The organism is Altererythrobacter sp. H2 (genome assembly GCF_035319885.1).
Lineage (GTDB): Bacteria > Pseudomonadota > Alphaproteobacteria > Sphingomonadales > Sphingomonadaceae > 34-65-8.
Genome location: NZ_CP141285.1, coordinates 950,712 through 1,852,130 on the forward strand (window position 1 = coordinate 950,712; position 901,419 = coordinate 1,852,130).

The 901,419-nt window shown below is 65.0% G+C and carries 895 protein-coding genes, 12 tRNA genes, 2 other RNA genes, 10 pseudogenes and 1 other annotated feature (2 of these 920 running past the window's edge); of the genes and pseudogenes, 501 read left to right on the forward strand and 418 right to left on the reverse strand.

Annotation, left to right across the window (positions count from 1 at the left end; genetic code table 11):
• A protein-coding gene (locus tag U4960_RS04730; protein ID WP_324262427.1) for an acyl-CoA dehydrogenase family protein crosses the window boundary here: on the forward strand, positions 1-1,108 show its 3' portion. 56 nt of this gene lie to the left of the window's left edge; only the last 1,108 of its 1,164 coding nucleotides appear in the window; its start codon lies off the left edge, out of view; the stop codon is at positions 1,106-1,108.
• 130 nt (positions 1,109-1,238) lie between these two features.
• Here the strand turns inward: U4960_RS04730 and U4960_RS04735 are convergent, their stop codons facing one another.
• Genes U4960_RS04735 through U4960_RS04745 form a run of 3 tightly spaced genes read right to left on the reverse strand, consistent with a single transcriptional unit; the run spans position 1,239 to position 6,341 of the window.
• A complete protein-coding gene (locus U4960_RS04735; RefSeq protein ID WP_324262428.1) occupies positions 1,239-3,302 on the reverse strand; it encodes a glycoside hydrolase family 97 protein in 2,064 nt (687 codons plus the stop codon).
• A 1-nt stretch (position 3,303) separates the two neighbouring features.
• Positions 3,304-4,683 carry an alpha-amylase family glycosyl hydrolase gene (locus U4960_RS04740; RefSeq protein ID WP_324262429.1) on the reverse strand — a complete coding sequence of 460 codons (1,380 nt, stop codon included), beginning with the start codon at positions 4,681-4,683 and terminating at the stop codon, positions 3,304-3,306.
• Positions 4,680-6,341, reverse strand: coding sequence for an MFS transporter (locus U4960_RS04745; protein WP_324262430.1), 1,662 nt, complete (start codon positions 6,339-6,341; stop codon positions 4,680-4,682). Before U4960_RS04745 ends, U4960_RS04740 begins: the two co-directional genes overlap by 4 nt.
• Before the next feature lie 38 nt (positions 6,342-6,379).
• On the opposite strand from U4960_RS04745, the gene U4960_RS04750 reads away from it, so the two are divergent.
• The 5 genes from U4960_RS04750 to U4960_RS04770 are packed head-to-tail and all read left to right on the forward strand — an operon-like array spanning position 6,380 to position 12,695.
• Positions 6,380-6,598 (forward strand): hypothetical protein, encoded by a 219-nt coding sequence (locus U4960_RS04750; RefSeq protein WP_324262431.1) that lies wholly within the window; start codon positions 6,380-6,382, stop codon positions 6,596-6,598.
• A complete protein-coding gene (locus U4960_RS04755) occupies positions 6,595-8,478 on the forward strand; it encodes an alpha-amylase family glycosyl hydrolase (protein ID WP_324262432.1) in 1,884 nt (627 codons plus the stop codon). The genes U4960_RS04750 and U4960_RS04755 overlap by 4 nt, the downstream gene beginning before the upstream one ends.
• Positions 8,475-10,139 carry an alpha-glucosidase family protein gene (locus tag U4960_RS04760; RefSeq protein WP_324262433.1) on the forward strand — a complete coding sequence of 555 codons (1,665 nt, stop codon included), beginning with the start codon at positions 8,475-8,477 and terminating at the stop codon, positions 10,137-10,139. The genes U4960_RS04755 and U4960_RS04760 overlap by 4 nt, the downstream gene beginning before the upstream one ends.
• Positions 10,139-11,167, forward strand: a complete 1,029-nt coding sequence (locus U4960_RS04765; protein ID WP_324262434.1) for a LacI family DNA-binding transcriptional regulator — start codon at positions 10,139-10,141, stop codon at positions 11,165-11,167. The genes U4960_RS04760 and U4960_RS04765 overlap by 1 nt, the downstream gene beginning before the upstream one ends.
• Positions 11,168-11,171: 4 nt before the next feature.
• Positions 11,172-12,695 carry a tryptophan halogenase family protein gene (locus U4960_RS04770; protein WP_324262435.1) on the forward strand — a complete coding sequence of 508 codons (1,524 nt, stop codon included), beginning with the start codon at positions 11,172-11,174 and terminating at the stop codon, positions 12,693-12,695.
• Positions 12,696-12,849: 154 nt separating this feature from the next.
• Here U4960_RS04770 and U4960_RS04775 read toward each other — a convergent pair whose 3' ends face one another.
• A complete protein-coding gene (locus U4960_RS04775) occupies positions 12,850-15,612 on the reverse strand; it encodes a TonB-dependent receptor (protein ID WP_324262436.1) in 2,763 nt (920 codons plus the stop codon).
• A gap of 376 nt (positions 15,613-15,988) precedes the next feature.
• On the opposite strand from U4960_RS04775, the gene U4960_RS04780 reads away from it, so the two are divergent.
• Both U4960_RS04780 and U4960_RS04785 read left to right on the forward strand, forming a co-directional pair.
• A complete protein-coding gene (locus U4960_RS04780) occupies positions 15,989-16,690 on the forward strand; it encodes a DUF6445 family protein (RefSeq protein ID WP_324262437.1) in 702 nt (233 codons plus the stop codon).
• Between the two features lie 9 nt (positions 16,691-16,699).
• Positions 16,700-18,253 (forward strand): tryptophan halogenase family protein, encoded by a 1,554-nt coding sequence (locus tag U4960_RS04785; protein ID WP_324262438.1) that lies wholly within the window; start codon positions 16,700-16,702, stop codon positions 18,251-18,253.
• Between the two features lie 30 nt (positions 18,254-18,283).
• Here the strand turns inward: U4960_RS04785 and ribB are convergent, their stop codons facing one another.
• Together ribB and U4960_RS04795 are read right to left on the reverse strand one after the other, a co-directional pair.
• Positions 18,284-19,579, reverse strand: a complete 1,296-nt coding sequence (gene ribB, locus U4960_RS04790; RefSeq protein WP_324262439.1) for a 3,4-dihydroxy-2-butanone-4-phosphate synthase — start codon at positions 19,577-19,579, stop codon at positions 18,284-18,286.
• Positions 19,580-19,622: 43 nt separating this feature from the next.
• The gene (locus U4960_RS04795) at positions 19,623-20,405 is read right to left on the reverse strand and encodes a Crp/Fnr family transcriptional regulator (RefSeq protein WP_324262440.1); all 783 of its coding nucleotides are present in this window, start codon (positions 20,403-20,405) and stop codon (positions 19,623-19,625) included.
• Between the two features lie 155 nt (positions 20,406-20,560).
• On the opposite strand from U4960_RS04795, the gene U4960_RS04800 reads away from it, so the two are divergent.
• Entirely contained in the window at positions 20,561-21,235 is a 675-nt protein-coding gene (locus U4960_RS04800; protein WP_324262441.1) for a winged helix-turn-helix transcriptional regulator, read from the forward strand.
• A gap of 179 nt (positions 21,236-21,414) precedes the next feature.
• On the opposite strand, the gene U4960_RS04805 is transcribed toward U4960_RS04800, so the two are convergent.
• Together U4960_RS04805 and U4960_RS04810 are read right to left on the reverse strand one after the other, a co-directional pair.
• On the reverse strand, positions 21,415-24,066 hold the full coding sequence (locus U4960_RS04805; protein ID WP_324263059.1) for a TonB-dependent receptor domain-containing protein: 2,652 nt from the start codon (positions 24,064-24,066) through the stop codon (positions 21,415-21,417).
• A gap of 132 nt (positions 24,067-24,198) precedes the next feature.
• Entirely contained in the window at positions 24,199-25,773 is a 1,575-nt protein-coding gene (locus tag U4960_RS04810; protein WP_324262442.1) for a hypothetical protein, read from the reverse strand.
• A gap of 350 nt (positions 25,774-26,123) precedes the next feature.
• On the opposite strand from U4960_RS04810, the gene U4960_RS04815 reads away from it, so the two are divergent.
• The 12 genes and pseudogenes from U4960_RS04815 to U4960_RS04875 all read left to right on the forward strand — a co-directional run bounded on the left by U4960_RS04815 (position 26,124) and on the right by U4960_RS04875 (position 41,564).
• Positions 26,124-26,483 (forward strand): hypothetical protein, encoded by a 360-nt coding sequence (locus tag U4960_RS04815; protein ID WP_324262443.1) that lies wholly within the window; start codon positions 26,124-26,126, stop codon positions 26,481-26,483.
• Between the two features lie 202 nt (positions 26,484-26,685).
• Positions 26,686-27,306 carry a lytic transglycosylase domain-containing protein gene (locus U4960_RS04820; protein ID WP_324262444.1) on the forward strand — a complete coding sequence of 207 codons (621 nt, stop codon included), beginning with the start codon at positions 26,686-26,688 and terminating at the stop codon, positions 27,304-27,306.
• A gap of 15 nt (positions 27,307-27,321) precedes the next feature.
• On the forward strand, positions 27,322-27,615 hold the full coding sequence (locus tag U4960_RS04825) for a TrbC/VirB2 family protein (RefSeq protein WP_324262445.1): 294 nt from the start codon (positions 27,322-27,324) through the stop codon (positions 27,613-27,615).
• Position 27,616: 1 nt separating this feature from the next.
• Positions 27,617-27,901, forward strand: coding sequence for a type IV secretion system protein VirB3 (locus U4960_RS04830; RefSeq protein ID WP_324262446.1), 285 nt, complete (start codon positions 27,617-27,619; stop codon positions 27,899-27,901).
• 15 nt (positions 27,902-27,916) lie between these two features.
• A complete protein-coding gene (locus tag U4960_RS04835) occupies positions 27,917-30,370 on the forward strand; it encodes a VirB4 family type IV secretion/conjugal transfer ATPase (protein WP_324262447.1) in 2,454 nt (817 codons plus the stop codon).
• Positions 30,367-31,557: a type IV secretion system protein gene (locus U4960_RS04840; protein ID WP_324262448.1), complete on the forward strand. Its 1,191-nt coding sequence runs from the start codon at positions 30,367-30,369 to the stop codon at positions 31,555-31,557. The genes U4960_RS04835 and U4960_RS04840 overlap by 4 nt, the downstream gene beginning before the upstream one ends.
• The gene (locus U4960_RS04845) at positions 31,554-32,378 is read left to right on the forward strand and encodes a TrbG/VirB9 family P-type conjugative transfer protein (RefSeq protein WP_324262449.1); all 825 of its coding nucleotides are present in this window, start codon (positions 31,554-31,556) and stop codon (positions 32,376-32,378) included. The genes U4960_RS04840 and U4960_RS04845 overlap by 4 nt, the downstream gene beginning before the upstream one ends.
• Positions 32,379-32,381: 3 nt before the next feature.
• Complete coding sequence (locus U4960_RS04850) at positions 32,382-33,524, forward strand: TrbI/VirB10 family protein (protein WP_324262450.1); 1,143 nt, start codon at positions 32,382-32,384, stop codon at positions 33,522-33,524.
• Between the two features lie 4 nt (positions 33,525-33,528).
• Complete coding sequence (gene virB11, locus U4960_RS04855; protein WP_416379100.1) at positions 33,529-34,554, forward strand: P-type DNA transfer ATPase VirB11; 1,026 nt, start codon at positions 33,529-33,531, stop codon at positions 34,552-34,554.
• Positions 34,555-34,682: 128 nt separating this feature from the next.
• On the forward strand, positions 34,683-36,881 hold the full coding sequence (locus U4960_RS04860) for an RNA degradosome polyphosphate kinase (protein WP_324262451.1): 2,199 nt from the start codon (positions 34,683-34,685) through the stop codon (positions 36,879-36,881).
• Complete coding sequence (locus U4960_RS04865; protein ID WP_324262452.1) at positions 36,878-38,401, forward strand: Ppx/GppA family phosphatase; 1,524 nt, start codon at positions 36,878-36,880, stop codon at positions 38,399-38,401. The genes U4960_RS04860 and U4960_RS04865 overlap by 4 nt, the downstream gene beginning before the upstream one ends.
• 284 nt (positions 38,402-38,685) lie before the next feature.
• Positions 38,686-41,564 (forward strand): annotated as a pseudogene (locus U4960_RS04875) (TonB-dependent receptor).
• A 64-nt stretch (positions 41,565-41,628) separates the two neighbouring features.
• On the opposite strand, the gene U4960_RS04880 reads toward U4960_RS04875, so the two are convergent.
• A complete protein-coding gene (locus U4960_RS04880; RefSeq protein ID WP_324262455.1) occupies positions 41,629-42,393 on the reverse strand; it encodes a queuosine precursor transporter in 765 nt (254 codons plus the stop codon).
• A gap of 60 nt (positions 42,394-42,453) precedes the next feature.
• On the opposite strand from U4960_RS04880, the gene U4960_RS04885 reads away from it, so the two are divergent.
• Positions 42,454-42,530: transfer RNA gene (locus U4960_RS04885), tRNA-Arg, on the forward strand.
• Positions 42,531-42,700: 170 nt separating this feature from the next.
• Here U4960_RS04885 and U4960_RS04890 read toward each other — a convergent pair.
• The 8 genes from U4960_RS04890 to leuC all read right to left on the reverse strand — a co-directional run bounded on the left by U4960_RS04890 (position 42,701) and on the right by leuC (position 48,029).
• A complete protein-coding gene (locus U4960_RS04890) occupies positions 42,701-43,483 on the reverse strand; it encodes an NUDIX hydrolase (protein WP_324262456.1) in 783 nt (260 codons plus the stop codon).
• 294 nt (positions 43,484-43,777) lie between these two features.
• Complete coding sequence (grxD, locus tag U4960_RS04895; RefSeq protein ID WP_324262457.1) at positions 43,778-44,104, reverse strand: Grx4 family monothiol glutaredoxin; 327 nt, start codon at positions 44,102-44,104, stop codon at positions 43,778-43,780.
• Positions 44,105-44,135: 31 nt separating this feature from the next.
• Positions 44,136-44,372, reverse strand: coding sequence for a BolA family protein (locus U4960_RS04900; protein WP_324262458.1), 237 nt, complete (start codon positions 44,370-44,372; stop codon positions 44,136-44,138).
• A gap of 10 nt (positions 44,373-44,382) precedes the next feature.
• Positions 44,383-44,706 carry a DUF1476 domain-containing protein gene (locus tag U4960_RS04905; RefSeq protein WP_324262459.1) on the reverse strand — a complete coding sequence of 108 codons (324 nt, stop codon included), beginning with the start codon at positions 44,704-44,706 and terminating at the stop codon, positions 44,383-44,385.
• A 77-nt stretch (positions 44,707-44,783) separates the two neighbouring features.
• A complete protein-coding gene (locus tag U4960_RS04910; RefSeq protein ID WP_324262460.1) occupies positions 44,784-45,782 on the reverse strand; it encodes an NADPH:quinone oxidoreductase family protein in 999 nt (332 codons plus the stop codon).
• A complete protein-coding gene (leuD, locus tag U4960_RS04915; protein ID WP_324262461.1) occupies positions 45,779-46,381 on the reverse strand; it encodes a 3-isopropylmalate dehydratase small subunit in 603 nt (200 codons plus the stop codon). Before leuD ends, U4960_RS04910 begins: the two co-directional genes overlap by 4 nt.
• Positions 46,381-46,542: an isopropylmalate isomerase gene (locus U4960_RS04920; RefSeq protein ID WP_324262462.1), complete on the reverse strand. Its 162-nt coding sequence runs from the start codon at positions 46,540-46,542 to the stop codon at positions 46,381-46,383. Before U4960_RS04920 ends, leuD begins: the two co-directional genes overlap by 1 nt.
• A 44-nt stretch (positions 46,543-46,586) precedes the next feature.
• Positions 46,587-48,029, reverse strand: a complete 1,443-nt coding sequence (leuC, locus tag U4960_RS04925; RefSeq protein WP_324262463.1) for a 3-isopropylmalate dehydratase large subunit — start codon at positions 48,027-48,029, stop codon at positions 46,587-46,589.
• 197 nt (positions 48,030-48,226) lie between these two features.
• Between leuC and U4960_RS04930 the strand changes: the two genes are divergently transcribed.
• Together U4960_RS04930 and U4960_RS04935 are read left to right on the forward strand one after the other, a co-directional pair.
• The gene (locus U4960_RS04930; protein ID WP_324262464.1) at positions 48,227-48,640 is read left to right on the forward strand and encodes an acyl-CoA thioesterase; all 414 of its coding nucleotides are present in this window, start codon (positions 48,227-48,229) and stop codon (positions 48,638-48,640) included.
• 14 nt (positions 48,641-48,654) lie between these two features.
• Complete coding sequence (locus U4960_RS04935; protein WP_324262465.1) at positions 48,655-49,176, forward strand: sterol desaturase family protein; 522 nt, start codon at positions 48,655-48,657, stop codon at positions 49,174-49,176.
• Here U4960_RS04935 and U4960_RS04940 read toward each other — a convergent pair whose 3' ends face one another.
• Genes U4960_RS04940 through U4960_RS04990 form a run of 11 tightly spaced genes read right to left on the reverse strand, consistent with a single transcriptional unit; the run spans position 49,177 to position 53,138 of the window.
• Complete coding sequence (locus U4960_RS04940; protein WP_324262466.1) at positions 49,177-49,524, reverse strand: YbaN family protein; 348 nt, start codon at positions 49,522-49,524, stop codon at positions 49,177-49,179.
• Position 49,525: 1 nt separating this feature from the next.
• On the reverse strand, positions 49,526-49,933 hold the full coding sequence (locus U4960_RS04945) for a SufE family protein (RefSeq protein ID WP_324262467.1): 408 nt from the start codon (positions 49,931-49,933) through the stop codon (positions 49,526-49,528).
• A 46-nt stretch (positions 49,934-49,979) separates the two neighbouring features.
• The gene (locus tag U4960_RS04950; protein WP_324262468.1) at positions 49,980-50,156 is read right to left on the reverse strand and encodes a hypothetical protein; all 177 of its coding nucleotides are present in this window, start codon (positions 50,154-50,156) and stop codon (positions 49,980-49,982) included.
• Positions 50,153-50,392: a hypothetical protein gene (locus tag U4960_RS04955; RefSeq protein WP_324262469.1), complete on the reverse strand. Its 240-nt coding sequence runs from the start codon at positions 50,390-50,392 to the stop codon at positions 50,153-50,155. Before U4960_RS04955 ends, U4960_RS04950 begins: the two co-directional genes overlap by 4 nt.
• 35 nt (positions 50,393-50,427) lie before the next feature.
• Positions 50,428-50,673: a hypothetical protein gene (locus U4960_RS04960; protein ID WP_324262470.1), complete on the reverse strand. Its 246-nt coding sequence runs from the start codon at positions 50,671-50,673 to the stop codon at positions 50,428-50,430.
• Positions 50,670-51,005, reverse strand: coding sequence for a hypothetical protein (locus U4960_RS04965; RefSeq protein ID WP_324262471.1), 336 nt, complete (start codon positions 51,003-51,005; stop codon positions 50,670-50,672). Before U4960_RS04965 ends, U4960_RS04960 begins: the two co-directional genes overlap by 4 nt.
• Entirely contained in the window at positions 51,005-51,316 is a 312-nt protein-coding gene (locus U4960_RS04970; RefSeq protein ID WP_324262472.1) for a hypothetical protein, read from the reverse strand. The genes U4960_RS04965 and U4960_RS04970 overlap by 1 nt, the downstream gene beginning before the upstream one ends.
• Before the next feature lie 27 nt (positions 51,317-51,343).
• Positions 51,344-51,724: an envelope stress response membrane protein PspC gene (gene pspC / locus U4960_RS04975; protein WP_324262473.1), complete on the reverse strand. Its 381-nt coding sequence runs from the start codon at positions 51,722-51,724 to the stop codon at positions 51,344-51,346.
• Complete coding sequence (pspB, locus tag U4960_RS04980) at positions 51,721-52,017, reverse strand: envelope stress response membrane protein PspB (RefSeq protein WP_324262474.1); 297 nt, start codon at positions 52,015-52,017, stop codon at positions 51,721-51,723. Before pspB ends, pspC begins: the two co-directional genes overlap by 4 nt.
• Positions 52,018-52,020: 3 nt before the next feature.
• Entirely contained in the window at positions 52,021-52,923 is a 903-nt protein-coding gene (gene pspA / locus U4960_RS04985) for a phage shock protein PspA (RefSeq protein WP_324262475.1), read from the reverse strand.
• Positions 52,920-53,138: a hypothetical protein gene (locus U4960_RS04990; RefSeq protein ID WP_324262476.1), complete on the reverse strand. Its 219-nt coding sequence runs from the start codon at positions 53,136-53,138 to the stop codon at positions 52,920-52,922. Before U4960_RS04990 ends, pspA begins: the two co-directional genes overlap by 4 nt.
• Before the next feature lie 121 nt (positions 53,139-53,259).
• Here U4960_RS04990 and pspF point away from each other — a divergent pair, with 121 nt between their 5' ends.
• The 9 genes from pspF (at position 53,260) to rbfA (ending at position 61,503) form a co-directional block, all read left to right on the forward strand.
• Complete coding sequence (gene pspF, locus U4960_RS04995) at positions 53,260-54,288, forward strand: phage shock protein operon transcriptional activator (protein ID WP_324262477.1); 1,029 nt, start codon at positions 53,260-53,262, stop codon at positions 54,286-54,288.
• Positions 54,289-54,350: 62 nt separating this feature from the next.
• Complete coding sequence (locus U4960_RS05000) at positions 54,351-54,659, forward strand: hypothetical protein (RefSeq protein ID WP_324262478.1); 309 nt, start codon at positions 54,351-54,353, stop codon at positions 54,657-54,659.
• Positions 54,660-54,685: 26 nt separating this feature from the next.
• Entirely contained in the window at positions 54,686-54,895 is a 210-nt protein-coding gene (locus U4960_RS05005; protein ID WP_324262479.1) for a hypothetical protein, read from the forward strand.
• Positions 54,896-55,059: 164 nt separating this feature from the next.
• A complete protein-coding gene (rimP, locus tag U4960_RS05010) occupies positions 55,060-55,629 on the forward strand; it encodes a ribosome maturation protein RimP (RefSeq protein WP_324262480.1) in 570 nt (189 codons plus the stop codon).
• On the forward strand, positions 55,629-57,311 hold the full coding sequence (gene nusA, locus U4960_RS05015) for a transcription termination factor NusA (protein ID WP_324262481.1): 1,683 nt from the start codon (positions 55,629-55,631) through the stop codon (positions 57,309-57,311). The genes rimP and nusA overlap by 1 nt, the downstream gene beginning before the upstream one ends.
• Positions 57,292-58,092 (forward strand): DUF448 domain-containing protein, encoded by an 801-nt coding sequence (locus U4960_RS05020; protein ID WP_324262482.1) that lies wholly within the window; start codon positions 57,292-57,294, stop codon positions 58,090-58,092. Before nusA ends, U4960_RS05020 begins: the two co-directional genes overlap by 20 nt.
• Before the next feature lie 8 nt (positions 58,093-58,100).
• On the forward strand, positions 58,101-60,653 hold the full coding sequence (infB, locus tag U4960_RS05025; protein WP_324262483.1) for a translation initiation factor IF-2: 2,553 nt from the start codon (positions 58,101-58,103) through the stop codon (positions 60,651-60,653).
• Positions 60,650-61,105 (forward strand): PaaI family thioesterase, encoded by a 456-nt coding sequence (locus tag U4960_RS05030; protein WP_324262484.1) that lies wholly within the window; start codon positions 60,650-60,652, stop codon positions 61,103-61,105. Before infB ends, U4960_RS05030 begins: the two co-directional genes overlap by 4 nt.
• Complete coding sequence (gene rbfA, locus U4960_RS05035; protein WP_324262485.1) at positions 61,105-61,503, forward strand: 30S ribosome-binding factor RbfA; 399 nt, start codon at positions 61,105-61,107, stop codon at positions 61,501-61,503. Before U4960_RS05030 ends, rbfA begins: the two co-directional genes overlap by 1 nt.
• Here rbfA and U4960_RS05040 read toward each other — a convergent pair.
• Positions 61,500-62,093 (reverse strand): YceI family protein, encoded by a 594-nt coding sequence (locus U4960_RS05040; RefSeq protein ID WP_324262486.1) that lies wholly within the window; start codon positions 62,091-62,093, stop codon positions 61,500-61,502. The genes rbfA and U4960_RS05040 overlap by 4 nt on opposite strands.
• Positions 62,094-62,144: 51 nt before the next feature.
• Positions 62,145-63,758 (reverse strand): AbgT family transporter, encoded by a 1,614-nt coding sequence (locus tag U4960_RS05045; protein ID WP_324262487.1) that lies wholly within the window; start codon positions 63,756-63,758, stop codon positions 62,145-62,147.
• Between the two features lie 141 nt (positions 63,759-63,899).
• Here U4960_RS05045 and U4960_RS05050 point away from each other — a divergent pair, with 141 nt between their 5' ends.
• From U4960_RS05050 to U4960_RS05070, 5 genes are all read left to right on the forward strand, one after another.
• Complete coding sequence (locus U4960_RS05050) at positions 63,900-64,478, forward strand: thymidine kinase (RefSeq protein ID WP_324262488.1); 579 nt, start codon at positions 63,900-63,902, stop codon at positions 64,476-64,478.
• Positions 64,475-65,476, forward strand: coding sequence for a tRNA pseudouridine(55) synthase TruB (gene truB / locus U4960_RS05055; RefSeq protein ID WP_324262489.1), 1,002 nt, complete (start codon positions 64,475-64,477; stop codon positions 65,474-65,476). Before U4960_RS05050 ends, truB begins: the two co-directional genes overlap by 4 nt.
• Positions 65,477-65,481: 5 nt before the next feature.
• Positions 65,482-65,751, forward strand: a complete 270-nt coding sequence (gene rpsO, locus U4960_RS05060; protein WP_324262490.1) for a 30S ribosomal protein S15 — start codon at positions 65,482-65,484, stop codon at positions 65,749-65,751.
• Positions 65,752-65,923: 172 nt separating this feature from the next.
• On the forward strand, positions 65,924-68,203 hold the full coding sequence (gene pnp, locus U4960_RS05065) for a polyribonucleotide nucleotidyltransferase (protein WP_324262491.1): 2,280 nt from the start codon (positions 65,924-65,926) through the stop codon (positions 68,201-68,203).
• A gap of 66 nt (positions 68,204-68,269) precedes the next feature.
• Entirely contained in the window at positions 68,270-68,950 is a 681-nt protein-coding gene (locus U4960_RS05070) for a spermidine synthase (RefSeq protein ID WP_324262492.1), read from the forward strand.
• A gap of 27 nt (positions 68,951-68,977) precedes the next feature.
• On the opposite strand, the gene U4960_RS05075 is transcribed toward U4960_RS05070, so the two are convergent.
• Together U4960_RS05075 and U4960_RS05080 are read right to left on the reverse strand one after the other, a co-directional pair.
• Positions 68,978-69,502: a DUF1993 domain-containing protein gene (locus U4960_RS05075; RefSeq protein WP_324262493.1), complete on the reverse strand. Its 525-nt coding sequence runs from the start codon at positions 69,500-69,502 to the stop codon at positions 68,978-68,980.
• Between the two features lie 74 nt (positions 69,503-69,576).
• Positions 69,577-70,275, reverse strand: a complete 699-nt coding sequence (locus tag U4960_RS05080) for a GcrA family cell cycle regulator (RefSeq protein WP_324262494.1) — start codon at positions 70,273-70,275, stop codon at positions 69,577-69,579.
• A gap of 79 nt (positions 70,276-70,354) precedes the next feature.
• Between U4960_RS05080 and U4960_RS05085 the strand changes: the two genes are divergently transcribed.
• Positions 70,355-71,245: an ABC transporter permease gene (locus U4960_RS05085; RefSeq protein WP_324262495.1), complete on the forward strand. Its 891-nt coding sequence runs from the start codon at positions 70,355-70,357 to the stop codon at positions 71,243-71,245.
• A gap of 2 nt (positions 71,246-71,247) precedes the next feature.
• Positions 71,248-71,886: a Pr6Pr family membrane protein gene (locus U4960_RS05090; protein WP_324262496.1), complete on the forward strand. Its 639-nt coding sequence runs from the start codon at positions 71,248-71,250 to the stop codon at positions 71,884-71,886.
• On the opposite strand, the gene hspQ is transcribed toward U4960_RS05090, so the two are convergent.
• Positions 71,883-72,263, reverse strand: coding sequence for a heat shock protein HspQ (gene hspQ / locus U4960_RS05095; protein ID WP_324262497.1), 381 nt, complete (start codon positions 72,261-72,263; stop codon positions 71,883-71,885). The genes U4960_RS05090 and hspQ overlap by 4 nt on opposite strands.
• 162 nt (positions 72,264-72,425) lie before the next feature.
• Between hspQ and U4960_RS05100 the strand changes: the two genes are divergently transcribed.
• The 6 genes and pseudogenes from U4960_RS05100 (at position 72,426) to U4960_RS05120 (ending at position 76,080) form a co-directional block, all read left to right on the forward strand.
• Positions 72,426-72,515: transfer RNA gene (locus U4960_RS05100), tRNA-Ser, on the forward strand.
• Positions 72,516-72,654: 139 nt separating this feature from the next.
• Positions 72,655-73,833 carry a tyrosine-type recombinase/integrase gene (locus U4960_RS05105; protein ID WP_324262498.1) on the forward strand — a complete coding sequence of 393 codons (1,179 nt, stop codon included), beginning with the start codon at positions 72,655-72,657 and terminating at the stop codon, positions 73,831-73,833.
• A gap of 285 nt (positions 73,834-74,118) precedes the next feature.
• Positions 74,119-74,310 carry a helix-turn-helix transcriptional regulator gene (locus U4960_RS16055; RefSeq protein WP_416379101.1) on the forward strand — a complete coding sequence of 64 codons (192 nt, stop codon included), beginning with the start codon at positions 74,119-74,121 and terminating at the stop codon, positions 74,308-74,310.
• 40 nt (positions 74,311-74,350) lie between these two features.
• Positions 74,351-74,485, forward strand: a pseudogene (locus U4960_RS05110) (SRPBCC family protein); the annotation flags it as partial.
• Positions 74,485-75,654 carry a zinc-dependent alcohol dehydrogenase gene (locus U4960_RS05115; protein ID WP_324263061.1) on the forward strand — a complete coding sequence of 390 codons (1,170 nt, stop codon included), beginning with the start codon at positions 74,485-74,487 and terminating at the stop codon, positions 75,652-75,654. The pseudogene U4960_RS05110 and the gene U4960_RS05115, both read left to right, overlap by 1 nt.
• Positions 75,655-75,789: 135 nt before the next feature.
• Entirely contained in the window at positions 75,790-76,080 is a 291-nt protein-coding gene (locus tag U4960_RS05120) for a hypothetical protein (RefSeq protein ID WP_324262499.1), read from the forward strand.
• 175 nt (positions 76,081-76,255) lie between these two features.
• Here the strand turns inward: U4960_RS05120 and U4960_RS05125 are convergent, their stop codons facing one another.
• Together U4960_RS05125 and U4960_RS05130 are read right to left on the reverse strand one after the other, a co-directional pair.
• Positions 76,256-76,546 (reverse strand): hypothetical protein, encoded by a 291-nt coding sequence (locus tag U4960_RS05125; RefSeq protein ID WP_324262500.1) that lies wholly within the window; start codon positions 76,544-76,546, stop codon positions 76,256-76,258.
• Positions 76,543-77,121: a hemerythrin domain-containing protein gene (locus tag U4960_RS05130; protein WP_324262501.1), complete on the reverse strand. Its 579-nt coding sequence runs from the start codon at positions 77,119-77,121 to the stop codon at positions 76,543-76,545. Before U4960_RS05130 ends, U4960_RS05125 begins: the two co-directional genes overlap by 4 nt.
• Before the next feature lie 201 nt (positions 77,122-77,322).
• Between U4960_RS05130 and U4960_RS05135 the strand changes: the two genes are divergently transcribed.
• The 9 genes from U4960_RS05135 (at position 77,323) to U4960_RS05175 (ending at position 84,841) form a co-directional block, all read left to right on the forward strand.
• On the forward strand, positions 77,323-77,619 hold the full coding sequence (locus U4960_RS05135) for a BufA1 family periplasmic bufferin-type metallophore (RefSeq protein WP_324262502.1): 297 nt from the start codon (positions 77,323-77,325) through the stop codon (positions 77,617-77,619).
• Positions 77,620-77,680: 61 nt separating this feature from the next.
• Positions 77,681-78,559 carry an MNIO family bufferin maturase gene (bufB, locus tag U4960_RS05140; RefSeq protein WP_324262503.1) on the forward strand — a complete coding sequence of 293 codons (879 nt, stop codon included), beginning with the start codon at positions 77,681-77,683 and terminating at the stop codon, positions 78,557-78,559.
• On the forward strand, positions 78,546-79,289 hold the full coding sequence (locus U4960_RS05145) for an HvfC/BufC family peptide modification chaperone (protein ID WP_324262504.1): 744 nt from the start codon (positions 78,546-78,548) through the stop codon (positions 79,287-79,289). The genes bufB and U4960_RS05145 overlap by 14 nt, the downstream gene beginning before the upstream one ends.
• Before the next feature lie 32 nt (positions 79,290-79,321).
• A complete protein-coding gene (locus U4960_RS05150) occupies positions 79,322-79,780 on the forward strand; it encodes a DoxX family protein (RefSeq protein ID WP_324262505.1) in 459 nt (152 codons plus the stop codon).
• Positions 79,777-80,301 carry a sigma-70 family RNA polymerase sigma factor gene (locus U4960_RS05155; protein WP_324262506.1) on the forward strand — a complete coding sequence of 175 codons (525 nt, stop codon included), beginning with the start codon at positions 79,777-79,779 and terminating at the stop codon, positions 80,299-80,301. The genes U4960_RS05150 and U4960_RS05155 overlap by 4 nt, the downstream gene beginning before the upstream one ends.
• Positions 80,302-80,304: 3 nt before the next feature.
• A complete protein-coding gene (locus tag U4960_RS05160; RefSeq protein WP_324262507.1) occupies positions 80,305-80,949 on the forward strand; it encodes a DUF1109 domain-containing protein in 645 nt (214 codons plus the stop codon).
• A 110-nt stretch (positions 80,950-81,059) separates the two neighbouring features.
• Positions 81,060-82,256, forward strand: coding sequence for an acyl-CoA dehydrogenase family protein (locus U4960_RS05165; RefSeq protein ID WP_324262508.1), 1,197 nt, complete (start codon positions 81,060-81,062; stop codon positions 82,254-82,256).
• Positions 82,257-82,280: 24 nt separating this feature from the next.
• Entirely contained in the window at positions 82,281-83,411 is a 1,131-nt protein-coding gene (locus U4960_RS05170) for an acyl-CoA dehydrogenase family protein (protein ID WP_324262509.1), read from the forward strand.
• A 140-nt stretch (positions 83,412-83,551) separates the two neighbouring features.
• On the forward strand, positions 83,552-84,841 hold the full coding sequence (locus tag U4960_RS05175) for an adenylosuccinate synthase (RefSeq protein WP_324262510.1): 1,290 nt from the start codon (positions 83,552-83,554) through the stop codon (positions 84,839-84,841).
• A 12-nt stretch (positions 84,842-84,853) separates the two neighbouring features.
• Here the strand turns inward: U4960_RS05175 and U4960_RS05180 are convergent, their stop codons facing one another.
• Positions 84,854-85,231, reverse strand: coding sequence for a DUF6768 family protein (locus U4960_RS05180; RefSeq protein ID WP_324262511.1), 378 nt, complete (start codon positions 85,229-85,231; stop codon positions 84,854-84,856).
• Positions 85,228-85,794, reverse strand: a complete 567-nt coding sequence (locus tag U4960_RS05185; RefSeq protein WP_324262512.1) for an RNA polymerase sigma factor — start codon at positions 85,792-85,794, stop codon at positions 85,228-85,230. Before U4960_RS05185 ends, U4960_RS05180 begins: the two co-directional genes overlap by 4 nt.
• 200 nt (positions 85,795-85,994) lie before the next feature.
• On the opposite strand from U4960_RS05185, the gene U4960_RS05190 reads away from it, so the two are divergent.
• The gene (locus U4960_RS05190) at positions 85,995-86,912 is read left to right on the forward strand and encodes a winged helix DNA-binding protein (RefSeq protein ID WP_324262513.1); all 918 of its coding nucleotides are present in this window, start codon (positions 85,995-85,997) and stop codon (positions 86,910-86,912) included.
• Here U4960_RS05190 and U4960_RS05195 read toward each other — a convergent pair.
• The 4 genes from U4960_RS05195 to argH are packed head-to-tail and all read right to left on the reverse strand — an operon-like array spanning position 86,870 to position 90,596.
• Positions 86,870-87,703 carry a precorrin-2 dehydrogenase/sirohydrochlorin ferrochelatase family protein gene (locus tag U4960_RS05195; protein ID WP_324262514.1) on the reverse strand — a complete coding sequence of 278 codons (834 nt, stop codon included), beginning with the start codon at positions 87,701-87,703 and terminating at the stop codon, positions 86,870-86,872. The genes U4960_RS05190 and U4960_RS05195 overlap by 43 nt on opposite strands.
• Before the next feature lies 1 nt (position 87,704).
• On the reverse strand, positions 87,705-88,979 hold the full coding sequence (gene lysA, locus U4960_RS05200) for a diaminopimelate decarboxylase (RefSeq protein ID WP_324262515.1): 1,275 nt from the start codon (positions 88,977-88,979) through the stop codon (positions 87,705-87,707).
• Between the two features lie 4 nt (positions 88,980-88,983).
• The gene (locus U4960_RS05205; RefSeq protein WP_324262516.1) at positions 88,984-89,223 is read right to left on the reverse strand and encodes a lipoprotein; all 240 of its coding nucleotides are present in this window, start codon (positions 89,221-89,223) and stop codon (positions 88,984-88,986) included.
• Positions 89,220-90,596 carry an argininosuccinate lyase gene (gene argH, locus U4960_RS05210; RefSeq protein WP_324263062.1) on the reverse strand — a complete coding sequence of 459 codons (1,377 nt, stop codon included), beginning with the start codon at positions 90,594-90,596 and terminating at the stop codon, positions 89,220-89,222. The genes U4960_RS05205 and argH overlap by 4 nt, the downstream gene beginning before the upstream one ends.
• A gap of 19 nt (positions 90,597-90,615) precedes the next feature.
• Between argH and U4960_RS05215 the strand changes: the two genes are divergently transcribed.
• Positions 90,616-91,188, forward strand: a complete 573-nt coding sequence (locus U4960_RS05215) for a TlpA family protein disulfide reductase (protein WP_324262517.1) — start codon at positions 90,616-90,618, stop codon at positions 91,186-91,188.
• Between the two features lie 8 nt (positions 91,189-91,196).
• Here U4960_RS05215 and U4960_RS05220 read toward each other — a convergent pair whose 3' ends face one another.
• Positions 91,197-92,039 carry a DUF3011 domain-containing protein gene (locus U4960_RS05220; protein ID WP_324262518.1) on the reverse strand — a complete coding sequence of 281 codons (843 nt, stop codon included), beginning with the start codon at positions 92,037-92,039 and terminating at the stop codon, positions 91,197-91,199.
• 148 nt (positions 92,040-92,187) lie between these two features.
• Positions 92,188-92,263, reverse strand: a tRNA-Val gene (locus U4960_RS05225).
• A gap of 145 nt (positions 92,264-92,408) precedes the next feature.
• Here U4960_RS05225 and U4960_RS05230 point away from each other — a divergent pair.
• From U4960_RS05230 to U4960_RS05245, 4 genes are all read left to right on the forward strand, one after another.
• Positions 92,409-93,050, forward strand: coding sequence for a hypothetical protein (locus U4960_RS05230; protein WP_324262519.1), 642 nt, complete (start codon positions 92,409-92,411; stop codon positions 93,048-93,050).
• A 1-nt stretch (position 93,051) separates the two neighbouring features.
• A complete protein-coding gene (locus U4960_RS05235; RefSeq protein ID WP_324262520.1) occupies positions 93,052-93,246 on the forward strand; it encodes a hypothetical protein in 195 nt (64 codons plus the stop codon).
• A gap of 132 nt (positions 93,247-93,378) precedes the next feature.
• Entirely contained in the window at positions 93,379-93,639 is a 261-nt protein-coding gene (locus tag U4960_RS05240) for a helix-turn-helix domain-containing protein (RefSeq protein WP_324262521.1), read from the forward strand.
• Positions 93,636-94,685, forward strand: coding sequence for a tyrosine-type recombinase/integrase (locus U4960_RS05245; protein ID WP_324262522.1), 1,050 nt, complete (start codon positions 93,636-93,638; stop codon positions 94,683-94,685). The genes U4960_RS05240 and U4960_RS05245 overlap by 4 nt, the downstream gene beginning before the upstream one ends.
• A gap of 117 nt (positions 94,686-94,802) precedes the next feature.
• On the opposite strand, the gene U4960_RS05250 is transcribed toward U4960_RS05245, so the two are convergent.
• Positions 94,803-96,452, reverse strand: a complete 1,650-nt coding sequence (locus tag U4960_RS05250; protein WP_324262523.1) for a hypothetical protein — start codon at positions 96,450-96,452, stop codon at positions 94,803-94,805.
• Positions 96,453-96,666: 214 nt separating this feature from the next.
• Here U4960_RS05250 and U4960_RS05255 point away from each other — a divergent pair, with 214 nt between their 5' ends.
• Positions 96,667-97,290: a response regulator transcription factor gene (locus tag U4960_RS05255; RefSeq protein ID WP_324262524.1), complete on the forward strand. Its 624-nt coding sequence runs from the start codon at positions 96,667-96,669 to the stop codon at positions 97,288-97,290.
• Positions 97,291-97,383: 93 nt separating this feature from the next.
• The gene (locus U4960_RS05260) at positions 97,384-98,370 is read left to right on the forward strand and encodes an asparaginase (protein ID WP_324262525.1); all 987 of its coding nucleotides are present in this window, start codon (positions 97,384-97,386) and stop codon (positions 98,368-98,370) included.
• Positions 98,371-98,373: 3 nt separating this feature from the next.
• Here U4960_RS05260 and U4960_RS05265 read toward each other — a convergent pair whose 3' ends face one another.
• The 3 genes from U4960_RS05265 to fmt are packed head-to-tail and all read right to left on the reverse strand — an operon-like array spanning position 98,374 to position 101,206.
• On the reverse strand, positions 98,374-99,486 hold the full coding sequence (locus U4960_RS05265; RefSeq protein ID WP_324262526.1) for a zinc-binding dehydrogenase: 1,113 nt from the start codon (positions 99,484-99,486) through the stop codon (positions 98,374-98,376).
• A 53-nt stretch (positions 99,487-99,539) separates the two neighbouring features.
• A complete protein-coding gene (gene truA / locus U4960_RS05270; protein WP_324262527.1) occupies positions 99,540-100,304 on the reverse strand; it encodes a tRNA pseudouridine(38-40) synthase TruA in 765 nt (254 codons plus the stop codon).
• The gene (fmt, locus tag U4960_RS05275; RefSeq protein ID WP_324262528.1) at positions 100,301-101,206 is read right to left on the reverse strand and encodes a methionyl-tRNA formyltransferase; all 906 of its coding nucleotides are present in this window, start codon (positions 101,204-101,206) and stop codon (positions 100,301-100,303) included. The genes truA and fmt overlap by 4 nt, the downstream gene beginning before the upstream one ends.
• Before the next feature lie 52 nt (positions 101,207-101,258).
• Between fmt and recR the strand changes: the two genes are divergently transcribed.
• Together recR and def are read left to right on the forward strand one after the other, a co-directional pair.
• Complete coding sequence (gene recR / locus U4960_RS05280; RefSeq protein ID WP_324262529.1) at positions 101,259-101,852, forward strand: recombination mediator RecR; 594 nt, start codon at positions 101,259-101,261, stop codon at positions 101,850-101,852.
• Between the two features lie 48 nt (positions 101,853-101,900).
• Positions 101,901-102,464, forward strand: coding sequence for a peptide deformylase (gene def / locus U4960_RS05285; RefSeq protein ID WP_324262530.1), 564 nt, complete (start codon positions 101,901-101,903; stop codon positions 102,462-102,464).
• 2 nt (positions 102,465-102,466) lie between these two features.
• On the opposite strand, the gene U4960_RS05290 is transcribed toward def, so the two are convergent.
• Positions 102,467-102,868, reverse strand: coding sequence for a four-helix bundle copper-binding protein (locus U4960_RS05290; protein WP_324262531.1), 402 nt, complete (start codon positions 102,866-102,868; stop codon positions 102,467-102,469).
• Between the two features lie 117 nt (positions 102,869-102,985).
• On the opposite strand from U4960_RS05290, the gene U4960_RS05295 reads away from it, so the two are divergent.
• Both U4960_RS05295 and U4960_RS05300 read left to right on the forward strand, forming a co-directional pair.
• Complete coding sequence (locus tag U4960_RS05295; protein ID WP_324262532.1) at positions 102,986-103,384, forward strand: DUF1622 domain-containing protein; 399 nt, start codon at positions 102,986-102,988, stop codon at positions 103,382-103,384.
• 64 nt (positions 103,385-103,448) lie between these two features.
• Positions 103,449-104,798 (forward strand): DNA recombination protein RmuC, encoded by a 1,350-nt coding sequence (locus U4960_RS05300; protein ID WP_324262533.1) that lies wholly within the window; start codon positions 103,449-103,451, stop codon positions 104,796-104,798.
• 18 nt (positions 104,799-104,816) lie between these two features.
• Here U4960_RS05300 and U4960_RS05305 read toward each other — a convergent pair whose 3' ends face one another.
• From U4960_RS05305 to U4960_RS05340, 8 genes are read right to left on the reverse strand one after another with little or no spacing between them, the layout of a single operon-like run.
• Positions 104,817-105,209, reverse strand: a complete 393-nt coding sequence (locus tag U4960_RS05305) for an META domain-containing protein (RefSeq protein ID WP_324262534.1) — start codon at positions 105,207-105,209, stop codon at positions 104,817-104,819.
• Between the two features lie 45 nt (positions 105,210-105,254).
• Complete coding sequence (locus U4960_RS05310; protein ID WP_324262535.1) at positions 105,255-106,067, reverse strand: TrmH family RNA methyltransferase; 813 nt, start codon at positions 106,065-106,067, stop codon at positions 105,255-105,257.
• Between the two features lie 13 nt (positions 106,068-106,080).
• The gene (locus U4960_RS05315) at positions 106,081-106,359 is read right to left on the reverse strand and encodes an HPr family phosphocarrier protein (protein ID WP_324262536.1); all 279 of its coding nucleotides are present in this window, start codon (positions 106,357-106,359) and stop codon (positions 106,081-106,083) included.
• A gap of 8 nt (positions 106,360-106,367) precedes the next feature.
• Entirely contained in the window at positions 106,368-106,781 is a 414-nt protein-coding gene (locus tag U4960_RS05320) for a PTS sugar transporter subunit IIA (protein WP_324262537.1), read from the reverse strand.
• 57 nt (positions 106,782-106,838) lie between these two features.
• Complete coding sequence (gene rapZ, locus U4960_RS05325; protein WP_324262538.1) at positions 106,839-107,801, reverse strand: RNase adapter RapZ; 963 nt, start codon at positions 107,799-107,801, stop codon at positions 106,839-106,841.
• 45 nt (positions 107,802-107,846) lie between these two features.
• Positions 107,847-108,266, reverse strand: coding sequence for an HPr kinase/phosphorylase (locus tag U4960_RS05330; protein WP_324262539.1), 420 nt, complete (start codon positions 108,264-108,266; stop codon positions 107,847-107,849).
• Complete coding sequence (locus tag U4960_RS05335; protein WP_324262540.1) at positions 108,263-109,846, reverse strand: sensor histidine kinase; 1,584 nt, start codon at positions 109,844-109,846, stop codon at positions 108,263-108,265. Before U4960_RS05335 ends, U4960_RS05330 begins: the two co-directional genes overlap by 4 nt.
• A complete protein-coding gene (locus U4960_RS05340; protein ID WP_324262541.1) occupies positions 109,839-110,585 on the reverse strand; it encodes a response regulator transcription factor in 747 nt (248 codons plus the stop codon). The genes U4960_RS05335 and U4960_RS05340 overlap by 8 nt, the downstream gene beginning before the upstream one ends.
• Before the next feature lie 6 nt (positions 110,586-110,591).
• Here U4960_RS05340 and U4960_RS05345 point away from each other — a divergent pair, with 6 nt between their 5' ends.
• The 4 genes from U4960_RS05345 (at position 110,592) to U4960_RS05360 (ending at position 116,335) form a co-directional block, all read left to right on the forward strand.
• Complete coding sequence (locus tag U4960_RS05345; RefSeq protein ID WP_324262542.1) at positions 110,592-110,792, forward strand: hypothetical protein; 201 nt, start codon at positions 110,592-110,594, stop codon at positions 110,790-110,792.
• The gene (locus U4960_RS05350; protein ID WP_324262543.1) at positions 110,789-112,399 is read left to right on the forward strand and encodes a phosphoenolpyruvate carboxykinase; all 1,611 of its coding nucleotides are present in this window, start codon (positions 110,789-110,791) and stop codon (positions 112,397-112,399) included. The genes U4960_RS05345 and U4960_RS05350 overlap by 4 nt, the downstream gene beginning before the upstream one ends.
• Before the next feature lie 178 nt (positions 112,400-112,577).
• Positions 112,578-115,922 carry an amidohydrolase family protein gene (locus tag U4960_RS05355; protein ID WP_324262544.1) on the forward strand — a complete coding sequence of 1,115 codons (3,345 nt, stop codon included), beginning with the start codon at positions 112,578-112,580 and terminating at the stop codon, positions 115,920-115,922.
• Between the two features lie 50 nt (positions 115,923-115,972).
• Entirely contained in the window at positions 115,973-116,335 is a 363-nt protein-coding gene (locus U4960_RS05360) for a hypothetical protein (protein ID WP_324262545.1), read from the forward strand.
• A 47-nt stretch (positions 116,336-116,382) separates the two neighbouring features.
• Here U4960_RS05360 and U4960_RS05365 read toward each other — a convergent pair whose 3' ends face one another.
• Positions 116,383-118,233 carry a DUF885 domain-containing protein gene (locus U4960_RS05365; RefSeq protein WP_324262546.1) on the reverse strand — a complete coding sequence of 617 codons (1,851 nt, stop codon included), beginning with the start codon at positions 118,231-118,233 and terminating at the stop codon, positions 116,383-116,385.
• A gap of 107 nt (positions 118,234-118,340) precedes the next feature.
• Between U4960_RS05365 and U4960_RS05370 the strand changes: the two genes are divergently transcribed.
• Positions 118,341-118,538: a hypothetical protein gene (locus U4960_RS05370; RefSeq protein WP_324262547.1), complete on the forward strand. Its 198-nt coding sequence runs from the start codon at positions 118,341-118,343 to the stop codon at positions 118,536-118,538.
• Here U4960_RS05370 and U4960_RS05375 read toward each other — a convergent pair.
• Positions 118,535-119,209 (reverse strand): energy transducer TonB, encoded by a 675-nt coding sequence (locus U4960_RS05375; RefSeq protein WP_324262548.1) that lies wholly within the window; start codon positions 119,207-119,209, stop codon positions 118,535-118,537. The genes U4960_RS05370 and U4960_RS05375 overlap by 4 nt on opposite strands.
• Before the next feature lie 161 nt (positions 119,210-119,370).
• Complete coding sequence (locus tag U4960_RS05380; RefSeq protein WP_324262549.1) at positions 119,371-120,027, reverse strand: alpha/beta hydrolase; 657 nt, start codon at positions 120,025-120,027, stop codon at positions 119,371-119,373.
• Between the two features lie 185 nt (positions 120,028-120,212).
• Here U4960_RS05380 and U4960_RS05385 point away from each other — a divergent pair, with 185 nt between their 5' ends.
• From U4960_RS05385 to U4960_RS05400, 4 genes are all read left to right on the forward strand, one after another.
• Positions 120,213-121,136 carry a cysteine desulfurase family protein gene (locus U4960_RS05385; protein ID WP_416379111.1) on the forward strand — a complete coding sequence of 308 codons (924 nt, stop codon included), beginning with the start codon at positions 120,213-120,215 and terminating at the stop codon, positions 121,134-121,136.
• Positions 121,133-122,209, forward strand: a complete 1,077-nt coding sequence (locus U4960_RS05390) for a cysteine desulfurase family protein (protein WP_324263064.1) — start codon at positions 121,133-121,135, stop codon at positions 122,207-122,209. The genes U4960_RS05385 and U4960_RS05390 overlap by 4 nt, the downstream gene beginning before the upstream one ends.
• A complete protein-coding gene (locus U4960_RS05395) occupies positions 122,206-122,541 on the forward strand; it encodes a 2Fe-2S iron-sulfur cluster-binding protein (protein ID WP_416379102.1) in 336 nt (111 codons plus the stop codon). The genes U4960_RS05390 and U4960_RS05395 overlap by 4 nt, the downstream gene beginning before the upstream one ends.
• Positions 122,542-122,667: 126 nt before the next feature.
• Positions 122,668-123,438: an ion transporter gene (locus U4960_RS05400; protein ID WP_324262550.1), complete on the forward strand. Its 771-nt coding sequence runs from the start codon at positions 122,668-122,670 to the stop codon at positions 123,436-123,438.
• 8 nt (positions 123,439-123,446) lie between these two features.
• Here the strand turns inward: U4960_RS05400 and U4960_RS05405 are convergent, their stop codons facing one another.
• Positions 123,447-123,986: a type 1 glutamine amidotransferase domain-containing protein gene (locus U4960_RS05405; RefSeq protein ID WP_324262551.1), complete on the reverse strand. Its 540-nt coding sequence runs from the start codon at positions 123,984-123,986 to the stop codon at positions 123,447-123,449.
• 109 nt (positions 123,987-124,095) lie between these two features.
• Here U4960_RS05405 and parC point away from each other — a divergent pair, with 109 nt between their 5' ends.
• On the forward strand, positions 124,096-126,390 hold the full coding sequence (gene parC / locus U4960_RS05410) for a DNA topoisomerase IV subunit A (protein WP_324262552.1): 2,295 nt from the start codon (positions 124,096-124,098) through the stop codon (positions 126,388-126,390).
• 72 nt (positions 126,391-126,462) lie between these two features.
• Here parC and U4960_RS05415 read toward each other — a convergent pair whose 3' ends face one another.
• From U4960_RS05415 to U4960_RS05440, 6 genes are all read right to left on the reverse strand, one after another.
• Positions 126,463-126,972, reverse strand: a complete 510-nt coding sequence (locus U4960_RS05415; protein ID WP_324262553.1) for a hypothetical protein — start codon at positions 126,970-126,972, stop codon at positions 126,463-126,465.
• Between the two features lie 272 nt (positions 126,973-127,244).
• Positions 127,245-128,423, reverse strand: coding sequence for a CCA tRNA nucleotidyltransferase (locus U4960_RS05420; protein ID WP_324262554.1), 1,179 nt, complete (start codon positions 128,421-128,423; stop codon positions 127,245-127,247).
• The gene (locus U4960_RS05425) at positions 128,416-129,021 is read right to left on the reverse strand and encodes a CoA pyrophosphatase (RefSeq protein WP_324262555.1); all 606 of its coding nucleotides are present in this window, start codon (positions 129,019-129,021) and stop codon (positions 128,416-128,418) included. Before U4960_RS05425 ends, U4960_RS05420 begins: the two co-directional genes overlap by 8 nt.
• Positions 129,018-129,566 carry a DUF1285 domain-containing protein gene (locus U4960_RS05430; protein ID WP_324262556.1) on the reverse strand — a complete coding sequence of 183 codons (549 nt, stop codon included), beginning with the start codon at positions 129,564-129,566 and terminating at the stop codon, positions 129,018-129,020. Before U4960_RS05430 ends, U4960_RS05425 begins: the two co-directional genes overlap by 4 nt.
• Before the next feature lie 25 nt (positions 129,567-129,591).
• The gene (locus tag U4960_RS05435) at positions 129,592-130,110 is read right to left on the reverse strand and encodes a GNAT family N-acetyltransferase (RefSeq protein WP_324262557.1); all 519 of its coding nucleotides are present in this window, start codon (positions 130,108-130,110) and stop codon (positions 129,592-129,594) included.
• 65 nt (positions 130,111-130,175) lie between these two features.
• Positions 130,176-131,345, reverse strand: a complete 1,170-nt coding sequence (locus U4960_RS05440; RefSeq protein ID WP_324262558.1) for a PQQ-dependent sugar dehydrogenase — start codon at positions 131,343-131,345, stop codon at positions 130,176-130,178.
• Here U4960_RS05440 and U4960_RS05445 point away from each other — a divergent pair.
• Complete coding sequence (locus U4960_RS05445) at positions 131,344-131,982, forward strand: ribonuclease HII (protein ID WP_324262559.1); 639 nt, start codon at positions 131,344-131,346, stop codon at positions 131,980-131,982. The genes U4960_RS05440 and U4960_RS05445 overlap by 2 nt on opposite strands.
• Here U4960_RS05445 and U4960_RS05450 read toward each other — a convergent pair.
• Complete coding sequence (locus U4960_RS05450; protein WP_324262560.1) at positions 131,979-132,878, reverse strand: hydrogen peroxide-inducible genes activator; 900 nt, start codon at positions 132,876-132,878, stop codon at positions 131,979-131,981. The two genes, U4960_RS05445 and U4960_RS05450, sit on opposite strands and share 4 nt — an antisense overlap.
• 107 nt (positions 132,879-132,985) lie before the next feature.
• Here U4960_RS05450 and U4960_RS05455 point away from each other — a divergent pair, with 107 nt between their 5' ends.
• From U4960_RS05455 to U4960_RS05470, 4 genes are all read left to right on the forward strand, one after another.
• Positions 132,986-133,159, forward strand: a complete 174-nt coding sequence (locus U4960_RS05455) for a YdcH family protein (protein WP_324262561.1) — start codon at positions 132,986-132,988, stop codon at positions 133,157-133,159.
• Between the two features lie 155 nt (positions 133,160-133,314).
• A complete protein-coding gene (nhaA, locus tag U4960_RS05460; RefSeq protein WP_324262562.1) occupies positions 133,315-134,526 on the forward strand; it encodes a Na+/H+ antiporter NhaA in 1,212 nt (403 codons plus the stop codon).
• Positions 134,527-134,726: 200 nt separating this feature from the next.
• The gene (locus U4960_RS05465) at positions 134,727-135,863 is read left to right on the forward strand and encodes a site-specific DNA-methyltransferase (protein WP_324262563.1); all 1,137 of its coding nucleotides are present in this window, start codon (positions 134,727-134,729) and stop codon (positions 135,861-135,863) included.
• 204 nt (positions 135,864-136,067) lie between these two features.
• Positions 136,068-136,358, forward strand: coding sequence for a hypothetical protein (locus tag U4960_RS05470; protein WP_324262564.1), 291 nt, complete (start codon positions 136,068-136,070; stop codon positions 136,356-136,358).
• 193 nt (positions 136,359-136,551) lie between these two features.
• On the opposite strand, the gene U4960_RS05475 is transcribed toward U4960_RS05470, so the two are convergent.
• Complete coding sequence (locus tag U4960_RS05475; RefSeq protein WP_324262565.1) at positions 136,552-136,851, reverse strand: GIY-YIG nuclease family protein; 300 nt, start codon at positions 136,849-136,851, stop codon at positions 136,552-136,554.
• 251 nt (positions 136,852-137,102) lie between these two features.
• Between U4960_RS05475 and folP the strand changes: the two genes are divergently transcribed.
• Positions 137,103-138,230, forward strand: a complete 1,128-nt coding sequence (gene folP / locus U4960_RS05480; RefSeq protein ID WP_324262566.1) for a dihydropteroate synthase — start codon at positions 137,103-137,105, stop codon at positions 138,228-138,230.
• Here the strand turns inward: folP and U4960_RS05485 are convergent.
• A complete protein-coding gene (locus tag U4960_RS05485) occupies positions 138,227-138,988 on the reverse strand; it encodes an SDR family NAD(P)-dependent oxidoreductase (protein WP_324262567.1) in 762 nt (253 codons plus the stop codon). The genes folP and U4960_RS05485 overlap by 4 nt on opposite strands.
• 43 nt (positions 138,989-139,031) lie before the next feature.
• Positions 139,032-140,450 carry a sigma-54-dependent transcriptional regulator gene (locus U4960_RS05490; RefSeq protein ID WP_324262568.1) on the reverse strand — a complete coding sequence of 473 codons (1,419 nt, stop codon included), beginning with the start codon at positions 140,448-140,450 and terminating at the stop codon, positions 139,032-139,034.
• Positions 140,451-140,610: 160 nt separating this feature from the next.
• On the opposite strand from U4960_RS05490, the gene U4960_RS05495 reads away from it, so the two are divergent.
• The 6 genes from U4960_RS05495 (at position 140,611) to U4960_RS05520 (ending at position 144,492) form a co-directional block, all read left to right on the forward strand.
• Positions 140,611-140,736, forward strand: coding sequence for an aa3-type cytochrome c oxidase subunit IV (locus U4960_RS05495; protein ID WP_324262569.1), 126 nt, complete (start codon positions 140,611-140,613; stop codon positions 140,734-140,736).
• 10 nt (positions 140,737-140,746) lie between these two features.
• Positions 140,747-141,868 carry an NAD(P) transhydrogenase subunit alpha gene (locus tag U4960_RS05500; protein WP_324262570.1) on the forward strand — a complete coding sequence of 374 codons (1,122 nt, stop codon included), beginning with the start codon at positions 140,747-140,749 and terminating at the stop codon, positions 141,866-141,868.
• Between the two features lie 119 nt (positions 141,869-141,987).
• Positions 141,988-142,335, forward strand: a complete 348-nt coding sequence (locus tag U4960_RS05505; protein WP_416379103.1) for an endonuclease domain-containing protein — start codon at positions 141,988-141,990, stop codon at positions 142,333-142,335.
• A complete protein-coding gene (locus U4960_RS05510; RefSeq protein WP_176267975.1) occupies positions 142,335-142,619 on the forward strand; it encodes an NAD(P) transhydrogenase subunit alpha in 285 nt (94 codons plus the stop codon). Before U4960_RS05505 ends, U4960_RS05510 begins: the two co-directional genes overlap by 1 nt.
• Positions 142,620-142,717: 98 nt before the next feature.
• Positions 142,718-144,175 carry an NAD(P)(+) transhydrogenase (Re/Si-specific) subunit beta gene (locus tag U4960_RS05515; protein WP_416379104.1) on the forward strand — a complete coding sequence of 486 codons (1,458 nt, stop codon included), beginning with the start codon at positions 142,718-142,720 and terminating at the stop codon, positions 144,173-144,175.
• Complete coding sequence (locus U4960_RS05520; RefSeq protein WP_324262572.1) at positions 144,175-144,492, forward strand: hypothetical protein; 318 nt, start codon at positions 144,175-144,177, stop codon at positions 144,490-144,492. Before U4960_RS05515 ends, U4960_RS05520 begins: the two co-directional genes overlap by 1 nt.
• Positions 144,493-144,500: 8 nt before the next feature.
• Here U4960_RS05520 and U4960_RS05525 read toward each other — a convergent pair whose 3' ends face one another.
• The gene (locus U4960_RS05525; protein WP_324262573.1) at positions 144,501-144,917 is read right to left on the reverse strand and encodes a DUF2147 domain-containing protein; all 417 of its coding nucleotides are present in this window, start codon (positions 144,915-144,917) and stop codon (positions 144,501-144,503) included.
• An 80-nt stretch (positions 144,918-144,997) separates the two neighbouring features.
• On the opposite strand from U4960_RS05525, the gene U4960_RS05530 reads away from it, so the two are divergent.
• The 8 genes from U4960_RS05530 to U4960_RS05565 all read left to right on the forward strand — a co-directional run bounded on the left by U4960_RS05530 (position 144,998) and on the right by U4960_RS05565 (position 151,908).
• Complete coding sequence (locus tag U4960_RS05530; protein WP_324262574.1) at positions 144,998-146,209, forward strand: parallel beta-helix domain-containing protein; 1,212 nt, start codon at positions 144,998-145,000, stop codon at positions 146,207-146,209.
• On the forward strand, positions 146,206-147,216 hold the full coding sequence (locus U4960_RS05535) for an SO2930 family diheme c-type cytochrome (protein WP_324262575.1): 1,011 nt from the start codon (positions 146,206-146,208) through the stop codon (positions 147,214-147,216). Before U4960_RS05530 ends, U4960_RS05535 begins: the two co-directional genes overlap by 4 nt.
• Positions 147,213-148,199: an alpha/beta fold hydrolase gene (locus tag U4960_RS05540; protein ID WP_324262576.1), complete on the forward strand. Its 987-nt coding sequence runs from the start codon at positions 147,213-147,215 to the stop codon at positions 148,197-148,199. Before U4960_RS05535 ends, U4960_RS05540 begins: the two co-directional genes overlap by 4 nt.
• Before the next feature lie 93 nt (positions 148,200-148,292).
• Complete coding sequence (locus U4960_RS05545) at positions 148,293-148,991, forward strand: aspartate/glutamate racemase family protein (RefSeq protein ID WP_324262577.1); 699 nt, start codon at positions 148,293-148,295, stop codon at positions 148,989-148,991.
• Between the two features lie 8 nt (positions 148,992-148,999).
• The gene (locus U4960_RS05550; RefSeq protein ID WP_324262578.1) at positions 149,000-150,166 is read left to right on the forward strand and encodes a deoxyguanosinetriphosphate triphosphohydrolase; all 1,167 of its coding nucleotides are present in this window, start codon (positions 149,000-149,002) and stop codon (positions 150,164-150,166) included.
• On the forward strand, positions 150,159-150,866 hold the full coding sequence (locus U4960_RS05555) for an NAD(P)H-binding protein (RefSeq protein WP_324262579.1): 708 nt from the start codon (positions 150,159-150,161) through the stop codon (positions 150,864-150,866). The genes U4960_RS05550 and U4960_RS05555 overlap by 8 nt, the downstream gene beginning before the upstream one ends.
• Entirely contained in the window at positions 150,863-151,318 is a 456-nt protein-coding gene (locus U4960_RS05560) for an ABA4-like family protein (protein WP_324262580.1), read from the forward strand. The genes U4960_RS05555 and U4960_RS05560 overlap by 4 nt, the downstream gene beginning before the upstream one ends.
• Entirely contained in the window at positions 151,315-151,908 is a 594-nt protein-coding gene (locus tag U4960_RS05565; RefSeq protein WP_324263067.1) for a DUF938 domain-containing protein, read from the forward strand. Before U4960_RS05560 ends, U4960_RS05565 begins: the two co-directional genes overlap by 4 nt.
• A gap of 14 nt (positions 151,909-151,922) precedes the next feature.
• On the opposite strand, the gene U4960_RS05570 is transcribed toward U4960_RS05565, so the two are convergent.
• From U4960_RS05570 to U4960_RS05580, 3 genes are all read right to left on the reverse strand, one after another.
• Positions 151,923-152,051 carry an entericidin A/B family lipoprotein gene (locus U4960_RS05570; protein WP_324262581.1) on the reverse strand — a complete coding sequence of 43 codons (129 nt, stop codon included), beginning with the start codon at positions 152,049-152,051 and terminating at the stop codon, positions 151,923-151,925.
• Between the two features lie 89 nt (positions 152,052-152,140).
• On the reverse strand, positions 152,141-152,269 hold the full coding sequence (locus U4960_RS05575) for an entericidin A/B family lipoprotein (RefSeq protein ID WP_324262582.1): 129 nt from the start codon (positions 152,267-152,269) through the stop codon (positions 152,141-152,143).
• Between the two features lie 44 nt (positions 152,270-152,313).
• Positions 152,314-153,237, reverse strand: a complete 924-nt coding sequence (locus tag U4960_RS05580) for a DMT family transporter (RefSeq protein ID WP_324262583.1) — start codon at positions 153,235-153,237, stop codon at positions 152,314-152,316.
• Positions 153,238-153,308: 71 nt separating this feature from the next.
• On the opposite strand from U4960_RS05580, the gene U4960_RS05585 reads away from it, so the two are divergent.
• The 4 genes from U4960_RS05585 to U4960_RS05600 all read left to right on the forward strand — a co-directional run bounded on the left by U4960_RS05585 (position 153,309) and on the right by U4960_RS05600 (position 156,378).
• Positions 153,309-153,551 (forward strand): hypothetical protein, encoded by a 243-nt coding sequence (locus U4960_RS05585; protein WP_324262584.1) that lies wholly within the window; start codon positions 153,309-153,311, stop codon positions 153,549-153,551.
• A 121-nt stretch (positions 153,552-153,672) separates the two neighbouring features.
• On the forward strand, positions 153,673-154,347 hold the full coding sequence (locus U4960_RS05590) for a DUF4331 family protein (protein ID WP_324262585.1): 675 nt from the start codon (positions 153,673-153,675) through the stop codon (positions 154,345-154,347).
• Positions 154,340-155,020, forward strand: a complete 681-nt coding sequence (locus tag U4960_RS05595; RefSeq protein WP_324262586.1) for a DUF4331 family protein — start codon at positions 154,340-154,342, stop codon at positions 155,018-155,020. The genes U4960_RS05590 and U4960_RS05595 overlap by 8 nt, the downstream gene beginning before the upstream one ends.
• A gap of 140 nt (positions 155,021-155,160) precedes the next feature.
• A complete protein-coding gene (locus U4960_RS05600; RefSeq protein ID WP_324262587.1) occupies positions 155,161-156,378 on the forward strand; it encodes a tetratricopeptide repeat protein in 1,218 nt (405 codons plus the stop codon).
• A gap of 6 nt (positions 156,379-156,384) precedes the next feature.
• Here U4960_RS05600 and U4960_RS05605 read toward each other — a convergent pair whose 3' ends face one another.
• A complete protein-coding gene (locus U4960_RS05605) occupies positions 156,385-157,902 on the reverse strand; it encodes a CpaF family protein (protein ID WP_324262588.1) in 1,518 nt (505 codons plus the stop codon).
• 212 nt (positions 157,903-158,114) lie between these two features.
• Here U4960_RS05605 and U4960_RS05610 point away from each other — a divergent pair, with 212 nt between their 5' ends.
• Positions 158,115-158,765 (forward strand): class I SAM-dependent methyltransferase, encoded by a 651-nt coding sequence (locus U4960_RS05610; protein ID WP_324262589.1) that lies wholly within the window; start codon positions 158,115-158,117, stop codon positions 158,763-158,765.
• Positions 158,758-159,606, forward strand: a complete 849-nt coding sequence (locus U4960_RS05615) for a hypothetical protein (protein ID WP_324262590.1) — start codon at positions 158,758-158,760, stop codon at positions 159,604-159,606. Before U4960_RS05610 ends, U4960_RS05615 begins: the two co-directional genes overlap by 8 nt.
• Here U4960_RS05615 and U4960_RS05620 read toward each other — a convergent pair whose 3' ends face one another.
• Positions 159,607-161,265: a hypothetical protein gene (locus tag U4960_RS05620; RefSeq protein WP_324262591.1), complete on the reverse strand. Its 1,659-nt coding sequence runs from the start codon at positions 161,263-161,265 to the stop codon at positions 159,607-159,609.
• A complete protein-coding gene (locus U4960_RS05625; RefSeq protein ID WP_324262592.1) occupies positions 161,262-162,269 on the reverse strand; it encodes a glycosyltransferase family 2 protein in 1,008 nt (335 codons plus the stop codon). Before U4960_RS05625 ends, U4960_RS05620 begins: the two co-directional genes overlap by 4 nt.
• 147 nt (positions 162,270-162,416) lie before the next feature.
• Between U4960_RS05625 and U4960_RS05630 the strand changes: the two genes are divergently transcribed.
• The 6 genes from U4960_RS05630 to U4960_RS05655 all read left to right on the forward strand — a co-directional run bounded on the left by U4960_RS05630 (position 162,417) and on the right by U4960_RS05655 (position 168,238).
• The gene (locus U4960_RS05630) at positions 162,417-163,319 is read left to right on the forward strand and encodes a DMT family transporter (protein ID WP_324262593.1); all 903 of its coding nucleotides are present in this window, start codon (positions 162,417-162,419) and stop codon (positions 163,317-163,319) included.
• A gap of 30 nt (positions 163,320-163,349) precedes the next feature.
• Positions 163,350-163,604 carry a ribbon-helix-helix protein, CopG family gene (locus U4960_RS05635; protein WP_324262594.1) on the forward strand — a complete coding sequence of 85 codons (255 nt, stop codon included), beginning with the start codon at positions 163,350-163,352 and terminating at the stop codon, positions 163,602-163,604.
• Between the two features lie 3 nt (positions 163,605-163,607).
• On the forward strand, positions 163,608-163,973 hold the full coding sequence (locus U4960_RS05640; RefSeq protein WP_324262595.1) for a type II toxin-antitoxin system VapC family toxin: 366 nt from the start codon (positions 163,608-163,610) through the stop codon (positions 163,971-163,973).
• A 15-nt stretch (positions 163,974-163,988) separates the two neighbouring features.
• Positions 163,989-165,812 carry a glutamine--fructose-6-phosphate transaminase (isomerizing) gene (glmS, locus tag U4960_RS05645; RefSeq protein WP_324262596.1) on the forward strand — a complete coding sequence of 608 codons (1,824 nt, stop codon included), beginning with the start codon at positions 163,989-163,991 and terminating at the stop codon, positions 165,810-165,812.
• A 73-nt stretch (positions 165,813-165,885) separates the two neighbouring features.
• The gene (locus tag U4960_RS05650; protein ID WP_324262597.1) at positions 165,886-167,412 is read left to right on the forward strand and encodes a GGDEF domain-containing protein; all 1,527 of its coding nucleotides are present in this window, start codon (positions 165,886-165,888) and stop codon (positions 167,410-167,412) included.
• Positions 167,309-168,238: a putative bifunctional diguanylate cyclase/phosphodiesterase gene (locus U4960_RS05655; protein WP_324262598.1), complete on the forward strand. Its 930-nt coding sequence runs from the start codon at positions 167,309-167,311 to the stop codon at positions 168,236-168,238. The genes U4960_RS05650 and U4960_RS05655 overlap by 104 nt, the downstream gene beginning before the upstream one ends.
• Here U4960_RS05655 and purQ read toward each other — a convergent pair.
• Both purQ and purS read right to left on the reverse strand, forming a co-directional pair.
• Positions 168,235-168,921 carry a phosphoribosylformylglycinamidine synthase subunit PurQ gene (purQ, locus tag U4960_RS05660; protein ID WP_324262599.1) on the reverse strand — a complete coding sequence of 229 codons (687 nt, stop codon included), beginning with the start codon at positions 168,919-168,921 and terminating at the stop codon, positions 168,235-168,237. The genes U4960_RS05655 and purQ overlap by 4 nt on opposite strands.
• Positions 168,921-169,160: a phosphoribosylformylglycinamidine synthase subunit PurS gene (gene purS / locus U4960_RS05665; RefSeq protein ID WP_324262600.1), complete on the reverse strand. Its 240-nt coding sequence runs from the start codon at positions 169,158-169,160 to the stop codon at positions 168,921-168,923. The genes purQ and purS overlap by 1 nt, the downstream gene beginning before the upstream one ends.
• Before the next feature lie 171 nt (positions 169,161-169,331).
• Here purS and U4960_RS05670 point away from each other — a divergent pair, with 171 nt between their 5' ends.
• Positions 169,332-172,214: a CHAT domain-containing protein gene (locus U4960_RS05670; RefSeq protein ID WP_324262601.1), complete on the forward strand. Its 2,883-nt coding sequence runs from the start codon at positions 169,332-169,334 to the stop codon at positions 172,212-172,214.
• Here the strand turns inward: U4960_RS05670 and U4960_RS05675 are convergent.
• On the reverse strand, positions 172,201-175,035 hold the full coding sequence (locus U4960_RS05675) for a M16 family metallopeptidase (protein ID WP_324262602.1): 2,835 nt from the start codon (positions 175,033-175,035) through the stop codon (positions 172,201-172,203). The two genes, U4960_RS05670 and U4960_RS05675, sit on opposite strands and share 14 nt — an antisense overlap.
• A 95-nt stretch (positions 175,036-175,130) precedes the next feature.
• Between U4960_RS05675 and U4960_RS05680 the strand changes: the two genes are divergently transcribed.
• Complete coding sequence (locus U4960_RS05680) at positions 175,131-176,009, forward strand: diacylglycerol/lipid kinase family protein (protein ID WP_324262603.1); 879 nt, start codon at positions 175,131-175,133, stop codon at positions 176,007-176,009.
• Between the two features lie 3 nt (positions 176,010-176,012).
• On the opposite strand, the gene purC is transcribed toward U4960_RS05680, so the two are convergent.
• The 6 genes from purC to infA all read right to left on the reverse strand — a co-directional run bounded on the left by purC (position 176,013) and on the right by infA (position 179,208).
• Entirely contained in the window at positions 176,013-176,819 is an 807-nt protein-coding gene (purC, locus tag U4960_RS05685; protein ID WP_324262604.1) for a phosphoribosylaminoimidazolesuccinocarboxamide synthase, read from the reverse strand.
• A 226-nt stretch (positions 176,820-177,045) separates the two neighbouring features.
• A tRNA-Phe gene (locus U4960_RS05690) sits at positions 177,046-177,121 on the reverse strand.
• Positions 177,122-177,229: 108 nt separating this feature from the next.
• Entirely contained in the window at positions 177,230-177,418 is a 189-nt protein-coding gene (locus U4960_RS05695; RefSeq protein WP_324262605.1) for a DNA gyrase inhibitor YacG, read from the reverse strand.
• On the reverse strand, positions 177,408-178,388 hold the full coding sequence (locus U4960_RS05700; protein WP_324262606.1) for a ribonuclease: 981 nt from the start codon (positions 178,386-178,388) through the stop codon (positions 177,408-177,410). Before U4960_RS05700 ends, U4960_RS05695 begins: the two co-directional genes overlap by 11 nt.
• Complete coding sequence (locus U4960_RS05705; RefSeq protein ID WP_324262607.1) at positions 178,381-178,956, reverse strand: Maf family protein; 576 nt, start codon at positions 178,954-178,956, stop codon at positions 178,381-178,383. Before U4960_RS05705 ends, U4960_RS05700 begins: the two co-directional genes overlap by 8 nt.
• Positions 178,957-178,962: 6 nt before the next feature.
• Positions 178,963-179,208 (reverse strand): translation initiation factor IF-1, encoded by a 246-nt coding sequence (gene infA / locus U4960_RS05710; RefSeq protein ID WP_047806247.1) that lies wholly within the window; start codon positions 179,206-179,208, stop codon positions 178,963-178,965.
• 216 nt (positions 179,209-179,424) lie between these two features.
• Between infA and U4960_RS05715 the strand changes: the two genes are divergently transcribed.
• The 3 genes from U4960_RS05715 (at position 179,425) to U4960_RS05725 (ending at position 182,852) form a co-directional block, all read left to right on the forward strand.
• Positions 179,425-182,160, forward strand: a complete 2,736-nt coding sequence (locus tag U4960_RS05715) for a hypothetical protein (RefSeq protein ID WP_324262608.1) — start codon at positions 179,425-179,427, stop codon at positions 182,158-182,160.
• Between the two features lie 66 nt (positions 182,161-182,226).
• A complete protein-coding gene (locus U4960_RS05720) occupies positions 182,227-182,433 on the forward strand; it encodes a hypothetical protein (RefSeq protein ID WP_324262609.1) in 207 nt (68 codons plus the stop codon).
• 11 nt (positions 182,434-182,444) lie between these two features.
• Positions 182,445-182,852, forward strand: a complete 408-nt coding sequence (locus tag U4960_RS05725; protein ID WP_324262610.1) for a host attachment protein — start codon at positions 182,445-182,447, stop codon at positions 182,850-182,852.
• 5 nt (positions 182,853-182,857) lie between these two features.
• On the opposite strand, the gene uvrC is transcribed toward U4960_RS05725, so the two are convergent.
• Complete coding sequence (uvrC, locus tag U4960_RS05730; protein ID WP_324262611.1) at positions 182,858-184,921, reverse strand: excinuclease ABC subunit UvrC; 2,064 nt, start codon at positions 184,919-184,921, stop codon at positions 182,858-182,860.
• Between the two features lie 106 nt (positions 184,922-185,027).
• Between uvrC and U4960_RS05735 the strand changes: the two genes are divergently transcribed.
• The 4 genes from U4960_RS05735 (at position 185,028) to U4960_RS05750 (ending at position 189,550) form a co-directional block, all read left to right on the forward strand.
• On the forward strand, positions 185,028-186,149 hold the full coding sequence (locus U4960_RS05735) for an NAD(P)/FAD-dependent oxidoreductase (protein ID WP_416379112.1): 1,122 nt from the start codon (positions 185,028-185,030) through the stop codon (positions 186,147-186,149).
• A gap of 130 nt (positions 186,150-186,279) precedes the next feature.
• Positions 186,280-187,815, forward strand: coding sequence for a WS/DGAT/MGAT family O-acyltransferase (locus U4960_RS05740; protein WP_324262613.1), 1,536 nt, complete (start codon positions 186,280-186,282; stop codon positions 187,813-187,815).
• Entirely contained in the window at positions 187,812-188,600 is a 789-nt protein-coding gene (locus U4960_RS05745) for an alpha/beta hydrolase (protein ID WP_324262614.1), read from the forward strand. Before U4960_RS05740 ends, U4960_RS05745 begins: the two co-directional genes overlap by 4 nt.
• Positions 188,601-188,611: 11 nt before the next feature.
• Complete coding sequence (locus tag U4960_RS05750) at positions 188,612-189,550, forward strand: alpha/beta hydrolase (protein ID WP_324262615.1); 939 nt, start codon at positions 188,612-188,614, stop codon at positions 189,548-189,550.
• Here U4960_RS05750 and U4960_RS05755 read toward each other — a convergent pair.
• The 4 genes from U4960_RS05755 to U4960_RS05770 all read right to left on the reverse strand — a co-directional run bounded on the left by U4960_RS05755 (position 189,547) and on the right by U4960_RS05770 (position 194,814).
• Positions 189,547-190,455 carry an acyl-CoA thioesterase gene (locus U4960_RS05755; RefSeq protein WP_324262616.1) on the reverse strand — a complete coding sequence of 303 codons (909 nt, stop codon included), beginning with the start codon at positions 190,453-190,455 and terminating at the stop codon, positions 189,547-189,549. The genes U4960_RS05750 and U4960_RS05755 overlap by 4 nt on opposite strands.
• Positions 190,456-190,487: 32 nt before the next feature.
• Positions 190,488-191,372, reverse strand: a complete 885-nt coding sequence (locus U4960_RS05760) for a transcriptional regulator (protein WP_416379105.1) — start codon at positions 191,370-191,372, stop codon at positions 190,488-190,490.
• A 2-nt stretch (positions 191,373-191,374) separates the two neighbouring features.
• A complete protein-coding gene (locus U4960_RS05765; protein ID WP_324262617.1) occupies positions 191,375-192,526 on the reverse strand; it encodes a GNAT family N-acetyltransferase in 1,152 nt (383 codons plus the stop codon).
• Positions 192,527-192,711: 185 nt separating this feature from the next.
• A complete protein-coding gene (locus tag U4960_RS05770; RefSeq protein ID WP_324262618.1) occupies positions 192,712-194,814 on the reverse strand; it encodes a sodium-translocating pyrophosphatase in 2,103 nt (700 codons plus the stop codon).
• 175 nt (positions 194,815-194,989) lie between these two features.
• Here U4960_RS05770 and U4960_RS05775 point away from each other — a divergent pair, with 175 nt between their 5' ends.
• Positions 194,990-195,670: an MBL fold metallo-hydrolase gene (locus U4960_RS05775; protein ID WP_324262619.1), complete on the forward strand. Its 681-nt coding sequence runs from the start codon at positions 194,990-194,992 to the stop codon at positions 195,668-195,670.
• 117 nt (positions 195,671-195,787) lie between these two features.
• Here the strand turns inward: U4960_RS05775 and U4960_RS05780 are convergent, their stop codons facing one another.
• A complete protein-coding gene (locus U4960_RS05780) occupies positions 195,788-196,180 on the reverse strand; it encodes an MAPEG family protein (RefSeq protein ID WP_324262620.1) in 393 nt (130 codons plus the stop codon).
• Positions 196,181-196,373: 193 nt separating this feature from the next.
• Here U4960_RS05780 and rpmF point away from each other — a divergent pair, with 193 nt between their 5' ends.
• The 5 genes from rpmF (at position 196,374) to U4960_RS16060 (ending at position 199,566) form a co-directional block, all read left to right on the forward strand.
• Positions 196,374-196,553, forward strand: coding sequence for a 50S ribosomal protein L32 (rpmF, locus tag U4960_RS05785; protein ID WP_324262621.1), 180 nt, complete (start codon positions 196,374-196,376; stop codon positions 196,551-196,553).
• Positions 196,554-196,575: 22 nt separating this feature from the next.
• Complete coding sequence (plsX, locus tag U4960_RS05790) at positions 196,576-197,625, forward strand: phosphate acyltransferase PlsX (protein ID WP_324262622.1); 1,050 nt, start codon at positions 196,576-196,578, stop codon at positions 197,623-197,625.
• Complete coding sequence (locus tag U4960_RS05795; protein ID WP_324262623.1) at positions 197,622-198,587, forward strand: beta-ketoacyl-ACP synthase III; 966 nt, start codon at positions 197,622-197,624, stop codon at positions 198,585-198,587. The genes plsX and U4960_RS05795 overlap by 4 nt, the downstream gene beginning before the upstream one ends.
• Positions 198,588-198,686: 99 nt before the next feature.
• Positions 198,687-198,986 (forward strand): integration host factor subunit alpha, encoded by a 300-nt coding sequence (locus U4960_RS05800; RefSeq protein ID WP_324262624.1) that lies wholly within the window; start codon positions 198,687-198,689, stop codon positions 198,984-198,986.
• Between the two features lie 4 nt (positions 198,987-198,990).
• A complete protein-coding gene (locus U4960_RS16060; RefSeq protein ID WP_416379106.1) occupies positions 198,991-199,566 on the forward strand; it encodes a MerR family transcriptional regulator in 576 nt (191 codons plus the stop codon).
• 13 nt (positions 199,567-199,579) lie between these two features.
• Here the strand turns inward: U4960_RS16060 and U4960_RS05810 are convergent, their stop codons facing one another.
• From U4960_RS05810 to U4960_RS05825, 4 genes are all read right to left on the reverse strand, one after another.
• Complete coding sequence (locus tag U4960_RS05810) at positions 199,580-203,002, reverse strand: chromosome segregation SMC family protein (RefSeq protein ID WP_324262625.1); 3,423 nt, start codon at positions 203,000-203,002, stop codon at positions 199,580-199,582.
• 31 nt (positions 203,003-203,033) lie between these two features.
• On the reverse strand, positions 203,034-203,783 hold the full coding sequence (locus U4960_RS05815; protein ID WP_324262626.1) for a DsbA family protein: 750 nt from the start codon (positions 203,781-203,783) through the stop codon (positions 203,034-203,036).
• A 116-nt stretch (positions 203,784-203,899) separates the two neighbouring features.
• Positions 203,900-204,589: a DsbA family protein gene (locus tag U4960_RS05820; RefSeq protein WP_324262627.1), complete on the reverse strand. Its 690-nt coding sequence runs from the start codon at positions 204,587-204,589 to the stop codon at positions 203,900-203,902.
• Positions 204,586-205,149 carry a DUF721 domain-containing protein gene (locus U4960_RS05825; protein ID WP_416379107.1) on the reverse strand — a complete coding sequence of 188 codons (564 nt, stop codon included), beginning with the start codon at positions 205,147-205,149 and terminating at the stop codon, positions 204,586-204,588. The genes U4960_RS05820 and U4960_RS05825 overlap by 4 nt, the downstream gene beginning before the upstream one ends.
• Before the next feature lie 14 nt (positions 205,150-205,163).
• On the opposite strand from U4960_RS05825, the gene mutY reads away from it, so the two are divergent.
• Complete coding sequence (mutY, locus tag U4960_RS05830) at positions 205,164-206,189, forward strand: A/G-specific adenine glycosylase (RefSeq protein ID WP_324262628.1); 1,026 nt, start codon at positions 205,164-205,166, stop codon at positions 206,187-206,189.
• Here the strand turns inward: mutY and U4960_RS05835 are convergent.
• A complete protein-coding gene (locus U4960_RS05835; protein WP_324262629.1) occupies positions 206,186-206,407 on the reverse strand; it encodes a hypothetical protein in 222 nt (73 codons plus the stop codon). The genes mutY and U4960_RS05835 overlap by 4 nt on opposite strands.
• Positions 206,408-206,515: 108 nt before the next feature.
• Between U4960_RS05835 and U4960_RS05840 the strand changes: the two genes are divergently transcribed.
• The 3 genes from U4960_RS05840 to U4960_RS05850 are packed head-to-tail and all read left to right on the forward strand — an operon-like array spanning position 206,516 to position 209,386.
• A complete protein-coding gene (locus tag U4960_RS05840) occupies positions 206,516-207,826 on the forward strand; it encodes a serine hydrolase domain-containing protein (RefSeq protein WP_324262630.1) in 1,311 nt (436 codons plus the stop codon).
• 1 nt (position 207,827) lies between these two features.
• Positions 207,828-208,709: an NAD(+) diphosphatase gene (gene nudC, locus U4960_RS05845; protein ID WP_324262631.1), complete on the forward strand. Its 882-nt coding sequence runs from the start codon at positions 207,828-207,830 to the stop codon at positions 208,707-208,709.
• A complete protein-coding gene (locus U4960_RS05850; RefSeq protein ID WP_324262632.1) occupies positions 208,706-209,386 on the forward strand; it encodes a DsbA family oxidoreductase in 681 nt (226 codons plus the stop codon). Before nudC ends, U4960_RS05850 begins: the two co-directional genes overlap by 4 nt.
• Positions 209,387-209,401: 15 nt before the next feature.
• Here the strand turns inward: U4960_RS05850 and U4960_RS05855 are convergent, their stop codons facing one another.
• The 4 genes from U4960_RS05855 to mgtE are packed head-to-tail and all read right to left on the reverse strand — an operon-like array spanning position 209,402 to position 212,707.
• Positions 209,402-210,019, reverse strand: coding sequence for a class I SAM-dependent methyltransferase (locus tag U4960_RS05855; RefSeq protein ID WP_324262633.1), 618 nt, complete (start codon positions 210,017-210,019; stop codon positions 209,402-209,404).
• A 20-nt stretch (positions 210,020-210,039) separates the two neighbouring features.
• Positions 210,040-210,432 (reverse strand): DUF1489 family protein, encoded by a 393-nt coding sequence (locus U4960_RS05860; protein ID WP_324262634.1) that lies wholly within the window; start codon positions 210,430-210,432, stop codon positions 210,040-210,042.
• A gap of 31 nt (positions 210,433-210,463) precedes the next feature.
• The gene (locus U4960_RS05865) at positions 210,464-211,225 is read right to left on the reverse strand and encodes a glucose 1-dehydrogenase (RefSeq protein WP_324262635.1); all 762 of its coding nucleotides are present in this window, start codon (positions 211,223-211,225) and stop codon (positions 210,464-210,466) included.
• Positions 211,226-211,258: 33 nt separating this feature from the next.
• Positions 211,259-212,707, reverse strand: a complete 1,449-nt coding sequence (mgtE, locus tag U4960_RS05870; RefSeq protein ID WP_324262636.1) for a magnesium transporter — start codon at positions 212,705-212,707, stop codon at positions 211,259-211,261.
• Between the two features lie 107 nt (positions 212,708-212,814).
• Between mgtE and U4960_RS05875 the strand changes: the two genes are divergently transcribed.
• Entirely contained in the window at positions 212,815-213,279 is a 465-nt protein-coding gene (locus U4960_RS05875) for a peptidylprolyl isomerase (RefSeq protein ID WP_324262637.1), read from the forward strand.
• A gap of 54 nt (positions 213,280-213,333) precedes the next feature.
• Here U4960_RS05875 and U4960_RS05880 read toward each other — a convergent pair whose 3' ends face one another.
• From U4960_RS05880 to U4960_RS05940, 13 genes are all read right to left on the reverse strand, one after another.
• Entirely contained in the window at positions 213,334-214,218 is an 885-nt protein-coding gene (locus U4960_RS05880) for a LysR substrate-binding domain-containing protein (protein ID WP_324263070.1), read from the reverse strand.
• A 78-nt stretch (positions 214,219-214,296) separates the two neighbouring features.
• Positions 214,297-215,226, reverse strand: coding sequence for a hemolysin family protein (locus U4960_RS05885; RefSeq protein WP_324262638.1), 930 nt, complete (start codon positions 215,224-215,226; stop codon positions 214,297-214,299).
• Between the two features lie 20 nt (positions 215,227-215,246).
• The gene (gene ybeY / locus U4960_RS05890) at positions 215,247-215,747 is read right to left on the reverse strand and encodes an rRNA maturation RNase YbeY (protein WP_324262639.1); all 501 of its coding nucleotides are present in this window, start codon (positions 215,745-215,747) and stop codon (positions 215,247-215,249) included.
• 46 nt (positions 215,748-215,793) lie between these two features.
• The gene (locus U4960_RS05895; protein ID WP_324262640.1) at positions 215,794-216,108 is read right to left on the reverse strand and encodes an antibiotic biosynthesis monooxygenase family protein; all 315 of its coding nucleotides are present in this window, start codon (positions 216,106-216,108) and stop codon (positions 215,794-215,796) included.
• Positions 216,109-216,166: 58 nt separating this feature from the next.
• A complete protein-coding gene (locus U4960_RS05900; RefSeq protein WP_324262641.1) occupies positions 216,167-217,195 on the reverse strand; it encodes a PhoH family protein in 1,029 nt (342 codons plus the stop codon).
• Positions 217,196-217,362: 167 nt separating this feature from the next.
• The gene (miaB, locus tag U4960_RS05905; RefSeq protein WP_324262642.1) at positions 217,363-218,706 is read right to left on the reverse strand and encodes a tRNA (N6-isopentenyl adenosine(37)-C2)-methylthiotransferase MiaB; all 1,344 of its coding nucleotides are present in this window, start codon (positions 218,704-218,706) and stop codon (positions 217,363-217,365) included.
• Positions 218,707-218,752: 46 nt separating this feature from the next.
• A complete protein-coding gene (locus tag U4960_RS05910; RefSeq protein ID WP_324262643.1) occupies positions 218,753-219,505 on the reverse strand; it encodes a lysophospholipid acyltransferase family protein in 753 nt (250 codons plus the stop codon).
• A complete protein-coding gene (locus tag U4960_RS05915; protein ID WP_324262644.1) occupies positions 219,502-219,939 on the reverse strand; it encodes a Fur family transcriptional regulator in 438 nt (145 codons plus the stop codon). The genes U4960_RS05910 and U4960_RS05915 overlap by 4 nt, the downstream gene beginning before the upstream one ends.
• 77 nt (positions 219,940-220,016) lie before the next feature.
• The gene (locus U4960_RS05920; protein ID WP_324262645.1) at positions 220,017-220,457 is read right to left on the reverse strand and encodes a MucR family transcriptional regulator; all 441 of its coding nucleotides are present in this window, start codon (positions 220,455-220,457) and stop codon (positions 220,017-220,019) included.
• 151 nt (positions 220,458-220,608) lie between these two features.
• Complete coding sequence (locus U4960_RS05925) at positions 220,609-221,067, reverse strand: GNAT family N-acetyltransferase (RefSeq protein WP_324262646.1); 459 nt, start codon at positions 221,065-221,067, stop codon at positions 220,609-220,611.
• Complete coding sequence (gene tsaB / locus U4960_RS05930) at positions 221,064-221,687, reverse strand: tRNA (adenosine(37)-N6)-threonylcarbamoyltransferase complex dimerization subunit type 1 TsaB (RefSeq protein ID WP_416379113.1); 624 nt, start codon at positions 221,685-221,687, stop codon at positions 221,064-221,066. Before tsaB ends, U4960_RS05925 begins: the two co-directional genes overlap by 4 nt.
• A 43-nt stretch (positions 221,688-221,730) precedes the next feature.
• Positions 221,731-222,339, reverse strand: coding sequence for a malonic semialdehyde reductase (locus U4960_RS05935; protein WP_324262648.1), 609 nt, complete (start codon positions 222,337-222,339; stop codon positions 221,731-221,733).
• Positions 222,336-222,914, reverse strand: a complete 579-nt coding sequence (locus U4960_RS05940) for a NifU family protein (RefSeq protein ID WP_324262649.1) — start codon at positions 222,912-222,914, stop codon at positions 222,336-222,338. Before U4960_RS05940 ends, U4960_RS05935 begins: the two co-directional genes overlap by 4 nt.
• 110 nt (positions 222,915-223,024) lie before the next feature.
• Here U4960_RS05940 and U4960_RS05945 point away from each other — a divergent pair, with 110 nt between their 5' ends.
• The 5 genes from U4960_RS05945 (at position 223,025) to U4960_RS05965 (ending at position 230,525) form a co-directional block, all read left to right on the forward strand.
• Positions 223,025-225,964 carry a M16 family metallopeptidase gene (locus U4960_RS05945; protein ID WP_324262650.1) on the forward strand — a complete coding sequence of 980 codons (2,940 nt, stop codon included), beginning with the start codon at positions 223,025-223,027 and terminating at the stop codon, positions 225,962-225,964.
• Between the two features lie 140 nt (positions 225,965-226,104).
• Positions 226,105-227,475, forward strand: coding sequence for a class II 3-deoxy-7-phosphoheptulonate synthase (locus U4960_RS05950; protein WP_324262651.1), 1,371 nt, complete (start codon positions 226,105-226,107; stop codon positions 227,473-227,475).
• 87 nt (positions 227,476-227,562) lie between these two features.
• A complete protein-coding gene (gene egtB / locus U4960_RS05955; RefSeq protein WP_416379114.1) occupies positions 227,563-228,792 on the forward strand; it encodes an ergothioneine biosynthesis protein EgtB in 1,230 nt (409 codons plus the stop codon).
• Positions 228,789-229,787 (forward strand): L-histidine N(alpha)-methyltransferase, encoded by a 999-nt coding sequence (egtD, locus tag U4960_RS05960; protein WP_324262653.1) that lies wholly within the window; start codon positions 228,789-228,791, stop codon positions 229,785-229,787. Before egtB ends, egtD begins: the two co-directional genes overlap by 4 nt.
• 60 nt (positions 229,788-229,847) lie before the next feature.
• Positions 229,848-230,525 carry a retropepsin-like aspartic protease family protein gene (locus U4960_RS05965; RefSeq protein WP_324262654.1) on the forward strand — a complete coding sequence of 226 codons (678 nt, stop codon included), beginning with the start codon at positions 229,848-229,850 and terminating at the stop codon, positions 230,523-230,525.
• Here the strand turns inward: U4960_RS05965 and U4960_RS05970 are convergent.
• Positions 230,522-231,214 carry a glutathione S-transferase family protein gene (locus U4960_RS05970; RefSeq protein ID WP_324262655.1) on the reverse strand — a complete coding sequence of 231 codons (693 nt, stop codon included), beginning with the start codon at positions 231,212-231,214 and terminating at the stop codon, positions 230,522-230,524. The genes U4960_RS05965 and U4960_RS05970 overlap by 4 nt on opposite strands.
• Before the next feature lie 101 nt (positions 231,215-231,315).
• On the opposite strand from U4960_RS05970, the gene U4960_RS05975 reads away from it, so the two are divergent.
• Positions 231,316-232,140: a DUF1499 domain-containing protein gene (locus tag U4960_RS05975; RefSeq protein ID WP_324262656.1), complete on the forward strand. Its 825-nt coding sequence runs from the start codon at positions 231,316-231,318 to the stop codon at positions 232,138-232,140.
• Between the two features lie 35 nt (positions 232,141-232,175).
• On the opposite strand, the gene U4960_RS05980 is transcribed toward U4960_RS05975, so the two are convergent.
• The 3 genes from U4960_RS05980 to yghU all read right to left on the reverse strand — a co-directional run bounded on the left by U4960_RS05980 (position 232,176) and on the right by yghU (position 234,564).
• Positions 232,176-232,250 (reverse strand) — tRNA-Gln (locus U4960_RS05980).
• A 65-nt stretch (positions 232,251-232,315) separates the two neighbouring features.
• Positions 232,316-233,707, reverse strand: coding sequence for an MFS transporter (locus tag U4960_RS05985; RefSeq protein WP_324262657.1), 1,392 nt, complete (start codon positions 233,705-233,707; stop codon positions 232,316-232,318).
• 8 nt (positions 233,708-233,715) lie between these two features.
• Positions 233,716-234,564 carry a glutathione-dependent disulfide-bond oxidoreductase gene (gene yghU, locus U4960_RS05990; RefSeq protein WP_324262658.1) on the reverse strand — a complete coding sequence of 283 codons (849 nt, stop codon included), beginning with the start codon at positions 234,562-234,564 and terminating at the stop codon, positions 233,716-233,718.
• A gap of 107 nt (positions 234,565-234,671) precedes the next feature.
• Between yghU and U4960_RS05995 the strand changes: the two genes are divergently transcribed.
• From U4960_RS05995 to U4960_RS06010, 4 genes are all read left to right on the forward strand, one after another.
• Entirely contained in the window at positions 234,672-235,673 is a 1,002-nt protein-coding gene (locus tag U4960_RS05995; protein ID WP_324262659.1) for a DNA topoisomerase IB, read from the forward strand.
• Between the two features lie 274 nt (positions 235,674-235,947).
• Complete coding sequence (locus U4960_RS06000; protein WP_324263071.1) at positions 235,948-237,999, forward strand: NAD(+) synthase; 2,052 nt, start codon at positions 235,948-235,950, stop codon at positions 237,997-237,999.
• Positions 238,000-238,067: 68 nt separating this feature from the next.
• On the forward strand, positions 238,068-238,679 hold the full coding sequence (locus tag U4960_RS06005) for a hypothetical protein (RefSeq protein WP_324262660.1): 612 nt from the start codon (positions 238,068-238,070) through the stop codon (positions 238,677-238,679).
• Complete coding sequence (locus U4960_RS06010; RefSeq protein WP_324262661.1) at positions 238,676-239,398, forward strand: hypothetical protein; 723 nt, start codon at positions 238,676-238,678, stop codon at positions 239,396-239,398. Before U4960_RS06005 ends, U4960_RS06010 begins: the two co-directional genes overlap by 4 nt.
• 21 nt (positions 239,399-239,419) lie before the next feature.
• Here the strand turns inward: U4960_RS06010 and U4960_RS06015 are convergent, their stop codons facing one another.
• Both U4960_RS06015 and U4960_RS06020 read right to left on the reverse strand, forming a co-directional pair.
• Positions 239,420-239,998, reverse strand: a complete 579-nt coding sequence (locus U4960_RS06015; protein WP_324262662.1) for a nitroreductase family protein — start codon at positions 239,996-239,998, stop codon at positions 239,420-239,422.
• A gap of 56 nt (positions 239,999-240,054) precedes the next feature.
• Positions 240,055-240,756, reverse strand: a complete 702-nt coding sequence (locus U4960_RS06020) for a pirin family protein (protein ID WP_324262663.1) — start codon at positions 240,754-240,756, stop codon at positions 240,055-240,057.
• A gap of 102 nt (positions 240,757-240,858) precedes the next feature.
• Between U4960_RS06020 and U4960_RS06025 the strand changes: the two genes are divergently transcribed.
• Positions 240,859-241,761: a LysR family transcriptional regulator gene (locus tag U4960_RS06025; RefSeq protein WP_324262664.1), complete on the forward strand. Its 903-nt coding sequence runs from the start codon at positions 240,859-240,861 to the stop codon at positions 241,759-241,761.
• Between the two features lie 308 nt (positions 241,762-242,069).
• Here the strand turns inward: U4960_RS06025 and U4960_RS06030 are convergent, their stop codons facing one another.
• From U4960_RS06030 to U4960_RS06045, 4 genes are all read right to left on the reverse strand, one after another.
• The gene (locus tag U4960_RS06030; RefSeq protein ID WP_324262665.1) at positions 242,070-242,720 is read right to left on the reverse strand and encodes a glutathione S-transferase; all 651 of its coding nucleotides are present in this window, start codon (positions 242,718-242,720) and stop codon (positions 242,070-242,072) included.
• The gene (locus U4960_RS06035) at positions 242,717-243,676 is read right to left on the reverse strand and encodes a rhodanese-related sulfurtransferase (RefSeq protein WP_324262666.1); all 960 of its coding nucleotides are present in this window, start codon (positions 243,674-243,676) and stop codon (positions 242,717-242,719) included. The genes U4960_RS06030 and U4960_RS06035 overlap by 4 nt, the downstream gene beginning before the upstream one ends.
• Before the next feature lie 5 nt (positions 243,677-243,681).
• Positions 243,682-244,758 carry a branched-chain amino acid aminotransferase gene (locus U4960_RS06040; protein ID WP_324262667.1) on the reverse strand — a complete coding sequence of 359 codons (1,077 nt, stop codon included), beginning with the start codon at positions 244,756-244,758 and terminating at the stop codon, positions 243,682-243,684.
• 606 nt (positions 244,759-245,364) lie between these two features.
• A complete protein-coding gene (locus U4960_RS06045) occupies positions 245,365-245,901 on the reverse strand; it encodes a hypothetical protein (protein ID WP_324262668.1) in 537 nt (178 codons plus the stop codon).
• A 52-nt stretch (positions 245,902-245,953) separates the two neighbouring features.
• On the opposite strand from U4960_RS06045, the gene U4960_RS06050 reads away from it, so the two are divergent.
• From U4960_RS06050 to U4960_RS06075, 6 genes are all read left to right on the forward strand, one after another.
• On the forward strand, positions 245,954-246,691 hold the full coding sequence (locus U4960_RS06050; protein WP_324262669.1) for a TlyA family RNA methyltransferase: 738 nt from the start codon (positions 245,954-245,956) through the stop codon (positions 246,689-246,691).
• Between the two features lie 99 nt (positions 246,692-246,790).
• Entirely contained in the window at positions 246,791-247,345 is a 555-nt protein-coding gene (locus U4960_RS06055) for a TspO/MBR family protein (RefSeq protein WP_324262670.1), read from the forward strand.
• Positions 247,346-247,381: 36 nt separating this feature from the next.
• Positions 247,382-247,627: an accessory factor UbiK family protein gene (locus U4960_RS06060; RefSeq protein WP_324262671.1), complete on the forward strand. Its 246-nt coding sequence runs from the start codon at positions 247,382-247,384 to the stop codon at positions 247,625-247,627.
• A gap of 16 nt (positions 247,628-247,643) precedes the next feature.
• Positions 247,644-248,246, forward strand: a complete 603-nt coding sequence (gene recO, locus U4960_RS06065) for a DNA repair protein RecO (RefSeq protein WP_324262672.1) — start codon at positions 247,644-247,646, stop codon at positions 248,244-248,246.
• Entirely contained in the window at positions 248,243-249,301 is a 1,059-nt protein-coding gene (gene leuB, locus U4960_RS06070; protein WP_324262673.1) for a 3-isopropylmalate dehydrogenase, read from the forward strand. Before recO ends, leuB begins: the two co-directional genes overlap by 4 nt.
• Positions 249,298-250,389 carry a glycosyltransferase family 2 protein gene (locus U4960_RS06075; RefSeq protein ID WP_324262674.1) on the forward strand — a complete coding sequence of 364 codons (1,092 nt, stop codon included), beginning with the start codon at positions 249,298-249,300 and terminating at the stop codon, positions 250,387-250,389. The genes leuB and U4960_RS06075 overlap by 4 nt, the downstream gene beginning before the upstream one ends.
• 45 nt (positions 250,390-250,434) lie before the next feature.
• Here the strand turns inward: U4960_RS06075 and U4960_RS06080 are convergent, their stop codons facing one another.
• Positions 250,435-251,709 (reverse strand): phospholipid carrier-dependent glycosyltransferase, encoded by a 1,275-nt coding sequence (locus U4960_RS06080; protein WP_324262675.1) that lies wholly within the window; start codon positions 251,707-251,709, stop codon positions 250,435-250,437.
• A gap of 190 nt (positions 251,710-251,899) precedes the next feature.
• Between U4960_RS06080 and U4960_RS06085 the strand changes: the two genes are divergently transcribed.
• Entirely contained in the window at positions 251,900-252,055 is a 156-nt protein-coding gene (locus U4960_RS06085; RefSeq protein ID WP_324262676.1) for a DUF1660 family phage protein, read from the forward strand.
• A gap of 7 nt (positions 252,056-252,062) precedes the next feature.
• Here the strand turns inward: U4960_RS06085 and U4960_RS06090 are convergent, their stop codons facing one another.
• Positions 252,063-252,455 (reverse strand): hypothetical protein, encoded by a 393-nt coding sequence (locus U4960_RS06090; RefSeq protein WP_324262677.1) that lies wholly within the window; start codon positions 252,453-252,455, stop codon positions 252,063-252,065.
• 72 nt (positions 252,456-252,527) lie between these two features.
• On the opposite strand from U4960_RS06090, the gene U4960_RS06095 reads away from it, so the two are divergent.
• From U4960_RS06095 to U4960_RS06105, 3 genes are read left to right on the forward strand one after another with little or no spacing between them, the layout of a single operon-like run.
• Positions 252,528-253,082 (forward strand): TetR/AcrR family transcriptional regulator, encoded by a 555-nt coding sequence (locus U4960_RS06095; RefSeq protein WP_324262678.1) that lies wholly within the window; start codon positions 252,528-252,530, stop codon positions 253,080-253,082.
• An 11-nt stretch (positions 253,083-253,093) separates the two neighbouring features.
• Positions 253,094-254,314 (forward strand): trans-sulfuration enzyme family protein, encoded by a 1,221-nt coding sequence (locus tag U4960_RS06100; protein ID WP_324262679.1) that lies wholly within the window; start codon positions 253,094-253,096, stop codon positions 254,312-254,314.
• A 27-nt stretch (positions 254,315-254,341) separates the two neighbouring features.
• A complete protein-coding gene (locus U4960_RS06105) occupies positions 254,342-255,088 on the forward strand; it encodes a sulfite exporter TauE/SafE family protein (RefSeq protein ID WP_324262680.1) in 747 nt (248 codons plus the stop codon).
• Here U4960_RS06105 and U4960_RS06110 read toward each other — a convergent pair.
• Entirely contained in the window at positions 255,085-255,501 is a 417-nt protein-coding gene (locus U4960_RS06110; protein WP_324262681.1) for a DUF6628 family protein, read from the reverse strand. The two genes, U4960_RS06105 and U4960_RS06110, sit on opposite strands and share 4 nt — an antisense overlap.
• A 136-nt stretch (positions 255,502-255,637) precedes the next feature.
• On the opposite strand from U4960_RS06110, the gene U4960_RS06115 reads away from it, so the two are divergent.
• From U4960_RS06115 to U4960_RS06125, 3 genes are read left to right on the forward strand one after another with little or no spacing between them, the layout of a single operon-like run.
• Positions 255,638-256,252, forward strand: coding sequence for a 2-hydroxychromene-2-carboxylate isomerase (locus tag U4960_RS06115; protein ID WP_324262682.1), 615 nt, complete (start codon positions 255,638-255,640; stop codon positions 256,250-256,252).
• A 52-nt stretch (positions 256,253-256,304) separates the two neighbouring features.
• Positions 256,305-256,703, forward strand: coding sequence for a Co2+/Mg2+ efflux protein ApaG (gene apaG, locus U4960_RS06120; protein ID WP_324262683.1), 399 nt, complete (start codon positions 256,305-256,307; stop codon positions 256,701-256,703).
• A 13-nt stretch (positions 256,704-256,716) separates the two neighbouring features.
• Complete coding sequence (locus tag U4960_RS06125) at positions 256,717-257,517, forward strand: LysR substrate-binding domain-containing protein (RefSeq protein ID WP_324262684.1); 801 nt, start codon at positions 256,717-256,719, stop codon at positions 257,515-257,517.
• Positions 257,518-257,541: 24 nt separating this feature from the next.
• Here U4960_RS06125 and U4960_RS06130 read toward each other — a convergent pair whose 3' ends face one another.
• The 3 genes from U4960_RS06130 to U4960_RS06140 form a co-directional block, all read right to left on the reverse strand.
• Positions 257,542-258,156 carry a GNAT family N-acetyltransferase gene (locus U4960_RS06130; protein WP_324262685.1) on the reverse strand — a complete coding sequence of 205 codons (615 nt, stop codon included), beginning with the start codon at positions 258,154-258,156 and terminating at the stop codon, positions 257,542-257,544.
• A 37-nt stretch (positions 258,157-258,193) separates the two neighbouring features.
• Positions 258,194-258,838 carry a hypothetical protein gene (locus tag U4960_RS06135; RefSeq protein ID WP_324262686.1) on the reverse strand — a complete coding sequence of 215 codons (645 nt, stop codon included), beginning with the start codon at positions 258,836-258,838 and terminating at the stop codon, positions 258,194-258,196.
• A 198-nt stretch (positions 258,839-259,036) separates the two neighbouring features.
• Complete coding sequence (locus tag U4960_RS06140; RefSeq protein ID WP_324262687.1) at positions 259,037-259,336, reverse strand: hypothetical protein; 300 nt, start codon at positions 259,334-259,336, stop codon at positions 259,037-259,039.
• A gap of 378 nt (positions 259,337-259,714) precedes the next feature.
• Here U4960_RS06140 and U4960_RS06145 point away from each other — a divergent pair, with 378 nt between their 5' ends.
• From U4960_RS06145 to U4960_RS06300, 32 genes are all read left to right on the forward strand, one after another.
• Positions 259,715-260,338: a hypothetical protein gene (locus U4960_RS06145; RefSeq protein WP_324262688.1), complete on the forward strand. Its 624-nt coding sequence runs from the start codon at positions 259,715-259,717 to the stop codon at positions 260,336-260,338.
• Positions 260,339-260,341: 3 nt separating this feature from the next.
• The gene (locus U4960_RS06150; RefSeq protein ID WP_324262689.1) at positions 260,342-261,448 is read left to right on the forward strand and encodes a hypothetical protein; all 1,107 of its coding nucleotides are present in this window, start codon (positions 260,342-260,344) and stop codon (positions 261,446-261,448) included.
• Positions 261,449-261,936: 488 nt separating this feature from the next.
• A complete protein-coding gene (gene rpsL, locus U4960_RS06155; RefSeq protein WP_054118152.1) occupies positions 261,937-262,308 on the forward strand; it encodes a 30S ribosomal protein S12 in 372 nt (123 codons plus the stop codon).
• A 145-nt stretch (positions 262,309-262,453) separates the two neighbouring features.
• Positions 262,454-262,924, forward strand: a complete 471-nt coding sequence (gene rpsG / locus U4960_RS06160) for a 30S ribosomal protein S7 (RefSeq protein WP_324262690.1) — start codon at positions 262,454-262,456, stop codon at positions 262,922-262,924.
• Between the two features lie 111 nt (positions 262,925-263,035).
• On the forward strand, positions 263,036-265,108 hold the full coding sequence (gene fusA / locus U4960_RS06165) for an elongation factor G (protein WP_324262691.1): 2,073 nt from the start codon (positions 263,036-263,038) through the stop codon (positions 265,106-265,108).
• Between the two features lie 92 nt (positions 265,109-265,200).
• Positions 265,201-266,391, forward strand: a complete 1,191-nt coding sequence (gene tuf, locus U4960_RS06170) for an elongation factor Tu (RefSeq protein ID WP_324262692.1) — start codon at positions 265,201-265,203, stop codon at positions 266,389-266,391.
• A gap of 149 nt (positions 266,392-266,540) precedes the next feature.
• The gene (rpsJ, locus tag U4960_RS06175) at positions 266,541-266,852 is read left to right on the forward strand and encodes a 30S ribosomal protein S10 (protein ID WP_006831877.1); all 312 of its coding nucleotides are present in this window, start codon (positions 266,541-266,543) and stop codon (positions 266,850-266,852) included.
• A gap of 301 nt (positions 266,853-267,153) precedes the next feature.
• Positions 267,154-267,960, forward strand: coding sequence for a 50S ribosomal protein L3 (gene rplC, locus U4960_RS06180; protein ID WP_324262693.1), 807 nt, complete (start codon positions 267,154-267,156; stop codon positions 267,958-267,960).
• A gap of 3 nt (positions 267,961-267,963) precedes the next feature.
• Complete coding sequence (rplD, locus tag U4960_RS06185) at positions 267,964-268,587, forward strand: 50S ribosomal protein L4 (protein WP_324262694.1); 624 nt, start codon at positions 267,964-267,966, stop codon at positions 268,585-268,587.
• Entirely contained in the window at positions 268,580-268,894 is a 315-nt protein-coding gene (locus U4960_RS06190) for a 50S ribosomal protein L23 (RefSeq protein ID WP_324262695.1), read from the forward strand. Before rplD ends, U4960_RS06190 begins: the two co-directional genes overlap by 8 nt.
• 4 nt (positions 268,895-268,898) lie before the next feature.
• Positions 268,899-269,735, forward strand: coding sequence for a 50S ribosomal protein L2 (rplB, locus tag U4960_RS06195; RefSeq protein WP_324262696.1), 837 nt, complete (start codon positions 268,899-268,901; stop codon positions 269,733-269,735).
• Between the two features lie 6 nt (positions 269,736-269,741).
• Positions 269,742-270,017 carry a 30S ribosomal protein S19 gene (rpsS, locus tag U4960_RS06200; protein ID WP_324262697.1) on the forward strand — a complete coding sequence of 92 codons (276 nt, stop codon included), beginning with the start codon at positions 269,742-269,744 and terminating at the stop codon, positions 270,015-270,017.
• Positions 270,017-270,394, forward strand: coding sequence for a 50S ribosomal protein L22 (gene rplV, locus U4960_RS06205; protein ID WP_324262698.1), 378 nt, complete (start codon positions 270,017-270,019; stop codon positions 270,392-270,394). Before rpsS ends, rplV begins: the two co-directional genes overlap by 1 nt.
• A gap of 1 nt (position 270,395) precedes the next feature.
• A complete protein-coding gene (gene rpsC / locus U4960_RS06210) occupies positions 270,396-271,091 on the forward strand; it encodes a 30S ribosomal protein S3 (RefSeq protein WP_324262699.1) in 696 nt (231 codons plus the stop codon).
• 14 nt (positions 271,092-271,105) lie between these two features.
• On the forward strand, positions 271,106-271,537 hold the full coding sequence (gene rplP, locus U4960_RS06215) for a 50S ribosomal protein L16 (RefSeq protein WP_324262700.1): 432 nt from the start codon (positions 271,106-271,108) through the stop codon (positions 271,535-271,537).
• Positions 271,538-271,549: 12 nt separating this feature from the next.
• On the forward strand, positions 271,550-271,759 hold the full coding sequence (gene rpmC, locus U4960_RS06220; RefSeq protein WP_416379115.1) for a 50S ribosomal protein L29: 210 nt from the start codon (positions 271,550-271,552) through the stop codon (positions 271,757-271,759).
• An 11-nt stretch (positions 271,760-271,770) separates the two neighbouring features.
• A complete protein-coding gene (rpsQ, locus tag U4960_RS06225; protein ID WP_324262702.1) occupies positions 271,771-272,061 on the forward strand; it encodes a 30S ribosomal protein S17 in 291 nt (96 codons plus the stop codon).
• Between the two features lie 59 nt (positions 272,062-272,120).
• Complete coding sequence (gene rplN / locus U4960_RS06230) at positions 272,121-272,489, forward strand: 50S ribosomal protein L14 (RefSeq protein WP_324262703.1); 369 nt, start codon at positions 272,121-272,123, stop codon at positions 272,487-272,489.
• Positions 272,489-272,809 (forward strand): 50S ribosomal protein L24, encoded by a 321-nt coding sequence (gene rplX / locus U4960_RS06235; protein ID WP_324262704.1) that lies wholly within the window; start codon positions 272,489-272,491, stop codon positions 272,807-272,809. The genes rplN and rplX overlap by 1 nt, the downstream gene beginning before the upstream one ends.
• Positions 272,802-273,383 carry a 50S ribosomal protein L5 gene (gene rplE / locus U4960_RS06240; RefSeq protein WP_324262705.1) on the forward strand — a complete coding sequence of 194 codons (582 nt, stop codon included), beginning with the start codon at positions 272,802-272,804 and terminating at the stop codon, positions 273,381-273,383. Before rplX ends, rplE begins: the two co-directional genes overlap by 8 nt.
• A 26-nt stretch (positions 273,384-273,409) precedes the next feature.
• Complete coding sequence (gene rpsN / locus U4960_RS06245; protein ID WP_324262706.1) at positions 273,410-273,715, forward strand: 30S ribosomal protein S14; 306 nt, start codon at positions 273,410-273,412, stop codon at positions 273,713-273,715.
• 11 nt (positions 273,716-273,726) lie between these two features.
• On the forward strand, positions 273,727-274,122 hold the full coding sequence (gene rpsH / locus U4960_RS06250; RefSeq protein WP_324262707.1) for a 30S ribosomal protein S8: 396 nt from the start codon (positions 273,727-273,729) through the stop codon (positions 274,120-274,122).
• The gene (rplF, locus tag U4960_RS06255) at positions 274,122-274,655 is read left to right on the forward strand and encodes a 50S ribosomal protein L6 (protein ID WP_324262708.1); all 534 of its coding nucleotides are present in this window, start codon (positions 274,122-274,124) and stop codon (positions 274,653-274,655) included. The genes rpsH and rplF overlap by 1 nt, the downstream gene beginning before the upstream one ends.
• A gap of 1 nt (position 274,656) precedes the next feature.
• Positions 274,657-275,001, forward strand: a complete 345-nt coding sequence (gene rplR / locus U4960_RS06260; RefSeq protein ID WP_324262709.1) for a 50S ribosomal protein L18 — start codon at positions 274,657-274,659, stop codon at positions 274,999-275,001.
• On the forward strand, positions 275,001-275,795 hold the full coding sequence (gene rpsE / locus U4960_RS06265; RefSeq protein ID WP_324262710.1) for a 30S ribosomal protein S5: 795 nt from the start codon (positions 275,001-275,003) through the stop codon (positions 275,793-275,795). Before rplR ends, rpsE begins: the two co-directional genes overlap by 1 nt.
• Positions 275,796-275,800: 5 nt before the next feature.
• Complete coding sequence (gene rpmD / locus U4960_RS06270) at positions 275,801-275,986, forward strand: 50S ribosomal protein L30 (protein WP_324263072.1); 186 nt, start codon at positions 275,801-275,803, stop codon at positions 275,984-275,986.
• A 69-nt stretch (positions 275,987-276,055) separates the two neighbouring features.
• Positions 276,056-276,592, forward strand: coding sequence for a 50S ribosomal protein L15 (rplO, locus tag U4960_RS06275; RefSeq protein ID WP_324262711.1), 537 nt, complete (start codon positions 276,056-276,058; stop codon positions 276,590-276,592).
• A gap of 117 nt (positions 276,593-276,709) precedes the next feature.
• Complete coding sequence (secY, locus tag U4960_RS06280; RefSeq protein ID WP_324262712.1) at positions 276,710-278,074, forward strand: preprotein translocase subunit SecY; 1,365 nt, start codon at positions 276,710-276,712, stop codon at positions 278,072-278,074.
• A gap of 43 nt (positions 278,075-278,117) precedes the next feature.
• A complete protein-coding gene (locus U4960_RS06285) occupies positions 278,118-278,762 on the forward strand; it encodes an adenylate kinase (protein ID WP_324262713.1) in 645 nt (214 codons plus the stop codon).
• 61 nt (positions 278,763-278,823) lie between these two features.
• Positions 278,824-279,570: an SRPBCC family protein gene (locus U4960_RS06290; RefSeq protein WP_324262714.1), complete on the forward strand. Its 747-nt coding sequence runs from the start codon at positions 278,824-278,826 to the stop codon at positions 279,568-279,570.
• A 451-nt stretch (positions 279,571-280,021) separates the two neighbouring features.
• Entirely contained in the window at positions 280,022-281,197 is a 1,176-nt protein-coding gene (locus U4960_RS06295) for a tyrosine-type recombinase/integrase (protein ID WP_324262715.1), read from the forward strand.
• Positions 281,198-281,239: 42 nt separating this feature from the next.
• Positions 281,240-283,000 carry an AAA family ATPase gene (locus tag U4960_RS06300; protein ID WP_324262716.1) on the forward strand — a complete coding sequence of 587 codons (1,761 nt, stop codon included), beginning with the start codon at positions 281,240-281,242 and terminating at the stop codon, positions 282,998-283,000.
• Positions 283,001-283,241: 241 nt separating this feature from the next.
• On the opposite strand, the gene U4960_RS06305 is transcribed toward U4960_RS06300, so the two are convergent.
• Together U4960_RS06305 and folK are read right to left on the reverse strand one after the other, a co-directional pair.
• Positions 283,242-283,317: transfer RNA gene (locus tag U4960_RS06305), tRNA-Lys, on the reverse strand.
• Complete coding sequence (gene folK / locus U4960_RS06310; protein WP_324262717.1) at positions 283,308-283,841, reverse strand: 2-amino-4-hydroxy-6-hydroxymethyldihydropteridine diphosphokinase; 534 nt, start codon at positions 283,839-283,841, stop codon at positions 283,308-283,310. The genes U4960_RS06305 and folK overlap by 10 nt, the downstream gene beginning before the upstream one ends.
• Before the next feature lie 22 nt (positions 283,842-283,863).
• On the opposite strand from folK, the gene U4960_RS06315 reads away from it, so the two are divergent.
• Positions 283,864-284,538 (forward strand): uracil-DNA glycosylase, encoded by a 675-nt coding sequence (locus U4960_RS06315; protein ID WP_324262718.1) that lies wholly within the window; start codon positions 283,864-283,866, stop codon positions 284,536-284,538.
• Here the strand turns inward: U4960_RS06315 and aguB are convergent.
• From aguB to U4960_RS06330, 3 genes are all read right to left on the reverse strand, one after another.
• A complete protein-coding gene (aguB, locus tag U4960_RS06320) occupies positions 284,511-285,374 on the reverse strand; it encodes an N-carbamoylputrescine amidase (protein WP_324262719.1) in 864 nt (287 codons plus the stop codon). The two genes, U4960_RS06315 and aguB, sit on opposite strands and share 28 nt — an antisense overlap.
• Positions 285,375-285,385: 11 nt before the next feature.
• Positions 285,386-286,150: an SIMPL domain-containing protein gene (locus U4960_RS06325; protein ID WP_324262720.1), complete on the reverse strand. Its 765-nt coding sequence runs from the start codon at positions 286,148-286,150 to the stop codon at positions 285,386-285,388.
• A 92-nt stretch (positions 286,151-286,242) separates the two neighbouring features.
• Positions 286,243-287,166, reverse strand: a complete 924-nt coding sequence (locus tag U4960_RS06330; RefSeq protein WP_324262721.1) for a class I SAM-dependent methyltransferase — start codon at positions 287,164-287,166, stop codon at positions 286,243-286,245.
• Between the two features lie 115 nt (positions 287,167-287,281).
• On the opposite strand from U4960_RS06330, the gene msrA reads away from it, so the two are divergent.
• Positions 287,282-287,818 carry a peptide-methionine (S)-S-oxide reductase MsrA gene (msrA, locus tag U4960_RS06335; RefSeq protein WP_324262722.1) on the forward strand — a complete coding sequence of 179 codons (537 nt, stop codon included), beginning with the start codon at positions 287,282-287,284 and terminating at the stop codon, positions 287,816-287,818.
• A 52-nt stretch (positions 287,819-287,870) separates the two neighbouring features.
• On the opposite strand, the gene U4960_RS06340 is transcribed toward msrA, so the two are convergent.
• Together U4960_RS06340 and U4960_RS06345 are read right to left on the reverse strand one after the other, a co-directional pair.
• Positions 287,871-288,758, reverse strand: a complete 888-nt coding sequence (locus U4960_RS06340) for an OmpA family protein (RefSeq protein WP_324262723.1) — start codon at positions 288,756-288,758, stop codon at positions 287,871-287,873.
• A 183-nt stretch (positions 288,759-288,941) separates the two neighbouring features.
• Positions 288,942-290,174 (reverse strand): RsmB/NOP family class I SAM-dependent RNA methyltransferase, encoded by a 1,233-nt coding sequence (locus tag U4960_RS06345; protein ID WP_324262724.1) that lies wholly within the window; start codon positions 290,172-290,174, stop codon positions 288,942-288,944.
• Between the two features lie 55 nt (positions 290,175-290,229).
• On the opposite strand from U4960_RS06345, the gene U4960_RS06350 reads away from it, so the two are divergent.
• Entirely contained in the window at positions 290,230-290,388 is a 159-nt protein-coding gene (locus U4960_RS06350) for a DUF1674 domain-containing protein (protein WP_324262725.1), read from the forward strand.
• A gap of 76 nt (positions 290,389-290,464) precedes the next feature.
• Here the strand turns inward: U4960_RS06350 and U4960_RS06355 are convergent, their stop codons facing one another.
• The 4 genes from U4960_RS06355 to U4960_RS06370 form a co-directional block, all read right to left on the reverse strand.
• The gene (locus U4960_RS06355; RefSeq protein WP_324262726.1) at positions 290,465-291,865 is read right to left on the reverse strand and encodes a cytochrome P450; all 1,401 of its coding nucleotides are present in this window, start codon (positions 291,863-291,865) and stop codon (positions 290,465-290,467) included.
• Between the two features lie 65 nt (positions 291,866-291,930).
• Positions 291,931-292,965, reverse strand: coding sequence for a ferrochelatase (hemH, locus tag U4960_RS06360; RefSeq protein ID WP_324262727.1), 1,035 nt, complete (start codon positions 292,963-292,965; stop codon positions 291,931-291,933).
• Positions 292,962-295,226 carry a xanthine dehydrogenase family protein molybdopterin-binding subunit gene (locus tag U4960_RS06365; protein WP_324262728.1) on the reverse strand — a complete coding sequence of 755 codons (2,265 nt, stop codon included), beginning with the start codon at positions 295,224-295,226 and terminating at the stop codon, positions 292,962-292,964. The genes hemH and U4960_RS06365 overlap by 4 nt, the downstream gene beginning before the upstream one ends.
• The gene (locus U4960_RS06370; RefSeq protein WP_324262729.1) at positions 295,219-296,184 is read right to left on the reverse strand and encodes an Mrp/NBP35 family ATP-binding protein; all 966 of its coding nucleotides are present in this window, start codon (positions 296,182-296,184) and stop codon (positions 295,219-295,221) included. The genes U4960_RS06365 and U4960_RS06370 overlap by 8 nt, the downstream gene beginning before the upstream one ends.
• A gap of 75 nt (positions 296,185-296,259) precedes the next feature.
• On the opposite strand from U4960_RS06370, the gene hflK reads away from it, so the two are divergent.
• The 3 genes from hflK (at position 296,260) to U4960_RS06385 (ending at position 299,951) form a co-directional block, all read left to right on the forward strand.
• A complete protein-coding gene (gene hflK / locus U4960_RS06375) occupies positions 296,260-297,441 on the forward strand; it encodes a protease modulator HflK (protein WP_324262730.1) in 1,182 nt (393 codons plus the stop codon).
• A 3-nt stretch (positions 297,442-297,444) separates the two neighbouring features.
• Positions 297,445-298,296 carry a protease modulator HflC gene (hflC, locus tag U4960_RS06380; RefSeq protein WP_324263073.1) on the forward strand — a complete coding sequence of 284 codons (852 nt, stop codon included), beginning with the start codon at positions 297,445-297,447 and terminating at the stop codon, positions 298,294-298,296.
• 125 nt (positions 298,297-298,421) lie between these two features.
• On the forward strand, positions 298,422-299,951 hold the full coding sequence (locus U4960_RS06385; RefSeq protein ID WP_324262731.1) for a Do family serine endopeptidase: 1,530 nt from the start codon (positions 298,422-298,424) through the stop codon (positions 299,949-299,951).
• A 59-nt stretch (positions 299,952-300,010) separates the two neighbouring features.
• Here the strand turns inward: U4960_RS06385 and U4960_RS06390 are convergent, their stop codons facing one another.
• From U4960_RS06390 to U4960_RS06405, 4 genes are all read right to left on the reverse strand, one after another.
• Positions 300,011-302,200: a transglycosylase domain-containing protein gene (locus tag U4960_RS06390; protein WP_324262732.1), complete on the reverse strand. Its 2,190-nt coding sequence runs from the start codon at positions 302,198-302,200 to the stop codon at positions 300,011-300,013.
• Between the two features lie 86 nt (positions 302,201-302,286).
• The gene (msrB, locus tag U4960_RS06395) at positions 302,287-302,691 is read right to left on the reverse strand and encodes a peptide-methionine (R)-S-oxide reductase MsrB (RefSeq protein ID WP_324262733.1); all 405 of its coding nucleotides are present in this window, start codon (positions 302,689-302,691) and stop codon (positions 302,287-302,289) included.
• A gap of 46 nt (positions 302,692-302,737) precedes the next feature.
• Positions 302,738-303,409 carry a glutathione S-transferase family protein gene (locus U4960_RS06400; protein ID WP_324262734.1) on the reverse strand — a complete coding sequence of 224 codons (672 nt, stop codon included), beginning with the start codon at positions 303,407-303,409 and terminating at the stop codon, positions 302,738-302,740.
• Positions 303,410-303,495: 86 nt separating this feature from the next.
• Entirely contained in the window at positions 303,496-303,858 is a 363-nt protein-coding gene (locus U4960_RS06405; protein ID WP_324262735.1) for a hypothetical protein, read from the reverse strand.
• 83 nt (positions 303,859-303,941) lie between these two features.
• On the opposite strand from U4960_RS06405, the gene U4960_RS06410 reads away from it, so the two are divergent.
• On the forward strand, positions 303,942-305,375 hold the full coding sequence (locus U4960_RS06410; protein ID WP_324262736.1) for an NAD-dependent succinate-semialdehyde dehydrogenase: 1,434 nt from the start codon (positions 303,942-303,944) through the stop codon (positions 305,373-305,375).
• Positions 305,376-305,381: 6 nt separating this feature from the next.
• Here U4960_RS06410 and U4960_RS06415 read toward each other — a convergent pair whose 3' ends face one another.
• Entirely contained in the window at positions 305,382-306,245 is an 864-nt protein-coding gene (locus tag U4960_RS06415) for a YwqG family protein (protein WP_324262737.1), read from the reverse strand.
• 124 nt (positions 306,246-306,369) lie between these two features.
• On the opposite strand from U4960_RS06415, the gene U4960_RS06420 reads away from it, so the two are divergent.
• Genes U4960_RS06420 through U4960_RS06430 form a run of 3 tightly spaced genes read left to right on the forward strand, consistent with a single transcriptional unit; the run spans position 306,370 to position 308,404 of the window.
• Positions 306,370-307,482 carry an S-(hydroxymethyl)glutathione dehydrogenase/class III alcohol dehydrogenase gene (locus tag U4960_RS06420; RefSeq protein WP_324262738.1) on the forward strand — a complete coding sequence of 371 codons (1,113 nt, stop codon included), beginning with the start codon at positions 306,370-306,372 and terminating at the stop codon, positions 307,480-307,482.
• Between the two features lie 21 nt (positions 307,483-307,503).
• Positions 307,504-307,896 (forward strand): VOC family protein, encoded by a 393-nt coding sequence (locus tag U4960_RS06425; protein WP_324262739.1) that lies wholly within the window; start codon positions 307,504-307,506, stop codon positions 307,894-307,896.
• Between the two features lie 7 nt (positions 307,897-307,903).
• Positions 307,904-308,404 (forward strand): prolyl-tRNA synthetase associated domain-containing protein, encoded by a 501-nt coding sequence (locus U4960_RS06430; RefSeq protein WP_324262740.1) that lies wholly within the window; start codon positions 307,904-307,906, stop codon positions 308,402-308,404.
• 63 nt (positions 308,405-308,467) lie between these two features.
• On the opposite strand, the gene U4960_RS06435 is transcribed toward U4960_RS06430, so the two are convergent.
• The gene (locus U4960_RS06435; protein ID WP_324262741.1) at positions 308,468-309,295 is read right to left on the reverse strand and encodes a flagellin; all 828 of its coding nucleotides are present in this window, start codon (positions 309,293-309,295) and stop codon (positions 308,468-308,470) included.
• A 207-nt stretch (positions 309,296-309,502) separates the two neighbouring features.
• On the opposite strand from U4960_RS06435, the gene U4960_RS06440 reads away from it, so the two are divergent.
• The 18 genes from U4960_RS06440 (at position 309,503) to U4960_RS06525 (ending at position 323,952) form a co-directional block, all read left to right on the forward strand.
• Complete coding sequence (locus tag U4960_RS06440) at positions 309,503-310,765, forward strand: sigma-54 interaction domain-containing protein (protein WP_324262742.1); 1,263 nt, start codon at positions 309,503-309,505, stop codon at positions 310,763-310,765.
• Positions 310,762-311,112 (forward strand): flagellar hook-basal body complex protein FliE, encoded by a 351-nt coding sequence (gene fliE, locus U4960_RS06445; protein ID WP_324262743.1) that lies wholly within the window; start codon positions 310,762-310,764, stop codon positions 311,110-311,112. The genes U4960_RS06440 and fliE overlap by 4 nt, the downstream gene beginning before the upstream one ends.
• A 3-nt stretch (positions 311,113-311,115) precedes the next feature.
• On the forward strand, positions 311,116-312,714 hold the full coding sequence (fliF, locus tag U4960_RS06450; RefSeq protein WP_324262744.1) for a flagellar basal-body MS-ring/collar protein FliF: 1,599 nt from the start codon (positions 311,116-311,118) through the stop codon (positions 312,712-312,714).
• Complete coding sequence (locus U4960_RS06455; protein ID WP_324262745.1) at positions 312,711-313,715, forward strand: flagellar motor switch protein FliG; 1,005 nt, start codon at positions 312,711-312,713, stop codon at positions 313,713-313,715. Before fliF ends, U4960_RS06455 begins: the two co-directional genes overlap by 4 nt.
• Positions 313,699-314,307, forward strand: a complete 609-nt coding sequence (locus tag U4960_RS06460) for a FliH/SctL family protein (RefSeq protein ID WP_324262746.1) — start codon at positions 313,699-313,701, stop codon at positions 314,305-314,307. The genes U4960_RS06455 and U4960_RS06460 overlap by 17 nt, the downstream gene beginning before the upstream one ends.
• On the forward strand, positions 314,304-315,635 hold the full coding sequence (locus tag U4960_RS06465; protein WP_324262747.1) for a FliI/YscN family ATPase: 1,332 nt from the start codon (positions 314,304-314,306) through the stop codon (positions 315,633-315,635). Before U4960_RS06460 ends, U4960_RS06465 begins: the two co-directional genes overlap by 4 nt.
• The gene (locus U4960_RS06470) at positions 315,628-316,053 is read left to right on the forward strand and encodes a hypothetical protein (protein WP_324262748.1); all 426 of its coding nucleotides are present in this window, start codon (positions 315,628-315,630) and stop codon (positions 316,051-316,053) included. Before U4960_RS06465 ends, U4960_RS06470 begins: the two co-directional genes overlap by 8 nt.
• Positions 316,054-316,205: 152 nt before the next feature.
• Positions 316,206-317,108 (forward strand): hypothetical protein, encoded by a 903-nt coding sequence (locus U4960_RS06475; protein WP_324262749.1) that lies wholly within the window; start codon positions 316,206-316,208, stop codon positions 317,106-317,108.
• Between the two features lie 31 nt (positions 317,109-317,139).
• Positions 317,140-317,724, forward strand: coding sequence for a flagellar basal body-associated FliL family protein (locus U4960_RS06480; RefSeq protein ID WP_324262750.1), 585 nt, complete (start codon positions 317,140-317,142; stop codon positions 317,722-317,724).
• Positions 317,721-318,611, forward strand: a complete 891-nt coding sequence (locus tag U4960_RS06485; protein ID WP_324262751.1) for a FliM/FliN family flagellar motor switch protein — start codon at positions 317,721-317,723, stop codon at positions 318,609-318,611. Before U4960_RS06480 ends, U4960_RS06485 begins: the two co-directional genes overlap by 4 nt.
• A gap of 15 nt (positions 318,612-318,626) precedes the next feature.
• Positions 318,627-318,911 carry a flagellar motor switch protein FliN gene (gene fliN, locus U4960_RS06490; RefSeq protein ID WP_324262752.1) on the forward strand — a complete coding sequence of 95 codons (285 nt, stop codon included), beginning with the start codon at positions 318,627-318,629 and terminating at the stop codon, positions 318,909-318,911.
• Positions 318,911-319,186 (forward strand): flagellar biosynthetic protein FliO, encoded by a 276-nt coding sequence (locus U4960_RS06495; protein WP_324262753.1) that lies wholly within the window; start codon positions 318,911-318,913, stop codon positions 319,184-319,186. The genes fliN and U4960_RS06495 overlap by 1 nt, the downstream gene beginning before the upstream one ends.
• On the forward strand, positions 319,183-319,941 hold the full coding sequence (fliP, locus tag U4960_RS06500; RefSeq protein ID WP_324262754.1) for a flagellar type III secretion system pore protein FliP: 759 nt from the start codon (positions 319,183-319,185) through the stop codon (positions 319,939-319,941). The genes U4960_RS06495 and fliP overlap by 4 nt, the downstream gene beginning before the upstream one ends.
• 13 nt (positions 319,942-319,954) lie before the next feature.
• Positions 319,955-320,227 carry a flagellar biosynthesis protein FliQ gene (gene fliQ, locus U4960_RS06505; protein WP_324262755.1) on the forward strand — a complete coding sequence of 91 codons (273 nt, stop codon included), beginning with the start codon at positions 319,955-319,957 and terminating at the stop codon, positions 320,225-320,227.
• The gene (locus U4960_RS06510) at positions 320,227-321,009 is read left to right on the forward strand and encodes a flagellar biosynthetic protein FliR (protein WP_324262756.1); all 783 of its coding nucleotides are present in this window, start codon (positions 320,227-320,229) and stop codon (positions 321,007-321,009) included. The genes fliQ and U4960_RS06510 overlap by 1 nt, the downstream gene beginning before the upstream one ends.
• A complete protein-coding gene (locus U4960_RS06515; protein WP_324262757.1) occupies positions 321,006-322,139 on the forward strand; it encodes an EscU/YscU/HrcU family type III secretion system export apparatus switch protein in 1,134 nt (377 codons plus the stop codon). Before U4960_RS06510 ends, U4960_RS06515 begins: the two co-directional genes overlap by 4 nt.
• Positions 322,140-322,169: 30 nt before the next feature.
• Complete coding sequence (gene fliD, locus U4960_RS06520) at positions 322,170-323,588, forward strand: flagellar filament capping protein FliD (RefSeq protein WP_324262758.1); 1,419 nt, start codon at positions 322,170-322,172, stop codon at positions 323,586-323,588.
• A 1-nt stretch (position 323,589) separates the two neighbouring features.
• Complete coding sequence (locus U4960_RS06525; RefSeq protein ID WP_324262759.1) at positions 323,590-323,952, forward strand: flagellin; 363 nt, start codon at positions 323,590-323,592, stop codon at positions 323,950-323,952.
• A 25-nt stretch (positions 323,953-323,977) separates the two neighbouring features.
• On the opposite strand, the gene U4960_RS06530 is transcribed toward U4960_RS06525, so the two are convergent.
• The 5 genes from U4960_RS06530 to flgM form a co-directional block, all read right to left on the reverse strand.
• Positions 323,978-324,712 (reverse strand): sigma-70 family RNA polymerase sigma factor, encoded by a 735-nt coding sequence (locus U4960_RS06530; protein WP_324262760.1) that lies wholly within the window; start codon positions 324,710-324,712, stop codon positions 323,978-323,980.
• On the reverse strand, positions 324,709-326,715 hold the full coding sequence (locus U4960_RS06535; protein ID WP_324263074.1) for a flagellar biosynthesis protein FlhA: 2,007 nt from the start codon (positions 326,713-326,715) through the stop codon (positions 324,709-324,711). Before U4960_RS06535 ends, U4960_RS06530 begins: the two co-directional genes overlap by 4 nt.
• A gap of 68 nt (positions 326,716-326,783) precedes the next feature.
• Complete coding sequence (locus U4960_RS06540; RefSeq protein WP_324262761.1) at positions 326,784-327,656, reverse strand: lytic transglycosylase domain-containing protein; 873 nt, start codon at positions 327,654-327,656, stop codon at positions 326,784-326,786.
• Positions 327,657-327,723: 67 nt separating this feature from the next.
• Complete coding sequence (locus U4960_RS06545; protein ID WP_324262762.1) at positions 327,724-328,023, reverse strand: flagellar protein FlgN; 300 nt, start codon at positions 328,021-328,023, stop codon at positions 327,724-327,726.
• Positions 328,024-328,031: 8 nt separating this feature from the next.
• Positions 328,032-328,325: a flagellar biosynthesis anti-sigma factor FlgM gene (flgM, locus tag U4960_RS06550; protein ID WP_324262763.1), complete on the reverse strand. Its 294-nt coding sequence runs from the start codon at positions 328,323-328,325 to the stop codon at positions 328,032-328,034.
• 181 nt (positions 328,326-328,506) lie between these two features.
• Here flgM and U4960_RS06555 point away from each other — a divergent pair, with 181 nt between their 5' ends.
• Positions 328,507-328,911 carry a hypothetical protein gene (locus U4960_RS06555; protein WP_324262764.1) on the forward strand — a complete coding sequence of 135 codons (405 nt, stop codon included), beginning with the start codon at positions 328,507-328,509 and terminating at the stop codon, positions 328,909-328,911.
• A gap of 65 nt (positions 328,912-328,976) precedes the next feature.
• Here U4960_RS06555 and U4960_RS06560 read toward each other — a convergent pair whose 3' ends face one another.
• The 9 genes from U4960_RS06560 to U4960_RS06600 form a co-directional block, all read right to left on the reverse strand.
• On the reverse strand, positions 328,977-329,768 hold the full coding sequence (locus U4960_RS06560) for a phosphoadenylyl-sulfate reductase (protein ID WP_324262765.1): 792 nt from the start codon (positions 329,766-329,768) through the stop codon (positions 328,977-328,979).
• On the reverse strand, positions 329,761-330,246 hold the full coding sequence (locus U4960_RS06565) for a DUF934 domain-containing protein (protein WP_324262766.1): 486 nt from the start codon (positions 330,244-330,246) through the stop codon (positions 329,761-329,763). The genes U4960_RS06560 and U4960_RS06565 overlap by 8 nt, the downstream gene beginning before the upstream one ends.
• On the reverse strand, positions 330,239-331,873 hold the full coding sequence (locus tag U4960_RS06570; protein WP_324262767.1) for a nitrite/sulfite reductase: 1,635 nt from the start codon (positions 331,871-331,873) through the stop codon (positions 330,239-330,241). The genes U4960_RS06565 and U4960_RS06570 overlap by 8 nt, the downstream gene beginning before the upstream one ends.
• Position 331,874: 1 nt before the next feature.
• A complete protein-coding gene (locus U4960_RS06575) occupies positions 331,875-332,171 on the reverse strand; it encodes a DUF2849 domain-containing protein (protein ID WP_324262768.1) in 297 nt (98 codons plus the stop codon).
• Entirely contained in the window at positions 332,168-332,938 is a 771-nt protein-coding gene (cobA, locus tag U4960_RS06580) for a uroporphyrinogen-III C-methyltransferase (protein ID WP_324262769.1), read from the reverse strand. The genes U4960_RS06575 and cobA overlap by 4 nt, the downstream gene beginning before the upstream one ends.
• Positions 332,939-333,036: 98 nt before the next feature.
• Entirely contained in the window at positions 333,037-334,143 is a 1,107-nt protein-coding gene (locus tag U4960_RS06585; protein ID WP_324262770.1) for a mechanosensitive ion channel family protein, read from the reverse strand.
• A complete protein-coding gene (gene metC / locus U4960_RS06590; protein ID WP_324262771.1) occupies positions 334,140-335,348 on the reverse strand; it encodes a cystathionine beta-lyase in 1,209 nt (402 codons plus the stop codon). Before metC ends, U4960_RS06585 begins: the two co-directional genes overlap by 4 nt.
• A gap of 1 nt (position 335,349) precedes the next feature.
• Entirely contained in the window at positions 335,350-336,198 is an 849-nt protein-coding gene (locus U4960_RS06595; protein WP_324262772.1) for a sulfurtransferase, read from the reverse strand.
• Positions 336,199-336,238: 40 nt separating this feature from the next.
• Positions 336,239-337,009 carry a hypothetical protein gene (locus U4960_RS06600; protein ID WP_324262773.1) on the reverse strand — a complete coding sequence of 257 codons (771 nt, stop codon included), beginning with the start codon at positions 337,007-337,009 and terminating at the stop codon, positions 336,239-336,241.
• A 560-nt stretch (positions 337,010-337,569) separates the two neighbouring features.
• Between U4960_RS06600 and queF the strand changes: the two genes are divergently transcribed.
• A complete protein-coding gene (gene queF, locus U4960_RS06605) occupies positions 337,570-338,043 on the forward strand; it encodes a preQ(1) synthase (protein ID WP_324262774.1) in 474 nt (157 codons plus the stop codon).
• Positions 338,044-338,046: 3 nt separating this feature from the next.
• Here queF and U4960_RS06610 read toward each other — a convergent pair whose 3' ends face one another.
• Entirely contained in the window at positions 338,047-340,341 is a 2,295-nt protein-coding gene (locus tag U4960_RS06610; protein WP_324262775.1) for an ATP-dependent helicase, read from the reverse strand.
• Between the two features lie 226 nt (positions 340,342-340,567).
• On the opposite strand from U4960_RS06610, the gene U4960_RS06615 reads away from it, so the two are divergent.
• Both U4960_RS06615 and U4960_RS06620 read left to right on the forward strand, forming a co-directional pair.
• On the forward strand, positions 340,568-340,966 hold the full coding sequence (locus U4960_RS06615) for a hypothetical protein (RefSeq protein ID WP_324262776.1): 399 nt from the start codon (positions 340,568-340,570) through the stop codon (positions 340,964-340,966).
• A gap of 173 nt (positions 340,967-341,139) precedes the next feature.
• Complete coding sequence (locus tag U4960_RS06620; protein ID WP_324262777.1) at positions 341,140-341,802, forward strand: hypothetical protein; 663 nt, start codon at positions 341,140-341,142, stop codon at positions 341,800-341,802.
• 55 nt (positions 341,803-341,857) lie between these two features.
• On the opposite strand, the gene rsmD is transcribed toward U4960_RS06620, so the two are convergent.
• From rsmD to U4960_RS06635, 3 genes are read right to left on the reverse strand one after another with little or no spacing between them, the layout of a single operon-like run.
• A complete protein-coding gene (gene rsmD, locus U4960_RS06625) occupies positions 341,858-342,409 on the reverse strand; it encodes a 16S rRNA (guanine(966)-N(2))-methyltransferase RsmD (protein WP_324262778.1) in 552 nt (183 codons plus the stop codon).
• A 23-nt stretch (positions 342,410-342,432) separates the two neighbouring features.
• Positions 342,433-343,209 (reverse strand): pseudouridine synthase, encoded by a 777-nt coding sequence (locus U4960_RS06630; RefSeq protein WP_324262779.1) that lies wholly within the window; start codon positions 343,207-343,209, stop codon positions 342,433-342,435.
• Between the two features lie 48 nt (positions 343,210-343,257).
• Positions 343,258-344,415, reverse strand: coding sequence for an aromatic ring-hydroxylating oxygenase subunit alpha (locus tag U4960_RS06635; RefSeq protein ID WP_324262780.1), 1,158 nt, complete (start codon positions 344,413-344,415; stop codon positions 343,258-343,260).
• 72 nt (positions 344,416-344,487) lie between these two features.
• Here U4960_RS06635 and U4960_RS06640 point away from each other — a divergent pair, with 72 nt between their 5' ends.
• Entirely contained in the window at positions 344,488-346,224 is a 1,737-nt protein-coding gene (locus tag U4960_RS06640) for an AmpG family muropeptide MFS transporter (protein ID WP_324262781.1), read from the forward strand.
• Here U4960_RS06640 and U4960_RS06645 read toward each other — a convergent pair.
• From U4960_RS06645 to trpB, 5 genes are all read right to left on the reverse strand, one after another.
• A complete protein-coding gene (locus U4960_RS06645; RefSeq protein ID WP_324262782.1) occupies positions 346,221-347,462 on the reverse strand; it encodes a bifunctional folylpolyglutamate synthase/dihydrofolate synthase in 1,242 nt (413 codons plus the stop codon). The two genes, U4960_RS06640 and U4960_RS06645, sit on opposite strands and share 4 nt — an antisense overlap.
• A gap of 27 nt (positions 347,463-347,489) precedes the next feature.
• A complete protein-coding gene (gene accD, locus U4960_RS06650; RefSeq protein ID WP_324262783.1) occupies positions 347,490-348,341 on the reverse strand; it encodes an acetyl-CoA carboxylase, carboxyltransferase subunit beta in 852 nt (283 codons plus the stop codon).
• 117 nt (positions 348,342-348,458) lie between these two features.
• On the reverse strand, positions 348,459-349,241 hold the full coding sequence (gene trpA, locus U4960_RS06655) for a tryptophan synthase subunit alpha (protein WP_324262784.1): 783 nt from the start codon (positions 349,239-349,241) through the stop codon (positions 348,459-348,461).
• The gene (locus U4960_RS06660; protein ID WP_324262785.1) at positions 349,234-349,434 is read right to left on the reverse strand and encodes a hypothetical protein; all 201 of its coding nucleotides are present in this window, start codon (positions 349,432-349,434) and stop codon (positions 349,234-349,236) included. The genes trpA and U4960_RS06660 overlap by 8 nt, the downstream gene beginning before the upstream one ends.
• A 127-nt stretch (positions 349,435-349,561) precedes the next feature.
• Positions 349,562-350,794: a tryptophan synthase subunit beta gene (gene trpB / locus U4960_RS06665; RefSeq protein ID WP_324262786.1), complete on the reverse strand. Its 1,233-nt coding sequence runs from the start codon at positions 350,792-350,794 to the stop codon at positions 349,562-349,564.
• Positions 350,795-351,016: 222 nt separating this feature from the next.
• Here trpB and U4960_RS06670 point away from each other — a divergent pair, with 222 nt between their 5' ends.
• On the forward strand, positions 351,017-351,466 hold the full coding sequence (locus U4960_RS06670; RefSeq protein WP_324262787.1) for a hypothetical protein: 450 nt from the start codon (positions 351,017-351,019) through the stop codon (positions 351,464-351,466).
• Between the two features lie 57 nt (positions 351,467-351,523).
• Here the strand turns inward: U4960_RS06670 and U4960_RS06675 are convergent, their stop codons facing one another.
• From U4960_RS06675 to radC, 6 genes are all read right to left on the reverse strand, one after another.
• Positions 351,524-352,159 carry a phosphoribosylanthranilate isomerase gene (locus tag U4960_RS06675; RefSeq protein ID WP_324262788.1) on the reverse strand — a complete coding sequence of 212 codons (636 nt, stop codon included), beginning with the start codon at positions 352,157-352,159 and terminating at the stop codon, positions 351,524-351,526.
• 43 nt (positions 352,160-352,202) lie between these two features.
• Positions 352,203-353,783 (reverse strand): leucyl aminopeptidase family protein, encoded by a 1,581-nt coding sequence (locus U4960_RS06680; RefSeq protein ID WP_324262789.1) that lies wholly within the window; start codon positions 353,781-353,783, stop codon positions 352,203-352,205.
• A 105-nt stretch (positions 353,784-353,888) separates the two neighbouring features.
• On the reverse strand, positions 353,889-354,563 hold the full coding sequence (gene pyrF / locus U4960_RS06685) for an orotidine-5'-phosphate decarboxylase (protein ID WP_324262790.1): 675 nt from the start codon (positions 354,561-354,563) through the stop codon (positions 353,889-353,891).
• Positions 354,560-354,913 (reverse strand): LapA family protein, encoded by a 354-nt coding sequence (locus tag U4960_RS06690; RefSeq protein ID WP_324262791.1) that lies wholly within the window; start codon positions 354,911-354,913, stop codon positions 354,560-354,562. The genes pyrF and U4960_RS06690 overlap by 4 nt, the downstream gene beginning before the upstream one ends.
• Positions 354,914-354,986: 73 nt before the next feature.
• On the reverse strand, positions 354,987-356,300 hold the full coding sequence (purB, locus tag U4960_RS06695; RefSeq protein ID WP_324262792.1) for an adenylosuccinate lyase: 1,314 nt from the start codon (positions 356,298-356,300) through the stop codon (positions 354,987-354,989).
• Positions 356,301-356,361: 61 nt separating this feature from the next.
• On the reverse strand, positions 356,362-357,093 hold the full coding sequence (gene radC / locus U4960_RS06700) for a RadC family protein (protein ID WP_324262793.1): 732 nt from the start codon (positions 357,091-357,093) through the stop codon (positions 356,362-356,364).
• Between the two features lie 34 nt (positions 357,094-357,127).
• Here radC and U4960_RS06705 point away from each other — a divergent pair, with 34 nt between their 5' ends.
• The 8 genes from U4960_RS06705 to U4960_RS06740 all read left to right on the forward strand — a co-directional run bounded on the left by U4960_RS06705 (position 357,128) and on the right by U4960_RS06740 (position 363,759).
• Positions 357,128-360,349, forward strand: a complete 3,222-nt coding sequence (locus tag U4960_RS06705; RefSeq protein WP_324262794.1) for a YdbH domain-containing protein — start codon at positions 357,128-357,130, stop codon at positions 360,347-360,349.
• A gap of 47 nt (positions 360,350-360,396) precedes the next feature.
• Positions 360,397-360,606: a YnbE family lipoprotein gene (locus U4960_RS06710; RefSeq protein WP_324262795.1), complete on the forward strand. Its 210-nt coding sequence runs from the start codon at positions 360,397-360,399 to the stop codon at positions 360,604-360,606.
• A 27-nt stretch (positions 360,607-360,633) separates the two neighbouring features.
• Positions 360,634-361,029 (forward strand): YdbL family protein, encoded by a 396-nt coding sequence (locus tag U4960_RS06715; protein WP_324262796.1) that lies wholly within the window; start codon positions 360,634-360,636, stop codon positions 361,027-361,029.
• Positions 361,030-361,182: 153 nt separating this feature from the next.
• Positions 361,183-361,512, forward strand: a complete 330-nt coding sequence (locus U4960_RS06720) for an AtpZ/AtpI family protein (RefSeq protein ID WP_324262797.1) — start codon at positions 361,183-361,185, stop codon at positions 361,510-361,512.
• A 48-nt stretch (positions 361,513-361,560) separates the two neighbouring features.
• Entirely contained in the window at positions 361,561-362,346 is a 786-nt protein-coding gene (locus tag U4960_RS06725; protein WP_324262798.1) for a F0F1 ATP synthase subunit A, read from the forward strand.
• A 46-nt stretch (positions 362,347-362,392) separates the two neighbouring features.
• Positions 362,393-362,620 carry a F0F1 ATP synthase subunit C gene (locus tag U4960_RS06730; RefSeq protein ID WP_324262799.1) on the forward strand — a complete coding sequence of 76 codons (228 nt, stop codon included), beginning with the start codon at positions 362,393-362,395 and terminating at the stop codon, positions 362,618-362,620.
• 85 nt (positions 362,621-362,705) lie between these two features.
• Entirely contained in the window at positions 362,706-363,200 is a 495-nt protein-coding gene (locus U4960_RS06735) for an ATPase (RefSeq protein ID WP_324262800.1), read from the forward strand.
• Positions 363,193-363,759, forward strand: a complete 567-nt coding sequence (locus U4960_RS06740) for a hypothetical protein (protein ID WP_324262801.1) — start codon at positions 363,193-363,195, stop codon at positions 363,757-363,759. The genes U4960_RS06735 and U4960_RS06740 overlap by 8 nt, the downstream gene beginning before the upstream one ends.
• 75 nt (positions 363,760-363,834) lie before the next feature.
• Here U4960_RS06740 and U4960_RS06745 read toward each other — a convergent pair whose 3' ends face one another.
• From U4960_RS06745 to aroA, 6 genes are all read right to left on the reverse strand, one after another.
• Positions 363,835-364,830 (reverse strand): NADPH:quinone oxidoreductase family protein, encoded by a 996-nt coding sequence (locus tag U4960_RS06745; protein ID WP_324262802.1) that lies wholly within the window; start codon positions 364,828-364,830, stop codon positions 363,835-363,837.
• 99 nt (positions 364,831-364,929) lie between these two features.
• Positions 364,930-365,685 carry a hydroxyacylglutathione hydrolase gene (gene gloB / locus U4960_RS06750; RefSeq protein ID WP_324262803.1) on the reverse strand — a complete coding sequence of 252 codons (756 nt, stop codon included), beginning with the start codon at positions 365,683-365,685 and terminating at the stop codon, positions 364,930-364,932.
• A gap of 200 nt (positions 365,686-365,885) precedes the next feature.
• A complete protein-coding gene (gene rpsA, locus U4960_RS06755) occupies positions 365,886-367,592 on the reverse strand; it encodes a 30S ribosomal protein S1 (protein WP_324262804.1) in 1,707 nt (568 codons plus the stop codon).
• Between the two features lie 227 nt (positions 367,593-367,819).
• Positions 367,820-368,455: a (d)CMP kinase gene (locus U4960_RS06760; protein ID WP_324262805.1), complete on the reverse strand. Its 636-nt coding sequence runs from the start codon at positions 368,453-368,455 to the stop codon at positions 367,820-367,822.
• Complete coding sequence (locus U4960_RS06765; RefSeq protein ID WP_324262806.1) at positions 368,452-368,706, reverse strand: CBU_0592 family membrane protein; 255 nt, start codon at positions 368,704-368,706, stop codon at positions 368,452-368,454. The genes U4960_RS06760 and U4960_RS06765 overlap by 4 nt, the downstream gene beginning before the upstream one ends.
• Positions 368,706-370,049, reverse strand: a complete 1,344-nt coding sequence (gene aroA, locus U4960_RS06770) for a 3-phosphoshikimate 1-carboxyvinyltransferase (protein ID WP_324262807.1) — start codon at positions 370,047-370,049, stop codon at positions 368,706-368,708. The genes U4960_RS06765 and aroA overlap by 1 nt, the downstream gene beginning before the upstream one ends.
• Before the next feature lie 170 nt (positions 370,050-370,219).
• Between aroA and U4960_RS06775 the strand changes: the two genes are divergently transcribed.
• The 9 genes from U4960_RS06775 to U4960_RS06815 all read left to right on the forward strand — a co-directional run bounded on the left by U4960_RS06775 (position 370,220) and on the right by U4960_RS06815 (position 377,015).
• Positions 370,220-370,540, forward strand: a complete 321-nt coding sequence (locus U4960_RS06775; RefSeq protein WP_324262808.1) for a TIGR02300 family protein — start codon at positions 370,220-370,222, stop codon at positions 370,538-370,540.
• A gap of 112 nt (positions 370,541-370,652) precedes the next feature.
• Positions 370,653-370,728 (forward strand) — tRNA-Ala (locus U4960_RS06780).
• A gap of 108 nt (positions 370,729-370,836) precedes the next feature.
• On the forward strand, positions 370,837-372,306 hold the full coding sequence (gene ffh, locus U4960_RS06785) for a signal recognition particle protein (protein ID WP_324263075.1): 1,470 nt from the start codon (positions 370,837-370,839) through the stop codon (positions 372,304-372,306).
• A gap of 33 nt (positions 372,307-372,339) precedes the next feature.
• A complete protein-coding gene (rpsP, locus tag U4960_RS06790) occupies positions 372,340-372,831 on the forward strand; it encodes a 30S ribosomal protein S16 (RefSeq protein WP_324262809.1) in 492 nt (163 codons plus the stop codon).
• A gap of 8 nt (positions 372,832-372,839) precedes the next feature.
• Complete coding sequence (rimM, locus tag U4960_RS06795; protein ID WP_324262810.1) at positions 372,840-373,340, forward strand: ribosome maturation factor RimM; 501 nt, start codon at positions 372,840-372,842, stop codon at positions 373,338-373,340.
• Entirely contained in the window at positions 373,337-374,128 is a 792-nt protein-coding gene (trmD, locus tag U4960_RS06800) for a tRNA (guanosine(37)-N1)-methyltransferase TrmD (RefSeq protein WP_324262811.1), read from the forward strand. The genes rimM and trmD overlap by 4 nt, the downstream gene beginning before the upstream one ends.
• A 41-nt stretch (positions 374,129-374,169) precedes the next feature.
• On the forward strand, positions 374,170-374,538 hold the full coding sequence (gene rplS / locus U4960_RS06805) for a 50S ribosomal protein L19 (RefSeq protein ID WP_324262812.1): 369 nt from the start codon (positions 374,170-374,172) through the stop codon (positions 374,536-374,538).
• Between the two features lie 846 nt (positions 374,539-375,384).
• Positions 375,385-376,410 carry an aspartate-semialdehyde dehydrogenase gene (locus U4960_RS06810; protein ID WP_324262813.1) on the forward strand — a complete coding sequence of 342 codons (1,026 nt, stop codon included), beginning with the start codon at positions 375,385-375,387 and terminating at the stop codon, positions 376,408-376,410.
• A complete protein-coding gene (locus tag U4960_RS06815; RefSeq protein WP_324262814.1) occupies positions 376,407-377,015 on the forward strand; it encodes an aspartate-semialdehyde dehydrogenase in 609 nt (202 codons plus the stop codon). The genes U4960_RS06810 and U4960_RS06815 overlap by 4 nt, the downstream gene beginning before the upstream one ends.
• Here U4960_RS06815 and U4960_RS06820 read toward each other — a convergent pair.
• Genes U4960_RS06820 through U4960_RS06830 form a run of 3 tightly spaced genes read right to left on the reverse strand, consistent with a single transcriptional unit; the run spans position 377,012 to position 380,061 of the window.
• Complete coding sequence (locus tag U4960_RS06820; RefSeq protein WP_324262815.1) at positions 377,012-378,553, reverse strand: DHA2 family efflux MFS transporter permease subunit; 1,542 nt, start codon at positions 378,551-378,553, stop codon at positions 377,012-377,014. The genes U4960_RS06815 and U4960_RS06820 overlap by 4 nt on opposite strands.
• A gap of 1 nt (position 378,554) precedes the next feature.
• On the reverse strand, positions 378,555-379,622 hold the full coding sequence (locus U4960_RS06825) for an HlyD family secretion protein (RefSeq protein WP_324262816.1): 1,068 nt from the start codon (positions 379,620-379,622) through the stop codon (positions 378,555-378,557).
• The gene (locus U4960_RS06830) at positions 379,615-380,061 is read right to left on the reverse strand and encodes a MarR family winged helix-turn-helix transcriptional regulator (protein ID WP_324262817.1); all 447 of its coding nucleotides are present in this window, start codon (positions 380,059-380,061) and stop codon (positions 379,615-379,617) included. The genes U4960_RS06825 and U4960_RS06830 overlap by 8 nt, the downstream gene beginning before the upstream one ends.
• An 87-nt stretch (positions 380,062-380,148) precedes the next feature.
• On the opposite strand from U4960_RS06830, the gene U4960_RS06835 reads away from it, so the two are divergent.
• From U4960_RS06835 to rimK, 7 genes are all read left to right on the forward strand, one after another.
• Complete coding sequence (locus U4960_RS06835) at positions 380,149-380,799, forward strand: 2-hydroxychromene-2-carboxylate isomerase (RefSeq protein ID WP_324262818.1); 651 nt, start codon at positions 380,149-380,151, stop codon at positions 380,797-380,799.
• Positions 380,796-381,548: an alpha/beta fold hydrolase gene (locus U4960_RS06840; protein WP_324262819.1), complete on the forward strand. Its 753-nt coding sequence runs from the start codon at positions 380,796-380,798 to the stop codon at positions 381,546-381,548. Before U4960_RS06835 ends, U4960_RS06840 begins: the two co-directional genes overlap by 4 nt.
• Complete coding sequence (locus U4960_RS06845; protein ID WP_324262820.1) at positions 381,545-382,072, forward strand: hypothetical protein; 528 nt, start codon at positions 381,545-381,547, stop codon at positions 382,070-382,072. Before U4960_RS06840 ends, U4960_RS06845 begins: the two co-directional genes overlap by 4 nt.
• A 64-nt stretch (positions 382,073-382,136) precedes the next feature.
• Positions 382,137-383,984: a M2 family metallopeptidase gene (locus U4960_RS06850; protein WP_324262821.1), complete on the forward strand. Its 1,848-nt coding sequence runs from the start codon at positions 382,137-382,139 to the stop codon at positions 383,982-383,984.
• Entirely contained in the window at positions 383,978-385,021 is a 1,044-nt protein-coding gene (locus U4960_RS06855) for a Vgb family protein (RefSeq protein ID WP_324262822.1), read from the forward strand. Before U4960_RS06850 ends, U4960_RS06855 begins: the two co-directional genes overlap by 7 nt.
• Positions 385,008-385,466, forward strand: a complete 459-nt coding sequence (locus U4960_RS06860) for an ATP-dependent zinc protease family protein (protein ID WP_324262823.1) — start codon at positions 385,008-385,010, stop codon at positions 385,464-385,466. Before U4960_RS06855 ends, U4960_RS06860 begins: the two co-directional genes overlap by 14 nt.
• Positions 385,463-386,368, forward strand: a complete 906-nt coding sequence (gene rimK / locus U4960_RS06865) for a 30S ribosomal protein S6--L-glutamate ligase (protein WP_324262824.1) — start codon at positions 385,463-385,465, stop codon at positions 386,366-386,368. The genes U4960_RS06860 and rimK overlap by 4 nt, the downstream gene beginning before the upstream one ends.
• A 6-nt stretch (positions 386,369-386,374) precedes the next feature.
• On the opposite strand, the gene U4960_RS06870 is transcribed toward rimK, so the two are convergent.
• The 5 genes from U4960_RS06870 to rpsF form a co-directional block, all read right to left on the reverse strand.
• Positions 386,375-387,133, reverse strand: a complete 759-nt coding sequence (locus U4960_RS06870) for an SDR family NAD(P)-dependent oxidoreductase (protein WP_324262825.1) — start codon at positions 387,131-387,133, stop codon at positions 386,375-386,377.
• Between the two features lie 27 nt (positions 387,134-387,160).
• Complete coding sequence (locus U4960_RS06875) at positions 387,161-388,600, reverse strand: AMP nucleosidase (protein ID WP_324262826.1); 1,440 nt, start codon at positions 388,598-388,600, stop codon at positions 387,161-387,163.
• 111 nt (positions 388,601-388,711) lie between these two features.
• Complete coding sequence (gene rplI / locus U4960_RS06880; RefSeq protein ID WP_324262827.1) at positions 388,712-389,323, reverse strand: 50S ribosomal protein L9; 612 nt, start codon at positions 389,321-389,323, stop codon at positions 388,712-388,714.
• Between the two features lie 14 nt (positions 389,324-389,337).
• Positions 389,338-389,562, reverse strand: a complete 225-nt coding sequence (gene rpsR, locus U4960_RS06885; protein ID WP_324262828.1) for a 30S ribosomal protein S18 — start codon at positions 389,560-389,562, stop codon at positions 389,338-389,340.
• Positions 389,562-389,924: a 30S ribosomal protein S6 gene (gene rpsF, locus U4960_RS06890; protein WP_324262829.1), complete on the reverse strand. Its 363-nt coding sequence runs from the start codon at positions 389,922-389,924 to the stop codon at positions 389,562-389,564. The genes rpsR and rpsF overlap by 1 nt, the downstream gene beginning before the upstream one ends.
• 231 nt (positions 389,925-390,155) lie before the next feature.
• Between rpsF and U4960_RS06895 the strand changes: the two genes are divergently transcribed.
• Together U4960_RS06895 and U4960_RS06900 are read left to right on the forward strand one after the other, a co-directional pair.
• The gene (locus U4960_RS06895; RefSeq protein ID WP_324262830.1) at positions 390,156-391,118 is read left to right on the forward strand and encodes a DUF808 domain-containing protein; all 963 of its coding nucleotides are present in this window, start codon (positions 390,156-390,158) and stop codon (positions 391,116-391,118) included.
• Positions 391,119-391,123: 5 nt separating this feature from the next.
• The gene (locus U4960_RS06900; protein WP_324262831.1) at positions 391,124-391,780 is read left to right on the forward strand and encodes a glutathione S-transferase family protein; all 657 of its coding nucleotides are present in this window, start codon (positions 391,124-391,126) and stop codon (positions 391,778-391,780) included.
• Positions 391,781-391,838: 58 nt separating this feature from the next.
• Here U4960_RS06900 and U4960_RS06905 read toward each other — a convergent pair whose 3' ends face one another.
• From U4960_RS06905 to U4960_RS06915, 3 genes are all read right to left on the reverse strand, one after another.
• A complete protein-coding gene (locus U4960_RS06905) occupies positions 391,839-393,362 on the reverse strand; it encodes a class I adenylate-forming enzyme family protein (RefSeq protein WP_324262832.1) in 1,524 nt (507 codons plus the stop codon).
• A gap of 71 nt (positions 393,363-393,433) precedes the next feature.
• Positions 393,434-393,712, reverse strand: coding sequence for a hypothetical protein (locus U4960_RS06910; protein WP_324262833.1), 279 nt, complete (start codon positions 393,710-393,712; stop codon positions 393,434-393,436).
• On the reverse strand, positions 393,709-395,136 hold the full coding sequence (locus U4960_RS06915) for a glutamate ligase domain-containing protein (RefSeq protein ID WP_324262834.1): 1,428 nt from the start codon (positions 395,134-395,136) through the stop codon (positions 393,709-393,711). Before U4960_RS06915 ends, U4960_RS06910 begins: the two co-directional genes overlap by 4 nt.
• Positions 395,137-395,189: 53 nt before the next feature.
• Between U4960_RS06915 and U4960_RS06920 the strand changes: the two genes are divergently transcribed.
• The 5 genes from U4960_RS06920 to U4960_RS06940 all read left to right on the forward strand — a co-directional run bounded on the left by U4960_RS06920 (position 395,190) and on the right by U4960_RS06940 (position 400,168).
• Entirely contained in the window at positions 395,190-396,014 is an 825-nt protein-coding gene (locus tag U4960_RS06920) for an LD-carboxypeptidase (RefSeq protein WP_324262835.1), read from the forward strand.
• A 25-nt stretch (positions 396,015-396,039) separates the two neighbouring features.
• Complete coding sequence (gene fabD, locus U4960_RS06925) at positions 396,040-396,978, forward strand: ACP S-malonyltransferase (protein ID WP_324262836.1); 939 nt, start codon at positions 396,040-396,042, stop codon at positions 396,976-396,978.
• Positions 396,978-397,730 (forward strand): 3-oxoacyl-ACP reductase FabG, encoded by a 753-nt coding sequence (gene fabG / locus U4960_RS06930; protein ID WP_324262837.1) that lies wholly within the window; start codon positions 396,978-396,980, stop codon positions 397,728-397,730. The genes fabD and fabG overlap by 1 nt, the downstream gene beginning before the upstream one ends.
• 165 nt (positions 397,731-397,895) lie before the next feature.
• The gene (gene dnaN / locus U4960_RS06935) at positions 397,896-399,023 is read left to right on the forward strand and encodes a DNA polymerase III subunit beta (protein ID WP_324262838.1); all 1,128 of its coding nucleotides are present in this window, start codon (positions 397,896-397,898) and stop codon (positions 399,021-399,023) included.
• A 56-nt stretch (positions 399,024-399,079) separates the two neighbouring features.
• The gene (locus U4960_RS06940; protein ID WP_324262839.1) at positions 399,080-400,168 is read left to right on the forward strand and encodes a DUF2855 family protein; all 1,089 of its coding nucleotides are present in this window, start codon (positions 399,080-399,082) and stop codon (positions 400,166-400,168) included.
• Between the two features lie 21 nt (positions 400,169-400,189).
• Here the strand turns inward: U4960_RS06940 and U4960_RS06945 are convergent, their stop codons facing one another.
• Both U4960_RS06945 and U4960_RS06950 read right to left on the reverse strand, forming a co-directional pair.
• Positions 400,190-401,200, reverse strand: a complete 1,011-nt coding sequence (locus U4960_RS06945) for a zinc-dependent alcohol dehydrogenase family protein (RefSeq protein WP_324262840.1) — start codon at positions 401,198-401,200, stop codon at positions 400,190-400,192.
• Positions 401,197-402,951 (reverse strand): N-acyl-D-amino-acid deacylase family protein, encoded by a 1,755-nt coding sequence (locus tag U4960_RS06950; protein WP_324262841.1) that lies wholly within the window; start codon positions 402,949-402,951, stop codon positions 401,197-401,199. The genes U4960_RS06945 and U4960_RS06950 overlap by 4 nt, the downstream gene beginning before the upstream one ends.
• A gap of 68 nt (positions 402,952-403,019) precedes the next feature.
• On the opposite strand from U4960_RS06950, the gene U4960_RS06955 reads away from it, so the two are divergent.
• Entirely contained in the window at positions 403,020-403,913 is an 894-nt protein-coding gene (locus tag U4960_RS06955; protein WP_324262842.1) for an alpha/beta fold hydrolase, read from the forward strand.
• Here the strand turns inward: U4960_RS06955 and U4960_RS06960 are convergent.
• The 3 genes from U4960_RS06960 to U4960_RS06970 are packed head-to-tail and all read right to left on the reverse strand — an operon-like array spanning position 403,910 to position 407,843.
• On the reverse strand, positions 403,910-405,226 hold the full coding sequence (locus tag U4960_RS06960) for an FAD-dependent oxidoreductase (RefSeq protein WP_324262843.1): 1,317 nt from the start codon (positions 405,224-405,226) through the stop codon (positions 403,910-403,912). The two genes, U4960_RS06955 and U4960_RS06960, sit on opposite strands and share 4 nt — an antisense overlap.
• Positions 405,227-405,260: 34 nt before the next feature.
• Positions 405,261-406,109 carry an alpha/beta fold hydrolase gene (locus tag U4960_RS06965; protein ID WP_324262844.1) on the reverse strand — a complete coding sequence of 283 codons (849 nt, stop codon included), beginning with the start codon at positions 406,107-406,109 and terminating at the stop codon, positions 405,261-405,263.
• 39 nt (positions 406,110-406,148) lie between these two features.
• Complete coding sequence (locus U4960_RS06970) at positions 406,149-407,843, reverse strand: PHA/PHB synthase family protein (protein ID WP_324262845.1); 1,695 nt, start codon at positions 407,841-407,843, stop codon at positions 406,149-406,151.
• Positions 407,844-408,076: 233 nt separating this feature from the next.
• Between U4960_RS06970 and U4960_RS06975 the strand changes: the two genes are divergently transcribed.
• The 4 genes from U4960_RS06975 to relB all read left to right on the forward strand — a co-directional run bounded on the left by U4960_RS06975 (position 408,077) and on the right by relB (position 415,303).
• A complete protein-coding gene (locus U4960_RS06975; protein WP_416379108.1) occupies positions 408,077-410,740 on the forward strand; it encodes an EAL domain-containing protein in 2,664 nt (887 codons plus the stop codon).
• A gap of 113 nt (positions 410,741-410,853) precedes the next feature.
• Positions 410,854-413,082, forward strand: a complete 2,229-nt coding sequence (locus U4960_RS06980; RefSeq protein WP_324262847.1) for an EAL domain-containing protein — start codon at positions 410,854-410,856, stop codon at positions 413,080-413,082.
• A 50-nt stretch (positions 413,083-413,132) separates the two neighbouring features.
• Positions 413,133-414,950: a translation elongation factor 4 gene (lepA, locus tag U4960_RS06985; protein WP_324262848.1), complete on the forward strand. Its 1,818-nt coding sequence runs from the start codon at positions 413,133-413,135 to the stop codon at positions 414,948-414,950.
• A 176-nt stretch (positions 414,951-415,126) separates the two neighbouring features.
• The gene (gene relB / locus U4960_RS06990; protein WP_324262849.1) at positions 415,127-415,303 is read left to right on the forward strand and encodes a type II toxin-antitoxin system RelB family antitoxin; all 177 of its coding nucleotides are present in this window, start codon (positions 415,127-415,129) and stop codon (positions 415,301-415,303) included.
• 65 nt (positions 415,304-415,368) lie between these two features.
• On the opposite strand, the gene U4960_RS06995 is transcribed toward relB, so the two are convergent.
• Positions 415,369-416,535 carry a GmrSD restriction endonuclease domain-containing protein gene (locus U4960_RS06995; RefSeq protein ID WP_324262850.1) on the reverse strand — a complete coding sequence of 389 codons (1,167 nt, stop codon included), beginning with the start codon at positions 416,533-416,535 and terminating at the stop codon, positions 415,369-415,371.
• Positions 416,536-416,653: 118 nt separating this feature from the next.
• Between U4960_RS06995 and U4960_RS07000 the strand changes: the two genes are divergently transcribed.
• Positions 416,654-417,825 (forward strand): IS3 family transposase gene (locus U4960_RS07000; RefSeq protein ID WP_324262325.1). Its coding sequence is split into 2 segments (ribosomal slippage): positions 416,654-416,906 and positions 416,906-417,825, totalling 1,173 coding nucleotides; the frame shifts between segments, so codons are not numbered across the junction.
• Here U4960_RS07000 and U4960_RS07005 read toward each other — a convergent pair.
• From U4960_RS07005 to U4960_RS07020, 4 genes are all read right to left on the reverse strand, one after another.
• Complete coding sequence (locus U4960_RS07005) at positions 417,797-418,396, reverse strand: adenine-specific methyltransferase EcoRI family protein (protein ID WP_416379109.1); 600 nt, start codon at positions 418,394-418,396, stop codon at positions 417,797-417,799. The two genes, U4960_RS07000 and U4960_RS07005, sit on opposite strands and share 29 nt — an antisense overlap.
• 246 nt (positions 418,397-418,642) lie before the next feature.
• Entirely contained in the window at positions 418,643-418,936 is a 294-nt protein-coding gene (locus U4960_RS07010) for a helix-turn-helix domain-containing protein (protein WP_324262851.1), read from the reverse strand.
• Positions 418,933-419,283 (reverse strand): type II toxin-antitoxin system RelE/ParE family toxin, encoded by a 351-nt coding sequence (locus U4960_RS07015; protein WP_324262852.1) that lies wholly within the window; start codon positions 419,281-419,283, stop codon positions 418,933-418,935. Before U4960_RS07015 ends, U4960_RS07010 begins: the two co-directional genes overlap by 4 nt.
• Positions 419,284-419,463: 180 nt before the next feature.
• The gene (locus U4960_RS07020; RefSeq protein ID WP_324262853.1) at positions 419,464-420,201 is read right to left on the reverse strand and encodes a hypothetical protein; all 738 of its coding nucleotides are present in this window, start codon (positions 420,199-420,201) and stop codon (positions 419,464-419,466) included.
• A gap of 301 nt (positions 420,202-420,502) precedes the next feature.
• Here U4960_RS07020 and smpB point away from each other — a divergent pair, with 301 nt between their 5' ends.
• From smpB to alaS, 8 genes and pseudogenes are all read left to right on the forward strand, one after another.
• Positions 420,503-420,985 carry an SsrA-binding protein SmpB gene (gene smpB, locus U4960_RS07025; RefSeq protein WP_324262854.1) on the forward strand — a complete coding sequence of 161 codons (483 nt, stop codon included), beginning with the start codon at positions 420,503-420,505 and terminating at the stop codon, positions 420,983-420,985.
• A 44-nt stretch (positions 420,986-421,029) separates the two neighbouring features.
• Positions 421,030-421,620 (forward strand): DUF2062 domain-containing protein, encoded by a 591-nt coding sequence (locus U4960_RS07030; RefSeq protein WP_324262855.1) that lies wholly within the window; start codon positions 421,030-421,032, stop codon positions 421,618-421,620.
• Complete coding sequence (locus tag U4960_RS07035) at positions 421,617-424,064, forward strand: hybrid sensor histidine kinase/response regulator (RefSeq protein WP_324263076.1); 2,448 nt, start codon at positions 421,617-421,619, stop codon at positions 424,062-424,064. The genes U4960_RS07030 and U4960_RS07035 overlap by 4 nt, the downstream gene beginning before the upstream one ends.
• A gap of 74 nt (positions 424,065-424,138) precedes the next feature.
• A pseudogene (locus tag U4960_RS07040) lies at positions 424,139-425,660 on the forward strand (DUF4139 domain-containing protein).
• 15 nt (positions 425,661-425,675) lie between these two features.
• Positions 425,676-427,313 carry a DUF4139 domain-containing protein gene (locus tag U4960_RS07045; protein ID WP_324262856.1) on the forward strand — a complete coding sequence of 546 codons (1,638 nt, stop codon included), beginning with the start codon at positions 425,676-425,678 and terminating at the stop codon, positions 427,311-427,313.
• A 125-nt stretch (positions 427,314-427,438) separates the two neighbouring features.
• Positions 427,439-428,500, forward strand: a complete 1,062-nt coding sequence (recA, locus tag U4960_RS07050) for a recombinase RecA (RefSeq protein WP_324262857.1) — start codon at positions 427,439-427,441, stop codon at positions 428,498-428,500.
• Between the two features lie 363 nt (positions 428,501-428,863).
• Positions 428,864-429,691: a class I SAM-dependent methyltransferase gene (locus tag U4960_RS07055; RefSeq protein ID WP_324262858.1), complete on the forward strand. Its 828-nt coding sequence runs from the start codon at positions 428,864-428,866 to the stop codon at positions 429,689-429,691.
• Positions 429,692-429,763: 72 nt separating this feature from the next.
• Positions 429,764-432,439, forward strand: coding sequence for an alanine--tRNA ligase (gene alaS, locus U4960_RS07060; RefSeq protein ID WP_324262859.1), 2,676 nt, complete (start codon positions 429,764-429,766; stop codon positions 432,437-432,439).
• Here alaS and U4960_RS07065 read toward each other — a convergent pair.
• A complete protein-coding gene (locus tag U4960_RS07065) occupies positions 432,436-434,211 on the reverse strand; it encodes a cation:proton antiporter (protein ID WP_324262860.1) in 1,776 nt (591 codons plus the stop codon). The genes alaS and U4960_RS07065 overlap by 4 nt on opposite strands.
• A gap of 113 nt (positions 434,212-434,324) precedes the next feature.
• A complete protein-coding gene (locus U4960_RS07070) occupies positions 434,325-435,548 on the reverse strand; it encodes an NADP-dependent isocitrate dehydrogenase (protein ID WP_324262861.1) in 1,224 nt (407 codons plus the stop codon).
• Positions 435,549-435,681: 133 nt separating this feature from the next.
• Here U4960_RS07070 and ffs point away from each other — a divergent pair.
• From ffs to U4960_RS07105, 7 genes are all read left to right on the forward strand, one after another.
• Positions 435,682-435,776, forward strand: an RNA gene (gene ffs / locus U4960_RS07075) — signal recognition particle sRNA small type.
• A gap of 39 nt (positions 435,777-435,815) precedes the next feature.
• Positions 435,816-436,964: a hypothetical protein gene (locus U4960_RS07080; protein ID WP_324262862.1), complete on the forward strand. Its 1,149-nt coding sequence runs from the start codon at positions 435,816-435,818 to the stop codon at positions 436,962-436,964.
• A 59-nt stretch (positions 436,965-437,023) separates the two neighbouring features.
• Complete coding sequence (locus U4960_RS07085; RefSeq protein WP_324262863.1) at positions 437,024-438,889, forward strand: DNA polymerase III subunit gamma/tau; 1,866 nt, start codon at positions 437,024-437,026, stop codon at positions 438,887-438,889.
• A 20-nt stretch (positions 438,890-438,909) separates the two neighbouring features.
• Positions 438,910-439,248 (forward strand): YbaB/EbfC family nucleoid-associated protein, encoded by a 339-nt coding sequence (locus U4960_RS07090; protein WP_324262864.1) that lies wholly within the window; start codon positions 438,910-438,912, stop codon positions 439,246-439,248.
• A 52-nt stretch (positions 439,249-439,300) separates the two neighbouring features.
• On the forward strand, positions 439,301-440,095 hold the full coding sequence (locus U4960_RS07095; RefSeq protein ID WP_324262865.1) for a class II aldolase/adducin family protein: 795 nt from the start codon (positions 439,301-439,303) through the stop codon (positions 440,093-440,095).
• Between the two features lie 83 nt (positions 440,096-440,178).
• A complete protein-coding gene (gene lon, locus U4960_RS07100) occupies positions 440,179-442,572 on the forward strand; it encodes an endopeptidase La (protein ID WP_324262866.1) in 2,394 nt (797 codons plus the stop codon).
• A 250-nt stretch (positions 442,573-442,822) separates the two neighbouring features.
• Positions 442,823-443,095, forward strand: a complete 273-nt coding sequence (locus U4960_RS07105; RefSeq protein ID WP_324262867.1) for an HU family DNA-binding protein — start codon at positions 442,823-442,825, stop codon at positions 443,093-443,095.
• Positions 443,096-443,193: 98 nt separating this feature from the next.
• Here U4960_RS07105 and U4960_RS07110 read toward each other — a convergent pair whose 3' ends face one another.
• Both U4960_RS07110 and rlmB read right to left on the reverse strand, forming a co-directional pair.
• Positions 443,194-444,051: a hypothetical protein gene (locus U4960_RS07110; RefSeq protein ID WP_324262868.1), complete on the reverse strand. Its 858-nt coding sequence runs from the start codon at positions 444,049-444,051 to the stop codon at positions 443,194-443,196.
• A gap of 23 nt (positions 444,052-444,074) precedes the next feature.
• Complete coding sequence (rlmB, locus tag U4960_RS07115) at positions 444,075-444,866, reverse strand: 23S rRNA (guanosine(2251)-2'-O)-methyltransferase RlmB (protein ID WP_324262869.1); 792 nt, start codon at positions 444,864-444,866, stop codon at positions 444,075-444,077.
• Positions 444,867-445,004: 138 nt separating this feature from the next.
• On the opposite strand from rlmB, the gene U4960_RS07120 reads away from it, so the two are divergent.
• Positions 445,005-445,090 (forward strand) — tRNA-Tyr (locus U4960_RS07120).
• Positions 445,091-445,286: 196 nt separating this feature from the next.
• Positions 445,287-445,826: pseudogene (locus U4960_RS16065) on the forward strand (tyrosine-type recombinase/integrase); the annotation flags it as partial.
• An 88-nt stretch (positions 445,827-445,914) separates the two neighbouring features.
• On the opposite strand, the pseudogene traA reads toward U4960_RS16065, so the two are convergent.
• A pseudogene (traA, locus tag U4960_RS07130) lies at positions 445,915-447,918 on the reverse strand (Ti-type conjugative transfer relaxase TraA); the annotation flags it as partial.
• Positions 447,919-448,091: 173 nt separating this feature from the next.
• On the opposite strand from traA, the gene U4960_RS07135 reads away from it, so the two are divergent.
• The 26 genes from U4960_RS07135 to U4960_RS07260 all read left to right on the forward strand — a co-directional run bounded on the left by U4960_RS07135 (position 448,092) and on the right by U4960_RS07260 (position 469,247).
• The gene (locus tag U4960_RS07135) at positions 448,092-448,397 is read left to right on the forward strand and encodes a conjugal transfer protein TraD (RefSeq protein WP_011536519.1); all 306 of its coding nucleotides are present in this window, start codon (positions 448,092-448,094) and stop codon (positions 448,395-448,397) included.
• A 22-nt stretch (positions 448,398-448,419) separates the two neighbouring features.
• Positions 448,420-448,647 (forward strand): conjugal transfer protein TraD, encoded by a 228-nt coding sequence (locus tag U4960_RS07140; protein ID WP_041384259.1) that lies wholly within the window; start codon positions 448,420-448,422, stop codon positions 448,645-448,647.
• A gap of 308 nt (positions 448,648-448,955) precedes the next feature.
• Positions 448,956-450,221 carry a DUF3422 family protein gene (locus U4960_RS07145; protein WP_062342853.1) on the forward strand — a complete coding sequence of 422 codons (1,266 nt, stop codon included), beginning with the start codon at positions 448,956-448,958 and terminating at the stop codon, positions 450,219-450,221.
• 149 nt (positions 450,222-450,370) lie between these two features.
• Complete coding sequence (locus tag U4960_RS07150; RefSeq protein ID WP_011536522.1) at positions 450,371-451,819, forward strand: sigma-54 dependent transcriptional regulator; 1,449 nt, start codon at positions 450,371-450,373, stop codon at positions 451,817-451,819.
• Positions 451,820-452,310: 491 nt separating this feature from the next.
• Positions 452,311-453,273 (forward strand): hydrogenase, encoded by a 963-nt coding sequence (locus tag U4960_RS07155; protein ID WP_011536524.1) that lies wholly within the window; start codon positions 452,311-452,313, stop codon positions 453,271-453,273.
• Between the two features lie 61 nt (positions 453,274-453,334).
• On the forward strand, positions 453,335-454,930 hold the full coding sequence (locus tag U4960_RS07160) for a nickel-dependent hydrogenase large subunit (protein WP_041384245.1): 1,596 nt from the start codon (positions 453,335-453,337) through the stop codon (positions 454,928-454,930).
• Positions 454,931-455,019: 89 nt separating this feature from the next.
• Positions 455,020-455,400: a hypothetical protein gene (locus U4960_RS07165; RefSeq protein ID WP_007015745.1), complete on the forward strand. Its 381-nt coding sequence runs from the start codon at positions 455,020-455,022 to the stop codon at positions 455,398-455,400.
• A gap of 11 nt (positions 455,401-455,411) precedes the next feature.
• Entirely contained in the window at positions 455,412-455,729 is a 318-nt protein-coding gene (locus U4960_RS07170) for a hypothetical protein (RefSeq protein ID WP_041384263.1), read from the forward strand.
• Positions 455,717-456,202 (forward strand): hydrogenase maturation protease, encoded by a 486-nt coding sequence (locus tag U4960_RS07175; protein WP_011536528.1) that lies wholly within the window; start codon positions 455,717-455,719, stop codon positions 456,200-456,202. Before U4960_RS07170 ends, U4960_RS07175 begins: the two co-directional genes overlap by 13 nt.
• A gap of 3 nt (positions 456,203-456,205) precedes the next feature.
• The gene (locus U4960_RS07180; protein ID WP_011536529.1) at positions 456,206-456,517 is read left to right on the forward strand and encodes a hypothetical protein; all 312 of its coding nucleotides are present in this window, start codon (positions 456,206-456,208) and stop codon (positions 456,515-456,517) included.
• A 97-nt stretch (positions 456,518-456,614) separates the two neighbouring features.
• Positions 456,615-457,613, forward strand: coding sequence for a hypothetical protein (locus U4960_RS07185; RefSeq protein ID WP_011536530.1), 999 nt, complete (start codon positions 456,615-456,617; stop codon positions 457,611-457,613).
• Positions 457,614-457,625: 12 nt separating this feature from the next.
• Positions 457,626-457,832, forward strand: a complete 207-nt coding sequence (locus U4960_RS07190; RefSeq protein WP_196490157.1) for a hypothetical protein — start codon at positions 457,626-457,628, stop codon at positions 457,830-457,832.
• 11 nt (positions 457,833-457,843) lie between these two features.
• Positions 457,844-458,065, forward strand: a complete 222-nt coding sequence (locus U4960_RS07195; protein WP_041384247.1) for a hypothetical protein — start codon at positions 457,844-457,846, stop codon at positions 458,063-458,065.
• Positions 458,066-458,069: 4 nt separating this feature from the next.
• Positions 458,070-458,936: a NifU family protein gene (locus U4960_RS07200; protein WP_041384249.1), complete on the forward strand. Its 867-nt coding sequence runs from the start codon at positions 458,070-458,072 to the stop codon at positions 458,934-458,936.
• The gene (locus tag U4960_RS07205; RefSeq protein WP_041384250.1) at positions 458,933-460,111 is read left to right on the forward strand and encodes an NHL repeat containing protein; all 1,179 of its coding nucleotides are present in this window, start codon (positions 458,933-458,935) and stop codon (positions 460,109-460,111) included. Before U4960_RS07200 ends, U4960_RS07205 begins: the two co-directional genes overlap by 4 nt.
• Entirely contained in the window at positions 460,093-462,474 is a 2,382-nt protein-coding gene (gene hypF, locus U4960_RS07210) for a carbamoyltransferase HypF (protein WP_011536534.1), read from the forward strand. Before U4960_RS07205 ends, hypF begins: the two co-directional genes overlap by 19 nt.
• On the forward strand, positions 462,465-462,761 hold the full coding sequence (locus U4960_RS07215) for a HypC/HybG/HupF family hydrogenase formation chaperone (protein ID WP_011536535.1): 297 nt from the start codon (positions 462,465-462,467) through the stop codon (positions 462,759-462,761). Before hypF ends, U4960_RS07215 begins: the two co-directional genes overlap by 10 nt.
• Before the next feature lie 119 nt (positions 462,762-462,880).
• Entirely contained in the window at positions 462,881-463,441 is a 561-nt protein-coding gene (locus U4960_RS07220; protein WP_230962336.1) for a D-sedoheptulose-7-phosphate isomerase, read from the forward strand.
• On the forward strand, positions 463,438-464,571 hold the full coding sequence (gene hypD / locus U4960_RS07225; protein WP_011536537.1) for a hydrogenase formation protein HypD: 1,134 nt from the start codon (positions 463,438-463,440) through the stop codon (positions 464,569-464,571). The genes U4960_RS07220 and hypD overlap by 4 nt, the downstream gene beginning before the upstream one ends.
• Positions 464,568-465,617: a hydrogenase expression/formation protein HypE gene (gene hypE / locus U4960_RS07230; RefSeq protein ID WP_011536538.1), complete on the forward strand. Its 1,050-nt coding sequence runs from the start codon at positions 464,568-464,570 to the stop codon at positions 465,615-465,617. Before hypD ends, hypE begins: the two co-directional genes overlap by 4 nt.
• Positions 465,618-465,632: 15 nt before the next feature.
• Positions 465,633-466,352 (forward strand): high frequency lysogenization protein HflD, encoded by a 720-nt coding sequence (locus U4960_RS07235; RefSeq protein WP_011536539.1) that lies wholly within the window; start codon positions 465,633-465,635, stop codon positions 466,350-466,352.
• Positions 466,352-466,594: a hydrogenase maturation nickel metallochaperone HypA gene (locus U4960_RS07240; RefSeq protein WP_011536540.1), complete on the forward strand. Its 243-nt coding sequence runs from the start codon at positions 466,352-466,354 to the stop codon at positions 466,592-466,594. The genes U4960_RS07235 and U4960_RS07240 overlap by 1 nt, the downstream gene beginning before the upstream one ends.
• The gene (gene hypB, locus U4960_RS07245; RefSeq protein WP_011536541.1) at positions 466,594-467,505 is read left to right on the forward strand and encodes a hydrogenase nickel incorporation protein HypB; all 912 of its coding nucleotides are present in this window, start codon (positions 466,594-466,596) and stop codon (positions 467,503-467,505) included. The genes U4960_RS07240 and hypB overlap by 1 nt, the downstream gene beginning before the upstream one ends.
• A gap of 484 nt (positions 467,506-467,989) precedes the next feature.
• Positions 467,990-468,196 carry a helix-turn-helix transcriptional regulator gene (locus U4960_RS07250; RefSeq protein WP_011536543.1) on the forward strand — a complete coding sequence of 69 codons (207 nt, stop codon included), beginning with the start codon at positions 467,990-467,992 and terminating at the stop codon, positions 468,194-468,196.
• Positions 468,193-468,387, forward strand: a complete 195-nt coding sequence (locus U4960_RS07255; protein WP_041384254.1) for a helix-turn-helix domain-containing protein — start codon at positions 468,193-468,195, stop codon at positions 468,385-468,387. The genes U4960_RS07250 and U4960_RS07255 overlap by 4 nt, the downstream gene beginning before the upstream one ends.
• A 374-nt stretch (positions 468,388-468,761) precedes the next feature.
• Complete coding sequence (locus tag U4960_RS07260) at positions 468,762-469,247, forward strand: hypothetical protein (protein WP_324262870.1); 486 nt, start codon at positions 468,762-468,764, stop codon at positions 469,245-469,247.
• On the opposite strand, the gene U4960_RS07265 is transcribed toward U4960_RS07260, so the two are convergent.
• The 3 genes from U4960_RS07265 to U4960_RS07275 are packed head-to-tail and all read right to left on the reverse strand — an operon-like array spanning position 469,239 to position 473,455.
• A complete protein-coding gene (locus tag U4960_RS07265) occupies positions 469,239-471,455 on the reverse strand; it encodes a CHASE2 domain-containing protein (RefSeq protein WP_324262871.1) in 2,217 nt (738 codons plus the stop codon). The two genes, U4960_RS07260 and U4960_RS07265, sit on opposite strands and share 9 nt — an antisense overlap.
• Positions 471,430-472,746 (reverse strand): FecR domain-containing protein, encoded by a 1,317-nt coding sequence (locus U4960_RS07270; RefSeq protein WP_324262872.1) that lies wholly within the window; start codon positions 472,744-472,746, stop codon positions 471,430-471,432. The genes U4960_RS07265 and U4960_RS07270 overlap by 26 nt, the downstream gene beginning before the upstream one ends.
• Positions 472,736-473,455 (reverse strand): response regulator transcription factor, encoded by a 720-nt coding sequence (locus U4960_RS07275; protein ID WP_324262873.1) that lies wholly within the window; start codon positions 473,453-473,455, stop codon positions 472,736-472,738. The genes U4960_RS07270 and U4960_RS07275 overlap by 11 nt, the downstream gene beginning before the upstream one ends.
• A gap of 288 nt (positions 473,456-473,743) precedes the next feature.
• Between U4960_RS07275 and U4960_RS07280 the strand changes: the two genes are divergently transcribed.
• Complete coding sequence (locus U4960_RS07280) at positions 473,744-474,886, forward strand: beta-ketoacyl-ACP synthase III (RefSeq protein ID WP_324262874.1); 1,143 nt, start codon at positions 473,744-473,746, stop codon at positions 474,884-474,886.
• Here U4960_RS07280 and U4960_RS07285 read toward each other — a convergent pair.
• A complete protein-coding gene (locus U4960_RS07285) occupies positions 474,847-475,914 on the reverse strand; it encodes a phosphatase PAP2 family protein (protein ID WP_324262875.1) in 1,068 nt (355 codons plus the stop codon). The two genes, U4960_RS07280 and U4960_RS07285, sit on opposite strands and share 40 nt — an antisense overlap.
• A 117-nt stretch (positions 475,915-476,031) precedes the next feature.
• Between U4960_RS07285 and U4960_RS07290 the strand changes: the two genes are divergently transcribed.
• The 4 genes from U4960_RS07290 (at position 476,032) to tsf (ending at position 479,945) form a co-directional block, all read left to right on the forward strand.
• Positions 476,032-476,781, forward strand: coding sequence for a phosphatidylserine decarboxylase (locus U4960_RS07290; protein ID WP_324262876.1), 750 nt, complete (start codon positions 476,032-476,034; stop codon positions 476,779-476,781).
• Complete coding sequence (gene pssA, locus U4960_RS07295; RefSeq protein ID WP_324262877.1) at positions 476,778-477,605, forward strand: CDP-diacylglycerol--serine O-phosphatidyltransferase; 828 nt, start codon at positions 476,778-476,780, stop codon at positions 477,603-477,605. Before U4960_RS07290 ends, pssA begins: the two co-directional genes overlap by 4 nt.
• Before the next feature lie 547 nt (positions 477,606-478,152).
• Complete coding sequence (rpsB, locus tag U4960_RS07300; RefSeq protein WP_324262878.1) at positions 478,153-478,911, forward strand: 30S ribosomal protein S2; 759 nt, start codon at positions 478,153-478,155, stop codon at positions 478,909-478,911.
• A gap of 107 nt (positions 478,912-479,018) precedes the next feature.
• A complete protein-coding gene (gene tsf / locus U4960_RS07305; protein WP_324262879.1) occupies positions 479,019-479,945 on the forward strand; it encodes a translation elongation factor Ts in 927 nt (308 codons plus the stop codon).
• Between the two features lie 64 nt (positions 479,946-480,009).
• Here the strand turns inward: tsf and U4960_RS07310 are convergent, their stop codons facing one another.
• Positions 480,010-480,864, reverse strand: a complete 855-nt coding sequence (locus tag U4960_RS07310) for a metallophosphoesterase (RefSeq protein ID WP_324262880.1) — start codon at positions 480,862-480,864, stop codon at positions 480,010-480,012.
• A 54-nt stretch (positions 480,865-480,918) separates the two neighbouring features.
• Here U4960_RS07310 and pyrH point away from each other — a divergent pair, with 54 nt between their 5' ends.
• The 11 genes from pyrH (at position 480,919) to U4960_RS07365 (ending at position 493,353) form a co-directional block, all read left to right on the forward strand.
• Complete coding sequence (gene pyrH / locus U4960_RS07315; protein WP_324262881.1) at positions 480,919-481,641, forward strand: UMP kinase; 723 nt, start codon at positions 480,919-480,921, stop codon at positions 481,639-481,641.
• Between the two features lie 2 nt (positions 481,642-481,643).
• Positions 481,644-482,201 carry a ribosome recycling factor gene (gene frr / locus U4960_RS07320; protein ID WP_324262882.1) on the forward strand — a complete coding sequence of 186 codons (558 nt, stop codon included), beginning with the start codon at positions 481,644-481,646 and terminating at the stop codon, positions 482,199-482,201.
• Positions 482,202-482,331: 130 nt separating this feature from the next.
• Positions 482,332-483,003, forward strand: coding sequence for a polyprenyl diphosphate synthase (gene uppS / locus U4960_RS07325; RefSeq protein ID WP_324262883.1), 672 nt, complete (start codon positions 482,332-482,334; stop codon positions 483,001-483,003).
• The gene (locus U4960_RS07330; RefSeq protein WP_324262884.1) at positions 482,963-483,667 is read left to right on the forward strand and encodes a phosphatidate cytidylyltransferase; all 705 of its coding nucleotides are present in this window, start codon (positions 482,963-482,965) and stop codon (positions 483,665-483,667) included. Before uppS ends, U4960_RS07330 begins: the two co-directional genes overlap by 41 nt.
• Positions 483,664-484,818, forward strand: coding sequence for a 1-deoxy-D-xylulose-5-phosphate reductoisomerase (dxr, locus tag U4960_RS07335; RefSeq protein WP_324262885.1), 1,155 nt, complete (start codon positions 483,664-483,666; stop codon positions 484,816-484,818). Before U4960_RS07330 ends, dxr begins: the two co-directional genes overlap by 4 nt.
• Entirely contained in the window at positions 484,819-485,958 is a 1,140-nt protein-coding gene (rseP, locus tag U4960_RS07340) for an RIP metalloprotease RseP (protein WP_324262886.1), read from the forward strand.
• 154 nt (positions 485,959-486,112) lie between these two features.
• Complete coding sequence (gene bamA, locus U4960_RS07345; protein WP_324262887.1) at positions 486,113-488,851, forward strand: outer membrane protein assembly factor BamA; 2,739 nt, start codon at positions 486,113-486,115, stop codon at positions 488,849-488,851.
• Positions 488,851-489,522 carry an OmpH family outer membrane protein gene (locus U4960_RS07350; protein ID WP_324262888.1) on the forward strand — a complete coding sequence of 224 codons (672 nt, stop codon included), beginning with the start codon at positions 488,851-488,853 and terminating at the stop codon, positions 489,520-489,522. The genes bamA and U4960_RS07350 overlap by 1 nt, the downstream gene beginning before the upstream one ends.
• A 28-nt stretch (positions 489,523-489,550) precedes the next feature.
• Positions 489,551-490,018 (forward strand): 3-hydroxyacyl-ACP dehydratase FabZ, encoded by a 468-nt coding sequence (gene fabZ, locus U4960_RS07355; protein WP_324262889.1) that lies wholly within the window; start codon positions 489,551-489,553, stop codon positions 490,016-490,018.
• Positions 490,019-490,208: 190 nt separating this feature from the next.
• A complete protein-coding gene (locus U4960_RS07360) occupies positions 490,209-491,864 on the forward strand; it encodes an acetolactate synthase large subunit (protein WP_324262890.1) in 1,656 nt (551 codons plus the stop codon).
• Between the two features lie 52 nt (positions 491,865-491,916).
• Entirely contained in the window at positions 491,917-493,353 is a 1,437-nt protein-coding gene (locus U4960_RS07365) for an aldehyde dehydrogenase family protein (RefSeq protein WP_324262891.1), read from the forward strand.
• Between the two features lie 24 nt (positions 493,354-493,377).
• Here the strand turns inward: U4960_RS07365 and U4960_RS07370 are convergent, their stop codons facing one another.
• The 3 genes from U4960_RS07370 to U4960_RS07380 form a co-directional block, all read right to left on the reverse strand.
• Positions 493,378-495,054 (reverse strand): hypothetical protein, encoded by a 1,677-nt coding sequence (locus U4960_RS07370; protein WP_324262892.1) that lies wholly within the window; start codon positions 495,052-495,054, stop codon positions 493,378-493,380.
• Between the two features lie 204 nt (positions 495,055-495,258).
• A complete protein-coding gene (locus U4960_RS07375; protein ID WP_324262893.1) occupies positions 495,259-495,615 on the reverse strand; it encodes a hypothetical protein in 357 nt (118 codons plus the stop codon).
• Entirely contained in the window at positions 495,605-495,814 is a 210-nt protein-coding gene (locus U4960_RS07380; protein WP_324262894.1) for a hypothetical protein, read from the reverse strand. Before U4960_RS07380 ends, U4960_RS07375 begins: the two co-directional genes overlap by 11 nt.
• A 140-nt stretch (positions 495,815-495,954) precedes the next feature.
• Between U4960_RS07380 and U4960_RS07385 the strand changes: the two genes are divergently transcribed.
• The gene (locus U4960_RS07385) at positions 495,955-496,623 is read left to right on the forward strand and encodes a S24 family peptidase (protein WP_324262895.1); all 669 of its coding nucleotides are present in this window, start codon (positions 495,955-495,957) and stop codon (positions 496,621-496,623) included.
• On the opposite strand, the gene thiL is transcribed toward U4960_RS07385, so the two are convergent.
• The 4 genes from thiL to hisG are packed head-to-tail and all read right to left on the reverse strand — an operon-like array spanning position 496,620 to position 499,880.
• Entirely contained in the window at positions 496,620-497,489 is an 870-nt protein-coding gene (gene thiL, locus U4960_RS07390; RefSeq protein WP_324263077.1) for a thiamine-phosphate kinase, read from the reverse strand. The genes U4960_RS07385 and thiL overlap by 4 nt on opposite strands.
• Entirely contained in the window at positions 497,486-497,935 is a 450-nt protein-coding gene (gene nusB / locus U4960_RS07395; RefSeq protein WP_324262896.1) for a transcription antitermination factor NusB, read from the reverse strand. Before nusB ends, thiL begins: the two co-directional genes overlap by 4 nt.
• Positions 497,935-499,221, reverse strand: a complete 1,287-nt coding sequence (gene hisD / locus U4960_RS07400) for a histidinol dehydrogenase (RefSeq protein WP_324262897.1) — start codon at positions 499,219-499,221, stop codon at positions 497,935-497,937. The genes nusB and hisD overlap by 1 nt, the downstream gene beginning before the upstream one ends.
• Entirely contained in the window at positions 499,221-499,880 is a 660-nt protein-coding gene (gene hisG, locus U4960_RS07405; RefSeq protein ID WP_324262898.1) for an ATP phosphoribosyltransferase, read from the reverse strand. Before hisG ends, hisD begins: the two co-directional genes overlap by 1 nt.
• Positions 499,881-499,935: 55 nt before the next feature.
• Here hisG and U4960_RS07410 point away from each other — a divergent pair, with 55 nt between their 5' ends.
• Positions 499,936-501,012 (forward strand): DUF2332 domain-containing protein, encoded by a 1,077-nt coding sequence (locus tag U4960_RS07410; protein WP_324262899.1) that lies wholly within the window; start codon positions 499,936-499,938, stop codon positions 501,010-501,012.
• Here the strand turns inward: U4960_RS07410 and U4960_RS07415 are convergent.
• The 5 genes from U4960_RS07415 to U4960_RS07435 are packed head-to-tail and all read right to left on the reverse strand — an operon-like array spanning position 501,009 to position 504,819.
• The gene (locus tag U4960_RS07415; protein WP_324262900.1) at positions 501,009-501,905 is read right to left on the reverse strand and encodes an alpha/beta fold hydrolase; all 897 of its coding nucleotides are present in this window, start codon (positions 501,903-501,905) and stop codon (positions 501,009-501,011) included. The two genes, U4960_RS07410 and U4960_RS07415, sit on opposite strands and share 4 nt — an antisense overlap.
• 5 nt (positions 501,906-501,910) lie before the next feature.
• A complete protein-coding gene (locus U4960_RS07420) occupies positions 501,911-502,726 on the reverse strand; it encodes an SDR family NAD(P)-dependent oxidoreductase (protein WP_324262901.1) in 816 nt (271 codons plus the stop codon).
• Positions 502,727-502,749: 23 nt separating this feature from the next.
• Positions 502,750-503,637: a pirin family protein gene (locus U4960_RS07425; protein WP_324262902.1), complete on the reverse strand. Its 888-nt coding sequence runs from the start codon at positions 503,635-503,637 to the stop codon at positions 502,750-502,752.
• A 31-nt stretch (positions 503,638-503,668) separates the two neighbouring features.
• Complete coding sequence (locus U4960_RS07430) at positions 503,669-504,508, reverse strand: helix-turn-helix transcriptional regulator (protein ID WP_324262903.1); 840 nt, start codon at positions 504,506-504,508, stop codon at positions 503,669-503,671.
• 8 nt (positions 504,509-504,516) lie between these two features.
• Positions 504,517-504,819: a BolA family protein gene (locus U4960_RS07435; protein ID WP_324262904.1), complete on the reverse strand. Its 303-nt coding sequence runs from the start codon at positions 504,817-504,819 to the stop codon at positions 504,517-504,519.
• Between the two features lie 28 nt (positions 504,820-504,847).
• On the opposite strand from U4960_RS07435, the gene U4960_RS07440 reads away from it, so the two are divergent.
• Entirely contained in the window at positions 504,848-505,441 is a 594-nt protein-coding gene (locus U4960_RS07440) for a J domain-containing protein (protein WP_324262905.1), read from the forward strand.
• Here U4960_RS07440 and U4960_RS07445 read toward each other — a convergent pair whose 3' ends face one another.
• The 4 genes from U4960_RS07445 to U4960_RS07460 form a co-directional block, all read right to left on the reverse strand.
• Positions 505,442-506,071 (reverse strand): glutathione S-transferase family protein, encoded by a 630-nt coding sequence (locus tag U4960_RS07445; protein ID WP_324262906.1) that lies wholly within the window; start codon positions 506,069-506,071, stop codon positions 505,442-505,444.
• Between the two features lie 81 nt (positions 506,072-506,152).
• On the reverse strand, positions 506,153-506,629 hold the full coding sequence (locus U4960_RS07450; protein WP_324262907.1) for a VOC family protein: 477 nt from the start codon (positions 506,627-506,629) through the stop codon (positions 506,153-506,155).
• The gene (locus U4960_RS07455; RefSeq protein ID WP_324262908.1) at positions 506,626-507,426 is read right to left on the reverse strand and encodes a VOC family protein; all 801 of its coding nucleotides are present in this window, start codon (positions 507,424-507,426) and stop codon (positions 506,626-506,628) included. The genes U4960_RS07450 and U4960_RS07455 overlap by 4 nt, the downstream gene beginning before the upstream one ends.
• On the reverse strand, positions 507,423-507,800 hold the full coding sequence (locus U4960_RS07460; protein ID WP_324262909.1) for a DUF1428 domain-containing protein: 378 nt from the start codon (positions 507,798-507,800) through the stop codon (positions 507,423-507,425). The genes U4960_RS07455 and U4960_RS07460 overlap by 4 nt, the downstream gene beginning before the upstream one ends.
• Before the next feature lie 74 nt (positions 507,801-507,874).
• On the opposite strand from U4960_RS07460, the gene U4960_RS07465 reads away from it, so the two are divergent.
• On the forward strand, positions 507,875-508,570 hold the full coding sequence (locus U4960_RS07465; protein ID WP_324262910.1) for a winged helix-turn-helix transcriptional regulator: 696 nt from the start codon (positions 507,875-507,877) through the stop codon (positions 508,568-508,570).
• On the opposite strand, the gene U4960_RS07470 is transcribed toward U4960_RS07465, so the two are convergent.
• On the reverse strand, positions 508,567-509,430 hold the full coding sequence (locus tag U4960_RS07470; protein ID WP_324262911.1) for an oxygenase MpaB family protein: 864 nt from the start codon (positions 509,428-509,430) through the stop codon (positions 508,567-508,569). The two genes, U4960_RS07465 and U4960_RS07470, sit on opposite strands and share 4 nt — an antisense overlap.
• Positions 509,431-509,520: 90 nt before the next feature.
• On the opposite strand from U4960_RS07470, the gene cobS reads away from it, so the two are divergent.
• Together cobS and U4960_RS07480 are read left to right on the forward strand one after the other, a co-directional pair.
• Positions 509,521-510,513 (forward strand): cobaltochelatase subunit CobS, encoded by a 993-nt coding sequence (gene cobS, locus U4960_RS07475; RefSeq protein WP_324262912.1) that lies wholly within the window; start codon positions 509,521-509,523, stop codon positions 510,511-510,513.
• A 50-nt stretch (positions 510,514-510,563) separates the two neighbouring features.
• The gene (locus U4960_RS07480; protein ID WP_324262913.1) at positions 510,564-512,696 is read left to right on the forward strand and encodes a transglycosylase domain-containing protein; all 2,133 of its coding nucleotides are present in this window, start codon (positions 510,564-510,566) and stop codon (positions 512,694-512,696) included.
• On the opposite strand, the gene U4960_RS07485 is transcribed toward U4960_RS07480, so the two are convergent.
• Both U4960_RS07485 and U4960_RS07490 read right to left on the reverse strand, forming a co-directional pair.
• Complete coding sequence (locus U4960_RS07485; protein WP_324262914.1) at positions 512,693-513,115, reverse strand: PaaI family thioesterase; 423 nt, start codon at positions 513,113-513,115, stop codon at positions 512,693-512,695. The two genes, U4960_RS07480 and U4960_RS07485, sit on opposite strands and share 4 nt — an antisense overlap.
• On the reverse strand, positions 513,112-513,555 hold the full coding sequence (locus tag U4960_RS07490; RefSeq protein WP_324262915.1) for a PaaI family thioesterase: 444 nt from the start codon (positions 513,553-513,555) through the stop codon (positions 513,112-513,114). The genes U4960_RS07485 and U4960_RS07490 overlap by 4 nt, the downstream gene beginning before the upstream one ends.
• Before the next feature lie 124 nt (positions 513,556-513,679).
• On the opposite strand from U4960_RS07490, the gene U4960_RS07495 reads away from it, so the two are divergent.
• The 3 genes from U4960_RS07495 to U4960_RS07505 are packed head-to-tail and all read left to right on the forward strand — an operon-like array spanning position 513,680 to position 515,711.
• On the forward strand, positions 513,680-513,841 hold the full coding sequence (locus tag U4960_RS07495; RefSeq protein WP_324262916.1) for a hypothetical protein: 162 nt from the start codon (positions 513,680-513,682) through the stop codon (positions 513,839-513,841).
• Between the two features lie 14 nt (positions 513,842-513,855).
• Positions 513,856-514,827, forward strand: a complete 972-nt coding sequence (locus tag U4960_RS07500) for a hypothetical protein (RefSeq protein WP_324262917.1) — start codon at positions 513,856-513,858, stop codon at positions 514,825-514,827.
• Positions 514,824-515,711, forward strand: a complete 888-nt coding sequence (locus U4960_RS07505; protein ID WP_324262918.1) for a transposase — start codon at positions 514,824-514,826, stop codon at positions 515,709-515,711. Before U4960_RS07500 ends, U4960_RS07505 begins: the two co-directional genes overlap by 4 nt.
• Here U4960_RS07505 and ruvX read toward each other — a convergent pair.
• From ruvX to pyrE, 8 genes are read right to left on the reverse strand one after another with little or no spacing between them, the layout of a single operon-like run.
• Entirely contained in the window at positions 515,708-516,193 is a 486-nt protein-coding gene (ruvX, locus tag U4960_RS07510; RefSeq protein ID WP_324262919.1) for a Holliday junction resolvase RuvX, read from the reverse strand. The two genes, U4960_RS07505 and ruvX, sit on opposite strands and share 4 nt — an antisense overlap.
• Positions 516,172-517,314, reverse strand: a complete 1,143-nt coding sequence (locus U4960_RS07515; protein WP_324262920.1) for a DUF3089 domain-containing protein — start codon at positions 517,312-517,314, stop codon at positions 516,172-516,174. The genes ruvX and U4960_RS07515 overlap by 22 nt, the downstream gene beginning before the upstream one ends.
• Positions 517,314-518,393: an AI-2E family transporter gene (locus U4960_RS07520; RefSeq protein WP_324262921.1), complete on the reverse strand. Its 1,080-nt coding sequence runs from the start codon at positions 518,391-518,393 to the stop codon at positions 517,314-517,316. The genes U4960_RS07515 and U4960_RS07520 overlap by 1 nt, the downstream gene beginning before the upstream one ends.
• Positions 518,390-519,295, reverse strand: a complete 906-nt coding sequence (gene lepB, locus U4960_RS07525; protein WP_324262922.1) for a signal peptidase I — start codon at positions 519,293-519,295, stop codon at positions 518,390-518,392. The genes U4960_RS07520 and lepB overlap by 4 nt, the downstream gene beginning before the upstream one ends.
• 8 nt (positions 519,296-519,303) lie before the next feature.
• Positions 519,304-519,705, reverse strand: a complete 402-nt coding sequence (gene acpS / locus U4960_RS07530; RefSeq protein ID WP_324262923.1) for a holo-ACP synthase — start codon at positions 519,703-519,705, stop codon at positions 519,304-519,306.
• Complete coding sequence (locus U4960_RS07535; RefSeq protein WP_324262924.1) at positions 519,702-520,475, reverse strand: pyridoxine 5'-phosphate synthase; 774 nt, start codon at positions 520,473-520,475, stop codon at positions 519,702-519,704. Before U4960_RS07535 ends, acpS begins: the two co-directional genes overlap by 4 nt.
• The gene (locus U4960_RS07540) at positions 520,451-521,578 is read right to left on the reverse strand and encodes a serine hydrolase domain-containing protein (protein ID WP_324262925.1); all 1,128 of its coding nucleotides are present in this window, start codon (positions 521,576-521,578) and stop codon (positions 520,451-520,453) included. The genes U4960_RS07535 and U4960_RS07540 overlap by 25 nt, the downstream gene beginning before the upstream one ends.
• Positions 521,579-521,582: 4 nt before the next feature.
• Complete coding sequence (gene pyrE, locus U4960_RS07545) at positions 521,583-522,164, reverse strand: orotate phosphoribosyltransferase (protein ID WP_324262926.1); 582 nt, start codon at positions 522,162-522,164, stop codon at positions 521,583-521,585.
• A gap of 184 nt (positions 522,165-522,348) precedes the next feature.
• Between pyrE and coxB the strand changes: the two genes are divergently transcribed.
• The 14 genes from coxB to U4960_RS07615 all read left to right on the forward strand — a co-directional run bounded on the left by coxB (position 522,349) and on the right by U4960_RS07615 (position 533,627).
• On the forward strand, positions 522,349-523,401 hold the full coding sequence (coxB, locus tag U4960_RS07550; RefSeq protein WP_324262927.1) for a cytochrome c oxidase subunit II: 1,053 nt from the start codon (positions 522,349-522,351) through the stop codon (positions 523,399-523,401).
• Between the two features lie 27 nt (positions 523,402-523,428).
• Complete coding sequence (gene ctaD / locus U4960_RS07555; RefSeq protein ID WP_324262928.1) at positions 523,429-525,138, forward strand: cytochrome c oxidase subunit I; 1,710 nt, start codon at positions 523,429-523,431, stop codon at positions 525,136-525,138.
• A 139-nt stretch (positions 525,139-525,277) separates the two neighbouring features.
• Positions 525,278-526,201 (forward strand): heme o synthase, encoded by a 924-nt coding sequence (locus U4960_RS07560; protein ID WP_324262929.1) that lies wholly within the window; start codon positions 525,278-525,280, stop codon positions 526,199-526,201.
• Positions 526,202-526,322: 121 nt separating this feature from the next.
• Positions 526,323-526,907 (forward strand): cytochrome c oxidase assembly protein, encoded by a 585-nt coding sequence (locus U4960_RS07565; protein ID WP_324262930.1) that lies wholly within the window; start codon positions 526,323-526,325, stop codon positions 526,905-526,907.
• Between the two features lie 65 nt (positions 526,908-526,972).
• A complete protein-coding gene (locus tag U4960_RS07570; RefSeq protein WP_324262931.1) occupies positions 526,973-527,794 on the forward strand; it encodes a cytochrome c oxidase subunit 3 in 822 nt (273 codons plus the stop codon).
• A gap of 6 nt (positions 527,795-527,800) precedes the next feature.
• Complete coding sequence (locus U4960_RS07575) at positions 527,801-528,190, forward strand: DUF983 domain-containing protein (RefSeq protein WP_324262932.1); 390 nt, start codon at positions 527,801-527,803, stop codon at positions 528,188-528,190.
• Positions 528,190-528,762 (forward strand): SURF1 family protein, encoded by a 573-nt coding sequence (locus U4960_RS07580; RefSeq protein WP_324262933.1) that lies wholly within the window; start codon positions 528,190-528,192, stop codon positions 528,760-528,762. Before U4960_RS07575 ends, U4960_RS07580 begins: the two co-directional genes overlap by 1 nt.
• A 65-nt stretch (positions 528,763-528,827) precedes the next feature.
• Positions 528,828-530,228 carry a threonine synthase gene (thrC, locus tag U4960_RS07585; RefSeq protein WP_324262934.1) on the forward strand — a complete coding sequence of 467 codons (1,401 nt, stop codon included), beginning with the start codon at positions 528,828-528,830 and terminating at the stop codon, positions 530,226-530,228.
• Positions 530,228-531,124, forward strand: coding sequence for a class I SAM-dependent methyltransferase (locus tag U4960_RS07590; protein WP_324262935.1), 897 nt, complete (start codon positions 530,228-530,230; stop codon positions 531,122-531,124). Before thrC ends, U4960_RS07590 begins: the two co-directional genes overlap by 1 nt.
• Before the next feature lie 11 nt (positions 531,125-531,135).
• Complete coding sequence (locus tag U4960_RS07595) at positions 531,136-531,507, forward strand: dihydroneopterin aldolase (RefSeq protein WP_324262936.1); 372 nt, start codon at positions 531,136-531,138, stop codon at positions 531,505-531,507.
• A gap of 1 nt (position 531,508) precedes the next feature.
• The gene (locus tag U4960_RS07600) at positions 531,509-531,832 is read left to right on the forward strand and encodes a Rossmann fold domain-containing protein (RefSeq protein ID WP_324262937.1); all 324 of its coding nucleotides are present in this window, start codon (positions 531,509-531,511) and stop codon (positions 531,830-531,832) included.
• Positions 531,833-531,881: 49 nt separating this feature from the next.
• The gene (moaA, locus tag U4960_RS07605; RefSeq protein ID WP_324263078.1) at positions 531,882-532,886 is read left to right on the forward strand and encodes a GTP 3',8-cyclase MoaA; all 1,005 of its coding nucleotides are present in this window, start codon (positions 531,882-531,884) and stop codon (positions 532,884-532,886) included.
• A complete protein-coding gene (locus U4960_RS07610; RefSeq protein WP_324262938.1) occupies positions 532,883-533,152 on the forward strand; it encodes a MoaD/ThiS family protein in 270 nt (89 codons plus the stop codon). Before moaA ends, U4960_RS07610 begins: the two co-directional genes overlap by 4 nt.
• Before the next feature lie 16 nt (positions 533,153-533,168).
• Positions 533,169-533,627: a molybdenum cofactor biosynthesis protein MoaE gene (locus U4960_RS07615; RefSeq protein ID WP_324263079.1), complete on the forward strand. Its 459-nt coding sequence runs from the start codon at positions 533,169-533,171 to the stop codon at positions 533,625-533,627.
• A gap of 162 nt (positions 533,628-533,789) precedes the next feature.
• On the opposite strand, the gene U4960_RS07620 is transcribed toward U4960_RS07615, so the two are convergent.
• Positions 533,790-534,488, reverse strand: a complete 699-nt coding sequence (locus tag U4960_RS07620) for a Crp/Fnr family transcriptional regulator (RefSeq protein ID WP_324262939.1) — start codon at positions 534,486-534,488, stop codon at positions 533,790-533,792.
• The gene (locus tag U4960_RS07625) at positions 534,485-534,982 is read right to left on the reverse strand and encodes a hypothetical protein (protein WP_324262940.1); all 498 of its coding nucleotides are present in this window, start codon (positions 534,980-534,982) and stop codon (positions 534,485-534,487) included. The genes U4960_RS07620 and U4960_RS07625 overlap by 4 nt, the downstream gene beginning before the upstream one ends.
• Positions 534,983-535,189: 207 nt before the next feature.
• Between U4960_RS07625 and rplU the strand changes: the two genes are divergently transcribed.
• The 3 genes from rplU to U4960_RS07640 all read left to right on the forward strand — a co-directional run bounded on the left by rplU (position 535,190) and on the right by U4960_RS07640 (position 536,698).
• The gene (gene rplU, locus U4960_RS07630) at positions 535,190-535,663 is read left to right on the forward strand and encodes a 50S ribosomal protein L21 (protein ID WP_324262941.1); all 474 of its coding nucleotides are present in this window, start codon (positions 535,190-535,192) and stop codon (positions 535,661-535,663) included.
• A 12-nt stretch (positions 535,664-535,675) separates the two neighbouring features.
• A complete protein-coding gene (rpmA, locus tag U4960_RS07635) occupies positions 535,676-535,945 on the forward strand; it encodes a 50S ribosomal protein L27 (protein WP_324262942.1) in 270 nt (89 codons plus the stop codon).
• Positions 535,946-536,164: 219 nt separating this feature from the next.
• The gene (locus U4960_RS07640; RefSeq protein WP_324262943.1) at positions 536,165-536,698 is read left to right on the forward strand and encodes a GNAT family N-acetyltransferase; all 534 of its coding nucleotides are present in this window, start codon (positions 536,165-536,167) and stop codon (positions 536,696-536,698) included.
• 44 nt (positions 536,699-536,742) lie between these two features.
• On the opposite strand, the gene U4960_RS07645 is transcribed toward U4960_RS07640, so the two are convergent.
• Together U4960_RS07645 and U4960_RS07650 are read right to left on the reverse strand one after the other, a co-directional pair.
• Complete coding sequence (locus tag U4960_RS07645; protein WP_324262944.1) at positions 536,743-537,621, reverse strand: metal-dependent hydrolase; 879 nt, start codon at positions 537,619-537,621, stop codon at positions 536,743-536,745.
• Between the two features lie 87 nt (positions 537,622-537,708).
• Positions 537,709-538,617 (reverse strand): metal-dependent hydrolase, encoded by a 909-nt coding sequence (locus U4960_RS07650; RefSeq protein ID WP_324262945.1) that lies wholly within the window; start codon positions 538,615-538,617, stop codon positions 537,709-537,711.
• Between the two features lie 30 nt (positions 538,618-538,647).
• On the opposite strand from U4960_RS07650, the gene U4960_RS07655 reads away from it, so the two are divergent.
• Positions 538,648-539,247, forward strand: coding sequence for a TetR/AcrR family transcriptional regulator (locus U4960_RS07655; RefSeq protein ID WP_324262946.1), 600 nt, complete (start codon positions 538,648-538,650; stop codon positions 539,245-539,247).
• Here U4960_RS07655 and U4960_RS07660 read toward each other — a convergent pair.
• Positions 539,231-539,962, reverse strand: coding sequence for a YgfZ/GcvT domain-containing protein (locus U4960_RS07660; RefSeq protein ID WP_324262947.1), 732 nt, complete (start codon positions 539,960-539,962; stop codon positions 539,231-539,233). The two genes, U4960_RS07655 and U4960_RS07660, sit on opposite strands and share 17 nt — an antisense overlap.
• 40 nt (positions 539,963-540,002) lie before the next feature.
• On the opposite strand from U4960_RS07660, the gene pyrC reads away from it, so the two are divergent.
• Entirely contained in the window at positions 540,003-541,037 is a 1,035-nt protein-coding gene (gene pyrC, locus U4960_RS07665) for a dihydroorotase (protein WP_324262948.1), read from the forward strand.
• On the opposite strand, the gene rarD is transcribed toward pyrC, so the two are convergent.
• Positions 541,026-541,928 (reverse strand): EamA family transporter RarD, encoded by a 903-nt coding sequence (rarD, locus tag U4960_RS07670; protein ID WP_324262949.1) that lies wholly within the window; start codon positions 541,926-541,928, stop codon positions 541,026-541,028. The genes pyrC and rarD overlap by 12 nt on opposite strands.
• Positions 541,929-542,115: 187 nt before the next feature.
• On the opposite strand from rarD, the gene U4960_RS07675 reads away from it, so the two are divergent.
• On the forward strand, positions 542,116-542,619 hold the full coding sequence (locus tag U4960_RS07675) for a glycine zipper 2TM domain-containing protein (protein WP_324262950.1): 504 nt from the start codon (positions 542,116-542,118) through the stop codon (positions 542,617-542,619).
• A 147-nt stretch (positions 542,620-542,766) separates the two neighbouring features.
• Positions 542,767-543,507: a hypothetical protein gene (locus tag U4960_RS07680; RefSeq protein ID WP_324262951.1), complete on the forward strand. Its 741-nt coding sequence runs from the start codon at positions 542,767-542,769 to the stop codon at positions 543,505-543,507.
• A 2-nt stretch (positions 543,508-543,509) separates the two neighbouring features.
• Here the strand turns inward: U4960_RS07680 and astD are convergent, their stop codons facing one another.
• Positions 543,510-544,925: a succinylglutamate-semialdehyde dehydrogenase gene (astD, locus tag U4960_RS07685; protein WP_324262952.1), complete on the reverse strand. Its 1,416-nt coding sequence runs from the start codon at positions 544,923-544,925 to the stop codon at positions 543,510-543,512.
• 356 nt (positions 544,926-545,281) lie between these two features.
• Between astD and U4960_RS07690 the strand changes: the two genes are divergently transcribed.
• Together U4960_RS07690 and U4960_RS07695 are read left to right on the forward strand one after the other, a co-directional pair.
• Positions 545,282-547,828: a YadA-like family protein gene (locus tag U4960_RS07690; protein ID WP_324262953.1), complete on the forward strand. Its 2,547-nt coding sequence runs from the start codon at positions 545,282-545,284 to the stop codon at positions 547,826-547,828.
• 18 nt (positions 547,829-547,846) lie between these two features.
• Positions 547,847-548,392: a hypothetical protein gene (locus tag U4960_RS07695; RefSeq protein ID WP_324262954.1), complete on the forward strand. Its 546-nt coding sequence runs from the start codon at positions 547,847-547,849 to the stop codon at positions 548,390-548,392.
• 12 nt (positions 548,393-548,404) lie between these two features.
• Here U4960_RS07695 and U4960_RS07700 read toward each other — a convergent pair whose 3' ends face one another.
• Positions 548,405-549,802 carry a protein adenylyltransferase SelO gene (locus U4960_RS07700; RefSeq protein WP_324262955.1) on the reverse strand — a complete coding sequence of 466 codons (1,398 nt, stop codon included), beginning with the start codon at positions 549,800-549,802 and terminating at the stop codon, positions 548,405-548,407.
• Positions 549,803-549,894: 92 nt separating this feature from the next.
• Between U4960_RS07700 and U4960_RS07705 the strand changes: the two genes are divergently transcribed.
• The 5 genes from U4960_RS07705 (at position 549,895) to U4960_RS07725 (ending at position 555,612) form a co-directional block, all read left to right on the forward strand.
• Positions 549,895-550,755 carry an alpha/beta fold hydrolase gene (locus tag U4960_RS07705; RefSeq protein ID WP_324262956.1) on the forward strand — a complete coding sequence of 287 codons (861 nt, stop codon included), beginning with the start codon at positions 549,895-549,897 and terminating at the stop codon, positions 550,753-550,755.
• The gene (locus U4960_RS07710) at positions 550,752-551,903 is read left to right on the forward strand and encodes a glycosyltransferase (RefSeq protein WP_324262957.1); all 1,152 of its coding nucleotides are present in this window, start codon (positions 550,752-550,754) and stop codon (positions 551,901-551,903) included. The genes U4960_RS07705 and U4960_RS07710 overlap by 4 nt, the downstream gene beginning before the upstream one ends.
• 126 nt (positions 551,904-552,029) lie before the next feature.
• Positions 552,030-552,809, forward strand: a complete 780-nt coding sequence (locus U4960_RS07715; protein WP_324262958.1) for a tetratricopeptide repeat protein — start codon at positions 552,030-552,032, stop codon at positions 552,807-552,809.
• Positions 552,810-552,828: 19 nt separating this feature from the next.
• The gene (locus tag U4960_RS07720; RefSeq protein ID WP_324262959.1) at positions 552,829-554,181 is read left to right on the forward strand and encodes a PQQ-binding-like beta-propeller repeat protein; all 1,353 of its coding nucleotides are present in this window, start codon (positions 552,829-552,831) and stop codon (positions 554,179-554,181) included.
• Positions 554,182-554,235: 54 nt separating this feature from the next.
• Complete coding sequence (locus U4960_RS07725) at positions 554,236-555,612, forward strand: methyltransferase family protein (RefSeq protein WP_324262960.1); 1,377 nt, start codon at positions 554,236-554,238, stop codon at positions 555,610-555,612.
• On the opposite strand, the gene U4960_RS07730 is transcribed toward U4960_RS07725, so the two are convergent.
• Genes U4960_RS07730 through U4960_RS07740 form a run of 3 tightly spaced genes read right to left on the reverse strand, consistent with a single transcriptional unit; the run spans position 555,613 to position 558,113 of the window.
• A complete protein-coding gene (locus U4960_RS07730) occupies positions 555,613-555,915 on the reverse strand; it encodes a putative quinol monooxygenase (protein WP_324262961.1) in 303 nt (100 codons plus the stop codon).
• 14 nt (positions 555,916-555,929) lie between these two features.
• Positions 555,930-557,300: a glutamate--cysteine ligase gene (locus U4960_RS07735; RefSeq protein WP_324262962.1), complete on the reverse strand. Its 1,371-nt coding sequence runs from the start codon at positions 557,298-557,300 to the stop codon at positions 555,930-555,932.
• Positions 557,301-557,342: 42 nt separating this feature from the next.
• A complete protein-coding gene (locus tag U4960_RS07740; RefSeq protein WP_324262963.1) occupies positions 557,343-558,113 on the reverse strand; it encodes a 16S rRNA (uracil(1498)-N(3))-methyltransferase in 771 nt (256 codons plus the stop codon).
• Between the two features lie 258 nt (positions 558,114-558,371).
• Here U4960_RS07740 and ubiA point away from each other — a divergent pair, with 258 nt between their 5' ends.
• Both ubiA and U4960_RS07750 read left to right on the forward strand, forming a co-directional pair.
• Positions 558,372-559,283: a 4-hydroxybenzoate octaprenyltransferase gene (gene ubiA / locus U4960_RS07745; RefSeq protein ID WP_324262964.1), complete on the forward strand. Its 912-nt coding sequence runs from the start codon at positions 558,372-558,374 to the stop codon at positions 559,281-559,283.
• Complete coding sequence (locus tag U4960_RS07750; RefSeq protein ID WP_324262965.1) at positions 559,283-559,909, forward strand: SOS response-associated peptidase; 627 nt, start codon at positions 559,283-559,285, stop codon at positions 559,907-559,909. The genes ubiA and U4960_RS07750 overlap by 1 nt, the downstream gene beginning before the upstream one ends.
• A gap of 25 nt (positions 559,910-559,934) precedes the next feature.
• Here the strand turns inward: U4960_RS07750 and U4960_RS07755 are convergent, their stop codons facing one another.
• Genes U4960_RS07755 through U4960_RS07770 form a run of 4 tightly spaced genes read right to left on the reverse strand, consistent with a single transcriptional unit; the run spans position 559,935 to position 566,365 of the window.
• Positions 559,935-561,203, reverse strand: a complete 1,269-nt coding sequence (locus tag U4960_RS07755; protein WP_324262966.1) for a metal-dependent hydrolase family protein — start codon at positions 561,201-561,203, stop codon at positions 559,935-559,937.
• Between the two features lie 16 nt (positions 561,204-561,219).
• Positions 561,220-561,747, reverse strand: a complete 528-nt coding sequence (locus U4960_RS07760; RefSeq protein ID WP_324262967.1) for a SixA phosphatase family protein — start codon at positions 561,745-561,747, stop codon at positions 561,220-561,222.
• A complete protein-coding gene (locus U4960_RS07765; RefSeq protein WP_324262968.1) occupies positions 561,744-564,509 on the reverse strand; it encodes an ATP-dependent DNA helicase in 2,766 nt (921 codons plus the stop codon). The genes U4960_RS07760 and U4960_RS07765 overlap by 4 nt, the downstream gene beginning before the upstream one ends.
• Positions 564,510-564,556: 47 nt before the next feature.
• Complete coding sequence (locus tag U4960_RS07770; protein WP_324262969.1) at positions 564,557-566,365, reverse strand: SLC13 family permease; 1,809 nt, start codon at positions 566,363-566,365, stop codon at positions 564,557-564,559.
• A 154-nt stretch (positions 566,366-566,519) separates the two neighbouring features.
• Here U4960_RS07770 and U4960_RS07775 point away from each other — a divergent pair, with 154 nt between their 5' ends.
• Both U4960_RS07775 and U4960_RS07780 read left to right on the forward strand, forming a co-directional pair.
• Positions 566,520-568,148, forward strand: coding sequence for a lysine--tRNA ligase (locus U4960_RS07775; protein WP_324262970.1), 1,629 nt, complete (start codon positions 566,520-566,522; stop codon positions 568,146-568,148).
• Entirely contained in the window at positions 568,145-568,672 is a 528-nt protein-coding gene (locus U4960_RS07780) for a DUF1003 domain-containing protein (protein WP_324262971.1), read from the forward strand. The genes U4960_RS07775 and U4960_RS07780 overlap by 4 nt, the downstream gene beginning before the upstream one ends.
• Before the next feature lie 3 nt (positions 568,673-568,675).
• Here U4960_RS07780 and U4960_RS07785 read toward each other — a convergent pair whose 3' ends face one another.
• Positions 568,676-569,344, reverse strand: coding sequence for a prolyl hydroxylase family protein (locus U4960_RS07785; RefSeq protein WP_324262972.1), 669 nt, complete (start codon positions 569,342-569,344; stop codon positions 568,676-568,678).
• Between the two features lie 100 nt (positions 569,345-569,444).
• Between U4960_RS07785 and U4960_RS07790 the strand changes: the two genes are divergently transcribed.
• Together U4960_RS07790 and U4960_RS07795 are read left to right on the forward strand one after the other, a co-directional pair.
• Positions 569,445-570,002 carry a cytochrome b gene (locus U4960_RS07790; RefSeq protein WP_324262973.1) on the forward strand — a complete coding sequence of 186 codons (558 nt, stop codon included), beginning with the start codon at positions 569,445-569,447 and terminating at the stop codon, positions 570,000-570,002.
• Between the two features lie 102 nt (positions 570,003-570,104).
• Positions 570,105-570,905, forward strand: coding sequence for an outer membrane protein assembly factor BamD (locus U4960_RS07795; RefSeq protein ID WP_324262974.1), 801 nt, complete (start codon positions 570,105-570,107; stop codon positions 570,903-570,905).
• A 541-nt stretch (positions 570,906-571,446) separates the two neighbouring features.
• Here U4960_RS07795 and typA read toward each other — a convergent pair.
• Positions 571,447-573,291, reverse strand: coding sequence for a translational GTPase TypA (gene typA / locus U4960_RS07800; RefSeq protein WP_324262975.1), 1,845 nt, complete (start codon positions 573,289-573,291; stop codon positions 571,447-571,449).
• 242 nt (positions 573,292-573,533) lie between these two features.
• Here typA and U4960_RS07805 point away from each other — a divergent pair, with 242 nt between their 5' ends.
• The 3 genes from U4960_RS07805 (at position 573,534) to U4960_RS07815 (ending at position 577,178) form a co-directional block, all read left to right on the forward strand.
• Positions 573,534-576,101 (forward strand): TonB-dependent receptor, encoded by a 2,568-nt coding sequence (locus U4960_RS07805; protein ID WP_324262976.1) that lies wholly within the window; start codon positions 573,534-573,536, stop codon positions 576,099-576,101.
• 134 nt (positions 576,102-576,235) lie between these two features.
• On the forward strand, positions 576,236-576,625 hold the full coding sequence (locus tag U4960_RS07810; RefSeq protein ID WP_324262977.1) for a DUF805 domain-containing protein: 390 nt from the start codon (positions 576,236-576,238) through the stop codon (positions 576,623-576,625).
• Positions 576,626-576,731: 106 nt separating this feature from the next.
• On the forward strand, positions 576,732-577,178 hold the full coding sequence (locus tag U4960_RS07815) for a DUF805 domain-containing protein (protein WP_324262978.1): 447 nt from the start codon (positions 576,732-576,734) through the stop codon (positions 577,176-577,178).
• Between the two features lie 2 nt (positions 577,179-577,180).
• On the opposite strand, the gene U4960_RS07820 is transcribed toward U4960_RS07815, so the two are convergent.
• Both U4960_RS07820 and U4960_RS07825 read right to left on the reverse strand, forming a co-directional pair.
• Positions 577,181-579,706 carry an ABC transporter permease gene (locus U4960_RS07820; RefSeq protein ID WP_324262979.1) on the reverse strand — a complete coding sequence of 842 codons (2,526 nt, stop codon included), beginning with the start codon at positions 579,704-579,706 and terminating at the stop codon, positions 577,181-577,183.
• The gene (locus tag U4960_RS07825) at positions 579,703-580,392 is read right to left on the reverse strand and encodes an ABC transporter ATP-binding protein (protein ID WP_324262980.1); all 690 of its coding nucleotides are present in this window, start codon (positions 580,390-580,392) and stop codon (positions 579,703-579,705) included. Before U4960_RS07825 ends, U4960_RS07820 begins: the two co-directional genes overlap by 4 nt.
• 47 nt (positions 580,393-580,439) lie before the next feature.
• On the opposite strand from U4960_RS07825, the gene U4960_RS07830 reads away from it, so the two are divergent.
• Positions 580,440-581,132: an arylesterase gene (locus tag U4960_RS07830; protein WP_324262981.1), complete on the forward strand. Its 693-nt coding sequence runs from the start codon at positions 580,440-580,442 to the stop codon at positions 581,130-581,132.
• Between the two features lie 8 nt (positions 581,133-581,140).
• Here the strand turns inward: U4960_RS07830 and recF are convergent, their stop codons facing one another.
• On the reverse strand, positions 581,141-582,226 hold the full coding sequence (gene recF / locus U4960_RS07835) for a DNA replication/repair protein RecF (RefSeq protein ID WP_324262982.1): 1,086 nt from the start codon (positions 582,224-582,226) through the stop codon (positions 581,141-581,143).
• Between recF and U4960_RS07840 the strand changes: the two genes are divergently transcribed.
• Both U4960_RS07840 and U4960_RS07845 read left to right on the forward strand, forming a co-directional pair.
• On the forward strand, positions 582,225-582,587 hold the full coding sequence (locus U4960_RS07840) for a hypothetical protein (protein WP_324262983.1): 363 nt from the start codon (positions 582,225-582,227) through the stop codon (positions 582,585-582,587). The genes recF and U4960_RS07840 overlap by 2 nt on opposite strands.
• Positions 582,588-582,610: 23 nt before the next feature.
• On the forward strand, positions 582,611-582,799 hold the full coding sequence (locus tag U4960_RS07845) for a PspC domain-containing protein (protein WP_416379110.1): 189 nt from the start codon (positions 582,611-582,613) through the stop codon (positions 582,797-582,799).
• A 63-nt stretch (positions 582,800-582,862) separates the two neighbouring features.
• Here U4960_RS07845 and U4960_RS07850 read toward each other — a convergent pair whose 3' ends face one another.
• From U4960_RS07850 to U4960_RS07870, 5 genes are read right to left on the reverse strand one after another with little or no spacing between them, the layout of a single operon-like run.
• Positions 582,863-583,657 (reverse strand): SDR family oxidoreductase, encoded by a 795-nt coding sequence (locus tag U4960_RS07850; protein WP_324262985.1) that lies wholly within the window; start codon positions 583,655-583,657, stop codon positions 582,863-582,865.
• 16 nt (positions 583,658-583,673) lie between these two features.
• Positions 583,674-584,213, reverse strand: a complete 540-nt coding sequence (locus tag U4960_RS07855) for an NUDIX hydrolase (protein ID WP_324262986.1) — start codon at positions 584,211-584,213, stop codon at positions 583,674-583,676.
• 9 nt (positions 584,214-584,222) lie between these two features.
• Complete coding sequence (locus U4960_RS07860) at positions 584,223-584,897, reverse strand: TPM domain-containing protein (protein WP_324262987.1); 675 nt, start codon at positions 584,895-584,897, stop codon at positions 584,223-584,225.
• Positions 584,898-584,901: 4 nt separating this feature from the next.
• Complete coding sequence (locus U4960_RS07865; RefSeq protein WP_324262988.1) at positions 584,902-585,744, reverse strand: TPM domain-containing protein; 843 nt, start codon at positions 585,742-585,744, stop codon at positions 584,902-584,904.
• 1 nt (position 585,745) lies between these two features.
• Positions 585,746-586,375 (reverse strand): LemA family protein, encoded by a 630-nt coding sequence (locus tag U4960_RS07870; protein ID WP_324262989.1) that lies wholly within the window; start codon positions 586,373-586,375, stop codon positions 585,746-585,748.
• 170 nt (positions 586,376-586,545) lie between these two features.
• Between U4960_RS07870 and mscL the strand changes: the two genes are divergently transcribed.
• Complete coding sequence (gene mscL / locus U4960_RS07875; protein ID WP_324262990.1) at positions 586,546-586,962, forward strand: large conductance mechanosensitive channel protein MscL; 417 nt, start codon at positions 586,546-586,548, stop codon at positions 586,960-586,962.
• A 15-nt stretch (positions 586,963-586,977) separates the two neighbouring features.
• Positions 586,978-587,323, forward strand: a transfer-messenger RNA (tmRNA) gene (gene ssrA / locus U4960_RS07880).
• A 187-nt stretch (positions 587,324-587,510) separates the two neighbouring features.
• Here the strand turns inward: ssrA and U4960_RS07885 are convergent.
• From U4960_RS07885 to U4960_RS07900, 4 genes are all read right to left on the reverse strand, one after another.
• Positions 587,511-587,762, reverse strand: coding sequence for a hypothetical protein (locus U4960_RS07885; RefSeq protein WP_324262991.1), 252 nt, complete (start codon positions 587,760-587,762; stop codon positions 587,511-587,513).
• A 120-nt stretch (positions 587,763-587,882) separates the two neighbouring features.
• A complete protein-coding gene (locus tag U4960_RS07890; RefSeq protein ID WP_324263080.1) occupies positions 587,883-589,133 on the reverse strand; it encodes an N-succinylarginine dihydrolase in 1,251 nt (416 codons plus the stop codon).
• 88 nt (positions 589,134-589,221) lie between these two features.
• Positions 589,222-590,238, reverse strand: coding sequence for an arginine N-succinyltransferase (locus tag U4960_RS07895; RefSeq protein WP_324262992.1), 1,017 nt, complete (start codon positions 590,236-590,238; stop codon positions 589,222-589,224).
• Positions 590,235-591,443, reverse strand: coding sequence for a hydrolase (locus U4960_RS07900; protein WP_324262993.1), 1,209 nt, complete (start codon positions 591,441-591,443; stop codon positions 590,235-590,237). Before U4960_RS07900 ends, U4960_RS07895 begins: the two co-directional genes overlap by 4 nt.
• A gap of 185 nt (positions 591,444-591,628) precedes the next feature.
• Here U4960_RS07900 and U4960_RS07905 point away from each other — a divergent pair, with 185 nt between their 5' ends.
• Positions 591,629-593,734, forward strand: a complete 2,106-nt coding sequence (locus U4960_RS07905; RefSeq protein ID WP_324262994.1) for a malate synthase G — start codon at positions 591,629-591,631, stop codon at positions 593,732-593,734.
• Between the two features lie 28 nt (positions 593,735-593,762).
• Entirely contained in the window at positions 593,763-594,191 is a 429-nt protein-coding gene (locus U4960_RS07910) for a Rap1a/Tai family immunity protein (RefSeq protein ID WP_324262995.1), read from the forward strand.
• Here U4960_RS07910 and rsmA read toward each other — a convergent pair.
• The 4 genes from rsmA to U4960_RS07930 form a co-directional block, all read right to left on the reverse strand.
• Complete coding sequence (rsmA, locus tag U4960_RS07915; protein ID WP_324262996.1) at positions 594,188-595,000, reverse strand: 16S rRNA (adenine(1518)-N(6)/adenine(1519)-N(6))-dimethyltransferase RsmA; 813 nt, start codon at positions 594,998-595,000, stop codon at positions 594,188-594,190. The genes U4960_RS07910 and rsmA overlap by 4 nt on opposite strands.
• Positions 594,993-596,012, reverse strand: coding sequence for a 4-hydroxythreonine-4-phosphate dehydrogenase PdxA (pdxA, locus tag U4960_RS07920; RefSeq protein ID WP_324263081.1), 1,020 nt, complete (start codon positions 596,010-596,012; stop codon positions 594,993-594,995). The genes rsmA and pdxA overlap by 8 nt, the downstream gene beginning before the upstream one ends.
• Positions 596,003-597,340 carry a peptidylprolyl isomerase gene (locus U4960_RS07925; RefSeq protein WP_324262997.1) on the reverse strand — a complete coding sequence of 446 codons (1,338 nt, stop codon included), beginning with the start codon at positions 597,338-597,340 and terminating at the stop codon, positions 596,003-596,005. Before U4960_RS07925 ends, pdxA begins: the two co-directional genes overlap by 10 nt.
• A gap of 148 nt (positions 597,341-597,488) precedes the next feature.
• Positions 597,489-599,735 (reverse strand): LPS-assembly protein LptD, encoded by a 2,247-nt coding sequence (locus U4960_RS07930; RefSeq protein WP_324262998.1) that lies wholly within the window; start codon positions 599,733-599,735, stop codon positions 597,489-597,491.
• Positions 599,736-599,836: 101 nt separating this feature from the next.
• Here U4960_RS07930 and U4960_RS07935 point away from each other — a divergent pair, with 101 nt between their 5' ends.
• From U4960_RS07935 to U4960_RS07960, 6 genes are all read left to right on the forward strand, one after another.
• Positions 599,837-601,294: a leucyl aminopeptidase gene (locus tag U4960_RS07935; protein ID WP_324262999.1), complete on the forward strand. Its 1,458-nt coding sequence runs from the start codon at positions 599,837-599,839 to the stop codon at positions 601,292-601,294.
• A gap of 46 nt (positions 601,295-601,340) precedes the next feature.
• Positions 601,341-601,493 carry a DUF2256 domain-containing protein gene (locus U4960_RS07940; RefSeq protein WP_324263000.1) on the forward strand — a complete coding sequence of 51 codons (153 nt, stop codon included), beginning with the start codon at positions 601,341-601,343 and terminating at the stop codon, positions 601,491-601,493.
• The gene (locus U4960_RS07945; RefSeq protein ID WP_324263001.1) at positions 601,490-601,924 is read left to right on the forward strand and encodes a DNA polymerase III subunit chi; all 435 of its coding nucleotides are present in this window, start codon (positions 601,490-601,492) and stop codon (positions 601,922-601,924) included. The genes U4960_RS07940 and U4960_RS07945 overlap by 4 nt, the downstream gene beginning before the upstream one ends.
• A 58-nt stretch (positions 601,925-601,982) precedes the next feature.
• On the forward strand, positions 601,983-602,477 hold the full coding sequence (locus tag U4960_RS07950; protein ID WP_324263002.1) for a hypothetical protein: 495 nt from the start codon (positions 601,983-601,985) through the stop codon (positions 602,475-602,477).
• Between the two features lie 109 nt (positions 602,478-602,586).
• Positions 602,587-603,009 (forward strand): nucleoside-diphosphate kinase, encoded by a 423-nt coding sequence (ndk, locus tag U4960_RS07955; RefSeq protein WP_324263003.1) that lies wholly within the window; start codon positions 602,587-602,589, stop codon positions 603,007-603,009.
• A 128-nt stretch (positions 603,010-603,137) separates the two neighbouring features.
• Positions 603,138-603,389, forward strand: coding sequence for a YdcH family protein (locus U4960_RS07960; RefSeq protein ID WP_324263004.1), 252 nt, complete (start codon positions 603,138-603,140; stop codon positions 603,387-603,389).
• 3 nt (positions 603,390-603,392) lie between these two features.
• Here U4960_RS07960 and U4960_RS07965 read toward each other — a convergent pair whose 3' ends face one another.
• The 3 genes from U4960_RS07965 to purM form a co-directional block, all read right to left on the reverse strand.
• Complete coding sequence (locus U4960_RS07965) at positions 603,393-604,211, reverse strand: sulfotransferase family protein (protein ID WP_324263005.1); 819 nt, start codon at positions 604,209-604,211, stop codon at positions 603,393-603,395.
• A 373-nt stretch (positions 604,212-604,584) separates the two neighbouring features.
• Complete coding sequence (gene purN, locus U4960_RS07970; RefSeq protein ID WP_324263006.1) at positions 604,585-605,547, reverse strand: phosphoribosylglycinamide formyltransferase; 963 nt, start codon at positions 605,545-605,547, stop codon at positions 604,585-604,587.
• A 16-nt stretch (positions 605,548-605,563) separates the two neighbouring features.
• On the reverse strand, positions 605,564-606,670 hold the full coding sequence (gene purM / locus U4960_RS07975; RefSeq protein ID WP_324263007.1) for a phosphoribosylformylglycinamidine cyclo-ligase: 1,107 nt from the start codon (positions 606,668-606,670) through the stop codon (positions 605,564-605,566).
• A gap of 71 nt (positions 606,671-606,741) precedes the next feature.
• Between purM and U4960_RS07980 the strand changes: the two genes are divergently transcribed.
• The 4 genes from U4960_RS07980 to U4960_RS07995 are packed head-to-tail and all read left to right on the forward strand — an operon-like array spanning position 606,742 to position 609,750.
• Positions 606,742-608,013, forward strand: coding sequence for a heavy-metal-associated domain-containing protein (locus U4960_RS07980; protein WP_324263008.1), 1,272 nt, complete (start codon positions 606,742-606,744; stop codon positions 608,011-608,013).
• A gap of 4 nt (positions 608,014-608,017) precedes the next feature.
• A complete protein-coding gene (locus U4960_RS07985) occupies positions 608,018-608,629 on the forward strand; it encodes an HdaA/DnaA family protein (protein ID WP_324263009.1) in 612 nt (203 codons plus the stop codon).
• A gap of 27 nt (positions 608,630-608,656) precedes the next feature.
• The gene (gene epsC / locus U4960_RS07990) at positions 608,657-609,373 is read left to right on the forward strand and encodes a serine O-acetyltransferase EpsC (protein WP_324263010.1); all 717 of its coding nucleotides are present in this window, start codon (positions 608,657-608,659) and stop codon (positions 609,371-609,373) included.
• A complete protein-coding gene (locus tag U4960_RS07995; protein ID WP_324263011.1) occupies positions 609,373-609,750 on the forward strand; it encodes a DUF2794 domain-containing protein in 378 nt (125 codons plus the stop codon). Before epsC ends, U4960_RS07995 begins: the two co-directional genes overlap by 1 nt.
• Before the next feature lie 3 nt (positions 609,751-609,753).
• Here the strand turns inward: U4960_RS07995 and U4960_RS08000 are convergent, their stop codons facing one another.
• The 5 genes from U4960_RS08000 to U4960_RS08020 form a co-directional block, all read right to left on the reverse strand.
• On the reverse strand, positions 609,754-610,146 hold the full coding sequence (locus U4960_RS08000; protein ID WP_324263012.1) for a hypothetical protein: 393 nt from the start codon (positions 610,144-610,146) through the stop codon (positions 609,754-609,756).
• A gap of 75 nt (positions 610,147-610,221) precedes the next feature.
• Positions 610,222-611,292 (reverse strand): hypothetical protein, encoded by a 1,071-nt coding sequence (locus U4960_RS08005; protein WP_324263013.1) that lies wholly within the window; start codon positions 611,290-611,292, stop codon positions 610,222-610,224.
• Positions 611,293-611,387: 95 nt separating this feature from the next.
• Positions 611,388-611,939: a hypothetical protein gene (locus U4960_RS08010; protein WP_324263014.1), complete on the reverse strand. Its 552-nt coding sequence runs from the start codon at positions 611,937-611,939 to the stop codon at positions 611,388-611,390.
• Between the two features lie 119 nt (positions 611,940-612,058).
• A complete protein-coding gene (locus U4960_RS08015; protein WP_324263015.1) occupies positions 612,059-612,988 on the reverse strand; it encodes an SDR family NAD(P)-dependent oxidoreductase in 930 nt (309 codons plus the stop codon).
• 128 nt (positions 612,989-613,116) lie between these two features.
• Positions 613,117-613,812: an HAD family hydrolase gene (locus U4960_RS08020; RefSeq protein ID WP_324263016.1), complete on the reverse strand. Its 696-nt coding sequence runs from the start codon at positions 613,810-613,812 to the stop codon at positions 613,117-613,119.
• Between the two features lie 78 nt (positions 613,813-613,890).
• On the opposite strand from U4960_RS08020, the gene glmU reads away from it, so the two are divergent.
• Positions 613,891-615,246 carry a bifunctional UDP-N-acetylglucosamine diphosphorylase/glucosamine-1-phosphate N-acetyltransferase GlmU gene (gene glmU, locus U4960_RS08025; RefSeq protein WP_324263017.1) on the forward strand — a complete coding sequence of 452 codons (1,356 nt, stop codon included), beginning with the start codon at positions 613,891-613,893 and terminating at the stop codon, positions 615,244-615,246.
• Positions 615,247-615,295: 49 nt separating this feature from the next.
• Positions 615,296-615,583 (forward strand): HNH endonuclease, encoded by a 288-nt coding sequence (locus U4960_RS08030; protein WP_324263018.1) that lies wholly within the window; start codon positions 615,296-615,298, stop codon positions 615,581-615,583.
• Positions 615,584-615,628: 45 nt separating this feature from the next.
• On the opposite strand, the gene U4960_RS08035 is transcribed toward U4960_RS08030, so the two are convergent.
• The 8 genes from U4960_RS08035 to U4960_RS08070 all read right to left on the reverse strand — a co-directional run bounded on the left by U4960_RS08035 (position 615,629) and on the right by U4960_RS08070 (position 624,914).
• A complete protein-coding gene (locus U4960_RS08035; protein WP_324263019.1) occupies positions 615,629-617,743 on the reverse strand; it encodes a prolyl oligopeptidase family serine peptidase in 2,115 nt (704 codons plus the stop codon).
• A gap of 167 nt (positions 617,744-617,910) precedes the next feature.
• Entirely contained in the window at positions 617,911-618,282 is a 372-nt protein-coding gene (locus U4960_RS08040; RefSeq protein ID WP_324263020.1) for a GNAT family N-acetyltransferase, read from the reverse strand.
• 122 nt (positions 618,283-618,404) lie between these two features.
• Positions 618,405-618,662 carry an ATP synthase F1 subunit epsilon gene (locus U4960_RS08045; protein ID WP_324263021.1) on the reverse strand — a complete coding sequence of 86 codons (258 nt, stop codon included), beginning with the start codon at positions 618,660-618,662 and terminating at the stop codon, positions 618,405-618,407.
• Positions 618,663-618,666: 4 nt separating this feature from the next.
• On the reverse strand, positions 618,667-620,124 hold the full coding sequence (gene atpD, locus U4960_RS08050) for a F0F1 ATP synthase subunit beta (protein WP_324263022.1): 1,458 nt from the start codon (positions 620,122-620,124) through the stop codon (positions 618,667-618,669).
• A 55-nt stretch (positions 620,125-620,179) separates the two neighbouring features.
• Entirely contained in the window at positions 620,180-621,043 is an 864-nt protein-coding gene (locus U4960_RS08055; RefSeq protein WP_324263023.1) for a F0F1 ATP synthase subunit gamma, read from the reverse strand.
• Positions 621,044-621,069: 26 nt separating this feature from the next.
• On the reverse strand, positions 621,070-622,599 hold the full coding sequence (gene atpA / locus U4960_RS08060; protein WP_324263024.1) for a F0F1 ATP synthase subunit alpha: 1,530 nt from the start codon (positions 622,597-622,599) through the stop codon (positions 621,070-621,072).
• Between the two features lie 11 nt (positions 622,600-622,610).
• Positions 622,611-623,165 (reverse strand): F0F1 ATP synthase subunit delta, encoded by a 555-nt coding sequence (locus U4960_RS08065; protein ID WP_324263025.1) that lies wholly within the window; start codon positions 623,163-623,165, stop codon positions 622,611-622,613.
• A gap of 192 nt (positions 623,166-623,357) precedes the next feature.
• On the reverse strand, positions 623,358-624,914 hold the full coding sequence (locus U4960_RS08070; RefSeq protein ID WP_324263026.1) for a S1C family serine protease: 1,557 nt from the start codon (positions 624,912-624,914) through the stop codon (positions 623,358-623,360).
• A gap of 99 nt (positions 624,915-625,013) precedes the next feature.
• On the opposite strand from U4960_RS08070, the gene U4960_RS08075 reads away from it, so the two are divergent.
• The 3 genes from U4960_RS08075 (at position 625,014) to U4960_RS08085 (ending at position 628,658) form a co-directional block, all read left to right on the forward strand.
• Positions 625,014-626,048 carry a bifunctional transcriptional activator/DNA repair enzyme AdaA gene (locus tag U4960_RS08075; protein WP_324263082.1) on the forward strand — a complete coding sequence of 345 codons (1,035 nt, stop codon included), beginning with the start codon at positions 625,014-625,016 and terminating at the stop codon, positions 626,046-626,048.
• 93 nt (positions 626,049-626,141) lie between these two features.
• Positions 626,142-626,195 (forward strand) — a sequence feature (sul1 is cis-regulatory element that is thought to sense ions involved in sulfur or methionine metabolism; They are found in Alphaproteobacteria).
• A gap of 100 nt (positions 626,196-626,295) precedes the next feature.
• A complete protein-coding gene (locus U4960_RS08080) occupies positions 626,296-627,780 on the forward strand; it encodes a SulP family inorganic anion transporter (protein ID WP_324263027.1) in 1,485 nt (494 codons plus the stop codon).
• On the forward strand, positions 627,780-628,658 hold the full coding sequence (locus tag U4960_RS08085) for a universal stress protein (protein ID WP_324263028.1): 879 nt from the start codon (positions 627,780-627,782) through the stop codon (positions 628,656-628,658). The genes U4960_RS08080 and U4960_RS08085 overlap by 1 nt, the downstream gene beginning before the upstream one ends.
• Before the next feature lie 64 nt (positions 628,659-628,722).
• Here the strand turns inward: U4960_RS08085 and U4960_RS08090 are convergent, their stop codons facing one another.
• Genes U4960_RS08090 through rph form a run of 4 tightly spaced genes read right to left on the reverse strand, consistent with a single transcriptional unit; the run spans position 628,723 to position 632,132 of the window.
• A complete protein-coding gene (locus tag U4960_RS08090; RefSeq protein WP_324263029.1) occupies positions 628,723-629,616 on the reverse strand; it encodes a tyrosine recombinase XerC in 894 nt (297 codons plus the stop codon).
• Positions 629,613-630,764 (reverse strand): radical SAM family heme chaperone HemW, encoded by a 1,152-nt coding sequence (hemW, locus tag U4960_RS08095; protein ID WP_324263030.1) that lies wholly within the window; start codon positions 630,762-630,764, stop codon positions 629,613-629,615. The genes U4960_RS08090 and hemW overlap by 4 nt, the downstream gene beginning before the upstream one ends.
• Before the next feature lie 28 nt (positions 630,765-630,792).
• Positions 630,793-631,419, reverse strand: coding sequence for an RdgB/HAM1 family non-canonical purine NTP pyrophosphatase (gene rdgB / locus U4960_RS08100; protein ID WP_324263031.1), 627 nt, complete (start codon positions 631,417-631,419; stop codon positions 630,793-630,795).
• Entirely contained in the window at positions 631,416-632,132 is a 717-nt protein-coding gene (rph, locus tag U4960_RS08105; RefSeq protein ID WP_324263032.1) for a ribonuclease PH, read from the reverse strand. Before rph ends, rdgB begins: the two co-directional genes overlap by 4 nt.
• Before the next feature lie 85 nt (positions 632,133-632,217).
• On the opposite strand from rph, the gene hrcA reads away from it, so the two are divergent.
• From hrcA to U4960_RS08125, 4 genes are all read left to right on the forward strand, one after another.
• Positions 632,218-633,276, forward strand: coding sequence for a heat-inducible transcriptional repressor HrcA (hrcA, locus tag U4960_RS08110; protein WP_324263033.1), 1,059 nt, complete (start codon positions 632,218-632,220; stop codon positions 633,274-633,276).
• A 13-nt stretch (positions 633,277-633,289) separates the two neighbouring features.
• On the forward strand, positions 633,290-633,874 hold the full coding sequence (locus tag U4960_RS08115; protein WP_324263034.1) for a nucleotide exchange factor GrpE: 585 nt from the start codon (positions 633,290-633,292) through the stop codon (positions 633,872-633,874).
• Positions 633,875-633,903: 29 nt separating this feature from the next.
• Complete coding sequence (locus tag U4960_RS08120) at positions 633,904-635,658, forward strand: DUF885 domain-containing protein (protein ID WP_324263035.1); 1,755 nt, start codon at positions 633,904-633,906, stop codon at positions 635,656-635,658.
• A 64-nt stretch (positions 635,659-635,722) separates the two neighbouring features.
• Entirely contained in the window at positions 635,723-636,016 is a 294-nt protein-coding gene (locus tag U4960_RS08125) for a hypothetical protein (protein WP_324263036.1), read from the forward strand.
• 3 nt (positions 636,017-636,019) lie between these two features.
• Here the strand turns inward: U4960_RS08125 and U4960_RS08130 are convergent, their stop codons facing one another.
• Both U4960_RS08130 and U4960_RS08135 read right to left on the reverse strand, forming a co-directional pair.
• The gene (locus U4960_RS08130) at positions 636,020-636,520 is read right to left on the reverse strand and encodes a vgr related protein (protein ID WP_324263037.1); all 501 of its coding nucleotides are present in this window, start codon (positions 636,518-636,520) and stop codon (positions 636,020-636,022) included.
• A 14-nt stretch (positions 636,521-636,534) separates the two neighbouring features.
• Positions 636,535-637,017, reverse strand: a complete 483-nt coding sequence (locus U4960_RS08135; protein WP_324263038.1) for a copper chaperone PCu(A)C — start codon at positions 637,015-637,017, stop codon at positions 636,535-636,537.
• Positions 637,018-637,184: 167 nt separating this feature from the next.
• Between U4960_RS08135 and dnaK the strand changes: the two genes are divergently transcribed.
• The gene (gene dnaK / locus U4960_RS08140) at positions 637,185-639,107 is read left to right on the forward strand and encodes a molecular chaperone DnaK (protein WP_324263039.1); all 1,923 of its coding nucleotides are present in this window, start codon (positions 637,185-637,187) and stop codon (positions 639,105-639,107) included.
• Positions 639,108-639,240: 133 nt separating this feature from the next.
• Positions 639,241-640,359, forward strand: coding sequence for a molecular chaperone DnaJ (gene dnaJ, locus U4960_RS08145; RefSeq protein WP_324263040.1), 1,119 nt, complete (start codon positions 639,241-639,243; stop codon positions 640,357-640,359).
• On the opposite strand, the gene U4960_RS08150 is transcribed toward dnaJ, so the two are convergent.
• A complete protein-coding gene (locus U4960_RS08150; RefSeq protein ID WP_324263083.1) occupies positions 640,356-642,671 on the reverse strand; it encodes a patatin-like protein in 2,316 nt (771 codons plus the stop codon). The genes dnaJ and U4960_RS08150 overlap by 4 nt on opposite strands.
• 70 nt (positions 642,672-642,741) lie before the next feature.
• On the opposite strand from U4960_RS08150, the gene radA reads away from it, so the two are divergent.
• The 9 genes from radA to rnr all read left to right on the forward strand — a co-directional run bounded on the left by radA (position 642,742) and on the right by rnr (position 653,871).
• Complete coding sequence (gene radA, locus U4960_RS08155; RefSeq protein ID WP_324263041.1) at positions 642,742-644,109, forward strand: DNA repair protein RadA; 1,368 nt, start codon at positions 642,742-642,744, stop codon at positions 644,107-644,109.
• 13 nt (positions 644,110-644,122) lie between these two features.
• Positions 644,123-644,668, forward strand: a complete 546-nt coding sequence (locus tag U4960_RS08160; RefSeq protein WP_324263042.1) for a CvpA family protein — start codon at positions 644,123-644,125, stop codon at positions 644,666-644,668.
• Complete coding sequence (locus U4960_RS08165) at positions 644,668-645,108, forward strand: iron-sulfur cluster assembly scaffold protein (RefSeq protein ID WP_324263043.1); 441 nt, start codon at positions 644,668-644,670, stop codon at positions 645,106-645,108. The genes U4960_RS08160 and U4960_RS08165 overlap by 1 nt, the downstream gene beginning before the upstream one ends.
• Positions 645,109-645,142: 34 nt before the next feature.
• Positions 645,143-646,777 carry an MFS transporter gene (locus U4960_RS08170; protein ID WP_324263044.1) on the forward strand — a complete coding sequence of 545 codons (1,635 nt, stop codon included), beginning with the start codon at positions 645,143-645,145 and terminating at the stop codon, positions 646,775-646,777.
• Positions 646,770-647,810, forward strand: a complete 1,041-nt coding sequence (alr, locus tag U4960_RS08175) for an alanine racemase (RefSeq protein WP_324263045.1) — start codon at positions 646,770-646,772, stop codon at positions 647,808-647,810. Before U4960_RS08170 ends, alr begins: the two co-directional genes overlap by 8 nt.
• An 83-nt stretch (positions 647,811-647,893) precedes the next feature.
• Positions 647,894-648,460 carry a polyhydroxyalkanoate synthesis repressor PhaR gene (gene phaR / locus U4960_RS08180; protein ID WP_324263046.1) on the forward strand — a complete coding sequence of 189 codons (567 nt, stop codon included), beginning with the start codon at positions 647,894-647,896 and terminating at the stop codon, positions 648,458-648,460.
• A 31-nt stretch (positions 648,461-648,491) separates the two neighbouring features.
• The gene (locus tag U4960_RS08185) at positions 648,492-650,036 is read left to right on the forward strand and encodes an aminoacyl--tRNA ligase-related protein (protein ID WP_324263047.1); all 1,545 of its coding nucleotides are present in this window, start codon (positions 648,492-648,494) and stop codon (positions 650,034-650,036) included.
• 31 nt (positions 650,037-650,067) lie between these two features.
• Entirely contained in the window at positions 650,068-651,444 is a 1,377-nt protein-coding gene (locus U4960_RS08190; RefSeq protein WP_324263048.1) for a M20/M25/M40 family metallo-hydrolase, read from the forward strand.
• Between the two features lie 105 nt (positions 651,445-651,549).
• Positions 651,550-653,871 (forward strand): ribonuclease R, encoded by a 2,322-nt coding sequence (rnr, locus tag U4960_RS08195; protein ID WP_324263049.1) that lies wholly within the window; start codon positions 651,550-651,552, stop codon positions 653,869-653,871.
• Here rnr and U4960_RS08200 read toward each other — a convergent pair.
• Positions 653,868-654,320, reverse strand: a complete 453-nt coding sequence (locus U4960_RS08200) for a universal stress protein (RefSeq protein ID WP_324263050.1) — start codon at positions 654,318-654,320, stop codon at positions 653,868-653,870. The genes rnr and U4960_RS08200 overlap by 4 nt on opposite strands.
• A gap of 143 nt (positions 654,321-654,463) precedes the next feature.
• On the opposite strand from U4960_RS08200, the gene U4960_RS08205 reads away from it, so the two are divergent.
• From U4960_RS08205 to U4960_RS08235, 9 genes and pseudogenes are all read left to right on the forward strand, one after another.
• Positions 654,464-655,927, forward strand: coding sequence for a 2-oxo acid dehydrogenase subunit E2 (locus U4960_RS08205; protein ID WP_324263051.1), 1,464 nt, complete (start codon positions 654,464-654,466; stop codon positions 655,925-655,927).
• A 25-nt stretch (positions 655,928-655,952) separates the two neighbouring features.
• Positions 655,953-656,096: pseudogene (locus U4960_RS16070) on the forward strand (helix-turn-helix domain-containing protein); the annotation flags it as partial.
• Positions 656,097-656,171: 75 nt separating this feature from the next.
• The gene (locus tag U4960_RS08210; RefSeq protein WP_324263052.1) at positions 656,172-656,516 is read left to right on the forward strand and encodes an acyl-CoA thioesterase; all 345 of its coding nucleotides are present in this window, start codon (positions 656,172-656,174) and stop codon (positions 656,514-656,516) included.
• A gap of 151 nt (positions 656,517-656,667) precedes the next feature.
• Positions 656,668-656,841, forward strand: a complete 174-nt coding sequence (locus U4960_RS16075; protein WP_416379116.1) for a hypothetical protein — start codon at positions 656,668-656,670, stop codon at positions 656,839-656,841.
• A gap of 47 nt (positions 656,842-656,888) precedes the next feature.
• Positions 656,889-658,301 carry a dihydrolipoyl dehydrogenase gene (gene lpdA, locus U4960_RS08215; protein WP_324263053.1) on the forward strand — a complete coding sequence of 471 codons (1,413 nt, stop codon included), beginning with the start codon at positions 656,889-656,891 and terminating at the stop codon, positions 658,299-658,301.
• 27 nt (positions 658,302-658,328) lie between these two features.
• Positions 658,329-660,194: a cation:proton antiporter gene (locus U4960_RS08220; RefSeq protein WP_324263054.1), complete on the forward strand. Its 1,866-nt coding sequence runs from the start codon at positions 658,329-658,331 to the stop codon at positions 660,192-660,194.
• Between the two features lie 268 nt (positions 660,195-660,462).
• Positions 660,463-662,286 carry a ShlB/FhaC/HecB family hemolysin secretion/activation protein gene (locus U4960_RS08225; protein ID WP_324263055.1) on the forward strand — a complete coding sequence of 608 codons (1,824 nt, stop codon included), beginning with the start codon at positions 660,463-660,465 and terminating at the stop codon, positions 662,284-662,286.
• A 1-nt stretch (position 662,287) separates the two neighbouring features.
• Positions 662,288-668,590: a beta strand repeat-containing protein gene (locus U4960_RS08230; RefSeq protein ID WP_324263056.1), complete on the forward strand. Its 6,303-nt coding sequence runs from the start codon at positions 662,288-662,290 to the stop codon at positions 668,588-668,590.
• 4 nt (positions 668,591-668,594) lie between these two features.
• The gene (locus U4960_RS08235; RefSeq protein WP_324260174.1) at positions 668,595-671,627 is read left to right on the forward strand and encodes a CHAT domain-containing protein; all 3,033 of its coding nucleotides are present in this window, start codon (positions 668,595-668,597) and stop codon (positions 671,625-671,627) included.
• 21 nt (positions 671,628-671,648) lie between these two features.
• Here the strand turns inward: U4960_RS08235 and U4960_RS08240 are convergent, their stop codons facing one another.
• The 6 genes from U4960_RS08240 to U4960_RS08265 form a co-directional block, all read right to left on the reverse strand.
• The gene (locus tag U4960_RS08240) at positions 671,649-673,598 is read right to left on the reverse strand and encodes a proprotein convertase P-domain-containing protein (protein ID WP_324260175.1); all 1,950 of its coding nucleotides are present in this window, start codon (positions 673,596-673,598) and stop codon (positions 671,649-671,651) included.
• Positions 673,598-678,655: a hypothetical protein gene (locus U4960_RS08245; protein WP_324260176.1), complete on the reverse strand. Its 5,058-nt coding sequence runs from the start codon at positions 678,653-678,655 to the stop codon at positions 673,598-673,600. The genes U4960_RS08240 and U4960_RS08245 overlap by 1 nt, the downstream gene beginning before the upstream one ends.
• 50 nt (positions 678,656-678,705) lie before the next feature.
• Positions 678,706-679,743, reverse strand: a complete 1,038-nt coding sequence (locus tag U4960_RS08250) for a hypothetical protein (protein WP_324260177.1) — start codon at positions 679,741-679,743, stop codon at positions 678,706-678,708.
• 114 nt (positions 679,744-679,857) lie between these two features.
• Positions 679,858-680,313 carry a hypothetical protein gene (locus U4960_RS08255; protein WP_324260178.1) on the reverse strand — a complete coding sequence of 152 codons (456 nt, stop codon included), beginning with the start codon at positions 680,311-680,313 and terminating at the stop codon, positions 679,858-679,860.
• Positions 680,314-680,345: 32 nt separating this feature from the next.
• Positions 680,346-681,317, reverse strand: coding sequence for a hypothetical protein (locus U4960_RS08260; protein WP_324260179.1), 972 nt, complete (start codon positions 681,315-681,317; stop codon positions 680,346-680,348).
• Positions 681,318-681,893: 576 nt separating this feature from the next.
• A complete protein-coding gene (locus U4960_RS08265) occupies positions 681,894-682,754 on the reverse strand; it encodes a hypothetical protein (protein WP_324260180.1) in 861 nt (286 codons plus the stop codon).
• 108 nt (positions 682,755-682,862) lie between these two features.
• Between U4960_RS08265 and U4960_RS08270 the strand changes: the two genes are divergently transcribed.
• The gene (locus tag U4960_RS08270) at positions 682,863-683,690 is read left to right on the forward strand and encodes a hypothetical protein (protein WP_324260181.1); all 828 of its coding nucleotides are present in this window, start codon (positions 682,863-682,865) and stop codon (positions 683,688-683,690) included.
• Between the two features lie 101 nt (positions 683,691-683,791).
• On the opposite strand, the gene U4960_RS08275 is transcribed toward U4960_RS08270, so the two are convergent.
• From U4960_RS08275 to U4960_RS08285, 3 genes are all read right to left on the reverse strand, one after another.
• On the reverse strand, positions 683,792-684,706 hold the full coding sequence (locus U4960_RS08275) for an ArdC family protein (RefSeq protein WP_324260182.1): 915 nt from the start codon (positions 684,704-684,706) through the stop codon (positions 683,792-683,794).
• 467 nt (positions 684,707-685,173) lie between these two features.
• Positions 685,174-686,286, reverse strand: a complete 1,113-nt coding sequence (locus U4960_RS08280) for a tyrosine-type recombinase/integrase (protein ID WP_324260183.1) — start codon at positions 686,284-686,286, stop codon at positions 685,174-685,176.
• Between the two features lie 139 nt (positions 686,287-686,425).
• Positions 686,426-686,515, reverse strand: a tRNA-Ser gene (locus U4960_RS08285).
• A 130-nt stretch (positions 686,516-686,645) separates the two neighbouring features.
• Between U4960_RS08285 and U4960_RS08290 the strand changes: the two genes are divergently transcribed.
• From U4960_RS08290 to U4960_RS08330, 9 genes are read left to right on the forward strand one after another with little or no spacing between them, the layout of a single operon-like run.
• Complete coding sequence (locus U4960_RS08290; RefSeq protein ID WP_324260184.1) at positions 686,646-687,674, forward strand: lytic murein transglycosylase; 1,029 nt, start codon at positions 686,646-686,648, stop codon at positions 687,672-687,674.
• Positions 687,658-688,668 (forward strand): SPOR domain-containing protein, encoded by a 1,011-nt coding sequence (locus U4960_RS08295; RefSeq protein WP_324260185.1) that lies wholly within the window; start codon positions 687,658-687,660, stop codon positions 688,666-688,668. The genes U4960_RS08290 and U4960_RS08295 overlap by 17 nt, the downstream gene beginning before the upstream one ends.
• Positions 688,669-688,698: 30 nt before the next feature.
• A complete protein-coding gene (locus U4960_RS08300) occupies positions 688,699-689,892 on the forward strand; it encodes a D-alanyl-D-alanine carboxypeptidase family protein (RefSeq protein ID WP_324260186.1) in 1,194 nt (397 codons plus the stop codon).
• On the forward strand, positions 689,886-690,527 hold the full coding sequence (gene tmk / locus U4960_RS08305) for a dTMP kinase (protein WP_324260187.1): 642 nt from the start codon (positions 689,886-689,888) through the stop codon (positions 690,525-690,527). The genes U4960_RS08300 and tmk overlap by 7 nt, the downstream gene beginning before the upstream one ends.
• On the forward strand, positions 690,524-691,486 hold the full coding sequence (locus U4960_RS08310) for an AAA family ATPase (protein ID WP_324260188.1): 963 nt from the start codon (positions 690,524-690,526) through the stop codon (positions 691,484-691,486). Before tmk ends, U4960_RS08310 begins: the two co-directional genes overlap by 4 nt.
• On the forward strand, positions 691,479-693,041 hold the full coding sequence (gene metG / locus U4960_RS08315; protein WP_324260189.1) for a methionine--tRNA ligase: 1,563 nt from the start codon (positions 691,479-691,481) through the stop codon (positions 693,039-693,041). Before U4960_RS08310 ends, metG begins: the two co-directional genes overlap by 8 nt.
• Positions 693,041-693,832, forward strand: a complete 792-nt coding sequence (locus U4960_RS08320) for a TatD family hydrolase (RefSeq protein WP_324260190.1) — start codon at positions 693,041-693,043, stop codon at positions 693,830-693,832. The genes metG and U4960_RS08320 overlap by 1 nt, the downstream gene beginning before the upstream one ends.
• Positions 693,829-694,596 carry an MBL fold metallo-hydrolase gene (locus U4960_RS08325; RefSeq protein ID WP_324260191.1) on the forward strand — a complete coding sequence of 256 codons (768 nt, stop codon included), beginning with the start codon at positions 693,829-693,831 and terminating at the stop codon, positions 694,594-694,596. Before U4960_RS08320 ends, U4960_RS08325 begins: the two co-directional genes overlap by 4 nt.
• Entirely contained in the window at positions 694,593-694,763 is a 171-nt protein-coding gene (locus tag U4960_RS08330; protein ID WP_324260192.1) for a hypothetical protein, read from the forward strand. The genes U4960_RS08325 and U4960_RS08330 overlap by 4 nt, the downstream gene beginning before the upstream one ends.
• Before the next feature lie 79 nt (positions 694,764-694,842).
• Here the strand turns inward: U4960_RS08330 and U4960_RS08335 are convergent, their stop codons facing one another.
• A complete protein-coding gene (locus U4960_RS08335; RefSeq protein WP_324260193.1) occupies positions 694,843-695,604 on the reverse strand; it encodes an SDR family NAD(P)-dependent oxidoreductase in 762 nt (253 codons plus the stop codon).
• Positions 695,605-695,684: 80 nt separating this feature from the next.
• Between U4960_RS08335 and mazG the strand changes: the two genes are divergently transcribed.
• Complete coding sequence (gene mazG, locus U4960_RS08340) at positions 695,685-696,449, forward strand: nucleoside triphosphate pyrophosphohydrolase (protein ID WP_324260194.1); 765 nt, start codon at positions 695,685-695,687, stop codon at positions 696,447-696,449.
• On the opposite strand, the gene U4960_RS08345 is transcribed toward mazG, so the two are convergent.
• The 6 genes from U4960_RS08345 to U4960_RS08370 are packed head-to-tail and all read right to left on the reverse strand — an operon-like array spanning position 696,446 to position 703,836.
• The gene (locus U4960_RS08345) at positions 696,446-697,069 is read right to left on the reverse strand and encodes an isochorismatase family protein (RefSeq protein ID WP_324260195.1); all 624 of its coding nucleotides are present in this window, start codon (positions 697,067-697,069) and stop codon (positions 696,446-696,448) included. The genes mazG and U4960_RS08345 overlap by 4 nt on opposite strands.
• A complete protein-coding gene (locus U4960_RS08350; protein WP_416379059.1) occupies positions 697,069-698,265 on the reverse strand; it encodes a CaiB/BaiF CoA transferase family protein in 1,197 nt (398 codons plus the stop codon). The genes U4960_RS08345 and U4960_RS08350 overlap by 1 nt, the downstream gene beginning before the upstream one ends.
• Entirely contained in the window at positions 698,262-700,157 is a 1,896-nt protein-coding gene (locus tag U4960_RS08355) for a hydantoinase B/oxoprolinase family protein (RefSeq protein WP_324260196.1), read from the reverse strand. The genes U4960_RS08350 and U4960_RS08355 overlap by 4 nt, the downstream gene beginning before the upstream one ends.
• Before the next feature lie 3 nt (positions 700,158-700,160).
• Complete coding sequence (locus U4960_RS08360) at positions 700,161-702,218, reverse strand: hydantoinase/oxoprolinase family protein (protein ID WP_324260197.1); 2,058 nt, start codon at positions 702,216-702,218, stop codon at positions 700,161-700,163.
• Positions 702,218-703,147: a hydroxymethylglutaryl-CoA lyase gene (locus U4960_RS08365; protein ID WP_324263085.1), complete on the reverse strand. Its 930-nt coding sequence runs from the start codon at positions 703,145-703,147 to the stop codon at positions 702,218-702,220. The genes U4960_RS08360 and U4960_RS08365 overlap by 1 nt, the downstream gene beginning before the upstream one ends.
• Positions 703,147-703,836, reverse strand: coding sequence for a GntR family transcriptional regulator (locus U4960_RS08370; RefSeq protein WP_324260198.1), 690 nt, complete (start codon positions 703,834-703,836; stop codon positions 703,147-703,149). Before U4960_RS08370 ends, U4960_RS08365 begins: the two co-directional genes overlap by 1 nt.
• 104 nt (positions 703,837-703,940) lie before the next feature.
• Between U4960_RS08370 and U4960_RS08375 the strand changes: the two genes are divergently transcribed.
• Positions 703,941-706,463, forward strand: a complete 2,523-nt coding sequence (locus U4960_RS08375; protein ID WP_324260199.1) for a TonB-dependent receptor — start codon at positions 703,941-703,943, stop codon at positions 706,461-706,463.
• A gap of 28 nt (positions 706,464-706,491) precedes the next feature.
• Here U4960_RS08375 and hflX read toward each other — a convergent pair whose 3' ends face one another.
• A complete protein-coding gene (hflX, locus tag U4960_RS08380; RefSeq protein ID WP_324263086.1) occupies positions 706,492-707,691 on the reverse strand; it encodes a GTPase HflX in 1,200 nt (399 codons plus the stop codon).
• On the opposite strand from hflX, the gene U4960_RS08385 reads away from it, so the two are divergent.
• Positions 707,659-707,796: a hypothetical protein gene (locus U4960_RS08385; RefSeq protein WP_324260200.1), complete on the forward strand. Its 138-nt coding sequence runs from the start codon at positions 707,659-707,661 to the stop codon at positions 707,794-707,796. The genes hflX and U4960_RS08385 overlap by 33 nt on opposite strands.
• Before the next feature lie 17 nt (positions 707,797-707,813).
• Here the strand turns inward: U4960_RS08385 and hfq are convergent, their stop codons facing one another.
• From hfq to dusB, 6 genes are all read right to left on the reverse strand, one after another.
• On the reverse strand, positions 707,814-708,356 hold the full coding sequence (gene hfq, locus U4960_RS08390; RefSeq protein ID WP_324260201.1) for an RNA chaperone Hfq: 543 nt from the start codon (positions 708,354-708,356) through the stop codon (positions 707,814-707,816).
• 139 nt (positions 708,357-708,495) lie between these two features.
• Positions 708,496-709,890, reverse strand: a complete 1,395-nt coding sequence (locus U4960_RS08395; protein ID WP_324260202.1) for a sigma-54-dependent transcriptional regulator — start codon at positions 709,888-709,890, stop codon at positions 708,496-708,498.
• Positions 709,891-709,924: 34 nt separating this feature from the next.
• Positions 709,925-712,141, reverse strand: coding sequence for a sensor histidine kinase (locus U4960_RS08400; RefSeq protein WP_324260203.1), 2,217 nt, complete (start codon positions 712,139-712,141; stop codon positions 709,925-709,927).
• Positions 712,142-712,223: 82 nt separating this feature from the next.
• A complete protein-coding gene (locus U4960_RS08405) occupies positions 712,224-713,630 on the reverse strand; it encodes a sigma 54-interacting transcriptional regulator (RefSeq protein ID WP_324260204.1) in 1,407 nt (468 codons plus the stop codon).
• Positions 713,630-714,703, reverse strand: coding sequence for a two-component system sensor histidine kinase NtrB (locus U4960_RS08410; RefSeq protein ID WP_324260205.1), 1,074 nt, complete (start codon positions 714,701-714,703; stop codon positions 713,630-713,632). The genes U4960_RS08405 and U4960_RS08410 overlap by 1 nt, the downstream gene beginning before the upstream one ends.
• Positions 714,700-715,716 (reverse strand): tRNA dihydrouridine synthase DusB, encoded by a 1,017-nt coding sequence (gene dusB, locus U4960_RS08415; protein WP_324260206.1) that lies wholly within the window; start codon positions 715,714-715,716, stop codon positions 714,700-714,702. Before dusB ends, U4960_RS08410 begins: the two co-directional genes overlap by 4 nt.
• 77 nt (positions 715,717-715,793) lie before the next feature.
• Here dusB and U4960_RS08420 point away from each other — a divergent pair, with 77 nt between their 5' ends.
• The 3 genes from U4960_RS08420 to U4960_RS08430 are packed head-to-tail and all read left to right on the forward strand — an operon-like array spanning position 715,794 to position 717,995.
• Positions 715,794-716,945 (forward strand): bifunctional 2-C-methyl-D-erythritol 4-phosphate cytidylyltransferase/2-C-methyl-D-erythritol 2,4-cyclodiphosphate synthase, encoded by a 1,152-nt coding sequence (locus U4960_RS08420; RefSeq protein ID WP_324260207.1) that lies wholly within the window; start codon positions 715,794-715,796, stop codon positions 716,943-716,945.
• Positions 716,946-716,949: 4 nt separating this feature from the next.
• Positions 716,950-717,495, forward strand: a complete 546-nt coding sequence (locus tag U4960_RS08425; RefSeq protein ID WP_324260208.1) for a hypothetical protein — start codon at positions 716,950-716,952, stop codon at positions 717,493-717,495.
• Positions 717,495-717,995 (forward strand): CinA family protein, encoded by a 501-nt coding sequence (locus tag U4960_RS08430; protein WP_324260209.1) that lies wholly within the window; start codon positions 717,495-717,497, stop codon positions 717,993-717,995. The genes U4960_RS08425 and U4960_RS08430 overlap by 1 nt, the downstream gene beginning before the upstream one ends.
• Here the strand turns inward: U4960_RS08430 and U4960_RS08435 are convergent.
• Positions 717,956-718,417, reverse strand: a complete 462-nt coding sequence (locus U4960_RS08435) for a type II toxin-antitoxin system RatA family toxin (protein WP_324260210.1) — start codon at positions 718,415-718,417, stop codon at positions 717,956-717,958. The genes U4960_RS08430 and U4960_RS08435 overlap by 40 nt on opposite strands.
• Positions 718,417-719,358, reverse strand: coding sequence for a lipoyl synthase (gene lipA / locus U4960_RS08440; RefSeq protein WP_324260211.1), 942 nt, complete (start codon positions 719,356-719,358; stop codon positions 718,417-718,419). Before lipA ends, U4960_RS08435 begins: the two co-directional genes overlap by 1 nt.
• 157 nt (positions 719,359-719,515) lie before the next feature.
• Here lipA and U4960_RS08445 point away from each other — a divergent pair, with 157 nt between their 5' ends.
• From U4960_RS08445 to U4960_RS08460, 4 genes are read left to right on the forward strand one after another with little or no spacing between them, the layout of a single operon-like run.
• The gene (locus U4960_RS08445) at positions 719,516-720,499 is read left to right on the forward strand and encodes a sodium-dependent bicarbonate transport family permease (RefSeq protein WP_324260212.1); all 984 of its coding nucleotides are present in this window, start codon (positions 719,516-719,518) and stop codon (positions 720,497-720,499) included.
• Positions 720,500-720,512: 13 nt separating this feature from the next.
• A complete protein-coding gene (locus U4960_RS08450) occupies positions 720,513-720,821 on the forward strand; it encodes a P-II family nitrogen regulator (protein ID WP_324260213.1) in 309 nt (102 codons plus the stop codon).
• Positions 720,821-721,462 (forward strand): carbonic anhydrase, encoded by a 642-nt coding sequence (locus U4960_RS08455; protein WP_324260214.1) that lies wholly within the window; start codon positions 720,821-720,823, stop codon positions 721,460-721,462. The genes U4960_RS08450 and U4960_RS08455 overlap by 1 nt, the downstream gene beginning before the upstream one ends.
• Positions 721,463-721,502: 40 nt before the next feature.
• Positions 721,503-722,231 (forward strand): NYN domain-containing protein, encoded by a 729-nt coding sequence (locus tag U4960_RS08460; RefSeq protein ID WP_324260215.1) that lies wholly within the window; start codon positions 721,503-721,505, stop codon positions 722,229-722,231.
• A gap of 66 nt (positions 722,232-722,297) precedes the next feature.
• On the opposite strand, the gene U4960_RS08465 is transcribed toward U4960_RS08460, so the two are convergent.
• Positions 722,298-723,632: a hypothetical protein gene (locus tag U4960_RS08465; RefSeq protein ID WP_324260216.1), complete on the reverse strand. Its 1,335-nt coding sequence runs from the start codon at positions 723,630-723,632 to the stop codon at positions 722,298-722,300.
• 297 nt (positions 723,633-723,929) lie between these two features.
• Here U4960_RS08465 and gyrA point away from each other — a divergent pair, with 297 nt between their 5' ends.
• Positions 723,930-726,716: a DNA gyrase subunit A gene (gyrA, locus tag U4960_RS08470; protein WP_324260217.1), complete on the forward strand. Its 2,787-nt coding sequence runs from the start codon at positions 723,930-723,932 to the stop codon at positions 726,714-726,716.
• Positions 726,717-726,736: 20 nt separating this feature from the next.
• On the opposite strand, the gene U4960_RS08475 is transcribed toward gyrA, so the two are convergent.
• The gene (locus tag U4960_RS08475) at positions 726,737-727,390 is read right to left on the reverse strand and encodes a lysoplasmalogenase (RefSeq protein WP_324260218.1); all 654 of its coding nucleotides are present in this window, start codon (positions 727,388-727,390) and stop codon (positions 726,737-726,739) included.
• Between the two features lie 62 nt (positions 727,391-727,452).
• On the opposite strand from U4960_RS08475, the gene trmFO reads away from it, so the two are divergent.
• On the forward strand, positions 727,453-728,829 hold the full coding sequence (trmFO, locus tag U4960_RS08480) for a methylenetetrahydrofolate--tRNA-(uracil(54)-C(5))-methyltransferase (FADH(2)-oxidizing) TrmFO (RefSeq protein ID WP_324260219.1): 1,377 nt from the start codon (positions 727,453-727,455) through the stop codon (positions 728,827-728,829).
• On the opposite strand, the gene U4960_RS08485 is transcribed toward trmFO, so the two are convergent.
• Positions 728,826-729,284 (reverse strand): EF-hand domain-containing protein, encoded by a 459-nt coding sequence (locus U4960_RS08485; RefSeq protein WP_324260220.1) that lies wholly within the window; start codon positions 729,282-729,284, stop codon positions 728,826-728,828. The genes trmFO and U4960_RS08485 overlap by 4 nt on opposite strands.
• Before the next feature lie 32 nt (positions 729,285-729,316).
• Positions 729,317-729,985, reverse strand: coding sequence for a hypothetical protein (locus tag U4960_RS08490; RefSeq protein WP_324260221.1), 669 nt, complete (start codon positions 729,983-729,985; stop codon positions 729,317-729,319).
• A gap of 157 nt (positions 729,986-730,142) precedes the next feature.
• Between U4960_RS08490 and U4960_RS08495 the strand changes: the two genes are divergently transcribed.
• The 6 genes from U4960_RS08495 (at position 730,143) to U4960_RS08520 (ending at position 735,727) form a co-directional block, all read left to right on the forward strand.
• Entirely contained in the window at positions 730,143-731,426 is a 1,284-nt protein-coding gene (locus tag U4960_RS08495) for a pilus assembly protein TadG-related protein (RefSeq protein ID WP_324260222.1), read from the forward strand.
• 5 nt (positions 731,427-731,431) lie between these two features.
• Positions 731,432-731,884, forward strand: coding sequence for a TadE/TadG family type IV pilus assembly protein (locus U4960_RS08500; protein WP_324260223.1), 453 nt, complete (start codon positions 731,432-731,434; stop codon positions 731,882-731,884).
• A complete protein-coding gene (locus U4960_RS08505; protein WP_324260224.1) occupies positions 731,881-732,330 on the forward strand; it encodes a TadE/TadG family type IV pilus assembly protein in 450 nt (149 codons plus the stop codon). The genes U4960_RS08500 and U4960_RS08505 overlap by 4 nt, the downstream gene beginning before the upstream one ends.
• Before the next feature lie 96 nt (positions 732,331-732,426).
• Positions 732,427-734,415, forward strand: a complete 1,989-nt coding sequence (locus tag U4960_RS08510) for a Tad domain-containing protein (protein WP_324260225.1) — start codon at positions 732,427-732,429, stop codon at positions 734,413-734,415.
• The gene (locus tag U4960_RS08515; RefSeq protein ID WP_324260226.1) at positions 734,412-735,005 is read left to right on the forward strand and encodes a TadE/TadG family type IV pilus assembly protein; all 594 of its coding nucleotides are present in this window, start codon (positions 734,412-734,414) and stop codon (positions 735,003-735,005) included. The genes U4960_RS08510 and U4960_RS08515 overlap by 4 nt, the downstream gene beginning before the upstream one ends.
• Positions 735,005-735,727 (forward strand): TadE/TadG family type IV pilus assembly protein, encoded by a 723-nt coding sequence (locus U4960_RS08520; protein WP_324260227.1) that lies wholly within the window; start codon positions 735,005-735,007, stop codon positions 735,725-735,727. The genes U4960_RS08515 and U4960_RS08520 overlap by 1 nt, the downstream gene beginning before the upstream one ends.
• A 6-nt stretch (positions 735,728-735,733) precedes the next feature.
• Here the strand turns inward: U4960_RS08520 and U4960_RS08525 are convergent, their stop codons facing one another.
• The 4 genes from U4960_RS08525 to U4960_RS08540 all read right to left on the reverse strand — a co-directional run bounded on the left by U4960_RS08525 (position 735,734) and on the right by U4960_RS08540 (position 739,887).
• Positions 735,734-737,113 (reverse strand): pyruvate dehydrogenase complex E1 component subunit beta, encoded by a 1,380-nt coding sequence (locus U4960_RS08525; RefSeq protein WP_324260228.1) that lies wholly within the window; start codon positions 737,111-737,113, stop codon positions 735,734-735,736.
• 3 nt (positions 737,114-737,116) lie between these two features.
• Positions 737,117-738,199: a pyruvate dehydrogenase (acetyl-transferring) E1 component subunit alpha gene (pdhA, locus tag U4960_RS08530; RefSeq protein WP_324260229.1), complete on the reverse strand. Its 1,083-nt coding sequence runs from the start codon at positions 738,197-738,199 to the stop codon at positions 737,117-737,119.
• A 146-nt stretch (positions 738,200-738,345) separates the two neighbouring features.
• Positions 738,346-738,672: an FtsB family cell division protein gene (locus tag U4960_RS08535; RefSeq protein ID WP_324260230.1), complete on the reverse strand. Its 327-nt coding sequence runs from the start codon at positions 738,670-738,672 to the stop codon at positions 738,346-738,348.
• A gap of 54 nt (positions 738,673-738,726) precedes the next feature.
• Positions 738,727-739,887, reverse strand: a complete 1,161-nt coding sequence (locus tag U4960_RS08540; protein ID WP_324260231.1) for an acyl-CoA dehydrogenase family protein — start codon at positions 739,885-739,887, stop codon at positions 738,727-738,729.
• Positions 739,888-740,047: 160 nt separating this feature from the next.
• Here U4960_RS08540 and hppD point away from each other — a divergent pair, with 160 nt between their 5' ends.
• The 3 genes from hppD (at position 740,048) to U4960_RS08555 (ending at position 742,998) form a co-directional block, all read left to right on the forward strand.
• Entirely contained in the window at positions 740,048-741,145 is a 1,098-nt protein-coding gene (gene hppD / locus U4960_RS08545) for a 4-hydroxyphenylpyruvate dioxygenase (protein WP_324260232.1), read from the forward strand.
• Positions 741,142-741,705 (forward strand): VOC family protein, encoded by a 564-nt coding sequence (locus U4960_RS08550; RefSeq protein ID WP_324260233.1) that lies wholly within the window; start codon positions 741,142-741,144, stop codon positions 741,703-741,705. Before hppD ends, U4960_RS08550 begins: the two co-directional genes overlap by 4 nt.
• Before the next feature lie 87 nt (positions 741,706-741,792).
• The gene (locus tag U4960_RS08555; protein WP_324260234.1) at positions 741,793-742,998 is read left to right on the forward strand and encodes an MFS transporter; all 1,206 of its coding nucleotides are present in this window, start codon (positions 741,793-741,795) and stop codon (positions 742,996-742,998) included.
• A 136-nt stretch (positions 742,999-743,134) separates the two neighbouring features.
• Here the strand turns inward: U4960_RS08555 and U4960_RS08560 are convergent.
• From U4960_RS08560 to grxC, 4 genes are all read right to left on the reverse strand, one after another.
• Positions 743,135-743,211: transfer RNA gene (locus U4960_RS08560), tRNA-Arg, on the reverse strand.
• A gap of 39 nt (positions 743,212-743,250) precedes the next feature.
• Positions 743,251-743,709: a DUF1178 family protein gene (locus U4960_RS08565; protein ID WP_324260235.1), complete on the reverse strand. Its 459-nt coding sequence runs from the start codon at positions 743,707-743,709 to the stop codon at positions 743,251-743,253.
• Positions 743,706-744,533 carry a carbon-nitrogen hydrolase family protein gene (locus U4960_RS08570; RefSeq protein ID WP_324260236.1) on the reverse strand — a complete coding sequence of 276 codons (828 nt, stop codon included), beginning with the start codon at positions 744,531-744,533 and terminating at the stop codon, positions 743,706-743,708. Before U4960_RS08570 ends, U4960_RS08565 begins: the two co-directional genes overlap by 4 nt.
• The gene (grxC, locus tag U4960_RS08575) at positions 744,534-744,797 is read right to left on the reverse strand and encodes a glutaredoxin 3 (protein WP_324260237.1); all 264 of its coding nucleotides are present in this window, start codon (positions 744,795-744,797) and stop codon (positions 744,534-744,536) included. It abuts the gene before it with no gap.
• A gap of 167 nt (positions 744,798-744,964) precedes the next feature.
• Here grxC and U4960_RS08580 point away from each other — a divergent pair, with 167 nt between their 5' ends.
• Positions 744,965-745,429, forward strand: coding sequence for an Hsp20 family protein (locus tag U4960_RS08580; protein ID WP_324260238.1), 465 nt, complete (start codon positions 744,965-744,967; stop codon positions 745,427-745,429).
• A 319-nt stretch (positions 745,430-745,748) separates the two neighbouring features.
• Here U4960_RS08580 and U4960_RS08585 read toward each other — a convergent pair whose 3' ends face one another.
• The 3 genes from U4960_RS08585 to tpiA form a co-directional block, all read right to left on the reverse strand.
• Entirely contained in the window at positions 745,749-747,383 is a 1,635-nt protein-coding gene (locus U4960_RS08585; protein WP_324260239.1) for a CTP synthase, read from the reverse strand.
• Between the two features lie 88 nt (positions 747,384-747,471).
• Positions 747,472-747,858 (reverse strand): preprotein translocase subunit SecG, encoded by a 387-nt coding sequence (gene secG / locus U4960_RS08590; RefSeq protein ID WP_324260240.1) that lies wholly within the window; start codon positions 747,856-747,858, stop codon positions 747,472-747,474.
• 91 nt (positions 747,859-747,949) lie between these two features.
• On the reverse strand, positions 747,950-748,714 hold the full coding sequence (gene tpiA, locus U4960_RS08595) for a triose-phosphate isomerase (protein WP_324260241.1): 765 nt from the start codon (positions 748,712-748,714) through the stop codon (positions 747,950-747,952).
• A gap of 188 nt (positions 748,715-748,902) precedes the next feature.
• Between tpiA and U4960_RS08600 the strand changes: the two genes are divergently transcribed.
• The 10 genes from U4960_RS08600 to lexA all read left to right on the forward strand — a co-directional run bounded on the left by U4960_RS08600 (position 748,903) and on the right by lexA (position 759,104).
• Complete coding sequence (locus tag U4960_RS08600) at positions 748,903-750,837, forward strand: peptidylprolyl isomerase (RefSeq protein WP_324260242.1); 1,935 nt, start codon at positions 748,903-748,905, stop codon at positions 750,835-750,837.
• A gap of 10 nt (positions 750,838-750,847) precedes the next feature.
• Entirely contained in the window at positions 750,848-752,362 is a 1,515-nt protein-coding gene (gene trpE, locus U4960_RS08605; protein WP_324263087.1) for an anthranilate synthase component I, read from the forward strand.
• Positions 752,359-753,177, forward strand: coding sequence for a phosphodiester glycosidase family protein (locus U4960_RS08610; RefSeq protein ID WP_324260243.1), 819 nt, complete (start codon positions 752,359-752,361; stop codon positions 753,175-753,177). The genes trpE and U4960_RS08610 overlap by 4 nt, the downstream gene beginning before the upstream one ends.
• Positions 753,177-754,133, forward strand: coding sequence for a prolyl aminopeptidase (pip, locus tag U4960_RS08615; protein ID WP_324260244.1), 957 nt, complete (start codon positions 753,177-753,179; stop codon positions 754,131-754,133). The genes U4960_RS08610 and pip overlap by 1 nt, the downstream gene beginning before the upstream one ends.
• Positions 754,130-754,714 (forward strand): anthranilate synthase component II, encoded by a 585-nt coding sequence (locus tag U4960_RS08620; RefSeq protein ID WP_324260245.1) that lies wholly within the window; start codon positions 754,130-754,132, stop codon positions 754,712-754,714. The genes pip and U4960_RS08620 overlap by 4 nt, the downstream gene beginning before the upstream one ends.
• A complete protein-coding gene (trpD, locus tag U4960_RS08625; RefSeq protein WP_324260246.1) occupies positions 754,711-755,703 on the forward strand; it encodes an anthranilate phosphoribosyltransferase in 993 nt (330 codons plus the stop codon). The genes U4960_RS08620 and trpD overlap by 4 nt, the downstream gene beginning before the upstream one ends.
• Positions 755,700-756,491 (forward strand): indole-3-glycerol phosphate synthase TrpC, encoded by a 792-nt coding sequence (trpC, locus tag U4960_RS08630; RefSeq protein WP_324260247.1) that lies wholly within the window; start codon positions 755,700-755,702, stop codon positions 756,489-756,491. The genes trpD and trpC overlap by 4 nt, the downstream gene beginning before the upstream one ends.
• Before the next feature lie 180 nt (positions 756,492-756,671).
• Positions 756,672-757,142, forward strand: coding sequence for a cyclic pyranopterin monophosphate synthase MoaC (gene moaC, locus U4960_RS08635; RefSeq protein WP_324260248.1), 471 nt, complete (start codon positions 756,672-756,674; stop codon positions 757,140-757,142).
• A complete protein-coding gene (locus U4960_RS08640; protein ID WP_324260249.1) occupies positions 757,139-758,320 on the forward strand; it encodes a molybdopterin molybdotransferase MoeA in 1,182 nt (393 codons plus the stop codon). Before moaC ends, U4960_RS08640 begins: the two co-directional genes overlap by 4 nt.
• 91 nt (positions 758,321-758,411) lie before the next feature.
• Entirely contained in the window at positions 758,412-759,104 is a 693-nt protein-coding gene (gene lexA, locus U4960_RS08645) for a transcriptional repressor LexA (RefSeq protein ID WP_324260250.1), read from the forward strand.
• Here the strand turns inward: lexA and U4960_RS08650 are convergent.
• Entirely contained in the window at positions 759,087-761,318 is a 2,232-nt protein-coding gene (locus U4960_RS08650; RefSeq protein WP_324260251.1) for a ComEC/Rec2 family competence protein, read from the reverse strand. The two genes, lexA and U4960_RS08650, sit on opposite strands and share 18 nt — an antisense overlap.
• Before the next feature lie 28 nt (positions 761,319-761,346).
• Between U4960_RS08650 and gltX the strand changes: the two genes are divergently transcribed.
• The gene (gene gltX / locus U4960_RS08655) at positions 761,347-762,771 is read left to right on the forward strand and encodes a glutamate--tRNA ligase (RefSeq protein ID WP_324260252.1); all 1,425 of its coding nucleotides are present in this window, start codon (positions 761,347-761,349) and stop codon (positions 762,769-762,771) included.
• 38 nt (positions 762,772-762,809) lie between these two features.
• On the forward strand, positions 762,810-764,096 hold the full coding sequence (locus tag U4960_RS08660) for a citrate synthase (protein WP_324260253.1): 1,287 nt from the start codon (positions 762,810-762,812) through the stop codon (positions 764,094-764,096).
• 11 nt (positions 764,097-764,107) lie between these two features.
• Here U4960_RS08660 and U4960_RS08665 read toward each other — a convergent pair whose 3' ends face one another.
• The 4 genes from U4960_RS08665 to U4960_RS08680 form a co-directional block, all read right to left on the reverse strand.
• On the reverse strand, positions 764,108-765,505 hold the full coding sequence (locus U4960_RS08665; protein ID WP_324260254.1) for a sensor histidine kinase: 1,398 nt from the start codon (positions 765,503-765,505) through the stop codon (positions 764,108-764,110).
• Between the two features lie 3 nt (positions 765,506-765,508).
• On the reverse strand, positions 765,509-766,474 hold the full coding sequence (locus U4960_RS08670; protein ID WP_324260255.1) for a hypothetical protein: 966 nt from the start codon (positions 766,472-766,474) through the stop codon (positions 765,509-765,511).
• A 24-nt stretch (positions 766,475-766,498) separates the two neighbouring features.
• A complete protein-coding gene (locus U4960_RS08675) occupies positions 766,499-767,620 on the reverse strand; it encodes a hypothetical protein (RefSeq protein WP_324260256.1) in 1,122 nt (373 codons plus the stop codon).
• A gap of 139 nt (positions 767,621-767,759) precedes the next feature.
• Positions 767,760-768,035 (reverse strand): Hpt domain-containing protein, encoded by a 276-nt coding sequence (locus tag U4960_RS08680; RefSeq protein ID WP_324260257.1) that lies wholly within the window; start codon positions 768,033-768,035, stop codon positions 767,760-767,762.
• Positions 768,036-768,141: 106 nt separating this feature from the next.
• On the opposite strand from U4960_RS08680, the gene U4960_RS08685 reads away from it, so the two are divergent.
• A complete protein-coding gene (locus tag U4960_RS08685) occupies positions 768,142-770,757 on the forward strand; it encodes an ATPase (RefSeq protein WP_324260258.1) in 2,616 nt (871 codons plus the stop codon).
• Here the strand turns inward: U4960_RS08685 and U4960_RS08690 are convergent.
• The 22 genes from U4960_RS08690 to U4960_RS08795 form a co-directional block, all read right to left on the reverse strand.
• Positions 770,754-771,023: a DUF1467 family protein gene (locus U4960_RS08690; RefSeq protein ID WP_324260259.1), complete on the reverse strand. Its 270-nt coding sequence runs from the start codon at positions 771,021-771,023 to the stop codon at positions 770,754-770,756. The two genes, U4960_RS08685 and U4960_RS08690, sit on opposite strands and share 4 nt — an antisense overlap.
• Before the next feature lie 4 nt (positions 771,024-771,027).
• Positions 771,028-772,677: a ribonuclease J gene (locus tag U4960_RS08695; RefSeq protein WP_324260260.1), complete on the reverse strand. Its 1,650-nt coding sequence runs from the start codon at positions 772,675-772,677 to the stop codon at positions 771,028-771,030.
• The gene (locus U4960_RS08700; protein ID WP_324260261.1) at positions 772,674-773,465 is read right to left on the reverse strand and encodes a type III pantothenate kinase; all 792 of its coding nucleotides are present in this window, start codon (positions 773,463-773,465) and stop codon (positions 772,674-772,676) included. The genes U4960_RS08695 and U4960_RS08700 overlap by 4 nt, the downstream gene beginning before the upstream one ends.
• 3 nt (positions 773,466-773,468) lie before the next feature.
• A complete protein-coding gene (locus tag U4960_RS08705) occupies positions 773,469-774,191 on the reverse strand; it encodes a biotin--[acetyl-CoA-carboxylase] ligase (RefSeq protein WP_324260262.1) in 723 nt (240 codons plus the stop codon).
• Between the two features lie 27 nt (positions 774,192-774,218).
• Complete coding sequence (gene nuoN, locus U4960_RS08710; protein WP_324260263.1) at positions 774,219-775,682, reverse strand: NADH-quinone oxidoreductase subunit NuoN; 1,464 nt, start codon at positions 775,680-775,682, stop codon at positions 774,219-774,221.
• A complete protein-coding gene (locus tag U4960_RS08715; RefSeq protein ID WP_324260264.1) occupies positions 775,682-777,238 on the reverse strand; it encodes an NADH-quinone oxidoreductase subunit M in 1,557 nt (518 codons plus the stop codon). Before U4960_RS08715 ends, nuoN begins: the two co-directional genes overlap by 1 nt.
• Positions 777,238-779,301 carry an NADH-quinone oxidoreductase subunit L gene (gene nuoL, locus U4960_RS08720; RefSeq protein WP_324260265.1) on the reverse strand — a complete coding sequence of 688 codons (2,064 nt, stop codon included), beginning with the start codon at positions 779,299-779,301 and terminating at the stop codon, positions 777,238-777,240. The genes U4960_RS08715 and nuoL overlap by 1 nt, the downstream gene beginning before the upstream one ends.
• A 5-nt stretch (positions 779,302-779,306) precedes the next feature.
• Positions 779,307-779,612 (reverse strand): NADH-quinone oxidoreductase subunit NuoK, encoded by a 306-nt coding sequence (gene nuoK, locus U4960_RS08725; RefSeq protein ID WP_324260266.1) that lies wholly within the window; start codon positions 779,610-779,612, stop codon positions 779,307-779,309.
• Positions 779,609-780,229, reverse strand: coding sequence for an NADH-quinone oxidoreductase subunit J (locus U4960_RS08730; RefSeq protein WP_324260267.1), 621 nt, complete (start codon positions 780,227-780,229; stop codon positions 779,609-779,611). The genes nuoK and U4960_RS08730 overlap by 4 nt, the downstream gene beginning before the upstream one ends.
• 27 nt (positions 780,230-780,256) lie before the next feature.
• Entirely contained in the window at positions 780,257-780,745 is a 489-nt protein-coding gene (nuoI, locus tag U4960_RS08735; RefSeq protein WP_324260268.1) for an NADH-quinone oxidoreductase subunit NuoI, read from the reverse strand.
• The gene (gene nuoH / locus U4960_RS08740) at positions 780,742-781,803 is read right to left on the reverse strand and encodes an NADH-quinone oxidoreductase subunit NuoH (protein ID WP_324260269.1); all 1,062 of its coding nucleotides are present in this window, start codon (positions 781,801-781,803) and stop codon (positions 780,742-780,744) included. Before nuoH ends, nuoI begins: the two co-directional genes overlap by 4 nt.
• Positions 781,800-783,809: an NADH-quinone oxidoreductase subunit NuoG gene (gene nuoG, locus U4960_RS08745; RefSeq protein ID WP_324260270.1), complete on the reverse strand. Its 2,010-nt coding sequence runs from the start codon at positions 783,807-783,809 to the stop codon at positions 781,800-781,802. Before nuoG ends, nuoH begins: the two co-directional genes overlap by 4 nt.
• Positions 783,802-784,476, reverse strand: a complete 675-nt coding sequence (locus U4960_RS08750; protein WP_324260271.1) for a hypothetical protein — start codon at positions 784,474-784,476, stop codon at positions 783,802-783,804. The genes nuoG and U4960_RS08750 overlap by 8 nt, the downstream gene beginning before the upstream one ends.
• Positions 784,473-785,780: an NADH-quinone oxidoreductase subunit NuoF gene (gene nuoF / locus U4960_RS08755; protein ID WP_324260272.1), complete on the reverse strand. Its 1,308-nt coding sequence runs from the start codon at positions 785,778-785,780 to the stop codon at positions 784,473-784,475. The genes U4960_RS08750 and nuoF overlap by 4 nt, the downstream gene beginning before the upstream one ends.
• Positions 785,780-785,947, reverse strand: a complete 168-nt coding sequence (locus tag U4960_RS08760) for a hypothetical protein (RefSeq protein ID WP_324260273.1) — start codon at positions 785,945-785,947, stop codon at positions 785,780-785,782. The genes nuoF and U4960_RS08760 overlap by 1 nt, the downstream gene beginning before the upstream one ends.
• Positions 785,947-786,615 carry an NADH-quinone oxidoreductase subunit NuoE gene (gene nuoE, locus U4960_RS08765; protein ID WP_324260274.1) on the reverse strand — a complete coding sequence of 223 codons (669 nt, stop codon included), beginning with the start codon at positions 786,613-786,615 and terminating at the stop codon, positions 785,947-785,949. Before nuoE ends, U4960_RS08760 begins: the two co-directional genes overlap by 1 nt.
• Entirely contained in the window at positions 786,608-786,781 is a 174-nt protein-coding gene (locus U4960_RS08770) for a hypothetical protein (protein WP_324260275.1), read from the reverse strand. The genes nuoE and U4960_RS08770 overlap by 8 nt, the downstream gene beginning before the upstream one ends.
• Complete coding sequence (locus U4960_RS08775; RefSeq protein WP_324260276.1) at positions 786,778-787,989, reverse strand: NADH-quinone oxidoreductase subunit D; 1,212 nt, start codon at positions 787,987-787,989, stop codon at positions 786,778-786,780. The genes U4960_RS08770 and U4960_RS08775 overlap by 4 nt, the downstream gene beginning before the upstream one ends.
• The gene (locus U4960_RS08780; RefSeq protein ID WP_324260277.1) at positions 787,986-788,861 is read right to left on the reverse strand and encodes an NADH-quinone oxidoreductase subunit C; all 876 of its coding nucleotides are present in this window, start codon (positions 788,859-788,861) and stop codon (positions 787,986-787,988) included. The genes U4960_RS08775 and U4960_RS08780 overlap by 4 nt, the downstream gene beginning before the upstream one ends.
• The gene (locus U4960_RS08785; RefSeq protein ID WP_324260278.1) at positions 788,858-789,409 is read right to left on the reverse strand and encodes a NuoB/complex I 20 kDa subunit family protein; all 552 of its coding nucleotides are present in this window, start codon (positions 789,407-789,409) and stop codon (positions 788,858-788,860) included. The genes U4960_RS08780 and U4960_RS08785 overlap by 4 nt, the downstream gene beginning before the upstream one ends.
• Positions 789,400-789,774: an NADH-quinone oxidoreductase subunit A gene (locus tag U4960_RS08790; RefSeq protein WP_324260279.1), complete on the reverse strand. Its 375-nt coding sequence runs from the start codon at positions 789,772-789,774 to the stop codon at positions 789,400-789,402. The genes U4960_RS08785 and U4960_RS08790 overlap by 10 nt, the downstream gene beginning before the upstream one ends.
• A gap of 143 nt (positions 789,775-789,917) precedes the next feature.
• Positions 789,918-791,348 carry a coniferyl aldehyde dehydrogenase gene (locus U4960_RS08795; protein WP_324260280.1) on the reverse strand — a complete coding sequence of 477 codons (1,431 nt, stop codon included), beginning with the start codon at positions 791,346-791,348 and terminating at the stop codon, positions 789,918-789,920.
• Positions 791,349-791,517: 169 nt separating this feature from the next.
• On the opposite strand from U4960_RS08795, the gene U4960_RS08800 reads away from it, so the two are divergent.
• Positions 791,518-792,714: a thiolase family protein gene (locus U4960_RS08800; RefSeq protein ID WP_324260281.1), complete on the forward strand. Its 1,197-nt coding sequence runs from the start codon at positions 791,518-791,520 to the stop codon at positions 792,712-792,714.
• Here U4960_RS08800 and U4960_RS08805 read toward each other — a convergent pair.
• The 3 genes from U4960_RS08805 to U4960_RS08815 all read right to left on the reverse strand — a co-directional run bounded on the left by U4960_RS08805 (position 792,711) and on the right by U4960_RS08815 (position 795,817).
• Positions 792,711-794,006, reverse strand: coding sequence for a spinster family MFS transporter (locus U4960_RS08805; protein WP_324260282.1), 1,296 nt, complete (start codon positions 794,004-794,006; stop codon positions 792,711-792,713). The two genes, U4960_RS08800 and U4960_RS08805, sit on opposite strands and share 4 nt — an antisense overlap.
• Before the next feature lie 90 nt (positions 794,007-794,096).
• A complete protein-coding gene (locus tag U4960_RS08810; protein WP_324260283.1) occupies positions 794,097-795,299 on the reverse strand; it encodes an exo-beta-N-acetylmuramidase NamZ family protein in 1,203 nt (400 codons plus the stop codon).
• Positions 795,296-795,817: a hypothetical protein gene (locus tag U4960_RS08815; RefSeq protein ID WP_324260284.1), complete on the reverse strand. Its 522-nt coding sequence runs from the start codon at positions 795,815-795,817 to the stop codon at positions 795,296-795,298. Before U4960_RS08815 ends, U4960_RS08810 begins: the two co-directional genes overlap by 4 nt.
• Before the next feature lie 81 nt (positions 795,818-795,898).
• Here U4960_RS08815 and tyrS point away from each other — a divergent pair, with 81 nt between their 5' ends.
• From tyrS to U4960_RS08840, 5 genes are all read left to right on the forward strand, one after another.
• A complete protein-coding gene (tyrS, locus tag U4960_RS08820; protein ID WP_324260285.1) occupies positions 795,899-797,128 on the forward strand; it encodes a tyrosine--tRNA ligase in 1,230 nt (409 codons plus the stop codon).
• Between the two features lie 100 nt (positions 797,129-797,228).
• The gene (locus U4960_RS08825; protein ID WP_324260286.1) at positions 797,229-797,567 is read left to right on the forward strand and encodes a PilZ domain-containing protein; all 339 of its coding nucleotides are present in this window, start codon (positions 797,229-797,231) and stop codon (positions 797,565-797,567) included.
• Between the two features lie 132 nt (positions 797,568-797,699).
• Positions 797,700-798,923, forward strand: a complete 1,224-nt coding sequence (locus U4960_RS08830) for an MFS transporter (RefSeq protein ID WP_416379117.1) — start codon at positions 797,700-797,702, stop codon at positions 798,921-798,923.
• Positions 798,920-799,840 (forward strand): cysteine synthase A, encoded by a 921-nt coding sequence (gene cysK, locus U4960_RS08835; RefSeq protein ID WP_324260288.1) that lies wholly within the window; start codon positions 798,920-798,922, stop codon positions 799,838-799,840. Before U4960_RS08830 ends, cysK begins: the two co-directional genes overlap by 4 nt.
• A gap of 349 nt (positions 799,841-800,189) precedes the next feature.
• Positions 800,190-800,534, forward strand: a complete 345-nt coding sequence (locus tag U4960_RS08840) for a dienelactone hydrolase family protein (RefSeq protein ID WP_324260289.1) — start codon at positions 800,190-800,192, stop codon at positions 800,532-800,534.
• Here the strand turns inward: U4960_RS08840 and U4960_RS08845 are convergent.
• From U4960_RS08845 to U4960_RS08860, 4 genes are all read right to left on the reverse strand, one after another.
• A complete protein-coding gene (locus tag U4960_RS08845) occupies positions 800,531-802,336 on the reverse strand; it encodes an acyl-CoA dehydrogenase C-terminal domain-containing protein (RefSeq protein ID WP_324260290.1) in 1,806 nt (601 codons plus the stop codon). The two genes, U4960_RS08840 and U4960_RS08845, sit on opposite strands and share 4 nt — an antisense overlap.
• Positions 802,337-802,368: 32 nt before the next feature.
• Complete coding sequence (locus tag U4960_RS08850; protein WP_324260291.1) at positions 802,369-802,842, reverse strand: MerR family transcriptional regulator; 474 nt, start codon at positions 802,840-802,842, stop codon at positions 802,369-802,371.
• Between the two features lie 31 nt (positions 802,843-802,873).
• Positions 802,874-803,233 (reverse strand): phosphoribosyl-AMP cyclohydrolase, encoded by a 360-nt coding sequence (hisI, locus tag U4960_RS08855; protein ID WP_324260292.1) that lies wholly within the window; start codon positions 803,231-803,233, stop codon positions 802,874-802,876.
• Positions 803,234-803,623: 390 nt separating this feature from the next.
• Positions 803,624-804,382, reverse strand: coding sequence for a ComF family protein (locus U4960_RS08860; RefSeq protein WP_324260293.1), 759 nt, complete (start codon positions 804,380-804,382; stop codon positions 803,624-803,626).
• 54 nt (positions 804,383-804,436) lie between these two features.
• Here U4960_RS08860 and U4960_RS08865 point away from each other — a divergent pair, with 54 nt between their 5' ends.
• Positions 804,437-805,192, forward strand: coding sequence for a methyltransferase domain-containing protein (locus U4960_RS08865; RefSeq protein ID WP_324260294.1), 756 nt, complete (start codon positions 804,437-804,439; stop codon positions 805,190-805,192).
• Here the strand turns inward: U4960_RS08865 and ppdK are convergent.
• The 4 genes from ppdK to U4960_RS08885 form a co-directional block, all read right to left on the reverse strand.
• Positions 805,189-807,855, reverse strand: coding sequence for a pyruvate, phosphate dikinase (ppdK, locus tag U4960_RS08870; RefSeq protein WP_324260295.1), 2,667 nt, complete (start codon positions 807,853-807,855; stop codon positions 805,189-805,191). The genes U4960_RS08865 and ppdK overlap by 4 nt on opposite strands.
• A gap of 133 nt (positions 807,856-807,988) precedes the next feature.
• A complete protein-coding gene (gene glyS, locus U4960_RS08875; RefSeq protein ID WP_324260296.1) occupies positions 807,989-810,568 on the reverse strand; it encodes a glycine--tRNA ligase subunit beta in 2,580 nt (859 codons plus the stop codon).
• On the reverse strand, positions 810,565-811,488 hold the full coding sequence (locus U4960_RS08880; RefSeq protein ID WP_416379060.1) for a glycine--tRNA ligase subunit alpha: 924 nt from the start codon (positions 811,486-811,488) through the stop codon (positions 810,565-810,567). The genes glyS and U4960_RS08880 overlap by 4 nt, the downstream gene beginning before the upstream one ends.
• A 42-nt stretch (positions 811,489-811,530) precedes the next feature.
• Entirely contained in the window at positions 811,531-813,639 is a 2,109-nt protein-coding gene (locus U4960_RS08885) for a molybdopterin oxidoreductase family protein (protein WP_324260298.1), read from the reverse strand.
• A gap of 185 nt (positions 813,640-813,824) precedes the next feature.
• On the opposite strand from U4960_RS08885, the gene U4960_RS08890 reads away from it, so the two are divergent.
• The 13 genes from U4960_RS08890 to U4960_RS08950 all read left to right on the forward strand — a co-directional run bounded on the left by U4960_RS08890 (position 813,825) and on the right by U4960_RS08950 (position 822,705).
• Positions 813,825-814,268: a hypothetical protein gene (locus U4960_RS08890; RefSeq protein ID WP_324260299.1), complete on the forward strand. Its 444-nt coding sequence runs from the start codon at positions 813,825-813,827 to the stop codon at positions 814,266-814,268.
• Positions 814,265-814,459: a helix-turn-helix transcriptional regulator gene (locus U4960_RS08895; protein WP_324260300.1), complete on the forward strand. Its 195-nt coding sequence runs from the start codon at positions 814,265-814,267 to the stop codon at positions 814,457-814,459. The genes U4960_RS08890 and U4960_RS08895 overlap by 4 nt, the downstream gene beginning before the upstream one ends.
• Entirely contained in the window at positions 814,446-814,877 is a 432-nt protein-coding gene (locus U4960_RS08900) for a hypothetical protein (RefSeq protein WP_324260301.1), read from the forward strand. Before U4960_RS08895 ends, U4960_RS08900 begins: the two co-directional genes overlap by 14 nt.
• Positions 814,878-814,919: 42 nt before the next feature.
• Positions 814,920-815,843, forward strand: coding sequence for a TraB/GumN family protein (locus U4960_RS08905; RefSeq protein WP_324260302.1), 924 nt, complete (start codon positions 814,920-814,922; stop codon positions 815,841-815,843).
• Positions 815,840-816,721 (forward strand): TraB/GumN family protein, encoded by an 882-nt coding sequence (locus U4960_RS08910; protein WP_324260303.1) that lies wholly within the window; start codon positions 815,840-815,842, stop codon positions 816,719-816,721. Before U4960_RS08905 ends, U4960_RS08910 begins: the two co-directional genes overlap by 4 nt.
• Before the next feature lie 117 nt (positions 816,722-816,838).
• Positions 816,839-817,468, forward strand: a complete 630-nt coding sequence (locus U4960_RS08915; protein ID WP_324260304.1) for a 50S ribosomal protein L25/general stress protein Ctc — start codon at positions 816,839-816,841, stop codon at positions 817,466-817,468.
• Between the two features lie 92 nt (positions 817,469-817,560).
• Positions 817,561-818,130, forward strand: a complete 570-nt coding sequence (pth, locus tag U4960_RS08920) for an aminoacyl-tRNA hydrolase (RefSeq protein ID WP_324260305.1) — start codon at positions 817,561-817,563, stop codon at positions 818,128-818,130.
• A gap of 3 nt (positions 818,131-818,133) precedes the next feature.
• Positions 818,134-818,649, forward strand: coding sequence for a hypothetical protein (locus U4960_RS08925; RefSeq protein WP_324260306.1), 516 nt, complete (start codon positions 818,134-818,136; stop codon positions 818,647-818,649).
• A complete protein-coding gene (locus U4960_RS08930) occupies positions 818,646-819,152 on the forward strand; it encodes an AAA family ATPase (protein ID WP_324260307.1) in 507 nt (168 codons plus the stop codon). The genes U4960_RS08925 and U4960_RS08930 overlap by 4 nt, the downstream gene beginning before the upstream one ends.
• A 26-nt stretch (positions 819,153-819,178) precedes the next feature.
• Complete coding sequence (locus U4960_RS08935) at positions 819,179-820,174, forward strand: SDR family oxidoreductase (RefSeq protein ID WP_324260308.1); 996 nt, start codon at positions 819,179-819,181, stop codon at positions 820,172-820,174.
• A gap of 60 nt (positions 820,175-820,234) precedes the next feature.
• Positions 820,235-821,335 (forward strand): redox-regulated ATPase YchF, encoded by a 1,101-nt coding sequence (gene ychF / locus U4960_RS08940; RefSeq protein ID WP_324260309.1) that lies wholly within the window; start codon positions 820,235-820,237, stop codon positions 821,333-821,335.
• A 49-nt stretch (positions 821,336-821,384) separates the two neighbouring features.
• Positions 821,385-822,185, forward strand: coding sequence for a DUF1206 domain-containing protein (locus U4960_RS08945; RefSeq protein ID WP_324260310.1), 801 nt, complete (start codon positions 821,385-821,387; stop codon positions 822,183-822,185).
• A 58-nt stretch (positions 822,186-822,243) separates the two neighbouring features.
• The gene (locus tag U4960_RS08950) at positions 822,244-822,705 is read left to right on the forward strand and encodes a MaoC family dehydratase (protein WP_324260311.1); all 462 of its coding nucleotides are present in this window, start codon (positions 822,244-822,246) and stop codon (positions 822,703-822,705) included.
• On the opposite strand, the gene U4960_RS08955 is transcribed toward U4960_RS08950, so the two are convergent.
• Complete coding sequence (locus U4960_RS08955) at positions 822,706-823,185, reverse strand: hypothetical protein (protein ID WP_324260312.1); 480 nt, start codon at positions 823,183-823,185, stop codon at positions 822,706-822,708.
• On the reverse strand, positions 823,185-824,975 hold the full coding sequence (mutL, locus tag U4960_RS08960) for a DNA mismatch repair endonuclease MutL (RefSeq protein ID WP_324260313.1): 1,791 nt from the start codon (positions 824,973-824,975) through the stop codon (positions 823,185-823,187). The genes U4960_RS08955 and mutL overlap by 1 nt, the downstream gene beginning before the upstream one ends.
• A 189-nt stretch (positions 824,976-825,164) precedes the next feature.
• On the opposite strand from mutL, the gene U4960_RS08965 reads away from it, so the two are divergent.
• From U4960_RS08965 to U4960_RS08990, 6 genes are all read left to right on the forward strand, one after another.
• A complete protein-coding gene (locus U4960_RS08965; RefSeq protein ID WP_324260314.1) occupies positions 825,165-826,211 on the forward strand; it encodes a rod shape-determining protein in 1,047 nt (348 codons plus the stop codon).
• Between the two features lie 14 nt (positions 826,212-826,225).
• Positions 826,226-827,119, forward strand: coding sequence for a rod shape-determining protein MreC (gene mreC / locus U4960_RS08970; protein ID WP_324260315.1), 894 nt, complete (start codon positions 826,226-826,228; stop codon positions 827,117-827,119).
• Entirely contained in the window at positions 827,116-827,673 is a 558-nt protein-coding gene (gene mreD / locus U4960_RS08975; RefSeq protein ID WP_324260316.1) for a rod shape-determining protein MreD, read from the forward strand. The genes mreC and mreD overlap by 4 nt, the downstream gene beginning before the upstream one ends.
• Positions 827,673-829,718, forward strand: a complete 2,046-nt coding sequence (mrdA, locus tag U4960_RS08980; RefSeq protein ID WP_324260317.1) for a penicillin-binding protein 2 — start codon at positions 827,673-827,675, stop codon at positions 829,716-829,718. Before mreD ends, mrdA begins: the two co-directional genes overlap by 1 nt.
• A complete protein-coding gene (rodA, locus tag U4960_RS08985; RefSeq protein ID WP_324260318.1) occupies positions 829,715-830,833 on the forward strand; it encodes a rod shape-determining protein RodA in 1,119 nt (372 codons plus the stop codon). Before mrdA ends, rodA begins: the two co-directional genes overlap by 4 nt.
• Before the next feature lie 94 nt (positions 830,834-830,927).
• Positions 830,928-831,003, forward strand: a tRNA-Lys gene (locus tag U4960_RS08990).
• Positions 831,004-831,233: 230 nt separating this feature from the next.
• On the opposite strand, the gene U4960_RS08995 is transcribed toward U4960_RS08990, so the two are convergent.
• The 5 genes from U4960_RS08995 to U4960_RS09015 form a co-directional block, all read right to left on the reverse strand.
• Positions 831,234-832,370, reverse strand: coding sequence for an MFS transporter (locus U4960_RS08995; protein ID WP_324260319.1), 1,137 nt, complete (start codon positions 832,368-832,370; stop codon positions 831,234-831,236).
• A gap of 83 nt (positions 832,371-832,453) precedes the next feature.
• A complete protein-coding gene (locus tag U4960_RS09000; protein ID WP_324260320.1) occupies positions 832,454-835,522 on the reverse strand; it encodes an efflux RND transporter permease subunit in 3,069 nt (1,022 codons plus the stop codon).
• Complete coding sequence (locus U4960_RS09005) at positions 835,519-836,544, reverse strand: efflux RND transporter periplasmic adaptor subunit (protein WP_324260321.1); 1,026 nt, start codon at positions 836,542-836,544, stop codon at positions 835,519-835,521. The genes U4960_RS09000 and U4960_RS09005 overlap by 4 nt, the downstream gene beginning before the upstream one ends.
• Complete coding sequence (locus tag U4960_RS09010; RefSeq protein ID WP_324260322.1) at positions 836,541-837,878, reverse strand: TolC family protein; 1,338 nt, start codon at positions 837,876-837,878, stop codon at positions 836,541-836,543. The genes U4960_RS09005 and U4960_RS09010 overlap by 4 nt, the downstream gene beginning before the upstream one ends.
• Positions 837,875-838,207, reverse strand: coding sequence for a sensor histidine kinase (locus tag U4960_RS09015; protein WP_324260323.1), 333 nt, complete (start codon positions 838,205-838,207; stop codon positions 837,875-837,877). Before U4960_RS09015 ends, U4960_RS09010 begins: the two co-directional genes overlap by 4 nt.
• Here U4960_RS09015 and U4960_RS09020 point away from each other — a divergent pair.
• Both U4960_RS09020 and U4960_RS09025 read left to right on the forward strand, forming a co-directional pair.
• Positions 838,189-839,540, forward strand: a protein-coding gene (locus tag U4960_RS09020) for an IS3 family transposase (RefSeq protein ID WP_149036422.1) whose coding sequence is annotated in 2 segments (ribosomal slippage) — positions 838,189-838,524 and positions 838,527-839,540 — 1,350 coding nt in all. Because the reading frame shifts where the segments join, the coding sequence is not laid out codon by codon here. The genes U4960_RS09015 and U4960_RS09020 overlap by 19 nt on opposite strands.
• 191 nt (positions 839,541-839,731) lie before the next feature.
• Positions 839,732-839,944: pseudogene (locus U4960_RS09025) on the forward strand (metal-sensing transcriptional repressor); the annotation flags it as partial.
• A 61-nt stretch (positions 839,945-840,005) separates the two neighbouring features.
• On the opposite strand, the gene U4960_RS09030 reads toward U4960_RS09025, so the two are convergent.
• Together U4960_RS09030 and U4960_RS09035 are read right to left on the reverse strand one after the other, a co-directional pair.
• Positions 840,006-840,398, reverse strand: a complete 393-nt coding sequence (locus U4960_RS09030) for a DUF302 domain-containing protein (protein ID WP_324260324.1) — start codon at positions 840,396-840,398, stop codon at positions 840,006-840,008.
• A gap of 191 nt (positions 840,399-840,589) precedes the next feature.
• Positions 840,590-840,865: pseudogene (locus tag U4960_RS09035) on the reverse strand (efflux RND transporter permease subunit); the annotation flags it as partial.
• A 30-nt stretch (positions 840,866-840,895) separates the two neighbouring features.
• Between U4960_RS09035 and U4960_RS09040 the strand changes: the two are divergent.
• Together U4960_RS09040 and U4960_RS16080 are read left to right on the forward strand one after the other, a co-directional pair.
• Positions 840,896-841,390, forward strand: a complete 495-nt coding sequence (locus U4960_RS09040) for a type-F conjugative transfer system secretin TraK (protein WP_416379061.1) — start codon at positions 840,896-840,898, stop codon at positions 841,388-841,390.
• Positions 841,391-841,895: 505 nt separating this feature from the next.
• A pseudogene (locus U4960_RS16080) lies at positions 841,896-842,438 on the forward strand (type IV secretory system conjugative DNA transfer family protein); the annotation flags it as partial.
• Positions 842,439-842,632: 194 nt separating this feature from the next.
• Here U4960_RS16080 and U4960_RS09050 read toward each other — a convergent pair.
• Complete coding sequence (locus tag U4960_RS09050) at positions 842,633-842,959, reverse strand: hypothetical protein (RefSeq protein WP_324260326.1); 327 nt, start codon at positions 842,957-842,959, stop codon at positions 842,633-842,635.
• Here U4960_RS09050 and U4960_RS09055 point away from each other — a divergent pair.
• Positions 842,958-843,515 carry a hypothetical protein gene (locus tag U4960_RS09055; protein ID WP_324260327.1) on the forward strand — a complete coding sequence of 186 codons (558 nt, stop codon included), beginning with the start codon at positions 842,958-842,960 and terminating at the stop codon, positions 843,513-843,515. The two genes, U4960_RS09050 and U4960_RS09055, sit on opposite strands and share 2 nt — an antisense overlap.
• A 4-nt stretch (positions 843,516-843,519) precedes the next feature.
• Here U4960_RS09055 and U4960_RS09060 read toward each other — a convergent pair whose 3' ends face one another.
• Positions 843,520-843,750 carry a hypothetical protein gene (locus tag U4960_RS09060; protein ID WP_324260328.1) on the reverse strand — a complete coding sequence of 77 codons (231 nt, stop codon included), beginning with the start codon at positions 843,748-843,750 and terminating at the stop codon, positions 843,520-843,522.
• Positions 843,751-844,010: 260 nt separating this feature from the next.
• Here U4960_RS09060 and U4960_RS09065 point away from each other — a divergent pair, with 260 nt between their 5' ends.
• The 4 genes from U4960_RS09065 to U4960_RS09080 are packed head-to-tail and all read left to right on the forward strand — an operon-like array spanning position 844,011 to position 850,272.
• On the forward strand, positions 844,011-845,201 hold the full coding sequence (locus U4960_RS09065; protein ID WP_324260329.1) for a cysteine desulfurase family protein: 1,191 nt from the start codon (positions 844,011-844,013) through the stop codon (positions 845,199-845,201).
• A 9-nt stretch (positions 845,202-845,210) separates the two neighbouring features.
• Positions 845,211-846,134, forward strand: coding sequence for a DUF4007 family protein (locus U4960_RS09070; protein WP_324260330.1), 924 nt, complete (start codon positions 845,211-845,213; stop codon positions 846,132-846,134).
• Positions 846,131-849,436: a hypothetical protein gene (locus tag U4960_RS09075; RefSeq protein ID WP_324260331.1), complete on the forward strand. Its 3,306-nt coding sequence runs from the start codon at positions 846,131-846,133 to the stop codon at positions 849,434-849,436. The genes U4960_RS09070 and U4960_RS09075 overlap by 4 nt, the downstream gene beginning before the upstream one ends.
• Positions 849,433-850,272, forward strand: a complete 840-nt coding sequence (locus U4960_RS09080; protein WP_324260332.1) for a phosphoadenosine phosphosulfate reductase family protein — start codon at positions 849,433-849,435, stop codon at positions 850,270-850,272. Before U4960_RS09075 ends, U4960_RS09080 begins: the two co-directional genes overlap by 4 nt.
• Here U4960_RS09080 and U4960_RS09085 read toward each other — a convergent pair whose 3' ends face one another.
• The 7 genes from U4960_RS09085 to U4960_RS09115 form a co-directional block, all read right to left on the reverse strand.
• A complete protein-coding gene (locus U4960_RS09085; protein ID WP_324260333.1) occupies positions 850,273-851,130 on the reverse strand; it encodes a serine/threonine-protein kinase in 858 nt (285 codons plus the stop codon).
• Positions 851,108-852,415, reverse strand: coding sequence for a DUF262 domain-containing protein (locus tag U4960_RS09090; protein WP_324260334.1), 1,308 nt, complete (start codon positions 852,413-852,415; stop codon positions 851,108-851,110). The genes U4960_RS09085 and U4960_RS09090 overlap by 23 nt, the downstream gene beginning before the upstream one ends.
• 40 nt (positions 852,416-852,455) lie before the next feature.
• On the reverse strand, positions 852,456-857,819 hold the full coding sequence (locus tag U4960_RS09095; RefSeq protein ID WP_324260335.1) for an FtsK/SpoIIIE domain-containing protein: 5,364 nt from the start codon (positions 857,817-857,819) through the stop codon (positions 852,456-852,458).
• Positions 857,816-859,357, reverse strand: a complete 1,542-nt coding sequence (locus U4960_RS09100; protein ID WP_324260336.1) for a hypothetical protein — start codon at positions 859,355-859,357, stop codon at positions 857,816-857,818. The genes U4960_RS09095 and U4960_RS09100 overlap by 4 nt, the downstream gene beginning before the upstream one ends.
• Positions 859,358-859,359: 2 nt before the next feature.
• A complete protein-coding gene (locus U4960_RS09105; RefSeq protein WP_324260337.1) occupies positions 859,360-861,123 on the reverse strand; it encodes a hypothetical protein in 1,764 nt (587 codons plus the stop codon).
• Between the two features lie 171 nt (positions 861,124-861,294).
• Positions 861,295-861,597 carry a DUF4258 domain-containing protein gene (locus U4960_RS16085; protein ID WP_416379062.1) on the reverse strand — a complete coding sequence of 101 codons (303 nt, stop codon included), beginning with the start codon at positions 861,595-861,597 and terminating at the stop codon, positions 861,295-861,297.
• Positions 861,594-862,520, reverse strand: coding sequence for a helix-turn-helix domain-containing protein (locus U4960_RS09115; protein WP_324260339.1), 927 nt, complete (start codon positions 862,518-862,520; stop codon positions 861,594-861,596). Before U4960_RS09115 ends, U4960_RS16085 begins: the two co-directional genes overlap by 4 nt.
• A gap of 605 nt (positions 862,521-863,125) precedes the next feature.
• Between U4960_RS09115 and U4960_RS09120 the strand changes: the two genes are divergently transcribed.
• Genes U4960_RS09120 through U4960_RS09135 form a run of 4 tightly spaced genes read left to right on the forward strand, consistent with a single transcriptional unit; the run spans position 863,126 to position 864,723 of the window.
• Positions 863,126-863,770 carry a S24 family peptidase gene (locus U4960_RS09120; protein ID WP_169493606.1) on the forward strand — a complete coding sequence of 215 codons (645 nt, stop codon included), beginning with the start codon at positions 863,126-863,128 and terminating at the stop codon, positions 863,768-863,770.
• A gap of 13 nt (positions 863,771-863,783) precedes the next feature.
• Positions 863,784-864,209 (forward strand): thermonuclease family protein, encoded by a 426-nt coding sequence (locus U4960_RS09125; RefSeq protein ID WP_324260340.1) that lies wholly within the window; start codon positions 863,784-863,786, stop codon positions 864,207-864,209.
• Complete coding sequence (locus U4960_RS09130) at positions 864,200-864,520, forward strand: DUF5818 domain-containing protein (RefSeq protein ID WP_324260341.1); 321 nt, start codon at positions 864,200-864,202, stop codon at positions 864,518-864,520. Before U4960_RS09125 ends, U4960_RS09130 begins: the two co-directional genes overlap by 10 nt.
• The gene (locus tag U4960_RS09135) at positions 864,520-864,723 is read left to right on the forward strand and encodes a DUF6961 family protein (protein ID WP_324260342.1); all 204 of its coding nucleotides are present in this window, start codon (positions 864,520-864,522) and stop codon (positions 864,721-864,723) included. Before U4960_RS09130 ends, U4960_RS09135 begins: the two co-directional genes overlap by 1 nt.
• Positions 864,724-864,733: 10 nt before the next feature.
• Here the strand turns inward: U4960_RS09135 and tnpC are convergent, their stop codons facing one another.
• The 6 genes and pseudogenes from tnpC to U4960_RS09165 all read right to left on the reverse strand — a co-directional run.
• A complete protein-coding gene (tnpC, locus tag U4960_RS09140; protein ID WP_431193972.1) occupies positions 864,734-866,272 on the reverse strand; it encodes an IS66 family transposase in 1,539 nt (512 codons plus the stop codon).
• A gap of 62 nt (positions 866,273-866,334) precedes the next feature.
• Positions 866,335-866,682 (reverse strand): IS66 family insertion sequence element accessory protein TnpB, encoded by a 348-nt coding sequence (tnpB, locus tag U4960_RS09145; protein ID WP_324260343.1) that lies wholly within the window; start codon positions 866,680-866,682, stop codon positions 866,335-866,337.
• Positions 866,679-867,107: an IS66-like element accessory protein TnpA gene (gene tnpA, locus U4960_RS09150; RefSeq protein WP_324260344.1), complete on the reverse strand. Its 429-nt coding sequence runs from the start codon at positions 867,105-867,107 to the stop codon at positions 866,679-866,681. Before tnpA ends, tnpB begins: the two co-directional genes overlap by 4 nt.
• A 378-nt stretch (positions 867,108-867,485) precedes the next feature.
• Positions 867,486-869,006 carry a hypothetical protein gene (locus U4960_RS09155; protein WP_324260345.1) on the reverse strand — a complete coding sequence of 507 codons (1,521 nt, stop codon included), beginning with the start codon at positions 869,004-869,006 and terminating at the stop codon, positions 867,486-867,488.
• Positions 869,003-873,934, reverse strand: coding sequence for an AAA domain-containing protein (locus U4960_RS09160; RefSeq protein WP_324260346.1), 4,932 nt, complete (start codon positions 873,932-873,934; stop codon positions 869,003-869,005). The genes U4960_RS09155 and U4960_RS09160 overlap by 4 nt, the downstream gene beginning before the upstream one ends.
• A 138-nt stretch (positions 873,935-874,072) precedes the next feature.
• A pseudogene (locus U4960_RS09165) lies at positions 874,073-874,441 on the reverse strand (MobF family relaxase); the annotation flags it as partial.
• 583 nt (positions 874,442-875,024) lie between these two features.
• Between U4960_RS09165 and U4960_RS09170 the strand changes: the two are divergent.
• Complete coding sequence (locus tag U4960_RS09170) at positions 875,025-875,219, forward strand: hypothetical protein (RefSeq protein WP_169493612.1); 195 nt, start codon at positions 875,025-875,027, stop codon at positions 875,217-875,219.
• A gap of 81 nt (positions 875,220-875,300) precedes the next feature.
• Here U4960_RS09170 and U4960_RS09175 read toward each other — a convergent pair whose 3' ends face one another.
• Positions 875,301-875,537 carry a hypothetical protein gene (locus U4960_RS09175; protein WP_324260347.1) on the reverse strand — a complete coding sequence of 79 codons (237 nt, stop codon included), beginning with the start codon at positions 875,535-875,537 and terminating at the stop codon, positions 875,301-875,303.
• Between the two features lie 322 nt (positions 875,538-875,859).
• Here U4960_RS09175 and U4960_RS09180 point away from each other — a divergent pair, with 322 nt between their 5' ends.
• The gene (locus tag U4960_RS09180; RefSeq protein ID WP_324260348.1) at positions 875,860-876,090 is read left to right on the forward strand and encodes a DUF6437 family protein; all 231 of its coding nucleotides are present in this window, start codon (positions 875,860-875,862) and stop codon (positions 876,088-876,090) included.
• Between the two features lie 116 nt (positions 876,091-876,206).
• Here the strand turns inward: U4960_RS09180 and U4960_RS09185 are convergent, their stop codons facing one another.
• The 9 genes from U4960_RS09185 to U4960_RS09225 form a co-directional block, all read right to left on the reverse strand.
• Positions 876,207-876,599 carry a single-stranded DNA-binding protein gene (locus U4960_RS09185; protein WP_100865749.1) on the reverse strand — a complete coding sequence of 131 codons (393 nt, stop codon included), beginning with the start codon at positions 876,597-876,599 and terminating at the stop codon, positions 876,207-876,209.
• A 300-nt stretch (positions 876,600-876,899) separates the two neighbouring features.
• Entirely contained in the window at positions 876,900-877,328 is a 429-nt protein-coding gene (locus U4960_RS09190; protein ID WP_324260349.1) for a DUF6915 family protein, read from the reverse strand.
• An 11-nt stretch (positions 877,329-877,339) separates the two neighbouring features.
• Positions 877,340-877,789: a DUF6878 family protein gene (locus tag U4960_RS09195; protein WP_324260350.1), complete on the reverse strand. Its 450-nt coding sequence runs from the start codon at positions 877,787-877,789 to the stop codon at positions 877,340-877,342.
• 124 nt (positions 877,790-877,913) lie between these two features.
• The gene (locus U4960_RS09200) at positions 877,914-878,867 is read right to left on the reverse strand and encodes a DUF2493 domain-containing protein (RefSeq protein WP_324260351.1); all 954 of its coding nucleotides are present in this window, start codon (positions 878,865-878,867) and stop codon (positions 877,914-877,916) included.
• A 295-nt stretch (positions 878,868-879,162) separates the two neighbouring features.
• The gene (locus tag U4960_RS09205) at positions 879,163-879,585 is read right to left on the reverse strand and encodes a hypothetical protein (protein ID WP_324260352.1); all 423 of its coding nucleotides are present in this window, start codon (positions 879,583-879,585) and stop codon (positions 879,163-879,165) included.
• Positions 879,586-879,596: 11 nt separating this feature from the next.
• On the reverse strand, positions 879,597-880,535 hold the full coding sequence (locus tag U4960_RS09210) for an ArdC family protein (protein WP_324260353.1): 939 nt from the start codon (positions 880,533-880,535) through the stop codon (positions 879,597-879,599).
• 154 nt (positions 880,536-880,689) lie between these two features.
• Positions 880,690-882,699 (reverse strand): ParB/RepB/Spo0J family partition protein, encoded by a 2,010-nt coding sequence (locus tag U4960_RS09215; protein WP_324260354.1) that lies wholly within the window; start codon positions 882,697-882,699, stop codon positions 880,690-880,692.
• A gap of 310 nt (positions 882,700-883,009) precedes the next feature.
• A complete protein-coding gene (locus tag U4960_RS09220) occupies positions 883,010-883,750 on the reverse strand; it encodes a helix-turn-helix transcriptional regulator (protein ID WP_324260355.1) in 741 nt (246 codons plus the stop codon).
• A 16-nt stretch (positions 883,751-883,766) separates the two neighbouring features.
• The gene (locus U4960_RS09225; protein WP_324260356.1) at positions 883,767-884,393 is read right to left on the reverse strand and encodes a glutathione S-transferase family protein; all 627 of its coding nucleotides are present in this window, start codon (positions 884,391-884,393) and stop codon (positions 883,767-883,769) included.
• Positions 884,394-884,511: 118 nt separating this feature from the next.
• On the opposite strand from U4960_RS09225, the gene U4960_RS09230 reads away from it, so the two are divergent.
• A complete protein-coding gene (locus tag U4960_RS09230) occupies positions 884,512-884,820 on the forward strand; it encodes a DUF1905 domain-containing protein (protein WP_324260357.1) in 309 nt (102 codons plus the stop codon).
• 13 nt (positions 884,821-884,833) lie between these two features.
• On the opposite strand, the gene U4960_RS09235 is transcribed toward U4960_RS09230, so the two are convergent.
• The 4 genes from U4960_RS09235 to U4960_RS09250 are packed head-to-tail and all read right to left on the reverse strand — an operon-like array spanning position 884,834 to position 890,709.
• Positions 884,834-885,829 carry a hypothetical protein gene (locus tag U4960_RS09235; RefSeq protein WP_324260358.1) on the reverse strand — a complete coding sequence of 332 codons (996 nt, stop codon included), beginning with the start codon at positions 885,827-885,829 and terminating at the stop codon, positions 884,834-884,836.
• Positions 885,830-885,867: 38 nt separating this feature from the next.
• Positions 885,868-886,863: a LysR substrate-binding domain-containing protein gene (locus tag U4960_RS09240; protein ID WP_324260359.1), complete on the reverse strand. Its 996-nt coding sequence runs from the start codon at positions 886,861-886,863 to the stop codon at positions 885,868-885,870.
• A 46-nt stretch (positions 886,864-886,909) separates the two neighbouring features.
• A complete protein-coding gene (locus U4960_RS09245; protein ID WP_324260360.1) occupies positions 886,910-888,421 on the reverse strand; it encodes an alkaline phosphatase D family protein in 1,512 nt (503 codons plus the stop codon).
• Entirely contained in the window at positions 888,421-890,709 is a 2,289-nt protein-coding gene (locus U4960_RS09250) for a TonB-dependent receptor plug domain-containing protein (protein WP_324260361.1), read from the reverse strand. Before U4960_RS09250 ends, U4960_RS09245 begins: the two co-directional genes overlap by 1 nt.
• Positions 890,710-891,231: 522 nt before the next feature.
• Here U4960_RS09250 and U4960_RS09255 point away from each other — a divergent pair.
• A complete protein-coding gene (locus U4960_RS09255) occupies positions 891,232-892,668 on the forward strand; it encodes an IS1182 family transposase (RefSeq protein WP_324260362.1) in 1,437 nt (478 codons plus the stop codon).
• A 118-nt stretch (positions 892,669-892,786) separates the two neighbouring features.
• Here U4960_RS09255 and U4960_RS09260 read toward each other — a convergent pair whose 3' ends face one another.
• The 4 genes from U4960_RS09260 to U4960_RS09275 all read right to left on the reverse strand — a co-directional run bounded on the left by U4960_RS09260 (position 892,787) and on the right by U4960_RS09275 (position 895,521).
• Positions 892,787-893,506, reverse strand: a complete 720-nt coding sequence (locus U4960_RS09260; RefSeq protein WP_324260363.1) for an RES family NAD+ phosphorylase — start codon at positions 893,504-893,506, stop codon at positions 892,787-892,789.
• Positions 893,503-893,916, reverse strand: a complete 414-nt coding sequence (locus tag U4960_RS09265) for an MbcA/ParS/Xre antitoxin family protein (protein WP_324260364.1) — start codon at positions 893,914-893,916, stop codon at positions 893,503-893,505. Before U4960_RS09265 ends, U4960_RS09260 begins: the two co-directional genes overlap by 4 nt.
• A gap of 167 nt (positions 893,917-894,083) precedes the next feature.
• Positions 894,084-894,551: a hypothetical protein gene (locus U4960_RS09270; RefSeq protein WP_324260365.1), complete on the reverse strand. Its 468-nt coding sequence runs from the start codon at positions 894,549-894,551 to the stop codon at positions 894,084-894,086.
• 76 nt (positions 894,552-894,627) lie between these two features.
• Positions 894,628-895,521: a DUF7146 domain-containing protein gene (locus U4960_RS09275; RefSeq protein WP_324260366.1), complete on the reverse strand. Its 894-nt coding sequence runs from the start codon at positions 895,519-895,521 to the stop codon at positions 894,628-894,630.
• Between the two features lie 127 nt (positions 895,522-895,648).
• On the opposite strand from U4960_RS09275, the gene U4960_RS09280 reads away from it, so the two are divergent.
• Positions 895,649-896,050 carry a DUF5818 domain-containing protein gene (locus tag U4960_RS09280; RefSeq protein ID WP_324260367.1) on the forward strand — a complete coding sequence of 134 codons (402 nt, stop codon included), beginning with the start codon at positions 895,649-895,651 and terminating at the stop codon, positions 896,048-896,050.
• Here U4960_RS09280 and U4960_RS09285 read toward each other — a convergent pair.
• Positions 896,038-897,309, reverse strand: a complete 1,272-nt coding sequence (locus U4960_RS09285) for a tyrosine-type recombinase/integrase (protein WP_324260368.1) — start codon at positions 897,307-897,309, stop codon at positions 896,038-896,040. The genes U4960_RS09280 and U4960_RS09285 overlap by 13 nt on opposite strands.
• Positions 897,310-897,403: 94 nt before the next feature.
• On the opposite strand from U4960_RS09285, the gene U4960_RS09290 reads away from it, so the two are divergent.
• The 5 genes from U4960_RS09290 to U4960_RS09310 form a co-directional block, all read left to right on the forward strand.
• Positions 897,404-897,485, forward strand: a tRNA-OTHER gene (locus U4960_RS09290).
• Between the two features lie 215 nt (positions 897,486-897,700).
• Positions 897,701-898,099 carry a type IV secretion system DNA-binding domain-containing protein gene (locus U4960_RS09295; RefSeq protein ID WP_324260369.1) on the forward strand — a complete coding sequence of 133 codons (399 nt, stop codon included), beginning with the start codon at positions 897,701-897,703 and terminating at the stop codon, positions 898,097-898,099.
• Positions 898,099-898,563 carry a relaxase domain-containing protein gene (locus U4960_RS09300; protein ID WP_324260370.1) on the forward strand — a complete coding sequence of 155 codons (465 nt, stop codon included), beginning with the start codon at positions 898,099-898,101 and terminating at the stop codon, positions 898,561-898,563. The genes U4960_RS09295 and U4960_RS09300 overlap by 1 nt, the downstream gene beginning before the upstream one ends.
• Before the next feature lie 219 nt (positions 898,564-898,782).
• The gene (locus tag U4960_RS09305; RefSeq protein ID WP_324260371.1) at positions 898,783-899,661 is read left to right on the forward strand and encodes an ArdC family protein; all 879 of its coding nucleotides are present in this window, start codon (positions 898,783-898,785) and stop codon (positions 899,659-899,661) included.
• Positions 899,662-899,985: 324 nt separating this feature from the next.
• Positions 899,986-901,419: the start of a type I restriction endonuclease subunit R gene (locus U4960_RS09310; RefSeq protein ID WP_324260372.1), read on the forward strand. Its footprint extends 1,563 nt past the window's final position; the window shows 1,434 of its 2,997 coding nt (coding positions 1-1,434); it begins with the start codon at positions 899,986-899,988; its stop codon lies beyond the right edge, outside the window.

A 901,419-nucleotide genomic window follows, 5' to 3' on the forward strand; every position in this document is an offset into this window, starting at 1 on the left:
CTTCGCCGATGCCGTCGGCAAGTTCTACCAGCAGCACGCCCCGGAAAAGCGCGTGCTCAAGTGGCGCGAGGACGGCCAGGTGGAGCGCGATTTCTGGCGCGAGGCAGGCGCGGCCGGCCTGCTCGGCGTGTCGGTGCCGGCCGAATACGGCGGCCACGGCGGCGATTTCCGGCATGACCTGGTGGTGATCGACCAGCAGGGCAAGCACAACGTGGAAGGCTTTGCCGCCTCGCTCCACAACACGGTGATCCTGCCCTACCTGGTGCGCCACGGCACCGAAGAGCAGAAGAAGAAGTACCTGCCCAAGCTGGTCACCGGCGAACTGGTCAGCGCGATCGCGATGACCGAGCCGGGCGTCGGCTCCGACCTGCAGAGCATCACCACCACCGCGCTGAAGGATGGCAACGGCTACCGCATCAACGGGGCCAAGACCTATATCTCCAACGGGCAGACCGCAGACTTCATCGTGATCGTCGCCAAGACCGATCCCAATGAGCGGGCCAAGGGCATCTCGCTGATGCTGCTGGAAACCGAAGGCGCGGAAGGGTTCAAGCGCGGCAAGAAGCTCGACAAGATCGGGCTCGACGCGGCTGACACCAGCGAACTGTTCTTCGACGACGTGTTCGTTCCGGCCGAGAACGTGCTCGGCGGGGTCGAGGGCAAGGGCTTCTACCAGCTGATGGGCGAGCTGCCGCAGGAACGGCTGATCATCGCAGTCGGTGCCATCAACGGGATCGAGAAGGCGCTCGAAACGACGATGGATTTCGTCAAGAACCGCAAGGCCTTCGGGCAGACGATCTGGGATTTCCAGAACACCCAGTTCGTGATGGCCGACCTCAAGGCGCGCAGCACGGCGGCGCGGGTGTTCGTCAACGATTGCATCGCCAAGCACCTGGAAGGCAAGCTCGACGTCGCGACTGCCTGCATGGCCAAGTACTGGGTCACCGAGCTGCAGGGCGAAGTGGTCGACAAGTGCCTGCAGTTCCATGGCGGCGCGGGTTTCATCAACGATTACCCGATCGCCCGGATGTACCGCGACAGCCGCATCACCCGCATCTTCGGCGGCTCCAACGAAGTGATGAAGATGGTGATCGCGCGCGGGATGTGAGCATGCGACCCTGATTCGTCATTGCGAGCGGCGCAGCCGCGCGGCAATCCAGAGCGTCGCGTGCTGGACTCTGGATTGCCACGTCGCCTGCGGCTCCTCGCAATGACGTAATCAGTGCGTCGCCGGCGCCCTAATTCCCCGCCACCAGCCGCACTGCGAAGCCGCCGCCGGGGGCCATCGGCAGGTCCAGCACGTCGCCCTTGCGGACCTTGCGCTGTTCGATCGCGATGTCGAACTTGGTCGGCCCGACATAGTGCGCGTTGGGCCCATCGCGGTAGATCTGCGCAGTGTAGGTCTTGCCCGGATCGAGGAAGTCGAGCTTGACCGACGTGGTCCGGCCGGTCTCGTCGGTGCCGCCGCCCAGATACCAGTCAGCGCTGTTGCGGTCTTTGCGCGCGATCACGACGTATTCGCCGACCGCCGCCTCAAGCACGCGCGAATCCTCCCAGTCGGCTGGCACATCCTTGATGAACTGGAACGCGGCCCTGTGCTGCTCGTAATGCTCCGGCAGGTCAGCGGCCATCTGGATGGGTGAATAGATCAGCACGTATTCCGCCAGGGCGCGCGCCTGCGTCATCTGCAGCGGTTGGCCGCTGCCCTCCAGGCTGAGCACGCCCGGGGTATAATCCATCGGGCCGGACAGCATGCGGGTGAACACCAGTGTCGGCACATGGCTGGGCCCGTTGGGCGGCGCTCCCCAGGCGTTGAATTCCATGCCCCGCGCGCCTTCGCGGCTGACCCAGTTGGGGTAGGTGCGCCGCAGTCCGGTGTCCTTGACCGGTTCGTGCGGGTTGATCGCAATCTTCCGCTTCGCCGCCTCGGTCACGACCCGCAGGTGATGGCGCTGGGTTATCTGGCTTTCCTGGTGCTCGCGGCTTTCGCTGCCGTCGGCATGGCGGAAGCGCAGGTTGTGCGCGTCAGTGACATAGCCGGTCTTGATCGTCTTGACGCCGCGCGCGGCCATCAGGTCGAGCGCGGCCTCCAGCTGCGCCTCGTAGTTGCCGATATCGCCCGAGGTTTCGTGGTGGCCGACGATCGGCACGCCCTTCTTCGCGGCGTAGCGGGCCAGTTCCTCGAAGTCGTAATCGGGATAGGCCTGGGTGAAGCTGAACAGTTCCCCGTTGAAGAACCAGTCGCCATCCCAGCCCACATTCCAGCCTTCGACGAGCACACCCTCGAAGCCGTGCCTGGCGGCGAAATCGATGTATTTCTTGACGTTGGCGGTGGTGGCGCCGTGCTTGGGGCCGCTTTCCCAGCTCTCCTTGCCCAGATGCATACCCCACCACACGCCGACATACTTGTGCGGCTTGAACCAGCTGACATCGCCCAGCTTGTTGGGCTCGTTGAGGTTGAGGTCGATGTCGCTCATGGCAAGGCCCGCGGCATCGGGGCTGATCCGGATCGTGCGCCACGGCGTGACAAACGGCGTGTCGCGCACCGCGCGCGCGGCGCTGCTGCCGCTCGGCGCGAGCGTGGCGCGGAAATGCGTGCCCCGCACGCGCTTGACGAACATGCCCGCAAAATCGACCAGCGCCGCTTCGTGCAGCGCGACGTGCGTGCCGTCCTCGAAGCGGAAGGTCAGCGGGGTCAGCGCGGTGCCGACGCCGGAGACAGCGGTGTTCTCGTACAGGTATTCGTAGCGGTTCCACTCGCCCGCAGGTATCCACCAGGCCTTGCCGTCTGACGCAAAGTTGAACTCGGTCAACTCGTCGGCAATGCGCACGGCCGCATCCGGTTCGGGCGCCATGCTGGCGTCGTCGAACAGATAGCGGAACCCGATCCCATCGTTGAACACGCGGAATACCACGCCGAATTTGCGCTTGCGCGCGCTGTCTTCCTCGAACCGCACGGTCAGTGCGTTGTGATGGTCGCGCACGAAGCGGCGCTCGCCCCACGGCTGCTCCCAGGTGCTGTCATGGCTGGCGCGGGCGGCGGAGACGATCTTCAGCCGCCGCTCCAGCTTGTCCTGATCGGCCATCAGGAAGCCCAAGCGGCTTTCCGTCATCAGCGGCTTGCCCGCCACTTCGATGCGGTAGAACGGGCGGTTCTCACCATTGGTGTCGACCGTGACCACGATCCGCCCATCGGGCGAGGTGACGGTTTCGGCGGCCTGCGCGGACACCAGGGGCGCAAGCAACAGGACGGCGGCAAGGATCAGGCGCCGGAGCAGGGAGGGGAGGGCCATTGTGGTCATGTCAGTTTTCCTCGGCAAAGATGCGGAAACCCCAGGCGGGCAGGGCAAGGGTGGTTTCGGGGGTGAAGGCCATGGGTTCGCCGGTCAGCGCATCGCGGTAGGTGCCGTGATGGCGGGCGCGGGTGAATGCCACAACGCGCGGGGCGGCAGACAGGTTGAACACGGCGAACACCCGCTCACCGGCAGCGCCGCGGGTGAAACTGAGCACCTGTTCATGCGCATCGCTCGGCACTTCGACCATGGCCGCGCCATGTTCGCCGTTCCACAGCGCGCGCTGCCTGGTCTTGAGCGCAACCAGCTTGCGGAAAAGCTCGGCGTGCCGGCCCTCCTGCCACACGATCTCGTCTTTCTCGAAGAATGCCAGCTTGCGATCGAGGTCCGCTTCCTGTCCGTTGTGGATCAGCGGCATCCCGCTGCCCACGAAGGACAGCGCGATCGCCGCCGCGTAGGCCGGGCCGTAGATTTCCTCCGCCACACCGTCCCAGGCGTTCTGGTCATGATTGTCAGTATAGACCATGCGATAGGCGGCGCGCGGCCAGGTGTTGGCCTGCTCGGCATAGTAACCCCGCATCGCTGCGGCTCCGCCCTCGCGCACCGTGCGCTGCATCGCGTTCTTCCAGCTCCAGGCGTAGCTGGCGTCGAAGGCGCGCTGGTGCAGGTCACGCTGTTCCCATTCGGCAAGCATGAAGACAGGCTTTACCTGCTCCATCTCAGCCCGCACGGTTTCCCAGAAATCGAGCGGCACGAAACCTGCCACGTCGGCGCGGTATCCGTCGATGCCGAATTCCCGCACCCAGTACACCAGGCTTTCCGTCATGTACTGGCGCAGGGCCGGCACGGTGTAGTCCAGCGTGACGACATCGCTCCAGTCCGTCCCCAGTGGCGGCATCATCGCACCTTCGGGGGTCCGGGCGTACCATTCGGGATTGCTCTGCGTCAGCGGATTGTCCCAGGCGGTGTGGTTTGCGACCCAGTCAAGGATCACCTTCATCCCCAGCCGGTGGGCCTCGTCGACGAAAGCCCGCAGGTCTGCCTCGGTTCCGAGGTCCGGGTTGACGGCGCGGTAATCCCGCACCGAATAGGGGCTGCCGAGTCCGCCCTTGCGGTTGACCTGGCCGATGGGGTGGACCGGCATCAGCCAGACAATGTCCACCCCCATGTCGGCCAGACGGGGCAGGTGCTTGCGCGCTGCCGAGAAGGTTCCTTCGGCGGTAAACTGGCGGGTGTTGATCTGGTAGATCACCGCATCATGGGTCCACTCTGCGTGCTCGAACCGGACGTAGGGCGCGGGCGCATAGGGCTCACTGCCCTGAGCGAAGGCCGGTCCGGGTGCGAGCAGCAGGGCTGCCAGACCTGTGATCACGAATTTGCCGTTGGTCATGCGACTGCTCCGGGAGGCGGGATCGGCTGCGCTGTCGCGGTCCCGTCCTCCACCAGCAGCGTGGCCGCTGCCGCGATGGCGAACGAGATCGCAGCGATCAGCAGGGCATAGATCGGCGCACCGTCGAAAAAGGCAGTGAGCAGGAAGCCCAGCAGCGTCGCCGCGACCAGCTGCGGCACCACGATGAAGATGTTGAAGATGCCCATGTAGATGCCCATTTTCGCCGCCGGGACAGAGCCGGCCAGGATGGCATAGGGCATCGACACGATCGAGGCCCAGGCCATGCCCACCCCGACCATCGGCAGCCACAGCAGCGCCGGGTCGCGGATCAGCAGCATCCCGGCAAATCCGGCCGCGCCGATGGCCAGGTTCAGGCTGTGCAGGCGGCGCCGGTCGATCCGGGTGGCCAGCCAGATGAAGCCGAGCGCGGCGGCAGCGGCGATACCGTTGCGGACCGAGCCGAGCAGGCTCCACCAGTCGGCCGCGTCCTGGTATCCCCGCGTGGCCGGGTCGGGCGCGGCGAAGTGGTATTCGGCCACGGCGGGCGTGCCGTAGATCCACATCGCGAACATCGCGAACCAGCTGAAGAACTGGACCACAGCCAGCTGGCGCATCGTTTTCGGCATGGCGAACAGGTCGTTGACCACTTCCATGAAGCCGCCCACGTCTTTGGCCGGGTCGCGCGCTTCCTTCCGCAGGTATCCGGCGAGCAGCTGGATCAGGCCGAACATGCCGATCAGGCCGGCCAGCACATAAAGCTCCTGCGCGATCTCGACCGAGCCGAGGAATGCCAGCGCCGCGGGGCGGGGGTCCTGCCGCGCGGTCAGCACGAACAGGGCGACCACGGCCGCCACCGCCAGCCAGACCAGGCCGCCGCGGGCGAACTGCCCTGCGCTGCGCTGCACGGTGCGGGCATCTTCGCCGAGGCCCAGATGCGCGCGCCGGGCGGCATCGAATGCTGCGAGCTGCTGGGGGCTGTATTCCTTCGTCCGGAACACGGTCCAGGCGACGGCGGCGAACAGGGCGGCGCCGCCGATGTAGAACGCCCAGCGGACCGTTTCAGGGATTTCGCCAGCGGGTGCGACATTGCTCAGGCCCAGCCAGTTGGTCATCATCCACGGCAGGGCCCCGGCAATCACCGCGCCGACCCCGATGAAGAAGCTCTGCAGGGCATAGCCGGTGGTGCGCTGCTGGTCCGGCAGGTTGTCGCCCACGAACGCGCGGAACGGCTCCATCGTGATGTTGAGCGAGGCGTCCATGATCCACAGCATCCCTGCCGCCACCCACAGCGTGGGCGAATTGGGCATGACGAACAGCGCCAGGCTGGCCAGGATCGCGCCGATCAGGAAAAACGGCCGCCGCCGCCCGAACCCGCTCCCGAAGCGGACCCAGGTCTTGTCGGACAGGTGGCCAATCAGCGGCTGCACCAGCAGCCCGGTCATCGGGGCGGCGATCCACAGGATCGCGAGTTCGCCCACCTCGGCCCCGAGTGTCTGGAAAATGCGGCTGACATTGCCGTTCTGCAGGTCAAAGCCGATCTGGATGCCGAGGAAGCCGAAGCTCATGTTCCAGATCTGGCTGGCGTTCATCGCCGGTTTCTGCATGACGACACATTCCTCCCCGTATCGCCCCGCCGTCCGCCATGGCGGCAAGGTCATGGAGAGGTCCGGCAGAGCCCGTCGTAACTGCGGGCAGAATGCGCCAGCCTCTCCACGCCGCAATCTGGCGCACCTGCAAAAATTTGCAAGAAATTATCCGTTCTGCTGTGGGCAAAGGCCGGAATTTCGGCGTGAAGTCACGCAACAGCTTGTCATATATGGATAAATTTCCGTGCGTGACGGCGATTGCAGTTGAAACAAAAAATTGTAAAACTGGCGTGCCGCTGGCATATTCCGGTGGGGGAGCGACAGCATGACCAGATACCTTACCCTGATTCTTGCAGTGCCGGGGATTCTCGCGCTTGCCTGCCCGGCGGCCGCAGCGGCATCCGCGCCTGCTGGCGGGGTGGCCGTGCAGGACCGCCTGCCCGAAGACGAAGTGATCTATTTCGTCCTGCCTGACCGGTTCGAAAACGGCGATCCGGCCAACGATCGCGGCGGGATAAAAGGCGGCCGGCTCGACCACGGATTCGATCCCGCGCACAAGGGGTTCTACCATGGCGGCGACCTGAAGGGCCTGATCAACCGCCTCGATTACATCCAGGGCATGGGCGTGACCGCCATCTGGCTCACTCCGATTTTCCGGAACAAGGCGGTGCAGGGGCCGACGGGCCGCGAATCGTCAGGCTACCACGGCTACTGGATCACCGATTTCCTCGACGTGGACCCGCATCTCGGCACGCGGGCGGATTTCAAGGCCCTGGTCGATGCGGCGCACGCCCGCGGGATGAAAGTCTACATGGACATCATCACCAACCACACCGCCGACGTGATCAAGTATGCCGAATGTCATGGGCCACAGGCTGCGGTCGACTGGAACGAGACCGGCAATTGCCCTTATCGTCCGGTGGGGGACTACCCCTGGACCACCCGCGGCGGTCTGGACGGGGCGGCGATCAACTCCGGCTTCCTCGGCACCGAAGCGCGCCACCAGACGGCAGAGAATTTCGCGCGGCTGACCAGCCCGGACTGGGCCTACAACCCCTTCGTTCCGGCGGCAGACAAGGCGGTCAAGAACCCGGTCTGGCTCAACGATCCGATCTATTACAACAATCGCGGCGACAGTGTGTGGGAAGGCGAAAGCCGGATCACGGGTGATTTTGCCGGGCTGGACGATCTCAACACCGCCCATCCGCGCGTGGTCCAGGGCTTCATCGACATCTACAAGCAGTGGATCACCGATTTCCGGGTGGACGGGTTCCGGATTGATACCGCCAAGCACGTCGACATGGAGTTCTGGCAGTCATTCGCCCCTGCAATCCTCGACCATGCCCGCGCCGAGGGAATCGGACACTTCCATATGTTCGGCGAAGTGTACGAGTTCGAACCGGCGCAATTGGCCAAGTTCACCACCCAGGGCAAGCTGCCGACCGTGCTCGATTTCGCCTTCCAGGGCCGGGTCCGCGAGATGGTGGCCGAAGGCAAGCCGGCCACGCGAGTCAGTTACATGTTCGAGGCTGACGCCGTCTATGCAAACGGCTTTGCGACTGCCCGGCAGCTGCCCACGTTCCTCGGCAACCACGACATGGGTCGCTTTGCCATGTTCGTGAAACAGGCCAATCCGGACATATCCGACGCCGAACTGACCAGCCGGATCATCCTGGGCCACGCGATGATGATGTTCGCGCGCGGCGTGCCAACGGTCTATTACGGCGACGAACAGGGGTTCGTCTCGGATAGCGGTGACCAGGGTGCGCGCGAAAGCATGTTCCCCACGCGCACAGCCGAATACCTCGACAATGATCTCGCCGGGACCGACGCCACCCACGCGCAAGGCAACTTCAATCCGGATCATCCGATCTACCGGGCGATTGCCGCAATGGCGGCGATCCGTCACGCAGAGCCGGCCCTGCGGCGCGGGGAGCAGCTTGTCCGCCATGCGCAGATCGACGCTGCAAACGGGGGCAGCGTGCTCGTGATCTCGCGCATGGCCCCTGACAATTCGGGCGAAATCGTGATTGCCTTCAACGCCGGGAACGATGACAGCACAGTCGCCTTTCCGGTCGATGGCCGCGCTGCCGGCTGGGTCTCGCTTGCCGGAGCCTGCCCCTCGGCCGCACCGGCTGCCGGCGCTTACCAGCTGACCATTCCTGCGACGGGGTATCTCGTCTGCAAGTCGGAGATCCCCCGTCCGTGAATGCCCAACCGTCTGAACAGAAATCCGTTGTGCCCGCTGCCGAGCCCGAATGGTGGCGCGGTGCGGTGTTCTACCACATTTACCCGCGCAGCTTCCGCGACACCAATGGCGACGGCATCGGCGACCTCAACGGGATCGTCGAGGGGCTGGACTATATCGCGGCTCTGGGCGTCGACGCGATCTGGATCTCGCCCTTTTTCACCTCGCCGATGGACGATTTCGGCTATGACGTGGCCGACTACTGCGGAATCGATCCCAGTTTCGGCACCTTTGCCGATTTTGACCGGATCATCGAGAAGGCCCACGGCCTTGGCCTGAAGGTGATCATCGACCAGGTCTATTCGCACACCTCGGACCAGCACGCCTGGTTCCGGGAAAGCCGGCAGGACCGGACCAATCCCAAGGCCGACTGGTATGTCTGGGCGGACGCCAAAGCGGACGGTTCGCCGCCGTCCAACTGGCAATCGGTGTTCGGTGGCTCGGCCTGGCAGTGGGATGGCCCGCGCAAGCAGTATTACCTGCACAATTTCCTCACCAGCCAGCCCGATCTCAACGTCCATAACCGGGCCGTGCAGGATGCACTGCTCGATGTGGCCCGGTTCTGGCTGGATCGCGGGGTGGACGGGTTCCGCCTCGACGCGCTGAACTTTGCCATGCACGACCCGCACTTGCGCGATAACCCGCCTTCCGGTCTGCCGATGGAACTGGTCACCCGCCCGTTCGACATGCAGCACAAGGTCTTCAACCAGTCGCATGACGATATCCCGCTGTTCCTGGAGCGGGTCCGCCGGACGCTGGACGAATATCCCGGGCGCTTCACTGTGGCCGAAGTCGGCGGGCCGGAACCGCTGGCCGAGATGAAGGCCTTCACCGCGGGCGGCAAGCGGCTCGATTCCGCCTACAACTTCGATTTCCTTTACGCCGAGCGGCTGACTGCATCGCTGGTGCGGGCATCGCTCCAGCACTGGGACGGCAGCGAAGGCGAAGGCTGGCCTTCCTGGGCCTTCTCCAACCACGATGCGCCGCGCGCGGTGACCCGGTGGAGCCAGGGGGTGGAGCCTGCCCGGATGGGCCGCCTCATGCTGTTGCTGCTGCTGGCGCTGCGCGGCAATGCCTTCCTCTATCAGGGCGAGGAACTGGGCCTGCCGCAAGGCACGGTGGCGTTCGAGGACCTGCAGGACCCCGAAGCGATTGCCAACTGGCCGCACACCCTGGGGCGGGACGGGGCGCGCACCCCGATGCCGTGGGTTGGCAGCGCCCCCCACGCCGGCTTCACCGGCGGCAATGCGGCCTGGCTCAAGCTCGATCCGGCCCATGCCGCGCTGGCGGTGGACCGGCAGTCGGGCGACGCTGCCTCGATGCTGGCCTATACCAGGCAGGTGCTGGCCCAGCGCCGCACTTTGCCTGCGCTGGCTGGCGGCGCAATCCGCCTGCTCGATGCGCCCGATGCCCTGGTCGCCTTTGTCCGGTCAGACCCCGGCGGTGACGTGCTGTGCGTTTTCAACCTTTCCGATCAACCGGTGGTCTGGTCACCGGGCAACAATTTCGGCAAGGCTGTGGTCGTCGCCGATCAGGGGGAAGTGGGATCCATGACTGACATTCCGGGAACGCTGGAACCTTACAGCGGCTTCTGGGCCGTGCTGGCCGACCGTCCGGCCTGATGGCTGAACCCGACCCGTCCCTGCCAAAGTCGGCGCGGCTGGAGGATATTGCCCGGGAAGCGGGCGTGTCGATCTCCACCGTCTCGCGCGCGCTCAATGACAGCCCGGCCGTGCGGCGGCGGACCAAGCAGGCGATCTGGAAGATTGCCCGCGAATACGATTACGAATTCCGCCTTTCCATGCCCAAGGGGCCGATCGGCGCCGAGGCGACCATCGCTGTGGTGGTGCCCGCCCCGCAGGCGCGCGAGACCCGGGTGGCCGACCCGTTCTTCCTCGAGCTGCTGGCCGGAATTGCCGAAGCCGCGCGCGAACGGACCGCCGACCTGCTGATCAGCCATATCGCCCCCACCAGCGCGGACGACCTCGACTATGCCATGACCACCAGCCGGGCCACGGGCGTGATCTTCATCGGCCAGAGCTCGCTCCACGATGCCTTCAATGCGCTGGCGACGCGTGACCACCGCTTCGTGGTCTGGGGTGCCGAGTTTCCCGATGCGCGCTATTGCGCGATCGGGTCCGACAACGTGGCCGGGGGCCGCCGCGCCACCGCTCACCTGGCGCGGCTGCAGCGGCAGAGCATCCTGTTCCTGGGCGATACCGAAGCGCCCGAGGCCGAGCAGCGCTATCGCGGCTACCGCCAGGCGCTGGAAAAGGCCGGGCTGCCGGTGCGGGACGAGCTGGTCATTCCTGCCCACTTCGATGTCCACTCGGCCGAGGCGGCGACCCGTTCGGCGCTCGATCGCGGGATTGTCTTTGACGGCGTGTTTGCCGCCAGTGACCTGATCGCCATCGGCGCGGTCCGCGCGCTGACCCGGGCCGGATTGCAGGTGCCCGGAGACGTCTCGGTAGTCGGATACGACAATATTCCGGCCTCGCGCCTGGTCACGCCGCGCCTGACCACGATTGACCAGGATGCCAACCTTGCCGGGCGGATGCTGGTGTCCAAGCTGATCGATACGCAAGGGGGCATTGCCACCTCGGACCGACTGGAAACCAGCCTGCTGATCCGCGAAAGCTGCGGCGGGTAGGGGCATGGCGGTGAACCAGCGCGTACCGATCGAACAGGTCCTGATTGTCGGTGGCGGCAGCGCGGGCTGGATGACAGCGGCGGCGCTGGCCCAAACGCTTGGGCCGGCATGCCGGATCACCCTGGTCGAGTCCGAGGAAATCGGCACGGTCGGCGTGGGCGAGGCCACCATCCCGCCGATCCGCCATTTCAACCAGCGGCTCGGGATCGACGAGGCCACTTTCGTGCGCGAGACCGGAGGCAGCTACAAGCTGGGGATCGAGTTCGTCGACTGGGGCAGGCTGGGGCACAGCTATTTCCACCCGTTCGGCCAGCACGGGGCCGAATTCGATACGGTTCCGTTCTACCATTACTGGATGCGCGAGCATCTGGCCGGGCGCATCGCCGGCCCGATCGACGATTTCTCCATGGGCTGGGCGATGGCGCGCGCGGGCAAGTTTGCCCATCCTTCGCCTGATAGGCGGATGATCCAGTCAACCTATGATTACGCCTATCACTTCGATGCCGTGCTCTATGCCCGGTTCCTGCGCGGTTATGCCGAGGCGCGGGGGGTCAAGCGGGTCGAGGGCAAGGTGGTGGATGTGGCGCTGGACGGGGCCAGCGGCGATATCCGCAGCGTCACGCTGGACGATGGCCGCGTGCTCGAGGCCGAGCTGTTCATCGACTGCTCCGGCTTTCGCGGGCTGCTGATCGAAGGGGCGCTGGAGGCCGGTTACGAGAACTGGCAGCACTGGCTGCCGTGCGACCGGGCGGTTGCCGCGCCGAGCCTGCGCCAGGCGGGTATTGCGCCCTATACCCGCTCCACCGCGCGCACGGCCGGGTGGCAGTGGCGCATCCCGCTGCAGCACCGCACCGGCAACGGCTATGTCCATTGCAACGCCTTCATTGGCGAGCAGGAGGCGCATGACACGCTGGTCGACTCGCTGGGGGATGAACTCGCGGGTGATCCGCGCCTGCTGCGCTTCGTTACCGGGCGGCGGCGCGCGTTCTGGCACCGTAACTGCGTCGCCATCGGGCTGTCGGCCGGCTTCATGGAGCCGCTGGAATCGACCAGCCTGCACCTGATCCAGTACGGCATCCTGCGCCTGCTGGCGCTGTTCCCGGACAAGGCCATGTCGCCCTTGCTGGCGCGCGAATACAATGCCCAGACGGCGGTGGAGTACGAACGGATCCGCGATTTCCTGATCCTGCACTACAAGGCGACCGAGCGCGACGATGCCGAGCTGTGGCGTTATTGTGCGGCGATGCCGGTGCCTGACAGCCTGCAATACAAGATCGACCACTTCCGCGAATTCGGCGTGCTGGTGGCGGACGAGCGCGAGCTGTTCAACAACCCGAGCTGGATCGCGGTCTATCTGGGGCAGGGGATCGTGCCGGAGCGCGCGCCCGCCATGGCCACCATGCGCAGCCACGTGCCGGTGGCGGAGCGGATGCAGTCCATCGCCGGCGCCATGCAGGACGCGGTGGCTGCGATGCCATCACACAGCCAGTTCATCGAACAGCATTGCAGGAGCGCGGCAGCGGCCTGAAACTCTGCGCGGCACTTCCACCACCCTTCCCTTGAGGGAAGGGTTGGGGCTGGGTGTGCGACGTCTGCAGTAATAGCCACCGCACAAAAAAGAGGCCCGCCGGTTTCCCGGCGAGCCCCCTCTTCTGCGACCCGGTAAAGGTCCGGGTTTCGGGTCAGAATGCCTTCTTGAGCGAGACGTTGTAGGTCCGTCCGTAGACCTCGTGGCGGCTCGGGAAGGTGCCGATGTTCGCGCCGGAGGCGTCGAACAGGTCGTTCTGCGTCACGAACGGCTCGTTGGTCAGGTTGAACACTTCGAACTGGATGCCGAATCCGTTGAGGAAATCGTTGCGATCCTCGAAGGTGTAGCCGATCTGGGCGTCAACGATTGTTTCGTCCAGTGCATCGGCACCGCTCAGGCTGCCGTCGAAGTTCTGCACTTCGGACAGGAAGCCGCTGCGGTGGCGGGCGCTGACCTTGGCCTGGAAGCCGTTCTTTTCGTAGAACGCCTCAGCCGACCAGATATTTTCGGAATAACCGGGAATATCGAGCGAGCCACCGCCCGGATTGTCCACCTCGGCATCAGCATAGGTATAGCTGAAGCTGGTGCCAAATCCGTCAAGGCCTTCGGAAAGATCGCCCATATCAACCCGAAGGGTGCCCTCGACACCGGTGATCTTGCCGCCGGAGAAGTTGACTGGCCCGCTGAACGATCCGACCGCCAGTTCCGGAGCACCGACCAGGATGGCACCCAGCCCGGCGTTGTTGATCTGCTGGGTCACGTCGATGGTGCGGTTGAAATCAACCACCCAGTCAGACAGGTCCTTGTGGAACAGGGCCACGGCCAGCGCCGTCCCGCGCGAGAAGTACTTTTCGAACGAGATGTCGTAGGATGTCGACTTGTAGGGGCGCAGGTTCGGGTTGCCCCCCGACAGGTTGAAGCAGGTCAGCTGCGGCGGGTTGAACGCAATCACCTGATCCGGGATCTGGTCACCGTTGGTGTCGATGCAGCTCAGCGGATTGGAGGAGACGTTCTGGTTTGCCGCCAGCTGGTCAAGCCGCGCGCGGGTGATCGATTTGGCGAAGGCCACCTTGATGAAGGTATCGTCCGCCACTTCGAACGCCAGGTTCGCACTCGGCAGCCAGTTGCTGTAGCTGTCGTTGACCCTGTTCAGATCGCCCGCGATCGTGCCGACCGAGGTCTGCTCGGTGTAGACATAGCGCAGGCCCACGTTGCCGCGCAGGGCGATGCCGCCGAGGTCAGTGTTCAGGTTGGCCATCGCATAGGCGTTATGGACTTTTTCGCCCACCGCCCACTGGGTGTCAAAAGTCGCCTTCTCGAGCAGGTAGGTGCCATCGGTCAGGAAACTTGACGGATCATAAGCCACGATCGGAAAGCCCAGCGATCCGGTCTTTGTCGCACCAATGACCGCACCGGCCGGGATCGCGAGCGAGCCGTTCACGAACCGTGACGAGGCGCGAATGAAGTTCTCGTTGGAATCGAAGTCCTTCTCGCGGTCGGTGTAGAGGTAGCCAACCTGCACGCTGGAGAGGAAGCTGTTGTCGAATTCATAGGCCAGCTCGGCGCGCAGCTGGTTCAGCTCGTCATTGATCTTCGGCTCCTTGATGAAGCCGACCTGGCCCCAGCCACCCGGATCGGTCAGCAGCACCAGGCCCGGATCGGTGTAGTCGAGGTTGGTATCGACCGAATATTCGCCGTTGCGCGGGAAGGTGAAGGTCAGCGTATCCTGCGCGCCGCTGCGGGCACGACCGGTGCCGGCGTAGGATTCGTAGTCGATGTCGTCACGGTCGAGCTTCGAGTAGCCGTAGTCGAGCGTCAGCGTCAGGTTGGTGACGAACTCCCACTGCACATTGGCACCGATGGCGAAAATGTTCGACTTGTTGCCTTCGGTGTCGGTCCGCAGGATCGGAACGACGGCGTTGTAGGTGGCGGTATCGGCAAACGGCCCGCTGCCGGTGGCACCGCCGAAGGTCGCGCCGCTCCACGAGGCAATCGGGGTTTCCGTACCACGGAAGATGCCTGAGTCCGTCTGGTCCGACCAGAACCCGTCCACGGTCATCGAGAAGGTGTCCATCGGCTCGAACTGGAGCGCGCCGGCGATCGAGGTGCGCTTGAATTCGCGGCTGACCACGCCCTGGCGCGGGTTGTCCGACGGGTAGATCAGGCCGCCCGGGGTGCGGGCGATCTGGTTCTGGTTGGTCTTGAGTTCGCGGCTGATGAACTGGGTCGGGTTCGACTGGTGGGTCACACCAAGGTACCAGCCCACGGTGCCGTCCTCGTTCTGGTCGATGTACGACCCGAACAGGCGATAGCCCTTGTCATCGAAATCGGGGTTCAGCTTGCCGCTGTCGTTATAGACGAACCGGGCCGAGGCGTTGACCAGGGTTTCCTTGTAGTCGAGCGGGCGGATGGTGCGCAGATCGACCGAGCCGGCAATGCCGGTGGCGGCGAGCGAGGCGTCGGGTGTCTTGTAGACAATGCCCTGGCCGATCAGTTCGGACGGGAACTGGTCAAACTCGATCCCGCGGTTGTTGCCGGCCGAGACCACTTCGCGGCCATTGAGCAGGGCGAGTGAGAAATCCGGGCCGAGGCCGCGGATCGAGATCTGCTGCGAACGGCCGCGCACGCGCTGGGCGGTGACGCCGGGCAGGCGGGCGAGCGAATCGGCGATCGAGAGATCGGGCAGCTTGCCGATGTCTTCAGCCGAGATGACTTCGATGATCCCGGCGGATTCGCGCTTGGCGTCGAGCGAGTTTTCGATCGCGGCGCGGATGCCGCTGACGATGATTTCGCCCTCTTGCGCTTCGGCTACCGGCGCATCCTGCGCTGCAACCGAGGTGGCCGAAGCCAGAATGACGAAGCTCGTGGCCGCGCCGCACAGCAGACGCGACTGCAGGGTGAATCGACTCGCACTCATAGGTAACCTCCCCAAGAAACACCTTTGAATATGTGTTTGCAGGTTTTTTCATACCCTAATGCAAGGCGCAGGTAAATCAGAAATCAGCATGTCTTCCCGCGCGCGGCAAAAGGAAGATAAATGCCGTAAAAACAGAATAGTAGAGGCATTCGCGGACGGGGCGCCTGCGGCAAACCTATCGATCAGCCCCATCCTGTTGTGCCATTGCCACACCTGGCATCGCGCAGGCTGGCCAGACCGGGTAAAACGCTCCGTCTGTCCGCGATGGGTACCGCTAATCTGTTGAATCAAATATAGACAATTGCCGGCGTTGGCTTGTCCAACGCGGTTTGTTACCGTGCATTTCCGGCCACCGGCTCAACTGGGAACCCTTGCCATGCGCAGCGAACTTTCGATTTCCCTCAGTGGGGCGGTGGTGGAGCCACTTTCCTCGCCAGATCAGCCGATTGTGCGGGTGGATGGGGTTCTGGACGACCCTGCCGGCGCCATCGAACTGGCCAGTTTGCAGGAATTTGCAAAAATCACGCCGCAGTATCCGGGCGTGCGGGCGCCGCTCGACTCCATCACCAGCGAGCGCTGGATTACCGCCTTGTCGCCGTTCCTGTCCGAGCACTTCGGGGAGCCTGCGGGGCGCTGGTCGATGCAGGCATGGTATTCGATCGTGACCTGCGCGCCGGGCGAGCTGCTGCCGATCCAGCGCCTGCCCCATGTCGACGGGACGGACCGGCGCCAGGTGGCGATGATGCTCTATCTCCACCGCACCGGCCACGGCGGTACGGCCTTCTTCCGCCATCGCGCAACGGGATTACAGGCCCTGACCGCAGCTGACTGGCCGCGCTACAAGGCGGCGCTGGAAGGCGAAATCGCACAGCACGGCTTGCCGCCTGCGGCCTATGTTACCGACGGCGCGCCCTACTTCGAGCGGACCCATGCCAGCGAGGGGGCCTTCAACCAGGCGGTGTTCTATCGCGGCAACCTGCTCCATAGCGGGGTGATCGACAACGCCGCGCCGCTCTCGCCCGATCCGCGCACGGGGCGGCTCACCATCAACGCCTTTTTCCGCCCGCCCCATGCATAGGGCGCGCGCATGACAAGCAGGACCGAAGCAATGCAGAATCAGGGGCAGGACGAGCAGGGTATCCGCAGGCTGGTGATCGTGGGCGGGGGCACGGCCGGATGGATTGCCGCCGCCGCCTTCGCCCGCCTGCTGGGGGAGCGGCTCGCCATCACGCTGGTCGAATCCGACGCAATCGGCACGGTTGGCGTGGGCGAGGCGACGATCCCGCAGATCATCCGGCTCAATTCCATCCTCGGCTTCGACGAGCACGATTTCGTCCGGCGTACGCAGGGCACCTTCAAGCTCGGGATCGAGTTCGTCAACTGGTCCGCCCCGGGCTCGCGCTATCTCCACACTTTCGGCGATACCGGGATGAACCTCGGCAATGTCCACTTCCACCACTACTGGCGGCGGCACATGATGGCGGGCGGGGCGGAGAGCCTGTGGCACTACTCGCTGCACCAGCTGGCAGCGGATCAGAACCGCTTCGGCAAGCTGGAGCGGGTCGGCAATACGGCGATGGCGGGCCTTGCCTATGCCTACCACTTCGACGCCAGCCTCTATGCCCGCTACTTGCGCGCCTATTCGGAGAAGCTCGGCGTTACCCGGCAGGAGGGGACGATCGAAAGCGTCCAGCGCGACGGGGAAAGCGGTGATGTCACAGCCGTCACGCTGGCCGGCGGGGTCATGGTGGAGGGCGATTTCTTCATCGATTGCTCAGGCTTCCGTTCGCTTCTGCTGGGGCAGGAACTGGGGGTGGAATATACCGACTGGTCGCACTGGCTGCCATGTGACCGCGCGATGGCAGTGCCGAGCGAGCGCCTGCCCGACCTGCCGCCCTATACCCGCTCCACGGCGCGGCAGGCCGGCTGGCAATGGCGCATTCCGCTGCAGCACCGCACCGGCAACGGCCATGTCTATTGCTCCAGCTTCCTGTCTGATGACGAGGCGGCCGATACGCTGATGGCGAACCTCGATACGCCCGCGCTGGCCGACCCGCGCCCGATCCGCTTCACCACCGGGCACCGCAATCAGTTCTGGGCACACAACGTGGTTGCGCTGGGGCTTTCGAGCGGGTTCCTCGAACCGCTGGAATCGACCAGCATCCACCTGATCCAGTCCAACGTCAGCCGTCTGATCGAGCTGTTCCCGCGCGGGCGGGTGTGCGCGGCAGACCGGGCCGAATACAACCGGCGCACGATCCACGAATTCGCCCAGATCCGCGATTTCCTGATCCTCCACTACCACCAGACCGGGCGGGATGACACGGAGTTCTGGCGCTATTGCCAGCACATGAGCGTGCCGGAATCGCTTACCCACAAGATTGCGCTGTTTGCCTCCTCGGGCCGGCTCGGGCGTGACGTCGATGACCTGTTCCGCGAGGCGAGCTGGGTCCAGGTCATGCTGGGGCAGGGGGTGGTGCCGGCCGACTACAACCCGATGGCTGACCGGCTGGAGGCGGCGCAGCTCGGCCAGTTCATGGGCGACGTGCGGCGGCTGGTGGAAAAGGCCGTCAGCGGCCTGCCGACCCATGCGGACTATGTGGCGGCGCATTGCAGCGCCGCGGACAGCGCCGGACCTTGACCGCGCGCGTCAGCGACTCGCCTGCGCCGCTCAGTCCAGATTGATCGCCCGCTTGCCGATGATCGAGACGCCGTAGCCGTCCAGCGCGACCAGCGAGCGGTCCGAATTGGTCAGCAGTTCCATCTCGTGCACGCCCAGCATGTTGAGGATCTGCGCGCCGACGCCGTAGTCGCGCAGCTGGTCCATCGGCTCGGTCGGCTCGCCCTTCAGGCGTTTGACCTGGTCGGAGAAGAAGTCGTTGCTGGCCCGCGGGATCATCACGATTACCCCTGCCCCTTCGCGGGCGATGATTTCCATCGACTTGGCCAGGATCTGGTCCTCGCCCCGCTGCACGCCGAAGATGTCGTCGAAAATGTCGAGCGCGTGCATCCGCACCAGCGTGGGGCGGGCCGGATCGACATGCCCCTTCTTCAGCACGATCTGCTCGCTGCGGGTGGCGGTGTTGTAGAAGGCAATCGCTGTCCAGTCGCCGCCGTGGCGGCTGGTGAAGCGGGCCTCGGCGCGGATCTCGGCCATGTGGTCATGCCGCAGGCGGTAGGCGATCAGGTCACGGATGGTACCGATCTTGAGCTCGTGCTTGCGGGCGAAGGCGATCAGGTCGTCCATCCGCGCCATGGTGCCATCGTCGTTCATGATCTCGCAGATCACGCCCGAAGGGTTGAGCCCGGCGAGGCGCGAGATGTCGACGGCTGCTTCGGTATGCCCGGCGCGGACCAGCACCCCGCCGTCGCGCGCGACCAGCGGAAAGACGTGGCCGGGGGTGACGATATCGTCCGCACCTTTGGACGAATCGATCGCCACGCTGATGGTGCGCGCGCGGTCGGCGGCGGAAATGCCGGTGGTCACGCCCTCGCGCGCCTCGATGCTGGTGGTGAAGGCGGTGGCGTGGCGGGTGCGGTTGTTGCGGCTCATCGGTTCGAGGCCGAGCGAGTCGCAGCGGGCACGCGTCATGGTCAGGCAGATCAGGCCCCGCCCGTGGGTGGCCATGAAATTCACTGCCTGGGGGGTGGCCATCTGGGCAGGGATGACGAGATCGCCCTCGTTCTCGCGGTCCTCGTCATCGACCAGCACGAACATCCGCCCGTTGCGCGCTTCGTCGATGATTTCCTCGATCGTCGCCAGCACCGGACGGTCGTCATGGGCGAGGAAAAACGTCTCCAGCTTGCCCAGTGTTTCAGCGGTGGGGTTCCAGTCCGGCTCCAGGCAGTCGCGCAGCGAATTGGCATGGAGCCCGGCAGCGCGGGCAATCCCGGCGCGGGACGTGACGCCCGTCTGGATCAGTTGTTCGATGCGTTCGCGGGCGGACTGGGGGCTGAGTGTGCTCATATCCATCCGCTAGACAGGCCGATGTGATTCGGCAATCCGTGAATCACATTTTAGTGTTCTCTGGCAGATAGCGCAGGCTGGGGATCGGGATGTTCGGCAAGGCGCGGGTAAGGTAATCCGCGCGGAACATCCCGAATTGTTCGAGCAGTGCGCGATCTGGCGTCGACACTTCGCCGCGCCGGAAATCGGCTATGCCCTTCCTTCGCAGTTCGCCCAGGGCGCGGTTGAGGTGGATCGCCGTCGTCCCGCACATGCCCGCCAGATCAGCCTGGGTTAGGGGAATGCGGAAGCCATCGGGATCGGCCAGCCCGATCATGTCCATCCGGTGCCAAAGCTCGCTGAACAGGTGAGCGACACGGTTGGGGGCCTTGAGCTGCCCCACTTTCAGGGTCCACTGCCGCTGGATCGCGCTGTCCAGCAGGGTGGCCGACCAGAACGCCCGCATCAGCTGCGGCTTGTCCAGCACATGATCGAGCAGGTCACTGTGATGCACCTCGCCCAACCGGACCGGGCCGAGCGCCACCACGTCGTGATCGAGGGGGCCGTAGCCGAAGGCGTGGAGATCGATGAAATCGCCCGGCATGCAGATGGCGAGGATGCAGCGGTGATGGGCGTCGCCGCCGATCCGCAGCGCGAACCCTTCGATGATGATGGCCGACTTCAGCGACAGTTCGCCGCGCACGCACAGCACGGTGTCAGCCGGATAATCGACCACCCGGGCCATTGCGGCCTCCAGTGCAGCTTTTCCCCCATCATCCAGCACATAGCGGGTGCGCCCCAGCAGGAAGCGCCCGGTGACTGGATAACGCTCCAGTTCTTGTTTCATCACAGGCACATAGCGGTGACATTAGCGTTTGGCAAGGTTCGGTTAACCATGCGTCGACGGGCATTGCAGCCGGGTGCGGGAAAAGGCTGCAACAGTTGTCACCAGCGCGTCACATTGGGGCGGCAATCCACCGCCGAACGGGGAATCTGCTGCTTGTGACCGTGATCTACGTTTTCCTGACCAGCGAGCTGGGCGAAACGCTCGAGGATTTTGTCCACGACGGGCGCCGCATTGCCTTTGCGCGCCTGCGCGCCGAGGGGCCCCGCCCCTTGCTCGACGGCCCGATCTGGGTTTTCGTCGACTGGGTGATGGACGATCTGGCCGGGCTGGAAATGTGCCGGCGATTGCGGGCTGATCAGCAGACCGCCGATGCCCATGTCACCATGGTGCTGGAGGCAGATGACGCCGACGACCGCCGCCGCGCGCTCAGGGCGGGGGCGGATGACTACATGGTCGGCCCGCTCGACCGGACCCGGGTGCTTGACCGGGTGCTTGCGCTCCAGGGTGATCCGCAGCCGCGTCACACCACCCAGCGGTTCGAGCGCGGCCCGCTGGTGATCGACATGGCGGCGCTCCAGGCGCGCTGGACAGGTACGCCGGTGGTGCTGCGCCCGAACGAGTTCCGCCTGCTGCGCTTCTTTGCCGAAAATCCCAACCAGGTGCTTTCGCGCGAGCAGCTGATCAGCGGCCTGGGCAAGCAGGAACCGGCGATTGACGAGCGTACCGTGGATGTCTGGATCGGGCGCCTGCGCCGGGCGCTGAAGCAGGCGGGTGCGGGCAATCCGCTGCGCACGGTCCGCTCGCTGGGCTACGTCTTCGATCTGATCTGAGCCAGCGGCTCCTCGTCGCGCTTCCTCGCTATCTGTCATCCCCGCGAAGGCAGGGGCGGCAGAGGCGTGCGACTGTGCGCGGCCAGCCACGAAAGAGGCCAGTCCGCGAAAAAAAGGCCGCCCCGAAGGACGGCCCGAGGGGGGAGGTGTCCGCCGGGCCAGCCGGCGGACAGCAGGAGCTAGAATTCGGTTGAGACCGAGAACGAGAAGCTCTGGCCCACCTGATAGGTGTTGATCTCGATCCGGTTGGTGCCGTTCGACTGGTATTCGAAATTGTCACGGCCAAACAGGTTGCGCGCTTCCGCCTTGATCTCGAACGGTTGCCCGAACAGGTCGAGCCCCTGGCGGTAGACCAAATCGACCTTCAGGCCCGGATCCTCCACGATGTCGGGCAGGAAGCCGGTGCCGCGGCTGGTCACCCGCTCACTGGCGTAGGACAGCAGCAGGGTGAACTGCTGGAGGCTGTCCTGGTTTTCCAGGCCGAGCTGCAGGTTGACCAGATGGTCCGACTGGCCGGTCAGCGCCGCCCCGTCGCGCAGGAAGTTGCTCGCCGGCTGGTCCGCGAACGGGAAGACGCTGGCGATATCATCCGGGCCGACCGAGATTTCGGACTGGGTGAAGGTGTAGTTGGCAACCGCCACGATCTGCTTGTTCTCGAACCAGCCGCCCCAGTCGATCGTGGGGTAAGTGACCTGCGATTCGAACTCGCCGCCCCACAGCGTGGCGCTGGGCGCGTTGACGAAGCCGCTCACCTGATCGTTGTCGGAGAAGCTGGAGAAGACTTCGATCGGGTTCTCGATGTCCTTCCAGAAGCCCGCCACCGACACCCGGTTGCCGCGCCCGAAGTAGTATTCCAGCCGCGCTTCGGCATTGGTCAGGCGGCTGTCGATCAGGCGCGGGTTGCCGTTGAACTGGCGGTTGTTTTCCGGATCGAAGTAGGTCTGGAAAATCAGCTCGCGGAACTGCGGGCGGGCGATGGTCTTGGACGCGTTGAGGCGGAACTGGAGCTGGTCGGTGACCTCCCAGGTCAGGGTCGCCGCCGGCAGCCAGTAGTCGTTGGCCAGCAGGGTGCTGGTGCCGGAATTGGTCGGCACGGCGAACACTTCGACCGGGTCGACCCGCTGGACTGCATCTTCGTAGCGCACGCCAAGGTCGAGGTTCACGCCCGGAAGCGGCTCGATCCGGCCCTGCAGGTACCCGGCCTGGATTTCCAGCCCTGCGGCAAAGGCCGGGTCGGCCTGGGTGCTTTCGATCAGGCCGATGTTGTAGAAATCGATCACCGCATCGCCCAGCAGCAGGTCTGGCCGCAGCAGGCCGACCGCCCGGTCGAAATCGGAATTGGCGTTGATCAGGAACTCGCGCCGCTCGGAATAGCGGCTGGTATCGGTGTAGGAATAGCCGGCGGTCAGGCGCAGCCAGTCGGTCACCGGATAACTGAGGTCGATCCCGCCGAAGTAGAGATCTTCCTGCAGGGTGGAGAAGGCGACCGAGGCCCCGCCCGTCTGCCGGTCCAGCAGGTTGAGGAACCGCTGGCCCAGATCGTCGGGCGTGTTGCGCCGTTCGTAGGTGAAGGTGTATTCGTAAGGCGCCTCGCGCCGGGTCTGGGCATAGCCGCCGCGCAGATCGACGCTGAGGTCGCCGAACCGGAATTCGCCGACGGCCTGGGTGTTGATCAGCTGGCGTTCGTACCAGGCAGTGTTCTGTTCCTGGACACTGTCATTATCCTGCAGGTCTTCGCCGATCGACAACGAGGCCCGCTTGAGGGTGTCGCGGATGTAGAGGTTGGTCCAGCGCAGCTTGTGCTCGCCCAGTTCCAGCCCGAAGCCGAGCAGGCCGTTCACCAGGATGCGGTTGTCGGTCACGAAATCGCGGAAGTCGCTGTCGAGATCGAGATCTTCGTTGATCGCCGACTGGTTGATGATGTCGCGGCTGCGCCACTTGTTGCTGAGCGAGGCGGTCGCGATCACGCCAAAGCGGCCGTCGTCGCCGAAGTCCATGCTGGTCCCGGCCGTGATCCCGCCGGAGAAGTTGGCGGGAATCGAATTGTTCTTCTGCAGCAGGATCAGGTTGGGATTGCCGAACTGCTTGAGGATTTCCTGCTGGTCGACGTCCGGATCGCTCATCCGCTGGCCGCTGTCGAAGAACGCCTGCAAGGCGGGCGGGGTGTTGCGGGTGCCGTCGTCGAAGCCGAACCAGTCATAGTCCGACCCGTAATAGGCCAGGCCATTGGAGAAGGTGGTGAAGCTGTCGCCGCTGATCCCGGCGCTGAGCTTGAGGAAGCTTTCGTCTGGGATTGCCACGGTGGTGAGGTTGATCACCCCGCCGCCGAATTCGCCGGGGTAGTTGGCCGAGTAGGTCTTCTGGACCAGACTGGAGGCAACGATGTCGGTCGGAAACAGGTCGAGCGGCACCACCCGGCTCAGCGGCTCGGGCGAAGGCAGCGGCAGGCCGTTGAGCAGCGCCAGCGAATAGCGGTCACCCAGGCCGCGGACATAGACAAAGCCGTTACCCTGGACCGAAAGGCCGGTGACGCGGCCCAGCGCGCCGGCAATGTCGCCTTCGCCGGTGCGGGCAATGGCTTCTGCCGAGAGGACGGAGACGACCTGCGAGGCGCTGCGGGTAATGTCCTGGTTGCGCCGTCCGGTGACAACGATCGTGCCGCCGGGCACGGAAATGTCGGTGTTGTCGAACTCTTCCTCGGGCGCTGCTTCCGCAGCGGCGGCAGCAGCGGCGTCAGGGGCCGGGTCGGCGCTCTGCGCCAGCGCAGCGCCGGGAACAGTGAGAGCAGTGGTCAGCAGCAGCAACCCTGCCAACCGCCTGCCGTGAGACATGGTGCCAGTGGACATCGTATGAGACCCCTTTCGATCGCAGGTCTGTGCTTCGGACGGGCCGCCATGGGCCCGGAAACGGAAAAGGGGAGGCACCCGCGATGATGCGAGGTGCCTCCCCAGCAGGTCATCCGATCAGCTGTAGACCGGCAGCGAGGTGCAGGCGCCGCTGTTGGTGCCCAGGTTCAGTGCTGCCGAGTTGCAGGTCCAGCCTTCGTACCAGGTGTCCGAAGCGTTGCGGACCGCGCCGATGTAGGTCACCGCGTCGAAGAAGCTCGACAGCGAGGTCGGGTTGAAGGCCGGAACCGCCGTTTCGTTGGCCCCGTTGACGAAGGTCATCGTCAGGGTCGAGGTGAAGTTGGCGCTGTTGTTTGCCCCGGCGTTGAAGATGGCCTGGGTATTGTCCAGCGTCACCCCGCCGCCGCCGGCGCGGAATGCGGTGCGGCAGGCGAACACGGTCGACTGGAACACCGGCGGGCCCTTGTCATCCAGCCCGGCATTGGCCGCACGGATGGTCTGGGCATCGTCGATCCGCAGGCACGGAGTGCCGGCTTCCGAGGCGTCCACGATCACCGAGTTGACAATGGCTGCATCCATGCCGCCGCGCAGGCGGATTGCCTGGTCGTTGTTGCGGCGCTGGATCATCGTCGCATTGACCAGCTGCAGGTTGGTGCGGGGCGTGTTGTCGATGTTGGCGTTGGTCGAATCGCCTTCGATCAGGCCGTCCGCTGCCGAGGCGCGCTGGGCGACCAGCACGTACTGCAGGTTGGCCTTCACGCCGGTATCGACGTCAAGCGAGTCGTCTTCCGAGCCGACCACGATCAGGTTCTTCATGTTGACGAACCCGCCGAAGAACTCGACCCCGTCATCCGAGCTGTTGTAGCTCATGATGTGGCTGAACTGGGTGCCGGTGCCGGTGCCGCCGGTGGTCAGCGACTGGAGTTCGTTGTCACCCGACAGGACGAAGCCCGAGTAGCGGATCTGGACATAGCGCATGGTGCCGGAATTGTCGTTGGTGGTGGCACCGCCGAACACGGCCGGCTGGGCTGCGCCTTCAACCTGACGTTCGCACTGGATCGTACCCGGGGTGGCACCCGGAGCGCGGCAATCGGTCACCGGCGCACGGCCGCCGAGCACCACACCGCCCCACTGGCCAGACGAGTTTTCGTTGTTGAAGCCGGCCACGTTGTCCTGGCTGGTGAAGATGATCGGACGCGCCGGGGTGCCGACCGCGCTGATCTTGTTGCCGCGGTTGACCATCAGGAACGACGACCCGCGGGCATAGGCGATCACGCCGGGCTCGAACGTCAGGGTCACGTTGGTGTCGGTCGCACCATCCGAAGCGTCGGGAGTCGGGCCACCATCGGTACCCACGTCGACCCGGCCATTGATGAAGTAGAGCAGGCCGGAGATGTAGGGCAGGGTGGTCGACACGTTGAAGCGGGCGGGCAGTTCGCACACACGGTAGGTGCCGGTCGGGCCGGAAATGGTGCCGCGATCGGTCAGGCCCTGCGGGTCGGTGATCGTCGGGCAGGCGCCGGCCGGGGTGACCGTGGTCGGCGGCGGCGGCGGCGGGGGCGGAGGCGGCGCCGCAGGATTGTTGATGGTGATGTTTCCGCCGGTGCCCGGCGAGACGATTTCGTCCGCGCCGCAGCCGGTGAGGATCACCAGGCCACAGCCAAGAACGACGGTACGGCTAAGATTTTTCACGAGCTTGCAATCCCCTCTTGAGGCCGAGAATCGGCTGACAACGCAACCGAGGTCGCGAAGAGGCAGCTAGGGGAGGCGCGTGACAGTTTCTTTGCAGGAATGCGGATGATTTATAGTGACTTATAAAAGTCCAAAAAATGACAGATGTGACTGCCGTGGCCGGGATTGTTACAGCCGTTGTCACCTCTTACACGACTGTAAAGATGAAGGTTTTCGGTCTTAACATTGCAGAAATATGACAGTATGACATTTTTGTTGCGAATTGGGCCGGTCAGGGCGCATTCTCCACCCATCGCATCCGTCGTCGCCGCAACCGTCACCGGGCGAGACGCAACAAGGGAGAGAATACAATGGCTCTTTCAATCCTGGCCGGGCTCCTGCTGGCCCAGACTCCTGCAGCGACCGCAGATGTGGCCTATGACGAACTGATGGCCGGCCGCAACGAAGCGGCAATCCTGCGGATCGAGACCAACCCGGCGCTTGATGCCAATGATCCTGCCCGCCTGATCAACCTCGGCATTGCCCATGCCCGTGAAGGCCGCACTGAAGAGGCGCGGGCGATGTTCCGGGCTGCGGTGCGGGCGCGGGACAGTGTGCGGCTGGAAACCGCGGGCGGAACCTGGGCCGACTCGCGCGATCTGGCCCGAACCGCTCTGGCAATGCTTGAGCAGGGTGCGTTCGAAAATTCGGCGGTGTTCGCCGCCCGCTGACCGGGCTGCCTCCGCAGCGCGCATGATCAACTCCAGGGGCCTGCCTTCCGCAATGGAGGGCGGGCCCCGGTTGTGTCTGGTTCCGTGTCTGGCATCTTTCGCGGCGTTCGTCCCTGCTGTAACCCGTTTGTAGCGTGAGCGATTGGTTTGCTGTCACCGGCTTGTCATGTAGGATGCGCAAGGGGGCCGGATGGAGGGTTCGATGATTCTCGACACACGGGTCTTGCTGGCATTGGCGGCGGGCTTCGTGGCGTTGGCCGCCCCGGCCAGGGCAGATGTGCTGGAAATCGGCGCTGAAGGTCCTGTCTGGGTTGCCGGCGGCCCGGTGGCCGTTCCGGCGCCTGCTCTGGGAGGTGCGGACCCCTCGTTCGAACTCGCTGCCGATTTCGCCGTGCCTGCCAACGCTGTGGCAGACCCGGTCCGCCAGGCAGCGGGCGTTCCGGCGCGCTACAGCGCCAAAGTGCATGAACTTGCCGCCCGGTTCGACCTCAGCCCGGCCCTTATCGAGGCGCTGGTGTGGCAGGAAAGCCGGTGGCGCGAAAATGCGGTCAGCCATGCGGGGGCCCGGGGCCTGGCCCAGCTGATGCCGGGCACCGCGCGCTACCTCGGCGTCAATCCGGACGATCCTTTTGCCAACCTCGAAGGCGGGGCGCGCTATTTGCGTGAACAGCTGGACCGGTTCGATGGCGACCTCGAACGCGCGCTTGCCGCTTACAATGCCGGGCCCGGCCGGGTCGAAAAGGCCGGCGGGATCCCGCGCATTCGCGAAACCCAGCTCTATGTCACGGCCATTCTCGGCCGCCTTGCTTCCCATTCCCGATAAGGAATTGCGTTACTTATGCATCTGATTACCCGCCTTGCCGTTGTTGCCGCCATGCTTTCGCCCAGCGCCGCGCTGGCGCAGGCCGATCCGCAGGGATCCGGCCCGATTGTCGCGGCGCTCGGCTGGCTGCAGGGCACTCTGCTCGGCAATGTGGCCACCGCGGTTGCGGTGATGGCGGTCGCCGCGGTCGGCTTCGGGATGCTGACGGGCCGGATGAACTGGCGCTTCGGCGCAACCGTGATCATCGGCATCTTCATCCTGTTCGGTGCGGCCTCGATCGTGTCCGGCATCCAGAGCGTGGCGGGCTGAGATGACCGCGCTGACCCGCCATCCCGTCCACCGCGCGCTCACCCGGCCGCAGATGTTCGGCGGGGTCACGATGAATTTCTTCATCATCAACATGATGGTGACGACCATCGCCTTTCTGGTGCTGAAGAGCTTCTGGATCATCCCGGTGCCGCTCGTCACCCATGCAATCGGTTATGTCGCCTGCCTGCGCGAGCCGCGCGTGTTCGACCTGTGGATCACCAAGGTAAGCAAGTGCCCGCGCATTCCCAATTTCAAGCGCTGGGGGTGCAACAGCTATGCTGCCTGAGGAAGGCCTGAAACCATGAGCAAGTGGATCGGAGCCGCCGCCTGGAGCGCGAAGGAAGCCCGCGCGGGTGACCGCCTGCCATATGCCCGGCTGGTTGACGAAAGCACCATGCTGCTGCGGGACGGGTCGCTGATGATGGCGCTCCAGGTGCCCGGCCTGCTGTTCGAGACGGAAGACAGCGATGCGCTCAATGCCCATGCGGCGACCCGCGAAGTGGTGCTGCGTTCGACGCTCGACGCGCGGTTCGTGCTCTATCATCACGTCATCCGCCGCCGGGTCGAAGTCGAACTCGAAGCCGAATTCCCCGAGCCATTGAGCCGCCATATCGATGCCCGCTGGAAGGAACGGCTGGCGGGCGGCTCGCTGTTCGTCAATGACCAGTTCGTCACCCTGATCCGGCGCCCGGCCCGGGGCAAGGCCGGTCTGGCCGAGCGCGCGGCGAAGTGGTTCAAGCGCCAGGGGAAAGGGGCGCGCGAGGAAGGGATCGAGGCCGATCCGCGCGACATCCGCACTCTCAAGGCCGCTGCGACCGGCCTGATCGCCGCGCTCCAGCCCTATGGCGCGGCGCTGCTGGGCGATTACACCGGGCCGCAAGGCCATGTGAACAACGAACTGCTGGAGCTGCTCTCCGCGCTTTACAACGGCGAGATGCGCCCGGTGCGCCGCCCTTCGGACGAGGCCGACATCGGCCAGATGCTGCCCTATCGCCGGGCCAGCTTCGGGCTTGACGCGATGGAACTGCGCGGCTCGGGCAACCCCGATTTTGCCGCCGTGATCAGCCTCAAGGAATACCCGGATGCGACCTCGCCCGGCCTGATCGACCCGCTGCTCCGCCTGCCCTACGAAATGGTGGTGAGCGAAAGCTATGCCCCGAACGAGCGCACCACTGCGCGCGAGCGGATGGACCTGGCGCTGCGCCGCTTGCGCTCAGCCGACGAAGAAGCGCAGGCGGAGCGGGCCGACATGCTGGCTGCGCGCGATGCGCTGGGCAATGGCGCGGTCGGCTTCGGCGATCACCACCTGACTGTGCTGGTGCGCGAAAGCCACCTGGGCCGGCTGGACGAAGCGACCGCCGCCTGTGCCGCTGCCCTGGCCGATACCGGCGCGATTGCGGTGCGGGAGGATACCAATCTCGAACCCGGCTTCTGGGCCCAGTTCCCGGGGAACGAGGGCTACATCGTGCGCCGCTCGATGATCTCCTCGGCCAATATGGCGAGCTTCGGTTCGCTGCATGGCATGGCGCTGGGGCAGGCCAGCGGCAACCACTGGGGAGAGGCGGTGACGCTGCTGCAGACCACCAGCAGCACCCCGTTCTTCTTCAACTTCCACCACGGTGACCTGGGCAATTTCTCGGTCATCGGCCCGTCGGGCTCAGGCAAGACGGTGGTGATGAACTTTCTCGCCGCGCAGGCGCAGAAGTTCAAGCCGCGCACGATCCTGTTCGACAAGGACCGCGGGGCGGAACTGTTCGTGCGCGGGATTGGCGGGCGCTATGACCGGATCAGCGCCGGGGTGCCGACCGGGTTCAACCCGATGGCCCTGCCCGACAGCCCTGCCAACCGCGCCTTCCTGCGCGAATGGCTGGGCGTGCTGCTCAAGGCCGAAGGGCCGGAGGAAGACGCGATTGTCGCCCAGGCGGTTGATGCCGCTTACGGCAACGATCCTTCGCTGCGCCGCCTGCGCCATTTCCGCGAGCTGCTGGCCGGGGCCCGCCGCCCGCAACCGGGCGATCTGGCGGATCGCCTGTCGGCATGGATCGGAGACGGCGAGCATGGCTGGCTGTTCGACAACGCAGACGACAAGCTGGACCTGTCCGCCCGCGTGCTCGGCTTCGACATGACCGCGCTGCTGGAAAACCCCAAGCTGCGCACCCCGACCATGATGTACCTGTTCCACCGCATCGAGGAACGGCTGGACGGGCAGCCGACCATGATCCTGATCGATGAAGGCTGGAAGGCGCTCGATGACGCGGTATTTGCCGCGCGGATCCGTGACTGGCTCAAGACCCTGCGCAAGCGCAACGCACTGGTTGGCTTCGCCACCCAGAGTGCGCGCGATGCGCTCGACAGCCGGATCGCGACTGCGCTGGTCGAGCAGACCGCGACCATGGTGTTCATGCCCAACAGCCGCGCCCGGGCGGAGGACTATTGCGACGGGTTCGGCCTGACGTCCCACGAGCTGGCGCTGATCCGCAGCCTGCCCGCGCACAGCCGCTGCTTCCTGATCCGCCAGCCCGATGCGAGCGTGGTGGTCCGGCTCGACCTGTCGGGCGCGCCTGAAGTGCTGACGCTGCTCTCTGGCCGCGAAAGCTCGGTCCGGCGGCTCGACCTGCTGCGCGAGGCGGTGGGCGACGATCCGGCGGACTGGTTCGCACCGCTGACCGGCCATGCCTGGCCGGGCGGGGCCAAGGACGAATTCCCGCCGCTTGCTGCGGGCGAGCCGGTGCCGTTCCGGCAGGCAGCCGAATGAGCGTGACCTGCCAGCAGGCGATGGAAGGCGTTGGCGCGGGCGTCGCCGCATCCTTGCGCGCGGTCGATTGCATTGCCAACGATGTCACCACCCAGACGTTCGGGCGGCTGTTCGCCCCCGGCGGATCGCTGGTGCCGGTGCTCACCATCCTGCTGACACTCTACGTGGCGTTCTTCGCGATCAGCCTGCTGCTGGGCCGTTCCAACCTGGGCGTACGCGCGCTGGTGCCGCGCATGATCACCCTGGGGCTGGTGCTGACCTTTGCAACCAGCTGGCTGGCGTACCAGAGCGTGGTCTGGAACCTGGCCATCGGCGGGCCGGACTGGCTGGCGACCACGGTGACCGGCAGTGATGGGTCGGCCACAACTCTGTTCGCCGACAAGCTCGATGTGGTCTTCGCCGCGATCCAGCAGGCGAGCCAGGGACAGGAGGGCGATGTCTCGGCCTTCTCCCCCGCCGGGATCATGTGGCTCGGCGCGATGCTGCTGCTGCTCGGCACGGTGGGCGTGCTGGTGACGGCGCGGATCGCCCTGGCCGTGCTGGTTGCGCTGGGGCCGATCTTCGTGGTCATGGCGCTGTTCGATGGCACCCGCGGCCTGTTTGCGGGCTGGCTCAAGGGCGTGGTCATGCTCGCGCTGACCCCGGTGTTTGCCGTGATCGGCGGCAGCGTGATGCTGGAAATCGCGGTGCCGGTGCTCGGCTCGCTCAGCTCTGCGCCGGGGCAGATCAACGCTCAGGCCGCCATGGCGTTCTTCCTGATTGGCGCTGTCCATTGTGCGCTGATGGTGATGGTGATCAAGGTGGCGGGCACGATGGTCGGCGGCTGGACCGTGTTCGGCCTTGCCCGTGACAAGGCACTGCATGACGAGCGCCCGCCGGTGCCCGTCCTTCCGCAGGTCCCGCTGGCCCAGCCCGTCGCCGAAGCAGGGCAGGCGCAGGCGGCGGGCGTAGCCCAGAACCGCCGGATCGACGTGTCTGCCATGCCGGTTGCCATGCCGGCCAATGACAGCGGGCCGGGTGCAGCCGGACCTGCGGGCGGGCGCGACACCCGGATCGTTACCCTGGCTACCCCTGCTGGCGAGTCCCCCCGTTCCGCCGGGGCCATGTCCCGCACGCGCGGCATCGGCACCCGTTTCCGCGCGCCGTCGCCCACGTCCCCCGGGCGCCTGAAGGAGAAAACCCCATGACCCGCGCCAAAGCCCGCGCCGGCTTCGCCGCACCTCTTTGCGCGTTGGCGCTCGTTCTTGCCGCGACCCCGGCCCTGGCGGATGCCCGCCTGGTCGAGCGGATGTACGATCCCGCTGCCGTGGTGAAGATCGAAGGGCGGACCAAGGTCCAGGCCACGATCCAGTTCGGCGATGACGAATCGATCGAGAATGTTGCCATCGGCGATTCCGCTTCGTGGCAGGTCACCCCCAACAAGCGGGCCAACCTGCTGTTCGTAAAGCCGCTCGAAGCGACCGCTTCGACCAACATGACCGTGGTGACCAACAAGCGCACGTATCTGTTCGACCTCGTCGCCAACCCGCGCGCCCGGCCGCTTTACGTGCTCAAGTTCACCTATCCCGACGAGCCGGAGGAAGAGACGCTGCTGGCCGGCCCGGTGGAAGTGGCCGATCCGACCGAAATGGCCGCTGCCACCGATCCTTATGCGGTGGTCGATCCGGCCCAGCTCAATTTTGCCTGGGCCGTGAAGGGTGATCGCGGGCTGGTGCCTGAGCGCACGTATGATGACGGTACGGCCACCTTCCTGGCCTGGCCTGCCGGGGCGCCGGTGCCTGCGATCCTGGTCAAGGATGCGGATGGTACCGAGGGCCCGGTCAACTTCACCGTGCGCGGCGACGTGATCGTGGTGGACGGGGTGCCGCGGGAAATCGTGCTGCGATCGGGTGACAATGCGGCGACGCTGACCAACACCGGCCCGGTCCGTCCGGCCCCGACCAGCTCTGCCTTGCCGCGCGCGGCGAGCGGGCCGGCGGCCGCCCAGTCAATGCCAGGAGAAGGATAAGCCATGCGTCTAGCCATGCGTCTGCCGGCCGGAAAGGGCGGCCCCGGTGTCGCCAATGACGTGGACCCGCGCGAGGTGGAAGAGGCCGAGGTCATTGACCTTGCCAGCCGCAACGCCTTCCCGGCTGTCACTCAGCGCAAGGGCCTGTCAGACGGGGCCGGGCTCGCCGCCGGAGTCGCGGCGGTCGGCCTGATCGGCGCGGTGGTGCTGTGGAGCATGAACTCGGCGCGGCTTGACCCGCCGCAAGGCGTGGGCGGGCAGCAGGTGGCGCAGGGCGCGGCCGTGCCGCCGCCCGTGCCCGCGGCTGCGATCACGCCCACCCCGCAGAATGCCCAGGCCGCTGTCATGCCGCAGGCTGACCCTGCGCCCTCGCCGGTGCTGGCGGCCCAGCCCGGTGCCTTTGCGCAAGCTGCGGGCAACCCCTATGCCAGCCCCACGGTGGTCTACGATGCGAGCAGCGTGGCCTCTCCGGCGGGCGGCACCTTTGCCCCGCCTGCGCAACCCGGCGAGGCTGCCGCGCAGAGCGTGGGCGGCGGCGCGGGCGACTTTGCCAGCCGGATCGGCGGGGTCGGCGGCGGCACCGCCACTGCGCGTCCGATGGTCGATCCGACCACTACGGTGACGCAAGGGACGCTGATCCCGGCGATCCTGGAAACTGCGATCAACACCGACGTGCCGGGCTATGTCCGCGCGGTGGTGAGCCAGGATGTGCGCAGCTTTGACGGCAAAAGCGTGCTGGTGCCGCGCTCCAGCCGGCTGATCGGGCAATACCAGTCAGGTGTGCAGGGGGGGCAGAAGCGCGCCTATGTGATCTGGACCCGGCTGATCCGGCCCGATGGCGCCTCGGTCAACCTATCCTCTCCGGCGGTCGGCTTCGACGGGACCACCGGCCTTGCGGGCGATGTGAACAATCACTTCTTCCGCCGGTTCGGCTCGGCCATGCTGCTCTCGGTGATCGGCAGCATCGGCACCTTTGCCTCGGGCGGCGCCTCGGTCGTGCTCGGCGGGGCAGGGCAGTCGGCCGCGTCGGTCGCGGCGCAGCAGGACAGCCAGATCGGCCCGACCATCCGCGTGCGCCAGGGCGAGCCGATCCGCGTGTTCACCGCGCGCGATCTCGACTTCTCGCAGGTTCCGGCCGTCCGCTGAGGTCATGAGCGCCGATATCCATCCTCTCCAGACCTCTCCGGCGAGCGGCAGGGCGATGACCGAAGGCGAGCGCAGCGTCTATCTTGACGCCTATCTCGCCCCGTTCCGGCGCTGGCTGGACCGGGATACGGTGACCGAGATCATGGTCAACCGGCCGGGCGAGGTGTGGATCGAGGATGCGAGCGATCCGGGCATGAAGCGGATCGAGACGCCGGAAATCGACGATCGGCTGGTGCAGCGCCTGGCCGAACAGGTGGCGCGCGTCAGCCACCAGGGGATCAATCGCGAGCATCCGCTGCTGGGCGCAACCTTGCCCGATGGCGCACGCGTGCAGTTCTGCGGGCCGCCGGCGGCGCGCAAGCACTGGGTCATGGCCATCCGGCGCCACCGGCGGCTCGACCTGCCGCTGGATGCCTATGATGCCGGTCCGCTCGCCCCGATAACGCGCGGTGCCATGCCGGATCCGCAGGCCGAGCCGATTGCCTTCCTGCGCGCGGCCATCCGCCAGCGGCGCACGATCCTGATCTCGGGCGGCACCAGCACCGGCAAGACCACCTTCCTCAACGCCATGCTGGGCGAAATCCCGCGCGAGGAGCGTGTGGTGCTGGTGGAAGACACGCCCGAATTGCGCCTGCCGGGCGAAAACGGGGTCGGGCTGGTCGCGGTGAAAGGCGAGCTGGGCGAAGCCAAGGTGACCGCCAACGAACTGCTCCAGGCGGCACTGCGCCTGCGGCCGGACCGGATCGTGCTGGGCGAGCTGCGCGGCGCGGAAAGCGTCAGCTTCCTGCGCGCGATCAACACTGGCCATCCGGGCAGTTTCTCCACCATCCATGCCAACAGCTTGCGCGGTGCGCTCGAACAACTGGCGCTGATGGTGATGCAGACCGGCATCGGCCTGACCCGCGCCGACACCATTGCCTATGCTGCCTCGGTGATTGACGTCGTGGTCCAGCTGGGGCGCGATGCCCGGGGCAAGCGCACCATTACCCAGATTGCCGAAAGCGCGACGCTGCTGGAGAACATCGCCTGAGCGCACCCGCCGGACCTGACAGAATTGTGTCAAAGTGCTTCCCGTGATTTACAGGTGCGATGGAGCCTTCCAAGCCTGCCCCCGCATTTCATCCTGCCAACCGGCCTGAGCCGGAACCGACGAGGTCCATGCTAACCCAGCCTGACAGTGGTGGAGAGCCAACCAGCAGTACAGCCCTGCCTGCTGACGCCAGCGTGCGCTACGTCAACCGTGAGCTGAGCTGGCTGGCGTTCAACGAACGGGTTCTGGCCGAAGCCTCGAACGAGACCTATCCGCTGCTTGAACGGCTGCGCTTCCTGTCGATTTCCGGCAGCAACCTTGATGAATTCATGATGATCCGCGTTGCCGGCCTGGTGGGCCAGATGCAGCGCAAGATCCGCTCCACTTCGATCGACGGACAGACTCCATCGCAGCAGCTCGCCGCCATCCGCGAGCGGGTGATGGCGCTGCACCGCGATCAGCGCCGGGTCTGGTCCGAATTGCGCACTGGTCTGGGCGAACAGGGCATCCACGTGGCGGATGAGGAACGGCTGGGCCAACCGGCTTACGAGTGGCTTCGCAGCCATTTCGTGGAAGAGGTTGCCCCGGTGCTGACCCCGCAGGCGATCGATCCGGCCCACCCGTTTCCGTTCGTTGCCAATGGCGGGCTGGGGGTACTGTTCACCCTCAAGCGCGAGTCCGATGGCGAGGCGATGGAAGCGATGGTGCTGCTGCCGCCGGCTTTGCCGCGATTTGTCCGCGTGCCCGACGACAAGGTGGGTGCCAAAGCAGGCGCCAAAGCAGAGGAAGGCGCGATCTATATCAGCCTTGAAAGCCTGGTGCGGCGCTTTGCCGACCACCTGTTCCCCGGCTTCGCGATTGTCGGCGACTGCGTGTTCCGGGTGATCCGCGACAGCGATATCGAGATCGAGGAAGAAGCCGAAGATCTGGTTCGCACCTTCCGCAGCGCAATCCAGCGTCGCCGCCGGGGGCAGGTGATCCAGCTGGAGCTGGAGGATCTGAGCGATCCGGACGATGCCCAGTTACTCCGCGAACAGTTGGGCCTGCGCGATGCGCTGGTGGTTGAAAGCGAATGGCTGGTCGGGATCGCCGGCCTTGCCGCAGTGGTCGAGGAAGACCGGCCCGACCTCAAGTTCCCGCCTTATGCCCCGCGCTATCCCGAGCGGATCATGGAGCATGATGGCGACTGCTTTTCCGCCATCCGGGCGAAGGATATTGTCATCCACCACCCCTACGAGAGCTTCGAGGTGGTGGTCGATTTCCTGCGCCAGGCGGCGGCCGACCCGGACGTGGTGGCCATCAAGCAGACGCTTTATCGCGCGGGCAACCAGTCCCCGGTGATCGCGGCGCTGATTGCGGCGGCCGAAGCGGGCAAGTCCGTCACCGCCGTGGTCGAGATCAAGGCCCGGTTCGACGAGGAGCAGAACCTGATGTGGGCCAGCCAGCTGGAGCGGGCGGGCGTCCAGGTGATCTACGGCTTCGTCGACTGGAAGACCCACGCCAAGGTATCGCTGGTGGTGCGGCGCGAAGAGGGCCGCTTGCGGACCTACTGCCATTTCGGCACCGGCAACTATCATCCGACCAATGCGCGGATCTACACCGATCTCAGCTTCTTTACCGCCGATCCCGCCTTCGGGCGTGATGCCGCCCGGTTGTTCAATTTCGTCACCGGCTACATCGAGCCGCACAAGACCGAGCGGCTGGTGATCGCCCCGCTGGCGCTGCGGGAAAAGCTGTATGAACTGATCGACACCGAGATTGCCAACGCCCGCGTCGGCAAGCCGGCGGCCATCTGGACCAAGCTCAACTCGCTGACCGACGAGGGCCTGATCGACCGGCTTTATGCCGCAAGCGAAGCCGGGGTCGATATCCAGCTGGTGGTCCGCGGGATCTGTTCCTTGCGCGCAGGCGTGCCCGGACTGTCGGAGAATATCCGGGTCAAGTCGATCATCGGGCGGTTCCTCGAACACAGCCGGATCTGGGCCTTCGGGGCTGGCTACCGCCTGCCTTCGCAGCGGGCCAAGGTGTTCATTTCGTCGGCTGACGGCATGGGCCGCAACCTCGACCGGCGGGTCGAGGTCATGCTGCCGGTCACCAACCGCACCGTGCATGACCAGATCCTGCAGCAGGTGCTGGTTGCCAACCTGCTCGATACCGAACAGAGCTGGGAATGCGATCCCGATGGGATCTATCGCCGGATGGCGCCGGGCGAGCACCCGTTCAACCTGCACCGCTATTTCATGACCAACCCCTCGCTTTCAGGCCGGGGCGGGGCGGCTGAGGCGGCAGGGGTGCCGAAACTCGCGCTGAAAAGAGGAGCGACATGACTGGGCTGGGCACACGCAAGGCTGACCGCGACGGGGCCTTCTCCGGTAACCGGCCGCAGCGGGCGATCATCGACATCGGATCGAACTCGGTCCGCATGGTGCTGTATGGCGGGTCGCTGCGCGCGCCCGATACCCTGTTCAACGAGAAGGTCATGGCTCGGCTGGGTGCCGGGATGAAGAAAGGCAAGCTCGCGCCGCAGTCAGTGGCGCTGGCGATGCGCGGGCTCCGGCGATGGGCGCAGATCCTGTCTGACCTGGGCATTACCGACGTCGACACCGTGGCCACGGCCGCCGTGCGCGATGCGGTGGATGGTGAGGCCTTCCTCGACCAGGTCCGCGCCATCGGGCTGGCCCCGCGCGTGCTGTCGGGCGAGGAAGAGGCGCGCGTTTCGGCCCGGGGCGTGCAGGGCGCCTTCCCCGGGGCGATTGGCGCGGTGGCCGATCTGGGCGGCGGCAGCCTGGAACTGGTCCGGATTGGCGACGGCGAAGTCGCGCGCGGGGTCAGCCTGCCGCTCGGCTCGCTCCGGCTGGCCGCTTATGCCGAAGGGAATTTCGACGATACCGTGCGGCGGCTGGCGAAGGTGATCCGTGATGCAGGCTGGAATGAGGCCTTGCCCGGTCCGCTCTACCTGGTCGGCGGCAGCTGGCGCGCGCTGGCGGTGCAGGCGCTGTACCAGCGGCGCAGCGTGCTGACCGACCCGCATGGACTGGAACTGGCGCGCAAGGATGCCCGGCGCCTCGCCCGCAAGGTGGCCGGGATGACGCCTGAGGTCCTGCGCCGCAACCCGCGCCTGTCGTCGAGCCGGGCGGACAGCCTGCCGCTGACCGGCCCCCTGCTGGAGGCGCTGCTTGACCGGTTGAAGCCTGAGCGGGTGGTCTTTTCTTCCTGGGGCCTGCGCGAAGGGCTGCTGTTCGACCGGCTGCCTTACGAGCAGCAGGCGCAGGACCCGTTGCTGGCCGGCATATCGGTGTTTGCCAACATGCGCGGCTGCCCGCCCACCCTCGCCACCCGAGTGGCCGGATGGACAGTCGATGCCATGCCGCCAGGCTGGCCCGGCTCGGAGCGGGTGCGCCTTGCCGCGACCAGCCTCGCGCTAGCCTCGATGCAGGTCGAGCCCAACCTGCGGATTGGCCTCGGCATTGACTGGGCGCTGCAGAAGCGGTGGATCGGCGTGACGGGAGAGGAGCGCGCGCTGATGGCCGCTGCCATCGCCGCGAACGGCAATCAGTGCGCTTTGCCGGTGCAGGTCACGTCGCTGGCGCGCAAGGAGCGGCTTGAGGCGGCGATCTGCTGGGGCCTGGCCATCCGCCTGTGCCGCCGCCTGGGCGGCCGGTCGCGCGCCTCGCTCCAGGCCACCCGCCTGACGGTGGAAGGGGGCACGCTGGTGCTCCAGATCGACGAAGGCCGTGCCAGCCTGTTCGGCCCGCCGAACGAGAAGGATTTTGCGCTGCTCGCTGGCCGGATGGGCCTCAAACCGGAGTTCCGGCTGGCCCGGAATGATTCAGCGGTAGCTGACTGAACCGGCCAGAACCGCGAAAATTGCGACTCCCGGTCGGTGCATAAACATCACAGATGGCCGGGGCGGAGGGTGGATAACTCCCCGGCGCAGCTGCAGACGCGGCCCAAGGCAGCGATTCCGACGTAGGGGAAACGGGCGATTTGTCGCCACAAAGGTCGTGCTCGCGAAATGTTCGGAACGCCGCGCAATGGCATCGCGCAACCCTATTGCCATTATCGTCCTAATTGATTTAGCCTGCGCTCCCAGAGCAGCCGCAAAAGACGGCGCCAATGAGGAGAGGATTAATGAGGGTTAAAGCTACCCTGATGGTCGGCGTTGCCGCCACATCGATTGCATTCCCGGCCTATGCACAGGACGAACCGCAAGGCACCACCCGGGCCGCGCCGGAAATCGTGGTCACGGCCCAGCGACAGGCGCAAAGCCTGCAGGAAGTGCCGATTGCGGTCAGCGCCTTCTCGGCCGAAGCGCTGGAAGCGCAGCAGATCGAGAACGCCAGCGACCTGCAGCTGACCCTGCCGAACGTCTCCTTCACCAAGAGCAACTTCACATCCTCCAGCTTCACCATTCGCGGGATCGGTGACCTGTGCGTAGGCGTGAGCTGCGACAGCGCGACCGCGATCCACCTCAACGGATCGCCGCTGTTCGGCACCCGCCTGTTCGAAACCGAATATTTCGACCTTGAGCGGGTCGAAGTCCTGCGCGGCCCGCAAGGCACCCTGTTCGGGCGCAACGCCACCTCGGGCGTGGTCAACGTCGTCTCCGCCAAGCCTGACCTGTCCGGCTTCGGCGCAGCGGGCGAATTCGAATACGGCAACTTTGACAGCATCCGTGCCAAGGGCATGATCAACCTGCCGATCGGCGATACGCTGGGCGTGCGCCTGGCGGGCTTTTACCTCAACCGCGATGGCTATACCAAGAATCTGTTCGACGGCACCCGCATCGACGGGCGTGACATGTACGCCATTCGCGGTTCGAGCCGACGGAAGATACGACCATCGACCTGATGGGCTATTACTTCCGCGAAAACGATGATCGCCTGCGCATCCAGAAGCAGCAATGCCAGCGCGACCCGACCGGCGTGCTCGGCTGCCTCAACAACCGGCGCGATTCCGACAAGACCAACACCAATTCGACCTTCACCGGCACGCTCGCATCCGAAGAGTTCCTGCGGATCAATGGTCTCCCGGCCGGGTTCGGCCTGAACAGCCTCTATGGGCCGGATGGCTACACCGGGTTCGACGATCCTGACGATGTCCGCACGGTCAGCACCGCGTTCACGCCGGAATACTTCGCCGACGAGATGATCCTCCAGGCGAACCTCGAGCACAGCTTCGGTGCGATCAACGTCTCGCTGACCGGGGTTTACCAGGAAACCAGCGTCGACTCGCGGCAGGATTACAACCTCGGCGTGCTCAATCGCACCCGGATGCAACCGGCGCTGAACCAGGTGGCGTTCTTCGCGGCCAATGTCTCGCCCGCCTATTTCGGGCCGTTTGCCCAGGGCATCATGCCGAACGGGCCAGCGGGCGACCTGTGCGTCTCCGATACCCGGCTTGATGGACGCGGCGCATTCGAGGGGTTCTCCAACTGCTCCAGCGTTCCGATGACCTATGACCGGTCCAACCAGGAGAACGAAAGCTGGTCGGCAGAAGCGATCATCTCGTCCGACTTTGACGGGCCGTTCAACTTCCTCGTCGGAGGGATCTATGCCGACTCGAAGGTGCTGGAAAACAGCTACTTCGTGAATGCGTTCGCGATCGACTACATTACCGGTCTGCTGGGCTCGTTCACCTCGTTCGGGACGGCCGTTGACGCCAATCCGAACAACAACCTGCCGCCATCTTATTTGGCGACCTCGTTCTTCCGCAACAACACGCAGAACTTCCAGCTCAAGAGCTACGGGCTGTTCGGCGAGGTCTATTTCGACATCAGCGACCGGCTGAAATTCACCGGCGGCCTGCGGTACAACAACGACAAGAAATCCATTACCGCCCGTTCGACGCTGGCGAGCTTCCTCAATCCCTACAGCAACGACGGCGATCCGTTTTCTTCGCCGTTCGTTGGTTCGTTTGACGCCGATCCGGGGACGCCGGGCAACCAGATCGTCCAGAACCGCTCGGTCGGGTTTGACGAGATTACCGGGCGTGCAGTGCTCGATTACGAGATTACCCCGGACAACCTGCTCTACGCTTCGTACTCGCGCGGCTACAAATCGGGCGGGATCAACCCGCCGCTCCAGCCGATCTTCGCCGTTCCCGACAGCTTCGGTTCGGAATCGATCGACGCCTTCGAAATCGGCAGCAAGAACACCTTCGCCAATGGCGCACTGCAGCTGAATGCCACGGCCTTCTACTACAAGTACAAGGACCTGCAGCTCAGCCGCATCATCGCCCGCACGGCGGTGAACGATACGATCGATGCCAACATCTGGGGGGTCGAGCTGGAAGGGATCATCCGTCCGGACGATGCCTGGCTGATCAACATGAACTTCAGCTACCTCAACGCGCAGGTGGCAGGGGACCAGTTCTTCAGCGACTCGCGTGATCCGGGCGGTGGCAACCCGAACGCGGTGATCATCAAGGACATCACCAATGGCGCCAACTGCGCGGTGGTCGGCCCGGCTCCGGGTGTGGCAGCCGGTTTCGTGGGTGCAGTGAACAGCACGCTGGGTCTGCGAGGGGCGACGCCCTTCCCGACCGACGGCGGGATCGCCTCGCTCGGGGCGTTCGGCATCTGCGCAGCGCTGCAAGCCAATGCGCCGGCCGGTATCCAGGTGCTGAGCCCGGGTGTGGAGATCAACCTGAAGGGCAACAAGCTGCCCCAGGCGCCGGAAATGAAGGCCTCGGTCGGTGTCCAGTACACCTACGAGTTCGACAGCGGCTGGAACCTGGTGCCGCGGTTCGACCTTGCCTTCACCGGCGAGCAGTTCGGCAACGTGTTCAATGGCAACGTCAACCGGATCGAACCGTTCGTCCAGGCGAACGCGCAGATCCAGCTCAACGGGCCGGACAACAAGTGGTTCGTGCGCGGGTTCGTGCAGAACATCTTCGACAGCAACTCGACCACGGGCCTTTACGTGACCGATGCCTCGTCGGGCCTGTTCACCAACATCTTCACCCTTGATCCGCGGCGCTACGGCCTCGCGGTGGGTGCCAAGTTCTGACCCACGAGGTCAGTTGGGGGAGGGAAGGGCCGGGAGAAATCCCGGCCCTTCTTATTTGCGTTGTTCAAGTCCTGTCGCTGCGGGCGAATGGCGAGAAATCGGTTGCGGTGTCGTAGAGGTCCACGCCCTCTGACCGCTTGAGACGCCCCACCACCACATAGGTGACCGGCGTCAGCACTGCTTCCCACACGACCTTGAGCACCCAGTTGGTGACCATCACGATGATCACATCGCGGGTTTCCCACACGCCGAGGAAGGCGACCGGGTAGAAGATCGCGCTGTCCACTGCCTGCCCGACAAAGGTCGATCCGATCGTGCGGCTCCACAGTGCCTTGCCCTGCGTCCACACTTTCATCCGCGCGAGCACGAAGGCGTTGACGAATTCGCCCGCCCAGAACGCCAGGATCGAGGCGAGCACGATCCGCGGCACCTGGCCGAACACGCTTTCGTAAGCGGATTGCCCGGTCCAGCTGGCGGCCGGGGGCATGGCGACCACGGCCCAGCTCATGAAGGCCATGAACACCAGTGCGGCAAAGCCGGTCCAGATGCAGCGGCGGGCCCGCTCGTAGCCGTAGACCTCGGTCAGGATGTCGCCGATCACATAGCTGACCGGGAAGAACAGGATCCCTGCGCCGAATACGAACAGGCCATCGGGTGCGGGCCACCAGCCCTCCGGCCAGAACGGCACCGGCATGGCGGCCAGCTTGGCCGCACCGATGACGTTGGACAGCAGCAGGATGGCGACGAAGGCCGCCATCACTAGGTCGAAATGGCGGAACGTGCGCGGGGCACCGGCGCCGGTTTCGACGCGGATCGGGGTCTGGTCCATGGGGGGCGTGCCTAACGCGTTTTGACGGCCGCGAAAAGCGCGCTAATGCGAGCGCGGCGCGCGCCCGTAGCTCATCTGGATAGAGCGCGAGACTTCTAATCTTGAGGTAGCAGGTTCGAGTCCTGCCGGGCGCGCCATTCTTGTGTTCGCAGACCCCTCCGGGCCTGCGATTTCCTCGCTCCGGGTCGGCTTTGCCGCCCTTCGCTGCGGGCGGCCGTACAGGTGTGCTTTGCACGTCTGCACCTTCGGCTTCGACTCCGGCCTTGCGGACCCCGCGGGTCCGAGTGCGCTTCACACTGGTGCGACTCTAGGCCCGCTGCGCGCTTTCGATCGGTTCGCCGGTGACCGGATAGCCGCAGTCGTCCGGAATGCAGATCCACGGTGTGCCGTCGCGGTGCTCGAAGAACGGGACAATCTTGCGGACCGGAATCGCGGCGCATTCCTGCGCGGCGGCGGGGAAGTCAGGGAAACGCGCGAGCCGTTCCAGGTTGCGGCGGGTGGGGAAGATCACGTTCAGTTCGCCGGCATCAGCCCGGGCAAGGGCCTGCTGCGCCGTAACCCAGAAAAGGCGGGTGTTTTCAGTCTCGTCCACGGTCACGTCGACTGCGCCGGTGCCCAGGTCAGCGAGGTAGAACCGGGTATCGAACACGCGCGGGATGCGCTCGTTGATCGGGTGCCAGCGGGCGAATGGCAGCAGGGCGTCCAGGTCGAGCGTCCAGTCCATTGCCGCGAGGACCGGCGCCAGTTCGCCCTGCTCCAGCAGCAGCATGCGGGCATGGGCCGCGCGGACGGCGTCAATCTGACCGGTCAGGCCGATCGCAAGGCCGCTTTCCTCCAGCGTCTCGCGCACGGCAGCAATGCGGTGGGCGGCTTCGTCCTCGTCCTCGTGCCCCAACGTGCGGGCCAAAGTCCGGTCTGCTTCGTCCACCCGTCCGCCCGGGAACACCGCTGCCCCGCCGGCAAAAGCCATGTTGCGTGAACGGACCAGCATCAGCAGTTCGGGGGGGCCGCCGGCCGGGCCATGGCGGAACACGACAACAGTGGCGGCGGGAATACCGTCCGGCTGGACGGCCTGGGGTGGAGTGCTCATCTGCCGACTGTGGCGGCGGCTCGCGCAGGCATCAAGCGGCAAAAATGCGCCGCCTGTCGAATTGTCTTACACCTGCTTGCCGCCTGCCTGAGACGTTAACCATCGAAACCCGCCCAATCTGTGCCTTTGGCATAACTGGCACGCGGTGTGCAAAGCTGTGTTCGTCTCTGATGGTCCAAGTTCAAAGAGCGCGCACCACCCCGGTCCCCGGTGCCGCTCCCCGAAAGGAAAAGGCCCGCAGCCGATCCGGCAGCGGGCCTTTTTCTTGTCTGTCAGGCGAAGGTTTGCCCGCCATCAGGCGCGGGCGACTTCCTTCTCCAGCATCAGCTGCTGCAGTTCGCCGGCTTCGTACATTTCCATCATGATGTCGCTCCCGCCCAGGAACTCGCCCTTGACGTAGAGTTGCGGGATCGTTGGCCAGTCGGAAAAGGCCTTGATGCCCTGACGGATCTCCTGATCCTGCAGCACATCGACGCTCTCATAGGCGACGCCGCAATGGTCGAGGATCGCCACTGCCTTGCTGGAGAAACCGCACTGCGGGAACAGCGGTGTTCCCTTCATGAACAGCACGACATCGCTGCCGTTGACGATGGATGAAATGCGCGCGTTGGCGTCGGACATGGACTGGCTCCCGCTCAGGATGAATGTTGCATCAGGAAGTGGGTGCGGCGGTGGTCAGTTGTAAGGCATGCAGCACTCCGCCCATCCGCCCGCCGAGCGCATCATAGACCATCTTGTGCTGCTGCACCCGGTTCTTGCCCGCGAACTGCGGCGCAACCACGCGTGCGGCCCAGTGGTCGTTATCGCCCGCCAGGTCGGTCATGGTGACTTCCGCGCCCGGCAGGGCATCGGTGATCGCGCTTTCGATCTCGGCGGCGCTCATCGGCATGGCCGGGCCCTCAGCTCTCGCTCATCAGCTGGCGGCGGGCTTCGACGGCCTTTTCCTCCAACTTGGCGCGGATTTCGGCTTCGCTGACGTCGCAGCCTGCGGCGGTCAGATCACCCAGCAGCTTGCGGATCACGTCTTCGTCACCCGCTTCCTCGAAATCGGCCTGGACCACCGCCTTGCGGTAGGAATCGGTTTCTTCTGCCGTGAGGTTCATCTCGCCAGCGGCCCATTCGCCCAGCAGGCGGTTGCGGCGCGCGGCGACGCGGAAAGCAGTATCGGCATCGAGGGCAAACTTGGCTTCTTCGGCCCGTTCGCGGTCTTTGAAATCGGTCATGCGGTTCCCCTTTACGGCGCAGTGGCTCTTGCCGGTGCAGATAGGGCGGAGCAGGCGGGCGGGCAACCTATTCCATGCTAATCCATGGTAACCACGATCTTGCCCACGGCCTGCCTGTTTTCCAGCCGGGCAATCGCTTCGCCACCGCGCGCCAGCGGGAAGGTTTCGGACACCAGCGGATCGATCTTGCCCGCCTTCATCAGGTCGAACAGTTCCTGCACCTGCGCGTGGAACTTGGCCGGTTCGCGCATGGTGAAGGCGCCCCAGAACACCCCGGCGATGTCGCAGCTCTTCAGCAGCGTCAGATTGAGCGGCATCTTGGCGATACCGGCCGGGAAGCCCACCACCAGGAAGCGGCCTTCCCAGGCAATCGCGCGCAGGGCCGGTTCGGAATACTGCCCGCCGACGATGTCATAGACGATGTTGGCGCCATCGGGGCCGCAGGCGGCCTTGAAGGCACTGGCGAGCGCCTTGGACTGGTCACGGTCCATCATGTCTTTCGGATAGACGACCACTTCGTCTGCCCCGGCCTTGCGTGCCACTTCACCCTTTTCCGGGCTGGATACGGCAGCGACCACGCGCGCGCCGAAGGCCTTGGCCAACTCCACCGCCGAAAGGCCGACGCCGCCGGCTGCGCCCAGCACCAGCACGGTATCGCCCGGCTTGATGTGGCCGCGATCCTTCAGGCCGTGGATGGTGGTGCCATAGGTCATCAGCAGGCTCGCGGCCTTCTCGAACGGCACGCCTTCGGGGATGGCGAACATGCGGTTGGCGGGCACGCAGACCTTTTCGGCCAGACCGCCATTGCCGATCCCGGCCAGCACCCGGTCGCCGATCTGATAGCCTTGCACGCCTTCGCCCAGCGCCTCGATCACCCCGGCGATTTCGCCGCCGGGGGCATAGGGCCGCTCAGGCTTGAACTGGTAGAGATCGCGGATCATCAGCGTGTCGGGATAGTTGATCGCGCAGGCCTTGACCGCCACCAGCACCTGGCCGGGACCGGGTTCGGGTGTGTCGATCTCTTCGAGAACCAGGGTTTCCGGTCCGCCGGTGGCGTGGGTGCGCAGGGCCTTCATGCAGCTTGCTCCGTCAAATTGTTCAGCCAGGGCAGGTGCCGGGTCCGGCTCTGCTCGTGGCGGGTAATGGATTCGTCCCGGGCCATGGTCAGGCCGACTTCATCAAGTCCACCCAGCAGGCATTCCTTGCGGAACGGGTCGATGTCAAAAGTGAAGCGGTCCTGGAACGGCGTGGTAACGGTCTGGCTTTCGAGATCGATTTGGATCGGCTGCTCGCGGGCAACCTCCAGCAGCCGGTCAACCTGCTCCTGCGGCAGCACCACGGTGAGGATGCCGTTCTTGAATGCGTTCCCGGAAAAGATGTCCGAAAAGCTGGGTGCAATCACGGCGGTGATGCCGAGGTCGAGCAGCGCCCAGGCTGCGTGTTCGCGGCTCGATCCGCAGCCGAAGTTGTCGCCGGCAATCAGGATCGGCGCGCCGGCATATTCGGGATCGTCGAACACATTGCCCGGCTGGGCCCGCACGGTCTGGAACGCCCCGCGCCCGAGCCCTTCACGGGTGATCGTCTTGAGCCATTCGGCCGGAATGATCACGTCGGTATCGACGTTCTTCGCGCCAAAGGGAATTGCGCGCCCTTCGACGCAGGTCAGTGCCTTCATCAATCGGTCTCCGGCGGCTCGCCCGAGGGGATCGGGCCGGGCTGGGTCGGCGTGTTCTTCTTGTCCCTGCGGCGCGAGGCGTAGAGCAGCGCAGCAGCGATAGCGGCGGAGCCGACGGCAGCCGCACCCATGGCGGCCTTTCCGGTGATTTTCTTGGTCATCGGCTACTCATGGTGTCTGTCGCCTGTTGTGGCAAGAGGGTGCTTCAAGCGCCCCCGTCAACCAGTTCGCGCACGTCGGCGAGGCGACCGGTGACCGCTGCTGCGGCGGCCATCGCGGGGCTGACCAGATGGGTCCGCGCGCCGGGCCCCTGGCGGCCGACGAAGTTGCGATTGCTGGTGGAGGCGCAGCGTTCGCCCGGCGGCACTTTGTCCGGGTTCATGCCGAGGCAGGCGGAACAGCCCGGCTCGCGCCATTCGAACCCGGCGGCGGTGAACACCTTGTCCAGCCCTTCGTCCTCGGCCTGACGCTTGACCAGGCCCGATCCGGGGACAACGATGGCCCAGCGTACGCCCGGAGCCTTGGTCCGGCCGCGCAGCACGGCAGCGGCAGCGCGCAGGTCCTCGATCCGGCTGTTGGTGCAACTGCCGATGAACACGTTCTCGATTGCAATGTCGGTCAGCCGCGTGCCGGGTTCGAGGCCCATGTAGGCGAGGCTCTTGCGGGCCGCTTCCTGCTTGGATGGGTCGGCGAACGTTTCAGGCGCCGGGACCGTGCCGGTAATCGGCAGCACGTCTTCCGGGCTGGTGCCCCAGGTTACGCTGGGGGCAATATCGGCGGCGTTGATCACCACGCTCTTGTCGAACAGGGCGCCATCTTCGGTGGCGAGGCTGCGCCACCAATCAACGGCCGCGTCCCACTCCGCTCCCTTGGGCGCGAAAGGGCGGCCCTTGAGATAGGCGAAGGTCAGGTCGTCAGGCGCAACGAGGCCAGCCCGGGCACCTGCCTCGATGCTCATGTTGCAGACGGTCAGGCGGCCCTCGATGCTCATCGTCTCGAACACGCGGCCACGGTATTCGATGACATAGCCGGTGCCGCCAGCCGCGCCGATAACGCCGATCACGTGGAGGATCAGGTCTTTCGGCGTGACGCCGGGGCCGAGTTCGCCCTCAACCCGCACTTCCATCGATTTCGAGCGGGTCAGCAGCAGGGTCTGGGTAGCGAGCACGTGCTCCACTTCGCTGGTGCCGATCCCGAAAGCGAGTGCGCCCAGGCCGCCGTGGCTGGCGGTGTGGCTGTCGCCGCAGACAATGGTAGCGCCAGGGAGCGAGAAGCCCTGTTCGGGGCCGACCACGTGGACAATTCCCTGCTCGGCATCGGCATCACCGATATAGCGGATGCCGAACGCGGGTGCATTCTCTTCCAGCGCGGCAAGCTGGGCTGCGCTCTGCGGGTCGGCAATCGGGATGCGCTGGCCGGCGGAATCGCGCCGGGCCGTGGTCGGCAGGTTGTGATCGGGCACGGCGAGCGTGAGGTCAGGCCGCCGCACGGTGCGCCCCGTCAGCCGCAGCGCCTCGAAAGCCTGTGGGCTGGTCACCTCGTGAACCAGGTGGCGGTCGATATAGACCAGGCTGGTGCCATCATCGCGGGTTTCCACGACGTGGGCGTCCCAGATTTTCTCGTAAAGGGTGCGGGGGCGACTGGCCATGCTGCGGGGCTAGGGCGGCAGGGCAGCGCGGGCAAGATGGGAAAACTTGGCCGCGCTCAAGACCGGACCGTAGCGGTGGAGGCCGGAACTGACCGCGGGATCGCCCCACCGCGCCCCCGGACCGGCCCGGCGAAAAAATCGCCGCCGGAAGCGCGAATTACAATGATAATGCAACCATGGTCTGCTAACTGACAAGCATGTCAACAAACGCCCCCGCTGCCCCCTTCACATTCCCGATCAAGGTCCTCCCCGAAGACATCGACTTCATGGGCCACGTCAACAATGCCCGTTACCTGGGCTGGGTGCAGGATGCCGTGCTGGCGCACTGGCGCGGCATTGCTCCGGCCGAAGACGTGGCAAGCAAGGCCTGGGTCGCGCTCAAGCACGAAATCACCTATCGTAAGCCTGCATTCCTTGACGATGCGGTGATCGCCCGCACCGTGCTGGAACAGTTCCAGGGCGCTCGTGCTTTCTACCACACCGTGATCCACCGGGGTGAGGAAGTGCTGGCCGAAGTCCGCAGCGCCTGGTGCTGCATCGACGCGGAAACCCTGCGCCCGGCCCGGATCGGGGATCACTTGCGCGCGTTCTTTTTTCCGCCCGAGAAGTAACCTATATCCCGGCCATGTCTGACTGGTTGATTCCTGCGCTGATTGTTGTCGCCACCGTGCTGGCGATGGAAGTGGTCGCGTGGAGCAGCCACAAGTACATCATGCACGGCTGGGGCTGGGGCTGGCACCGCGATCATCACGAGCCGCATGACAACCTGCTGGAAAAGAACGACCTCTACGGCGTAGTCGGCGCAGTAATGAGCATTTCGATGTTCGCCGTGGGCAGCCCGCTGGTGCTGGGCGAGAGCGCATGGCTGCCGGGCACGTGGGTTGGCCTGGGCATTCTGTTCTACGGGATAATCTACACGCTGGTGCACGATGGCCTGGTCCATCAGCGCTATTTCCGCTGGGTGCCCAAGCGCGGCTATGCCAAGCGGCTGGTCCAGGCGCACAAGCTGCACCATGCGACCATCGGCAAGGAAGGCGGGGTCAGCTTCGGCTTCCTGTTCGCGCGCGATCCGGCCCGGCTGAAGCAGGAACTGAAGCTGCAGCGCGAGGCCGGCGTGGCCGTGGTTCGCGAGGCGGCGGTCGACTGACTACTCGTTGCGCGTGGCGATCCAGCCGCCGCACAGCACCAGGATCGTCACCGAAATCCACACCCACGGATGGCCGAGGGTGAACCAGGTGAACACGGCGCCCACGCTCATCGCGCCGATTGCCATGACCTTGGCCCGGCGGTTGATCGCGCGCCGCTCGCGCCAGTCGCGCACCTGCGGCCCCCAGTGCGGGTGGCCGAGGATCTTCTGCTCCCACGCCGGGTTGCTGCGGGCAAAGCAGAACACCGCTACCAGCAGGAACGGCACGGTCGGCATGATCGGCAGGAAAGCCCCGACCGCCGCGAGCCCCAGCGCGGTGAACCCCCCGGCGGTGTAGAGCGGCCGCATCTCAGGCGGCCGCGATGCGGGCTGCGTGTTCGCGCACCAGCGCGATCATATTGGGCACGCCTTGCGTCCGGTTGGAGGAAAGCTGGTTCTTAAGGTCGAACGGGGCGAGGGCGGCGGTTACGTCCATATCGGCGACGGCGTTAGCCGGGCGATCCTGAACCGCTGCTATCACCAGCGCGACGATGCCCTTGGTGATCGCGGCATTGCTGTCAGCCAGGAAGTGGAGCTGCCCAGGCTCGCCGGTGGGATAGACCCAGACACTGGCCGAACAGCCGCGCACCAGCGTGGCATCGGTCTTGAGCGCGTCGGGCATCGGCTCCAGCTCGCGGCCGAGCTCGATCAGCAGGCGATAGCGTTCGTCGCCATCGAGGAACTCGTACTCTTCGAGGATGTCATCCAGTGTGCGCATAGCTGCGCAGGTAGGGATGCCGTGCGCGCGGCGAAAGGGGCAATCGTCAGCCGGACAGCCCGCCGGGCCGCGTGAAGGCATGGTAAATCACGTAGAACCAGCCGAAGAAGCCGTGGATGATGGCCCAGATGATCGACTGGTGCAGGCTCCAGCTGATCGCCACTGCAATCGCGCTGCCGAGGCCGATCCCGGCCTGGGTGGCGGTGTCGCGCGCGGCGCTCACAGGTCCACTCCGCTGGCGATGGCTTCCAGCTTGCGGATGCGTTCCTTGAGGTCAGCCAGCTCGATCCGCGCCGCGCCGACGGCCGAGCCGCCTTCAAGTTCGCGCTGCGGACCGACCGCCCGTTCCAGCTCGCGCTCCTTGTAGCGCAGCCAGCCCTGCCAGCCCTGCAGCATGGCAATAACGACGATGGTGATCCCCAGCAGCGAAGTGGCGGCGAAAATGACCGGTTCGCTCATGTGCACTGCTCCCTTCCTCCTCGAGCCCTGGCGCCTTACCGGTCGCGCAGCCGCTCGATCTCCTCGGCAATGGCCCGGGCCTCGCGGCCCTCGACCGTGATCTGTTCCAGCACCTTGATCCGCTCGCGCAGATCGGTGAGTTCGCGGCGCATCTCGCTGTCGTCCGGCAGGGCGGCTGGCCCTGTCTCGCTGCGGGCTGTGCGGCTGGCATTGCGAGACTTCTGGAGCTCGACGAAGCCGATGATCGCCGCAATGATCACCATGGCGGTCCAGAAGCTCATTGGACTTTCCCCTCTCCGCGGAGCTTCTCGATCTCGTGCGTCAGGTGGAAGCCGCCATCGGTGACGATCCGTTCGACATTGGCGAGCCGGTCCTTCAGGCTGCCCAGTTCAGCACGCAGCTGCGCGTTTTCCTGGGTGAGCAGGGTGACGCGCTGCTGGGCTTCGCTGGTCATGCCGGGCTTCAGCGACTGGCCCCACATGCCTTCCAGCGGATAACCGTTCTTGATCTTCATCCGGGTGGTGTGGACCGTGGCGAAAATGCCGCCCGCACCGAGCAGGAAACCGGCGCTGATGAGCCAGCCGAGGTAAGGCGCGATCTGGGCGAATTCCATCACACGCGCTCCTTGCTGTGAAGGCCGAGCGGCACACCGGCGCCAGCCTCATCGACCCGGCGGGTATCGCGCAGGGCCTCGATCTGGGTGGCAACATCATAGCCGCCGTCGGTGACGATGCGTTCCAGCACCCGCACCCGGTCTTCCAGCGCCTGCATCTTGCTGGCGTACTGGGCGGCCTTTTCAGCGGTGTGCTCGGCGGTCTTGCTGATCTGCATTTCCGCAATTTTCTGCTGGTGCTTGGTCCAGATCGCCACGATCGGGATCGACAGCGCGATGATCGGGATCATCAGGGCAATTATGCCTTCCATTGGTAATTCCCTTTCTCGATTTGCAGATCAGCGCAGCCGCTCGATTTCGGCGTTCAGGCGCGGGTTGCTGCTGACGTAATAGGTTTCGACGTCGGCCAGGCGGCGGTCGATGTCGCGCATCCGGCTGCGGATTTCGCGCGCGGTCCGCTTCGGGCTCTGGCGCACGCCCTGCCAGTACTTCTGCTCTTCCGGGTCGACATAGAGGTGGGCCGGCTTCTTGTTCAGCAGCAGGCCGGCGATGAAATAACCCGGGATGATCAGGGGCGCTGCGCCCATCACGGTCAGGGCAATTGCCCCGAGGCGGACCCAGAGCGCGTTGACCCCGGTATAATCGGCAATCCCGGCGCAGACCCCCATGATCTTGCGGTTGAAGGGATCCTTGTAGAGCGTGGTGCGCGGGCTGGTCATTTCTTGCCTCCCTTGGCTTCGGCGAGCAGGCGGTCGAGTTCGCGCAGCTGCTGGTTGTCGGCTTCCTGGTCGTGGACGAGCCGGGCCGGGCGGAAATCGGAGTTGTCGGCGGCGACCAGCCGCTCGACCGTGTCCATCCGCTCGTCGAGGCGCTTGGCCAGGTTGTAGAGCTCATCCAGCAGCACCTCGTCATCGGTGGTGATGGTGGCGGCGGTCTTCCACTTGGTGATGTAGTGCAGCACGACCCACGGCAGGCCGACGCAGATCACCAGGGCGAGCATGACCTCTTCCATGGCTTATTCCCCTTTCTTGGCGTCGTCGCTGAGGCCCAGCGCGCGCTTCATCTGTTCCAGTTCGTCATCGATCTTGTCGGCGCTTTCGAGCGCGGCAATCTCGTCCGACAAGCTCGGCTTGCCCGAACCGTCAGCAATCGACAGGGCCTCGGCGCGGCCTTCGGCGTAATCGACCCGCCGTTCGAGCTGGTCGAACCGGGTCAGCGCCTCGTCCACCCGCTCGTTGGTCATCAGGCTGCGCAGCTTGACGCGGTTTTCCGCGCTTTCGAGCCGGGCAGCGATGGCGGTCTGGCGGCTGCGGGCCTCGCGCAGGCGGTTCTGCAGCTTGGCGATGTCCTGCTCGTAGGCGCGCAGCGCATCGTCGAGCACGGCGATTTCCGCCTTGAGCTGGTCGGCCATATCGGCCGCCTTCTTCTTTTCCACCAGGGCAGCGCGGGCCAGGTCCTCGCGGTCCTTGCTCAGTGCCAGCTGGGCCTTTTCGGCCCAGTCTGCCTGGAGCCGGTCGAGCTTGACCGTGTGGCGGTGCATTTCCTTCTGGTCGGCAATCGTCCGGGCGGCACTGGCGCGCACTTCGACCAGTGTTTCCTCCATCTCGAGGATGATCATCCGGATCATCTTGGCCGGATCATCGGCCTTGTCGAGCATGTCGGTGAAGTTGGCGGCGATGATGTCACGGGTGCGGCTGAAAATGCCCATCAAGGGTACTCCGTTGAACGAAAAATCGGGGAAGGGATCGCGCTGGCCGCGATCGCGCCGTTCGCCCTGCTGGGTCGGCGTCGGACTGCGGCGCAGCCGTTCGACCTCGTCGTCAAGCCGGGAGGCGCGGGGGGAACGGGCCGAAGCGCCATCCGAAGACGGGGGGCTCCGCTCCGGCCCGAGGGGGTCATGATCGATCGGGCGGGTCATGCCAGCTCGACCGTTTCGCAGTGGATCGTGGCGGCCAGCGCCGGGCTCGCCTGGATCTGGCTGCTGAGGGCCACGAACGCGGCCATCGCGGCTACGCTGGCGATTGCGGCCTGACCCAGCTTGGACTGGAAGAAGCGGCTGTCATACATGGTCAAAACCTCCTGATCGGTGCTGCCCGCTGTGGTGTTCAGCGTGGGGCTCAGCGTCTTGTTCACCTATCAGCAAGCAGCGTGCCAAACCGGAAGAGGCACGCAAATCCGCCGTTTTGGAGGTTTTCGACGAACGACATGCGGGCGCATATTGCCAACTATCGGGAAAATTTCCTATGCCTTGGTTATGGAGCGGGCACAGCACTTTATCGGGCAGTCGGGGGCTTTCCTCGATGCGGTCGAGCGGGCCAGCCGCGCCGCGCCCATGGGGCGCCCGGTGCTGGTGATCGGCGAGCGCGGGACGGGCAAGGAACTGATCGCCGAACGTCTGCATCGCCTCTCTTCCCGCTGGGGTGAACCCCTGGTCACCATGAACTGCGCCGCGCTGCCCGAAACGCTGATCGAAGCCGAACTGTTCGGGCACGAGGCGGGCGCTTTCACCGGAGCTACCAGAACCCGCGCCGGGCGGTTCGAGGAAGCCGACAAAGGCACCCTGTTTCTCGACGAACTGGGCACGCTGAGCATGGCCGCGCAGGAACGGCTCCTGCGCGCGGTCGAATATGGTGAAGTGACGCGGATCGGCTCCAATCGTGCGATGCGGGTCGATGTCCGGATCGTCGCGGCCACCAACGAGGACCTTCCCGCCAAGGCCGAGCGGGGTGAGTTCCGGCCCGATCTGCTCGACCGGCTCAGCTTCGAGGTCATCACCTTGCCGCCGCTGCGGGTGCGCGAGGGGGACGTAGAGGTGCTGGCCGACCATTTCGGACGGCGCATGGCGGCGGAACTGGGCTGGCAGGGTTGGCCCGGATTTGCCCCGCACGTCGCCCGGCAGCTCGACGAATACCCCTGGCCCGGCAATGTGCGCGAGCTGCGCAATGTGATCGAGCGCGCGGTCTACCGCTGGGATGACTGGGACGAGCCGATTGCCCATGTCCAGTTCGATCCGTTCGATTCCCCGTGGAAGCCGCTTACGCCTGTGGCCCGCACGCCCGAGGCCCGGCGCGATGGCGCGGCCCCGGCCGCACCATCCATGCCTGCCCCGACCGAGCTCGACAGCATTGGTGACCTGCGCGCCGCGGTCGACGCACATGAACGCACCATCCTCGAGCATGCTCTGGGCAAGCACCGCTGGAACCAGCGCCAGACCGCCAGGGCGCTCGGCCTCAGTTACGATCAGCTGCGCCACTGCATCAAAAAGCACGGTCTCAGCGAGTAACGCTCAGAAGAATTTAACCATTTTCCCGCTATTCTCGCCCGCGATATGCAGGGGAGCTTGGCATGAATATCATCAAGGGACTGGTAGGGCTTGCCGCCACGGCGTGGATTGCGGCAGCTGTCGCATACAGCGTGTCTGCTCCCCGCAATGTCGAGGACGCCATGAATCAGCCGATGGATTCGCTCGGCGGGCAGAGCATCAACCAGCAGGTTGCGGCCACGCAGGCCGAAGTCAGGCGGGACCAGTGCGAACGCTTCACCCAGATGGCGCAGGAAGCATGGGACCAGGCCATTGACCAGGGCACGGCTGACCGCGATGCTGCCCGGCTGGACGAGATGGACCGCCAGGCCGAGAACTTCTGCAAGCCCTGACCGCATGGGCCTGAGCCACCTGGCACATGGATAGTCTCCCTCCCTGGGCGGCGTTGGTGGCCGTTCCGGTCCTCATGCTGCTGGTCTGGCCGCTGGCACGATCGAGTGGCCGGGCCCAGGCGGATCGGATGCGCCAGCTGATGGGCGATCTGCGCCATGGCCGCGTGCGTGGATATGCTATCATTGCGGCGGTGGTGACGATGATCGTGATCTCCCATCTGGCAACCCCGGGCTAAGTCGGTTCCAGCGCTCCTGCCGACGCAAACTAGCGCTTGCATCGGAAGGGCCACGCGCCTATCTGGCGCTCATCCCGACATTGTCGATGGCAGAAGAGGGGCTGGCGCCATACGGGGCCGGCACCGCTCGCCTTTGCGGCAATGCACCTGAACGGAAAGACCGAGTGGCCGATATCGCGCGCCTTGCCCAATTGATCGAACCGGAAGCGAATGCGCTCGGGTTTGATCTCGTGCGCGTGAAGATGATGCCCTCGGAAGCCGGTGACGGCGGCATGGCGCTGCAGATCATGGCGGAAGATCCGGCCACCGGCCAGTTGGTCATCGACCAGTGCGCGGCCCTGAGCCGCCGCGTCTCCGACGTGATCGACGCGGCCGAGGAAGCGGGCGAAGTGCTGATCGAAGGTGCTTATCACCTCGAGGTGTCCAGCCCCGGCATTGACCGCCCGCTGACCCGTCCGCAGGATTTTGCCCGCTGGGCGGGTCACGAAACCCGGATCGCCATGGACAAGGCATGGGACGGGCAGCGGTCCTTGCGCGGCAATCTCGAGGGCATCGAGGGTGATGCTGTCATGATCACCGACCGCAAGGCTGGTGCCATCACCGTGCCGCTGGCACAGATTCATTCGGCCCAGCTCGTCCTTACCGACGCGCTGATTGCCGCGACCAGACCGATCGACACCACCGGGGTCGAGGACATTGTAGAAACCGACGACGAAGAGAAGGCTGACGACTGATGGCCAGTGCAATTTCCGCCAACAAGGCCGAGCTGCTCGCGATTGCGACCTCGGTTGCCACGGAAAAGATGATCGACAAGGCGATCGTCATCGAAGCGATGGAAGAGGCGATCCAGAAGGCCGCCCGTTCGCGTTACGGTGCCGAGAACGACATTCGCGCCAAGCTCGATCCGCTGACGGGCGATCTCAGCCTGTGGCGCGTGGTCGAAGTGGTCGAGGACGTCGAAGACTACTTCAAGCAGATTTCGGTCGAGCAGGCGCAGAAGCTTCAGCCCGGCGCCACCTTGGGTGACTTCATCGTCGATCCGCTGCCGCCGGTGGACCTGGGCCGGATCGACGCGCAGAGCGCCAAGCAGGTGATCTTCCAGAAGGTCCGCGATGCCGAGCGCGAGCGCCAGTTCGAAGAGTTCAAGGATCGCCAGGGCGAAGTCATCACCGGGGTGATCAAGTCGGTCGAATTCGGCCACGTTATCGTCAACCTCGGCCGTGCGGAAGGCGTGATCCGCCGTGACCAGCAGATCCCGCGCGAAGCGGCCCGGACCGGAGAGCGCGTCCGCGCGCTGATCACCAAGGTGGAACGCAACAACCGCGGCCCGCAGATCTTCCTCAGCCGGGCGCATCCGGAATTCATGAAGAAGCTGTTCGCGCAGGAAGTGCCCGAGATCTATGACGGCATCATCGAAATCAAGGCCGCAGCCCGCGATCCGGGCAGCCGTGCCAAGATCGGCGTGATCAGCCGCGATTCCAGCATCGACCCGGTTGGCGCCTGCGTCGGCATGAAGGGCAGCCGTGTTCAGGCGGTGGTGCAGGAACTGCAGGGCGAAAAGATCGACATCATCCCCTGGAGCGAAGACACCGCAACGTTTGTGGTCAACGCCCTCCAGCCTGCCACTGTCGCCCGCGTCGTGCTCGACGAGGACGAGGGGCGGATCGAAGTGGTGGTGCCGGACGACCAGCTCAGCCTCGCCATCGGTCGCCGCGGCCAGAACGTGCGCCTTGCCAGCCAGCTGACCGGCCACCAGATCGACATCATGACCGAGGAAGAAGCCTCGGAAAAGCGGTCGAAGGAATTCGCCGAGCGGTCGAAGATGTTCGAGGAAGAACTCGACGTTGACGAAACGCTCAGCCAGCTGCTGGTCGCTGAAGGCTTCGCCGAACTGGTCGAAGTGGCCTATATCGACGTGGCCGAACTGGCGGCGATCGAAGGATTTGACGAGGAACTGGCCGAGGAACTTCAAACCCGTGCCGCCGAAGCGCTGGAGCGCCATGAGGCCTCCGCCCGCGAAGAGCGCCAGGCGCTTGGCGTGGAAGACGGCCTCGCCGAATTGCCGCACCTGACCGAGCAGATGCTGGTCACGCTGGGCAAGGCGGGCATCAAGACGCTCGACGACCTGGCCGATCTCGCCACTGACGAACTCATCGCCAAGAAGCGCGAGGCTCCCCGCCGCCGCAACAACCCCGCCGAAGGCCCGCCGATGCGGCGCCCGGCTCCGCGCGAGCAGGACAAGGGCGGCGTGCTGGGCGAATATGGCCTCAGCGAAGAACAGGGCAACGAGATCATCATGGCAGCCCGCGCGCACTGGTTCGAGGATGAAGAGCCGGCAGCGGTTGCCGCGCCAACAGCTGAGCCGGAATCCGGACCAGCAACCGAGGAGGCCGCCGATGCGGATTCCTCACAATGAGCCGCTAGGTTCCGCCAGCACTGACGGGCGCACGCAGCCCGGACAGCGCGGATCAGCCCCGGCTGATCCGGAGAGAAAGTGTGTCCTGACCGGAGAGCATGGCTCTCGCCAGGCGCTGCTGCGGCTGGCCATTTCGCCGGACGGCCTGGTCCTGCCCGACCCGCTGGCAAAGGCGCCCGGGCGGGGGGCCTGGCTCGGCGTCTCCCGGCGCGAGCTCGAGGCCGCGATGAAAGCGGGCAAAGGTGGGGGCAAGCTGCCCGGTGCGCTGGCGCGGGCATTCAAGGGCGCGGCGCTGACCGTGCCCGATGACCTGCCTGAGCGGATCGAAGCGGCATTGACCCGCGCTTTCCTGGACCGGCTCGGCCTGGAATTGCGCGCCGGGCACGTGGTGATGGGGTCAGACCGGATTGCTGAACAGGCCCGGGCTGGCATGATCAGCCTGCTGCTCCATGCCAGCGATGCCAGCGCCGACGGCAGCCGCAAGCTCGACCAGGCATGGCGGGTTGGCCGCGATGCCGAAGGGACCGGGCAACAAGGCGTCACCTTGCCTCTGGACCGGATGGCTCTGTCTGTGGCATTGGGCCGCGACAATGTCGTCCACCTCGCGCTGGCTGACGACAGGGCGGCCGGGCGGGTCAACCAGGTGCTGGAGCGCCTGATGCATTTTCTGGGCGATGATCCCGTTGCCGAAGCCGCTGAAGCCGACGCACCCGTTGCTGTGCGCGAGAATGCCGACCGGGCCGAAAAGCCGGTGGCAGACGACAAGATTTTGAAGGATTGACGAGTTTTATGAGCGACAGTGAAACCCCCCGCACCCGCAAGCCGCTGACCTTGAAGGGCAGCCAGCCGGGCGAGGTCAAGCAGACCTTCAGCCATGGCCGGACCAACAAGGTCGTGGTCGAGGTCAAGCGTCGCAAGCTCGTCGGCAAGCCCGGTTCGGCCGAGGCTGCCCCGCCGCCGCCGCCTCCGGCTCCGCCGCCCGCGCCTGTCGAGGCTGCTCCGCCGCCGCCACCGCCGCCGCCCGCGCGCAAGGCCCCGTCCGGCGAAACGCCGCAGGAACGCGTTGCCCGCCTCCAGCGCGAGGCCGAGGAAGATCGCCTGCGTCAGGCCGAGGAATCGCGCAAGCGCGAGGAAGAAGAAGCCCGCCGTGCCGCTGAGGAAGAGCGTCGCCGCGCCGAGGAAAATCGCAAGGCCAGCGAGGAAACCGCTCAGGCTGTTGATCAGGTGCCCGACGCTGCCGCTCCGGCGGCCGAACCGGCTCCGGAAGCCCCGGCAGGCGCGGCCGAAGCCGGCCAGGCTGGCACGGAGGACGCTGCCTCGGGCGAAGCCGCCCCCGCTCCGCGCCGGTTCACCCCGGTCGCCCGGCCGGAGGTCAAGAAGCCTGAAAAGGTCGAGAAGGACGTCAAGAAAAAGAAGGACGACAAGCGCACCGATCGCGCGGTCGATACCGACAAGCGCCGCAAGCTGACCGTCACCCGCGCCCTCAACGAGGACGAAGGGCGCCGGGCGATGTCGCTCGCCAAGCTCAAGCGTGCGCGCGAGAAGGAGCGCCGGATGCAGGGCGGCGGTTCGTCCGCGCCGCGTGAAAAGCAGGTCCGTGACGTGGTCGTGCCGGAAGCGATCACGGTGCAGGAACTGGCTAACCGCATGGCGGAAAAGGGCGCAGACCTGGTCAAGGCCCTGTTCAACATGGGCATGATGGTCACCGTCAACCAGACGATCGACCAGGACACCGCAGAATTGCTGGTCGAGGAATTCGGCCACAACATCACCCGCGTTTCCGAAAGCGATGTCGACATTGCCAGCGCGGAGGATGCCGATCCGGAGGAAACCCAGCGTCCGCGTCCGCCCGTCGTCACCATCATGGGCCATGTCGATCACGGCAAGACCAGCCTGCTCGATGCGCTGCGCGGTACCAATGTGGTCAAGGGCGAGGCCGGCGGCATCACCCAGCACATCGGCAGCTACCAGGTGAAGACGAAGGACGGCCAGACCATCACCTTCCTCGATACGCCGGGCCACGCTGCCTTTACCCAGATGCGCGCGCGCGGTGCCAATGTGACCGATATCGTGGTGCTGGTGGTGGCTGCCGACGACGGGATCATGCCGCAGACCATCGAGGCGATCAATCACACCCAGGCAGCTGGCGTGCCGATGATCGTGGCGATCAACAAGTGCGACAAGCCCGAGGCGAACCCGCAGAAGATCCGCGAGCGCCTGCTCGAACACAATGTCATGGTCGAAGCGATGAGCGGCGACGTGCAGGACGTCGAGATCTCCGCCAAGACCGGCATGGGCCTGGATCAGCTGCTCGAGAAGATTGCCCTCCAGTCCGAACTGATGGAACTGAAGGCACGGCCTGATCGCGCGGCAGAAGCCACCGTGATCGAGGCGCAGCTCGACAAGGGCCGCGGCCCGGTCGCCACCGTGCTGATCACCCGCGGCACCCTGAAGAAGGGCGACACCTTCGTGGTCGGTTCGGAAAGCGGCCGCGTGCGCGCACTGGTCGATGACCAGGGCAAGCAGATCAAGGAAGCCGGGCCGTCGATGCCGGTCGAGGTGCTTGGCCTCGGCGGCGTGCCGAGCGCAGGCGATGTGCTGACCGTGGTCGAGAACGAGCAGCGGGCGCGCGAAGTGGCGTCGTTCCGGCAGCAGAAGGCAACCGAGAAACGCACCACGCTGGCGCCGACCAACTTCGACACCATGTTCTCCAACCTCACCAGCGACGTGGTGGAATTCCCGGTGCTGGTGAAGGCCGACGTGCAGGGCAGTGTGGAGGCGATCAACACCGCGCTGCACAACCTGTCCAACGACCTTATCAAGGTGCGGATACTCCATGCCGGGGTGGGCGCGATCACCGAAAGTGACGTGCAGCTGGCAGCGGCGAGCAAGGCGCCGATCATCGGCTTCAACGTGCGCCCCAACCCCAAGGCGCGCCTGCTGGTCAACCGCGACAAGGTGCGGATGATGTATTACGACGTCATCTATCACCTGACCGAGGAAATCGCCAAGGAGATGGCCGGCGAGTTGGGCCCCGAGCGGATCGAGCACGTCAAGGGCCGGGCCGAGGTCAAGCAGGTGTTCCCTGCGGGCAAGAAGGACAAGGCTGCCGGCCTGCTGGTGCTGGAAGGCATCATCCGCAAGGGCCTCCACGCGCGCCTTACCCGCCAGGACGTCATCGTGTCGGCTACCACCATCCAGTCGCTGCGGCGCTTCAAGGACGATGTCGACGAAGTCCGCACCGGGCTCGAATGCGGCGTCGTGCTGAGCGACACCAACGACATCAAGGCGGGCGACATGCTCGAAGTGTTCGAGATCGAGGAGCGTGAGCGGACCCTGTGAGTGACGGATCGGTGAGCCCAGGCCTGTTCAGCAGGGAAGACGGGGAATCCCCCCACTCCGCGCTGCTCGGTTCCTCGTTCGTGAGCTACGACGAGGAGACCTGTACTGCGACCATGCGGTTCGAGGTGCGGCGCGAAATGACCACCTGGCGCGGCGGCGTGCAGGGCGGCCTGGTGGCGGGCTATCTCGATGACGTGATGGGCTATGCCTATGTCGCGATGACCGGGGGCGAGCAGGCGCCGCTCAACCTCGACCTCAACATGACGCTGCTGCAGCTGATCCCGACCGGCGCCACCATCATCGGCAAGGGCCGGGTGATCCGCGCCGGGCGGCGGGTGATCTTCCTCGAAGGGGAACTGCTGGCGGAGGACGGTACCGTGCTGGCCCGCGCCACCAGCACCGCGATCCCGACCCCCAAGCCTCAGCCCTCCACCTCGGAGCTGCGCCGCTGATGGTTCGCCAGACCGCCACCCCGGAACAGCAATCGGTCCGCGTGCTCAAGGTGGCGGAACGGGTGCGGCATATCCTCAGCGAGCTGCTCGCCCGGCAGGAAGTGCATGACGAGGTCGTCAGCGCCACGAGCATCGCTGTCACGGAGGTGCGGATGACGCCCGACCTGAGGAATGCCGCGGTCTATGTGAAGCCTTTGCTGGGGGCAGAGGAAGCCGCGGTGCTCAAGGCGCTGCGCCAGAACACCGCCTTCTTCCAGCGCGAGGTAGCCAAGCGGCTTGGCCTCAAGTTTGCCCCCAAACTCCAGTTCAAGCCCGACGAAAGCTTCGACGAGGCGGAACGGATCGAGCGGCTGCTCAACGACCCCAAGGTGGCGCGCGACCTCGACGAGGAAGCCTAGTCAGGGACAATCCGCGCCTTCAGCGTGATGTTGACCTGCCTGCCCACCACCAGCGAATAGGCAGTCATCCCGAACTTGCGCCGGTCGATCGTGGTCGTTCCGGTCAGGGTGATCGCCTCGCCGCGCCCGGCAGTCATCGGCGGCTTGTCGAAGGTGACTGCCAGGCTGACCGGGCGGGTCACCCCACGCGCGGTCAGTTCGCCCTCTATGGTTCCCTTGCGGTCAGTCGTCAGCGCCAGACGGTCCCCGGCAAAGCGCACCTTGGGGTAGCGTTCTACCCAGAAGAACTTCTCCCCGCGCAGGCGGCCGAGCGTGACCTTGTCCGGCGCGGTCAGGGCGCGGGCATCCAGCGTGACGTCGAGATCGATCCGGTCCGGCCGCTCCGGGGTCAGCCGGACAGTGCCGGAAACGTCCGGGAAGCCCGCTGTCTTGCTGCCGAGGCCGAGGAAACCGACCTTGGCCGAGACCGTGCTGGCCGCACTGTCAACGGCGTAGGAGAAAACCGGCGGCGCATTCCCGGCCAGCGCGACCGCTGCGAGCAGCGGGGCGAACAGGAGCAGGCGAGGGCGGGCCAGGCGAGGGCGGGCCAAGCGTGCGCTGATGCGTCCGCCCGCCTGATGCCCCCGCCTGATGCCCATCGCCTAGCCGCCCGCTGCCGGTGCAGTGGCTTCGGCAGGTGCGGTGGTCGGCACCTCCATGAACACGCTGGCGCCCGGCCCCAGGGGCAAGTCGAGCGCAACCCAGCCGATCGTCATCGCGATACCGACCACCAGCAGCCCGATCGAGTAGGGCAGCATGGTTGCAGCCAGGCTGCCCAGCCCGAAGTCCTTCTGCCAGCGCTGGCAGAAAATCAGGATCAGCGGGAAATAGACCATCAGCGGAGTGATGATGTTGGTCGCACCGTCACCCACGCGATAAGCAGCGGTCGACATTTCCGGAGTGATGCCCAGCAGCATCAGCATCGGCACCATGACCGGCGCCAGCAGTGCCCACTTGGCGCTGGCCGAACCAACGAACAGGTTGAGCAGGGCTGTCAGCAGGATGATCCCGGCCAGCAGCGCCCAGGCGGGCAGGCCCGATGCCTTGAGCCCGGCTGCCCCTTCCACCGCCATGATCAGGCCGAGGTTGGACCAGGCGAACATCGCGACGAAATGGGCCGCAGCAAAGGCGAGGACGAGGTAATAGGCCAGATCCTCCATGGCCCCCGCCATCATCTTCACCAGGTCGCGGTGATCGCCGATGGTCCCGGCCGCCTTGCCGTAAGCCCAGCCGGCCAGCAGGAAGAGGATGAAAAACCCGCCCACCAGGCTCTGGTAGAACGGGGTCAGCCGCGCTTCCGCCGTGGCGGTTTCGTCGATCAGCGGGGTGCCGGGCCCGAAGGTAAAGCCCAGCCACAGCGCGACCACCGCCAGCACGGCAAGGCCGGCGCGGCGAAGGCCCTTGCGCTCGCCATCGGTCAGCGGCCGGTCAGCCGGCTCGGCGTCGGCCGGACGGCCTGCAAGCGCCGAGTTCCAGGCGCCGAGGCGCGGCTCGATCACCTTGTCGGTCACATACCAGATGACCGGCAGGAAGATCACGAACATCCCGGCGATGAAATACCAGTTGCCCGCAATGTTGGCGGTAAAGTCACCGAACACGGTTTCAACCGAAGCCTCGGTAATGCCGAACAGCAGGGCATCGAGCTGACCGGGGAGGAGGTTGGCGGAAAACCCGCCGGACACCCCGGCAAAGGCCGCCGCGATGCCTGCAATCGGATGGCGCCCGGCAGCATGGAAGATGATCCCGGCCAGCGGGATCAGCACGACATAGGCAGCGTCAGCCGCAAGATTGCCCATCATGCCCACGGCGACGACGATCGGGGTCAGCAGTGCCTTTGGCGCATCGCGCACGCCCGCGCGCATGGCAGTGCCGAACAGGCCAGCCCGCTCCGCCACACCTGCGCCAAGCATGACCACCAGCACATAGCCGAGCGGGTGGAAGTGGGTGAAGGTCCGGGGCATTTCGACCCATAGCCGCTGGATGTTCTCGGCGCTGAGCAGGCTGGTGGCCGCGATGACCTGGGCTTCGCCGGTTTCGGGATCGACTTCGGTCGGGTGGACAGCCGACCATCCGGTCAGCGACGCCACGATGGAGACGAGCACCAGCCCGACAATCAGGTAAAAGAACAGGAATACAGGATCGGGCAGCTTGTTGCCGGTCCGCTCGATCCAGCCGAGAATGCCGGTCTGTGCCTTTGCCGCTGCTGCCTCTGCCACCTTGATCGCTCCCTGTCCGGTGTCTTGTTGCGAAGGGTTAGCATTGCGGATCGAGCCTGTCGCCTCGCTTAACCGTTTCCTGCCCGGGGAAATCGGTCCGGCCTCTGGCAAGGCTGCGCGCAAGCGGGTAGCGCGAAGCGCATGGCCAAGCTCTATTTCTATTATGCCAGCATGAACGCGGGGAAGAGCTCGACCCTGCTGCAGGCGGCATTCAACTACGGCGAGCGCGACATGCGGGTTTCGCTATGGACTGCCGCGCTTGACGACCGCCCGGGGTTCGGTGCGATCAGCAGCCGGATCGGCTTGGCCAGCGATGCCCACCGCTACGAAGCAGGAACGGACATCGCATCGCGTGTGCTGGAAGACCACGCCGAAGCGCCGATTGCCTGCGTGCTGGTTGACGAGGCACAGTTCCTCACCAGGGCCCAGGTCTGGCAGTGCGCGCGGCTGGCGGACGAGGCCGGCATCCCGGTGTTGTGCTATGGCCTGCGCACCGATTTTCAGGGCGAGCTGTTCGAAGGTTCTGCCGCGCTGCTGGGGATCGCGGACTCGCTGGTTGAGCTCAAGGCGGTCTGCCACTGCGGGCGCAAGGCGACGATGAACCTGCGGGTGGACGAGCGGGGCCGGGCGGTAAGTCAGGGCGCACAGACCGAGATTGGCGGCAACGACCGTTATGTCGCCTTGTGCCGCAAGCATTTTTCCGAGGCACTGGCGGGATGAGCGAGAAGAAGCCTGCGCCTCACGGTTGGCTGATCCTCGACAAGCCGCGCGGGCTGGGCAGCACGCAGGCGGTCAGTGCGGTCAAACGCATTCTGCGGCAGGGCGGGTATGCCAAGGCCAAGGTCGGCCATGGCGGAACACTCGATCCGCTGGCTGAGGGCGTGCTGCCGATTGCGCTGGGGGAGGCCACCAAGCTCGCCGGGCGGATGCTGGAAAGCGACAAGATTTACGATTTCACTGTGCGCTTTGGAGAAGAGACCAGCACGCTTGATACCGAGGGCGAGGTTACGGTGCAGTCCGATCACCGCCCGACCATGGCTGACATAGAAGCCGTTCTGCCGCGCTACACCGGGCCGATAGAGCAGGTGCCGCCGATCTATTCCGCGATCCTGGTTGACGGCCAGCGCGCCTATGACCTTGCGCGTGCCGGGCAGGACGTCGAGATGAAGACGCGCGGGGTGACAATCCACTCACTCGATATCCGTCATGCTGAACTTATTCCAGCATCCATCCAGCCATCAGGTCAAACTGAACGTCAGGAGGGATGGACTTTGAAGCAAGTTCAGGGTGACGATGCTCTGCGGTCGGTCACCCTCACCGCCCACGTCTCCAAGGGCACCTATATCCGCAGCCTTGCGCGCGACATCGCCCGCGCCTTGGGAACCGTCGGTCACGTCACCTATCTGCGCCGCGTCAAGGCCGGTCCGTTCACTCAGGCACAGGCGATTTCGCTGGACAAGCTGGAGGAAGTCGCTAAGGGCGCGAGCCTTCAAGACCTCCTCCTGCCGCTGGAGGCAGGGCTGGACGACATCCCGGCCTTGCACCTCGACCCGGAAAGCGCGCAGGCGGTCCGCCAGGGCCGGGTCCTATCCGGAATGCCCCACGCCGACGGGCTCCACCTTGCCAGGCTGCACGATGTGCCGGTGGCGTTGATGGAAATCGAAGGAGGGACGGCTCGCGTCGTCCGGGGTTTCAACCTTCCCGATGTCGCGGAGTAAACACAATGTCGGTAACCGCCGAAAAGAAGCAGGAAATCATCCAGGGCAACGCCCAGGCCACCGGTGACACCGGTTCGCCGGAAGTGCAGGTCGCCATCCTGACCGAGCGCATCCGCAACCTGACCGGGCATTTCAAGCTCCACCACAAGGACAACCACTCGCGCCGCGGCCTGCTGATGATGGTCAACAAGCGCCGCAGCCTGCTGGCATACCTTAAGAAAAAGGATGTGGAGCGGTACAACGCCCTCATCCAGAAGCTGGGGCTTCGCAAATAAGAGTTTTGCAGGAAGGCGGCTCGAGGGGCCGCCTTTCTCGCATTTGGGGCATGTCGGCATTCGGCTGACCACCCCTGGGGCTAAGAACAGCCCCGCACCGGACCGGGACGGATTGCCCGGCACATGCAGGCCCCGTGACGCAATATGGCGCACGGGTTCAGAAGGAAAATACATGTTCGACACGAAAACCGTATCGCTGGAGTGGGGCGGAAAAACCCTCACCCTGGAAACCGGGCGCATTGCCCGTCAGGCCGATGGCGCCGTTCTGGCGACCTATGGCGACACCGTGGTGCTGTGCGCCGTGACCGCTGCCAAGAGCGTCAAGGAAGGGCAGGATTTCTTCCCGCTCACCGTGCACTATCAGGAAAAGTTCTCTGCCGCCGGGCGCATCCCGGGCGGCTTCTTCAAGCGTGAACGCGGTGCAACCGAAAAGGAAACGCTGGTTTCGCGCCTCACCGACCGCCCGCTGCGGCCGCTGTTCCCCGAAGGTTTCTACAACGAAATCAACGTGATTTGCCAGGTCCTGTCGTTTGACGGCGAGTGCGAGCCCGATATCCTTGCGATGATCGCGGCTTCGGCTGCGCTGACCATCTCGGGCGTCCCTTTCATGGGCCCGATCGGCGCTTGCCGCGTCGGCTACGAAGACGGCGAATACACCCTCAACCCGAAGCAGGACGTGGCAGCCAATGGCCTGCTCGACCTCGTGGTTGCAGCAACCGACACCGCCGTGATGATGGTCGAATCCGAAGCCAAGGAGCTTTCGGAAGAGATCATGCTCGGTGCGGTCATGTTTGCCCATGCCGAATGCCGCAAGGTCATCGGCGCGATCATCGAGTTGGCCGAACAGGCGGCCAAGGATCCGTGGGAAATCGCGGTGACCGACAACTCGGCGATTAAGGAACAGCTCAAGGCCGTGGTTGGTGGCGACATCGCCGCCGCCTACAAGCTGACCGACAAGTCCGCCCGCTCGGACGCGCTCAACGCCGCTCGTGCCAAGGGCAAGGAAGCTTTCGCCGACGCCGACGGGCAAACCCAGATGGCGGCCGGCAAGGTGTTCAAGAAGCTGGAAGCCGAGATCGTTCGCGGTGCCATCCTGAAGGATGGTCAGCGGATTGACGGCCGCAAGGTCGATCAGGTCCGCCCGATCGAGGCGATGGTTGGCCTGCTGCCGCGGACCCACGGTTCGTCGCTGTTCACGCGCGGCGAAACGCAGGCAATCTGCACCACCACGCTGGGCACCAAGGACGCCGAGCAGATGATCGACGGTCTGGAAGGCCTGACCTACCAGAACTTCATGCTGCACTATAACTTCCCGCCCTACTCGGTCGGTGAAGTGGGCCGCTTCGGTGCGCCGAGCCGGCGCGATGTCGGCCATGGCAAACTGGCCTGGCGGGCGCTGCGCGGCGTGCTGCCTTCCAAGGAAGACTTCCCTTACACCATCCGCGTGCTCAGCGACATTACCGAGAGCAACGGTTCGTCCTCGATGGCGACTGTGTGCGGTGGCTGCCTCAGCATGATGGACGCAGGCGTTCCGATCACGCGCCCGGTTTCGGGTATCGCGATGGGCCTGATCCTGGAAGGCGAAGAGTTCACCGTTCTCAGCGACATTCTCGGCGACGAGGATCACCTGGGTGACATGGACTTCAAGGTGGCCGGCACGGAAGTGGGGATCACCTCGCTCCAGATGGACATCAAGGTTGCCGGCATCACGCAGGAAATCATGACCAAGGCCCTTGAGCAGGCGAAGGCCGGCCGTGCGCACATCCTGGGTGAAATGGCCAAGGCGCTGGGTTCTGCCCGCACCGAGCTGTCGGCCCATGCCCCGCGCATCGAATCGCTGCAGATCGACAAGTCGAAGATCCGTGAAGTGATCGGGACGGGCGGCAAGGTGATCCGCGAAATCGTCGCCGAAACCGGTGCCAAGGTCGACATCGACGACGAAGGCCTGATCAAGATCTCGTCGAGCGATATCAGCCAGATCGAAGCCGCCAAGAAGTGGATTCTCGGCATCGTCGAGGAACCGGAAATCGGCAAGATCTATGACGGCAAGGTCGTCAACATCGTCGATTTCGGCGCGTTCGTGAACTTCATGGGTGGCAAGGACGGCCTCGTCCACGTCAGCGAAATGAAGAACGAGCGGGTCGAGAAGCCGGGTGACGTCGTTTCCGAAGGCATGGAAGTGAAGGTCAAGGTGCTCGAGATCGACCAGCGCGGCAAGGTCCGCCTGTCGATGCGCGTGGTTGACCAGGAAACCGGTGCAGAGCTGGAGGACACCCGTCCGCCCCGTGAAGCGCGGGAGCCGCGTGGTGATCGCCCCGATCGCGGCGATCGTCGTGGCCCAAGAGGCAATGACCGTGGTGGCCCCCGTGGCGACAGGGGCGGCCGTGATCGCGGCCCCCGTCGCGAAGGCGGCGGTGGCGAAGGCTCGCTGCCCGACTTCCTGAAGGATTGATCCTTCTTCCACGACAAGGGAAAGGGCCGCTCGACAGGGCGGCCCTTTTCGTTTCAAGGAACAGCCATGCTTCCCCGCGAAACACTTGCCACGGCTGAGATACCCGGTGGCGGAACGTTGACTCTGGTCAGCCATGGCCGCGATTTCATCATCATGCTCGGCCGTGACGAGCTGATGGGCACGCGGATGCAGTATTCCGAGGAACAGCTTGCCGTCCTCACCCTGGCCGAGCTGGAGGTTCCCGCCCCGAGGGTGCTGATCGGCGGCTACGGCATGGGCTTCACCTACCGCGCCGCGCTGGAGCGGGTCGGGGCCGATGGCCGGGTGGTGGTAGCCGAGATCGTGCCCGAGATTCTGGACTGGGCGCAAGGGCCGCTGGCAGGCCTGACCGGCGCGGCCCTCGATGATCCGCGCGGATCGATCGTCCTGTGCGATGTCGCGGCGCTGATCGACGACGCCAACGACGGCACGACCGGCAAGTACCACGCCATCCTTCTCGACGTCGACAACGGGCCGGACGGGATCGTGCGCGATGCCAACGACCGGCTCTATACCCGCACCGGGCTGGCCAAGGCGCGCGAGGCGCTGATGCCGGGCGGGATCCTGGCAATCTGGTCAGCCGCGCCCGATCACAAGTTCACCATGCGGCTGAAGCAGGCCGGGTTCGAGGTGACGGTGCGCGAAGTACGCGCGCGGCCCAACAACAAGGGCCCGCGCCACACGATCTGGTTCGCGCGGAGGAGCTAGCTTGCGGGCATCTGGGGGGGGCGTCCCTTAGCCTGCCTTGATCCGCACCCGGCCCATGAAGTCGCGCTTCCCCACTGGCACCCCTTTCATCCGCAGGATGTCGTAGGCGGTCGCACAGTGAAAATAGAAGTTCGGCTGGCTGAAGCTGAGCAGGAAGTTCTCGGCCGTAAAATCCAGCCCGCTGCCCTTGAATTCGAAGCGCATCGGCTGGCCCATGAAGCCCTCCATGTCTTCTTCGCTCAAGGCTTCCATGGCCGCCACTGCGCCCGCCAGCTTGTCGCGCAGGGCCGCGAAGGTGGCCGGCGGCGGGTTGAGGTCCGGCGAATAGACGCCCTGCCGGACACCCTCGATCGAACCTTGCGTGTGCTCAGCCACGCATTTCACCTGATAGGTGAAGGGCAGCATATCCTCGTGAATGCGCGCGGCGATCACCTCCGCTTCGCTGCAACCTGTCTGCTCACACCACTGCTCGGCCTTGTCGAGGAGGTGGTTTGCAGTCCCCAGCATCTGGAGCGCGCCGGGCACGTAGGCGGCATGGAGCGATAGCGGCATAGTGGTATTCCCTTCCCTGGAAAACGCAAAGACCCGGCAGTCTTGCGACGGCCGGGCCCTGATAACCTGTTGGCTTAGCGGACCCGCGGGCCCCCGAACGGCAGTGGCGGGGGTGGGCGGCGCACGCCGCGCGGCAGCTGCGCCTGGTAGGCCCGGCCGCAATGTTCGACGCAATAGGGAAATCCCGGGTTCACCGCCACGCCGCAGAAGTGGAAATCGGGCTCGCCCGGATGGCCCATCGGCCAGCGGCAGACCTTGTCGCTGAGGTCGAGCAGACTGGTCTTGTCGGCGATTTCGGGGCTCGGTTTGGCCGGCACAAGCCGGCGCGGCGGGGCCGGCGGGATCGGGGCCTGCTGTTCGCCTGGCCCCTGGCGGAGGAAGCCGCCGGGGCCAACCGAGACGATGCGCGGCAAGTCCGATGAAGGGTTGGGCACAGGCTGCGAGGGAATGCCCGAGCTTGCGCTCGGCCGCTCGACCGGTTCTTCACGCGGTTCCTGCACGGGCGGAGCGGGCGGCGGGGAGGCGGGTTTGGCCGCAACGACCGGCTTCTTCGGTGGTGCCTTGGCAACCGGTTTTTCCACCGGGGCGGCAGGCTTTTCCTTCTTGTCGTTCGGCTTGACCGGCGAAGGGCGCGCCTTCAGGCCAAGGCGGTGCGCCTTGCCGATCACCGCATTGCGGCTGACCCCGCCGAGTTCCTCAGCAATCTGGCTGGCGGTCGAGCCGCCTTCCCACATCGTCTTCAGCGTCGCGATCCGTTCGTCGGTCCAGCTCATCGCAATCCAGTTTCCGTTCTCTTGGCGGCCACAAGGCCCCCGCTTGCCAGCAGCATGGCTTGGGCCTAGGCGCAGGGCCATGGCCGATCAAGCACACACTCCGGGAAATACGGGCGTGTCCCGGGCGCAGACGAATACCGGGGCCGGGGTCCGGTTCCCACCCCCTGGCGAGCCTGTGTTCCACGGGCTCAACCGCATCGGGTTGTGGAGCCTCTATATGAAGGAGGTCCGCCGGTTTCTCAAGGTCCAGACGCAGACGATCTGGGCCCCGGCGGTCACAACGCTGCTGTTTCTGGTGATTTTCACCGTCGCGCTCGGGCGCGAAGGGCGTGAAGTGCTCGGCGTGCCGTTTTCGACCTTTGTCGCACCGGGCCTGATCGTGATGGGCATGATGCAAAATGCCTTCGCCAATTCCAGCTTCTCGCTCCTCGCAGGCAAGATCCAGGGCACGATCATCGACCTGCTGATGCCGCCTTTGTCGGAAGGCGAGCTGATGGCCGGGATCGTTGCCGCAGCTGTGACTCGCGCCATCCTGGTGGGTCTCGCCGTGGCCGCCGCCATGCTGCTCTGGCCGGGCGTGTCGCTGGCCATGGCGCACGTCTGGGCGGTGATCTGGTTCGGGCTGATGGGGTCCGTCATGCTGGCCCTGATCGGGCTGCTGACATCGGTCTGGGCGGAGAAGTTCGATCATAACGCCGCGATCACCAACTTCGTGGTAGCACCGCTCAGCCTGCTCTCAGGCACCTTCTACGTGATCGACAACCTTTCGCCGCTGTTCCAGGCGATCAGCCGGGCAAACCCGTTCTTCTACATCATTTCGGGCTTTCGTTACGGGTTTCTGGGGCAGAGCGACATCGGCAACACCGACATGGCGGTGCTGAGCGGAGCCGTCGGCATCGGCTTGTTCAATGTGGTGCTGGCGGTGGTGACTTACCGCGTGCTCCGGTCCGGCTGGAAGCTGAAGAGCTGAAGGTGTCGCGCGCCAGCCATTCCACTACGCGGCTGGCACGCTATGCTGCCGCGGCAATCGCTTTCGCTGCGCTGGCCGCGATGCTGCCGCCGCTCTTCAACGGTCTGGCCAGGGGCGAGACGCTGGCCGGGACAGTGTGGAGCCTGCTGCGCTTCTTCACCATTCTTACCAATCTGCTGGTTGGGCTGGTGTTCGCACGGCTCGCGTGGGGCGGCCGGGATGCGGTGCCGCCGTTGATCCAGGGCGGGGTCATGCTCGCCATCGTGCTGGTCGGGTTGGTCTACAACTTCGTGCTCGCTCCGATGCCGCAGCCGAACCTGTCGTCGGCCCTGGGGGACGACATGCATCACGTCTGGGTACCGCTGGCGGTGCCGCTGTGGTGGCTGGCCTTTGCCCCGCATCGGCGCCTTGGCTGGAGCGCGCCCTTCCTCTGGGCGCTCTACCCGATCGCCTATTCGGCCTATGTCCTGCTGCGCGCGGCGGGTGAGGCAGGGGGGACCCCGCTCCGCTATCCCTATCCGTTCATGGATGCCGAGGCGCTGGGCTGGGTCGGCGCGCTGACGAACATGGCGGCCATTGCCGCTGCTTTCGTGCTGGTCGGCTTGCTAGCCGTGCTGCTGGACCGCAAGCTACCGGGCTAGTGGGTCAGCGCACGGCGCATCCGGTAGCGGCCGTTTTCGAACCGGTCGAACATTTCGGCAATTTGCGGATGATCAACTGGCCCTGCCTCAGAATCGCCAAGCAGGTTCTGCTGGCTGACATAAGCGACGTAGGACGATTCATCGTTTTCGGCCAGCAGGTGGTAGAACGGCTGCTCGCGCTTGGGCCGGATTTCCTCCGGGATCGACTGGTACCATTCCTCGCTGTTGGCGAACACCGGGTCCACATCGAACACCACTCCGCGGAAATCGAACACGCGGTGACGGACCACGTCGCCAATGCCGAAACGCGCGCGCGCGTGGCGCGGCACGTCAATCGTGCGGCCGGCCTGGGCGGAATAGAACTGAGTGCGGTCCATGAGGAGAATATAGCCCCGCGCCGGTGCGAAACAAGCGCCGTTGCGACGAGCGCCCGTCTCACCAGACGGGCTGTGCCGATTCAGGCTTGGCAATCCCCCCGCTGTTCGCTAACCGCCGCGCTCTTTCGACCGGGCATTACCATACGCCCAGGCACGCTTCGCGGAGAGGTGGCAGAGTGGTCGAATGCGCCGCACTCGAAATGCGGTGTACGGGAAACCGTACCGTGGGTTCGAATCCCACCCTCTCCGCCAGAAGCTTGTTTCCCGAAGTGCCCATCCATCTCATGAACCGCTGAAAACCTAGCTTTTCAGGCCTAAAGCCGTCTCAAGCTGTCGCTTGCTAGGTCGCCAAATCTCACTTACTATGTGGGAGAAAACGTGGGAGTGTTGTATGCCTAGGCTGGCAGCGACTTTTGTGAAATCTGTGTCCGCACCGGGCCGATACGGCGACGGGGAGGGTCTCTTCCTGCTCGTAGGGCCATCGAGCGGGAAAAGCTGGATGGTCAGGGTTCAGAAAGATGGTCGTCGTCGAGACATTGGGTTGGGAAGTGCATCGAAGGTTTCTCTGAAGCTGGCGCGCGAGCGGGCAGCGCTGGTGCGATCCCAAATCGAGGCTGGGATTGACCCCGTCAGCGAGCGGCGGAAGGCGGCGGGCGTCCCCACATTCCGGGAGGCCGCTGCAATCGTTCACGCCGAGCACAAGGCGGGATGGAAGAACGGAAAGCATCAGGGTCAATGGTTGTCTTCGTTGGAGGCTCACGCCTTCCCGGCGTTTGGCGATCGATCGATCGCCCTGATCGAAACGGCGGATGTGCGAGATGCTCTGGTGCCGATCTGGTTGAGCAAACCGGAAACCGCGCGCCGAGTTCGCCAGCGCATTCGCACCATAATCGACTGGGCAGTGGCGAAGGGGTATCGTGAGCACGCTTTGGCCATGACCGTGATCGATAAGGCGCTTCCCAAGCAACGCGGCAAGGTCAAACACCACAAGGCCCTTCCCTATTCCGAGGTGCCCGCCTTCATGGCTGAACTGCGATCCAAGGAGACGCTGGGCCGTCTCGCGTTGGAAGCAGCTATTCTCACCGCCGCCCGTTCGGGCGAAGTGCGCAATGCCGCTTGGGGCGAGCTTGACCTCGATGCCGCCACATGGACGATCCCTGCCAGCCGCATGAAAGCGGGCCGGGATCATGTCGTGCCTCTTTCTGCGCAGGCCATTGCGCTCTTCGAGCGGCTGAAACCCTATCGGCGGGGTGACAGCGATCTGGTATTTCCGGGACAGAAGAGGGCAAAGCCCTTGTCCGACATGACATTGACCAAGGCGCTGCGGGACATGGGCCACGACGCGACCGCGCACGGCTTTCGATCCAGCTTCCGCGACTGGGTGGCGGAGCAGACTTCGTTTCCCAGCGATCTCGCCGAAGCAGCCTTGGCTCACGTCGTGAACGACAAGACGGTCGCTGCGTATCAACGGGGCACGATGCTCGAAAAGAGGCGCGAACTCATGTCGGCGTGGGCAAACTTTTGCGACGGACAGAGGGTGAAGAACGTGATCCCGCTCCGGAAGAAGTGAGGAACGGACCTGCTGGACGGTTTATGCCCCAAATCGACCGGCTAAGCTCGCCAGAGTGCGATCATGATAAATGTGCAGTGGCGGCCCGGCAGGTTTCCCAAAGGGTTCTGTGGGCCTCTCAATGAAACGACGTAACTCGATGGACGGGCAAAGCAAAAATATATCCTATTGATTTCTGCATCTTGGTCTCGGATCGCGGGCCATTTCCACGGCGCACCTTGTAGTCACACGACGGCGCTGTGTGTATCTAGACGGCCTTTCTTTTTCGTCAGAAGGGCCATGACAATGCAGCCTCAGTTTCTCCGCGTGAACGAATTCTGTGACCGCTACGCAGTATCGCGGGCGACTTTCTATCGCCTGGTCAGCCGTGGAGAGATTGCGGTTTGCAAGGTTGGCAGCGCGACGCGGGTCCGTGCTTCAGACGCAGAAACTTGGGCACAGTCCCTCACCGACAGCCCGAGCAACGACATCGCCTGACCTTTTCAGACCCACGCGGACGGTCAAACGGTGGCGCGTGAAACTCTTCCGCCGTGAACCTGCGATACAGGCCCGGCATGACCTGAAGCGTTTCAAGATGCTGATGGAGACAGGCGAAATTGCCACCTCCGAACGCAGACGCGCTGGCACTAACCAGAAGCAGGAGAACGGATGATGCGCGCCCTTACCTGGCACGGCACCCACGATATCCGCTGCGAGACCGTGGCGGATCCCGAGATCGTCAACCCTCGCGACGCGGTGCTCCGCGTAACCAGCACCGCCATCTGCGGGTCCGACCTCCATCTTTACGACGGTGTCATTCCGGGCATGTTGTCCGGCGACATTCCGGGCCATGAGTTCATGGGAGAGGTGGTCGATGTCGGTCCCGGGAGCATCCTCAAGAAGGGGCAGCGCGTGGTGGTGCCGTTCACCATCAGTTGCGGCGGCTGCTTCCACTGCAAGGTGCAGCAATATTCGGCCTGCGAGAACTCCAATCCGGCCGAGAAGCAGGATGCTTCGGCGGCGCTTTACGGCCATCCCATGGCCGGGCTGTTCGGTTACTCGCACCTGACCGGCGGATACTCCGGTGGGCAGGCGGAATATGTCCGGGTGCCGTTCTCCGATATCGGCCCGATAGTCGTTCCCGATCACCTAGAAGATGACCAGGTCCTGTTCCTATCGGACATTCTTCCGACCGGCTGGATGGCAGCCGAAAATGCCGGGATAGAGCCCGACGACACGGTGGCTGTCTGGGGCTGCGGGCCGGTCGGTCTGTTTGCCATCCAGTCGGCGCTGGCGATGGGTGCGGCCCGGGTGATCGCGATCGACCATTATCCCCACCGGCTCGAACTGGCGCGAAGCCTGGGCGCCGAGATCGTCAACTTCCGGGAAAGCGATGTTCGCGAGGCCTTGCTGGAAATGTCCGGCGGGATCGGCGTGGACGCAGTTATCGACGCGGTCGGCATGGAAGCCCACGGTTTCGCGATCGACAACATGCTCGATGTGGTGAAGCAGACGGTGGGCATGGGGGCGGACCGGGCGAGTGCGCTCAAGCAGGCGATCCTGGCAGTCCGGCCCGGCGGCCGGGTCTCCATTCCTGGCGTCTACGGCGGCATGACCGACAAGTTCCCGCTCGGCGCGCTGATGGAGAAAGGCCTGCAGGTCCGCACCGGGCAGACTCACGTCCAGCGATACACGCACCAGCTTCTGGCCATGATCGAGGACGGCACGCTGGATACCACGTTCCTGATCAGCCACACCCTGTCTCTGGCAGATGGGCCGGACGGCTATCGCAACTTCCACGATAACCAGAACGAATGGACCAAAGTCGTCCTCAAGCCGTGATGGCGGACCGGGAGATCCGGTTCTGAGGTTGATGCATGTTCGGCCCGCGGTGACGTGTCGTGTGGCTTGTGCGTCGTGTCGCAATCCGGCCCTTGAACTGATTCAGTTTAATACAGCGCACTGGAGGAAAGCGTGATGTCCGACACGCCCGGCATCAATGACGATCAGGGTGGCGGCAGCCCCAGGAGGATCGACATGAGCACGTTCCGGATCACATTCAGCGACGATGGCTTCGGCGTGGGAAAATACCTCGAATACGAGAGCGTCAGCCCTTCTTCCGCTCTCAACTTTGTCCGCCGCGAACGTCTTGGACGCCGCGCCCATATCGCTTGCGATGGCAAGGAGCTGGCTTCGATCACCTGCTGCAACCGGAGCGGGGACCTGTGGATAGTTGGCCCACCGCAAGGCCGGCAGCCCCAACAATGACCCGTTGATCACGCCGCACGCGCGGGGCGGCCAATCCTCTCTCTCCCTTGGCTGATCCGTGTTCTGCCCAGCGGCACGCGGTGCCGCTGGGCAGCTTTTTTGAACCACCCCCTCCGAACAAAAAGCCGGCTGCGCTTATGCACAGCCGGCCCGATCCTGAACCTGCTCCGGCGATCTAGTTGTTGTCGCCGCTCCCGCCATTGGCGTTTCCGGCCCGGGCGGTATTGCGTTTTCCCAGACGACCCGCGCCGTGATAGCCCGGCTGCGATTGCCCGCCGTGATCGAGAAAGCCGCCGCCAACGTTGGCCTGCTCGTCTTTGCTCTTGCCAGTGTGGGGATTGGGATAAGGCGCGGCGGCATCGCTGCCGCCGGTCGCCCCGTCTCTTCCCTGATTGTTCACCCCGTCGGGCGCACCCTTGCGGGCCGAGTTTCGGGGCACCGCCTGAGTGGGCTTACCCGACGTCACACGCGATATCCGCCTGCTGCGGGCTCCATCCGCATGGTGGTTTCGCCATCGCCCATGTAGCGGGAATATTCCTGCTCGTACTGCTGCGTCAGGAAGGCCTTCCGCTCCCGCGGCAGGTTGTCGACCAGATCCGGCAGCCACTCGCTTTCCTCCTGGTAGACGTGCTGCTGCACCGCGCCTTCGATATGTTCGAGCTTCTCGCGCCATTCCTCGCTGCCGGGATCAAGCTGCTTGAGCTTGGCCAGCTGGATCTTGGTCATGGCGTGTTCCTCGTACGCCATGCCGGCGTGCGTCTTGCCGCTGAACTCGGCGACGTCAGGATAGAGGACTGCCTCTTCGGCGGTGGCGTGGCCGGTGAGGAGGGTCGACAGCTGCTCCACGGCGCGCACCGCGCCGGGGCCGGACGCCTGGCGTGCTTCGTTGAACGCGGCCTCGATCTGCTTGTGCTGATCAACCACCGCCCGGAGCCAGGGCTCGCCGGCGGCAAGGCGCTCGACATTCCGGCGTGCCTCGGCCCGCTGTTCGTCGGAGGCCGCAGGCGTCACTGCGGCGGCAATACGGTCGAGAAAAGACATGACATTCACTCCTGATGGTTTCTTGCCTGTTCAGAAGACAGGGCATGCCCTGGCGGATCAATGACCTGGGTTAGGAAGCTCATCCGTCAGGCCCGCAACGTCAGGCACTCAGCGAAAGCCGGATGTAACCATCGGCCGCCAAAGCCCGAATAGGACCGTGTGAGCCGATCAGGCCTACGCTGGACTTGAGAAGGACTGACCATGAAATCGACTCTCGGAATCGCTGCCGCTTCGCTGGCATCGCTCGCCGCAGCCTCGCTGCTCGCTTCCTCGCCTGCCGTTGCGCAGGGTTCGGGTGCCAAGGAAAAGTGCTACGGCGTCTCGCTCAAAGGCAAGAACGATTGCGCGGCCGGGCCGGGCACAAGTTGCGCCGGAACTTCCACTGTCGACTACCAGGGCAATGCCTGGAAGTATGTCGATAAGGGTGCATGCGCCAAGATGGGCGGCTCGCTGACCGCCAAGGCCGGCAATGCCAAGCCGGTTCCCCAGAAGGGCTGAGGTCCTCGGGTCGCACCCCCGGATGCTGGCTGACATGAACGCCTCGCGGCCGTTACCCCCCGTGGCCGGAGTTGGCCTCAAACCTGCGCATTATGTGCAGGCGCTTGAAGCCGTGTCAGCCAGCATCCACCCCCCTGCCGGTCCGCCCGGCTGGTTCGAGGTTCATCCGCAGAACTATTTCGGGGCTGGCGGGCCGCCCCACCGCTGGCTTGCCGCCTTTGCCGATGCCGCGCCCCTCAGCTTCCACTCCGTCGGACTGTCTCTCGGCAGCCGGGACGGGGTGAACACGGCTGAGCTGGACCAACTCGCCACCCTGTGTGATCGCTATGCACCCGTCTTGGTGTCGGACCATCTGAGCTGGAGCGGCAGCGCCAGCAATCGTTATCCGGACCTTTTGCCGGTGCCCTACACCCGCGAGGTGCTTGATCATTTCGTGGTGCAGGTCGGCCGGGTGCAGGAGCGGCTGATGCGTCCCCTGCTGATCGAGAACCCTTCGCGCTATCTTGCCTTTGCCGGGGACGAGATGAGCGAAGCCGAGTTTCTCCATGCACTGTGCGCGCGCAGCGGCTGCGGCATACTGCTCGACCTCAACAATATCGAAGTGTCCGCCAGCAACCTCGGCCTCGACGCCGAGGCGATGGTCGATGCCATCGATCCGGCATGGGTGGGCGAGGTGCATCTGGCCGGCCATGCGCGCGAGGATCATGCTGGCGGTCCGATCCTGATCGACGATCATGGCTCCGCAGTAAGCGACGAAGCATGGCATCTGTTTGCCCGCTTCATCCACCGCGCCGGGCCGCGTCCGGTGCTGATCGAATGGGACACAGACGTGCCCACGTTCGAAGTGCTGCTGGCTGAAGCGGCCAAGGCCGATGGGATTTTGCAGCCCGAACGTCCGGTGCCGGAAACCTTCGGGAAGCAGGCCCGTGAGCTGGCTTGAGCGCGGGCAGGCTGCGATGATGGCGGCGCTGGACCATGGCCCCGCGCACCTTCCGCAAGGCCTGTTCGCCGGTTCGCCAGAACGGGTGCTTGCGGGCATGAAAGTCCATGCCAACACTATCTCCCACGCCCGACTGGTGGCACTGGAAGATACCTTTCCGCGCACCCGCGAGTTGATCGGGCATGAGCGGTTCAACGCGCAATCCCGGTTATTCCTCAAGCAGCCCGGTGTGACTGCTCTCGCCATGTCCGACATTGGACTGGGCTTTGATCGGTTTCTGGCCGCGCAGGGCGAAGGGCCGGGCCCATCGGACCTCGCGCGGTTCGAGTGGCTCTGGCTCGCCGCCTATCATGCTGCCAATGCCATGCCGCTGGACCTGGCCGCGCTGGCGGGCATCGCACCGGAAGTGCTGCTGGAGGTCGTGGTCCAACGCCATCCCGCAGCCAGCGCGTCGCGGTTCGATCCCTCGGTGAATATTATGATTGGCAAGGAAGTGGCGGGGGCTGAGGAAGCGGCCGCGATCCTGATTGCCCGCCCGTTCGCAGACGTGCTGATCTCGCCCGCGACGGACGTGATGGCCGCAATGCTGCACGCTGCAGACAGGCCGAACACCATTGGTAACCTTCTTGCTCTGGCCGGCGAACACCGTGCTGACCATGGCGAAGTGGCTGAAGCCTCAAAGCAGGCGCTGGTCGCCTTGCTCGATGCTGGGGCGCTGACCCGCACCTGACGCCCAGTGTGGCTGCAAACAGGGAAAAGACCGTGAAAGCAATCCTGACGACCTATGACCGCGTGGTGGGCATGATCGACAACAACAAGGTCGAGAGCCTCGTGCTGCTGTTTACCCGGATCGTGTTTGCCGGGATATTCTGGCGCTCGGCCCGCACCAAGGTTGACGAGGGAGCCTGGCTGTCCATCAGTGACACGACCTATTTCCTGTTCCGTGAGGAATACGCCGGGGTGCCACTGCCGAGTGACCTTGCAGCCGTCCTGGCCACAGTGTCGGAACACCTGTTTCCGATCCTGCTGGTGCTGGGCCTGTTGACGCGGCTGTCGGCCCTGGCACTGCTCGCGATGACGATGGTGATCCAGTTGTTCGTCTATCCCGATGCCTGGTGGCAGGTGCATTCGCTGTGGGTGGCAATGGCGCTCGTGCTGCTGGTGCGGGGTGCGGGGGCAATCAGCCTTGACGCGCCGCTGGCAAGAGCGCGTGCGAAATGAAAGCTGACGAGGCCTCGCTGGCCCGCCTGATGGCAATGTCGCAAGGCGGCAACAAGCAAGCCTATGCGACCTTGCTGACCGAATGCCAGCGCTGGCTGCGTGCCTATTACAGCAGGCGGATCGCACCATCGCAGCTGGACGATCTGGTGCAGGACACCTTGATGGCCCTCCATCACAAGCTGGCCACCTGGGATTCCTCGCGCCCGTTCCTGCCCTGGCTGGCGGCCATCGCGCGCTATCGCTGGGTCGATCACCTGCGCCGGATCTACCGCGCTGACGAATGCGAGCTCGATGGCGAATTCGCCGGACAGGATGATGAGCCTGCCATCGCGGCACGCATCAGCCTTGACTGGCTGCTCGGCCTCCTGCCCGATGCCCAGGCTCGGGCGATCGAATTGGTCAAGATCGAAGGACTGAGCGTTGCCGAAGCCTCGCAAGCGAGCGGGCAAAGCGAATCGCTGGTCAAAGTCAACATACACCGGGGCCTGAAGAAGCTGGCCCACCTGATCGAGAAAGCCTGAACAATGCCTCGTGATAGCAACACCCTGATCGCAGAGTTGGTCGGCAGCCTGGAACCGGTCAAGCCGCTCAGCTTCCGCCGGGGCTTTGCCCTTGCGCTGGCAGCGGCCGCGGTATCGGTGCTGGGAGTGGCCGCAATGTTCGATCTGCGCCCGGACCTGCTGTCCGGCCGCTTCGAGCCGGTTTTCCTGCTGGCGAGCGGGCTTTTCCTGGTGCTGGGTATTGCAGCCTCGGTTACGGTTATCGTGATGAGCCGGCCGCGCGTCGGCAGCGATCACGGCGGCTGGGCCTGGGCCGCAGCGATGGTCGCCCTGCTGCCGGTTGCGGCGACGCTGGTCACCTTCGGACGCGGCGGGAGCGTCCTGGGGCATGATGAGCTGCTCTACGGGGCCGAATGTCTCGCGCTCGGCTCCAGCTATAGCGTGCTGGTCTTCGCCGTGCTGGTCTGGTGGCTGCGCAAGGGTGCGCCCACCTCGCCCGAACGGGCCGGCCTGCTCACCGGCATTGCGGCCGGCTGCTTCGGAATTTTCGCCTTTTCGCTGCACTGCCGATATGATGACATCGTCCATATCGGTCTGTGGCACAGCGCCGTTGTGGTGGTTGCCGCTACGGCGGGCAGGGCCCTGGTTCCCCGGCTGGTACGCTGGTAAACGAACGGACCGAAATTGCACCCGGCCCGCACCAGATTCGGTCTTTCAGTCCGGCCTCACTCGTGACATGAGGCGGGCCAGCGAAAGACCGATCCAGGAGAGCCATGGCCATGAACCTCGAATTCACCCCGGAAGAGCAGGCGTTCCGCGACGAAGTGCGCGCGTTCATCGCGGAGAATTATCCGAAACATCTGGCTGATTTCGGAATGCGCGAGGACATGTCGCCCGAAGACATGGTCGCCTGGCACAAGGTCCTGGGCGAAAAGGGCTGGTCGGTTCCGGCCTGGCCGGTCGAATACGGCGGCACCGGCTGGACGCCGACTCAGCGCTACATCTGGTCGGAAGAAAACGCCCGCATCAACGCCTTCATGCCGCTGCCCTTCGGCGTGGCGATGGTCGGCCCCGTCATCTACACCTTCGGTAACGAGGAGCAGAAGGCGAAGCACCTTCCCGGCATCCGCAGCGGCGATGTGTGGTGGTGCCAGGGCTATTCCGAACCCGGTGCCGGTTCCGACCTTGCCAGCCTCAAGACCACTGCCGTTCGCGATGGCGATCACTATGTGATCAATGGCCAGAAGACCTGGACCACGCTCGCCCAGCATGCAGACTGGGGCTTCTTCCTGTGCCGCACCGACCCCACCGCAAAGGCGCAGGAGGGCATCAGCTTCATCCTGGTCGACATGAAGACGCCGGGCGTGGAAGTGAAGCCGATCAAGCTGCTCGATGGCGGTTACGAGGTCAACGAGACCTGGCTGACCGATGTGCGCGTGCCGGTCGAAAACCTGGTGGGTCAGGAGAACAAGGGCTGGACCTATGCCAAGTTCCTGCTTGCCCATGAACGCAGCGGAATTGCCGGCGTCGCCCGGTCGAAGCGCGGGGTTGAAAAGCTGCGTGAAATCGCCGCCAACGAGACGATGGACGGCGCGCCCCTGATCAGGGACTTCGACTTTGCCCGCAAGGTCAGCCAGCTCGAAATCGACCTCGCCGCGCTCGAAATCACCGAACTGCGCACGCTGGCGGGCGAGCAGGCGGGCAAGGGGCCGGGGCCGGAAAGCTCGATCCTCAAGATCAAGGGCACCGAAATCCAGCAGCGCCTCACCGAACTGACGCTGGAGGCGGTCGGAACCTATGGCGCGCCCTATTACGGTTCTATCGCCAACGATACCGGCTCCAACGAATATGCCGTCGGCCCCGCTCACGCGCAGCACGCCGCGGCAACCTATTTCAACATGCGCAAGACCTCGATCTACGGCGGATCGAACGAGATCCAGCGCAACATCATCACCAAGATGATCCTCGGCCTCTGAAGAGCCTGAGACGGGAGAGACTACGTGGACTTCAACTTCACCGAAGAACAGGAAATGGTGCGCGACGGCCTCTCACGGCTGGTGCGCGAGCAGTACGACTGGGAAACGCGGCGCAAGGCGATTGCCAGCTCCGAAGGCTGGCGGCCCGAGGTATGGGCGCAGCTGGCGGAGCTCGGCATCCTCGGCATGCCCTTCAGCGAGGCTGACGGCGGCTTCGGTGGCGGCGCGGTCGATGCGATGGTCATCATGCAGGAATTCGGCAAGGGCCTGGTGGTCGAACCTTTCGTGCCCACCGTGGTCTGCGCGGGCGGCTTCCTCAAGCATGGCGGCAGTGCGGCGCAGAAGGAAGAGCACATCGGCGGGATCGTGGCGGGCAGCCGCGTGTTCGCCTTCGCCTATGCCGAGCCGCGCGGGCGGTTCGACTATGCCGATCTGGAAACCACCGCGAAGAAGGACGGTTCGGGCTGGGTGCTCAATGGCCACAAGGCAGTCGTGATCGGCGCGCCGTGGGCCAGCCACCTGATCGTGACCGCGCGCACCGGCGGCGAGCGGCGGGATCGCAGCGGCGTCTCGGTGTTCGTGGTGGACAAGAGCTCGCCGGGCATCGTGACGCGCGACTATGAAACCGTCGATGGTCGCCGTGCGTCGGAAGTCTATTTCGAGAACGTCTCCGTCCCGGCCGAGGCGCTGATCGGTGCCGAGGGCGAGGGGCTGGCGCTGATCGAACTGGTGACGGACGAAGCGATCGCCGCCCTGTGCGCCGAGGCCTGCGGGGCGATGAAGGTCGCCCACGCCATGACGGTGGAATATTCGCGCCAGCGCAAGCAGTTCGGGGTGCCGATCGGCAGCTTCCAGGTGCTCCAGCACCGCATGGTCGATATGTACACCGCTTACGAGCAGGCGGTGTCACTGACCTATCTTGCCACACTGCGGCTGGGCTCGGACGAAACCGAGCGCAAGCGCACGGTCTCGGCGGCCAAGGTCGGCGTGGGGCAGTCGGCGCGGCTTATCGGACAGGAAGCTGTGCAGATCCACGGCGGCAACGGCGTGACCGACGAGTATGCCATCGGCCACTATTTCAAGCGGTTGACGATTTTCGATGCCGAATTTGGCAATGTCGACCACCACATGAAGCGCCACGTCGCGCTGGCATAGCCGCACGGACGCCTGGCAGACGAGGCGCGCGGGGAGGGTAACAACCCCGCGCGTCCCCCGATACCGGGGGCTGGGTGCTTGCCCTCGGGCACCCCAGCGCCTAGTGCCGCGCGGTTTGTCTCCGGCAGGAAAGAGTTCGCATGGCCAACGTTACCGTAATCGGCGCCCAGTGGGGCGATGAGGGCAAGGGCAAGATTGTCGACTGGCTGGCCAGCCGCGCCGATGCCGTGGTCCGTTTCCAGGGCGGCCACAATGCGGGCCATACGCTGGTGGTGGGCGACACCACCTACAAGCTGAGCCTGCTGCCCAGCGGGATCGTGACGGGCACGCTCAGCATCATCGGCAACGGCGTGGTGCTCGATCCGTGGCATCTCAAGTCCGAGATCGAAAAGCTCGAAGGGCAGGGGGTGTCGATCACCACCGAGAACTTCGCCATTGCCGACAATTGCCCGCTGATCCTGCCGATTCACCGCGACCTTGACGGTCTGCGCGAAACGGCGGCTGGTGCAGGCAAGATCGGCACCACCGGGCGCGGGATCGGCCCGGCTTACGAAGACAAGGTCGGCCGCCGGGCGATCCGGGTGTGCGATCTGGCCCACCTTGACGCGCTCGACAGCCAGCTTGACCGGCTCTGCGCGCACCACGATGCGCTGCGCGCCGGGTTCGGCCAGCCGCCGTTTGACCGCGCCGCTCTCATTGCTGAACTGGCCGAGATCGCGCCGTTCGTGCTGCAATATGCCCAGCCGGTGTGGAAGCGGCTGAAGAAGGTGCGCAAGGCGGGCGCCCGCATCCTGTTCGAGGGCGCCCAAGGGGTGCTGCTCGATGTCGACCACGGCACCTATCCCTTCGTCACCAGCTCCAACACGGTGAGCGGCACGGCGGCGAGCGGATCGGGCCTCGGCCCGGCCAGCACCGGGTTCGTGCTCGGAATCGTCAAGGCATACACCACCCGGGTCGGCAGCGGCCCGTTCCCGACCGAGCTGGAGGATGACACCGGCCAGCGGCTGGGCGAACGGGGCCATGAGTTCGGCACGGTGACCGGGCGCAAGCGCCGCTGCGGCTGGTTCGATGCGGTGCTGGTGCGCCAGTCCTGCGCGATCAGCGGCGTGACCGGGATCGCGCTGACCAAGCTCGACGTGCTCGACGGGTTCGAGACAGTGCGGATCTGCACCGGCTATCGTCTGGGTGGCAAGATCCTCGACTATTTCCCCAGCCATGCCGCCGACCAGGCCAATGTCGAGCCGATCTACGAGGACATGGAAGGGTGGAGCGGCACCACTGCCGGTGCGCGCAGCTGGGCCGACCTGCCCGCCAACGCGATCAAGTACATCCAGCGGGTGCAGGAGCTGATCGAAACACCGGTTGCCCTCGTCTCGACCAGCCCCGAGCGGGACGACACCATCCTGGTGCGCGATCCGTTCGTCGATTAGGTCGCCTGCCGGTCAGGGGCGGCGCGCCTCTTCCAGGAGGGCGAGCTGCAGCTGGATCCGTTTGAGCTCGCGCAAGGTCGCGAGCAGGTTCATCCGGCTGTAGAACCACTCCTTGATGAAGCCCTGCATCATCAGGGCGCCCAGGGTGACGAGGCCCCACCACAGGATTTCCTCGCTCGTCTCGGCGGTGAAGAAGCGCCAACCGCAGAACACCAGCGCGATGCCGAGCACGACGGCACTGGCGAAGATCAGCTTCGACCAGCCACCCAGCGGCCCCGCCAGCACGTCGCTCATCTGAGCAACCATCCCGCGATCATGGTCGAGCGAGGCAAGGAAGGCGCGGTCATCCTCGTCAAGCGCACCGCGGATGCGGTTGTCGATATCGGTCATTGGTTGTCTCCTGACAGAGCCGCTTTCAGCTGGCGGCGGGCGTGGAACAGGCGCGATTTGACGGTGCCTTCCGGCACCTCCTGCACAAGGGCGATCTCGGCAAGGGAGAGCCCCTCGACGAAAAACAGGTGGGCAGCGAGCCGGTGGACCGGGCTCAATGTGGCAAAGGCCTGGATGATGGCGATGCGGTCATCCGGAGCGGCCTCGGCGGATTGTCCGCCGGTTTCGCTGCATCGGCTCCGTTCGCGTGCAAGGGCGGTGACCTGGTCGGCGCAGCGGCGACGCAGGATGCCGAACGCCCAGGGTGCGAAATGACCGGGATCGCGCAGACCGGGCAGCCCGCGCCAGATGGCCAGCCAGCAATCCTGCACTGCGCTCGCCGCCAGTTCGCTGCTGCCGGTATGACGCCGCGCGGTGCGGAGCAGGCGCGGGTGCCAGCGGGCGTAAAGCCTGCTTCCGGCGCGACGGTCGCCAGACAGCAGAAGTGTGACGAGCAGTCCGTCAAAGTGGGCATCTGCACCTGGCAGGGCCGCGGGCGGCAGGCTGACGGTTTGCTGTGTCATTGCATGGATAGTCCGTCCCGGGCCTTGGGAGGTTCATTCTTGCGTTCAGTGTAACCAATTCTTTCGATTTTAGTGCCTTGTTCCTATTTTGTTTTACGCATATACTAAAGGACTACGTAGGAATACCGATTATGGTTCCGTCCGATTTCGCATATGCGCCGACTCAGGATGTCCAGCCCTTGCCCCTTTCCGTCACCATCATGTCCGATAGCGATCAACTGCGCACTGACTGGTGTGAAGATGCCGACATGGCGGGGCTGGCGCTCGCGCATTTCGGCCCCTTGTCCGAAGAACAGACTGCGGCTGACGGCGATCTGGAGCCAACGCTCGGCGATATGGTGGTGGTCGATTGCCCGGGTGACGAGCCTGCGGCCCTCGCCGCGCTGGCCAGCCTTGACATGCGGGCGGCCCGGGCCGGATCCGAAATGGTGGTCGCCACAACGCCGGGTGCGCTTGACGCAGTATTCGCCTGCCTCGACCAGTCGCGGGCCGAAATCCTCGTCGATCCGTCAAGGGGGGAGCGCGTGGTTGCGCTCGGCTGGATGATGGCGCGCAGTTCCGGCGCCCGGCTGCGCGATATTTCGGATGACGACCGCCTGTCGCTCTTGCGCCTGACGGAGCAGGTAGCCGAGATCGCCGAGCGGCTGGAACGGCTGGGGCAGCAGGGATTAGGGGCAGGTGGCGGCGCATTCCGGTTTGAATCGCCCGGTCAGGCTTTCCGCAGCGATGCCGATGCCGAACGCACCTTGCTGAACCGCCCCAGGCCGCCTTTGCCCGATCCCCGGCTGGTCCGGCGGATTATCCAGCAGCGCCAGTTGCGCGCCAAGTATTTCGATGGCGAGCTGTTTGCCGATCCGGCGTGGGACATGCTGCTCGACCTTACAGCTGCCAGGGCAGAGCACACGCGGGTTTCGGTAACATCGCTCTGCATCGCCAGTGCCGTGCCGCCGACGACGGCGCTGCGCTGGATCAGCCAGATGGTCGATGCCGGCCTGCTGGAGCGCCAGCAGGATGAGGTCGATCGTCGCCGCGCCTTTATTGCCCTGACGGACAAGGCCGCCGACGCAATGGCTCGCTATTTTGCCGAACTGGGCAGGGATGCGGCCGGGCTGGTCTGACCGGCAAGGCGCAGTTCGACCACCAGCCCCTCTGCCGCACCACTGAATGGCAGCTTGTAGCGCGCCGCATCGGCCCGCGCGCGGGCCAGGATGGCGGGGCCGATCTGCGGATCGTGCAGGATCGTGTCGGCTTCGCCCAGCAACCTGGCCTGCCGCAGGGTGAGGTCTTCCGGGTCATTGCTGGCCAGGGTGAAGACATGGCGGGCGGGTTCTGCTGGGGACGCTGCTTCGGCCAGCCACGCGTCGAGCTTAGCCACCGAACCCGGGTTGAACGGATCGAGCATGGCGCCTTCCTGCAAGGCTGCATCAATCGCGCGGCGACGCTCGGCCCCGTCCGGCCAGCGCGCGCGCATGGCGTCGCGGGCGTCCGACAGAGCCTGAGCCAGCGGCCCCAGCGACTGGGGGAGCAGGCGTTCCAGCCGCAGCCGCAATTGCTTGGCCAGCCCCGCGCTCGCGCCAGACGTCGAAACCGCGACCAGCACCGGTTCCCGGTCGAGAATGCTAGGCAGGGTGAAATCGCACAGCTCGGGCTGGTCAGCGACATTGACCAGCAGCCCGCGCCGCTTGAGCCGCAGGGCGACCGCTTCTGCCTCGCGCTCGTCGTCCAGCGCCACGAAAACGAGGCGCGCCATATGTGCCTCCGCTTCGCTGCACGGGATGCCGCCAGCCCGCTCGACCAGGCGGCGCTTGGCATCGCCCATCTGGCCTTCGCCCACCACCACCACATGCACCCCGCGCACCCGGTGGAACAGGGGCAGGCTGCCAATGCCGCCGGTCGAAGGCCCGCTCATCTCAGGCAAGCCATTCCGGCACGCGCTCGGCATCCATGATTGCGGCGGCATCGAGCCGGTCGGCGACCACGGCAAACCGGTCACCGTCAACCAGCACCTCGGCCACGAAACCGCGCGAATTGTAGGAACTGGCCATGGTCGCGCCATAGGCCCCGGCGGTGCGGAACACTGCCAGATCGCCCGACACCAGCGCATCGCAATCGCGATCCGTGGCAAAGGTGTCACCGGTTTCGCAGATCGGGCCGACGATATTGGCGGTCATCCGCTCACCCCTTGGCATCACTGCCTCGAAATCGTGCCAGGCGCCATAGAGCGCCGGGCGGGCGAGATCGTTCATTGCCGCATCCACGATCACGAACGGCGGGCCGTTGCCTCCGCGCTTGACCCGGATCACCCGCGTCAGCAGCACCCCGGCATTGCCCGCGATCACCCGGCCTGGTTCAAAGGTCAGCTGCACGTCCCACCCCTTGGTCGCGCGGGCGACCATCGCCCCGTATTCGGCCGGAGAGGGGAGCACTTCGCCGCGCCGGTAAGGCACGCCGAGCCCGCCGCCCAGATCGACATGGGTGATGGTGTGCCCCACTGCCCGCAGGTCTGCCACCAGCGCGCCGACCTTGGCAAAGGCGGTCTCGAGCGGTTCAAGGTCGGCCAGCTGGCTGCCGATGTGGATCGCCACGCCGCGCAGGTTCAGACCGGGAAGGGCAGCGAGCTCGGCGAAGGTTTCGCGCGCGCGCATCAGCGGCACGCCGAACTTGTTCTCCGCCTTGCCGGTGGAGATCTTGGCATGGGTCTTCGCGTCGACATCGGGGTTGACCCGCAGGCAGGCCGGGGCGCTCTGGCCCCGCGCAGCGGCGAGGGCGGCGAGTTCCCGCCCTTCCTCGCGCGATTCGATATTGAACTGGCCAATCCCCTGGTCGAGACCCAGCGCCAGCTCGGCGTCGGTCTTGCCCACGCCGGAAAAGACGATTTTTTCCGGTGCCATCCCGGCTGCCAGCGCCCGCATCAGCTCGCCGCCCGAAACCACATCCGCGCCAAAACCCTGGCGCTGCAGCACCCTGAGCACGGCCAGATTGGGGTTGGACTTGACCGCGAAGGCGATCAGCGGCTCCTGTCCGTTGGTGCCCAAGGGCGCCAGCGCCTCGCGGAACACCTGCCCGTGCCGTTCAAGCGTGGCGCGGGAATAGACATAGACCGGCGTGCCGACCTCTGCCGCAATCCGGGGCAGGGGCACACCTTCGGCGTGCATCACGCCATCGATCAGGCTGAAATGGTCCATGGTTCTACTCGGGCGGGAGATCGAAGGGATCGTCGGCCCGTTCTTCCGAGCGGCGGCGCAGTTCGACGCTGCGCTCAGGCGCGGCCTGGGTCGGGGGTGTCAGCAATTCTTCCGGCGACTTGGGTTCCGATGCGCCGAGCGGCGGCGGGGGCAACTGCTCGCCCGCCAGCGGTTTGAGATCGGCACGCTGGCCGCAGGCAGTCAGGGCAAGGGCAGCAGCAAAGGCGAGCGCGATACGCATCATGTCTCCATTCCCAGTGCAATGCGGGCGGCAGCGACCTGTTCCCTTACCCGCACCGGCGCTGTTCCGCCATGGCTGGCCCGGGCTGCCACCGACGCCTCGACCGAGAGGGCCGCAAACACCCGCTCGTCGATCCGCGAGTCGATGGCCTGCAGGTCAGCCAGCGACAGCGCGTCGAGCGCAATGCCCCGGCTTTCCGCCAGCCTGACCGCCGCGCCCGTGATATGGTGCGCTTCGCGAAAGGGGATGTCGGCCTGCCGCACCAGCCAGTCAGCGAGGTCAGTGGCGGTGGCATAGCCCAGCTCCGCCGCCTGCCGCATCCGCGCGGTGTGGAACGTGCTGTCTGCCACCATCCCCGTCATCGCGGCAATCGACAGAGCGAGCAGGCTGGCCGCTTCGAACACCGGCGGCTTGTCGTCCTGCATGTCCTTCGAATAGGCCAGCGGCAGGCCTTTCATGGTGATCATCAGGCTGGTGAGGCAGCCGATGATCCGCCCGGAATGCCCGCGCACCAGTTCAGCCGCATCGGGGTTCTTCTTCTGCGGCATGATGCTGCTGCCAGTGCTGAGCGCATCGGGCAGGCGGATGAAGCCGAACGGCTGGCTGGCCCAGAGGATCATTTCCTCGGCCAGGCGGCTCAGGTGCAGCGAGCACTGTGCCGCCGCCATCAGGTAATCGAGCGCGAAGTCGCGGTCGCTGACCGAATCCAGGCTGTTGGCGGTCGGCTGGTCAAACCCGAGCGCGGCGGCGGTTGCATCGCGGTCGATCGGGAAGCCGGTCCCGGCGAGGGCCGCGCTGCCGAGGGGGCACTGGTTGAGCCGCGCCCTGGCATCGGCAAAGCGGCTGCGATCCCGCCGCGCCATTTCGTAATAGGCCATCAGGTGGTGGCCCAGCGTGACCGGCTGTGCGGTCTGCAAGTGGGTGTAGCCGGGCATGATGCTCTCGGCGTGCTCGCCCGCGCGGGTGACGAGGGCGCGCTGGAGTTCCGCCAGCCCGGCATCGGCCTGGTCCATGGCGTCGCGCACCCACAGGCGGAAATCGGTTGCCACCTGGTCGTTGCGGCTGCGCGCAGTGTGGAGCCTGCCTGCCGCCGCGCCGACCAGTTCGGCAAGCCGGCTCTCGACTGTCATGTGGATGTCTTCGAGGCTCCAGTCTTCCGGCACCCCGTCGCGCTCGTATTCGGCAGCGATCCGGTCGAGCCCGTCGATGATGATATCGGCATCGTCGATGCTGACGATCTTCTGAGCGGCGAGCATCGCGACATGGGCCTTCGATCCGGCGATATCCTGCCGCCACAGCGCCTTGTCGAACGGGATCGAGGCGTTGATTTCGCGCATGATCGCGCTAGGGCCTTCGGCGAACCTGCCGCCCCACATCCTGTTGGAGCCTGTATCCATGTCCCGCTGGTCGCTCATCGTTGTCCTTGCCCTGGCCCTCGCCGGTGGGGGCTGCGATAGGCAAGCGGCGGACACTGCGCAAGGCGAGCCCGCGTTGGCGGGGGGCAAGACCTTCTTGCCCGGCCAGATCGACCGGGCCAACGCCGGCGCGCTGATGCCGGCCGTCACCCTGCGCGATCCGCAGGGGCGGGAGCTTAACCTCGGCGCATTGCAGGGGCAGCCGGTGCTGGTGAACCTGTGGGCGACCTGGTGCGCGCCCTGCGTGGTCGAAATGCCGATGCTGGACGAACTGGCCGTGGAACTGGACGGCGCGCTGCGAGTGGTCACCGTCAGTCAGGATCTGGGCGGGGCGGACAAGGTGGTGCCGTTCTTCGCCCAGCGCAGCTTCGAGCGGCTGGAGCCGTGGCTCGACCCGAACAGCGAGCTTGGCTTCAGGGTCGAAAGCGACGTGCTGCCGACAACGGTCCTCTATGACGCGAGCGGACTGGAGGTCTGGCGCGTGGTCGGCGAATACGATTGGTCCAGCGCCGCTGCACGGGAGGCGATCGCCGAAGCGAGCGCCCCCCGCTGAGCTGCCGCTCAGTTGATGAAATCGAGTTCCAGCACCCGGCGCGAAGTGGCCCGACAGCGCATGGGGGCCTGGCTTTCTGCCCCGTCGTAACTGATGGTGGTCCGTGCATCGAAGCGCCAGCTGCTGCTGCCTGCCTCGTCCAGCCGGTCGAGACTGTCGAGCCGCAGCACTGTGCCGCCGACCGCGCCGACCTGTTTGGCAGCTTCGTTCAGGCACCGCTGCATGGGCTGGCGCGCGTTGGCGGGGATCAGGTTGAGATCAGCCTGAATTGCTGCTGGCCTGCCGGGCCGGTAATTGTCGTCGTGCGTGTAGTTATCGTCTTTCTTCTTCTTGCTCGCCAGCAGTGCGATCAGGCCGGCCGCGATCACCGCGCCACCGATCACGAGACCGGCGTTGGGGCCCTTGTCCTCGTCATGATGGCCATAGTCGCCGGGCCGGAAATTGCCGTAGCCATAGGCGAAGGTGGCCCGGCAATCGTTGCGGACCCACACGTTGCGGCTGTTGAAGCCCCAGTCGCGGTTCAGCTTGCACTGTCCGCTGTGGCGCTTGATCAGGGTGACGCGGTTTCCGGTGCTCACCCGGCAGCGCCGCTCCTGCCTGCCGGCCGCCGCGCAGTCGATCTGGCCCTTGTAGCCGCCATACTGCCAGCTGCCACCCGATCCGCCGAAATTGCCCCCTTGCGAGCTACCGGAGCCGCCGAACCCGCGATTGCTTTGCTGGGCCAGATTGGCCGATTGCAAGGCTGCGGCGGCCAGCGGTGCAGGCTCCCGCGCCAGTGCCACCGGCGAGACGACCTGGGACACCAGCAGCGCCCCGGCTGCACCCATGTAAATCGCGTTACGTCCACCCATCGCCATACCCCCCTGACCGTGCGCGAGGCGGCATGTCCCCGCCTGCCTGAACAGCGCACGGGAAAGCACCGAGCGGCTGCCAAGCTACGAATATCTACGTAGATTTCGCGTATGTCCAGAGGCGTTCACACGTCTTGCCGTTCGGCACTGGTGGGCGGTAACGGGCTCGAACCGCTGACCCTCTCGGTGTAAACGAGATGCTCTACCAACTGAGCTAACCGCCCCAACGCCGGGAATCCGCCATTACTGCGGGTTTGCGCGTTCCGTCAACCGGCACGAAACCGGAACGAAGCGGCACCATTCGGAATATCGCGGCGCACAGTGTCCCGTAATAGTCCCGAACCCATCTGCCCACGCGGGAGGGGTGTGATGATCGCGGCGCTCTATGTCCAAACCGGCGGCAGCTATTACGGCTTGGCCGATGTAGACCCCTGGGATGAAGCGCGTGACGCTCGCCAGTATGCAGGCCCGTGGCCAGTGGTCGTGCACCCGCCTTGCCAGCGGTGGGGCAAGCTGTGGGCCGGTCAACCGCTGTGGATCAAGCGGACCGGCCAGCGCAAGGTGAAGGGTGACGACGCGGGATGCTTTGCCGCTGCGCTCGCATCTGTGCGGAAGTGGGGCGGTGTCCTGGAGCATCCTTGGGGAAGTCACGCATGGCCGCATTTCGGCTTGAACGTGCCGCCCCGGTCTGGTGGCTGGATAGCGGCAGACTTTGAAGGCGGTTGGACCTGTTGTGTCGAGCAAGGCCGGTATGGTCACTACGCCCGCAAGCCTACGCTGCTGTATGCGGTCGGGTGCGATCTGCCGGAACTGCAATGGGGCAAGAGCGATCCGAAATTCCCGCCCGAGGCGATTGAAAAGCACGGGCTGGCCTATTGCAAGCGCGCCGGAGAACTGGCGTTCAAGGGTGGCGGGACTGACAGCGCCCCCAGGATAGGCACCCCGCCAGCATTTCGCGAGCTGTTGCTGAAAATGGCGCGCTCGGTTCAACCTGAATACGGAAGGAAGTGACATGGATGACTACGACATCGCGGGCGCTGCGACCAAACACGCTGACAAGGTGCTTCGCGCGTCTGGTAGCGGCCTGCATAACTATTCGATGGATGGAACGCGGCGGGCTATCTTGTCCGCCATGCTGGACGCAATCGAGGAAGCCTATCGGGCTGGCGCTGCCTTCGCCACCCGCCGCGCAGGAGAACCGCAATGAGCGTGACCCCCACGCAGGCCGAAGTCGATTTAGGCGACACCTTTTGGCGAGTTCATCCAATAGAAATCATGGAAACCGGCATGACCCGCGCAGCGTGACCCGCCGCCGCACATTGCCGATGCGAGAGGCGAGATGAGCGCGCAAGTCCTCTTGACCGAACCCCAGGCAGCAAAGGCGCTGCAAGTCTGTGTCCGCTCGCTGCGTAAGGCTCGGCAGGACGGACGCCTCACCTATGTCTTGATTGGCAAGTCGGTTCGATACACCATGGAAGACCTGAGGGGCTTCATCGAGGCCTCCCGTCAGGATGCCAAGCCATGCAGGAAACCGACGCCGCGCACCAACGCGGGCAATCGGGCGGGCAATATCGTCCCGTTCACGGAGCGTAGGGCGTGACAGTCTACAAGCCCGCCCACTCGCCCAACTGGCACTATGATTTCCGCTTCAAGGGCAAGCGGTTTTGCGGCTCGACCGGATGCCCCGGCAAGCGCGAAGCTGAATCCTATGAGCGCCGGATGCGCCACGCGGCTGCCAATCCCGCCAACGAGCGCCAGACGATCACGCTGGACGAAGCCTGCGGCCTCTACGCCGAACACGCGGGCGAATTGCCGAGCTGGCCCACTATCGAATACATGACCGCCGCGCTGGTGAAGGGGATCGGGGCCAAGCGCCTGCTGTCGGAGATCAGTCAGCGCGAACTTGAACGCTATTTCGCCAAGCGCAGGGCGGGGCGGTCCAACGCCAGCGTGAACCGCGAAATGGAGAATGCACGGGCGATCTGGCACCGGGCAAAGAAGGCTCGCTACGAAACCGGCGAAATGCCCGATTGGAAGGCCCTGCGCCTGTCAGTCCCGACCGCGCCGCCCCGCGAATTGTCAGCCGAGGAACAGGACCGGCTATTCGACCGGATCGCGCCGGATGCCTATGACGCCGTGATGTTCGCCCTGGTATCAGGCTGGCGTCGGGCCGAAGTGGTCGGGCTGCGATGGTCGGACCTGAACTTGCAGCAAGGCGAGGCGCGCACGAAGATCAAGGGCGGCAATACAGTCGTCCGCCCACTCAATGCTGCGCTGGTGGCCCTGATAGCCAATCAGCCGAAGGTCGGGCCGTTCGTGTTCACCTATGTCTGCCGCAAGAGCCGGGGCAAGCGCCGGGAGGGGATGCGCTACCCGCTGACCGCTACCGCCTTGCGCGCCCGGTTCAATGAGGCGAGGGAAGGCATCGAGGGCTTCCGGTTCCACGATCTGCGCCACACCGCCGCCACCCGTATCTTGCGCGCGACCGGCAATCTGGCAGCGACCGCGAAGGCCCTGCGCCACACCAATTTGAAGACCACGATGCGTTACGCGCACGTCCTGGACGATGATGTTCGGGCGGCGCTGGATGCAGGCAATTCCCGCACTATTCCCGCACCTGCCAAGCGCGGCAGGGCGAAAGGCTAAGCGATGCAAGCAGTTATTGAGGATAGCGGATCGCGGTGTAAACGAGATGCTCTACCAACTGAGCTAACCGCCCCAACAGGTGTGACTACCGGCCCTTTAGCGCGCTGCCGTGACCGGTCAAGAAACTTGCTGCGCGTCAGCCGCCACCGTGCGGATAATGGTGGCCCGGGCAGCATCATTCCAGACAAAGACCTGCACCACCCTGCGTAGCTGCTCGGGATCGTAAGGACCGCCGGACAGCGCCTGGCCCAGCGTCCGGTAGAATGTGTCAAGCGACCGGTCGAGGTTAGTGCCGGTCCGGTGTTCGCGAAGCGTGGCACGCGCGGTTTCGACATCGCCCGCTTCGAGAGAGGCGAGCACCAGATAAGCCCGCAGGATTGGCGCTGCATCGATGTTGTAGCTGACCAGTTTCTGAATCTCCTGCCGGGCTCTTTCCCGCTCTGCCGGATCGGTCATGCAGGGAATGCCGTCGGTGAGCATCATTGCCTGAAGCGACGGGAAAACCTCGATCCGCTTGTTCAGCCGATTCATGCGGTGCAGCCCGCGGTCGCACCGGCCCTCCGCAAAGTCGATCCGGGTGAGAAGCACGCTGGTGTAGAGGCTGGAATCGCCGTGCCTTTGCGCTCGCTGGACTTCGGCCCATGCCTTTCCTTCGGAACGCACTTCTCCACCGGCCCGCAGGTCCTGGACATAAAGGGAAAAGGCGTTGCGGGCGATGATATTGGGCAAGTGGATACGGTCATCGCCGAACCGGGCCACACATTCGTCGACAGCGTCACTGTCCACCGTCACCACCCGGTTCAGGTCGAACGCGATATAGCATTCGTACGCAGATCGCGGCTTTTCCCGGTCGATCCGCCCCAGAACCGCGTCGGTCAGGATGCCGGACGGGCGGAAAATATCGATCAGGAAGGCTCGCGCCTGATCCGGGATGGCGGGGTCGTCAGGATCGATCGGGTATTCTGCAGATGATATGAGGTTGCCGGCACGGTCCTCCAGGACAATGCTCACCGCGGTTTCATTTCCTGTGCCAGCCGTTGCAACGGCGAGCACGTAATCGCCCGGCTCATCCCTCGCCAGCCTTCCCACCAGCGACGATGTGACCATCGTCCGGGCCAGTTCTGCCACGGGTCGGCTTGCCGCCGCTTCCGCGCTGGACGCCTCGTCATCCACCACCACCTCGACCAGGGGACTCATGGTCAGCCCTGCGTCCGCTTGCTGCCGCCATCCTGACAGTGCGGCAGCGATGCCCGCGGCAACGACAATGGCGAGGAGGGCGATAATCGCCATGGCAACCAGCGTGCCCGGTGCCCGGAAGCGCGCGCGGGCAGCCTCACTCTTCTCCGTCTGCGCATCGCCTGCAGGGGCGCTATCCCGGCGGGGCGTGGAGGCCTTTCCTCCGGCCAGTTCGGGGTATGCCTCTTCCGGCGCGGCGAGGGCGATCGAGTAGATGCCCTTGGGAACATGGAGACAAAGTCCGTCAACCGGCGTGTTCGCCGCGTAGTGCTGCGCCAGTGCCTTGCGCAGGCGGGACACCATGACACGGGCGTAGCTTTCGTTGCCGAAGTCGAAGGCATGGGCCTTGCCCATCGCTTCGACCGCAATGTCATACTGCGTTACCTTGCCGGAAGGATCGACAATGGCGCGATCAACCAGGTACCTGAGCAACCGAACAAGCGTCGGCGACTGGCGGAAGGGCATTTCCGCCAGGACTGCGTCACGCTCGGCGAGCAATTGCTCAGCCGACGCGCTGGCGTGACTTGACACGTTACTCAAAGACTAACTCTCTGTTTTTCTTGCGATCGTTACCTGAGTACGGCAGCTTGATTGCGTTTGTTCCGACATTTTCACCTTAACGACGCGGTAATGATCATAGTGGAGCCCGCGAAACGTTACATATACCGAGAAACACTGATGCCGTTCCGGAGTTCCCCATACTTTCGTCCGGCCACATTTTGTGGCCAACGAAAGCGGGTCGCACATGCCGGAATTCAAGGAAAACAAGGCCCGACATGCCTTTGCACTGATCGAGCCAGACCCCCAGGTCCGGATGGTAGTCAGCGCCATGCTGGTGGCCGAAGGTCATTCGGTGGAGCCCTTCGACGAGGTGGGCGAGATGCCCGCATCGTGGCTGGGCCGGCGCCTGATCCTGATGCGCGATGTGCGGGGGGCGTTCAGCAGGCTGGTTGCAATGGCGGATCGCGCGCATATCTGGCCTCGGGTCATTCTCTACGCCGACGAACCGGCACCTGAGGATATTGCCAGCCGGATCAAGCAAGGGGCGGTGGGATACATATTCACCCCGGAGTGCGCGTCGCAGATCCTCTCCATTGTCGAGACAGATGACTTCGGGGGATCCTTCATTTCCCGGATCAAGTGGCGCGTCTATCAGGCAGAGCGGGCCATGGAGGGCCTGACGCCAAGAGAGCACGAGATCCTGGCGCTCGTCGCCAACGGGCACACCAGCCGCCAGATTGCCACCTTGCTCAAGCTCAGCACCCGGACGGTAGAGGTCCACCGGGCGAACCTGCTGAGCAAGCTGGGAGCAAGGACCAGCGCCGAGGCAGTCAGGCTTACGGTCGAAAGGTCGCTGATGACAACCTGAGCACAGAAGCGGGGAGGCTTCCGGCAATCCCTTCCGCTTCTGAAACCCTCATAACAATTGCAGCCCGTTGCCGGTCGCGGCTAGAGCCCGGATATGACCCAGCCGCGCATCATGATCCTCGCCACCGGCGGCACGATTGCCGGCAGCGCCGGTTCTGCGCTCGGGCGCGGGTATCGGGCGGGGCAGCTCGGGATAGACGAGCTGGTCTCCGCTGCCCGCGAACTCGGGCTGGTGGCCGACCTTTCCGGTGAGGAAATCGCCGCAGTCGGCTCGCAGGATATCGGATGGGGCGAATGGCAGGCACTCTACGCCGCCATTACACGTGCCATTGCCGATCCTGCGGTGGCAGGCGTGATCGTGACCCATGGCACCGATACGGCCGAGGAGACCGCCTGGCTGCTCGACCTCACTCTGCCGGCAGGCAAGCCGGTGGTGCTGGTGGGGGCAATGCGCCCGGCCGATGCGGTGGGCAGCGACGGGATGCGCAATTTCGCCAATGCCGTGCGGGTGGCGGGGGACACGGGCGCGCACGGGCGCGGGGTCATGGTGGTGATGGGCGATGCCGTGTTCGCCGCCAGCGACGTACGCAAGGCGGCGACCAGCAATATCGATGCCTTCAAGGGGTTTCCGCGCGGACCGCTGGGACTGGTCAGCCCGGCTTCGCTGGACTGGTTCGCACCAGCGGCCAAAGCGGGCGAACAGGCGCGCTTCACCTGGCCCGAGGCGCTCCCGCGGGTCGAGATCCTCTATGCCCATGCCGACATGGACGCCCAGCCGGTGGCCAGCGCGCTGGCGATCGGAGCAGTAGGGCTGGTGCTCGCCGGGCTCGGGCAGGGCAACGCGTCCGCGCCTGTGCTCGACGCGCTTCAGAGCGCCTCGCGTGATGGCGTGCCGGTAGTCCGCGCCAGCCGGGTCGACGAAGGCTATGTCGACCGCAATGTCGAGGTTGACGACGATGCGCGGGGATTTGTCGCCGCCCGCAGCTTCAACCCGCAGAAGGCCCGCATCCTGCTGCAACTGCTGATCGCGGGCGGGGTGACTGGCCCCGCCGCGATGCAGGCTGCGTTCGACCGGCGTTAGGCCTTATCCCCAGGGGGTGACGAGGTACTTCTCACCGGTGCGCATGGCGCGGTAATCGAGCGCGGCGTCCTTCTCCAGCATCTGCTCCAGGCTTACGTGCGCCTTGTAATGGCTGGCAAAAGTGGTGGTGAGGCCGGCCTGAACCCGTTGGCGCATCCGCACCACGGTTTCCATGCCCGCCTTCTGCAGGAACGGCGTGAGCAGCCAGCCCGACACCGTCCATTGCAGGCCGTAGCTCGGCGTCAGGATGGTCGGCCCGAGGTCGAGCCGGCCATACATGTACATCTTCTTGTCCTGATTGGAGCCGTAGCGGCTGTATTCGCTCATCCGGCTGGAGGCGACCTGCTCCATCGCTTTTAGGCAGGCGTCGGTGTTGGTGCCGCCGCCGATCGGGTCGAAGCCGAGGAAGGCGCCCGTAGCATCCACTGCGCTGCGCAGCTGCTTCATGAAATCGGGGTCGGACGAATTGACCACGTGTTCGGCGCCCTGGGCTTTCAGCAGCTCTACCTGCTCGGCCTTGCGGACGATGTTGACCAGCTTCATGCCGTCTTCAAGGCAGATGCGGTTGAGCATCTGGCCAAGGTTGGAAGCAGCGGCGAGGTGGATGATCGCCTCGTGTCCTTCCATCTTCGCGGTTTCGACGAAGCCCAGTGCGGTCATCGGGTTGACGAAGGCGCTCGCCCCCTCGGCACTGGAAAGTTCGCCGATCGGCAGGCACATCATCGCTTCAGCCACGCAATACTGGCCGAAGGCATTGCCCGGCACGCAGGCGACCCGCTGGCCGACCAGCGCCTGGGCCATGTCGGATTCGCCTGCTGCGATAACCGTGCCCGCGCCCTCGTTGCCAACCGGCAGGCGCTGGCCGTGGCGGCCCTTCTGCCCGGTCAGGAACGGCTCGGGCATCTGCGCCACGATCTTGCCGGGCGAATATTCGGCGTTTTCGAGATCAGCGGCGGAGAACAGCAGGGCAAGGTCGCTCGGGTTGATCGGCGCGGCCTCCATCTTCACGAGAACCTGGCTGGGGCCGGGGGTGGGGACAGGCGCTTCGCCAACCTCGACCGTCAGGGTACCGCCCGCGTCGAGCGTGGTGAAGATCTGCTTGCCGGTCTGCGTCATTGTCGTCTCCCTTGAATCGTCAGCGCATCGCTACGCTGGCAATGCCGGGTTGGCTAGGGTGACGTGGCGTCAGCTTCGTCCGGATAATCGGCCCTGACGAAGTACAGCCCTTGCGGCGGGGCGTTCAGGCCCAGCTGCTGCCGGTCACGGGCGGCGAGCACCTCGGCCACCTGTTCCTCGCGCCAGCGGCCCATGCCGACGAGCGTGAGGCAACCGACCATGCTGCGCACCTGATGGTGGAGGAAGCTGCGGGCGGCGGCCTCGATGATGACATGGCTGCCCTCCCGCCGCACATCCAGCCGGTCGAGCGTCTTGAGCGCGCTGGCCGACTGGCAATGGACCGAGCGGAACGTGGTGAAGTCGTGCTGCCCGACGAGCGCCTGCGCCGCGCGGTGCATCGCGCCAGCGTCAAGCGGTTGCTGCACCTGCCAGGCGCGGTTCGCCTCCAGCGTCAGCGGCGCGCGGCGGTTGATGATGCGGTATTCGTAAGCGCGGCCGGTGCAGGAAAAACGGGCGTGCCAGTCATCGGGCTTCACCGCGCAGGCCAGCACCGCGATCGGGTTTGGACGCAGGTGGTAATTCAGCGCTTCCATCAGCCGGAATGGTTCGATTGGCCTGGCGATATCGACATGCGAAACCATGGCAAGCGCGTGGACCCCGGCGTCGGTCCGCCCGGCGGAATGGAGTGCCGCGGCTTCTCCCGTGACGGCATGCACCGCCTGCTCGACCGCCTGCTGCACGCTTGGACCGTGGGCCTGGCGCTGGAGGCCCATGAACGGCGTGCCGTCAAATTCGAGGGTGAGGGCAAAGCGGGTCAATCGAGCACTGCCCCCGCCGCAATCGGCCATCCGCGCAGCAATTCGTCCGCCTCCATCGCCGGTTTGCCGGCCCGCTGGAGCCTGATCGGCCGGATCGCTCCATTGCCGCAGGCGATGGTGAGCTTGCCGTCAATCACGGTGCCGGGCTTCTCGTTCCCCTGGGCCACGCCGGCCTTCAGCAGCTTCACCCGCTCGCCGCCGATTTCGCACCAGGCACCGGGAAAAGGGGCGAGACCGTGGATATGGCGAACCACGTCGGTGGCGGGGCGCTGCCAGTCGATCCGCGCCTCGGCCTTGTCGATCTTGGCAGCGTAGGTGACGCCCTCCGCAGGCTGGACCTGGGGCGCCAGCTGGTCGAGCCCGGCCAGTACTTCCACCATCAGGTGCGCTCCCAGTTCGGCCAGTTCCGCAGTCAGTTCGCCGGTCGTCTTGTCCTCGATCGGGGTGGCGGCCCTGGCCAGCATCGGCCCGGTGTCGAGCCCCGCTTCCATCTGCATGATGGTGACGCCGGTTTGCTCATCGCCCGCCATCACCGCGCGGTGGATCGGTGCCGCCCCGCGCCAGCGCGGCAGGAGCGAGGCGTGGACGTTGAGGCAGCCGTGCTTCGGCGCGTCGAGCACCGCCTGCGGCAGGATCAGACCGTAGGCGGCGACCACCGCCACGTCGGCGCCAAGCGCGGCGAATTCGGCCTGCTGTTCGGGCTTGCGCAGCGATTTGGGTGTCAGGACCGGGACGCCCAGAGCTTCCGCCGCCCGGTGCACGGGCGAGGGTTGCAGCTTCTTGCCGCGCCCGGCAGGCGCTGGCGGCTGGCTGTAGACTGCCACCAGTTCGTGCCCTGCTTCGTGCAGTGCCCGCAGCGTCGGCACCGCGAAGTCAGGCGTTCCCATGAAAATGATACGCATAAGGGGCGGGGCAGCCTTTCGTTCGGTAGTTGCTGCCCCTATCTGCCGCTTCATGGCATCGCAAGAGATCGAGCGGCTGGCTTCTGCACTGGCGCGGCTTCCCGGCCTTGGCCCGCGCAGTGCGCGGCGGGCGGTGCTGTGGCTGGTCAAGCACCGCGAACGGGCGCTGCCCGAACTGGTCGAGGCGCTGGCCGGGGTGCGCGAGAACCTCTCCGAGTGCCCGCAATGCGGCAATGTCGATACCCACAGCCCCTGCGGCATCTGCGCTGACCCGCGCCGCGATCCGCGCAGCCTGTGCGTGGTGGAGGAAGTGTCTGACCTGTGGGCGCTGGACCGGGCGCGGCTGTTCACCGGGCGCTACCACGTGCTGGGTGGGCGGCTCTCCGCGCTGGAGGGTGTCCGCCCGGAGGATCTCAACATCACCGGCCTGCTGGCGCGCGTGGAAGAAGGCGGCATCGACGAGGTCGTGCTGGCGATGAACGCCACGCTCGAAGGGCAGACCACTGCCCATTACCTCGCCGAGCGGCTGGAGGCCTTTCCGGTGCGGGTGACCCAGCTGGCCCACGGCCTGCCCGTCGGCGGAGAGCTCGATTACCTTGACGAAGGCACGCTGGCGCAGGCGCTGCGCGCACGGCGGCCGGTTTGATCGACGCAGGCAGTTGAAGCCGCGCCATACCCGCACTATGTGGCGGCGATGGCTATCCGTGAAATCCTCGAAGTGCCGGATCCCCGGCTCAAGGTCGTGTCCGAACCCGTCACCGAGTTCGATGACGAACTGCGCACCCTCGTCGAGGACATGTTCGAGACGATGTACGATGCGCCCGGTATCGGCCTCGCGGCGATTCAGGTCGGCGTGCCCAAGCGCCTGCTAGTGATCGACCTGCAGCCGGAAGACCCGGATGCCGAGCCCGAACCGTGCAACCACGATGGTCACCACCACCATCACCAGCCGACGAAGAAGGAACCGCGCGTCTTCGTCAATCCGGTGATTGTCGATCCGGCAGAAGACCTCGCGACCTATCAGGAAGGCTGCCTCTCGGTCCCCGAAATCTACGCCGACGTTGATCGTCCGGCGACCTGCACCGTGCGCTACCAGGATCTCGACGGCAAGCACCACGAGGAGCGGATGGAGGGCCTGATGGCGACCTGCATCCAGCACGAGATGGACCACCTCGAAGGCATCCTGTTCATTGACCACCTGAGCCGCCTGAAGCGGCAGATGGCGCTCAAGAAGCTGCAGAAGCTGCGGGCGGCCTAGGCTCAGCCGACCATTTGGAGCGCCTCGCGGCACCGCGCGGCGCAATCACGGCAGGCTTCGGCACAGATCCGGCAATGGTCGTTGTCATGCTGTTCGCATTCGGCAGCGCAGAGCTCGCAAGCCTGGATGCAGGTGTTCAGCATCGAGCGCAGGACCTCCTCGTTGGCGCCGGTGCGGCGAGCCGCAACGCGTGACGTGGCGGCGCAGATATCGGCGCAGTCACTGCAGGTGCGGATGCATTGCTGCATGTCCATCTCTTCGGCGGCGCAGGCGTCCGCACAGGATGTGCAGACTACCGAGCAATAGCTCGTAATCGCAGCGGCCTGGGCAAGTGCTTCGTTTGGCGGCCCCCCGATCCCTTCGCGCAGGTCAGGATGGGCGGCGATGATGCTGACGATCGACATGAGTTTTTTCTCCTTGGATAACGAATAGACGGGCAGCCTGGAGATATGTTCCGCAGTTGCCCTGCTGCGGTCGTTTCTTGCGGGGAACCGTGAGCCGGAGGCGGCCGTTCGTCTGACATGATCGGGGACGATACCATCGGACTTCTCGCTCGGTCGGCCGCGCAGGTGTTCGAGGTGGCCGGCATCGGGGTGATTGTCGCCGGCTCGCTGGTCGCCGTTGTGTTGTTCGCGATGGGCATGGTCAGGCTTCAGACGTACGGACAACGCGAGAAGGCCGACGATCCGGTCGCGATCTTCCGCCGCGCCTTGGGACGGTCCATCCTGGTGGGCCTTGAGCTGCTGGTCGCAGCCGACATCATCCGCACCCTCGCGGTCGACCCGACCATCGACAGCGTTCTGGTACTTGCAGTGATCGTGCTGATCCGCACTTTCCTCAGCTTCAGCCTGGAGGTGGAGATCGACGGGCGCTGGCCGTGGCAGAAGCAGACCCCGAGCACCAAAGAGGGCGGGCCCTGAGGCGGCAGGTGAATAAACTGGTTCCTGTCTTGGCGACGGCGCCCGTTCCAGCTATGTTCCCGTCATGGAACCTGTCATTGTTGTTGTCGCTGTCCTTTTCCTGGTGGTCGGGCTTGGCGTGGGCTGGCTCGCTGCTTCGCGGCCCATCGCGGACCTGAGGGAACGCCTCGGAGACGCGGAGGGGCAAGTGTCAGACGCGGAAGCGCGCTTCAAGCAGGCGGTGGCGGAATTGGGCGATGCCCGGATCGAAGTGGCCACCTTGCGCGCCAATGCCGCGAACTTTGACAAGCAGATCGAGGCGATGCGGCAGGCGCGGGAGGAGCTGCTGATGCAGTTCCGCGCAACCGGCGGCGAGGTGCTGGCCAAAGCGCAGGAAGAATTCATGAAGCGCGCCGAAGAGCGGCTCGGCCATTCGGAAAAGGCCAGCGAGGAAAAGCTCAAGGCGCTGCTCGCCCCGGTGGGCGACCGGCTGAAAAGCTACGAGGACCAGGTCAAGGCGCTGGAGGAAAAGCGGGTCGATGCCTTCGGCCAGCTGGCCGGGGTGATCGAGCAGATGCGCGCCGGGCAAGAACAGATCCGGCGCGAGGCACAGCGGCTCGGCAATTCGCTCACCAATGCGCCCAAGGCGCGCGGGCGCTGGGGCGAGCGGGCATTGCAGAACGTGCTGGAGCAGTGCGGCCTGTCCGAACACACCGATTTCTTCCTCGAACATTCGCTCGATACCGATGAAGGGCGGCTGCGCCCCGATGCGATCGTGCGGGTGCCGGGGCAGAAGATGCTGGTGATAGACGCCAAGGTTTCGCTCAACGCCTATCAGGCGGCATTCGAGGCGGACGATGAAGGCGAGCGCAAGCGCCTGTTGGAGGTCCATGCCAAGGCGATGAAGGGCCATGTCCAGACGCTCGGCGCCAAGAGCTACCAGAGCCAGTTCGACGAGGCACCGGACTATGTCGTTATGTTCGTGCCGGGGGAGCATTTCGTCGCCGCCGCCCTGGAAGCCGATCCGGAGCTGTGGGACTTCGCCTTTCGCAACAAGGTGCTGCTGGCAACGCCGACCAACCTGGTGGCGATTGCCCGCACCGTGGCGCAGGTGTGGCGGCAAGACACCATTGCCCGAGAGGCGATCGAGATCGGCAAGGCCGGGGCCGAGCTGTATGACCGGCTGGCGGTTGCGGCCGAGCACCTGAAGCGCGTCGGTGGCGGGCTCGAAACGGCGGTCAACAACTACAACAAGTTTGTCGGCTCGTTTGAGCGCAACGTGCTCACCTCCGGCCGGCGGCTGGCGGAAAAGGGCATCGAAATCGGCAAGCGTGAGATCGAGGACGTGCCGCTGATCGAAGGCGCACCGCGCTATGGCGCAGCGGACGTATCCGAGGAGGAGGAAGGCGTGGCCCTGCCGCCGCCTGCCGCCTGAACCCGACGCATCCGGGTGTCAGTCAGCCCGCACCAGTTCGGCCTTGTGGCTGTCTGAGCTCAGCGTCAGTCGGTCACCCGCAACGGTTAACACCGGCTTTTCCGCCAGCAGGGCGCCAATGGCGCGCTCCTGCTCCATCAGCCCGTCGCAGAACATCATGGTCGAGGCGTAGGGGCCGCCCATTAGCCGATCGCCTTCGATTGTCCAGGTGCCGCCCATGCCGTTGCAGCCTGCGGTGGCGCTGATTCGCTCGGCGGTGAACGCCATGCGCGCCCGGTCCGATGCCGGGGCTTGCCCGTCAATGGCAACAAAGCGCCATTCGGTCCCGGCCAGTTGCGGCGTTTCGGCATAGCCGGTGCTGGCACAGGCGGCGAGCAGGGGCAGGGCGGCGAGGGTAGCGAGTCGGATCATGGCGCAAGGCTAGGCCCGCCCGCCTGATCGCGCAATGAACGCGCCTCAGCCTTCGAGCGAGTCCAGCACCTCGTAGGCCAGCACGGCACCGGCCACGGCGGCGTTGAGGCTGTCCGCCCGGCCGCGCATCGGCATGGTCACCCGCAGGTCGCAGGCCGCCTCGTACTGTTCGGGCAGGCCGCGCGATTCGTTGCCGACCAGGATGAAGCACGGCGCAGCATAAGGCGCACCGCGATAGGGGACGGCATCGCGCAAGGACGCGGCCACGAGCTGCCCCTCTCCGCCGCGCAGCCAGGGAAGGAACTCCTCCCATCGTGCCTGCGCGATATGCTGCGTGAACACGGCGCCCATGCTCGCCCGCACGGCTTCGACGCTGAACGGATCGGCGCAGTCGTCGATCAGGATCAGCCCGCCGGCCCCGACTGCGTCCCCGGTCCGCAGCATGGTGCCCAGGTTGCCCGGATCGCGCAGCGCCTGCGCCACGAGCCAGATCGGCGCGGCAGCGCGGTCAAGCGCAGCGAGCGAGGTGTCGAATTCATCATAGACACCCGCCACGGCCTGCGGGTTGTCCTTGCCGGTGATCTTGCCGAGGATGTCCGCGCTGGTTTCGATCACTTCGCCGCCGGCAGCAAACACAGCGTGTTCCAGCCGGTCGATCAGGGGGTGGGGATCGCGGCCGGATGCGAGGACCAGCACTTGCGGAACGTGCCCGCATTCCAGGGCGTCGGTCAGCAGGCGCAGACCTTCGGCGAGGAACGTGCCCGCCGCCTTGCGGTGCTTCTTCTCGCGCAGGGCCCGCAGCGCCTTGACGGTCGGATTGGAGAAGCCGGTGATCAGCCTCCGGCCGGGATCGGGCATTGGTCTGGGCTGCCTATTCTTCGCCGAAGCCGTCGGCCACCAGCGCGCTCAGCCGCTCGATCACAGCGCCGTCGGCATCGCCGGTCACGACCAGCTCGATCGTATCGCCCCTGGCCGCGCCGAGCATCATCAGGCCGAGGATCGAACCCCCTGCAGCACTGTTCGCGCCCTTGGTGACAGTGACGCAGACCCCGTCCGGCAACTGGCTGGCGGCGTTGACGAACTTGGCGCTGGCGCGCGCGTGCAGGCCGCGGCTGTTGACGATGGTCAGTTCCCGCCGATGTTCCGCCACACGTACCCCTACGATGCCTTGGCGCGCTGGCCGAGCAGCTCGGAAGCGACGGTGATGTAGCTTTGCCCGGCTTCGCGCGCGGCGGCGACGGCGGTGACCACGTCATGATCCTTGCGCACGCCGGCCAGCCGGATCAGCATCGGCAGGTTGACCCCGGCGATGACTTCCACCCGGCCCGAATCGAGCAGCGAAATGGCGAGGTTGGACGGGGTGCCGCCAAACAGATCGGTCAGGATGACCACGCCCTTGCCACTGTCGACCTTGCGGATCGCCCCGGCAATTTCCGCCCGGCGCTTCTCGGCGTCGTCGTCCGGTCCGATGCAGACGGTGGCAATCGCCTCCTGCCGGCCGACCACGTGCTCCATCGCGTGAACGAATTCCTCGGCCAGCCGGCCGTGGGTTACCAGAATGAGTCCGATCATGGGCGTTACGGTATCCGGATTCTCTCGGTCAGGGGTGTCTCGCATGTCCGCCACCGGTCAGCCCTTCGGGCCTTCGATCTCGTCAGCGGCACGCGACCCCAGATTGCGGTGCAACACGGTGGGGGAAAATCCGTCTTCGCGCAAGGCCTGAGCCATGCGCTCGGCGGTGAAGACCGACCGGTGGCGCCCGCCAGTACAGCCGAAGGCGATGTTGACATAGGCCTTTCCCTGCGCGCGGTAGCGCGGCAACAGGGTGGCCAGAAGCGTGCGGATCTGGCCGAATACCGTGTCATATGCCGGATCCTGCCGGATGTGTTCGCCCACTGCCGGATCGAGCCCGGTCTGTTCGCGCAGTTCCGGCACCCAGTGCGGGTTGTCGAGAAAGCGCATGTCGAACACCAGGTCTGCCAACGGCGGGGTCCCGCGCGCGAAACCGAAGCTGGAGACGATCACTGCCATGTCCTGCGGAGCAGTCCGGGCGAACTGGGCGCGGACGGCCTGTTGCAGGTCGTTGCTGGTGAAAGCAGAGGTGTCGAGTACTGCGTCAGCCCAGCGCCGCAGGGGTTCGAGCAGCTCCCGCTCTGCCTGAATGCCGGTCCGCACCGGGCGCTCGGCCGCCATCGGGTGGCGCCGCCGCGTCTCGTTGTAGCGCCGTTCGAGCTCGGCGCTGTTGCAGTCCAGGAACAGGGTGGTGATGACCAGGTCTTCGCGCTGGCTCAACCCCTTGACCCGCTCGATCACGTCAACCGGATCGAACCCGCGCGTGCGGCTGTCGAAACCGATGGCGAGCGGGGTGCGCTGACTGTCCTGTGCCAGAGAGGGCGGGGTGGAAGTCTGGGCTGCCGCTGAGGGCGGCCCGATCAGGCGCACCAGCAGGCGGATAGGAAAATTGTCGATCGCCTCCCAGCCCAGATCCTCCAGCACGCGCAAGGCAGTCGTCTTGCCGGCGCCTGACAAGCCGGTGACGAGCAGGATGTGCTGGCGCTGAATCGGGGCAGGGGCGGGCGAATCACTGGGCATGGCACGCCGTATCTGCGCGGGTTCGTGGTGCTTGGAAAGGCGCTATCACAGGCCGTACCGTTCCAGCGCCAGTTCGGCCCGAATGGCCGCGGCGGGGATCGAGGGATCGAACCACAGGCGGGGCACCTTGCGGCCCAGCACCAGCCCCTGCTCTGACTGCTCGACAAAGCGCGGCGCGTCGCGCGCCAGCCGCAGCACCAGGGCAAGTGGTGCTGCCGTGGTCGGCATCGCCACCAGTCCGACGTTGCGCACTTCGATCAGGCCCTTGATCGGGGCTGGAGGGGAGGCGAGGACTTGCTCGCCCTGCAGCGACAGGGCCACCCCGTCATCACCGATCAGGATTGCCCCCCGGTCGATCAGCTTGAGGGCGAGCGTGGTCTTGCCGCTGCCGGGCGGCCCTTCCAGCATCAGCGCGCGTGCACCGACGGCGACGCAGGTCGCCTGATGCAGGACAGGCCCGGTCATACCCGGTCGATGGTGCGCTGCGGCAGGGTGAGCAGCAGGCAGGCCCCCGGCTCGCCGTTGTCCCGCCCCAGCGCCACCAGCGAACCGTCATGCGCTTCGGCAATGGTGCGGGCAATGGCGAGGCCGAGCCCCGAATGGTTGCCGAAATCCTCCGCATCGGGACGTTCGGAATGGAACCGGCGGAATACCTTCTCGCGGGCCTCCTCGGGGATGCCGGGGCCTTCGTCGCACACGCTCAGTTCAACCGTTTTCCCGCTGCGCTGCACGCGCACCGTAATGGTCCCTTCCGGAGGAGAGAACGACACGGCATTGTCGAGCAGGTTCTCGACCACGCGTTCGAGGCGGATCGGCACGCCGGAAACCGGTGCTCCGGTGCGGGGCAGGTCGAGCGCGATGGCGCGTCCGTCGTTCTCGGCCCGGTTCTCGCGCGCGCCGACGATGGCACGGACCAGTTCGGCCAGATCGATCGGCTCGAATGTGGCGCGTGACAGCTCGGCATCAATCCGGCTGGCTTCGGAAATTTCGCTGACCAGGCGGTCGATCCGGCGCACGTCATGTGCGGCGATGGCCGTCAGCTGCGCACGGAGTTCCGGATCGCTCACCTTGGGCAGCGATTCGAGCGCGCTGCGCAGGGACGCGAGCGGGTTCTTGATTTCATGCGCCACGTCGGCGGCGAAATGGTCAACCGCGTCGATCCGCTGGCGCAAGGTATTGGTCATGTCGGAAACGGCGCGGGCCAGCACGCCGATTTCGTCGCGTCGTTCAGGCAGGCGGGGCACTTCGACTCCGCGATCGCGCCCCTGGCGCACGCGGATCGCGGCGCTGGCGAGAGTTCGCAGCGGCTGGACGATGGTGCGCGCCATGTAGAGCGACAGCAGAATCGATCCCACCAGCGCCATCAGCACCGCGATCACCAGAGTGGTCCGTGCCTCGCGCACGGCCAGCGTGATGTCGAGCGCATTGCGGGTGGTCAGCAGGGTCGCTCCGTTGAGGCCGACTGGCGCTGCCGCATTGATGACAGGCGATCCGTCCGGCGCATCGCGCAGCTGGATCTGGGAAAGCCCGGCTTCGCGCGCGCGCTTGAGTTCTGGCCAGGCATCGGCGTTCGCCACTGCCGGTTCGATATAATCCGGAATAGGCGGTGCCCCGACGATCCGGTCAAACACCCGGTCCAGCATTCGCGACATGTCCTGTGACAGCGGATCGTCACTCGGATCGTCGAAGGTAAAAGCCGGTTCGGCCAATGCAAAACTGTCAGCCCAGAGCCGCCCTTCGGCATCGAACATGCGCAGTCTCATGCGCTGTTCCTTGCCGATCTGGACCATCAGGGCTTCCTGCCGCTGGCGGCTCGCCCCGGCCAGGGCCTCGGCCGTGATCTGCACCTCGATCCGAGCCATCTTGTAGCGTTCGGCCAGCAACTGTTTGCGATAGCCGTCAAGATAGAACACCCCGCCACCGAGCAGCGCGAGCGGCAGGATGTTCACTGCCAGGATGCGCGGTGTGATCGACAGGCGGCTCGACCAGCGGAACCGCTTGAGTTGCTGGTCGAAGCTGTCACGCAGCGGAGTGGTGTCAGGCATCGTTGAAGCTGTAGCCTGCACCGTAAAGCGTATCGATCGCCCCGAACTGCGGATCGACGCTGCGGAACTTGCGGCGCATCCGCTTGATGTGGCTGTCGACCGTGCGATCGTCCACGAACACGTCGTCAGGATAGGCCGCATCCATCAGCTGGTTGCGGCTCTTGATCACTCCGGGGCGGGAGGCGAGCGCTTCCAGCAGCAGGAATTCGGTCACCGTCAACGAGACGATCTTGCCGTCCCAGGTAACCAGGTGGCGGGCCGGATCCATCATCAGGCGGCCGCGCTCCACCACCGGGCCGGGCTCCAGCTGTGCTTCGCCAGAGCTGTCGTCCTCGCCGTCGCTGCCGCCGCTGCGGCGCAGGATTGCCCGGATGCGGGCCAGCAGCAGGCGCAGGCTGAACGGCTTGGCGATATAGTCGTCCGCCCCCAGCTCCAGCCCGGCTTCCTCGTCCTGCTCGTCATCCTTGCTGGTCAGGAAGATCACCGGCAGGTCCGACTGGCGGCGCAGCTGGCGCAGCAGCTCCATCCCGTCCATGCGCGGCATCTTGATGTCGAACACGCCCAGGTCCGGCGGCTTGTCGAGCAGGGCCTTCAGGGCGGATTCGCCATCGGTGTAGATGCGCGTGGTGTAGCCTTCGGCCTGCAGCGCGATGGACACGGTGGTGAGGATGTTGCGATCGTCATCGACAAGGGCAATCACGCGCTCGCGCCTGCCGGGCCGGGGTTCGCTCTCTGCCATGGCATCGTGACTAGTCGTTTCGGCGCATTTGGGCAACGCATCGAACGCGCCGCATCGCAACTATCCGGCCAGCGGGAATCGCATGGTTTGACGTCGGCGCAGGCTGTGATTATGGGCGCCGGTGAAATCCAGTGCATTCGTATGCAGGCGACTCGTCCGCTCCCCGGCGGATTTCTGAAAACCCTGCCTGCCCAGGAGATGATATGAGCACCCCCCTGTCCACCTCGCTCGCCGCCCAGGGTTTTGAGACCCGGGCCATTATCCACCCCAATTTCGGCACCGCAGAGCTGGTCGAGCACGCGCTGAAAAAGGGTGAGGGACAACTGACCAAGCACGGCGCGCTGCTGGTCGACACGGGCAAGTTTACCGGCCGCAGCGTAAAGGACAAGTACATCGTCCGCGATGCGACGACGGAGGAAACCATCAACTGGGGCCCGATCAACCAGCCGATGGGGCAGGAGCACTGGAATGCTCTCAAGGCCGATTTCCTCGCGGCGGTGAAGGATCAGGGCGAACTCTACGTGGCCGACTTGTTTGGCGGCAGCCAGCCGGAATACCGGGTCAACGTGCGCGTCATCAATGAAATGGCCTGGCACAACCTGTTCATCCGCACCCTGCTGGTGCGCCCCACGGCGGAAGAACTGGCGGTCTTCACACCCGAATACACCATCATCAACCTGCCCAGCTTCAAGGCCGACCCGGAACGTCACGGCTGCCGCAGCGACACGGTGATTGTCGTCAATTTCACCGAGAAGCTGATTCTGATCGGGAATACCGAATATTCGGGCGAGATGAAGAAGGGCGTGTTCGGCCTGCTCAACTACCTGCTGCCCGCGCAGGGCGTGATGCCGATGCATTGTTCGGCCAACATCGGCGCGGACGGCAAGAGCGCGATCTTCTTCGGCCTGTCGGGCACCGGCAAGACCACCCTTTCGGCTGACGCCAGCCGCACCCTGATCGGCGATGACGAACATGGCTGGTCGGACCAGGCCGTGTTCAACTTCGAAGGCGGTTGCTACGCCAAGATGATCAATCTCTCGGCCGAAGGCGAGCCGGAGATTTACGCCACCACCCGGATGTTCGGCACGATCCTGGAAAACGTGACGATCGATCCGGCCACGCGTGAACTCGATTTCACCGATGGCAGCAAGACCGAGAACACCCGCGGCGCCTATCCGATCGAGTACATTCCCAACACGTCGGAGAAGAACCTCGGCCCGGCGCCGGCCAATGTGATCATGCTGACCGCCGATGCCTTCGGCGTGCTGCCCCCGATCGCGCGGCTTACCCCCGATCAGGCGATGTATTACTTCCTCAGCGGTTACACCGCCAAGGTGGCCGGTACCGAAATCGGTGTGACGGAGCCGGAAGCGACGTTCAGCACCTGCTTTGGTGCCGCGTTCATGCCGCGTCATCCGAGCGTTTACGGCAACCTGCTCAAGGAACGGATCGCCAAGGGCAGTGTGCAGTGCTGGCTGTTCAATACCGGCTGGACCGGCGGCAAGTACGGCGTGGGGCAGCGGATGCCGATCAAGGCGACCCGCGGTCTGCTCAATGCCGTGCTCGACGGCAAGATCGACGATGTCGAGTTCCGCAAGGATCCCAACTTCGGGTTCGAAGTGCCGGTCCACGTGCCCGCGCTGGCCGAGGCCGGAATCGACCAGACCCTGCTCGACCCGCGCGCGACCTGGGCTGACAAGGATGAATACGACCGCATGGCGCAGAAGCTGGTGCAGCTGTTCATCGACAACTTCACGCAGTTCGAAGGCCATGTCGACGAAGGTGTGCGTCAGGCTGCGCCCCAGGCTGCCTGAGCCCGCCTGACCCCGCAGTCACTGGCGCCAGCCACGAGTTGGAGAGGAGAGGCCCCACCCGGCGCAAGACCGGGCGGGGCCTTTTTCGTGGGGAGCGGGAACCAGATTATCGACCAGCGTATTGGACGCAGCGACGGGCGCCGCCTAGAACCCGATCATAACAAAAGGGGAGACATCCATGATCCGCAGCGCCGCCTCGGTCGCATCCGTCCTTGCCATCCTGATTGCCGCGCCTGCCGCGCTGGCCCAGGATGCACCGCCTTCGCCCAATCCGGTCGAGGAAAAGGAAGTCAAAGCCTCGGCCCCGGATCCGGTCGCCCAGCCGGCGGAAGGGTCTGGAGAAGCGGCCTCGGTTGCAGCGGTTCCTGCCGCTCCGGCAAAGGCGGAAGATGCCAAGTGGGATGTCTCTGCGCCCGGCGACGGGGTGGTGCGCCAGGTGCCGATCCGCACCGATGAAGGCACCTGGATGGATGTTGATCTTTCGCCCGATGGCAACACGCTGGCCTTCAGCCTGCTGGGGGATATCTACACCATGCCGGTCACTGGCGGCACGCCGACCCGCGTGGCCGATGGCCTGGCGTGGGAAGTGCACCCGCGTTTCTCCCCCGATGGCCGCCGCATCGCCTTCACCTCTGACCGGGGCGGTGGCGACAACATCTGGGTCATGAATGCCGACGGCAGCGACAAGCGGCAGGTGACGAAGGAAAGCTTCCGCCTGATCAACCAGCCGAGCTGGAACCCCGACGGCCAGACACTGGCCGCCAAGAAGCACTTCACCACCCAGCGTTCGCTTGGCACGGGCGAGGTCTGGCTCTACCACGTCTCCGGCGGGGCAGGCGTCCAGCTGGTCAAGCGGGCGAGCGGGGCGCTGCAGAAAGAACTGGGCGAGCCCACCTTCGCCCCCGATGGCAGCGCGGTCTATTACACCCGCAACGTCAGTTCCGGGCCGATCTTCGAATATGCGCAGGACAGCCAGCAAAGCGTGTTCGAGATCGAACGCTATGACCTGAAGACCGGCGAGGTGACCACCGCCGTGTCCGGCTTCGGCGGCGCGGTGCGGCCCAATCCCTCGCCCGATGGGAAGCTGCTCAGCTTCGTGCGGCGCGACAAGGACCAGTCGCAGCTGTGGGTCAAGGACCTCGCCAGCGGGGCAGAGCGGATGATCTACGGCGCGCTCGACCTCGACATGCAGGAAACCTGGGCCGTCACCGGGGTCTATCCCAACATGGACTGGACGCCCGACAGCCGGACGATCGTGTTCTGGGCCGGGGGCAAGCTGCGCCGGGTCAACGCGGACGGCAGCGGCGCGGCGGTGATCCCGTTCCGGATCGACGACACCCGCGGGGTGATTGACGGGCCGCACCCGGTGATTGCGGTCGCGCCCGATGTGATTGAAACCAGGGTGCCCAAGTTCGCCGCCCTTTCGCCCGATGGCCGCCGGGTGGTGTTCGAAACGCTCGGCAAGTTGTGGGTCAAGGATGCCGCCGGGGGCGCGCCGCGCCGGCTGACCGGTGAAGGTGAGGCGCTGGAACTTTGGCCCGCCTGGTCGCGCGACGGGCGCAGCCTGGCCTGGGTCCGTTGGACCGACGCCGGTCTCGGGCAGATCGTGGTGGCAGATGCGCAGGGTCGCAATCCGCGCGTGGTGACGCCGCAGCCGGGCCATTACGCGGTGCCGCAGTTCTCGCCGGACGGGCGCACACTGGCCTTTGAGAAGCGCTCCGGCGGATATCTGACGTCGCCCGAGCAGTCCGAGAACACCGGTATCTACCGCGTTGCGGTGAACGGCGGCACCCCGATGCTGGTTGCGCGCGGCAACTCCGATCCGCAGTTCGCGGCCGACAATGACCGGCTGTTCATGCTCGGACGGTCGGATGGCAAGCTGCAGCTGCTCTCCAGCGACATGAACGGCGAAGCGCGCCGGGTCCATGCCGAGGGCGAACTGGCCAACGACTTCCGCGTCGCGCCTGACGGGCGGCACCTGGCTTTCCGCCAGAACTATGAAGTGTTTGCCATGCCGCTGCTGCCGGGCGGGCAGGCGGTCGGGGTTGATGAAACGTCCAGCGCCATGCCGGTGGTCCGCGCCAGCAAGGGCGGGGCGGACTACATTGGCTGGGCCGATGGCGGGCGCACCCTGCACTGGTCGATCGGGCCAGAGCTGCGCACAGCATCGGTCAGCCAGCTGTTCCGCGCTGCGCCCAGGGGTGAGGACGAAACGTCCGGTTTCACCCCGCCCGAATCGGGTATCTCGCTCTCTGTCAGGCAGCGGGCTGCGAGGCCGGGCGAAACCGTGGTGCTCACCGGCGCGCGGGTCCTCACCATGGCCGGCGACGGGGCAGGGGTGATCGAGAACGGCCTGATCGTGATCGAGGGCGACCGGATTGCCGGTGTCCACGATGCAACGACTGTCCGACTGAAACTGGACCCCGGAACCAAGGTCATCGACATGAGCGGCAAGACGATCATGCCCGGTCTGGTCGATGCCCATGCCCATGGGCCGCAGGGCGTGGGTGATCTGGTGCCGCAGCAGAACTGGGCGGCGATGCAGAACCTCGCCATGGGCGTGACGACGATCCACGATCCATCCTCGCAGGCCAGCGCGATCTTTGCCGCCGCTGAGCGGCAGCGGGCCGGGACCCTGCTTGCCCCGCGCATCTTCTCGACCGGGGAAATCATCTACGGGGCCAAGTCGCCCGGGGTCTATGCCCGGATCGACAGTTACGAGGATGCTCTGGCCCACGTTCGCCGGATCAAGGCGCAGGGCGGCATTTCGGTCAAGAACTACAACCAGCCGCGGCGCGAGCAGCGCCAGCAGGTGGTGGCGGCTGCGCGAGCGGAAAACATGCTGGTGGTGGCCGAAGGCGGCTCGCTGTTCGGGATGGACATGAACCTCGTCGCCGACGGCAATTCGACGATCGAGCACAACGTGCCGGTCGACGTGATGTACGAGGACGTGCTCCAGTTCTTCGGCCAGTCGAAAACCAACTACACCCCCACCCTGGTGGTGACCTATGGCGGCCTCGCCGGCGATCCCTACTGGCGGCAGGCACAGGACGTGTTCGCCCATCCGCTGCTGGTCCACACCCCGCCGCGCCAGCTGCTGGCGGAAACCGGGCGACGGACCAAGGCGCCGGACTGGGCCTTCGTTGATGACAACGCCGCGCGCGAGGCGAAGAAGCTGGCTGATCGCGGGGTCAAGGTCTCGATCGGGGCGCATGGCCAGCAGGCCGGGATCGCGGCCCACTGGGAACTGTGGAGCTTCGTGCGGGGGGGGATGACCCCGGTCGAGGCACTGCGCGCCGGCACGATCGAGTCCGCCCGCTCGCTCGGCATGGATCGTGACGTAGGCAGTATCGAGCCGGGCAAGCTGGCGGATCTGGTGGTGCTCTCGGCCGATCCGTCGGCCGATATTGCCAACAGCGACGACATCGAGCGGGTGATGATCGGCGGGCGGCTGTACGACGCCAGAACGCTGAACGAGGTCGAAACCGGCACGGCCACACGTCAGCCCTATTGGTGGGAGTGAGCGGACGCGCTACACTGCGTGCCCAACCCGCTGACAGGAGGTCGCATTCCATGAGTCTGTTCGATTCGATATTGAAGAACATCAACGGTTCGCCCGATGATGTCCGCAACCTCGCGCACAAGATCGGCATCGATCCGGCCATGGCGGAAAAGGCGATTGCCGCGCTCGGCCAGTCGCACCAGATGCAGGGCGATACAGTGGAATTGGCGGCGGCCAAGACCGGGCTGGACACGGGCATATTGAGCCAGATTGTCGAACAGATCGGCGGCGAAGGTTCACTGACCCACTTCAGCTCGATGCTGAAGGACAACCCTCAGGCTGCCGGCATTCTCGGAATGCTCGACCGCGATGGCGACGGCAACCCGATCAACGATGTGATGGACATGGCCAAGGGCCTGTTCGGAAAGAAATAAGTGGCGCTGCCTTCCGCCTGATCGTCAGGCGGAAGGCTCGCTGCCGATCATCCCCGCGCGCCCGCAATATATCGCTCCACGTTCTTTGCCAGCACCGTCATCGGCGCGTTGCCGCCGAGAATGACCGCGTCGTTGAACGCCTTGAAGTCATAGGCCGGGCCGAGCGTTGACCGCGCCTGTCCGCGCAGGCGCAGGATCTCGCTGTGGCCCAGCTTGTAACCGGTCGCCTGCCCCGGCCAGCTGCAATAGCGGTCCACCTCGCTCGCCACTTCCTGCGGCTTGTTGCCGTTTTCCTCGACGAAGAAATTGACTGCGCGCTGGCGGCTCCAGCCCTTGGCGTGGAGGCCCGTGTCGACCACCATCCGGCAGGCGCGGAAGGCGAGGCTCTGCAAATAGCCCAGTCGCCCGACTTCGCTGCCCTCGTAAGCGCCAAGCTCGTCCGCCAGCGTCTGCGCGTAGAGCGCCCAGCCTTCGCTGAAGGCGTTGAAGGCGAGGATCGAGCGGATCAGCGGTAGCCGGTTGGAGTATTCTCCTTCCCACACGTGGCCGGGGATCGTCTCGTGGAAGGTCAGGTCCGCCAGGTCATACTTGCGGTGCAGTTCGGTGGTGTGGAGGTTGATCCACATCCGGCCGGGAATGGTTCCGTCCTTGCTGCCCGCCCCGCCATAGGCACCCGGTGCGCCCGGTTCCTCGGCCAGCGGCAGGCGGCGCACTTCCAGCTTCGGATCGACCAGGGTGTTGAAGGCCCGCGGCATCTGCGCGCGCACCCAGTCGATCCGCTCGTTGATGAAGGCCATGATCTCGGCCCGGCCCGGGTCGCCCTCGGCAAACTTGTAGCGCGGGTCCTGCCCCAGCGCCTGCATCCGCTCGCCCACCGTGCCGCTGGTGTAGCCGATCCGGCGCAGGATCGGGTCCATCTCGGCCTGGAGCGATTTCAGCTCCTCCAGCCCCTGCCGGTGGACATCGTCAGCTGACAGGCGGGTGGTGGTGCTGGCGCGCAGGGCCCAGGCGTACCATTCCTCGCCATGCCGCCGTTCACGCATGCCGGGGGCGCTGGTCGCGACCGCGCGCTGGGCCTTCAGCTCTTCGAGCTGCCGTTCGAGCGCGACGGCGATCGTGGCGGTCTCGTACATCTGTGCCATATCGGCCATGCGTTCCGGCTGGCCCGCCTTGGCCAGGGCGGCGCGATAGGGGGCGGCATAAAGTTCGCCCTTGCCGGCCGAGGCCAGCGTCGTTTCCATCTGCTTGATGGCCCGGTCGAGCAGGAAGTCGGGCGGCACCACGCCGAGCGCGCGGGTCGCCTGCATCCGCTCCCGCTCGCCCTCCAGCGCCTGGGGGATGGCGCGGATGCGCTCCAGCCAGGCTTCGGCATCGGCCCCGTCGGCCAGCGGCTGGCTCGATTCGAGGAAGCGTGGATAGTCGAGATAGCTGCCGACGTTCTGGATCACGACATAGGGCGCGTTGCGCCAGCTGCCGACCGCAACATCGCCGTAAGGCAGGGCGAACCCTTCGAGCGCCACTTCGTAGGCGCTTTCGACCACTTCGAAGCTGGTCAGCTGGTCAGCGGTCATGCCTTCGCGCGGGAAGGCGCGGGTGGAGGCGAGATCCTGCCGCAAGGTGCTGGCATAGGCCTGCTGCCCGGCGCCGCTCTGGTCCTCCAGCTTCGCGCGCAGTCCGGCATACTGGCCAGTATCGACGCCCAGTCCAGTGGCGCGTTCGGGCTCGTGCTTGAGGAGGTTGTAGCCGACCTGTTCGAGCCACTGGTCCGGTGCGGAAAGGGCTGATGACGCCGCGCTGCCGGCATATGTCTTGCAGCCGGTCAGGGTGAGGGCGGTGGTGGCACCAAGCGCCGCCAGCGTCTGGCGGCGAGTGAGGACGGGGGGTGTGAAAGCGTTCATCCGCCATGTCTTAAGTGGCTGGTCCGCGCTGTCAAACCGTATGGTGCAGGCAAGGGTGGCGGGAAACCTCTTCCCTTGGCGCCCTGTTCCGGGCTAGCCGGTGGGGCATGGAAATCGTGCTTTCGATCCTCGTTCTTGCCGCCTTCGCCTTGCTGGCGGGCGCGGTTTGGCTGTGGCGCAAGGGCGGCGCGCGGCAGCAGGCTGTGCTGATGGCGATCCTGGCGGTGATTGCGTTGGTCAACGTGGCCATCTGGACGGTGCCGCAACCCGATGGCACCGCCCCGATCAGCCAGATTCCGGACTAATCCGGGATCTGCCACAGCACTGAGCTGGCATAGCTGCCCGGCACCTTGTCTCCCGTTCCGTTGCGCGCCGGTTCGAACCGGGCGCGCCTGGTCACCAGCGAACAGGTGGCCTCGTCGAGCGCAGTGTGGCCGGTCGAACGGGTGATCTGGCAGCCTTCCACCCGGCCACTGGCGCCGATGGCAAGCCTGAACCCGGCAGTCCCGGCATAGCCGCGGTTGATCCAGCTGGTCTTGTAATCCGCCTCGGTGATCCAGCCGTGCGGGTTGTTGCGCGCCTTCGCCGCCACCGCTTCGGCCGCCGGCGTGATCGACGGACCGGGCGAGGGGATGATTGTTGGTCCGGGTATCGGCTTGACCACGATGTCGCCCGGCGGGGGCAGCACGGTGGTTGCGTCGATTGCGCTGTCGTTGGTGTTGATCGTGATGACCGTGTCGGGTGTGTAGACCTTGCTGTCGGTCGGTGTCTTGGTATCGGGTGTCGGCTTGGGCGGCGGCGGGAGCGGAATCGGATCGACCACCGTTTCGCCCTTCAGGCGCGGCTCAGGCGGGGGGATGACCCCGGTAAACTGCAACCCGATCACCAGTGCATATCCAAGCGCCGCGTGGACTGCGATCACCCCGGCGACCGATGCGGCGCGGTCTGCGGGTCTCTTGCTGTCAGTATAGGCCATGCTTCCTCTCCTTGCTTACCCCCAAGCAAGGTTATGTCATTACATATCATCCGCAAGAACTATCGCGTCCCGATTTGCTACTGACGCGCAGGTCTGGCCCGCACTGGCAGGCTGGAGGCGACGGCGTGAAGGGGGTGTGCTGCCCGGGGCGGGCAATCACATCACTTGATCGGGCAGGACGGATCGAGCCGGAAGTTGAGGTAGTTGTCCACCGAACCCATCAGCTCTTCGATTTCGTTCTCGAAGAAGTGGTTGGCGCGGGGGATTTCCTCGTGATGGATGGTGATGTGCTTTTGCGTGCGCAGTTTGTCGACCAGCTTCTGCACCGCGTTGGGCTGCACCACCGTGTCAGCCGCGCCCTGGATGAAGATGCCGCTGGCGGGGCAAGGGGCAAGGAAGCTGAAGTCGTACATGTTGGCGGGCGCCGCAACCGAGATGAAGCCGCGGATTTCCGGGCGGCGCATCAGCAGTTGCATCCCGATCAGCGCGCCGAAGCTGACGCCCGCAACCCAGGTGGTCTGCGCCTCGGGATGGATCGACTGGACCCAGTCGAGCGCGCTGGCAGCGTCGCTCAGTTCGCCCACGCCGTTGTCGAAGCTGCCCTGGCTGCGCCCGACACCGCGGAAATTGAACCGCAGGGTGGCAAAGCCGCGGTCGGAAAAGGTCTTGTACAGCCGCTGCGTGATCCGGTCATTCATGGTGCCGCCGCCCTGCGGGTGCGGGTGCAGGATCATCGCCACCGGCGCACGCGCGCGGCTGGGCGGGTTGTAACGGCCTTCTAGGCGGCCTTCGGGGCCGGGAAAGATAACGGAGGGCATGGGCGGGTTACCTGTCAGCGCTGGAACGACGCGGGTGACGCGCCGGAAGTCGGCGCTATATAGTGCCCGTTCGCAAAATCGCAATCACGCTGACCGCACGACAACCCCGGGGCCCTACCATCACCCGCCGCATCTACCTCGACCATGCCGCCACCAGCCCGCTGCGCCCTGAAGCGCGGGCGGCGATGGAGGAGGGGTTCCGTATCTGGGCCAACCCGAGCAGCCCGCACGCCGAGGGGCGCCGGGCCAAGGCCGCGCTGGAGGATGCGCGTGAGAGGGTGAAGGCGGCGCTGGGTTGGAAAGGCGAGGTGATCTTCACCAGCGGCGCGAGCGAGGCGCTGTGGATCGCGCTCAACCGCGCCAAGGCAAAGCGCCGCATTGTCAGCGCAGTGGAGCATGATGCGGTGTTCCGGGCAGCGCCGGACGCGGAGGTTTTCTCTGACGACATGACGTTCGACGCCGGTTCGATCCTGGCTGTGCAGCACGTCAACTCCGAGACGGGCGTAATCAACCCGGTTGGCGACATGGCCGAGGCCGTCAGGCCGGCCGGTGCGCTGGTTCTGTCCGACTGCGCGCAATCTGCCGGCAAGCTTGCGCTGCCCGAGGCCGACCTGCTGGTCGTCTCGGCCCACAAGTTTGGCGGTCCGGTGGGTATTGGCGCCCTGCTGGTGCGCGATTTCGCCTTGCTCGAGCCGACGGGCGGGCACGAGCGGGGCTATCGCCAGGGAACCGAGAACATGCCCGCCGCGCTGGGCATGGCGGCTGCGCTCGAGGCGGGGCCGTGGGCAACCACCGCCGAGCAGCGCGCCGGGTTTGCCGGGCAGATCGCCGGACACCTCCTCCGGTTCGGCAACCAGACGGACCATATTTTCGCGGTAGTGCATCCTTCCATGAGCGCGCAGGCGCTGCTGATCCGGCTCGATGCGATGGGTTTTGCCGTATCGGCGGGCAGTGCCTGTTCCTCCGGCACGCTGAAGAAAAGCCGGGTGCTCGATGCTTTCGGGGTGCCCGATGATGTGGCATCGCGCACGATCCGGGTGAGCCTGGGGTGGTCCACCACGCCTCAGGATTTGGAGCAGTTTGTGGAGGCGTGGGACAGGTTGACATGATCTACCTCGATTACCAGGCCACCACCCCGCTTGCGCCTGAAGCGCGCGAGGCGATGGTGCGCTGGCTGGGCGGGCCGGACAGCGATCACTTCGGCAATCCGCACTCGCCTCACCGCATGGGGCGGATGGCGGCGGCAGCGGTCGAGGTGGCGCGCGAGCAGGTCGCAGGCCTGTTCCCGCCGGGCGGGCGGGTGATCTTCACCTCAGGTGCGACTGAGGCGATCAACCTCGCCATTGGTGGCGGCCGCTATGGCCCGGTCGCCTGCTCGACCATCGAGCATGCCGCCGTGCGCGACAGCATACGCTGGTTTGGCGATGGGCACGATCTTCCGGTCGGCCCAGATGGACTGATCGACCATGACGTGCCGATCGCCGCTGACACCCGATTGGTTGCGGTCATGCAGGTCAACAACGAGATCGGGACGATCCAGCCAGTCGAGGCAATCGCTAGGCGTACCCGCGCCCACGGGGCCTGGCTGCTGTGCGATGCGGTGCAGGGCGCGGGCAAGTTGCTGCCGCCTGCGAGCGCGGACCTGATCGCGGTCAGTGCGCACAAGCTCCACGGGCCCAAGGGGATCGGCGCGCTGTGGGTGCGGGACGGGATTGAGCTGTCGCCCATTACCCATGGCGGCGGGCAGGAACAGGGCCTGCGTTCCGGCACGCTCAGCCCCGCACTGTGCGCGGGGTTCGGCGCGGCGGCACAGATCGCGTTTGAGCGAAGGGCAGAGGACACCGCCCATGTCGAGGCACTCTGGGCCCGCGCGCGCGAGCTGTTCGCGGGCTGGACGCTCAATGGCAGCGCCGAGCACCGCTGGCACGGCAACCTCAATATCCGCAGAGACGGGCTGGATGTCGCCCGGCTGATGTCTGACTGCCGCAACGTGATGTTCAGCGCCGGGAGTGCCTGCGCCAGCGGGTCCGGGCGGCCGAGCCATGTCCTCAAGGCCATCGGGCTGACGGACCGGCAGGCAAAAAGCTCGATCCGGCTCGGCTTCGGGCGCTATACCACCATCGATCAGATCGAACAGGCCGGCGCGCAGATCAACGCGGCGGCGCGCGAACAGGGAGTATGAACGTGCGGATCGTGTTCACCACCGCCAAGGGCGAAACGGTCGAAGCCGAGGGCGCGGCGGGTATTCCCCTGCTGGAGGTCGCCCAGGCCGCCGGGATGCCGCTGGAGGGCACCTGCGAAGGGCAGATGGCCTGCTCCACCTGCCACGTGATCGTCGATCCCGACTGGTTCGACCGCCTGCCGCCTGCAAGCGAGGAGGAAGAGGACATGCTCGACCTGGCTGCCGGGATTGCCCGCACCAGCCGCCTTTCCTGCCAGATCGTGCTGGCGGACGGGATGGACGGCCTCGCCGTGCGCATCCCGCCGGAAAGCAACGACATGAGCCGGTTCTAGCTGCCCGTCGCGAGCGGCTACCCCCTGCCTGGAACGGACAGGATTCCTGGCACCCTGCCTTGCAAACGGGCACCGCCAGCCTCACTTGATGGGCGGCCGGATCGGTCTTCTGGGAGGAATGGGGCAATGCGCCAGTGGGTGCAGCAAGTGCTTGAATCGCGCAGGTTCGAACTGGCGATCATCGCGGTTATCGTGATCAACGCGATCGTGATCGGGCTGGAGACGGTGCCGTCGATCATGGCCGAATATGGCGGGCTGCTGCGCGCCGCGGACCGGCTGGCGATCGGCGTGTTCATCGCCGAAATCGGGCTCAAGCTCTATGCCTACCGGCTGCGGTTCTTTGCCAATGGCTGGAACCTGTTCGACTTTGTCATTGTGGCCGCCGCGCTGGTTCCGGCAGGTGCAGGCGCATCGGTCCTGCGGGCGCTGCGTATCCTGCGTGCCCTGCGCCTGATTTCCGTGGTGCCGAAGATGCGGCAGGTGGTGGCGGGGCTGCTCAGCGCCATCCCGTCGATGGGAACGGTGATCGTCCTGCTGCTGCTGATATTCTATGTCGGCGCGGTCATGGCCACCAAGCTCTACGGGCCGAGCTTCCCCGAATGGTTCGGCTCGGTTCCGCGCTCATTCTATTCGCTGTTCCAGATCATGACGCTGGAAAGCTGGTCGATGGGGATCGTCCGCCCGGTGATGGAGGTCCATCCTTATGCCTGGGTGTTCTTCGTGCCCTTCATCCTGGTCACCAGCTTCGTGGTGCTCAACCTGTTCATCGCCATCATCGTCACGGCGATGCACGAGGCAAGCGACGAGGAAGCCACCGGCGAGCGTGAAGAAATCCTGCGCGAACTGCGTTTGCTGCGGCAGGACGTTGCCACTTTGAAGGAGCGGCACGGCGCCTGACCGGATAGTCAGGCGGCTTCGCTCTGCTCCAGCCTGAGCCGCGCGATCAGAGCCTCGGAGAAGGCTGGAACGTCGTCGGGCTTACGGCTGGTGATCAGGTTGCCGTCTTCCACCACATCGCGGTCCACCACGTCGGCCCCGGCGTTGATGAGATCGGTGCGGATGGAGGGCCAGCTCGTCACGATCCTCCCTTCCAGCAAACCGGCTTCGGCCAGCAGCCAAGGGGCATGGCAGATTGCGGCGATGATTTTATCAGCCTCGGCGAAGTCATTGACCACCCCGATGGCCCGGTCGTCCATACGCAGGATGTCGGGATTCATCTGGCCGCCTGGCAGCAGCAGGGCGTCATAGTCGCCAACATCGATTTTATCCAGCGACAGGTCGACCGTCACGGCCTCGCCCCAATCCTTGTCCTGCCAGCCGCGAATTTCGCCCCTTTCGGGGCTGGCCACCCGGGTTTCTATTCCGGCCTGTTCGAGCCGCTCACGCGGGCCGGTCAGCTCCGACTGCTCGAACCCGTTGGTGGCCATGATCAGGACGCGCGACATAGGAGGTCTCCTTATGAATGTGACTGTGGTGTTTTCCTGCTCGCAACGCGTGGGAAAAGCCGCCTGTTCCACCTTCTAGGCAGACGGTTGCGGTGATAGGGCGAGCCGCATGACCACCATTGACGACACCGGAACCGAAAAGGACCCTTTCGACGCCATCGTCGATGCGCCGTTCGACAGCGCCCTGTCTGAACGCTACCTGGTCTATGCGCTGTCGACCATTACCGCGCGCTCGCTGCCCGACCTGCGTGACGGCCTGAAGCCGGTCCATCGCCGCCTGCTGTGGACCATGCGCCAGCTCAAGCTCGATCCGGCCAGCGCCTTCAAGAAGTCGGCCCGCGTGGTCGGCGAGGTAATCGGCAAATACCACCCGCACGGCGATGTCGCCGCCTATGATGCGATGGTCCGCCTCGCGCAGGACTTTGCGCTGCGCTACCCGCTGGTCGAAGGGCAGGGGAACTTCGGCAATATCGACGGCGATAATGCCGCTGCCTATCGCTATACCGAAGCGCGCCTGACCAAGACGGCAATGCGCCTGATGGACGGGCTGGACGAAGGCACGGTCGATTTCGTGCCGACCTACAACGGCGAGGAAGAGGAGCCGGCGCTGTTTCCGGGGCTGTTCCCCAACCTGCTCGCCAATGGATCAAGCGGGATCGCGGTCGGCATGGCGACCAACATCCCGAGCCACAACGTGGCGGAAATCATCGATGCGGCGCTCGAACTGATCGACAATCCGCACGTCGAGCATGAGCGGCTGATGGAGCTGTTCCACGGCCCGGACCTGCCGACTGGCGGCCTGATCGTCGACAGTGCCGCCGCCATTTCCGCCGCCTATGCCACCGGGCGCGGATCGTTCCGCATTCGCGGCCGGTTCCATGCCGCCGAAGCGAAGGAAGAGGCGGATCGCCAGGCCGGCATCGAGCGGCTGGGCGGCGGGCAGTGGCAGCTGGTCATCAGCGAAATCCCCTACCAGGTGCCCAAGGGCAAGCTGATCGAGCAGATCGCGCAGGCCATCGGCGACCGCAAGCTGCCGATCCTGGAGGACGTGCGCGACGAGAGCGACGAGGCGATCCGCATCGTGCTGGTGCCCAAGAGCCGCAATGTCGATCCCGAGCTGCTCAAGGAATCGCTCTACAAGCTGACCGACCTCGAGACCCGTTTCGGGCTCAACCTCAACGTGCTGGATGCCACCCGCACGCCGATGGTGATGGGGCTGAAGGAACTGCTGGGCCACTGGGTCGCCAGCCAGATCGACATCCTCCAGCGCCGCGCCCGCCACCGGCTGGACAAGATCGCTGCCCGGCTGGAGCTGGTCGAAGGCTACATCATCGCCTTCCTCAACCTCGACCGGGTGATCGAGATCATCCGGACCGAGGACGAGCCCAAGCCGGTGATGATGGCCGAATTCGGCATCACCGACCGCCAGGCCGAAGCGATCCTCAACATGCGGCTGCGCAGTTTGCGCAAGCTGGAAGAAATGGAGCTGCGGCAGGAGAAGGACAAGCTCCTGGCCGAGCAGGATGAACTGCACAAGCTGCTCGATAGCCCGGCCCGCCAGCGCACCCGGCTGAAGCGTGATCTTGCCAGTTTGCGCAAGGAATATGGCGAAGATACCCCGCTCGGCCGCCGCCGTACTACCATTGCCGAAGCCGCCCCCACGGTCGAATTCAGCATGGACGCCATGATCGAGAAAGCGCCGGTCACGGTGATCCTGTCGCAGAAGGGCTGGATCAGGGGGGCGAGCGGGCATGAACCGCTGGACCGCGAATACAAGTACAAGGAAGGTGACGGGCCCGCCTTTGCGCTCCATGCGCAGACCACCGACAAGCTGTTGATCGCGGCGGATAACGGGCGGTTCTTTACGCTGGGCTGTGACAAGCTGCCCGGCGCGCGCGGCTTCGGCGAGCCGATCCGCACCATGCTCGACATCGATGCCGAGGCGCAGATCATTGCCGTGGTGGTCCACCGGCCCAAGACCCAGCTCCTGCTCGCCGCGACCAGTGGCAAGGGGTTTGCCGCGCTGACCGACGAGATCCTCGCCGAGACGCGCAAGGGCCGCCAGGTGGTCAATCTCAAGGACAAGGTCCGCCTGCGCGTCGTGCGCGAGATTGCCGAGGCGCACGATCACGTCGCGGTGGTGGGCGACAACCGCAAGCTGGTGGTGTTCAACCTCGAGGAGTTGCCGATGATGGCCCGCGGGCAGGGGGTTGCGCTCCAGCGCTACCGCGACGGCGGGCTGGCCGATGCGATCACCTTCAGACTGGAGGATGGCTTGAGCTGGCAGATGGGCGGCAAGGGTGACCGGACCCGGACCGAGACCGAGATCTGGCAGTGGAAGGTGGCGCGCGGTGCCGCAGGGCGGATGCCGCCGCAGGGCTTCCCCCGCGACAACAGGTTCTGAGTGGCACATAGAAAAGGCCGGGCGACACCTTGAAGTGCTGCCCGGCCCTTGCGGTATTCAGTGGTATGGCAATCAGGCGCCCGATGCCGCCTTGGCAATCGCTTCCTGCAGCTGCGCGGTGGTGAAAAGGGCCATCAGCCCGGTTTCAGTCACGGCGAAGTGCTCACGCATCAGCGCCACCTTCTGATCATTCATAGCCAGCACGACGTTGTCGTTCTCTACCGATTCAATCGTGCCGATCGGCTGGCTGTCAGCCGAGACGACTGCCGTGCCCGGCACCAGCGCAGCATCCCGCGCGGCAGCGGCTTCGGCCAGCTGCTGGTCCATCATGGTGTCGAGCTGCGCGCGGGTCACGGTGATGGTCGGGCCAGTCTCGCCCTGGCCGAAGGCATCGACGCCCAGCGGCACCTTGTGCTTGCCGGTGTCGAGGATCACGGTCTGGCCGTCCACCTGTTCGACTTTCCCGACTTCGCCACCCTGCGGACCATAGACGGTCGCGCCGACAGCGGGCGGGGCAGCCAGGGCAGCAGGCGCAAAGGCGAGCAGGGCCGCAGGAATAAGGGCAAGCTTGGCAATGTTCATCGGTATGTCTCCGTTCGCGCCACGCGGTGCAGACCGGCGGCCAGGCGGCCACGGGACGCGACTAATGTTGAACAGGGGGCGAGAGAAACGGGACGAGTGGTCCCTTGGCGATTTCCCCAGCGACCGCGAAAGCAGTCACCCCCAAGCGGCACGCTGCGGTGCCACGTCGCGCCGTCCGGATGGATGGGCGCTTGCCATCAATGTGCGGCCCCAGGGAAACAAGGCAAGGCAAAAGGGGGTGGATCGGGCTTGAGGCGGGACAAGCCGTGGTTTCACCGGTCGGACAGAACCTCCGAGAGCAGTTCCAGCACCCGTTCGCGCGCCGGGAAGCCTTCGCCGATCCAGCGCCGCTCCACCTCGCGCAGGGTTCGCGCTACTTCCGGTCCGGCGCCTACGCCGTTTGCCACGATCTCACCACCCTTGAGCGGCAGGTCGGGCACCTGCCAGCCGAGCACCGCTGTCGGATCGGCGCTCGCCAGCAGCAGCCGGTCGACCGCGCTGTCGATCCCCTCGGCATAGGCGAGGGCGCGGGGGTTCTCGCGGTCACTGTCCAGCCGGCCCGCAGCAGCGATCAGCCGGGCGCGCTGGGACCGGGACAGGCGCAGGCGCGCGGCGACAGTTTCCGCGACCGCAGGCGAGGGTGGCAGCAAAGCGGCGAGGCGGCGTAGCGGGCTGGCTTCGACACCCGCTGCCTGCTCCGCTGCCACCAGCGCGCGCAAGGCCTCCAAACCGCAGCGGCCTGCCTCCGGCAGCACCACGTCGATCACGCCCAGCCCGGCCATCCGCTCCACCGTAGGCGACGGATCGGGCAGGGCGAGCAGCGCCAGCAGCTCCATCGCCACCCGTTCACGGCTCAACCCCTTCAGGGTGTGCGCCAGGTCGCGGCAGGCCTGCTCGGAGGCCGCATCGATCTGCGCACCGAACCGGGCCTGGAAACGGAAATAGCGCAGGATCCGCAAATGGTCCTCGCGGATGCGCTGGTGGGCATCGCCGATGAAGCGCACCCGCCGCGCGGCAAGATCGTCGAGCCCGCCGAACCAGTCGGAAATCTCCAGGGTTGCCGGGTCGGCATAGAGCGCATTGATGGTGAAATCGCGCCGCGCGGCATCGTCGCGCCAGTCGCTGGCGAAGCTGACCGTGGCGCGGCGGCCATCGGTCGAAACGTCATGCCGCAGGGTGGTGACTTCCACCGGGCCGCCCGCCAGCAGCGCGGTGATCGTGCCGTGTTCGATCCCGGTCGGCACAGTGCGGATGCCCGCCGCCGCCAGCCGTTCGATCACCTCTTGCGGGCGCAGCGGCGTGGCCGCGTCGATGTCCTTGACCGGGTGGCCCAGCAGCGTGTCGCGCACCGCCCCGCCAACCCAGCGGACATTGTCTGCACCCAGGGCTGCGACCAGCGCGGCGAGATCCTCGCGCGCGGTCCAGGGGGCGGCGGGCAGGCGCTCAGCCATCGAGCAGTTCCCTGATTTCAAGCCGCCGCGCCAGGTTGGCGATGATCGCCGCGGTCACGCCCCAGATGCGGAAGCCCTGCCAGTCGAGCTGGAGATAGCGGCGGTCGGCGCCCTCCCAGAACACCTCGTGCTCGCTCCAGTGCTCACGCTCCAGCAGCACGCGCAAGGGGGCCTCGAACCAGGCATCGACCTCGTGCGGGTTGGGCACGATCGGCAGGTCGGGCGGAACCAGCGCCAGCACCGGAGTGACGTCGAACCCGGTACCGGTCTGGTAGCGGTCGGTCGTGCCGATCACGCGCACGTGGGCGGGGTCGATTGCCAGCTCCTCGTGTGCCTCGCGCAGGGCTGCGCGCACCGCGTCCTCGCCCGGGTCGAGCTTGCCGCCGGGGAAGGCAACCTGCCCCGGATGATCGCGCATGGTGTGGGGACGGCGGGTGAGGATCACGCCGGGATCGGGCCGTTCGGTCACCGCGATCAGCACGGCGGCATCGGCGGTGCGGCTGGCGCGGGCGAAGCGGTCGTCGCTCAGCAGCCCGTCGACAGGCGCGCGGTGGCCGCGCTCGAACAGGTCGGCGAGGCGCTCGAACAGTTCGCTCACCGCGGCACCAGCGAGAAGCGCGCGCCCAGGCTCTCGACCTGCCAGTCATCACCCTCGGCCAGCGCGATCTCGGCCAGCTGCTGCCAGGTGCTGCGGTTGAGCCGCGCCTCGCACCCGCGCCGCACCGAGAGGTAGAGGGCCGGCGTTTCGACATCGCCCGCCGCGCGCAGCGGGTTGTCCGGTCCGGCAATTACCAGCTCGTCAGTGTTGAGCCGGAATACCAGTGCGCCTTCCTCCTGCTTCACATCGGTCGCGATGAAGGCGGCGTCCTCTACGGCAATAGACAGTTTCTCGAACGGGGAGGCGAGCCAGTGCTGGCCCCTGTCATCGCGGGTGAGCAGGCCGGAAAAGGCGCGCACCATGGCATCGCGGGTGATCCGGCCACCCTGGTGCCACCAGCTCCCGTCCGCCGCGATCCGCATGTCGCTCTCGCCCACCTGCTGCGGTGCCCAGCCTTCCACCGCCGGCAACTTGCGCGCAGCAACCTGCTCGGCGATCTCCGCCAGGGTCAGTTCGGCAAGATAGGGGGGCGGCTCGTATGGCATGGCGGGTCAGCGATGCCAGAAGGCGTCAGCCATTCCAAGGGCCGAGCATACCTTCCGGCGGCAATATGGCCGGATTGTCGCACCGCACCAGCAGGCGGGTGGGCTCCCACGGGCCCGGGCAGCGCCAGCCTGCGGTGGGGGCGGCGGTGAAGCCCCAGCGGCCGTAATAGGGCTCGTCGCCGATCATCACCTGCGGCAGGGCAGCGCCCGGCGCACTTGTATCGGCCACGGCCTGCAAGGCGGCCAGCATCAGCGCCTTGCCATAACCTTCCCCCTGATGCTCCGGCACAACCGCGACCGGGCCGACCATCAGCATGGGATGGGCGCGGCCGTCGGGCGCGGTCAGGGCGAGCGGCCAGATCTGGATCGTGCCGACCAGCCAGTCATCCTCGTCCAGCGCGGCGAAGCTTAGCGCGGGTAGCCAGTCCATGCCCGCCCGCATCCTGTAGGCCGTGCGCGCGTGCCGGTCAGGCCCGAAGGCCACATCGAGCAGCTGCTCGATCAGGTCAGAATCGACCTGGGCAAGGGGAATAAGCGTCGCCATGGGCCGCGCCGCTTAGGAGCGGCGCGGGTGGCTGTCGATGAATTTCACCTTGGCCGGGGGCTGGATCAGCTTGCCGGAACCAGCCTGAGCAGCCTTGCCCCTTCGCCGTCTTCCAGCACCCACAGCGCACCGTCCGGCCCTTCGACCACGGCCCGAAGCCGCTTGTCGAAGGCATAGCGTTCCGCCTCGCGGGCGCCTTCGCCGTCGAAGGTGACACGTACCAGCGCCTTGCTGGAGAGGCCTGAAATCAGCGCCTGGCCCTTCCACGCGCCGAACCTGTCGCCGCCATAGATGATCATGTTGCCCGGCGCGATGACCGGGGTCCAGCCGAGCGCAGGCTTGGCGAGATCGGGGCGGGTGTCATTGTCGGGAATGGCCTTGCCATCGTAATGATCACCGTCGGACACGACCGGCCAGCCATAGTTCAGGCCGGGTTTGACCAGGTTGAGCTCGTCACCACCAGCCGGGCCGTGCTCGACTTCCCACAACCGGCCTTGCGGATCGAACGCCATGCCCAGGATGTTGCGGTGGCCGTAGGACCAGATTTCGGGGTTGGCGGCGATGGGGTTGCCGGCTGCCGGAGTACCGTCGAGGTTGAGGCGGACGATCGTGCCCAGCGTGTTGGCATTGTCCTGCGCGGGGTCCATCTTCTGCCGGTCACCGCTGGCGACAAACATGTGCGTGCCATCGGGGCTGAACACGATCCGGTGCGAATAGTGGCCGCGCCCGGTGACCTTGGGTGCCTGCCGCCAGATAATCTTCAGGCCCTCGATCCGGCAATCGCTGCCCGAGCAGGCGAGCGTGCCGCGCCCGACCACCGCGCCGCGGGTGTCGTTCTCACCGGCTTCGGCCCAGCTGAGATAAATGGCGCGGCTGCGGGCATAATCCGGTGCAAAGGCAATGTCGCCCAGGCCCCCCTGTCCGCCGAAATCGACCTGCGGGGTGCCGCTGACGGTGGTGGCGGTGCCGGTGGCCGGGTCAACCAGTTTCAATGTGCCAGGGCGCTCGGTCACAAACAGCCGCCCGGTGCCGGGCTCGAACGCGGCGGCCCAGGGGCGGGTGAAGGTGCCGTGCTCGGTCACCCGGAACGGGCCCTGCACCACGCCTTGCTGCGGGGCCGGGGTGGAGACAGCATCGCGCCCGCCATCCCCGGTTGTCTCGTAACCGCAGCTTGCGAGCGCGAGCCCGGCCGTGGATAGGATGAGGGCAAGCGCAGGGCGTGATGAGGTCAGCATGGTTGTCGCAACTCCGAAAGACTGGACTGGCATAGAACGGGCCGGGAACCTCGCGCCCGAAATCGGGGTGGATGAAGCAGGGCGCGGACCGCTGGCAGGCCCTGTTGTTGCCGCTGCGGTCGTGCTTTGCAAGAGTCCGCCGCAAGGGCTGGACGATTCCAAGCGCCTTTCGGCCAAGCGGCGCGCCGTGCTCGACGAACAGATCCGCCGCACCTGCGTCTGGGCCGTGGGCGTGGTGGAGGCAGACGAAATCGACCGGCTCAACGTGTTCGGGGCGACCATGCGGGCGATGACGCTGGCGGTCAGCCGCCTGTGCGAAGCCATCGGCTGCGAGCCGGGAAGCATCCTGATCGACGGCAACATGACCCCGGCCGGGCGCGATGCCGGCTGGCGCTGGCCGGCGCGGGCGATTGTCGGCGGCGACGGGCTGGAGCCGTGCATCTCTGCCGCGTCGATCGTGGCCAAGGAATGGCGCGACCGCATCATGTGCGAAGCTGCCGGGCGCTATCCGCACTACGGCTGGGAACGCAACAAGGGCTATCCCACGCCGGACCACCTGACGGCGCTGCGCGATCATGGACCCTGTCCGCTCCACCGCCGCAGCTTTGCCCCGGTGGCGCAGCTCGTGCTGATCTAGGCCAGAATCTCGCGCGCTTCGGTGGCGACGACCCCGGCAATGGCGCGATAGGCATCGGCATAGGCGGCATCGCTGCGCCAGGCGGCAGCGATGGTCCGCTCGGCCCGCCAGCCGGTGATGGCGAACCGTTTGACCATGGCCTCGCCCGGTGCCTCCGACCGCAGGTAGAGCTCGGGCAGGATGGCAAGGCCCAGTCCCGAGCCCGCCATCTGGCGCAGGCTGTCGAGACTGGTGCCCTCGTAATCGCGCAGCAGCTCGGCATCCAGCTCGGCGCAGATCGCTTCCGCCTGGCGGTGGAAGTGGTGCCGCCGGTCGAGGCTGAGGACCGGCGCCCCGGCGAGCTCGGCCTTGTCCTGGCGCGGGCGGGCCAGCAGCGGATTGTCCGGCGCACCCACCAGGTGGACCGGCTCGCTGAACAAGGGGGTGACTTCCAGTTCGCCGGAAGGAAAGGGCAGGGGGGCCAGCAGCATGTCGATCTCGCCGCGGCGCAGTTCGGTCAGCTGGTCGTCGGGGATGCCTTCGCGGATATAGAGCCGCAGGGCGGGGTAATCACGATGCAGGCGGACGATCGCGGTCGGCATCAGATAGGGGCCGAGCGTGGGCGACACGCCGAGCCGGATCGTGCCGGCGAGCCCGGTGCGGCTGCGCTCTGCCGCCTTTCGGATCTGGCCCACCTCGGCCAGCACTCGCCGCGCCCGCTCCACGATCTCGCGGCCCGCAGGGGTCAGGCGGAAAGGCCGGCCGCGTTCCACCAGCGTCACCTTCAGCCGGGCTTCCAGCTCCTTGATCTGCTGGCTCAGGGTCGGCTGTGTCACATGGCAGGCCGCCGCAGCCGAGCCGAAGTTGGCGGTGTCGGCCAGAGCGACGAGGTACTGAAGCTGGCGCAGGCTGGGCATATAGACAACGTCTATCGATTCCGGTGCCAAGTTCCAATTGGAATTATTGCCCGCAGGTGCCCAGATGGAATGGCAACAGGGGATTAATCCTGATGCAGGAGCGCGCAATGACAGGCTATCTCGACCGGCTCGTTCGTCGCCATCGGCGGCTCGACCGCATGATCGACACGAGCAAGGCCGTGGGCAAACAGGAAGAACTGAAAGTGCTCAAGCGTCTGCGCTTGCGCCTGAAAGACCGAATCGAGGAAATCCGTCAACGCAATCATCCCGTCACGCGTTGATGGTGGCGCGGCGTGCAGGGAGCTTCCCCTCCCCCCAACCCATCCCTGCACGCCGCAGAAAATAGACGTAACTTCCTCGACTTGGGCGGGCCGGACCCTTTCCTGGCCCGCCCATTTTTCTTGACCGCCTGCAATCTACAGGGCCAGATAACGCCATGCTGAACTCCCCTCCGGCATTCGCAACTGCCGCAGCGCGCGCCCTGCGCGAGTTCCTCAGGCAGGAAAGCGCGGGCGGGATCGTGCTGATGGTGGCCGCCGCCCTGGCGCTGGTGTTGGCCAATTCGCCGCTCTCCGCCGCCTACTTCGGCGCGCTGTCGACCGAGGTTGCGGTGACCGTGGGCGGCGGCGGCATCGTCAAGCCGGCCCTGTTGTGGATCAACGACGGGCTGATGGCGCTGTTCTTCTTCCTGATCGGGCTGGAGGTGAAGCGCGAGGTGCTGGAAGGCCAGCTGTCGAGCTGGCAGCAGAGCTCGCTGCCGCTGTTCGCAGCGATCGGCGGGATGGCGCTGCCGGCGCTCGTGTTTCTCGCCATCAACATGCACTATCCGGAAAACGTCAACGGCTGGGCGATCCCGGCGGCGACCGACATCGCCTTTGCCCTGGGCGTGCTCGCCCTGCTCGGCAGCCGGGTGCCGGTGGCGCTCAAGGCGCTGCTGCTGGCAGTGGCGGTGATCGACGATATCGGCGCCATCGCGATAATCGCGCTGTTCTATACCCCGGGCGTGCAGACCACGATGCTGCTCGCCGCCGCTGCGGTGCTGGTGCTGCTGGCGCTGATCGGGCGGGCGCGGGTGGCCTCGCCGATCCCCTACATCGTGTTCGGCACGGTGCTATGGTACTTCGTGCTCAAGTCCGGCGTCCACGCCACGCTGGCCGGGGTGGCGCTTGCGATGACCGTGCCGCTCTATGACCGCAAGGGCGAGGCCGTGCTGGAGCACATGGAGCATGCGCTGCACCCGTGGGTGGCGTTCCTCGTCGTGCCGATCTTCGCGCTCGCCAACGCGGGCGTCTCGCTCACCGGGCTGGAGCCGTCCGCCGCGCTGGCCCCGCTCCCGCTGGGCATCGCGCTGGGCCTGATCCTGGGCAAGCAGATCGGCATCTTCGGTTTCGCCTGGCTGGCGGTGAAGAGCGGCATGTCCAGCCTGCCGGCCGGAATCACCTGGCGCCATATCTGGGGCCTGTCGCTGGTTGCCGGGATCGGCTTCACCATGAGCCTGTTCATTGGCAACCTGGCCTTCGCTGACCCGGCCCTGATCGACCAGGTCAAGATCGGGGTGCTGACCGGATCGCTGATCGCGGCCTTTGCCGGGGTCATGATTCTGAAGGGCGCAGGCGGCGATCCGGTCCGCACCGAAAAAATCGGCTGAGGCCGGAAAGCCGAGTCTTTCATGCCACACCGCAGGATGTCGAGTCCCGTAAACCCCTCCGGACTCAACATCTTGTGCCGGACACCTTTCGTTCTCTCGAGGTTAGCGGGCCGTTAACCATAAGCTGCGATCATTCGTGCTTGACGCGGAGTCCGCGAGGACTCACCCTGTGGATAACTCGCAAGGACAGGGAACGAAACATGGGGGTCATCGAGACCACGAGAACACGCGCGCGCGCCTTTGCCCAGGCGTCGGACGTGCATGCGGAGCTGCCGCTGGGGCAGATCCTTGACGGCGACTGCGTGGAAGCGATGCGGCGCCTGCCGACCGCCAGCGTCGACCTGGTGTTCGCCGATCCGCCTTACAACCTCCAGCTCGGCGGCGATCTCAACCGGCCCGACGGCAGCCATGTCGACGCGGTGACCGACCACTGGGACCAGTTTGACAGTTTCGCGGTTTATGACGCTTTCACAAGGGCCTGGCTGACGGAAGCGAAACGGGTTCTCAAGCCCGATGGCGCCCTGTGGGTGATCGGCAGCTACCACAACATCTTCCGCGTCGGCGCGATCCTGCAGGATCTGGGCTTCTGGATCCTCAACGACGTGGTGTGGCGCAAGTCCAACCCGATGCCCAACTTCAAGGGCACCCGCTTCACCAACGCGCACGAAACGCTGATCTGGGCAAGCCAGGGCGAAAAGGCCAAGTACCACTTCAACTACCGCGCGATGAAGACACTCAACGACGAACTGCAGATGCGCAGCGACTGGGTCCTGCCGATCTGCAACGGGGCGGAACGGCTGAAGGAAGACGGGCACAAGGTCCACCCGACCCAGAAACCGGAAAGCCTGCTCTACCGCGTGCTGCTCTCGACCACCGAGAAAGGCGACGTGGTGCTCGATCCATTCTTCGGCACCGGCACCACCGGCGCGGTCGCCAAGCGGCTGGGGCGCGAGTGGATCGGGTGCGAGCGCGAAGGTGTCTACCGCAAGGCCGCACTGGCCCGGATCGACAAGGAGCTGCCGCTGGATGAATCTGCGCTCACCACCATGCAAAGCGCACGCTCTGCCCCCAAGGTGGCGTTCGGTGCGCTGGTCGAAGCCGGCCTGATCGCGCCGGGCACGCAGGTGTTCGACAAGAAACGCCGCTGGGTGGCGACCGTGCGCGCGGACGGCTCGCTGGCCTATGGCACGCAAACCGGCAGCATCCACGGCCTCGGCAAGGACCTCCAGGGCGCGCCGAGCTGCAACGGCTGGAGCTTCTGGCACTACGAGGCGGCGGGAGAGGTGAAACCGATCGACGCGGCGCGGCAGCTGTATTTGCTGAGCGTGGAGGATTGAGGGGGATTTCCCTTTGCTCCCTCACTCCGTCACCCCGGACTTGATCCGGGGTCCCGCTTACTTGGCGGAGTAGCACCTAGCCCTGAAGAACAGCGGGACCCCGGGTCAAGCCCGGGGTGACGATAGGGGCGACCGGTGAGTGCATAGCTGACATTCGGGCAACGACCCCATTGCGGAAAGAAGCCCGCCCAATAAGATAAACCCATGAGAGTGGCGAACATCAGCTCGGCGATCGTCATTTTGCTTTGGCTTGGATTAGCCTTCGCGGGACGTAACCAATTGACGCCCTTCTTGGTGGATGAAGTCGCTGATTGGCCGACCATCACCAGTATTGATTTTGTAATCCTGTTGCCATTGCTGATGGCGATGGCGCTACTTGCTCTCGCCTGCGTGTGTAATGCGTCGAGGCGGTGGCCTGCTGCATTGCTAGTCGCGTCGTTCGCATGGCTGATCGCGATTTTGCCTTATGTAATTGTTTCCGGTGGTGGGGTTTAACGGCAACTTTCCACCCAGTTTCCGACAATCGCCATCCTCCCAAGCCTGCCTGTACCCAGACCATCGCTTCCACCCTTCGTCACCCCGGGCTTGACCCGGGGTCCCGCTTCTAGGCCCAGAAGCGCCGGGCTCCGAAGAACAGCGGGACCCCGGCTCGGGGGCCGGGGTGACGAGTGGTTTGAGGTCGACCCGCTTAGATCAGCGTATCGTAGAGATCGTCCCAATCCGGGTTCGCCTGCTCGATCAGTTCGATCTTCCACGCCCGTCGCCAGCGCTTGAGGCGTTTTTCGTGCGCGATCGCCTCCTCGATGGTGCCGCAGCGGTCGGCCCAGACGAGGCGGGTGAGGTCATGGTGGCGGCAGAATGCCGAGCCCTTGCCGTCGCGGTGCTGGGTGATCCGTGACGCCAGATCGGACGTGACGCCCAGGTAGAGCGTGCCGCGATAGCGGTCGGCCATAAGGTAGACCCAGCCGCCTCTGGTTTCGCGCTCCATCGGGCGAGGGAACAGGAAGCGGGACCCCGGGTCAAGCCCGGGGTGACCAAGTGCCGGTAAGGCAGAGGCCGAATGACCGCTCCAAATCCCCCCTGTCCTACAGCCCCCGGCCCGTGGCATAGCCGTGGAATGACCGCGCTTCGCCCCTTTCTCCGCCTCTCGCAAAGGGGCATGAACCGGGCGAAGTTTTTTGCCTCAGGACTGTGTAACAAGCGGTCCATGTCACCCTGTAACATGAGCCCGGTAACACCATGAACCAAGCCGTCTACATCCGCCCGATCGCCATGGTGCCGGCGCCGCACAGCGAGCATGGCAATGCCCTGAAGCTCGCCGGCGGGCTCACTTATGCCAGCCGCTTTGCGGTGATCCTGCGGGAAGGGGGCAAGGTAACCGACCGCTGGCTGGCGGGCGCGGACACCATTGCCGACGTGCTGGCTGCATTGCCGGACGCCGTCATCGCCGACGCGCAGGAGCAGTGGGCCAACCTGGCGCGCAGCCATGCGCCGCTGCAACTGGGGGCACGCACGGTGCGGCTCGACCAGCCGCAGGTGGTCGGCATCCTCAATGTGACGCCTGACAGCTTCAGCGACGGGGGCGAGTTCCACGAAGACCCGGAGGTCGGCCGTGCCCATGCCGCCGCCATGCTGGAGGCAGGCGCGGCGCTGGTCGACATCGGCGGAGAGAGCACCCGCCCGGGCGCACCGGCGGTGTGGGAAGGGGACGAGCTCAAGCGGGTGATCCCGGCGGTCGAGTACTGCGCCAGCATGGGCGCCGCGATCAGCGTCGACACCCGCCGCCCGGCAGTGATGGAAGCCGCGCTGGCGGCGGGCGCAAGCATGATCAACGACGTCTCCGCGCTGCGCCACGATCCGCGCAGCGCCGAGTTCGTCGCCCGCCATGGCTGCCCGGTGGTGCTGATGCACGCGCCGGGCGAAGGCGACGACCTGCACCACAACCCGGCCTACCAGGGCAGCTATGCCAGTGTGGTGCTCGACGTGTTCGACTGGCTGCGCGCGCGGCGCGATGCGGCGCTGGCGGCGGGGATCGCGCGGGAGGCGATCGTGCTCGATCCGGGCATCGGGTTCGGCAAGACGGTGGCGGACAACCTCGCATTGCTGAACGCGCTACCGCTGTTCCATGCACTGGGCCAGCCGCTGATGCTGGGGGTCAGCCGCAAGCGGATGATCGGGGCCCTGAGCAACGAGGCGCCCGCGCACCAGCGGCTGGGCGGCAGCGTGGCGCTGGCGTTCAAGGGGATGGAGGCGGGCGTGCAGCTGCTGCGCGTCCACGATGTCGCCGAGACGGTCCAGGCGCGCAACGTGTGGCGGGGCTTGCGCGATGCCGCGCTGACCGACTTCAGCGAGCTGCCGGGGGTCTAGAAGGAGTAGCCGCCGTCGCTGACCATGACATGGCCGGTCACGTTGGCGGCCATGTCGCTGAGGAGGAAGCCGATCTCGCCTGCGATCTCGTCGGGCGTGGCGAACTGGCCGCGCGGGGTGGTGGCGGCCATGCCCTTCAGGGTGGCCTCGCGCCCGTGCTTGGCGACGGCCTCGCGGAACTGGTCGCCGCTGTCCCAGATGGCGGTGTCGATGCCGCCGGGGGCGATGGCGTTGACGCGGATGCCGTGCTTCGCGTTCTCGGCTGCGGCGATGCGGGCCATGTGGGCAACGCCCGCCTTGGCCACGCCGTAGGGGCCGATGCCCGGGACCGGCTTGATGCCGGTCACCGAAGCGGTGACGACCGCGCTGCCGCCGCCGGTCTTGCGCATCGCGCGCAGCGCGGCGGCGAGGGTGAGGAAGGCGCCATCGCAGTTGACGCTCATCACCCGGCGCCACTCGTCGAAGGTGAGGTCGGTGATCTCGCCGCTGCCGCCGATCCCGGCGTTGACCACGGCATGGTCGAGCCGGTCCCACCCGGCCTCGAGCCGGGCCCACAGGTCGGGGTCGGCGACGCTGCCGGTGACCCGGTCGGCGGAGCAGGAGAGGTCGAGCGCGGCGAGGCCGGCTGCGTCGACGTCGACCAGGACGAGGTGGGCTGCGCCGTGCCGGTCGAGCCAGCGGGCGCAAGCCGCGCCAATGCCGGAAGCCGCGCCAGTGACGAGCGCGGTGCGGCCGGAGAAGTCGAGAGGGTTGGTCATGGGCCGCGCCTAGCCGGGCCAGCCTGCGCCATCAAGCGCGTCATCAAGCGACGTTGTCGATGCCCAGATCGGCCAGCTTGCGGTAGAGGGTCGAACGGCCGATCCCGAGGCGGCGGGCGACTTCGGTCATCCGGCCGCGGTAGTGCCCGATGGCGAGGCGGATCACGTCGGCCTCGATCTCTTCCAGCGGACGCAGGTTGCCGTCCTCGGCATAGAGCATGACGCCCACGCCCTGCTGCATCGGGCTGGCGCTCTCGTGGTCCTCGCCGACCAGCGTGGCCAGTTGGGGGAAGCAGTCGGAGGTCAGCACTTCGCCTTCGCAGAACACTGCGGCGCGGAACAGCACCGCCTGCAACTGGCGCACGTTGCCGGGCCAGGAATAGGCCCCCAGCATGGCCAGTGCGCTGTCGGATATGGTTACCTCGCGCAGGCCCGGCTGCTCGCCGATGCGGGCGAGGAAGTGGCGGGCAAGGGCGGCGATGTCGCCCTGGCGTTCGCGCAGCGGGGGCAGGGTGATGCGGGTCGGGGCCAGCGCGGCGAGCAGGTCGGGATGGAAGTAGCCGCCGCTCTCGAGTTCGCCGACGGGCAGGTTGGTGGCACTCAGCACGCGCACATCGACCTTGTAGCCATGGCCCGCCCCGATCGGCCGGACCACGCCGTGGAGCAGCACGTCCGCCAGCTTGGCCTGGACGGCTTCGGGGAGGCGGTCGACCTCGTCCAGCACCAGCGTGCCGCCATCGCAATGCTGGAGCGCGCCGATCTGGCGATCGAACGCGCCCGGGAAAGCGCCGGGTTCGTGCCCGAACAGCAGCGATTCGACCGAGTTGGCCGGCACGCCGCGAACGTTGACGAAGCGGACCGGCGCACGCACGCGCGGGCTTGCCGCCTGCATCGCGCGCAGCAGCATGTCCTTGCCGGTGCCGTTCTCGCCCTGGATCAGCACGTGCCCGTGCCCGCGCGCGGCCTTTGCGGCCTTGGCCAGCGCGGTGCGGAAGGCCGGCGCATTGCCGATCATCGCATCGAAATCCGGCGTTGCGTCGAACTTTTCGGTCAGCGGCTGGAGCTCGTCCCGCGGGGCTTCCTGCCGGGTCGCGCTGCGCAGCGCCTGCATCAGCCGGTCAGGCGCGACCGGCTTGACCAGATAATCCGTTGCCCCGGCGCGCATCGCCTCGACCGCCAGCAGGGGGCTGGCGCTGGTGGTCAGCATCAGGATTGGCAGGGCAGGCCGGCGCTGCTTGAGTTCGCGGATCAGTTCGCAGGCGTCATCGCCGGGGACCCACTGGTCAAGGATGATGGCGCAAAGCTGCATCCCCTGCCGTGTGCCAAGAGTGGCGATGGCGGTTTCCGGATCTTTCACCACCAGCGTGCGCCAGCCCTCGCGCGCGGCGAGGACGGTGATGAGCCGGCTCTGTGCCGGTTCATCATCGATCAGCATCAGCAGGCGCGATTCGTCGGTTGCCATCGGTTCCCTTGCCACGATCCGGTGTGTCTGGAGCGGAACATTGCCCCTAAACCGGATGGGTAAAGTTCAGCTTAAGGCTTTCGATAGTCGCCACGGGCTTGAAGGGAGACTAGCCCCGCGATAGAGCGTGGAGGAGAGTTCCATTACACAGGGTATTTCCATGGCATCCGGCAACGATATCAAGTCAGCAGAGAAGACCTACGAAGGGTTCATCGGCCTGCTGAAGTGGTCCGTGCCGCTGGTGGCGGTCATCACTGCCATCGTCGTCACTCTGATCGCGACCTGAGCGCCGCCGCTTGCGCCTCGCCATTCTGAAAGAACGCGCGTCCGGAGAGACCCGCGTTGCCGCCACGCCGGAAACGGTGAAGAAGTTCATCGCGCTGGGCGCATCCGTGGCGGTGGAGGAAGGCGCTGGTGTCAGTGCCTCTATCACCGATGAGGCCTATCGCGAAGCGGGGGCGGAAGTCGGCCCGGCTGCTGTAGCGGTCAAAGGCGCGGACATCGTGCTCGGCGTGCAGGCGCCCGACCCGGCTTTGCTGGCCGGAGCCGCATCTGGTGCATGGGTGGCTGCGACCTTCGATCCGTTCGGGCAGAAGCAGCGGGTTGAGGCCTATGCTGGTGCCGGCCTCGAAGCGTTGAGCATGGAGTTCATGCCGCGCATCACCCGCGCACAGAGCATGGACGTGCTGTCCAGCCAGTCCAACCTCGCCGGGTACAAGGCGGTAATTACGGCGGCAGACGAATATGGCCGCGCCTTCCCGATGATGATGACGGCGGCCGGCACGGTCCAGGCGGCCCGGGTGTTCATCATGGGCGTGGGTGTGGCGGGCCTCCAGGCGATTGCCACGGCCAAGCGGCTCGGTGCGCAGGTTTCGGCCACCGACGTGCGCTCGGCCACAAAAGAGCAGATCCAGTCGCTCGGCGCCAAGCCGATCTTCGTCGAGAATGTCGCCGGGATCGAAGGCGAAGGCGCGGGCGGATACGCCACCGAAATGAGCGAGGAATACCAGAAGGCGCAAGCTGAACTGGTTTCTGGCCATATTGCCAAGCAGGACATCGTGATCACCACCGCGCTGATCCCGGGGCGTGCTGCTCCGAGGCTGATCACCGACGCACAGATTGCGTCGATGAAGCCGGGCAGCGTGATCTTCGATCTTGCCGTGGCCCAGGGCGGCAATGTCGAAGGCTCGGTGGCGGACCAGGTGGTTGAACGTCACGGGGTCAAGCTGATGGGCTATTCCAACACGCCCGCGCATCTTGCCGCCGACGCCAGCGCCCTGTTTGCGCGCAACCTCTACAACTTTCTCTCCGCCTTCTGGGACAAGGAAGCAGGGCGGCCCGTGCTCGACGAGGAGATCGGCACAGCCGTGCGGCTGACGCAGGGCGGCAAGGTTGTGAACGAGAGGCTGCTGGGTTGAATGGGGCAGTCTCTCAGCCTCCCCGGGACGGGGAGGGGGACCGCGCGCAGCGCGGTGGAGGGGACTCCCGGTTTGTAGCAAGGCCGGTGGTCAAACTCGCTCGGGACTTGCGAAAGCATATGACGGCCCCCGAGAAGATGCTTTGGCAACGCCTGCGGCTGCGGCCGGGCGGGTTCAAGTTTCGCCGCCAGCATCCGATTGGCCCTTACGTGGTTGACTTCTGCTGCCTTGCAGAACGGTTGGTGGTCGAGATCGATGGCGCGGCGCATGATCACCCTGACCGGGTAAAGTTCGATGATCGACGTGTTCAATTTATCAAGGAAAACGGGTTTCGGGTCTTGAGGGTTACCGCTGAACGCGTGCTGCGCGATGTGGCCAACGTTGCCGACGCAATCGTTGCGCGTGTGGCGAATCCCCTCCACCAGCCTGCGGCTGGTCCCCCTCCCCGTGCCGGGGAGGCGCATTAATGGACTTCATCTCAATTCTCAGCATCTTCGTGCTGGCCTGCTTTGTGGGCTACTACGTCGTGTGGTCGGTGACCCCGGCGTTGCATACCCCGCTGATGGCGGTGACCAATGCCATTTCCTCGGTGATCATCGTCGGCGCGCTGATTGCGGCGGCGGAGGCGGGGAGCCCGGCGGCCAAGTGGCTGGGGCTGCTCGGCGTGGTGCTGGCGAGCGTCAACATCTTCGGCGGCTTTGCGGTGACGGAGCGGATGCTGGCGATGTACAAGAAGAAGGAGAAGAAGTGATGGTGCGCTTCTTCCCAACGTCCGTCATCCCAGCGAAAGCTGGGATCGTTTTCGGCACGCTCCGCGCCAGATGGACAGCGATCTCGGCTTTCGCTGGGATGACGATGTTCGGGGCTGTTCCCGCCTCCGCCGCCACCGGCGATACCGGAACCCCCGCCTGGGCCATGCTCGCCTATCTCGTTTCGGGCGTGTTCTTCATCCTCGCGCTGCGCGGGCTTTCCAGCCCCTCGACCAGCCGGACCGGCAACCGCTTCGGGATGGCCGGGATGCTGATTGCCATGGTCACCACGCTGGTGACGCATGACATTGCCAACATCGCCGAAATCGGGCTGGCGATCTTCATCGGCGGTGCATTCGGCCTGGTCGTCGCCCGCCGCATCGCCATGACGCAGATGCCCGAACTGGTCGCGGCGTTTCACAGCCTGGTCGGCCTCGCGGCTGTGCTGGTGGGCTGGGCCGCCTATCTCAATCCGGAAGCCTTCGGGCTGATGACGCCGGAGGGCGGGATCGGCGCGGTCAGCAAGATCGAGATGGGGCTGGGCATTGCCATCGGTGCGATCACCTTCTCCGGCTCGGTCATCGCCTTCCTCAAGCTGTCTGGCAAGATGAGCGGATCGCCGATCATGCTGCCCGCACGACACGTGATCAACCTCGGCACGCTGGTCGCGATCATCGTGCTGACCGGCCTGTTCGCCATGGCGGCTCCGGCCGAGACCCTGCCGCTGATCGTGGCGGTGACGGTGCTGGCCTTCGCCATCGGCTTCCTGCTGATCATCCCCATCGGCGGGGCGGACATGCCGGTGGTGGTGTCGATGCTGAACAGCTATTCCGGCTGGGCGGCCGCGGCGATGGGCTTTACGCTGGGCAACAGCGCGATGATCATCACCGGCGCGCTGGTCGGCTCTTCGGGCGCGATCCTCAGCTACATCATGTGCCGGGCGATGAACCGCAGCTTCATCAGTGTGATCGCGGGCGGATTTGGCGCGGATGCCAGCGCCAGCGGCGGAGAAGCGCGCGAGCAACGCCCCTACAAGCAGGGCAGCGCCGACGATGCCGCCTTCATGCTGGAGCAGGCGGAGAAGGTTATCATCATCCCCGGCTACGGCATGGCCGTGGCCCAGGCCCAGCACGCGCTGCGGGAGATGGCCGACCAGCTCAAGGCACGCGGGGTCGAGGTCAAATACGCCATTCACCCGGTCGCCGGGCGGATGCCGGGGCACATGAACGTGCTGCTGGCCGAAGCCAACGTTCCCTATGACGAAGTGTTCGAGCTGGAGGACATCAACAGCGAGTTCGCCCAGGCCGACGTCGCCTTCATCATCGGCGCCAACGACGTGGTCAACCCGGCCGCCAAGACGGACAAGACCAGCCCGATCTACGGCATGCCGGTGTTCGACGTCGACAAGGCCAAGCAGGTGTTCTTCATCAAGCGCAGCATGGGCGGGGTCGGCTATGCCGGGGTCGACAACGACGTGTTCTACATGAACCAGACCGTGATGTTGCTGGCCGACGCCAAGAAGATGGTCGAAGATATCGTGAAGGCGCTGTCTCACTGATGCGGGTTCTGCTGGTCGCCGGTGCGGCGCTGGCCCTGTCCGGCTGCGTCGAGACAATTGCCGAGAGCCGCGTGAAAAGCGCGCTGCTCGAAGCGGGGCTGAACGAGCGCAATTCCGCCTGCATGGCCGAGCGCATGGTTGACCGGCTGACCATCGCCCAGTTGCGCAAGCTCGAAGGCCTCAAAGCCCGCAAGGGAGAGCCGGTGCGCCCCGCCACGCTCAAGGGCTATGTCGAGCGCGTGCAGCGGGTCGGCGATGCTGAAGTGCTGACGGTGACCAGCAGTTCCGCGGCGCTGTGCGCGGTGGGGCTGGGCTAGGCCCGGATTCAGACCCTGGTGAAGCTCGCCGTGCGGCAGATCACCAGCACACATCCCTTGACCTTCAGCACGTTCCCCTCGCGCCAGACCTCGGCGTTGAAGTTGCGGCCATCTTCGGGGCTGTAGCCCTTGCCCTTGAAGCGGGTGCCGCGGGGGGCGAGGTTCCAGAATATCCTGAGGCCGAGCAGCTTGCGGTTCCGCAAGGCCTTCTCGGGGTTCTCGGTGTCGCGCGCGCCGCCAGCGGGTTCCGGCACCAGGAACCGGGCGATCTTCCCGCACATCTGCGCGCCGCAGGGATAGAACTGGATCACCGACTTGCCGTCATCAGCCTTCCAGTTGCCCTCGATCGGGCTCGCCTGCACTGCCGCAGGGCTGGCAAGGTACAGCATGGTCAGGGCAGTCGCGGCCGCAAGTGATGATCGCATGGGTTCTCCCGGTCCTGACGCGCCCCCCTTGGCGGAGCCGCCGATTTGCCGCACTATGGCGGCAAGAGGGAGGGAATGCCATGACGAGGATGAACCTGATCTGTGCAGCCGCGCTCGCGGCGCTGGCCGCTCCGCTGGTGGCAGCCGAGCACCGGGTTGACGCGGGCGAGGGTGCGCAGGAGCGGCTGCAGGAAGCGCTGATCCTGGCCGAGCCGGGCGACGAAATCGTGCTGGGCGCGGGCAGGTTCGCGCTGACCGACGGGCTCAGCCTGGCGGTGGACGGAGTGACTGTGCGCGGGGCCGGGCCGCAGCTGACCGTGCTCGATTTCACCGCCCAGCAAGGCTCGGGCGAGGGGCTGCTGGTCACTTCCGACAATGTCACCCTGCGCGATTTTGCGCTGGAGAACCCTAAGGGGGACGGGATCAAGTCGAAGGGCGCGGACATGATCGTCTATCATCGCATCCGGGTGACCTGGACCGGCGGGCCCAAGGCGGAAAACGGGGCTTACGGTATCTACCCGGTCGAAAGTACCGGGGTGCTGGTCAGCCATTCCGAGGTTTCGGGCGCGTCGGATGCGGGCATCTACGTCGGGCAATCGCGGCTGATTACCGTGCGCAATTCGGTCGCCACCGACAATGTCGCCGGGATCGAGATCGAGAACAGCCGCGATGCCGTGGTGACCCAGAACTACGTCACCCGCAACACCGGCGGGATCCTGGTGTTCGACCTGCCTGACCTGCCGGTGATGGGCGGGGGCAACGTGCTGGTCACGAACAACCTGGTCGCTGGTAACAATACCCCCAATTTCGCGCCTCCCGGCAATATCGTGGCCGGGGTGCCGCGCGGCACCGGCATCATGGTGATGGCGAACGAGAATGTGTGGATCGAAGGCAATGTGGTGCAAGACAACCCGACCGCGCCCTTCATGGTGATCGCCTACACCCAGAAATTCGAAGACGCGCGCTACAACCCCTTCCCGCGCGAAGTGGTGATTGCCGACAACGTCACCGATTTGGGCGCGACCGATCCCGACCTGCCCGGCGGTGCGATGCTGCTGGCCGCTTTCGGGGGCACATTGCCGCCTATCCTGTGGGACGGGTTGCAGCAGGACCCCGATACGCCGGCACTGCGGGCTGCGGGCGATGTGCCGGGCTGGTCGCTCAACCTCACCCGGCAAGGGCAGTCGCTGGGCGAGGCGCAGCCCGGGCCGCTTGCCGTCCCTACTTTCGGCCAGCCGTGGGACATGGCCGGGATCGGCGCTCCGGCAGAACTGGAAGCGCGGATCAGGTGAGGCAGGGCGCCGTCCTGGGTATCGCGCTGGCGGCGCTGCTGGCCTCGATGGCGACGGCGCGCAGCCCGGCGCCGGTCAATGATGCGGCCGTGCAGGAAGGGATGCCGCGCACCCTGTCCGAATATGGGTTCTTCGCCGACTTGCGGGCACAGACGGCGACTTACGGGGTCGAAGAGTACAGCCTCAACACCCCGCTTTGGTCTGACGGCGCGGAGAAGCTGCGGTTCGTCTATGTGCCGAAAGGGACGCAGCTTGCCGCTGGCGGAGACGGCCTGCTGCAATTCCCGGTCGGCAGCGCCATCATCAAGACCTTTGCCTTTGGCGAGGGTCCAGATCGCCGCCTGATCGAGACGCGGGTGCTGCTCCACCGGGCCGATGGCTGGCTGGCCTTGCCCTATCGCTGGAATGCCGGGCAGACCGATGCCGCACTGGCGCTGGCAGGCGGACGGGTGGACCTGACCACCCCGGCCGGTGAGGCGATCAGTTATCGCATCCCCAACAAGAACCAGTGCAAGGACTGTCACAGCAAGGATGGCGTGGTGATCCCGCTCGGGCCCAAGGCGCGCAACCTGTCGCGTGACTGGCTTGAGGGGATGGTCGCTGCCGGGCGCCTTGATGCCGTGCCATCCGGGGCAGACAGCCTGCCGCGCTGGACCGGGCGTAGCAGCGCGGCCGAGATTGCGCCCTACGCCCGTGCCTACCTCGACGTAAACTGCGCCCACTGCCACCAGCCCGGTGGCGGCGCGTCCAATTCGGGGCTCGACCTGCGCTGGGAGCAGCACGAGCCGGTCGCGCTCGGCGTGATGAAGCGCCCGGTTGCGGCGGGGCGCGGGGCGGGCGGGCACCTGTTCGACATCCTGCCGGGCAAGCCCGACCAGTCGATCCTGGTCTACCGTATGGAGAGCAAGGAGCCGGGCGTGGTCATGCCCGAAATCGGCACCTCGACCATAGACCGCGACGGGACAGCGGTGGTGCGGCAATGGATTGCGGAGATGGAAGCACAATGAAATGGGTCTTGCGCGGGTTGCTCGCCCTTATCGCGCTGCTGGTGATCGCCTTTCTGATCTTCCGCACGCCTGATACCGACGCGGAGGCAATGCGCGCCAAGTATGGCGGGGCGCCGTCGCAATTCGTGGCGATTGGCGAGGGCGTGACCGTCCATCTGCGCGACGAGGGGCCCAAAGATGCGCCCGCGATTATGCTGCTCCACGGCTCCAACGCCGACCTGCACACCTGGGAACCCTGGGCTCAGGCGCTCAAGGCCGATTATCGCGTGATCCGCTTCGATCAGGTTGGCCACGGCTTGACTGGGCCTGACCCCCGGCATGATTACAGCCGCAGCAATTACGTGGCCGATATCCTCGAAGTGGCGGATGCGCTGGGCTTGGACCGATTCATCCTTGGTGGCAATTCGATGGGCGGCAAGCACGCGCTGGCGTTTGCAGTGGCGCATCCGGAGCGGGTGGCGGGATTGGTGCTGGTCGACGCCAGCGGCGGCCCGATGCTTCGGGGCGAAGCGAAGAAAGAGGATGACAGCAGCAGCGGCAATATCGGCTTCAAGATCGCCCAGACGCCGGGGATCAACCTGCTGGTCGAACAGATCACGCCGCGCAGCCTGATCGCGCAGAGCCTGGATCAGAGCGTCTCGGTCAAGTCGGTCGTAACCGAAGAGGCCGTGGACCGATATTGGGAACTGCTGCGCTACCCCGGCAACCGGCGGGCAACCCTGAAGCGGTTCGGCTATGCGTACGATCCGCTCTCCGAAGCCGAGATTGCCCGGATCGCCGCGCCGACCCTGATCCTGTGGGGCGAGGAAGACCGGTTGATCCCGGTCGAGGCGGGGCGCTGGCTCGACCGGACCATGCCTGCGAGTACGCTGGTGGTCTATCCCAAGATCGGCCACCTGCCGCAGGAAGAGGCCCCTGCCGCCACGCTCGGTGATCTCGCGCCGTGGCTCGCCGCCCACGCTGCGCCGCCAAAATCCGATTAAGCCCGGTCACCGCCCGATCACCACTGGACGTAGCCGACGATTGCACCCTAAACGGCGGGCACTCGCATACATTTTTCAAAAGGGGCAGCGGCCTTGCGCAAACTGGGCCTGATCGGCGGCATGAGCTGGGTTTCGACCCGCAACTATTACGAGAAGATCAACCTCATGGTGCAGCGCCGTACCGTGCCCATGGCCAGCGCGCCGATGCTGATCGAAAGCCTCGATTTCCGCAGCCTCTACGGCCTGCGCGAGGAGAACGACTGGAGCCACGCAGCCGAAGTGCTGGGCGATAGCGCGCAGCGGCTGGAGCAGGCGGGGGCAGGGGCGCTGCTGATCTGCGCCAATTCGATGCACCGGGTGTTCGACCGGGTGCAGGCACAAGTGGATATCCCGATCATCCATATTGCCGAAGCTGTCGGCCGCAGGATGCAGCGGGACGGTGCCATCCAGGCAGCCCTGATCGGCACTCGCAACGTCATGACGGAAAGTTTCTATCGCCGTCACCTGGTCGGCCACGGGGTTGACCTGATGCCGCCGGAGATGGAGTTCGTCGAGCAGGTGGACCGGATCATCTACGACGAGCTGATGTTGGGCAAGGTGACCCGCGATGCCGAACGCACGATGAAGACGATCATCACCCGAAAGGAACAGGATGGGGCCCAGGCCATCGTCCTCGCCTGCACAGAGCTCGACATGATCGTCGATGTCGATGCGAACGTGCTGCCTATTTACGATTCGACCACGATCCATTGCGAGGAAGCGGTCGACTGGCTGCTTGGCGAAGAGGCCTGAGGAACACAGTGACGCCGGACCGTGCCCCTTTCGCAGCTTGTCCCGCGCTATCCCGCGGGCGCGAGTTCGGCACGGACCGCAGCGGCGCACGCGGCCCCCGCAGCGAATTCCAGCGGGACCGGGACCGGATCATCCATTCGATCGCGTTCCGCCGGCTCAAGAGCAAGACCCAGGTCTTCATCTCGCCCGACGGCGACCATTTCCGGACCCGGCTGACCCACAGCCTGGAGGTGGCCCAGATCGGCCGGGTGATCGCCCGGGCGCTGCACCTCGACGAGGACCTGACCGAGGCGCTGTGTCTCGCGCATGACATTGGCCATCCCCCCTTCGGCCACGCGGGCGAAAAGGCCCTGTCCCACGCGACCGAGCGACACGGCGGATTCGACCACAATGCCCAGACCCTGCGCACCCTGATGCGGCTCGAAAGCCCTTATTGCGATCACGACGGCCTGAACCTGAGCTGGGAGCTGCTGGAAGGACTGGCCAAGCACAATGGCCCGGTCACCAGCCCGAACTGGGCGCTGGCGGAACTTGATGCATTCTACCCGCTCGATCTTGCCAGCCATGCCTCGCTTGAGGCGCAGGTGGCGGCGCTGGCGGACGATATTGCGTACGACAATCACGATATCGACGATGGCTTGCGGGCCGGGTTCCTGCAGCTTGAGGAACTTCTCACACTGGATCTCGTCGCTGACCAGTGGCGCAGCGTCGAGGCACAGTTCCCCGGCGCGCCGCGAGACCGCCGTCTGCGGGAACTGGTGCGGTGCCAGATCGGCCTGATGGTGAACGACGTGATCGAGCAGACCCGCGCCGCCACCGCCGGCCTCGCTTCAGTGGACGAGGTGCGGGCCGCAGGGCGGGCGCTGGCCACGTTTTCCGAAGGAATGGCGCAGGAAGAGCGCCGCCTCAAGCGGTTCCTGTACGAGCGGCTCTATTACCACCCTGAGCAACTGACGACGGCGGAGCGGGCCCGCGACGTGGTGGCCCGGCTCTACGTTGCCTACGAGCAGGAACCGGGCACCTTGCCACCGGCGTGGAGGGCCACCCTACCGCCAGAGGAGCCGCATCGCACCCGCCATATTGCCGATTTCATCGCCGGGATGACTGACCGTTATGCCATCGACCAGTATGCCCGAATATACGGCAGGGAACCGGAGGGCCTGCGCAATGTCTGAGCCTCTGCGGATTGCGCTGGTCGGGGCAACCGGACTGGTCGGGCGATCGCTGATTGAACTGTGCGTTGGCCGGGCAGATGTGCGCCTGACCGCGATTGCCCGGCGCGAGATGGCGTTGCCCCCTGGCGCACGGATGGAAATGTTCGTGGCTGAACCGGCCCGGTGGGGCGAAGTGATCGAGGCGGTCCGGCCGCAGGTCCTGGTCAGCGCGCTCGGCACGACGTGGAAGAAAGCGGGGAAGGACGAGGCGGCCTTTCGCGCGGTCGATCAGCAACTGGTGCTGGACACGGCCCGCGCGGCGCGCATCCACGGCGTCGAGCGGATGATTGCGGTCAGTTCAGTCGGGGCCGACGCGACGGCGAAGAACTTTTACCTGCGGGTCAAGGGCGAGGTTGAGCGCGATCTGGCGAAGGCCGGTTTCAGGCGGCTCGACATCCTCCGCCCCGGATTGCTGAAGGGACCGCGCCAGGACGATGTACGCCCGGGGGAGCGGGCCGCGAGTATCGCCAGTCCGCTGGCCGATCTGCTGCTGCATGGCAGATTGCGGCAATACCGCTCGATCCCGGCGCTCGTGGTAGCGGAGGGCATTCTGGCACTGGCGCTCAAGGCAACCCAGGGCCGGTTCGTGCATGACAACGATGCGATCCGGCGCGCGTCCCGCTCGCTACCGCGCATTGTGGCAGGGGAGAGCATGAGATGAGCTGGGAAGCGGTGTTCGGGGCGGTCAACCTGCTGGCAATGGTCGCCTGGGCGGCGCTGATCCTGGTGCCGCGCAAGCCGGTGCTGCTGGCGGCAGTGCTCTACCTCGGGGTCGGGCTGCTGTGCCTGGTTTATGCTGCCGGGCTGGTGAGCCTGCTGGGCGGGCTGGTCGATCCGGTCGGGCCGGCCAATCCTGCAGTGGATTTCACCACGATCGAAGGCGTGCGCTCAATCTTCGGCTCCAATGGCGGGGTGACGATCGGCTGGACCCACTATCTGGCGTTCGACCTGTTCGTGGGGCTGTGGATCGCGCGCGATGCCGATGCCAAGCAGTTCTCCCGGCTGGTCCAGGCGCCGATCCTGCTCGCCACGTTCCTTGCCGGGCCGCTTGGCCTGCTGGTCTGGCTGGTCGTGCGGGAGCGGCGGGCCCGCGCGCAAGGGCGCTGGTCCTGAAGCGGCACGCCCCTGCCACGGCGCGCAACAGCGCGGCGATTGCCGTCGTTCTGGCCAAAGAGCTGCCCCTGGCCGGTCGGGTGCTGGAGGTGGCGAGCGGAACGGGCGAACACGCTGTCTATTTCGCCCGAGCGTTCCCGCAACTCAAATGGCAACCAAGCGACGCCGATATCACGGCGCTGGCATCGATTGCAGAATGGGCGGCAGAAGCCCGCCTCGAAAACCTGCGCGAACCCCTGCACCTCGATGCAAGCGCGCCCGGCTGGCCGGTTGACCGCGCGGACGCTGTGCTCTGCATCAACATGGTGCACATCAGCCCGTGGCAAGCGACCGAGGGGCTGTTTGCCGGAGCAGCGGCGAGTCTCGGTATAAATGCGCCGATTATCCTGTATGGACCATACCGCGAAGAGGGGTTGCCAACGGCGGCTTCAAACGAAGCATTCGATGCCGATCTTCGCTCCCGTGACCCGCGCTGGGGGCTGCGGCAGGTCAAGGATATGGACCGGGTGGCCGGGCAGCACGGCTTCTTCCGCGCTGCCCGGTACCAAATGCCGGCCAATAACCTCACTCTGGTCTACCGGCGTCGATAGCCGTCAGGCGGGCGTCAGATTGCGTCGTCACCGGCCTCGCCAACCGACTCGATGTCCTGGCCAACACCCTTGACGGTGTTGCAGGCTGAAGCTGCGATCGACAGGGCGGCGACCCCGATAGCAAGTGCAAGTTTGCGAACCATTGCGCTGTTCCTTCATTCCATGTCCGCCCCCGGAGCAGAATGAACGGATGCCAGCAGGTTGTGTTCCTGACTGGCGGCTGGCCGGCAATTCAGATGGCGCGATCGCCTGCTTCACCCACGGATTCGATGTCCCGGCCGAGCCCCTTGACGGTGTTGCAGGCCGCTGCCGTCAGCGAGAGCGCCGCGATGCCGAGAGCGAGTATGAATTTGCGGGCCATGTCAGTCTTCCTTTGGCTTGCTCACCGGTCAATTCAATGCCCGGTCAGGGGTTGGGTTCCTGTGCCGCCACGGCGGGGGACCGGGGCGTTTTGCCCAGCGTGTGTTCCCGCCAGGCGATGATCAAGCCCGCGCTCACGATCAGCGGAGCGCCGATCCACGTGGTCGCGGGTGGCAGGAGGTCAAATGCCATCCAGCCAAGCAGTGTCGCCCAGATGAGTGCGGAATAATCCATCACGATCACGCTGGCGACCGCTCCATAACGCAGGGATGCCGTTAACAGTAGCTGACCGAGCAGGCCGAACCCGGCGAGGCCAGCCAGCAGGCTCCACTGGTAAGGGCTGTGTGCCGTGGCCACAAACGGCATGGCCGCGCCCAGAACCGGGATGCTGAAGGCCGAGAACCAGAACACGATGGAAAGCGGTTCGTCAGTCCGGGCCAGATCGCGCACCTGGATGGAGATGAGGGCGATCATGAACGCTGCCCCCAGGCCTACCAGCGCGCCCAGCAGGGGAATATGGCCGTCTCCGGGCTGGGTGATGATCAGCACCCCGCCGAACCCGAGCAGGACCGCCGTCCAGCGCCATGGCCCGACCCGTTCGTGCAGGATCAGGGCGGACAGGATCACCGCCCAGAACGCGGTGGTGAAGTTGATCGTGGTCGCCTCGGCCAGGGGCAGCAGGGTCACCGCGCCGAAATTCAGCGCCATGCCGACAAGGCCGTAGGCGGCCCTCAGCCCATGCTTGCCCAGTCGCCGCGTCTGCAGGCGTGCCAGCCCGCCGGTGGCAACCAGCCAGGCTGCGATCAGGGCGACGGTGGGAACCTGTCGCCAGAACAGGATTTCGGCAAGATGGATGCCGCTCTCGCTGGCCAGCTTGACGAGCAGCAGCATGACCGAAAGGACCAGCGCGGCGCCCAGCCTGATGACGAGCGCGAGCATGGGCCGGTGATGGTTCTGGTGCGTCGTCACGATGCGGGCATAGGCACCCGGCCGTCCGGTGCAAGGGGCATTGGCTTGCCAGCCTTCAAGCTGCGCCCCATATGCCCGCAGCTGTCATGCTGCACCAGTTCCTCGTCTTTGCCAGTGAAGCCAAGCTGCTTGCAGCAGCAGGATTGGGCTGCTGGCTGCTTGCCGCCATTGCCGTGGTGGCGGAGAAGCGCCGCAATGCACGGCCCAGCCTTGACCAGGTGGGCTGGGTGCCATGGACCGGTATCTTTCTTGCGGCCACCTTGTGCGGCGCGATGTTCATCCTCTTTGGCGTGAAGGCCATACTGCAGGGGTAGGGCAGGGCCCAACTTCATTGACGTGCCGGTGTGGTTGGCTCATCTTCCCACCTGACCGAAGTCGAACAAGGACTCGGTGGGTCGCAGCCGTCCTGTATCTCGCGCAAGGGAGGCGTGCGTAGTGAACAAGCGAATGGTTGTGGCAGGTCTGGCGGGGGCACTCATCGTGGCCCCTGCAGTCTATCTGGCCGGAGAGCAGGCGTTGCCGGCCGCCGACCATCTCGATCCGCCTGCGCGAACAAACCCCAGCAATGACAGCACGCCTGATTTTCCGGCCGACATTGCAGACCTGTACGTTTTCCATGACGCCACCAAGGTAACGATGATCGTGACCTTCGGCGGTCCGGCGGCGCCCGGCCTTCCGGCCCGGTACGATCCTGATGTGCTCTACACCTTGGCAATCTCGAACAAGGCGCCCCGGACAACTGCTGACTTTCCGATCACCTTCCAGTTCGCTCAGGAAGCGGGTGTCGCGGATGGCCCCTGGGGGGTCCGGGTACGCGGTGTGCCCGGCGTGACGGGCGACATTACCGGATCCGTCGAACGCGAGCTCGAGCAAGAGGGAGTGAAGGTGTTTGCCGGCCTGACGGATGATCCTTTTTTCTTCGATTCACAGGGACTGCGCGAATCGCGCGAAACGGGAACGCTGCGGTTCCGCAATGACCGCGACTTTTTCGGGGCCCAGAACATTACCGCCTTCGTCATCGAAATCCCCCGGGACCGGCTTGAAAACGGTGCCGCTGCACTGGATTTCTGGACCACCAGCGATCGGTTGGGAGGGCAGGTCAATGGCTGATCGAGCCCGCCTGGCAGCAAGGCTGGGACTTCCGGCCATGATAGCGCTCGGCATTGCGGGGTGCGGCGGCGAAGACGCCCCGACCCCTGCGCCATCGCCGCCGCCCTCGGCGACCAGTTTCAGCGTCACCCCGTGTCTCAACCAGATCGTGCCGGGAACGGGCTCGACGGTTGCAGGATTGATCGTGCCGGACACGATAACGGTCGACCTGTCCAAACCGGCGGGCTTTCCCAATGGGCGGCGTTTGCAGGACCCGGTGATCGACATCACGCTGGCCGCGATATTTCTCGATCTGGATGTCCATGCGCCGGATACCCTGTTCAGGATCCCGCTCAATCCGCCGGCAAACGACCGGCCGTTCAGGCCCGATTTCCCCTATCTCGCGCTTCCCCAGGGCAACCCGCCGCTGTCGGGCTCGGATACTGCGACCACATTCGCCTTCGCGGACCAGCCTGCCAGCGCCTATGTGCGGGTTGATCGCACCGGGATGCCGGCGGTTTCGCCGGCACTGGTCGGCGGGCCCCTGAAGAACCCGTTCAACGATGCCGATCCCGTCGATGACGCGACGGGGGAATTCGTGCCCGAGCTTTCCGCCCAGCTGAAACTGCTGACCGACGCGCTGATCGATGACCTGAAGGCAGCAGGCCTGACGCCGTGTGCGATACCCGAATGAGCGCACTCCGGGCGGCGGCACCCCGTTTCTCTCTCTTCCGCTGCCTCGTTCTTCTGGTTTTCGCGCTTCTGGTGATCGCGGTCGGACAGCGGCTGGCTGACAGAAGCACATCCCTTGTACGGACTTCAGCGCAGGATACCGTGGCGGGATGGGGCCCGGCCGATTTCCCGTCCGCGCTGGCCACCCTCCAGCGCGACGTAGCGCGGGAGCGTGCACGGGTCGAGGCCAGCCCCGGACAGTGGATGCCGCTGGAAACCCTCGCCATGGTATTGCACGCCCGCGGCCAGCTCAACGGGTCGCACGCGGACCATGCAGCAGCGCTTGACGCGGTCAACGCGGCCCGGGCCGCGGCACCCGCAGCCAGCGGTCCGGTTCTGGCCCGGGCCGTGGTTGCGCTGTCGCTGCACCAGAACACGATTGCCAGGGAAGAAGTCGCCCGGCTGGCGCATTTTGCCATCCCGCCCGCTCCAAGCGATCTGGCCGAAGCGGAGGCGATCCGGGGCGATGTAGCGTTCTACGCCGGACACTATGCCAGGGCGATCCGGCACTATCGCGCGGCGGACCGGATCGAACGCAGCCCGGGCACTATGGTGCGACTGGCCGACTGGCATCGCCACATGGGTGATTTCGATGCGGCACGGACGCTGCTGGGGCGAGGTCTGGCCGACCGGGCGACAACAACGCCCTGGATGCGGGCGAGCTATCTGCTCCAGCTGGGTGCGATAGAGCTGCAATCAGGAAACTGGGCTGCCGCCGAGCGCCTCTTCAGCGCAGCGGACCGGGCCTTTCCCGACTGGTGGCTGGTCAAAGCCCATCTGGGCCAGATGGCCGCCGTGCGCAGCGACTTCGCCACAGCTGAAATGCTTTACCGCGAGGCGATGACCGGTGCCGAGCGCCCTTCCGTGATGGATGCGCTCGCGGCCCTGTATCGGGCGATGGGCCGGACGGCGGATGCCGATGCGCTGGCGGTCCGGGCCGCAGCGTTGTGGAACGCGCGCGTGGACAGCCACCCTGAAGCCTATGCCGACCATGCATTCGAAGCGGCGCTGGCGGCGGGCGACCCGGTCCGCGCGTGGCGACTGGCGGCGCTGAACTACCGGGCAAGGCCTTATGGCGATGGCCGCATCGGCCTTGCCCGAGCGGCGCTGGCGCGGGGGCGTGCGCAAAGTGCGCGGGCAATTCTCGAAGAACTGGAGCGGACCGGGTGGCGCTCTACCGAGCAATACCGTGTGCTGGCAGATGTCTGCACGCAGATCGGCGATCGCACCTGTGCGGCGCGCGCCCGGCGGCAAGCGCTTGCGATCAGCCCGCAGGCCTATCATCCGCGGGCTGACCTGCTCGCATTCGGCCATCACTGAGGCGGGTCAGAGGCAGGCTTCCAGATAGGCCTGGTCGAAGCCGAACTGGCGGGCCTTTTCCAGCGTATAAGGGCGCAAGCCGGACGAGCGGAATTCGCCGATGATCTTGCCGTCGTCGGTCTCGTCGAGATACTCGAACTTGAACAGCGACTGGGTCACGATCACGTCGCCCTCCATCCCGATCACTTCTGTGACCTCGGTGGTGCGGCGCGAACCGTCGCGCAGGCGCTTCACCTGCACGATCAGGTCGACCGATTCGGCGATCTGGCGCGAAATGGCTTCCTTCGGGATCTTGATGTCGCCCATCAGGATCATGTTTTCCATGCGGCCCAGGCATTCGCGCGGGCTGTTGGCGTGGAGCGTACACATCGAACCGTCGTGGCCGGTGTTCATCGCGGCGAGCAGGTCGAAACACTCCGCGCCGCGAATTTCGCCCAGGATGATCCGGTCAGGCCGCATACGCAGCGCGTTCTTCACAAGGTCGCCAATGGTAATCGCGCCCTGACCTTCCAGGTTGGGCGGGCGGGTTTCGAGCGGCAGCCAGTGCGGCTGCTGCAAGCGCAATTCCGCCGCGTCTTCGATCGTCAGCACGCGCTCGCCCGGGTCGATCATCTTCGACAGGGCGTTGAGCATGGTGGTTTTACCCGAGCCGGTACCGCCGGAGATCACCACGTTCATCCGGCAGGCGCCTGCGATCTTGAGTGCGGTACACATCTTCTCGCTCATCGAACCGAAGTCCTTGAGCATGTCGAGGGTGATCGGCTTTTCGGAGAATTTACGGATCGAGATCGCGGTGCCGCGTAGCGAAAGCGGCGGCACGATCACGTTCACACGGCTGCCGTCCTTGAGGCGGGCGTCGGCCAGCGGGGTGGTCTGGTCGACGCGGCGGCCGACCTGGTTGACGATCCGCTGGGCGATCTGGAACAGGTGCTGCTCGTCGCGGAACTGGATCGGGGCAATGACCAGCTTGCCCTTCTTTTCGATGTAGGTCTGGTCCGGCCCGTTGACCATGATATCGGAAATATCGGGATCGTTGAGTAGTTCCTCGAGCGGGCCGAAGCCGAGCAACTCGTCAATCAGCACCTTTTCCAGCGCGAACTGCTCGCGCCGGTTAAGAGTGATCTTGAGCTCGGCCAGCACCTCCATGATGATCGGGCGGAACTCTTCGGAAAGTTCTTCCTTGGACAAGGTGGCGGCAGCTTCGGGATCGACCCGTTCAAGCAGGCGCGGCAGCACCTGCTCCTTGATCTTGTGGACGCTGGCCTCGAACCCGCCCACTTCCTGCTGGGTATGGACCGCGTTGGCGCGGTCCGACAGGCGGGTCATCGCATCTGACTTGTTGGGCTGTCCGGAATCGGCCGGCGGTGCCGCGCCTTCGCCCGGCAAGGGCGGGAACTGGTCGCCGCCGGGCAGCGGAGCAGGCTTGCCTCCGTCACTGCCCTTCATCGGGCGGGCAACGCCGAATTGGGGGCGCGCGCCGGGGGCCATTCCCCCCGGTCCGTTTCTGCGTCCGAATGCGCTCATTGCCTGCCAATCCCTCAATCTCTGGCGCTCTCCCTGCGTGTCGCATGGATACCGCACTCGTTACGGAGAAGGTGAATAACGTGGAAACTTTTCCGATTTCCTAACTTCCGGCAAATTTTGCGAACCGGCGGCAGCGGCAAAATCATGATTAGCGAATTCTTAACGCCGCTTCCCATAACGTTGCGGGACAACCTTCGCGTGAGAGTGGTACTATGGCAATCGGACTGGCAAAGACCTGTTATTCCTCATCTGCTCAGGCACTTGCCGGGCTTGCTCCGATGGAAGACTTCATCGCCCGCGCGGGCAAACAGGATCCCTATGGCTGGTCACGCTGGGCAGGTTCGCTTCTGGCAATCCACCAGCCGGAACGGATGATCGCGCTCGATTGCCCATGGTGGCACGTTGGTGCCACGCGGGAAGTGGCAGAGCACCTTTCTGCGCGCACCGATGCCCGGGTGTTCGAATACGGTTCGGGGGCCAGCACTGCCTGGCTCGCCCGGCGGGCAGCACAGGTCATCAGTGTCGAACACCATCGGGACTGGTCCGACCGGTTGCAGCCTTTGCTGATCCCGTTTCCGAATGCCAGCCTGTGGCATCGGGAACTCGACGGTGGAGCATACGTCAACGCCATCGAGGAAGCTGGCGGTCTGTTCGACCTGATCGTGGTTGACGGGCGGGACCGGATTGCCTGCCTCAATCGCGCGCTGCCCTTCCTGAAGCCGGACGGCATCGTGCTGTTCGACGATTCCGGGCGCCGCCGCTACCGTGCGGGCCTCGCGCGCAGCGGCCTGACCGAGCGCCATTTCTTCGGCCGCAGCTACTGTGTGCCCTATCCGGACCACTCCAGCATTCTTCATGCTTGAACGGGGGGCCATCCGTTCGATCATGCAAGGAGCGCCTGCCCGCATCGCCCTGCGCTGGGGCGGCGGTGCAGTCCTGCTGGTTGCGGTTGGCTTTCTTGGCCACAGGCTTATCGGGCTTGGCGCAGGCGAACTGCTGAGCAAGGCCTCGTGGCCGCTGGTGGCAGCCATGTCCGCTGCCACATTGCTGTTTGCGGCGTCCGATGCCCTGCTTGCCCGGGCGTGGGCAATCCTGGCTGACCCCGCCGGAAGTATCCCGACGCGGCGTGCGCTGGGAATCTATGGCAGCGGCGTGCTGACCAAGTATCTGCCGGGTTCTGTCTTCCAGTATGTCAGCCGCCAGGTGGGAGGCAGTCGCGCAGGCATTGCCCACACAAGGCTGGCACAGGCGAGCGTGGATGAAATCGTGATTCATCTCGCGGCAAGCCTCACGGTGGCCGCTTTGCTGCTGCTTGCCTGGGCCAATCCCGTGCTGGCTTCGGCCGGATCGGCTGGTCTGATCATGGCCCTGCTGTGGGCGCCACGGGCGCCTTTTCGCGCGCTGGCGCTTCAGGTGCTCGCCTTCGGCGGATTTGGAGCGGCGGCCGCGATGACCGGCATGGCCCTTTTCCCGGAAGGGAGTGCGTTTGCCAGCTTTGCCGGTCTCTTCCTGCTGGCGTGGCTGGCTGGTTTTCTGGTGCCGATTGCGCCTGGGGGGCTGGGGGTGCGCGAAGCAACGCTGATCGTGCTCGCTGCCTCGGTCGCAGGTCCGGCAGAGGTGACGGTTGCCGTGCTGGCCTTGCGCATTTCCTCGATCCTGGGCGACCTCGTGTTCGGCCTTACGGCGCTGGCGCGGTCACGCTGATCAGAAGTCCTTGAAGATCGGCTCGCCCGCAAACGGATAGGCGGGACGGCGCAGGTTCCTGCCCCAGCGCAGCCGGATCGTGCCTTGCCCTGACCGCTCTAAGCGGTGCTGACCGCGGCCCAGCCGGATGGTCTGCCCCGCCACAACCGTTTGCCCGTTGATCCGCGCGGAGCCACCTTCAAGCGTATAGAACCCCGGGGCATGGATCCGGAACGTCACGTCCGTGGCTTCCGCGCCGAAGCTCTTTCCAGCAACCCAGATCGGGCCCCAGTGCGGAATGAACCCTTCGCGCAGCGCAATGCGATCTTCCGGGCGCAATTCGGGCGCGCCGCCAGCCTTTGTATGGTTATCGGCCAGGATCTGGTGGTTCACGACCATCATCGGCACTGTCTGCGAGGCCATGGCATCGCTGAAGGAGGGCTCGTATCCCCGCCAGTACTTGTGAAAGCCCCAGGTGGTCATGAAGAAGTTGGCCTTGGGATAGTCCACGATCATGCCGGGAAAATCGAAATAGGCGACCGGTTCGGGGAAGATCTCGTGCACTGCAGCCACGACCTGATGCTGAACAGGCAGGACCGCGCGGGGCGTGGCAAAGCTGAGCAAAGCCGCATTCACCGCCAGAGCCGCCGCGACGAGCCTGAGCGGAAACTGCGTCAACAGTTGCTGGAAACTCCATGCCGTGCCGACCACCACGGGCGGCAGGATGAAGACGTAATAATAGGGGAAGCTGTTGCGATAGAAGGCGATGCTGAGCAGCGGCAGGAGCAGGCCGATCATGGCGATCTTGACCGCCCGGTCGGCACTGGTCTGGATCAGGGCAGCGGGCGCGGCGAGCACGGCCAGGCCCAGCACCGGGGCAAGCGCCATGGCCTTGAAGATATAGGGCCAGCGCGGGAATAGCCCCTCGTTGAACATCATGGTGCCGGACGTGTGGAGGGTCTTGCCTGCCGCCGCTGCACCGGAGGGCAGGGTCAGCATAGTCAGCCCGAGGAAGAGCGCGGCGAAGGCCAGAGCCGCCAGGACAAACGCGGCGAGGCGCAGCATCATGGCCTTGCGGTCCTCCGCCTCCACCAGCCGCAGCCAGAATATCCCCGCGAAGGCCGGGGCGTAGAATATCACCTTGATGGTCGTCAGTACCGCCAGTCCGCACAGTGCGGCCGCCCCCAGCAGAGCCAGCGGACGCAGGCGGCTAGACAGGAGAATCCAGAGCGCGCCCATCAGGAAGGCGGCTGCAATCGGATCGGCGCGATAGGAAAACGCGTGTTCGAAAACATACCCGCCGGTGTAATAGGCCAGGCCAGCCAGCGCGGCGGGTACCGGCGGCACGAACCGGGCTGCCATGGCGCAGATGGCCAACACGGTGAACAGGTTGCACGCCTGCATGAAAACCCGGGCCACCCGGATCTGGTCAATCGCGTCAATCGGCAGCCACGCCAGCCAGCCGAAAGCCCGCGCATAGAGCACCTGAAGCACTTCGGTCAGCCGACCCTGTGCGAAGGCATGGGCTTCCGTCAGGTGAAAGAATTCATCCCAGTTGACCGGCCGGTTGATCACCAGCTCGACCTGCAACGCGAAAGCGAGCGCGAAAACCAGCCCAATCGGGATCAGCGCGGGATCGCGCCGGGCGGCCCACATCGTCCGCCAGCCGCCGCCGTTCATGCGGCCGTTTTGCGGGGCGAAGGCGGCGATTGTTCTGCCTGGCCCTTGTCCGCGCCGGCTCCCAGTCGTTCTTCCAGCAGATGCAGGCGAAGCAGGGTCGCTTCCTGGAGCTTGCGGTTTGCACCAATCAGGTCGGCGAGAATGCCCATCAGACCGGTCATCGTGCCCAGCACCAGCAAGGCCCCGCCCAGCACGAGCGATTGCACATGCCCGTCCGCATCCCCGCTCGCCCAGAACCAGAGGAAGCGGAGGATGGGCAGCAACCCGACAACAGCCAGCACCCCGCCGATCAGAGCGAATGTCCGCAGGGGGTTATAGGTCGCATAGGCCCGGGCCATCGTGACCAGTTGCCGCGAAATGAATTCGGGGATCGACTTGAACAGCCGCGACGGCCGCGATGTCGGGTTGGTGCGGATGGAAACGCTTGTGATCTTGAGCCGCTTGCGCCCGGCCTGGATCAGCATGTCGGTGGTGTAGGAAAATTCGGTGGTGATCGTGATCTGCTGCGCGGCGGCGCGGCTGATCGCACGGAACCCGCTGACTGCGTCAGTGACTTCCGCGCGGGCGAGGCGACGCACGACGGCGCTGCCGAGCCGCTGGAGCGAGCGCTTGAACGGCCCGAAGTGGGCATTGTCGCGCACGCCCCGGTCGCCGATCACGATGTCGGCCTCCTGCGCGACGATCGGCGCCACCAGCAGGGCAATATCTTCGCCGACGTATTGTCCGTCTGCATCGGTGTTGACGATGATGTCTGCGCCGGCGGCCAGCGCCGCACCGATCCCGCTCTGGAAGGCGGCGGCGAGGCCGCGGTTGCGGCGATGCCGCACGATGTGATGGACCCCGAACCGCCGGGCGACCTCGGCCGTGCCGTCATGGCTGCCATCGTCGATCACCAGAATTTCGACCGTATCGACTCCCGCAATCCGCCGGGGCAAGGCCACCAGCGTTTCGGGCAGGCTCTCGGCCTCGTTGTAACAGGGGATCTGGATGATCAGCTTGGTCATTGGGCCTCCGGACCGAAGCTCTGCCTCGGCTAGCCCGGGGATTAAGCGGCAGCCATTAAGGATCGGTAAACTATACTTCTCCGCACTGGCGCGCCCCCGTTTGGAGGTCTAGGTGGCTATCCGCCGGGGAGCAACAGGATAACCCATATGAACACCTCCGCCCGGCGGGGCATGCTCCTCGCCCTTGCCGGTTTTGCCCTGCTTTCGATGGGGGATACGGTCATCAAGACCATGGCAGGCGAATGGTCGCCACTGGCCGTGGGGGCGCTGCGTTTTGCCTTCGGGGCCGTCGGCCTGTCCGCGCTTCTGGCGCTCAACGAAGGCGGGGCCGCGTTCCGCCCGACCCGGCCCCTGCTCCAGATTGCCCGCGGGCTGTGCCTCGCCATAGCTTCTCTGCTGTTCTTCTGCGCCATCTTCGTCATGCCGCTGGCCGAGGCGACGGCGGTGGCGTTCCTGTCTCCGCTGCTCACGGCCTTGCTCAGCGGGCCGCTGCTTGGCGAAAAGGTCCGCCCGCCGGTATGGATTGCCTCGCTGGTGGCTTTTGGCGGGGTCTCGCTGATCCTCCAGCCCAACGTGGCCGAGCTCGGCTGGGTCGGGCTCCTGCCCTTGGCCTCGGCGTTCTTCTTCAGCCTGATGATGATCGCGAACCGGGCCGCGGCGGGGCAGGGCAGCGCGCTGTCGATGCAGGTGTTCGTGGCCGTAACGGCCGCGCCGGTGCTGACCCTTGTTGCCATCGGCGGGCATTTCAGCGGGGCACCACTGCTGCAGGTCGGCTGGCCGGACTGGTCGGTGGTGGCGCGCTGCGCCCTCGTGGCCGTCACGGCCAGCTCGGCGCACTGGCTGATCTATCTCGGTACGACCCGCGCCGGCGCGGCGACCATTGCGCCGATGACTTATGTGCAGTTGCTTGTTGCCAGCGTGATGGGGTGGCTGGTGTTCGGTGACCGGCCCGGCCTGGCGACGCTCGGCGGGGCGATCGTCATCATCGCGGCTGGCCTCTATCTTTGGAGCAGTGGCCGGAACGTCCAGAGCGGTCTTCGCGAGCGTTGACATGATATCATGATATGATATCAGTATATCATGACCCGCATCCTCGCCGACCTGCCGGATGATGACATTACCTGGCTCGACCAGCTCGCCGCCGAGCAGGGTAAGTCGCGCGCCCAGGTGCTGCGGGAGGCGGTGGCAGGTTACCGGGCCCATTCGCCGGGTGATGGCAACAAGAGCTGGATCAGGCGCGGCGCCGGGCTGTGGAAGCACCGCACGGACATTCCGGAGGGCCTGGAGTACCAGCGCGCCATTCGTGAGGACCGCACGCCCCACGAAGACATATAGTTCATGTCCGACCCCTTTTTCGACACCAACATCCTGGTTGACTGGCTGACGGATCGCCCGCAGGCGATTGCCGAGCTGTCGCGCTATAATCGCCATCGCATCAGCCGCATCGTCTGGACTGAAGTCCTTGCCGGCGAAGCGATGGAGCGGCGCGACGTTATCCGGCAGGCAATCGCCCCGTTCGAAGTGGTGGAGGTTGACGCACGAATTGCCCTGGCAGCAGCCGAAATCCGCCACCGCGCGAAAATGAAACTTCTGGATGCCTATATTCTCGCGACCGCGCAGGTGAACGGATCGATCCTGATTACACGAAATACCAAGGATTTTCCGGCAGCGATGCCGGGGGTCCGGGTGCCCTATACACTCTAGTGAAAGCAATTATGCATGTGTGGAATTATCGGCATTGTCGGCAAGGAGCCGGTGGCAGAGCGACTGGTCGATGGCCTCAGGCGGATGGAGTATCGCGGCTATGACAGTGCCGGGGTCTGCACGATCGACGATGGCCACCTCGTGCGCCGCCGCGCTCCGGGCAAGCTGCTTCACCTGGTTGCCGAGCTGGAGCGCAATCCAGCGCCCGGCCTGATCGGGATCGCCCACACCCGCTGGGCCACCCATGGCTCCCCCACCGCTGCCAATGCGCATCCCCATGCAACCGGCGCCGTGGCGCTGGTCCACAACGGCATCATCGAGAACTTCAAGCCCCTGCGTGACGAGCTGCAGCGTGCCGGACGCACCCTCGAAAGCGAGACCGACACCGAAGTGGTTGCACACCTTGTGTCCGCCGAGGTCGAGCGCGGTGCCAGCCCGCAGGAGGCGATCAAGGCGGTCCTGCCGCGCCTGCGCGGGGCCTTCGCGCTGGCCATCGCTTTCCGCGAACATCCCGACATGCTGATCGGCGCGCGGCTCGGATCGCCGCTGGTGGTCGGCTGGGGCGAGGGCGAGACCTATCTCGGCTCCGACGCGCTGGCGCTCGCCCCGCTGACCCAACGGATCACCTACCTCGATGAAGGTGACTGGGTGATCGTGACCCGCGAGGGGGCCGAGATTTTCGACAAGGACAATAACCCGGTGACGCGGGAAGTCACCATTTCGGGGGCATCCGCCGCTGCGGTCGAGAAGGGCAATTACCGCCACTTCATGCAGAAGGAGATCTTCGAGCAGCCGACCGTGGTCGCCCAGACGCTCGCCTCCTACATCCACCGGGCTGACAACGCGGTTGCCCTGCCGCAGATCGATTTCGACATCTCGGCCGTGCGCCGGATCACCATCGTTGCGTGCGGCACTTCTTACTATGCCGGCATGGTGGCCAAGTACTGGTTCGAACAGTTCGCCCGCGTTCCGGTTGATATCGATGTGGCGTCCGAATTCCGTTACCGCGATCCGGTTCTGGAGCCGGGCGGCCTCGCGCTGTTCATTTCCCAGAGCGGGGAAACGGCCGATACCCTGGCGGCGCTGCGCCACTGCAAGGAAAATGGCCAGATCATCGGCGTGGTGGTCAACGTGCCGACCAGTTCGATGGCACGCGAAGCCGACCTGCTGTTGCCGACCCACGCCGGGCCGGAAATCGGCGTGGCCTCGACCAAGGCCTTCACCTGCCAGCTGGCCGTGCTGGCCGCCCTGGCCGCGCACCTTGCGGTCAGGAAAGGCCGGATGAGCCGCGAGGAGGAACAGGAAGTGGTCCGGCACCTGCTGGAAGCTCCTGCGGCACTCAACGCCGCGCTGGCGCATGATGATGACATTGCCGCAATGGCCCACCTGATCGCGCCTGCCCGGGACGTGCTCTACCTTGGCCGTGGCCCGGATTACCCGCTCGCGCTTGAAGGGGCACTCAAGCTGAAGGAAATCAGCTATATCCACGCCGAGGGCTATGCTTCGGGGGAAATGAAGCACGGCCCGATCGCGCTGATCGACGAAGCTGTGCCAGTGATCGTGCTCGCCCCATCGGGGCCACTGTTCGAAAAGACCGTGTCGAATATGCAGGAAGTGCGCGCGCGGGGCGGGAAGATCGTGCTGGTATCGGACGCGGAAGGCCTGGCGGAAGCAGGCGAAGGCTGCCTCGCCACCGTCGAGATGCCGCGGGTCCATCCCCTGATCGCGCCGCTGGTCTATGCCGTTCCGGTTCAGCTGATTGCCTATCACGTCGCCTGCGTGAAGGGCACCGACGTTGACCAGCCGCGCAACCTGGCGAAAAGCGTAACCGTTGAATGAGCGGCAGAAAATCCCTGTTTCACGGTTAACCGGCTTTACGCGCTAGCAAGGTTTTGCCGCTAAGTCGTTCCTTGTGAGCGACAGACAGGGACATACTTCCGCGCTATCGGACAGTCTTGCGACGCGTGCGGTCATCGGTTTCGGTGACCGCGGCGGCGAAGGTTGGGCCCATCTGCGCGGCTTCCAGTACCCGCAGCTCTGGCGCAACCTTCACTGGCGCACCGGCATCTTCGCGGTCTCGACGAGCTTCCTGCTGCTTGCCAATGCGTCAGCCGGCCATCCTTTGCTTTTGGCAGGCTGGCTGGGCCTGCTGGCGCTGGTGCTGGGACACAACGCCCGGCTTGACCGGCAACTGGCCGATACGGACCGGCGGGCAATGGTGCCGGGCGAACTCTCCGGCTATCTGGTTGCGACAGCGGCAGTGGCTCTGGCGTGCTCGCTTCCCCTGGTTCTGGCGGCCCATGCCGGTGACTCCCGGGCCTTCCTGATCAGTTACCTGGTCGTGGCCACCACCGCCACCGCGCTGACTCTGGTCGCCTCCGCCCCGCCGGCCGCGACGATAGTTTTTGTCACGGTCAAGACTTTGGTGGCAGTCGCCTGTGCGCTACTGCTCGGCGAATTTGTAGCGGCCTTTGCAGCCGTGGCGATAGCGGCGGCGATCGGGATCGGCAGCGTCGAAATTTCCCGTTCCTACCTGCAGGCGCGCCTCTCCGAAGCGGCCATTGCCGAGAAGAGCGAAGTCGTCTCGCTCCTGCTGCGCGAATTCGAGGAAAACGAAGCCGACTGGCTGTGGCAGGTCGACACCCACCGCCGCATCCGCAAGGCTTCCCCGCGCTTCGCCTTTGCCCTGGGCCGGACTTCCGAGGATGTGGAGGGCAAGTCGTTCTTCGAACTCGTGGCCGGTGAAGCCTGGGACAGCGGCCAGTTCCCGCCAAGCCTGCATGATCTGGCCGAGCGTCTGAAACGGCGGGAGAGCTTTTCCAACCTGATCGTCAAAGTCACCATCAACCGGGAAAACCGCTGGTGGGAACTCTCCGGCACGCCGATGCTGGACGACCAGGGGGCGCATCTCGGCTTTCGCGGGGTCGGTTCGGATGTGACCGAACAGCGCGAGTCTTCGGAAAAGATTGCCTATCTCGCCCGGTACGACACGCTCACGGGGCTGCCTAACCGGCTGATGCTGAACGAGGCGCTGGGTGAAGCCATGCGCTATGCCAAGCAGTGGCGGACCCGCTGCGCCTTCCTGATGATCGATCTCGACCGGTTCAAGTCGATCAATGATTCGCTCGGCCACATGGTCGGGGACCAGTTGCTGGCCCAGGTCTCCCGCCGCCTGAAGGAGCTGGCCGGAGACAATGCGCTGATCGGGCGTCTCGGCGGTGACGAGTTCGCCATCGTCATCCGCGACGCATCGGAACAGGGCCTGGTCGAAAAGATCGCCCAGAGGGTGATCGACCGCCTCTCAAGGCCCTACGAGATCGACCATCACACCCTGTATGTTGGGCGCCAGTGTCGGCTCGGCCCAGGCCCCCAAGGACGGCAAGACGGTCGAGGAGCTGATGCGCAACGCCGATCTGGCGCTCTACCGGGCCAAGGATGAAGGCGGCGGCAGCCACTGCCAGTATGAGCCCTCGCTCCACGCCTCGGCGGAGGAGCGGCGCAAGCTCGAATTCGCCTTGCGCCGGGCGCTGGAACGGGAGGAACTGTTCCTCAATTATCAGCCGGTCGTCGACGCTAACAGCGAAGAGGTCGTCGGGTTCGAGGCGCTCGTGCGCTGGAACAGCGGCGAGCATGGCTTCGTCAGCCCCGCCAAGTTCATCCCGCTGGCGGAGGATACGCGCCTGATCGTGCCGATCGGCGAATGGGTGCTGGAACAGGCCTGCCGCGAGGCGGCCAACTGGCCCGCCCACGTCAAGATCAACGTCAACGTCTCGGCCGAACAGCTGGTCGAGCCTGACTTTCCCAAGATGGTGGTGCGCGCGCTCGCGGTAACCGGGCTTGATCCTGCCCGGCTCGAGCTGGAAGTGACCGAAAGCATCTTCCTGCGTGACGCGGACGTGGCCCGGCATGCGCTGGAGCAATGCATGGCCCTGGGGTGCAGCATCGCGCTCGACGACTTCGGCACCGGATATTCCTCGCTCGGCTACCTGCGCAAGCTGCAATTCACCACGATCAAGGTCGATCGCAGCTTTGTCCAGGGCGCATCGGAGCAGGATCCGGAAAGCCTCGCCATCATCCGGGCCGTGGTGGCCATGGCGCAAAGCCTTGACCTTACCACGACCGCCGAGGGCGTGGAGACGGAGGAACAGGCCGCGATGATCCGCACGATGGGCTGCGACAAGATCCAGGGCTACTATTTCGGGCGGCCGATGTCGGCCAGCGATGCCCAGGCCGTGTTCCTGCGCGCGCAGCGCCTCGCGAGTTAGGCAGCCGCCCCGGCCAGCTGGCGTACCGCGCTTTCGAACAGGGCCCGCCCGTCGGTGCCGCCATGCTCGGTTTCGATGGCGCGCTCAGGGTGGGGCATCATGCCGAGCACATTGCCGCTGGCGTTGAGAATCCCGGCGATGTTGCGCTGCGAGCCGTTGACCGCCTCGGCATAGCGGAATGCCACGCGCCCTTCGCCTTCCAGCCGGTCAAGCGTATCGCCATCGGTAAAGTAATTGCCATCGTGATGCGCCACCGGGATGGCGATGGTGGCGCCGCTGTCATAGCCGGCGGTAAACAGGCTCTGGTTGTTTTCGACCGTGAGCGAAACGGTGCGGCAGATGAAGGTCTGGCCAGCATTGCGCATCAGCGCGCCCGGCAGGAGCCCGGCCTCCGTCAGCACCTGGAAGCCGTTGCACACGCCCAGCACCGGCACGCCCCGCTCTGCCGCGCGCACAACCGAACGCATGATCGGGCTGGTCGCCGCCATGGCGCCGGAGCGGAGATAATCCCCGTAAGAAAAGCCGCCGGGCAGCGCGATGAAGTCCAGCCGGTCCGGCAGTTCGGCATCGCCGTGCCACACGCGCAAGGGCGCGGAGCCGGAAACCTTTTCCAGCGCGTCTGCCATGTCCCGGTCGCAATTCGAGCCGGGAAAGGTGATCACCGCTGCGCGAAACCCGCCCATCACACCGTCTCCGGTTTTTCGATCCGGTAATTCTCGATCACCATGTTGGCCAGCAGCTTGCGGCACATTTCGTCCAGCGCAGCGTCGCTGGTGTCATCGGCCACTTCCAGTTCGATCAGCCGCCCGATGCGGACGTCCTGCACGCCGTCAAAGCCAAGGCCTTCGAGTGCATGGTGGACCGCGCGCCCCTGCGGGTCGAGCACGCCGGGTTTGAGGCTGACATGGACGCGGACTATCATGGCGGGACTCCGGAATGGCTGGCAAATGGCTGGCTGCGCAAGGCCTATAGCGCGGCGTCGGTGCAAGGCAATCCACTGCGCCGCGCAGACAGGGCGGCGCGGGTCAATCTGTAACTTGTCTGCGCCGATCGATTGCGACACCATGACCGCTAGGTACGGGGGAAAATCGCCATGTCAGTCCGTTCGCTTGCCATGCTGGGCCTTGCCGCAGCCACGCTGCACACTGCACCTCTACGTGCCTGGCCGCCCGAGGAGCAGCAGAACCAGGAACTGCTGGCAATGCGCAAGGCGGCCGACGCGCTCGACGAAGCCAGCGATCCTGCAGCGTACCGCGCTGAATGGATCCGGATCCTCGAATTTGCCCGCACGCTTTACCCGGAAGGCTCGCCCGAACTGGCCCAGATCGAAGGGGAGCAGGTGGTCTCGGACTATTACCAGGGCGACGTGAGGGGCGCACTGGCGCGGACTGCCCGCGCCGCGGCAGTGCTGGAAACAGCGGGCAAGGACTGGGAAAACGAATGGATCGACCAGCTCAACGCGATGGTCGTGTTCAGCATGGCGTTGGGCCAGCATGGCGATGCGCTGGAACCGGCCCGCAAGATCCTCGCATGGCGCCTGGCAAACGACGCGGCCGAACCGAACACGCGGCTCGCCACCGCCTATTCCAACTATGCCCATGCCAACTTCGAATTCGGCAACTATGACCGTGCGATCGAACTTTCGCGGACAGCTATTGCCACCTCGCGCCTGATTGATCCGATGCCGCCCGAACCGGCCAACTTCTTCGCCAATCTCGGGGTCTATCTTGCGGCTGCCGGGCGGCTGGACGAGGCAATCGACGAAGCCCGCGAGATCCAGCTGGTGCTGGAACAGGTGCTCCCGGCGAACCACCCGTTCCTGGCATCGAACCTCAATCTGCTGGCAGTCACACTCGCTGATCTCGGGCGGCTGGACGAGGCCGAGAACACCTCGCGCCGCGCGCTCGACATCGCGGTAGCCCGGTTCGGGGAGGCGCCCGGCGCGATCCACTACATGACGACACTGGCGGATATCCTGTTGCGCCGGGGCAAGGCGGAGGAAGCACGGGCACTGGCCTCTGTGGCCAGCGAGAAGCTGCGGGCTGCCGTCGGCGAAGGGGAAAACCGCGCCCTGCTGGCGCGCGAGGTCCATGCCCGCGCGCTCGTTGCGCTGGGCGAACGGGATGCGGGCCTGGCCGAACTTGCTGCCGTGGCGCAGCTGCGCGCGGACAAGCTGCCGCCGTTTCATCGCGACCGGCTGACCGGGGCCGAGCGGCTGGCCGAGCTGGCGCTTTCGGCTGGCAACGTGGAGCTGGCGCTCGAAAGCCAGGCAGAGGCACAGCGGCTGCGGGCGGAGACTTTCCCTCCCGCAGCAATCGCCACAGCTGCGGGGGATGCCCGGCTCGCCGCGCTCGAAGCAAGATCGGGAAATGCCGCCGACGGCGCGGCGCGGGCGCGGGCGGCCGCCGCCGTGCTCGATCAAAGGCTGGCAGAATTGCAGATCACCGGATCGCAGCGTTCCGGGCGCGACCGCGAGATCCGGGCCGGCTACCGCTGGGCGCTCGATGCGGCGGTGACGGCAGGCGACCAGCAGCTTGCCTTCATCCTCGCCCAGGCCGCCATCGAAGGCGCCGCCGGGCAAGCCATGCGCGATGCGGCCCTGCGGGGCCAGGTGGACGATCCGGTGGTGGCCGAACTGCTCCGGGCGCGGCAGGACGCCGGGGTGGAATTGCAGGCGGCGCTTGACCGGCAACTGCGCCTGGCGGGGCGCGGTGCATCGGTTGAGGACAGGCTGACCGCGCAGGCCTGGCGGGAAAGTCTCGAGCAGAAGCTGGAGCAGACCAATGCAGCGGTACTGGCCGTCTTGCCCGATGCGTTCACCGGTGAACCCGCCACGCGGTTGACGCTGGCACAGGCACAGGCCGCTCTCGCGCCGGACGAGGTGCTGATGTTGGTGGCGAGCGGTGAGGCGCGCACGACCGTGTTCGCGGTCACCCGCGAAGCCGTGGCGGTCGACGCCCTGGAGACCGGATCGCGCGATCTTGCTGCGATGGTCGCGCGCTTGCGCGAAGGCCTCACTCCCGATGCAGTCCGGGGCGGGGCCGGGTTCGATCTGGGGCTGTCGCGCCAGCTTCATGCCATGCTGTTCGGCGGCGAAGCGGGGCTGCTGGCGGCCGGCAAGGCGCGGATGCTGGTCGCCGCCAACGGCGCGCTGTCTGCCTTGCCCTTTGCGGTGCTGGCCGGGGCAGGCGGCACGGACCTTAAGACGGCAGACTGGCTGGTGCGGCGGCACGCCTTGGTCACTCTGCCAAGCGTGTCGTCGCTGGCCGAGAAAGTCCGCAGTCAGGAGCCGCGCCGTCTGGCCAGCTTCGTTGCAGTGGGTGCGCCGCTGCTTGGGACAGAGGCCTCTGGCGGGGTTCAGGCATTCCGCTCGGCCAACCTCGCCCGGCAAGTGCGCGATCTGCCGGCGCTGCCGATGAGCGGGACGGAACTCACCCGGATCGGTGAAGCCCTCGCCGTCGGCAGCCAGACCATTCTCACCGGCCTCGATGCAACCGAGGCGGCCTTGCGAACCGAGCAAGTATCACGGGCCGATGTGCTGGCCTTTGCCACGCACGGTCTGCTGGCAGGCGAGCTTGAGGGGCTCGACGAGCCCGCGCTCGCGGTTACACCCACGGCGGACGACGACGGACTGCTGACAGCCGCCGAAATCATGCGGCTGCGGCTCGACAGCGAATGGATACTCCTGTCCGCCTGCAACACGGCGGCAGGCAGTGGAGTCGATGCCAGCGGACTTGCGGGGCTGGCGCGGGCCTTTCTCTACGCAGGCGGGCGCAACCTGCTCGCCAGCCACTGGGCGGTGCGGGACGATGCGGCCGCCGCGCTGTCGATCGGGACGATGCAGCGCTATGGCCAGGGTGCAGACCCGGCAGAGGCCCTGCGCCAGGCCATGCTGGCGATGATCGATGGCGAAGGCGGGCCGGGCGGCTCGGCACAGCCGCTGCTGTGGGCACCCTTCGTGTTTATTGGTCGCTGACTTCCCTCGGGAGGATCACGATTTCGACTGCCCTATCCGGATCAAGGAACCGCTGCGCCATCGCCTGCACATCGGCCGGGGTGAGCGCCTCGTAACGCGCCTTCGCATCCAGAAACCGGCCAATCTCATCCGGCTGGCTCTGTGCCCGGCGGGCCAGCGCCAGCCACCCGGCGTTGGATTTCAGCGTATTTTCAAGCCGCTCTAGGATTGGCTGCCGGGCACGCTGGAATGTGTCGGCATCGACCGGGGCGGCGCGCAGGGCAGCCAGGCTTTCGCGGATGGCCGCACTGGTTGCCCCAACCTCATCGGGCGTGACGGTCGCCGTCACGCTGAAGGTGCCGTAGCCGGGCCAGACATCGCTCTGCTGGTTGGCGACACCAGGCGAGTAGGTCTTGCCGAGCTTTTCGCGCAGGGTTTCGGTCACTTCGAGGTCGACCACGGCCCGCAGCAGCGCCAGGGTCGACACGGCCACCGCATCGCTGTCGTCGATGGTCGGCCAGACCTGCCGGACCAGCGCCTGGTCAGCGCCGCCGCCGTGGCGCAGCACCCGGCGGGATCGGTCGGCGGTAAAGCTGCGGTCACGGTTGTCGGCATAGGTGCGGAACTGGTCTTCGCGCGGCGGCAAGGCGCCAAGGGTGCGCGCGACCAGATCGATTGCAGCCTGCTCGTCAATATCGCCTACCAGCGCGAGCTCGATCGCCCCGCTGCCTAGCCGGTCACCCAGCGCGGCCTTCAGGACACCGAAATCGAGCGCGGCATAGGCCTCTTTCGGCTGGAGCGAAAAGCGCGGGTCGTTGTCCGACAGGATCTCGCCTTCGCGCACCGACAGGACGCTGCGGGGGGTAGCCTCGATCCGGGCAAAGTAATCGTCCAGCCCGTTGCGGTAGCGCACGACGGCTTCGGGGCGGTAGCCGGGGTCGGTCAGATAGGCAGCCATCAGGTGTAGCTGAAGCTCCAGGTCGCGCACCGTCGTGGCGGCATCGATCCGGAAGGAATCGCTGTCGGCGGCAAGCGATGCCCCGACCGTGCGCCCCGCCAGCACCGACTGGAGTTCGTCAAACGAATGCTGGCCCAGACCGCCCGACGCGAACAGGCCGGTGAGGGCCGTCGCCAGCGGTGCCTCGCGGGTGTCGAGGAGGCTGCCGCCGTCAAGCGTAAGCGCCACGCGGACCCGGTCCTGCTCCAGTTCGGTGCGCTTGAGATTGAGCATGACCCCGTTGGCAAAGCGCAGGGTGCGGATGCCGAGTGCCGGTTCGACGCTGTCGGCCACTACGGTGCCGGGCTGGCCGAATTCGGTATAGGCGAACTTAGTGCTGGCCGCAGCCTCCTGCGGCAGGACCTCCGCTGCCATGGCCGTGTCGAACACTGCCCGCAGGGCCTCTGCCCCGCCGGTCGGTGCGGCACGCCCCTGATAGCGGATCAGTGCCTCGTCGAGCGGGAGGGCGTGGCCTTTCAGGGCGTCCAGCACCAGGGCAGGGGTGGCGCGCGCGGCAACCGCTTCAAACAGGGCCAGCTGGTCTTGCGGTGAGACAGGAATCCGGCCGTCGCGGGCCAGTGCGATTCCGGCGTTGGCGAAGGCGGCGTTGGTCCGCGTGGCGGCCCCGGCGACTGCATTTTCGTAAGCGGTGCGCAGGCGGGCAAGCTGTTCCGCCAGTTCGGCCTCGGAGAAACCGTACGTCATGGCGCGGCGATATTCGGCGATCGCCGCTTCCATCCCGCGCTGCCACTGGCCGTCAATGGCATTGACGGTGAGCGAGGTCTGCCGCGCCGTCTCGAAAACGTCTCCGGTACCGAAGCCGGCGGCACGGAACGGCGGGTTGTCGGCCAGGGCCAGCCGCTGCAGGCGGCGGTTGACGATTGCGGTTGCCAGATTGCGGAGCAGATCGGCTTCGCGCGCGGCGCGGGTGTCGGGCTCTTCGATCCACGGCCCGTTGCGGACAAGCAGCACCTGTTCGTCAAGCGAAGGATCGAGATGGATGTCGGTCGCGCCGCGGTAATCCGGGTCAAACGGGCCGGCATCGGGCTGAGGATCGGCGGGCGCGGGTTGCCAATCGGAAAAACGGACGCGGATCTTCGCTTCCACTTCGGCCGGGTCGAAATCGCCGACCACCACCAGCGTGGTCTTGGCAGGTACATAGTTGCGCTGCCAGAAGCCCTTCAACGTGGCGGCATCGGCAGTCGCCACGTCTTCCCGGTCGCCCACGGGAAAGCGGCTCGAAAAGCGCGAACCGGGAAACATGAAATCGATCTGGTCGGCCGAGTTGAGCAGCGCATAGGTGGTCCGGTCGCGCCGCTCTGACAGCATCACGCCGCGTTCGCGCTCCACCGCGGCGGGATCGAACAGCAGCTCGCTGGCAGTCTCGCGCATCAGCATCAGTGCGGTATCGAGCAGGGCCGGATCGTTGCGCGGCAGGTCAAGCCGGTACTGGGTGTAGTCGAAGGCGGTCGCGGCATTGGTGTCGGCACCGAAGGCAAGGCCGAGCCGCTCCAGCAGCTTGACCATCTCGCCTTCAGGCACGTTGGTGGAGCCGTTGAAGGCCATGTGTTCGACATAATGGGCGAGGCCGCGCTCGCCGTCCCGCTCGTCAAGCCGCCCGGCGGAGACTTCCATCCGCACCAGCGCAGTGCCTTCCGGGCGGTCGTTGCGGCGGATGACGTAGCGCATGCCGTTGTCGAGCTGGCCGAAGATCCAGCCTTGTTCCGCCGCAAGGTCGCTCTGCTCGAATGCCCAGGTTACGGGTTCGGAAGCAGGTTCGCGGGCCGCGAGGGGAGTAACCGCCAGCAAGGCAGCGGCAGAAGCAATCAGCAGGTGTTTCAGCATGATGGTACCTATGCCTGTCCAAGCTGAACCCGGCAAGAACACGCGCGGCGCCATCTTGGCGGTTTTTCAACCCATCGGCGCTAATGCGGGCAACGATGAAGATGGATCTCGTTTACAATCCCACGGCGGGCAGCTTTCGGCCACGGCGGCTCGACCAGCTCGTCGAGGCGTTCCGCGCATTCGGGATCGACGCCCGGCCGATGGCTACCAGCCCGGAAGGCGCGCGCCTGTCGGGCGATGCGGATCTGGTATGCGTCCACGGCGGGGACGGAACCTTGCGCGATACCGTGCAGGCCATGGGCGGTGCCGTGGCCACTGTCCCGCTGGCGATTGCCCCGGCGGGCACGATCAATCTGGTCGCGCGGGAACTTGGGTACCACCGCGATCCGGCCCGGCTGGCAGCGCAGATCGCCGCTGCCTGGGAACTTGGGAGCAAGAGCTGGGTCTACTCGCCGCTGCATCGGCTGGGCGAGATGCCGATTGTCTCGTGCGTCAGCATCGGGCCCGACAGCCATGCCGTGGCGGCTGTCTCAGGCACGCTCAAGCGGCGGATCGGGCGCTATGCCTATGTCGTGGCGATGATGCGGCTGATGCGCCGCTGGCCGCGTGATCCCCTGTCCATCCGGGGCGAACTGGCTGACGGAACGCCGTTCTCCTGCGAGGCGGAGGCGGCAATCGTTTCCCACGGCGCGCTCTATGGTGGGCCGTTCAAGCTGAGTGCGCGGGCGTCATTGCTGTCGGATTCGGTTGAGCTGATCACCATTAACCGTTCGACCCGCCGCAGCGCGCTGGCCCTCACCGGCGCGGCCATGCTGCACCTGTCGGTCGACCGGCTGGGACTGGCGGAAATCCGCACCTGCCGCCGGATCGAGTTCGACCGCTGCGTCAGCCCGGTGCAGGTCGACGGTGACCACATGCCGGGCTGCGCCTATGCCATCGGCCCGAGCAATCTCGCGCTGGCCTACTGCGTCTAGCGGTTATTTCTTCGGCTTGGGGCTGGTGCGCAGGCGCCCGCGATGGGCGTTGAAATCGAACACTTCGCCCGGGCCGTTCTCGTCCGTGCCGAGCAGGCCAAGCCGCCGTGCCACTTCCTGGTAGGCCTCTTCCTCACCACCAAGGTCACGGCGGAAGCGGTCCTTGTCCAGCTTTTCGCCGGTCTTCATGTCCCACAGGCGGCAGCCATCGGGGCTGATTTCGTCAGCCAGGATCACGCGGCTGTAGCTGTCCTGATCCCAGATCCGCCCGAATTCCAGCTTGAAGTCGACCAGGCGGATGTCGATCGCGGCGAACATGCCGCTCATGAAGTCGTTGATGCGGATGGCCATGCTGGCGATGTCCTGCATCTCTTCCGGGCCGGCCCAGTTGAAGCAGGCGATATGTTCCTCGGAGATCAGGGGATCACCCAGGGCATCGTCCTTGTAATAGTATTCGATCAGGGTGTGCGGCAACGGATCGCCTTCGGGAATGCCGAGGCGCTTGGAAATGCTGCCGGCCGCGATGTTGCGCACCACCACCTCGATCGGGATGATCTCGACCTGCCGCACCAGCTGTTCGCGCATGTTGAGGCGGCGGATGAAGTGGGTCGGGATGCCGATGTGGGCGAGCCGGGTGAAGACATATTCGCTGATGCGGTTGTTGATCACGCCCTTGCCGTTGATCGTGCCGCGTTTCTCCGCGTTGAAGGCGGTGGCATCATCCTTGAAGTACTGGATCAGGGTGCCCGGCTCCGGCCCTTCATAGAGGATCTTGGCCTTGCCTTCGTAGATCTGGCGGCGACGGGACATGCGGGCTTCCTTGCGCAAGAAATGCAGCGCCCCGGCACGCGCTTTGGCGGAGCCGGGGCCTCTGTCGGGCCAATACAGCGAAAGCGGCCACGTGGCAATTGCCGCGCAGACGGGTTCGCCCACTCCGCAGCCTGGCGAGGAAACGCAAACAGGAACGGGCCCGGCACGGGCCCGCAAGCGCGACCGCGCGCCCGCAGCGAAGCGAGGAAATTCAACATGAGGAGAATGGTGCCTCGGGGCGGGTTCGAACCACCGACACCACGATTTTCAATCGTGTGCTCTACCAACTGAGCTACCGAGGCTTGCACTCTGCGGGCGGCCAAACTGGCCGGCGAGCGGTTGGAAGCGCGCCTATGGCGAAGCGCGCCAGCTTTGGCAAGGGGGTTTGGCCGGGTGTGGTGGCTGCGAATTCAGTCGTCGTTCTGGCGCACCACTTCGGCGGCGATTTCCTCGGGCAGGGCAGGACGGCCGGGCACGGCGTAACCGTCGCCGAACCACTGCGCCAGGTCACGGTCGCGGCAGCGGCTGGAGCAGAACGGCGCGTGCTCGGCGACTCGCGGCTTGCGGCAGATCGGGCAGGGGCGGGCGCTAGTGCTCATCCGGCACGATCTGGGCACAAGCCGCTTCCAGTGCAAGCCCGGGATCGGTTTCGAGACGCAGGGGGCGGCCGGTGCGCCGGTCAAGTTCGGCGAGCCATTCGGGCTTGAGCTTCGCTTTGAGCGCAGGGTGCACGGTCAGCAAGGTCACGCCCGGACCATCGACCCGCTCGGCCCGGCGCAGGGCGATCCGCGCTGCAGCGCCAACCCGCGAAAGGGAGACCCGCCGCAGGATCGAAGTTCGCGTCAGGCGGGCGATAATCTGAACGAAGCCGAAGCCATTCATGGAGGTGCGTTCGTGCGGCCACCCTGCCAGCGCTTCCGCCAGTGCGTGGTCAACCGCCTGTCGGTCCGCCTTGTCCGTCAGGGTCGGAAAGTCGATGCCGATATTGCCCGCCAGATCGAACCGGCGCAGCGCCCCGGCGAGGGCCGGAATCGCATTCATGGAAACCGCTTCCACCGGATAGCCATCCACGTCTACCAACGTCATCGCGGGGGTGTCGGCGAACAAGAGGGTGCCGCCGTGAAAGGGAACTTCCCCGCTCCACGCCTCGGCAAACAGTTCCTCCCAGTCGGCTTCGTCCGGAAAGCGGTGCACGATGCGGACTGAATGTCCTTCGCTTTGCAGGCTGTCCGCCAAAGTGGGCCAGGGGTTTGCCGGAAGCTCTGTTCTGGTGGCCTGGGCCCGTTTGAGCCGCCCACGCTCGGCCATTGCCTCGCGCTCCACCACCACGCGGACCATGGTGCCTTCGCTGTCTGACTTGGGCAGGCGCCGGGCGTGCGCTTCGGTGCCGTCCGGCAGGCGGACGAGGGCATGATGCGTGCCGGGGAAACGGTGGGTGACGAGGGCCTCGACCACCGCGCCTGCCGGGATCGTGCCGGGCCACTGCATTCGCGCCGCGACGATCCGTCCATCATCGATCCGGACCGCGCGCTGTTCGCCGATCCCCTCTTCCACCAGCCACTCAGCCAAGGCTAAATCCGGCGGCCAGCAGGAGCGTGCGGGTTTCGTAAAGCGGCAATCCGACCACGCCCGAATGGCTGCCGTCGATCCGCCGGATCAGCCCTTCGGCGCTTCCCTGGATGGCGTAGCCGCCCGCCTTGCCGTGCCATTCGCCGCTGGCGAGATAGGCGGTGATTTCGTCTGGCGAGAGACGCTTGAACACCACCACCGTCTCGCTCATGCGCTCGCGCAGAGTTCCGTCGGGGCTGCGCAGAGCGATTGCTGACAGCACCCGGTGGCGGCGACCGGACATCAGTTCGAGGCATTTGCGTGCGGTCGCTTCGTCCTCTGCCTTGGGCAGGATGCGTCGGCCGACCGCAATCACGGTGTCGCCGGCCAGCACGTGTGCACTGTCAGATGCCGCAGCGACCGCCTTCTCACGCGCCATGCGGCGGGCATAGTCGCGCGGCAGTTCAGCCTTGCCGGGGGTTTCGTCGATGTCAGCCGGAGCCACTGCGTCAGGCACGATACCGATCCGCGCCAGCAGTTCGCGGCGGCGGGGGCTGGCAGAGGCGAGAACGAGTGTGGGCTGTCCCACGCGTGGTTACTGCGGGCCGGGGCCGCCGCGTCCGGGCATGAAGCGGTAGGTGATGCGGGCCTTGGTCAGGTCATAAGGCGTCAGTTCGCACAGCACCTCGTCACCCACCAGCACGCGGATGCGGTTCTTGCGCATCTTGCCTGCAGTATGACCAAGAACTTCGTGGCCGTTTTCGAGCTCGACCCGGAACATCGCGTTGGGCAGCAATTCCACTACCTTGCCGCGCATTTCGAGGAGTTCTTCTTTGGCCATGTAATTCCGTTTTCCGTTGGTGTGCTGTCAGTCGGTCGCGCCCCATAGCGGGGGGCGCGGGAAAAGGAAAGCCTCGCGCGCAAAGGTGCCGGTTTCTGCGAACGACCTATATGCACCGACGAGCGACGGACCGTTACAATTCGCGTCTCGTATCTACTGTGTAAATCCCGCATGGGCACCGCTTGTTCCCCGGTGCGTTCCCCCAGAGCACTTCACATGAAAGTCTGCCCCTTGACCCGCTTTGCGTCTCTCCCCCTGCTTGCGCTAGTTCTGGCTGTTCCGGCCGTTGCGCAGGATGCTGTCGACGATGTCGAAGGTGCGATCGTTGTTCGTGCTGACCGCATCCCCGGCCAGGTCAATGTCGATGTCGCTCCGGTCGACACGCTCGATGCCGAAGACATCCAGGCGATCGGGGCCACATCGATTGCCGATCTGCTGACCGCCATCTCTCCCCAGACCGGCTCGGCCCGTGGCCGCGGCGGCGGCGGGCAACCGGTATTCCTGGTGAACGGAATCCGGATCGGATCGCCGCGCGAGTTCCGTTCGTACCCGCCCGAGGCGATTGCCAAGGTGGAGGTATTCCCGGAAGAGGTCGCCCAGCGGTTCGGCTTCCCGGCGGATCGGCGCGTGGTCAACTTCGTGCTCAAGAACAACTTCGCCAGCCGTGAGGTCGAATTCGAATACGAGCAGCCTGACCGCGGCGGTTATTCGCGGACCGAGCAGGAATTCAGCATGTTGCGGATTGCCGACGGTGGCCGGCTCAATCTCAGCCTGGAATTTTCCGATGTGTCGCTGCTGAGCGAAGGCGAGCGCGGCGTGATCCAGCCCGAAGTCCCGGTCGCGCCACTGCCCGGTGACCCTGATCCGGCCGATTACCGCAGCCTTGTTCCGGACACTGCCGAAATCCAGGCCTCCGCCAACTGGGCCAAGAGCTTCATTGACACCGGCTCAAGCGTCAGCCTCAACGCCAATTACCAGCGCAACCGCTCGCGCAGCCTGTCGGGCCTCGACACGGTCATTCTGACCGACCCCGACGGGGCGTCGGTCCTGCGCAGTCTCAACCGCGCAGATCCGCTCGAACGGCGCAGCCAGACCGATACGTTCGCCTCAGCCGGCAGTTACACCCGGCCCGTAGGCGATTTCCAGCTGACCGGCACGTTTGACGCCAGCCTGGGCAAGACCCGGACCGAGATCGAACGCCGGGCCAGCACCTCGCGCCTGGTTGCCGACGCGGCGGCGGGGCGGCTGGCAATCGACACGCGGTTCCTCAACACCGACGATGCCGGTTTCGACATTGCCAACAGCAAGGTCATTAACGCCACCAGCCTGTTCACCGCGCGCGGCACCCCGGTGTTCCTGCCAGCCGGCGATCTTTCGACCACGTTTGACTTCGGCTATGACTGGACGCGGATCGACAGCGACGACACACGGTCCGGCACTGCCGCGCGCCTGACCCGGGGCGATCTGTCCGGCGGGGTCAACGTGGTCGTGCCGGTTACCAGCCGCCGCGAAGGGTTTCTCGACGCAATCGGCGATGTCTCGCTCAGCGGGCAGGCCGGGTTCAACCGCCTTTCCGATTTCGGCACGCTCTATGACTGGAGCGGCGGGGTGAACTGGTCTCCGCTTGAAGGTGTGGACCTGCAGGCGACCTATACCTGGCGCGAGGTGGCTCCGGGGCTGACCCAGCTGGGCAACCCGATCATCACCGATTTCAACGTGCCGGTGTTCGACCTGACACGCGGCGAAACCGTGCTCGCCTCGGTCACCACGGGCGGCAATCCGGCGCTGCTGGCGGAGACCCAGAAGGACTGGAAATTCAGCGCCAACCTGGAGGTTCCCTTCATCGAGGGGGCGCAGCTGCAGGTCGATTACATCCGCAACCGTTCGGACAATGTCACTTCCTCGTTTCCGCTGCTCACCCCGGCCATCGAAGCCGCTTTTGCGGGCCGGGTGACGCGTGGCACCGACGGTACCCTGCTGGCGATTGATCGCCGTCCGGTGACATTCGCGGAAACCCGTGCAGAGCGGCTTGCCTTCGGCCTGACCATGCGCGGCAGCTTTGGCGAGGCGCAGCCGCAGGGTGAAGGCGGCCCGCCCCGAGGTGGTCCGCCGCCGGGAATGGGCGGCGCCCCCAGTGATGAGCAACGCCAGCGCTTCACCGCGTTCCGCGAACGGCTCTGTGCGGCAGACGGCGAAGATTACATGGTTTCGCTGGCCGCCGCGATTGACCGCGGCGAAACGCCGCCCGATGCGCCCGAGGGATTTGATGCTGAACAGGCGAAGCGGATGCTCGACCGCTTCCGGGCTGAGGACGGCAGCATCGACCGCGCCCGCCTGGCGCAGTTCCGCAGCATGATGTGCAGCAGCGACGGTGCGCCCATGGCTGCCGCTGGCGGTCAGCCCGCAGCCGGCGGTCCGCCGCGCGGCCGTGGCGGCAGGGGCGGGATGGGCGGCTTCGGCCCTGGCGGAGATAACCGCGGCCGTTATTTCGTGACCCTGACCCACACGATCGAGCTGAACAACACCGTGCTGATCGCACCCGGAGTGCCGGTGCTGGACCAGCTGGATGGCGAAGGCCTGGCCGCCAACGGTTTCCCGCGCCATTCCTCGCGGCTTGAGGGTGGGGTGTTCCGCAACGGCTGGGGTGTGCGCGCGTCGGGTGTCTACACCGGCAAGGCGCGGGTCAACGGCAGCGGGCTGCCGGGCAGCACCGACCTGTTCTTTGACGATCTGGCCACGCTCGACCTGCGGCTGTTTGCCGATCTCGGCCGCCTGACCAAGACGGAGAAGGGCTTCCTCAAGGGGTTCTCCGTATCGCTGATCGCCAACAACGTGCTCGACGGGCAGCGCAGGGTGACCGACAGCAATGGCGATACCCCGCTCGCGTTCCAGCCGTTCCTGGTCGATCCGGTCGGGCGTTACCTGGGGATCGACCTGCGCAAGATGTTCTGACGGGGAACCTGTCCCCTGGCCTGACGTTGCCTTTCCAGCATCCCAAATTGCCGGAAAGGAGGGCCCGTGGCCCAGGAAACGCAGAAAGACATCGCTGAAAAAGCGCAGGCGCTGAAGGGCAAGGGGCAGGGCGACAGGGCCTATCGCGAGCGCCAGACGCCGACCGCCGGCAAAGGCGCGCAGCCGACCGAAGGCAGCGACGCCCCCCCGTCAGGCGCACTCGAGGCCGAGGGGCAGCGGCCTGTGCTGGAACGCAGCCGCAAGGTCCGCTGAGGAGCAAAACGATGAATGTACCCCCGAAAGCCCACGTAGCCGTGGTCGATGGTTCGCGCTTCCTCCTCCTCCGCAACGGATCGGATGCCCGCTATCCAGCGCTGGAACTGGTGGGCGAACCCGATCTCGATCCGACCAACCGCAGCCAGGGCAAGCTGCGCCACTCGATTACCTCGACCCCGGAAGCGGGCAATGATCTGGACGAGGCGGCCCATGTGGCGGCAGCGGCCGAGTGGCTCAACCATGCTGTGCTCACCCAGAAGATCGACGATCTGATCGTGGTCGCCGACAAGCGTTCGCTCGGTGAGTTGCGGCGTCATTATCACAAGGAACTGGAAGCCCGGCTGCGCGGGGAACTGGGCAAGGCGCTGACCAATGTGCCGATTAACCAGATCGAGCAGGCGATCAGCGACGCCTGAGCCGGTCAGCCGCGGGTGTGATAGAAATCGTAAATCTGCCGCGCCACCCCGGCACTGACCCCGGGCGCGCGTTGCAAATCTTCCAGCGACGCGGCGCGGACCTTGCTCGCCGTGCCGAAGTGCAGCAGCAGCGCGCGCTTGCGGGCCGGGCCAATGCCGGGGATCTCGTCCAGCGGGCTGGCGGTTATCGCCTTGCTCCGCCTGGCCCGGTGCGCCCCGATGGCAAAGCGGTGCACCTCGTCGCGCAGGGTCTGGAGATAGAACAGCACCGGTGAATTGACCGGCAGGGTCTTTTCCCGCCCGTCGGGGAAGTGGAACACCTCGCGCCCCTCGCGCCCGTGGTGCGGCCCCTTGGCGATGGCGATCAGCGGCACGTCCTCGATCCCCATTTCCGCCAGAGTATCGTGCACCGCGCTCATCTGCCCTTTCCCGCCATCGATCAGGACGAGGTCGGGCCATTCCTCCCCGGAACGGGGAGGGGGACCGCGACGCGAAGCGTCGGGGTGGTGGGGCACCTTCGCTATATCGTCCGCTCCATCGGAGGGTGCCCCTCCACCATGCTGCGCATGGTCCCCCTCCCCATTCTGGGGAGGATCCGCCAAAGCCCGAAACCGCCGCTGCATCACTTCGCGCATCATCGCGAAGTCATCGTTGCCCTGCGCTTCGCGGATGTTGAATTTGCGGTACTGCCCTTTGCGCAGCCCCTCCGGCCCGGCGACGACCATCGCGCCGACGGCCTTGGTGCCCTGGATATGGCTGTTGTCGTAGACCTCGATCCGGTCCGGCACGTCGGGCAGTTCGAGGAATTCGCTCAGCTCGCGCAGCACTTTCGCCTTCGAGCCGGTTTCGGCCATCCGCCGCTCCAGCGCCTCAACTGCGTTGCGGCTGGCCTGCTCCATCAACCGCCGCCGGTCGCCGCGTTGGGGAATCGAGACGGTGACCCGGTGCCCTGCCGCTGCGCCCAGCGCTTCGCCCAGCAGTTCCGCTTCGGGCAGTTCACGGTCGACCAGGATCGTGCGTGGTGGCGGGACTTCCTCGTAGAATTGCAGCAGGACATCAGCCAGCACTTCGGCGTCTTCGATGCCCTGTGTGTGGGCGGGGAAGAAGGCGCGGTGACCCCAGTTCTGCCCGCCCCGGATGAAAAAGGCCTGTACCGCGATCTGCCCGCCTTTGCTGGCGAGCGCGAACACGTCGGCATCGCCCACCCCGGCAGCGTTGATCGCCTGGCTGCCCTGAATGAAGGTCGCCGCGCGCAGCCGGTCGCGCAGCATGGCGGCAGTCTCGAAATCGAGCGCCGCGGCGGCGCTGGCCATCTGCCGCTCCAGATCCTGCTGTACGGCAGACGACTTGCCGCCAAGAAAATCCTTCGCCTGGGCGACGAGCTTGTCATAACCTGCCTCGTCGATCCGCCCGACGCAGGGGGCCGAGCAGCGCTTGATCTGGTAGAGCAGGCACGGCCGGTCGCGGTTGTTGAAGAAACTGTCGGTGCAGCTGCGCAGCAGGAACAGCTTCTGCAGCGCATTGATCGTGGTGTTGACCGACCCGGCGCTGGCGAAAGGGCCATAGTAATTGCCCTTGGCCTTGCGCGCCCCGCGATGCTTCTGGATGCGGGGAAAGGCATGGTCGGCGCGCAGCAGGATGAAGGGGAAGCTCTTGTCGTCGCGCAGCAGCACATTGAACGGCGGGCGGAAACGCTTGATCAGCTGCGCTTCCAGCAGCAGCGCCTCCGCCTCGCTGTTGGTGACGACGATGTCCATGCTGCGGGTCTGGCTGACCATGCGCAGCAGCCGGCTGGAGAGGTTGGCGATCTGGGTATAGTTCGCCACCCGCGCCTTCAGGCTGCGCGCCTTGCCGACATAGAGCACGTCGCCGCGCGCATCGACCATGCGGTAGACACCCGGTTGCGGCTTGAGCGTGGCCACCGTTTCGCGGATCGCCTTGACCCCGCCTTCAAGGTCGGGCTGGGCACTGGCGACCGTATAGGCGGCGCGTTCCTCGTTGAAACGCTCCTTACTACCGGGATTGGGGCCTCGGGGGTCGTGCGGGGTTCCGGCGGGGGTACGGGCCATGGCCAAGCGAGATAGGAATCTTGCGCCCGCTTGGCAAACCCGCAATGGGCGGGGGGTGAGCCAGCAATTCGATGTCATAGTTTTGGGGGCCGGAGCGGCCGGCCTGATGTGCGCCGCGCGTGCCGGGCAGCGCGGGCGGCGCGTGTTGGTGCTGGAGAAAGCCGAAGCTGCGGGGAAGAAGATCCTGATCTCGGGCGGCGGGCGGTGCAATTTCACCAACATCGGGGCGGGGCCGGCCAACTATCTCAGCGCCAACCCTCATTTCGCCAAGAGCGCGCTGGCCCGCTACACCCCGCGCGATTTCCTCGATCTGGTGGAAAGCTACGGCATCGCCTGGCACGAGAAGACACTTGGCCAGCTGTTCTGCGATGGCTCGGCGAAGCAGATTGTCGCCATGCTGCTGGACGAGTGCGCCAGGGGGCCGGTGACAGTGCGCTGCGGCGAGGAGATCGCCTCGGTCACGCACGATGGCCAGTTCGCAGTCTCCACCCGCACCGGCGTGTATCGTGCCCCGGCGCTGGTGATCGCCACCGGCGGGCCGTCCATCCCGAAGATGGGCGCGACCGGCTTTGCCTATGACCTCGCGCGCCAGTTCGGGCTGAAAGTGGTCGAGCCGCGCCCGGCGCTGGTGCCGCTGACGCTGGGCGGGGAGGATGTGCTGTTCCGCGAGATTTCCGGTGTGGCCGCCCCGGTCGAGGCGGAGGCGGGCGGGGCGCGCTTTGCCGAAGCGGCGCTGTTCACCCATCGCGGCCTCAGCGGCCCGGCGATCCTGCAGGTCAGTTCCTACTGGAAGCCGGGCGATCCGATCTCGATCGATTTTCTCCCCGGGCGGGAGAGGGACTGGCTGCTCGACACCAAGCGGGCCAGCCCGCGCACCACGATCCGCGGGCTGCTGCGTGATGCCATGCCGCAGCGGTTGGCCGACATTCTCGCCGAGCGGCTGGCCCTGCCGAACGACCTCGGCAACACCCCGGACAAGGCGTTGCGCATTGCCGAGGCGCAACTGGCGCGCTGGACCTTCCACCCCAACGGCAGCGAGGGTTTTGCCAAGGCCGAGGTTACCGTGGGCGGGATTTCCACTGCCGAGCTTTCCTCCACCACAATGGAGGCGAAACGGGTGCCGGGACTTTATGCCATAGGCGAGGCGGTTGACGTGACGGGGTGGCTCGGCGGCTACAACTTCCAGTGGGCCTGGGCCAGCGGGGTAGCGGCCGGAGACGCGCTGTAATCCGGATTCGCGGCACGGCTTCCGCTGGGTAAGTTCTTGACGGAGGCGGCAAGTTGACCGCCGCCTTCGCTCTGTTAGCCTTCCGGGATCCCGAGCGGGCAACAGACCCCGCCGGGTACGGGAGAACCGGATGCGCCAGCTCCAGGGAATGGACGCGAGTTTCGTTGCGCTGGAGACGCGCAACTCGCCGATGCACATCGGTTCGATCCTGATCTACAATCCGGCGACGGCTCCGGGCGGGTTTGTCCGCTTCAAGGACATCCTCGCCTTCTTCGACAGCCGCAAGCAGCTGAGCCGCACCATCCGCCAGCGCATGGTGCGGGTGCCGTTCGATCTCGATTATCCCTACTGGATCGAGGATCCGGACTTCGATCTTGAATACCATGTGCGCCATGTCGCGCTGCCCAAGCCGGGCGACTGGCGGCAGCTGTGCATCCAGGCGGCGCGGATCTTTGCCCGTCCGCTCGACCTCACACGGCCGCCGTGGGAATTTACCGTGGTCGAAGGGCTCGACAACGTGCCCGGTGTCGCCCCCGGCAGCTTCGCCATGGTGACCAAGGTCCACCACGCCGCGATCGACGGGATGAGCGGGATCGACCTGATGGAGGCGATGCACACGCTCACCCCGGATGCCCCGCCGCCGGACAGGCCAGACAAGTGGAAGCCAGGCAAGGTCCCGTCTCCGGTCGAACTGCTGGGCAAGAGCTACGTCAACGCGCTGCTCAACCCGATGAAACAGCTGGAGGTGGCGGCCAGGGCCGCGCCGGGGCTGGCCAAGGTCGTTTCCGGACTGGTGAAGAAGGAATTCAGCCTGTCGGGCGAAATGGTCGCCCCCAAGACCCGGTTCAACAAGGCCATTTCGCCCAATCGGGTGGTCGAAGGGCGCAGTCTGCCGCTGGCTGACGTCAAGGCGATCCGTGCTCTGGCGCCGGGGGCCAAGGTCAACGACGTGTTCCTTGCCGTGATTGGCGGTGCACTGCGCAAATACCTGCTCAAGCATGATGATCTGCCCAAGAAGACTCTGACTGCCATGGCCCCGATCTCAGTCCGCTCGTCGAACGAAAAGGGCGACATGGGCAACCAGGTCGCGGCAATGATCGCCCCGCTCGGCACGCACATCGCTGACCCGGTCGAGCGGCTGCGTTATGTCCACAGAAAAACCAGCAATTCCAAAGCGATGACAGACGCGCTCGGTGCGCGCAACATGACCGAGATGAGCAAGGCCAGCCCGGCGCTGTTCATGGCGCTGGGCGCGCAGCTCTATACGCGGCTGGGCCTCGCCAATCGCGGGGTGGGGCCGGTATTTTCGACCGTGGTGACCAATGTGCCCGGCCCGCCGGTGCCGATCTATTCCAGCGGTGCGCGGCTCGAAAGCATGATGGGGCTGCTGTGCCTGACCGACGGCCTCGGCCTTGGCCACGTGGTGCAGAGCTATTGCAGCGAGGCGACCATCGCCTTCACCGCCTGCCGCAAGGACATGCCCGATCCGGAATTCTACGCCCAATGCATCGAGGACAGCTTTGCCGAGCTGCGCGATGCAGCCAAGGCACCTGCTGAAGCGCCAGCTCCGGCGGCGGCCGGTGCTAAGGCGAAAGCAACGAAAAAGACGCCCGCGCGTTCGAAGCGGGCCAAACCGAAAAGCAGGAAGGAAAACAGCAAGCCATGACCACCGCCACTCTCAAGAGGGGCGATACGGCCCGTCCGCCGCATCGCCTGCTGACTCTGGCCGAGCCGGGCCGGGCCATGGGCGAGCTGGCCAGTTTCTATGCCTTGCGTCCGCTGCTGCGAACCTTGCCCAAGGGCGATGGCCACGGCGTGATGGTGCTGCCTGGCTTCAAGGCCTCCGACCGTTCGACCGCGCCCTTGCGTTCGCTGCTCGACGATCTGGGCTATACTTCGGAAGGCTGGGGCCTGGGCCGCAACGTCAAGGTCGACAACGCGCGCATCGCGGCGATGGCGGACCGGGTCGAGCGGCTGGCCGACCGGACCGGCCGCAAGGTCTCACTGGTCGGCTGGAGCCTGGGCGGCGTATTCGCGCGCGAACTGGCCAAGCAGGCGCCGGACAAGGTGCGGCTGGTGATCTCGCTCGGTAGTCCGATCAGCGATGACCGCAACCATACCAACGCCCGCCGCCTGTTCGAATGGCTCAATGGCCACGAGCCGGAGCCGATGCAGGGCGGCCGTTTCCGCGATCTGGGCGAAGCGCCGCCGGTGCCGACCACCTCGATCCTGACCCGCACCGATGGCGTGGTCCACTGGCGCGGTTCGGTGCAGGAGCAGGGCAAGCAGACCGAGAACATCGAGGTGATCGCCAGCCATTGCGGCCTTGGGGTCAACCCGGCAGCGATTTACGCGATTGCTGACCGGCTGGCGCAGAAGGAAGGCGCGTGGAAGCCATTTGCCCCGTCAGGTCTGGTCCGGCTGGTCTTCCCCCGCCGGTCCTACACCTGAGCGCACTTGCCTTGTCGTCGCATCACCTGATCGATCCAGAGCTCCTGCCGCTGCTGGAGCTTATGCCGACGCGCAGCTTCGGGATGGAGCACATTCCGCAGCTGCGGGAGATGTCGGAAGGGCGTTTTGCCTTCCTCGATGCGCCGCCGCCTGCGCCGCAGAAGGTGACCATAGCCGGGCCGGGCGGGGAGCTCGATCTTTACCTCTACGATCCCCATCCGCGCCGCGCAGGGCGGGGGGCCTTGCTGCATGTCCACGGCGGCGGGTTGATCATGGGTTCGGCCCGCACCATGCAGCACGGCCCTTCCGCAATCGCAGCGGCGACCGGCACACTGGTAGCATCGGTCGAATACCGGCTGGCGCCGGAGCATCCGTTTCCCGCGCCGCAGGAGGATTGCTTGGCAGCGCTGCACTGGCTTGCCGGTGCAGTTGAGGAATGGGCGTTCGATCCGGCAAAAATGGCGGTAATCGGCGAAAGCGCCGGGGGAGGGCTGGCCGCTGCCGTTGCCCTGATGGCGCGTGATCAGGGCGGGCCGGCACTGGCGGCGCAGTTTCTCACTTACCCGATGCTCGACCACCGCACCGGTTCGCCGGACTGCCGCTATGCCAACCCGATGACCGGCGAGTTCATCTGGACGCGGGAAGCCAACCAGGTCGGGTGGGCCGCGCTGCGGGGCGATTACCGGGCGGACGATCACCGCAAAGGCTGGTTTTCGCCCGCGCTGGCCGATGACCTCGCCGGCCTGCCGCTAACCTGGATCGGGACTGGCAGCCTCGACCTGTTCTTCGACGAGAATCTCGATTTCGCCCGCCGCCTGACTGCTGCGGGCGTTCCGGTTGAGGTGCACGGCTACCCCGGCGCGATCCATGCTTTCAACGCGGTCGCGGGAGCACGGCTGACCCAGGCTTATGCCCGCGATCTGATGGGTGCCATCGCGCGCTGGCTCTAGCGGCGCGCGCGGCGCATCATCCCTTCCTGGGCCACGCTGGCGACCAGTTCACCGGCGCGGTTGAAGATCCGGCCCAGATTCATGCCGCGCCCGCCGCCGCTCCACGGGCTTTCGGTGGCATAGAGCAGCCATTCGTCAGCGCGGGCCGGGCGGTGGAACCAGATCGCATGGTCAAGGCTCGCACCCTTGAGCTCGTTCCGCGCCCAGCTCAGGCCGTGCGGCAGGGCGCTGGTGCCGAGCAGGGTATAATCGCTGGCATAGGCAATCACCGCGCGGTGCAGCGCCGGATCGTCCGGCAGCGGCGCCACTGCGCGGAACCAGCTGCGCGCGTGGGGCGGCTTGGGATCGGCATTCATCCAGTGGAGCTTGTCGACCGTGCGCATCTCGATCGGCCGGGGCCGCAGCATGAGCGCGCGCTGGACCTCTGACACCTCACCCATCTCGGCAATAAAGCGGCGGCGCTGCTCCATGTCCGAGGGCAGGTCTTCGGGCGGGCGAACATCGGGCATGGTATAATCGTCGTGCGACAGGCCGTCCTCGGGCAGCTGGAAGCTGGCGGTCAGGTTGAGGATCGGGACCTGCGTGTTATTCTCGCCCGGCTGGCTCGCCACCACCCGGCGGTTGGCGAAGCTGCGCCCGTCGAAATCGGCCTCGACCCGATAGGAAATCGCCGGCCCTTCGCGCCCGCCGCGCAGGAAATAGGCATGGAGCGAATGGGCGACCATGCCCTCCGGCGCGGTGGCCTGGGCCGCCTGCAGCGCCTGCGCAATCACCTGGCCGCCGAACACCCGGCCCACACCGTCCTTCTGCGGGAGCCCGGTGTAGTGGCCCGCGCCATCATTCTGCACGGTCAGCAGGCGGACCAGCCCACTGACCAGCCGCTGGGGATCGATTTCGTCATTCATGCCGCGCGCCTTGGAACGCGCGGACGTGGGCGTCAACCAGCCAGACCGAGTTTGCGCAGGGCGCGCAGGGCATAGGCCTTGGGCTTGTTGGTCGCAGGCCAGCGGCCGGGGGCGGCGGGTGTCAGCCCGGCCTTGCGCAGGACACGGTTGAACCCGCGCGCATCGGCTTCGGCGAACGACCAGTCGCTGCGCCAGGTGATCGACAGCGAGATCGAGCTGTCCGGCCCGACCCGCACGAAATGCGGCGCCATGACGGGCACATAGACCGCTTCCCCGGGGTCGAGCGGAAATTCGCTTGCGCCTTCCATCAGGTCGTCCTGCCAGCGCAGCTCGCGCGGGCCGCCGCTGTGGTAGCTTTCATGGACCGCGTCAGGCGCAAAGCGCGGCTCGCCGGCCGGGAACTGGGTCATCACCTTGCTGCCCACCAGCTGGAGCAGGATGTTGTGTTCCGGGTCGAAATGATAGGGGGTTACGGCATTGGGGCTGGAGATGAACACGAACCCCTGGGGCCGCAGCATGGCCCCGGTGCGGGCCTCGATGGCGGGCCGCAGCTCTTCCAGCAGATTGAGCAGGAGCGTGCGATATTCGGGCACCTGTTCCACGTTCTTGAGCACCGCCCAGCTGTTGCTGGTGGCAATGTGGCGGATCGTCTCCTCGATCGACAGCCCGGTGGGTGCAGGCTTCCCATCGATCCCGACCGGCAGGTCGCCCCGGTTGTATTCGATCGAGCTGTCCGGCAGGCGCCCGGCAAGTGCCGCCAGCGCGTCCAGGTTCATCAGCGCGTTTTCGCCCAGACGATGCCGCAGCAGGTGCGGCGTTTCGGGATAGTTGGTGGCGAAGTGGGCGCGCTGCGGCGGCGGGAACACGGCGGTGGCGGCTGCCTCGGTCGGGATGGCGATATGCTGTTCGATGCCCACGATCAGAACTCCTGCAGGGGCGAGCCGCCTTCGGCCCGGAAAATTCGCGCCGCCAGCGCGCGGCGGGCCGGTCCGCCGATCGCGATGGACAGGCGCGTGATGGTGCGTTTCTCGCGCCAGATGCGCTCGATCATGGGATGGTCGGCGGCGGCACAGCTGTCGGCCCAGGCAACGCCCTCTCGCGCCAGCAGGTCGAGGTTCTCGCGCTGGAGCAGCACTCCGGGGGAAAACCGGGCATAGTCCTCATCATAGGTCGTCTTGAACGAGAAGGCGCCGGGCGGGCTGAGGAAATTGGCCAGCATGGCAATCGGGCGGCCGTCGAGCCGCAGGGTCAGCCGCTCGAGCTTCCCGGCGCTGGCCGCGCCTGAAAGCGCCTCGGTGAACAGGGCCGCATTGGCCGGATGCTGCGCCAGCGCGCTGCCATCATTGCCTTTCCAGCCGCGTGCCTCAAGCGCCAGATAGTCTGCAATCCACGGGCCGATCTCGGCAGGACAGTCCTGCCGTTCGAAGGTGAGCGCGCCCAGTTCGGCCAGCCGGTTGTGCTGGCGGCGCAGTTCCTTGCGCTTCTTGGCCGACATCGCGGCCGCGAAGTATTCCTCCGGCGCAAGGTGTGAGCGGAGCAGGGCGCGGTCTTCCTGCTGCACCACGGCGGCCGGGCGGCCCGTGCTGTCCGTGACCTCGCGCAGGGCGGCCATGACATTGCCGTCAGCCGGGATATGGCACAGGTGGTAGAACAGCGCGCTGGCCGCGTTGGTATCCATCCATCCGAGGACAGCGTGCCAGAAGGGCTGCTCGAAGCCCCGCCGCACCAGCGGCGTACCGCAGAAGGCATTGTCATGAAGCCAGGTGGCGACATGGGGCAGGGGATATCGGTAGTAGGCCAGGCGGCGCCGGATCGGCAGCAGGCCGACCAGTTCCCCGTGCGTCTCGACACAGAGCAGGCCAGCGCCCTGCCGCGCGCCGATATGGCGCAGGCCGGGCGCGAGGAACCAGCGTTCGAAGAAGGGGTTGGGGTCGCTCGCATCAAACGCCACCGAATCCCACGCGGGCGGCGAAGGCCAGGCCGCCGGATCGCTGGCGCGGGCCAGCCTGACCGAGGGAAGCGGTGCCTCCGCACGGGCTGCCAGGCCAGGATCGATCCGCTGCTGTTCCACCCGTTAACCTTCGTCTGCCCGCAGATACGGGGCCTGAGGCTGCGGGATAGGGGCAAGAAACTTAGGAAGGTTTAACGGCTTGCCATGGCCGCAAGGGTCGGGAGGACAAGAAGAAACCCCGCCCGGAGCGAACTCCGGACGGGGCCTTGATCCTTCCGCAACAGCGGAGCGGTTTACACGCCGCCCTAGCCGGCTGCGAGCGCCGCGAGCAGCAGCAGCGCGACGATGTTGGTGATCTTGATCATCGGGTTCACGGCCGGACCCGCAGTATCCTTGTAGGGATCGCCCACGGTGTCACCGGTAACCGCAGCCTTGTGGGCTTCGGAGCCCTTGCCGCCGTGGTTGCCGTCTTCGATGTACTTCTTGGCGTTGTCCCATGCGCCGCCACCGGCGGTCATCGAGATGGCGACGAACAGGCCGCCCACGATCACGCCGAGCAGCAGTGCGCCGAGCGCCGCGAAGCCTTCGTTCTGACCGGCAATCGCGGTGATCACGAAGTAGACCACGATCGGGGCCAGCACCGGCAGCAGCGAAGGAATGATCATTTCCTTGATCGCTGCCTTGGTGACCAGGTCGACGGTGCGGGCATAGTCCGGGCGGCTGGTCCCGGCCATGATGCCGGGGTCAGCGGCGAACTGTTCGCGCACGTCCTTGACCACGTCACCCGCCGCACGGCCGACCGCTGTCATGCCCATCGAGCCGAACAGGAAGGGCAGCAGTGCGCCGAGCAGCAGACCGACGATCACGTAGGGGTTTTCGAGGCTGAAGTTCACCTGCGCACTAGGGAAATACTCCCTGAGGTCGGCGGTGTAGGCGGCAAACAGGACCAGCGCGGCAAGACCGGCCGAACCGATGGCATAGCCCTTGGTCACGGCCTTGGTAGTGTTGCCGACTGCATCGAGCAGGTCGGTCTTCTCGCGCACGCTGTCATCGAGGCCGGCCATTTCGGCAATGCCGCCGGCGTTGTCGGTGACAGGGCCATAGGCGTCGAGCGCGACGACCATCCCGGCAAGCGCCAGCATGGCGGTGGCCGCATAGGCAATGCCCATCAGGCCAGCCAGCTGGAACGCGATCACGATACCGGTCACGATCACCAAAGTCGGCAGCGCGGTCGCCTCGAGGCTGATCGCGAGGCCCTGGATCACGTTGGTGCCGTGGCCGGTTTCCGATGCCTTGGCGATCGAACGGACCGGGCGGTAGGCAGTGCCGGTGTAGTATTCGGTGATCCAGATGATCAGGCCGGTGATGACCAGGCCCAGCAGCGAACACCAGAACAGGTCCATGCCGGTGAAGGCGGTGGTGCCGTCAGTGCCGCCGATGGTCGCGTTCATGTCGCCCAGCGCATACTGGGTGACGAGGTAGATCAGCGGAACCGAGAGAACCGCGGTGACAAGGAAGCCCTTGTACATCGCGCCCATCACGTTCGTGCCGCCACCCAGGCGGACGAAGTAGGTGCCGATGATGCTGGTAACGATGCAGGCACCGCCGATCAGCAGCGGCAGGGCCATCAGCGGCAGCAGCAGGTCGCCGGCCGAGGTGAGCAGCAGCGCGGTCAGCACCATGGTGGCGCCGACAGTCACGACGTAGGTTTCGAACAGGTCGGCGGCCATGCCGGCGCAGTCACCCACGTTGTCGCCCACGTTGTCGGCAATCACGGCCGGGTTGCGCGGATCGTCTTCCGGGATACCGGCCTCGACCTTGCCGACCAGGTCGGCCCCGACGTCGGCAGCCTTGGTGAAGATGCCGCCGCCGAGACGGGCGAAGATCGAAATCAGCGAGGCACCGAAGGCCAGCGCCACCAGCGCATCGATCACGACGCGGCTGTTGGGGGCCTGCCCCATCGGGCCGATCAGGACATAGAAGAACACCGCAATCGCGAGCAGGGCAAGTCCGGCCACCAGCATCCCGGTGATTGCACCGGCGCGGAAGGCGATTGTCAGGCCCGCTTGCAGGCTGGTGCTGGCAGCCTGGGCGGTGCGGACGTTGGCACGGACCGAGATGTTCATCCCGATATAGCCCGCCACGCCCGAGAGCACGGCGCCGATCACGAAGCCGACCGCAGAGGTCCAGCCGAGGAACACGCCGACCAGCACGGCGACAACCACACCGACAATGCCGATCGTGGTGTACTGGCGGTTGAGGTAGGCCTGAGCGCCTTCCTGGATGGCGCCGGCGATTTCCTGCATTTTTGCGTTGCCCGGGCTCGCGCTGAGCACCTGGCGGCTGGTGATGAAGCCGTAGAGCACGGCGAGCATTCCCAGCCCGATTGCGATGATGACGAGATTCACGATCTTCCCCCTGAAGAAATGGTTATTCCGGCCCGCTGCTTGCGGGTCCGGCTATTCGGGTGCGCTGGCTATATAAGAGGCAACGACGGGCGCAAGCCCCGAGTCGCGGCCATTCGCTGTTTCGCTAGCGCGGGCAGGCTTGCATTCGGCGGGAGGGGCGGCCACATCGCCTCCTATGACTGAAACCGCCAAGTCCGACGCCGTCCAGCCGCCGCTCAAGGCCGGGATCATTCCGGTCACCCCCCTGCAGCAGAACTGCACCCTTCTGTGGTGCACGAAAACGATGAAGGGCGCGCTGGTCGATCCGGGCGGCGATCTCGACAAGCTCAAGGCGGCGGTGGCCAAGGTCGGCGTCACGCTGGAGAAGCTGCTCGTCACCCACGGGCACCTCGATCATTGTGGCCAGACCGGGATGCTGGCCGACGAGCTGGGCCTGCCGATCGAAGGCCCGCACGAGGACGACCGGTTCTGGATCGAGCAACTGGACGAGGACGGCCCGCGCTGGGGCATGGTCGCGAAAAGTTTCGAGCCGACCCGCTGGCTGAAAGACGGCGACACGGTGACCGTGGGTGAACTCGTCCTCGACGTGATCCATTGCCCCGGCCACACCCCCGGCCACGTGGTGTTCTTCCACGCTCCGAGCCGCTTCGCCACGGTCGGTGACGTGCTGTTCAAGGGCAGCATCGGCCGCACCGACTTCCCGCGCGGCAACCACCAGGACCTGATCGATTCGATCACGCAGAAGCTGTGGCCGCTGGGCGAGGACGTGACCTTCGTCCCCGGCCACGGCCCGACCAGCACCTTCGGCCTGGAACGCAAGACCAACCAGTTCGTGAGCGACATGATGTTGGGATAAAACGGGGCAAACTCGGTTTGCCCTATTCCCGTCATTGCTTCGCGGCTGCGCCGCTCGCAATGACGGTTTGGAGCGGCGAGACCAGTCGCTGCCTGTTCGCTCGCTCCCTGACCGGTCCTACATCACCCCCAACGTCACCAGCACCGCTACCACCGCCAGGCCGAGCAGGGTCAGCATCGTGATCAGGGTGCCGATCATGCGGGGCTTGGTGGCCGCTTCGCCGTCCATTCCGAAGCCGTGGGCCACCCGGCCGAGCATGTAGATGCCGGCGACCCAGGCCAGCCACGGCTCACCCTTGCCGCTCAGTTCGATCGCCGCGATCAGGGCGAGGACGAATGGCGTGTTCTCGACGAAGTTCAGCTGCGCCCGCATCCGGCGGGTCAGGGGGCCGCCCGCATCGTCACCGTGGATCAGCTTCAGCACGCCCCGCATCTGGCCCACGCGGACCGAAAGCCAGATGTTGATCAGGGCGGCCGCCGCGCAGGTGGTCAGGGTAACGGGTAACAGCATGGAATATTCCCTCCGGTTCGGCGCGGTGCTAGCTGCGCGCCGAGTGGCTTGCAACGCGGGAATTTTCCGCTATAGGCCCCCGCTTCCCCGCCATGGCTGGGCCATCATTGTGCACGCTACTTGTGCGCGCGGTGGCCATGCCCTAGGGCGGCCCGTGAAATCGTTGTCCGAATTTTGAAAAACAGGTGCCGCAATGGCTGTCCCCAAGAGAAAAGTTTCCCCCCATCGCCGCGGCAACCGCCGGTCGCACGATTCGCTCCGCGTCGAGGCATTCCATGAATGCTCCAACTGCGGCGAGCTGAAGCGTCCGCATAACCTGTGCCCGGCCTGCGGACACTACAACGGTCGCGAAGTCATCGCAGTCGGTCTCTGACCGACTGTAGCCGGAGAGCGTGATGAGCCTGCCGCGTATCGCCATTGACGCGATGGGCGGCGATGAAGGCGTGCGCGTGATGATCAGCGGCGCCGCCGAGGCCCGCCGCCGGCATGACAAGTTCAAGTTCCTGCTGGTGGGTGACGAGGAGCGCATCAAGCGCGGCCTCGATTCGCACCCGAACCTGCGCGCCGCCGCAGAGATTCTCCATTGTGACGATGTGGTCGGCGGTGACGAGAAGCCGACCCAGGCCCTGCGCCGGGCCAAGACCACCAGCATGGGCCTTGCCATCAATGCGGTGAAGACCGGAGACGCCGGGGCGGCGCTCAGCGCGGGCAACACCGGCGCGCTGATGGCCATGGCCAAGCTCGCCCTGCGGACCATGCCCGGAATTGACCGGCCTGCGCTGGCCGCGCTCATGCCCACGCTGGGCGACAATGACGTGATCATGCTTGATCTCGGCGCCAACACCGAAGCCGATGCCCGCAACCTGGTGCAGTACGCGATCATGGGGGCCGCCTATTCGCGCATCCTGACCGGGCTGGAACAGCCGCGCGTGCGCCTGCTCAACATCGGCACCGAGGAAAGCAAGGGCACCGACCGGCTGCGTGATGCTGCCGCCCAGCTTCAGGCCGCGACCGGCCTTGCCCTGTCGTTCGACGGGTTCGTCGAAAGCGACAAGATCAACCGCGGCGAGGTGGATGTGGTGGTGACCGACGGGTTCTCCGGCAACATCGCGCTCAAGGCAATCGAAGGCACTGCCCGCTTCGTCACCGACCTGCTGCGCCGCGCTTTTACCAGTTCGATCCGCTCGAAAGTCGGGTTCCTGGTGTCGCGCCCGGCGACCGAGCTGCTGCGGCACCACCTCGATCCGAACAACCATAATGGCGCGGTCTTCCTTGGCCTCAACGGGGTGATCGTGAAGAGCCATGGCAGCGCCAATGAAAAGGGCGTCGCCAATGCGGTGGCCGTGGCAGCGCGCCTGCTGGAGGAAAAGCTGACTGAGCGAATCACCGCCGACCTCGCCGAACTCCACGCCCGCAACGGCAACGGCCACGGGGCAAAAGCATGATTCGCTCAGTGATCCGGGGCAGCGGCTCGGCGCTCCCCGCACAGGTTGTCACCAATGCCGACCTGCAGGAGCGGGTCGAGACCAGCGACGAATGGATCGTCGAGCGTACCGGCATCCGCCAACGCTATATCGCGGGGGAAGGGGAGACGACGTCCACCCTGGCCACAGCTGCCGCCCGGCGGGCGCTGGAAGCTGCCGGAATGGAGGCGAGTGCGATCGACCTGATCGTGCTGGCCACGGCGACGCCTGACCAGACATTCCCGGCTACGGCGACGATCGTGCAGGACAATCTCGGTTGCAACGGCGGGATCGCGTTCGATGTCGCGGCGGTCTGTTCCGGGTTTCTCTATGCCATGGCGACGGCCGATTCGATGTTGCGCACCGGCATGGCGAAGCGCGCGCTGGTGATCGGGGCAGAGACCTTCAGCAAGATCCTCGACTGGGATGACCGCACCACCTGCGTCCTGTTCGGCGACGGGGCCGGGGCCATCGTGCTCGAAGCGCAGGACGTAGCCGAAGACGGGCCGGGCCTGATCGCGACGCGGCTGCACGCCGATGGCGCGCACAACGAACTGCTCTATGTCGATGGCGGGCCGTCCACCACCGGCACGGTCGGCCACTTGCGGATGAAGGGGCGCGAAGTGTTCCGCCACGCGGTCGTCAACCTGGCCGATGTCCTCAAGGAAGTGCTTGAAGGCACAGGCTATTCGGCCAGCGACATTGACTGGGTCGTGCCGCACCAGGCCAATGCCCGGATCCTCGATGCCACCGCCCGCAAGCTCGGCCTGTCGATCGACAAGGTCATCGTCACGGTTGACCAGCACGCCAACACCTCTGCCGCCTCGGTGCCGCTGGCCTATGACACGGCCGTGCGCGACGGTCGGATCAAGCCGGGTGACCTTGTCATGTTCGAGGCAATGGGCGGCGGCTTCACCTGGGGGGCCAGCCTCGCCCGCGTGTAGGCGTGTGCATAGCGCGACGGGCCGGTTTGCGATTTTCCTTGATTGCGGGTAGGTTATCGCCTGTTCCTGAACTTGGGTCGCGCCGAGGGAGGATAACGAATGATGCGTTCGGTGGGTACCTTGACCCGCGCAGACCTGGCGGAAGCGATCAACCGCAAGCTGGGTTTTTCGCGTGCGGAGTCACTCGATCTGGTTGAGTCGGTCATCGCGCAGATGAGCGATGCGATGGCGCGCGGCGAAAACGTCAAGATTTCCGGGTTCGGCAGCTTCGTGCTGCGGGACAAGCGGGAGCGTATCGGCCGCAATCCAAAGACCGGGGTGGAAGTGCCGATTACGCCGCGCCGGGTTCTCACCTTCCGGGCCAGCCAGTTGCTGAAGGAAGAAATCGCGAAGGAATAGGGCAATGGATGCACGATTCGACGATGGCAAGGAAGACGGCGCCCTGCGCACCATCGGCGAAGTGGCTCAGGCCCTCGGCATCAAGCAGCACGTCCTGCGTTACTGGGAGCAGCAATTCCCGATGCTGCAACCCTTGAAGCGCAGTGGCGGGCGGCGCTATTACCGCGCGGCGGATATTGCCCTGGTGGAAACGATTGACCGGCTGGTGAACCGCGAAGGATACACTCTGAAAGGGGCGATGAAGGCCTTGTCGAGCAAGGACACTTTGGCGGACAGCGCCTCGCATCCGGGCGCGGTGGCGGATGGAGCAGGCGCGGGCGAGGCACGGCCCTCTCAGCCGCCAGCCACTTTGCCGTTTACCAGCGAACTGCCGCAGGATGGCGGGCTGGAGGCCTTCTTCGGCAAGCAGCCGGACGCCCCGCAAAACGCTGCCACCGATAGTGCTGAAACGGAGATCGCGGAGCCGGAACCCGCCCCCGCCGACGCGAAGGCCATGCCTGTCCCGCCACCTGTTCCGCCGGAGCTGCTCGATCAGCTCAAGGCCATCCGGACCCGACTGGCCGAGGCACTGGCGGCATAGCCTGCCCCGGCTGCTATTCGGCAGCCGCCAGCAGTTCCTCCGCCGCGCCCAGGTCCACGCTGACCAGGCGGCTGATGCCTTTTTCGATCATGGTCACCCCGAACAAGCGGTGCATCCGGCTCATCGTCACCGCATTGTGGGTGACGATCAGGTATCGCGTTTCGGTCTCCAGGACCATTGCATCGAGCAGGTCGCAGAACCGGTCGATGTTGGCGTCATCGAGCGGCGCGTCGACTTCGTCGAGCACGCAGATCGGGGCCGGGTTGGTCAGGAACAGGGCGAAGATCAGCGCAATGGCGGTCAGCGCCTGCTCCCCGCCAGACAGCAGGGTGAGCGATTGCAGGCGCTTGCCCGGCGGCTGGGCGAAGATCTCCAGCCCGGCTTCCAGCACATCGTCGCTGTCGATCAGGGCCAGGTGTGCCTGCCCTCCTTCGAACAGCCGCGTGAACAGGCGCTGGAAATGCTCGTTCACTTCCTCGAACGCGGCCCGCAGCCGTTCGCGTCCTTCCCGGTTGAGGTTGCCGATCGAGCCGCGCAGCCGGTGCACCGCCTCGACCAGCTCCGCCTGTTCGGCTGCGCTGGTCCCGGCTTCCTGCTCGATCCGGGCCAGTTCGTCTGCGGCGACCAGATTGACCGGCCCGATCCGTTCGCGCGACGCGACCAGCTGGTCCATCGCCTCCGACTCGGCCCCGGCATCGCGCACCGCTTCGGCTGCGAAGGCGAATCGCTGCGGCAGCAAGGGCGGCGGGGCCTGGAAACGTTCGCCGGAAATGCGCGCCATTTCGGCCCGGCGCATTTCCTCGTTTTCGGCCCGCGCGGCCAGACCTGCCCGGCTTTCGCGCGCGCTGGCCAGTGTCTCGGTCGCATCGGCAAGCGTCCGGTCAGCCACCTGCGCGGCCTGCTGCGCTTCGCCAACTGCCGCTTCGGCCGCTGCCAGTTCGCCCGCCAGCCGGGTCCGCACCGTGTCGCCCTGTTCGATCTCGCGCATCAGGGCAGCGGGCTTGGCGGCGAAGATTGCGGTTTCCTGCTCGTTCTCCTCGAACCGCTGGGCCATGCCGGCCAGCCGCCGCGCCGCTTCGGATGAGCGCGCCTGCCAGCTGGCAATGTCGGACCGCTGCGCCGTAGTCCGCTCGCGCGCCACCGCCAGCGCCTGATCGTGGGCGGCAAGCCGGGCCATGGCCCCTTGCTGGGCTGACCGGGCTGCCTCGTTGCGGGCCTGTGCTGCATGGAGTGCTGCGCGCCCCGTGGCCGGGTCGGGCAGGGTCGACCGGCGCTCCTGTGCCGAGGCGAGCTCGGCCTCGGCCATGGCGCGCTGTTCGGCCAGATCACCGGCAGCGCGGTCGAGCTCGGCGAGCCGCCCCGTCAGCCGCTCGCGCTCGGCCTCGGCCTGGTCGAGCGCGCGCAGGGCCTGCCGTTCGCGGTCAGCCGCGCCGGCAAGTTCACGCTCGGTTGCAACCAGGGTGCGATGGAGCTCGGCCAGGTCGGCCTGCACTTGCGCTTGCTGGCTGTCAGCCCGTTGCACCGCTTCGATCAGCGGCGGTAATTGCGCTGCGAGATCGGCAAAACGGTTGTCCGCTTCCAGCCGCGCGGCTTCTGCTGCGCCTTCGCCCCGGGCGACGAACCCGTCCCACCGGCGCAGGTGCCCGGCAAGAGTGACCAGCCATTCGCCGGGTTTCAGCGCGCGCCCGTCATCCTCGGGCGAAACGTGAACTAGCGCCAGCCGTACGGCCAGTTCAGGCGGGCAGTCGGGCACATGGTGCAGCAGGCTTTGCTCCAAGGCCGGGGGGGCATCAGCGCCGGTCCAGAACCGGCCATCGCCCTGCGCCGCACCCAGAGGGGCCTTGGCATCGCGCCCCAGCACGGCGGCAAGGGCGCGCTCGTAACCGCGTTCCGCCCGCACGGTTTCAATCGCAGCAGGGCGGCCGGTGCGCCCCGCAGCCTGCCGCGCGCGGGCTTCACGATCACGAAGCAAGGCGGCGTGTTCGCGTTCGATCCCGGCAAGTTCGGCCCTGGCCGAAGCGAGCGCGTTGGCGGCTTCATCGCGCCGGGCCTGCAGCGTTTCCTTGTCGGTGCGCTGGCGCTCCAGCGTTTCGCGCGAGGAGCGAAGCATTTCGGCGGCCTCTTCTGCGGCCTTGCTGGCGGCAGTGACTTTGGCCGCCATGTCCCCCACCTGGGCGAGGGCCTGCCGCGCATCCGCCAGCCGGCGGGCTTCGCTGTCAAGCCGGGCAAGCCGCGCTTGCGCCTGATCGATCGCGGCCTGGGCTACCCGCCATTCGGCCTCGACTCCGGCCTGGTCGGCAGTGGCCTTGGCCAGAGCCAGTTCGGCTGCCCGTCCGGCGCGCTCGCTGTCCTCGACTCTCGCTGCCAATGCCGGACGGCCCGCTTCGTCATCCGCCAGCGCCGCCTGGCTTGCGGCGAGTTCCCGTTCGAGCCGCGCGAGCGCCTCGGCGGCGTCGCTGGTCAGCCGGTCGGCCTCGCCGCGATCCTGCTCCAGCCGCTCGCGCTGGCGGGTAAGATCGGCCAGACGCTGCTCAGCCGCCTCCAACTGGCTGGTCAGCGAGGCCATCCGGTGGCCGTGGGCGGTGGCATCCTCGCGCCGGTCGGCCAGTTCGTCCCGCGCCGCTGCCAGCTTTTGCGCTGCCAGTGCTTGCGCCTGCTGGGCCTCGCGCGCAGCGGCGGTGGCCGCCTCGACCCGCGCTTCGGCCCCGGCGGCTTCGCTGCGTGCGGCCTCCGCCGCTGCCGCTGCATCGCGCCAGCGGGCAAAGACCAGCCGGGCCTCGGCCATGCGGATCTCGTCGGTCAGCCGGGTATAGCGTTCCGCCTGCTTGGCCTGGCGGCGCAGGCTGGCGATCTGCGTGTCGAGCCCGGCCATCAGGTCTTCCAGCCGGGCGAGGTTGGCCTCGGTCGCGCGCAGCTTCTGCTCGGCATCCCGGCGGCGGACGTGCAGGCCCGCGATCCCGGCCGCTTCCTCCAGCATCTGACGGCGCTCGGTCGGCTTGGCGGCGATCACCTGCGCGATCTTGCCCTGGCTCACCAGTGCGGGGCTGTGCGCCCCTGTGGCAGCATCGGCGAAGGTCAGCGCAATATCCTTGGCCCGCACATCGCGCCCGTTGAGGCGGTAGGCGCTGCCTGCCCCGCGCTCGATCCGGCGGGTCACTTCCAGTTCGTCGCCCCGGTCATCCTCGGCTGAGAGCACCACCTCGGCAAAGTCGCGCGGGGGGCGGGTGGCGGTACCGGCGAAGATCACGTCTTCCATCCCGCCCGACCGCATCGACTTGGGCGAGTTTTCGCCCATGACCCAGCGGATCGCTTCGAGCAGGTTGGACTTGCCGCAGCCGTTGGGGCCGACGACGCCGGTCAGGCCGGGTTCGATACGCAAGGTGGCGGGTTCGACAAAGCTCTTGAAGCCGGAAAGCCTGAGCTGCCTGATCCGCATCGCCGTGCCTTATCCCCCCGGGGCCCGGCTCCTACCGGGCGCCGGCCTGCTGGAGAATGGGCTCCAGCGCGGGCCACTGGTTTTCATCCAGCTTCTTGCCGTTGAGGATGAAGGTCGGTGTCCCGGTGACTTCGAAGATATCCGCCTGCGCGCGTGATTGTTCAGCGAGGGCGGTGATGGCTGCGCTGTCCGACAGGCAGGCCTGCGCCTGATCGCGCGAAAGGCCGCGCTCGGCGAACCAGTCGATCAGCCCGGCGGCCTGCGCCACCATCACGAAGCGCTGGTCTTCCGGCGCGCCCATCGCCTGCTCCATCAACGCCCCGTTGGCGTTGAGCGTCTGGCCGAACTCGCCCAGTGCCGCCCAGGCCTGGCTGGCGCGGGGATGGAATGCCTCGGGCGCGCCGCAGCGGGCGAGCACGGTAATGGTCATGTCCAGCGGGTCACGGATCAGCGAGCGCTTTTCGTAGCTGACCACCCCGGTCGACACGTACTTTTCCTTCAGCACCGGCGCACCGGTGGCGGAGAAGTTGGCACAGGCGCCGCAGGTGTGGCTGGCGAACTCGATCAGCTTGATCGGCGCATCGGGGTTGCCGAGGCGATAACCGCCCTCTGGCGTCTTGGCGACGACATCGCCCCAGCTCTGCCCGGCAGGTGCGGGAATGGCGGCAATCGGCTCCCCGCTCAGCCCTCCGGCCTCTTCCGTGCCGGAACCGCACGCGGCCAGGCCGAGGGCGAGGGGGGCTGCCAGGGTAGCAAGGGCTATGCGGCGGAACGTGGTCATGATCGGCGTTGTCCTCGGAGGCGAAACGGGATGCGAAGCGGCGAGGCTAGACGATGGAGAGGGGACGGTGAAGGAGTGACTTGCCCTTTCCACAGCTTGTCCACGCGGGAAAGCGGTCAGATATCGCCCCGCAAGACCTTTTCGAGCGCGCGCCAGTCATGGACTCCGGGCAGGAGCTTGCCATCAAGCGCGAAGCTGGGGGTGCCAGCGACGTTGAAGCGGATGGCGTCGCGTTCCGAATTGTCGGCCAGCGCCTGGGCCCGGGCGGTGTCGGCCAGGCAGCGGTCAATGGCGACGCGGTCATAGTCGCGCCCTTCCATGATCCGGTAGAACCCGAGGTCTGACGCGACGGCGCGGGTGCGGGAGGGCAGATCGCCGTTGCTCCAGCGCTGGCGTTGGGCGGGCGTGGTCGAACGGGCCGTCGCCAGCCAGCGCGGCTGCGCGCTCATGAAGGCGGCATGGTTGCGGGGAAACTTGGCGGTATCGCCGCACCAGGTCAGCATGGCGACCGTCAGATCGACCGGATCGCGTACGATATGGCGGATTTCGAGGCGGATCTTGCCCGGGCCGACATGGGCCAGCTTGAGCGCCTCGTCCCCGGTGCGGGCGAACTCGGCGCAATGGGGGCAGGTGTAGCTGACGAATTCGGTCAGCACGCGGGTGGCATCCGGCTTGCCGATGACGTGGGCTCCATCAGCCCGCTCGACCCGTGTGTTCCAGTTGCTGGACGAAGCGAGGCCGCCGGTGGCCAGTGCGCCAAGCAGCGCGGCTGCAACCAGACCTGTTGCCCATCGTGCGGTATTCATCGGCTGTCCTTTTCCTCTTCACCCAGCGAGCGCGCCAGCGATTCGAGCACCGTGCGCAGCTCCGGATCGCCAATGTCGCGCAGCGAATCCCCCAGCTCCATCGGTATGGGCCTGAGCGATGGCGGCGCAACCGCCGATCCCTGAGCAGGCAGCGGCTTAACCTCGCCTTGCCGCAGCTTGACCCGGGCTACGGCCTTGTAGCCGAAAAAGCGGTTAACCCGCTCGATGATTTCCGGGATCACGTGCTGGATCAGCGGGGCATGGGCCGGCAACACCACAAGTTGCAGGATGCCGTCCGATTTCTCGCCCGGCGCGAAGCGGATCGCCTCGGGCATGCAGACGCGGGCATGATGCTCGCCCACGATTTCGCGCCAGCGCGTGACCACGCTCGACTGGACGAAACCGAACCGGCGGAACGCCTGCCGCCCGATCTGCGGCATGAGGTCGGAAATGGCGCGGGCCTGCCCGCCGCGCGGGCGCTCGTAGGGCCGCACGGCCTTCTTGCCGCCCTTTTTCCCGGCTCCTGCTGGTGCGTCCCGTTCCATCGTGGTTTGCGCCATGCCATAGCTGCAGCGTGAGCGCCACATCGACAATCCCGGATCGCCTGCTCAGCTGGTATGACCGCCATGCCCGCGAGCTGCCCTGGCGTGCGCCGCCGGGCGCCCCGGCACCCGATCCCTACCGCGTGTGGCTGTCGGAGGTCATGCTGCAGCAGACCACGGTGGCGGCAGTGAAGCCCTACTTCGAGCGTTTCACCAGCCGGTGGCCCACGGTCGAGGCGCTGGCCGCCGCGCCGGACGAGGACGTCATGGCGGCATGGGCAGGGCTGGGATACTATTCCCGTGCGCGCAATCTGGTGAAGGCGGCGCGGGCTGTGGCGGCGTTTGGTGGGTTCCCGGACAGCGAGGCGGCCCTGCGCGCCTTGCCGGGGCTGGGGGCCTATACCGCGGCGGCGGTGGCTGCGATTGCCTTCGGGCAGCGGGCGGTGGTGGTCGATGCCAATGTCGAGCGGGTGGTGGCGCGGCTGTTTGCAATCGATGAGCCGCTGCCGGGCGCGCGCAGGCCGATCCGCGCGGCTGCGGACACGATCACCCCCGCGCAGCGGGCAGGCGACTTCGCGCAGGCCATGATGGACCTGGGCGCCACCATCTGCACGCCCCGCGATCCGCGCTGCCTGCTGTGCCCGCTGGCCGAACCTTGCGCTGCGCGGGCGAGCGGCGATCCGGCCCGCTATCCGGTCAAGGCGGCGAAGGCGGCGAGGCCGGAGCGGCGCGGCACGGCCTTCTGGATCGAGCGCGATGGAAGGGTCTGGCTGGTGCGCAGGGAAGGGCAGGGAATGCTCGGCGGGATGCGCGCCTTGCCCGATGACGGCTGGTCCGCGCGCGCCGATGGTTCCGGTGAACTGCCGCTTGCCGGGGATTGGGAGCCGGCTGGCGCGGTGCGGCACGTGTTCACCCATGCCACGCTCGATCTGGCGATACTTCGCTATTCCGGACCGGAAAGCCCCGCAGGCGCTGGCGAATGGTGGCCGCTTGACCGGTTGGAGGATGCGGGATTGCCGACCTTGTTCGTGAAGGCGGCGCAGCGGGCGCTGGCTTAGAAGAACCCGCCGCCGAGCATCAGCCGGACAATTGCGATGGCCAGCACGATCAGGCAGAAATTGCGCCCGCCATTGGTCCGCGACAGTGCGCCAAGGCCGACCCCTGCCACGGCGAAGGGCAGGGCGATCCAGTTGCCCCAGCCCAGGAAGGGAATGGTGGACGGAATGACGATCACCAGGGCGATGATTCCGAAGACGATAGAGATCAGGTTTGCCATGTGTGTTATATGGATAGGGCAGTCCGTTTTGGCAAGACTGGTGATTGACCGTCCGCCGCACCTGCCGCACAGAACCGTCAACCAAAGATAGCAAAAGAGGACCTGCCGATGGCGTTTCGCGAGTTTGACCAGCCCCAGGTGTCGCGCCGTTCCCTGCTGCGTGGAGGGCTGCTGCTGGGCGCAGGCACGGCACTGGCAGGCGTGCCGCTCGGCCGCCAGCTTATGGCGCATGGCCACGCGGCCAGCTGGCCCGCCATTCGCGCGACGGTGGAAAGCTATGTGGCGGAAGGCAAGGTCGCCAATATGCTGGCGACCATGGGCTGGGGGCAGAACGATCCCGAGGTCATCGCCAGGGGTGTGCTGACGCTGGGCCGCAATGTTCCGGCGGATCAGGACAGCCTGTATCGCATCTATTCGATGACCAAGCCGATCACCGGCATTGCCGCCATGATGCTGGTGGAGGACGGCAAGCTCGCGCTCGACCAGCCGCTGGCCGAGATCCTGCCCGCCTATGCCAACATGATGGTGCAGAAGGAATACGACGGCGGCATCGGCGAGGGCGATCTTGTGCCCGCTGAGCGCCCGATCACCATCCGCCAGTTGCTGACCCACACCGCCGGGCTCGGCTACGGCATCATCCAGAAGGGGCCGATCCGGGCCGCCTATGAAGAACGCGGGCTGGTGCCGGGGCAGGTCAGCCGGGTGCCGATTCCCGGCCTCGGGCGGGCGCAGGCGGTCGGCAGCCTGGAAGCCTTTGCCAACGGTCTGGCCAAAGTCCCGCTGGTGCTCCAGCCGGGTGCGAAGTGGAGCTATTCGGTCAGCCTCGACCTGCTGGGCCGGGTGATCGAGGTCGCCTCCGGCCAGTCCTTCGATGCTTTCCTCAAGGCGCGGCTGTTCGATCCGCTGGGCATGACCAGCACCTTCTTCCGCGTGCCGGAAAGCGAACAGGGCCGCTTCACCACCAACTATGGCATCCTCAACGGAATGCCGCTGCCGATCGATCCGGCCGACAGCTCGATCTATCTCGACGAACCCGCTTTTCCGTTCGGCGGGGCCGGGCTGGTCTCCAGCCCGCGCGACTATGACCGGTTCCAGCGGATGCTGGTCGGCGGCGGGGCGCTCGAGGGCACGCGGGTCATGGCCGAGGCGACAGTCAGGCTCGCCACCTCCAACCTGCTGCCCGAAGGCGCGGAAACAGTCGCGACCTGGGTTGCGGGCGAAGGGTTCGGCGCCGGAGGCCGGGTCACCGGCACCGCCTTCGGCTGGGGCGGCGCGGCTGGCACCGCAGCGTTCGTCGACATGGCGAGCGGGCTGCGCGCGGCGCTGTTCACCCAGTACATGCCATCCGAAGCCTATCCCATCCAGCGCGGTTTCCCTGATCTCGTGATGCAGGATCTGGCGGCCATGAAGGGTGCCTGACATGGCGCCAATGGCATTTGCCGGCTCGCCGATCGAGCGGGCCGACCATATCCGCTGCGACGCGGATGCGCTGGCCGGGCTGATGAACTGGAAGGCGCGGCTGCTGCGGCTCGACGGGTTGAACCCCGTGTTCGGCGACGATGGCGCTCTGGAATGGGGCACTCTGGCCGAAGCGCCGCAGGAGGCCGAGCTGGTGTTCCTCGGGCTGCTGGAGGGCAAGGCCTGCTTCGCCGCCGTGCCTGACGATGGGGCGACCGGACCGGCCTATGCCAACCCGTCGATCTGGAACGCGATGCAGCTGCTCAGCCCGGGCGACCTGGCGCTCTATGGCGGGGCACGCAGCCTGGTTGACTGGCACGCCCGGCACCGCTTCTGCGCCCGCTGCGGCGCGCCGACCGTGGTCGCCAAGGGCGGCTGGCAGCGCCATTGCGATGCCTGCGGGGCGGACCATTTCCCCCGCACTGACCCGGTCACCATCATGCTGGTCGAGCATGCCGACGGTGATCGCCTGCTGCTCGGCCGCCAGCCACGCTTTCCCCCGCGCATCTTCTCCGCCCTGGCCGGGTTCGTCGAGCCGGGGGAGACGATCGAGGAAGCGGTCGCGCGCGAGATCAAGGAAGAAGCCGGGCTGACCGTGCGCGACGTGCGCTATCTGGCCAGCCAGCCGTGGCCGTTCCCCAGCCAGCTGATGATCGGCTGTACCTCGATTGCGGTCGATGATGATATCGTCATTGACGAAACCGAGCTGGAAGAGGCGCGCTGGTTCACCCGGGCCGAACTGGAGGAGGCACGCGCGGCGGGGCCAGCCGGCAATGATACGCTGATTTTCCCGCGCAGCTTTGCCATCGCTCATCACCTGGTGACCTGGTGGCTCGACCGGTGAGCGCGCCCACCCGCCTCACCATCGACATCTGGTCCGATGTGATGTGCCCGTGGTGCGCGATCGGCTATGGCCAGCTCTCCCGGGCGCTCGACCAGCTTGAGGGCGAGATCGAAGCCGACGTGCGCTGGCACCCGTTCGAGCTCAATCCCGACATGCCCGAAACCGGCGAGGAACAGAGCGCGCACCTGACCCGCAAGTACCGCCGCAGCGCCGAAGAGACCGACGCCGTGCGCGGGCAGATGAAGGCCATCGCCGACAGCGCCGGGGTCAATCTTGCATGGGAAGGGGAGGGCGAGGCTCCGCCTGCGATGATGTGGAACACTTTTGCCGCGCATTGCCTGCTCACCTGGGCGCTGGAGCAATATGGCCCGGCAAAGCAGACCGAGCTCAAGCTCGCGCTGTTCCGCGCCCACTTCAACCAGCGCCGCCGGATCGGCGCGCGCGACGTGTTGCTGGACGTGGCGGAAGAGGTGGGGCTTGACCGGGCCGGGGCGCTCGCCGCGCTCAGCGATCCCGCCATTGGCGCACGGGTGCGGGCCGAAGAGCGGCAGGCGTGGGACATGAACGTGACCGGTGTCCCCGCGATGGTGGTGCAGGGCAAGTTCCTGATCCCCGGCGCGCAGGCGCCCGAGACTTACGTTACCGCCCTGCGGAGGGTGGCGGAGCGGGGGCTGTGAGCCAGCCGCTGCCGATCAATCTTTTCTGAACACGCACCACTGGAAAGACTGGCGATCACCCCACGGGGTCGTGTGATCATCCCGCCATTCGTCGATCAGGTGCAGGGACGGGCCCAGTTCCCGGCCCAGCGTCTCCGCGTCGTAGCGCTGCACCGGCAGCCCGCTGCACTTTTCGGGGCCATCCAGCGCGAACGTGGCCATGACCAGCAGGCCGCCCCTGGTCAGCCCGTGTTCCAGCGCGTTCACATAGGCGGCACGCAGCGCTGGCTCAGTCAGGAAATGAAACACCGCCCGGTCATGCCACACATCATAGCTGCGGCTCGGAACCCATAAGGTGATATCCGCCACTTCCCAGTGCACGGCCCCGGCCCGATCGCCCAGCCGTGTTTGCGCCGCCTGCAGCGCTGCCTCCGAAATATCGAGGACCGTTATGTCGCGCCAGCCCCGCTCCAGCAATGCATCCACCAGTCCGGAAATTCCGCCGCCGATATCGATCAGCGATTGCCCGGATTCGGCACCGAAGCGGGCAAGCGCATCGAGCGAGGGCCCAGGCGAATCCTGATGCCAGCTCAATCGTTCCGGCGGCCGTTCGCGGTAGACCTCGTCCCAGTGCTGTTCGCGGTCTTCTGCCATGGCCTGTCCTCTCCGGCTGCCTAGACCAGCCCCAGCTTGGCCAGTTCCTTCATCACCGATGCCGGCAGCACATCGCCTGCCGCTTCGCCTGCCCCAAGATCGCGCGGGGCGTCCTCGCCTGCAAGATAGCGCCAGCCCTGGTGGGCGCGCTTGGGGCGGGGTTCAACGCGGACCAGCTTGGGTTCGAGATCGATATGCCAGCGACCGCCGGGGGCCTCGCTGAAGCCGAGGATCGCACTGCGCGCCACCAGCGTATGGTCGAGGATCCAGTAGAGCGAGCCGCCCACCATCTCCGCGTGCCGCTTGGGCAGGTAGCGGGTGGTGAGGCGCACCTCGCGCCGCCCCTCGTACCACCCGGCCAGATCGTCCCAGGATTTCGCGCCGAACGCGATCTTCGTCATGTGCAGCGGCATCGGCTCTAATTGGGCTGCCCCAAGGGCGCCTTCAAGCCATACTGAGCCCGCCATCCACCACAAAGGCCGCGCCGGTTGCGAACTTGCTCTCGTCCGAGGCGAGATAGACGATCAGGTGGGCGATATCTTCGGGCTCGCCCATGCGGCCAATCGGCTGGGCCAGGCTGAATGCTTCGCGGGTGGCGTCCGGGTCAGGCGTTCCGGCGATCACGCTTTCCACGTTCGGGGTCAGGATCGTGCCCGGCTGGACGCAGTTGACCCGCACCCCGTTTTTCTCGCGCGCGCAGTAGAGCGCGATCGACTTGGTCAGCATCGGCACCGCCGCCTTGGCGCTGTTGTAGGCGGCAAGGTCCGCATTGGCCTTGACCCCGGCGGCAGAGGAGAAGTTGATCATCGAACCGCCGCCAGACTTTGCCATCAGCGGGATGGCCGCCTTGCACCCCATGAAGATCGAATCGACATCGAAGGTGTAGCAGCGGCGGAAATCATCCGGGCTGAGATCGGCTATCGAGCCGTAGACGGTGATCGCGGCATTGTTGACCAGCACGTCCAGCCGCCCGAACTGCGCCTCGATTTCCGCGATCACTTCGCCCCAGCGCGCCCAGTCGGTCACGTCCTGTTCGATGAAGTGGCAGCGGTTGCCCAGCTCCGCCGCCGCCGCGCGTCCGGCCTCGGCGTTGTAGTCGCTGATGATCACTGTCGCGCCTTCGGCCAGCAGCGCCCGCGCGGCGGCCTTGCCCAGGCCCATGGCCCCGCCTGTCAGCAATACGATCTTGTCCTGTACCCGTCCCATGCCTGTGTCCTCTCCCGATGAGAGGCCGGGCTATCAGCCGGCGAGGCCGCTTGCCACTGCCAAACCTAGGAAGGCGAAGAAGCCCATCGAGTCCGTGATCATGGTCACGAACACGCTGCTGGCGACCGCCGGATCCTGTTTCAGCCGGTCGAAGATCACCGGCACCAGCACTCCGGCCAGCCCGGCCACGATAATGTTCACCACCATCGCCAGCGCTATCACCCCGCCCAGCATCGGGGTGAACAGGAACCCGGTGGCGAGCCCGATCAGCACCGCAATGGTTGCCCCGTTGAGCACGGCCACCCGCAGCTCGCGCCACAGGATGCGCCCGGTATTGGCGCGGGTCAGCTGGTTCATCGCAATGGCGCGCACCGCCACCGCCATGGTCTGGGTGCCGGCATTGCCGCCGATGCTGGCGACGATCGGCATCAGCACCGCCAGTGCGACGAGTTGCTCGATCGCCGCACCGAAGAAGGCGATGATCGCGCTGCCGACCACGGCCGTGCCGAGATTCGCCACCAGCCAGCGGACCCGCGCGGCATAGGCTTCGCGGATCGGTTCGTTGATGTCGCCGTCGCCCGCGCCGGACAGCAGCAGCACGTCTTCGCCCGCTTCCTCGGCGATGATGTGGACAATGTCGTCCACCGTCATCTGCCCGACCAGGCGCCCTTCCTCATCGACCACCGCGGCCGAAATCAGCGCGTATTTCTGGAACATCAGCGCGACCTCTTCCTGGTCGAGACTGACCGGGATCAGGGTCTGGTCGCGCTTCATCACGTCGGCCAGCGCAATATGGCGCGGGGTGGTGAGGATCCAGGAAAGCGCGCAGGTGCCGAGCGGGTGGTGCTTGTGGTCGACCACGAACACCTCGAAGAATTCATGGGCGAGGTCGTTGTGATCGCGCAGGTAGTCGATCAGGTCGCCCACCGTCATGTGTTCGGGCACGGCCACCACGTCGCGGCTCATCAGGCGCCCGGCGGTCTCTTCCGGGTAGGCGAGCGCGGTTTCGATGGCGACGCGGTCCTCGTCGTCCATTTCGGCCAGGACGGCGCGCTGGTCTTCCTTGTCAAGGTCTTCGATCAGCTGGACCGCGTCATCGGTTTCCAGCTGCTCGGCAATGGCGGCGACCGCATCGGCGGGCAGCGCCTCCATCATGCTTTCGCGGACCCAGTCGTTGAGCTCGGCAATCACGTCCGAGGTCATCAGATCGGTGATGGCAGCGGCGAGGAAGGCACGTTCCTCCCGCCCGAGCAGTTCGAGCAGGTCGGCAATGTCGGCAGCGTGGAGCGGCTCTACCAGGTCATAGACCAGCCCCTTGTCGCCTGCTTCCAGCGCATCGCGCACGGTGCGGACATAATCCGCTTTCAGCGTGTTCTCGGTATCGAGCCGGGAATCGTTGATCCGGTCGTCCGGGCGCGCGCCTTCTTCGGCCGCCGGGGCGGCTGTCATCAGTTCGTCGTCGGGATGCACCGGACTGGCCATCGCGCCGGTCTAGGCGGGCAGCGCGGAAAAGCAAGCTGGCGGCGCGGGCGGGGTGACAACGGTCACAACATGCCTATATCGGCCCCCGACTTCAAAGGAGATACCTGATGACCGGACAGACGCTTACCCTCACTCTCGATTGCGGCGACGGAAAGGGCGGCGATGTCGTCATCAAGTTGCGGCCCGACCTGGCCCCCGGCCATGTCGAGCGCATCACCGAGCTGGTCGGCGAAGGCTTCTATGACGGGGTCAAGTTCCACCGCGTGATCGACGGGTTCATGGCGCAGGGCGGTTGCCCCAACGGCACCGGCATGGGCGGCAGCAGCAAGCCCGACCTCAAGGCCGAATTCAACGCCGAACCGCACGTGCGCGGCGTGTGCTCGATGGCCCGCACCCAGGTGCCCGACAGCGCCAACAGCCAGTTCTTCATCTGCCTCGATGATGCCCGCTTCCTCGACCGCCAGTACACGGTCTGGGGCGTGGTCGAGAGCGGCATGGAACACGTCGACGGGCTGCCCAAGGGCGAGCCGCCGCGCAATCCCGGCAAGATCGTCAAGGCGACGGTAGAGTAATCATCCGCAGCTAGCCCTCTCCCCTTGCGGGAGAGGGCTTCTGTTTGCCCTGAGCTATAGCCCCGCCTGCACCAGCCAGTCGTGGAACAGCCGCACCGGCCGGTCTTCCAGCGCGGTCGGCTTGCAGACGAACCAGTAGCTGTAAGGGCTTTCGACCTTGGCGCCGTAGAGGTTGGTCAGCCGGTTGTCGTCGGCCCGGCGCAGGTGATCGTCATGCATGATCGCGATGCCCAGCCCTTCGGCCGCCGCCGCGAGCAGCAGCTGTCCGGAATCGTAGTGGTCGATCGCCGCCGGTTCGAGGTCTTCCAGGTCGAGCGCGCGTTTCCAGGCGGTGAAGCTGTCCGGCAGTTCGTTGTGGATCAGGAAGGTCTGGCGCGAGAGCCGCTCCCGGTCCGGCGCATCGCCCAACTGCTCGGCCAGCGCGCGGCTGGTGATGGCGTGGACCTTGTTGTAATCAAGCCGCACCGCATGGAGCGCGGTTTCCGGGCCCTTGCTCAGGATGATCGCCGCATCGAGCGTGTCGCCGACCCGGTCTTCCAGATGCGGCCCCGTATCGATGTCGATGTGGAGCAGCGGGTGCAGCCGCCGCAGCTCGGCCAGGCGCGGGAACAGGCGCTGGCTGCCGAACAGCGGCAGCACCCCAAGGTGAAGCCGCAGCAGCGAAATCTTCTCCGACTGCCCTTCCACCGCCCGGGCCAGCGCATCGAAGTGGGGGCTGACCGCCTCGTAGAAATTCTGCCCGTCGTCGGTCAGCTGCATGGATTGCCGGGCACGGGTGAACAGCTTCTTGCCGACGAATTCCTCGAGATTGGCAATCCGGCGGGACAGTGCCGAGGGGCTGAGGCCCAGCTCGTCTGCCGCACCGCGGGCAGAGCCGGACCGCACGGTTCGCATGAACGCTTCGAGGGCACGCAACGGGGGGAGGCGGCGACTTGGCATCATAAGGGCTCCTTGCGCGCAGAGTTACGCAAGTCGAGCAAAAAGGGATGCAAAAATAGCAACCGACTGGCGAAAAAATCAGGCCGAGGTTGCAGGTTCCGGAAGTTCGGGGGCGTGGAGGCGCAACTTGCGGACGTGGGTTTCGTTGCCTTCGATCACCTCGATCCGCCAGCCGCTGGGGTGGACCACGACTGACCCCACCGGCGGCACCTGCTCCGCCAGCACGAAGGCCAGCCCGCCCAGGGTATCGACCGATTCCTCGACTTCCGCCAGGCGCGGGTCGATTCGCTGCGCCACATCATCCAGCTCGGCCCGGGCGTCACATTCCCACAGGCCCTCGGAAACCGGCACGATCAGCTCCTCGGGCGCATCGTCATGCTCGTCCTCGATATTGCCGACGATTTCCTCCACCAGATCCTCGATCGTGATCACGCCGTCGGTGCCGGAAAATTCGTCGAGCACGATCGCAAGGTGGGTGCGGCGGGCGCGCATGTCGGCCAGCACGTCGATCGCCTTGCGCGTCTGCGGCACGTAGAGCGGTTCGCGCATCAGGGTGGTCCATTCCCCGGTGGGCGCGGTGCCGCGCGCCAGGAACGGAAATACGTCCTTGATGTGGATCATGCCGATCACGTCATCCAGTGTTTCGCGATAGACCGGCATCCGCGAATGGCCCTGCTCGGCGAACACCGCAATCAGTTCGTCCCAGCCGATCCCGGCTTCCACCGCGACGATTTCGCCGCGTGGAATCGCCACGTCGTCGGCATCGTGCTCGCTGAAATGGAGCAGGTTGCGCATCATCTGGCGCTCTATCTGCGACAGGTCGCCATCGTCCGAAGCGGGGCCCGAACCGGAACCGGTCCCGTTCTCTTCCTCGTGTTCGTCGATGGCCTCTTCGAGCTGGGCACGCAGCGAGCGTTCGCCGCTGCCGCCTTCAAAGAGGTTGCGGATGGCGAGCCATAGCCCGCCGCTACTGTCCGCATCTCCTGCGGGAGGGTTAGGATCGGGCATGGCCCTGTGTGTCACTCCGTTCATTCGTTGGGGCCATATGGGTCCGCGATACCGATAATTGCAAGTGCCTTGACCTCCAGTGCTTCCATCGCCTCGGCCTGTGCCGCGGAATCGACGTGGTCGTGGCCGGCCAGATGGAGCAGGCCGTGGACCATCAGGTGCGCGGCGTGATGCTCCAGCGGCACCTCTTTCTCTGCCGCCTCGCGGGCGCAGGTCTCGTAAGCGAGCGCGATATCGCCCAGCAGTTCCGGCGGGCCATCGGCAGCCAGGGCGAGCAGTTCATCGCGCGCAAGCATCGGGAAACTGAGCACATTGGTCGGCTTGTCGCGCCCGCGCCATTCGCGGTTGAGCGCGTGGACTTCGGCGTCGGACGTCAGGAGCAGGCTGACCTCAAGCCGCGCGTTGGCCAGCGCCGGTTCGACCTGCGCCGCGGCATGGGCGGCGCGGCTGGCCAGAGCTTCCCAGTCGCCCCATTCGCCTTGTGGGGTGGGCCAGTGTTCGGTTTCGATTTCGAGGTTCATCACCGTAACCGGTACGTCAGGGGAAAAGGTGGGTTCAACTCCATCGTCATTCTCCAGATTCTTCCCCCGTCCATGACGAGTAGTGGTGGACCCCGCAGGCGATCACATATTTGTCCATGCCGGGTGGAATCACTGCGGTATTCCAGTTCTCTCCGGCGAACGCCGCGAGCGAGGCTTCGTCTTCCCATTGGGAGATCATCGCATATTCGTCGCTCGCCCAGCGCGACGGCCGGAGGATCTGAACATCACCTGCCCCCTCCTTGTCCGCCACTGCAGCTATCGAGACAGACGCGAACTTCCGTTCGAATTCCTCCCGCAGCTCAGGGTGTATTCGAACCCGGAAAATCCTGGTGATCGTCATCTGAATTTCCGTGGTCGCTGGCCTGTCTGAAAGCAATCGATAGCAGCCGGCTGCGGTGCTAACCCGGCCCCTCGTACGCCTCCACGATCCGGCCCACGATCGGGTGGCGGACCACGTCGGCGGCAGTGAAGCGGATCGTGCCGAAGCCTTCGACGCCTTCCAGCTTCTCGACCGCATCGGCCAGGCCGCTCATCCGGTCGCCGCCGGGGATATCGACCTGGCGCGGGTCGCCGCACACCACCATCCGGCTGTTCTGGCCGAACCGGGTGAGGAACATCTTCATCTGTTCGCGGGTGGTGTTCTGCGCCTCGTCCAGGATGATGAAGCTGTCCGCCAGGGTGCGCCCGCGCATGAAGGCGATCGGGGCGATCTCGATCTCGCCGCTGGCCAGCCGCCGCTCGACCTGCTCGGGTGGCATGGTGTCATAGAGCGCGTCGTAGAGCGGGCGGAGATAGGGATCGACCTTGTCCTTCATGTCGCCGGGCAGGAAGCCGAGCTTTTCGCCTGCCTCCACCGCCGGGCGGCTGAGGATCAGGCGCTGGACGCTGCCGTTGATCAGCTGCGCCACCGCCTGCGCCACGGCGAGGTAGGTCTTGCCGGTGCCCGCCGGGCCGAGCGCGAAGATAATGTCGTCACGCGCCAGACTGCGCATGTAGGTCGCCTGAGTGGCGCTGCGCGGCACGATGGTCTTGCGGCGGGTCCGGATCATGATCGGCGGGCCGCCGTTTTCCTCCGACAGGATGCCGTCGAGCGCCGGTTCGTTCGACATCACGATCAGCGCCTCGATTGCGCCTGCGTCCAGTTCCTGCCCCAGAGCCAGCCGGTCATACATCGATTGCAGGGTATCGCGGGCGCGGGCCACGCTGTCTTCCGGGCCTTCGATCAGCACCCGGTCGCCGCGCGCGGAAATGAACACGCCGAGCCGGTTTTCCACCTGCACCAGGTTGGCGTCGAACTGGCCGAACAGGGGCACCAGCAGGCTCTGGTTGTCGAATGCCAGCTCCGCCCGGGCGCGGCGCGCCTCGCGCTGCACGACAGGGGAAGGCGAGATCGCCGGATGTCCGGCGCGGGTTGGTCTACGGCCCATGCAGCTCCTTGGTTTGCGATTCGAAGCTTACGCCGATGGCAGGCAGGCGCAAGCGGGGGGCCGGGGCGAGGCTGGGGAAAGTAACCCCGGTGTCACGCAAATACCGCGCACCGGGCAGTTTGTTCCGGCAGGTGGCACAAAGCGGGGACCGGAAGCCGTTTCGGCGCTCAGGCTGGCACGGACGCCAGCAATCGCCCGGCCAGCGAATTGGGCCCAGCTTCGACCAGTTCGACTTCGACCAGATCGCCCAGCGCCGCGTCACCTTCGAACCAGACCGATTGCAGCCAGGGCGACTTGCCCAGCCATTGCCCGGGAAGCTTCCCGGTCCGCTCCACCAGCACCGCGCAACGCTTGCCAACACTGGCCTGATTGAAGGCGTGCTGATCGCGGTTGAGCGCGGCCTGCAGGCGCTGGAGCCGCTCGTCCATCACTTGCGGCGCGATCTGGCCGTCCATGGTCGCGGCGGGGGTGCCGGGGCGGGGCGAGTACTTGAAGCTGTAGGCCTGGGCATAGCCCACCGCATCGACCAGTTTCAGCGTATCTGCGAACTCGGCATCGGTTTCGCCCGGAAAGCCGACGATGAAATCGCCGCTGAGCGCAATGTCTGGCCGGGCGGCCCGGAACCGGTCCAGCAGCCTGAGGTAGCTCTCGGCGGTGTGGCTGCGGTTCATCGCCTTCAGCACCCGGTCATTGCCGCTCTGCACCGGCAGGTGGAGGTAAGGCATGAGCTTGTCGACCTCGCCGTGCGCGGCGATCAGGTCTTCGTTCATGTCGGCCGGGTGGCTGGTGGTGTAGCGGATCCGGGCAAGCCCATCGATGCCCGCGAGCCGCCGGATCAGGCCGCCGAGCCCGACAGTGCGGCCCTTGTCGTCCTCCCCGCTCCAGGCGTTGACGTTCTGGCCGAGCAGGGTGATCTCGCGCGCCCCGGCCGCTACCAGCTTGTCCGCTTCGGCCACGAGATCCCTGAACGGGCGGGATATTTCCGCCCCGCGGGTATAGGGCACCACGCAGTAAGTGCAGAACTTATCGCACCCTTCCTGCACCGTCAGGAAAGCCGAAGGGGCGCTCTTGCGGCGGGCGGGCAGGGAATCGAACTTGGCGATCGGCGGCATGTCCGTGTCGGTGCTGCGTTCACCTTTGACCGCCCGGTCCAGCATTTCCGGGAGGCGGTGATAGGCTTGCGGGCCGACCACCATGCTGACCGCCGGAGCGCGGGCCATGATTTCCTCGCCCTCGGCCTGGGCGACGCAGCCGGCGACTGCGATCAGAGGTTCCTTGCCCGCCTCGCGCCCCGCCTTCACCAGCCGGCCGATATCGGAATAGACCTTCTCCGCCGCTTTCTCGCGGATGTGGCAGGTGTTGAGCACCACCAGGTCCGCTTCCTCGCCCTCGGGCGCAGGCGTGATGCCGCGCTGGGCGAGCAGCTCGGCCATGCGTTCGCCGTCGTAGACGTTCATCTGGCAGCCGAAGCTTTTGACCCGGTAGGTCTGCGGAGGGGCGGAGGATTTCATGGCGAGCGCCGCCTAGAGGAAATTCCCGCTGTTTAAAAGCCGGAGCCTACATCGCCCGGGCAATCGCCTGCTGGGCTGCGGCCGCCACCGTCTTGCGGTTGGTCAGTTCGTCGCCGGAAAGCGGCGGAAGGAACCGGATCGTCAGCCGGATGGGGCGCAGGCGGGCCAGGATGCGCTTGAAGTTGTCCAGCCCCGGCTCCTCGCCCACCCAGGCAATCCGGGCAGCGTCCTCGTAGGCCAGCAGCACCGGCTGGACTGCCGCGCCCTCGGGCCGGGATTCGAGTGCGCTCAGCAGCGAGCTCTTGAACGGCAGCAGCCCGGTGCCATCGCTGGTGGTGCCTTCCGGGAACAGGGTCAGGCAGCCCGACATGTCCATCGCCGCCCGAACCTGCGCCACCTGGTCCGCCACGCTGCCGCGCCGGTGACGGGCGATGAAGACCGTTTCGTTCATCTCGCACAGCCATTTGAGAAGGGGGAAGGCGCTGAGCCCGTCATGCGCGACGAAAGCGGTGCCGCTGGCGTGCGCGAGCGCCGGTATGTCGAGCCACGAGACGTGGTTGGCCAGCAGCAGCGCGCCGCGCACGGGCTTGCCCTCGATCCGGATGAACAGCCCCGCCACCGCGCCGATGCTGGCGAGGAAGACGCGCGGCCACCAGCGGCCCGCACCGACCGCACGCCAGAGGAAATGGAAGGGGGTGCACAGCACCAGCAGCAGGGCCATGAGCAGCAGGCGGAAAAAAATCAGGCCCCAACCCAGCGGCCGGATGCGCGGCGGGGCGAGGGCCTGCGCGCTGCTCATCCGGGGTTCTTGTCTCCCGGCCGGCCAAGCTTGACGCCGTAGAGTTCCATCCGGTGGTCGACCAGCCGGTAGCCGAGCTTCTCGGCGATCAGCTTCTGCAGCGCTTCCAGCTCCGGATCGACGAATTCGAGCACGTCACCGGTTTCGACATCGATCAGGTGGTCATGATGGGCTTCGGGCGCGGCCTCATAGCGGGCGCGGCCATCACCGAAATCGTGCCGGTCAAGGATGCCCGCCTCCTCGAACAGGCGCACTGTGCGATAGACCGTGGCGATCGAGATCTTGGAGTCGATCGCCGAAGCGCGCTGGTGCAGCAGCTCCACATCGGGGTGGTCGTCGCTTTCGGACAGGACGCGCGCGATCACCCGGCGCTGTTCGGTGATCCGCAGGCCGCGGTCGGCGCACAGCTGTTCGAGATCGATCCGTTGCTGCAAGATACACCCCGACAAAAGAAAAGCGTCCCGGATACCTAATGACCCGGGACGCTTTGCTCAACCCGTGACCGGGTAAATCAGACAGTCTTTTTCCGGCGGCCCCGCTTTTGGCCCGGTGTCCGGCCGAGGCCGATCTTCACTGCCAGCTCGCGGCGCTTTTCGGCATAGTTGGGCGCAACCATCGGGTAGTCGGCGGGCAGGTTCCACCGCGCGCGATACTCTTCCGGGCTCATGTCGAAGTTGGTGCGCAGGTAACGCTTGAGCATTTTCAGCTTCTTGCCGTCTTCCAGGCACACCAGATAGTCCGGCTTGACCGAAGCGCGGATCGAAACCGCCGGCTCGGGGCGTTCCTCGACCTTGACCGGCTCTCCGCCAAGTCCGGCCAGGGCCGTGTAGACATTGGTGATGAGAGTCGGGACTTCGTCAACTGCAACATTGTTGTTGCTGACATGTGCAGCAACGATGTCTGACGTGAGTGTAATCAGCGTTTCCGCGATGTCATGTTCCATCTGGTTCATGGAGAATTCCTTGCGTTTGCGATCGATGGTAGGCTGCTGCAGCTTCTTTGCTGGCCACTTGAGCACGTCGGCCATGCGCGCATTGCAGAAATATTGCAAGTCAGGGTTACCTCTCATAATTACTTGAAAGTAACCCGCCTGATGTAGATCGTCAGGTCAGTCGCAATGCAAAAGTAACGGCATCGAGACGCGTTCCGTCAGCCAGCTTGTAATAGGCCGGTCTACGGCCGACTGGCTCGAAACCGATGGCACGATAGAGTCTCTCGGCCGGATTATTGTGGCGCATTTCAAGAAAGAGTTGTTCAGCACCGCGGTTGCGCGCCTCGGCAAAGACAATGGACAGCAGGGCCCGGGCAATGCCGCGGCCACGCCATGCCGGATCGACCCCGAGCAACAGCAGTTCCGCCTCCCCCGCCAGGTGCCGCGACAGGGCAAACCCTGCGGCAGGCTCTCCCTCGGCCAGCGGAGTGCCATCGGCGGACAGGACCACGTAATGGGTCGAAGGCAGCGCCAGCGAATCCTCGACCTGGCGGCGCGACCATGCTTCCCCCCAGCGCGGATCGAAAGCGGCCTGCATCACCGCCATGATCCGGTCGACGTCGTCCATCATGCAGGCAAGGCTTTCGCAGGGCGCGCATCGGGTGCGCGGCCATAATCGGGGGAGAGATCGTCCGACTGGAGCGCCGGCGGGACTTGCAGCGCAAGGCGGGCGTCCGGCAGCAGGTCCAGCGCTGTGCCCTGGCCGCGCAGGGCCACCAGAGATGCGGCCTGCGTTCCGGCGACGAGCGGGTGGCGCGCCCGGCCAGCGGCCTGCGCCGGAGCCAGCGAGATGACCGGCCCTTCGGGCAGCCCGTCTTCCCCGAAATCGCAGACGAACCATTCGCCGTGTCCGCCGCTCATCGCCACGCTCACAGGCGCATCGGGGTGGTCGGCGCGGGCCAGGGCCGCAACCAGGGCAAGCGTGGGATAGGCCAGAGCCTTGGCCTGCCAGGCCAGGGCCAGGGCGCGGGCGGTTGCCAGCCCGATCCTTACGCCGGTGAAGCTGCCCGGCCCGCGCGAGACAAGAATGCGGGCCGCCCGCCCGCGATCGGGGAGGGCAGCGATCATCGGCACCAGGTGTTCGGCATGGCCCCGGCCGAGCAGGCGATGGTCATGTGCGAGCAGCCGCTCACCCTCGAACAGGGCGACGGAGCAGGCCTCGGTGGCGCAATCGATCGCAAGGGTCCGCATCATGCGGCTGGTTGCCACGTCACCTGCCGGTCTTGCAAGCCTGTCAGGCGATACGGGTGAACCGGCCGAAATCCGGGCGCGGGCTGCGTTCGAAGATCGAGGCCGGGTCGCCATAGCCGATCGAACAGATGAAGTTGATCTTGTGGCGGGGATGGTCGGCAAAGAAGGCTGCCTCGACCGCTGCGCCATCGAAGCCCGACATCGGCCCGGTATCCAGCCCAAGTGCCCGTGCGGCGAGCATCAGGTAGGCGCCCTGAAGCGAGGAATTGCGGAAGGCGCCTTCCTTGCGGCCAGCCTCGTCGCCCGCGAACCAGCTCTTTGCGTCGGTGTGCGGGAACAGCGAGGGAAGTTCCTCGTGAAAGTCGATATCGTAAGCGATCAGTGCGGTGACCGGGGCAGCAGCAACCTTGGCCTTGTTGCCTTCCGAAACACAGTCGACCAGCTTTGCCTTCGCCTCGGGTGACTTGACCCACACGATCCGCGCTGGCTGCATATTGGCCGAAGTCGGCCCCATCTTGACCAGGTCCCAGATGGCGTGAAGCTGTTCGTCTGTCACCGGCTGGTCGAGCCAGCCGTTGTAGCTGCGCGCTTCGGTAAACAGCTGGGCCAGCGCCTCGCTGTCCAGCCTGTGGTCGTGGAACTGGCGGCTCATGCCGCGCGCACTTCGGTCACTTCGGGGACATAGTGCTTGAGCAGGCCCTCGATGCCGTGCTTGAGCGTGGCGGTGGAGGAAGGGCAGCCCGAGCAGGCGCCCTGCATGGTCAGATAGACCACCCCGTCGCTGAAGCCCCGAAACTGGATGTCGCCGCCGTCACCGGCCACGGCCGGGCGGACGCGGCTTTCGAGCAGCTCGTTGATCTGGGCGATGATGTCTGCATCGTCGGCGCTTTGTTCGACCACCAGGTCGTCTTCGGCGGGAACAGAGATGCCTGCTGCGGTGCCACCGGCGAACAGCGGCGCTTCCGAAACGAAATGGTCGAGCAGGATCGCCACCACCTGCGGCTTGAGCGAGGACCAGTCCGCACCCGGCGCGGCGGTAACCGAGATGAAATTGCTGCCGAAGAACACGTTGACCACTTCGCCCGTGTCGAAAATCGCCTGCGCCAGCGGGCTGGCTTCGGCGGCTTCCGGGCTGGCGAATTCGCGGGTGCCGCTGACCATGACCTGCTGGCCGGGCAGGAACTTGAGGCTGGCGGGGTTCGGGGTGGTTTCGGTTTCTATGAACATGCCCTGCGATGTAGGGATTGCAGCCATCCGCCACAAGCGCGGTTTGGTTAGCCGCCCGGAAGGCAAGCTATTCACTATCCCTTCATCCCGCCCGACCCTATAGTTGGCCGATGACAGTGTTTTTCCGTGCCCTGCGGCACCTCGCCTGCCTGGTTCCGCTTGCTCTGGTCACGCCGGTAGCGGTCGCGCAGGAGAACCTGCCCCCGCCGCGCGCACTGCAGACCGGAAGCGAAACCCCGTGGATCTACGAAGGCAGCGATGTGCCGCGCGATCCCGAATGGCTGTTCGGGGAAATGGACAATGGCCTGCGCTATGCCGTGCGCCGCAACGGGGTGCCGCCAGGGCAGGTCTCGATCCGCATCCGCGTCGATGCCGGCTCGCTGCACGAGGAAGAGAGCGAGCGCGGCTATGCCCACCTGCTCGAGCACCTGCTGTTCCGTGAAAGCAAGTATCTCGGCCCGGCCATGGCGATCCCCACCTGGCAGCGCCTCGGCGCGACCTTCGGCAGTGACACCAATGCCGAAACCAGCCCGACCCATACGGTCTACAAGCTCGACCTGCCGGGTGCGACGCCGGGCTCGCTTGCCGAAAGTTTCCGCCTGCTTTCGGGCATGGTGCGCGAGCCGGTGCTGAACGAGGCCAACCTCGCCGCCGAAGTGCCGATCGTGCTGGCGGAAATGCGCGAGCGCGGCGGGGCCGCGCAGCGCGTGGCCGAAGGTTCGCGCGAAGTGCTGTTTGCCGGGCAGAGGCTAGCCAACCGCCTGCCAATCGGAACCGAGGCCACCCTGACCGGGGCCAGCGCCGATGCGGTGGCCGCGTTCCATGCCCACTGGTACCGGCCCGAGAACACCGTGATCGTAGTTGCAGGCGACTTTGACCCGCAGCAGTTCGCCGCCTTGATCGAGCGCTGGTTCGGGGACTGGAAGGGCAAGGGCAAGGGCGCGCCTGCCCCTGATTTCGGCGATCCGGTGCCGCCGCCGGGCGCCACGGGGGCAACCCCGGTGGGGGAAACGGGCGTGCTGGTCGAACCCGACCTGCCCCGCACCTACAGCTATGCGATCCTGCGCCCCTGGCGCCAGGTGCAGGACACGATCGTCTATAACGAAGGGTTGCTGCTCGATGCCGTGGCCCAGGCGGTGATCAACCGGCGGCTTGAATCGCGTGCCCGGGCCGGGGGGTCCTACCTCTATGCCCAGGTCGCGCAGGAGGACGTCAGTCGCTCTGCCGACGCGACCTTCGTGTCCTTCGCTCCGCTGACCGCTGACTGGCAGGCCGCGCTGGCCGACGTGCGCGGGGTGATTGCCGATGCGACGGCCGCACCGCCAACCCAGGAGGAGATCGACCGCGAACTGGCCGAGTTCGACGTCGCCTTCGCCAGCTCGGTGGAACAGCGCGCGGTCATGGCCGGGGGCAAGCTGGCCGACGATATCGTCAACGCGGTCGACATTCGCGAGACGGTGGCGGCGCCGGAAACGGTGCTCACCGTGTTCCGCGGAATGCGCGCGAAATATACGCCGGAAAACGTGCTGAAGCACACCCGCCAGCTGTTCAGCGGCTCAGTCATGCGGGCGGTCTATGTCACCCCCTCGATTGGCGAGGCTGACCGTGACAGCGTGCGCGCGGCGCTGGCTGCACCGGTTGCGGCCGACGCCTCGGCGCGGCTGGCGGCGCAGACCATTTCCTTTGCCGACCTGCCGCCGGTGGGTGAGCCCGGCACGATTACCGGGATCGGGCCGCTTGGCGTGCTCGGGATCGAACAGGTCGAATTCGGCAATGGTGTGAAGGCCATGCTCTGGGCCAACGATGCCGAGCCGGGCCGGGTGGCGGTGCGGGTGCGGTTCGGCGCAGGCTATCGCGGCTTCACCGAGCAGAACGCCGTCTATGCCGCGCTCGGCAAGATGGCGCTGGTCGGCTCGGGCCTGGGCGAGCTGGGGCAGGACGAGCTTGACCGGATCGCCACCGGGCGCAAGCTCGGGTTCGATTTCGCCATCGAGGACGGGGTGTTCACCTTCTCCGCCCAGACCCGCGACGCGGACCTGGCGGACCAGCTCTACCTGTTTGCGGCCAAGCTCGGAATGCCGCGCTGGGATGCCAATCCCGTGCTGCGCGCACGGGCGGGGGCGGAGCTGGCCTATGAAAGCTATGCCGCCAGCCCCGGCGGTGTGCTTGGCCGTGACCTGGAATATCTGGTGCGTGACCGCGATCCGCGCTTCGCCACGCCCGACAAGGCGGCGCTGAGCGGGGCGACGCCGGAAGGCTTCCGCCAGGCATGGGAGCCGCTGCTGGAGCAAGGCCCGGTGGAAGTGGCCATCTTCGGCGAGTTTGACCGTGACCGCGCGGTCGAGGCATTGCGGCGCACGTTCGGCGCGCTGGCACCACGCCAGCCCCTGCCGGCCGCAGTCATCAACCGCTCGACCGATTTCCCGGAAGCCCGCGCAGCCCCCGTCATCCTGACCCATCGCGGCGATGCCAACCAGGCGGCCGCCGTGATCGCCTGGCCGGGCGGGGCGGGGGCGGCGGGGCTGCCTGAATCGCGCCAGCTCGAAATCCTGATGGACCTGTTCAACAACCGCCTGATCGATGCCATGCGCGAACGGGCCGGTGCCAGCTATGCGCCGCAGATTTCGTCAAGCTGGCCGGTCGATCTGGCTTCCGGTGGCAGGCTGACCGCGATCAGCCAGCTCAAACCGGAAGACGTGCCGGTGTTCTTCGAAGTGGCGGAACGGATCGCCCGCGACCTCGCCACCAGCCCGGCCGAGCCCGACGAACTGGCCCGCGTGACCGAGCCGCTGCGCCAGCTGGTCCAGCGCGCTTCGACCGGCAACCAGTTCTGGATGTACCAGCTGGGCGGCGCGACCCATGATCCGCAGCGGGTCCAGCTGCTGCGGTCGCTGTTGTCGGACTATACCCAGACCTCGCCTGAAGCGATGCAGGCGCTGGCGGCCAAATACTTCGGTGACCGGCGCGGCTGGCGGCTGGCCGTGATCCCCGAAGGGCAGGCCCTGGCACAGGACAATGCGGCCCGCGCCGAGGCTGTCAGCGGCCGCTGACAGCGGCAGTCTGGCTGGCGCCGCCAAGGGCAGCCTTGGCCCGGTGCAGATTTATTGCGCTTGCGAATGCGCCGCCCATGCGCTTGAGGGATGGTCGGTGCATTGCCGCGCCTGACGCAATGATGAAGTGAAGACAGACAATGGCTCGCGACTGGACTCCTGACAGCTGGAAGGCACACGAAGCACGGCACCTGCCGGTGTACGAAGATGCCGCTGCCCTGGCCGAAGTCGAAGGCGTGCTGGCGAACTATCCGCCGCTGGTGTTCGCGGGCGAGGCGCGCGCACTCAAGGCCGATCTGGCCGATGTGGCCAGCGGCAAGGCCTTCCTGCTCCAGGGCGGGGACTGCGCCGAAAGCTTCGCCGAATTCCATCCCAACAACATCCGCGACACCTTCCGGGTGATCCTGCAGATGGCGGTGGTGATGACCTTTGCCGGCAAGCTGCCGGTGGTGAAGGTGGGGCGCATGGCCGGCCAGTTCGCCAAGCCGCGCAGCTCCGACACCGAAACGCAAGACGGGGTGACCCTGCCGAGCTACTTCGGCGACAACGTCAACGGGATCGAATTCGATCCGGACATCCGCCGCAACGATCCGCAGCGCATGGTCCGCGCCTACAGCCAGGCGGCGGCGACGCTCAACCTGCTGCGCGCCTTTGCCGGGGGCGGCTATGCCAACCTGCGCCAGGTCCACCAGTGGACGCTCGATTTCATGGGCCGCAGCCCGTGGGCGGACAAGTTCGGCGAGATCAGCAACCGCATTTCCGAAGCGCTCGACTTCATGGAAGCCTGCGGGGTCGATCCGCGCACTGTGCCGCAACTGCAGGGCACCAGCTTCTACACCAGCCACGAGGCCCTGCTGCTGCCTTACGAGCAGGCCATGACCCGGCGCGATTCGCTGACCGGTGACTGGTACGATACCAGCGCGCACATGGTCTGGATTGGCGACCGCACCCGCTTTCCCGGCAGCGCGCATATCGAGTTCTGCCGCGGGATCGGCAACCCGCTGGGCATGAAGTGCGGGCCGAGCCTTGAGCCTGATGCGCTGCTCCGCCTGCTCGACACGCTCAACCCGGGCCGTGAAGCCGGGCGGATCACGCTGATCAGCCGGTTCGGGCACGACAAGGTCGAGGCCGGGCTTCCGGCGCTGGTGCGCGCGGTCAAGCGCGAAGGGCACCCGGTGGTGTGGAGCTGCGACCCGATGCACGGCAACGTGATCAAGGCGGACAGCGGCTACAAGACCCGCCCGTTCGACCGCATCCTGGCCGAAGTGCGCGGGTTCTTCGCGGTCCACCGCGCGGAAGGCACCCATGCGGGCGGCATTCATGTCGAAATGACCGGGCAGGACGTGACCGAATGCGTCGGCGGCGCGGTGGCGATTACCGACGAGGCATTGGGTGACCGCTATCACACCCATTGCGATCCGCGCCTCAACGCGGCGCAATCGCTGGAACTGGCCTTCCTCATCGCCGAGATGCTCAATCTCGAGGCGAAGGAAACCCGCGCCGCTGCCTAGACACGCGCTGCCGCATGAACCTTTGCAGCCGTCTGGCGTTGGGTCATCATTCCAGCTGAGCGGCAATGCAGGGGATTGGCGATGAACATGGCAGCACCTGGCCTCGGTCAGCAGGCCCTGGCCGCGCGCTTTCGCGACACGCGGGCGCGCAGCCTTGCGCTGGTTGCGCCGCTGTCGGAAGCGGATGCCACGATCCAGTCGATGGACGATGCCTCCCCCGCCAAGTGGCACATCGCGCATACAACCTGGTTCTGGGAAACCTTCCTGCTGCGTGACCATGCGCCCGGCTATCGCCTCTATGACGAGCGCTGGCCGTTCCTGTTCAATTCCTATTACGAGGCTGAAGGTGCGCGGCTGGCGCGGCCCCGGCGCGGGATGCTGTCGCGCCCGACGGTGGTGGAGATTGTCCGCTGGCGGCAGCATGTCGACGAGGCCATGGAACCACTCCTGCGCGAGGAGCGGCTCTCCGGCCTGATCGCGCTGGGCATGGCCCACGAAGAACAGCACCAGGAACTGCTGCTGACCGATATCAAGCACGCGCTGTTCCAGAACCCGCTGGGGGCGCCTTACGTTTACTCCTCTCCCCAACCCCCCTCCCTCAAGGGGAGAGGGACTTTAGCGTGGCACACCCACCCCGGCGGGATCGTCGAGATCGGCCACAACGGGCCCGGCTTTGCGTTCGACAACGAAGGGCCGCGCCATCGCGCCTTGCTGGAGCCGTTCGCACTGGCTGACCGGCTGGTGACCAACGGCGAGTGGGACGCATTTATCGCGGCGGGCGGTTATGCCGACGCGCGCCTGTGGCTGGCTGATGGCTGGGGCTGGGTGCAGGCGGAGCGGATTGCGGCGCCGCTTTACTGGCGCGAGGGCGAGCATTTCACTTTGTCTGGCTGGCAGCCGCGTGATCCCCACGCCCCGGTCACCCACGTTTCCTATTACGAGGCCGATGCCTTTGCCACCTGGGCCGGTTTCCGGTTGCCGACCGAGTTCGAGTGGGAGGCCATGGCACAGGCGCACGATCCCGCCTCAGGCAACCAGATGGACGAGGCAGGCCCGGTGGCGCCGGTCGGCAGCGAGAGCCTGTTCGGCGATGGCTGGCAGTTCACCCGCTCAGCCTACCTCCCCTATCCCGGCTTCCGCCCGGCGGCGGGTGCGGTGGGCGAATACAATGGCAAGTTCATGAGCGGGCAGGTGGTGCTGCGCGGGGCGAGCTGCGCCACGGTGCGCGGGCATTCGCGCGCCAGCTACCGCAATTTCTTCTACCCCGACCAGCGCTGGCAATTCACCGGCGTGCGACTGGCAAAGGATATGACATGAGCGCGCGCCGAGCCCCCCAACGCGGTCTGGCCCTGGTCGATCTCGACGAACAGGGCGTTGACCGCGCCTTCCGCGCCGATGTGCTGGAAGGGCTGCGACAGGAGCCGAAGGCGATCCCGGCGCGCTGGTTCTATGACGAGCGCGGCTCGCAACTGTTCGAGGATATCACACGGCTTCCAGAGTATTATCCGACGCGGGCCGAAACCGAGATTCTGCAGGCGCAGGGCGCGGATTTCGCCGCACTGGTCGGGCCGGGCCGGGCAGTGGTCGAATTCGGCAGCGGCAGTTCGGTCAAGACCCCGCTGCTGCTCCAGGCGATTGCCCCTGCGGCCTATGTCCCGCTCGACATCTCGGGCGATTTCCTGCGCGAATCGGCGGCCGAACTGGCGGCCAAGTTTCCCGGTCTGCCGGTCTATCCGGTCGAGGCCGATTTCATGCGCCGCGTTGCCTTGCCGCCTGAGGTCGAGGCCGCGCCCAAGCTGGGGTTCTTCCCCGGCTCGACCATTGGCAACATGGTTCCCTTCACTGCGGTCGATCTGCTGCGCGAAATGCGCGCGACGCTGGGCGAAGGCTCGCAGTTGCTGATCGGGTTCGATCTGGTCAAGGATACTGAAGTCCTGCTCGCCGCCTATGATGATGCCGCCGGAGTCACGGCCGCGTTCAATCTCAACCTGGCGGAGCGGATCAACCGCGAGCTTGATGGCACGATCCCGCTCGATGCCCTGCGCCACGAAGCCCGCTGGGACGAGAAACTGGCCCGGATCGAAATGCATCTGGTGGCAAGCCGCACCATCACGTTCGAGGTTGATGGCGAGCCGTTCGTGCTGGCCGAGGGCGAGAGTATCCATACCGAGAACAGCCACAAGTTCACCCGCCGCAGTCTTGCCACCCTGCTGCTTTCCGGGGGATGGACGCCGCTGGACCGGTGGACCGACGGTGCCGGGCAGTTCGCCGTGGTGCTGGCCGAAGCGACCCGCCCGCGCCGCGCACCCTAGGTTCGGTGCCGCGGCAGATAGGGCATGGAAGGCGGGCGTTCCCCTTCCTATATTGGCGGCATGGATCTGGCGACAATCTGGCAATCACTCCTAGGCGTGATCGGGCAGGTGCCCAATTCGGGCCTGCTGCTGGCCACGGTGGCGGCGATCATGCTGAGCTGGGTCGGCTCCGCCATGGTCACCCGTGAAGTGCCGCTTGGCCGGCTGGTGCGGGGCGGTGGCTCGCTCGCGCTGGTGGCGATCTTCGTGATGGTGATGGTGCAGGTATCGCGGTTCGATCCGCGTTACGGTATGGCCGTGCCCGAACTCGGCCTGCCGGAACAGGTGGTCGAGGGCGGCGAAACCCGCGTGCCGATGGGCCGTGACGGGCATTTCTGGATCACTGCGCAGGTGGGCAATGAGCCGGTCACCTTCATGGTCGACACCGGGGCGACCCTGACTGCGGTCTCGACCGGAACTGCCGAGCGGATCGGGCTGGAGCCTCGCACTGGCGGCATCCCGATCACCCTCAAGACCGCCAATGGCACGATCTCGGCCGATATCGGGACAGTCGAGGAGCTGCGCTTCGGCAATGTCGTGGCGCGCGGGCTGGATACGGTGATCGTGCCCAACCTGGGCGAAACCAACGTGATCGGGATGAACCTCCTCTCCCGCCTCGCCAGCTGGCGGGTGGAAGGGCAGACGCTGATCCTGGTGCCCAACAACCCGCAGCCGGAGCAGGACTGGACAGGCGGCTAGAGCGCCACCCGTTCCGGCAGCGCCCGCCGCACGAACTTTTCCGCTTTCGCATAGACGGCATCGAAGGTGCCGCGCGCCAGGCACCGTTCCAGATGGGCCGCAAGGCCCGGCCAGCGCGCTGCGAAGTCGACCTCGGCTACCAGGGTGATCTGCATCAGCTGCACGGCCACCGCAATGTCTGCGATGGAAAAGCTTGCCCCTGCCAGCCAGTCCCGCCCGGCCAGCTCGGCCTCCAGGTAATCATAGTGGCGCGGCAGGTCTTCGGCCCAGGTCTTGTGCGCCTTGTCCACCTCGGGCGGTTTGCCCTGCATCGCCGGGAAGGCCAGCGGACGGAAGATGCCCAGGCCGCCCGCAGCGGCCAGCGTGGTATCGGCAAATTCCTCGATCCACAGCGCGCGGCCATGGGCAAAGGGGCTGTCACCGAAGCAGGCGGGCTCCGGATGCTTGCGCTCGATATAGGCGCACAGGGCCGAGGAATCGGGGATCGTGCCGTCCACACCCTCGGCCGCGATGGAGCGGTCGCGTAGCACGGGAATGCGCTTCAGCGGGCTGATCGCCACGAACCACTCGGGCGGGTTGAACACGTCGACCGCCTCGATGTCATAGCCGACGCCCTTTTCCTCCAGCAAAGCGGCTGCCTTACGCACGAAGGGCGAAAGCGGGCTGCCGTAAAGCACGATGTCGTTCATGGTCTCTCCCTGGATTGCTTGCGCCCGCAATGTGCCGGGCGGGTGCGCTTGGCAAGTCTGGCTGCTTGCGGAGACGGCGGGAAAGAGGCATCACGCGGGCCATGACCAAACGCGCCCGCTTCGCCCGTATCGCCCTGGCCCTGTCCATCGCGATGATCCTGTGGTTTGCTATCGCCATGTTCGGTGCCAAGCTCGGCCTGTGGAGCCCGATCACCGGCTTTGCCACGCTGACCATGACCCCGGCCTTGCCCATGTTGGGGCTGACCGCCCTGCTCGGTGCAGCGGCGCTGGTCGCCACCCTGTTTCGTGCGCCGCGCACCGGCTGGGTCGCCGCGCTGGTTGCGCTGGCCATCCCGGCTGCGGTGTTCGCCGGGCTCGGCCAGCTGCGCAGTACGGCGGGCAGCGTGCCGTTCATCTATGACGTGACCACCAATCCGGCCGACGCGCCGATGTTCTCCGCTGCCCTGGTGGAGGAGCGCGAGGCCGAAGGTGCCAATGCACTGAACCCGTTCGACGCCCCGCTCGGCCAGTTCGACAAGTGGAAGGGCAATGCCGAAGTCGCGGACAAGACCGGCGCCCAGCTGATTGCCGAAGGCTATCCCGACCTCGCCCCGCTGGCGGTGGCGGCGGAACCGGCGGCGGCGCTGCAGGCAGTGGAAGCGGCGATGACCGCGCGCGGGTTTGATGATGTGACGGTGGACGAGGCAGCCGGCCAGGTCGAAGGCACGGCCGAGGTGTTCTGGTACAGTTTCCTCGACGATGTCGTGGTCCGCGTGCGGGCGGGCGAGCAGGGCGGCAGCGTGATCGACGTGCGCTCCACCTCGCGGGTCGGGACCAGCGATCTCGGCGTCAACGCCCAGCGCATCGCCGACCTGTTGCAGGGTGTGAAGGAACGCCTTGCCGAAGGAGAGGCCGAGGCTGGCTGAACCGACGTTTTCCGCAAAACCGGCTTCGGAAAAACTGGCTGGGGTGGCAGGATTCGAACCTGCGCATGGCGGTACCAAAAACCGCTGCCTTACCGCTTGGCTACACCCCAGCAGGCACGTGCGTGCGAGCGCGCCCCTATAGCGGCTCAATCGGTGATGTGAAGGGGGCTTTCGCTCAGCCGCGCCGCGCGGCAAGTTCTGTTTCGAGCTGTGCCACCGTCGCCCGGTCGAGCCGGTAGAACAGCATGGCGATCGCCGCCGGAAGCAGCGCCATGACCGGCACCAGTGCGAAGGCGAACTCGATCCCCAGCAGCGCCTCGGGGCTCTGCGATACGCCCGCCACAAAACCGGTGGCGCTGAACAGGAAGCCCGGCACCGCCGAGCCGAACGCCACCCCCGCCTTGACCGCGAAGATCGAGGCGGAGACGACCAGCCCGGTCATCTGCAGGCCGGTTTTCCAGTCCACGTATTCGGCAATGTCGGTGAACATGGCAAAGGCCAGCACCATCAGCACCCCGAAGCCGATGCCCACCACCAGCTGCGCCAGAGTCTGCCACCACACCGCATCGAGCGGAACGAGGTAGAAGACGACAATGCCGATCACCTTGAGCGCACCGGCAGCGATCACCAGGTCGCGCTTCTCGAACCGGCGCTGGAGCAGGTTGCCAGCAATCACCCCGGTCACCTGCCCCAGTGCCAGCGCGGTGTAGAACAGCGCCACCCGGTCTAGGAACAGCAGCACCGGCGCGCCATCGTCACCCGCAACATACTTGAACCAGAACAGCGCGCTGCCCGCGCGCGAGGCGATTGCCAGCACGCCGAGAATGGCCGCGGCCGCCACTGCCAGCCATGGCCCGGTGCGGACCAGCGCGGACATGTCTCCCAGCACCGATCCGTTGACTGCGGGATGGGGTATCCGTTCTCGCGTGGTGGCGAAAGTCACCAGGATGCAGGCCGTTCCGACCGCCGCGATGCAGGCCATGGTCAGGAAGATTCCGCGCGCCTCGTCCCCGCCGCCCAGCTCGCGCACCAGGGTGGTGCCGAGCACGCCGATGGCGATCCCCGCCAGCGAGGAGAACACCATCCGGTAGGCCGCCACGCTGGCCCGCTCGCTCGCTTTGGGAGAAATCACCCCGAGCAGCCCGCCATAAGGCACGTTGACCATGGTGTAGGCGAGCATGGCGAGGGTGTAGGTGGCATAGGCCCAGACCAGCGTCTCACCGGTGCTCAGGCTGGCTGGCGCAGCGAACACGGCGGTGCCGGTGATCCCCAGCGGCAGCGCGCCCCACAGCAGGTAAGGGCGATACCGGCCCCAGCGGGTCCGCGTCCGGTCAGCGAGCGCGCCCATCATCGGATCGGTCACCGCGTCGACCAGCTTGGTCAGCAGCAGCATCAGCCCCACTGCCGCCGGGGCCAGGCCGCCCAGGTCGACGAAGAAGTAGAGCAGGAAGAAACCGAAGAAATTGAGATAGAGCCCGTTGGCCAGGTCTCCCACGCCATAGCCCAGTTTCTCGGCCACACCGACGCGGCTCTTGTCCGGTGAAGCGGGTGGCGCAGCGCGCGGCATGGGGGTGGTCAGATGTCCTTGCCTGCAAAGTCGGCGGCCGAATGGCGCTCGGCCAGCTGCTGGTTCTCCTCGCCCCACACCTTGTTCACGATCCGCCCGCGCCGCACGGCGGGCCGGGCGTTGATCTCGGCCACCCAGCGGGCAACGTTTTCATATTCATGGATCGAAAGGAAGGTGGTCGCGTCGTTGTAGATGTTGCCTTCCACGAACGGGGCGAGCCAGGGGAAGGTCGCCATGTCGGCCACGGTATAGTCGTCGCCGCCCAGGAACCGGCTCTGCGCCAGCCGCTGGTCGGCCACGTCGAACAGGCGCTTGGTTTCCATCGCATAGCGGTTGATCGGGTATTCGTACTTCTCCGGCGCATAGGCGTAGAAATGGCCGAATCCGCCGCCGATAAAGGGCGCGCTGCCGACCTGCCAGAACAGCCAGCTGAGCACTTCGGCGCGGGTCTGACCTGTGGGATAGAAGGCATCGAATTTCTCGGCCAGGTGGATCAGGATCGCGCCCGATTCGAACAGGCGGACCGGTTCCGGCCCGCTCCGGTCGAGCAGGGCGGGGATCTTGCTGTTGGGGTTCACGCCGACAAAGCCGCTGGTGAATTGATCACCCTGGCTGATGTTGACCGTCCATGCATCGTACTCCGCATCGTGCCCGGCCTCGATCAGCTCCTCCAGCATGATCGTGACCTTGACCCCGTTGGGCGTGGCCAGCGAATAGAGCTGCAGCGGGTGCTCGCCCACCGGCAGGTCGCGCTCTTCGCGGGCACCGGCGGTGGGGCGGTTGATGCTGGCAAAGCGCCCGCCGTTCTCGGTGTCGTTGGCCCAGATTTTCGGCGGGGTATAGACGGCGTCGGCCATGCGCGTGATGCTCCTGCAGTTGCGGCTTTGCGTGAATGCAGGGTGATGGCTGGCGGGCCGGCTGGCAAGTCAGGAGCCGGATCGCGGTTCGCGCATTTCCCTGTCTGATGGCAAAGCCGATCTATGTCGACGATAGCCTTCCCGGCATCACACGCAAGCGCGCCGGACGTGGCTGGGCCTATTACGCGGCTGACGGCGCGCTGGTTACCGATCCTGCGGAAAAGCGGCGGCTTAATGCTGTCGCGCTGCCGCCCGCCTATATCGACGCCTGGTTCTGCCCTGCGCCCAATGGCCACATCCTGGCCACGGGGTATGACGCGCGCGGGCGCAAGCAGTACCGGTACCACCCGGAATTCCGCGCCGCCCGCGAAGGCGAGAAGTTTGACGGCTGTGCCCGGTTCGGCGCGCTGCTGCCGCTGGTCCGCAAGCGGGTGGAGGAGGATCTTTCCGCCCGGAGCCTGACCTGCGAACGGGCGGTCGCCAGCGTCATCCGCCTGCTCGACCTCGGCGCGATCCGGATCGGGAACGAATGCTACGCCCGGGACAATCGCAGTTTCGGCGCAACCACCCTGCGCAAGCGGCACGCGGACGTGACCGGCCGGACCTTGCGGCTACGCTACAAGGGCAAGAGCGGGCAGGTGCGCGAAGTGCGGCTGACCGATGCCGCGCTGGTAAGGGTGGTGCGGCGGATGGAGGACCTGCCGGGGCAGAACCTGTTCCAGTATGTCGATGACGCGGGCGATGTGCAGGCGGTCGGCTCGCATGACGTCAACACCTACCTGCGCGAAACCATGGGGCAGGGCTTCACCGCCAAGAACTTTCGCACCTGGCACGGCAGTGTGATCGCGTTGTCGTGCCTGCTGGACGCGCGGGGCGAGCCCCTCTCGCTGAAGGAGGTGCTGGCCAGCGTGTCGGAGCGGCTCGGAAATACCCCGGCGGTGGCGCGGCGCAGCTATATCCACCCGGCAGTGATCGACCGGGTTGGCCGCAATCCTGAAGCGGAGCCGCTGGCGCTGCCCCGCGCCACGCGCTGGCTGTCGCGGGAGGAACGCGCGTTGCTGGCCCTGCTGGCCGAACACCCGACCGCGCAGGATTTGCTTGCAGCCTAGTATCCTTTGGGGATACGAAGCGACCATGCACCGGGCAGGCGAGAAAATCCGCATCTGGCGCGAAGCGCACCGCCCGCCGCTTTCGGCGGAGGAGTTCGGCGCCCGCTATGGTGCGCCGGAACCATGGCCCAGCCGCACCGTCTATGGCTGGGAAGCCAAGGGCAAGATCGCGCGGCCGGGCGTGCAGAAGCGGCTGGCTGAACTCGGCGTGTGCCAGCCGGCCGACTGGCTTGAGCCGGCACTCGGGCAAGTGAACACGAAGGACAAGAGGCCGATGGGCGCGACGCACCGCTTCTACGACATTCATACCCACGGGCTGGTCCGTGTGGCGACAGCCACCCCGCTGCTGCGCCCGGCCGATGTCGCCTACAATGCCCAAGGCATCCTGGCGCAGGCGCGCGAAGCAGCAGCGCGGCAGGTTGACCTGGTGCTGTACCCGGAGCTGTCGCTGTCGGCCTATGCCATCGATGACCTGCACCTGCAGGGCGCCTTGCTCGAGGCAGTGGAGGCGCAGATCGCCGCCATCTGCGCCGCCACCCGCGACCTTGCCACCGTGCTGGTGATCGGCGCGCCGCTGCGCCGGAACGGGCGGGTCTACAACTGCGCCCTGGCGCTGTGCCGGGGCGACGTGCTCGGCGTGGTGCCCAAGAGCTTCCTGCCCAATTACCGCGAATATTACGAGAAGCGCTGGTTCGCCCACGGTCGGCATGCGATCGGCCAGACCATTGCGCTGGCCGGGCGCGAAGTGCCGTTCGGCACCGACCTGCTGTTCGCTCACCCGGTGATCCCCGGCTTCGTGTTCGGGATCGAGATCTGTGAGGATTTCTGGGCCCCGGTGCCCCCCAGCACCCGCGCCGCGCTGGCCGGGGCAACCGTTTTGCTCAACCTCTCCGCTTCCAACATCACCATCGGCAAGGCGGACGAGCGGCACCTGCTGTGCCGGTCGCAGTCCTCGCGCGCGGCCTGTGCCTATGTCTATTCCGCCAGCGGGCATGGCGAGAGCACCACCGACCTCGCGTGGGACGGGCAGGGCATGATCTACGAACTGGGCGACCTCATGGCCGAAAGCGCCCGGTTTGACCTGGTGCCGGAACTGTGCGTGGTCGATATCGACTGCCAACGCATCCTCAATGACCGGCAGCGCATGGGCACCTTCAATGACGGCGCGGAAGCGGACGGGCATCCGGAGAACCGCTATCGCCGGATCGCCTTCGACCACCGCCCCGCGCCGGGCGACAAGGGGCTGATCCGCCCGGTCCGCCGCTTCCCCTTCGTCCCCAACCGGCAGGACAAGCTGGACGAGGATTGCTACGAGGCGTTCAACATCCAGGTCTCGGGCCTGATCCGGCGGATCGAGGCGACCCAGCCGAAGTCGCTGGTGATCGGCATTTCGGGCGGGCTCGATTCGACCCACGCGCTGATCGTCGCGGCCAAGGCCTGCGATGCGCTCGGCCTGCCGCGTAGCACCATTCGCGGCTACACCATGCCCGGCTTTGCCACCTCCGAAGGGACTAAGTCCAATGCCTGGCGGCTGATGGAGGCGATCGGCATCACCGCCGGAGAAATCGACATCAGGCCGACGGCCCGCCTGATGCTCGAAAACATCGGCCATGCCTTTGCCGATGGCGAGCCGGTCTATGACGTGACCTTCGAGAACGTGCAGGCGGGCCTGCGCACCGATTACCTGTTCCGCCTGTCCGGTCAGCACCAGGGCTGGGTGGTCGGCACCGGCGACCTTTCCGAACTGGCGCTGGGCTGGGCAACCTATGGCGTGGGTGACCACATGAGCCACTACAACGTCAACGCCGGGGTGCCCAAGACCCTGATCCAGTACCTGATCCGCTGGGCGGCAGGCGTCGGCAAGTTTGACGAGGCGACCTCGCAGGTTCTGCTCGACGTGCTCGACACCGAGATTTCGCCGGAGCTGGTGCCTGCCGGGGCCGACGGGGCAATCCAGAGCACCGAGGGCACGATCGGGCCCTATGCGCTCAACGACTTCTTCCTTCACCATACCGTGCGCTGGGGGCACAAGCCCAGCCATGTGGCTTTCCTCGCCTGGCACGCCTGGCGTGACGCCGCCGAAGGGCTGTGGCCGGAAGGCTTCCCGGAAGAGCGCAAGGGGGCTTATGACCTGGCCACGATCCGCCACTGGCTGGAGAAATTCCTCTGGCGGTTCTTCCAGTTCAGCCAGTTCAAGCGCAGCGCGGTGCCCAATGGGCCGAAGGTCAGCGCAGGGGGCGCATTGAGCCCGCGGGGTGACTGGCGGGCGCCAAGCGATGCGGTGGCGGACGTCTGGCTGGCCGAATTGCGCGACAGCCTGCCCTGACGCGGGCTGGCACAAGTGCCGCAGGGCTGGTAAGGTTGCCTCCCGTTTTCGGGGGAGGACCGATCGCGATGCATTTCCGCACCCTGGCCGCATGGCTTGCCGTCGCCGGGCTGACCCTTGTCAGTCTCACCGTGCCCCTGGCATCCGCTTCGGCGCAGTTCGGCGGGCTGATCCCGCGCGATGCCCGCAACGTGATGAACGATGCGCAGGCCACCGATGCCTGCGGCAACCAGAAGAAATCGTCTGCCGGATCGCGCATCCTCGGTGGGGTGCTGGGCCGGACCGCACGCAACGCGGCGAGCACGACCGGCATTTCGAGCTGGGTGCCGATCTCCGAGGCAACCGATCAGCTGACCACCTCGATTGCCTGCCGCCTCGATCCCGAGGAGCAGAAGCAGGCTGCCGAGGCGACCTTGCGGGCCACCCGCAGCCTTGAAGGCGAGGATCTGGACGACAAGCCTGCCCCGCCGCCGCCGGTCGGTTCCAGTGCGACCTGGTCGTCGGACACGCGCGAGGGGGTGTCCGGCACGTCCACTGTCACGGCGCGCGACCCGGAGCTAGCCGGCGGGCTCGACTGCATCACGGTGACTGACGTCGTGATCATCAAGGGCGAGGAAACCACCGCCGACAAGCGGATGTGCCGCCCGCCCGGTTCGCGGCGCTATTCGCTGGTGGCATGATGCGCGGGGGCAAGGTTGCTCTCGCCTGCGCGGCGTTGCTCGCGCTGGGTGCAGCCCCGGCGCCAAACTCGGCGGCAGACCCCGACAATCCGACCTGCCCGAACGAGCCGGACTGGGGCCACGACAAGGCGATGACGCTGACCCCAGCCACCCGCGGCGGCAAGCGCGTGCTGCTGGCCGAGGGCGTGATCGACCCGTTCCTGCCTGACCGGATGCGCGCCGCGCTGGAAAAGGACGAACTGATCGAGGAAGTCTGGCTGCGCTCGCGCGGGGGCGATGCGGAAGCGGGCAACGAAACCGGCAAGGTGATCCGATCCTACCCGGGGATGCTCACCCGCATACCGGCGGGCTGGGCCTGCTTTTCCTCGTGCAATTTCGTGTTCATGGGCGGGGACCGGCGCCACGTCGAGCCGGGCGGGGTGTTCATGGTCCATATGTTCACCCACACCGGCCAGCGCGACGTGATCGCCGGATCGGTTGAGAAGGGCACCGCGGACACGGTGGAGCTGATCGGCGAGATCGAGCAGCTGTCGGCCCTGCTTGCGAGCGAGGACAACGATTTCCTGATCCGCATGGGGGTCAGCCGCAAGCTGCTGACCGAAGTCATGTATCGCCAGCTGGCGACCGGCGGGCAGGGCGGTTCGGGCCAGCGTTACTGTCTGAACCAGGACGAAGTGCGCAAATACAATGTCATGCCGATGGAGCGCGCCGCGGACTGAGCCACGGCGCGCTCTGGCAGATCAGGCGAAAGGCCCCGCGCGCATGATCTCGGCCACCGGCTTGCGGCCGGAGACGACTTCCTTGTCGCGCAGGAATTCGGGCAGGCGGTCGGCCGGGGCGGGGCGGCCCAGGGCGATGGCGGCTTCGACGCGGTGGTCATCCGGCACGCCAAGCTCTGCCGCGGCGCGGGCGAAGTCGACCCCGGTCATCCCGTGCGCGGCATAGCCCATGTGGGCGGCCTGCAGCGCCAGGTTCTGCCAGGCCGCCCCGGCATCGAAGCTGTGGCTGTGGCTGGGCGAGACCTGATCGCCTTCGCCCATGGTGGTCTTGGAGACCGCGAACAGCAGCACCGAAGCCTCCTTCGCCCAGCCCTGATTGAACTCGACCAGCAGCGCCAGGAACCGCTCCCAGTGGGCATCATCGCGGTGGGCATAGAGGAAGGTCCACGGCTGGATGTTGTAGGCCGACGGGGCGAGGCCCGCCGCCTCCAGCAGGACTTCAAGATCGGCCTGCGGCATCGCGCCGGCATCGAAACTGCGCGGGCTCCAGCGCTCGCGGATCAGCGGCAGGATGGCGGGATTGGTGGTGCGGGTGGTCATGGTCGGATTTCCTTTTCGAAGGTTATTCGCCTCCCCCTTGCGGGGCGCGCGAGGTTTCAAGCCGCGTCGACGAGGACGAGTTCGCTGTCCTCGAGCGCGGTGATGGTCACGGCAGGCAGGGCGGTGATCGCCACCCCGTCGCGGGCATTTGCCTCCACGTCTTCCACCCGCACCTTGCCGGTGGCCGGGACGAGGTAGAGATGGCGGCCGGGCTCGCGCGGGACATAAGTGGTGCTCTCGCCTGCCTTCAGGGTTGCGGCGAGCACACGGGCATCGGCCCGGATCGGCAGAGCCTCACCGTCATTGGCGGCCCCGCTGGCGAGCGGAACGAACGCGCCGGAGCGGTCCGACTTGGGGAACCTGGCTGCGCCCCAGCTCGGGCTGCCGCCGCGCTGATCGGGAATGATCCAGATCTGGAACAGCGTGGTCGCCTCGTCCTCAAGGTTGAATTCGGAGTGCTGCACGCCGTTGCCGGCGCTCATCACCTGCACGTCGCCGGCCTCGGTGCGGCCTTCGTTGCCCATGCTGTCGCGGTGGGTGATAGCGCCGGTGCGGACATAGGTGACGATCTCCATGTCGCTGTGCGGATGGGTGGGAAAGCCGCTCCTGGGTGCGATCAGGTCGTCGTTCCACACGCGCAGGGCGCCCCAGTGAACCCGGGCGGGATCATGGTAGCCAGCGAACGAGAAGTGGTGACGCGCGTCGAGCCAGCCGTGGTTGGCGGCGCCAAGGGTGGCAAAGGGGCGGAGTTCGATCATCGGTGGTCTCCTTCGGGTTTCGAGTACGAGGGCGAGATAGGCCTTGCCGTTTCAACTGATAAGTGAAACAAAACCGGCCATGATGTTCAGGAAATCCGAACAATGAAACTCGGCGAGCCCACACTCGACCAGCTCCGCCTGTTCCTCGCCGTGGTCGATCATGGCAGCTTCGGCGGCGCGGCACGCGGCATGGGGCGGGCGGTCTCGGCGGTCAGCTATGGCATTGCCCAGATGGAGGCTTTGCTCGGGGTCAGCCTGTTCGCGCGCGAAGGTTCGCGCCGCCCGGTGCTGACCGAGGCGGGACTGGGCCTGCTGGCCGAAGCGCGGGCGGTGGCAGACGCGGCCGACACGCTGATGGCGAAGGCCCGCAGCCTCCATGCCGGCCTTGAAAGTTCGCTGTCGCTGGTGGTCGACGTCATGGTGCCGGGCGAAGCGACGGCGCGGGTGCTGCGCGATTTCCGGGTGATGTTCCCGACCACCGCCCTGCGCCTGCAGGTCGAGGCGCTGGGCGCGGTCGCCGCCTGCCTGCTCGCCGGGGAGGCGGACCTCGCCATCGGCGGCCCGGTGGTGATCGAATTGCCCGACCTGGAGCGGCAGACGATCGGCGCGGTCGAACTGATCCCGGTCGCCGCGCCCGGTCACCCGCTGGCGGGGCCGCAAGTGCAGCCGGGAGAAAGCCGCCGCCACCTGCAACTTGTCCTGACTGACCGCTCCGCCTTGTCCGAGGGGCGCGAATTTTCCGTCCTCAGCCCGCAGACCTGGCGGCTGGCCGACCTTGGCGCCAAGCACGAATTGCTGCGGCAGGGGATCGGCTGGGGCAACATGCCGCGCCACATGGTGCGCGATGATCTGGCCAGCGGCGCACTGATCGCACTCGACCTGCCGGAAAAGCCGGGTGCGATCTATCCGCTCAATGCCCTGTGGCGCCGTGACAGCCGCCTCGGCCCCGCGACCAGTTGGCTGATCGATGCCTTTCGCGACCGGCTAACGCAGTGCCCGGAGTGAGGGTGGGCGCGCTCTTGCTAGCTCCAAGGCCCGTCACCCCTGCGCAGGCAGGGGCCTATCCAGGCTCCATGGCTGGGCGGAACCTGCCCTGTCACTGCCCCTCACTGCGTGTGGCAAGCCCCGTGCAGAACCGGGGCCGATATAGGCCCCTGCCTGCGCAGGGGCGACGGGGAGAGAGTGCAAACTTCTCTCTCCCCTTGCGGGAGAGATACGGAGACTTGCGAGCTTGCTCGCTGGTCGCAGCTGAGAGGGGGCTGCGGCCTTTCAAGCGGTAGCTGCGCTTCCGATTCCCCTCCCGACCCTCAGGGCTAGGGCAGCGAAGGCCCGAACCTGACCGGCGGGTCGCCCGCAGCCCAAGGCGCGAACTTGTCCATGACGGCCGCGAACAGGTCCGAGGCGAGGTGGCGTTCCAGCCACTCCTGCAGGCGGGGGATCGGCTGGGCGTCGAACCAGATGCGGTCGTGGTTGGCGAACTGGCGAATGAAGGGAAACAGGGCGATGTCGGCCAATGTCCGCCTTTCGCCCAGCAAACTGGCGCGGTCGGTCAGGCGGAAATTCAGGTCGCTCAGAATGGCCAGGCATTCGCCGCGATGATCGGCCCGCGCGTTGCCCGGTTCATTCTCGTAGCGGTCGGGATATTTGTAGCGGTCAAGATGATGCTTGAAGGGGCCGTCGATCAGGTTGATCAAGGCGTGGTCATCACCCACCAGCCAGCCTTCGGGATCGTGCCGGGCAAGTGCCCAGCGCATGATGGCGAGGCTCTCGTCAATCACGGCATGATCGGGCAGCACCAGCACCGGGACCGTGCCCTTGGGCGAGGCGGCGAGCAGTTCCGGCGGTTTGGCCGAGAGCTTGATCTCGCGCAGTTCGCAAGCCGTGCCGCTGATCCACAGCGCCATCCGCGCGCGCATGGCATAGGGGCAGCGGCGGAAGCTGTAGAGGATGGGGAGCGCGCTCATCCGCCCGATGGCGGGCGGCCGGTGTTGGGCCGCGTTGCACCGATGTGGGCCGTGCCGCGCTGCCGGGCGAGCGCTTCCTGCCGCTGCCGCTCGGCATAGCGGGCGCGGTCAGCCTCGTCGCGGGCGTCGATGCAGTTGGGGCAGCTCACTCCCTCGACATAGGCGGGATCGGCCCGCTCGGCCTCGCCCAGCGGATAGCGGCAGGCGCGGCACTGGGTGTGAGTGCCAATTTCCAGCCCGTGCCCCACCGCGACGCGCTCATCGAACACGAAGCATTCGCCCTGCCACAGGCTTTCGGTTTCAGGCACTTGCTCGAGGTATTTGAGAATCCCGCCCTTCAGGTGATAGACCTCGTCGATCCCCTCGGCGCGCAGGAAGCTGGTCGATTTCTCGCACCGGATGCCGCCGGTGCAGAACATCGCGACCTTTTTCTTGCCGCTGAGCAGCGCGTCGCGGTGGGCGCGGAACCATTCGGGAAAATCGCGGAAGGTGGCGGTCTGCGGATCGACCGCCCCGGCGAACGTGCCGATCCTGACTTCGTAATCGTTGCGGGTGTCGATCACCACCGTGTCCGGGTCCGCAATCAGTGCGTTCCAGTCTTCGGCGGCGACATAGCGCCCGACGCTGAGCGTGGGGTCGATATCGGGCTGGCCCATGGTCACGATCTCGCGCTTCACGCGCACTTTCATGCGGTGGAAGGGCAGGGCCGGGGCATGGGCGTACTTGACCTCGAGCGCGGCGCAGCCGGGCAGGGCGCGGATAGCCCCAAGCACTTGCGCAATCGCGTTCTCGCCGCCCGCAATGGTGCCGTTGATCCCCTCGCGCGCGAGCAGCAGCGTACCTTTGATGCCGACTTGCTCGCACAGTGCCAGCAGCGGACCGCGCAGGGCCTCCGGGTCTTCGAACCGCGTGAACTGGTAGAGCGCGGCGACAGTGATGGGGCTTGCGCCCGCCATATCGGTCAGACCCTCATCATCCAGCCGTGCGGGTCCGCCACCGTGCCGGTCTGGATGCCGACCAGCTTTTCGCGCAGCCGGGCGGTGGTCTGGCCGATGCCGCCGGCGCCGATGGTGAATGCGCCGTCCGGTCCGGCCACCTTGCCCACTGCGGTGACGACAGCGGCGGTGCCGCAGGCCATGACCTCGACCAGCCGCCCGCTGGCCGCATCCTCGCGCCATTGGTCGATGCTGTACATCGCCTCCGACACCTCCAGCCCTTCCTCGCGCAGCAGGGTGATCAGGCTGTCACGGGTGATACCGGGCAGGATCGTGCCGGTCAGCCGCGGGGTGATCACGCGGCCATCGTCGAACACGAAGAACAGGTTCATGCCGCCCAGTTCCTCGACCCACTTGCGCTCGACCGCGTCGAGGAACAGCACCTGGTCATGCCCCTTGGCGAAGGCCTGCCCGGTCGGGACGAGGCTGGCGGCATAGTTGCCGCCGCACTTGGCCGCGCCGGTGCCGCCGGGCGCGGCGCGGGTATAGTCCGAAATCCAGATGCTGACCGCCTTGGCGCCCGACTTGAAGTAATTGCCCGCCGGGCTGGCAATGACCATGAACTTGTACTGCCTGGCCGGGCGGACGCCGAGGAAGGCCTCGGTCGCGATCATGAACGGGCGCAGGTAGAGCGCGCCGCCCTCGACCGTGGGAAACCAGTCCCGGTCAACGCTGAGCAGCTGACGGATCGCCTCGATGAAGGTTTCTTCGGGCAGGGCGGGCATCGCCAGCCGCGCGGCACTGGCGTTGAAGCGCGCCGCGTTGGCCTCGGGCCGGAACAGCGCCATGCCGCCATCGGGCTGGCGATAGGCCTTCATCCCTTCGAAGATTTCCTGGGCATAGTGCAGCACGCTGGCCGCCGGATCGAGCATGATCGGGGCGCGCGGGCCGACCACCCCGTCCTGCCAGCCGCCCTTGGCCTCGTCATAGTCGATCGTGACCATGTGGTCCGAAAACAGCGTGCCGAAGCCGGGATCCTTCAGCGCTTCATCGCGCTGGTCGGCAGGCATCGGGGCGGGGTGGGGCTGGGTCGTGAAGTGCATCCTGCGCGGTTAGTGCGGCACGCGCGCAAGAGCAAGTATCCTCCCCGAAGCGGAGAGGGGTACCGCCCGCAGGGTGGCGGAGGGGATTCTTCGCAAGCGCGGCGCTTGGGGCCTGCCCCCTCCGTCAGCCGCTTCGCGATTGCCACCTCCCCGTGCCGTGGAGAAAATTCGGGCCGAAGGCCCGCAAGGGCGACCGCCCGCCCGCAGGCGCCCGTAGCGGAGCGAAGGAACAGCGCCGAGGACGCACCTGCGGAGGCAGGTGCGAAACACAAAAGGCCCAAATGAAAAGGGCAGCTCCGCGCCCCAATGGATGGGGGCTGGAACTGCCCTTGACATGGTCAGCGGCCGGAAGTGCCGCTCACGAAGCCTTACTCGGCCAGAGGGTTACCGAGTATGCTCCGTAGGGATCTTCACCGACCTCGCTACTGAACCATGAGACATCGGATCACCTCCTTTCGCGCTTGTGAGCCAGACCCCGCGTTTCACCGGGGGCCGAGAGCCGCGTGTGCCGCTGGCCTCAGGCCGGAATGTGAGTCAGATCGGCGCGCAAAACAAGCCTTGTATTAAAGTTTTCCCGCGTCAGAATCGCCCGCCTTGCCGCCAGCCTCACTGGCAGTCATCCACCACCCGGGTCACTTCCGGCCAGGACGGCAGGTAGAGCGCCGGCAGACCCGGCACTTCGACAGCAAACCGGCCGCGCGTATAGGCCATCGCCGCCAGCAGCGGATCGCGCGCGTTCAGCCGCGTGGCGACCGCGCCTTCCCGCGCACCGGCAGAGACGACGCGTTCAAGGGTGCGGGTCCGGATGGTGATGGTTCCCGCGCCCGGTGCGTTGCCGAGAGCGCGCAGTTCGACATCCCTTGCGGCGGTGCAGGTCAGCTGGAACAGGCGGCGGCCGTCCTGCCCCACGAAATCGGCCACGCTGTCCTGCCCGGTCAGGCGATGGACCCAGGTTCCCGGCGTGGCAGGCTCCAGATCCCATGCTGCCGCGGGCGGCGGGGCCAGCACCGGCGGCGGGTTGGGCCGGGGCGACGGGGTGGCCACCGGCGGAGGTTCGGCCTGCGGCACCACGCGCCCGCAGGCCGCGAGCGCGCAGAGCGAAGCGAGGGATAGCGCGGATATGAGGATACGGCCGGTAGACATGCAAACTCCGTGTTTCATGTGGCAGTAATGCGCGCTAACCCCATTCGGGTCCATGGCCAAGAAACAACGCCTCGATCAGATGCTCGTCGAACGCGGGCTGGTGGAAAGCCGCACCCGCGCGCAGGCGCTGGTGATGGCGGGGCTGGTGTTCAGCGGCGAACAGAAACTGGCCAAGCCGGGGCAACAGCTCGCGGTCGACCTGCCGCTGGAAGTGCGCGGGCGCGATCACCCGTGGGTCAGCCGGGGCGGGATCAAGCTGGCCCACGCGCTCGACCACTTCGCCCTCGATCCGGCGGGCGCGGTGGCGATGGATATCGGCAGTTCGACCGGCGGGTTCACCGACGTGCTGCTGCAGAAAGGCGCGGCGCACGTGTTTGCCGTCGATTCCGGTACCAACCAGCTCGCCTGGAGCCTGCGACAGGACCCGCGCGTGACCGTGCTGGAGCAGACCAGTGCGCGGGTGCTGACGCGGGCACAGATTGATCGGCCCTGTGACTGGGTGGTGTGCGACGCCAGCTTCATCAGCCTGATGAAAGTACTGGCGCGCCCGTTCGAGCTGGCTGCCCCGCAGTGCCGCGCGGTGGCGCTGATCAAGCCGCAGTTCGAGGTGGGGCGCGAGGAAGTGGGCAAGGGCGGGGTGGTGCGCGATCCCACGCTCCACGCCCGCGTGTGCGACGAGGTGCGCGCCTGGTTCGAGGCGGGCGGCTGGCAGGTGCACGGGATTGTCAAAAGCCCGATCACCGGGCCGGAAGGAAACGTGGAGTTCCTCATTTCGGCGAAACGGGGCTAGATTCCGCCAGTTATCAGCGGACTGGTTGCGCCGGCGCCCGCTGCTTGGCACAAGGCGCGGGCGCCGAATCACGGCGCAGCCTGCCTTCGGGGAGAGATAATGAGCGGCCTTGCCTCGCAAGCCCAGATCCGCGCCAGCGTGCTTCGCTGGTCGCTGTTCACCGTGCCGGCATCCGTGCTGCTCGGTTCCTTTACTGGCCGGCTCAGTGGCAGCGGCGCGGGCAACCCCTGGTTCGACGCGCTGCAAAAGCCCGACATCTTTCCCGATCCGATGTGGTTCGGGATCGTCTGGGGCATACTCTATGTGCTGATGGGCATTGCCGTGGCGCTGGTCGGCGCGGCCTGGGGCGCGCGCGGGCGCACGGCGGCGCTGGTCTCGTTCGCAGTGCTGTTCGTGCTCCTGCTGGGATGGAGCCCGCTGTTCTTCGCCCTGCACCAGATGACCTGGGCGCTGGTCCTGCTGGGGGTGATTGTCGCCGCCACCCTGATGACGGTGCTGCTGTTCGCCAGGGTGCGCAAGCTGGCGGCCTGGCTGATGGTGCCGCTGCTGGCCTGGACCAGCTTCGCCAGCCTGCTCAATTATGAATTCCTCCGCCTCAATCCCGAATTCGACGGGGCCAATCCGACCCAGGCGCAGCAGCGGATCGAATTTTGAGTTGAGGAATCGGCGCGCCCCGCCCACATAGGCGCGATGCAAAGCCAGAACCCGATGATCGCCGATTTCGTCAAGCTGCTCAACGGGGCGGCAGGCACCTTTGCCGGCATGACCCGCGAAGCCCGCGAAAGCGCCCGCGAGCGCATCCGCGAGACCATGGGCGGGATGGATTTCGTCTCCCGCGAGGAATTCGACGCGGTCAAGGTAATGGCCGCCAAGGCCCGCGAGGAGAACGAGAAACTCGCCGAGCGCCTGGCTGCACTGGAAGCAAAGCTGAAATAGCCGCGGGCCTGCGCGGATGAACCTGTCCGCCCCCGCCATCCTTCTTGCTGCCCGGCAACACGGCGAGACTGCGGTCATCGCGCGGTTCCTGACGGAAGACCACGGGTTGGTGGCGGCCTATGTCGCGGGCGGACGCGGGCGGGTGTTGCGGCCTGTGGTCATCCCGGGCAACCTGGTGGCGGTCGAACTCCGGTCGAAATCCGACAGCCAGTTGCCGTTTGCCCGGCTCGAGCTGGTCGAGAGCCGCGCCCCGTGGCTGGGCGAGCCGCTGCCCGCCGCCGCTATCGGCTGGGCCACGGCGCTCACCGCCAGCGCACTGCCCGAACGGTCGGTCTATGCCGGGCTTTACAACACGCTGGACGCGCTTCTTCGTGCGATCTGCCATGCCGGCAGCGCGCGAGGCTGGCTCCGCGGGCTGATCGCCTTCGAGGCGCTGCTGCTGCGCGAACTCGGTTACGGCGGGGGGGCGCCGCCTGCCGAAGCCGATCTTGCCGCGCTGCTCGAAATCCTTGCCCGGCAAGGCCCGCTGATCGAGCGCTACCTGCTTGCCGAGCGGAACCGCGATGTTATGGCCGCCCGCGATATCCTGCGGGACAGATTGGGGCGGATGACGGCATGAAGATTGCAGTTCTGGCAGGCGACGGGATCGGCCCCGAGGTCACGCATGAAGCGGTGCGGGTGCTTGAGGCGCTGGGCCTGCCCGGGCTGGAGCTGTCCGAGGGCGATGTCGGTGCCGCCGCTTACCGCGCGCACGGCCACCCGCTGCCCGAAGCAACGGTAGACCTTGCCCGCGCCAGTGACGCGGTGCTGTTCGGCGCGGTCGGCGATCCGGCCTGCGACCATCTCGAACGCGCCCTGCGGCCGGAACAGGCGGTGCTTGGCCTGCGCACGCATCTCACGCTGTTTGCCAACCTGCGCCCGGCGAAGGCTTTTGCGGGGCTGGAGGAACTCTCTGCCCTGCGGCCCGAAATTGCCCGCAAAATCGACCTGCTGATCGTGCGCGAACTCAATGGCGATGTCTATTTCGGCGACAAGGGCCACCGCACGCTCGATGACGGGCGGCGGCAGGGGTGGGACATGATGGCCTATGCCGAAGACGAGGTGCGCCGCATCGCCCATCTCGCCTTCCGCGCGGCGCAGGGCCGGGGCAAGCGCCTGACCAGCGTCGACAAGGCCAATGTGCTCGAAACCAGCCAGCTGTGGCGCGACGTGGTGATCGAGGTTGCCGCCGACTATCCCGATATCGCGCTCGACCACATGTATGTCGATAATGCCGCAATGCAGCTGGTCCGCGCCCCTGGCGCGTTCGACGTGGTGCTGACCGGTAACCTGTTCGGCGACATCCTGTCCGACCAGGCCAGCATGTGCGTGGGCTCGATCGGCCTGCTCGCGAGCGCCAGCCTGGGCGAGCGGCAGACCGATTATGGCACGTTCGGCCTGTACGAGCCGATCCACGGCAGCGCGCCCGACATTGCCGGGCAGGGGAAGGCCAACCCGATGGCGGCCATCCTCAGCGCGGCAATGATGCTGCGCCACAGCTTCGGGCGCGAGACCGAGGCGGCGCGGATCGAAGCGGCGGTGGCCCGCGCGCTGGCTGACGGCGTGCGCGGCGGTGACCTCGGCGGCAGCGCCGGGACCTGCGCAATCGGTGATGCGGTGCTGGAGCGGCTGTGAGCCTGCGGCTCGCCATCATCCTCCCTACCCTTGAAGAGCGCGAGAACCTCGCGCCCCTGATCGCCCGGATCGATGCCGCGCTGGCGGGCATCGCCTGGGAAGCGATCGTGGTCGACGATGACAGCGCCGACGGCACGGCCGAGGAAGCGCGCCGGATCGGGCGGCTCGACCCGCGCGTGCGGGTGATCCAGCGGATCGGGCGGCGCGGGCTGGCCTCGGCCGCGATTGAGGGGATGTGCGCCACCGCTGCCCCGTTCGTGGCGGTGATGGACGCCGACCATCAGCACGATCCGGTGCTGCTGCCCGCGATGCTGGCCGGGGTGGAGGGCGGCCATGCAGACGTGGCGGTGGCTTCGCGCTTTGCTCCGGGTGCCAGCACGGCAGGCTGGCACGCGCCCGAGCGGGAGCGGCTTTCGGGGCTGGGCAATGCGCTGGTCCGGCTGGCCACGGGCGAGCGGCTGAGCGACCCGCTGAGCGGCTATTTCCTGCTGCGGAGCGACCTTGCCCGCGCGCTCGCCCCGCGGCTGTCGGGGATCGGCTTCAAGCTCCTGCTCGACATTCTTGCCAGTGCGGCCGAGCCGCTGCGGGTGCGCGAGTTCCCGCTTGCCTTCGCCGCGCGGCGCTCCGGCACCAGCAAGCTGGAACCGGCGATCCTGCTCGATTTCCTCGCGGGGATTTATGATCGCTGGCTGGGGCGGATCATCCCCACCCGGTTCGCCCTGTTCGGCACGGTCGGCGCGCTGGGCGTCGGGGTTCATCTGGCGGTGCTGGCGCTGCTCTACCCGGGCATGACAAACCTGTTCTGGCAGGCGCAGGCGCTGGCGACCTTCGTGGCGATGACCGGCAATTTCCTGCTCAACAATGCGCTGACCTATCGTGACCGGCAGTTGAGCGGGGTGCGGGCCATGCTGGCCGGGTGGGCGGGCTTCTGCGCCACCTGCGCTGTCGGTGCCCTGGCCAACGTCGCAGTCGCCAGTCTGCTGGAAGCGCGCGGGGTTTACTGGCTGCTGGCGGGCGCAGCGGGGATCGTGGTCGGCGCGGTGTGGAATTATGCCTTGTCGAGCCGGTTCGTGTGGGGGCGGTACTAGAGCGTATCGAGCTAGGTGGGATCACCTGGCGACTCGGAAAACGCTCTAGCGCCAGCTGTCGAGCCACATCCACTGCTCGAAAGCATATTCATCGGCTAGCGGCGCCCCTGACAGGATCGGGTAGAACCACGCGAACAGCGCGAGGCTGGCGGCAGGCAGGCCCAGCGCCAGCCAGCGCGTGCCCCGCTGCCAGAACCCGTCCAGCAGCAGCGCGAGCGCCGCCAGCAGGAACAGGTTGGGCAGGAAGTAGTGGTAATAGAACTGCACCGGCTTGGGAGCGACCAGCCACATACCGAGCGAAACGGCATAGAAGATCGCCACGCCCAGCGCGTCCCACCGCCGCCGGGCAAGGCCGGTCCACAGGCACCAGGCCAGTGCGGGAAGGCCGGCGAGCATCGTCAGCGGGTTGCCCAGCAGCAGGATGCCGCGCTGTGCGCCCGCGACCAGTTCATAGAGATACCAGATCGGGCGGATGTTCAGCACCCATTGCGGCCAGCTTGACTGGTAGGGATGGGCCTCGGTCACGCTCTGCTGGAGCGCGATGATCTCGCGGTGCAGCGCCAGGAACGAGGCCGGATCAAGCGATTGCCCCCCGATCGCCGCGACGGGCAGGAACGTCGCCCAGTAGACCAAGAGCGGGATCAGCCCGAGCCATACCGCAGCCTCTGCCAGCGACACGCCCGGGACCGGGATTCCCCGCTCGCTCAACAGCAGGCGCCGCCGCCCCGCGGTCAATCGGGCGACCAGGAATGCCAGGCCCGGCAGCGCGAGCAGCGGCGCGACATTCCACTTCGAAGCGAGCGACAGCCCCAGCATCACGCCGGCCAGCGCCATCCGCCAGCGCCCGGTCTCCGGCTGGCGCATGGCGGCCGCCAGTTGCCACAGGGCAAGGGCGAGGAACAGCGCCATGAACACGTCGAGCATGGCGATCCGCGCCTGCACGTAAAGGAATCCGCCGCTGGCCAGCAGGGTGCCGTAGGTGAGCGTCGCAAACCTGGCCTGGCTGGCGAACCACAGGGCGCGCATGGCGGCAAACAGGGTCAGGCTGCCCGCCAGCGCCGGCATGGTCCGCCAGCCGGTCGGGGAATCGCCGATCAGCGCGATGCCGAGCGCAATCAGTTCCTTGCCCAGCGGGGGATGCTCGCGGTTGAGCCAGCCGACCCCCTCCAGCAGCGCGCGGGCGGCAGGCACGTAATGCACTTCGTCGAAATAGGGAGCAGGTGGCAACCCGATCCGCACCAGCACCAGCGCCAGGAAGGCCAGGGCGATCAGCGCGCACGCGATCACCGGATCGCGGGGTGGGGCGTTCGGCTGGCTCATCAGCCCTCTGGATAGGTCGGGCAAAAAAAGCGGGCAAGCGGCGATCTGCCCGAGATTCTACATTTATTACGTAATAATATGGTATTTATTACGTAATAATACGGTGCTATCGGCGCTCCCGGGATGGGGCACGTCGCAACACATCCAGTGCACGCAGGTCGAGCAGGGTCGCTTAACCGCAGAGTGCCACATGACTGACAAATTGATGTGCCGGGTGTTCGGACACCGGGTAAACAGGAAACGAGTGCGCCGTTTTGGCGAGACGTTCGTCGGCCGGTGCCGGCGATGCAACGCCAAGATGGAAAAGGCCGACCAGACCTGGCAACTGCTCGACGACGCCACCTAGGCGGCCGTCAGGCGGCTGCCTGCGCGCGTCGCTCCAGCCACCATAACCGTGCGACCATTGCCAGCAGACCGATGCTGGCCGTAGCGGCAACGAACAGCACCCATGGAAGAGGGTTCATTCCGGCCGATCGCGAGCGCGGTACGATGAAGAACAATGCGAGGCTGACTGCGATCAGCAGGTCGTACCATACCTGCGTTCCCCAGAAGTTCATGGTGTGGTTGACCACCACGGCCATCACCCCTTCCTGCGCGATGGTAAAAGCGCTGAAGGCGGCAAAGGCGGCGAACAGCACAGCGGCCAGTTCGGGCGAACCGATCGCGCTGCGGGCGGTCAGGATGCGCACCAGCACCGGGCCGGCGGCGGCCGCTCCGATCACGAACAGCCAGGTTTCCATATCCATGATCCATCTCCCCGAGTCGAGTGTAGCACTTGCTACAGTTGTAGCTATGTGTAGCAGTTGCTACAAGAGGGCATGACCGCGCCCCGCTTGTCCCGCGAAACGCTGCTGCCGCGCCTCGCCGCGCATGTCATGGCGCATGGGCTGGCCGACGCCAGCCTGCGCCCGCTCGCCCGCGCAGCTGGCACGAGCGACCGGATGCTGCTGTACCATTTCGGCAGCAAGGAACGGTTGATGGCGGACCTGCTGGCCCATCTGGCCGCACAGTTTGCGGCCGCGCTCGACCAGGCCTTTCCCGCCGCCCGCGCCGCCTCGCGGCAGGACTGCATTGCGCAGGTTCTGGCGATAACCGGTGAAGGTGCGTTCCAGCCGTTCATGCGCGTATGGTGGGACATCGTCTCCGGCTGTGCGAGCGGCAATGCGGCCTATCTGGAGGCGGCGGGCCTGATCATGGACGGGCTGCTGCAATGGATCATCGATCACCTGCCCGAGAGCGATCCCGACCCGCAGTCCGGCGCGCGGATGGTGCTGACCTATATCGAAGGTGCGCAGATGCTCGCCGCGGTCGGGCGGGCGGACATTCCGCGCGCAGGCCTCGCCTCGCTTGCAGGGGCACCGCGCCCGTCCTAAGGCGCTGCCCTATGAAAAAGACCACCGGCACCGACCGCTCGATTACCTCGAAATGGCGCCCCGCAACCCAGGCTGTCCGTGGCGGCACCTGGCGCAGCGAGCATGGCGAAACCAGCGAGGCGCTGTTCCTCTCCAGCGGCTATACTTATGACGACGCGCAGACGGTGGCTGACCGGTTCGCGGGCGAGGCGCATGGGATGACCTATTCCCGCCTGCAGAACCCTACGGTTGCCATGCTGGAAGAACGCATCGCCCTGATGGAAGGGGCCGAGGCGTGCCGCGCCCAGGCCAGCGGAATGGCGGCGATGACCACCGCCCTGCTGTGCCAGCTTTCTGCCGGGGACCATGTGGTCGGCGCGCGGGCCGCGTTCGGATCGTGCCGCTGGCTGCTTGATCACCTGTGTCCGCGCTTCGGCATCGAAGTCAGCGTGATCGACAGCACCGACAACGCTGCCTGGGAAGCGGCGATCCGGCCCAACACCAAGGTGTTCTTCTTCGAGACTCCGGCCAACCCGACGCTCGACATCGTCGATCTCGCCCATGTCTGCGGCCTAGCCCGCGCGCACGGCATCACCAGCGTGGTCGACAATGCCTTTGCCACCAGCGCGCTCCAGCGTCCGCTCGATTTCGGGGCAGACGTGGTCGCCTACAGCGCGACCAAGCTGATGGACGGGCAGGGCCGGGTGCTTGCGGGCGCAGTCTGCGGGACGGAGCAGTTCATCAACGAGGTGCTGCTGCCGTTCCAGCGCAATACGGGGCCGAACCTGTCACCGTTCAACGCCTGGGTGGTGCACAAGGGGCTGGAAACGCTCGACCTGCGCGCCCGCCGCCAGAGCGAGAACGCGCTGGAGGTCGGCCGGTTTGTCGAAGGTCGGCTCAGCCGGGGCGCAGGTCGCGTGATGCATCCCGGCCTGCCGAGCCACCCGCGCCATGCCATGGCCATGCAGCAGATGGCGATGACCGGCCCGATTTTCGCGTTCGACCTGAACGGCGGACGTGAGGCGGCGTTTGCCTTCCTCGACGCGCTCGAACTGGTCGATATCTCCAACAACATCGGCGATGCCCGCAGCCTGCTGTGCCACCCGGCCAGCACCACCCACGCCAACATGGGTGAAGAGGCGCGGTTGGAGATGGGGATCGGTCAGGGGATGCTGCGGATCAATGTCGGGCTGGAGGATCCGCTCGACGTGATCGAGGACCTTGCCCAGGCGTTCGACCGGGCCGGCATCTAGGGCCCGGATTCAGGCCGGGATCGGGCGATGGACGCGCTGGTGGCGGCAGACTGGGCACTGGCGGTCTGCATCATGTTTGCCGCCGCGCTCTATTCCAGCGTCGGCCATGCGGGAGCTTCCGCCTATATCGCGCTGATGGCGCTGTTCGGCGTGCCGCCTGCGGTGATGCGGCCGACCGCGCTGGCGCTCAACGTGCTGGTCGGCTCGCTCGCATCGTGGCGTTATGTGGTGGCAAAGCAGTTCCGCTGGCGGGTGCTGTGGCCCTTCCTGCTTGGTGCCACGCCGATGGCGTTCGTCGGCGGCGGCATCCACCTGCCGGGCGAGTTTTACCGCCCGCTCATGGGCGTGGTGCTGTGGATTGCGGCGGCCCGCCTGCTCTGGCCGAAGGCGCTGCGAACCGAGAGCGAATGGCGCGATCCGCCGGTCTGGGCCGGGATCGTGGCCGGGGCTGGGATCGGGCTTCTGTCCGGCCTGACCGGAACCGGCGGGGGCATCTTCCTCTCCCCCGTCCTGCTGTTCATGGCGTGGTCGCCGGTGCGGCAGTCCGCCGGGGTGGCGGCGGTGTTCGTGCTGGTCAATTCGCTGGCCGGGCTGGCGGGCAACCTGGCCTCGCTCGGATCGCTCCCGCCGCAACTGCCGCTCTATGCCGCGGCTGCGCTGGCTGGTGCCCTTGCCGGAACCAGCCTCGGCATCCGCCTGCAAAGCCCGTGGCTGACCCGGGCGCTCGGGCTGGTGCTGGTGATTGCCGGGGCCAAGCTGGTGGGGGTGTACTAGGCTGACAGTTCGCCCTGCAGGGCCTGGGCCAGGGTCAGCAGGTCAGCATAGCCATCCGGCCCGGACAGTTCCAGCAGGGCCACCGGGCAACCGCCCGACATCGCCGCGACAACCAGCGCCTCATGCCGGGTCATGCGCGGGGCGCAACCCGGGGCGACCTGGATCCGGCCGCTCGCATGGCGGGCCAGGCCATGCAGGAACGCCCGCATCAGATGCAGGGCGCGCAGGAAGCCGCCGCCGAACTGGTCCAGCGCAACCATGCTGGCATGGGCATCGTGCAGGCCGTGAATGGCCATGCGGCGGAACATCAGCAGCAGGGCCTGCTCGCGGCGGCAGGCCGGCAGCGGGTGGGGCAGGGCACAGGCCCTAAGGTCGGGGCGATCAGGGCGGGCTGGGCGATCGGGGTCGGTCATGGAATCCTCCGGCGTTGCGTCCGTCAGTTTATGCGAACGATTATCAATAGCAATACTGAATCGTTACGAGTGCCAGTGGCCTTGCCTGCCTGTCCCCGCTAGCAAGCGTGGGCCATCAGCCGGAGGACCGCCTGCCATGCCCACAACTACGCCCCGTACTGTCGAGTTCCTGTTCGATTTCGTCAGCCCCAATGCCTACCTCGCCTGGTATCCCCTGAAGGAGCTGGTGGCGCGTACCGGGGCCGCGCTGGAGGTGACACCGGTGTTCCTGGGCGGGATGCACCGGCTGACCGGAAACGCTCCGCCAATGGTCCGTGACGCGGAGGTCAAGGGCAAGGTCGCATACGGGATGCTGGAAATGGAGCGCTTCATCGCCAAGCACGGGTTCGACAAATACCGCCTCCATCCGCAGTTTCCGTTCAATTCGGTCACGCTGCAGCGGATGCTGCTGGCAGTGGAGGGCGATGACCGCATCCGTCTGGTCGATGCCCTGCTCCCCGCCTTGTGGGAACAGGGCGTGCCGGTGGACGATCCCCAGGCGATCGGCGCGGTGCTGGCCGGGGCCGGTTTTGACGGCCAGGCGCTTTTCGCAGCCACACAGGACGCTGCCATCAAGCAGGCGCTGATGGACAGCACGCAAGCGGCGGTGGACCGGGGGGCGTTCGGCATCCCGACATTCTTCGTCGGAGCTGAGATGTTCTTCGGCAAGGAACGGCTGGGGCAGGTGGAGGAAGAACTCAGCCGCCGATAAGCCTACGCGCACGATTGCACCCGCGCCTTCGCCTCGCTACCTTGGCAGGGCCATGAAGCAGTTGTTCCAGCACGCCGCCACGACCCACGGCATTACCGTCCGCGTTGCGGTCAACTTCCTGCCCGAGCAGTCGCAGCCGGATTCGGGGCGCTGGTTCTGGGTCTATCACATCCGGATCGAGAACGGCGGGGACGAGCCGGTCCAGCTGCTCACCCGACACTGGCGGATCACCGACGGGCGCGGGATGGTCAACCTGGTCGATGGCGAGGGCGTGGTGGGCGAGCAGCCGATGCTCGCCCCGGGGCAGAGCCATGACTATGTCTCCGGCTGCCCGCTGACCACTCCGCACGGCTCGATGGAGGGGTTCTACACGTTCCACCGCGCCAACGGCCTGCCGATCGAGGTGCGGATCCCGTTCTTCCCGCTGGCGGCGCCGGCCGAAGCGCAGTAACAGCCCTTCCGCCATGAAGCGCACGCACCTGCCCCTCAACGCCCTGCGCGTCTATGACGCTGCCGCGCGCCATCTCAGCTTCACCCGCGCGGCGGACGAGCTGGCGGTGACCCCGGCGGCGGTCGGGCAGCAGATCCGCGCGCTGGAGGACCATCTCGGCACGGTGCTGTTCCGCCGCACCAGCAAGGGGCTGGAGCTGACCGACGAAGGCCGCGCCGGGCTCGATGCGCTGCGCGAGGGGTTCCTCAAGTTCGAGGAAAGCGTCCAGGCGATGCAGGCCGGGCAGGCGAGCGACCGCTACACCATTGCCGCTCCGCGCGAATTCTACGCCCAGTGGCTGGCCCCGCGCCTCGCCGCCTACCGCCTCGCCCATCCGGACGTGCGTTACCGCCTGGTCGAGAACGAGCACGCCGACTTTACCGAGGCCAACCTGGACCTCGCGGTGCGGCTGGTTGACGGGCCGGGCGAGCTGGAGGGGGTCGAACTGGCCCCGGCGCGCCGCGTGGTCGTCGCCGCTCCGCAAGCGAGCGAGGGTGCGCTCAATACCTGGATCGACTGGCCCGGCGCGCCGCTGCCCGAAGGGGCGCAGGCCTGCATCGAGGTCGGCAATGCGGGGCAGGCGCTCAGCAGCGCCGCCGCCGGGCTGGGCAAGGCGATCCTGCCGTGGCTGCTGGTCGAGGAATCGGTCACCGCCGGCAAGCTCACCGTGCTGGAGGGGCCGGACGAGGGCCGCCGCGCCTACTGGCTGGTCGCCCCCCTGCCGCAGTGGCGCCAGAAGAAGGTCAAGGCGCTGGTCGCGTTCCTCAGCGCGTAATGTGTTCCGCCTCGCGGTGCTGCGCTAGCCGCAGTCCTCGCCGAAGATCGCGCGCAGGCCGGGCGGGTCGCAGGCGCGGCGCAGGATCGCCAGCGCGCCGCCCACATCGAGCCGGAACGAGCGGGTGATCCCGTCCGCCCCGCTGCCGCGCGCGCCCAGGCTGGTGACGAACTCGATCGCGCCGGCGTTCTCGGTCAGGGTATCGACGTGGAAGGCGCGGATGCCCTGTTCGTGCGCCTCGCACAGGATCGTCGCGGTGAGCAGCCGCCCGAGCCCGCGCCCGTGCCAGGCATCGAGCACCGCGACCGAGAACTCGGCGCACTCCGGCTCGGCTTCGGTGCGGAAAGCATGGACCGCGCCGATCGCCTCTCCCTCCGCTTCACCAGAACCGCCACATTCGAGCGCCCCCCAGGCGAGGTGGCGGTGCCCGTCGACGTCGAGCAGGCGGTCGATCACCCAGTCGGGCGGCAGCTTCCCGCCGCTGAAGAACCGCAGGTAGCGCGAGCGGGGCGAGAGCCGCTCGATCCCGGCGCGCATCAGCGCCTCGTCGGCCGGGCGGATGCGGCGGATGCACACCGGGCTGCCATCGGCCAGCCGGGTGCGGATCGTGTCAGGCAGGGGAAAGGGCGCAGTGTCCACGGCTGCGCAACGCACCGCCCCGCGCCCCGGTTCCCGCTCATCCCAGCCCGAGGCTCCGCGCGCGCATTTCGTCGATCAGCGCGTCGATCGAATCGAGCACCGCCTGCTCGTCCTCCTCTGCGGGCGCGGCGGCCTGTTCGGCCAGCACCCGCGCCTTGATCGCCTCGTAGAGCGGGTGGCCGGGCTGCACCGCCTCGGCGGAGTAGCGGGCGGGCAGGCGGTGGCGCAGCAGGAAGCGCAGCAGCGCGTTGTCGGGCTTGTCCCACCAGTCGACCAGCTGCCCGCCGGAGACGATCGGGGTGCGGGTGCCCAGCAGCGCGCGCTCGAACGCCATGTCCTCCAGCCGCTGGCTCCCTCGCTCCAGCGCCGCGTCCCAGGCGGCGGCAAAGCCCTCCGCCCCGGGGCGATGGCGCAGCTTGTAGAGCGCCTCGAGGCTGCGCCCCACGCTGCGCGCCGCCGCCGAGACGATTCCCGTGGCGGCCAGCGCGGCAACGAACCGGCGCTGCACCGCCGGGGTGATCGAATTGCGGCGCGGCGCGGCGTGGAGGTAGGGGGCAAAGGCGAGCAGCGGATCGTCCGCCTCCGGCTCCGGCCCGACGTGCGCCGCGGCCGAAGTCGCCTGCCGCGGCACGGCGCGGGTGGGGGTGAGGGGAGGGGGCGTGGTGGGTGATCGGTCGCTCATGACCGCCCCCATTAGGCACACTCGCGGCGAGTAGGAAAATGCTTTTCCCCCCTCCCCGTGGGGAGGGGCCGGGGGTGGGGGTTCGGCGGCTGTGCCAAAGCGCAACGCCGTGCGCCCCTCTCCAAGCTCCGCTAGCCGCGTGCGCGGCAAGCTGCGCTATCCTCTCCCCGCACGGGGAGAGGGCAATCCAACCTCCCCCTACCTCCCCCGCAACCAGGCGAGCGCGCCGGGTTCCATGCCCCTGAACTTGGGCCAGCCGTCCGGCTCGTCGGCCAGCGGGGCGCAGGCGAGCGGGGTGCCTTCGGGCAATTGCCACTTGATCCGGTGATAGAGCCGGGAGCGGGTGAGGGCGGAGCGCACCAGCCACAACCCCCCGGCCAGTGGATAGCCGTCCCCGTGCAGGTCGAGCGGCCGGGCGGGCGCGGCCCCGGGATCGTGCCAGATCAGGTAGAGCGAGGGTTCGGCTGCGGGGTCAGGGGCGGGGGCGGCGTAGGGCATACCCCGTGCAACGGACGAGGGTGGGGGTGGGGTTCCAGGGTGGGCAGATGTGCTGTGACCGGAATGCACGCAGAAAAGCGGCAATCCGTCCCGCAACACCCCGCCGTCGTTGCGAGGAGCCGCAGGCGACGCTGCAATCCAGAGCATCCCGCGATGCACTCTGGATTGCCGCGCTTCGCTCGCAATGACGGAGAGGGGGCAGTCGTCAACCAAGCTGGTATGCGATGACGAGAGATAGTCACAATTGTTTGGAATTCTTGAGCGACTGAGACTACTCTGGGATGCCTCAACTCTCCCGCCATAAAGAATAGTTATCCACATACCTTGCGTTCCGGAGGGGGGTTGCCAATGTGTTCCTTGGAGCGAGGTGGATTCGGCATGGGTAACGATCACGAATATGCATTAGTTGGAGGCGTAAATCGTGCAACGATTGGTCGGTGGGTCGCTGTGGCGGCCGCTAGCGTGTCTGCAGTCTTGGTTTTCGTTTTGCTATCGTTGGTTGACGTTGCTGAGAAGTTTGGTGTCTCTGCGAACCTTCCGCCATCGCTGTTCTCGCTAGCAGGCGCGAGCGCGGTCTATGGTGCGCTTTACCTGCTTTTTAGCCGCTTTATCTGGAAATGGGGTCCAATATCACGCCTGATGAAAGTGCCTAACTTGGAAGGTTGTTGGCAATGCATCGGTGAGTCCTCTTTCAACGAGGAGGGGGTAGGCTGGGAAGCAAGCGTTGTCATATCACAGAACTGGGACAAGCTTTGCATCGTAATGGAAACAAGTAAATCTCGTTCAGAGAGCGTATCGGCCGCATTGATTTCTGAAGGTGTTGGGACATTTCGTCTCCTTTATCACTATAAGAATGACCCGAGAGAATTTGAAGAAGGGCTTAACGCCCATCATGGTTGCGTCGATTTGTTGATTGCCCATGATCTTCAGAGTGGAGATGGAATATACTTTACGGGCCGAGGAAGAACAACTTTCGGTCGGATGATTTGGAGCAGGAAATAAATCATGGCTTTCACGATTGACGAGCGGCTTAATAGTCTCCGGATGCGTCGTAAGGGGATTGACCGCTTGGGCGACTTATCTTTTTCCGATCAAGAGAATGTGCTTGCTAAGAGTATCTTGAACGAGGGTTGGGAGACGCGCCAAAGCGGGAATAAGTATACGCGGTATGCGCTTGGGGCCATGCAGTCTGTCGGCAGTGAGTACACTGCGATTACGGTCGAGACGGCTGAGCGGGTGGGAAAACAGCTCAATTCAAAGCTAACGCAAATAACTGAATTCCGTTTGCAAGGATCTGTGCCTCTCAATGTCCATATAAGAGGCGTAAGTGACGTTGATCTGTTGGTGATCGACCAGTCGTTTTTTATCTATGATGCGAAAGGGTGCTTAGCGCACACGTATTCGCCATCTACGCTAAATCGCCTTGGCGTCATTCTCGCTTTGCGAGCGGACTCCGAGCGTATTTTGAAGGATGCTTATCCCGCAGTCAAAGTCGATTGTAGCGGGGGTAAGGCAATTTCTATGAAAGGAGGGTCATTGCCGAGACCGGTCGATGTGGTTCCGTCAATATGGTATAACACTAGCCAGTTTCAGAGCACGGCTGCAGAATGCTTTCGCGCGGTTGTGATCGCTGACAAAAACGTGCCGATGACCATCGATAATCAGCCATTCATGCACATAAAGCTCGTCGAAGATGCTGACATCGAGGCGGGCGGTTGTCTTAAGAAGGCAATTCGATTGATAAAGAACGTCAAGGCTGATTCGGATCGGGAGGATGTCAAAGGGATATCTAGTTTCGATCTGGCGGCGCTACTGTACCACGCGGACAAAAGATCGCTGTCTGCTGGAAGATTTTATGAGCTCGCTGTCCTAGCTGAAGTTCAAAGATTTCTCGACTGGGTTTATGGGCATCGCATAGAGGCAATGTCTCTTTACACCCCTGACGGATCAAGGCATGTGCTTGATTCAGAGGCGAAGTTTAAAGCCGTTCAGGCCTTGTCGTTTGACGTGGATGAATTGGCCAAAAAGGTCGCAGTTGAGCAGAGCGCCTTGGCTGAAGAAACGTCGATGGCTGATTTGCGTAAAGTCTTGCGAGATTCTGTAATCCTGTGAACTCGGGCGCGGCTCTGAGGCAAGGTGCTCTGTTTTGCGTATCAGGTCCCCCACCCTTGACCCCACCCCCAAACCCGCCTAAGCGCGCCGCCATCCGGTGTTGGATTCGCCCTGCGGGTTCCATGCCGGTCAGATAGAGCTGAACATTGCCGGTCAGTCCCGGGGGCCAGTCGCCGAAGCGTGAAGCGGGTGCGGCGTGGCTCTTTTCTATTGGGGATCTGGTGCCATCCGGCCTGGGGCCCCCGCTGTCGCGGGGGATCACGGGCAGGGGCAGCCGATCCGGGGCAGCCGTCAAAGTAACCCGGTGTCCGTGCCGGGTGGAGTGTTTCAGGCTCGCTTTACGTGATCCTCCGCGCAGGCGGAGGTCTCGGGAGGCAGGCACCGTGCTTGCCGACTGCGGTCCCCGCCTTCGCGGGGACTCACCAAGGGCGGCTCCCGATCCTCTCCATCCGACATTGTGTCACCTCCACACGGTGAAGAGAGAACTCATGCCGACGATCAACCAGCTGGTCCGCAAGGGCCGCGTTCCGCAGAAGGCCAAGAGCAAGGTCCCTGCGATGGAACAGAACCCGCAGAAGCGCGGTGTCTGCACCCGCGTCTACACGACGACCCCGAAGAAGCCGAACTCGGCGCTGCGCAAGGTGGCCAAGGTGCGCCTGACCAACCAGCGCGAGGTCATCAGCTACATCCCCGGCGAAGGCCACAACCTGCAGGAACACAGCGTCGTGCTGATCCGCGGCGGGCGTGTGCGCGACCTTCCCGGCGTGCGGTACCACGTCCTGCGCGGCGTGCTCGATACGCAGGGTGTGAAGGACCGCCGCAAGAGCCGCTCGAAGTACGGCGCCAAGCGTCCGAAGTAAGGGATTAGCTCGGCGCTAGCCCGGCTCCGGCCCGATCCACCTCCCGGCTTCCTACAGGGTAGTCTTTGGGTGGCCGGGAGGGGGAGCGGGCCGGAGCCGCAGGACATCCACGGAGGTGGATGGCCACTCCGAAGGAGTTAAGAATATGTCACGTCGTCGTCGTCCCGAAAAGCGGGTCATCCTGCCCGATCCCAAGTTTGGTGATCAGACCCTGTCGAAGTTCATGAACAACCTCATGCTCGACGGGAAGAAGTCCACTGCCGAGCGCATCGTCTATGGCGCGCTCGAAACGGTCGAGACCAAGGCCAAGGCCGATCCGATCCAGCTGTTCCACGATGCGCTGAACAACGTGAAGCCGCAGGTCGAGGTCCGCAGCCGCCGCGTGGGTGGTGCCACCTACCAGGTGCCGGTCGAGGTCCGCCCCGAGCGTGCCCAGGCGCTGGCCATCCGCTGGCTGATCACTGCCGCGCGCGGCCGGGCCGAAACCACCATGTCGGCGCGCCTCTCGGGCGAGCTGATGGATGCGGCCAACAATCGCGGCAACGCGGTCAAGAAGCGGGAAGATACCCACCGCATGGCCGACGCCAACCGCGCGTTCTCGCACTACCGCTGGTAGGGCGCACGGCTGTCTTGCAGGGCCGGGGCGGTGCTCCGGTCTTCAAGCGGTCACAATCGTTCCCATATGGGGGGCAGCATCCGCTACCCCCGACCTGACGAGGAATTTCCCATGGCCCGCGCATACCCGCTGGAGCGCTATCGCAACATCGGCATCATGGCCCACATCGATGCCGGCAAGACCACCACGACCGAGCGTATTCTCTATTACACCGGCAAGTCCTACAAGATCGGCGAAGTCCATGACGGCGCCGCGACCATGGACTGGATGGAGCAGGAGCAGGAGCGCGGGATCACGATCACCTCGGCCGCGACCACCTGTTTCTGGAACGACCACCGGATCAACATCATCGACACCCCCGGGCACGTCGACTTCACCATTGAAGTCGAACGCTCGCTGCGCGTGCTCGACGGCGCGGTCGCCTGTTTTGACGGCGTGGCCGGGGTCGAACCCCAGTCCGAAACCGTGTGGCGCCAGGCCGACAAGTACGGCGTGCCCAGGATGTGCTTCATCAACAAACTCGACCGCACCGGCGCCAATTTCAAGTACTGCGTCCAGTCGATTATCGAACGCCTCGGCGCCAAGCCGGCCGTGCTCTACATCCCGATCGGCCTTGAAGCGGATCTGAAGGGCCTGGTCGACCTGGTCGAAAACCGCGCGATCATCTGGAAGGACGAGAGCCTCGGCGCCGAATTCTTCTACGAAGAGATCCCGGCTGACCTCGCCGACGAAGCCGCGATCTATCGCAGCGAGCTGATCGAGCTTGCCGTCGAGCAGGACGATGACGCGATGGAAGCCTATCTCGAAGGCAACGAGCCCGACGTGGCGACGCTGAAGGCGCTGATCCGCAAGGGCACGCTCAACCAGTCGTTCGTGCCGGTGTGCTGCGGTTCGGCGTTCAAGAACAAGGGCGTGCAGCCCCTGCTTGACGCCGTGGTCGACTACCTGCCTTCGCCGCTCGACATTCCTGACGTCCAGGGCGTCAAGATGGACAGCGACGAGCCGGACAGCCGCCCGGCAACCGACGACGCGCCGTTCAGCGCGCTCGCCTTCAAGGTCATGAACGATCCGTTCGTGGGCTCGCTCACCTTCATCCGCATCTATTCGGGGACCCTGAACAAGGGCACCTACCTGAACTCGGTGAAGGACAAGAAGGAGAAGGTCGGCCGCATGCTCGAAATGCACGCCAACGACCGCAAGGACGTGGACGAGGCATTTGCCGGCGACATCATCGCGCTGGCCGGCATGAAGGAAACCACCACCGGCGACACGCTCTGCTCGGACAAGCATCCGATCGTGCTCGAGCGGATGGAGTTCCCCGAGCCGGTGATCGAACTGTCGGTGGAACCGAAGACCAAGGCTGACCAGGAAAAGATGGGCGTCGCGCTCAATCGCCTGTCTGCCGAGGATCCGAGCTTCCGCGTGTCGACTGACCACGAATCGGGCCAGACGATCATCAAGGGGATGGGCGAGCTTCACCTCGACATCATCGTCGATCGCATGCGCCGCGAATTCAAGGTCGAGGCCAACGTCGGCGCGCCGCAGGTGGCTTACCGCGAATATCTCGGCAAGCCGGTCGATGTCGACTACACCCACAAGAAGCAGTCGGGTGGCTCGGGTCAGTTCGGCCGGGTCAAGGTCAAGATCGAGCCGGGCGAACGTGGCCAGGGCTTCGTCTTCCAGGACGAGATCAAGGGCGGGAACATTCCGAAGGAATATATCCCGGCGATCGAAAAGGGTTTCCGCGAGCAGGCCGAAAGCGGCCACCTCATCGGCTTCCCGATCATCGACTTCACCGTAACGCTGTATGACGGTGCCTACCACGACGTCGACTCGAGCGCGATCGCGTTCGAAATTGCCGGCCGGGGTGCCATGCGTGAAGTGGCCCAGAAGGCCGGCATCAAGCTGCTCGAGCCGATCATGAAGGTCGAAGTTGTCACCCCCGATGATTACCTCGGGGACGTCATCGGTGACCTCAACAGCCGGCGTGGCCAGATCCAGGGCACCGACAGCCGGGGCAATGCCCAGGCGGTCGAGGCCATGGTGCCGCTCGCCAACATGTTCGGCTACGTCAACGAACTGCGCTCGTTTACCCAGGGCCGCGCCCAGTACTCGATGCAGTTCAGCCACTATGACGAAGTTCCGGCCAATGTGGCGGCCGAGGTCAAGGAGAAGCTTGCCTAAGGCAGGCTATACGTCTAGGGGCGGCGCCTGATTCAGCGGGTGCCGTCCTGTTCCCCTGAAATCCCATCAGTCAGACAGAGGTTACGAGTAACATGGCAAAGGCAAAATTTGAGCGGAACAAGCCGCACTGCAACATCGGCACCATCGGGCACGTCGACCACGGCAAGACCACGCTGACAGCCGCCATCACCAAGGTCATGGCAGAAACCTACGGCGGTACCGCCGTGGACTTCGCCAACATCGACAAGGCTCCGGAAGAGCGCGAGCGCGGCATCACCATCTCGACCGCACACGTCGAGTATGAGTCGGACGCCCGCCACTACGCGCACGTCGACTGCCCGGGTCACGCCGACTACGTGAAGAACATGATCACCGGTGCTGCGCAGATGGACGGCGCGATCCTGGTGGTGAACGCTGCTGACGGCCCGATGCCGCAGACCCGCGAGCACATCCTGCTGGCCCGCCAGGTCGGCGTGCCCGCGCTGGTCGTGTACATGAACAAGGTTGACCAGGTCGACGACGAGGAAATTCTCGAGCTGGTCGAACTGGAAGTGCGCGAACTGCTGAGCGCCTATGACTTCCCGGGTGACGATATTCCGATCATCAAGGGTTCGGCTCTGGCCGCTCTCGAAGGTCGTGACGACGCCATCGGCAAGGATTCGGTCATCGCCCTGATCAAGGCTGTGGACGAATTCATTCCGCAGCCCGACCGTCCGGTCGACAAGCCCTTCCTGATGCCGATCGAAGACGTGTTCTCGATTTCGGGTCGCGGCACCGTGGTGACCGGCCGTATCGAAACCGGCATCGTGAACGTTGGTGACGAAGTCGAAATCGTCGGCATCAAGGACACCAAGAAGACGACCGTGACCGGCGTCGAAATGTTCCGCAAGCTGCTCGATCGCGGTGAAGCCGGCGACAACGTCGGTGCCCTGATCCGCGGCGTTGGCCGTGAAGAAGTCGAGCGCGGCCAGGTGCTGTGCAAGCCCGGCTCGGTCAGCCCGCACACCGAGTTCAGCGCAGAAGTCTACGTGCTGTCGAAGGACGAAGGTGGCCGTCACACGCCGTTCTTCGCCAACTACCGCCCGCAGTTCTACTTCCGCACCACCGACGTGACCGGTGAAGTGATCCTCCCCGAGGGCACTGAAATGGTCATGCCGGGCGACAACGTGACCATCTCGGTCAAGCTGATCGCGCCGATCGCCATGGACGAGGGTCTCCGCTTCGCAATCCGCGAAGGTGGCCGGACCGTCGGTTCTGGGGTTGTCAGCAAGATCACGAAGTAATATAGGCCCGCGCAAGCGAGGGGATTCGTCCCCTCATTGCCGGACCAGCTTCGGAAAAAATTCGGTCAGCAGCCCCGCTCTCCCTCGGAGACGGGAGGGGGCGGGGCGGCTGGTTTTTTGTGTTTGCTCTTTCTCATCGGTACACGGACATGGAAGCCCAGAATATTCGCATTCGCCTCAAGGCGTTCGACCACCGCGTTCTCGACCAGGCCACTGGCGAGATCGCTGACACAGCTCGCCGCACCGGCGCGCTGATCCGTGGCCCCATTCCGATGCCGACGAGGATCGAGAAGTTCACCGTGAACCGCGGTCCGCACATCGACAAGAAGTCGCGGGAGCAGTTTGAGGTGCGCACCTACAAGCGGTTGCTCGACATCGTGCAGCCCAACGCCCAGACCGTCGACGCGCTGATGAAGCTCGATTTGGCTGCTGGCGTTAACGTCGAGATCAAGCTGGCTTGATCTCGACGTCCCGGTTAAGGCCGGGTTCTCCGTCCTCCTGACTGGACGTTAATCGGTCAGGTCTTTTTCGAGGCTGCCCGTTGGGCGGTCCACGCTCCCGGCTTCGGCCGGGATGACGAAATAGGTGGATACCGCCGGATTTATCCGGGCTGCGTCCCCCGTCTCGCCTCCACCTGGAGGCACTCAGCCCGGACGGGGCGCAGTTTCACACAATCGGGCTGAAAACCGGGTTCCGCCGCCTTGGCGGGGCCCATCACGCACGCGGGGATGGGCCTCGTGTGCCTCTGTTAGGAGTATGACGATGCGCACCGGCGTTATCGCAAAGAAAGTCGGGATGACCCGCCTGTTCCAGGAGGATGGACGTCACGTTCCCGTGACCGTCCTGGCCCTGGAAGAATGCCAGGTTGTTTCCCACCGCACCGCAGACCGTGACGGCTACGTCGCGCTGCAGGTCGGTTCGGGTGAAGCCAAGCAGAAGAATGTCAACAAGCCGCAGCGCGAGCATTTTGCCAAGGCCGAAGTCGGCCTGAAGCAGAAGGTTGCCGAGTTCCGGCTTGAGAGCGAAGATGCGCTGCTGCCGGTCGGTTCGACGATCAGCGCGGATCACTTCGTGGCCGGCCAGAAGGTCGACATCACCGGGCACACGCAGGGCAAGGGCTTTGCCGGTGCCATGAAGCGCTGGGGTTTCGGCGGTCTTCGTGCAACGCACGGCGTGTCGCTCAGCCACCGTTCGCACGGTTCGACCGGCAACCGCCAGGATCCGGGTCGCGTGTTCAAGGGCAAGAAGATGGCTGGTCACATGGGTGACCGCCAGCGCACCCAGCAGAACCTCGAAGTCGTGCGCACTGACGCCGATCGCGGTCTGATCTTCGTCAAGGGCTCTGTCCCCGGTGCGAAGAACAGCTGGATGCTGGTCCGTGACGCGGTCAAGATTGCGCTGCCCGACACCGTGCCGTTCCCCGGCGTCGTGATCGACCGCAATGCCCCGCGTCCCGAAGCTGACGAGCCCAAGCTCGCCGACCAGGTCGAAGTGGCAGATGCGGCCGCTGAAGAAACCACCGTTGCCGAAGGCGAAGCGCCTTCGACCGACGAAAACAAGGAGGGCTGATCCGTGAAGGTGAAGGTCCAGAAGATCGACGGTAAAGCGTCGGGCGACATCGAGCTGAACGATGACGTGTTCGGGGTTGAACCCCGCGCCGACATCCTCCACCGCGTTGTCACCTGGCAGCTGGAAAACCGCCGCGCCACTGCCCGTCCCACGCGTGAGCGTGCCGACGTGGCCCGTACCGGCAAGAAGTTCGGCCGCCAGAAGGGCGGCGGTACTGCCCGTCACGGTGACCGTTCTGCCCCGATCTTCATCGGCGGTGGTAAGGCCCACGGTGCGCGCAAGCGTGATTTCAACCAGTCGCTCAACAAGAAGGTGCGCGCCCTCGGGCTGCGGATGGCCCTGTCGAGCAAGGCAAAGGACGGCCTGATTGTCGTCGACAGCCTCGACCTGGCCGATGCGAAGACCAAGGCTCTGGCCGAAACCTTCGGCAAGAACGGCTGGAGCGGCAAGGTGCTGGTGATCGACGGTGAGTCGGTGAACGAGGGCTTCGCCCGCGCTGCCGGCAACCTGCCGGGCGTCAACGTGCTCCCCGCCGTCGGTGCCAATGTGTACGACATCCTGAAGCACGACACGCTGGTCCTGACCAAGGCTGCGGTCGAAAAGCTGGAGGCCCGTTTCAATGGCTAAGGCGAAAGAAATCGACGCGCGTCACTATGACGTGATCCTCGCGCCGCACATCACCGAGAAGTCCACGCTGCTCGCGGAAAACAACGCGACCGTGTTCAAGGTGGCTGGCGATGCGACCAAGCCGCAGATCAAGGAAGCGGTCGAGGCGCTGTTCAACCGCAAGGTCAAGAGCGTCAACACCCTGGTTTCCAAGGGCAAGACGAAGCGCTGGAAGGGCAAGCCCTACCGCCGCAGCGACGTGAAGAAAGCAGTCGTCACCCTGGTCGATGGCCAGGACCCGATCGACATCACCGAAGGTGTGAGCTGATCCCATGGCACTGAAGAACTATAACCCGACGAGCCCCGCGCGCCGTGGCCTCATTCTCGTCGACAAGTCTGGGCTCTACAAGGGCAAGCCGGTCAAGTCGCTGACCGAGGGCAAGCGCAAGACGGGCGGCCGCAACAACAAGGGCCACGTCACTTCGCGCGGCATGGCCGGTGGCCACAAGCAGAAGTACCGCTTCATCGACTTCAAGCGTCGCAAGTGGGACATGGAAGCAACCGTCGAGCGGATCGAGTACGATCCCAACCGGACCGCTTTCATCGCCCTGCTCAAGTACGAAGACGGTGAGCTCAACTACATCCTTGCACCGCAGCGTCTCGCTGTGGGCGACAAGGTTGTGGCAGGCGAGAAGACCGACACCAAGCCGGGCAACGCCATGTTGCTGGGCCAGATGCCGGTCGGCACGATCTGCCACAACGTCGAGATGAAGCCGGGCAAGGGCGGGCAGATTTCCCGCTCGGCCGGGACGTATGTCCAGGTTGTTGGCCGTGATCGCGGTCTCGTGATTGTCCGCCTCAACTCGGGCGAGCAGCGTTACCTGCGCGGCGATTGCATGGGCACGGTTGGCGCGGTTTCGAACCCTGACAACCAGAACCAGAACTTCGCCAAGGCCGGCCGCAAGCGCTGGATGGGCGTCAAGCCGCTGACCCGCGGTGTTGCCAAGAACCCGGTCGACCACCCGCACGGCGGTGGTGAAGGCCGGACCTCGGGCGGCCGTCACCCGGTTACCCCTTGGGGCAAGCCGACCAAGGGCGCACGCACGCGGCACAACAAGTCGACCGACAAGATGATCATCCGCTCGCGCCACGCGAAGAAGAAGAGGTAACCGGACATGGCACGTTCCGTCTGGAAAGGTCCGTTCGTCGAACTCAGCCTTCTGAAGAAGGCCGAAGACGCACAGGACAAGGGCACCCGCGCACCGATCAAGACCTGGTCGCGGCGCAGCACCATCCTGCCCCAGTTCGTCGGCCTGACGTTCAACGTCTACAATGGCCACAAGTTCATCCCCGTATCCGTTTCGGAAGAAATGGTCGGCCACAAGCTCGGCGAGTTCGCACCTACGCGTACCTTCCCGGGCCACGCTGCCGACAAGAAGGGTAAGCGCTGATGAGCAAGCAGAAAGCCCCCCGCCGCGTTGCGGATAACGAGGCGCTGGCCGTCGGCACCACGATCCGTGGTTCGGCGCAGAAGTTGAACCTCGTGGCGGCCCTGATCCGCGGCAAGAAGGCGGAAGAGGCTCTGAACATCCTCGCCTTCTCCAAGCGGGCCATGGCACGCGATGCGAGCAAGGTGCTGGCTTCGGCCATCGCCAACGCCGAAAACAACCACAACCTCGACGTTGACTCGCTGGTCATCGCCGAAGCGAGCGTTGGCAAGTCGGTCACCATGAAGCGGTTCCACACCCGTGGCCGCGGCAAGTCGACGCGCATTCTCAAGCCGTTCAGCCGGCTGCGCATCGTTGTTCGCGAGCAGGAAGAGGCGTAAGATGGGTCAGAAGAGCAATCCGATCGGTCTGCGCCTGCAGATCAACCGCACCTGGGACAGCCGCTGGTACGCCGAAGGGCGCAACTACGCGCAGCTGCTCAAGGAAGACATCCAGATCCGCAAGTTCATCATGGAAACGCTGCCGCAGGCCGCCATTTCCAAGGTGGTGATCGAACGTCCGGCCAAGCTGTGCAGGGTTTCGATCTATGCGGCCCGCCCCGGTGTGATCATCGGCAAGAAGGGCGCGGACATCGAGAAGCTGCGGGCGAAGCTGGCGACCTTCACGCCCAGCGACGTCAAGCTGAACATCGTGGAAATCCGCAAGCCGGAAATCGATGCCAAGCTCGTTGCCCAGGGCATTGCCGACCAGCTGGTTCGCCGCGTGGCGTTCCGCCGGGCGATGAAGCGCGCTGTCCAGTCGGCTCTCCGCCTGGGTGCGGAAGGGATCAAGATCACCTGCGGCGGCCGCCTCGGCGGGGCGGAAATCGCCCGGACCGAATGGTACCGCGAGGGCCGCGTTCCGCTGCACACGCTGCGTGCAAACGTCGATTACGCCGAGGCCGAGGCACTGACTGCCTATGGCATCATCGGCATCAAGTGCTGGATCTTCAAGGGCGAGATCCTCGCCCACGATCCGACCGCCCAGGACCGCCTGATGATGGAAGCCCAGACTTCCGGCGTCCGGCCGGCGCGTTGAGGTGAGTAGGTAACATGCTGCAACCGAAGAAAACCAAGTTTCGCAAGGCTTTCAAGGGCCGGATCAAGGGCGATGCCAAGGGTGGCACCGACCTGAACTTCGGCTCCTACGGCCTCAAGGCGCTCGAGCCGGAGCGGATTACCGCTCGCCAGATCGAAGCCGCCCGTCGTGCGATCACCCGCCACATCAAGCGCCAGGGGCGCCTGTGGATCCGCGTGTTCCCCGACGTGCCGGTGTCGAAGAAGCCTGCCGAAGTCCGTCAGGGCAAGGGCAAGGGTTCGGTCGAATACTGGGCTGCACGGGTCAAGCCGGGCCGCATCCTGTTCGAACTCGACGGCGTGGCCGGCCCGCTGGCTGCCGAAGCGTTCGAACGCGCCGCGATGAAGCTTCCGATCAAGACCAAGGTCGTTGCCCGTCTCGGCGACACCTCGCACCTGGAGGGTTGATCCATGGCCAAGATGAAAACCGCCATCGAGGACCTTCGCACGAAGTCCGATGACCAGCTCGACGCGCAGCTCACCGAGCTCAAGCGTGAACAGTTCAACCTCCGCTTCCAGGCGGCGACCAACCAGTTGGAAGCCCCTTCGCGGATCCGTGAAGTCCGCCGCATGATCGCGCAGATAAAGACTCTGCAGACCGAGCGCGCCGCGACTGCGGTCAAGGCCTGAGGAGCCAGACAATGCCCAAGCGTATCCTGATCGGGACTGTCACCTCCGACAAGACCGAAAAGACCGTCACCGTACTGGTCGAACGGAAGGTGAAGCACCCGCTCTACGGGAAGATCATCCGCCGCTCGAAGAAGTATCACGCCCACGACGAAGCCAACGAATACAAGATTGGCGACACCGTCCGGATTGAAGAGACCCGGCCGATGTCCAAGACCAAGACCTGGCAGGTCATCGAGCGCGTTGTCGCCGGTGGCACCCAGGCGGTCGAAGCCGATCTCGACGTGGCCGAAGCCGGCAACTGATTTAGCGATTAGGAACTGCCGGACTGGTTCCGGCAAGCCAGAGAGAAGGAAACGGATCGATGATCCAGATGCAATCCAATCTCGACGTCGCGGACAACAGCGGCGCAAAGCGCGTCCAGTGCATCAAGGTACTGGGCGGGTCGAAGCGCCGGACTGCATCCGTTGGCGACGTGATCGTGGTTTCCGTCAAGGAAGCCCAGCCGCGCACGAAGGTGAAGAAGGGCGATGTCCATCGCGCTGTCATCGTGCGCACCCGTAAGGAAGTGCGCCGGGCTGACGGGACCGTGATCCGGTTCGACAGCAACGCTGCCGTGCTGGTCAACAAGAACGAGGAGCCGATCGGCACCCGTATCTTTGGCCCGGTGGTCCGTGAACTGCGCGGCCGCGGGTTCATGAAGATCATCTCGCTTGCGCCGGAGGTGCTGTGATGGCTGCCGCAAAGATCAAGAAGGGCGACAGCGTCGTCGTGCTCTCGGGCAAGGACAAGGGCCGCACCGGCACCGTTCGCCAGGTCATGCCGAAAGAAGGCAAGGTTGTGGTCGAGGGCGTCAACGTGGCTGCCCGTCACCGCAAGCCGAGCCAGGCCAACCCGCAGGGCGGGATCGACCGGTTCGAGGCGCCGCTGCACCTATGCAAGGTTGCGCTGGCCGATCCCAAGTCGGGCAAGCCCACCCGCGTGCGGTTCGAAACCAAAGACGGAAAGAAGGTCCGCGTGGCCGTGAAATCCGGGGAGACCATCGATGGCTGACACCTATACCGCCCGGATGCGGAGCCGGTACGATGACGTCATTGTTCCGGCGATGACCGAAAAGTTCGGCTACAAGAACCGGCTTGAAGTCCCCAAGCTCGAGAAGATCACGCTCAACATGGGCGTGGGCGAAGCGAGCCAGGACAAGAAGAAGGTCCAGACCGCTGCCGAGGAAATGGCGCTGATCGCTGGCCAGAAGCCGGTCATCACGATTGCCAAGAAGTCGATCGCCCAGTTCAAGCTGCGCGAAGGCATGCCGATCGGATGCAAGGTTACTTTGCGCCGTGAACGCATGTATGAGTTCCTCGATCGTCTGGTGACGGTCGCGATGCCCCGCATTCGCGACTTCCGTGGCCTGAACCCGAAGAGCTTCGACGGCCGTGGCAACTATGCCATGGGCCTGAAGGAACAGATCGTCTTCCCCGAAATCTCCTACGACAGGATCGAGAAGATCCGGGGCATGGACATCATCGTAACCACCACGGCGAAGACCGACGACGAAGCGCGCGAGTTGCTGCGCCTGTTCGGATTCCCGTTCCCGGCGGAAGCGTCGGAAGAGAAGGAGGCGGCGTGAGCCGCTAGCAGAGGAACTTAAGTCCAATGGCGAAACTGAGTTCGATCAACAAGAATGAGCGTCGCAAGAAGCTCGTGAAGAAGTATGCCGCGAAATACGCGAGGCTGAAGGCTGTGGCTGATGATGAGTCGCTCGACGAAGGCGAACGCCTGGTCGCGCGTCTCAAGCTGGCGGAAATTCCCCGCAACGGCAATCCGACCCGCGTGCGCAACCGCTGCAACACCACCGGCCGCCCGCGCGGCTATTACCGCAAGTTCGGCCTTTGCCGCATTGAATTGCGCGACCTCGGCAACAAGGGCCTGATTCCCGGCCTGACCAAGTCGAGCTGGTGAGGATCTAGACGATGGCATTGACCGATCCCCTGGGTGATATGCTCACCCGTATCCGCAACGGCCAGCGGGCGAAGAAGGACTCCGTCCTTTCGCCGGCCAGCAAACTGCGTGCAAACGTGCTCGAAGTGCTCCAGCGTGAAGGCTACATCCGTGGCTACAGCGAAGACGCTACCGGCAAGCACCCGGCGCTGCGGATTGAACTGAAGTATTTCGAGGGCGAGCCTGCAATCAAGCATGTCGCCCGCGTCTCCAAGCCTGGCCGCCGGGTCTATTCGGGTTCGAAAGAACTTCCGGTGATCCGTAACGGCCTGGGCATCACCATCGTCTCGACCCCGCGCGGGGTGCTCTCGGATGCCGAGGCCCGTGCGCAGAACGTCGGTGGCGAAGTGCTGGCGGAGGTGTTCTGATGAGCCGCATTGGCAAAAGACCCGTTGCGATCCCGGGCGGTGTTACCGCCTCGATCGAAAACGGTACGCTGAGCGTGAAGGGTGCCAAGGGCACGCTGACCCTCGGTCTGTCCGACCTGGTCGAGTACAAGCTGGAAGACGGCCAGATTTCGATCACACCGGCGAACGACACCAAGGCTGCCCGCAGCCATTGGGGTATGCAGCGCACCATGGTCGCTAACCTGGTCGAAGGCGTCACTGACGGTTTCACCAAGGTGCTGGTGATCAAGGGTGTGGGTTACCGTGCAAGCTCGCAGGGCAAGACCCTGAAGCTGCAGCTCGGTTATTCGCATGATGTCGACCTCGATGTGCCGGAAGGCCTCGAAGTGAAGACTCCGGACCAGACCACCGTGGAGATTTCCGGCATCGACAAGCAGGCCGTTGGCCAGTTTGCCGCCGAAATCCGCCGCTGGCGCAAGCCTGAGCCCTACAAGGGCAAGGGCATTGCCTATCGCGGCGAGTACATCTTCCGCAAGGAAGGGAAGAAGAAGTAAGATGGCAAAGCTTTCCCTCTTCGAACGTCGCCGTCGCCGCGTGCGCACGGCACTCCGCAACCGGGCCGGTGGTCGGCCGCGCCTGTCGGTGCATCGCACCGGCAAGCACATCTACGCGCAGGTCATCGATGACGCTGCCGGCAAGACGCTGGCCGCTGCTTCGACCCTTGGCGCCGCGAGCTCGGGCGCGAACGTTGCTGCTGCCGCACAGGTGGGCAGGGACATCGCGGCTGCTGCAAAGCAGGCCGGCGTCACTACCGTCGTGTTCGATCGCGGCGGCTTCCTGTTCCATGGCCGCGTCAAGGCGCTGGCCGACGCCGCCCGCGAAGGCGGGCTGGAGTTCTGATGATGGCTGACGAAAACAACACCGAAAACACCGCCGGTCAGGCGCCCGTGGTCGATAACGCCGGTGAGACGCCGGTGGCCAATCTTGCTCCCAGCGAGGCTGGCGAAAGCCAGTCGCCTGCCGGTGGCGATCCGTCGGAACCCCGCCGTGGCCGTGGCCGTGGCGGCGGTGGCGGCGATAACCGTGGTGGTGGTGGTGACCGCGGCCGTGGTCGTGGTGGTCGCCGTGATGACCGCCGTGGTGGTCGTGAGGAAGAAGACGACGGCATCATTGAGAAGCTGGTCCACATCAACCGCGTCTCCAAGACGGTCAAGGGCGGCAAGCGCTTCGGTTTTGCGGCGCTGGTCGTGGTTGGCGACGGGTCGGGTCGGGTCGGTTTCGGCCACGGCAAGGCACGCGAAGTGCCTGAAGCGATCACCAAGGCAACCGCTGCGGCCCGCAAGAAGATGATCCGCGTTCCGCTCAAGGAAGGCCGCACGCTTCACCATGACGGCAACGGCCGCTTTGGTGCAGGCAAGGTGACCGTGCGTTCGGCTCCTCCGGGTACCGGCATCATCGCCGGTGGTCCGATGCGCGCCGTGTTCGAGAGCCTGGGCGTGGCAGACGTGGTGACCAAGTCGGTCGGCACCAGCAACCCCTACAACATGATCCGCGCCACCTTCGACGCGCTCGTCAACCAGACTTCGCCGAAGTCGGTTGCGCAGCGTCGCGGCAAGAAGATCGCGGACCTGCTCGGTCGCGGTGGCGCCAGTGCAGCCGAGGCGGAAGCTGACGCTGCCGCCCTGGTGGAGTAAGCATGATGGCTGACAGCAAGACCATTACGATCAAGCAGATCGGTTCGCCGATCCGCCGCCCGGCCGTCCAACGCCAGATCCTGATCGGGCTCGGCCTGAACAAGATGCATAAGGTGGTGGTCCGCCAGGACACCCCCGAGGTCCGCGGCGCCATTGCCAAGGTCCCGCACCTGGTCCAGGTGATCGACTGACAATCAAGCGCTCCCCCGGTTTCGGGGGAGCACCTTTCCAGCGCGAATTAAAGCGAAAGCGAGTGCGACATGAAACTGACTGACCTCCGCGACAATCCCGGTGCCCGCAAGACCAGCGTTCGCGTTGGCCGTGGTATCGGCTCGGGCAAGGGCAAGACCGCAGGCCGCGGCCAGAAGGGCCAGAAGGCGCGTTCCGGCGTGGCCGTCAACGGCTTCGAGGGCGGCCAGATGCCGCTCCACATGCGCCTGCCGAAGCGCGGCTTCAACAACCCGTTTGGTAAGGATTATGCCGAAGTGAACCTGGGCATGGTCCAGAAGTTCATCGAAGCGGGCAAGCTCGACGGCACTGCTGTGGTCGACCATGCGGCGCTCAAGGCCGCTGGCCTGGCCCGTGGTGGCAAGGATGGCGTGCGCCTGCTCGCCAAGGGTGATCTGACTGACAAGGTCAAGTTCCTCGTTGCCGGTGCCTCGAAGGGCGCAGTGGCCGCTGTTGAGAAGGCTGGCGGTTCGGTCGAAGTGATCGAGCTTGGCGCGCCTGAGCACGAAAAGAAAGCGGCTCGCCGCGAGGCCAATCGCGAGGCCAGCAAGGCCAAGAAGGCCGGCTAATCGGGAAAAACGGGTAACGGGGGTTCGACAATCGGACCCCCGCTCCCTATTTAGCCTTCCTGAGCCGGGAGGGGTTCCCTGATCTCCGGCGCCAAAACCAGGATCGAAGATAGTCCGATGGCATCACGCGCCGATAACGTTGCGAGCAATCTGAGCCTCGCCAACTTCTCCAAAGCCACCGAGTTGAAGAACCGGATCTGGTTCACCATCGGTGCGCTGATCGTTTTCCGCTTCCTCAGTTTCATTCCGCTCCCCGGGGTCAACCCGCTGGTGCTGGAAACGCTGTATGACCAGGCGCGCGGCGGCATCCTCGACATGTTCAACATGTTCTCGGGCGGCAGCCTTGAGCGGATGAGTCTCATCGCGCTCGGCGTCATGCCTTACATTACTGCCTCGATCGTGGTGCAGATGGCGGCCGCGCTCCATCCCACGCTGGCGGCGCTCAAGAAAGAGGGCGCAACCGGGCGGCAGAAGCTCAACCAGTACACCCGCTATGGCACGGTTTTCCTGTGCGTGATCCAGGGCTGGTTCCTCGCTGCGGGCCTTGAGGCCTATGGCGCGCAGAGCGGGCTTCAGGCCGTGGTCCAGCCGGGCTACATGTTCCGTGTTGGCGCGGTGATCAGCCTGGTTGGTGGCACCATGTTCCTCCTTTGGCTGGGTGAGCAGATCACCAGCCGGGGGATCGGCAACGGTGTTTCGCTGATCATCATGGCGGGTATTGTCGCCCAGTTCCCGAGCTTTACCGGCAACATGTTCAGCGGTTACAGCGAAGGCTCGATCGGGACCCCGATCGTGATCGGCTTCATCGCCATGATCGTGATCCTGATCCTGGTGATCAGCTATTTCGAGCGTGCCCAGCGGCGCTTGCTGATCCAGTATCCGAAGCGCGCGACGCAAAAGGGCATGATGCAGGCTGACCGCAGCCATCTGCCGCTCAAGCTCAACACGGCTGGCGTGATCCCGCCGATCTTCGCCAGTTCGCTGCTCCTGCTGCCTCTGACCATCAGTCAGTTTGCCGGCAATACGGTCAACACGGACTCGACCTTCGGCGGCGCGATCGTCTGGCTGAACCAGTACCTCGCCCATGGCCAGCCGATCTATATGACGCTCTATGCCATCGGCATCATCTTCTTCTGCTTCTTCTACACGGCCGTGGTATTCAACCCGGAAGAAACGGCGGAGAACCTGAAGAAGAACGGCGGGTTCATCCCCGGCATCCGTCCGGGCAAACGCACTTCCGATTATCTCGATTACGTTCTGACCCGCATCACCGTGATTGGTGCCATCTATCTGACGCTTGTCTGCGTGGTGCCGGAATACATGATCGCCCAGACCGGCATTCCGTTGTTCCTTGGCGGCACCAGCCTGCTGATCGTGGTCAACGTTACGGTCGACACCATCAGCCAGATCCAGTCACACATGCTGGCACACCAGTACGGCGACCTGATCAAGAAGGCGAAGCTCAAGGGGCGGATGCGCTAGTCCGGTCATCCGGGCAGACGCCGCGTTCACGGGGGACACTGCGATGAACATCATTCTGTTGGGCCCTCCGGGTGCAGGCAAGGGCACGCAGTCAGCGATGCTGGTCGAGGAGCGCGGCATGCGCCAGCTTTCCACCGGCGATATGCTGCGCGCTGCGGTCAAGGCAGAGACCGAGGTTGGCCTCCGGGCCAAGGCCGTGATGGAGCGCGGCGAACTGGTGTCAGACGAGATCGTCTCCGCCCTGATTGACGCCGAACTGGCCGCCATGGGTCCGGAAACCGGCGCGATCTTTGACGGTTACCCGCGGACCGAGGCGCAGGCCCGCGCGCTTGACGAAATCCTCGCCAGTCACGACCGCCAGCTCGACTTCGTGATCGAGCTGGAAGTGGACGAGGATGCCCTGGTTGACCGGATCACTGGCCGTTTCACCTGCGCCCGCTGCGGCGAGGGTTACCATGACCGCTACAAGCTGCCGCGTCAGGAAGGCACCTGCGACAAGTGCGGCAGCCACGAATTCAAGCGCCGTCCGGACGATAACGAAGAAACCGTCCGCACCCGCATGGCCGAATACCGCGCCAAGACCGCGCCCATCCTGCCGCTTTATGACGCCCGCGGAATTGTTCGGCGGGTGGATGGCATGGCAGCCATCGATGCGGTGAAGCAGGGCGTCGATGCCATCCTCGATTGAGTGTCGCTAGCGACAGCTCTCTGACGCTTGCTGCCCGGGCGGCAGGCGTTACAAGGGCGGCATGACCTTCCGCACTCTGCTGGCCACCTGCGCCGCGCTCGTCCTGTCCGTTCCCGCCATGGCTGAAGTGGTCCAGCAGGCACCCGATGGCTTCACCACGCGTGACAGCGTGGTGGTGAAGGGTACCCCTTTCGATGTGTGGCAGACGCTGATTGCCCCCGCCGGGTGGTGGAACAAGGCGCACACCTGGTCCGGCAACCCGGAAAACCTCTACATCAGCGCGCAGGCTAATGGATGTTTCTGTGAACTCCTTCCGCCGCCAGAGGGCGCGCCGGAAACCATTCGGCGGGGCAGCGCCCAGCACATGACCGTGGTCCAGGCGGACCCTGGCAGGGTCTTGCGGATGCGCGGCGGGTTGGGGCCCCTCCAGAGCGAGCCCGCCGAGGGCGTGCTGACCATCGCGTTGGCCCCTGCGGAGGGCGGCACACGGATCGTGTGGGAATACGTCGTCGGCGGTGCGATGCGTTACGAAGTGCCGGTTATTGCCAAGGCAGTCGACGGTGTCATGAGCGAGCAGCTGCGCGGCCTAGCGAAGGCGCTTGGGGCAGTCGAGGTCCAAGGCAAGACCGAGGGCGAGAACGAGAACGAGAAGGAGAACCCGGGCGAAGCTGAGGGAGGGCCGGCCGGGAAGTCAGAGGCCAAGCCTTCCACCACAGCCAAACCGGCGCCACCGGCTGAAGGCAAGGATGCCAAATCTCCGAAACCCAAGGTGGAAGACGCCTTCGAGGATCTGGCCGGCGAGGAATGAGCGCCGGCATTCGCAGCCATGCCACCACCCGATATGACGCCGGTCGATGCAACACTGATCAAGGATTCGCGCCAGACGCTGCCGCTTGAAAGCGGGGCCTGACACCACCCCCACGGCTACCACTGTGCTTTCATGAGATGCCCTTGGGGCCCGGCCGCATCAGGGGGCAATGGGAATATCCACCAAGCCATTGAAAAGGTGGTGAGCCCGACAGGATTCGAACCTGTGACCCGCTGATTAAAAGTTTAACGCATGGCATGTGCGTGCACTTACTTCAAATTGCGCTGATGCCCTCTAAGTGACTGTATCAAAATCGATAACGTTCTACGCACTCTACTGCTGGATCCTCGAAAGTACGTCGCTGTTCGTTCTGGCGTGGTTGCTATGTGGTTGCCAAGCTTATTGCCGGATCAGCTGATCCGGCATAGTATGGCAGCTCGGAGACTGGGGCATGCCGCGCATTACAAAATCCTTTGTCGAATCCTTACCTTTGCCCAAAGGCGCTCCGATCTTCGCCTGGGACGACCGGGTATCGGGGTTCGGTGTGAAGGTCTTACCCAGCGGTAAGCGCAAGTACATTCTCAAATACCGGACTCAGGGAGGACGTGCTGGAAGGCAGCGTTGGCTTGGTCTGGGACTGCATGGTTCGGTCACAGCAGATCAGGCCAGAGCACTGGCACAGCGTGCTCTTGCGTCAATTGCAGAAGGAGGTGATCCTCAAGCGGGTCGCAGGGAAGCGGCGACTCTTCCCACACTCGCTGACGTATGGCAGCGATATGAGCGGGACCATTTGGGACTCCGGAAAGCATCCACACAGCGCAACTACAGAGCGATCTGGGATGACCGCCTCGGGCCCGCATTTGGCAAACACGCGGTTCGAGAGATTGGCCGTGGGGCTATTGATGCCTTCCATAAGAAACTGTCGGCCACTCCTTATCAGGCCAATCGTACCCTTGCGCTGTTATCGAAGCTGATGAATCTGGCGGGTGCCTGGGAGTGGCGAGAGGGTACCAACCCCTGTCGGCACATCAGTAAATTTCAGGAACGTCCGCGGCAGCGGTTTCTCAGTGTGGACGAGATAAGCTCGGTGCAGGAAGCAACCGCCAAGCTGCTGATCCAAGGTAAAATCACTGTCCATGCGGCAAGTATCCTTGAGCTCCTTCTGCTAACTGGCGCTAGGTCGGGTGAATTGACCGGCGCACAGTGGGATTGGGTCGACTGGGATCGGCAAATAATCTCGTTGCCCGACAGCAAAACCGGAGCAAAGACAATCTACCTTTCGAAGGCGGCTATGGGAGTCCTCCGTGAGCAGCATGCTCGGTCGCATTTTCAGCCATATATCTTTCCCGGGCGGTTGGCTGGTAAGCACATCCACAATCTTCGCAAGCCATGGGCACTGATCTGTAAAGAGGCCGGCTTGGATGGTGTCCGTGTGCATGATCTACGGCATACCTCGGCAAGCCTGGCGCTTGGATCAGGTGTCAGCCTAGCCATCGTGGGGCGCCTGCTCGGGCATACCCAGGCCCAAACTACCTTGCGCTATGCGCACCTAGATGCGGATCCCGCGCTCCAGGCTGCTGATGCTATTGGTCAGATTGTTCAGCGAGGTCGCGCGTCAAATAGGTAAACTGAGGGCGCCAGGGTTTTAGTACAGGGGAAGGATCGACGGTTGCAGACCTATAGGCAGACCTTTCTCCTCGCTCTTGGTGTGGGATTCTTTGCGGGCGGCACGTTTGGGTACGTATTTTTTGGTGACCCAGTGCCAGGTGCCCTGGTGGGCGGAGCAATAGCGTTTGCTGTGATTCTGGGTTGGAGTTCCTACGCTGAGCGGGTTGCGACTAAGCGTGACGCGGCCCAACGGAAAGAGATCCTGCATATGCTTGCCGATGTGGGAATTGGCCAGCAGCATGGCGGCCAAGTGGAGCGGCCCAAAGCTAAAGCGCCCGCTACTGTAAATGACCAAGCTGGAGAGGCGCTGACGAGTCTTAAGGAATACGAGCCTGGAGAGCTTATTGCGGGAAAGTACCTAGTTAAGCGCGTAATTCAAGGAGGTATGGGGCGCGTCTATGTTGTTGATTATGAATCAAAGACCATCGTCCTGAAGGCCATTCGGTCAGATCGCGGAGACCTGGAGCAATTTGCCGAAGAGGCCCGTACTTGGGTAGGCATCGGCCGCCATGACAACATTGTATCCGCGCAAGCGGTAACCGACTTCGCGAAGCGCAAGGACACGGCTGAGACCTTGATCCGGCGGCACTTCATCGCCGACTGCCGTGTCGATTACGCGAAGACCGCGAAGGACTTGGAGCACGCGACCGCCGCGCTGAACAGAGAGTCAGACGCCGTCACGGCGTTTAGAGAGGCTGCGCGCGAGCTACGGCAGCGCATACGAACGCACGGCCCGGCCGCCGAAGTGATCAACAATTTGATAGCCGCTTACCTCGGCCACGGGGAGCTGACGATCAACCCCGTCGACGGGGGCTACGAGCTGCAACGGCATGGGACGCCCATCTCCGGCGTCCCCAGCGAAGGTGAAAAGACCGCCATCGCGATCTCCTACTTCCTGTCGTCGATCGAGGCTGACAACCGGAAGCTCAAAGACGTCATCGTGGTCGTCGACGATCCCGTGTCGAGCCTCGACACGAAAGCCTTGAACTTTGCGTGCTCACTCGTGCGAACACGCCTCGAGAAGGCCGCTCAAGTGTTCATTCTGACCCACAATCTTCAGTGCATGAATGAGTTTAGGAAAGCGTGGAAGGGCAAGGTGCGGCCCGCCGAGGGCAAGGTGCAGACAGCGACATTCCTTTTCATCGACGTCGCTATCCCGGAAGGGCAGCGGCGGCGCTCCTCGACAATTATCGAGATGTCGAGGCTGCTCCGTGAGTATGATTCTGAATACCACTTTCTCTTCAGCCACGTGCTCCGATTCGTGAACGAACCGGATGCATACGACGACCACGGCTACATGATACCCAACGTGATCCGCCGGGTGCTGGACGTGTTCCTCGCCTTCAAATGCCCAGGCGGCGGCGGTCTTCCAAGCCAGCTCGACAAGCTAGTAAGCGATTATCCGGCGCTGGACCGCGAGCGCCTCGCTGGGCTCGAACGGCTCACCGTCTTCTATGGGGCTCGCGTTGCTTACCAAGATGGTGCAGCTGCCATGCTTGGCCGCCAGTCGCTCCGCGAGCCCATATGCCCTGTCGAAGCCTGGTCTGATCTCATATCCGCCAGAGAATGGTGGTGCATATTCGGTGTCACCTATCGCCCAGCAGATCCGATATTGCTCGCGAACCTGAAGCTCCCTTACCACGCATTCAGCAGCGCGGAGGGCGGCGCCACTTGCTTCAGGAGCGGTTGCACGAATTCGGTGATAGACGATGCATGGGTACAGCTTTTCGCTCACAGCAGCCAGCTCCTGAGGTTAAGCTAGGCCGGTTCAACCATAGCGACCAAACCGAGTCTCACTGCGCAGGAATGAATGGTTGCGTAGCAATGCGAGCTGTGGCCGCGCTTATACGCGGCTAGGCTGTTCTCCTCAAGCGCGAGTACGCCTTGCCTGATCCGATCACCACCCCAAGCCACTGAACTGTGACCCTTGCAACGCCGTGGTTGCTATATGGTTGCTGAGATTAATGCAGCCTAAAAAGCATCGTGCTAAGACTTTGAAAACGTGGTGAGCCCGACAGGATTCGAACCTGTGACCCGCTGATTAAAAGTCAGCTGCTCTACCTACTGAGCTACGGGCCCGACCACGGGGCGGCCTTAGGCAGGGGGCGCGGGCGGGTCAAGCGGGCGTGAAGCTGGCGCAGTGAGAGCCCGGTGAGCGGATCGCGCCAGTCGCTCGCCACGGCCAGCGCCGGACCGAGCACGAAGCGGCGCTCGCGCAGCCGGGGATGGGGGATCGTCAGGGCCTGTGAACCATGGCTGCCACCCGACCACAGCAGGATATCGAGATCGAGCACGCGCGAACTCCAGCGTTGCCCTCCGTTCCGCCGACCGAAGCTGCGCTCGATCTGTTTGAGCCGATCCAGCAATGCGGGCGGGGCAAGCTCTGTTTCCAGCACGGCCACGGTGTTGGCGTAGCGCCGCAGTGACGGGCCGAGTGGTGCGCTGCCGACTGTTGGCGCTGCGGCGGTGACATGACCGAGCCCTGCCAGACTAGCCTTGGCAGCATTGATGACTTCCACGGGGCCGCCATGGCGATGGTGCGGGCGGTTGGAGCCGAGCCCGATCAGGTAACGGTTCAGGGTGGGGCGGGTTGCCGGGGCCATCGCTGCCGACTAGGCCAGAGCGATGGTTTTGCAAATGCCCCTCGCGGACAGCGAGCCGCCGCACGATTGCCCGCTCTGCCCGCGTCTGGTGGCCCTGCGGCGGGAACTGGAGCAGGAATATCCCGACTGGTGGAATGCGCCGGTGCCGGCCTGGGGCGATCCCGCAGGGTGGCTGGCCATGGTCGGCCTGGCACCCGGCAAGCACGGGGCCAACCGCACCGGGCGGCCCTTTACGGGTGACTATGCGGGGGACCTGCTGTTCGCGACGCTGGCGAAATTCGGCTTCACCCGCGGCTCATACGAAAGCCGGGTCGATGACGGGTTTTCGCTGCAGGGCGCAATCATCATCAACTCGGTCAAGTGCCTGCCGCCGCAGAACAAGCCGACGCCAGCCGAAATCGCCACCTGCCGCCGGTTCCTTTCCCGGCAGGTGGAGGAACTGCCGCAGGTGCGGGTCTACGTGGCGCTCGGGCGGATTGCGCATGACAGCTTCCTGACCACGCAGGGCCTGCGCAAGGCAGCCTATCCGTTCGGCCACGCGGCGCAGCACGAACTGCCGGATGGGCGCTGGTTGATCGATTCCTATCACTGCAGCCGCTACAACACGCAGACCGGGCGGCTGACGGCCGAGATGTTCGAGCAGGTGTTCGAACACGCGCTGGCGCGGCGTCAGATGTCCTCGGCAATCCGCCCGTAGAGCTGCGGTCGCCGGTCACGGAAGAACCCCATCCCGGCGCGGTGGATGGCAGCCTGATCGAGGTCGAGCGTCGCCACCAGCACCCCGCTTTCCTCGCTTGCGAATTCGCACACCATGTCGCCCCATTCGTTGGCGATGAAGCTGTGGCCGTAGAAGCTCTGTGCGGCGGGGGAATCGCCCTCGCTGCCGATGCGGTTGGCGGCGATCACCGGCATGCAGTTGCTGACGGCATGCCCTTGCATGGCGCGGCGCCACATCCGGCTGGTGTCAAGATCGGCGTCATAGGGCTCGCTGCCGATGGCGGTGGGGTAGAACAGCAGCTCGGCCCCCATGAGCGCCATCACCCGGGCGCATTCGGGGTACCACTGGTCCCAGCAGATGCCGACGCCGATCCGGGTTCCGCAAACATCCCACACCTTGAACCCGTCGTTGCCGGGGCGGAAATAGTACTTCTCCTCGTACCCCGGCCCGTCGGGGATGTGGCTCTTGCGATAGGTGCCCATGATCTCGCCGCGCGGGTCGATCATCGCCAGGGTGTTATAGTAGTGGTGCCCGTCGCGCTCGAAGAAGCTGGTCGGGATGGCGACCTTCAGCTTCGCCGCCAGCTTGCGCATGGCGATGACGCTCGGGTGCTCGGCCAGCGGGCGGGCGAGCGCAAAGAGCGTCTCGTCCTCCACCTTGCAGAAATAGGGCCCGGAAAACAGCTCTGGCGGCAGGATGATGTCCGCCCCGCGCGCGGCGGCCTGCTCGACCAGTTCCGACACGGCGTCGATATTGGTCTGCTCGTCGTCAGAGCCGAGGCCAAGCTGGAGGGCGGCGACAGTGATTTCTCTCATGGCCGGTAGCGTTATTTAGCCTTCAGGGCGAAGTCCACCTGGATCGTAACATCCGACCGCGTGCTTCCGACCATCATGCCCGCTCCGCCCTGCTCGGGCCGCGGTACGGCATTGACCGGAGGCGGAGGTGGAGCCATCGCGGCGGACTCGTAAGCGGCATCAGCCCCGCGCAGCCAGGTCTGGCCCTGGCTGCCGCCTGCATCGCGGATGTAGAGCACCCGCGCGATCTCCATATCGGCCGCCTCGGCATAGGCTTCCGCCCGCTTGCGTGCCGCCTTGTAAGCGCTGGCATAAGCGATGTTCGCAGTCGCCTCGGGATCGGACATCGACAGGTTTGGGCCTGATATGATGTTGGCACCTGCTTCGGTCGCGGCGAGGACCGCATCGCTCGCCTTGCTCACATCGCGGATGGTAACTTCGACCACGTTGCTGGCCTGGAACTGGCCCTTGCGGTCACCCCAGTCGATCCGCTGCACGTTGACCGCTCGCGTCTGGATGTCCGCTTCGGCAATGCCAAGTTCGCGCAAGGCGGCCACGATCTCGGTGATCTTCCGACCGTTCGCCTGGCTCGCCTCCTTGGCGGTGCGGGCCCATGTTTCGATGCCCGCCTGAAACTGCGCGCGGTCAGGCCGGGATTCGGCCTGACCGCTGGCGCTCACTGACAGCAGGGTTTCGCTGCGATCGACCCCGCGGGCATCGTCCTTGGCCGGGGCACAAGCTGCCAGCGAAAGCGCCGCGGTTCCGGCGAGAAATGTGCGCGCGTGGGTCCAGATCATGCTCAATCCCGTGTAACAATATTACACGGGATTGAGTTGTATGCGCTGAATGCCGCCTTAATCCCGCGATCGCAGGACGTCGTGGTGCGTGCTCAGGGACGCTTCTTGAACAGCAGCGTCATGCGGTCGCTTTCGCCCTTGTCCTTCAGGTCTTCGCGCTTGGTGGCCTGGACGGGGGGCATTTCCCACACCCCTTCGGGGTGATCGGCGGTGTCCATCGGGTTGGCGTTCACTTCGCTCGATCCGACCAGCTCGAAGCCGTTCAGCTCCATGAAGGCAATCACGTCGGCCTGGCGCAGGTAGCCCCGGGTGCCGTTGGCGTAGGACCATGGCGCATCGGCCTTGGCACGGTGCTGGACCACGCCGATCATGCCGTCGTCCTTGAGCAGTTCGCGCATCGCGCGGATTTCGGTGTCGGCGGTGCCGGCGCGGGTAATGCCGTGCAGGCTGCGGATGACGAGAATGCGGTCGAACGTGCCCTTCTGATCGTCCGGGATAGAGTCGAGCGTCAAGCCCGCGAATTTGTCGGCCGGAAGGCCGGTATAGCCTGCCACTTCCGCGGCAAAACCGGCGGCGGAATCGCGGATGCGCTGCTGACGGGCCGGGTCGCTGCTGGCGGTCAGCGGGTTGGCATAGATGCCGACAAGCTGGCCTTCTCCGCCCAGATAGTGGCCCAGCAGGCGCGAATACCAGCCGCCGCCGGGAGCATATTCACCCACCTTCATGTGCGGTGCGACATGGAAGAAGGCGAGCACTTCCCCCGGGTTGCGGAACTTGTCACGGGCGCGATCTTCGGCGCGGCTGGGGTGGTTGAGTGCGCCTGACAGGGCCTCGCCATGGTGCTGCATGAACATGGCGGGATCATGCTTCGAATGGTCCATTGCCTTGCCGGGTGCAGAACCGTGTGTCGCCGCATGGCCTGCGTGGTGGCCGTGGTTGTCGGCCATGGCCGGGGCGGCGAGAGCGGCCAGTGCGGCGGCGAGCGCGCTGGTCAGGGCGAAGTTCGTCTTGGTCATGGGGGTGTCCTCTCCGGTGGTCTTGTGGGGAATACGCTGCGCCCGGTTGTAAGGATGCAACCGGCGATGACAAGCGCCGAACGGAACCCTACATGGACCCGCGAAAGGAATTCCCATGGCAGAACAGCAACAGGCGATCATTGCAGGCGGATGCTTCTGGTGCACCGAGGCGGTGTTCCGCGACGTGATCGGAGTCAGTGAAGTCGAAAGCGGCTACATCGGGGGAAGCAAGCCCAGCCCGACCTACAAGGAGGTGTGCAGCGGCACGACCGGCCATGCCGAAGCGATCCGCGTGACGTTCGACCCTGAAGTGCTCAGCTACGGCGACCTGCTCGATGTGTTCATGGGCACCCACGATCCGACCCAGCTGAACCGGCAGGGCAACGACATCGGCACCCAGTATCGCAGCGCGATCTTTCCGCTCGGTGATGCCCAGCAGGCCGAGGCCGAAGCCGCCATTGCCCGCGCCAATGACGATCTTGGCGGCAAGGTCGTGACCACCATCGAAGGGCCGGCAGAGTGGTATCCGGCAGAGGACTATCACCAGGAATACTGGGATGGTGAAGGCCAGCGCAATCCCTATTGCCTCGCCGTCATACCGCCCAAGCTCGCCAAGCTGCGCAAAAGCTTCGCTGCAAAAGCGAAATCCTGAGGCACCCGGTTACCGGAAGGGGCGGGTCGCATGAGCCGCCCCTTCGCAGTTGTTACAGGCCGTCGACGCTCTTGCTGACGAGGATATTCACCGCCACTCGCCGGTTCTGCGCCTTGCCCTGAGCGGTGCTGTTGTCCGCCGCAGGATCGGCTTCAGCCATGCCGGTGGGCGTCAGCATCCGGTAAGGCTTCCACTTGCAGGCCTGCTGCAGGTAGTTGACCACCCGTGCGGCGCGCTTCTCGCTCAGTTCCTGGTTGAAGTCATAGTCACCCGTCGAATCGGTGTAGCCGACCACCAGCAGCAGCGCGTTGTCCATCGCTTCGGCCTGTGCCGCCGTGGCGCACAGTTCGGCCTGTGACTGGCCGGAAATGTTCCACTTGCCCGTGTCGAAGTAGACGTTGGTGGTGCCCTTGACGTTGTACTGGTCAATGTCGGCCACGCGGCTGCGAAGCGCGTCGGTCGCCGCGGTCTGCTCGGCAAAGCCCTGTTCGGTGCCGGTGCGGATCATCGTCGCGGTGCGCAGGTCCTTGGTTTTGAGCGCGATACGGCTGGCGATGAGCCCATTGCCCCATTGCACGGTCCGCACAGTCACGGGCAGGCCGTTGAGCAGCGCCTCAGGGGCAAGCCGGTCACGGTCAAGGCCGAACAATCCCTTGCTCGCGCGCACTTCGGTAGCCTCGCTCAGGAAGACATCGGTGGTGGTGCCGTCTGCATTGGTGACGCGCATCCGGTTGTCCTTGCGGGCGGCAATGAAGCCTTCCACTTCGGGGCCTTCGTCCAGCGCGGACAGGTCTGCCGGCGGCGTACCGTAAACCGTGGTGAAGGCTTCGTCCTGCGGCGGGGCCTGTTCCTGCGCTATCAGGGTGCCAGGCACCGCAGCGGGTACGGCCAGCGCGGCCAGCACAGTGAGCGCCTTGCGACGCGGGGACCTCAATGTCATTTGCTCTGCTCCTCGAATGGTCGAGCCGCGCGGCGGAGCGCACGACTTCCCTCGCCGGGTGTTCAGCGGCGCCTTGCTGGCGGATGAACGCTTTAAGGTTGCGGGAAAATCCGGGGGCCGTCCGGTCGGAGGCCGCGATGAATGGTTGTCCGGCCCAGCTCCTTTCCGGATTTTGCGTTCGGGTCAGATGCGCCAGCGGGCCACCAGGAAGCCGTCGAGCCCGCCTTGCGCCGCAAGCTGTCCGGGGTGGGTGCGAACCCAGCCTTCGGCCGTCGGGATGAGGCCGCAAGGCAGTTCTTCGGCCGTAATGGGCAGTCGTGGCAGATTGACACCGGCAGCCGCCTCCTCACCTTCCTCGCGCTCCAGCGAGCAGACCGCGTAGACCAGCGTACCGCCGGGTTTGAGCCATCCTGCGGCCCGTTCCAGCAATGCGCCCTGCAGTTCCGACATCTCCGCAATCTGGCGCGCACCGATCCGGTGCAGCACGTCGGGGTGGCGGCGGCAGGTGCCGGTGGCGGTGCAGGGCGCATCGAGCAGGATCGCGTCAAAGCGGTGCTTCGGTTCCCACTCCAGCGCATCGGCGCGCACGGTGGCGGCCTGCAGGCCGGTACGCTTGAGATTATCGCGTAGCAGGTCAAGCCGCCGCTTGCTCATGTCGAGTGCAGTCACGTTCCAGCCTGCAGCCGCCAGCTGCATGGTCTTGCCGCCCGGTGCTGCGCACAGGTCCAATACGTGCCGGCCCTCGCCTGCGCCCAGCAGCCGCGCAGGGATGGAGGCCGCGAGGTCCTGTACCCACCAGGCCCCTTCGGCAAACCCGGCGAGCTTCTCCACGGCTTCGCCGCGGGGCAGGCGCAGGTGGCCGGGGGCGAGGCTGTCCGCGGCGAGCTGGTTGGCCCAGTGCGCCGTTTCGGACGGATCGCGCAGCGCGAGATCAAGCGGCGGCGGCTCGGCGAGGCCGGGCGCGATGGCATCGGCCCACTCGCCCCAGCGTTCGCGCACGGAATCGGGCAGCGTGGGATGCGGGGGTAGGGTGGCTTCGCGCTTGACGAGAGTGGAGAAGACGCCGTGGGCCAGTCGCCGTGGGCCGCCGGTCAGCAGCGGCAGGCCGGTGGCGATCACCGCATGGGGCGGGGTATCGAACCGCAGCCATTGCGCCAGCATCATGCGCAGCACCATGCGCGGCTTGGCATCATCCGGCAGGGCGCGGGCGGTGGCGCTGTCGATCAGGGCGTCGAAATCGGTCAGCCAGCGCAGCGTCTCACCGGCGATGGCACGGACGAGCGCCCTGTCTTCCGGCCGCCGCACGTCGCCGCTGGCCGACTGGAACGCCTGATCGAGCGTCTCGCCCCGGCGCAGGACAGCGTCGAGCAGACGGAGCGCGGCGCGGCGCGCGTGGATGCCGGTAGGTTGTGCCATGGGGTGCGGTTAGGCGTTCTTGAAAGCAAGCGCCAGTGGGCGCATCTGTATGACCATGACCAAACGCGCCACCCGCCGCCCGGAAGGCTTCACCAAGCCTGCCCACTGGACCAACGACCCGCCGCCTGCTCCCAAGCCGGTCGCGCAGGACGAAGAGCTGAGCCCCACCCGCTATGGCGACTGGGAGCACAAGGGCATCGCGATCGATTTCTGAGAGTGCGCCCCCGCGCAGGCGGGGGCCTCAGTCGGTTCGGAACACGTTCGCTTGAGGTTCCCGCCTGCGCGGGAACTCAAAGCGGCCTGAACGTCACCTTCAGCCCGTCCTTCGGCTGCGGGATCGGCCAGGCTTTCCATTCCGGCGCATAGCCAGGCTCGATTTCGATGGAATAGCGCGTCAGCACCTGGGCCAGCAGGATCTTCACCTGCATGTAGGCGAAGTGGAGGCCGAGGCACATGTGCGCGCCGCCGCCGAACGGCACCCAGGCATATTTGTGCCGCGCGCGGACCTGTTCGGCGGTGAAGCGCATCGGGTCGAACTTTTCCGGTTCGGGCCAGTGCTCTTCCATGTGGTGGACATACTGCGTGTTGATCCCCACCGTCGTGCCGGCCGGGATGCGATAGCCGCCGAACTCGAAGGCCTTGAGCGCCCGGCGCGGCATCGAGGGCACTGGCGGGATCATCCGCAAGGCTTCCTTGAACGCCATCTCGACCAGGTCGAGCTTGCCGAGGTCGTCGTAAGACAGATCGCCGCCGCCGCCGGTCACTGCGGTGATTTCGGCCCGCAGTTTGTCCTGCCATTCGGGGTTCTTCGCCAGCAGCCAGATCAGCGAGGTCGCGCTGGAGGTGATGGTGTCATGCGCTGCCATCATCAGGAAGTTCATGTGGTCGACCACCTCGTCGACCGGCAGCAGGGTGCCGTCTTCACGGGTAGCGGTGGCGAACTGGCTGAACATGTCCTGCCCGCCGCCCTCGGCGCGTCGGCGTTCGGTCTCGCGGGTGAAGTAGTCGACCAGGAACTCGCGGCCCTTCACGCCCTTGCGCATCAGCGTGCCGGGCAGCGGCTTGCGGATCGGCGCGACCGAGGCCTGCACCATGTAGACAAAGGCTTCGTTGATCTTGTCCGCTTCCGGGCCCCAGGGAATGCCGATGAAGCTGTCCGCAGCCAGGTCCAGCGTCAGCTTCTTGATCGCCGGGTAGAACTCCATCGGAGACCCGCCCCAGGTTTTGACCCGTTCGGCAATACCGCGGTTGAGCGCCCCGGAATAGTGCCGCATCGGTTCCGGCTTGAAGGCGATCGACAGGGCGCGCCGGTCTGCCCGGTGATGGTCGAAATCCATCAGCATCAGCCCGCGCGGGAACAGCTGGTCGAGGACCGGGCCCCAGCCCTGTTCGTTGGAAAAGATCTTGTCGCGGTCGAACAGCACCAGCTCGTTGGCATCCGGGCCGACCAGAGCGACCTGCCAGCCGCCAAAGGCGCGGTTCTTGTAGACCGGCCCGTGGGTGGCGATCATCCGCTTCACGAATGCAGGGGGATCGGCCAGCATGGTAAAGGTATTGCCGACCAGCGGCCAGCCGCCATCGCCGGGGATGTGGGCCAGATCGGCCTCTGTGATCCGCCCTTCGCGCCAGTGGCGCGGGCGGGGCATTGCATCATCGGCTGCGGGCGAGTGGGGCTGAGCGAGTGTGGCCATGACGTCCTCTTACTGACTTGAATGTAAGTAACGTGTGAATGGCAATGCTCAAGCGCTTTCGTGCCTCAGCCGTCCGGCGTAAGCCATCCGGCCAGTTCGCGCCGGATGATCGTTTCCAGCATCGCCATTCCCGGTTCGCCGGTGTTCAGGCAGGCCAGTGCCGCGTACTGTTCGCCGCCGGCTTCCATGAAGGTCTCGCGGCCTTCCATCGCGATTTCTTCCAGCGTTTCGAGGCAATCGGCCGAAAAACCGGGCATCGCCACTGCCATGCGCCGGGTGCCGCCTTGGGCCAGCTCCTCCAGCATGTCGTCCGTCGCGGGTTCGAGCCACTTGGCGCGCCCGAAGCGGGACTGGAAGGTGGTGACGAAGCGCAGTCCCGGCCGGGCCATCGCTTCTTCAAGCAGGCGGGCGGTCTTGCGGCAATGACAGTGATAGGGATCGCCCAGGTGGAGCGTGCGCTCGGGCATGCCGTGGAAACTGAGCAGCAGCACTTCCGGGACGAAGTCGAGTGCGTCAATCTGCGTGGCCAGATCCTGCGCCAGCGCCCCGATATAGGTGGGGTCATCGTGGTAGGGGGGCAGAGTGCGAAGGCTGGTCTGCCAGCGCATTTCCCGCAGCTTGTCCGCAGCCTTGTCCACAACCGTCGCGGTCGTTGCGCCACTATACTGCGGGTAGAGCGGGGCAAGCAGAATGCGGTCGCACCCGGCATCCATCAGGGCCTGCAACTCGTCGCCAATGGCCGGTTTGCCATAACGCATGGCCCAGCGGACGATGACTCCGCCACCCAGCCGGGCCTGCAAGCCTTCGGCCTGGGCGCGGGTAATGGCGGCGAGGGGAGAGCCCTGCTCGGTCCAGACCTTGCTGTAGGCGCGGGCGCTTTTCTGCGGACGGGTGTTGAGGATGATGCCGCGCAGGATCGGCTGCCACACCAGCGAAGGTATCTCCACCACCCGCTTGTCGGACAGGAATTCCTTCAGGTACCGCCGGACAGAAGTGGTATCGGGCGCATCCGGCGTACCGAGATTGACGACGAGCACACCGATCCGGCCGCTTCCGACACGGGGGTGGCTCTCAGGAAGGGCTTGGGGCTGCCAGGTCATAGTCCCTCGGATATCAGGGGCAGACGGCGAAACCGCAAGCCGGTGGCGGAATAAAGAGCGTTGGCGATGGCCGGGGCGGCAACCGTCACACCCAGTTCACCGGGATCGAACGGTTCTGCCTCGCTGGCGATGAACTCGACTAGCACTTCCGGACAGTCCTGCAAGCGTGGGAGGGCGAGAGAGCCGAGCCGCTGGCTGGTTGGCAATCCATCCCGATAGCTTGTGGACGCCCCGACGGCGAGCGATAGCCCGAACACCAGCCCGCCTTCGATCTGCTGGCGGGCCAGCTCGATATTGACGATCCGGCCGATGTCCACCGCAGCGGTCAGCCGGGTCACGCGCACGCCGCCTTCGCCTGCGCGGGCCGTGGCGATGCAGGCAATTCGCCCCCCCGTGGCGCTGTCGCCCATGCGGTGGCAGGCGAGCCCCTGGCCGCTCTGGTCACGGCCGGCATCCCACTGCGCCAGACGGGCGGCGCTTTGCAGGCAGGTGACCATGCGCGGATCATCGCCCAGCATGGCTATGCGATAGGACAGCGGCTCTCGCTGATAGCGGCTGGCGATTTCGTCGATGAAGCTCTCGGTGAAGAATGCCGTCACCGCATCGGCTCCGCCGCGCATCCGCCCGGTCGGCAGATGCACCGTGGCGGGTACGTGATCGACCGCCACGTTGGCGATGGCATAGGGCGGTAGCGCGCCTTCAACGGCAAAGGGGTCCGCCTCGCCGCGGGCGTCGTCAACTGCGGCCCAGGTGGTCCGGTTGGCAAACAGCCGTGCACCCCATTCGCGCGCGGTGGCGGGCATCGCAATCCGGGCGCGCCAGTCGGCAATCGTGCCATCACCGCTCAGTTTGGCCGAGAGCAGCGCCTTCGCCGGGGCACGCGGCCGGCCAGCCAGCATTTCCTGCCAGCGAGACCAGACCAGTTGCACCGGCTGCGGCGAGCATTCGCGTGCCAGCAATGCCGCCTCGATCGCGTGATCGTGTTCCAGCCGCCGGTCGAAACTGCCCCCGGCCGGCATGGGATAGAGCACCACGTCATCGAGCGAGAGGCCAAGGGCCTCGGCCGCTGCGACCCGTGCCCGTTCCGGTGCCTGGCTGGCCAGCCACAGTTCCAGCCTGCCGTCCACCAGCCGCGCGGTGGCGCTGGCGGTTTCGGGCGTGGCATGGACCGCCGGGGCGACTTCGTAGCGCAAGGTCAGGCTCGGCTCCCCCATCGCGGTGTCGCCTTCGCCGCGGGTGGCGATCCGGACTGCGTTCCCTTCCGTCAAGGCGGTTTCGAGCGCGGCGTCGATCCGGTCGCCGTCGAGCGGCCCGGTTACCTGGAAACGCGGCGCCATGGCGTCCAGCGCCTGCTCGGCCGCCCACCAGTTGCTGGCCACGGCCGCCAGCCAGCGTTTGCCGTTGACCAGCCGGACCAGTCCCGGCGTGCGCACCGCTTCGAAGTCGGTCAGTTCGGCCTGGGGCAGGGGGCCATGGCGGATCGCGGCATAGACCATGTCGGGCAGGCGCACGTCGCCCGCGAACAGGAAAGTGCCATCGACCTTGGCCGGGCCATCCAGCCGGGGAAAGGCGGTCGGCTGCTCCGCTTCCCCCGCCAGCGGTACTTCGCGCGGCGGTTCGGTGCGGAGCGGCGGCGGATCGGGGGGTTCGAAGCCCGCCGCCGCTTCGGCCAGTTCGGCAAAGCTGAGTTGCTCTGCGCCAAGCGTCACGAAACCGTCCGCGGCGCTGCATTCTTCCCAGCGCGCGCCCCACCGTTCAGCGGCGGCCATGCACAGGACGGCCCGCGCACTGGCAGCGGCGGCGCGGCATTCGGATTCGTAGGCCGAAAGCGTGGTCCCCGCAGCGGTAGCGGTGAAGCGGCTGACCTGGGCGAACCGGGCCGCAAGCAGGTCGTCATCGGCCAGCGCCGGGAAAAACGGCATCCACAGCGGTGCCCACCGCCGCGCCAGCGGGACGTTGGCATAAGCGCCGCTGACCGGGGCCGGCTCGACCGCCACCTGGCGCCAGTCCGCCCCAAGTTCCATCGCGACAATCTGCGGGATCAGGGTGGTGACGCCCTGGCCCATCTCCAGCTGGGGCACGGCCACCGTGACCACCCCGTCGCGCGCGATCTTGAGCCAGGCGCCAAAGGCGTATTCCCCCTCCACCGGTGTGAGCGGGGTTGAATAGGTGCGCGGCATCAGCCCCCAGGCAACCAGCAGGCCGCCGCCAACGGCAGCGCCAACCAGCACGCCCCGGCGGCTGACCCTCAGGTCAGCCATGCGCGCCCTTGAGCGAGGCCAGCATCCGTTCGGCAATCGCTCGGAACGCATCCGCTTCCGGCCCTTCACCCGCAGCAGGGGGCGTTCCTGCATCACCTGCTTCACGAATGGCGATGGTCAGCGGAATCCGACCAAGGAACGGCAGGGAAAGCGCCTGTGCCGCACTTTCGACGCCGCCCTGTCCGAACGGGTCGCTCACTTCGCCGCAGTGGGGGCAGGCATATCCGGCCATGTTTTCGACCAGCCCGAGAATCGGCACCCCGCCGGTCTCGAACAGCTGCATCGCGCGGCGCGCATCGATCAGTGCCAAATCCTGCGGAGTGGAAACGATCACCGCGCCGGCCGGCTTATGCTTCTGCAACATGGAGAGCTGCACGTCGCCCGTCCCCGGGGGGAGGTCGACGAGGATGAACTCGGCGTCGCCCCAGTGCGCGTCGATCAGCTGCCCAAGCGCATTGCCCGCCATCGGGCCGCGCCAGGCCAGCGCCTTGCCCGCTTCGACCAGGTGCCCCATCGAAAGCACCGGCACACCCCAGCGGCTCGAAACCGGGACCAGCTTTTCGTCGTGCGCCACGGGGCGTTCGCCGACATTGCCAAGGATGGTCGGCTGCGACGGGCCGTAGATATCGGCATCGACCAGCCCGACCTTGTGGCCGAGGCGGGTGAGCGCCACCGCCAGGTTGGCCGTCAGCGTCGACTTGCCGACCCCGCCCTTGCCCGAGCCGACCGCGATGATGGTGCGGCTTGGCCGGTCGGCCATCATGGCCACGCGGACTTCCTCCACCCCCGGCTGGGTCGTCAGCAGGTCCTTCACCGCAGCTTCCAGCCCGTCCCGCGCGTCGGGCGTCAGGCCGGTGGCATCAAGTACGGCAATCACGCGGCCGCCGGTCTGCTTGAGCGACTTTACCCGCGCTTCGATAGAGGCGGGCAACTGCTGTCTCAGGGGGTTGTCGTCCATGGCGAGGGCTCCCTAGCACCAATTTCCCGCCTGCCACCCCTGTTTTTCCGCCAATCGCCACCTATAAGGGAACGCATGGATATGTTGGACGGTTTGAGAAAACGTTTCGGGGTAGCGATGGCTGGCAAGAGCCCGTGGGGCGGTAGCTCCGGCGGCGGCTCTGATGGACAGGGGCCCGGTGGCGAGGGCGGCGATTCCGGTTCCGGCCCCGCTACAGGCGGCGACAAGAAGGGGCCACGCAACCCCTGGCTCCCCGGTGGTGGGGACGGCCCGCGCCGGTCCGCCAATATCGAGGACATCTTCAAGAACCGTGGTCCTGAAGGTCCGCGCCGCACCGGCGGCCCGCGGGGCCCCAACTTCAATCTGCCCCGTCGCCCCGGTGGCGGCAGCTGGTTGCCTGTTCTGGTCGTCGGGATCGTCTCGGTCGGCCTGCTGGTATCGATGGCGCATCAGATCGCTCCGCGGGAACAGGCCATCGTCACCTGGCTCGGCGGAAAATACAGCCACACGCTGGAACCGGGTTTCAACATCACCATGCCCTATCCGATCCACCAGGTGGACCGGGAAGACGTGCGCGAGATCCGGCTGGAGCGGATTCCGGAAGGGACCGAGCAGAAGCTGATCCTGACCGGTGACCAGAACCTCGCCAACGTGTCCTACATCATCCGCTGGAACATCAAGGACCTGCGCCTGTTCCGTTTCCAGCTCGACGATCCGCTGACCACGATCAAGGATGTCGCCGAATCCGCCATGCGCGCGGCCGTGGCGGAAAAGACCCTTGACCAGACTTTTTCTGGCGCTGGCCGTGCCGATATCGAGGAACGGGTGATGCGCCGGATGCAGGCGCTGCTCGATGCCTATCGGTCGGGCGTGACCATCCAGGGGGTCGACATCAACAAGACCGACCCGCCGGGCGAAGTGCTCGATGCCTTCCGTGACGTTTCGGTGGCTGAACAGGATGCCAATGCGGCGATGAACCGTTCGCGCGCCACGGCCCAGCGCATCCTTTCGCAGGCCGAGGGTGAAACCGAAGCCTTCGACAAGGTCTACGAACAGTACCGCCTTGCTCCCGAGGTCACCCGCCAGCGCCTCTATTACGAAACCATGGAGCGGGTGCTGCGCGAAACCGACAAGACCGTGGTCGAGACTGGCGGGGTGACGACCTATCTGCCGCTGCCCGAAATCCGCAAGCGCGCGCAGGAGCGGCCGGCAGCCGCCGCAGCCGCGCCCACGCCCACACCGGCAAGGGAGCAGTAAGTGATGGAAACCCTGTGGCAAGATCACAAGCGCTCGATCATCGCCGTTGGCGTGCTGCTGGTGCTGGTGCTGTCCTCGCTGTTCGTGGTGCCGGAAGACGAGCAGGCGGTCATCATCCGCGCTGGTCAGCCGGTCAGCGTGGTCAACCGCTTCGCGCCTGACCGGAACTTTGGTGAAGCCGGGGCCGGCCTCTATTTCCGCATTCCGGTGGTGGACCGCGTCCAGCGGATCGACCGCAAGGTGCTGAACGTCACCATGCAGCCGCAGGAAGTGCTGACCAGTGACCAGCAGCGCCTGAAGGTGGATGCTTATGCCCGTTTCCGCATCATCGATCCGGTCCAGACGGTCCGTGCGGCCGGCACCACGGACGGTGTTATCCGCCAGCTCGAACCGGTGCTGATCTCGGTCCTGCGGCAGGAACTGGGGCGGCGCTCGTTTGCTTCGCTGCTGACGGCTGAACGCGGCGATGCGATGGTCAACATCCGGCGCAAGCTGGACGAACAGGCCCGCGAATATGGTGCCCAGATCATCGACGTGCGGATCGCCCGGACCGACCTGCCCGAAGGACGTCCGCTGGAATCCGCCTTCGTGCGGATGCGCACCGAACGCGAACGCGAGGCCGAGGCCATCCGTGCCGAAGGCGACCGCGCGGCACGCGTGATTCGCGCCGAGGCCGATGCAGAGGCCGCCCGCATTTATGCCAACAGCTATGGCAAGGATGCGAACTTCTACGACTTCTACCGGGCCATGCAGAGCTATGACGCGACGTTCGGGCCGGGCGAAGGCAAGGGCGAAAGCAGCATCATCCTGTCGCCCGACAACGAATACCTGCGGCAGTTCCGCGGCCAGCGTTGACGGTTGAGCGAACGCCTGGCGTTCGTTCAATCGCGGTTCAGCCCGGGGCCAATTAGGTGGCCGCCTGCATCAGCTTTGGTTGCCGCAGATGTCGGCAAGGAAAGGAACGAGAGGACGTGAAGCCCGTGAAGTACGCTTATGGAGTGACCACGGCGCTGCTGCTCGGCGGCGCCACTGTTTCCCTCATCACCGGCCAGCCGGCCGGTGCGCAGGTCGCACAGAATGACGAGCGCCACATGGCGCAGATCGTGCCCCGTGCCGGTGCGCCGGAAAGCTTCGCCGACCTGACCGCGCAGCTCCAGCCGGCGGTGGTCAACATTTCCACCCGCCAGCGGGTCGAGGTGAGCGGCAACCCGTTCGCCGGAACGCCCTTTGCCGACCTGTTCGGCCAGCGGGGCGGCCCGCAGGGGCAGGCACCGATTACCCGCGAAGCGCAGTCGCTTGGCTCGGGGTTCATCATCTCGGCTGACGGCTATGTCGTCACCAACAACCACGTGGTCGCCCCGAACGGGCGCGGCACGGTCGAACAGATCACCGTGACCATGCCTGACGGCACCGAATACGATGCCGAACTGGTGGGTGCCGATGCCCAGTCGGACCTGGCAGTGCTCAAGATCGCCCGCGCTCAGCCGTTCCCGTTCGTCGAATTCGGCGAATCCGGCGAAGCGCGCGTGGGCGACTGGGTGATTGCCATCGGCAACCCCTTCGGCCTGGGCGGCACGGTTACCTCGGGGATCATTTCCTCGGTGCTGCGCAATACCGGTGGCGGTGCCTACGACCGCTATCTGCAGACCGACGCCAGCATCAACCGGGGCAACTCGGGCGGGCCGCTGTTCGACATGCAGGGCAAGGTGATCGGGGTGAACAATGCGATCATCTCGCCGACCGGCGGCAGTGTCGGCATCGGTTTTGCGATCCCGGCGGAAGTGGCCGCGCCGATCGTGGCCAAGCTGCGTGACGGGGAAGAAATCGAGCGCGGTTATCTTGGTGTATCGATCCAGCCGGTAACGGAAGACCTCGCGGCCTCGCTGGGCCTCGCCAAGAACCGCGGCGAGATCGTGCAGATGGTCTCGCCTGGCGAGGCAGCCGACAAGGCCGGGATCAAGGCGGGCGACATCATCCTGACCGTTGGCGGCAAGGACGTGACCCCGGACCAGACGCTGTCTTTCCTGATTGCCAATATTCGCCCCGGCGAAAGTGTCCCGGTCGTGCTGCTGCGCAATGGTGAACGGCGCTCGCTGAACGTGACCGCCGGGCGCCGTCCGAGCGAGGAACAATTGCGCCAGAGCCAGATGTTCAGCCAGGACGAAAGCGAGGAAGAGCCAGCTTCGCCGGACGCATCGATGAGTGATGTCATCAGCCAGAAGCTGGGCCTCGGCGTAGTCGAGATCACGCCGGCCATCGCCCGCCAGCTGGGCATTGCGCCGGACACCCAGGGTCTGGCGATTGCAGCCGTCGATCCCAGTTCGGACTCCGCGGCCAAGGGCCTGGCCCGGCGCGACGTGATCCTGACGGCGAATTACCGCCCGGTGCCGAATGCTGCCGCGCTGGAGGCGATCATCCGTGAGGCCGAAGCCGCCGGGCGCAATGCGGTGCTGCTGCAATTCCAGCGTCGCGGTGCCCCGCCGGTCTATCGCGCCGTTCGCCTGCGCTGATCACGGAACAATTGAACAGAAAACCCCCGCCGGACAAATCGTCTGGCGGGGGTTTTTCTTTATTGCGATCCTGCCGGCGGGGGCGTCGTCTGGCGCGGTTGCGGAGGCGCGACCTGCCGGGGAGGCGGTGCCCGGACAGGAGGGTCGCCGCGTCCCGTCGCCTGCTCCAGGAAATCATCGCTGGCGGCGGAGCCGGACGGCGGCGGCGCGCGACCGGGCAAAGTGACCGGCGGGCGGGGGCGGTCCAGCGCGGGGCCGATCTCGCCCTCGATCGGGAAGGGCGGCTGGCGCTGGCCCCCTGACTCATCCTCACCCGTGCCAGGCTCCACCAGGTTGCCCTGCTCGTCGATATAATAATATTCGCCCGGGTCGCCGTAATAGAACTCGTCGTCCGGTTCGAGCTGCCATTCGGGCAGGGTGAGCTCGGTATCGAACTCCTCGACCGGCCGGTCCTTCACCGCATAGCGCATATAGGCGGCAAAGGCCTGAGCCGGGGCGCGGCCGCCCTGCAGCCCGCCCACCGCCTTGTTGTCGTCGCGCCCCATCCACACGCCCGTGGTGATGCCGCTCGAAAAGCCGACGAAGTAGCCGTCCTTGTTGGAGCTGGTGGTACCGGTCTTGCCGGCAACCGGCCGCCCGATCTGCGCCGCCCGTCCGGTGCCGGTGGCAACGGCGCTCTGCAGCAGGTCGGTCATCCCGGCGGCGACATAGTCGGGCACAAGCTGCACCGCTTCCTTCTTGTCGTGCCGGTAAATGGTGCGCCCGTCGCCGGTCGTCACCCGGATGATGCCATAAGGTTCGACCGAATTGCCCTTGGCCGAAACCGCCGCGAAGGCGCGGGTCATGTCGATCAGGCGGACTTCGCTGCTGCCCAGAACCATCGAAGGGAAGGTGGATACCTCCGAAGTGATGCCGAAGCGCCGCGCCATCGAGGCTACGGTGCCGAAGCCCACTTCGTTGCCCAGCTGCGCCGCGACCGTGTTGATCGACAGCGCAAACGCGGTGCGCAGGTTGGTCTCGCCAGCATTGCCCCCGCTGGAGTTGCGCGGGCTCCAGCCGTCGATGGTGACCGGGGTATCGACCACCTTGTCGTCCGGCGTATAGCCCGCCTCGAGCGCGGCGAGATAGACAAACAGCTTGAAGGCAGAACCCGGCTGGCGCAGCGCATCGGTGGCGCGGTTGTAGTTGGTCTGGACGTAGTCCGTCCCGCCCACCAGCGCGAGCACTGCCCCATCCCGGTCAAGGCTGACCAGCGCGCCTTGTGCGCCGCCGGGCGTATTGGCCTGGACCGAGGCCGTCGCCGCGCGCTGCATTCCGACGTCAAGCGTGGTCCACACTTCGATCGGTTCAAACGTTTCAGGTAGCAGCAGATCGAGCTGGGGCAGGGCCCAGTCAGTGAAATAGCGGACCGAGTTCTGGCCTTCTTCCCGCTTCAGGTTGACTGCCGAGGGATCGACGCTGGCGTCGGGCGCGATCTTGCCCTGTTCCTTCATCAGCCGGAGCACGACCTGCGCACGGTCAACCGCAGCCTGCACATCGGCCGTGGGCGAATAGCGGCTCGGTGCCTTGACCAGCCCGGCGATGATCGCAGCCTCACCGGTTGAAAGCTCAGTGGCAGGATGGCTGAAAAACCGGCGGCTGGCGGAATCGATGCCGTAGGCACCGCCGCCGAAATAGACCTTGTTGAGGTAGAGTTCGAGGATCTGTTCCTTGGAGAACTTCCATTCCAGCGCCATTGCCAGCACGGCTTCGCGCAGCTTGCGGTCAAGCGTGCGGTTGGAATTGAGGAAGACGTTGCGGGCCAGCTGCTGCGATATGGTCGAGGTGCCGCCGATCCGGTCGTCGCCGGTCAGGCCTTCGATGATCGCGCCGGTGGTGCGCACCGGGTCGATCCCGAAATGCGAATGGAAACGCCGGTCCTCGACCGCGATCATCGCATCCTTCATCACTTGCGGGATTTCGCTGGAATCGAGCCATTCGCCATAGCTGGGGCCCAGCGCGATCAGCTCGGTGCCATCCCGTGCGCGAACCACGATGGTCTGGCCGGGCTGGGTCGCCTTGAGGTCAGCATAGGTGGGCAGCGAGCGCGCCGCAAACAGCACCGATACGCCGAGGAACAGCAGCCCGAGCAAGGCCAGCCCCAGGCCCCACAGCAGGGCCCGGCGCAGCCATAGCCGCCAGCCGGTTCGCTCCGGCTTTGCTTTGTCCGGCCTGGCAGCTGCCCGCCGCCTGCTCCCTCGTTTTGCCATTCACCCTGCAACCGTCAGGCGCCGCAAGGCGCGCAATCCATCACCCGTGCATAGGCGAGTTCTAACCCCGCGTGAACGGGGCAGAATCAATTGTCCTCCGGCACGAACTCGATTGCTGCGCTGTTGATGCAATAGCGCAGGCCGCCCTGGTCCGGCGGGCCATCGGGAAAGACATGGCCGAGATGTCCGTCACAGGCCGAGCAGGTCACTTCGGTGCGGATCATGCCGAACGACACGTCGCGGTGTTCCGCCACGGCATCGCCTTCGGCCGGGCGGGTAAACGCGGGCCAGCCGCAGCCACTGTTGTATTTGGCATCGCTTTCGAACAGCTTCTGGCCGCATCCGGCACAGTAATACTCGCCGGCATCATAATGCTTGTCATACTGGCCGGTATAGGCGCGCTCGGTGCCCTTTTCGCGCAGGATGTGGAACTGCTCCGGGCTGAGCCGTGCGCGCCACTCCGCCTCGGTCAACTGCTTTGGTTCGGTCATTGCCGGTCTCCTCTGGCGCCCGATATGGGGGTCGGGCCTGCGCTGCTCAACCGTCGGGATTGGAGTAATGGAGCGGCGGCTGGATCACTTCCATCCGCTCGGCCAGCAGCGGGCGGAAGCTGGGGCGGCACTTCAGTGTCAGATACCAGTCGTGCGCCTGTTCGTGCCCGGCCCAGTCGATCCCGCCAAGATAGTCGGCGACCGAGATCTGCGCTGCGGCAGCAAGGTCGGCCAGGCTCATCTGGGCCCCTGCCAGCCACGGGCGGTTCATGCGCAGCCAGTCGATATATTCCAGGTGGATATGCGCCGCCTTCATCGCTTCGCGCAGGATCCCGCCATTGGGCGGCTGGCGCATCACGATCCGCTTCTTCATCTTTTCATGCAGCAGCGGCATGGTGACATCGAGGAAGAAGTTCTCGTCGAACAAGGCGACCAGCCGGCGGATTTCCGCCCGGCTGGCAGCGGTGCCGTTGATCATGGGCACCCGGTCAACGGTTTCTTCCAAGTATTCGCAGATGGCCCCGCTGTCGCACAGCGTCAGGTCTTTCGCCTCGTCACGCAGCACGGGGGTGCGCCCGGCCGGATTGAGGCGCCAGAAATCTTCGCTGCCGTCCCACGGATTGGCGCGCCACAGTTCGTAGCCGATCCCCTTTTCGCTCATCAGCAGGCGGACCTTGCGGCTGAAGGGGCAGAGTGGAAATTGATAGAGGTGCCACATAGACAGGCTTCCTTGCCGCATCGCAGTGGCAGCGTCCACCCGGTGCGAGCCGACTTGTCACAATTGTCTGTGGTCAGGATGCAGACCTAGATTCCGGACAGGTCGAGCAAGGTCAGGCAGGGGGGCAGCGCATTGGCGGTACCCCCGCTCTGGACCAGTGCCTGCGCTTCCCGGGCGAGCAAGGCGGCCACCTGTTCCCGGGCCATTCCCGTATCGTCCATCAGCCGGGCAGAGAACCGCACGAAGTATTCGCGCCCACGCTCGGCCAAGGGGGGCAGGGCCACGGCGGACGCTTCTCCGCGCGCTTGCGCCTGCGCGGTCAGCGCAAAGGTCGCCGCACAGCGCAACGCGGTGCGTTGGTCGAGTGACAGGGCCGCCTCAGCAGAAGGCTGGGCGATCGAGGGCGACGCTGCGGCCAGCGCGGCGAGAGCAAATGCAACGAATTTCATGCTGACACGTCTAGCTGATCGAAGATGAACATGCACCTGCACGCTTGCGCTGCTATGGGCCGCCTCCCACGAAAGGATTCCGAATGACCGACTATCCCCAGTTGCACCTGCTGATCGGCGGCACGAAGCGCGCAGGCGAGGGCCGCGATCTGCAGGACGTACTCGATCCCGCAACCGGCGAAGCGATTGCGGCCTTGCCGCTGGCCACGCCTGCTGACCTCGACGTGGCTCTGGACAATGCACAGGCCGGCTTTCGCAGCTGGCGCAAGGCCGCGCCGGAGCAGCGCGCAGCGGTGATGCAAAAGGCCGGTGCGCTCCTGCGCGAGCGGGTCGATGCCATCGCCGCGATCCTGACCCGCGAACAGGGCAAGCCGCTGGCCGAGGCGAAGGGCGAAGTGATCTATTCTGCCATGCTGTTCGAATTCTACGCCGGGGAATGCAAGCGCAGCTATGGCCGCACCCTGGTGCGCCCGGCGGGCCAGCGGGCGGAAGTGCGCTACGAGCCGGTTGGCCCGGTTGCTGCCTTTGCTCCGTGGAACTTTCCCGCGCTCAATGTTGCCCGCAAGGTGGGTGGGCCGGTCGCGGCGGGCTGTTCGGTGATTGTGAAACCTTCAGAGGAAACACCCGCTACCGGCCTTGCGGTGGTGCAGGCGCTGCTTGATGCCGGATGCCCGCCGGAAGTGTGCCAGTGCGTGTTCGGTGTGCCGGACATGGTCAGCCGCCACCTGCTCGGCTCGCCCGTGATCCGCAAGCTGAGCTTCACCGGCTCGACCGTGGTCGGCAAGCACCTGGCCAAGCTGGCGGCAGAAGACCTCAAGCGCACCACGATGGAACTGGGCGGCCACGCCCCGATCCTGGTGTTTGCCGATGCCGACGTGGACAAGGCGCTCGACACCATGGTGCCCAATGCCTTCCGCAATGCCGGGCAAGTCTGCGTCAGCCCCACTCGCTTCCTGGTTGAGGAACCGGTATTCGAGCGATTCCGCGACGGCTTTGTCGAGCGGGTCAAGGCCATCACGGTCGGCAACGGGATGGATCCGGCCAGCAAGATGGGCCCGATGGCCAGCCCGCGCGGGCCGGACCAGATCGAGCGCATGGTGGGCGACGCCCGCGATCAGGGCGCCGTGGTCGCAAGCGGGGGCGAGCGGATCGGCAACCAGGGGTTCTTCTTCCAGCCGACCGTGCTGGCCGAAGTGCCGTTGGCGGCCGAGATCATGCAGGAGGAGCCGTTCGGCCCGGTCGCGATCGTCAACCGCTATGCCGGTGAAGAGGCGATGATCGAAGAAGCCAACCGGCTGCCCTACGGCCTCGCCGCTTATGCCTGGACTTCCAGCCCCGCGCGGCGGAGCCGGCTGGCGGCAGAGATCGAGGCCGGGATGCTGGCGATCAATCACCCCTCGGTCAGCGCGGTCGATGCGCCGTTCGGCGGCGTCAAGTGGTCGGGCCACGGGCACGAAGACGGGATGGAAGGGGTCATGGCCTGCATGGTGGCCAAGACCGTGCACGAAGGGGAATAAGCGCCCCTAGTAGCAATCCCAGTTGTAGAAGACCTTGCTGAAGTCCCGCTTCAGCAGGTCTTCGCGGCGGATGGCGAAGTGCCCCTGGCCGCTGTCGCCCCACATCAGCACCCCGTCACTGGTCCACAGGTGCAGCAGCACGCGGTCAACGTCGCGGAATGCGGTTTCGTAGCGCCAGTCGGACTGGGTGAACTCCGGATGGCCGCCGACACGCCAGTTGCTCTGTTTCAGCGGATCAAGCGTGTTGATATGGTCGTAGAGCGCATCATGCGCGGCGGTGTCGAGGTGTTTTCCGACCGCTTCATGGAACTGCCACACGCCGATGTCGGGCCGGTGGGTGAAGGGCTGCGCCGTGAGCGCCACGCCCTTCGGCACGATGCCGGGATCCAGCGGCGAGAAATCGTCGACATAACGCTGCCCCTCGGTCACCGGCCCGGTCTCCAGGCGCCCCGGGGTGGTCAGATCCTCGCGGAAAATCACCTTGAAGCCGCCCTGCTGCGGGTTTTCGAAATTGAGGCCGTAGAGGTCGTCGCGCGCGATGAAGAACTGCAGTACGCCGCTGGTGGGATAATCGGGCAGCGGCGGCAGGGCGGCAAAGTCGATCTGGGCGAGGAAAGTCATCCTCTTGCCTCCGGCATCGACCGGCCAGCTTTCCCCATCCGGCAGCCACACCGGGCCGCCGATCCGCGAGCCGTTCGGCGTGTGCGGTGCCTGGCCTGCCGGGACCAGCTCCAGCGCGGGCAGGGTATTGGCCGCCTGCCATGTCTCGTAGCGGGCGATGATCTCGGACTGCAGCACCGGCCCTGCATCCGCCTGCGGCCCGGCGAACAGCGCGAGCAAGGCGGCAAACAGGGAACGTTTCGCAGTCATTCCGGCATCTTACCACCCCGACTGGCGCCGGGCGAGTGGATTTGCGCGCGCTTGCCCCTTGCCTTGGCGCGGCGGCGCGGCCAATCCCTCGCGCAAGAGGGAGAATCGCCGATGAAGACCAGCCATGAAGACTAGGGCCGCCGTAGCCTTTGCCGCCAAGCAGCCGCTCGAGATTGTCGAGCTTGACCTGGAAGGCCCCAAAGCCGGTGAGGTACTGGTCGAGATCATGGCGACCGGCATCTGCCACACCGACGCCTACACCCTCGACGGTTTCGATTCCGAGGGCATCTTTCCCAGCGTTCTGGGCCATGAAGGTGCCGGGATCGTGCGCGAAGTCGGCGCAGGCGTGACCAGCGTGAAGCCGGGCGATCACGTGATCCCGCTCTACACCCCCGAATGCCGCCAGTGTAAGTCGTGCCTCAGCGGCAAGACCAACCTGTGTACCGCGATCCGCGCCACCCAGGGCAAGGGGCTGATGCCTGACGGGACCAGCCGGTTCAGTTACAAGGGGCAGACGATCTTCCACTACATGGGCTGCTCGACGTTCAGCAACTTCACCGTCCTGCCGGAAATCGCCGTGGCGAAGATCCGTGAAGACGCGCCGTTCCAGTCCGCCTGCTACATCGGCTGCGGGGTAACGACCGGGGTGGGTGCTGTCACCAACACCGCCAAGGTGCAGGTGGGTGACAATGTCGTGGTGTTCGGGCTCGGCGGAATCGGCCTCAACGTGATCCAGGGCGCGCGACTGGCTGGCGCCAACCTGATCGTCGGGGTCGATATCAACCCGGCGCGCGAGGAGTGGGGCCGCCGGTTCGGCATGACCCACTTCCTCAACTCCAAGGGCATGAGCCGCGAGGAAACCGTCGCCAGGATCGTCGAAATGACCGACGGTGGGGCGGACTACACCTTCGATGCCACCGGCAATACCGAGGTGATGCGCACCGCGCTGGAAGCCTGCCACCGCGGCTGGGGCACCTCGATCATCATCGGCGTGGCCGAAGCGGGCAAGGAAATCGCCACCCGTCCGTTCCAGCTGGTGACGGGCCGCAACTGGCGCGGCACCGCCTTCGGCGGAGCCAAGGGCCGGACCGACGTGCCCAAGATCGTCGACATGTACATGACCGGCAAGATCCAGATCGATCCGATGATCACTCACGTCATGGGGCTGGAAGAGATCAACACCGCGTTTGACCTGATGCACGCGGGCGAAAGCATCCGCAGCGTGGTCGTGTTCTGAAGTTCAACAAGGGAGAGTACGATGTTCAATCACATCATGATCGGCTGCACTGACATTGAAAAGTCGAAGGATTTCTACGCCAAGGTGCTGGGCGTGCTCGGTTGCCCGGAGCCGATGCGGAACGAGGATGCCGAAGGCAACGTCCGCTATTTCTTCATCCATGACGGCAGCGTGTTCGCGCTGACTCAGCCGATTGACGGCAACCCGGCCACCTGCGCCAACGGTTCGACCATCGGCTTCCGCTGCGGCTCGGGCGAGAAGGTCAAGGAACTGCACGACGTGGCGGTGGCCAATGGCGCGACCTCGATCGAAGGCGCGCCGGGCGTGCGCAACGGCAGCATGGGCCCGATGCACCTGAGCTATTTCCGCGACCTCGACGGCCACAAAATCTGCGGCATCCACCAGGGCGCGTGATCGGCTGATGCGCGGCGAGGCGGGACTGCTGGCTGACCTTGCGTCGCTTGTTGTCCCCTTCGCCGCGCACGAGCACGAGGCAGTCTTTACTGTCGAGCAAAGCAGCCGGGTCGATGCGGATATCCCCGGCCGCCACACCAAGAACCTGTTCCTGAAGGACACCGGCGGCGCGTTCTGGCTGGTCACCGTTCCGGCAGAGGCGCGGGTGGACCTGAAGGCCCTGCCAGCCGCCATCGGTTGCAAGCGGGTCAGCTTCGGCAAGCCCGATGACATGGCACGGCTGATCGGGATTGCGCCGGGTTCGGTCACGCCGCTGGCGATGATCAATGCCGCGCCAGGCTCTGTCACGGTGGTGATCGACGCGGGTCTCGCCGCGGCTGACCGCATGAATGTCCACCCCTTGCGCAATACCGGAACCCTGGGCCTGGCGGGCGCCGACGTCTTGCGCCTCTTGCGCCACTGGGGCCATGCGCCGGTGATCGCGCCCATCCCGGTCATCGCCGGATAACGGGAAAACCCGGCGCCTCCACCATGGGAGACGCCGGGCACCAGGGGTTCAGGCAGGCGGGTCTTAACGCAGCAGCGAGAGGACGTTCTGCTGGCTCTGGTTGGCCTGCGACAGCATCGCGGTCGAGGCCTGGCTCAGGATCTGTGCCTTGGCGAGCGCGGTCGTTTCCGCCGAATAATCGGTATCTTCGATCCGCGAACGGGCATCAGACAGGTTGGTCACAGTGTTGGTCAGGTTGTTGACGGCCGATTCCAGCCGGTTCTGGCCTGCACCCAGGGTGGAGCGGGCGCTGTTGATCGTGTCCAGCTCGGTGTCGAGCGTGCCGAGCAGCGTGTTCGCAGCCGTCGCGGTCGAGACGTCATAGGAACTGGCTGCGCCGCCGCTGGCCGAAAGCGCGGTAAGATCGGCCATGGTCAGATCGATCGTGTCGGTGGTGTTTGCGCCGGCCTGGACTGTAACCGTGGCAGTGCTGGCATCGAACAGCTTCACGCCGTTGAATTCGGTGTTGGTGATGACCTGATCGATCTGCGCGGTCAGTTCATCGACTTCAGCCTGCATATAAGCACGGTCGGTCGCGTCCTGATAGGTACCCGACGACGACTGGACGGCCAGTTCACGAACGCGCTGAAGCATATTGGTTACTTCGTTAATCGAACCTTCTGCCGTCTGGGCCAGGGCAATGCCGTCGTTGGCGTTGCGGATTGCCTGGTTCATGCCGCGCACCTGCGCGGTCATGCTGGTAGCGATCGCCATGCCGGCGGCGTCGTCCTTGGCGCTGTTGATGCGCTTGCCGGTCGAGAGGCGTTCCATCGCCGAACCGAGCATCTTGTCGGCGGCGACGGAGGCGTTCGACGCTTTCAGCGCGGCGATGTTGCTGTTGATGACTGCCATTGGTGGTCTCCTTGATGGTTGCCGCAGCCCTGGTTGTTGTGCGGCTGCCACGGTCCAGAACGGTCCTGCTCCACCAGCTTTAAGGCCCGGTTTTTCAGGCACTTGCCGGGTCTGCCTGATAGGTAGTTTGCCCTAGGGTAAAATTTCCGACCCTTTACCCGTCCCGGGCCCATTCAGCACCGCGCAATGGTTAACAGGGGTCGGGTCATGATACGCAACAGAGCAACAGAAACGATGCGACAGCGCCATCCGGCGCTGATCGCCAGCCTGCATTCCCTCCCGGCTGGACTGGCCAATGATGCGCCCGTTCTGTGCTGCGATGACGAACCGCTGCCGCCCCGGCGTGGCGGAACTCCGGTGGTGGTGGTGGGCCAGGGGTGCCTGGGTGGCATTGCCCGCAACGCCGGCGGGCTGACGGCTTTCACACCCGATCCGCATGATGCCGATGGCACCCGTGCCGCCTTGTTGGCAGCCATGGCTCCGGCCGGGATGCCGATTGCCGCCGATCCGGCCACGCTGGCCTTGCTGGCCCTGGCCGAACGGGTTGCCGCCAGCGAGATCCCTGTGCTGGTCGAAGGACCGACCGGTACCGGCAAAGAAGTGCTGGCGCGGTTCCTCCATTCAGCCAGCCCCCGCAGCGAAGGGCCGTTTGTTGCGGTCAATTGCGCCGCCATGCCTGAAGCCATGCTGGAGGCGCTGCTGTTCGGCCACCGCAAGGGCGCCTTCACCGGCGCAAGCGAATCGCATGAAGGCTTCTTCCGCGCGGCCCATGGCGGCACGCTGCTGCTCGACGAAATCGGCGAACTGCCGCTGGCGCTCCAGTCCAAGCTGCTGCGCGCGCTGCAGGAAGGGGAGGTCGTGCCGCTGGGCGCCACGGCCCCGGTCAAGGTCGATGTGCGGGTGGTTGCCTGTACCAACCGGCACCTGCCCCGCGAGGTCGAAGCCGGCCGGTTCCGCGAGGACCTTTATTATCGCCTCAATGTCTTCCCCCTGCGCCTGTCCGCCTTGCGTGACCGGCCGCAGGACATTGCCCCGCTCGCCTTTGCCATGCTCCTGCGTCACGGCGGTGCTGGCTCAACGCCGCGCTGGATCGCGCCCGAAGCGCTGGCCATGCTGCGCGTCCACCCCTGGCCGGGCAATGTGCGCGAACTGGAAAACGTGATCCGGCGGGCTCTGCTGCTGGCAGGCGACCGGCCCCTGATTGCCCCGGCCGATATCCGCTTTGATGCGCCAGCCCGGGCGGTAGGGGATGATGCCGCCTGTCCGCCGGCACAGAAAACCCGGTCGGGCCACCTCTCCGATATCGCTTTCCGTTCCGAGGCCGACGCGATCCAGCGCGTCCTTGACGAGTGCGGCGGGCACCGGGGCGACACGGCGCGGCGGCTCGGCATCTCCGAGCGGACACTGCGCTATCGCCTCGCCCAGATGCGGGACAGCGGTCTGGTTGCTGCTGCGGGAGGCCGGGCATGAACCCGGTCGGCGGCGCGCCAGGCCTGCAGGGCGTGCTTGCCCTGCGCCAGCAGATTCTCGATCGCAACGAAGGGTTGCGCGCGCTCCAGCAGGCTACCGATACGCCGGTGGCTCCGGCGGCGGACAAGCCCGTGTTCGGCGAGACGCTGAAAGGTGCGCTGGAGCAGGTCAACGCCAGCCAGAACCGCGCCAGCGAACTTGCCGCCGCTTACGAGCGCGGCGAGGTCACCGACATCGCGCAGGTCATGGTCGCGCGGCAGGAATCCGGGGTAGCGTTCGAGGCGACGCTGCAGGTCCGCAACAAGCTGCTGTCCGCATACCAGGACATCATGCGGATGGGGGCATAAGCCATGGCCGATACCGCCCCTCCACCGGTTCTGCTCGATTCCATGCTGCCCGCACCCGGCGACTGGCGCGGGCGCGCTCAGGCATTTCTGGCCCAGCCGGCCCTGAAACGCAGCCTGCCCGCGCTGGCCGGGCTCGGCGCGCTGGGCGGGGCAGGGCTGCTCTATCTCGCGCTGGCCGAAGGGCCGCAGCGCACGCTCTATTCCTCGCTGGGTGATGGAGAGCGCGCTGAAGTGGTCGCCGCCCTTGATACGGCCGGGATCGGCTATACCATCGACAATGCGACCGGCGCGCTGAGCGTGGGAGAGGACGACCTCTACCGCGCGCGCATGCTGGTGGCGAGCGAGACCGCGCTGGCTACGCCTGAGAGCGGCACCGCCATGCTCGATACGATTCCGCTGGGGGCCAGCCGCACGCTGGAGGGTGAACGGCTGAAACTGGCGCGCGAGCGCGAGCTCATGCTGACAATCCAGGAGATTGACGGGATCGAGGCGGTGCGGGTCCATCTGGCCACGCCGGAACGATCGGTGTTCGTGCGCGAGAATTCGCCGCCCAGCGCCTCGGTCATGGTGCGGTTGGCGCGCGGGCGCAGCCTGACGCCCGATCAGGTTGATGCAATCACCAATCTCGTTGCCGCTTCGGTGCCGGGGCTCCAGGGCAATATGGTGCGGGTGGTCGACCAGAACGGGCGGCTGCTCTCCTCGGTGCGCGACGGCGCGGCTGATGGCCTGACCCTCCAGCGCGAGCACGAAGCCAAGCTGCGCGAACAGCTCGACAAGCTGCTGATCCCGCTGCTGGGCGAAGGCAACTTTTCCAGCGAAGTGCAGGTGGAACTGGCGCGCGAGGAGAGCACCTCGGCGCGGGAAACCTACGACAAGGAAGGGGTGATCCAGACCGAGGCGGAGAACCGGTCCCTGCGTGCGGCCGCCGGCGCGGTCGGCGGCGTGCCCGGCGTGCTCGCCAACACTCCCCCAGCCCCCCCCGAACTGGTGCCCGGCGCTCCGGAGGGCACTCCGGGCCAGCCCGGCGCCCCCGGTACGGACGAGGAAACCAGCGCCCAGCGCAGCTATGCCCTGGGGCGCGAGGTCGCCGTCACCAGTGTCGCCCCGGGCGGGGTGGCGCGGATTTCTGTGGCGGTGGCGGTCAGCCAGGAAGCACTCAAGAAGATTGCCCCGGCCAACGAAGCCCGCCTGCGCGCGCTGGTCGAAGCCGCCGTCGGCGCGGATGCTGACCGGGGGGACCAGGTCAACGTGATGGTCGGCAAGTTTGAACCGGCAACGCTGGAAGACCCGCCGTTCTACGAAACCGGCTGGTTCGCCACCGCTCTGCGATACGGCTCGGCCATGCTGGCGCTGCTGCTGGTGCTGCTGTTCGGGGTGCGGCCCTTGCTCGCCATCCTGCGCGGCAAGAGCGAGCCGGCGGTCGAAACTGCCGATGATGAAATCGACGTCGAGAATACGGCGGAAGATCCGCCCGCACTGACTGGTGATGCCTTGCGCGAACAGGTCGCGCTCGCCCGCCAGCTGGCGGTCGAGCAGCCGGACCGGGCGGTGGTCGCGCTCCAGCGAATGCTTGCCGCACCGGCACAGGGAACTGAACGATGACGATGCTCGAACCGATTGCCGCCAGTGACTGCGCCGCTGTGTTCCTCATGCTGCTCGGCGAAGAGGAGGCGGCGGCGCTGCTGTCGCAGCTCGGGCCGGACGAATTGCAGCGGGTCGGCACGGCCATGGTCCGGCTCGGCGAAGTCGAACCGGAGCGGATCGCCGAGGCGATTGCCGGGTTCGTCGCCGAGGCTGACAATGCGGCCCTGCCTGCCGCAGGTCGTGAAGCCCGGGTCGGTGCCCTGCTCGGCCGTGCAGTGGGTCCGGTGCGGGGCGACAGCCTGATGCAGCGGATCATCCCCGAAGCGAAGCCGCAGGCAGTCGAGATTGGGCGCTGGCTTGCCCCTGCCGTGCTGGCCGGGCTGGTCGAGGAAGAGCATCCGCAGGTGATTGCAGTGCTCCTGCTCATGCTGGATGCAGACGTATCGGCCGAAGTTCTGGCCACCCTGCCGGCGGGGCTGCAGCCGATGGTGGTGGAACGGGTGGCGCGGCTGGAGAAGGTGACCGGCGAAGCGGTTGCCTTGCTCGACACCGTGCTTTCGGCGCAGATCGAAAACAGGTTCGGCTCAGCGGCCCTGGCCATGGGCGGCGCAAGGGAAGCCGCGAACCTGATCAATCTTGCCGGGGGCGAGGTCGGCCGCACCGTCATGCCGGAAATCGAACGCCGCGACAGCCCGCTCGCCAAGGCGATCGAGGCTGAAATGCTGACCTTCGAAATGCTGTTCGTGCTCGATACTCAGTCGATGGGCCGCTTGCTGCGCGATGTCGACAACGTCCAGCTGGTCACCGCTCTCAAGGGCCTGGAGGAGGCCGACCGCGGGCCATTCTTCGCCGCCATGTCGAGCCGCGCTGCGGACGGCGTGCGCGACGAAATCGAGATGCTCAGCAAGGTCAAGCGCAAGGACGTGCTGGCCGCCCAGAAGGCCGTGATCGAAATTGCACGCCGCCTGCGCGACGAAGGCGAGATCGCACTGGGGGCAGGCGATGGCGAATTTGTCTGACCTGTGGCGGGACGAAACGCCGCACCCGGTGCCCGGCTGGATCGCCGCCCTCGGCCAGCCGCACGGATTTCGAGACGAGGTCCGCGCGCCGACTGTGCCGGAGCCGGTTGCAGAACCGGATGAGCAGGACACCGTGGCGGCAGCTTTGGCCGAGGCCTATGCGCGAGGCGCGGAAGACGCGCGGGTGCAATGCCGGGAGGAACAGGAAGTCGCCGCCGTAGCGCAGGGCCGGCTGGCGCTGGCCTTTGCGCGGCTTGATGCAGAGGCCGCGCTCGCCTTGCGGCAGGCCCTGGCGACAACGGTTGCGACCCTGTGCGAACAGGTGATCGAGCCTGCCCGGATTGACCGGGCAGCACTCGAGCAGCGTTGCGCATACCTGGCGACGCAGCTGGGTGAGGCTACGGCCCCGCTGGCGCTCCAGCTCCATCCGGATGATCTTGCCTTGCTCTCGGCCGAAACTGTGGCGGGCTGGACCATCCGGCCCGATCCGGGCCTGCCGCGCGGGGCCTTGCGCCTTGAAGGGCCGGACGGTGTCTTCGCCGATGGGCCGGAAGAATGGCGGCGGCTGATTGCCGAGGCGCTCGGCCAGTGATCGGCCTGCTGGAGCGCGAGCTTGGGCGCATGGCCGCCAGCAAACTCGACCTCGCCCCGATGCGGCTGGGGCGGGTGGTGCGTTGCGATGGCGGGCTTATCGAGGTGGCCGGGTTGCCGGTGCCGGTCGGCACGCTGTGCCGCATCGCCGGAGATCATGATACGCCCGAAAGCACTGCCGAGGTGATCGGCTTCCGCGCCGGTCACAGCCTGATGATGCTGCTCGGCGACAGTGCCATGTTGCGCCCGGGTGCGCTGGTGCGCAGCGAAGGCAGCCCCGGCATGGTCCGGGTGGGCGAAGCCCTGCTCGGCCGTGCAGTCGATGGCAACGGCCGCCCGCTCGACGGGGGGCCGCGGCCACAATGCGAGGCGCTCTGGCCGCTGGGCGGCAAGCGTGAAGGGGCGCTGGAGCGCGCCTCGGTGACGCAGCCGTTCGATTGCGGGGTGCGGGCGATTAATGCCCTGACGACGGTCGGGGTGGGTCAGCGGGTCGGCATCATGGCCGGTTCCGGGGTCGGCAAATCGGTCCTGATCGACATGATCGCCGATGCGGGGCAGGCCGACGTGACCGTGATCGCCCTTGTGGGGGAGCGGGCGCGCGAAGTTTCCGATTTCGCCCGCCGCCATCTGGCCGGGCCGCATGGATCGCGCACCGCGCTGGTCGCGGTTCCGGCCGATCATGCGCCCAACCTGCGCCTGCGCGGGGCACAATATGCCTGCGCGGTGGCAGAGCACTTTCGCGCCCAGGGGCTCAAGGTGCTCCTGATCCTCGACAGCCTGACGCGCCTTGCCCATGCCGCGCGGGAGATCGGCTTTCTGCTCGGCGAACCCGGCGCGGCGCGCGGCTATCCCCCGTCGGCCCTGGCGGCGGTTACCCGGCTGGTCGAGCGGGCGGGCAATTCAGCCGGCAGTGGCGGGTCCATTACCGGCTTCTACACCGTGCTGGCCGATGGCGATGACCAGGCCGATCCGGTGGTCGATACGGCCCGCGCCATCCTCGACGGGCATCTGGTCCTGTCGCGGGAACTGGCTCAGCAGGGACACTATCCCGCCATCGACATTCCCGCCTCATTGAGCCGGGTCATGGACGCCATTGCGGCACCGGAGCACCGCGCAGCCGCACGGGCGTTCCGGTCCCTGATGGCCAGTTGGCACGCCAACCGCGATCTGGTGATGATGGGGGCCTATCGTGCAGGGGCCGACCCGCAGCTTGACCGGGCGATGGCCCTGAAACCGGCGCTCGATGCCTTCCTCCAGCAGGAACCGCAGGAGCGGGCCGACCTGGCGGACAGCATCTGCCAGTTGCGGGCAATCATGGCCGATGCCTGACCTGCGGCGTTCCCGCAGGTTGCTGGCCCGGCTTGAACGGCTGCACGCGGTCGAGCGTCAGGAGGCCCTGACCCGGCTGGCGGAGACACGCGCCGAGCAGCGCCGGATGGAGGACATCGCCTCCCGCAGCCGGATGCTGGCAGGCGGCGGCGCGCTTGCGGGCGGCACGCTTGACGGCGCCGGGCTGGCCGCCGTGCTGGCCTTCCAGGCACGCCTGACCAGTCTGGTGAGCGATGCGCGGCGGATGGGCGAGCGTGCCAGCGCGGCGGAAACGGTGGCCCGCGCCGGTTTTGCCGAGGCTGACCGCCGCCTCGAACGGGTCCGCGAACGCCGTCAACACGCCGATCGCAAGGCCGATGAACAGCAAATGGCACGGAGCTTGCTGGATAGCAGTCAGAAACCACGGGGGCTCTTCTGATGTATCTGCTCAATCTGCCTGTCCTAGCGCCAGCCCCGCCCGCCCAGCCGGTGCAAGCACCTGCCATGTCTGTGGAGGGGCCGCAAAAGGCCTTTCCAGAGCTGCTGGCCGCGCTTTTTGAGCATGTTTCCCCGCTCATGGCATCGATGCCCATGGATGCGCAGATGCCTGTGGCCGATCAGGCCGGCAGCGAATTGCCGGATGCGGCAGAGCCGACCGGCAAGGATTTGCCGGATGAGGCAAACGTGACAGCAGATCTTGCGGCCTTCAATCCGGTTTTCGCGCTTCTGGCCCCGCTTCCGTCAGGGCTGGACCCCGCCATCGAGCCCGTAGCGCAAGCTCCGCTTCCGGGGGCGCCTGCGCCCTTCATGCCGAAGGCTTCGCCTGCGGCAGAAGCGCAGCCTGCTGAAGCGCAGCTTTTGCCGGAAGACGATCACCAGCCCGATAGCGAAACTCCGGTCAGGCCGATGGCTGCGCCCGTGGGTGCCCTTCCAACTGTGGAAGCAGCGCCGGTTCCCGTAAGGGTGGTCGAGGCGCTGGCGATAGCTGCACCGGTGCGGGAATCGCCTGTATCATCTGTGCCGGTCCAATCGCCTGCGCCCCAGCCTCAGCCGACTGCTGGCACCCAGCTGGAGCAACTGGTCGAAGCACTCGCCCAGGCGCGCGAAGCCGGCAAAGGTGCGCGGGGCGACCTGACCTTGCGCCATGCCGAATTCGGTGCCGTGGCGATCCGGATCGACCAGCTCGACGGCGATATGCGGGCCACGGTTTCCGGGCGCGATCCGGGCCTGGCCCCGGCCATGATTGCCGCGCTCGCCGACAGGGCTTCGGCCGGTCCCGGCGAACAGCACCAGCGCGGCCAAGAGGCCAGCCAGCGCGGCAGCGAACAGGGCAGCGGCTCGGCGCAGGCCGGGCAGGCCGACACCGGCAGCTCTGGTCGGCGCGGCACCCCGTCACACATGCGCCCAGGCCAGTCCTTCGGCGAACCGCCAGCCTCTGCTGACGGCAGCGACAGCGCAGCAGAAACCCGCGAGCGGCAGGGCCGCTTCGCCTGATTGATCCCTCCAATTGCAAGGATGAACAGCAATGGCCAAGGCCAAGGCAAACGATGAACAACCCGCCAAGTCGGGCGGCAAGATGAAGCTGGTGATGATCGCGGTTGCCATGCTCGCGGTGGGTGCGGGCGGGGCGTATGGTGCCTTTGCCATGGGGCTGCTGGGCGGCCACGTCGACGCCGGGCCCGATCTGCCCCGCCCGGTCGCCAAGGGGGGCGAGGATCCCTACGCGCCGCCTGCCGATACCAAGGACAAGGATGCCGGTGTCGAGCCGGTCTATGGCGAAGGGGGCAGTGAATACCGCCGCCTCTACTACAGCTTCGAGGAAGGCTTCACCTCCAACCTCAAGGATTCGACCGGGCTGGTCCAGCTTACACTGGCTGTTTCCACCACATATGACGGGCGCGTGCTCCAGTGGCTCAAGCGACACGAGCTGGCGATCCGTTCGGCGGTGCTGGTTGAACTGGCTTCCACGCCGGAGGAAGATGCCTTCACGGAGCCCGGCAAGAAGCGGCTTCAGGAACGGCTCGTCAAGGCGATCAATCGCGTCCTGACCGAACAGGAAGGTTTCGGCGGTGTCGATGCGGTCCACTTCCGCTCGTATCTCGTCCAGTGAAGGCGCAGCACGACTTTGTCGCGGAGGGCCGCGCGGCGCAGCATTGCGCCGAATTGCTCGGCCGGGCGCAGGCGCCGTTCGACATGGCGGCCGCGAGTGCCGAGTTCGCGGCTGAACTGGCGCTGTCCCTGCCAGAGCGGTTGCAGGCCCTGCTGGCCGGGCCACGGGTCATGGTTTCCGACTGGCCGGCCGAAGGCATGGCCGCCGGGGAACTGGCCAGTACCTGGTCGACGCCATCGATCCATTTTTCCGTTGCCCTGGGCCGGAATGCGCCGCGCTTTGTCATCTCGTTCGATAACGCCGCCGCGCTGTCACTGACCGACCGCCTGTTTGGCGGGCGCGGCGGGCGGCAGGACGATGTTCCCAGGGCCTTGCCCAATTCGGCGGTGCTGTCGGTCGAGCGGCTGGTCTGCGCCGTAGCCGAGACCCTGGCGCGGCTGTGCGGGCAGGAAGGGGAAGCGCCGCTGATCGCTTCGCAAGCCGCCTTCCGCAGGTTGGGCGTGTTCCGCCGCAACGAACGCTGCCTGAGCTGGAGCTTTACGGTGGAGCAGCAGGCGCAGGACCCGTGGAGCCTGCGCCTCGCAGTGCCGGAAGCCGCCATGCGTGCCGTGCTGGAATCCCGCGCCGGGGGTAGTGCCGCACCGGCACCCGCAACGATGCGCGGGCCGGATGCCGAACCGTTCGGTGCGATCCCGCTCCCGCTCACCGCGGTGCTGGCAGAGCTGCGTCTGCCGCTTGCCCAGCTGGCTGCGCTCCAGCCGGGGCAGTGCATTCCTCTTTCCATCCGCCGCGAGGTTCCGCTCGCAATCGGCCAGCGCATCATTGCGGCGGGTACGGTCGGCACGCTCGACGAGCGGGTCGCGCTGCGCCTGACGCAGATCAACTGATCAAGGAGACCTGACATGACAAACCATCCGGCCGATCTCGGCCTCATCGGCGAGGTCACCGTGAGCCTGAGCGTGGAGCTCGGGCGGACCGAGCTGGCCCTGCGCGAGGTGATGGCCCTTGGGCAGGATTCGGTGGTGGCGCTCGACCGCCTGACCGACGAGCCGCTCGACGTGCTGGTCAACGGCCGCCTCATCGCCAAGGCGGAAATCGTGGCGGAGAACAACCGGTTTGCCCTCCGGATCGTGGAGCTGATTGGGGGCCGGCGCGCCACCGATGCGCCGGTGTCGGAGGCTGCGTGATGGGCTGGTATCTTGCCAAGATGCTGCTGCTGGTCCCGCTGCTGGGGCTGATGATCTGGGGCAGCCTGAAACTGACCCAGCGGGTCCAGCAGAAACTGACCGGCGCCAATGCGGGGCGTGTGCAACGGGCACGGCTGGTTGAAACCACCTTCCTCGGCCCCGGCCTCAAACTGGCGGTGGTGGAGTTTCGCGGGCGGGAAATCCTGCTCGGCTGCACACGCAACGGGCTGACCCGGCTGGCGGATGTGCCGACCTCTGAGGAGCACGGGCAATGATTGTCCGGCTCGTGATCCTGCTTGGCGTGATCGCCGCGCTGGCCCTGCCCGATGCGGCACTGGCCCAACCGGGTTTGGGCGGGGCGCTCGACCGGGCGCTGGCAGCCTCGCCCACCAGCGATGCAACGCCGCTATCGCTGTCGCTGCAGATCCTGCTGCTGATGGGGCTGCTCACGCTGCTCCCGGCGATCGTGCTGATGATGACCAGCTTTACCCGCATCCTGATCGTGCTCTCGATCCTGCGGCAGGCGCTGGGATTACAGCAGAGCCCGCCCAACCAGGTGCTGATCGGGCTGGCCCTGTTTCTCTCGCTGTTCGTCATGGCCCCCACCCTCGCGCAGGTGAACGCGCTGGCGATCGAGCCTTATGCCGCAGGTTCCCTTTCGGGCGAGCAGGCCATCGCTGCCGCAGCCGAGCCGTTCCACGCCTTCATGATGAGCCAGACGCGCGAGACCAACCTCGCCATGTTCGCCGACATCGCCGGTGCGGGATCCTTCGCCAGCCCTGACGACGTGCCGTTTTCCATCCTGCTGCCGGCGTTCGTGACCAGCGAGCTGGAAACCGCGTTCCAGATCGGTTTCATGCTGTTCCTGCCCTTCCTGGTGATCGACCTGGTGGTCGCCAGCGTGCTGATGAGCCTGGGCATGATGATGCTCTCGCCCTCGATCGTCTCCCTCCCGTTCAAGCTGCTCCTGTTCGTGCTGGTCGATGGCTGGGCGTTGCTGATGGGCAGCCTCGCGATGAGTTTCGGGTGAGGGGGCACAGGCGATGAACGACGACGCCTCGCTGCTCGGCCTGATCGACCAGATGCTGTGGACCACGGCGCTGATTGCCGGTCCGATCCTGCTTGCTGCGCTGGCTGTCGGCCTGGTGGTCGGGATCATCCAGGCCGCCACCTCGGTCAACGAACAGACGCTCACCTTTGTCCCCAAGCTGGCAATCATCGCGCTGGTCATGGTGCTGATGGGCGGGTCGATGATGGCCCTTCTGAGCGACTTCCTGCGTGAAATCTTCGCCCAGATCGGCACCCTGGCGCGCTGATGCAGGCCGCCACCATCGCCTTTGCGCTGTTTGAGCAGCAGCTGCCGGAAGTGCTGTTCCTGTCCGTCCGGGCAGGGGCGGCGATGCTGGCCGCGCCGCTGTTCGGGGCGATGAGCGTGCCGGTGCAGTTGCGTGCCTTCTTCGGGGTCGTGCTGGCGGTCTTCATCCACCAGTGGATGCCACTGCCGCCGCTGCCCGATCTGCTGAGCATGGCCGGCATGGTCGCCCTGCTGCAAGAGGTGGTGGCCGGCTTCGCGCTCGGGTTCGTGCTCCAGATCGCCTTTGCCATTCCGCTGATCGCGGCCGAACAGATCGCCGGCACTATGGGCATGGCCATGGCAACTTCGGTTGACCCGGCCAGTGGTTCGCAGTCCGGTGCGATCGGTCAGATGTTCAGCCTGACGCTGATCTTCGTATTCCTGGGCCTTGGCGCGCACCTGCTGTGGTTCGAGCTGCTGCTGGAAAGCTATCGCGCCGTGCCGCCCGGTCCGCTGGCACTGAGCGCCGAGGCCATGAAGCGCATCGTGATGTTCGGCGGGCAGATGCTGGCAACGGCGGCGGCCATCGCCCTTCCGGTGGTGCTGGTCCTGCTGCTGGTCCAGATCGCCACCGGGGTGCTGAGCAGGTCTGCCCCGTCGCTCAATCTGTTTGCGCTGGGCCTTCCCGCAGGCGTGCTGGCCGGCATTGCCGCTCTGATTGCAGTCCTGCCAGTAGTGGTCGAGCAATTCGCCGACGTGTCCCGCATCGCGGTGGAACAGGCTGCAGGCGTACTGCTGCCATGAGCGAGCAGTCACCCGGCGAAAAGACCTTTGCCCCCAGCGCCAAGCGCCTGCGTGATGCAACGCAGAAGGGCGACGTGCTCCGCTCGAAAGAGCTGGCAACGGCGGTGGCCATGGTGGCAGGCCTTGCTGCACTGGTGGCGACCGGGCCATGGTTGCTGGCCGGGCTGGAAGGCGCAATGCGCGCCGGCCTCAGCTTCGACAAGGCGGAGCTGGAGCGCTTTACCCCGCTGACCATGGTCGTGCTGGCGATGAAGGCGGTCCTGCCCCCGGTGCTGGTGATCGGGCTGGTGGTGCTGGTGGCCACGGTCGCCTCCCAACTGCTGTTCGGCGAAGGGCGCTGGGTCGGTGCCAGCCTCGCACCCAAGGCCTCGCGGATCAATCCGCTCGAAGGCCTCAAGCGGATGTTCGGCGTTCAGGGCCTGATCGAACTGGGCAAGGGATTGCTCAAGATCGGCCTGCTCGGCGCGCTCGCGTGGTGGTGGGCGAGCGGGGCGATTGCAGGGTTGCTCGGGCTCGGCCGGGGCGATCTGGAAACCCAGCTCGGCACCGCATGGCAGGCCGGGCTCGATCTGCTGCTTATCCTGACCTTCGGCCTTGCCCTGATCGCGCTGGTAGACTGGCCGATCCAGTATGTGCGGCGCCAGAACCGGCTCAAGATGACGTTTCAGGAAATGCGTGACGAGAGCAAGGAAGCCGAAGGTTCGCCCGAGCAGCGGGCCGCCCAGCGCCAGCGCCAGCGTGAGATGGCCCGCGGCGGGGTGTCGAAAGCGGTGCGCGAGGCGCAGTTCGTGCTGGTCAACCCGCAACACTTCGCCGTGGCGCTGGCCTATGACCCGGCGCTGGCTCCGGCACCCATCGTGCTGGCCAAGGGGCGGGGGGAAAGGGCGCTGGCCATGCGCGAACTCGCTGCGGAATTTGCCGTGCCGGTGCTGGAGTATCCTGCCCTGGCGCGATCGGTCTATTTCACCACGCGCGAGAACCAGGTGATCCGGGAGGAGCTCTATGTGGCCATTGCCGCGCTGGTGGCTTTCGTGATGGCACTGAAGCGCGGAGACCATCCGCCGCGTCCGCAGGTGGAAGTACCGCTGACCCTGCGGTTCGATGCCGAAGGTCGGCTGGCCGGGGGTTAACCCCCATGGGCGCAGGACGTTCTACCCGGCATGGATAGCAGCACATCCTCACTGGTCTCGCGGCTCGGCGGCGGCAGCGGGGTCGATATGGTCAAGCTCGCGAGCGACCTGGCCGAAGCCCGCTATGCCACCCAGATTGCGCGGCTCGAATCCCGCAACGAGCAGCTCGAAGCGCGCGTTTCTGCCGCTGCCCAGTTGCGCGGGCAGTTCAGCCAGCTTGCCTCGGCGCTGGGCGAGCGGATCCGCACCGGCGATCTTTCCCCGCAGGCGACGATCGGCAGCCCGGCAGTGGCCGGAGTCTCGGTCGCGCCGGGAGCAAGCCCACGCGGCAGCTACAGCCTGGAAGTGACACGGCTGGCCCAGGGCCAGGTGCTGGCCTTGCCCGGCCCGGCCAGCGCCGCAGACCCGGTTGGTGAGGGCGCGCTGACGATACGCTTCGGCTCGGTGGCCGATGGAGGCTTCACGGCTGACAGCGGCCGGAACCCGCTGGAATTCACCGTGGCGGCAGGCGAAACGCTGGAGCAAGTCGCCGCGCGCATCACTGCGGCCAATGCCGGGGTCAGCGCCTATGTCGCCAACGGAACCAATGGCCCCGAACTGGTGCTCAAGGGCGGTGAAGGCGGCGCCAGCGGCTTCATCGTCGAAGTGACCAACACCGGCAGCGCCGGGCCGCTCGACGGCCTTGGCTGGAACCCTGCTTCGGATAGCGGGCAATTGCGCCAGGGCGCGCAGGATGCCGCCTTCCTGCTCGATACCGTGGCGATGACCAGCCCGACCAACCGGGTGACCAATCTTCCCGCCGGCATCCAGCTCGACCTGCGCGGGACAAACACCGGCGCGCCGACCACGATCGGTTTTGCTGACCGCAGCGGCCAAGTGGCCGGGGTGATGGGGGATCTCGTCGCCGCCCTGAACGATATCGCCGGGCAGGTCCGCGCTCTGGGCGATCCGCAGGCGGGCGACCTTGGGTCCGACCCCGGCCTGCGGGCCTTGCGCAGTGCCTTTGCCTCCCTTTCGGCCGCAGTGGTCATGCCCAACGCCGCCACTGGCGAGCCGCGCACGTTGGGAGACCTCGGCCTTTCGCTCAACCGCGATGGCAGTTTCCGGCTGGACAGCGACCGCCTGAACCGAACGCTGACTGAGAGCCCGCAGGGCGCTGCGGCGATGTTCACCACCGGGCTGTTCGGTGTGTTTGCAACGGTCGACCGGCTCGCCCGCACCGCCTCCTCGCGCGCGGACCCGGGCTCTTTGGCAGGCTCCGAAGCGCGCTACAGCGCGCAGCTTCAGCGCAACGCCGATGCGCTGGACAAGATCGCCGAGCAGCAGGAACGCCTGCGCGAACGGATGACCCGCGAATTCGTCTCGGCCGATACCCGCGTCGCATCCTCCAATTCTACCCTGTCGTTCCTGCGCACGCAGATCGACATGTGGACGGCAAGGAGCCAGTGACATGCTGGCCTTGCTGGATGATCCCGCCACGGCCTATCGCCGGGTCGATCTCGACGCCCGGATTGAAGGAAGCGACGGGGCCGGGCTGACCCGGCTATGCCTGGAACGTGCCATTGCGGCACTTGCCCGCGCGCGGACGCAGGATGGGCGGGCGCAGCGAGCGGGCGCGCTGGAGCAGGCCGGATCGGCACTGATCGCCCTGCTCGGCGGGGTCGCTTCGGATAATCCGCTGCGGAGCGCCCTGGTGCAGTTCTACGGCGGGGCGCGGGCGGACGTCATGGCGTCGCTGACCCGGTTTGATCCGGAACGTCTGGCGGGGATTGAACGCGATCTCGCGGACGTGCTGGCCCTGCTCCAGAAATAGCGCCTAAGTTGACCGATCCGGTGGCTCAGTCCGCCAGGTCTGCCAGGTCTGCCAGCATCACCCTGAGCTTTGCCAGCGCCTGCGCCCGCAACTGGTGCACGCGCGGCACGCTGACCTCCAGCACGTCGGCAATTTCGGTAAGGTTGAGTTCCTCGACAAAGAACAGCTGGAGAACCAGCTGGAGCCGCTGCGGCAGCGCCTCCATCGCGGAGGCCAGGCGCGCCCTGTCATCGAGTGCGGCGAGCTGCTCGAACGCGTCAGGGCCGTCGTCGGCGAAGGCCATGCTGGAGTCGTCAAGGCAGTCATCCAGTGCCACCAGTGCTGTCTGGCCCTGCTGCATCGCCCGCAGCGCCGCTTCGTCACATTCCAGCGCGGCGCACAGTTCGGCGGGGGCAGGCGGGCGGCCATGCAGGCCGGTGAGGCGCGCCACGGCCGCGTCGTAGGCCTGCCGCCGCCGTATCGTGCCACGACTGTCGGGCATGGTGCGGCGGACAAGGTCGAACATCGCGCCGCGCACCCGCAGCTTGGCATAGGCGGCAAATCCGTCATCCGGGGCAAGGCCATGGCGGCGCGCGCATTCGGTCAGGGCGAGCAGGCCGGCCTGGATCAGGTCCTCCACCTCGATCCCGTCGCGGCCCATGCCGTGGATGTGCCATGCTGCCCGGCGGACCAGCGGCATGAACCGGCGCACGCGGTCTTCCACCAGGGCAGGCGGGACATGAAGCCGGGCATCGGCAAACTGGTTGTGGTCTTGCTTCATGCGGCAAGCATCTCCGGTTCAGGGTTGATGGCAGGGGCGCCGATCACGTCGAGCACGTTGACCGGCTGGGTTACGGGAAGTTCCTGGAGCGAAAGCACCAGTGCGCGGGGCACCCGGTTGCGCAGCAGCGCGGCCAGTGCACGGCGCGCGGGCGGCTGGACAATCAGGGCGACCGGGACGTCAGCCTGCGCCACGATTGCGGCCATGCGTTCGGCAATCATCCGCCCGCAATCAGGATCGATCAGCGGCTGGCCGGTGGCCGGATCGGTCATCCCGCCAAGGATGGCCGCCTCCAGCCCTGCATCGAGCGTGGCAACCTGGAGCTGCTGGTCGGGCGGGCAAACCTGGCCCACGATCCAGCCCCCCAGATCGGTGCGAACATGGTCGATCAGGGTATTGAAATCGTGGGTTTTCTGCAGGGCCAGCGCAAGGCTGGTGAACACCGGGCCGGGATGCGACAGGGAAATGCCGTCTGCCACCAGTGCGCGCAGGAAGCGGGTCAGTGCCGCCAGCGACAGCGGCTCAGGCGTAATCGCCTCGACCAGCCCCGGCACCTTTTCCCGCAGCGTATCGAGCAGCGCGCGGACTTCTTCCGGCCCCAGCAGCGCTTCGATCCGCGCCAGCAGCAACTGGTTGAGATGGGTGGCGATGACCGTGCCCGGATCGACCACCAGATAACCTTCCGCCACCGCGATTTCGCGGGTGGCGGGGTCGATCCACAGGGCGGGGCAGCCGAAGCTCGGGTCAAGCGTGGCCTCGCCTGCCATGGCCGCGCCGGCGGGCACTTCGCCAGTGTCGATGGCGAGCAGCCGGTCGGGCCGGACCTCGCCCTGACCCAGCGTGACCCCGCCCAGCCGCACGCGGTAAGCCCGCGGCCCAAGTTCGAGCGCATCGGCCACCCGGAACTGGGGCAGGACAAAGCCGAACTGGCGCGACAGCTGCTTGCGGATGCCGGTCAGGCGCGGCAGCAGCGGGGCCTTGCGCGCCTCGTCCACCAGATGGACCAGGGCATAGCCGAGCTCGAGCGCAACCAGCGTGTGGTCGGTCACATCCGCGATACCAAACACGTCGGGCCGGTTTTCGTCGACCGCGAAGGCCGGTTCCGCCGGAGTCTCTGCCCGGCGGCGCAGGCGGTGCCAGATCAGCAGGCAGATGGCCGCCGCCGGAAGGAACAGCGTCTGCGGCATGGCCGGGATCAGCCCGATTGCGCCGAGCACGGCGGCTACCGGCAGCCAGCCGCGCGGTTCGGCCACCTGCCCGCCAATCTGGCCAACCAGGTCGCGGGAATCGGTGACGCGGGTCACGATCGCAGCCGCAGCGATGGACAGCAGCAGCGCCGGCACCTGGGTCACCAGCGCGTCGCCAACTGCGAGCGAGACATAGACCTGCCCTGCCTCGCCCGCGCCCATGCCATGCGCGATCATGCCCAGTGCAAACCCGCCAAACACGTTGACCGCCAGGATCAGCAGTCCGGCGATGGCATCGCCCTTCACGAACTTGGAAGCACCATCCATCGAGCCGTAGAAATCGGCTTCGACCGACACCTCGGACCGGCGCGCGCGTGCTTCATCGGGCGTGAGCAGGCCTGCGGCGATGTCGGCGTCGATCGCCATCTGCTTGCCGGGCAGGGCATCCAGCACGAACCGTGCGGACACCTCGGATATGCGGCCCGCGCCTTTGGTCACCACCACCAGATTGATGATCAGCAGGATCGCGAAGACGAACAGGCCGACGGCGAAGTTTCCGCCGATGATGAACTGGGCAAAGGCCGCGATGACCTGGCCGGCGGCGTCCTCTCCCTCGTGCCCGTTGACCAGTACGACCCGGGTCGAGGCGACGTTGAGCGCCAGCCGCAGCAGCGTGGCAAACAGCAGTACGCTGGGGAAGGACGAGAAATCGAGCGGTTTGCGGGCATTGAGTGCGGTGGTCAGGATGATGACCGAAATGGCCAGGTTGAGCACGAAGAACAGATCGAGCAGGAAAGCCGGGATCGGCAGGACCATCAGCACGATCAGCGCCAGGATGCCTGCGGGCAGTGCGAATGCGCCGGGCAGGCCGGCCAGCCGCGCGCTCACAGCCCGAAGCTCCGCAGCGTGGCATAGGCACGGCGGGCGTGATCACCGGCCTGGCCGGGCGATCCGGTGAAGCCTTGGGCCAGAAGCTCGCTGATCGGGCGCAGGGCAGGGCGGTTATCGGCAAAACCGCTGGCTGCGCCGGCAAAACCGTTCCGCGCCGCGAGAAAGGGCGCAGGGACGGCGGAAGCAAGCTGGCCAGGAGCAGCAAAGGCTGGATGGCCGGACACCGGGCCGGCGTCCATCGCCTGCGCCATCTTGCCCCGCATCAGGTCCATCACTTCACTCAGCGAGCGGGCCGTGCCGTCGCGCTCGAAAAAGATCGGGCGGTTGGCGGCAGCTGGCCTGGGAAAGAGTGCGGCTGCGGATTGGGACGGGTCGGACTGGAGCGCGGAGAGGAACCGGCTGGCCCCGCCCGAGCCGAGGAAATGGGCCAGATAGAGCTCGCCTGCATCGGGTTCGCGCCCGAGCACCGGGATCAGTTCAGCCCGGTTGTCCTGCGCCAGTGCCCCGGCCATGACCGAGGCGAGCGCGGGATCGTGGCGCAAACCGAGGATCTGCTGCCGCATCGCCGGGTCGCTGACATAGGGGCCGTTGGCGCCCTGCCCGATGGCCGCAGCATAAGGGGCAAGCCCATGCGCAGCGCCGTGCTTGCGGACAGTGGCGAGCCAGGTGCTTTCGATGAACTGGAACAGTCCTGTGGCGCTGGATGTGCGCGCCTTGGCATCGGGATCGAGGCCGGATTCGATCCGCGCCTGCGCCAACAGAAAGTCGAAGCCGATACCCGTCCGCCCCGCGCCATGGGCAATCGCCGCGCGCACCGGAAGCGGTGCGGCAGAGGGACGGACAGACTCTATTCGGCTTTCGCCCACGACGGGCTCCCTTGCGGCAATGGTTCGTCACCATGCACAGCAAGGGGTGTGCCAGTTTGCCCGGCGATCAGGCCACGCGGGCAACCCGGTAGGTGCCGGGCCGGTCGACCAGTGCATCGATCCGGGCGGAAACTTGTGCAGCCAGGAGGTTGCGAACCCGGCGGTTTACCTCGTTCAGCGCCCGTGCGCTCTCCGCCAGGGCGCGGCATTCGGCGTCTGGCGCTGCCGGGCTGGCCGGCTCCAGTTCAGCGCACAGACCCTGCTTGCGCTGCGCGGTGGCCAGCAGCGCGTCGAGGTCAAGGGTGGCAAGGGCCTGCCGCTCTGCCTCCAGCACGGCAATCATCTGCCGCAGATGTTCGGCGGTCATGGCGGAGCTCATGCCTGGCCCCCGAGGACCAGCCGGGCAGCAATCATGGCATCGGCAATCTTCGCGGGAACGATGGGATAGCTGCCTTCGCGCAAGGCGTCGCGAATCTGGTTGACCCGTTCACGATCGACCGGGGGGGCGGCACTGTCGGGCGTTGCGCCCAGCTCCACCTGCACACCTTCGGCACCGGCTCCGGCGGATGTCGCAGCCTGTGGGCGAGGCCTCTCGGTGGCCTGGGTGTGGCCGGAGATCGCCGGGGCGGCGTTCACCGGCAGCGTCTTGCGAATGTCGATCGGCGACATGTCGGGTCTCCTGCGCTGTGCTGCGATACAGGACGACCTGTGAAAGGTTTGATTAAGGGGTCACGGTCCCGATTCGGCTTTAGCTTTCCAAGCAGCGTGGAAGGCGTAAGCTTCCGGCGGGATCGCGAGTCGCACTGGCGGGAACGGCCGCCCTTCTGCGTCACGTTGAAAGGGGATACTCATGAAAAAGATCGTACTTGTAGCCGCGCTTGCGGCGCTCTCTGCCTGTTCCCAGTCGGAAGCCCCGGCTGAACCCGTAGCCGCGGAGGAGCCGGCAGCCGCCCCGGCAGCGGCAACGGTGGCCGCCGATGGTGGTCCTTCCACCGGTATGTTCAAGATCACCCAGCAGGATGGCACGGTTTTCACCGAAGAAGTCCGCCCGGACGGAACCTACACCTCAACTTCCGCGACCGGCGAAACCGAGACCGGCAGGTGGGTCCAGAAATCGCCGAACGAATATTGCACGACCGGGGACGAGGAAGGGGCGGCAGAAGTCTGCCACAGCGAAACCGTGGGAGAGGATGGCGTGTGGACCTCGACTGATCCCGAAGGGAAGACCGGAACGGTCGAGCGCATCGAGGCCTGATTTACCTGCAAGCCAATGCTGACCGGGGCACCGGAACGCCATGTCGTTCCGGTGCCCTGGTTGCTTTACAGGAACGGCTCGTAACCCGGCGGCAGATCGCTGGTTGCACCGTCGGTGTGGATGCCGCACTCGGTCTTGTCCCAGCCTTTCCAGCGGCCCGAACGCGGGTCTTCTCCCGGTGCGACCTTGCTCGTGCACGGCGAACAGCCGATCGAAGGATAGCCTTGCTCGACCAGCGGGTGCGGGGGAAGGTCGTGCGCGGTGAAATGACGCGCGATGTCTTCGGCGGTCCAGTCGATCAGCGGGTTGATCTTGAGGCGGCCGTGGCCGTCACTGGTGTCGAGCTCGAACCGGGGCAGATTGGCCCGCGTCTGCGCTTGGAACGCCTTGCGCCCGGTGATGGTGGCATCCAGTCCGGCCAGAGCGCGTGCCAGCGGCCGTACTTTGCGGATTTCGCAGCAGCCGTCAGGGTCGTAGGACCAGCGCAGGCCGGTTTCATCCCGCTGTGAGAGGTCAGCCGGGTCCGGGCTCAGGATCCGGAGAGCAGTCAGGCCAAACCGGGATGCCAGCGTGTCGCGGTAGGTCAGCGTCTCGGCAAAATGCTTGCCCGTGTCGAGGAACAGCACCGGCAGGGCCGGGTCGACTTCGGCCACCAGATGCAGCAGCACTGCGCTTTCCGCGCCGAAGCTGGAAACCACCGCCATGTCGCCCGCCAGCCCGTCAGCAATAACCGCTCGGAGCATTTCGCGCGTGTCGGAGCCACGGAACATCCGGTTCAGGCGGATTGCGTCATGCTCGGTGAAGCGCGGGCCGGTGTCGATCCGGTCACGCAGGCGGACGGGATCGGCCTCAGCCATGGCTCGCGCCATGGCGCAGCTGCCAGATCGGCACCCGGCCATCGGTGGTGGGCTGGTAGACTTCCGGCCAGCGGCCGAACGCCGCATTCGCGTCTTCCGGATTGATCGGCTGGTCCGGGGCAAAGGCATCAAACCCGCAGCGCCGCAGGAAGCCGATCTGGTCAACCAGCAAGTCGCCCACCGCGCGCAGCTCGCCGGCAAAGCCCGCTTCCCGCAGGATCCGGGCGGAGGAATAGCCGCGCCCGTCGCCGAACACCGGGAAATTGACTTCCACCAACGCGATCCGGTCAAGATGAGGCAGCAGCGCGCGGGCATCGTCACCCGGCTCGATCCGCACGGCAGTGGCGTTCGACTGGTCGAGGAAGGAATCGACCGTCACCGCCGCATGATCGACCGGCTCGTCGCTGCGGAACCGGAACTGCACTTCGTCAGGGCTCACGCCCAGCCCCTCCCGGGCAGGGAAATTGGTGTCAGCCATAAAGCGCCTCCTTGAACGGCTCCATGCCGATGCGACGGTAGGTATCGAGGAAGCGCTCGCCGTCGGTGCGTTCGCGCAGGTAAACATCGGTCACGGTTTCGACCGCGCCGACCACGCCGTCCTCGTCGAAGCCGGGGCCGGTAATCTTGCCGAGCGAGGTATCGGCTGCCTCGCTGCCGCCGAGCAGGAGCTGGTAGTTTTCCACCCCCTTCTTGTCGACGCCGAGGATGCCGATATGGCCGGCATGGTGGTGCCCGCAGGCGTTGATGCAGCCGGAAATCTTCAGCTTCAGCTCGCCGAGGGCAGCGGTCTTGCCGGTCTCGGCAAAGCGGGCGGAAATCTTCTGCGCCACCGGGATCGAGCGGGCGTTCGCCAGGCTGCAATAGTCGAGCCCGGGGCAGGCGATGATATCCTCGATCGTATCGAGGTTGGGGCTGCCCAGTCCTTCGGCTTCGAGCGTCTGCCACAGGGTGTAGAGCTGGGCCTTGCGGACATGCGGCAGAACGATGTTCTGCGTGTGCATGACCCGGCATTCATCGAATGAATAGGACTTCGCCAGTTCCGCCATCACGTGCATCTGGCGAGCCGTGGCATCGCCGGGAATGCCGCCGACCGGCTTCAGGCTGATGACGGCCGAAACGTAGCCGGGCACCTTGTGGGGATGGGTGTTGCGATCAACCCAGAGCGCGAAATCGGGATCGCTCCGGTCAAGCCGGTCACCCGATGCGTCCTGGAAGGCAGGGTCCGCGAAATAGGGCTTGATCCGCTCCAGCTCGGCCGTGGGCGGCTCGATCCCCTGGCTCAGCAGGTGGGCGAACTCTTCCTCCACCTGGCGGGCATATTCCTGCGCGCCCAGTTCATGGACGAGGATCTTGATCCGCGCCTTGTACTTGTTGTCCCGCCGCCCGTAGCGGTTGTAGACGCGCAGGCAGGCCTCGGAATAGGTAATCAGCTGGTCGAGCGGCACGAAGGCGCGGATGCAGGGCGCGACCATCGGAGTGCGGCCCATGCCGCCGCCAACGTAGAATGCGGCGCCCAGTTCGCCTGCTTCGTTCTGCACGATCTCGATCCCGATATCGTGCAGCTTCATCGCCGCACGATCCGTTTTCGAGGCGATCACGGCGATCTTGAACTTGCGCGGCAGGAAGCTGAATTCCGGATGGAAGCTCGACCATTGTCTGAGCAGTTCAGCGTAAGGCCTTGGATCGACAAGCTCGTCAGCAGCAGCGCCAGCGAAATGATCGGAACTGATATTGCGGATGCAGTTCCCGCTGGTCTGGATCGCATGCATTTCCACTGCGGCGAGGTCGGCCAGAATGTCCGGCGCATCCTCCAGCTTGATCCAGTTGTACTGGATGTTCTGCCGGGTGGTGAAGTGCCCATAGCCCCGGTCATACTTGTCGGCGATATCGGCTAGGGCGTGCATCTGCGCGCTGCTGAGCGTGCCATAGGGCACGGCCACGCGCAGCATGTAGGCGTGCAGTTGCAGGTAGAGCCCGTTCATCAGCCGCAGCGGCTTGAACTGGTCTTCGGTCAGCTTGCCTTCGAGGCGGCGACGGGTCTGGTCGCGGAACTCGGCCACGCGCGCATCGACCATCGCCTGGTCATAGTGGTCATAGCGGTACATGTCAGATCACCCAGTTGCCGATATCGGGTTCGGCCGGTTTGAGAGTCAGGTCGGGGCGGACGGTCGGGCCGAGCGCGCGCACGCGGTCCTTGATATGGGCCGGGCGCACCCCGCGATCGTCTCGGGTGGCATCGATGGCGTAGCAGGCGTTGACCCGGCGCGCGGCTTCCTCGCGGCGGGCGATCTCGTCAGCCCGGTCGCCGACATCGACAGCGTCCTCGACATGGAGCGACCAGTCATGGCCGTTCCACCAGGTGACGGCGCCGGTCTTCAGATCATTTCCGGTCAGGATTTTCATGGCAGGGCTTCCTCGGCAATTCGGGCTACGGCGAGGTTGTCGCGGGCGGTGACTTCACCGATCACGATCAGGGCGGGGCTTTTGACCAGTGCCCGCTCGACCAGATCCGGCAGGCCAGCAAGCAGCCCGCGCAGCACCCGCATCTGCGGGCGGGCGGCGTTCTCGATCACTGCCACCGGCATATCGGGTGCCAGACCGTCAGCCATCAGCTTCTCGGCTATCTGGGGCGCAGTCGATACGCCCATGTAGATCACCAGCGTGCGGCCCTTGCCCGCAAGACCGGACCAGTCCTGCTCGGAAAGGCCCTTGCACTGGCCGGCGACGAAGCTGACCACGCTGGCGGCATCGCGGTGGGTCAGGGGAATCCCGGCAGCCGCGGCAGCACCGTTCGCGGCGCTCACGCCGGGCACGATCTCGACCGGGACACCGGCGGCGTGGCAGGCCTCTGCCTCCTCGCCGCCGCGCCCGAAGATCAGGGGATCACCGCCTTTCAGCCGCACGACATCGTGCCCGCGCAGCGCCTCGCGCACCAGCAGGGCGTTGATATCGTCCTGTGCCATGGTGTGCCGGGCACGCTGCTTGGCGACCGAGACCAGCCGCGCATCGGGCCGCGCCATGGCCAGAATGGCCGGATCGACCAGTCCGTCATGCACGATCAGGTGGGCCGCGCCGATCAGGCGGGCAGCGCGCAGGGTCAGCAGGTCGGGGTCACCCGGACCGGCTCCGACAAGATGGACCGTGCCCGGCTTTGGGTGGGGGTGTCGCATGGCGCCGAATTGGCGGCATGGCCCACTCCTCGCCAGCGAGAATGGATGTCAGCCATGGAAGGGCAGATTTTGAAAGGCGAACTGCCCGGGGTGGTAGTTCAGCTTTGCTTGCTGCCCGGCCCCATGTCGGGGTCTGTATCTGGCCTGGTGTCCATCCGCTGAGCGATGGCGGCGATCAACTGTTCGAACTGGGCGTTGTTGCGCAGGTTGATATCGCGCTGGGGGAAGGGGATTTCGATCCCGTTTTCCTGGAACAGGTCCCACAATCGCTTGAGCACTTCCGAGCGGATATTGCCGATTCCCGCCTCCGGGTCGGTAATCCAGCAGTGGATCACGAAATCGACCGAGTTTTCCCCGTACTGGTCCAGCCACACGGTCGGCGGCGGCGAAGCCAGCACCCGCTTGCTCGCTTTGGCGGCTTCCAGCATCAGCTTTTCGGCCAGCTTGATATCGCAGTTGTAGCCGATGCCAACCGGCACCTGCATCCGCACGTTCTTGCTGGAATAGGACCAGTTTTCCACCTGGTTGACCATCAGGTTCTCGTTCGGGATCAGGTATTCCTTCTGGTCGCGGGTGGTGATCGAAACGGCGCGGATGCCGATTTTGCGGATTTCGCCGAAGGTGGAGTTGCCGGCCTGGTCCGACACCGCGATCACGTCGCCCGGCTTGATCGACTTGTCGAGCAGCAGGATGATCCCCGCGATCAGGTTGCCGAAGGTCTTCTGCAGGCCGAACCCGATGGCGAGGCCGAACGCGCCGGAAAACACCGCCAGCGCGGTCAGGTCGATACCCAGCACGTCGATCCCGATCAGGATCGCCAGTGCCCAGACGGCCAGCGTGACCAGCTTGTCGGCCAGGACATGTTGCGACGGGTCCAGCCGGTTCATCCGGCGCAGGCCGGAATGAGCCAGCTTGCTGACGAACCAGGCGGCGACGATGATGGTGCCGATCACCATCAGCAACACCATGGCATCCCACAGCGATACCCGCATTTCGCCGATGCTCAGTGCCCAGGCGTCGAGCGTGTCGACTACGCCGCCCACCGCCTGGCTGCGTTCGGTCACTGCTTCCTTGATACCGTCGGCCGTAGGGGTCACGGCCTCGCTCTCGACCGGCTCAGGTACAGGGGGCGTCACCGATGCGGCTGTCTCGGTCGGCTCGGGAGACGGGGCGGGCGTTGCAGTCGGTGCGGTTGGTAAGGTCATCCTTGCTCCATGGCGGCAAAAGCGCGGTCCAGGTCAGCGATCAGGTCGGCAGGATCTTCCAACCCGATGGACAGCCGCACGCCCAAACGGTCTTGCCCAGACCAATGCGCAGGCGGCCAAGGGGTTTCGCTGCGGATGGGGGCCGGGTCGAACGGCACGACCAGGCTTTCAAAGCCGCCCCAGCTGTAGCCGATGCCAAACAGCTCAAGCGCATCGATAAAGCGCGCCCGGCCCGCTTCGTCGCTGCCCCCGAATACAAAGCTGAACAGACCGCAGCCCCCGGTGAAATCGCGCAGCCACAGGTCATGGCCGGGAGCGCCCGGCAGCATCGGGCACAGGACCTGCGCCACTTCCGGTCGGCCGGAGAGCCAGCGTGCGATCTCCACTGCGCTGGCGGTACTCCGCTCCAGCCGCACGCCCATGGTGCGCAAGCCCCGCGCGGCCAGCGCAGCATCGTCGGGCGAGACCACGTGGCCCAGCGCCTGGGCGGTCTGGCGCAGGCGGGCATACCAGCGTTTCCCGGCGCTGGCCGAACCCATCATCAGGTCCGAGTGGCCGCCAACGTGCTTGGTCAGGCTCATGATCGCGATGTCGCAGCCGTGGCTCAGCGCGGCAAAGCCGAGCGCGCTGGCCCAGGTGTTGTCGAGCAGGCTGACCGCGCCTTTCTCGCGCGCCATGGCGGCAAGGGCGGGCACGTCGCACACCTCCATCGTCAGGCTGCCCGGGCTTTCCAGCAAAACCGCCCGGGTGCGGTCGCAGAACTTCGACGGGAAGGCATCGGGATCGAGCGGATCGAAAAACCGGGTCTCGATCCCCATCCGTGCCAGCAGGCCGGTGGCCATGGTCCGGCTCGGTTCGTAGGCATTGTCCGTCACCAGCAGCACGTCGCCCGGCTGCAGGACTGCCAGCAGCGCACCTGCGATGGCCGCCACCCCGCTGGGATAGAGCACGGTTCCCGCCGCGTCCGGCTCCAGCTCGGTCAGCGCCTCGGCCAGGGCCCACTGGGTCGGTGCGCCGCGGCGGCCGTAGAAGAAGCGGCCGTCTTCGTTGTGCTTACCGCCATCCTCTTTCGCCGCCATGTCCGGGTAGAGGTGGGTGCTGGCACGCCAGACAGGCGGATTGACCACGGGGCCGGTCCATTCCGGGCGTCGCCCGGCGGTGACGAGTTTCGTCTGCGGACGGGTGTCAGACGGGACTTTCGCCATATCAGCGCGCGGCCCCGGTTTCCTTCGGCGTGGCCGGGTCTGCGCCCCACTCGCTCCAGCTGCCGTCGTAAATGGCGGCATCGTGCTTCCCAGCCAGTGCGGCGGCAAACAGCACGACCGAGGCGGTCATCCCGCTGCCGCAACTGGCCGTCAGCGGGCGGTCGAGGTCGATCCCGGCGGCAGCGAAACGTTCGCGCAACTGGTCGATGGGCAGGAAGGTGCCGTCTTCCGCCAGCAGCGAGCGGAAGAACAGGTGCCGCGCGCCGGGAATGTGCCCGCCCGGCAGACCATGCACGGCGTCCTCGCTTTCGCCGGTAAAGCGGCCGGCGTCCCGCGCGTCGACAACCTGCTCGGCCCCGGTTTCGCAGGTGGCGAGCATGTCGTGCTTGCTGCGCACCAGCGAGCGGTCATCGTGTGCCAGAGTGGCAGCACCTGCCGGGACAGCGGGCACCCCCGCTTCGAGCGGACGCCCTTCGGCGCGCCATTTTTCCATCCCGCCATCGAGCACCGAAACCGGGCCCACCCCGAACATCCGCGCCATGAACCAGGCCCGGGCGGAACTGCGCAACATGCTGTCATCGTAGAGCACGACATGATCGCCGTTATTGACGCCACATGCGCGCAGGCGCGCTTCGAACTGTTCGGCGCGGGGCAGGGCGGCGGGAACGGGCGAGGTGTCATCGACCAGCGAAGCAAGGTCGAGAAACCGTGCCCTGGGGATATGCCCGGCAGCGAACTCGGCGCGGGCATCGCGGCCAGCAGAGGGGAGGTGGGCGGAAGCGTCAAGCACCACCAGGCTGGGCTGGCCGAGGCGGGCGGCGAGCCATTCGGTTGTTACGAGCAGGTCCATGCTTCCGGGGTAGCGCCCCGGTGCCCCGCCTGTCGAGCCTTCAATCGAGCGCAGCCACCCCGATTGCGCGATAGGTCTGCGGCATTTCATCAAGCCGGAAGGGCTGGAGCTTGCGCGCGCCTTCTTCCGGCAGGGTGCCGACAATGAAGGTCCGCGCGACCGGTGGCTGGCCTGCCGCCAGTGCCCGGACCCGCAGCAAGGGCACATAGAGGCGGGCCTTGCCCTGGCTCAGTGTCCGGATCTCGGCCGTGGCCATGCGGACATCGCGAGCGAACTCGACGCTTTCACCCGGCGCGATCCGTGCAAACCGGCCCGCCTCGGGCAAGGTGCGGGCGGGGTCGGCCACCTGCTCGGAGCTGGGCACGCTGCCATGTGCGGTGACCATGTCGAGCTCGACCGTGACGTTCTCCAGCTCCGTGTCGCCCCTGTTCACCAGCGAGACGCGGCAGGTGAAGGTTGCGGCCATCATGCTGCGGGTCAGGTGGCTGGGGACCATCTCGATCCGCAGGCCAGCCGGAGCAGCAGGAGCAGGAGCAGAAGCAGGAGCAGGAACAGAAGGGGGCGTACCTGCTGTCGTTCCTAAGACCGGCGCAGGCAGGGACGCTGGCGGGGAGGGCTGGGGGGCGAGGTCCGGCGGCGACTGCGCGCGCAGCAGCGGCGGATCAATGGTCGGAACGCCCGCCACGCCAGTCTGGCGGCGCCGCCAGAACAGCACTGCTCCGGCCAGGATGACCAGCAGGGCAGCGATGGCAGCAAGCCATCGCCAGACGGGGCTTTCCAGAGCGGGTTCTGCTGCAACGTTGCCCGTCATGACCGGCGGTGCGGCAGCTGGTGGGGGCGGTGCCGTTTCGACCACGCCGGGCGATTCAACCAGCGATTCAGAGGCGTCCGGTCCGGCTGCCGGGCTCTCCTCAGGAGCAGAAGGACCGGGTGCCTGACGCGACGACGGGGGCGAAGGCACGCGCGAAATCTCAGCAGGTTCCGCAGGCCGCCTCGTTGCGCCAGATGCGGTGGGGCGCGGGGTTGGCGCTGTGGCGGGTGTGGGTGCAGGCGAGGCCGTCTCCACGGGGCGGGGCCGGGTTGCGATGGGCGCATCCGGATCGACCGGCCCCTGCACTTGCGGCGAGGGGGAGGGGGACTCGGTCGGGCTCGGCGGCAACTGGAAATCGCGCACAGTCGGTGCTGCGCCCGCCATCGTGGCGGGGGCCAGAGCAAGAAGAAGGGCAAAGCGGATGGGTGTCATGGCCTGGCTGTGTGAGGGCTTGAGAAAATGAATGCGGGGCGATTGGCTTGCGGCGCTGAATAGGGGCTGAAACCTGCCACTGCCAGCGATGACTTGTGCCGGGCGCCTGTTGACGCCACATGCGCGGCATGAGCGACACACCAGATCCCGCGCACAGCGCCCCCCGCTTCCTTGGCCAGCAGACCGCCTTGCCCGCTTCGCCCGGTGAGGCCTTGCTCGATTATGTGCCCAATCCGCGCGCAGGTGCGCTCTACCTGGTGCGCTTTGCCGTGCCGGAATTCACCTCGCTCTGCCCGGTAACCGGTGCGCCTGATTTCGCCCATCTGGTAATCGACTATGCGCCAAGCGAAACGATCGTCGAATCGAAGAGCCTCAAGCTGTTTCTCGGCAGCTTCCGCAACCACAATGGCTTTCACGAGGACGTAACCGTTGGCATTGGCCAGCGGCTGGCGGCGGAAATGCAGCCCCGGTGGCTGCGGATCGGCGGCTACTGGTATCCGCGCGGCGGCATCCCGATCGACGTGTTCTGGCAGACCGGCGCCGTGCCCGAAGGACTGTGGGTGCCCGAACAGGGCGTGGCCGGTTATCGCGGGCGGGGCTAGGCATCAGTCTGCCAGCGTGATGAAGCTGTCGATCACCCGCTTGGTGCCGGCTTGCTCAAACGCTATTTCCAGCTTGTTGCCTTCCTGATCGACCACGGTGCCATAACCGAACTTATCGTGGAACACGCGGCTGCCGACTGCGACATCGGTGCGGGCCTTGGCAGCAAAGCTGGCCGCGCTGCGGCGGCTCTCCTCCACCCGCGCCGGGCGGCTGTCATAGCCGGTGGCGAGGGCCCGCTGCCAGCCGGGCCCGCGGGTGTTGCCGCGATCCGGGCGAGCCTGGCTGACATGGGCGAACGGGTCGTCGGTCTCGCTCCAGTTGGCGCGCCACAGGGAGGCGCCTCCGGTCAGCGTGGTTTCCTGCTCGATATGCTCGTCGGGCAGTTCTTCGATGAAGCGGCTCGGGATCGAGCTGGTCCACTGGCCGTAAATGCGGCGGTTGGCGGCATGGAACACGGTGCAGTGCCGCCGGGCGCGGGTGAGGGCAACGTAGGCAAGGCGCCGCTCTTCCTCCAGTGAGGCAAGCCCGCCTTCGTCCAGCGCACGCTGGCTGGGAAACACGCCTTCTTCCCATCCGGGCAGGAAGACGTTGTCGAATTCCAGCCCCTTGGCCGCATGCATGGTCATGATGGTGACCTTCTCGGCGTCGTTCGCGGCCTCGTTGTCCATCACCAGCGCGACATGTTCGAGGAAATCGCCGAGCGTATCATAGTCCTCCATCGCGCGGGCAAGCTCGGACAGGTTTTCGATCCGCCCCTTGGCTTCAGCAGTTCTTTCCGCCTCCAGCATGGCGAGATAGCCGCAATCGTCGAGCACCTGGCGCATAAGCTCCGCCGGGCTGGTCTGCTTGGCCAGTTCGCGCCAGTGCAGGAACTGGCCAAGCAGCCCGGCAATCGTGTTCCCGGCGCGGGCAGGCAATTCGTCGCTGTCAGCCAGTTGCAGGGCAGCGGCGGCAAGGGGCAAGCCGGTGCGCCGGGCGTGCTGGTGCATCTTCTCCAGCGTCTTGGCGCCAAGGCCGCGCTTGGGCTGGTTGTGGATCCGCTCGAACGCCAGATCGTCTTGCGGCTGGGCGATGACGCGCAAATAGGCGAGTGCATCGCGGATTTCCGCTCGCTCGTAGAACCGGAAACCGCCGACGATCTTGTAGCCCAGGCCAATCTGGATGAAGCGGTCCTCGAACTCGCGGGTCTGATACTGGGCGCGCACGAGGATCGCCACCTGGTCCAGCGCCGCGCCTTCGCGTTCCAGCCGCTCGATCTCTTCGCCCACCCGGCGGGCTTCCTCCGGCCCGTCCCACACACCGATCACGCGCACCTTGTCGCCGCCATTGACTTCGGTCCACAGGGTCTTGTCGTGGCGCTGGCTGTTGGCGCGGATCAGCCCGCTGGCGGCCGCAAGAATGTGCGGGGTGGAGCGATAGTTCTGCTCCAGCTTGATCACCGCCGCGCCCGGAAAATCCTTCTCGAAGCGCAGAATGTTGGCGACTTCCGCCCCGCGCCAGGAATAGATCGACTGGTCGTCATCCCCGACCACGCAGATGTTCTTGCGCTCCTGCGCCAGCAGCCGCAGCCACAGGTACTGGACCTGGTTGGTGTCCTGGTATTCGTCAACCAGGATGTACTTGAAGCGTTGCTGGTAGATCTCCAGCACCTCGCGGTGGGTGCGGAACACGTTGAGCATGTGCAGCAGCAGATCGCCGAAATCGCACGCATTCAACGCCTTCAGCCGGTCCTGATAGAGCTGATAGAACTGTGCCCCGCGCCCATTGGCATAGGCTTCGTTCTCCACCGCATCGAGATCGCCGGGGTTGAGCCCGCGATTCTTCCAGCGATCGATCAGACCGGCCAGCTGGCGCGCGGGCCAGCGCTTCTCGTCGAGGTCGTTCTGCTGGATCAGCTGCTTGAGCAGCCGTAACTGGTCGTCGGTATCGATGATGGTGTAGTTCGACTGAAGCCCGACCAGCTCGGCATGGCGGCGCAGCATCTTCGCCCCGATCGAATGGAACGTGCCGAGCCAGGGCATTCCTTCCACCGCGTCACCAATGTGCTGACCAACCCGGTGGCGCATCTCGCGCGCGGCCTTGTTGGTGAAAGTGACGCAGAGGATCTCGCTCGGCCAGGCGCGCCGGGTGGCGACGAGATGGGCGAGGCGCGCAGTCAGCGCCGCCGTCTTCCCGGTCCCTGCCCCGGCCAGCATCAGCACCGGCCCTTCGGTGGTCAGCACCGCCTGCTGCTGTGGCGGGTTCAGCCGCGCGGCATAAGGGGGCACGGGGGCGACAGGAGGGGATTCGGATTGCATGGTTGCGTGAACAGCTAGGGAACATCGGCCTGAACCGCAAGCAAGCCCGGGTTCGGCTTTTCCGGAGGCCGGTTCGCTCCGTCGCGAAAAGGGCACACGGTCCGCCCGGTCCTGCATCCGGCAAGCCCAATCGCCGCCGGGGTAGCTTGCCTGCGTGGCTTGATGCCCTCACACCCCGTCCGGGTCGCGTTCGTCACGCATGGTTCAATCGTCAAAGGAGCATACCATGCGGTACCCCACACTATTTGTCATTTCCGGTCTTGTTGCCCTGTTCGCCGTTCCTGCCGCTGCGCAAGACCATCACGGATCGGACCCGGCGGCTCACGGCAGCGCGCCAGCTTCGGAGGCACCCCACAACAGCGCCCATGAGACTGACGAAGCCGATATGGCCGGGCGGCCGGCAGAGCGGAAAGCGGAATTTGCCGCCTGGCCCCAGCCAATCCGGGATTACTTCCAGACCCTGCCGGAAAATCGCCGTGCGCTCTTCTGGGGGCTGCCCGACAGCGACAAGCAGGCGCTTAGCATGATGGCCGAACCCGAACGCGCCGCCGCCTGGCAACAGGTTGAGCAGCGGTTTGCCGCCCAGAACGAGCAGGCCGCGCCGGTGGAAGATCCGCAGAGCTGATCCACCTGACTGGGGCGGCAAGGCGCGCGTTTCACGGTTCGCCTTGCCGCCCTTCTTGCCCGATCCATCCCGGATTCTCCATCCGGTTGCCTAACTTAGGTTGGTCTGGGGGGAACAAGCCGGCGGCTGGCCGGGTTGCGACCGAAACAACAGGGCTAACGTAGGAGACCATCATGAACAAAGTGACGTTTGCCGCAGCGATCGCGCTGGCCACTGCCCTGCCATTGTCCGCTCAGGATTCTGCCATGCCTGACAGGCCCTCAACGGCGGGCCAGGCTGCCTCGACGATGAGCGCCGAGCAGCAACGCGATTTTGACAGCTGGCCCCCGGACCGGCGAAGCCGGTATGAAGCCTGGCCCGAAAATACCCGTACCTATTACTGGACGCTTGACGCCGATCAGCAGCGCGGCTGGTGGCTGCTTAATGATGATCAGCGCATGCGGATCATGGCCATGACTCCGGAGCAGCAGGCGCAGACCTGGGCCTCGATCAACCAGCAGTTGCAGGGCACCGCCCCGCCGCCCGCAGCCCCGCCGCCAGCCAATCCGGGCATGACCCCGCCTGATGGCGCAATGCCTCCGCCTGCCCAGTCGAGGAGCCAGGCACCTATGACCGGGTCGACCCCGGGCGCCATGGGCGACACCACGAGTCCTGCCACCGCACCTGCGACGGCAGCGGCGCGCAGCACTGCGGTGCGCAATATGGCTGGCAATCCCGGCTCCGTGCGCTGGACCGACAACACCGTGATGCAGCAGGTCCCGCCGCCGCCCCAGGGCGAATACCCGGTGTGTACAGCCACCCGCCGCGACAGCTGCCGCAACCCCGGCGGTCAGTGAGTGAGAGCGGGCCGGACCGTGGAAGTCCGGCCCACCTGTCCTGTCAGGCTGAAGGTCAGATTTCTCCGGCTACCCTGGCAAACCACAGCTTGGCCTTGCCCACCTTGCGCTCCGCTTCGATCGTGAAGCCTTTGACGTCGACCGTTTCACTGGCACCGGTTTCCAGCGCTACCCAGCTGGCCGGGCCAATCCATCCGAGCCGGTGCAACCGGTCGAGGGCTACCGCGCCTGCGCCGGTGCCGTAGGGCGGGTCGAGCAGGATAAGGTCAAAAGGCGCTTTGGCGGCAGGCAGGGCAAGCACCGATCCGGCGCGCACTTCGCTGCGGTCACGTGCGCCGAGGGCGGCGATATTTGCCCTGATTGCGTTCAGGGCTTCGCTATCCTGTTCCACGAACAGGCAATGCGCCGCCCCGCGGCTGAGCGCTTCCAGCCCGAGTGCACCTGACCCTGCAAACAGATCGGCCACCTTCAGACCATCGAATGCGCCGAGGCGGCTGGTCAGCATGTTGAACAGCGTCTCGCGGGTGCGATCAGCGGTCGGCCGGGTCAATTCACCCTTGGGGGCGCGGAGCTTGCGCCCGCGCCAGTCCCCTGAAACCACTCTCATGCGCAGAGACTCATGGATTGTGCTTATTTGCCGGGCCGGGCCAGCGAGCCCCGGAACCGTTCAAGGTCGGCCTTGCGGATTTCCACCACCTGGCCGCGTTGCAGGTCACCCAGCGCGAAGGGGCCATAGCCGAGGCGCATCAGGCGGCTGACCTCAAGCCCGAAGTGTTCGAGCACCCGCCGCACTTCGCGGTTCTTGCCTTCGGTAATGGTCATCTCGATCCACTGGTTGCGGCCTGTCCGGCGTTCCATGTTGGCGTCGATCCGGCCGTAGCGTACGCCGTCGATCTCGATCCCCTCCATCAGGCTTTCGAGCTGCTCCTGCGTGATGTCTCCGAAGGCGCGGGCGCGATAGGTGCGGGGCACGCGGCTGGCAGGCAGCTCCATCTGGCGCTTGAGTTCGCCATCATTGGTCAGCAGCAGAAGACCTTCGGTGTTGAAGTCGAGCCGCCCGATCGGCATGACCCGGCCGGCGTCGCGCGGCAGGGCATTGCGCAGCGCGGTGTAGATCGTGGGGCGGCCCTTGGGATCGCGCTCGGCAGTGATGAGCCCGCTGGGCTTGTGGAACGCGAACAGGCGGGTCTGGTCAGCCTTGCCAACCGGCTTGCCATCGACAGACACGCCGCGCAGGTCCGGCAGGATCGTGGCCGGGGTTTCCAGCACCTTCCCGTCAAGCGAAACCCGCCCGTCGGCAATCATCCGCTCCACTTCGCGGCGGCTGGCAACGCCGGCACGCGCAAGGAGCTTGGCGATGCGTTCGCCTTCCGGGCGGTCGCCAGCGAGGGGGTCATACTTGGGCATGAGGTGGCCCCTACACGTGTCATCATCCCAGCGAAAGCCGGGATGACGTCAGACAGACAGCAGTGCCTGCTCGACCGTTTCGTGGAAGCGGCGGATGCCGCCCTCGAGTGTGCCGAGCGTGATTTCCCTGACCGCGCCACTCGACAAGCCCTGCTGGCCCAGTTCCGCCGCGCGGAAATCCTCACTGGCGAACACGCCGCCGTCGAGCAGGGCCCAGCTGCGCTCCCAGTGATCGCGCGCCTTGTCAGTCGCCGGCGCTTCCGGGATGAGCATGAAATCCTCCACCAGCGTCAGGTCGTGCGCCTGCGGCATCAGCACCATCAGGTTGAGGTAATCGGGGCTGGGAATGACGATGGTGGCGGGGAGCAGTTGGTAGGCGAAAGTGACCAGGCGGCGCAGCGCCGCCATGTCGGTCAGGTCGGCCCCCGCCATGTCCTCGGCCCGGCCCACTGCGCTGCGCTGGTGCGGGCCGACCAGATCACCGCTGGTGATGCCGTCCTTGAAGAACGGCCCGATCGTGTTCGCGTGCAGGCGGGTGACGTGATAGCTTTCCAGGAACGCATCCATGATCAGCTTCCAGTTGCCGCGCACGGTGTGGGTCTTGCGGCGGAACAGCACGTGGCCACGGGTGCCGAAGGCGTCAAAATCTGCGCCCAGTTCGCGGGCATGGGTGAAGTCGGCGTCAGCAGCAGGCGCAAACCAGATCAGCCCGCCCGCTTCGCAACTGGGCAATTCGACCAGCCCGTAATCGCCCTTGTCCATGCCGGGGAAAGTCTCCGGGCGGGGGAGGGCCAGCAGGCGGCCGTCCGTGCTGTAGGTCCAGGCGTGATAGGGGCAGACCAGCCGTTTGGTGCACTGCACCTCGTTGCCTTCGACCAGCCGGGTGCCGCGATGGCGGCAGACGTTCATGAACACATGGACCGCGCCATCCCCGTCGCGCGTCAGCAGCAGCGGACGGCCGGTCGCATCGTGCGGCACCGCCATGCCCGGATCGGGCAACAGGGCGGACGGCGCAATCACCTGCGGCATCCGGTCGAACAGCGCGGCCTTCTCCCGCGCGAAATGGGCCGGGTCGGTATAGACGCTGGCCGGCACGGTCTCGATCCCGCCTGCCGCGCGGCTCTCGCCCCGCGCCAGTGCCTGCGCGAGGGCAAGTTGCCCGGCGGTCGGGCGTAAACCGGGGACAGCGGTTTCGGACACGTTCATGCTCTCTTCCCCAATCCTCTCCAAGGCGGCTAGTGTCGCAGAAATTTGCGCCAACGGGAAGGACGCTAGGGCATGGCCGGGGAGACGAATTCGGAGGCAAAGGTGAAGCCGGGCTGGCGCACTCTGGCCCGTTCGCTGCGCAATCCGAAAAGCGGGTTCATGGCACTGTTCGGCTTTGCCCAGGGCCTGCCCCCTGCGCTGTTCCTGGGGACGCTCTACGCCTGGCTTTCAGAGGCGGAAGTGGACCTGGAAACGATGGGCGTCTTTTCGCTGGTGGGCCTGGCCTATGCCTTCCAGTTCCTCTGGTCGCCCTTGCTCGACAAGGTGGACATTCCGGTCCTGCGCAAGCTTGGCAAGCGCAAGCAGTGGATCGCTCCGATGCAGCTGGTCATCGGCATTGCGCTGGTGGTGATGAGCGCGCTCGACCCCAAGAGCGCGCTGGGAATGTTCAGCCTGCTGGCCGCCATCGGTGCCTTCGCCAGCGCCACGCAGGATATCGCCATCAACGCCTGGCGGATCGACGTGGCGGACGAAGAGGCAACGCTCGATATCCTCTCCACGATCACGCAGATGGGCTTCCGCCTGGCCGCGCTGATCGGCGGAGCACTGGGCCTGATCATTGCCGAGCGGATCGGCTGGCCGCAGACTTATGTGATCATGGGCGTTATCATGCTGGCCATCGGGATCGCCGGCCTGTTTGCGCCTGACGCCAACGTGGCCGACCGTACGGCTGAAACCGACGCGGCTGACAATGCCAACCTGGCCGAGCTCAACAACGCCGGCGAAATCGAGCCGAAAACGCGCAATCTTGCCCTGCTGGCGGTGGGGCTGCTGTGGACCTGGGCGATCGGCACAGTTGTGGTGTTCATGGTCCGCAGCATGACAGCGGCGCCTGAGCTGCGCCCCGATGTGACCGAGTTCACCACCACCTACGGACCACTGGTGATCATCGCCACGGTTGTTCTGCCCGCTCTGATTGCCGCCTGGCTGGCCAAGGCCAGGCGTGACGGCCGCAATGTCATTCGCGCCCATGCGGCAGAGGGTGTCCGCCCCCGTGCCACCTTTGCCGATCATTTATACCGCGCGCTGGTCCTGCCGCTGGTGGAATTCGTGGGCCGGATGGGCTGGTCGCTGGTGCTGATCCTGGCGCTGGTGCTGACCTACCGGATCACCGATTCGATCTGGGGCGTGTTTGCCTATCCGTTCTATCTGGGGGAGCTTGGTTACACCGGCGACGAAGTGGCCTTCGCCTCCAAGTTCTTCGGGGTGGGGGCGATCCTGGCCGGGCTGGCGCTGGGCGGGTGGCTGATCACCGTGCTGGGCCGCATGGCTACCCTGACCATGGGTGCGGCCCTGGCAGCGGCGACGAACCTGCTCTACGCCGACCTGGCGGTGGGCGGGCAGGCAATGCAGGCCGCCAGCGACGCAATCGGGTTCACTGCCCTGATCGCCTGGATGGCACCCTTTGGCAGCGAGGCCCTGCCCCGCCTGACCTTTACCATCTTCTGGGAGAACGTCGCCATCGGCATCGCCGGGGCGGCCTATATCGCCTGGCTTTCGAGCATCGTCGCCAAGCAATACGCCGCCGTCCAGTACGCGCTGCTGGCCTCGCTGACGCTGCTGGTCGGCACATTGGGGCGCGGTGCGCTGGGCCAGATGATCGAGGATCGCGGGTATTACTACGTGTTTGTCTTCACCGCGCTGATCGGGACGGTCGCCGTGGTGCTGTGCATCGCGGAATGGATTCGCGAAGCGCGCGGCGGCAGGGCGAGCGGGGTGGTCCAGCCCGATCCGGCGATCGCGGCCTAGTCCGGCAGCTCGCCGTTCAGGCGCAGCACCTCGCCTGCGAGGTAGAGTGACCCGGCGATCAGCACCGGCAGGTCATCATCCGGCAACGCGGCGAGGGCGGCAGGCACATCGGGGAAGGGGGCCGCCTTGGGTCCGAACGCTTCCGGCGGGTGGCAATCCTGCATCGGCACCGGCACGGCTGACAGGCTGGACAGGTTGCCCGCCAGGGGGCCGGTCAGGGCCAGCGGGTCTTTGCCTTCGATCATGCCGATTACCAGATGCAGCGGCCGCGCGGCAAAGTGCGCCGCCAGAGCCTGTCCAGCGGACGGGTTGTGCCCGCCGTCGAGCCAGACTTCGCGGGTGCCGACAAGCGGGCCGGGAGAAAGACGCTGGAGGCGGGCGGGCCAGCGGGCTTCGTTCATTCCGGCTTCGATGGACTGGCCTGAAACCGGCAGCAGGGCCTGCGCGCGCAGCATCGCCATGGCGAGGCCTGCGTTCACGCGCTGATGGTTGCCGGGCAGGGCGAGCGGCAGGTCCGGTGCCGGCTCTGCCACGATTATCGGCGCGCCCGCCCGCGCCGCGACTGCGCGGATAGCGGTCATTTCGAGTTCGGCTTGAGGGATGGTAACGAGCGGCACGCCCGCCTTTGCAATCCCCGCTTTCTCGAACGCGATCCGCGCCATCGGTTCGCCCGGCACACCGTCCTCAGGGGCCAGCAGGAAGCGTTCGTGGTCGAGGCCCAGGGCGGCGATCCCGCAGGCGGCGAGCACGTCCGGCGTGAGCGCATTGGTCGCATCGAAGCGCCCGCCGAGGCCGACCTCGACCACGCAGGCATCGGCGGGAATGCGGGCAAACTCGGTGAAGGCGGCGGCGATGGTCACTTCGAAGAAACTCGGGGCCAGGTCCGCGCTCGCGTCGAGCACCTGCTCCAGCAGCGCCTCCAGCCGGTCATCCCCGATCAGCTTGCCTGCTACCCGGATACGCTCGTTGTAGCGCACCAGATGGGGACTGGTGGTGACATGGACTCGGTATCCTTGTGCCTCCAGCATCGCCCGCAGGAACGCACAGGTCGAACCCTTGCCGTTGGTGCCCGCGACATGGAAGGTCGGCGGCAGGCACAAGTGCGGATCGCCCAGCCGGGCCAGCAGCGCCCGGATCGTCTCCAGCCCGAGCCGCCCTTGCGGCACACTGAGCGCCGCCAGCCGGTCAAGCTGGGCCTGGACGCCGGGATGGGTAGAGGTGCCGAAGTCCAGCGCCATCAGTTCTGTCCCGCGGGGGGAGGGGCGTCAGGCTGCCGCCCGGGCAGGCTGCAGGTAATCCAGCAGCGTCGCAAGCCGTTCACGCAGATCGGCCCGCGTGACCACCATGTCCACCATGCCGTGCTTGTGCAGGTACTCGGCGCGCTGGAACCCTTCGGGCAGTTTTTCGCGGATCGTGTCCTGGATCACCCGCTGCCCGGCAAAGCCGATCAGCGCGCCGGGCTCGGCAATGTGGACATCGCCCAGCATGGCGTAGCTGGCGGTCACGCCGCCGGTGGTCGGGTCGGTCAGCACCACGATATAGGGCAGGCCGGCCTCTTTTAGGCGGCGGGTCATCACGGTCGCCTTGGGCATCTGCATCAGGCTGAGAATGCCTTCCTGCATCCGCGCGCCCCCCGCGGCGGTGCAGACGATATAGCCGCAGCGGCGGCGCAGCGCCTCGCGCGCCCCGGCGCAGAACGCCTCGCCCACGGCCATGCCCATGCTGCCGCCCATGAAGCCGAAGTCCTGCACGCCGACCACGGCCTGCCGGCCCTCGATCGTGCCGGAGCCGACCACGAAGGCATCCTTGTGCGGGTTCTTGGCCCGGGCTTCCTTCAGCCGGTCGGTGTATTTCTTCGAATCGCGGAACTTGAGCGGGTCTTCCGCCACCTCCGGCTGCGGCAGCACGGCAAAGCCTAGGTCAAGCAGCTGCGCCAGCCGCTCGTCCGCGCCGATCCGCCCGTGATGCTCGCACCGCGGGCAGACGTGGAGGTTCTCCTCGTACTCCTTGGTGAACAGCATTTCCTGGCACCCGGGGCACTTGACCCACAGGTTGTCAGGGGTTTCGCGCTTGGTGCCGAAAGGCAGCGAATTGCGGACGCGGGAGAGCCAGTTCATGGGTTGGGCCTTAGTGTCTTTTTTTCGTCATGGCGAGGGGTGGAAGCCCCTTCCTCGTCAATGCGAGGAGCGAAGCGACGCGGCAATCCAGTTCCGTTCCACGCGCAATGACGCGAATTATCGCGCCCCGTGTACCGCCTCCGCCAGAGCAGCGGTTAGCTCGCGCAGCTTCGCGGGCGCATCCGTGCCGTGCTCTGCCACCAGTTCGACCAGCGCGGAACCGACCACCACGCCGTCGGCCACTTTGGCGATGGCAGCGGCTTGCTCCGGCGTGCGCACACCGAAGCCGACCGCAACCGGCAGGTCGGTCGATTGCCTGATCCGGGCGACCGCGCCTTCGATCGAGGCAATGTCCGCCTGCTGCTTGCCGGTGATCCCGGCGACGGAGACGTAGTAGAGGAAACCCGCCGAGCCTTCGAGCACTTGGGGCAGGCGCGCGGCGTCGGTGGTTGGCGTGGCGAGGCGGATCGGGGCGATGCCCTTGGCTCGCAGCGCCGGGCCGAGCGCGTCGTCTTCCTCGGGCGGGATGTCGACGCAGATCACCCCGTCGACGCCGGCCGCACTGGCAGCAGCAGCGAACCACTCGGGCCCGCGCCGCACCATCGGGTTGGCATAACCCATCAGCACCAGCGGCACGTCCGGGTGGCGGGCGCGGAAGTCGGTGGCGTAGCGCAGCACGTCGGCGGTGGTCGTGCCCTTGCCGAGACTTCGCAGGTTAGCCGCCTGAATCGCCGGGCCATCGGCCATCGGATCAGTGAACGGCATCCCCAGCTCGATCACATCCGCGCCGCCTTCGACCAGCGCATCGAGATGGGCCGCGGTGTCGCCATCGCCTGCGGTGATGAAGCAGACGAGCGACGAGCGGGTGGCGGAGAAAGTGGTGGAGAGGCGGTTAGTCACCCATGTCGCTCCCGAACTTGGTGGTGAAGGTGAAAATCAAACTGAACATGATGAACGCGAAAATCGCTCCGACAATCAGTGGTTGGGGCTCGATTGATTCTCCCTTCAACAGGTTGTTGAGGGCCATGACGATGGGAAACAATATCGCATTCGCGGCGCCAAACTTGAGGCCCCGAACGGGATCAGCCTTCAAGATTGCCCTCCCAGTCTCGCCATTTCGTCACCCCGGACTTCATCCGGGGTCCAGCTTGCTTCTGCGTAGAAGGCAAAGGCAGCGGGATCCCGGGTCAAGCCCGGGATGACGGAGGAGGTCGTGGAACTCACATCTCCACTCCCAGCTTTTCCGCAACGGTGAAGATGTCCTTGTCGCCGCGGCCGCACAGGTTGGCGAGGATCACGCTGTCCTTCGGCATGGTCGGCGCTACCTTCGCCACGGCGGCAATCGCGTGGGCAGGCTCCAAAGCAGGGATGATCCCTTCGGTGCGGCACAGCAGCTGGAACGCGTCGAGCGCCTCGTCATCGGTGATCGCGGTGTATTCGACCCGGCCCATGTCCTTGAGCCAGGCGTGCTCGGGGCCGATCCCGGGATAGTCCAGCCCGGCGCTGATCGAGTGGCCTTCGGTGATCTGGCCGTCCTCGTCCTGCAGCAGGTAGGTCTTGTTGCCGTGGAGCACGCCGGGCACCCCGCCGAGCAGGCTCGCGGCGTGCTGGTCGCCGTCGAGACCATAGCCTGCTGCCTCGACCCCGAGCATCCGCACATCCGGATCGTCGAGGAACGGGTGGAACAAGCCGAGCGCGTTGGAGCCGCCACCGATCGCCGCAACCAGCAGGTCGGGCAGGCGGCCGGTGCGGGCGAGCATCTGGGCACGGGCCTCGCGCCCGATCACGCTCTGGAAATCGCGCACCAGCTCCGGATAGGGATGCGGGCCAGCCGCGGTGCCGATGATGTAGAAGGTGTCGTGGACATTAGCGACCCAGTCACGCAGGCCTTCGTTCATCGCATCCTTCAGCGTGGCTGCGCCGCTGGTGACGGGCACCACTTCCGCGCCCAATAGCTTCATCCGGAACACGTTGGGTGCCTGCCGCGCCACGTCGGTCGCCCCCATGTAGATGACGCAAGGCAGGCCGAAGCGCGCGCAGACGGTAGCGGTGGCGACGCCATGCTGGCCCGCGCCGGTCTCCGCGATGATGCGGGTCTTGCCCATGCGGATCGCGAGCAGGATCTGGCCGATGCAGTTGTTGATCTTGTGCGCACCGGTGTGGTTGAGCTCGTCGCGCTTGAACCAGATTTCGGCACCATGCCCTGCAGGCGCGTTCTTGCGCAGCTCCTCGGTCAGGCGCGGCGCGAAATAGAGCGGGCTGGGGCGGCCGACGTAATGCTCCAGCAGGTCGTCGAACTCGGCCTGGAACGCCGGATCGGCTTGGGCCTTGCGGTATTCGCGCTCCAGATCGAGCACCAGCGGCATCAGCGTCTCGGCGACATAGCGCCCGCCATAGTCGCCGAAATGGCCGCGTTCGTCGGGCTGGTTGCGAAAGGTGTTGGGGGTATTCATGGCCCAGCCGTTGGCAGAGCCCCGCGTCGCTGTCCAGCCACCAGCGCCGCCAAGATGAACGCCAGGTGTATCACCGCCTTAACACGGTGTTGCGATTTTGCAACAACATTAGAATATCAGCGCGAAATATTGTTTGTCATATGGCGTTCATCCTGACTCTGCCCATTTAGCGAGGCCCGCCCCGTAGTTCGTGGCGGATGACAGAAAAGAAGGATAATTCAGATGCGCAAGTTTGCATTCGCACTCGTCGCGGCCACCGCTGCCCTCGCTGCCGTTCCGGCACAGGCCAATGAAGGCCGCGTGGAAGCCCGTGGCGGCATCGCCTGGGCTGGCGGTCAGGAAGAAGCCATTGCCGGCGTCGCCGCCGGTTATGACTTCGACCTTGGCGAGGCCGCATTCATCGGCGTCGAAGGCTCGGCCGACAAGATCCTCGCCGGCGGCGCGGACGTCGTCTGGGGCGCGACCGGCCGCATCGGTGCCAAGGTCAGCGACAACGGCAAGCTGTTCGTCGCGGGCGGCTACAGCTTCGGCGAAGGCGAAGACGTGCCGCACCTCGGCATCGGCTACAGCCACAAGATCGGCGGCGCTTACGTGACCGGCGAATATCGCCGCTTCTTCAGCGATTTCCAGGACGTGAATGCCGCCACCCTCGGCGTCGGCGTGAACTTCTGATCGCAGCGAACCTCCCGGTAACGGGCAAGGGCGGCTCCTCGCGGGGCCGCCCTTTTTTCATGCCCCGCGCGCGGCGCCGCAGAATGCGGTGATCAGTGCGGGGTCCTTGACCCCCGGGGCGCTTTCCACGCCCGAGGAGGTGTCGAGCAGCGGCGCGCCGGTCTGGCGCAGGGCCTCGGCGGCATTGGCCGGGGACAGTCCGCCTGCGAGGCCCCAGGGCAAGGGCCCCTTCCATCGGGCGACCAGCGACCAGTCGAACGCCAGGCCCATTCCGCCAGGCAGTGCGCCCTTGGGCGTCTTCGCGTCGAACAGGATCAGGTCCGCCGCGTCGCGATAAGCCATCGCGCGGGCCACGTCCGCCGCGCTGGCAACGGGGAGCGCCTTCCACACCGGCAGGCCGAACCGCTGGCGCACCTGCGCGGTCCGTTCAGGAGATTCGTGGCCGTGGAGCTGCACCGCGTCGAGCGATCCGGCGCGAATGCCTTCGGCAATGGCGAGGTCATCGGCGTCGACAAACAGCCCGACCTTGCCGATCCGCGCGCCTGCATGGCCCGCCAGCACCGCCGCCTCGCTTGGCGTCAGGTTGCGGGGCGAGGGCGGGTAGAACACCAGCCCGCACCAGTCGGCCTGCGCAGCCACGCAGGCATCCACTGCCTCGGGCGTGTTGACGCCGCAGATCTTGATCTGTGCCATCCGCCGCCCATGCGGTGTGCGCACGCCGCTTGCAAGCTGTGCGTTACTGCTCGTAGCTGCGCACCAGTTCGTCAAACAGGCGCACGCCGTAGCCCGGAGCGCCGCCGGGATTGGTGGGGGTGGCGTCCGTCCCGTCCACGCCGGCCATGTCGATATGGGCCCACGGGGTCGGCTCCGGCGTCATGAAGCCGATGAAGTGTGCGCCCCGGCCAGCTCCCGCACCAGGCGCGCGGGTGCCGTTGGCGATGTCGGCAATGGGGGACTTCATGTCCTCGGCATAACTGGGATGGAGCGGCATCCGCCACACCGGATCGCCGGAGGTTTGGGCGGCGGCCTCGATTCGCCCGGCCAGCTCGTCGTTTCGGGCGAACAGGCCAGCATAGTCATCGCCCAGGGCGGTGGTGATCGCTCCGGTCAGGGTGGCCAGATTGACCAGCGCGGCCGGCTTGAACCGGTCCACGGCATACTGGTTGGCGTCGGCCAGCACCATGCGGCCTTCCGCATCGGTGCTGATGATTTCGATCGTGCACCCGTTCATCGTGCGGACCACGTCGCCGGGGCGGGAGGCATTGGGGCCGGGCATGTTCTCGGCCAGGGCGGCAATGGCCACCACATTGGCGGTTGCGCCCCGGCGGGCGGCTGCAAGGGCAGCGCCGATGACCCCGGCCGCGCCGGCCATGTCACCGCGCATGGCTTCCATCCCCGCGCCGGGTTTGAGCGAAATGCCGCCGGTGTCGAAGGTGATGCCCTTGCCCACCAGCGCCAGCGGGGCGGCATCGCCCCCGCCGCGATATTCCACGATCATCATCCGCGCCGGTCGGACCGAGCCTTGCGAAACCGAGAGGATCGAACCCATGCCGAGGCGGCGCATCTCCGCTTCGTCCAGCACGGTCACGCGGGTGTTTGGCACGCCCTCGAAAGCGGCGCGCGCGGCGGCGACGAAGCTTTCGGGATATTTGAGGTTGGAAGGCAGGGTGATGAGGTCACGCGCCAGCCGCATCCCTTCGACCAGCCCGGCGTGTTCGCGGGCGAAAGCCTGTGCCGTGCCTTCCGGCGCGACCACAGTGATGGGGTCAAGCGGTGGCGCCGTCCGGTCGACCGTCTTGAGCCGGTCGAACCGCCACTGGCCGAAGCCCACCCCTTGCGCGACATGTGCACCCGGATGGGCGAGGCTGGTGGCAAACCCTTGCGCAATGATCGCCACGGGCGCGGCATCGGTCCGGGTGGCCTGCGCCACGCGCCCACCGATGTTGGCCAGCGCGACCGCATCGAGATCGCCTTCTGCGACACCGACCAGCAGGACCCGGCGATGACCGCCCACCCCATAGAGGTTGAGGGTCTGGTCAGGCTTGGCCTTGAAATCGGCGCCTTCCACGGCCGCCTGCACTGCCTCGACCAGACCTGCGGGAACGCGCGAGATGTCCTGCGGTCCGGCCATGGGAATCGCGAGTACCCCGCCCGGCGGAACGTCAGCCGCGAACCGGATCGGCCGTTCAGCGGAATTGTCGGCGGCAGGCACGACTCCGCTGCCGGTCGCCGCGCGGTCAGGCTGGGCCGATTGGGCGAGCGCGGGCGGGGCCGCAAGGGCGAGGATGGCAGCGGAAAGCAGCAGAGGACGACGCATGAAATCTCCGGAAAAGCTGGTGCGCTCGGCGGTGATGTCCGAGCGATGATATGGTGTTACACTGTGCCGCATGGCGACAGCGTGTCAAGCGGGTCGGGAGCGCTGCTAGAGCGTCGCCTCGATTGCCCGCGCCGCCGCCACCGGATCGTCGGCGCGGCTGATCGGACGGCCGATCACCAGCACGCTCGCGCCGTCGTCGCGCGCCTTGCGCGGGGTGACGACGCGCTTCTGGTCACCGACGGCGCTGCCCGCCGGGCGCAGGCCGGGGACGACGAAAAAGCCGTGCTTCCACTGCTTCTTGATGTGGCCGACCTCGTGCCCGGAGCAGACAATCCCGTCGAGCCCGCTCAGCTCGGCCAGTTCGGCAAGGCGCATGACCTGATCGTGCGCGCTGCCGTTGACGCCGGTACGAACGAGGTCGCGCTCGTCGAGGCTGGTCAGCATGGTCACGGCGACGACCTTGGTCCGCTCGCCCGCCGCGGCCTTGGCATCTTCCATCATCGCCCGCCCGCCGCTGGCGTGGACTGTGACAATGGCGGGCTCCAGCACGCTGATCGCCTGCATTGCGCCGGCGACGGTGTTGGGAATGTCATGCAGCTTGAGGTCAAGGAAGATTGGCAGGCCGACCTGCGCCAGCTCGTGCATCCCGTGGTGGCCATGGGCGCAGAAGAACTCGAGGCCCAGTTTCAGCCCGCCGACGTGCGCCTTGACCTTTTCGGCCATGGCCCGGGCGGCATCGAGCTGCGGCAGGTCGAGCGCGAGATAGACCGGGTTGCTCACGGCCTGGGGTATTCCTCACTGGCCAGCGGCGCGGTCGGTTCGCTGGTCGGCGTCGGTGATGTCAGCGGCGGCGAGCTGGCGACCACGGCATTGACCCGCGCCGCGTTCTCGAGCGAGGCGATCCGCCGGTGGAGGCCCCATTTAACCCCGCGGTGATAGAGCCACATCGGCACGAACCCGGCGAGGAAGAAGATCAGCGCCATGAAGCCCACCGGCCATTCGAACAGGTAATCGTCCGCCTCGCCGCCGGGCCAGATCTTGACCTGCTGCGGCGCGCCCCAGTTAAGCACCACGAACCCGACCACCAGAGCGGTCAGGACCATCCAGATGGCTGTGCGGACCACGTTCATTGCTACGCTCCCAACAATTTTGCCCAGGGCTTAAGCCGGTTGGGAGCGAAAGGGAAGGGTGCCGGCCGCCCCCTCAGTCTCCGAACACGCGGGCGAAGATCGTGTCGATCGCCTTGAAATGGTAATCGAGGTTGAACTTGTCCTCCAGCTCCGCCGCGCTCATCACCGCACTCACTTCCGGATCGGCTTTGAGCAGTTCGAGCAGGCTGAGCTGCCCGTCGCTTTCCCACACCTTCATCGCGTTGCGCTGGACCAGGCGATAGGAGGCATCGCGCTCCAGCCCCGCCTGGGTCAGTGCCAGCAGCACCCGCTGCGAGTGGACCAGCCCGCCCATCTTGTTGAGGTTCTTCTCCATCCGCTCCGGATAGACGACCAGCTTGTCGACCACGGAGGTCAGGCGGGCCAGCGCGAAGTCGAGCGTGATCGTGGCATCTGGGCCGATATAACGCTCGACCGAGGAGTGCGAAATGTCGCGCTCGTGCCAAAGCGCCACGTTTTCCAGCGCCGGGGTGACGGCCGATCGGACGACGCGGGCGAGGCCGGTCAGGTTCTCGGTCAGCACCGGGTTGCGCTTGTGCGGCATCGCGCTGGAGCCCTTCTGGCCGGGCGAGAAATACTCCTCCGCCTCCAGCACTTCGGTGCGCTGCAGGTGGCGGATCTCGACCGCGAGCCGCTCGATGGAACTGGCGATTACGCCCAGCGTGGCGAAGAACATCGCGTGTCGGTCACGCGGGATTACCTGGGTGCTGACCGGTTCGGGCGTCAGGCCGAGCTTGTCCGCGACATATTCCTCTACCGACGGGTCGATATTGGCAAAGGTGCCGACCGCGCCGGAAATGGCGCAGGTGGCGATCTCCGCGCGGGCGGCAACCAGGCGCGCCTTGCACCGGCTGAACTCGGCATAGGCTTCGGCCAGCTTCTTGCCGAAGGTGGTCGGCTCGGCATGGATGCCGTGGCTGCGGCCGATGGTGGGGGTGTACTTGTGCTCCAGCGCGCGCCGCTTGATGGCGGCGAGCAGCGCGTCGAGATCGTCCAGCAGGATGTCGCTGGCGCGGGCCAGCTGCACCGCCAGCGTGGTGTCGAGCACGTCGCTGCTGGTCATCCCCTGGTGCATGAAGCGCGCTTCCGGGCCGACCTGCTGGGCAACCCAGTCGAGGAAGGCGATCACGTCATGCTTGGTGACTGCTTCGATCGCGTCGATCGCGTCAACGTCGATTTTCGGGTTCGTCGCCCACCAGTCCCACAGCGCCTTGGCGCCGCTCGGCGGCACCACGCCCAGTTCCCCCAGCTTCTGCGTGGCGTGCGCCTCGATCTCGAACCAGATGCGATAGCGTGCTTCCGGCTCCCAGATGGCGGTCATGGCAGGGCGGGAATAGCGGGGGACCATGGGTAACTCCGAGTTGCAGCGATGGGCGCGCGGCTAGAGCGGCGCGGACCGGAAGGCAAGGCTAGAGCAGGCCTTTGGCCCTGAGCGAGGTATGCCCTTCGCGCCCGACGATGACATGGTCGTGCACCACGATCCCGAGCAGGCGTCCGGCTTCGGCGATGCGCTTGGTGATCTGGATGTCGGCGCGGCTGGGCGAAGGATCGCCGCTCGGGTGGTTGTGCACCAGGATCAGCGCGCTCGACCCGATGTCGAGCGCCTTGCGGATGACTTCGCGCGGGTGAATCGCTGCCTCGTCAATCGAACCGTCACAGACATGGTCATCCAGCATCAGCCGGTTGCGACTGTCCAGGTAAAGGACCCGGACCCGCTCCACCGTCAGGTGCGCCATGTCGATGGTGAGGTAATCGAGCAAGGCCTGCCAGCTGCCCAGCACCGGTTCCTGCCGCACTTCGCTGCGTGCCATGCGCCGGGCGGCCAGCGCCACCGATTTGAGCGCCCCGACGCTGGTCTCGCCCATGCCCTTGACCTGCATCAGCGCGCCCGGAGTAGCATCGAGGACCCCCGCAAACGAGCCAAACCGGGCCAGCAAGGCCTTGGCCAGCGGCTTCGTATCCCCTTGCCGGAACGCGGCAAACAGCAGGTATTCGAGCACTTCGTAATCGGCCAGCGCCTCTGCCCCGCCTTCCAGCAGCCGCTGACGGAGCCGGGCACGGTGGCCTGTGGCACCGTGTTCGGCGCTCTTGCTGTCAGCTTTTGGCAACCGGACCTCCGCCTGTGCGTTGGGCTGCAGCATTGCCTTTGGCAAGCGTTGCGCGCAAGGGTAAGAAATGGTCGAGGCTGAGATCGACAATCCTGAGAAGAGCCTCGTCGCCCGGCTGATACCCCGACGCAAACGCTGGCGGGTGACCGCCGCGATCATGCTGTTCCTGTTGCTGGCCATGGGCTGGCTCTGGACCCAGCGCGAACGGATCGCGGACGATGTCCTGGCCGACCAGCTGGGCAAGCGTGACATTCCGGCGACATACCGGGTCGATTCGATTGGCCCGCAGCGGCAGGTGTTCAGCAGGATCGTGATCGGCGATCCCGCGCAGCCGGACATGACGGTAGAGCGCGCCATCGTCCATCTGCGCTATGGCTTCGGACTGCCGGAAATCGAGCGGGTCGAACTGATCCGGCCCCGATTGTTCGGCAGCTTGCGCCGGGGCAAACTGTCGTTCGGCACGCTCGACCCCTTCCTGTTCGCGGAAAGCGACGAGCCCCCCGGCCTGCCCGACCTTGACCTCACGCTGGTGGACGGCCGCGCCCTGCTGGAAACGGACTGGGGCCCGGTCGGGATCAAGGCGCAGGGTGGCGGCTGGCTGCCGGGCGGGTTCAGCGGTGTGCTCGCGGCGACCGCGCCTGACCTGGCGCTGCCCGGCTGTGCTGCCGACGGGGCGACGCTTTACGGCACCCTGACCACGGCCACCGGACAAGCGTCATTTGCCGGGCCTGTGCGGGTGGAGGCGCTGTCCTGCGCACAGGCCGGGCTTTCGCTCGCCCGATCGAGCACGACAATCAACGTGACCGCGTCACCGACCTTCGACCGGTTTGACGGCACTGCGTCGCTCGCCCTGGGGCGGATGGCAGGGGGCGACGCCCGGGCCGCCAATCTGCGCGGCACCACTGACTTTGCGTGGACCAGGGCCGGCATCGATGCCGGCTTTGACCTGTCCGCCGCGGGGCTGCGGTTCGCGGGGGCTGCGGTTGACAGGGTGGATGCGGAAGGAGCCTTGCGCACCCGCGCAGGCCTGGACCGCATCACGCTCGACGGCACGCTGGCAGGGCGCGGCGTCACGCCCGGCCCGGGGCTCGACAATGCGCTCGAAAACGCGCGGGCCGGCACGGCCGGGACGTTGCTTGAGCCGCTGCTGACCAAGGTTCGCGCGGCCTTGCGGAGCGAACTTGCCGCCAGCCGCTTCGATGCGGACCTGGTGCTCCGCCGCACCGGATCGGTCACCAGCCTGACCGTTCCGGCGGCCAGCGTGCGGGGCAGCAGCGGCGCAATGCTGCTGTCGCTGTCGCGCTTCCAGGCGAGCACGGCCGGTTCGGGTGCGCCCCGGTTCTCCGGCAACGTGGTGACCGGCGGGGCGGGCCTGCCGCGCATTGCCGGCCGGATGGAGCGCCAACCCGGCGGCAACCTCGTGTTCCGCGCCCGGATGGAAGACTATGCACAGGGCGACAGTCGGCTGGCCATCCCCGCGATATTCCTTGCTCAGGCCGCTGACGGTTCGCTGGGCTTTTCGGGGGAGGCTCGGGCCAGCGGGCCCTTGCCGGGCGGGGCAGTGCGGGGCCTCGTGCTGCCGTTTACCGGCTCGGTGGGTTCCAGCGGTGTGGTGCAGGTCTGGCCGCGCTGCACCCGGGTCCGGTTCGATTCGCTGTCGCTCGCCAACCTTGAAATCGATGCCCGCGCGCTGACGGTTTGCCCCGGGCCCGGCGGCGCAATCGTCCGAAGCGATGGCTCCGGTCTGAAAGTGGCCGCCGGAGTCGCTGCGCTGGATCTCACCGGGCGCCTCGCGGGCACGCCGGTCCGGCTGCGCAGCGGCCCGACCGGATTCGCCTGGCCCGGCGTGCTTGCCGCTCGCGACCTCGATGTGGAGCTGGGGCCGGCGGGCAGCGCCAGCCGCTTCACGGTCAACCGGCTCGATGCGATGCTGGGGGACAGCGGCATTGCCGGGACATTCGCTGACGCCGACGTGGCGCTGGCGGCCGTCCCGCTGGACTTGCGCGAAGCCGCCGGAAACTGGGCCTATCGGGGCGGGGTGCTGACCTTCACCGAAAGCTCGTTCCGCCTGCAGGACCGCTCGCCCGAGGCCCGTTTCTTCCCGCTGGTGGCGCGCGATGCCAGCCTGACTTTGCAGGACAATGTGGTGACGGCGCTGGCGACCCTGCGCCATCCGGCCAGCGATCGCGCGGTAAGCGATGTCGCCATCCGCCATGACCTTTCCAGCGCCACCGGCTATGCGGATCTCGCGGTGGCCGGCCTGCTGTTCGACGGGGACCTGCAGCCCGACATGCTGACCGGGCAGGCGCTGGGTGTGATCGCCAATGTGCGGGGCACGATCGCCGGGCAGGGCCGGATTGACTGGAATGCCGATGGCGTGACCAGTTCGGGCGTGTTCTCCAGCGAAAGCCTCGACTTTGCGGCCGCGTTCGGCCCGGTTCGGGGGGCAAGCGGAACAGTGCGCTTCACCGACCTGCTGGGCCTGACTACCGCGCCGGGGCAGCGCATCCGGGTGGCCTCGGTCAACCCCGGGATCGAAGCGCTGGAGGGGGTGATCGAATTCGAGCTGCGCGGCGGAGAGACGCTCAGCGTGAGCGGCGGCTCCTGGCCTTTCATGGGCGGGCGTCTGACGCTGGAGCCGGTGACGATGAACTTCGGCGTGGGCGAGGAACGCCGTTACGTCTTCCGGGTCGAGGGGCTGGAGGCGGCCCGCTTTGTCCAGCAGCTGGAGCTTGGCAACATCAACGCCACCGGGGTGTTCGACGGGGTCCTGCCGATCGTGTTCGACGAAATGGGCAACGGGCGAATCGAAGGCGGGAAGCTGGATTCGCGCCCGCCCGGAGGCAATGTCTCCTACATCGGCGAGCTGACCTATGAGGACATGGGCGCCATCGCCAACTTCGCCTTCGCCGCGCTGCGCTCGCTCGATTACAAGACGATGGAAGTGCGCATGGACGGGCCGCTCACCGGCGAGATCGTCACCAGGGTGCGGTTTGACGGCGTGAGCCAGGGCGAGGGCACGAAGCAGAACTTCCTGACCCGCCAGGTCGCCGGCCTGCCCATCCGCTTCAACGTCAACATCCGCGCGCCGTTCTACCAGCTGATCACTTCGATCCGCGCGATGTACGACCCGGCCTTCATCCGCGACCCGCGCGAGCTCGGCCTGATTTCCGGCGACGGGCAGCGGCTGGCCCCGGTCGTCCGCCCGGCGCCGGATGCGATCCGGCCCGAAGACCTGATTCCCGATGAACTGCCCATTCAGATCCCCGAAAGCGAGAGCACGCCATGACCCTTGCCAGATTGACCCGAAGCGCAGGCGCTGCGAAGACCGGCCCGATGAGGGAGCAGTTCACAGTGTCGCGCTTGGGGCGATGGGGCAGGCTGGTTTTGCTGGCGGGCCCGGCCACGCTCGGGGGATGCATTCAGGTCAATGCACCCGCAGAACCGATCGTGATCGAGCTCAACATCAATATCCGGCAGGAAGTGATTTATCGGCTCGCCGCTGACGCGGGCAACACGATCGACGAGAACGCGGACATCTTCTGACGAGAACCTGTCCAGATGGAGAAGACCATGAACACCACCCCGATCCGCAAGCTGGCGCTGGGCGCCGCCGCTACCGTCATGGCGATTGGCGGGCTGGCGACCGTGGCTCACGCGCAGCGCGATCCCGCCTATGAAAACGCGCGCACCGGCGGCGAAGTGGGCGAGAAGATGGACGGCTATCTCGGCATCGTGGTCCAGCCGACCGATGCCCTCCAGCGGATGGTCAACGACATCAATATCAAGCGCCGGGCGGTCTATGCCGACCGGGCCAAGGCGGCCAACGCCACGCTTGAGGAATATGCGCTGACCGCCGGGTGCCTGGCCATCGCCCGCACCAGGCCGGGGGAGAAATACCAGGCGCCCGACGGCACCTGGCAGACCCGCACCAACGCTCCGCCGCTGCGGGACCCGCGCTGCCCCTGAGCCATCCTTCATCTGCTGCTGTGCAGTTGCAGCATTTTGACCCCATCAATGGCCCGGCACCGGTTGACTCGCCTTTGACCCCCGCCTAAGGGGGCGGCGCCTTCGGCGGGCACCTCTTGCCCGTGCCGTGCATTCCCTAGACAGGAGGCTGGCATGAGCGACGAGAAACCCGCCCGGGAACCCATCGGCGAGGATGCGCGGATTGACGCGCTCGAAGCGCGGCTTAAAGCCGCACGCGAGCGTGAAAATGAGCGCAACAAGCCGCGAGGATCAGGTGCCGATGCGAACTATCGCAGTGGCAACCGGGTCCTGGCGGACTTGCTCGGAGGGATTCTCGGTGGTCTGGTGCTCGGCTGGCTGGTTGACAGCTTCGCAGGAACCATGCCCTGGGGTCTGTTGGTCGGGCTGTTCCTCGGAATAGTCGTCGCCTTCAGGAACATTTTTCGGATGGCGAACAAGCGCCCCGATCAGGATCCGGAATAGGGTCAGTCGGTCGGCGGTTGTTCAGCATGGACTAGGGACGTAGCAGACGTGGCAGCCGAACAGGCCAAAGTCGATCCGATGCACCAGTTCACGATCGAGCCGCTGGTCGGCGCGAACTGGGAGATCGCGGGCTACAATATCGCTTTCACCAACAGCGCGATGTGGATGCTGGTCACCACCATCGTGCTCGGTCTTTTTGTTGCCGGTGGCCTGAAGCGCCAGCTGGTGCCGGGTCGCTGGCAGATGGCGGTGGAAACCTTCACCGGCTTCATCGACAACATGCTGGAAGCAAACATCGGCAAGGAAGGGCGCAAGTACGTGCCCTATGTCTTCTCGCTGTTCATGTTCATCCTGTTCGCCAACCTGCTCGGCCTGCTGCCGCTCGGCGTGGTCGGCATTCACCCCTTTACCTTCACCAGCCACTTCACGGTTACGGGTGTGCTCGCCGTAATCAGCTTTGCGATCGTGCTGGTGGTCGGGTTCTGGAAGCACGGCTTCCACTTCTTCAGCCTGTTCATCCCGCATGGCACTCCGGTGCCGATGATTCCGATCATTTTCCTGATCGAGCTGGTCAGCTTCGCGGTTCGCCCCTTCAGCCTCGCGCTGCGACTGTTCGTGGCGATGATGGCCGGGCACGTCCTGCTCAAGGTGCTGTCAAGCTTCGTCATCGACGGAACCAATGCCGGGGTCGGGTTCGGCCTGCTGGTCGGCCTGCCGAGTTTCGTGCTGATGATTGGTATCAGCGCCCTGGAAATCCTGGTTGCCGGTATCCAGGCCTATGTTTTCGCGCTGTTGACTTCGCTCTACATCAACGACGCGGAAAACCTCCACTGAGTTTCATCTGTTACAATCAACCGTTTCAATCCAAAGGAGTTTCATCATGGAAGCAGAAGCTGCAAAGCTGATCGGTGCGGGTCTTGCCGCAATTGGTGCCGGCATGGCCGCGATCGGCGTGGGCAACGTCTTCGGTTCGTTCCTCGAAAGCGCTCTGCGCAATCCGGGTGCCGCTGACGGCCAGCAGGGCCGCCTGTTCATCGGCTTCGCCGCTGCCGAACTTCTCGGCCTGCTGGCGTTCGTCGTCGCGATGATCCTGATCTTCGTCGCCTGACACACCCTGACATGGCGGGCGGCCTGACGGGTATTCCCCGCAGCCGCCTGCCGTTTTCACGTTTCCACCCGCAAGGCTTCAATCCATGCCCCAGATAGCCCAGTTGATGGAGACCTACGCCAGCCAGATTTTCTGGCTGCTGGTCTTTTTCGGCATTGTCTACTTTGTGATCGGCCGGGGGATGGTGCCCAAGGTCATGGCCACGGTCGCAGACCGTGACAGCCAGATCGCCGCCGACCTCGCCGCCGCAGAAGCGGCCCGGGCGCAGGCGGATGCGGAAGAAGAGGCATGGCGCCAGCGGGAAAACGCCAACCGCGCTGCTGCCCAGGCAACGGTCGGCAAGGCCAAGGCCGAAGCTGCCGTGGCCAACCAGAAGAAGCTGGCTGCGGCCCAGGCGCGGATTGACGCGCGGGTGGCCGAAGCCGAAGCAGCCATTGCCGCTGCCCGCACGTCGGCCCTGGCCGAGATCGAAGATGTCGCGGTTGAAGCGGCGCAGGACATCGTCCACCGGCTGGCCGGGGTGAAGGTGACCAAGCCCGCTGCCAAGTCCGCCGTGAAGGAGGCGATGGCCCATGGCTAACCAGCTACCCGAAGTGATCGCTACCGAGGCCGCCGATGCGGTGACCGAGGTCGATGCGGCAGGCGCCGTTCACCTTGAACCGTCGCTGTTCGGGCTCGAACCCTACCAGATCGTCTCGGTTGCCATGCTGGTGCTGATTGCCATCATGATCTGGAAGAAGGTTCCGGGCATGGTGACTGGCGGGCTTGACGCCAAGATCGCCGCGATCCGCACTCAGCTGGATGAAGCCAAGGCCCTGCGGGCCGAAGCTGAAGCGCTGCGCAACGATTACAGCCGCAAGATCGCCAATGCCGAGAAGGACGCCGAGGCCATGCTTGAAGGCGCCCGGCGTGAAGCTGACGCGATTCTGGCCAAGGCCGAGGCAGACAGCACCGCGATGGTCGCCCGCCGCACCCAGATGGCCGAAGACAAGATCGGCGCGGCCGAGCGCGAAGCGGTCGACCAAGTCCGCGCCAAGGCTGCCAACGCTGCCACCGCTGCGGCCCGCAAGCTGATCGTCGCCAAGCATGACGCCGAAGCCGACAGCAAACTGGCTGACGAAGTCATCGACGGGATCTGATTGTCCGCCTGGGCGGACGCTAAGAGATACGAGGCGCGTGCTCCCTGCTGGAGCGCGCGCCTTTCTCTTTGAGGTTTACGTGCCCGGCTCCAGCACGATCTTGCCGATGATCCGGCCTGCCGCCATTGCCTCGAACGCCTCGCGCCAGCGGGTGAGGGGGAGGGCCCGGTCGATGTGGGGGCGGAGGCGGCCTTCGCTGGCGAAGCGGGCGACATCGGCCGCAATCGCTGCGCCCCGGTCAGGGAAACGGCGGGCATATTCCCCGGCCCGCACACCGACGACCGAGAAGCCCTTGATCAGCGGGATATTGACGGCAATCTCGGGAATCCGCCCGGAGACAAATCCGATCACCTGCAACTGCCCGCCAAAGGCAACGCAGCGGGTGCTTTCATCGAACACGTCCCCGCCGACCGGATCGAACACGATCTGGCACAGCTTGCCGCCGGTAATCTCCCCCACCGCCTCGCGGAAACGGCCGGTGTTGGTGATTGCGGCCTCGACCGGGACGGCTGCTTTGAGGGCGGCCAGCTTGTCTTCCCGGTGGGTTGCGGCAATCACGCGCGCGCCCAGGGCTTTGGCGAGATCGCAGGCGGCCAGGCCCACGCCGCCACTCGCTCCGTGGACCAGCACCCATTGCCCGGCTTGCAGCCGCCCGATCTCGACCAGCGCGGTCCAGGCAGTGTTATATGCCGCCCCAAGGGCCGCGGCGGCGGCAAAGCCTAGCCCTGCCGGTATCGGGCGCAGTGCGGCCACGGGAAGCGCGACATAGTCTGCCATGCCGCCCGTCTTGGACCCGCCCATGACGCGATCCCCGGCCCGTAAGCCGGAGCCTTCCGGCGCGCTGACCACTTCACCTGCCAGCTCCAGCCCAAGCGTGAAGGGCACCTTCGGCTTGAACTGGTAGGCACCGCGCGTCATCAGCAGGTCAGGGTGATTGAGCGAGGTGGCACGCACCTGCACCAGCGCCTGATCAGGCCCCGGCACCGGCATAGGCAGGTCCAGCAGCGAAAGGCCCGACAGATCGGGCGACAGCTGCTCGACCCGCAGCGCCTGCATGACCCTATCCGTCATTGCGAGCGGTGCAGCCGCGCGGCAATCCAGAGCGTCGGGTCGAAACGGCTCTGCATGGCCACGTCGCCTTAGGCTCCTCGCTAGGACGCGTCACGGGGGTCAGAAATTGTCCTTGGCAGCCCGCAGTGCTGCGAAGGTTTCCTGTGGCAGAGCGCCGCCCCAGCGGGCCCGCATGGCCGGCTCGTCGGCCCGCAGGAAGGGGTTGGTTGCAAGCTCGCGCGAGAGCACGGTGGGCACCGTGGGCTTGCCTTCGGCCCGCTTGCGCTCGATCTCGGCGGCGTAGTCCTTGAGCGCGGCATTGTCCGGATCGGCATGGAGCGCGAACTTGGCGTTCGACTGGGTATATTCGTGCGCGCAGTAGAGCACGGTGTCTTCAGGCAGCGCCTTGATGCGTGAAAGGCTGTCCCAGAACTGGCCCGGCTCGCCCTCGAACATCCGCCCGCAGCCCAGCGCGAACACGGCATCGCCGACGAAGGCGACGCCCGCTGCGGGCAGGTGATAGGCGATATGGCCGTTGGTGTGGCCCGACACGTCGATCACCCCGGCCTCGAAGTGGCCGAGCGAAACGGTGTCGCCATCGGCCACCACCCGGTCGATCGCAGCGATCTTCTCGACTTCCTGCGGGGCGATGACGCGGGCACCGGTCGCGGCGACAATGGCCTCGTTGCCGCCCGCGTGGTCAGGGTGCCAGTGGGTGTTCCAGATCTGCGTGATCCGCCATCCCTTCGCTTCGGCCTGGCGGAGGTATTCCGCACCGTCGGGCGTGTCGATCGCAGCGGTCTCTCCGCTGGCGGGATCGTGAATGAGGAAGCCGTAGTTGTCGCTAAGGCACGGGAACTGGTGGATCTGGATCATGCGCTCCACCTAGGGTGCCGGAGCGCAAAAGAAAAGGCCCGCCCTCCGCAGGGAGAACGGGCTTCTTCTTTATCGGGATTTCGATCGTCCAACGACACCGAAGATGTCGCAAGGCCGACCTGCCGCCCGCAGGTGCTCGCGCACAGCGCGAAACAGCACCGAGGACGCTCGCCCGAATGGGCGAGCGCCACTCAGGTGCCTCAGTCCTTCTTCGCCTTGAGCGCTTCGCCGAGAATGTCGCCGAGCGATGCACCCGAATCGGACGAGCCGAACTGGGCCACGGCTTCCTTCTCTTCCGCGATCTGGCGGGCCTTGACCGAGAAGTTCGGCTTCTTCGAACGGTCGAAGCCGATCACCATCGCGTCGAGCTTCTGGCCGACCTGGAAGCGGTCAGGGCGCTGCTCGTCACGGTCACGGCCGAGGTCGGCGCGCTTGATGAAGCCGGTCGCGCCATCGTCGCCAACCTGCACTTCAAGGCCGCCGTCACGCACTTCGAGCACGGTCACGGTGACCACGTCGTTGCGCTTCAGCGAGCCACCGCCAGCGGAGGCTTCGCTCGGTGCGCCCTTTTCGAGCTGCTTCATGCCGAGGCTGATGCGCTCCTTGTCGATATCGACATCGAGCACCACGGCTTCGACCTGCTCGCCCTTGCGGTGCAGCGCCAGCGCGTCTTCGCCCGAGAGGCCCCAGGCGATGTCCGACATGTGGACCATGCCGTCGACGTCGCCGTCGAGCCCGATGAACAGGCCGAATTCGGTCGCGTTCTTGACCTCGCCGGTGACCTTGGTCCCGACCGGGTTCTTGGCGGCGAATTCTTCCCACGGGTTGCCCTGGGCCTGCTTGAGGCCAAGGCTGATGCGGCGCTTGTCGCTATCGACCTCGAGCACCAGCACGTCGACTTCCTGCGAGGTCGAGACGATCTTGCCGGGGTGGACGTTCTTCTTGGTCCAGCTCATTTCCGAAACGTGGACCAGGCCTTCGATGCCGGCTTCCAGTTCCACGAAGGCACCGTATTCGGTGATGTTGGTGACCACGCCCGAAAGCTTGGCGCCGACCGGGTACTTCGCGGCCACGCCATCCCACGGATCGCTTTCCAGCTGCTTCATGCCGAGGCTGATGCGCTGGGTTTCCTCGTTGATGCGGACGATCTGCACGGTCACGGTCTGGCCGATTTCAATCACTTCGCTCGGGTGGTTGACCCGCTTGTAGCTCATGTCGGTGACGTGAAGCAGGCCGTCGATGCCGCCCAGGTCCACGAACGCGCCGTAATCGGTGATGTTCTTGACCACACCGTCGATCACCTGGCCTTCGGCCAGCTTGTCGATCAGCTCGCTGCGCTGTTCGGCGCGGGTTTCTTCCAGCACTGCACGGCGCGAGACGACGATGTTGCCGCGGCGGCGGTCCATCTTCAGCACCATGAACGGCTGCGGCACTTCCATCAGCGGGGTGACATCGCGCACGGGGCGGATATCGACCTGGCTACCGGGGAGGAAGGCAACGGCACCGTCGAGGTCGACGGTGAAGCCGCCCTTGACGCGGCCGAAGATGCGGCCTTCGACGCGCTTGCCTTCGCCGAATTCGCTTTCCAGCTTGTCCCAGGCGGCTTCGCGGCGGGCGCGGTCGCGGCTGAGCATGGCTTCGCCGTCAGCGTTTTCGACGCGGTCGACGAACACTTCGACTTCCGAGCCGACGGCCAAGCCGTGCTCGTCTTCACCGCGAGAGAATTCCTTGAGGTCGATGCGGCCTTCGCTCTTGAGGCCGACGTCGATGATGGCAAAGCCGTTCTCGATCGCGGTAACGGTGCCCTTGACGACGCGGCCTTCGAAGCCGTCTTCGCCGGCGCCGCCGAGCTGCTCGTTGAGCATTGCTTCAAAGTCGGCGCGGGTGGGGTTGGCAGTACTCGCCATAAATGCAGGTATCCTGTTCACGTTTGCTACCGGCCACCGGTTTATCCGGGGTCTTTCTCCGTCTCCGAGCACCATTGCTCGGCCAAACGGGGCAAGAGGGCCGTTTTCCGCCCGGGGCCGGATGCCGCCGCGCAGGTTCCTTCAATCAGCAGATTGGCTGAACGGCCGCGCGCCTAGGCGAAGGCGGGGCGAAATGCAAGGAAAATGGGCCGGGCGGGCCGGGGAGTTCAGGCGCTGCCGGATGACCGCAAGGCCTGCTCCACCGCCGCGATGGCTTCGGCCACGGCCTGATCGCGCCCGAAATGGGTGGTGTCGAACACCAGCGCATCCGGCGCCGCGCGCAAGGGCGCATCGGCCCGGCCCATGTCACGCGCGTCGCGCCGGGCGATGTCCCGCTCGATCTCGTCCAGCGTGACCGCAGGCTCGCGGCCCTGCATTTCCAGCCAGCGCCGGTGCGCACGGGCCGAGACGCTGGCCGTAACGAACAGCTTCACCGCCGCATCCGGCGCAATCACCGTACCGATATCCCGCCCGTCGAGCACAGCGCCGCCGGCCTGTGTGGCAAAGGCCCGCTGGCGTTCGAACAGTGCCTGCCGCACTGCCGGATGGACCGAGACCCGGCTGGCCAGCCCGCCGGTTTCCTCGGTCCGCAGGTCCGGATCGGCCAGCAAGCTGTCGGGAAACGAACAGGCGGCGAGCGCGGCGCGCGGATCGTCCGCCTCGCCACCGCTCAGCATGACCTGCCGCCCGACCGCACGATAGAGCAGCCCGGTGTCGAGATGGGGCAGGCCGAAATGGTCGGCCAGCGCCTTGGCAATGGTGCCCTTGCCCGATGCGGTGGGCCCGTCGACCGCGATGATCATGGCGTGGCCCTGCCGGTGCGTGACGCCTTGACCAACCCCGTTACGGCAATCGCAGCCCAGAAGCCTTCCAGCACCAGGCTGGGCCAGTTGGTGTGGACCAGCAAGGACACGGTCAGGAAAGCCGCCCCTGCCAGGTTTGCGCCGTGCAGCAAAAACGGGTTCGGTGCGGCAGACAGTGTGAGATAGGCGTAGGCACCGATGATGAAAGCGGTGCCTACGAATGCGACGAGCGAGGCCCAGTCGAGCGGCATCACTGGCTGGCCCCGTCCAGCAAGGCCATGAAATTCGGGAAGCTGGTCGCGATGGGGCTGGTGTCGTCCACTTCAACGCCGCCTGTCGAAGCAAGGCCGGCCACGGCCATGCTCATCGCGATGCGGTGATCGAGGTGGGTGGTAACCGGGTCGCATGCAGTTCCGGCCAGCGGATCGCCGTCGGTGCCTTCGATGATCAGGCCGTCAGCCGTTTCTTCCACCTGTGCGCCAGCAAGGGTGAGCGCGGCGGCCATGGCGGCCAGCCGGTCTGATTCCTTCACCCGCAGTTCTTCCAGCCCGGTCGTGACCGTGCGGCCCCGGGCCAGCGCGGCGGCGACGAACAGCACAGGAAACTCGTCGATCATGCTGGGGGCAAGCGCCGGGTCCACGGCGATGCCGGTCAGGGGCGCATGGCGCACGCGCAGGTCCGCCACGGGCTCGCCGCCGACCTCGCGCCGGTCCAGCTCCTCGATGCTGGCGCCCATCTGGCGCAGCACGTCGACCAGGCCGGCGCGCGTTGGGTTGAGGCCGACGTTCTGGATGATAAGGTCGCTACCCGGCACGACTGCGGCCGCCACCATGAAGAACGCGGCCGAAGACGGATCGCCCGGCACTTCGATTGTCTGAGGCCGAAGATCGGCCTCGCCGCGCAGGCGGATGACCCGTTCACCGGCCACTTCCTCCACCTCGATGTCAGCCCCGAATCCGCGCAGCATCCGTTCGGAATGGTCGCGGGTCGGCACTGGCTCGATCACAGTGGTGATCCCCGGCGTGTTCAGCCCGGCCAGCAGAATGGCGCTTTTCACCTGGGCGCTGGCGACCGGCAGGCGGTAGGTGATCGGCACTGCCGGATGGGCACCGCGCACCAGCAGCGGCAGCCGCCCGCCCGGGCTCGCCTCGACGCTTGCCCCCATCAGGCTCAGCGGCTCGATCACCCGGCCCATGGGGCGCTTGGACAGGCTGGCATCGCCGGTGAACACGGCGGAAATGCCGTGGCTGGCCACCAGTCCCATCAGCAGGCGGGTGGAGGTGCCCGAATTGCCCATGTCGAGCGCCTGCTCCGGCTGGAGCAGCCCGCCCACGCCGACCCCGTGGATGGACCATGTTCCGTCCCCCTCGCGCTCGATCTGCGCGCCCATAGCGCGCATGGCGGCGGCGGTAGCGAGAACATCTTCCCCTTCGAGCAAACCACTGACCCGCGTCTCGCCCACTGCCAGCGCGCCGAGCATGAGCGAGCGGTGGCTGATCGACTTGTCGCCGGGCCCGCGGATGCGGCCCCGCAGCGGGCCTTGCGGCAGGAATCGGCGCGGGGTCCGGGCCGGGGAAGGGGCAATGTGTGCCAAGAGGCTGGACTTTCCTGTGCGATGGGGCCAGAGCGCCGCGGCTTTTGACAGCGGCATTGCCCTATGGCAAGGCGCGCCGCGCTCTTGATTGAGGGCAGTTACGCACCCATCAAGCGATACGGAATTACCCGCCCCGCCAGCGCCGGCGGGCAGCACACTAAGGATTTACGATGGCCAAGCCAGAATGGGGAACCAAGCGTTCCTGCCCCAAGTGCGGCACGCGCTTCTACGATCTCGGCAAAGAAGACCCGGTCAGCTGCATCGAATGCGGTGAACAGTGGTCGCCGGAGCCGGTGCTCAAGTCCAAGCAGCCGATCCCGTTCGAGGAGCTGGAGAAGAAGAAGGACGCCGAGCCCGATTCGGATCTGGCCGATGATGAGCTGGACGATGTCGACGAGGAAGAGAATCGTCCCGATGCCGACGTTGATCTTGGCGACGATGACGACCTCGGTCTCGATACCGGCGGCGACAACGACAGCGACGACAACTGATCACCACTTCAATATTCACTCTTGCAATGCGCGGGCGCTGCCCATAAAGGGCGCGCCTCGCCGCAAGGTGAGCATGGCCACCCCCCAGGGCAGGCCGTGAGATGACTGGAACGGGGCCTTAGCTCAGCTGGGAGAGCGCCTGCATGGCATGCAGGAGGTCAGCGGTTCGATCCCGCTAGGCTCCACCAGTCACCTGAATTCGCGGTGAAAACCGTGAGGCCGGCCGACGAGTTCTCGTCCGCCGGCTGTTTTTGCGTTTTGGCCGCCGCAGGGTGGCAGATGGAGTGACCGAGTCTATGTTCGACAGCCTGTCAGACCGCCTTGGCAGCGTCTTTGACAAGCTGCGCGGGCGCGGTGCGCTCAGCGAGCAGGACGTGCGCGATGCCATGCGCGAAGTGCGCGTGGCCTTGCTCGAAGCCGATGTGGCCCTGCCGGTCGTCCGCCGTTTCATTGATGCGGTGACCGAAAAGGCGATCGGCGCCGAAGTGCTCAAGTCGGTCACCCCGGGCCAGCAGGTCGTCAAGATCGTCAACGACGAACTGGTCGAGATGCTGGGCGGCGAACAGCAGGAAGGCCTGCTGCTCGATGCAAAGCCGCCGGTGGTGATCATGATGGTGGGCCTGCAGGGCTCGGGCAAGACCACCACCACGGCCAAGCTCGCCAGGCTGATCAAGGAAAAGCACGGCAAGAAGGCCCTGATGGCCTCGCTCGACGTGAACCGCCCGGCGGCGCAGGAACAGCTGGCGGTACTGGGGCAGCAGACCAGCGTGGCCACCTTGCCGATCGTGGCGGGCCAGCAGCCGGTCGAGATTGCCCGCCGGGCAATGGAATCCGCGCGGCTTCAGGCGTTCGACGTGCTGCTGCTCGATACCGCCGGCCGCCTGCATGTCGACGAAGCGCTGATGGCCGAAATGAAGGCCGTGGCCGGCGTTTCGGCCCCGGTAGAAGTGCTGCTGGTGGTCGATTCGCTGACCGGGCAGGACGCGGTCAACGTCGCCAAGAGCTTCACCGACGAAGTGCCGCTGACCGGCGTGGTGCTGACCCGGATGGACGGCGATGCCCGCGGCGGCGCGGCGCTGTCGATGCGCTATGTCACCGGCAAGCCGATCAAGTTCGCCGGCACCGGCGAGAAACTCGACGCGATCGAGGTGTTCCACCCGCGCCGCGTGGCCGAGCGGATCCTCGGCATGGGCGATGTCGTCAGCCTGGTCGAAAAGGCGGCGGCGACGATCAAGGAAGAAGACGCCGAAGCGCTCGCCCGCAAGATGGCCAAGGGTCAGTTTGACCTTGAGGACCTGCGGATGCAGCTGCGGCAGATGCAGCAGATGGGCGGCCTCGGCATGCTGGCGGGCATGATGCCCGGCATGAAGAAGGCCAAGGCGGCGATGGCCGCCAGCGGCATGGACGACAAGGTGCTGGTCCACATGGACGCGATCATCGGCTCGATGACGGTCAAGGAACGCCAGCGCCCAGAACTCCTCAACGCCAAGCGCAAGAAGCGCGTGGCGGCGGGCAGTGGCACGCAGGTGCAGGACGTCAACAAGGTGCTCAAGATGCACCAGGAAATGTCCCGCGCGATGAAGCAGATCAGGAAGATGGGTGGGCTCAAGGGCCTGGGCGCGCTGTTCGGAAAAGGCGGAATGGGCGCCGCGATGCCTGGCCTTGGCGGGCCGGGGGGCGGCGGGCTGCCGGGCCTGGGCAAGGGCGCAGGCGTGGATCCCTCCACCCTGCCGCCGGATCTTCAGGACCTCCTCAAGAAAAAGTGATTTCAAACGGTTAGATTGGAAAGGTAGAATACAATGGCAGTTGCAATCCGTCTCTCGCGCGGTGGTGCGAAGAAGCGCCCCTATTACCGGATCGTCGTGTCGGACTCGCGCAGCGCGCGTGACGGCAAGTACCTGGAGCAGATCGGCACCTACAACCCGATGCTGCCCAAGGATTCGGGCGAGCGCGTCAAGCTGAACGAAGAGCGTGCGCGCTACTGGATCGGCGTTGGCGCCCAGCCGACCGACCGCGTGCTGCGCTTCCTTGACGCCGCCGGCGTGATGGAGCGGGCTGCCCGCAACAACCCCAAGAAGGGTGAGCCGGGCCAGGCCGCCAAGGACCGCGCCGAAGAAAAGGCCGCCAAGATCGCTGAAGCCGAAGAAGCCGCCAAGGCTGCCGAGGAAGAAGCCAAGGCCGCTGCTGCCGCTCCGGCTGAAGAAGCTCCCGCCGAGGAAGCTCCTGCGGCGGAAGAAGCTCCGGCTGAAGACGCTGGCGCAGAAGCCACCGAAGAAGCGAAGGCCGAGTAATCGCGCCCATGTCGGACAAGCCCGTCACGCTCGCAGCCATCATCGGCGCGCATGGCGTGGCGGGCGAAGTCCGCCTGAAGCTGTTCAGCGAGAGCGTCGAGACGCTCGCCCGGTGCACCAGCTTTGACGCCGGTGGCAAAGCGGGCACGCTGCGGCTGGTCAAGGTCCGGTCGGACAACAAGGGCGGCGCTGTCGCCCGGTTTGAAGGCGTGGGTGACCGCAACGCTGCCGAAGCCCTGCGCGGTACGGTGCTGACGGTGCCCCGATCAGCCCTGCCGCCGCTGGACGAGGGCGAATTCTACCATTCCGACCTGCTCGGCCTGCCCGCCATCAGCGATGCGGGCGAACCGCTTGGCATCGTTTGCGCAGTCGAGAACTTCGGCGCGACCGACATCATCGAAATCGAACGCCCGGACGGCAAGCGCTTCATGGTCCCGCTTACCCCCTTCGCCGTGCCCGGATGGGACAGCGAGCGGCTGGTGGTGGCGGCAGACTTCGCCGGGCAATGACCTTCGCCGCCACCATCCTGACGCTCTACCCCGAGATGTTTCCCGGGCCGCTGGGCCTTTCGCTGGCGGGCCGCGCGCTGGAGCGGGGGGACTGGGCCTGCGAAACCGTCCAGATCCGCGACTTCGCCACCGACAAGCACCGCACCGTCGACGATACGCCCGCCGGGGGCGGGGCCGGAATGGTGCTCAAGGCCGATGTGCTCAGCGCGGCTTTGGATTCGGTCACAAAGCCCTCTCCCCTTCAGGGGAGAGGGTTGGGAGAGGGGAATGTGGACAACCTCCCCGACAGCCCCCTCTCCCCGGCCCTCTCCCCTGAAGGGGAGAGGGAGATCCCCATCCTCGCCATGACCCCTCGCGGGAAACCGATCACGCAGGAGCGTATCCGGGAGCTGGCCAGCGGCCCCGGCGTGGTGCTGATCTGCGGCCGGTTCGAAGGGTTCGACGAGCGCCTGTTCGAGGCCCGGCCCGCAATCGAGCAGGTCTCGCTCGCCGACGTGGTCCTCTCCGGCGGAGAGCCTGCCGCGCTGGCCATTCTCGATGCTTGCATTCGGCTGCTTCCCGGCGTAATGGGCGCGGCGTCCAGCGGGCATGAGGAATCCTTCGAAGAAGGCTTGCTCGAATACCCGCAATATACCCGACCTCAGGAATGGGAAGGGCGCACGATCCCTGAAGTGCTGCGATCGGGGGATCATGCGAAGATCGCGGCGTGGCGGAAACACCGCGCCGAGGAAGATACACGGTCACGCAGGCCAGACCTTTGGGAGCGTTACAGGAACGCTCGGGACTGACCTGCCTCTGGTGCGCGGCGAACAGTAAGGGAATTGGACCAGTGAATCTGATCCAGCAGATCGAAGCGGAAGAAATTGCCAAGGCTGGCAAGGACATCCCCGAATTCCGTGCCGGCGACACCGTGCGTGTCGGCGTCAAGGTCAAGGAAGGCAACCGTGAGCGTGTGCAGAACTTCGAAGGCGTGGTGATCGCGCGTTCGAACCGCGGCATGGGCTCCAACTTCACCGTGCGCAAGATGAGCTTCGGCGAAGGCGTGGAACGCGTGTTCCCGCTCTACGCGCCGATCGTCGAGAGCGTGACGGTGGTCCGCCGCGGCGTCGTGCGCCGGGCGAAGCTCTATTACCTGCGCGGCCGCACCGGCAAGCGCGCGCGCATCGCCGAACGGCGCGAGGTGCGCACCGAGAGCTGATTGCCAGCTTCAAGGTGAGATTAACGGGAAGGGCGGCCTCGCAGGATATGCGAGGCCGCCCTTCTTGCGTGGTGGCCAGACGGGACCAACCTCTGGCCGATGGTGACTTCAGGATACCGGTTCCCGGCAGAGACCAACCCCGGAACCGGAGGCCGGACTAGGCCCGCCGCCTTAGCACTTCCTGAAGTGGCCGGGTTAGGCCCGGATGACCGCGCACCTAGGTGTTTCTCCTGATGGGGCGCGGCTGTTTCGCAAACACGAAAAGGCGGCCCCGCCGGACACACGGGGCCGCCTTCCTGTTCTGCCTGGTCAATGGGACGGGACCAGTTTTTTGGGCCTCTGTGCCAGGTGGGGGTACCGGTTTCCCGCAGAGACCGCCGGGGACCGGTCACCAATATGTAACCGCCGCGTTAGGACTTTCTAAAGCCGCTGGGTTAGGACGGTTTTAACCATGCGAGTGGTCGCTGGCGGGGAGATGGGCTGCGCTTGAGCGGAACGGGATGCCATGCCGCCGCGGCATTTTCCTACACGCCCGCAAGCTGCTATCCCCTCGTGCGATGGCGTGGTTTTTCCAAGGTGCTGCCAAACTCCGGCTCGCCCCCCGGGGGGGCAGTGGTGAGTCCCACAACTAGAATTTGCCATTTTACCACGTAAAAACAGACAGATAACTAAATGTCCGTGACTTGACACGGTGTCAACTTCGTCAAGCAGGTGTCAATTTCACCGGCGTTCGCCCAAAGCCCGGTCAGCGCCGCCCCAAGGGGAAATTCATCGCCAATGCAGCGCAGGGGCGCTAAAGGCGCGGTCCGCTCTGCCAGGGGCGGTGACAGATCAGGAGTGAGCCAAGTGGGTTATCGGGTGGCAGTGGTCGGCGCGACCGGGAATGTCGGGCGCGAAATGATGCAGATCCTCGCCGAGCGCGAGTTCCCGTGTGACGAGGTCGCCGCGGTGGCCAGCTCGCGTTCGACCGGGACCGAGGTCGAGTTCGGCGACACCGGGCGGATGCTCAAGTGCAAGAACATCGAGCATTTTGATTTCACCGGCTACGACATTGCCCTGTTCAGCGCCGGCGGCGGCCCGGCCAAGGAATATGCCCCCAAGGCAGCGGCGCAGGGCTGCGTGGTAATCGACAACTCCTCCTACTGGCGGATGGACCCGGACGTGCCGCTGATCGTGCCCGAGGTGAACCCCGACGCGATTGACGGCTACAAGGCCAAGAACATCATCGCCAACCCCAACTGCTCGACCGCGCAGCTGGTGGTGGCGCTCAAGCCGCTGCACGATGCCGCCACGATCAAGCGGGTGGTGGTCAGCACCTACCAGTCGGTTTCCGGCGCGGGCAAGGCGGGGATGGACGAGCTGTTCGAGCAGAGCCGCGCGATCTTCGTCGGTGATCCGGTCTCGGTGAAGAAGTTCACCAAGCAGATAGCCTTCAACCTGATCCCGCATATCGATGTGTTCCTGGATGATGGCTCGACCAAGGAAGAGTGGAAGATGGTGGTCGAGACCAAGAAGATCCTCGATCCCAGGATCAAGCTCACCGCCACCTGCGTGCGGGTGCCGGTGTTCGTCGGCCACTCGGAATCGGTCAGCATCGAGTTCGAGAACGAGATGACGGCAGAGCAGGCGCAGGACATCCTGCGCGAGGCGCCGGGGATCATGCTGGTCGACAAGCGCGAGGACGGCGGATACGTCACCCCGATCGAATGCGTCGGTGACGGGGCAACCTACATCAGCCGCGTGCGCGAGGACCCGACGGTCGAGAACGGGCTGAACCTGTGGTGCGTCAGCGATAACCTGCGCAAGGGCGCCGCGCTCAACGCGGTGCAGATCGCCGAGCTGCTCGGGCGCAGGCACCTGCAAAAGGGATGATGGCCATGCGCGCTTTCCTGCCGATCCTGTCCCTCGCGGCCTTGGCGGCCTGCAACGGGCAGGAAGAGGCTGCTCCGGTGAACGACGCCGTGGAAGCGCCAGCCGCTGCGGAGACAACCACTGCAGAGACGTCCCCCGCGGAGACATCGCAGGCGTCCAATTCCGGCCCCGTCCTGCTGTCAGGCAAGGGGATCGGCTGGGGCAGCGGGGCGGACAAGGTCCGGCTGGCGTTCGGCTCGTCCCGCGACACAATCGACACCGCGCTCACGGCGCATTTTGGCGCTGCGCCCGAGACCCTGGTCATGGGCGAATGCGGGGCAGGGCCGATGGAATCCAGCAGCTATCCCGGCGGGCTGATCCTCAATTACCAGAACGGCGAACTGGTCGGCTGGTTTCTTGACGGTTCGAGCGAGCGGGTGGCTCTGGAAGGCGGCCTCGGTATCGGTGTCTCCGGTGATCGGGTGGCAGCACTGGCGGGCTTCGCGCCGGTGGAAGAGAGTACCCTGGGCGAGGAGTTCTACAGCGAGGCCGACGGGCTGGGCGGGTTCATCGAGGAAGGCAAGGTTGCCAGCCTCTATGCCGGGACCACCTGCTTTTTCCGCTAGGCCCGCGCGGGCGCGCCATGGCGGCGCATCAGCAGGGTCAGCGGCGCGGCGGCGAGGGTGATCCACATCATCGCCCAGAAATCGTCGATATAGGCGATCATGGCTGCCTGCCGGTTGATCTCCGCATCGAGCAGCCGCAGCGCGGCATCGCCGAGGACCTGGTACTGGTCGATCGTGGCCACATCGACGCCCGCGAGCACGGTGCCGTCAACCTGGCTGGCGAGATCGGCATGGGCCGTCTGCAGGTTGCGCGCGAGCAGGACCGACATCAGCGAAATGCCCGCCGAGGCACCGAGCGAGCGGAACAGGTTGAGCAGGCTCGATCCGTCGGTCCGCAGCCGCGGGGCGAGGGTGGCGAAGGCGCTGACCTGAAGGGGGATGAAGACCAGCCCCATCCCCAGCCCCTGCAACAGGCCCGATCCGACCACATGCATGGCGTCCACCTCGAGCGACCAGTGCGCCATCTGCCACAGCGAAACGGCGCAGATCAGGAACCCCGCCGCCACGATCGGGCGCGCGTCCCACCCGCGCCGCATCATCAGGCCCGACAGCTGCATGCTGATCAGCACCCCCACGCCGCGCGGCATCAGCACCATCCCGGTGTCGATCACGCCATATCCGAACAGTCCCTGGAGCATCGGCGGCAGCAGTGCCATGACCGCGAACATCACCACGCCGATCACGATCATGAAGCTGAGCGCGATCACGAAGTTGCGGTCGGCAAACAGCGCCCGCTCGAACAGCGGGTTGGTGGAGGTGGCGAGGTGGATCACCCCGATCCATGCCGCCGACAGCGTCACCAGCGCGTAGAGCCAGATCTCCGCCGATGCGAACCAGTCGAGCTGCTGCCCGCGGTCGAGCAGCAACTGGAAGCAGGTAAGCGCAAGGGCGATCAGCAGGAACCCGAGAAAGTCGAACCGCCGCACGGCCCCTTCGCGGTGAGGCAGGTAGGCGATCAGGATGGCCAGCGCGAGCGCCCCCACCGGCAGGTTGACGTAGAACACCCAGCGCCAGTTCACCGCCTCGGTCAGCCATCCGCCGAGTATGGGGCCCAGGATCGGGCCGATCATGATCCCCATGCCCCAGATTGCCATCATCTGCGCATGTTTGCTGGGCCGGGCGGTGTCGAGCAGGAAGGCCTGGCTGAGCGGTGCAATAAAGGCGCCCGCCACGCCCTGCAGCGCGCGGAACAGCACCATCTCCTCCAGGTTCTGCGCCGCGCCGCACAGCATAGAGGCAGCGATGAAGCCGGCGACCGAGCCGATGAACAGGCGCCGCGCGCCGATCCGGTCGGCCAGCCAGCCGGTGATCGGCAGGGCCACGGCCGAAGCGATGATGTAGCTCGTGAGAACCCAGGTGACGCTCTCGACCGTGGCACCAAGCGAGGTCTGCATGTGGGGTATCGCAACATTGGCGATGGTCGTGTCGAGGATCTGCAGCAGGCTTGCCGCCATGATCCCGATTACCAGCAGGGGCTGGTTGCCGGTCGGCAGATGGGGGACATCGTCCTGCGCCGGTGCCGCAGCCGCGCGCGCCATGTCAGCGGCGCACGTCCCGGGTGAACACGGTTACGTCGGCGGACAGCCCTGCGATCAGTTGCCGGGGGCTTGCTTCCTCCAGTTCGATCCGGACCGGTACCCGCTGCGTTACCTTGACCCAGTTGCCTGTGGCATTCTGCGCCGGCAGCACGGCAAATTCGGAACCCGTGCCTGCGCCGATGGACGCCACGCGCCCTTTCAGGACCAGGCCGGGGTAGGCATCGAACGCCACCTCGGCCCGCTGTCCGACCCGCATCTCGGCCAGATCCGTCTCCTTGAAGTTGGCCTCGACATAGGAGGTGCTCTCGGCGACCAGCGTCACCACCGGCAGCCCGGCAACAACCTGCTGGCCCACGTGCAGGCGGTCAGCCTGGGCTACCCGGCCCGCTGTCGGCGCCCGGACTTCGGTCCGGCCCAGGGCAAGTGCTGCACTGGCCCGCTCCGCCAGCGCGGCGGCGACTTGCGGGTTCTGGCCGGGGACCTGGCGGCCGGTCGCCAGCCGGGCACGGGCCTCCGCCCGGCGGGCCTCGGCCCCGCGCAGCGTTTCGCGTGCCTGGGCGACGGCATGGCTGGCCGCATCATGGTCCGTCTTCGTGAGGAAGCCGCGCCGGAACAGCTCATCTTTCCGGCGGAAATTCGCCTCGGCAAAGGCAATGTCCTCGCGAGCGGCAGAGATCTCGGCGCCGGTCAGCTCGCTTGCGTTGGACAGTGCCGTCACATTGGCCTGCGCGGCGGCGATTGCCGCATCAGCCCGCGCGATCTGGAGGCGGTAAGGTTCCGGATCGATCCGGAACAGCAGAGCTCCGGCGGCGACGGACTCGTTTTCGCGCACCATGACATCGACGATCCGTCCCCCCACTTCGGCACTGATCGCGACCTTGTCCTGTTTCAGGTACGCGTTGTCGGTGCTGGCCTTGCCGTCCAGGCTCAGCCAGTACAGCAGGGCACCCCCGAGCAGCAGCAGAGGCACCGCAAGCATCAGCAGCAGGCGCCCCCATCTGCGCGGTGCGGCGTCCGCTGGCCTGGCATCGGCTTCGCTCAGCGTCGGCATGGCGTCGGCTTCAGCCATGGGCAATCTCGGGCAGATCGCGTGCCGTAGCCAGATTGGCGCCAATCCGGTCGAGCAGTTCGCCGAGCTGCTCCTGTTCGGGCCGGGTCAACCCGGCAACCATCTCATGGACGAGCCGGTCAACAATGGCTTCGACCTGGGCAACGATGCTCCGGGCTTTTCGGGTGAGGTGGAGGATGCGGGCGCGGCGATCGTCCGGATCGGCCTTTCGCTCGATCCAGCCGGCGGATTCCATCCGGTCCACAATGCGGGTGAGCGTGATCGGCTCCACTTCCAGCCGCTCGGCGTAGAAGCCCTGGTTGCACCTGGGGTTGCGATCAAGCGCCAGCAGCAGGCGGGCCTGGACTGCCGTGAGGCCAAGATCGCGCACCCGTGCGTCAAACAGCCGGCGCAGGAGCCGGGAATTGTCAGCCATGCGGTATCCGAGTTCAGGTATCATGCGTGAGCACATAATAGATGTGCTTATTACTCGCAACGAGGGAACTCGCTGCTGGCGGGCCGTGCTCACTTTCGCTAGCCTGCGGCGATGACCCTGACCGCAGACCTGTTTTTCAGCTTCCGCTCGCCCTATTCCTATCTTGCGGTTGGCCGCTATCGCCAGATGTGCGAGGAATACGACCTCGATATCAGGCTGCGCACGGTGCAGCCGATCGCGATCCGGAACCCGGACCTCCTGTTTACCGGCAATCCCCATGTCGGGCGCTACATCTTCATCGATGCTGCCCGCAGCGCCCAGATGCTCGGCATTCCCTATCGCTGGCCGCGCCCCGATCCGGTGGTGCAGAACCTCGCCACCCGCGAGATCGCCGCCGAGCAGCCTTACATCCACTGGCTTTCCCGACTGGGGCAGGCAGCCGAGCGGCGGGGCAAGGGGCTCGCCTTCGCCGAGCAGGTGTCGCGGGTGATCTGGTCCGGAACGGTCGATGACTGGCATCAGGGTGATCACTTAGCCGAGGCTGCCTCCCGCGCCGGTCTGGACTTCACGGAACTGGACGGCGAAGCGCAGGCCGACGCCGCCGCGCTGGACGCCGAAATTGCCGCTAACCAGGCCGCGCTGGAAGCGGCTGGCCACTGGGGCGTGCCTTGCCTGGTGCTCGAGGGCGAACCCTTCTTCGGGCAGGACCGGATCGAGATGGCGCGCTGGCGGATGGAGCAGAAGGGGCTGGCAAGGCGGTGAGCGACCTCCGGACCGAAGCGGTCCCCTCCTTCGACGGAACGCAGCTTGCCGTGCACCGTCTCGGCGCAGGGCGGCCGGTGCTGCTGCTGCATGGCCTGTTCTCCAGCGCGGAGATGAATTGGATCCGTTTCGGCCATGCCGCCAAGCTGGCCGAGGCCGGGTTCGAGGCGATCATGCCTGACCTGCGGGCACACGGGACAAGCGGCAAGCCGCACGATCCCGCTGCCTATCCGCCCGGCGTGCTGGCGCGCGACGTGGCGGCGCTGGTCGAGGCATTGGAGCTGGAGGACTACGACCTCGCCGGCTTCTCGCTCGGTGCCCGCACTGCGGCCCGCGCGGTGATTGCCGGGCTCGCCCCGCGCCGGCTGGTGCTGGCGGGCATGGGGCTGGAGGGGCTGGCCGGTTGGAACCGCCGCTCAGCCTTCTTCATCGATGCGATCGACCGGTTCGATGAAGTAAAGCGCGGCGATCCGGCGTTCATGGCGGTCAGCTTCATGAAGACGATGAAGGTGGACCGGGTCGCAGCAAGGCTCTTGCTCCAGGCAGTGGACGACACGCGCGAGGAAGAACTGGCCCGGATCACCATGCCCACCATGGTGCTGTGCGGCGCGCAGGACAGCGACAACGGCTCTGCCCCGCGCCTCGCCGAGGTGCTGCCCGATGCACAATACGCGGAAATCCCCGGCACGCACATGACCTCGGTTACCGAGGGCGCAATGGGTGATGCGCTGGTGGAGTTCCTTGCTTGAGCGATACGCGGATCGAGCAGCGCTTCATCAGCCTGTGGGTGGCGGGCCTGGCCCTGTTTGCGCTGGTGATCTGGCTCAGCCTGCCGCTGCGGATCGACGCGGTGCCGGGCGGCATCCTCGATCATCAGGCGGCGGGCTCTGCGGCCGAGGTGAACCGCATCCAGCAGGCGTGGGGCAGGGCTGGCCTGGCCGAGCGGGCGCAGATGGCGATGTTCGGCGATCTGGTGTTCATCGTCGTCTACGGCATGGGTGCCTGGTATGGCGGGCTGGCCTTCGCGCAGGAGAGCCGCCCGAAGCTGCGGCGGCTCGGCTGGCTGCTGGTGGGGGCCGCAGCCCTGTTCCTTGCGACCGACCTGCTTGAGACGATCGCCCAGCTGGTCCAGCTGCTCGGCCAGCGCGGCAGCGACGGGTTGGCGACGCTTGCTGCCACCGTCCAGCCGGTCAAGATGGTGGTCTGGCTGGTGACCTTTTTCGGGGTCATCGCAGGCCTTGTCGTTCGTCGAATTTCGCCGCCTGCCGATTGAAAACCCCGTCCAACGGGTTCAGACCGGTTTCATTCGAGACCAACCGATACCAGAGGACTGACCGATGAAACTTGCCACCGTCGCGCTGGCTGCGCTTGCCGCCTCGCTCGCCGCACCTGTCTGGGCTGACAACCACGCCGCCCCGGCCGAGGTCACAGCACCCGCCCACCCGATGACGCCCGCAGGTGCTGCTGCCTGGGTGGCTGAAGTGGAGCAGGAACTGTTCGACTATTCGCTCGAAGCGAGCCGGGTCTACTGGGTCAATGCCACCTACATCACCGAGGATACCGACGCCCTGGCCGCCGCCATCGGAGCCAAGGGCACGGAGATGAGCGTCCGCTATGCGCTTGAGGCGGCCAAGTATGCGACCGTTCCCGACCTCGATCCGGAGGTTGCACGCAAGCTCACCATCCTGCGCACCGGGATCGTGCTGCCTGCGCCCACCACCGAGGGCGCGGCGACCGAGCTGAACGACATCGCGACCCGGCTCAACAGCCAGTACGGCAAGGGCAAGGGCACGCTCAACGGCCAGCCGATTTCGGGTTCCGACATCGAGGCAGAGATGGGCAACCTTGAACGCACTCCGGCCGAACTGGCTGAAATGTGGGCCAGCTGGCACACCAATGTCGGCGCGCCGATGAAGGACGATTACGCCCGCATGGTCGCCATCGCCAATGAAGGCGCGAAGGAACTGGGCTTCAGCGATACCGGCGCGATGTGGCGCTCCAACTATGACATGAGCCCGGAAGAGTTCGCGGCGACGACCGAGCGGCTGTGGCAGGAAGTGAAGCCGCTCTATGACAGCCTCCACACCTATGTCCGCTGGAAGCTGAACGAGAAGCATGGCGACGCGATCCAGCCGAAGACTGGTCCGATCCGCGCCGATCTTCTCGGCAATATGTGGGCGCAGGAATGGGGCAATATCTACCCGCTGGTGGCTCCGGCTGGCGCGGGCGATATCGGTTATGACCTGACCGAGCTCATTGCCGCCAAGGGCCTGACGGAAATCGACATGGTCAAGGCGGGCGAGCAGTTCTTCAGTTCGCTCGGTTTCGCACCTTTGCCGGAAACGTTCTGGACCCGTTCGATGTTCGTCAAGCCAGCCGACCGGGAAGTGGTCTGCCACGCCAGTGCGTGGGATATCGACAACAAGGACGATATCCGCATCAAGATGTGCATCAAGCGCAACGGCGACGATTTCGTGGTGATCCACCACGAGCTCGGCCACAATTATTACCAGCGTGCCTACAAGGATCAGAGCTACCTGCACCTGAACGGCGCCAATGACGGATTCCATGAAGCGATCGGCGATATGGTCGCGCTCTCGATCACGCCGGAATACCTCGTCCAGATCGGGATGCTCGAACGCAGTCAGGTGCCCAGTGCGGACAAGGACATCGGCCTGCTGCTGCGCCAGGCGATGGACAAGGTTGCCTTCCTGCCGTTCGGCCTGCTGGTTGACCGGTGGCGCTGGGGCGTGTTCGACGGTTCGATCGCCCCGCAGGACTACAACACCGCCTGGACCGGTCTGCGCACGCAGTACCAGGGCATCGTTCCGCCGGTCGAGCGCCCGGCCGATGCCTTTGATGCGGGCGCGAAGTACCACATCCCCGGCAACACGCCTTACACCCGCTATTTCCTTGCCCGCGTATTGCAGTTCCAGTTCTATCAGGCAGCGTGCGACGCCGCCGGGTGGAAGGGGCCGCTCCACCGCTGCTCGTTCTATGGCAACAAGGAGGTGGGCGGGAAACTCAACGCCATGCTGGAAATGGGCGCGAGCAAGCCCTGGCCGGATGCGCTGGAAGCCTTTGCCGGTACCCGCGAGATGAGCGGTAAGGCGATGGCGGAATACTTCGCCCCGCTCAAGAAGTGGCTCGACGAGCAGAACAAGGGCAAGCCCCGGGGATGGTGAGCCCGCTTCGCCCGGCTTCTCTGGCGCTCACGGCCTCGCTGGCCTTGCTGGCGGGCTGCATGACCGCGCCCGAGCAATCGACCGGCGTTGCCGGGGCGGACGGGGCGGCGGTGTTCGTCGCCAACAAGCGCGGCAACACACTGACCCGGATTGCGCTGTCCACCGGCTACAAGACGGCCGAGGTACCAAGCTGCACCAACCCGCACGAGCTGGCGACGTCTCCGGACGGGCGGCACGTGGCACTGGCCTGCTATGGCGGAACAACTGTCGCCCTGTTTGACACCGTCACGCTCGCCACTGTCACCGCCATCGATCTGGGTGACAAGGCGCGGCCGCACGGAATCGAATGGCACGCCAACGGTTCGATCTATGTCACGGCAGAAGGGCGTCAGTCGATCTTCCGGATTGTCGATCCGCTGGGCGCGAAGCCTGACCTGCTGGAGTTTTCGACCGGCCAGCCGGGCAGCCATATGCTGACCGTCAGCCCCGACGGCCGCCACGCCTGGACCACGGACCTTGGCGCAGGCACGGTGACTCTGGTCGATCTCGTCACCCGCCGGGCGCCGCGCTCGGTCAAGGTCGGGCTGGAGCCGGAAGGGATCGATCTGTCCCCCGATGGCAAGGCGCTGTGGGTGTCGGCCCGCCGTTCGGACAAGGCAATCGAGCTCGATCCGATGACGCTGGCGGTGCGGCGCGAAGTGCCGACCGGCCGCTTCCCGCTGCGGCTGGCGATCAGGCCGCAGGGCGACGTTGCCGTCACCTCCGACCTTGCCGATGGCTCTCTGTCGATCGTCAGTCTCGATCGGGCGGAAACTATTCGCACGATCGCCGTTTCCTCTCCCGATGAGGCCGAGCAGCGCCAGCAAGTCACGATCCTGTGGTCCGGCGACGGGCGGCGTATCTATGTGGCCGAAACCGGCACCGATACGGTGGCTGAGGTGGACTATGCCAGCGGCAAGGTCCTGCGGCGGCTGGCAGCGGGTGAGGGTGGCGACGGCCTTGCAATCCTGCCACAGGCATCCGGTGGCAATCGGTGACAAGCAGCTTGTGGGGTGGCGCGAACGGGTCGGCTTGCCGGACCTGTTCGATGGCCTGATCCCGGCGAAGATCGACACCGGGGCGAAGACATCCTCGCTCCATGCCACGGGAATAGAACGCTATCTGGCCGGGCGGCGCAAGATGGTCCGCTTTCTGCTCGATGTCGGTGGCGGTGCCAGCGAACCGGTCGTTTGCGAGTTGCCCCACGCCGATCATCGCATTATTACCAGCTCCAACGGCCAGTCGGAAGAACGCCTGATTATCAAGACCCGCATTGCCATCGGGTCGCACGTGTTCCGTGCCGAGTTCAGCCTCACCGACCGGTCTGACATGAAATTTCCCATTTTGGTGGGCAGGACGGCGTTGCGGCGGGGCTTTCTCGTCGATTCGTCCCGTTCTTACCTGCAGTCGGGCGACGCTGAGCGCCGAAGGATTCTGCGATGAAGATCGCCATGCTTGCCCGTAATGCCGACCTCTATTCGCACAAGCGCCTGGTCGAGGCGGCCGATGCACGCGGCCATTCGCTGCAGGTGCTCAACACCCTGCGCTGCACCGTCAACATCGCCAGCCATCGCCCCACGGTGCGCTACAATGGCGAGCCGGTGAACGGGTTCGACGCGGTCATCCCCCGCATCGGGGCATCGATCACGCACTATGGCCTGGCCGTGCTGCGCCAGTTCGAGATGGCCGGGGTCTGGTCGCTCAACGAAAGCGTGGCGATCGGCCGCAGCCGCGACAAGCTGCGCGCGCTCCAGCTGCTGTCCAAGGCCGGGCTGGGCCTGCCGCTGACCGCCTTCGCCCACGATCCGCGCCAGACCGACGAGGTGATCAAGGCGGTCAACGGCCCGCCGGTGGTGATCAAGCTGCTTGAGGGCACGCAGGGGATCGGCGTGGTCCTGGCCGAGACGATGAGCAGCGCCAAGTCCGTGATCGAGGCGTTTCGCGGCGCCAACGTCAACATCCTGGTGCAGGAGTTCATCAAGGAAGCCGGGGGGATGGACATCCGCGCCTTCGTGATCGGGGGCAAAGTGGTCGCCGCGATCAAGCGCACCGGCGCGCCGGACGAATTCCGCTCCAACCTCCACCGCGGCGGCAGCGCCGAAGTGATCCGCATCACACCCGAGGAACGCTCCACTGCCGTCCGCGCTGCCAAGCGCATGGGGCTGAACGTTTGCGGCGTCGACATGCTGCGGAGCAATCACGGCCCGGTGATCATGGAAGTCAATTCCTCCCCCGGCCTCGAAGGGATCGAGAAGGCCACGGGCAAGGACGTGGCCGGGATGATCATCGACTTCATTGCCTGCAACGCGCAGGCCGGAAAGACGAAGACCAAGGGCAAGGGGTGAGCCCGGTCAGGCGTTTCGCGCCATCAGCCCGCCGTCGACCGGGATCACTGCACCGGTGATATAGCTAGCGGCGGGGAGCACCAGCGACAGGGTTATGTGGGCCACTTCCTCCGGCTCGCCGTAGCGGCGCAGCGCGGTGCGGCGTTTGGCGAAGATGGTCTTGTGCTCGTCCGGCACCTTGTCGGTCATCGCCGTGCGGATCGGGCCGGGGCAGATGCAGTTGACGGTGATGCCCTCGGGGCCAAGGTCGACCGCAAGCCCGCGGGTGAGGCCGGTCACGCCGGTCTTGGCCGCGACATAGGGCGTGTCGCCGGGTGTGGCACCCAGCCCTTCGGTGCTGGCGATGTTGACGATCCTCGGCGCATCGCTCTGCCGCAGCCACGGCAGCGCGGCGCGGACCATGCGCTGGTGCGCGGTCAGCATCACCGCCACCGCGCGGTGCCACACATCCTCGTAGGCTTCGTCGTCGAGCCCGCAGAAGCTGGAGACGCCCGCGTTGTTGACGAGGATGTCGATCCGGCCGAAGTCGGCAGCGATCTGTGCCACCACCCGTGCGATCATGTCTTTGTCCGCCACGTCGAGCGCGTAGGCGCGGGCGTTCGCGCCGCACTCCGCCGCAACCGCTTCGCACGCGGCAAGGTCGAGGTCGGTCACCGCGACCTGTGCTCCTTCTGACGCAAACAATTTTGCGGTTGCGCGGCCCATTCCGCTGGCGGCCCCGGTGACAATCGCGATGCGGCCCGCGATGGAGCGACTCTGGTTCATGGCTGATCCCCCTTCAGGGATCGCTTATCACCGGAACGGTGGCTCGTTGAAAGCGCGCAGTTTGCGGCTGTGCAGGCGGGCGCCTTCCTCGCGCAGCAGGCGGCAGGCGGTGACGCCGATCCGCAAGTGCGCGGCGATGGCTTCCTCGTAGAACTTGTTGGCCTGCCCCGGGAGCTTGATCTCGCCGTGGAGCGGCTTGTCGCTGACGCACAGCAGGGTGCCGTAGGGAACGCGGAAGCGATAGCCCTGCGCGGCGATGGTGGCGCTTTCCATGTCGATCCCGACCGCGCGGCTCAGGCTGAGGCGGCGGGCGGACTGGGTGTAGCGCAGTTCCCAGTTGCGATCATCGGTGGTGACGACCGTGCCGGTCCGCATCCGCTTTTTCAGGTCACTGCCATGCTCGCCCGAAACTTCCTCGGCCGCTTGGGCCAGCGCCTGCTGCACTTCGGCAATGGCGGGAAGGGGGATCTCCGGCGGCAGGACCGGGTCGAGGACGTGGTCGTCGCGCAGGTAGGCGTGGGCCAGCACATAGTCGCCGATCTTCTGCGTCGGACGCAGGCCTCCGCAGTGGCCGATCATCAGCCACGCCTCCGGCCGCAGCACCGCCAGGTGGTCACAGATGGTCTTGGCGTTGGAGGGGCCCACTCCGATGTTGACCAGCGTGATCCCGCCGCGCCCTTCGCCCACCAGATGGTAGGCGGGCATCTGGTGGCGCCGCCAAGCGGTGTCGGACAGCTGCTCGCGCGCGTTTTCGAGCGGCTCGGTCAGATACAGCCCCCCGGCCCCGGCCAGGGCGGTGCAGCCGTTCTTTCCCAGCTGCGATCCGGCCCAGTCCACGAATTCATCGACATAGCGGTGATAGTTGGTGAACAGGATGAAGCGCTGGAAGTCTTCCGGGCGGGTGCCGGTATAATGCGCCAGGCGGGCAAGGCTGAAATCGGTCCGCAGCCCGTCAAACAGGGATAGCGGGATCGAGTCGCCCGGATCGTCGAGCTCGATGCCGTCGGCCAGTTCGTCACCGATGTCCGCCAGCTCGGTGGCAGGGAAGTGGCGGGCGATCTCGTTCGGGCTGATCCCGGCCAATTCCGCTCCGGCTTCGCCATCGAGAACGTAAGGGAAGGGAATCTCCTGCCGCGAGACGCGCACGGCGATCTCCACCTCGTAATCGCTGCAGATCAGATACAGCTGCTCTCGCAGGTAATCGGCGAACAGAGCCGGGCGGGTCACCGTTGTGGCATAGACGCCGGGAGCATTGAGCCTGCCGAAGGCGCGGCTGCGGTCGTCAGGCTGCGCGCCACCGGCGAAGGTCAGAACCAGTTCGGGGTAGGCATAGCTGCCGTCATGGCGCCGCTCGGGCGGGGGCAGGGTGCCGTCACGCCCGAAGGCGATCACATCATTGCGCAGGCGTTCGACGGAAGCGGCGTGCAGCGCCTGCAGCTGCCTGATTGCGTTCTCTACGGTTTCCATCGCAAGCAACTAGCGCGGTATTGCGACAAATCAAGCGCCCACGAAAAAGGGCGCGACCGGCTGGCCGCGCCCTTTTCGTGTTCTGACCAGGGCAGTGATGCCCCGGAACAATCAGTCTTCGTCGCCTGCGCGCTCTTCCATCAGCTCGGCCGGGATTTCGCCCGGTTCGAGGCTGGTGTCGATGCGGGTCGCTTCGGCCTGCTCTTCAATGTCGCGCTGTTCGTCAGCGAACATCTGGGCCAGCACGTCAACGCCCTGGCTCTGCAGTTCGGCTTCGTCGTCCGAGCGGGCGACATTGGCCTTGACCAGCACGTGGACTTCCGGGTGCAGGGCCACGGTCACATCATGCATGCCGATGTTCTTGATCGGCTGGCCGAGGATGACCTGACGCTTGTCGACAGTATGACCCTGGGCAGCGAGGCCGGCCACGATGTCGCGCACGCTGACCGAGCCGTAGAGCTGGCCGGCGTTGGAGGCGGCGCGGATCAGCACCACTTCGGCCCCGGCAACCTTGTCGCCCTGGGCTTCGGCTTCGACGCGCTTGTCGGCGTTTTCCTTTTCCAGCCGCTCGCGGTTGGCTTCGAACACCTTCTTGTTGGCGGCGTTGGCGCGCAGCGCCTTCTTCTGCGGCAGCAGGAAGTTGCGGGCGTAGCCGTCCTTCACGGTGACCACGTCACCGATGCTGCCGAGCTTCTCGATCCGTTCGAGGAGGATGATATCCATGGGTTCTGCTCCCCTTACTTCACGAGGTACGGAAGCAGCCCGATCTGGCGGGCACGCTTGATCGCCTGGGCGAGTTCGCGTTGCTTCTTGGCGCTGACGGCGGTGATGCGGCTAGGCACGATCTTGCCACGTTCGGACATGAAGCCCTGCAGCAGGCGCACGTCCTTGTAGTCGATCTTGGGCGCATCCTTGGCCTGGAACGGGCAGGACTTGCGGCGGCGGAAAAACGGGCGGGCCATCAGAACTCTCCTCCGCGGTCACGGCGCTTCTTGTCACGATCCTGCTTGCGCATCATGACCGACGGGCCTTCTTCATGCTCGTCGACGCGGACAGTGATGTAGCGGATCACGTCTTCGTTGATGCGCGTCTGGCGCTCAAGCTCGGCGACCACGGAACCCGGGCCTTCGATGTTGAGCAGCACGAAATGCGCCTTGCGGTTGCGATCGATCTTGTAGGCGAGGGACTTGAGGCCCCAGGTCTCGGTCTTGGTGACCTTGCCGTTGTTCGATTCGATGATTTCGGTGGCCTGAGCCGCCAGCGCATCGACCTGAGCCTGGCTCAGATCCTGACGCGCGAGAAAAACATGCTCGTACAGAGCCATGCGTCCCGTTCCTTTCACTACCTGCCGATCGCTGGCATGCCCCGCGCGGATCGCGGGGAGCCCCTCCGGCTTTCTTCGAAATTTCGCTGCCTGAGGCATGGCCAAGGGCAGGGAAGCGGCGCGCATACAGGATTTTGCCCCGATTGCAAGGCGAACGGGGCTTGCGGGAACCGCAGAACGCCTTACGCGTCGCGGTGCTACTGGAACAACCACCTCGGGAACCCCCTTTCGATGCCAACCGGCCTGGTCGCCCTGCTCGACGACATATCCGTTATTGCCCGCGCTGCGGCCGCCTCGATTGACGATGTCAGCATCGCCGCCGGCAAGGCCGGGACCAAGGCCGCCGGGGTGGTAATCGATGACGCTGCGGTCACGCCGTCCTATGTCACGGGTCTTTCTCCGTCCCGCGAACTGCCGATCATCTGGCAGATCGCCAAGGGGAGCTTCAAGAACAAGCTGATAATCCTGCTCCCCGCGGCCCTGCTGCTGAGCGAGTTCCTGCCCTGGATGATCATCCCGATCCTGATGCTGGGCGGCGCCTACCTGTGTTATGAAGGCGCGGAAAAGGTGATCGAGAAGCTTGGCGGTGCCAAGCACGGCAAGACGCTGGAGGATGTGATCGAGGACCCGGTCGCGTTCGAGAAGCAGCGCATCGGCGGGGCGATCCGCACCGACCTGATCCTGTCCGCCGAAATCATGGCCATCGCCCTGTCGGAAGTGGCCGACGAGACGCTGGTCACGCGCGGGGCGGTGCTGGCGGTGGTCGGCATTGCCATCACCGTGGTGGTCTATGGCGCGGTGGCGCTGATCGTGAAGATGGACGATGTCGGGCTGCACCTGACCCGGCGCGGGGATGGCGGCTCGCAGGCCATCGGGCGCGGGCTGCTCTATGCCATGCCGAAAGTGCTCACCATCCTGTCGGTGGTCGGCACGGTGGCCATGCTGTGGGTCGGGGGCGGCATCATCCTGCACGGCCTGCACGAACTGGGCATCCACGGCCCGTCCGACATCGCCCACGGCATCGAACAGACGGTTGCGGCTGCCACCGGCGGGCTGGGCGGGGTGCTGGGCTGGCTGACCTACGCGGTTCTCTCCGGCCTGGTGGGGCTGGGGCTGGGCGCCCTGATTGTTTTCGTAATCCACAAGGTGCTGAAGATCGGCCACGGCGAAGGCGAAGCCGAAGGAGCGCACTGAGCCCCATGCACGACCAGCCGGATAAGCCCGTTCTCCACACCTGCGCCCGTTCGCGCGGGCTTCGCGCCACCTGGGCCGCCGAGGAAGCGGGCGTCGATATCGACCTGCGCATTCTGCCGTTCCCGCCGCGCTACCTCGCGCCCGAGTACATGGCGCTCAACCCGCTCGGCACCGTGCCGCTGCTGGTGGACGGCGAGACCCGGCTGACCGAGAGCTGCGCCATTGCCCACTACCTCGCCACCCGCGATGGCTACACTGCACTGGCGGTGGCGCCGGGCGAGCGCGACTACGGCGAATACTGCGACTATACCTACCACGCCGACGCCACGATCACCTTCCCGCAGACCGTCTACATGCGCTTCTGCCTGTTCGAGAAAGACAAGGGCTTGCAGGAGGCAGGCCACGCCTACGCCAAATGGTTCCACAAGCGGCTGGTGAAGGTCGAGCAGCGGCTTGTGGGCCAGGAGTTCCTGTGCGCCGACCGGTTCACGGTGGCGGACATCTGTGTCGGCTACGCGCTTATCCTGGCCGAGAGCGTGGGGCTGGACGATGGCGTGCCCGACAGACTCAAGGCCTACCGCGCGCGGCTGACCCAGCGACCGGCATTCCAGCGAGCGGTTGCGCGCGAGGAGGCGGGGATGGCGGCTTTGGCTCCGCAATGACGCCCTTGGAACTCGGGGGTTGGCCGATCCCGCTCCCCTTCTATCAAGGGAAGGGGCATTACGCCGCCTGATCCGGCGTCACTGGCCGCGCCGACAGTTCCCGCCGCTGCAGCTTGCCGATCGGATCGCGCGGCAGTGTGTCGACGAATTCGATGTAGCGCGGGCGTTTGTACCCCGCGATCCGGCCCTTGAAGCGGGCGGTGATTTCCTCGCGGGTCAGCGCCATTCCCGGTTTCAGCACCACGAAAGCCTTGACCGCTTCACCCCACTGCCTGTCGGGAACGCCGCAGCAGCCGGCGTCTGCCACCTCGGGCATCTCGGCGAACACCGCATCGACCTCCGCCGGATAGACGTTCTCGCCGCCGGTCTTGATCAGCTCCTTGGCCCGCCCGAGCAGGTAGCCCAATCCGCGTTCGTCCATCGTGCCAAGATCGCCGGTGCGCAGCCAGCCATGGCCGAGCGCCGCCTCGGTCGCTTCCGGATTGCGCCAGTAGCCGAGCATGACCGCCGGGCTGCGCAGGGCGATCTCGCCTTCCTCGCCCGGTTGCAGGCGGTTTCCTTCGGGATCGAGGATGCACATTTCGATATGCGCCATCGGCCAGCCGATCGAGCGCGGGTGATCGAGCATCTCGGGGTAGTCGATCGCGGTGGCAAAGCCGCAGATCTCGGTCTGGCCGTAGCCGCCGACCACCCGAGCATCCCAGTCGCGCTCGATAAAGTCGTAAATCGACGGGCGCATTCCCGCACCGCCGGTGTAGTCGACCAGCGGCATCACGCCGCCCCGCACTGGCTCCATCGCCTGCCACGCGAAGCAGATCGTGGGAAAGGCGCTGGTGGTGGTGCAGGCCTCGCGGTGGAGCAGGTCCAGGATCGCGGCGCTGTCATCGTCGCGCCCGGCGAATACCATGGCGCCGCCGCACGCCAGCATGGCGGCAACCTGCTGCATTCCGACCACATGGAACAGCGGGTTAACCGAGAGCAGGCGGGTGTCCTTGCCCCAACTCCTTCGCAAGGCCATCGCGATGGCGGCCGTGGCAACCGCGGTGCCCGATTGCAGGCAGCCCTTGGGCTTGCCGGTCGTGCCGCTGGTGTACATCATGTAGAGCGGGCGGTCCGGGTCGAGGGCGGGCATGGGTCGGGCGGGCTGCTCGGCCGAGACGATCGCTTCGAAAGCGCCCTGCGGGTCATGCCCCTCATCGACGATGATCAGCGCGCCGGTTTCGCTTTCCGCCAGCAGCGGCGCGAAACGCGGGTTGGCGAAAGTCATCGCGACCTCGGCATTGCCCATGATCCAGCCGATCTCGCCCGGCGCGAGCCGCCAGTTGAGCAGAACCGCAATTGCCCCGATCCGGCCGCAGGCGAGCAGCGTGGTGACGAACGGCGCGCCGTCGGTCAGCAGCAGGGCCACCCGGTCACCCGGGCCGATCCCGCGAGCCAGCAGCCATTGCGCCATCCGCCCGGTCCGCTGGTCCAGCTCTGTCCAGGTGAGACGTTGATGCCCGTCAATGCTGGCCTCGCGCGCCGCATAGATCGCGGCATTCGCTTTCAGCAGGGTGTCGAGCGAAAAATCGCGGGCGGGCATCGGCATCCTCCTTGATCAGGCGGGATAGGATGGGCCGGGCGGGGCCGCCATTGCCATTTTTCGCGGGGGCCTCAGCCCGCTTCGGTCTTCAGGTCCAGCCCGCACTGGCTGCAGGTCCGGTTGGGCCAGGGCAGGGCGATCCGCCGCCTTACGAACAAATTGCTGCCGCAGCGCGGGCAAGCGAAGCGCGCAAGGCGGCGGTTTGCTGCGAACAGCACCAGGGCGGTTATCGCGAAGGGCAGGATGCTGTGGCCGAAACTGCGTTCGAAGAAGATCGTCGCGATCACCCCGAAGGCGGTGATTCCAAGCAGTAGCCGCACATGGGCCATGGCGGCGCGGTAAACCGTCACGGCAGGCGGTGGAGAATGTCGCGAGCGAAGGTCGTGAGCGTATCGTCACGTGCGCCCATCACCACGATCCGGTCACCCGGGCGGGCCAGTTCGGCGATCCGCGTGCCGCAGTCCGCCCGGTCGGGGATATGTTCGGCCCTGCCGCCCGCGGCCGTGATCAGACCGGTAATCCGCCCGGTCCCCTCGCTGCGGTCCACCGTTCCGCCGAAATAGACCGGATCGCACATCACGGTCACGTCGTCGGCACTGAGTTCGCGGGCGAAGGTTTCCGCCAGCTCCGCGCCCATCTGGCGCAAGGGGCCGTAGCCATGGGGCTGGAAAAAGGCGATCACCCGGCCCGGATGCGCCTTCAGCGTGCGCAAGGTGGCGGCGCACTTTTCCGGGTTGTGGCCGAAATCGTCGATCACGGTCACACCGGAAGGGCTGGTGCCGACAATGTCGAACCGGCGGGCCAGCCCGGCGAACGATGCCAGTGCTTCCACCGCTAGTGCAACCGGCACCCCGGCGCAGGCTGCCCCGGCAATCGCCGCGAGCGCATTGGCGAGGTTGTGGCGGCCGGGCATGGCCAGCACCAGCGGGTGCTCGCTGCCGTCGTGCCGGTCCATCACGGTAGCCGCCTGGCGCACCGGGCTTTCCGCCATGCTGCCCGGCTTGATCCCGATCTGCGCTTTTTCCTGATCAATCCCGAAGGTGATGACCTGCTGCGCACGGGGGAGCAGGGCGAGCGCCTCCGCATCATCCGCATTGATCGCCGCGATCCGGCTGCGGGCGAGGTAATCGCCGAACAGCACGCGCAGTTCGTCCATGCTTTTGTGATCGAGACTGACGTTGAGCAGCACGCCCACGGCCGGGCGGTAGAGCGCGATCGAACCATCGCTCTCGTCCACTTCGCTGACATAGATGCTGCGCGAGCCGACCACGGCGCTGGCAATCGGGCGTTCGGGCGTGACGAAGTTCTTCATCACTGCGCCGTTCATGATCGTCGGCTCCCGGCCGGCGACCCGCATGATCCAGCCCAGCATCCCGGTGACGGTCGATTTGCCGCTGGTCCCGGCAATGGCGATTCCGGCCCCGCTGGTGTTGAAAAGGATCGAATTGAGCTCCGCCCGGGTCAGGCGCAGGCAGCCCAGCTCCTTCGCCCGGACCATTTCCGGCACAGTGTCTTCGACCGCAGCCGAGGCGACCAGCACCTGGTCTTTCGACACGATCCCGCTGCCATCCTGCGGGAACAGCGCGAAGCCCTGCGCCTCGAGCGCGGCGAATTTCTCCGGCGTGCGGCCCTGGTCGCGACTGCGGTCGGAGCCTGCCACGGATGCCCCACGCCCCTGCACGATCTGGGCGAGCGGGAGCATCCCGGAACCGCCGATGCCGCAGAAAAAGAACGGGCGGGTGAAAAGTTCGTCAGGAGTGGGGAAATCGCTCATTGCACCATCGCTATGCAGTTGTGCGCGGCAACACAAGCGGGCTAGCTGGCCGGATGAAGCGAATTGCCATCTGCGCTCCGGGCAAGCGGATCGAGCGGGAGCACGCGGACGCCGTGCTCGATCTGGCGCAGTCTATTGGCGGGCTCGAGCTGCGGTTTCATCCCCAGTGTTTCGCCCGCCACGGCCATTTCGCCGGGGATGATGCCACGCGGCTGAAGGCGCTGGTGGAGTGCGCCAACGATCCATCTGCCGACGCGCTGTGGTTTGCGGCGGGCGGCTATGGCTCCAACCGGGTTGCGGCAGATGCAGTGGTGGCACTGGGGCCGGCTGCACAGCACAAGACCTATCTGGGTTTCTCCGACACCGGCTACCTGCTGGCTGCGCTTTTTCGCCATGGCATCGGCAGGCCGGCCCACGGCCCGATGGCATCCTGCATCGCGCGGGAGGGGGGCGAGGCAGCGGTGCGCCGCGCGCTGGGGTTTCTGGGCGGAAGTACCGACGGGCTTGAGGGGGGTATCGATGACCGGCCCGCCGCCGCCTTCAACCTGATGACGCTGGCCATGCTCTGCGGCACCGACCTGATGCCCGACCTGACCGGCCACGTGGTCATGGTGGAGGAGGTCTCGGAGCATCTCTACGCGGTTGACCGGCTGTTTTTCCATGTGACCCAGCACCTTGGCAATGTTGCCGGGATCAGGCTCGGACGGATCAGCGACGTGCCGGAGAACGACCGGCCGTTCGGCGCGAGCGAGGAGGATATCGCCCGCCACTGGTGCGCCCGCACCGGCATCCCCTATCTCGGTTTTGCCGATATCGGCCATGATGCCGGCAACAAGATCGTGCCGTTCGGGCTTGCGGCAGAGGCTCTGCGCGCATAGTCCGCCGCGACGGAGGAGTTACCTGATGAGAGCATTCGTTTTCCCGGGGCAGGGCAGTCAGAAGGTCGGCATGGGGGCAGAACTGGCCGCCGCCAGCGCTGCTGCGCGTGAAGTGTTCGAGGAAGTCGACGAGGCGCTGTCGCAGCCCTTGTCGGGCATCATGCGCGACGGTCCGGAATCAGCCCTGACGCTGACCGAGAACGCCCAGCCCGCCATCATGGCCAATGCGATTGCCACGCTGCGGGTGCTGGAGCGCGAGTTTGGCGTGTCGCTGGCCGACAAGGGTGATTGCGTCGCCGGGCACAGCTTGGGCGAGTACACCTCCCTGTGCGCGATCGGGGCGTTCTCGCTGGCCGATACGGCCCTACTGCTCAAGTTGCGCGGGCAGGCGATGCAGGCGGCGGTGCCGGTCGGGCAGGGGGCGATGTGCGCGCTGCTCGGGGCCGATCTCGACGCGGCGCAGAAGCTGGCCGAAGCCGCGGCCGAGGGGCAGGTGTGCGAGGTGGCGAATGACAATGACCCGACCCAGGTCGTGCTCTCCGGCCATGCCGCTGCGATCGAGCGGGCCGTGGCCATGGTCAAGGACTTCGGCATCAAGCGCGGCGTGCCGCTGCCGGTCTCGGCGCCGTTCCATTGCTCCCTGATGCAGCCGGCGGCGGATGCGATGGCGGCGGCTTTGGCCGAGACTCCTCCGGGCAGCTTCGCCCTGCCGCTCTATGCCAATGTCACTGCCGCTGCCGTGACCGACCCGCGCGAGGAACAACGCCTGCTGGTCGAACAGGTGACCGGCCGGGTGCGCTGGCGCGAATCCGTTCTGGCCATGCGGGCAGCAGGTGTTGAGCAGTTCGTCGAACTGGGGGGCAAGGTCCTCGGCCCGATGATCGGCCGGATCGACAAGGAAGCCGAAGCGATCAGCGTGGTGACCATGGCCGATCTCGAAGCGTTGGCGAAGGAAATCGGATAATGTTCTCACTCGAAGGAAAAACCGCCCTTGTGACCGGTGCCAGCGGGGGCATCGGTTCCGCCATTGCCATCACGCTTGCAAAGCAAGGTGCGCGACTGGCGCTCAGCGGCTCCAACGGGGCCAAGGTGCGCGCCTTTCGCGAACAGCTCAACGATGAGATCGGCGGCGACCATGTGGAAATCACCTGCGACCTGTCGAATGCCACGCAGGTGGAGGAGCTGATCCCGGCGACGCTGGATACTTTCGGCAAGCTCGATATCCTGGTCAACAACGCGGGGATCACGCGTGACAACCTCGCCATGCGGATGAAGGACGAGGAATGGGATCAGGTGATCCGCATCAACCTTGAGGCCGCATTCCGCCTCATGCGTGCGGCAACCAAGCCGATGATGAAGGCGCGGCATGGCCGGATCGTCACCATTACCAGCGTGGTCGGGGCGACCGGCAATCCGGGGCAGGTCAACTATGCCGCAGCCAAGGGCGGCCTCACCGCGATGAGCAAGGCGCTGGCGCAGGAAGTCGCCAGCCGCGGCATCACCGTCAACTGTGTTGCCCCTGGCTTCATTCGAACCGCGATGACCGAGGTGCTGCCGGATGCCCAGAAAGAGGCGCTCAACGCGCGTATTCCGATGGGCCGGATGGGCGAGGGCAGCGATATCGGCGCGGCGGTGGCCTATCTCGCCAGCAACGAGGCGGGCTATATCACCGGCCAGACGCTGCATGTGAACGGCGGGATGGCCATGCTTGGCTGATTGCCGGCAGCCTGACTGATTTTGCGGCGCTTATCCCCAAGGAATCGGTCTGGCCTGCCCTCCGCGCTTGCCCCGTGGAACGCCCTTGTTAAGGTCGTGGAACACTTACCGGCGCTCGCGGGCGATTCCGGCCGCTGGCTGTAACAGGGACATGAGTAGGGACCGATGAAGGCCACAATCGAACGCGCAACACTGCTCCGGTGCCTCAGCCACGTCCAGTCGGTCGTGGAGCGGCGCAACACGATCCCGATTCTCTCCAATGTGCTGATCGAGGCGAGCGCCGGCGGGGCGGTCAAGGTCATGGCGACCGATCTCGATCTCCAGGTGATCGAGACGATGAACGCGGCTTCGGTCGATGCCGCCGGTGCCATCACTGTGTCGGCCCATCTCCTGTTCGACATTGCCCGCAAGCTGCCCGAAGGCAGCCAGGTCAGCCTGGAGACGGCGGACAACCGGATGGCGGTCAAGGCCGGGCGCAGCCGATTCAGCCTGCCGACCCTGCCGCGCGATGACTTCCCGGTCATTGTCGAGGGCGACCTGCCGACCAGCTTCGAAATGCCGGCACGCACGCTGGCCGAACTGATCGACCGCACCCGCTTTGCGATCAGCACCGAGGAAACGCGCTATTACCTCAACGGTATCTTCCTGCATGTCTCGGACGAGGATCGCCCGGTGCTGAAGGCCGCCGCGACTGACGGGCACCGGCTGGCGCGTTATACCATTGACCGGCCCGAAGGCGCCGAGGGAATGCCGGACGTGATCGTGCCCCGCAAGGCGGTGGCCGAACTGCGCAAGCTGCTCGAAGAATCGCTCGACGGCAGCGTCCAGATCGATCTGTCCGCCAGCAAGGTCCGTTTCACGTTGGGCGGCGAAGGCGGCCTGGTGCTGACCAGCAAGCTGATCGACGGCACGTTCCCCGATTACAGCCGGGTTATCCCGACCGGTAACGACAAGCTGCTCAAGATCGACCCCAAGAGCTTCTACGAAGGCGTGGACCGCGTCGCGACCATCGCCACCGAGAAGACCCGCGCGGTCAAGATGGGGCTGGAGCGGGACAAGGTCACGCTGTCAGTCACCTCGCCCGACAATGGCACAGCGGCGGAAGAAGTTTCGGCCGAGTACACCTCCGAAGCGTTCGAGATCGGCTTCAATGCGAACTACCTGAAGGACATTCTCAACCAGATCGACAGCGATACGGTCGAACTGCACCTGGCCGATGCCGGGGCGCCGACCCTGATCCGCAAGGATGACAAGTCGCCTGCGCTCTATGTCCTGATGCCGATGCGGGTTTAACCCTCGCCACGCCCGGTCCGGTTGGCTAACGTCCCCTGCAAAAGAGGGGATAGCCGATGCCTAGCCAGGTCCATGTAACGAAGTCGCAGATCGCTGAAACCGCGATGGTCGAGACGGATGAAGCCCCGCTCGCTGACGGGGCGGTGCGGCTCGCGGTCGAGAGTTTCTCGGTCACCGCCAACAACGTCACATATGCCGCGATTGGCGACATGTTCGGCTACTGGAACTTCTTTCCCCCGAAGGGGCCCGCCACCGAGGGCAAGGGCATCGTCCCGATGTGGGGCCATGCGCGCGTGATCGACAGCCGGCACCCCGATATCCATGTCGGTGAGCGGGTCTATGGCTACCTGCCCATGGCGACCCGGCTCGACGTGCTACCGGGCAAGGTAACCGCGCATGGCTTTGCTGACCTGGCGCCGCACCGCCAGCCGATGAGCCCGATCTACAACCAGTACAGCCGCCTCGCCGCAGACCCCGAACACGATCCCGCGCACGAGGGGGAGCGGATGATCTTCGGTCCGCTGTTCAAGACCGGATTCCTGATCGAGAGTTTCATGCGCCGGGAGAACTGGTTCGGGGCCGACGTGCTGCTGATGACCAGCGCCAGCTCCAAGACGGCAATGGGCCTTGCCAGCGTGGCCAAACACCGCTCGCCCCATGTCCGCCGGATCGGGCTGACTTCGGCCGGCAATGTCGCCTTTGTCGAGCAGACCGGGCTCTATGACCAGGTGGTTGCCTATGATGCCATTGGCACGCTCCCGATCGGCCCGGCGGTGGTGGTGGATTTCGCCGGCAATGCGGCGGTCCTTGGGGCAGTGCACCGCCACTATGGCGGTGCGCTGGGTTATTCCTGCATGGTCGGCGCAACCCATATCGATGCACGCGGGCAGGGCGGCGCAGCGGACCTGCCGGGACCGGCGCCGACCCTGTTCTTCGCCCCCGACCATGCCGTGGCAGCGGTCAAGGAACTGGGGCCGGAGCGGTTCGGCCAGGCCGTGGCCGAAAGCTGGCACGCCTTCCTTGACGATCTGGGCCACACCGTGCGGATCGAACGGCACCAGGGCCTTGCCGCCGCGCGGGACCACTTCGCCGCGATGGTACGCGGCGAAGTGGACCCTGCGGCCGGGATCGTGATCGAGCCCTAGGGCAGGTCTTGGGCCTTGGCCCTAGATATCGACCACGATCTTGCCGAAGTGGCGGTTGGCCTCCTGGTGGCGGAAGGCATCGGCGAGGTTCTCCAGCGGGAAATGGTCCGAGATGACCGGGCGGATCCCGTTCGCCTCGATGCCCCTGATCATGTCGAGCTGCTGTGCCCGGCTGCCTACAGTGAGGCCCTGCACCCGCAGGTTCTTCGCCATCAGCAGCGCCGTCTGCACCGGGCCGGCAAAGCCCGTCAGCACGCCGATCAGCGCCACATGGCCGCCCACCCGGGTCGCCAGCATGGACTGGTCGAGCGTGCCCGCTCCGCCGACCTCGATGACGCAGTCGACACCCCGGCCAGCGGTCAGTTCCAGCACCTTCATCCCCCAGGCGGGTACCTCCTTGTAGTTGATCAGGTGGTCGGCGCCGAGTTCGCGCATGCGCGCCAGCTTTTCATCCGCAGAACTGGTCGCAATCACGGTGGCCCCGGCAGCCTTGGCCATCTGAAGTGCGAAGACCGACACCCCGCCGGTACCCTGCACCAGAATGGTGTCACCCGGCTTGATCGCATTGTCGACGAACATCGCGCGCCACGCGGTCAGCCCGGCACAGGTGAGGGTGGCCGCCTCGGCATGGCTGTAGCCTGTGGGCGACCGGGTGAACCACGTCGTCGGCGCAGTGACCGCCTGCCGGGCATAGCCGTCGATCCCGTCGCCCGGAACGCGAGTGAAGGCGCTTTGCGGCGGGGTGCCGTCGAGCCAGTCAGGGAAGAAGGTTGAAACCACCGCATCCCCCACCTTGAACTCGCTCACCCCCTCGCCGACTGCCGTCACCTCGCCCGCCCCGTCCGACATCGGGATGCGGCCCTGCGCTGAAGGGATCATGCCCTTCACCACGGCATAGTCATGGTAATTCAGCGAGCTGGCCTTGATCGCTACCGTAATCTCTCCCGGGCCGGGGCCGGGGGCATCCGCCACATCGACATATTCGAGCGCTTCGAGGGTGGAGGGCGCAGCGCCGGTGCGGATCGCCTTCATTCGGCTGCCTCCAGCATCTCGACCCGCTGCGGGCCGCGGATCAGGCCGCCCGGCGTGGCACCGGTCCATTCGCCATTGCGGAAGGTGACCGTGCCGTTCTTGATCGTGGCGACATAGCCTTCCGCCTTCTGCAACAGGCGCCGCCCGCCGGCCGGCAGGTCGAACGCCAGCCACGGTTTGCCCAGCTTGAGCGCATTGAGATCGATCAGGTTGAGATCGGCCAGATAGCCGGGAGCGATCACCCCGCGGTCCTCCAGCCCATACAGGCGGGCCGTATCCTGGCACTGGCGCTTGATTGCGTTTTCCAGCGTGATCCGGTCACCCCGCTTGCGGTCTCGCACCCAGTGCTGGAGCATGAACGTGGGGCTGGCCGCGTCGCAGATGGTGCCGCAGTGCGCCCCGCCATCGCTCAGCGAATTGACCGTGTCGTCTGAGTGCTGGAGCGGCACCAGGAAATCCAGGTTGCGGTCGGCGTAGTTGAGGATCGGCAGGTAGATGAAGCCGGTGCCCTCGTCGCGGCACAGCAGGTCATAGGCATATTCCTGCGGATCGACCCCGGCGGCCGTGGCACGGGCCTGGACAGTCTCGTCGTCGGCCGGTTCGTAATCGAAGCCCGGATCCATCTCGTACTGCATCAGCCAGCCTTGCGTGATCACCATGACCACGGTGAGAATATCTTCCGGGGCGCCGGTATAGTCGTTGGCTTCTGCCAGCAACTGCGCCTTGAAGGCCGGATCGAACAGCTTCGCCTTCTGCTCGGCCCAGGACAGGTCCTTGATCGCCTGCCAGCTGGGCCGGTAGACGAACGGATGGACCGTCCCCTGCCACGCCATCACGATCCCGTTGCCGCGCAGCGCAACCTGGGCAACGATGTTGGCCCCGTTGTCATTTTCCGCCCGCATGGTGGCGATCTGTTCTTCCAGCGGCAGGTCCTTGGCGATTGACTGGAGCGCCGCGAAGGTGACCGGTAGGCCGGTCTCGCGGCTCAGCGCGCCCATCCATTCAAACTCGTTCCACTCGCGCTTGAGGTCGCTGGCCATTTCGAACACGCCGTGCCCGGCGCGGCCCATGGCGCGGCCGATTGCCACCAGTTCCTCGGCGGTCGCGGTGGTGCCGGGCACCAGCACGCCATTGATGTCCTTGTGCAGAACCGTACGCGAGGTCGAGAACCCGAGCGCACCAGCGCGAACGCCTTCCTCCACGATCTTTGACATCTGGGCGATGTCATCCTCGGTCGGTACGGCGCCGGGCTCTTCCCGGTCGCCCAGCACATAGGCCCGCACCGCGCCGTGCGGCACATGGGTGCCGACATCGACCGTGCGCGGCAGCGCCTCAAGCGCGTCGAGGTATTCGGGGAAAGTCTCCCAGTTCCAGGTGATCCCTTCGGCCAGGGCGGTGCCGGGAATGTCCTCCACCCCTTCCATCAGCTGGATCAGCCATTCGTGCCGGTCAGGCCGGGCCGGGGCAAACCCGACGCCGCAATTGCCCATCACCACGGTGGTGACCCCGTGCCAGCTCGAAGGGGCCATTTCCTGGTCCCAGGTTGCCTGCCCGTCATAATGGGTGTGGATGTCGACAAAGCCGGGGGTGACGATCAGACCGGCGGCGTCGATTTCCTCGTCTGCATCGCCGTGGACCGTGCCGACCTGGGCAATCAGCCCGCCCTTCACCGCCACGTCCCCGATGAAGCCGGGCTGGCCGGTGCCGTCGACAATGGTTCCGCCGCGAATAATCAGGTCATATGCCGCCATGGCTCTCTCTCCCATTTTGATTTGAAACTGGCATAGCACGCCCGCCGCCGCAATGGTAAGCTGGCAGGATGGACAGGCAGGCAAGCTGGAACCCCGCGCCAGACAGCGGGATTGCGATCCGCTGGGTCGAGGCAAACGGGCTGACGTTCGAGGTCGCCGAGGCGGGTGAGGGCAGGCGGCTCGCGCTGTGCCTGCACGGCTTTCCCGAGCTTCACTACAGCTGGCGGCACCAGATGCCGGTGCTGGCGGCACAGGGCTACCGCGTCTGGGCGCCCAACATGCGCGGTTATGGGGGAACCGACCGGCCCGAGGGGAAGCAGGCCTACCGGCTCGATAATCTCGCGGCCGATGTCGCCGCGCTGATCGATGCGAGCGGGGCGGAGGAAGTGACCCTGATCGCGCATGACTGGGGTGCGATCGTCGCCTGGTATTTCGCCATCCGGAAAGTGCGCCCGCTCAAGGCTCTGGTCATTCTCAATGTCCCCCATCCGCTCTGCGGCCGACGGGAGATGAAGCACTGGCGGCAATTGAAGAAGAGCTGGTATATCTTCTTCTTCCAGATCCCCGGCCTGCCCGAACGGATGCTGGGGCGCGGCGGAGCGGCGCCGATTGCGCGGATATTCCGGGATTCGGCGGTCAACAAGGCCCGGTTTGCACAGCCGGAGGTTGAGCCCTATCGCGCGGCGGCGGCACGGCCCGGCGCATTGACTGCGATGCTCAACTATTACCGCGCCTTGCTGCAGGTGCCGGATATTCGCGCCATCGGCGATGGCCGGGTGGACGTGCCGACGCTGGTCCTGTGGGGGGAGCAGGACGTCGCCATCAGCATCGAGGTGCTGGACGGAACGGAGCAGTATGTGCCGGACCTGACGGTGCAACGCTTCCCGCACGCATCGCACTGGGTTCAGCAGGATATTCCTGAAGAGATCAACGCTGCGCTGGTTGAGTGGCTGGGGGGCTAGCCCCTCGCGCGGATCATCGCTTCGACATCGACGAACTTCTCGCGCGGGGCACCCTCGCGGGCGGCCGCTTCCTCCGCCTGCTCGATCTTCTTCCAGTCCCGGAAGGTAACCACGTCAAGCCCGCGCGCTTCGGCGAGCTGGTCGAAGGCAGCGCGGCCCTGCTTGCCGCCGGTGCCGAGCGCACCGCTGTCGAAATCCTCGGCCACCCGCTCGATCACGCCGTAACCATCGGGTCGGTTGGTGCCGATCGTGCCGCTCGGCCCGCGCCGCGCCCAGCCGACGCAGTAGAGCCCGGGCAGGATGCGCCCCTCGTCATTGGGGAAACGTCCGGCCCGCTCGTCGAACGGGACTTCGGGAATGTGGGCGGAGTGATAACCGATGCAGCTGACCACCAGGTCGGCAGGAACGTGGTAATACTCGCCTGTGCCGCTGGCGCGGCCTGCCTGGACGGTGGTGCGTTCCACTTTCACTCGCTCCACCCGGCCATCGCCTTCGAATTCGACCGGGCTGGCGAAGAAGTCGATGTCGATTTCGACATCCTTTTCGCCGTGGATGCTTTCCGGAATGGCGGCAAAACTGCGCAGGTGGCTGACCGCCTTGCGCAAACCCGGCTCGAGCAGGGCATCATCCGCCTCGTCCGGCAGGTCGGCCTTGTCGACCCGGGGGCTGGCGCGATCGAGGTGCATCAGCTCGCCCAGCTCCTTGGGCGTCATCATGATCTGGTGCGGGCCGCGCCGACCCAGGATAGTGATCTTGCGCAGCTTGCTGGCGCGCAGCAGGTCGAGCGCGTGGGTGACAATGTCCGACCCGGCGAATTCGCTTTCGGTCTTGGACAGGATGCGCGCAACATCGAGCGCGACATTGCCCATCCCGATAACCACCGCATGCCGGCCCGACAGATCGGGATCGAGCCCGGCAAACTGCGGATGGCCATTGTACCAGCCCACGAATGCCGCGCTGCCATGGACATTGGCCAGGTCTTCACCCGGCAGGCCAAGCTTGCGATCATGCGGCGCCCCGGTTGCGATGACGATCGCATCGTACATGGCCTGCAGATCACTGACCGAGACATGCTCGCCTACCTTGACGTTGCCGGCAAACCGGACGTTGTCAGTCAGCGCCACCTGTTCGTACCGACGGGAAACCCCCTTGATCGACTGGTGATCGGGGGCAACGCCCGTCCGGATCAGGCCGTAGGGCACCGGCAACATATCGAAGACGTCGATCCGCACCCCGTTGCCCCATCGCTTCTGTGCGGCTTCGGCGGTGTAATAGCCCGCCGGACCCGAACCGATAATGGCAATGTGGCGCATGGGCGGGGCCTTTCTTCCTGCTCTTTTTTCCGGACTAGGCGGCTTTGGAAATCTCCGCCTCGTCTTCGGTATCGAGGAAGCGCCGGATGGCCGAAATGCTCTGCTCGCGGTGGCTGAGCAGGAACAGGTGTCCGCCGCCTTCCATCACCTCCAGTTCGCTGTTCGGGATCAGCGCGTTGAGGATGCGGCCGTTGGTGAGCGGGACGATCTGGTCGTCATCGCCCATCAGGATCAGGGTATGCTTCTTCATGAACGGCAGGGCCGGGGCGCTGGTCCAGCCGATCATGGCGAGCAGCTGGTAGAAATAGCCGCGCGGGGTGGGCGCTTTCAGCCGCCCGATATGGTCGGACTTGCCGGGCGAACTGCCGAGCGCGCCGCCGTAGAGCGTCTCGAAATGCTTGGCCATGAAGGCCGCATCGACGTAGCGCCGCGGGTCAGCCATCTTCGTCAGCGCCGCCGGGTTGCCGGGGACCATGATCATGCCCGCGCTGGTGGCCGCCAGGACCAGCCGCCGCGTGCGCTTGGGGTGCTGCAGGGCAAAGTGCTGCGCCATGGCGCCGCCCCAGCTCACGCCCATCACATCGACCTTGTCCAGCCCGAACCGGTCAAGCAGCAGGGTGGTGGTCCAGGCCATGGTCACGGTGTTGTAGGGGATGAGCGGTTCGGGCGATTCCCCGACGCCGGGCATGTCGAACATGATGAAGCCGCGGTCGTCGAGTGCGTCGGCCAGCGGCGCGACCGCTTCGATGTTGGCCCCGATCCCGTTGAAGAACAGGACGGGCAGGTGTTCGCTTTCCATGTCGAGCCGCCAGCGGGCAACACGCAGGGTGCGCCCGCCGACTGTTTCCATCGACACTTCGGCGGTTTCCATGGCGTGGGTCAAATGCAATTCCTTGTGGCGGGCCCGCAGGCCCGGATCTGTCTAGCGTTCCTCGACAACATAGAGGCCCGGTGCCGGTTCCTGTGCCGGGTACTTCTTGTTGCCGACCGCCTTGGGCGCTTTTTTCTGCTTGCCGGAATTCTTCTGAACCCATGCCATCCAGTACGGCCACCAGCTGCCGGCCACTTCCTCGGCACCCTTGATCCACTCGTCAGCGGTTTCGGGAAGCGCGCCGTCGCCCTTCTGGACGTAGTATCTGGCTTTGGGATTGCCCGGCGGATTGAGGATCGCCTGCATATGGCCGGAGTGGGACAGGACGTAGGTCACATCCCCGCCCCCGAACAGGCGGGTGGAGCGATAGGTCGCCTTCCACGGGGTGATGTGATCGGTCACCCCGCCCAGGATGAACAGTGGCGCATCGACCTTTGACAGATCGACCTTGTGGCCGGCCATCTCCACTTCGCCCTTCTTGGTGAAGGCGAGCGTTTCGAACAGGGTGAGGAAATCGCCCATCAGGCTGGCCGAAAGATTGGTCGCATCGGCGTTCCAGAACAGGACGTCGAACGCCGGAGGATCTTCACCCAGCAGGTAATTGTTGATGACGTAGTTCCAGATCAGATCGTTGGGCCGCAGCCAGGCGAACCCGCGGGCCAGGTCATCGCCCTTGATCACACCCTTCTTCGCGGCGCGCTGGCGGGCCAGCTGCATCCCGTTCTCGGTCACCAGAGATCCGGCTTCGATATCGTTCTGCTTGGGGTGGAGCACGCAGACCATCAGGGTGAGTGCGTTGAGCGTTTCCGCCCCGTCGGCAGCCAGTTTGCTGGCGACCACCGCGGCGGTCTGCCCGCCGGAACAACCGGCCGATACATTGATCCGGTCCGACCCGGTAATGGCGCTGACCGCATCCATCGCTTCGCGGCAGGAGCGGACATAGTCGTCCATGCCCCAGTGGCCCTGTTCCCTGGACGGATTGCGCCAGGAAATCACGAAGGTCTGGATGCCATTGTCGACCTGGTACTTCACCACCGACTTTTCCGGAGACAAGTCGTTGATATACATCTTGTTGATCTGGGGCGGGATAGTCAGCTGCGGGATCTCGTAAACCTCGTCCGTAGTGGGCGCGTAATGGATCAGTTCCATCATTTCGGTGCGCAGGACAACCGAGCCTTTCGAGGTGGCAACGTTTTCGCCCAGTTTGAACGGGCGCTTGTCCACCTGGGAGACCATCCCCTTGTTGTAGACCATGTCGTTGTAGGCGTTCTTGAGCCCCTTCACCAGGCTGAGCCCGCCGCTGTCGATCACCCGCTTCTGCGCAGTCGGGTTACCCATCAGGGTGTTGGTGGGCGAAAGGGAATCGATGATGATGGTGCTGATGAAATTGGCGCGGTCACGCTCCAGCTCGTCGAGCTGAAGCTCATCCAGCCAGTTGCGCATCCCTTTCTGCACGGCGAGATAATACTGCGCCCCGGCGCGGAAGAAGGGATTGTACTGCCAGGCCGGATCGCGGAACCGCTTGTCCTTGGGATCGGGGGCCAGATCGGATTTTCCGGTCATGATCCGGATCATGTCCTGCCCGATATCCTGCGCATGCTTCATGGTGCGCTGCGGATCGGAGGCGCTTTCCCGCAGGAGCAAGGCGATGGCCCCGACGAAATCCTCCCTTGCTAGGCCGACCAGTGGCCCCAAGGCCATGGTGGATTGGGCCGCCTCGTTTTCAAGCGTCTTGCCGTTCGCCATGCTTCTCTCCCTGGGTCACGTTCATGCACACCGCACGGCACCTTGGCAAGCATCGTCAAAACGGTGTCCGAGGGAGAAAACCATGCGCGCAATTAACCGATTCCAAACCGCTTTTTTCCATAAGGGGCGGCATGGGCGGGGCGCACCCCAATTCGGTCCCGGCAGCAAGGTCTGTCGGTGATGCCGCTGCACCCCCGGCACGCGAGGGCGCGCCGGAGGGGAAGCTCCGCTCTGTGCCCCCAATCCCAGAAGCGCAGAACCATCCGGAATCAGGAGAACTGCAGGACCGCCGCTCCGCCCAGCGCAGGTCTGTGCAGGAGGCGCGTTCCCCGCTCAGCGGGGAATACGCCCGGGCGGCCAGCAGTACGCTGCGCCGCCCGCCTGTGCTGCCGGATACGTTTCCGTGGATGGCACCGGCTGTGGCCGGGGCCTTCGCCATTGCAGCTCTGGTCTGCTTCTGCCTCCCGCCAATCCTGGGTGCAGGCGCCGGCGTCCTGGCAACCCTGATCGCCTATTGCAGCCGCTATTTCGTTGCCTGGGAGAAGGCTGACGAGCGCGATCAGCACATGGCTTTTGCCTTGGGATCCGCGATCGTCGCGGCCACCGGCTTGCTGGCCGGAACCGGTATCGGCCTCTGGCTGTTTTTTGGCGAACTCGATGTGCGGCTAGCGGTGGCCGTGATGGTGACGATCAACGCCGTCTTCGCCACGGTGCTGAGCGGGCGCACCCCACTGCAATTCGCCGCCAAGCTGGCCTGCTGGTTGCCCATCGTGATCCTTGACGGCAGCATCTTTGCTTTTGCCGGCCTGGCACTGGCAACGGCCGTGTCAGCCGCTATCGCGCGCTATCAGTCGCAACTCGACCGCCGCAACGAGATGGAAGAGGAAGCCAAGGCGCGTGTGCGCGACCGCGCCCAGAGCATCCTCGCGGATTACGAGGAAACCGGGCAGGGTTGGTTCTGGGAAACCGACCGGCGCGGCCAGTTGACCTACCTCTCGACCTCGGTTGCCCGGACGCTGGGCAGAAGCAAGAAGGACCTTATTGGCCGGCCTCTGATCCAGCTGTTCGATCTGGCCGATAACAGCGCGGAAGGCGAGCGGACGCTGACCTTTCATCTCTCCGCCCGATCTTCGTTCCAGGATCTGGCCGTGCGAGCAGCGGTTCGCGGCGAAGAACGCTGGTGGTCCGTCAACGGGCGTCCGGTCTATGACGGCTTCCGCAATTTCTGCGGCTTTCGCGGTTCGGGCACCGATCTGACCGAAAAGAAGCGCAGCCAGGAAAACGCCACCAGGCTGGCCCAGTTCGATTCTCTCACCGGGCTCGCCAACCGGCACAACATGTCGCAGATGCTGGAAAAGATCCTCGCCAGCCCGCACGAGCGAGATCGCGAGTGCGCCATCATGCTGCTCGATCTCGACCGGTTCAAGAATGTCAACGATACGCTCGGCCATCCCGCTGGCGATGCCCTGCTCAAGCAGGTGGCCCATCGCCTCCAGCGGACAGTCGGCAAGATGGGCCAGTGTGGCCGCCTCGGGGGGGACGAGTTCAAGGTTATCATTCCCGGCCGCACGCCTCTGGAGCGGCTTGGCGAACTGGCCCACGAAATCATCCGGTCGCTGTCCCAGCCCTATTCGATCGAGGGCCAGCGCGTGGTTATCGGGGCGTCCGTCGGCATCGCGGTCTCGCCCGACAACGGGATGAACAGCGAAACCATCATTCGCAATGCCGACCTTGCGCTCTATGCGGCAAAAGACGGCGGCCGCGGGCGCTACCACTTCTTCTCCGAAGACCTCCATTCCAAGGCGGAGGAACGCAACCAGCTGGAACAGGACCTGCGCGATGCCATCGCGAATGGCGGGTTGGAGCTGCATTATCAGCCGGTCGTCGATGTCGCCTCGGAGCAGATTAGCGGCTTTGAAGCCCTGCTGCGCTGGAACCATCAGGTCCAGGGTTGGATGTCGCCTGACCGGTTCATCCCCGTCGCAGAGGACGCAGGCCTGATTTCGGCGATTGGCGAATGGGCGCTCCGTACTGCCTGCCACGATCTGGCGCGCTGGCCGGAATCCATCCGCTGTGCCGTGAACGTTTCAACCTTGCAGTTCGGCAATCCGCAGTTTGCGACGGTTGTGACCAATGCCATCGCCCAGGCGCGGATCGACCCGGCCCGGCTCGAGCTCGAGATTACCGAGAGTGTGTTCCTGAGCGATGACCATGGCACGGATGCCATGTTCGCCGCCTTGAAGCGCATCGGCGTGCGGCTGGCGCTTGATGACTTCGGTACCGGCTACTCTTCGCTGGGCTATCTAAAGCGGGCACCGTTCGACAAGATCAAGATCGACCAGAGCTTCGTGCGCGGGGCGACCCAGCCAGGCAGCCGCAACGGTGCGATCATTGCCTCGATCACTGGCTTGGCCCAGTCGCTTGGCATGGACACCACCGCTGAAGGGGTGGAGACCCTGGACGAACTGGAACTGGTGCGGCGCTATGGCTGCAGTCACATTCAGGGATACGTCTATGCGAAGCCGATGAGCAGTGCCGACGCAACGGCGCGGCTGCAACAGGGGCTGGCGATTGTCGCCAGCGGACCGCGCTCTGCCCGGGCAAAGCGGTTCACCATGCTGCGCAAGGTCGTGCTGGAACACGGCGGGCACTATTATCAGGGCACGATCCGCAACATGTCGATGAGCGGGGCCATGGTCGAAGGGCTCTGGAACGTGCCGGTGGGAACCCAGTTCAATATCGCCATTACCGAAGCCTTCACCATCGTCGCCACCAGCCGGTGGAGCGAGGAGGACCGGATGGGCGTGGAGTTTGCCCGGCCACTCGATGTCGAGGAAGACGGCACCATTTCTCTGCTCGCCTGGGAAAAGAAGGGCTTGTTGTCGAGAACCGGCTAGCGCGGCCTGCCCGGCTGTTTAGCGCTGCATTAACCAGTGCCTGATAGCACCGTCCTGAACGAAAGCCCGAAGGTCGCAAACACTTGGGAACAGTCTAGCGAGGACAGCAGGCAATGGCCATCAAGGGCCTCTTCTCACGCAAGGGCGGCCAACCAGCCGACGGCTTTGGCGCGTCCGATGAACAGAAGGGGCTGCGGCCGATCGACAAGCGCGATGCCGAACGGCGGCTGGCGCTGCTCGACAGCTTCGAAGAATCAGGCATTGGCTGGTTCTGGGCCACCGATGGGCTGGGCCGCCTGATCTATCTGTCCGAACACGCCATTCACCAGATCGGCGTGGAACATGGCACGCTGATGGGCAAGGGCGTGGCGACCCTGTTCAGCACCGATCCGCTGGACGAAGCCGAAGACAAGCGCCGTCCGCTGGGATTCCTGCTCAGCGCCCGCAACACCATTGCCGACCTGCCGGTCCGGGTGGCGATCGATGATCGCGAGGTATGGTGGTCGATTACCGGAAAGCCGCAATTTGACGCGCAGGGCGAGTTCCTGGGCTACCGCGGCTCAGCCAAGGACATCTCGGCCGAAATCGTCCGCCAGCGTGATGCGGCGCGGCTGGCGCAGTACGATTCCCTGACAGGCCTGTCGAACCGCCACCGGATGACCAGCCGGCTGACCGCGACCCTGACGGCCTATCGGTCGGCCAAGCGCAGCTGCGCGCTGCTGATGATGGATCTCGACCGGTTCAAGCATGTCAACGATACGCTGGGCCATCCCGCCGGCGATGAATTGCTGCGGCAAGTGGCGCAGCGGCTCCAGACCATCGTCGGCAAGCGCGGCGAGATCGGCCGCCTTGGCGGTGACGAGTTCCAGGTGATCCTGCCTGACATGGATGATCGGGGCCAGCTGGGCGAACTGGCGGGCCGGCTGATCCAGATGGTTTCGCAGCCCTATTCGGTCGAAGGAAGCCGGGCCATCATCGGCGCGTCGGTGGGTATTGCCATCGCGCCCTACGACGGCCTCGAGACCGACGATCTGGTCAGCAGCGCCGACCTTGCACTCTATGCTGCCAAAGGCGGCGGACGTGGCCAGTTCCGGTTCTATTCGGCGGAACTCAAGGATGGTGCACGCCTGCGCAAGCAGATCGAGGAAGACTTGCGCGACGCGCTCCATCGTGACGAGATGAGCCTCCGCTTCCAGCCGATCGTGCGGGCCTCGGACGGGCTGGTGACCTGTTTCGAAGCCTTGCTGGACTGGCATCACCCCGATCGGGGACGCATCCGGCCCGATCTGTTCATCCCGATTGCCGAGGAAACCTCGATCATCAACGATCTGGGCGAATGGGCCATGCGCAAGGCGTGCAGCTGCGCCAGTGAATGGCCCGGCGATTTGCGGGTCGCGGTCAACGTTTCGGCCATCCAGTTTACCACCAGTGATGTCCCGGCGATGGTGCAACGCGCGCTTGCTGCGACCGGACTGGATCCTGCGCGGCTGGAAATCGAGCTGACCGAGTCCGTCTTCATGGGGGACCAGCAATCGGTCCAGGACACGTTCCTGCGCCTCAAGAAAATTGGTGTGCGCCTGGCGCTGGACGATTTCGGTACCGGCTATTCGTCGCTCAGCTACCTGCGCCATGCCCCGTTCGACAAGATCAAGATCGACCGCAGCTTCGTGCGCGGGGCAGCGGAGAAGGGCAACAACAACCCCGCGATCATCAAGGCGATTGTCAGCCTGGCCGAAGCGCTCAACATGGAAACGGTGTCCGAAGGGGTCGAGGCCATGGACGAGCTCGAACTGGTAACGGGGCTCGGCACCAGCCATGTCCAAGGCTATATCTACAGCCAGCCGACCGCGCATGAAAACGTGCTCGAACGGCTCGCGCGGGGTGAAATGCTATACGACGCGGTCGGGCCAGCTTATCATCGCGCGGATCGCAGGAGCACCTATCGCAAGGTGGGGGTGATCCACGAGGATCACCGTTATGATGCGGTGATGCGCAACCTTTCCCGAACCGGCGCGCGGATCGAGGGGCTGCTCAATGTTCCGCTCGGCACTCCACTTGTCGTTGACTTTGGCGAAGGGCAACTCGCAGTGGCCACGGTTCGCCGGTCCGAAGGGCATGTTCAGGGGCTTGAGTTCGAAACCCCGCTCGTCAGCGATGGCGCGGACGGGCTTTGCACCCGTCACCGTGTTTCCCCTTATTCGCTGGCTGCAGCGGGAATGCCGCTCGCAGCCTTGCCGCCGGGTTACTACCCCCTGGTGCAAAGCGCGAGCGACAGCAGCGCCTCATCACGCCCGGCATTCATGCAAGTGGACCTGTCGCATCATGGAAGCCGCAGCGCCTGACCCCGCCATCGGTTGCTGACAGCGCCGCAGGGTGGCGCTAAGGGCGCGGGATGACTGAGCTCTCCCGCATTCGCAACTTTTCCATCATCGCGCATATCGACCATGGCAAGTCCACGCTGGCCGACCGGCTGATCCAGGCCACTGGCGGGCTGACCGACCGCGAGATGTCCGAGCAAGTCCTTGATAACATGGACATCGAGAAAGAACGCGGGATCACCATCAAGGCCCAGACCGTCCGCCTCAACTACACCGCGAGCGACGGCGAGACCTACGAGCTCAACCTCATGGACACCCCCGGCCATGTCGACTTCGCCTACGAGGTCTCCCGCTCCCTCGCCGCGTGCGAAGGCGCGCTGCTGGTGGTCGACGCCGCGCAGGGGGTCGAGGCCCAGACCCTCGCCAACGTCTACCAGTCGATCGAGCACGACCACGAGATCGTCCCCGTCATCAACAAGATCGACCTGCCCGCCGCCGAACCGGAGAAAGTCCGCGCCGAGATCGAGGACATCATCGGCCTCGACGCCTCCGAGGCGGTGATGACCAGCGCCAAGTCCGGCATCGGCATCGCCGACGTGCTGGAGGCGATCGTGAAGAAGATCCCCCCCCCCAAGGGTGACCGCGCCGCGCCGCTCAAGGCCATGCTGGTCGACAGCTGGTACGATCCCTACCTCGGCGTGGTCATCCTCGTCCGGGTGATCGACGGGGTCATCAGGAAGGGCCTCAACGTCAAGTTCATGCAGGGCGGCACCGACCACCTGGTTGACCGGGTCGGCTGCTTCACCCCCAAGCGCACCGACCTGCCGGAACTCGGCCCGGGCGAGATCGGCTTCATCACCGCGCAGATCAAGGAAGTGGAGCAGGCCCGCGTCGGTGCCACGATCACCACGGTCAAGGGCGGGGCCACCCAGGCGCTGGCGGGCTACAAGGAAGTCCAGCCGGTGGTGTTCTGCGGCATCTTCCCCACCGACGCGGCCGATTTCGAAAAGCTGCGCGAATCGATCGGCAAACTGAAGCTCAACGACGCCAGCTTCTCCTACGAGATGGAATCGAGCGCCGCGCTGGGCTTCGGCTTCCGCTGCGGCTTCCTCGGCCTGCTGCACCTGGAAATCATCCAGGAACGGCTGACCCGCGAATACGATCTCGACCTCATCACCACCGCGCCCTCGGTCGAATACCGGCTCCAGCTCAGCAAGAGCCGCACCGATGACGCGCGCGAGCTGATGATCCACAACCCGGCTGACTGGCCCGACCAGAACCGGATCGACAGCGTGGAGGAGCCGTGGATCAAGGCGACCATCTACACCCCCGATGAATACCTCGGCTCGATCCTCAAGCTGTGCCAGGATCGGCGCGGGGTGCAGACCGGCCTCACCTATGTCGGCGGGCGGGCGCAGGTCAGCTACGAGCTGCCGCTGAACGAAGTGGTGTTCGATTTCTACGACCGGCTGAAATCGATCAGCCGCGGCTATGCCAGCTTCGATTACGAGGCGATCGGCCTGCGTGAAGGCGACCTGGTCAAGATGACCATCATGGTCAACGCCGAAGCGGTCGACGCGCTCAGCATGATCGTCCACCGCGCCAATGCCGAGGCGCGCGGACGCGGCATGTGCGAACGCCTGAAAGACCTGATCCCGCGCCACCTGTTCAAGATCCCGATCCAGGCCGCGCTGGGCGGCAAGGTGATCGCCCGCGAAACCATCGCCGCGCTGCGGAAAGACGTGACCGCCAAGTGCTATGGCGGGGACATCAGCCGCAAGAAGAAGCTGCTGGAGAAGCAGAAGAAGGGCAAGGCCCGGATGCGGGAATACGGCAACGTCTCGATTCCTCAGGAAGCCTTCATTGCCGCCCTGCGCATGGGTGAGGAGTAGGTCCTCCCCGGTACGGGGAGGGGGACCACCAAAGGTGGTGGAGGGGCACCCTCCGGCCAACGCGGCGCTGGTTTCGTTTCACGCGAAGACGCGAAAGACAAGGGCCCCACCCCGATACCTCCACCCCAGCCGCACCCGGCCTTGCAATTCCGCCGGTCTGCGATACCTTCCGTCGCATGACCAAGCTCTCCCCCATCGTGTCCGAATTTGAGACCGAAGAGGAAGCCGCCTCCTATGACGCTTGGCTGCGGGCCAAGGTCGCCGCGTCACTCGCTGACCCGCGCCCGCCGATCCCCCATGATGAGGCGATGGCTCGGGTCCAGAGCTTTATCGACGAGAGAAAATCGCGCTGAAGTTGGTGGCTTGCTTCTGAGCGATCCAATGTCGCCGCGATTTTTAATCGGCTACGCTTCAATCGCTATCGATTACCCTTTGCGCGATTGTGGGTGACGCAGAGCATCTCGCAATTTGCGGCAGTGGTCGCACCACCTTTGCTCCATGCCTCGACATGGTCGGCATCCATTTCCTTGAACTCCCAAATTTTCGCTTTGTTCGTGGAATTGCTAACGGCGCAGAGTGGGCAGTTGGACACACCGTCGGCTTTGGCCTTGGCAGTCTGCTTGGCATAAGCGGCTTGCGCGGTCGCCTTGTCGAACACGCGAACATCGAGGAATTTGGTATCTTGCTGTCCGCCGAGAATGAATTCGAAGACACCTTTGCGATTCTTCACATAGGGATCGCCGTAGAGCCTCTTCAGATGCTCTGACACCTTCGCAGGATCATAAGCCGTGTTGCGGTACGTCTCATAGAGGCGACCCCACTCGATCCCCTTCATCTCCGCTTCTACGTCACGGAACACGGTGGAAACCCAATCCAGAACAGAGTTGAAGTAGTTCTTGAGTTCGTCGATGCTGCCAGACTGCCGGTGGCTACTCATGTATCCACCGATGTCTCCCTTGCTCACCCAATCCAGCGCGCACTCAAGAAATTCCTGCCGGTTTGCGCTGCCTTTGATGTAAGCGCTCCACTTGGCGATGTTGGCGTTCTGGCTGTTACTGAATTCAGCCTTTGCGGCTGTTACAAAGGGACCCGAGTAGATCGCATTGAGCAGTTCCTGCTCATTCAGGGGGACACCAGCTATGTTGATGGTCTGAAACCATTGCTTGATCTCAGTCTCCGTTCCTTCACACTCGTAGATGAGCAGCCGGGTCTTCAGGATCAAATCCCGCTTATCGCTCGGCAGGCTATCAAAGTATTTGGGGTTGCCTCCGTCCATGATGGCAAATTTGTTGGTCACGAACCTGCCAACACTGGTTATGCGTTGCTGCCCATCCAGGACCTCAAACTTGTCATCGGCTACCTTGTTGAAGTATATGAGACCAAGAGGGTAAGCCTTCAAAAGCGAGTCAATGACAGCCATTTCACGCTTCCCCCCTTGGTCAGCATAAATGAAATTTCGCTGATACTCAGGTTGGATCGTGAGCTTTCCCGACAGTCCATGAAGACCTTTGCCCTCGAATTGGTTGTAAACGAAGCCGTCGCAGATTTGCTCAACGTTGATTTCGGTCTGAAGCTTGGTCTTCATTTTTACGCGCCCCCTATTTTGCCCTGCGTATGAGGACTCGCTTGAACTTCTTTGACGTGACCCCCTGATTTTCCTCCAAGTTGGATTAGAGTCCGGCCCTGACAGAAGGACGGACGAGATGAAGAGAACGAGGTTTTCAGAAGAGCAGATCATTGGCGTGCTGAAGGAAGCTGAGGCGGGCGCGAAGACCGCCGACCTGGCTCGGCGGCACGGAGTGTCGGAAGCGACGATCTACAACTGGAAGTCGAAGTATGGCGGGCTGGAGGTGTCCGATGCCCGGCGGCTGAAGGAGCTGGAGAGCGAGAACGCGAAGCTCAAGCGGTTGCTGGCCGATGCGATGCTGGACAAGGCTGCGCTGAAGGATCTTCTGGCAAAAAAGTTCTGACGCCCGCCGCGCAGCGGGAAGCTGTTGCTCATCTCCAGGCCTGCCACGGGATGAGCGAACGGCGGGCGTGCCGTGTCATCGATGCTGATCGCAAGAGCGTGCGCTACCGTTCCACCCGGGACGATGACGTCGATCTGCGTGAGAAGCTGCGCGAGCTGGCCAACCAGCGTCGCCGGTTCGGCTATCGCCGTCTGCACATCCTGCTGCGCCGGGAGGGGATCATGATCAATCGGAAGAAAACCCAGCGGCTCTACAAGGAGGAAGGCCTCGCGGTCAGGCGACGACGCAGCCGCAAGCGTGCTGTAGGCACAAGGGCGCCTGCTCCTGTTCTGGCGTTGCCGAACCAGCGCTGGAGCTTGGACTTCGTGCACGACCAGATGGCCTCAGGCAGGCGGTTCCGGGTGCTCAACGTGGTCGATGACGTGACCAGGGAGTGTCTGGCAGCGGTGCCGGACACCTCGATCTCCGGTCGCCGTGTCGTGCGTGAACTGACCGAGCTGATCGCACAGCGAGGCAAGCCGGGGATGATCGTCAGCGACAACGGAACCGAGCTCACCAGCAACGCCGTGCTGGCATGGTGCGGCGAGATCGGCGTCGAGTGGCATTATATCGCGCCCGGAAGGCCGATGCAGAATGGCTATGTCGAGAGCTTCAACGGTCGCATGCGGGACGAACTGCTCAACGAGACGCTGTTCTTGAGCATGGCCCATGCCCGTGTCGAGATCGCCGCCTGGGTGGATGATTACAACCGGGAGCGACCGCACTCATCGCTTGGCTACGCAACACCGGCGGCGTTCGCCGCCGAACTGGATAAGCAATGGCCTGCTTCGCTACGCCCTACGGGCTCCGCTACGCAGCCCATTGCTTCAACCGCGCTTATGCGCGAAACAACCGCCCGGCTCTAATCCCAGCTGGGGGAAAGCTGGGGGTCACGTCAAACTTCTTATCGTGCTCGATCAGTTGCGCGATATATTCGCGGAACAGCGAGAACGGGGGATTGGTAACCACGATATCTGCCTGCTTCAGAAGCTCAATACACTCAGAGCTCCGAAAGTCGCCGCTATCTTTTAGGCGGATGCGCTTGTGGGGGTTTTGCTTGAGGAAAATTTTGACATCCTCAATGTCGGTTGCGCCGTCATTGTTGAGGTCGGTGACTTCCTCGATCTCGATGGCAATTGCCTCTGCCTTGTGGGGTTTCTTTTCTGAGTCTTCGAATGTCAACTGCTGGCCAGCAATGGGTGACCCATCATAACTGGTTGAAATGAGCTTGCTCAGCCCGAGGCGATTGAAGTTCGCAGCGAAGAATTTGAAGAAGTTGCTCTCGAAGGGATCGTCACAGTTACAGTAGACTACCTTTCCTCGAAAGGTATCGGGATTGAACTCTAGATAGGCCTCAATTTCTTTTTGGATGTCGATATATTGAGTGTAGAACTCATCATTTTTTCCAGCCTTCGCCGCACCAAGTCCTTCATTCATCGATCTGTTCATTGTCATACCAGAGGCTTCGCAGCCATTATCTGACTGTCCGTTTCGTTAGGTTACAGACATTTAGCTAGCACCCTTCTCATTTCAGGCCAAGAGCCCCCTCTCCTTCCGCGCCTGCGGCGCTCCCTCCGCTGTGGCTGCGCCACGTCTGCGACTCCCCGCGAGGGGAGAGGGGTGGGGGGCGGGGCGCTCTGCTCCCTCTCCCCTTGCGGGGGAATTCCGGGGACAGTATACTAATTAGCCCACCGCACGCTCAATCAAAGCCAGCGCCGCCTTCGGGTCTGCATCCACCATGCCCAGCAGCGTCCGCGCCGGCGCATCGGGCGAGCGGCGGTGCTGCTCCCAGTCACGCACGGTGCCGACGGGCACGCGCAGTTTGGCGGCGAACTTGGCTTGGCTGAGTTTGGTTTTGGCGCGGATGGCCTTAACGTCAGGGCCGGCGGCGATGCGGCCCTTGGTGGTGTCGCCCCGCACGAAGGCAATGGCGTCCTCCAGCCCGGCAACAATGCCCTTGAAATCGTCGTCCTTCATTTCCGCAATTCCTTCTTCAACAGTGCTGTCAGCTGTTTGAATGTCTTTGCCTGCTCGTCGGTCAGTGTGTCCTCGTCCGACTTGTCGAGCAGCCAGAGCAGGAAGACCGAATTTTCGCGATCAGCGAAAAAGCTGAAAACCCGATAGCCGCCGCTCTTGCCGCCCTGCGCCTTTGCCACGCGGCCCTTGCGCAGGCCGCCAGTCTTGCGGACAACTGCCCCGTAATGCGGTGCCGTTGCATAGACGTCATAGACCGCAGCCAGTTCATCAGCCGTGAGCCCGAGCGCCTTGGTCCGGGCCGTGAACGCCGTGGTTTCGACCACGGTATGGATTGGCGCGTCGTTCATCCGCAAGGTATACGGCATTGCTGTATATATTTCAATTAAATTTGTGCAGCATTGCCGTAGCGCCGACCCCCTCTCCTTCCGCGCCTGCGGCGCTCCCTCCGCTGTGGCTGCGCCACGTCTGCGACTCCCCGCGAGGGGAGAGGGGGGGGCTAGCCTGCCTCAATCAATCCTGTCGCCCCCTCACTCCCACCCCTCGTCCTTGGGCGAATGCCAGCGCGGGAACGGTTCCGGCTCCGGCGCTGGCTTGGGCTTGCGGCCCCAGCCCGGCGGGGGGGCTGAGGGGGCGTCGTCCTCGGCGGAGGCGGGGGTGCGGGCGGCGAGGTCGGCCAGCCGCGCGGCGCCTTCGGGGTGGTCCGGGTCGGTGAGCGCGCAATAGCCGCTGGCCTCGTCCTCGGCCTGGACCGCCAGGTAGTGGTCGTAGGCCGCCTGGGCGCGGGGGCTGCGTGGCCGGTGCGTGCGGCGGCGCATCTCGTCGATCAGCGCGTCGATCGAATCGAAGACCGCCTGTTCCTCGGCCGCAGATTCGGCCTCCCACTCGGCGCGCCACTGCTGCTTGAGGCGGGCGAGCTCCAGCTTGTCGAGCGCGTTGAGTGCCCGGGCGCGGCCGGCCGCGAACCGTTCCGGCGCGCGGTTGCGCAGGAGGAACATCAGCAGCCGGTCGTTGTAGACCGTGCGGCTGCCGAGCAGCTTGCCGTAGGAATAGACCGGCACCTCCACCCCGTTCAGCGCACGGTCCATCGCCACGTCCTCGATCCGGGCAATGCCGTGGTCGAGCGCGGCCTGCCACGCCGCGCGGAAGCCGGCCGCTTCGGGGTGGCGGCGCAGCTGGTAGGCGCCGTGCTCGCTGCGCCCGACGCGGCGGCAGGCGGCGCGGACGCTGCCGGTGTCGGCCAGCGCCTCGATGAAGGCCTGCTGCACCTGCGGCTTCCAGCCGTTGGAGCGGTCTTTCGCGCGCGGGACCGGGGTGAAGGCGGGGAGCCCCCTTGTTTGCGCACCCGCCTCCGCGGGCGCGGTGTCCTCGCTCACGATGCCTGCGGCATCATCGCTGCGGGCGGCCACTTGGCCTTGCCGCCCTGCGGGCGGTTGCGTCTGCTTGTCGTCCATCCGCCAGCGTAAAGCACAGGTCGGGGGCTGTAGGAAAATCGCGCCGCAGTAAATTGCCCGGGCGGGGCGGCGGGCCTTCCCTTGCGCGGCGCGAGGCCCTACATGGCGGCGCAGCATGGCCCGCCCCAAACCCGAGACGTTCGACAAGCAGAAAACCGTCGCCGAGAACCGGCGCGCGCGGTTCGACTATGCGGTCGAGGCGAAGTTCGAGGCCGGGCTGATGCTGCAGGGGACCGAGGTCAAGGCGCTGCGCGCGGGCGAGGCGAGCATCGCCGAAAGCTATGCCGAGATCCGCAATGGCGAGGCCTGGCTGATCAACGCCAACATCCCCGAATTCAGCCACGGCAACCGCTTCAACCATGAACCGCGCCGCCCCCGCAAGCTGCTGCTCCACGAGCGCGAGATCGCCAAGCTCATGGGCGCGGTGGAGCGCAAGGGGATGACGCTGGTGCCGCTCAGCGTCTATTTCAACGGGCGCGGGCGGGCCAAGGTCGAGCTGGCGCTGGCCAAGGGGCGGCAGGCGCAGGACAAGCGCGAATACATGAAGGACCGCGACTGGGCGCGCGACAAGGCGCGCATCATGCGCGATCGCGGGTAGTTCACGATGCGCTCATGGTCCGCATTGCAGGGTAGTCCGGGCTTATGACCAGCCCGCGATCCAAGACCTTCCTGGCCGACCTGATCCGCAAGCACATGCCCTCGCGCGAGGACATGGCGCAGAACAAGTACCTGCGGCCGATCGCCCACCGCTTCCTCAGCCCGGAGCTGTGGCGCTTCACCCGCCGCTCGGTGCCGCGGGGGATTGCGCTGGGGCTGTTCGCGGCGTTCATCATCCCGGTGGGGCAGATCTTCCTCGCCGCCTTTTTGGCCCTGCCGACCCGCGCCAACGTGCCGCTCTCGGCTCTGAGCACTTTCATCACCAACCCTTTCACCCTGCCGTTCTGGCTGATCGTGGCCAACAAGGTGGGCGCGTTCGTGCTCAAGGTGGATGCGGCGACGACCGAGGTGCTCAATGACGTGATGGTCCACGGCGGCTGGTCGATGGTGTTCGAGGCGGTCGAGGTGGCGGGGGTGACCGCGTTCGGTTTCATCGTGCTGGCGGTGCTGTCTGCCTCGATCGGCTACGTGCTGGCCAGCGTCGGCTGGCGGGTGATTGTCTCGGGCAAGTGGACCCGCCGCCTGAAGCGGATGGAGGCATCGCTCGACGCGCGACTGAAAGCGGGATCGGAATGATCGGGCAGGAGACGGAGCCGCGCGCTGCCCTGCCGCTGGCCGTGGTCGGTGCCGCGCTGTTGCTGACGGCGGCGCTGCTGTGGTGGATGAGCGAGAGCGCCGTGGTCGCCCTGGCCTATGCCGGGGCGCTGGCGGTAGTGGGCGCAGCCGCCGCCATGGCGGCGCGGTTCATGCCTGCGCATCAGGGCGAAGCCCCGGCCCAGCCGGACTGGTCGGTGACCGTGCAGGCGATCGAGCAGGAAGGCGTCGCGATGGCGATTACCGACCGCGCAAACCGGCTGGTTTGCGCCAATGCCGCCTATCAGAGCTGGTTCGGGATCGGCCATGCGCCGCCCAACCTGCCGCTGGACCGCGCTTCCCTCGAAGCCCTGGCCCGCGCCGCGCGGGAAGCCTGGCGTGACGGCACTGGCAAGGCGGAGCGGCTGGAAAGCAACACCGGCAAAGGCGTGTGGCGCGCCCGCGCCGCCCGCGCCGGACGGGGCGAGGACCACCTGGTCTGGCGGTTCGAGGCGCTGGTGGAAGAGAACCTTCCCGAAACCGTCGGAGGCTGGCTGACCGGGCTGTTCGGCGCGCTGCTCTCGCGCTCCGGGATCGAGGCTGCACTGGTCATGCCCGACGGCATGATCCGCGCCGTAACCCCCGGTTTCGCCGAACGGGCGGCCGGCGATGCAGCAGCCACTCTGGCCGGGCAGGAGTTCGTCACCCAGTTGCGGACCGACGATCGGGACCGGATCTTCTTTGCCCGCGAGGGGCGCCGCGGTGCGCCGCAGACCTTGCTGCAGGTTCCGCTCAACCGGCCGGACGAAAAACGGGGCGCGCCCGCTGATGAATCCCCTTCGCTGATGCTGCTGGTTGACAGCGGTGTCGGCCTCGGCGGCTGGGACGGGGGGGCGCAGGCCGGGACGCCGCAGCTTGAATCGCTGCTCGGTGCTCTGCCGCTGGGCCTCGCCATGACTGACCGTGACGGCCGCTTCCTGTTCGCCAACCCGCCCTTCCTGCGCGCGGCGGGGGCGGAAGGGCGCAGCCTGCCGCAATACCCGTCGGATCTGGTGGTGCGTGAAGACAAGAGCGCGCTGGCCGATGCCGTGCGGCGCTATGGCAAGGGCGCGGCGGCGAGTGGCGATGTGGCGGTGCGGCTGCGGAGCAACCCGGAAGAACCGGTCTCGCTCGGCATTGCCGGGGTGCGCGGGCTGGGCGAGGCGGCCGTGCTGCTCAGCCTGGTTGATTCAAGCGAGGAGACCCGGCTCAAGCGGCAGGTCGCCCAGGCCACCAAGATGCAGGCGGTCGGCCAGCTGGCAGGCGGGGTCGCGCACGATTTCAACAACGTGCTGACGGCCATCCTGGGCTATTGCGATCTCATGCTTCTGCGCCACACGCCGGGGGACAGCGATTATGACGACATCCAGCAGATCCGCGCCAACAGCAACCGCGCGGCCAGCCTGACCCGGCAATTGCTGGCTTTCAGCCGCCAGCAGACCCTGCGGCCGCAAGTGCTGCAACTGCCCGACGTGGTCAGCGAAGTGACCCAGTTGCTCAAGCGGCTGCTCGGCGAGAAGATCGAGTTCCGCGTGCGGCACGATCGCGCGCTCGGCCCGGTCCGGGCGGACCCGCAGCAACTGGAACAGGTGATCGTCAACCTGGCGGTCAACGCGCGCGATGCGATCCAGTCCCGCAAGGATGGCAAGGGCCGGGTGACGCTCTCCACCCGCCGGGTCAGTTCAGCCGATGTGCGCAAGCTGGCGAGCGATATCCTGCCGGCTGACGATTACACCGTGCTGGTGGTGCAGGATAACGGCGGCGGCATCCCCCCTGAAGTGCTGGGCAAGATCTTCGAGCCGTTCTTTTCCACCAAGGAACAGGGCAAGGGCGGCTCCATGGGCGGCACCGGGCTGGGCCTTTCGACTGTCTATGGCATCATCAAGCAATCGGGCGGCTTCATCTTTGCCGACAATGTGGCGGGTCAGGGCGGCACGGCCGAAGGCGCGCGCTTCACGATCTATTTCCCGGTCCATCGCGGGGCCATGCCGGCGGCCCCGGCCAGGCCGGCAGAACGCCCCGCTTCGGAATGGGCGGGCGGCGGCCGCATCCTGCTGGTGGAAGACGAGGATATGGTCCGCGCCGTGGCCGAACGGGCGCTGACCCGGGCGGGCTTCAGTGTGACCACGGCCCCGGATGGCGAGGAAGGCCTGGCGGCGGTGGCGGGCGGCGGTTCGTTCGATCTGGTGGTGTCGGATGTCGTCATGCCCGGAATGGACGGGCCGGCCATGGCCAAGGCCATCCGCAAGCTCCATCCGGCCATGCCGATCCTGTTCATGTCAGGCTATGCCGAAGAGCAGCTGCGGGACGAGATCGATATGGAAAACATGCATTTCCTGGCCAAACCGTTCAACGTGCAGCAGATTGGTGACACCGTGGCCATGGTCATGGCCGGCGGGAGGAAATGACCCGGGGCAAGGTTCATCCGGGATAAACCTGGCTGGTCTGACAAGATGAGCCGGTGATTAAGGGGGAGGAACAGATGGTGCGGTTCGGCTTGGGGAAACGCAGACTGGCCGGGCTGGCCCTGCTGACGGTTGCAGCAGCGGGAGCGGGGCAGGCCCAATCCCAGTCCCGTTCCGCCGCCGATCCCGATCCCGGTTCCTCCCAGACGTCTCAGGGCGATGTGGCGGTTACCATCTACAACAACGGGCAGGCACTGGTGCAGGACGTGCGCCAGCTGGCCATCGGCCAGGGGCGCAGCCGGATCGAATTTCCCGACGTGTCGGCCCAGATCCGGCCCGAGACGCTCAGCTTCTTCGCCGATGACACCACGATTGCGGAACAGAACTTCGACTTCGACCTGCTGACGCCCACCAAGATGATGGAAAAGGCGATCGGGCAGACCGTCACCCTGCTGCGCACCAACCCGGCGACCGGCGTGGAGACGCGCGAACGTGCTACGGTGCTTTCGACCGCAGGCGGGGTGGTGGTGCAGATCGGCAACCGGATCGAAGTGCTGCGCGATGATGGCTTGCCGGTGCGGGTGATCTTTGACCGTGTGCCGCCCAACCTGCGCGCCCGGCCGACCCTTTCCGTCAATATCGAGAGCAGCCGTGCAGGTTCGCGCCCGGCTGCAATCCGTTACCTGACGCCGGGCCTTGGCTGGAACGCGGATTATGTGGCGCTCTATGACGAGGCCAAGGGCACGATCGACATGCAGGGCTGGGTCACCCTGACCAACAATACCGGCACCACCTTTCATCGCGCCGAAACGCTGCTGGTGGCGGGCAGCCCCGGCGGCGGCGGGCGGCGCGGCAATCCCGGCATGATTCGCGCAGGCACGCAGAATTCGGGCCGCGAGCAGCTGGGCGACTTCTACCTCTATCCGATCAGCGAACGGACCACGATCGCCAATGCCCAGACCAAGCAGGTCAGCTTCCTCGACGTGCAGGCAGTCCCGGCAAAGAAGGTCTATCGCCGCGACGTGTACTGGATGAACAACGACGCCCAGCCGGTGCAGGCGAGCAGCGAGATCGCCTTTTCGACCGCGCGTGACCAGGGACTGGGCGATGCCCTGCCAGCGGGGACGGTTCGGTTCTACCAGCGCGACCGCCGGGGATCGCCCCAGTTCATCGGCGAGAACGGCATCGGCCACACCCCGATGGGCAGCGAGCTGAGCCTGCGGACCGGCGATGCGTTTGACGTGTTCGTCCAGGCCGAAGTCGAGAGCCGGCAGGAGATTACCGCGTCCGAATGGGAGAAATCGGCCCGATACCGCGTGATCCGCGATGGCCAGGTGGTCGAACAGGTCGAGGTCGAGCGGGCCCAGGACGTTCTACCGCACCACCATGCGTTACAAGCTGACCAACGCCAAGGCGACGCCGGTGGAGGTCGACCTGGTCCAGGCAGGTCTTGGCCAGTACTGGTGGGGCTATGATTACCGGATCGTCAGCGAGGACGTGCCGGGTGAACAGATCAACTTCGACCGGCGCAAATGGATGGTGTCCGTGCCGGCAGAAGGCGAGCGGACGATCCGCGTAACCTACGAAACCCGGTACTGACGGGGCGCGCGGGCCATGCGCCTGATCACTGCCGCCCTGGCCCTGCTGTCGCTGGCAAGCCCGTTGCAGGCGCGCGAGGTGGTGGACGCCTCCGCGCCGCAGGCCATGTCGGTCACGCTCTACCGCGACCCGTCGCGCGGCACGGGCGAGGCGATGAACCGTGACTGGCCGCAAGGCTTCGCGATGATCAGTGAAACCCGCACTGTTACCCTGCCGCCGGGCGAATCGACCGTGCGCTTCGAAGGCGTGGCTGAAGGCATGGTGGGGGTGACCGCGATCGTCACCGGCCTGCCGGGCGGCACGATCGAGATGAACCGCAACGCGGAGCTGCTTTCGCCCGCCGCGCTGGTCAACGGCGCGCTGGGCAACCGGGTCACCATTACCCGCACCAACCCTGCCACCGGCAAGGCGGTGAGCGAAGAGGCGGTCGTCCGCACCCGCGCCGATGGCGGGCTGGTGCTCCAGACCGGGGCCGGGTTCGAGGCGGTGCGCTGCGCCGGCTTGCCCGAGGGGCTGACTTTTGACCGCATTCCCGCAGGGCTTTCCGCCAGCCCGGTGTTCAGCATCGATACCCGCGATGCAGGTGGGGGGACCTATACCGTCACCCTGACCTATCTCGCCTGGGGGTTTGACTGGCAGGCCAACTATGTCGCCACCCTGGCCGAGTCGCGCGACGACGCGAAGGGTGACGGCGAGTTTACGATGCGGCTGCTGAGCTGGCTGACCCTGCTCAACGACAACGGGCAATCATTTCCCGATGCCGAACTGATGGTGATCGCCGGCACGCTCAACGTCACCAGCAATTACCGGGATCTGGCCGAACCGCCGGTGGCCGATCCCCTGCGGCTGACCTGCTACCCGCTGGGGAGCACCGCCGAGGGGTCGGGCATGCCGTTCTACGGGTCCTATCCCCCTCCGCCGCCACCGCCGCCCCCAGCTCCTGCGATGATGGCGGATGCGGCGGAAATCATGGTTACCGGATCGCGGATGAACCGGATCGTCGTGACAGCTCAGAAGGTTCGCACGGCCGAGGAAGAGCAGCTGGGCGATCTCAAGCTTTACCGGGTGCCGTTCCCGGTCACCGTGGCGGCCAAGGGGCTCAAGCAGGTTGCCTTCCTGAGCAAGGACGCGGTGCGGGCGCGCTATCTCTACCGGATCGGGTGCGATCCGTGGGAAAGGTATGCCGCCACCGACGACGTGGGAGACCTGGAACAGGCCGAGGTCCTGCTGGTCACGCGCAACGAGATGAAGAAAGGGCTCGGCGTAGCTCTGCCGCAGGGCGCGATGGCGGTGTTCGAGCCGGGCGCGCTCGGCACCCAGCTGGTCGCCGAAACCGATCTGCGTGACTATCCCGTGGGCCAGGATGTCGAGCTGGAGCTGTCGGACAGTGCACAGGTGTTCAGCCAGTGCGCCTACAACGGGCCGGGTGACCCGCCCGAAGACGGCGCGAAGTGGCGAAGGATGCGGGCCGAGATCAGCAATGCCAATAGCCATCCGGTGCGGGTGCGCGTGGTGCTGGGCGGGGCGGGCGAGATCGAGGCCCGCTGGCCGCGCCGCAAGACCGAGGTCAGGGACGGCGCGCTCGTGGTCGAGGTCACGGTGCCGGCGAACAGGACCGAGCAGTTCGACTGGCAGCTGCGCGAAACCGGCTAGGCAGGGCGCTGAAAGGCCTGTTTAAAAAAGTTCTGTTCCACTCTTGTTCTGCCGGAACAAATGCGATACATCGTCTTTCGTCGATAACGGGCACCAGGCCCTAGGCAAGCGAAGGAGGTCATGCGATGGCTGCGCAACTCAAGCTGGTGGAAGGCAAGGAAGTGAACGCAGAACGGCAGAAGGCGCTCGATGCAGCGCTCGCGCAGATTGACCGTGCATTCGGCAAGGGCTCGGCGATGAAGCTGGGCAGCAAGGAAGCGATGCAGGTGGAGGTAATCCCCACCGGTTCGCTCGGGCTCGACATTGCGCTTGGCGTGGGCGGCTTGCCCAAGGGCCGGGTGATCGAGGTCTATGGCCCGGAAAGCTCCGGCAAGACGACGCTGGCCCTGCATGTGATTGCCGAGGCGCAGAAGGCTGGCGGCACCGCTGCCTTCGTCGATGCCGAGCACGCGCTCGACCCGGTCTATGCCAAGAAGCTGGGGGTCGACATTGACGAGCTGATCGTGTCGCAGCCCGATACCGGCGAACAGGCGCTGGAAATCGTGGATACCCTGGTCCGCTCCAACGCGATCGACGTGCTGGTGGTCGACTCGGTTGCCGCCCTGGTTCCGCGTGCGGAGATCGAGGGCGAAATGGGTGACAGCCATGTCGGCCTCCAGGCCCGCCTGATGAGCCAGAGCCTGCGCAAGCTGACCGGCTCGATCAGCCGCTCCAAGTGCATGGTGATCTTCATCAACCAGCTGCGGATGAAGATCGGCGTGATGTATGGCAACCCGGAAACCACCACCGGCGGCAATGCGCTCAAGTTCTATGCCAGTGTCCGGCTCGACATTCGCCGCACCGGGCAGATCAAGGATCGTGACGAGATCGTCGGCAACGCGACCCGGGTGAAGGTGGTCAAGAACAAGGTGGCCCCTCCGTTCAAACAGGTCGAATTCGACATCATGTATGGTGAAGGCATTTCCAAGATCGGCGAGATCCTCGATCTCGGGGTCAAGGCCGGGGTGGTGGAGAAATCGGGCAGCTGGTTCAGCTACGATTCGATCCGGATCGGCCAGGGGCGCGAGAACGCCAAGCAGTTCCTCAAGGAAAATACCGAACTTTGCGACAAGCTGGAAGCCGCCATCCGCGGCCGAACCGACGTTGTCGCCGAGGAGATGATGGCCGGTCCTGACGCGGAGGACTGAACCATCGCTGCTCAAGCGGGCGCATGATCCCCGTCGCACTGGCGGGCGCGCCCGGGAAAACGGAAAACCGGCGTGATGGCGAGCTTCGCCACGCGCCGGTTTTTCTTGTCCGGCGGGCCTGCCCCCGCCCCGCACGCCGTCCGCCCGGACATCTTCCGCCCCAGCCGCATGTCGTCTGCCCCTGAGATCTACCGCCCCCGACGTCATGCGCCTCGGCGGATCCCGTGCCGGGCGCCCCGTTGGTGAGCCGCATCCTTGCCTCCGCTTCGGACCATTGTCGACCCCCGTCGGCTTGCCAACCCCTTGATTGCCGGTATGCTTTGCCGCGAGAACGCCCCCGGGTTCGCAACAAAGGGCAAGGCAGTGACGGACAAGAACGAGTGGCAGGGCCGGGTCGGCCAGAACTGGGCGGCCGAGTGGCGCCGCACCGATCGCAGCTTCACCGGCCTGACCGATGTCCTGCTCAACCGCGCCAGCGCCCGCCCGTTTCGCCGGGCGCTCGATGTCGGCTGTGGTGCCGGCGAACTCTCGCTGGCCCTGGCCCGCGGCCATGCCGGCGCGGAAGTGGTCGGCCTCGACATCAGCCCTGACCTGATCGCGGTCGCGCGGGAACGCAGCGGCTATCTCGGCAACGTGTTCTTCGACGAGGGCGATGCGTCGCACTGGCAACTGCCCGGCTATGCCCCTGACCTGATTGCCTCCCGCCACGGTGTGATGTTCTTTGACCGGCCGGTCGCAGCCTTCGCCCATCTCCTGGCCATGGCCGCCCCCGGCGCGAGACTGGTCTATTCCTGCTTCCGCGATGTGTCGGAGAATCCCTGGGCCGACCGGGTCATCTCGCTCCTCCCGCCCGAGGCGGTCGTTCCGATCGACCCGCTGACCCCCGGGCCGTTCGCAATGGCTGACCCGGTCCAGGTCGAAGGCATACTGGCCGAGGCTGGCTGGCAGGAGATCCGGCTGGAACCGGTCGACTTCGCTTTCATCCTGGGGGGCGGGGAGAACCCGCTGGAGGATGCGGTCTCCTACATGCTCACGATCGGGCCCGCCGCGCGCGCCGCCCGGATGCTGCCGGACGAGGATCGCGCCAACTTCATCGGCCGTCTGCGCCGCTTCCTGGCCAACAATGTCGAGGGCGGGCTGATCGCCTTGCGAGCAGGGGCATGGATCGTTTCGGCACAAAAGGCGTTGTAATCGGTTGCGCCGTTCTCAGACACCCGCTTAATCCGCTTGTCGCACGCGCGGCTTGTGCCTAATTCGCGGGGCATGACGTCCACCAACGAAATCCGCCGCAGCTTCCTCGATTATTTCGGCAAGGCTGGCCATGCCGTGCGCCCGAGTGCGCCGCTGGTTCCCTACAGCGATCCCACGCTGATGTTCGTCAACGCGGGGATGGTGCCGTTCAAGAACATGTTCACCGGGCTGGAAACCCCGCCCGCACCCACGGCCACCAGCAGCCAGAAGTGTGTCCGCGCCGGGGGCAAGCACAACGATCTCGACAATGTCGGCTACACCGCCCGGCATCACACCTTCTTCGAGATGCTCGGCAACTTCTCGTTCGGGGACTATTTCAAGGAACAGGCGATCCTCCATGCCTGGACCCTGCTGACCCGCGAATGGGGTCTGCCGGCCGACAAGCTCACCGCCACTGTCTATCACACCGATGACGAGGCGTTCGATCTGTGGCGCAAGATTGCCGGGCTGCCGGAGGAGCGGATCATCCGCATCCCGACCAGCGACAACTTCTGGTCGATGGGCGATACCGGCCCCTGCGGCCCGTGCAGCGAGATTTTCTACGACCACGGCGACCATATCCCCGGCGGCCCTCCGGGCAGCCCGGACGAGGACGGCGACCGGTTCATCGAGATCTGGAACCTGGTGTTCATGCAGTTCGAGCAGGCCGCCGACGGCAGCCGCACCGACCTGCCCAAGCCCTCGATCGATACCGGCATGGGCCTCGAACGCATCGCCGCCGTGATGCAGGGCGTGCACGACAACTATGATACCGACACCTTCCGCGCGCTGGTCGCTGCCAGCGAGAGCCTGACCGGTGTCGCCGCGCAGGGCGAGCAGCGCGCCAGCCACCGCGTGATTGCCGACCACCTGCGCTCGACCAGCTTCCTGATGGCCGACGGGGTGCTGCCCTCCAACGAAGGGCGCGGCTATGTGCTGCGCCGGATCATGCGCCGCGCCATGCGCCACGCGCACCTGCTGGGGGCGAAGGATCCGCTGATGCACCGCCTGGTGCCGTCACTGGTGGCCGAGATGGGGCAGGCCTATCCTGAACTCCAGCGCGGGCAGGCCCTGATCGAGGAAGTGCTGGAGCGCGAGGAAACCCAGTTCCGCCGCACGCTGGAGAAGGGCCTCGGCCTGCTCGACGAGGCGACCGGCACCATGGGCGGAGGCGACAGCCTCGACGGCGAAACCGCTTTCCGGCTCTATGACACCTACGGCTTCCCTTATGATCTGACCGAAGACGCGTTGCGGGCGCGCGGGATCGGGGTGGACAAGGCCGGGTTCGATGCGGCGATGGCGCGCCAGAAGGCGGCAGCGCGCGCAGCGTGGAAGGGCTCCGGCCAGGCGGCTGACAGCGAAGTCTGGTTCGATCTCGCCGAGCGTGAGGGCGGCACCGAGTTTACCGGATATGCCGCCACCGAAGGCGAAGGCCGGGTGGTGGCACTGGTGCGGGACGGCAGCGAGGTCCAGCAGGCCAGCGCGGGCGAGAGCGTGGTGGTGCTGACCAACCAGACCCCGTTCTACGGCGAAAGCGGCGGCCAGACCGGCGATGTCGGCGCGATTTCGAACAACGAAGGCCTGCGCCTGTCGGTCTCCGATACCTCCAAGCCATTGGGCCGCCTCCATGCGCATCATGCCACCGTGGAAGCGGGCACGATCCGCGTGGGCGATACCGTGCGGCTGGTGGTCGACGTCGAACGGCGTGACCGGATCCGGGCGAACCATTCGGCCACCCACCTGGTCCATGCCGCGCTGCGGGGCCGCCTCGGCAGCCATGTGACGCAGAAGGGATCGCTGGTAGCGGAAGAACGCCTGCGGTTCGACTTCTCGCACCCCAAGCCGCTCTCGGCGGAGGACATCGCCGCGATCGAGGCTGAAGTGAACGCGGAAATCCGCGCCAACGAGCAGGTCGTGACCCGCCTGATGAGCCCGGACGATGCGGTGGAAGCCGGCGCGCTGGCCCTGTTTGGCGAAAAATACGGCGAGGAAGTGCGCGTGCTGTCGATGGGCCGCAAGGGCACCCAGGCAGACGGGGCCGAGCGGACCTATTCGGTCGAGCTGTGCGGCGGCACACACGTGCGCGCCACCGGCGATATCGGCCTGTTCCGGATCGTTTCGGAAAGCGCGGTGTCCAGCGGCGTGCGCCGGATCGAGGCGCTGACCGGAGAGGCCGCGCGCCAGTGGCTGGTCGGCCGCGAAGAGGCTCTGAAGGCCGTGGCGGGGACGATCAAGGCCTCGCCTGACGAGGTCGAGGCCCGGGTTGCCGCGCTGGTGGAGGAACGCAAGCGGCTCGAACGCGAGCTGGCCGAGGCAAGGCGCGCGCTGGCGCTGGGCGGCGGCGGTGGCGCTGCTGGTGCGCCCGCTGAAGAGACAGTGGCCGGGGTCAGCTTCTCGGGCCAGGTCTATGACGGGCTGGACGCAAAGGAACTGCGCGGCCTGCTTGACGAGGCCAAGAAGCGGATCGGTTCGGGCGTGGCGGCGGCGGTGGCGGTGAATGACGGGCGCGCCGCCATTGCGGTGGCGGTGACGGACGACCTGACCGGGCGATTCGATGCGGTGGCGCTGGTGCGCGCCGGGGTCGAGGCGCTGGGCGGCAAGGGCGGCGGCGGGCGCGCGGACATGGCCCAGGGCGGCGGCCCCGAGGCGGGCAAGGCGGCCGAAGCCGTGGCTGCGGTCAAGGCGGCGATGGAGACCGTTGCCGCCTAAGGCGCAGCAGCGGGATCCGGCCTGACCGTGCCTGAGCGCAGCTTGGGGCGGTAATCGAGTTCGCCATCCCGCTCGATCTGGGCGCGGAATTCGTCACGCTTCTCGTGAATCGAGGCGATCACCGGGCCGACCGCCACCCCGATATCGGTGAGCACCGCTTCGGACAGTTGGAGCGAGCTTTCCAGCGTTTCCGGCACGGCATGGCTGGCCCCGGCGCGGTAGAGCGCGGCGGCGTGCTGCAGGTCGCGCGCGCGGGCCACGATCAGCAGGTCCGGATGCTCCTTGCGCAGTCTGGAGACCAGCCGCTGTGCCAGCACCGGTTCGTCCATGGTCAGGACCACCGCCTGCGCCTGCCCGATGCCGAGGCGGCTGAGTGTGTCGAGCCGGCTGGCATCGCCGAACTGCGCCCGGAACCCGTCCCGCCGCGCCCGTTCGGTGAGCTCCGGATTGGAATCGATCGCGAGGTAGGGGCGGTTGTGGGTGGCGAGCATCTCCGCCACCATCTGTCCGACCCGGCCGATTCCGAGGATGATGACGCGCTGCTCTTCCTCATCTAAGGCCAGATCGGGCGCTGCATCGATCCGTCTGGCAACGGACCGGCCCAGCCTGGCCAGCAGCGGGGTGACGGTCAGCCCGATCGCAGTGACGATCTGCCAGAATTGTGCGGTGCCGGGCTGGATCAGTAAGGCGGCGCTGGCCGCAGCAAGGATAATCAGGGTGTCTTCTGAAGGACTGGCCATCAGGATGCCGGTCTCGGCGGCCGTGCTGCGCCGCGCGCCCATCATTCTGAGCAGGACCATGGTCACGACTGCCTTGAAAAACAGCACGAGGACGACAGCCACCAGGATCGAGTCAAGGTTGGCAATCACCACTGCAAGGTCGATGCTCATCCCTATCGTGATCAGGAATACGCCGAGGGCAAGCCCCTTGAACGGCTCCATGATTGCAGCGACTTCCGGCGAATAATCCGTCTCGGCGATCAGAACGCCAGCAATCAGTGCACCCACGATTGGCGACAGTCCTACCGCTGCGGTCGCCAAGCTGGCGCCGATCACCACCAGAAGCGCAGCTGACAGGAAAAGCTCCGGGCTTTTGGTCCTGGCGGCGAGACCGAACAGCTTTGGCAGGCCTAGCCAGCCGATCAGCAGCAGGGCCGCGATCACGGCTCCGCCCATCCACAACGTTTCGATCAGCCCGCCCCACCCGTCGGCCTTAGCATGGGGCGCCATGGCGCCGAGGATGAAGATGATCGGCACCAGCGCGATGCCTTCGAACAGCAGCATCGACAGGGCAGCACGGCCGACAGGGGAGGTAGTGCCGGAAATTGGCAGGACAATTGCGGTCGAAGAGAACGCCAGGGCAAACCCCAGCGCCAGCGCGCCGGTCCAGTACTGTCCCAGCATGGCCAGTACTGCCGCCAGAACGGTCCCGGCGACCAGCACCTCTAGCGCGCCGAGGCCGAAGACATAGCGCCGCAATTGCCATAGTCGGCTGAACGAGAGCTCCAGCCCGATCGCGAAAAGCAGCAGGATGATGCCAAAGTCGGCAAAGGGCTTCAGCCCGTCCGGGTCGGTTATCGTGATGTGGGTGAGCCAGGGGTGGTCGAACACCATCTTGCCGAGGCCATAGGGGCCGACCGCCACGCCGATCAGGATGAACCCGATCACCGGGGTGATGCGGAACCGCGCAAACAGCGGGATCACGATCCCCGCCGCGCCGAGAATCACCAGGGCGTCGGACAGCATCGGGGTGGGTGCGAGTTCTCCGGCCATGACCGGACCTTAGACGGCACTTCGCGGCGATGCCAACCGCTATACCCGCTTCAACGCAAAGCCCCCGGCAGATGGCTGCCGGGGGCTCTGGTATGCATCGCTGCAAAGGTCGGTCAGGCCTGGCTGGCCATTTCCTTTTCGAGGTTCTGCACGATTGCCTCGAAGAACTGTTCGGTGGTCATCCAGCTCTGTTCCGGGCCGATCAGCAGCGCGAGGTCCTTGGTCATGTGGCCGCGCTCGACCGTCTCGATGCAGACCCGCTCCAGCGTTTCGGCGAAGCGGACCACCTCGGGCGTCTCGTCGAACTTGCCGCGATACATCAGGCCGCGGGTCCAGGCGAAGATGCTGGCGATCGGGTTGGTGCTGGTTGCCTTGCCCTGCTGGTGCTGGCGATAGTGGCGGGTGACGGTGCCGTGCGCCGCTTCCGCCTCGATCGTCTTGCCGTCCGGGCTCATCAGGACCGAGGTCATCAGGCCGAGCGAGCCGAACCCTTGTGCGACGGTGTCCGACTGGACGTCGCCGTCGTAGTTCTTGCATGCCCACACGAACTTGCCGCTCCACTTGAGGGCGGAGGCGACCATGTCGTCAATCAGGCGGTGTTCGTAGACAATCCCGGCGGCCTTGAACTTCTCGGCAAAGCCTTCGCTGTCGAACACTTCCTGGAACAGATCCTTGAAGCGTCCGTCATAGGCCTTGAGGATGGTGTTCTTGGTCGAAAGGTACACCGGCCAGCCGAGGTTGAGGCCGTAGTTGAAGCTGGCGCGGGCAAAATCGCGGATCGAATCGTCCAGGTTGTACATCGCCATGGCGACGCCCGCGCTGGGGAAGTCGAACACGTCGAGGTCGATCTTGGTGCCGTCCTCGCCGTCGAACACCAGCCGCAGCTTGCCCGGGCCGGGAATCAGCGTGTCGGTGGCCTTGTACTGGTCACCGAAGGCATGGCGGCCGACGACAATGGGATCGGTCCAGCCCGGCACCAGCCGGGGCACGTTTTCGATCACGATCGGTTCGCGGAAGACCACGCCGCCCAGGATGTTGCGGATGGTCCCGTTGGGGCTCTTCCACATCTGCTTGAGGTTGAATTCCTCCACCCGCTGCTCGTCCGGGGTAATGGTCGCACACTTCACGCCCACGCCGTACTGCTTGATCGCATTGGCGGAATCGACGGTAATCTGGTCGTTCGTCTCGTCCCGCTTCTCGACCGAGAGGTCGTAGTACTTCAGGTCGATGTCGAGATAGGGCAGGATCAGCCGCTCGCGGATCCATTGCCAGATGATCCGCGTCATCTCGTCGCCGTCGAGTTCGACGACCGGGTTCTTGACCTTGATTTTCTGCATGGGTTCCCCGTTGCCTGCTGGAAATGGTTGGCGGCGCTTTAGCAGAGGAGGGCGGGCACGCAAGGGCACGCAAGGGAGGGCGCATTCGCCTTTCGCAGTCTTGCCAATCGGGACCGCCCGCGCCATATGCGCAGCGGGAGTCGGGTGGACGTTCGCGTCCGCCAACCTGGTCAGGTCCGGAAGGAAGCAGCCACAACGGATGGCAGCGGGTCGCCCGGCTCCTTTTTCTTGCAGCTTTCCGGGGGGAGGGCGCACGTGTTTGCCAGAATGCGCCCGTTGATCGGCCAGACCGGCGTCGTGCTGGTTATCCTCACCCTGCTTGCCGCAATCGGCGCACTGGGCGCAGCGACCATTGGCGCGTCGCTGGTGATGATCCCGATCATCGGCCTGATCGGCGTGCTGCTGCCGTTCCCGACCTTGTTGTTATACCTGCTCGCGATCCTGGCGCTCTATCTCTTGCTGCTGCCGGTTCTGCGCAAACTGCTGCGGAGCCCGCGCGGCTGGCACCAGCCTGCTCTGGCCGGGTTCGCCACGATTGCCGTTTTCAGCGCGAGCTACGCGGTTGCCGCGCAATGGAACGCGGCGGCGGGGGTGGCAGACCTTGCCCCGGAACCTCCGCTCGCGCCATTGGAGATCGCTCCGGGTGGAACCCTGGCCCTGATCGGCCAGGCACCGATATTCCCGGATCGCCCCTGCAACACCGCCTGCCTGACGCTGCTGCTGGAAGGCGGAGTGGAAACGCTGCTGATTGCGGAAGCGAAGGCGCGCCCGTATCCGGAACAGCCCGTTCCCGGATATGCGCTGCGCTTCAACGAGCAGGGGCGCGAATGCCTGCGCGGCAAGTCCTACTATACGATGATGGTGGGTGCCAGCGATGCCGAGCGTCGGCGGGAATTTCGAAACGGTTTTGGCGGCAACCTTGAATACGAGCTGATCGAATGTCTGGTTATCGAGGAGGTCATGATTGACCCGCTCGCGCAGCCCACGGTCGTGAACTGGGAGCAGCCGGATTATGTCGAGCCCGCCAGTGACCGGCCCGGAATGCTGGATTCCTCGCAGGTGCAGGCGGTGATTGCCGTGGGTGCCGACGGAAAGCCGCAGGTCACGTCGCGCCAGGGCAAGGACGGCAATCGCTATCTCGCGCCGCTGGCGATCTGGCCCTATGCCGGCAATGCCAGCGTGGGCGGGCGGTTCGAGCCGAGCCTGTGGCTGGAGCGGTTTCGCACCATCCCCTATACCGAGAGTCGGGGCGGCGGCTGGTGGCCCCTGATCGCAGGCAGCGAGGCGATGATCGACCGCACGGTGGCCTGGCTCGAGGAAGTGACCATCCGCGAAAACTACACCGAGTGGATGAAGCGGACGGGGCGCGACAAGGCGCAGCCCCGGCCAGGCGAAACCCCCGGTCCGGCGCAATAGCGGCGGACAACCGGCGCAAGTGTTCGACAGCGGGGCTTCGCGCTCCTAGATTGCGCTGCATGGGTGATTCACCGGACAGCGATACCCCGCCCTGGCTTGAGGGCGCAGGGGAAGAGACGCCGAAGCCGACAGCCGCAGAGCTGGAGGCGGCGGGGCAGAGCGCCCTGTTCGGCGATCCGGCTCCTGCACCGCAGCCTGCTGCTGCGGCGGTACCGGCCACTGCGCCGGCCCCCACGCCGGCCCCCGCATCGGCTCCTGCGTCGCAACCCTATCGCGTTCTCGCCCGCAAGTACCGCCCGCAGACCTTCAGCCAGCTGATCGGGCAGGATGCCATGGTCCAGACTCTGGCCAATGCCATCCGGCGGGACCGGCTGGCCCACGCTTTCCTGATGACCGGTGTGCGCGGGGTCGGCAAGACCAGCACCGCGCGCCTGATAGCCAAGGCCCTGAACTGCATCGGTCCGGACGGGCAGGGCGGGCCGACAATCGATCCCTGCGGCCAGTGCGAGCCGTGCGTGGCGATTGCCGAAGGGCGCCATATCGATGTGATCGAGATGGATGCCGCCAGCCACACGGGTGTGGATGATGTGCGCGAAATCATCGAGGCCGTGCGCTATGCAGCGGTGAGCGCGCGCTACAAGATCTACATCATCGACGAAGTTCACATGCTCAGCCGCAATGCGTTCAATGCCTTGCTCAAGACACTTGAGGAACCGCCGCCGCACGTGAAGTTCCTGTTTGCGACCACCGAGGTCGACAAGCTGCCGGTCACCGTGCTCAGCCGGACCCAGCGCTTCGACCTGCGCCGCATTCCTGCCGCACTGCTCCAGAGCCACTTTGCCTGGGTCTGCTCCGAGGAAGGCGTTGCGGCCGAAGACGAGGCGCTGGCGATGATCGCCGCCGCAGCCGAGGGTTCTGTGCGCGACGGGCTCTCGATCCTCGACCAGGCCATTGCCCATGCCGACCTGGATGGCGGGAGCAACGATGGCGATGGCCCGGAAGGCACCGGAAAGGTAAGCGCGGCCAAAGTGCGCGACATGCTCGGGCTGGCTGACAAGGGCGCACAGCGCCGCCTGCTGGCACATGTGCTTGATGGCGAGGCACCTGCGCTGATCGCCGCACTGGACGAACAGTATGCGCTCGGGGTCGAGCCGCTGGCGCTGATGCGCGGGCTGATGGACCTGATCCACCGCATCACCCTGGCCCGGGTCTCCGGGGCCGAGGGGCAAGGCGCGACTTCCGAGGAACGCGCTGAACTGACCGCCTGGGCGGAGCGATTGTCAGCCGGGCAGCTCCACCGGCTCTGGCAGCTGATGCTCAAGGGCTATGACGAGGTCCGCTCTGCCCCCGATCCGCTGGTTTCGGCCCGGATGGCATTGTTGCGGATCCTCCACGCAGCCGACCTGCCGGACCCGGGCACACTGGCGCGGCGGCTGGAAGAAATCGCTGCGAGCGGCGTGGCAAGCCAGTCGGCTGCACCGGTGGGCGACAGTGGGGGCGCGTCTGCCCGGTCGGAAGCCGGCCAGCGGGCCAACGGCGGTTCGATCGAATGGACCCAGCTGGTCGACCTGGTCGAGCAGGGCGGCAACCATCTCGCCGCCAGCCTGATGCGGATGCAGGTCCGCGTGGTCCAGCTGGGGCAGGGTCTGCTGCGTTTTTCCCGCGCGCCCCACTTCCGCGAGGATATTGCGCCGCAGCTGCGCGATGCGCTCTATTCGGCCACGGGGATGCGCTGGCAGGTGGAGGAATGCCAGACTGATGGTGTCCCTTCGTTGCTGGAGGCGGAACAGATGGCCCGCGAAGCCGCTGATGCGACAATGCGCCAGCATCCGCTGGTGCAGGCGGCGCTTGAGGCTTTCCCCGACGCCGAGTTCGTCACTGACCCTGTTTCCCCCGCTTCGGGCCGCACGGCCTGGGGCCGCTAAACCGCTGAGGATACCCCGCGATGCAATCGATGGAAGAGATGATCAAGGCCGCGCAGAAGGCCGCCGAGACGATCCAGAGCCAGATGAACGAAATGCAGGCCAAGCTCGACGCGCTCGAGGTCGAAGGGCAGTCGGGCGGCGGACTGGTCAAGGTCCGCGCCACGGCCAAGGGCCGCATCCTGGGCGTGACGATCGACGACAGCCTGATGAAGCCGGAAGAAAAGCAGATGGTCGAAGACCTCGTCACTGCTGCGTTCAACGATGCGCGCGACAAGGCAGACCGGGTTTCCGAACAGGAAATGAAGGCGATGCAGGGCGGCCTGGCGCTGCCGCCGGGGTTCAACCTGCCGGGTATGTAAAGCCCGGCAAACCGTGCTATCGGTGGCGCAAAGAAACTGAAGGAGAGGCGCAATGGCCACGGTGATGAACGACAACGGGATCGGCAGCGACGATCATGTCCGCGCAAGTGTGAGCGAGGAAGAGTGGCAGGTCCGTGTCGACCTGGCCGCTGCCTATCGCCTGGTGGCGCATTATGGCTGGGACGACCTGATCTTCACCCACCTGTCCGCGCGTGTGCCAGGGCCGGAACATCACTTCCTGATCAATCCCTACGACATGATGTTCGAGGAAATCACCGCCTCCTCGCTGGTCAAGATCGATGTCGAGGGGATGCCGGTGATCCCCACCAGCCACCCGGTCAACCCGGCCGGCTTCACCATCCATTCTGCGCTGCACATGAATTGCGAGGATGCTCACGCGGTGATGCACCTGCATACACCCGCCGGGCAGGCGGTCAGCGCGATGGAATTCGGCCTGCTGCCGCACACCCAGACTGCGATGATCGCGGGGTCAGACATTGCCTATCACGATTATGAAGGCATCGCGACCGACCTTGAGGAGCGGGACCGGCTGGTCGAGGACATGGGCGAGCGGCACGTGATGATCCTGCGCAACCACGGCACGCTGGCGATCGGCAAGACCGTGGGCGAATGCTTCCTGCGGCTCTATTTCCTGGAGCGCGCCTGCGATGCGCAGGTCAAGATGCTCTCGGCCGGGCTGGAGAGCCTCAACAATCCGCCCCAGGGCACCCCGGAAAAGGTCAAGGCGCAGACGCCCGCTGCAGGCATCGGTATGCTGGCCAACGGTCTCGCCTGGCCGGCGCTCCTGCGCAAGCTTGACCGGATGGATCCCAGCTTCCGCACCTGAGCGGGGAGGCGCGCTGTGTTCTGTGCACAGCTTAGCGGGCGCAGGACGTTGCAGGGGCGGGCGGGGGTTCCCATATCCCCGCCATGACCCAGACCCTACCCCTGCTTCCCCTGCGCGATATCGTCGTTTTCCCCGGCATGGTGGTGCCCCTGTTCGTCGGCCGCGAGAAATCGGTCGCCGCGCTGGAAGCCGCGATGGAAGGGGACAAGGAGATCGTCCTCCTCGCCCAGCTTGACCCCGGCTGCGACGATCCGGAGCAGGATGACCTTTACGACATCGGCGTGGTGGCGCAGGTGCTGCAGCTGCTCAAGCTGCCTGACGGCACCGTGCGGGTGCTGGTCGAAGGCACCTCGCGGGTGCGCCTGACCAGCCTTGAAGAAGCGGGCGAAATGGTCATGGCGACCGTCAGCCCGATCGAGCCGCAGACGGCGGGCGGCAACGAAGTGACCGCGATGATGCGCCAGCTGGTGGTTCAGTTCGGCGAATATGCCAAGCTCAACAAGAAGCTGGGCGACGAGGCGGGCGAGAACCTGGGCGAGATCGACGATGCCGGCGTGCTGGCCGATACGGTGGCGGCCGCGCTGCAGCTCAAGGTGGCGGACAAGCAGGCCCTGCTGACCGAGGCGGACCCGCTGAAGCGGATGGAAATGGCGCTCGGCTTCATGGAAGGCGAGCTGTCCGTGCTCCAGGTCGAACGCAAGATCCGCGGCCGCGTGAAGCGGCAGATGGAAAAGACCCAGCGCGAATATTATCTCAACGAGCAGCTGAAGGCGATCCAGAGCGAGCTGGGCGGCAGCGAGGATGGCGACGAAATGGCCGAACTGGCCGAGAAGATCGCCAAGACCAAGCTGAGCAAGGAAGCCCGCACCAAGGCCGAGAGCGAGCTGAAGAAGCTGCGCGGGATGCAGCCGATGAGCGCCGAGGCGACGGTGATCCGCAACTACCTCGACGTGCTGCTCGGCCTGCCCTGGGGCAAGAAGAGCAAGATCAAGAAGGACATCGCCCGCGCCCAGGCCGTGCTCGATGCCGATCACTTTGCGCTCGAAAAGGTCAAGGACCGGATCGTCGAGTACCTCGCGGTGCAGGCGCGCACCAACACGATCAAGGGGCCGATCCTGTGTCTGGTCGGCCCTCCGGGTGTGGGCAAGACCTCGCTCGGCAAGAGCATCGCCCGCGCCACGGGCCGCGAATTCATCCGCCAGAGCCTGGGCGGCGTGCGCGACGAGGCGGAAATCCGCGGCCACCGCCGCACCTACATCGGCTCGCTGCCGGGCAAGATCATCACCAACCTCAAGAAGGCAGGCACCAGCAACCCGCTGTTCCTGCTCGACGAGATCGACAAGCTGGGCCAGGATTTCCGCGGCGATCCGGCTTCGGCGCTGCTCGAAGTGCTCGATCCCGAACAGAACGCGAAGTTCCAGGATCACTACCTGGAGCTTGATTATGACCTGTCGGACGTGATGTTCGTCTGCACCGCCAACAGCCTCAACCTGCCGCAGGCGCTGCTGGACCGGATGGAGATCATCCGGCTGGAAGGGTATACCGAGGACGAGAAGGTCGAGATTGCCCAGCGGCACCTGCTGCCCAAGCTGGTCAAGGACCACGGCCTGAAGGACGGCGAGTTCGAGCTGACCGAACCGGCTCTGCGCGACCTGATCCGCTATTACACCCGCGAGGCGGGGGTGCGGACGCTGGAGCGCGAAATGGCCCGGCTGGCCCGCAAGAGCCTGCGCCGCATTCTCGAAGGCAAGGATACAGCGGTCACGGTAACCCCCGAAAACCTCGGCGACTTCGCCGGGGTGCGCAAGTTCAAGCACGATATGGGCGAGGAAGAGCCGCAGGTGGGCGCCGTGACGGGCCTGGCCTGGACCTCGGTCGGCGGCGTGCTGCTGACGATCGAAAGCGTCACCACGCCCGGCAAGGGCGAGGTCAAGACCACCGGAAAGCTCGGCGACGTGATGAACGAAAGCGTGGCGGCGGCGTTCAGCTTCGTCAAGGCGCGGGCACCGGCCTATGGCATCAAGCCGACCCTGTTCCAGCGGCGCAATATCCACATCCACCTGCCCGAAGGCGCGGTGCCGAAAGATGGCCCGAGTGCGGGGATCGGCATGGTCACCTCGATCATCTCCGCCCTGACCGGGATTGCGGTCCGGCCGGACGTGGCGATGACAGGCGAAGTCACCCTGCGCGGCCGGGTGCTGGCCATCGGCGGCCTGAAGGAAAAGCTGCTGGCGGCGCTGCGCGGCGGAATCACGACCGTCCTCATCCCTGAGGAGAACGTCAAGGATCTGGTCGAAATCCCGGCCAACGTGAAGGAAGGGCTGGAGATCATCCCGGTCTCGCACGTCGACCAGGTGCTGGCCCATGCCCTGACCGAGATGCCGCAGGCGATCGAGTGGACCGAGGCCGACGATCTGGCCAGCCAGCCGGTGCCGCCGGTCCAGCCGGGGGCTGGCACTGTGCCGACGGCGCACTGACCGCCCGGCATCAGGGCAGGTCCGGAAGAGCACTAATCACGGCGGCAGCGCACTTGGTCGCTTGACATGCTGTCGGCGGATTTGCGCCGGAGCCTGGTGTCAAATCGCCCTTTGCCGTGAAAATGCGACCGATTGAACGTGATTGGTCCCATTTCGCTTTGACACCAGGGGCCCAAATGCGTTCTAGTCTGCCCCCTTCGCGGTGACGATTCATCGTCGACCGGTCATCGTTGCACGAGGGGGTTCCATAATGAACAAGAACGAGCTGATCAGCGCAGTCGCCGAGTCCAGCGGGCTGTCCAAGAGCGACGCGTCAAGCGCCGTCGAGGCGGTTTTCGATACCATTACCCGTGTGCTGGCCAAGGGTGACGAAGTGCGTCTGGTCGGCTTCGGCACCTTTGCTGTTGCCAAGCGCAGGGCGTCGATGGGCCGTAATCCGCGCACCGGTGAACCGATGCCGATCAAGGCCAGCAGCCAGCCCAAGTTCAAGTCCGGCAAGGGCCTGAAGGACGCGGTCAACTGATCGCTCCGGCCGTCGGCCATCACAGAGCCTGAAAAAGCGCCGTCCCGGATAAAACCGGAACGGCGCTTTTTCATTGTCGCGTCCTCAATTCAGGCAGTTCAGTTCAGGCGGATCAGCGCAGTCGGGGCCGATGGGGTCATGCGGTTGATGGCCCAGGTGAGCCGCTTGCCGCGCGGATCGGCCGAAGGTCCTTCGTCGGTGTTGTTGGCCAGGATCTCGCCATCGGTGACGATGGTGAAGGTGCCGTCCGGCGCGGGCATGCCGGGCGGCAGCTCGTTCCGTCCGCCGCCTTCGTTGACGCCGGTCATCATCGCCTGCATCGGATTGGCCGCGCCTTGCGCAGCAAACCCGGGCGCATCGATCCGCACGCTGCCGTCATCGCGGCGGGCGGTGTAGAGAAAGAAATTTCCGATCGGCAGCCGTTCGAAGGTCGGGAACACGAAATCATAGTCCATCGTTCCCGCAACGCGGAAGCTGACCTCGAACAGCCCGTCGCCCTTGTGCACGACGCGGTCGAATCCTGCCTGCCGCTCGATCCGGCGGGCCAGCTCTTCGCCGAAAGCCGGATCGCTCGGGTCGATTCCGCCGAACATCTGCTTCATCTGCTCCGCTTCCCGCGCTTCGTTCTGCGCCCGCCCTGCTCGGGACTGCTCGAAGTCGGCGCGTTGCTGCGCCAGTTCCTCGGCGGAGCATTCCTTTTCCTCAAAGGTCTCGTCGTCATAGCAAGTGCTGGCGGTGAACTCGCCCTGCTCCGCGGAAGAGCCCATCTTCATCAGCTTGCTCATCGACATCAGATGGATTTCACCTTCGTAGGTATAGGCGAATGTCCCTTCGCGCAGCAGCGTGAGCTCGGACACGAACTTGCCGGGCACCAGCATGCAGCCCGTCAGCAGCATCGCCATGCCGCCGGCAAGGACGCCGCGCAGCAGGGATTTCAGGTTCCGCTCTCTGATCATCGTATTCCCCCCTCTGGCTTCGTTCAGGTCCGTGTGGCGACGGCGTAGAGCGCGACGGCAGCAGCATTGGAAACGTTGAGGCTCTCCATCGCTGCGCTGATCGGCAGCCGGGCGAGGGCATCGCAATGACCGGCAATATTGTGCCGCATCCCGTCGCCTTCCGCGCCAAGCACGAGCGCCACGGGGCCTGTCGGGAGCGCCTCTGCCAGGGTCGCCTCGGCCTCGCCGGCCAAGCCGATCCGCCAGTATCCGGCCTCGGCGATTTCTTCGAGCGCGCGGGCCAGATTTACCACCCGCACCCACGGCACGATTTCCAGCGCGCCGGATGCAGACTTGGCGATCACGCCGGATTCGGGCGGGGCATGACGGTCCTGCGTGATGATGGCAGCGGCATTGAAGGCAGCGGCCGAGCGCAGGATCGCACCGACATTGTGCGGGTCGGTGACCTGATCCAGCACCACCAGCGGGCGCGCCGGGTCATCTCCCATCACCTCGTCAAGAAACACGTCCTCCAGCGCCGCGCATTCCAGCACCAGCCCCTGGTGCGGCGCATCGCGGGCGACCAGCCGGGCCAGGTCAGCCACGTCGGCATATTCGACGGGGAAGCCCTCCGGCAGCTCGCCATCGAGCGAGTCTATGCCTTCGCGGGTGGCCCACAGCTTGCGATGGCTCCGCGCAGGGTTCTTGAGCGCCGCCTCGACTGCGTGGCGGCCCCACAGGCGCACCTGGCCGGTGCTGGCCCGCCCGCTGCCGCGGCCGCCCTGCATCCGTCCCGCGCGGCCGCGCATGGCCCGTTTGCGCTCACCCTTGCTCATTCATGCTCCTGCCGGTTGCCTTGCTGCGGGCCATGCCAGTGGCCCCATTGACACGCAAGCGCCGCTTCGCCAAAGGGGCGCCTCTCGGCATAGGGGCCGCTTCCGGCGGCCTCGAATTACCCAGCTGACGTGGCGTGTGGACAGGTGGCCGAGTGGTTAAAGGCAGCAGACTGTAAATCTGCCCGCGCAAGCGTACGCTGGTTCGAATCCAGCCCTGTCCACCACCGCCCGTTCTCGGAACATCCCCGAAAAGCCCTAGAAATCTCAGAAAACCAAGGGTATTCTGCCTTTCGATGGCCGCCCCTGTTCGCTGCTATTTGTCTACAACCGACAGTGAGTGTGGGGAAGGTGTGGGGAAGGAGGTGGGCTTCCCCACACTGCGGCTCTCTTAATTGACCTCCAGAAATGTGGGGAACGAGAATGGGCAAACTTACGGCGGTGGCGGTCAAGGCCGCTTTGGCGAATCCGGGCACCTATCAGGACGGTGACGGACTTTTCCTGAAAGTTGGAAAAACTGGTGCGGCTTCCTGGCTTTTGCGACTCCAGCGCGATGGCAAACGACAGGATATTGGTCTGGGTAGTGCGAAGCTGGTGACGCTGGCGGAAGCGCGTGCGAAGGCTGCTGAACTCCGCAAGGCTGTAAAGGTCGAGAAACGCGACGTACTGACGGAGCGGAAGGACGAGGAAGCCGCCAAGGTCACTTTCCGCGAAGCCGCTACCCAATATCATTCCGAGAACGAAGCTGGCTGGAAAAGCGATGTCTATGGTCGGCAATGGCTGGCCAGTCTGGAAAACTACGCCTTCCCGAAGCTTGGCGACATGACGACTGGTGGAATCACTGCCGCCGATATCATCTCGGTCCTCACGCCGATCTGGCAGGAAATCCCCGAAACAGCCCGCCAGGTTCGGAATCGGATTTGCGCGGTGCTAGATTACTCCCATGCAAAGGGTTGGCGCTCTTCCGAAGCTCCATCAGGCAATAGCAGCCTCAAGGCAGGGCGAGGGCTGCCGCGACAGATCAAGAAACCGGCAAACCGCAAGGCGATGCCATGCCTTGCGCCTTGTGGATCGTGGCGGCGTAGCCATGATCGATGTGGGCGTAGTACTTGGTGTCGAAGGCAACTTCCCGCCCATCGTCCGTGCGCACGGCCATGCGCTGCGGGCTGGACATCGCGACCGTGCCGAGCGTCCCGTTCTTCACCCCAAGTTCGCGTTCGTTGCGCAGGAAGATGATGCGGTCCCCCGATGCAAATTTCCGTTCGCCGCGTGCGGCCTTGATCGTGGCATCGGCACCTAGCGCGCCAGCCACGCGCATTTTCTCGCGCGCCATCTGGTTGAGCTCGCGGACCTCGTCATTGGTGTGGGTAAGGATGATCCGTCTTTCGTCTGGGCTGTCCTGCCGCTCGCGATCCCAACGCTCGACAAGCTCTGTCCGTGCGACCTCGCGGGTGTCGGTGGCATAGACCATGCCGCGCTCTTCGTAGGTGCGGATCGCTTCGCCCGTGCGGCCCGTGGCGAGCTGCCTGGTCGTATCCTGCTGCCATGCCGATAGCTGACGGCGAACCTCGCTGATCTCGACCCCGCCGTGGCGCTCGTGGATTGCCCGGAATGCTGCACCTGCCTCGATGGCCTGGAGCTGTTGCTGGTCACCGACTAGGACAAGTTTCGCACTGGACTTTGCGGCATGGGACAGCACGCGCTCCATCTGGCGCGTGCCGACCATACCCGCTTCGTCAATGACGAGCACATCCTTGGCAGTCAGCTGCTCGCACCCTTTGCCCCATTGATGCTCAAGGCTGGCGATGGTGCGCGATGCGATGCCGGAGCCGTTTTCCAGACCCTCGGCGGTAATGCCGGACAGGGCTGCGCCACGCACATTGTAGCCCGCGCTTTCCCATGCCTCGCGCGCCACGCCCAGCATCGCGCTTTTGCCGGTCCCGGCATAGCCAACGATCACGGCAAGGCCACCCTTCTTGGTGACATACTCGAAGGCGGATTTCTGCTCGCCTGACAGCACCAGACCGCGCTTCGCGGCGCTTGCAAACGCGGCGTTCCGCTGCACATCATTTACGGCGTGACCAGCGCGTTGCGCCATCGCGTCGGCAGCGCAATGCAGGCGCTGTTCGGTCTCGATCATCGCCCGCGAAGTGAAGCGGTCTTGCCCGCGTCCATCCTTGCCCAATGCGATCAGCTCGGGCGCCGCGCGCACGGCATTGTAGGCGGCGTCAAACTGCTCCTTCCCGTCGCTATGCCGGTGAACAAAGGCGGCAAGGTCGCGCCTGGTGAAGGTGGCTTGCTGGTGCGTGATCGCATCCAAGGCCAGCGAGGGATTGGCGATTATGCGTTCGCCATTGCGCTGGGCGATGGCGCGGTGTTCCTCAATCCGCTCGGCTTCCAGACCGCGTCCGCCAATGCGCGAGGCGGCGGGACCGATCTTGTCCTGCGGTTCCAGCGCAATGCCCTGCGCTTCCAGGCTGCGATGATCGATCCGCGTATCGATGTCGCGTTCCGCCAGCGCGCGGTTGACATGATCGGCCCAGCGCTCGCGCCACTGCTCGATCAGCGCGGTCTTGTTCCAGTCGCGGACTTTTGCGCCAAAGCCATCCTTGGTAACCTCGCGCATGGTCAGCATGACGTGGGCGTGCGGCTTGGCTTTGCCGTCCTCGCCAATATCCCAATGGACATTGAGATCGGCGATCATGCCTTTTTCGACGAATTCAGCCTTCACGAACTCGCGCGCCAGCCTGATGTTGTCTTTCTTCGACAGTTCGCGGGGCAGGGCGAACTCGACCTCGCGGGCAAGCTGCGCATCCTTGCGCTTCTCCGCAGCTTCGACCGCGTTCCACAAAGTGGCGCGGTCGGCGAGGGCTTCGGGTGCGCCTTTGGGCAGCATCACTTCGGAATGAAGAACGCCTGCCTTGTTGGTGAAATCGTGGGTTCTGTCGATCCGCTCATCGTGCAGTTGCTCGCCCGCACGATAGGCCGCAGCCGCCACGGCACTGCGTCCGCTCGACCTTCCGATGACCTTCGCGCTGAAATGAAAGATTGCCATGTCGGCAATCCAGTTACACCGCAAACGCCACGTCGGCACGACGTATAAGCGCGCCCTCTCATGATAAAATCCTGATCGGGACTAGGCGGTATCACACTGTCCCGGCGACCTTACTGCATTGAGATAGCTCACCGATTATCATGTCTCCATCACACCAACGATGGAGATATCCCATGCGCAAACCCCGCGATTTTGATTCGGAGCTCAAGGCCCTCGCCGACAAGGCCAAGCAGATGAAGGAACGCCGCGTGCGCGACCTCGGCGCGCTGGTCACGGCAACCGGAGCCGACGCACTCGATGCGGATGTGCTGGCGGGCGCGCTGCTCGAGGCTGTCGACAACAACGACAAGGCTATAAGCGAGGGCTGGCGCAAGCGCGGCGCGGCCTTCTTTCAGGGCAAGCAACGCAACACTGCGAGCGGACCTCGGCAGCAGCCGGAAGGCACTCTCCCGCTCGATGGCGGCGCGGCATCGGCTTGAGGCAGCAAAGGCACGAACCGACATGCGCGAATGGCAGGTCAAACGACGCGAACGAACCCGGCAACTGATCGAACTGGGCGGCTTGGTTGCCAAGGCCGATCTGGTAGAGCTGACCGATGATGATCGCGCCGCCCTCTACGGCGCATTCCTCACCGTCGCCGCCAAGCTGCGCGGGCCGGATGGTGCGCAGGCGCTGGTGCTGTTCCGGCGCAAGGGCAAGCGGGCGTTCGAGGCAGAGCAGTCTGACTGAGCGACAAAAGAAAGCGGCTCCGGTCCCTGTGAAATGGAGTTGATTGCTCGCGTCAGCTTTGCGCCCCACATCCAGCCATCGAAGGTTCAACGACGATCGCCTGAAAGCGGACATCGGATCAGTAGGCTCGATCTGGCAGCAACGTCGGACGGTCCGGAACGGCAGGTTTTGGGGAGTGAACGAGGGATAGCTGCCCTTCGTTGCGGCCATGTCCGATGGCAGCTAGCCGAGATCGATTTTACCGGCATTGCGGCTTCGCGCTTGTTTGAATAGGTCTGGCCCGGAATCCACTGGCAGGGAATGAGGCTATGCGAGAACATGAGGTGCGGCGGCAAGTTGTCAGCGAAATGCATTTGCGTCGCTGGCCGCTGTTGCAACTGCCGGTCGCAGTGTTCCAGTGGGTGCTTGAGGTTGGGCCTGGCGAGCGTGAGGCGGAGCGCTCAGTCTTGTCCGCTCTGTGCGGAAGCCAATCGGATGAAGAGAATCCGCGCCACCTGTCAGGTGCACTCTCCGGCGACGTCTCCTTTACATGGGAGCGACAGAGCGAAGGTTCGACGCTGACAGTGTTTTGTCCGGGACGCGCCATCGAAGTTTTGCTCGCCCCCGGACTGGACTCTTCGGTGGGCGAGGCCATTGACTGGGCGGAAACCCTGCCGGGCGCAATCATTCGCGCGACATCGATCTGGGTTGGTGGCGACGAAGCCGAAGTCGAAAGGGCATTGCCCGCGGTTGATTTCAACCGCAGCGAGCTTGTGTCGTGCGGCCTCTCCGGGGGAGTGCGTATCTGGTCGGATTTTCGCATTCACCCCGATGGCCGGGGGCGCCTTGTGGTGTCAGCCGGGGAAGTCGACCGGAGTGATCTCACCCGGCAACTGCAGCAATTGCAGGAGCTTGGGAATTACCGCAACAAGGCGCTCTTGGGGCTGCCGGTGGCGCAAGAGGCCTGGCCAAGGCTGGACGCGGCCGAACGCGAATTGGCCGCACTGGCCAAGGCCGTCACTTCCTCGGCGGCCTCTGACGATGATTTGCTGGCGCAATTGTCTGACCTCAGCCTGGAACTTTCGACCATTGCCACGTCAATCGACTATCGCATGAACGCTACCGCAGCCTATTCGCGTCTGGTGGAAGAGAGGCTCGCACAACTTGCTCCGGAACCGATCCGTGGGTTCGCTTCGCTCGTCGACTTCACTGAACGCCGCTTCCTGCCGGCAGCGCGCACCTGCGCCGCCTTGACTGAGCGCGAACGTCAGCTGACACGGCGTGCGCGCCAAATCTCCGAACTGCTGCGCGCCCGCATCGAGACGCGGATCGAGAACCAGAACGCGAAACTGCTTCGATCGATGGAGCGCAGCACGACGATGCAAGTGCGCTTGCAGCAGATCGTCGAGGGCCTCTCCGTAGTGGCCGTGAGTTATTATGCCATCGGCCTGCTAGGGTATGCCATAAAGGGTGCGTCCCATCACTTTGACTGGGTTGATCCGGAAGTTGCGATCGCTTTGCTGGTGCTGCCGGTCCTGGGATGCGTGTGGTTTGCGCTCCATTCGCTCAAAAAGCGGGTTCTGGGCGGCGATTAGCTGCATTCACGCGGAAATTGCGCACGCGACAACGCCTGTGACCAGCCCACAAGCTCATCTCATTGTTAAGTTGGCAGGCGAAATGCAAACTTTCCTTGCACATCGGGCGCGACTGGCGGTAGCAGTTGCGGTCCGCTGCATGTTGGGAGGTGCATTTGGCCGGGGAATTGACGATCCTTGTTGTTTCGCGCGACGATGCGCTGATCAGCGCGGCGCGAGCTGGGCTGAAGGAGCGGGCTGATTACCGGCTGGTCATAGCTGAGGACGGCAAGACCGCGCAGGAGCGGCTCAACGACATCGAAGTACACCTCTTGCTTTGCGATCTCGACACGGTGGACGATGCCCAGGACAACATACTGACACGCGCGCGCGTTTCACATCCGGGGGTTTGTCGAATTGCGGTCTCTTCGCAGAATCGCGACGATGCTGACAGCGAGGCAGTCCGTCGCTCTGCCGCCTATCTCTATCTGTTCAAGCCGCTAACACCTCATCAGATTGCGCTCATGGTAAAGCGCAGCCTGGAAATGAACGAACTTTCGCGACGGCATCGCCTTCTTTCGCGTGAACTGAAGATTTCGGTCGATGACCAGATCTTCGAGGAACGCGTGGATATGTCAGTCAAGGGCGGTTACTCGCAATTCGAGAAGCTCGTTTATGCCAGCGCCAAGATGGCTGATTTGATCGTTGAAGCGCGCAAGGCGGCAGTCACCGATCTGCCAGTCCTCATCGAGGGCGACACCGGGACGGGCAAGGAACTGCTGGCGCGAGCGATCCATTTCAACTCTACACGTGTCGATTCTCCGATCCATGTACAGAATTGCGGCGGTATGCTGGATTCCACGCTCCATTCCGAATTGTTCGGACATGTGCGGGGGGCTTACACCGGAGCCACCGCAGACCGGCTTGGGCTGTTCCGTGCCGCAGATGGCGGAACGGTGTTCCTTGACGAAATTTCAGATGTTTCGCCGAGTTTCCAGGTCAGCCTGCTGCGCTTCCTTCAGAATGGCGAGGTTAAACCGCTAGGGTCGGACAAGTTGTTGCATGCCAATGTCCGGATCATTGCGGCGTCGAACCGGCCGCTTCTGGAAATGGTCGAAAAAGGCGAATTTCGGCGTGACCTGTATTATCGTCTCAAGGGCTTTTCGCTGAGCATCCCGGCGCTGCGGGACAGGCGGGAGGATATTCCTGTTCTTACAGATTTCTTCATCGAGAAATATGCCGGAGTAGTCGGCCGCAGGGTAATTGGCATTACGCAGAGTGCGCTCGACAGGCTGCAGGCTCATCAATACCCAGGCAATGTCCGGGAACTGGAAAGCGAGATCAGGCGCGCGGTGGCGCTGGCTGAAAATGGTGGTTACATTACAGAGCGTAACCTCTCGGCCGTGTTTGATAATCTCGTTGTTGCCCCGGATGTCGGCCAGCAGGCGGAAATGGAAGGCGGCACACTCAAGGAGATGGTCGAGCGTCTGGAGCAACGGGTCGTGGTAGGTGCACTCACCCGTTTTCGCTGGAACCAGAGCAAGGCTGCCGACGCGCTGGGGCTATCCCGCGTGGGCCTGGCCAACAAGATCAAGCGCTACGGTCTGCATGATGGCTGACGGTGGTCTCATGCAGGAGCAGGAGCAGGAACGGGAGTGGCAGTGAAATGGCAGACCGGGACAATGTTGTTCGCTTGCGTTTTTCCCGCATGCCCTATCCGGGGCAAGAGGCGCCACAAGACCTCGGCTCGACAAAGCTGACGCGAACAGCGGGTGCAGGACTTTCTGGTGCGCATGGCCATTGGTGCGGGCGCTGCAAAGGCATCTGGTATTCGGCGTTCGGCGAAGTTGAATGCCCGGTCTGCGGCAACCGGCACGGCTAGCCTGAACGGTTGGCATACGCACCTCCTGCGGCTCCGACTGCAAAGAATGTTTCAAGGAGTGCGTGCAAAGTTTCTTTGCATTTTCTTCGCCGAAAATAAGGGCTTCGCCATACGATATTGAAAATGCTTTAGTATTTTTCTGGCACGAATCATGCTTAATGTCCTCCCATGGCCCGCAGGGGCATTTGGCCGGTCGGGCACTCCGCCGGGAAGTTGGGAGACTGAGAAATGGCGAATCTGTTGTGGCTTCAAGGCGGTGCGTGCTCTGGCAACACCATGTCCTTCCTTAATGCCGAGGAGCCCAGCGCATGCGATCTGGTGACGGATTTTGGCATCAATGTCCTTTGGCATCCCTCGCTTGGCCTCGAGCTGGGTGAGAATGTCAAAGTCATGATGGAAAAGTGCCTTTCCGGCGAAATTCCGCTCGACATTTTCGTGTTCGAAGGCAGCGTCATCAATGCGCCCAACGGTACGGGCGAATGGAATCGCTTCTGCGGTCGTCCGATGAAAGACTGGGTGGCAGATCTTTCTGCCAAGGCGCAATTTGTTGTGGCTATTGGCGATTGCGCCACCTGGGGCGGCATCCCGGCAACGGCTCCCAATCCGTCTGAAAGCGAAGGCTTGCAGTTCCTCAAGCGGGCCAAGGGTGGAGCGCTGGGCGAAGGCTTCACGTCTCAGGCTGGCCTTCCGGTCATCAATATTCCCGGCTGCCCCGCTCACCCTGACTGGGTAACGCAGATCCTTGTCGCCGTTGCCACGGGCCGCGCGGGCGACCTGACGCTGGACGAATTCCATCGGCCAAAGACCTTCTTCTCCAGCTTCACGCAGACGGGCTGCACCCGCAACATGCACTTCGCCTACAAGGTCTCGACCACGGCCTTCGGTCAGCGCAAGGGCTGCCTCTATTACGATCTGGGGTGCCGCGGCCCGATGACTCACAGCCCCTGCAACCGCATTCTGTGGAACCGCGTTTCGTCCAAGACCCGTGCTGGCATGCCCTGCCTTGGCTGTACGGAACCGGAATTCCCCTTCTTCGATCTCGCCCCAGGAACTGTCTTCAAGACCCAGACTGTGATGGGCGTGCCGAAGGATCTTCCGCTAGGGGTTGATCGTACCGGCTACGTCAAGCTCACAGCTGCCGCCAAGGGTGCGGCTCCGGCGTGGGCCGAAGAGGATATCTTCGTCGTCTGATTCATGAGGGTTCATGGCGCGCAGCGAAGCGCGCCGCACACAGAATTTCGGGAGAATTACAATGGCAGCTACACAAACCCTCGACATCTCGCCCGTTGGCCGGGTGGAGGGCGACCTTGATGTCCGTGTCGACATCGAGAACGGGATCGTCACCAATGCATGGACGCAAGCGGAAATGTTCCGCGGCTTCGAGGTCATCCTCAAGAACAAGGATCCACAGGCCGGGCTTGTCGTTACGCCTCGTGCTTGCGGAATCTGCGGTGCCTCGCACCTTTCCTGTGCGGCATGGGCGCTTGACACTGCCTGGGGTACGACCGTTCCGCGCAACGCCATTCTCGCCCGCAACCTCGGGCAAATCGTCGAAACCATCCAGTCGATCCCGCGCCATCATTATGGCCTGTTCATGATCGACTACACCAACCAGAACTATGCGAAGTCCAAGTTCTACGAAGAAGCGGTGAAGCGCTATGCGCCCTTCACAGGGACCTCCTATGAAGCGGGTGTGACCATTTCGGGCCGCCCGGTAGAAATCTATGCCCTGCTTGGCGGGCAGTGGCCGCATTCTTCCTTCATGGTTCCCGGCGGCGTGATGTGCGCCCCGACTCTGACCGACGTGACCCGCGCATGGTCGATCCTGGAGCATTTCCGCCGCAACTGGATCGAACCGCTGTTCCTTGGATGCTCGATGGAGCGCTATGAGGAAATCAGGACTTATGACGACCTGATGGCGTGGCTGGACGAAAAGCCCGAGCATGCCAATTCGGACCTTGGCATGTTCATCCGCATGTCGCTCGATATCGGGCTCGACAAATATGGCAAGGGCCACGGCAAGTTCATCTCCTGGGGCTATCTCCCCCATGAAGACCGTTACAACAATCCGACGATTGAAGGTCGCAATGGCGCGGTCATCATGAAGTCGGGCGTGTTCGATGGTGCCAGCGACACTTTCAAGCTCATGGATCAGGGCAACACCCGTGAGGACATGCAGCATGCCTGGTACGATGAAGGTGACGGCCTCCATCCGTTCGACCGGACAACCAATCCGGTAGCCAAGAACGACATCGACACAGACGGAAAGTACAGCTGGTCAACCGCTGTCCGCCACAGCGACAACGGACGTCTTGAAGCAGGGCCGCTGGCTCGCCAGCTGATAGCAGGTGGCGATCACGGCGAGAGTTGGCAGCACAGTGATGGCCTGGTGCTCGACATGTATCGCAAGCTGGGCGGCGCTTCGATCTACCTGCGTCACTTCGCCCGTCTGCACGAACTGTGCAAACTCTATCGGGAATCCGAGCGAATTCTGCGCGAGTTCCGCCTCAATGACGAGTGGTACATCAAGCCGACCGAGCGCGATGGCCAGGGATGGGGCGCGACCGAGGCTGCGCGCGGTGCCTTGTGCCACTGGATCGACGTGCGCGATGGCAAAATCCACAACTACCAGATCATTGCTCCGACCACCTGGAACGTTGGTCCGCGGGCGAGCAATGGCGAGTTGGGGCCGATCGAGGAGGCACTCATCGGCACCCCGATTGCAAATACTTCCGATCCGGTTGAAGTCGGGCATGTTTGCCGTTCCTACGACAGCTGCCTGGTTTGCACGGTCCACGCACACGATGCGAAAACGGGCGAGGAACTGGCCCGCTTCCGCACAGCTTGATATCGGGTCGCCGGGTGGGAGGACGCTGCAAGATGTCTCCCACCCGAGGCTGCGAATAGAATAACAACCCGTTGGGAGAATGCGCCGGAATGACTGGCGACAACACCGAATTGCAGCGCCAGCGCGAATGGCTCTTGTCCCGGTATGGCGTGGTGCCTTCGGAGGCCGATCATGCGACACTTCTGCGCATGATCGAGGATTATCTCAACGAAGGGCTGGAAACGCAGGTAGAGCCATTCCCCGAAACGGACCGCGAATTTTCAGGTATTCTTGATGAGTTAAGGGCGCTCGACCCGGATGATCTAAGGGCCAAGCTCGACATTTCCGGCTGGTTGCTTCGCCCATACGGGGCAGACGAGATGCGCTGTCAGGAATGCATGTATTATCTGGTCCACAGGCGCTGGTGTGACCTGCCGGAGCTAAGCTTGCCCGCCGAGCCCGAATGGTGGTGCCGCCTCTGGCGCATTTGAAGGAGTTGCGCATGGCCACTGATGCAGACGAAACCCTACGGCAGGAAATCGCGGGTCTTCTGGCTGGCGGCCTTGAAACCGAAGTCTTCCCCAGAGCCGAAGACTCTGCGCAGGTCAACGCGATCGTGTCCCGCCTGCAATCGGAAGGCAAGGATCTTGCTTCCAAGCTTGTGGTTGCTGGCTTTACAGATCACACCATCACGGCTGATGAACTGGAACAGCCCTGCGAAACCTGCATGTATTACCTTATCAAGCGCCGCTTCTGTGATCTGCCTGAACTTATGCTGCCGGTTGAACCCGAGTGGTCGTGCCGCCTGTGGCGAATTTAGACGCACCTGCCACTGCGATCATTGGCTGCGGCAATATCAATCGCGGTGATGACGGGGCTGGTCCGGCCGTCATCGCCCGGCTTGCTGCTGAAGATTTGCCGTCTGATGTAGAGCTGCTGGATGCCGGCACTGATGGGATGGCAGTGATGTACCGTGCGCGCGGGGCGCAGCAGCTTATCGTGATCGATGCAAGGGAGCCCGAAGGCAAGCCGGGGGCTATCTACGAGGTTCCCGGCGATGTGCTGGCGGCAGAACCGGTCCATGGCGTGGGTCTTCACGCGTTCCGTTGGGACAACGCCCTGTTTGTGGGACGCAAGATCTTTGGCGATGACTTCCCTTCTGATGTGCAAGTCTATCTGATCGAAGCGCAGACGCTGGACTATGCCACCGAGCTTTCCGGGCCGGTAGTTGCAGCGGTCGAGAAGGTGGCGGCCAAGATCGCGGCGCGGCTCGTCATCGCCCCCGAGGCTTAAGTCATGGAGCACACCATCTCCGTCGCGCGCGGGACGATCCGGTTTCCCGCAGGCCTGGTCGCTACCTATTTCTCGGGCATCGATGCAGTTGCGGTGCTGATCGATGGCGCGACCTTGCGGATTTTGCCGGTCTTTCACGCGGCGGCCGGAGGAGCGCTGTTGAAACAACGCAATGCTCAAGGCGATCGGGTGGTTGGCGCTTTCGATGTGTTCGAGGCGCATGGCCTCGCCGACTTCGAGGCGCAGGACGTCCCCGTAAGATGGTCAAGCGGAGACGCGGCGCTTCTTGCGGACCTTCCCGTAACTGATAACTAAGTTTACATAACGAAAAACTGATAGACAATTCATCCGGCGCTCGTTTTAAGAGCTGCAAGGCCCGAATCCGATCAAGGGGAGGCCGGGGAGAGTCGGGATGGTTGCGCTCAGTCGCACAGAGGATCAGCTGGCGGCCGCCTTGAAGGTGGTGGAGGAAAGTGACGCTTCGGTTATCGAGAAAGCCGAAATGCTCATGGAAATTGCCATGGGTCTTCAACAGCGGCCGAAGGAAGCCGACGACCTGCTGGCAGCCATCGAACTCTATGAACAGGCAATCCATCAGTGCGGAGACCAGGATGCACTGCTGACTGCCCGGATTCGTGCGCGAATGGCCACGGCGTTGATGGCAATACCCTCCGAAATTGCCGCACCGATCGAACAGGCTCGTGACCTGCTGAAACAGGCAATATCGGTTTTGGCAGAGGGCGGCAGCGGCGAAGAGCTGGCTGAAGCGGAAATGAACCTTGGCCTCGCCCTGCAGACGCTTGCAGGCGCAGGCATGGCGCGAATTACAGATGCAATATCCGCCTATCAGCGATCGCTGCGGACGTTCAACAAGCTGCGTCATCCACGCGAATATGCCATTCTGAACAACAATCTGGCGACCGCCTTCCTCTCCGTTCCGATTACGAGCGATAGCGGCAAGATCAGCGAAGCGCTGGCGGTGCAATCATTTGAAGAAGGACTTTCGGCGGTCAATCTGATCGATCAGCCGATGGAATATGCAATGCTTCAGAACAATCTGGGCAATGCGCTGCAATATGCATCATCGAGCCACCGGGTCGAGAACGGTTTCCGCGCGCTGGAAGCCTATGACGAGGCGTTGAAGGTGCGCCAGCGGGACAACACTCCGCTTGAATATGCCAACACCATAGCGAACAAGGCCAATTGCCTTTGCAACCTCCCTGACGATCCGCAAGACGGAGAAGCGGGCAATCCACGCAACATCGCGCAGGCGATCAAGCTTCTGCGCGAAGCGCGCGAAATATTTGCCGCTGCCGGAGCGCAGGACCGGGCCGAGAGCGCGGCGCAAACAATCATCGAACTTGAAATGGCAGTGCGCGGCGAACCCTCGCGCGCCAACGGCGGATTTTAGAGAACAATGGAGGTGAATTTGCTCGTAATTTTACTGCTGGCCCTGGTGGCCGGAATAGCAGGGGCTCTTGTCGGCGGCGCGCTCTCGGGCCTGAAGATTGGCGGGGCTGCGCTGGGCAAGCAACTGGCAGCCCAACTGGGCGGGCTATACGGCCTGCTCGCCGGAGTTCCCGGTGTAGTCATGGGACTCGCCGTGCTGTTTTTCATGCAATCGGCCTGAGGGAGACTACCATGTTTGATATGGTTTTCAGTTCAACCAAGTTGTTTTTTCAGGGCAAGCTGTTCCAGGATACGGCCCTCGCCATCCGTCTACTTGTGACCGGGGCTGCCGCAGCTACCGTTGCAACTGTATTGGTTGGCATGGTTGCACCACTTTGGGTAGCGGCGATTGCCGGGGGCCTGGTGGGCGGCTTGCTTCAGCCTTACCTCTACCGGAACATCAAGTACGCCTGATCCGATGTCAGAGGCGGATCCCCAGCGGCCCGAGCCAACGCTTTCCCGCCTGCTGGGGGATCTGACCGCGCTGGAAGCGCTGGCAGAGAACTGGGAAGAAGGTGCACGTAATGGTGCGCAGGCACGGGCAGCGGCGCTTGATGCGCTCAATGCCGAAGCCTTCCGTCGCCTGATCCGTTCGCTGCGTGAGCTGCCCGGCGCAGCCGAGGCCTTGCGTCAGGCGGCGGCGGACGAGGTGGTCTATTGCGTGCTCCGCCGCCATGGCATCCTCAAAGCCAGCCTGTTCGAGCGGGTCGATGCCGCGCTTGCCACGGTGCGCCCGACGCTGGCCGGCCATGGCGGCGATGCCGAACTGGTCGAAGTATCTGGCGACAAGGCAGTGGTGCGTTTTCTGGGGGCCTGTGATGGATGTCCCGCTTCGGCGCTGACTTTCTATGCCGGGGTAAAGAAAGCAATCACAGAGCAAGTGCCCGAAATCCGCGAAGTCAAGCAGGCCAAGGGGCTGGGCGGCGGCGGTGGTGATACGGTGCATTTCACTTCTCCCTTCGCCGCGCATGAGCATGAAGGCTGGCTCCATGCTCTGCAACTAACTGAATTGCCCGACGGGACGACTTCTGTCCTGGAGCTGGAAGGGCGTTCGCTGCTGCTTTCGCGATTCGGGGACAAGGTTACCTGTTTCGAGAACGCCTGTGCGCATCTTGGCATGCCGATGGACCAGGCGGAAATTGCCGATGGCTTCATCACCTGCCCGCATCATGGTTTCCGTTATGCGCTCGAAAGCGGTGAATGCCTGACGGCACCAGAAGTGCAATTGCAACCCCATGCCGTACGCGTCCGAGGGGATGCCATCGAACTGAGGCTGACGCGATGAAAGTATCGCTCGCGCCCTCCTTCCGTCCGGTCAAAGCCGAAGGGACGCAAATCGCGGGGGCACCGCTGCTGGAAGAAGGCGGGCCGCGCGTGGTACTCGGCTGGTCGCCGGGCGACGTTGCAACGCCGCTATCTCCCGCCGCTGCAAGCCTGTTCGGGCCGCGCGGTGTCTGCCTGCATCCTGATGGAACATTGTGGGTCGCGGATACCGGGCATCATCGGCTGCTGGGATGGCGAAAGATCCCACAATCGGACAATGAGCCTGCCGATATTCTGATCGGCCAACCGAGTTTCTGCCGCGAAGGCCGCAACGCCAAGGGGCCTCCCGGTCCTGCTACGCTCAATGTGCCGACTGGCCTGTGCGCATGGCGCGGCGGATTGGCCGTGGCTGATGCCTGGAACCACCGCGTGCTGATCTGGCGCGAAGTGCCAACAGGCAATGGCCAGCCAGCCGATCTGGTGCTGGGTCAGGAGGATAGTGAATCCGTTCTGGCCAATCGCGGCGCTGACCGTCCAACCTCGGCCAGCCTGCACTGGCCCTATGGCGTGGCCGAAGTGGCCGGCAGACTGGTCGTATGCGACAGCGGCAACCGCCGCCTGCTCGTTTGGAGCGATCCTTCAGAAACCGGCCAGCCAGCCGATCTGGTGCTGGGCCAGCATGACTTCTCTACGCGCGACGAGAACGCGGGCGGCGAAGTCACGGCGATGTCGATGCGGTGGCCGCATGGAGCCTGCTGGTGGAATGGCCATCTCGCGCTGGCAGACAGCGGCAACAACCGTGTGATGCTGTGGCGTGGATTTCCAGAGCACAATGGCTCGCCTTGCGACGCAATTCTGGGACAGCGGGACACCGCACATTGCGATCACAATATGTCCTCCTACTATCCCAGCGCGGCCAGTGTGAACATGCCCTATGCGACGGTTGAAGCCGGTGGCCAGCTGATTGTGGCCGATACCGCGAACTCGCGTCTGCTCGGCTGGGCAGACAGCGCCACCGGCATTGCGGCGAACCAGCTTTGTGGTCAGCCGGACTTCGCCAGCAAGGGCGACAATCGCTGGGGCATGCCCGAACGAGACAGCCTGTGCTGGCCCTATGGCCTGTCAGCGCTGGGTGATCTGGTGGCGGTTGCCGATAGCGGCAACAATCGCGTCCTTTTGTGGAATCTGGCGCGGTGACCGGCGAACGCCTTTTGGTACGCGGCCAGGTGCAGGGCGTAGGCTTCCGGCCCACTGTATGGCGGGTTGCACGCGAGCTTGAGCTAACCGGTGATGTGCGCAACACCAGCAGCGGGGTTGAAATTCGCCTTTGGGGCGAAGCGGTGTCGCGCTTTGAAAGCGAACTGCGCGCGGCGCTGCCTGCATTGGCGCGGATTGATGCGATAGAACGCGTGGCAATTGATGCTGTGCGGCCCGAGAGCTTCGTTATCGGTGCATCGGAAGGTGACGGCATGCGCGGGGCTGTAACGCCCGATGCGGCAATCTGCTCCGCCTGCCTTGAAGAAGTGCGCGATCCTTTCGAGCGTCGCTATCGCTACCCCTTTACCAATTGTACCGAATGCGGGCCGCGTTTCTCGATTATCGAGACCGGCCCCTATGATCGTGCCCGCACGACCATGAGAGGTTTCGCGATGTGCCCGGAATGCGGAGAGCAATATTCCGATCCGACAGACCGGCGCTTCCATGCCCAACCTATCGCGTGCCATGTTTGCGGACCGCGCGCATGGATCGAGCGCCTTGGCCCCGGTACTGTTAATCACGAAGCCTTTTCGATGATGGACGACGTGGATGCCGCAGGCGGCATGCTGATGAACGGGCATATCGTCGCCATCAAGGGGCTTGGCGGCTTTCATCTCGCCTGTGATGCCACCCGCGCGGAGGTGGTGGCCGATCTGCGTATGCGAAAACGGCGCAGGGGCAAGGCCTTTGCCCTGATGGCGCGCGATCTGGACGTTATCCGCCGTTATGCCGAATTCTCGGATCAGGAAGCCGAACTGCTGGCATCGCCTGAAGCGCCGATCGTGTTGCTGCGCGCATCGGGGGAGCCGCTGGCTGAAGCGGTGGCGCCGGGGCTGGACCGGATCGGCTTCATGCTGCCTCACACCCCGCTGCATCACCTGCTGTTGCGGCGGATGAAGCGCCCGGTGGTGATGACTTCGGGCAATCTCTCAGGCCGCCCGCAATGTACCTCTAACGAGCAGGCCCGTGCCGAACTGGAAGGCATTGCCGAATTTGCGCTGATGCACGACCGGCACATTGCCAACCGGATCGACGACAGCGTTACGCGGGTCGATCTGGGCCGGGTCCGGCTGCTGCGCCGCGCGCGCGGCTACGCCCCCAGAGCTATCGACTTGCCCACCGGCTTTCCGCGCGACCTCTCGCTGCTGGCCATGGGTGCGGAGCTCAAGAACAGCTTCTGTCTGGTGCGCGATGGCGAAGCTGTGCTGAGCCAGCACATGGGCGATCTGGAGGATGCGGCCACCGAAGATGATGTGCGCCGCAACCTCGATCTTTATACCCAGCTCTACGACCATCAGCCAGCGGCAATCGCGGTGGACGCGCATCCCGAATATCTTTCGACCAAGCATGGGCGCGAAATCGCGGATGGACGACCGGTGATCGCGGTACAGCATCACCACGCCCATATCGCCGCCTGTCTGGCCGAAAACGGCCGCTCGCTCGATGCCGCCCCTGCACTGGGAATTGCGCTTGACGGTCTGGGCCTGGGTGATGACGGCACGATCTGGGGCGGTGAGTTCCTGATCTGCGATTATCGCGGATACCGTCGTGCCGGGATGCTCAAGCCGGTCGCACTACCGGGTGGGACTGCGGCGATCCGCGAACCCTGGCGCAATGCCTATGCCCATTTGATGGCGCAGATGGGCTGGGCCGAATTCGCGATGAATTTCGCTGACCTGCCATTGTTTGCCCGCCTTTCCGCCATGCCGCGATCCACGATCGATGCGATGATCGCCAGCGGCACCAATAGCCCACTTTCTTCCTCATGCGGGCGGTTGTTCGATGCCGCAGCGGCGATCTGCGGTCTCGCCTGGGATCGGCAGGAATATGAAGGACAGGCAGCCATGTTGCTGGAAGCAGCAATCGATCCGGCGGCGCTGAATGAGCCGGACGATCTGGCCTATCCTTTTTCCATTCCGTTGCTGGGCGGGCGTGGGCTTCCCTATGTTGAACCGCTCGCCGTGTGGCGGGCGATGCTGGGTGACCTGCTGCTGAATACGCCGGTTGGGGTGATGTGCGCGCGGTTCCATCGCGGCCTCGCACGGTCTGTTGTGGCCATGGCGCAGCGCCTGACCGCAGACGATGGCCCTGATACTGTGGCCCTGTCTGGCGGCTGTTTCCAGAACGCCACGCTGTTCCGCCTGGTCCATGAAGGATTGGAACAGCTGGGGCTCAACGTCCTCAGCCACTCGAGAGTGCCCGCCAATGATGGCGGTCTGGCTTTGGGGCAGGCCGCTGTGGCCATGGCCCATTTGCACGAAGCGACCGCGGAAACCGAAAATGGGAGAGAAGTATGTGCTTAGGTATTCCGGGGCAGATCGTGGAGATCACCGATGCCGGGCGCAAGCTGGGCGTGGCCAATGTCTCCGGCGTGCGGCGCCCGGTCAACCTCGCCTGCGTTATTGGCGAAGGCAGTGTCGAAGACCTGATCGGCACATGGGTGCTGATCCATGTCGGATTTGCCATGAGCAAGATTGACGAGGATCAGGCGGCCGAAACACTGCGCATCCTGACCGAGCTGGGAGAGGCGCAGCAGGAACTTGCAGCCATGCGCGACGGCGATCGCGCGTTGGGAGACGCGCAGTGGTGACCACTGGCCCTGCCTTGAATGCGCTTTATCCGCATATGCGCAGAGGTGGCGAACAGCTCCGTGCCTCGGCGCAAAGCCTGCGCCATTCGGTTGAAAGCAAGGCTCGGGACCACACTGAGGTGTTCGGCAAGTTTTTTGCAGAACAGGCAGACGAACTGGTCGCCGCCGCGACCACGCTGGCCGCAAGCTATCGCCAGGGCGGACGCCTGCTGGCCATGGGCAATGGCGGATCGAGCTGTGATGCCGCGCATGTCGCGGTGGAGTTTCTCCATCCAGTGACCGCCGGAAGGCCGGCGCTGGGTGCGATCAACCTCGCGGCCGATGTCGCGATGCTGACGGCAGTCGGTAATGATGTCGGACAGGACCATGTGTTCGTGCGTCCGCTGATTGCCCACGGGCGGCACGGTGATTGCCTGATCGGCTTTTCGACCAGCGGCAATTCCGCAAACCTCATCCGGGCTTTTGCCAAGGCGCGGGAGATGGGCATTGCCACGATCGGCCTGGCGGGTGGTGACGGGGGCGAGATGGCCCGCGCCGGACTGGATCATCTGCTGGTGGTCCCAACAGGCTCGATCCACCGGGTGCAGGAATGCCACCTCGCGGCCTATCACATCCTCTGGGACCTGACCCACACGCTGCTAGCCAATGACCGGGCCGCACCGCTGGAGGCAGGCGCATGAAGTATGTCGACGAATTCCGCGATCCGGTTCGCGCCGGTGTCCTGCTCAAGGAAATCGAGGCCCTGACTGCACAGATCATGGCCGGGCGCGATCGCCCGGTCGTCATCATGGAAGTGTGCGGCGGCCACACGCATTCGATCTTCCGATACGGCATCGAGAAGATGCTTCCGCCGGAAATCGAGTTTGCCCATGGGCCGGGCTGTCCGGTTTGCGTGTTGCCGATGGGCCGGGTCGATGATTGCGTGGAACTGGCTATGAAGCCGGAGGTGATCTTCACTACGTTTGGTGATGCCATGCGCGTGCCGGGATCGCGGCTCAGCCTGCTAGGCGCAAAGGCCGAAGGGGCCGATGTGCGGATGGTCTATTCACCACTCGATGCCCTCGCGCTGGCCCGTGCGAACCCGGACCGCGAAGTGGTTTTCTTCGGCCTCGGCTTCGAGACGACGATGCCCTCCACAGCCCTGACAATCCTGCAGGCCCAGGCAGAAGGGATCGGCAATTTCTCGCTGTTCTGCAACCACATCACCATCATCCCCACGATCAAGGCGATCCTCGATTCACCCGATATGGGGATCGATGGCTTTCTCGGGCCGGGCCATGTCTCGATGGTCATCGGCACTGATCCCTATGACTTCATCGCACGCGACTACCACCGTCCGCTGGTGGTCGCCGGCTTCGAACCGCTCGACGTATTGCATTCGGTTTGGATGGTGCTTCGGCAGATGGCCGAAGGCCGGGCGGAGATCGAAAACCAGTATGACCGGATTGTGCCACGCCATGGCAATGAAGCTTCGCTGGCTGCGGTTACGGAAGTATTCGAACTGCGGGAATTCTTCGAATGGCGCGGGCTGGGCTCGATTGACCATTCTGGCGTCCAGATTCGCGAGGCCTATGCGGCCTGGGATGCTGAGCGAAAATTTGCCGTTGCATCGCCTAGCATTCCGGATCCCAAGGCTTGCCAGTGCGGCGAAGTGCTGAAAGGCGCGATCAAGCCATGGCAGTGCAAGCTGTTCGGTCGGTCGTGCACACCGGAAACACCGATGGGTGCCCTGATGGTTTCGTCTGAAGGAGCATGTGCCGCCTATTATCAGTATGGCGGGATCGATGCGGTGCCGGAGCCAGCGCAATGAACGCTGTAACTCCCACTGGCAACGGACGGCTGCGAGCGGAGCGGGTGACGCTGGCGCATGGCGGTGGCGGCAAGGCCATGCGGGATCTGATCGAGGATGTGTTTACCTCGGTTTTCGAACCCGACGGGTTGGAAGACCAGGCGCGGTTGAGCCACGAAATGTTGGCCGTGGAGGGTGCCCGGCTGGCCTTCACCACGGACAGTTTCGTAGTGCAGCCGCTCGAGTTCCCCGGTGGCGATATCGGCAAGATTGCGGTTTGCGGCACAGTTAACGACCTTACCGTCGGCGGCGCGCAACCGCTGTGGCTGTCGGCGGCCTTTATCATTGAGGAAGGCACCGAAGTCGCCTTGCTACGCCGCGTGGCAGCGGCCATGCGTAGGGCGGCCGACGAGGCCGGTGTGCGGATCGTGACCGGCGATACCAAGGTGGTTGAGCGCGGTGCTGCCGATACGCTTTTCGTCACCACTTCCGGAGTGGGAGTCATCCCTGCTGGACGCGAACTTGCCGCGGAGAAAGTTCGCGCGGGCGATGTCGCGCTGGTCAACGGTGTATTGGGTGATCATGGCGCCGCCATTCTGGCCGCGCGTGGAGACATGGCTTTCGAGGCGGATATTCGTTCGGATTGCCGCCCGCTCAATCACCTGATGGAAGCGGTGATCGAAGCCGCACCGGGTGTGCGCTGTGCGCGGGATGCCACCAGAGGAGGCCTGGCCAGCGCACTCAACGAAATATCGCAAGCCTCGGCCATCGGGATCGAGATCGACGAGGCCAGATTGCCAATGAGGGCCGAGGTCAAGGGCGTGTGCGAACTGCTCGGGCTTGATCCACTCTATCTCGCCAATGAAGGGGCGCTGGTGCTGTTCGTTCCAGAGGAGCAGGCGGAAGCTGCGCTGGCAGCCATGCGCTCAACCGAGGCAGGGCGCGATGCAGCCATTATCGGGCGCGCGGCAGAGATGCGCAGCCCGCGCGTGGTCATGCATAGCCTGTTCGGCGGAAGCCGGATCGTCGACATGCTGGTCGGCGAGCAACTGCCGCGTATCTGCTGAGGGAGAAGACCTGCCATGCAACTCTCGTTGATCGCCCTGGGTTTCCTTGCCGGAATGGGCCATGCGCTCGAACCCGATCACCTCGCCGCAGTCGGTGCCATGGCCACGGGACGGAATTCGCGCCGGTCGATGGTGCTGCGGGGTGCTGCGTGGGGGCTAGGGCATACGCTCACCCTGCTCGCGATCTGTTCTGCAGTGATCCTGCTGGGCATGGCATTGACAGGCCGCACGGCAGCCCTTCTGGAGAGCGCCGTTGGCTTCATGCTGATTCTGCTGGGGGGTGATGTACTTTGGCGGATGCGCAAGGCACGGGTGCATTTCCACCTGCACGATCATTCCGATGGCGAACGTCATTTTCATGCTCACAGCCATCTTGGCGAACGGGCGCCCCATGATGCGAGCCGCCACGAACACTCTCACCCCCACAAGTTTCCCTTGAAAGCGCTGGCTGTCGGGCTGGTGCATGGCGCGGCAGGATCGGCTGCCCTGCTTACCCTGGCAGTCGCTTCGGTTGGTGATCCTCTGCTGGCGGTTATCTATGTCCTGCTGTTCGGAGTTGGCTCAATTGCAGGAATGGCTGCGCTCAGCTTTATCGCCTCCTGGCCGCTTGGCTATGCAGAGCGTGTTGCCTTGCGACTTCATCGAGCGCTGAATCTGTCGTTGGCTGTGCTGGCACTTGGCCTGGGATTGCACACGATCTACGCCAACCTGTCTGGCGTGTTGGGGGCGGCCTGATGCACGAGCTGTCTCTTGCCCGGAATATTGTCGCCATTGTTGGTGATCACGCGCAGGGTCGGCGGGTGTCGCGTGTGCGCCTGGCAGTCGGCCCCTATGCCTGCGTAGAGCGCGAGGCGATCCGATTTTCATTCGAGGTGGCGAGCGAAGGTACGCTGCTCGAGAAGGCTGCACTCGAATTTCTGGAAGGCGAGACCGACCAGTTCATCATCAAGGATTTCGATATGGAGGAAATGGCCTGATGTGCGGCACCTGCGGATGCACCGATCCTGACAACGAGATCGCGATGATTGACCCGGAAACCGGAAAGCGAGTGCTGCTTCGCAGCGGCGATGACCATTCCCACGATCATGACCACTCCCACGATCATGACCACTCCCACGATCACACTCATTCACACGATCATGATCATTCACACGGGCACCATCATCACCACCATCATGATCACGGGCATGACCATCACCACCACGGCGAACAAGCGGCGCGTGTATCACTGGAAACCGCCGTGCTTGACCGGAATGATCGCCAGGCGGCTCGCAACCGGGGCTGGTTCGAAGGGCGCGGTGTTGTCGCGCTCAATCTCGTCAGTTCGCCAGGGGCTGGCAAGACGACCTTGCTCGAAACCACGATCCGGGCGCTGGAAGGAAGTCTGCCGATTGCCGTTATCGAGGGTGATCAACAGACGGCCAATGACGCCACGCGCATTCGCGAAGCGGGGGCCCGTGCAATCCAGATCAACACTGGGGCCGGCTGTCACCTCGAAGCCGATATGGTTGCCCGCGCTGTTGAAGAACTCGCACCGAAATCCGGCTCGTTGCTGCTGATCGAGAATGTCGGCAATCTTGTTTGTCCGGCGATGTTCGATCTGGGTGAACGGATGAAGGTCGCCGTTATCTCCACCCCGGAGGGCGAGGACAAGCCACTCAAATACCCGCACATGTTCCGCGCAGCAGAGCTGGTGTTGATCAACAAGATCGACCTCGCCCCGCATGTTGGATTCGACGAGGCCGCATGCCGTGCAAACATCTCCGCAGTAAACCCCAATGCGCTCGTCTTGCTGGTTTCCGCCCGCACCGGTGAAGGGATGGACGCGTGGTACGATTTTCTGCGAGCAATGGCGTCAGCAGCCGCAGATGGCGGGTGCCTCATTTAGGCGGGACTGCCCACGGGATTAAGATCGTCATCTTGCCCTATCGAGGAATGGCGTCTTTCTTTAGTTTTAGCGCACAGACCGGACGGTCCGAAACCGGCCCAGATTCGGCCATTTCGGGTGGCCAGGTTAGGCAGGAAATGAATTTCTCGCTTTATGCAAACTCGAAATCGGCAACGGTCGCCATTGCGGCGGATTCTGAATTCGATTCGCGCGAAATCCGGCACCGGTGGCACAGGAATCCGTCGTCGCATGCGCTCATTCGCGCAAGGCTGGCTCAATATCAGGCCAACGCAGAATAATGTTCAGAACTGAAGCTGGCGATGTCGTTTATCCTACAAAGTCTTTAACCGTCCAGAATCCTTTCAAGTAACTCAAATCGCTAAGGATGCGTCTGAATTTCCGCTCGTTCGACCTCTTGCGTTACGTCGAAAAGTTCTCACTATGTTCCGTAGAGGGGCTGCCAATGTCAAAGTGAGAACGCCCAATGTCCAATACCGAACGCATTATCCGACTGAAGACCGTGCTCGACCGAACCGGTCTCTCCCGCTCCACCATCTATCGCAAGATCGCAGAGGGCACTTTCCCGACGCAGGTGAAAATTAGTGTCCACGGCGCGGGCTGGCATGAGTCTGCTATAAATCGCTGGATCGCCGATCCCGTTCACTACCGCGAAGAAGATCTGGCTGAATGAGCGGTCAACGAACAGTCGAGCCGATCTGCGTCCGGGTCAATGATGCCGCACGCATGATCGGCGTCGGGCGCACAAAGCTCTACGAACTGATCTCCAGTGGCGAGCTCGAAACCATCAAGATTGGCAAGGCAACGCGCATCACGACAGCCAGTTTGCATAGGTTGGTGGAGCGGCATCGGGCATTGAACTGACCAGGCCGCTAACTCGCAATTGGACAGCGTCAGACCGTACCATTATGTTGCGATCAGGCGCAGCACGAACCACCCATTTATTCAGCTTTCCGGTCAAAACGCTGAACAGAACCACCGTTAAATGAACGAAAATGTGGGGGAGAGTGTGGGGGAAGGCCTGCGTTTGTTCCAAGAACAGGATTGATATCAAAAGGTTATTTTTTCGGTTCGATTCAAGCCCTGTCCACCACCGCCGCGCCCACCAGCAGCTACTGACGGGACCTGGTTTTCTGCAGCAGGTCATGGTTTGACCGGCTGGCCGGGTTCAGCCTAAATGCGGCACATTCAGGCCGATTGAGCGGGTCAGCTTGACCGGCAAGCGAAGGGGGGCAAGCGTGCACAGGCTCAGGCGAGGGATTGCCGGTGTCGGCCTGACTGGCATGGCGCTCTGCCTTGCCGGTCCCGGGCTGGCTGCGCCGGACGACAGCGGACCAGCGCGCAAGGTGGGCTTTGCCGCCCCGGCTGTCGCCGACCCCCTGCTGACAAAGGTGGATGCGCAAGCGCGCCTCGCTCTTAGTGCACGGGGTTACGAGATAGACCCCGCCGCGCCGATCCGGATCGAGCTGGCACTCTCCCGCCGGCCGAATGACGTGGCGGTCCGGTCCGACGCGGGCGCCAGCGCGGCCCAGGTTGCCAGTACGCCCGGCAAACGACGGGTCGATTTGTGCAAGGATTCGATTTACCGGCTGGTGATCGCGCAGGTCGAAACGCAGACGGGAGCGGTTACCTATCGTGGCTCGGCCGAAGTAAAGCGGTGCGGATCGCCATCGGACAAGGACCTGGCTTCGCTCGTCACGCAGTCGCTCGCCGGCTTACGATAAGGGGGGCTGGACCTCTGCGGGGAAGCGGAGCTCGAATGTTGTGCCGTCCGGCCCGGTGCGGCATTCAATCGCCGCGCCCATCGCATCGATCGCTTTCCTGACAAACACCAGGCCGAGCCCCGCGCTTGGCCCCCGTGTCCGATCGACGGGTGCAAACCGCTCGAACAGGGATTGCTGTCGTTCGGCCGGGATTCCGGGTCCCTGATCGACGATGCTGCAGGTGATCGGGTGGCCGCAGGCGCCCGTGTCGACCTGCTGCGAGATCATGCAGGTGACCGTGCCCCCCGGCGGCGAGAATTTGACGGCATTGTCCAGCAGGTTGCCCAGCACGCGGATTACCAGCCATGGATCGGCCATCACCAGCGGGATTGCCTCCGGGCACATTACCTCGATTGAAACGGATTGCGCTTTGGCAGCCGCGTAGGCGCGATCAGCCGCTTCCTCCGCCAGGGCTGCCAGATCGACCGCCTCGAGATCGGGCGTGGCCGCGGAAAGGCGGGCGAGCTGAACGAAGTCGTCCGCCAGCTTCAGTGAGAACCGCGCATTGTCGGAAATCTGGCGTAGCAGGCTGGCCGAGACCGGCTCTTCGCGCGCGCCCTCGGCCAGGTTGACGATGGCCGCCTGGGGGGCCCGCATATCGTGCGACAGGAACTCGAGCATTTCCTCGCGGTCTCGCTCCGCGGTGCGGCGCGCGGTTATGTCGGCAAGGCGGATGATCCGGGCACCGTGTTCGTCGCCCGCCCCGGCCAGCGGAGCTGCCTTGAGCAGGTATGTCTTGCCTTCGCCGAGATTGAATTCCTCCGCGCCGGTCGAAGCCTCGGGCGAAAGGCCCATGAACAGCTCGGCTGACGCTGTCCCGACGACGTCTTCCCCCAGGATTTCCTTGGCAGTGCGGTTGGCCATCCGGACGATGCCGCCCTGGTCAACCACCGCCAGGGCATCGGGCGAGCTTTCGATCACGTCAGACAGGAACCGACGCCGGTCCTGCAATTCCCCGATGACGGAGTGAAGCCGGCTGGCCGCGAGCGCGATTGCATCGAACCCGGCCAGTGATCGGGTGTGGGTGTAGCCCGGTTCCGCTTCCGCCGCCAAGGCGCGCGTTTCTCGGGTGATATAGCGGTTCAGGGCGCTCAGGCGCCGCCAGCTCCACAAGGGGTAGGCAGCAACCAGCCCGGCGGCGAGCGGGACGGGGCTCAGCCACACGTGCCAGACAGCGAGAGAGAGGGCCGAAAGCACAGCCACCGCAACGCCGGTGCCGATGGTCACCCAGAACGCCGCCGACGGCGATGCCTGCCAGAAGACCAGCATCAGGGCCAGCAGCACGGCCACTGCCACAAGAGCGGCCGTGCCCGGTCCAAGATCGCGCAGCCGGTAGCCGCTGAGCAGGGCGTTCAGCACGTTGGCCTGGATTTCCACCCCTGGCATGATGCTGCCCGCAGGTCCCGGCACGGCCTGGCTATCCCCCAATCCTGCCGCGGTCGCCCCTACCAGCACGATGCGGCCCTCCAGGAGTGCTCCGGGCACCTCTCCCGCAAGCACGCTCGCCGCAGGGACCGCCGGAAAGGCCCCGGCAGGATTGTAGGGTATGGCGAGGTCGCCTCGGCTCGCAGGCCCGTCAGCCTTGATGGTGCGCAGCAGCGCGGCGGTGAAGTGCGCTTGTCCGCCAGCCATGAGCGCAACCCGCCGCACCAGGCCATCGTCATCGACCTCGATGTTGACATGGCCGACCGCGCGCGCTGCCTGCGCCAGTGCTCGCAGCGGTCCTTCCAGATCATACGCTCGGCCGTTGGCCCCCGGGGCCAGGAGATAGAGAGGCAGGGTCACGCGCCTGCTGCGGGCGATGGCACCCGCGAGGGCGGTGTCGTCTGCAAGGGTGGTCGGTTCGTTGAACAGGACGTCGTAACCGATCGCGCGCGCCGGGCTGAGGCGGTCGATCAGTGCGGCGTGGACAGGTCTCGGCCAGGGCCAGTTGCCGACCCTTTCCAGACTGCGCTCGTCAATCGTGACCAGCAGGATGCGATCGTCGATCGCAGGCGCTGACCAGGCTGCCTGCTGGTCGAACAGCAGATTGCTCGCTTGCTGCCCGCCGGATGAAAATGCAGAGCCAAGCGCAAGCGAGGCCGCAATCAGGAAAACGGCGCACAATTCCCCGACCAGTTGCCAGCGCGAGAGCACGCCGCGGTCAGAAATCGATGCTGAAGCTTTCAAGCGGTGTCCAGTATTCCTCAGGCGTGCCGTCGATAACCCTGACCTGGCCGACACGCCAAGTATATTTCCCGTTGGGAAGGGCGGTTACGGTCATTCCCGGTGCGGTAAGGCCCGGCTCGTCGACCACCGGAACGGCCTGGTTCTGAGCCGCGAAAATCTGCAGGCGGTAAGCGGGCGGGCCGGCGTCGCCCAGGTTCCAGTCGAAGCGGAAGGCGCGCTCGGGGCCGGGGAGGGCAGCGGCGCTGGCCGACTCCCGGTTGCGCAGGAAGGCGTGCGTTTCTGCCAGACCCACCAGGCCGCTCGGCGCGATCGCCATGGCGCGGAGGAAATAGGTGCCGTTGGGCAGGTCCGCGAAAGTGAGGGAAGGGGTGTTCGAGCGCCCTTCAGCCAGCACGTCAACAAACCCTGCGTCCCGCGCGATCTGGACCTGATAGCCGCGCGCCGCGTCACTCGGGACCAGCGCGAAGGTGAGCTCCGGGTCACGCTGCAGTTTGGCCGAACCCGCCAGCATTGGTGCGGGCAGCAGTTCTTCCCGCTCAAGCGCACCATCCTGCGAGGCGGCAGCGCCGAACCCGGTGGCAAGATCCACCTGTGCGGGCACGACGCTGTGATCGACCGACACCTTTCCTTCGACCACTTCCGAAGTCGACGGCGCACCCGGCCCCGAATAGCCCACCCGGAAAACGGTGCCGCGCACGGCTGTGACCGCTACCGGGGTGCGGATCCGGAAGCGGCTGGCCGGGTTGTCCAGCGGTGCGGCCTTCGTCTCCACGCGGCCGCGTTCGACCTGGAAATCGAGGTCGGCGCCGCGATTGATCCGGTAAGTGCGCATCCGGGCGATGCGAAGCCGGGTATTTGACGGCATCGACATCCGCGATCCGTTGGCCAGCTGCAGGGTGACGAACCCGTCACTCCCGGTCTCGATCGTCGCGCCCTCGACCAGCCGCATCTGCAGTTGAACGGGCGCGGCCTGGCCCTTTTGCAGCACCTGCACGGTGCCCCTGAAGGCGACGACCTGGGCATCATGCAGGGTCGCCTTGAGGTACTGCACGGGAATGGCAAGCCGCGTTTGCGGCCTAAGACGCAACGGGTCCCGGATCGCATTGTGCCGCTGGACGGCGCGGTAAGCCTGAGGGGAGATGAGGTATTTCCGGCCGATATCAATCAGCGTGTCGCCCGGTTTGATCGTGTAGATCACGTCGTCACGCGATGATGCCCCGTCGCTTGCCTCAGCGGGCGCAAGCGAAAGACCGAGCGCGGCAGAGCCGATCAGGATAAGGTCAGACCGCAACCGGGTTCTCGTCACAGTGTGCATCAAGCCGGTAGCCATAGCCGAAGACTGTCTGAAGCTGGTAGCCGTTCTGAGGGCGCAGGCACAGCTTCGTGCGGAGCCTCGATACGTGCATGTCCAGAGTCCGCGTGGCGAGGTCCGCTGAATTGTTCCATATCCTCTGGAGAATGTAGGTGCGCGACAGGGGCCGCCGGAGATTGTCGAACAATAGCAGGGCCAGGGCAAATTCCTTGGCCGTCAGCTTGACGGTCTGGCCGTCGAAACGGGCAGTTTCTTCGAGCGCATCGAAGCAATACCGGCCGTAAACTGTCAGGCGGCCCTCGCCCTCGCCTGCGGCCGCTTTGCGAAGGTTGGCCGCAACCCGGGCCCGGATCACGCCTGGCCCAGAAGGCTTGGTGATAAAATCATCCGCGCCCCGATCCAGTGCCTCGATAATGTCCTGCTCGGCCGAGCGGCTGGTCAGGACGATGATTTTCGGCGGCTCGGCCATGGTCTGGCGGACCCAGTCGATCACGTCGATCGCGGTCATCCCGGGCATGTTCCAGTCCAGCAGCAGGAGGTCGTAGGTTTCGCGCCGCAGATGGGCGACAAGGTCCCGCCCGTCGGCAAAGCAGGCGCAGTTGTAACCCGCCCTGGTGAGCAGTCCGGAAACGAACTCCCGGGAATCACGGTCATCGTCTGCAACGGCAATGCGCATACTGACTTCCATTCCGCCGGTAGCCCTTTCACCGCCGTGCGCAATTGCACGACCGCGGTGCCATGCACGAGTGCGCTTTACATCAATTTACAAACGGATTGGCGGAAAACGGCTAGGGCGGCGGCCGGAAAGCGCTGGGGTCCTTCTGGTCGCACAGAGCGCGAGCGCTTCCCACAGGGTCGCAGGGCACATGGCGGCTTCACCGCCGTCATGTGCTTTGCCCCGCTGCCATGCTGAGACCGGCACGGGCGCTCGCGAACAGCTTGCCCAAGTTTGGCGAGGCGACTAATCCCTCGCGCCATGCACGATGACACTCCTCTGACCGGTCGCCCCGTCATTTCCTCCACCGGGCTCTACACGCCTGAGGAAAGCATTTCCAATGCCGAGCTGGTTGCCAGCTTCAACGCCTATGTCGAGCGGTTCAACGCCGCCCATGCGGCCGAAATCGAAGCGGGCGAGGTGGCCGCGCTCCAGCCCAGCTCGGTGGAATTCATTGAGAAAGCGAGCGGGATCAAGTCGCGCCACGTCATGGCAAAGGAACCCATCCTCGATCCCGAAATCATGGCGCCGCGCTGGCGTGAGCGGTCGAACGAGGAGATTTCGATCCTCGCCGAGATCGGCGTCGCTGCGGCGCGCGACGCGCTGGCAAGGGCGGGCCGCGATGCAGCCCAGGTGGACGCCGTGCTGTGTGCCGCATCGAACATGCAGCGCGCTTATCCGGCCATGGCAATCGAGATCCAGCAGGCGCTCGGCATCGACGGATTCGGCTTTGACATGAATGTCGCCTGCTCATCCGCGACCTTCGGTATCCAGACTGCGGCGGACTATATCCGGGCCGGCCATGCCCGTTCGGTGCTGGTGGTCAGCCCGGAAATCACCTCCGGCCACCTCAACTGGCGCGACCGGGACAGCCACTTCATCTTTGGTGACGTGGCCACCGCCGTGCTGGTGGAAGACGCGGCCATTGCGCCCGCGCAGCACTGGGACATTATCGGCACCAAGCTGAAGACGGTGTTCTCCAACAACATCCGCAACAACTTCGGCTTCCTCAACCGCGCCACGCCCGAGACCGAAGGCACGCCCGACAAGCTGTTCGTCCAGGAAGGGCGCAAGGTATTCAAGGAAGTGGTGCCGATGGTCGCGCAGATGATCGTGGACGAGGCAGCACGGCTGGGTATCGAGCCGCACAGCCTGCGCCGCTTGTGGCTGCACCAGGCCAATGCGGGCATGAACCGGCTGATTTCGCACCGGGTGCTGGGGCACGAGGCGAGCGAGGACGAAAGCCCGACCGTGCTCGATACCTACGGCAACACCTCAAGTGCGGGCTCGATCATTGCCTTCCACCAGCACAGCGCGGATCTGGCGGCCGGTGATACCGGCCTGATCTGCAGCTTCGGGGCGGGTTATTCGGCCGGTACGGTGTTCGTGCGCAAGGTGGCCTGACGCGCAAGGATGGCGTCCCAGGCAGTTATGACAACTGCTGAAAGGCGCCAGATGGCGGCCACGGCGATTACCGAGACCAGTCCGTCTACCGCGTAATGGTAAGCCAGGTGGACCGAGCTGATCCACGTCACCGCAAAGAACAGTCCGAACCAGCGTGCTGCGCGCGGGGCGGCGTGGCGGGTCGCCAGCCAGAACAGGAAGGCGATGGCCACGTGCATGCTGGGCATGGCGGTTATCCCGCTGCCAAGCCCGTTGGCATCGGCATGAAACCAGTCCAGCAGCATTCCCTGCACTTTCAGCGTCATCACCGGCACCTGCTCGTTGGCGGCATTGAGGTAGGCCATCTGGGCATCAAACGTGCGGTCACCCAGCAGCGGCCCGATGAAGCAGGGGCCGACCGAGGCGAGCCAGGTCGCCATCGCGCCGCCGACCACGGTCCAGCTGAGCACATAGGACAGGAAGAACCGCCGCCGCACGGTCTCGTCCATTTGGCCATAAGCGAACCACAGCACGCCGGGGTAGAGCAGCAGGAACCAGGCCTGGTAAAGAAAGGCGAGGGTGGCGGTCACCACCGGATAGCCCAGGACCGGCTGGAGCACTTCCCACGCATCGTACCCGAAGAACAGGCCCCGATCCCAGGCGATGAATGCCTCGTCCCACGTATAGCTGTTGAACAGCGGAATCGCGGCCTTCATTTTTGAAAAGTAGGGCATCAGCACCACGCAGAGCGCGAACATGAGCGCGCCGCCGGCGGCAAAGGCCCGCGCCTCGGGCGATGTATAGCGGCTCAGCAGGTGCGCGGTGGGGGAAGCGGGGCGTTGACGCAGGAGCGTGCGCGTGGCGTCCAGGCAGCCGATTGCCAGCACGCTGAGCAGGTAGAGCCGCAGATTACCGAGGATCGAGCCAGGATCGGGCCAGATGCCGTGGTTGGCCAGCAAGGCCGTGCACAGGGCGAACAGGCCGCCGGCCACCGCGATAACGGGCACCTCTCCCAACCAGCGCGGAAACGGAAAAAACGGCAGCTGCATGGGTTACGGCGATTAACCGGATATGGTCAGCAAAACCCTAACGCGACCGGCTATAACGGGACAATATCCGCAGTCCTACGCTTGTTTGGGCCGCTCCGAACGCCTAAGTCAGGCCGCATGGCAGGTGAACTGATGGACAACAAGGGGCGGGGCGACGCCAGCTGGAGCTGGCCCGCGATACACCCCGAAGGGCGCAAGTTCGGATTGATCGCAGTGGCGATCAGTCTGGGCGCGGCATTCATGGCATGGGAAACCATTGCCTGGCCGATTGCATTTCTCTCGCTCGGCGTGTTTGCGTTCTTCCGCGACCCGGAACGCGTGGTTCCGCAGGATGACCGGGCGATTGTCTCCCCGGCAGACGGGCTCGTCTCGCTGATCATGCAGGTTGAGCCGCCGGCCGAACTACAGGGACAGGACGCTTCGGGCGCGCCCGGGCTCGGCGCCGGACCGGTCACCCGCATCTCGATTTTCATGAGCGTGTTCGATGTCCACATCAACCGTTCGCCGATTGGCGGCGTGGTGCGGCGGCTGGTCTATATCCCCGGCAAGTTCATGAACGCCGACCTCGACAAGGCGAGCGAGGAGAACGAACGCCAGCATATCCTGGTTGAGCGGACCGACGGCGTGATGATCGGTTTCACTCAGATTGCCGGCCTGGTGGCGCGTCGCATTGTGCCGTTCGTCAAGCCGGGCGACCTGCTCGCGGTTGGCCAGCGGGTCGGGCTGATCCGGTTCGGCAGCCGGGTCGACGTTTACCTGCCCGCGGGCACCGATTCGCGGGTGCTGTTGGGCCAGAAGGTCATTGCCGGCGAAACGGTATTGGCGGAAATCGGCCAGCAGCGCCTGATTGAGGGCGTGTCGCAGTGACGGATGAGGGGCCGCGGCTCGGTCCCAAGGCGGCCGAGGACGAGTTTCCCCAGTCCCGTGCCGGCGGACGCGGGCTGACCCTGCGGGCCGTCCTTCCCAACGCCATTACTGCCGCTGCGCTCTGTTCCGGCCTGACCGGCATTCGCTTTGCGATTGGCGGCGAATGGAAGCTGGCGATCTTCGCAATCATCTTGGCCGGCTTGCTGGACGGGATCGACGGACGGATTGCCCGGCTGCTCAAGGCCCAGTCGCGCTTCGGTGCGGAGCTGGACAGCCTGGCCGATTCGCTGTCCTTCGGGATGGCGCCGGCGCTGATTATCTATCTGTGGACTCTGCAGGACTTGCCCAGCATTGGCTGGTTCGCCGCGCTCGCCTTCGCGATCTGCTGTGCCTTGCGGCTGGCCCGCTTCAACGCGCAGATCGACGTGGACGAACAGCCGCACAAGTCGGCCGGGTTCCTGACCGGCATTCCGGCGCCGGTGGGGGCAGGGCTGGCCTTCCTGCCATTCTACCTGTGGATGGCGACCGGGAACGAGATGTTCCGCGACCCGCTTGCCAATGCGATCTGGATTGTCGCCATTGCAGTGCTGATGATTTCAAACCTGGCGACGCTTAGCTGGGGCCTGATCCGGCCGCATCGCAGCTTGCGGCTGGCGTTTATCGCACTGGTGGGGATGCTGTTTGCGGCGCTTTTGCTGGAACCCTGGTGGTCGCTGGTCGCGATCTGCGTTCTCTATCTGGGGCTGATGCCTTACGCGGCGTGGCGCTATATCCGGTTCAGGCAGCAGCGCGGCGAGCGTATGGCTGCCAATCCCGCGCCCTGATACAGGCGGGGCTTGCGCTCCGGGTCGTGCCGCCTCGCACGCTGGCAGCGCATTCACCCGACAGCACCCGTAGCTCACGCTGAATCCGGCGCCACGCGAAAACCCCGCGCATCGCGCTGTCCGCAATTACCAGGAGACTGGCCAGGGCGCACACGGCAAACAGGGCGTTCAGAACAAGAGCAATCATCGCTTCTCTTCCTCAATCGGTTTCCCGCAAGCCTGTTGACAGCCTGTGGATATCGGGTTGAAAACGGCCAGCGGAGACGTTCCGTTCCGCTGGTGAAGGCAATGTTCTCTTTTTGTTCTAGCGAGTCAAGCGCTTTCTGCGCCAGATCCTTCATTTGCTGCGGCCGATTGAGGGTGGATTTTCCCGCCGACCACCGCTATGAGGCCGCCTTCGCCGCGATTCCCCTGCCATTCCGGCATGGGCGGGTGGCGAAAATCCACATGGGCAACGCTCATACCGGTGCCGCCAGCGGGCCAGGTCGTCAGACTCTCCGCAAGCGGTTCCAGTTGTCCAGAGGCATAACCGGAAAGGAATTATCCTATGGCGGCTCCAGTCGTCACGATGCAGCAATTGATTGAAGCCGGATCGCACTTCGGCCACCAGACCCACCGCTGGAACCCGCGGATGAAGCCGTACATCTTCGGCGCGCGCAACGGTGTCCACATTATCGACCTGTCGCAGACCGTGCCGCTGTTCGCGCGCGCGCTCGATTTCGTCGAAGCGACCGTGCGTTCGGGCGGCAAGGTGCTGTTCGTCGGCACCAAGCGCCAGGCCCAGCAGCCGATTGCCGAAGCGGCCCGCGCCTGCGGCCAGCACTTCGTCAACCACCGCTGGCTCGGCGGCATGCTGACCAACTGGAAGACCATCAGCCAGTCGATCAAGCGCCTCAAGACTCTTGAAGAGCAGCTCTCGGGCGAAACCTCGGGCCTGACCAAGAAGGAAGTGCTCCAGCTGACGCGTGAGCGCGACAAGCTGGAAATGTCGCTTGGCGGCATCCGCGACATGGGCGGCATTCCTGACGTCATGTTCGTGATCGACGCCAACAAGGAAGACCTGGCCATCAAGGAAGCCAACGTGCTCGGCATCCCGGTGGTTGGCATCCTCGATACCAACGTCGATCCCAGCGGCATCGCTTTCCCGGTTCCGGGCAACGATGACGCGGCCCGCGCCGTTCGGCTTTACTGCGACGCCATTCGCGATGCGGCCCTGGCCGGTCGGGGTGCCAAGGTGATGCAGTCGGGCGCCGATTTCGGTGCCATGGACACGCCGCCGACCGAGGAACTCGCCGCAGAGGCGTAATTCCCCGGGCGTGCGGTCGCCAGATCGCAACACTCCACTCCTAGTGCGCCGGGCCATCCCCCATTCAGGGCCCGGCGCCCTGATTTCAGACAAGAAGGAAAATCACCATGGCTGCATTCACTGCCGCTGACGTGAAGGCCCTGCGCGAAAAGACCGGCGCGGGCATGATGGACGCCAAGAAGGCGCTCGAATCGACGGGTGGCGACATCGAAGCCGCAGTTGACGCGCTGCGCGCCAAGGGCCTCGCCACCGCCCAGAAGAAGTCGAGCCGCACCGCCGCCGAAGGGCTCGTGGGCGTGGCTGTTTCCGGCACCCGCGGCGTCGCTGTCGAAGTGAACTCGGAAACCGACTTCGTTGCCAAGAACGACAAGTTCCAGGATTTCGTCCGCAAGACCACCGAAGTGGCGCTGGGCGTATCGGGTGACGATGTCGAAGCGCTCAAGGGCACCGCTTACCCTGATGGCGGCACCGTCGGCGACAAGCTGACCGACAATGTCGCCACCATCGGTGAGAACCAGCAGGTTCGCCGCATGAAGACGGTCGAAGTCGCCCACGGCGTGGTCGTTCCCTACATGCACAATGCCGCTGCGCCGAACCTCGGCAAGATCGGCGTGCTGGTTGCGCTGGAAAGCGAAGCCGGGGCCGATGTGCTCGAACCGCTCGGCAAGCAGCTGGCGATGCACATCGCCGCCGCCTTCCCGATGGCGCTCGATGCTGCCAGCCTCGATGCCGACGTGATCGAGCGTGAGCGCAAGGTTGCCGCTGAAAAGGCTGCCGAAAGCGGCAAGCCCGCCGAAGTCCAGGCCAAGATGGTCGACGGCGCGGTGGCCAAGTTCGCCAAGGAAAACGCCCTGCTCAGCCAGGTGTTCGTGATGGACAACAAGACCCCGATTGCCGAAGTCGTGGCCAAGGCGGGCAAGGATGCCGGCACCACGATCGTGCTGAAGGACTATGTCCGCTTCCAGCTCGGCGAAGGCATCGAGAAGGAAGAAACCGACTTCGCTGCCGAAGTGGCTGCCGCCGTCAAGGGCTGAGCCGCTTCCACGCGATTGCAATCCAGGCGGCCGCCGGACTGATTGTCCGGCGGCCGTTTTGCTGTCAGCGAGAGGCTGGCCTGACCTCGATCAGCCAGATCTCCGGCGGGGTAAACAGGCGCACCGGGGCCAGACTGGTGCCAAGCCCCGCGCCGACCACCAGCGCCTTGCCATGCTCGTCCACCCGCCCGCAGGCGTAGCGGTCGCCATAGTCCGACATGGTCGCAGGCGCACCGCCCCAGGGATAGGCAATCTGGCCGCAATGGGTGTGCCCGGCGAGAACCAGCGGCACGCTGTTGGGCACGTCGGGGAAGGGATCGGGGCTGTGGCTGAGCAGAACCCGCGCGCCCCGCAGCGGCGCCATGGCGTCAAGCGTCTGCCGCAGGTCCGCGCGCCGGGTAAAATCATCGTCCAGACCGCCAATGACGAGGGGCCCGGCCACGCGCGCGGAATTCGCCAGCAGAATTATGCCATGCTTGTCGAGCTCGGCTGCCAGACCTGGCATGTCGAACCAGTGGTCATGGTTGCCGGGCACCGCGATGACGCCCAGCCTTGCCTTCAGACCAGCCAGCGGGGCGACGATTTCCTCCGCCGGATAGACACGCGTCGCGAGCATCTTGTCGCTGACCAGGTCGCCGGCGATCAGCACCAGGTCCGGCTCCAGCGCGTTGACCTGCGCCACGATCCGCACCAGCCGCTCGGGCGGCATATCCGGCCCGGCGACGTGGATATCGCTCAGCAAGGCGATCCGGACGGGCGAAGACCCGCCCGGCAAACCCTTGTGGACGAATTCGGTGTGCCGCACCTGGGGATCGCCCATGGTGTCGGACCATGCCTTCCCCGCCAGCGCCAGGGCGAGAACCACCAGCAGCGCGAGCACGCGCCACAGACCCTTCCGCCTTTCCCCTTTGCGCGTCATGGACCTAGCGGCTAAGGAGCGCGGCACGCCATCGCAACCGGATTCTGATCGCCCATGACTGTTCCTGCCGCCAGACGCATTCTTCTCAAGCTGTCGGGTGAGGTGCTGATGGGAGACCAGCAGTTCGGGATCGATCCCGCCTTCGTGCTGGAGCTGGCCAAGGAAGTGAAGGCGGCCAAGGAAACCGGGCTGGAGCTGTGCCTCGTCATCGGCGGCGGCAATATTTTCCGCGGCATGGCAGGCGCGGCCCAGGGGATGGACCGCGCGCAGGCCGACTATATGGGCATGCTTGCCACCGTGATGAACGCGCTGGCCATGCAGAGCGCGCTGGAGCAGCTGGGCGTACCGACGCGGGTCCAGTCCGCCATCTCGATGGACCAGGTGTGCGAGCCGGTGATCCGCCGCCGGGCCGAGCGTCATCTGGAAAAGGGCCGCGTGGTCATTTTTGCCGCAGGCGTGGGCGCGCCCTATTTCACCACCGATTCCGGCGCCGCGCTGCGGGCCGCCGAAATGCGGTGCGATGCCCTGTTCAAGGGCACCAGCGTGGACGGGGTCTATGACAGCGACCCCAAGAAGAACAGCGCTGCGGTTCGTTACGACACAGTCACCTATGACAAGGTGCTGGCAGACAATCTCAAGGTGATGGACGCCTCGGCCGTGGCCCTGTGCCGTGACAACGCGATCCCGATCGTGGTCTTCTCGATCCGCGAAAAGGGCAATCTGGCGCGGGTGCTGGCCGGTGGCGGCGTCCAGACAGTAGTGCAGAAGGAAGCCTGACCATGGCCAAGTACGACAAGAACGATATCGAGCGCCGTATGCAGGGCGCGGTGGACAGCCTGAAGAGCGATCTCGGCGGCCTGCGGACCGGCCGGGCGAACACGGCCCTGCTCGATCCGGTGGTGTGCGAGGTCTATGGCGCGATGATGCCGCTGAGCCAGGTGGCGACCGTGTCGGCCCCCGATCCGCGCATGCTCAGCGTGCAGGTGTGGGACAAGTCCAACATGACTGCGGTGGAAAAGGGCATTGCCAAGGCCAACCTCGGCCTCAACCCGATGATCGATGGCCAGACCCTGCGCCTGCCGCTGCCGGACCTGACCCAGGACCGCCGCAAGGAGCTGGCCAAGCTGGCCGGGGAATATGGCGAGAAGGCCAAGATCGCGATCCGCAATGTGCGCCGCGACGGGATGGAATCGCTCAAGGAAGACGAAAAGAAGAAGGAAATCTCCGAGGATGACCGCAAGCGGTCGGAGGACGATGTCCAGAAGCTGACCGACAAGTATGTCGCCGATATCGACGCGGCCGTGGCGGCCAAGGTCAAGGAAATCCTGACTCAGTGATAACGCCCTCTCCCCTTCAGGGGCGAGGGTCGGGGAGAGGGGATTATCACACCTCGGAAGTCCCTGAATTCCCCCTCTCCCGACCCTCTCTCCCGGGAGCGCAGCTCGGCGCAGCCAACGGGATTGGGCTATGACGACCGCCAGACACGTCGCCATCATCATGGACGGCAACGGACGCTGGGCCAAGCGCCGCTTCCTGCCGCGTGCGATGGGTCACCAGCGCGGGGTGGAGGCGGTGCGCGAGCTGGTCCGCGGGCTCGAAGGGACGGGCATCGAATGCCTGACGCTCTACGCCTTCAGCAGCGAGAACTGGAAGCGCGAAGAGGAAGAGGTCGACGACCTGATGAACCTGATGCGCAAGTTCATCAAATCGGACCTGCCGGAATTCATTGCCAATGACGTGAAGCTCAAAATCATCGGTGACTGGCAGGCGCTGGCACCGGATATCGTGGCCATGCTCAAAGACGCGCTGGAGCAGACCGCCGGGGGCAGCCGCACCATCGCGGTCGCGCTGAACTACGGCTCGCAGAACGAGATCGCGCGCGCCGCGGCCAAGGCGGCGACCGCAGGGGACATCACGCCCGAGACGATTGCCGCCAACCTGGACACGGCCGACCTGCCGCCGCTCGACCTGCTGATCCGCACCAGCGGCGAAGTGCGGCTGTCGAACTTCCTGCTCTGGCAATGCGCCTATGCCGAGATGCTGTTCGTCGACACGTTGTGGCCGGACTTTACGCCGGCGCACCTGCAGCAGGCGCTGGATGACTTTGCCAATCGGGAGCGGCGCTATGGTGGTCGGTGACGGGCGGGCACGCAATGCCGATCTCGGCGTGCGGACTGCCTCTGCCGTGGTCATGCTGGCGGTAGCCGGGGCGGCATTGTGGCTGGGCGACCCCTGGCTGGATGGTTTTATCCTGCTGGTCGCGCTCGCGTGCCTGGTCGAACTGGCCCGGCTGGTAACAATCGCCTCAAGGCCCGGCGTAGCGCGGCTCGTCGGCCTGCTGGCTGGCGCCATCTATGTCGGTCTGGCGGCCTATGCCCTGGTGCAGATGCCGGTCGGCGTGCTGCTCGGCGTGATCCTGATCGTGGTGGCGACCGATACGGGGGCCTATTTCAGCGGGCGCACCTTCGGCGGCCCCAAGATTGCGCCGAGGATCAGTCCGTCCAAGACGTGGGCGGGCCTTTATGGCGGGATGCTGGCGGCCGGGCTGGTGGCGGCAGGGACCTTCATCTGGAACGCGGGCGAGGCGGCCTGGTCGCCGATGCTGGCGATTGCCTTTGCCATCGGCGCGATGCTGGCAGTGGTGGCGCAGATGGGCGACTTTTTCGAAAGCTGGCTCAAGCGGCGGGCGGGGGTCAAGGACAGCTCCCGCGTGATCCCCGGCCACGGCGGGGTGTTTGACCGGGTTGATGGGCTGTTGCCGGTGGCAATCGTCGCCCTGCCGCTGTGGCTGATGCATCCGTGACTCGCTCGATCACCGTTCTTGGCGCGACCGGTTCGATCGGCGATTCGACGCTCGACCTGATCCGCCGCAACCGCGATGACTGGCGGGTCGAGGTGCTGACCGCCAACGGCAATACCGATAAGCTCGCCGCGCTGGCCCGCGAATTTGGTGCGGCGCTGGCAGTGTGCGGAGACGAGGGCTGCCTGCCGGCCCTGCGCGCGGCGCTGGCCGGGTCCGGGATCGTAGCTGCTGGCGGGGAGCAGGCCCTGGTGGAGGCGGCAATGCGCCCGGTCGACATGACGGTAGCCGCGATTGTCGGCTGTGCCGGCCTTGCCCCGGTCATGGCCGCAGCTGAGCGCGGCGGCACCATTGCTCTGGCCAACAAGGAAGCGCTGGTCGCGGCAGGCGATGTGCTGATGGCGGCAGCGCGGCAGGGCGGGGCGACCCTCCTGCCGACCGACAGCGAGCATAACGCGATCTTCCAGTGCCTGGCTGGCAACCGCATCGAGCATGTCCGCTCGATCACGCTGACCGCCAGCGGCGGCCCCTTGCGGACCTGGAGCATGGAGCAGCTCGCCGCTGCCACCCCGGCGCAGGCGGTGGCGCACCCCAACTGGGATATGGGCGCCAAGATCAGCGTCGATTCCGCCACCATGTTCAACAAGGGGCTGGAGCTGATCGAGGCCTGGCACCTGTTCCCGGTCGGGCTGGATAAGCTGAAGATCGTGGTCCATCCGCAGAGCGTGATCCATTCGATGGTCGAATACCGTGACGGGTCCACCCTGGCCCAGCTCGGCCCCAGCGACATGCGGGTGCCGATTGCCTCGTGCCTGGCCTGGCCGGAGCGGATGGATACGCCCTGCACCCCGCTCGATCTTGCCGCACTTGGCCAGCTGACCTTCGAAGCGCCTGACGAACAGCGCTTCCCTGCGACCCGCCTCAGCCGTCAGGCGGCGGAAGCGGGCGGGGCGATGCCGGCGGTTCTCAACGCAGCCAACGAGGTGGCGGTGGCGGCTTTCCTCGCCGGTCACTTGTCGTTCACCCGGATTGCGGTAATTGTGGAAGAGACAATGGCCCGCTACGCCCCTTCCGCACCCGCTGCGCTGGCAGAGGTTCTGGCCGTTGACCGGGAAGCGCGTGCACAGGCGCAGGGCCTGCTGGAGACCGCTTAGGTGTTCGAATCCCCCCCTTTCTGGATGTATATCGCCGGGTTCCTGCTGGTCCTCGGCCCGCTGGTGACAGTGCACGAGTTTGGCCACTATCTGGTCGGCCGCTGGTTCGGGGTGAAGGCGGAAGCCTTCTCGGTCGGGTTCGGCAAGGAGCTGTTCGGCTGGACCGACAAACGCGGCACCCGCTGGAAGATTTCCGCCCTGCCGCTGGGCGGTTATGTCCAGTTCAAGGGCGACATGAACCCGGCAAGCGTTCCCGACGAGGATGCGCTGGCCGCGATCCCGGCCCACGAGCGGCAGGATGCCTTCCATTTCAAGCCGCTGTGGCAGCGTGCCTTGATCGTGGCGGCCGGACCGGTGACCAATATCGTGGTCGCGCTGGCGATCTTCGCGGCCTTTTTCATGGTCCTGGGCAAGCCGGTGCCGGTCGGGACGGATGACCAGCTGACGATTGCCGGTTTCAGCGAGAATTCGGCTGCCAGAGCCGCAGGGGTTCAGGTTGGTGACCGGATCGTCGCGATTGACGGCAAGCCGGTGGCGAATTTCCGCGAAGTGCAGAGCAAAATCATGCTCCATCCGAGCCGGACCTTTGCAGTGGAAGTGCTGCGGGACGGCGCATCCCGCACGTTCGACATCACCACCAACCGGATGGAAGTGACTGATCAGTTCGGCAACGCCTCCACCATCGGGCTGATCGGCGTGATGCCCGGGGCGGTCGAGGTGGAATTCGAGCGGCAGGGACCGATCACCGCCTCGGTCATGGCGGTTGAGCATAGCTGGTACCTGGTCCGCACCATGGTGACCGGCATCGGGCAGATTTTCAGCGGTGACCGGTCAGTGCGCGAGCTCGGCGGCCCGGTGAAGATCGCCAAATACTCCGGCGAGCAGTTCAGCCTGGGCCCGCTTGCCTTCTTCGAATTCATGGCCCTGATCTCGCTTAACTTGGCGTTCATCAACCTCTTGCCAATCCCCGCCCTCGATGGTGGTCACCTGGCATTTTACGCGGCAGAAGCGGTCCGCCGCAAACCGGTGGGGCCGAAGGGGCAGGAACTGGCGTTCCGCACCGGTGTGGCGCTCGTGCTGATGCTGATGGTGTTTGTGACGGTCAACGACCTGGTCTCGCTGCCGGTGTTTGGCGGGTGATTGCGGTGAGAGGCCGGAAAAGCACGGGGGTTGGCTTGTTGCTGTGCTTGATTGGGGTGCGTGCATCGGGCAGAGGGCGCCTTTAGTCCGCGCGGGGTCCGATGGGCCGACGCCGGGGTTGCGATTGTAGAGATTGGACGGGAACACCGTGTCGATGACGAAGAGCCAGATTTCCCGCAGCGGTGCAGCGTCACGCGGCGGCCGCCTTGCCGCTGCCCTGCTCGGTTGCACTGTGCTGGCGGGAATGCCTGCCCTTGCCGCTGCGCAAGACGCGCCCGCCGCTCAGCCCGCGCCAGCCGTTGCTCCCCAGCAGAACGTGATCCGCACGATCGCGGTGGTCGGGGCCGAGCGGCTCGAAGCGCAGACGATCCTGTCCTACATCCGACTGCGTCCGGGCGATGTCTACACCCAGGTGGCGGCTGACCAGGCGATCAAGGATCTCTACGCCACCGAGCTGTTCTCCAATGCCAGCGTCCGCAACGACGGCGGCGCGGTGGTGATCGAGGTGACCGAAAACCCTGTGGTCAACCGGATCATCCTGGAAGGCAACAAGCGGATCAAGAACGACAAGATCCTGCCTGAAATCAAGCTGGCTCCGCGCCAGATCTTCACCCGTTCCAAGGTCCGCGCCGATACCGCCCGGATCATCGAGCTGTACAAGCGCCAGGGCCGCTATGCCGCCACGGTCGAGCCCAAGCTGGTCGAACTGAACCAGAACCGCGTCGATATCGTCTATGAAATCTCGGAAGGGCCCAAGTCCAAGGTCCGCCAGATCAACATCATCGGCAACGAGCAGTTCAGCGACGGTGAAATCAAGGGCGAGATGATCACCAAGGAAGCGCGGTTCACCCGCTTCTTCAGCTCCAACACCAGCTACGATCCTGACCGCCTGGCCTTCGACCAGCAGAAGCTGCGCCAGTTCTACCTGACTGAGGGCTATGCCGATTTCCGGGTAATTTCGGCGGTGGCCGAGCTGACCCCCGACCAGCGCGATTTCATCATCACCTACGTGGTGGAAGAGGGTGAGCGCTACAAGTTCGGCGATGTCCAGGTCGAAAGCCAGCTGCGCGATTTCGACGGCGAAACGATGACCTCCCGCTTGCCCATGAAAACGGGCGACTGGTACAATGCCAAGTCGGTCGAGGACACGGTCGAACAGCTGAGCGAACTGGCCGGCACCTTCGGTTATGCCTTCGCCGATGTTGCGCCGCAGTTCACCCGCAACAAGGACGACCTGACCATGGACGTCCGCTACGTCATCCGCGAAGCGCCGCGGGTCTATGTCGAGCGGATCGACGTCAACGGCAACACCCTGACCCAGGACAAGGTGGTGCGGCGCGAATTCCGGATTGCCGAAGGCGATGCGTTCAATTCGCTCCAGGTCAAACGGTCGAGCGCGCGCATCAAGTCGCTCGGCTACTTCCAGGAAAACTTCGAGATCGAGCAGAAGGAAGGCAGCGCGCCTGACCGGATCGTGCTCGAAGCCAACGTGCAGGAACAGCCGACCGGCGAGCTCCAGCTTTCTGCGGGCTTCTCCTCGCTGGAGCGTTTCATCCTTGCCGCTTCGGTGCGCCAGCGCAACTTCCGCGGGCGGGGCCAGACGGTGGGTGTGGGCGTCAACTGGTCGCGGTTCTCGCGCTCGTTCAACCTCAGCTTCACCGAACCTTACGTGTTTGATCGCAACGTATCGGCCGGGTTCGACCTTTACCGGCGCGACGTGAACAGCTTCAACTTCACCAACGCCAGCCGCAACACCACCTTCAAGCAGGCCACCACCGGCGGATCGCTGCGGGCAGGTGTCGCCCTGACCGAATATATTTCGGCGGTGGCCAGCTACACCCTTAACTTCGACGACATCACGCTCGATGAGAACCAGTTCTTTGCCGACCTTGACGGCGATGGCATTCCCACCTGCGAGCCGCTGCTCGCGGGCCGGTTCCTGTGCGATGCCCTCGGCAAGCGGACCAGTTCGATCCTCGGCCTGACGCTGGCGTACGACACCCTTGACAGCCGCCTGCGCCCTAGCCGGGGCGAGGCTGTCTCGCTGACCACCGAATTTGCCGGGCTGGGCGGCTCGGTCAAGTATCTGCGGGTGCGCGGCAAGGCGGCCAAGTACTGGCCGGTGCTCAACGGCTTCATCTTCTCCGCCTCGGTTGAAGGGGGCTACATCAAGGGCCTGTCCGATCGCGGTCCGGGCGAAGATGATGTCCGCCTGACTGACCGTTTCTTCCTCGGCGAGCCCCAGTTCCGCGGGTTCGATATTCGCGGCGTCGGCCCGCGCGTGCTGCGCCAGCCGATTATCGCCGATCCGGACAGCCCGGACCCGAACAATCCGGTGCCGCTGATCATCACCGACCGCAACCGCGTGGCTGACGACGCCATCGGCGGCAACGCCTACTACCTCGGCCGGCTGGAGCTCGAGATTCCGCTTGGCTCGGGTGCCCGCGAACTGGGCTTGCGCCCGTCGGTGTTCATGGACGTGGGGGCGCTGTTCAACGTCACCGCACCGGCACTGCAGCAAAGCCCGTTCCCGGGCGGGATCGACCTCCCGATCCGCGATGCCAACGGTGCGCCGCTGTTCACCCAGGTCACCGCCGCCGAAGTCGTCAACGGGGTCTGCACCCCCACCGGCACGTCGACCGTGACCAATCCGATCAATCCCAGCCCCCCGGCCTGTCTGACAAACGCCAACAACACCGCGCTGGTTTCCAACATCGCGCCGTTCCGCGAGGTGTTCCTCGGGGATACGCCGAGCCCGCGCGTGTCAATCGGGATCGGGGTCAACTGGAACTCGCCGTTCGGTCCGTTCAGGATCGATTTTGCTCACGTGCTTAGAAAGGCCGAGGGCGATGACACCAAGAAATTCACATTCAACGTAGGAACACAATTCTGATGAACATTTCCACCAAGCTGTTTGCCGGTGCTGCGCTTGCGGCCGTGGCCATGGCATCCGCGCCGGCTTCGGCCCAGCTCAACGGCATGGCCACCGCCAGCCCGGAGGCCGTGATTGTCCGCTCTGCCGCGCGCATCGCCGCCTACCAGCAGATCGATCAGCAGTATTCCCAGGCGATCCAGCAGGTCCGCGCCCTGCGCCAGGAGATGAACACGCTCCAGCAGCAGCTCGACACCAATGGTGATGGCCAGCTGACCGAGCAGGAAGTTGCCGCTGGCAGCGCCCAGGTGACGCAGCTGCAGCAGAAGGACCAGCAGGCCAACGAACTGACCCAGCCGATCGCGCTGGCCCAGTATTACGTGATCGAGCAGCTGATCAACGATTATGCCAACGCCCAGAACCAGGTGCTCCAGGCCAAGAAGGTCCAGGTGCTGCTGTCGCCCGACGCGATCCAGCAGGCTCCCGAAGGGTTCAACATCACCAACGATATCCTGAAGGCGCTCGACACCCGGCTGCCGACGGTGACCATCACCCCGCCGGCCAACTGGCAGCCGCGGCGCGATACGGTCTCCACTCACCAGACCGTGCAGCAGGTGCTGATGGCCGCTGCGCAGCAGCAGGCGGCGATGCAGCAGCAGCAACAGCAGCAGCCGGCCCCGCAGGGCCGCTGATTTTTGCGCGACAGAGAGAGGCAGGGCAATGAGTGACGCAGGCGGCACGGCCGCTTACGATATCCGCAAGGTGCTCAAGGCCCTGCCGCACCGCTATCCCTTGCTGCTGGTCGATCGGGTCAAGTCGATCGAGCTGGGCGAACGGATCCATGCGGTGAAGGCGGTGACCTTCAACGAAGAGTTCTTCCAGGGCCATTTCCCCGGCGCGCCGATCATGCCCGGCGTGCTTCAGATCGAGGCCATGGCGCAGGCAGCAGCGATCCTCGGGATCGAAACCCTCCAACTCGCCGGGACAGGCAAGCTGGTCTATTTCATGGGGATAGAGAACGCCAAGTTCCGCAGCCCGGTGACGCCCGGGTGCCTGCTCGATCTCGAGGTTGCGTTCCTCCAGAAGCGCAGCCGCGTCTACAAGTTCAAGGGGCGGGCCAGCGTCGAGGGCAAGACCACCTGCGAGGTCGAGTTCACCGCGATGATTGCCGATCCGCCCGCCGATTAGGCCTCAATCAGCCTCCTTCCGCAGGATTGCCACCTGCGGGCCGATTTCCCCTCAAAACCGGTGACTCCCGTCCGGCCTTTTGGTAGGCCCGTGTCCGACGAGAGTGGCAGGATGCCGTTTCCCAGCCACCGGCGGTCGCGACCACGGGATTCCGGGCTGCCCCTTGGCAGCCCACGAGGGGGAAAGCGCGATGGCCGACAAGCAAAAAGCATCCGATCTGTTTATCCAGTGCCTTGAGGAAGAAGGCGTCGAATACATCTTCGGCGTTCCGGGGGAAGAGAACCTCGATTTCCTCGAAAGCCTTTCCTATTCGAGCAAGATCAAGCTGATCCTGACCCGGCACGAACAGGGCGCCGGCTTCATGGCGGCGACCTATGGCCGCCACACCGGCAAGACCGGCGTCTGCATCGCCACATTGGGCCCGGGTGCCACCAATTTCGTCACCGCTGCCGCCTATGCCCAGCTGGGGGGAATGCCGATCCTGATGATCACCGGCCAGAAGCCGATCAAGAAGTCGAAGCAGGGCCGCTTCCAGATCCTCGACGTGGTCGCCATGATGGGGCCGATCACCAAGTACACCCACCAGCTCGCCGCAGGTGACAACATCCCCAGCCGCGTGCGCGAGGCGTTCCGCCTGGCCGAAGAGGAAAAGCCTGGCGCGGTCCATCTCGAATTTCCCGAAGACATTGCCGAGGAGCAGACCGACAGCCAGCCGATCAAGCGCTCGCTCGCACGCCGCCCCTCAGCCGAGCACAAGGCCGTGCGCCAGGCGGTGGAGGCGATCGAGGCAGCCAAGGCCCCGGTGCTGGTGATCGGCGCCGGTGCCAACCGCAAGATGACCGGGCGGATGCTGCGGCAGCTGATCGACAAGACCGGCATCCCGTTCGTCACCACCCAGATGGGCAAGGGCGTGATCGACGAGCGGCACCCGCTGTTCTTGGGCTGCGCTGCGCTGTCCGCCGGGGACTTTGTCCACCGGGCAATCGAAGACTCCGACTGCATCGTCAACATCGGACACGATGTGATTGAAAAGCCGCCCTTCTTCATGAAGGCCGGCGGCCCCTGCGTGATTCACGTCTCGACGCGCACTGCTGAAGTCGATCCGGTCTATTTCCCCCAGATCGAGGTGATCGGCGATATCGCCAACGCGATCTGGCAGATCAAGGAAGACGTGATGCCGCAGGGCAAGTGGAAGTTCGACCACATGCTCGCCTACCGCAAGGCAGAGGTAGACCACACCACGCCGCTTGCAGCCGACGAACGCTTCCCGATCTTCCCGCCCCATCTGGTCCAGGCGGTGCGCGAGGCCATGCCGGAAGACGGCATCATCTGCCTCGACAACGGGGTCTACAAGATCTGGTTCGCGCGCAATTACACCGCCTACCTGCCCAACACCGTGCTGCTCGATAATGCGCTGGCGACCATGGGAGCCGGCCTGCCGAGCGCGATGATGAGCGCCATGCTCTATCCCGAACGCAAGGTCATGGCGGTCTGCGGGGATGGCGGCTTCATGATGAACAGCCAGGAGATGGAAACCGCCGTCCGCCTCGGCCTCAACCTGACGGTGCTGATCCTGCGCGACGATGCTTACGGCATGATCCGCTGGAAGCAGGCCAACATGGGCTTCAAGGATTTCGGCCTGACCTATGGCAACCCCGATTTCGTGATGTATGCCGAAAGCTATGGGGCCAAGGGGCACCGGGTGGAAAGCGCCAGCCATCTCAGGCAGGTGCTGGCCCATTGCCGCGATACGCCGGGGGTCCACCTGATCGATTGCCCGGTCGATTACACTGAGAACGACCAGATTCTGAACATCGACATCAAGCGGCTGTCGAAGGAACTGTAAGCAAGCAATGCGGGACCCCGGGCGAGGCCCGGGGTGACGAAGGAATTGGCACGTGGTTCAACTGCAAAACACCTATCCGCTCTACCTCAACAACAAGGCGGTGCAGCCGAACACCGATCTTGCGGTGACCGACAAGTTCACCGGCGAAGTCGCCTTCCGCACCGCGCTGGCGACACCGGATATCATCGACCAGGCGATTGCCGGCGCGGTGCGCGCGGCCGAGCCGATGGCGGAGATGGCCAGTTTCGAGCGGCAGGCGGTGCTCGATCATTGTGTGAAGCGGTTCCGCGAGCGGTTCGACGAGCTGGCCTGGTCGCTGTGCGTGGAAGCGGGCAAACCGCTGAACGATGCCGAAGGCGAGGTCACCCGGCTGATCGACACCTTCCGCATCGCGGCAGAGGAATCGACCCGTAATTACGGCGAAATCCAGCCGCTCGACATATCCCCCCGCGCCAAGGGCTATTATTCGATGTGGAAGCGGGTGCCGATCGGCCCCTGCAGCTTCATCAGCCCGTTCAACTTTCCGCTCAACCTGGCGGCGCACAAGATTGCGCCCGCGATTGCCATCGGTTGTCCGTTCGTGATGAAGCCTGCCAGCCTGACCCCGCTAGGCGCGATCATCATGGGTGAGGTGCTGGCCGAAACTGATCTGCCCGAAGGCGCATTCAGCATCCTGCCTGCCAGCCGTGACGGGGCCGACCTGTTCACCACGGACGAGCGCCTGAAGCTCCTGAGCTTCACCGGCTCGCCCGGCGTCGGCTGGGACCTCAAGGCGCGCGCGGGCAAGAAGAAGGTCGTGCTCGAACTGGGCGGCAATGCGGCCGTGGTGGTCGACAAGGACGCCGACCTCGACCACGCGCTGGCGCGGATCGTGTTTGGCGCGTTCTACCAGTCCGGCCAGAGCTGCATCGGGGTGCAGCGGATCATCGTTCATGCCGATATCTACGACCGGTTCCGTGACATGCTGGTGGCGAAGACGAAAACGCTCAAAGCAGGCGACCCCAAGGACCGCGAGACCTTCATCGGCCCGATGATTTCCGAGAAGGAAGCGGCGCGGCTGGACAAGTGGATCCAGGCTGCGGTCGCCGCCGGAGGCACGCTGCTGTGCGGCGGCAAGCGCGACGGCGCGATGCTGGAAGCGACGCTGCTGGAAAACGTGCCGCGTGATACTGACGCGGTGCGCGAGGAGGCGTTCGGCCCGCTCGCGATCCTGTCGAAGTTCACCGAATGGGATGCAGCCCTGGCCGAAGTCAATGACAGCAAGTTCGGGCTTCAGGCCGGCCTGTTCACCCGCGACCTGCACAAGGTGATGAAGGCGTGGGACAAGCTCGAGGTGGGCGGGGTGTGCGTCAACGACGTATCGAGCTTCCGGGTCGACAACATGCCTTACGGCGGGGTGAAGGATTCCGGCCTGGGGCGCGAGGGCGTGCGGTTCGCGATGGAAGACATGAGCGAGATCCGCAACCTGCTGATCCGGCTGGAGGGCTGAACGCGGCTATGGCCAGGCTGTGCCCTAGTTGATCTTGTAGCGGGCATTGATCGAGAAGCTGCTCCCGCCGGCCATGGCGCCTGAGGGCCGGATCCGGAAGTGCGTGATTGCCGGGTCACACCCGTCAACTGCGGGGGCTGGCGCGTAATCCCAGGTCGCCCCGAGGTCGTCGGAGAATTCCAGACTGTCTCCGCTGCTCATCAGCGAGGTGTAGCCGTACACCAGATTCGAAGGGGTGGTGCCGTCGGCGAAGGCCACCGGGCCGCTGCCGGGGGCCGTGATGTCCGTGACACACAGGGCGAGGCCTTCCGGGGTGCGATCGGTCACCACGAGACTGCTCGTGTCGATGTCGAAGTCATTCGGGTTCTCGACGGTAATGGCATATTCGATCAGCGCGCCAGGAAGGGCCTTGGCGTTGGCCTGCGGATTGATGAAATCGTTCACTGCGGTGCTGGACTTGGTGACCGCCAGATCGATCAGCTCTGTCAGCTTGAATGTGGCTTGGGCGATGGGCGTGGTGGCCTGCCCGAAATAGCCCTGCGCGGAATTGACATAGGATCCCGCAGCAGTCGGGCGTGTAGCACTGTAGACCAGAGTGACTGAGCCGCCGCCTGGCAGGGCATAGCTTGAACCGGTCTTGCCCAGGAATGTCAGGGTTCCTGTCGCACCGGTGGCGGGCAGCGAGCTGGAATTGGCGGCCGTGACGGTACTGCCGCTGGCAAGCCCGACGTAGGTCATGCCGGCCGGCAGCACGTCGACGATCCTGTCAAGCACGGTCGGATGGGGCGAGGGATTGCTGATGGTCACCGTATAGGTGAGATCGCCCGCCTCGTTGGTGAGCGCACCTGCGGGACTGACGGACTTGGTAATGGTGAAAGGGTTGGTCGCCCCGGGATAGACCATCGAGACACTGCCGGTACCGTCAAAGTTGCCGGTGTATTTCAGCTGAGTTCCCGAAGTCTGGTCGGCATAGGGGCGCGCGGTGGAGGATGTGCCCGCACACAGGTACTGGAAGCTGTAGCGCACGCCGATCGAGTAGTTGTTGCCGGCCTGCTTGTTGGGCTGGACAAAATAGAACCGGTTGACCGTGCCGACGGTGGCGGCATTGATATTGCTCGACATGATCCGGGATCCGACCAGGCGGAAGCACGCTGCATTGAAGTTCTGTCCGCCGGACGGCTGGAGGTAGTATTCGTCCCCTGCGCCGCTGCCGCCGAAATCGTATTCCGTGTCGAAATAGACCGTCTGGCCCACCACCGCGCCCGGGCCCAGGATCGCTGACTGGACGTTACCCCCGGCGTTGGCGCTGAGGGACTTCTTGATCGTCAGGTCGATGGTGCTGGACTGGGTGCCGAGGCTGGATGTGACCGTGGCAGCAATTGCGGCCGTTGCGTTGTCCGCGCAACCGTAGCCGATGAACCAGTAGACGCCGATGCTTTCACCGGCGCCCAGGGAGCCGATGGTCTGTGCCGCTCCTTGCCCGCCGGCAAGGTAGACATTGGCGCCGAACCCGCTCGCCGTTGCCACGATATTGCTGACCGTGGCGGATCCGGTGTTGGTAATCACCCCGCCAACATAGGCAGCGGTTGGGCCTTTGGCCGGGCACTGGTTTGAATCGATCAGCAAGTCCTGCCGGTTGGTGGCCGCATCGCCGGTCCGCAATTGCCACGTCAGCGCGGCGTGGGCTGGCGAGGCAAACATGACGCACAGGATCAGGAAAAATGCGTAGCAGCATCGCAAGGACTGAAGGCCGCCAATGTCTCGCGAATATGCCATAATTCCGTCTCTGAACCGCGCATTGCGGGTAGACGGAATTGGTTAACGGCCCGTGCACTGTGGCAATTCCGGAAGGACCTGCGCCGCGCAGGGTGTTAACCATTCTGGCGGGCGGCGACCCCGATGGGATCAGGTGTCCTCGACCAGCAGCAACTCGCATTCCACCCGCAGGTTCGGCTTGGGCAGGAGAACGTGCTCCACCGCGCAGACAGTGGCATCAGCGACAAGCTGGCGGGGCAGGGTGAACTCGTGCTCTGGAAGCTCGGCGATCAGGTTTTCTCCCCCCGCTACGGCTGCGTCACCTGCAAACTCCAGCGTAACCCGGTGGCGCGCGCCGGCGAAGGTGACGCTGGCCCAGGCCCGTTCCTCGTGCGCCAGGACCACGCCGTGTCCGCCCGCCAGTGCAACCAGGGCTTCACGCAGGCGGTCGGCATCCGTGCGGCGGGCGCTGCGCGCGGGGCAGGGGGGTGTGGTATCAACGAACATGGGTCTGCTCTCCTTCGCCGCAGCGGGCCGCCTCGTAGCCGGCGATAAAGCCCTTGATCCGCGCTTCGGTGCCGCCGCGCGGTTCGCGCCCCATCCTCAGATCGAGCACGAAGCGCGGATCGTGCGCGGCGAGGCGCCCGAACTTGGTCGCGGGCATCCCTGTCTGACGCAGGAATTTCTCGATGGAGCGGATCAGCATACGGTCCCTTTCGCGCTTGGTTGCGGGCTGATCGGGCGACGGTCGAATCGCCCGATGCCGTATTGGTCGCGCGCGAAATCCTACTTGTCTAGGAAAAATACATCCTCTATGTAGGAAATCCATCGACTAGGAGGACAGCCATGTCGAACCCGAGAGATCGCCTGCTGGAACTGGCACGCAGACAGGGCACCAGCCTTGCCAGCCTGTCTGAAATGATCGGACGCAACCCGACCTATCTGCAACAATTCATCCGCAAAGGCAGTCCGCGCAAGCTGGAGGAGCAGGATCGGCGGGTGCTCGCCGGGTTCTTCGGGGTGGACGAGGAAGAGCTGGGCGGCGGCGGAGCATCTGGTGCTGGCGGCGAGGAAAAATCCTATGCGCCCCGCGCGCGCCTGCCGCTCGATGCCGCCTGGATTGACGTGCCCCGGCTGGCGCTGGCGGCGTCAGCCGGGCCGGGGGCGACGGTGGCGGAGGAAGAGCCGTTCGACGCCTTCCGCTTTTCGCGCCGCTGGCTGCGCGAGCAGGGGCTGGATGGCTCGATGCTGTCCGCCATCGCGGTCGAGGGCGATTCGATGGAGCCACTGCTGCGCGCAGGCGACGAAGTGCTGGTGGACCGCCGTCCGCAGCCGTTCCGCGATGGCATCCACGTGGTCCGCATGGGCGAGACCCTGCTGGTCAAGCGGGTGGCCGCGCAGGGCCGGGGGCGGTTCACCCTGCTCAGCCAGAACCTGGCCTACCCGCCGCAGGAGGTTTCTGCGGACGAGATCGAGATCGTCGGGCGGGTGGTGTGGAAGAGCGGGCGGATCTAGTGCTGGTAGCCGAGCCCGGATTCCGGGGTCAGGACATGGTTGTCGACCCACAGGGCGGCTAAGTCCTGCGCCATCACGGTTCCGATCCGGCTGGCCGCAACCGGCAAGGCAAGATCGGCCGGGGCGGTGAACAGCAACTGGTAGTCATCGCCCCAGCGGACGCATTCGTCCAACCGCGCCGGGTCGGCCACCGGGAACGCCGCTCTGTCGAGCTGGAAGGTGGCATGGCTGGCCAGGGCCATGCGCCAGCAATCCAGCAGCAGGCCGTCCGACACGTCCATCATCGCCGTGACCACCGGAGCGAGTGCGCGGCCCTCGGCCAGCAAGGGAACCGGGCGGCGATAGGTCAGGCTGTCAGCGCCGGTGCCATCGCGCAGTGCCTCGAAGGCGAGCATCGCCGCACCGAGCGTGCCGGTGACGCAGATGGCATCGCCCGGCTGCGCGCCGCGCCGGTCGGGCACCGGAGTGTGCGTCGCCCGGCCGATCGCGGTCAGGCCGAAACTGCGCGGCCCTTGTCCCCGCACCGTGTCGCCGCCGAGCAGTGGCACAGGGAAGGCCTCGCACACCTCGCGCAGGCCCTCGGCAAAGCGGGCATCGTCCTCGCCGAGCGAATAGCCCAGCAGCACCCCGAGCGGCTCCGCCCCCTTGGCTGCGAGATCCGACAGGTTCACCGCGACCAGCTTCCACGCGACATCGGTCATGTCCTGCCCGGGCAGGAAATGGGTGCCTTCCGCCATCATGTCATGGGTCAGGATCAGTGTTTCGCCACCGAGGGGCAGCACCGCACAGTCGTCTTCAAGATTGCGGGCAGCGGGGTGGCGGGCAATGCCGCGCAGCAGGTCGATGAAGGCGGCCTCGCCGCTCAGGAGCGCACCTCTTTCGCCACGGCATCGAGCACACCGTTGACGAACTTGGCCTCGCGGTCATCGAAGAAGGCCTTGGCGACGTCGACATATTCGCTGATTGCGCTGCCCGTGGGCACGTCCGCCCGCGCCATCAGCTCGTAGGCACCGGCGCGCAGGATCTGGAGCATGGTCTTGTCGAGCCGGGCGACGGTCCAGCCATCGGCCAGCTTCGAGGCCACAACGCCGTCGATCTCGTCCCTCCGCGCGATCGTGCCGCGCACCAGGTCATCGAAAAACGCGACGTCCGCGTCGGCGTATTCGTCGCCTTCGATTTCCTGCCCGATGCGGTGCTGGTGGAACTCGTCGAGCAGGCGCACCACCACGGTCTGCTCCATGTGGTGCTGGTAGAGCGCCTGGACGGCGGCAAGGCGGGCAGCCGCGCGGGCTTGTGAACTGGAGCGGGACATCAGAACCTCACATCGACCGAGCGGGCATGGGCGGGCAGCCCTTCCGCTTCGGCCATGGCAACGGCGGCGGGGCCGATCGCGCGCAGCGCCGCCTCGTCAAGCTGGATGAAGCTGGTGCGCTTCATGAAATCGAGCACCGAGAGCCCGCTGGCAAAGCGCGCCCGCCGCCCGGTCGGCAGCACGTGGTTCGGCCCGGCCACATAATCACCGATGGCCTCGGGCGTGTGGCGGCCGAGGAATACGCTGCCTGCATGGCGGATCCCGGCGAACAGCGCCTCGGGATCGTCAGTGGCGATCTCGACGTGTTCGGCGGCAAGCCGGTTGGCGAGCGGCACGGCATCTTCCAGCCGCTCCACCACGATCATTGCGCCGTGCGCATCCCAGCTGGCGCGGGCAACTTTCGCCGTATCCAGCCACGACAGTTGCAGGTCGATCGCGTCTTCGACCTGCCGGGCGAACCCGGTATCATCGGTGATCAGGATCGATTGCGAAGTCGGATCGTGTTCGGCCTGGCTGAGCAGGTCAGCGGCGATCCATTCAGGGTCGTTTTTCCCGTCCGCGATGACCAGGATCTCGCTCGGTCCGGCGACCATATCGATCCCGACCACGCCGTAAAGCTGGCGCTTGGCTTCCGCGACCCAGGCATTGCCCGGGCCGGTGACGACATCGACCGGCCGGATCCGGTCCGTGCCATAAGCCAGCGCGGCAATCGCCTGCGCTCCGCCGACGCGCCAGAATTCGTCCACCCCGGCAATGTGCGCGGCGGCCATGACCAGCGGGTTGAGCACGCCCTTGGGCGAAGGGCTCACCACCACCAGCCGCTCGACCCCCGCCACCCGTGCAGGGATCGCGTTCATCAGCAGCGAAGAGGGGTAGGCCGCCCGCCCGCCCGGGACATAGAGCCCGGCCGCATCGACTGCGCTCCAGCGGGCACCCAGGCGCACCCCGGCCTCGTCGGTATAGTCGCGGTCATCGGGGCGCTGTGCGGCGTGGTAGGCGCGGATGCGGTCGGCCGCGAGTTCGAGCGCAGCGCGCAGCTCCGGGTTAAGATCTTCGTAGGCTTCAGCGCAGGCCTGCTTGCTGATGCACCAGTCCGCCTCGTCGGTCAGGGCGTGGCTGTCAAACCGTGCAGAGTACTCGACCAGCGCGGCATCCCCGCGCGCGCGGACTTCATGGATGATGCCGCGCACGTCATGCGCGACGTTGTCGTCGCTTTCACGGCGGGCGTTGACCAGCCGCTCGAACGCGGTGGGAAAACCGGGGTCGGAGGCGTTCAGCAGCCGCATCACGCCGCCTCCTGCCGCTGGGCCTGCGCGCGGAACGCATCGACCAGTGCGGCGACCCGCGGATCGGTCTTGAGTGCGGCGCGGTTGACGATCAGCCGCGCGGTAATGTCGAGGATGCGGCTGGTTTCGACCAGGCCATTGTCCTTCAGTGTCTGTCCGCTGGAGACGAGGTCGACGATCCGCCCGGCCAGCCCCAGCGCCGGGGCGATTTCCATCGCCCCGTTCAGCTTCACGCATTCCGCCTGCACGCCCATCCGCTCGAAATGGCGGCGGGTCAGGTTGGGATACTTGGTCGCCACCCGCAGGTGGCTGGCACGCACTTCGGAGCCGGTCCGGTCCGCCGGTTCCGCCACGGCCAGATGGCAGTGGCCGATATCGAGATCGACCGGGGCGTAGAGGTCCGAATAGTCGAACTCCTCGATCACGTCTGAGCCGACAATGCCGACCTGCGCCGCGCCGTGAGCGACAAAAGTCGCAACATCGAACGCCCGCACCCGGATCAGGCGCATGTCTGCCCGTGTGGTGGCGAAGGCCAGGCTGCGGTTGGCCTTGTCGTGAAAGCCATCTTCCGGCACCACACCGGCGCGCGCCATCAGCGGCAGCGCCTCGTCGAGGATACGGCCCTTGGGCACGGCAAAGATAAGCGGCGGGGTCGGCATGGTCGCGCAGATAGGCAGCGCCGGGGCAAAGGGCAATTGGAAAGGGGCAGGGGCGATGGCAAATCGCGCAAGTGTGATGGACATAAAGTCACTGCCCGAAGCCATTGAGTGGCAGGCTCGCCATGCCGAGGAGGGCGGGGCACCCGGAACTGCGCGGGTGATCCGGGGCCTGATGGCTGTGCTCGCCAGCGATACCGCAACCGGGCGGCGCATGGCCGGGTGGCAGGGGCTGACCCTGAAGGATGCCATGCCGCTGCGGATCAACGGGGGCCTGCACAACCTGGTGCTGACCGGTGCGGACACCCGGCTGGGCGCGGTCTATCGCGGCGACTTGACGGACCAGCACGCGATCGATGCGCTGGTGCGCGAGGTGGTGGAGCGGTTCGATGCGCGCCTGCTGCCGTGGCTCGACGGGCCGCCGCAGACCAACGAGGCGGGTCGTTCCGCCAGCGTGATGGCGGGGCTGCTGTGGCTGGCGCAGCGGGTTTCGCCGCGTTTCGAAATGCTCGAACTGGGCGCAAGTGCTGGCATCAACACCATGATGGAACGCTATTTCTACGATCTGGGCGGGGTCACCGTCGGCCCGGCGGACAGCCCGATGCGGATCGTACCTGAGTGGCGCGGGCCGACACCGCCACACGCAACGCCGGAGATTGTCTCGATCCGCGGGTGCGACGTGTCGCCGGTCAACCTGGCCGAGCCGGAGGCGGCGCTGCTGCTGAAAAGCTACGTCTGGCCCGAAGCGGCCGAGCGGATGGCGCGGATCGACGCGGCCGCCCTGCTGGCCCGCCAGTCCCCGCCCGAGGTGGTGCAGCAGGACGCCGCCGCCTTCGTGCAGGAGGCTCTGGCGCGCCCCCAACAATCCGGCGTGACGCGGGTGCTGTTCCACTCGATCGTGTGGCAATACGTTCCGGATGACCAGCAGGAGGCGGTCACGGCGGCGATGGCTGAGGCCGCGCAGTCAGCCAGCGCGGACCGGCCGCTGGCGTGGATCACGCTGGAAACCAACCGCGCGACCTTCCGCCATGAATTGCACGTGCGTTACTGGCCTGAAGGCGAGGAACCGGCCCTGCTCGCCTGCGCTCATCCGCATGGCGCATGGGTGGAGTGGCTGGCGGGGCAGGAACCCTAGCCGAGCCGAGCGAGAAACCGCTCCATTGCCGCATTGACCCGGTCCGGGGCCTGCCAGGTCAGGAAGTGACCGCAATCGGGGATTGTCTCCAGCGTCAGGTCGGTCACGAATTCGTCCAGCCCATCGATATTGCGGGGGGTCAGCGCATGGTCGTCAAGCGCCCAGATCACCAGCGTCGGGATCGTCAGCACCGGCACACGCGGCAGCTTTGCGTCTGCGGGAATGGTGTAGGGTGCGTCTTCCGGCGGCACGGCAAGGGGCGTGGCGCGATACCAGTTGATCATCGCCAGCGCCGCCTCGCCGTCCGCCCAGTCGGCCAGCACGCGCTCGCGCTCCTCCGGATCATCCTCGGGCAGGGCGCCGGTGCCATTGCCCGTGCCGCCGACCAGCGCCAGCAGGCCGTGCTGGCGGACTTCGTCATCGCGGGAAGTGTCGCGATAGAGGCGCATGTACTGCCCCGCCGCGCGCTGGGCCGGATCGGTCCACAGCAGCCGGGCATAGATGACCGGATGGGCCGCATTGCACAGGATTGCGCGTTCGACCCGGCTGCCTTGCCCTCTCAGGGCCACGGCCCAGGCGAGCGCGCCGCCCCAGTCATGCCCGACGATGGTGAAACGTTCGACCCCCAGCGCATCGGCCAGCAGAAACACGTCGCCGATCAGTTCGGACGGAGCATAGCGCTCCACCGCTTGCGGCCTGGACGAGCCGCGATAGCCGCGCTGGTCGGGCGCGATGCAGCGGAACCGGTCCGAAAAACGCGCGATCTGATAGCGCCAGGTGCGGTGGCTTTCGGGAAAGCCGTGGAGGAAGATCAGCACCGGGCCTTCACGCGGCCCCGAGTCCACCACGTCCAGTTCGATCCCGTTGGCGAGCGTGACCCGCACCTGCTCCATCGCGGTCAGCCGTCCGCTTCCATCTTGTCCATGTAGCCGCCTGCGACCATGGCCGCGACCTGATCGAACAGGGCATCGGGCGTCCGCCGCATCTCGCCCATCGCCTGCTCCATGCCTTCCGCCACGATGATTTCGCGGGTTCCGGCTGCCACCGCATCAAGCATGGTCTTGGCCGCCTCACCTGCCGGGATGCCGTTGTCGATCACGGAATCGCTGCGCCCGCGCTTGCTGCCGTCGGCGCTCAGCGCATTGCGGCTGACATTGGTGGCAATCGAGCCGGGGTAGATCGTGTGGACCTGTACCCCGTCAATCGAAAGCTCCGCCCGCAGCGCGTCGGCATAGCCTGCCAACCCGAACTTGGCGGCGGAATAGGCCGTCCGCATCGGTACCCCGACCTTGCCGGCGATCGAGCTGATGAACAACAGGTGCCCGGTCCGCTGCGCGGTCATGTGCGGCAGCAGCGCCTGGGTGTGGGCGATCTGGGCGACCAGATCGATTTCGATAATGTCGCGGTAGACCTGCATCGCGGTGCGGGTGGCGCGGCTGCGCTGCGAAACGCCGGCGTTGGCGACGAATCCGTCGATCCCGCCGGACCATGCGATGGCTTGCTCGGTGGCGGCCAGCATCGCCGGCTCGTCGCGCACGTCGAACGGCAGGAGCAGCGTTTCGGTCGGGATGGTCGCCGCCACTTCTGCCAGCCGCGCCTCGTCCCGGCCCGACAGGATCACCCGCGCCCCGCGTGCGCCGAGTTCGGTGGCGAGTGCTGCGCCAATGCCGCTCGACGCGCCAGTGATCCACCAGCATTGCCCGTGATAGCTCATGTTCTCTCCTTGTTGCCCGTCTCTCAGGGATAGCTGACCGTCATCGGCTCGGCGGGGATCGGGATGTATTCTTCCGCGTCGCCCGGGACCAGCGGAAAGCGGCCCGCCTGCCAGTCGTCCCGCGCCTGCATGATCCGGTCCCGGCTGGAGCTGACGAAGTTCCACCATACGTGCCGCTTGCTCGCGAAAGCCTCGCCGCCAAGCAGCATGACCCGCCCGCCGCGCCCGCTGGCCAGGGTCATCACCTTGCCCGGCTCGAGCACGGTCAGCGCGTACAGGCCGAGCGGCTGGCCATCCACGCTGGCCTCGCCCCCGACCAGCATCACCGCGCGCTCGTCGGCGCTGATTTCGACCGGAAGCGACGATGATGAATTCAGCACGATGTCGGCGTAGATCGTGTGGGCATGGGTGGTGGTCGGGGCACGTGCGCCCCACAATTCGCCCATGATAACCGTGGCACTGGCACCGCCGGCTTCGACCACGGGCAGGTTGTTCACAGCCTCGAAAGCGGGGTCGATTTCCTCCCTCCCGTCCGGCAGGGCGAGCCAGGTCTGCATCCCGTAAAGCCTTGGTCCGTTTGCTCTTTCCTGTTCAGGGCTGCGCTCGGAATGGACGATCCCGCGCCCGGCGGTCATCAGGTTCACCTGGCCCGGACGGATCGTGGCAAAGGTGCCCAGGCTGTCGCGATGGTCGATGGCGCCCGCATGGTCTCCGGCAAACAGCCAGGTCACTGTCGCCAGGTTGATATGGGGATGGGGCCGCACGTCCATGCCTGTGCCGATGTCGAGTTCAGCAGGGCCGAACTGGTCAACAAAGATGAACGGCCCGACCATCGTCCGCTCCCGCGCCGGAAGCGCGCGGCGGACCTGGAACTGGCCGAGATCGTGGGTAACGGGGGTGATGATCTGCATGGCGACAGACTCCCCGCGCAGGGCGGGCGAGTCAATCCTCGTACTTGCTTTCTTCGCGCAGCTTGAGCCCGGCAGTCTGGAGCGGGGTCATCGCATGGGCAAACACTGATGGTGTCATCCCGGTGAACCGCCTGAATTCGCGTCCGAGGTGAGACTGGTCATAGTACCGCAGGGCGGCCAGATCCTGTTCGGTCGGGCTGCTGAAGCCGCGCATCGCGGTCGCCATGTCGAGGAACCGGCTGCGGCGCAGAATGGCCTTGGGGGTGAGCCCGAACCCGGCCTGGCACCGCCGCGCGAACTGCCGCATGGACAAGCCGAGCTCCTCGGCAATGTCCTCGATCCGGCGGGTCGGGTCGGTCCGGGCGATCACTTCGAACCGGGCCAGCTTGTCGTCCACCTTGCGCCGCCCGATCCGGTCGAGCCGCACGCGCAGGGCTTGCTCCAGCGCGGTGATCTTGCCGGTGTCGTCATCTGCCTCGTCCATCGCCGCTTCGAGGTGGCTGGTGGGCGTGTGCCAGACTTCGTCCAGCCGCAGCAGCCGGTCAGCATAGTCCTGGTGCGAGGCATGGAATAGTGCGCGCCACCCGCTCGGACGCAGGGCCGCGCCGGCCACGCAGAAGCTGCCCCTGACCCGCACCTTGAACGGCAGGCCGTTGGCGCCGAAAAACAGCGAGCGGCCCGGCTGGCTCCAGACCTGCGGGGCGATCTCGCCGGCCCAGTCGCCCTTGATCAGCACCCGGATGAAGGCGGTTTCGGAGAGCAGGAAATCCTTGATTACCAGCTCATCGGGCAGCTCGGCCTCGAAGACGTAGAAGCGCCGCACGTAAGGCGCGAGGTCGGGCGAGGGCCGGTATGTGCGCGACAGCAGCATCGGGCGGGCTAGCCGGCTTCTCCCGGAGCGAAAGCGCGGATGGCCAGGGCATGGACCCGCTGCCCGGGAATGTCGCCCAGCACGCGGTTGACCATCCGCTGGCGCTCCAGCCGCGACTTGCCGGTGAATGCACCGCTTTCGATCACCACGGTGAAATGCGATTCGCCGCTGCCGTCATCGCCTGAATGGCCGTGATGGCTGGCGCTGTCGTTGATCACCTCCAGCCGCTCTGGCGTGAACGCCTCGCGCAGCAGGGTTTCCATTTCATTCTGCACGGTTCGCCTCATGGCGCTGTTCTTGGGGGTTTCCATCGGGCTTGTCCATGCCCATCAAGGCGCAGTGAAGCAGACGCGATTCCATGGCCGTTTCGAACCCCAGGGCCGCCGGTGCGAGGCACCCGGATGCCTCGAGCAGGGCGAGTTCCGCGCACCCGGCAACCGGGGCAACGGGTTTGACGGGCCGGGTGACTGGCGCTGGTTCTGCCTCGACCATGTCCGCGCCTTCAACGCCGCCTACAATTTCTTCGAAGGGATGAGCGCGGAAGAAATCCTCGCGGCACAGTCCCCGGTGGCGGGCTGGGCCGGCGAAAGCCGCGCCTTCCGCCCCACGGCGGGCATCGATGAGGTGCCGCGCTGGGCCGACTATGCCGATCCGCTCGACGCCATCGGCGCGCGGGCGGCCGGGGTTCGCAGCCGCGCCGAACGGGCCGCGCGCATGGCAATGGACGGCTGCTTCACACCTGCCGAGGCCGATGCGCTGGAGGTCATGGGGCTGGGCCTCGAAACCGACTTGCGCGGCCTGAGACAGCGTTATTCCGAGCTTGTCCGCCGCTACCACCCGGACCGCAACGGGGGCGATCGCAAGTTCGAAGTGCGGCTCAACCGGGTGGTCGAGGCCTACCAGCTGCTGCGCAAGAGCCGCGTCTTCGCCTGATCAGCTGCCACTTGCCTCGGCAATCAGCGCAGCATCCACGGCAAGCCCCTCCTGATAGCGCGGGCGCGCCGTGCACCGCTCGACATAGGCGCGGAATGCGGGCCGTTCCGGGATCGAGCCGAACCGAAGGCCCCAGATGAACTGGCTGCCGACATAGGTATCCGCCATGGTGAAGCGCTTGCCGCAAACGTAATCGTTGGTGGAAAACCAGGCGTCGAGGGAGTCCAGCGTCCGCTCCAGGCTGCCGAATCCGGCCATGCCCGATTTGCCCTCTGGAACCTCCCAGCCCATCGACTGCGCCACGACCGCCTGTTCCAGCGGGCCGGCGGCAAAGAACAGCCAGCGGAAATAGCTCGCCTTTTCATGCGCGTCGGGCAGCAGGCCGGCCGCGGGATGGGTTTCGGCCAGGTAATGGCAGATCGCGGCGCACTCGGTCACCACGTGATCATGCCCCCCGTGATGGTGGACCAGCGTCGGCACCTTGTTCATCGGGTTGAGTTCGGCCAGCACCGCGGGGCGGGTGGCCCAGTCGAACACGACCTGATCGTAATCGGCCCCTGCCTCGTGCAGCGCCCAGCGGGCGATCTGGCCCCGGCTCATGGCGACGGTGTAGAAGGTGAATTGAGCCATGGTGTGGGTCCTTTGGATCGGTTCCGGGTTGCAGTATCTGTGCGAAACGGGGGCGGGCAGAGCAACTGCCGATAGTGAGGTTCAGCCCGCAGCGGCGGCCTCTATCGCTGCGTGATCGATTTTCCGCATGGTCATCATGGCAGCGAATGCGCGCTGCGCCACCGCGCCGCCTTGCGCCATGGCCTCTGTCAGGACGCGCGGGGTGATCTGCCAGTTCACGCCCCAGCGGTCCTTGCACCAGCCGCAGGCGCTTTCCGCTCCGCCATTGCCGACAATCGCGTCCCAGTACCGGTCGGTTTCCTCCTGGGAGTCGGTGGCGATCTGGAAGGAGAACGCCTCGGTCTGCGGAAAGACCGGCCCTCCGTTCAGACCGATGCAGGGAATACCGCAAACGGTGAACTCGACGGTCAGGACATCGCCTGCCTTGCCAGAAGGATAATCGCCCGGGGCCCGGTGCAGGGCATTGACCGCACTGTCGGGAAACACGCTGGCGTAGAACCGCGCGGCGTCCTCTGCCTGGGTGTCGTACCAGACGCAGATCGTGTTCTTGGCGGTCATGGCCGTGCTCCTACCAGGCCGAAAATGGCGCCATGCGGGTCGATCGCGGTCAGACTGTAATCACCGCCGGGTATCTCCACCGGCTCGACCAGCAGCGAACCGCCGCTCTGCGCTATAGCGCCCGCCGCACGGTCGATGTCCGGCACCCGGAAGTAATAGGTCCAGCCGGGCTGAGGCAGCTCGGGGGGCTTCGGCATGACTGCCCCCAGCATGAAACGCTTATCGCTGACCCAGAGGAACTCGTATTTGCCCGTTGGCCCCATATCGAGATCGCCGACCTGCTCCCATCCGAACAGCGCGCCGTAGAATGCCTTCGCCTCAGCCGGATCATCCGATGCCAGCTCGTTCCAGGCGCAATGGCCCAGCTTCGGCTCGGTCGCAGCGAAGCTGTGACTTGTTTCGTCCGATGCCCCGCGCATGATGTAGAACGGCGCGCCCTGCGGATCAGCCACCATGGCCATCCGGCCCACGCCGTCGATGTCCATCGGCGGCATCTGCACCGCGCCGCCAGCGGCACTGATCTGCTGCACGGCTACGTCCACGTCATCGACCGCGATGTAGCCGAGCCATATCGGCCGCGCGCCGTGCTCTACCATCTCGGCGGTCAGGGCCATGTACCCGCCCACACCGTCAGCTGGATCGCCGCCCGGTCGGGAAGAGAAAAAGCGGTAATCCATGTCCGGCTGGCCGGCTGAACTGCTGCTCCAGCCGATCACCTTGCCGTAGAAATCTGCCGCCGCATCGGCATCCGCCGTGAGCAGTTCATACCAGATGAAATCGCCTTGCCGATTGCTCATGGCCGTTCCTCTGCAAGCTCCTCGACCGGGCTGAAGCCGCCGAAGATCATCCGCTTGCCGTCAAACGGCATCGGGTTCTTTTCCGGGTCCATCCGCTCATCCTTGAAATCGGGCGACATCATCTTCGCCATGGCCGCATCGCGCGTGGCCTTGTCGGGCCACTCGATCCAGCTGAACACGATCTCCTCGTCGTCCTCGGCCTTGACCGCCATGCGGAAGTCGGTCGTCTTGCCAGTGGGCACATCATCGCCCCAGCATTCGATGACCCGGGTGGCGCCCATCTCGATGAACAGGCCGTCTGCCCCGTGGGCATGATCGATGAACTTCTGCCGGTTGCCGGCGGGTACTGCGATCACGAAACCGTCGATGTACATATAGCCTCTCCTGTACTTGCTTGACCGGGATTGGACATTGCCACGGGTGATGCCATCAGTTACGAAAGTCAACTATGAAGTTACAAAAAGAAACTAAGAATGCGACGAACGGACATGGCCGCTGGTACGGTGACGCCTGCGGGACGGCGTTCGGCATGGAGCTGCTGGGCGAACGCTGGGCCCTGCTCATCGTCAGGGAGCTAATGCTCGGGGCGCGGCGCTTTTCCGACCTTCGCGCCAGCTTGCCCGGAATCAGCGCCAAGGTGCTGACGGAACGGCTGGACAGCCTGGAAGATGCGGGCGTCCTCATCCGGCGCCTCTTGCCGCCACCGGGCAAGGTGCAGGTCTACGAGCTGACCGCGTGGGGTTATGCCGCCGAGCCGCTGATCCAGGAACTCGGGCGCTGGGCCGCCAAATCGAGCGGGCATGATCCCTTGCTGCCGCTGTCACCGGTCTCGCTGATGCTCTCGCTCAGGACGATGGCTGACTATACGCGGACCGGCTCCGTTGCTGGCCGGGTTGGCTTCGTAATCGGGGAGGAATCGTTTGTAGCGGCTCCCGGTCCGGGCGACCTGCCGATCCGGCGGGGCGGAGTCGACGGGGCGGACGCGGTATTCCGCGCGCCCGCCGCTTCGCCCATCGCGGCCGGCATTTACGCGGGTGTGCCGTGGAGCGTGCTTGAGGCGGAGGCGGGCCTGCGGATCGAGGGCAATCGCGATCTGGCGATGCGGTTCGTTTCGCTGTTCTCGCTGCCGGAGAAGATCGCTTAGGCGCTGTCGGCGGGGCGGCCCTGCTGGAACGCCCAGCGCAAGGTCTTGCCCATGCCCCAGGTCGCCGCCCGGGCGGGCAAGGCGAGGAGGGAAGGACGGTCCAGCCCCAGCATGGCGCGCGCAAACGGTGGCAGCAGCGCGGTCGCTTCGGTCCCGAGCATTGTCTGGACTGCTGGTGGTGCGCCATCGGGGCGCTGGTTCAGCACCAGCCGGGCCACCTCCCGCGCCTGCGGTGTGGCGCGCAGGTCCTTGCGGAATTCCGCCAGCAGCAATTCCGCCTCGCGCTGGTTTTCCGGCACGGGATCCGCCCCCAGTGCGCGGGCGATGACCGCGAACTGGCGGTAATATTCGTCCCGCTCCGCATGGGACATGGCAGGGCGGACCAGCCGGACATAGGCGGCTAGGAAGCTGCTTGCCTCTGCCACGTGGACCCAGGCCAGCGTGCGCGGATCGCGGGCGGAATAAGGGCTGCCATCGGGCAGGGCGCCGGTCACCCGCTCATGAATCCGGTTGACCCGCGCAATCGAGGCCAGGGCGGCATCGCGGTGGCCAAAGGTGGTCACGGCGATGAACCGCGCGGTGCGCCGCAGCCGACCGTGCATGTCTTCACGGAAGTTGGAATGGTCGAGCACACCTTGAAGCGCATGGGGGTGGAGCATCTGCAGCAGCAGGCCCCGGATGCCGCCGACCATCATCGCCACCACATCGGCATGGACCATGCGGATCGGCGTGTCGCGTTCGAACAGCGCCTCGTCTGACGGGGGCACCGGTGCTTCGCCGCTGGCGGTGTCGTTGAAGACCGCGCGGACTCGCCCGACCAGTTGCTGCCTCAGGAACGCGCCGGGTCCGGTTTCTGCCATTGCGCCAATATAGGCATCCTGCGCCTAATGAAAATGTTGGCCTGCGCGCGCTTGCAGCGTTTCGCGCAGCCGTCTACGCACCGGCACGATATGAACGACATGACCGACCGCAGCCACGCCCCGTCCGACACCACCGTGCTTGCCGCGCCCGACACCGAAGTCGATGTGCGGGAAGTGTTCGGCGTCGATGTCGACTGGAAGGTGCCCGCCTTCAGCAAGGCGGATTCGCGCGTGCCCGATCTTGATGAAGGCTACGTGTTCGATCCGGAAACGACGCTGGCGATCCTGGCCGGGTTCGCGTTTGACCGGCGGGTCATGGTGCAGGGCTATCACGGCACCGGCAAGTCGACCCACATCGAGCAGGTCGCCGCGCGCCTCAACTGGCCCTGTATCCGCATCAACCTTGACGCGCACATCAGCCGGATCGACCTGGTCGGACGCGATGCGATCGTGCTGCGTGATGGCCTGCAGGTGACCGAATTCCGCGAAGGGCTGCTGCCCTGGGCGCTCCAGCACCCGGTGGCGCTGGTCTTCGACGAATACGACGCCGGCCGCCCGGACGTGATGTTCGTGATCCAGCGCGTGCTGGAACAGCAGGGCAAGCTGACCCTGCTGGACCAGAACCGGGTGATCCGGCCCGATCCCAACTTCCGCCTCTTCGCGACCGCCAATACGGTCGGCCTGGGCGATACCAGCGGGCTCTATCACGGTACCCAGGCGATCAACCAGGGCCAGATGGACCGGTGGAACATCGTGGTGGGCCTCAACTACCTGCCGGCCGAAACCGAGCTGGAAATCGTCAGGGCCAAGAACCCGGAAACCGATGCCAAGGTGCTGGCCGACATGATCAAGGTCGCCGATCTGACCCGCCAAGGCTTCATCAACGGCGACATTTCGACCGTGATGAGCCCGCGCACGGTGATCACCTGGGCGCAGAACGCGGCGATCTTCAACAATGTCGGTTTCGCCTTCCGCGTCAGCTTCCTCAACAAGTGCGACGAGGCGGAGCGGATGCTGGTGGCCGAATACTATCAGCGGGTCTTCGCCGAAGAGCTGCCCGAGAGCGTGCTCGGCAAGCGTTAGGGTCATTTCCCCTATCGCGCACTGTGTTGTTCGTATAGCACAGTAGGTCGATGGGTCTGTTCGATTCCCTTTTTCGCAAGCGCCGTCCTGCTGCGTCTACAGCGCCGCATGGCGGGTTCTATCCGTTGCACGACGCCTATGGCGACGGGCCCGATTACGATGCATGGGACGCGCGGCTGGATGAAGTCGAGCAGCGCTATGCCCGGCAGGATGCGCTGGAGGAGCGCAGGCGGCAACGCTGGTGGCAGCGCCCCTATTGGCAGGGACGGCGCAAGCGCTGGTGGGCGGCCCGGACCGTGGCTGCCACCCTGTTGCTGTTCTTCCTGCTGGTCGGCTGGCTGGCGGTCACCGCGCCGCTCTCCCGCTCGCTGGAGCCGATTGCGCCGCCGGAGATTACCCTGCTGGCATCGGACGGCACTCCGATTGCGCGCAACGGGGCGGTGGTGGATAAGCCGGTCAAGGTGGCAGACCTGCCGCCGCACGTGATCGAGCCGCTGCTGGCGATCGAGGACCGGCGTTTCTACAGCCACTGGGGGGTCGATCCGCGCGGCATTGCCCGGGCCGTGTTCACCGGCGTGGGCGGCGGCAGTACGATCACCCAGCAGCTCGCCAAGTTCACCTTCCTCACGCCCGAACGCAGCCTCACCCGCAAGGCGCGCGAGGCGCTGATCGCGTTCTGGCTGGAAGCCTGGCTGACCAAGGACGAGATCCTCGAACGGTACCTCTCCAACGCCTACTTCGGGGACAATACCTACGGCCTGCGCGCGGCCAGCCTGCATTATTTCTATCGTCAGCCGGAAAACCTCAAGCCGGAACAGGCCGCCATGCTGGCCGGGTTGCTCCAGGCGCCATCGCGCTATGCCCCGACCCGCAATTTCGACCGGGCGAAGCAGCGGATGGGGCTGGTGGTTACCTCGATGGTCGCCGCCGGGTACCTGACCGAGGCGGAAGCGAAGGCCATGCCGGTGCCGCGGATCGATTCGCGGCGGCGCAACACCCTGCCGACCGGCACGTATTTCGCGGACTGGGCCCTGCCCGAAGCGCGCGGAATCGCTGACCCCGGCTATGCCTCGCAGACCCTTACGACAACGCTGGATTCACGCCTGCAGGGGATCGCGCGGCGGGTCACCTCGAATGCGCGGCTGGGGCAGGCGCAGGTCGCGCTGGTGGCGATGCGGCCCAACGGGGAAGTGGTAGCGATGATCGGGGGCAAGGATTACGCCAAGTCGCCCTTCAACCGCGCCACCCAGGCCAAGCGCCAGCCGGGCTCCACCTTCAAGCTGTTCGTCTATCTCGCGGCGCTACGGTCCGGGATGAGGCCAGACCACCGCGTCGCCAATACCGAGATTACCACCGGCAGCTACCGGCCCCGCAACGCGGGAGGAACCTATTCGGACTCGCTGACTCTTCAGGAAGCCTTCGCCCAATCGAGCAACGTCGCCGCAGTCCGCCTGCTGGACCAGATCGGGAGCGAGGCGGTGATCGATACGGCGCGCGACCTCGGCGTCTCATCGCCCCTGGCCGAGGGCGACCCGAGCCTTGCGCTGGGCACGTCAACCATGACCCTGCTGGAACTCACCGCCGCCTATGCCGGCGTCGCCGCCAACGATTTCCCGGTCCAGCCCCACGCTTTCAAGCAGGAGGAGGAAGGCTGGTTCGACTGGTTGTGGAACGGCCGCACCAGCCTCACCTCACGCCAGCACGGCAATATCGAGGACCTCTTGCGCAGCGCGGTGAACCGGGGGACCGGGCGGGCTGCGATGCTGCGCGGGCCGAATTTCGGCAAGACCGGTACCAGCCAGGATTATCGCGATGCGCTGTTCGTCGGGTATGCCGGCGATCTGGTGGTGGGCGTGTGGATCGGCAACGATGACAATTCGCCCCTGAACGGGATTACTGGCGGGGGTCTGCCGGCGCGCATCTGGCGTGATTTCATGACCCAGGCGCTGGGCGAGGTACCGGTGCGCAGGCGGCAAGCGCCGCAGCCTGATCCTTCGGGCCCGGTCCAGCCGCAGGATCTGCCCGACCTCGACGCCCTGCCGCCCGGGCCAAACGGGACGCGGCTTCGGGTGGAGGGCAACGGTGTGGTCATCTCGACCGATGTGGACGGCTTGCCGGTCGACGTGAGGATCGACGAGGATGGCGTGGGGCTGGTCCCGGCAGATCCGCCGCCTGAACGCTAGCCCTGTTCCTCGACCATCAGGATATTCATCACCGCCGTGGCGACCGGACGCTCCGGATCGTCCTGCCATGCCGAAACCTCGATGTTGGCATTGCGCCGCCCCAGCCGGTTGACATGGCCGACGGCGAACGTCGTCTGGCACTTGGCAGCAGTAAGGAACTGCACCGTGATCCCGATCGGCTTCATCCGCACCTGGCGGCCGTGCCGGTGCAGTTCAGCGCGCAAGGCGGCGTAGCCGGCGTTCTCCAGCAGTCCGCTGGTGGCACCGCCGTGCAACACGGTCGGGCGGCCTTCGACATGGCTGTCGAACGGCATCGCCAGGACCGGCGCACCCTGGTCGAGCCGTTCGATCACGATCCCGAGCGAGCGGGCATAGGCGGGCAGCTCCATCCGCAGCGCGTCAATCTGCCGATCGGTCATCGCGTATTTCCCGGAATGAACATGAACACTGCCGCGACATGGGCGACCGGATCGCCGGGTTCGCCATCGTGCGCCACGCCGCGCAGGAAAGCGGCGGAACGGGTCACCCGGTAGCATTCGGCCCGGCCGTGCACGGCCGCACCTTGCCGCGCCGGGCGCATGTAATCGACCCGCAGGTCGAGCGTGGCGGCCGCGCGGAACTCGCCCGTGGTGGTCCAGATCGCCATGCCGCAGGCCATGTCCATCAGGCTGATGATCGGCCCTGAGGCGAGTACACCGCTGTCCGTCTCGCCAACCAGGTCCTCGCGCCAGGGCAGCGTCAGTTCCACCCAGTTTTCACCATGGGCGGTGTAGTGCAGCCCGAGCCAGCCGGGATGCCCGCGCGAAAACACGAAGCGGGCTGCCATGGCGGGATCGAAACGGGGAAGCTCGGCGTTCATGAAAACGGGTCTGTGCATCCCGTGCGGCCATGACAACAGTTTAATTTCAAGCTCCTGATTTTCCGAGTCAATTGTGTCGTCCGGCCCCGAACCATTCGCGGCTGATGCGCAAGAGGAGCAAGCGATGGAACTACCCAGGATCGACCTTTCGGACCTTCCCGGACTCGAAAGTGCCACCGGCCTGTTCGGGACCCTGTCCGATCTGGCCACTGCCCAGTCCGACGACCGGATCATTATCCTGATGGTCTGGCTCTACGAAGTCATGCCACCGCAGGGCCTGCTCTGATTGGCAGCGCGGCCATGCGTATCGACGAGAACCTGGCATTGCTGCGGAGCGACCCGGCTCCGCAGCGCCTGGCGCAGGCCCGGCTCGAGCAGGCAAAGGCTGCCTGGTTGGGGCAGGGGCCGGGGCGGCCGTTCCTCCGCGAACTCCATGCCTACGCAGAGGGGCGGGCGCTCAATGAACTACCCAGCCTTTTAAGGACTGTCCGCAAGGGTGGCGCGGCACGGGCGTTCGTTGCTGACCTGACGGATGCCATTCTGCCGGTGCTGCGGGCCCAGCCACTCGGCCTGGTGCCGTTCCGCCACCAGTTGACGGCCGGCCATGGGGTGATGGAGCTGGCCCGATCGGGCCGCGCGGCCCTGTCGCTGATAGCGTACCGACCGGCCGCGGGGGCGCCGCCCGCTACGGCCTGCTTCACCTCCGGCGAGCGGCATGAGGTGTGCCTGCGCGGCGCGGCGGCAGGCCGGATCGTGGGGCTCCGGACAAGGCGGGAAGGGGGCGCCACGCTGGTCACGCGCGAAACTCGCCTGACGCCCGACTGGACCGGCACGTTCGATAATTCCCGCCGGACCAAGCTGGTTGACGGAGTCTCGCACTCGCTCGTCATCCTGCGGCTGTCCCGTGATGCACTGCATCCCGGCCCCGCGCGCGAATACCGGCTGGCCGATGGCGCACTGGTCCATGAGGCGGCGGGAGATCGGCGCGACAGCCGCCGCGAACTGGCGCTCGCAGTGCTCGGCAGCATGGAGCGGCGCGATGCGCTGCCGGCCATTTGCGAAGCTGCCGGAGCCGGCCCGGCGCATGTCCGGTGGGAAGCCGTGCGTCAGGCGCTGGCGATGGATAGTGCTGCCGGGTTCGCGCTGCTGACCGGACTTGCCGGTGATCCGGCGGACGAACTGGCAGCGCCAGCGGGTGTCCTGCGTAATCGATTGCTGGCCGCGCATCCGGGATTGCCAGCGGTAGTGGAGGACGCGCCATGCCCCGCATGATGGATATCCGCGATAATTCCGTGTGTAGCCTCACCGAATGCATCGAAGGGCTCGATGCTGTCGGCCTCGACCCGCGCGATCCGGAAACGCTGGGGCAGGCCGCGCTATGGCTTCGCCGCCTTGGCAACAACCGGAGCTTTCTCGGTGACATGCTGCTGGCCGAGTTGCGCGATGGCTGCGGCAGCGGGCAGCCTGACAGCGCCTATAGCCCGCAGTCCCTCCTGTTGTCAGACTATCGCCAGGGCTATTTCCTGCGGGCCAATATCTGGCCGGGTGAAACCGACCAGACTTACAGGGCCAGCGGAGCGGGGGCATTCGCCTATGGCGTGTCGCACGACCACAATTTCGATTTCCTGACCATCGGCTATCACGGGCCGGGCTACGAAAGCGAATACTGGGAGTATGATTACGGGAAAGTCGCAGGGCTTCCCGGCGAACAGGCGGGGCTGCGCTATTGCGGGCGCCACACCCTTTCGCCCGGCACGATCCTGCACTACCGCGCGCACCGCGATGTCCATTCGCAGCTGCCGCCCAAGAGCCTGTCAGTCTCGCTCAATGTGATGGCGACTAATCCGGCGCAGGGCTGGTTTGATCAGTATGGTTTCGATCCGGGCAGCGACACCGTTACCGGTGTGCTCAGCCCTAACTCTACTGAAACCTTCCTGCGGCTGGCCGTCGCCTGCGGCAGCGAGGACGCGCTCGAACTGGCAGTCCATTTTGGCCGGACCCATCCAAGCGACCGCCTGCGGCTGGCAGCTTTCGAGGCGCGTGCGGAGCAAGCACGGGACAAGGCGCACCGGGATGCGATCTGGCGGGAGGCGGAGGCAAGCGGATCGCGGCTGGTTGCCGCCACCGCGACCCGCAACCGCGGCGCGATGGCCTAGAACGCGGCGCCGGTCAGCGCGTCGATTGCCGCCTGCAAGATGACCGCGGCGGCATGGCTGTCGATCTTTTCTGCGCGGCGCGCCCGGCTCATGTCCTGCCCGATCATGGCCTGTTCGGCACTGGCAGTGGACCAGCGTTCGTCCCACAGCAGCACCGGCAGGCTTAGCGCTGCGGCCAGGTTGCGGGCATAGGCACGGCTGGCCTGGGCGCGCGGCCCCTCGCTGCCGTCCATGTTGAGCGGCAGGCCGATCACCACGCCCCGCACGCTGCGCTCCCTGACCAGAGCCGCCAGAGCGTCCCGGTCACGCCCGAACTTGCCGCGCGGCATGGTCTTGCCTGCACTGGCAAAGCGCCAGCCCGCATCGCACAGGGCAATTCCGATAGTCTTGGTGCCGAGATCGAGCGCCAGCAGCACACCGCCGTCCGGCAGGAGCGCGCGGAACTCCGGTGCCCGGTCGGTTACCGGGGCGCCCTGGTCCATGCCTCGACCCGCTGCACCACGTCTGCCTGCACATTCGCCCAGAACAGCGGGATATCGTAAACGTGGTAGTTGTTGCCGGGCAGCACCGCGTCACCGACTTCTGGCGGAACGCCAATCAGCAGCAGCCCGCGCTCGTCGCAGCGGGCGGGGACAGCACCCGGCCGGAGCGTGCCCGAGACGTAATCCTTTTCCGGAATGAGCGTGCCCAGATTGCGGGATGCCTCGGCCGTTCCCCCCACGGCCCCGGTCAGGGGATTGGTGCACAGGATCGGGCTGGTGCCGCGCTGCTTTCCGTCAAATCCGGTCGATGCCGCGTAACTGTCCAGCACATCGGAAGGGTCGGCCGGCTCGGCATAGCTTGACCAGCTCATCACGCAGCCCGCCTGAGCCGACGTGGCACAGGCGGGAAAGCCCAGCGCCGGGAGATCGTGCGGAACCGAGATCGGCCAGCCCACGGCATAGATCGCGGCGATGCGCGGCGCGAGCGGGCTGCCTGCCAGCTCCTCCCGCATCAGGCGCAGGAGATGGAGCGATCCCTGGCTGTGCCCGGCGAGGACAATCGGCATGTCCGGATCGATGCTGGACACGAAGAATTCGAACGCCTGGCGCACATCGTCATACGCTGCCGCAATGGCCTTCTCGGAATCGGGCGTATCGGTCAGGAAGGAACCGAACGTGGCCTGGCGATACTTCGGCGCCCAGATTTCGCTCGCCCGGTTGAACGGGCTGGCCATGCCGCGAATGTAAATCTGCGCGATCCGCTGCGAATCAGCGTCATCCAGCGGAGCGTTCCAGCTCGACCGGTCGAGGTAGCTGGTCGGATGGATGAAGAAGACGGCGAAGGCGGGCGCAGCGCCATCGGCGGGTGTGGGGACAGCGGTGCCTTCCCGTTGCTGCGCGGGCTGCCACCGGGCCGGGTCATTCATGCCCATGCCGGGGCGAGACAGCCACATGGCGGGATCGTCGTAGGCGCTCACTTCGAGCGGCGCCTGAGCGACGAAGGCATCGCCGGGCACGAACACCGCCCGGGTCAGATCCTGCCACCAGATCGCCAGAATGAAACCGCCGGCAATGAACAGCACGACGATTGCCGCCACCACGTAAAGGAACTTGCGCGCCATTATCCTGCCTCTGCCTCCATCGCGTCATGCTGGTCGATCCGCGCTGCCCGTCGCTCCAGCCCGACCTTGATCATGGCCAGCAGCGGATCAGCCAGGGCCAGCCCGAGGATACCGAACAGCACCCCGAACACCAGCTGAGCCGAAAGCACCAGCGCGGGGGCAAGATCGACGGTCTTCTTGGCGATCATCGGTATGATGACGTAACCGTCGAAGTTCTGGACCAGCAAATAGACGAAAATCGTGTAGAGCCCCATCTCCGTCCCGCCTGAAAAGCCGACCAGGACCATCAGGACGCCGGAGATAATCGCGCCGACGTTGGGGATGAACACCAGCAGGCCCGTCAGCAGGCCCAGCAGCACGGCCATGGGCACGCCGTAGATCGCCAGCATGGCCCAGGTGAATACGCCCTCGATCACCATTCCCAGCAGCCGCCCGGCCAGCAGGCGACGCATGGTATAGGCCTGATGGCTAAGCGTGTCGAAGAAGGCCGGACGGTAGTCTTCCGGCACCATCCAGGCGACTCCACGCTCGTAAGCGCGCGGGTCGAAGGCGAGATAGATCCCGATGATCACGATCAGCAGCAGCGTCGTCAGCCCGCCGAACAACCCGCCGATCGCACGGGTGACACTGCCGACGCCGCTCATCAGGTTGCCGGCCATCGACTGGAGGTCGCTGGTGTTGACGGCAATCCCGTGTTGGCGCAGCAGCGCCAGCAGTTCGCCGGCCTGTTTGGTCACAATCTGGGGAAATTCTGCTGCTTCTTCAGCCAGCTGCGCTCCGGCGAATATGACCAGCCAGATGAAGAAGGCCACGGTCAACAGCAGCACGATCGCCACCCGCCAGCTGCGCCCGATCTTCAGCACCCGGCCCAGCAACCGCGCGCCGCCGTCGATCATCGCGCCGAACACCAGAGCGCCGAAGATCACCAGCAGGGACTGCGAGATATAGATCGCCAGCACCACCAGCCCGATGACCGATGCCCAGACCAGGGCGCGGGCGGCTTCAAAGCGCAGGCGGGTGCTTTCGATCCGGGTCGGGCTCGCGCCCATGTCTTCTGCTTCGGGCGGGCCAGCGCTCACTCGCGCGCGCCCTCTTCGGCGATTGCCGGGCGCAGGGAACTCCACGCCCGTTCCCCGCGCAGCGAGGTGAACCAGCTGACCGGGTTCCAGCCGGTTGTCCCGTCGAGCGAGAAGGTGATGAATTCGGCCCGGCCGCCGATGTTCTCCAGCGGGACAGGGCCGCCGAGGCCGCCGCCGCCATACGGATCGACCGGGGCGCGGCTGTCAGCCGAATGGTCGCGGTTGTCACCCATCACGAACACATGGCCCTGCGGCACTGTGAGCGGTCCGAAGTTGTCGAAGCCGCCGTCGTAGTCTTCGTTCACCACCAGATAGGTCGCACCATTGGGCAGGGTCTCGCGGGCTACGGGCAGTTCGAACACCGGGGTGCCGTCCTCGCTTCGTGCGCGGTACATGTCGAAGTCGGCAAGGCACGGGCGGGCCGGCATGCCGCAAAGATGCTGGTCGCTGGCGACGGGCATCCGCAGGGCCGGTTCGATGCGCTGCGGAATCGCCGTGCCGTTCAGCACGATCCGTCCGCCCCGCACCTCGATCGTATCACCGGGCAGAGCCACCACGCGCTTGATGTAGTCCTCGTCCCGCAGAGGATGGACCGGGATCACGATGTCGCCGTATTCCGGCGTGGCGGGCCAGACCCGCCATTCGGCCCGCGGCAGCAGGTGGAACGAAACCGACGACCAGCTCCAGCCGTAGGGGTACTTGCTCACCACCAGCCGGTCACCCACGAGCAGGTTGGGCATCATCGAGGTGCTGGGTATGTAGAATGGCTTGGCAATGAAGCTGTGGAAGGCGAGCACCGCCAGCAGCATGACGGCAAGCCCCCGCAATTCGGCCAGCCAGTTGACCTTTTCCTTGGCCGGCCGGGCCGATGCAATGTTTGGTTCGGATGCAGCGTCTGTCACGGGAATACTCAAAGCGGACGGGCCTCGATGATCACGAAGGCCTGGGCCCATGGATGATCGTCGGTGAGGGTGAGATGAATAACCGCCTCATGGCCGTCCGGCGTCATTTCCGCAAGGCGCTTGGCCGCGCCGTTCGCCAGGGCCAGGGTGGGTGCACCTGATGGTGCGTTCACCACGCCGATGTCTTTCATATAAACGCCGCGATGGAAACCGGTGCCGACCGCCTTGGAGAACGCTTCCTTGGCGGCAAACCGCTTGGCGTAGGTGCCGGCACGGGTGAAGGGACGTTTGGCCGCCTTGGCCCGCTCGACCTCGGTGAAAACCCGCCGCTCGAACCGCTCGCCGCGACGGTCGAGCACGGCCTGGATGCGCTCGATGTTGCACAAGTCGGAGCCGAGACCGATGATCATCCCCGCGCCTCGTCCATCAGCTCGCGCATGCGCAGGACGGCTGGCTCCAGCCCGCAGAAAATCGCCTCGCCAATCAGGTAGTGGCCGATGTTGAGTTCGGCCAGCTGCGGGATGGCGGCAATCGGCTGCACGTTCTCATAAGTGAGCCCATGGCCCGCGTGGGGCTCGATCCCGTTCTTGGCCGCGAGAGCGGACATGTCGGTGATCCGCTTCAGCTCGCTCGCCACCCGGTCGCGATCACCGTCGACAAACGCATGGGCATATTCGCCGGTGTGAAATTCGACCACGGGCGCGCCAAGCCGCAAGGCTGCATCGAGCTGGCGTTCGGTCGCCTCGATAAACAGGCTTACCCGGATCCCGGCATCGGCCAGACGGGTGACCATCGGGGCCAGCCGGTTGTGGAGGCCCGCTGCATCAAGCCCGCCCTCGGTGGTACGCTCCTCGCGCTTCTCCGGCACGATACAGGCGGCGTGGGGCTTGTGGCGCAGCGCGATTGCCAGCATTTCCTCGGTCGCTGCCATTTCGAGGTTGAGCGGCAGGCTGGTCGCCGCCTGGATGCGGGCGAGGTCCTCGTCGCGGATATGGCGCCGGTCCTCGCGCAGGTGGGCGGTAATGCCATCACCACCGCAAGCGGCAACGATTTCGGCGGCGCGCACCGGATCGGGATGATCGCCGCCGCGCGCATTGCGGATGGTGGCGACGTGGTCGATGTTGACCCCGAGGCGGAGGCGAGAAAGGGCCGGGGTCAAAGCGGCATTCCTGTCGGGCATACGGCTGCGCGGATTAGGTCGTGTGTTACGCCCGCTTGCTGCCAGATTTCGCCAAACGCAGCTTCCGCCTCAGCGCGGTTCGATGTCATGATGATCACCATATCGAGTTCGGGCAGGATAATGTTGCGCAGCACCACGCCGCCGATGAAACCGCGCCGCTCGACAATGCGCACGGGAGTATCGCCGCAATCCTTGAGAGGCACGCTGAACGACCACTGTCCAAGCGCGGCATAGCCATATTCGGGCTTGCCTTCCCACATCACTGCACGCTGGGCCTCGGGCAGGAGTTTGCCGGTCATCAGGGCGCGATCAAACACGAGCAAATCGCGGGCCGTGCCGTACAGGGCACCCGCAGCGCCGAAATTTTCCAGCCGGAATGCAGATGATTCCGGTTTTCCCGCAGCAAACCCTGCCACCGTGGGCTCGGCGCGGGGAAACAGACCCACGCTGGTGAGCCCGAGCGGCTGGGCAATGCGCTCGGCAATCAGGGTTTCGTATGATTTGCCGCTGGTCGCTTCGATCACCGCGCCCATCATGACGAAGTCGCAGTCACCGTAAAAGAACTCGGACAGCGGTTCGCGGGCGGTTGGACCTTCACACCAGGCACGCCCGGTCTCGGGGCTGCCGGGTTCGACCATGTAGAAGGTTGGCCAGTCGTCCCTGCCGACGGGGCCTTCTTCGGTGCGCGGCAGTCCGGACACATGCTGCATCAGCATCCGCGCGGTGATCCGGTTGGCATAGGGCGCCTTGCTGTCAGGCAGGCAGCGGATGATCGGCGCATCGAGATCGAGCCGTCCGGCGGCGACTTCCTGCATGGCAATGGTAGCTGTCACCTGCTTGGTTACAGAAGCCCAACGCCAGACCTTGCCCAATTCGTGCGCGGTACCGCCACCTGGGGCAATTTCTCCGATCGCGCGTTCGAACACGATCGTATCGCCGCGCGCGATCAGGATGGTGCCCGGTGCTGTGACAGGGTCGAGTGCGGCAGATACCGCATTCGCGTCAATCGCAGGCGGCGCGGCAGTTTCATGAGCCGCGGCCGGGAGGACTCCAAGGATCAGTGCCGCACATCCCACGAGCCAGTTCCCGAACCGCATCTGCATTGTCTTAGTCCTTCCGGCTGCCTGGTTTCGTGACAGCTACGCGGGCAAGCGCCTCGGGGATTTCCTCTTCCGCGAAAGTGGGAAAATTGAGCTGCACGAGCGGGAAGAACGGCACGCCGAGGTCGGCATCGCCTGCCGAACGGTCGACGAGTGCGACTTCTGCAATCACCGTTCCGCCCTCCCGTTCGACTGCCTCGATCGCCTCGCGACTGGAGAGCCCGGTGGTGACCACGTCCTCCACCATCAATACCCTGGCACCTTCTGCAAGAGCGAAACCGCGGCGCAGTTCGAAAGTGCCGGTCGGGCGTTCGAGAAAGATCGCATCCTTGCCCAGCGCACGCCCCATTTCATGGCCGATGATCAGCCCGCCCATGGCGGGAGAAACGACCACGTCGATCTCGCTGCGAATCTCGCGCGGCAGCCGCTGGGCGAGAGCGAGGGCAAGCCGGCCAGCCCGTTCGGCGTTCATCAGCACCCGCGCGCACTGGAGGTAGTGGGCGCTGTGGCGGCCACTCGACAGCACGAAATGGCCTTCCAAAAGGGCCTCGCAGCTACGGAATTCGGACAGTACGTCTTCGTCGGTCATGGGTCGCTTTTCCGGGAGTTCACTGTGACTTGCTTGGGGGGCAAGCGATGTTGCGGATTTTTCTCCTAGAAGCGCTTGAGGCACTGGGCAAGCGCGCGTATAGGCCCGCCTTGACGCCCCCGTTAAGGGGGGTGGTGCGGTCGCTACAGGCGGCTGGAAATCAAAAACGGAAAGCGTCGGATTGATGAATTTCGGTAATGCGCCTCGCGAGGCAATCGGCAGGAAAGTAACTGCATGGACGGCCGCTGCGCTTGCGCTGCTGCCCGCTACGGCCCTCGCGCAGGACGTTCCTGCCGATGCTGCCGCGCCTTTTGACGCACCCGCTGCGGATGCGGCCGCTGCAACTGCCACGGCTGACGCCGCGACGGGTTACACCCCGCTCGGCGCTGACATGATCAAGGGCCAGCCGGTTGACGGCGCGCTCGATCTCCAGCCGCAGTTTTCGGACGTGGGCGAATATGCCTTCGGCTTCCACGTTGCGCTCGTCTGGATCATGGCGGCTATCAGCGTGTTCGTGCTGGGCCTGCTGCTTTATGTCATGTTCCGCTACCGCAAGGCGGCCAATCCCACTCCGTCGAAAACCACCCACAACACCATGGTCGAAGTGGTGTGGACCGTGGTTCCGGTGCTGATCCTGGTCGGTATTGCCATCCCCTCGATTTCGCTGCTTTCCAAACAGTACGAAACACCCCCCGAAGATGCGGTCACGGTGAAGATTACCGGTTACCAGTGGAACTGGGGTTATGAATTCCCGGACCAGGGTATTCCCGAATTCATCGCCAACATGATGCCGGTGGAAGATGCCAAGGCTGCCGGTCTTCCGGCGCTGCTGGAAGTTGACAACCGGGTGGTGCTGCCGGTCAACACGCCGATCCGCATCCAGACGACCGCTGCAGACGTGATCCATTCCTGGGCCGTTCCTGCCCTGTGGTTCAAGATGGATGCCGTTCCGGGCCGCCTCAACGAAAAGCTGCTCACCATCAAGGAGCCGGGCATCTATTACGGCCAGTGTTCCGAACTGTGCGGCGTGAAGCATGCCTACATGCCGATCGCTGTGGAAGCGGTGCCGCTGGAACAATGGCAGGCCTGGGTCCGCTCCAAGGGCGGCTCGATCGGCGGTGAAGAGGAGGCTGCGGCACCTGCTGCTGCTGCTGCCACGGACGCTGCACCGGCAACCACTACCACTACTGCGGCTGCTGCCGCTCCCGCTGCTGCTGCTCCGGCAGTCGGCCAGTAATCGCACCCAGGGTTGAAGAGAACGAACATGGCAACCACCGCGAACACCTTCCAGGCTCACGGCGATGACCACGCCCATCATGATGCCGATCACAAGCCGGCGTTCTTTGCGCGCTGGTTCATGTCGACCAACCACAAGGACATCGGCACGCTCTACCTGATCTTCGCCATCTGTGCGGGGATCATCGGTGGTGTGATTTCGGGCGTAATGCGCGCCGAACTGGCCGAGCCGGGCATCCAGGTGCTCGGCTGGTGGGTCGAGATCATGGGTGGCGAGTCCAGCTTCGAGGCCAACGCCCACTTGTGGAACGTGTTCATCACCGCCCACGGCCTGATCATGGTGTTCTTCATGGTCATGCCGGCGATGATCGGCGGTTTCGGTAACTGGTTCGTGCCGCTGATGATCGGCGCGCCGGATATGGCGTTCCCGCGCATGAACAACATTTCGTTCTGGCTCACTGTGGCCGGTTTCATGAGCCTGATGTTCTCGACTTTCGTCCCCGGCGGACCGGAAGGTAACGGCGCCGGGATCGGCTGGACCGCCTATGCGCCGCTGTCGACCAGCGGTTCGGTTGGCCCGGCAACGGACTTTGCGATCTTCTCGCTCCACCTCGCCGGTGCAGCGTCGATCATGGGGGCCATCAACTTCATCACCACCATCTTCAACATGCGCGCACCGGGCATGACCCTGCACAAGATGCCGCTGTTCGTGTGGTCGGTGCTGGTCACCGCGTTCCTGCTGCTGCTGGCCCTGCCGGTGCTGGCCGCTGCGATTACCATGCTGCTGACCGACCGCAACTTCGGCACGACCTTCTTCAACCCGGCCGGTGGTGGTGACCCGGTGCTCTACCAGCACCTGTTCTGGTTCTTCGGCCACCCCGAAGTCTACATCATGATCCTGCCCGGTTTCGGCATCATCAGCCAGATCGTGGCGACCTTCAGCCGCAAGCCGGTGTTCGGCTACCTCGGCATGGCTTACGCCATGGTCGCGATCGGCGTGGTCGGCTTCGTCGTGTGGGCGCACCACATGTACACCGTCGGCATGGACGTGAACACGAAGATGTACTTCACGGCGGCCACCATGGTGATCGCGGTTCCGACCGGCGTGAAGATCTTCAGCTGGATTGCCACGATGTGGGGCGGCTCGATCGAGTTCAAGTCACCGATGGTCTGGGCGATCGGGATGATCTTCCTGTTCACCGTGGGCGGCGTGACCGGCGTCTATCTCGCCAACGGCGGTATCGACGATGTGGTCCACGACACCTACTTCGTGGTGGCACACTTCCACTACGTGCTGTCGATGGGTGCCGTGTTCTCGCTCTTCGCGGGCTTCTACTACTGGTTCCCGAAGATGAGCGGACGGATGCACTCGGAGTTCCTGAGCCACGTGCATTTCTGGATCTTCTTCATCGGTGTGAACATGATCTTCTTCCCGATGCACTTCCTCGGGCTGCAGGGCATGCCGCGTCGCTACCCCGACTATCCGGAGGCCTACAGCTACTGGAACGAGATCGCGACGATCGGCTACACCGTGATGGCAGTCTCGATGGTCGTGTTCTTCGTCAACATGATCTACGCCTTCGTGGCGGGCAAGAAGGCGGGCGACAATCCCTGGGGTGAAGGTGCGACCACGCTCGAGTGGACCCTGTCGAGCCCGCCGCCTTACCACCAGTTCGAAACGCTCCCGGTGATCGAAGATCACCACGACTACCACGATCACCGCCCCGTTACCGCCTGATCGGCGGGCCCTTGGGGAAGGGCCGGGGTGATGCACCAGGGGAGGGGCGCGCTGGAGACGGTGCGCCCCCCTTGCTTTAACGAAGAGCCCGAGGCGCAAAATTCCGTCTCAGGCTTGGAAAAGATCGGATCAACCGCCTGTGACAACCGCGCCAACAGCCACTGTCCCGCTTCCGGCGGAATGGCGCGATTTCTTCGCGCTGACCAAGCCGCGGGTGATGAGCCTGGTGATCTTCACCGGCCTGTGCGGCCTGCTGGCAGCGCCGGGCAGCATTCACCCCGTGCTCGGCTTCACCGCGATCCTGTGCATCGCGATGGGCGCCGGCGGGGCCGCTGCGCTCAACATGTGGTGGGAGGCCGATCTTGATGCCGGGATGAAGCGGACGGCTGCCCGGCCAATCCCCGGCGGGCGGATGGACCCGACCAGCGCGCGGGACTTCGGGATCGGCCTGTCGGTTGGCTCTGTGCTGCTGATGGGCCTGGGCATTGGCTGGCTCGCAGCATCGATCCTGGCCGTATCCATCGTCTATTATGCCGTGATCTACACCATCTGGCTCAAGCCCCGCACGCCGCAGAACATCGTGATCGGTGGCGGCGCAGGCGCCTTCCCGCCGCTGATCGGCTGGGTGGCGGTGACCGGCGACGTGACGCTGATGCCGGTGCTGCTGTTCGCGATCATCTTCATGTGGACGCCGCCGCATTTCTGGGCGCTCGCACTGTTCGTGCAGATTGATTACGCCAAGGTCGGCATCCCGATGATGCCGGTGGTGCGCGGCGAGGCATCGACCCGCAAGCAGATCCTGGTCTATTCCATCCTGCTGTTGCCGGTTGCCGTGGCCCCGTGGTTCGTCGGGGGAACTGGCGCGCTCTATGGTGTGGTGGCCCTGGTCCTTTCCGCGCTGTTCGTGGCGCTGGCTGTGCCCGTGGCCACGCGCCGCGCAGGGGAGGGCGACACCATGCGCCCCGAAAAGCGCCTGTTCTCCTTCAGCGTGCTCTACCTGTTCCTGCTTTTCGCAGCGCTCGTCGCGGACGCGCTTGTCCGCCAGCAAGGATGGCTATCGTGACCCCTGATGAACTCGCCGAATACCGCCGCCGCCAGAAGGCGCGCAATCTCGTGCTCGGCGGCGTGCTCGTGTTTTTCGTGATCCTGTTCTACGCTCTGACCATTGTGAGGATGTAGCTGCCATGACCACCATGCCGCTGGAAGACCGCAACCGCCGGGTCGGGTTCTATGCCCTGCTCGGGGCAGTGGCCATGCTGGGCCTGGGCTATGCGGCCGTCCCTCTCTACGACCTGTTCTGCCGGGTGACCGGCTTCGGCGGGACCACCCAGAAGGCGACCGAACAGGAAGCCACCCTGGCCGAACGCATGGCGCGCAGTGCCGGGGCCCGCGAGATATCGATCCGTTTCGACGCCAGCACCGCGCGGGACATGCCCTGGGCATTCAAGCCGGAACAGGTGACCGAAAAGGTCCAGATCGGGGTCCGGGATCTTGCCTTCTACACCGCCCGCAATGACAGCGGCGTGCCCATCACCGGCACCGCCACCTTCAATGTCGAGCCGGAACAGGCGGGCAAGTATTTCCACAAGGTGCAGTGCTTCTGCTTCACCGAACAGGTGCTCCAGCCGGGGCAGGAAGTGCGGATGCCGGTGCTCTATTTCGTCGATCCGGCCATCCTCAATGATCCGAACATGCGTGATACCCAGCAGATCACCTTGAGCTACACCTTCCACAAGTCAGCGATTCAGCCGAAAATTCCTGCGTCCTGACACTGGACCAAGCGCAACCGCCCGATTAAGGGCCAGACAAAGCATACTGACGGGGTACACGATTCATGGCCGGCACCGCGAACCACGATTATCACATTCTTCCGCCTGACATCTGGCCGTTCCTCGGCTCGGTCTCGGCGCTGACCTTTACCAGCGGCATGGTGCTGATGATGCACGACATGGCCAGTTGGCAGATCGTGCTCGGTCTGGGGATTGCGGGCCTGATCGCCACGTTCTTCAGCTGGTTCGGCAATATCGTGAAGGAAGCGCAGGCCGGGTATCATACCCCGGTGGTGCAGCTGCACCTGCGTTATGGCATGATCACCTTCATTGCTTCCGAAGTGATGTTCTTCGTCGGCTGGTTCTGGGCGTGGTTCGATTTCTCGCTGTTTCCTTCGGTGATTTCCGAGGTGGTGGCGGGCCAGTGGCCGCCCAAGGCGGTCGAAGCCGTGCTCGATCCGTTCAAGCTGCCGCTGCTCAACACGCTGATCCTGCTGTGCTCGGGCACCACGGTGACCTGGGCGCACCACTCGCTGATCCATGGTGACCGCGAAGGCCTGAAGAAGGGCCTGTGGCTGACCATCCTGCTGGGCCTGCTGTTCACCGCCATCCAGGCCTATGAATACAGCCACGCGCCGTTCCCGTTCGGCGAGAACACCTATGGTTCGGCCTTCTACATGGCGACCGGGTTCCACGGCTTCCACGTCCTGGTCGGCACGATCTTCCTGATCGTCTGCCTGGTGCGGACCTACAAGGGCCACTTCACCCCGCGCCAGCACTTCGGTTTCGAAGCGGCTGCGTGGTACTGGCACTTCGTCGACGTGGTGTGGCTGTTCCTGTTTGTCGCCATCTATGTCTTCGGAGGCGGGGACGCCCCGAAGATCTGATCGCTGATGAACGGCCCAGTGCCTGACAATCGAGGGGGGCAGCCAAGCATTCGCGAGGCTGCCCTTTTCGGTCTCTGCCCCCAGTGCGGCGCGAAGACGCTGTTCGAAGGGGTCGCCCAGTTCGCGCCCCGTTGCCGGGCCTGCGGGCTCGATCTCACCAAGTTCAATGTGGGTGACGGACCGGCCGCGTTCCTCACCCTGATCATTGGCGGGCTGATTGTCGGGCTGGCCCTGTGGCTGGAAATCGCGGTGACGCCGCCGTTCTGGGTCCACGCGCTGCTGTGGATCCCGCTGACATTCGGGCTGGTCATCTACGGCCTGCGCGTGGCCAAGGCAGCCTTGCTGGCAAGCGAGTATAGCAACAAGGCGGGTGAAGCGGGGCGGGATCAGGATTAATGCGCAAGATTCCCATCGTGCCGACGCTGGTCGTATTGCTGGCAGTCGCGATCATGATCGCCCTGGGCGTCTGGCAACTTGGCCGGGCTGAGGAAAAGGATGCGCTGCTCCAGCGTTATGCCGCCGCCGGGGCTTCAACGGACGCGGTCGCCTGGCCGATCAATGGCGATGCGGCCGAGCGCGTGCTCTACCGGCGTTCGCGGATCACCTGCGAGAGCCTCTCCGCGATGAAGCAGGTTGCCGGAACGGCGGCCAGCGGCGCGCGGGGTTGGGCCCATCGTGCAACCTGCACCCTGCCCGGGGGCGAGGCTTCGGCGCTGGTCGACATTGGCTGGTCTGCTGTGCCCAATCCCGCCGCCTGGACCGGCGGCCAGGTGAGCGGAATCATGGCACCGGGTCCGCGTCTGGTCGCTGACCCACCGCTGGCCGGTCTAGAACCGCTGGCCAGGCCCGATCCGCGCGAACTGCCCAACAACCACCTGTCCTACGCCGTGCAGTGGTTCCTCTTCGCGCTGACGGCACTGGTGATCTACGGTATTGCCCTGCGCCGCCGCTGGCGCGACCGCAGCTGAGCTTGGGGCGGGGCAAAGCGCCCTCGCTTGCCGAGGGCAGGCAGCATCGCTAGGCGGCAGGCACGATGGAATATATCTCGACCCGAGGAGCGGCTCCGGCGCTCGATTTCGAAGGCGCCACGCTGGCGGGCCTCGCGCCCGATGGCGGGCTCTATGTCCCACGCCAATGGCCGCGTTTTTCGCCCGACGAGATTACCGCCATGCGCGGCCTGCCTTATGCCACGCTTGCGGCGCGGGTGATGCAGCCGTTTGTCGGCGACTGCCTGGCCCCTGAACGGTTGCAGGCCATGTGCGACGCCGCATACGGCCGCTTTGCCCACAAGGCGGTGACCCCGCTGGTCCAGCTTGACGAGCAGCACTGGGTACTGGAGCTGTTTCACGGGCCCACCCTGGCATTCAAGGACGTGGCACTGCAGCTGCTCGGCCTGCTGTTCGAGGAATTCCTGAACCGCCGGGCCGAGAACCTGACCATTGTCGGGGCAACCAGCGGGGATACCGGGTCCGCCGCGATCGACGCCGTGGCCGGGCGCGAGGGAATCGATATCTTCATGCTCCACCCGCGCGGCCGGGTGAGTGATGTCCAGCGCCGCCAGATGACCACGGTGCTTGCCCCCAACGTTCATAACATCGCCATCGACGGCAGCTTTGACGATGCCCAGGCGATGGTGAAGCGGATGTTCAATGATCCGGATGTGACCGGCCGGTTCCGCATCGGCGCGGTCAACTCGATCAACTGGGCGCGGCTGATGGCGCAAGTGGTCTATTACTTCGCCACCGCGCTCCAGCTGGGCGCGCCCGAACGCAAGGTCGCCTTCAGCGTCCCCACCGGCAACTTCGGCGACGTGTTCGCGGGTTACGTAGCAGCCAGGATGGGCCTGCCGGTCGAACGGCTGATCGTGGCCACCAACGTCAACGACATTCTCCACCGCGCACTGAGCGAGGGTGACTATTCCGCCGGCACGGTCACCCCTACCGCTGCACCGAGCATGGACATCCAGGTGTCCTCCAACTTCGAGCGGCTGCTGTTCGATCTTGGCGGGCGCGACGGGGTGGCCATGGCCGAGCAGATGCGGGGGTTCGAGGCGAGCAAGGCGATGCGCCTGACCAATGCCCAGCGGGAAGGTGCAGCGGCGCTGTTCACCAGCGCGCGGGCCGATGCCGATGACACGGCGCAGGCCATGCGCTGGGCCTACGAGCAGTGCGGCCAGGTGCTCGATCCCCACACGGCGATCGGCCTCCATGCCGCGCGGGAGAGTGGTCTCGGCGCCGATATCCCGGTCATAACGCTCGCCACCGCGCATCCGGCCAAGTTTCCGGACCCGGTCGAGCGGGCGACCGGCCTGCGCCCGACCTTGCCTGCCCGGGTGGGCGACCTGTTCCAGCGCGAGGAACGGTTCACCGAGCTGGCGGGTGGGTACGACAATGTCGCGGCCTACATTACCGAACGCGCCGTGCCGGCAGCCTGATGGCTGAAGTTGTTCTCGATCCCGTGCTGATGGTGGGCGAGGGGTGGGATGCTTACCGGCTGCTCGACAGCGGGCATGGCCGCAAGTGGGAGCAATACGGCCCCTACCGCTTCATCCGCCCTGAACCGCAGGCAATGTGGAGCCCGCGCGTCGAGGAATGGCAGGCCGACGGCGAATTCGTGCCCGGTTCGGACGAGGATGGCGGCGGGCGGTGGAGCCTGTCACCCGAAGTCCCCGCCGAAGGTTGGCCTCTGGCATGGCGCATTGCGCGCTTCACCGCCCAATGCACCCCGTTCCGGCACCTCGGCTTCTTCCCCGATATGGCCCCGGTGTGGGACTGGATGGGAACGCAGCTAAGCCCTGCCTCGGCGGAGGGGCACACGACGCTCAACCTGTTCGGCTACACCGGAGTCGGCTCGCTGGCGCTGAGCGAATACGGCCCGGTGGTTCACGTCGATGCGAGCAAGAAATCGGTCGCGCAGGCGCGGGACAACGCCGCCCTTTCAGGCATGGCCGATCGCCCGATCCGCTGGCTGATCGATGACGCGACGAAGTTCGCCGCGCGCGAAGTGCGGCGGGGGCGGCGCTATGACGGCATCATTCTCGATCCGCCCAAGTTCGGGCGCGGCCCCGACGGCGAGGTCTGGCGTCTGGAAGATGGCCTGCCCGGGCTGGTGGGCGATTGCGGTCAGTTGCTGGATGACAGCAGCCGCTTCCTGTTCCTGACAGTCTATGCGGTGCGGATGAGCAGCCTTGCCCTGGCTGGCTTGCTGGCTGAAAAGCTCGCCCATCTGCCCGGCGTGATCGAGCATGGCGACCTGTGCGTGCGGGAAAGCGGGGAGGGTGCACGGCATCTGCCCACCGCGATCTTCGCACGTTGGCGGCAAAACGGCTAAGGCGGCAGACAATGGCTGATTCGCTGATCCTTGAAGTGACCGATCTCGAGCATGACGTGCTCACCGGGATCTATTCCGAAGAAACCGGCAAGCCGCAGCCCTTGCGGATCAGCATCGCCGCGCGCCTGAAGTGCGCCGAGCATTACGCGCCTGACACGCCGCTCGACGCGAGCAAGAATTACATGGACCTCAAGTTCGCCGCGACCGGCGCGCTGCCGGAGGGGGTTCACTTCAAACTGATCGAGGCCGTGGCAGACCACATCTGCGAAACCCTGTTCCTGCAGGACGACCGGGTCGAGGCGGTTACCGTCAAGATCGTCAAGCTGGCGATTGCCGAGGCGAACGAGAAGATCGGCATTACCATGACCCGGGAGCGGCGCTGACATGGCGGGGCAGGCGGTCCTGACGGTCGGCGCCCTGTCTGCCGCTGCGCTGGATGCCGCTTCGCAGTTCCATCACGAGTGGGTCGGGCAGGTCAGGCAGCAGGCCGAGCAGGGCGCCGACGCGGTCGCAATCGTCATGCGGCCTGCGCCGGTGGATCACACCGACTGGCGGCGCGCTGCTGCCCGTGACCTTGCCCGGGCCCTGGCACCGGTTCGCGTCAATGTGCTGTCGGGCAGCGATGAAGCCGCGATTTCCGCGACGCTCACATATTTGGGAAATGCGCCGGGCGTCACGGGGCACTATCTCCCGCTTCATGGAAATTGATACCGCCGCTGCGCGTGTGCCGGAATCGGGGCCTGAACCAGGTGCCGTAATGCTGCGTGACGGCTTCGGGCGCCGGATAAGCTATCTCCGCCTTTCGGTGACCGACCGGTGCGACTTGCGCTGCGGCTACTGCATGCCGGAAAAGATGCAGTTCCTGCCCCGGCGCGAGGTGCTGAGCCTGGAAGAGCTCTACCACCTATCGCTCGGCTTCATCGCGCGCGGGATCACCAAGATCCGCCTGACCGGCGGCGAACCGCTGGTGCGCCGCGACATGCCGGACCTGCTGCGTGCGCTTGGCAGGCTGCTGGGTGCCCATGGCGGGCAAGGGCGCCTGGACGAGCTCACGCTCACCACCAATGGCACGCAACTGGCGGGCTTTGCAGGCCAGATTGCCGATGCCGGGGTCAAGCGGATCAATGTCTCGCTCGATACGCGCGATCCCGCCCTGTTCGCCCGGCTGACCCGGCGTGACCGGCTGGCGGATGTCCTCACCGGCATAGCGGCGGCCAAAGCGGCCGGGCTCAGGGTCAAGATCAATACGGTCGCCCTGAAGGGGCTGAACGAGGATGAAATCCCTGAACTGATCCGATGGGCCCATGGCGAAGGCCATGACCTGACCCTGATCGAGGTCATGCCGCTGGGTGAGGTCGATGAGGACCGGGTTGACCATTTCCTCCCGCTCACTGCCGTGCGGCAGCGGCTGGAGGAGATATTCACCTTGCAGGAAAACGGCCACAGCAGCGGGGGGCCGGCACGCTATCTCACAGTCGCGCAAACCGGCGGGCAGCTGGGCCTGATCTCGCCCCTGACCAACAACTTCTGCGCCAGCTGCAACCGCATCCGGGTGACGGCAACCGGCCAGCTTTATCCCTGCCTCGGCGGGGGGGAGCGGGTCGACCTGCGGGCGGCGCTGCGGTCAGACGCGCCCGATGCCAATCTCGCTCTGGCGCTGGACGAAGCGATGCGGATCAAGCCTGAACGCCACCATTTCGATATTTCCGCCCGCGGCGCTGCACCGGCGCAGCCGCGCCATATGTCGGTGACGGGGGGATGAAGCAGGGCATTCGGATCGTCTATCTGGGTCGGCTGGCCGAGGTGGCCGGAAAGCCCGAGAGCGAGATCGGGTCCAGCTTCGGCGAACTGGACTGGCCGGACATTCTTGCCGTGCTCGACAATCATGTTGCTGACGGTCTTGCCGATGCGGTTCGTGACGAGAGAGTGAAAGTGGCGCTCAACGGGGCAGTGCTGGCCGACCGCGAATCGCTGGTGGCCCGGAACGGTGACGAGGTCGCCTTCCTCCCGCCCGTCAGCGGAGGCTGAGCAAAGCGCCATGCCGATGCGCGATATCCGCCTGCTGGACCGGATGTTTGTTCCCGGCGCGCTGATTGGCCCATTCACACAGGCCAATCCGGGGCTGGGCGGGGTCTGCACCTTTGTGGGGGAAGTGCGGCCCGACGAGGGTGTCGAGGCGCTGGAGCTGGCGCATTACGAGCCGCTCACGCTGCCGGGAATGCATGAGCTGGCCGACCGGGCCTTCGCGCGGTTCAAGCTGATGGGCTTGCTGATGGTTCACCGCGTCGGCCAGATGCAGCCGGGTGAGCCGATCGTGTGTGTTTCAGCAGCCGCGCTGCACCGGCGCGATGCGATCGATGCAGTCGATTTCTGCATGGACCATCTCAAGAGCGCGGCCTGGTTCTGGAAGCGCGAAAAGCGCGCTGATTGCTGGCACTGGATCGAGCCGCGCGCCGACGATTATGCCGATCTGGCGCGCTGGGAGAAACCGCGCCCGGTTTGACTTTGGTCAATGTGGCGGATTGCCGCATCAGGCAAACAGCAGGGGTCGCCGGAACTGGCGCCGTATGCACGGGGGTGAGCGGCGCGGTCCGGCGACAACGTCAGGTTTATCCTGACGGTGCGGTCCATGATCCGGGGCTTTGCCGCCCTCGGCGGCGGAGTTCTAGACGCCCTCCCGACCGGACAGCATCGCCAGGTGCGCGGGATCGAGCAATTCGATCCCGCGCGTACCGGCCTTCCGGAGCACGCCATCACGTTCGAGCCTGGTCAGCTGCCGGCTGACTGTCTCGATCGTCAGGCCCAGCATGTTGGCCATCTCTCCACGGGTCAGAGGCAGATCGAATCGCGCGGTCGGGTGACAGGGCGAATCGCTCGCCGCATGGGCCATCGCCAGCACCAGCGCGGCGACCTTCTGCGTTGCGGAACCGCGGCCAGCCATCGACAGAAGCTCGCGCGTGGCGTGGAGGTCCTCCTGCGAGCGGCGCAAGAGGGCCAGGGTCAGGGCGGGATAACGCTCGAGCGCATGTTCCATGTCGCTGCGGGCAAAAACGCACAGCCTGCTTTCGGTAAGCGCCACCACGTCGAACTGGGAGAAAGGCCGGAACATCTCGCCGATGAACCCCGCAGGGTGGACGAGCGCGAGGATCTGCTCTTCGCCTTCTTCGCTCACCGACGCGACTTTGAGGGCCCCGCTGAGCAATGTGGCGCAGGCCGTGTCCTCATCTCCGGCGGCAAACAGCATCTCGCCCTTCTGGAGAATGCGGGTGCGCCCCGCGCGAGCCATGATATCCCGGTCCTCATCGCCGAGAACCGAGCAGGCGGCCCGTTCCTTCACCGGGCAGGTCGAGCAGGAGAGATTCATGGTGCGGCCCTCGCTCGCAGTCCGGCGAGAATGCGGTCTTCCTCGGCAATGAGGGCGACGATGCCGGCCCGGGTGCGGCCGATTGCATCACGCTCGGTAAAGGCGAGCGTGGCATCGACATAGAGCAGGTCGAGATCGCCCAGCGCCACCGCGGTTTCGCTGCGAATGCCATCAAGGTCTGCCAGCGCGATCTGCGCGGCACCCCAGCGGTTGTCACTGACATCGGCACCCCGGCCCGCTTCGACCAGGGAGCCGGCCGCCGGCGCGCGTGCAACAAAGCGGGAATGGGCGGCCCGTGCCCGCGCTTCCAGCTCGCCCAGGCGGGCAAGGGTGCCTTCCGGCATCGGGGCCTCGGTCAGAGTCGACGCTCCCCCGCCGGCTACGGCGAAGCTGCCCTCGGCCCGCTCGGCGGGGCGTATTTCGAGCGACGGGTAGCGGGCGCTGCCACCGGCACAGGCGGTCAGGAAGAACGGGGCCGCTATCAGGGCCATCATGCAGGGGGCGCGACGCATGAGGGCCGTTTAGCACACCGGATGGCGCTTGCCACCCTGCGGCAAAAAAGGAACGGCGCGGCGTTGACTTGGAAAGGTGTTTCCCCTAACGGCACCCATCTTCCCGCACCATCGCACAACGTGGTGGCGCGGACTTGCCGTTTTCATCCATGAAGGCGGCACAGCAACACGATACGAGAGATACTCACCATGTTCGCAGTTGTGCGCACGGGCGGCAAACAATACCGGGTTGCCGCCGGAGACAAGATTGCCGTTGAAAAGCTCGCTGGCGAAGCCGGCGACACGGTTACGCTGGGCGATGTCCTGCTCGCCGGCGAAGGCGAAAGCCTGGCTGACGCTTCGAAGGTGACCGTTTCGGCGGAAATCATCGCTCAGGCGAAGAGCGAGAAGGTGATCGTCTTCAAGAAGCGTCGCCGGCACAACTATCGCCGCAAGAATGGCCACCGCCAGCAGATGACTCTGCTGCGGATCATGGCCGTGGGCGATTCGAAGGCTGAAAAGAAGGCTGCTGCCCCCAAGAAGGAAGCAGCCCCGGCAGAAGCGCCTGCCGCCGAAGCCCCGGCAGCCGAGACGAAGGCTGCTGCCAAGAAGCCGGCCGCCAAGAAGGCTCCGGCCAAGAAGGCCGCGCCCAAGGCCGACCCCGCAGCTGACAGCGCGAATTAAGGAGACCCGACGATGGCACATAAGAAAGCAGGCGGTTCGTCGCGCAACGGTCGTGATTCGGCCGGTCGTCGCCTTGGCGTCAAGAAGTTCGGCAGCGAAGGCGTGATTGCCGGCAACATCATCGTGCGCCAGCGTGGCACCAAGTTCTACCCGGGCTCCAACGTGGGCATGGGCAAGGACCATACGCTGTTCGCGCTGAACGACGGCGTGGTTCGCTTCCACAAGGGTAAACTCGGCCGAAAGTTCGTATCGGTCGACATGCTTGCCGAAGCAGCCGAATAACCGGATGATCCGATAACGGGATCGTCCAGACAGGACGGTCCCAGCCGGGCCACAGGCACCGGCAGACGAAGAGGGAGATGGGGCTTTCCTGGTAATCAGGGGGCCCGTCTCCCTCTTGTCGTATCTCCCTCACGCATAGGCGAAACAATGTTTCGCCGCCACGCAAGTGTCACGCATTGTCCCTAGCGGGCAGGTGCGGGGCGATGAGGAGAGAAGGCCATGTTTCATCGCAGTGAAAGGTTGCTGCTGAGGCCGTTCTGGCCCGAGGACTGGGGCGCCGTTTTTAAGGGGATCGCTGACGAAGCGATCGTCCGCCATCTGGCCAGTGCGCCCTGGCCCTACGAGGCGGAACATGCGCAGGCGTTTGTCGCGCTGCCTGCCGAACTGCACTTTCCCAGGCTGGCCATAACCCTTGCAGACGGCGGGGCGCTGATCGGCTGCATCGGGATTGATCCGGGCGACGCCGGGGCCGATCTGGGTTACTGGATCGCCCGCCCGCACTGGGGCCGTGGCTATGGCACGGAAGCCGGACGGGCAATGCGCGAGATTGCCCGGATGCTCGGCCATACGCGCCTCACAGCGAGCCATTTCATCGACAATCCGGCATCGGGCCGGGTGCTGCAGAAAATCGGCTTTGCGCCGACCGGGGTCAGGCGCGAGCGCGCCAGCCTCGGGCGTGGTGCAGCCGCCATGACGGTGGAGTACGCACTGGACCTGGTGGCCGAAGATTCGGTCATGCAACGCGCGGCATGAAAAAGGACCCCGGAATGGCGGGGGCCTTTTGATCCTGCAGACGCTTACTCAGCCGGCATCAGCGCATCGCTGAATTCGCCCTCGAACTTGCGGATCAGCGCGCGGTCGTCATGATCCCAGGGGTGGAAGCCGGGCTTGAAGTAGGCCAGCCACGCGGGGAAGATGCGGCGCAGCACGCCGGGCGACCAGAGCAGGTACCTGAGCAGGCCGAGCCGCGCCTTGCTGCCGGTAATCCCATCCTGCGCCAGCAGGTTCAGGCTGTCCTGCCAGCGATTGCGCAGGAAGTTCACGCTGACGATCAGCATCATCAGGTTGCGTACCTTCCACCGGCGCCAGGGCGTCCAGCCCTGCGTGGCGTGGTTCCAGGTGTCGAACGCGACGCCCTTGTGCTCGACTTCCTCGATTGCGTGCCATTTCCACATGGCACGCACTTCGGGGTCGGCCTTGTCGAAGTGCTTGGGGTTGGCGAGGAATTCGTGCGCCATCATCGCGGTGTAGTGTTCCAGTGCCAGGGTCGCGGCGAGGTTGACGATGGCCGGGCGATCCTTGGTCAGAGCGAGCATTTCCTCGACCCGCTTGTCGATCGTCTTGATGTCATAGCCGTGGCTTTCGGCCAGCTTGTTGAAGGCGATGTGTTCGCGGGTGTGATTGATTTCTTGCCGGACGAAAGCCCGGATCTCGGCATCGAGCTTGGGGCCAGCACCTTCACGGTGGGCTTTGACGGCTTCGATGAAGAACGCCTCGCCGCGCGGGAAGGTGGCGGACAGCGCGTTGTGCCAGGCGGTGCCGAACGGCTCGCCTGCCCACCAGCGATTGGGGGTGGTGTTGCGGTTGAAACGCTCGTCCCGCACGGTGATGTCAAGGTCCGACGGCGTGGGGGCGGACTCGCGGCGGTCAAGGTCGATCTGGACGGGGGCGTTCATGTGATACTCCGAATCAATACTGACATCAATGTAAGTATGGACTACTTACATTGATGTCAATAACGTTCGGTTACCTGGTTGGCCGCGCTATTCGGCGGGCATCACCGCATCGGCATAAGGGCTGTCGAACCTGGCGATCAGCGCCCGGTCATCCAGCTTCCACGGATGGAACCCCGGCATCAGGATCGCGGCCCATTCGCCGAACATCCGCCGCATCATCCCCGGCTTCCACCACAGGAAAGCATAGAGCTTGCGCCGCGCCTGCTTGCGGCTGAAACCGTCCTGCTCCAGCAGGCCGATGGCGTCGCGGATGCGGTTACCGAAATACTTCTTCGTGATCAGCACGGCGATCAGCGAGCGGACCTTCCACCGCTTCCACGCGCTCCATTCGCGGGTGGCGTGGAGCCATACGTCATAGACCAGCCCCTTGTGCTCGATCTCTTCAGTCGCGTGCCAGCGCCAGACGTCGGCCGCGACCGGGTCGGCCCCGGCGAGGTATTCCGGATGCACCAGCAGTTGGCGGCTGATCACTGCGGCGAAATGCTCGAGCGCGATTGTGACCGCCAGGTTGAATTCGGGCGGGCGGCCCGCGGTCAGTTCAAGCATGGCATGGATGCCCTGGTCGATGCTTTCGACATCGTAGCCGTGATCCTGTACGATCCGGTTGAACGCGACATGTTCGCGGGTGTGGTTCACTTCCTGCCGGGTGAAGGCCTTGACCTCTGCTGCCAGCTTGGGCGGCAGGTCAGCCCGGAAAGCCTTGAGGGTGTCGATAAAGAACGCTTCGCCCCGGGGCAGGCTGGCCGAAACCGAATTGTACCACGCGGTCGCCACTGGATCATTCGAATGCCACCAGCGCGGAACAAGGTGATCGCGGTCAAACCGCTGGTCACGGATGATCAGGGCATGTTCTTCCGGCGTGGCGCTCCCGCCAGCGACAGTTGACTTGCCGAGCGGCTGCGCGCGCTCTAGGTCGAGCTTTGTTTGGTCACCCATAGATTAACATACTATTAGGCATAGATTTCCATGGCAAGTCGCAAGCGCTGGACCCCTGAAGAATCCCGTACGGCGGCGCTTCAGGCGGCGCGCAGCCTTCTGATCGAAACCGGGCCTCAGTCCGTAACGCTCAAGGCCGTCGCCGGCCGGATCGGGCGCACACACGCCAATCTGCTGCACCATTTCGGTTCGGCATCAGGGCTCCAGAAGGAGCTGGCCCGGCATCTCGCAGAGACCGTGTGCGAGTCGATCAGGGATGCCGTGCGGGCCACCCGTGCGGGCCTCGGCTCCCCGCGCGAAGTGGTCGATCTGGCGTTCGATGCCTTTGACAAGGAAGGGGCCGGCGCGCTTGCGAGCTGGATGATCCTGACGGGCAACGAAGACGCGCTTTCGCCCATTGTCGAGACGATTCACCAGCTGGTCGACGAGATCGCCCAGGATGAAGCAACCCACACTGGCGAAGCCATGCGGGTGCACGAGGACACCCTGGCGCTGGTGCTGATGGCGATGGGCGATGCCCTGATCGGATCGGCGCTGGCCCGGTCGCTCGGCTTGCCCGAAACGGCCGCGCGCGACCGTGCCCAGCGGATGCTGGAAAGCTCGATCGCCGCGTTCAATCAGCTGGCTTGAGCGCGTCTGCGAGCCAGCCGGGGGCGGAGTCCGGGGCGATGTCCTCCACCCGGCGATAGTCCACGGCCAGGTCCAGTCCGGGGTAGGCGGCGCGCTGGCGCTTTTCGTCCGACTGGGCCAGCGGCACCACCACCAGGCGCCGGTTGACCTTTTGCCGCCAGTTCATCCGGGCGGTGTTCTCCTGCCCGATATAACAGCCCTTGGTGAAGCTGACGCCGTTCAGCTCGGCGGCATTGGTTTCCAGCCAGAGGAGGTCGCCCAGCTCGGCGCGGCCCTCGGCGACGCCCAGTGAGAGGCGGTGCGCCAGCCAGGCGGCGTCGCCCGCGCCATCACTATCGAAAACTGGCCCGACCGACCGCTGGCCGAGTGCGGCAAGGCGCGGATCATCCGCGCCCTCTTGGTCGAGGCTCCAGAACACGCCAAGCGCATCGTCCCGCGCAATCGCCAGCTTGCGGCGCAGGCGGTAGAGCGAGAGCCGGCGTACCAGCTCGTCAGCGTGCTCCCCCTCGCAATCGAGCAGCAGGTCGTCGCCATCGGCCCAGACCAGAAAATCGAACATGTGCTTGCCCTGGGCGCTGAGCAGGGCCGCATAGACAGGCAGTCCGCCGGTCACGTCGTTGGTGACGAGTCCCTGAAGGAAATCGCGTGCGCTTTCGCTGGTGTCGGTCGGGGAAATGCGGATCACGGCGCGGGAGGCCAAACGGTGTGTCGTCATGCGTGACAGATAGGGCGGGGCGCGACTAAGGGAAGCCCTTATGGAATCGCTGACAATCCGCCGCCCCGATGACTGGCATCTCCACTTCCGCGATGGTGCGGTCATGCACGGGGTCGTGCCCTACACCGCGCGCCAGTTTGCCCGCGCGATCGTGATGCCCAACCTGTCGCCGCCGGTCACGACCACCGCGCTTGGCGCTGCCTATCGCGATCGGATCCTGGCGGCCGTGCCGCAGGGTGTCGATTTCACCCCGCTGATGACCTGCTATCTGACCGACAACACCGATGCAGGCGACATTGCCCACGGTTTTGCCAGCGGCGTGTTCACCGCAGCCAAGCTTTATCCGGCAGGGGCCACCACCAATTCGGACAGCGGGGTGACGGATATCCGGCGGCTCGACCAGGTGCTGGAGCGGATGGCCGAAATCGGCATGCCCTTGTGCATCCATGGCGAGGTCACTGACCATGATGTCGACGTGTTCGACCGCGAGGCGGTGTTCATCGAACGCACGCTCGCCCCGCTGGTGGCGCGGCTGCCGCAGCTGAAGGTCATCTTCGAACACATCACCACTGAAGATGCGGTGCAGTTCGTGGACGGATCCGGGCCCGGCATCGGCGCCACCATCACGCCGCAGCACCTCCACCTCAACCGCAATGCCATGCTGGTGGGGGGGATCCGTCCCCATGCCTATTGCCTGCCGGTCGCCAAGCGGGAGAAACACCGTCTGGCGCTGCGTGCGGCAGCCACGTCGGGCTCGACGAAGTATTTCCTTGGCACCGACAGCGCGCCCCATGCGCGCGAGGCCAAGGAATCGGCCTGCGGCTGTGCGGGCATCTTCAACGCGCCGTTCGCACTGGAAACCTATCTCGCTGTGTTCGACGAGGAGCGCGCGCTGGACCGGTTCGAGGCCTTTGCCAGCGAAAACGGCCCGCGGTTCTACGGGCTGCCGCTCAATGAAGCACGCATCAGTCTGGAGCGGGCCGAGGTCAAGGTGCCGGAGCTGCTGGACGTGAACGGCACCATGATCGTGCCATTCCACGCAGGTGAAACGCTTGGCTGGCGCCTAGCCGGCTGAGGCCGCCCGCCGCCGCGCCAGCAGATCCCACACGAATACAGCCAGCGCAGACCAGATCAGCACGAAGCAAGCCAGCTGGAGCCAGTCGAGCGGCTGCCCGAAAAGCGTCAGCCCAAGCACGAACACGATGGTGGGGGCGATGAACTGGATCATGCCCAGAACCGAATAGTCGAGCCGTCGGGCAGCTACCGCGAACATCAACAGCGGCACGGCGGTAATCACCCCGCCGAGCATGATCGCGAGGCTGAGGCCCAGATCTTGCCCGAAGGCAGGCCCCGCCGGTGTGCCGGCATAGTACCAGGCGATGGCGAGGGCCGGGGGCAGCAGGATCGCCGTTTCAATGGTCAGGCCCGGCACCGATCCGACCACCACCTGCTTGCGCAGCAGGCCATAGAACCCGAAGCTCATTGCCAGGGTGAGGCTGATCCACAGCGTGGTCAGCGCACCGCCGAGAAGTAACCCGACACCGCAGGCTGCCAGCGCCACCGCCAGCCATTGCAGCCGGGTCAGCCGCTCGCGCAGGAAGACCGTGCCGAGCACGACATTGAGCAGCGGATTGATGTAATAGCCAAGGCTGGCAGCCAGCACCTCGCCGCGCTGGATGGCCCAGACATAAACCAGCCAGTTGATCCCGATCAGGGTGGCGCTGCCAGCCAGCAGCAGCAGGCTGCGCCGGTCTGCCAGGGCGACTCGCAAGTCCGGCCCCTGCTTGCGCCAGGCAACGATCAGCAGGCACACCGGCAAGGTCCAGATGATCCGCCAGCCGACGAATTCAAACGGCGGCACCTCGCGCACCAGCAACAGGTAGACCGGCAGAAAACCCCACATCACGTATGCTGCCAGCGCAGGCGGCAGGCCGGACGGGACGGGCGGAGTGTTGTCTCGGTCCATGGCAGGCGCGCTAGGCCCCGCGCACAGCCCCGGCAAGCGGCAATCGGTCGGCACAGGGCCTCCGTTCATCGCAAAATCGAAACCTGCACAAGCCGTTGCAGTCCGTTCAGGAAAGGCGGGTTATTCCTGAACTCACCGAGCGGCCGGTTATCCCACTCTCCGCTCTTGAACGGGAAAAGGACGAACGATGACCCGCATGACCTTGAAGTTCGCTGCCCTGGCACTTGCTGCTCCTGCGCTGGCCGTTGCAACCCCATCCGCTGCTCAGGTGACGGCGGATGCGGCTGCATGGATGCCGCAGAACATGGCCCACAACTATGACACCGCTGCCAACGGTGGCGACCGTTACCGCAAGTATGACAACTATCGTAAGGGCCGCGGCTATGACCGCCGCAACGACCGTCGATATGACCGCCGGTACGACCGCCGCGAGGCCCGCAGCTATGACCGGGGCTATTACGAAGAGCCGGTCTATCGCGATACCCGCGTGTGGCAGGGCAATGACGGCCGTTATTACTGCCGCCGCAAGGATGGCACCACCGGCCTGTTGATCGGCGGTGCCGCCGGGGCGCTGCTTGGCCGCGAGATTGCCGGGCGCAACGGTGACCGGACGCTCGGGGCCATTCTCGGCGCGGCGGGCGGAGCCCTGCTCGGTCGTGAGATCGACCGCGGCAGTTCGCGCTGCCGGTAAGCCATGAAACCAGCTTCGGGCCGCACCCACCTGCGGCTCGCAGCGCAGCCCTCAACCCGCTGCGGAAGGCGCCTCGGACCATCCGGTCCGGGGCGCCTTCGACCGTGGGGTAGGGTCAAATTAACCACGGGCCGCTAAGTCACCCCGATGAAGTCCGCCCGCTCCTGCGCGATGCCGCTGGCGCTCGTCGCTCCATTGCTGTTGGCGGCTTGCAGCGACGCGCCTGGCGAGATCGGGCCGCAAGAGGACCTCGATCCCGCCGTGGCGCATGCGCTGAACGAGCCCCTGATGACCGATCCCGATCTGGTGTCATCGAACGAGGCCAATGCAGCACTCACCGGCTCGCAGGATCACTCGCTCCCCGCAGACATCGCCACGCCGGAGGCGATCCGTGAGGCGCAGGACCGTGCCGTGGCCCTGCTCGGCGGGAGCGGAGCGGTGCCCCGCCTGCCCGAGCCGGGCCCGCTGGGCCCCGAAGGCGAGGTGTCGCCGCTGGTCATGCTCGAAGGCGTTGCCACGCAGGTGCCGGGCCTGGAAAAATGTCTCGCGGGCGCCCGCTATGGTTTTGGCTGGGCGGCCCTCCTGCCAGGCTCAAGTCCGGTTTTCCCCCGCGGCACCACCATCGAGGCGCTCGGTAGTGACCGGCAGGGCTGCGCATTTCGCGCGGTGCGCTTTCGCAGCCCCGTTCCCGCCGAAGATATGGCAGCGTTCTATTTCGGCAAGGCAAGCCAGGGCGGCTATGCGGTCACCTATCGCCGGGGTGACGATGTCTGGCAGATCGAAGGGCGCAAGCGCGGCGCCAGATTGCTGGTCCGGGGGCGCCCATCCTTTCTGGGCCACCAGGAAGTCGACCTCGTGACGGGTGGTGCAGGCCCGCCGGCGGCCTGACCTCAGCCTTCGCTGAAGCCCACGCCCACGCTGGCACGCGGCTGCTCCATTTCGGTGCTGGCCACGGGATAGGCGCAATAGTCTGCCGCGTAATAGGCTGAAGGGCGGTGATTGCCCGAAAGACCCAGGCCGCCGAACGGGGCCTTGGACGATGCGCCGTTGGTGGGCCGGTTCCAGTTGATCACTCCGGCGCGGACATTGGCCCAGAAACGGCTGTAATCCTGCGGGGTTCCGCCAATCAGTGAAGCCGAAAGGCCGAACCGTGTCCGGTTGGCTTCGGCAATGCCTTCATCAAGATCAGCCACCCGGATCACCTGAAGCAGGGGGCCGAACAGTTCGACATCGGGCCGGTCCTTTATCGCGGTCGTGTCGATTATTCCCGGGGTGAGGAACGGCCGGTCGTTGTCGGGCCGGGTCATGTGGCGGATCGCCTTGCCCCCGTGGGACAGGAAATAAAGGAAGCTCTCGACCAGCTGCTCGGCCGCGTCGTTGTCAATCACCGGGCCCATGAACGGGGCCGGCTCGGCAAAGGGTTCGCCCACGATGATGCGGGACGTCAGCGCTTTGACCTCCTGCATCAGCGGGTCGTACATGCTGTCCTTCACGATCAGCCGCCGCGCCGCGCTGCATCGCTGCCCTGCGCTGGTGAAAGCCGACTGGACGATCAGCACGGCAGCATCGGAAATCTTCGGCGTGTCCATCACCACGATCGGGTTGTTGCCGCCCATTTCCAGCGCCACGATCTTGCCGGGATTGGTGGCGAGCCGCTTGTTGATGGCAATCCCGACGCGTGCCGATCCGGTGAAGAGGACGCCGTCGACACCGGGGTGCGCGACCAGCTCCTGCCCTTCCTGCGGGCCGCCGATGAACAGCTGGGCCACGGCGGCAGAGATCCCGGCGCGGTTGAAGCAGGCCATCAGCCGCTCTGCCGTGGCGGGGGTCTTCTCGCTCGGCTTGAAGATCACGGCATTGCCCGCAATCAGCGCAGGCACGATATGTCCGTTGGGCAGGTGGGCCGGGAAATTGTATGGCCCCAGCACGACCATCACGCCGTGCGGCTTGTGCCGGACAGCGGACGATCCCTGCAGGGCGCTGTCGAGTTTCTTCTGGCCCGTCCGCTCGGCGTAGGCGTTGACCGAAATGTCCACTTTCGCGACCACCGATTCCACTTCGGTGCGGGCTTCCCACATCGGCTTGCCGGTTTCCCGGGCAATTGTTTCGGCCAGACGGTCGGCATCCTTGCGCACTTCGTTGGCAAAGCGGCGGACCAGTTCGATCCGGGTGGCTAGCGGCTGGGCTGCCCAGGCGGGCCAGGCGCGGCGGGCGCGGTCAACAGCTTCGGCAACATTGCCGATCTTGCCGCGCCAAAGTTCAACGCCAGTGGCCGGTTCGAAAGAGACGATATCGGATTGGGACACGATCGACGTCCTTCCTATCAGGCTGGTTGTGTGTTTCCCGCGAAGAGGCATGGTTGGCAAAGAGCTAACGAGCGGGCTTCTACCCGGAGTCGCATAAGGGTCAACAATCTTGGCCGCTTGTTTAATCCCGATTAGTCTTGATTAACGTTTGTAAGCACGGCAGATACCACGCTGCTTTTACGAGACGTAAGGCACTGGCGCCCCTGACGGGTGTCATTTCAGGGGCAAACAGGGGCGCGCCGTCTGGCACGGTGACAGTTCCATTCCCTGCATAAACGGGTCGCATCCGTTGGCCGCAGCGTGACACGCGCGCGGTTTTAGTTCTGCTCAGGCTTCGGCCGGTGGGAGTTTATGTGATGCGTAAGAATTCCGGATATCTCGGTGGTCTGGGCCTGGCGGGCTCGACCCTGGCGTTTGCCGTCGTGGCGATGACCACGATGACCGCTGCCCCGGTGGCGGCAGAAGAGTGCTTGCTCGACGATGGCGATCCCGCGTTTGAAGGCGTGGTTGATGACGCACTGCTCGTACCGCCGACCGATTCGACCGGCGGCGCAGTCTCGACCGGACCGGGAAGCACCGATTCGCTCGCATGCGGCCCGAATGCACAGGCAACGGGGGCAAACAGCACCGCGGTTGGGGCAAACACTTCGGCGACAGGTGACCAATCGACCGCCGTGGGCAGCCTTGCCTCCGCAGGTGGGCGCAATTCCGTCGCGATGGGCCGCGTCGCTACCGCATCCGGTAGCGAAGCGGTCGCCATGGGCTTCCGTTCCACGGCCAGCGGTGCCAACTCGGTCGCCTTGGGGCGTGAGAGCCAAGCCACAGGCGCTGGTGCCTTTGCAGCGGGCTCTTTCGCGCTTGCTTCGGGTCGCGCCTCGACCGCAACCGGCTTTGGGGCGGCGGCGCAGGGCGAAACCTCGACTGCTGTCGGGACGCTCGCGGTCGCATCGGGCGACGATGCTGTGGCGATTGGTGAATCGGCTATTTCTTCCGGCCTGAACTCCGTCTCGGTCGGTTCGGAAAGCTCGGCAACGCAGCCGGGCACGTCGGCCTTCGGCTGGCGCGCCAATGCGACCGGCGTCCGTTCGACGGCGCTCGGTCACCTGACAGTAGCGAGCGGCACCCGCTCGACTGCGGTGGGTGAAGCAGCGCAGGCAACCGGTTCCCAATCAATTGCGGTTGGCAACCTGGCATCATCGACCGCCGTCCTCAGCGTGGCGATTGGTGGTGACAACGATGGCAACTTGATTGGTGCCACGGCCAGCGGCCCCGGCGGTGTTGCCATCGGTGGTGATGCTGATGCGAGTGGTTTCATATCCACTGCGCTGGGGGTCAGCAGCACTGCGTCAGGGGATCAAGGCACTTCGCTCGGCGGTTTCTCGACCGCCTCGGGCGACTTCAGCACGGCGGTTGGTATCGGTGCCAGTGCGACTGGCTTTGCCAGCAACGCTTATGGTGGCGGCGCCAATGCTTCTAATGAATTCACCGTCGCAATCGGCAACCTTTCCCAAGCCACTGGCGCTGCTGCCAATGCCATTGGGAATGGCTCAAACGCATCGGGTAGCTTCTCCGTCGCTCTGGGCAACGTAGCCCAAGCCACCGGAAACAATTCGGCTGCGCTGGGCAATGGTTCCGTGGCAGCCTTCGACAACTCGACCGCCGTCGGCGTCGGGACCGTCACCGACCGTGCTGGCCAGGTCAAGCTGGGCAACACGGGCAGCTCGGTAACGGTTGGCGATATCGCCGCCAGCACCGCCGCCCAGACCGGGACCCTCTTCATGGCCACCACCGATGCCAGCGGTACGCTGGGCCAGGGCGTGGACGTGAGCACGCTGGCTTCGGTTGCCCAGGTCGATGCGCTCGACGGACGTCTCACGACGGCCGAAGGTGATATCGTTGTTCTCGACGGACGTCTGACCACGGCCGAGGGCGACATTGTGGCACTCGACGGGCGCCTGACCACGGCGGAGGGCGACATTGTGGCGCTCGACGGACGCCTAACCACGGCCGAGGGTGACATTGTCGCTCTCGACGGACGTCTGACGACGGCTGAAGCAGGGATCGCCACCAACGCTTCGGCCATCGCTGCCAGCGCCACCGCAATTACGGCGCTCGACACGCGGGTCACGACCAACGAAGCCAACATCGCCACCAACACCACGAATATCGCGGCCAATGCTTCGGCGATCACGGCTCTCGACACGCGGGTCGCGACCAACGAAACCAACATCGCGACAAACACGGCGAACATCGCGACGAACACCGCCAACATCGCCACCAACACCACGAATATCGCGGCCAATGCTTCGGCAATCACGGCGCTCGATACGCGGGTGACCACCAACACCAGCAACATTGCCACCAACACGGCCAATATTGCTGTGAACGCTGGTAACATCGCCACCAACACAGCCAATATCGCTGTGAACGCTGGCAACATCGCCACCAACACCACCAATATTGCCGCGAACACGGCAGCAATCGGGGTGCTTGATACGCGGGTGACCACCAATACGACCAACATTGCTGCCAACTCGACGGCAATCAACGGTCTCAACACCCGGGTGACGGCAAACACCACCAACATCGCAGCTCTGCAGACCCTGACTCAGACCCATACCGGACAGATCAACCAGCTGTTCGGTGAAACCGCTGCCAACCGCGCAGCGATTGACCGGTCGAACGAAGGTGTGGCCATGGCGCTCGCGATGGAATCGCCGATGCTTCCCGCAGGCACCACGTTCGCTCTCTCGGGCGGCGTCGGTTACTTCGAAAGCCAGGGTGCCGGCACGCTCGCCATCTCGGCCCGGGTCAGCGAAAACGCTGCCTTCTCGGCCGGCGTCGGTATCGGCTTCGACAGCGGCGAAGTCGGTGCACGTGGCGGCTTCCAAGTCGCCTGGTAAGCCGTTACAGCTGCGGTCATGAAATTGATCGCCCGAAACAGGAAGATGCCGGGGCTTCGCGCTCCGGCATTTTTCTTTGCCGCCCTGGCCTGTGCCGCCACCGCTCCTGCTTTTGCGCAGGTCCAGCAAGTGCAGGGGCAGCCGACCGTCCAGCCGCCGGCTTCCATGCGCCCGACGCCCAGCCAGCTCGAACTGTCGAAGCTGATCTGGTCCACTTTTGCCGCAGTCGACCATGCCAACCGTTCGGGCAATTATTCGGTGCTGCGCGACATATCCTCGCAAGGGTTCCAGATTGCCAACACCGCGTCGCGCCTGTCGGAGATTTTTGCCGGGTTGCGCAATTCGCAGATCGATCTGTCGAACGCCTTCCTCGTGCCGCCCACATACCTTGAGGCGCCACGGCTGGTGCGCGAGGACCTGTTCCAGGTGAAAGGCCTGTTCCAGCTCCGCCCGATTTCGCTGGCTTTCGACTTCACTTACCAGTGGGAACAGGGGCGCTGGAAACTCTACGCGATCAACATCACCCCTGCCGAAATGGTCCAGCAGGCACCGGCCGCACGCTAGGCCGTTCCGGCTTCAGCCATGGCCTGCCGGTGCGGGAACCGGCCCCAGCGCTTCCCCCATGCGCCGGATCTGCGTGACCTTATCATGGAGCGGACGCCAGTCGTCACGCTCGTCAATGGCGGACCAGAGCGCCTCGACCTCATCGATCAGCAGGGAAACCGGTGCTTCCTCGCGCCACCAGGCACGCGCATAGCGTGAGTCATGATAGCCAGCGAGGGCGTCCTTGACCGGTCCATCCACAAGCTGGCGGGCGCGGATGCGGTGGAAGAAGGCGTCAGGTTGTTCTCTGCTGTCCCGCATGGTTGCCTCGCAGGCCGCCACCAGGGCCATGTCGGCCTCGCCGCCCTTGGGCTCCACGCCCAGACGCCAGCACCAGCGCCGGGCGACCGCTGCCATGTAGAGCGGCCCGAACCGCTCCAGCGCGGCGATCAGCGGCGGGGCGTCTGCCAGCAGGCGCAGTGCCACCGCCAACTGCCCGCAGTTCCAGTGGACCGCCTCCGGCTGACGGCCGAAGGCATAGAGCCCGCCATGGTCGAAATAGGCGGCGGTAAACCCCTGGTCCCATGTGGGCAGCCAACGCCAAGGGCCATAGTCGAAACTCTCGCCCGAAATGTTCATGTTGTCAGTGTTGAGCACGCCGTGGACGAACCCTGCCACCATCCATGCAGCAGCCAGATCGGCCACCCGTTCCACCACCTGATGGAGCAGGATTACCGCTGGCTGCTCACGCCCGGGCGCATCCTGCGGCGGAAGCGGGCCGGGGAACTGTGCCAGGCAGTAGTCGACCAGCTGCGCCATCTCGTCGGCCTGCTCCAGCGCCAGCAGCCGCTGGAAGGTGCCGAAGCGGATGTGTCCGTGGCTGAGCCTGGTCAGCACGGCAGAGCGGGTGGGGGAGGGCTCGTCGCCGCGCCACAGCTTCTCGCCGGTTTCGATCACGGAAAAGGTCTTCGATGTGTTGACGCCCAGCGCCTCCAGCATTTCGGTCGCGAGGATTTCGCGGACCGCGCCTTTGAGCGTCAGCCGCCCGTCGCCGCTGCGCGACCATGGCGTCTGGCCCGATCCCTTGGTGCCGAGGTCGAGCAATCGCCCTTCGCCGTCCCTCAGCTGGGCAAACAGGAACCCGCGCCCGTCCCCGATTTCGGGGTTGTAGACCCGGAACTGGTGGCCGTGATAGCGCAGGGCGAGCGGCTGGGGCAGGTTGCCGGGCAGCGGTTCGAACCGGCCGAAGTGGCGTTCCCACTCCGCATCGGTCAGACGGTCAAGCCCCACGGCCCTGTCCCACCTGTGGTTGCGGAAACGGATCGTCGTGCCGGGAAAGTCAGCCGCAGCCACCGGGTCGCCCAGCCAGGGGGCCAGGGGCAGGATTGCGGGATCGGGGCGATACGGCGCGGCTTGCGGTTCTGGTCGCATCGCGCGATAGTGGGCGCGGGCGTCCGTGCTGGCAAGGCAGGGCGCCGCATTGTTTTTCCAGAGCAGCATTTCCGGGGGTTGGCAGAGCGCAGATGGACACCAGTTACCAGGACCGCTTCTGGACCAGCCCTGACGGCTTGAAACTGCATTTTCGCGATTACCCGGGCCGGGACGATCGCCTGCCGGTTCTTTGCCTGCACGGGCTGACCCGCAACGCGCGCGATTTCGAGCAGCTGGCAGCGCATCTGGCGGGGGAACGCCGGATCCTCGCCCTCGACATGCGCGGGCGCGGTGACAGCGAATATGCGCGCGACAGCGCCACCTACAATCCGGTCACCTATGTCGGCGATGTCATCGCGCTGCTGGAGCAGGAGGGGATCGCGCAGTTCATTGCGGTTGGCACTTCGCTCGGCGGGCTGATGACCATGCTGATGGCCTCGATTGCGCCGCAGCGCCTTGCCGGGGCCGTGCTCAATGACATCGGGCCGGAGGTTGATCCGTCCGGTATTGACCGGATTCGCGAATACCTGGGGCAGGCACGCAGTTTCCCGACCTGGATGCACGCGGCCCGCGCCTTGCAGGAAGTTCACGGGGCATCGCACCCCGGCTTTGCCATCGAGGACTGGCTGGCGATGGCCAAGCGGTGCATGGTGGTGCAGCAGAACGGCCGGATCGGGTTCGATTACGACATGGCGATTGCCGAGCCGTTCCGCGATGCCGAAGGGGCTGTGCCGCCTGACCTGTGGCCTGCGTTCGAGGCGCTTGCGGCTGCACCGCTGCTGATTGTTCGCGGGGGCGCATCCGACCTGCTGAAGCCTGAAACGCTGGCGGAAATGCTGCGCCGCCATCCCGATGCCGAAGCGGTCACCATTGCCGATGTGGGCCATGCCCCCACGCTCGATGAGCCGGAAGCCGTGGCCGCTATCGACCGGCTGCTTGCCCGCCTTCCATGAGCAGAAAGCCCGGCGCTTTCCCGCGCATCCTGCATCTCCATTCGACCTTCTCGGCGGGCGGAAAAGAGCTTCGCTGCGCCCGTCTGATCAACGCCTTCGGGCCGCGGGTGGAGCATAGCATCGTATCGGCAGAGCCCGAGCGGATGGAAGCGGCAAAGCACATTTCCGCCTCAATTCCCGTCCGTTACCCGGCAGATTTGCCGACGCTTGTCGGGCGGCCCACACCGGGCCGGCTGCAGCGGCTGGCCAGGGCGATGGCCGGATACGACCTGATCCTCACCTACAACTGGGGGGCGATGGATGCGGTCATGGCGCATACCCTGTTCGGCGAAGCACTGGGCCTGCCGCGGCTGATCCACCATGAGGACGGGTTCAACGCCGACGAGCGGGACAAGCTCAAATGGGGGCGCAACTGGTATCGCCGCATCGCCCTGGGCCGGGCCAGCGGGCTGGTCGTGCCCTCCGAAACGCTGGAGCGGATTGCACTGGAAGTGTGGGACCAGCCGATCGGGCGGGTCAGGCATATCCCCAACGGGGTCGATACCGCCCGCTTCGGCAAGCGGTGCCGCGCCGATGCCCTGCGCGGCGTGGTGAAGCGCCCGGACGAGCTGTGGGTGGGGACACTCGCGGGCCTGCGCCCGGTCAAGAACCTGACGCGGCTGGTCCGCGCCTTTGCCGGGTTGCCCGCGCAGTGGCAGCTGGTGATCGTTGGCGAGGGGCCGGAGCGGGAGGCAATCCGCGCCCAGGCCTTGCAACTCGGTATCGAGCACCGCGTTCACCTGCCCGGCTTCGCCTCCGATCCGGCCCGCTTCGCCGGTCTGTTCGACATTTTCGCCTTGTCGTCCGACAGTGAACAGGCCCCCATTTCGCTGATCGAGGCGATGGCTGCAGGCTGCGCTGTCGCCTCCACCGATGTGGGCGACGTGGCGGCGATGGTGGCTGAGCCGAACCGCCCTTTCATTGCCGCAAACGAAGCCGGGCTTGGCGCCGCCCTGTCTGCCCTTGCCACGGATGCGAACCTGCGGTCGAGCCTTGGCGAGGCCAACCGGGCCAGGGCGCGTGAAGCCTTTGATGAAAAGGCCATGATCGCCGCCTACCGCCGGCTCTATTCGTCTGCCCTGGGGGGCGACGGCCTGCCCAAACCCTGAACCGGCCTTCACCCTCTGTTCACGCGGCGGGGGACAGGCACTGGCCGATGCAGGATTGTAAGTTGAATTGGCTCGCCCATCCGCTTAACACCGCGCCCGGATAGACAGCATAGCGAAAGAGCCTCTGTGGCCCTCACACCGACCAGCAACAAGACCGCCGAAGAGAAGAAAGCCGCGCAGGACGAAGTCCTGATGCGCGAGATCGACGATGCCGTGCGGGAGGACCAGTTTGCGGAATTTGCCGCACGCTATGGCAAGCCCATCCTTGGCGTGGTGGCGGCGGGGCTGCTGGCCTTTGCCGGCTACTTGTGGTGGGACGGGCAGCAGGAGGCCTCGCTGGAGGCCGATTCCGAAACTCTCGTCAGCGCGCTGGACCAGATCGAATCCGGCAACCTCGATTCCGGCGCAGCCACCTTGGAAACGCTGATTGCCGAAGGGAACGACGGCGCTGCGGCCATGGCCAAGCTGCTCAAGGCCGGTGTGATCATGGAGCAGGGCAAGCCGGCCGACGCAGCCCGCCTCTATGCTGAAGTGGCTGCATCGGGCGATAGCCCGCCCGCGCTGCGTGACCTCGCCACCGTTCGCGAGATCGCCGCGACCTTTGACACGCGCAAGCCGGACGAAGTGATTGCCCGGCTCAAGCCGCTGGCGGTGCCCGGCAACGCCTATTTCGGCAGCGCCGGGGAAATGGTCGCCATGGCCTATCTGGAACAGGGCAAGCGCCGCGAGGCCGGAACCCTGTTCGCCGAAATCGCCAGGAGCGAGGACGTGCCGGAAGGGCTCAGGTCGCGTTCGCGCCAGATGGCCGGCCTTTTGGGGGTCGATGCGATCGAAGACGTCAACGAAGTGCTCGAAGCGACGCGGCTCGATGACGGTAGCGCCGCACCGGCACCATCGGGCGAATAAGATGCAGGAAACGAAGTCCATGATGCGTAAACCAGTCGGTACCCGTTCACTGCGCCTTGCAGCCGTGGCCCTGCTTGCAACAAGCCTCGGCGCTTGCAGCGGCGGGCTGTTCGGCGGGGGCGACGACAAGACCACGCCGACCATCGGGACCCGTGTGCCCATCCTTTCGAAGATCGAGAGCGGTGCGGTGGTCGATCCTGCCCTGGCAGAAATTGCCGTTGTCCTGCCCCCGGCTCAGAGCAATCCGGCATGGCCGCAGGCTGGCGGCACGGCAAGCAAGTCTTACGGGCACCTAGCCCTGGGCGGCAGCGTGTCACGCGCCTGGACTGCGCAGATTGCCGGATCCAACAATCGCCGCCGGCTGGCCGCATCGCCCGTGGTGGGCGACGGGATGCTGTTCTCGGTCGATACCTCCGGCACGGTTCACGCCTTTGACGCGCAGACCGGGGCACGGCGCTGGTCCTACCAGATGGAACTGGCCGGCAACCTGCAGAACGCCGCTTTCGGGGGCGGGGCCAGCTTTGACAGCGGACGGGTCTATGCCACCAACGGCGTGGGCGAAGTCGTGGCGCTCGATGCGGCAACCGGCACCCAGGTGTGGAAGGTCAAGCCGGCTGGCCCGCTGCGCGGATCGCCCACGGTCGCCTTCAACACTGTGTTCGTGATGACGCAGGACAACCAGATCCACGCGATGACCGCCGCCACGGGTGAGCCGGTTTGGAGCGAAACGGGATCGATCTCGCAGGCCGGTGTGTTCGGCGTTGCCGCCCCGGCCGCCGGGCAGGGCACGATCGTGGCAGGCTACAGCTCGGGCGAGCTGGTTGCCTACCGGTACGAGAACGGCCGCACCTTGTGGTCGGACGCGCTGGCACTGACCTCGATCTCGACCCAGGTTGGCTCGCTGACCGATATCGACGCCGATCCGATCATCGACCAGGGCCGCGTCTATGCGTTGGGCCAGGGCGGCCGCATGGCAGCCTACGAACTGGTCACCGGACAGCGCCTGTGGGAACTCAACGTCGCCGGGATCTCGACCCCGGCCATCGCCGGTGAGTGGATTTTCGCTCTCACAGACGATTCCCGCCTGCTCGCCATTGCCCGCTCCACCGGCAAGATCCGCTGGATCACGCAGCTCGCCCGCTTCCGGGATGAAGAGGACAAGGAAGGCCCGATCTTCTGGACCGGTCCTGTGCTGGCCGGGGGCAACCTGTGGGTCGCCAGCAGCCGGGGCGAGCTCTACCAGGTCAGCACTGGCGAAGGTTCAGCCAGCCTCCATTCCGATCTGGGGGCTTCGGTCAGCCTGGCGCCCGTGGTCGCGAACAACACGCTCTACGTGCTGGACGACGACGGCCGGATCCACGCTTTCCGCTGAGCGGGCAGGCGCGTTACGCCGGCTTTAACCCTTTTATCCTAGTTCCCTCGCGTGATGAGCGCGAGCCAAGCCCCTGCTGGCAGCCCGGCCAAGGCTGAAGGCCTGCCGCGAAGCGACGTGTCCGCAGGCGTGGGCCTGGCGGGCCTGCTGGGGCTGTTCGTGTGGATCCTGTTCTGCCGCAACTATCCGGCCTTTGCTGACTGGCTGGCGCTGCCCGGCCCGCGCGAGCGGCTGACCGGGCCGCACGCTGCGCTCACCGCGATGCTGTTCTCCAGCGTGCCGATGGTTCTGTGGTCAGTGCTGGTCGACAAGGTCCACCGCAATCCTTCGACCGGGATCGACTGGGACAACAAGCGCCCGCTGGCCGATGTCCTGCCCGCATCGCTGGTCAAGCTGGCCGGGCTGTGGGCGACCTGGCTGATCCTTGCCGGGCTCTATTGCCTGGGCCGGTGGTACTGGGACGGGCAGTACCTGTTCGCGATGAAGGTGCTGGGCGTGGCAGCGATCCCGCTGTTCGTGCTCTCGGTGCCTTATGTCCTGTGGCTTGACCGGGTGACGAAGGAGCCGCGTGATCACGCCTGGCATTTCGGTGCCATGCTGATCGGACGCGAACCCTATGATCCGGACGAGGTGAAGAAGCATTGGCGCGCGTGGATCATCAAGGGCTTTTTCGGCGCATTCATGATTTCGATACTCCCCGGCGGGTTTGCCGCGGTGGTCGCGGCCGACCTCACCGACATCACCAATCAGCCGGTGCGTTTCGCCCTTATCCTGATCGAGCTGCTGTTCGTGATCGACGTGCAGATCGGCACAGTCGGCTATCTGCTGACCCTGCGCCCGCTCGATGCCCATATCCGCAGCGGCAATCCGTTTCTGGCGGGCTGGCTGGCGGCGCTGATCTGCTATCCGCCGCTGGTCTACGCCTTCATGGGCCCCACCGGAATGATCGCCTACGAGGTCAACACCCCGGGCTGGGCGCACTGGTTTGGCAATCATGCGGTGCTGCTGTGGTTCTGGGGCGCATGGCTGGTGTTCCTCACCGGCGTCTATGCCTGGGCCACGGTCGTGTTCGGAATCCGCTTTTCCAACCTGACCTATCGCGGGGTTATAACCCACGGCCCCTATCGGTTCACCCGCCACCCGGCCTACCTGTCCAAGAACCTGTTCTGGTGGAGCGCGACCTTGCCATTCCTCGTCACCAGTGGCTCACCGGTGGACGTGATCCGCAACACGGTGTTCCTCGCCGCCGTCAGCGGGATCTACTACTGGCGCGCGCGGACGGAGGAGGCGCATCTCCTGATGGAAGACGCCAAGTACCGCCAATACCATGCGTGGATGGGCGAGCACGGGGTCATTACCGCACCGCTCGGCCGCTTCGCGCGCCGCCTGCGCCCGCGCGGGCCGGTGCTGCAACCGCACCCGGCGGAATGATCAGAACAGCGAGGCGCCTTCGCCCGTCTCGTACTTGAGCGCTTCGGTCACCTGCATCCCGGTTCCGGCAATCGCAGCCTGGAAGGCAGCCATGTGCGGAGTGGAGAAATGGAACTTCAGCGCGTCTTCATCGCGCCATTTCTCGACAATGTGCATGGTGCCGGGATCGAGCACATCGGAGGTGAAACTGTAGGCAAGGCAGCCTTCCTCGGCCTGCGATGCGGCCACCATCGTGGCTATGGCTCCGCGCACGGCGTCGAGTGCGCCAGCGGGAATGGTGGCCTTGGCCAGCACGATCAGCATCCGGTATCTCCCTGTCAGAAGCTCAGCTTGTAGACCTGGCTCATGTCGCCCGCCCATTCGCCATTGTAGCAGTCAAGCAGACGCTGGGCCGGAACCTTGCCGCTGGCGACGATTTCGTCGAGCGTTTCGAGGAAACCCGTCTCGTTGTCGCCGCTGGTGTTGAGCCGGGCCCGGGCGGCCAGGCCTGCGCGCGCGATTGCCAGGGCTTCCTTGCCGATGTCCTGCAGCCTGCCGCCGCCGGGAACCGGGGCATCGAGCGCCAGCTTCGGCACGGCGCTGCGCAGTGCCTCGCGTTCGTCCATGGTCCAGTCCTTGACCAGATCCCACGCCGCATCGAGCGCGCCCTGATCGTAGAGCAGGCCGACCCAGAAGGCGGGAAGGGCGCAGATCCGGTTCCACGGCCCGCCATCGGCCCCGCGCATTTCAAGGAAGCTCTTCAGACGCACTTCGGGGAAGGCGGTGGAGAGATGATCCCACCAGTCGCTCTGCCGCGGCTTTTCACCCGGCAGGACCGAGAGCTTGCCGTCGAGGAAATCGCGAAAGCTGAGACCGGCGGCGTCGATGTACTTCCCGTCGCGGAAGACGAAGTACATCGGCACGTCGAGCATGTAATCGACCCATCGTTCGTACCCGAACCCGTCCTCGAACACGAACGGCAGCATGCCGGTGCGGTGCGGGTCGGTGTCGCTCCAGATATGGCTGCGGTAAGAGAGATAGCCGTTGGGCTTGCCCTCGGTGAAGGGCGAATTGGCAAACAGCGCGGTCGCCAGCGGCTGAAGCGCCAGCCCGACGCGGAACTTCTTCACCATGTCGGCCTCGCTCGAATAGTCGAGGTTGACCTGGATGGTGCAGGTCCGCAGCATCATGTCGAGGCCCATGCTGCCCACCCGGGGCATGTGGCGCAGCATGATGTCGTAGCGGCCCTTCGGCATGATCGGCAGCTCGGCGCGGGTCTTGTCCGGCCACATGCCGAGGCCGAGGAAGCCGACCCCGCAGGCGTCGCCCACTTCCTTGACCTGTTTCAGGTGACGCCCGGTCTCGTTGCAGGTTTCGTGCAGGTTTTCCAGCGGCGCGCCCGACAGTTCGAGCTGGCCAGCCGGTTCCAGGCTGACTGCGCCATCCGCACCCTTGAGGGCGATAACCTTTCCGCCTTCCTCCACCGGTTCCCAGCCGAACTTCTGCATGTTCAGCAGCATATCGCGGATACCGCAGGGCTCGTCGTAACTCGGGGCGCGGAAATCATCCCGCTTGTAGACCAGCTTCTCGTGCTCGGTGCCGATCCTCCACGCGCTTTTCGGCTTCTCGCCGAGCTGCATCGGGGCGACCAGCTGGTCGCGGGATTCGATGATCGGGTCATCCCCGGCGGAGGTTTCGCGCGTGCTCATAGGGCCCGCGTTAGGCAAGCGACGGCCGCCGCGCCAGCGGAATTATGAGAGTGCCGAAGTGCTTTCACCGCGCCAGTCCCCCGAGGTTCCCATCCAGAGTGCCAGCGCCGCAATCGCCGCTGTCTCCCCGCGCAGTATTCGCGGACCAAGGGTGATCGGTTTCACCGCCGGATGGGCGCGCAGAAGCTCGCGCTCCCGGTCATCGAACCCGCCTTCCGGACCGACCAGGATCGCGGCGGGCGTGCCGTGGGCGGCAAAGGCTTGCGCGGCGGGTTCGCCGCCCAGTTCGTCGGCAAAGAACAGGGCGCGTCCGGCCGGCCAGCCTCGCAACAAGGCGTCGAGCGAAACCGGCGCGGTCAGCTCGGGCAGGGCGGTGCGGGCGCATTGCTCGGCAGCTTCGGTCACCACGGTCCGTGCCCGTTCGGGGTTGAGCTTGTCGGCCACGCAGCGGCGGGTCAGCACCGGCTGGATTCGCGCTACGCCCAGCTCGGTCGCCTTCTCCAGCACGAGGTCGAACCGGTCCTTCTTGAGCAGGGCCGGACACAGCCACACATCCGGCACCGGTTCGCGTGGGCGCAGGTGCCGGTCTGCCTCCACCACCACGGTGCGCTTGCCCGCTTCGATTACCGTGCAGGCCCATTCCCCGGTCATGTCGTCGCACAGGATCACCGCGTCGCCGGGGGCCACCCGCATGACCTTGCCGAGATAATGCGCCGGGTTCCCTTCCAGCGTGACCGTGCGCCCGAGCGCCAGTTCTTCGCCGACAAACAGGCGGGGGGCACTTCGCGGCGGCCAGGCTGGGGTTGCGGGCATGGACCTGCCATAACCACATCGCCTGACCGGGCAAAAGCGGTGATTTCCTACAGCGGCAAAATCTGCCAGCGTTCGAATGGTCCTGTTATCCGGCTCAGGCGGCTCAGGCGGCTCAGGCTGCATAGGGGGGCGGGGCGGGGGTGTGTCCCGACTGTCAAGTACGGCACAATATGGTAAAGGCATGAAATTGCGTAATAATATCCCGAATCAAGCGCTTGACACCGTGTCAACTTCGTCAAGTTCGGGCGAAGCACATCCATGACCGGCCCGGGCGAAACCGTTGTCCCCGATAGCGAACATCACGGCCTTGTCGCGCGCCTGCCGCAGGGGCTGCGCGACCTCGCGCTGCTGGCGCGGTTTGACCGGCCGATCGGCTGGTGGCTGTTGTTCTGGCCCTGTGTCTGGGGCGTGTGGCTGGCGGGCGCAGGCTGGCAGTGGCCGCTGCTCGGCTGGCTGCTGCTCGGCAGCATCGCCATGCGCGGGGCGGGGTGCGTCTACAACGACATTGTCGATGCCGATCTTGACCGGCAGGTCGCCCGCACCGCTGCGCGGCCCGTCGCCAGCGGGCGGGTGAGCCGCAAGAAGGCCTGGGCCTGGCTCGCCGCGCTGTCGCTGGTCGGGCTGGTCGTGCTGCTGCAATTGCGCTGGGAGGCGCAGATTGTCGCGCTGGCGAGCGTCGCGCTGGTTGCGGCCTATCCCTTCATGAAGCGGATCACCTGGTGGCCGCAGGCGTGGCTGGGGCTGGTGTTCAGCTGGGGCGCGCTGGTCGGCTGGACGCAGCTGCGCGGCGACAACTGGGACGTGCTGGCCGCGCTATACCTCGGCACGGTGTTCTGGGTGATCGGGTACGACACGATCTACGCCCTGCAGGACCGGGAGGATGACGCACTGGTGGGCATCCGCTCCTCGGCGCTGCGATTGGGCGAGAAAGTGCGCGGCGGGACATTGCTGTTCTACGCGCTCGCCGTGGCGCTGTGGGCGCTGGCGTTCTGGCTCTACCGGGCGGACTGGATCGCGCTGCTGGCGCTGATCCCCGCCGCGGCACACCTCGGCTGGCAGGTCATGACGCTTGATCCGGCCGACGGGGCCAACCCGCTCGAGCGGTTTCGCTCCAACCGCTGGACCGGGGCGCTGGTTGCCGCCGCCTGCTTCGTGGTGGGCAACGCGTAATGTGCAATCTCTACCGCATGACCAGGACGCCGGCCGAAGTCGCGGCATGGTTCGATGCGGTCGAGGCGACTGGCGGGGCAAACTTCGGCGCGGAGGTCTATCCCGGCTACCCCGGGCTGGTGGTGGCGACAGGCGAGGTGCGGCGGATGACCTGGGGCTTTCCCTTGGTGCTCAAGGGCAAGCAGGGCCAGCCCTTGAAGCCCAAGCCGGTCAACAATGCCCGCAGCGACAAGCTCGACAGCTTCTTCTGGCGGCACAGCTTCGCCGAGCGGCGCTGCCTGATCCCGCTGACCGGCTGGGCCGAGGCGCAAGGCCGGCGCGGGAAGATGACCCGCACCTGGCTCAGCCTGCCCGATGAACCGCTGTTCGCCGCCGCTGGTGTATGGCGGCAGAGCGACGAATGGGGCGCGTGCTACGCGATGGTGATGACTGCCTCGGAAGGTTGCGCGGCGGCGGATGTGCACGAGCGGATGCCGGTGCTGCTGGGGCGAGAGGCATGGGCCGGGTGGACACAAGGCTCGCCGGAGGAGGCGATGGGCTTGTGCGCGGCGTGGTCAGGCGAGCTGGCGATCAACCGGACAGCGCAGCCATGGGCTGGAGGTGCGGCACCCGCAACGCTGCTCTAAAGTCCTCCCCTTTTGGGGGCGAATCTTACTCCGCCACTTTGCCGCCCTTCATCACCCAGTCGACATCGGCCAGCGCGGTGACGTCGGTCAGCGGGTCGCCGTCGACTGCGATCAGGTCGGCGTAGGCACCGGGACGCAGGGTGCCGACTTTGCCCGACTGGCCGAGCGCGGCGGCGGCGGTCACGGTGGCGGCGCGGATCGCCTCCAGCGGGGTCATGCCGTATTCGACCATCGTGGCAAACTGCCCGCCGACTTCCTCGTGCGGCATCACGCCCGCGTCACTGGCGAAGACCATCTTGACGCCCGCCTTGTGCGCCTTGCGGAAGTTGTCGCGCTGGATCTGGGCCACTTCGCGGTCTTTGCGCAGGTTGTCTTCCAGCACCCCGTTGGCCTTGCCGGTGCGCTGAGTGTAGTCGGTGTTGTAGATATCCATCGCGAAGAAGGTGCCCTTCTCGGCGGCCAGGCGAATGCCTTCGTCGTCGACCAGGCTGGCGTGCTCGATGGTATCGATCCCGGCGCGGATGGCCAGCTTGATGCCGGTCGCCCCGTGGGCATGGGCGGCGACCTTCAGGTCCCAGAAATGCGCTTCCTCGGCAATCGCGGTCAGCTCGGCGAGGGTCAGCTGCGCCTGCCCCGGCTCGGTGTTGCGGCTGAACACCCCGCCAGTGGCGCAGACCTTGATTACTTCGGCACCGTACTTGCGCTGTTCGCGCACCCGCAGGCGCAGCTCGTCCGGATTGTCGCCCACCGCCGGACTCTTGGCCTTGAAGCTGGGCGGCAGGTAGGTCTGGTCGCAGTGCCCGCCGGTCGCGCCGAGCGAGTAGTTGGCGTTGATGATGCGCGGCCCCGGCACCCAGCCTTCGCCGATGGCCTGATCCAGCCCGGCGACGTTGTAATCGCCATCACCCAGATTGCGCACGGTGGTGAACCCGGCCTTGAGCATCTTTTCGGCATTGGCGACTGCCAGCACGGTAGCGAACCGGTCCGTGAATTGGAGGCTGGAATAGCCGCCGTACTCCGGGCGCCCGTCAAGGTGCACGTGCATGTCGATCAGGCCGGGCAGCAGGGTATGGCCGGTAAGGTCGATCACCTCGGCACCCGCCGGAGCAGCGCCGCCGCTCGTCACCGACGCGATCAGGCCATCGGTCACGGTCACCAGCGGTGCATCGACATACTTGCCGGTTTCGACCTCCAGCAGGCGGTCAGCCTTGATGTAGACCGTTTCGGCCGCCGCCGGGGCGGCGCCGGCGATCACGGCAGCAAGGGCGGCAAGCGACAGGGCAGAGCGGTTCATGGGCAGTTTCCTCGCGTCAATGTTCAGGGCCCAGCGCCGGGTCGAGATCGCGCGGGCGCTTGAAGTGGGTCAGCTTGCCGCAGCCTTCGGCGAGCTGCGACCAGTCGTCAATCGCCAGCTCCAGCAGGGCAAATCCGGTGGTGGGGAACTTGCGCGCGGCCTCGTCGAACAGGCTGTTTTCCGCAGCGGGCGGCACCAGCGCGAGCAGGGCTTCCTGCATTCCGGGGTTGTGCCCCGATACCAGCACCGTTCCGGCCTCACCGGCCCGTTCGCGGATTACATCGAAAATCGTTTCGGCGCTGGCGAGATAGAGCCGCTCGTCCCACACAGGCGCCGCATCGGGCAGGGTCAGGTCCAGTGTTCGTCGGACCCGCTCGGCCGGACTGGCCAGCACCGCGTCCCACGCCAGGTTTTTGCGGTTGAAGTATTCGCCCATCAGGGCAGCACCGCGCCGTCCCCGGTCGTTGAGGCCGCGATCGAAGTCACGGGTGGCCATGTCATCCCAGTCGGACTTGGCGTGGCGCAGGAGGCCGAGTTTCTTCACGTTGGCTGCTCATCCTCCACCATCGGCGCGTCTGCCGTGCCAGAAGCACGGCTGGCGACACGTTGTAAAGCCTCCTCCAGTGTCACCCGCATGACGGGGGTGCCTTGAGGGAACGCAGAGAGCAGGCGGCTGGGGAAAGCAGAGGAAAGCATCACGAAGTGGCCGGCATCGTCCTTGCTGCGGATCAGGCGGCCGAACGCCTGCGCCAGCCGCGCCCGGATCAGGCGGTCGTCATAGGCCGATCCGCCCCCGGCGGCGCGGCGGGCGCGGTGGAGAATGTCCGGGCGGGGCCAGGGCACCTGCTCCATCACCACGCAGCGCAGCGATTCGCCGGGCACGTCGACGCCGTCGCGCAAGGCATCGGTGCCCAGCAGGCTGGCCTTGGGGTCGTCGCGGAACATGTCGACCAGGGTGCCGGTGTCAATCGGATCGACATGCTGGGCATAGAGCGGCAGCCCGACACGCGCCAGGCGGTCGGCGATGCGGCCATAGACCGCCCGCAGCCGCCGGATCGCGGTAAACAGGCCGAGCACACCGCCACCCGCCGCTTCGATCAGCCGGGCATAGGCCCCGGCCAGCGCGGCAAGATCCCCCCGCGGCACGTCAGTCACGATCAGGACTTGCGCGCGCGCGGCGTAGTCGAACGGGCTTTCCGCCTCCACCAGCGCCGGAACCAGGTCGATGTGCGGCGCGCCGGACCGGGCGATAGCGCTGTCCCAGTCGGCCCCGTCAGCGCCCCGGCCACACAAGGTCGCGCTGGTCATCATCACGCCATGCGCAGGTTCCAGCACGACCTTGGCAAAGGGCTGCATCGGATCGAGCCAGCGGCGGTGGATGCCGATGTCGAATTCACGTGCCTCGCTGCGATCGACTGCCAGCCAGTCAACGAACTGCGGGTCGGCCGGGCCGCCCAGGCGGCCGAGCAGGGCCTCCCAGGCAGCCAGCAGGTCGACCCGCCAGGCGAGTGAATGGCGCGCGCCTTCGATCCGGGCGCGGCCTTGTGCATCAAGCCAGTCGGGCGCGTTCTCGACCACGGCCTCCAGCCGCAGGGCGAGCTTCATCAGCGGCTGGCGGATGCGGGCGAGGGCGGCCGAGCCGTCCTGCGCCTTCTCGACCAGGTCACCGGGCAGCCCGGCGGCTTCGGTCTCGATGCCGTAGCCCGCTTCCTGCCCGCCGCTTTCATCGCGCGCATAGGTGGTGGCGCGAACCGCGGCGAGCAGGCTTTCGAGCGGGCCGTGCGGCTCTCCATCGTGCAGCCGCTGGAGCCAGCCTTCGGCGGGCAGGGCATGGGCAGCCGTCACCGCCGCCTCGATCGCCTCACCGCCTGCGTCGTCATAACTGGCGACATCGGCAAGCCGGGCGGCCAGGCCGCGGCGGCGGCCCTTGGCCTTTTTCTCCGGCCCGATAATCCAGCGCCGCAGCTCGATCGCCTCCTGCCCGGTGAGGGCAGCGGCGAAAGTGGAATCGGCCGCCTCGAACACGTGATGGCCTTCGTCGAACACGATCCGGGTCGGGCGATTGACGGGATCGCGCGCGCGGGCGGCGTTGATCATCACCAGCGCGTGGTTGGCGATGACCAGGTCGGCCTGGGCCGAAGCGCGGCTGGCGCGCTCGATGAAGCATTTGCGATAATGCGGACAGCCGGCATAGACGCATTCGCCGCGCTGGTCGGTCAGCGCCGCGATCCCCCGCTTGCGGAACAGGGTGCCGAGCCAGCCGGGCAGGTCGCCCCCGATCATGTCGCCATCGCGCGAATAGGCCGCCCATCGGGCCACCAGATGGGCCAGCATGGCGGCGCGCCCGCCGAAGCCGCCTTGCAGGGCGTCTTCCAGGTTGAGCAGGCAGAGGTAGTTCTCGCGTCCCTTGCGCACCACCACCGGGCGCGAGCCATCGGGGCGGGCAGGGGGCCAGGCACGGGCGCTCTCGTCCTTCAGCTGGCGCTGGAGGTTCTTGGTGAAAGTCGAGACCCAGACCGTGCCGCCCGACGCTGCGGACCACAACGAGGCCGGGGCGAGGTAGCCGAGGGTCTTGCCGATCCCGGTCCCGGCCTGCGCCAGCAGCATGTGCGGCTGGCCGCGCTGGCGGCGGGGCGCGAACATTTGCCCGGCGGACCGGGCATAGAGCTGCTGCCCTTCGCGCCGTTCCGCCTCGCTGCCGGTGAGATGGTCGAGCTGCGCAGCAATGTCGGCTTCCGCCAGGACGACCTGGGCGGGCTGGGGCCGCTCGGGCGCATCTTCCCATTCGGGCAGGCGGCTGAACAGCCAGCGCTCAGGCTGCTCGGGGCGGCGAACATGGGGCAGCAGGATCTGTGCCCAGGGCCAGCGCAGGCGGGCCAGCGATTGCAGGGCGCTCCACGCGCCTTCGCGCTCAGCCCAGTCGTCGCTTCCGCACGTCTGCAGCAAGACGCCAGCGGCCTGTTGCAGCAACAGGGGCACGCCATCCTCACCCTGCGGCTGTTGCAGCCCGAGGGTATGGGCCAGACCTTTCGGCGTCGGCACGCAGAACCGTGCCGGATGGATGAAGGCAAACAGTTCGAGAATATCGAGGCCTGACAGGTCAGGATAGCCCAGCCTGCTCGCCACCAGCGGCGCGTTGAGCATCAGCACCGGCGTATCGGCGGTGGCGGTAATCGCTTCTCCCTTGGAGCAACCCCGGGTCTGGCCGGCGGCATCGCGCAGCCAGGTGCCCGCGTGGGAAGCGTGCAGCGCGGGCAGGGCTGGCAGCGCGGACAGGGCGCGTGGATCGGGCGGCTCGGCAGGCATTGCGGAGTAACGGTTACCGGTCCGTCACCCGCTTGAACAGGGGGCGATCAGACGAAGCTGACGATGGCGATGCAAGTGGCGATGCCAACCACGATGTTCATCGGGATGCCGATCTTGAGGAAGTCGGTGAACTTGTAGTTTGCCGCCCCGTAAACCAGCGTGTTGGTCTGATACCCGATCGGCGTGGCGAAGCTGGCGCTGGCGCCGAACATCACCGCCATGATCAGCTGGCGTTCGTCCAGCGGCACGGCATCAGCCAGGCCGATCACGATTGGCGTCATGATCACCGCCACGGCGTTGTTGGTGACGGTCTCCGTCAGCGCGCTGGTGATGGCATAGACCGCAACCAGCAGCACCAGCGGCGAGGAGACGGACAGCAGCGGGCGAAGATGCTCCACGATCAGTTCCACTGTCCCGGCATTCTGCAAACCGATCCCGATCGCCAGCATTCCGAAGATCAGCACCAGGGTGTTGCCGTCAATCGAGCGCCAGGCGTCCTCGGGCTCCATGCAGCGGGTCAGCAGCACCAGCGCCACGCCGCCCAGCGCGAGCGCCTCGATCGGATAGCCGAACAAGGCTGCGCCCATGACCACCAGCGCAAGCGTGGCGATTGCGATCGGGGCCTTGGTGCGGCGGAAGGCCCGCACCGGTGCCTCGGCCACGTCGGCCAGCCCGACATTGGCCTGGAGCGAGACAATCGCGTCATTGCCGGCGGCGATCAGCAGCCGGTCACCGGCGCGCACGCGGGCGTTGGCGAGGTCAGGCCCGGCAAGGTGCCGTGGCCGGGCGAGGCCCAGCACGCGGACCCGAAGCCGCGAAAGCAGCGGAATGTCGGCCAGCCGCCGCCCGACAATCGGGTGGGTGGAGGAGATCATCGCCTGGATAAGCCGCAGGTCTTTCGGCCGCTCCGCCCCGGCAGTGACCACGCCGCCGCCGACCCCGGTCAGGCCGACCCGGAAGTCGTGGGCTTCGGCGAGCGAGGCGAGCTCAGCCGGTGATGCCGAGACGATCAGCTGGTCGCCTGCCTCGAGAACGTGCTGCTCGATATCCTTGCGCGCAATCTCGCCGCCCCGGGAAACGCCGACCACCTTGACCCCCGGGCGCCTGACCAGCGAGGATTCGCCGATCTTCGCCCCGACCAGGTTGCTCTGTTCGACCAGCAGGAGAGAGGACAGGTAACTGTCATTCTCACCCTGCTCGTCAATCGCGTGCTCCGGCCGGTCCGGCAGCAACCGGCGGCCGAACAGCAGCAACAGAGCGATCCCCGCCGCGCCGCTGACCAGCCCGACAGCGGTCATCTCGAAAATGCCGAAGGGCTCCTCGCCCAGGCTTTGCGCCACGCCGTCAACCAGCAGGTTGGTCGACGTGCCGATCAGGGTAAGGGTGCCGCCGAGGATGGAGAGGTAGGAAACCGGGATCAGCAGCCGCGTTGGCGAAATCTTCAGCACCCGGGCCAGCCGCTTGACGATGGGGATCATCACGATCACCACCGGCGTGTTGTTCATGAAGGCTGAGGCGGCAATCGTGCCAGCACCGATTTCGCCGACGGCCAGCCGCGGATGACGCAAGGTGCGGCGGATCACCCAGCCGGACACTGCCTCCAGCGCCCCGGTGCGCAGCAGTGCGCCGCTCAGGATGAACATGGCGCCAATGGTGATCGGGGCAGGGTTGCTGAAGACCGAAAGCATGTCCTGGGGGCTGATGAAGCCCAGCACCAGCATGAGCACTGCGCCCGCACTGGCGATGACCACTGGCGGCAACCGTTCGAGCGCAAAGGCAACCAGCAGGCCCACCAGCAGCAGCACGCCGAGGATCGCGCTGTTGGCGGTGAGGAACTGGGCAATGAACTCGGGCAAACGGGGCATCCAGTGATTCGGCAGGAAGCTTTGGTTACAGGGTATTGTCGCTGGCAGGAAGGTTCGGGGGTGATGGTGGTTGGTCCGGCGCCGGCTGGCTGACTCAAATTCCGGCTTGCGCCGCCCGCGCATTGCCGCAAAGGCCCACTGCATCATGACCATGGAAGACCTGATCGCCGCCGCCCGCGTGTCCAAGGCCTGGCCCTTCGAAGAAGCGCGCAAACTGCTCAAGCGCTATCCTGACGGGAAGCCCGGCAATGTGCCGGTCCTGTTCGAGACCGGCTATGGCCCCAGTGGCCTGCCCCATATCGGCACTTTCCAGGAAGTGCTGCGCACCACGCTGGTCCGCCGCGCCTATGAGGCGATGATTGGCGCGCGGCCGGAAGATGGCAAGACCCGGCTGGTCGCCTTCAGTGACGACATGGACGGGCTGCGCAAGGTGCCCGACAATATCGCCAACAAGGCCGTGCTCGAGGCCAATCTCGGCAAGCCGCTGACCCGCATTCCCGATCCGTTCGGAACGCACCGGAGCTTCGCCCACCATAACAACGCACGTCTGGTCGCCTTCCTTGACCAGTTCGGCTTCGAGTATGAATTCGTCTCCTCGAGCGACCAGTACAACTCGGGCGCATTCGATGATGCGCTGCGGCAGGTGCTGCGCCAGAACCAGGCAATCCTCGACATCATGCTCCCGACCTTGCGGGAGGAACGACGCAAGACCTATTCGCCGGTGCTGCCGGTCAGCCCTTCGTCGGGTGTCGTGCTGCAAGTGCCGGTCGAAGTGGTCGATGCGGAGGCCGGGATCGTTCGTTTCACGGATGCAGACGGCACCGTGGTCGAGCAATCCGCGCTCGGCGGCATGTCGAAGCTGCAATGGAAAGTCGACTGGGCCATGCGCTGGTATGCGCTGGGCGTGGATTACGAGATGTGCGGCAAGGATCTGACCGACAGCGTCACCCAATCGGGCCGGATCGTGCAGGCTCTGGGCGGCCGCAAGCCCGAAGGGCTGATCTATGAGCTGTTTCTCGATGCCAACGGCGAAAAGATATCCAAGTCCAAGGGCAACGGCCTGACGATCGAGCAATGGCTGACCTATGGCTCGCAGGAGAGCCTGGGTTTCTACATTTTCCCCAATCCCAAGAGCGCCAAGCAGCTGCACGCGGGCGTGATCCCGCGCGCAGTCGATGATTACTGGCAGTTCCGCGCTGCCTTGCCGACGCAGGCGCTGGACAAGCAGCTGGGGAACCCCGCCTGGCACCTGCTGCGCGCCAATGGCGGGTTCGATGCTGCAGAAGCGCCGGGTGCAGGGGAACAGCTTCCGGTGACCTACGGGCTGCTGCTGAACCTGGTGGGCGTGCTGGGAGCAGATGCGAGCCGGGAACAGGTCTGGTCGTACCTCGGCAACTATATCCCGGATGCCGACCCGGCCAGGCATCCGGAGCTCGATGTCCTGGTGGGCACGGCGCTGGCTTACAACCGCGATTTCGTAGCGCCAACGCTGTCAAAGCGCGCGCCTGCTGCCAATGAAGCCGCCGCGCTCTCGGCGCTCGATCAATGGCTGGCGTCCGCATCGCCCGATACCTCGGCCGAAGACCTGCAGACCCAGGTCTACGAAATCGGCAAGCGCGAGGAGTTCGGGTTCGAAAATCTGCGTGACTGGTTCAAGGCGCTGTATCAGACCTTGCTCGGCAGCGACCAGGGGCCGCGCATGGGCAGCTTCATCGCGCTTTATGGTATCGCCAACAGCCGCAAGCTCATTGCCGAGGCGCTGGCGCGGGCATGAACGCAGCCAATCCCCACGAGCTTGCCCGGCTGCTGCTCGAACGCGAGTTTGACGAGCTGGGGCCGGACGAACAGAAGGTGCTCGAACGGGTGGCAAGCGGGCGCCTGGCAGGGCTCGATGCCAGCGAACTGGCTGACCGGAGCAGCACTTTCGGCCAGCGCCTGGCAGACCGGGTGGCGGCAGTGGGCGGCAGTTGGGCCTTCATTGCCGTCTTTGCAGCGGTGCTGGTGCTCTGGGTCGTGCTCAACAGCGGGTTGCTCCCGCTGATCGGGATCGCACCGTTTGACCGGTACCCGTATATCTTCCTCAACCTGATGCTGTCGATGCTGGCTGCGGTCCAGGCACCCATCATCATGATGAGCCAGAACCGGCAGGCCACCAAGGACCGCATCGCTGCCCGGCATGACTACGAGGTCAACCTGCGCGCCCAGCTGGAAATCGTGCGCCTGTCCCACAAGACCGACAAGGTTCTTCGCCAGCTTGCCTCGCTGGAGGCGAAGCTCGAACGCAGACCACCGGCCTGACGCTCAGCCCCACTTGCGGGTGCGGTACCACTTGGTGATGACATACTTGGTCCCGGCCTCGACCGGGGTTCCGGCATGGAGTGTCCCTTCATTGGGCGAGCCGTCCGGCAGGGCGTTGTTCCACACCAGCAGCACGCCCTGCCGGGGCTGGATCTTGATTCCCACGTTGACGAAATGCGTCTCGCCACCCTGTTCCACATCGTTGAGGAACACCATTCCGGTCCAGCTGCGCTGGCCGCCGCGCCTGCGCTCGATCTGCCAGTACTTCTCGGTGGTGTAGAACCAGTCGTTGTGCGGCTTGAACTGCTGACCCGGCATGTAGCGCTGGCCCTGGACCGCTTCGCCCACTTCCGCCGGCAGCCCGAGCAGATCGTCAATCCGGCGCGAGATCCCGGCCACGAAGGGATCGCCCGGGTCCAGGTTGCCGGAATATGAGGTGCGGAAACCCGCCGCATAGTCCATGTCGTAAAGCGGGCTTGGCTCGGCGACGGCATCGATCATGGCGATCAGGCGGTTGCATTCGTCCGGCGAGAGGAAGTCACCGATGGCGAACAGTTCGGCCACATCGCTTTCGATCCGGTAGACCTGCTCGTCGGCTTGCAGGCGGGTGCGGACGCGCTCTCCCACCCGCGCGAGTGCCGCCTTGTCCGGAATCGGTTCGATCTTTGCCATGCCCCGGCATCTAGCATCCCCGGATTGCCCGGCAAGATGGGTGTTGCGGCCTGTCCTGCCGGTGCTAGACTTTCGCCGAGGACAATCGGGGAGCAAGTACATGGCACGGTCGACTGAGACACGATATTCCGGCGTGGCGATGAGCCTGCACTGGTTCATCACCATCGCGGTCATCGCCAACTGGCGCATTGCCGAGGCGGCCGAACATGCCGCCAACCAGGAAGCGCGCAGCGCGGTGATGGGCAATCACTTCGCGCTGGGCGTGCTGATCTTCCTCGCGATCGTCTTCCGTTTTGCCTGGCGGGCGGGCAAGGGCGTGCCGCCGCCGCAATCCGGCCATGCCCCGTGGGAGCGGGTGCTGGCCAGAACCGTCCACTACCTGTTCTACATCCTCCTGATGGTCATGCCGCTGGCCGGATGGCTGGCGATGTCCAAGTATGGCTCCCCCATCAACGTGTGGGGCATCGTCGAGATACCGCCGCTGCCGGTCGCCGCCGATCCGGACGGGGCGAAGGCGATCTTCGAGCAGCATGCCACCGCCGGTACCGTGCTGCTGGGCCTGATCGTGGTTCACGTACTCGGCACGCTCAAGCACACGCTGATCGACAAAGACGGCAACCTGTTCCGGATGCTGCCCTTCGGCACGCCGCGCCCCTGAGTGCAGCCCTGAAGGAGGCATGGCGGCACCCGCGCCGCCATTCCCCGGCAAGCTGCTGTCTTTCACTTGGCGTTCAGCAGGGGGGCGGTTATACGCCCTCCCATGAGCACCCGCATTGCCCCCCGATCCGTCATGCTTGCCGCCCTGGCAGGCGTGACCGTCCTCACCTCCGCCTGTGCCGGCCGCAGCGACGGTGGCCCGGAAGACACCGCCTATGTCGCGCGTGATGTGGAGACGCTCTACGCCGAGGCGAAGAGCCGGCTTGACCGCGGCAATGCCACCTTCGCCGCCGCCCTGTTTGACGAGGTTGAGCGGCAGCACCCCTATTCGCCCTGGGCCCGCCGCGCGCAGCTGATGAGCGCGTTCAGCTACTACGTGGCGCAGGACTACAACAAGGCGATTGCCAGCTCGCAGCGGTTCCTCTCGATCCACCCGGGCAACAAGGACGCGCCATACGCCTACTACCTGATCGCGCTCAGCTACTACGAGCAGATCAGCGACATTCACCGGGACCAGAAAATCACCGAACAGGCCCGCACGTCCCTGCGCGAGGTGGAGCGCCGCTTCCCGCAGAGCCAGTATGCCTCTGACGCGCGCATCAAGCTGGACCTGGTCAACGATCACCTCGCCGGCAAGGAGATGGAGATCGGCCGTCACTATGCCCGTTCCGGCCAGTGGCTGGCTGCCCAGCTGCGCTTCCAGAACGTGGTCGAGCAGTACCAGACCACCAGCCACGCGCCCGAAGCGCTCTACCGGCTGACCGAGAGCAACCTGGCGCTCGGCGTGCCGCAGGAAGCGGTCAAGTACGCCGCAGTGCTTGGCGCCAACTACCCCGGCAACGAGTGGTACGAGAAGGCGTTCAAGCTGGTCGAACGCCACGCCCCCGGTGTGACCGCCAGCTGAGCGGCACCGGGCCGCCCGCCGCGGCTCGCTGGTTCCTGATCGCTGCGGGATTGCCCGCTTCGGGATTGCCCGCTGCAGGGTTCGCCGAGGGCAAGCCCCGAGACATGGACCACTTGTTACACAGTCCTGGAGCAAAAAAGTCCGCCCGGCGCGCGCCCGCGCTTTGGGCGTTTTTAGCGCACCAGCGAAGCGGGAGAGGGGCGGGCGGAACCGGGCCATGGCGCGCACGATAGCGCGCGGGAGAGGTGTAGGAAAACGCGCGGCGCTTGCCAGCGGCGGGATCAGCTGCCGATCATGCGGCCACCGGCAAGAGGGTCGCGCTTGATCCCGCTGCCAGACAACGAAATATCGCGGTGCACTTTACCGGACCACCTAGGTCGGCAGCACTGACCAACTAGAATAGCGCGCCGCGCGACCGGGCGAGTTAGGGCAAGCTCCGTGCGCAGCGCCCGCTTGCGGGGGCTGTTCTCCCCCCTCTCCTTCCGGCGCTGGCGCGCCTCCTCCCTCTCCCCTGAAGGGGAGAGGGATGGGAAGGGTTGCGTTACGCCGTTTCCATCTTGCGCTTGGCTTTCTTGCGCTCGTTCGGGTCGAGGATGGCCTTGCGCAGGCGGATGCTCTTGGGGGTCACTTCGACCATCTCGTCATCGTCGATATAGGCGATGGCCTGTTCCAGCGTCATGATCCGGGGCGGGGTCAGGCGGATCGCATCATCCTTGCCGGTGGAGCGGAAGTTGGTCAGCTGCTTGGACTTCATCGGGTTGACTTCGAGATCGTCCGGCTTGGCGTTCTCGCCGATCAGCATGCCTTCGTAGATCTTTTCCTGCGGACGCACGAACAGCACGCCGCGTTCCTCCAGCATGTTGAGCGCATAGCCCACCGCTTCGCCCGTACCGTTGGAGATCAGCACGCCGTTGGCGCGGCCTTCGATCGGGCCCTTGTAGGGGCCGTACTTCTCGAACAGGCGGTTCATGATGCCGGTGCCGCGGGTGTCGCTGAGGAATTCGCCGTGATAGCCGATCAGGCCGCGGCTGGGCGCGGAGAAGGTGATCCGGGTCTTGCCGCCGCCGCTGGGGCGCATGTCCAGCATCTCGCCCTTGCGGGTGGCCATCTTCTCCACCACCGTGCCCGAATGCTCGTCGTCCACGTCGATGACGACGGTTTCGTACGGCTCGGTGCGGTGGCCGTTCTCGTCCTGGCGGAACAGCACCCGCGGGCGGCTGATGCCCAGTTCGAAACCTTCGCGCCGCATTGTCTCGATCAGCACGCCGAGCTGCAATTCGCCGCGCCCGGCAACCTCGAAGCTGTCCTTGTCGGCGCTTTCGGTGACGCGGATGGCGACGTTGGATTCGGCCTCGCGCTCCAGCCGGTCACGGATCATGCGGCTGGTCACCTTGGTGCCTTCGCGTCCGGCCATCGGCGAATCGTTCACCGCAAAGCGCATCGACAGCGTCGGCGGATCGATCGGCTGGGCGTGCAGCGGCTCGGTCACGGTCGGGTCCGCGATGGTGTTCGACACGGTCGCCACGGCAAGGCCGGCGATTGACACGATGTCGCCCGCGCGGGCCTCCTCCACCGGAATGCGCTCCAGCCCGCGGAACGCGAGCAGCTTGGAGGCGCGGCCGGTTTCGACCACCTTGCCATCGTTATCGAGGGCGTGGATCGGCGAGTTGACCTTGACCGTGCCCGACTGGACCTTGCCGGTCAGGATGCGGCCGAGGAAATTGTCGCGGTCAAGCAGGGTGACCAGGAACTTGAACGGACCATCGAAATCGGCGGCCGGCGGCGGCACGTGCTCGACGATCTTCTCGAACAGCGGGGTCAGCGTACCTTCGCGAAGCGAGGGGTCAGCATTGGCATAGCCGTTGCGGCCCGAGGCATAGAGCACCGGGAAGTCGAGCTGGTCGTCATTGGCGTCGAGGCTGACGAACAGGTCGAACACTTCGTCGAGCACTTCCTGGATGCGCTCGTCCGGCCGGTCGATCTTGTTGACCACCACGATCGGGCGCAGGCCCAGCGCCAGCGCCTTGCCGGTGACGAACTTGGTCTGCGGCATGGCTCCTTCGGAGCTGTCGACCAGCAGGATCACGCCGTCGACCATCGACAGGATACGCTCCACCTCACCGCCGAAGTCGGCGTGGCCGGGCGTATCGACGATGTTGATGCGGGTCGCTTCGCCGCCACCCGGAGGGGCCCATTCGACCGAGGTGCACTTGGCGAGAATCGTGATCCCGCGTTCCTTTTCCAGGTCGTTCGAATCCATCGCGCGCTCTTCCACGCGCTGGTTGTCACGGAACGTGCCGGACTGGCGGAAAAGCTGATCGACGAGAGTGGTCTTGCCGTGGTCGACGTGGGCGATGATCGCCACGTTGCGGAGATTCGCGGACATGCGGGGTCTGGCCTTCGGTATGGGGGCGACTGCAATTGTGCAGCGCAACAATGCCGGGCCCGATAGCCGAGCCGGGCGCTTGGGGCAAGGGCGGCGGTGTGTCTGCCGCGCCACAGCGGGCAAAAGGGCCGCGAATCCGGCCGTATTGCTGCTTGCTGGCAATGCCTGCGCGCTCTATCTGCTGGCCCAGGCGGCGCGACCACTCCCACAATTCAACCGCGCCGCGTGGATGAGGAGCTATCATGAAATTCCAATCGACCGGTTCTGCCGGCCGCCGCGGGCTGTTGCTTGCGAGCGCCGCTTTTGCTGTCGCCGCCATGCCGTCTGTCGCGCTGGCGCAGGACGCTGGTGAGGACGAAGCAGAAGTTGCTGACGGCAACCTGATCGTCGTCACCGCGACGAAGCGCGAACAGACCCTGCAGGAAACCCCGATCTCGGTGTCGGTCACCTCGGGCGAGACAATCGAGCAGGCGCAGATCCGCGACGTGCTGGACCTGCAGACGGTGGCCCCGTCGCTGCGCGTCAGCCAGTTGCAGAACTCCTCCTCTTCCACCTTCATCATCCGCGGCTTCGGCAACGGCGACAACAACTTCGGGATCGAGCCTTCGGTCGGCGTGTTCATCGACGGCGTGTTCCGCTCGCGCTCGGCCTCGTCGCTCAACGATCTTGCCAATGTGCAGCGGATCGAAGTGCTGAACGGCCCGCAATCGACCCTGTTCGGCAAGAACGCCTCGGCTGGCGTCATCTCGGTGGTGACCCGCGAACCGCAGTTCGAATTCGGCGGCAGCATCGAGGCCGGCTACGGCAACTACAACGACATCCGCCTGAAGGGCGACGTGACCGGCCCGATCACCGACACAATCGCCTTCTCGGTTGACGGCAGCTACAACAAGCGGGACGGTTACGCGACGATCGTCAACCTCAATGAGGACGTCAACGACCGCAACCGCTGGACCGCACGCGGCCAGCTGCTGATCGAGCCCAGCAACGATCTCAGCATCCGCCTGATCGGGGACTACTCCAAGATCGACGAAGCCTGCTGCGCCGTCAGCACCCTCGTCGCCGGCCCGACCGCGCCTGCCATTTTCGGCGTGGGCGGTGCGCTCAGCACCGATTTCTTCAGCTACGACACCTTCCTCAACCGCGTGCCGCGCAACGAGGTCGACAACTACGGCGGCTCGGCCCAGGTGAACTGGTCGACCGGCCCGATTTCGCTGACCTCGATCACTGCTTATCGCAAGCTGAAGAACTTCGTTGACCAGGATGTCGACTTCACCAGCGCCGACATCGTCAGCGAAATTCGCGACCAGCGGGTCAAGACCTTCACCCAGGAGCTGCGCATTGCATCGGACTTCGACGGGCCGCTCAACTTCCTGCTCGGCGGGTTCTTCTTCGACGAGAAGATTGACCAGGCAAGCCAGCTGAACGTCGGCGCGGCGGCGCGGCCGTTCTTCACCCTGCTGGGCCGGGGCCTGTCAGGCAACCCCACGTTCAACTTCAACACGGTTGAAGGCGCGCTGGGGCTGGCACAGAACAGCGTCTTCTCGACCGGTCCCCTGACCTCGGAAGTCTACGCGATGGACAACCAGTCGTGGTCGGTCTTCGGCACGGTCGATTTCGAGCCGGTCGATGGCCTCGTCCTCACCGCCGGGTTCAACTACACCGACGACAAGAAGGACTTCGCGCTCGCCGGACAGGCGTTTGACGAGCTGGCGAACGTCAACCTGGTCGACGCCTTCATCACCCGCTTCCTGACCGGTGGTGCCATTACCACGCGGGCCCAGTTCCAGTCACTGCCTGCCGCACAGCAGGCTGCCCTGGCAGCTGCCGCAACCAACCCTGCGGTCAACCCGTTCCTCGGTCTGGCGGGCTTCCAGTTCCAGCCGCCGTTCCTTGCCATTCCCAACGCGGTCGAGGACGGCAAGACGCGGGATGACAAGTTCACCTACACGCTGCGGGCAGCCTACGAGCTCAACAACAACCTCAACGCCTACATCAGCTATGCGACCGGCTACAAGGCGAGTTCGATCAACCTGTCGCGTGACAGCCGCCCGATATTCGGGGACTTCGTGCCCGGTCCGGGCCGGTCGAACTTCCTTGCCCCGTCTTCGCCAATCACCAACGGCGGGATCGCGGTTCCCAACCTGAACACCGGATCGCGCTTTGCCGGTCCGGAAGAAGCGAAGGTCTGGGAAGTGGGCCTGAAGGGCCAGTGGCCCGGCCTCAGCGTCAACCTGGCGCTGTTCGACCAGTCGCTTGAAGGCTTCCAGAGCTTCCTGTTCACCGGCACCGGCTTCCAGCTCAACAATGCGGGCAAGCAGTCGGTCAAGGGCTTCGAGCTCGATACGCGGATCCAGCCGGTCGATGCGCTGGTGTTCACCTTCGCGGCGACCTACCTCGATCCGGTGTTCGACAGCTTCACGGACAGCCCGACCGGGGACCTTACCGGCCTGCGTCCGGGCGGCATTCCCGAGTGGAACCTCGCCACTTCGGCGACCTACACGCACGAATTCGATGCCGGCCATCGCCTGATCAGCCGCGTGGACTACAGCCACGAAAGCAACACGCTGATCAACACCAACGGCTTGCCGACCGCTGGCCCGAACAACTTCAAGCGTGAAGTGAACCTGGTCAACGCCTCGATCACGCTGGCGCTGGAAAACGGGCTGGAAGTGGGCGCATGGGCGCGCAACCTGCTCAACGACCAGCATATCCTGACCGTGTTTGACGGCGTGGCCCAGGCCGGCACTGTCTCGGGCTATCCCAGCGCGCCGCGCACGTACGGTGGTATCGTGCGCTACAAGTTCTGATCCCGAACCCGTTCGACAAGAGCGGGCCGGACAGGAAGAGAGGGGCTCCGCTGCGGCGGGGCCCCTTTTCTTTTGCCAAACTGATTACAATGTGTTGTCTTCAACCCCTGAAGCAAACCAGGGGGGATTGAACAATGGAATGGATGCTGATGCCGCTGAAGCGGTATGCCGATTTCTCGGGCCGCTCGCGGCGCAAGGAATACTGGATGTTTGTGCTGGGGGTAATCATCGCCGCCATTCTGGCAAGCATCATCGAAGCAATACTCGGCATGAGCGGCTCGATCGGCGGCACCTACGGCCCGCTGACCCTGTTGCTCGTGCTCGGGATCATCATTCCCGGGATTGCGGTCCAGGTCAGGCGTTTCCACGATCAGGACAAGTCGGGCTGGTTCGTGCTGCTGGGCCTGATCCCGATTGTCGGTGGCCTGATCGTGCTCGTATTCATGTTCCTCGAAGGGACCAAGGGGCCCAACCGGTTCGGGCCTGATCCGAAGGGCGCGGGCGACCCGTCGGTTTTCGAATAGGTTCAATCTCCGGCGGGCTGAGGCCTGCTGAAGGAACCGGATCCGGGGGCTCCGCTGCGGCGGGGCCCCTTTTCTTCAGGCGATCCAGTAGTTGGCGACAAATCCGATGGGCCGATGGCACGACCTGTTCCTGCTGGCGACCGAGCCTTACCGCAATTACGGGTCATTTTCCGGCCGTGCGCGGCAGCGGGATTACTTCCTCTTCATTGCCTTCCAGTGGCTGGTGATCGTGTGCATCGCCATCCTGCACCGGGTGCTGACCGGAGGCGCGCGCTTGCCCGACCCGGAGCAGGGGTTGCACGGCAGCCTGCCTGACCAGCTGGCGGTGGCCGCGACCCTGCTGTTCATCCTGGCGAGTATCGTGCCGTGGCTGGCAGTATCAACCCGGCGGCTGCACGATCGCGGCTATCGCGGGTGGATCATGGTGCGCTGGTTCCTGCCCTATGTCGGGCTGCTGTTCATGCTGTGGGACCTGCTGCGCGCCGGAGACAGGGGTCCGAACGCCTTCGGCCCCGATCCGCGAGGCGTGAACTTCGACGACTGGTTCGAGTAGCTCTAAAGCGCCCGCAGTGCCTGCGCCGGTTTGGCTCGCAACAGGGGCAGTGACCCGGCCAGCGCGAACACCAGCACGAAGGCGATCCCACCGCCAAGCACGGCGAGGATTTCGCCCCAGTCCGGCAGCCAGTCAAACTCGAACAGCTGGGTGATGACCAGCCAGGCGAGGCCCGTGCCGAGCGCCAGCGCCACGCCCGCGAGCATGGCTGCAAGCAGGCCATATTCGGCCAGCTGCATCAGCAGGATCTGCCGTCGGCTCGCCCCCAGCACCCGCAGCACCACTGTGTCATAGGTGCGTGCAGCGCGGGCAGCGGCAATCGCGCCGACCAGCACTGCCAGCCCTGCCAGCACGGCTACCGAGGCGGCCGCAAACGTTGCCACGCCAACTTGCCCGAGGATCGTCTGCGCCTGCACCAGCACGTCGCCGACCTCGATCACCGAGGTCGAGGGGAAGGCGCGGACCAGCGAGCGCAGAAGTTCCGGGCCCGGTTCCTCGCCGGAGCCCAGTTCGACCGTGGCGGTGAGGTTGTGCGGGGCATCGCGCAGGGTGTTGGGGCTGAACACCAGCACGAAGTTGAAGCCCATGTTCTCCCAGTCGAGCCGGCGCAGGCTGGCGACCTTGGCAGTTCGCTCCACGCCCAGGATGCCGACCGTCACGTAATCGCCGACCTTGAGGTCGATCGCGCGGGCGAATTCCTCATCGACCGAGACGAGCGGTTCGCCCTGGTACATCGGGCCCCACCACATGCCGTCGGTCAGGCTGCTGCCGGGCGGCAGTTCCTCGGCATAGGACAGGCCGCGCTCACCGCGCAGGGGCCAGGCACCGTCAGGGATTTCCTCAAGTTCGGAGACGCGGATCATCGCGTCCTGCGGGCCGTAGGCGAGGATGGCGCCGCGCAGGGTCGGCACCATGTTGATCGCCGCATCGGGGTGCTGTTCGCGCACCAGGTTGGCGAAATCGTCCCCCCGGTCACGCGGGATGTCGAGCACGAAGTAGTCGGGTGCCTGCTGCGGCACGCTGCGTTCGATATTGCCGTTGATGCTGCTCTGGATCGCCGCGAGCAGCACGAACGCGCTGAGGCCGAAGCCGAGCGCGGTGACCAGCGCCCCGGTCGGGCTGCCGGGCCGGTGGAGGTTGGCGAGCGCGTTGCGCAGCAGCGGGTTGGCCGGGCGGGGCAGGGCACCCGCCAGCCGCCTCAGGCCCCAGCCCAGCAGCGCCAGCAGGCCCAGCACCACCGCCGCACCGGCCAGGAATCCGCCTGCCAGCAAGGGGTTGTCCGATGTCACCAGCACCAGGAGGACGATCAGGCCCAGCCCGCCGAGGACCCAGGGCAGGGCGTGCCGGTCACGCGCCAGCGGCGCAACCCGGGCGCGCATCAGCGCCATCGCCGGGAAGCTGCGCGCCCGGATCAGCGGGGTAGCGGCAAAGACCAGCGCCACCAGCAGGCCGAAGGCTGCCGCCAGCAGCAGCGCGCCGGGCGCGAACACGAACCCGGTCTGGACCGGCAGGAGATCGCCCAGCGCCATGCCCAGCAGCGGTGTGACGGCCACCCCGGCGATCAGCCCGGCCAGCGTGCCGACCAGCGCCGCCGCGCCGATCTGCAGGGCATAGATGCGGGCAATGTCACCGCTGCTCGCGCCCAGCACCTTGAGCGTCGCCACGCTGGTCCGCCGGGCTTCGAGATAGGATGACACCCCGCCGCCGATACCAATCCCGGCGATCACCAGTGCAGCCAGGCCGACGAGGGTGAGGAATTCGCCCATCCGGCCGACGAAGCGGTCCGCCCCGGGAGAGGCGCGGTCACGGGTGCGGTAATCGAACCCGGCATCGGGATAGCGTTCCTCGAGTTCTTCCTGCACTTCGGCAGGATCGCGGGGGCCGGGGAAGGCGATGCGATACTTGCTCTGGTAGAGCGCGCCCGGAGCGGTCAGACCTGCCTGCGCGGGCACCGTCTCGGCGACGATAACTGTCGGGCCGAGCTGAAATCCTTCCGACAGGCGGTCCGGCTCGTTGCCGATGACCCCGCCCACGATGAGGTCGGCGGTGCCGACCCGGAACCGATCCCCCACGGCGATGCCCAGCCGGTCGAGCGCGCCCTGGCCGACCCAGGCCTGCCCGGCGGGCGGTGCCCCGACTTCGCGGCCGTCCGTCAGCGTGGCAGTGCCGTAGAGCGGCCAGCGTTCGTCAATCGCCTTGAGTTCGACCGGGGCGGCCTCGTCGCCCGCGCGGGCCATCGCCTGCATCCGGGTGCCGCCCGACAGGGTGCCATAGGCGGCGAGCGCGGCCTTCTCTTCATCGTTGAGGTCACGCTGCCAGACTTCGACCTCCAGATCGCCGCCGAGCAGTTCCTGCCCCCGGTTGGCCAGCTCGTTCTCGATTGCGCCGGTCAGCGTGCCGATCGCGGCCAGCGCCCCGGTGCCGAGAAACAGGCATACAAGCAGCAGGCGCAGGCCCTTGAACCGCGCGTTCAGGTCACGCCGGGCAATGCGCCAGGCGGCGCTCCACGACAGGCGCGGTTCGCTCATGCAGCGGTATCGCTGGCGATTCGGCCGTCAGCCATGGTCACGATCCGGTCACACCGGGCCGCCAGCTCCGGGTCGTGGGTGATGACCAGCAGGGTCGCCCCGGTCTCCGCGCGGCGGGCAAACAGCAGCTCGATGATTTCATGCCCGGTGGCGACGTCGAGGTTGCCGGTCGGCTCGTCAGCGAAAATCAGGCGCGGCCCCGGCGCGATGGCGCGGGCGATGGCGACGCGCTGCTGCTCGCCGCCGGAAAGCTGGGTGGGGTAATGGCCGAGCCGGTGGCCGAGCCCGACCGCGACGAGTTCCTCCCGCGCCCGCTCCTGCGCGCCGCTGGCACCGGCCAGCTCCATCGGCATGGCGACGTTTTCCAGCGCGGTCATGGTCGGCAGGAGGTGAAAGGCCTGGAGCACGATCCCGATCCGGCCGCGCCGGGCGGCGGCGAGCTGGTCTTCGTCCATGGTCGAGAAATCAGCCCCGGCAACATCAAGCGCGCCGCCGCTGGCCCGTTCGAGGCCGGACAGCACCGCCATCAGCGAGCTTTTGCCGGAACCGGATGGGCCGAGCAGGGCGCAGATCGACCCGTCGGCAATGTCGAGGTCGATACCACGCAGGATCTGCACCGGCGCGGCATCGCTGCCGAGGGTGAGGGTGAGGTTGCGGGCGGAAATCGCGGGGGAAGGGCTTGTCACCTGCCTGCGATGGCATAGTTGGGGGGCAAGAGCAAGGAGGCTCGCCGATGCAGTTGTGCCGTCTGTCGATAGTTCCCGCCCTGATGTTCCTTTCCGCCTGTGGTGGCGGTGCGCCGCAGAGCGAGCCTGCCCCTCCCGAGGCGGCAGCGTCGGAGCAGCCGGTGATGGGGCCGGAGCGCCATGTGCTGGCGTTCGGTGACAGCCTGTTTGCCGGATACAACGTGGCGCAGGAAGACAGTTATCCGGCCAGGCTTCAGGCCGCCTTGCGGGCGCAGGGGGTCAATGCACGGGTGGTCAACGCCGGCGTATCCGGCGATACCAGCGCCGCCGGGCTGCAGCGGCTGGCGTTCACGCTTGACGCGCAAGACCCGAAGCCTGACCTCGTGATCCTCGAACTGGGCGGCAACGACCTGCTGCGCGGCCTGTCACCGGCTGAAACGCGGGCCAATTTCGTCGCCATGCTGGACGAGCTGAAAAAGCGCAACATTCCGGTACTGCTGATGGGGATGCGCGCACCGCCCAATTATGGCCCGGAATACCAGCAGGCGTTCGATGCGCTCTATCCGGAGCTGGCGAGGCAATATGGCACGGCCTTCGTGCCGTTCTGGCTGGAATCGATCTATCAGGACCAGGCGTTGTTCCAGCAGGACCGGATTCACCCGACCGAGGACGGGATCGAGGCGCTGGTTGGCGCGACGGTGAAGGATGTGGCCGGGGCGCTTCCGCCGGTGACGGAATAGGGCCGACTTCAGGCCCGCTCGGCCTTGCCCGCTGCAACCATCCACACCGCCGCCTCGTCGCGGATCTCGGCAAAGGGAGCCAGTTCGGTGCCGGTCATCCAGACCTGCGCTGCGCCCTGACGGAGCCGGTCGAACAGGGCCGCGCGGCGCACCGGATCGAGGTGTGCGGCGACTTCATCGAGCAGCAGCACCCCCGGCCGCCCGCGCGCTGCCAGCGCCGCATGGGCTAGGGTCAGCGCGATCAGCATGGCCTTCTGCTCCCCGGTGGAGCAATCGGCGGCGGGCATGGCCTTGCCGGCCATAGTGACGAGCAATTCGTCACGGTGCGGGCCGGTCAGTGTCCGGGCAGCCTGCCGGTCGCGGCGACGGCTCACCGCAAGCGCGGCTTTCAGCGCATCCTCATCGGGCGGTCCACCCGGTTCGAGTGTAATCAGCGGCACCGCGAAGGGTTCACGCGGCAGGGCGGCGAGTTCGGATTCCAGCGCGGCGACGGTCCGCACCCGAGCCTGGGCGATAAGCGCGCCATGACGGCCAAGATGCCGTTCCACCCCGTCCAGCCAGGCAGCATCGGGCTCGCGTTCGTCGGCCAGAAGCCGGTTGCGTTCGCGCAGGGCAGCCTCGTAACGGGCGCTGTGGTGTGCGTGGGCAGGCTCCAGCGCCAGCACCATCCGGTCAAGGAAGCGGCGGCGGGCACCTGCGCTGTCGGAAAAGAGCCGGTCCATCGCCGGGGTCAGCCAGCCGAGGGCAAGCCATTCGCCCAGCGCATTGGCGCTGGTCTCGGCCCCGTTGACCTGCACCCGGCGGCGGGTGGGCTGGTCAGCGCGGGTATAGGTGCCGAGCCGGACGGCCTCGGCCCCGTCACCCTGGCCGAGCGAAGCGCCGACCGAAAACCCGCCAGATCCGTCGAGCTGGGGGAGGTCGCCCAGTGCCGCGCGGCGCAGGCCGCGGCCGGGCGCCAGCAGCGAGATCGCCTCGAGTACATTGGTCTTGCCCGCGCCGTTCTCGCCGACCAGCAGGTTGAAATGCCGGGCACCGTCGAGCGCGGTTTCACGATGGTTGCGAAAGCTGGAAAGGGTGATCCGGTCGAGCGCCATGGCTGCTGCGGCGATAGGAGGGCAGGCCTTCTTGCGCCAGTTCCATTTTGCCGCTCCCAACAGATGGGGAAAAATCCCAACCTTTCGGATCAATGAACAGCGCGATTGCGCGCATTCAGGTCAGGAATGGCGGAATTCCGCCGTTTTCGTGAATTGGCACGGCCCGTGCAAAGCTGTGCATGTCTGGCGGAATGGTCCGCCGGGCAGACAAAACGAAAGGAATTACCCCATGCGTGCGTTCGAAAATCTGAGTGGCCGTGTTGTTGCCGCCCTCTCTTCGCTTGCCTTCTCGGCCTTCTTCTTTGCTGCTGCCATCGTGCCCGCCAGTCCGAACCTGATCGGTTCCGGGATGATCGCATGACCGGCCTGCAGGAGCGACCCGCCGTGAGCGTACCTTCGAAAAGCTTCCGTCTCGACAAGGCCCAGGGCAAGCTCTGGGGCGTCTGCGGCGGGATCGCCAACTACTTCGGGATCGACCCGATGCTGGTCCGGATCGGCTTCGTTGCCGGAACCGTGATCGGGTTCGGTTCGCTGATCCTGGTTTACCTTGCGATCGCCCTGATCGCAGACTGAGGGAGCCCCAGGGGGGCTCCCTCGCACCCCTTTTCCAGATCACGCCCCAGATCACGCCCCCGATCACATGGCGGAAATGCCGCCGTCGAGCTTGATTTCAGCGCCGGTCATGAAGCGGCTCTCCTCGCTGGCCAGATAGACCACCGCATTGGCGATGTCGTCCGGCTCGCCCACGAACCTGAGCGGAATCTGCCGCGCCAGCTTTTCGAGCAGCACGCTCTTGTCGAGGTTGTGGTGCTTGGCCGTCCCGTCGAGGATCGGCGTATCGACAAAGGTCGGATGGATCGAATTGCAGCGGATCCGCATGTTGTTCTTGGCGCAATGCAGCGCGATCGACTTGCTCAGCATCCACACCGCCGCCTTGGATGAATTGTAGGCCGGCATCGTGTCGCTGGCGATCAGTCCAGCAATGCTGGAAATGTTGATGATCGATCCCGGCGCGTGTTCGCGCATCAGCGGCAGGGCCTTCTGGCAGCCGTGGAAGATCGAATCGACATTGACCGCGAAGCAGCGCTTCCAGTCCTCGAACTTGCAGGTCTCGATATTGCCTGCGACGCCGATCCCCGCATTGTTGACCAGCACGCTGAGCCCGCCAAGGTGGTCACGAGCGGCGTCTACCGCCTTCTCCCAGTCCGCCGCACTGGTCACATCGTGCCCGATGGCATAGGCCGTGCCGCTGCCGAACATCTGGTTGATTGCCTCAGCTGTGCTGGCGGCGCCGCTGGCGTTGATATCGGTGCACAGCACCCGCGCCCCTTCTTCCGCCAGCCGCCGCGAATGCGCCGCGCCCAGGCCCTGCGCCGCGCCCGTTACCAGCGCCAGCTTGCCCGCACACCGTCCTTGCCCCGAAACTGACATCCTCATTCTCCCGTTCTTATTGTAGAAAACCCGGCGCCATCAGCATGGCGATCCGCACGTCGACCGCATGGCCCCGCGCGCGCCACTGCGCAACAAATTGCGGCAGTTCGGCCAGCGGCACGCGGTGGACGGTGATGTTCTCGCCCGGGGTGCCGCCACCTTCGCCGACTTTCCTCAGACCTCGCGCCCGCAGCAGGGTGAAGGCTTCGCTGACCATGCCGGGGCTGGAATAGAATTCCCCCAGGCTGACCATTTCTGCGGCGGTGTAGCCTGTCTCTTCCTCAAGCTCGCGCAAGGCGGCGGTTTCGGCGCATTCGCCCTCCTTGCCGTCGTCATCGCCGATCAGGCCGGCCGGGATCTCGAGGCTGATCCGGCCCAGAGGCACGCGGAACTGCTCGACCAGCAGCACGCAGCCTTCATCGTCGATGGCGATGATCGCGGCGGCACGGATGCCGCGCGAACGGCTGGCGTATTCCCACCTGCCCCGGCGCTTGGCGGTCACGAACCGCCCCTGCCACATGATTTCTTCGGGTTCGTCGGATTCGGGTGCGTTCATCCGTCGTGCCTAGACCTCGATCAGGCGGTCCGGCAACTCGTTCACGTCGTTTTCGCTGCGCGGGAAGTGCTGCGCCAGAACCACGCCGACATCGCGCACGCCCGCTGCGATGCCTTCGGCAATGCGCCCCTCGCGGATGTGGACCAGCATGTCGGCCATCGCCTCGCCCCAGACCTCTGCGGGGACGAGCGTGCCGATCGCCTGGTCAGCGACGATTTCCGCGCGGTGCTCCTTGAGTGAGAGGTAGATCAGCACCCCGGTGCGGCCATGGGTGCGGCGTTCAGCCCCGACCTTGAAATGCTTGACCGCGCGGGCATGGACCCGCGCCGTCCTGATCGGGCCGGGCACGGTGGCGAAACGCAAGGCATCGCCCCACAGCAGGGCACAGGTCACGGCAAAGGCGATCATGCCCAGCGCAATGGTCATGCTGGCAAGCTCGCCCACGCTCCAGACATGGCCCCAGCCGCCAAACAGGCTGTCCCACAGGTCAAGGAAGGGATCGGGCAGGGCGGCGAACAGGCTCATCACGGTGAAGGCCGCCAGTGCCGACCAGGCGAGCACGATATCGGTGTAGCCGTCGGTCCGCTCGGCCAGCACGGTCACGATTTCGCCGGCGGTGTGTTCTTCCGCTGCGGCAACCGCTTCGGACACGATCCGGTGCCCGGCTTCGTCAAGATAGCGCATCGCTCTACCAGCCTCCGCTCGCGCCGCCGCCGCCGGACATGCCGCCGCCGAAGCCGCCAAATCCGCCGCCGCCACCACCACCGAAGCCGCCGCCGCCGCCCCAGCCGCCGCTGTCACCATCGGACATGCTGCCGATGATGGCCTTGCCTGCTTCCCACAGGATGATGTCGCCGACCACTCCGCCCACGCCGCTGCGGTAGCGCCGCCGCTTGCCGCCGCGGATCATGGGCAGGATGAAGAAGAAGAACAGGATGGCGACCCAGAACAGGGCGCCGATGGGAAAGCCCCCTTCCGCCGATTCCTGCGCCGCCGCAGCCTCGGCCGCCTCCGCCACGGCCGCGGCGTCGGCCGGGCTGCGGGCGAGGTGCTCAATAATCGCATCGATCCCGGCAGTGACCCCGCCATCGAAATCGCCCGCCTTGAAGCGCGGCGTGATGACGTCGTTGATCACCCGGCCGGACATGATCCCGCCGAAATAGGGGTGGAGGCCGTAGCCGACCTCGATCCGCAGCCTGCGGTCGTCGCGTGCAATCAGCAGAAGCAGGCCCTGGTCGCGCGCCGCGCCGCCGATGCCCCATTCGCTGAACAGCCCGGTGGCGTAGGGTTCGATCGGCGCGCCGTCGATCCCGGGCACAGTGGCCACGATGATCGCCCGCCCGGTTTCCTGGTTGTAGGCCCGCAGCCGCTGGTCAAGGGCCGCCTCGGTTTCAGGCGAAAGGATATCGGCCCCGTCATAGACCGGCCCGGCAGGGCGGGCAGGATAGTCCTGCGCCAGCACGGCGGCGGGCATGAGCGCCGCCGCCAGTGCCAGCAGGAGGACCCGCAGGTTTGCGAGGAAAGGCGTCACCTCAGTTGGCGGCAGCGGGCTGCTGCGCGCCGGTGATCCCGCTCATGTCCACAGTCGGGTTGGCCTTGCTGGCTTCATCCGCCTCGAAGTATTCGAGCGGCTCGGCACCATAGATCACGTTTGCGGCAATGGTGGCCGGAAAGGTGCGGATCTCGGTGTTGTAGTCACGCGCGGCCTCGTTGTAGCGGACCCGTTCGGTGTTGATCAGGTTGTTGGCCTCGTCGATCGCCACCATCAGGTCACCAAAGCGCGGCTGGCTGGCGAGCTGGGGGTAGTTTTCCACCACCGTGCGCAACTGGCCCAAAGCCTGGGTCAGCTGGTTCTGCGCCTCGTTGAAGCGCTGGAATTCCTCGGGGTTCGACAGGTCATCGGTGGTGATGTTGATCGAGGTTGCGCGGGCGCGGGCATCGATCACGCCCTGCAGGATGTTCTGTTCCGAAATGGCCGCGGCCTGGACCACGGAAACGAGGTTGGGGATCACGTCTGCCCGGCGCTGCAGCGCAGTCTCGACATTGCCCCACTGGGCCTTGGCCGATTCTTCCTTGGTCGGCACCGAATTGATGCCGCAGCCGGCCAGGCCGATCGAGGCAATGGCAACAAGGCCGAAACGGCGAACGGATTTCCAGTTCATCGACACAGTTCTCCGCATGGGGCCGGGCGGAATGCTCCGGCAACATCTGTATTGCTCAGGTAGCACAGCGCGCATGCAATTCAAGGAGAGTTGTACGCAATGCGGCTTGGCAGGGTGACGCCATGATGGCACAGGGTCTTCGGGAAATACGTACCAACAAGGGGTTGCATATGCTGTCTGAATTCAAGGCCTTCATCGCGCGCGGCAACGTGATCGACCTGGCGGTGGCAGTGATTATCGGCGGGGCTTTCGGCACCATCGTCACGTCGCTGACCGCTGACATCATCATGCCGCTGGTGGGTGCGATTTTCGGCGGGGTCGATTTCTCGTCCAAGTTTATCCTGCTCAGCGCGCCCGACGGCTATACCGGTTCGATGACCGACTATGCTGCACTGAAGGAAGCCGGGGCGGCGATGATCGGCTATGGCGCGTTCATCACGGCGGTGATCAACTTCGTGATCCTGGCCTTCGTGATCTTCCTGCTGGTGCGCCAGGCCAACAAACTGATCGCCAAGCCCGAAGCGGCACCGGCCGGGCCGAGCGAAGTCGACCTGCTGGCCGAGATCCGTGACCTGCTGAAGAAGTAGCGCAAACCACCTTAGTCACTTCACATTAAGCGGACGCGGCCTATATAGGTCGTGTCCGCATTCGTGCGGGCTATGGCGATAAACTGCAGTGTGCAATAGGCACAGCGGACCCGGGGGCAGTACCCGGCGGCTCCACCACCTCCGGCGGTATCGCGCTGGAAATGCTGGGGCCGAACCAGGATCGACGTGTGTTGAAAAGCACTGTTTTCGCCCGGGCTGAGTAACCCGCATAAGGCTCACAACCCACAAGTGCCAACGATAACGAAGCACTCGCAATCGCCGCGTAATTGATGGGCTAACGCCCTGATATTACAAAGCTAAAAAGCGCGGTTGGACCGACCGGGCAACAGAACGGATACCGGGGGCCCGGGGGAGCCTAGCAACAGAATCCCCCACCCGATTTCCACCACATTCGGCCGATGGCGGCCTGCGAAGGAGCGTCCTCTGCGCTTCCGGTGCTCACGACCTGATGGTCGCTGCGCGCCGGTTCTCGCGGCCAACCCTTCTCGACTCGCCCTCAGCCAAATCTGGAAGGAAGTCGAATTGCGTCAGGCGGCCGAGTTGGTCGCGGATGCAGAGTCCGCCCGCTCCCGTTCATACCTGAGTGCATCGAGGATCTTCGCGCCGCCGAGGAATACTGCACCGCTGCATGCGGCCATCAGCAGCCAGCCGCTCCAGCCGGGATACTGCGTCAGGTAATGGCTGCCGCGGTCCATCGCGCCGAGCGCGAGGGCATAGATGATGAGATAGGCTTCCCATTTCGTCTTGATGACGAACAGCCTTCTCATTTTGCCCAGCATGAACGCTCCCTCTCCGTTAACGCTTATACCCGCAAGCCCCGTGCCAACGGGCAATTTGCGGGCTTTGCGGTGGTTAACGCAAGGGCAATTGTAAGCCCTGCCGACGGGCGGGCAAGCGCGTTAACCCAGTTCCTGCAATTCGAGCGCTGCCAGCAGCGCATTCCGTGCAGCAACAACTGTCCGGACGAGGGCTGGGTTCCCGATGTCGGACGGGTCGATCTGTTCCGGCCATGACCAGGCGATGACGCGCTCGATCAGTTCGGCCTTGCCTTCGCTCAGGAGGAATCGCGGATCGACTGTTGCCGGATCGGCCACCACCCGCAGGCGCAGGCAGGCCGGGCCGCCGCCATTGGCCATCGACTGGCGCACGTCGACCGGGATTACCTGCCGGATCGGGCCGTTTCCTGCCAGCATCCCTTCGCACCATGCCCAGACGGCTGCGTTGTCGTGGCATTCCTCCGGCACCACCAGCGCCATTTCGCCGGATGGCAGGGTGAGCAGTTGCGCGTTGAACAGGTAGCTGCGGATCGCGTCTTCCAGGCTCACCGCGCTTGCGGGGACTTCGACTACCTCCAGACCCGGGAAGGCTTTGCTGATCGTCTCATAGGCACCCTGCTGGTCGGCAAAGGCCAGTTCGTGGGTGAACAGCACCGTGCCGTTGGCAACGGCCACCACATCGTTGTGGAAGGCGCCGGCCGCAATGGCCGCCGGATTCTGCTCGATGAACACGGTCCGCATCGGGTCGAGCCCGTGCAGGCGGGCGACTGCACGGCTGGCCTGCTCGTGCTGGCGGGCGGGAAATTCGCCGCCCTGCCGGCCATAGACGAACACTTCGACCCCCGGGGCGTCATGGCTTTCGCACAGCCGCATGTGGTTGGCCGCGCCCTCATCGCCGAGACTGCCGGGAACTGCATCGTGGACCGCGAAATGGCGCTTGTCGGCAAAGGCAATGGCGAGCTGACGGCGGGTGTCGGGCCATTCCTGCGCGCGGTGCAGCATGGTGGACAGGTTCGCCGGGGTCAGATGGCAGCGCCCGTCGGCCGTATCCGGCGCGGGGCTGACGGTGGCGGCATTAGCAGTCCACATGCTGCTGGCCGACCACGCGGCGGCGAGCAGTGCGCGCTCTGCCGTGTCGTCCACTGCCAGCCGCGCGAGCAAGTCGCCGTTGGGGCGGGGCAGGGGCAGCAGAAAGCCCTGCGCCAGGCCGAGTCCCATGTTGTGGCGCATTTTGGCCAGCCCCTGCAGCGCCGCCGCGCGCGGGTAGGACGGGTCGCCCTTGTGGCTGGCGCTGGCCAGGTTGCCGAGGCTGAGCCCGGCATAGTTGTGGCTGGGGCCGACGATGCCGTCGAAGTTGATCTCGCTTAAGCCCATTTCCAGCATCCGTTCGGTTCGAGCGAAGTCGAGAACCCGTGCAGCCATCGTGTCTCGACTTCGCTCGACACGAACGGGGCCTTTGTGGCTACCGCAGAACGCTCCACACCTCTTCGCCTTCGCTGACACCCAGAAGCTCGGCGGTGCTGGCGTCGATCGCCACCGTGCCGTCAGGCGCCAGCTCGCGCGCGCCGTAACAGGCGCGGAAGGTGGCGAGGCGGCCGGTTGCGATAAGCGCCTTCTCGCCGCGCTCCAGGGCGGTTGAGGCAATCGTCGCGCGCTTCGCCTCAGCTACGCTTTTCACCCGGTCGGTGCGGGCCAGCATGGTCGGGCCGCCATCAAAGATGTCGACGTAGCCTTCGTAGGCGAAGTTCTCGTTCTCCAGCATCCGCATCGCCGCGCGACCATTGGGGTGGGGCACGCCGATCACATCGCGCGCGCTGTCATTCAGCATGGCGATATAGACCGGATGCTTGGGCATCAGGTCGGCGATGAACTGGTTGCCGTTGATGGCGTTGAAATAGTCCGCTTCCTGGAAGTTCATCCCGAAGAAGCGGCCTGCCACCCCGTCCCAGAAGGGAGAACCGCCGCGCTCGTCGATGATCCCGCGCAGCTCTGCCAGTACCCGGTCGGCAAAACGCGCACGGTGCATGGCGATGAACAGGTAGCGGCTGCGCGCCAGCAGCAGGCCGAGGCCCCCGGCGCGCTCGTTGGGGTGGAGGAACAGGCCGCCGACTTCGCTCGATCCTTCGAGATCCGTGACGAGGCTGAGCATTTCCGCCCGCACCGTGCGATCCAGTTCCTGCGAATGCTGGGTCAGCGTGGTCTTGCGATAGGAGTAGAACGGCCACTGCTGCCCTACCATGCACATCAGCTGGCAGGTGCCGCGTACGTGACCGGTTTCGGTGTTCTCCAGCACCAGCACAAACTGGTCATCGCCCAGTTGGTCATCGTCGCGTTCGAAAGCGGCAGCGGCACGCTCCAGCTTGCGGGCCAGCGCCTTGCGGTCAGGCGGCAGATTGGTGAAGCCGCCCCCGGTCAGCTTGGCCATTTCGTAGAGCGGCTCGAGATCGTCGGAATGCGCCGCGCGCAGGCGAAAGGTCAAAGCGGGTCCCCCAGGGCAAGCGATTGGAGCACAAGCGCGCTCAAGGCGGCGCGCTCGGCCAGCGACGGCACGATCAGGTACTCGTCGGGTGAATGGATCGCGCCGCCGCGCACGCCCATGGTGTCGACCACGGGGATGCCGCAGGCGGCGATGTTGTTGCCGTCGCACACGCCCCCGCTGGGCTGCCAGCCGATCGTCTGGCCCAGCTGCGCGCCGCAATTCCGGACCAGGTCGAACAGCTTCTGAGCGCGCCGGTCGACCGGCTTGGGCGGGCGGGTGACGCCGCCGTGGCGGTGGATGTGGACCTCGTGCGCCTGCTGGACTTCGCCGATCAGCGCGGCGAGCCCGGCCTCGAACGCTTCGGCGGCAGCCGGGCTTTTCGGGCGGATGTTGAAGCGTAGAACCGCATGATCGGGCACCACGTTGTTGGCCGCGCCACCGTCGATCCGGGCGGGGTTGACCGGGCAGTCGGTGCTTTCCAGACGCTTGAGGCCCAGCGTCAGCGCGGCGGCGGCGACAATGGCGTTGCGCCCGTCCTGCGGGTTGCGCCCCGCGTGGGCAGAGCGGCCGGTGATGATCAACGAATAGTTGCCGCTCCCGCCCCGGGCATGGGCCAGCGTGCCGTCTGGCAGGGCAGAGGGTTCGTAGGTGAGCGCGGCATACTTGCCCCGCGCCAGCCGCTCGATCAGCGGGGCGGAGGAGAGGCTGCCGGTTTCCTCGTCCGAATTGAGCAGCACGTCGTAGCCCAGCCGGTGCGCCTGCGGGCTCTGCTCGAACGCTGTGAGCGCGTGGAGGATCACCGCGATCCCGCCCTTCATGTCGGCCAGGCCCGGGCCGTTGAGGGTCTCCTCGTCAATCCAGCGCTGCTGCTGGAAGGGGTGATCGGAGGGGAACACGGTGTCCATGTGCCCGGTCAGCAGCAGGCGGCGCTCTGCTTCGGGGCGGACCCGCAGCACGATGTGGCGCCCGAATCCCTGTTCCACTTCCTGCCCGGCCCCATTGACCGAGGTGACCGGGGCAGGATCGATGTATTCAAGCTCCCCCGGCAGCGCGCCGAAGGCTTCGGCCAGCATGGCGGAGAAAGTTGCCAGACCGCCAAGATTGGCGGTGCCGGTGTTGACCGCGCTCCACGCCTGCACCTGCGCCAGCATGGCTGGCTGGTCGACGGATGCGGCAAGAGCGGCGGGGTCGGTATCCGGTTTCATGGGCAACCGGCTCTAGCCGCTGGCGGGCGACGTTCCAACCCCGCCCGCATCGGGTCAGGCAAGGGCGTTGCATTCGACAGGTCGCTTGGCCATATGGGCCGCGTCCTCCCCGGGCATTGCGATTCAACCCGACTGGCGGCACAGGCTGCCGGTCTGCCGCTGTGCACAACACGAAGCGAGGACACATGACCCAGTACACCACCCGCGCCGGATTGCAGGTTTTTCCCGGCCTTGCCGCCCTGCTCGAACAGCAGGTACTGCCGGCGCTCGGCCAGGATGCGGCGGCGTTCTGGCAGGGGTTTGCGGCCTTGCTTGAGCGGTTCGCGCCGGAGAACCGCGCGTTGCTGGCCAGGCGCGAGGCACTGCAACAGCAGATTGACGCCTGGCATATCGAGCGGCGCGGCAAACCGGTTGATCCAGGCGAATATCGTCAGTTCCTCGAATCGATCGGCTACCTTGTGCCGGAGCCGGGCGAATTCATCATCGGAACCGAAAACGTCGATGACGAAATCAGCACGATGGCGGGGCCGCAGTTGGTGGTGCCGATCCTCAATGCGCGCTTCCTCCTGAACGCCGCGAACGCGCGCTGGGGCAGCCTGTACGATGCGCTCTATGGCACCGACGCGCTCGACGCGCCGCCGGCGCGGCCCGGCGGCTATGACGAGCAGCGCGGCGCGGCGGTGATCGCGCGGGCGCGGGCATTCCTCGACCAGGCCCTGCCGCTGGCGGGCGGGACGAGCTGGGCGGAGCTTGCGGGGCCGGACTCAATCGAGCTGGCGGACCCCGCGCAGTATCTCGGCGAAACAGAGAAGGGCCGTCTTTTCAAGAATAACGGCCTGCATGTTGAGGTGGTTTTCGATCCCGCCAGCCCGATTGGCAGTGGCGATCCGGCGGGTATTGCCGACGTCCTCTGCGAATCGGCCCTGACCACGATCTGCGACTGTGAGGATTCGGTCGCAGCGGTCGATGGTGAGGACAAGACGCTCGCCTACCGCAACTGGCTGGGCCTGATGCGGGGCGACCTGGAAGAGAGCTTCGACAAGGGCGGGCGCACCCTGACCCGGCGGCTGGAGGACGACAAGCGCTACACCGCGCCCGACGGAAGCGAGCATACCCTGCCCGGGCGCAGCCTGCTGTTCGTGCGCAATGTCGGCCACCTTATGACCAACCCGGCGATCCTGCTCGGCGATGGCAGCGAAGTGCCCGAAGGCATCATGGACGCAGTCTTCACCAGCGCAATCGGCGCGCTCGATGTGCGCGGGCATGGCCGGTGGACAAACAGCCGCCATGGCAGCATCTACATCGTCAAGCCGAAGCAGCACGGGCCGGAAGAATGCCGCTTTACCAATGACCTGTTCAACGCGGTTGAGGATTTGCTCGAACTGCCCCGCTACACGGTCAAGGTTGGCGTGATGGACGAGGAGCGCCGCACCAGCGCCAACCTTGCCGCCTGCATCCATGCGGTGAAGGACCGGATCGTGTTCATCAACACCGGCTTCCTTGACCGCACTGGCGACGAGATCCACACCTCGATGCAGGCCGGGCCGATGATCCGCAAAGGCGCGATGAAGACCAGCGGCTGGCTCGCCGCCTACGAAAAGCGCAATGTTGCCATCGGGTTGAAGCACGGTCTTTCCGGCCGCGCGCAGATCGGCAAGGGTATGTGGGCCGCGCCTGATCTGATGGGGCAGATGATGGTTGAGAAGATCGGCCATCTGAAAGCCGGGGCCAACACCGCCTGGGTGCCGAGCCCGACGGCCGCCACGCTCCACGCGCTGCATTACCACCAGTGCGACGTGTTCGAAGTTCAGCAGGGGCTGGGCGAAATCCCGCCGCTGGATGATCTGCTTGCCATTCCGCTGGCTGACGGGACCAACTGGTCGGAAGAGGAAGTGCGCGAGGAACTGGACAACAACGCGCAAGGCCTGCTCGGCTATGTGGTGCGCTGGATCGATGCCGGGGTGGGCTGCTCCAAGGTGCCGGACATCAACGATGTCGGCCTGATGGAGGACCGCGCCACCTTGCGGATTTCCAGCCAGCACATGGCCAACTGGCTGCTCCATGGCGTCGCCACCCGCGAACAGGTGATGGACAGCTTGCGCCGCATGGCCGCCAAGGTTGACGCGCAGAATGCGGGCGATCCGGCCTATGTCCCGCTGGTCGGCAACGAGGACGGCGCGGCTTTCCGCGCCGCCTGCGATCTGGTGTTCAACGGCGTCGAGCAGCCGAGCGGCTATACCGAGCCGCTGCTCCATCAATGGCGTCTGGCGAAGAAGGCGGCTGGCGGCTAACCTTCGGCACGTTCGGAGACAGAGTCGTATGAAGAAAGCCGTAATTGCCTGCCTGCTCGCTAGCCTCGTCAGCGTGCCGGTGGCAGCCCAGCAAGCCCAGCAAGCCCAGCAAGCCCAGCAATCCCCGCAGGGGCAAGCCCGGCAGGGCCAACAAGGCGTCGCCTCGAGTGGTGGTTTCCTGGTGGCGCGCGGTCTCTACACCTCGTGCGTGGCTCTGGAAGCTGGTGAGCAGCTGGCCTGTCGCAGTTATCTGATGGGCATTGCCGATGCCATGGCGATGCACGTGGACAACCGCTGGGGTCCGCCAGTGCTGTGCAACGCGGCGACCCTTGACGTCAGCCAGCTCGGCTCGATCTACGCCGACTACATGCGCCGCAACCCGGACAAGGCCGACTGGACCGCCGCCTCAACCGCCTACAATGCCCTGACCGAACGCTATCCCTGCCAGCGGGGTTAACCCAGCACGCGCGCGACTGCGACGAACTCCTGCACCGAAAGGGTTTCCGCCCGGCGGGTTTCGTCGATGCCGACCGTCCGCAGCGCGTCGAGCGCGCCCGGCATGCCTTTGAGGCTCTGGCGCAGCATCTTGCGGCGCTGGCCAAAGGCGGCCTCGGTCAGGCGTTCGAGGGTGCGGGGTGTCACGCCTTCCGGCATCGGGGTGGGGGTCAGGTGGATCACCGCGCTCATCACCTTGGGGGGCGGGGTGAAGGCGCTGCGGTGGACCTTCATCGCCAGCCGCGCCTCGCTGCGCCACTGTGCCAGCACCGCCAGCCGCCCGTAAGCATCGCTATCCGCCGCAGCGACGATCCGCTGCGCCACCTCCAGCTGGAACATCAGCGTCAGGCTGGCCCATTGCGGGGGCCAGACCGCGCCTGAAAGCCAGCCGATCAGCAGCGCAGTGCCGACGTTGTAAGGCAGGTTGGCGACGACGTGGAACGGCCCTTCAATACGGTGGGCGACCTTCATGGCGTCACCTTCGATTACCCGCAGCTTGCCGGGAAAGGCTTCGCCCAGTTCGTCCAGGGCCGGAAGGCAGCGGCGGTCCATTTCGATCGCCGTGACCGTGGCGCCGGCCTTCAGCAACGCGCGGGTCAGCCCGCCCGGGCCAGGGCCCACCTCCAGCACCTGTTGCCCTGCCAGATCGCCGGGGATTGCGGCAATCCGGTCAAGCAGGTGTGCGTCGAACAGGAAGTTCTGCCCCAGCGCCTTGCTGGCGGAGAGGCCGTGGCGGGCAATGACGTCCCGCAAGGGGGGGAGATCAGGCATCGACTGTTCGGGTATCGGCGCGCCGGGTGGCCATTTCGCCCGCCATGCGGATTGCTGCAATCAGCGCGCCGGGATGCGCCAGGCCCTTGCCCGCGATGTCGAATGCGGTGCCATGATCCGGGCTGGTGCGGATGATCGGGAGCCCCAGGGTGACGTTGACTCCGCTGTCGAAATCGAGCGCCTTGACCGGGATCAGCGCCTGGTCGTGGTACATGCACAGGGCCACATCGAACGAGTTCCGTTTGTGCGGGGCGAACAGCGCGTCAGCCGGATGAGGGCCGCTGGCATCGATCCCTTCGCTGCGGAGGCGCGCGATCGCGGGGGCGATCAGGTCGATTTCTTCGCGCCCAAAAACGCCGCCTTCGCCGGCATGGGGGTTGAGGCCGGTGACAGCGATGCGGGGGTGCGCGATCCCGAAATCGCGGGTGAGAGCGGCAGCAACGGCACGCCCGCGGCTCACGATCAGATCTTCGCTGAGGAGCCTGGGCACATCGGCCAGTGCACAGTGGATGGTGAGCGGGACGGTCCGCAGGTTGGGGCCGGCCAGCATCATCACCGCCTGGCTTTCAGGGATACCGCAGGCATGGGCGAGAAACTCGGTCTGGCCGGGGAACGAGAAGCCCACTGCTGTCAGCGCCGCCTTGGAAACCGGCGCCGTGACGATGGCGCAAGCCTTGCCATCGCGCGCAAGGGCGGTGGCCCATTTGAGCGATTCCCAGGCCAGCCAGGCACCGTCGCTGTCGGGCACCCCGGGCCGCCAGCCTGTGCCAGCGGCGCCAAGCACCGGGATTCCTTCAGCAAAGACCCCGAGCGCGTCGCCCGGTTCGTCGATCGGGACTATCGCCACGCCCGCCCCCTGCGCCCGGGCGGCATCAGCGAGCACACCTTGCCCGCCAGCGACCAGGAAGGGCGGCAGCTGTTCCGCGGCCCGTTGCTGCCATGCCTGTACGATCAGCTCGGGGCCAACTCCGGCAGGATCACCGAGCGATAGGGCGAGCGGGTTCAATTGTATTCGATGAACGCGTCGTTCCGCAGGTCACGCAGGTAACGCTGGGCACGCTTGTTGATGCGCTCGTCTTCCATCTGCGCCAGCATCGTATCGAAGTCCGGCCCGCCCTGTGTCTGCGGGTCATCGCGGCCGCACAGCACCAGTGTGCGGACACCGTCCTCCAGCGAGCCGAACAGCGGGGTCGCCTCGCCGATCTGCATGGCCAGAATGCTGGTCTGGAGCTGCGGCGGAAGCTGGCCGACCTTGATGTCGTTGTTGGTGACCACCTCGGCCCCGACTGTCTGCGCTGCGCGCTCCACGTCACCGCAACCGCGAATCGACTGGACCGCCAGCCCGAACGCCTCGATCCGGGCGGTTGCGGCTGCTTCGCTGGTGCCTGCCGGGAAGGCAATGGCGACCTGTTTCAGGCTGAGCATGGCGTCACGCGGATCAGCCATCAGCACCTTGCGCCGGTCGATCAGGTAAACGATCCAGTATCCGCCGGGAATCTCCACCGGACCCATCAGCTGGCCCGGCTGCATTTCGCGCACGACCTCTTCAAGCTGGGGAGACTGGAGCTGTGCCAGCCGGATCCAGCCCAGATCGCCGCCGACAGCAGCCGTGGTCGCTTCGGAGAACTGGCGCGCATAGGCAACAAAGCTGCCGCCCTGGCGCAGTTGCTCCACAATGCGGGTGGCGTTCTGCCCCACCGCTTCACGGGTTTCGGGGGTGGAGGAGAGGAAAATCTCACCCACACGGTATTCGTCGCTGCCCCGGGTTTCCTCAAGGCGCTTGAGCACTTCGCGCACCTCTTCGTCGGATACGTTGATGAACGGTGCGACGTTGCGCCCGAGCAGGCGCTGCCAGGCGATTTCGCCCTGGATCTGGCGCTTGAGCGCGGCCGGGCTGGACCCGATGGAGATCAGGTAGGCGTCCATTGCCTTGGGATCGGAATTGAAGCTGCGGCTGGCCACATCGGCATAACGGGTATCGATTTCGGCCTGGGTAATCTCGATTTCCTGCGCAGCGGCTTCCTGAATCTGCAGGGTTTCATCGATCAGGTTGCGCAGCACCTGCATCCGCAGGCGAGCCATTTCCTCTGGCGGGATCTCTGCCTGCGAGGCAGCCGCGACGAGCGCCACCCGATGGTCCACGTCAGTGCCGGTGATGACCGATCCGTTGACCACGGCGGTCGGCTTGCGGCTGTTGGGATCGTTCTGGCGCAGGATGTTGACGTTATCCGGGATGCCGAGCGGGTTGTTTGCCTGCTGGGCCTGCGCGGCGACGGGGCCGAGAACCAGCCCGAAGGATGCCACGGCACCGAGAATGCGGCCGAATGTGAGTGCTGTCACCTGATACGTTCCGTCTGTTCCGCGCCACCGGCGCTGCTGTCTGTTCGCCGCGCATCTGCCTCGGACAGGCTTAACACGGGCTGAGTAGCCGGTCGGATAGCGGCTTTGCGCCGTCCCGACAATCGCCCCTGCCGCAAACTCCGCAACCCTAGCGGAAGCCGAGATTGCGCAGGGAGAAATAGATCTGGAAGGTATCGCCGCGGCGGGCATCGCCGGCGTCGATATAGTCGCGGCGCCAGGTCAGGCCCATTTCGAGGCAATCGTCCTGGTAGGCGACCCCCAGACGGGTGCGAACCGGATCGAACCCGTCGGAAGTGAAGGTGGGATCTTCGCTGCGGTCGGTCAGGTTGAAGACGCCCGATCCGAACACCGACCAGTAACGTGCAAAGGCGACCCGCCCGGCCAGCCGCAGCTCTTCGCGGTCCTGCAGATCCTCGATCCCGGCCGCAATGTCCCGGTTGAGGCGCAGGTAGCCGATTTCGGCATATGTCCGGCGCGAGCCCACGGTGGCGTCGAATTCGTTGCGGCGGACCGAGAAGCTGTCCTTGTCGAGCCGGAAACGGTGGGTGAGCTTGAGGAAATCGCGGTAGCGCACCTCGGTCCGGCCGACAAAGTCACTGACCCGGTCGCTGAGGCCCGTGCCATCGACCAGCACGAGCGGATCGTTGTCGAGCCGGTAGGACTGCCCGATGGTGGAGCGGATCCGCCAGTCGGGAATCTGCAGTTCCCAGTCGAACCCGTACGTGACCCGCGCTCCGTCCTCGAACCGGTCATACCCCGGGAAGCGGTTGAGCGAGAAGAGGTTGGAATCTTCCAGGTCAATCGCGCGGGCATCCTCATTGGGAACAGCCAGGTTGCGGATCGGCGGGGTGGCCACCAGCTGGACCCGGGGGGTGAAGACCTGCGTTCCGCCAAAAGCCTCACCCACGAAGGGCCACTGCATGTCCAGTGCGCCCAGCGCGATGCCGCGGGCCTGCCAGCCCGGATTGCCGCGATAGGCTGCCGTTGCCGTCAGGCCGTTCTCGTCCGAATGATAGACATCGCCGCGCACCAGCCCGGTCAGGGTAACCATCTGGCCGAGCGCGGTGATCCGGCGCAGATCCCACCGCGCCCCGGCAAAGGCGCGCTGGGTGTCCTGCCCCTCGTCGCGGGTGATCGCGAGGGTGTTGAGCTGGAGCTCAAGCGTGCCGCCAAGCCCGGTGGGGTCGGCGATGCGGCGGCGGTAGTCGATCAGCGGCAGGGCTACCGGCACCTGGCCTTGCGGCTGGCCAAGGCGCAGGGTCTGGGTGGCCCAGCCTTCGACCGAGAGGTACGATGTCTCGTCCACCCGCTCCAGCGCGAAGGTGGAGCGCAGGCGATCATCCCGGCTGATGTCGTAGCGGCGCAGGAAGGTGCGGTCACTGGCCAGCCGGACCGAACCGGTGAAGCTCCAGGTGGGGTCAAACTGGAACCGGCCGTTGGCCTCCAGGTAACCGCGCGGATCGTTTTCCCGGAAGGGCACGCCGGTTATGTCTGACACCCGCTGGCTATAGGTTCCGTAGCCGGTGATCTGATAGGCACCCTTGGACGTAAGGTGCCGCCATTGGGCAGAGGCCATCGGCGGCGCTTCGGTAAACAGGTAGGCCCCCAGCGTGAGGTCCTTGTTGTCAGCCATCCTCCAGTAATAGCTGCCCGAAATCTCCACCCCGTTCGATTGGGACACGCGGATATCGGGGATCAGCAGGCCCGATACCGGCCCGCCATCGGTGCGGACGGACAGGCCCGGGATCGGCAGGATGCGCGCGCCGAACAGTTCTAGGTATGCGCCGGTAAAGCGGACCTGCTTTCCCTCCGGATCATAGACCACCCGGTCAGCCGTGATACGCCAGCTGGGGTTGCGCGGGCATCCGTCGCCGTCGACCACGGCGCAGGCGCTGTAGGCGGCATCGGTCAGGACCACCAATCCATCGTCGCCCCGCTCGCCCGAGCGGGCGGCCAGGCGGCCCCCTTCGCGCAGGGCAATCAGCAGCTCCGACATGGCGCCGGCTTCGAACTTGTCGGTCAGCTCGACCTGTTCGGTGAACAGCTGGTTGCCTTGCTGATCGACAAACCGCACGTTGCCGATTGCCGTGATGGTGCCGGCCTTGCGGTCCCACACCACTTCGTTGGCGCGAACCGACTGGTCATCGCTGCGCAGGACGACATCGCCCGCAGCGCGGATCATGTCGGTGTCCGACTCGTAGGACAGGCTGTCCGCCTCGAAATCGATTGCCCGGCCAGCCTCGATCATGCGGCTCGCCGGCTCCTGCGCCAGCGCCGGGGCGGCACACCCCAGGGCGAGCACGAATGCGGGAATACTGGCCCGCAGCAAGCGGCGACAAGGCGCCTGCACGATGGTCACATAGGCGGGGAGCATGGCTTGCCTATCGCACTCCCTCGGCCTAATCGCAATCGCATCCTTTCCAGGGGCAGAGCTGGCGCGCGCCACACCACAGGCCCCGAGCACCCGGAGCAACCATGCAGATAGCTTTCACTTCGACTTTGCCCGCCGACGCCGGATTGGTCGCACACGTAGTGTCGGGGGATTCCCTGCCCGCCGGGCTGGAGCCAGCTGTGACCGCCGGCGCCAAGGCGGCGCGCTTCAAGGGAAATGAAGGCCAGCTGTTCGAGGCATTCGTCGAACGGCAGGGCAAAGTGGTCCGTCTTGCGCTGGCGGGAGCGGGCAAGGCTGCTGCGACAGACCGCGCCGCCGGGCTGGAAAAGGCCGGAGCGGCCCTGGCCGCGAAGTACCTGACTTCGGGCGAGACGGACATTGCCATCGACCTGACCGGTGCCGGGCTCGACGCGGCGGGCGCTGCTTCCGTGCTGCTGGGCCTGCGCCTGCGCAGCTGGCGGCATGACGCCTATCGCACCAAGCTGAAGGACGAGCAAAAGATCACCCTGGCAAAAGCGACCGTGGTCGGCGCGCCCGAGGGAACCGAAACCGTCTGGGCAGTCGAAGCCGCGCTGGCCGACGGGGTGGAGTTTACCCGCAATCTGGTGGCCGAGCCGGGCAACAAGATTTACCCGGTCAGCTTCGTCGAAGCGTGCGAGAAGGCCTTTTCCGGTACCGGGGCCGAACTGACCGTGCTCGATGTGGCGCAGATGGAGGCGCTCGGGATGGGCGCGCTGCTCGGCGTCGGCCTCGGCTCGGAACAGCCTTCGCGCATCCTGGCGATCCGTTGGAACGGCGGCGGCGACGAAAAGCCGACCGCCTTCATCGGCAAGGGCGTCACCTTTGATACCGGCGGAATCTCCCTCAAGCCGGGCGCTGGCATGTGGGACATGAAGTGGGACATGGGCGGTGCCGGCGCAGTGGTCGGCGCGATGCTGGCATTGGTCCAGCGCAAGGCGAAGGCCAACCTGGTCGGCGTGGTCGGGCTGGTCGAGAACATGCCTGACGGCAAGGCCCAGCGCCCGGGAGACGTGGTCACCTCGATGTCGGGCCAGACGATTGAAGTGCTCAACACCGATGCCGAAGGGCGGCTGGTGCTGTGCGACGTGATCCACTGGACGCAGGAAACCTTTGATCCGGTACAGATGGTCGACTTCGCCACGCTGACCGGCGCGATGCTGATCGCGCTCGGGTTCGAGCATGGCGGGCTGTTCGCCAACGATGATGCGCTGGCAGACAAGCTGCTGGCAGCGGGTAAGGCCACCGGCGACAAGCTGTGGCGGCTGCCGCTCGGCCCTGAATACGACAAGCTGATCGACTCGCCGATTGCCGACGTGAAGAACCTCGGGCCGCGCGAAGGCGGCTCGATCACAGCGGCGCAGTTCCTCCAGCGGTTTGTCCGCAAGGGCACGCCCTGGGCGCACTGCGACATCGCCGGGATGGTCTGGTCGGACAAGCCGGGCCGCACCTGGGACAAGGGCGCAACCGGCTATGGCGTGCGCCTGATCGACCGGTTCGTGCGCGACACGCTGGAGAAGTGAGGCATGGCTTTCGGGCCTCGAGCAGCGCAGCGGTAGGCCAACAATAATGCCGAAGATGCGCAAGAAGGCCGATCTGCCGAGCAAGACCTGTCTTTCGTGCGGATTGCCGTTCACCTGGCGCAAGAAATGGGCACGGGACTGGGACAACGTGAAGTACTGTTCCGACCGGTGCCGGATGAATCGGGGTGGGGGCGCATGAAGATCGACTTCTGGCAGTTGTCCCGCGATCCGGTGGACAAGGTGGTCGCCCTGATCGCCGCGCGGGTGCTGGGCGAGGGGCAGCGGGTGCTGGTCGTCTCCGGCGATGCGGCTCAGCGCGAAGTGATCTCAAGCGCCTTGTGGCAGGAAAAGGCCGAAGCCTTCCTGGCCAACGGGGAGGCGGGTGAGCCCCACGCTGCGCGCCAGCCGGTCCTGCTGTCTGGCGCCTGCGCGCCTGAGAATGGCGCCACCCACGTGATCTTTGCTGACGGCCAGTGGCGCGATCCGGCCGGGTTCGCCCGTGCGTTCCTGCTGTTCGACGAATCGACCATAGCGGCAGCGCGCGCAACCTGGCGTGCGCTTGGCGGCGGGGATGCGGTCGAACGCGCATTCTTCCGGCAGGATGGGGGCAAATGGATCAAGGTCGCCTGACCGGTTGCGCGCGACCGGGGAGTTTGGAATAGTTCGCTCCAACCGACGGAGAGAACCAATGCGCCTTGCCTTTCCTGTTGCCGTTTCGCTGATCCTGGCTCTGGCTGCCTGCGGGTCCGAACAATCGGGTACCTTCGAGGATGGGGAGGGGGGCGAGGGCACCTACCGCGTCGACGAGGAAAGCGGCGTAACCACGTCAGAGATCAAGACCGAGGAAGGCACCGCCCGGATGGAATCCGGCGCAGGGGTCAAGGCCAACCTGCCAGACGGGTTTGCGCTGATGCCGGGGGCCAATGTGATCTCCGCCAGCAACATCACCACCGAACAGGGCTCCGGCTCGATGACCATGATGGAAATCGGCAAGCCGGCCGATGAGGTGGTCGCCTTCTACCGCAAGCAGGCCGAGGCCGCCGGGGTGAAAATCCAGCTGGAGATGAACTCCGATGGCACCCGGATGATCGGGGGCGAAGGCAGGGACGGGGTCACCTTCTCGCTCACCGCCACCGAAGCAGACGGCAAGACCAGCGCCCAGCTGATGGTGGGAAGCAAGTAGCGGGAACCGCGCTGGCGGCCCGCGACCCGCGCCAAGGCTTGCAGCGCGGCGCACACGGGGCTAGGGGCGCGCGCGATACCCCATCCCGCAGTATTGAAGGACACATCCCATGGCGGTTACCCGCACCTTTTCGATCATCAAGCCCGATGCCACCCGCCGCAACCTGACCGGTGCGGTCACCAAGATGCTGGAAGACGCCGGCCTGCGCGTCGTTGCCTCCAAGCGCATTCACATGACCCGCGAGCAGGCCGAGGGTTTCTATGCCGTTCACAAGGAACGCCCCTTCTTTGGCGAACTGGTCGATTTCATGATCAGCGGCCCGGTGGTGGTGCAGGTTCTCGAAGGCGAGAACGCCATGCAGCTCAACCGTGACACGATGGGCGCGACCAACCCCAAGGACGCAGCCCCCGGCACGATCCGCGCCGAACTGGCCGAAAGCATCGAAGCCAACACCGTCCACGGTTCGGACAGCGACGAGAACGCCGCGATCGAGATCGCCTACTTCTTCAAGCCGGAAGAAATCGTCGGCTGAGCCGGGTTTCCAGGCATTTCGACAAGGGCCGCGCCGGGAAACCGCCGCGGCCCTTTTTGATTTGCATCAACGACCATGCGGCGCTGGCGGGGCACAGAGGGGCATCACCAACCGGGAAGGACCCCTGAATGTCGCATACCCCCCACGAACTGGCCGATGAATTCCCTCAGGACCGGGATCTTATTCACCGGCTCAAGCAGGATGACGCGCACTTCGCCCGGCTGGCCGAGGCGTATCACACGGTAAACCGGGCCATCCATCGCATCGAAAGCGAAGTCGAGCCGGCATCGGATGAGCGTGCCGAAGAGCTCAAGAAGGAACGGCTGGCGCTTGCGGACGACCTGTCGGCCATGCTGGCCAAGGCCCGCACCCCCGCCTGAGGGTCAGGCTGCACCGAACCGGGCAAGGTCGCGGGCGTGCGCGTGGTGTGCGTCCTGTGCGGCCTTGCCCTGTTCCGTCTCCATCGCAGAGAGGGCTGCGGCGCTGAAGTCCAGCCCCAGCACGGCATAGACCCGCGTGATTTCGCTGCGCCAGTCGGCGTTGAGCGCGGCATAGTCGACCCGTGCGACCGGCCCGTTCCAGCCGGCCAGGGCGGCTTCCACCCGCTCGTGCCGCAGTGCCAGCTTGCGCCGCCATTCCGCCTCGATCGCCTCAACCGAGGCATTGTCCGTCTGGAATGCCATTTGCGCCGCGACCATCGAGACGGAGCTGGCGAGCACTTCGGCGTGGTCGCGGTGGGTCACCACCAGCCGCGCGTCGGGAAACTGTTCCAGCAGGGCGGGCAGGTGCTCGCAGAACTGGGGGCACTTCATGACCCGCGGCCGCGCAGCATTGCCCATGGTGGCAGCATCGGTCCGCAGCAGCCGCGCGAACTCGCGATAGACCGCTTTGCCATCCTGCGCCTCGTTGAACGCGACATAGCTCGGGATGGCGTATTGCGCTTCGTAGGTACAGGCATCGAGCGCGGCGGACAGCCAGCCGATTTCCTCGTCCGTCCGGGTTGCCCCGAAGGGGTGGAGCGTATCGAGCCACGGATTGATGCGGCGGGCGATTGCCAGGCCAGCCGCACTCTTGAACGGGCGCCAGTCCGGCCTCCGGGGAACGGGATCGTGGCTGTTGCAGAACAGGGTGCCCGCATGGGCCGGGTCGGCCGCCAGCAGACGGTGCATCCGCGTGGTCCCGGCGCGCATCTGGCCGACCACGATAATCGGGGGGCGACAGGGGTTTGAGCCAATGCTGGCTGTTCCTGCCACAGCCTGCCCAGCGCGTGGCGCTTGCGGATGGCGCTGGTGATCTGGCCATAGGCCATCGTGTGGCCCAGGGCGTTGAGCCCGGCCTCGTCCCGCAGGGCCTGGCACAGCCGCTCCAGCCGATCGCGGAAATCGGCCACATCGCTCTCGCTCCGGCCGGCGTGTTCGTCGTCCGGAGTGAAACCCTTGCTCCCGGTGTACCAGAGAAATCCCGGATCGAGCGGCGGCTTGGGGGTCACGCCCCGGTTCCACAGTGTCTCGACCAGCGCGCCCGCCTTCTCCGACAGGCGCGAGCGGGTCAGCGGGTGCGGGCGGGGCGGGGCCATCAGAAGGCGTCGGCGGCGTCGAGCAGCCCGGTGAGGCGGCGCGGAGCGACACTGCGCCAGCTGCGGGCGATCCAGTGGGCCACCTGGTCCCAGTCGGTATCGCGCCGGTTGAGCACGATCCCGACCCAGCCGCTCGCACCGTAGAACGCGGGGCGGTAGAACCGTTCCGGATCGCGCGCGATCAGGTCGGTCATCTCATCCACTCCGCTGGTCTTGGCGAGCAGAGCGATGTGCGGTTCGCCATGGTGGCGATCGCTGAAATAGGCGAAGAACTTGCCGCTCCTGCCGCTGGTGCGGAAGCCCGGCGCGCCGTGGCTGTCGCGTTCCTCGGCTTCCGGCATGGCCATGGCCAGTTTGCGCACCCGGGCGAGCAGCCAGTCGCTGTCATGGTGGCGCGCGACATAGCGGTTCAGCACATGCGGATAGAGCTGGTGCTCCGCCATGCGCACCCGCGCGGCGAGGGTCTCCGCCGTTTCTCCGGGCCGGATCGCCACTGCCAGCTGGCCCAGTACTTCGCCCGCGTCCAGGTCGGGCGTGACGAGGTGGACCGATACGCCGCCAGCTGTGTCTCCGGCGGCAATGGCGCGGGCGTGAGTATCCAGCCCCTTGTATCGGGGCAGCAGCGAAGGATGGATGTTGAGCATCCGGCCTGGCCACCGCCCGACGAAACCGTCGCTGAGGATGCGCATGTACCCGGCCAGCGCAATGTGATCCGCCCCGGCGCGCAGGACTTCGGCTTCCATCGCCGCGTCATGCGCGTCCCGGCTCATGCCTTTGTGCGCGAGCGCAAATGTGGGAATTCCTTCAGCCTCGGCCAAGGCAAGCCCGGGTGCGGCGGGATCGTTCGATGCCACCAGCACGATCTCGTAGGCAGCACCGGGCAGGTGGCTGGCGTGGAGCAGGGCGGCCATGTTTGAACCCGCCCCAGACAGGAACACGGCCACCCGCGCCTTGTCTGACATGGGTTCACGCCCGGCGTCAGGCAAGGTGGGTCGCCTCCCACGGCTCACGCGCCGACCAGGCCTCGACCGAACCGCGCACGGTGCAGCCGCGGGTTCCCTCCTCGATCCTGCCGATCCGGAGCACGGTCTCACCCGCGGCGGAAAGGTCGGACATCAGCGTGTCGACATCGTCCTCGTCAACTGCCAGGACCATGCCGATTCCGCAGTTGAACGTGCGGGCCATCTCGGCCGGCTCTATATTGCCCTGCGCCTGGAGGAAAGCCATCAGGCGGGGCTGCGCCCAGGCGTCGGCATCGACCACAGCGTGCGCGCCTTCGGGCAGAACGCGGGGGATGTTCTCCAGCAGACCACCGCCGGTGATGTGGGCGAGCGCGGCGATCCGCCCGGCGCGGATGGCGGGCAGCAGGCTTTTCACATAGATCCGGGTCGGGGCCATCAGCGCGTCAATCAGGATCACTTCGGGATCGAACAGGGCGGGCCGGTCCAGCCGCCAGCCCTTGTCCGCTGCCAGCCGCCGGACCAGCGAGTACCCGTTCGAATGGACGCCCGAACTTGCAAGGCCGAGCAGGGCCTGGCCGGGGGCCACCTTGTCGCCGGTCAACTGCTCGCCGCGTTCGACCGCGCCGACGCAGAATCCGGCCAGATCATAATCGCCAGCCGCATACATTCCCGGCATTTCCGCCGTCTCGCCGCCAATCAAGGCGCAGCCAGCTTCCTTGCACCCGTCAGCGATGCCGGCGATCACCCGCTCGGCCACGCCGCTTTCCAGCTTGCCGGTGGCGAAATAGTCGAGGAAGAACAGCGGCTCTGCCCCCTGGACGATCAGATCATTCACGCACATGGCGACGAGATCGATCCCGACCGTATCGTGCCGCCCGCTATCGATGGCGAGCTTGAGCTTGGTGCCAACCCCGTCATTGGCAGCGACCAGCAGGGGATCGGTATATCCGGCAGCCTTGGGATCGAAGAAGCCGCCGAATCCGCCGATTTCCGCGTCCGCGCCGGGGCGCCGCGTGGCCTTCACCAGAGGGCCGATGGCACGGACCAGCGCGTTGCCGGCCTCGATCGAAACCCCGGCTTCGGCATAGGTATACCGGCTGGGAGGAGGGTTGTTCGCAGACATGGCCACAGGCTTTAGTCTTTCGTGCTTGGATTTCCATGCCCGATTGGGCAAAAGGCCGCCGGTTTTCCCCGATGGCCCAGTTGCTTCTCCTCCCCGCCCGCGCGCGCACCCGCACTTTGGCCCTGCTGCTTGGCGGGGTGTTGCTGCTGGCCGGGCTGGCCGTGGCCTGGGCGCAGGTTGAAGGCGAGCGCGGAATCGCTCCGATTGCCAGCAGCACCGACATCGAGGTTGATGAAATCGACGTCGACGTGAAGGGCGACAATGCAGAGGACGCCCGGGCCAAAGGCTGGCTGGAAGCCCAGCGCAAGGCATGGGCCAAGCTGGGCGGCCCGGCCATTGCCGACGGGCAGCTCCAGTCGATGGTCTCTGCCATTGTGATCGAGCGCGAGCAGATCGGGCCGCGGCGCTACATTGCCCGACTCGGGGTCATTTTCGACCGGGCCCGGGCAGGCGGACTTCTCGGCGGCGGCGGCCCGGTCCGCCGGTCCGCGCCGATGCTGCTGGTTCCGGTGACCATCTCCGGCGGCACGGCACTGGTCTATGAACGGCGAAACCCGTGGCAGCAGGCCTGGGCGGAGTTCCAGTCAGGGGCGAGCCCGATCGACTACGTGCGCCCCTCGGGCGCGGGCGGCGATTCGCTCCTGGTGACCTTCGGCCAGACCAGCCGCCGCAGCCGCACCTGGTGGCGCAACATTCTCGATCAGTTCGGCGCAGCGGACGTGCTGGTGCCGATGGCGCACTTGCGCCATGCCTATCCCGGCGGCCCCGTTACCGGCACCTTCACCGCGCGGTATGGGCCGGACAACGACTATCTTGGCTCCTTCACCCTCACGGCCAAGGGGCCGGAGGAACTGCCGGAGATGCTGGAGCAGGCCGTGCGCCGGTTTGACCGGATGTTCGGCCAGGCGCTGGCTGATGGCAAGCTGCGCCCTGACCCGACGCTCAGCATGGCCGGCGCGGAAATCGATCCGGCCCTGCAGCGCCTGATCGAAATCGGCCGCCAGATCGAAGCGCAGGAGCGCGCCGCTGCGGCTCAGCCGGGAGCGGATGAAACTGCTGGCGATGGGACCGATGCACCCCAGGTTCCTGTCGAGACACCGCAGGTGGTGTCGGCGTTCGTGGTCCAGTTCGCCACGCCGGACGCGGGCGCTTTTGATGCCACGCTGGCTGCCGTCCGGGGAGCACCCGGCGTGCGCGGCGCGGCGACCACCAGTGTCGGGATTGGCGGCACTTCGGTAATGACGGTCAGCTATGGCGGGTCGATTGACCAGCTGGCCGCTGCCCTGCGCGGGCGCGGGTTTACCGTAACGCAAGGCAGCAACGCGCTCGCCATCCGCCGCTGAGCCGATGGGCCAGATTGTCCTGCCGCTGGATCTGCGCCGCCCGGGCGACGCCACCCGCATTGTCGTGGGAACGGCCAATGCTGAAGTCATCGAGGCTCTCGGACGGCCCGAAAGCTGGCCTTTCCGGACCGCCGTTCTCACCGGACCGCCCCGCTCGGGCAAGTCGCTCCTGACCCGCTGGTTCGCCGCCGAGGGGCGGGGCGAGTCGATTGACGGGGCCGACTCAGTGGACGAGACGACCCTGTTCCACCGCTGGAACCGCGCGCAGGAAGATGGCCGGCCGCTGCTGCTGGTGGTCAACGGGGAGACATGGGATATCGCCCTGCCGGACCTGCGATCACGCATGGGGGCCGCCCTGCAGCTGCGGATCGGTGCGCCTGATGACGCAATGGTCGCGGCGCTGATCGAGGCCCATGCGCAGCAGCGGGGGCTTGTCCTTGGCGAAGGGGCGCTTACCTATCTCGTGCCGCGCACGACCCGCAGCTTCGCAGCGATAGAGCGGCTGGTGGAAACCATCGACCGGCTGAGCATGGAGCGCAAGGTACCGGCCACCCAGTCGGTCTGGCGGGATGCGCTGGAGGCAATCGAAGGACCGCGGCAGGCACGCTTGCTTTAGCGGTGGGGAAGTGGGAGTCTGCTTGCGATGTTTGACCGGCTGGCCGCCTATCTCGACTCGATCCGCGCCCGCGACCCGGCGCCCCGGTCGCGCTGGGAAATCCTGCTCTATCCTGGCGTGCTCGCACTGGGCCTTCACCGGGTGGCGCACTGGCTGTTCGAGGCAAAGCTCTATTTCCTTGCCCGGCTGGTGAACCATTTCAGCCGCTTCCTGACCGCGATCGACATCCATCCGGGCGCGACCATCGGGAAGAACTTCTTCATCGACCACGGCTTCACCGTGATTGGTGAAACCGCGCTGATCGGGGACAATGTGACCATTTACCAGTGCGTCACTCTGGGCGGCACCAATCCGACCAATGGCGTGGGCGGCAAGCGGCACCCGACCATTGAGGACAACGTGATCATCGGTTCCGGCGCACAGGTGATCGGCCCGATCACGGTCGGCAACCGGGCGCGGATCGGCGCCAATGCCGTGGTGACCGACGATGTCCCGGAAGGCGCCACCATGATCGGCCTCAAGGCCCGCTCGACCCTGGTGCCGGCCGAGCAATGGCTGCGCGAATTCATTCCCTATGGCACGCCCTGTGACGACCCTTGCGAGGAAGCTGCCGGCGTTGGCCGCGATTGCGTCGAGAAACTGGAGGGCGAACTGGCCGCCTTGCGGGCGGAAATTGCCGAGCTGCGGCAAGCGACCGGCGCTCGTGCTGTTCCGGCACCCCGGCGCAAGCGGACCGGTAGCTGATGCTGTCTGGCGGCGGCGGCGGGCAGGCTGGGGGGCCGGGCGGCACCATCGTTGCTTTCCCCTCAAGGCAGCCCGATCAGGTCGGCTTCTCGCGCGAGGAACTTTCGCGCATTCTCGATACCTACGGCCGGATGGTGTCGGCTGGGCAGTGGCGCGACTACGCGATGGATTTTACCCGCGACTTTGCCAGTTTCGCCGCATTCAAGCGCACCGCCGAACGCCCCCAGGCGCGAATCGAGAAACGACCGTCACTCCGTTCGCGGCAGGGTATGTGGACGCTTTACGGCGAACACGGCCAGGTGCTGAAGCGCGGCCACGACCTCGCGGGCGTGCTGGCTCCGATAGAGCGGCGTCTGGTAAAGGTGGTGACAGGCTAGCGCTCAGTCCCTTCGGTAGAGAAATGCGGTGGTGATGATCGAGGGGATGATCAGCCCCTTGAGATAGGACAATGGGTGGCGACCCGCGGTGAAATCCACGGGCAAGCCGCCGAAATGGGCCCAGTAATGGGTGGCGATCAGGCTACCGATGCTGAGCCACATTGCCGCCAGGGCGATCCGCTTGCCGAGCACGACCGCCGTCAGGCTGGCGACAATGGCGAGGCGTAAGGCCCCTTGGATCGCATTGTAGGTTGTATCGCTGCTCAAGCCGTTGCCCATGGCCAGATCGCGCAGCATCGTCAGATGGTAGAAGATCAGCAGCCCCGCAAGCGCCAGGATAATGACGTTCTGGAACAGCCGCAGTTTACCTTCGCGCGAGGCGGTCAGAAGATTCATGGCAGAGTCCCCACGCTGAAGGACGGGAGAAGGGCCGAGCAGTGCGTGCGGCCCCTCTCCCCCCATCAGACGATGTCAGGCCGCAAGGAGTGCTGTCACAGGAAGGCGCGATTGCAGATTGGTCGGCAATCCGCGCACGACCGACATCCGGATCGGGGTCCAGAAGGCTGACAGCGTCAGCAGGGCGGAACCGATCACCAGCGCTGTCAGGGCCACGTTAAGCTCGACCGCGCCGAACCGCTCGAACAGCGATCCGAGTGCGAACAGCACATAGGCCAGCGCCGAAACCAGCAATGCGCGCCGGTCCACCGCCAGCGCCACCAGGCCCATCGCCAGATACACCAGCAGCACGCCGAATGCAGCGCCCATGCCGATACTGTCGCCTTCGGTGACTCCGAGCCAGTGGAACAGCGGGTGGGCGATCATCGGCGCGGCCAGCAGGTGGAGCCAGAAGGCCACGTCGCTGCGCCGGGTCTGCCGTTCACGGTCGGTCATGTCCCACCGCATGGCGAAGGCGAATACCGAAACGCCGGCAATGAACACGAGCGGGATCAGGGCCTGCTCGGGCTCGATATTGTTCGGACCAATCGCTGCGACGATCAGGGCGACGACGGTGCCAGCAACTGCGGCGGTGCCGGCGGCGATGGTGATCGGCACCATGAACCTGCGCCAGTGCATCCACGCTGCCCCTGCGGTGACCAGCGCGGCGAGGGCGACCAGCGTCACCGCCACGCGCTCGTTGGTGCTGTCATCCCCCATCGCCATGACGATGAAGCCGAGCAAGGCCTCGAACACGCCGCCGACGAAGGCGAGAAGCAGCACAATGCTGGGCAGGGCCATGCGGCGCTGGCGGGTGAAGTATTCGGCCATGCCCCAGGCCGCAGCGGCGATCAGCATGCCCGAGAACGGGGGTGGGCCGTCAAGGCGCGGCGTGAAGGCCTGCCCGATCCCGGCCATGGCGACCAGCAGCAGGACGGCGGCAATAGTCACGAAGATGTCGTTGAAACTGTTGACGAGGCGGAAATTCTCCTCGTCAACCGATGGTGTGGGGTGGGCGGTGCGGACGGATTGGCGCAGCGCCTCGGCAGCGTCGGCGCTGATCGCACCGCTCGCCACTGCCTGGCGCAGGTCGTCTTCGGTATACATGGGTTACTCCTCCCCTGAGATGGGGATGGAGTAACCCCAGTGTATTATCGTGTCAATACAGTAAGGGTGTGCCGGCGTTTGTCCGGAACCCTGCACTAGCGCCAGATCAACGACAGCGGATACAACGCGATCATGTAAGTCAGCGCGCCTAGAACAAGCGGACGTTGCGGGGCGAACATGGCGATCAGCCCGACCGGAAAAGCCGACCAGATAATGACGAGCCGGCGCAAGTTGAACGGATCAGGAATCTCCATCATCGAGAAGATGACGATGAGCAGCGCCAGATTGCAGGTCAGCAGGCTGCCGATCACCGTGGCGCGGTTGCGTTCGAAATGGCCATCGATATCGGCCCAGTCTTCCGCATCCTTGGGGAATATCAGCGACGCCGCGACGTAGGCCACGGCGGTGACGACAAAGCCGCCGAACATGACTGGCCAGGTGACCGGCAAGACCGCCCGCAGCGCCCAGCCGTTCATCCAGAAACTGACGATGTCTAACGACACGAAGGTGCCGAGCAGCGCAGTCGGCCAGCCGATCAGGGTCCGGCGGCGCATGTGGAGTGCATTGGCGAGCCCGCCAAGCCCCTCGGCCAGCGCCAGCCCGAGCAGCAGCCCGAACAATGTCAGCAGGAATTCAAAGCCGTCCACCGCGCACGCCTATCCAACGCCCGCTAACAGGCTCCTGGAGCGTCGTATCGCAATGCTCGAATCGGTCAACCAATGTCGCGGCGGCCCGGACCGTGAGGTCCGGGCTCCGACACGAACCCTCAGCCCCGCGCCGAGCTCGGGCCGGTGCCGGTGACCTTCTGCATGGCCTTGAGGATGTTGGCGCTCTGCTCGCTGCCGCTCTGCGGGGCCATCAGGTTGCTGAAGGCCGAGATCTCTTCCCAGCGGGCTGCGAAGCCTTCCAGGGTGCGCTCTTCCTCGGGCAGCCAGACGGCGTCGTTCATCACCGTCCAGGCCGAGTGGTAACCACCGGCACCGGCGCCGACGATGGCGTTGGTGGGGGCGTCTTCGCTCACCAGGAACAGCGCAGCGGGGACCACGTTCACGGGATCGAACAGCTTGAAGGCCTCTTCCGGGAACAGGTCAGCGGTCATGCGGGTGCCCGCTACCGGCGAAAGGGTGTTCACGCGGATGTTGTACTTGCCGCCTTCGAGTTGCAGCGTCTTGGTCAGGCCCGCGAGGCCGAGCTTGGCTGCGCCGTAGTTGGCCTGGCCGAAGTTGCCGAACAGACCGGTCGACGAGGCTGTCATCAGGATGCGGCCATAGGCCTGCTCACGCATCAGTTCCCAGCACGCCTTGGTGGCCATGGCCGAGCCGGTCAGGTGGACCTTGACCACGAATTCGAAATCGGCCGGTTCCATCTTGGCGAACGTCTTGTCACGCAGCACGCCGGCGTTGTTGATCAGGACGTGCACGCCGCCCCACTTTTCCTTGGTCTTGGCAACCATTTCGACCATCTGGTCGTATTCGGTGACCGAACTGCCGTTGGCGACGGCTTCGCCGCCCATAGCCTCGATTTCCGAGACCACCTGGGCCGCCGCATCGGAGGTGCCGGTGCCATCGCGCGAGCCGCCGAGGTCGTTCACGACCACCTTTGCGCCGCGGCGCGCCAGCTCGAGCGCATATTCCTTGCCCAGTCCGCCACCGGCACCGGTAACGATGGCAACCTTGTCATTGAACGAAATGGTCATGGCATATCCTCCTGGTCGGCCGGTTCCGGCCTTACGTTAGCGTAAATGCGTGTGCCGGTTGGCAGTTTCCCGCGCGCGTTGCAACCGTGCTTTCGTCAGGGCGGGATGCCGTAGGGGCAGGGCGCTTCCTAGAGCGCCTCGAGGGCAGGAATGAGGCCATGCAGCGAATCGATGACGGCGTCCCCGCCCAGTTCGTGCGGCGCTCGGTCACAATAGCCATAAGCGGCGACCACGACCGGTACGCCTGCGCCCTTCGCGGCCGCGACGTCGTAGGTGGAATCGCCGATGAAGGCGAACGTCCCGCCACCACAGCGTGCCCGGGCCTCGATCACCGGGTCAGGCAGCGGCTTGGCGCGGAACTTCCCGTCCGGCCCTTTGCCCAGGCTGTCCCCGCCGATGATCGTGACGAACCGTTCGCTGAGGCCCAGCTGGCCCAGCAGCGCGGTGGCGAATGCTTCGAACTTGTTGGTTACCACCGCCAGCCTGGCCCCGCGCGCAGCCAGTTCGTCCATCGCCTCCAGCGCGCCGGGGTAGGGCACGGTGTGGACCGCGTTGTTCTCGGCGTAGAAACCGAGCATCTGCTTGTAGAGGGCATTGAATTCGGGTTCCGGCAGCCCGCCCAAATGTCCGGTCTGCGCCTCGACCGCGCGCGCCAGCATGACCTTGGCCCCGCCCCCGATCAGGTCCTTCGAGCTTTCGATCGAGACTTCATCGAGTCCGCCGATCCGCAGGGCATGGTTCACCGCTGCGCCGAGATCGCGGAAGGTGTCGCACAGGGTGCCGTCGAGATCGAAGCCGACCGCGCTGAAGGGAAATTGCGTCATCGCCCAGCGCGGTGGCGGATGGTTCTTCAAACGGCAAGCTTTTGGTGGCAAGGCGCCATCCGTTCTAAAGGAGCGTCCATGAGCAAGATTGCCGCCGTCATCCTCGCTGCGGGCAAAGGCACCCGCATGAAGAGTTCCCTGCACAAGGTCCTGCATCCGATTGCGGGCAAGCCGATGCTCGATCACCTGATGGCCTCGGTGGCTGCGCTGGAACCGGCACGGCAGGTGGTGGTGGTCGGCAGCGGGCGCGAACAGCTTGAGGCGGCTCTGGGGGACCGCGCGCTGACCTGCCTGCAGGAGCCGCAACTGGGCACGGGCCACGCGGTGCAACAGGCGGAAGACGCGCTGGCCGGATTTGAAGGCGACGTGCTGGTGCTCTATGGCGATGTGCCGTTCGTGCGGCCGGAGACGATGCAGCGGATGCTCGACCGGCTCCATGCGCCCGACGCCCCGGCGGTGGTGGTGCTCGCCTTCGCACCGGAGGACACGCTGCAATATGGCCGGGTGATCGCGGACGAGACCGGCCGCATCCTCAAGATGGTCGAGCACAAGGATGCGAGCGAGGAAGAGCGCCAGTGCCGGCTGTGCAATTCCGGCCTGATGGCGGCGCGCGCGGCGGACCTGTTTGGCTTGCTGGCGCGGGTCGGCAACGACAATGCACAGGGCGAATACTACCTCGTGGATGTGGTCAACGTAGCCAATGCCGACGGTCGGCACAGCGCGGTGGTGGTCACCGACGATCCGGACGAAGTGCAAGGCATCAACAGCCGCGGCGAGCTGGCCCAGGCCGAAGCGCGCTGGCAGCACCAGAAGCGAGAGTCGATGATGGCGGGCGGCGTCAGCCTGACCGCGCCGGAAACTGTCTTCTTCAGCCATGACACTGAAATTGACGCCGATGTCACAGTCGAACCGCATGTGGTTTTCGGCTCCGGCGTCAGCGTGGCCAGTGGAGCGCGCATCCGCGCGTTCAGCCACCTGGAAGGCGCGACCGTGGGCGAGGGCTGCGAAGTCGGCCCCTATGCCCGCCTGCGCCCGGGATCGGTGATGGAGCGCGGCAGCAAGGTTGGCAACTTCGTCGAGATGAAGAAGACCACGCTCGGTGCCGGCGCCAAGGCCAACCACCTGACCTACCTCGGCGATGCCGAAGTGGGCGCGGGGGCGAACATCGGCGCGGGGACGATCACCTGCAACTATGACGGCTACTTCAAGTACAGGACAGTGATTGGCGAACGCGCCTTCATCGGCTCCAACAGTGCCCTGATCGCGCCGGTGACCATCGGTGCTGACGCGATTGTCGCCGCCGGCAGCGCAGTGAGCCGCGATGTCGGCCCGGGCGACCTGCGGATGGTACGCGGCGAGCAGATCGTGAAGCCGGGCTGGGCCGACCGCTTCCACGATACGATGAAGAAGAAGAAGGCGGCGGAGAAGAAGTGAGTGCGCCCCGTTCCTTGCGAGGCGCCGCAGCAATCCAGGGACCTGCGCTTTGCTTCGCCAGGCCTGGCTCACCATGCCGGATGAAACCTGCTGGCTGTGCGGGCGCCCGTTCGACACGCTGATGCAGGCGCATCATCCCGTGCCAAAGGCCAAGAAGGGCAGGGGCACCGTGCCGGTCCACCCGATCTGCCATAAGGCGATCCACGCCAATTTCACCAACGGTGAGCTCGCTCGCATCGGGGATGACCGCGCGCGATTGCTGGAAAACGCCGCACTGGCGAAATTCGTCGAGTGGGTGGCAAACAAACCGCCCGATTTCCACGCGCCGACCCGCTGAGGCAGAGGAGGGCGGCCATGGCGGCCGCCCCCCAAATACGTGATCTTACTCGCCGCCTGCCGACCCGCCGAGTCGCTGGAGCAGGTAGACGAACTGGAGCGCCTGCAACTGTGCGCGCTGTTCGTTATCCACCCCGCCCGAATGGCCGCCGGTGGTCTCTTCATAATAGTAGTATGGCTGGCCCAGTTCCTTGAGCCGTGCCGCGCCCTTGCGCGCGTGCGCCGGGTGGGTGCGGTCGTCAGCGGTGGAGGCCCACAGGAACGGCGCGGGGAAGTCCACGCCCGCGACCAGCTTCTGGTAGGGTGAGTAGGGCTCGATCCAGGCGCGCTGTTCCGGAATGCGCGGGTCGCCATATTCGCCGATCCACGATGCCCCGCGTCCGATCAGGTGGTAGCGCAGCATGTCGAACAGCGGGATCTGCACGATCGCCGCGCCGAACAGGTCCGGCCGCTGGGTGAAGGCGGTGCCGACCAGCAGGCCGCCCTGGCTGCCGCCCTGGATACCGAGATGCTGCGGGCTGGTGATCTTGCGCGCCACCAGGTCGTCACCGATCGCGATGAAATCGTCCCAGGTCCGCTGCTTGTTCTCGCGGATTGCGGTCTGGTGCCAGTTCGGCCCGAACTCGCCGCCGCCGCGCATGTTGCCGAGCACATAGACCCCGCCACGCTCCAGCCACAGCTTGCCGGTGGTGCCAAGGTAGGCGGGCAGGCGGGGGACCTGAAAGCCCCCGTAGCCGGTCAGCAGGGTCGGCGCGGTGCCATCCAGCTTCATGCCCTTGGGCTTGACCACGAAGTAGGGGATCTTGGTCCCGTCCTTGCTGGTCGCTTCGTACTGGACCACTTCAGCCCCGGCCTTGTCGAAGTACGAGGGCGAGGTCTTCAGCACTTCCGCGGTTGCATCGGTGCCATCGCGGTAGAACAGGCGCGAGGGGTTGAGGAAGTCGGTGACGGTGAACATCACCTCGTCGCGCTCGTCGGACGAGGCGGCAATGGCGATGGTGGCGTTCTCCGGCAGGTCGACCGGGCTCTGCACCCATTTGCCATCGGCGAAGTCGAACTTCACCACCTTGCCGCGCACATTGTCGAGCAGGTTGACGTAGAGGCTTTCCGAAGTGACGGTTGCGCCCTGCTTGGTCTGGCGGTCAGCCGGGGCCCAGACGAGGGTCTTCTTCGCACCGTTGGGGTCGGCCTTGAACGCCTCCAGATCGACCGCGACGAGCGAATCCGCCGGGAAAGTCTGGCCTTGTGTTTCCCAGTCGACATCGGTCGAAAACAGGATGTGCCCGTCAACGATACCGTAAGGCGATGCCTTGAGCGGGATATCGAGCCGCAGCCAGTCACCATCCTTCTGGAAATAGTACTCGGTTTCGTGGAAGCTGACCGCGCGGAAGGCGGTCATGCCGTGGATCACGGCCTTGCCGTCGCGGAGCAGGCTGGCGCCGGACCACACGTCCTTGGGCGAGCCGCGGAAGATTTCCTGCGCCTGATCAATCGACTGGCCGCGCTTCCACACGCGGGTGGTGAAGGGATACTCGCTCTCGGTCTGGAGCGACGTGTCGAAGTTGCGGGTGACCAGCAGCGTGTCGCGGTCGATCCACTGGATGTTGCCCTGGCTTTCCGGCAGTTCGAAGCCGCCTTCCACGAACGACTTCGTGACCATGTCGAATTCGCGCAGCACGGTCGCGTCCTTGCCGCCGTCGCTCAGCGCGATCATGCACATCCGCTGTTCGGGCGGCAGGCAGGTCGAGCCCTGGTAGACCCATTCCTTGCCCTCGGCCTTGGCCAGGGCATCGACATCGAGCACGATCTCCCACTCGGGCTTGTCGGTGCGGTAGCTGGCGAGCGTGGTCTTGCGGACGAGGCCGCGCGGGTTCGCCTTGTCCTGCCAGAAATTGTACAGGCCGTCAGGGCGGATCGAGACGAACGGGATACGGTCTTCGCTGTCGAAGATCGCCAGCGCTTCGGCCTTCAGTTGCTCGAAGCGCGGATCCTTCGCCAGCAGGTCCATGGTCCGCTCGTTCTCGGCCTTGACCCAGGCGAGCGCTTCCTCGCTGCGGGCTTCCTCCAGCCAGATGTAGGGATCGACGTCTGCTTCGGCGACGGGGGTGGAGGCCACGTTTTCTCCTGTCTGCTGGGCGGCGAGGGGGGCTGTATGTGTCATGGCCCCAAGTGCGGTAAAGGCGAGCGAAGCCGCAAGCGCGCGGCGGGAAATGCTGGTCATGCGGTGTGTGCGTCCCTTTGCCATGATTATGGTCGGGCGGGACAATGCGGACAGGTGCCCCGCATGGCAAGGAGGTTCGCCGATGGAGGCAGACCGTTGGTCGATGCTTAGCCGAGCGCCCTCGTCAAGTAGCGGACGGTCTTGCCATTGGCGAGCGCGGCGCGACCTGCTTCGGCAAAGCCCGCCGCTGCATGGAACGCGTCGGACGCCGGATTCGGCGGATCGGAATTGATTTCGCAGGTCACCACCACGTGCCCTGCGTGACCGGCCAGTTCAAACAGTTGGGCGTAGAGCTGACGCGCGAGGCCTTGGCCGCGCGCATCTGCCGCAACAATGATCCGGTCAACATAGACGAAGCGGTTGTACCGGTCCCTGAACCAAAGGAAATTGGGACTGTCGTAATCGGCGTGCTGGTCAAAGGCGATCAGAAGGGCCTGCGCCAAGGGCACGTGCAGCGCCACGAAGGCGGTGCCGACCATACGCTCGAGCCGTGAACGTTCGAGCCATGACGTTTCCACCGCGCTTCGATTGTTGAGATCAAGTAGAGCTTCGCTTAACCCCGGGGAGCATTTAAGCGCTCCGGGGTTAAGCCGTAAACCGGTCAACCCTCGACGTGCTCGGCCAGCACGGTCAGGCCGTTCTCGCCGACTTCGGCAAAGCCGCCGCGCACTTCGATCAGTTCGGGCGCGCTGCCTTCGGTCTTGTAGACCTGCACCGCGCCGTCGCGGATCGTGCTCATGAACGGCGCGTGGCCTTCCAGCACACCGAATTCGCCTTCGGTGCCGGGGACGACCACCATGTGGACGTCCTCGGAGCGAACCAGGCGGGCCGGGGTGACGAGTTCGAAGTGCAGTGCCATTTGATCAGGCGTCCTCAGCCATCTTCTTGGCCTTGGCGACCGCGTCCTCGATCCCGCCGACCATGTAGAAGGCGCTTTCGGGCAGGTGGTCGTATTCGCCGTCAACCACTGCCTTGAAGCTCTTCACGGTGTCTTCCAGCTGGACGAACTTGCCCGGGATGTTGGTGAACACTTCGGCCACGTGGAACGGTTGGCTGAGGAAGCGCTGAATCTTGCGCGCGCGGGCGACAGTCAGCTTGTCCTCTTCCGACAACTCGTCCATCCCGAGAATGGCGATGATGTCCTGCAGGCTCTTGTACTTCTGAAGCGTTTCCTGGACGCGGCGGGCGGTTTCGTAATGCTCCTGGCCGACGACGCGCGGCTCGAGCACGCGGCTGGTCGAGTCGAGCGGGTCCACCGCCGGGTAGATGCCCAGCTCCGAAATCGCGCGGCTCAGCGTGGTGGTCGCGTCCAAGTGGGCGAACGAGGTGGCCGGGGCCGGGTCGGTAAGGTCGTCCGCGGGAACGTAGATCGCCTGCACCGAGGTGATCGAACCCTTGGTGGTGGAGGTGATGCGTTCCTGCAGGTTGCCCATGTCGGTCGACAGGGTCGGCTGGTAGCCCACTGCCGAAGGAATACGGCCGAGCAGCGCCGACACTTCCGAACCCGCCTGGGTGAAGCGGAAGATGTTGTCGACGAAGAACAGCACGTCCTGGCCTTCTTCATCGCGGAAGTATTCCGCCATGGTCAGGCCCGAGAGTGCGACGCGGGCACGCGCGCCCGGAGGCTCGTTCATCTGGCCGAACACGAGCGCGACCTTGGAGCCTTCGCTGGTGGCGTTGCCGTCAGCGTCCTTGGCGATAACGCCGGCGTCGAGGAATTCGTGGTAGAGGTCGTTGCCTTCGCGGGTGCGCTCACCCACACCAGCGAACACCGACACGCCGCCGTGGCCCTTGGCGATGTTGTTGATGAGTTCCTGGATCAGCACGGTCTTGCCCACGCCGGCGCCGCCGAACAGGCCGATCTTGCCGCCCTTGGCGTAAGGGGCGAGCAGGTCGATCACCTTGATCCCGGTGACGAGAATGGCCGCTTCGGTCGACTGATCGACGAAAAGTGGGGCTTCGGCATGGATCGGCGAGGTCTTTTCGGCGCCAATCGGGCCGCGCTCGTCAATCGGCGCACCGATCACGTTCATGATCCGGCCCAGCGTCTTGGGGCCGACCGGCACCGAGATCTGCGCGCCGGTGCTGACCACGGTCTGGCCGCGCGTCAGGCCTTCGGTCGCGTCCATCGCGATGGTGCGGACGGTGTTCTCGCCCAGGTGCTGGGCGACTTCGAGCACCAGCGTCTGGCCGTTGTTGCTGGTTTCCAGCGCGGTGAGAATCGCGGGCAGTTCGCCGGGGAACTGCACGTCGACGACGGCGCCGATGACCTGGCTGATGGTGCCGTTGGTGATCTGGTTGAGGACGGGTGCGGTGGCCATTTTGGTTTCCTTAGCCTTCAAATTAGAGCGCTTCGGCGCCGAGTTCTTGCCGTTGCTACAGCGCTTCCGCGCCAGCAATGATTTCAATGAGTTCAGTCGTGATCGCCGCCTGACGCTGGCGGTTGTAAACGATCGTGAGCTTCTGGATCAGCTCGCCAGCATTGCGGGTGGCGTTGTCCATGGCGGTCATCGACGCGCCCTGTTCGCTCGCCTCGCGTTCGATCAGCGCGCCGAAGATCTGAGTCTTGACGTAACGCGGCAGCAGTTCTTCGAGGATTTCTTCCTCGCCCGGTTCGTACTCGACCACTGCGTCGGTCTCGGTCGCCGTGGCCGGGACAGGGATCAGCTGCACCGTGGTCGGATCCTGCGCCAGCGCCGACTTGAAGGTCGGGTAGAGCAGGTGTGCCACGTCAAACTGACCAGCCTCGAACATGCCGATCAGTTCAGCGGCGATGGCATCGGCTTCCTCGAACCCAGGCTGCTTGACCGTGCTGGTGTCGAACCCGGTGCCAATCTGGCTGGCGAAATCGCGCTTGAGCGGGGCACGGCCCTTCTTGCCGACGAGGTAGAAGGCCACGTCCTTGCCTTCGGCCATCAGCGCGCGGGCGCGCAGCTTGGCTTCCTTGACCAGGTTGGAGTTGAGACCGCCGCACAGGCCCTTGTCGGTGTTGACGACCACCAGCAGGTGGCGCTTGTCACCGCCGGTGCCAGCCAGCAGTTTGGGCGCGCTGTCCCCGCTGACCTTGCCGGCAAGCGAGGCCATCACGGCGGAGAGCCGCGCGGCGTAGGGGCGGGCGGCTTCCGCTGCCGCCTGGGCACGGCGCAGCTTGGCCGCAGCGACCATCTGCTTGGCCTTGGTGATCTTCTGGGTCGACTTGACCGAGTTGATCCGACCCTTGAGTTCCTTGAGCGAGGCCATTTCGGCTCCCTAGTTTACGCTTGGACTCAGGCGAACTGCTTGGCGAAGGCATCCAGCGCCGCAACAGTCTTGGACTTGGCTTCGTCGCCAAAGTCCTTGGTGTCGCGGATCAGGGCCAGCACGTCGGCATGTTCGTTGCGCATGAAGCTGAGCATGGCGGCTTCGTATTCCGTCACCCGGTCGGTTGCCACGGCATCGAGATAGCCGTTGGTGCCGGCGAAGATCGACACGGTCTGCTCTTCGAACGGCATCGGGCTGAACTGCTTCTGCTTGAGCAGCTCGGTCAGGCGGGCGCCGCGGTTGAGCAGCTTCTGCGTCGACGCATCGAGGTCCGAACCGAACTGGGCGAAGGCCGCCATTTCGCGGTACTGCGCCAGGTCGAGCTTCATCGAGCCGGCCACCTTCTTCATCGCCTTGGTCTGCGCGGCACCGCCGACGCGGCTGACCGACAGGCCGACGTTGATCGCCGGGCGGATGCCCTGGTAGAACAGGCCGGTTTCGAGGAAGATCTGGCCGTCGGTGATCGAGATCACGTTGGTCGGAATGTAGGCCGACACGTCGCCTGCCTGGGTTTCGATGATCGGCAGCGCGGTGAGCGAACCGGCGCCTTCGGCATCGTTCATCTTCGCCGCACGCTCCAGCAGGCGGCTGTGGAGATAGAACACGTCGCCCGGATAGGCTTCGCGGCCCGGCGGGCGGCGCAGCAGGAGCGACATCTGGCGGTAGGCGACGGCCTGCTTGGAAAGGTCGTCGTACACGATCACGGCGTGCATGCCGTTGTCGCGGAAGTACTCACCCATGGCGCAGCCGGTGTAGGGCGCGAGGTACTGCAGCGGGGCCGGCTCCGAAGCGGTCGCGGCAACCACGATGGAATATTCCATCGCGCCGTTCTCTTCGAGCTGCTTCACGATCTGGGCCACGGTCGAACGCTTCTGGCCAACGGCGACATAGACGCAGTAGAGCTTCTTCTTCTCGTCGTCGCCCGCGTTGACTTCCTTCTGGTTGATGAAGGTATCGATCGCGACGGCGGTCTTGCCGGTCTGGCGGTCACCAATGATCAGCTCGCGCTGGCCGCGGCCAACCGGAACCAGCGCGTCAACCGCCTTGAGGCCGGTCTGCACGGGCTCATGCACCGACTGGCGCGGGATGATGCCGGGGGCCTTCACTTCGACGCGGCTGCGCTTCTCGGCGACGATCGGGCCCTTGCCGTCGATCGGGTTGCCGAGCGCGTCGACCACGCGGCCGAGCAGGCCCTTGCCGACCGGAACGTCCACGATGGTGCCGGTCCGCTTGACGCTGTCGCCTTCCTTGATCTCGCTGTCCGAGCCGAAGATCACGACGCCGACGTTATCGGCTTCAAGGTTCAGGGCCATGCCCTGCACGCCATTGGCGAACTCGACCATTTCACCGGCCTGGACCTTGTCGAGGCCGTGGATGCGGGCGATACCGTCACCGACCGAGAGCACCGAGCCGACTTCCGAGACTTCCGCCTCGGTGCCGAAGTTGGCGATCTGGTCCTTGATGACCTTGGAGATTTCAGCGGCGCGGATTTCCATGGGTTGTGCCTTCAGCCTTTCATCGCGTGCGCGAGGGAATTGAGACGGGTGCGGATCGAGCCATCAATACGCTTCGATCCGATGGTGACGACCAGGCCGCCGAGCAGGTCGGGGTCAACCGTGGTCGAAATCTTCACAGTGCGGCCTTCGCGGGCCGTGAGCTTCGCCTTGAGCGTTTCAAGCTGGCCGTCGGTCAGGGCGCGGGCGCTGCTGACCTCGGCGGTCACTTCGCCGCGCTGGGCAGCAGCAATGGCGCGGAAGGCGCGGATCATGCCGGGCAGATCGCCGAGCCGGCGGTTGTTCGCCAGCACACCCAGGAAGCGGGTGGTAAGCTCCGACAGCTTGAGCGTTTTGGCGACCGCGCCCACCGCTGCACCCTGTGCCGCACGGCTAAGCTGCGGGTTGGTGGTGGCAGCACGCAGGTCTGCCGATTCGGCCAGCGCCGCAGCCAGAGTGTCGAGGTCCGATTCGACAGCGGTGACCGTCCCGGCCTCGCTCGCGAGATCGAACAGGGCCGAGGCGTAACGCCCTGCCAGGCTAGCCTGAATACCGGCGGAAATCTCCACGCGTCTCTCGTCCTCTAGGTCCGGAAAATAACGATGCTGTGCCCGGGCCGATATGGGTGACCTTAGGTCTCCCCGGCAGGCAGGCGCGCGCCTAGCACCGCCTATGCTGCGATGCAACCCGGACTTGGCCGGTGCTGTGAGGAAACGTTTGATCCGGGCACGCCAGCAGCCCGGATTGGCCAGACGGACGGGTCAGTTGCCTGCCGCCGTGCAGGAATAGACCAGTCGCTCATTGGGCTGGTCGGGCAGCTGGGCGGTGACGGAACCTTGCAGGTCCCCCAGCCGGGCGGCCGCTCCCGCGCTGCCGCAGGATGGCGGTTCGTACTGGCTGCGGGCCTTGCGCGCAGCCGTCATGGCGGTCCGGCCCAGCAGATAGCGGTCGGTGCGGTAGGTCATGCCGTCAGGGTCGAACCGGCTGACTGATACGGCATCATCGTCATTCGGCACGAACACCCGCGCCCATTCGCCTGCGGCAAGACCATATTGTGTGCGCCCGTTGACGCAGCCGTCATCCTGCCAGCCGAATTCCAGCTCCCGGTCAGGTGCGCCTGTAACCCGGCTGCGCGCGAGGTCGAGCGTGCAGAGCAGGGTACCCTCCGGCGCGCTGGCAGATCCCGCAGGGTTTTCGCCAGCGTCCGGAGCGGCCAGGCGGGCCTCGACCCGGCGGTCCACTTCGTCGAGGCCCGGGCGGGTGAACCAGAGCGCGGCAGCGGTTACTGCCGCAATCGCGGCGATCGTGCCGGCCACCATCATCCTCCGCTCGGCACCGGGGTCTGTTTCCCGGTCAGCCGTCCTCGCCCGCCATGCGAGTGTTCCCGATCCTGCTGCGACCAGCACCAGCAGGAAAGCCAGCGCCATCGTATTCTCGCGCTCTGTCTGGACTTCTGCGCTTTCCTCCAGCCTGGCGCGGTCACGCCGTTCGCGCACTTCGTCACGGCTGGCGTCAAGCTGCTGGCGCGATTCCGCCTCCTCTCGCGCCAGCCGGGCCTGCTCGGCCTCGTCGAGTTCGGACAGGCTGCGGCACGGCAGGTCGTTGACCTGGGCTGTTACCCCGTTGGCCTCCAGGAACGGCAGCAATTCCCGGTTCGACACCGCAAAGAAGAACTCCGCATCGGAAGCGTCGCCCTCCGCGCCGAAACTGTTGACCCCAAGCACCCGCCCGCACGGGTCCAGCAGCGGTCCGCCCGAATTGCCTCGTGCGATTGCAGCGGTGTGGAGCAGGGTGTCGAACTGGCGGCTCGGCCGGGACCCGGCCAGCGCGCCGCGGCTTTTGACCGGGGGCTGCGAGCGGAAGATGTCGCCGATCTCCAGCCCCTGTGCCCGGTCGACATTCATCGGATAGCCGACCGCGATGGCATCACCGCTGTCACGGGAAGCGTTCCCGGCAATCGTCAGCGGTGGCAGGCGCAGCGAGCCGGTGAGTTCGACCAGCGCCAGGTCGTTGCGCGGGCTGACGGCGATGATCCGCCCGAACACCGCCTCGTCGCCTTCCGCCGGAACCACCCCGATCCGCAGCGAATCGTCCATTGCCGCTGCCTGCACGACGTGGGCATTGGTCACGATCCGGCGGGGCGAGACGGCGAAACCGGTGCCATGGCTGAGCGGGATAATCTCTTCCCCGTCACTTCCCATGATTACCACCCGCACCACCCCGCGCGCAGCGGCGTCGATATCGGCCGGGTCCGCCTGCGCCAGCGACGGGAGGAAGAGGCCGATCAGTAGGGCGAGGGCGGCAAGGCAGCGGTTCATCGCGCTGTTCTGGCGCGGGCTCGCTTGGACCGCAAGCTTTGGGGCTTTGATCGCAAGCTTCGGGATGAACTGCGTCGTGCGCTGTGGCATGGGCTGGGCATGGAACGGAACCAACAACTGGATGATGAGGCGCGCTGGCGGATTGCGCTGGCCAAGGACCGCCGGTTCGACGGCGTGTTCGTGACCGGAGTCCACTCGACCGGGATTTACTGCCGCCCGTCCTGCCCGGCGCGCGCGCCCCGGCGGGAGAACGTGCGCTTCTATCCCGGACCACCGGAGGCCGAAGCGGCGGGCCTGCGCGCCTGCAAGCGGTGCGCGCCCGACCAGCAGAGCCGCGAGGAAGCCGCGGTGCGCGCCGTCATCGACATGCTCCGGCAAAGCGAAGCCCCGGTGCGCCTGGACCGGCTTGGCTTTGCAACCGGCTACTCCCCGGCCCATCTCCAGCGCCTGTTCACCCGCGCCACCGGGCTTTCCCCCGCCGCTTACCAGCGCGCGCTGAAGCAGGCACGGGCGGACGAGGCGCTCAGCGCCGCCGGGTCCGTGACCGAGGCCTTATATATGGCGGGCTATGCAGCGCCGTCCCGTTTCTATGATGCACGGAAAGGTTCAGGCATGGCAGCAGCGGTATGGCGCAAGGGGGGGGCGGGGCAGGTGCTCCACTGGGCGGTGGTGGAGACGAGCGTCGCCCCGATGCTGGTGGCGGCAACAGACAAAGGGGTGTGCCTGCTTGCCTTCAACGAAGGCGAGGCGGACTTGCGCCGCCGGTTCCCCCAGGCCCGGCTGGAGCCAGCGGGTGAACCTTTCCGCGATCTGTTCGCCCGGGTGGCGGCTGCGGTGGAGCAGCCCGGCACGGGCCACGACATACCGCTCGACGTTCAGGGCACTGCCTTCCAGCAGCGGGTATGGCAGGCGCTGCGTGCAATCCCGCCGGGCGAGACGCGCAGCTATGGTGAATTGGCCGCGCTGCTCGGCAACCCGAAGGCCAGCCGCGCAGTGGGCGGGGCGAACGGCGCAAACCACGTCGCCGTCCTCATCCCCTGCCACCGCGTGATCGCCGCAGACGGAGGGCTGGGGGGGTACGCCTATGGGACGCAAATCAAGGCGGAACTGCTCAAGCGGGAGGGGCGGGAATAGGCAGAGCCTTGCGCCCGGGAGCAAGGCTCTGGCGCTCGCCACACGTTTTCGCACTTGCAGCACAGCCCCCGTGACCGTAAACGGTCGCCGTTCACCGGACCCGGCCTGGCCGGGAGGCTCGGCCCGGCGCCTATCCCCGGGATAACTCTCCAGACCGGCTGTCGCAGCACTGCCAGAGCGCCCCTCCGCCCTTTCAGGGCACTGCGCCGATGTGCGACCGGTTGGTCCGAATCCCCATAAGGCACACATGCCCGATATAACCGCATTGCAGCGCGAGTGGCTGTCCAATCCCCGGCGCGATATTCTCGCCGGGATCGTCGTCGCACTGGCGCTGATCCCCGAAGCAATCGGCTTCTCGATCATCGCCGGGGTCGATCCGCGCGTCGGCCTCTACGCTTCGTTTTCGATCGCGGTGATCATTGCGCTGGTTGGCGGACGGCCGGGCATGATTTCGGCGGCCACGGCGGCGGTCGCCGTGATCGTGGTTCCGCTGGTGCGCGAGCACGGGGTTGAATACCTGTTCGCGGCGACAGTGCTGATGGGCGTGATCCAGGCCATCGCCGGATTCCTGCGGCTGCACCTGCTGATGCAGTATGTCTCCCGCTCGGTGATTACCGGCTTCGTCAATGCCCTGGCGATCCTGATCTTCATCGCCCAGTTGCCCGAGCTGATCGGTGTGCCGGCGGAGACCTATGTTCTGGTCGCAGCGGGCCTGGCTGTGATTTACCTGCTGCCGCGCCTGACCAGGGCTGTGCCCTCTCCGCTGGTGGCGATCGCGGTCCTGACGGCCGTGGTCTATTTTGCCGGTATCGACGTGCGCAGCGTGGGCGACATGGGCGAATTGCCAAATTCGCTGCCCGCCTTCCTGATCCCCGATGTGCCGTTCACGCTTGAGACCTTGCAGATCATCCTGCCCTATTCCGCCACGATGGCTGCGGTCGGCCTGATCGAGTCGATGCTGACCGCACAGATCGTCGATGACCTCACCGATACGCCCTCGGACAAGCAGCGCGAGATGAAGGGCCAGGGCATTGCCAACTTCGTGACCGGTTTTTTCGGCGGGATGGGCGGCTGTGCAATGATCGGCCAATCGGTGATCAACGTGAAGTCGGGCGGCGAGACCCGGCTTTCGACCTTCACCGCCGGGGTGTTCCTGCTGTTCCTCCTGCTGGTGCTGGGGCCGCTGGTGGCGATCATCCCGATGGCGGCGCTGGTCGGCGTGATGATCATGGTGTCGATCGGCACGTTCTCGTGGCGCTCGATCAAGGATATCCGCCACCATCCGTGGCAGTCGTCCGTGGTGATGATCGTGACGGTGGTGGTGGTCGTGTGGACCCACGACCTGGCCCAGGGCGTGCTCGCCGGTGTGATCCTGTCCGGCCTGTTCTTTGCCGGCAAGGTCAGGCAGCTGTTCACGGTGGCGACGGACCTGTCGGCGGATGGCCGAACCCGCACCTACCGGATCGAAGGGCAGGTGTTCTTCGCCTCGTCCGACCGGTTCGTGGAAGCATTCGACTACAAGGAAGTGCTCGACCGGGTGGTGATCGATGTCAGCCAGGCCCATTTCTGGGATATTTCGGCGATGGGCACGCTCGACAAGGCGATCCTCAAGTTCCGCCGCGAAGGCACGGCGGTCGAGGTGCGCGGGCTCAATGAAGCAAGTACCGTCATGATCGAGCGTTATGCCACGCACGACAAGCCGGGCGCCGAAGCGCAGCTGGGAGGCCACTGATGGGAGAGACAGCCATGGAACACGTTCTCGCGGCAATCGACGCCTCGGCCTATGCCGCCAGCGTGTGCGGCTATGCCGGATGGGCAGCCAGGCGGCTGTCGCTGCCGGTGGAACTGCTCCACGTCGTCCAGCGGCAGGACCCGGTCACGGCACGGCGTGACCTGTCCGGAGCAATCGGGCTGGGCGTCAAGAGCGACCTGATGGAAGAGCTGGTCCGCCTGTCCGAGGAAAGCAGCCGGACCGAGATCGAAAAGGGCCGGGTCCTGCTGGCAGCCGGCGAGCAGATGCTGCGCGAAGCCGGCATTGCCGAGATCAGGCCGCTTCACCGCCACGGCGGGGTGGTCGAGACCATCCTCGAACGCGAGGATAACGCCCGCGTGGTGGTGATGGGCAAACGAAGGGTGGGGCATGAGTTCGCCTCCGACCATATCGGCTCGATGATCGAACGGGTGGTGCGCGCCAGCGCCAAGCCGGTGCTGGTCGCCTCGCGCCGCTATGCCCAGCCGCAGCATGTCGTGTTCGCTTACGATGCCAGCCCGGCTGCCGACCGGGCGCTGGAACGGCTGGCCAATTCGCCGCTGTTTTCGGGCCTGCCGGTCACGATCGTGATGGCCGAGGCAGAGGGCGAGGCAAAGCGCGAGGCAAAGCGCGCCCAGCTAGCCCGGGCCGAAGCGGCCTTTGCAGCCGACCACCCCGTGACCGTGCTGCTGGAGCGCGGCAAGGCGGACCAGGTGATCCCCGCCGTGGTCGCCGCGACCGAGGATGCCCTGCTCCTGATGGGCGCTTACGGCCATTCCCCGATCCGGCGGTTGATCGTCGGCAGCACGACCACCGAGATGGTGCGCACGGTCAAGGCCCCGGTGTTGATGGTGCGTTGACGGGCTCGTCTGCATCTGCCGGTTCGTGGCCTGTCAGCCCTGTGACGACCGTTAGCCACATTCGCTATCGCTCCCGCGGATGGGCACTGCGATAGGTTTCCAGCAGAGTTGCGGCATCCACCCTGGTGTAGATCTGGGTCGAGCCGAGCGAGGCGTGGCCGAGAAGTTCCTGCAAGGATCGCAGGTCGGCTCCTGCCCCCAGCAGGTGTGTGGCGAAGCTGTGGCGCAGGGCATGGGGTGTGGCGGTAGCGGGCAGGCCCAGTGCCTTGCGCGCATTTGCCATCGCTTTCTGCACCACGCCCTGGCTGAGCGGGCCGCCCTTGGCCCCGCGAAACAGCGGCCCGGCCGGGGGAAGGGGCCAGGGGCAACGGTGCGCGTAGTCCGCCACGGCATCGCGCACCACGGGCAGGACTGGCACTACGCGCTGCTTGTTGCCCTTGCCGGTTACCACAAGGGTCTCGCCAAGCGGCAGCGCCGCTGCGGGCAGCGCCAGCGCCTCCGCGATCCGCAGACCTGCGCCGTAGAGGAGCAGCAGCACCGCCCGGTCCCGCGCGCCGATCCAGTCCTGCGCCGCGAGACCGTTCACCAGATCGGCCAGATTGATCGCTTCGTCAGGCGTGACCGGTCGCGGCAGGCCCTTCTTGATGCGCGGGCCGCGCACCCGGGGTGCGCGCGCCTCGGGGTCGCCGGCTTGTGCGCGTCCGAATGTGACAAAGGCTTTCAGCGCCGAGAGTTCGCGGGCCGCGCTGGCATTGCCGATCCCTTCTGCCCGTCGGGCGGCGAGGTGGCCGCGCAGCGCCGGACCTTCAATCCGGGCGAGGGCGGCCCACTCCTCAATCCCGCTGGCGTCAAGCAGGTGGGCAGCACAGGAAACGTAGGCACGCACGGTATGGGGCGACCGGCGCCTGCCGGTGGTCAGGTGCGTACGCCAGGCCTCCAGCAGGTCGGCTGCGCTCATCCGGTTACCATTTCGCCCGGCACCAGCGCGTCGAGCAGGGCGTCCAGCAGGGGCATGCCATGCGGGGTCACGCCGATCCGGTCGCCTTCACGCCAGACGAGGCCGCTGCCAGCGTGGAGCCGGAACGCCGCCCAGTCCATGATCGCATCCTGCGGCCGGCCAAATCGCTGCGCCATAGCTGCTATATCGACCCCTTCAGCCAAGCGCAGCCCCATCAGCAGGGCCTCGACGATCTGCTCATTGCGCCCCAGGGCGCGCTCTTCCTGCACGCCGTGTCCGGCGCGGGCCACCGCATCGAGCCAGTTCTCCGGCTTGCGGTGACGCTGGGTCGCCATCCCGCCGCGCCGCCCGTGTGCCCCCGGGCCGATTCCGGCATAATCCTGGTAACGCCAGTAGGCGAGGTTGTGGCGGCTTTGCTCGCCGGATCGGGCGTGGTTGCTGATCTCGTAGGCCGGAAGGCCTGCGGCCACGGTGAGCTCGCGTGTCATCTCGAACAGGTCGGCAGCGGCCTCGTTGTCGAGCGGGATCAATCTGCCCAGCCGGACATCGGTTTCGAAGCGGGTGCCCGGCTCGATGGTCAGTTGATAGAGCGACAGGTGCCCGGTGCCAAAAGCGAGGGCGCGGCTGAGCTGGTCCCCCCATTGGTCCGTGGTCTGGCCGGGCAGGGCATAGATCAGGTCGAAGCTGACCCGGCGGAAATGCTGCTGCGCCACGGTCAGCGCGGCCATGCCTTCGTGTGCGTCGTGCAGTCGGCCAAGGAAGCGCAAGGCCTCGTCTTCCAGTGATTGCAGCCCGAGCGAAGCGCGGTTGACCCCTGCCGACGCGAGATCGGCATAGGCCGCAGCCTCCACGGACGACGGATTGCCCTCCAGCGTGATCTCGATATCGGGCGCGAAGCCCCACAGTTTCTCGGCTTCGCCCAGCAGCGCCTCGACCAGCGCCGGGGGCATCAGCGACGGCGTGCCGCCGCCGAAGAATATGCTTTCCAGCGGCGCTCCGCCCGCCAGGGCAGCTTCATGCCGCATGTCCGCCAGCAGGGCCCTGCGCCACAGGTCGTGATCCACACTCTCGCGGACATGGCTGTTGAAGTCGCAATAGGGGCACTTGCGGGCGCAGAACGGCCAGTGGATGTAGAGCGCGCGGGCCATGATGGCGTTCTAGCGCCCGAACTGCCTTTTAGCCAAACTGTTCGCTAACCAGCTTGGCGAAGGCATCGGCGCGGTGGCTGATCCGGTGCTTTTCGTCCGGGTCGATTTCGGCAAAGGTCTGCTCGCCGCCAGTCGGCACGAAAACCGGATCGTACCCGAAGCCCAGCTTGCCGCGCGGCGGCCAGGTAAGGGTGCCTTCGCAGCGGCCCTCGTAGACCGCGTGCTCGCCATCCGGCCAGGCAATCGCCAGCACGCAGTGGAAGGCGGCGCTCCGGCCTGTCTCCGGGCCGAGTTCCTGCAGCATCCCCTCGACCTTGCCCATCGCCATGTACCAGTCGCGCCCCGGTGCTCCCTCGAACCATTGGCGCTGCGCCCAGTCAGCGGTGTAAACCCCGGGCCGGCCGCCCAGTGCGTCGACTGACAGTCCGCTGTCGTCCGCCAGCGCAGCGAGACCCGACGCCTGCGCTGCCGCCTGCGCCTTGATCAGCGCATTCTGGACGAAGGTCGTGCCCGTTTCCGCAGGCTCCGGCAGGCCGAGCGATCCGGCACTGATGCATTTGACGCCGTACGGCTCCAGCAGCGCGGAAATCTCCTTGAGCTTCCCTGCGTTGTGCGTCGCAATGACAAGCGTGCCGGAGCCGAGACGGCGGGTCATTTGCGCACGGCATCCAGCTGCGCGGTGAAGATCCGGTCGCATCCGATCCGGGCGAGGCGGAGCAGGCGCAGCAGGCCCTCTTCGTCATATGTCTCGCCCTCGGCAGTCGCCTGAACCTCGGCAATCTTACCGCCCGAAATCAGCACGAAGTTTGCATCGGCATCGGCGCCCGAGTCCTCGATATAGTCGAGGTCGAGCACCGGGGTGCCCTTGTGGATGCCGCAGCTGATCGCAGCAACTTGCGCGGCAATCGGGTCTGCAGCCAGATCGCCTGCGGCAATCATCTTGTCGGTCGCCAGCTTGAGCGCCACCCATGCGCCGGAAATGGCCGCCGTCCGCGTGCCGCCATCGGCCTGCAGGACGTCACAATCGAGCGTGATCTGCCGCTCCCCCAGTTTGCGCAGGTCAACCACCGCGCGCAAGGACCGCCCGATCAGGCGCTGGATTTCCTGTGTCCGCCCGCTCTGCTTGCCCTTGGCCGCTTCGCGCTGTCCGCGCGTGTGGGTGGCGCGGGGCAGCATCGAGTATTCCGCCGTGACCCAGCCTTCGCCCTTGCCGCGCAGCCATGGCGGGGTCCGCTCTTCGACACTGGCGGTGCACAGCACGCGCGTATCGCCGAAGCTGACCAGGCAGGAGCCTTCGGCATGGCGGGTAAAGCCCGTTTCGATGGTAATGGCGCGCATTTCGTCAGGCGCACGGCCGGAAGGTCGCATGGGTTTTCCTGTCTGTCAGATTCGAATCGGCCCGCGTTAGGCGCTTGCCCCTTGAGGCTGCAAGGGTAGTGGCTACAAAAGACTTATGGCATCCCCACCGCTCACTGACCTGACTGACCGCGCGCGGGAGATTTTCCGCCTGGTGGTGGAGGGCTATCTCGACAGCGGCCAGCCGGTCGGCTCGAAGACACTGGCGGGGCCAAGGGCAGATGGCGGGGGCCGTCTGAACCTTTCGCCGGCCTCGATCCGCTCGGTGCTGGCAGAGCTGGAAGTGCTCGGCCTGCTGGCTGCGCCGCACACCAGTGCCGGGCGAATGCCGACCGAAACCGGCCTGCGGCTGTTTGTTGACGGGATGATGCAGGTGGCCGAGCCCACGGCGAGCGAGAGGGAGGCGATTGAGAAGCGGCTCGGCGCGCCCGGCCCGATCGAGGCGGCGCTGGAGACGACCAGCGCGCTTCTGTCCGACCTTTCGGGGGCGGCAGGAATGGTGATGGTGCCGACGCGCGAGCCGCGCCTTGCCCAGCTATCACTTGTCAGCCTTGGGCAGAACCGGGCGCTTGCCGTGCTCGTGGGTGAGGACGGCGGCATCGAGAACCGGGTGGTCGATCTGGCAGTTGCGGCCACTGCGTCCCAGTTGGAGCAGGCGAGCAACTACATCACGGCGCGCCTGGCGGGGCGCACGCTGGCCGAAGCATCGGCGGCGATGCGGAGGGAACTTGCCTCAGGCCAGTCGCAGCTCGATTCGGCCAGCCGCGCGCTGGTGGAGCGCGGCCTCGCAGTATGGAGCGAGGACGCGGCCCGCCGCCCGGTGCTGATCGTGCGGGGGGCATCCAACCTGCTCGACGAGGCCGCGCTGCAGGACATCGAGCGGGTCCGGCAACTGCTCGACGATCTCGAAAGCAAGCAGTCGGTCGCCGAACTGCTCGACAGCGCGCGCGAGGCCGAAGCCACGCGCATTTTCATCGGCAGCGAGAACCGCCTGTTCGCGCTCAGCGGGTCGTCGGTGATCGCCTCGCCCTATCGTGATCGGGAAGGGCGGGTGGTCGGAGTACTGGGGGTGATCGGGCCTACCCGATTGAATTACGCGCGCGTCGTCCCCATGGTGGATTTCACCGCCCGATCGCTGGGCAAACTCATCGGATAGATACGAAAAGACCATGACTGAAGACGACAAGCGGCCGCAAGACGACGCCGCGCAAAAGGAACTCGAAGGCGTGCCCGAACATATGCTGGATCAGGGCGACGACGAATCAGGCGAAAGCTCCGGTCTGGCTGAGGCATTGGCAGCCCTGCGCGCCGATCTGGATGCGGCCAAGCAGGACGTGCTCTATGCCCGGGCCGAAACGCAGAACGTGCGCCGCCGGATGGAGAAGGATATTGCCGACGCGCGCACTTATGCCGCCACCGGCTTTGCCCGCGACATCCTGTCGGTATCCGACAACCTGGCCCGCGCACTCGATGCCCTGCCCACCGACACGCGCGAGGACGACAAGCTGAAAGGCTTCGTGATCGGGATCGAGGCAACCCAGCGCGAGCTGGACAAGATCTTCGGCCAGCACGGGGTTACCCGGATCGCCTCGGTTGGCTTGCCGCTCGACCCGAACCAGCACCAGGCCATGCTGGAGGTTCCCAGCAACGATCACGAGCCCGGCACGGTGGTGCAGGAAATGCAGGCTGGCTACATGATCCGGGACCGCCTGCTGCGCCCGGCCATGGTCGCTGTGGCAAAGAAGCCCGACTGATTACACACAGAAAAGCTGGGGGGCGGGCTATGAGGGCCGGATGGAGCATGATTGCGGCGGCTGCCCTTCTGGCTGCGGGCACGCCCCTGCAAGCCCAGGAAAGCCCTGACGCCCGCCTTTCAGCGCTGGCGGATGCTTACCACACCTACCGCATAGAGCAGTCGGGTCGGATCGAGCAGCCCGATGGCAGTACCGAGGCGGGTGAGCGGCTGTGGTCGGTGACGCCGGAGGCGCACGTGGCCCGGGCCGAACAGGCGAGGGCGTGGCTGGCGGAGCTCGATAGCATCAACCCCGATGCCTTGACGGCAGCGGCACGGATCGACGCGGCCGTGCTGCGCCACCTGCTGGAGACCGAGATCGGCGACGCGCAGTTTCGCGAATGGGAAATGCCGTTCGACAGCGACAACAATTTCTGGAGCTATCTCGCACAGCCCTTCCCGCTCCAGTCGGTGGAGGATTACCGCCGCTACATTGCCAGGATGCGGGATATTCCGCGCTACTTCGAGGAGCAGAAAGCCAATGCTCGGGCTGGGCTCGCGCGGGGTTTCAGTGTGCCACGGGTGACCCTGGAGGGGCGCGAGCGGTCGATCGCCTCCTACGTGGTCGACGATCCCAAGAAGAGCCGGTTCTGGGCCGCGTTTTCGACCATGGCGCCAATGCCCATTCCCACTGGCGAGGGTGTCGCGCTTCAAATTGAGGCGCGGGAGGTCATCGAGCAGGAGGTCATACCAGCTTACCGCGACCTGCTCGACTTTTTCCGCAACGAATATGTGCCGCAGACCCGCGAGACGCTTGGCGCAAGCGAGTTTCCGGATGGCGCGGCCTATTACCGGCAGCAGATCAGGGAATACACCACGCTCGACCTGACCGCCGAGCAGATCCACCAGATCGGGCTCGACGAAGTCGCCCGGATCACCGCGGAAATGGAGCAGGTCAAGGCGCAGGCCGGGTTCACCGGCACTTTGCCCGAATTCGTGCAATTCCTGCGCACCGACCCGCAGTTCGTCGCGCGTACCCCGGATGAGCTGATGGGGGTGTCGTCCTACGTCGCCAAGCGGGTGGACGGGCGGCTGAAGGATTACTTCGGCTTCCTGCCGCGCTACCGGTTTGCGATCCGCGAGGTCGATCCGGCCATCGCCCCGTTCTACACCGCGGGCAGGGGCGGGCTCGAGTACTGCCAGATGAACACCTACGACCTGGCTTCGCGCCCGCTCTACAACATTCCGGCGCTGACCCTGCACGAATGCGCGCCGGGGCACAGCTTCCAGGCCGCGATCGCGCTGGAGCAGCCCGAGGTGCCGCGGTTCCGGCGGCAGGTCTATTTCTCCGGCTTCGGCGAGGGCTGGGGGCTCTACACCGAATACCTGGGTGAAGAGATGGGCATCTATCGCACCCCCTACGAGCGCTTCGGCAAACTCAGCTACGAGATGTGGCGCGCGGTCCGGCTGGTGATCGACACCGGCATCCACCACTACGGCTGGAGCCGCGAGCAGGCGATGGAGTACCTTGCCAGCCGCACCGCACTGTCCCGGCACGAAGTGGGCACCGAGGTTGACCGTTATATCAGCTGGCCGGGGCAGGCGCTGGCCTACAAGCTGGGCGAAATGACCATTCGCCGGGTTCGTGCCAAGGCGGAGGAGTCGCTCGGGCCGAAGTTCGACATCCGCAAGTTCCACGATGTCGTGCTCTCGCTTGGCTCGGTCCCGCTTCCGGTGCTGGAGGAGCGGATCGATGCCTTCATTGCGGATGGCGGGCAGGGCTTGCCGGGTGTCAATTACGACTGACCCCGGAACGCGCAGGCCTGTTCAACCGTATCCGTCCCGACAGGGTAGCAAACGGAGACGTTCAATGACAGGCAAGTTCATGCTGGCCCCTGCGCTGGCCATTTCAACGATGGGTCTTGGCGGGTGCGCCGAGAACTACGCCGTGGAAGGCGGCGCCGCCGGTGCGGCCGCCGGGGCGGGCCTTGCGGCCATCCTGGGTGAAGACATCAAGACCTATGCGCTCGCCGGCGCGGCGATTGGCGGTGTGGTCGGCTACGCTACCGACAAGAATGATCGGTGCGACGGATATTACGGCGATGGCCGTTATGTTGACGATGATTGCCGGAACGTTGACCGGTATAGCCGCTACTGGCCGTAAAGCTCACCCGGTGGCTCCCGGAAAACGCACCAGCAGGTCATAGGCTGCCTTGTCCGCCACCCCGGCGATCCTGATCCCCCGCCGAAGCAGGAAGGCATGGCGGACGATCTCCGCCTGTTGTTCGATGCCGTATTGCTCGAGCGCCCAGCCTGGCTTGAGGCTGTAGTCATAGCGTTCCCACGGCAGGCGATTGAGGATCAGCCACCAGCTGCCGAATGTCTGCACCTGCCAGACGTGCACCATTTCGTGGATGAAGTGCCCTTGCAGCTGCAGCGGCGCGGCGGAGAAATCGTCGCAATAGTTGTGAGAGCGGGGATGGAAATGCAGGTGTCCGCGCGGGGCCATGGTCACCCGCTGCGGCTGGAACGCAAACCACTTGTGCCGCCGGATCGTCACCGGGGCATAATCGATGGCGCTTCCGAACACGCTCCGGGCCAGCGCGATCTCACCTGCCGTGAGCGGACGAGAGCCGCCGACCGGGCACGAATGCGCGCCTTGTGTCACCGCGCCGGATATGATCAGCGCTCGCTACCGGCAGCCTTGATTTCGGCCGGGAAAGTCATCGTGCCGCCGCCCGATACGGTCAGCGTGACATTGGCTGTCCCGCCCTCGGCCAGATCGGGGGAGATGTTCATCGCCATGACGTGCTTGCCGCCCGGTTCGAACGAGTGCCGGTCACCCTGCTTGATCGGCAGGCGAAGCATTTCCTGCATCTGCATCTTGCCGTCCCATTCCGCATATTCGTGGAATTCAGCCTTTTCAGCGCCTTCGACTGCGACCGAGCTGAGTGCCAGCCCGCGGGTTCCGTCATAGGCGACGTCAAAATAGACTGCGGCAGGGTTGCCCGAGACGGCTGGCAGGACAAGGCGCGCGTTGGTGACGCTGAGGCCGGGAACGCCTTCGACCGCTTCGGCCGGGGCTTCATCCGCCTGCTCACCGCACGCGCCGAGACCGGTAACGCCCAGCAGCAGGAAACCTGCCCAAATAACCGATGCTTTCACGACCTGCTCTCCTTCTCGGGTTTCCATTTCCCTAGCGGCAGCCGTTCCCTTGTTCCACCGGATTCCACACCTATATCGCCGTCATCAAACGAGCTGCCGATCCGGCCTGCCTCTTGCAGGAGGTCGCACCGGGCAGTGTCCAATCAACTCAAGTGAGTGGGGAAATAATGGGTAAAGTTATCGGTATCGACCTTGGCACCACCAACAGCTGTGTGGCCGTGATGGACGGGGGCAAGCCCAAGGTCATCGAGAATTCGGAAGGTGCACGCACCACGCCGTCGATCGTCGCCTTCACCAAGGATGGGGAGCGCCTGATCGGCCAGCCGGCCAAGCGCCAGGCGGTCACCAACGGCGACAACACCATTTTTGCGGTCAAGCGCCTGATCGGCCGCCGCTTTGACGACCCGGTGACCAAGAAGGACACCGCCCTTGTCCCTTACACCATCGTCAAGGGCAAGAACGGGGATGCCTGGGTCCAGGCGGGCGGCGAAGACTATTCGCCCAGCCAGATTTCCGCGTTCATCCTGCAGAAGATGAAGGAAACCGCCGAGAGCTATCTCGGTGAAACCGTAACCCAGGCGGTCATCACCGTCCCGGCCTACTTCAACGACGCGCAGCGCCAGGCGACCAAGGACGCCGGCCAGATTGCGGGCCTTGAAGTGCTGCGCATCATCAACGAGCCGACTGCGGCCGCGCTCGCCTATGGCCTCGACAAGGACGACGGCAAGACGATTGCTGTCTATGACCTTGGCGGCGGCACCTTCGACGTCTCGATCCTCGAGATCGGTGATGGCGTGTTCGAAGTGAAGTCGACCAACGGCGACACCTTCCTCGGCGGTGAAGACTTCGACAGCACGATCGTCGAATACCTGGCGGACGAGTTCAAGAAGAAGGAGAACATGGATCTCCGGACGGACAAGCTCGCCCTGCAGCGCCTCAAGGAAGCGGCGGAAAAGGCCAAGATCGAGCTGAGCTCCAGCGCCCAGACCGAAATCAACCTGCCCTTCATCACCGCCCGCATGGAAGGCGGCAGCACCACCCCGCTGCACCTGGTCGAGACACTGACCCGCTCCAAGCTGGAGCAGCTGGTCGCTGACCTGATCAAGCGGACGCTTGAGCCGTGCAAGAAGGCTCTGGCCGACGCCGGGCTGGACAAGGGTGCGATTGACGAAGTCGTGCTGGTCGGCGGGATGACCCGCATGCCCAAGGTGCGCGAAGTGGTCGAAGAGTTCTTCGGCAAGAAGCCGCACACCGGTGTGAACCCTGATGAAGTAGTCGCCATGGGCGCCGCGATCCAGGCAGGCGTGCTGCAGGGCGACGTCAAGGACGTGCTGCTGCTCGACGTGACCCCGCTTTCGCTCGGTATCGAGACGCTGGGCGGCGTGTTCACCCGCATGATTGACCGCAACACCACGATCCCGACCAAGAAGACCCAGGTCTATTCCACCGCTGAAGACAACCAGAACGCGGTGACGATCAAGGTCTTCCAGGGCGAGCGCGAGATGGCGGCGGACAACAAGCTGCTGGGCCAGTTCGACCTGCTCGGCCTGCCTGCCGCCCCGCGCGGGGTGCCGCAGATCGAGGTCACCTTCGACATCGATGCCAACGGCATTGTCAACGTTAGCGCCAAGGACAAGGGCACGGGCAAGGAACAGCAGATCCGTATCCAGGCCTCTGGCGGCCTGACCGACGCTGACATCGACCAGATGGTCAAGGATGCGGAGAAATTCGCCGAGGAAGACAAGCAGCGCCGCGAAAAGGCCGAGGCCCGCAACCAGGCTGACAGCCTGGTCCACGCGACCGAAAAGCAGCTGGCCGAGCACGGCGACAAGATCAGCGCCGATCTCAAGGCGCAGGTCGAAGCCGCCATTGCTGAAACCAAGACGGCGCTCGAAGGCGACGATGCCGGGGAAATCAATTCTAAGGCGCAGGCGCTCACCGAAGTGGCGATGAAGATGGGCCAGGAAATCTACCAGCAGGAACAGGCTTCGGCCTCGCCTGGAGGTGGCGATGCTGGTGCCAGCGAGGAACCGAAGGAGGACGTGGTCGACGCCGAGTTCTCCGAAGTGGACGAAGACAAGAAGGGCTGAGGCTCTTCGGATTGAAACTTCTGCTGTCATTCCCGTGCAGGCGGGAATCCATGGGCATCGTCCTGCGGGGCGGTGAACAACCCCTGGACCCCCGCGCCCGCGGGGGTGGCAGCCGGAAGTAGGGGATACCGCAATGTCTTCGGTCGAAACCGATTTCTACGAACTGCTCGAGGTGAGCCGGGATGCGGATGATCGCACGATCAAGTCCGCCTACCGCCGCCTGGCGATGCAGTTTCACCCGGACCGTAATCCCGGCTGCGCCGACTCGGAGGCGAAGTTCAAGGCCATCAGTTCGGCCTATGATTGCCTGAAGGACCCGCAGAAGCGTGCCGCCTATGACCGGTTTGGCCATGCCGCTTTCCAGAACGGCGGCCCCGGCGGCGGCCATCATGGCGGCGACTTCAGCGACCTGGGCGATATTTTCGAAACCATTTTCGGCAGTGCATTCGGCGGTGGGGGCCGGGCCCAGCCGCGCCGCGGTGCGGACTTGCGCTACGACATGGAAGTGACGCTGGAAGAGGCGTTTCACGGCAAGTCGAGCGAGATCGAGATCGAAGTCTCGCAATCCTGCGACACCTGCCAGGGTTCCGGCGCGACACCGGGCACCAGCACGCGGGGCTGCAAGCTGTGCAACGGTTACGGCAAGGTCCGGGCCAAGCAGGGCTTCTTCGTGGTCGAACGCCCATGCCCCAATTGCCACGGCCGCGGCGAAGTGCTCGAGAGCCCGTGCCGCGATTGCGGCGGGGAAGGGCGGGTCGACAAGCCGCAGGGGCTGAAGGTCGACATTCCGCCGGGCGTCGATACCGGTACGCGGATCCGCCTGTCGGGCAAGGGCGAGGCCGGGCCGCGCGGGGCGCCGCCGGGCGATCTGTACATCTTCATCCATGTGCAGGCGCACGGCGTGTTCCAGCGCGAGGGGACGACGCTGGCAACACGGGTTCCGATCAGTTTCACCACGGCTGCACTGGGCGGCTGCGTTACCATTCCCGACCTGTCTGGTGAGACCAACACCATCGATATTCCGGCCGGCATCCAGTCCGGCAAGCAGTTGCGCCAGCGGGGTGCCGGTATGCCGGTGCTGCAAGGGCGCGGGCGGGGTGATCTCGTGGTCGAAATCCAGGTCGAAACGCCGACCAAGCTGACCAAGGCGCAGCGCGAAATTCTCGAACAGTTCCGGGAAACCGAAACGGGTGATGAATGCCCCGAAAGCCGCGGCTTCTTTGACCGGATCAAGAACGCTTTCGGAACCTAGGCCATCCGGTCTTCGACTTCGGCGCGGATCCTCACCAGCAGGTCGGGATCGGCCTTGAGGCGGCCTTCCTCCTCATCCAGAATAGCGAGGAAGGCGGCGCGCTTGAAGGCGATGCAGGTGGCGCTGTCCGGGGGCGGTTCCACGGTGGAGCAGACCAGATCGATCATCCGCTCCGCGCCGTGGAGCCGGCCCCAGAGGTAATCGTTCTCCCGGTAGCCCCGGTTGAAGAAGGCCCCGAAGTTGTAGAACTCGATGCCCCGCAAGGTCGCCCGCGTGCCGCCATCGCGGATACTCCGAGCATCGTCCGGGCTGATCCGGTCAACCTTGATCGGGTCGAACTCTGTCATCCCCTCGTTGCGCATGAGGGTGAGGGTGGCGATGTCGTAGAACGGGAAGCCGAGGTAGGTCAGCAGCATCCGCCGGCGCAGGTTCTTCGGCATGGCTTCAAGGGCCAGCGCCATCCGCTCTTCCGCCAGAGTGTCGGTTTCGGGCAGCAGTCGCCGGGCCGCCAGCAGGTCGAGCACCCCGCCGGGATTGTCCATCACATGAGCCGCCGCATCCGAAAAATCGGGCCCCAGCCGCGCCATGTCGTCCGGTTCGTGGTAGAGCGCCAGGATGGAGTAGATCGCATCGCGCGCCTGATCCACGGCCAGATCGTCAAGGTCCGGGTCGGCATCCCAGTCCCGCGCAAGGCGCCGCGCCAGCAGGCGCAGGCGGCGAATACGGAAGCCGACATCATGCGCCCGGAAAAACGCGATTGCCTCGTCGCTGGCGCTGCCCGACGGTGTACTCAGGCTGGCCAGCCCGCGATGCTCAAGCTCGGTTCGCAGCCGCACGGCAATCGGATGGGCGTCGGGCAGATCGAGGCCCGGCGCGGCGCGATGGATCATTGCGGCCAGTTGCTCGACGATCCCGGTGAACTTGGCCTGGGCATAGGACTGGAAGGCAAAACCGGCCCGCTCTGCCGCTGCCACCTGCGCCTTGCCCCGCCACGCGGAAAGCCGGCGCGATGTGGGCCGGTCAAGGAACAGGGTGCGCCCGAACAGCCGCTCGACCGCGCTTTCGACTTCCGGGCGCAGGGCAGCGACCATGCGGCGCAGCCGTTCGGCCTCGCGCGATTGCTGCTCCAGCGCGTGGAGGTTGTCACGGATCGGCTGTTCGCGCGGAATGGTCGAGAGCGCGCCGAAAATTGCCCCGAAGAACCCGATTGGCCGCTCGCCAGCCTCGGCTTGTGCCGCCTGCCGGTCAGGCCTGGGATCGATATAGACGAACCGCCGGTCAACCTCGCGCTGCGCCGGGCGGCCGTGCAGCGCCGCCAGGGCGCCATCGAACGGCTTGTTGACCAGCACAGACCCGTCGATCAGCGCCAGTTGCTCGATACTGCCCGCCTTGATGTGCCCGGGCATGATCCGGGCCAGAAATGCCTCTCGCCCCTGCCAGCGTGAGCCGTGCTGCCCGGCCAGAGTGTCAATCTCGCTGATCCGCGCAGGCGGGAATGCGCCGGGAAAGCTGGCCGTGGCCCGGGCAGCCAGTGTCAGTTCAAGCGGATCGGCAAGCGGCAATCCCCACTCGGCCGGCGTTTCGGTGCGGAAACTGATCGGCAGGCGATGCTCGCTCTCTTCCACCACTGGCGGGCTGTTCAGGCGCAGCCGTTCGCTGTGGCCGTGAAAGTCGGTCGCCGTGACATAGAGGTCGATCGGATGGCCGGGCGGCAGCAGGGGCGCCTCGGCCGGTTCCTGTGCCATGGCCAGCAGGGCCTCGTGCAGCAGGGCGGCGAACCCCTGGCCAGAGAAGGGCGGTTCAAACCAGCGCCCGCGCATGAAGTGGGCAACCTTGCGCCGCACTTCGGCCCGGGTTTCGGGCGAGACCGTTTCAGACACCACATTGCCCGGCCGGCGCAGGAACCACGAAATGGCCGGCTGTGCCCACAGCTTGGCAAAGCGCCACAGGGGCCGGGCGTCGGGCGCCATCAACCGGTCCACATCGGCATTCTTCAGCCACATGTCCGTGAGGGGTTCTAGCGATTGCCCGGAATGGATCGCCTGCGCGAGGAAGACCGCGTTGATCCCGCCCGCGCTGGCCCCGGTGAGCACATCGGGCAGAACCCGCAAGCGCAGGCCATCTCGGGTCTCGATATGGCCCAGCAGGTCCCGGTAAACGCCCTGCACCCCCGAAGCGCGGGGCAATCCGGCATGGAATGCCTTGCTGGCACGGGCCAGCTTCCAGATCTCCTTGGTCACCCCGTGCATGTAGACCGCGAGGCTGACGCCGCCGTAGCAGACAAGGGCTAACCGCAGTTCCTTCTGGCGCATCATGCACTTGTGGCGGGGATAGCCGCCTTTGGCAATTGCGTTCCACTAATGTTCCGATTACATCGCGGTGATGGCCAAGACCAAGAAGCGCTATATCTGCCAGGCCTGTGGCAGCGTGTCTCACCGCTGGCAGGGGCAGTGCGCCGATTGCGCGGAGTGGAACACGCTGGTGGAGGATGCTCCGGCCACCGTGTTTTCGCAGAAACATGATCTTTCCGCCGGTGGCCGCCCGGTGCAGTTCGTGGCGCTCGATGCACCGGGGGTGCCGCTGGTCCGACGCTCTACGGGGCTGGCCGAATTCGACCGGGCGCTGGGCGGCGGTCTGGTGCCGGGATCGGCCATCCTGATGGGGGGGGATCCGGGAATCGGCAAATCCACCCTGCTGTTGCAGGCGGCGGCCAGAATTGCCCGGAGCGGCGGGCAGACGGTCTATATCAGCGGCGAGGAAGCATCGGGCCAGGTGCGGCTGCGGGCGGAGCGGCTGGGGCTGGCCGATGCGCCGGTGCAACTGGCGGCGGCAACCTCCGTGCGTGACATCCTGACCACGCTGGGGGCGATGGACGCGCCCGCTCTGCTGGTGATCGATTCGATCCAGACCATGTATTCCGACACCATCGAAGGCGCGCCGGGGACGGTAAGCCAGGTGCGCGGCTGCGCGTTCGAACTGATCCGCTATGCCAAGGAAAGCGGTGCCGCGCTGGTGCTGGTCGGGCATGTGACCAAGGACGGTTCGATCGCCGGGCCGCGGGTGCTGGAACACATGGTTGACGTGGTGATGAGCTTTGAGGGGGAGCGCAGCCACCAGTACCGGATCCTGCGCAGTCTCAAGAACCGGTTCGGCCCGGTGGACGAGATCGGTGTCTTCGCAATGGAAGGGCAGGGACTGGCCGAAGTCGGCAACCCGTCCATGTTGTTCCTCTCAGGCCGCGAGACACCGTTGGCGGGAAGTGCAGTCTTTCCGGCGCTGGAAGGCACCCGGCCGGTGCTGGTAGAAATCCAGGCGCTGATCGTGCGGCTCCAGTCCGGGGCGACGCCGCGCCGCGCCGTGGTCGGGTGGGACAATGGGCGTATGGCCATGCTGCTGGCCGTGCTCGAGGCGCGCTGCGGGCTGAGTTTCAGTTCTGCCGAAGTCTATCTCAACGTGGCAGGTGGTTACCGGCTGAGCGATCCGGCGGCTGACCTGGCCGTGGCCGCCGCGCTTGTTTCCGCGCTGGCGGACCGGCCGCTTGACCTGCGTTCGGTATGGTTCGGCGAGGTCTCGCTGGCCGGAGAAATTCGCCCGGTCGCGCACGGGGCGCTGCGGTTGCGCGAAGCGGGCAAGCTCGGTTTCGAGACGGGGTACGGCCCGGAGGATACCACCGGCCATTCACCCGGTCTTAACTACCGGGGGCTCAAGCAATTGGCCAATCTCGTTGACCGGGTGATGTCGAACCCATAATTGCCGGAGCCCTATGAGCGGTTTCGATCTTATTGTCCTTTTCGTCGTCGGTGTAGCGGCGGTTGGCGGTTTCCTGCGCGGGTTCGTGCAGGAGGTCCTGTCGCTCGCCGCCTGGATTCTGGCGGTCCTGGCAATCCGGTATCTCCATACGGATCTCTACGAGTTCCTGCTTGAACAGGTGGGCGGCGAAACGACCAGCGGGTTGCTGGCCTTCGCCCTGCTGCTCCTCATCCCTTATGCGGGGATGAAGCTGATCGCCGGACGGATGGGTGAGACTTCCCGTTCATCGATGCTTGGACCGATTGACCGGGTGCTCGGGTTCGGGTTCGGGGCGATCAAGGGAACCATCGTAGCCGTGCTGGCCTTTTCCGTGCTTGTGCTCGGCTATGATACGATCTGGGGCTATCAGGGCCGGCCTGACTGGATCACCACGGCCCGGACGTATCCGGTCATCAATGCCGCCTCGAAAGACATGGTCCAACTGATTGCCGAACGGCGGGCGGAATTGCAGGCCGAAGCGGACGCGGAAGCGGCGGCACAGGCTGCTGCCGGGAACTGATGCCAGCCACCTCTGCCGCAAAGCTTTACACGCCGGATATCCTCGCACTCGCAGTCAGTCTGGCGAGCTATCCCACTCTGCCTGCGCCCGCGCTGCACGGGGAAGCGCGCTCGCGCACGTGCGGCAGTGCGGTCGAGGTCAGCCTCCTCCCCGATGGTAGCGGTCTGATCGAACACGTCGGCATGCAGGTGCGCGCCTGCGCCGTCGGCCAGGCCGCAGCGGCGCTGTTTGCCCGCTCTGCCGCCGGAACCGGAATAGTGGAGATTGAACGCACCCTCGACCAGCTGGCCGGATGGCTCGAACAGGATGGCGCCTTGCCCGACTGGCCGGGGCTTGACCTGCTGTCGGGCGCGCGGGCCTTTCCGGCGCGCCACGGGGCGATCCTGCTGCCATGGAAGGCGGCTCAGCAGGCGCTAGGCAAGGCCGTTCCTGCGGGTTAGAGGCAGGCCCTGCACAGAGGGGAGTCTGCACACTATGGCTGAGCCGGGATCTGCCGCTTTGAGAGAGCCGAGCGACAAGGAAATTCGCCTGGTCATCGGCGCGAGTTCAGCCGGCACCATTTTCGAATGGTATGACTTCTTCATCTACGGCACGCTGGCCTACATCCTGAAGGATGCCTTCTACGAGACCGACAACGAAACGCTGGGCCTGCTGCTGGTCTGGTCGACCTTCGCGGTCGGGTTCGCCTTCCGGCCGATTGGCGCAATCCTGTTCGGCTACCTGGGTGACAAGCTGGGGCGCAAGTACACCTTCCTCGTCACCGTCACCCTGATGGGGATAGCCACCGCCGGGGTCGGCATGATCCCCACGGTCGATACCATCGGGATTGCCGCACCGATCATCGTGATCTTCCTGCGTATCCTGCAAGGCCTTGCGCTGGGCGGCGAATACGGCGGCGCGGCGATTTACGTGGCGGAACATTCGCCACCGGAAAAGCGCGGCTATTACACCAGCTTCATCCAGGCGAGTGTGGCGGGCGGGTTCGTGCTTTCGATTGCCGTGGTGCTGGCCTGCCGGTTCCTGATCCCCGAGGACGATTTCAACGCCTGGGGATGGCGCGTGCCGTTCCTGCTGTCGATCATCCTGCTTGGCATTTCGCTGTGGATGCGCCTCAAACTGTCGGAAAGCCCGGTGTTCCAGGCGATGAAGGCGGAAGGGAGGATTTCGGGCAATCCCTTCGTCGAAAGCTTCACCTATCCCGGCAACAAGAAGCGCATCTTCGTCGCCCTGTTCGGCATCACCGGCATCCTGACGACGATCTGGTACACCGCGTTCTTCTCCGGCATGAGCTTCCTGCGCGGGCCGATGCATGTCGATGACCTGACGGTTGAACTGATCCTGTTCGTCTCCGGGTTGATCGTGATGACGTTCTATCTCGTGGTTGGCAGATGGTCCGACAAGGTGGGGCGCAAGAAGCCGATCATCATCGGCGCGGTGCTGACGCTGCTCTTGCTGTTCCCGGCCTTCTGGGGGCTGGGCTCCCTGGCAAATCCCGGGATCGAGCGTGCCGCCGAGCGGATGCCGATCACCGTCGCCGGGCCGCAATGCGTGACCGATCCTTTCGCCGACATGTTTGACCGCGAACAGACCGACTGCGGCAAGGTGCTGGAAGTGCTGACCGCTGCCGGTGTCCCCTATACCCTGACCGAGGGAGCCACTCTTTCGCTGGCGGCGGGCGGTAACGCCATCGCCCTCCCGCCCGAATGGTTCGACGACGGCGCGGCCCGACGCGACGGCATCCGGGCGGCGCTGGGAGAGTACGGATTCGACTTCTCCAAGCAGCGGCCATCCGCCGCAGCAATAGTCGGCATTGTCGCCATCCTGCTGGGACTGGGGATGCTGTCGGCACTTACCTACGGCTCGGTGGCGGCCCTGCTATCAGAGATGTTCCCGCCCACCATCCGCTACAGCTCGATGTCGATCCCCTACCACATCGGCGCGGGCTATCTTGGCGGGTTCCTGCCGCTGATCGCGGGCGTGATCGTGGCGAGCACCGGAGATATCTATTCCGGCCTGTGGTACACGTGGGCGGTGGTCGCGTTCGGCCTCTTGGTGGCGTGGTGGGGCATTCCGGACGGACCGCCGCGTGACTTTGCCGACGATGCCTGAGCAGCCTCCGCCAACCCTGCGGCTCCGCCTGGACACAGAGGCGCTGGCGGCCAACTGGCGGGCGCTGGACCGGATGTCGGGGCGCGCCCAGGCAGGGGCGGCGGTCAAGGCTGATTGCTACGGCCTCGGGGTTGACCAATGCGTGCCGGCCTTGCGCGATGCGGGGGTGGAGCGTTACTTCATCGCTCACTGGTCTGAAGCACCGGCGGTTCTGCGTCATGTGCCGCCGCAGCAGGTGTCGGTGCTCCACGGTCCCGTCACTGCGCAGGAAGCCGAATATGCGGCAGCCGTGGGCTTAAGGCCGGTCATCAACAGCATCCATCAGGCTCAGATGTGGGCCTCTGCCGGTGGCGGGGAGTGCGACCTGATGGTCGATACCGGGATCAACCGGCTGGGCGTCTCCACCGACGAACTGGGAGACCCCGCGATCGCGGCGCTCAAGGTCGGCACCCTGATGTCACACCTCGCCTGCGCCGATGAGGACAGCCCGATGAATGCCCGCCAATTGGCGCACTTCCGGGCGGCTGCCGCGCTTGTCCCGGCGAGGGCGCGCAGCATGGCCAACAGTGCGGGCATTGCCCTGGGCAGCGATTACCATTTCGACCTGACCAGGCCGGGCTTGTCGCTCTACGGCGGCGTGCCCACCGGCGCGCTGGCAGGGCACATCCGGCAGGTCGCATTCCCGCAGGCGGCTGTGATCCAGCGACGGCAGCTCTCGGCGGGTGACAGCGTCGGCTATAATGCGACCTTCGTGGCGGACCGGCCGATGCCCGTTGCAGTCGTCTCGCTGGGCTATGCAGACGGGTTCCTGCGGTGCTGGGGCGGGAAGGGCGGACTTGCCCTTCAGGGGGCCACTCTGCCGCTGCTGGGGCGGGTTTCGATGGACATGGTGGTGGTTGACGCCACCGCCGCGCCGGACCTGCGCGAAGGGGACTGGCTCGATGTCCCGTACGATCTGCCGCAAGCATCGGCCGCCTCCGGCCTTTCACAATACGAACTCCTCACGGTTCTCGGCAAACGGTTCGCCCGCTAGTTTATTCTGTGCCCATGTTGCGCTGCACATGCTGCGCCTGCTAATGTGCACAACGCATTGCAGCATTCCCGAAAGCTTCCCCCATGTCCAAGCGCGATACCAAGCCCGGCGATCCGATCATCATCAAGAAATACGCCAACCGTCGGCTCTACAACACGGGTACCTCCAGCTACATCACGTTGGACGATCTCGCCCGCATGACCCGCGAAGGGGTCGATTTCCAGGTCGTCGACGCCAAGACGGGCGAGGACATCACCCATTCGATCCTGACCCAGATCATCATGGATGAAGAGGCCAGCGGCACCCAGATGCTGCCGGTCAGCTTCCTGCGTGATCTGATCTCGATGTACGGCAATTCGATGCAGTCGCTGATGCCGAGCTACCTTGAGGCCAGCATGGCCAACTTCCGCAAGAACCGCGAGGAACTGCAAGGCGCGTTCCGCGAAGGTCTCGCCAACAACCCGCTGGCCAAGATCGCCGAAACCAACATGGCCATGATGAAGGCCATGGGCGAAGCCTTCCTGCCCAACTCCCGGCAGCGCCCGCAAGAGCCGCTCGCCGGGCAGAAGCCGGCCCAGGATGACGAGATCGCCGCCCTGCGCGAACAGATGGCCGCGATGCAGAAAAAGCTCGACGAGCTGAGCAAGTAACTCTCCTTCTTATCGTACGGAAAACCCACCAGTGTCCCAGATCCGCCATGCGCTGACCAGCAAGCGCGCCGATGACTTTGCCCAATGGTATCAGGAGGTCATCTCCGCCGCCGACCTTGCCGAGGAATCGGGGGTGCGCGGTTGCATGGTGATCAAGCCCTGGGGCTACGGTATCTGGGAACGCATCCAGCGCCTGATGGATGACCGGATCAAGGCGGCGGGCGTGCAGAACTGCTACTTCCCGCTGTTTATCCCGCTCGCCAATTTCGAGCGCGAGGCGGCTCATGTCGAAGGCTTCGCCAAGGAAATGGCGGTTGTCACCCACCACCGGCTGATTTCCGATGGCAAGGGCGGGCTGATCCCCGATCCCGAAGCCAGACTGGAAGAGCCGCTGGTGGTGCGCCCCACATCCGAAACGATTATCGGCGATGCCATGGCGCGCTGGGTCCAGTCGTGGCGTGATCTGCCGCTGCTGACCAACCAGTGGGCCAACGTGGTCCGCTGGGAAATGCGCACGCGGATGTTCCTGCGCACGACCGAGTTCCTGTGGCAGGAAGGGCATACCGCCCACGAAGACCGTGAGGGCGCGCTGGAAGAAACCCACCGCGCGCTGGAAATGTACCGCGCCTGCGCCGAGGAAGACCTGGCCCTGCCGGTCATCGCGGGGGAAAAGCCGGAGAACGAGCGCTTCCCCGGCGCGGTCGAGACCTGGTCGATCGAGGCGATGATGCAGGATGGCAAGGCGCTGCAGGCCGGCACCAGCCATTACCTGGGCACCAACTTCGCCCATGCGGCGGGGATCAAGTACCAGGACCGGGAAGGCCAGCAGACGCTGTGCCACACCACCAGCTGGGGCGTGTCCACCCGCCTGATCGGCGGGATCATCATGACCCACGGCGATGATGACGGGCTGCGCGTGCCGCCTGCCATCGCGCCGTGGCAGGTGATCATCCTGCCGATGCTGCGCGACAAGCCTGAAGATGCCGAGCTGATCGCCTATTGCGAGCAGTTGCGCGCCTCCATCGCCGCGCAGTCTGCACTGGGCGAAAAGGTTCGCGTGCTGCTGGACGTCAAGCCCGGCAAGGCGGCGGCCAAGCGGTGGGACTGGGTGCGCAAGGGTGCGCCGGTTGTCATCGAGGTCGGCGGACGGGACATGGATAATGGCGTGGTCAGCCAGTTGCGCCGCGACGCCCTGTGGGACGAAGCGACCGGCAAGCCGGCCTTCACCGCACCTTCCCGCGAGGAATGCGCCAGCGGGATCGGCGCCGTGCTGGAGAATATCCAGCATATCCTGTTCGAGCAGGCCCGCTTGCGGCGTGACAGCAACATCCGCCGCGATGTGACCACCATGGAGGCCCTGGCGGACCACTTCGAGAATTCGGGCAAATATCCCGGCTGGGTCGAAGTGCAGTGGTCGAAGCCGACCGGCGCAGCCCTGGATGCCGTGGTCGAGCGCCTCAAGGCTCTGAAGCTGACGGTCCGGAACGTGCCCAGGGGTGCGCTTCCGGCTGACGGGGCCTGCCTGTTTACGGGCGATCCGGCAGTGGAGAGAATTCTCGTGGCACGCGCCTATTGAGTTTCGGTCTGCGAGGCGGCACCAAGGGGGAATGAAACATTTCTTTCTCCCGTTCACCGCCCTTGCAGCTCTGGCCGCGCCTGCCGCCGCGCAGGACGATCCCGCCGCAACCGTCTCGGCTGAGCGTCTGCGCGCCGATGTCGAGCGGCTGGTTGCATTCGGCACCCGGCATACCCTGTCGGAACAGGACCATCCCACGCGCGGGATCGGCGCGTCGATCCGGTGGGGCGAAGCGACCTTCCAGGGCATTTCGGCGCAATGCGGGGGTTGCCTTGAAGTGGTCGTGCCGGAACGCCTGGTAGAGGGGGCCCGCATCCCGCAGCCGACCCGCTTGCGCAACGTGGTGGCAATCCAGCGCGGCACAGAGCGGCCCAACGAAGTGGTGATCGTCCAGGGCCATATCGACAGCCGTGTTACCGATGTGATGGATTTCACCAGCGATGCGCCCGGTGCCAACGATGACGGGTCCGGCACGGCGCTGGTGATCGAGGCTGCGCGCGCGCTGTCCCGCCAGAAGCACCCGACCACGATCGTCTATGCGCTGCTTTCCGGCGAGGAGCAGGGGCTGCATGGCGGCCGCCTGCTGGCGGATTATGCCGCGGAGCAGGGCTGGCAGGTCAAGGCCGTGCTCAACAATGATATCGTGGGCAATTCCTGCGGGTCGGATGGCTATTGCGACCCGGTGCACGTGCGCGTCTTTTCCGAAGGGCCGCGCGCCGACCTGACCGACGCCCTGCGCGCCGACCAGCGCCGCAACGGGGGCGAGAACGACAGCCCCGGGCGCAACCTGTCGCGCTGGCTCGACGGGCTGGCGGGGGAGTTTCCGTCCGGTCTCGATGTGCGCCAGATCTGGCGGACCGACCGGATGGGGCGGGGTGGGGACCAGATCCCCTTCCTCGAAAAGGGTTATCCCGCAATCCGTTTCTCCGTGGCGGTGGAGGACTATGACCACCAGCACCAGGATCTGCGCGATGAAGACGGTGTGACCTATGGCGACACCGTGGACGAGATGGACTTTGACTATCTCGCCAAGGTGACCCAGCTCAATGTCCGCGCGCTGGCCCGGCTCACCCGCACACCCATGCCGCCCGCCGTCAAGGTGGCAGCAGCGGTGAGTACCGACACCGAAGTGTCGTGGGATGCCGTCGCCGGAGCGCAGACCTATGTCATCTGGCAGCGGCGCACGGATGAGCCGGCCTGGTGGCCTGAACCGGTCATGCGCATCCCGGCTGTGGGTGCCGACGACGCCGGCCCGGCGCCGCACTATGCCGCGATCCTTGCCGGGGTACGGGGTGACGACTGGATCTTCGGCGTCAGCGCCTGTTCCGCTGACGACCTGTGCAGTCCTGTTTCCAGCGGTGTGCCGGCCGGGGCCTTTGCACCCATTCCTGCCGCGCCTGCTTCCTGACGTAACGGAAACCTTCCGCTTTCGCTCTGCTGGCGGGCGAAACGAAGCGGTGCTTCGCGCGTTTGACCGCTCGACACCAGCGCACGGGACGCATAGGCAGAAACGATGGCGAAACGCCCAGCTAGCAGACCCGCACCCGGCCTCCCCACCACGGACCAGGTGCTCCAGTTCATCCAGACTGCCAACGGTGTCGTCGGCAAGCGCGAGATCGCCAAGGCGTTCGGCCTCAAGGGGCAGGAGAAGATCGCGCTCAAGAAGCTGCTCAAGGACATGGCCGAGGAAGGTCTGATCGACGGCAAGAAAACCGCCTATCACCGCATGGGCGGGGTGCCCAAGGTCACCGTGCTGCGCGTGCTGGAGATCGACGATGGCGAAGCCTTCGCCATTCCCGATGCCTGGACCCCGGAAGATGCCGTGCCGCCGCCGCGCCTGCGGGTGATCGAGCAGCGCAAAGGGCCGGGGCGGATCGCCGCGCTCAAGGTGGGTGACCGGGTGCTGGCGCGCACGGAGGAGGCGGGCAAGGGCTGGATCGCCCACCCGATGAAGAAGCTGCCCGCCCGCACCGAAGGCCTGATGGGCGTGGTCGAGATCGACCGGACCGGCAAGGGCTGGCTCGCGCCGGTCGACAAGCGGGTGCGCCAGTCGAGTCCGATTGCCGACCTTGGCGGAGCGGAAGAAGGCCAGCTCGTCATGGCCGAACCGGCCGGCCGCAGCCCCCGCGCCGGGGTCAAGGTGGTCGAGGTGCTGGGCGACCCGCTCCTGCCGAAGAGCTTCAGCCTGATCGCCATTGCCAAGCACGGCATCCCGCATGTCTGGCCCGAAGGCACGCTGGAAGAAGCCGCGCTGGCCGCGAAACTGCCGCTCAGCGCCGAGACCCGCGAAGACCTGCGCGGGCTGCCGATCGTCGCCATCGATCCCGCCGACGCGCGTGACCACGATGACGCGATCTGGGCCCAGCCCGATGGCGAAGGCGGTTACCGCGCGATTGTCGCCATCGCCGATGTCAGCTTCTACGTCCGCCCCGGCAGCGCGATCGACCGCGAGGCAAGGAAGCGCGGCAACTCGGTCTATTTCCCTGACCGGGTGGTGCCGATGCTGCCTGAAGTGCTCAGCGCCGACGTCTGCTCGCTGAAGCAGGGCGAGGACCGCGCGGCGATGGCCTGCCACCTGCGCATTTCGCCGGAAGGCAAGGTGACCAAGTTCCGCTTCACCCGCGCACTGGTGCGGATTGCCGGCAACATCGCCTACGAGGATGCGCAGGCGCAGGTCGATGCGGGCGAGGCACCCGAACACCTCACGAACCTGTGGGGCGCGTGGAAGCTGCTCGCTGCTGACCGGGCCGCGCGCGATCCGCTGGAGCTGGAACTGCCAGAGCGGCGCGTGGTGCTGGACGAGCAGGGCCGGATCGATTCCGTCGCGGTGCGCGAGCGGCTCGATGCGCACAGGGTGGTCGAGGATTTCATGATCGCGGCCAACGTCGCGGCGGCCAAGGCGCTCGAAAGCAAGACTGCGCCGGTCGTCTATCGGATCCACGAGACGCCGGGGCGGGAGAAGCTGGTCGCCTTGCGCGATTACCTCAAGACCTTCGGCCATTCGATGGCGCTTGGGCAGGTGATCACGCCGGGGCTGTTCAACCGCATGCTCAAGGACGTGACCGACGAGGCGGAAAAGGCGCAGGTGATGGAAGCCGTCCTGCGCAGCCAGACCCAGGCCTATTACGGCCCCGCCAATGCCGGGCACTTCGGGCTGGCGCTGGCGAGTTACGCGCATTTCACTTCGCCGATCCGCCGCTATGCCGATCTGCTGGTCCACCGCGCGCTGGTCGATGCCTTCAAGCTGGAGCAGCCGAAACCGAAGCCGCCGATCCCGGAGTCAACCGGCCTGTCGGACCGTGACCGGGAGGACCTGTCCAAGGTCTCCGAAGCGATCAGCGCCGCTGAACGCCGCGCGATGGAGGCCGAGCGCGATACGATTGACCGCTATGTCGCCGCCTGGCTGGCCGGGCGTGTGGGCGAGGTGTTCGACACCCGCATCACCGGGGTGCAGAGCTTCGGCTTCTTCGCCACGATCGAGGCGCTGGGCGGCGACGGGCTGGTCCCGGTCACCACGCTGGGCAACGAGTATTACCGCTATGACGAGGCGGCCCGGATGCTGGTGGGCGCGGACAGCGGCACCCGCTACGCGGTGGGCGACCGGCTCAAGCTGCGACTGGGCGAAGCCAACCCGCTGACCGGCGCGCTCAAGTTCGAGCTGCCCGACAGCGAAGGCCGGATCGAACCGCGCGGGGAACGGATCGCGGCCAAGCCCAGAGGCAGGCCCGGTGGCAGGCCCGCTGGCGGGCCCAGCGGCAGGCCGCCGTCGGGCAAGCCGCCGGTGGGAAAACGGGGCCGCCCCGGCAATATCCGCCACCAGGGCAAGAAGCGCTAGGCCAGCCGCTCCAGATCGGCGTCGCTCAGCGTGCCGGGCACGACATAGAGCGGGCAGGGCAGAGTGCCCGAATGAGCGGAGAAGTGCGTCACCAGCGGGCCCGGCGTGCCATCGGGCGCGGCGCCCAGCACCAGCGCGGCCACTTCGGGATGGTCAGCCAGGTAGGCCTTGATCACCGCCTGCCCTTCGCCCACCCGCACCGAGATGGTCGGCATCTTGCCGCTTTCGGAGAACAGGTTGCCCGCTGCCGCGCTCGCCAGAACTTCGGCCCGGTCACGCGCTTCCTGCTCGATCGTGGCCTGCACAGCACCGAAGGCGTTGAAGCTCTGCGGCTGCACCAGCGCGAGGATATGGACCGCCCCGCCGCTCGCCGCAGCGCGCCGGCTGGCGAAGTGCAGCGCCTTGCGCCCTTCGTCGGTTTCATCCAGAATTACGAGGTAAACGCGCATCGGCTTTTCGTAAGTCCCCCGGAAAATCCCTTATCCCCGGCCCGCTATCCGCTGAAATCGTATTCGGCGCAAGAACCTTGCCCTTGGCCGCCGGATTGGCCAGAGAATGACGCTACGTAAGACAGAGGGACTCTGCCACCATCATGCCGACACCGATCAAGATGCCCGCCCTTTCGCCGACCATGGAAGAGGGCACCCTGGCCCGCTGGCTGGTCAAGGAAGGCGACACGGTCCGCTCCGGCGACATCATGGCCGAGATCGAGACCGACAAGGCGACGATGGAGTTCGAGGCGGTCGACGAAGGCGTGATCACCAAGATCGAAGTGCCGGAAGGCACCGAGGGCGTGAAAGTCGGCACGGTGATTGCTCTGCTGGCTGGCGAGGGCGAGGATAGTTCCGCCGCAGCGAGCGAGGCACCAGCCGCTTCTCCTGAGCCTGCACCAGCCGCTGCTCCTGCTTCGGCCGGTCCCGCCGCCACACCCTCGGCGCGCAAGCTGGCGGAAGAGAAAGGCGTGGACCTCGCCTCGATCACCGGCACCGGCCCGGGCGGCAAGATCACCAAGGAAGATGTCGAGGGCGCGCCTGCCTCGTCATCCAGAGCCCCCGCGCAGGCGGCGGCCTCAGGCGTCGGCGCGCAACCGACTGCGGCCCCCGCCTCGGCAGGGGCTCACTCAGATGGAGCAAGAGTCATCGCCTCCCCCCTCGCCAAGCGGATCGCCGCACAGGAGGGGATCGACCTCTCCACGCTCAAGGGCAGCGGCCCCAATGGCCGGATCGTCAAGGCGGACCTGGCCGAAGCCGTGCGTGTCCCCGCGCAGGCGGGGACCTCAGGCGTTAGCGCGCAGTCGACTGCGGCCCCAGCCTCCGCAAGCGCTTCCGCGCCTGTAAAGGTGGCGCAGCTCGGCGGCGATCTCGATGCGCCTTACGAAGCGCAGAAGCTCAACAACGTGCGCAAGGTCATCGCGCGCCGCCTGACCGAAGCCAAGCAGACCATCCCGCATATCTACCTCACCGTGGACGTGCGCCTTGATGCGCTGCTCAAGCTGCGCAGCCAGCTCAACGCGTCACTGGAGCCGGACGGGGTCAAGCTGTCGGTCAACGACCTGCTGATCAAGGCGCTTGCCCGCGCACTGGCCCGGGTGCCCAAGTGCAACGTCAGCTTCCAAGGCGACGAGCTGTTCAGCTATTCGCGGCAGGATATCTCCGTCGCAGTCGCAGCGCCCAGCGGCCTGATCACGCCGATCATCCGCGACGCGGGCCGCAAGGGGCTGGCCCAGATCAGCACCGAAATGAAGGAACTGGCGGCCAAGGCCAAGGACGGCAAGCTCCAGCCGCACGAATACCAGGGCGGCACCGCCAGCCTCTCCAACCTCGGCATGTTCGGCACCAAGCAGTTCGACGCGGTGATCAACCCGCCGCAGGCGATGATCCTCGCGGTCGGCGCCGGCGAACAGCGCCCGTGGGTGATCGACGGCGAACTCGGCGTCGCCACCGTGATGAGCGCGACGGGTTCGTTTGATCACCGCGCGATTGATGGTGCGGATGGCGCGGCGCTGATGCAGGCATTCCAGCAGTTGGTGGAGAACCCGATGGGGCTGGTGGTTTGAATTGGCGGACCAACCTAACAGTTCGTTGAGATACTGGCGCGAAGTCAAGAAGTTGACTCGCAAATCGCTTGCCGAAATGGCCGGAGTTTCAGACCAACACATTTACTACTTGGAGCGCGGAGAGCGAGACCTGACGCATAGTATGATAAAAAAGCTGTCAGCTGCACTTTGCATCGAACCGGCAGATTTGATTTCCGAATGCCCCTCTAATGCCACGCGCTTCCCTCAGATCCGGGTCACGGCCATGCCGACCGACCTCAACCCCTATGGTGGGGTGTTCGGCGGGTGGTTGATGAGCCAGATGGCGCTGGGCGCAGGCTCGCTCGCCAGCCGCACGGGGCGGGGCAAGGCGGTGGTGGTCCACGCGAGCGACTTCACCTTTCCCGGCGCGATGCAGGTTGGCGATGAACTGAGCGTCTATTGCGAAGTGACCGCCACCGGCACCACCTCGCTCACCATCGCCGCCGAAGCCGTGGGGCGCGAGCGTAACGGTGAAGCGGAGACCAAAGTGGCGCAAGGCACCTTCAAGTTCGTCCTGCTCGACGAGAATGACCGTCCGCGCGCGGTAGATGGGGTTGCACGTGGTTGACGGGTTGCAACCCCCTCTCCCCGGCCCTCTCCCGCGAGGGGAGAGGGGGAAGAAAGATAACTCCTCTCCCCTTGCGGGAGAGGAAGGGGCCCGCCGCGCAGCGGTGGGAAGGAGAGGGGGCGAGCGCGACTTGCTCGGCCTCGCCAAGCGGATGCGCAAAGCGCCGACTGAGGCGGAGCGGCGGTTGTGGTCCGCACTTCGGTCGCACCGATTGGCGGGGTGGAAATGTGCAAAAGCGGGGCATGGCCTTCGCGATCCTCTTCACCGCACCCCCGCATTCTCCACCCCCGCGAGCGGGCAACTTTTCTTCGCCAGGACTGTGTAACAAGTGGTCCATGTCTGCGACCAAACGAAGGCTGAGTGAGACGAACCATGGCTGACCAATACGACGTAATCGTGCTCGGAAGCGGCCCCGGCGGCTACGTCGCGGCGATCCGCTGCGCGCAGCTGGGGCTGAAGACCGCGATTGTGGAGCGCGAGCTGCTCGGCGGGATCTGCCTCAACTGGGGCTGCATCCCGACCAAGGCGCTGCTGCGCAGTGCCGAGATCAAGCACTACATGGACCATGCCAGCGCCTATGGCCTGATGGTGGCGGGAACGATCGAGGCGGACCTGGAGGCGGTGGTGAAGCGCAGCCGCGGGGTGGCCAGGCAGCTCAACCAGGGCGTCACCCACCTGATGAAGAAGAACAGGATCACCGTCCATATGGGCGAGGGCACGCTGACCGGCCCGACCAGCCTGACGGTGAAGAGCGACAAGGGTGAAGAGACGCTCACCGCCAAGCACGTGATCGTCGCCACCGGCGCCCGCGCGCGCGACCTGCCCTTTGCCCCGGCGGACGGCAAGCGGGTGTGGACCTATCGCACTGCGATGACCCCGCCCGAGATGCCCACGAAGCTGCTGGTGATCGGCAGCGGCGCGATCGGGATCGAGTTCGCCAGCTTCTACAACGACATGGGCGCGGATGTGACCGTGGTGGAGATGCTCGACCGGGTCGTGCCGGTGGAGGACGCAGACGTCTCCGCCTTCCTCGAGAAGAGCCTGGTGAAGCAGGGCATGACGATCATGACCGGGGCCGGGGTGGAAGACCTGAAGGTCTCCGACAAGGGCGTGAAGGCCAGGATCAAGGCAAAGGACGGCAAGGTCAGCGAGACCGAGTTCAGCCACTGCATCGTCGCCATCGGGATCGTGCCCAACACCGAGAACCTGGGCCTAGACACACTGGTGGAGATGGACCGCGGCTTCATCCAGATCGACCCCTATGGCCGGACCATGACCAAGGGCCTGTGGGCCATCGGCGACTGCACCCCGGGCCCATGGCTGGCGCACAAGGCGAGCCACGAGGGCGTGACCGCCGCCGAGGCGATCGCGCAGGAGCTGGGCAACAAGGATGTCCACCCGCATCCACTCGACCGGGGCAACATCCCCGGTTGCACCTACTGCCATCCGCAGATCGCAAGCGTCGGCCTGACCGAGGCCAAGGCGAAGGAAGCCGGTTACGCGGTCAAGGTCGGCAACTTCCCCTTCATCGGCAACGGCAAGGCAATCGCGCTGGGTGAGGCGGAAGGCTTCGTGAAGACCGTGTTCGACGCCCAGACCGGCGAGTTGCTCGGCGCGCACATGATCGGCGCGGAAGTGACCGAGCTGATCCAGGGCTACGTTGTCGGCAAGACGCTGGAGACAACCCAGGCGGAGCTGATGCAGACGGTGTTCCCGCACCCGACGCTGAGCGAGATGATGCACGAAAGCGTGCTCAGCGCCTACGGGCGGGCACTGCACTTCTAGGGCCGGCGGCGAGGGGGGAGCGCGATCATGACCGACTTCCTCGTGATCGCCTTCATGATCCTGGTTGCGGGTATCGTCGCGGTTCCACTCGCCACCCGCTTCGGGCTCGGCTCCGTGCTGGGGTACCTGCTGGCAGGAATGGCGATCAGCCCGCTCCTGCTGGCGCTGAAGGTCGACATCGAAGCGCTGCAGGTCTTCGCCGAGTTCGGTGTGGTGATGATGCTGTTCCTGATCGGGCTGGAGATGGAGCCGAAGAAGCTCTGGGCCATGCGCGGGCGGCTGCTGGGGCTGGGCGGCGGCCAGGTGGTCGCATCCACGCTGGTGCTGGCAGCCGTGGCGCTGGCCTGGGGCCAGGCGTGGCAGACGGCGCTGGCGGTGGGCATGGTGCTGGCGCTTTCGTCCACCGCGATCGTGGTCCAGTCGCTGACCGAGAAGGGCCTTCTCCGGAGCGAAGGCGGGGAAGCAAGCTTCTCGGTGTTGCTGTTCCAGGACGTGGCGGTCATCCCGATCCTCGCCCTGCTGCCGCTGCTGACCCTGCCGGAACTGGCCGGTCTGGCGCACAATGGCGGCAGCGGCGGTGGGCACGGCCACGGCGGGGGATGGACCCTGACTGAGGGAATGCCGGGCTGGCTGGCGGGGGTCACCACGGTCGGCGCGGTGGCCCTGGTGGCTCTGATCGGCAACTACCTGACCCGCCCGGTCTTCCGCTTCATCGCCACGGCACGCCTGCGTGAGCTGTTTACCGCCGTTGCACTGGCCTTCGTAATCGGGATTGCCCTGCTGATGACCTTCGTCGGCCTGTCGCCAGCGCTGGGCACCTTCATCGCCGGGGTGGTGCTGGCCAACAGCGAGTACCGGCACGAACTGGAAGCCGATGTCGAACCGTTCAAGGGGCTGCTGCTGGGGCTGTTCTTCATCACGGTCGGCGCAGGGATCGACTTCGTGCTGGCATCGGAGCGGTACACCGAAGTGCTGTTCTGGGCCGCAGTCGTGATTGCGGCGAAATTGCTCATCCTGCTGGCGATTGCGCGCCTGGCGGACATTCGGCGCGAAGCCGGGTGGCTGGTGGCGCTCTCGCTCGCCCAGGCGGGCGAGTTTGCTTTCGTCCTGATTGCCTTTGCGGTGGCGAACGCGGTGTTTGCCGAACCCCTCGCCGACCTCCTTCTGCTGGTGGTAGCGCTGACCATGCTGGCCACGCCGCTGCTGTTCATCGTCTATGACAAGGTCATCGCGCGGATGTACTGCGGCGGCGCGGCGCGGGACGCGGACAGGATCGAGGAAGAGCATCCGGTCATCATCGCCGGGCGCGGGCGGATGGGCGGGATCGTCGACCGGATGCTGCAGGCCGGCGGGTTCCAGACCACAGTGATCGACTACGATTCCGCCCATCTCGAAATCGTCCGCAAGTTCGGCTTCCGCAGCTACTTCGGCGATGCCACCCGGCCTGACCTGCTCCATGCGGCCGGGATCGAGCGGGCGAAATTGCTGGTCGTGGCGCTCGACGAGCGGGAGCAGATCGACAAGCTGGTCAAGTACGCTCTCGCCAATTTCCCGAACCTGCACGTCACGGCCCGCGCGATCGACCGCAACCATGTGTTCGAGCTGTGGTCCTACGGGTGCCGCGACATTATCCGCGAAACCTATGACAGCTCGGTCCGCATGGGCCGGTCTGCCTATCAGGCGCTCGGGATCGACCGTCAACAGGCCCAGGCCATGTCCGACGCCTTCGAGGCCATGGATCGCAGCTCGATGCGGTCGATTGCCGAGCATTATCGCCTCGATATCCCCTACCACGAGAACGAGGCGCTGATCGCGCGGGTGCGCGAGTTGCAGGCTCAGTGGGACCCGGTGCTGCAGGCACAGATGGACGAGATCCTGAAGCGGGGCCGATAGCCGGGCAGCATTCCCCCGGACGATTCAGGATACGCCTACCGCAAAATCGAGAAATGAGACGGTAACCTTGCAATCGCCTCACAGTCCTATATTTCCTTAAGTGCGGGATGGGGGCAGCCGGAGTCGGATGCCCGCAGTTGGGGGTGCCTTTGGGGGGTGCCGAACCGGAAAGCCGTGACAGGGTCGCAAGTATTGCTTCGTGCCGCAGGGCGCGAAGTGGGGTTTGCGTTGGGGGACGACCTTGTCAGGATTTACCGCGTCGCGCAGCATGGCTGCGGCAACAGGCCCACGGGTGGCCCATCCAAAATCGAGCCATCTGCTGTCCACCGCACTGGTGGGCATCGCTCTGGCCATACCCACGATGCCTGCCAGTGCGCAAACCGTGCCCGCGGCGTTGGTTCCGCCGACCCGCGATGAACTCATCCCTCCCAGTCAGATACGCCCGCAGGAGGGCCCAACGCTGACGATCGATGGCCAGATGGAGCGGGCACCCTGTGCCTTGGACCGGGCCGAATACGCAGACATCCGCCTCACCCTTTCCGGCGTTGCATTTGGCGGACTCGATCGCGTTCCGGGCCTTTCCCTGGCTGACAGTTACGCAGGCTATCTGGGGCGTGAGCTGCCGCTCGCCGCGCTGTGCGACATCCGCGCCAAGGCCAGCACGGCGCTGCAGCAGCAAGGATATCTGGCGACAGTCGAAATTCCCGAGCAGAACCTGAGTGACGGGGTGGCGGATTTCCAGGTGGTGTTCGGCCGCCTGACCGCGTTGCGGGTGCGTGGCGAGGCGGGACCATCAGAGCGGCTCGTCGCATCGTACCTTGAGCAGCTGACAGATGAGCCGGTGTTCAACACCAGGGACGCGGAGCGTTATCTGCTGCTCGCGGACGACCTGCCAGGGGTTGATGTCCGCCTGTCGCTCAGGCCAGCTGCAGGGGGCGCGCCCGGCGACCTGACCGGAGAGATTGCGGTCATCCGTCGGCGGGGTTCGCTTGATCTCAATATCCAGAACTACGGTTCGCGGGCGATCGGGCGGTTTGGCGGTCTGCTGCGCGGCGAGATCTATGACATTACCGGCATGGGTGACCGGACTACCATGGCGCTGTTCTCTACGCTGGAGTTCGAAGAGCAGCACACAGTCCAGCTGGGCCACGATTTCAGGGTAGGAAAGGAAGGCCTGCGCTTCGCCGGTGCGGTCACCTACAGCGTGACCAATCCAGACATTGGCCTGCCCGGCTTCGATGTCAAATCGGAAACCCTGCTCGCCTCCATCCAGGCCAGCTATCCCTTGCGGCGCAGCCGGACTGCCAGCGTCGCGGCCGATTTCGGGTTCGACTATGTCGATCAGGATGTTGACGTGAACAGGATCCTGCTGACCAGGGACCGGGTCAGGACATTGTTTGCGCGGGTTGCGGGCGAGTTTACCGATGCTGCGAGCGTGTCCCGCGTGGATGGCTATTCGGCGTATGAGCCAAGGAAGCGTTTCCGGTTTGCGCTCGAGGGCCGGCACGGCATCGATATATTCGGTGCCAGCCCCGATTGCCGCGTCAATCCGCTCGGTTGCATCGTCGGAGGTCAGGCCCCGCCAAGCCGTATCGAGGCGGATTCCACCCCTTTCCTGGTCCGCGCAGAGGTAGGAGCAGAGTTCCGCCCCACACCAGACTGGACCGTGGCGCTGGCTGCCGAAACGCAGTGGAGCGACGACGCTCTCCCGGCTTTCGAAGAGTTTGCTGCCGGCACGTATTCGATCGGCCGGGGCTACAATCCCGGTGCGGTTCTGGGTGACAGCGGCATCGGGCTTTCTGCTGAAATCCGCTACGGCAGCCTTGCACCAAAGTCTGCCAACAAACCCGTAATCCAGCCGTACGTCTTCACCGACATGGCCTGGGCCTGGAACGAGGACCCCAGCCGCAAGGGGCTCAACCCGGATCGGCTGTGGTCAGCCGGGGGCGGCATACGGGCCGTGCTCGGATCTAAGCTGCAGGGGGACTTCTCGGTTGCCGTCCCGCTCAAGCGCCCGGATTTCGCCACCTCACGCGGTGACGTCCGTTTGCTGTTCTCCCTGACCGCCCGCCTGCTTCCCTGGAGTTTCTGACATGGCCGTTGTCTGCAAGAACCGTACGCACCTGCTGCTCGGCTGCGGCGTCAGCGCGCTCGCCGTTTCGCTTTTCCTCGCCCCGGAACGCGCCAGCGCCCAGGCTTTTCAGGCGACACCGGTGGTGGTGCAAGGAAACGCCAATATCGATCGTTCGATACCGGGTGCTGATTCAATCGAGGTGACCACGCCGACCGTGGTGATCGACTGGACCCCCGCGCAGGACGTTGCCGGTAACGCGCTCGACTTCCTGCCCGCTGGCAATACCGCGACCTTCTTCGATGCCCCCGGGCAGGGCGGCTTTGCCGCTCTCAACCGCATTCTCCCGTCCACCAACGGCAACGTGGCAGTAATGAACGGCACTGTCATAACGCGGCTGCAGGACGGGCTTGGCAACCTGGGTGCGGGCGGGGTTGTGGCGTTTTATTCCCCCACCGGTTTCCTGATCGGATCGAGCGCGGTGTTCGACATCGGCGGCCTGATGTTGACGACGCTCGATCCTGACGTGACGAGCTTCAACAACTTCGCGGTCGGAGCCGGGTCGCTGAACCTGATCGGCCAGACCGGAACAACGGCCGGGATTACCATCAATCCCGGCGCCCAGATCATCGGCACGGCCCAGAACAGCTTCTTCATTGCGGCCGCCGCCCAGGTCAATGTGTTTGGCGATGTCAGCATCAACGGCAGCCACGCCTATGTCGCTGCCGAGCAGGTCAACCTGACCTACAGCAATGGCCTGTTCGACATCGTTATCCCGGTGGGAACGAGTGTCGGCACCGCGATGACGCTTGATGGCAACATCGGCGGGCCATCGAGCACCGGCGCGGGCGACAACCATCTGATCTATGCCGTGGCCAAGGGCCAGATCAACCCGGTCTCCATGCTGTTTTCCGGCAATCTCGGCTTCTCGCCCGCCGCCAGCGCCGGCATCGTCAACGGGGAGATCATCCTTTCGGCCGGTAGCGATGTTACCGGCAGTGTCATCGCACCCGACAACGGCATCAGCGCATCGATCACGATCGACAGTGCCGCAATCTCATCCAGCGTGACGGCTTCAGCGAGCAGCGATTTCCAGGCCTTTGCCAATCTCGGCCCGCTCTCGATTGACGGCGATCTCACGGTTGGCGCGCGCAATCTTGTTCGTCTCCATGCGATCAACGGCTCGGATCTTTCGATCAGCGGCTCGCTGCTCGCCACGTCAGGCGGACTGGACACCGGGCCGGACCGTACCGCCGGAACGATTGATTTGTTTGCGCTGACCGGCTCGACCCTGTCGGTGGGTGGCGATGTGACCGCCTATGCGAATGTGCTGGAGGGAGCCGGCACCCGCACCGGCGGGACGGCTATCCTGAATACCGACGGAGGGCTGATCGAGGTCGGTGGTGCGGTTGACCTGCAGGCGATTGCGGTCGGCGGCCCTGGCGGAGACGCGACCGGCGGCACGACGACAATCCTTGCACAGAACAGCGGATCCGTGATCATCGGCAACCAGGCCTTGCTGGACAGTTCGGCGAATGACGATCCGCTTTCGCCCACCAATCCCCTTGGCGGCACGGCCGTCAATACCTTTGGGGGCACCGCCAATATCAGCGCCGCCAGCGGTGCGACCATCTCGATTGCGGGAGAAGTCTCCCTGAACGCCAATGGAAACGGCGGCGATAGCCTGAGTATTGGCAACGGCGGGGGTGGAGTTGGCGGCAATGCCTTCATCGACGCCGATGGCGGGGCGCAGATCGACATTGCTCTGGCAACCGGTTTGAATGCTTCGGGATACGGCGGCGATGGCGATACGGGGGGCCTGGGAACGGGCGGCATTGCCTCTGCAGCGGCCCGCAACGGTGGTACGCTCAATCTCGGTGACTTCATTTCCATATCCGCTGACGGCGAAAGCGGCGACAGCCTCCTGAACGATGGCGCCATCGGAACCGGCGGTTCGGCCAGTTTGAATGTCAATGGCGGAACGATAGCTGTCGCCGGCTACGTGGCGCTATTTGCCGAGGGTGAGGGCGGCAATGCCAACAGCGCGACGGGTGGTGCCGGCATTGGCGGACGCGCGCGGATGTCGACCTTTGGCGGTTCAATTTCAGTTGGCGATTTCTTCGCGACAACGGCTGAGGGCATCGGCGGCGACGGGGTCAGCGGCGGGGACGGGACCGGCGGCATCGCCGGAGCCTTTGCCGGGGTCGGTGCGATCACCATCGGAAGCAGCGTCAGTGCCACGGCCAGCGGTACCGGCGGCAGTGCTGTGTTCGGCCACGGAGGTACCGGTGGTGCAGGCATTGGCGGAAACGCCTTTGTCCAGGCGCAAGGCACCTTGATCGAAGACGGCAGCATTGATGTTGCGGGCAGTGCAGGCCTGGTTGCCGATGGCATCGGCGGCTCCGGGGGTTCCGCTGCGGAATCGCTGGGCATTGCAGCCGGGCGCGGGGGTGACGGACGCGGCGGGGTGCTCTCCACTCCCAACGTGGCCGATCCGGCCTTTGGCAGCGGGGCCTTTGTCCTGGCTTGGGGTGATCGGGGCTCGCTGTCCTTCGGGGGCGATGTCCTGGCAACCGGCAGCGGCTCTGGCGGACAAGGCGGGGCAGGGGACGGACCCCTTGCCGGGGGCGAGGGCGGGACCGGATTTGGCGGAACCGCCCAGGTCGGGCTGTTTGTGGGCGGAGGCGATGGGTCGGTGTCGGCAGGGTCGGTCGAGTTCACCAATGTAACCGCGCGGGCGACCGGCAGCGGCGGGGCAGGCGGGGCCGATCTCGTGCTCGATATCAGGACCGGCATCGGTGGTGACGGGATCGGCGGCAATGCATTCCTGACCTCGCGCCTTGGTACGGTGACGGCTGGTACCGTCACCTTGCAGGGCGGAGCAGAAGGTGGCCTTGGTGCGACCGGCGGTGACGGTACGGGCGGGCAGGCCGGGTTCCTGACCGGAAACAACGGCACGGCCAACGTTTCGCAACTGGAAGCAGATGCGTCCGGAAGCGGGGGGACCGGCTTCGACGGAGCAGGTGGGGCGGGAACCGGCGGCGATGCTTATATCGGCTTCCAGGGCGGAACGACCAATATAACCGGGAACGCGCTGATTACGGCGAACGGCTTTGGCGGCCTGTCCACCAATGCCAACGGCGGCAACGGCGTTGGCGGAACTGCCGACATAGCCAACTTCACTGCACAGACAGGCTCAGCCACGATTGGCGGCGACGCAATTGTCATCGCCAACGGCTTTGGCGGTGGCGCGCTGACAGCGGATTTCACCGGTGGCAACGGTATCGGGGGAGAAGCATTTCTGCTCACCCAGGTCGGCGCAACCTTGCAGCTCGGTTCGGCCCAGGTCGTCGCCAGCGGCCAGGGCGGCAGCGGCACGAGCGCCGACGGGGGCAACGGGACTGGCGGCCTGGCCTACATCGAAGCGCGGGACAGTGGCAGCAGCGTCGTGATTCAGAATTCGCCCCAGACTGGCAACAATATCTTCACCCAGTCTGCCCTGCTCGGCGCCAACGGCATCGGCGGTAACAGCAATGGCGGTGACGGGATCGGCGGCACCGGCACTGGTGGTGCGATCGATATCCTGGCCACCTCGGGCGGATCAGTGACTTTGCCGGCCATCGGTGGGCCAAGCGGATTTGTCCGGCTCCTGGGGCGAGGGCAAGGAGGGGCTTCCAGCGTGGAGGGCGGTGCTGGTGGCACGGCTCTGGGCGGGATTGGCACCATCGATGTGGATGGAGGAACTCTCGTCGGCGGCCCCCTCCTGTTCAGCATGTTTGCCCAGGGCGGATCGAGCGCGAGCCCGACTGCCAACATCAGCGGCGGTGCAGGCTCCGGTGGAGAGCGATATATCGTCGTTCAGAATGGCGGAACCCTGACTGCCTCTTTCCCGGGAGGAATCGTGGGTGGCGCAGGCGGCAACGGTTCCGGCACTGGCAGCGGTGGCGACGGCTCGGGCGGCATTGCCAGCCTCGAAGTGATCGGCGGAACCGCAAATCTCGTCGGTCGCTCGATCATCGCGGCCCAGAATGGCGGTGGCCAGGGAGTGAATGGCGGGGACGCAATCGGCGGACTTGCCAATCTGGTGGTCGATGGGGGCGGGGTCATCAATATCGTTGCCGACGCCAACGGGCTGGCCGAGCTCCTTGTCGGATCGAGCGGCCTAGGCGGTGCAGCAACCACTGGAGTCGGCGGCGACGCCCGGCCGCAATCAGGTAATGCCGTGATTGTTGATGGCACCGTGACTGGCGGTACTTTGACCGTGCAGTCATTTGCCTCTGGCGGATCCAGCGTCTCCGGAACGGGCGGCAATGCGGCTGGTGGTAATGCCAGCCTGTTGATGTCCGGCGGCTCCGTTTCGCTCGCTGCGGTAACGGTCGATGCCTCGGGCGGCGGGGGAGTAAGTCAATCCGGTACGCATGGCAGCGCAACAGGTGGAGCTGCTTCGATCCAGCTGACCAACGCCGCTTTCCAGACGTCTGGCGATACGGTCGTGAGAAGCACAGGCCGAACCGGGCTCGACCCGAACGTGGGTTCGAACTCCGCCGGAGGCGCTGATGCCGAAGGTGGACCGGCCATCGTGGATGTTTTGAGCAATGCCACGCTAAACGCTGGCAAACTTGACCTGAACACCAACGCGACAGCATTTCAGGGTGGCGGCGCGTTTGGCGGAAGTGGTGTCCTTCGCGCGGTCAGTGGTGACGTGACCACTGCGGAGCTGGTCCTCTCATCGGTGGCATCGTCTGCTGGGGGCGCTTTTGCGGCAGGCGGCGGTGTCGCTCTGATCCTGGAAGACTTCGGTGGGGCATCTTCGCTCGACGTGGGACTGGCGACATTGGAGAACGGCGCCACCGGCGCCTCCGGCAACACTGCGGGAGAGGTTACGATCCAGTCGACCGGTTCGGTCGCCTCGTTCGAAACGCTCAATGTCAGCTCAACCGCCAGCGGCGGCGGGCAGGTCATGGAATGGACTGTGAGCGGCGGCTCCATGCCGATCTCGGGCGCTGCCACGGTGAACGTGACCGGCGGCATTGATGTGTCGGCCACCAATGGTGCGCTGATTGGCGGCCCCAATGCAACCACCCCGACTGCGGCGATCACGCTGGAAACCCCCGGAACCATTACGTTCAGCGGGGACAACGATAATGTCATCTCCTTTGGCGGGCAGTCACTGGCGCTGAGGTCTGGCGAGCTCGACATTACTCCCGGGGCCCGGATCGGGGGCGTGACGGTCGAACTTTCGTCCCTTGATGAAAACCACACTGCCATCCTCGGCGGCACAGCCGAGGAAACGGGCTATACGTTGACCAGCGTGGAAGCAGAACGGATCGAGGCTGGCTCGGTCAGTTTCTCGGCACCGCAGATTGCAGGCCTCGGTGCAAACGAACCGGATGTCCTGGTGCGGGATCTGACGATTATCGGCTCGCTCGACGATGGCCCGTCGTCCGTCAGCCTGTTCACTTCCGGTATCATCAGGGTCGAGGGGCTGCTGGTGTATCAGGACACCGCACCGACAGATTCGCTCGAGATCTTCGCGGGCCAGCGGCTTGAAGTCGTAACCCCGGGCGGCATCGGCGTGGTCGATTCGGAGGGTAATCCCTCTGGCAACCTGTCGCTCGCATCGCGCGACATCTGGGTCGGCGATTCTGACCTGATCGGTGATCTTCAGGCCAATCCCGGCTTCGCCGGCCGCAATGATGCATTGATGACGGCCGCAGCTGGCAGCGATGATCCGCTGGGCTACCTTCGCGGTGGATCGGTCACCATCGGGGTCGGCAATTCGCTCTTTGTCCGCAATACGGGAACCGGGAACGAACAGGGCGGCATTCTTGTCGGCGACGGCATCTTGTCGATCTCTGCCTTCACGGAAAGTTCGTCATCGCCCAGTCCCGTCACGGTTTTTGCTTACGGTGCCAAGCGGAACACCGACGGCACACTGGTTATCGGTGAGGCATTTTACGACCTGGTGAATTTCAACCGGACCGGTTCTTTCCCGAGCTCCTATGCGGAAGGGAGCATGTTCAACGACTGCGACATCAGCTCCGGGGAGTGCGTAGGTGGGATGGAGGAAATCATCGAATCCACCCCGCCCGTCAATAACCCCGCCGTGGTCGAAGCGCCGACTTCAGCTGCAGAGGCAGTGCCTCCCGCAGAAGACGAAACCAGCGCAGAATTCGGCGTCGACTTCCCCGGATTGGTGGAAACCAGCGCGATTGCCGAAGAGGGCACGTTTGACGACGGCGTCATGAGCGGTGGAGACAGCTCGCTTTATTCGGCGGCTGATGATCAGGACGATGAAGACGAGGAGAACGAAGGTGCGGAATAATCCTGTGAAAAGCATTTCACTGGCCGCCGCCCTTGCGGGTGTCCTTGCCGCTTCCGCAGCACCGGCAGCCCTTTCCGCCCAGCAGCAACGGCCGATCAGCCTGCGCGACAGCTTTCCGATCGGTTCCAATGGTTTGTGCGAAGCGCAGATCATGGCACCCGAAGCGGGTGCAGGGATCTTCGACCGGCGCTATTCGATCATCTGTCGCGATGCATCGGCTCCGATCGGAACCTTGTGGGTGGTGCGCGGTCAGCGGGTCGGGGATGCGGAGACCCGGTTCGTCGATGCCGGATCACAATGTGCCGCTCAGGAACTCCGACAGCAGCCGGAGGGGCTTGCCGGGACGCGTGCGCTGACCTGTACCAATAGCAACAGCATTATCCGCACGCGGGTGCTGGCTGGCGAAGCCGGAAATCGGACTTTCGCGGCAAGCGGGTTTGCGGCTTACGAGGATGCGCTGCGTCTCGGGCTCGCAAGCCTTGCGACGGACCGGATCGTTGCCGGCACAGTGGAAATCCCGCTTACCCAGGCGAGCGATGCCGCTGCCTTTGCGCGTGCCCAGGCCCAGGCCATTTCGGCTGATCAGGCGCTTTCGGAAGCCTACCGCCGCAGCAACAGCGGCCGCTTTGCCGAAGCGGCTGAATTCTTTGCAGCCTCAGCCAGCTCACTGGGCGGTTCGACCTTGACTGAGGCACGGCTGAACGAAGCCCTTCAGCAGTCCAACCTTGGCAACTTCAGCGAAGCACTCAAGCTGTTCAATTCTGTCCGCGGATCGGCTGCGCCGAGCCCGGTGCTGGCCCGGATGCTGCGCAATTATGAAGCGCTTGACGCGCTCAACCGGCAGAACGGACCGGAAGCCTTGCGCATCATGGAACTGCCGCTGACCGGCGATTTTCCCGATTCCGCGGAGCTGCGCCAACTCACCATTGGCGGCAATCTTGCAGAGCGGCTGTCAGCAGAAAACACATCCTCCCTGGCCAATGCGTCTGCTGGTCTTTCCCCGCTGGAACGAGCGCAGCTTCTCGATGGACAGGGGTACTATCTGCGGGCGGCAGCGCTGCGCCTGATGGGGCGCGAGGCCGACGCCGTCACTGCCCTGCAGGCTGCCGAAAACACACTGTCCGACGTGCGGGACGGAAGGGTGACGTCCGTCATCTGGCTCAGGGCTCAGATTCTGGGAGAGCTTGCAGAGCTTGCCGAGGAGTCCGGCCGGGGAGCCGACTCGGAAATGCTCCATCAGCAAGGCATAGCGCTGCTTGATCTGCATTATCCGGACTCGCCGGTCCTGCAGAGCGCGCGTGCCCAGCAGGCGGGTTACCTCGCCCGCAGCGGGCGGGAGGCCGAGGCACTGGCTGTCTATCGCGATATTGTCGACAAAGCGGATGGGCGGCCCGCGCCGACCTTGCGCAGCCTGCTCTCGCCTTATTTCAGTCTGTTGCTGCGGGGCGGTCCGAATGCCGATGCAGCACCGGACGTTTTCGCTGCCAGCCAGCTGTTGCAACGTCCGGGCCTCGCACAAACCCAGGCCGTGCTGGCGCGCGAACTTTCCGGTGGAAGCGACGAGGCGTCGCAGCTGTTCCGCAAAGCCACGAACGTCGGCCGGGCCATCGAGCGTCTTCGCGGTTCGATCCTTGAAATGGGCAATCCGGGGCAGCTGTCTCCTGAGCTTGCGGCGCTGCATGCTGAACGGACGCTGCGGCTGGAACAGTCGCTCGTCGAACAGGCGGAAGTGCAGCAGCGGCTGGCGGAATATCCCCGTTACCGTGCCGTGTCGGACGGCGCTGTGAGCCTTGACGAGATGCGGGCCATCCTTGCGGATGGGGAGGCCTATGTGAAGGTGGTCAACCTCGAACGCGAAACCTTTGTCGTCTATGCCACGAAAGATGAGGCCCTCGCTTATCGTGCGGAGATTACGCCTGCCCAGATGGAAAGAGCGGTGGATGACTTGCGGGCCAGCATAGCCATCACCGAGGGCGGCGAAGTGCTGACTTTCCCGTTTGATATCGAGCGTTCGCGGGACCTCTACAGCAAGCTGTTCAGTGCCCTGGGTGATCGTCTTCCGGCAAGTCGGCACATCGTGTTCGAACCTGACGGGGCTTTGCTGCGGATCCCGATGAACCTGCTGGTAACTGATGACGCAAGTGTTGAGCGTTACCGTGCAACTGTTGCCGGGGGCGGAGATGAATATGACTTCCGCGGCACGGCATGGCTGGGCCGGACTTCGGAAATCAGCACTTCTGTTTCGCCAGCGGCATTTCGCGATGTCCGGGCATCGCGCCAGTCAAACGGTAGCAAGTCCTACCTCGGGCTGGGCCAGAATGAGCCAATCGGTGAGCCGGGTGAGGGCAATGGCACGCGCTCTGTTTCCGGGGCCGGAGAGGACTGTGTTTGGTCGCCCTCGATCTGGGCCAATCCGATTTCGTCGGAAGAGCTCTACACGGCAGCAGCACGCTTTGGCGGGTTGGCCACCGGGCAGACCGAAGTGATCGCGCGCGAAGCGTTCACCGATGATGCCATAAAGCAGAAAGCGGACCTGAAAGACTACCGCATAGTCCATTTTGCTACCCACGGGCTGGTTACTGCACCCAAGGCGGATTGCCCGCCTCGTCCGGCATTGCTGACATCCTTCGGCGGAGCGGATTCGGACGGCCTGCTGACCTTCGCCGAGATCTTTTCGCTCCAGCTCGATGCCGACCTGGTGGTACTTTCCGCTTGCGACACGGCGGGTAGCGCCACGATCGGAGCAACACGGGAAGCCGGCGTCGTCTCCGGCGGTGATTTTGCCCTCGATGGACTGGTGCGTGCCTTCGTCGGCGCCGGCGGGAGGACAGTTGTCGCCAGCCACTGGCCTGTGCCGGACGATTATAACGCCACGCAGCGGCTCGTCTCCGGTTTGCTGGCAGGTGATGGCAAAGCCACCGCTTCATCACTCAGGGAATCGCAGATCAGCCTGATGGATGAGGCGGATACTTCCCATCCGTTTTACTGGTCGGCATTTGCGATCGTCGGTGACGGGGCCATCAGGTTGGAGCGCTAAGGTTCGTCATGACCCGGTTGGTCAGTTCACGGTCGCCCGGAACCTGAAGGCGAACGACTGCGATGCTGGCAGGTCCGGCGCCAGGCCGATGACGGTGCCTGCGGCAAATGATGCCCCGAACGGATCGGTTTCGTCGGCCCCCGTGTTGTCGTCATCCTCTGCCGTAGTGGCACCGGAGCAGTTTGTTCCTGTCCTGAGGCTGCCTGCCACATAGGTTGTATCCAGCGGCAGGGTATCCGTTGCGATGACAGTTGCCGCGCTGACCGTGCCGGTGTTGCTGACCGTCACGCAATATTCCATCAGCGCGCCCGGCATTGCCTTCGGATTGGTCGTCCCGTTGACCGGATCGGAGATCACGGTGCTGGCCTTGGTGATGTTCAGGGTGGTGATAGGGTGGCAGAAGGTGATGTCGCTCAGGGAAATTGCCTGCTGTCCCGGATTGATGGGAGCGAGAGTGTGGTTGCCATAGCGGATGATGATCGTGTCGATCGGACCGCTGAACGTCGCCACCACCGTGCCATCAGCCGAGTCGTTGTTTGCCGCGGCATCACCGTAGGCGGAGTTGGCGATGACATAGTTGGCAACGCCGTTGGTGAGAGTGGGCGCAACATTGGCGCCGGCAAGCCGGCCTTCGACGGTCACCACATCGGCAAACTGGTTGGCGCCGAAATCCAGATCGTAGATGCGAAACTGTGCACCCTGCATAACCTTGGGCAGGGTAATCGTGGTCACGACCCGCGCGCTCCGGTCTGGCAGGTCGACCAGCTGGACCAGGGATTTCTGGTTCAGAATGCCGCCGTTGACGATGGTCTGCAAATTGGGCGATTGCCCGCCCAGTGCGGCGTTGTTCAGCCAGAGCCCCGGATTGGTGAGGGCGAACCCGATCGAGCCGAGCGTCGAGAGCGGATAGCTGTTGGAAGTGCTGCCCGCGGCCCAGCTTAACGGATCCCAGTCGAACAGGACGTTTCCTGCCGGGCAGATCAGTGTTGGCGGAATCCCTGCAACCCGGGCTCCGGCAACCGTGAACGATACGGAGGCAAAATCATCTTCGGTGGTGATCCCATTGCCCGGCGTGGAGTCGTTATCGATGGCACTGCTTGCAGTGATCTCCGCAGTGTTGGTGATCGTCGCCCCGGCACTCGCGTTGATCGTGCCGGTAATATCAATGCTTCGCGACTGGCCGACCGGAATGGATCCGGCGGTCCACACCCCCGTTGCGGAATTGAAGGTTCCGGTGCCGCTGGCGGAGCCGAACACGAAGCCTGCAGGCAGAATATCTGTCACCACCACACCATCGGCAGCGAGCGCTGACGATGCGGCGTTGCTGACAGTCAGGCGCCAGGTCACGGAGCCTCCACCCGCCGGCACAGTTCCAATCAGCGATTTGCTCAACGACAGATCGGCGGCCGGCGCTGCGGTCAGGATCAGGTCGGCGCGGCGGAACGAGCCGTCGTCGGCTGTGGGAAACAGATCGCAGATTTCCAGGCGCCAGGTGCCATTGGATGGTCCGCCGTTAAAGGCGGTCAAAGCGTTGTTGGGGCGAAAAGTGTTTTGATAAGGCGGCGCGGTGATGGCGTGGTTCCCTGACAGGCTGTCAGTGTTCACTACCTGTGCGGCCGCATCGTCGAGGAGGACGTTGAAGTTGTCTCCGTCGATGTTGTCGATGTCGCCGTTGACCAGTTGTACCCGGGTGCCATCGGGTGACTGGAGGGTGATCTGCAGGTCCCCGCGCCAGGTATGGGTCGCAAGAACGCCGATATTCACGTCGGCCACCGTAAAGGTGTTGGTCACGCTGAAGTTCCGCACCAGCGGGGCAGTGCATGTTGTGCCGCCGTCGATATTGCCCGTCGTCGTCTGCGAGAAGGTGAAGGAAGATTGCGCCATGGCCGCGGGCGCAAGGCCAAGGCCGGCCGATACGACCAGAGCCAGGCGAAGCAGGGCAACCATTACGGTGCGGAGCCGGAGAGTCATCACTGCCTCCCCAGCCCGAGGAAGGCGAAGCTGTCAGCATCGAACTTGACCCGGACCGAGGCGAACAGGCCCTTGTCCGTGCTGCGCGCAGCGGAAAAGTCGGGATCGCGAAAGCCGGTCACGTTATAGCCCACCGTCACCAGCGTGTCCTTTGCCGGACGGAAACCGATTTGCGGGCCGATGGCGAAGCTGGTGGTGCCTTCGTCCAGGTTGGCGCGGACAGTCGCGCTGCCGCCGATCTCGACCCGCTCGCCAAGACCGATGCGTGCATCCAAACCGCCGAGCACGGTTGTGCTGCCCAGGTCAAATCCTTCAAACTTGTCAACGTTGTAGCGCGCTCCCAGGAACAGCCCGATCTCGGTCCGCCGGACCTGTTCGCCATCATCCATGCCGCGTGGCGACCAGTTCGTCGAGAGGCTGGCGATCAGCCGCTGTGCCTTGGCGTCGCCGGTCACTGCCAATGCGGTCCGTCCGGCAGGGCCGGTTTCGCCTGCCACCGCGCCCGCCACGCGGTCGCTGCGGAATTCCAGTTTGGCAAGCGCAGCGAACGGCGATTCGTCTGGCCGGTATGCCATCGACATTGCAGCGTCGAACACTTCGGTTTCCGCGGCAGTGTCCGACAGGGCCCGGGTCCACGTGGCCCCCGAACCGACCACGATACCTTCGCCCAGCTGGCGGATCACGCCGAAGGTCACACCCTTGCGGTCGGCGAGTTCTCCGTCACGATATTCAGCCCGGATTGTTGCCGCCCACTGGTCCTTCCGCCAGCCGGCACCGAGGGTGACGGCAGTGAAGTCTTCGAACAATTGGCCGGACTCGCCCAAGTGGCCGCCCGACGCTGCCGGATGTTCGGAATTGACCAGGTCGAACGGGTCAGCGCCGGCAAGCGCGCGATTGCCATCGACGGTCGCATCAAGGGTGAGGCTGGAGGTAACCTGGAAGTTCTGGGCGAGGCCGAAGGCGGCGTAGCTTCGCTTGCCGAGTTCGTCGACATCCTGCTGGCCCAAAGTGGCGAGCATCCGGCTGCCGCGCCAGGGTGACAGCTCGACGCCGCCGTTGAAGGTGCGCGCGTCCAGGTTCTCGCCATCGGCCACCTCGTAATTGCCGACCAGTCGCAGCCAGTCCGTCATGGCATAGCGTGCGCGAAGCCGGTGGCGGGCGGGGAGGTCGACCGCTTCGGCTTTGTCGATAGCGACGCTGGTCGAGGCACCCAGTTCGAGGCGGTTGCCCAACAGGCGCTGCGTCACTCCGGCCTCGATCACGGTGGAATCACCCTTCGTGCCATCGGGCCGGCTGTCAGCGAAGTGCGCAACTGCGATCCGGGCGTCGGTATTGCCGGTGCGCCAGGCTGCACCCAGCTGGACCGCTTGCCGTTCGCCTGCGTCGGACAGGCTCTGGTCATGCCAGGCGCTCGCCACGAAAGAGAGCTGCTCGCTCGCTGCGAAGCGAGCGTCCACACCGATTTTCCGACGGCCAAGTTCGGCGCCGTTCTGCTGCCCGGTGCCATAATCCTGATCGACTGAGCGAGCATAAGCGAGCAGGTCGATCGAACCGGTCCGGTGCTCCGCTTCGACGAGCCAGCCCGTGGCATTGCCGCCTTCGCGCCGGCTCATGCCCATCTCGGCCCGGACCTCGGTGGTATGACCAATCCGGGCGCGCAGATCGATTGCGCCCAGTTCCGTCCGGGCACCTTCACCGCGGTCAGTGAGGGCGGTGGCACCGAGGCGGACGCTGCCATCCGCGAAAGTGTAATCGGCGCGAACGCCTCCGTTCCAGGTCCTGGCGCCAAGCCCGTCGAGGACTTCGTAATCGATGACGATAAACTGGGGGTTGAGATCGAAGTCCCGGCTCAACACTGGCTCCCGGAAAGTCACAGTCCCTGACAGCAGATCGACATCGTAATCGAGAAAGCGGGTCAATTCGCGGCGCGAAACAATCAGTTCCGGGCGGAACCGATCACGCACTTCAATTGCGATCTTTTCCGAATTGGCCAGGATATTGCGGTCATTCAGGCGATAGGGGCCGGTGAGGCCGCTGCCCTGGATCTCGTCCCGGCGATACCGGCTGGCGGTCTCTGCGGCAAAGGCCTGCGCGTGAAGGTTTCCGAACAGGCCCTCGGCCTTAACGCCGGTGGCGGTGCGTTGGTAGCGGGCCAGAATGGTCTGGTCGAAACCGGTGACGAAGTCCCCGTATAGCGCGTAGAAGGTGCTGCTTTCGATCCGGATGTAGAGCTTTTCCTGGCTGGCAGCGTCGAACCGGCGATCCGAACCGTCAGCAAACACCGTGTAATAGGCGTTCGGATCGATTCCACCGAGCAATTGCTGGTCGTCGCGCTGCTTGGCGCTGTCATAGGCCATCGTCACCAGAAAGCGGCCGAGGATCCGGCCCTTGGCATAGAAAGCAACGCGCGCTTCATCACCCAGATCAGAGTCGAAACGGCCGGTGCGCTCCATATTGTCAGCCACCGTCTTCGCGCCGACGGACCCTTCCGCCAGGCCGACCAAGGTCCAGTCAAGATCACCCGGGACCACCCAGGTGTCGATGTTCTGGATGCGCGCTGCATCGCGATCGGCAAAACTGAAACCGAGCTGCAGCGGGCCGGAAACCATGGTCGGGGCAAGCTCGATCAAGGCAACGCCATCATCACCTTCCACGGTCCAGCTGGAAGACGCAGAGCCCTGGCCGGTCAGTTGGCGCAGCTGGAGTTGGTCGAGCATGGCAGCACTCTGGTACGGCTCGCTGACCGAGACATTGCCGGACATGCCGGCCCGGATCGGCCGGCCCTTGCGGTCCGTCAGGCGAACGGCTGCAACCGGGCGGCTCTTGCCATCTGCGACCAGCTGCGAACGGTCCGCCAGCAATTCAGCGCGCCAGGGAGAGGAGACGAATGCGACTTCGCGGCTAAGGTCTGCGTGGACCTGGCCATCTGCATTGCGGACGATCGCCCTCAACCTGGTGGTTGCTTCCTGCAGGGCCACGCCGCGCCAGATTGATACGGCGTGGGTCTTGCGTTTGGCTGCCTTGACGCCCTCAAAGGCGACCGGATCGACCGGCTTGCCGTCGACCGTCAGTTCTACCTTCTGGTTGACTTCATGGCGCACCACGACCCGAACCGAAGGGGCCCGCGGGTTATGGTCCAGTTCCGGGAACAGGAATTCGGCTGGTCCGTCGCCCAGTTCGAGCCAGTCGGTCTCGCTGCCGGCGGCTTCCTGGTTCGAGCGCGCGCTTGACCCGTCCAAGGGGGCATCGGTCTCGGCTTCCGCTTGCGTGGGCGTTTCAGCCGGTCCGGCCGGCGCTCGTGGGGCCCAGCCGGGGACCTCAGCGGCGAAGTCTGCCACCACCAGGCTGCCGCCCTGGCCAATAACGAAGCGCGAGATCGCACTCCCGGCGCTGCGGGTCGAACGGTCGCAATCGATGAAGCGGCCACCCTCGGGCAGGGTCTGGCGCTGAACCTGTACCACATGGGTGCCGGGAACAACGCCCTCGAAGTGGTAGCGGCCGTCGCGGTCGGTGATGGCGAAACTTCCGTCTTCCAGCATCACCCGCACACCGGGAATGCCGATGCGCCCTTCCGTTACCGAGCACGAACCAGCCGTCACCCGTCCGATTACCGTCATCCGCGAAGCAATCGTGTCGCGGTCAATGCGCACACCAACTTCCGCGACCGATCGGTTGCCACGCGGGTCGACCGCTTCAACCCGATTTAGCGCCTGACCGGCGGGCGCATCCGCCCGAACGACCATCGCGTAGGTCAGCCGGGTTGAAGCGCCCGGTGCAATCGCAGGGATTGCGAAGGTCATCTGGCGTCCATCGGGGCTGATGGTGACCGCGTTGCCGGCGTCAGCACCGTCGATCCGGATCGAGTCCGGGCGCAGGCGAAGCCATGGGGAAGGGGTATCGGTCAGGGTGATGTTCCGCTTGGCCCGCTGGCTGTCGGCATTGCGCACCGTGACAGTGTAGAACACTGCGTCCCCCGGCTGCGCGCGTGTGCGCGAGGCGGACTTGCTGAGGCTGACTGCAACCCCCGGGCGATCAACCGGGATGTCGATGCGCACAGGTTCGATCGTCAGCAGGGGGAAGGGAGCGCCGTATGAGGAATCGGAGATGACAAAGGCGGAACCGTCCGGCCGGGAAAGGGTGGCGAGTTCCGCCCGCGTCGCCACGGACGGCGCGGAATACGGGGCTGGGGGCTCCACTATCACCCGATAGTTGCCGAATGGAGCCAGCGGGAACCGGTACTCGCCGGGCGACATCGGATGCACCGTGCCTGAGCCATCGGTGATCGGCTGGCCGGAAAAGACTGTCGAGGGCCAGGGCGTCAGCCCATCTTCGGCAAAAACCTGTGCCGGAGCGCCGGTGGCAGCGTCCACCAGCGAAACGCGCGCACCGGACACGAGCGAGCCGTCTTCGCTGTCGAAAACGAAGCCGAACGGGTCAGCCAGAACAGATACAACCGTTGTGCTGACCGGTGCGGAGTTCTCGTCATGTGCCACGGAAATCGTGATCGGTTCACCGTTTACCACGCTCAGGATGCAATCGCCCTGCTGGAAGCCGGGCGGAATGGACCGCGTCCGGATCGCACCGGTGAAGACGCCCGAATTTACACCCGTTTCGAAAACGCTGAGGACTTCGCGGTCGCCCCGGGTTGTCGTAATGATCACGGAAACCTGGTCAACTGCGGCCGGATCGCGGTTGGCAATGGCCGCATCGAACCGCACGATGAGGACTTCACCCGCCCGCAACTGCTGCGTTGCCTCTACCGAGACTGCGCCGCCGGACGAACCGTCACCGGGCAGGATGGGCAGGGGGGTGCCATTGCACAGGGACGGAGCAACCGTCAGTGAACTGCTGCTGCTTGCCAACGGGTGGTAGGTCTGGAGGCTGATCGGTGCCTGGACAACCGGGATGCTCACCGTGTTGGAGCCTCCGGCACGCGAAGCGCCGCCTTCGGACCAGGTGGCCCGGGCGGTGTTGGTGATGGTCTGGGCCTGGGCCGGGGTGAGGCCGAGCAGCAGCATGATAAGCAATGCCGCTGCCAGCTCACGGAAAGACTTCAAGCGAACCATAGTGGCATGGCCGGCGCCGGAGCGCCGGCCGGAACCTGTTCTCAGTCGACCGTCGCGCGGAAGACGAGGGCCGCGTGCTGGCCGCCCGTCAGATCAGGCAACGTGCCGGTAACCTCGCCGGCTGCAAACGTGCCGCTGCCAGTGACGGTTGCCGTGCAGGCATTGCTTGCCAGCGCAACCGGACCGGTGATGTTGACCGCGCCCGTCTGTGTGAGGCCTGCCGGAACGGGGTCACTGACGAGAATGTCGGTCGCCGTGGCAGCACCGCCCGTATTGGCAACCACGATGCAGTATTCCACCGTTGCGCCCGGAATGGCCTTGGGGTTGGTGGTCCCGTTGACCGGATCTTCGACCACTGCGCTGACCTTGGATGCGGTCAGATTGGCGCCGGCAATGATCCAGCTGCCGGTATCCGAATGGATGCCGTCCGTGGCAACGTCGCCAGTGGCATCGCCCGCTGCGTCGGCGAAGGTATCTTGGACCGCCATGGGGTCGTCCACGTCCGCAGAATCGTCTGCGGTGATCGCCGTGCCGCCCGAACCGGCAAAGCCGTCGATCTGGGTGACGCCATTGGCAAACTGTGCGGAAAGGATCACGCTGGTTGTCTGGCTGTCGGTCGGCAATACAGCAGGCGGGCCAACGGTCACAATCATGTCCGAAACGACATAGACGGTAGCGTCGTCGCCTGAGGCGAGGTCAGCCAGCGAACTCGCCAGGGTGTCTCCCGCGCTGAATCCTGCGACGCCGTCGGTCTCGACATAGATCCGCACATTGGTGGGATCGAAATCATCCGACGTCACTTGCTCTGCTGCGAGCAGGAAATCGACCGTATCGTTTGACAGGTTGGTGACCAGGAAGGTGGTGACCACGTCGGTCTGACCCGGTGCCACCGAAACCGCGGCGGAATCCTGCCATGTGACTGTGACGTTGAGCTTGCGGTCAACCACGAATTCGTCCGTGGCGGTTGCCTGGGTCTGATCGACCCCGTTGACCCGGTAATCGACGAAAACGGTGTTCTCGATCGATGTCCCGGCGGCGACGCCGACCGGAGCGGCTGCTGCGCCTGTTGCGCCTGCCACGAGCGCAAAAGCGCTGATGGAGGCCAAGAGTATACGCTTACCAGACATTAATAGGTGCTCCCCTGTGGTGCCGTGACCTCAGCCTCGGCGTTAAGAAGTTGAAGTTGGTGGTAGTCAGCGAACCGTTGCCGTGTAGGTCACAGCGCCACTCGCGCCGGGCTCAAGCCGGGCCAAAGTCCACCGGACATGGGTGACGTCTGCCAGCTCGGCTGGTCGACTTGCACCATCCTCCAGCGTCACCGAAAGAGAGGCGAGGCGCCCGAACGTTTTCGCTCCGTCGATGGACACGTCGAAGTCACCGTCTTCCGACAATGCCACTGCGCCGGGGACGGGGTTCGTGACCACGAAGTCCTCGACCAGCTCAGCCGACGTGTTGCGATAATTGGTGGTGAACACCACCCGGTCGCCGGGGATCACCTGACGCGGGTCCTCCAGCACGGTCCGCTGGACGCCGTTTTCCTCGACCGTCCGCGCCACCTTGACCTGGCCGCTCAGTTCGACCGCACCTGGCTGCTGCGCATGGGCCATCGGCACCGCGAGCTGCATTACCAGCACGATGGAAAGCGCCACAAATATCCGGTTTAGCATCGTTCGTTTCCCAATCAGTCGATCGCGACCTGGAAGGTCACGGTATGGGTGGTGCCGGCTGCGACAGTGCCGAGGTCAACAGCGATGCCGGCAGCAGAAGCTTCGCCGATGTCCGCGTCGGCGGCGTCAGTCAGGGCGGCGCTGTCTAGTTCGAGAGTGCCGGTCGCGTAGCTGGTAGATGCCGGAATGACGTCGGTAACCAGCAGATCGCTGACTGAGCCAGTGCCGGCCACGGTGGCGGTAATGGTAAAGGTTACGATAGCACCGGGCACAGGCTGGTTGCCGCCGAACGGATCGACGATTGCCGCGCTTTTGACGAGCGACACGGTGGCGACGCTGGCAATCAGCGAGCCAAGATCATCGTCATCGGCGCCCGTGCTGCCGACAACGGCATCCACGCCGCTGTCTCCGGCTCCTGCGAAGGTCGTCCCGGGCGTGCCAGTGCCTGTCTCGGCTTCGGCAAGCAGGCGGACCTGGCTGGTATCACCGTCAGTAATTCCGCTTGGGCTGCTGAACAGAACGAACACAGTGATCGACTGGTCGGGGTCAAGATTGGCCGAGGTGCCGCCATTGGCGAGCAAAGTGTCGATTCCGGCATCGTATACGCCGTTACCGTTGGTATCGATTGCGAGGCTGTCGATGGTCACGTCGAAGTCGTTGCCGGCAATCGCCGGATCGGCGGTGAGCACGAACGGCTCCGTGCCGTTGCCCGAGTTGGTCACCGAGAAAGTCAGGACGGATGAGGAAGCAACGGGAAGGGCGCCAGCATCCTGGGATGCAACGGCCACATCCAGCAATTCGGCAACCTGGAAGGTCACCGTGTTTGAATCGATCGTCTGGCTCGGCCCGCCCGTGGAATAGGTCGCGCTGGCGGTGTTCTCGATCAAAGTGCCCGCAGGCACGCCTGCAGCCAGCGCCGGCGAGGCAAGGACGATGGCCGATGCGGAACCCAGAAGGGCGGCGAAGCGAAGTGCAGCGTTTGTCATGTGCAGCGTAGTAACCGCAATTGGTTAACGAACCGCTGACGAAGCCTTAAAATTCAACTAGGTATTACCACAGGGGATGGTTGATGGCGGACAGGGTGTCCGCAGAACATCTTCCAAAAATGGGGTTTTTCCGGGGTTTTTCAAGCCCGCACCGGAAATTTGCTCCCACATCCGCTCCCACATATTGCGGAGCGACATCCAAACCATGCCATATTTGAAGGCCTGAACATCAAGCAATTGATGGCCATATTGCTGACCCCGTAGCTTCGTTCTTGGCCCTCCAAATGTTCTGGCCTGAACCATTGTGATCCTTGGGGGCCCAAACACGCTGCGCCTGCTGATGCAGAAAAGCAAGCCGGTGCCATCAACTAGGCCTTCGGCAGGATCGGTTAATCGCCCTTAATCAATGCTCGGCACCGAATGGTTCGCGTGCACTGCCTTAAAACAGAATGACCGCTTCAACACTGATAAAAAAATCTGCCGTTCTGGAATCGACCCCAAGGCGGTCATTTTCTCAGCACATCATTCACACTGAAAGCTGCCAGTCGTTCAGGCTAGCGCCGATGGTGCCCATGATCAGAACTGCGTTTTGAAGGAGCTGGAGACGCTGAACGGCGGGAAATTTGGCTTTTGTAACGATGATTGCAAAAGATCAAAATATTGCGCCCAAGCGAAGTCATTTGTGATCTGATCTGGTCGCTCGAAAATATAGTGATCGAAATCATCGATCCTTCTGGTCACGCGGTAGCGGGACTTTGCAACAGGTGTGACGTAAAGACGGATTGCATAGCGAATATTATTCAGAAATTCTGCTATGTTGCTCGCATGGAAGCCGAGTAAATGTGTGTGGAACCAATCCCAGCAATCTGGGAGTGCGCTATATGCCTGGCTCTCATCGATAGTGACACCATTTTCCGCGAGTATGGTCTGCAAGCGCTTGGCTTGGCCACCAAGCCGGAGAAAATTGTGCTTGCCGATGTCGCCGCTCATCCGGATGAAATCGATCCGCTTGATACGCAGATCGAGTTCGATGGAAATGTTTGCGAGCCAAACGCCCTCGACCTCTGCATAGTCCTCCAACCAATCGCTGAAGTCTCCTACGATCCGAGACAAATGGGCGATATCATTGCCGATTAGCGGGGCGTCGCAGACGCGCTGAAGATAGAATAAGCTGGTGTGATCGACAGCCCTGCCGTTCTCCGGTGGCTTGGGCAGTCCGAAAGGAAGCGGGGCTTTTCCACGTGCATTCACCGGCGAAAGAAAATCACGCAGCAAAGTGCCAAACAGCCTAAGCGATTCCGAGGTTTGCGGGAGCAGGTTCGTATCGTGCAGTTTCTCTCCTAGCGGGCAGAAGATCGCGTGATTGACCATGTCGTCGATCATGCCGATGACAGCACTCAGTATGATGGCTTCCTGTTCGATTGATGAGAATTGCATCGTAATTCCCTTTTGCCCTTTGCCGCATCACGAGCGTAAAAGTATCAGAAACCATCTGCCGCACCGCATTCGGCAACGTTCCGGCGCGCATATATGGAACATTGACGAATGAATGAACGTGTAGAGCTTTCGCAACGTATGCTGGCAGAAGCTGAAATTCGGCTTAGAAATTTCACCGCCGCAATATCGGATAAAAAAATCCCAAGAATCACTGATCTCAGACGGTTTGCGCGGCTACTAGAGACGAGCCAAAGAAATATGAAGTGGGTCATTGAGGCCCCGCAATTTTTCAATCTTCGGCACGAGGATGTTGAGTTCGCTCACAGAATGAATAAGGAATTATCAAACCTTCTCAAGACTATTTACGGTATGATATATGATCTACCTCTGCAAAGATCGAAACGAACAAAAAACCTCGATGATACGCAAAAATTTATCAATGAAGAAGGAAACGGCCTTCTTTCTCAAGCAGAAGTAGATCGCATCGATGATTTGATTGACCTACTCGACAAGGCTCCAAAAATTGACGCTGCCGCACTTTGGGAGAGTTCTAGGGAACAGCGCTCGCAAGAAATTTCACGGATGCTTTCTGAGGGTTTGACCTATGGAGAGGCTACCAATGCGCCGCCGATACTCAATCAGTCGGAAGAGAATTTCCGTACCGAATTGAAAGCCATCAACAACGATCTCGTCGAACAAATAAAGATAATCGAGCACTGTCTTGATCGGTGGTTTTCAGTTGGTGAGGCTCCGCCCCCTTATTATGCGTGGCGTGTCGCTGTAATATTGAGAAAGGCGAAAGAGCATGGGCGCGAACGAGAGTTCCTGCGCGTATATCTTAAGAATTTCCAGAGTCTATTTGAGGGCAGGCGGGACAGAATGTTACGGGAAAGGGCGCAATCTCTTGGCCTCGAACCGCCTAAACATTCTAATTGACGTGCATTGGCCGCGACCGCAGGGAGCGGCAAAAATCCGGGGCGGGCAGGGCGGGCAAACGAAGTGGCCGCCCCGACCGGGGCGGCCTCCATCATCGGCGGCTATGCCGCCTTTTTTACCTCTTCGGGATTGGCCAGTTGGTGAAGATAGGCAACCGCGCGCTCGGCATGGGCTGCGGCCTGAACGATGGCGCGGGTGTCGTTTTGCAAAACCCTGATCCAGCTCGCGATGTAGCTGGCATGATCCGGGCGCGGTTCAAGGGCAAGGCCAAGATCGGCGGCAAGGAAAGCTGCGCCAAGTTCGGCCACAAGCTCCTCGCGGGCATAGCCTTCATCGCCCCATTTCTCGCGGCCAAAGCTGCGGTCAAGGCGGGTCTTGTGGCTGGTCCAGTGCACGGTTTCATGGCCTCGTGTGGCGTAGTACCCCTCGGGCTCGTGGAATGCTGCGAAGGGCGGAAGCTGGATGCGGTCGGCTGACGGCATGTAATAGGCCTTGTCGCCGCCATGCTGCACGGTGGCAGGAAGCCGGGCAAAGAATGCCTCAGCGGCATCGATCCGCTCGGCCTCGGGCGCGGGCTCCGGCACAATCTGAAACCGCTCGGGCAAGCCGTCGATCTGCGCCACATTGAAAACGGTGTAGGTCTTCAGGAAACGGAACGATTGCGCTTTGTCCTCGCCGCTCGCCTCGTCATGCACGGTCTTCTGGCTGTCGCCATAGTAGACAATCGCCGCGCCGGTTTCGCCCTTGCGCACCTGTCCGCCGAAGGCCTGCGCCTGCCGGTAGGTCATCCACGATGGGCTGGCAAAGCCCGATGCCTGCGCCTCCATCCACAAGAGGAGAACATTGATCCCGCGATAGGGCTGGCCGGTGGCGCGCAGGGGCCGCGCCCTGCCTCCTGCGGCCATATCGCCGCCGCTCCATGGTTTGATCCAGGGGCGGGTGCCCTGTTCCAGTTCGGTCAGAATGCGGTCGGTGATCCGACTATGGGGGTCTTGCCTCGTGGTCTGTCTGGTCATGTTGCTTACTCCCTTCCAATCCGCGCAGCGGGTCATGCCGCGCATGACCCCTGCCGACCCGGCGAGGGGCGGAGAGAGTGGGGGCAAGGTCCGGTGCCGGGGGTGGTGCGGGCGCAGCGCAGTGAGCCACGGCCCCAAACCGGCACCTTGCAGGGAGAGAGAGGCAGCGCCTCTTTCTTCCTCGAAACAGACGAAACCCGCGCCGCTGGCGGCGCGCATCAGCGGGCGGGCGCAAGCGCACGCCCTCAATTTGCGTCAGGGATGGAAACCCGAATGGGCGGAAACGGCGACGCCGGTTCCGTTGCGCCAGCAAGTCCAGCCCGGCCCGGAGGGGACGCCCGGGTTATCGGGAGACTTCCTCTTCCGTCCGTAGATGGTAAACTCCACAGCAATATCTGTGAGATCGCGAGGGGCTTGGGGAGTTTGGCGGGGCAGAACATCAAAGCATCGCTGGTCGGGATGCGCTTCTACATGCCGCGCCGCTTCTCCAGCAGGTTGCCACGGCGATAGGCCGCTTCGACCTTGTTCTCGATGGTGTGAGCCAGCGCCATTTCGGCAATTGTTCCGTCGAAGTCGGTTTCCTCGGCCACCCAGTCGCGAAAGCTCGACCTGAACCCGTGCGGCACGGCGGGAATTTCCATGTCGCGGCAAATCTTGGTCAGGGTCATGTCGGAAAGCGGCTTGGCTGACCGCGCGCCGGGGAACACCAGATTGCTGCGCTTTTCGCGGTATTCCTTGGCCTTCTCGAAGACCCTGACGGCGGCATCGGATAGCGGGACAACATGTTCGGGCCCGGCCTTCATGCGGTCGGCCGGAATGTTCCAAAGCTTCTTATCAAGGTCAATTTCATCCCACGTTGCGAGCCGTATCTCTCCGGAGCGCGCGGCGGTCAGGATCAGCGCTTCAAAGGCAAGGCGGGCGGCGCTTTCCTTTTCGCGCAGGCGGGTAACGAATGCTGGCACGTCGGCATAGGGAAGGGCGGTGCGATGATTGGGCTTGGCTTTGATCTTGGGCAGCGAGCGGTTCATGGCCGCCAAAGGCAGGGACACATCGCGATAGCCCTTCGCCACTGCCCAATCGATCACCGTCACAATGCGCTGGCGCAGTCGCCGCGCCGTTTCAGGCTTCTGGAGCCAGATGGCGACCAGAGCGTCCCGCACCATCGGCCCGTCGATGTTGCTGACCGCGACTTCCCCGAAATGGGGATAGGCGTAGGCCTTGAGGGTGTTCAGCCACTGGTCGCGGTGCTTGAGGTTGCGCCAGTTCTTCTTGTTTTCGGCAAAGACCATGTCGGCGGCTTCGCGGAAGGTGGGAATGCCAGCTTCCTTGCGTCGTTCCGAAATCGGGTCGATCCCGGCTTCGATCTGGCTGCGCACTTTGGCGGCGCGCTCACGTGCCAGAGCGAGCGAAACTTTCTTCACGCTGCCAAGCCCGATGTCGCGCCGCCTGCCATCTTTCTGGACTCGGCAGACCCAGGATCGTGACCCGGAACGGCCCACAAGCAGATAGAGTCCATCCCCATCGCCATAGCGTCCGGGGAGCTTTGCCGCCTTGACTGCTGATGCCGACAAACGCCCCATCTTTTGCTCCCACACTAATTACCACACGAGGCGTGGGTTACCATGCATTCGGATGGCACGCAATGGAACACGATTGCGCCGACAAATGGCAGAATTCTGCCGTTTTCGGCACAATTTGGATTTTGTTGGGGAGGGCCGGTGGCGGACAGGGTGGGATTCGAACCCACGGAGGGCTTTCACCCTCGCCGGTTTTCAAGACCGGTGCATTCAACCACTCTGCCACCTGTCCGCTGCACCGGCCCGCTAGCTTCAAGCTTCGCTTTTGTCACGCCTCTATCGTGCAGCGGGTATTTGCCGCTCTGACGGGGGAGGCTGTCGAAAAACGTTTGTTCGCCCCCCCGTCTATGCGAAGAAAGGCCATGCTTGCTCGTCGCCTCATTCTCGCCTCCGCCCTGTTTGCCTTGTCCGCTCCGATGTCTGCTCCGGTGCCAGCCGCAGCGCAGGACATGGATTTCGATGCCTATCTCCAGGTGTTGATGGCGCGTGCCCGCGCTGAGGGCGTAAGCCAGTCCACGATCAGCCGCATGACTGAAGACCTCTCCCCCAACATGCGAGTGATCGAGCTTGACCGGTCGCAGCCCGGAACGCCGACCCGGACGGGATTTCCTGCGGTCGCGCCCTATCTTGACCGCCATGTGACATCGCAGCGGATCAATGCCGGGCGCAATGTCCTTGATGGCAGCAGCGGCACATTGGCTTCGATCGAGCGCCGCTATGGCGTGCCGGGAAGCGTACTGGTGGCAATCTGGGGCAAGGAATCGAATTACGGCAGCTACAAGGGCGATTTCGACCTGTCCCGTTCGCTCGCCACGCTGGCATGGGAAGGGCGGCGCCGTGACCTTTTTGCGCGAGAGTGGGTCGATCTGCTGAAAGTGGCTGACAAGGGCTACCCCCGGTCCAATCTGGTGGGTAGCTGGGCCGGGGCCTTCGGCAACCCGCAGTTCCTGCCCAGCGTCTATCTTCGGCTGGCGGTGGACGGCGACGGGGACGGCCGTGCAGACATTTTCAACAATCGGGCGGACACCCTTGCTTCCATTGCGAATTATTTCCGCGACGCAGGCTGGCGCACCGGGCAGCCGTGGGGTGTGAGGACGACTGTCCCCACGAATTTCGACTGGAACGGGGTCCAGCAGAAGCTCGTAGCGCCGACCTGCAGCAGGGTCCATGAACGGCACAGCCGATGGCTCTCAGTCCGGGAGTGGCGCGCACGGGGGGTTCAGCCCCAGGCTGCGATTGGGGATGATGTGATGGCGACGCTGTTCCAGCCCGATGGCCCCGCCACGCCAGCCTGGCTCTTAACTGCAAATTATAGGGTTATCCTCGAATATAACTGCTCGAATTACTACGCGCTGAGTGTGGGGTTGCTTGCAGATGAGATTGCCAAATGAAGGCCTGATCAGGGTCATCGTCCTGCTGGGTGCGACTGGCGCCCTCGGTGCCTGTTCCTTGCTGCCTGCTGCCAACGGTGGCCTCGTGGGCACCGGGTATCCGCTAACCGCAGCGGAAGCGGCAGGCCCGCAGGGTGACTATCCGATGGTGCTGGGAGACCCGTTCACGGTCGACGGCCGCGAATACGTTCCCGTCGATTCCATGAACTACGATACAGTCGGTTACGCCGTGGCCGATCCCGAAGGCGGGCAGGGCATAACCGTGGCGCACAAAACATTGCCGCTACCCAGCTATGTTGAAGTGACGGAGCTTGTAACCGGCCGGACTATTCTGGCACGGGTGGAGCGACGCGGACCGATGTCGGGCAGCAAGCTTATCGCCCTGTCTCCCGGCGCACAGGCTCTGCTGGGGGCAGCAGATAACGCCCCGGTGCGGGTGCGCCGCGTCAACCCTGCCGAATTTGAACGTGCAGAGCTGCGCGCGGGGCGAATGGCCAGCGACCGGATGGACACGCCCGCCTCACTTCTGACGGTCCTCCAGCGCAAGCTTGGCAGCGGGCCGGTTCAGGTAGCCGCCAGCGCCACTCCACCGCCGCCGCAGGCCTCTGATGCGCAAAGCGGACCGGTTGAGGCGGGTAACGTCGAGGTTGCACCGCAACCGGGCGGAGGCCGCCGTCCAAATACTCTTTATCCACTCGGGTCGGGCAATGCAGCTGCCGCCAGGTCTTTTGCGAGCCAGGAAACGGCGCCTGCATCCCGCCCAGCGGCGGCAGAAACCGCTGTCGTGGGCCAATTCGTCGTCCAGGCAGCAGCGTTCTCCAGCAAGGCCAATGCCGAGCGGGCGGCCAACCGGCTTGGAGGGTTCGTTACCCAGTCGGGCAGTCTGTACCGCGTCCGGACCGGCCCCTATGCTTCCCGGGGACAGGCCGATGCTGCCCTCGCCAAGGTGCGGGAGGCGGGTTATAGCGACGCCCGCGTTTTCACAGCAGGTTAGGCCGTCGGCTCCCGTCCGTCGGCGGGAGTCATGCAAGTCAAAGTAGCATTTGCCTCGATCGCAGCTGGCAGTCTTCTGGTCGCATCCGCCGCCGGCAGCGTGGACCCGCGTCCACCGTCAGGAGCGCGATTTGCAGAAGCGGTTCCCACCGACCCGCAAGTACCGATAGCCTATCTGGTCGACCTGTCTTCCGGGGCGGTACTTCATGCCCGCAATGATACCCGGCGGTTCGTTCCGGCATCCATCACAAAGGTCATGACTCTGTTCGTCGCGTTCGAGATGATCGCAGCCGGCGAACTCGATCCATCCCAGCACTTTCCGATTTCGGATCAGGCATTCAGCGCCTGGGACAATGTTGGGTCGACCATGTTCATAACTGCCGGATCGACAGTGAGTGTCGACAATCTGCTGCGCGGGATCGCCACTGTGTCTGCCAACGACGGCTCGGTTGTTCTTGCAGAGGGAGCGGCCGGATCGGTTGCCGGATGGGTGGCCCGGATGAACGTGGCCGCGCGCGAGTTGGGCATGCGCGACAGCCATATCGGCACGCCCAACGGCTGGGCAGACGAAGGCCGTACCTTCACGTCTGCCCGGGATCTGGCCGTGCTGGGCAGCGCCATGATCAGCCGGCATCCCGAACTCTATGCACGCTACATCGGGCAAGCCGAGTTCAGCTACAATGGAATTTCCCAGCCGAATCGCGATCCGATAAGCGGGTCCGTTAATGGCGCCGATGGCATCAAGACGGGGTTCACCAATCAGGCCGGGCATGGGTTCCTGGGATCGGCCGTGCGTGACGGGCGGCGGCTGATGATGGTGGTGGCCGGGGCAGAATCCAACCGCGCGCGCAACCGTCTGGCGCGGGACCTTATCGAGTGGGGGTTCGCCCGCACCCGCGCGCGCGTGCTGTTCGCCAGCGGGGAAGTGATTGGCCAGGCGCTTGTGCAGGGGGGGGAGGTGCTTTCGGTGCCGCTCATGGCCGGAAATTCACCGATAAGTGCCGCGCAACCTGATGCGTCCGGGAACCCGGACGTGACGCTCACCATACGCTACGATGGCCCCTTGCGCGCGCCGATCGCCGAGGGTGAAAAGGTCGCCGACCTCGAAATCTCGGTTGCCGGGATGCCTACATCCCACGCCCCGCTCTATGCCGCACAGGACGTCGGAAAAGCCGGTTCGATTACGCGGTTTAAAAACGGATTAGCCGGACTTTTCAGGTGGTAGAGCGCGGAACCTTTATTGCATTCGAGGGTGGGGAGGGCACCGGGAAATCGACCCAGGCGCGGCTCCTGGTGGCGGCACTTGCGGAGCGCGGTTTCGATGTCGTCGCTACCCGCGAGCCCGGCGGCACACCCGGAGCGGAAGCAATCCGCACCTTGCTCCTCGCTCCACCAGGGGACGGGTGGTATCCACGCGCCGAAGCCTTGTTGTTTGCTGCTGCCCGCTCCGATCATGTCGACCGCTTGATCCTGCCGGCGCTGGAACGTGGCGCGTGGGTCATCAGTGACCGGTTTGTGGACTCGAGCAGGGCTTATCAGGGCGGTGCAGGCGGGCTGGGCGATGAAACCATTGTTGCGCTCCACCAGTTGGGCAGTGGCGGAGTCCGGCCGGATTGCACTGTGCTCGTCGACGTTGACGCTGGCACCGTCAGCGCCCGGCTTGCCCAGCGAGACGGCGGTGACAGTGACGCCATCGGCGGCCGCGACGCGGCCTATCATGCGCAGGTTGCCGCCAGCTTCAGAGCGCTGGCCCAGGGCGATCCGGGCGCATTCCGGGTGGTAGATGGCAATGGTACGCCGGAAGAGGTTCACAGCCGCGTCCTTCAAGCCCTGGGCCATATGCTGGAACCAGCCGCATGACCTTGCTCGGGCACGAGGACGCCTGGAACCAGTGGCGTGCGGCCATGGCCGGGCCTCGCATGCATCATGGCTGGCTGCTGGCAGGCAAGCGCGGGCTGGGCAAAACCATGTTTGGGCTCGCGGCCGCGCGCGAACTGGTGGCCGAACCTGGCGTCACTCAGCCCAAGGGTGACCACCCGGACATCCTGCTGCTGAGCCACCCTCCGAAAGACGAAAAGGAGGCGAAGAAGCGCGATGAAGGCAAGCCCTTTGAACTCAAACGCAATATCCCGGTCGATCTGATCCGGGCGATGCAGCAACGGCTCGCCACCCGGCCCACGTTGGGTAGCCGGCGTGTGGTGATCATCGATCCGGCGGATGACATGGAGAAGGGCGCTGCCAACGCCTTGCTCAAGAGCCTCGAGGAGCCCCCCCAGGGGACTTTCTTCCTGCTCGTGGCTCATCAACCGGCGCGACTGCTCCCGACGATCCGCTCGCGCTGCCGGGTCCTGCGTTTCTCCGGCTTGCCGGACGATACCATCAATCGGTGGCTGGCAGAGGCGGCGCCCGATGCGGATGTTGCAACCCGTAAGGCTGCGGTCGCTGCCGCAGCGGGCTCTCCCGGAGCGGCGCTTGCCTTTGTCGGGCAGGAGCTCGGCAAGGTGGATGTTCCGATCCGACGGATATTGTCACAGGGCGATCCCGATTTCAGCCTGAGGGGCCAGCTGGCCGGGGAGATCGGCGGTCGCCCGTCGCGCGAGCGGGTTCAGGCAATTCTTGAACTGGCACGCGCTGTCGTGGCAGATGAGGCAGGCCGGACTGAAGGCAGGCGTCTGGCAGCTTTGATCGAAGCCCACAGCCAGCTCGTGACCCTCGCAGGGCAGGTGCCGGTCTACAATTTCGATCCCGGCTTGCTTGCGATGGAAATCGGCACCTTGCTTGCCAATGCCGCGACCGCTAGCGAGCGGGCCGATGTCTGATCCCTATTACATAACCACCGCCATCAGCTACCCGAACGGACCGCCGCATATCGGCCATGCCTACGAGGCCATTGCAGCCGACGTTATCGCGCGGTTCCAGCGGGCGCTTGGCCGAACAGTGCGGTTCCAGACCGGCACCGACGAACACGGCCTCAAGATGGCCCGCAAGGCTGCCGAGCAAGGGAAAACCGCGCGCGAACTGGCTGATGAAATGTCGGCCTATTTCCAGCAGATGTGCGCCGCTCTTGATATCAGTCATGACCGTTTCATCCGCACCGTGGAGGACGATCATCACCGGGCCAGCCAGGCAATCTGGCAGGCGATGGAGGCCAACGGCGATCTCTACCTCGATCGCTACGAAGGCTGGTATTCTGTCCGGGACGAGGCGTTCTACGACGAAAAGGAACTGGTCGACGGCGAGGGTGGAGAGAAACTCTCGCCGCAGGGAACCCCGGTTGAGTGGACGGTCGAAGAGTCCTGGTTCTTCCGCCTTTCGCGCTATCAGCAGCCTTTGCTCGAATTGCTTCGGAGCCCAGGCTTCCTCGAGCCTGAAAGCCGCCGCAATGAAATGGTGGCCTTCGTGTCTGGCGGATTGCGCGATCTCTCGATCAGTCGCACCAGCTTCGACTGGGGTGTCAAGGTTCCCGGCAGTGACGGTCATGTCATGTACGTCTGGGTCGATGCGCTGACCAACTACCTGACCGGGTTAGGTTATCCTGATGATACAGAGCTCTGGCGGACGTTCTGGCCAGCGAATCTGCACTTGATCGGCAAGGACATCGTGCGGTTTCACACGATCTATTGGCCTGCTTTCCTGTTGAGTGCCGGCCTGCCCTTGCCGGAGAAAGTCTTCGGCCACGGCTTCCTGCTCAATCGGGGCCAGAAGGAATCAAAGTCGCTCGGAAATGTGACTGATCCGTTGGCGCTGGCCGAAAGGTTCGGGGTCGATCCGCTGCGCTATTTCCTCATGCGCGAAGTCGCTTTCGGGCAAGATGGCAGCTATTCGCCTGAAGCCATTGTCACGCGGGCCAATGCGGAACTGGCGAACAGCTTTGGCAATCTCGCACAACGAACTCTCTCCATGATTTTCAAGAACATGGACGGGCATATTGAGGCGGGGCTTCCTCTTTCGGAAGCCGATGTCCAGCTTGCCGCTGTTGTCGATGAGGCATGCCAAATTGTCCTTCCGCGGGAGTTCGAGGGGCTGAATTTTTCGGTGGGCCTCGAAGAGTGGATGCGGGCGGTGTTCGCCTGCAACCAGTATGTCGATGAACAGGCACCCTGGGCGCTGCGCAAAACCGACCCCGACCGGATGAATGCGGTTCTGATGACGCTGTTCCGGCAGGTCCGCACCCTGGCAATTGCGGTCCGTCCGGTCGTCCCGGGCTCGGTCGATCGCCTGCTCGATCAGATGGGCGTGCCCGCCAGAGAGCGCGATTTTGCCGCGCTCGCTGATCCGGACTGGCTGGAACGCCTGGCTGCATCAAGCTTCGTGCTTGATAAACCGGAAGGCGTTTTCCCCAGGCTGGACATGCCGGAGGACGAGGCAGCCTGATGTTGATCGACAGCCATTGCCATCTTGAATATCGCGGGCTGGTGGATGACCAGCCTGCCGTGCTGGCGCGGGCGCGCCAAGCCGGGGTGGGGGGCTTCCTCAACATTTCGACCCGCCTGAGCGAATGGGACCGGGTGATCGCAACCGCCGAGCGAGAGCCCGATGTCTGGGCCAGCGTTGGCATCCACCCGCACGAAGCAGACCAGCACGCCGATCTTGGCGCCGAGTCCCTGCGCAAGGCGACCGAACATCCCAAGGTGATTGCCATCGGTGAGACCGGGCTCGACTACTATTACGACAAGTCTGACCGGCAGGTTCAGCGCGACCTTTTCCGGATGCATATCGGCGTGTCCCGCGAGACGGGACTTCCCCTGATTATCCACACACGCGATGCAGAGGCTGATACCGTCGCAATCCTTGAAGACGAACTGGGGAAGGGCGGATTTCCGGCGCTGATCCACTGCTTCACCGCCTCAGCAGGTTTCGGTCGCCGGGTGCTCGATCTTGGCCTGACGATTTCGCTCTCAGGTATCGTTACTTTCAAGAATGCCCGCGAACTGCAGGAAATTGCGAAAGAAATACCCGAAGATCGGTTGCTGGTAGAAACAGACAGCCCATTCCTCGCCCCGGTCCCGCACCGCGGCAAACCATGCGAGCCCGGTTTCGTTCGGGACACGGCTGCGTTCGTCGCGGGCTTGCGCGGAATGGAACCATGTGACCTTGCCGAAATAACCACCCGCAATTTCTTTGCGTTGTTCGGCAAGGCGGTTGCCAACAGGTCAGCCACGTGAAAGTCCTGATTCTCGGTTCCGGCACGTCGACCGGCGTCCCGAGGGTCGGGAATGACTGGGGCGAATGCGATCCGGAGGAGCCGCGGAACAGGCGAACCCGGGTTTCCGTCCTGGTGGAAAGTGCGGCAGGACAGCGGTTGCTGGTCGATACGTCGACTGACCTGCGGCAGCAGTTTCTCGTTAACGGCATCGACCGGATCGACGGTGTGTTCTGGACGCATGACCATGCCGATCACTGTCACGGCATCGATGATCTGCGTCCGCTGCGATATGGTCGCAGCGCCGCTATTCCGGGTTATGGTTCGCAGGAGACAGTCCGGCGGCTGAGGCAGCGGTTCGACTATGTCTTTGCCGGGCAGCATGGATATCCGACGATCGTCAACCTCGACACGCTCGATAGGGTCCGGCTTTGTGCCGGGTTCGGGATCGCCCATTGCCAGATGCCGCATGGACCGACTGAGACGACCGGCTTCCGTTTTGATTGTGACGGAAAATCAGCTGCCTATGTGACGGACTTCAGTGCCATTACCGACCCCATGCTTGATTTGTTGGATGGCGTGGATGTGCTGGTTACCGATTGCCTGCGACGAGAGCCGCATCCGACCCACGCGCATTTGGGCATGGCGCTTGAACTTGCGAAGAGGACGCGTGCCGGTGTGACGGTGCTGACCCATCTGGACAAGAGCATGGATTACGCAACGCTGTCGGGTGAGGTTCCGCCAAATGTGCTGGTCGGCTATGATGGCCTGGAGGTCATCGCATGAACAGCTTTGATGCCTTGCAGGTTGTGTCGCTGGTCGCCGTGCTGGTGCTGGTTGTGAGTGCTTATGCCTCTTACCGGCTCGAATGGCGGGAAATGGTCCGGCAAATGCTGATCTGGGGTGCGATTTTTGCCGGATTGACGCTGCTTATCTCGTTCCTTTCTGGCTAAAAGGGAAGGAGCGATCCCGTCGCCTCGGTTAGGCTATTTAACATAATATGTATTATCAATCTAAGATGTCAGGCCTTACTCATGGCGTGCCTGCCACCCGGAAACACTGCCCCGTTACCCACTCCGATGCCGGCGAACAGAAATAGAGTGCGGCAGCCCCGATGTCTTCTGGCGTACCGAGGCGCCCCGCTGGCAAATTGAGCTGTTGCTCCAGCGCCGGGAAATCCTCGTCTGCCATTTTGAGCGCGATCTTGACGGTCTCTGTCGGTACGAAGCCCGGCAGGATCGTGTTGATCCGGGTTTTCGGGCCGAGTTCGTGCGCCAGCGTTTTCGTCAGCATATTCACGCCGGCCTTTGCCGCGCTGTAATGGCCGCTGCCGGGAAACGGATCCTGCCCGGCAAGCGATGAGGTATTGAGGATCCGGCTCTTGTCACCCAGATGACGAACGGCAGCACGGACGCCGTAGAACACCGACGTAAGGTTCACTGCCATGGTCCGGTGCCATTCCTCTTCCGGCAGTTCAACCAAGGGCATCGACACGGGTGACCCACCAGCGTTGTTGACCCAGATGTCCAACCGTCCGAACTGCCGGACGGCGACATCTGCCAGAGCATCCATGTCCGCCGCGACTGTCACGTCCGTGCGCACGGCAATTGCGCGGTTGGAACCATGGGCCTGATTGATCAGCGCAGCAGTCTCCTCGATCTCGTTTTCGCGCCGCGCTGCGCAGATGACGTAGGCTCCGGCATCAGCGAGTGCCTGGGCGATCCCGCGGCCGATCCCGCGGCCAGCACCGGTAACCACCGCGACGTCACCGGTGATATCGAACAGATTGGGCATCGTTTCCCTTCCTGCGCCTTGACCCGGCGCCCTCGCTTTGCTCCCACAGGGTACCTGGATAGCTGAAAGTGCGCCCCGCGATGCCTGCCAATTTAGACCGCCTTCTGGCGATCATGCGCACCCTGCGCGACCCGGAGACCGGTTGCGAATGGGACCGTGCCCAGCGTTTCGAAACGATCGTGCCGCATACGATCGAGGAAGCCTACGAAGTTGCGGACGCGGTCGCTCGCGGCGACATCACCGATATTCGTGATGAACTGGGTGACTTGCTGTTCCAGGTCGTATTCCAGGCCCGCATCGCCGAGGAAGCCGGGCACTTCGATTTCGACGCCGTGGCGCAGGCTATCGCCGACAAGCTCGAGGCCCGTCATCCCCATATCTTCGGCGATGCGGCAATGCCCGGCGGAATGCGGGAAGAACGCTGGGAGGCAATCAAGGCTGCGGAACGCGAGGCAAAGGGGGCGGCCAGTGCCATGGATGGGGTCGCCCTTGCCCTGCCCGCGTTGATGAGAGCGGAAAAACTGCAGAAGCGTGCGGCCCGGACCGGGTTCGACTGGCCCGATCCCGATGGTCCGGCGCAGAAAGTGATCGAGGAAATGGCCGAGCTGGCCGAAGCGTCGCCGGAGGAGCAGGAGGCGGAGGCGGGCGATCTGCTGTTCGCCGCGGTCAATCTCGTTCGCGCCTATGGCATCGCGCCGGAAAGCGCCTTGCGGGCGGCCAATACGAAGTTCGAGCGCCGGTTCCGGGCGATGGAGAACATGGCGTCAGGTGCATTCGGGCAGCTGACCCTCGACCAACAGGAAATGCTCTGGCAGGCGGTGAAGGCAGAGGAGAAATCAGCCTAACCGAGGATGGCGTGGCCCTCGGCTTCGTCGATCACTTCGGCGTATTTCGCCTGCAAGTCGAACAGGTTCTGCTCATGTGGTCGCGCGTGCCGGTCGGCACAGGCCGCCCCTACTACAAACGGCGCGAAGCCGTTTTGCAGCGCATCGAGAGCCGATGCGCGCACGCAGCCCGACGTGCTGAAACCGCCGATAGTTAGGGTATCAATGCCAAGGGCTGAAAGCTCTGCGGCCAGGCCGGTCCTGAAAAAGGCAGATGCATATTGCTTGGTAATGACCCGCTCGCCCGGGGCAGGAACAAGCTCAGGCGGGAAAGCGCCCAGGGGCGAACCATGATCAAAGGCTTTGAGGGCCGGTATCTTGCGGTAAAACAGCCCGCCATCCGCTCCGCCGGGTTGATAGACGACGCTGGAATAGAACACCGGACGTCCAGCCTGCCGCGCCGTTTTGCGCAATCGCACTGCACAAGCCAGCGCCGCCGCTGCCGTTTCGCAGAAAAACGGTGACGCCGGATCCAGGTAGGCAGCAACCATATCAACCAGCAACAGCGCGGGCTTCCTGCCCGGCAGCAATCGGCCGTCAAACGCCCCTGCATAACTCTCAGCGAGGGCATCGCTGGCCATCAGATGACCCCCTGACCAGCCAGGTCGGCGAGCTTGTCGAAATCCCAACCGAACAATTCGCCATAGACTTCCGCGTTGTCCTGCCCCGGAGTTGCCGGTGCAGGACGGCGGATGGTTGACGGGGTGCGGGAGAATTTGGGGAAAGTCCCCTGCATCTTGAGCTTGCCGCGATGGCGGGTCTCAACCTCGACGATAGCCTCGCGCGCCTTGAAATGCGGGTCGTCCATCATGTCAGCGGCGGTGTAGACGCGGCCGGCAGGGATCGAATGTGCAATCATCATGGCGTCGACCTCGTCGATTGTCAGGTCTGCGGTCCAGCAATTGATCAGCTCGTCGAGCTCGGTCTGGTTCTGGCCGCGCGCCAGATGCGTGGCATAGCGCGGATCGTCAGCCAGCTCCGGCTGCCCCATCGCCTCGGCCAGCCGGCGGAAGATCGCATCGTTATTGGCCCCGATCATGAAGGGCCCGTCCTTGCACGAATAGACGTTGGACGGCGCGATGCCCGGCAAGATGGAACCGGACCGCTCGCGGATGAAGCCGTTCCGGTCATATTCGGGGACCAGCCCTTCCATGACCTGGAGTACCGCTTCATATAGCGCGGTGTCGATTACCTGCCCTTCGCCGGTCCTTTCCCGGTGCTGGAGCGCAGCGAGCACACCCATCGTGCCGTAGGTTGCGCACAGAGTGTCGCCGATCGAGATGCCCATCCGGGCCGGCGGCCTGTCGGGCTCACCGACAATATAGCGCCAGCCGCCCATCGCTTCGCCGATGCCGCCAAACCCTGCGCGGTCCGAATAGGGCCCGGACTGGCCATAGCCTGACATGCGGGCAATGATCAGGCGCGGATTGTCGCGGTGGAGCTCTTCGGGAGAGAGGCCCCATTTTTCCAGAGTGCCCGGCTTGAAGTTCTCGATCAGGACATCGGCATGGCGGGCAAGGTCACGCACGATTGCCTGGCCTTCGGGCACGCGCATATTCGCCGTAACCGAACGCTTGTTGCGGGCAATCACTTCCCACTGGACCTTTTCCGCTCCCTGCCCCCAGATCCGCATCGGATCGCCCTTGCCCGGCGGTTCGACCTTGATCACATCGGCGCCCATGTCGCCCAGGAGCTGTCCGCAAAACGGACCTGCAAGCAACTGGCCAAGCTCCACGACCTTCAGGCCGGCAAGAGCACTTGGATTGGCGATGCTCACTCGGCTGCCTCCGCCTGTGGCTGCCCGCGCCAGACCGGTTGTACTGGCGCCGGAAGGCCGGTTTCGACTTCGCAACTGGCGCGCAGCACCTCTATGCCTGGCCCGTAATCGAACAATTTGCCGCCACCCCTCGTCGCCGCCATTTCGGCGCGCAGGGCCGCCGTGGCGGATTCATCGACCACACCAAGTTCGTTGGCAACCACACCGTACTCGCGCGCGCCGCCGGGTGTCACAAGGCCCTGCCTGATTTCCAGGCCCACCAGGGCCGGGTTGCGGGCCAGTGGGTCACCCCAACCGCCCCCGCCCCAGGTGATGAAGTGGAGCTGGTCACCGGCCTTGACTGCGATATTGTCGATCTTGTTGCCGACGATTTGGGAAGTTCCGTCTGCGTGCTCGAGGATCTTGCGCGCGCGCTTGCCCGGCAGACCATCGTTGACGCCCCAGGGCGGCACAAACCAGCGGTCATCATGGATCGCGATCTCGCCGTCAGCAAGGAAGCGGTACGTCATGTGGATGCCGTTACCACCGCGATGGAGCCCTGCCCCGCCGCTGTCCGGTTCGGTTTCGTAGCGTTCGATCCGGAGCGGGAAATACCGTTCCAGGAACTCGTTGGGGACATTGGTAAAGCCGGGCCAGAGCGAATGGCCGTCCGGCCCGTCCCCCAGGGGCCTGCCCGGAATGCCACCGAAGCCGATCTGGAACAACTGGAACCATTCGCCTTCGCGGCCGGTCCGGTTGTCCCATCCGGAGTAGAACAGATGGGGGGAGGAGCTGAAACCCGCGGCATTGAGGAACTCCGGGGTCTTTTGCCCCAATAGTCCGCCGAGGATGTCAAAGATACGCCCGAGGGCGTGGGTGCGACCCGACAGGGCTGCCGGGAACTTGGGCTTGAGGAGCGATCCTTCGGGAATGCGGACTTCGATCAGGTCGTAGAACCCGTCATTGAACAGGATCTGAGGATCGAACACCATGATCATGTAGATGCCGAAGAACATCTTGAACATGTTCTCGTTGAGGTAGAAATTGATCGAGGCAGCGCTCTGCGGGTCGGTGCCTTCGAAATCGAGCACCACCTTGTCGCCCTCGCGCCACATGGTGCACTTGATGCGGTAGGGACCATAGCCGAGCCCGTCATCGCAGATATAGTCTTCGAAGCTGACCGGCTCTTCCGCCACGGCCATGCCAATCAGCGCCTTCATCGCCCGGTGGTTGCGGGCGAGCAGCTCCTGTGTGGCCGAAACATAGACATCATCGCCGAACCGGTCCGCCATCTCCACCACCCGGCGCGAAGCCACCCGGCATGAGGCGATCAGGGCGTTGAGGTCGGCCTGGCACCAGTCGGGCTTGCGCGTCTGGTGCATGACCAGCTTCATCAGGTCTTCGTTGTATTCGCCCTTCTTCCAGATCTTGACGGGCGGGATGCGGACGCCTTCCTCGAAGATCGATTTGGCGTCGATCGGCATCGAGCCGACAACCTTGCCGCCGATGTCGCTCTGGTGGCCGAACATTGCGGTCCAGGCGAGCAGGCGGCCCTGCTTGTAGACCGGCAGCAGCACCAGCCAGTCGTTCGAATGGCTGATAGCGCCTTCGCAGGAATAGGGATCGGACAGGAAGATCATGTCCCCCTCCTCGATCGTGCCATCGTATCCGCGCAGGAAGCCATCGATGAAACTGCCGAACTGGCCGACAATCATCTTGCCGGTCGGGTCAGCGATCAGGGGAAAGGCGTCCCCCTGCTCGCGGATGCCCGGCGACATGGCAGTGCGGACCAGTGTGGCGTCCATCTCGATGCGCGCATTGCGCAGGGCGTTCTCGATGATGTCGAGCGTGACCGGATCAATCGCGACTTTGCCGAAGGGCGTGGTGTTTTTCTGGATGATCTGCGCGGGCATCGCTTAGCCCTCCTTCGCGGGGTTGATCAGGATATTGCCGACTGCGTCAACGGTGGCGACGCAGCCGGATTCGATGAGCGTGGTTGAGTCCATTTCGGTAACGATTGCCGGACCGGGGATCACGTCCCCCTGCCGCAGCAGCCGCCGGTCGTAGATCACGGCGGCCTGTTCGCGCCCGTCCATCCACAGGGTGTGGTCGCGGATCTTTGCCCCCGTTGGATTGCCATCTCCCTTTGGCAGTTCTGCTGCTGGCAACTGCGGCGCCTCGCCCATGGCGACAGCGCGAAGGTTCACGATCTCGTGGGGCGTATCCATATTGAACGTGAACAGCCGCCGGTGCTCTTCGTCAAACCGCTCGAGGATTCCAGCGATGCCCTTCTCCCGCAGCGTCGCCTGATCGATTGTCAGTGGCACCTCGAACGCCTGCCCGGCATAACGGACATCGACCTCGAATTCGCTGGTCACCTCGTCTCCGGGGATGCCATCGTTGGTCAGTTCGGCCCGGGTCTGAGCCGCCATTTCGTCGAGGATGGCCACCAGTTCGTCAGCATTGGTATTGGTGGCCAGTCGGCTGAAGCTGCGCGCGGTTTCGGTGCGCATCCGGGTGGTCGCGTCGCCCAGAGCGCAGAGCACGCCCGGGGATACCGGTGATATGGCAGGCCAGCTTCCCATCAGCCTGGCGACCGCGTTGACGTGCAGCGGCCCTGCCCCGCCAAAGCCCATCAGTGCGAAGTGGCGCGGGTCATAGCCTTGCTGGACCGAGATCATCCGCAGCGCACCGAACATGTTCTCGTTGACGATGTCGATGATCCCGCGCGCTGCGTCCATCAGCGGAATGCCGAGCGCATCGGCAATGGTCTGGACCGCTTTCTTTGCCCCATCGCGGTCAAGTTTGAACGAGCCGCCCAAAAGGTCTTCCGGCAGATAGCCAAGCACCACGTTGGCATCGGTCACCGTCGGCAGTTCGCCGCCCTTGCCATAGGCGACCGGCCCCGGCACTGCCCCGGCCGATTGCGGGCCGACCCGCAGTGCCCTGGTCAGTTCGGGAACATAGGCGATAGAACCCCCGCCTGCCCCCACGGTCTTCACATCGAGCGACGAGGCTCGGACGGACAGGTGGCCCACCTCCGTCGTGCGGACCCGGCGCGGGTCAAGGTTCTCGATCAGTGCCACATCGGTCGAGGTGCCGCCAACGTCCAGTGTCAGGATATTCCGGAACCCGGCGTTTTTCGCCACCCACAGCGCGCCAGTCACGCCGCCTGCCGGGCCGGACATCAGGATGTTGACCGGGTGCTCCTCCGCCTTCTGGCTGCTCATCAGCCCGCCGTCGGAGCGCAGCAACGAAAGCTTGCCGGTTACGCCCGCTTCTTCGAGCCGTTTCCGCAGGTTGGATACGTATTTGCCAACGACTGGCCGCACCGAGGCGTTTGCCACAGTCGAAAGCGTGCGTTCGTATTCCTGCATTTCCGGCAAAACTTCATGGCTCAGCGAGACTGGCACGTCCGGCATGATTTCCCGCGCGATTGCGCCGACGCGTTGCTCGTGCACTCCGCTGACATAAGCGTTTATCAAGCTGACTGTGATGGCCTCTACGCCGGAATCACGCAGGGCGACCAGCTTGGCGCGAATCTCGGCTTCATCGAGCGGGCGCACTTCATTGCCATCCGCGTCCATCCGGCCCTTGATCGTGACAGTGTCCTCCAGCGCGGCGAGTGGCTGCGGTTTGGGCCAGACGATCCACGCTGCAAGGCCGCCGGGCACATAGCTGCGCGCGATCTGCATGATATCGCGGTAACCTTCGGTGGTGATCAGGCCGACGCGCGCGCCCTTCCCCTCCAGCACTGCGTTCGTGGCGACGGTGGTGCCATGGAGAAAAAACTCGATCTCGCCCGGATCCACCTCTGCGGTTGCCGTAATAGCCGTGACCCCGTTGAGGATGCCCTCGGAGCTGTCATGCGGGGTCGATGGCGTCTTGTGACGCCAGAAATTGCCTGTCTCGTTGTCGAACAACAACAGGTCGGTAAACGTACCGCCAACGTCGACACCCAGCCGATACCGCATCAGGGTAATTTCCTTTCGTTGTGTTGCGGCTGGGGGAAGCCGCCAGCCTTGCCCACCATTGCGGGCAGTTCCTTCTGCATGATGCCAGCGAGCCAGCGGTTGGTTTCGATCAGGCGGTCAAGGTCCAGGCCCGTCGAAATCTCCGCTCGCTCGAGCATGTAGACCACGTCTTCTGTCGCCACGTTCCCGGCCGCACCCGGCGCAAACGGGCAACCGCCCAGCCCGCCGATCGAGGCGTCGACGATCCGTGCGCCCGCACCGATCGCAGCCCAGACATTGGCAAGCCCGGTGCCGCGCGTGTTGTGGAAATGAACCCGGACCGGCAGCGGACTGATCGCCTTTGACACTCGCTCCACCAACCGAGCGACGTGCGCGGGATTGGCAACACCGATGGTGTCCGCAAGCCCGATCTCGACCGCACCTGCTCGTGCAAGCACCTCGGCCATGGCAAGGATGCGGTCCTCACTGACTTCCCCTTCGAACGGGCAGCCGAAGCTGGCGGCAATTGTTGCCTGGCCGGTCAGGCCGGCGTGCTTCGCCAGGGCAATAATCTGGCTTGCCGCATCGACCGAGCCCTCGCTTGTCTGCCCCTGATTGGCCATGGCGAACGTATCGGTGCTGACTGAAACCGCGCCCAGCTGCCCGATTTTGCCCGTGGCAATGGCCCGCTCGGCTCCGCGGCGGTTCATGACGAGGCCAATGTAAGTCACTCCCTCGACTGGCTCGATCCCCTCGCAGACCTGTTCGGCGTCGGCCATCTGGGGCACCGCACGCGGATTGACGAAGCTGGTAACCTCGATCCGGCGTGCACCACAGGCAATCGCCTGGCGGATCAGATCCAGCTTTGCTTCGGTCGGAATCAGCGCGGGCTCGTTCTGCAAGCCGTCGCGCGGGCTCACCTCGACCATTTCTACGGCATTTGTATACATCATGCCTTCCGCACACCTTTGGTACGCGTGACGGTGTCTATCGGGCTGAGCCCGCGATGGGCGTCAGCATAGGCATGGAATGCTCTGCGGATATGGCTCGCCATGACCGATTCGGCCCAGTCCCCGTCGCGCCGGGTGAACGCTGCCAGAAGCTCTTCATGCTCACCATGGGACCGGCGCAGTTCATCCTGCCCGTACTGGTGTGCGGTTCTCCACACCACCGGCTGCTCGATCAGCGAATTGAGCAGCGTTGCCAGACGCGGCGATGCAGCAACTGCCAGGATGGCAGCATGGAATTCGCGATTTCCCTCAAGAAAGGCGTCTATGTCAGGTGGGCTCTTCGCTATAGCCCTGGCAATTGCAGCGTTGCAGGCGCGCAGGCTTTGCAATGCCGGATCCGTCATCCGTACGGCCGCCCGACGTGCGGCGCGCGCCTCGAGAATCGCCCGCAAGTCAAACACATCCTCGATGTCATCAAGCGACCAGTCGGCGACAAAGCTCCGCTGTGTTTCTGTGCGGCGGACCAGCATCTCCGCTTCCAGACGTCGCAAGGCATCCCGAACCGGTGTTCGCGAAACGCCGCACCGCTCAGCCAGAGCTTCCTCGCCCAGCGCATCGCCCGATGCTAGCTCGCCGGAGATGATCATCTCCCGGATCTGCTCGTAGGCCCTGTCGGAAGCGCGTGACATTATTTCTCCGAGTCATCTTGACCAGCACGTTTTGTATACAATAAGTATGACGGGTCGCAAGATACAAGTGCCCGCATGCGGGCGGTTTGGGGAGTTACCGAGACATGCGCCCGATCAGGACCCTTCTGCTTGCCTCTACCGTTATCCTGCCGCTCTACGCCAGCCCGGCACTGGCCCAGGATGCCGGTGCCGAAACGCAGTCCGATGAAATCGTGGTGACCGCGCGCCGCCAGAGCGAGAGCCTGCAGGATGTTCCGGCATCCGTTTCGGTCCTCACTGCGAGCGCGATCGAGCGCACCGGCGCAACCAGTGCAGACGACTTTGCCCAACTGACGCCCGGTGTGACAATTGTCACCGGCACAGCCGAGGCAGGCGATACCCAGATCAACATCCGCGGGATCAACGGCGCGCGGGACGCGGAAAGTTCGGTCGCGCTGGTGGTCGACGGTATTCTCAAGACCAACACCGCCCTTCTCAACCAGCCGCAAGGCACCCTGCGCCAGGTCGAGGTGCTGAAGGGCCCGCAGGGCGCACTCTACGGGCGCAATGCCGCTGCGGGGGCAATCGTCCTGCAGACCTTGAAACCCGGCGATGTGCTCGAAGGGGCCGTGCGCGCATCCTATGCGGAACAGAACACCTGGCAGACGACCGCACATCTGGCAGGGCCGATCGGCGAGCGCCTCGGTTTCGTTCTTTCGGGTTACTACCGCACCACCGACGGCTTTTTCCGCAACGAATTTCTCGCTGATGCCAAGTCGGTCGACGACCAGGAAGTCTGGGCAATCGATGGCCGGATCGTGGCTGGCCTCGGCGATGCAACAGAACTCGATATCAAGGCGCGCTATTCGGAACTGCGCGGCGCCTCGATCAATTTCAACGCCTCGTTCCACCTGCCCAACTTTGCTGCGGCCAATCCGGCTTTCTACGAAGACGTGAACAAGCACCCGTTCCGTTACTACTCCAATATCCGTCCGACAAATGCGCAGGACAGCTTCGATATCTCGGCCAAGATCGATCATGAGTTCGGCAGCGGCATGACACTGACGGCCTGGGCCCTCTACTCGGATGTGCAGCAGTCGCTTGTCGCCGACGGCACGGCTGCGGACTTTGCCCGCTTCATCGGTGCAGCCGACCCGGCCGGGGCGGCGACGGTCAATGCCTGTTTTGCCAGCACCGCTGCGCTGACAGGATATCCGGTCAACCCGCCCGGCGGCATCGGGCAGATCCCGGTCCCGTTCATTTTCGCCCCGGCGAACGGATCGACCTTTGGCCCCTACAGCCCCACCACCTGTGACGGCACCCAGTTCCAGCTTCGCAACCAGACAGACTTCAGCGGGGAAATCCGTCTTGCCTCGTCCGGTGATGGTCCGCTGGACTGGCAGATTGGCGCCTATTATCTTCACATCGACCGTGAGGTCGGGGTGAGCATCGGGGGTGATACCGGAAACGGGGTTATTCCCAATCTGTATAACTCGCCCAACAGCAGCAACCCGACTTCGCTACTGCTGGCCGACCAGTTCGACACCGATGTCTATGCTGCGTTCGGATCCGTCGATTACGAAATCAACCCCGAGTTCAACGTCGGGGTCGCGCTTCGCTACGACGTGGAGGACCGCTCAACCAGTTCGCTGGTGCCTGACGCAACTGACCCGTTTACCGGCGGCCCCATCAATCCCGGCCAGGCCTTCGGCGCTTTCACACCCCAGCAGGCCAGGTTCAAGCAGCTCCAGCCGAAGGTCAGCCTGAGCTGGCAACCGACTGACGATCTCAACCTTTTCGCCAACTGGGGCATCGGTTTCAAGTCTGGCGGCTTCAACAACCAGGGCTCGCGCGCGATCATCGATTCCGTCTACAATGACGGTGTCACCCCGGGGACAATCGACGCCGACGTCAGCATCACCGACCGGTACCGCAAGGAAAAGAGCTCCGCCTTCGAGGTCGGGCTCAAGGGCAAGGCGCTCAATGGCGCGGTGACGTTCGATCTGGCCGGGTATTACACCGAGATCGACGACATGCAGTTCTTCGAATTCTTCGTAGGAAGTTTCGGCCTGCTCCGCGTGGTATCCAATATCGACAAGGTCGAGGTCAAGGGTGTCGAGGCCAACCTGAGCGCCGAGGTGGTCGATGGCTGGACCTTCTTTGGCTCGGCCAATGTTACCGATAGCGAAATCAAGGCCAACACCGCGCGGCCTTATACCGTCGGCAACAAGTCACCCTACACTGCCGACTGGACCCTGAACCTTGGCACCGAGATTGAGGCACCGCTGAACGACGGGCTCGATCTGGTGGTCCGCGCCGACTATCGCCTGACTGGCCCGACGTGGTTCCATTCCGTGCAGGATGAGGTGCGCCCGACCGTGTTTTCCGGGCTCCTGCCGATTTCCAACCTCGGCTTGCCCGCCTTCGTAGGCGACGCTGATCTTTCGGTGGCGCAGCGTGACACCTTCGGAGTGCTGAACGTTCGCGCCGGGATTGAGGCGGGCAACTTCAGTGCCTTCGTGTTCGCCGACAATGCCCTGAACGAGAACTATTTGTCAGAGGTGATCACGGCCGTCGAGTTCGGCGGATCGTTCATCTCGCCCGGCGCGCGCCGCCTCGTGGGCGTGGAGCTGGGCTACAAGTTCTGATGATCGGGGGTGGCCGACTGGAACGGCCCTAGCTGTCGAGCGAAAGGAACCGTCCGTATTCCTTCGGGGTCAGCCGGACCGTTGCTGTCGTTCCTGGTTGCCCATCCACCTCGCCCGGCGTCTCATCGGTGACCTGGCCGTGCTGGTGCAGCCAGGCCAGCTTCCGCCCATCGGATGCGGCAAGCGCGATCCGATAGGTGCGGGAGCCGCTCGTCAGCAAGGTATCGATGCGTTCGAGCAGCGCGTCAACGCCCTCGCCCGTCAACGCCGAAACCGGAACAACGTCGGGCTGGCTGGCAGCCTGATCCGCCAATTCGGCAGCGCGTTCGGGATCGAGCAGATCGGTCTTGTTCCACGCCTCGACCATGGGAATGGTTGCCTCGTCCTGATCGTCGGCCACAATCCCCAGATCCGCGAGGATTTCGAGTACCTGGGACTTCTGTGCCACTGCCGCCTCGCTTGCCATATCGCGGACATGAACGATAACGTCCGCGGCAGTCACTTCCTCCAGCGTCGCGCGGAATGCGGCGATCAATTGTGTCGGCAGATCGGAGATGAACCCGACCGTATCGGACAGGATGGCCTTCTCGACGCCGGGCAGGCGGATCGCGCGCATGGTCGGGTCAAGGGTCGCGAACAACAGATCCTCCGCCATCACCGTTGCGCCCGTCAAGCGGTTGAACAGGGTTGATTTGCCCGCGTTGGTGTAGCCTACCAGCGCGATCACGGGCCAGGGTGCCCTGCCCCGCCGGTTACGGTGGAGCGCTCGGGTCCGCCGCACCTGTTCCAGTTCCTTTCGCAGGCGGCCCATCCGCTGGCGGATCATGCGGCGGTCTGCCTCGATCTGGGTCTCGCCCGGACCTCCGAGGAAGCCGAAGCCACCGCGCTGCCGTTCGAGGTGAGTCCAACTGCGCACAAGGCGGCTCTGCTGGTAATCCAGGTGGGCCAGTTCGACCTGCAGTCGGCCCTCCGCCGTCGCCGCGCGTTCGCCGAAAATTTCCAGGATCAGGCCGGTCCGGTCTATGACCTTGCGCTTGAGCTTTTCTTCCAGATTGCGCTGCTGGATCGGAGACAAGGCCCCATCGACGATGATAAGTTCTGCTTCGTGCAGCTCGCATTGGACGGCAATGTTGTCGACCTGACCCGATCCGAACAGCGTGTTGGGTCGGCGCTCACGCACCGGCACGACGAAGGCGTGAGCAACGACAATGCCGATCGCAAGCGCCAGGCCGCAGGCTTCCTCAAGCCTGGCCTCGGCGTCGAGTTCGTGCTTTGTGCCCCGAATATCAGGGCAGATGACCAGAGCCCGCGCGCCGCGCGAGACTTCACCTAGGAGGTTGTCGTCGAAGCTCAGTCTTCCTCACCTTCCCAGTCATCGCTGAGGTCAACATGGGTTGCGGGCTGAATGGTCGAAACGGCGTGCTTGTATGCCAGCTGCACGAAACCATCGCGCTCAAGCAGGGTGCAGAACAGGTCGTACGCAGCAATCCGCCCTTGCAGCATCACGCCGTTCACCAGGAACATCGTCACCTGCGCCTGCGCCTCGCGCACGCGGGAAAGAAACACGTCCTGCAAAAGACGCTGCTTGCGGTTGCTGTCCTGGCTGGAGAATTGGCGCACATCGATCGGCTGTCCCGGCATGATTGTCGAAACGGCGTGCTTGTAGACCAGCTGCGACTGGCCATCGCGCCGCAGCAGGATCGAGAAATTGTCAAACCAGGTTACGATACCCTGCAACTTGACGCCTTTGACCAGAAACATGGTCACCGGAATCTTGTTCCTGCGAAGCAGGTTGAGAAACGCATCTTGCAGGTTCTGGGGCTTGCCTTCAGGCGCTGGCGGCTCCGAGGAAGGCGGGGGAGTTCTGGCCGTGAGTGTACGTCCGTTTGACATGCGTCCGGTGTCCTTCTTGCTTTTTGGCCCCTTCCATGATGGGGCATTCTGGCTGTTGGCAGAGCCCACAACCGATATTCTGCGTTATATATATATGGTCCTCTCGCCCCAACGCAAACGTAAGTCTTCGCCGTAATGGCTATTTATCGTGCTCTTCACCGTCATTTTCTGTTCGCTCGTTCATGCCGAGCAGCTTGAGCTTGCGGTGAAGCGCAGACCGCTCCATTCCGATGAAACTCGCGGTCTTCGAGATGTTTCCGGAAAAGCGGCGGATCTGGACTGAAAGATACTCGCGCTCGAAACTTTCACGCGCCTCGCGCAAGGGCGCTCCCATCAGCGCCGCAATGCCGCTGCCCCCGCCCAGTTTGCCGCCGGTGACCTCCGCCGGGAGCATGTCGGCTTCGATGATTGTCAGCCGATCCCGCGGGGTGAGGATTACCGTCCTCTCCACCACGTTCCGGAGCTGGCGGACATTGCCGGGCCAGTCGTATGCCTGCAGCGCTGCCATTGCTTCATCTGAAACCGTGGGCGGGGAAATGCCTTGTTCCGCGGCGTATCGGGTGAAGAAATGCTCGGCCAGTGCGGCAATGTCATCCCGCCTTTCCGACAGCGACGGGACTGAGACGGGCACCACATTGAGGCGATAGAACAGGTCCTCGCGGAACCGCTTCTCCTCCATTTCCTTGTGGAGATCGCGAGAAGATGAGGAAACGACGCGCACGTCGACCCCGATCTGGCGGTTTCCGCCGACGCGGACGAAGCTCTGCTCCGTCAGCACCCGCAGGATGCGCGCTTGAGTAGACAGCGGCATGTCGGCGATCTCATCAAGGTAGAGTGTGCCCCCGTCTGCCATCTCCAGCAGTCCCGGGCGCACAAGCTTGCCATCGGCCTCCTCTCCGAACAGTTCCTGTTCGAACCGTTCTGGAGTGATACGGGCAGAATTGACGATCACGAACGCATAGTCGGATCGCTGGCTCCATGAATGCAGCAGGCGCGCAGCCACTTCCTTGCCTGCCCCTGCCGGGCCGCTGATCAGCACTCGGCTGCCGGTATTCGCCACCCGCTTCAGCGTCGCGCGCACCTGATTGATGGTGGAGGAACTGCCGGTAAATTCCTCGCCGCGAGGAAAGCCCTGGCGCAACTGGATGTTCTCGCGCCGCAGACGTTCGGTCTCGGTCGCGCGTTCCACCAGATGAAGCAGTTTGCTCGCCTCGAACGGCTTCTCGATGAAGTCCATGGCCCCGCGGCTGACGGCCGACACAGCCGTGTCGATATTGCCGTGACCGGAGAAGATGATCACCGGCAGTTCCGGCTCCCGCTTCTTGATCTGGTCGAGCACGTCGAGCCCGTCCATCGGGCTGCCATGCAACCAGACATCGAGCAGGACCAGGCTCGGACGCCGCTCGTCAATTGCTGCGAGCGCGGCTGAACTGTCGCCAGCTGTGCGGCAGATGTACCCCTCGTCGCTGAGGACACCGGCTACCAGTTCGCGAATGTCGCGCTCGTCATCGACGACCAGGATTTCTAGCGCCATGTCGCATGCTCCTCGGGATAAGCCTTTGGGCGGGTCATTCGGCAGCTTCCTTTTTCCGGGCCGGATCACGGGCAAAGCGCAGCGAGACCCGGGCGCCGCCTTCGGGCGCGCTCGAGAATGCCATTTCACCGCCGTGTTCCTCGACAATCTTGTTCACGATCGCCAGGCCCAGGCCCGTGCCCTTGTCCCGTGTGGTGACATAGGGCTCTACGATGCGTTCCCGGTCACTCGGCAGGCCGACTCCATTGTCCTCGATGGCTACGAAGAAATTGTCCTCGTCTGCCGTGACACGCACCCGGATCCGGCCGCGGTAATCGGGCTCTGCATCGCGGCTGCGGCTTTCCACCGCCTCCACAGCGTTTTTCATGACATTGGTCAGAGCCTGCCCGACCTGATGGCGATCGCACATAATGGTGACGGACAGGTCATCATCGCTGCTGAGCTTGAAGTCGATCTGGGAGTGAGCGACCTCCTGCAGGAACATCGCCTGACGCACCAGATCGAGCGCGTTTTCGGGCCGGAAAACTGGCTTCGGCAAACGGGCAAAGGAAGAGAATTCGTCCACCATCTTGCGCAGGTCGCCAACCTGGCGGACAATCGTGCTGGTGAGTTCATCGAACAGTTCGCCATCTTGCTCGATCTGCTTGCGGTACCGTCGCATCAGCCGCTCTGTCGCGAGCTGGATCGGCGTCAGCGGGTTCTTGATCTCGTGGGCGATCCTGCGCGCGACATCCGACCATGCCGCCTGCCGCTGATCGAGCAGCTGGCGGGTGATATCCTCGAACGTAATGACCCGGCCGTTGGTGGTGGCGGTGGCTCTGACCGCCAGCGTCAGCAGGTCGCTACCACGCGAATGGCTGACAATGCCGCTTTCATCGGGCCCCTCCAGCATTGCTGCAATCTGCGGGGCCAGATCGGCCAGCATCATCGGGCCATGTCCGGGAAATTCGTTTCCGAACAGGAGCGACTGCGCCGGGCCATTCATGAGCTGGATGCGGCCCTCCTGATCGACCGAGACCACCCCGGCGGAGACCGATTCCAGCACCGTTTCCATGAAAGCCCGGCGATCATCGAGTTGCCGGTTTGCTCCCACCAATGCATCGGTCTGCCGTTCGATCTGGGCAGTCATCCGGTTGAAGGCGCGGTTGAGCAGGCCGATCTCGTCTGCGCCGGTGCGCCCCTCGACCCGCATGGCGAAATTGCCCGCGCCCACTTCCCGCGCCGCGGCAACCAGATCGGTCAGCGGCTCGACCTGGCGGTCAGCGAACCGCAGCGCGAACCACACGGCCATGCCAACTAGGCCGATGGAGGCAAAGAAAAGGGCGAGATTGAAACGCAGCTGCAGCGCCCGCGCCCGCTTGGTCAGGGTCTCGTAATTCGCGGCAATATCCTGCGCCCGTTCCCACGAGTTGAACGATATCGCTTCCGAATTGCGGGCATTGTAGAGGAAAACCCCGCTGGACAGGTCAATCGGGGCGAGCGCTTCCAGCTTTGCCTCCGTAGCCTGAACCACCACGCCTTGCCCGTCCCGCAACTGGCCGACCATTGCGCTCCCGAACCGGCCCGGTTCGCTACCCTGGGTCAGGTTGTAGGTCGCAACAGTCCGCAGGCTGCCATCCTCTATCGCCTGGAGGATCGCTGTCTCGTTGATGTCGCGCCCTTGCATCTGGAGGTTCACAAAATCGACGAACTCGCGCCCGGTAAAGGATACCTGCCGGGTGTTGTCGAAGTAGAAGCGCAGGTCGCTGGCCATGGTGGTGGTTTCTTCGGCCACCTCCAGCTGGTTCTGCTCGTAATATTCCCGTGCCAGTTCGTTGGCATTGCGCATCAGGCCGCGTGAATCGTCCGAGAACCAGAAATCGACCCCCGATTGGAAAAGGATTGCGGCAAAGGCCGAAACCAGCAGCGTGGGGATAGCCGCCACCAGCGAGAAGAAGAACACCAGCCGCACATGCATCCGGGCCGTGCTGCCGGCCGCGCGCCGGTTGGCTACCCGCCGACCGATCAGCACAACCAGGGCCAGCGCCGGGATCAGGGTCCCGATGAGCAAGGATGCAACCTGGACTGAAGGAAGCAGGCCGCTTTCCGGCGCGGCCGAGAAAGCGAGGTATGTCGCTCCGACCATCAGCACGAAGGACAGTGCCGCCGCCGCCTCGAGCCAGGCGAAGAAATTGGCCCGGCGGAGCGTGACCATGAGCCGTCGCCAGAGGCGCGGAGTGCTGCGGGCGGTCATGGTCTGCGTTTCGGCCATCGTTGCAAGATTACAACGCTGGTGTTGCAAGTATGCAAGGGAAATCTGCCGAACCGCCCGCTACGCCGGTCGGATTTCGATGTCAGATCGAAAACTGGTCTGCTTCGATGGCCAGCTCACCCAGCCGCTTCCGCAGCGTGTTGCGGTTTATGCCGAGCAGACGAGCCGCACGGAGCTGGTTTCCCCCCGTCTGGCGCAGCGCGTGCTCGAACAGCGGACGCTCGAACGCGGCCAGCGATGCATGGTACAGCGCGCCTTCGCGCGGGGCCGCTTCCGCCAACCAGACGCGCAAGGCTTCGGCAAACCCGCCATCGGTGGCGGTCGGTCGGGAAGCGAGCGCATCGCCGATCATTTCGCGGACACTTTGCGCGTCGATCACGTCTTCACGCGCCATGAGCGCGAGGCGGAACACCGCATTGCGCAGTTCGCGCACGTTGCCGCGCCAGGGATGGACCTTGAGGGCATCGACCGCCGAGGGATGAAGCGACCGCGAAGGCAGGCCTTCGGCCGCCGCAAGCCCCAGGAAGTGGCGGGCGAGCGGCTCGATATCCTCCACCCTGTCGCGCAACGGCGGCAACTGGATCGGTACGACGTTGAGCCGATAATAGAGATCTTCGCGAAACCGGCCTTCGCGGATCATCGGAGAAAGATCGCGGTTGGTCGCGGCGACAATGCGCACATCCACCGCGATTTCCTGCCGCCCGCCAACACGCCGGATCTTGCCCGATTGCAGCGCCCGCAGCAGCCGCGTCTGGGCGTCGGCCGGCATATCGCCGATCTCGTCGAGGAAAAGGGTGCCGCCATTGGCTTGCTCGAACTTGCCGATCGCCTGGTTTACGGCTCCGGTGAAGGCCCCCTTTTCGTGGCCGAACAGCTCGCTTTCGATCAGTTCTCCGGGGATTGCGGCGGTATTTACCGCTACGAACGGCCCCGTCTTGCGATGGCCAAGTTGATGGATTGCCTCGGCAACCAGTTCCTTACCGGTGCCGGATTCGCCCAGGATCAGCACGGTCAGATCGTTGCGCAAGACCCGGGTGATCATCCGGTAGACGCCCTGCATGGCCTGACTGCGCCCGACCATGGGCAGGCCCTCGGCCGGTTCCTCGCCCACCACTGGACGATCGGTGCCGCGTTCGGCCGCCTGGCGCACGGCGCGAATGAGTTCGTCGAGATCGAACGGCTTGGGGAAGTACTCGAAGGCGCCCGCGTCTGACGCGCGCACGGCGGTGTCGAGCGTGTTCTGGGCCGACAGGACGATGATCGGCATATCGGCGCGGTCAGCCACGATCCTGCCGAGGCCCTCAAGCCCGTCGCCATCCGCCAGCATGACATCGGTCAGCACGGCGCGGTAGCTGCCGGCAGCCAGCAGCCGGTCCCGCTCGGCCACGCTGTCGCAGCGGTCCACCTCGTAGCCTTCGTCGGCGAGGGCTGTTTCGATGACCGTGGCAATGGCGCTGTCGTCTTCGACCAGCAGGATGCGGTGTGCCATCAGCTCCGCTCCGTCGTTGCGACCGGAAGATGGACCCGGAAGTGGGTGAGGCCGGCGCGGCTGTCGCGCTCATGGCTGATGCGGCCGTTCATGTCCCGAACCTGCTTCTTGACCAGCGCCAGGCCGAGGCCCTGCCCGCCCTTTTTCGACGAAACGAACGGATCGAAGATCTGGCTGGCAATGTCCGGATCGATGCCCGCCCCATTGTCGCTGACCGTGATTTCAACGGGCAACTTGACCGCCCGGCCGAAGCGCACCGCATTCAGCACCAGGCCGCTGACGAAGCGGGTCCGCACGCGGACCATCGGTTCTTCGTCTGCCAGGGCCGCATCGCGGGCGTTGGCGAGCAGATTGACGAGGACTTGTTCCAGTGCATCGCGGCTGGCCAGCACCGGCGGGATCGAGGGGTCGAACTCTTCCTCCAGCACAATTTGCATCCCGCTGCCGGCGCGCAGGCTCTGACAGGCGCTGCGCACCACTTCGTGCAGGTTGAGCGGGGCAACCGGTTCAGGCGTGGCGCTGCCAAGCTGCTGCATCCGGTCGACCAGGCGGGCGATCCGGTCCACCTCATCCGCGATCACTGTGGCCAGCCGGCGGTCCTTGTCATCCAGCTTGCGTGCGATGAGCTGGCTCGCTCCGCGGATTGCGGCGAGCGGGTTCTTGATTTCATGGGCCAGCACGGCGGGGGTCCGCAACACGCCCTCGTTGTTCTCCGCACCGCTCATGTCATCCTGCCGGGCATCCGACAGGGTCACCACCCGCCAGCCCGGATGGGTCAGGATGGGCGACACGGTGAGGTTGATCTCCAGCACCCGGTCCCCCACGCGGATGGTGGTGCCCCGGGCAATGATCCGTGCGTCGCTGGCGGCCAGGCGTTCCATCAGGCGGCGCTCTTCGGGCACCAGCACTTCGAGCAGCGGCATGCCCGCGATCCGCGCCGCGCTCTTGCCCAGCAGTTCTTCGGCGGCATGGTTCGCCTCGATCACCCGCATTTCGGGATCGAGCAGCAACGCGGCGAAGATCAGCCCCTGAAGCTGGGCGTGGCCGTCTGGTGGCAGGACGGCCTCGCTCACGCTGCCTGGCGCCGCAGAAAGGGGGTGTAGAACCGCTCAAGCTCGTCCAGAACGCGTCGGGGATCGTCAACGAAGTTGACCATGTTGCGGAACTCGGCCGAGCCCGGCAGGCCCTTGGTGTACCAGCCGAGGTGCTTGCGCGCGATTTTCACGCCCACATCGTCACCATAGTGATCGAGCATCCGGCTGTAGTGTTCGACCATGACCTCGTACTGCTCGTCGATATCGGGGTCCGCCAGAACCTGGCCAGTCCGCCACCAGTGCATGACCTGGCCGAGCAGCCACGGCTTGCCATAGGCACCCCGCCCGATCATCAGCCCGTCCGCGCCCGACTGCTCCAGCGCGGAGGCGGCATCGGCAATGGTGCAGATGTCCCCGTTGACGATTACCGGGATGGACACCGCATCCTTGACCCGGCGGACGAAAGCCCAGTCGGCCGAACCCTTGTACATCTGGTTGCGGGTGCGGCCGTGGACGGTGATCATCTTCACGCCGATATCCTCGGCAATCCGGGCAAGTTCGGGGGCGTTGAGGCTGTCATGATCCCACCCCATCCGCATCTTGACCGTGACCGGCACGGAGACGGCCCTGACCGTTTCCTCCATCAGCTTCTTGGCAAGCGGCACCTCGCGCATCAGCGCGCTGCCGGCCATGCCATTGGTCACCTTGCGGACAGGGCAGCCGAAGTTGATATCGATCACCTGCGCACCGCGGTCCTGGTTGAGCCGCGCTGCCTCACCCATGCTGACCGGATCACATCCGACCAGTTGCATGGACACCGGCTCCTCCACCGGATCCCAGGCCGCCTTCTGAATGCTCTGCCGGGTTTCGCGGATGGCCGCCTGGGTGGCAATCATCTCGGTTACGTTGAGGCCGGAGCCATAGCGCCGCACCAGTGTGCGAAACGGCATGTCGGTGACCCCGGTCATCGGGGCCAGCACGACAGGTGTTTCGATCTGGACGGGTCCGATGGCAATGGGCCGGAGCGTCGGTGGGGCAGGAAGCGCGGTCATGATCAGGGGTGCCTAAAATTTGGGCAGCGCATAGTCCATTGCAGCGGGTGCTGCAAGCGGCTAGCCCGCGCGCAGAGATGACGCAGCCCTCCCCCTTCCCCTCATTCGCGGCCATCGTGGTTGCCGCCGGCAAAGGCGTCCGTGCCGGTCAGCCCTTGCCCAAGCAGTTCGCGCCTTGGCGGGGCAAGCCAGTGGTGCGGCATTCGGTGGAGCGTCTGCTTGCTGCCGGAGCGAGCCGGGTCGTGATCGCCATTCCTGAAAATGGCCAGCAGGCCATGGCAGAAGCACTGGCGGGGCTTGAGCCGGTGGCGTTCGTGACCGGAGGGCAGACCCGCCAGCAATCGGTCCGGCTTGCACTGGAAGTTCTGGCTTCAGCTCCGCCGGAACGGGTGCTGATACACGATGCTGCCCGGCCGGATCTGCCCCGTACGGTCGTGGCTCGGCTGCTGGTCGCGCTTGAGAGCCATGCCGGCGCGATCCCGGTCCTGCCCGTGGTGGACAGTCTGGCGGTTGCACACAACGGGCTCATGGCCGGTGCCGCCCCGCGCGAGGCGCTTCGCCGGGTCCAGACCCCCCAGGCCTTCCGGTTTGGGCAAATCCTTGCGGCCCACCAGGCTTGGCAAGGCGCCCCCGACGCCGGGGACGATGCCCAGGTGCTGCGTGCAGCATGTCTCGACGTGGCGCTGGTCGAGGGTGACGAGCGCCTCAGGAAACTGACCTTTGCGGAGGACTTCGTGAGTGCTGCCCCGGCCTTCAGGATCGGAACCGGCTATGACGTCCACCGGTTGGCCGCTGGCGAGGAGCTCTGGCTCGCCGGGGTGCGGATAGAGCACAGCCATGGCCTCGCCGGCCATAGCGATGCCGATGTTGCGCTCCACGCTCTGGTCGATGCCCTCCTCGGTGCGATTGCCCAGGGCGATATCGGCAGCCATTTCCCGCCGAGCGACCCCCAGTGGAAGGGCGCGGACTCCGCCCGGTTTGTCGAGCACGCGGCATCACTCGTGCGTCATGCCGGGTACATGGTCGGCAACGTAGATCTGACGATCATTTGCGAAGCGCCCCGAATTGGCCCCCATCGGGACGCGATGCGTGCGAGCATTGCGAGGCTCTTGGCGATCAGTATTGACCGCGTTAGCGTGAAGGCCACCACGACCGAGCGGCTCGGTTTCACCGGGCGCGAGGAAGGCATCGCGGCGCAGGCCGTGGCGACTGTTTTCAAGGAAGGATAGCAGCATGACGTCACTTCGAACCAAGGTGCTGGCTCTCGGTCTCGGGCTTGCAGCCCTTGCGCAGCACCAGGTTGCCTTTGCCCAGGCCGGCGCACAGGCTTGCATCGCGCAGGCCGATGTGTCCGACGCTGTTGTCTATGCCATGCCGATCCTCACCAAGGCTGTGCAGACCAAATGTGAGGGAACGCTGTCATCTTCAGGTTTCATGGCCAGAAAAGGGACTGCATTCGTTGCGCCTTATCTGAAGCAACAGCCTGCGGCGTGGCCGGGAGCGCTGCGGATGCTGTCGCAGTTTGCCGGAACGGACAAAGACGGTGCGGAGATGATGGCGATGTTTGGCTCACTCCCGGCTGAAACCGTCCGTCCGCTGTTCGACGCGATTATCGAGCAGAAGGTTGCCGAGGAAATCAAGGTTGCCGATTGCGGCAAGATCGAGCGCGGCGTGGAACTGCTGGCACCGCTTCCGCCGGAGAACGTCAGCGGGCTGGTGACCTTCCTGATGGACCTGGCCAAGGTTGACAATCCCAAGATCTGCCCGGCTACGAACTGATGTCTGACGGCCTGCTTCCGCCGGAAATTCTCGACCTTGCCCGCAGGGTGGTTGAGGCCAACCTGGCTGCCGGGCGCAAGGTGGCGCTGGCGGAAAGCTGCACTGGCGGGCTGGTGGCCGGCGCCCTGACCGAGATCGCGGGCTCCTCTTCGGTTCTGGAGCGGGGCTACGTGACCTACTCCAACGAGTCCAAGATGGAGATGCTCGGCGTGCCGAGCGACATCATCGAAACCTTCGGCGCGGTCTCCATCGCCTGCGCCTGGGCCATGGCAGAAGGGGCACTCAAGCGCAGCCACGCGGACGTGGCGGTGGCCATCAGCGGCGTGGCCGGGCCCGGCGGCGGGACTCTGCACAAGCCGGTCGGCACGGTGGTGTTTGCCCGCGTGGTGCGCGGCGATGGTGGCAAGCCCGAAGGCGAACTGAAGAACTTCGGCGACCTGGGCCGCGCCGGGGTGCGCTGTCAGGCGACGCTTTGCGCGCTGGAATTGCTATTGCCGTAGAGCGCATCGGCGCGGGCTTCGAATGCGGTCACCATCTTGCGGAAAGCGCGGTCGAAATACTGCCCGGCCAGAGCTTCGAACACCCGGTTGCGGAAGGTGAATTCGACCTCGAAATCGATCCGGCAACCGCCTTCGGGCAGATCCTCGAACCGCCAGATGTTGTCGAGATCCCGCAGCGGCCCGTCGACGTAGATGACTTCGATCTTGCCGGGCCGCTCTTTCAGGACGCGGGAGGTGAAACTCTCCCGCAGGCTCTTGAAGCCGACTACCATGTCGGCAATCATTTCGCTCTCGCTGTCAGACCGGATCCGGGTAGCCACCACCCAGGGCAGAAATTCCCTGTAGTTGGCCACATCGGCGACCAGATCGAACATCTGGGCCGCGCTGTAGGGCACCGTCCTCTGTTCGCGGATGCCCGGCATCAGCCGCGTCCTTTGGCCAGCTTTGTTTCGCGGGCGGCCTTCATCTGGGCGAAATCGTCGCCCGCATGGTAGCTCGACCGGGTCAGCGGGCTGGCTGCCACCTGCAGGAAGCCCTTTGCCCGCGCAATCGCGCCGTATGCGGCGAAGGCCTTGGGCGTGACGAAATCCTCGACCTTGGCATGGCGCGGGGTCGGCTGGAGATATTGCCCCATGGTGATGAAATCGACATCGGCACTACGCATGTCATCCATCACCTGATGAACTTCCAGCCGCTGCTCACCCAGCCCCAGCATGATGCCGGACTTGGTGAAGATCATCGGATCGTGGTGCTTGACCTCTTCCAGCAGCCGGAGCGATGCGTAGTAACGCGCACCGGGGCGAATGGTGGGATAGAGCCGGGGTACGGTTTCGAGGTTGTGGTTGTAGACATCCGGCCCGGCTTCGCAGATCGCCTCGACGGCCGGGCGCATCTTGCCCCTGAAATCGGGGGTCAGGATTTCGATCGTGGTGCCTGGTGTCTCGCGCCGCAGGGCCTTGATCACCTTGACGAACTGCCCCGCCCCGCCGTCTGGCAGGTCATCCCGGTCAACCGACGTGATGACGATGTGCTCGAGACCCATTTTGCCCGCCGCAATGGCGACATTGTCCGGTTCCATGGGATCGACCGTGCGGGGCATCCCCGTCTTGACGTTGCAGAACGCGCAGGCGCGGGTGCAAACGTCGCCCAGGATCATGACCGTCGCGTGCTTCTTGCTCCAGCACTCGCCGATATTCGGGCAGGCGGCTTCCTCGCACACCGTGTTGAGATTGAGATCGCGCATCAGGCGGCGCGTCTCGTGATAGCCTTCGCTGGTCGGCGCCTTGACGCGGATCCAGTCCGGCTTGCGCTGGCGTGCCGGACGCTCTGTTTCGGTCTGGGGTGCGCTCGAGAGGTCGTTCATGCCACGCCATCTAGGCTCGCCAAGGCACTGACGCAATGGTGAGTATGGGGCGCGTATGGGGCGCGTATGGGGCGTTTATCGGGCGTTTCTGACAGGGTGTGGGGAAGAAACCGCCTGCAGGATTGCCGTAACGGCAAGCCTCGATTAGCGGAGCACCATGGACGCGACAGTTATCCAGACTTTCACCTCTCCGGTCGTGCTGTTCTTTGTGCTGGGGCTGCTTGCGGCGTTTGCGAGGTCGGACCTCGCGATTCCTGAGGCCATTGCCAAGGGCATGTCGCTCTATCTCATGGCCGCCATCGGGCTGAAGGGCGGCGTGGCGGTGGCAGAGTCCGGCATTGATTCGAGCGTGCTGAGCGCCCTGCTGATCGGAGTGGCAGCCAGTTTTCTGCTGCCGCTGATTGCCAATGCGCTGCTGCGCGGCTTTGGCAAGCTCGACCGCATCAACGCGGGCGCAGTGGCAGCCCATTACGGGTCAGTCAGTGTGGTGACCTATGTCACCGCGGTCGAGATCCTCACGGCGTCGTCGCTGGTTCCGCAGGGGTACATGGTCGCGGTACTTGCCGCGATGGAGACGCCGGCGATCCTCACCGGTCTGCTTCTGGCGCGCGGATTGGCCAGCCAGCCAGGGCGTGGACGGGGCGAACTGTTCCACGAAGTGTTCCTCAACGCTTCGGTCGTGCTGCTGCTGGGCGCCTTTGCGATCGGCATGATCGCGGGGCCGGATGGCTTTGCCGAGGTATCACCGTTCTTCAATGCGGGCTTCAAGGGCGTCTTGTGTCTGTTCCTGCTCGACATGGGCCTGATTGCCGCGCGGCGGATGATGGCCTCAAGATCGGTCACCTGGCGGCTCGCCACGATTGCCATCGCGCTGCCCCTGGTCAATGGCGCGCTCGGAACGCTGGCGGGCCATGCGATCGGGCTGGACCTGGGCTCGACCGCTGCCTTCGGGGTCCTGTGCGCCAGCGCCAGCTATATCGCGGTGCCGGCGGCCATGCGCCTTGCCCTGCCTGAAGCGGATCCGGGCATTTACCTGACCATGTCGCTCAGCATCACTTTCCCGTTCAACATTCTCGTCAACATTGGCCTCATCACTGCATTTGCGACCATGCTGGCGGGAGAAGCCGCACCATTCCCATGATAGAAGCTGCCCCATGATCGAAACCGTCATCCGCAAGCGGATCGAAATCCTCGCCGATTCGGCTCTCGCCCGCCGGGTGACAGACGCGATCGACCGCGCCGGGATAACCGGCTGGACGGTCACTCCGGTGACCTCCGGCAAGGGGCGTGACGGGCAGTGGCGCGAAGAGCGGGTGCTGGGCACCGACAAGGTCTTCGTCCTCACCATTGCGCCGCAGGAAAAGGCCATGGCGCTGGCGGAAGACCTCGCCCCGATCCTTTCCAGCCATGGCCTGCTGCTGACCATGTGGGACGTCGAGGTTATCCGGGGGGAGCGGTTCTGATGCCAGAGTTTTCCCAGCTTCTCGAAGGTTACCGCCGGTTCCGCGAACACGGCTATCCCCAGCAGCGCGCCCGGTTTGACCGCCTTGCGGCAGAAGGACAGAGCCCCAAGTTGATGATCATCGGCTGCTCGGACAGCCGGGTCGATCCCGCCCAGATATTCGACGTCGATCCGGGCGAGATTTTCGTGGTCCGCAATGTCGCCGCACTGGTCCCTCCATTCGAGACTTCACCGGGCCTGCACGGCGTTTCGGCCGCGCTGGAATTTGCGGTCCAGGTGCTCAGGGTGCGGCAGATCGTGGTCATGGGGCATGGCATGTGCGGCGGTTGCCGCGCTGCGCTGACTCAGGAACTGCACGGCGCCCGGCCCGGCGAAGGCGGCTTCATCGCCGACTGGATCCACCTGCTCGACGAGGCGCGTGCTCCGATTGCAGCCATGCACGGAACCGAAGGGCGCGAGGCCGAGCGGGCGATGGAACTGGCCGGGGTCCGGGTCAGCCTCGACAATCTGCGCACCTTCCCTTGCATCCGTGAGAAGGAGGCGAACGGAGAGCTGAAGCTGCGCGGCACATTCTTCGCGATTTCCGAAGGCGTGCTGCACGTGCTTAACGATGACACCGGGGATTTCGAGCCGGTCAGCTAACGTGCTTGCACTCTGAGGGTGTCGCAGTCAGGAGTAACCGATGGCTGAAACTTCCCTCAAGAATATCGCTCTGCTGATCGATGCCGACAACACCTCGCCCAAGGGCATCGACCCGGTGCTTACGGTCATGGCCGAACTGGGGCAGGTGAACATCAAGCGGGCCTATGGCAACTTTGCCAAGAACAACCTGGCCCGGTGGGACCAGATCACCCACAAATACGGAATTAGGCCGCAGCAGCAGTTTGACCTGACCGCAGGCAAGAACGCGACTGACATGGCGATGACCATCGACGCGATCGACCTGTTGTATCAGGGCAAGGTGGACGGGTTCGGGATCATGAGTTCTGACAGCGACTTCACCCCTCTGGTGACGCGGCTGCGGCAGGATGGCCTGATCGTCTACGGCTTTGGCAGCAAGGAAAAGACCCCGGTCGCGTTCCAGTCCGCCTGCACCCGGTTCATCGATATCGATGCGCTGATACGTGACGCCAAGGACGAACCCGAACCGGGCAAGCCGGTTGCCACACCTGCCAAGGCGGTGATCGATGAAGACCTGATCGAATTGCTTGGCACGGCCTGGAAAGCGGCCAAGCGCGACGAGAACGGCTTTGCCTCGCTCAGCGAGATCGGCAAGATTGCCGGCAACCGGTCAAGCTTCGACGTGCGCAACTTCGGCTACAAACGCCTGTCCGATCTGTTCGCGACGCTGGACCAGTTCAAGGTGGAGCGACGGGAGAACGGCCACTATTACGCGCGCCGCCTGCGCTGACACGAAAAAGGGGCACGGGACCGATTGCCCCGCGCCCCTCTTCGGTTTTTACCGCTTGCTCAGCGGTCAGGTTGCCGGAGCGGACTTCTGCTGAGCGTAGAGCGTCCAGAGATCGGCGATGTTTTTGCGCGAGCCATCCACCTTGGCGAAGGTTTCGATCGCCTCGGCTGTCTTGCCCTGCTCAGCCTGAGCAATGCCGAGCCGGGTCAGCACACGGCCAAGGTCAGCCCCGGGCTTGGTCGCAGCGATGGAATACATCGCTTCGGCCTTGGCCCAGTCCTGGTAGCTGAGGAAAGCATCGCCCGCAGCCGTTGCCGTCAGGGCGGTCGAACCCGGCTTCATGGCGTCGCGCTCAAGCGCCGGCATGTCTGCCCGGTCTGCGGCAATCCGCGCATTGGCAATCGTGCTGGCTTCGTTGACGAACACATCACCCGAGGTGAGCTTGCCGGACGAAACACCCGCCTCGACTACCCGCTTGACCTCGCCCGGCAGGCGCCTTGGATCGGCGGCCTCGATGTAATCGACATAGGACCGGGTATCACGCAGGGCGTTGGTGCGCGCGGCAAGGCGAAGCAGGTCCAGCGTGTGCTGGGCATCGTAATCGACCATGTTGCGCTGGATCGCGATTGCGTCGCCCCAGCTGGTGTCAGACGGGAAGTGCCTCACGAACAGCGTGCCGAATTCGACTGCTGAGTCGGCCTGGCCGTTGGTGTAAGCCACCGACAAGCCGCGGGTAATCCACGATTGCGGCACCGGTTGGCCAGCGGCCACGCGCTGGGCAATCTGCTGGCGCAGGTAATCGAACCCGCCGGCATAGTTTTCTGCATCGAAATAGGTCTCGGCCATCATGCCGCGCATGTCGTCAGGGCCGAAAGTGCGGGTCGTCCCGTCTGTCAGCTTGCCTTCGAAAGTATGGCCGAGGTCGATGGCGGACGCGAGATATTTGCGAGCGGACTCGGCATTTCCGGCCTGCGACGCCAGCTGATAGGCGATGTAATTGAACTGTCCCAGCTTGGCCGGATCGGTCTTGCCGCTGGCGATCATCATTTCCACGCCCTGCATCTGCAAGGCCTGATCGGACAGGGCTGCACCGAGATTGAACACCAGGCCGCCTGCCGCATTGCGATCATCATCGGTTTCGATGGCGGCCAGCACCGTCGGCACCTGGGCCTTGGCACCCTGGTTGTCGCCAGACTTGGTCAAAGCCTCCGCCGCAGTATAAGCGGCAATGAAGCCCTTGGAATAGTTGGGCTTGCCCGAGGTATCTTCCTTCTTCTTCTTTTGCGCGGCAGCCGGCGCCTCAAGCGCGACCATGCCGAGCGCGCTGCCGCACATCAGGGCAAGGGCGAGCGCCGCACTGGCTCCCGGACGGCGGCTGGTGTTGCGGGTAAATGCGAACATCTGGGTGTCTCCCAAGGGTAGTTAAAAGGTGTGTCTGGCAGGGTCGTAGCCTGGCGACTTGCTAGTGCCGCGTCAGCCCCCGCATTGCAACGGCCTATCGCCGCCCCGGGCTGAACGCGCTTTGAATGGCCTGTGCAGGTGCGGTTCGGACCGGGCGCTTCGGCAACCCCAGCGAGGTGTGGAAAAATTCGCCGCGTGCCAGCGATTTGGCAAGACGAAGGTGGCGATTTGCGCCCCCTTCACCTAGGGTGGATTTTCGCAGGAAAACCTGTCCGCAATGACGGAAATGGAACTATCTTGACCGACGCCACCGATACCCTTTCCCCGCCATCCGCGCCTGACGAATTCGAACGGATCGATATCGTCGACGAGATGAAGACCAGCTACCTCGATTACGCGATGAGCGTGATCGTGAGCCGCGCCCTGCCCGACGTGCGCGATGGTCTGAAACCGGTGCATCGGCGCATCCTGTTCGCCAGCCAGGAAGGCGGCTTTGTCGCCGGGCGGCCCTATCGCAAGAGCGCCAAGATCGTTGGTGACGTGATGGGTAACTACCACCCGCACGGCGATTCCGCGATCTACGAAGCCTTGGCGCGGATGACGCAGGACTGGTCGATGCGGGTGCCGCTGGTCGATGGTCAGGGCAACTTCGGCTCGATGGACCCCGATCCGCCGGCCTCGATGCGTTACACCGAAGCGCGCCTCGCCCGCGTCGCCAACAGCCTGCTCGACGATCTTGACAAGGACACCGTCGATTTCGCTGAAAACTATGATGGTTCCCGGCAGGAGCCGACCGTTCTGCCGGCCCGCTTCCCCAACCTGCTGGTCAATGGCGCAGGCGGGATCGCGGTCGGCATGGCGACCAATATCCCGCCGCACAACCTGGGCGAAGTGATCGACGGCTGCCTCGCCTATATGGAGAACCCGTTCATCACCAGCGAGGAGCTGTTCCAGATCATTCCCGGCCCGGACTTTCCCACGGCCCCGCTGATCCTGGGTCAGTCTGGCGCCCGCTCTGCCTATACCACCGGTCGCGGCTCGATCATCATGCGGGCGCGCCACATGATCGAGAAATCGCGCGGTGACCGCGAAAGCATCGTGCTGACTTCGATGCCTTACCAGGTCGGCAAGTCCGGCCTGGTCGAGAAGATCGCGGAAGCAGCCAAGGACAAGCGGATCGAAGGCGTTTCCGACATCCGCGACGAATCCAGCCGCGAAGGCGTGCGGGTGGTGGTGGACCTGAAACGCGACGCGACGGCAGAAGTCGTGCTCAACCAGATCTGGCGCTTTACCCCTGCCCAGTCGAGCTTCCCGGCCAACATGCTGGCGATCCGGGGCGGTCGCCCCGAAACGCTGACCCTGCGCGACATCATTCAGGCGTTCATCACCTTCCGCGAGGAAGTGATCACCCGCCGTACCAAGTTCGAGCTGAACAAGGCGCGCGAGCGGGCGCATATCTTGCTGGGCCTGGTCGTGGCAGTGTCCAACCTTGACGAGATCGTCGCGATCATCCGCGGGTCGTCCAACCCGGCCGAGGCGAGGGGCAAGCTGCTGGTGCGCGAATGGCCTATCGGCAACATCGCCCAGTACATCCGCCTGGTCGAGGCGATCGAGCCCGATGCCGAACAATCCGGCGGTACCTACCGTTTGAGCGAGCGGCAGGTGAAGGCCATCCTCGAACTGCGCCTCCATCGGCTGACCGCGCTGGGACGCGATGAAATCGGCGACGAGCTGAAAGTGCTGGCCGACGCAATTGCGGAATATCTCGCCATCCTGGGTGACCGGGTCAAACTCTACGCGGTTATGCGAGAGGAGCTGATGGAAATCCGCGAGCTCTACGCTACGCCGCGCGTCAGCGAGATCGCCCCGGCGTGGGACGGGCTGGAAGACGAGGACCTGATCGAGCGGGACGAGATGGTCGTGACCGTCACCCATGACGGCTACATCAAGCGCACGCCGCTTTCGACCTTCCGTGCCCAGCATCGCGGCGGCAAGGGGCGCAGCGGAATGGCCACCAAGGACGAGGATGCGGTGCGCGAGATGTTCGTCACCAGCACCCACAATCCGGTGCTGTTCTTCTCCACCCACGGCAAGGTCTATCGCCTGAAAGTGTGGAAGCTGCCCGAAGGCGGGCCAACCACGCGGGGGCGCCCGATCGTCAATCTTCTGCCTGCGCTGGACACCGGGGAGACCATCCGCACTGTCCTGCCGCTGCCGGAAGACGAAAGCACCTGGGGTGCGCTGTCGGTCGTGTTCGCCACGGCTAAGGGCAATGTCCGGCGCAACAGCATGGATGCCTTTGCCAACATCCCGTCGAACGGTAAGTACGCGATGCGTTTCGACGATGACAGCGACGATCGCCTGATCGGCGTTGCCCTGCTCGATGCCTCGGACGACGTGCTGCTCGCCACCCGCGCGGGCAAGGCGATCCGGTTCGCCGGGGACGAAGTCCGGGAATTCACCTCGCGCACTTCGACCGGCGTGCGCGGAATGCTGCTGAAGGGTGATGACGAGGTCGTCTCCCTGTCGATCCTGCACAAGGTCGGCGCCGACAGCGAAGAGCGCGAGCAATACCTGCGCTTCGCCCCTTGGAAGGGCGACAAAGAAGGCGAGCCCGAGCTTGCGCCGGAACGCTACGAAGAACTGGCGGCGCGGGAACAGTTCATCCTGACCGTCTGCGCCAATGGTTACGGCAAGCTTTCGTCCGCTTATGAATACCGCCGCACCGGGCGTGGCGGGCAAGGCATTACCAACATCGACAACATTGCCCGCAACGGGCCGGTTGTCGCCAGCTTCCCGGCGACCCCGTCGGATCAGTTGCTGCTGGTGACCGACCAGGCCAAGCTGATCCGGATCGGGTTGCACACCTTGCGGGTAATCGGGCGCGGCTCGGCCGGTGTTCGCCTGTTCGATGTGTCCGACGGCGAAAACGTGGTCAGCGCGGTTCGGATCGACGAGCAGGAAGAACCGGAAAATCCGGCTGAGGAAGCCATCGTCGAGGAAATGGCCGGACGCACGACCGACGCCATCGTGCCGGAGGCTTCAGCATCTGGCGATGACGCAGGCGGTACAGACGGCGAATAAGCGCTGGAATGCAGTGGATTTCAGGCGGCGCGCGGGGTGTGCCGCCTGAGGGCCTGCACCACTCCGGTCGCAATCAGGAACTGCCCGGAATAATACAGCGGCCAGATCAGCCAGTCGGCGAGCAGGTTCTCCCCGATGGGCCCCATCCGGGTGAAGATCAGCCAGTCGGAAACCACGAACAGCACAGCGCCCGTTCCCACCCGGTAGCGGCCGAACCGGCTGCTCCATGCAGCCGCCGCCATGGCCCCCAGTGCCACGGAATAGAGCGCAACTGCGGCATCACGGCTGAGCAACCAGGCGATCAATGGCGTAGCCACCAGCAAGGCGACAGCCGCCAGACGCTGGCTGGCCGTCGTCTGGGCCCGCCGATTGCGCAGGTACAGGCCGATTGCGACCAGATGCCCCAGGAAGAATGCGCTGCCACCCGCAATAAAGCTGACCTCGATCGCAGCGTCACCCACGGCGCCCAGTGCCATCACGATAGCAATCAACCGGCCATCGTGACCCGGAGCCCGGCGCAGGGCATAAGCCGCGAGGAAAGCCACCCCGAGCGCCTTCAGCACCATCAGCTGTATGCCGCCCAGTGGAGCGTCCGAGAGGGCGTAATAGGCTACCGCAGCGACAATGCTCGCGAGCAGCCAAGGACGGTGTTCGATCAGTGCTGCGCGCGACATTTTCCCTCCTCCCGCGCTCCTAGGGCTTGATGGTGGTGCGACACAAGCGGTAGGTGTCCGGGATGACCCATGACATACACGTGATCGGCGGCGGACTGGCCGGATCCGAGGCTGCCTGGCAGCTGGCGCGGCGCGGCTTTCGGGTGCGGCTGTCGGAAATGCGCGGCAGCGGTTCGGGCACCCCGGCCCATGAAACCGATGGTCTGGCCGAACTGGTCTGTTCCAACAGTTTCCGCTCTGATGACGATACCAAGAATGCGGTCGGGCTGATGCACCATGAGATGCGGCGGCTCGACAGCCTGGTGATGCAGGCAGGCGAGCGGGCGCGGGTGCCGGCCGGATCGGCCATGGCGGTCGACCGTGAGGCGTTCTCCGCCGAAGTCGAGCGAATGCTTGGCGCACAGTCCAACATCACTGTTGTGCGAGAGCGGATCGATGCCCTGCCCTCTTCCGGCCCCGCGATCATTGCCACCGGGCCGCTGACGGCCGAAGCGCTGGCGCAAAGCATCGTTACCGCAACCGGGCAGGACCGGCTGGCCTTCTTCGACGCCATTGCCCCGATCGTCCATCGTGACAGCATCGACATGGATATCTGCTGGATGCAGAGCCGCTGGAACAAGGTCGACAGCATCGGCGGCGACGGCAAGGACTATATCAACTGCCCGATGACGAAGGAGCAGTACCTCGCCTTCCATCAGGGCCTGCTCGACGGCGAGAAGACCGAGTTCAAGGAATGGGAAGCGAGCACGCCCTATTTCGACGGGTGCATGCCGATCGAAGTCATGGCGTCGCGCGGTGTCGAAACCCTGCGCTACGGCCCGATGAAGCCGGTCGGGCTGGACAATCCGCGCGATCCAACGCCCGAGTTCCCGCAAGGGCGCTGGCCCTATGCCGTGGTCCAGCTGCGGCAGGACAACAAGCTGGGCACACTGTGGAACATGGTCGGCTTTCAGACCAAGCTGAAACATGCCGAGCAGGTGCGCCTGTTCCGGACCATTCCCGGCCTGGAGAATGCGGAGTTCGCGCGGTTGGGCGGGCTCCACCGCAACACGTTCCTCAACTCGCCACTGGTGCTTGACCGCCAGCTTCGCCTGAAAGGGGCGGAGCATATCCGCTTTGCCGGGCAGATTACCGGCTGCGAGGGCTATGTGGAAAGCGCCGCCGTGGGCCTGATGGCAGGGCTGATGGCGGCGGCCGAGCTGGCCGGCCGGGCATGGACGCCCCCTCCCCGCACCAGCGCATTCGGCGCCCTGCTCGCCCATATAACCGGGGACGCCGAGGCCGAGACATTCCAGCCGATGAACGTCAATTTCGGCCTTTTTCCGCCGCTCCACGAAGTGCCGAAGAAATCGCGCAAGGAAGCCTATACCGAGCGGGGCAAAGCCGATTTCGGGGACTGGCTGGCTGAAACAGATCTGGTCGAGCCGGTGCTGGCTTAGCAGCGGCAGGCAGGCCGGTTGGGTCGCTTGGGTGCCGTGGTGGCGAATTCTGCTGCCGAGAGTTCGCCGTTCCCATCCTTGTCCGCCCCTTCAAAACGGTCGACAGTGGTCACCGCCCATTCCTCGAACGTCAGCAGGTTGTTGCCGTCTTTGTCCAGCGCGCGGAAAGCATCCGTCCGGGTGGACAGCATCTCGTTCCGGCTGATCTTGCGGTCGCGGTTGCGGTCATAACGGAAAAAGCGGCGCTCTTCTCGGGTGAGCTCCGTCGCTTCGGGTGGAGCAGGCCCTCGCAGCCCGGCAATATCGGCAGCCGGAAGGCTATCAGGTGCCGGTTCTGTGGCGACCGGCTCAGGCGGCGGGGCGCCTTCCTCGACCTGGGCCCGGCCCTGCCACCAGAACAGGCCCACCCCGGCCAGCACCAGCGCGCCGACTGCCCCCAAGACCACCTGCTTCATGCCTGCGCCCCCTTATCCTCCAGGAGCTTACCTCATCTTCCGAACATGCCAACCCGCATTGCAACCAGCGCGTCGATCCGGTCGGAGAGAGGCTCGATCCCGCCTCCGCCAATCGAACGGCGGCCAAGTGCGGCGAGGACCGCGAGCGGCCGCATGGCGCGCGGCAGTGGTTCCGGCCTTGTCGGGAGTGCTGTGGCCAGCGCCCCCGCCTGCGCCCGCTCTTGCAGATCGCTCAATCGTGGCAGGGTGTCGCCCAGCACCCAGAAGCGCGCAGCCTGCTCCGCAGCGGCTTTGCCATTACCGTGTTGGTCTTCAGGGCAAAGCAGGGTGTGCAGGGCGGCATAGGCAGCAGCCCGCTGCGACAGATATTCCCCGAGGACTTCTTGCGTCACAGGCGGCTCGGCCAGCATCACTTCCCAGGCTGCGGCCATCCCCACCAGCGCATCCTCTATTCCGCGCAATTCCTGGCTGAGGGTGTCGAGCAGCGTGTCGCCGCGAGGCCGCATCTCGGGCGGCAGGGCGAGTGTGTCGCGCCACCAGGCCAGCCGGATTTGCGCCAGCATCGGCTCGCGCGCCTGGGTGATGACGCCGGCCAGCCGCACGTCGAAATGCAGCAGTGCCGACCATGCCCCGCGATCCCCGACCGGGGCATAGCCCAGGGCAATACGCTGGGCCGGCGGCAGGAGGTCGGAATCGGGCATGGCGCTCCCCTGCGCCCCGCAGACAAAGCGCGTCAAGACCGGGATTGGCGGCTATCGTGATTTTACCCTTGGTTAACCATGAGACTTGGCAATCCCGTTACCACGACCCTCTATGTCGGCATCCGAGACTTACTGTACCCAGAGGAAAACCAACGCCATGGGGGCATTTTCGGACTTCTTCGGCAAGCTGCGCCACAGCCGCAGCGGCAACGCGACACTGCTGGTGGCCCTTGGGGCGCCGGCACTGATCGGCGCGGGCGGCTTCGCCATCGATACGGCGCAGTGGTACATGTGGAAGCGCGAATTGCAGCACTCGGTCGATCAGGCCGCCTATGCCGGGGCATGGGCCCTGGCCCGCGAGGAATCCGAGGATACCTGGTCCACGCGGGCCCTGCAGGAATTCGACGCGAACATCTCCAAGACCAGCGATTTCGTCTCGGAACCTTCGGTTTCGGTTCAGGATTATGCGGGCGGTAGCGCCAACAGCGTGGTGGTGAGCGCGACGGCTTCCAAACTGCTGCCGTTCAGCAGCTTTCTGACTGGCAGTGCGGCCACGGTACGCGCCACTGCGCAGGCGAGCTTTGCGGAAGGGTTGAACTACAACGCCTGTCTCATCTCGCTGACCGACGAAGGAACCGGCACCTCCATCGGCGGGAACGCCACGGTTCGCGCGCAGTGTGGTCTTGCTGCCCTGTCCTGTGACGAAAACGCGATTGTGATCGATGGCTCGGCCAATGTGTCGACGGATTCGATTGCCGCTTGCGGCACGGTCGACGTGCCGGACGAAAACGAGGACGTTACGGCTGAGGGCGTACGCGGCCTGGAAGACATCTACGCCGAGCTTGAACCGCCGACGAATGATACGAACCGCACCTACAAATGCACCGGTAAGGGCAAGAATGCCCAGGCATCACTGCTCCCCGGCACCTATGCGGGCCTGGTGGTCAGCTGCACCACGGTGCTCGCCAGCGGCATTTACGTCATCGACGGTGGCACGCTCGACCTCGCGGCGAACTACAATGTGACCGGCTCCGGGATCATGTTCGTGCTCAAGAATGGCGCAACGATGCATTTCGGCGGCAACGGCAACAGCAACTCCATCCGCCTGACGCCGATGTCGGCCTCCGATTTTCTCGGCACGCCTTATGCGGACCAGGCCGACCAGCTGTCGGATATTCTGGTGTTCGAACATCGTGACAACAGCGTGCCGAACCCGGGGCATACCTTCAACGGCAACTCCGATTCGCTGATCGAGGGGCTGATTTACCTGCCCTCGAGCAACCTGCGCGTGCTCGGCACCGCGGATGTGAGCGCGCAGTGCCTGCAGCTTTCGGCCTACACCATTGAAATCCTGGGTAATGCCATGCTGGAGACGCTGTGCCCGACCAATGAAGCAACGTCGGTCGGCAGTGCCCTGGCCGGGGTCAAGCTGGTCAGATGATCGCCATGGCGCATCTCTTTTCGGCCTTCCTGCGCGACCGGCGCGGCTCGATCGCGATCGAGACGGCGCTTGTTGCGCCCGTTCTCGCGGTGCTCGCGCTGGGCAGCTTCGAGGTCGGCAGCCTTGTGTCGCGCCAGCATGAACTGCAGACTGCTGCGGCCGAAGGCGAGGCGATTGCGCTGGCGGCGGCCAGTGGCGCTACCGTCGAGCTGGCGACGATTTCCGACATCCTCGAGACCTCGCTGTCGCTGGACGAGGACCAGATCACCCTCACCCGCCAGTTCCGTTGCAACGCGGAAACCACCATGCGGTCGGCACCAAGCCAATGTGACGAGGATGATATCGTTAGTTCCTATGTCCGGATCGTGGTGACAGACACCTATGATCCGGTCTGGACGGACTTCGGCGTGGGCGCACCCATCGCCCTCAATGTCGAGCGGACGGTGCAGGTTTCGTGAGACGCATCAGATCCCTTCGCCAACTGCTGCGCGCGCGCGGCGGCTCGGTCATCATCGAGTTCGCCCTCTTGGCGCCTGTCATGTTCATGCTGATGTTCGGCGTGTTCCAGGTCGCAATCTATGTGCAGAACTACAATGCGGTGCGATCTGTGGTGTCCGATACGGCGCGCTTCGTGGCGGTCGAATACCAGAAGGGCAACGACCTTGCGCCGCTGGAAATCCATGCGGTCATGGTCAGCATCGCCACGGCTGCCCCCTACATGCTCGATTCCGACAGGCTGGAGATCGACATCCAGCCTGTGGTGACCAGCCGGGTGGCCGGGGCCAACGAATTCAGCATCGACGTGGACTATACGCTGGAAAGCTTCCTGCCCTTTGCAGACCTGGGCGCAGCTACGTTAACCTACGAGCGGCCGGTCTTCGTGGTCGCCCCAACCGCGCCGTAAGCAAGCCTGCCTGGTGCAGATCACGCGGCCGGTTTAACCCGCAGTTTACCATATCCGTTTGCGAAACATTGCTTGCACCGGTGCTAGGCATTTTGCGTGGATATTCAACGCCCCGCAACCATAGCCGCATCAGGCGAACGCAGCTGTCCGGCCGGACCGCCACCGTTTCTGCGCCGGCTGGCGCAGGACACCTCCGGCAACACCCTGATGCTTATGGCTGCGGCCTTGCTCCCGCTGATGGGGATGATTGGCGGCGGCGTGGACATGAGCCGTGCTTACCTGGCCGAATCCCGGCTGCAGCAGGCCTGTGACGCCGGGGTGCTCGCGGCGCGCAAGCGGCTCGGCTCGCAAGCCGTCGTCACCGGCGTCGTGCCCGACGATGTGGCCCAGATCGGCGACCGTTTCTTCAATCTCAACTTCCGTGACGGCAGCTACGGCACTGAGGACCGCTCGTTCCAGATGTATCTGGAGGAAGACTATTCGATTTCCGGCGAAGCCGCCGTGACCGTGCCGACCGCCGTCATGTCGATCTTCGGGTTCGAGGAAGTCCAGGTCGACGTGGAATGCGAGGCCGTGCTCAGCTTCCAGAACCTCGACCTGATGATGGTGCTCGATTCCACCGGGTCGATGAGGACCACCAACTCCGGCGACAGCCAGACCCGCATGGAATCGATGAAGCAGGTGATCCGCGATTTCCACGCCGAGATCGAAGGCAACAAGCCGCCGGGTGTCCGCATCCGCTATGGTTTTGTGCCTTATGCCACCAACATCAATGTTGGCCACTTGCTGAGCAACAACTGGGTGGTGCGCAACTGGACTTACCAGTCGCGCGAATCCGTCGGTTCAAGCACGAGTGTTTACGAGCGCGACTACACCGAGGCCTGGACGTACGTGTCTGGCGTAGCAGGCACGCCGACCACGATCAGAACCTATGCCCCAACCTGGAGGCCTGGCACGCCACCGACCGGGTCAGGGTCCGTCGATCAAGGTCCCAGCGGTGGCACGTCCGGTTATTACACCTGTGACGGAGCTGTTCCGGCAAGTGATTTCACCGCCAAGTATGAGCTGATTTCCTCCAGGACGGAACCGTACGTCGGGCCGCCCGCAGGCACCAAAAAGATCAATCACAATCGGATCACTGAGAACGGCAGCTATTATTACAACCGCTATGACGGCAATTGCCACCTTGAGCGGGTCACATACGACAACCTGGTCCAGACGTATGACCACATCTACCATCCGGCTTATAGCGGAGCAGTGACCGAATGGCGTTATCGGCCGATATCGATGAGTGTGACAGGTTGGCGCACCCAGACCGCCGGTTGCATCGAAGAGCGCGACACCTACGAAATCGACGACTACGACAATGTCGACCTGACCCGCGCACTCGATCTCGATATCGATCTTGTTCCCCGGGCGAACCAACCTGCCACCCAGTGGCGTCCGCGCTACCGCGACATGATCTACGTCCGCTCAATCCGTGGTACCGGCTGGGGGACGATTACGCCCGAAGAAGTCACTTCGACCCAGAATTTCGCCGATACCGGGCGCTGGTGGTTTTCGGGCTGCCCAGCTCCAGCCCAGAAACTTGGCGAAATGGATTCAAGCGCACTCAATAGCTATCTGGCCAAACTCTCGCCTGAAGGAGCGACCTATCACGACATCGGCATGATCTGGGGCGGCCGATTGCTGTCGCCAACGGGCCTGTTTGCCAGCGAAAATGCCGACGTCTCTGTCAACAAGCCGACTAACCGCAACCTGATCTTCCTGACCGACGGCCAGACCGAGCCCTATGACCTGGCCTATGGCACCTACGGCGTTGATGCGCTCGACCAGCGGCGGTGGAGCCAGTCTTCGCCGCTGACGCTGGCTGAGACGGTAGAGCAGCGTTTCCTGACCGCCTGCAAGGAAGTGAAGAAGCGCAACATTACCGTGTGGGTGATTGCCTTCGGAACCGAGCTCAATCCGGTGATGACCGAATGCGCGGGCGAGGGCCGCTATTTCGAGGCCAGCGATGCCGCGCAGCTGTCGCAGGCGTTCGAGACGATCGCTGCCTCACTCGGTGACCTCAGGATTTCGCAATGAGGCAACTCAGGCTCCTGAAGCGCGACCAGCGCGGTGCTGCACTCGTCGAGTTCGCTCTGGTTGCGCCTGCGGCCATGCTGCTGATGATGGGCGTGTTCGAGCTTGGCCATACGATGTATGTCCAGGCCATCGTCAACGGTGCAATCCAGGAAGCCGGACGGGATTCGACGGTCGAGCGGGCGACGCTGGGCCGGATTGAAGGGGCGGTTCGCAGGCAGGTGGGACGCGTTGCACCCGATGCGCAAATCACCTTCAAGCGGGCCTTCCATACCAAGTACGCCACGATCGACCGGATGGAGCCGTTCACCGATCTCAACGGCGACGGCGAATGCAACGATGGCGAACCCTACGAAGACGTGAACGGGAATGGGACCCGCGATCGTGCCCGCGGCAAGGATGGCCAGGGCAATGCCCGCGACGTGGTCGTGTTCCAGGTTGACGTGGTCTATGATCGCCTGTTCCCGATGCCATCGCTTGCCGGATGGTCGGAACAGAACACGGTTGTCGGCCGGACTATGCTGCGCAACCAGCCCTTCCGGCAGCAGGACAAGCAGAAAAAGGTCCGCAACTGCAACGGCGGGGGCGTGTGATGAAGTTGTTCCGCAGGCTCCTTGGTGACCAGCGCGCCGTCGCCATTACCGAGATGGCGCTCGCCGCCCCGCTGGTGCTGACCGCTGCTCTGGGCGGTCTGGAAGCGGCCAACCTTGCCGTCACCCATATGAAGGTCAGCCAGGCAGCGCTGATGATTGCGGACAACGCTTCGCGCATCGGGGATGACACGGCCCTCATCAACCGGCCGATTACCGAGACCGACATGATCGACCTGTTGATGGGGGCCGACCTCCAGGCGGGCGGGCAAATCAACCTCTACCGTTTCGGCCGGGTCATCATCAGCAGCCTGGAGACCGATCCGGACGATCCGAGCGGTTCGCAGCAGTGGATCCACTGGCAGCGCTGCAAGGGCATTTTCCCGGCGGAGTCGTCCTACGGAGAAGAAGGCGACGGCAAGGGTGACCCTTCCTTCGTGGGAATGGGGCCTGAGGGGGAGGAAGTCCTGGCGATGCCGGGCGATGCGGTGATGTTCGTCGAGGTCGTGTACGAATATCAGCCCCTGATCACCGATGCCTGGGTGGGCGACCGGATGATCCGCACCTACGCCTCCTTCACTGTCCGCGACAGCCGCGATCTGACCCAGATTTACCAGGAAGATCCGTCCAGCCCGGCCGAACCAGCCACCTGTGACAAGTTCGACCAGTTCCGCGACGATATGCCGGCCCGCCGCGCCAGCGGTGGCTGGAACTGGAATTTCTAGCGGCGCCTAGTCGTGATAGCTGACCTTCCTGACCGCCTCCACGATCCGGCCTGCATCGATGAGCGCCAGTTTTTCGAGATTGGCCGCATAGGGCAACGGGACGTCTTCGTTGCAGACCCGCAGGACCGGCGCATCGAGATCATCGAAGCCCTGCTCCATGCACACGGCCATCACTTCGGATGCGATCGAGCAAACCGGCCAGCCTTCTTCGGCCACTACCAGCCGGTTGGTCTTGGCAAGGCTGGCGAGGATCGTTTCCGTATCGAGCGGGCGCAGGGTGCGCAGGTCAATCACTTCGGCCTCGATGCCCTCGGCCGCTAACGTTTCGGCAGCATCCAGCGCCAGCCCGACGCCGATCGAATAGCTGACGATGGTCACGTCGCTGCCTTCGCGCATGACCCGCGCCTTGCCGATCGGCAGCACGTGATCGTCAAGCTCGGGCAATTCGAACGTGCGCCCGTAAAGCAGCTCGTTTTCGAGGAACACCACCGGATCGTCGCTGCGGATCGCGGCTTTGAGCAAGCCCTTGGCATCGCTCGCATCATAGGGCGCGATCACGATCAGACCCGGAACGCTGGCATACCAGGGCCCGTAGTTCTGGCTGTGCTGTGCGCCAACACGGCTCGCAGCTCCGTTGGGTCCGCGGAAAACCACCGGGCAGCGCATCTGGCCGCCTGACATATAGTTGGTCTTCGCGGCAGAATTGATAATATGATCAATCGCCTGCATCGCGAAGTTGAAAGTCATGAACTCGACCACCGGGCGCAGGCCACCCATCGCGGCACCGGTGCCTATCCCGGCAAAGCCATATTCGGTGATCGGGGTATCGATCACCCGCTTCGGCCCGAATTCGTCCAGCAGGCCCTGGGTGACCTTGTAGGCACCCTGATACTGGGCCACTTCCTCGCCCATCACGAACACGCGGTCGTCACGGCGCATTTCCTCGGCCATGGCGTCGCGCAGGGCCTCACGCAGGGTGATGGTCTTCATGTTGGTGCCGTGCGGCACTTCCGGATCGGACTTGGGCTGTGCCTTCGGTTTTTCCGGTGCGGCCTGCTTTTCGGGTGCGGCCTGCTTTTCGGGTTCAGGCGCCGGTTCGGCAGTGGCTTGGGGTGCAGGTGCTGGCGGAGAAGCGGCGTCTTCCCCCTCGCCCGCCATCACCGCAATCACGGTTCCCACTTTCACGCCCTCGGTTCCCTCGGCCACCAGGATCTTGCCCAGCGTCCCTTCATCGACAGCTTCGAATTCCATCGTCGCCTTGTCGGTCTCGATCTCGGCGATCACATCGCCTGACCGGATCTCGTCCCCCTCCTGCTTGAGCCAGCGGGCCAGGGTCCCTTCTTCCATGGTCGGAGAAAGTGCGGGCATCTTGAGTTCGATTGCCATAGCTCAATACTCCCCCACCAGAACATCGGTGTAGAGTTCACCGGGCGCAGGCTCTGGTGAATTTTCCGCGAAATCAGCCGATTCAGCCACGATCTTGCGAATGTCCTTGTCGATCGCCTTCAATTCGTCCTCGGTCTTGCCCTGCTCCAGCAGGGTCTTCTTCAGGCCTTCGATGGGGTCGCGGTTGTCCCGCATGTCCTGCACTTCCTCGCGGCTGCGGTACTTGGCCGGATCAGACATCGAATGTCCGCGATAGCGGTAGGTGACGCATTCGAGCAGGACCGGCCCCTTGCCGCTGCGAACGTGGGCAAAGGCGATTTCGGCGGCCTGGCGGACCTGGAGCACGTCCATCCCGTCAACTTTCATGCCCGGAATGCGGAAGGCGGTGCCCCGGCGATAGAATTCGGTTTCCGCGCTCGAACGGCCCACGGCAGTACCCATGGCATAGCCATTGTTCTCGATCACGAACACGATCGGCAGCCCCCACAGGGCGGCCATGTTGAAGGTTTCGTAGACCTGCCCCTGGTTGGCTGCGCCATCACCGAAGTAGGCCAGGCAAAGTCCGCCATCGCCGCGATACTGGTGTGCCAGAGCGAGCCCGCCGCCCAGCGACACCTGCGCGCCGACGATGCCGTGGCCGCCATAGAATTTGTGCTCGGTGCTGAACATGTGCATCGAGCCGCCCTTCCCCTTGGAGATCCCGGCCTGGCGCCCGGTCAGCTCGGCCATGATCACCTTGGGATCGATTCCGTAGGCCAGCATATGGCCATGGTCGCGATAGCCGGTGATCACGCTGTCACGCTCGTTATCAAGCGCCGATTGCAGGCCGATCGCCACCGCTTCCTGGCCGATATAGAGGTGGCAGAAACCACCGATAAGGCCGAGGCCGTAAAGTTGCCCGGCCTTCTCCTCAAACCGGCGGATCAGCAGCATCTGCTCGTAGAAATGCAGCATTTCTTCGGCGGTCGCCGGATATTTTGGCGCTTTTTCATGGGCATCCTGCAGTGAATGCAGAACGAAGGAACCATCGGCGGCAGCGGCTTTCTTGTCAGCCGGAGCTTTGCGGGTGCTGGCGGTCTTGGCCAAGATGCAACGATCCTTGCTTGGCCCGGCCCTGGGGAGGAGGCGGGCAGTTTTTGCTGCGCCAGCTATAGGCACAAGCCGTTACGGCACGCAACGTTTGCGGCCAGATGCATACGATTACAGCAGGTCGCCTCGCTTGCCGCAGCCCCTCAGGGTTGTGGTGCCGGTTCCAGCGGGAGAACCACCTCGTCCGGGTGAACCACGTTCAGGTTCTGGCGCAGCAGTTCGCCGGTCAGGTCGGGATCGGCATGGTCGGGATGGAGCAGGTCAATGCGGTTGCGCAGGACGTCCCGCTCCTCGCTGAGCGCCGCGATATGAGCCTCGCGCCGCTCAAGCAGTTCGAGGTTTTCCCGCCACGACAGCAGACCTCCCGGGCCGGCGATTACGAGACCCCCCATGACCAGCAGGGCGCCAAGAGCCAGCAAGTGGACCAGTTGTTCCCTTGGCAGACTTATCTGATGTCCCTGGCGTGTCATGACGTCATCTGAATCACATGCAAATCAGGCGGTCAAGCGGGAACTTCACATTCGTTAGTAAGAACGCGGCAGACCGAGTACGTGCTCTGCCAGATAGCTGAGTATCAGGTTGGTCGAGATCGGAGCCACGGTGTAAAGCCGCGCCTCGCGGAACTTGCGCTCCACGTCGTATTCCTCGGCAAAGCCGAAGCCGCCGTGGGTCTGCACGCACATGTCGGCGGCGGCCCAGCTGGCCTCCGAAGCGAGCATCTTGGCCATGTTCGCTTCTGCCCCGGCGTTGCCGCCCCGGTCGAAGACTTCGGCTGCGTGATAGACCATCAGCTCGGCAGCGCGCATCTGTGCATAACAGCGCGCGATAGGGAACTGGATTCCCTGGTTCTTCCCGATTGGCCTGCCAAACACGCCGCGATCGTTGGCATAGGCGGTAGCCCGCTCGATGAACCACTTGGCATCGCCGATGCACTCGGCCCCGATCAGCACCCGCTCGGCATTCATGCCGGACAGGATGTAGCGGAAGCCCTTCCCCTCTTCGCCTATCAGCGCACTCGCCGGAATGCGCATGTCGTCGAAGAACACTTCGGTGGTGGAGTGGTTCATCATCGTGCGGATCGGCTTGATGGTCATGCCGTTCCCCAGAACCTCGCGCATATCGACCAGGAACAGGGATAGCCCCTCGGTCTTGCTGGCTGCTTCCTCGCGGGGTGTGGTGCGGGCGAGCAGCGCCATCAGGTCGGAATGCTCGGCCCGGCTGGTCCAGATCTTCTGGCCATTGATGACATAGTGATCGCCGTCGCGCACTGCCCGGGTCTTGAGCGAGAGCGTATCGGTGCCGCTGGTCGGCTCGGACACGCCGAAGGCCTGCAGGCGCAGTTCTCCGCTGGCGATGCCGGGCAGGTAGGCCGCTTTCTGCTCTTCGCTGCCATACCGCAGCAGAGTGTTCATCACATACATCTGCGCGTGGGCCGCAGCGCCATTGCACCCGGCCGCCTGGATTTCCTCCATGATGACACAGGCCGCGTCGAGCTTGAGGCCCGAGCCGCCATATTCCACCGGGATCAGCGCGGCGAGAAAGCCGGCCTTTGTCAGGGCATTGACGAATTCGCCCGGATAAGCGCGGTCGCGGTCTTTCTCGCGCCAGTATTCGCCGGGGAACTCATTGCACAGCGCGCGCACTGCGCGGCGGATTTCGGCCAGGTCTTCGCGGGTGTCGTGCATTGTGGTACCTTGGGTTGTGCCGGATATGGCCCAGCCTTGCCGCGAAAGGTTGCAGGCTGCAATCCATCATCCTGCCAGTCGTCCGCCGCCCGGAAGACTTTACACCTGCCGCAATCAGGAATATAGTTTCGCCTGAAACCAGTTCATCGAGGATACCCCCATGGCCGACCTGTTCGAAAACCCCGCTGGCCTTGATGGCTTCGAATTCGTCGAGTTCTGCGCCCCGCAGAAGGGCATGCTGGAGCCGGTCTTTGCGGCGATGGGTTTCACCCATGTCGCCACCCACCGCAGCAAGGACGTGCAACTGTGGCGTCAGGGCGGGATCAACCTGATTGCCAATTACGAGCCCAAGAGCGCCGCGTGGTACTTCGCCCGCGAGCATGGCCCGTCAGCCTGCGGCATGGCCTTCCGGGTTCGGGATGCCCGCAAGGCTTACCAGCACCTGCTCGACAAGGGTGCGGAGCCGGTCCAGGTCCACACCGGCCCGATGGAACTGCACATCCCGGCAATCCGCGGCATCGGCGGCGCGATCCTCTATCTGGTCGACCGCTACGAGAACGAAGCAGGGGAAGGCCTGTCGATCTATGACATCGACTTCGAGTACCTGCCGGGGGCAGACAAGCACCCTGTCGGGGCCGGCTTCCAGCTGATCGACCACCTCACCCACAACGTCTACGGCGGGCGGATGAAGTACTGGGCGGACTACTATGAAACCCTGTTCAACTTCCGCGAGATCCGCTTCTTCGACATCAAGGGCGAATATACCGGCCTCACCTCCAAGGCGCTGACCGCGCCCGACGGCAAGATCCGCATCCCGCTCAACGAGGAAGGCGAAGGCGGCAAGGGCCAGATCGAGGAGTTCCTGCGCGAATTCAACGGCGAAGGCATCCAGCATATTGCGCTGATCTGCGAAGACCTGCCCGCCTGCTGGGACCGGCTCAAGGCACTGGGTGTGCCGTTCATGACCGCCCCGCCCGCCACGTACTACGACATGCTGGCCGAGCGCCTGCCCGGTCACGGCGAAGATGTGGACCAGCTCAGGATGCGGGGCATCCTGCTCGATGGAACCACCGAAGGCGGGCAACCGCGCCTCCTTCTGCAGATCTTCGCCCAGGCGCAGGTCGGGCCGGTGTTCTTCGAATTCATCCAGCGCAAGGGTGACGACGGCTTCGGCGAAGGCAACTTCAAGGCCCTGTTCGAAAGCATGGAGCGTGACCAGATCCAGCGCGGCGTGCTGGAAGTGGAGCCGGCCCAATGAGCACGCACCCGATCGCCCTGGGCGGCATCCACCACACCGCCTATCGCTGCAAGGACGCAAAAGAGACCGTGGAGTGGTACGGCCGCGTACTTGGCATGGATTACACCACCGCCTTTGCCGAGGACCATGTTCCGTCGACAGGCGCCTATGATCCCTACATGCACGTGTTCCTCGATGCCGGGAATGGCAATGTCCTGGCGTTCTTCGAGCTGCCCAACCAGCCCGATATGGGCAGGGACGAGAACACCCCGGCATGGGTCCAGCACCTCGCCTTCCGGGTCGGTTCCGAGGATGAGCTGCTCGCCGCCAAGGCCCATATCGAAGGCCTCGGTATCGACGTGCTCGGTCCGACTCATCACGGCATCTTCAAGTCGATCTACTTTTTCGATCCGAACGGCCACCGCGTCGAACTGGCCGCCGATATCGGCACGGATGAACAGTACGCCGAACTCAAGCGTGTCGCCCCGATGATGCTGGAAGAGTGGAGCCAGACCAAAAAGGCACCCCAGCACGCTGCCTGGCTGCATGAACTTGCCCGCAAGGAGCACGGCGTCGGTTAGACTCCATTGCCGCGCCTTCAATCGCGCCCTCAATATTGTGAGGCCCGGGACGCTTGGCATCGGGCGGGAACCTGATAGCGCGTCCCGGTGGACGAGCAGGCAACCCCGATCAAACCATCCGGACTGACGAAACGGCAGGAACACGCCCTCGCCGCGGTGACCGGCGTCACGGTTGCCAATGCCTATTACATCCATCCGATCGTGTCGGAGGTGGCGCAGGACTTCGGGGTCAATGCGGCTACTATCGGCTTGGTGCCGGCGTTGAACCAGATTGCCCTGGCACTGGGCATCTTCCTCCTGCTGCCGCTGGGTGACCGGTACGGTAACCGTACCCTCTGCGTGATCTTTGGCTTTTGCCAGGCGGCAGCGCTGGGAATCATGGCCCTCGCCCAGCAATTCTGGCTGTTCCTGGCCGCTTCGACCGTGCTCGGCTTCTTCACCATCGCCCCTTATCTCCTGCCTGCCTATGCCTCGAAACGGGTCGGCCCTGAGCGCCTCGGCCATGTAACGGCAACTCTGACGGCGGGGATCATCTTCGGTATCCTGATTGCCCGCGTCGGCGCCGGGGCGATCGCGGAGTATCTCGACTGGCGGCTGGTCTATGTCATCGCCACAGTCCTGATCGTCGGCACCACCATGGCCCTGCCTTTCCTGATGGAGCCCCGCCGCCCCGCGTCCACACCGGCAGCTGACATGACCAGTTATCCGGCCTTGCTCGGGTCGATCTTCCCCTTGCTGGCGCGCCATCGCGAGGTGTTGCTGTCAGGCCTTATCCAGTCCCTCAACTTCGGCATTTTCCTGTCCGTCTGGCTGGGGCTTGCGCTTCACCTGACCAGCGCGGACATGGGATACGGCACCGACGTGGTCGGCTATCTCGCCGGGATTGCGGCGCTGAGCATCTACGTCACCCCCCGGCTTGGCCGCTGGTCTGACCGGATCGGCCCGCGCAAGGCACGTTTCCGGCTCGCCTGTGTGCAACTGGCAGGCGTGTTGCTGCTGTGGCCGCTGGGCCATTCTCTGGCCTTGCTGCTGGCTCCGATTGTCCTGATGAACGCCGTTGGCCCGTCGATCGATGTTACCAGCCGGATGACCTTTCTCGGGCTCGACCCCGCCATTCGCACCCGGCTGATGACGGCGTTCATCGTGATGATGTTCGTCGGCGGCGGGATTGCCAGCTGGGCGGGAACGGCGATCTATGCGGTGGCGGGATGGAGCGGCATTGCGGTGCTGGCTGCGGCACTTTCGCTATGCGTGGTCCTGCTCAGCCGACGCGCCATGCGCCTGGGACGGTAAGCCTCTGGTGCGCCCGACAGGATTGTGCTGCGCTTCGCTCCGCACGTCTTCGCCGCTGCGCGGCTCCGACTCCGAACCCGGCGCGATCCTGAAGCGGCCCACCAAAAAAAGCCGCCCCCCGGCGGGACGGCTCTTTTGGTGCGCCCGACAGGATTCGAACCTGTGGCCCCCAGATTAGGAATCTGATGCTCTATCCTGCTGAGCTACGGGCGCGCCGGTCGTCCCAATAAGGCGGCGCTGCGATTCCTGCAATCAGTTGAGTTTATCGGGCTCCGCCACTGGAAATGGCAGCGGTGCCACCTCGATACCCTCGTCCAGCAGAGACTTGGCCTCGGCGAGCGTCGCCTTACCGTGGATGATTTCCAGGTCCTTGTCGCCGTAATGCATGGCACGGGTCTCGTCGGCGAAACTGTCACCCACCCAGCGGCTGTTTTCGAGCGCCTTGGCCTGCGCTGCGGCCAGCGCCCGCATCGCCCGCTCGACTTCGGGCGGGATTGGCGTGTTGGTCAACTGGCGGCCATCGTTCCTGTCGTCACGGCGATTGCCCTTCGTCGGCACGGCTGGCGCCATCGGTGCCTTGCTGATGTCGTGGGATCCACACTGGGGGCACGTCACCAATCCGCGCGACTGCTGCGCGGCATAGTCTTGCGAGGATCCGAACCAGCCCTCGAACGGGTGCCCTTCGGCGCAGCGCAAGTCGAACACGATCATGGCCTGGCGCCCTTCCCGATATCCCGCCGGTTGGCAAGGCTGGGGAGCTGCCGCCGGACGGAGGCAATGCGTTCCGGCTCGATCTCGGCAAAGGCAAGGCCGGGCCTGTCGCCGCCCATGTCAATCAGCGGCTCACCCCAGGGGTCGATCACCAGACTGTGGCCGTAGGTCTCCCGCCCATCCTCGTGCCGGCCGCACTGGGCGGCCGCGACGACATAGGCACTCGCCTCGATGGCCCGCGCCCGCTGGAGCAGGTGCCAGTGCGCCTGGCCGGTCGGCCGGGTAAAGGCCGCGGGAATGGCGATGATATCGCAGCCCGCCCGCCCCAGCGCTTCGAACAGGGCCGGAAAGCGGATGTCATAGCAGACAGTCAGCCCCAGCCTTCCGACGGGCGTGTCCACTGTGACGACTGCATCGCCGGGCTGGTAGGCACTGGATTCCTGCCAGCTTTCGCCGCTGTCGAGGCTGACGTCGAACATGTGGATCTTGTCATAGCGAGCCGCGACAGCGCCTGACCCGTCGATCACCAGCGAGCGATTGGCCAACTTGCCGCTATCCCCGCGCACGGCAATCGAGCCGAGCGCGACCCATATTCCGGCGCGACTGGCGGCTTCGCGCACGGCTGCCAGGACCGGATCGCTTGCTTCGTCAACAATATGGGGCGCGGCGCGGGCCCGGTCGCGATCAAGCAGGCCCGACATCTCCGGCGTGAACAGCATGGCCGCGCCGCCCTCGGCCGCGCGACCGATCGCTTCGGACAAGGCCGCAGCATTCGCCCCCGGGTCGATCCCGGAAGTCATCTGGAGAACGGCGATCCGGGTCATTCAGCCTGCCAGCAGCGCGTCGAGCTTGCCGGCGCGGTCCAGCGCCTGGAGATCGTCGGAACCGCCGACGTGGAGGTCGCCGATGAAGATCTGTGGTACGGTCCGGGCCGAGGGGGCACGCTCCATCATCTCGGTGCGCTCCTTCCCGCCAAAGGTGATGTCATGCTCGTGATACGCTGCACCCTTGCTGTCGAGCAGGGCCTTGGCGCGGACGCAGAAGCCGCAGCCGAACTTGGTGTAGATGTCGATCCTGGGGGCAGCCATGAAAAAATCCTCGCGAATCGTAAGGGCGGTTGTGGTTGAAACCGGATGTCTGTCACTTATCTGGGCATTGGACGCGAGCGCCGCAACGGGTTCGTGTCCGGCAACCGCCGGGTGCCCCATCGCGGGGCTCGGCATCTGACAAATTGCTCATGAAGAGGATTTGAATCATGTCCCGTTTTGATCTTACCCCATATCGCCGCTCCACCGTGGGCTTTGACCGCCTGTTCGACCTGCTCGAGAACCAGGCTCGCCTCAACGGCGGCGACAATTACCCCCCGTTCAACATCGAAAAGCGGGGCGAGGACAGCTACCGCATCACGCTGGCCGTGGCGGGCTTCCGCGCCGCCGATCTCGACATCACCGCGCAGCAGAACCTGCTGGTCGTGCAGGGCAAGAAGCGCGAGGAAACGGTTGACGGAGAGATCCTGCATCTCGGCATTGCCAATCGCGGGTTCGAGCGGCGCTTCGAACTGGCGGATTATGTGCGGGTCGAACACGCAGACCTGGCTGACGGGCTGCTGGTGATCGATCTGGTGCGCGAAGTGCCGGAAGCGATGAAACCGAAGAAAATCCTGGTTGGCGGGCAGCGTCCGCTTGAAGTCGTCAAGGATGACACGTCCAGCGCAGCGTAAACCAGGCTGCGCTTGCCCCTGAACATGAAAAGCCCGCTTCGCAGGAAGCGGGCTTTTTCGTGGAGCCCTCCAGATGCTGAAGGGTATGGAGGCGGACCGTGGGCCCGCCTCCGCGACGCTAGGCCGCCTCGTTTCGGGTCTGACCGTCCGGGTCGCAGAAGACGATCAATCCCGAGACAAGCTCGTAATCTGGCAGGAAGGCAACGGCGCCAATTTCCGCCCCGCCCCCTAACGGATTGCTAGTGCGGCAAAACTATCAAAAGATAAAGTGTAAGCGTCAAAAAATCACTATAACGCTGTTATCCGTAGTTCTACGGACCTAGACCAGCCTCGACTGGCGCAGGGCGGCGGCGATGAAGCCGGCGAACAATGGATGCGGCGCGAAGGGCTTTGACTTGAGCTCAGGGTGGAACTGGACGCCAATAAACCAGGGGTGATCGGGACGTTCGACGATCTCCGGCAGCAGGCCGTCGGGCGACATCCCCGAAAACACCAGCCCGTCACGCTCCAGCGGTTCCCGATAGGCCGCGTTAACTTCGTAGCGATGGCGGTGCCGTTCCGAAATGCGTGCTGCGCCCCCGTAGACGCCGGAGACATGGCTGTTGCCCGTCAGCACGGCTTCATAGGCGCCGAGCCGCATGGTGCCGCCCAGGTCGCCCCCGGCCTCGCGCTTCTGCAGGCCTTCCGCCGTCATCCATTCAGTGATGAGCCCCACGACCGGCTGATCGGTCGGGCCGAACTCGGTCGAACTGGCATTGGCGTTGCCCGCCGAACGTGCCGCTTCGATGCAGGCCATCTGCATCCCCAGGCAGATCCCGAAGAACGGGACATTGCGTTCCCGAGCGAACCGGACGCTGGCGATCTTGCCTTCCGAGCCGCGCTCGCCGAACCCGCCGGGCACCAGGATCGCGTGCATCGGCTCCAGTTGCGCCGCGATGGCGTCGTCATCCTGCTCGAACACTTCGGCGTCGATCCATTTGATCTTCACCTTGACCCGGTTGGCCATGCCGCCGTGGACCAGTGCCTCGTTCAGTGACTTGTAGGCATCCTGCAGCCCGACATACTTGCCCACCACCCCGATCGTCACCTCGCCTTCGGGATTTTCGTAGCGATCGACGATATCATACCAGCGCGACAGGTCCGGTGCCGGAGCATCGGTGATGCCGAAGCCGCGCAGGACCTCATCGTCGAGCCCTTCGCCGTGGTACTGAAGGGGCACGGCATAGATCGAGCTGGCGTCGAGCGCCGGGATCACCGCTTCGGGGCGCACGTTGCAGAACTGGGCGATCTTGCGCCGGTCGCTCTCCGGGATCGGATGCTCGGCCCGGCACAGCAGGATGTCAGGCTTGATACCAAGGCTCGCCAGTTCGCGGACCGAATGCTGGGTCGGCTTGGTCTTCAACTCGCCCGCCGCGGCGATGTAGGGGACCAGCGTGACATGGACGCTGAGCGTCTGGTCCGGCTCCAGCTCGTTCCGGAGCTGGCGGATCGCTTCCATGAAGGGCAGCGATTCGATGTCTCCCACCGTGCCGCCGATTTCGCACAGGATGAAATCGTGATCGCCCTGGTCAGCCAGAGCGAAAGCCTTGATCGCATCGGTTACGTGCGGGATCACCTGGACGGTGGCGCCGAGATAGTCGCCGCGCCGCTCGCGGGTGATGATCTGCTGATAGATCCGGCCGGAGGTGACGTTGTCGCTCTGGCGGGCGGAAACACCGGTAAAGCGTTCGTAATGGCCCAGGTCGAGGTCGGTTTCGGCCCCGTCGTCGGTCACATAGACCTCGCCATGCTGGTACGGGCTCATCGTGCCCGGATCGACGTTCAGATAAGGGTCGAACTTGCGAATGCGGACCTTGTAGCCGCGCGCCTGAAGCAGCGCGCCAAGGCTGGCTGCCATGAGACCCTTGCCGAGCGAGGAGACCACGCCGCCGGTGATGAAAATGTACCGCGCCATGGGATTTGGGCCTTAATCGTCTGGTGTGAGTCGGCGCAAGCGGATTGGCGCGGCGAACGGCCGCCCATCCACAGTGCTGTGCGCGTGGTTACTGTGCGGCGGGTGCAGGCTCGGCCGGAACCGGTGCGGTTTCGACCGGCGGAGTATCAGCCACCGGGGCCGCCAGCGGATCAACCGGCGCGGCCAGCGGATCGGCCGGTGCCGCCGTGTTGCGATCCAGCGTTGTCGTGATCTCGTCACCGCTGGTGGCCCCGACCGCGACCACTGCAAGCGCAATCGACAGGGCCACAAAGACCACCGCCAGCCACTTGGTTGCGCGGGTGAGGAAATCGGCTGCGCCGCGTGCGCTCATCATGCCGTTCGGGCTGCCACCGATGCCGAGCCCGCCACCTTCGGACCGCTGCATCAGGATTACCCCGACCAGAGCGGCGGCGACGATCGCCTGGACTACCGTGAGAAAGAGGAAGAGCGACATGGAGCTACTTTCGGCATGGATTGTTGCCCGCGCATGTAGGCGCGCGGAGCGATGGAGGCAAGGAGGGGGGTGGCAAGCCGGTGCGGCCGCTTCAGCTTTCGACCGGCTCAGCCGCCGCCACGACGATGCCGAGGAAGCTTTCTGCCGTCAGGCTGGCGCCGCCGACCAGCGCACCGCCCACTTCCTTTGCGGACAGCAGTTCGCGGGCATTGTCGGCGTTGACCGAGCCGCCGTAGAGAATGCGGACCTGGGTCGCTTCTTCCGCCCCATAGAGATCAACCAGCACGGCCCGGATGGCGCCATGCATGGCCCCGATATCTTCCACAGTCGGGGTGCGGCCGGTACCGATTGCCCAGACCGGTTCATACGCCACCGTCAGCGATTCCGCCGGGCTTTCCAGCGTGGCGGGCAAGGACGCCTTGAGCTGGGCGGTAACAAACGCCTCGGCTTGCCCGTCGTCGCGGGTTTCCTCGGTCTCGCCCACGCACAGGATCAGGCGCATCCCCGCCTGGAGCGCGGCAACGCCCTTGCGCGCAACCAGTTCATCGCTTTCGCCGTGGTCGCGGCGGCGCTCGCTATGGCCGATGATGACGAATTTCGCGCCGGCATCCGCCACCATGGTGGCGGAAACATCGCCGGTGCAGGCCCCGTCTGCCCCCGGATGGCAATCCTGCGCGCCGACACCGATCTGCTCCACTTCGCGATGGACCGCGTGCAGCAGGGTAAAGGGCGGCGCGAGCGCGACCTCCACTTTCATCATGTTCTGGGCGGCGCGGTCAATGGCACGGGCTTGCGACAGCATGGCGCGCGTCCCGTTCATTTTCCAGTTACCGACGATATAGGGCCGAGCGGCCATAGGGGTCATTCCTGCAATGGTTGTGAATCGCGTCCACGGCCTTAGCGGTGGCGACGCCTGGCCCGCTACCCGTATGTGTGCGGATAGTCAAAACACCTGCGCACCTGTTGCCGCGCGGTCGCAGGGCCGATAAAGCGCCCTACGATTGACCGCGGTACGCCGCACAGCCACCGGATTCGCATCGCACCATGATTTCCTTTTTCCGCAGGTTCTTCAATTCCAAGCTCGGCGTGCCGGTTTCGCTCGGCTTCCTCGCGCTGATCGCCCTGGCCTTTGCCAGCTCGGATATTACCGGGACTGGCATGTTCGGCGGCGTTTCGGGCGGGGATCGCGTGGCGGTGGTGGGCGACGAAAAGATCGGCACTGCCGATCTCAGCCGCGCGGCCACCAATGCGCTGGACCAGATGCGGGAGCAGAACCCCACACTGACCATGGCGGCCTTCCTGCGCGACGGGGCGATTGACGAAGTGCTTGAGCAATTGCTTGACCGCACGGCCATTGCCCGGTTTGCCGAGGACATCGGCCTGCGGGCGGGCGACAACCTGCTCAACAGCGAAATCCTGGCCATCCCGGCATTCCGGGGGCCGGATGGCAATTTTTCCGACGAAGTCTATCGCGCTGCCATCGGCCAGCAGGGGCTGACCGACGCCCAGGTGCGGCTGGACCTTGGGCAAGGCATCCTGGCCCAGCAGCTGCTCGTTCCTTCGGCCTTCGGCGCGAAGATGCCGGACAAGATGGTAAGCCAGTATGCCAGCCTGCTTAAGGAACGGCGCACCGGCACCATCGGGATCGTTCCCAGCGCCCTCTATGAGCCAGCCAGCGGACCCAGCAAGGCTCAGATACAGGCCTATTACACCGCCAACCGCGCCGACTATATCCGGCCCGAGCGGCGGGTGATCCGGTTTGCCACGTTCGATGCATCGGCCGTCGCCAAGGCTTCGGAGCCGACCGAGCGCGAGATTGCGGCCCGCTACGAAACCAATCGCGAAATGTTCGCCGCCAGGGAAACCCGCCGGCTCAGCCAGCTGATCGTGCCGACTCAGCAGGCTGCCAACGCGATCCGTGACAAGGTTTCGGCCGGGGGCTCGCTCGAAGCCGCCGCGCGCGAGGCCGGGTTTGCACTGTCCACTGTCGGGCCGATCGAACGTGAAGCGCTGACTTCGCAGTCGTCGGCAGCGGTCGCGACGGCGGCCTTTTCTGCGGCGCAGGGCGCAGTGGCCACGACAGCACGGAGTGGTCTTGGCTGGCACGTGATCCGGGTGGATGCCATCGAGCGCACGCCGGGTCGCAACCTTGAACAGGCCCGCGGTGATCTGGTGACCGCCTTGCGCGCGGAAAAGCAGCGTCAGGCAATTGCCGATATCTCTGCCTCGATCGAGGAACAGCTCGATGAAGGCGTCGGCCTGGCCGATGTCGCCAAGACGGTCTCGGCCGAGCTGACCACGACCCCGCAGGTGACGGCGGACGGCCGTATCTATGGGACGGCAGGGGAAACCGTGCCGCAGGTCCTGGGTCCGGTGCTTCAGACTGCATTCCAGATGGAAGAGGGCGAGCCCCAGATTGCCGAACTCGTTCCGGGCGAGCTTTTCATCATTTTCGAAGCCAGCGATATCACCCCGTCGGCAACCGCTCCGCTGGCCGAGATCGAATCCCAGATCATGGCCGACTGGAAGCGGGCCGAAGGTCTCAAGCGCGCCAAGGCTGCGGCGGACCGCATTCTGGCGGCACTCGGCAAGGGGGCCACGCTGACAGCGGCGATGCGGGCGGAAAATGCCCGGCTGACCAATCTCGATCCGATCAATCTTTCGCGCGAGCAGCTGGCCGCAACCGGCCAGCGCGTGCCCCCTCCGCTCGCGCTGATGTTCAGCATGGCGCAGGGGACATCCAAGAAGCTTGAGGCACCGAACGACTCCGGTTGGTTCCTCGTCCAGCTGGACCGGATCGAAGCGGGCACGATCGCGCGTGATGATCCGGTGTTCGCCCAGGCCAAGCGCGAACTGGGCCAGACGCTGGGGCAGGAATATGCTGCGCAGCTGCGCTCTGCCTTGCGGGCTGACGTGGGTGTGGAGCGCAACCAGGCCGCCATCGACGCCGTCCGCAAGCAGCTCACCGGCGAAAACTGAGGAGGCCGCCCTGCCCGGCCCCGCGCCCGAGAATGCCGAATCCGCTGCCCAGGCGCTCGCCCGGGGCGAGCCGGCGCTCGTCTGGCGCAAGGTCATCGCCGATACCGAAACACCGGTAGGCGCCGCCCGCAAACTGATCGAACCGGGCCGGGGCGACTTCCTGCTGGAATCGGTCGAAGGCGGCGAAGTACGCGGGCGCTACAGCCTGCTCGGTCTGGACCCCGACCTGCTGTTCCGCGCACAGGGCAACACCGCCGAGATATTCCGCCACTGGCAGACCGACCGGTCCGGCAGCGAAGCGGTGCCCGGCAACAGCCTTGATGCGCTGAGGGCGTTGGCCGCCGCCTGCCGGATCGACGTGCCCGATGCCTTGCCGCCCGCGCTCGCCTGCCTGGTCGGGTACTTCGGGTACGAAACAATCGGCCTGGTCGAAGACCTGCCGCGCGCGCCCGCCAGCCCGGTCGGCCTGCCTGACATGGTGTTCGTCCGCCCCACCCTGATTCTGGTGTTCGACCGGCTGACTGACGCGCTCTACCTGGTCGCTCCCATCTGGCCCGAAGGCGGCGATCCGGCCCGCCGGGTAGCCGATGCCGGGGAGCGGATTGATGCGGCGCTGGCGCGGCTCGCGCAAGCACCCCCGCCTGAGCCACGCGCTTCCGCCCTGCCCGACATGGCGCTTGAACCGACCATCTCGCAAGACCGGTACTTCGACATGGTCGCGCGGGCGAAAGATTACATCGCGGCGGGCGACGTCTTCCAGGTGGTGCTCGCCCAGCGCTTCACCTGCCCCTTCCCGCTGCCGCCGTTCGAGCTGTATCGTGCGCTGCGGCGGGTCAATCCCTCGCCTTTCCTCTACTTCCTTGACCTGCCTGGCTTTGCCGTGGTCGGATCGAGCCCGGAAATCCTGGTCCGTGTTCGCGATGGCGAGGTGACCATCCGCCCGATTGCCGGAACGCGCCCGCGCGGCGCCACGCGCGAGGAAGACGACGCCAATGAGGCGAGCCTGCTCGCTGACCCGAAGGAACGGGCCGAGCACCTGATGCTGCTGGATCTGGGGCGCAATGATGTCGGCCGGGTGGCGGCCAGAGGGACAGTCACGGTCACCGACAGCTACACCATCGAACGCTATAGCCACGTGATGCATATCGTCAGCAACGTGGTCGGACGGCTCGATCCTGCGCATGATGCGCTCGACGCGCTGTTTGCCGGGTTCCCGGCCGGCACAGTCAGCGGTGCGCCCAAGATCCGCGCCTGCGAGATTATCGCTGAACTGGAGCCGGAGGCGCGTGGCGCCTATGCTGGCGGGGTCGGCTATTTTGCACCTGATGGCTCGGTTGACAGCTGCATCGTGCTGCGCACCGGCGTGGTCAAGGACGGGGTACTCCACGTTCAGGCCGGAGCCGGGATCGTCGCTGACAGCGTGCCCGACTACGAGCACCGTGAATGCCAGGCCAAGGCGGGGGCGCTGCTGGCCGCCGCACGCGAAGCGGCGCGGATCGCGCAGGAACCGGGGTTCGGGCAATGAGGTGGCTGCTGTGCACCGCGCTGCTCGCGCTCGCCGCCTGCGGCCAGGAATCGGCCGGCGAGCCGGTCATGCGGACCGAAATCGGCAGCGGCGAGGCGGATCAGGCGGAGGCATTGCCCGAACCCGCGCCCACGGTTGCTTCGGCCTGCCGCACCATCGTGTTCGAGGAGGTGAGCTTCACGCACTGTGTGGCCGATCCGAAGCAGCACCGGATCGCCACCGACCTCGGCCCGGATGACGGCGCGCCCTATCGCAGCCTCGCCAACCTCGCCGCGGGCCGCCCGGCCGAAGCCGCGCCGGTCGCCTTCGCGGTCAACGGCGGCATGTTCGATGAGGAGGGCAAGCCGATCGGCTACTATGTCGAAGCGGGCAAGCGGCTCAAGGAACTGAACCGCAACGATGGCAGCGGCAATTTCCATCTCAAGCCCAACGGGGTGTTCTTCGGCACCGGCTCCAGATGGCAGGTCCGCACTGCGGAGGATTTCTACACCAACGTGGGCGACCGGCCGGAATTCGGCACGCAGAGCGGGCCGATGCTGGTGATCGGCGGGAATATCCACCCGGAAATCACCGAGAACGGCCCCTCGCGCACGATCCGCAACGCGGTCGGCGTGGACGCGGCGGGCCGCGCGCATTTCGTGCAGTCGGCAGGCGCGGTCAGCTTCGGCGTGCTGGCGCGCCTGTTCCGGGATGAGCTGAAGACGCCCAACGCGCTCTATCTCGATGGTTCGGTCAGCTCGCTGTGGGATCCGGCCAGCGACCGGCTTGATACCCGTGCCCCGCTCGGCCCGCTGATCGTCGTGGAAACCCGATAATGCCCCTCACCTACGCCCGTACCCTCTACCCCGAGATCGAGCCCTACGAGAGCGGGATGCTCGACGTTGGCGAAGGCCACTCGCTCTATTACGAGCGGGTTGGCACCCCCGGCGCAAAACCGGCGGTGTTCCTCCACGGCGGCCCTGGCGGCGGCATGGCGCCCTCGCACCGCCGCCAGTGGGACCCGGCCCGCTATGACGTGCTGCTGTTCGACCAGCGCGGCTGCGGCAAGTCGCTCCCCTTCGCCGAAATCGAGCACAACGATACCTGGCGGATCGTGGCGGATATCGAGCGGCTGCGCCAGATGTGCGGGCACGAGAAATGGCAGGTGTTCGGCGGCAGCTGGGGCGCGACGCTCGCCCTTGCCTATGCCCAGACACACCCCGATCGGGTGACGGAGCTGATCCTGCGCGGCGTGTTCCTCGCCCGCGAGCAGGAGAAGAACTGGCTCTACCGCTACGGCGCAAGCGAGATCATGGCCGAGCAGTGGGCCAGTTTCAGCGGCCATATCCCCGAGGCCGAGCGCGGCGACCTGGTGCGTGCCTATCATGACCGCCTGACCAGTGAGGACGAGGCCACCCGCCTCGCGGCGGCGAAGGAATGGTCGCTGTGGGAAGGCTCGGTCGCCACCCTGCTGCCCAATCCGGACCTGCTGGCCGACTTCGCCGAGCCGGCCAAGGCGCTTCCCTTCGCCCGCATCTGCGCCCGCTATTTCCTCAACGATTTCTACCTTGAGGAAGCGCAGCTGCTGCGTGATGCGCACAAGCTGAAGGGCATTCCCGGAATTATCGTGCAGGGACGTCACGACATTTGCTGCCCGCCAACCTCCGCCTGGGCGCTCAAGCAGGCCTGGCCTGAAGTCGACCTGCGGATCGTCCACGACGGCGGCCACGCCGCGAGCGAGCCGGGGATCGTCGACGGCCTGGTGCGGGCGACGGATGAGTTTGCGGCATGATCCTCGTCATCGACAATTACGACAGCTTCACCTTCAACCTGGTCCATTACCTGATGGAACTGGGGGCCGAGGTGCGGGTGGAGCGCAATGATGCGATCAGCGCCGGGCAGGCGGTATCGGGCGGGGCAAAAGGCTGCCTCATATCCCCCGGCCCGTGCACGCCTAACGAGGCGGGGATCAGCCTTGATCTCGTCGCCGCCTGCGCCGGCGCGCGCCTGCCGCTGCTCGGCGTGTGCCTGGGCCACCAGTCGATCGGGCAGTATTTCGGCGGCAAGGTGGTGCGCGGCGGGTTGATGCACGGCAAGACCAGCCCGGTGACGCACGATGGCACCGGCTTGTTCGCCGGGCTCCCCAGCCCCTTCACCGCCACCCGCTACCATTCGCTGATCGTCGAGGACATCCCGGATTGCCTTGTGGTCAACGCGCGCTCCGACGATGGCCACGTGCAGGGTTTCCGCCACGTCGAGTTGCCGATCCACGGAGTCCAGTTCCACCCCGAATCCATCGCCACCGAGCATGGCCACGCCCTGCTCGCCAACTTCCTGCGCCTGTGCGGGATCGTACCGGAGCCAATCCGATGAAATCGCTGCCCGGCGCCGATGCCCACCTCAATGAAACCGAAGCCGAGGAAGTATTCGGCTGGATCCTCGACGGCGAAACCAGCGAGGACGAGATCGCCCGCTTTCTGATCGACCTTTCCGACCGGAGCGAGACGGCGGAGGAAATCGCCGGAGCCGCCCGCGCCTTGCGTGCCCGCCTGATCCCGATCGCCGCGCCCGCCAATGCGGTCGACTGCTGCGGCACCGGCGGCGATGGGCACCATACGCTCAATGTCTCGACCGCCGTCAGCCTGGTGGTGGCGGCCGCGGGCGTGCCGGTGGCGAAGCACGGCAACCGCGCCGCCAGCAGCAAGGCAGGCGCCGCCGACACCCTTGAAGCACTCGGTCTCGACATGGAAGCAGCCGGCCGCACTGCCGAGAAGACTCTTGCCGAAATCGGCATCTGCTTCCTGTTCGCCAAGAACCACCATCCGGCGATGGGCCGGATTCAGCCCATCCGCCAGCGGCTGGCGCGCCGCACGATCTTCAACCTGATGGGGCCGCTGTCCAACCCGGCCGGGGTCCAGCGCCAGCTGATCGGCATTGCCCGCCCCGCCTATGTGCCGATTTATGCCGAGGCCAAGGCAAGGCTGGGCACGATCCGTACCTTTATCGCTTCGGGCGACGAGGGGCTCGACGAGTTGAGCCTGGCCGGCGGCAACGAACTGGCCGACGTGCGCGGGCGCAATTTCGAGATGCGGCGGGTCGATTGCACCATGGCTGGCCTGCCCCATTCCCCGGTCGAGGCGATCCGGGGCGGCGATCCGGCGCACAATGCCAAGGCGCTCAAGGCCCTGCTCGATGGTGTTCCCGGACCCTACCGCGATGCAGTGCTGTTCAACGCGGCCGCCACCCTGCTGGTGGCCGGCGCTGCGACCAGCTGGACCGACGGCGCCGCCCGGGCCGCCGAATCGCTCGACAGCGGTGCCGCAGCCAACCTGCTCACCCGCTGGATCGAGATTGCCCGATGAACAAGCTTGAGGAAATCTGCGCGACCAAGCAGACCGAAGTGGCCCAGCGCCGGGCCGAGCAGTCGGTAACGGCGCTCGACCATCTTGCAGCCGGGCAAACGCCGCCGCGCGGCTTCGAGGCTGCCCTGCGCGCCAAAGCGGCTGATGGTTTTGCCCTGATCGCAGAAATCAAGAAAGCTTCGCCGTCCAAGGGGCTGATCCGGGCTGATTTCGATCCCGCTGATCATGCACGTGCCTATCAGGCCGGCGGCGCTGCGTGCCTGTCCGTGCTGACCGATGCGCCCTATTTCCAGGGGCACGAGGACTATCTGGTCGCTGCCCGCACCGCCTGTAACCTGCCGGTCCTGCGCAAGGACTTCATGGTCCATCCGTGGCAGGTGGCCGAAGCGCGGGCGATCGGTGCCGATGCGATCCTGATCATCGTCGCCGCGCTGGAAGACAGCGCGATGGCGGAAATCGAGGCGGCTGCGATGGAGCGCGGGATGGATGTGCTGGTCGAAGTGCATGACGAAGCCGAGATGGAGCGCGCCCATGCGCTGAAGTCCCGGCTGATCGGAGTAAACAACCGCAATCTCAAGACTTTCACCACCGATCTTGCCACCACCGAAAGGCTTGCCCCGCTCGCCCCTCCCGGCACTCTGCTGGTCGGTGAAAGCGGGATCAACAGCCATGCCGATTGCGAGCGATTGGCCCGCAGCGGCGTCCGGACTTTCCTCGTCGGGGAAAGCCTGATGCGGCAGGCCGATGTAGAGGGCGCGACGCGGGCACTTTTGACAGGACGAGCCTGACGCGCAGACACTGTCCTACAAGGTGCTCGTCTGGCATAGAGGGCGGATGAGCATGAGTGCCACTCCGTCCGTTTTCCTGCCCCCGTCTGGTGAGATGCACCGCCCGGACTTTTTCTCTCCAGGACTGTGTAACATGTGTAACAGGTCTCCGGATTCCAGGCACTTGCGGGGACCCGGCCAATGAGCCGTTTGACCCATCTCAACGAGTCGGGCGCAGCGCACATGGTCGATGTCGGCGGCAAGGCCGAAACGCAGCGCATGGCCCGGGCCGGGGGCGTGATCCGCATGAGCGAGGGGGCGCTGGCGGCGATCCGGGCTGGCGACGCGCCCAAGGGCGATGTGCTCGGCACCGCACGGATCGCCGGGATCATGGCCGCCAAGAAGACGGCCGAACTGATCCCGTTGTGCCATCCGCTGGCGCTGACCTCTGTGGAAGTCACGTTCGACTACATCGATGGCGGGGTCGCGGTCACGGCCACAGCCTCGCTCACCGGCAAGACCGGCGTGGAAATGGAAGCAATGACAGCCGCTTCGGTGGCGCTGCTCACAGTCTATGACATGGCCAAGGCGCTCGACAAGGGCATGGTGATCGAGTCGGTGCGGCTGCTTGCCAAGAGCGGCGGCAAGTCGGGTGACTGGGTGGCGGAATGAGCCTGCCTGCGCTCACCATCGAGCAGGCGCAGGCGCGGATGCTGGCCCTGCTCGCGCCGATGCCGGCGGAGGCGGTGCCGGTCGAGCGGGCGCTGGGCCGCTACCTTGCGCAGCCGCTGGTGGCGGCGCGGACCCAGCCGCCGGCCGACCTTTCGGCGATGGACGGCTACGCGGTGGCGGGCACAGGCCCGTGGCAGCGATTGGGCGAGAGCCGCTGCGGCGAGCCGTTTGGCGGGCCGATCGCAGCGGGGCAATGCGTCCGCATCTCGACCGGCGCGATCCTGCCCCTTGGGGCGGACCGCGTGCTGATCCAGGAAGATGCCCTGGTGGCGGGCGCGCAGGTCTCCGCCACCGTCGATCCGGCCGCTGGCAAGCACATCCGCCGCAAGGGGTTCGAGTTCGCGCCCGGCGCTCTCCTCCTGCCCGCCGGGCCCTGGATCGGCCCGGCGCAACTGGCACTGGTGCGCTCTGCCGGCCATGCGACGGTGCCCGTCCACGCTGCGCCGACCGTGGCCGTGTTCGACAGCGGTGACGAGCTGACCAGCGACCCTACCTCCTGCGCTGTCCACCAGATCCCCGCCAGCAACGGCGCCATGCTCGGGGCCATGGCGTCATCGCTGCCCTGCACCGTGCGGCAGGGCGCACCCCTGCCCGACCGGCTCGATGCGATCGTCGCCGCGCTGGAGGACCATGCCGATGCCGACCTGCTGGTCCTGACCGGCGGCGCCTCTGTGGGCGTCCATGACCTGGCCCGGCCTGCGCTGGAGGCAGTTGGGGCAGAGCTCGACTTCTGGAAGGTTGCGATGAAGCCCGGCAAGCCGCTGATGGTCGCCCGGCGCGGCCGCCAGGTCGTGATTGGCCTGCCTGGCAACCCGGTTTCGGCCTTCGTGACCGGCTTCCTGTTCATGCTGCCTGCGCTGCGCCGGTTGCTGGGGGCGGCCGAATGCCTCCCGCAAACCGTATCCATCCCCCTGGCAACCGACTGCGCACCGGGCGGACCAAGGCGCGAATTGCTGCGCGGGTCGCTCAGGCCGGATGGCGTGATGCCATCGCGCGAGCAGGACAGCAGCGCCTTGCTCAGCCTCGCCCGGTCTGACGTGCTGATCGACCGTCCCGCACACGCCGATGAGGCTAAAGCGGGAACGCCTGTTCCGGTCTACCTGCTCGGAAACGGCTGAAATGCTTGACTCGTGAAACGGGGTTGCCTACTTGTTCCACATTCGTTCGCATGGCGCGGGCGGAACAGGAACGGCACAGGGAGCCTCCGCGATGCTGACAGCCAAGCAGCATGAACTGATCCGCTTCATTCAGGTTCGCCTGGAAGAAACCGGCATTTCCCCCAGTTTCGAGGAAATGAAGGAAGCGCTCGATCTCAAGAGCAAGTCCGGCGTTCACCGCCTGATTTCCGCTCTGGAAGAGCGCGGCTTCATCCGCCGGCTGCCCAACCGGGCCCGCGCGCTGGAGGTGCTCAAGCAGCCGGAAGACGTGCTGTCGGTGCCGAAAGCAGCGCCCCGTGCAGCCAATGATCCGGTCAGCCTGGCCCGCGCACCTGCGAAGCAGGCGCCGCGCCCGGCCAACGATGTGGTCGATATCCCGCTGCATGGCCGGATTGCCGCCGGTGCGCCGATTGAGGCTTTCGAGGAGCACAGCAGCCTGCCGGTCCCCGCCGCCCTGCTGGGCCCGGGCGAGCATTACGCGCTGGAGGTTTCCGGCGATTCGATGATCGAGGCAGGCATCTTCGACGGGGACTTCGCGCTGGTCCGCCGGACCGATACCGCGCGTGATGGTGAAATCGTGGTCGCGCTGGTCGACAACGAGGAAGCGACGCTGAAGTACCTGCACCGCGATGCGGGGATGGTGCGGCTTGATCCGGCCAATGCGAGTTATGACCCGCAGGTCTACGAACCCCATCGGGTCCAGGTCCAGGGCAAACTCGCGGGCCTCCTACGGCGCTATCACTGAGTTAGTTGGCTTCGCAGGCGTCCGGTCGGGCGGCTTGTGCCACCAGCCATGGTCGCCCTGGCTTGCGGCAACCGTTTCGATCCGCTCATCCGGGAGGTAGATGGCGAGGCCGCCGGTTTGCTCCAGCATCTTGCGGTCGGCCTTGAGCCAGGTCGGGCGGCAACTTGCGGGCAGCCAGCGGTCGGCAATGACGATGTCGGCGCGTTCGCAGGCAGAAGCCAGTGCACGCTCCTCGACCCGCTCGCGGTTCAAGGCCATCAGCAAGGCCCACTTGCGCCCATCACGTTCGATTGCCAGGGTGCAGAAATCGCGGCTGCATTGCGCGCCCGGCCAGTCCTTGAGGGAAATCGGCTCGCCGGATAGGCCGGCGGTTTCCAGCAGGTTGTCGCGCACGTACTCGCTCCGCGTCTCGCGCAGCATGAGGAGGCGCTCACCTTCCCCGGTGATGCCGACCTGTCTGCCGTCTGTCGAAACCAACACGTCGGGCACTGGGGTCATCACCAGCGCAACTGCCGCTGCAGCAACCGGAACGAGGCCTAGCAGCCGGACCCGCCCATGCCACAGCGCGAGCCAGATTCCGCCCACGACAAACAAGGCAAAGGTGCCCGCGCCCATTTGCGGCATCAGCTTCACCGCACCCGGCTGGTCAGCCGTCCAGTGGGCAATCGCCAGCAGGGCTTCGAGCGACTTCTCGCTCACCCACCACGCCGGCCGTCCCAGCCCGACGGTGTCGAGCAGCAGGCCGAGTGCAATGGCTGGCATGGATATCAGTGTGACCAGCGGGATGGCGATGACGTTGGCGAAAGCTCCGTAAAGGCCCGCGCGGTGAAAATGGAACAGCACGATCGGCGTGAGCACCGCTTCGATCACCAGCCCGGTGGCCAGCAGCATTGCCAGCCTGCGCCCCTGCCGCGCCAGCCAGCTTTCCTCTCGCGCAGCGAGGAAGGCCTTTACCGGTCGGCTCTCGTGCAGCGCAATAATCGCCAGAACAGCGGCAAAGCTCATCTGGAAACTCGGGCCGATCAGCGCTTCCGGCCAGACCAGCAGCACCAGAAAAGCCGCGGTTGCCAGCATCCGCACGGACAGGGGCTCCCGTCCAATCGCCAGGGCAGTCAGGACCAGCAACGCGCCTATGCAGCTGCGCACCGTCGGCACTTCGGCACCTGTCAGCAGGGTGTACCCGACACCGGCCAGTGCCCCTACCCCCGCCGCCAGGACCGGCAGGCGAATTCTCAGCGCCAGCCAAGGTGACAAGGCCAGCAGCTTGAGTGCCAGCAGGTACCCTGCCGCGATCACTGCGCTGACATGGACCCCGCTGATCGAGAGCAGGTGAGTCAGCCCGGAATCGCGCATGGCTTTTTCGTCACCCAGGTCGATCGCGCCCCGGTCACCGCTGGCAAAGGCCGCTGCGATCGTACCGGCTGAGCCATCGACCTGCTCCCGGACATGGGCCGCAAGGCGGCGCTGGACCTGCGCCAGACCGCGCACCTGCGGCGCGTTCTCTACCACCTCGACCGGGCCCAAGGCGGAGCCGGTTGCAGCAAGCCCGTCAAACCAGGCGCGGCGGGCGAAGTCATATCCTCCGGGAAGCATGGGCGGCGCAGGCGGCGAAAGTCTCGCGCGTAAACGCACCACCGCGCCCTCGGTCATGGCTGGCGTTGCATCGGCAGCGGGCAGGTTTATCCGGATCTTGCGGGCGATGCCTGCCTCGGCATCGCGAATGGCCAGAACCAGGCGGATACGCTGCTGGGCGGGCTGTTCCTGCCGGTCAAGCACGCGGCCAACGATGATCGTGACGCTCGTCCGGGTAATCGGCTCCGCACCAACCAGGGCCGACCTTGCCCACACCGTCCCCACCCCTGCAGCGAGCAAGAGACTGGTGGTGATGACTGCCAATTGCAGGGCAGCGCGATTCCTGTCACCGCGCCAAAGGGCCGCAGCCGCAATCGCTGCGATCAGGCAGGCCCCGATAAAGGCCGACCATTCCCACGGCGCATCTAGTGCAAACCACGCCGCAACGCCCGCAGCGAAGGCAATCGTGAGCCAGGGAGCCCGCTCAAATCCGGCCCTTCCGACAAATTGCTCGCAGGCATCGGCAAGGCTGGACAAGCGGACGGCCTTGGGCCAAGTGCGCTGCACTGCAGCATCGCGCAGCTTCGCGGCCGGCTCCGGCTCATCCCCCAGGGGTACATGCGGCGCGGTGCTGGTCGCCATTCGACAATAGGAAAGGAAACCGGCGTTCATGGCAAGCGATAGCAGCACCGCGACCAGCCAGGTGGTGACCCGCTTCGCGCCCTCGCCGACCGGCTACCTCCATATTGGCGGGGCAAGAACCGCCCTGTTCAACTGGCTCTACGCCCGCCACCATGGCGGCAAGGTGCTGCTCCGGATCGAAGACACCGACCAGAAGCGCAGCACCCAGGATGCGATCGACAAGATCCTTCAAGGGCTCGACTGGCTCGGGCTGGATTTCGACGACGCACCAGTTTTCCAGTCCGACCGGGCGGAGCGCCACGCACAGGTTGCCTGGCAACTGCTAGAGGCCGGCCACGCCTACAAATGCTTCGCCACCTCCGACGAACTGGAGGCCATGCGTGACGAGCAGCGCCGCAACAAGCAGCCCCTTCGCTATGACGGGCGCTGGCGGGATCGCGATCCGGCAGAGGCGCCTGAAGGCGCGCCTTTCACCATTCGACTGAAGACCCCGAACGAGGGTGAAGTGACCATCCATGACCGGGTGCAGGGGCCGGTCACCGTCCAGAACAGCGAAATCGACGATTACATCCTGCTGCGCGGCGACGGCACGCCAACCTACATGCTGGCGGTCGTGGTTGATGATCATGACATGGGCGTCACTCACGTCATCCGGGGCGACGATCATCTCAACAATGCTTTTCGCCAGCTACCGATCATTCGCGCGATGAACGCGATCGAGGGTGGATGGCCCGATCCGGTCTACGCCCACGTGCCGCTGATCCACGGGCCGGACGGCGCGAAAATGTCGAAGCGGCACGGGGCCGTGGGGGTCGAAGCGTATCGAGACGAGCTGGGCATCCTTCCCGAAGCGCTGTTCAATTACCTGCTGCGGCTTGGCTGGGGCCACGGAGACCGCGAGGAAATCAGTCGCGATGAAGCCGTGGCGCTGTTCGATCTCGACGGTGTCGGACGCAGTCCGTCGCGCTTCGACATCAAGAAGCTGCAGCACCTCAACGGGCACTACATTCGCGAAGCTGATGACGCGCGCCTGGCGGTGCTGGTCGCCGGGCAAATTGGTGAGGGAGCCGATGTTTCCTTGCTGACCCAGGCAATGCCGGTGCTCAAGCCGCGCGCGAAAGACCTGCACGAACTTACGGAAAGTGCGGGATTTTTGTTTGCGACGCGTCCGCTTGCGCTGACCGACAAGGCTGCGGCTTTGCTGGATGAGCCGGGCCGCGCCATTCTCGGACAGGTGGCAGCCCGGCTTGAGGCGGAAAACGACTGGACAAGCGATGCGCTGGAAGCCACTACCAAGGCCCTTGCCGAGGAGCTGGAATTGGGCTTGGGCAAGCTGGCGCAGCCGATGCGCGCGGCGCTGACCGGTACAACGACGTCGCCCGGTATCTTTGACGTGCTGGTCCTTCTGGGACGGGAAGAATCGCTCGCGCGGATCACGGCCCAGGCGGCCTGATCCACACCCGGCGAGCAGGGGAATAAAGGAGAAGCAAGTTGGCGGACAAACTGGCGAAACTCGAACTGGGCGGGCAGACTCACGAATTCCCGGTCCTTGAAGGCAGCGTCGGGCCCGATGTGGTCGATATCCGGAAGATGTATGCCGGCACCGGTGCCTTTACCTTTGACCCGGGCTTCACCTCGACCGCCAGCTGCGAAAGCGCGCTTACCTATATCGACGGTGAAGAGGGTGTGCTGCTGCACAGGGGCTATCCGATCGGGCAGCTTGCCGAGCAGTCCAGCTTCATGGAAGTCTCCTACCTGCTGCTGAACGGCGAACTGCCCAGCGCAGACGAACTGTCCGACTTCGAGAACACCATTACCCGCCACACCATGCTGCACGAGCAGCTGGCGACCTTCTATCGTGGTTTCCGCCGTGACGCCCACCCGATGGCAATCATGTGCGGTGTGGTCGGCGCTCTGTCAGCGTTTTATCATGACAGCACCGACATCTCCGATCCGAACCATCGCAAGATCTCGAGCCACCGCCTGATCGCCAAGATGCCGACCATTGCGGCCATGGCCTACAAGTATTCGGTCGGGCAGCCGTTCCTCTATCCCAAGAACGACCTCAGCTATACCGGCAACTTCCTGCGCATGACCTTCGGTGTGCCCGCTGAAGAGTATGAGCTGCATCCTGCGGTCGAGCGGGCGATGGACCGGATCTTCATCCTCCATGCCGATCATGAGCAGAACGCTTCGACCTCGACCGTGCGTCTGGCTGGCTCGTCGGGCGCCAATCCTTTCGCCTGCATCGCGGCCGGAATCGCCTGCCTGTGGGGTCCGGCGCATGGCGGCGCGAATGAAGCTGCGCTCAACATGCTGCAGGAAATCGGCACGCCCGACCGGATCCAGCACTACATCGACCGTGCCAAGGACAAGAACGATCCTTTCCGCCTGATGGGCTTCGGCCACCGCGTGTACAAGAACTACGACCCGCGCGCGACGGTGATGCAGAAGACGGTACGCGAGGTGTTCGATGCGCTGAAGGTCACCGACCCGGTGTTTGAAACCGCGTTGCGGCTCGAAGAGATTGCGCTGAGCGATCCCTATTTCGCCGAGAAGAAGCTGTTCCCCAACGTCGACTTCTATTCGGGCATCATCCTGTCTGCGATCGGTTTCCCGACAACGATGTTCACCGCCCTGTTCGCGCTCGCCCGCACGGTTGGCTGGGTGGCGCAGTGGAACGAAATGATTTCCGACCCCGGCCAGAAGATCGGCCGCCCGCGCCAGCTCTACACCGGGCCGACGGAACGGGATTACGTGCCGATCGGCCAGCGGTAAGCAATTGCCGGTTACCGGGGTTTCGTGCGCCGGTCTTCGAGGGCGGGGAGTGCCAGCGTAAAGCGGGCACCCTCGCCCTCTTTGCTTGATACGGTCAGGTCGCCGCCCATGGCGAGCGCGAGCTTGCGCGAAATGTACAGGCCCAGCCCTGACCCGCCGTCACCGCTGCGGCCAAGCCGTTCGAACTTGCGGAACACGGCGTCCTGCTGCTCGCGCGAGAGCCCGGGGCCACTGTCGGCCACGGTTGCGAATGACTCGCTTCCAGCGCTGGAAAGGGAGATGCTTACGGTCGACCCTTTTGGCGAATAGTGGATGGCGTTGCCGATCAGGTTGAGAAGGACCTGCAACGCCCGGCGGAATTCGCCGATCGCCAGAACCGGCGCAGTGCCGCCTTCGATCTCCAGTGTAATCTGGCGTTCGCGTGCCCTGACCCCGAGGATGCCGGTTGCCCGTTTGACAATATCCATCAGGTCGATCCGGTCGGGTGCGGTGCTGAAGCCCTCGGATTCGACGACTTCCAGATCGGCCAGGTCGTCAAGCAGCGAGAGCAGATGCTGCCCCGCCGAAGCGATGTCGGCGGCGTACTGGCTGTATTCGTCCCCGAGAGGGCCCGCCAGGCGCGAACGGATCGTCTCCGCATTGGCAATAATCCGGGCGATCGGCTTGCGAAGGACCGGTGAGAGTTCGCGCCCGATCCGGCGGTCGACCAGAGGAGAGGGAGCCACTTGCGCCGCTTTGACCCGGATCAGAGGACGGTCGGCGACGAGATAGAGTTCGAACCCGGCGCTCCCCGCCATCGGGCGGCCAAGCGGCACCAGCGAAACAGTCCATTCGCGCTGTGATCCTGTGACCGTGCAGCGGGCCCCGTCAAGCAGGCGCCAATGCATGGGTTGCCGATGGTTGTTCTGCACCAGTTCGACAAACTGGGTCCACGGCTTGCCGATACCGGCACGCATTGCCGTAGCCGCTTCCCGCAGGTCGGCAGCGTCGGCCTCGACCGTCAGCAAGCGCTGCCCCGGGTCGAGCCGGGCGCTCAGTTCGGCAGTTGCGCGGTCGATTTCGAGCCGTCGCCGCGCGGCGACCTGATCGGATTCGGGGGGCAACGGGCTCGCCTGCCAGCTCGCAACCGCGATGTCGCAGCCGGTCTGTCCATTCTGGCTGTACGGGGCAATCTCGACCCATGCCTCGACCCGTTCGTCCCCGTCGAGGGCGCCGACCAGTCGGGCGAGACGTAGTCCATACTGGCGCGATTTGCGCACCAGTGCGAGCAATTCGGGGATTGCCACCGTGCCGGGCAGCTCGCCGCCGCATCGCACCTGCAGACCGGCGAGCAGTTCATCAGCCTCGATCAGCCGGTCCTCCCCGTCAGTGCGGGCGTGCGCGAGCGCGGTCTTCTTGCTGGAAGCCATGGCCTAGCCCGCAGACCGCCGTACGGAAGATGCCAGCAGGCCGGCCGCCCGATCCCCGCGGAGAAAATCGAATCCATCCGGCAGGGCCACCTCGGGGTGGAGGTAGAGGAACTGCTCTTCCACGTCCTTCGACCGAAGGCCGGCGGCACGCAATGACAGCGCCATTCGTGCCAGCTGGCTGTCATTGGTGGCAAGCACGGTGAGATCGCGTTCCTGCCGCGATGCATTTGCAAGGGCGGTCAGAAACAGGGCTGTGCCGGCATGGCTGATGGACAGGGCAGCGGTCACACCGCTCCCCAACCCGGAAATCAGCCTTGCCAGCAGACCAAGGCGGCTGGCGCCCTCGTCATACGCATTTCGCAGGGTCTGTTCAGCCCCATCGGCCGAATCCCCGTCACCTGTGCCGGATATCGTCCGCCATATCGTCAGGGCAGAGTGGAAGAGGTCTGCTGGCAGTTCTCCCAAGGGCAGCTCCATCCTTCGCTGCTGCTGCATGAAGCGGGCCTGTGCGGCGAGCGCGGCCATACCTGTCGTAGCCGTCGCCGGATCGTCCGAAGCAATCAGCGCCTGCATCAGCGGCGAGAGAACAGGATCGATCGCAGACCGCTCCTCAAGGCGCCGAGCGAGCTGCGCCTCGAGCGCCATGGCATGGCAATGCACGAGGAAATTCATGTTGCCCGCGAGAAGAGCGGCCAGCCGCGCCTCGAGCGGGCTGTCGACTTCCGGCATGGTCGCGGCAGGAGCCTCTTCACTGCCCTGAACGGTCAGGATCTGATGCGCCACGTGCCTCGTCATACCCCGCACCCGGGCGACGATCTCGTCACTGAACAGGGAATGGTCATGCTGTGCCAGCAAGTGGCCAAGGATAGGCCCTATCGTGCCGAGCACGATATCCCCGTGCGCGAGCTCCTCGCGGAGCACCGCTTCCACGGGCATCTCGTCTGCCGGATCGGTGGGGATGCTATCCATCTGGCCGCCTTAGCGTGTCTGTGGTTAAGCGCGGGTTAGCCTAGCCGTATCGGGCCGGGCGAAAAGAAACACCAACAAAAGCATCGCCAGTACCTGGATTGCGATTTCCAGCCTGTTGCCTGCCGTAGCCACCGCAAGAACCACGAACAGCAGCATGTGGTCATAGGCAATCGATCGCGCCCAATCGCGCCCCCGCTTGCGTGCAAGATTCAACAGGCCAACCAGCATGACCAGGGGAAACGCAAGCGAGGTCCAGTCCCGCCCTGCCCCAGCCAGCAGAGGCGCGGCGACCACCGCAATGTCCAGCGCCAGAACGGGGCCATCCCGGCGCAGCGCACTGGCATCTTCGCCCAAACCCTGGCGCAACTGATCAACTGCCATCCAGGCCCGCACCAGCGCCGCTGCACAAACAAGGATGGCAAAGCTCGCTACCAGGAAGCCAGCTGCTGCGCTGATCAGCCCGAGCCCCAGAGCCAGAAAGCCCCCGCCCAGCACGAACGACACGCTTGCTGGCTGGCGCAACGTTGCCTCCGCACGGATACCCATGACACGGTCGACAAGGGCGTTGCCCGGGGCGAACCAGCTCGACGGCCGGAGCAGGGTCTTAACCATGCGCCGGCCCAATTCGCGCGCCGACCTTGCCGAGTCGACCAGCCGCCAGGAGCCATGTGCGATATGTTCCGGTGACACTTCGATCCGGGGACGTCCTGATTGCAAGGCCGATCGCATAAGCGCCGAGAGCGCATCGATGTCAGGGGGAAGCTCGGCCAGCCGTTCAAGGTCTGCTCCGCCGCACCTGAGCACGCCCGCCCAGGCCTCCGCCCGATCAACCCGTTCGAACCCGGCAGCTATCCCCGCCTCCACGGGGAAGGTCAGCACGCCTTTCCGGCGACCGATTGCCTCGGCAACGCTCTGTTCGTCCGGAATGACGCCGTCGGCGATGATCACGATTTCGTCAGCGGCGGTTATCAATCCGTGCAGCGCCTGTCGGCCGCTGACGGCATGAAACCTGCGCCCGGATCGTTCGACCCGGTGCTGGACAGCAACAAGCTCGGGCGAAAGTCCCTCAGCCAGGCAGATCACGCGTTCGCAGCCCAGTTCCAGCGCCATTTCCACCTGACGTGCAATTACTGTATTGCCGGCCATCCGCAGGAAGGCGCGAGGACAAGAGGCGCCGTCGGTTGCGCGCTCCAGGGTTGAGAGAAGGGCAACCAGCAAGGCAGGGTTCCTCGAAGCGGTGACCCTTGAGTCTAGGCGGTCGATCCGTCCAAGCCAAGCATGGCTGTCAGTTTCGGGGAGTGTTGAAGTGCGCTCGGAAGGTTTCGAGGCGGCGTACGATCACGGGATCGCCCGGGGCGCTGGCCAGTGCTTCATCAGCCAGCGTGATGAGTTCAGCCGCGTGGAACGAAGCTGCGAGCCCCTTCAGCCGCAGCGCGGCCATGGTCCAGTTCCCATCGCACCGTGACCGCCTCAACAGGTCGATCTGGCGAGCCAGGCTGTCCGCGAAGGCCAGACGTAATTCGGCCAGCAGGGCGGGATCCTTGCCTGCAGCAGCCGTCAATGTGGCATCGAAAGAACCGTTGTCGAAAAGCCTCGTCTGGCCACTGTAATGCCGGCTTGGTTAAGACAGGGTTTAACATGCAGCGAAACGTGGTAGCTTCCTGACCATGAGCGGGGGATCAAAGATCAGGGCCATCGGGCCACAGCAGCCGGAAACGGCAGAGTTGCATGATGTGGATGGCGTTGTGGCACCGCAGCCACCTCAGTCGCAGGAAGAGGATTGGGATGACGCCGATGCGCCGGCCAGGCGCGTGCCGACCTGGCTGATCCCTGCTCTGGCCCTGCTCGCAATTGCCGGGTGGACGGGTTTTTATGGCTGGGCGCTGCGCGATGCCCTTCTGGCTGGTGGTTCTCCGCAGCAGTGGATCGGATGGGTCGGCGAGTGGGCTGTGCCAACCTTGCTCATCATTGCCACATGGCTCCTGATGGTTCGCAACAGCAGCCGCGAGATGGAACGGTTCGGTCAGGTCGCCCATTCGCTTCGGGAAGAATCAGCCGCGCTTGAAAGCCGGTTGGTCACGGTGAACCGGGAACTCAGCCTGGCCCGGGAATTCCTCTCTGCGCAATCACGGGAATTGGAATCGCTGGGCCGGGTCGCGAGCGAGCGCCTCTCCGCGCACGCTGACCACATCCAGTCACTCGTTCGCAGCAACGGCAGCGAGATCGAGGCAATCGCGTCGGTCAGTACCACTGCACTGGAGAATATGGGCCGCTTGCGTGACGACTTGCCCGTCATCGCCAATTCGGCCCGCGATGCCGCCAACCAGATCGGCAGTGCTGGCCGCACGGCCCAAGGCCAGATTGCCGAGCTTGTTGCCGGATTCGAGCGCCTCAACCAGTTCGGCCAGGCCAGCGAACGGCAAGTCGGCTCATTGCAGTCACGAGTGGATGCCGCCATCTCAGCCTTCGAAGCGCAGTTCGATCACATGGGCGATCTGACGGGGGCACGGTTCGATGCCCTTCGTACTGCAAGCGAGGCGTTCCGGGTTGAGCTCGATGGTCGCGAGGTCGAAGCACTTGCCGCCCTGCGTCGCCGCACCGAAGCACTGGAACAGGAAGTCGCAACAACAAGGAACGCACTTGACGAGACCGAGGCGGAAGCTTTGCGCTCGATGCGTGCGCGGGTGATCGCCTTGCAACAGGAAGCGCGGCAAGTTGCCGGTGTGCTGCGTGACACAGAGGCGCAAGCTAGTGCGCTCTGGTCGAAACAGATTGAGGCCCTGAACGCCCGACTGCTCGGCGCAATCGACGAGATCAAGGGGATCGATGAGGCCGCACTTGAATCGGCCAATCGCAAGCTCGAAGCGCTTCGCCACGAAGCGGAAAACGTTGATCGCAACATTGCGGAACGCGATGCGCGCCTCTTTGCAAAGATTGCCGAGCGCCAGAGCGCCATGGCGAAAACCGAACGCGAGACACTTGCTGCACTGGAAGCCCGGATCGAGGCGCTGGACAGCCTGCTCGCCAGTCGGCGCGAAACCCTGCGCGAGCAGACCGAAGTGCTTGGCGCGCAGGGCCAGGCCGTGGCTGAAAAGCTGTGGGAGCTGCGCGGAGACATGCGGGCCATCGCCGAGGCAGGCGAGGAGACCGAAAGCCGTCTGGCGGGCAGTATCGCTGCGCTGGCAGAAAAGCTGGCCGAGAGTCGTATGGCTTTGGCCGGCACTGATGAGGCCGTGGCCGAACTGACTGACGCCAGCATCCGATTGCTGGAACTGATCCAGGCCAGCGCCCAGCATTCACGGACCGAGCTGCCGGCGGCGCTCGAAGAGGCAGAGTCGCGACTTGGTACACTCGGCAAGGAAACGGACAGCCTGCGCGGCGTGCTCGATGATGCAGCCCGAAAGGGCGCTGACCTGTCAGCCTATGTCATTGCCACGCGCGAAGACAGCGAAGCCGCAATCGGCCGGATCGCGGAGGTGCAGACCGAGCTGGATTCAAGCACGGCGGCAAGTCTTTCGCGGATAGACGGTCTGCGGAGCGCCCTGGCTGGCGCGAGTGTCGAAAGCGACGCCTTGGCCGCCAAGGCAACCGGCGCCTTGCGGGATGCGATTGCCCTGCTCGAGCGGAATGCGCGTGAGGCTATCGTTTCGGTGGAGACACTGAGCGCCGATACCGTGCGGTCACTCGCAGAGAGGATTGCGGACCGGTCAGGCTCTGCCATCGAACAGGCACTTGCTGACAGCACTGAAGGTGCGCTTGCCGGGCTCGAACAGGCCAGCGCAAGGGCCACCGCCGCTGGACGAGAGGCGACCGTGCAACTGCGTGACCAGCTGGCACGGGTCAATGAACTGGCCGGAAATCTCGAGATGCGGGTGGCCCGGGCCCGCGAACTGGCAGAAGAGCAGGTCGACAACGATTTCGCCCGGCGTGTCGCGCTCATCACCGAAGGCCTCAATTCGACCGCGATAGATATTGCAAAGGTCATTTCGACCGATGTCAGTGACAGTGCCTGGACTTCGTACCTGCGGGGGGATCGCGGTATCTTCACCCGGCGTGCCGTCCGCCTGCTTGACAATACCCAGGCTCGCGAAATCGCCGAGCTCTACGATGCCGACGTCGATTTCCGCGATAACGTCAGCCGCTACATTGCCGATTTCGAAAACATGCTGCGCACCCTGCTTTCCACCCGGGATGGCAAGTCCGTCAGCGTGACCCTGCTCAGTTCAGATATGGGCAAGCTTTACGTGGCGCTTGCGCAGGCGATCGAGCGGCTGCGCGCCTAACCGATGTAATTGGTGATATCGAGCGCCTCGACGCCGATCCAGCCAAACTCGAAATTGGCGATGTAGAGGCCGGTCAGAAGGGCGGCCAGAATGGTTGCACGGAGGGCCACCCGCCCGGGCCGGAAATTGACCGGTGCGCTGTCTGCTTGCCCAGGCACTTTGGCAACACCCGCCTCGTCAGCCGTTTGCACGCCGAACGGCAGCATCAGAAAGGCGCACATCACCCATACGAGGAAGTAGATCGCCAGTATCGAAGTCCAGCCCATTTGATCAGTCCCTTGCCAGCATGACCATGACTTGCGGCTTTTTACCCGACCAGCGTTGCGCCGCGCGCCGCGCCGCAAGCCGGGCAGCCTCGGTCACTTCCGCCGGATCGGCAGCCGCCTTGCCTTTGAGTTTTCTAACAGCAGTGGCCACGTCGGCTTCCGCTTCGGTGACGAAATCACCGTAATCCTCCACCAGCGGCAAGCCGAGTCCACTGACCTGTGCCTGCCCCCCGCCATCGAGGGACACCATCACGACCCCGTTATGGGCCAGCCTCCGGCGCATCACGATGGCCTCGCCGTTGGCCGGCACGATCATGTCACCGTCCAGCACGAGGCGCCCGGATTCGACCCGGGCAATCCGCTCAGGCTTTCCGGGGGCGAGCCGGACAATATCACCATTCTTCTGGACGACATTGTGGGGAATCCCGTGCGCCCGCCCAACTCGCGCCTGTTCCTGCATGTGGCGCATCTCGCCATGGACCGGCACGAGGATCTCGGGCCTGAGCCAACCGTAAAGCGCTTCAAGCTCGGGGCGTCCGGGATGGCCCGAAACGTGGATGGCCGACTGGCGATCTGTCACCATGACAATGCCGCGCTCGGCAAGCTGGTTCTGGATCCGGCCAATCGCCAGCTCATTTCCGGGTATCTGGCGGCTTGAGAACAAGACAACGTCACCTGCCACCAGATCGATCTGATGGCTGCTGTCGGCGATGCGGGCCAGGGCCGCACGCGGCTCTCCCTGCCCGCCAGTTGCCAGGATCAGCACTTCCCCGCGTGGCAGGCCCATGGCCGTATCGAAATCGACTGTTTCGGGAAAATCGGCCAGATAGCCGTTGTCCTGTGCCACTTCGATGATGCGATCGAGCGAGCGCCCGGCAACGCAGAGCTGCCGCCCTGTTTCCCGCGCAACTTCACCAAGGGTCTGGAGACGGGCGACGTTCGAGGCAAAGGTCGTCACCAGCACACGCCGCCCCGTGTGGAGGCGCACCTCGTCCATCAGCGCCTGATAAACAGCTCCCTCCGAACCGCTGGCTTCGGGGTTGAAGACATTGGTGGAATCGCACACCAGCGCCAGCACGCCCTCGTCACCAATCGCGACGAGTTCCTCTTCGGTCGCCGGCACGCCGACAATCGGATCTTCGTCCAGCTTCCAGTCACCGGTGTGGAACACCCGGCCATAGGGCGTGTCGATTACCAGGGCGTTGCCCTCGGCAATCGAGTGCGCCAACGGGATATAGCGGACGGTGAAATCGCCGAGGCGAATGGTGCCGTGATCATCCTCGATCACATGCAGTTTGACCCGCCCGGCCAACCCGGCCTCTGCCAGCTTGCGCTTGACCAGATCGGCCGTGAACGGGGTGGCATAGAGTGGCACGCCAAGCTCTTCCGCGAAGTAGGGTACCGCCCCGATGTGATCCTCATGGGCATGGGTCAGCACAATCCCCAGAAGATCTTTCCGCCGGTCCTCGATGAAAGCCAGGTCAGCAAAGACCAGTTCGGTGCCGGGATATTCGTTGGCACCGAATGTCATGCCAAGATCCACCATCAGCCACTTGCCGTTGCAGCCATAGAGATTGACGTTCATCCCGATCTCGGCGCTGCCGCCCAGTGCGAGGAACAGCAGTTCTTTTTCGGGGGTGAAATCCTTTTTCATCGGGCGGCCCGCTCAGCAAGGATTGCGAGCCCGTCCAGTGTCAGGTCGGCATCAACGGCGCCGAACATCCGGGTGTGCTTGTCAAACAGGATCGCCAGCCCACCGGTGGCAATGACCATTGCAGGGCGGCCGATCTGCTGGCGCATCCGCTCGATCAGCCCCTCCATCATGGCGATATAGCCCCAGAATACGCCGATCAGCATCTGGTCCTCGGTGTTGCGCCCCATCACGCTGTCGCTCTCGGGGGAGCGGATCGCGATGCGCGGAAGTTTGGCCGTATTGCCGACCAACGCGTCGAGCGACAGGTTGATCCCCGGCGCGATGATCCCGCCCTTGTATGCGCCGTTGAAATCGACCGCATCGAAGGTCGTTGCCGTGCCGAAGTCGACCACGATCTTGTCACCGGGATACTTTTCATGCGCTGCAATGGTGTTGAGCGCACGGTCCGCTCCCAGTGAGCGGGGTTCGTCCACGTCGATCAGGAAACCCCATTCAGCGGCTCCCTCGCCTGCAATCAGCGGCGTGATGGAGAAATACTTCTCGGCGAGAACGGTAAGGTTATGGATCGCCCGCGGCACCACCGATCCGATGATGATCTGCGTCACATCGGTCCGTGCAAATCCCTCAATCTGGAGCAGTTGCAGAAGCCAGACCGCATACTCGTCTCCGGTGCGCCTCGGGTCGGTCGCAATCCGCCAGCGCGCCTTGATCTCGCGCCCCCCTTTGCCATCCATGGCGTACAGGGCGAAAACCACATTCGTGTTCCCGACATCGGCGGCAAGCAACATTATTCAGGTTCCTTGGTCTGCGATCATGACATCGCCAGCGTGGATAGGACGGGTGGCACCATTGGGCAGAAGGAGCAAGAGCGAGCCGTCCTCCGCCAGCCCTGCAACCTTGCCATCCACCGCAACTGCGGTTCCGTCGTGAACTTTGAGCGGTGTGCCTTTGGGCAGTCCTGCAGCCTGCCATCGCCGCAACAAGGGCTCCAGGCCATAGGTGCGCCATCGCTCCAGTTCCCGAGCGAACATGCCTGCCAGCGAGCCAGCGAACAGATTGCGGTCAGGAGCCGGCCCGAACGCGGCGAACGACAGCGTCTCGCGATCGGGCAGGTCCGGAGCCTCTGCCAGATTGACACCGATACCGACGACGACCGCATCCCCCTGCCCTTCCAGCAGGATACCGGCAAGCTTGGCCTTCATGTAAAGCAGATCGTTGGGCCACTTGAGGTGCAGACGACTGGCGTCAGGCACGAGCGGCACGGTTGCTTCGTGCAACGCCATGCCTGCGAGCAAGGCGAGCGTCGGCGCAGGCGGATCGCCCGGAAGGCGATGGACCACGGTCGAACCCATGAAATTACCCAGGCCACCGTTCCATCGCCGCCCCTGGCGGCCCCTGCCAGCAGTCTGCCGATCGGCAACCAGCCACTGGCCTTCGGCAATGCGCTCACCTGCCTTCAGTCTTTCAAGCAGGTCACTGTTGGTCGATCCGGTTTCGGCGATGTACTCAATCAAACCGGCAACCTCGGGTCCGCAGAAGCATCAAGGTAGCAGGAACAACGCACTGGCTGCCTTGTCGGCCAGATCGCCAAGGGAACGATTGAGAAGGTAACCGAGCGGCGAGACGATCACGGTCGTGATGATCAGCACAGTCCAGTGCGCCCTGGTGCTATCGGCAACCGTCGCGTCGGAGGGAGCGTCGAAGAACATGACTTTGACGAACTTGATGTAGTAGAATGCACCGATCACGCTTGCTGCCACCCCGATGGCGGCCAGCAGGACCAGGTCTGCCTCGATTGCCGCCTGGAACACCACGAACTTGCCCCAGAAGCCGAACAGGGGCGGAATTCCGGCCAGGCTGAACATCATGGCGAGCAGGCACCACGCCAGCGCAGGGCGCTTTGCCGAGAGGCCTGCAATGTCATCGAAGGTTTCAAGCGCGCGGCCATCGTTGTCATAGAGCATCATCAGCGCGACGAAGCTGCCCAGTGTCATTGCGACATAGATTGCCAGATAGACGAACATCGCGCTGGCTCCCGCTGCATTGGCGGCAGCAAGGCCAATCAGGATGAAGCCGACGTTGTTGATCGAGGAATAGGCCAGCAACCGCTTCAGGTTGTTCTGCCCGATGGCACCAAGTGCGCCCACGACGATTGAGGCAAGAGCGGCAAAGATGACGACCTGCCGCCATGCATCGACCTGGCTGCCAAATGCGTCCATTGCCACGCGAGCGGTTAGCGCCACAGCCGCCACCTTGGGGGCGGTAGCAAAGAAGGTCGTGACCGGGGTGGGCGCGCCTTCGTAAACGTCCGGCGTCCACATATGGAAGGGCACGGCCGAGATCTTGAAAGCGAGGCCCGCCAGCACAAAGATCACGCCAAACAGCATGCCGTTCGACATCTCGCCTTCGAGCGCCACCCGCAGGCCGGCGAAGCTGGTGGTTCCGCCAAATCCGTAGAGCAGGCTGATGCCGTAAAGCAGGATGCCGCTGGCCAGTGCGCCGAGCACGAAATATTTCAGGCCCGCCTCGGCGGAGCGGCTGTCATTGCGGAGGTAGGCCGCCAGCACATAAGCGGCGAGGCTGTTGAGCTCCAGCCCGAGGTAGAGCGTCAGCAGGTCGCTGGCCGAGACCATGAGGCTCATGCCCAGTGTCGCCAGAAGCACCAGCACCGGGTATTCGGGCTTCATCGCCTTGAGGCGCCCAAACCAGTGCGGCGCGACGACAAGACAGCCGATGGCGGCGAGGTAGATGAGCGCTTTGGCGAAGCCCGCGAAGGCGTCTGCGCGAATGAGGTCTCCGAATGCGTAGGTCTCGGGGCCGACCTTGCCAAGGTGCAGCACCGGCCAGAGGAGCATCCCAGCGCCGAACAGCGCGGTTACTGCCAGGATCGTGACAAGGCGGGCGGCCTTGTCGCCGCCCCAGGCCGAAGCGAGCACCAGCAGCAGGCTGGAAACCGCCAGCAGCAGTTCAGGCGCGATCAGCGCAAAAGAGGCTGCGGTGTTCATCAGTGCGCTCCCTCTTTTCCGGTCTCGTGCGGCAGGGGCGCAACCGCATTGGCGGCCTCCGAACGTGCCTCCCCGGCGGCAAGCCGGGCATCGCCTTCAGGCGCAGCACGCGCCACGCGCGCTTCAAGTGAGGCAATGTCCTTGCGCATGGGAGCGAGGAAGCTCTCCGGATAGACACCCATCCACAGTACGGCAGCGGCGATCGGGGCGAGCATGGCCCATTCGCGGGCGTTGAGATCGGTCATCGCCGCAGCGTCAGCGTTCTTCTGCACGCCGAAAGCAACCCGCCAGTAGAGATAGAGCATGTAAGCTGCGCCCAGAATGATGCCGGTGGTGCACACCAGCGTGACCCAGCTGGAAACCTGATAGATCCCGGCAAGGCTGAGAAATTCTCCGACGAAACCGCTGGTGCCCGGCAGGCCGATGCTGGCCATGGTGAACAGGAGGAAGAACAGCGCATACTTCGGCATGTTGATGCTGAGGCCCCCGTAGCGGCTGATCTCGCGGGTGTGCAGCCGGTCGTAGATTATGCCGACACACAGGAACAACGCCCCCGATACAAGGCCGTGGCTCAGCATGACAATCATTGAGCCTTCGAGCCCCTGCACATTGAAGGCGAACAGGCCGATGGTCACGATCGCCATGTGCGCAACCGATGAATAGGCAATCAGCTTCTTCATGTCCTGCTGCACCAGAGCAATCAGGCTGGTTACCACGACCGCGATCATGCTGAGCGCGAACACCAGCCAGGCAAACTGCGCGCTCGCTTCGGGGAACATCGGCAGGCTGAACCGGATGAAGCCATAGCCACCCATCTTCAGCAGCACACCGGCGAGGATGACCGAGCCGGCAGTCGGCGCCTGCACGTGGGCGTCAGGCAGCCAGGTGTGGACCGGCCACATCGGCATTTTCACCGCAAAGCTGGCGAAGAATGCGAGCCACAGCCAGGTCTGCACTTCCGGCGCGAAGTCGTACTGCATCAGCGTGGGGATATCGGTCGTGCCCGCCTCATTGACCATCCACAGCATCGCCACGAGCATCAACAGCGAACCAAGCAGGGTATAGAGGAAGAACTTGTAGCTGGCGTAGATGCGGTCTGCCCCGCCCCAGATGCCGATGATCAGGTACATCGGGATCAGGCCGGCTTCGAACATGATGTAGAACAGGAACAGGTCCTGCGCCGAAAACACGCCGATCATCAGCGTTTCCATTACGAGGAACGCGGCCATGTATTCGCCGACGCGCTTCTGGACCGCTTCCCAGCTGGCCAGGATGCAGATCGGCATCAGGAACACGCTGAGCACGATCAGGAGCAGCGCAATCCCGTCAATGCCGAGCGCGTAGGTGAATCCGGCGAACAGGTCGGCCCGCTCGGTGAACTGCCACTGGGCCCCGCCGATGTCATAGTTGACCCACAGCAGGATGCCGAGCGCAAGGTTGACCAGCGTCGCTGCCAGCGCCGTTAAGCGCGCCTGCGGGGCGCTCAGGAACAGGCAGGCAATCGCCGCAACAAGCGGCACCGCCAGCATGACGGACAGGATGGGAAAGCCCCCCATTACATCAGCACCCAGGTAATCGCGGCGATCAGGCCCAGCAGCATGATCAGCGCATAGCTATAGAGATATCCGGACTGGACCTTCTTCGCGAGGGCCGCACCCTGCACCACCAGCGAAGCCACGCCATCGGGTCCGAAGCGGTCAATCAAGCCCTTGTCGCCCTTTTGCCAGAAGATCCGGCCGAACCAGAAAGCAGGTTTCACGAACAGCAGGTCGTAAAGTTCATCGAAGTACCACTTGTTGAACACGAACCGGTGGACGAAGCTGAACTGCTCGACAAACTTGGCCGGGATAGAGGTATCCTTGATATACGCCAGCCACGCTCCGAACAGGCCAAGCAGCATGACGAACGTGGCCGTCAGCTTGACCCAGTAAGGCACGGCATGGAGCCGGTGGATCAGGTTCTCGTTGTAGAAGATCGAACCTGCCCAGAACGCCTCGCTGTCGATGAAGGCGTCCTTGAACACAAACCCTGCGAATACCGCCCCAAGGGTCAGCACGCCGAGCGGCACGAGCATCGACCACGGGCTCTCATGCGGATGATATCCGGCCGTGCCGTCGGATTCCTGCGGCGAAGGGACTGAATGGGTCACGTCCTGTCCCGCATCTTCCTGGCGCGGCGGATTGTGTTCGTGGGGATCATCATGTCCATGCGCCACGGCGTGCTGGATGTGCTCGCTCAGCGCCCAGCGGGGCTTGCCCCAGAACGTCAGGAACATCAGGCGCCAGCTGTAAAAGCTCGTGAGCAGGGCAGCGACCGCACCGGCCCAGAAGGCAAAGTGCGCCAGCCCGGTTTCGCGGGCGTAGGCCGCCTCGAGAATGGCATCCTTCGAATAGAAACCCGCAAAGCCGAACACGTAGAGTACGCCAACGCCCGTAATGGCGAGCGTACCCGCAAGCATCGCCCAGAAGGTCAGCGGGATGTGCTTACGCAGGCCTCCATAATACCGCATGTCCTGCTCATGGTGCATCGCATGGATGACCGAGCCTGCGCCCAGGAACAACAGAGCCTTGAAGAAGGCATGGGTAAACAGGTGGAACATGGCCGCGCCATATGCGCCCACACCAGCTGCGAAAAACATGTAGCCGAGCTGCGAGCAGGTCGAATAGGCGATGACCCGCTTGATGTCCCACTGTGTGGTGCCGATGGTCGCCGCGAAGAAGCAGGTTGCAGCGCCCACGAACACCACCATGCCGAGCGCGACCGGTGCGGTCTCGAACATCGGCGAGAGGCGGCACACCATGAACACGCCGGCGGTCACCATGGTCGCAGCGTGGATCAGTGCGGAGACCGGGGTTGGGCCCTCCATTGCGTCAGGCAGCCAGGTGTGCAGGCCGAGCTGCGCTGATTTGCCCATCGCGCCGATGAACAGCAGGATGCACAGCACGTCCATCGTCGCGAGGCGATAGCCGAGGAAGCCGATCGTACTGCCGCTCATCGCCGGGGCCGCTTGGAGGATTTCGGTGATCGAGGTCGTCTGGAACACCAGATAGGTGCCGAAAATCCCGAGCATGAAACCAAGGTCGCCGACGCGGTTGACCACGAAGGCCTTCATCGCCGCCTTGTTGGCGCTCGGCTTCCGGAACCAGAACCCGATCAGCAGGTAGCTGGCAAGGCCCACCCCTTCCCAACCGAAGAACATCTGAACGAGGTTATCGGCGGTCACCAGCATCAGCATGGCGAAGGTGAACAGGCTGAGGTAGGCGAAAAACCGGGGCTGGTCCGGGTCTTCGTCCATGTAACCCCAGCTGTAGAGGTGGACGAGCGCGGAAACGCTGTTGATGACCACCAGCATGACCGCCGTCAGCGTGTCGACCCGCAGCGCCCAGTCAAAGCTGAGCGTGCCGGACTGGACCCACTTGAGCACAGGCACCACAGTCGCCTGCTCGCTTCCGCTGAGGAACCCGAGGAAGATCGGCCAGCTCAGCGCGCACGAGATGAACAGCGTGCCAGTGGTGATCGACTTGGCGACCGTATTGCCGAGCGCACGGTTGCCCAGCCCCGCCACAATTGCAGCGAGCAGGGGCAGGAATACGATTATCAGGATCGAGGTCGAGGTCACGTCCGTCACCCTTTCAGCCGGTCGACGTCGTCAACCGCGATGGTGCCGCGATTGCGGAAATAGATCACCAGGATGGCAAGGCCGATGGCTGCTTCGCCCGCCGCCACCGTCAGCACGAACATCGCGAACACCTGGCCCACCAGATCGCCGAGGAAGGCGCTGAAGGCCACCAGGTTGAGGTTCACGCTGAGCAGGATCAGCTCGATCCCCATCAGGATGATGATCACGTTCTTCCGGTTGAGGAAGATGCCGAGCACGCCCAGCACGAACAGGATCGCGCTGACGACGAGGTAATGTTCGATCCCGATCACAGCTCGACCCCCTGCCCCACGGTGGGCTGCTTCATCACTATGGCCTCTTCCGGATTGCGAGAGACCTGGCGGGAGATGTTCTGGCTTCCCCGCGCGCTCTTGGGCGGACGATGGGTCAGCACGATGGCCCCGATCATCGCCACCAGCAGGATCATGCCGGCCACTTCGAACAGGATCAGGTAGCGGCCATACATCAGGGCGCCGAGGCTGGCCGTGTTGCTCATCCCCTCCACCGGAGCGGCCAGGCCATCCGGCGTGCCAAGCGCCAGTGACCCTGCCTGATAGGCACCGATCCCCAGCACTAGCTCCGCCAGCAGCACCAGCGCAATTGCGATGCCGAGCGGGAAATTCTTGATGAATCCGGCGCGCAGTTCGGCGAAATCGATGTCGAGCATCATCACCACGAACAGGAACAGCACTGCGACTGCGCCGACGTAGACGATCACCAGCAGCATGGCGATGAACTCGGCGCCGACGAGCACCATCAGGCCGGCGGCGTTGAAGAACGCGAGGATCAGCCACAGCACCGAGTGGACCGGGTTCCGCGCGGTGATGACGAACACCGCGCTGGCGATCATCATCACCGCGAAGAGGTAAAAGGCGAATGTCTGGATCATAGTGTCATAGCGTCCTGGGCGCGGCCCCTAACGGTAGGGCGCATCGGCTTCAAGGTTGGCAGCGATGGCACGCTCCCACTTGTCCCCGTTGGCCAGCAGTTTCGCCTTGTCGTAGAGCAGTTCCTCGCGCGTTTCCGTCGCGTATTCGAAGTTCGGCCCCTCGACGATGGCATCGACCGGACAGGCTTCCTGGCAGAAACCGCAGTAGATGCACTTGGTCATGTCGATGTCATACCGCGTGGTGCGGCGGCTGCCATCTTCGCGCGGTTCGCTCTCGATGGTGATCGCCTGCGCCGGGCACACCGCCTCGCACAGCTTGCACGCGATGCAGCGCTCTTCTCCATTGGGATAGCGGCGCAGCGCATGCTCCCCGCGGAAACGGGGCGACAGCGGGTTCTTCTCGAACGGATAGTTGATCGTCACCTTGGGCTTGAAGAAGTACTTCAGCGTGAGGGCGTGCGCCTTCACGATCTCCCACAGGGTGAACGACTTGATGAACTGGGCGACCGAGGTCATGCAGCGGCTCCATAGTGGCCGGTGGCCATGAGATAGCCAGAGACGAGGACGACGAAGAGGAGGCTCAGCGGCAGGAACACCTTCCACCCGAGCCGCATCAGCTGATCGTAGCGGTAGCGGGGAACCGTCGCCATGACCCAGCTGAACAGGAAGAAGAAGAACAGGATCTTGCCGAACAGCCAGACGATGCCCGGGATGTCGAACCACGGGATCAGATCGATATCGAGCGGCGGAAGCCAACCGCCGAAGAACAGCAGCGCGTTGAGCGTGCACATCAGCAGGATGTTGGCATATTCGCCCAGCCAGAACAGCGCGAAGGCCATCGAGCTGTATTCGGTCTGGTAACCGGCCACGAGCTCGCTTTCCGCCTCGGTCAGGTCAAACGGCACGCGCTGCGTTTCCGCCAGGCAGGAGATAAAGAACATCACCCACATCGGGAACAGCAGCAGGTTGAAGACGTAGCCGTTGACGATCCCGAACCCGTGGCCGCGCTGCGCCTCGACGATTTCGCTGAGGTTGAACGTGCCCGCCCACAGGACCACGCAGATCAGGATGAACCCGATCGAGACTTCATAGGAAATCATCTGCGCGGCAGCGCGCATGGCGGAGAAGAAGGGGTACTTTGAGTTCGATGCCCACCCGCTCATCACCACGCCGTAAACCGACAGCGAGCTGATCGCGAGAATGTAGAGCAGGCCGACGTTGATGTCTGCCAGCACCACCCCTGCGTCGAACGGGACCACCGCCCAGGCGGCCAGTGCCACGATGAAAGTGACGATCGGGGCGAGGATGAAGATGCCCTTGTTCGCCGCGCTGGGGATGATGGTTTCCTGCAGGAACACCTTGATCCCGTCGGCAAACGACTGGAGCAGGCCGAACGGCCCGACCACGTTCGGCCCGCGCCGCAGGTTGATCGCGGCCCAGACCTTGCGGTCCATGTAGATGATCATCGCCACCGCAGCCATCAGTGGCAAGGCGATGATGAGGATGCCGGAGACGGTGGCAACGGCCCATGCCCATTCGTAGGACATGCCGAGAGACTGGAAGAACCGGGTCATTCCGCAGCCTCCGCAATGTCTTCCCCGTGGAGCAGTTCGGCCGAGCAGCGCTGCATCACCGCGCTGGCGCGGGCGATCGGGTTGGTGAGGTAGAAGTCCTTGATCGGATAACCTTCGATCACATCTTCCACCTTGGTCTTCGCATTCCCCTTGGGCAGCGCGCCATAATTAGCGAGCCCCTCTTCGCCGAGCGCAGGCACTTCAGCGATCATCGCGGCCTGCAATTGGTCAAAGCTGTCGAAACCGACAGTCACGCCCAGCGCATCTGCCAGCGCGCGCAGGATCGTCCAGTCTTCGCGCGCGTCACCCGGCGCGAACACGGCCTTCTCGGCGAACTGCACCCGGCCTTCGGTGTTGACGTAAGTCCCGTCTTTCTCGGCAAAGCTGGCAGCGGGGAGGACAATGTCCGCCGCGTGCGCGCCCTTGTCGCCGTGGTGGCCGATGTAGACCTTGAGGCTGCCGGTAAAGGCCGACCAGTCGACTTCATCCGCGCCCAATGCCAGCACCACCTTGGGCGAGGCCTTGGCGATGTCGCCAATTCCGCCAGCTTGCGCATATCCTAGCATCAACCCGCCCATGCGGCTCGCCGCCATGTGGAGGACGTTGAACCCGTTCCAATCGTCACGGACCAGTTTGAGCTTGTCGGAGAGCGCCAGGCACGCACCCAGTGCGCCCTTGGCCAGCCCCGCCCCGCCGAGGATCAGCGCTGGCCGCTCGGCGCCCTTGAACGCTTCCGTCACGTCCTTGGGCAGCTTGCCCAGCACCGAAAGATCGTTGCCCAGGAACGTCACCGGATAGGTCGGTTCCCATTCAGGGCCGACGATGAACACCTTCGCCCCGCGCTTGGCCGCCTTGCGCAGGCGGACATTGACCAGTGGCGCTTCCCAGCGGACATGGCTGCCGACGATCAGGATCGCGTCAGCCGTCTCGATACCGGCGAAAGTGCTGTTGAAGTTGACCGCAGCGAGATTGCCGGTCTCGTAGGCAAGGCCGGTCTGGCGCCCTTCGAGCAGGTCGGACCCCATCGCCCGCAGCAGGGCTTTGGCGGCGAACATCGTCTCGCAATCGACCAGATCGCCTGCAATCGCAGCGATACTGGCACCGGGCTTAGCGCCCGCAATGGTCTTGAAGGCTTCGTCCCAGCTCGCGGGCTGGAGCTTGCCAGCGTTGCGGATCCACACCTTGTCGAGCCGCCGCGCGCCGAGCCCGTCGACCATGTAGCGGCCCTTGTCGGAGAGCCACTCTTCGTTCACGTCGTCGTTGACGCGGGGCAGCGCGCGCATCACTTCGCGCCCGCGGCTGTCGAGGCGGATGTTTGCGCCCACCGCATCGCTCACGTCGATGCTCAGTGTCTTCTTCAGTTCCCACGGCCGCGCCTCGAAGGCATAGGGGCGCGAGGTCAGTGCGCCGACCGGGCACAGGTCGATCACATTGGCCGAAAGCTCATGCGCCGCCGCCTGTTCGAGATAGGTGGTGATCTGCATGTCTTCGCCGCGATAGAGCGCGCCGATTTCGTCCACGCCCGCGATTTCCTCGCTGAAGCGGACGCAGCGGGTGCAGTGGATGCAGCGGGTCATGATCGTCTTGATCAGCGGGCCCATGTACTTCTCGGTGACGGCGCGCTTGTTTTCCTCGTAGCGGCTGCCGCCCCGGCCATAGGCCACGGCCTGGTCCTGCAGGTCACATTCACCGCCCTGGTCGCAGATCGGGCAGTCGAGCGGGTGGTTGATGAGGAGGAACTCCATCACCCCTTCGCGCGCGGCCTTCACCATCGGCGTGTCGGTGCGGATTTCCTGTCCCTCGGTGGCGGGCAGCGCACAGCTCGCCTGCGGCTTGGGCGGCCCGGGCTTTACCTCGACCAGGCACATGCGGCAGTTGCCGGCAATGCTCAGCCGTTCATGATAGCAAAAGCGAGGGATTTCCTTCCCCGCCAGCTCGCAGGCCTGCAGGACAGTGGCCCCGTTGGGGACCTCGATTTCCTGGCCGTCGACAGTAACCTTAGGCATCGTTTTCCACCTTCTGGGCGGCAAGCAGGCGATAAGAGGCGGTTGCCAACATCGAGCGCAGGCCGAGCGCGGAGGCTTCCAGCTTGCCCTTCTCGCCCGAGCAAATGTCCGCAACTGGCTGGAGCTCGGCCAAAGCTGCGCGTTCTTCCTTGCTGGCGACTTCGGTCGTGAGGGCAGCAGCCACCATGTGCGGCGCACCGCGGGCAATGCACATGGCCACGCCGTCAGTCCACGAATAGCTGGCTGCGGCCGGGCCGAGCGCGGCCATGGACAGCCGCTTCAGCAGCGACTCCTGGTCCTGCTCCAGCATTTCTTCGGCCAGCGCACCTGCGAACGGCAGGTTGCCCATCCGCATCCGCCCGGAAAGGCCGACCTTGCGGGCACAGCCTTCGTTGTCACGCGACAGGTTGCGCAGGCCATTGCGGTACTCGGTCGTGCGGAAATCTCGCACCAGCACATCGGAGACCTTGGCCGGGCTGGCAGCGACCACGCATTCGGCAAAACTGGCCATGGTGCGTCGCGCCTTTTGCTCGTCCTCGGGCACTACCGGCGCATCGCCGCGACCCATTTCCCGCTCGGGGTTGGGCCACGGGGCAGGAAACGGCTCGGGCTGCTGCTGCGCCGGGGGCGCCGCCTGCAAGGCCAGCAGGAGAGACGCGAGGATCATTCTGCCGCCTCTTCGTATTCTGGCGCAAACTGCGCGTTATGCTCGTGAATGCGCCGCTCCAGCTCAGGCCGGAAGTGACGGATCAGGCCCTGGATCGGCCACGCCGCCGCATCGCCCAGCGCACAGATGGTGTGGCCTTCGACCTGCTTGGTAACCTGCTGCAGCATGTCGATTTCCTCGATCGCCGCGTCGCCGGTACGCAGGCGCTCCATCATGCGCCACATCCAGCCCGTGCCTTCACGGCAGGGGGTGCATTGGCCGCAGCTTTCGTGCTTGTAGAAGTAGCTGAGCCGCGAAATCGCGCGGACGATGTCGGCCGACTTGTCCATCACGATCACTGCCGCTGTACCAAGCCCGGAGCCGACATCCTTCAGCCCGTCGAAGTCCATCGGGGCGTCCATGATCTGCGCCGCCGGAACCAGAGGCACGGAGGACCCGCCGGGGATCACCGCCAGCAGGTTGTCCCACCCGCCGGTAATGCCGCCGCAATGCTTCTCGATCAGTTCGCGGAACGGGATGCTCATCGCTTCCTCTACCACGCAGGGCTTGTCCACGTGCCCGCTGATCTGGAATAGCTTGGTGCCCTTGTTGTTCTCGCGCCCGAAGCTGGAGAACCAGGTCGCGCCCCGCCGCAGGATCGTGGGGACGACCGCGATGCTCTCGACGTTGTTGACCGTGGTCGGGCAGCCATAGAGGCCAGCGCCGGCCGGGAACGGCGGCTTGAGGCGCGGCTGGCCCTTCTTGCCTTCGAGGCTTTCTATCATCGCGGTCTCTTCGCCGCAGATATAGGCGCCCGCGCCTCGATGCATGAACACGTCGAAGTCGTAACCGGACTTGGCCGCATTCTTGCCCAGCAATCCCGCCGCATAGGCTTCGTCGATCGCCGCCTGAAGCGTCTCGGCCTCGCGGATATATTCGCCGCGAATGTAGATGTAGGCAGCCCGCGCGCGCATCGCGAACCCGGCGACCAGCGCGCCTTCGATCAGCTTGTGCGGATCGTGGCGGATGATCTCACGGTCCTTGCAACTGCCCGGCTCGGACTCGTCGGCGTTGATGACCAGAAAGCTGGGGCGGCCGTCCTTGCTTTCCTTGGGCATGAACGACCACTTGAGGCCGGTCGGAAAGCCCGCCCCGCCCCGTCCGCGCAGGCCGGAGGCCTTGACCTCGTCAATGATCTTGTCCTGCCCGAGCGCGATCAGGGCCTTGGTGTTATCCCAGTCCCCACGCGCCTGCGCCTCTTTCAGGTTCCAGGGCTGGAACCCGTAGAGGTTGGTGAAGATGCGGTCTTTGTCCTGAAGGCTCACTAACCATTCCCTCCCGACTTGTTGCGGGCAAAAACCCCGAACCCGCCGAACAGGAAGCCGAGGATCAACCAAACGACCCAGTCATCGCCTTGCAGGAATTTGAAGGCCGCAAGGGCAAGAAAGATGATGCCGACCACCGGCAAACCCTTTTTACCGATTTCGCCCATCACCATTCCCCCCGGTAATCATGGTTGGCATCGACCATCGCCTTGAGCGTGCTCAGCGCGCCCGCCGGTTCGCTGGTGTGGCGGCCCGGCTCCTGCGTGCCTGCCTTCGGCGTCTGCCCGCTGGCAAGCGCATCGAGCACTGCATCGAGCCGCTCAGGAGTCAGGTCTTCATAATTGTCGTCGTTGATCTGGACCATCGGCGCGGTGGCGCAATTGCCCATGCATTCGACTTCGGTGAGTGTCCACAGCCCATCGGCGGAGACATGGCCCTTGCTCATCCCGCGCTTCTTGCAGGTGTCGAACAGCGCGTCCGAGCCGCGCAGCATGCACGGGGTGGTGCCGCACACCTGCACGTGGAATTTGCCCACCGGACGCAGGTTGTACATGAAATAGAACGTCGCGACTTCGAGCACCCGGATCACCGGCATGTCGAGATACTTGGCGACATATTCGATCACCGGCAGCGGCAGCCAGCCCTGCGTATCGGTCTCGGCGCCGACCTGTCGCTGGGCGAGATCGAGCAGCGGCATTACCGCGCTTTTCTGGCGGCCTTCGGGATACTTGGCGATGTGCCAGTCGGCCTTCGCACGGTTTTCGTCCGTCCACGCGAAAGAACCCCAGCGGGCGCGCAGTTCGGGAGTATCGGGTGCGGGGGAACGGTCAGCCATTGTCGTTTTTCTTCTTCAGCGAGGCGGCCACCGCGATGAGCGATGAGCCGATGGCAATATTGGCCGCTCCGATCACCACATTGCCGATAATGAACATGACGACAGCCGATACGAAGAGGACAATCGAAAACCCGATCAGCAATCCGTGCATTTGCTCCTTATTCACCGGTCACACTCCCCGAACACCACATCGATTGCGCCGAGGATGGCCGTCGCGTCGGGCAGCATGTGACCCTTGCTCATCATGTCCATTGCCTGGAGGTGGCTGAACGCGGTCGGTCGGATCTTGCAGCGGTAGGGTTTGTTCGACCCATCCGACACCAGATAGACTCCGAATTCGCCCTTGGGGCTTTCGGTCGCCACGTAGACTTCACCCGCAGGCACGTGGAAGCCTTCGGTGTAGAGCTTGAAGTGGTGGATAAGCGCTTCCATGCTCTGCTTCATCTCGCCGCGCTTTGGGGGCGAGACTTTTCCATCGGTGCTCGCAATCGGACCGCTGGGCATTTGCGCCAAGCACTGCTTGATGATCTTCGCGCTCTCGTAGACTTCCTTCACGCGGACCATGAAGCGGTCGTAACAGTCCGAATTGGTGCCGACGGGAATGTCGAACTCCATCCGGTCGTAAACGTCGTAGGGCTGGCTCTTGCGCAGGTCCCACGGGATCCCAGCGGCGCGGATCATCGGGCCGGAGAAGCCCCAGGCAAGCGCGTCTTCCTTGCTCACCACCGCGATATCGACATTGCGCTGCTTGAAGATGCGGTTGTCGACCACCAGGCTCATCGCGTCGCCGAACAGTTCTGGCAGGCGCGTGTCGACCCAGTGGCCGATGTCGACCAGCACCTTCTCGGGAATGTCCGTGTGCACACCGCCGGGGCGGAACCAGGCCGCGTGCATCCGAGCGCCGGAAACGCGCTCATAGAAGTTCATGCAGTCTTCGCGCAGCTCGAACATCCACAGGTTGGGCGTCATCGCGCCCACGTCCATCACGTGCGCGCCAAGGTTCAGCATGTGGTTCTTGATGCGCGTGAGTTCCGCCATCAGCACCCGCAGGTATTGCGCCCGCAGCGGCACCTCGATGTTGAGCAGCTTCTCCACCGCCAGAACGTAGGAATGCTCCATGCACAACGGGCTGCAGTAATCGAGCCGGTCGAAATAGGGCAGCGCCTGCAGGTAGGTCTTGTGCTCGATCAGCTTCTCGGTGCCGCGGTGGAGCAGGCCGACATGGCAGTCGATCCGTTCAATGATCTCGCCATCCAGCTCCATCACCATGCGCAGAACGCCGTGCGCGGCCGGGTGCTGCGGGCCGAAGTTGATCGTGTAGTTGGTGATCACCTCGTCGCCGGTGGTGGGCGACTGTTCGAGCTGGAGGCTCATGACGCCTCTCCCTTGGGCTTGCGGGTGCGCGGCTTGGCAGCGGGTTTGGTGGCTGCCTTGGTGTCCTTCGTGGTGCCCTTGCGCGGGGCACGCTTGGGCCGGCTTTCGGTCGGCTCGGGCGCGTGCGGCTCTTCCGTGGAATCCTTTTCCGCAGGCGCGCCGGAAGAAACCTTTTCTGCCGCCTTGGCGTCAGTCTTGGCGCCGGCGCCGGTGTCGGACGGCTTCTCGGTGGTCTTGGGTTCGGCGACCGGCGGCATGGTGGCTTTCTCGTCACCCGGCAGGACGTAATCCGCGCCCTCCCATGGGCTCATGAAATCGAACTGCCGCAGATCCTGCGCCAGCTGCACCGGTTCGTAGACGACCCGCTTTTCCTCCTCGGAATAGCGCAGTTCGGTATAACCGGTGAGCGGGAAATCCTTGCGGAACGGGTGCCCCTCGAAGCCGTAATCCGTCAGGATGCGGCGCAGATCGGTGTTGCCGGCAAACAGGACGCCATAGAGATCGAACACCTCGCGTTCCAGCCACCCCGCATTCGGCCAGATGGTCGTGACGGTGGGAACCGGCTTATGCTCGGCCGCCGTAACCTTGAGCGTGACCCGGTGATTTCGCGTTACGCTGAGCAGCATGTAGACAACTTCAAACCGCTCGGGCCGGGATGGATAGTCGACCCCGGCAATCTCCATCAGCTGCTGGTATTCATGCTCGTCACGCAACAGGCGCAGCGCATCGTCGATCCGATCACGCACAACGGTGATGACGATCTCGCCGAAGTTCTCGTTCGACGACAATACCATCTCGCCGAGCGCGCTGGTCAGCGCCTCGCGTACGCCTTCGTTGGAGGCGAACCTTGGTGCGGAATGCAGCACGTTCATCGTTCAATCGTTCCCGAGCGGCGGATCTTCCGCTGCAGCTGCATAACGCCATAGAGCAGCGCCTCGGCAGTGGGTGGACAACCGGGGATATAGATGTCCACCGGGACGATCCGGTCACACCCGCGCACCACCGAATAGCTGTAGTGATAATAGCCGCCGCCATTGGCGCAGCTGCCCATCGAGATGACGTACTTAGGGTCCGACATCTGATCGTAGACCTTGCGCAGCGCCGGGGCCATCTTGTTGCACAGCGTACCGGCTACGATCATGACGTCACTCTGGCGCGGGGATGCGCGCGGGGCGACGCCGAACCGCTCCATGTCATAGCGCGGCATGTTGACGTGGATCATCTCCACCGCGCAGCAAGCGAGGCCGAAGGTCATCCACCACAGGCTGCCGGTGCGGGCCCACTGGAACAGGTCCTCGGTGCTGGTGACGAGGAAGCCCTTGTCGTTGACCTCGGTCTGGAGGGCACGGAAATAGTCCGCATCGGGCTGGCGGATCTCGCCGCCCTGCGCCGCTGCGGGAAGCAACTGGTTCACTCCCATTCGAGCGCCCCTTTCTTCCATTCATAAGCGAAGCCGATCGTGAGGATCAGCAGGAACACCATCATGCCGATCCACCCGGTCCAGCCCGTTTCGCCCAGGCTGACCGCCCAGGGGAACAGGAACGCGACTTCGAGGTCGAATATGATGAACAGGATGGCGACGAGGTAGAACTTGACGTCAAACTGGCTGCGCGGCTCCTCGAACGCAGGAAAGCCGCACTCGTACTCGCTGAGCTTGTCAGCAGTCGGGTTATGCGTGCCGGTCAGGCGCGAGACGCCCATCGGCAGGAACACGAACAGGGCCGAAATTCCCGCTGCGATGAACAGGAATATGAGGATCGGCAGATACTGGCTTAGATCGACCACGAACGATTCCCTTGGGGGGCGGAGTTGGGCAAGCCCCTAGGCCTCTCGGCCTGATGGTGCAAGGCCGGGAACGCCGCATTTCCCGCATGATCCGGTGCATTTTCCGTCAGGACCGGCCAGCGAGCCGGCAGGCTTTCGACTGCCTATTTCATCATCGTCGCAATCGCCTTGTCGGTCGCCTTGCCGTAGGGCGGCTTGAACCCGCCCAGTTTGGCGATGTCGATCTTGGGCTGATGGTAGACCGCCCGGGCATGGCTGAACTCGCGGAAGCCCTCGATCGCATGGTAGGAGCCCATACCCGAAGGCCCGACGCCGCCGAACGGCAGGTCTTCCATCGAGACATGGAAAATCACGTCGTTGGTGGTGACCCCGCCGGAAATGGTGCGGGTCAGCACCCGCTCCTGCTCGCCCTTGTCCTCGCCGAAGTAGTAGAGGCCGAGCGGGCGGTCATGCTCGTTGATATAGCCGATCGCCTCATCGACCTGCTTGTAGGTCTTGACCGGCAGGACCGGGCCGAAGATCTCCTCCTGCATCGCCTGCATGTCGTCGCTGACGTTGCGTAGGATCGTCAGCGGCATCTTGCGCACGTTTGCGTTGCCGAAGTCCTCGTTTGCGGGATTGACCTCGATCACCTCGGCCCCCTTGTCACGGGCATCGGCGACCATCGACTGGAGACGGTCGAAGTGGCGATCACTGACGACAGAAGCATAGTCATCATTGTTGAGCAGGGTCGGATACATGTTGCGCACGCCCAGTTCGACCGCGGCAATGGCGCCGTCCTCCATCTCCTCGGGCACCATCAGGTAGTCGGGCGCGAGGCAGATCTGCCCCGCATTCATCATCTTGCCCAATGCAATCCGTTCCCCAGCCCGGGTGAGATCGGCGCTCCGGCCCAGGATCACCGGGCTCTTGCCGCCCAGTTCCAGCGTGACCGGGCACAGGTTCTTCGCCGCAGCCTCCATCACCCGGCGTCCGGTAGCGGTCGAGCCGGTGAATACGAGGTGGTCGAACGGCAGGCTGGAAAAGGCCCCCGCCACTTCCGGCCCGCCGGTGAACAGTGCGACCTCTTCCTCGGCAAAGTACTTGGCCACGGCCTCGCCCATGATTGCGCTGGTCCGCTCGGTGAACTCGCTCGGCTTGATCATCGCCCGGTTGCCCGCCGCGAGCACCTGCATCAGCGGCCCGAAGGCGAGCTGGACCGGGAAGTTCCACGGGCTGAGGATGCCGATCACACCCTTGGGTTCATACCGTACTTCGGCCTTGGCGCCGAGCAGGCCGAGCGGGAACTGGACCTTGCGCTTTTCTGCCCTTGCCCAGCTGTCGATGTGCTTGAGCGCGTGCTTGCCCGCGCCGACCGTAGCGGCGATATCGGTGAGCATCGACTGGTGCACGGACCGGTTGCCGAAATCGGCCGCCATGGCCCGGGCCAGTTCGTCGCCCCGGTCGGTCACCATCGCCATGGCGCGCTTGATCCGGTCCTTGCGGACCGATACCGGTTCCGGACGGGAGGCAGTGAAGGCATCACGCTGCTTCTTCAGCGTCGCTTCGAGTTCGGGTTTGCGGTCGTCGGCCATGGCAGTTCTCCCGTGAGTTTCGATTTGCGACCGTTTTCCACTATAGCAGCGGCGATGACAAGCGCGCTTTAGCGGGGGTATGGAAAGGCTGTGCCCTGTGGCGCATTGCCATTGCCGCAGTGCAGCATTAGATGCTGTTCACACCCTGTTACCCCACGGAAGGTTTCCCATGGCCCAGTTTTCCGCTGCCGATCCGGTTGTCATCCTGTCCTACGCCCGCACCCCGATGGGCGGCATGCAGGGCGCGCTGTCCGATGTCAGCGCGACCGATCTGGGCGCGACGGCGGTCAAGGCAGCCGTCGAGCGTTCGGGCGTGGCGCCTGACGCCTTTGACCGGGTCTACATGGGCTGCGTGCTGCCGGCGGGACTGGGTCAGGCCCCTGCCCGCCAGGCCACGATCAAGGCGGGGCTGCCCCGCTCGGTCCAGGCGACCACGGTCAACAAGGTCTGCGGCTCCGGCATGCAGACCGTGATCATGGGCGCCGAGGCCCTCGCCAGCGGCACGGTGGACTATGTCGTCGCAGGCGGGATGGAGAGCATGACCAATGCCCCATATCTGCTCAAGAAACACCGTTCCGGCGCGCGCATCGGCCATGACACTGCCTATGACCATATGTTCCTCGACGGGCTGGAAGACGCCTACGAAGCCGGGCGTGCCATGGGCACCTTCGCGCAGGACACTGCCAACGCATACCAGCTGACCCGCGAGGACATGGACGGTTATTCGATCGAGTCGCTCCGCCGGGCCAATGCCGCGATCGCCTCGGGCGCCTTTGCTGACGAGGTCGTGCCGGTGACCGTGGTGAGCCGTGCGGGTGAAGTTGTCGTCGATACCGATGAACAGCCCGGCAAGGGCAAGCCGGACAAGATCCGCACCTTGCGCGCAGCTTTTGCCAAGGACGGCACGATCACCGCCGCGACGTCCAGTTCGATCTCGGACGGTGCCGCCGCCGTGGTGCTGACCCGCGCCAGCCTGGCTGCCGCCAACGGGCAGACCCCGGTCGCCAGCGTCGTCGCCATGGCCGCGCACGCGCAGGAGCCCAAGGACTTTACCGTCGCCCCGGTCGGCGCGATCCAGAAGGTGCTCGACCGCGCAGGCTGGTCGGTTGAGGATGTCGACCTGTGGGAAGTGAACGAAGCGTTCGCCTGCGTCGCCATGTTCGCCATGCGCGACATCGGCATCCCGCATGACCGGATCAACGTCAACGGTGGCGCAACCGCGCTGGGCCATCCGATTGGTGCGAGCGGCACGCGGATCATCGTCACCCTGCTCAACGCCCTGAAGAACCAGGGCAAGAAGCGCGGCGTGGCCAGCCTGTGCATCGGCGGCGGCGAGGCGACCGCGATTGCGGTCGAGCTGGCCTAGTCTTTCTGGTCCAGTTCCTCGTTGAACCTCAAGCTCGCGCGCCAGAAGAAGAACGCCGGGATGAGGCCGAGGAAGGCTGCGCCGTAGAGCACGTAGCGCACGCTCTCGGCGCCGAAGCTTGGTTGCAGCCAGTCTGACAGCATGCCGAAGAACAGCGGCCCCAGCCCCAGCCCGATCAGGTTCTGGAAGAACAGCAGCGTGGCCGCTGCAATGGCGCGTGAGCGGATCGGCACCAGCCCCTGCGCCGCCGAATAGACCGGCCCGTAGTAGAGCGAATTGCACAGCGTCGGGATCACCAGCAACGCCAGGGCGATTGGCCAGGTCGGAGCCTGGTAGGCCAGGAACGCAATCGGGGCGGCAATCGCCATCCCTACCGCCGGGGCGGTCAAGACGTGGCGGCGATTGATCGCGCCGTATTTGTCTGCCAGCCAGCCACCGAGGAACGTCCCCGCTGCGCCCGCGACGCCGTTGATGACCCCGAACCAGAAACCGACTTCACCCGGTGTCAGGTCATGGGTGCGCTGGAAGAAGATCGTGGTCCAGGTGGTCTTGCCATAAGACAGGAATGCGGCGGTCGAACCGGCAAACAGCAGCAGCACGAAAGCGCGCGAGCCCAGGACCGAGCGCACCGCCTGCCCGAGCGGAATCTCCGGCGGCGAATCGGCCTTGGTCGGCTTGAGCAGCCCTTCGTAGCGGGGTTCGCGCAGAACGAACCAGACCACCAGCGCGAGAGCAACACCCGGCAGGCCAACCGCCAGGAAAGCCTCTCGCCAGCCCAGCCAGTCGGCCAGCACCCCGCCGATCACCATACCCAGCAGCGATCCGATCGGAATGCCCAGCGAATAGAATGCCAGCGCCGAACTGCGTTTCTCCGGGGGGACCATGTCGCTGATCAGCGAGTGGGCGGGCGGCGTGCAGCCAGCCTCCCCCACCCCGACACCAATCCGGGCCAGCAGCAGCTGCCAGTAATTCTGTGCCAGCCCGCACAGCGCTGTCATCAGAGACCAGGTTGCCAAGGCCACCGCGATCAGGCGCGGGCGGTGGGTCGTCGCCCGGTCAGCATAGCGGGCGATGGGCAGGCCGAGCGCGGTATAGAACAGGGCGAAAGCCAGCCCGGTCATCAGGCCGATTTGCGTATCGGACAGGCCCAGATCGCGCGCGATCGGCTCAGCCAGGATGTTGACGATCTGCCGGTCGATGAAATTGAAGATGTAGACGATCAGCAGGATCCACAACGTAACCCTGACTGTCTTCGGCGCCGCAACGACTGCCGCCTGCGGTTGTGATGCCATCAGCTGAAACGCTCCCATCTCACGGGTCGCGCCCGCATATTTTCTGCTGATGCCATGCTTGCTGACGAGGCGAGCGGGGTCAAGCGCCGATCAGTAAATCAGGTATTCCCGGACCATGGCGATCCAGCTTGCCTCGTCGGCACTGGCGAGGTTGTCGAGTTCGTGCGGCGTCGCATTCGCATCATCCACCCATTCCCGCAAGGCCGGGCCGCCGTTGATGACATCAATGGCGAGCCGGTCGAACTCGTACTCGTAGGGAAAATCGCGCCAGAGCGGGTAGTCCGGCCCGAGATTGCGGATGGCCTTGAAGGCGAGCGCCTGCAGACGCCACGGCCGGAAGGCATGGTGGCTGTAAAAGCTGCCTTCAGCATGGATCATCAGCGCGCTGCACAACTGGCCCGAATGCTTGTGGAAGGTCGGCGTGAACCAGCATTCCCGGATTGCGCAGCCAGCCAGCCACTCTGGTGCCAGACGCGCCATTTCGACCAGCACGCCGCGCGCATCGACGTCGGGAGCGCCGAACAGAACTTCCAATGGCCGGGTGGTGCCGCGCCCCTCGCTCAGGGTAGTCCCTTCCAGCATGACCGTGCCGGCATAGGCCCGCGCCATGTTGACGTTTGCCGCGTTGGGGCTGGGATTGATCCATACCCGGCTTTCCGGCCAACCCTGGCCCGGGCCATCCGGCTGCCAGCCGTCCATGGCCACGACCCGGTAATCGAGGTCCAGTCCGAAGTGCTCCACGAACCAGTGGCCCATCTCGCCCATGGTCAGCCCGTGCCGCATCGGCATCGGCGCGGCGCCTACGAAGCTCTCCTGCCCCGGCACCAGCAGGGTGCCTTCGACCGGGCGCCCGGCAGGATTGGGGCGGTCCAGCACCCAGACGCTCTTGTCCGCTTTAGCCGCCTCTTCCAGCAGGTAGAGAAGCGTGGTGACGAAGGTGTATATCCGGCAGCCCAGGTCTTGCAGGTCAAACAGGAAGACGTCCGCGCTGGCCATCATCTGCGCGGTCGGGCGGCGCACTTCGCCATAGAGGCTGAACACGGGGATACCGTAAAGCGGGTCGAGCTCGTCCTCGGTCTCGACCATGTTGTCCTGCTTGTCGCCCTTGAGCCCGTGCTGCGGGCCGAAGGCGGAGGTCACGTTGACGCCCGCCGCGATCAGCGCATCAAGGCTGTGGGTGAGGTCAGCCGTCACCGAGGCCGGGTGCGCGACCAGAGCCACCCGCTTGCCCTCCAGTTCGCCGAGCATGGCGCGGTCGCCCAGCAAGCGGTCAATTCCGAACAGGACGGTCATGCCCTTTCCTCCAGTCTGATCGTCCGGCATGCCTCTGCGTGGAACTCGGGCCTGCCTTCCGGGAATGCCAGCGCCCAGTATTGGATGTTGCCGCCCGCGTCCTCGATAATCGCGTTGAGGGCCACCTGTGCGGGAAGCAGCAGGGCAGATGCGATTGTTGCCTCAAGCACCATTTCCCGGTCGTGCTGCGAACAGGCAACCGCAATTGCCTCGACCGGCCCGTCGCGGCTGTTCAGCCGGAAATCGTCGAAATCATAGCAGGCCCAGCGACCGGACGGAGAGAGGTTGAATTCGCGATAGCCCGGCCCGCCGTCTGGCCGCCAGAAAATCTCGCAGCAGGTTGTCTTCCACAGAAAATCCGTGCGTTCACTGGCCGCGTGAACCGGCACCTTGATCCGGGCGATATCGCCTTCGAAGCGGAACCGGGCGCGGCAGCCGGCCGCAGTCGGCGTGACGGAAGCGGAAACGGCGGTTATCGGCCCGGGTGCGCAATCGGGATGGAGGACAAGCTGGTGCATCGGACCCAACCTTTGGCCCAAGGGCACCCCGCTCGCAAGGCACTTGGGAAAGCGGTTCCGCGCTGCTAGGGGCGCGCCATCATGACCAGCTACCAGTCCGACCTGCTGCGCCTGCTCGACGAGCGGGGCTATATCCATCAGACGACCGATGCCGAGGGCCTCGATGCCCTCGCCAGCACGGCGATCGTGCCCGGCTACATCGGTTTCGACGCGACGGCCCCCAGCCTGCACATCGGCAGCCTGGTGCAGATCATGATGCTCCGCCGCCTCCAGCAGACCGGGCACAAGCCGGTGGTGGTCATGGGCGGCGGCACGACCCGGATCGGCGATCCGACCGGACGCGACGAGAGCCGCAAGATGCTGACCGATGAGGCCATCGAAGCCAACATCGCCGGTATCCGCACCGTGTTCGAAAAGCTGCTGGTGTTCGGAGACGGACCGACCGACGCGGTCATGGTCAACAACCAGGACTGGCTCGGCCAGCTTGGCTATATCGAGATGCTGCAAAAGGTTGGCACGCATTTCACCGTCAACCGGATGCTGTCGTTCGATTCGGTGCGGCTGCGGCTCGAGCGCGAGCAGCCGATGACCTTCCTCGAGTTCAATTACATGATCCTGCAAGGGTACGATTTCCGTCACCTCTCGCAGGAAATGGGCGTGCGCCTGCAGATGGGCGGCAGCGACCAATGGGGCAATATCGTCAACGGGGTGGAACTCGGCCGCCGGATGGATGGTGCGGAGCTGTTCGGCCTCACCACGCCGCTGCTCACCACGGCAGACGGTGGCAAGATGGGCAAGACCGCCGCCGGTGCGGTCTGGCTCAACGAAGCGCAGCTGCCCGGCTACGATTTCTGGCAGTACTGGCGCAACTGTGACGACCGCGATGTCGGCCGGTTCCTGCGCCTGTTCACCGACCTGCCGCTTGACGAAATCGCCCGCCTCGAAGGGCTCGAAGGGGCGGAGATCAACGCGGCCAAGATCATGCTCGCCAACGAAGTGACAAGCCTGGTGCGGAGTCGCGACGTCGCTGACTTGGCCGAGGCCACCGCTCGCGAGACATTTGCCGGGGGCGGCGCAGGCGAAGGTCTTCCGACGCTTTCCGTGGGCAGCGAAGGCATGCGGATCGGCGCGATCCTGACCGAGCTCCGCTTCACTGCGTCCAACGGCGAGGCCAAGCGGAAGATCGGGGAAAATTCGGTGCGGCTTGACGACCAGCCCGTCAGCGATCCGGCCCTGCTGGTAACCGTGCCGGCAGGCGGCGAGGTGAAGCTCAGCCTGGGCAAGAAGAAACACGCCATCCTCACAGCCTGAACTCACAAAAGTTAAGCGGTCAGAGCTTTCCTTTACCAAATCGCAGCCTTTCGGGGGCATTTGCGGAGTTCGCAGTCGTCAGCCAGGAGGACCTTTGCCTGTGACAGTTGGAGCAAGCCTGAGCGTTACCGACCTGCGCCGAGCGGCGCGGCACCCGGTCGATTACCCGGTGATCGGGGAGCACCCGAGTCGCGGTGATATCAAGCTGCACATCTGCAATATGTCGGCGCATGGCTTCATGGTCGATGATGCGGCCGATCTTTCCCGCGGCGACCGGGTTATCATCCGCCTTCCCGTGGTGGGACGGATCGAAGCCTATGTGATCTGGGCGCGTGACGAACGCGCCGGCTTCCAGTTCGAACGGATCATCCGGCTGGACGATTTCATGCTGGTAATCGACCAGCTCCAGCCCAATCCCAGGCTGCGCCGGACGCGCTAGAAGTCCTTTGGCCGGTCAAAGTACCGGCTCCTTTCCATCAGCCTTGCGCCCTGCCATGGACGGGTGGTGAACGAACCAACCCATCCCCTGCGCGTCGCGAATTTCCGCGCCTACCTGATTTCCCGGCTGAGCATGACGCTCGCGCAGTATGCCATGCTGCTGATCATCGGCTGGCAAACCTACAACATAGCGCGTGACGCCGGACAGGGAGTCGCTGCGGCGTCGGGGCAGCTGGCGCTGATCGGGCTGCTCCAGTTCCTGCCGCTGTTCGTGATCACCCCATTTGCGGGCCTTGCCGCCGACCGGCTCGACCGGCGCAATGTCGCGCGGGCGATGATTGTCCTGCAATTGTTCGGGGCGGCGGTCCTGCTCTGGTTCACCTGGCAGGACGCGATGACCCTGCCGGTGCTTTATAGCGTTGCGATACTCCTGGGCATCGCGAGGGGCTTCGTCGGCCCGGCCCTGTCTGCCCTCGCCCCCAATCTGGTGCCCAAGGCGATCCTGCCCAACGCCATCGCCCTGTCCTCCATCGCCTGGCAGACGGGCATGATTGTGGGTCCGGGTCTGGGGGGCTACTTTTACGCGATTGAGCCGGCCCTGCCTTATGCCGCAGCCGTTGCCCTGTACGCCATCGGCCTCATCGCGGCCTACCAGATCGGCGCCGTGCCCAAAACGGTCATTACCGGGGCGCAGCGCCCGATCGGGCAGATCATCGACGGGCTGCGCTATGTCGTGCGCAACAAGATGGTCCTCAGCACGATCACGCTGGACCTGTTCGCGGTGTTCCTGGCCGGGGCCACAGCGCTGTTTCCCGTCTATGCCCGCGACATCCTGCAGGTGGGGGCAACCGGGTTGAGCCAGCTTGCCATGGCCCCCGCCATCGGCGCTGCGCTGACGGCGCTGTGGTTCAGCTTCCGGCCGCTCAAAACCAATGTCGGCCCCAAGATGCTGGGCGCGGTGGCGGTGTTTGCCGTGGCTACCATCGTGTTCGGGCTTTCCACATCGATGCCGCTCAGCCTCATGGCGCTGTTCGTGATCGGCGCAGCAGACATGTTCAGCGTCTATATCCGCCAGTCGCTGGTTCAGTTGCATACGCCGGATGACAAGCGCGGGCGGGTCTCCTCGGTCAGCCACCTGACCATCAGTGCATCGAACGAATTCGGTGACTTCTTTTCGGGCAGCCTCGCCTTCGTGATCGGGCCGGTCGCCGCCGTGGTGATCGGCGGAGCCGGGGCGCTGGTGACAGTGGTCATATGGTCAACAATTTTTCCGGTCCTGCGGACCACGCGGACCTTTGACCCACCTGACGAATTGGTAGAGAAAGACAACGACCCTCATTTCAGGAGCCCGCCATGAAGGCCGACAGCATCCTCGCCACTATCGGCAATACGCCGCACATCCGCCTGTCCCGCCTGTTCCCGGATCACGAAGTCTGGGTGAAGAACGAGCGCGGTAACCCGGGCGGATCGATCAAGGACCGGATCGGGCTTGCCATGATCGAGGATGCCGAACGCAGCGGCGCACTCAAGCCGGGCGGCACGATCATCGAGCCGACCAGTGGCAACACCGGCATTGGCCTCGCCATGGTGGCAGCGGTCAAGGGGTACAAGCTGGTCCTGGTCATGCCCGAAAGCATGAGCCTTGAACGGCGGCGGCTGATGCTGGCCTATGGTGCCAGCTTCGATCTGACCCCGCGTGAAAAAGGCATGAAGGGGGCCATCGAACGCGCCTCTGAACTGGTGGCAAGCACACCCGGAGCATGGATGCCCAGCCAGTTCGACAATGACGCCAACTGGAAGGTTCACGTCGCCACCACAGCAAAGGAAATTCTCGCCGATTTCAGCGACTCGCCGATCGACGCGATGATTACCGGGGTCGGCACCGGCGGCCACCTGACCGGCTGCGCTGAAGAACTGAAGCGCCAATGGCCGCAGATGAAAGCCTGGGCAGTCGAGCCGGAGCTTTCGCCCGTCATCAGCGGCGGCCAGCCCGGCCCGCACCCGATCCAGGGCATCGGGGCCGGTTTCATTCCCGGCAACCTGCACACCCAGGCGATCGACGGGGCGATCCAGGTGGATGCCGAATCGGCCAAGGACATGGCCCGTCGCTGCGCCAGCGAGGAAGGGATGCTGGTCGGGATTTCGAGTGGCGCAACGCTGGCAGCCATCGCCAAAAAGCTGCCCGAATTGCCCGCCGGTTCGCGCGTGCTCGGCTTCAACTATGACACCGGCGAACGTTACCTTTCGGTGCCGGACTTCCTGCCAGTCGAATGAGCTTCGAAGCTGTCGATTACCGTGACGGCGGTCTTTCGCTGTCAGGGAAACTCGTCCGCCCACAGGGAACGCCGCTGGCGGCGGTCGCCGTGTTTCCGACGATCATGAATGCGACCCCCGCAGTCGAGGCAAAGGCGCGGGCTCTGGCCGAGTCCGGCTATCTGGCCCTGATCTGCGATTTTTACGGGCACACTCCGGCCAGCTTCGAGGATGCGCTGGCCCTGGCGAACGGATTGCGCCGTGACAGCCGGGTATATCGCGCACGCTTGCGCGCCGGGCTCGCTGCGTTGCAGCAGGTAGCCCCGATAAGCCCTTGCTCGCAATTGGCTTCTGCATGGGCGGGCAGGCCGTGCTTGAGCTCGCCCGTGACGGGGCTGACCTCGCCGCAGTTGTCAGCTTCCACGGCCTGCTCGACACAGCTGCGCCGGCTCAACCGGGTATGGTCAGGGCGCGCATCCTGGTCTGTCACGGCGACGCAGACCCGCTGGTGCCGCGCGAACAGGTGATGGCGTTTTGGCAGGAAATGGATCGCGCAGGAGCCGATTGGCACTTTCACAGCTACAGTGGGGTCGTTCACGGTTTCACCAACCCGAACCCGCCGCCGGGCAACGCGGCGGTGGCCTTCAACGCAAGCGCCGACCGCCAGAGTTGGCAATCGGCGCTTTCCCTGTTTGAGGAGGTACTTGGCGGTTAGGCCGCTGTCTGGAACGCCTCCTCGCCCAGCGCCATCATGCTGTCCGCGCCCGCTTCCAGCTTGCGGCGTAGAGCGCCGGCGTCGGGGATGAAGCGGTCCATGTAATACTGCGCCGTCGCAATCTTGGCTTCGTAGAACGCCTTGTCCTCGCCGACTTCGGCCAGCCTGGCCTGCGCCACTTTGGCCATCCGCAGCCACATCAGGCCGAGGGCCACGATGCCCATGATGTGCATGTAATGGTGCGCGCCTGCGCCAAGGTGGTTGGGATTGGCCATGGCGTTCTGCATGAACCACATGGTCGCCGCCTGCTGCTCGCCGAGCGCCTTTTCCAGCTTTTCTGCCAGCGGGCCGAGCACGGCATCACCCTTGGCGGCGGCGATCTCTTCGCCCACCATCCTGAAAAACGCCTGCACCGCCGCGCCGCCGTTCTGGCCCAGCTTGCGGCCGCACAGGTCCATCGCCTGCACGCCATTGGTGCCTTCATAGATCATAGCGATGCGGGCATCGCGCACGAACTGGCTCATGCCCCATTCCTCGACATAGCCATGCCCGCCGAACACCTGCTGCATGTTGGTGGCGACGTCATAACCCTTGTCAGTGCCGTAGCCCTTGATCACCGGCGTCAGCAGCCCGATCAGCGCATCGGCATCGGCCCGTTCCTGCTCGGTCGGAGCCTTGTGGCTGAGATCGACCAGCAGCGCGCCCCACAGGCACAGCGCCCGCATGGCTTCGGTGAAAGCCTTGCCGTCCATCAGCATGCGGCGCACGTCGGGATGAACGAAGATCGGATCGGCCTTGGCCTCAGGCTCTGCCGGGCCGGTCAGCGCGCGGCCCTGCCGCCGGTCGAGCGCATAAGCGACTGCGTTCTGGTAGGCGACTTCGGCCTGGGCATAGCCCTGGATGCCGACGCCGAGGCGGGCGGCGTTCATCATGATGAACATGGCGGCGAGGCCCTTGTTTTCCTCGCCCACCAGCCAGCCTTTCGCGCCGTCATAGTTGAGGACGCAGGTCGCATTGCCGTGGATGCCCATCTTGTGCTCGATCGAGCCGCAGGAGACGGCGTTGCGCTCGCCCACCGAGCCGTCGGCGTTGACGAGGAACTTGGGCACCACGAACAGCGAAATGCCCTTGGTGCTGTCAGGTGCACCGGGGGTCTTGGCCAGGACCAGGTGGACGATGTTCTCGGTCAGGTCATGCTCGCCCGCCGAGATGAAGATCTTGGTGCCGGTGATCGCATAGCTGCCATCGCCGTTCGGCTCTGCCTTGGTCCGTATCATGCCAAGGTCGGTGCCGCAATGCGGCTCGGTCAGGTTCATGGTGCCGGACCATTCGCCCGCAATCATCTTGGGCAGATACATCGCCTGCTGCTCGGGCGAACCCTTGGCCAGCAAGGCCGCCGACGCGCCCGCAGTGAGGCCCGGATACATGGCGAAGGCCTGGTTGGCGGTGCCGGTGAACTCCTCGATTACCATGCCCAGAACGTGCGGCATGCCCTGCCCGCCAAAGGCCTCTGGCTGTGAAATCGTGCCCCAACCGCTTTCACGGTACTGGCGGTAGGCTTCCTTGAACCCTGTCGGGGTCGTCACGCTGCCATCGGGATGACGGGTGCAGCCCTCCAGGTCGCCTGTCTGGTTGAGCGGAGCGAGCACTTCGCTGCAGAACCGGCCGGCTTCGTTGATCACCGTATCGATCATGTCGGGCGTGGCGCTCTCGAAGCCGGGCAGGTTGCCGTAGCTGGCAAGATCCAGCACCTCGTTGACGATGAAGCGGGTGTCGCGGGTGGGGGCGGTATAGGTGGGCATCGTAATGTCCTTGGGTCAGTCAGGTGTGCGGGTCAGCTGTTGCCGGGTGTGAGCTTTTCGATGAGCTTCACGAACTCGGTCAGTTCCTTGATCGACGAATCGATATCGGCGCGCTGGCGCTTGAGCTTGGCGATATGCGTGCGGCATTTCTCGACCGTCACGCGGCGCTGCTCAGCGCGGCCATCGCCCAGATCGTACAGGTCGATCATCTCGCGGATTTCGATCAGGCTGAAGCCGACGTTCTTGGCGCGCATGATCCACGCAAGCCGCGCCCGGTCCCGCTTCGAATAGACGCGGGTGAGACCGATGCGTTGCGGCGCGATCAGGCCTTCGTCCTCGTAAAAGCGGAGCGCACGCGCGGTGCAGTCAAACTCTTCGGTCAGGTCTGAAATCGAGTACTGTTCGCGCTCAAGCTTGTCAGGGCGATCAAGGTGTGCGCCCTTGTGCTGGTCGTTCGCTTGACCGGCTTCGGCTGGACTGGCTGGACTGGGGCTGGCTGGCGTCATGCCATGTTGATAACTTTCCTTTACGTAAACGTCAAGTGGCCACCCGGACCAGCCGGCCCTGCTCCAGCCGCCGGTAGAAGCAGTTGCGCGCGCCTGTGTGGCAAGCCGGCCCCGCAGGCCGGCACCGCAGGACCAGCGCATCCTGATCGCAATCCACCAGAATCTCGATCACTTCGAGTACGTGACCGGAGGTCTCGCCCTTCTTCCACAAGGCTTGCCGCGAACGGGACCAGAAGTGGGCCACGCCGGTTTCCTGCGTGAGCGCGAGCGCCTCGGCGTTCATCCAGGCCAGCATCAGGGGAGACGAATCGTCCGCGTCAACCGCCATGGCCGCGAGCAGGCCCTGGCCGTCGAATCGAGGCATGAAGGCCTCGCCCTGTTCGCGTTCCATTGTTTCAGCTTTGGAGGACAAATCGGATTACCTAGGAGAATGTGACGGGCCGCACTTACCGCTTGTTGCACAATAAGCACAGATGGGCTGCAAAATCGGTCGCATGGTGCGAACCGTCTTTAAACATCGGACCGCGAGTGGGAAACGTTTCATCGCGGCCTTCGGGCCGCCCGCCAAGCCAGCGGCGTCATCAGAGCGCCAGGTTCAGGGGGCCGGAGTGCTGCCGGCGCAAGCCAGGCGCCTCCACACAAGATGAGGGATCGGACCCTGGCGACTTCATGGGGGTGGGGTCGCTTTTGCCGCAAGGCGGGTTCAGACAATTTCGTCACGTGGGCGCCCGGAGTCTCAAGACTCCGGGCGTTTCGTTTGGGCCCACTTCCGTGAAGGGTCCTATTCCGTGAAGGGTAACGCCTCGTCCAGCACGCGGGCGAAGCAGGCAATCACCACGGATTTCGCACCAGCCTTCTGGAGTGCTGCCACGCAGGCATCGGTGGTTGCCCCGCTGGTCAGCACATCGTCCACCAGCACGATCCTTGCCCCTCTGATGCTCGCTCGGCGAAGCGGATTGACCACCAGTGCGCCAGCCAATGCGCGCTTTCGCTCCTGCTTGCCAAGCCTGCCCAGCACAGGCGTCGGGCGGGTGCGGAGGAGGCCATCGACCAGCACCGGCTGGCCGGTCCTCTGCGCCAGGGCGCGGGCCAGCAGGGCGGCCTGGTTGTACCCCCGCCGCCATAGCCGCCACCTGTGGAGCGGGACCGGCACGAACAGGCATCCCCCTTCAAGGCCTGGCAGCCTTGACGCGATCAGGCCCGCCATGAGCGGTGCCAGCGCAATCCGCCCGCCGTGCTTGAAGGCCAGCACCAGTTTGCGCGAGGGCCCGTTGTAGAGCGTGCCCGCAGCGATCCCGTTATGCCGGGGAGCATGGGCCATACAGGGCGCGCACTGGGCATCCCCCTCCCCCGCACTCTCCGGCAAAGGGCGCTGGCAGCGCGAACAGAGCGGAGCGGCCGGAATGACCAGCGTACTCCAGCACGCCGCGCAGAGGCCGGTCTGCTGCCCGATCCCCTCACCGCAAAGCGGGCAGCGCGGCGGGAATACGAGATCGACCAGCGGGGCGAGGGATTCGCGCAGGAAGGCAGCGTGCGACACGCGGCGATGCTGGACTGCTTGCAAGCGGCTGACAAGGCAGGCAGTGATTGACGGATGCAGCCGCCCGTCACCGTCCCCCGGATCTTCTCGCCCGAGCGCCGCCGCAGCCGGTGGCAGCGTGCGGCCGCGCGGCAGGGAACAGGCCACGCTGCCGGGTTCCTGTTCGAAGTCTTCGCCGAGGAAATCGAGGACCGGCTCGGCTTCATCCGGCACGAAGCGCGCACCGGGTTGCTGATCGGGGACCCGAGTGCCCAGGCGGCCCGGCTGCTGGAATCCCGCATTCCCCAGCTCGACTATGCCAGCCCGGTGACGCTGGACGAGGAGGCCGTGCTGCCGGGCCGGTATGACCTGCTCGTCAGCCTCGGCCTGCTCGACACGGTCAATGACGTGCCCGGCGCCCTGCTCCATATCCGCCACGCGCTGGAGGCGGACGGGCTGGCCATCATCGGCCTGCTGGGCGCGGGCAGCCTGCCTGCCCTGCGCGAGGCATTGTATCAGGCTGAGCCGGACCGCCCGGCGGCGCGGATGCACCCGATGATCGACATCCGTGCTGCTGCCGCCCTGATGCAGCGCGCCGGCTTCCGGCGGCAGGTGGCAGACCACTTCCCGCTCAAGGTCCGTTATGGCTCGCTCGACCGGCTGGTGGCGGACCTGCGCGACCAGGGGCTGACCAATGCGCTGGCTTCCGCCCCACCCCCGCTCGGCAAGGCTGCGGTGGACCGGGCCCGCGCCGCCTTCCTGGCCCGCGCCGATGCCGACGGCAAGGTCACCGAGACGTTCGAGTTGATCGTGCTGACCGGCTGGGGCTAGCCGCCTTTCAGCGAAGCCTGCGCTGCTGCCAGCCTTGCAATCGGCACGCGGTACGGCGAGGCGCTGACGTAATCGAGGCCGACCTTTTCGCAGAACGCGATGCTGGCCGGATCGCCGCCATGTTCGCCGCAGATGCCCAGCTTGATATCCGCCCGCGTCGCCCGGCCCCGCTCCGCCGCCATCTCGACCAGCTGGCCGACGCCTTCGATGTCGAGGCTGACGAACGGGTCACGCGCGAAGATGCCCTTGTCGACGTACGGCCCCAGGAACCGCGCCGAATCGTCCCGGCTCACGCCCAGGGTAGTCTGGGTCAGGTCGTTGGTGCCGAAGCTGAAGAACCGCGCTTCCTCGGCAATCTCGCCCGCCATCAGCGCGGCGCGCGGCAGCTCGATCATGGTGCCGACGAGGTACTCCACGGTCCGCCCGCGCTCGCTGAACACGTCCTGCGCTGTCCGGTCGACCAGAGCCCGCAGCAGTTCCAGCTCGCGCCGGGTGGCGACCAGCGGGATCATCACTTCGGGCACCGGAGCCTCGCCGCTCGCCTCGGCGACGTCGCAGGCAGCCTCGAAAATGGCGCGTGCCTGCATTTCGTAGATTTCGGGATAGGTGATGCCGAGCCGGCAGCCGCGATGGCCCAGCATCGGGTTGAACTCGTGCAGCTCGCCCGCGCGGCGCTTGAGGTGGTCGACGCCCAGCCCGGTGACATTGGCCAGTTCCTCGAACTCGGCATCGCCGTGCGGCAGGAATTCGTGCAGCGGCGGGTCGAGCAGGCGGATGGTGCACGGCAGGCCAACCATGACCTCGAAAATCTCGCGGAAATCGGCGCGCTGTTCGGGCAGCAGCTTGGCCAGCGCCGCGCGGCGACCGGCTTCGCTGTCGGCCAGGATCATCTCGCGCACAGCGCTGATGCGGGAAGCATCGAAGAACATGTGCTCGGTCCGGCACAGGCCGATCCCTTCGGCGCCGAAGCTGCGCGCCATGCGGCAGTCGGCGGGGGTTTCGGCATTGGTCCGCACGCCCATCCGGCGGTGGACATCGGCCCATTCCATCAGGGTGCCGAAGTCGCCCGCTAGTTCCGGCTCGATCGTCTTGACCTCGCCGCGCATGACCTGGCCCTTGGCCCCGTCGAGCGTGATCGTGTCGCCTTCGCGCATCTCCAGCGAGCCGATCCGCAGCGTCCGCGCCTTGAGGTCGATCGATACGGCGGATGCGCCCGAAACGCAGGGGCGACCCATGCCGCGCGCCACCACGGCCGCGTGGCTGGTCATCCCGCCGCGCGCGGTCAGGATGCCGGTTGCGGCGTGCATGCCGTGAATGTCCTCAGGGCTGGTCTCGACCCGGACCAGGATCACCTTCTCCCCCCGGCCGGACCACAGCTCGGCGGTGTCGGCATCGAGCACGATCTTGCCGCTGGCCGCGCCGGGGGAAGCCGGCAGGCCGGTGGTCAGCACCTCGCGCGGGGCATCGGGATCGAGCGTGGGATGGAGCAGCTGGTCAAGCGCCATCGGATCGACCCGCAGGATCGCCTCTTCCTGGCTGATCAGCCCTTCGCCCACCATGTCGACCGCCATCCGCAGCGCCGCCCTGGCGGTGCGCTTGCCCGAACGGGTCTGCAGCATCCACAGGTGGCCGCGTTCAACGGTGAACTCGATGTCCTGCATGTCGCGGTAGTGGCGCTCCAGCAGGTCGAACACGCGGGCCAGCTCGCCATAGGCATCGGGCATGGCCTCTTCCATGCTCAGCGGCTTGGCCCCGGCCAGTTTGCGGGCAGCGCGGGTGAGGTACTGCGGGGTGCGGATGCCCGCCACCACGTCTTCCCCCTGGGCGTTGATCAGGTACTCGCCGTAATAGGCGCGCTCGCCGGTGGCGGGATCGCGGGTGAAGGCGACGCCGGTGGCGCTGGTTTCGCCCATGTTGCCGAACACCATCGCCTGCACGTTGACCGCGGTGCCCCAGTCACCCGGAATGTCGTTGAGGCGGCGGTAGACCTTGGCCCGATCGCTGTCCCAGCTGTCGAACACGGCGCGGATCGCGCCCCACAGCTGCTCATCGACATCCTGCGGGAAGTCCCGGCCCAGTTCGCTTGCGACGATGCCCTTGTACTGCGCGACCAGCGCCTGCCAGTCTTCAGAATCCATCTCAGTATCGGCGTAGAGGCCCTTGTCTTCCTTGGCGATTTCCAGCGCCTCTTCAAACAGGCCGTGATCGATGCCTAGCACCACGTCGCCGTACATCTGGATGAAACGGCGGTAGCTGTCCCAGGCGAAACGCGGATCGCCGGAGACGCGAGCGAGGCCTTCCACCGTCTCGTCATTGAGGCCCAGGTTGAGGACGGTGTCCATCATCCCCGGCATCGAGACGCGGGCGCCGGAGCGGACCGAGACGAGCAAGGGGTTGTCCTTGTCACCGAACCGCTTGCCCACGGTTGCTTCGATATGCCGGAGCGCAGCGGCAACGGCAGTGTGGAGGCTGTCAGGGAAAGCCCCGCCTTCGGCCAGGTAGCGGACGCATTCCTCGGTCGTCAGGGTGAAGCCCGGGGGGACCGGCAGGCCGATGCTGGCCATCTCGGCCAGGTTTGCACCCTTGCCGCCGACCACGGTCTTGTCCTTCTGGCGCGGGTCCGAGTGATCCGCCGAGCCACCGAATGTATAGACCGTCTGCACCGGATTGATCCCCTTATGCTTGACGAAATTGACACCGTGTCAAGTTCAAGTAACCCAAATATCCTGCTGTAATATTGGCGCTTTTATAGCGCCGGCAGGGCCCGGCTTGCAGGTATGCCCCCCCCCGGGGGGGTTACCCTTCGATCCGGCTGAAGTCCGCGACCCTGTGCACCGCATCCCGGAACCGGGCAAGCAGCGCGAGGCGCGAGGTGCGTTTGATTTCTTCATCCGCATTTACTGTCACTTCATCGAAGAAACGGTCGATCGGTTCCCGCAGGCTCGCCAGCGCCGCCATGGCCCCGGCGAAATCCTCCGCCGCCACGGCAGCCCCGGCCTGCGGCTCGGCCGCATCGAGTGCGTCGAGCAGCGCCTTTTCCGCAGCTTCGGGGGTGTAGGAAAGTTCTTTCGCATGGCGCTCGGCCATCTTGGCCTCGACCACCGCCTTCATGTCGGGATCATCGACCATGGCCAGCGGGTCTTCCTCGCCGGTGCGGGAAATCTCGCCCTCCAGCCCGTGCCAGTCTTCCTTCTTGAGGATGTTGGCGGCCCGCTTGTAGCCCGCGAGGAGGTTGGTGCCGTCCTCGCTGGTCATGAAAGCCTGCAGCGCATGGACGCGGGCGAGCAGGCGGACGAGATCGTCCTCACCGCCGAGCGCGAAGACCGCATCGATCAGGTCGTGGCGAACACCGGCTTCGCGCTGCTGGACTTTGAGGCGGTCGGCGAAGAAGTCGAGGAGCGTTTGACCTTGCGCGGATTCAAAGTTCTTCAGCCGCCGATTTAGCCAGAAACTGATTGCCGTTTGCGATTGCGAAATTCGAACATTTCTTACGGTTCCTGCCGTGCTGATGGTAGCGACGACATCCGACCAAGGCTGGTCTGACGAGAAAGTGACGAGATCATCGGGGCCAGCCAGATTTTGACGCTCTGTCGGAGCTACGACTTCATCGAAGTGGCGCCACAATTCCTCAGCGCGTGGCTTCAAACCGTCAAGACAAAGGGCAATAACGGGGGCAAGTGGCAGTCGTAGATTTAGCGTACTAAGCGTGCTGATAACGGCGAGAGCCGCGCGACGTAGCGCAAAAGGATCTCTCGATCCGGTCGGGACTTCATCTACGGCAAAAAATGAGACTAACGTATCCAGCTTGTCCGCCAGCGACACCGCCACCGTCACCGGCGCAGTCGGCACTTCGTCGCCCTGCCCGACCGGCTTGTAGTGATCGCGGATTGCGTCGGTCACGGCATCGGGCAGACCCTCGGCGCGGGCGTAATAGCCGCCCATCAGGCCTTGCAGTTCGGGGAATTCGCCGACCATGTCGGTGACGAGGTCGGCCTTGCACAGCCGTGCGGCCTGTTCGGCGAGGTCGGCGAGGCGCGCACGTTCCTCCCCCACCGGGGGAGGGGGACCATCCGCAGGATGGTGGAGGGGCACCGTCTGCCTCGCGGAGGGTGCCCCTCCACCAGCTTCGCTGGTCCCCCTCCCCGTTTCGGGGAGGATTATCCCCTCCTCGCACAGCCAGCGCGCCAGCTTGGCCACCCGCTCCACCTTGTCGGCCACGGTGCCCAGCTTCTCGTGGAAGGTAATCCGTTCGAGCTTCTTCGCGTGTTCGGCCAGCGGCGTCTTGCGGTCCTGCTCCCAGAAGAACCGCGCATCGGAAAGCCGCGCGGCCAGCACCTTGCGGTTGCCATCGACCAGCGCCGCCCCGCCATCCTCTGCGGTGATATTCGCGGTGCAGACGAAGGCGTTGGCCAATGACTCCCTCTCCCCTTCAGGGGAGAGTGTCGGGGAGAGGGGAATGGCGGAACGGTCATGTCCGTCCCCCTCTCCCAACCCTCTCCCCTGAAGGGGAGAGGGCTTTGTGCACACGAAATACTTCTGGTTCACCCGCGCGGTGAGCTGGATCACTTCGGGCGGCACGTCGAGGAACGCCTCGTCGAACCGGCCGAGCAGCGGCACTGGCCATTCGGTCAGCCCGGCGTTCTCGATCACCAGCCCCTCGTCCGCGACCAGTGTCAGCCCGGCCTCGGCAGCGGCGCTGGCGGCACCGGCGCGGATCATGTCCTGCCGTTCAGCGTGGTCCACGATCACGTGGCAGGCGCGCAGCTTTTCCTGATAGTCGCCGGCCGAACCGATGGTGATCTCGCCCGGGCAGTGGAACCTGTGGCCGAGCGTGGCATAGCCCGAACGCACATCGCCGACTTCACACTCCACCAGATCCTCGCCGAAGATGGCGACGATGCCGGACAGCGGGCGGACCCAGCGAGGGCTTTCCGTGCTGACCGAGGCTGCGCCCCAGCGCATCGACTTGGGCCAGGAGAAATCGCGCACGATCAAGGGGATCGCTGCGGCGAGCACATCGCTGGTCTTGCGGCCGGGCTTGTCGATCACCGCGAACCAGGTTGCGCGGCCCTTCACGTCGCGCGCCTCCAGCTGATCGCGGGTGACGCCGTTCTTCTTGCAGAACCCCTCCACCGCCGCATCGGGCGCACCGACCGGCGGCCCCTTGGCTTCCTCGCTGACCGCTTCGGTCGCCAGCGGCAGGCCGCGTGCGATCAGTGCGAGGCGGCGCGGGGTCGACCAGACGGTGAGGTCACCCACGGCAACGCCGGCGGCGTTCATCTCGCGGCGGAACAGCTTTTCCAGTTCTGCCCGCGCACCTGCCTGCATCCGGGCGGGGATTTCTTCGGAGCGAAGTTCAAGCAGGAAGTCTGTCACTTGACCCACTCCGGATAGGTTTCGGCCCAGCGCGGCGCTTCCTTGGCCATGTGCGCCTCGCAGCTGCCGCGGGCGAGATCGCGCACCCGGCCCATGTAGCTGGCGCGCTCCTGCACGCTGATCACGCCGCGCGCCTGGAGCAGGTTGAACAGGTGGCTGGCCTCGATCGCCTGCTCGTAGGCAGCGATCGGGACGTTGGCTGCAAGCGAGCGCTGGCATTCGGCCTCGGCCCGGCGGAAGCCCTCGAACAGGGTATCGGTATCCGCCACCTCGAAGTTCCATTTCGACATCTGGCGCTCGTTCTCGAGGAACACCTCGCCGTAGCTGACGCCCTGCGTGTTGAACGCGAGGTCATAGACGTTGTCGACGCCCTGGATGTACATCGCGAGGCGTTCGAGGCCGTAAGTCAGCTCGCCTGCCACCGGCTTGCAATCGAACCCGCCCATCTGCTGGAAATAGGTGAACTGGGTCACTTCCATCCCGTCGCACCAGACCTCCCATCCCAGCCCCCAGGCGCCCAGTGTGGGGCTTTCCCAGTCATCCTCGACGAAGCGGATGTCGTGCTTGAGCGGATCGATCCCGATCACGCCGAGGCTTTCGAGATAGAGGTCCTGGATATCGGCCGGGCTCGGCTTCAGGATCACCTGGTACTGGTAATAGTGCTGCAGCCGGTTGGGGTTCTCGCCATAGCGCCCGTCGGTCGGGCGGCGGCAGGGCTGGACGAAGGCGGCGTTCCACGGCTCCGGCCCCAGCGCGCGCAGGGTGGTGGCGGTGTGGAACGTGCCCGCCCCCATCCGCATGTCATAGGGCTGGAGGATCAGGCAGCCCTGCGCGCTCCAGTAGTCATGGAGGGCAAGGATCATGTCCTGGAAGGACTTCGACGGGTCGCGAGGTGGCGGCGTGAACATGGCGCGCGCCATGGCCCAAGCCCCGGAAAGGGTCAATGCCGGAGCGGGCGGACCCTACTCGGCGGCGACGGCTTCCTCCGCCCGCGCAACGGTCACCGGAGTGCCGTTAAGCACCGCATTGCCCGACAGGCGGCAATAGCGTTCCGGATCGGTCAGGTCGTTGAGCGAGACACCGGCATGGGCCGCGGCGGTCTGCCAGCTGACCCCGGCGCGGTTATGTCCCCACCCGTGCGGCAGGCTGACCACGCCGGGCATGACGTCCTGCGTCACCTCCACCGCGACCTCGACCGCGCCGACCCGGCTGGCCACCCGGGCGAGGTCGCCATCCGCCAGCCCTCGCGCGGCGGCATCGTCAGGGTGGATCATCAGGGTGCACCGGTCCGGTCCCTTGACCAGGCGCTGGCTGTTGTGGAGCCACGAGTTGTTGGAGCGCACGTGCCGCCGACCGATCAGGCTCAGCGCGTCGGACGGCGTCGCATCGAGCGTCATGGCGAACCGTGCCGCCTCCTCCAGCAGATCATCGGGTGCCGCGTGGAGCAGGCGGTTGTCCGTCAGCAGCCGGTCCTTGAGGCAGGGTTGCAGCGGGCCGAGGTCGACCCCGTCATGACGCTGTTCGACTTCGGCCAGCGTCATCCCCGCAGGCGAGGCGCGCAGCATTGCGTCGAGCCGTTCGCGCGGGGTTTCGAAGTTGGGCACGCCCTTGCCCCGCGCTTCGAAAATTGCGGCGGCGAGCTCGCTGGCGATTTCCCAATCGGCCTTCGCGCCTTCCTCCATCGGCAAGGTGGGGGCGGAATAGGCGCCGAAGTTGCGCACCGCCAGCGGGCCGAAAAAGAACGAGAAGTGGTCCTTCTCCAGCGGGCCGCACGGGGGCAGGATGTAATGCGCGTGGCGGCTGGTCTCGGTCACATGCATGTCCATCGCCACCATCAGGTCGAGGCCGGCGAGCGCGGCTTCGGTCCGGGTGCCATGCGGCGCAGACAGAACCGGGTTGCCGGCGATCACGAACAGGGTGCGGATGCGCTGGTCATCCTGCCGGGTCAGCTCGTCGGCAAAGGCGATGGTCGGGATTTCGCCCATGACCGAAGGCAAAGTGCCGCGCGCGGTTTCCACCGTCTTCACGCCCCCGCGCCCGACCTGCCCGACGAGGTCGAGCAGTGGCTGCGGGAACATCGTGCCGCCTTCGCGGTCCAGGTTGCCGGTGGCGAGGTTGATCAGCTGGATCAGCCACTGGTTGAGCGCACCAAATTCGCACACCGAGACGCCCATCCGGCCGTAGATCGCCGTCTTCTCGCCACTGAGCTCTGCCGCCAGTGCGCGGATTGTGTCGACCGGGACGCCGCAATGTGCCGAGAGGCGGTCGAGGTCGAACCCGTCGACCAGCGGCTTGACCCGTGCCCAGCTGGCATCAACCAGTTCAGCGAGGCCAGGACGCAGCGTGTCACCCTCTGCCAGAACGCACTGGAGAATGCCGAGCAGCAATGCGGTGTCGGTCGCCGGGCGCACCGGCACCCATTGGTCGGCCTCCTTGGCGGTCTCGGTCCGGCGCGGATCGACCACCACCAGCCTGCCCCCGCGCGCCTGCATTTCCTTCACCCGGTTCCTGAAATCGGGCACGGTCCACAGGCTGCCGTTCGATGCCATCGGATTGCCCCCGACGATCACGATCAGCTGCGACCGGTCAATGTCAGGCACCGCCGCAAGGCTGACGTGGCCGTACATTTCGTATTGCACATAATGGTGCGGGATCTGGTCGAGGGTGGAGGCGGAGAACGTCCCCCGCGCCCCGACCGCCCGCTGGAGATAGCCTGACTGGGTCGACAGGGCGTAGTCATGCGCGCCGGGATTACCGCGATAGAACGCCGCGCGGGCACCGTCGTTCTGCAGCGCCACCACCCTGGCGGCGATTTCCCGAAAGGCCGTCTCCCAATCGAGTTCCTGCCAGGTGTCGCCGACCCGCTTGACCGGGCGGCGCAGCCGGTCGGGATCATCCTGCAGGTCGGCAATCGCGGTCGCCTTGGGGCAAATGTGCCCGCGGCTGAGCACGTGATCGGGGTTACCCTTGATCGACACGACCTTGCGCCCGTCAAGCTCCACCAGCACGCCGCAATTGGCCTCGCAGATATGGCAAGTGCGCCGATGGATCGTGGTGTGGATCGTGGTCATGGCTTGCTCTCCCTGCCCCCGCGATACCAGACCAGAACAGGCCGCGCTACCGGGCTTGGTGTCAGACAGGTGCGACTTTTTGTAAGGTAGTGTTGACATAGTCAGCGAATCACGACATTAAGTAAGGGAAACCTGACATCCGGCACTTGGCCGGCCGATTGGTCCGTTTGGCGAGGGCAACAGTAATGGCTTACAATCCGAATTATCGCGACGCCGAGAAAGCGCGGCAGGACCAGCGCGAGCGGGTCTACGCACTGACCTTGCTCAGCGGAATCGGTAACATCGCGGCGCTGTTCCTGCATATCAACGGCATAGCGACGATCATGCTGGGCTGGCTTGTCGGCGGAATGGTTGGCGCACTTGTCGTTGCCGGCATCCAAGGTCGAACCGACGACTACTACAACCAGCTTACCAGCTCCGGCCTGCGCTTGATGGCGCTCGGGCTCGGCACCCTTCTTTTGCTGCTGTGGGCTCAGACCGAGACAGCGTTGGCAGCCCGCTGGATCCCCGGCCTGGCCGTACTTGCGCAGGATGCCCTCCTGCTGGCGATGATCCTCACCCTGCTGTTCCACCTCGGCTACGCCTACTCTTACCTGCGCGACCGGTGGGCGGCAGGAGGACCGGAATGAACAACCGACTCAAAGTGCTGCGCGCCGAGCGCGACTGGAGCCAGGCAGAGCTGGCCGGTCGTCTCGATGTGTCCCGCCAGGCGGTCAACGCCATCGAGACCGGCAAGCACGACCCATCCCTGCCGCTCGCCTTCCGCATCGCGCGGCTGTTCGACATGCCAATCGAGGAGATTTTTAATGACGGTGAATGATACTGCCGCGCCTGTGAGCGGTGAAGCACGGCTCAAGGCCCGCCGCTCGGCCTTCTTCCGCTATGTGGCTCTCGCCCTGCTCGCCGGCTTCGTCGCCGGCATGATGAGCGGCGTGGCCGCAGCCTTTGTTGCCGAGGGTATCCTGCCCGGTGGCCTGCTGATCGCGCTCTGGGCCGTCGTCATCCTGGGATTTGCCTGGTTCACCCGCGATTACTTCCGCCGGATCGACGAACTGGACCTGCTCGATAACCTCTGGGCCAGCACCATCGGGCTCTACACCTACATCGTCGTGTTCGGATCGTGGTACCTGTTTCACGATGTCGGCCTGGCTTCGGAGCCGGACCAGTACGCGGTCATGGCCGCCACCCTGATTGCCACAACAATCGCCTACCTGGCCCGCAAGGCCGGATTACGCTGACCCTTCGACGCTGATACACTCCCCAAACCAAAGGAACCGACCATGAAGAAACTCTTGTCCACCCTCGCCCTTGGTACTGCAACCGTCACCCTGTTCCTCGGTGCGCCCGCCTTTGCCGAGGCTACCGAAGCTGCTCCGGCAGCCGCACCGAAAGCTGCGGTCAAGGCCAAGCCTGCCCTCTGGAAAGTGGCTGATGAAGATACCACGATCTACCTCTTCGGCACGGTCCACATCCTGCCAGAAGGCATCGAATGGTTCACCGGCTCCGTCAGCGATGCGCTCGCCGCTTCGGATGTGCTGGTCACCGAGATCCCGATGGGCCCGCAGGCGGATGCCGAAATGCAGCAGATGGCGATGCAGAAGGGCATGCTGGGCCAAGGCGGCAACCTGCGCGCCCTGCTCAGCGAGGAAGACAAGGCCGCCTATGAAGCGGCACTCGCCAAGCTGAGCATTCCGGCACCCGCGTTCGATGCGTTCAAGCCGTGGATGGCCGGGCTTACGCTGACCGTCATTCCGCTGCTCCAGCAAGGCTATACGCTTGACGCCGGGGTCGAGAAGCAGCTGATGAAGCTGGCGGGCCCGGAAAAGGCCACCGGCTCGCTCGAAACGATCGCCTTCCAGCTCGGGATGTTTGACGGCATGCCGCAGGAAACCCAGATCGAGTTCCTGATTGCCGCTGCGTCCACAGCTGGCGATATCGTGCCGACGCTCGACACCATGGTGGCCAAGTGGGCCGAAGGCGACGATGCCGGCCTGGCCGCGATCATGAACGAGGAAATGGGCGATCCCGCAGTTGCCGAAGCACTGCTCTATTCGCGCAATGCCAACTGGGCCGAATGGATCGACACCCGCCTCGATGCGCCGGGCACGGTCTTCATGGCGGTCGGCGCAGGCCACCTTGCCGGTGAGCGCAGCGTGCAGGATCTGCTCGCCCAGCGCGGCATCACCACCGCGCGGGTGCAATGACCGGGGCACTTCGGCTTGCTTTCGGGCTGATGGCAGCGTTGCTGCTGTCAGCCTGCGGCAAGCCGGACCCTGACGCGCCGCCGCCCTCCCCGATCCTCTACGAATTGGCTTCGGCAGACGGATCGGTGGAGGGCTGGCTGTTCGGCACCATCCACGCGCTGCCGGACGACACCGAATGGCAAACGCCCGCGATCGAGCGGGCAGTCACTGAAGCGGACCTGCTGGTGGTCGAGATTGCCAACCTGGAAGACCGCGCTGGGGCAACCGCCTTGTTCAACGCAAGGGCGGCTGCGCAAGGCCAACCCCATATCCTCGACCGGGTTTCCGCCGATATCCGCCCTGCCCTGGCCGAGCTGATCGACCGGAGCGGGTGGAGTGAGGAAGAGCTGCGCAAGGTCGACACCTGGGCTGCGGCGCTGATGCTGGCCCAGTCATTGCGCCACGGTGACAGTGCCAACGGGATCGACCGGGCTCTGCTGCGCCAGTTCCGCGGGCGTGAGGTGGTGGAGCTGGAGGGCCTGTCGGCTCAGTTTGCCCTGTTCGACACCCTGCCCGAACAGGACCAGCGCGACATGCTGGCTGCACTGGTTAAAGATCACATGCGCTGGCAGGACGATCCCGGCCATCTTGCCCGGGCCTGGCTGGCGGGCGATATCGAGCAGGTGATCGACCCCGGTCAGTCCGCCTTGCTGGCCGATCCCGAGCTGCGCGAGACCTTGCTGACCCGGCGCAATGCAGCCTGGGCACCCCGGATTGCCGCCATGCTGGATGATACGCCCACGGTTCTCGTCGCGGTCGGCGCCGGGCACCTGCCCGGGCCTGACGGGCTGGCGGCCCTGCTCGAAGCGCGCGGCTTCACTGTCCGCGCCTTGCGGTAAGCGCGCTTGCATTTCCCCCTGCGCCCGCTATAGGGCCGCCCTTCGGCGCCATGGTCATCCCTGGAGGCGTGGCGGACCGAGACAGGCACAATCAATGCAATCCGAAAGGCAAGACCCATGAGCGACGCTCTGACCCTGCCGGCCGAGACGCGCGAACGGGCTGGCAAGGGAGCCTCCCGTGCACTGCGTCGCGAAGGCCGCGTTCCCGCCGTTATCTATGGCGGCAAGGAAGAACCCATCCTGATTCATGTCGAGGGCAAGGAACTGTTCCGGCAAATGATGACCGGGCATTTCATGAACTCGATCGTCACGATCGAAATCGGCGGCAAGCGCATCAACACCCTTCCCAAGGATGTGGCGCAGCACCCGGTCAACGACCGTCCGCTCCATGTCGACTTCCTGCGCCTGAACAAGGACTCGAAGGTCGACGTGCAGGTCCCGGTCGTGTTCATCAACGAAGAAGCCAGCCCCGGCCTCAAGAAGGGCGGCGTGCTCAACATCGTCCGTCACGAACTTGAACTGGTGTGCGATGCCAACCGCATCCCGTCCGAAGTCACCATCGATGTGACCGGCAAGGACGTGGGCGATTCGATCCACATCAGCGAAGTGACCCTTCCCGAAGGTTCGCTCAGCGCCATCACCGACCGCGATTTCACCATCGCCACGCTGGTCGCCCCCTCGGCGCTCAAGCGGGCTGAAGGTGCGGCAGCCGCTGAAGGCGAAGCTGAGGCCGAAGCGGAAGGCTGATAGCCTCACCGTTTTGACAGATAGCGAAAGCGCCGGTTCCCCTCGCGGAACCGGCGTTTTCTTTTGGCCGGGGCACAGCTAGGAGCGGACCCATGCAAATCTGGGCAGGCCTCGGGAACCCCGGTCCGCAATATGCGATGCACCGGCACAACATCGGCTTCATGGTCTGCGACGTGATCGCGGAGATGCATGGCTTCGGCCCGGTGCAGAAGAAGTTTTCCGGCTGGACCCAGGAAGGGCGGATCGGCACGCACAAGGTGCTGCTGCTCAAGCCCGCCACCTTCATGAACGAGAGCGGCCGCGCGGTGGCCGAGGCGCTGCGCTTCTACAAGCTGGAACCGGACGCGCTGACCGTGTTCCATGACGAACTCGACCTCGATCCGTTTCGGGTCAAGGTGCGCGTCGGCGGCGGGCTGGCCGGGCACAACGGGCTGCGCAGCATCAACCAGCATCTGGGTCCTGACTTCCGCCGCGTGCGGATCGGGATCGGGCATCCGGGGCACAAGGACCGGGTCACCGGCCATGTGCTGGGCAACTACGCCAAGGCGGAAATGGACGACCTTGCCGCCATGCTCGGCGCCATCGGCGCGGAGGCGGAATGGCTCGCCAAAGGCGACGACGCGCGCTTCATGAACGAATATGCGCTGCGGATGCAGGGGTGAGGCGTGAGCGGCAAGGTGACTGTCATCAGGATGCGCTGGTGGGGGCATCTGCTCTTCGTCTTTCCGCTCCTGTTCCTTCCACCAATCGGCGTTGCCATGGGATCGGCCGGGATTGATCTGCTGAACGAGCCGGGCGGGTGGTGGAAAGGCCCCATCATCATCGCTGGCGCCGGCGTTTTCCTGTTCGCTGGCGTCCTGATGCTGAATCTTCTGTGCACCTTTCGCCTGGAGATCGACAGCCGATCATTGCGTCTGGTCGGTAATCTCTGGACCCACGACATAAGCTGGCGGGAAATCACCCGCATATCGAGAGTCCACAACCCCAGGGGCATCGGTTATCACGTGCTGATCGAGGTAGATGGATCGCGCTTGCCCCGCCGCCACTGGCACCGCTTATGGTTGGCAGGCTATCAGATCCCCACCCCGATGGAGAAACACCCGACAGAGCTGGCCGCTTACCTCAAGCGCAAATGGCGTGAGGCGCTGAGGCGCCAGCAGGCGGAAGCGAGCGCCGAATGAACCGCGTCCTCATCATCGGCCCCTGCGGTTCGGGCAAGAGCACCCTCGCCCGCGAACTGGCGCCGCGCATGGGCCTGCCGCTGGTCCACATGGACCAGCTCGGCTGGCAGCCCGGCTGGATCGAGACGGAAAAGCCCGAACTGCATCGCCGGATCGGTGAGGCCGTCGCGGGCGAACGCTGGCTGATCGAGGGCAATTACGGCAGCACGCTGGGGCCTCGGCTCGAACGGGCGGATACCGTGCTCTACCTCGATTTCCCGATCACGCTGTGCCTGTGGCGGCTGGTTCGCCGCATCTGGACCCATCGCGGCCGGTCCCGCCCCGACATGCCGCAGGATTGCCCTGAACGGTTCGACCTCGCGTTCTTCCTCTACGTGGTCAACTGGAACCTCGGCCCGCGTCCCCGCACCGAAGCAGCCATTTCCCCCTGGCTTGGCAAGGTTGTGCGCCTGAAACACCCGCGAGAGCTTGCGCATTGGCGAAAGCTGCATAACCTCGGCTGATCCCATCAGCAGCCGAGGATTTCCCCATGCCCCAGCTTGACCGCCGCAGCCTGCTTGCCGGTGCTGCCGCCGCTTCCGCCCTTGCCGCCACCTCTGCGGCCCCTTTGCGCGCTGCTACCGGCGAACCCGACCTCACGGGCAAGGCGATCCTGATCACGGGCTCCTCGTCCGGTTTCGGGAGGCTCGGGGCCGAGTATTTCGCCCGCCGCGGTGCCCGGGTTTTCGCCACCATGCGCGGCCTCCCTCGCCCGGAAGGCGAGGAACTGCGCGCACTGGCCGCAGCGGACAGACTCGATATCCACCTGATCGAAATCGATGTCCTGTCGGACGAACAGGTTGCCCCCGGGGTGGCCGAGGCCGAACGGATCAACGGCGGCCCGCTCGATGTGCTGGTCAACAATGCCGGGATCGGCATCACCAGCCCGGTTGAGGTGCAGGACATGGAGGCGACCCGGCTGATCTTCGATACCAACGTGTTCGGCTGCCACCGCATGGCGCGCGCAGTCCTGCCCGGAATGCGGACGCGCAAGTCCGGCCAACTGTTCCAGATATCAAGCCAGCTCGGGCGCGTAATTGCGCCATATTCTGGCCATTATTCCGCCACAAAGTTTGCGCTGGAGGCGATGAGCGAACAGCTTGCTTACGAACTTGTGCCGCACGGGATCGATGTCACGATCATCCAGCCCGGGGGTTATCCGACCGACGTATGGGTCAATCGCAACGCCTATTCCTCTGCGCTGAAAGCGCGCGCGGAAGCGGCGCACGCGGCCGGCTATCCGGAGCAGGTCGCGCGGATGGGCGTGGAAGACGGCTCCGGACGCAGCGCCGACCCGATGGACGTGCCGCGCGAGATTGCCCGGATCATCGCCCTGCCCGCCGGAACCCGCCCCTTGCGCGTCCCTGTCCACCCTGGCCCCAAGCCGCAGGTCGCGATCAACGATGTGAGCGCAAAAACCCAGGTCGAATGGCTTGGCCGCTCGCCCACCCTTGGGCCGTTGGTGCGCGCGGTGCATAACGTCTGACTGGCGTTGTGCGCGGCAGGCGGCTAAGGGCCGCCGCCAAAGCTATCACCGGAGTTTTCGATGGGTTTCCGTTGCGGAATTGTCGGACTGCCCAATGTCGGCAAGTCCACGCTGTTCAATGCATTGACCGAGACGCAGGCCGCACAGGCTGCGAACTATCCGTTCTGCACGATCGAGCCGAACGTCGGCCAGGTCGCCGTGCCCGACGAGCGGCTCGAACGGCTGGCCGAAATCGGCAAGTCGGCCAAGGTCATTCCGACCCAGTTAGCCTTTGTCGATATTGCCGGCCTGGTGAAGGGCGCAAGCAAGGGCGAAGGCCTGGGCAACCAGTTCCTCGGCAATATCCGCGAAGTTGACGCGGTGGTCCACGTGCTGCGCTGTTTCGAGGATGATGACATCCAGCACGTCGCCAACAGGGTCGATCCGATTGCGGACGCTGAAGTGGTCGAGACAGAGCTGATGCTCTCCGATCTCGAAAGCCTCGAAAAGCGGGTTCCGGCCGCGGCCAAGAAGGCTGCCAGCGGTGACAAGGAAGCCAAGGCCATGGCCAGCGTGCTGGGACAGGCGCTCGACCTGCTGCGCGAAGGCAAGCCAGCCCGCCTGACCGAGCCGAAGGACGACGAGGAAGCCCGCCTGTTCGCGCAGGCCCAGCTCCTCACCGCCAAACCGGTACTTTATGTCTGCAATGTGGCAGAAGAAGACGCCGCGACCGGAAACGCCATGTCCAGACTCGTGTTTGCAAAGGCGCAGGCCGAAGGGGCCGAGGCAGTCGTCGTCTCGGCCGCTATCGAAAGTGAACTCGTCACCATGCCGGTGGAAGACCGGGGCGAATTTCTCGAAGCGCTCGGGCTCACCGAAAGCGGGCTCAGCCGGGTCATCCGGGCAGGCTACAAGCTGCTCGGCCTGAAGACCTTCTTCACGGTCGGCCCCAAGGAAGCCCGCGCCTGGACGTTCCCTTCCGGGGCCAAGGCTCCGCAGGCGGCCGGCGAAATCCATACCGACTTCGAACGCGGCTTCATCCGCGCTGAGACCATCGCCTTTGACGACTATATCACGCTTGGCGGGGAAGCCGGCGCGAAGGAAGCGGGCAAACTGCGCCAGGAAGGCAAGGAATACGCGGTGCAGGATGGCGACGTGCTGATGTTCAAGTTCAACGTCTAGGAGCCAAGTGCGGCCTGCTGCGTTACCCCTCAAACCATAGGGGATACGCGTGCTCGACAAATCGGAAAAGTTTCGCTGGCTGGTGCGGCTCGGCTATTTCAGCCGGGCCGTTTTTTACACCATGCTCGGCTTCATCGCGCTCACCAACGTGGCGCAGATCAGCCAGGGGGTGGATGGCATCTTCGAAGCGATCGAGGGCTTCCCGGGTGGCACTGCCCTGCTCTGGGTCATGGCGCTGGGACTGCTGGGCTACGCCCTGTTCCGGTTCTGCTCCCCGCTGTTCGACGTAGAGAATGAAGGCAGCGATGCGCATGGCTGGGCCAGGCGGATCGGTCATGGCGGCAGCGCCATCGGCCACCTCGTGCTCGCCTGGTCGGCCTATCGCCTCGCCAGCGCCGACGTATCCGGCGCCGGCGACGGCGCGCAGGAAGCGGCGGCCGGGGTGCTGTCGGTGCAACTGGGCGGCCTGGTAATCGGCGTGCTCGGCATCGCCTTTTTCCTCGCAGCGATCTCGCAGGCAAAGAAGGGCGTGAGCGGTTCCTTCATGGCGCGGATTGGCGCGGGCGCGCCCGAGGGCACGCGGGTGCTGGGCGCAATCGGATACACTGCGCGGGCCGTGGTTTTCCTCGTTATCGGCTGGTCGCTGGTGAAGGCCGGTTTCTACTCGGGCGATGCCGGAGAGGTGCGGACACTGGGTGATGCGGTTACTTCGCTGGCGGGGAACCAGATCGTCTTCCAGGGGGTCGCGCTCGGGTTGCTGGTGTTTGGCCTGTTCAGCTTTATCCTCGCCCGCTACCGCATCGTTCCTGACCTGGCGCCGGACGGCCGCAAGCCGCGCTACCGCGCCTGAGCGATTGCATCCCGGTCCGCCTTGGGCCAGAGGCGAAGCGGATTTGGCGGGAGGCGGGATGCTGTACTTCGAAGACCTCGTAATCGGTTCCAGGCAAAGCTTCGGGAACTATGTTGTCACGCGCGAGGAAGTGCTGGAGTTTGCGGGCAAGTACGATCCGCAGCCATTTCACCTGTCAGATGAGGCCGCTGCGCAGACACATTTCGGCCGTATTTCGGCCAGTGGCTGGCATACCTGCTCGATGACCATGGCGATGATGGTCGAGAACATGAAGACCAATGCGCAGGCCGGGCTCGGCTCGCCCGGGGTCGATCAGCTGCGCTGGGTCAAGCCGGTCTATCCGGGAGACACCTTGCGGGTCGAAAGCGAGATCCTGGAAAAGCGGCGCAGCCAGTCGCGCCGAGACATGGGCATCTTCAAGTCACGCAGCCGGACATTCAACCAGCATGGCGACGTGGTGCTGGAAATGGTCTCGAACGGCCTGATCCGCGTGCGCGAGCCCGACGCACCGATCGACTGATCAGCTCGGGCACTGGGCATAGCCGGACGCGCGATAGACTGCGCGGTCGGCCCCGTCCCGGACTTCCAGCGTCGCTTCGTAGCGTTTGCCGCCCGGCTCTTCAGGCTGCTCCGCTCCGAGCCCGAAATGGATGGAGTAGGCCAGCCCATCATACCTGGTCCAGGCCACCCCCGGCCCCTTCTGCACGCCATTGTCCGGCGCAAATTCCGCAATGTCGCCGGACAGCCTCATGACAGCGCGATCTTCCATGGCCAGCAGGACAGGGGCCATGCCGCCGCCATCAGGGGCAAAGGCGCAGGCCGGGTCGGTCAGCGCGTGCTGCTCGATATCGGGATAGAGGATGGGCTCAGGCTTCAGCGGCACAGCCACCCCTTCATTGGCCTGTTCGATCTCGGCCACCTTCGCCGCAGCGTCTCGCCGGTCAGCCTCGCTGCCGCATCCCGCAACTGCCAGCACCGCCATGATCAGCACGAACCGCATCAGTGTCTCCCGAACAGTTTCTCGACGTCATCCATCTTCAGCTTAACCCATGTCGGGCGGCCATGGTTGCACTGGCCTGAACGCGGCGTGCGCTCCATCTCGCGCAGAAGCGCGTTCATCTCTGCCACGCTGAGGGTCCGCCCTGCCCGCACCGATCCGTGGCAGGCCATGGTAGCCAGCACCAGATCCAGCTTCTCTCCCAGGAGCAATGCCTCACCGTGGAGCGCCAGGTCGTCAGCAATATCGGTCAGCAGCTTGGCGGGATCTGCACCGGCCAGGGCATGGGGCAGCGAGCGCACCAGCATGGCATTGGGTCCGAACCGCTCGATCCCCAGCCCCATCCCGGCCAGCTTGGGCGCGGCCGCTTCGAGCCGGTCGCAGGCCGGCTCATCCAGCTCGACCACATCGGGGATCAGCAGGGCTTGCGCGCGGGCCACCGCCTCTCCCGCCCCGGCGGCGCGAAGCCGCTCCAGCACCAGCCGTTCGTGCGCCGCGTGCTGATCGACCAGCACCAGCCCGTCAGCAGACTCGGCAACGATGTAGGTCCTGGCAACCTGCCCGCGCGCGATGCCGAGCGGAAACTGCGCAGCATCGGCGGATGCAGGTTCCGATTCTTCTGCCCTTCCGTGCGGTTCCGCCAGAGGGGTATCAGCAGGCGCGCGCCACGCGGCCGGCTGTTCCCGCAGGGCGGCATGGGAATCTCCCGCGCCCTGTCCTTCGAACATGGATCGAAATGCGGGAGCCACTGGTTCGGCCTGCCACCGCTCCATTGCCTGCCGGTCAGGCCCTTGAGATGATCGCCGGTCACCTGTGCTCAGCGCCTGGCGTAAGCCCCAGACGATGAACCCGCGCACGGCCGCCGCATCACGGAAGCGCACTTCGGTCTTGGCCGGGTGTACATTCACGTCGACATCTTCCGGCGGAAGGTCGAGAAACAGCGCCAGCACCGCTTGCCGGTCTCGCGCCAGCATGTCGGCATAGGCTCCCCGCACCGCGCCGGTCAGCAGCCGGTCCTTCACCGGGCGCCCGTTGACGAACAGGTACTGGTGGTCGGCCACGCCCCGGTTGTAGGTCGGCAGCCCGGCCACGCCGGTCAGGCGCATGTCGCCCCGTTCCAGATCGATGGCCACGCCATTGTCGGACAGTTCGCGCGCGATGATGCCCGACACCCGCTCCGCCACTGTCTCGCCGCCTTGCGCGTGCAGCACCCGCCGCCCGCCATGCTCGAGCGTAAAGGCCAGGTCAGGCCGGGCCATGGCGAGACGGCGCACCACATCGAGGCAGGCGGCATATTCACTCCGCTCGCTGCGCAGGAACTTGCGCCGCGCGGGCACCTGGGCAAACAGCTGCTCGATCCGCACCCGGGTGCCGGGGGGCAGTGCGGCAGGCCCGTCCGCCGCGAACCGGCCGTGATCGACCACCTTGCGCCAGCCCTCCCCCGCATCGTGGGGCCGGCTCTCGAGCGTGAAGCGGGAAACGCTGGCAATCGAAGGCAGGGCCTCACCCCGGAAGCCCAGCGTGGTGACCTGCTCGATCGCGTCATCAGGCAGTTTCGAAGTGGCATGGCGTTCGAGCGCGAGCGACATTTCGGCCGGGCTCATGCCGCACCCGTCGTCGGTCACTTCGATCAGGCCAAGGCCGCCCTCGACCAGCCTGACCGCAATCCTCCGCGCGCCCGAATCGATGGCATTCTCGACCACCTCCTTGAGTGCCGCAGCCGGGCGCTCGACCACTTCGCCCGCCGCAATGCGGTTGACGAGTTCTTCGGGAAGGCGGCGAATGTGGGGCATGGCGGGACGCTAGCGGTGATATGCGCCGGATTCGAGGTCGGCAGTGGAAAATACCCCCGCCTGTCGACACAATTTTTTGGCGTTTTCCCCACGCATTCGTTAAAGGGCGGTCACTTCCTGCCAGCTCAGGGTAGAACGCCCTCCGGGAAACCGGAGCGAAACCCTGTATCATCACGGATTGCCCGTCGAATGACCTTTTTGTCCAAGCTCTTCAAATTCGGTTCGCGCAACATGGCTATCGACCTGGGGACGGCTAACACGCTGGTCTATGTCGATGGCGAAGGCATTGTCCTGAATGAGCCATCGGTGGTGGCAATCGAGACGATCAACGGGATCAAGCGGGTCAAGGCCGTCGGCGACGATGCCAAGATGATGATGGGGAAGACCCCTGACAGTATCGAGACGATCCGCCCCCTGCGTGACGGCGTGATTGCCGACCTCGACTGGGCCGAGGAGATGATCAAGGAATTCATCCGCAAGGTGAATGGCCGCAAGACGAGCATGTTCCGCCCCCCCGAAATCACCATCTGCGTCCCCAGCGGCTCGACCTCGGTTGAACGCCGCGCGATCCGCGATGCTGCTTCCAACGCCGGTGCCAGCCAGGTCTACCTGATCCTCGAGCCGATGGCCGCTGCAATCGGGGCTGACATGCCGGTGACCGAGCCGGTCGGCAGCATGGTGGTCGACATCGGCGGCGGCACCACCGAAGTGGCAGTGCTGTCGCTGCGCGGTCTGGCCTATGCCACCTCGGTCCGCACGGGCGGGGACAAGATGGACGAATCGATCGTCTCCTACGTCCGCCGCCACCACAACCTGCTGATCGGTGAATCGACTGCCGAGCGCATCAAGCGCGATTACGGCGTCGCCATGGCCCCCGAAGACGGGATCGGCGAGATCATCACCATCAAGGGGCGTGACCTTGTCAACGGCGTGCCCAAGGAAATCACGATCAACCAGGGCCACATTGCCGAAGCGCTGGCAGAACCGATTGGCGCCATCGTCGAAGGCGTGCGGATCGCGCTGGAAAACACCGCGCCTGAACTGGCCGCCGACATTGTCGACCAGGGTATCGTGCTGACCGGCGGCGGGGCCCTAATCAAGGGCCTCGATGTCCACCTTCGCGAGGAAACCGGCCTGCCGGTCTCGGTGGCGGAAGATCCCCTGTCCTGCGTGGCAATCGGTACTGGGCGAGCGATGGAAGATCCGATCTATCGCGGCGTCCTGATGACCGCTTAAGTCCGGGTAAGGCGATGGCGCCGCCCGACAAACGGCGCTCCAGCACTTCCCGCAGGGCGCAATACGGCTTGTTCACCGGCTATGTGCTGGCGGCGCTCGGCGTGCTGCTCGGCGCTTTGCTGCTGGCGATCTCGCTCTGGCGTCCGTCCACCTTTTCCGGGCCGCGCGGCGCGGCCCAAACCATGGTTGCGCCAGCCACCGCGCCCACAACGGCAGTCCGGACCGAGAGCCAGTCCGTGCTGGAAACCCTGGCAGGGTTCTGGCGTGCGGGCAGCCAGAACGCCGCCTTGCGCAAGGAAATGGAGCTTGCCCGGATCCGGCTCGCAGAAGCCGCTTCCGTCAAGCAGGAGAATGCGCGGCTCAAGCGCCTGCTGGGGCTCGCTCAGGCCGATACGGGTGCCGCAATCACGACCACCCAATTCATTGGTTCGACCGCCTCCAGCGCCCGGCGCTTCGGCTATATCGCAGCCGGAACAGGCCAGGGCGTGCGCGCGGGGATGCCTGTGCGGAGCGCCCGAGGCGTGGTCGGCCGGGTGATGGAAACGGGCCGGTCCAGTTCCCGGGTCCTGCTGCTGAGCGATACCCAGTCCGTCTTGCCTGTACGGCTCGCCCGCGAAGATGTGGTGGCCTTCGCGGAAGGGCGCGGTGACGGCTTCCTGCGGATCCGCCTGATCAACCTTGGCATCAACCCGGTGCGCAAGGGCGATCTGTTCGTGACCAGCGGAACGGGCGGCTACTTCGCCCCGGGCATGGCCGTGGCAGTGGCGACCGAGATTACCAGCGACGGTGCCCTGGCCCGGATGGTCAGTGATCCGGCAGCCACGGATTATGTCGCCGTCATGCCGCTCTGGCAGACGGAGCTGGTCCGGGTGGCCGAAACCCCGGTGGAGCAGGCAGTCACCGAATGACCGAAAAGCTCAATCTGCAGGCCAGGCGGGACCGTTACGGAAGCCGGATCAATCGCACGCACTCCCCCGTTCTGGCCAGTTCCGTTCCATGGATATCGGTGCTGCTCGGGTCATTTCTCCAGATCCTTCCGGTTGCCAGCGCCGTGCCGCTGGTTCCTCCGACCGGCTTCGTCATCCTGCTGTGCTGGCGCCTGGTTCGGCCCGGTCTGCTGCCGGTCTGGGCCGGGGTTCCGCTGGGGATGTTTGACGACCTGCTGAGCGGACAGCCTTTCGGCAGCGCCATCCTTCTCTGGTCCCTGGCACTGCTGGCAATCGAGCTGATCGAATACCGCCTGCCCTGGCGTGAATTCACCCTCGACTGGCTGCTCGCCTGCGCCATGCTGGTCAGCTATATCCTGCTGGCGGCGCTTTTTTCGGGCGCACGGATCGGTTTGCCGGGGCTGGTGGCGCTGGGGCCGCAAGCCTTGTTCTCGATGCTGCTCTATCCCATTATCGCCCGCATGGTGGCATTCCTCGACCGGCTTCGCCTGACCCGCTTCAAGGTGGTTGATTGATGGCGCGCCCCAAGTCTCGCACGATCGTCAGCACTGCTATTCTCAAGAATTCTTTCGATCGCCGCAGCATGATTGTCGGTGCGGTCGGAGGCGGCATCGGCGTCCTGCTGGCCGCGCGCATGGCCTATCTCGCCATCGCGGAGAACGAGCGGTACACGCTCGAGGCCGAAAGCAACCGGGTCAACCTGACGCTGGTACCGCCCCGGCGCGGCTGGATTCTGGACCGCAATGGTGCCCCGCTCGCGTCCAACCGGGCTGACTTCCGGGTCGATCTGATCCCCGAACGGCTGGGTGACCTCGACCGCACGCTCAATGTCCTGGGAGAAGTGCTGGCGCTGGAACCCGTCACCCTGTCGGACTTGCGGGACAAGATCGACAAGGCGCGCGGATTCCAACCGATCGAAGTTGCCGCCGGGCTCAGTTACGAGCAGTTCGCCGCCCTCAGCGTGCGCCTGCCTGAGCTGCCGGGCGTCCTGCCCCAGCAAGGCTATTCGCGCTTCTACCCGACCGGCCCGGCAGTGGGCCACCTGATCGGTTACGTCGGGCCGGCATCGGCCGAGGAATACGAGGCCGATCCCATACCCCTGATGCTAACCCCCGGATTCAAGTTGGGCAAGGACGGGGTGGAAAAGCAGTTCGAAAGCGTCCTGCGCGGCACGCCGGGCGCCCGGCGGGTGGAGGTCACCGCTTCGGGCAGGATCGTGCGCGACCTCGATTCGCGCGAAGATATCCAGGGCAAACCGGTCCAGCTGACCATTGACGGGCCGTTGCAGGATTATGCCGCGCGGCGGATCGGTCTCGAATCCGGCTCGGTGGTCGTGATGGACTGCAACACGGGCGATATCCTGTGCATGTCATCCATGCCCAGCTTCGACCCGAACAGCTTTTCCGACGGGATCGGCCGGGTCGAATATGCCATGCTGCGTGACGATGACCGCGTGCCCTTGCGCAACAAGGTGCTGAAGGGGCTCTATCCACCCGCGTCCACCGTCAAACCGATGGTGTCGATGGCACTGCTTCAGGCAGGGGTAAGGCCTGACGAGACGGTGTTCTGCGGCGGCGGCCTGCGGGTCGGCAACCGGGTTTTCCGCTGCTGGAACCGGCGCGGCCACGGCCATGTCGACATGGCGATGGGCGTCTATCAGAGCTGCGACGTCTACTACTATCACATGGCCCAGCGGATCGGGATGCAGCCGATTGCCGATATGGCCCGGGTCTGCGGCATGGGCGAGGAATTCGACCTGCCCGTGCTGAGCCAGTTCTATGGGACCGTGCCCGATCCGGCATGGAAGATGAAGAAGTTCGGCCAGCCCTGGGCCGCGTTCGACACGGTCAACGCGACCATCGGCCAGGGCTACATGCTTTCCAACCCGTTGCAGCTGGCGGTTATGTCTGCCCGGCTGGCGACGGGCCGCCACATCGAGCCCAACCTGATCAAGGGCAAGGCCAGGCCGTTCGTCGATGTCGATTTTCCGCCTGATCACGTGGCCTATGTCCGCCAGGCCATGAGCGATGTTGTCAACGGGCCCGGTACCGCCGGGCGCGGGCGCCTGCCCATCCCCGATATTCTGATGGCCGGCAAGACCGGCACCGCACAGGTGGTTTCGCTCAATATTTCGGACGGCAAGTCGGGCCCGTGGAAATACCGCGACCATGGCCTGTTCATCTTCTTCGCGCCGTTCGACAAGCCGCGCTATGCCGGCGCAGTCGTGATCGAGCATGGGGGCGGCTCGGGCGCGGCCTATCCGATCGCGCGTGACGTGATGACCTTCATGTTCGACCCGGCCAAGGGCATGGAGGCTTTGAGCGCGCTGGAAAAACAATGGGGCGGCACCGCGCAGCAGCGCCTCGCAGCGAAGTACGCCGCCTACGCCGCGCAGGCCGGCGAGATTACCCGCACTCCGCCCCGCCGCGAGGCCGACATCTTCAACCAGGTCGATGCCGAAGCCCGGGCGGCTGCGGCCCAGCCCGCTACCTCCGCCACCGACGCCGCCATCAACCGCTCCGAGAATGTCGACAGCGCACCTGTGGGCCCTGAAGAATGATCTCGATCATCCCCGCCCCGCTGGCGCGCCAGCCCTGGCAGATGCTGGTGCCGATGCTGCTCCTGGCAGGGTTTGGCGCGATGGTGCTCTATTCGGCTGGCGGCGGCGCGATGCAGCCCTATGCCCTGCCCCATCTTGTCCGTTTCGCCGTGTTCCTGGTCATTGCCCTGGTCATTTCCCGCCTCAGCCGCGAGCTGATCATGCTGCTGGCATACCCGGCCTTCGCCGGGGTATTGCTGATGTTGCTGGGGGTGGAGATCGTAGGCGCCGTCAAGGGCGGCAGCCAGCGCTGGCTCGAGCTGGGCTTCATGCGGTTGCAGCCGTCAGAGCTGATGAAGCCGACCATCTGCCTGGTGCTTGCGACCTACTACGCACGCCTCCCGATTGGCCTGATCCCGACTTTCAAGGCACTGATGCCCGCGTTCGGGTTCATCCTTCTCCCGGTTGCCCTGGTGCTGATGCAGCCTGACCTTGGCACCTCGGTCGCGATCGTGTTCAGCGCCTTCATCGTCATGTTCCTGGCCGGGTTGCCGCTCTGGTGGTTCATGAGTGCTGGCGCGGCCGCCGTCGTGCTGGCCCCGGTGGTGTTCTTCTTCGGCCTGCACGAATACCAGCAGAAGCGCGTCACCACATTCCTCGACCCCGAAAATGACCCGTTGGGGGCCGGATACCACATCAGCCAGTCCAAGATCGCAATCGGCTCCGGCGGGTTGTTCGGGAAGGGTTTCAACGAAGGCTCGCAAAGCCACCTCAACTACTTGCCGGAACCGCATACCGATTTCGTCTTCTCCAGCATGGCCGAGGAGTGGGGCCTGGTTGGCGGCCTGTTCGTGCTGCTGATGTATGCCCTGATCCTGCGCTGGGGCCTCCAGGTCGCCCGCGCTTCGAAGGACCGGTTTGGCGGCCTGCTGGCCGGCGGCGTAACCGCGACGATCTTTTTCTACATTGCGATCAACCTGCTGATGGTCATGGGCCTCGCCCCGGCCAAGGGCATGCCGCTTCCCTGGATGAGCCACGGCGGTTCCTCCATGCTCACCGCAATGATCTGCATCGGTACGCTGATGATGGTCCACCGCTGGAACCGCGAAGCTGCGCGCGGGGGGATGCGGGGCTGAACCGGCCAAGTGGCCAACCTCCCCCTTTTCAGGCGCAAAACTTCCGCTATATGCAGCGCCTCTCCCGATTCGGGAGCTGCCCGTTCGGCAGTGTGGACGCATAGCTCAGTTGGTAGAGCAGCTGACTCTTAATCAGCGGGTCCTAGGTTCGAGCCCTAGTGCGTCCACCACTTTTCCGTTATATTATAGTGAGTTATGTAGACCGCTGTGCACGGTAAACTTGGCGGAAATTTCTCTAGGTAGCTTTCTAGGTAGCTTCTGTTCTGCTTGACCTTTTTGGTCATCATGCTCGAACAGGAGGGAAATGCGGATCGGTGAGGCCGGAAGGTCCCCACTACCCACTAAGCGTGATTCGGGTGCCCCTCGAAGAGCGTCAAGAGCGCAATCCGTATTTTCGCCATCACGTACCAGGTCGAACCGACACACGCTTTCGAAACAGAATCAACAATGCTGCTACTCCTGCAAACCCGCCACCCACGATGAATGTCGCCGACGGCCCGGCATAATCCCACAACGCTCCCGCGAGCACGCTAGAGGCCAGCATCGTGATACCGGTTGCAAGGTTGAATAAGCCAAAGGCGGACCCTCGCAACGCCTCGGGTGCGCGTTCGGCGACTAGTTGGGCCAGCAGCCCTTGGGTCAATGCCATGTGCGCCCCCCACAGCGCGATGCCAACAAAGGTGCCGACAAGGCCAAGGGGCGAAGCCAGAAATATGTCTGCGGTGACGAGGCAGGCCAGGCCGCAAAGCAAAGGTCGTTGGGCTCCTCCATTGTCACCGAGGGCTCCGGCTGGATAGGCACCGAGCGAATAGACGAGATTCATGGCAACCAGCACGAGCGGTGCCAATGCCATAGGCAAGCCGTCGTCATGGGCTTTCAGGATAAGAAACGCTTCGCTGAACCGGGCCATTGTGAACATCACGCCAATGCCGACCACCGCCCAAAAACCACCACTCAGCTTTTTAAGGTCCGCAAATCGCAGAGGTAGTCGTGTTTTGGCATGCGCCAATTCGCCACGCTGTCCCTCAATACCGACGATGACGAGCAGCACTGCGACAAGCCCAGGAATGACGGCTACCCAGAAGACCGCGCGGATGTCGTCGGAAAACAATGTCATGAGGCCAATCGCCGCAAGAGGGCCGACGAATGCGCCCACCGTATCAAGGGATTGCCGTAGTCCGTAGGCTCGGCCCCGTATCTCCAGCGGTGTAACGTCAGCAACCAATGCGTCGCGCGGAGCACCGCGCATCCCCTTGCCGATCCGATCGACGAACCTGGCGCCTAGTACGGGCACAACACCAGTCGCGAGCGCAAACAACGGTTTGGAGAATGCGCCGAGACCATAGCCAAGCAGGATCAGCGGCTTTCGGCGCCCGATCCGATCCGACAGGTATCCTGAGAAAACCTTCGAAATTGATGCGGTCGCCTCGGCAATGCCATCAATCACGCCAACGAGGGCCACGCTGGCCCCCAGGGTCACCGTCAAAAACAGTGGCAGCAAGGCATGAACGATTTCCGACGAAATATCCATGAACATGCTGACGAGTCCAAGGACCCAGACTGTGCGGGGAATCGTCGGACGCTTCATGTTGGCTGGCGATGGCACACTGTGTCCTTCCCTTACCCCGGGGAGACCAATGGCCCAGCGCCATCTGACTTGGCCGGCACACGTGAAATCGCGAGGATTAGTGTCGGAAACACGAGGAGCACGAGTGGAACGGCCGCAGTCAGACCGAAAATGATGGCTGTCGCCAGCGGCTGCTGCAGGCCAGCCCCACGGCTGATCCCGAGAGCCAGCGGACTCAATGTCAGAATGGCGATAAGCGCCGACATCAGGATCGGGCGAAGGCGCTTGTCACCCGCCTCCGTGAGCGCTGCCGCATCCGTTGGTGCCGCCGCATCGAGTTCCGAGAGGTAGAACACGATAAGCTCGGTCACCATGCCCACTACCATGGTAAGCCCCATCAGGGCCGAAACATCGAGTTCGATACCGGAAATCCACAGGCCGCAAAATACAGCGGCGGCACTGAGCAAGACTGTCACCAGCGCGGCAAGCGTCCAGGCAATCCGTTCGAAGAGCAGGGTGAGCAGTAATGCCGCCAGCAGGAGGGCCGCTACGAACACCATCGTCATGTCCGCGAAGCTTTGGCGCTGCTGTGCATAGAGGCCGCCATAATCGACCCGGATCGAGCTCGGCAGGTGCAGACCTGCCACAGTGCCACGAACGTCGGCCATCGCCGAGCCCAGATCGCGTCCCTCAAGTCTGGCCGTGACGTCAATGAACGGTGCAAGGTCTTCGCGTGTACGCTGCTTCTGACCAGCCATTATAGAGACGTCGGCGATCTGGCCTACTCGAACCACATGCCCATCGGTTGCGGTCAGCGGCAGGTCGGCGACCTGGGCCGCCCGCTCGCGAATATCCAATGGTCCGCGAACGCGGACCGCGATGAGTTGCTCACCGATCCGCAGGCTCGTGGCCTGACTGCCTCCGACCAGTCCTTCCACCTGACCGGCAACCGTGGCCGGATCGAGGCCGTGCTGCTGTGCGACACCAGGCCGCACCCGCACCGAAATGGCATCGCCCGCCACGCGCAGGCCGTCGACCACTTCAACGACGCCATTGACCTTGCTGATAGCCTCCGCGACCCGTTTGGCCACCTGCTCGAGTGCCGCCGGGTCGTCGCCGAACAGCTTGATCTCGATCGGTTGTGGCACTGCGGTCAGGTCACCGATCAGGTCTTCCATTAGTTGCATCGTCTCGATCTGCAGCCCGGGCACCTTTGCTTCGATCTGCTGGCGGATCTCGCCCATCACCGCTTCGATGGGACGGCGCGAACCGCCCTTGAGGCGAATGAAGTAGTCGCCTTCGTCGGCTTCGGTCAGCCCGCCGCCCAATTGGAGACCGGTTCGCCGCGAGTAGCTGGCGACCTCAGGGGTCTTCTGGATAATCGTCTCGACCTGGCGCAAAAGCCGATCCGTATCGCTCAGCGCAGCACCAGGCTGGGCCTTGTAGTCGAGGATAAAGCCGCCTTCGTCCATCTTCGGCATGAAACCCGAAGGGACGTTGTACCAGGCCAGCGACCCGGCCACTGCCAGAGCCGCGCAGACAATGAGCGCGAAGCGGACAGGGCGTTCGAGCGCGTGACCGATCGCCCGGTGATACTGCCTTGCCAGCCTCCCCAGCCAACCAGCCGCACTTTCCGCAGCCTCGGCGTCGCTGGGTCGCAACCAGTGGGCGCAGATCAGCGGAATGAGAAAGCGCGCAAAGAGGAGCGATATTGTCAGCGCTGCGACCATGGTCACCGCAAGCGCCTTGAAAAACCCTCCGCTGACGCCGGATATGAAGGCGAGCGGCAGAAACACGACGATGGTGGCGCCAGTTGAACCGAACAGCGGCTTTGCCATCTCTGCCGCAGCGCCCAGGATCGACGGCGTGTCACGGGCAGTGCCTTCCTGCATCCGGCGCATGACATGTTCGAGCATGACCACGGCATCGTCAACGATAAGACCGACAGCAGCAGCCATGCCACCCAGCGTCATCATGTCAAAATGCATGCCCATGGCGAAGAGGATCAGGCAAGTCCCTGCGAGAACAGCCGGCAGCACGGCGGCCGTGATCGCCATCAAGCGCAGTGAGCGAAGGAACAGGAACAGCACCAGACCCGCGAGCACCGCGCCCAGCAGGATGGCATCGCGCACCGCGTTGGCCGCGCCGACAACCAGTTCGGACTGATCGTAGAATGGGGTCACGACGACGCTAGGCGGCAATCCGAGCCCCTTGAGGCGGGCATCGGCATCGCGCACGACCTGCACCGTATCGCCGCCCAGCGCCTGCCGGACGTTGACAAGCACCGCGCGGCGCCCGTTGCTTGTCACCAGTGAGTAATTTGGCTGAACAGCCGGACGAATCGTGGCGACATCACCAATCGTAACGATCCCCGCGCCGCCTGCCGTGCCGGCCTTAACCGGAGTCGCTGCGATATCGGCGGCGGATGCGAGACGATTTTCGACCAGCAGCAGGTAGAGCCTGTGCCGATCCTCGATGCGTCCGGCCCCGCGCACGACATTGGCCTGAGCAAGGGCCCTGACGACGTCATCCGGCGACAGGCCAAGTGCGGCGAGCCGCGCGGGCTCGAGATCGACCGAGAATTCGCGAGGCGAGCCGCCCAGAACATCGACGCCGGCGACGCCGGGCACGGCTGTCAGCGCCGGACGGACCTTTAGCTCCGCGAGCTGGCGCAAGGCCTCCTGATCGAGCGAAGTCGACGTGAGCGCGATGCCAACTACGGGAAAAAGAGTCGGGTCAGAACGGCGCACGTCGAAGGCCGTGCCTTGCGGCAGCGAAGGCAGGACGGTCGCCAGCGCACCTTGCGTTGCCAGCGTCGCCGCGGTCATGTCGTGGCCCCAATCGAAGTTGAGCGCGACTTCCGCCGAACCGCGACTGGTGGTCGAGCGCAGGTGGCTAACGCCAGGCACCGAGCGCAGCGCGATCTCGATCGGCCGGGTGATTTCCGCTTCCATCTGGGCTGGGTCACGCTCGCCCGCGTCGATCGCCACGACGACGCGGGGATAATCAATGTGTGGAAAGAGGCTGACCGGCAAGCGGAGCGCACCTGCGATGCCCCCAAGAGTGAGGAGCAGCATCGCCAGCCACAGGCTGCGGGCGTGGCGGGAGAGGCTGGCTTTCACCTCGTGCGGACCTTCATGCCGTCTTCGACGCCGGTCGCTCCATCGGTGACGACCAATTCGCCATCGGACACGCCCTTGAGGATTGCCGCTTGGTTGCCATCGCTGGCGCCGGTTTCCACATCACGGCGATGCGCAACACCGTCCTTGACCACGAAAACGAACGGCTGCCCGCCGTCATCGAGCAGCGCGGCATACGGCACCGTCACGGCAGCGCTCGATGTGCGCGTGACCACCCGGGCCGAGAGCGGCTGTCCCGCAGCAAGGCCGTGTTGTGCCGGTATTTGGACCAGAATCGAGGCCAGGCGCGTCTGCACATGGGCGACCGGGCTGATGCTGGTGATCGGAACGACAAAAGGTGGAGATCCATCGCCAGGATGAACTTCGATCGGACTTCCAGCCGCAAGTCCGCGAGCCCGTGCTGGATCGATGCCGAACCGCGCCTTGACTGCGCCGGAGCGCGACAGGGTTACTATCGTCGCACCGGGCTGGACAAGATCGCCGGCGCTTGCCCCGGTCGCATCGACAAAGCCGGCACTAGGGGCGCGCAAGGTCAGACTGGCACTGCGCTCCTTGAACGATGCCGCCAGCGCGGAAGCGGCGGCGGTGCGTGACCGGGCAGCTTCAACATCGGCGTCGCTGGCAAGGCCATCGGCCCGCAGACGCTGAGCCCGGGCAAATGCCTGCTGGGCGGCGGACGCATCGGCTGAGGCGGCACGGAACTGTGCCTGGCTTGCCGGACTGGCGCGAAGGCGAGCAAGGACCGTTCCGGAGGCGACAGCCGAACCGGCTGGCGCATTGATCGAGACTATAGTTGCCTCAACCGGCGCCGAGAGCACAATCTGGCTATCCCCTCCCCGCTCGATTTCACCGTAGAGTGTGACCGACTGGGCAATATTGCCAGTCGCCGCCTTACCCAGCGACACGAGTGCAACAGGCGTAACGCCGGCGGTTTCGTCGACATTCCTGGCTGAACAGGCGGCGAGACCAAGGAGAAATGGCAGGAAGATTGCGGCTCGGGTCATTTCCACCCCTCGGTTAATTCGCCGCTCAGCAGTTCGAGGGCAATTGTCTGTTCTTGAATGGCCAGTCGGGCCTGCGCGATAACCAGAATGCGATCGCGCAATTGCTGGCCCGAATTCATCGCGACAGCGCGCGAAAGGTCACCTCGGCGGGCAGCGCGGTCGCTGACCGCAGCCTGGTGCCGCAGAGCCGGCAACCCGGCCTCAGCATCGGCGAGTTGCCGCCGCGCGAGTTCGATGCCCGCCCAGGCCGCAGAGATTTCCGCCCGGGTCTGAAACAGGCGAGCCTCGTATTCGGACTTCAGCGCTTCACGTGTCGCACGCTCCACGGCAATGCCGCCGCGATTGCGGTTCCAAAGTGGGAGGGTAAAATCAACCGTAGGCCCGAGCAGGAAATTCCCGGCGGAATCCCGGTTGCCGGTAACCGTCAGGTTGAGTGTCGGAAACTGGTCAAGAACTGCCTTGTGTAGGGCCGCTTCCTGCATACCATAGCCGGCGCGCAGCGCGGCAAGATCGGTTCGACCAGCCTTCGCCAACGTGAAGAGATGCTCGGCCGACGGTGGCTCCGGTGGTAGCGCAAGCGTCGCAAGCGCCAGCTGAGTATCAGGCAGGAGCCCCAGCAGCTTTGCCAGTCCCTGCCTGGCGGCGAGCAGATCCCGCTCAGCGATTCGCAGCCGATCCGCGGCATCGAAAGCGGCAATACGGGCGCTTTCGGCGTCACTCCCAGTGAGATCGCCACGCGCCGCTGCCCGAGCCGCGCGGCCGAGCTGTGCTTGTGCGACTGCATTTGAATCCCGCGACAGGTCGGCAATCTCGGACAGCCCGGCGATCCGGACCGCCTGGATCCGTGCCTGACCAGCTGTCTGCCACTCTGCCCATGCGAGATCGAGCCGCACCTGTCGCGCCTGCGCACGAGCCTGTTCACGCCTGACCGCTCGCTTGCGCAATGCATTGATGTCGAGGCCGAGAGCGCCCGCGACGTTGAGGACAGTGTCGGGGCCGCTCAGCACCTTGTCCGCGCCGATACTGAAGGTTGGATCGGGCAGGAGCCCCGCGGCAAATGCCTGCGTATCGGCGACGTCGGCGCGTGCGCGCAGGGCGACGAGATCAGGATTGTTGACGACAGCCAGCGCGGACACTCCTTGCGTCGTGAGCGGTGAAGACAGATCGACCGGCGTCGGTTGGAGCCAGGGGCGTTCGACAGAACTTGCCGAGGCTTCCAGGATCGCGGAAACAGGGGCAGCGAGAACCGCCGGATCATCCGCCAGCGGAGCCGGCGCATAGTGGGCGCAGCCCGCCGCCAGAAGCAGCACGAGCAAAGCCGGTTGAGCCTTCACAGTGCCCCCCTTTGCGGAAATCTTAGTTCAGCGACGAGGCCGGGTTCGGCGTCGCCGAGTACCAGGCGTCCCCCATGCGCTTCGGCAATCGCTCGCACGAGACTCAACCCAAGCCCATGGCCCGGGGTTGATCGCGAAGATTCGAGACGGACGAAGCGTTGCTGGACGCGCTCATGCTCTGCCGCAGCAATGCCCGAGCCGTTATCCTGGATCCGAATTACGATGTGTCCCCCGTCAGCACCTATGGCACAGATTAGAGGTTGTGATTTAAGGAGGATTTGGGCTTCGTCGTAGTGACGAAGGAACGAAGATGAAGCCCAAATCCTCAAAGCCCAAATTGCCTGCCGAGCAGGTGGTGAAGGACATCCGCCGCAAGACCCGTCGGCATTTCTCTGCTGAAGACAAGATCCGCATCGTGCTCGATGGCCTACGCGGCGATGACTCCATTGCCGAGCTGTGCCGCCGTGAAGGGATCGCACAGAGCCTGTATTACACCTGGTCCAAGGAGTTCATGGAGGCCGGCAAGCGCAGGCTTGCTGGCGATACAGCCCGTGCTGCTACCACCGACGAGGTAAAGGATCTGCGCCGTGAAGCGCGCGATCTGAAGGAATGCGTGGCGGACCTGACGCTGGAGAACCGTCTGCTCAAAAAAAGCATGATCGCGGATGGGGGAGACGACGAATGAGGTATCCCGCATCCGAGAAGCTGGAGATCATCAGGATCGTCGAGCAGTCGCACCTGCCCGCCAAGCGTACGCTGGACCAGCTCGGCGTGGCACGGCGGACCTTCTATCGCTGGTATGACCGCTACCTCGAAGGTGGGCCGGAGGCGCTCCAGGACCGTCCTTCAGCGCCGAGCCGGGTGTGGAACCGTATTGGGCCCGAGGTGCAGGACCAGATCGTCGAGATGGCTCTGGAGCAGACCGATCTCAGTCCCCGCGAGCTGGCGGTGCGCTTCACCGACGAGAAGCGCTACTTCGTGTCCGAAGCCACGGTTTACCGGCTGCTGAAGGCCCATGATCTGATCACCAGCCCGGCCTACACGGTGATCAAGGCGGCAGAGGCGTTCCACACGCAGACCTCTCGACCCAATGAGATGTGGCAGACGGATTTTACCTACTTCAAGATCATCGGATGGGGCTGGGTCTATCTCTCGACCGTGCTCGACGATTACTCACGCTACATCATCGCCTGGAAGCTCTGCACCACCATGCGAGCCGAGGACGTCACTGACACGCTCGATATGGCGCTGGCAGCTTCAGGCTGCAACCACGCCAACGTGCTGCACAGGCCCCGCCTGCTGTCGGACAATGGCCCCAGCTACATTGCCGGGGAACTAGCCGAATACATCGAGGCAAACAGGATGAGCCATGTGCGCGGCGCTCCCTTCCATCCGCAGACGCAGGGCAAGATCGAACGCTGGCACCAGACCCTGAAGAACCGCGTGCTGCTGGAAAACTACTTCCTGCCCGGCGATCTCCAACAGCAGATCGAGGCCTTCGTCGAGCACTATAACCACCAGCGCTACCACGAGAGCCTGGACAATGTGACACCCGCCGATGCCTACTTCGGCAGGGCTGCCGCCATCATCAAACGAAGAGAAAGGATCAAGCGAAAGACACTCGAACATCGGCGCTTGCAACACTGCAAGCTCGCCGCCTAAACATCAATCCGAGACGAGGCCCACACTCCGCTGATCTACGCCGCGAGTTGTGCCAAATGTTCTGACGACGGACAGACTACTCACATGCTCAACGACCTCATCCACCGCGCCGCTCCACCCGAAAGCGACAAGCATCGCAGCAATGCCGTCATCGGCAAGGCGGCCTACGGACCACGCTTACGGCGCAGGGGCATCTCGCCAAGATTGTCGCAATGGTCGGAGACGATCGCGATGCGCTGGAGATCGCGCAACAGCTTCAGGCCGTTGTGAGTGCGCTCGATAAGGCCAAGACCTTCCTCGTGACGCATCATATCGAACACCATCTGGAGGAAACGGTCGGACCGCTTCCCGAGCACACGCGAGCGAAACTCGGGCGCCTTACTGAGCTGGCCAAGTATCTGTAGTTAAAGGCTGTGCTGCCATCTGCACTGATGATCACGCTTGGCGAGGCCAGCGTTGTAGCCGCTACGAGGGTGCGCTCTCCGCCAGTGTGCTGATCACCCGCGAAAGCTTTGCTCGGACTGCCTGAGCGGCCTCCTTCAGATCGGCATTATCAATTGCCTGCATAGAAGCCACCGGATCGATAGCCGCAACTTCAATGACGCCAGACGAGACCTGCTGAACAACGACGTTGCACGGTAGCATTGCCCCCACCTTATCCTCCAGCAGCAAAGCCTCATGTGCCAGTGCCGGATTGCACGCCCCCAGGATTGTGTAGGGTCGGAAGTCCACGCTAATCTTCGATTTAAGGGTCTGCTGGATATCAATCCGGCTGATGACACCAAAACCTTCCCCCTTGAGCGCAGCCTCGGTACGCGCGATGGCATTGTCGAACGGAACAGGAAGCGTGGTCGCCATATAGTATGTCATCGACTGGCCTTTTACCTCGAATTGCCAACTTAACCCGTCGCCTTCATTCTGGCCATAATGTTAGAGCGCAGAAGACATGGCTACAAGGGCAAGGCGCCCACGAAGACTGTCATTCGACAGCGCGTGGACGCAATCTTGGAAACAGTTTTTCGCCGAAGCCTTGCATCCTTGCTCCAGCTTCAGCGCGGTGGATGAGCTTCTTCCGGCCCCGCGGCAGGAAGGCTGTCGTCTCCACTCTTGCGGTGGACGAGTGAATAAAGTGCCGGCAAGATCAAGAGCGTCAGTATGGTCGAGGAAATGATCCCGCCTATGACGACAGTCGCGAGCGGACGCTGAACTTCCGATCCGGCACCGACGTTGAGCGCCATCGGCACGAAGCCAAGCGAAGCCACGAGCGCGGTCATCATCACCGGTCGCAGGCGTGTCAGCGCGCCTTCTCGCACAGCCTCCAGTGCTCCCAAACCGCGTTCACGCAGGTCGCGTACGTGTCCGTCCCCGAAACCTATGCGGCGAGGAGCATCAGCTTCTTCGCCACGACCAAGAAGGGTTTCGTCTACAAGATTGCCTGCCAGGTCGAGAGCATCCCTGCGGCTCAGGTTTTCATCACCAATCCGTCAATCGCCAAGAATGACGCGGCCCGCTGGGAAGCCGAGACCCCGCTCGCCACGAGCGCGGTTCGCCTCGTCCAGGCGATGGCCAACAATCGGACCATCGAAGGCTTCGAGGTACGGCAGTCCTCGGCCGTGCCCAGCCGCATCGGCGATATCGAGGTCCAGCTCGTCGCCGACTATCGGGGCGCCAGCCTCGCCGGGAAGGTCATCCGGGTCACCAACCGCGGATCCAAACGGCTGAACCTCTCCGAGCGCGACCTTGCGCCGAAGGACAGCCTCGCCGTCTCGATCGCCAATCCGGCGCTCGACCCCGGCTCCAGCACGACCGCCTTCGTGGTCGGCATGAACGGGGAGAGCAGCCATGACTGACACGCACGACCTTCAGCCTCCCCTGCAGGCCGAACCTGCTTCGCCGTCGGAAGCGGCCGGTCTCAACGCCCGAACCGCCAAACGCCAGAAGCTGCTTCTCGCCTCCATCGGCGCGATTGCCCTGACCGGCGGCAGTTGGCTCATCTTGGGCGGTGACGACAACGCGAAGTCGAACGATCCCGACGCGGCCCGTACCATCGACACGGCCGGGCTCGTCAACCGCGATCTCTCGCAGCGCGAATTTGTCGCCACCTATGGAAACCGCCTCGACGCGGTGACGCGCGAGCAGAAGGCGCTCAAGGACGCGGCTGTCCCGCGAAACGAGGTTGAGGCCCAGCTCGCTGCTCTCAAAGCGGAGAACCAGGCCATGCGGGTCGATGGTCAGGCCGCGATCGACGCGATCTCGGCCGAGAATGCGGACCTCAAATCCCGGCTTGCCGCGCAAGGTTCCGCCCCGGCACCGTCTTCCACCGCACCGGCATACGGGCCGCAGGCGGGTGGGTATGTGCTGTCCGCCATCATGTTCATGACCAGCCAGGCGATGACCCGCAGCCCTCGCTCGGTTCGGAAGCTGCTGCTGATCGACGAGGCGTGGTCGATGCTGAAGGGCGGCTCGATGGGCGAGTTCGTCGAGACCTATGCCCGCACCTGCCGCAAATACGGCGGGGCGCTCGCCACCGCGACCCAATCGCTCAACGACTATTACAAGTCCGATGGCGCGACCGCCGCACTCGAAAACAGCGACTGGATGCTGATCCTCCAGCAGAAGCCGGAAACCATCGCCGACTTCAAGGCATCGAAGCGCCTCGATATGGACGACCGGACCGAGACCTTGATCCGCAGCCTCAAGCGCTCGGGCAGCGACTATTCGGAGGTCTTCATCAAGGGGCCGGAGACCGAGGCAATCGGCCGGCTCGTCCTCGACGATTATTCGGCGACGCTCTTTTCTAGCTCTCCGCAGACCTTTGCCGCGATCGACGCCGAGATCGCCCGAGGCCACCAGCTCGCCGACGCGATCGAGCGGATCGCCTTCGCCAATCGCTCCTGAAATCTCCCTTCATTCAAGGATTTTTGTTTCCATGCCTTTTCATGTCGTCACTCCCTTCGATCGGGCTCACGAACCCCAGCTGGACGAAGGCCTCGATCTTCCGCCCGGGCCAACCTGGCGCCGGCACGCCGCGGATGGGCGACCCAAGCACTCCTCGATCTGCGGAAGCGCGAGACCGCCTTCAGCGAGGTCGATCAGGCCTCGACCAATCTGCAACGGCAGTTCGGGCTTTCGCGCAAGGCAGCGGACGACATCACCGTAGCTTGGTTCTTGAACGGGGAAGCTGGCGCGAGCGCTGGCGTGACGAACGGAGTCGCTTCCGCCAACATCGGCGCCAAGGGAGGACGAAACCAAGCGTGGACCGACAGCGACATTGGCATCGCGTCGGAGGACCGCTCGCGGATCTTCGGCAGCTTGGCCCAGATGTCCGACAGCAGGAATTGGTCGAGCACCCGCGACGGGTTCGTTCGGTCGGTGAGCACCTCGAGCAGTTCCTCAATTTCGAGCACAGCAAGCGGCATGAATGCGTCCCTCACCGAAGCGCAAAGCTACAGTCGCGAGGCAAGGCGCGCCGAGGAACTTGCCAACCGCCTCGAAAGCCAAGCGTCGTTCTTCAAGGGCGACAGCGCAGCAGGAAGCCTCAATCTGTCCCAAGCCTACCGCGAATGGGGATTGGCCGAGATCGAGCGCAACCGAGACTTCTACGGCAACGTGCGGTTCGATGACGTGACCTTCCAGCTCAGCCCGGAAGGCCAAGCGTTGCAGGCCAAGTTCATTGAAGGTTATGCCGAGCAGCTTCGCGACGGGATTGAAGAACGCCTCGTCCTGGCCCCCGGACAACCTGTATCCCGTCCGGCTATCTCTGGCGCCGGATCAGTACGCGGGAGCGCGCAAACCGGTGGAGGCGGATTGGGCACAGTGCCACAGGTGGACGCCGGCAATATCCATGACGAGGTTCAGAGGGCTCAGGCTGCCGGTCGCCCGAAGATCAGCGGATCAAGAGGACGTCTGGATGCCGTCACAAAGGGAGCGCAGGGCGCAAGTGCTGAGGCGGCCGATGATGTCAAAGAGTGGTGAAGCGTCAGCCCTTCAAGACATCCCAATAGAGCACAAAGCCGGCGAAGATCGCGAGCAAAAGGAGGACTGCAACCGTCAGGGCTCGCGACCACGGATCGGCCCATGACTTCTTGATCCGATATTCCATCAGGCGATTATCGCGGATCGCCTGATCGATTTCAGACAGTCCTTCCCACTTGCGGGTTCCGCGAGCCTCGGCATTTTCAATGTCGAAATTCGTCATGATGGCGTTCATCTCGTTTCTCCTCAGAACATAGGGGAAACACTCACGCTGGGCTAGGAAAATTCGACAGACGCCCATGGGTTCCCAGCAAGACAGAGCATTCTCTTCTCTTGACGACAGGAGCGTAGACATAGCGCACAGGCCGCCTGCGGACAGCCAAGCGCTGGCTCTGGCCACTGGCCCGGTTATCAGATAGTCGTCGGATGACCTGTCGATGTTGCGCTACTCATTTTGGAGTTCCGGCTCTATGCAGGCTGGGATAGGAACAACTCATGAACATGCGTGGCACCGATGATCCCCCACCGATCTACCTAGACGGGTTTGCCTCGCTCCCCCTTGCCCCTGAAGCGCGGGCCGCAATGCTCGCGGTCTGGGAAATCCCAGGCAATGCTGGATCCCCAAATCAGTCGGGTGAGCGGGCCGCCGCCATTGTTGCAGAGGGTCGAGCTGCGGTAGCCGAATTGATCGGTGCGGCACCAAGCGAAATCGTCTTCACATCGGGCGCCACCGAAGCGAACAACCTGGCGATTGTAGGCGTCGTGACAGCCGTCGCAGAACATCAGCCGCATCGCAGGCGGATCGTGCTTTCGGCAATCGAGCACAAGGCGGTGATCGAACCCGCGGAGCAGTTGAAGAGACGCGGTTTCATCGTGGAGTTCGCACCTGTCGATCGTAGCGGAATACTCGATCTCGAGGCGTTCAGTCGGTTGATGGGGGATGACGTCCTGTTCGCGTCAGTCATGCTCGTGAACAATGAGACTGGGATTGTGCAGCCCATCCGAGAGGCGGCCGAACTCGCGCACTCCTGCGGAGCGCTGTTTCACTGCGACGCTGCCCAAGGGGCGGGGAAAATTGCGGTCGACGTACTCGATCTCGATGTCGATTATCTTAGCCTGTCCGGGCACAAATGTTATGGGCCGATGGGGATCGGCGCGCTCTATGTGTCTGCGGGAGCACCGAAGCCGGAACCGCTGATATTCGGCGGCGGACAGCAGGCGGGAGCCCGCCCGGGAACTGAACCGGTCGCGCTCATTGCGGGTTTTGGAGCCGCCGCTTCGGTCGCGCGGTCTCGACTGGTTGAAGACCAAAACCATGGGTCTGCGCTGATTTCCAAGCTGCTGGAAGGTCTCCACGACCGGCAGGTTCGCCTCGCGACAGTCAACGGACATGCGCCCACTGTGCCAGGCGGCATGGCCGTAGCCTTCCCGGGCGTCGACGGGGACGCACTATGCTCAATGATCGCGCGTCACGTCTCACTGTCTACCGGTTCCGCTTGCACTGCCGGGCAGATTAAGACGTCACATGTTCTTGAAGCGATTGGTTTTTCTGCTAGTGATGCGCGCTCCGTTGTTCGGATTTTTTGCAACCGGTACACCACGGGTGTGGAAATCGACAAAGCGGTCGACGCAATTTCAGACGCTATCAAGCGTTCACAGCTTGCTACTGGAGAGGTTCGCCAGTAGCTTTCCCTCATGACGAGGGATGCTCTAAAACTTGATTCGAAGGTGCAGTTCGCGGGGCATGAGACGTTCCCCCTGCGCCTCTTGTGGCTGAAGAAGGCCTATGACGCAGTAGGAGCCGAAGCTCCCATTGGAACATTCCAGGAACAGGAAGCCATCGCACGCTTTGGCGTGGGGCGCAATATGGCTGTTTCGATGCGGTATTGGGCGACTGCATCGGGTTTTTTTGAAGAGGCCGACCGGGTTATCCGGCCCACGACGCTAGGCCACGCCATTCTATCCGATGACGGCCTCGATCCGTATTTGGAGCAGGCAGCGACGATTTGGCTGGTCCACTGGCACATCGCCAGCTCCCAGATGAAAGCTACGACCACATACTACGCGTTCAACGTGCTGAACGCGATCGAGTTTGACCCTGCCACCCTGCTCGACGAGCTGTTCGGCGTGGTCAGCACCCGAGGATGGCGGGCTACGCGTGGCACGCTGAAGCGCGATATCGAGGTCTTTCTGCGCAGCTATGTGCGCAAGGGTGAGACTTTCAGCGAGGATGCCGCGGAGCCCCTTTTGGCGGAACTTGCCCTCATCCGCGAAGCTCGCCTAGGCGGCTGGTACGAGTTCGTGCGTGGCCCCAAGCCGACCCTGCACGATGCCGTGTTCGCATATGCCCTTGGCAACTTCTGGGAGCGAAATGGGGGAGCTACGACGATGACGGCGGAGCAAGTTTGCTACGCAGCAGGCTCGCCTGGCCGCGTGTTCAAGCTCGACGAAGACAGCGTCATCACACGCCTCATGCGTATTGACGACGTTACGGAGGGCGCGTGGCAGTGGGTCGACACGGCCGGATTGCGGCAGATTCAGCGGAAGCATGAGATCGACGCGACGGACCTGATACCCGCAGCCTATACCAAGCGCGGATCGTGGAGAAGCGCGGCATGACGCTTCTTTCGTCCAAGGTTGCCATCGATCGAAGGTTCGCGCGGTCTGCGCGCCTGGATGCCGATCTCAACGGCACACCGCCTCTCGTCGGATATGTTCTCCAAGCGACCGTGGCGAAGGCATTGACGCTGCTTGCCGAGAGCCAGATTGAGAGCCATCAAGGCGCCTTCACTTGGACTGGGCCGTATGGCGGCGGGAAATCCAGCGCAGCCCTGCTGCTGGCGAACCTGGTGGCGGGCGGGCGCGCAAACCGCAAGATCGCGAAGGATCTGGCAGGCCCCGCGCTGACCGAACTTTACGCCAAAGCCTTTCCTAAGAGCGTCGGCGAGTGGAGCGTCGTTGCCGTCACCGGCGGACGAGTTCGGCTGCGCGACGCGATAGCCGATGCTGCGGCGAGTGCCTTTGACTGGGACCAGCCCGCACGAGAGCGCTTTGGTGCCAATGACGAGGCATTGATCGGCGCATTGGTACCCGCAGGGAAAGCTGCAGGCGGCACGCTTGTCATCCTCGATGAACTCGGCAAGATGTTGGAGCACGAGGCGCTCGAAGGCGGCGACGTGCATCTGCTTCAGGATATCGCGGAGCGGGCCTCTCGAAGCGATGGCCGGCTTGTCGTTATCGGCATCCTTCACCAGTCATTCGAGCAATATGCGGCTCGGGCTGCGCGCGATGCGCGCCAGGAGTGGGCTAAGGTCCAAGGCCGCTATCAAGACATCGCCTTCCTCAGCGGCGCGGACGAGACCGTAGCCCTCCTTGGGCGCGCAATCGCGAGCGACCCGCCTTCGTCGGCGCAGGCCGAGGCCGCCGAGGTCGCGGAAGCAATTGCAAAGCGGCGGCCAACCGAGGTCGCGGCACTCGCCAAGGCTCTGGCGGAGACATGGCCTCTGAATCCTGTGACCGCGCTGCTGCTCGGCCCGGTTTCGCGCGCGCGCTTCGCCCAGAACGAGCGTAGCGTCTTTGGCTTTCTTAGCTCGGCCGAGCCGGCCGGCTTCCAGCAATTCCTGTCGGCGACCAAGGTCGGTGACGGTACCTACGATCCGTCGATGCTGTGGGATTATCTTTCGGCCAATTTCGGGATGGCACTGGCGAGCGGGCCAGAAGGCAGCCGGTTCAGCCTGGCCTTCGAAGCAATTGAGCGAGCGGGTGCGAAAGGCGGTCCTGAACATGTCGCGCTGACCAAAGCCGCCGCGGTTATCGAGTTCTTTCGTAACGGATCAGGCTTGGCGCTGGCAGACGACGTGCTCGCTTCCGCTCTGCCGTCCATTCCCGACGAGGTCCGGACATCGGCGATCAAGGACCTGCTCGATTGGGCAGTGCTTATCCGCCAACCGCGTCTTGGGGGCTACGCGCTGTTTGCCGGGAGCGACTTCGATCTCGAAGACGCTATCGGGCGCGCAATAGCACCCGTCGGAAATCAGCAGCTCGAAGAAATACCGCAGCGGGTTGGCTTCGGCTTTGCAGCCGCGAAGCGGCACTACTTCCTGACAGGCGCCCTGCGGACGTTTGAGATCGCGCTACAAATTGTTGGTACGGATGATACCGCCGACCAACTGGCCAAGTCTCTTCTCAATCGGCCGAAGCGAGGTAGCGGGTTGCTCGTACTGACGCTCTCGGACGGCTCTCTCCAGGCATCGGACGTCGATGCCCTCGCAAAGGCGACCGCCAAGAAATTGAAGGGTGAGGGAATAATTGTCGCGATCGGCGCCGCCGCCGACAGCTTTGCGCTCCGTTCGACTGCGGCCGAGCTGCTGGCCGTTGAACGGGTCATTCGCGACCACCCGCAGCTCGAAGGCGATCGCATTGCGCGTCGAGAGATCGCCGCCCGTCAGTCTCAGTGCATCGATCAGCTTCATCAGACGCTCGAGGCCTCCCTGGAGACTGCGCGTTGGTTTCTGGCCCCCTCCCCTAACAAAGGCCTGCGCGAACCGCTGGCGGTGGTCGCGAGCGCTCTCGCCGACGCAGGATACCCTTCGGCTCCGATCCTCAAGAGCGAGTTGCTGCAACGCGATAAGCCGTCCTCGAACGCGATGGCCGCGCTGCGCGACCTAGCCCACGCGATGGTAACGCGCTTCGCCGAAGCGGACTTGGGCATCACGGGCTATCCGGCGGAACTCGGACTCTATTTGACGACGTTGAAGCCATTCGGTCTGCACCATCAGCTCCCGTCTGGGGCGTTCTCCTTTGGCGAGCCTGACGGCAGCGACGGGGGCCAATCGCTCCAACCAGCTTGGGACGTGCTCGACGAGCTAGGTACGGAAGGGCTCGACGCGGTCTTCAAGCAATGGGCTCTCCCGCCGTTCGGTCTCAAAGCGGGCGTCATGCCGGTCTTGACCCTCGCTTACATGCTGGCCCGTAAAGACAGCGTCGCGGTCTACATCGACGGCGTGTACCAGACGGCGATCGATGACGTTGTAGTCGACAAGCTGCTGCAAAAGCCCGGCGGCTTCCGCCTGCGCCGGATTGATCGATCGATCCGCGAGACGGCGTTCCTCAGCGGGTTGGCGGAACGTCTCGCCACGGAGGCCAGTGAAGGCTCACTGCCCGTCGCGGCCGCTCTGTTCCAGCGTTTCGAAGCCCTGCCCGCTTTTTCGAAGCGGACCCATAGGCTGGATGAGGACGCGCGCGCCGTCCGCAGCGTCGTGGTGAAGGCCGAGGATCCCGAGGCGCTGCTGTTCGATGCTCTTCCAGAGGCATTCGGCGAGAGATTGACGCCGGACCTCGTGTTCAAGGGACTGCTCGCATGCGAGGCAGCATATCCATGCCTCCTCGTGGAATTGCGCCAAGCGCTCGCGCGAGCACTCGGTGTCGAGGTGGAATCCTTCAGCGGTATTTCCGATAGGGTCGCATCGGTGAGGGGCCTCACGAACGACTATGCATTCGATGCGTTCGCGGACCGTGCGGCCGCGATCGAGCAGGGAACTGGCGACCTCGAAAGCCTGGTCAGCGTTCTTCTGCACCGACCCGCCCGGAACTGGTCTGATCGCGACCGCGAAGAGGCCCTGACGGAGATTGCCCGCTTTGGCCGGCGTTTCAGGGAGCTAGAGGCGCTAGCGGTTGTGCGCGATCGCCAGTCGCATACCGAAGCCCTCGCCTTGGTCGTTGGGCTCGATCCGAAAACTCCGCCACTGCTGCGCCGCTTCGTTCTGAACGACAAGGAAAAGAAGGCGGCGGCGAGCTTGGCGGACCGTGTCGTCGCCGACCTGCGAGCCGACGAAAAAACGGGACGGCTTCGCCTTGCGGCGCTCGCTCGGGCAGTCGCGATGCTGGCGGCCGAGACGGACGACGAGGTGGAAGCCGCATGAGCCATGAGCGCCACATTCTAGGTCTTTCGGGCGGCCGGGACAGCGCCGCGCTGGCGGTCTACATGCGTCAATATCGGCCCGAGCTGCCGATCGAATATTTCTTCACCGACACCGGCAAAGAGCTACCCGAAGTCTACAAGTTCCTCGACAAGCTGGAGGGCTTTCTTGGCCGCCCGATCGAGAGGCTGAACCCCGATCGCGACTTCGATTTTTGGCTCGAGGAATATGGCAACTTCCTCCCATCACCACGCACGCGCTGGTGTACCCGCCAGCTCAAGCTGCGCCCTTTGGAACATTGGCTCCGCGCCGATCTCGACAGTGGCACTATCGTTCATTCCTACGTTGCGATCCGCGCGGACGAACCAAGCCGTGAGGGGTATCAAGCCACGCATCCAAACATGCGGGTTCACCTCCCGTTGAGAGACGCCGGCATCGATCGACCGGGTGTGCTTGAGATCCTCGACCAGTCGGATGTCGGCGAACCTGAATATTATCAGTGGCGTTCACGATCGGGCTGCACGTTCTGCTTCTTCCAACAGAAGATCGAATGGGTTCGGCTTTCCGAGGAACATCCGGACCGCTTTGCCGAAGCCGTAGACTACGAAAAGACCGCACTTCGTGATGGCTCGCCTTTCACCTGGAGCCAGGGGGAGAGCCTTACAGAGCTCATCGAGCCTGCGCGGGTAGAGCAGATCAAAAGCGACTATCAAAAGCGGCGCGAGCGACTGTTCCGCAATCGTCGTGTAAACCCGCTTTCGGCCAACACAGCCGAAACGATCGATGACGTCTACGGCATCGATGAGGGATCGAGTAGCTGCGTCATCTGCCACAAGTGATTACGCGCCGACTGCAGCCTCAATTGCTGCTGCAAATGCGACACCATCGGCCGGGCGACGTCCTTTACCGTGCTGTAGCGCCTGTTGGATCGGAGAGAACAACCACTCAGGCCCAGTCCAGTCATCCTGAGTGATTATTCCGCTGGGATGACGACCGGTGGCAACATACCAAAATACCGACGCCAACTGATAGACGTCGGACGCGGGGCAGATCACGTCACCCTGCCCGAGCCGACGATTATGGGCTTCCGGTGAGAGCCAATATTTTGGACCTATCGCCTGTTCATTTGGCGTAAGGTCGAGCTCGGGCCGGTCAGAAAAGCGACATAGCCCATAGTCACTGAGCAGCCATCGATCGCCCGAGATCAGGATATTCTCTGGCTTGATGTCACGATGCACTGCCTTCGCGTGGAGATCGGCCAACCCTCTCGCAAGTCCGCGGAACTGACCCACGTAGATTTCTGGGGCAATTGGGGAACTCTTGGCAAAATCGGACAAACTGCTTTCCGCCAGCTCCATGACCAAGAACGGACAGCGAATTCCACGGGAGTTTTGGATATGACGCGTTTTGCCCGTTCCGCGGTAGCGCACAATGTGCTCGTGCTTCAGCTCCTTGAGGAGCCTGACCTCACGGAAGAACCTTTGCAGGACCTTTCCACGGGGGAACATAAGGAACTTCACCGCATATTCCGTGCCCGAGCTTCGTTCGACGCACCTGAATACCGAACCGTTGCCGCCACGAGCGAGCCAATCGCCGAGAATGTAGGTGCGGCCGTCCTCGGCGACTAAAGTGTCATCGATCTCAAAGTAGCGGCCTTGCTTAAGCTCGTCGGGATCAAAGTAGATCAGGCTGGTCATCGTCGGCCTCGGAGGGGCGATGGATTACCCGCCAACCCGGTTCAGTCGCACAATCGGGATGAATCCAGCAAACATTGTAAGTCTGGAAGACCACCTCTCCGTCCCCCCAGGCAAGAAGTGCCCCGTCATCTTGATCGACGGCTTCATTGCATGCGGGACAGTCGTGCTCGGTGGGCGGGCACATTCCGCCGCCATCCGCCTTCGTGTAGTCATCCATTATACGATAGAAAATCTTACGCTCGTCACCAGTTGGTGGGGCGGCACGATAGGTCCCTCCGATGACGGCCTTCAAGAAATCTGCGCGCCAGCGACGGCTAGATGCGGAATTGGCTTGGGAAACACACTTGATCGCATATTCGCTCAGGATATCGACGTCCGCCTCTGGCCGTATGCCATCGTCGAGCCCCCGCAGGTCATTGATCAGGGCGTCGAGAGGCTTTTCCCCTAGCGCATGACCATCGCTTAGAAGCTCGTCGATCGCGACAAAAAGGCTATAGAAGTCCGCCTTTTGTCGGAAGCGTGTGCCCTTAATGCCACCTCTCCAACCCTCGAAAATCTTGGAGAGATCAGCGATGACGGCCTTGAACCGCTTGATGATCGCCTTGCGGTCGTCGGCCGGCCAACTGGTATGTGTGATATAGAAGTCGTCTAAGGTATCCTTCTTGTCCTGGATGCCGCCGATGAGTGCCGCCAGGATCTCCGATACATACTCTGCGTCCGCATAGCGCCTGCGATCCGTCGCCGTGAAAACGCCCGCGTCCTCAAAAAATTCCGCTACGGACAGCTCTTCAGCTACATCTAGGAAATCCCCCGGATAGTCAGCCCGCCGCAGCTCCTGGCGTGTGAGCGGCACCGTGTATTTGTTCACGCGCATGTAGACGTCGCGCACCTCACGGTCGCTTGGGTTATCCGCTTCATTAAAATCAATGCGGTAACGCAAGAATTTGTCGGTCTCGTCTTCGTTAAAGTCTGAGAAGCGTTTGCCGAGGAATGGCCCAATGTAGGGAGATTCAAGATGAAACTCATCCCGCAGGAAAGCCAGGATTGTCGAAATCCGTTGCTGTCCATCGATAACGACGCGGTGGACGCTCCCACCCTTGATCGTCTTGGCGAGGAAAATCTTAGGTAGCGGAATGTCGCTAAGTATTGAATCGATGAGCATTATCTTGGCGCTTTGCGCCCACACTTCGCGGCGTTGGAAATCTGGTTGCAGCTCAAGACGGCCTGCATCGCTCCAATCGCGCACGTCTGCAATTGGATGGGGGCTGATGTTCCAATGAACCATCTATCGTATCACCTGTCTGCTGGTCTCATTTTTCCGAGTGCTATGCATTTCCTTCACTCGTGATGATCGCTTCGACGACGGCATCGATGTCGTCATCCGATAGGAACGGCGCCTGCGCATAGATGATCGAAGGTTCGCCGCTCAATCGGGCCGCCAAGTGACCGAGGCCGAGCAACTGCTCGGCGCCTTTGACGCCAAGCGCGATCTCCGACGTGCCCACGCTTGCGACCTTGAGGATCAAACGGTTGCCGAGATTATCGCGCAATTGCATCGGCATGACGTTTGCGTCGGGCCTCTGCGCAGCAAAGATAAGATGCATACCGGCAGCGCGTGCCTTCACGCCAAGCCGCGACACGTTCGCGGTCACCGCCGCTTTGTAGTCCTCGGTGAGCATCCACTCAGCAAACTCATCATGGACAAGGAACACGTAGGGCAGCCTGTCCGCAGCGGTGACCTTGGTGTTGTAAGCGCGGATGTCTCGGGCGCCGTTTGTGCGGAACAGCTCGTAACGCCGCTCCATTTCGGAGACGAGCGCTTCCATCACCTCGACAGCGCGGGTCTGATCCACGATGACCCCGCCCTGCAGATGAGGGAGCTGCTCGATCGCTGCGTAGTCGACCCCCATCTTCGGATCGATCAGGTAGATATGCGCCAGCGCGCTCGAATTGGTGGCAGCGATGTCGAGCAACAGAGCCTGGATAAGAACAGACTTGCCCGAGCCTGTAGCGCCCGCAACGAGCGTGTGGGGTTCGTGCGGTTGCCCGCCGGCAAATGCCCCACCTAGATTAAGATAGAGAATGTCCCCGTCGAGCTCCTTCAGGCCAAGGACGAAAGACGTGTTTACGCCGGCTGCGTTGCGGTTCACTTCACGCCTGCCCCAAACGTCCCAAAGCGACACCACCTGGCGCTGAGGCCGAGCAACACCGACGACGATTTCGCCGGGAAGCGGCGACACCGAAATTAGACGAAGCCCATGCGTGGTAAGCAAGGCCGACTGCTTCGCCTCGATATCTTCGACGCGCAGACGGTCGCTTCCCATGAAGCGGATCAGCGCCGCGTTTGGCGTCAGTCTCGTCCCGAGGACCTTGGCCTGTAGATTATAGCCCATGAGCGCCGAGCGGAGCTTCTGAGCGGTAGTATCGAGCCAGGTCTGCTCCTCCGCGGAGTCCTCGTGCGCCTTCTGCGCGTGCGCCGCAATCAAGTCATCGATAGTCGTCGATCCGGCCGCAGGCGTTGGCGACGCCGGGGGGACGATCGTTTGGTCGGGAGCTTGGGGCGTGAACACTACAACTGGAGTCGGCTCCGAGATCGATTGGATTGGCGCGGGCGGTTCAACGATAACAGATGGTTCGGGTGATTGGGCGACGGGCGCCGCCGCCACCTCCTCATCATCGTCTTCGTCGTCGTCATAGTCATGCTGGATCGGCTTGGCCGAGACCGCAGCCTTTGGCTCGGTGGCAACTTCCTTCGTCCAATCAACGCGCGGCGCCGGGTCACGATACTCAGGGTGGTCCCAGCTATCAGTTCCGCCCAGGCTGGCGCGCAGTGGCTTCAAGGGCTGTCCTGCCTCATAGGCTTTGAGCAACTGCCGGAGACCCTCACGGGTGAAGGTCTCCTGTAGCCCTCCATTCACATCGGGGACCACATCCTGCTCGCCGATCGAGCTTCCATCGGTCGCCGGGCCGGAAATGAAAATGTGCGAGTAGCCGCGTAGATCGATGGGAACGTCGCCGCGCCGAATACCGTCGCGGACCTGCTCGAGAAGACTAGTCTGTCCAAGCGCCGCGGTCCCGTCGAGCAGTAGGTCGGCAATCCGAGAAAGCCAGAGGTCGCGATCTAGACGCCCCGGATCGCCAAACAGGGCGTCGTCGATGCGCGCCACGGTCTGTCGCAGTTGCTGGCGTGACTTCCGGCTCGCTTCGGCAGACCCGCTTTGGTCGACATATTTTGCCTCGGTGACGATTGCCCGCAAGTGCGGTGCCCCGCCCTCCCCCACAACCAGACAAAGCGCGAGGATGTCTGCAATCCCTTCCTCGCGCTGCCCAAGCCATTGCGCGTAATCGTCGAGCAGGAACCACGCGACGGCTGCATGACCGCCCAACTCCTCCGCGACTAGTGCCCGGCTAAGGACGAGGCCGATCAGCTCGCCGGCGGAAACGCCGCGCTTCGCGGCGCGAAGCACGATATCGCCGGAAATGGTGTTGGCATCGTCTATTAGGCGCTTGGCGAGTTTCGAGAGGCGCTCATCATCCAGACCGAGCGAGAGTTCCGTCAATCGGCGGCGAACAAGGACATTGAGGATCCGCAGTTCAGACGTGGACGAGACGACCATATTGCGGCCATGCGTCCGCTGCCTACGGTAGCGGATGACATTGATGCCCTGGGCAGCAAGCTGTCGCTTGTCGAGCAGGTCGTCATATGTAGCGACCCATTCCGCGAGCTCGTGGACCTCGTCGAACATGGCCTTCAGGCCCGAGTCCTGGAAGGATATCTGCCGCGCCGGCAGGTAGTGCTCTTCGGACGCATGCGACTGCCGGCGGATCACGTTCGCGACCGCATCGACATAGGCCCAGCCGGCATCGGGCTGGCGCGGACAGGTCAGGTAGACCGTCGCCTTAAGCTCATCTTCGGTCGTAACGCGCCGGTAGGACCACCGAGCCGGGACATGCTCCAACAGCGACGGGTTCGTAGCTGTGGCAGGCACCGGGAACCACTGTTCACGCGCCTGCCGAGACACCACATCGTGAAGGAAGGCGATGTCAATTTCACGGGCCGCATTGCTTGGCCGTATGGCACCGCTGTCGAGCATCACGCCAATGCGCAGCTTCGACATGAAATTCCGAGATGTCTCGCTCACGACGACGGCGTCCGGGTCCCCTTCGGAGCGATCCAGCAGCTCACCGTAGACATGGGATAGGCGCGAGCGATCACGATGGCGGACGAGGACGTTGCAATGAACCTCTTCTTGGTCCTGCACCGAACTCAGGGCGTTTACGGTGGCCAAAGGCAGACCGGCGGCATCGCAGTTGAAGAGCATGATGCTAAGATTTGACCGCTCATGCGGCTGAAGCTCTAAATATCGCTCCAACAGGCCGCGGATCTGGCGCGATGCCTCCGCAGGATCGACATCGGTCGTCGCTTCGGACGGATCACGGACTGGGCGCTCCAGCAGGCTGTAGTCATTCACCGTGCCCGTCTCGGTCAGTAGAACGGCTTCGCTTCCGTCATAGCCGACGGCGATTTCCGGATAGAGCGGATGGGCAAGCTCGTCGCGTAGGTCGGAAAAGAAGAGGCGTGAGTCGCCGAAGTTCACGTCGACGTCGGAGAGGAGATAGTCCGCAAGCCCTGCGACCGAGCGCATCTTGATCGCGCCGGCCGCGAGGCGAAGAGGGTGCCATGGAGCAACGATCGCCGAGGGAGCACTTCCCGTAACCGGGATCACGCCGAGGCTGAGCACGGGCTCCCAGAGATCGCGGCGATTGAGGTCGCCTGGTGCATGTATCGAAAGAGCTCGGAGAAGCGCTCCATAGGCCTCCGCCTGAGAAAGCAGGCTAGGCGACGCATAGCCCGACGATTGGAGCGCGCCGAGCGCTTCGACATATTCCGCCTGGAAAGTCGACCAAGCCGCCTCAATCGCCGAAAGCCCCGCAGGATCGATGCGGCCGCCCTGCCCCGCGACCTTGAGCGCCTTCGGGAAGGTCTTGGCGACATCTTCACCCGCGGTGGTCCTCGGCACCAGCGTACCCGCATCTTGCCCGAACGCGGGCTGCAGCGTCCCGACATCGGCGAGCGACACCGACTGGAGCGCGCCCTTCCGGCTGACGGGCAAGCGAGCGACGCTGCTGCGGGTCAGCGGTCGCTTTAACAGTCGACCAAGGTCCTTCGGTAGTTCGAGACCGATGGCGTTGGGCTGCGCGATCCAGATGAGCTGGACGGTCGCTCGCTCCAAACCCGACTCGAGTACAACGTCGAACTTGATCTGCAGAGCGGCGCGGGACGTCGATTCATTGCGCCGATATTTTTTCCGCTTCTTGGCCTTGTCCAGGACCTCTTCGTATTCGAAAAGATGTGGCGTATCCCAACTGATAGCCGATCCCGTCAGCGATCGCAGACCCCGATAACGAAGACCAAAGGCGAGCCCGACGTCGGCGTTGATATCGAGCCATTGCGACCGGTTTCGGCGCGCCGAGCGGATCGTCAGGGAGCGCTTGCCACCGGCAAGGTTGACCTGCCCGAATAGGCGTTCCAGCGCCCGCAGCAGTCCTTCGAGAAAGTCGTGGCACTCGATGGGGCGCCCGAAGATGAAACGCTCCCATTTGACGCGGAGCGCCTTATCCTGGCCGATGTCATCGCGGTGGGCCTCGAAGAACTCCCGGTCATCGTCTCGCGTTTCTTTGAGCGACCGCGCCTTTAGCGCCTCGAGATAATCCACATCCGCCGGGCTGAGCCGGTCGGGGAATGTGAACTCGAAATAGGTGAGCGTTTCCTGCGGCAGTGTCGTTTTCTTGAGCTTGATGCCCGAGAAAAGCTGCAAGACGCTCTGGCCCTCCCATTCGAACAGCGACAGCGCGTCGGCTGCGTCGTTCCAGCCCGGTGTGGCCGTGATGAACGCTTCGATCGCGGGATGGACCTCGACTGGAATATCTTCCTGTACCACCTCGAATTGCGAGCGCAGTTCATCTCCTTCGATGATCTGCCGGTTCGGCCGCTGCTTGGCGAGCAACGGTTTCCGGTCGGAGACAAGCTTCTCGAATTGGCGCTTCCAGCGGCGGGACTGCTCCAGTTCCTTGTCCCTAATGCTTAGGAAGTAGCCGCTGTCGCGCGGGAGATGGAGGGCGGGAAGAGCCCAACCGAGCGCATCTGGCACGGTCGTAGACTCCGTTGCGATACGCTCGCGAGTTAGAGCGACATAATTCGAGATTTGATGAAGGGTCCAATCATCGGCTGTGTTCAGTCCCTTGAGCGCCGCCTTCCATGCCCCAATCTGACTGTCGGGAAGCCCCAAGCCTGATGCTGCCGCCTCGACCCAAGGATCAGCGTCCTCGGTAAGCTGCTTTGCACCGATAAGCGTCACATCGCCGAGCGAGGCGCCCTGATCGTCGTCTGTATTCGCCAGCAGCAATGCGGGGCGATTGCACTCAGCGTGTCGGACCGCGACCGTTCGCTCGTCGGTGACGACGTGGTCCGGCAGGCCAAAATCGCCGATCAGGTTCCGCGGCAGCGCGATCTTGATGAGCGCTTCAGTCGCGGAGTCCTCCAGTAGCGCACTTGTAATCGCGGCGACCTGCTCGCCGGTCAGGCGGTCGAGCAGATACCGCGCTACCCCGTCAGCTTCGGAGAGCGAAGAGAGGCGCTGGCGGATCGAAGCGGCGCCGGCTGCGCCAATCAGGTCTGATGGGGTCACGCGGCTTGGGCTCGTTCGAAGGGGTTTTCAACATAGGCGCAGGAATCAGAGAGGCGCTTTAGCAGGCCGAGGCTTGCAAGCCGTTCTTCCAGTCGCCGGGCATTATCGGAGAAGTCTTCTTGGTCGGCGTCGCCGCTCGCGATGAACGAACGAGCTTGGGCGTCACCAATCACGATGCCATAGCGATCATGCAGAAGCGCAAGGAAATCGCGAAACTCGAGGCGCTTTCCGACGCAGCATACCACAAGCGTTTTCAGCAGCCTGTCGGTCGGTGCGTAGCGAACGCGGCGGCTGGATCGCCGGGACGAGAGCCCGATGGCCCGCGCCCATGTCATATGGATCTTGCCGATATGCTGCTTGTGTCGGCTTATGGCGCGATCGGCGAGCTGGTCGATCAACGCAGCTGGATCAGGCGCGATGTCCTCATCATCGGTATCCGGCCATCCATAGGCATTCTTGAGAATGTCTGCGGCGTTGAGAATGGGGTCATCCGACTCGACGGCCGACGTCCATTTTTCGGTTTCGGTGACCTGCCTGACAAAGCGTTCTACCGCCTGCTGGGGCAGACCATTGTTTCGCTGATAGGAGTCAGCAGAAAGGTCGCGAACCACCGATTTACGGGGCGAAACAATCTCGCAGACGAGCTGGACTGGATCACCATTAAGAACCTCACGCGCGCGCTCGAGTTGATAGAGCGTGAGGTTGAGGCCGGTCATGGCGACCAAATGAGGGATGGCATCATATGCCGGGATTGGCGAGCTGAGGATTGCAAGCCAGTCCTCCGCAAGGCGATCGAAAACCAAATGGGATGAACAGGGTAGGTAAGCCCCCGCACGCTCTGCCTTCGAGAACTGGGGCTCGTTCTGGAGCGCCCGGGCCATGCTGTCATAGGGAGCGGGGTTTTCGAGGAAGCGCGACACCAGAAGACCACGAAGCTCATCCGCGACACTGCTTCGACAGAGCATCAGGTAGAGAAGCTCGCCGGTGCGGGCGAAAAACCGGCGGTCGTTCGACACGCCCCCACGGGGGTTGACGTTGGCATCCTCGTACAGAGCGTTCGGGCCGAACGGGAAGACGAACTTCGAAGACCAGCGCTTATTGCTAGAGCCTTCGATGGCCGACCCCTGAAGGAAGCCGATCACTGCTGCGAAATCCTGGAAACTCTCGAACCTGTCGCGCAGATAGGAGAAGTCCGTGTTGTCCAAACCGCCGGCAGTCTCCGCCATCTTGCCAAGCCATATCGTCCACGCGGCTTCGTCTGCGCGGTCCTCGGTGAGAACGGTCATGATGTGCGGATTGTTGAAAACCAGGTTCCGAAGCCTCAGCTGGAGCTGCGGCCTGTAGGAGAGGCTGTTGAGCGTTTCCTCGCGGAGTGGACGTCCAGCGCGGTGTTCTGCAAGCAGGACGGTCATGAATTCGAGGAACGTGAGCCAGGGGGTTTGTTCGTCATAGAGACGATGGCCCCAGATCGCCTCGTCGATCCAGAAATCAGGGCCAGTGCGATCGTCGAAGCTCGTAGGGCGGGCCAAAATTTCCATGATTATACCCGCACAATTACGCGGCGGGCGACGGCGCGGCCGTCGCTGCCTAGTTCGATGAAACGGAGCATCAACTCACCATCGGTAATCTCGTCATCGCCATCGAGCTTGCGGCGATTTTCGGTCTCTCGGAGCAACCTCGCTTTGAAGGCCAAGAGATCTTCATGGCATTCGAGCGAGAAGCTGCTCGGTAGAGCCCCTTCGGCGACGCGCCCGAGAAATTCGAAGCGGGTTGGCGAGAGCGAGAGCGTGACCGGCGGGATCTCATTCCCGCGAACGAGCTTCACGGAAACACAGAAGCCACCAGCGCCATCTGGCAAGATCGAGACCTCCTCGCCGCCTTGCCGCGGGACGGAAATCAGCTCGTCGAGCAGCGGGCTGCGCTTCGATTGTGAGTAGCTTCCGGAGGTGGCGAGGACGAGCTCATCCTGATTTTGCGCCAACATGCCGGTGAAGATGCGATTGAGTCCACGAACAACCATTGTGATGGCTTGGCGCGGGACCGCCTGCTTGGCTGCGACCTTCGTCTCAACTTCAAGGTAAAGACCGGCATAGCGAAAGACAGTCAGGTCCCAGAGATCATACTCCGCAGCGAGCGCCTCCGGCATTGTGAAAAAGAGCCGCTGACGCTGGGATCGAAGGGCCGTCAGAAAACCCGCCCGATCGCTACCCTCGGCGCCTTCGAGATAGACCCGCTGGGCCGTCACATAGGAAGGTGTCGCGCCATAAGTGGGGTCAGACAGGACGAGCTTCGCATAGTCCTCAGCATAGGCCGGATCATCGGCACCATAGACGAGGAGATTGTCCACGCGATTGCTGGTTTCCGCACCGATCCCGAACGCGTTTAGTTTACGGAAGAGCTCCGTCTTTTCGGCTTTGCTCGGCCGGAGGTTCTCGCCAAATATGTTGCGATAGATGCTCGCAAGGTCAGCACGTCCGCTTTGGACGATCGAGGGCACCTCCGCACAGTTCATCAATCCATCACGCGCATCGGGATGGCCGAGGATGCTATTGGCCACGAGCGCCAGCAACTGGCGTACCGGGAAATGGCTACCGTTACGCTCGCTGAGTTCGATAAGCGCCGTGATGCGCTTCTTGAAGGGATCGCCTGATCCTTCGCCGATCAACCGGCGGCGGTTCTCGTAGATCGGGCAAACATTATCGCCTATGTTGGCGGCGCAGGAGCCGCAGCCCTCCCACCCTTCATGCGCCGAGATCTCGTCGATGATTCGCATCACCGTGTCGGCGGCCGGCGAACGGCTGAGGTCGTCGAGGTCGACGGCGATCGCAATGTCCGGGTTGTTGCCGGTGACGAGAAGTTCTTCGACGGCAGCCGTGACGCGCTCGATCTCCTGACTGTGCGGCGCGGATTTGAGCTTCTCGAGCAACTGGCCGTGATTGGCGGCCAACAGATATGTCGTCGAAGCTTGTGGGTCGGCGACATCTCGCGCGAAAGCCGCGATGAGCGTCGCGCTCTCGTCGTCGCGAAGTTCGCTCAGGTCCTTTACGATCACCAGCGATCGGGTGCCGATCGTCAGCGTTTGTACCTTTTCGCCGTTGTTCCAGACCGCCGGGTCTCCCCCGAGTTTGGTCCACACCTCGCGGCAGTGATACGTCTTCCCGTCGCCCGCAGTACCGGTGATGATGTGCGAGACGGGCGCATCGCTTCCGAAATTCTCAACCAGGCGCTCCACGAGTGGCGCAGGCAGCGTAATGGGGACGATCTTGCCGCGCTTAAGCGCCCGCTGGATCGACTCATCGTACATATTGTCGTTGGTCGGAATCGGCCCATAGTTTCGCAGGAAGCGAACCCAAGCCGCAGCAGACGGATGTGCCGACAAACTTCCCCCCTTTCCCCAGCGTTTTAGCTTCTAGTGGATGGTCGGCTCCAATCAATGAAAACCGACGATCGTGGATCTAATTGGCATTCTTTAGGATTAGTGACGCCAGCAGGTGGTAATTATCTCGCCATCATTCGCGACCACGACGTAGACGCTACGATAACGCTCAAAATGCCGGGCTTCCAGACCGAGATAGGTAGCAAAGCGACGCCAGCTTTTCTTGGTGAAAAAGCAGACCTCGGCACCATTGCCACCTGGCATACGCTCACCGAAGTCAAGCAGAGCCTCTACAATTGACTGCGGAATGGATCGGTCTTTCATGCGCTGCCGCGCATGTCTGCTCAGACTCGGTCCTCGGCGACTACGGACGCCAGCCTCGTCGATATCGAACGTGATCATAGCAGCCCCTCCATTCCGAGCGACGCGAACCAGGCCTTCGAGCGCTCTTCATTCTCCACGCGTTTCTTCGCGGCCCAAGCCACTCGTTCGGCCGGTTCTGCGGCGCGAACGTCACGGGGCATGTCACTGATGCTGAAGCGGCCGCCGACGAAGTCATCTGCGGCATCTTCGTCGCCGCCAAACCATTCGAGGGCCTGCTCGCGGCAGATTTCGTAGCGGACGCCGGAATAGGAGTACCAGCCCTCCAGCTTGTCGGTCGCCTCGACTTGTACGGCTTCGAGGCGTTCTCGAAGGTGGACGACAAAGGGATTGGCCTCGTCGTCTTCATATTCGAGGGGGCGACTGTCCGTCACGGAATCACCGTCATCGAGGCGATCACCCCGAAGATCACGGGTCGCGATGGAGCGCGCCTCCATCGTTTCGAGGTTCTCAGCGTCCCAATCGTTCACCAGGCGCTCGGTGATATGCTTGAAGCACCCGCTGAACGCTTCGACACCTGCGCGGGCGGCCCGGAGCTGCTCGAGCCGCATAGCCCGATCCTTCAAACTTTCACAGGCCGCGAGGTGGAACAGGAATGGTGCGAACTCGATCACTTCGGTCGGCTTCACACCGTAGCGAAGGCTAACCAGTGCAAGCGCGTTGCGGACCTCAGGGGTGACTCGCATGTTGAGCTGTGCCCTTGGGAACAACTCGTCGGAAGGCGGTTCCATGCCCTCAGCGTCAGCCGCAGTGAGTTGAGCAGGCTCGATCTTCAACGATTTGGACAGCGCCTCTATGACGCGTGCACCGTTGCGCTTGGTTTTGCCGGCTTCGATCCGAAAGATCGTGCCCTTGTCGATGCCTGATTGACCGCTGAGGTCGTCTTGGCTGAGATTTTGCTTCGTCCGGTAATGGCGACGTCTCAAAGGATTGATGCGAGGCATAAGCGTCTCCAATTCCGATGGGACGAATATGCCTATATAATGATAGCATCTCTACAGGCTTTTCAGTGCCTACAATCCCTGAATGGCGGTATTTTCCGGATCGAGCCCTCCATATTCGCCGCTAAATACGCCTACGATGATACTTGGTAAGTCCGATGCCCAATTGCTGATCCGCCACCATGCCTACAAACAAGATTTGATCGGCGCGACCCTACCTTCAGACACCTGCGATTCGCGCAGTCGGCGTCGCGACCGCAGATAGCAGTTGCAGGGATCGGCAGCCTTCGTTCGCCCCGGGAAGGTTTCGATTGCCGGGCTAACTAGCGCTGCCTTCAGCAGAGAGGTACTGCTTCACACGATCACGGGTTTGACGTCTCGGGTTTCGTCCTGAACGGAGATCCACGACGAACCTGGGGTCGCCGACCGCCAACCTCCCGAATGTGCTGGGCGAAACGCTGCTACGTACCAAATATGCCTCTATCTGCTCCAATAGCTCCATCGCCTTCGACTCGCTTTGCGCTTGCGTTCTTGTTATGTTCCTACTAGGAAGGCTTCCTAGAGTCTAGGATCGAATTTCCTAGATGGATGCGATAGGACTGCCAGCGATGGAAGACGCACGTAGAGCTCTGGACGAGCTGATCCAGAAGCGAGGGGTTAATTACTCCTCGATATCGCGCCTCCTGGGACGCAATGCCGCCTATATCCAGCAGTACATCCGGCGCGGCAGCCCCAGGCAGCTAGACGAACAGGATCGCGCGGTGCTCGCCCGTTTCTTTGGCGTCGATGAGAAGGTTCTCGGCGCCCCGGAACGGCGTTCAGGACCCGTTGTCGAACTGGTCCATGTGCCCGTTCTCGCGGTCGAGGCTTCCGCCGGTCACGGTGCGCTTGCGGAAATGGAAGCGAAATGCGCCCAATTCGGATTCGATGAAAAATGGCTGCGACGGCTGACAGCCAGCAAGGCAACGAACCTGTCGATCATCGCGGTTCATGGAGACTCGATGGAACCCACCTTGCATGACGGCGACGAAGTGATGGTCGATCTGGGCGACGGCCAATCGCGCCTGCGCGACGGAATCTATGTGATGCGCATGGATGACATGCTCAACGTCAAGCGCGTGGCGATCGAACCGCAAGGCAAGCGGGTCTCGGTGCTGAGCGACAATCCCGCCTATCCCAGTTGGCGCGGTCTCGAAAAGCGCACCATCAATATCGTCGGCCGCGTTCTTTGGTTCGGCCGAGCGCTGCGCTAGGCTCACCATCCCGATGTTTGTAATTCTTGCCGCCTCGATTGTCGCCGCCGGGCAGACCTTCACTTGCACGCCTACCCATGTCTGGGACGGCGATGGCCCCGTCTGGTGCGCAGAGGGACCGCATCTCCGCATCGCGGGGATCGCGGCGCGCGAAATGGACGGCGCATGCCGCTCCAACCAGCCCTGCCCCTCTGCCTCGGCGGTAGAAGCCCGTGATGCGCTGGTAGGCCTGCTGGGCGGGCCGCGCGGTACCATCCCGACAGGTCATGTCGTCGTTCGAGGTCCGAGGCTGACATGCCGCTCCGAAGGGTCTGCCGGAGGCAGCAGGACAGCCGCCCGGTGCCTCCTGCCTTCGGGCGCCGATCTCTCCTGCGCCATGATCCGCACGGGGACGGTTCTTCGCTGGGATCGCTATTGGAAGGGTCCGGCGTGCCGCTAGGCGCCGACCTGCATCTCACCGGATACCTGGAAGAAGGACCATATGGCTTGCTTCTTCGTAGCGGCGGCGGCGTGTGGGAACTGGACGCGCGCCGCCCGTCGCGTCGTCTGATCGACTGCGAGGTCGAAGTCACGGGCCAGCGTACCGGGTTCAACGGGATCGTCTGCGATCAGATTTGGCCGGCAGGACAGCCCCGCCCCCGTAGACTCAGGCGCCGGCTCAGGCTCAACATCGAATATCTGCTGACCGCAGCATTCGTAGGCTACGGCTTCATAGCCTTGCTATTCGGCCTCGCCGGACAATTCCGCTGATGCTCAGCGAGTGGGAACTCTGGGCTTGTGCCAATCAGGTGCTGACGACGCATGGCGACAAGGCCCCGCTCCATGTCGCCGAACAGATTGGCGCCCTCGCACTGGCCGGAGACGAGGCAGGCATCCGCACCTGGCAGGGTATCGCCAAACGCATTGCCCAACTGACCGGAAGCGATGGCGATACCACGGTAAGCGTGGTCTGAAGACCGCAGCTCAGGCTGCCTGAGCGATGGGTTCATCGATCGGTCGTTGCCAATTCCACGGCATCAGTTCGTCCCAGCGCGCGGCGGGCCAATCGGCGGCGATCTTGCCGATGATGTCGGCAATGTAGGCCTGCGGTTCGAGGCCGTTCATCTTTGCCGTCTCGATGACGGAGTAGATCGCGGCGGCGCGGGCGCCCCCCGCCTCCGAGCCGGCGAACAGCCAGTTCTTCCTGCCGATCGCGATGGGGCGGATCGCGCGTTCGGCGATGTTGTTGTCGATCTCGAGGCGACCGTCATCGAGGAAGCGAGTGAACGCGTTCCATCGCTTGGTGCCATAGCGGATGGCCTTGGTCGTTGGCGACTTGGGCGCGAGCTTCCTGAGCGCGTCGTCGAGCGCGGCGCGAAGCGCCGTCACCAGCGGTCGCGACCGCTCCTGGCGGATGCTTCGTCGGATATCGGGCGGCTGGCCGCGTATCTCGGCCTCGATCGCGTAGAGCTGTCCGACCCGGTCGAGCAGATCGGTGGTAAGCGCGGTGGGCTGTTGCTTGTGGCGCTCGAACAGCTCGCGTCGGAAGTGCGCCCAGCAGGCGACCTCCGACACGCGATTACCGGCGTAGATGCCGCTGAATCCGGAATAGGCGTCGGCCTGGAGGAAGCCGGCGAACCCGGCGAGTTCGCGCTTGGGATGGACGCCGGCGCGGTTGGCGGTGAACCGATACCAGACGAGCGGCGGCGCGGTGGCGCCGCTTGCGCGATCGTCGACGACATAGGCCCAGAGTCTTCCGGTCGCCGTCTTGCCCTTCCCGGGCTCGAGCACCTTCACCGGCGTGTCGTCGGCGTGGATCTTGGTCGCCTTGAGGCCTTCCTCGCGGATGCGCTTGACGATCGGGTCGAGCAGATGCGCAGCCTGGCCGGTCCATCCGGCGAGCGTCGATCGATCGATATCGACGCCCTGCGCGGCCATCATCTCCGCCTGGCGGTAAAGCGGCAGGTGGTGATCGAACTTGGAGACGACGATATGGGCGAGCGTGCCAAACGTCGCCTTGCCGCGCGCGATCGGCTTGGGCGGCGTCGGCGCCTGGACGATCTTCTCACAGGCGCGGCAGCTATACTTGGGCCGGACATGGCGCACGACACGCCAGCTGACCGGCACGACGTCGAGCTGTTCGTCGGCGTCGGCGCCGAGGCGGCGCAGCTCGCCGCCGCACGAGGGACAAGCGCAGGCACCGGTGGCGGGCTCGTGGACGACCTCGTCGCGCGGCAGGTGCGGCGGCAGCGAACGGACCGGCGTTGGCCGTTCGGGCTTGATGACGATATCGGGTGCGCGCGCGTCCGCGACGGCCGCTTCGGCCTCATGCTCTTCGAGCGCCAGCTCCATCTGGGCGATCTCGCGCGCGAGCTTCTCGGACGACGTTCCGAAGGCCATCCGGCGCAAGCGGTCGAGCTGGGCGCGGAGCATCGCGATCACGTGATCGCGAGCGTCGATCTGCGCTTCAAGGCTGGCGATCAGCGCGTCCCGATCGGGGGTGGAAGCGGCCTCATCCGACACGCAAAACTTGTACCGGACCGGCAACGAAAATGCCAGCAAAAACCCCTGAATCCTGCCGATTATCAGCCCGCCAACGCCGGCCGCCAGGTCCGCTCGGGGCGACGCCAGTCGACGCCTTCCAGGAGCATCGAAAGCTGGGCGGCGCTGAGGTGTGCGACGCCCGTCTGGGTCATCGGCCACACGAACTTGCCGCGGTCGATCCGCTTCGAAAACAGACACAGGCCCTGGCCGTCATACCAGAGCAGCTTGACGAGATCGCCGCGCTTGCCCCGAAAGGCGAAGACGGCGCCAGAGTGCGGACTCTGCTTCAGCACCTCCTGCGCCATCACCGCGAGCCCGCACATCCCCTTCCTCATATCGGTCGCGCCGCAGGCGAGCCACACTCTCGTCGTGGGTGGCAGCGCGATCACCGCCCAAGCACCGCGAGCACGCGACTGAGCGCCTCGGCATCGACCGACGCATCGACACTCAACCTGACACCGCCCGGTAGCTCGATCCCGATCCGACCGGGAACCTCCAGGACCGACGGTAACAGGGAGGGCGTCTGCGCTGGCGGCGGGATCGCGACCGCATCCGCGATGCGCACCTCGGCGAAGGAAGGGCCGGGCTCTGCTGCAGGATGTGGCAACGTCTTCAGTGGCGGATCGAGCAGCAGGCCAGACATCGCCTTGCGGCGCCAAGTGTAGAGGAGCCCGCTCGTCACCTCGTGGCGCTCCATCGCCGAGCGCACCGATCCACCCGGACCGAAGGCATCGCGCAGCATCGTCAGCTTCTGCTCGACGGTCCAGAACCGCCGCCCCGACACACGGGCGATCACCTCGATACGACCAGTCATACGACTGCTCGTATGACTACTCACATGCTCAACGACCTCATCCACCGCGCCGCTCCACCCGAAAGCGACAAGCATCGCAGCAATGCCGTCATCGGCAAGGCGGCCTACGGACCACGCTTACATACCACGCAACAATGACCCGATCATCGAACCCTGACTGCCCGATAGGCGCGAGCTCGCCCGGAAATAGGCAGGGCTGTCTCCCTCTTTCGCATAGCCCTCGCCCTGTAACACGACAGATCAATTCGGGTGATGCGATATGCTCGCGGATCGAGGGCGTGCAGTCCGGCGAACTTAGCCGGCAGGCACCTCCCGAAGTCGCGAACTGCAACATTCCTGAATCATGTTTGCCCGTCGGCAAAACGAAGGGTGCGCCTGTTATTTATCTACGGGGACGACATCCTGCTCTCCTGCGCCATCCTCCATCTTGTCCGATGACGGCGGCACTATCAGGTTTTGTTTGAGCATGTCGCCGAGCTTGAACGCTTCTGCATTCGCGTAGAGCAGCTCACCAGCACGCTCCAACACGCGAGGGTCGAAGCTGGCAAAACCAAGCGGGACCGGCAGGCCCGACTGCTGTCCGATAGGCGCATGAACAGTCGCCGCGACAAAGGCACCGGGAACGAGCAGCATCTCGAAGCCGCCTGGAAACACACGGCCATCTGACCCGTGCTCGCGCGTGAAGGCTTCCTTGACCCATCGCTCAGGGCGCTGCGCGGTCAATGCGATCGACTCAACATTCTGCCGGTGGGCGAGATCCTCGTTGGTACGGATGATCCGGTCGCGGAACTGCTCGATCGCCTCGGCCATGATCGAGGTGCTGCCCCACAATGGTGCCTGGGGCACTACCCAGTAGACTGCGCCCGAGGCATGGCGAGTTTTGCGCAGGCCGTAGCTTGCGATTTCAAACAGCCGACGGGCATTTTCCATCGTGAACAAGCTACCAATGATCGGCACTGTAGGGCGATCGGCGCGAACGTCGCCATGGCTCGTGAAGGCATGCCGATAGAAGCGCTGCACGCTCAACCCGTCGCGGCGCGTCCATTCTTTAAGGTATTCGGGCGCGAGGTTCACCAGGAGTTGATAGGCTTCGCCATCGTCCTCGCGCCGCGGCACTGCCATTCGTTCAACGATCTCGGCGACTGCGCGCCCTACGGCCTCACGATCCGACAGATCATAGTCCGACTTCCATTCGGACAGGTCGATGTCGGGCATGGTCGGCTTGAGCCCTGAAGAGACCAGCCGAACGCGTACGAGTGTCGAGAAGCGTTCCTCGGCGGCGACGCCATCGATCGAATAGAGCGTGCGTCGCACCGTCGACGTGGGATCAATCTTGGGCGCGAATTCGCGAAAGAAACGGCGGAAGGACGATGGCACCCGCTCCGTCGCCGAACTCACCCGCTCGACATCGGCAAGCGGCAGCTCTGGAAGGCTGCGCTCGAAATAGCTCAGGAACTTCTTCTCGGCAGGGGCCAACGATATGAGGTCGAAACCAACGCGCGCGGTCTTGCGCTCGACCTCGTAGATCAACGGCTCCTCGACGCCGGGCCGGAACAGCGACAACCCCGTGGGTGTAAGTGTAATGCGCCCCTCGACGCGATGGACGTAGTCGGCGTCCTCCACCTCGTGGACAACATATGCCATCTCGCGACGGCTATAGCCGAAAAAGGACTGGACGGCTTCCTCGGTGCACGTCCCCATGGCCCGCACGAAGCGAAGCAGAAATTCAGCCGTGACCGATACCTTACCGACATCGGCTACCTTGTGCTCGACGAGGAATCGGCGGCAGGGCAGCGTCAGGTCCAAGGTGGCCAGTTGGAGCGGGCCATCCTCGGTCTCGCCAACAAGACCTTCTCGTATGGGCGCGATCGTCAGCTTGTTGCGTGGCTTGTCAGTCATTGCACTGTCTCCAGCGCGCCATCGGCGGCGTTGGTGCCGGCGCCATTCTCAAGCAGCGCCAAGGCGTCGACCTCCCTTGCATGCCCGGCCTCAATGTTGCTCGCGAAAGCGCGCGCGATCCGGTCCATCGGCCCATCCATTTCCCATCGCTTCAGGCTGCCGACGATCACGAGTCGGTCCATCGCGCGGCTGATGGCGACGTTGATGCGGTTGGGCTTGGCAAGGAAACCCGGCCGAATGGTCTTCGACCCGTTTTGCATGGGTCCGTCCCAATTGTTGCGGACGAGCGAAACGATGACGATGGGGTTTTCCTTGCCCTGGTAGCTGTCGATTGTGTCCACCTTGAGCGCCACGCGAAGCGACGGGTGGATCGGTGCTTGGGCGATCTTACGTCGGACAAGGTCGCGTTGGGCCGAATAGGCGCAAATGATGCCGATACCGTGGGCGTGCGACGTCTGCTGGCCGAGCCAGTCGAGGAATGATTGGCAGTCGCTCCACCGCTTGAGAAGAGCCACGATCACGTCGGCCTCGACCGCATTGGTCAGGCTCTTGCGATGATTGGGATCTGCCTGGCGCGCCCGCTCGCCGAACGGCGCCGTGTCGAACCAGGTTACCGGCGCACTGAGGTCGGTCGGAAGGGCCATCGGGTCAATGATTGGTGTCGCGCGGCCATGCTCAAGCCGCTTGCCATAGAATGACTTCGACACGATCTCCCCGATCGGCGGGAGCATACGGTATTGTCGGCGCAGCGTATGACCCGCAGCGGCGCCGTACGGCGTTTCGAAGACGCGCTCAAAATCGCTCCGCGCGACCTCGGCAACTCCTACCCCTAGGCGCTCGGCAACCTCGTCGACCACGAATTCTGGATGTTGCGGCTCGAGCTGCTTGTGGTCGCCGACGAGGACGATCCAAGCACCTGCCTGGATGGGGACTGCGAGCTCGCTCGCGGTGCAGCGCGCCGCTTCGTCAACAATGACAAGGTCGAAGGGCGTCGAGGTCAAGCCCAAGGCCGATCGGCCAAGACCGACGCATGTACCTGCGACGATCTGGCGGGTTCCGGCGAGGAAAGTCTCAAGGCTTCGCTGTTCGGTAGACACCGTCCCCACGAAGTCGCGAGCCAGCGCGGCGACCTCCTGGAACCTCGCGACACGATCGGCGCTCGGTCGACCGTCCTGCGGCAACGCCTTTAGGCATGCAGCGACAATGGTCGGTACGATCTGCTCGGGCGGCATGTCGGCAGAAAGCATTTCGCCAAGGCCGAGGGGCACGACTTGCTGATCAATCGTCTCGCGCAGCGCGGTCTTGCGTTGCGCGGAGTTGTCGTCTTCGCCCAAGGACGCGAGTCGGGCCGCAACAGGGCGCACCGCGAGTTCGACATGTATCAACGCGTCGGTCAGCTCCTCAGGGATAGCCAGGCCTTGCGCCGCGACGGCAAGGCGCTCACGCATCTCGGCGCGAAACCGGTCCTTCTGGAGTTGCTCGACGCGCTCGACGTGAAACGGCAACAGCCGATCGGACACGACACCCTCGTTGCCGACGCGCAGGATGCTCGGCACCTCGCCAGCGCGCGCAAAGAGCTTGAGCACCGCCTCAGCAGCATTGTTGACAGCCTCGTGCGCCTGGCTTGCGAGCAGGACGTTGCGTGCCAGCCCGGAGGTAAGCGCGGCATGCACCAGTGCCGCGATAAAGACAGTTTTGCCCGTGCCGGGCGGGCCCTGGACAAGGGCAAGGGGACGAGTCGCGAGCACTGCCGACAATGCTTCGGCCTGCTGGTCATTCAGCGCGTACTGTTCCTTCAATCGGTCGACCGGCTGACGATCGGGGAGCGATTGCGGGCTTGCGGAGGTGCGAGGGTCGAGAATCCCGATGAGGTTGCGCGTGCGCGAGGTCCGACCCACGATCCGCCTGACCGCAGCTTGGCGGCGATCGAGGCTGGTTTCCTCCATGCGACTGCGAAAACGAAGCTCGTCGCCCTCATCGACTAGCGGTGGAGCGTTCCGCTGGTCTGGCCGCATGCTTTCAAGAAACAGCGTGTCGGGCTTGGATCGTTGGAGGTCGAGTTGGCCAACGGGCCGCCAGTTGCCCCGGCGATCCTCGCGCTCAACCATGACCCGGTCGCGTCGATTATAGTCAAACGAGCCGCTCAGAAGATCGAACTGGACCTTGTGTCGGCTGATATTCCTATCGAAAACGCTGTCTTCGGCGACCTGTCCGTAGGTAACCAGCTCCCGTTCGGCGTCGACGAGGATTTCCCAGAGCCTCGCTACATCTACCTGTCCGTTGGGCGGCGGCTCGGCAGCGATCGCCTCGATCAGGTCGTCTTCGGGCGGCTCTCCGGGAACGACGTCTCGCTCCTCGGCAGGTTGTTGGTCGTCCTCGTCAGCTTCCGCCTCGTTTGCCTTGGGCCGGGCTGGTGCTAAGGCCGAGACGACGTCGTCGCGCTCGAGCACCGGAGTGAGGTCTTCGAGTCGGCTGGCAGGACCATCTTCGACGACGATGGCAGCCTCGAGCGAGCCGAACTCGAACCGCTGGTAAAGCCTGATCCGGGACTGCTCGACCGCGCGCCGGTTGAGCCGGAACGGCTTGCCGTCCGCATTGATACTGACTTCAAGCTCTTCGCAGGCGCCGCGGATAATCAACGTTCGACCCCAGGGGGGACGACGCAGGAAGTAAAGACCCTCGTCGGGCAACAGGGGGCCTGCGGCGACGTGGGGGCTGGTCAGCCGAATTGTCGCGACGTCGGGGTCGGCAGGTTCGCCGGCTGCGAGCACGTCGATCAGGGGAAGCAGGGTCGCGTTGACCGGTTCGTCATTCCGCACCTTGGCGGTCGCCTCGCGCAGTCGGCTTGCTATCTTTGACGTGCTCGCCGCGAGGAGTTCCTCAGCGATAGCCGCAACCGCGAAGCAATCGCGCTCGTATCGCCCACCGCTCTCGGGCGCGTAACGCGCAGTGACCGTGTCGCCCTCGGCCTCTGTGGTGAAGTCGCTAAGGTCGACGATGACAGGGTCGCTCGGCGCCGCGGGATCGACGAGGATGTTGGCGGGCTTGAGGTCACCATGGGCCAGCCGAAGTGTATGCAACTCCTCAATCCGCCTGGCGAGCGATTCGATCAGGATGAGGCGGGCCTCCTCGCCGAGCTCGCTTGGCCGTTGCGCGAGGACATACGCAAGGTCGGGCCGGTCTACCCATTCCTGAACCATGACGATCGCGTCGCCCAGCCACATCGCCCCCAAGATCTTCGCGCAGCCCTCAGGCTCGATCGCCGAAAGCTCTGCAAGCTGGTCGAGGAAGTCGAGGATGCGAGGCCCCTCTTTCTTCTGATCGCCCCAAGAGGCGCGCTTCCAGACCTTGACCAAGAGTTCGCGCCCGTCCTTGCTGGTACGCCACAAGGCGCGCATTTCGTCGTCGCGCAGAACTTCGACAGGCGGGTAAGCTTGGAAGAGCGCCATCTGGCTCTTGATCACACCGCGATGGCGCTCAAGCCCCTCAAGAACTTCAGCTGGTGTTGGCCGGACGGCTACAGCCGCGTTGAAGGCGGTCAGCGCATCGCCGGCGTCCTTGAATCTTTGCGACGGGTCGGGTGCGAGCGCCGTTGCGAGCCATTCGTGTAACTCTAGATAGTCCAACGTTTTGTCGGCCGCGTTATCCCATTCGGGAATTCCGCTGGAAACCGCCGGGGCAGTGCCTAGCAAGATGCGGTGGACCGCAGAAGCGGCGAGGAAGACGTCTCGACGTTTTGGGGTCGATTCTACGCCGAAGAGATCCTCGGGCAACTTGCCCGTCGACAGGAATTGGAACCGCGAGTCTCCGAGCGACCTGACATCGGGGTAACTTGCCGCCATCAAGTGCGAGAGGCGGATCGTGGACGGTCGCTGCACCCAGACGCTGTGCGGTCCAAGATCGAGGTGCGCAGCCTCTGCGAGGTGGAGCGCATCAAGTGAAGCGAGCAACTGTCGGGCAAGCTCGATACGGTCGGAACGACCAAGATCTGCCAACTCTGTGCTGGCGAAGTCAGTCAAGCGGTGAAGCCGCCGCCGACGGTCGTAAACCTCCCAGTATCGAACGCCAAAGTTGGGATCGCGTGTCTTACCGTCCACGATGACACTGTCGCATTGCTCGCATCGGTCCTGAAGGTATGCAATCACCTCCTGCTCGCGACCGGCGATCTCGCTGCGACCTTGCTCGGTTTGAAAGCGCGTTTCCGCCTTGGAAAAGTCCCATAGGCGGAGCACGCCGAGGGTTGGCGATTGTCGCTCGTCGCTCGCCTCGAATTCGGCGAAGATGCCCTCGGGATGTTCGAAAACAGGGGCCGCGGATGTTGCGTAGAATCCGCCATAGGTTCGTCGGCCTGGGACGAAGACGCCCTTGGTGACATTGAAGAACTTTGACAGCTGGTCCTTCCATTCGGCCGAAGTCAGCACGCCGGCTGGCGGTGCTTTACCGAACACCTCGATGCGCTTTGGGACCGACTTAAGAGTCGAGGTGAACGCGGCCACTGGCATCACCGCTTGGCGCTCGGTCTCCGAGATACCAGCAAGGTCCGTAGCCTTGGTGAGGACCACTAGACCCTGCACCCTTGGGACGATCGGCTTGGTGCCCTTGGCGTGGCGCTTGAGGTGGGCCTCGAGTTGGATGAACACCTGACGGGAATTTGCCGAGATTTTAGCTACCGGCGACGGACCATGGTCGCGGCCAGCGTTGAACCAGTGACCCTCGCGGCTTTCGATCGGGCCGAACCAGTCCTTGAGATCGACCACGAGGATGCGGTCGTCTGCCACAATGATTACATCGATCTCGCGGCTTGCCCCGGGGGCAGTGGCAAGATCGAGGTTGGTGTATGCAAACCAGTGCGGAGGTAAGGAGGCGAGGCTCTCAAGGCCCTTCACCTCGCGTTCGTGTAGGCCCTTACCGCAATTGATAATTTTCAATCTAATCCCCTAGGTACTTTTAGCCCAATCAAGCCGAATGTTAGCCTAGGATTTTGCACAGGCAACTTCGTATGGGGGTATTCGCATCAGAAAGCGAGTTGATGATTCCGAACACATATTGCCCAAAATTGGCCCCGCCTAGATTCCGATCTCGAAAGGCTTGGTGAGCGAGCGGTCCAGTTCCGGCGGTTCGCGCGCAGGTGCTGGTGCCGGCGCCCGGTCCTTCGCCTGGCCTCGCGCGGCGGCGTCGCGCAGGAGATCGACGGTCTCGAGAGCCGAGCGCTTCATTCCCGGATTGCGTTCGACTGCGGCCTCGAGCTTGCCGGCGTTATCGACGAACAGCGTCAATCCATCGCGCAAGCGGGTGACCGTCACCAGGAAGGTTTGCTGGTTCGCCAGATTACGCTCCCGGCTGTCCATGACCGCGATCCCCCGATCGGACGTCAGGCCCTGTGCCATATGGGCATTGAGTGCATAGGCGAGATCGAGCCGTTCGAGCATCGGATCTTCCTCCGCGCAGGCATTGGCGAGCAGCGAGCGAACCCATTCGCTCATGCTGATCCCCTTGGCTTTGGCGGCCTTGCGGATCAGTGAACTGAGCTCGCTGGAGATGTAAACCTGGAGACAGATTGGCCGTGTCATGCACGGACTCCTTGTGGTCAGGAGCCCGGTGCGCACTGCGAAAGGCAATGCAGGGTCTAAGTCATTCCTAAGAACATGTCAAGAACATCGAGAGGCGCGCGCTTCCGCGGTTGCGCCGGGAGATGCGGTCACTTCCACGTAAGGCGAAGGAGCCACGTCATATCTGACGGAGAAGCTGCCCTTTTCGATTTGGAGAAAAAATGACCGCATTTTCAGTGATATGCCTGCAAAATCCACGGCGACCTGTCGCGTACGGTGTGCCCCCTGTTCCCCGCTTTTGGAGTAAGACCAGCAAGCTGATCCGACCTATCCCGCAGCCCCAAGGAACGATCTTCCAGCGGAATGGAAGCGCCATCCTGCACGTGAAGGATTGGCCTGATCGACGCTGGGCTAGATGCGAAATCCGGGGTATGATCGCGGACAACTTCCACCGTCATGGAGAGCGACAATGGCCAGTGTGACCTTGTCCGCGACACCCAAGGGCAACGGCTTTCAGGCGACCGTCAGCTATGACGGCTGGGTCTCGATCAGCTCCGCCGAAACCTATCCGACGATGGCCGAGGCGATCTCGGCGGCGGCGATCAAGATGCTCGACATGCCCGAGAGACTCGAGGCAATGGACCGCGAGGACCAGACGGTCTGATCATCGCCTGGCGCCGCGATCAGGTCGCCGAGCATAAGAAAAGGAGGAAGCCCGGTGCGGACTTCCTCCTTTCGAATGTGCTCAAGCTTCGTCGCTCAGCTTGCTCGGTACGGTGTCGATGACCCGGTCCAACATCCCGGCCGGAAGTGCGCCGTAATCGCCCTCGTCGACCGCGATGTAGCCCGCCTCGTCATCGGTCAGGACGTACTGCGTGAAGTAGCTGTGAAAGGACCGGGCATGGGCCTGATCCAGTGCGGCAACGAAGGCCACCTGATCGGCGTGGAAACCCCCGTGGGCAATGTTCATCGAAACGTACATGTCAAAACCTCCTGATGTTCGATGCGTCGCATCAGGAGCTGCGTGGATGTGGGCGACGGGCCGGGTCAGGGACCGCGCGGCACGCGCGGCCGCGAAGCGGCGATGGGGGTCACGATTTTTTCGGGCTTGCCCGGAAAAATGGTGGGGCCCCGTCGTCCTTGACGCGGCCCCAAAGCCCACATCACCATCGGACTTCTGCGAGAGAGACCTCTCCAACCTCTCCGCCCAGGCGCACGATCAGCGCAGAAACCGATTTCCTACAGCGCGGACGACTGACATTGTCGGCGGCGGAGGGGACCCACGGCCACCGAAAGGAACACTGATGGCCAGGTCCAAACCGAGTGCTCGGGATGCACTCAAGAAACTGCGCGAACAGCGTCTCGAACTCGACGCGCAGGAGGTCCGGCTTCGCGATGAAGCCGCGACTGAACTCGGCAAGATACTCGTCGAATGCGGCGCCGAGACGATCGAACCGGCGCAGCTCAAACGGGTCGTTCAGGCGTCGATGACCCTCGGGATCGACGAAACTCTGAAGCGTCTGGCGGCGAGGTAGTCGGTCACCAGCGGCGGCGCGCGGGCTCGATGCCCCGCGCCGCCGCCAATGCCGGCGAGCAAAAGAAAAGGCCCCGATGGCGGGTGCCACCGGGGCCTTGTCGTCGGGCATAACGATCAGTCCTCGTCGATGTCGGGCGCCCCTTCATTGCTGCTCGAGCGGCCACCCTTCGTGAGGAAGTCGACCTTGTCGGCGATGATCTCGCAGCCGTAGCGCTTGGTGCCGCTCTGGTCCTCCCACTGCGTGTAGTGGATGCGGCCCTCGATCGTCACCAGCTGGCCCTTGGTGCAGTATTTGGCGACGTTCTGGCCGAGCCCGTTGAAGCAGGTGACGCGATGAAATTCGCTGTCCTTGACGGTGTAGCCGTTCTCGTCCTTGTAGGTCTTGCCGTCCTTGCGGGCGGGCCGATCGGTCACCACCGAGATCGACGTGATGCTGGTTCCGCCCTGGGTGGTGCGGGCTTCGGGGTCGCGAGCGATGCGGCCGACGAGGATAACGAGATTGGTCATGGGTCTTCTCCTGATCGAGCACTCCGGGTCCATCCCGGCTGCAAACCCGACGAAGAAGCGGCCCACGGCGAAGCGCACCAAAGGGAAACCTGGATCTGGTTCGGGTGGTGCGGGCAGCCGGGCGTAGCCCGGCAACTCGGCCGGACCTGATCCGGGTTGCGCGTCTCGACGGGGCTGCTTCAGGACAGGTTTGCCCCAGAGCCGGATTGGTCCCGGACACCTTGATGGGAACCTGACCCAGCCCTTGTTTATTCCCGCGTGGCCAAAGCCGAAGCGGCCCATTCCACCACCGGCGGTAGCTCATATTTCGACCCGGACCGATCGCCCCGTCTTGGTAGGACTGCTTGACGGAACTGCGCCGTCATCGGCAAGATCTTCGCCGATCACCGGATCCGGTTCGTCCAGGCGATTTCCACGCAGCATCCAGGCTTGCGGCGTTATCAGGCGCGCCCAGTCGGCGAAGGAGGGGATCGAGCCCAGGTCTTCCCGCACGTGCTGCTCGCCAACCAGACGCACCGGCACGATGCGGCCGTCGGCATTGACGATGGTTGCCCCGAAGAGGGTTTCGAGCATGAAAATGCCCTCGGCATGGTGTCGCAGCGCACGGTGCCGGGGATCGGCGAAGATGGCCTTGGACTGATCGAACCACTGGTGAAGCGCGAGGTAGTCTTCGACCGCCCCGCCCCACTTTCGGACCGAGGACAGGGCATGGTAATAGCAATGTGCCATGACGACCTCCTTCACAGTTCGGTGTAGTGGTCGTCGTACGCCGTGTAGCGCAGCTTGCAGTCGAGCATGAACGTCTCGGCCGTCACGTCGATCTCGAGCGCGCCCCCCGCACCGTCGTTGATTTCCCAGCCTGGGTGATGGAGTTCAAGCGCGGCATAGGCGAGGTCCTCGAGCGCTTGCTTGAGGGTCGTCTGAACTGGATCGGCCCCGTCTTCCTCGACGCAAACCGAGAACTCTTCAGGTAGGTCGACGGCCGTGTCGCTGGCGTCCCGACAAGCGATGTCCTCGATAGCGCCGCTGTCGCCGCATCCGTCGAAAGCGACTTCCACCGAGACAATGCCATGGTGACGCAGCGGTGCGATCACCGCGCGCTTGAGGCGGTCGATTTCGCTGGTGACACGGGCGCGATTGGTGGCCTGTTGCTCGGTAAATTCGGCAAGCGCGATGCTGGGGCTGATCATGAAATCCTCCTGTGCTGTACGGTCGTGCGGCCCTCCGCATGATCCACCGGCACAAGGGCTCACCTCCCCTCTTCAACAGCTACGCCAGCGCCGCCGGGGCGCTGGCGCAAAGGCCAATCGACCTTCAATTGGGCGAATGGGCTCCCGACTTGGGGCTGGTGCCGAGCGGACCGCGGCGATCGACGACGGTGATCCGCCGTGACTTGGCTTCGATGACCAGGCGTTCGAGGACGCCATTGCCCGGAAAGGCGACGACGTACCTCGGATCGAGCGAAAGCATGCGCTCGTTGCGCTTGAAACCCGCGCGGGCACCAAGCCGCATGTCGAGCGAGAAGGTCACCTGGGGAATGTTGCGCCGCTCGGCCCAGCTCGACGCCAGGCGATCAACGCCCTTGGTGTCGCCGCCATGGATCAGCACCATGTCGGGAACGCGATCGCGAACCTTGTCGAGGGTCGCCCAGATGTTGTTGGCGAAGGCGAGTGCGTCGGCTTCGCTGGGGTGACGGGTGCGTCCACCGGCAAACACGACCGGCGTGCCCTCGGGCATCGCCGCGCGGCGCTTGGCCTCGGCCCGGGCGCGCAGGAAATCACGCCCCTCGACCAGCGCCGAGGTCAGCATCGCGCCGTGGTTGAAGCGTGAACTCGACACTGGCTTCCAGGACGAGCCGAACTCGTTGAGATAAAGGCTTGCCGCGATCTCTCGCATCTCTTCGAGCGCCAGCATGGCGGCTTCAGCGCATTGCGCACACTCGACCTGAGTTTCGAGTTCGTGGGTGTGGATTTCGGAGCCATCGGCGGTTGCGATGAGCGCCCGAACTTCGTCGGTGGCGCGGTCGAGCGCGGTCGATTTTCGCTCGGCGGAGCGGTGGAACAGGTTGACGAAAGCCCAGCCAAGATCCTCGGCGTCGGCCTCGAGCGCGGTCCCGGAAACAAGCGCGAAGAGATCTGACCAGACCGCTTCAAGCGTCTGAACGACGGCTTCGCGAACTGGAAAATCGCTGCTCGAAACCGGGGCGGGACCGATCGAAAAACCGGCGAGATCGAGACCGGCGAGCTGGTCGGCAAAACTGGCATGCATGGGCGTGTCCTCCTGACTGGCGTGAGGCTGACGCGGGCCGCTCTTGGCTGCGCCAGCGAGAGCCCATCAGGGCCAGCTTTGGGCGGACACGCGCACCGAAGGGAAACCCGCTTGGACAGGCTGGCGCGGGCAGGCCGCGTCCCGCAGGGACCGGTCAACACGGGCCTGGCCAAGCCGGGTTGCGCGGGCGCCGCCGGCTGGCCCAGGGCCTCTCTCGCATGGTGCGAGCCATGAGCTGCGCTGTCCCGCCAGGATCGGGAGGTGCAGTGCAAACGCTGGTGCGACCGGCTCGGTGTCAGGCGGCACGTTTGCGGTAAACGCCCTCCCCGTTCGACATATGCCCGAGGCAATCGCAGTCGCCGAACAGCGCGTCGAAGTGGGGCGCGATTTGGCGAAGCCATTGCTGCGCCCGGGGGCTCCGGGCGGTGCGCCATTCATCGTCCCAATAGGCCCCGTCATCGCGTTCAACGACCCATACGGCAACGAGACCACCGTAGACCGAGACACCGAAGTCGGCGAACGCATTGCGCCTGAGGATCCGGTCCTCACGGCCACGCCAGCCATCGTGGGCTTCTAGCGACGGAAAGGCTGCGGCAGCGCGCTCGCTGAGGTCCGCGCGCAGCCATTCATATTCGAAGTCCCAGTCCTCTTCGTCATCGACCTCGAGCAGGGTGAACGCGACGATGGCGCCGCTGGGATAGCTGACCGATCGGCCCATGGTGTCCTCCGTCAGGCTGCGAGTGCGACGTCTTCGGGTTCTTCGGCGGCATCTGCGATCATTCGTCCGCCTAGCTTAAGCAGCAGGCTTGAGGCTTCCTCAGCCTTGGCCGCAGCAGTGAGAATTGCGCGGTCGTCTTCGCGCAGGAGCTTCAGCCAATGCTCGATGTAGCTCGCATGACTGTCGAGATGCGTCACCGGCAGACCGAGTTCGGCCCCGAGCATCGCGCTTGAGAGTTCGGCGACCAGTTCCTCGGCGGCGTAGGCCGCCGTGCCGAAGCGGTTCTTGAGATCGCGCGCCAGGCGGCTGGAATGACCCGTCCAGTGCGACAGCTCATGCGCGAGCGTCGCGTAGTAGTGGTCGAAGCCGGAGAAAAGGCTGGCGGGCGGCATGGTCACACGGTCAGGGGTTGGCTCGTAGTATGCCTCGCAGCCCTGGAGGCGCAGATTGACGGGGATCGCGGCAAAGAAGGCATCGAGCTCCGCCTCGCGCCCCTGGGGTTCGACCAGTTCGAGCGAGACGGCTGGATGAAACCGCTCGGGCAGGCCCTCGACCTGATCGGCGTTGAACACCGGATAGGCCTTCAGCACCCGGCGCGCCTGGTCGCTCTTCTCGCCGGTATCGGGCGCTTCGACCTCCTTGGTGTAGCTCTTGTAGAAAATGGCGATGGTCGACTTCTCACCCTTGCGGACCTGGGCGCCGAGGATTTTGGCCTGGTTGTAGGTCATCCAGTACGGCGAGGCGTAGCCGCACATGTCGGCGACCATCCACAGCCAGAATACGTTCATGCCGCGATAGGGAATGCCGCAAGCACGCAAGGGTCGCGACACGGGCACGCCGCGCCAGGGCTGGACCCACGGCTTGGTCCCGGCTTCGAGTCGGGCGATGATCTCCTGGGTGATGCGGGTCGCGGGCGACAATCCGCCGGGCGAGGGTTTGCGATAAGCCATGAGGTGTCTCCTGATGTGGTCTGCCGGCAGGTTCGCCGGTCAGCTCCGCTCAGCCTCGAGCTCCCTCCGCTCTCTTCCCAAGAAGGAAGCGGCCCCTTGGGCGAAGCCAAGGGACCGCTTCAGAGGGGCGAGTCGTCTACCTGTCAGGAGGAGGTCAGGCAGCCAGCTCGCGAGGGGTCTGATTGTCGTCGTTGGCGCCTTCGGCACTCGAAACGGCTTCGCCGGCGGGCTCGGGGATCTGCGCATCGTCCGCTTCGACCTCGACGGTTCCGGCGCCCGCAAAGCGCATGACCTCGGGCACCCAGGCGAGCGCGCGTTCGCGCACCTCGACTTCGGTGATGTAGGTCCCGGCGAAGACGCGCTCGGCGCTCATCGCGAGATCACCCTTCTTGACCGAGGCGAACCGGCTCGACAGGTCCGGACCGCCGACCGCAGCCAGCGCGTCGAGGATCACCGCCTTCGACACCCGGTCGAAGTAGTTCACCGCGGTCGGGCGCCACCAGGCGGCCATGTCGATGCCGATGAGGGTGGCGAGATGATCGTGGAAGTCGATCCTGCGTTCGCCGGCCATGTTGAGACTTGCTTCCAGGGTGCGGCCGACGACGTGACCGAGCCAGGCGGCACGGGCTTCGTCGGAAAGCGCCCGGAAGCGGTCGAACCGCTCCGACACGTCCGCGCCGCCACGCCAGTTCTCGTCGAGGCCTGACTTGAACTCGGCGAGCGAGGCGCTTGCTGCGGCATCTTTTGCCTCAAAACCGATGATCGGGCCGGAAGGTGTGCCGCCCCGCAGTGTCGTTGCCGAACGCGCCCGGTAGTCGAGCGTATCGGCGTCGGCGAGCGTGAAGACCATCAGGTCGAGCGCGAGACCGGGATCGGACGCGACATGGAGCGCGAGGACGTCGCGGCGCTGCATCGCAAGTTCGTCGACGAGGCGCTTCGACAGCGCCGTGCGGCGCTTGCCCTCCCCGACTTCGCCCGACACGATCTCGACCGCGTCATCGTTTCCGCCGTCGACCTCCCGTTCGCCGTAGTACACCGGCTGGAGCACCGGCGTGCCATCGCGCGACAGTACGAGGATCATCCCTGCCTCAGACTTGAGTTCGGACGCGATCACCGGCGGACGAGCCCGGATATCCTGACACTCGCGTTCGATCGCCTCGATCGCCGCTTCCGCCGCGGCCACGGCTTCCTCTGCACTGTCCTCATCTTCGAGGATCGCGGCATGTTCGTCATAGGAAGTGTCGAGTTCATCGAGCCGGGCGAGTTCGGCTTCGGTGAGTGGCGCAGGTTCGGCCGGAAGCCGTACGAGGCCATCGACGAGATCATGGCTGGCGTAGGGATCGAGCGTCGGCTTGACCCACGCGAGGCCCTGCTCTTCGGCAAGGACCTTGGCCTGTTCCTCCATCTTTGCCGCGGCGAGGGTCTCCAGCAACGCAACATCGGCCCAGGCTTCGCTGTCCTCGTCATCGAACAACTCGCGCTCGATCAGGCCACCAGCAGCGATATAGGCATCGCGCCCAACGAGCCGAGCACGGGGGTCGCTGCCTCGCACCGTGCCCGAGAGCACCATGCGGCGGATCGAGTCCGGGTTCGGGGCATAGTAGCCGGTCGAGACCTGTTCGAAGACCCGGGCCTGGATTGCCTGGTCCGAAGTGGCACCGTATGCCTTGGCGAGGTCGAGCGTGATTTCGCCCGAAGCCAGCGCCTCGAACACGGCCGGCGCGAGCTTGGCGAGGCGCAGACGGCCTTCGACGAACCGGACGGTCAGGCCGAAGCGGCGCGCCACATCCTCGATCGAGGCGCCCACCTCGATCAGCGATGCGAAGGCCTGGGCCTCGTCGGCCGGGTTCATCGCCAGACGGTGGAAGTTCTCCGCCAAGCTGGTCTCGATGGCACTTTCGGAAGTGTCTTCGAGCACGAGGCAGGTCACTTCCTGATCCTTGGGCAGGACCTTGTCGTCCGCCAGCGCCAGCATCGCCTTGCGGCGGCGCTCGCCGGCCTCGACCTCGAACTTGCCCTTGGCACCCGGGCGCACGATGAGGTTCTGCAGCAGGCCTCTTGCGGCAATACTGGCCTTGAGCTCGGCGTCGGCCGCCGGGTCACTATGGCGGCGAACATTGCGTGGCGAAGGAACCAGCTTGTTCAGCGGGATCGTCTTGATCATGGCACATACTCCTGATTGCGAGCCCAGCGCATCGACCATCGACGCCCAACCGGCTCAATCAGGGCAAAGCCTCCTCCCCTCTCTCTTAGTTCTCCAGTTGGACCCTGGCGGATTCGCAGTTTCAAGTTCTCGACCTAGAAAGGCTTGGTCCTTGGCTGTTTGCTGGTCACGGCAGCTTCCGACCAGGTTGTGCCATTCGAAGTTTCCGAATGAACGGCAGATATCGCGGGAAAAGCCGCCGATCTGCTTGATGCCGTGATGGTACCTCAACCAAGGCCATGATTCAGCGCAGCCGTTCGGTCGCCGTGCATTACCCGGTCGCGTTCAGATTGACCAAGGACGCGTGCGCTCCGGATGGCGTCGCCCGTGCGCGATCCTCCTGCTCCCGCCAAGCGCGACGCAGCTTGTGAAGCGAGGGCGCAAAGCATTCCGGTAGGATCGTTGCTGATGCGATCCTGTCTGACCGGAAGTTGCGAAACGCGCCGCGCAGTTCGCACCAGCCGACGATGAGGCGCACTTTCTCGAAATAGCCGATATGAATCGGCCAGACGATCCGTTCGCTGGTTCGCCCCTGTTCGTCGCGGTAGCCGATGGCGAGCTTGCGGCGTTCGGGAATGGCGCGGCGCAGGGCCTGCATGTCGATGGCGTCGGATACCATGCCGCGCGCGTCGCCCGCTGCCAGTAAGCCCGATCCGTCGGCCAGGCTGCGCAGATCAGCCGGCAGGATCGCATGCAGCTTGGCGACCAAATCGCGCGCTCCGCGTGCGAGTGCGGCGTCGCCGCGTTCGATCACCCACTGCGCGCCGAGCAGCGCCGCCTCGATCTCGTCGGGTGTCAGCATCAGTGGCGGCAGGTCGTAGCCCGCCTCCAGCACATAGCCCACGCCCGCCTCGCCGCGCACCGGGACTCCGCTGGCGAGAAGGTCCGCCATGTCGCGGTAGATGGTGCGCGGATCACGCTCCAGTTCGTCCGCCAGTTCGCGCGCCGTGACGGGGCGGCGGCTGCCGCGCAGGATCTGGATGATCTGGAACAGGCGGTCCGCCCGGCGCATCGTTTCTTCCGACTTCCTATGCCGCCATGGCTCCTTCCATCAGCCCTTCGGCCGCGGCCACGCCTTTGAGCGCTGCCATGCCATCATACCATGCGCAAATCGAGGGCATAGCAGGCCGTGCCTCCACCAGTCCCAGCTGCGAGAGGCAGGAGAAGACCGCGAGGTCTGCGATCGTCGGTGCGGGGCCAGCGACGCAGGCGGACTGGGAGAGGTGCGCTTCCAGAATCGGTGCCAGCACTGCGAGCAGATTCCGCCCGCGTGCGATGGCACCTTGATCGGCCTGATCGCCTGCGAACATCGTGTTGAAGACGATGTCGGAGGTTGCCGGCGCCAGCCGGCACTGCGTCCAGTCCAGCCATTGCTCGACTAGTGCGCGCGCATGGGCATTGGCAGGATACCAGTCGTCGAGGCCGTTCGCCCTGCACAGATGGCGCAGGATCGCGTTGCTCTCCGCCAACGCCAGGTCGCCGTCGATCAGCACCGGTACCTGCCCATTGGGATTGAGCGCGAGGAAGGCGGCGGAACGATGCTCGCCCGCCATCATGTCCACGACGCGCAGCTCATGGGGAATGCCGCACCCGGTGAGCAGGGCGATCACCCGGCGCGAATAGAATGACCAGGGGTTCATGTGGAGGGTGTACATGGGACGTCCTTTTCTGCTGCTGTGCGACCGAGGACTAGCGAGGTGCTGCTGACAGCATGATGTCAGGACGTTCGGACCAGCCTTGCGGATGGAGGCCGCCCGGCGGCATAGGCTGGCCATGGAGCGCATCGAACATACCGGCACGCTGCGGCGCTGGTCGGGGGAAAGCGGGAACTGGTTCTTCCTCACCATCGATGGCGCGGCCGGCGAGGCTCTTTCGGCCACCCGGCTGATGCGGCGTCTGGAGTCAGGCGCTGCTCGGGGGTTCGGTTCGATCAGGGTGACGGCGCGGGTCGGCGAGAGCCGCTGGCTGACCTCGGTGTTCCCGCAGAAGAGCGGCGGCTGGCTCCTGCCGATCAAGGCGACGATCCGCCGCGCCGAAGGGATCGGCGAAGGCGATGCGGTGGAGTGTCTGCTGGAGTTCTGAGGCGGGACACCGCCTATTTTTCGGCCTCCAACTGCCTTGCGAAGAAATCCAGGATCGGCTGGTTGTATTCATCCTGCCAGAGATGGTTCATCAGGCTGCGCCGTCCGCCTTTCAACAGAAAGTCCGGCTCCCCCGGATAGCCATGCGCGCGCAGCTGCCGTCCCGCCTTTTCCGCGCAGGAGGCGTCGTTGATGCCATCCATCTCATGATGGAACAGGCGGTATGCCGGCTTTGCCTTGGCTCCGCCGTCATCCCAGGGGGCTTCGTTCGGATAACTCCCCGCCTTGCAGGAAGCAGGTTCGATGATCTGCTTGCCGGTCTCGTTGTCATAGCCCGCGCCGTTGACCTTCGCGCGCGGCGAAAGGCCTGCTTCGCACACCCTGCGCCAGCCATAGGGATCGCCGCTGGAGACCGGCGCGAAAGCAGTGACCAGCCCGTTGAAATGCGTGGCCGCGCGCACCGTCATGTAGTCGCCCGAGGAAAGGCCCGTGAAAAAGATCGCCTCCTGGCTACCCGCCGGCCGCGCCTGCGGAATCGTGCGTTGCATGATTTCCCCGATGAACGGCAGGTCCAGATTGGCGCGGTCCCGAACCTCATCGTCCCAGATCTTGCCGCAGACGCGCCTTTCGTTGTCGGTCACCCGGTCGGAGGAATTGAGCAGAAAGACGGCAAAGCCCTCCGCAACCGCCTGCTCGCTGAACCGGACCTGCGGCGCCACTATGCGGGCATTGGCCACGCACCACTGGAAATGCTCGCCGCCGCCGCCATGCATGAGGATGATGGCGCCCTTGCGCCAAACACTTGGCGGTCCCTTCCACAGCAGTTCGCGGGGCTGGCCGGCGACGTTCACCGTGGCGCGGTTCCAGCCGCGCTCCATGCACTGGCGTTCCTGGAACGAAGCCGAGGTCGGGATCGCGGCAGCATCGCCGGCGCCTGCCGGTGAAAGCCAGATCGTCAGCGCGATCAACAGCACAGCGCTGATCGGCAACCAGGACTTGAGGTGACGCATTTTTGATACCCCCGGCAACCTGCCAGCTGTATCGCCGGTCAGCATGAGCCTGTCATGGCCAATCCGCTCTGACGGCCACGATACTGCCGTGTTTCAAAATCAGCCGGGGCGAACTCCCGATGGTCGGCGTGAAGCACCTTGAATCTCGCTACCGACTCTCCGACCGCGTTCGTTAGCCAGCGCGTGAACCGCGCTTCCGCGGGCTTGCGGACGAGGCGATTGACGGGCCTGAACAGGCGATAGCTTTCGCCGAGCGACCGCGCCGGTCCGGCGCAGGGAATCAGTCTGCCGGAATGAAGGAAGGCCTCGCCAATGAGCGGCAAGGCGTGGGCTACACCGATGCCGGCGAGTGCGGCTTCGTACATCAGTTGCAGTGTCGCGTGCTCACGAGTCTCCAGCCGGCTCGGCGAGAGCCCCACGCTGGCGAAAAATCGCGGCCACAACCCGGCGGGCGCTTTCACCGTCAACAACGGATAGTCACGCAGTTCGGCGTCGGTCGCGGGAGGAGGCCGGCCATCGGCCAGCCGCGGCGCGCAGACGGGCAGCGCCGGGGCATCGAACAAATGCTCTGCGATCATGTCCTCGGGCGCATCGAGACCGCCCCATATACCGATCTGCGCTTCGCCAGAACGAAGGACGTCGAACGAGCGGGTCGGCACGATCTCAACTTCGATGCCGTGATCGTGCCGAAGTTCGGCAATGCGCGGCATCAGCCACGTTGTAGCGAAGCTGTGCGAGGCCGCCACCGTAAGGCGCCCGGATTCGCCTTCGCGCAGGGCGAGCGTCGCGCCCTGGATCGTCCGCATCGCCGGCTCGACGAGCGCGAGGTAGCGCTTGCCCTCCGCCGTCAGCGCAGGGACCGTCCCGGATCTATCGAACAGAGCGGCACCGAGGAAGGCTTCGAGCGCGGCGATGCGCCGGCTTATGGCCGATGGGCTCAAGGCGAGGCCGCGCCCCACCGCGCGAAAGCTCTGCCCGCGTGCGGCCGAGACGAATATCTCGATGGATTCGAGCGACGGAGCATTGCGCAGCATGGACCGCGCATAGCCCCTCCATGTCACAGAAATGCGACAGTCGCGTTCAGGCAATGCCGGGTCTGCCGTTCTCGATCGCGTGCCGGCCGATCGAGAAGCACGGCGATCGCCGGTCGGCGAGGTTCGCCACCACCCGCAGATCTATCTCAATCCGCTCGGGCGCGACTGCGAGCAGCACATAACCGGCGTGGGCGTTGTCGTGAAAGCGAACGTGCGGGTTGAGCGCTTTCGCCGTCTCGAACAGCGCGGCAGGCCCGTTTCGCGATGCGAGGCAAGAGGTCACGACTTCGGCGGCCACCACGGAGGTGCCCGGATCGGCGAAATCGCGCTTCACGTCGTTGAGCCAGAAGGAGTGCACGTCGCCGCCGAGCAGCACGGCATTGCGAACGGCGGGATGCGCAAGGCTGGCGAGCGTGCGCTGGCGCGTCGCGGCATAGCCGTCCCAGATGTCGGTGTAGAGCGCTCCCTCGCCCTGCGGCAGGAAAAGCCGGGAGAAGAAGGTCTGCTGGGCGATCAGGCTCCATCCCGCGCGTTCGGATGCCAGCACGCGCCGTAGCCAGGCTTCCTGCGCGGCGCCGAGCATCGTTTCGGCCGGCGCATGTGCTTCGGGGCAATCGACCGCCACGCGCGCGCCGCGCTCCGCCACGGCCGGGCATGGGCGGCCGCTGCGATACTGGCGCGTGTCGAGGACATGAACGGAAGCAAGATCGCCCCAGCTGAAGCGGCGGTAAAGGCGCAGTTCGCCGTCCGCGCGCAGGGCCGAGGGGCGCAGCGGCATATGCTCGAAATAGGCTTGGTAGGCTGCCGCCCGGCGCCGCAGGAACGCCACTGGATCGGCCGTCACCCCGCCGCCTGCGCCGGCATAGTCGTTCTCGACCTCGTGATCGTCGAAGGTGACGATGAACGGCATCGCGGCATGCGCAGCGGCGAGATCGGGATCGCTGCGGTACAGCGCGTGGCGTGTGCGGTAGTCGGCGAGCGAAACCGGGTCGGGCGTGCCGAAGGCGCGAACGTCGGGACCGGCGCCGAAGGACTTCTCATAGATGTAGTCACCCACCTGCAGGACGGCCTCAGCGCCTTGGGCGATCATGTCGCGGTAGCCGGTGAACCAGCCGTGCTCCCAGTGCTGGCATGAGGTGAGCGCCAGTCGCAGGCGCTGCGGCGCCCGCGCGATCGTCGCGGTGCGTCCGGTCCGGCTGACAGCCCCGGCGAAATGGAAGCGGTAGAAAAAGGTGCGCCCCGAAGGCAGCCCGCCGATCTCCGCGTGGACCGCGCCGCCGCGCGCGACGGGAGCAAGCGCCCGCCCCGTGCGGATGATACGCCGGAAGCCCTCGTCGTCTGCGATCTCGTAGCCGACCTCGGCATCTGCGCCGAGGCCCGCAAGGCGGGTCCACAGCACGAAGCCGTGGGTGGCGGGCTCGCCCGAGGCGACGCCGAGAGCAAAGGGATCGCCGGCGAGCCGGACCGGCTGCGCTGCCGGTCGCGCCGCCGCCGCGCCGATGAAGCGGCTCGCCGCCAAAGCCGCCGCCGCTTTCAGCAGGCTGCGCCGATCAGGCATCAGAACCGCGCCGAAAGCCGCAGATACCAGGTCCGACCGTTGAGCCCGATCGGCGTTTCCTCACCCGTCGGAAAACTGCCGCCGGTCGCGGCGATGAAGCTGGCCTGCTCATCGATCTCGTCGGGCCGGGCATCGAACAGGTTCTGCACGCCTGCGGTCAGGCGCAACGCAGGCAGGATGGCATAGCCCGTAGCGACATCCACCGTCTCCTTGCCGCCGAAGGTCTGGGCGTTGGCCAGCGGCGCCGACGTATAGGTGCCGAAAGCCGCCACGTTGACCGCAGCGTCAAACGGGCCATGCGTCAGCTTGCCCTGGAAGGTGAACTTGCTGCGCGGCTGCGCCTCGGTCAGAAACAGGATCGACTTCCGGCTCAGCAGCGGAAGCGAGGGCAGCACGGGATTGGGCCGCAACCGATCCAGCCGGCTTTCGAACCAGCCATAGCCTGCGGCGAGCGCCAGGCGGGTGCCGGGTGCGAGTTCGCCCTGCCAGCGCGCCGTCGCCTCGACGCCGCGCGTGGTCGTATCGACGGCATTGGTGAAGAAGCGGGCCTGCTGAAAATTGGTGATCCCGGCCCCGGCCAGGATCGCCGCCACCGCCGCGCCGCCAAGCTGCTCGCTCAGCGCGATGCGGTCGCGGATGCGGATATGGAAATAGTCGGCGGTGAAGGAGAATCCCTCGATCGGGCCAAACACGACGCCCGCCGTGATGTTGCGCGATCGTTCGGGCTTGAGGTCGCTGGCCCCCAGCGCCCGTGCAACCGGATCGGCGACCGGCAACGTCCCCACGGTGACGAGCTGCCCGGCGCTGAGCGCGCCCTGGACGGCGCTGAAATACTGCTGCTGCAGCGACGGCGCCTTGAACCCGGTGCCGATCGTGCCGCGGATCGCCGCGCCCTCGGCCAGGTCCAGCCGCGCGGTAGCGCGCCAGGTCGCCTTGCCGCCGAAATCGTCATAGTGGTCATAGCGCACCGCGCCGCCGAGCAGCAGCGGCCGCACCGGGCGCAACTCGACGTCGAGGAAGGCGGCATAAGCGTCGCGTCTGGCGTCGGTCGGGTTGCGCGGGTTGAAGCCGGCGAAGCCATCGGCGCCGAGACCGAACCAGGCATCGCGTTCGCCGTTGCGGATCTTGTAGCTCTCGTGGCGGTACTGCCCGCCCACGGCGACGTTGCCGCCTGCCAGGACGCCGTCCAGCGGAAGCGCGAAGGTCAGGTCGCTGACATATTGGCGATAGGTGACGCCGCCCGAATCGAAGTCGGTGGGGCTCGCTGCGCCGAGCGAGACGTTCGCGGTGTCGAACACCCGGAAATCGGCCTTGTTCGATCCGAAGCTCTGGCTGAAATCCGCCCTGACCGGGCCGATCTCGCCGCGCAGCCCGATCGTCGCGCCCGCGTCCCAGATCTTCGGCTCGATGATCGGCAGGAAGCCACCAGGATGGATCGGCGAGAAGCCGGGGATGCGAAAGCCCGCCGCGTTGTTCGACACCTTCCGGGTCAGCGTGCCGAAGGCATAGAGTTCGGCCGCGCCCAGCGGCAGCGCGGCGTCGAGCGCGAGGCTGGCGACGGTCGCCTTGGGATCGCCGATCCGGTAGGTCACGCGCCCGAAACGCTGGTCGACGAAGGCGCGATTGGTCGCCCGCTGATGGCGCGCCGACGCGCTTACCGTGAGATGCCCTTCCGGACCCAGTGCGAACCCCGCGCTGAGGCTGGCGAGCGCGGTCTCGCCGTCGCCCTCCTCGGTCACGCTGCCCATCAACTCGCCGGCGCCGCCCGACCTGTCGGACTTGAGGATGATGTTGACGACCCCGGCGATGGCGTCGGAGCCGTATTGGGCGGCCGCGCCGTCGCGCAGGATCTCGATCCGGGCGATGGCGTTCTCGGGAATGGTGTCGAGATCGACGCCCGCCGATCCGCGCCCGATCGAATTGTTGACGTTGAGCACGGCGTTGGCGTGACGCCGCTTGCCGTTGATCAGCACCAGCGTCTGGTCGGGCGAAAGGCCGCGCAGGGTCACCGGCTTGGTGTTCGCGGCAGTGGCCGTGGTCGCGGCGCGGGCAAAATTGATCGATGGCTGCAGGAAGTTGAGCGCACGCCCGAGATCGGGATGGCCGCTCTCGGTGATCGCGTCGCCGCTGACGACATCGATCGGGGCGGACGAGGCGAGCGCGGCGCGGCCTTCGGTGCGCGTGCCGGTAACGATGATCTCGTCCGCCCCCGATTCGGTGGGAGCGCCCTGCGCGAAGGCCGCTGTGCTCGTACAGGTGGCCAGCCCGGCCAGTAGAATGCGCTTCACCAAAGTCCCCCTCGATCGGTTCGGGGGGCGCTTAGCGGAGCCCCGATCGGGACCGGTATCGATCATTGGACAACGGGTGTTGCCCTCAGCGCAACGGCAAAAGGGCGACTGTCGAAAAAGCATCGCTGAGGCTATCGTGTCGGCTTTGCCGTCGCCTCTGCGTTCACTGCCGCCTATCGTCGTCATTTCGGGCTTGTGCCGTCCGCTGAGCAATAAGCCATCCAGCGAGCAGCGTGGAATTGCGTCAGTAATAGTCAGCCGTCAGGAGAGATGTAGCCGATGGATGATCCCATCGATTACGGTAATCGCGGTCCTGCCTCTCGCAATGCGACGGATCGGCTCGCTACCGCTCGCCTTATTCTCAAGTATGGATCCTATGCACCAAGCTGACCAAGCGTCAAATGTCCGCTTCCGGCAATCTCTGCCGTTTGGAGCATGGCCAAGGAATGGTAGCAAAGTCCCGAGGCTGTGTAAAAACGCTGGAATATGCTATGGTTCTCTCGCGTTTTGGGAGGCTTTGGAATGGGCCGTTTCATCCAAGGTGAAGACCGCCGGCAGGACTATTTGCTGCCAGCATCGCTCGATGATTACGTGCCGGAAGACAATCCTGTTCGTGCAATCGAGGCCTTCATCGATGTGCTCGATTTGAACGCGCTGGAGTTCGCTGGAATGATGCCGGCTGAGACGGGCCGCCCCGCGTATCATCCAGCGACGATGCTCAAGATCTATCTCTACGGCTATCTGAACCGGGTCCAGTCGAGCCGACGCCTCGAGCGTGAAGCCCAGCGGAACATTGAGTTGATGTGGCTCACGGGGCGATTGGCGCCCGACTTTAAGACAATCGCCAACTTCCGCCGGGCAAACGGCGGTGCGATCCGATCTGTGTGCAGCCAGTTCATCGTGCTGTGCCGGCAATTGGGTCTGTTCACGCGTGCGGTCGTGGCGATAGACGGCAGCAAGATGAAGGCGGTCAACAACCGCGACAAGAATTACACCGCCGCGAAGGTCACCTCGCGGGTGAAGCAGGTGCAGGACAATATCGACCGGTATCTCGACGCGCTTGATCGTGCGGACCGCGACGAAAGCGACATTGCCGAGCCGAAGGCGAAGCGCCTGACGGAGAAGATCGCCCGGTTGCGTGCGCAACTGCGGGACCTGGCGGCGCGCGAAGAGGAAGTCCGGAATGCGCCGGACCAGCAGGTGTCGCTGACCGATCCGGACGCGCGCGCCATGGCGAGCGCGGGCCGCGGCACAAGTATCGTCGGTTACAATCTGCAGGCGGCCGTCGATGCCGAGCACCACCTCATTGTCGCGCACGAGCTTTTGAACACCGGCTATGATCGCGGGCAACTCTCACCCATGGCGGCGAAAGCCAAGGATGTGATGGGCGTGGAGGCTTTGGATGCCATTGCCGACAAGGGCTACTTCAAGGGCGAGGATATCCGGACCTGCGAGGGCATGGGCATCACTGCCTTTGTGCCCAGACCGCTTACCTCCGGTTCAAAGGCGCAAGGTCGCTTTGGCAAACCGGACTTCGTCTATCTGGAACAAGAGAACGTCTATCGATGCCCCGCCGGCGAAGATCTGATCTATCGCTACACGTCGGTCGAGGACGGGTTGACCATGCACAGCTACTGGAGCTCGAACTGCCAGACCTGCACGCTCCATGATCAATGCACGACCGGCAAGGAGCGGCGGGTCAGACGATGGGAGCATGAGGCAGTCGTTGAGGCAATGGAGCGCCGCCTCGATCGTAGGCCAGAGGCCATGCGGATCCGCCGACAGACGGTCGAGCATCCGTTCGGCACACTGAAATCCTGGATGGGCTCGACCCACTTCCAAATGAAGACACTGAAACACGTCAGAACGGAAGCCAGCCTCCACATCCTGGCCTATAACTTCAAAAGGCTGATCGCCATCCTCGGCGTTCCAGCGATGATCGCCGCAATCCAGAACTGAGGGTCAACTGCAACCTTCCGCGCAAATCCGAAACCAGCGCCGTTCGTCTGCCAACGCGTTTTTACACGGCCTGTCCCAATGTCGGTCGTCTAGATCTCGCCAAAAAAACCTCAATGGCTCAGGCAGTATCAACCACGCGAAAGACCGCACCCGTCCCCGCATCGCGCACCAGATCGACGCGCATCCCATCCCAATGATAGTCGAGATGGCGCCCCTGAACGGGTTCGGATGCGCAGTCAGGATAGAACAGTCCGACGCATTCCGCTCCCGGATGCCGGATGCTCGGATAGACTATGCCATCGGCCCCACCCGCTCTAAGGGCTGCCGCAAGCCTCTGGGATGCCACATAGCTGTCGGGATCAAGGGCTGGATTGGCGGGCTCGGTTCCTCTCAGGTCGTGCAGATCGGCACTGACCGAAAGAACAATCTCGCGGAATTGAGAGGTCCAACCGGGCTCTTCGGCGGTGCGGGCCATGAACCGGGCATGGTGATGGATGGTCTCGAAGAGAGCGGTTTCGAAGGCATTTCCGACATAGAGAACGCCATAGCTGCCATCGGTGAAGCGGCTTGGCCGGTCCGTGCTGACATGGGTGAACGGCGCCATCAGATAAGACGCACCGTTTCCGCCGACCCTCCGGTCCGCTGGCACAAGGTCCAGATTGCCGATGGTCGCCATGATCCGGGGATTGGTCTTTTGCTCTGCCGAGATCAGCAGCGGCCAGTCAGCGGGGTCGGCGATGTCCTCGAACAGGTCGATCGGCGGAAAGGCGCTGCGGAGGATCCGGACAGCGCCTTTCCACTCAACATGGGAAACAGGGCCTTGCTCTGGATCCGTCACCAGCCACCGCGCTCGGCGTCGAGGTAGCGGCGCACGCGCATGATGTCGGTGAGTTCACCGCCGAGCATGACATCAAGTGCGCTCGATCCGGCGAAGGCGCTATTTCCTGCCTTGATCCAGGCATAACCGCGCTGGGCGTCCGAAAAGACGATCCGTAGCGCCTTGTGAATGCCCATCAGGTTGGAAAGGCGAGCCGCGCCATCACGCGAAACCCGGCCGGCCCCTTCAGCCTTCCAGCGCCGATAGGAGCGCACCGGCATATCAAGCAGCGTCGCCGCCTGTTCGTCGGTAAGTTCCCACTTGCCAAAGAGGTTGAGAACCGCCCTGAACATAGCGGCAGCCTCGCCCTGGGTAATCGGATCCGGACGAAACGCCGGAGCAGCAGTATCAACGGGTTGCAAAGCCAGCATGGCAAGTCTCCATATGGCACTATATATTCCATTGGCTGCCATTTGGCAATATGCTTCTTAGCTACTGGCCAAGCCGCGCGAGGATAACCGCAGCGCCTGTCGTCGGCACGAACAGCCGCGTCTGATAGCGGATGATCTCGGTAAAACAGCCTTGCGCCTTATACCAGTCAAGCCGCGCCACCGACCAACCGGCAAGCTCGAGCCGCTGAGTCCCGTTCTAGCGCCAATTCTCCAGCAGAAATCCCGCAGGCCCGGGCCGCGAGCCAGGCGATGCGGGGCGGCGTTGCGAACTGTTGCCATTCGATCTGCTCGTCGCTGCGAGTGGTCTGGCTCGGCACCAGCGCTTCCAAGCGAGAAAAGGTCCGATCGGCCAATTCAGGCGACACAGCGGTGACGAGCTCGGACTTGTCAGCCAAGAATAGCACCTGGGCCAATTCGAGCGCGGCATGGGCATCTCGCACCGACCAGCGGCCTTCGGCATCGCTGCCGCCGAAATGCTCGCGCATTGTGGCGTTCAGCACGGCGCGGGAGATAGCCTGATCGGCACCGATCCGGGCAGCCAACGACCTTGCCGCGGCCAGAACCTGCGGTTCGGCGGGGATGGTAAAGGCGAGAGCGGGAGAAGCATGGGACATTGGAAACCTCCTGACGAGGCCCAAGTCCGTCTGGGGGCCTCAAAAGGCCCCAAGCCCACTCTCCTCTCTGCTTGGCTCAAGCCGCCGCGCGAATCCGGCGCATCAGCACGTCGTTCCAGTCGTCGCCGGGTCGCTCGGGCCGCCGGGTGACGATCCGGCGCCCCTTGCAGGCATAGGCTTCACGCGCGCGATCCTCGGCGAGGAGTCCACCGGCGTCGTTGTCAACGAAGAGATGCAGCTCGCGCACCGATTCCGGGATCGTGACCAGGCCGAACCGCTCGTTGCCCAGCGTCGCCCAGCAGGAAATGTCGAACATTTGCATCGCCGAAAGCGCGGACTCGTTGCCCTCGGCGAGTCCGAGCCTGCCATCGCGCGGATATGCCAGACGTACGGCTCCCGAGCCCGGACTGCCGAGTGAGCGCTTGGGCTGCTCAAACGAGGCGAGGCGGTCACTGTCGGGATCGAGGAACGTCCGGTTCAGCGCCAGGATACCGGCGTCGTTGCGTACCGCTGCCACCAACGCCGGTAAGAACCGCACGGCGCCCTTGGGCCCGAGCGGCATGCGCGGATGAAAGCGCAGGTCGGAAGATGAGATCGTAATGCCTCTTGCCGAGAGGTAGCGGGCGGCCGGGCTGCCTGCGAGTAGCGAGGCCTCGCGCCACAGTCTCAGCGCATTGCGATCGGCGACTTCCTCGCGTGGCTCCGAGGCGACCGGACCGCCTCGACCGTCGAACAGGTCCGAGATCCGCACGCCAAGCTTGGCCATGCCGGCGATGACCGCCTCGTTGGCGCAACCGGCGAAGCAATGGACCAGGATCGCACGCTTACCGAGCGTGATGCTCAGCGAGGGGGTGCGGTCTACATGGGCCGGACAGCAACACATGCCTCGCGAACGCGACCAGGTGCCACCTAGTGCCTCGACGATCTTCCTGGCGCGAGCTTCGAGTGACGCGTCGTGAACTTGGGACATGAGGCAGCTCCATCGTGACATGCCTCCACCCGCGCAGCCTCCGCTCTGCGCTGCTGCCAATGCGTTTTCCTACATGAAGTGTTCTATATATGTTCTCATCCGATTCGGCCATAGAAGGAATCGAGATATGAGACTGAGATGGGCAGCGATCACAGCGGCGCTGGCGGGATTGGCGTTCGTCGTCCCGGCTCAGGCGCAGGAGGAAATGGCTGCTGAGGCTGCTGCTGCACCTGAGATGCGACCTGACGGCTTCCGCATTGCCGAGGGGGCGAACGGTTTCCAGCTGGTGGAGCATGGGATTTGGCGCCAGCCCCTAGTTGTGAGTTCCGGTCGAATACGCGTGTCGGGAATGCTGAGCCGCGGACGACGCGGAATGATCCTGACCACGAAATCGGACGAGGTTTGGATCGTCGAAAGCGAGGAAGTTACCGACGATCTCATCGGTTCGAACGTGACTGTTGAAGGCGTCGTTGCAGGCATGGATCGCCTACGCGCCGACTGGATTGGCGCGGACTGTCATCCTTCCTGATTCTGCGGCGGATATTTCGCGACGAGTTGGAGAAGCTCCCTGCCCCACAGTGCGAGAGCTTCGCGCTTCTCATTGGTGTACTGATGCCGATGATAAACCCCGGCGACACCGGCCATTGCCGAGCCCGACTGATGATTGAGAACAGCTTCCGAAACGACCAGCGGTATTCCAAGCCTCTGCAGCCCGGTTGCCACTGTCCGACGAATGTCATGCATGGTGAAATGACCGGCGTCATAGCCAAGATTCTCGTCCACGCTTGCCCTAATCCGCTTCCAGGCTTTTGAGAGCCCACTGACACTGTTTGTGTTGGTGACCTTGGACGCCAATAGAATTTGGGACTGCTTGTGGGCGTCGTCAGGAGCGATCCCCGCGGCCGCGAAGATGTCGGTGACGACTGTGAGTGCCTGGGCGGACAGCGGCACGACATTTGCCTTGCCGTTTTTCGCTCTGTCTCCTGGGACGGTCCAAACCTTCGCCTTGAAATCGAACTCGTCGCAAGTGGCGTCGAGCACCTCTCCCCGGCGCTGGGCTGTGAGAACAAGCATTTGCACGAGATGACCGAACGGATAGCCATCCTCGACAGCGGCTTGCCACAGTGCGGCGAGCTCTCGATCGCTGAGTACGCGGTCGCGAGGCTCACTTCGCTTCGGACGCCATGCATCCCGGCAAGGATTGGCTGGCAAATGCTCGAGTCTGGTGAGTGCCCAAGTGTAGAAAGTCGAAAGATGGCGATACACGATGCGCGCCATCGTCAGGGTTTCCTTGCCCCGCTCGAAGGCGATCTTCTCGACAAAGCGGCTCACGTCGCTTCGAGTGATGGAATCCGCGAGACGGTCACCCAGTTCGGGTTCGATGTACTTCCGGAAAACCCGGTCGAACTCCTTCGCGCTCCGTTTTTTGCCCTCGATCTGCTGAGACAAATAAATCTCGTAGAGCTCAGCGACCGTCCCGACGCCCTTCGATCCCTTCCTTTTCGCGCCTGGCTTTCTGGCGATGTTCTTGCCCTGCTCAACATCGACCAGAAGGTCTCGCGCCTTCCGCCGAGCATTGGCAAGAGTGAAGCTCGGGCCATGTCGGCCGATCGTGACATTCAACCATTTGCCTTGAACGCGCTTGCGCAAGATGTACGTCTTGATGCCGCTTGCACCCATCCGAAGCCGGAGCCCGGTCACGATGCCATCAGCAAGCTCAATTTGCCCGGTGGCAGGCGCCTTCAAGCCTGCGATCCGAGCGTCCGTCAAACCAACTTTGTTCGCCATATGTACCTGCTACCTTAGGTAGCTTTTGGTACTGGATACTGGCGAACATTTCAAGAACAATACGGACTATGAATCGCAGATTTCGGCCATTTTTGGACCCATGCGGATGCGCTGGGACCCTCTGATTGCAGCTCTTAATCAGCGGGTCCTAGGTTCGAGCCCTAGTGCGTCCACCAAAACTTCCCAATAAATTCAAGTGGCTAGTGGGGCAACTGCGACCAAGCCCGTGCTCTTTGGAGCCTAATTTTCATTATAGGCTCCATATAGGCTCCACCTCCTCTGTTGGCGTGATTCGCTTCAAGCTATCCACAGATGTTGGTCGATAACCGCCAGTAAGAACCCTGGAGGCATTATTGGAGCGCGCTGAAGCGCCCATGTCCCCTACCCCACATTGTCCTCGCGGTCCCAAATTGCTACGATTGGTCAATGGGAATGGGCATCGCGGAACATCGGCGATGTCGAGGTGGAAGTGCGCAGCGCGTCGGACAGCTTCGAGACCGGGCCACATAGCGGGCGCACGTCGGTCGGCAGCACCCGCGTGGTGCGCCCGGCCGTGATCGAAAGCGACCTGCGTCTGCAGCCGCACCACGGCTTCCTGCAATTGCCCAATGCCTTGCCAGTGGGGCGGATCAAGCTGACGCGGGAGCACATTGATGCGCGGGGACCAGCACGCCATCCTGCCTTTGTTCCGGCCCATATCAGCCGGATGCTGTGGAACCGTATGCCGAAGAAGGCTGACAGCGGCGCGGCCAAGGATGATCCCGCGACCACCCTGAAGGGGCCGGTCTGATGGTCGCCACCATCGGCGCGATCGGCAGTTCGGCAGCCGCCTCCAGCTACTATGAGGCCGACGATTACTACGCCGATGGTGGTATCTCCCCCAGCGAATGGCAGGGCGAAGGTGCCAAGGCCTTGTGTCTGTCGGGCGAGGTCAACCGCGAGACCTTCCGCGCCATCCTTGATGGCGCGCTGCCTCATCTGCGCCATGCCTATGTCCAGACCGCCCACGCAGCCCAAGGCCAGACCGCCGAGCGCGTCCTGATCCATGCAGACAGCCGCTCCGCCAATCTGGTCGATCAGAAGATGCTCTATGTCGCGCTGTCGCGCGCGAAGTCCGAAGCCATTGTCGTAACCGACGACAAGGCGCGGCTGATCCGCGCCATCCACGAACGCGCGGGCGAGAAGCAGACCGCCATGGAAGTCAGTGCTCCGGAAGCCGCGAAGACGAAGTCTCTGGGGGCTGGTCTCGGCTGATCGCGTGATGCGTGACTACCGGGCCATGGCATCCTTCGCCCCGCTGTTGGAATGAACTGCTCCTTGAGTGACAGGCCGTGCCGGGCGGGATCAACAGCCGGCCCGCTCCTTCGGGCTTCGCCCTCCCGTGTTGGCTGTTCCGCGTACCGCTGACCCGCCCGGCCATCCGGCCCGTCCCTTCATCCGCGTTCCCAACGACAGGACGAAGGATTTACAACCATGGCCACCAACGCAGCAGCCAGCATCTACGAAACCATCACCAACCAGATCATCGTCGCGCTGGAGCGTGGCACCGGCGATTACACCCTTCCCTGGCACCGCAGCAGTGCCCCGCTGACCCGGCCCGTCAATGCGGTCACCCGCAAGGCATATCGCGGCGTAAATGTCCTCGCCCTCTGGGCCAGCGCCGAGGCGCAGGAGTTCGGGCATGGCCTCTGGGCGACCTATCGCCAGTGGCAGTCACTAGGCGCGCAGGTCCGCAAGGGCGAGAAGGCCTCGCCCATCGTGTTCTACAAGGTTCTGGACAAGCCCGGGGACAGCGATGACGAGGCGCGCGAGGGCGCGGGCCGGATCTTCGCGCAAGGCTCGCATGTGTTCAACGTCGCGCAGGTCGAGGGCTATGCCTTGCCCGAGGTGCCGGACGCCGAGGCCTTTGATCCCATCCCCGATGTTGAGGCCTTCATCGCGGGCACGAAGGCAGCCATCCGCATTCAGGGAGAGAGCGCCCACTACACGCCCTCCACCGACACGATCACCATGCCTGACCGTGAGCGGTTCTTCACTACCACCACCGCCAGCGCCGAGCAGAACTGGTATGCCATCCTGCTCCACGAGCTGGTCCACTGGACCGGGGCCGATCACCGTCTCGCCCGCACCTTCGGCAAGCGCTTTGGCGACGAGGCCTATGCCATGGAAGAGCTGGTCGCGGAGCTTGGCTCAGCCTTCATGTGCTGCGATCTTGGCCTGTCGGTCACCCCGCGTCCGGATCATGCTTGCTACCTCGCCAGCTGGCTGAAAGTGCTCAAGGGCGACAACCGGGCGATCTTCACCGCCGCCAGCGCGGCGGCGAAGGCGGCGGAGTGGTTGGGGGAGGCATAGCGGTTCTTAGCGCAAACTCCCCAAGCCACTGAAAACGAACAAAAGAGGCAACTTGCAAAGACATCCGAATGGCTTAAGGCCGATCTCGCAAGAGCAATTTGTCGCTCCGTGTTTGCGGCTTGAGGGGTGACCAACCTTGAACGCTTCAGGTAAAAGGCCGCGACAAATTGCGACTCTTGCACCAGGATCGTGACGTGTTTCCCCTTCGCTTAAAGGCTGAACTGCCTTTGAGCGATCAAGCGGGCTGACATATCGAAAGACATTAAGCAGTGTACTGTCTCCGAATAGAAAGTCGCACGTGAACGAGCATCTCGGATTGGACCGATGACGACAGCCGAAAGTACCATTGAACGGGAACTGATTTCCAAGCTTGAAGAGCTCAAATACGAATATCGCCCAGATATCCGTGACCGGGCGGCGCTGGAGCAAAACTTTCGCCAGAAGTTCGAAGCCCTCAACCGTGTCCGCCTCACCGACACCGAATTTCAGCGTCTGCTGGAGAGCATCACCACACCCGACGTGTTCGCCGCCGCCAACATCCTGCGCGGGTACAGCAGCTTTGAGCGCGATGATGGCACACCGCTCAACTACACCTTGGTCAACATCAAGGATTGGTGCAAAAACACCTTCGAGGTGGTCAACCAGCTCCGCATCAACACGGATAACAGCCACCATCGCTATGACGTGATCCTGCTCATCAACGGCGTGCCTGCCGTGCAGATCGAGCTGAAGACGATGGCCGTCAGCCCCCGCCGCGCCATGCAGCAGATCGTCGATTACAAGACCGATCCGGGCAATGGATATGGCAAAACCCTGCTTTGCTTCATCCAGATTTTCGTCGTCAGCAACCGCACCGACACCTGGTATTTCGCCAACAACAACGCGCGCCAGTTCAGCTTCAATGCCGATGAGCGGTTCCTGCCGATCTATCAGTTCGCCAGCGAGGATAACAAGAAGGTCACGCATCTCGACAGCTTTGCCGAGAAATTCCTGGCGAAGTGCACGCTTGGCCAGATGGTCAGCCGCTACATGGTGCTGGTCGCCAGCGAGCAGAAGCTGATGATGATGCGGCCCTACCAAATCTATGCCGTAAAGGCGATTGTGGAGTGTATCCACCAGAACTGCGGTAACGGCTATGTCTGGCACACCACCGGCAGCGGGAAGACGCTGACATCCTTCAAGGCCTCTACCTTGCTCAAGGATAACGATGACATCGCCAAATGCCTGTTCGTCGTAGACCGGAAGGACCTTGACCGGCAGACGCGGGAGGAATTCAACCGCTTTCAGGAAGGCTGCGTTGAGGAAAACACCAACACCGAAACTTTGGTGCGCCGCCTGTTATCGGACGACCGGGCCGACAAGGTCATTGTCACCACCATCCAGAAGCTGGGCTTGGCGCTCGACGATACCAATCGCCGCCAGTTCAACAAGACCCAGACCTACAAGGAACGGTTGGAGCCGCTGCGTGACGAGCGCATCGCGATCATTTTCGACGAATGCCACCGCTCGCAGTTCGGGGACAATCACAAGGCCATCAAGGAGTTCTTCCCCAAAGCCCAGCTTTTCGGGTTCACCGGCACGCCCATTTTTGAGCAGAACGCCAGCTATCAGCAGGTTGAGGGCGAACAGGGCAGCTATCGGACCACGGACGACCTGTTCCAGCGCAGCCTGCACCAATACACCATTACCCACGCCATTGAGGACCGCAACGTCCTGCGGTTCCACATCGACTACTATAAGCCTGAAGGGGAAAAGCTG

Coding starts and splice junctions, on each gene's coding strand:
- U4960_RS04735 (WP_324262428.1), bottom strand. CDS start 3,302: ATGACCACAATGGCCCTCCCCTCCCTGCTCCGGCGCCTGATCCTTGCC.
- U4960_RS04740 (WP_324262429.1), bottom strand. CDS start 4,683: ATGACCAACGGCAAATTCGTGATCACAGGTCTGGCAGCCCTGCTGCTC.
- U4960_RS04745 (WP_324262430.1), bottom strand. CDS start 6,341: ATGACCTTGCCGCCATGGCGGACGGCGGGGCGATACGGGGAGGAATGT.
- U4960_RS04750 (WP_324262431.1), top strand. CDS start 6,380: ATGCGCCAGCCTCTCCACGCCGCAATCTGGCGCACCTGCAAAAATTTG.
- U4960_RS04755 (WP_324262432.1), top strand. CDS start 6,595: ATGACCAGATACCTTACCCTGATTCTTGCAGTGCCGGGGATTCTCGCG.
- U4960_RS04765 (WP_324262434.1), top strand. CDS start 10,139: ATGGCTGAACCCGACCCGTCCCTGCCAAAGTCGGCGCGGCTGGAGGAT.
- U4960_RS04770 (WP_324262435.1), top strand. CDS start 11,172: ATGGCGGTGAACCAGCGCGTACCGATCGAACAGGTCCTGATTGTCGGT.
- U4960_RS04775 (WP_324262436.1), bottom strand. CDS start 15,612: ATGAGTGCGAGTCGATTCACCCTGCAGTCGCGTCTGCTGTGCGGCGCG.
- U4960_RS04780 (WP_324262437.1), top strand. CDS start 15,989: ATGCGCAGCGAACTTTCGATTTCCCTCAGTGGGGCGGTGGTGGAGCCA.
- U4960_RS04785 (WP_324262438.1), top strand. CDS start 16,700: ATGACAAGCAGGACCGAAGCAATGCAGAATCAGGGGCAGGACGAGCAG.
- ribB (WP_324262439.1), bottom strand. CDS start 19,579: ATGAGCACACTCAGCCCCCAGTCCGCCCGCGAACGCATCGAACAACTG.
- U4960_RS04795 (WP_324262440.1), bottom strand. CDS start 20,405: ATGAAACAAGAACTGGAGCGTTATCCAGTCACCGGGCGCTTCCTGCTG.
- U4960_RS04805 (WP_324263059.1), bottom strand. CDS start 24,066: ATGTCTCACGGCAGGCGGTTGGCAGGGTTGCTGCTGCTGACCACTGCT.
- U4960_RS04815 (WP_324262443.1), top strand. CDS start 26,124: ATGGCTCTTTCAATCCTGGCCGGGCTCCTGCTGGCCCAGACTCCTGCA.
- U4960_RS04820 (WP_324262444.1), top strand. CDS start 26,686: ATGATTCTCGACACACGGGTCTTGCTGGCATTGGCGGCGGGCTTCGTG.
- U4960_RS04825 (WP_324262445.1), top strand. CDS start 27,322: ATGCATCTGATTACCCGCCTTGCCGTTGTTGCCGCCATGCTTTCGCCC.
- U4960_RS04830 (WP_324262446.1), top strand. CDS start 27,617: ATGACCGCGCTGACCCGCCATCCCGTCCACCGCGCGCTCACCCGGCCG.
- U4960_RS04835 (WP_324262447.1), top strand. CDS start 27,917: ATGAGCAAGTGGATCGGAGCCGCCGCCTGGAGCGCGAAGGAAGCCCGC.
- U4960_RS04840 (WP_324262448.1), top strand. CDS start 30,367: ATGAGCGTGACCTGCCAGCAGGCGATGGAAGGCGTTGGCGCGGGCGTC.
- U4960_RS04845 (WP_324262449.1), top strand. CDS start 31,554: ATGACCCGCGCCAAAGCCCGCGCCGGCTTCGCCGCACCTCTTTGCGCG.
- U4960_RS04850 (WP_324262450.1), top strand. CDS start 32,382: ATGCGTCTAGCCATGCGTCTGCCGGCCGGAAAGGGCGGCCCCGGTGTC.
- virB11 (WP_416379100.1), top strand. CDS start 33,529: ATGAGCGCCGATATCCATCCTCTCCAGACCTCTCCGGCGAGCGGCAGG.
- U4960_RS04860 (WP_324262451.1), top strand. CDS start 34,683: ATGCTAACCCAGCCTGACAGTGGTGGAGAGCCAACCAGCAGTACAGCC.
- U4960_RS04865 (WP_324262452.1), top strand. CDS start 36,878: ATGACTGGGCTGGGCACACGCAAGGCTGACCGCGACGGGGCCTTCTCC.
- U4960_RS04880 (WP_324262455.1), bottom strand. CDS start 42,393: ATGGACCAGACCCCGATCCGCGTCGAAACCGGCGCCGGTGCCCCGCGC.
- U4960_RS04890 (WP_324262456.1), bottom strand. CDS start 43,483: ATGAGCACTCCACCCCAGGCCGTCCAGCCGGACGGTATTCCCGCCGCC.
- grxD (WP_324262457.1), bottom strand. CDS start 44,104: ATGTCCGACGCCAACGCGCGCATTTCATCCATCGTCAACGGCAGCGAT.
- U4960_RS04900 (WP_324262458.1), bottom strand. CDS start 44,372: ATGCCGATGAGCGCCGCCGAGATCGAAAGCGCGATCACCGATGCCCTG.
- U4960_RS04905 (WP_324262459.1), bottom strand. CDS start 44,706: ATGACCGATTTCAAAGACCGCGAACGGGCCGAAGAAGCCAAGTTTGCC.
- U4960_RS04910 (WP_324262460.1), bottom strand. CDS start 45,782: ATGAAGGCCCTGCGCACCCACGCCACCGGCGGACCGGAAACCCTGGTT.
- leuD (WP_324262461.1), bottom strand. CDS start 46,381: ATGAAGGCACTGACCTGCGTCGAAGGGCGCGCAATTCCCTTTGGCGCG.
- U4960_RS04920 (WP_324262462.1), bottom strand. CDS start 46,542: ATGACCAAGAAAATCACCGGAAAGGCCGCCATGGGTGCGGCTGCCGTC.
- leuC (WP_324262463.1), bottom strand. CDS start 48,029: ATGGCCAGTCGCCCCCGCACCCTTTACGAGAAAATCTGGGACGCCCAC.
- U4960_RS04930 (WP_324262464.1), top strand. CDS start 48,227: ATGTCAACAAACGCCCCCGCTGCCCCCTTCACATTCCCGATCAAGGTC.
- U4960_RS04935 (WP_324262465.1), top strand. CDS start 48,655: ATGTCTGACTGGTTGATTCCTGCGCTGATTGTTGTCGCCACCGTGCTG.
- U4960_RS04940 (WP_324262466.1), bottom strand. CDS start 49,524: ATGCGGCCGCTCTACACCGCCGGGGGGTTCACCGCGCTGGGGCTCGCG.
- U4960_RS04945 (WP_324262467.1), bottom strand. CDS start 49,933: ATGCGCACACTGGATGACATCCTCGAAGAGTACGAGTTCCTCGATGGC.
- U4960_RS04955 (WP_324262469.1), bottom strand. CDS start 50,392: ATGAGCGAACCGGTCATTTTCGCCGCCACTTCGCTGCTGGGGATCACC.
- U4960_RS04960 (WP_324262470.1), bottom strand. CDS start 50,673: ATGAGCTTCTGGACCGCCATGGTGATCATTGCGGCGATCATCGGCTTC.
- U4960_RS04965 (WP_324262471.1), bottom strand. CDS start 51,005: ATGGAATTCGCCCAGATCGCGCCTTACCTCGGCTGGCTCATCAGCGCC.
- U4960_RS04970 (WP_324262472.1), bottom strand. CDS start 51,316: ATGGAAGGCATAATTGCCCTGATGATCCCGATCATCGCGCTGTCGATC.
- pspC (WP_324262473.1), bottom strand. CDS start 51,724: ATGACCAGCCCGCGCACCACGCTCTACAAGGATCCCTTCAACCGCAAG.
- pspB (WP_324262474.1), bottom strand. CDS start 52,017: ATGGAAGAGGTCATGCTCGCCCTGGTGATCTGCGTCGGCCTGCCGTGG.
- pspA (WP_324262475.1), bottom strand. CDS start 52,923: ATGACCCGCCCGATCGATCATGACCCCCTCGGGCCGGAGCGGAGCCCC.
- pspF (WP_324262477.1), top strand. CDS start 53,260: ATGGAGCGGGCACAGCACTTTATCGGGCAGTCGGGGGCTTTCCTCGAT.
- U4960_RS05000 (WP_324262478.1), top strand. CDS start 54,351: ATGAATATCATCAAGGGACTGGTAGGGCTTGCCGCCACGGCGTGGATT.
- U4960_RS05005 (WP_324262479.1), top strand. CDS start 54,686: ATGGATAGTCTCCCTCCCTGGGCGGCGTTGGTGGCCGTTCCGGTCCTC.
- nusA (WP_324262481.1), top strand. CDS start 55,629: ATGGCCAGTGCAATTTCCGCCAACAAGGCCGAGCTGCTCGCGATTGCG.
- U4960_RS05020 (WP_324262482.1), top strand. CDS start 57,292: ATGCGGATTCCTCACAATGAGCCGCTAGGTTCCGCCAGCACTGACGGG.
- infB (WP_324262483.1), top strand. CDS start 58,101: ATGAGCGACAGTGAAACCCCCCGCACCCGCAAGCCGCTGACCTTGAAG.
- rbfA (WP_324262485.1), top strand. CDS start 61,105: ATGGTTCGCCAGACCGCCACCCCGGAACAGCAATCGGTCCGCGTGCTC.
- U4960_RS05050 (WP_324262488.1), top strand. CDS start 63,900: ATGGCCAAGCTCTATTTCTATTATGCCAGCATGAACGCGGGGAAGAGC.
- truB (WP_324262489.1), top strand. CDS start 64,475: ATGAGCGAGAAGAAGCCTGCGCCTCACGGTTGGCTGATCCTCGACAAG.
- rpsO (WP_324262490.1), top strand. CDS start 65,482: ATGTCGGTAACCGCCGAAAAGAAGCAGGAAATCATCCAGGGCAACGCC.
- pnp (WP_324262491.1), top strand. CDS start 65,924: ATGTTCGACACGAAAACCGTATCGCTGGAGTGGGGCGGAAAAACCCTC.
- U4960_RS05070 (WP_324262492.1), top strand. CDS start 68,270: ATGCTTCCCCGCGAAACACTTGCCACGGCTGAGATACCCGGTGGCGGA.
- U4960_RS05075 (WP_324262493.1), bottom strand. CDS start 69,502: ATGCCGCTATCGCTCCATGCCGCCTACGTGCCCGGCGCGCTCCAGATG.
- U4960_RS05080 (WP_324262494.1), bottom strand. CDS start 70,275: ATGAGCTGGACCGACGAACGGATCGCGACGCTGAAGACGATGTGGGAA.
- U4960_RS05085 (WP_324262495.1), top strand. CDS start 70,355: ATGGCCGATCAAGCACACACTCCGGGAAATACGGGCGTGTCCCGGGCG.
- hspQ (WP_324262497.1), bottom strand. CDS start 72,263: ATGGACCGCACTCAGTTCTATTCCGCCCAGGCCGGCCGCACGATTGAC.
- U4960_RS05105 (WP_324262498.1), top strand. CDS start 72,655: ATGCCTAGGCTGGCAGCGACTTTTGTGAAATCTGTGTCCGCACCGGGC.
- U4960_RS16055 (WP_416379101.1), top strand. CDS start 74,119: ATGCAGCCTCAGTTTCTCCGCGTGAACGAATTCTGTGACCGCTACGCA.
- U4960_RS05115 (WP_324263061.1), top strand. CDS start 74,485: ATGCGCGCCCTTACCTGGCACGGCACCCACGATATCCGCTGCGAGACC.
- U4960_RS05120 (WP_324262499.1), top strand. CDS start 75,790: ATGTCCGACACGCCCGGCATCAATGACGATCAGGGTGGCGGCAGCCCC.
- U4960_RS05130 (WP_324262501.1), bottom strand. CDS start 77,121: ATGTCTTTTCTCGACCGTATTGCCGCCGCAGTGACGCCTGCGGCCTCC.
- U4960_RS05135 (WP_324262502.1), top strand. CDS start 77,323: ATGAAATCGACTCTCGGAATCGCTGCCGCTTCGCTGGCATCGCTCGCC.
- U4960_RS05155 (WP_324262506.1), top strand. CDS start 79,777: ATGAAAGCTGACGAGGCCTCGCTGGCCCGCCTGATGGCAATGTCGCAA.
- U4960_RS05160 (WP_324262507.1), top strand. CDS start 80,305: ATGCCTCGTGATAGCAACACCCTGATCGCAGAGTTGGTCGGCAGCCTG.
- U4960_RS05165 (WP_324262508.1), top strand. CDS start 81,060: ATGAACCTCGAATTCACCCCGGAAGAGCAGGCGTTCCGCGACGAAGTG.
- U4960_RS05175 (WP_324262510.1), top strand. CDS start 83,552: ATGGCCAACGTTACCGTAATCGGCGCCCAGTGGGGCGATGAGGGCAAG.
- U4960_RS05180 (WP_324262511.1), bottom strand. CDS start 85,231: ATGACCGATATCGACAACCGCATCCGCGGTGCGCTTGACGAGGATGAC.
- U4960_RS05185 (WP_324262512.1), bottom strand. CDS start 85,794: ATGACACAGCAAACCGTCAGCCTGCCGCCCGCGGCCCTGCCAGGTGCA.
- U4960_RS05190 (WP_324262513.1), top strand. CDS start 85,995: ATGTCCGATAGCGATCAACTGCGCACTGACTGGTGTGAAGATGCCGAC.
- U4960_RS05195 (WP_324262514.1), bottom strand. CDS start 87,703: ATGAGCGGGCCTTCGACCGGCGGCATTGGCAGCCTGCCCCTGTTCCAC.
- lysA (WP_324262515.1), bottom strand. CDS start 88,979: ATGGACCATTTCAGCCTGATCGATGGCGTGATGCACGCCGAAGGTGTG.
- U4960_RS05205 (WP_324262516.1), bottom strand. CDS start 89,223: ATGATGCGTATCGCGCTCGCCTTTGCTGCTGCCCTTGCCCTGACTGCC.
- argH (WP_324263062.1), bottom strand. CDS start 90,596: ATGTGGGGCGGCAGGTTCGCCGAAGGCCCTAGCGCGATCATGCGCGAA.
- U4960_RS05215 (WP_324262517.1), top strand. CDS start 90,616: ATGTCCCGCTGGTCGCTCATCGTTGTCCTTGCCCTGGCCCTCGCCGGT.
- U4960_RS05220 (WP_324262518.1), bottom strand. CDS start 92,039: ATGGGTGGACGTAACGCGATTTACATGGGTGCAGCCGGGGCGCTGCTG.
- U4960_RS05230 (WP_324262519.1), top strand. CDS start 92,409: ATGATCGCGGCGCTCTATGTCCAAACCGGCGGCAGCTATTACGGCTTG.
- U4960_RS05235 (WP_324262520.1), top strand. CDS start 93,052: ATGGATGACTACGACATCGCGGGCGCTGCGACCAAACACGCTGACAAG.
- U4960_RS05240 (WP_324262521.1), top strand. CDS start 93,379: ATGAGCGCGCAAGTCCTCTTGACCGAACCCCAGGCAGCAAAGGCGCTG.
- U4960_RS05255 (WP_324262524.1), top strand. CDS start 96,667: ATGCCGGAATTCAAGGAAAACAAGGCCCGACATGCCTTTGCACTGATC.
- U4960_RS05260 (WP_324262525.1), top strand. CDS start 97,384: ATGACCCAGCCGCGCATCATGATCCTCGCCACCGGCGGCACGATTGCC.
- U4960_RS05265 (WP_324262526.1), bottom strand. CDS start 99,486: ATGACGCAGACCGGCAAGCAGATCTTCACCACGCTCGACGCGGGCGGT.
- fmt (WP_324262528.1), bottom strand. CDS start 101,206: ATGCGTATCATTTTCATGGGAACGCCTGACTTCGCGGTGCCGACGCTG.
- recR (WP_324262529.1), top strand. CDS start 101,259: ATGGCATCGCAAGAGATCGAGCGGCTGGCTTCTGCACTGGCGCGGCTT.
- def (WP_324262530.1), top strand. CDS start 101,901: ATGGCTATCCGTGAAATCCTCGAAGTGCCGGATCCCCGGCTCAAGGTC.
- U4960_RS05290 (WP_324262531.1), bottom strand. CDS start 102,868: ATGTCGATCGTCAGCATCATCGCCGCCCATCCTGACCTGCGCGAAGGG.
- U4960_RS05295 (WP_324262532.1), top strand. CDS start 102,986: ATGATCGGGGACGATACCATCGGACTTCTCGCTCGGTCGGCCGCGCAG.
- U4960_RS05300 (WP_324262533.1), top strand. CDS start 103,449: ATGGAACCTGTCATTGTTGTTGTCGCTGTCCTTTTCCTGGTGGTCGGG.
- U4960_RS05305 (WP_324262534.1), bottom strand. CDS start 105,209: ATGATCCGACTCGCTACCCTCGCCGCCCTGCCCCTGCTCGCCGCCTGT.
- U4960_RS05310 (WP_324262535.1), bottom strand. CDS start 106,067: ATGCCCGATCCCGGCCGGAGGCTGATCACCGGCTTCTCCAATCCGACC.
- U4960_RS05320 (WP_324262537.1), bottom strand. CDS start 106,781: ATGATCGGACTCATTCTGGTAACCCACGGCCGGCTGGCCGAGGAATTC.
- rapZ (WP_324262538.1), bottom strand. CDS start 107,801: ATGCCCAGTGATTCGCCCGCCCCTGCCCCGATTCAGCGCCAGCACATC.
- U4960_RS05330 (WP_324262539.1), bottom strand. CDS start 108,266: ATGACCGGGCCTGTCCTGCATCAGGCGACCTGCGTCGCCGTCGGTGCA.
- U4960_RS05335 (WP_324262540.1), bottom strand. CDS start 109,846: ATGCCTGACACCACTCCGCTGCGTGACAGCTTCGACCAGCAACTCAAG.
- U4960_RS05340 (WP_324262541.1), bottom strand. CDS start 110,585: ATGGCAGAGAGCGAACCCCGGCCCGGCAGGCGCGAGCGCGTGATTGCC.
- U4960_RS05350 (WP_324262543.1), top strand. CDS start 110,789: ATGAGCACCCCCCTGTCCACCTCGCTCGCCGCCCAGGGTTTTGAGACC.
- U4960_RS05355 (WP_324262544.1), top strand. CDS start 112,578: ATGATCCGCAGCGCCGCCTCGGTCGCATCCGTCCTTGCCATCCTGATT.
- U4960_RS05360 (WP_324262545.1), top strand. CDS start 115,973: ATGAGTCTGTTCGATTCGATATTGAAGAACATCAACGGTTCGCCCGAT.
- U4960_RS05365 (WP_324262546.1), bottom strand. CDS start 118,233: ATGAACGCTTTCACACCCCCCGTCCTCACTCGCCGCCAGACGCTGGCG.
- U4960_RS05370 (WP_324262547.1), top strand. CDS start 118,341: ATGGAAATCGTGCTTTCGATCCTCGTTCTTGCCGCCTTCGCCTTGCTG.
- U4960_RS05375 (WP_324262548.1), bottom strand. CDS start 119,209: ATGGCCTATACTGACAGCAAGAGACCCGCAGACCGCGCCGCATCGGTC.
- U4960_RS05380 (WP_324262549.1), bottom strand. CDS start 120,027: ATGCCCTCCGTTATCTTTCCCGGCCCCGAAGGCCGCCTAGAAGGCCGT.
- U4960_RS05385 (WP_416379111.1), top strand. CDS start 120,213: ATGGAGGAGGGGTTCCGTATCTGGGCCAACCCGAGCAGCCCGCACGCC.
- U4960_RS05390 (WP_324263064.1), top strand. CDS start 121,133: ATGATCTACCTCGATTACCAGGCCACCACCCCGCTTGCGCCTGAAGCG.
- U4960_RS05395 (WP_416379102.1), top strand. CDS start 122,206: ATGAACGTGCGGATCGTGTTCACCACCGCCAAGGGCGAAACGGTCGAA.
- U4960_RS05400 (WP_324262550.1), top strand. CDS start 122,668: ATGCGCCAGTGGGTGCAGCAAGTGCTTGAATCGCGCAGGTTCGAACTG.
- U4960_RS05405 (WP_324262551.1), bottom strand. CDS start 123,986: ATGTCGCGCGTCCTGATCATGGCCACCAACGGGTTCGAGCAGTCGGAG.
- parC (WP_324262552.1), top strand. CDS start 124,096: ATGACCACCATTGACGACACCGGAACCGAAAAGGACCCTTTCGACGCC.
- U4960_RS05415 (WP_324262553.1), bottom strand. CDS start 126,972: ATGAACATTGCCAAGCTTGCCCTTATTCCTGCGGCCCTGCTCGCCTTT.
- U4960_RS05420 (WP_324262554.1), bottom strand. CDS start 128,423: ATGGCTGAGCGCCTGCCCGCCGCCCCCTGGACCGCGCGCGAGGATCTC.
- U4960_RS05430 (WP_324262556.1), bottom strand. CDS start 129,566: ATGCCATACGAGCCGCCCCCCTATCTTGCCGAACTGACCCTGGCGGAG.
- U4960_RS05435 (WP_324262557.1), bottom strand. CDS start 130,110: ATGGCGACGCTTATTCCCCTTGCCCAGGTCGATTCTGACCTGATCGAG.
- U4960_RS05445 (WP_324262559.1), top strand. CDS start 131,344: ATGGTTGTCGCAACTCCGAAAGACTGGACTGGCATAGAACGGGCCGGG.
- U4960_RS05440 (WP_324262558.1), bottom strand. CDS start 131,345: ATGCTGACCTCATCACGCCCTGCGCTTGCCCTCATCCTATCCACGGCC.
- U4960_RS05450 (WP_324262560.1), bottom strand. CDS start 132,878: ATGCCCAGCCTGCGCCAGCTTCAGTACCTCGTCGCTCTGGCCGACACC.
- U4960_RS05455 (WP_324262561.1), top strand. CDS start 132,986: ATGACAGGCTATCTCGACCGGCTCGTTCGTCGCCATCGGCGGCTCGAC.
- nhaA (WP_324262562.1), top strand. CDS start 133,315: ATGCTGAACTCCCCTCCGGCATTCGCAACTGCCGCAGCGCGCGCCCTG.
- U4960_RS05465 (WP_324262563.1), top strand. CDS start 134,727: ATGGGGGTCATCGAGACCACGAGAACACGCGCGCGCGCCTTTGCCCAG.
- U4960_RS05470 (WP_324262564.1), top strand. CDS start 136,068: ATGAGAGTGGCGAACATCAGCTCGGCGATCGTCATTTTGCTTTGGCTT.
- U4960_RS05475 (WP_324262565.1), bottom strand. CDS start 136,851: ATGGAGCGCGAAACCAGAGGCGGCTGGGTCTACCTTATGGCCGACCGC.
- folP (WP_324262566.1), top strand. CDS start 137,103: ATGAACCAAGCCGTCTACATCCGCCCGATCGCCATGGTGCCGGCGCCG.
- U4960_RS05485 (WP_324262567.1), bottom strand. CDS start 138,988: ATGACCAACCCTCTCGACTTCTCCGGCCGCACCGCGCTCGTCACTGGC.
- U4960_RS05490 (WP_324262568.1), bottom strand. CDS start 140,450: ATGGCAACCGACGAATCGCGCCTGCTGATGCTGATCGATGATGAACCG.
- U4960_RS05495 (WP_324262569.1), top strand. CDS start 140,611: ATGGCATCCGGCAACGATATCAAGTCAGCAGAGAAGACCTACGAAGGG.
- U4960_RS05505 (WP_416379103.1), top strand. CDS start 141,988: ATGACGGCCCCCGAGAAGATGCTTTGGCAACGCCTGCGGCTGCGGCCG.
- U4960_RS05510 (WP_176267975.1), top strand. CDS start 142,335: ATGGACTTCATCTCAATTCTCAGCATCTTCGTGCTGGCCTGCTTTGTG.
- U4960_RS05515 (WP_416379104.1), top strand. CDS start 142,718: ATGACGATGTTCGGGGCTGTTCCCGCCTCCGCCGCCACCGGCGATACC.
- U4960_RS05520 (WP_324262572.1), top strand. CDS start 144,175: ATGCGGGTTCTGCTGGTCGCCGGTGCGGCGCTGGCCCTGTCCGGCTGC.
- U4960_RS05525 (WP_324262573.1), bottom strand. CDS start 144,917: ATGCGATCATCACTTGCGGCCGCGACTGCCCTGACCATGCTGTACCTT.
- U4960_RS05530 (WP_324262574.1), top strand. CDS start 144,998: ATGACGAGGATGAACCTGATCTGTGCAGCCGCGCTCGCGGCGCTGGCC.
- U4960_RS05540 (WP_324262576.1), top strand. CDS start 147,213: ATGAAATGGGTCTTGCGCGGGTTGCTCGCCCTTATCGCGCTGCTGGTG.
- U4960_RS05555 (WP_324262579.1), top strand. CDS start 150,159: ATGTCTGAGCCTCTGCGGATTGCGCTGGTCGGGGCAACCGGACTGGTC.
- U4960_RS05560 (WP_324262580.1), top strand. CDS start 150,863: ATGAGCTGGGAAGCGGTGTTCGGGGCGGTCAACCTGCTGGCAATGGTC.
- U4960_RS05570 (WP_324262581.1), bottom strand. CDS start 152,051: ATGGTTCGCAAACTTGCACTTGCTATCGGGGTCGCCGCCCTGTCGATC.
- U4960_RS05575 (WP_324262582.1), bottom strand. CDS start 152,269: ATGGCCCGCAAATTCATACTCGCTCTCGGCATCGCGGCGCTCTCGCTG.
- U4960_RS05585 (WP_324262584.1), top strand. CDS start 153,309: ATGCCCGCAGCTGTCATGCTGCACCAGTTCCTCGTCTTTGCCAGTGAA.
- U4960_RS05595 (WP_324262586.1), top strand. CDS start 154,340: ATGGCTGATCGAGCCCGCCTGGCAGCAAGGCTGGGACTTCCGGCCATG.
- U4960_RS05605 (WP_324262588.1), bottom strand. CDS start 157,902: ATGAGCGCATTCGGACGCAGAAACGGACCGGGGGGAATGGCCCCCGGC.
- U4960_RS05610 (WP_324262589.1), top strand. CDS start 158,115: ATGGCAATCGGACTGGCAAAGACCTGTTATTCCTCATCTGCTCAGGCA.
- U4960_RS05615 (WP_324262590.1), top strand. CDS start 158,758: ATGCTTGAACGGGGGGCCATCCGTTCGATCATGCAAGGAGCGCCTGCC.
- U4960_RS05620 (WP_324262591.1), bottom strand. CDS start 161,265: ATGAACGGCGGCGGCTGGCGGACGATGTGGGCCGCCCGGCGCGATCCC.
- U4960_RS05625 (WP_324262592.1), bottom strand. CDS start 162,269: ATGACCAAGCTGATCATCCAGATCCCCTGTTACAACGAGGCCGAGAGC.
- U4960_RS05630 (WP_324262593.1), top strand. CDS start 162,417: ATGAACACCTCCGCCCGGCGGGGCATGCTCCTCGCCCTTGCCGGTTTT.
- U4960_RS05635 (WP_324262594.1), top strand. CDS start 163,350: ATGACCCGCATCCTCGCCGACCTGCCGGATGATGACATTACCTGGCTC.
- U4960_RS05640 (WP_324262595.1), top strand. CDS start 163,608: ATGTCCGACCCCTTTTTCGACACCAACATCCTGGTTGACTGGCTGACG.
- glmS (WP_324262596.1), top strand. CDS start 163,989: ATGTGTGGAATTATCGGCATTGTCGGCAAGGAGCCGGTGGCAGAGCGA.
- U4960_RS05655 (WP_324262598.1), top strand. CDS start 167,309: ATGTTGGGCGCCAGTGTCGGCTCGGCCCAGGCCCCCAAGGACGGCAAG.
- purQ (WP_324262599.1), bottom strand. CDS start 168,921: ATGGGCGGGTTTCGCGCAGCGGTGATCACCTTTCCCGGCTCGAATTGC.
- purS (WP_324262600.1), bottom strand. CDS start 169,160: ATGATAGTCCGCGTCCATGTCAGCCTCAAACCCGGCGTGCTCGACCCG.
- U4960_RS05670 (WP_324262601.1), top strand. CDS start 169,332: ATGTCAGTCCGTTCGCTTGCCATGCTGGGCCTTGCCGCAGCCACGCTG.
- U4960_RS05675 (WP_324262602.1), bottom strand. CDS start 175,035: ATGCTGAAACACCTGCTGATTGCTTCTGCCGCTGCCTTGCTGGCGGTT.
- U4960_RS05680 (WP_324262603.1), top strand. CDS start 175,131: ATGAAGATGGATCTCGTTTACAATCCCACGGCGGGCAGCTTTCGGCCA.
- purC (WP_324262604.1), bottom strand. CDS start 176,819: ATGTCCCGTCGCCGCCAGATCTACGAAGGCAAGGCCAAGATCCTCTAT.
- U4960_RS05695 (WP_324262605.1), bottom strand. CDS start 177,418: ATGAGCACTAGCGCCCGCCCCTGCCCGATCTGCCGCAAGCCGCGAGTC.
- infA (WP_047806247.1), bottom strand. CDS start 179,208: ATGGCCAAAGAAGAACTCCTCGAAATGCGCGGCAAGGTAGTGGAATTG.
- U4960_RS05715 (WP_324262608.1), top strand. CDS start 179,425: ATGAAAGTCTGCCCCTTGACCCGCTTTGCGTCTCTCCCCCTGCTTGCG.
- U4960_RS05725 (WP_324262610.1), top strand. CDS start 182,445: ATGAATGTACCCCCGAAAGCCCACGTAGCCGTGGTCGATGGTTCGCGC.
- uvrC (WP_324262611.1), bottom strand. CDS start 184,921: ATGGCCCGTACCCCCGCCGGAACCCCGCACGACCCCCGAGGCCCCAAT.
- U4960_RS05735 (WP_416379112.1), top strand. CDS start 185,028: ATGTGCGCCGCGCGTGCCGGGCAGCGCGGGCGGCGCGTGTTGGTGCTG.
- U4960_RS05740 (WP_324262613.1), top strand. CDS start 186,280: ATGCGCCAGCTCCAGGGAATGGACGCGAGTTTCGTTGCGCTGGAGACG.
- U4960_RS05745 (WP_324262614.1), top strand. CDS start 187,812: ATGACCACCGCCACTCTCAAGAGGGGCGATACGGCCCGTCCGCCGCAT.
- U4960_RS05755 (WP_324262616.1), bottom strand. CDS start 190,455: ATGAATGACGAAATCGATCCCCAGCGGCTGGTCAGTGGGCTGGTCCGC.
- U4960_RS05775 (WP_324262619.1), top strand. CDS start 194,990: ATGACTGAAACCGCCAAGTCCGACGCCGTCCAGCCGCCGCTCAAGGCC.
- U4960_RS05780 (WP_324262620.1), bottom strand. CDS start 196,180: ATGCTGTTACCCGTTACCCTGACCACCTGCGCGGCGGCCGCCCTGATC.
- rpmF (WP_324262621.1), top strand. CDS start 196,374: ATGGCTGTCCCCAAGAGAAAAGTTTCCCCCCATCGCCGCGGCAACCGC.
- plsX (WP_324262622.1), top strand. CDS start 196,576: ATGAGCCTGCCGCGTATCGCCATTGACGCGATGGGCGGCGATGAAGGC.
- U4960_RS05795 (WP_324262623.1), top strand. CDS start 197,622: ATGATTCGCTCAGTGATCCGGGGCAGCGGCTCGGCGCTCCCCGCACAG.
- U4960_RS05800 (WP_324262624.1), top strand. CDS start 198,687: ATGATGCGTTCGGTGGGTACCTTGACCCGCGCAGACCTGGCGGAAGCG.
- U4960_RS16060 (WP_416379106.1), top strand. CDS start 198,991: ATGGATGCACGATTCGACGATGGCAAGGAAGACGGCGCCCTGCGCACC.
- U4960_RS05810 (WP_324262625.1), bottom strand. CDS start 203,002: ATGCGGATCAGGCAGCTCAGGCTTTCCGGCTTCAAGAGCTTTGTCGAA.
- U4960_RS05815 (WP_324262626.1), bottom strand. CDS start 203,783: ATGACCACGTTCCGCCGCATAGCCCTTGCTACCCTGGCAGCCCCCCTC.
- U4960_RS05820 (WP_324262627.1), bottom strand. CDS start 204,589: ATGAATACCGCACGATGGGCAACAGGTCTGGTTGCAGCCGCGCTGCTT.
- U4960_RS05825 (WP_416379107.1), bottom strand. CDS start 205,149: ATGGCGCAAACCACGATGGAACGGGACGCACCAGCAGGAGCCGGGAAA.
- U4960_RS05835 (WP_324262629.1), bottom strand. CDS start 206,407: ATGGCAAACCTGATCTCTATCGTCTTCGGAATCATCGCCCTGGTGATC.
- U4960_RS05840 (WP_324262630.1), top strand. CDS start 206,516: ATGGCGTTTCGCGAGTTTGACCAGCCCCAGGTGTCGCGCCGTTCCCTG.
- nudC (WP_324262631.1), top strand. CDS start 207,828: ATGGCGCCAATGGCATTTGCCGGCTCGCCGATCGAGCGGGCCGACCAT.
- U4960_RS05855 (WP_324262633.1), bottom strand. CDS start 210,019: ATGGCAGAAGACCGCGAACAGCACTGGGACGAGGTCTACCGCGAACGG.
- U4960_RS05860 (WP_324262634.1), bottom strand. CDS start 210,432: ATGCCGCTGCACATGACGAAGATCGCGTTCGGCGCGAAATCCTGGGAC.
- U4960_RS05865 (WP_324262635.1), bottom strand. CDS start 211,225: ATGGGACGGGTACAGGACAAGATCGTATTGCTGACAGGCGGGGCCATG.
- mgtE (WP_324262636.1), bottom strand. CDS start 212,707: ATGGCCAGTCCGGTGCATCCCGACGACGAACTGATGACAGCCGCCCCG.
- U4960_RS05875 (WP_324262637.1), top strand. CDS start 212,815: ATGACCGGACAGACGCTTACCCTCACTCTCGATTGCGGCGACGGAAAG.
- U4960_RS05880 (WP_324263070.1), bottom strand. CDS start 214,218: ATGCCAAGTCGCCGCCTCCCCCCGTTGCGTGCCCTCGAAGCGTTCATG.
- U4960_RS05885 (WP_324262638.1), bottom strand. CDS start 215,226: ATGCCCGATCCTAACCCTCCCGCAGGAGATGCGGACAGTAGCGGCGGG.
- ybeY (WP_324262639.1), bottom strand. CDS start 215,747: ATGAACCTCGAAATCGAAACCGAACACTGGCCCACCCCACAAGGCGAA.
- U4960_RS05895 (WP_324262640.1), bottom strand. CDS start 216,108: ATGACGATCACCAGGATTTTCCGGGTTCGAATACACCCTGAGCTGCGG.
- U4960_RS05900 (WP_324262641.1), bottom strand. CDS start 217,195: ATGGGCCGTAGACCAACCCGCGCCGGACATCCGGCGATCTCGCCTTCC.
- miaB (WP_324262642.1), bottom strand. CDS start 218,706: ATGAAATCCTCCGCCCCTCCGCAGACCTACCGGGTCAAAAGCTTCGGC.
- U4960_RS05910 (WP_324262643.1), bottom strand. CDS start 219,505: ATGAGCAGCGCGCAGGCCCTCGCCCCGCCGCGCATCCGGCCGCTGGGT.
- U4960_RS05920 (WP_324262645.1), bottom strand. CDS start 220,457: ATGAACCAGATGGAACATGACATCGCGGAAACGCTGATTACACTCACG.
- U4960_RS05925 (WP_324262646.1), bottom strand. CDS start 221,067: ATGATGGACGACGTCGACCGGATCATGGCGGTGATGCAGGCCGCTTTC.
- tsaB (WP_416379113.1), bottom strand. CDS start 221,687: ATGCGGACCCTTGCGATCGATTGCGCCACCGAGGCCTGCTCCGTCGCC.
- U4960_RS05935 (WP_324262648.1), bottom strand. CDS start 222,339: ATGAGCCGCCAGTTCCACGACCACAGGCTGGACAGCGAGGCGCTGGCC.
- U4960_RS05940 (WP_324262649.1), bottom strand. CDS start 222,914: ATGTTCATAGAAACCGAAACCACCCCGAACCCCGCCAGCCTCAAGTTC.
- U4960_RS05945 (WP_324262650.1), top strand. CDS start 223,025: ATGACAGTGTTTTTCCGTGCCCTGCGGCACCTCGCCTGCCTGGTTCCG.
- U4960_RS05950 (WP_324262651.1), top strand. CDS start 226,105: ATGGCTCGCGACTGGACTCCTGACAGCTGGAAGGCACACGAAGCACGG.
- egtB (WP_416379114.1), top strand. CDS start 227,563: ATGGCAGCACCTGGCCTCGGTCAGCAGGCCCTGGCCGCGCGCTTTCGC.
- egtD (WP_324262653.1), top strand. CDS start 228,789: ATGAGCGCGCGCCGAGCCCCCCAACGCGGTCTGGCCCTGGTCGATCTC.
- U4960_RS05965 (WP_324262654.1), top strand. CDS start 229,848: ATGGATCTGGCGACAATCTGGCAATCACTCCTAGGCGTGATCGGGCAG.
- U4960_RS05970 (WP_324262655.1), bottom strand. CDS start 231,214: ATGAACGACATCGTGCTTTACGGCAGCCCGCTTTCGCCCTTCGTGCGT.
- U4960_RS05975 (WP_324262656.1), top strand. CDS start 231,316: ATGACCAAACGCGCCCGCTTCGCCCGTATCGCCCTGGCCCTGTCCATC.
- U4960_RS05985 (WP_324262657.1), bottom strand. CDS start 233,707: ATGCCGCGCGCTGCGCCACCCGCTTCACCGGACAAGAGCCGCGTCGGT.
- yghU (WP_324262658.1), bottom strand. CDS start 234,564: ATGGCCGACGCCGTCTATACCCCGCCGAAAATCTGGGCCAACGACACC.
- U4960_RS05995 (WP_324262659.1), top strand. CDS start 234,672: ATGGCAAAGCCGATCTATGTCGACGATAGCCTTCCCGGCATCACACGC.
- U4960_RS06000 (WP_324263071.1), top strand. CDS start 235,948: ATGGGCGCGACGCACCGCTTCTACGACATTCATACCCACGGGCTGGTC.
- U4960_RS06005 (WP_324262660.1), top strand. CDS start 238,068: ATGCATTTCCGCACCCTGGCCGCATGGCTTGCCGTCGCCGGGCTGACC.
- U4960_RS06010 (WP_324262661.1), top strand. CDS start 238,676: ATGATGCGCGGGGGCAAGGTTGCTCTCGCCTGCGCGGCGTTGCTCGCG.
- U4960_RS06015 (WP_324262662.1), bottom strand. CDS start 239,998: ATGACCACCCGCACCACCAATCCCGCCATCCTGCCGCTGATCCGCGAG.
- U4960_RS06020 (WP_324262663.1), bottom strand. CDS start 240,756: ATGATCGAACTCCGCCCCTTTGCCACCCTTGGCGCCGCCAACCACGGC.
- U4960_RS06025 (WP_324262664.1), top strand. CDS start 240,859: ATGAAACTCGGCGAGCCCACACTCGACCAGCTCCGCCTGTTCCTCGCC.
- U4960_RS06030 (WP_324262665.1), bottom strand. CDS start 242,720: ATGAGCGCGCTCCCCATCCTCTACAGCTTCCGCCGCTGCCCCTATGCC.
- U4960_RS06035 (WP_324262666.1), bottom strand. CDS start 243,676: ATGGCGGGCGCAAGCCCCATCACTGTCGCCGCGCTCTACCAGTTCACG.
- U4960_RS06040 (WP_324262667.1), bottom strand. CDS start 244,758: ATGCACTTCACGACCCAGCCCCACCCCGCCCCGATGCCTGCCGACCAG.
- U4960_RS06045 (WP_324262668.1), bottom strand. CDS start 245,901: ATGTCTACCGGCCGTATCCTCATATCCGCGCTATCCCTCGCTTCGCTC.
- U4960_RS06050 (WP_324262669.1), top strand. CDS start 245,954: ATGGCCAAGAAACAACGCCTCGATCAGATGCTCGTCGAACGCGGGCTG.
- U4960_RS06055 (WP_324262670.1), top strand. CDS start 246,791: ATGAGCGGCCTTGCCTCGCAAGCCCAGATCCGCGCCAGCGTGCTTCGC.
- U4960_RS06060 (WP_324262671.1), top strand. CDS start 247,382: ATGCAAAGCCAGAACCCGATGATCGCCGATTTCGTCAAGCTGCTCAAC.
- recO (WP_324262672.1), top strand. CDS start 247,644: ATGAACCTGTCCGCCCCCGCCATCCTTCTTGCTGCCCGGCAACACGGC.
- leuB (WP_324262673.1), top strand. CDS start 248,243: ATGAAGATTGCAGTTCTGGCAGGCGACGGGATCGGCCCCGAGGTCACG.
- U4960_RS06080 (WP_324262675.1), bottom strand. CDS start 251,709: ATGAGCCAGCCGAACGCCCCACCCCGCGATCCGGTGATCGCGTGCGCG.
- U4960_RS06085 (WP_324262676.1), top strand. CDS start 251,900: ATGACTGACAAATTGATGTGCCGGGTGTTCGGACACCGGGTAAACAGG.
- U4960_RS06090 (WP_324262677.1), bottom strand. CDS start 252,455: ATGGATATGGAAACCTGGCTGTTCGTGATCGGAGCGGCCGCCGCCGGC.
- U4960_RS06095 (WP_324262678.1), top strand. CDS start 252,528: ATGACCGCGCCCCGCTTGTCCCGCGAAACGCTGCTGCCGCGCCTCGCC.
- U4960_RS06100 (WP_324262679.1), top strand. CDS start 253,094: ATGAAAAAGACCACCGGCACCGACCGCTCGATTACCTCGAAATGGCGC.
- U4960_RS06105 (WP_324262680.1), top strand. CDS start 254,342: ATGGACGCGCTGGTGGCGGCAGACTGGGCACTGGCGGTCTGCATCATG.
- U4960_RS06110 (WP_324262681.1), bottom strand. CDS start 255,501: ATGACCGACCCCGATCGCCCAGCCCGCCCTGATCGCCCCGACCTTAGG.
- U4960_RS06115 (WP_324262682.1), top strand. CDS start 255,638: ATGCCCACAACTACGCCCCGTACTGTCGAGTTCCTGTTCGATTTCGTC.
- apaG (WP_324262683.1), top strand. CDS start 256,305: ATGAAGCAGTTGTTCCAGCACGCCGCCACGACCCACGGCATTACCGTC.
- U4960_RS06125 (WP_324262684.1), top strand. CDS start 256,717: ATGAAGCGCACGCACCTGCCCCTCAACGCCCTGCGCGTCTATGACGCT.
- U4960_RS06135 (WP_324262686.1), bottom strand. CDS start 258,838: ATGAGCGACCGATCACCCACCACGCCCCCTCCCCTCACCCCCACCCGC.
- U4960_RS06140 (WP_324262687.1), bottom strand. CDS start 259,336: ATGCCCTACGCCGCCCCCGCCCCTGACCCCGCAGCCGAACCCTCGCTC.
- U4960_RS06145 (WP_324262688.1), top strand. CDS start 259,715: ATGGGTAACGATCACGAATATGCATTAGTTGGAGGCGTAAATCGTGCA.
- U4960_RS06150 (WP_324262689.1), top strand. CDS start 260,342: ATGGCTTTCACGATTGACGAGCGGCTTAATAGTCTCCGGATGCGTCGT.
- rpsL (WP_054118152.1), top strand. CDS start 261,937: ATGCCGACGATCAACCAGCTGGTCCGCAAGGGCCGCGTTCCGCAGAAG.
- rpsG (WP_324262690.1), top strand. CDS start 262,454: ATGTCACGTCGTCGTCGTCCCGAAAAGCGGGTCATCCTGCCCGATCCC.
- fusA (WP_324262691.1), top strand. CDS start 263,036: ATGGCCCGCGCATACCCGCTGGAGCGCTATCGCAACATCGGCATCATG.
- tuf (WP_324262692.1), top strand. CDS start 265,201: ATGGCAAAGGCAAAATTTGAGCGGAACAAGCCGCACTGCAACATCGGC.
- rpsJ (WP_006831877.1), top strand. CDS start 266,541: ATGGAAGCCCAGAATATTCGCATTCGCCTCAAGGCGTTCGACCACCGC.
- rplC (WP_324262693.1), top strand. CDS start 267,154: ATGCGCACCGGCGTTATCGCAAAGAAAGTCGGGATGACCCGCCTGTTC.
- U4960_RS06190 (WP_324262695.1), top strand. CDS start 268,580: ATGGCTAAGGCGAAAGAAATCGACGCGCGTCACTATGACGTGATCCTC.
- rplB (WP_324262696.1), top strand. CDS start 268,899: ATGGCACTGAAGAACTATAACCCGACGAGCCCCGCGCGCCGTGGCCTC.
- rpsS (WP_324262697.1), top strand. CDS start 269,742: ATGGCACGTTCCGTCTGGAAAGGTCCGTTCGTCGAACTCAGCCTTCTG.
- rplV (WP_324262698.1), top strand. CDS start 270,017: ATGAGCAAGCAGAAAGCCCCCCGCCGCGTTGCGGATAACGAGGCGCTG.
- rpsC (WP_324262699.1), top strand. CDS start 270,396: ATGGGTCAGAAGAGCAATCCGATCGGTCTGCGCCTGCAGATCAACCGC.
- rplP (WP_324262700.1), top strand. CDS start 271,106: ATGCTGCAACCGAAGAAAACCAAGTTTCGCAAGGCTTTCAAGGGCCGG.
- rpmC (WP_416379115.1), top strand. CDS start 271,550: ATGAAAACCGCCATCGAGGACCTTCGCACGAAGTCCGATGACCAGCTC.
- rpsQ (WP_324262702.1), top strand. CDS start 271,771: ATGCCCAAGCGTATCCTGATCGGGACTGTCACCTCCGACAAGACCGAA.
- rplN (WP_324262703.1), top strand. CDS start 272,121: ATGATCCAGATGCAATCCAATCTCGACGTCGCGGACAACAGCGGCGCA.
- rplX (WP_324262704.1), top strand. CDS start 272,489: ATGGCTGCCGCAAAGATCAAGAAGGGCGACAGCGTCGTCGTGCTCTCG.
- rplE (WP_324262705.1), top strand. CDS start 272,802: ATGGCTGACACCTATACCGCCCGGATGCGGAGCCGGTACGATGACGTC.
- rpsN (WP_324262706.1), top strand. CDS start 273,410: ATGGCGAAACTGAGTTCGATCAACAAGAATGAGCGTCGCAAGAAGCTC.
- rpsH (WP_324262707.1), top strand. CDS start 273,727: ATGGCATTGACCGATCCCCTGGGTGATATGCTCACCCGTATCCGCAAC.
- rplF (WP_324262708.1), top strand. CDS start 274,122: ATGAGCCGCATTGGCAAAAGACCCGTTGCGATCCCGGGCGGTGTTACC.
- rplR (WP_324262709.1), top strand. CDS start 274,657: ATGGCAAAGCTTTCCCTCTTCGAACGTCGCCGTCGCCGCGTGCGCACG.
- rpsE (WP_324262710.1), top strand. CDS start 275,001: ATGATGGCTGACGAAAACAACACCGAAAACACCGCCGGTCAGGCGCCC.
- rpmD (WP_324263072.1), top strand. CDS start 275,801: ATGGCTGACAGCAAGACCATTACGATCAAGCAGATCGGTTCGCCGATC.
- rplO (WP_324262711.1), top strand. CDS start 276,056: ATGAAACTGACTGACCTCCGCGACAATCCCGGTGCCCGCAAGACCAGC.
- secY (WP_324262712.1), top strand. CDS start 276,710: ATGGCATCACGCGCCGATAACGTTGCGAGCAATCTGAGCCTCGCCAAC.
- U4960_RS06285 (WP_324262713.1), top strand. CDS start 278,118: ATGAACATCATTCTGTTGGGCCCTCCGGGTGCAGGCAAGGGCACGCAG.
- U4960_RS06290 (WP_324262714.1), top strand. CDS start 278,824: ATGACCTTCCGCACTCTGCTGGCCACCTGCGCCGCGCTCGTCCTGTCC.
- U4960_RS06295 (WP_324262715.1), top strand. CDS start 280,022: ATGCCGCGCATTACAAAATCCTTTGTCGAATCCTTACCTTTGCCCAAA.
- folK (WP_324262717.1), bottom strand. CDS start 283,841: ATGGCCCCGGCAACCCGCCCCACCCTGAACCGTTACCTGATCGGGCTC.
- U4960_RS06315 (WP_324262718.1), top strand. CDS start 283,864: ATGGTTTTGCAAATGCCCCTCGCGGACAGCGAGCCGCCGCACGATTGC.
- aguB (WP_324262719.1), bottom strand. CDS start 285,374: ATGAGAGAAATCACTGTCGCCGCCCTCCAGCTTGGCCTCGGCTCTGAC.
- U4960_RS06325 (WP_324262720.1), bottom strand. CDS start 286,150: ATGATCTGGACCCACGCGCGCACATTTCTCGCCGGAACCGCGGCGCTT.
- U4960_RS06330 (WP_324262721.1), bottom strand. CDS start 287,166: ATGACCAAGACGAACTTCGCCCTGACCAGCGCGCTCGCCGCCGCACTG.
- msrA (WP_324262722.1), top strand. CDS start 287,282: ATGGCAGAACAGCAACAGGCGATCATTGCAGGCGGATGCTTCTGGTGC.
- U4960_RS06340 (WP_324262723.1), bottom strand. CDS start 288,758: ATGACATTGAGGTCCCCGCGTCGCAAGGCGCTCACTGTGCTGGCCGCG.
- U4960_RS06345 (WP_324262724.1), bottom strand. CDS start 290,174: ATGGCACAACCTACCGGCATCCACGCGCGCCGCGCCGCGCTCCGTCTG.
- U4960_RS06350 (WP_324262725.1), top strand. CDS start 290,230: ATGACCAAACGCGCCACCCGCCGCCCGGAAGGCTTCACCAAGCCTGCC.
- U4960_RS06355 (WP_324262726.1), bottom strand. CDS start 291,865: ATGGCCACACTCGCTCAGCCCCACTCGCCCGCAGCCGATGATGCAATG.
- hemH (WP_324262727.1), bottom strand. CDS start 292,965: ATGACCTGGCAGCCCCAAGCCCTTCCTGAGAGCCACCCCCGTGTCGGA.
- U4960_RS06365 (WP_324262728.1), bottom strand. CDS start 295,226: ATGGCTGACCTGAGGGTCAGCCGCCGGGGCGTGCTGGTTGGCGCTGCC.
- U4960_RS06370 (WP_324262729.1), bottom strand. CDS start 296,184: ATGGACGACAACCCCCTGAGACAGCAGTTGCCCGCCTCTATCGAAGCG.
- hflK (WP_324262730.1), top strand. CDS start 296,260: ATGGATATGTTGGACGGTTTGAGAAAACGTTTCGGGGTAGCGATGGCT.
- hflC (WP_324263073.1), top strand. CDS start 297,445: ATGGAAACCCTGTGGCAAGATCACAAGCGCTCGATCATCGCCGTTGGC.
- U4960_RS06390 (WP_324262732.1), bottom strand. CDS start 302,200: ATGGCAAAACGAGGGAGCAGGCGGCGGGCAGCTGCCAGGCCGGACAAA.
- msrB (WP_324262733.1), bottom strand. CDS start 302,691: ATGACCGAACCAAAGCAGTTGACCGAGGCGGAGTGGCGCGCACGGCTC.
- U4960_RS06400 (WP_324262734.1), bottom strand. CDS start 303,409: ATGTGGCACCTCTATCAATTTCCACTCTGCCCCTTCAGCCGCAAGGTC.
- U4960_RS06405 (WP_324262735.1), bottom strand. CDS start 303,858: ATGAAATTCGTTGCATTTGCTCTCGCCGCGCTGGCCGCAGCGTCGCCC.
- U4960_RS06410 (WP_324262736.1), top strand. CDS start 303,942: ATGACCGACTATCCCCAGTTGCACCTGCTGATCGGCGGCACGAAGCGC.
- U4960_RS06415 (WP_324262737.1), bottom strand. CDS start 306,245: ATGACTGCGAAACGTTCCCTGTTTGCCGCCTTGCTCGCGCTGTTCGCC.
- U4960_RS06420 (WP_324262738.1), top strand. CDS start 306,370: ATGAAGACTAGGGCCGCCGTAGCCTTTGCCGCCAAGCAGCCGCTCGAG.
- U4960_RS06425 (WP_324262739.1), top strand. CDS start 307,504: ATGTTCAATCACATCATGATCGGCTGCACTGACATTGAAAAGTCGAAG.
- U4960_RS06430 (WP_324262740.1), top strand. CDS start 307,904: ATGCGCGGCGAGGCGGGACTGCTGGCTGACCTTGCGTCGCTTGTTGTC.
- U4960_RS06435 (WP_324262741.1), bottom strand. CDS start 309,295: ATGGCAGTCATCAACAGCAACATCGCCGCGCTGAAAGCGTCGAACGCC.
- U4960_RS06440 (WP_324262742.1), top strand. CDS start 309,503: ATGATACGCAACAGAGCAACAGAAACGATGCGACAGCGCCATCCGGCG.
- fliE (WP_324262743.1), top strand. CDS start 310,762: ATGAACCCGGTCGGCGGCGCGCCAGGCCTGCAGGGCGTGCTTGCCCTG.
- fliF (WP_324262744.1), top strand. CDS start 311,116: ATGGCCGATACCGCCCCTCCACCGGTTCTGCTCGATTCCATGCTGCCC.
- U4960_RS06455 (WP_324262745.1), top strand. CDS start 312,711: ATGACGATGCTCGAACCGATTGCCGCCAGTGACTGCGCCGCTGTGTTC.
- U4960_RS06460 (WP_324262746.1), top strand. CDS start 313,699: ATGGCGAATTTGTCTGACCTGTGGCGGGACGAAACGCCGCACCCGGTG.
- U4960_RS06470 (WP_324262748.1), top strand. CDS start 315,628: ATGCCTGACCTGCGGCGTTCCCGCAGGTTGCTGGCCCGGCTTGAACGG.
- U4960_RS06475 (WP_324262749.1), top strand. CDS start 316,206: ATGGATGCGCAGATGCCTGTGGCCGATCAGGCCGGCAGCGAATTGCCG.
- U4960_RS06480 (WP_324262750.1), top strand. CDS start 317,140: ATGGCCAAGGCCAAGGCAAACGATGAACAACCCGCCAAGTCGGGCGGC.
- fliN (WP_324262752.1), top strand. CDS start 318,627: ATGACAAACCATCCGGCCGATCTCGGCCTCATCGGCGAGGTCACCGTG.
- U4960_RS06495 (WP_324262753.1), top strand. CDS start 318,911: ATGGGCTGGTATCTTGCCAAGATGCTGCTGCTGGTCCCGCTGCTGGGG.
- fliP (WP_324262754.1), top strand. CDS start 319,183: ATGATTGTCCGGCTCGTGATCCTGCTTGGCGTGATCGCCGCGCTGGCC.
- fliQ (WP_324262755.1), top strand. CDS start 319,955: ATGAACGACGACGCCTCGCTGCTCGGCCTGATCGACCAGATGCTGTGG.
- U4960_RS06510 (WP_324262756.1), top strand. CDS start 320,227: ATGCAGGCCGCCACCATCGCCTTTGCGCTGTTTGAGCAGCAGCTGCCG.
- U4960_RS06515 (WP_324262757.1), top strand. CDS start 321,006: ATGAGCGAGCAGTCACCCGGCGAAAAGACCTTTGCCCCCAGCGCCAAG.
- fliD (WP_324262758.1), top strand. CDS start 322,170: ATGGATAGCAGCACATCCTCACTGGTCTCGCGGCTCGGCGGCGGCAGC.
- U4960_RS06525 (WP_324262759.1), top strand. CDS start 323,590: ATGCTGGCCTTGCTGGATGATCCCGCCACGGCCTATCGCCGGGTCGAT.
- U4960_RS06530 (WP_324262760.1), bottom strand. CDS start 324,712: ATGAAGCAAGACCACAACCAGTTTGCCGATGCCCGGCTTCATGTCCCG.
- U4960_RS06535 (WP_324263074.1), bottom strand. CDS start 326,715: ATGGTCCTGCCGATCCCGGCTTTCCTGCTCGATCTGTTCTTCGTGCTC.
- U4960_RS06545 (WP_324262762.1), bottom strand. CDS start 328,023: ATGACCGCCGAACATCTGCGGCAGATGATTGCCGTGCTGGAGGCAGAG.
- flgM (WP_324262763.1), bottom strand. CDS start 328,325: ATGTCGCCGATCGACATTCGCAAGACGCTGCCGGTGAACGCCGCCCCG.
- U4960_RS06555 (WP_324262764.1), top strand. CDS start 328,507: ATGAAAAAGATCGTACTTGTAGCCGCGCTTGCGGCGCTCTCTGCCTGT.
- U4960_RS06560 (WP_324262765.1), bottom strand. CDS start 329,768: ATGGCTGAGGCCGATCCCGTCCGCCTGCGTGACCGGATCGACACCGGC.
- U4960_RS06565 (WP_324262766.1), bottom strand. CDS start 330,246: ATGGCTGACACCAATTTCCCTGCCCGGGAGGGGCTGGGCGTGAGCCCT.
- U4960_RS06570 (WP_324262767.1), bottom strand. CDS start 331,873: ATGTACCGCTATGACCACTATGACCAGGCGATGGTCGATGCGCGCGTG.
- U4960_RS06575 (WP_324262768.1), bottom strand. CDS start 332,171: ATGAAAATCCTGACCGGAAATGATCTGAAGACCGGCGCCGTCACCTGG.
- cobA (WP_324262769.1), bottom strand. CDS start 332,938: ATGCGACACCCCCACCCAAAGCCGGGCACGGTCCATCTTGTCGGAGCC.
- U4960_RS06585 (WP_324262770.1), bottom strand. CDS start 334,143: ATGACCTTACCAACCGCACCGACTGCAACGCCCGCCCCGTCTCCCGAG.
- metC (WP_324262771.1), bottom strand. CDS start 335,348: ATGGCGAAAGTCCCGTCTGACACCCGTCCGCAGACGAAACTCGTCACC.
- U4960_RS06595 (WP_324262772.1), bottom strand. CDS start 336,198: ATGGACCTGCTCGTAACAACCGAATGGCTCGCCGCCCGCCTCGGCCAG.
- U4960_RS06600 (WP_324262773.1), bottom strand. CDS start 337,009: ATGACGGGCAACGTTGCAGCAGAACCCGCTCTGGAAAGCCCCGTCTGG.
- queF (WP_324262774.1), top strand. CDS start 337,570: ATGAGCGACACACCAGATCCCGCGCACAGCGCCCCCCGCTTCCTTGGC.
- U4960_RS06610 (WP_324262775.1), bottom strand. CDS start 340,341: ATGCAATCCGAATCCCCTCCTGTCGCCCCCGTGCCCCCTTATGCCGCG.
- U4960_RS06615 (WP_324262776.1), top strand. CDS start 340,568: ATGCGGTACCCCACACTATTTGTCATTTCCGGTCTTGTTGCCCTGTTC.
- U4960_RS06620 (WP_324262777.1), top strand. CDS start 341,140: ATGAACAAAGTGACGTTTGCCGCAGCGATCGCGCTGGCCACTGCCCTG.
- rsmD (WP_324262778.1), bottom strand. CDS start 342,409: ATGAGAGTGGTTTCAGGGGACTGGCGCGGGCGCAAGCTCCGCGCCCCC.
- U4960_RS06630 (WP_324262779.1), bottom strand. CDS start 343,209: ATGCCCAAGTATGACCCCCTCGCTGGCGACCGCCCGGAAGGCGAACGC.
- U4960_RS06635 (WP_324262780.1), bottom strand. CDS start 344,415: ATGAACGTGTCCGAAACCGCTGTCCCCGGTTTACGCCCGACCGCCGGG.
- U4960_RS06640 (WP_324262781.1), top strand. CDS start 344,488: ATGGCCGGGGAGACGAATTCGGAGGCAAAGGTGAAGCCGGGCTGGCGC.
- U4960_RS06645 (WP_324262782.1), bottom strand. CDS start 347,462: ATGGCGCTGGACTTCGGCACCTCTACCCATCCCGGCGTCCAGGCCCAG.
- accD (WP_324262783.1), bottom strand. CDS start 348,341: ATGAACTGGCTCTCCCGCGTCCGCAATTCGCTGCCTTTCGGCACCAAG.
- trpB (WP_324262786.1), bottom strand. CDS start 350,794: ATGAATACCCCCAACACCTTTCGCAACCAGCCCGACGAACGCGGCCAT.
- U4960_RS06670 (WP_324262787.1), top strand. CDS start 351,017: ATGCGCAAGTTTGCATTCGCACTCGTCGCGGCCACCGCTGCCCTCGCT.
- U4960_RS06675 (WP_324262788.1), bottom strand. CDS start 352,159: ATGGCACAGATCAAGATCTGCGGCGTCAACACGCCCGAGGCAGTGGAT.
- U4960_RS06680 (WP_324262789.1), bottom strand. CDS start 353,783: ATGCGTCGTCCTCTGCTGCTTTCCGCTGCCATCCTCGCCCTTGCGGCC.
- U4960_RS06690 (WP_324262791.1), bottom strand. CDS start 354,913: ATGAACGTGGTCCGCACAGCCATCTGGATGGTCCTGACCGCTCTGGTG.
- purB (WP_324262792.1), bottom strand. CDS start 356,300: ATGGTCCCCCGCTATTCCCGCCCTGCCATGACCGCCATCTGGGAGCCG.
- radC (WP_324262793.1), bottom strand. CDS start 357,093: ATGCTGCAGCCCAACGCACAGGCGGAGGTCCGGTTGCCAAAAGCTGAC.
- U4960_RS06705 (WP_324262794.1), top strand. CDS start 357,128: ATGGTCGAGGCTGAGATCGACAATCCTGAGAAGAGCCTCGTCGCCCGG.
- U4960_RS06710 (WP_324262795.1), top strand. CDS start 360,397: ATGAGGGAGCAGTTCACAGTGTCGCGCTTGGGGCGATGGGGCAGGCTG.
- U4960_RS06715 (WP_324262796.1), top strand. CDS start 360,634: ATGAACACCACCCCGATCCGCAAGCTGGCGCTGGGCGCCGCCGCTACC.
- U4960_RS06720 (WP_324262797.1), top strand. CDS start 361,183: ATGAGCGACGAGAAACCCGCCCGGGAACCCATCGGCGAGGATGCGCGG.
- U4960_RS06730 (WP_324262799.1), top strand. CDS start 362,393: ATGGAAGCAGAAGCTGCAAAGCTGATCGGTGCGGGTCTTGCCGCAATT.
- U4960_RS06735 (WP_324262800.1), top strand. CDS start 362,706: ATGCCCCAGATAGCCCAGTTGATGGAGACCTACGCCAGCCAGATTTTC.
- U4960_RS06740 (WP_324262801.1), top strand. CDS start 363,193: ATGGCTAACCAGCTACCCGAAGTGATCGCTACCGAGGCCGCCGATGCG.
- U4960_RS06745 (WP_324262802.1), bottom strand. CDS start 364,830: ATGACGGATAGGGTCATGCAGGCGCTGCGGGTCGAGCAGCTGTCGCCC.
- gloB (WP_324262803.1), bottom strand. CDS start 365,685: ATGATCCAGATCCACCAGTTCCCGTGCCTTAGCGACAACTACGGCTTC.
- rpsA (WP_324262804.1), bottom strand. CDS start 367,592: ATGGCGAGTACTGCCAACCCCACCCGCGCCGACTTTGAAGCAATGCTC.
- U4960_RS06760 (WP_324262805.1), bottom strand. CDS start 368,455: ATGATCATCGCGGTCGACGGGCCCACCGCATCGGGCAAGGGCACCATT.
- U4960_RS06765 (WP_324262806.1), bottom strand. CDS start 368,706: ATGCCGCTCGACTGGGCCTCGCTCGTCGCATTCGTAGGCACCGCTTTC.
- U4960_RS06775 (WP_324262808.1), top strand. CDS start 370,220: ATGGCCAAGCCAGAATGGGGAACCAAGCGTTCCTGCCCCAAGTGCGGC.
- ffh (WP_324263075.1), top strand. CDS start 370,837: ATGTTCGACAGCCTGTCAGACCGCCTTGGCAGCGTCTTTGACAAGCTG.
- rpsP (WP_324262809.1), top strand. CDS start 372,340: ATGGCAGTTGCAATCCGTCTCTCGCGCGGTGGTGCGAAGAAGCGCCCC.
- rimM (WP_324262810.1), top strand. CDS start 372,840: ATGTCGGACAAGCCCGTCACGCTCGCAGCCATCATCGGCGCGCATGGC.
- trmD (WP_324262811.1), top strand. CDS start 373,337: ATGACCTTCGCCGCCACCATCCTGACGCTCTACCCCGAGATGTTTCCC.
- U4960_RS06815 (WP_324262814.1), top strand. CDS start 376,407: ATGATGGCCATGCGCGCTTTCCTGCCGATCCTGTCCCTCGCGGCCTTG.
- U4960_RS06820 (WP_324262815.1), bottom strand. CDS start 378,553: ATGGCGCGCGCGGCTGCGGCACCGGCGCAGGACGATGTCCCCCATCTG.
- U4960_RS06825 (WP_324262816.1), bottom strand. CDS start 379,622: ATGGCTGAAGCCGACGCCATGCCGACGCTGAGCGAAGCCGATGCCAGG.
- U4960_RS06830 (WP_324262817.1), bottom strand. CDS start 380,061: ATGATACCTGAACTCGGATACCGCATGGCTGACAATTCCCGGCTCCTG.
- U4960_RS06835 (WP_324262818.1), top strand. CDS start 380,149: ATGACCCTGACCGCAGACCTGTTTTTCAGCTTCCGCTCGCCCTATTCC.
- U4960_RS06850 (WP_324262821.1), top strand. CDS start 382,137: ATGAAACTTGCCACCGTCGCGCTGGCTGCGCTTGCCGCCTCGCTCGCC.
- U4960_RS06855 (WP_324262822.1), top strand. CDS start 383,978: ATGGTGAGCCCGCTTCGCCCGGCTTCTCTGGCGCTCACGGCCTCGCTG.
- rimK (WP_324262824.1), top strand. CDS start 385,463: ATGAAGATCGCCATGCTTGCCCGTAATGCCGACCTCTATTCGCACAAG.
- U4960_RS06870 (WP_324262825.1), bottom strand. CDS start 387,133: ATGAACCAGAGTCGCTCCATCGCGGGCCGCATCGCGATTGTCACCGGG.
- U4960_RS06875 (WP_324262826.1), bottom strand. CDS start 388,600: ATGGAAACCGTAGAGAACGCAATCAGGCAGCTGCAGGCGCTGCACGCC.
- rplI (WP_324262827.1), bottom strand. CDS start 389,323: ATGGATATCATCCTCCTCGAACGGATCGAGAAGCTCGGCAGCATCGGT.
- rpsR (WP_324262828.1), bottom strand. CDS start 389,562: ATGGCCCGCCCGTTTTTCCGCCGCCGCAAGTCCTGCCCGTTCCAGGCC.
- rpsF (WP_324262829.1), bottom strand. CDS start 389,924: ATGGCTCTGTACGAGCATGTTTTTCTCGCGCGTCAGGATCTGAGCCAG.
- U4960_RS06895 (WP_324262830.1), top strand. CDS start 390,156: ATGCCAACCGGCCTGGTCGCCCTGCTCGACGACATATCCGTTATTGCC.
- U4960_RS06900 (WP_324262831.1), top strand. CDS start 391,124: ATGCACGACCAGCCGGATAAGCCCGTTCTCCACACCTGCGCCCGTTCG.
- U4960_RS06905 (WP_324262832.1), bottom strand. CDS start 393,362: ATGCCCGCCCGCGATTTTTCGCTCGACACCCTGCTGAAAGCGAATGCC.
- U4960_RS06915 (WP_324262834.1), bottom strand. CDS start 395,136: ATGAGCGATTTCCCCACTCCTGACGAACTTTTCACCCGCCCGTTCTTT.
- U4960_RS06920 (WP_324262835.1), top strand. CDS start 395,190: ATGAAGCGAATTGCCATCTGCGCTCCGGGCAAGCGGATCGAGCGGGAG.
- fabD (WP_324262836.1), top strand. CDS start 396,040: ATGAGAGCATTCGTTTTCCCGGGGCAGGGCAGTCAGAAGGTCGGCATG.
- fabG (WP_324262837.1), top strand. CDS start 396,978: ATGTTCTCACTCGAAGGAAAAACCGCCCTTGTGACCGGTGCCAGCGGG.
- dnaN (WP_324262838.1), top strand. CDS start 397,896: ATGAAGGCCACAATCGAACGCGCAACACTGCTCCGGTGCCTCAGCCAC.
- U4960_RS06940 (WP_324262839.1), top strand. CDS start 399,080: ATGCCTAGCCAGGTCCATGTAACGAAGTCGCAGATCGCTGAAACCGCG.
- U4960_RS06945 (WP_324262840.1), bottom strand. CDS start 401,200: ATGAAGGCGATCCGCACCGGCGCTGCGCCCTCCACCCTCGAAGCGCTC.
- U4960_RS06950 (WP_324262841.1), bottom strand. CDS start 402,951: ATGGCGGCATATGACCTGATTATTCGCGGCGGAACCATTGTCGACGGC.
- U4960_RS06955 (WP_324262842.1), top strand. CDS start 403,020: ATGGACAGGCAGGCAAGCTGGAACCCCGCGCCAGACAGCGGGATTGCG.
- U4960_RS06960 (WP_324262843.1), bottom strand. CDS start 405,226: ATGCGCCACATTGCCATTATCGGTTCGGGTCCGGCGGGCTATTACACC.
- U4960_RS06970 (WP_324262845.1), bottom strand. CDS start 407,843: ATGGCGAACGGCAAGACGCTTGAAAACGAGGCGGCCCAATCCACCATG.
- U4960_RS06980 (WP_324262847.1), top strand. CDS start 410,854: ATGGCCATCAAGGGCCTCTTCTCACGCAAGGGCGGCCAACCAGCCGAC.
- lepA (WP_324262848.1), top strand. CDS start 413,133: ATGACTGAGCTCTCCCGCATTCGCAACTTTTCCATCATCGCGCATATC.
- relB (WP_324262849.1), top strand. CDS start 415,127: ATGACCAAGCTCTCCCCCATCGTGTCCGAATTTGAGACCGAAGAGGAA.
- U4960_RS06995 (WP_324262850.1), bottom strand. CDS start 416,535: ATGAAGACCAAGCTTCAGACCGAAATCAACGTTGAGCAAATCTGCGAC.
- U4960_RS07005 (WP_416379109.1), bottom strand. CDS start 418,396: ATGAATGAAGGACTTGGTGCGGCGAAGGCTGGAAAAAATGATGAGTTC.
- U4960_RS07010 (WP_324262851.1), bottom strand. CDS start 418,936: ATGAAGGACGACGATTTCAAGGGCATTGTTGCCGGGCTGGAGGACGCC.
- U4960_RS07015 (WP_324262852.1), bottom strand. CDS start 419,283: ATGAACGACGCGCCAATCCATACCGTGGTCGAAACCACGGCGTTCACG.
- smpB (WP_324262854.1), top strand. CDS start 420,503: ATGGCCCGCCCCAAACCCGAGACGTTCGACAAGCAGAAAACCGTCGCC.
- U4960_RS07030 (WP_324262855.1), top strand. CDS start 421,030: ATGACCAGCCCGCGATCCAAGACCTTCCTGGCCGACCTGATCCGCAAG.
- U4960_RS07035 (WP_324263076.1), top strand. CDS start 421,617: ATGATCGGGCAGGAGACGGAGCCGCGCGCTGCCCTGCCGCTGGCCGTG.
- U4960_RS07045 (WP_324262856.1), top strand. CDS start 425,676: ATGCGCCTGATCACTGCCGCCCTGGCCCTGCTGTCGCTGGCAAGCCCG.
- recA (WP_324262857.1), top strand. CDS start 427,439: ATGGCTGCGCAACTCAAGCTGGTGGAAGGCAAGGAAGTGAACGCAGAA.
- alaS (WP_324262859.1), top strand. CDS start 429,764: ATGACGTCCACCAACGAAATCCGCCGCAGCTTCCTCGATTATTTCGGC.
- U4960_RS07065 (WP_324262860.1), bottom strand. CDS start 434,211: ATGGCCGGAGAACTCGCACCCACCCCGATGCTGTCCGACGCCCTGGTG.
- U4960_RS07070 (WP_324262861.1), bottom strand. CDS start 435,548: ATGCAGAAAATCAAGGTCAAGAACCCGGTCGTCGAACTCGACGGCGAC.
- U4960_RS07080 (WP_324262862.1), top strand. CDS start 435,816: ATGCGCCCGTTGATCGGCCAGACCGGCGTCGTGCTGGTTATCCTCACC.
- U4960_RS07085 (WP_324262863.1), top strand. CDS start 437,024: ATGGGTGATTCACCGGACAGCGATACCCCGCCCTGGCTTGAGGGCGCA.
- U4960_RS07090 (WP_324262864.1), top strand. CDS start 438,910: ATGCAATCGATGGAAGAGATGATCAAGGCCGCGCAGAAGGCCGCCGAG.
- U4960_RS07095 (WP_324262865.1), top strand. CDS start 439,301: ATGGCCACGGTGATGAACGACAACGGGATCGGCAGCGACGATCATGTC.
- lon (WP_324262866.1), top strand. CDS start 440,179: ATGACCCAGACCCTACCCCTGCTTCCCCTGCGCGATATCGTCGTTTTC.
- U4960_RS07105 (WP_324262867.1), top strand. CDS start 442,823: ATGAACAAGAACGAGCTGATCAGCGCAGTCGCCGAGTCCAGCGGGCTG.
- U4960_RS07110 (WP_324262868.1), bottom strand. CDS start 444,051: ATGATCAGAGAGCGGAACCTGAAATCCCTGCTGCGCGGCGTCCTTGCC.
- rlmB (WP_324262869.1), bottom strand. CDS start 444,866: ATGAGCAAGGGTGAGCGCAAACGGGCCATGCGCGGCCGCGCGGGACGG.
- U4960_RS07135 (WP_011536519.1), top strand. CDS start 448,092: ATGCGCAAACCCCGCGATTTTGATTCGGAGCTCAAGGCCCTCGCCGAC.
- U4960_RS07140 (WP_041384259.1), top strand. CDS start 448,420: ATGCGCGAATGGCAGGTCAAACGACGCGAACGAACCCGGCAACTGATC.
- U4960_RS07145 (WP_062342853.1), top strand. CDS start 448,956: ATGCGAGAACATGAGGTGCGGCGGCAAGTTGTCAGCGAAATGCATTTG.
- U4960_RS07155 (WP_011536524.1), top strand. CDS start 452,311: ATGGCGAATCTGTTGTGGCTTCAAGGCGGTGCGTGCTCTGGCAACACC.
- U4960_RS07160 (WP_041384245.1), top strand. CDS start 453,335: ATGGCAGCTACACAAACCCTCGACATCTCGCCCGTTGGCCGGGTGGAG.
- U4960_RS07165 (WP_007015745.1), top strand. CDS start 455,020: ATGACTGGCGACAACACCGAATTGCAGCGCCAGCGCGAATGGCTCTTG.
- U4960_RS07170 (WP_041384263.1), top strand. CDS start 455,412: ATGGCCACTGATGCAGACGAAACCCTACGGCAGGAAATCGCGGGTCTT.
- U4960_RS07180 (WP_011536529.1), top strand. CDS start 456,206: ATGGAGCACACCATCTCCGTCGCGCGCGGGACGATCCGGTTTCCCGCA.
- U4960_RS07185 (WP_011536530.1), top strand. CDS start 456,615: ATGGTTGCGCTCAGTCGCACAGAGGATCAGCTGGCGGCCGCCTTGAAG.
- U4960_RS07195 (WP_041384247.1), top strand. CDS start 457,844: ATGTTTGATATGGTTTTCAGTTCAACCAAGTTGTTTTTTCAGGGCAAG.
- U4960_RS07200 (WP_041384249.1), top strand. CDS start 458,070: ATGTCAGAGGCGGATCCCCAGCGGCCCGAGCCAACGCTTTCCCGCCTG.
- U4960_RS07205 (WP_041384250.1), top strand. CDS start 458,933: ATGAAAGTATCGCTCGCGCCCTCCTTCCGTCCGGTCAAAGCCGAAGGG.
- U4960_RS07215 (WP_011536535.1), top strand. CDS start 462,465: ATGTGCTTAGGTATTCCGGGGCAGATCGTGGAGATCACCGATGCCGGG.
- hypD (WP_011536537.1), top strand. CDS start 463,438: ATGAAGTATGTCGACGAATTCCGCGATCCGGTTCGCGCCGGTGTCCTG.
- hypE (WP_011536538.1), top strand. CDS start 464,568: ATGAACGCTGTAACTCCCACTGGCAACGGACGGCTGCGAGCGGAGCGG.
- U4960_RS07235 (WP_011536539.1), top strand. CDS start 465,633: ATGCAACTCTCGTTGATCGCCCTGGGTTTCCTTGCCGGAATGGGCCAT.
- U4960_RS07240 (WP_011536540.1), top strand. CDS start 466,352: ATGCACGAGCTGTCTCTTGCCCGGAATATTGTCGCCATTGTTGGTGAT.
- hypB (WP_011536541.1), top strand. CDS start 466,594: ATGTGCGGCACCTGCGGATGCACCGATCCTGACAACGAGATCGCGATG.
- U4960_RS07250 (WP_011536543.1), top strand. CDS start 467,990: ATGTCCAATACCGAACGCATTATCCGACTGAAGACCGTGCTCGACCGA.
- U4960_RS07255 (WP_041384254.1), top strand. CDS start 468,193: ATGAGCGGTCAACGAACAGTCGAGCCGATCTGCGTCCGGGTCAATGAT.
- U4960_RS07275 (WP_324262873.1), bottom strand. CDS start 473,455: ATGGAAGTCAGTATGCGCATTGCCGTTGCAGACGATGACCGTGATTCC.
- U4960_RS07280 (WP_324262874.1), top strand. CDS start 473,744: ATGCACGATGACACTCCTCTGACCGGTCGCCCCGTCATTTCCTCCACC.
- U4960_RS07285 (WP_324262875.1), bottom strand. CDS start 475,914: ATGCAGCTGCCGTTTTTTCCGTTTCCGCGCTGGTTGGGAGAGGTGCCC.
- U4960_RS07290 (WP_324262876.1), top strand. CDS start 476,032: ATGGCAGGTGAACTGATGGACAACAAGGGGCGGGGCGACGCCAGCTGG.
- rpsB (WP_324262878.1), top strand. CDS start 478,153: ATGGCGGCTCCAGTCGTCACGATGCAGCAATTGATTGAAGCCGGATCG.
- tsf (WP_324262879.1), top strand. CDS start 479,019: ATGGCTGCATTCACTGCCGCTGACGTGAAGGCCCTGCGCGAAAAGACC.
- U4960_RS07310 (WP_324262880.1), bottom strand. CDS start 480,864: ATGACGCGCAAAGGGGAAAGGCGGAAGGGTCTGTGGCGCGTGCTCGCG.
- pyrH (WP_324262881.1), top strand. CDS start 480,919: ATGACTGTTCCTGCCGCCAGACGCATTCTTCTCAAGCTGTCGGGTGAG.
- frr (WP_324262882.1), top strand. CDS start 481,644: ATGGCCAAGTACGACAAGAACGATATCGAGCGCCGTATGCAGGGCGCG.
- uppS (WP_324262883.1), top strand. CDS start 482,332: ATGACGACCGCCAGACACGTCGCCATCATCATGGACGGCAACGGACGC.
- U4960_RS07330 (WP_324262884.1), top strand. CDS start 482,963: ATGACTTTGCCAATCGGGAGCGGCGCTATGGTGGTCGGTGACGGGCGG.
- bamA (WP_324262887.1), top strand. CDS start 486,113: ATGACGAAGAGCCAGATTTCCCGCAGCGGTGCAGCGTCACGCGGCGGC.
- U4960_RS07350 (WP_324262888.1), top strand. CDS start 488,851: ATGAACATTTCCACCAAGCTGTTTGCCGGTGCTGCGCTTGCGGCCGTG.
- fabZ (WP_324262889.1), top strand. CDS start 489,551: ATGAGTGACGCAGGCGGCACGGCCGCTTACGATATCCGCAAGGTGCTC.
- U4960_RS07360 (WP_324262890.1), top strand. CDS start 490,209: ATGGCCGACAAGCAAAAAGCATCCGATCTGTTTATCCAGTGCCTTGAG.
- U4960_RS07370 (WP_324262892.1), bottom strand. CDS start 495,054: ATGTTTGCCTCGCCAGCCCACGCCGCGCTGACGTGGCAATTGCGGACC.
- U4960_RS07375 (WP_324262893.1), bottom strand. CDS start 495,615: ATGTTCGTTGATACCACACCCCCCTGCCCCGCGCGCAGCGCCCGCCGC.
- U4960_RS07380 (WP_324262894.1), bottom strand. CDS start 495,814: ATGCTGATCCGCTCCATCGAGAAATTCCTGCGTCAGACAGGGATGCCC.
- U4960_RS07385 (WP_324262895.1), top strand. CDS start 495,955: ATGTCGAACCCGAGAGATCGCCTGCTGGAACTGGCACGCAGACAGGGC.
- nusB (WP_324262896.1), bottom strand. CDS start 497,935: ATGTCCCGCTCCAGTTCACAAGCCCGCGCGGCTGCCCGCCTTGCCGCC.
- hisD (WP_324262897.1), bottom strand. CDS start 499,221: ATGCGGCTGCTGAACGCCTCCGACCCCGGTTTTCCCACCGCGTTCGAG.
- hisG (WP_324262898.1), bottom strand. CDS start 499,880: ATGCCGACCCCGCCGCTTATCTTTGCCGTGCCCAAGGGCCGTATCCTC.
- U4960_RS07410 (WP_324262899.1), top strand. CDS start 499,936: ATGGCAAATCGCGCAAGTGTGATGGACATAAAGTCACTGCCCGAAGCC.
- U4960_RS07415 (WP_324262900.1), bottom strand. CDS start 501,905: ATGGAGCAGGTGCGGGTCACGCTCGCCAACGGGATCGAACTGGACGTG.
- U4960_RS07420 (WP_324262901.1), bottom strand. CDS start 502,726: ATGAGCTATCACGGGCAATGCTGGTGGATCACTGGCGCGTCGAGCGGC.
- U4960_RS07425 (WP_324262902.1), bottom strand. CDS start 503,637: ATGCAGATCATCACCCCCGTTACCCACGATCTCGGCCAGTTCCAGGTC.
- U4960_RS07430 (WP_324262903.1), bottom strand. CDS start 504,508: ATGCTGCTGTCGCGCACATACCGGCCCTCGCCCGACCTCGCGCCTTAC.
- U4960_RS07435 (WP_324262904.1), bottom strand. CDS start 504,819: ATGGAAACCCCCAAGAACAGCGCCATGAGGCGAACCGTGCAGAATGAA.
- U4960_RS07445 (WP_324262906.1), bottom strand. CDS start 506,071: ATGGCTCAATTCACCTTCTACACCGTCGCCATGAGCCGGGGCCAGATC.
- U4960_RS07450 (WP_324262907.1), bottom strand. CDS start 506,629: ATGACCGCCAAGAACACGATCTGCGTCTGGTACGACACCCAGGCAGAG.
- U4960_RS07455 (WP_324262908.1), bottom strand. CDS start 507,426: ATGAGCAATCGGCAAGGCGATTTCATCTGGTATGAACTGCTCACGGCG.
- U4960_RS07460 (WP_324262909.1), bottom strand. CDS start 507,800: ATGTACATCGACGGTTTCGTGATCGCAGTACCCGCCGGCAACCGGCAG.
- U4960_RS07465 (WP_324262910.1), top strand. CDS start 507,875: ATGAAGTTACAAAAAGAAACTAAGAATGCGACGAACGGACATGGCCGC.
- U4960_RS07470 (WP_324262911.1), bottom strand. CDS start 509,430: ATGGCAGAAACCGGACCCGGCGCGTTCCTGAGGCAGCAACTGGTCGGG.
- cobS (WP_324262912.1), top strand. CDS start 509,521: ATGAACGACATGACCGACCGCAGCCACGCCCCGTCCGACACCACCGTG.
- U4960_RS07480 (WP_324262913.1), top strand. CDS start 510,564: ATGGGTCTGTTCGATTCCCTTTTTCGCAAGCGCCGTCCTGCTGCGTCT.
- U4960_RS07485 (WP_324262914.1), bottom strand. CDS start 513,115: ATGACCGATCGGCAGATTGACGCGCTGCGGATGGAGCTGCCCGCCTAT.
- U4960_RS07490 (WP_324262915.1), bottom strand. CDS start 513,555: ATGAACGCCGAGCTTCCCCGTTTCGATCCCGCCATGGCAGCCCGCTTC.
- U4960_RS07495 (WP_324262916.1), top strand. CDS start 513,680: ATGGAACTACCCAGGATCGACCTTTCGGACCTTCCCGGACTCGAAAGT.
- U4960_RS07500 (WP_324262917.1), top strand. CDS start 513,856: ATGCGTATCGACGAGAACCTGGCATTGCTGCGGAGCGACCCGGCTCCG.
- U4960_RS07505 (WP_324262918.1), top strand. CDS start 514,824: ATGATGGATATCCGCGATAATTCCGTGTGTAGCCTCACCGAATGCATC.
- ruvX (WP_324262919.1), bottom strand. CDS start 516,193: ATGGACCAGGGCGCCCCGGTAACCGACCGGGCACCGGAGTTCCGCGCG.
- U4960_RS07515 (WP_324262920.1), bottom strand. CDS start 517,314: ATGGCGCGCAAGTTCCTTTACGTGGTGGCGGCAATCGTCGTGCTGTTC.
- acpS (WP_324262923.1), bottom strand. CDS start 519,705: ATGATCATCGGTCTCGGCTCCGACTTGTGCAACATCGAGCGCATCCAG.
- U4960_RS07535 (WP_324262924.1), bottom strand. CDS start 520,475: ATGCCCGACAGGAATGCCGCTTTGACCCCGGCCCTTTCTCGCCTCCGC.
- U4960_RS07540 (WP_324262925.1), bottom strand. CDS start 521,578: ATGCAGATGCGGTTCGGGAACTGGCTCGTGGGATGTGCGGCACTGATC.
- pyrE (WP_324262926.1), bottom strand. CDS start 522,164: ATGACCGACGAAGACGTACTGTCCGAATTCCGTAGCTGCGAGGCCCTT.
- coxB (WP_324262927.1), top strand. CDS start 522,349: ATGAATTTCGGTAATGCGCCTCGCGAGGCAATCGGCAGGAAAGTAACT.
- ctaD (WP_324262928.1), top strand. CDS start 523,429: ATGGCAACCACCGCGAACACCTTCCAGGCTCACGGCGATGACCACGCC.
- U4960_RS07565 (WP_324262930.1), top strand. CDS start 526,323: ATGACCACCATGCCGCTGGAAGACCGCAACCGCCGGGTCGGGTTCTAT.
- U4960_RS07570 (WP_324262931.1), top strand. CDS start 526,973: ATGGCCGGCACCGCGAACCACGATTATCACATTCTTCCGCCTGACATC.
- U4960_RS07575 (WP_324262932.1), top strand. CDS start 527,801: ATGAACGGCCCAGTGCCTGACAATCGAGGGGGGCAGCCAAGCATTCGC.
- U4960_RS07580 (WP_324262933.1), top strand. CDS start 528,190: ATGCGCAAGATTCCCATCGTGCCGACGCTGGTCGTATTGCTGGCAGTC.
- thrC (WP_324262934.1), top strand. CDS start 528,828: ATGGAATATATCTCGACCCGAGGAGCGGCTCCGGCGCTCGATTTCGAA.
- U4960_RS07590 (WP_324262935.1), top strand. CDS start 530,228: ATGGCTGAAGTTGTTCTCGATCCCGTGCTGATGGTGGGCGAGGGGTGG.
- U4960_RS07595 (WP_324262936.1), top strand. CDS start 531,136: ATGGCTGATTCGCTGATCCTTGAAGTGACCGATCTCGAGCATGACGTG.
- U4960_RS07600 (WP_324262937.1), top strand. CDS start 531,509: ATGGCGGGGCAGGCGGTCCTGACGGTCGGCGCCCTGTCTGCCGCTGCG.
- moaA (WP_324263078.1), top strand. CDS start 531,882: ATGCTGCGTGACGGCTTCGGGCGCCGGATAAGCTATCTCCGCCTTTCG.
- U4960_RS07610 (WP_324262938.1), top strand. CDS start 532,883: ATGAAGCAGGGCATTCGGATCGTCTATCTGGGTCGGCTGGCCGAGGTG.
- U4960_RS07615 (WP_324263079.1), top strand. CDS start 533,169: ATGCGCGATATCCGCCTGCTGGACCGGATGTTTGTTCCCGGCGCGCTG.
- U4960_RS07620 (WP_324262939.1), bottom strand. CDS start 534,488: ATGAATCTCTCCTGCTCGACCTGCCCGGTGAAGGAACGGGCCGCCTGC.
- U4960_RS07625 (WP_324262940.1), bottom strand. CDS start 534,982: ATGATGGCCCTGATAGCGGCCCCGTTCTTCCTGACCGCCTGTGCCGGT.
- rplU (WP_324262941.1), top strand. CDS start 535,190: ATGTTCGCAGTTGTGCGCACGGGCGGCAAACAATACCGGGTTGCCGCC.
- rpmA (WP_324262942.1), top strand. CDS start 535,676: ATGGCACATAAGAAAGCAGGCGGTTCGTCGCGCAACGGTCGTGATTCG.
- U4960_RS07640 (WP_324262943.1), top strand. CDS start 536,165: ATGTTTCATCGCAGTGAAAGGTTGCTGCTGAGGCCGTTCTGGCCCGAG.
- U4960_RS07645 (WP_324262944.1), bottom strand. CDS start 537,621: ATGAACGCCCCCGTCCAGATCGACCTTGACCGCCGCGAGTCCGCCCCC.
- U4960_RS07650 (WP_324262945.1), bottom strand. CDS start 538,617: ATGGGTGACCAAACAAAGCTCGACCTAGAGCGCGCGCAGCCGCTCGGC.
- U4960_RS07655 (WP_324262946.1), top strand. CDS start 538,648: ATGGCAAGTCGCAAGCGCTGGACCCCTGAAGAATCCCGTACGGCGGCG.
- U4960_RS07660 (WP_324262947.1), bottom strand. CDS start 539,962: ATGACGACACACCGTTTGGCCTCCCGCGCCGTGATCCGCATTTCCCCG.
- pyrC (WP_324262948.1), top strand. CDS start 540,003: ATGGAATCGCTGACAATCCGCCGCCCCGATGACTGGCATCTCCACTTC.
- rarD (WP_324262949.1), bottom strand. CDS start 541,928: ATGGACCGAGACAACACTCCGCCCGTCCCGTCCGGCCTGCCGCCTGCG.
- U4960_RS07675 (WP_324262950.1), top strand. CDS start 542,116: ATGACCCGCATGACCTTGAAGTTCGCTGCCCTGGCACTTGCTGCTCCT.
- U4960_RS07680 (WP_324262951.1), top strand. CDS start 542,767: ATGAAGTCCGCCCGCTCCTGCGCGATGCCGCTGGCGCTCGTCGCTCCA.
- U4960_RS07690 (WP_324262953.1), top strand. CDS start 545,282: ATGCGTAAGAATTCCGGATATCTCGGTGGTCTGGGCCTGGCGGGCTCG.
- U4960_RS07695 (WP_324262954.1), top strand. CDS start 547,847: ATGAAATTGATCGCCCGAAACAGGAAGATGCCGGGGCTTCGCGCTCCG.
- U4960_RS07700 (WP_324262955.1), bottom strand. CDS start 549,802: ATGCGACCAGAACCGCAAGCCGCGCCGTATCGCCCCGATCCCGCAATC.
- U4960_RS07705 (WP_324262956.1), top strand. CDS start 549,895: ATGGACACCAGTTACCAGGACCGCTTCTGGACCAGCCCTGACGGCTTG.
- U4960_RS07710 (WP_324262957.1), top strand. CDS start 550,752: ATGAGCAGAAAGCCCGGCGCTTTCCCGCGCATCCTGCATCTCCATTCG.
- U4960_RS07720 (WP_324262959.1), top strand. CDS start 552,829: ATGATGCGTAAACCAGTCGGTACCCGTTCACTGCGCCTTGCAGCCGTG.
- U4960_RS07725 (WP_324262960.1), top strand. CDS start 554,236: ATGAGCGCGAGCCAAGCCCCTGCTGGCAGCCCGGCCAAGGCTGAAGGC.
- U4960_RS07730 (WP_324262961.1), bottom strand. CDS start 555,915: ATGCTGATCGTGCTGGCCAAGGCCACCATTCCCGCTGGCGCACTCGAC.
- U4960_RS07735 (WP_324262962.1), bottom strand. CDS start 557,300: ATGAGCACGCGCGAAACCTCCGCCGGGGATGACCCGATCATCGAATCC.
- U4960_RS07740 (WP_324262963.1), bottom strand. CDS start 558,113: ATGCCCGCAACCCCAGCCTGGCCGCCGCGAAGTGCCCCCCGCCTGTTT.
- ubiA (WP_324262964.1), top strand. CDS start 558,372: ATGACCGGCCCGGGCGAAACCGTTGTCCCCGATAGCGAACATCACGGC.
- U4960_RS07750 (WP_324262965.1), top strand. CDS start 559,283: ATGTGCAATCTCTACCGCATGACCAGGACGCCGGCCGAAGTCGCGGCA.
- U4960_RS07755 (WP_324262966.1), bottom strand. CDS start 561,203: ATGAACCGCTCTGCCCTGTCGCTTGCCGCCCTTGCTGCCGTGATCGCC.
- U4960_RS07765 (WP_324262968.1), bottom strand. CDS start 564,509: ATGCCTGCCGAGCCGCCCGATCCACGCGCCCTGTCCGCGCTGCCAGCC.
- U4960_RS07775 (WP_324262970.1), top strand. CDS start 566,520: ATGACCATGGAAGACCTGATCGCCGCCGCCCGCGTGTCCAAGGCCTGG.
- U4960_RS07780 (WP_324262971.1), top strand. CDS start 568,145: ATGAACGCAGCCAATCCCCACGAGCTTGCCCGGCTGCTGCTCGAACGC.
- U4960_RS07785 (WP_324262972.1), bottom strand. CDS start 569,344: ATGGCAAAGATCGAACCGATTCCGGACAAGGCGGCACTCGCGCGGGTG.
- U4960_RS07790 (WP_324262973.1), top strand. CDS start 569,445: ATGGCACGGTCGACTGAGACACGATATTCCGGCGTGGCGATGAGCCTG.
- U4960_RS07795 (WP_324262974.1), top strand. CDS start 570,105: ATGAGCACCCGCATTGCCCCCCGATCCGTCATGCTTGCCGCCCTGGCA.
- typA (WP_324262975.1), bottom strand. CDS start 573,291: ATGTCCGCGAATCTCCGCAACGTGGCGATCATCGCCCACGTCGACCAC.
- U4960_RS07805 (WP_324262976.1), top strand. CDS start 573,534: ATGAAATTCCAATCGACCGGTTCTGCCGGCCGCCGCGGGCTGTTGCTT.
- U4960_RS07810 (WP_324262977.1), top strand. CDS start 576,236: ATGGAATGGATGCTGATGCCGCTGAAGCGGTATGCCGATTTCTCGGGC.
- U4960_RS07815 (WP_324262978.1), top strand. CDS start 576,732: ATGGGCCGATGGCACGACCTGTTCCTGCTGGCGACCGAGCCTTACCGC.
- U4960_RS07820 (WP_324262979.1), bottom strand. CDS start 579,706: ATGAGCGAACCGCGCCTGTCGTGGAGCGCCGCCTGGCGCATTGCCCGG.
- U4960_RS07830 (WP_324262981.1), top strand. CDS start 580,440: ATGCAGTTGTGCCGTCTGTCGATAGTTCCCGCCCTGATGTTCCTTTCC.
- U4960_RS07840 (WP_324262983.1), top strand. CDS start 582,225: ATGGCTGCTGCGGCGATAGGAGGGCAGGCCTTCTTGCGCCAGTTCCAT.
- recF (WP_324262982.1), bottom strand. CDS start 582,226: ATGGCGCTCGACCGGATCACCCTTTCCAGCTTTCGCAACCATCGTGAA.
- U4960_RS07850 (WP_324262985.1), bottom strand. CDS start 583,657: ATGTCAGTTTCGGGGCAAGGACGGTGTGCGGGCAAGCTGGCGCTGGTA.
- U4960_RS07855 (WP_324262986.1), bottom strand. CDS start 584,213: ATGAACGCACCCGAATCCGACGAACCCGAAGAAATCATGTGGCAGGGG.
- U4960_RS07860 (WP_324262987.1), bottom strand. CDS start 584,897: ATGCGCTATCTTGACGAAGCCGGGCACCGGATCGTGTCCGAAGCGGTT.
- U4960_RS07870 (WP_324262989.1), bottom strand. CDS start 586,375: ATGAACTGGAAATCCGTTCGCCGTTTCGGCCTTGTTGCCATTGCCTCG.
- mscL (WP_324262990.1), top strand. CDS start 586,546: ATGCTGTCTGAATTCAAGGCCTTCATCGCGCGCGGCAACGTGATCGAC.
- U4960_RS07885 (WP_324262991.1), bottom strand. CDS start 587,762: ATGCTGGGCAAAATGAGAAGGCTGTTCGTCATCAAGACGAAATGGGAA.
- U4960_RS07890 (WP_324263080.1), bottom strand. CDS start 589,133: ATGGGCTTAAGCGAGATCAACTTCGACGGCATCGTCGGCCCCAGCCAC.
- U4960_RS07900 (WP_324262993.1), bottom strand. CDS start 591,443: ATGAAACCGGATACCGACCCCGCCGCTCTTGCCGCATCCGTCGACCAG.
- U4960_RS07905 (WP_324262994.1), top strand. CDS start 591,629: ATGACCCAGTACACCACCCGCGCCGGATTGCAGGTTTTTCCCGGCCTT.
- U4960_RS07910 (WP_324262995.1), top strand. CDS start 593,763: ATGAAGAAAGCCGTAATTGCCTGCCTGCTCGCTAGCCTCGTCAGCGTG.
- rsmA (WP_324262996.1), bottom strand. CDS start 595,000: ATGCCTGATCTCCCCCCCTTGCGGGACGTCATTGCCCGCCACGGCCTC.
- U4960_RS07930 (WP_324262998.1), bottom strand. CDS start 599,735: ATGCTCCCCGCCTATGTGACCATCGTGCAGGCGCCTTGTCGCCGCTTG.
- U4960_RS07935 (WP_324262999.1), top strand. CDS start 599,837: ATGCAGATAGCTTTCACTTCGACTTTGCCCGCCGACGCCGGATTGGTC.
- U4960_RS07940 (WP_324263000.1), top strand. CDS start 601,341: ATGCCGAAGATGCGCAAGAAGGCCGATCTGCCGAGCAAGACCTGTCTT.
- U4960_RS07945 (WP_324263001.1), top strand. CDS start 601,490: ATGAAGATCGACTTCTGGCAGTTGTCCCGCGATCCGGTGGACAAGGTG.
- U4960_RS07950 (WP_324263002.1), top strand. CDS start 601,983: ATGCGCCTTGCCTTTCCTGTTGCCGTTTCGCTGATCCTGGCTCTGGCT.
- ndk (WP_324263003.1), top strand. CDS start 602,587: ATGGCGGTTACCCGCACCTTTTCGATCATCAAGCCCGATGCCACCCGC.
- U4960_RS07960 (WP_324263004.1), top strand. CDS start 603,138: ATGTCGCATACCCCCCACGAACTGGCCGATGAATTCCCTCAGGACCGG.
- purN (WP_324263006.1), bottom strand. CDS start 605,547: ATGTCAGACAAGGCGCGGGTGGCCGTGTTCCTGTCTGGGGCGGGTTCA.
- purM (WP_324263007.1), bottom strand. CDS start 606,670: ATGTCTGCGAACAACCCTCCTCCCAGCCGGTATACCTATGCCGAAGCC.
- U4960_RS07980 (WP_324263008.1), top strand. CDS start 606,742: ATGGCCCAGTTGCTTCTCCTCCCCGCCCGCGCGCGCACCCGCACTTTG.
- U4960_RS07985 (WP_324263009.1), top strand. CDS start 608,018: ATGGGCCAGATTGTCCTGCCGCTGGATCTGCGCCGCCCGGGCGACGCC.
- epsC (WP_324263010.1), top strand. CDS start 608,657: ATGTTTGACCGGCTGGCCGCCTATCTCGACTCGATCCGCGCCCGCGAC.
- U4960_RS07995 (WP_324263011.1), top strand. CDS start 609,373: ATGCTGTCTGGCGGCGGCGGCGGGCAGGCTGGGGGGCCGGGCGGCACC.
- U4960_RS08000 (WP_324263012.1), bottom strand. CDS start 610,146: ATGAATCTTCTGACCGCCTCGCGCGAAGGTAAACTGCGGCTGTTCCAG.
- U4960_RS08005 (WP_324263013.1), bottom strand. CDS start 611,292: ATGTATACCGAAGACGACCTGCGCCAGGCAGTGGCGAGCGGTGCGATC.
- U4960_RS08015 (WP_324263015.1), bottom strand. CDS start 612,988: ATGACCATTTCGTTCAATGACAAGGTTGCCATCGTTACCGGTGCCGGT.
- U4960_RS08020 (WP_324263016.1), bottom strand. CDS start 613,812: ATGACGCAATTTCCCTTCAGCGCGGTCGGCTTCGATCTCGACGGCACC.
- glmU (WP_324263017.1), top strand. CDS start 613,891: ATGAGCAAGATTGCCGCCGTCATCCTCGCTGCGGGCAAAGGCACCCGC.
- U4960_RS08035 (WP_324263019.1), bottom strand. CDS start 617,743: ATGACACATACAGCCCCCCTCGCCGCCCAGCAGACAGGAGAAAACGTG.
- U4960_RS08040 (WP_324263020.1), bottom strand. CDS start 618,282: ATGGTCGGCACCGCCTTCGTGGCGCTGCACGTGCCCTTGGCGCAGGCC.
- U4960_RS08045 (WP_324263021.1), bottom strand. CDS start 618,662: ATGGCACTGCACTTCGAACTCGTCACCCCGGCCCGCCTGGTTCGCTCC.
- atpD (WP_324263022.1), bottom strand. CDS start 620,124: ATGGCCACCGCACCCGTCCTCAACCAGATCACCAACGGCACCATCAGC.
- U4960_RS08055 (WP_324263023.1), bottom strand. CDS start 621,043: ATGGCCTCGCTCAAGGAACTCAAGGGTCGGATCAACTCGGTCAAGTCG.
- atpA (WP_324263024.1), bottom strand. CDS start 622,599: ATGGAAATCCGCGCCGCTGAAATCTCCAAGGTCATCAAGGACCAGATC.
- U4960_RS08070 (WP_324263026.1), bottom strand. CDS start 624,914: ATGAACCGCTGCCTTGCCGCCCTCGCCCTACTGATCGGCCTCTTCCTC.
- U4960_RS08075 (WP_324263082.1), top strand. CDS start 625,014: ATGGAACGGAACCAACAACTGGATGATGAGGCGCGCTGGCGGATTGCG.
- U4960_RS08080 (WP_324263027.1), top strand. CDS start 626,296: ATGCCCGATATAACCGCATTGCAGCGCGAGTGGCTGTCCAATCCCCGG.
- U4960_RS08085 (WP_324263028.1), top strand. CDS start 627,780: ATGGGAGAGACAGCCATGGAACACGTTCTCGCGGCAATCGACGCCTCG.
- U4960_RS08090 (WP_324263029.1), bottom strand. CDS start 629,616: ATGAGCGCAGCCGACCTGCTGGAGGCCTGGCGTACGCACCTGACCACC.
- hemW (WP_324263030.1), bottom strand. CDS start 630,764: ATGGCCCGCGCGCTCTACATCCACTGGCCGTTCTGCGCCCGCAAGTGC.
- rdgB (WP_324263031.1), bottom strand. CDS start 631,419: ATGACCCGCCGTCTCGGCTCCGGCACGCTTGTCATTGCGACGCACAAC.
- rph (WP_324263032.1), bottom strand. CDS start 632,132: ATGCGACCTTCCGGCCGTGCGCCTGACGAAATGCGCGCCATTACCATC.
- hrcA (WP_324263033.1), top strand. CDS start 632,218: ATGGCATCCCCACCGCTCACTGACCTGACTGACCGCGCGCGGGAGATT.
- U4960_RS08115 (WP_324263034.1), top strand. CDS start 633,290: ATGACTGAAGACGACAAGCGGCCGCAAGACGACGCCGCGCAAAAGGAA.
- U4960_RS08120 (WP_324263035.1), top strand. CDS start 633,904: ATGAGGGCCGGATGGAGCATGATTGCGGCGGCTGCCCTTCTGGCTGCG.
- U4960_RS08125 (WP_324263036.1), top strand. CDS start 635,723: ATGACAGGCAAGTTCATGCTGGCCCCTGCGCTGGCCATTTCAACGATG.
- dnaK (WP_324263039.1), top strand. CDS start 637,185: ATGGGTAAAGTTATCGGTATCGACCTTGGCACCACCAACAGCTGTGTG.
- dnaJ (WP_324263040.1), top strand. CDS start 639,241: ATGTCTTCGGTCGAAACCGATTTCTACGAACTGCTCGAGGTGAGCCGG.
- U4960_RS08150 (WP_324263083.1), bottom strand. CDS start 642,671: ATGCGCCAGAAGGAACTGCGGTTAGCCCTTGTCTGCTACGGCGGCGTC.
- radA (WP_324263041.1), top strand. CDS start 642,742: ATGGCCAAGACCAAGAAGCGCTATATCTGCCAGGCCTGTGGCAGCGTG.
- U4960_RS08160 (WP_324263042.1), top strand. CDS start 644,123: ATGAGCGGTTTCGATCTTATTGTCCTTTTCGTCGTCGGTGTAGCGGCG.
- U4960_RS08165 (WP_324263043.1), top strand. CDS start 644,668: ATGCCAGCCACCTCTGCCGCAAAGCTTTACACGCCGGATATCCTCGCA.
- U4960_RS08170 (WP_324263044.1), top strand. CDS start 645,143: ATGGCTGAGCCGGGATCTGCCGCTTTGAGAGAGCCGAGCGACAAGGAA.
- alr (WP_324263045.1), top strand. CDS start 646,770: ATGCCTGAGCAGCCTCCGCCAACCCTGCGGCTCCGCCTGGACACAGAG.
- phaR (WP_324263046.1), top strand. CDS start 647,894: ATGTCCAAGCGCGATACCAAGCCCGGCGATCCGATCATCATCAAGAAA.
- U4960_RS08190 (WP_324263048.1), top strand. CDS start 650,068: ATGAAACATTTCTTTCTCCCGTTCACCGCCCTTGCAGCTCTGGCCGCG.
- rnr (WP_324263049.1), top strand. CDS start 651,550: ATGGCGAAACGCCCAGCTAGCAGACCCGCACCCGGCCTCCCCACCACG.
- U4960_RS08200 (WP_324263050.1), bottom strand. CDS start 654,320: ATGCGCGTTTACCTCGTAATTCTGGATGAAACCGACGAAGGGCGCAAG.
- U4960_RS08205 (WP_324263051.1), top strand. CDS start 654,464: ATGCCGACACCGATCAAGATGCCCGCCCTTTCGCCGACCATGGAAGAG.
- U4960_RS08210 (WP_324263052.1), top strand. CDS start 656,172: ATGCCGACCGACCTCAACCCCTATGGTGGGGTGTTCGGCGGGTGGTTG.
- U4960_RS16075 (WP_416379116.1), top strand. CDS start 656,668: ATGCGCAAAGCGCCGACTGAGGCGGAGCGGCGGTTGTGGTCCGCACTT.
- lpdA (WP_324263053.1), top strand. CDS start 656,889: ATGGCTGACCAATACGACGTAATCGTGCTCGGAAGCGGCCCCGGCGGC.
- U4960_RS08220 (WP_324263054.1), top strand. CDS start 658,329: ATGACCGACTTCCTCGTGATCGCCTTCATGATCCTGGTTGCGGGTATC.
- U4960_RS08225 (WP_324263055.1), top strand. CDS start 660,463: ATGGCTGCGGCAACAGGCCCACGGGTGGCCCATCCAAAATCGAGCCAT.
- U4960_RS08230 (WP_324263056.1), top strand. CDS start 662,288: ATGGCCGTTGTCTGCAAGAACCGTACGCACCTGCTGCTCGGCTGCGGC.
- U4960_RS08240 (WP_324260175.1), bottom strand. CDS start 673,598: ATGACTCTCCGGCTCCGCACCGTAATGGTTGCCCTGCTTCGCCTGGCT.
- U4960_RS08260 (WP_324260179.1), bottom strand. CDS start 681,317: ATGACAAACGCTGCACTTCGCTTCGCCGCCCTTCTGGGTTCCGCATCG.
- U4960_RS08265 (WP_324260180.1), bottom strand. CDS start 682,754: ATGCAATTCTCATCAATCGAACAGGAAGCCATCATACTGAGTGCTGTC.
- U4960_RS08270 (WP_324260181.1), top strand. CDS start 682,863: ATGAATGAACGTGTAGAGCTTTCGCAACGTATGCTGGCAGAAGCTGAA.
- U4960_RS08275 (WP_324260182.1), bottom strand. CDS start 684,706: ATGACCAGACAGACCACGAGGCAAGACCCCCATAGTCGGATCACCGAC.
- U4960_RS08280 (WP_324260183.1), bottom strand. CDS start 686,286: ATGGGGCGTTTGTCGGCATCAGCAGTCAAGGCGGCAAAGCTCCCCGGA.
- U4960_RS08290 (WP_324260184.1), top strand. CDS start 686,646: ATGCTTGCTCGTCGCCTCATTCTCGCCTCCGCCCTGTTTGCCTTGTCC.
- U4960_RS08295 (WP_324260185.1), top strand. CDS start 687,658: ATGAGATTGCCAAATGAAGGCCTGATCAGGGTCATCGTCCTGCTGGGT.
- U4960_RS08300 (WP_324260186.1), top strand. CDS start 688,699: ATGCAAGTCAAAGTAGCATTTGCCTCGATCGCAGCTGGCAGTCTTCTG.
- U4960_RS08310 (WP_324260188.1), top strand. CDS start 690,524: ATGACCTTGCTCGGGCACGAGGACGCCTGGAACCAGTGGCGTGCGGCC.
- metG (WP_324260189.1), top strand. CDS start 691,479: ATGTCTGATCCCTATTACATAACCACCGCCATCAGCTACCCGAACGGA.
- U4960_RS08320 (WP_324260190.1), top strand. CDS start 693,041: ATGTTGATCGACAGCCATTGCCATCTTGAATATCGCGGGCTGGTGGAT.
- U4960_RS08330 (WP_324260192.1), top strand. CDS start 694,593: ATGAACAGCTTTGATGCCTTGCAGGTTGTGTCGCTGGTCGCCGTGCTG.
- U4960_RS08335 (WP_324260193.1), bottom strand. CDS start 695,604: ATGCCCAATCTGTTCGATATCACCGGTGACGTCGCGGTGGTTACCGGT.
- mazG (WP_324260194.1), top strand. CDS start 695,685: ATGCCTGCCAATTTAGACCGCCTTCTGGCGATCATGCGCACCCTGCGC.
- U4960_RS08345 (WP_324260195.1), bottom strand. CDS start 697,069: ATGGCCAGCGATGCCCTCGCTGAGAGTTATGCAGGGGCGTTTGACGGC.
- U4960_RS08355 (WP_324260196.1), bottom strand. CDS start 700,157: ATGCCCGCGCAGATCATCCAGAAAAACACCACGCCCTTCGGCAAAGTC.
- U4960_RS08360 (WP_324260197.1), bottom strand. CDS start 702,218: ATGCGGTATCGGCTGGGTGTCGACGTTGGCGGTACGTTTACCGACCTG.
- U4960_RS08365 (WP_324263085.1), bottom strand. CDS start 703,147: ATGTATACAAATGCCGTAGAAATGGTCGAGGTGAGCCCGCGCGACGGC.
- U4960_RS08370 (WP_324260198.1), bottom strand. CDS start 703,836: ATGTCACGCGCTTCCGACAGGGCCTACGAGCAGATCCGGGAGATGATC.
- U4960_RS08375 (WP_324260199.1), top strand. CDS start 703,941: ATGCGCCCGATCAGGACCCTTCTGCTTGCCTCTACCGTTATCCTGCCG.
- hfq (WP_324260201.1), bottom strand. CDS start 708,356: ATGTCAAACGGACGTACACTCACGGCCAGAACTCCCCCGCCTTCCTCG.
- U4960_RS08395 (WP_324260202.1), bottom strand. CDS start 709,890: ATGGCGCTAGAAATCCTGGTCGTCGATGACGAGCGCGACATTCGCGAA.
- U4960_RS08400 (WP_324260203.1), bottom strand. CDS start 712,141: ATGGCCGAAACGCAGACCATGACCGCCCGCAGCACTCCGCGCCTCTGG.
- U4960_RS08405 (WP_324260204.1), bottom strand. CDS start 713,630: ATGGCACACCGCATCCTGCTGGTCGAAGACGACAGCGCCATTGCCACG.
- dusB (WP_324260206.1), bottom strand. CDS start 715,716: ATGACCGCGCTTCCTGCCCCACCGACGCTCCGGCCCATTGCCATCGGA.
- U4960_RS08420 (WP_324260207.1), top strand. CDS start 715,794: ATGACGCAGCCCTCCCCCTTCCCCTCATTCGCGGCCATCGTGGTTGCC.
- U4960_RS08425 (WP_324260208.1), top strand. CDS start 716,950: ATGACGTCACTTCGAACCAAGGTGCTGGCTCTCGGTCTCGGGCTTGCA.
- U4960_RS08430 (WP_324260209.1), top strand. CDS start 717,495: ATGTCTGACGGCCTGCTTCCGCCGGAAATTCTCGACCTTGCCCGCAGG.
- U4960_RS08435 (WP_324260210.1), bottom strand. CDS start 718,417: ATGCCGGGCATCCGCGAACAGAGGACGGTGCCCTACAGCGCGGCCCAG.
- lipA (WP_324260211.1), bottom strand. CDS start 719,358: ATGAACGACCTCTCGAGCGCACCCCAGACCGAAACAGAGCGTCCGGCA.
- U4960_RS08445 (WP_324260212.1), top strand. CDS start 719,516: ATGGACGCGACAGTTATCCAGACTTTCACCTCTCCGGTCGTGCTGTTC.
- U4960_RS08450 (WP_324260213.1), top strand. CDS start 720,513: ATGATCGAAACCGTCATCCGCAAGCGGATCGAAATCCTCGCCGATTCG.
- U4960_RS08455 (WP_324260214.1), top strand. CDS start 720,821: ATGCCAGAGTTTTCCCAGCTTCTCGAAGGTTACCGCCGGTTCCGCGAA.
- U4960_RS08460 (WP_324260215.1), top strand. CDS start 721,503: ATGGCTGAAACTTCCCTCAAGAATATCGCTCTGCTGATCGATGCCGAC.
- U4960_RS08465 (WP_324260216.1), bottom strand. CDS start 723,632: ATGTTCGCATTTACCCGCAACACCAGCCGCCGTCCGGGAGCCAGTGCG.
- U4960_RS08475 (WP_324260218.1), bottom strand. CDS start 727,390: ATGTCGCGCGCAGCACTGATCGAACACCGTCCTTGGCTGCTCGCGAGC.
- trmFO (WP_324260219.1), top strand. CDS start 727,453: ATGACCCATGACATACACGTGATCGGCGGCGGACTGGCCGGATCCGAG.
- U4960_RS08485 (WP_324260220.1), bottom strand. CDS start 729,284: ATGAAGCAGGTGGTCTTGGGGGCAGTCGGCGCGCTGGTGCTGGCCGGG.
- U4960_RS08490 (WP_324260221.1), bottom strand. CDS start 729,985: ATGCCCGATTCCGACCTCCTGCCGCCGGCCCAGCGTATTGCCCTGGGC.
- U4960_RS08495 (WP_324260222.1), top strand. CDS start 730,143: ATGGGGGCATTTTCGGACTTCTTCGGCAAGCTGCGCCACAGCCGCAGC.
- U4960_RS08500 (WP_324260223.1), top strand. CDS start 731,432: ATGGCGCATCTCTTTTCGGCCTTCCTGCGCGACCGGCGCGGCTCGATC.
- U4960_RS08515 (WP_324260226.1), top strand. CDS start 734,412: ATGAGGCAACTCAGGCTCCTGAAGCGCGACCAGCGCGGTGCTGCACTC.
- U4960_RS08520 (WP_324260227.1), top strand. CDS start 735,005: ATGAAGTTGTTCCGCAGGCTCCTTGGTGACCAGCGCGCCGTCGCCATT.
- U4960_RS08525 (WP_324260228.1), bottom strand. CDS start 737,113: ATGGCAATCGAACTCAAGATGCCCGCACTTTCTCCGACCATGGAAGAA.
- U4960_RS08535 (WP_324260230.1), bottom strand. CDS start 738,672: ATGACACGCCAGGGACATCAGATAAGTCTGCCAAGGGAACAACTGGTC.
- U4960_RS08540 (WP_324260231.1), bottom strand. CDS start 739,887: ATGCACGACACCCGCGAAGACCTGGCCGAAATCCGCCGCGCAGTGCGC.
- hppD (WP_324260232.1), top strand. CDS start 740,048: ATGGCCGACCTGTTCGAAAACCCCGCTGGCCTTGATGGCTTCGAATTC.
- U4960_RS08550 (WP_324260233.1), top strand. CDS start 741,142: ATGAGCACGCACCCGATCGCCCTGGGCGGCATCCACCACACCGCCTAT.
- U4960_RS08565 (WP_324260235.1), bottom strand. CDS start 743,709: ATGATCGTGTTCGACTTGCGCTGCGCCGAAGGGCACCCGTTCGAGGGC.
- U4960_RS08570 (WP_324260236.1), bottom strand. CDS start 744,533: ATGACCCGGATCGCCGTTCTCCAGATGACTTCCGGGATCGACCCGGGG.
- grxC (WP_324260237.1), bottom strand. CDS start 744,797: ATGGCTGCCCCCAGGATCGACATCTACACCAAGTTCGGCTGCGGCTTC.
- U4960_RS08580 (WP_324260238.1), top strand. CDS start 744,965: ATGTCCCGTTTTGATCTTACCCCATATCGCCGCTCCACCGTGGGCTTT.
- U4960_RS08585 (WP_324260239.1), bottom strand. CDS start 747,383: ATGGCGCGGTACATTTTCATCACCGGCGGCGTGGTCTCCTCGCTCGGC.
- secG (WP_324260240.1), bottom strand. CDS start 747,858: ATGTCGCTCTTCCTCTTTCTCACGGTAGTCCAGGCGATCGTCGCCGCC.
- tpiA (WP_324260241.1), bottom strand. CDS start 748,714: ATGGCCGCTCGGCCCTATATCGTCGGTAACTGGAAAATGAACGGGACG.
- U4960_RS08600 (WP_324260242.1), top strand. CDS start 748,903: ATGATTTCCTTTTTCCGCAGGTTCTTCAATTCCAAGCTCGGCGTGCCG.
- U4960_RS08610 (WP_324260243.1), top strand. CDS start 752,359: ATGAGGTGGCTGCTGTGCACCGCGCTGCTCGCGCTCGCCGCCTGCGGC.
- pip (WP_324260244.1), top strand. CDS start 753,177: ATGCCCCTCACCTACGCCCGTACCCTCTACCCCGAGATCGAGCCCTAC.
- U4960_RS08620 (WP_324260245.1), top strand. CDS start 754,130: ATGATCCTCGTCATCGACAATTACGACAGCTTCACCTTCAACCTGGTC.
- trpD (WP_324260246.1), top strand. CDS start 754,711: ATGAAATCGCTGCCCGGCGCCGATGCCCACCTCAATGAAACCGAAGCC.
- trpC (WP_324260247.1), top strand. CDS start 755,700: ATGAACAAGCTTGAGGAAATCTGCGCGACCAAGCAGACCGAAGTGGCC.
- moaC (WP_324260248.1), top strand. CDS start 756,672: ATGAGCCGTTTGACCCATCTCAACGAGTCGGGCGCAGCGCACATGGTC.
- U4960_RS08640 (WP_324260249.1), top strand. CDS start 757,139: ATGAGCCTGCCTGCGCTCACCATCGAGCAGGCGCAGGCGCGGATGCTG.
- lexA (WP_324260250.1), top strand. CDS start 758,412: ATGCTGACAGCCAAGCAGCATGAACTGATCCGCTTCATTCAGGTTCGC.
- U4960_RS08650 (WP_324260251.1), bottom strand. CDS start 761,318: ATGGCGACCAGCACCGCGCCGCATGTACCCCTGGGGGATGAGCCGGAG.
- gltX (WP_324260252.1), top strand. CDS start 761,347: ATGGCAAGCGATAGCAGCACCGCGACCAGCCAGGTGGTGACCCGCTTC.
- U4960_RS08665 (WP_324260254.1), bottom strand. CDS start 765,505: ATGGCTTCCAGCAAGAAGACCGCGCTCGCGCACGCCCGCACTGACGGG.
- U4960_RS08670 (WP_324260255.1), bottom strand. CDS start 766,474: ATGGATAGCATCCCCACCGATCCGGCAGACGAGATGCCCGTGGAAGCG.
- U4960_RS08675 (WP_324260256.1), bottom strand. CDS start 767,620: ATGGCCGGCAATACAGTAATTGCACGTCAGGTGGAAATGGCGCTGGAA.
- U4960_RS08685 (WP_324260258.1), top strand. CDS start 768,142: ATGAGCGGGGGATCAAAGATCAGGGCCATCGGGCCACAGCAGCCGGAA.
- U4960_RS08690 (WP_324260259.1), bottom strand. CDS start 771,023: ATGGGCTGGACTTCGATACTGGCGATCTACTTCCTCGTATGGGTGATG.
- U4960_RS08695 (WP_324260260.1), bottom strand. CDS start 772,677: ATGAAAAAGGATTTCACCCCCGAAAAAGAACTGCTGTTCCTCGCACTG.
- U4960_RS08700 (WP_324260261.1), bottom strand. CDS start 773,465: ATGTTGCTTGCCGCCGATGTCGGGAACACGAATGTGGTTTTCGCCCTG.
- nuoN (WP_324260263.1), bottom strand. CDS start 775,682: ATGAACACCGCAGCCTCTTTTGCGCTGATCGCGCCTGAACTGCTGCTG.
- U4960_RS08715 (WP_324260264.1), bottom strand. CDS start 777,238: ATGGGGGGCTTTCCCATCCTGTCCGTCATGCTGGCGGTGCCGCTTGTT.
- U4960_RS08730 (WP_324260267.1), bottom strand. CDS start 780,229: ATGATCCAGACATTCGCCTTTTACCTCTTCGCGGTGATGATGATCGCC.
- nuoI (WP_324260268.1), bottom strand. CDS start 780,745: ATGACCTCGGTCGCCCAGTTCATCAAGTCGTTCACCCTGTGGGAGATC.
- nuoH (WP_324260269.1), bottom strand. CDS start 781,803: ATGACCCGGTTCTTCCAGTCTCTCGGCATGTCCTACGAATGGGCATGG.
- nuoG (WP_324260270.1), bottom strand. CDS start 783,809: ATGCCTAAGGTTACTGTCGACGGCCAGGAAATCGAGGTCCCCAACGGG.
- U4960_RS08750 (WP_324260271.1), bottom strand. CDS start 784,476: ATGATCCTCGCGTCTCTCCTGCTGGCCTTGCAGGCGGCGCCCCCGGCG.
- U4960_RS08760 (WP_324260273.1), bottom strand. CDS start 785,947: ATGGGCGAAATCGGTAAAAAGGGTTTGCCGGTGGTCGGCATCATCTTT.
- nuoE (WP_324260274.1), bottom strand. CDS start 786,615: ATGGCTGACCGTTCCCCCGCACCCGATACTCCCGAACTGCGCGCCCGC.
- U4960_RS08775 (WP_324260276.1), bottom strand. CDS start 787,989: ATGAGCCTCCAGCTCGAACAGTCGCCCACCACCGGCGACGAGGTGATC.
- U4960_RS08780 (WP_324260277.1), bottom strand. CDS start 788,861: ATGAACGTGCTGCATTCCGCACCAAGGTTCGCCTCCAACGAAGGCGTA.
- U4960_RS08785 (WP_324260278.1), bottom strand. CDS start 789,409: ATGGGAGTGAACCAGTTGCTTCCCGCAGCGGCGCAGGGCGGCGAGATC.
- U4960_RS08795 (WP_324260280.1), bottom strand. CDS start 791,348: ATGGCCGACGACCGCAAACCCGAACTCGAAGCGACGCTGAAGAAGCAG.
- U4960_RS08800 (WP_324260281.1), top strand. CDS start 791,518: ATGGCCCAGTTTTCCGCTGCCGATCCGGTTGTCATCCTGTCCTACGCC.
- U4960_RS08805 (WP_324260282.1), bottom strand. CDS start 794,006: ATGGCATCACAACCGCAGGCGGCAGTCGTTGCGGCGCCGAAGACAGTC.
- U4960_RS08810 (WP_324260283.1), bottom strand. CDS start 795,299: ATGACCGTCCTGTTCGGAATTGACCGCTTGCTGGGCGACCGCGCCATG.
- U4960_RS08815 (WP_324260284.1), bottom strand. CDS start 795,817: ATGCACCAGCTTGTCCTCCATCCCGATTGCGCACCCGGGCCGATAACC.
- tyrS (WP_324260285.1), top strand. CDS start 795,899: ATGACCAGCTACCAGTCCGACCTGCTGCGCCTGCTCGACGAGCGGGGC.
- U4960_RS08830 (WP_416379117.1), top strand. CDS start 797,700: ATGACGCTCGCGCAGTATGCCATGCTGCTGATCATCGGCTGGCAAACC.
- cysK (WP_324260288.1), top strand. CDS start 798,920: ATGAAGGCCGACAGCATCCTCGCCACTATCGGCAATACGCCGCACATC.
- U4960_RS08845 (WP_324260290.1), bottom strand. CDS start 802,336: ATGCCCACCTATACCGCCCCCACCCGCGACACCCGCTTCATCGTCAAC.
- U4960_RS08850 (WP_324260291.1), bottom strand. CDS start 802,842: ATGACGCCAGCCAGCCCCAGTCCAGCCAGTCCAGCCGAAGCCGGTCAA.
- hisI (WP_324260292.1), bottom strand. CDS start 803,233: ATGGAACGCGAACAGGGCGAGGCCTTCATGCCTCGATTCGACGGCCAG.
- U4960_RS08865 (WP_324260294.1), top strand. CDS start 804,437: ATGCAGCCGCCCGTCACCGTCCCCCGGATCTTCTCGCCCGAGCGCCGC.
- U4960_RS08880 (WP_416379060.1), bottom strand. CDS start 811,488: ATGGCGCGCGCCATGTTCACGCCGCCACCTCGCGACCCGTCGAAGTCC.
- U4960_RS08885 (WP_324260298.1), bottom strand. CDS start 813,639: ATGACCACGATCCACACCACGATCCATCGGCGCACTTGCCATATCTGC.
- U4960_RS08890 (WP_324260299.1), top strand. CDS start 813,825: ATGGCTTACAATCCGAATTATCGCGACGCCGAGAAAGCGCGGCAGGAC.
- U4960_RS08895 (WP_324260300.1), top strand. CDS start 814,265: ATGAACAACCGACTCAAAGTGCTGCGCGCCGAGCGCGACTGGAGCCAG.
- U4960_RS08900 (WP_324260301.1), top strand. CDS start 814,446: ATGACGGTGAATGATACTGCCGCGCCTGTGAGCGGTGAAGCACGGCTC.
- U4960_RS08905 (WP_324260302.1), top strand. CDS start 814,920: ATGAAGAAACTCTTGTCCACCCTCGCCCTTGGTACTGCAACCGTCACC.
- U4960_RS08910 (WP_324260303.1), top strand. CDS start 815,840: ATGACCGGGGCACTTCGGCTTGCTTTCGGGCTGATGGCAGCGTTGCTG.
- U4960_RS08915 (WP_324260304.1), top strand. CDS start 816,839: ATGAGCGACGCTCTGACCCTGCCGGCCGAGACGCGCGAACGGGCTGGC.
- pth (WP_324260305.1), top strand. CDS start 817,561: ATGCAAATCTGGGCAGGCCTCGGGAACCCCGGTCCGCAATATGCGATG.
- U4960_RS08930 (WP_324260307.1), top strand. CDS start 818,646: ATGAACCGCGTCCTCATCATCGGCCCCTGCGGTTCGGGCAAGAGCACC.
- U4960_RS08935 (WP_324260308.1), top strand. CDS start 819,179: ATGCCCCAGCTTGACCGCCGCAGCCTGCTTGCCGGTGCTGCCGCCGCT.
- ychF (WP_324260309.1), top strand. CDS start 820,235: ATGGGTTTCCGTTGCGGAATTGTCGGACTGCCCAATGTCGGCAAGTCC.
- U4960_RS08950 (WP_324260311.1), top strand. CDS start 822,244: ATGCTGTACTTCGAAGACCTCGTAATCGGTTCCAGGCAAAGCTTCGGG.
- U4960_RS08955 (WP_324260312.1), bottom strand. CDS start 823,185: ATGCGGTTCGTGCTGATCATGGCGGTGCTGGCAGTTGCGGGATGCGGC.
- mutL (WP_324260313.1), bottom strand. CDS start 824,975: ATGCCCCACATTCGCCGCCTTCCCGAAGAACTCGTCAACCGCATTGCG.
- U4960_RS08965 (WP_324260314.1), top strand. CDS start 825,165: ATGACCTTTTTGTCCAAGCTCTTCAAATTCGGTTCGCGCAACATGGCT.
- mreC (WP_324260315.1), top strand. CDS start 826,226: ATGGCGCCGCCCGACAAACGGCGCTCCAGCACTTCCCGCAGGGCGCAA.
- mreD (WP_324260316.1), top strand. CDS start 827,116: ATGACCGAAAAGCTCAATCTGCAGGCCAGGCGGGACCGTTACGGAAGC.
- mrdA (WP_324260317.1), top strand. CDS start 827,673: ATGGCGCGCCCCAAGTCTCGCACGATCGTCAGCACTGCTATTCTCAAG.
- rodA (WP_324260318.1), top strand. CDS start 829,715: ATGATCTCGATCATCCCCGCCCCGCTGGCGCGCCAGCCCTGGCAGATG.
- U4960_RS08995 (WP_324260319.1), bottom strand. CDS start 832,370: ATGTTCATGGATATTTCGTCGGAAATCGTTCATGCCTTGCTGCCACTG.
- U4960_RS09005 (WP_324260321.1), bottom strand. CDS start 836,544: ATGACCCGAGCCGCAATCTTCCTGCCATTTCTCCTTGGTCTCGCCGCC.
- U4960_RS09030 (WP_324260324.1), bottom strand. CDS start 840,398: ATGGCGACCACGCTTCCTGTTCCGTTCGACAATGCCATCGCGCGTACC.
- U4960_RS09055 (WP_324260327.1), top strand. CDS start 842,958: ATGAATGCGTCCCTCACCGAAGCGCAAAGCTACAGTCGCGAGGCAAGG.
- U4960_RS09050 (WP_324260326.1), bottom strand. CDS start 842,959: ATGCCGCTTGCTGTGCTCGAAATTGAGGAACTGCTCGAGGTGCTCACC.
- U4960_RS09060 (WP_324260328.1), bottom strand. CDS start 843,750: ATGAACGCCATCATGACGAATTTCGACATTGAAAATGCCGAGGCTCGC.
- U4960_RS09065 (WP_324260329.1), top strand. CDS start 844,011: ATGAACATGCGTGGCACCGATGATCCCCCACCGATCTACCTAGACGGG.
- U4960_RS09070 (WP_324260330.1), top strand. CDS start 845,211: ATGACGAGGGATGCTCTAAAACTTGATTCGAAGGTGCAGTTCGCGGGG.
- U4960_RS09075 (WP_324260331.1), top strand. CDS start 846,131: ATGACGCTTCTTTCGTCCAAGGTTGCCATCGATCGAAGGTTCGCGCGG.
- U4960_RS09080 (WP_324260332.1), top strand. CDS start 849,433: ATGAGCCATGAGCGCCACATTCTAGGTCTTTCGGGCGGCCGGGACAGC.
- U4960_RS09085 (WP_324260333.1), bottom strand. CDS start 851,130: ATGACCAGCCTGATCTACTTTGATCCCGACGAGCTTAAGCAAGGCCGC.
- U4960_RS09090 (WP_324260334.1), bottom strand. CDS start 852,415: ATGGTTCATTGGAACATCAGCCCCCATCCAATTGCAGACGTGCGCGAT.
- U4960_RS09100 (WP_324260336.1), bottom strand. CDS start 859,357: ATGGAAATTTTGGCCCGCCCTACGAGCTTCGACGATCGCACTGGCCCT.
- U4960_RS09105 (WP_324260337.1), bottom strand. CDS start 861,123: ATGTACGATGAGTCGATCCAGCGGGCGCTTAAGCGCGGCAAGATCGTC.
- U4960_RS16085 (WP_416379062.1), bottom strand. CDS start 861,597: ATGATCACGTTCGATATCGACGAGGCTGGCGTCCGTAGTCGCCGAGGA.
- U4960_RS09115 (WP_324260339.1), bottom strand. CDS start 862,520: ATGCCTCGCATCAATCCTTTGAGACGTCGCCATTACCGGACGAAGCAA.
- U4960_RS09120 (WP_169493606.1), top strand. CDS start 863,126: ATGGAAGACGCACGTAGAGCTCTGGACGAGCTGATCCAGAAGCGAGGG.
- U4960_RS09125 (WP_324260340.1), top strand. CDS start 863,784: ATGTTTGTAATTCTTGCCGCCTCGATTGTCGCCGCCGGGCAGACCTTC.
- U4960_RS09135 (WP_324260342.1), top strand. CDS start 864,520: ATGCTCAGCGAGTGGGAACTCTGGGCTTGTGCCAATCAGGTGCTGACG.
- tnpA (WP_324260344.1), bottom strand. CDS start 867,107: ATGACTGGTCGTATCGAGGTGATCGCCCGTGTGTCGGGGCGGCGGTTC.
- U4960_RS09155 (WP_324260345.1), bottom strand. CDS start 869,006: ATGACTGACAAGCCACGCAACAAGCTGACGATCGCGCCCATACGAGAA.
- U4960_RS09170 (WP_169493612.1), top strand. CDS start 875,025: ATGGCCAGTGTGACCTTGTCCGCGACACCCAAGGGCAACGGCTTTCAG.
- U4960_RS09175 (WP_324260347.1), bottom strand. CDS start 875,537: ATGTACGTTTCGATGAACATTGCCCACGGGGGTTTCCACGCCGATCAG.
- U4960_RS09180 (WP_324260348.1), top strand. CDS start 875,860: ATGGCCAGGTCCAAACCGAGTGCTCGGGATGCACTCAAGAAACTGCGC.
- U4960_RS09185 (WP_100865749.1), bottom strand. CDS start 876,599: ATGACCAATCTCGTTATCCTCGTCGGCCGCATCGCTCGCGACCCCGAA.
- U4960_RS09190 (WP_324260349.1), bottom strand. CDS start 877,328: ATGGCACATTGCTATTACCATGCCCTGTCCTCGGTCCGAAAGTGGGGC.
- U4960_RS09195 (WP_324260350.1), bottom strand. CDS start 877,789: ATGATCAGCCCCAGCATCGCGCTTGCCGAATTTACCGAGCAACAGGCC.
- U4960_RS09200 (WP_324260351.1), bottom strand. CDS start 878,867: ATGCATGCCAGTTTTGCCGACCAGCTCGCCGGTCTCGATCTCGCCGGT.
- U4960_RS09205 (WP_324260352.1), bottom strand. CDS start 879,585: ATGGGCCGATCGGTCAGCTATCCCAGCGGCGCCATCGTCGCGTTCACC.
- U4960_RS09210 (WP_324260353.1), bottom strand. CDS start 880,535: ATGGCTTATCGCAAACCCTCGCCCGGCGGATTGTCGCCCGCGACCCGC.
- U4960_RS09215 (WP_324260354.1), bottom strand. CDS start 882,699: ATGATCAAGACGATCCCGCTGAACAAGCTGGTTCCTTCGCCACGCAAT.
- U4960_RS09220 (WP_324260355.1), bottom strand. CDS start 883,750: ATGCGCCGGGCGGACCGCCTGTTCCAGATCATCCAGATCCTGCGCGGC.
- U4960_RS09225 (WP_324260356.1), bottom strand. CDS start 884,393: ATGTACACCCTCCACATGAACCCCTGGTCATTCTATTCGCGCCGGGTG.
- U4960_RS09230 (WP_324260357.1), top strand. CDS start 884,512: ATGGAGCGCATCGAACATACCGGCACGCTGCGGCGCTGGTCGGGGGAA.
- U4960_RS09235 (WP_324260358.1), bottom strand. CDS start 885,829: ATGCGTCACCTCAAGTCCTGGTTGCCGATCAGCGCTGTGCTGTTGATC.
- U4960_RS09240 (WP_324260359.1), bottom strand. CDS start 886,863: ATGCTGCGCAATGCTCCGTCGCTCGAATCCATCGAGATATTCGTCTCG.
- U4960_RS09245 (WP_324260360.1), bottom strand. CDS start 888,421: ATGCCTGATCGGCGCAGCCTGCTGAAAGCGGCGGCGGCTTTGGCGGCG.
- U4960_RS09255 (WP_324260362.1), top strand. CDS start 891,232: ATGGGCCGTTTCATCCAAGGTGAAGACCGCCGGCAGGACTATTTGCTG.
- U4960_RS09265 (WP_324260364.1), bottom strand. CDS start 893,916: ATGCTGGCTTTGCAACCCGTTGATACTGCTGCTCCGGCGTTTCGTCCG.
- U4960_RS09270 (WP_324260365.1), bottom strand. CDS start 894,551: ATGTCCCATGCTTCTCCCGCTCTCGCCTTTACCATCCCCGCCGAACCG.
- U4960_RS09275 (WP_324260366.1), bottom strand. CDS start 895,521: ATGTCCCAAGTTCACGACGCGTCACTCGAAGCTCGCGCCAGGAAGATC.
- U4960_RS09280 (WP_324260367.1), top strand. CDS start 895,649: ATGAGACTGAGATGGGCAGCGATCACAGCGGCGCTGGCGGGATTGGCG.
- U4960_RS09285 (WP_324260368.1), bottom strand. CDS start 897,309: ATGGCGAACAAAGTTGGTTTGACGGACGCTCGGATCGCAGGCTTGAAG.
- U4960_RS09300 (WP_324260370.1), top strand. CDS start 898,099: ATGGTCGCCACCATCGGCGCGATCGGCAGTTCGGCAGCCGCCTCCAGC.
- U4960_RS09305 (WP_324260371.1), top strand. CDS start 898,783: ATGGCCACCAACGCAGCAGCCAGCATCTACGAAACCATCACCAACCAG.